This is a genomic window from Bacillus sp. ABA4_010 (assembly GCF_056159105.1).
The window spans coordinates 2,648,550-3,571,295 of the sequence record NZ_JBSWUN010000003.1 but is presented as its reverse complement, the minus strand read 5'-3'; the positions used below and the strand labels follow the sequence as shown (position 1 = coordinate 3,571,295).

832 protein-coding genes, 43 tRNA genes, 12 rRNA genes, 18 pseudogenes, 14 riboswitches and 3 other annotated features (2 of these 922 running past the window's edge) are annotated in these 922,746 nt (G+C 40.4%); of the genes and pseudogenes, 667 read left to right on the top strand and 238 right to left on the bottom strand.

What is annotated here, in order from left to right:
* A protein-coding gene (locus ACXAEO_RS18840) for a glutamate synthase-related protein (protein WP_474883616.1) crosses the window boundary here: on the bottom strand, window positions 1–2,505 show its 5' portion. 1,965 nt of this gene lie to the left of the window's left edge; only the first 2,505 of its 4,470 coding nucleotides appear in the window; its start codon is at window positions 2,503–2,505; the stop codon falls past the left edge of the window.
* Between the two features lie 303 nt (window positions 2,506–2,808).
* The gene (locus ACXAEO_RS18835) at window positions 2,809–4,104 is read right to left on the bottom strand and encodes a glutamate-1-semialdehyde 2,1-aminomutase (RefSeq protein ID WP_474883614.1); all 1,296 of its coding nucleotides are present in this window, start codon (window positions 4,102–4,104) and stop codon (window positions 2,809–2,811) included.
* A 239-nt stretch (window positions 4,105–4,343) separates the two neighbouring features.
* Here ACXAEO_RS18835 and ACXAEO_RS18830 point away from each other — a divergent pair, with 239 nt between their 5' ends.
* From ACXAEO_RS18830 to perR, 5 genes are all read left to right on the top strand, one after another.
* Window positions 4,344–5,357: an ABC transporter ATP-binding protein gene (locus ACXAEO_RS18830; RefSeq protein WP_474883612.1), complete on the top strand. Its 1,014-nt coding sequence runs from the start codon at window positions 4,344–4,346 to the stop codon at window positions 5,355–5,357.
* Entirely contained in the window at window positions 5,350–6,141 is a 792-nt protein-coding gene (locus tag ACXAEO_RS18825; RefSeq protein ID WP_474883609.1) for an ABC transporter permease, read from the top strand. The genes ACXAEO_RS18830 and ACXAEO_RS18825 overlap by 8 nt, the downstream gene beginning before the upstream one ends.
* Before the next feature lie 3 nt (window positions 6,142–6,144).
* Window positions 6,145–6,930, top strand: a complete 786-nt coding sequence (locus ACXAEO_RS18820) for an ABC transporter permease (protein ID WP_474883608.1) — start codon at window positions 6,145–6,147, stop codon at window positions 6,928–6,930.
* Window positions 6,931–7,027: 97 nt separating this feature from the next.
* Window positions 7,028–7,495: a thioredoxin-dependent thiol peroxidase gene (bcp, locus tag ACXAEO_RS18815; RefSeq protein WP_474883606.1), complete on the top strand. Its 468-nt coding sequence runs from the start codon at window positions 7,028–7,030 to the stop codon at window positions 7,493–7,495.
* A 501-nt stretch (window positions 7,496–7,996) separates the two neighbouring features.
* A complete protein-coding gene (perR, locus tag ACXAEO_RS18810) occupies window positions 7,997–8,437 on the top strand; it encodes a peroxide-responsive transcriptional repressor PerR (RefSeq protein WP_474883604.1) in 441 nt (146 codons plus the stop codon).
* Between the two features lie 27 nt (window positions 8,438–8,464).
* On the opposite strand, the gene ACXAEO_RS18805 is transcribed toward perR, so the two are convergent.
* The gene (locus tag ACXAEO_RS18805) at window positions 8,465–8,824 is read right to left on the bottom strand and encodes a YgzB family protein (protein ID WP_474883602.1); all 360 of its coding nucleotides are present in this window, start codon (window positions 8,822–8,824) and stop codon (window positions 8,465–8,467) included.
* A gap of 189 nt (window positions 8,825–9,013) precedes the next feature.
* Here ACXAEO_RS18805 and ACXAEO_RS18800 point away from each other — a divergent pair, with 189 nt between their 5' ends.
* The 21 genes from ACXAEO_RS18800 (at window position 9,014) to ACXAEO_RS18700 (ending at window position 17,213) form a co-directional block, all read left to right on the top strand.
* Window positions 9,014–9,895 carry a nucleotidyltransferase-like protein gene (locus ACXAEO_RS18800; protein WP_474883600.1) on the top strand — a complete coding sequence of 294 codons (882 nt, stop codon included), beginning with the start codon at window positions 9,014–9,016 and terminating at the stop codon, window positions 9,893–9,895.
* Between the two features lie 537 nt (window positions 9,896–10,432).
* Window positions 10,433–11,982 (top strand): 16S ribosomal RNA (locus tag ACXAEO_RS18795).
* A 330-nt stretch (window positions 11,983–12,312) separates the two neighbouring features.
* A 23S ribosomal RNA gene (locus tag ACXAEO_RS18790) occupies window positions 12,313–15,244 on the top strand.
* Between the two features lie 223 nt (window positions 15,245–15,467).
* Window positions 15,468–15,583 (top strand): 5S ribosomal RNA (gene rrf, locus ACXAEO_RS18785).
* The 16S, 23S and 5S rRNA genes sit together here with 17 tRNA genes alongside, the layout of an rRNA operon.
* Before the next feature lie 9 nt (window positions 15,584–15,592).
* A tRNA-Asn gene (locus ACXAEO_RS18780) sits at window positions 15,593–15,667 on the top strand.
* Window positions 15,668–15,670: 3 nt separating this feature from the next.
* A tRNA-Ser gene (locus ACXAEO_RS18775) sits at window positions 15,671–15,762 on the top strand.
* Window positions 15,763–15,785: 23 nt separating this feature from the next.
* A tRNA-Glu gene (locus tag ACXAEO_RS18770) sits at window positions 15,786–15,857 on the top strand.
* Window positions 15,858–15,885: 28 nt separating this feature from the next.
* Window positions 15,886–15,961, top strand: a tRNA-Val gene (locus ACXAEO_RS18765).
* Between the two features lie 10 nt (window positions 15,962–15,971).
* Window positions 15,972–16,048, top strand: a tRNA-Met gene (locus ACXAEO_RS18760).
* An 11-nt stretch (window positions 16,049–16,059) separates the two neighbouring features.
* Window positions 16,060–16,135: transfer RNA gene (locus tag ACXAEO_RS18755), tRNA-Asp, on the top strand.
* A 10-nt stretch (window positions 16,136–16,145) separates the two neighbouring features.
* Window positions 16,146–16,221 (top strand) — tRNA-Phe (locus tag ACXAEO_RS18750).
* 10 nt (window positions 16,222–16,231) lie between these two features.
* Window positions 16,232–16,307 (top strand) — tRNA-Thr (locus tag ACXAEO_RS18745).
* A gap of 17 nt (window positions 16,308–16,324) precedes the next feature.
* Window positions 16,325–16,409 (top strand) — tRNA-Tyr (locus ACXAEO_RS18740).
* A gap of 17 nt (window positions 16,410–16,426) precedes the next feature.
* A tRNA-Trp gene (locus ACXAEO_RS18735) sits at window positions 16,427–16,500 on the top strand.
* An 11-nt stretch (window positions 16,501–16,511) separates the two neighbouring features.
* Window positions 16,512–16,587 (top strand) — tRNA-His (locus ACXAEO_RS18730).
* A 32-nt stretch (window positions 16,588–16,619) separates the two neighbouring features.
* Window positions 16,620–16,694: transfer RNA gene (locus tag ACXAEO_RS18725), tRNA-Gln, on the top strand.
* Window positions 16,695–16,697: 3 nt separating this feature from the next.
* Window positions 16,698–16,772: transfer RNA gene (locus tag ACXAEO_RS18720), tRNA-Gly, on the top strand.
* A 13-nt stretch (window positions 16,773–16,785) separates the two neighbouring features.
* A tRNA-Cys gene (locus tag ACXAEO_RS18715) sits at window positions 16,786–16,860 on the top strand.
* Window positions 16,861–16,871: 11 nt separating this feature from the next.
* A tRNA-Leu gene (locus ACXAEO_RS18710) sits at window positions 16,872–16,960 on the top strand.
* Window positions 16,961–16,986: 26 nt separating this feature from the next.
* Window positions 16,987–17,068, top strand: a tRNA-Leu gene (locus tag ACXAEO_RS18705).
* 71 nt (window positions 17,069–17,139) lie between these two features.
* Window positions 17,140–17,213, top strand: a tRNA-Gly gene (locus ACXAEO_RS18700).
* Window positions 17,214–17,430: 217 nt separating this feature from the next.
* Here ACXAEO_RS18700 and ACXAEO_RS18695 read toward each other — a convergent pair.
* Entirely contained in the window at window positions 17,431–18,105 is a 675-nt protein-coding gene (locus ACXAEO_RS18695; protein WP_474883598.1) for a B3/B4 domain-containing protein, read from the bottom strand.
* Between the two features lie 159 nt (window positions 18,106–18,264).
* On the opposite strand from ACXAEO_RS18695, the gene queG reads away from it, so the two are divergent.
* The 8 genes from queG (at window position 18,265) to ACXAEO_RS18655 (ending at window position 26,541) form a co-directional block, all read left to right on the top strand.
* The gene (gene queG, locus ACXAEO_RS18690) at window positions 18,265–19,398 is read left to right on the top strand and encodes a tRNA epoxyqueuosine(34) reductase QueG (RefSeq protein WP_474883596.1); all 1,134 of its coding nucleotides are present in this window, start codon (window positions 18,265–18,267) and stop codon (window positions 19,396–19,398) included.
* Window positions 19,399–19,474: 76 nt separating this feature from the next.
* Entirely contained in the window at window positions 19,475–20,362 is an 888-nt protein-coding gene (locus ACXAEO_RS18685; RefSeq protein ID WP_474883594.1) for an amidase domain-containing protein, read from the top strand.
* A 61-nt stretch (window positions 20,363–20,423) separates the two neighbouring features.
* A complete protein-coding gene (trmL, locus tag ACXAEO_RS18680) occupies window positions 20,424–20,906 on the top strand; it encodes a tRNA (uridine(34)/cytosine(34)/5-carboxymethylaminomethyluridine(34)-2'-O)-methyltransferase TrmL (protein ID WP_474884288.1) in 483 nt (160 codons plus the stop codon).
* Between the two features lie 371 nt (window positions 20,907–21,277).
* Complete coding sequence (locus ACXAEO_RS18675) at window positions 21,278–23,173, top strand: PrkA family serine protein kinase (protein WP_474883592.1); 1,896 nt, start codon at window positions 21,278–21,280, stop codon at window positions 23,171–23,173.
* An 82-nt stretch (window positions 23,174–23,255) separates the two neighbouring features.
* A complete protein-coding gene (locus tag ACXAEO_RS18670) occupies window positions 23,256–23,399 on the top strand; it encodes a hypothetical protein (protein WP_474883590.1) in 144 nt (47 codons plus the stop codon).
* Between the two features lie 289 nt (window positions 23,400–23,688).
* Window positions 23,689–24,867: a sporulation protein YhbH gene (yhbH, locus tag ACXAEO_RS18665; RefSeq protein ID WP_474883587.1), complete on the top strand. Its 1,179-nt coding sequence runs from the start codon at window positions 23,689–23,691 to the stop codon at window positions 24,865–24,867.
* A 276-nt stretch (window positions 24,868–25,143) separates the two neighbouring features.
* The gene (locus tag ACXAEO_RS18660) at window positions 25,144–26,055 is read left to right on the top strand and encodes a 1,4-dihydroxy-2-naphthoate polyprenyltransferase (protein ID WP_474883585.1); all 912 of its coding nucleotides are present in this window, start codon (window positions 25,144–25,146) and stop codon (window positions 26,053–26,055) included.
* 288 nt (window positions 26,056–26,343) lie between these two features.
* On the top strand, window positions 26,344–26,541 hold the full coding sequence (locus ACXAEO_RS18655; protein WP_474883583.1) for a hypothetical protein: 198 nt from the start codon (window positions 26,344–26,346) through the stop codon (window positions 26,539–26,541).
* A gap of 63 nt (window positions 26,542–26,604) precedes the next feature.
* On the opposite strand, the gene ACXAEO_RS18650 is transcribed toward ACXAEO_RS18655, so the two are convergent.
* Window positions 26,605–27,936: a hemolysin family protein gene (locus ACXAEO_RS18650; RefSeq protein ID WP_474883580.1), complete on the bottom strand. Its 1,332-nt coding sequence runs from the start codon at window positions 27,934–27,936 to the stop codon at window positions 26,605–26,607.
* Window positions 27,937–28,262: 326 nt separating this feature from the next.
* Here ACXAEO_RS18650 and ACXAEO_RS18645 point away from each other — a divergent pair, with 326 nt between their 5' ends.
* Both ACXAEO_RS18645 and ACXAEO_RS18640 read left to right on the top strand, forming a co-directional pair.
* A complete protein-coding gene (locus tag ACXAEO_RS18645; protein WP_474883578.1) occupies window positions 28,263–29,372 on the top strand; it encodes an AI-2E family transporter in 1,110 nt (369 codons plus the stop codon).
* Between the two features lie 107 nt (window positions 29,373–29,479).
* Window positions 29,480–29,586, top strand: a riboswitch (SAM riboswitch).
* A gap of 113 nt (window positions 29,587–29,699) precedes the next feature.
* Window positions 29,700–30,998 (top strand): Na+/H+ antiporter NhaC family protein, encoded by a 1,299-nt coding sequence (locus ACXAEO_RS18640; RefSeq protein ID WP_474884286.1) that lies wholly within the window; start codon window positions 29,700–29,702, stop codon window positions 30,996–30,998.
* A gap of 82 nt (window positions 30,999–31,080) precedes the next feature.
* On the opposite strand, the gene ACXAEO_RS18635 is transcribed toward ACXAEO_RS18640, so the two are convergent.
* Window positions 31,081–31,689 (bottom strand): class I SAM-dependent methyltransferase, encoded by a 609-nt coding sequence (locus tag ACXAEO_RS18635; protein ID WP_474883575.1) that lies wholly within the window; start codon window positions 31,687–31,689, stop codon window positions 31,081–31,083.
* A gap of 340 nt (window positions 31,690–32,029) precedes the next feature.
* Between ACXAEO_RS18635 and ACXAEO_RS18630 the strand changes: the two genes are divergently transcribed.
* From ACXAEO_RS18630 to ACXAEO_RS18615, 4 genes are all read left to right on the top strand, one after another.
* On the top strand, window positions 32,030–33,610 hold the full coding sequence (locus ACXAEO_RS18630; protein ID WP_474883573.1) for a peptide chain release factor 3: 1,581 nt from the start codon (window positions 32,030–32,032) through the stop codon (window positions 33,608–33,610).
* 122 nt (window positions 33,611–33,732) lie between these two features.
* Window positions 33,733–34,449, top strand: a complete 717-nt coding sequence (locus tag ACXAEO_RS18625; protein WP_474883571.1) for a thermonuclease family protein — start codon at window positions 33,733–33,735, stop codon at window positions 34,447–34,449.
* Window positions 34,450–34,758: 309 nt separating this feature from the next.
* Window positions 34,759–34,932: riboswitch (cyclic di-AMP (ydaO/yuaA leader) on the top strand.
* Window positions 34,933–35,091: 159 nt separating this feature from the next.
* Window positions 35,092–36,411 carry a TrkH family potassium uptake protein gene (locus ACXAEO_RS18620; protein WP_474883569.1) on the top strand — a complete coding sequence of 440 codons (1,320 nt, stop codon included), beginning with the start codon at window positions 35,092–35,094 and terminating at the stop codon, window positions 36,409–36,411.
* A 96-nt stretch (window positions 36,412–36,507) separates the two neighbouring features.
* A complete protein-coding gene (locus ACXAEO_RS18615; protein WP_474883567.1) occupies window positions 36,508–37,071 on the top strand; it encodes a hypothetical protein in 564 nt (187 codons plus the stop codon).
* A 62-nt stretch (window positions 37,072–37,133) separates the two neighbouring features.
* Here the strand turns inward: ACXAEO_RS18615 and ACXAEO_RS18610 are convergent, their stop codons facing one another.
* The 3 genes from ACXAEO_RS18610 to ACXAEO_RS18600 form a co-directional block, all read right to left on the bottom strand.
* A complete protein-coding gene (locus tag ACXAEO_RS18610) occupies window positions 37,134–38,465 on the bottom strand; it encodes a peptide MFS transporter (RefSeq protein ID WP_474883566.1) in 1,332 nt (443 codons plus the stop codon).
* Between the two features lie 373 nt (window positions 38,466–38,838).
* Entirely contained in the window at window positions 38,839–39,525 is a 687-nt protein-coding gene (locus ACXAEO_RS18605) for a response regulator (RefSeq protein ID WP_474883564.1), read from the bottom strand.
* A 101-nt stretch (window positions 39,526–39,626) separates the two neighbouring features.
* Entirely contained in the window at window positions 39,627–41,195 is a 1,569-nt protein-coding gene (locus tag ACXAEO_RS18600; RefSeq protein WP_474883562.1) for an ATP-binding protein, read from the bottom strand.
* Between the two features lie 129 nt (window positions 41,196–41,324).
* Between ACXAEO_RS18600 and ACXAEO_RS18595 the strand changes: the two genes are divergently transcribed.
* Window positions 41,325–42,347, top strand: coding sequence for a DctP family TRAP transporter solute-binding subunit (locus ACXAEO_RS18595; RefSeq protein ID WP_474883560.1), 1,023 nt, complete (start codon window positions 41,325–41,327; stop codon window positions 42,345–42,347).
* Between the two features lie 120 nt (window positions 42,348–42,467).
* Window positions 42,468–43,733: a dicarboxylate/amino acid:cation symporter gene (locus ACXAEO_RS18590; protein WP_474883558.1), complete on the top strand. Its 1,266-nt coding sequence runs from the start codon at window positions 42,468–42,470 to the stop codon at window positions 43,731–43,733.
* 118 nt (window positions 43,734–43,851) lie between these two features.
* Here ACXAEO_RS18590 and ACXAEO_RS18585 read toward each other — a convergent pair whose 3' ends face one another.
* Complete coding sequence (locus ACXAEO_RS18585) at window positions 43,852–44,115, bottom strand: small, acid-soluble spore protein, alpha/beta type (RefSeq protein WP_474883556.1); 264 nt, start codon at window positions 44,113–44,115, stop codon at window positions 43,852–43,854.
* A 417-nt stretch (window positions 44,116–44,532) separates the two neighbouring features.
* Between ACXAEO_RS18585 and ACXAEO_RS18580 the strand changes: the two genes are divergently transcribed.
* The 5 genes from ACXAEO_RS18580 (at window position 44,533) to ACXAEO_RS18560 (ending at window position 54,407) form a co-directional block, all read left to right on the top strand.
* A complete protein-coding gene (locus tag ACXAEO_RS18580; RefSeq protein ID WP_474883554.1) occupies window positions 44,533–46,764 on the top strand; it encodes an alpha-galactosidase in 2,232 nt (743 codons plus the stop codon).
* Window positions 46,765–47,060: 296 nt separating this feature from the next.
* Window positions 47,061–48,059 (top strand): biotin synthase BioB, encoded by a 999-nt coding sequence (bioB, locus tag ACXAEO_RS18575; protein ID WP_474884285.1) that lies wholly within the window; start codon window positions 47,061–47,063, stop codon window positions 48,057–48,059.
* Between the two features lie 229 nt (window positions 48,060–48,288).
* Window positions 48,289–49,662 carry a TolC family protein gene (locus tag ACXAEO_RS18570; protein WP_474883552.1) on the top strand — a complete coding sequence of 458 codons (1,374 nt, stop codon included), beginning with the start codon at window positions 48,289–48,291 and terminating at the stop codon, window positions 49,660–49,662.
* A 97-nt stretch (window positions 49,663–49,759) separates the two neighbouring features.
* Window positions 49,760–51,277, top strand: a complete 1,518-nt coding sequence (locus ACXAEO_RS18565) for an efflux RND transporter periplasmic adaptor subunit (protein ID WP_474883551.1) — start codon at window positions 49,760–49,762, stop codon at window positions 51,275–51,277.
* Between the two features lies 1 nt (window position 51,278).
* Window positions 51,279–54,407, top strand: coding sequence for an efflux RND transporter permease subunit (locus ACXAEO_RS18560; RefSeq protein WP_474883549.1), 3,129 nt, complete (start codon window positions 51,279–51,281; stop codon window positions 54,405–54,407).
* Window positions 54,408–54,459: 52 nt separating this feature from the next.
* Here ACXAEO_RS18560 and ACXAEO_RS18555 read toward each other — a convergent pair whose 3' ends face one another.
* Window positions 54,460–56,058 carry a lactate permease LctP family transporter gene (locus tag ACXAEO_RS18555; RefSeq protein WP_474883547.1) on the bottom strand — a complete coding sequence of 533 codons (1,599 nt, stop codon included), beginning with the start codon at window positions 56,056–56,058 and terminating at the stop codon, window positions 54,460–54,462.
* Between the two features lie 73 nt (window positions 56,059–56,131).
* Complete coding sequence (locus ACXAEO_RS18550) at window positions 56,132–57,082, bottom strand: L-lactate dehydrogenase (RefSeq protein WP_474883546.1); 951 nt, start codon at window positions 57,080–57,082, stop codon at window positions 56,132–56,134.
* Window positions 57,083–57,576: 494 nt separating this feature from the next.
* Here ACXAEO_RS18550 and ACXAEO_RS18545 point away from each other — a divergent pair, with 494 nt between their 5' ends.
* The 3 genes from ACXAEO_RS18545 (at window position 57,577) to ACXAEO_RS18535 (ending at window position 59,833) form a co-directional block, all read left to right on the top strand.
* Window positions 57,577–58,278: a pirin family protein gene (locus ACXAEO_RS18545; protein ID WP_474883545.1), complete on the top strand. Its 702-nt coding sequence runs from the start codon at window positions 57,577–57,579 to the stop codon at window positions 58,276–58,278.
* Between the two features lie 22 nt (window positions 58,279–58,300).
* Window positions 58,301–58,708 (top strand): DoxX family protein, encoded by a 408-nt coding sequence (locus ACXAEO_RS18540; protein ID WP_474883542.1) that lies wholly within the window; start codon window positions 58,301–58,303, stop codon window positions 58,706–58,708.
* 228 nt (window positions 58,709–58,936) lie between these two features.
* On the top strand, window positions 58,937–59,833 hold the full coding sequence (locus ACXAEO_RS18535; RefSeq protein ID WP_474883541.1) for a cation diffusion facilitator family transporter: 897 nt from the start codon (window positions 58,937–58,939) through the stop codon (window positions 59,831–59,833).
* Between the two features lie 42 nt (window positions 59,834–59,875).
* On the opposite strand, the gene ACXAEO_RS18530 is transcribed toward ACXAEO_RS18535, so the two are convergent.
* A complete protein-coding gene (locus ACXAEO_RS18530) occupies window positions 59,876–61,066 on the bottom strand; it encodes a dicarboxylate/amino acid:cation symporter (protein WP_474883539.1) in 1,191 nt (396 codons plus the stop codon).
* Window positions 61,067–61,249: 183 nt separating this feature from the next.
* Window positions 61,250–62,173, bottom strand: coding sequence for an RluA family pseudouridine synthase (locus ACXAEO_RS18525; RefSeq protein ID WP_474883537.1), 924 nt, complete (start codon window positions 62,171–62,173; stop codon window positions 61,250–61,252).
* Between the two features lie 176 nt (window positions 62,174–62,349).
* On the opposite strand from ACXAEO_RS18525, the gene ACXAEO_RS18520 reads away from it, so the two are divergent.
* From ACXAEO_RS18520 to ACXAEO_RS18490, 7 genes are all read left to right on the top strand, one after another.
* Window positions 62,350–62,757 (top strand): DUF5365 family protein, encoded by a 408-nt coding sequence (locus ACXAEO_RS18520; protein ID WP_474883535.1) that lies wholly within the window; start codon window positions 62,350–62,352, stop codon window positions 62,755–62,757.
* 329 nt (window positions 62,758–63,086) lie between these two features.
* Window positions 63,087–64,214 (top strand): L,D-transpeptidase, encoded by a 1,128-nt coding sequence (locus tag ACXAEO_RS18515; protein ID WP_474883532.1) that lies wholly within the window; start codon window positions 63,087–63,089, stop codon window positions 64,212–64,214.
* A 164-nt stretch (window positions 64,215–64,378) separates the two neighbouring features.
* Window positions 64,379–65,920 (top strand): GNAT family N-acetyltransferase, encoded by a 1,542-nt coding sequence (locus ACXAEO_RS18510; RefSeq protein ID WP_474883530.1) that lies wholly within the window; start codon window positions 64,379–64,381, stop codon window positions 65,918–65,920.
* Window positions 65,921–66,178: 258 nt separating this feature from the next.
* Entirely contained in the window at window positions 66,179–66,730 is a 552-nt protein-coding gene (locus ACXAEO_RS18505) for a glycerol-3-phosphate responsive antiterminator (RefSeq protein ID WP_474883527.1), read from the top strand.
* 178 nt (window positions 66,731–66,908) lie between these two features.
* Entirely contained in the window at window positions 66,909–68,399 is a 1,491-nt protein-coding gene (glpK, locus tag ACXAEO_RS18500) for a glycerol kinase GlpK (RefSeq protein ID WP_474883525.1), read from the top strand.
* A 211-nt stretch (window positions 68,400–68,610) separates the two neighbouring features.
* Window positions 68,611–70,299, top strand: coding sequence for a glycerol-3-phosphate dehydrogenase/oxidase (locus ACXAEO_RS18495; RefSeq protein WP_474883524.1), 1,689 nt, complete (start codon window positions 68,611–68,613; stop codon window positions 70,297–70,299).
* Between the two features lie 242 nt (window positions 70,300–70,541).
* Complete coding sequence (locus tag ACXAEO_RS18490; RefSeq protein WP_474883522.1) at window positions 70,542–72,299, top strand: phospho-sugar mutase; 1,758 nt, start codon at window positions 70,542–70,544, stop codon at window positions 72,297–72,299.
* Window positions 72,300–72,518: 219 nt separating this feature from the next.
* On the opposite strand, the gene ACXAEO_RS18485 is transcribed toward ACXAEO_RS18490, so the two are convergent.
* The 3 genes from ACXAEO_RS18485 to ACXAEO_RS18475 form a co-directional block, all read right to left on the bottom strand.
* Window positions 72,519–73,133 (bottom strand): biotin transporter BioY, encoded by a 615-nt coding sequence (locus tag ACXAEO_RS18485; RefSeq protein WP_474883520.1) that lies wholly within the window; start codon window positions 73,131–73,133, stop codon window positions 72,519–72,521.
* 121 nt (window positions 73,134–73,254) lie between these two features.
* Window positions 73,255–73,497, bottom strand: coding sequence for a YhdB family protein (locus tag ACXAEO_RS18480; RefSeq protein ID WP_474883518.1), 243 nt, complete (start codon window positions 73,495–73,497; stop codon window positions 73,255–73,257).
* 164 nt (window positions 73,498–73,661) lie between these two features.
* Complete coding sequence (locus tag ACXAEO_RS18475) at window positions 73,662–75,032, bottom strand: aldehyde dehydrogenase (RefSeq protein WP_474884283.1); 1,371 nt, start codon at window positions 75,030–75,032, stop codon at window positions 73,662–73,664.
* Between the two features lie 196 nt (window positions 75,033–75,228).
* Between ACXAEO_RS18475 and ACXAEO_RS18470 the strand changes: the two genes are divergently transcribed.
* Window positions 75,229–76,641 carry a SpoVR family protein gene (locus ACXAEO_RS18470; RefSeq protein WP_474883516.1) on the top strand — a complete coding sequence of 471 codons (1,413 nt, stop codon included), beginning with the start codon at window positions 75,229–75,231 and terminating at the stop codon, window positions 76,639–76,641.
* Between the two features lie 168 nt (window positions 76,642–76,809).
* A complete protein-coding gene (gene yppF / locus ACXAEO_RS18465) occupies window positions 76,810–77,022 on the top strand; it encodes a YppF family protein (protein ID WP_474883514.1) in 213 nt (70 codons plus the stop codon).
* Window positions 77,023–77,157: 135 nt separating this feature from the next.
* On the opposite strand, the gene ACXAEO_RS18460 is transcribed toward yppF, so the two are convergent.
* Complete coding sequence (locus tag ACXAEO_RS18460; protein ID WP_474883510.1) at window positions 77,158–77,478, bottom strand: ArsR/SmtB family transcription factor; 321 nt, start codon at window positions 77,476–77,478, stop codon at window positions 77,158–77,160.
* Window positions 77,479–77,668: 190 nt separating this feature from the next.
* Here ACXAEO_RS18460 and modA point away from each other — a divergent pair, with 190 nt between their 5' ends.
* The 10 genes from modA to thiE all read left to right on the top strand — a co-directional run bounded on the left by modA (window position 77,669) and on the right by thiE (window position 84,648).
* Window positions 77,669–78,436 carry a molybdate ABC transporter substrate-binding protein gene (modA, locus tag ACXAEO_RS18455; RefSeq protein ID WP_474883508.1) on the top strand — a complete coding sequence of 256 codons (768 nt, stop codon included), beginning with the start codon at window positions 77,669–77,671 and terminating at the stop codon, window positions 78,434–78,436.
* A gap of 151 nt (window positions 78,437–78,587) precedes the next feature.
* Window positions 78,588–78,827, top strand: coding sequence for a hypothetical protein (locus ACXAEO_RS18450; RefSeq protein ID WP_474883506.1), 240 nt, complete (start codon window positions 78,588–78,590; stop codon window positions 78,825–78,827).
* On the top strand, window positions 78,808–79,122 hold the full coding sequence (locus ACXAEO_RS18445; protein WP_474883503.1) for a YbjQ family protein: 315 nt from the start codon (window positions 78,808–78,810) through the stop codon (window positions 79,120–79,122). The genes ACXAEO_RS18450 and ACXAEO_RS18445 overlap by 20 nt, the downstream gene beginning before the upstream one ends.
* A 76-nt stretch (window positions 79,123–79,198) precedes the next feature.
* Window positions 79,199–79,300: riboswitch (TPP riboswitch) on the top strand.
* An 83-nt stretch (window positions 79,301–79,383) separates the two neighbouring features.
* Window positions 79,384–80,007, top strand: a complete 624-nt coding sequence (gene tenI, locus ACXAEO_RS18440) for a thiazole tautomerase TenI (protein ID WP_474883502.1) — start codon at window positions 79,384–79,386, stop codon at window positions 80,005–80,007.
* A complete protein-coding gene (gene thiO, locus ACXAEO_RS18435) occupies window positions 80,004–81,131 on the top strand; it encodes a glycine oxidase ThiO (protein WP_474883500.1) in 1,128 nt (375 codons plus the stop codon). The genes tenI and thiO overlap by 4 nt, the downstream gene beginning before the upstream one ends.
* 62 nt (window positions 81,132–81,193) lie before the next feature.
* Entirely contained in the window at window positions 81,194–81,397 is a 204-nt protein-coding gene (thiS, locus tag ACXAEO_RS18430) for a sulfur carrier protein ThiS (protein ID WP_474883498.1), read from the top strand.
* Complete coding sequence (locus ACXAEO_RS18425; protein ID WP_474883496.1) at window positions 81,394–82,167, top strand: thiazole synthase; 774 nt, start codon at window positions 81,394–81,396, stop codon at window positions 82,165–82,167. Before thiS ends, ACXAEO_RS18425 begins: the two co-directional genes overlap by 4 nt.
* On the top strand, window positions 82,164–83,183 hold the full coding sequence (locus tag ACXAEO_RS18420; protein ID WP_474883494.1) for a thiazole biosynthesis adenylyltransferase ThiF: 1,020 nt from the start codon (window positions 82,164–82,166) through the stop codon (window positions 83,181–83,183). The genes ACXAEO_RS18425 and ACXAEO_RS18420 overlap by 4 nt, the downstream gene beginning before the upstream one ends.
* 17 nt (window positions 83,184–83,200) lie before the next feature.
* Window positions 83,201–84,007, top strand: coding sequence for a bifunctional hydroxymethylpyrimidine kinase/phosphomethylpyrimidine kinase (thiD, locus tag ACXAEO_RS18415; protein WP_474883491.1), 807 nt, complete (start codon window positions 83,201–83,203; stop codon window positions 84,005–84,007).
* Window positions 84,004–84,648: a thiamine phosphate synthase gene (thiE, locus tag ACXAEO_RS18410; RefSeq protein WP_474883489.1), complete on the top strand. Its 645-nt coding sequence runs from the start codon at window positions 84,004–84,006 to the stop codon at window positions 84,646–84,648. The genes thiD and thiE overlap by 4 nt, the downstream gene beginning before the upstream one ends.
* A gap of 59 nt (window positions 84,649–84,707) precedes the next feature.
* Here the strand turns inward: thiE and ACXAEO_RS18405 are convergent, their stop codons facing one another.
* Window positions 84,708–85,328 carry an NAD(P)-dependent oxidoreductase gene (locus tag ACXAEO_RS18405; RefSeq protein WP_474883487.1) on the bottom strand — a complete coding sequence of 207 codons (621 nt, stop codon included), beginning with the start codon at window positions 85,326–85,328 and terminating at the stop codon, window positions 84,708–84,710.
* Between the two features lie 202 nt (window positions 85,329–85,530).
* Here ACXAEO_RS18405 and ACXAEO_RS18400 point away from each other — a divergent pair, with 202 nt between their 5' ends.
* The 3 genes from ACXAEO_RS18400 to ACXAEO_RS18390 are packed head-to-tail and all read left to right on the top strand — an operon-like array spanning window position 85,531 to window position 87,804.
* Window positions 85,531–86,355, top strand: coding sequence for an amino acid ABC transporter substrate-binding protein (locus ACXAEO_RS18400; protein ID WP_474883485.1), 825 nt, complete (start codon window positions 85,531–85,533; stop codon window positions 86,353–86,355).
* Window positions 86,339–87,043: an amino acid ABC transporter permease gene (locus ACXAEO_RS18395; RefSeq protein ID WP_474883483.1), complete on the top strand. Its 705-nt coding sequence runs from the start codon at window positions 86,339–86,341 to the stop codon at window positions 87,041–87,043. Before ACXAEO_RS18400 ends, ACXAEO_RS18395 begins: the two co-directional genes overlap by 17 nt.
* Window positions 87,044–87,069: 26 nt before the next feature.
* Window positions 87,070–87,804, top strand: coding sequence for an amino acid ABC transporter ATP-binding protein (locus ACXAEO_RS18390; protein ID WP_474883482.1), 735 nt, complete (start codon window positions 87,070–87,072; stop codon window positions 87,802–87,804).
* 67 nt (window positions 87,805–87,871) lie between these two features.
* Here the strand turns inward: ACXAEO_RS18390 and ACXAEO_RS18385 are convergent, their stop codons facing one another.
* Together ACXAEO_RS18385 and ACXAEO_RS18380 are read right to left on the bottom strand one after the other, a co-directional pair.
* A complete protein-coding gene (locus ACXAEO_RS18385) occupies window positions 87,872–88,093 on the bottom strand; it encodes an alpha/beta-type small acid-soluble spore protein (protein ID WP_078408540.1) in 222 nt (73 codons plus the stop codon).
* A gap of 35 nt (window positions 88,094–88,128) precedes the next feature.
* Window positions 88,129–88,199 (bottom strand) — tRNA-OTHER (locus tag ACXAEO_RS18380).
* Window positions 88,200–88,478: 279 nt separating this feature from the next.
* Between ACXAEO_RS18380 and ACXAEO_RS18375 the strand changes: the two genes are divergently transcribed.
* The gene (locus ACXAEO_RS18375; protein WP_474883479.1) at window positions 88,479–88,634 is read left to right on the top strand and encodes a hypothetical protein; all 156 of its coding nucleotides are present in this window, start codon (window positions 88,479–88,481) and stop codon (window positions 88,632–88,634) included.
* Between the two features lie 44 nt (window positions 88,635–88,678).
* Here ACXAEO_RS18375 and ACXAEO_RS18370 read toward each other — a convergent pair whose 3' ends face one another.
* The 7 genes from ACXAEO_RS18370 to ACXAEO_RS18340 all read right to left on the bottom strand — a co-directional run bounded on the left by ACXAEO_RS18370 (window position 88,679) and on the right by ACXAEO_RS18340 (window position 96,221).
* On the bottom strand, window positions 88,679–89,788 hold the full coding sequence (locus ACXAEO_RS18370) for an ABC transporter ATP-binding protein (RefSeq protein ID WP_474883477.1): 1,110 nt from the start codon (window positions 89,786–89,788) through the stop codon (window positions 88,679–88,681).
* Between the two features lie 187 nt (window positions 89,789–89,975).
* Entirely contained in the window at window positions 89,976–90,863 is an 888-nt protein-coding gene (locus ACXAEO_RS18365; protein WP_474883475.1) for a PucR family transcriptional regulator, read from the bottom strand.
* 112 nt (window positions 90,864–90,975) lie between these two features.
* A complete protein-coding gene (locus ACXAEO_RS18360; protein WP_474883473.1) occupies window positions 90,976–91,185 on the bottom strand; it encodes a YheE family protein in 210 nt (69 codons plus the stop codon).
* Between the two features lie 37 nt (window positions 91,186–91,222).
* Window positions 91,223–92,434: a YheC/YheD family endospore coat-associated protein gene (locus ACXAEO_RS18355; RefSeq protein ID WP_474883471.1), complete on the bottom strand. Its 1,212-nt coding sequence runs from the start codon at window positions 92,432–92,434 to the stop codon at window positions 91,223–91,225.
* A complete protein-coding gene (locus ACXAEO_RS18350) occupies window positions 92,431–93,780 on the bottom strand; it encodes a YheC/YheD family endospore coat-associated protein (RefSeq protein ID WP_474883469.1) in 1,350 nt (449 codons plus the stop codon). The genes ACXAEO_RS18355 and ACXAEO_RS18350 overlap by 4 nt, the downstream gene beginning before the upstream one ends.
* Before the next feature lie 15 nt (window positions 93,781–93,795).
* The gene (locus ACXAEO_RS18345) at window positions 93,796–94,869 is read right to left on the bottom strand and encodes a YheC/YheD family endospore coat-associated protein (RefSeq protein ID WP_474883467.1); all 1,074 of its coding nucleotides are present in this window, start codon (window positions 94,867–94,869) and stop codon (window positions 93,796–93,798) included.
* A complete protein-coding gene (locus tag ACXAEO_RS18340) occupies window positions 94,866–96,221 on the bottom strand; it encodes a YheC/YheD family endospore coat-associated protein (RefSeq protein WP_474883464.1) in 1,356 nt (451 codons plus the stop codon). The genes ACXAEO_RS18345 and ACXAEO_RS18340 overlap by 4 nt, the downstream gene beginning before the upstream one ends.
* A gap of 148 nt (window positions 96,222–96,369) precedes the next feature.
* On the opposite strand from ACXAEO_RS18340, the gene ACXAEO_RS18335 reads away from it, so the two are divergent.
* From ACXAEO_RS18335 to ACXAEO_RS18320, 4 genes are all read left to right on the top strand, one after another.
* Window positions 96,370–97,500: a DUF445 domain-containing protein gene (locus tag ACXAEO_RS18335; RefSeq protein WP_474883462.1), complete on the top strand. Its 1,131-nt coding sequence runs from the start codon at window positions 96,370–96,372 to the stop codon at window positions 97,498–97,500.
* Window positions 97,501–97,658: 158 nt separating this feature from the next.
* Entirely contained in the window at window positions 97,659–98,015 is a 357-nt protein-coding gene (locus ACXAEO_RS18330; protein ID WP_474883461.1) for a YlbF/YmcA family competence regulator, read from the top strand.
* A gap of 241 nt (window positions 98,016–98,256) precedes the next feature.
* Window positions 98,257–99,123 (top strand): Cof-type HAD-IIB family hydrolase, encoded by an 867-nt coding sequence (locus tag ACXAEO_RS18325; RefSeq protein WP_474883457.1) that lies wholly within the window; start codon window positions 98,257–98,259, stop codon window positions 99,121–99,123.
* A 203-nt stretch (window positions 99,124–99,326) separates the two neighbouring features.
* Window positions 99,327–100,829, top strand: coding sequence for a coproporphyrinogen III oxidase (locus ACXAEO_RS18320; RefSeq protein ID WP_474883455.1), 1,503 nt, complete (start codon window positions 99,327–99,329; stop codon window positions 100,827–100,829).
* 189 nt (window positions 100,830–101,018) lie between these two features.
* Here the strand turns inward: ACXAEO_RS18320 and ACXAEO_RS18315 are convergent, their stop codons facing one another.
* Complete coding sequence (locus tag ACXAEO_RS18315; RefSeq protein ID WP_474883454.1) at window positions 101,019–101,489, bottom strand: DUF3920 family protein; 471 nt, start codon at window positions 101,487–101,489, stop codon at window positions 101,019–101,021.
* Between the two features lie 612 nt (window positions 101,490–102,101).
* Between ACXAEO_RS18315 and ACXAEO_RS18310 the strand changes: the two genes are divergently transcribed.
* Complete coding sequence (locus ACXAEO_RS18310; protein ID WP_474883452.1) at window positions 102,102–102,875, top strand: enoyl-CoA hydratase; 774 nt, start codon at window positions 102,102–102,104, stop codon at window positions 102,873–102,875.
* An 85-nt stretch (window positions 102,876–102,960) separates the two neighbouring features.
* Here ACXAEO_RS18310 and ACXAEO_RS18305 read toward each other — a convergent pair whose 3' ends face one another.
* Window positions 102,961–103,146, bottom strand: a complete 186-nt coding sequence (locus ACXAEO_RS18305; RefSeq protein ID WP_474883449.1) for a YhzD family protein — start codon at window positions 103,144–103,146, stop codon at window positions 102,961–102,963.
* Between the two features lie 132 nt (window positions 103,147–103,278).
* On the opposite strand from ACXAEO_RS18305, the gene ACXAEO_RS18300 reads away from it, so the two are divergent.
* The 4 genes from ACXAEO_RS18300 (at window position 103,279) to ACXAEO_RS18285 (ending at window position 106,760) form a co-directional block, all read left to right on the top strand.
* The gene (locus tag ACXAEO_RS18300; RefSeq protein WP_474883446.1) at window positions 103,279–104,178 is read left to right on the top strand and encodes an ABC transporter ATP-binding protein; all 900 of its coding nucleotides are present in this window, start codon (window positions 103,279–103,281) and stop codon (window positions 104,176–104,178) included.
* On the top strand, window positions 104,171–105,421 hold the full coding sequence (locus ACXAEO_RS18295; RefSeq protein WP_474883444.1) for an ABC transporter permease: 1,251 nt from the start codon (window positions 104,171–104,173) through the stop codon (window positions 105,419–105,421). The genes ACXAEO_RS18300 and ACXAEO_RS18295 overlap by 8 nt, the downstream gene beginning before the upstream one ends.
* A gap of 128 nt (window positions 105,422–105,549) precedes the next feature.
* A complete protein-coding gene (gene yhaM / locus ACXAEO_RS18290; protein ID WP_474883443.1) occupies window positions 105,550–106,491 on the top strand; it encodes a 3'-5' exoribonuclease YhaM in 942 nt (313 codons plus the stop codon).
* Between the two features lie 74 nt (window positions 106,492–106,565).
* Window positions 106,566–106,760, top strand: coding sequence for a sporulation YhaL family protein (locus ACXAEO_RS18285; RefSeq protein ID WP_474883440.1), 195 nt, complete (start codon window positions 106,566–106,568; stop codon window positions 106,758–106,760).
* A gap of 90 nt (window positions 106,761–106,850) precedes the next feature.
* Here the strand turns inward: ACXAEO_RS18285 and ACXAEO_RS18280 are convergent, their stop codons facing one another.
* On the bottom strand, window positions 106,851–107,705 hold the full coding sequence (locus ACXAEO_RS18280; protein ID WP_474883438.1) for a peptidylprolyl isomerase: 855 nt from the start codon (window positions 107,703–107,705) through the stop codon (window positions 106,851–106,853).
* Window positions 107,706–107,920: 215 nt separating this feature from the next.
* Between ACXAEO_RS18280 and ACXAEO_RS18275 the strand changes: the two genes are divergently transcribed.
* Window positions 107,921–108,028: a YjcZ family sporulation protein gene (locus ACXAEO_RS18275; RefSeq protein WP_474884280.1), complete on the top strand. Its 108-nt coding sequence runs from the start codon at window positions 107,921–107,923 to the stop codon at window positions 108,026–108,028.
* Window positions 108,029–108,094: 66 nt separating this feature from the next.
* Here the strand turns inward: ACXAEO_RS18275 and ACXAEO_RS18270 are convergent, their stop codons facing one another.
* The gene (locus ACXAEO_RS18270) at window positions 108,095–108,274 is read right to left on the bottom strand and encodes a hypothetical protein (RefSeq protein WP_474883436.1); all 180 of its coding nucleotides are present in this window, start codon (window positions 108,272–108,274) and stop codon (window positions 108,095–108,097) included.
* A 222-nt stretch (window positions 108,275–108,496) separates the two neighbouring features.
* Here ACXAEO_RS18270 and ACXAEO_RS18265 point away from each other — a divergent pair, with 222 nt between their 5' ends.
* Window positions 108,497–108,841: a DUF1878 family protein gene (locus ACXAEO_RS18265; RefSeq protein ID WP_474883435.1), complete on the top strand. Its 345-nt coding sequence runs from the start codon at window positions 108,497–108,499 to the stop codon at window positions 108,839–108,841.
* Here ACXAEO_RS18265 and ACXAEO_RS18260 read toward each other — a convergent pair.
* Both ACXAEO_RS18260 and ACXAEO_RS18255 read right to left on the bottom strand, forming a co-directional pair.
* A complete protein-coding gene (locus tag ACXAEO_RS18260) occupies window positions 108,838–109,437 on the bottom strand; it encodes an HTH-type transcriptional regulator Hpr (RefSeq protein WP_474883433.1) in 600 nt (199 codons plus the stop codon). The genes ACXAEO_RS18265 and ACXAEO_RS18260 overlap by 4 nt on opposite strands.
* Window positions 109,438–109,573: 136 nt before the next feature.
* Window positions 109,574–109,948 carry a YtxH domain-containing protein gene (locus ACXAEO_RS18255; RefSeq protein WP_474883431.1) on the bottom strand — a complete coding sequence of 125 codons (375 nt, stop codon included), beginning with the start codon at window positions 109,946–109,948 and terminating at the stop codon, window positions 109,574–109,576.
* 224 nt (window positions 109,949–110,172) lie between these two features.
* Between ACXAEO_RS18255 and yhzF the strand changes: the two genes are divergently transcribed.
* Window positions 110,173–110,364 (top strand): membrane protein YhzF, encoded by a 192-nt coding sequence (gene yhzF / locus ACXAEO_RS18250; protein ID WP_474883430.1) that lies wholly within the window; start codon window positions 110,173–110,175, stop codon window positions 110,362–110,364.
* Window positions 110,365–110,477: 113 nt separating this feature from the next.
* Here the strand turns inward: yhzF and ACXAEO_RS18245 are convergent, their stop codons facing one another.
* From ACXAEO_RS18245 to ACXAEO_RS18235, 3 genes are all read right to left on the bottom strand, one after another.
* On the bottom strand, window positions 110,478–111,002 hold the full coding sequence (locus ACXAEO_RS18245; protein ID WP_474883427.1) for a tryptophan transporter: 525 nt from the start codon (window positions 111,000–111,002) through the stop codon (window positions 110,478–110,480).
* Between the two features lie 121 nt (window positions 111,003–111,123).
* Window positions 111,124–112,227: a 3-phosphoserine/phosphohydroxythreonine transaminase gene (gene serC, locus ACXAEO_RS18240; RefSeq protein ID WP_474883425.1), complete on the bottom strand. Its 1,104-nt coding sequence runs from the start codon at window positions 112,225–112,227 to the stop codon at window positions 111,124–111,126.
* Window positions 112,228–112,389: 162 nt separating this feature from the next.
* On the bottom strand, window positions 112,390–112,824 hold the full coding sequence (locus ACXAEO_RS18235) for an HIT family protein (RefSeq protein WP_474883423.1): 435 nt from the start codon (window positions 112,822–112,824) through the stop codon (window positions 112,390–112,392).
* 812 nt (window positions 112,825–113,636) lie between these two features.
* On the opposite strand from ACXAEO_RS18235, the gene ACXAEO_RS18230 reads away from it, so the two are divergent.
* From ACXAEO_RS18230 to ACXAEO_RS18220, 3 genes are all read left to right on the top strand, one after another.
* Window positions 113,637–114,380: an ABC transporter ATP-binding protein gene (locus ACXAEO_RS18230; protein ID WP_474884278.1), complete on the top strand. Its 744-nt coding sequence runs from the start codon at window positions 113,637–113,639 to the stop codon at window positions 114,378–114,380.
* Entirely contained in the window at window positions 114,373–115,587 is a 1,215-nt protein-coding gene (locus ACXAEO_RS18225; protein ID WP_474883420.1) for an ABC transporter permease, read from the top strand. Before ACXAEO_RS18230 ends, ACXAEO_RS18225 begins: the two co-directional genes overlap by 8 nt.
* 65 nt (window positions 115,588–115,652) lie before the next feature.
* Window positions 115,653–116,375 carry an EcsC family protein gene (locus tag ACXAEO_RS18220; RefSeq protein ID WP_474883418.1) on the top strand — a complete coding sequence of 241 codons (723 nt, stop codon included), beginning with the start codon at window positions 115,653–115,655 and terminating at the stop codon, window positions 116,373–116,375.
* Window positions 116,376–116,443: 68 nt separating this feature from the next.
* Here the strand turns inward: ACXAEO_RS18220 and ACXAEO_RS18215 are convergent, their stop codons facing one another.
* A complete protein-coding gene (locus ACXAEO_RS18215) occupies window positions 116,444–117,652 on the bottom strand; it encodes a M20 family metallopeptidase (protein WP_474883416.1) in 1,209 nt (402 codons plus the stop codon).
* Between the two features lie 109 nt (window positions 117,653–117,761).
* Here ACXAEO_RS18215 and ACXAEO_RS18210 point away from each other — a divergent pair, with 109 nt between their 5' ends.
* Window positions 117,762–117,995, top strand: a complete 234-nt coding sequence (locus ACXAEO_RS18210; protein WP_474883414.1) for a phosphatase PAP2 family protein — start codon at window positions 117,762–117,764, stop codon at window positions 117,993–117,995.
* A 186-nt stretch (window positions 117,996–118,181) separates the two neighbouring features.
* Here the strand turns inward: ACXAEO_RS18210 and ACXAEO_RS18205 are convergent, their stop codons facing one another.
* Together ACXAEO_RS18205 and ACXAEO_RS18200 are read right to left on the bottom strand one after the other, a co-directional pair.
* Window positions 118,182–119,576, bottom strand: a complete 1,395-nt coding sequence (locus ACXAEO_RS18205; protein ID WP_474883413.1) for a hypothetical protein — start codon at window positions 119,574–119,576, stop codon at window positions 118,182–118,184.
* Between the two features lie 201 nt (window positions 119,577–119,777).
* The gene (locus ACXAEO_RS18200; protein ID WP_474883412.1) at window positions 119,778–120,287 is read right to left on the bottom strand and encodes an antibiotic biosynthesis monooxygenase family protein; all 510 of its coding nucleotides are present in this window, start codon (window positions 120,285–120,287) and stop codon (window positions 119,778–119,780) included.
* Window positions 120,288–120,511: 224 nt separating this feature from the next.
* On the opposite strand from ACXAEO_RS18200, the gene ACXAEO_RS18195 reads away from it, so the two are divergent.
* From ACXAEO_RS18195 to ACXAEO_RS18160, 8 genes are all read left to right on the top strand, one after another.
* Window positions 120,512–122,662 carry a transglycosylase domain-containing protein gene (locus ACXAEO_RS18195; RefSeq protein WP_474883411.1) on the top strand — a complete coding sequence of 717 codons (2,151 nt, stop codon included), beginning with the start codon at window positions 120,512–120,514 and terminating at the stop codon, window positions 122,660–122,662.
* Window positions 122,663–122,815: 153 nt separating this feature from the next.
* Window positions 122,816–123,862, top strand: a complete 1,047-nt coding sequence (gene hemE, locus ACXAEO_RS18190; protein ID WP_474883410.1) for a uroporphyrinogen decarboxylase — start codon at window positions 122,816–122,818, stop codon at window positions 123,860–123,862.
* A gap of 176 nt (window positions 123,863–124,038) precedes the next feature.
* The gene (hemH, locus tag ACXAEO_RS18185; protein ID WP_474883409.1) at window positions 124,039–124,968 is read left to right on the top strand and encodes a ferrochelatase; all 930 of its coding nucleotides are present in this window, start codon (window positions 124,039–124,041) and stop codon (window positions 124,966–124,968) included.
* A 331-nt stretch (window positions 124,969–125,299) separates the two neighbouring features.
* Window positions 125,300–126,184 (top strand): carbohydrate ABC transporter permease, encoded by an 885-nt coding sequence (locus ACXAEO_RS18180; RefSeq protein ID WP_474883408.1) that lies wholly within the window; start codon window positions 125,300–125,302, stop codon window positions 126,182–126,184.
* Window positions 126,184–127,011: a carbohydrate ABC transporter permease gene (locus ACXAEO_RS18175; RefSeq protein WP_474883407.1), complete on the top strand. Its 828-nt coding sequence runs from the start codon at window positions 126,184–126,186 to the stop codon at window positions 127,009–127,011. Before ACXAEO_RS18180 ends, ACXAEO_RS18175 begins: the two co-directional genes overlap by 1 nt.
* Before the next feature lie 217 nt (window positions 127,012–127,228).
* Window positions 127,229–128,527 (top strand): ABC transporter substrate-binding protein, encoded by a 1,299-nt coding sequence (locus tag ACXAEO_RS18170; protein ID WP_474883406.1) that lies wholly within the window; start codon window positions 127,229–127,231, stop codon window positions 128,525–128,527.
* Between the two features lie 270 nt (window positions 128,528–128,797).
* Complete coding sequence (locus tag ACXAEO_RS18165; protein WP_474883405.1) at window positions 128,798–130,609, top strand: sensor histidine kinase; 1,812 nt, start codon at window positions 128,798–128,800, stop codon at window positions 130,607–130,609.
* A gap of 5 nt (window positions 130,610–130,614) precedes the next feature.
* Window positions 130,615–132,198 (top strand): response regulator, encoded by a 1,584-nt coding sequence (locus tag ACXAEO_RS18160; RefSeq protein WP_474883404.1) that lies wholly within the window; start codon window positions 130,615–130,617, stop codon window positions 132,196–132,198.
* 107 nt (window positions 132,199–132,305) lie between these two features.
* On the opposite strand, the gene yhfH is transcribed toward ACXAEO_RS18160, so the two are convergent.
* Window positions 132,306–132,437: a protein YhfH gene (gene yhfH / locus ACXAEO_RS18155; protein WP_474883403.1), complete on the bottom strand. Its 132-nt coding sequence runs from the start codon at window positions 132,435–132,437 to the stop codon at window positions 132,306–132,308.
* A 238-nt stretch (window positions 132,438–132,675) separates the two neighbouring features.
* Here yhfH and ACXAEO_RS18150 point away from each other — a divergent pair, with 238 nt between their 5' ends.
* The 9 genes from ACXAEO_RS18150 to aceA all read left to right on the top strand — a co-directional run bounded on the left by ACXAEO_RS18150 (window position 132,676) and on the right by aceA (window position 142,739).
* Window positions 132,676–133,413, top strand: coding sequence for an MBL fold metallo-hydrolase (locus ACXAEO_RS18150; RefSeq protein ID WP_474883402.1), 738 nt, complete (start codon window positions 132,676–132,678; stop codon window positions 133,411–133,413).
* 17 nt (window positions 133,414–133,430) lie between these two features.
* Complete coding sequence (locus ACXAEO_RS18145; RefSeq protein WP_474884276.1) at window positions 133,431–134,420, top strand: lipoate--protein ligase; 990 nt, start codon at window positions 133,431–133,433, stop codon at window positions 134,418–134,420.
* A gap of 328 nt (window positions 134,421–134,748) precedes the next feature.
* Complete coding sequence (locus tag ACXAEO_RS18140) at window positions 134,749–136,302, top strand: fatty acid--CoA ligase family protein (RefSeq protein WP_474883401.1); 1,554 nt, start codon at window positions 134,749–134,751, stop codon at window positions 136,300–136,302.
* A 274-nt stretch (window positions 136,303–136,576) separates the two neighbouring features.
* The gene (locus ACXAEO_RS18135) at window positions 136,577–137,575 is read left to right on the top strand and encodes an ABC transporter substrate-binding protein (RefSeq protein WP_474883400.1); all 999 of its coding nucleotides are present in this window, start codon (window positions 136,577–136,579) and stop codon (window positions 137,573–137,575) included.
* An 87-nt stretch (window positions 137,576–137,662) separates the two neighbouring features.
* Window positions 137,663–138,673, top strand: coding sequence for an ABC transporter permease (locus tag ACXAEO_RS18130; protein WP_474883399.1), 1,011 nt, complete (start codon window positions 137,663–137,665; stop codon window positions 138,671–138,673).
* Window positions 138,648–139,442, top strand: coding sequence for an ABC transporter ATP-binding protein (locus tag ACXAEO_RS18125; RefSeq protein WP_474883398.1), 795 nt, complete (start codon window positions 138,648–138,650; stop codon window positions 139,440–139,442). Before ACXAEO_RS18130 ends, ACXAEO_RS18125 begins: the two co-directional genes overlap by 26 nt.
* Before the next feature lie 155 nt (window positions 139,443–139,597).
* On the top strand, window positions 139,598–140,851 hold the full coding sequence (locus tag ACXAEO_RS18120; RefSeq protein ID WP_474883397.1) for a M48 family metallopeptidase: 1,254 nt from the start codon (window positions 139,598–139,600) through the stop codon (window positions 140,849–140,851).
* Between the two features lie 333 nt (window positions 140,852–141,184).
* Window positions 141,185–141,379, top strand: coding sequence for a hypothetical protein (locus ACXAEO_RS18115; protein ID WP_474883396.1), 195 nt, complete (start codon window positions 141,185–141,187; stop codon window positions 141,377–141,379).
* A 79-nt stretch (window positions 141,380–141,458) separates the two neighbouring features.
* The gene (aceA, locus tag ACXAEO_RS18110; protein ID WP_474883395.1) at window positions 141,459–142,739 is read left to right on the top strand and encodes an isocitrate lyase; all 1,281 of its coding nucleotides are present in this window, start codon (window positions 141,459–141,461) and stop codon (window positions 142,737–142,739) included.
* Window positions 142,740–142,883: 144 nt separating this feature from the next.
* Here the strand turns inward: aceA and ACXAEO_RS18105 are convergent, their stop codons facing one another.
* On the bottom strand, window positions 142,884–143,120 hold the full coding sequence (locus tag ACXAEO_RS18105) for an IDEAL domain-containing protein (protein ID WP_474883394.1): 237 nt from the start codon (window positions 143,118–143,120) through the stop codon (window positions 142,884–142,886).
* A gap of 345 nt (window positions 143,121–143,465) precedes the next feature.
* On the opposite strand from ACXAEO_RS18105, the gene ACXAEO_RS18100 reads away from it, so the two are divergent.
* From ACXAEO_RS18100 to ACXAEO_RS18040, 13 genes are all read left to right on the top strand, one after another.
* Window positions 143,466–144,074 carry a TVP38/TMEM64 family protein gene (locus ACXAEO_RS18100; RefSeq protein ID WP_474883393.1) on the top strand — a complete coding sequence of 203 codons (609 nt, stop codon included), beginning with the start codon at window positions 143,466–143,468 and terminating at the stop codon, window positions 144,072–144,074.
* Between the two features lie 182 nt (window positions 144,075–144,256).
* Window positions 144,257–147,481 (top strand): winged helix-turn-helix domain-containing protein, encoded by a 3,225-nt coding sequence (locus ACXAEO_RS18095; protein WP_474883392.1) that lies wholly within the window; start codon window positions 144,257–144,259, stop codon window positions 147,479–147,481.
* A gap of 352 nt (window positions 147,482–147,833) precedes the next feature.
* Window positions 147,834–148,745: an intracellular short-chain-length polyhydroxyalkanoate depolymerase gene (gene phaZ, locus ACXAEO_RS18090; RefSeq protein ID WP_474883391.1), complete on the top strand. Its 912-nt coding sequence runs from the start codon at window positions 147,834–147,836 to the stop codon at window positions 148,743–148,745.
* Window positions 148,742–149,482, top strand: coding sequence for a 3-oxoacyl-ACP reductase FabG (gene fabG / locus ACXAEO_RS18085; RefSeq protein ID WP_474883390.1), 741 nt, complete (start codon window positions 148,742–148,744; stop codon window positions 149,480–149,482). Before phaZ ends, fabG begins: the two co-directional genes overlap by 4 nt.
* Window positions 149,483–149,821: 339 nt before the next feature.
* On the top strand, window positions 149,822–150,385 hold the full coding sequence (locus tag ACXAEO_RS18080) for a TetR/AcrR family transcriptional regulator (protein ID WP_474883389.1): 564 nt from the start codon (window positions 149,822–149,824) through the stop codon (window positions 150,383–150,385).
* Window positions 150,378–151,013: a class I SAM-dependent methyltransferase gene (locus ACXAEO_RS18075; protein WP_474883388.1), complete on the top strand. Its 636-nt coding sequence runs from the start codon at window positions 150,378–150,380 to the stop codon at window positions 151,011–151,013. The genes ACXAEO_RS18080 and ACXAEO_RS18075 overlap by 8 nt, the downstream gene beginning before the upstream one ends.
* Window positions 150,991–151,914: an NAD(P)/FAD-dependent oxidoreductase gene (locus ACXAEO_RS18070; RefSeq protein WP_474883387.1), complete on the top strand. Its 924-nt coding sequence runs from the start codon at window positions 150,991–150,993 to the stop codon at window positions 151,912–151,914. Before ACXAEO_RS18075 ends, ACXAEO_RS18070 begins: the two co-directional genes overlap by 23 nt.
* Before the next feature lie 574 nt (window positions 151,915–152,488).
* Window positions 152,489–154,038, top strand: a 16S ribosomal RNA gene (locus tag ACXAEO_RS18065).
* A gap of 330 nt (window positions 154,039–154,368) precedes the next feature.
* Window positions 154,369–157,300: ribosomal RNA gene (locus ACXAEO_RS18060) — 23S ribosomal RNA — on the top strand.
* A 183-nt stretch (window positions 157,301–157,483) separates the two neighbouring features.
* Window positions 157,484–157,599: ribosomal RNA gene (gene rrf / locus ACXAEO_RS18055) — 5S ribosomal RNA — on the top strand.
* A 10-nt stretch (window positions 157,600–157,609) separates the two neighbouring features.
* Window positions 157,610–157,684: transfer RNA gene (locus tag ACXAEO_RS18050), tRNA-Glu, on the top strand.
* Window positions 157,685–157,691: 7 nt separating this feature from the next.
* A tRNA-Gly gene (locus ACXAEO_RS18045) sits at window positions 157,692–157,765 on the top strand.
* A gap of 5 nt (window positions 157,766–157,770) precedes the next feature.
* Window positions 157,771–157,844, top strand: a tRNA-Ile gene (locus ACXAEO_RS18040).
* A 196-nt stretch (window positions 157,845–158,040) separates the two neighbouring features.
* Here ACXAEO_RS18040 and ACXAEO_RS18035 read toward each other — a convergent pair.
* Together ACXAEO_RS18035 and ACXAEO_RS18030 are read right to left on the bottom strand one after the other, a co-directional pair.
* Window positions 158,041–158,382 (bottom strand): zinc ribbon domain-containing protein YjdM, encoded by a 342-nt coding sequence (locus ACXAEO_RS18035; protein WP_474883386.1) that lies wholly within the window; start codon window positions 158,380–158,382, stop codon window positions 158,041–158,043.
* Window positions 158,383–158,502: 120 nt separating this feature from the next.
* Window positions 158,503–158,844 (bottom strand): hypothetical protein, encoded by a 342-nt coding sequence (locus ACXAEO_RS18030; RefSeq protein WP_474883385.1) that lies wholly within the window; start codon window positions 158,842–158,844, stop codon window positions 158,503–158,505.
* Window positions 158,845–159,149: 305 nt separating this feature from the next.
* Here ACXAEO_RS18030 and addB point away from each other — a divergent pair, with 305 nt between their 5' ends.
* The 5 genes from addB to ACXAEO_RS18005 all read left to right on the top strand — a co-directional run bounded on the left by addB (window position 159,150) and on the right by ACXAEO_RS18005 (window position 171,464).
* Window positions 159,150–162,650, top strand: a complete 3,501-nt coding sequence (addB, locus tag ACXAEO_RS18025; RefSeq protein ID WP_474883384.1) for a helicase-exonuclease AddAB subunit AddB — start codon at window positions 159,150–159,152, stop codon at window positions 162,648–162,650.
* The gene (addA, locus tag ACXAEO_RS18020) at window positions 162,643–166,392 is read left to right on the top strand and encodes a helicase-exonuclease AddAB subunit AddA (RefSeq protein ID WP_474883383.1); all 3,750 of its coding nucleotides are present in this window, start codon (window positions 162,643–162,645) and stop codon (window positions 166,390–166,392) included. Before addB ends, addA begins: the two co-directional genes overlap by 8 nt.
* 156 nt (window positions 166,393–166,548) lie before the next feature.
* Window positions 166,549–167,730, top strand: a complete 1,182-nt coding sequence (locus tag ACXAEO_RS18015) for an exonuclease SbcCD subunit D (protein WP_474883382.1) — start codon at window positions 166,549–166,551, stop codon at window positions 167,728–167,730.
* Window positions 167,727–171,128 (top strand): SbcC/MukB-like Walker B domain-containing protein, encoded by a 3,402-nt coding sequence (locus tag ACXAEO_RS18010; RefSeq protein ID WP_474883381.1) that lies wholly within the window; start codon window positions 167,727–167,729, stop codon window positions 171,126–171,128. The genes ACXAEO_RS18015 and ACXAEO_RS18010 overlap by 4 nt, the downstream gene beginning before the upstream one ends.
* Before the next feature lie 27 nt (window positions 171,129–171,155).
* Complete coding sequence (locus ACXAEO_RS18005; RefSeq protein WP_474884275.1) at window positions 171,156–171,464, top strand: HNH endonuclease; 309 nt, start codon at window positions 171,156–171,158, stop codon at window positions 171,462–171,464.
* Between the two features lie 111 nt (window positions 171,465–171,575).
* On the opposite strand, the gene ACXAEO_RS18000 is transcribed toward ACXAEO_RS18005, so the two are convergent.
* From ACXAEO_RS18000 to ACXAEO_RS17975, 6 genes are all read right to left on the bottom strand, one after another.
* Window positions 171,576–171,791, bottom strand: coding sequence for a spore germination protein (locus ACXAEO_RS18000; protein WP_474883380.1), 216 nt, complete (start codon window positions 171,789–171,791; stop codon window positions 171,576–171,578).
* A gap of 142 nt (window positions 171,792–171,933) precedes the next feature.
* A complete protein-coding gene (locus ACXAEO_RS17995; RefSeq protein WP_474883379.1) occupies window positions 171,934–172,320 on the bottom strand; it encodes a spore germination protein GerPE in 387 nt (128 codons plus the stop codon).
* A gap of 11 nt (window positions 172,321–172,331) precedes the next feature.
* Window positions 172,332–172,517, bottom strand: coding sequence for a spore gernimation protein GerPD (locus ACXAEO_RS17990; protein WP_474883378.1), 186 nt, complete (start codon window positions 172,515–172,517; stop codon window positions 172,332–172,334).
* The gene (gene gerPC / locus ACXAEO_RS17985; RefSeq protein ID WP_474883377.1) at window positions 172,510–173,148 is read right to left on the bottom strand and encodes a spore germination protein GerPC; all 639 of its coding nucleotides are present in this window, start codon (window positions 173,146–173,148) and stop codon (window positions 172,510–172,512) included. The genes ACXAEO_RS17990 and gerPC overlap by 8 nt, the downstream gene beginning before the upstream one ends.
* Window positions 173,149–173,219: 71 nt before the next feature.
* Window positions 173,220–173,471: a spore germination protein GerPB gene (locus tag ACXAEO_RS17980; RefSeq protein WP_474883376.1), complete on the bottom strand. Its 252-nt coding sequence runs from the start codon at window positions 173,469–173,471 to the stop codon at window positions 173,220–173,222.
* A 16-nt stretch (window positions 173,472–173,487) separates the two neighbouring features.
* Entirely contained in the window at window positions 173,488–173,709 is a 222-nt protein-coding gene (locus tag ACXAEO_RS17975) for a spore germination protein (protein ID WP_474883375.1), read from the bottom strand.
* Between the two features lie 157 nt (window positions 173,710–173,866).
* Here ACXAEO_RS17975 and ACXAEO_RS17970 point away from each other — a divergent pair, with 157 nt between their 5' ends.
* On the top strand, window positions 173,867–174,763 hold the full coding sequence (locus ACXAEO_RS17970) for a fumarylacetoacetate hydrolase family protein (protein WP_474883374.1): 897 nt from the start codon (window positions 173,867–173,869) through the stop codon (window positions 174,761–174,763).
* A gap of 143 nt (window positions 174,764–174,906) precedes the next feature.
* Window positions 174,907–175,278 carry a YisL family protein gene (locus tag ACXAEO_RS17965; protein WP_474883373.1) on the top strand — a complete coding sequence of 124 codons (372 nt, stop codon included), beginning with the start codon at window positions 174,907–174,909 and terminating at the stop codon, window positions 175,276–175,278.
* Between the two features lie 32 nt (window positions 175,279–175,310).
* Here the strand turns inward: ACXAEO_RS17965 and ACXAEO_RS17960 are convergent, their stop codons facing one another.
* Window positions 175,311–175,871, bottom strand: a complete 561-nt coding sequence (locus ACXAEO_RS17960; RefSeq protein WP_474883372.1) for a DUF2777 family protein — start codon at window positions 175,869–175,871, stop codon at window positions 175,311–175,313.
* A gap of 183 nt (window positions 175,872–176,054) precedes the next feature.
* Here ACXAEO_RS17960 and asnB point away from each other — a divergent pair, with 183 nt between their 5' ends.
* The 10 genes from asnB to ACXAEO_RS17910 all read left to right on the top strand — a co-directional run bounded on the left by asnB (window position 176,055) and on the right by ACXAEO_RS17910 (window position 188,754).
* A complete protein-coding gene (asnB, locus tag ACXAEO_RS17955) occupies window positions 176,055–177,902 on the top strand; it encodes an asparagine synthase (glutamine-hydrolyzing) (protein ID WP_474883371.1) in 1,848 nt (615 codons plus the stop codon).
* A 479-nt stretch (window positions 177,903–178,381) separates the two neighbouring features.
* Window positions 178,382–179,911, top strand: a complete 1,530-nt coding sequence (locus ACXAEO_RS17950; RefSeq protein WP_474883370.1) for a phytoene desaturase family protein — start codon at window positions 178,382–178,384, stop codon at window positions 179,909–179,911.
* Entirely contained in the window at window positions 179,908–181,398 is a 1,491-nt protein-coding gene (locus ACXAEO_RS17945) for a phytoene desaturase family protein (RefSeq protein ID WP_474883369.1), read from the top strand. Before ACXAEO_RS17950 ends, ACXAEO_RS17945 begins: the two co-directional genes overlap by 4 nt.
* Window positions 181,364–182,200 carry a phytoene/squalene synthase family protein gene (locus tag ACXAEO_RS17940; RefSeq protein ID WP_474883368.1) on the top strand — a complete coding sequence of 279 codons (837 nt, stop codon included), beginning with the start codon at window positions 181,364–181,366 and terminating at the stop codon, window positions 182,198–182,200. Before ACXAEO_RS17945 ends, ACXAEO_RS17940 begins: the two co-directional genes overlap by 35 nt.
* A gap of 180 nt (window positions 182,201–182,380) precedes the next feature.
* On the top strand, window positions 182,381–184,036 hold the full coding sequence (locus ACXAEO_RS17935) for an outer membrane protein assembly factor BamB family protein (protein WP_474883367.1): 1,656 nt from the start codon (window positions 182,381–182,383) through the stop codon (window positions 184,034–184,036).
* 449 nt (window positions 184,037–184,485) lie between these two features.
* On the top strand, window positions 184,486–185,871 hold the full coding sequence (locus tag ACXAEO_RS17930) for an alpha-amylase family glycosyl hydrolase (protein ID WP_474883366.1): 1,386 nt from the start codon (window positions 184,486–184,488) through the stop codon (window positions 185,869–185,871).
* Between the two features lie 62 nt (window positions 185,872–185,933).
* Window positions 185,934–186,986, top strand: a complete 1,053-nt coding sequence (locus tag ACXAEO_RS17925; protein ID WP_474883365.1) for a LacI family DNA-binding transcriptional regulator — start codon at window positions 185,934–185,936, stop codon at window positions 186,984–186,986.
* A 193-nt stretch (window positions 186,987–187,179) separates the two neighbouring features.
* Window positions 187,180–187,680, top strand: coding sequence for a DUF4489 domain-containing protein (locus ACXAEO_RS17920; protein WP_474883364.1), 501 nt, complete (start codon window positions 187,180–187,182; stop codon window positions 187,678–187,680).
* An 18-nt stretch (window positions 187,681–187,698) separates the two neighbouring features.
* On the top strand, window positions 187,699–188,238 hold the full coding sequence (locus ACXAEO_RS17915; protein WP_474883363.1) for a DUF4489 domain-containing protein: 540 nt from the start codon (window positions 187,699–187,701) through the stop codon (window positions 188,236–188,238).
* A 33-nt stretch (window positions 188,239–188,271) separates the two neighbouring features.
* Window positions 188,272–188,754 carry a DUF4489 domain-containing protein gene (locus ACXAEO_RS17910; RefSeq protein ID WP_474883362.1) on the top strand — a complete coding sequence of 161 codons (483 nt, stop codon included), beginning with the start codon at window positions 188,272–188,274 and terminating at the stop codon, window positions 188,752–188,754.
* A 62-nt stretch (window positions 188,755–188,816) separates the two neighbouring features.
* On the opposite strand, the gene ACXAEO_RS17905 is transcribed toward ACXAEO_RS17910, so the two are convergent.
* Complete coding sequence (locus tag ACXAEO_RS17905; protein WP_474884272.1) at window positions 188,817–189,692, bottom strand: SDR family oxidoreductase; 876 nt, start codon at window positions 189,690–189,692, stop codon at window positions 188,817–188,819.
* 109 nt (window positions 189,693–189,801) lie between these two features.
* Window positions 189,802–190,293 carry a YajQ family cyclic di-GMP-binding protein gene (locus ACXAEO_RS17900; protein ID WP_474883361.1) on the bottom strand — a complete coding sequence of 164 codons (492 nt, stop codon included), beginning with the start codon at window positions 190,291–190,293 and terminating at the stop codon, window positions 189,802–189,804.
* 272 nt (window positions 190,294–190,565) lie between these two features.
* Between ACXAEO_RS17900 and ACXAEO_RS17895 the strand changes: the two genes are divergently transcribed.
* Window positions 190,566–191,441, top strand: coding sequence for a CvfB family protein (locus ACXAEO_RS17895; protein WP_474883360.1), 876 nt, complete (start codon window positions 190,566–190,568; stop codon window positions 191,439–191,441).
* Window positions 191,442–191,534: 93 nt separating this feature from the next.
* On the opposite strand, the gene ACXAEO_RS17890 is transcribed toward ACXAEO_RS17895, so the two are convergent.
* Together ACXAEO_RS17890 and ACXAEO_RS17885 are read right to left on the bottom strand one after the other, a co-directional pair.
* The gene (locus ACXAEO_RS17890) at window positions 191,535–191,672 is read right to left on the bottom strand and encodes a DUF3941 domain-containing protein (RefSeq protein WP_474883359.1); all 138 of its coding nucleotides are present in this window, start codon (window positions 191,670–191,672) and stop codon (window positions 191,535–191,537) included.
* A gap of 68 nt (window positions 191,673–191,740) precedes the next feature.
* Window positions 191,741–192,601 (bottom strand): DegV family protein, encoded by an 861-nt coding sequence (locus tag ACXAEO_RS17885; RefSeq protein WP_474884271.1) that lies wholly within the window; start codon window positions 192,599–192,601, stop codon window positions 191,741–191,743.
* A 179-nt stretch (window positions 192,602–192,780) separates the two neighbouring features.
* Between ACXAEO_RS17885 and ACXAEO_RS17880 the strand changes: the two genes are divergently transcribed.
* A complete protein-coding gene (locus tag ACXAEO_RS17880) occupies window positions 192,781–193,623 on the top strand; it encodes a YitT family protein (RefSeq protein ID WP_474883358.1) in 843 nt (280 codons plus the stop codon).
* A 133-nt stretch (window positions 193,624–193,756) separates the two neighbouring features.
* On the opposite strand, the gene ACXAEO_RS17875 is transcribed toward ACXAEO_RS17880, so the two are convergent.
* The 3 genes from ACXAEO_RS17875 to ACXAEO_RS17865 form a co-directional block, all read right to left on the bottom strand.
* Window positions 193,757–194,281, bottom strand: coding sequence for a hypothetical protein (locus ACXAEO_RS17875; protein WP_474883357.1), 525 nt, complete (start codon window positions 194,279–194,281; stop codon window positions 193,757–193,759).
* Complete coding sequence (locus ACXAEO_RS17870; protein WP_474883356.1) at window positions 194,281–194,436, bottom strand: hypothetical protein; 156 nt, start codon at window positions 194,434–194,436, stop codon at window positions 194,281–194,283. Before ACXAEO_RS17870 ends, ACXAEO_RS17875 begins: the two co-directional genes overlap by 1 nt.
* A gap of 153 nt (window positions 194,437–194,589) precedes the next feature.
* Entirely contained in the window at window positions 194,590–195,402 is an 813-nt protein-coding gene (locus ACXAEO_RS17865; protein ID WP_474883355.1) for a Cof-type HAD-IIB family hydrolase, read from the bottom strand.
* 152 nt (window positions 195,403–195,554) lie between these two features.
* On the opposite strand from ACXAEO_RS17865, the gene ACXAEO_RS17860 reads away from it, so the two are divergent.
* Entirely contained in the window at window positions 195,555–195,863 is a 309-nt protein-coding gene (locus tag ACXAEO_RS17860) for a metal-sulfur cluster assembly factor (protein ID WP_474883354.1), read from the top strand.
* A gap of 54 nt (window positions 195,864–195,917) precedes the next feature.
* Here the strand turns inward: ACXAEO_RS17860 and ACXAEO_RS17855 are convergent, their stop codons facing one another.
* On the bottom strand, window positions 195,918–196,610 hold the full coding sequence (locus ACXAEO_RS17855) for a Crp/Fnr family transcriptional regulator (protein WP_474883353.1): 693 nt from the start codon (window positions 196,608–196,610) through the stop codon (window positions 195,918–195,920).
* 308 nt (window positions 196,611–196,918) lie between these two features.
* On the opposite strand from ACXAEO_RS17855, the gene argC reads away from it, so the two are divergent.
* The 7 genes from argC to argF all read left to right on the top strand — a co-directional run bounded on the left by argC (window position 196,919) and on the right by argF (window position 206,400).
* Window positions 196,919–197,953 carry an N-acetyl-gamma-glutamyl-phosphate reductase gene (argC, locus tag ACXAEO_RS17850; protein WP_474884269.1) on the top strand — a complete coding sequence of 345 codons (1,035 nt, stop codon included), beginning with the start codon at window positions 196,919–196,921 and terminating at the stop codon, window positions 197,951–197,953.
* 25 nt (window positions 197,954–197,978) lie between these two features.
* Window positions 197,979–199,211: a bifunctional ornithine acetyltransferase/N-acetylglutamate synthase gene (gene argJ, locus ACXAEO_RS17845; protein WP_474883352.1), complete on the top strand. Its 1,233-nt coding sequence runs from the start codon at window positions 197,979–197,981 to the stop codon at window positions 199,209–199,211.
* 12 nt (window positions 199,212–199,223) lie between these two features.
* Window positions 199,224–200,051, top strand: a complete 828-nt coding sequence (argB, locus tag ACXAEO_RS17840) for an acetylglutamate kinase (RefSeq protein ID WP_474883351.1) — start codon at window positions 199,224–199,226, stop codon at window positions 200,049–200,051.
* Entirely contained in the window at window positions 200,017–201,171 is a 1,155-nt protein-coding gene (locus ACXAEO_RS17835) for an acetylornithine transaminase (RefSeq protein ID WP_474883350.1), read from the top strand. Before argB ends, ACXAEO_RS17835 begins: the two co-directional genes overlap by 35 nt.
* Before the next feature lie 75 nt (window positions 201,172–201,246).
* Window positions 201,247–202,326: a carbamoyl phosphate synthase small subunit gene (locus tag ACXAEO_RS17830; protein ID WP_474883349.1), complete on the top strand. Its 1,080-nt coding sequence runs from the start codon at window positions 201,247–201,249 to the stop codon at window positions 202,324–202,326.
* Window positions 202,319–205,441 carry a carbamoyl phosphate synthase large subunit gene (locus tag ACXAEO_RS17825; RefSeq protein WP_474883348.1) on the top strand — a complete coding sequence of 1,041 codons (3,123 nt, stop codon included), beginning with the start codon at window positions 202,319–202,321 and terminating at the stop codon, window positions 205,439–205,441. The genes ACXAEO_RS17830 and ACXAEO_RS17825 overlap by 8 nt, the downstream gene beginning before the upstream one ends.
* Complete coding sequence (argF, locus tag ACXAEO_RS17820; RefSeq protein ID WP_474883347.1) at window positions 205,441–206,400, top strand: ornithine carbamoyltransferase; 960 nt, start codon at window positions 205,441–205,443, stop codon at window positions 206,398–206,400. The genes ACXAEO_RS17825 and argF overlap by 1 nt, the downstream gene beginning before the upstream one ends.
* A gap of 41 nt (window positions 206,401–206,441) precedes the next feature.
* Here the strand turns inward: argF and ACXAEO_RS17815 are convergent, their stop codons facing one another.
* Window positions 206,442–207,254: an undecaprenyl-diphosphate phosphatase gene (locus ACXAEO_RS17815; RefSeq protein WP_474883346.1), complete on the bottom strand. Its 813-nt coding sequence runs from the start codon at window positions 207,252–207,254 to the stop codon at window positions 206,442–206,444.
* Between the two features lie 182 nt (window positions 207,255–207,436).
* On the opposite strand from ACXAEO_RS17815, the gene ACXAEO_RS17810 reads away from it, so the two are divergent.
* Both ACXAEO_RS17810 and clpB read left to right on the top strand, forming a co-directional pair.
* On the top strand, window positions 207,437–207,616 hold the full coding sequence (locus ACXAEO_RS17810) for a YjzC family protein (RefSeq protein WP_474883345.1): 180 nt from the start codon (window positions 207,437–207,439) through the stop codon (window positions 207,614–207,616).
* 116 nt (window positions 207,617–207,732) lie between these two features.
* A complete protein-coding gene (gene clpB, locus ACXAEO_RS17805; protein WP_474883344.1) occupies window positions 207,733–210,336 on the top strand; it encodes an ATP-dependent chaperone ClpB in 2,604 nt (867 codons plus the stop codon).
* 237 nt (window positions 210,337–210,573) lie between these two features.
* Here the strand turns inward: clpB and ACXAEO_RS17800 are convergent, their stop codons facing one another.
* Complete coding sequence (locus tag ACXAEO_RS17800; RefSeq protein WP_474883343.1) at window positions 210,574–211,128, bottom strand: hypothetical protein; 555 nt, start codon at window positions 211,126–211,128, stop codon at window positions 210,574–210,576.
* A gap of 141 nt (window positions 211,129–211,269) precedes the next feature.
* Between ACXAEO_RS17800 and ACXAEO_RS17795 the strand changes: the two genes are divergently transcribed.
* Window positions 211,270–212,859 (top strand): solute:sodium symporter family transporter, encoded by a 1,590-nt coding sequence (locus ACXAEO_RS17795; RefSeq protein ID WP_474883342.1) that lies wholly within the window; start codon window positions 211,270–211,272, stop codon window positions 212,857–212,859.
* A 185-nt stretch (window positions 212,860–213,044) separates the two neighbouring features.
* Entirely contained in the window at window positions 213,045–213,314 is a 270-nt protein-coding gene (locus ACXAEO_RS17790) for a hypothetical protein (protein WP_474883341.1), read from the top strand.
* A 135-nt stretch (window positions 213,315–213,449) separates the two neighbouring features.
* Here the strand turns inward: ACXAEO_RS17790 and ACXAEO_RS17785 are convergent, their stop codons facing one another.
* Entirely contained in the window at window positions 213,450–214,343 is an 894-nt protein-coding gene (locus tag ACXAEO_RS17785) for an AraC family transcriptional regulator (RefSeq protein ID WP_474883340.1), read from the bottom strand.
* A gap of 261 nt (window positions 214,344–214,604) precedes the next feature.
* Here ACXAEO_RS17785 and ACXAEO_RS17780 point away from each other — a divergent pair, with 261 nt between their 5' ends.
* From ACXAEO_RS17780 to ACXAEO_RS17665, 24 genes are all read left to right on the top strand, one after another.
* On the top strand, window positions 214,605–215,786 hold the full coding sequence (locus ACXAEO_RS17780) for a galactokinase (protein WP_474883339.1): 1,182 nt from the start codon (window positions 214,605–214,607) through the stop codon (window positions 215,784–215,786).
* A 23-nt stretch (window positions 215,787–215,809) separates the two neighbouring features.
* The gene (galE, locus tag ACXAEO_RS17775; RefSeq protein WP_474883338.1) at window positions 215,810–216,799 is read left to right on the top strand and encodes a UDP-glucose 4-epimerase GalE; all 990 of its coding nucleotides are present in this window, start codon (window positions 215,810–215,812) and stop codon (window positions 216,797–216,799) included.
* A gap of 21 nt (window positions 216,800–216,820) precedes the next feature.
* Window positions 216,821–218,341, top strand: coding sequence for a UDP-glucose--hexose-1-phosphate uridylyltransferase (gene galT, locus ACXAEO_RS17770; RefSeq protein ID WP_474884267.1), 1,521 nt, complete (start codon window positions 216,821–216,823; stop codon window positions 218,339–218,341).
* Between the two features lie 573 nt (window positions 218,342–218,914).
* Window positions 218,915–220,464, top strand: a 16S ribosomal RNA gene (locus ACXAEO_RS17765).
* Between the two features lie 330 nt (window positions 220,465–220,794).
* Window positions 220,795–223,726 (top strand): 23S ribosomal RNA (locus ACXAEO_RS17760).
* 183 nt (window positions 223,727–223,909) lie between these two features.
* Window positions 223,910–224,025, top strand: a 5S ribosomal RNA gene (gene rrf, locus ACXAEO_RS17755).
* Window positions 224,026–224,035: 10 nt separating this feature from the next.
* Window positions 224,036–224,110: transfer RNA gene (locus tag ACXAEO_RS17750), tRNA-Glu, on the top strand.
* Between the two features lie 5 nt (window positions 224,111–224,115).
* Window positions 224,116–224,191 (top strand) — tRNA-Val (locus ACXAEO_RS17745).
* 6 nt (window positions 224,192–224,197) lie between these two features.
* Window positions 224,198–224,272 (top strand) — tRNA-Gln (locus ACXAEO_RS17740).
* A gap of 2 nt (window positions 224,273–224,274) precedes the next feature.
* Window positions 224,275–224,347 (top strand) — tRNA-Lys (locus ACXAEO_RS17735).
* Window positions 224,348–224,351: 4 nt separating this feature from the next.
* A tRNA-Gly gene (locus ACXAEO_RS17730) sits at window positions 224,352–224,426 on the top strand.
* 13 nt (window positions 224,427–224,439) lie between these two features.
* A tRNA-Leu gene (locus tag ACXAEO_RS17725) sits at window positions 224,440–224,528 on the top strand.
* Window positions 224,529–224,551: 23 nt separating this feature from the next.
* Window positions 224,552–224,628, top strand: a tRNA-Arg gene (locus tag ACXAEO_RS17720).
* 15 nt (window positions 224,629–224,643) lie between these two features.
* Window positions 224,644–224,719, top strand: a tRNA-Ala gene (locus ACXAEO_RS17715).
* 16 nt (window positions 224,720–224,735) lie between these two features.
* Window positions 224,736–224,810, top strand: a tRNA-Asn gene (locus ACXAEO_RS17710).
* A 19-nt stretch (window positions 224,811–224,829) separates the two neighbouring features.
* A tRNA-Ser gene (locus tag ACXAEO_RS17705) sits at window positions 224,830–224,922 on the top strand.
* 16 nt (window positions 224,923–224,938) lie between these two features.
* Window positions 224,939–225,014 (top strand) — tRNA-Asp (locus ACXAEO_RS17700).
* A gap of 175 nt (window positions 225,015–225,189) precedes the next feature.
* Window positions 225,190–225,265: transfer RNA gene (locus ACXAEO_RS17695), tRNA-Phe, on the top strand.
* A gap of 10 nt (window positions 225,266–225,275) precedes the next feature.
* Window positions 225,276–225,351: transfer RNA gene (locus tag ACXAEO_RS17690), tRNA-Thr, on the top strand.
* A gap of 16 nt (window positions 225,352–225,367) precedes the next feature.
* Window positions 225,368–225,452: transfer RNA gene (locus ACXAEO_RS17685), tRNA-Tyr, on the top strand.
* Window positions 225,453–225,471: 19 nt separating this feature from the next.
* Window positions 225,472–225,545 (top strand) — tRNA-Trp (locus ACXAEO_RS17680).
* Window positions 225,546–225,556: 11 nt separating this feature from the next.
* Window positions 225,557–225,632, top strand: a tRNA-His gene (locus ACXAEO_RS17675).
* 11 nt (window positions 225,633–225,643) lie between these two features.
* A tRNA-Gly gene (locus ACXAEO_RS17670) sits at window positions 225,644–225,717 on the top strand.
* A gap of 13 nt (window positions 225,718–225,730) precedes the next feature.
* Window positions 225,731–225,804: transfer RNA gene (locus ACXAEO_RS17665), tRNA-Ile, on the top strand.
* A 98-nt stretch (window positions 225,805–225,902) separates the two neighbouring features.
* Here ACXAEO_RS17665 and ACXAEO_RS17660 read toward each other — a convergent pair.
* The gene (locus ACXAEO_RS17660; RefSeq protein WP_474883337.1) at window positions 225,903–226,088 is read right to left on the bottom strand and encodes a YjzD family protein; all 186 of its coding nucleotides are present in this window, start codon (window positions 226,086–226,088) and stop codon (window positions 225,903–225,905) included.
* Window positions 226,089–226,511: 423 nt separating this feature from the next.
* Between ACXAEO_RS17660 and ACXAEO_RS17655 the strand changes: the two genes are divergently transcribed.
* The 5 genes from ACXAEO_RS17655 (at window position 226,512) to ACXAEO_RS17635 (ending at window position 230,006) form a co-directional block, all read left to right on the top strand.
* Window positions 226,512–226,640, top strand: a complete 129-nt coding sequence (locus ACXAEO_RS17655; protein ID WP_474883336.1) for a hypothetical protein — start codon at window positions 226,512–226,514, stop codon at window positions 226,638–226,640.
* A gap of 96 nt (window positions 226,641–226,736) precedes the next feature.
* The gene (locus ACXAEO_RS17650) at window positions 226,737–227,471 is read left to right on the top strand and encodes an alpha/beta hydrolase (protein WP_474883335.1); all 735 of its coding nucleotides are present in this window, start codon (window positions 226,737–226,739) and stop codon (window positions 227,469–227,471) included.
* A gap of 62 nt (window positions 227,472–227,533) precedes the next feature.
* Entirely contained in the window at window positions 227,534–228,421 is an 888-nt protein-coding gene (locus tag ACXAEO_RS17645; RefSeq protein ID WP_474883334.1) for an NAD-dependent epimerase/dehydratase family protein, read from the top strand.
* Between the two features lie 378 nt (window positions 228,422–228,799).
* A complete protein-coding gene (locus ACXAEO_RS17640; protein ID WP_474883333.1) occupies window positions 228,800–229,741 on the top strand; it encodes a BMP family ABC transporter substrate-binding protein in 942 nt (313 codons plus the stop codon).
* 73 nt (window positions 229,742–229,814) lie between these two features.
* A complete protein-coding gene (locus ACXAEO_RS17635) occupies window positions 229,815–230,006 on the top strand; it encodes a ComZ family protein (RefSeq protein WP_474883332.1) in 192 nt (63 codons plus the stop codon).
* A 38-nt stretch (window positions 230,007–230,044) separates the two neighbouring features.
* Here ACXAEO_RS17635 and ACXAEO_RS17630 read toward each other — a convergent pair whose 3' ends face one another.
* A complete protein-coding gene (locus ACXAEO_RS17630; protein WP_474883331.1) occupies window positions 230,045–230,263 on the bottom strand; it encodes a hypothetical protein in 219 nt (72 codons plus the stop codon).
* A gap of 191 nt (window positions 230,264–230,454) precedes the next feature.
* Here ACXAEO_RS17630 and ACXAEO_RS17625 point away from each other — a divergent pair, with 191 nt between their 5' ends.
* The 5 genes from ACXAEO_RS17625 (at window position 230,455) to ACXAEO_RS17605 (ending at window position 234,999) form a co-directional block, all read left to right on the top strand.
* Window positions 230,455–231,387, top strand: coding sequence for a beta-ketoacyl-ACP synthase III (locus ACXAEO_RS17625; protein WP_474883330.1), 933 nt, complete (start codon window positions 230,455–230,457; stop codon window positions 231,385–231,387).
* 43 nt (window positions 231,388–231,430) lie between these two features.
* Entirely contained in the window at window positions 231,431–232,672 is a 1,242-nt protein-coding gene (gene fabF, locus ACXAEO_RS17620; protein ID WP_474883329.1) for a beta-ketoacyl-ACP synthase II, read from the top strand.
* A 297-nt stretch (window positions 232,673–232,969) separates the two neighbouring features.
* Entirely contained in the window at window positions 232,970–233,758 is a 789-nt protein-coding gene (locus tag ACXAEO_RS17615; RefSeq protein WP_474883328.1) for a DUF2268 domain-containing putative Zn-dependent protease, read from the top strand.
* A gap of 171 nt (window positions 233,759–233,929) precedes the next feature.
* Complete coding sequence (locus ACXAEO_RS17610) at window positions 233,930–234,175, top strand: YuzI family membrane protein (protein WP_474883327.1); 246 nt, start codon at window positions 233,930–233,932, stop codon at window positions 234,173–234,175.
* A 74-nt stretch (window positions 234,176–234,249) separates the two neighbouring features.
* Window positions 234,250–234,999 carry a DUF3603 family protein gene (locus ACXAEO_RS17605; protein ID WP_474883326.1) on the top strand — a complete coding sequence of 250 codons (750 nt, stop codon included), beginning with the start codon at window positions 234,250–234,252 and terminating at the stop codon, window positions 234,997–234,999.
* 62 nt (window positions 235,000–235,061) lie between these two features.
* On the opposite strand, the gene trpS is transcribed toward ACXAEO_RS17605, so the two are convergent.
* Window positions 235,062–236,048, bottom strand: a complete 987-nt coding sequence (trpS, locus tag ACXAEO_RS17600) for a tryptophan--tRNA ligase (RefSeq protein ID WP_474883325.1) — start codon at window positions 236,046–236,048, stop codon at window positions 235,062–235,064.
* 69 nt (window positions 236,049–236,117) lie between these two features.
* Window positions 236,118–236,344, bottom strand: a binding site (T-box leader).
* 855 nt (window positions 236,345–237,199) lie between these two features.
* On the opposite strand from trpS, the gene ACXAEO_RS17595 reads away from it, so the two are divergent.
* From ACXAEO_RS17595 to ACXAEO_RS17575, 5 genes are all read left to right on the top strand, one after another.
* Window positions 237,200–238,837, top strand: coding sequence for a peptide ABC transporter substrate-binding protein (locus tag ACXAEO_RS17595; protein WP_474883324.1), 1,638 nt, complete (start codon window positions 237,200–237,202; stop codon window positions 238,835–238,837).
* Window positions 238,838–238,952: 115 nt separating this feature from the next.
* A complete protein-coding gene (locus ACXAEO_RS17590; protein ID WP_474883323.1) occupies window positions 238,953–239,888 on the top strand; it encodes an ABC transporter permease in 936 nt (311 codons plus the stop codon).
* 3 nt (window positions 239,889–239,891) lie between these two features.
* A complete protein-coding gene (locus ACXAEO_RS17585; RefSeq protein ID WP_474883322.1) occupies window positions 239,892–240,809 on the top strand; it encodes an ABC transporter permease in 918 nt (305 codons plus the stop codon).
* Between the two features lie 14 nt (window positions 240,810–240,823).
* Window positions 240,824–241,891, top strand: a complete 1,068-nt coding sequence (locus ACXAEO_RS17580; RefSeq protein WP_474883321.1) for an ABC transporter ATP-binding protein — start codon at window positions 240,824–240,826, stop codon at window positions 241,889–241,891.
* 1 nt (window position 241,892) lies between these two features.
* Window positions 241,893–242,831 (top strand): ABC transporter ATP-binding protein, encoded by a 939-nt coding sequence (locus ACXAEO_RS17575; RefSeq protein ID WP_474883320.1) that lies wholly within the window; start codon window positions 241,893–241,895, stop codon window positions 242,829–242,831.
* Window positions 242,832–242,871: 40 nt separating this feature from the next.
* Here ACXAEO_RS17575 and ACXAEO_RS17570 read toward each other — a convergent pair whose 3' ends face one another.
* Complete coding sequence (locus tag ACXAEO_RS17570; protein ID WP_474883319.1) at window positions 242,872–243,066, bottom strand: hypothetical protein; 195 nt, start codon at window positions 243,064–243,066, stop codon at window positions 242,872–242,874.
* A gap of 226 nt (window positions 243,067–243,292) precedes the next feature.
* Between ACXAEO_RS17570 and ACXAEO_RS17565 the strand changes: the two genes are divergently transcribed.
* The gene (locus ACXAEO_RS17565) at window positions 243,293–243,868 is read left to right on the top strand and encodes a GNAT family N-acetyltransferase (RefSeq protein WP_474883318.1); all 576 of its coding nucleotides are present in this window, start codon (window positions 243,293–243,295) and stop codon (window positions 243,866–243,868) included.
* Between the two features lie 27 nt (window positions 243,869–243,895).
* Here ACXAEO_RS17565 and ACXAEO_RS17560 read toward each other — a convergent pair whose 3' ends face one another.
* Window positions 243,896–246,955, bottom strand: a complete 3,060-nt coding sequence (locus tag ACXAEO_RS17560; RefSeq protein ID WP_474883317.1) for an efflux RND transporter permease subunit — start codon at window positions 246,953–246,955, stop codon at window positions 243,896–243,898.
* The gene (locus ACXAEO_RS17555) at window positions 246,952–248,163 is read right to left on the bottom strand and encodes an efflux RND transporter periplasmic adaptor subunit (RefSeq protein ID WP_474883316.1); all 1,212 of its coding nucleotides are present in this window, start codon (window positions 248,161–248,163) and stop codon (window positions 246,952–246,954) included. Before ACXAEO_RS17555 ends, ACXAEO_RS17560 begins: the two co-directional genes overlap by 4 nt.
* A 366-nt stretch (window positions 248,164–248,529) precedes the next feature.
* Between ACXAEO_RS17555 and spxA the strand changes: the two genes are divergently transcribed.
* Window positions 248,530–248,931: a transcriptional regulator SpxA gene (gene spxA / locus ACXAEO_RS17550; protein ID WP_474883315.1), complete on the top strand. Its 402-nt coding sequence runs from the start codon at window positions 248,530–248,532 to the stop codon at window positions 248,929–248,931.
* A gap of 61 nt (window positions 248,932–248,992) precedes the next feature.
* Here the strand turns inward: spxA and ACXAEO_RS17545 are convergent, their stop codons facing one another.
* Window positions 248,993–249,667 carry a TerC family protein gene (locus ACXAEO_RS17545; protein WP_474883314.1) on the bottom strand — a complete coding sequence of 225 codons (675 nt, stop codon included), beginning with the start codon at window positions 249,665–249,667 and terminating at the stop codon, window positions 248,993–248,995.
* A gap of 336 nt (window positions 249,668–250,003) precedes the next feature.
* On the opposite strand from ACXAEO_RS17545, the gene mecA reads away from it, so the two are divergent.
* The 4 genes from mecA to pepF (ACXAEO_RS17525) all read left to right on the top strand — a co-directional run bounded on the left by mecA (window position 250,004) and on the right by pepF (ACXAEO_RS17525) (window position 255,737).
* Window positions 250,004–250,687 carry an adaptor protein MecA gene (mecA, locus tag ACXAEO_RS17540; RefSeq protein ID WP_474883313.1) on the top strand — a complete coding sequence of 228 codons (684 nt, stop codon included), beginning with the start codon at window positions 250,004–250,006 and terminating at the stop codon, window positions 250,685–250,687.
* Between the two features lie 265 nt (window positions 250,688–250,952).
* Complete coding sequence (cls, locus tag ACXAEO_RS17535) at window positions 250,953–252,470, top strand: cardiolipin synthase (protein WP_474883312.1); 1,518 nt, start codon at window positions 250,953–250,955, stop codon at window positions 252,468–252,470.
* Between the two features lie 127 nt (window positions 252,471–252,597).
* The gene (locus ACXAEO_RS17530) at window positions 252,598–253,785 is read left to right on the top strand and encodes a competence protein CoiA (protein ID WP_474883311.1); all 1,188 of its coding nucleotides are present in this window, start codon (window positions 252,598–252,600) and stop codon (window positions 253,783–253,785) included.
* Window positions 253,786–253,916: 131 nt separating this feature from the next.
* Window positions 253,917–255,737, top strand: coding sequence for an oligoendopeptidase F (gene pepF / locus ACXAEO_RS17525; RefSeq protein WP_474883310.1), 1,821 nt, complete (start codon window positions 253,917–253,919; stop codon window positions 255,735–255,737).
* A gap of 69 nt (window positions 255,738–255,806) precedes the next feature.
* Here the strand turns inward: pepF (ACXAEO_RS17525) and ACXAEO_RS17520 are convergent, their stop codons facing one another.
* From ACXAEO_RS17520 to ACXAEO_RS17500, 5 genes are all read right to left on the bottom strand, one after another.
* Window positions 255,807–255,980 carry a hypothetical protein gene (locus ACXAEO_RS17520; RefSeq protein WP_474883309.1) on the bottom strand — a complete coding sequence of 58 codons (174 nt, stop codon included), beginning with the start codon at window positions 255,978–255,980 and terminating at the stop codon, window positions 255,807–255,809.
* 280 nt (window positions 255,981–256,260) lie between these two features.
* Window positions 256,261–257,145, bottom strand: coding sequence for a ClpXP adapter SpxH family protein (locus tag ACXAEO_RS17515; RefSeq protein ID WP_474883308.1), 885 nt, complete (start codon window positions 257,143–257,145; stop codon window positions 256,261–256,263).
* A 2-nt stretch (window positions 257,146–257,147) separates the two neighbouring features.
* The gene (locus ACXAEO_RS17510; protein ID WP_474883307.1) at window positions 257,148–257,549 is read right to left on the bottom strand and encodes a globin domain-containing protein; all 402 of its coding nucleotides are present in this window, start codon (window positions 257,547–257,549) and stop codon (window positions 257,148–257,150) included.
* A gap of 295 nt (window positions 257,550–257,844) precedes the next feature.
* The gene (locus ACXAEO_RS17505) at window positions 257,845–258,480 is read right to left on the bottom strand and encodes a lytic transglycosylase domain-containing protein (protein ID WP_474883306.1); all 636 of its coding nucleotides are present in this window, start codon (window positions 258,478–258,480) and stop codon (window positions 257,845–257,847) included.
* A gap of 2 nt (window positions 258,481–258,482) precedes the next feature.
* Complete coding sequence (locus ACXAEO_RS17500) at window positions 258,483–259,073, bottom strand: CYTH domain-containing protein (RefSeq protein WP_474883305.1); 591 nt, start codon at window positions 259,071–259,073, stop codon at window positions 258,483–258,485.
* Between the two features lie 105 nt (window positions 259,074–259,178).
* On the opposite strand from ACXAEO_RS17500, the gene ACXAEO_RS17495 reads away from it, so the two are divergent.
* The 4 genes from ACXAEO_RS17495 to ACXAEO_RS17480 all read left to right on the top strand — a co-directional run bounded on the left by ACXAEO_RS17495 (window position 259,179) and on the right by ACXAEO_RS17480 (window position 262,132).
* Window positions 259,179–259,568 (top strand): UPF0738 family protein, encoded by a 390-nt coding sequence (locus ACXAEO_RS17495; RefSeq protein WP_474883304.1) that lies wholly within the window; start codon window positions 259,179–259,181, stop codon window positions 259,566–259,568.
* A 54-nt stretch (window positions 259,569–259,622) separates the two neighbouring features.
* Window positions 259,623–260,255 carry a GTP diphosphokinase gene (gene yjbM, locus ACXAEO_RS17490; protein WP_474883303.1) on the top strand — a complete coding sequence of 211 codons (633 nt, stop codon included), beginning with the start codon at window positions 259,623–259,625 and terminating at the stop codon, window positions 260,253–260,255.
* An 86-nt stretch (window positions 260,256–260,341) separates the two neighbouring features.
* Complete coding sequence (locus ACXAEO_RS17485; RefSeq protein WP_474883302.1) at window positions 260,342–261,136, top strand: NAD kinase; 795 nt, start codon at window positions 260,342–260,344, stop codon at window positions 261,134–261,136.
* Between the two features lie 93 nt (window positions 261,137–261,229).
* Window positions 261,230–262,132 (top strand): RluA family pseudouridine synthase, encoded by a 903-nt coding sequence (locus tag ACXAEO_RS17480; RefSeq protein WP_474883301.1) that lies wholly within the window; start codon window positions 261,230–261,232, stop codon window positions 262,130–262,132.
* 69 nt (window positions 262,133–262,201) lie between these two features.
* Here ACXAEO_RS17480 and prpE read toward each other — a convergent pair whose 3' ends face one another.
* Window positions 262,202–262,945 (bottom strand): bis(5'-nucleosyl)-tetraphosphatase PrpE, encoded by a 744-nt coding sequence (gene prpE / locus ACXAEO_RS17475; RefSeq protein WP_474883300.1) that lies wholly within the window; start codon window positions 262,943–262,945, stop codon window positions 262,202–262,204.
* A 257-nt stretch (window positions 262,946–263,202) separates the two neighbouring features.
* On the opposite strand from prpE, the gene mgtE reads away from it, so the two are divergent.
* The 3 genes from mgtE to fabI all read left to right on the top strand — a co-directional run bounded on the left by mgtE (window position 263,203) and on the right by fabI (window position 267,444).
* Complete coding sequence (mgtE, locus tag ACXAEO_RS17470; protein ID WP_474883299.1) at window positions 263,203–264,576, top strand: magnesium transporter; 1,374 nt, start codon at window positions 263,203–263,205, stop codon at window positions 264,574–264,576.
* Window positions 264,577–264,608: 32 nt separating this feature from the next.
* Complete coding sequence (locus tag ACXAEO_RS17465) at window positions 264,609–266,468, top strand: monovalent cation:proton antiporter family protein (protein WP_474883298.1); 1,860 nt, start codon at window positions 264,609–264,611, stop codon at window positions 266,466–266,468.
* A gap of 196 nt (window positions 266,469–266,664) precedes the next feature.
* Window positions 266,665–267,444, top strand: a complete 780-nt coding sequence (gene fabI / locus ACXAEO_RS17460; RefSeq protein ID WP_474883297.1) for an enoyl-ACP reductase FabI — start codon at window positions 266,665–266,667, stop codon at window positions 267,442–267,444.
* Between the two features lie 91 nt (window positions 267,445–267,535).
* Here fabI and ACXAEO_RS17455 read toward each other — a convergent pair whose 3' ends face one another.
* Window positions 267,536–268,699, bottom strand: a complete 1,164-nt coding sequence (locus ACXAEO_RS17455; protein ID WP_474883296.1) for an HD-GYP domain-containing protein — start codon at window positions 268,697–268,699, stop codon at window positions 267,536–267,538.
* A 245-nt stretch (window positions 268,700–268,944) separates the two neighbouring features.
* Here ACXAEO_RS17455 and ACXAEO_RS17450 point away from each other — a divergent pair, with 245 nt between their 5' ends.
* The 3 genes from ACXAEO_RS17450 (at window position 268,945) to ACXAEO_RS17440 (ending at window position 270,805) form a co-directional block, all read left to right on the top strand.
* Window positions 268,945–269,412 carry a CotO family spore coat protein gene (locus tag ACXAEO_RS17450; protein WP_474883295.1) on the top strand — a complete coding sequence of 156 codons (468 nt, stop codon included), beginning with the start codon at window positions 268,945–268,947 and terminating at the stop codon, window positions 269,410–269,412.
* Between the two features lie 132 nt (window positions 269,413–269,544).
* Window positions 269,545–269,880 (top strand): DUF1360 domain-containing protein, encoded by a 336-nt coding sequence (locus ACXAEO_RS17445; protein ID WP_474884264.1) that lies wholly within the window; start codon window positions 269,545–269,547, stop codon window positions 269,878–269,880.
* 166 nt (window positions 269,881–270,046) lie between these two features.
* Entirely contained in the window at window positions 270,047–270,805 is a 759-nt protein-coding gene (locus ACXAEO_RS17440) for a PHP domain-containing protein (RefSeq protein WP_474883294.1), read from the top strand.
* A 63-nt stretch (window positions 270,806–270,868) separates the two neighbouring features.
* On the opposite strand, the gene ACXAEO_RS17435 is transcribed toward ACXAEO_RS17440, so the two are convergent.
* Together ACXAEO_RS17435 and ACXAEO_RS17430 are read right to left on the bottom strand one after the other, a co-directional pair.
* A complete protein-coding gene (locus ACXAEO_RS17435; RefSeq protein WP_474883293.1) occupies window positions 270,869–271,675 on the bottom strand; it encodes a hypothetical protein in 807 nt (268 codons plus the stop codon).
* 196 nt (window positions 271,676–271,871) lie between these two features.
* The gene (locus ACXAEO_RS17430; RefSeq protein ID WP_474883292.1) at window positions 271,872–272,582 is read right to left on the bottom strand and encodes a BMQ_0737 family morphogenetic spore coat protein; all 711 of its coding nucleotides are present in this window, start codon (window positions 272,580–272,582) and stop codon (window positions 271,872–271,874) included.
* Between the two features lie 324 nt (window positions 272,583–272,906).
* On the opposite strand from ACXAEO_RS17430, the gene ACXAEO_RS17425 reads away from it, so the two are divergent.
* The 11 genes from ACXAEO_RS17425 (at window position 272,907) to spoVIF (ending at window position 278,200) form a co-directional block, all read left to right on the top strand.
* Window positions 272,907–273,233, top strand: coding sequence for a hypothetical protein (locus ACXAEO_RS17425; protein ID WP_474883291.1), 327 nt, complete (start codon window positions 272,907–272,909; stop codon window positions 273,231–273,233).
* A gap of 192 nt (window positions 273,234–273,425) precedes the next feature.
* Window positions 273,426–273,611 carry a hypothetical protein gene (locus ACXAEO_RS17420; protein ID WP_474883290.1) on the top strand — a complete coding sequence of 62 codons (186 nt, stop codon included), beginning with the start codon at window positions 273,426–273,428 and terminating at the stop codon, window positions 273,609–273,611.
* Window positions 273,612–273,741: 130 nt separating this feature from the next.
* Entirely contained in the window at window positions 273,742–274,167 is a 426-nt protein-coding gene (locus ACXAEO_RS17415) for a hypothetical protein (protein WP_474883289.1), read from the top strand.
* 12 nt (window positions 274,168–274,179) lie between these two features.
* A complete protein-coding gene (gene spoVAC / locus ACXAEO_RS17410; RefSeq protein WP_474883288.1) occupies window positions 274,180–274,653 on the top strand; it encodes a stage V sporulation protein AC in 474 nt (157 codons plus the stop codon).
* On the top strand, window positions 274,653–275,663 hold the full coding sequence (gene spoVAD, locus ACXAEO_RS17405; RefSeq protein ID WP_474883287.1) for a stage V sporulation protein AD: 1,011 nt from the start codon (window positions 274,653–274,655) through the stop codon (window positions 275,661–275,663). The genes spoVAC and spoVAD overlap by 1 nt, the downstream gene beginning before the upstream one ends.
* A gap of 1 nt (window position 275,664) precedes the next feature.
* Window positions 275,665–276,021 (top strand): stage V sporulation protein AE, encoded by a 357-nt coding sequence (spoVAE, locus tag ACXAEO_RS17400; protein WP_474883286.1) that lies wholly within the window; start codon window positions 275,665–275,667, stop codon window positions 276,019–276,021.
* 5 nt (window positions 276,022–276,026) lie between these two features.
* A complete protein-coding gene (locus ACXAEO_RS17395) occupies window positions 276,027–276,236 on the top strand; it encodes a DUF1657 domain-containing protein (protein ID WP_474883285.1) in 210 nt (69 codons plus the stop codon).
* A gap of 77 nt (window positions 276,237–276,313) precedes the next feature.
* The gene (locus ACXAEO_RS17390; RefSeq protein ID WP_474883284.1) at window positions 276,314–277,177 is read left to right on the top strand and encodes a DUF421 domain-containing protein; all 864 of its coding nucleotides are present in this window, start codon (window positions 276,314–276,316) and stop codon (window positions 277,175–277,177) included.
* Between the two features lie 105 nt (window positions 277,178–277,282).
* Window positions 277,283–277,471: a hypothetical protein gene (locus ACXAEO_RS17385; protein WP_474883283.1), complete on the top strand. Its 189-nt coding sequence runs from the start codon at window positions 277,283–277,285 to the stop codon at window positions 277,469–277,471.
* Window positions 277,472–277,638: 167 nt separating this feature from the next.
* The gene (locus ACXAEO_RS17380) at window positions 277,639–277,767 is read left to right on the top strand and encodes a YjcZ family sporulation protein (RefSeq protein ID WP_474883282.1); all 129 of its coding nucleotides are present in this window, start codon (window positions 277,639–277,641) and stop codon (window positions 277,765–277,767) included.
* Between the two features lie 181 nt (window positions 277,768–277,948).
* On the top strand, window positions 277,949–278,200 hold the full coding sequence (gene spoVIF / locus ACXAEO_RS17375) for a sporulation-specific transcription regulator SpoVIF (protein ID WP_474883281.1): 252 nt from the start codon (window positions 277,949–277,951) through the stop codon (window positions 278,198–278,200).
* A gap of 77 nt (window positions 278,201–278,277) precedes the next feature.
* Here spoVIF and ACXAEO_RS17370 read toward each other — a convergent pair whose 3' ends face one another.
* Window positions 278,278–280,614 carry an ATP-dependent helicase gene (locus ACXAEO_RS17370; RefSeq protein WP_474884262.1) on the bottom strand — a complete coding sequence of 779 codons (2,337 nt, stop codon included), beginning with the start codon at window positions 280,612–280,614 and terminating at the stop codon, window positions 278,278–278,280.
* Window positions 280,615–280,921: 307 nt separating this feature from the next.
* Here ACXAEO_RS17370 and ACXAEO_RS17365 point away from each other — a divergent pair, with 307 nt between their 5' ends.
* Complete coding sequence (locus tag ACXAEO_RS17365) at window positions 280,922–281,197, top strand: hypothetical protein (RefSeq protein WP_474883280.1); 276 nt, start codon at window positions 280,922–280,924, stop codon at window positions 281,195–281,197.
* 204 nt (window positions 281,198–281,401) lie between these two features.
* On the opposite strand, the gene ACXAEO_RS17360 is transcribed toward ACXAEO_RS17365, so the two are convergent.
* From ACXAEO_RS17360 to ACXAEO_RS17315, 10 genes are all read right to left on the bottom strand, one after another.
* Window positions 281,402–282,076: a DUF421 domain-containing protein gene (locus ACXAEO_RS17360; protein ID WP_474883279.1), complete on the bottom strand. Its 675-nt coding sequence runs from the start codon at window positions 282,074–282,076 to the stop codon at window positions 281,402–281,404.
* A 214-nt stretch (window positions 282,077–282,290) separates the two neighbouring features.
* Window positions 282,291–282,716, bottom strand: coding sequence for a GNAT family N-acetyltransferase (locus ACXAEO_RS17355; RefSeq protein ID WP_474883278.1), 426 nt, complete (start codon window positions 282,714–282,716; stop codon window positions 282,291–282,293).
* A gap of 6 nt (window positions 282,717–282,722) precedes the next feature.
* On the bottom strand, window positions 282,723–283,235 hold the full coding sequence (locus ACXAEO_RS17350) for a YjcG family protein (protein ID WP_474883277.1): 513 nt from the start codon (window positions 283,233–283,235) through the stop codon (window positions 282,723–282,725).
* Between the two features lie 220 nt (window positions 283,236–283,455).
* Complete coding sequence (locus ACXAEO_RS17345; protein WP_474883276.1) at window positions 283,456–284,184, bottom strand: alpha/beta hydrolase; 729 nt, start codon at window positions 284,182–284,184, stop codon at window positions 283,456–283,458.
* 399 nt (window positions 284,185–284,583) lie between these two features.
* The gene (locus ACXAEO_RS17340; RefSeq protein WP_474883275.1) at window positions 284,584–285,066 is read right to left on the bottom strand and encodes an N-acetyltransferase family protein; all 483 of its coding nucleotides are present in this window, start codon (window positions 285,064–285,066) and stop codon (window positions 284,584–284,586) included.
* Between the two features lie 139 nt (window positions 285,067–285,205).
* Window positions 285,206–285,763 (bottom strand): PilZ domain-containing protein, encoded by a 558-nt coding sequence (locus ACXAEO_RS17335; protein WP_474883274.1) that lies wholly within the window; start codon window positions 285,761–285,763, stop codon window positions 285,206–285,208.
* Window positions 285,764–285,835: 72 nt separating this feature from the next.
* Window positions 285,836–287,383: a GAF domain-containing protein gene (locus ACXAEO_RS17330; RefSeq protein ID WP_474883273.1), complete on the bottom strand. Its 1,548-nt coding sequence runs from the start codon at window positions 287,381–287,383 to the stop codon at window positions 285,836–285,838.
* Window positions 287,384–287,397: 14 nt separating this feature from the next.
* Window positions 287,398–288,558, bottom strand: coding sequence for a DUF342 domain-containing protein (locus ACXAEO_RS17325; protein WP_474883272.1), 1,161 nt, complete (start codon window positions 288,556–288,558; stop codon window positions 287,398–287,400).
* A 14-nt stretch (window positions 288,559–288,572) separates the two neighbouring features.
* Window positions 288,573–288,968, bottom strand: a complete 396-nt coding sequence (locus ACXAEO_RS17320) for a hypothetical protein (protein ID WP_474883271.1) — start codon at window positions 288,966–288,968, stop codon at window positions 288,573–288,575.
* Between the two features lie 327 nt (window positions 288,969–289,295).
* Window positions 289,296–290,075: an arylamine N-acetyltransferase family protein gene (locus ACXAEO_RS17315; protein ID WP_474883270.1), complete on the bottom strand. Its 780-nt coding sequence runs from the start codon at window positions 290,073–290,075 to the stop codon at window positions 289,296–289,298.
* Window positions 290,076–290,269: 194 nt separating this feature from the next.
* Between ACXAEO_RS17315 and ACXAEO_RS17310 the strand changes: the two genes are divergently transcribed.
* Window positions 290,270–290,342, top strand: a tRNA-Val gene (locus ACXAEO_RS17310).
* A gap of 131 nt (window positions 290,343–290,473) precedes the next feature.
* On the opposite strand, the gene ACXAEO_RS17305 is transcribed toward ACXAEO_RS17310, so the two are convergent.
* Window positions 290,474–291,604 (bottom strand): tyrosine-type recombinase/integrase, encoded by a 1,131-nt coding sequence (locus tag ACXAEO_RS17305; RefSeq protein WP_474883269.1) that lies wholly within the window; start codon window positions 291,602–291,604, stop codon window positions 290,474–290,476.
* A gap of 139 nt (window positions 291,605–291,743) precedes the next feature.
* On the opposite strand from ACXAEO_RS17305, the gene ACXAEO_RS17300 reads away from it, so the two are divergent.
* The 3 genes from ACXAEO_RS17300 (at window position 291,744) to ACXAEO_RS17290 (ending at window position 294,889) form a co-directional block, all read left to right on the top strand.
* On the top strand, window positions 291,744–292,892 hold the full coding sequence (locus ACXAEO_RS17300) for a phospholipase D-like domain-containing protein (RefSeq protein ID WP_474883268.1): 1,149 nt from the start codon (window positions 291,744–291,746) through the stop codon (window positions 292,890–292,892).
* Between the two features lie 25 nt (window positions 292,893–292,917).
* Window positions 292,918–293,685: a hypothetical protein gene (locus ACXAEO_RS17295; protein ID WP_474883267.1), complete on the top strand. Its 768-nt coding sequence runs from the start codon at window positions 292,918–292,920 to the stop codon at window positions 293,683–293,685.
* Window positions 293,686–293,785: 100 nt separating this feature from the next.
* Window positions 293,786–294,889, top strand: a complete 1,104-nt coding sequence (locus tag ACXAEO_RS17290; RefSeq protein ID WP_474883266.1) for a DNA cytosine methyltransferase — start codon at window positions 293,786–293,788, stop codon at window positions 294,887–294,889.
* 212 nt (window positions 294,890–295,101) lie between these two features.
* Here ACXAEO_RS17290 and ACXAEO_RS17285 read toward each other — a convergent pair.
* Window positions 295,102–295,299: pseudogene (locus tag ACXAEO_RS17285) on the bottom strand (very short patch repair endonuclease); the annotation flags it as partial.
* 117 nt (window positions 295,300–295,416) lie between these two features.
* Window positions 295,417–296,064 (bottom strand): restriction endonuclease, encoded by a 648-nt coding sequence (locus ACXAEO_RS17280; protein WP_474883265.1) that lies wholly within the window; start codon window positions 296,062–296,064, stop codon window positions 295,417–295,419.
* A 131-nt stretch (window positions 296,065–296,195) separates the two neighbouring features.
* On the opposite strand from ACXAEO_RS17280, the gene ACXAEO_RS17275 reads away from it, so the two are divergent.
* From ACXAEO_RS17275 to ACXAEO_RS17175, 21 genes and pseudogenes are all read left to right on the top strand, one after another.
* The gene (locus ACXAEO_RS17275) at window positions 296,196–296,576 is read left to right on the top strand and encodes a hypothetical protein (RefSeq protein ID WP_474883264.1); all 381 of its coding nucleotides are present in this window, start codon (window positions 296,196–296,198) and stop codon (window positions 296,574–296,576) included.
* A 244-nt stretch (window positions 296,577–296,820) separates the two neighbouring features.
* Window positions 296,821–297,810, top strand: a complete 990-nt coding sequence (locus ACXAEO_RS17270; protein WP_474884260.1) for a hypothetical protein — start codon at window positions 296,821–296,823, stop codon at window positions 297,808–297,810.
* A gap of 7 nt (window positions 297,811–297,817) precedes the next feature.
* Window positions 297,818–299,338, top strand: coding sequence for a DrmE family protein (locus ACXAEO_RS17265; RefSeq protein ID WP_474883263.1), 1,521 nt, complete (start codon window positions 297,818–297,820; stop codon window positions 299,336–299,338).
* 23 nt (window positions 299,339–299,361) lie between these two features.
* Window positions 299,362–302,889 (top strand): helicase-related protein, encoded by a 3,528-nt coding sequence (locus ACXAEO_RS17260; RefSeq protein ID WP_474883262.1) that lies wholly within the window; start codon window positions 299,362–299,364, stop codon window positions 302,887–302,889.
* On the top strand, window positions 302,886–304,796 hold the full coding sequence (gene drmB / locus ACXAEO_RS17255) for a DrmB family protein (RefSeq protein ID WP_474883261.1): 1,911 nt from the start codon (window positions 302,886–302,888) through the stop codon (window positions 304,794–304,796). Before ACXAEO_RS17260 ends, drmB begins: the two co-directional genes overlap by 4 nt.
* A 367-nt stretch (window positions 304,797–305,163) precedes the next feature.
* On the top strand, window positions 305,164–306,378 hold the full coding sequence (locus tag ACXAEO_RS17250; protein ID WP_474883260.1) for a hypothetical protein: 1,215 nt from the start codon (window positions 305,164–305,166) through the stop codon (window positions 306,376–306,378).
* An 83-nt stretch (window positions 306,379–306,461) separates the two neighbouring features.
* The gene (locus tag ACXAEO_RS17245) at window positions 306,462–307,085 is read left to right on the top strand and encodes a hypothetical protein (protein WP_474883259.1); all 624 of its coding nucleotides are present in this window, start codon (window positions 306,462–306,464) and stop codon (window positions 307,083–307,085) included.
* 202 nt (window positions 307,086–307,287) lie between these two features.
* Window positions 307,288–307,659, top strand: coding sequence for a hypothetical protein (locus ACXAEO_RS17240; protein WP_474883258.1), 372 nt, complete (start codon window positions 307,288–307,290; stop codon window positions 307,657–307,659).
* A gap of 125 nt (window positions 307,660–307,784) precedes the next feature.
* Window positions 307,785–307,970 carry a hypothetical protein gene (locus tag ACXAEO_RS17235; RefSeq protein WP_474883257.1) on the top strand — a complete coding sequence of 62 codons (186 nt, stop codon included), beginning with the start codon at window positions 307,785–307,787 and terminating at the stop codon, window positions 307,968–307,970.
* A gap of 316 nt (window positions 307,971–308,286) precedes the next feature.
* Window positions 308,287–308,748: a hypothetical protein gene (locus ACXAEO_RS17230; RefSeq protein WP_474883256.1), complete on the top strand. Its 462-nt coding sequence runs from the start codon at window positions 308,287–308,289 to the stop codon at window positions 308,746–308,748.
* Between the two features lie 2,162 nt (window positions 308,749–310,910).
* The gene (locus ACXAEO_RS17225) at window positions 310,911–311,204 is read left to right on the top strand and encodes a hypothetical protein (RefSeq protein ID WP_474883255.1); all 294 of its coding nucleotides are present in this window, start codon (window positions 310,911–310,913) and stop codon (window positions 311,202–311,204) included.
* Between the two features lie 295 nt (window positions 311,205–311,499).
* Window positions 311,500–311,826, top strand: a complete 327-nt coding sequence (locus ACXAEO_RS17220) for a hypothetical protein (RefSeq protein ID WP_474883254.1) — start codon at window positions 311,500–311,502, stop codon at window positions 311,824–311,826.
* 39 nt (window positions 311,827–311,865) lie between these two features.
* On the top strand, window positions 311,866–312,162 hold the full coding sequence (locus ACXAEO_RS17215) for a DUF960 family protein (RefSeq protein WP_474883253.1): 297 nt from the start codon (window positions 311,866–311,868) through the stop codon (window positions 312,160–312,162).
* 15 nt (window positions 312,163–312,177) lie between these two features.
* Window positions 312,178–312,375 (top strand): hypothetical protein, encoded by a 198-nt coding sequence (locus ACXAEO_RS17210; RefSeq protein WP_474883252.1) that lies wholly within the window; start codon window positions 312,178–312,180, stop codon window positions 312,373–312,375.
* A 191-nt stretch (window positions 312,376–312,566) separates the two neighbouring features.
* Window positions 312,567–313,112: a hypothetical protein gene (locus ACXAEO_RS17205; RefSeq protein ID WP_474883251.1), complete on the top strand. Its 546-nt coding sequence runs from the start codon at window positions 312,567–312,569 to the stop codon at window positions 313,110–313,112.
* 1 nt (window position 313,113) lies between these two features.
* On the top strand, window positions 313,114–313,569 hold the full coding sequence (locus ACXAEO_RS17200; protein ID WP_474883250.1) for a hypothetical protein: 456 nt from the start codon (window positions 313,114–313,116) through the stop codon (window positions 313,567–313,569).
* Window positions 313,556–313,753 (top strand): helix-turn-helix domain-containing protein, encoded by a 198-nt coding sequence (locus ACXAEO_RS17195; RefSeq protein WP_474883249.1) that lies wholly within the window; start codon window positions 313,556–313,558, stop codon window positions 313,751–313,753. The genes ACXAEO_RS17200 and ACXAEO_RS17195 overlap by 14 nt, the downstream gene beginning before the upstream one ends.
* 66 nt (window positions 313,754–313,819) lie before the next feature.
* Window positions 313,820–314,323 (top strand): hypothetical protein, encoded by a 504-nt coding sequence (locus ACXAEO_RS17190; RefSeq protein ID WP_474883248.1) that lies wholly within the window; start codon window positions 313,820–313,822, stop codon window positions 314,321–314,323.
* Window positions 314,324–315,180: 857 nt separating this feature from the next.
* Entirely contained in the window at window positions 315,181–316,698 is a 1,518-nt protein-coding gene (locus ACXAEO_RS17185; RefSeq protein WP_474883247.1) for an NADH dehydrogenase subunit 5, read from the top strand.
* A 14-nt stretch (window positions 316,699–316,712) separates the two neighbouring features.
* Window positions 316,713–319,337 (top strand): DUF2309 domain-containing protein, encoded by a 2,625-nt coding sequence (locus ACXAEO_RS17180; protein ID WP_474883246.1) that lies wholly within the window; start codon window positions 316,713–316,715, stop codon window positions 319,335–319,337.
* 76 nt (window positions 319,338–319,413) lie between these two features.
* Window positions 319,414–319,960 (top strand): annotated as a pseudogene (locus ACXAEO_RS17175) (carbonic anhydrase).
* On the opposite strand, the gene ACXAEO_RS17170 reads toward ACXAEO_RS17175, so the two are convergent.
* A protein-coding gene (locus ACXAEO_RS17170; protein WP_474878936.1) for an IS3 family transposase occupies window positions 319,957–321,077 on the bottom strand; the annotation gives its coding sequence in 2 pieces (ribosomal slippage) (window positions 319,957–320,828 and window positions 320,828–321,077; 1,122 coding nt in all). The pseudogene ACXAEO_RS17175 and the gene ACXAEO_RS17170 overlap by 4 nt on opposite strands.
* 388 nt (window positions 321,078–321,465) lie before the next feature.
* Here ACXAEO_RS17170 and ACXAEO_RS17165 point away from each other — a divergent pair.
* Entirely contained in the window at window positions 321,466–321,834 is a 369-nt protein-coding gene (locus tag ACXAEO_RS17165) for a Na-translocating system protein MpsC family protein (protein WP_474883245.1), read from the top strand.
* Window positions 321,835–322,105: 271 nt separating this feature from the next.
* Entirely contained in the window at window positions 322,106–322,252 is a 147-nt protein-coding gene (locus ACXAEO_RS17160) for a hypothetical protein (RefSeq protein WP_474883244.1), read from the top strand.
* A gap of 58 nt (window positions 322,253–322,310) precedes the next feature.
* Here ACXAEO_RS17160 and dacB read toward each other — a convergent pair whose 3' ends face one another.
* The 4 genes from dacB to ACXAEO_RS17140 form a co-directional block, all read right to left on the bottom strand.
* Window positions 322,311–323,750 carry a D-alanyl-D-alanine carboxypeptidase/D-alanyl-D-alanine endopeptidase gene (gene dacB, locus ACXAEO_RS17155; RefSeq protein ID WP_474883243.1) on the bottom strand — a complete coding sequence of 480 codons (1,440 nt, stop codon included), beginning with the start codon at window positions 323,748–323,750 and terminating at the stop codon, window positions 322,311–322,313.
* A gap of 102 nt (window positions 323,751–323,852) precedes the next feature.
* Window positions 323,853–324,788, bottom strand: coding sequence for a polysaccharide deacetylase family protein (locus ACXAEO_RS17150; protein ID WP_474883242.1), 936 nt, complete (start codon window positions 324,786–324,788; stop codon window positions 323,853–323,855).
* A gap of 1 nt (window position 324,789) precedes the next feature.
* Window positions 324,790–326,163, bottom strand: a complete 1,374-nt coding sequence (locus ACXAEO_RS17145) for a glycosyltransferase family 2 protein (RefSeq protein ID WP_474883241.1) — start codon at window positions 326,161–326,163, stop codon at window positions 324,790–324,792.
* A gap of 129 nt (window positions 326,164–326,292) precedes the next feature.
* Window positions 326,293–327,201: a glycoside hydrolase family 16 protein gene (locus ACXAEO_RS17140; RefSeq protein WP_474883240.1), complete on the bottom strand. Its 909-nt coding sequence runs from the start codon at window positions 327,199–327,201 to the stop codon at window positions 326,293–326,295.
* A gap of 466 nt (window positions 327,202–327,667) precedes the next feature.
* Between ACXAEO_RS17140 and ACXAEO_RS17135 the strand changes: the two genes are divergently transcribed.
* From ACXAEO_RS17135 to ACXAEO_RS17065, 15 genes and pseudogenes are all read left to right on the top strand, one after another.
* A complete protein-coding gene (locus ACXAEO_RS17135) occupies window positions 327,668–328,414 on the top strand; it encodes an alpha/beta fold hydrolase (protein ID WP_474883239.1) in 747 nt (248 codons plus the stop codon).
* Window positions 328,415–328,701: 287 nt separating this feature from the next.
* Window positions 328,702–331,239 carry a putative bifunctional diguanylate cyclase/phosphodiesterase gene (locus tag ACXAEO_RS17130; RefSeq protein ID WP_474883238.1) on the top strand — a complete coding sequence of 846 codons (2,538 nt, stop codon included), beginning with the start codon at window positions 328,702–328,704 and terminating at the stop codon, window positions 331,237–331,239.
* A gap of 238 nt (window positions 331,240–331,477) precedes the next feature.
* Window positions 331,478–332,650, top strand: a pseudogene (locus tag ACXAEO_RS17125) (PDC sensor domain-containing protein); the annotation flags it as partial.
* A gap of 3 nt (window positions 332,651–332,653) precedes the next feature.
* On the top strand, window positions 332,654–333,589 hold the full coding sequence (locus ACXAEO_RS17120; RefSeq protein WP_474884257.1) for a methyl-accepting chemotaxis protein: 936 nt from the start codon (window positions 332,654–332,656) through the stop codon (window positions 333,587–333,589).
* Between the two features lie 264 nt (window positions 333,590–333,853).
* Window positions 333,854–334,741 (top strand): phosphate/phosphite/phosphonate ABC transporter substrate-binding protein, encoded by an 888-nt coding sequence (locus ACXAEO_RS17115; protein ID WP_474883237.1) that lies wholly within the window; start codon window positions 333,854–333,856, stop codon window positions 334,739–334,741.
* A 33-nt stretch (window positions 334,742–334,774) separates the two neighbouring features.
* Window positions 334,775–337,279: a bifunctional diguanylate cyclase/phosphodiesterase gene (locus tag ACXAEO_RS17110; protein WP_474883236.1), complete on the top strand. Its 2,505-nt coding sequence runs from the start codon at window positions 334,775–334,777 to the stop codon at window positions 337,277–337,279.
* Window positions 337,280–337,699: 420 nt separating this feature from the next.
* Window positions 337,700–340,483, top strand: coding sequence for a GTP-binding protein (locus ACXAEO_RS17105; protein WP_474883235.1), 2,784 nt, complete (start codon window positions 337,700–337,702; stop codon window positions 340,481–340,483).
* A gap of 405 nt (window positions 340,484–340,888) precedes the next feature.
* Window positions 340,889–341,692, top strand: coding sequence for a hypothetical protein (locus ACXAEO_RS17100; protein WP_474883234.1), 804 nt, complete (start codon window positions 340,889–340,891; stop codon window positions 341,690–341,692).
* 13 nt (window positions 341,693–341,705) lie between these two features.
* The gene (locus tag ACXAEO_RS17095; protein ID WP_474883233.1) at window positions 341,706–342,800 is read left to right on the top strand and encodes a glycosyltransferase family 4 protein; all 1,095 of its coding nucleotides are present in this window, start codon (window positions 341,706–341,708) and stop codon (window positions 342,798–342,800) included.
* Complete coding sequence (locus tag ACXAEO_RS17090; protein ID WP_474883232.1) at window positions 342,797–343,576, top strand: HipA family kinase; 780 nt, start codon at window positions 342,797–342,799, stop codon at window positions 343,574–343,576. Before ACXAEO_RS17095 ends, ACXAEO_RS17090 begins: the two co-directional genes overlap by 4 nt.
* A gap of 164 nt (window positions 343,577–343,740) precedes the next feature.
* Window positions 343,741–344,733, top strand: coding sequence for a BMP family lipoprotein (locus tag ACXAEO_RS17085; RefSeq protein ID WP_474883231.1), 993 nt, complete (start codon window positions 343,741–343,743; stop codon window positions 344,731–344,733).
* Between the two features lie 4 nt (window positions 344,734–344,737).
* Window positions 344,738–345,445: pseudogene (locus ACXAEO_RS17080) on the top strand (HAMP domain-containing protein); the annotation flags it as partial.
* Window positions 345,440–346,387 (top strand): methyl-accepting chemotaxis protein, encoded by a 948-nt coding sequence (locus ACXAEO_RS17075; RefSeq protein ID WP_474884256.1) that lies wholly within the window; start codon window positions 345,440–345,442, stop codon window positions 346,385–346,387. The pseudogene ACXAEO_RS17080 and the gene ACXAEO_RS17075, both read left to right, overlap by 6 nt.
* 214 nt (window positions 346,388–346,601) lie before the next feature.
* Entirely contained in the window at window positions 346,602–347,783 is a 1,182-nt protein-coding gene (locus tag ACXAEO_RS17070) for a 3D domain-containing protein (protein ID WP_474883230.1), read from the top strand.
* 147 nt (window positions 347,784–347,930) lie between these two features.
* Window positions 347,931–349,415, top strand: a complete 1,485-nt coding sequence (locus ACXAEO_RS17065) for a glycoside hydrolase family 32 protein (protein ID WP_474883229.1) — start codon at window positions 347,931–347,933, stop codon at window positions 349,413–349,415.
* 170 nt (window positions 349,416–349,585) lie between these two features.
* Here the strand turns inward: ACXAEO_RS17065 and ACXAEO_RS17060 are convergent, their stop codons facing one another.
* Entirely contained in the window at window positions 349,586–350,014 is a 429-nt protein-coding gene (locus tag ACXAEO_RS17060; protein ID WP_474883228.1) for a hypothetical protein, read from the bottom strand.
* A gap of 279 nt (window positions 350,015–350,293) precedes the next feature.
* Window positions 350,294–350,821, bottom strand: coding sequence for a GNAT family protein (locus ACXAEO_RS17055; RefSeq protein WP_474883227.1), 528 nt, complete (start codon window positions 350,819–350,821; stop codon window positions 350,294–350,296).
* 413 nt (window positions 350,822–351,234) lie between these two features.
* Here ACXAEO_RS17055 and ACXAEO_RS17050 point away from each other — a divergent pair, with 413 nt between their 5' ends.
* From ACXAEO_RS17050 to ACXAEO_RS16990, 13 genes are all read left to right on the top strand, one after another.
* Window positions 351,235–352,629, top strand: a complete 1,395-nt coding sequence (locus tag ACXAEO_RS17050) for an alanine/glycine:cation symporter family protein (protein WP_474883226.1) — start codon at window positions 351,235–351,237, stop codon at window positions 352,627–352,629.
* Window positions 352,630–352,719: 90 nt separating this feature from the next.
* Window positions 352,720–353,460: an IclR family transcriptional regulator gene (locus tag ACXAEO_RS17045; protein WP_474883225.1), complete on the top strand. Its 741-nt coding sequence runs from the start codon at window positions 352,720–352,722 to the stop codon at window positions 353,458–353,460.
* 232 nt (window positions 353,461–353,692) lie between these two features.
* The gene (locus ACXAEO_RS17040) at window positions 353,693–355,372 is read left to right on the top strand and encodes a M20/M25/M40 family metallo-hydrolase (RefSeq protein WP_474883224.1); all 1,680 of its coding nucleotides are present in this window, start codon (window positions 353,693–353,695) and stop codon (window positions 355,370–355,372) included.
* A gap of 385 nt (window positions 355,373–355,757) precedes the next feature.
* Window positions 355,758–356,951 (top strand): M20 family metallopeptidase, encoded by a 1,194-nt coding sequence (locus ACXAEO_RS17035; protein ID WP_474883223.1) that lies wholly within the window; start codon window positions 355,758–355,760, stop codon window positions 356,949–356,951.
* Between the two features lie 150 nt (window positions 356,952–357,101).
* Complete coding sequence (locus ACXAEO_RS17030; protein WP_474883222.1) at window positions 357,102–358,541, top strand: PAS domain-containing sensor histidine kinase; 1,440 nt, start codon at window positions 357,102–357,104, stop codon at window positions 358,539–358,541.
* A gap of 266 nt (window positions 358,542–358,807) precedes the next feature.
* On the top strand, window positions 358,808–359,833 hold the full coding sequence (locus ACXAEO_RS17025) for a Bug family tripartite tricarboxylate transporter substrate binding protein (RefSeq protein WP_474883221.1): 1,026 nt from the start codon (window positions 358,808–358,810) through the stop codon (window positions 359,831–359,833).
* A gap of 112 nt (window positions 359,834–359,945) precedes the next feature.
* Window positions 359,946–360,404 carry a tripartite tricarboxylate transporter TctB family protein gene (locus ACXAEO_RS17020; RefSeq protein WP_474883220.1) on the top strand — a complete coding sequence of 153 codons (459 nt, stop codon included), beginning with the start codon at window positions 359,946–359,948 and terminating at the stop codon, window positions 360,402–360,404.
* 15 nt (window positions 360,405–360,419) lie between these two features.
* Entirely contained in the window at window positions 360,420–361,946 is a 1,527-nt protein-coding gene (locus ACXAEO_RS17015; RefSeq protein WP_474883219.1) for a tripartite tricarboxylate transporter permease, read from the top strand.
* Between the two features lie 105 nt (window positions 361,947–362,051).
* The gene (locus ACXAEO_RS17010; protein WP_474883218.1) at window positions 362,052–363,701 is read left to right on the top strand and encodes an ATP-binding protein; all 1,650 of its coding nucleotides are present in this window, start codon (window positions 362,052–362,054) and stop codon (window positions 363,699–363,701) included.
* Complete coding sequence (locus ACXAEO_RS17005) at window positions 363,655–364,374, top strand: response regulator (protein ID WP_474883217.1); 720 nt, start codon at window positions 363,655–363,657, stop codon at window positions 364,372–364,374. Before ACXAEO_RS17010 ends, ACXAEO_RS17005 begins: the two co-directional genes overlap by 47 nt.
* 162 nt (window positions 364,375–364,536) lie before the next feature.
* A complete protein-coding gene (locus tag ACXAEO_RS17000; protein WP_474883216.1) occupies window positions 364,537–365,169 on the top strand; it encodes a YczE/YyaS/YitT family protein in 633 nt (210 codons plus the stop codon).
* Window positions 365,170–365,476: 307 nt separating this feature from the next.
* Window positions 365,477–365,821: a lmo0954 family membrane protein gene (locus tag ACXAEO_RS16995; protein WP_474883215.1), complete on the top strand. Its 345-nt coding sequence runs from the start codon at window positions 365,477–365,479 to the stop codon at window positions 365,819–365,821.
* 32 nt (window positions 365,822–365,853) lie between these two features.
* Complete coding sequence (locus ACXAEO_RS16990) at window positions 365,854–366,486, top strand: PspA/IM30 family protein (protein ID WP_474883214.1); 633 nt, start codon at window positions 365,854–365,856, stop codon at window positions 366,484–366,486.
* Between the two features lie 131 nt (window positions 366,487–366,617).
* On the opposite strand, the gene yeiL is transcribed toward ACXAEO_RS16990, so the two are convergent.
* Window positions 366,618–367,280 carry a transcriptional regulator YeiL gene (gene yeiL, locus ACXAEO_RS16985; RefSeq protein WP_474883213.1) on the bottom strand — a complete coding sequence of 221 codons (663 nt, stop codon included), beginning with the start codon at window positions 367,278–367,280 and terminating at the stop codon, window positions 366,618–366,620.
* 128 nt (window positions 367,281–367,408) lie between these two features.
* Between yeiL and ACXAEO_RS16980 the strand changes: the two genes are divergently transcribed.
* Window positions 367,409–368,560 (top strand): MFS transporter, encoded by a 1,152-nt coding sequence (locus ACXAEO_RS16980; RefSeq protein ID WP_474884255.1) that lies wholly within the window; start codon window positions 367,409–367,411, stop codon window positions 368,558–368,560.
* Window positions 368,561–368,652: 92 nt separating this feature from the next.
* On the opposite strand, the gene ACXAEO_RS16975 is transcribed toward ACXAEO_RS16980, so the two are convergent.
* Entirely contained in the window at window positions 368,653–369,006 is a 354-nt protein-coding gene (locus ACXAEO_RS16975; RefSeq protein WP_474883212.1) for a hypothetical protein, read from the bottom strand.
* A gap of 214 nt (window positions 369,007–369,220) precedes the next feature.
* A complete protein-coding gene (locus ACXAEO_RS16970; RefSeq protein WP_474883211.1) occupies window positions 369,221–371,032 on the bottom strand; it encodes a helix-turn-helix domain-containing protein in 1,812 nt (603 codons plus the stop codon).
* Between the two features lie 692 nt (window positions 371,033–371,724).
* Here ACXAEO_RS16970 and ACXAEO_RS16965 point away from each other — a divergent pair.
* The 8 genes from ACXAEO_RS16965 (at window position 371,725) to sstT (ending at window position 381,021) form a co-directional block, all read left to right on the top strand.
* Complete coding sequence (locus tag ACXAEO_RS16965) at window positions 371,725–372,864, top strand: acyl-CoA dehydrogenase (protein WP_474883210.1); 1,140 nt, start codon at window positions 371,725–371,727, stop codon at window positions 372,862–372,864.
* Window positions 372,865–372,909: 45 nt separating this feature from the next.
* Window positions 372,910–374,574 carry an AMP-binding protein gene (locus tag ACXAEO_RS16960; protein ID WP_474883209.1) on the top strand — a complete coding sequence of 555 codons (1,665 nt, stop codon included), beginning with the start codon at window positions 372,910–372,912 and terminating at the stop codon, window positions 374,572–374,574.
* 14 nt (window positions 374,575–374,588) lie between these two features.
* Window positions 374,589–375,950, top strand: a complete 1,362-nt coding sequence (locus ACXAEO_RS16955) for an acetyl-CoA carboxylase biotin carboxylase subunit (RefSeq protein WP_474883208.1) — start codon at window positions 374,589–374,591, stop codon at window positions 375,948–375,950.
* An 11-nt stretch (window positions 375,951–375,961) separates the two neighbouring features.
* Window positions 375,962–376,174 (top strand): acetyl-CoA carboxylase biotin carboxyl carrier protein subunit, encoded by a 213-nt coding sequence (locus tag ACXAEO_RS16950; RefSeq protein ID WP_474883207.1) that lies wholly within the window; start codon window positions 375,962–375,964, stop codon window positions 376,172–376,174.
* A gap of 38 nt (window positions 376,175–376,212) precedes the next feature.
* Window positions 376,213–377,115 carry a hydroxymethylglutaryl-CoA lyase gene (locus ACXAEO_RS16945; protein WP_474883206.1) on the top strand — a complete coding sequence of 301 codons (903 nt, stop codon included), beginning with the start codon at window positions 376,213–376,215 and terminating at the stop codon, window positions 377,113–377,115.
* A 31-nt stretch (window positions 377,116–377,146) separates the two neighbouring features.
* Window positions 377,147–377,929 (top strand): enoyl-CoA hydratase, encoded by a 783-nt coding sequence (locus ACXAEO_RS16940; RefSeq protein ID WP_474883205.1) that lies wholly within the window; start codon window positions 377,147–377,149, stop codon window positions 377,927–377,929.
* A gap of 31 nt (window positions 377,930–377,960) precedes the next feature.
* Entirely contained in the window at window positions 377,961–379,505 is a 1,545-nt protein-coding gene (locus ACXAEO_RS16935; protein WP_474883204.1) for an acyl-CoA carboxylase subunit beta, read from the top strand.
* Between the two features lie 277 nt (window positions 379,506–379,782).
* A complete protein-coding gene (gene sstT, locus ACXAEO_RS16930; protein ID WP_474883203.1) occupies window positions 379,783–381,021 on the top strand; it encodes a serine/threonine transporter SstT in 1,239 nt (412 codons plus the stop codon).
* Window positions 381,022–381,185: 164 nt separating this feature from the next.
* Here the strand turns inward: sstT and gntK are convergent, their stop codons facing one another.
* Together gntK and ACXAEO_RS16920 are read right to left on the bottom strand one after the other, a co-directional pair.
* Window positions 381,186–382,730 carry a gluconokinase gene (gene gntK / locus ACXAEO_RS16925; RefSeq protein ID WP_474884253.1) on the bottom strand — a complete coding sequence of 515 codons (1,545 nt, stop codon included), beginning with the start codon at window positions 382,728–382,730 and terminating at the stop codon, window positions 381,186–381,188.
* Window positions 382,731–382,939: 209 nt separating this feature from the next.
* Window positions 382,940–384,283 (bottom strand): GntT/GntP/DsdX family permease, encoded by a 1,344-nt coding sequence (locus ACXAEO_RS16920; RefSeq protein ID WP_474883202.1) that lies wholly within the window; start codon window positions 384,281–384,283, stop codon window positions 382,940–382,942.
* A gap of 242 nt (window positions 384,284–384,525) precedes the next feature.
* Here ACXAEO_RS16920 and ACXAEO_RS16915 point away from each other — a divergent pair, with 242 nt between their 5' ends.
* Window positions 384,526–385,368, top strand: a complete 843-nt coding sequence (locus tag ACXAEO_RS16915) for a MurR/RpiR family transcriptional regulator (protein WP_474883201.1) — start codon at window positions 384,526–384,528, stop codon at window positions 385,366–385,368.
* Window positions 385,369–385,409: 41 nt separating this feature from the next.
* Here the strand turns inward: ACXAEO_RS16915 and ACXAEO_RS16910 are convergent, their stop codons facing one another.
* Window positions 385,410–386,966 (bottom strand): ABC-F family ATP-binding cassette domain-containing protein, encoded by a 1,557-nt coding sequence (locus ACXAEO_RS16910; RefSeq protein WP_474883200.1) that lies wholly within the window; start codon window positions 386,964–386,966, stop codon window positions 385,410–385,412.
* Window positions 386,967–387,214: 248 nt separating this feature from the next.
* Complete coding sequence (locus tag ACXAEO_RS16905) at window positions 387,215–388,726, bottom strand: glycine betaine uptake BCCT transporter (RefSeq protein ID WP_474883199.1); 1,512 nt, start codon at window positions 388,724–388,726, stop codon at window positions 387,215–387,217.
* Window positions 388,727–389,181: 455 nt separating this feature from the next.
* Between ACXAEO_RS16905 and ACXAEO_RS16900 the strand changes: the two genes are divergently transcribed.
* From ACXAEO_RS16900 to ACXAEO_RS16875, 6 genes and pseudogenes are all read left to right on the top strand, one after another.
* Entirely contained in the window at window positions 389,182–391,038 is a 1,857-nt protein-coding gene (locus ACXAEO_RS16900) for a cation:proton antiporter (RefSeq protein ID WP_474884251.1), read from the top strand.
* 258 nt (window positions 391,039–391,296) lie between these two features.
* A pseudogene (locus ACXAEO_RS16895) lies at window positions 391,297–392,517 on the top strand (ammonium transporter); the annotation flags it as partial.
* Between the two features lie 18 nt (window positions 392,518–392,535).
* The gene (locus ACXAEO_RS16890) at window positions 392,536–393,618 is read left to right on the top strand and encodes a methyl-accepting chemotaxis protein (protein ID WP_474884250.1); all 1,083 of its coding nucleotides are present in this window, start codon (window positions 392,536–392,538) and stop codon (window positions 393,616–393,618) included.
* A gap of 307 nt (window positions 393,619–393,925) precedes the next feature.
* Window positions 393,926–394,666 carry a cell wall-active antibiotics response protein LiaF gene (liaF, locus tag ACXAEO_RS16885; RefSeq protein WP_474883198.1) on the top strand — a complete coding sequence of 247 codons (741 nt, stop codon included), beginning with the start codon at window positions 393,926–393,928 and terminating at the stop codon, window positions 394,664–394,666.
* Window positions 394,663–395,709: a sensor histidine kinase gene (locus ACXAEO_RS16880; RefSeq protein ID WP_474883197.1), complete on the top strand. Its 1,047-nt coding sequence runs from the start codon at window positions 394,663–394,665 to the stop codon at window positions 395,707–395,709. Before liaF ends, ACXAEO_RS16880 begins: the two co-directional genes overlap by 4 nt.
* The gene (locus tag ACXAEO_RS16875; RefSeq protein WP_474883196.1) at window positions 395,702–396,334 is read left to right on the top strand and encodes a response regulator transcription factor; all 633 of its coding nucleotides are present in this window, start codon (window positions 395,702–395,704) and stop codon (window positions 396,332–396,334) included. The genes ACXAEO_RS16880 and ACXAEO_RS16875 overlap by 8 nt, the downstream gene beginning before the upstream one ends.
* Before the next feature lie 104 nt (window positions 396,335–396,438).
* Here the strand turns inward: ACXAEO_RS16875 and ACXAEO_RS16870 are convergent, their stop codons facing one another.
* Window positions 396,439–398,088, bottom strand: a complete 1,650-nt coding sequence (locus ACXAEO_RS16870) for an L-lactate permease (RefSeq protein WP_474883195.1) — start codon at window positions 398,086–398,088, stop codon at window positions 396,439–396,441.
* 153 nt (window positions 398,089–398,241) lie between these two features.
* Here ACXAEO_RS16870 and ACXAEO_RS16865 point away from each other — a divergent pair, with 153 nt between their 5' ends.
* Both ACXAEO_RS16865 and ACXAEO_RS16860 read left to right on the top strand, forming a co-directional pair.
* On the top strand, window positions 398,242–398,910 hold the full coding sequence (locus ACXAEO_RS16865) for an HD-GYP domain-containing protein (RefSeq protein WP_474883194.1): 669 nt from the start codon (window positions 398,242–398,244) through the stop codon (window positions 398,908–398,910).
* 217 nt (window positions 398,911–399,127) lie between these two features.
* On the top strand, window positions 399,128–399,640 hold the full coding sequence (locus tag ACXAEO_RS16860; protein ID WP_474883193.1) for a CBO0543 family protein: 513 nt from the start codon (window positions 399,128–399,130) through the stop codon (window positions 399,638–399,640).
* A 122-nt stretch (window positions 399,641–399,762) separates the two neighbouring features.
* Here ACXAEO_RS16860 and msrB (ACXAEO_RS16855) read toward each other — a convergent pair whose 3' ends face one another.
* The 4 genes from msrB (ACXAEO_RS16855) to ACXAEO_RS16840 are packed head-to-tail and all read right to left on the bottom strand — an operon-like array spanning window position 399,763 to window position 403,171.
* The gene (msrB, locus tag ACXAEO_RS16855) at window positions 399,763–400,905 is read right to left on the bottom strand and encodes a peptide-methionine (R)-S-oxide reductase MsrB (protein ID WP_474883192.1); all 1,143 of its coding nucleotides are present in this window, start codon (window positions 400,903–400,905) and stop codon (window positions 399,763–399,765) included.
* Window positions 400,902–401,954, bottom strand: a complete 1,053-nt coding sequence (locus ACXAEO_RS16850) for a sensor histidine kinase (RefSeq protein ID WP_474883191.1) — start codon at window positions 401,952–401,954, stop codon at window positions 400,902–400,904. The genes msrB (ACXAEO_RS16855) and ACXAEO_RS16850 overlap by 4 nt, the downstream gene beginning before the upstream one ends.
* Window positions 401,944–402,651: a response regulator transcription factor gene (locus tag ACXAEO_RS16845; RefSeq protein WP_474883190.1), complete on the bottom strand. Its 708-nt coding sequence runs from the start codon at window positions 402,649–402,651 to the stop codon at window positions 401,944–401,946. The genes ACXAEO_RS16850 and ACXAEO_RS16845 overlap by 11 nt, the downstream gene beginning before the upstream one ends.
* Window positions 402,652–402,664: 13 nt before the next feature.
* Window positions 402,665–403,171 (bottom strand): DM13 domain-containing protein, encoded by a 507-nt coding sequence (locus ACXAEO_RS16840; RefSeq protein ID WP_474883189.1) that lies wholly within the window; start codon window positions 403,169–403,171, stop codon window positions 402,665–402,667.
* Window positions 403,172–403,565: 394 nt separating this feature from the next.
* Here ACXAEO_RS16840 and ACXAEO_RS16835 point away from each other — a divergent pair.
* From ACXAEO_RS16835 to ACXAEO_RS16770, 14 genes are all read left to right on the top strand, one after another.
* A 16S ribosomal RNA gene (locus ACXAEO_RS16835) occupies window positions 403,566–405,115 on the top strand.
* A 330-nt stretch (window positions 405,116–405,445) separates the two neighbouring features.
* Window positions 405,446–408,377 (top strand): 23S ribosomal RNA (locus ACXAEO_RS16830).
* 304 nt (window positions 408,378–408,681) lie between these two features.
* Window positions 408,682–408,797 (top strand): 5S ribosomal RNA (rrf, locus tag ACXAEO_RS16825).
* 10 nt (window positions 408,798–408,807) lie between these two features.
* Window positions 408,808–408,882 (top strand) — tRNA-Glu (locus ACXAEO_RS16820).
* Between the two features lie 6 nt (window positions 408,883–408,888).
* Window positions 408,889–408,964 (top strand) — tRNA-Thr (locus tag ACXAEO_RS16815).
* Between the two features lie 10 nt (window positions 408,965–408,974).
* Window positions 408,975–409,045, top strand: a tRNA-Gly gene (locus ACXAEO_RS16810).
* Between the two features lie 137 nt (window positions 409,046–409,182).
* Complete coding sequence (locus ACXAEO_RS16805; RefSeq protein WP_474883188.1) at window positions 409,183–410,046, top strand: MerR family transcriptional regulator; 864 nt, start codon at window positions 409,183–409,185, stop codon at window positions 410,044–410,046.
* A gap of 99 nt (window positions 410,047–410,145) precedes the next feature.
* Window positions 410,146–411,513, top strand: a complete 1,368-nt coding sequence (locus tag ACXAEO_RS16800; RefSeq protein ID WP_474883187.1) for an MATE family efflux transporter — start codon at window positions 410,146–410,148, stop codon at window positions 411,511–411,513.
* Between the two features lie 245 nt (window positions 411,514–411,758).
* Complete coding sequence (locus ACXAEO_RS16795) at window positions 411,759–412,508, top strand: NUDIX domain-containing protein (protein ID WP_474883186.1); 750 nt, start codon at window positions 411,759–411,761, stop codon at window positions 412,506–412,508.
* 184 nt (window positions 412,509–412,692) lie between these two features.
* Window positions 412,693–413,898: an MFS transporter gene (locus tag ACXAEO_RS16790; RefSeq protein ID WP_474884249.1), complete on the top strand. Its 1,206-nt coding sequence runs from the start codon at window positions 412,693–412,695 to the stop codon at window positions 413,896–413,898.
* Window positions 413,899–414,086: 188 nt separating this feature from the next.
* Complete coding sequence (locus tag ACXAEO_RS16785) at window positions 414,087–415,433, top strand: hypothetical protein (protein WP_474883185.1); 1,347 nt, start codon at window positions 414,087–414,089, stop codon at window positions 415,431–415,433.
* 50 nt (window positions 415,434–415,483) lie between these two features.
* Entirely contained in the window at window positions 415,484–416,602 is a 1,119-nt protein-coding gene (locus tag ACXAEO_RS16780) for a mandelate racemase/muconate lactonizing enzyme family protein (RefSeq protein ID WP_474883184.1), read from the top strand.
* A gap of 32 nt (window positions 416,603–416,634) precedes the next feature.
* On the top strand, window positions 416,635–417,786 hold the full coding sequence (locus ACXAEO_RS16775) for a M20 peptidase aminoacylase family protein (protein WP_474883183.1): 1,152 nt from the start codon (window positions 416,635–416,637) through the stop codon (window positions 417,784–417,786).
* Window positions 417,770–418,471, top strand: a complete 702-nt coding sequence (locus ACXAEO_RS16770) for a GNAT family N-acetyltransferase (RefSeq protein WP_474883182.1) — start codon at window positions 417,770–417,772, stop codon at window positions 418,469–418,471. Before ACXAEO_RS16775 ends, ACXAEO_RS16770 begins: the two co-directional genes overlap by 17 nt.
* A gap of 90 nt (window positions 418,472–418,561) precedes the next feature.
* Here the strand turns inward: ACXAEO_RS16770 and ACXAEO_RS16765 are convergent, their stop codons facing one another.
* Entirely contained in the window at window positions 418,562–419,935 is a 1,374-nt protein-coding gene (locus ACXAEO_RS16765) for a sigma-54 interaction domain-containing protein (RefSeq protein ID WP_474883181.1), read from the bottom strand.
* A 218-nt stretch (window positions 419,936–420,153) separates the two neighbouring features.
* Here ACXAEO_RS16765 and ACXAEO_RS16760 point away from each other — a divergent pair, with 218 nt between their 5' ends.
* From ACXAEO_RS16760 to ACXAEO_RS16745, 4 genes are all read left to right on the top strand, one after another.
* Complete coding sequence (locus ACXAEO_RS16760; RefSeq protein WP_474883180.1) at window positions 420,154–421,236, top strand: aromatic ring-hydroxylating oxygenase subunit alpha; 1,083 nt, start codon at window positions 420,154–420,156, stop codon at window positions 421,234–421,236.
* Window positions 421,229–422,680 carry an aldehyde dehydrogenase family protein gene (locus tag ACXAEO_RS16755; RefSeq protein WP_474883179.1) on the top strand — a complete coding sequence of 484 codons (1,452 nt, stop codon included), beginning with the start codon at window positions 421,229–421,231 and terminating at the stop codon, window positions 422,678–422,680. Before ACXAEO_RS16760 ends, ACXAEO_RS16755 begins: the two co-directional genes overlap by 8 nt.
* Before the next feature lie 15 nt (window positions 422,681–422,695).
* Entirely contained in the window at window positions 422,696–423,790 is a 1,095-nt protein-coding gene (locus tag ACXAEO_RS16750; protein ID WP_474883178.1) for a tartrate dehydrogenase, read from the top strand.
* 138 nt (window positions 423,791–423,928) lie between these two features.
* Window positions 423,929–425,476, top strand: a complete 1,548-nt coding sequence (locus tag ACXAEO_RS16745) for a BCCT family transporter (protein WP_474883177.1) — start codon at window positions 423,929–423,931, stop codon at window positions 425,474–425,476.
* A gap of 110 nt (window positions 425,477–425,586) precedes the next feature.
* On the opposite strand, the gene ACXAEO_RS16740 is transcribed toward ACXAEO_RS16745, so the two are convergent.
* Complete coding sequence (locus ACXAEO_RS16740; protein WP_474883176.1) at window positions 425,587–426,345, bottom strand: TrmB family transcriptional regulator; 759 nt, start codon at window positions 426,343–426,345, stop codon at window positions 425,587–425,589.
* Between the two features lie 217 nt (window positions 426,346–426,562).
* Between ACXAEO_RS16740 and ACXAEO_RS16735 the strand changes: the two genes are divergently transcribed.
* A complete protein-coding gene (locus tag ACXAEO_RS16735; RefSeq protein ID WP_474883175.1) occupies window positions 426,563–427,495 on the top strand; it encodes a D-2-hydroxyacid dehydrogenase in 933 nt (310 codons plus the stop codon).
* A gap of 10 nt (window positions 427,496–427,505) precedes the next feature.
* Complete coding sequence (locus ACXAEO_RS16730; RefSeq protein WP_474883174.1) at window positions 427,506–427,967, top strand: NUDIX domain-containing protein; 462 nt, start codon at window positions 427,506–427,508, stop codon at window positions 427,965–427,967.
* A 71-nt stretch (window positions 427,968–428,038) separates the two neighbouring features.
* Here ACXAEO_RS16730 and ACXAEO_RS16725 read toward each other — a convergent pair whose 3' ends face one another.
* Complete coding sequence (locus ACXAEO_RS16725) at window positions 428,039–428,353, bottom strand: winged helix-turn-helix transcriptional regulator (protein WP_474884247.1); 315 nt, start codon at window positions 428,351–428,353, stop codon at window positions 428,039–428,041.
* Between the two features lie 169 nt (window positions 428,354–428,522).
* Here ACXAEO_RS16725 and ACXAEO_RS16720 point away from each other — a divergent pair, with 169 nt between their 5' ends.
* On the top strand, window positions 428,523–429,245 hold the full coding sequence (locus ACXAEO_RS16720) for an SDR family oxidoreductase (protein ID WP_474883173.1): 723 nt from the start codon (window positions 428,523–428,525) through the stop codon (window positions 429,243–429,245).
* Window positions 429,246–429,495: 250 nt separating this feature from the next.
* Here ACXAEO_RS16720 and ACXAEO_RS16715 read toward each other — a convergent pair whose 3' ends face one another.
* Window positions 429,496–429,996: a hypothetical protein gene (locus tag ACXAEO_RS16715; RefSeq protein ID WP_474883172.1), complete on the bottom strand. Its 501-nt coding sequence runs from the start codon at window positions 429,994–429,996 to the stop codon at window positions 429,496–429,498.
* A 372-nt stretch (window positions 429,997–430,368) separates the two neighbouring features.
* On the opposite strand from ACXAEO_RS16715, the gene ACXAEO_RS16710 reads away from it, so the two are divergent.
* The 5 genes and pseudogenes from ACXAEO_RS16710 (at window position 430,369) to ACXAEO_RS16690 (ending at window position 433,347) form a co-directional block, all read left to right on the top strand.
* Window positions 430,369–430,536: a hypothetical protein gene (locus tag ACXAEO_RS16710; RefSeq protein ID WP_474883170.1), complete on the top strand. Its 168-nt coding sequence runs from the start codon at window positions 430,369–430,371 to the stop codon at window positions 430,534–430,536.
* Window positions 430,512–431,081 (top strand): GNAT family N-acetyltransferase, encoded by a 570-nt coding sequence (locus ACXAEO_RS16705; protein ID WP_474883168.1) that lies wholly within the window; start codon window positions 430,512–430,514, stop codon window positions 431,079–431,081. Before ACXAEO_RS16710 ends, ACXAEO_RS16705 begins: the two co-directional genes overlap by 25 nt.
* A 36-nt stretch (window positions 431,082–431,117) precedes the next feature.
* Window positions 431,118–431,710: pseudogene (locus tag ACXAEO_RS16700) on the top strand (PTS sugar transporter subunit IIBC family protein); the annotation flags it as partial.
* Between the two features lie 315 nt (window positions 431,711–432,025).
* Complete coding sequence (locus ACXAEO_RS16695; protein ID WP_474883166.1) at window positions 432,026–432,466, top strand: GNAT family N-acetyltransferase; 441 nt, start codon at window positions 432,026–432,028, stop codon at window positions 432,464–432,466.
* Between the two features lie 668 nt (window positions 432,467–433,134).
* A complete protein-coding gene (locus ACXAEO_RS16690; protein ID WP_474883164.1) occupies window positions 433,135–433,347 on the top strand; it encodes a DUF5316 family protein in 213 nt (70 codons plus the stop codon).
* A gap of 538 nt (window positions 433,348–433,885) precedes the next feature.
* On the opposite strand, the gene ACXAEO_RS16685 is transcribed toward ACXAEO_RS16690, so the two are convergent.
* A complete protein-coding gene (locus tag ACXAEO_RS16685; protein WP_474883161.1) occupies window positions 433,886–434,449 on the bottom strand; it encodes a hypothetical protein in 564 nt (187 codons plus the stop codon).
* A 185-nt stretch (window positions 434,450–434,634) separates the two neighbouring features.
* Window positions 434,635–434,744, top strand: a riboswitch (SAM riboswitch).
* 179 nt (window positions 434,745–434,923) lie between these two features.
* On the opposite strand from ACXAEO_RS16685, the gene ACXAEO_RS16680 reads away from it, so the two are divergent.
* From ACXAEO_RS16680 to ACXAEO_RS16650, 7 genes are all read left to right on the top strand, one after another.
* Window positions 434,924–435,937 carry a BMP family ABC transporter substrate-binding protein gene (locus ACXAEO_RS16680; protein WP_474883160.1) on the top strand — a complete coding sequence of 338 codons (1,014 nt, stop codon included), beginning with the start codon at window positions 434,924–434,926 and terminating at the stop codon, window positions 435,935–435,937.
* A gap of 86 nt (window positions 435,938–436,023) precedes the next feature.
* Window positions 436,024–437,550 (top strand): ABC transporter ATP-binding protein, encoded by a 1,527-nt coding sequence (locus ACXAEO_RS16675; protein ID WP_474883157.1) that lies wholly within the window; start codon window positions 436,024–436,026, stop codon window positions 437,548–437,550.
* Complete coding sequence (locus tag ACXAEO_RS16670) at window positions 437,528–438,595, top strand: ABC transporter permease (RefSeq protein WP_474883156.1); 1,068 nt, start codon at window positions 437,528–437,530, stop codon at window positions 438,593–438,595. Before ACXAEO_RS16675 ends, ACXAEO_RS16670 begins: the two co-directional genes overlap by 23 nt.
* Window positions 438,582–439,499 carry an ABC transporter permease gene (locus ACXAEO_RS16665; protein ID WP_474883153.1) on the top strand — a complete coding sequence of 306 codons (918 nt, stop codon included), beginning with the start codon at window positions 438,582–438,584 and terminating at the stop codon, window positions 439,497–439,499. The genes ACXAEO_RS16670 and ACXAEO_RS16665 overlap by 14 nt, the downstream gene beginning before the upstream one ends.
* Window positions 439,500–439,515: 16 nt before the next feature.
* Complete coding sequence (locus tag ACXAEO_RS16660; protein WP_474883151.1) at window positions 439,516–440,178, top strand: sulfite oxidase-like oxidoreductase; 663 nt, start codon at window positions 439,516–439,518, stop codon at window positions 440,176–440,178.
* A 1-nt stretch (window position 440,179) separates the two neighbouring features.
* Window positions 440,180–440,902 (top strand): nucleoside phosphorylase, encoded by a 723-nt coding sequence (locus ACXAEO_RS16655; protein ID WP_474883149.1) that lies wholly within the window; start codon window positions 440,180–440,182, stop codon window positions 440,900–440,902.
* A gap of 240 nt (window positions 440,903–441,142) precedes the next feature.
* Window positions 441,143–441,685 (top strand): flavodoxin family protein, encoded by a 543-nt coding sequence (locus tag ACXAEO_RS16650; RefSeq protein WP_474884246.1) that lies wholly within the window; start codon window positions 441,143–441,145, stop codon window positions 441,683–441,685.
* A gap of 105 nt (window positions 441,686–441,790) precedes the next feature.
* On the opposite strand, the gene ACXAEO_RS16645 is transcribed toward ACXAEO_RS16650, so the two are convergent.
* Window positions 441,791–443,527, bottom strand: coding sequence for a HAMP domain-containing methyl-accepting chemotaxis protein (locus ACXAEO_RS16645; RefSeq protein WP_474883147.1), 1,737 nt, complete (start codon window positions 443,525–443,527; stop codon window positions 441,791–441,793).
* 312 nt (window positions 443,528–443,839) lie between these two features.
* On the opposite strand from ACXAEO_RS16645, the gene ACXAEO_RS16640 reads away from it, so the two are divergent.
* From ACXAEO_RS16640 to ACXAEO_RS16580, 13 genes and pseudogenes are all read left to right on the top strand, one after another.
* A complete protein-coding gene (locus tag ACXAEO_RS16640) occupies window positions 443,840–444,436 on the top strand; it encodes a hypothetical protein (RefSeq protein WP_474883145.1) in 597 nt (198 codons plus the stop codon).
* Between the two features lie 195 nt (window positions 444,437–444,631).
* A complete protein-coding gene (gene iolG / locus ACXAEO_RS16635; protein WP_474883143.1) occupies window positions 444,632–445,672 on the top strand; it encodes an inositol 2-dehydrogenase in 1,041 nt (346 codons plus the stop codon).
* A 22-nt stretch (window positions 445,673–445,694) separates the two neighbouring features.
* Complete coding sequence (gene iolB, locus ACXAEO_RS16630; protein ID WP_474883141.1) at window positions 445,695–446,507, top strand: 5-deoxy-glucuronate isomerase; 813 nt, start codon at window positions 445,695–445,697, stop codon at window positions 446,505–446,507.
* A gap of 94 nt (window positions 446,508–446,601) precedes the next feature.
* Window positions 446,602–447,630: a LacI family DNA-binding transcriptional regulator gene (locus tag ACXAEO_RS16625; protein WP_474883139.1), complete on the top strand. Its 1,029-nt coding sequence runs from the start codon at window positions 446,602–446,604 to the stop codon at window positions 447,628–447,630.
* Window positions 447,631–448,074: 444 nt separating this feature from the next.
* Window positions 448,075–448,932: a class II fructose-bisphosphate aldolase gene (locus ACXAEO_RS16620; RefSeq protein WP_474883137.1), complete on the top strand. Its 858-nt coding sequence runs from the start codon at window positions 448,075–448,077 to the stop codon at window positions 448,930–448,932.
* Between the two features lie 160 nt (window positions 448,933–449,092).
* The gene (gene iolC, locus ACXAEO_RS16615) at window positions 449,093–450,100 is read left to right on the top strand and encodes a 5-dehydro-2-deoxygluconokinase (RefSeq protein ID WP_474883136.1); all 1,008 of its coding nucleotides are present in this window, start codon (window positions 449,093–449,095) and stop codon (window positions 450,098–450,100) included.
* An 85-nt stretch (window positions 450,101–450,185) separates the two neighbouring features.
* On the top strand, window positions 450,186–451,643 hold the full coding sequence (locus ACXAEO_RS16610) for a CoA-acylating methylmalonate-semialdehyde dehydrogenase (RefSeq protein WP_474883133.1): 1,458 nt from the start codon (window positions 450,186–450,188) through the stop codon (window positions 451,641–451,643).
* A 171-nt stretch (window positions 451,644–451,814) separates the two neighbouring features.
* Window positions 451,815–453,749 (top strand): 3D-(3,5/4)-trihydroxycyclohexane-1,2-dione acylhydrolase (decyclizing), encoded by a 1,935-nt coding sequence (iolD, locus tag ACXAEO_RS16605; protein WP_474883131.1) that lies wholly within the window; start codon window positions 451,815–451,817, stop codon window positions 453,747–453,749.
* 81 nt (window positions 453,750–453,830) lie between these two features.
* Window positions 453,831–454,727, top strand: a complete 897-nt coding sequence (gene iolE / locus ACXAEO_RS16600) for a myo-inosose-2 dehydratase (protein ID WP_474883129.1) — start codon at window positions 453,831–453,833, stop codon at window positions 454,725–454,727.
* A 35-nt stretch (window positions 454,728–454,762) separates the two neighbouring features.
* Window positions 454,763–455,821, top strand: a complete 1,059-nt coding sequence (locus tag ACXAEO_RS16595; protein ID WP_474883127.1) for a Gfo/Idh/MocA family oxidoreductase — start codon at window positions 454,763–454,765, stop codon at window positions 455,819–455,821.
* 184 nt (window positions 455,822–456,005) lie between these two features.
* Entirely contained in the window at window positions 456,006–457,514 is a 1,509-nt protein-coding gene (locus ACXAEO_RS16590) for a sugar ABC transporter ATP-binding protein (RefSeq protein WP_474883125.1), read from the top strand.
* A 4-nt stretch (window positions 457,515–457,518) separates the two neighbouring features.
* On the top strand, window positions 457,519–458,511 hold the full coding sequence (locus ACXAEO_RS16585) for an ABC transporter permease (RefSeq protein ID WP_474883121.1): 993 nt from the start codon (window positions 457,519–457,521) through the stop codon (window positions 458,509–458,511).
* 118 nt (window positions 458,512–458,629) lie between these two features.
* A pseudogene (locus tag ACXAEO_RS16580) lies at window positions 458,630–459,585 on the top strand (sugar ABC transporter substrate-binding protein).
* A gap of 157 nt (window positions 459,586–459,742) precedes the next feature.
* Here the strand turns inward: ACXAEO_RS16580 and ACXAEO_RS16575 are convergent.
* Window positions 459,743–460,321: a LysE family transporter gene (locus ACXAEO_RS16575; protein WP_474883119.1), complete on the bottom strand. Its 579-nt coding sequence runs from the start codon at window positions 460,319–460,321 to the stop codon at window positions 459,743–459,745.
* Window positions 460,322–460,501: 180 nt separating this feature from the next.
* Here ACXAEO_RS16575 and ACXAEO_RS16570 point away from each other — a divergent pair, with 180 nt between their 5' ends.
* The 6 genes from ACXAEO_RS16570 (at window position 460,502) to ACXAEO_RS16545 (ending at window position 465,833) form a co-directional block, all read left to right on the top strand.
* Entirely contained in the window at window positions 460,502–461,404 is a 903-nt protein-coding gene (locus tag ACXAEO_RS16570) for a LysR family transcriptional regulator (RefSeq protein ID WP_474883117.1), read from the top strand.
* A gap of 47 nt (window positions 461,405–461,451) precedes the next feature.
* Entirely contained in the window at window positions 461,452–461,889 is a 438-nt protein-coding gene (locus tag ACXAEO_RS16565; protein WP_474883115.1) for an RrF2 family transcriptional regulator, read from the top strand.
* 184 nt (window positions 461,890–462,073) lie between these two features.
* Complete coding sequence (locus ACXAEO_RS16560; RefSeq protein WP_474883113.1) at window positions 462,074–463,018, top strand: LLM class oxidoreductase; 945 nt, start codon at window positions 462,074–462,076, stop codon at window positions 463,016–463,018.
* Window positions 463,019–463,218: 200 nt separating this feature from the next.
* The gene (locus ACXAEO_RS16555) at window positions 463,219–464,418 is read left to right on the top strand and encodes an MFS transporter (protein ID WP_474883111.1); all 1,200 of its coding nucleotides are present in this window, start codon (window positions 463,219–463,221) and stop codon (window positions 464,416–464,418) included.
* Between the two features lie 25 nt (window positions 464,419–464,443).
* The gene (locus ACXAEO_RS16550; protein WP_474883109.1) at window positions 464,444–465,373 is read left to right on the top strand and encodes an aldo/keto reductase; all 930 of its coding nucleotides are present in this window, start codon (window positions 464,444–464,446) and stop codon (window positions 465,371–465,373) included.
* 70 nt (window positions 465,374–465,443) lie between these two features.
* A complete protein-coding gene (locus tag ACXAEO_RS16545) occupies window positions 465,444–465,833 on the top strand; it encodes a tautomerase family protein (RefSeq protein ID WP_474884243.1) in 390 nt (129 codons plus the stop codon).
* An 84-nt stretch (window positions 465,834–465,917) separates the two neighbouring features.
* Here the strand turns inward: ACXAEO_RS16545 and mreBH are convergent, their stop codons facing one another.
* Entirely contained in the window at window positions 465,918–466,925 is a 1,008-nt protein-coding gene (mreBH, locus tag ACXAEO_RS16540) for a rod-share determining protein MreBH (RefSeq protein ID WP_474883107.1), read from the bottom strand.
* Between the two features lie 327 nt (window positions 466,926–467,252).
* Between mreBH and ACXAEO_RS16535 the strand changes: the two genes are divergently transcribed.
* From ACXAEO_RS16535 to treR, 9 genes and pseudogenes are all read left to right on the top strand, one after another.
* A complete protein-coding gene (locus tag ACXAEO_RS16535; RefSeq protein WP_474883105.1) occupies window positions 467,253–468,533 on the top strand; it encodes a uracil/xanthine transporter in 1,281 nt (426 codons plus the stop codon).
* A gap of 143 nt (window positions 468,534–468,676) precedes the next feature.
* Window positions 468,677–469,432 (top strand): annotated as a pseudogene (locus ACXAEO_RS16530) (HAMP domain-containing protein); the annotation flags it as partial.
* A 354-nt stretch (window positions 469,433–469,786) separates the two neighbouring features.
* A complete protein-coding gene (locus ACXAEO_RS16525; protein ID WP_474884242.1) occupies window positions 469,787–470,377 on the top strand; it encodes a methyl-accepting chemotaxis protein in 591 nt (196 codons plus the stop codon).
* Window positions 470,378–470,703: 326 nt separating this feature from the next.
* Window positions 470,704–471,906, top strand: coding sequence for an MFS transporter (locus ACXAEO_RS16520; protein ID WP_474883103.1), 1,203 nt, complete (start codon window positions 470,704–470,706; stop codon window positions 471,904–471,906).
* Window positions 471,907–472,216: 310 nt separating this feature from the next.
* On the top strand, window positions 472,217–473,122 hold the full coding sequence (locus ACXAEO_RS16515) for a helix-turn-helix domain-containing protein (RefSeq protein WP_474883101.1): 906 nt from the start codon (window positions 472,217–472,219) through the stop codon (window positions 473,120–473,122).
* 166 nt (window positions 473,123–473,288) lie between these two features.
* Window positions 473,289–473,420 carry a hypothetical protein gene (locus ACXAEO_RS16510; protein ID WP_474883099.1) on the top strand — a complete coding sequence of 44 codons (132 nt, stop codon included), beginning with the start codon at window positions 473,289–473,291 and terminating at the stop codon, window positions 473,418–473,420.
* A 569-nt stretch (window positions 473,421–473,989) separates the two neighbouring features.
* The gene (gene treP, locus ACXAEO_RS16505; RefSeq protein WP_474883096.1) at window positions 473,990–475,393 is read left to right on the top strand and encodes a PTS system trehalose-specific EIIBC component; all 1,404 of its coding nucleotides are present in this window, start codon (window positions 473,990–473,992) and stop codon (window positions 475,391–475,393) included.
* Between the two features lie 184 nt (window positions 475,394–475,577).
* Complete coding sequence (treC, locus tag ACXAEO_RS16500) at window positions 475,578–477,263, top strand: alpha,alpha-phosphotrehalase (RefSeq protein WP_474884241.1); 1,686 nt, start codon at window positions 475,578–475,580, stop codon at window positions 477,261–477,263.
* Between the two features lie 275 nt (window positions 477,264–477,538).
* A complete protein-coding gene (gene treR / locus ACXAEO_RS16495) occupies window positions 477,539–478,249 on the top strand; it encodes a trehalose operon repressor (RefSeq protein ID WP_474883094.1) in 711 nt (236 codons plus the stop codon).
* Window positions 478,250–478,431: 182 nt separating this feature from the next.
* On the opposite strand, the gene ACXAEO_RS16490 is transcribed toward treR, so the two are convergent.
* Complete coding sequence (locus ACXAEO_RS16490; RefSeq protein ID WP_474884239.1) at window positions 478,432–478,947, bottom strand: methyl-accepting chemotaxis protein; 516 nt, start codon at window positions 478,945–478,947, stop codon at window positions 478,432–478,434.
* A 47-nt stretch (window positions 478,948–478,994) separates the two neighbouring features.
* Window positions 478,995–479,756, bottom strand: coding sequence for a protoglobin domain-containing protein (locus ACXAEO_RS16485; RefSeq protein ID WP_474883092.1), 762 nt, complete (start codon window positions 479,754–479,756; stop codon window positions 478,995–478,997).
* Window positions 479,757–479,877: 121 nt separating this feature from the next.
* Here ACXAEO_RS16485 and ACXAEO_RS16480 point away from each other — a divergent pair, with 121 nt between their 5' ends.
* The 10 genes and pseudogenes from ACXAEO_RS16480 to ACXAEO_RS16435 all read left to right on the top strand — a co-directional run bounded on the left by ACXAEO_RS16480 (window position 479,878) and on the right by ACXAEO_RS16435 (window position 495,216).
* Complete coding sequence (locus tag ACXAEO_RS16480) at window positions 479,878–480,681, top strand: DUF2935 domain-containing protein (protein ID WP_474883090.1); 804 nt, start codon at window positions 479,878–479,880, stop codon at window positions 480,679–480,681.
* 155 nt (window positions 480,682–480,836) lie between these two features.
* Window positions 480,837–482,477: a GGDEF domain-containing response regulator gene (locus ACXAEO_RS16475; RefSeq protein ID WP_474883088.1), complete on the top strand. Its 1,641-nt coding sequence runs from the start codon at window positions 480,837–480,839 to the stop codon at window positions 482,475–482,477.
* A gap of 4 nt (window positions 482,478–482,481) precedes the next feature.
* The gene (locus ACXAEO_RS16470) at window positions 482,482–483,513 is read left to right on the top strand and encodes a HEAT repeat domain-containing protein (RefSeq protein WP_474883086.1); all 1,032 of its coding nucleotides are present in this window, start codon (window positions 482,482–482,484) and stop codon (window positions 483,511–483,513) included.
* The gene (locus tag ACXAEO_RS16465; RefSeq protein ID WP_474883084.1) at window positions 483,513–484,943 is read left to right on the top strand and encodes a glycosyltransferase family 2 protein; all 1,431 of its coding nucleotides are present in this window, start codon (window positions 483,513–483,515) and stop codon (window positions 484,941–484,943) included. The genes ACXAEO_RS16470 and ACXAEO_RS16465 overlap by 1 nt, the downstream gene beginning before the upstream one ends.
* Complete coding sequence (locus ACXAEO_RS16460; protein ID WP_474883082.1) at window positions 484,940–488,188, top strand: hypothetical protein; 3,249 nt, start codon at window positions 484,940–484,942, stop codon at window positions 488,186–488,188. Before ACXAEO_RS16465 ends, ACXAEO_RS16460 begins: the two co-directional genes overlap by 4 nt.
* Window positions 488,189–488,451: 263 nt before the next feature.
* Window positions 488,452–488,820: a response regulator gene (locus tag ACXAEO_RS16455; protein WP_474883080.1), complete on the top strand. Its 369-nt coding sequence runs from the start codon at window positions 488,452–488,454 to the stop codon at window positions 488,818–488,820.
* Window positions 488,813–491,689: an ATP-binding protein gene (locus tag ACXAEO_RS16450; RefSeq protein WP_474883077.1), complete on the top strand. Its 2,877-nt coding sequence runs from the start codon at window positions 488,813–488,815 to the stop codon at window positions 491,687–491,689. Before ACXAEO_RS16455 ends, ACXAEO_RS16450 begins: the two co-directional genes overlap by 8 nt.
* A gap of 226 nt (window positions 491,690–491,915) precedes the next feature.
* Window positions 491,916–493,094 (top strand): MFS transporter, encoded by a 1,179-nt coding sequence (locus tag ACXAEO_RS16445; RefSeq protein ID WP_474883075.1) that lies wholly within the window; start codon window positions 491,916–491,918, stop codon window positions 493,092–493,094.
* 25 nt (window positions 493,095–493,119) lie between these two features.
* The gene (locus tag ACXAEO_RS16440) at window positions 493,120–494,166 is read left to right on the top strand and encodes an aldose epimerase family protein (protein WP_474883073.1); all 1,047 of its coding nucleotides are present in this window, start codon (window positions 493,120–493,122) and stop codon (window positions 494,164–494,166) included.
* A gap of 59 nt (window positions 494,167–494,225) precedes the next feature.
* Window positions 494,226–495,216 (top strand): annotated as a pseudogene (locus ACXAEO_RS16435) (Gfo/Idh/MocA family protein).
* A 260-nt stretch (window positions 495,217–495,476) separates the two neighbouring features.
* On the opposite strand, the gene ACXAEO_RS16430 reads toward ACXAEO_RS16435, so the two are convergent.
* Window positions 495,477–496,295: a methyl-accepting chemotaxis protein gene (locus tag ACXAEO_RS16430; RefSeq protein WP_474884238.1), complete on the bottom strand. Its 819-nt coding sequence runs from the start codon at window positions 496,293–496,295 to the stop codon at window positions 495,477–495,479.
* Window positions 496,296–496,424: 129 nt separating this feature from the next.
* Window positions 496,425–496,670 (bottom strand): annotated as a pseudogene (locus ACXAEO_RS16425) (HAMP domain-containing protein); the annotation flags it as partial.
* Window positions 496,671–497,438: 768 nt separating this feature from the next.
* On the opposite strand from ACXAEO_RS16425, the gene ACXAEO_RS16420 reads away from it, so the two are divergent.
* Both ACXAEO_RS16420 and ACXAEO_RS16415 read left to right on the top strand, forming a co-directional pair.
* Entirely contained in the window at window positions 497,439–498,758 is a 1,320-nt protein-coding gene (locus ACXAEO_RS16420; protein ID WP_474883071.1) for an NCS2 family permease, read from the top strand.
* Between the two features lie 147 nt (window positions 498,759–498,905).
* On the top strand, window positions 498,906–499,826 hold the full coding sequence (locus ACXAEO_RS16415) for a DMT family transporter (protein ID WP_474883068.1): 921 nt from the start codon (window positions 498,906–498,908) through the stop codon (window positions 499,824–499,826).
* Window positions 499,827–499,905: 79 nt separating this feature from the next.
* Here ACXAEO_RS16415 and ACXAEO_RS16410 read toward each other — a convergent pair whose 3' ends face one another.
* Together ACXAEO_RS16410 and trhA are read right to left on the bottom strand one after the other, a co-directional pair.
* Complete coding sequence (locus ACXAEO_RS16410) at window positions 499,906–500,103, bottom strand: cold-shock protein (RefSeq protein ID WP_474883066.1); 198 nt, start codon at window positions 500,101–500,103, stop codon at window positions 499,906–499,908.
* 227 nt (window positions 500,104–500,330) lie between these two features.
* A complete protein-coding gene (gene trhA / locus ACXAEO_RS16405) occupies window positions 500,331–500,969 on the bottom strand; it encodes a PAQR family membrane homeostasis protein TrhA (RefSeq protein WP_474883064.1) in 639 nt (212 codons plus the stop codon).
* Window positions 500,970–501,280: 311 nt separating this feature from the next.
* On the opposite strand from trhA, the gene ACXAEO_RS16400 reads away from it, so the two are divergent.
* Together ACXAEO_RS16400 and ACXAEO_RS16395 are read left to right on the top strand one after the other, a co-directional pair.
* A complete protein-coding gene (locus tag ACXAEO_RS16400; RefSeq protein ID WP_474883062.1) occupies window positions 501,281–502,027 on the top strand; it encodes a DUF1643 domain-containing protein in 747 nt (248 codons plus the stop codon).
* Between the two features lie 284 nt (window positions 502,028–502,311).
* Window positions 502,312–502,740 carry a hypothetical protein gene (locus ACXAEO_RS16395; protein ID WP_474883060.1) on the top strand — a complete coding sequence of 143 codons (429 nt, stop codon included), beginning with the start codon at window positions 502,312–502,314 and terminating at the stop codon, window positions 502,738–502,740.
* Between the two features lie 66 nt (window positions 502,741–502,806).
* Here the strand turns inward: ACXAEO_RS16395 and ACXAEO_RS16390 are convergent, their stop codons facing one another.
* From ACXAEO_RS16390 to ACXAEO_RS16375, 4 genes are all read right to left on the bottom strand, one after another.
* Window positions 502,807–502,962 (bottom strand): hypothetical protein, encoded by a 156-nt coding sequence (locus ACXAEO_RS16390; protein ID WP_474883058.1) that lies wholly within the window; start codon window positions 502,960–502,962, stop codon window positions 502,807–502,809.
* 311 nt (window positions 502,963–503,273) lie between these two features.
* Complete coding sequence (locus ACXAEO_RS16385; RefSeq protein ID WP_474883056.1) at window positions 503,274–504,389, bottom strand: glycoside hydrolase family 18 protein; 1,116 nt, start codon at window positions 504,387–504,389, stop codon at window positions 503,274–503,276.
* A gap of 161 nt (window positions 504,390–504,550) precedes the next feature.
* A complete protein-coding gene (locus ACXAEO_RS16380) occupies window positions 504,551–506,056 on the bottom strand; it encodes a mechanosensitive ion channel (protein WP_474883054.1) in 1,506 nt (501 codons plus the stop codon).
* A 204-nt stretch (window positions 506,057–506,260) separates the two neighbouring features.
* Window positions 506,261–506,428, bottom strand: a complete 168-nt coding sequence (locus ACXAEO_RS16375) for a twin-arginine translocase TatA/TatE family subunit (protein WP_474883052.1) — start codon at window positions 506,426–506,428, stop codon at window positions 506,261–506,263.
* A gap of 182 nt (window positions 506,429–506,610) precedes the next feature.
* Between ACXAEO_RS16375 and rpiA the strand changes: the two genes are divergently transcribed.
* Window positions 506,611–507,279 (top strand): ribose-5-phosphate isomerase RpiA, encoded by a 669-nt coding sequence (gene rpiA / locus ACXAEO_RS16370; RefSeq protein WP_474883050.1) that lies wholly within the window; start codon window positions 506,611–506,613, stop codon window positions 507,277–507,279.
* A gap of 126 nt (window positions 507,280–507,405) precedes the next feature.
* Window positions 507,406–508,167, top strand: a complete 762-nt coding sequence (locus ACXAEO_RS16365) for an IclR family transcriptional regulator (RefSeq protein WP_474883048.1) — start codon at window positions 507,406–507,408, stop codon at window positions 508,165–508,167.
* A 191-nt stretch (window positions 508,168–508,358) separates the two neighbouring features.
* Here the strand turns inward: ACXAEO_RS16365 and ACXAEO_RS16360 are convergent, their stop codons facing one another.
* The 3 genes from ACXAEO_RS16360 to pxpA all read right to left on the bottom strand — a co-directional run bounded on the left by ACXAEO_RS16360 (window position 508,359) and on the right by pxpA (window position 511,193).
* Window positions 508,359–509,150 (bottom strand): putative hydro-lyase, encoded by a 792-nt coding sequence (locus ACXAEO_RS16360; RefSeq protein ID WP_474883046.1) that lies wholly within the window; start codon window positions 509,148–509,150, stop codon window positions 508,359–508,361.
* Between the two features lie 23 nt (window positions 509,151–509,173).
* A complete protein-coding gene (locus ACXAEO_RS16355; RefSeq protein WP_474884236.1) occupies window positions 509,174–510,352 on the bottom strand; it encodes an NRAMP family divalent metal transporter in 1,179 nt (392 codons plus the stop codon).
* A 79-nt stretch (window positions 510,353–510,431) separates the two neighbouring features.
* A complete protein-coding gene (gene pxpA / locus ACXAEO_RS16350; protein ID WP_474883044.1) occupies window positions 510,432–511,193 on the bottom strand; it encodes a 5-oxoprolinase subunit PxpA in 762 nt (253 codons plus the stop codon).
* A gap of 470 nt (window positions 511,194–511,663) precedes the next feature.
* Between pxpA and pxpB the strand changes: the two genes are divergently transcribed.
* The 5 genes from pxpB to ACXAEO_RS16325 all read left to right on the top strand — a co-directional run bounded on the left by pxpB (window position 511,664) and on the right by ACXAEO_RS16325 (window position 515,563).
* Complete coding sequence (gene pxpB / locus ACXAEO_RS16345) at window positions 511,664–512,434, top strand: 5-oxoprolinase subunit PxpB (RefSeq protein ID WP_474883042.1); 771 nt, start codon at window positions 511,664–511,666, stop codon at window positions 512,432–512,434.
* Complete coding sequence (locus tag ACXAEO_RS16340; RefSeq protein ID WP_474883040.1) at window positions 512,431–513,435, top strand: 5-oxoprolinase subunit C family protein; 1,005 nt, start codon at window positions 512,431–512,433, stop codon at window positions 513,433–513,435. Before pxpB ends, ACXAEO_RS16340 begins: the two co-directional genes overlap by 4 nt.
* Before the next feature lie 27 nt (window positions 513,436–513,462).
* Window positions 513,463–513,930, top strand: coding sequence for an acetyl-CoA carboxylase biotin carboxyl carrier protein (gene accB, locus ACXAEO_RS16335; RefSeq protein WP_474883037.1), 468 nt, complete (start codon window positions 513,463–513,465; stop codon window positions 513,928–513,930).
* A 13-nt stretch (window positions 513,931–513,943) separates the two neighbouring features.
* Window positions 513,944–515,287: an acetyl-CoA carboxylase biotin carboxylase subunit gene (gene accC, locus ACXAEO_RS16330; RefSeq protein WP_474883034.1), complete on the top strand. Its 1,344-nt coding sequence runs from the start codon at window positions 513,944–513,946 to the stop codon at window positions 515,285–515,287.
* Between the two features lie 120 nt (window positions 515,288–515,407).
* A complete protein-coding gene (locus ACXAEO_RS16325; protein ID WP_474883031.1) occupies window positions 515,408–515,563 on the top strand; it encodes a hypothetical protein in 156 nt (51 codons plus the stop codon).
* An 82-nt stretch (window positions 515,564–515,645) separates the two neighbouring features.
* Here the strand turns inward: ACXAEO_RS16325 and ACXAEO_RS16320 are convergent, their stop codons facing one another.
* Window positions 515,646–516,245, bottom strand: a complete 600-nt coding sequence (locus ACXAEO_RS16320; protein ID WP_474883029.1) for a YdbC family protein — start codon at window positions 516,243–516,245, stop codon at window positions 515,646–515,648.
* A gap of 157 nt (window positions 516,246–516,402) precedes the next feature.
* Here ACXAEO_RS16320 and ACXAEO_RS16315 point away from each other — a divergent pair, with 157 nt between their 5' ends.
* On the top strand, window positions 516,403–518,367 hold the full coding sequence (locus ACXAEO_RS16315; RefSeq protein ID WP_474883027.1) for a hypothetical protein: 1,965 nt from the start codon (window positions 516,403–516,405) through the stop codon (window positions 518,365–518,367).
* An 80-nt stretch (window positions 518,368–518,447) separates the two neighbouring features.
* On the opposite strand, the gene ACXAEO_RS16310 is transcribed toward ACXAEO_RS16315, so the two are convergent.
* Entirely contained in the window at window positions 518,448–518,978 is a 531-nt protein-coding gene (locus tag ACXAEO_RS16310; RefSeq protein ID WP_474883025.1) for a DUF3231 family protein, read from the bottom strand.
* A 149-nt stretch (window positions 518,979–519,127) separates the two neighbouring features.
* Between ACXAEO_RS16310 and ACXAEO_RS16305 the strand changes: the two genes are divergently transcribed.
* From ACXAEO_RS16305 to ACXAEO_RS16285, 5 genes are all read left to right on the top strand, one after another.
* Window positions 519,128–519,595 (top strand): hypothetical protein, encoded by a 468-nt coding sequence (locus ACXAEO_RS16305; RefSeq protein ID WP_474883023.1) that lies wholly within the window; start codon window positions 519,128–519,130, stop codon window positions 519,593–519,595.
* Window positions 519,596–519,675: 80 nt separating this feature from the next.
* A complete protein-coding gene (locus ACXAEO_RS16300) occupies window positions 519,676–519,882 on the top strand; it encodes a hypothetical protein (protein ID WP_474883021.1) in 207 nt (68 codons plus the stop codon).
* A gap of 34 nt (window positions 519,883–519,916) precedes the next feature.
* Entirely contained in the window at window positions 519,917–520,426 is a 510-nt protein-coding gene (locus tag ACXAEO_RS16295) for a YdcF family protein (protein ID WP_474884234.1), read from the top strand.
* A gap of 106 nt (window positions 520,427–520,532) precedes the next feature.
* A complete protein-coding gene (locus ACXAEO_RS16290) occupies window positions 520,533–523,295 on the top strand; it encodes a bifunctional diguanylate cyclase/phosphodiesterase (RefSeq protein ID WP_474883019.1) in 2,763 nt (920 codons plus the stop codon).
* A 77-nt stretch (window positions 523,296–523,372) separates the two neighbouring features.
* Entirely contained in the window at window positions 523,373–523,570 is a 198-nt protein-coding gene (locus ACXAEO_RS16285; RefSeq protein WP_474883017.1) for a hypothetical protein, read from the top strand.
* A 53-nt stretch (window positions 523,571–523,623) separates the two neighbouring features.
* Here the strand turns inward: ACXAEO_RS16285 and ACXAEO_RS16280 are convergent, their stop codons facing one another.
* Both ACXAEO_RS16280 and ACXAEO_RS16275 read right to left on the bottom strand, forming a co-directional pair.
* Window positions 523,624–523,860 carry a methionine aminopeptidase gene (locus tag ACXAEO_RS16280; RefSeq protein WP_474883014.1) on the bottom strand — a complete coding sequence of 79 codons (237 nt, stop codon included), beginning with the start codon at window positions 523,858–523,860 and terminating at the stop codon, window positions 523,624–523,626.
* A gap of 113 nt (window positions 523,861–523,973) precedes the next feature.
* Complete coding sequence (locus tag ACXAEO_RS16275; protein WP_474883012.1) at window positions 523,974–524,420, bottom strand: VanZ family protein; 447 nt, start codon at window positions 524,418–524,420, stop codon at window positions 523,974–523,976.
* Window positions 524,421–524,715: 295 nt separating this feature from the next.
* Between ACXAEO_RS16275 and ACXAEO_RS16270 the strand changes: the two genes are divergently transcribed.
* From ACXAEO_RS16270 to ACXAEO_RS16195, 16 genes and pseudogenes are all read left to right on the top strand, one after another.
* The gene (locus ACXAEO_RS16270; RefSeq protein WP_474883008.1) at window positions 524,716–525,480 is read left to right on the top strand and encodes a tyrosine-protein phosphatase; all 765 of its coding nucleotides are present in this window, start codon (window positions 524,716–524,718) and stop codon (window positions 525,478–525,480) included.
* Window positions 525,481–525,533: 53 nt separating this feature from the next.
* The gene (locus ACXAEO_RS16265; protein ID WP_474883006.1) at window positions 525,534–526,301 is read left to right on the top strand and encodes a tyrosine-protein phosphatase; all 768 of its coding nucleotides are present in this window, start codon (window positions 525,534–525,536) and stop codon (window positions 526,299–526,301) included.
* 234 nt (window positions 526,302–526,535) lie between these two features.
* Window positions 526,536–528,350 (top strand): polysaccharide biosynthesis protein, encoded by a 1,815-nt coding sequence (locus tag ACXAEO_RS16260; protein ID WP_474884232.1) that lies wholly within the window; start codon window positions 526,536–526,538, stop codon window positions 528,348–528,350.
* 276 nt (window positions 528,351–528,626) lie between these two features.
* Window positions 528,627–528,983: a four helix bundle protein gene (locus ACXAEO_RS16255; RefSeq protein ID WP_474883004.1), complete on the top strand. Its 357-nt coding sequence runs from the start codon at window positions 528,627–528,629 to the stop codon at window positions 528,981–528,983.
* 110 nt (window positions 528,984–529,093) lie between these two features.
* Window positions 529,094–529,978 carry a UTP--glucose-1-phosphate uridylyltransferase GalU gene (galU, locus tag ACXAEO_RS16250; RefSeq protein WP_474883002.1) on the top strand — a complete coding sequence of 295 codons (885 nt, stop codon included), beginning with the start codon at window positions 529,094–529,096 and terminating at the stop codon, window positions 529,976–529,978.
* Window positions 529,979–530,590: 612 nt separating this feature from the next.
* Window positions 530,591–531,226 (top strand): sugar transferase, encoded by a 636-nt coding sequence (locus tag ACXAEO_RS16245; protein WP_474884230.1) that lies wholly within the window; start codon window positions 530,591–530,593, stop codon window positions 531,224–531,226.
* Window positions 531,223–532,077 (top strand): NAD-dependent epimerase/dehydratase family protein, encoded by an 855-nt coding sequence (locus ACXAEO_RS16240; protein WP_474883000.1) that lies wholly within the window; start codon window positions 531,223–531,225, stop codon window positions 532,075–532,077. Before ACXAEO_RS16245 ends, ACXAEO_RS16240 begins: the two co-directional genes overlap by 4 nt.
* On the top strand, window positions 532,077–533,216 hold the full coding sequence (locus tag ACXAEO_RS16235) for a glycosyltransferase family 4 protein (RefSeq protein WP_474882996.1): 1,140 nt from the start codon (window positions 532,077–532,079) through the stop codon (window positions 533,214–533,216). The genes ACXAEO_RS16240 and ACXAEO_RS16235 overlap by 1 nt, the downstream gene beginning before the upstream one ends.
* Window positions 533,217–533,293: 77 nt before the next feature.
* Window positions 533,294–534,397, top strand: a complete 1,104-nt coding sequence (locus ACXAEO_RS16230) for a glycosyltransferase (RefSeq protein WP_474882994.1) — start codon at window positions 533,294–533,296, stop codon at window positions 534,395–534,397.
* Window positions 534,398–534,456: 59 nt separating this feature from the next.
* Window positions 534,457–535,350: a glycosyltransferase family A protein gene (locus ACXAEO_RS16225; RefSeq protein WP_474882992.1), complete on the top strand. Its 894-nt coding sequence runs from the start codon at window positions 534,457–534,459 to the stop codon at window positions 535,348–535,350.
* A gap of 110 nt (window positions 535,351–535,460) precedes the next feature.
* Window positions 535,461–536,531: an EpsG family protein gene (locus ACXAEO_RS16220; RefSeq protein ID WP_474882990.1), complete on the top strand. Its 1,071-nt coding sequence runs from the start codon at window positions 535,461–535,463 to the stop codon at window positions 536,529–536,531.
* A gap of 54 nt (window positions 536,532–536,585) precedes the next feature.
* On the top strand, window positions 536,586–537,551 hold the full coding sequence (locus ACXAEO_RS16215) for a glycosyltransferase (protein WP_474882988.1): 966 nt from the start codon (window positions 536,586–536,588) through the stop codon (window positions 537,549–537,551).
* Window positions 537,552–537,558: 7 nt separating this feature from the next.
* Window positions 537,559–538,620 carry a polysaccharide pyruvyl transferase family protein gene (locus ACXAEO_RS16210; protein WP_474882987.1) on the top strand — a complete coding sequence of 354 codons (1,062 nt, stop codon included), beginning with the start codon at window positions 537,559–537,561 and terminating at the stop codon, window positions 538,618–538,620.
* A gap of 39 nt (window positions 538,621–538,659) precedes the next feature.
* The gene (locus ACXAEO_RS16205) at window positions 538,660–539,613 is read left to right on the top strand and encodes a capsular polysaccharide synthesis protein (protein ID WP_474882985.1); all 954 of its coding nucleotides are present in this window, start codon (window positions 538,660–538,662) and stop codon (window positions 539,611–539,613) included.
* Window positions 539,614–539,618: 5 nt separating this feature from the next.
* Window positions 539,619–541,184: a lipopolysaccharide biosynthesis protein gene (locus ACXAEO_RS16200; protein ID WP_474882983.1), complete on the top strand. Its 1,566-nt coding sequence runs from the start codon at window positions 539,619–539,621 to the stop codon at window positions 541,182–541,184.
* Between the two features lie 243 nt (window positions 541,185–541,427).
* A pseudogene (locus ACXAEO_RS16195) lies at window positions 541,428–541,571 on the top strand (helix-turn-helix domain-containing protein); the annotation flags it as partial.
* A 25-nt stretch (window positions 541,572–541,596) separates the two neighbouring features.
* Here the strand turns inward: ACXAEO_RS16195 and istB are convergent.
* Window positions 541,597–542,361: an IS21-like element helper ATPase IstB gene (gene istB, locus ACXAEO_RS16190; protein WP_474884227.1), complete on the bottom strand. Its 765-nt coding sequence runs from the start codon at window positions 542,359–542,361 to the stop codon at window positions 541,597–541,599.
* Window positions 542,361–543,905 (bottom strand): IS21 family transposase, encoded by a 1,545-nt coding sequence (gene istA / locus ACXAEO_RS16185; RefSeq protein ID WP_474884226.1) that lies wholly within the window; start codon window positions 543,903–543,905, stop codon window positions 542,361–542,363. The genes istB and istA overlap by 1 nt, the downstream gene beginning before the upstream one ends.
* Window positions 543,906–544,043: 138 nt before the next feature.
* Here istA and ACXAEO_RS16180 point away from each other — a divergent pair.
* Window positions 544,044–544,202, top strand: a pseudogene (locus ACXAEO_RS16180) (IS21 family transposase); the annotation flags it as partial.
* Between the two features lie 356 nt (window positions 544,203–544,558).
* On the opposite strand, the gene ACXAEO_RS16175 reads toward ACXAEO_RS16180, so the two are convergent.
* The 3 genes from ACXAEO_RS16175 to ACXAEO_RS16165 are packed head-to-tail and all read right to left on the bottom strand — an operon-like array spanning window position 544,559 to window position 547,260.
* Window positions 544,559–545,359: an ExeA family protein gene (locus tag ACXAEO_RS16175; protein WP_474882980.1), complete on the bottom strand. Its 801-nt coding sequence runs from the start codon at window positions 545,357–545,359 to the stop codon at window positions 544,559–544,561.
* Window positions 545,352–546,707: a DDE-type integrase/transposase/recombinase gene (locus ACXAEO_RS16170; RefSeq protein WP_474882977.1), complete on the bottom strand. Its 1,356-nt coding sequence runs from the start codon at window positions 546,705–546,707 to the stop codon at window positions 545,352–545,354. The genes ACXAEO_RS16175 and ACXAEO_RS16170 overlap by 8 nt, the downstream gene beginning before the upstream one ends.
* 40 nt (window positions 546,708–546,747) lie before the next feature.
* Window positions 546,748–547,260, bottom strand: a complete 513-nt coding sequence (locus ACXAEO_RS16165) for a DUF6431 domain-containing protein (RefSeq protein WP_474884223.1) — start codon at window positions 547,258–547,260, stop codon at window positions 546,748–546,750.
* A 348-nt stretch (window positions 547,261–547,608) separates the two neighbouring features.
* Here ACXAEO_RS16165 and ACXAEO_RS16160 point away from each other — a divergent pair, with 348 nt between their 5' ends.
* The 14 genes from ACXAEO_RS16160 (at window position 547,609) to ACXAEO_RS16095 (ending at window position 561,535) form a co-directional block, all read left to right on the top strand.
* Complete coding sequence (locus ACXAEO_RS16160; protein WP_474882975.1) at window positions 547,609–549,237, top strand: helix-turn-helix domain-containing protein; 1,629 nt, start codon at window positions 547,609–547,611, stop codon at window positions 549,235–549,237.
* 98 nt (window positions 549,238–549,335) lie between these two features.
* The gene (locus tag ACXAEO_RS16155) at window positions 549,336–550,511 is read left to right on the top strand and encodes a M20 metallopeptidase family protein (protein ID WP_474884222.1); all 1,176 of its coding nucleotides are present in this window, start codon (window positions 549,336–549,338) and stop codon (window positions 550,509–550,511) included.
* Between the two features lie 112 nt (window positions 550,512–550,623).
* The gene (locus ACXAEO_RS16150; RefSeq protein ID WP_474882972.1) at window positions 550,624–551,442 is read left to right on the top strand and encodes a DUF3100 domain-containing protein; all 819 of its coding nucleotides are present in this window, start codon (window positions 550,624–550,626) and stop codon (window positions 551,440–551,442) included.
* 3 nt (window positions 551,443–551,445) lie between these two features.
* Window positions 551,446–551,898 carry a hypothetical protein gene (locus ACXAEO_RS16145; RefSeq protein ID WP_474882969.1) on the top strand — a complete coding sequence of 151 codons (453 nt, stop codon included), beginning with the start codon at window positions 551,446–551,448 and terminating at the stop codon, window positions 551,896–551,898.
* 243 nt (window positions 551,899–552,141) lie between these two features.
* Entirely contained in the window at window positions 552,142–553,050 is a 909-nt protein-coding gene (gene murQ, locus ACXAEO_RS16140) for an N-acetylmuramic acid 6-phosphate etherase (RefSeq protein ID WP_474882967.1), read from the top strand.
* A gap of 12 nt (window positions 553,051–553,062) precedes the next feature.
* Window positions 553,063–553,917 carry a MurR/RpiR family transcriptional regulator gene (locus tag ACXAEO_RS16135; RefSeq protein ID WP_474882965.1) on the top strand — a complete coding sequence of 285 codons (855 nt, stop codon included), beginning with the start codon at window positions 553,063–553,065 and terminating at the stop codon, window positions 553,915–553,917.
* A 191-nt stretch (window positions 553,918–554,108) separates the two neighbouring features.
* A complete protein-coding gene (locus tag ACXAEO_RS16130; RefSeq protein ID WP_474882963.1) occupies window positions 554,109–555,470 on the top strand; it encodes a PTS transporter subunit EIIC in 1,362 nt (453 codons plus the stop codon).
* Complete coding sequence (locus ACXAEO_RS16125) at window positions 555,467–556,486, top strand: MupG family TIM beta-alpha barrel fold protein (protein ID WP_474882961.1); 1,020 nt, start codon at window positions 555,467–555,469, stop codon at window positions 556,484–556,486. The genes ACXAEO_RS16130 and ACXAEO_RS16125 overlap by 4 nt, the downstream gene beginning before the upstream one ends.
* A 95-nt stretch (window positions 556,487–556,581) precedes the next feature.
* Entirely contained in the window at window positions 556,582–557,064 is a 483-nt protein-coding gene (rraA, locus tag ACXAEO_RS16120; RefSeq protein WP_474884220.1) for a ribonuclease E activity regulator RraA, read from the top strand.
* A gap of 77 nt (window positions 557,065–557,141) precedes the next feature.
* Window positions 557,142–557,246, top strand: a riboswitch (SAM riboswitch).
* Window positions 557,247–557,455: 209 nt separating this feature from the next.
* On the top strand, window positions 557,456–558,283 hold the full coding sequence (locus tag ACXAEO_RS16115) for a transporter substrate-binding domain-containing protein (RefSeq protein WP_474882958.1): 828 nt from the start codon (window positions 557,456–557,458) through the stop codon (window positions 558,281–558,283).
* Between the two features lie 115 nt (window positions 558,284–558,398).
* On the top strand, window positions 558,399–559,121 hold the full coding sequence (locus ACXAEO_RS16110; protein ID WP_474882955.1) for an amino acid ABC transporter permease: 723 nt from the start codon (window positions 558,399–558,401) through the stop codon (window positions 559,119–559,121).
* On the top strand, window positions 559,118–559,855 hold the full coding sequence (locus tag ACXAEO_RS16105; RefSeq protein ID WP_474882953.1) for an amino acid ABC transporter ATP-binding protein: 738 nt from the start codon (window positions 559,118–559,120) through the stop codon (window positions 559,853–559,855). The genes ACXAEO_RS16110 and ACXAEO_RS16105 overlap by 4 nt, the downstream gene beginning before the upstream one ends.
* Window positions 559,856–559,902: 47 nt before the next feature.
* A complete protein-coding gene (mmuM, locus tag ACXAEO_RS16100; protein ID WP_474882950.1) occupies window positions 559,903–560,838 on the top strand; it encodes a homocysteine S-methyltransferase in 936 nt (311 codons plus the stop codon).
* A gap of 289 nt (window positions 560,839–561,127) precedes the next feature.
* A complete protein-coding gene (locus tag ACXAEO_RS16095; protein ID WP_474882947.1) occupies window positions 561,128–561,535 on the top strand; it encodes a competence protein ComK in 408 nt (135 codons plus the stop codon).
* Window positions 561,536–562,110: 575 nt separating this feature from the next.
* Here ACXAEO_RS16095 and ACXAEO_RS16090 read toward each other — a convergent pair.
* Together ACXAEO_RS16090 and ACXAEO_RS16085 are read right to left on the bottom strand one after the other, a co-directional pair.
* Window positions 562,111–563,058 (bottom strand): ROK family protein, encoded by a 948-nt coding sequence (locus ACXAEO_RS16090; protein WP_474882945.1) that lies wholly within the window; start codon window positions 563,056–563,058, stop codon window positions 562,111–562,113.
* Window positions 563,059–563,116: 58 nt separating this feature from the next.
* Entirely contained in the window at window positions 563,117–563,998 is an 882-nt protein-coding gene (locus ACXAEO_RS16085) for a LysR family transcriptional regulator (RefSeq protein ID WP_474882943.1), read from the bottom strand.
* Between the two features lie 146 nt (window positions 563,999–564,144).
* Here ACXAEO_RS16085 and ACXAEO_RS16080 point away from each other — a divergent pair, with 146 nt between their 5' ends.
* Genes ACXAEO_RS16080 through ACXAEO_RS16065 form a run of 4 tightly spaced genes read left to right on the top strand, consistent with a single transcriptional unit; the run spans window position 564,145 to window position 568,365 of the window.
* A complete protein-coding gene (locus tag ACXAEO_RS16080; protein ID WP_474882941.1) occupies window positions 564,145–565,344 on the top strand; it encodes a PrpF domain-containing protein in 1,200 nt (399 codons plus the stop codon).
* A complete protein-coding gene (locus tag ACXAEO_RS16075; protein WP_474882938.1) occupies window positions 565,341–566,330 on the top strand; it encodes a Bug family tripartite tricarboxylate transporter substrate binding protein in 990 nt (329 codons plus the stop codon). The genes ACXAEO_RS16080 and ACXAEO_RS16075 overlap by 4 nt, the downstream gene beginning before the upstream one ends.
* A 40-nt stretch (window positions 566,331–566,370) precedes the next feature.
* Window positions 566,371–566,841, top strand: a complete 471-nt coding sequence (locus ACXAEO_RS16070) for a tripartite tricarboxylate transporter TctB family protein (RefSeq protein ID WP_474882936.1) — start codon at window positions 566,371–566,373, stop codon at window positions 566,839–566,841.
* Between the two features lie 15 nt (window positions 566,842–566,856).
* The gene (locus tag ACXAEO_RS16065; RefSeq protein ID WP_474882934.1) at window positions 566,857–568,365 is read left to right on the top strand and encodes a tripartite tricarboxylate transporter permease; all 1,509 of its coding nucleotides are present in this window, start codon (window positions 566,857–566,859) and stop codon (window positions 568,363–568,365) included.
* A gap of 232 nt (window positions 568,366–568,597) precedes the next feature.
* Here the strand turns inward: ACXAEO_RS16065 and ACXAEO_RS16060 are convergent, their stop codons facing one another.
* A complete protein-coding gene (locus ACXAEO_RS16060) occupies window positions 568,598–568,795 on the bottom strand; it encodes a cold-inducible protein YdjO-related protein (protein ID WP_474882932.1) in 198 nt (65 codons plus the stop codon).
* Window positions 568,796–569,033: 238 nt separating this feature from the next.
* On the opposite strand from ACXAEO_RS16060, the gene ACXAEO_RS16055 reads away from it, so the two are divergent.
* Both ACXAEO_RS16055 and ACXAEO_RS16050 read left to right on the top strand, forming a co-directional pair.
* On the top strand, window positions 569,034–569,234 hold the full coding sequence (locus ACXAEO_RS16055; protein ID WP_474882929.1) for a cold-shock protein: 201 nt from the start codon (window positions 569,034–569,036) through the stop codon (window positions 569,232–569,234).
* A gap of 144 nt (window positions 569,235–569,378) precedes the next feature.
* Window positions 569,379–569,756, top strand: a complete 378-nt coding sequence (locus ACXAEO_RS16050) for an SET domain-containing protein (protein WP_474882927.1) — start codon at window positions 569,379–569,381, stop codon at window positions 569,754–569,756.
* A 255-nt stretch (window positions 569,757–570,011) separates the two neighbouring features.
* Here the strand turns inward: ACXAEO_RS16050 and ACXAEO_RS16045 are convergent, their stop codons facing one another.
* On the bottom strand, window positions 570,012–570,521 hold the full coding sequence (locus ACXAEO_RS16045) for a sigma-70 family RNA polymerase sigma factor (RefSeq protein WP_474882925.1): 510 nt from the start codon (window positions 570,519–570,521) through the stop codon (window positions 570,012–570,014).
* 597 nt (window positions 570,522–571,118) lie between these two features.
* On the opposite strand from ACXAEO_RS16045, the gene ACXAEO_RS16040 reads away from it, so the two are divergent.
* The 9 genes from ACXAEO_RS16040 (at window position 571,119) to ACXAEO_RS16000 (ending at window position 579,424) form a co-directional block, all read left to right on the top strand.
* Window positions 571,119–571,790, top strand: coding sequence for a FadR/GntR family transcriptional regulator (locus ACXAEO_RS16040; protein ID WP_474882923.1), 672 nt, complete (start codon window positions 571,119–571,121; stop codon window positions 571,788–571,790).
* Between the two features lie 145 nt (window positions 571,791–571,935).
* On the top strand, window positions 571,936–572,952 hold the full coding sequence (locus tag ACXAEO_RS16035) for a TRAP transporter substrate-binding protein (RefSeq protein WP_474882920.1): 1,017 nt from the start codon (window positions 571,936–571,938) through the stop codon (window positions 572,950–572,952).
* Window positions 572,953–573,039: 87 nt separating this feature from the next.
* A complete protein-coding gene (locus ACXAEO_RS16030) occupies window positions 573,040–573,519 on the top strand; it encodes a TRAP transporter small permease (protein WP_474882918.1) in 480 nt (159 codons plus the stop codon).
* Window positions 573,520–573,548: 29 nt separating this feature from the next.
* Window positions 573,549–574,835, top strand: coding sequence for a TRAP transporter large permease (locus tag ACXAEO_RS16025; RefSeq protein WP_474882916.1), 1,287 nt, complete (start codon window positions 573,549–573,551; stop codon window positions 574,833–574,835).
* Window positions 574,836–574,858: 23 nt separating this feature from the next.
* Window positions 574,859–575,869 (top strand): C-terminal binding protein, encoded by a 1,011-nt coding sequence (locus tag ACXAEO_RS16020; protein WP_474882913.1) that lies wholly within the window; start codon window positions 574,859–574,861, stop codon window positions 575,867–575,869.
* A complete protein-coding gene (locus tag ACXAEO_RS16015) occupies window positions 575,856–576,500 on the top strand; it encodes a bifunctional 4-hydroxy-2-oxoglutarate aldolase/2-dehydro-3-deoxy-phosphogluconate aldolase (protein ID WP_474882911.1) in 645 nt (214 codons plus the stop codon). Before ACXAEO_RS16020 ends, ACXAEO_RS16015 begins: the two co-directional genes overlap by 14 nt.
* Window positions 576,501–576,538: 38 nt before the next feature.
* Window positions 576,539–577,216 carry an RraA family protein gene (locus ACXAEO_RS16010; protein WP_474882908.1) on the top strand — a complete coding sequence of 226 codons (678 nt, stop codon included), beginning with the start codon at window positions 576,539–576,541 and terminating at the stop codon, window positions 577,214–577,216.
* An 8-nt stretch (window positions 577,217–577,224) separates the two neighbouring features.
* A complete protein-coding gene (locus ACXAEO_RS16005) occupies window positions 577,225–578,226 on the top strand; it encodes a 2-dehydro-3-deoxygalactonokinase (RefSeq protein WP_474882906.1) in 1,002 nt (333 codons plus the stop codon).
* A gap of 31 nt (window positions 578,227–578,257) precedes the next feature.
* Window positions 578,258–579,424: a mandelate racemase/muconate lactonizing enzyme family protein gene (locus ACXAEO_RS16000; RefSeq protein WP_474882904.1), complete on the top strand. Its 1,167-nt coding sequence runs from the start codon at window positions 578,258–578,260 to the stop codon at window positions 579,422–579,424.
* A gap of 229 nt (window positions 579,425–579,653) precedes the next feature.
* Here the strand turns inward: ACXAEO_RS16000 and ACXAEO_RS15995 are convergent, their stop codons facing one another.
* Window positions 579,654–580,148, bottom strand: coding sequence for a lactoylglutathione lyase family protein (locus tag ACXAEO_RS15995; protein WP_474882902.1), 495 nt, complete (start codon window positions 580,146–580,148; stop codon window positions 579,654–579,656).
* 136 nt (window positions 580,149–580,284) lie between these two features.
* Here ACXAEO_RS15995 and ACXAEO_RS15990 point away from each other — a divergent pair, with 136 nt between their 5' ends.
* The gene (locus ACXAEO_RS15990; RefSeq protein WP_474884218.1) at window positions 580,285–580,614 is read left to right on the top strand and encodes a winged helix-turn-helix transcriptional regulator; all 330 of its coding nucleotides are present in this window, start codon (window positions 580,285–580,287) and stop codon (window positions 580,612–580,614) included.
* A 62-nt stretch (window positions 580,615–580,676) separates the two neighbouring features.
* The gene (locus tag ACXAEO_RS15985) at window positions 580,677–581,222 is read left to right on the top strand and encodes an NUDIX hydrolase (protein WP_474882899.1); all 546 of its coding nucleotides are present in this window, start codon (window positions 580,677–580,679) and stop codon (window positions 581,220–581,222) included.
* 68 nt (window positions 581,223–581,290) lie between these two features.
* Here ACXAEO_RS15985 and ACXAEO_RS15980 read toward each other — a convergent pair whose 3' ends face one another.
* On the bottom strand, window positions 581,291–582,259 hold the full coding sequence (locus ACXAEO_RS15980; RefSeq protein WP_474882897.1) for a bile acid:sodium symporter family protein: 969 nt from the start codon (window positions 582,257–582,259) through the stop codon (window positions 581,291–581,293).
* 269 nt (window positions 582,260–582,528) lie between these two features.
* Here ACXAEO_RS15980 and ACXAEO_RS15975 point away from each other — a divergent pair, with 269 nt between their 5' ends.
* The 19 genes and pseudogenes from ACXAEO_RS15975 to ACXAEO_RS15885 all read left to right on the top strand — a co-directional run bounded on the left by ACXAEO_RS15975 (window position 582,529) and on the right by ACXAEO_RS15885 (window position 605,405).
* Window positions 582,529–583,278: an EAL domain-containing protein gene (locus ACXAEO_RS15975; RefSeq protein ID WP_474882894.1), complete on the top strand. Its 750-nt coding sequence runs from the start codon at window positions 582,529–582,531 to the stop codon at window positions 583,276–583,278.
* A gap of 350 nt (window positions 583,279–583,628) precedes the next feature.
* Window positions 583,629–585,035, top strand: coding sequence for a glucuronate isomerase (gene uxaC, locus ACXAEO_RS15970; RefSeq protein WP_474882891.1), 1,407 nt, complete (start codon window positions 583,629–583,631; stop codon window positions 585,033–585,035).
* Window positions 585,036–585,059: 24 nt separating this feature from the next.
* Entirely contained in the window at window positions 585,060–586,124 is a 1,065-nt protein-coding gene (gene uxuA / locus ACXAEO_RS15965; protein ID WP_474882889.1) for a mannonate dehydratase, read from the top strand.
* Window positions 586,125–586,170: 46 nt separating this feature from the next.
* Window positions 586,171–587,022: an SDR family oxidoreductase gene (locus ACXAEO_RS15960; RefSeq protein ID WP_474884216.1), complete on the top strand. Its 852-nt coding sequence runs from the start codon at window positions 586,171–586,173 to the stop codon at window positions 587,020–587,022.
* Between the two features lie 62 nt (window positions 587,023–587,084).
* Window positions 587,085–588,053 carry a carbohydrate ABC transporter permease gene (locus ACXAEO_RS15955; RefSeq protein ID WP_474882887.1) on the top strand — a complete coding sequence of 323 codons (969 nt, stop codon included), beginning with the start codon at window positions 587,085–587,087 and terminating at the stop codon, window positions 588,051–588,053.
* Window positions 588,050–588,886, top strand: coding sequence for a carbohydrate ABC transporter permease (locus ACXAEO_RS15950; RefSeq protein WP_474882884.1), 837 nt, complete (start codon window positions 588,050–588,052; stop codon window positions 588,884–588,886). The genes ACXAEO_RS15955 and ACXAEO_RS15950 overlap by 4 nt, the downstream gene beginning before the upstream one ends.
* 69 nt (window positions 588,887–588,955) lie before the next feature.
* The gene (locus ACXAEO_RS15945) at window positions 588,956–590,707 is read left to right on the top strand and encodes a cache domain-containing sensor histidine kinase (RefSeq protein WP_474882881.1); all 1,752 of its coding nucleotides are present in this window, start codon (window positions 588,956–588,958) and stop codon (window positions 590,705–590,707) included.
* Window positions 590,685–592,307, top strand: a complete 1,623-nt coding sequence (locus ACXAEO_RS15940; RefSeq protein WP_474882878.1) for a response regulator — start codon at window positions 590,685–590,687, stop codon at window positions 592,305–592,307. The genes ACXAEO_RS15945 and ACXAEO_RS15940 overlap by 23 nt, the downstream gene beginning before the upstream one ends.
* A gap of 107 nt (window positions 592,308–592,414) precedes the next feature.
* Window positions 592,415–593,710: an ABC transporter substrate-binding protein gene (locus ACXAEO_RS15935; RefSeq protein ID WP_474882875.1), complete on the top strand. Its 1,296-nt coding sequence runs from the start codon at window positions 592,415–592,417 to the stop codon at window positions 593,708–593,710.
* Window positions 593,711–593,983: 273 nt separating this feature from the next.
* Window positions 593,984–594,502: a hypothetical protein gene (locus ACXAEO_RS15930; RefSeq protein ID WP_474882872.1), complete on the top strand. Its 519-nt coding sequence runs from the start codon at window positions 593,984–593,986 to the stop codon at window positions 594,500–594,502.
* 16 nt (window positions 594,503–594,518) lie between these two features.
* On the top strand, window positions 594,519–595,127 hold the full coding sequence (locus ACXAEO_RS15925) for a YesL family protein (RefSeq protein ID WP_474882869.1): 609 nt from the start codon (window positions 594,519–594,521) through the stop codon (window positions 595,125–595,127).
* A gap of 28 nt (window positions 595,128–595,155) precedes the next feature.
* Window positions 595,156–596,318 (top strand): annotated as a pseudogene (locus ACXAEO_RS15920) (Gfo/Idh/MocA family protein).
* 35 nt (window positions 596,319–596,353) lie between these two features.
* A complete protein-coding gene (locus ACXAEO_RS15915) occupies window positions 596,354–597,406 on the top strand; it encodes a Gfo/Idh/MocA family protein (RefSeq protein WP_474884214.1) in 1,053 nt (350 codons plus the stop codon).
* A gap of 224 nt (window positions 597,407–597,630) precedes the next feature.
* Window positions 597,631–598,626, top strand: a complete 996-nt coding sequence (locus ACXAEO_RS15910; RefSeq protein ID WP_474882867.1) for a TAXI family TRAP transporter solute-binding subunit — start codon at window positions 597,631–597,633, stop codon at window positions 598,624–598,626.
* Window positions 598,616–599,089: a DUF1850 domain-containing protein gene (locus ACXAEO_RS15905; protein ID WP_474884212.1), complete on the top strand. Its 474-nt coding sequence runs from the start codon at window positions 598,616–598,618 to the stop codon at window positions 599,087–599,089. The genes ACXAEO_RS15910 and ACXAEO_RS15905 overlap by 11 nt, the downstream gene beginning before the upstream one ends.
* Window positions 599,090–599,107: 18 nt before the next feature.
* A complete protein-coding gene (locus ACXAEO_RS15900) occupies window positions 599,108–601,099 on the top strand; it encodes a TRAP transporter permease (RefSeq protein WP_474882864.1) in 1,992 nt (663 codons plus the stop codon).
* Window positions 601,100–601,234: 135 nt separating this feature from the next.
* Window positions 601,235–603,151, top strand: a complete 1,917-nt coding sequence (locus ACXAEO_RS15895; RefSeq protein WP_474882862.1) for a transporter substrate-binding domain-containing protein — start codon at window positions 601,235–601,237, stop codon at window positions 603,149–603,151.
* On the top strand, window positions 603,148–604,527 hold the full coding sequence (locus ACXAEO_RS15890; protein WP_474882860.1) for a sigma-54-dependent transcriptional regulator: 1,380 nt from the start codon (window positions 603,148–603,150) through the stop codon (window positions 604,525–604,527). The genes ACXAEO_RS15895 and ACXAEO_RS15890 overlap by 4 nt, the downstream gene beginning before the upstream one ends.
* Window positions 604,528–604,535: 8 nt before the next feature.
* Window positions 604,536–605,405 (top strand): TAXI family TRAP transporter solute-binding subunit, encoded by an 870-nt coding sequence (locus ACXAEO_RS15885; protein WP_474882857.1) that lies wholly within the window; start codon window positions 604,536–604,538, stop codon window positions 605,403–605,405.
* Between the two features lie 81 nt (window positions 605,406–605,486).
* On the opposite strand, the gene ACXAEO_RS15880 is transcribed toward ACXAEO_RS15885, so the two are convergent.
* From ACXAEO_RS15880 to ACXAEO_RS15845, 8 genes are all read right to left on the bottom strand, one after another.
* Window positions 605,487–606,602: a type II asparaginase gene (locus ACXAEO_RS15880; protein WP_474882855.1), complete on the bottom strand. Its 1,116-nt coding sequence runs from the start codon at window positions 606,600–606,602 to the stop codon at window positions 605,487–605,489.
* A gap of 197 nt (window positions 606,603–606,799) precedes the next feature.
* The gene (locus ACXAEO_RS15875) at window positions 606,800–607,450 is read right to left on the bottom strand and encodes a cyclase family protein (RefSeq protein WP_474882853.1); all 651 of its coding nucleotides are present in this window, start codon (window positions 607,448–607,450) and stop codon (window positions 606,800–606,802) included.
* A 17-nt stretch (window positions 607,451–607,467) separates the two neighbouring features.
* Window positions 607,468–608,265, bottom strand: coding sequence for a carbon-nitrogen hydrolase family protein (locus ACXAEO_RS15870; protein WP_474882848.1), 798 nt, complete (start codon window positions 608,263–608,265; stop codon window positions 607,468–607,470).
* 3 nt (window positions 608,266–608,268) lie between these two features.
* Window positions 608,269–609,642, bottom strand: a complete 1,374-nt coding sequence (locus ACXAEO_RS15865) for a purine-cytosine permease family protein (RefSeq protein WP_474882846.1) — start codon at window positions 609,640–609,642, stop codon at window positions 608,269–608,271.
* An 87-nt stretch (window positions 609,643–609,729) separates the two neighbouring features.
* Window positions 609,730–611,184, bottom strand: coding sequence for an aldehyde dehydrogenase family protein (locus tag ACXAEO_RS15860; RefSeq protein ID WP_474882843.1), 1,455 nt, complete (start codon window positions 611,182–611,184; stop codon window positions 609,730–609,732).
* Between the two features lie 4 nt (window positions 611,185–611,188).
* On the bottom strand, window positions 611,189–612,175 hold the full coding sequence (gene speB, locus ACXAEO_RS15855; protein ID WP_474882841.1) for an agmatinase: 987 nt from the start codon (window positions 612,173–612,175) through the stop codon (window positions 611,189–611,191).
* 143 nt (window positions 612,176–612,318) lie between these two features.
* On the bottom strand, window positions 612,319–613,737 hold the full coding sequence (locus ACXAEO_RS15850) for a sodium:solute symporter family protein (RefSeq protein ID WP_474882839.1): 1,419 nt from the start codon (window positions 613,735–613,737) through the stop codon (window positions 612,319–612,321).
* Window positions 613,738–614,290: 553 nt separating this feature from the next.
* Complete coding sequence (locus ACXAEO_RS15845; RefSeq protein WP_474882837.1) at window positions 614,291–615,703, bottom strand: sigma-54 interaction domain-containing protein; 1,413 nt, start codon at window positions 615,701–615,703, stop codon at window positions 614,291–614,293.
* 449 nt (window positions 615,704–616,152) lie between these two features.
* Here ACXAEO_RS15845 and ACXAEO_RS15840 point away from each other — a divergent pair, with 449 nt between their 5' ends.
* The 7 genes from ACXAEO_RS15840 (at window position 616,153) to ACXAEO_RS15810 (ending at window position 622,831) form a co-directional block, all read left to right on the top strand.
* Complete coding sequence (locus ACXAEO_RS15840; RefSeq protein WP_474882835.1) at window positions 616,153–616,638, top strand: chemotaxis protein CheX; 486 nt, start codon at window positions 616,153–616,155, stop codon at window positions 616,636–616,638.
* 289 nt (window positions 616,639–616,927) lie between these two features.
* The gene (locus ACXAEO_RS15835; protein WP_474882831.1) at window positions 616,928–617,095 is read left to right on the top strand and encodes a hypothetical protein; all 168 of its coding nucleotides are present in this window, start codon (window positions 616,928–616,930) and stop codon (window positions 617,093–617,095) included.
* Between the two features lie 278 nt (window positions 617,096–617,373).
* On the top strand, window positions 617,374–618,126 hold the full coding sequence (locus ACXAEO_RS15830) for a YveK family protein (RefSeq protein ID WP_474882829.1): 753 nt from the start codon (window positions 617,374–617,376) through the stop codon (window positions 618,124–618,126).
* Window positions 618,119–618,820, top strand: a complete 702-nt coding sequence (locus ACXAEO_RS15825; RefSeq protein WP_474882827.1) for a CpsD/CapB family tyrosine-protein kinase — start codon at window positions 618,119–618,121, stop codon at window positions 618,818–618,820. Before ACXAEO_RS15830 ends, ACXAEO_RS15825 begins: the two co-directional genes overlap by 8 nt.
* A 109-nt stretch (window positions 618,821–618,929) precedes the next feature.
* On the top strand, window positions 618,930–619,499 hold the full coding sequence (locus ACXAEO_RS15820; RefSeq protein ID WP_474882825.1) for a hypothetical protein: 570 nt from the start codon (window positions 618,930–618,932) through the stop codon (window positions 619,497–619,499).
* 65 nt (window positions 619,500–619,564) lie between these two features.
* Window positions 619,565–620,353 carry a hypothetical protein gene (locus ACXAEO_RS15815; RefSeq protein ID WP_474882822.1) on the top strand — a complete coding sequence of 263 codons (789 nt, stop codon included), beginning with the start codon at window positions 619,565–619,567 and terminating at the stop codon, window positions 620,351–620,353.
* Window positions 620,354–620,596: 243 nt separating this feature from the next.
* Window positions 620,597–622,831 (top strand): S-layer homology domain-containing protein, encoded by a 2,235-nt coding sequence (locus ACXAEO_RS15810; RefSeq protein WP_474882820.1) that lies wholly within the window; start codon window positions 620,597–620,599, stop codon window positions 622,829–622,831.
* Between the two features lie 55 nt (window positions 622,832–622,886).
* Here ACXAEO_RS15810 and ACXAEO_RS15805 read toward each other — a convergent pair whose 3' ends face one another.
* Window positions 622,887–623,249: a PilZ domain-containing protein gene (locus tag ACXAEO_RS15805; RefSeq protein WP_474882818.1), complete on the bottom strand. Its 363-nt coding sequence runs from the start codon at window positions 623,247–623,249 to the stop codon at window positions 622,887–622,889.
* 401 nt (window positions 623,250–623,650) lie between these two features.
* Here ACXAEO_RS15805 and ACXAEO_RS15800 point away from each other — a divergent pair, with 401 nt between their 5' ends.
* Genes ACXAEO_RS15800 through ACXAEO_RS15790 form a run of 3 tightly spaced genes read left to right on the top strand, consistent with a single transcriptional unit; the run spans window position 623,651 to window position 627,688 of the window.
* Window positions 623,651–626,431: a bifunctional diguanylate cyclase/phosphodiesterase gene (locus ACXAEO_RS15800; RefSeq protein ID WP_474882815.1), complete on the top strand. Its 2,781-nt coding sequence runs from the start codon at window positions 623,651–623,653 to the stop codon at window positions 626,429–626,431.
* Between the two features lie 25 nt (window positions 626,432–626,456).
* Window positions 626,457–626,849 (top strand): SMU1112c/YaeR family gloxylase I-like metalloprotein, encoded by a 393-nt coding sequence (gloA2, locus tag ACXAEO_RS15795; RefSeq protein WP_474882813.1) that lies wholly within the window; start codon window positions 626,457–626,459, stop codon window positions 626,847–626,849.
* An 8-nt stretch (window positions 626,850–626,857) separates the two neighbouring features.
* Window positions 626,858–627,688, top strand: coding sequence for a glycosyltransferase (locus ACXAEO_RS15790; RefSeq protein ID WP_474884210.1), 831 nt, complete (start codon window positions 626,858–626,860; stop codon window positions 627,686–627,688).
* A gap of 11 nt (window positions 627,689–627,699) precedes the next feature.
* Here ACXAEO_RS15790 and lepB read toward each other — a convergent pair whose 3' ends face one another.
* Window positions 627,700–628,260 (bottom strand): signal peptidase I, encoded by a 561-nt coding sequence (gene lepB, locus ACXAEO_RS15785; protein ID WP_474882811.1) that lies wholly within the window; start codon window positions 628,258–628,260, stop codon window positions 627,700–627,702.
* Window positions 628,261–628,461: 201 nt separating this feature from the next.
* On the opposite strand from lepB, the gene ACXAEO_RS15780 reads away from it, so the two are divergent.
* Window positions 628,462–628,773, top strand: a complete 312-nt coding sequence (locus ACXAEO_RS15780; protein ID WP_474882809.1) for a LapA family protein — start codon at window positions 628,462–628,464, stop codon at window positions 628,771–628,773.
* A 75-nt stretch (window positions 628,774–628,848) separates the two neighbouring features.
* Here the strand turns inward: ACXAEO_RS15780 and ACXAEO_RS15775 are convergent, their stop codons facing one another.
* Window positions 628,849–629,598, bottom strand: a complete 750-nt coding sequence (locus ACXAEO_RS15775; RefSeq protein WP_474882807.1) for a YgjP-like metallopeptidase domain-containing protein — start codon at window positions 629,596–629,598, stop codon at window positions 628,849–628,851.
* Between the two features lie 458 nt (window positions 629,599–630,056).
* On the opposite strand from ACXAEO_RS15775, the pseudogene ACXAEO_RS15770 reads away from it, so the two are divergent.
* The 5 genes and pseudogenes from ACXAEO_RS15770 to ACXAEO_RS15750 all read left to right on the top strand — a co-directional run.
* A pseudogene (locus tag ACXAEO_RS15770) lies at window positions 630,057–630,875 on the top strand (cache domain-containing protein); the annotation flags it as partial.
* Window positions 630,870–631,817, top strand: coding sequence for a methyl-accepting chemotaxis protein (locus tag ACXAEO_RS15765; protein WP_474884208.1), 948 nt, complete (start codon window positions 630,870–630,872; stop codon window positions 631,815–631,817). The pseudogene ACXAEO_RS15770 and the gene ACXAEO_RS15765, both read left to right, overlap by 6 nt.
* Before the next feature lie 95 nt (window positions 631,818–631,912).
* Window positions 631,913–632,015, top strand: a riboswitch (SAM riboswitch).
* A gap of 93 nt (window positions 632,016–632,108) precedes the next feature.
* Window positions 632,109–632,420: a hypothetical protein gene (locus tag ACXAEO_RS15760; protein WP_474882804.1), complete on the top strand. Its 312-nt coding sequence runs from the start codon at window positions 632,109–632,111 to the stop codon at window positions 632,418–632,420.
* A gap of 148 nt (window positions 632,421–632,568) precedes the next feature.
* Window positions 632,569–633,618, top strand: a pseudogene (locus ACXAEO_RS15755) (cache domain-containing protein); the annotation flags it as partial.
* Window positions 633,610–634,557: a methyl-accepting chemotaxis protein gene (locus ACXAEO_RS15750; protein ID WP_474884206.1), complete on the top strand. Its 948-nt coding sequence runs from the start codon at window positions 633,610–633,612 to the stop codon at window positions 634,555–634,557. The pseudogene ACXAEO_RS15755 and the gene ACXAEO_RS15750, both read left to right, overlap by 9 nt.
* Before the next feature lie 305 nt (window positions 634,558–634,862).
* On the opposite strand, the gene ACXAEO_RS15745 is transcribed toward ACXAEO_RS15750, so the two are convergent.
* A complete protein-coding gene (locus ACXAEO_RS15745) occupies window positions 634,863–636,053 on the bottom strand; it encodes an MFS transporter (protein WP_474882802.1) in 1,191 nt (396 codons plus the stop codon).
* Between the two features lie 142 nt (window positions 636,054–636,195).
* Window positions 636,196–637,497 (bottom strand): NCS2 family permease, encoded by a 1,302-nt coding sequence (locus tag ACXAEO_RS15740; protein WP_474882801.1) that lies wholly within the window; start codon window positions 637,495–637,497, stop codon window positions 636,196–636,198.
* 420 nt (window positions 637,498–637,917) lie between these two features.
* Between ACXAEO_RS15740 and ACXAEO_RS15735 the strand changes: the two genes are divergently transcribed.
* The 14 genes and pseudogenes from ACXAEO_RS15735 (at window position 637,918) to ACXAEO_RS15670 (ending at window position 652,104) form a co-directional block, all read left to right on the top strand.
* On the top strand, window positions 637,918–638,418 hold the full coding sequence (locus ACXAEO_RS15735) for a MerR family transcriptional regulator (RefSeq protein WP_474882799.1): 501 nt from the start codon (window positions 637,918–637,920) through the stop codon (window positions 638,416–638,418).
* A gap of 195 nt (window positions 638,419–638,613) precedes the next feature.
* Complete coding sequence (locus ACXAEO_RS15730) at window positions 638,614–639,048, top strand: MarR family winged helix-turn-helix transcriptional regulator (protein ID WP_474882797.1); 435 nt, start codon at window positions 638,614–638,616, stop codon at window positions 639,046–639,048.
* A 32-nt stretch (window positions 639,049–639,080) separates the two neighbouring features.
* Window positions 639,081–640,655, top strand: coding sequence for an MDR family MFS transporter (locus ACXAEO_RS15725; protein WP_474884204.1), 1,575 nt, complete (start codon window positions 639,081–639,083; stop codon window positions 640,653–640,655).
* Window positions 640,656–640,866: 211 nt separating this feature from the next.
* Window positions 640,867–641,397, top strand: a pseudogene (locus ACXAEO_RS15720) (protoglobin domain-containing protein); the annotation flags it as partial.
* A 123-nt stretch (window positions 641,398–641,520) separates the two neighbouring features.
* The gene (locus ACXAEO_RS15715; RefSeq protein WP_474884202.1) at window positions 641,521–642,162 is read left to right on the top strand and encodes a methyl-accepting chemotaxis protein; all 642 of its coding nucleotides are present in this window, start codon (window positions 641,521–641,523) and stop codon (window positions 642,160–642,162) included.
* 245 nt (window positions 642,163–642,407) lie between these two features.
* Window positions 642,408–642,938: pseudogene (gene msrA, locus ACXAEO_RS15710) on the top strand (peptide-methionine (S)-S-oxide reductase MsrA); the annotation flags it as partial.
* A gap of 6 nt (window positions 642,939–642,944) precedes the next feature.
* On the top strand, window positions 642,945–643,376 hold the full coding sequence (gene msrB, locus ACXAEO_RS15705; RefSeq protein WP_474884199.1) for a peptide-methionine (R)-S-oxide reductase MsrB: 432 nt from the start codon (window positions 642,945–642,947) through the stop codon (window positions 643,374–643,376).
* A gap of 202 nt (window positions 643,377–643,578) precedes the next feature.
* Window positions 643,579–645,030, top strand: coding sequence for a spore germination protein (locus ACXAEO_RS15700; RefSeq protein WP_474884198.1), 1,452 nt, complete (start codon window positions 643,579–643,581; stop codon window positions 645,028–645,030).
* Window positions 645,031–645,055: 25 nt separating this feature from the next.
* The gene (locus ACXAEO_RS15695; protein WP_474882795.1) at window positions 645,056–646,147 is read left to right on the top strand and encodes a GerAB/ArcD/ProY family transporter; all 1,092 of its coding nucleotides are present in this window, start codon (window positions 645,056–645,058) and stop codon (window positions 646,145–646,147) included.
* Window positions 646,144–647,223, top strand: coding sequence for a Ger(x)C family spore germination protein (locus ACXAEO_RS15690; RefSeq protein ID WP_474882790.1), 1,080 nt, complete (start codon window positions 646,144–646,146; stop codon window positions 647,221–647,223). The genes ACXAEO_RS15695 and ACXAEO_RS15690 overlap by 4 nt, the downstream gene beginning before the upstream one ends.
* 358 nt (window positions 647,224–647,581) lie before the next feature.
* A complete protein-coding gene (locus ACXAEO_RS15685; RefSeq protein WP_474882788.1) occupies window positions 647,582–648,388 on the top strand; it encodes a TerC family protein in 807 nt (268 codons plus the stop codon).
* A 236-nt stretch (window positions 648,389–648,624) separates the two neighbouring features.
* The gene (locus ACXAEO_RS15680; protein ID WP_474882786.1) at window positions 648,625–649,830 is read left to right on the top strand and encodes a hypothetical protein; all 1,206 of its coding nucleotides are present in this window, start codon (window positions 648,625–648,627) and stop codon (window positions 649,828–649,830) included.
* A gap of 226 nt (window positions 649,831–650,056) precedes the next feature.
* Window positions 650,057–650,806, top strand: a complete 750-nt coding sequence (gene sigI / locus ACXAEO_RS15675; RefSeq protein ID WP_474882785.1) for an RNA polymerase sigma factor SigI — start codon at window positions 650,057–650,059, stop codon at window positions 650,804–650,806.
* Complete coding sequence (locus tag ACXAEO_RS15670; RefSeq protein WP_474882783.1) at window positions 650,803–652,104, top strand: anti-sigma factor domain-containing protein; 1,302 nt, start codon at window positions 650,803–650,805, stop codon at window positions 652,102–652,104. The genes sigI and ACXAEO_RS15670 overlap by 4 nt, the downstream gene beginning before the upstream one ends.
* Window positions 652,105–652,265: 161 nt before the next feature.
* On the opposite strand, the gene ACXAEO_RS15665 is transcribed toward ACXAEO_RS15670, so the two are convergent.
* From ACXAEO_RS15665 to phaQ, 3 genes are all read right to left on the bottom strand, one after another.
* Window positions 652,266–652,463, bottom strand: coding sequence for a small, acid-soluble spore protein, alpha/beta type (locus tag ACXAEO_RS15665; protein ID WP_474882781.1), 198 nt, complete (start codon window positions 652,461–652,463; stop codon window positions 652,266–652,268).
* A 290-nt stretch (window positions 652,464–652,753) separates the two neighbouring features.
* Window positions 652,754–653,266 (bottom strand): polyhydroxyalkanoic acid inclusion protein PhaP, encoded by a 513-nt coding sequence (phaP, locus tag ACXAEO_RS15660; protein ID WP_474882779.1) that lies wholly within the window; start codon window positions 653,264–653,266, stop codon window positions 652,754–652,756.
* Window positions 653,267–653,434: 168 nt separating this feature from the next.
* Window positions 653,435–653,872 carry a poly-beta-hydroxybutyrate-responsive repressor gene (gene phaQ / locus ACXAEO_RS15655; RefSeq protein WP_474882777.1) on the bottom strand — a complete coding sequence of 146 codons (438 nt, stop codon included), beginning with the start codon at window positions 653,870–653,872 and terminating at the stop codon, window positions 653,435–653,437.
* A gap of 366 nt (window positions 653,873–654,238) precedes the next feature.
* Between phaQ and phaR the strand changes: the two genes are divergently transcribed.
* The 4 genes from phaR (at window position 654,239) to ACXAEO_RS15635 (ending at window position 658,369) form a co-directional block, all read left to right on the top strand.
* The gene (phaR, locus tag ACXAEO_RS15650; RefSeq protein WP_474882775.1) at window positions 654,239–654,868 is read left to right on the top strand and encodes a polyhydroxyalkanoic acid synthase subunit PhaR; all 630 of its coding nucleotides are present in this window, start codon (window positions 654,239–654,241) and stop codon (window positions 654,866–654,868) included.
* Between the two features lie 81 nt (window positions 654,869–654,949).
* A complete protein-coding gene (gene phbB / locus ACXAEO_RS15645) occupies window positions 654,950–655,693 on the top strand; it encodes an acetoacetyl-CoA reductase (protein ID WP_474882772.1) in 744 nt (247 codons plus the stop codon).
* 191 nt (window positions 655,694–655,884) lie between these two features.
* Entirely contained in the window at window positions 655,885–656,973 is a 1,089-nt protein-coding gene (gene phaC / locus ACXAEO_RS15640) for a class III poly(R)-hydroxyalkanoic acid synthase subunit PhaC (RefSeq protein WP_474882770.1), read from the top strand.
* A 175-nt stretch (window positions 656,974–657,148) separates the two neighbouring features.
* Window positions 657,149–658,369 carry an NAD(P)/FAD-dependent oxidoreductase gene (locus ACXAEO_RS15635; RefSeq protein ID WP_474882767.1) on the top strand — a complete coding sequence of 407 codons (1,221 nt, stop codon included), beginning with the start codon at window positions 657,149–657,151 and terminating at the stop codon, window positions 658,367–658,369.
* Window positions 658,370–658,491: 122 nt separating this feature from the next.
* Here the strand turns inward: ACXAEO_RS15635 and ACXAEO_RS15630 are convergent, their stop codons facing one another.
* The 3 genes from ACXAEO_RS15630 to ACXAEO_RS15620 form a co-directional block, all read right to left on the bottom strand.
* The gene (locus ACXAEO_RS15630) at window positions 658,492–659,826 is read right to left on the bottom strand and encodes a (Fe-S)-binding protein (RefSeq protein WP_474882765.1); all 1,335 of its coding nucleotides are present in this window, start codon (window positions 659,824–659,826) and stop codon (window positions 658,492–658,494) included.
* Window positions 659,823–661,235: a glycolate oxidase subunit GlcD gene (gene glcD / locus ACXAEO_RS15625; RefSeq protein WP_474882763.1), complete on the bottom strand. Its 1,413-nt coding sequence runs from the start codon at window positions 661,233–661,235 to the stop codon at window positions 659,823–659,825. Before glcD ends, ACXAEO_RS15630 begins: the two co-directional genes overlap by 4 nt.
* 75 nt (window positions 661,236–661,310) lie before the next feature.
* On the bottom strand, window positions 661,311–662,450 hold the full coding sequence (locus tag ACXAEO_RS15620) for a CdaR family transcriptional regulator (RefSeq protein ID WP_474882761.1): 1,140 nt from the start codon (window positions 662,448–662,450) through the stop codon (window positions 661,311–661,313).
* A gap of 169 nt (window positions 662,451–662,619) precedes the next feature.
* Here ACXAEO_RS15620 and ACXAEO_RS15615 point away from each other — a divergent pair, with 169 nt between their 5' ends.
* Entirely contained in the window at window positions 662,620–663,981 is a 1,362-nt protein-coding gene (locus ACXAEO_RS15615) for a TrkH family potassium uptake protein (RefSeq protein WP_474882758.1), read from the top strand.
* 72 nt (window positions 663,982–664,053) lie between these two features.
* Here ACXAEO_RS15615 and ACXAEO_RS15610 read toward each other — a convergent pair whose 3' ends face one another.
* Window positions 664,054–664,398 carry a DUF3905 domain-containing protein gene (locus ACXAEO_RS15610; RefSeq protein ID WP_474882756.1) on the bottom strand — a complete coding sequence of 115 codons (345 nt, stop codon included), beginning with the start codon at window positions 664,396–664,398 and terminating at the stop codon, window positions 664,054–664,056.
* A 181-nt stretch (window positions 664,399–664,579) separates the two neighbouring features.
* Here ACXAEO_RS15610 and ACXAEO_RS15605 point away from each other — a divergent pair, with 181 nt between their 5' ends.
* Both ACXAEO_RS15605 and ACXAEO_RS15600 read left to right on the top strand, forming a co-directional pair.
* The gene (locus ACXAEO_RS15605; RefSeq protein WP_474882754.1) at window positions 664,580–664,750 is read left to right on the top strand and encodes a hypothetical protein; all 171 of its coding nucleotides are present in this window, start codon (window positions 664,580–664,582) and stop codon (window positions 664,748–664,750) included.
* Window positions 664,750–664,941: a hypothetical protein gene (locus ACXAEO_RS15600; protein ID WP_474882752.1), complete on the top strand. Its 192-nt coding sequence runs from the start codon at window positions 664,750–664,752 to the stop codon at window positions 664,939–664,941. Before ACXAEO_RS15605 ends, ACXAEO_RS15600 begins: the two co-directional genes overlap by 1 nt.
* A gap of 85 nt (window positions 664,942–665,026) precedes the next feature.
* On the opposite strand, the gene ACXAEO_RS15595 is transcribed toward ACXAEO_RS15600, so the two are convergent.
* Window positions 665,027–666,796, bottom strand: coding sequence for a B12-binding domain-containing radical SAM protein (locus ACXAEO_RS15595; protein ID WP_474882749.1), 1,770 nt, complete (start codon window positions 666,794–666,796; stop codon window positions 665,027–665,029).
* Window positions 666,797–667,198: 402 nt separating this feature from the next.
* Here ACXAEO_RS15595 and ACXAEO_RS15590 point away from each other — a divergent pair, with 402 nt between their 5' ends.
* Complete coding sequence (locus ACXAEO_RS15590; RefSeq protein ID WP_474882746.1) at window positions 667,199–668,890, top strand: sigma-54 interaction domain-containing protein; 1,692 nt, start codon at window positions 667,199–667,201, stop codon at window positions 668,888–668,890.
* Between the two features lie 87 nt (window positions 668,891–668,977).
* On the opposite strand, the gene putP (ACXAEO_RS15585) is transcribed toward ACXAEO_RS15590, so the two are convergent.
* Complete coding sequence (gene putP / locus ACXAEO_RS15585) at window positions 668,978–670,441, bottom strand: sodium/proline symporter PutP (protein ID WP_474882743.1); 1,464 nt, start codon at window positions 670,439–670,441, stop codon at window positions 668,978–668,980.
* A gap of 276 nt (window positions 670,442–670,717) precedes the next feature.
* Window positions 670,718–671,632, bottom strand: coding sequence for a proline dehydrogenase family protein (locus ACXAEO_RS15580; protein WP_474882741.1), 915 nt, complete (start codon window positions 671,630–671,632; stop codon window positions 670,718–670,720).
* A 412-nt stretch (window positions 671,633–672,044) separates the two neighbouring features.
* On the opposite strand from ACXAEO_RS15580, the gene ACXAEO_RS15575 reads away from it, so the two are divergent.
* From ACXAEO_RS15575 to ACXAEO_RS15535, 9 genes are all read left to right on the top strand, one after another.
* Complete coding sequence (locus ACXAEO_RS15575) at window positions 672,045–672,758, top strand: FadR/GntR family transcriptional regulator (protein WP_474882738.1); 714 nt, start codon at window positions 672,045–672,047, stop codon at window positions 672,756–672,758.
* A 184-nt stretch (window positions 672,759–672,942) separates the two neighbouring features.
* Window positions 672,943–674,385, top strand: a complete 1,443-nt coding sequence (locus ACXAEO_RS15570; protein ID WP_474882735.1) for a nicotinate phosphoribosyltransferase — start codon at window positions 672,943–672,945, stop codon at window positions 674,383–674,385.
* Window positions 674,386–674,518: 133 nt separating this feature from the next.
* The gene (nadE, locus tag ACXAEO_RS15565) at window positions 674,519–675,349 is read left to right on the top strand and encodes an ammonia-dependent NAD(+) synthetase (RefSeq protein WP_474882733.1); all 831 of its coding nucleotides are present in this window, start codon (window positions 674,519–674,521) and stop codon (window positions 675,347–675,349) included.
* Window positions 675,350–675,580: 231 nt separating this feature from the next.
* Entirely contained in the window at window positions 675,581–677,359 is a 1,779-nt protein-coding gene (locus ACXAEO_RS15560; protein ID WP_474882730.1) for an L-lactate permease, read from the top strand.
* A gap of 307 nt (window positions 677,360–677,666) precedes the next feature.
* A complete protein-coding gene (locus ACXAEO_RS15555; protein WP_474882728.1) occupies window positions 677,667–678,383 on the top strand; it encodes a (Fe-S)-binding protein in 717 nt (238 codons plus the stop codon).
* Window positions 678,384–678,450: 67 nt separating this feature from the next.
* Complete coding sequence (locus ACXAEO_RS15550) at window positions 678,451–679,875, top strand: LutB/LldF family L-lactate oxidation iron-sulfur protein (RefSeq protein WP_474882725.1); 1,425 nt, start codon at window positions 678,451–678,453, stop codon at window positions 679,873–679,875.
* 1 nt (window position 679,876) lies between these two features.
* Window positions 679,877–680,599, top strand: coding sequence for a LutC/YkgG family protein (locus tag ACXAEO_RS15545; RefSeq protein WP_474882723.1), 723 nt, complete (start codon window positions 679,877–679,879; stop codon window positions 680,597–680,599).
* Window positions 680,600–680,771: 172 nt separating this feature from the next.
* Window positions 680,772–682,931 carry a PAS domain S-box protein gene (locus ACXAEO_RS15540; protein ID WP_474882721.1) on the top strand — a complete coding sequence of 720 codons (2,160 nt, stop codon included), beginning with the start codon at window positions 680,772–680,774 and terminating at the stop codon, window positions 682,929–682,931.
* An 18-nt stretch (window positions 682,932–682,949) separates the two neighbouring features.
* Window positions 682,950–683,474 (top strand): methylated-DNA--[protein]-cysteine S-methyltransferase, encoded by a 525-nt coding sequence (locus ACXAEO_RS15535; RefSeq protein WP_474882719.1) that lies wholly within the window; start codon window positions 682,950–682,952, stop codon window positions 683,472–683,474.
* Between the two features lie 29 nt (window positions 683,475–683,503).
* Here the strand turns inward: ACXAEO_RS15535 and ACXAEO_RS15530 are convergent, their stop codons facing one another.
* The 4 genes from ACXAEO_RS15530 to ACXAEO_RS15515 form a co-directional block, all read right to left on the bottom strand.
* Window positions 683,504–683,674 (bottom strand): hypothetical protein, encoded by a 171-nt coding sequence (locus tag ACXAEO_RS15530; protein ID WP_474882716.1) that lies wholly within the window; start codon window positions 683,672–683,674, stop codon window positions 683,504–683,506.
* A gap of 296 nt (window positions 683,675–683,970) precedes the next feature.
* Window positions 683,971–685,020: an S-methyl-5-thioribose-1-phosphate isomerase gene (mtnA, locus tag ACXAEO_RS15525; protein ID WP_474882713.1), complete on the bottom strand. Its 1,050-nt coding sequence runs from the start codon at window positions 685,018–685,020 to the stop codon at window positions 683,971–683,973.
* Between the two features lie 23 nt (window positions 685,021–685,043).
* A complete protein-coding gene (mtnK, locus tag ACXAEO_RS15520; protein ID WP_474882711.1) occupies window positions 685,044–686,225 on the bottom strand; it encodes an S-methyl-5-thioribose kinase in 1,182 nt (393 codons plus the stop codon).
* A 150-nt stretch (window positions 686,226–686,375) separates the two neighbouring features.
* Window positions 686,376–686,543, bottom strand: a riboswitch (SAM riboswitch).
* A gap of 143 nt (window positions 686,544–686,686) precedes the next feature.
* On the bottom strand, window positions 686,687–687,472 hold the full coding sequence (locus tag ACXAEO_RS15515) for a carbon-nitrogen family hydrolase (protein WP_474882709.1): 786 nt from the start codon (window positions 687,470–687,472) through the stop codon (window positions 686,687–686,689).
* A 109-nt stretch (window positions 687,473–687,581) separates the two neighbouring features.
* Here ACXAEO_RS15515 and ACXAEO_RS15510 point away from each other — a divergent pair, with 109 nt between their 5' ends.
* From ACXAEO_RS15510 to ACXAEO_RS15475, 8 genes are all read left to right on the top strand, one after another.
* Entirely contained in the window at window positions 687,582–688,763 is a 1,182-nt protein-coding gene (locus ACXAEO_RS15510; protein ID WP_474882707.1) for an aminotransferase class I/II-fold pyridoxal phosphate-dependent enzyme, read from the top strand.
* Between the two features lie 84 nt (window positions 688,764–688,847).
* A riboswitch (SAM riboswitch) is annotated at window positions 688,848–688,962 on the top strand.
* Between the two features lie 115 nt (window positions 688,963–689,077).
* Window positions 689,078–690,304 (top strand): 2,3-diketo-5-methylthiopentyl-1-phosphate enolase, encoded by a 1,227-nt coding sequence (gene mtnW / locus ACXAEO_RS15505; RefSeq protein WP_474882704.1) that lies wholly within the window; start codon window positions 689,078–689,080, stop codon window positions 690,302–690,304.
* On the top strand, window positions 690,301–690,963 hold the full coding sequence (locus ACXAEO_RS15500; protein WP_474882703.1) for a 2-hydroxy-3-keto-5-methylthiopentenyl-1-phosphate phosphatase: 663 nt from the start codon (window positions 690,301–690,303) through the stop codon (window positions 690,961–690,963). The genes mtnW and ACXAEO_RS15500 overlap by 4 nt, the downstream gene beginning before the upstream one ends.
* On the top strand, window positions 690,960–691,589 hold the full coding sequence (locus ACXAEO_RS15495) for a methylthioribulose 1-phosphate dehydratase (protein WP_474882700.1): 630 nt from the start codon (window positions 690,960–690,962) through the stop codon (window positions 691,587–691,589). Before ACXAEO_RS15500 ends, ACXAEO_RS15495 begins: the two co-directional genes overlap by 4 nt.
* Before the next feature lie 19 nt (window positions 691,590–691,608).
* The gene (locus ACXAEO_RS15490; RefSeq protein ID WP_474882697.1) at window positions 691,609–692,124 is read left to right on the top strand and encodes a 1,2-dihydroxy-3-keto-5-methylthiopentene dioxygenase; all 516 of its coding nucleotides are present in this window, start codon (window positions 691,609–691,611) and stop codon (window positions 692,122–692,124) included.
* A 103-nt stretch (window positions 692,125–692,227) separates the two neighbouring features.
* The gene (locus ACXAEO_RS15485; RefSeq protein WP_474882695.1) at window positions 692,228–693,331 is read left to right on the top strand and encodes a sugar ABC transporter substrate-binding protein; all 1,104 of its coding nucleotides are present in this window, start codon (window positions 692,228–692,230) and stop codon (window positions 693,329–693,331) included.
* A gap of 77 nt (window positions 693,332–693,408) precedes the next feature.
* Window positions 693,409–694,911 carry a sugar ABC transporter ATP-binding protein gene (locus tag ACXAEO_RS15480; RefSeq protein WP_474884196.1) on the top strand — a complete coding sequence of 501 codons (1,503 nt, stop codon included), beginning with the start codon at window positions 693,409–693,411 and terminating at the stop codon, window positions 694,909–694,911.
* Window positions 694,904–695,938 carry an ABC transporter permease gene (locus ACXAEO_RS15475; protein ID WP_474882693.1) on the top strand — a complete coding sequence of 345 codons (1,035 nt, stop codon included), beginning with the start codon at window positions 694,904–694,906 and terminating at the stop codon, window positions 695,936–695,938. Before ACXAEO_RS15480 ends, ACXAEO_RS15475 begins: the two co-directional genes overlap by 8 nt.
* Before the next feature lie 80 nt (window positions 695,939–696,018).
* On the opposite strand, the gene ACXAEO_RS15470 is transcribed toward ACXAEO_RS15475, so the two are convergent.
* Complete coding sequence (locus tag ACXAEO_RS15470) at window positions 696,019–696,927, bottom strand: DMT family transporter (RefSeq protein WP_474882690.1); 909 nt, start codon at window positions 696,925–696,927, stop codon at window positions 696,019–696,021.
* Between the two features lie 377 nt (window positions 696,928–697,304).
* Here ACXAEO_RS15470 and ACXAEO_RS15465 point away from each other — a divergent pair, with 377 nt between their 5' ends.
* A complete protein-coding gene (locus ACXAEO_RS15465; RefSeq protein WP_474882687.1) occupies window positions 697,305–697,544 on the top strand; it encodes a Spo0E family sporulation regulatory protein-aspartic acid phosphatase in 240 nt (79 codons plus the stop codon).
* Between the two features lie 113 nt (window positions 697,545–697,657).
* Here the strand turns inward: ACXAEO_RS15465 and ACXAEO_RS15460 are convergent, their stop codons facing one another.
* Window positions 697,658–698,389, bottom strand: a complete 732-nt coding sequence (locus ACXAEO_RS15460; RefSeq protein WP_474882685.1) for a ZIP family metal transporter — start codon at window positions 698,387–698,389, stop codon at window positions 697,658–697,660.
* A gap of 140 nt (window positions 698,390–698,529) precedes the next feature.
* Window positions 698,530–699,300, bottom strand: coding sequence for a DUF4931 domain-containing protein (locus tag ACXAEO_RS15455; protein WP_474882683.1), 771 nt, complete (start codon window positions 699,298–699,300; stop codon window positions 698,530–698,532).
* A gap of 346 nt (window positions 699,301–699,646) precedes the next feature.
* Between ACXAEO_RS15455 and ACXAEO_RS15450 the strand changes: the two genes are divergently transcribed.
* The 6 genes from ACXAEO_RS15450 (at window position 699,647) to ACXAEO_RS15425 (ending at window position 706,605) form a co-directional block, all read left to right on the top strand.
* A complete protein-coding gene (locus ACXAEO_RS15450) occupies window positions 699,647–700,111 on the top strand; it encodes a MarR family winged helix-turn-helix transcriptional regulator (protein ID WP_474884194.1) in 465 nt (154 codons plus the stop codon).
* Between the two features lie 200 nt (window positions 700,112–700,311).
* Window positions 700,312–702,021, top strand: coding sequence for a M3 family oligoendopeptidase (locus tag ACXAEO_RS15445; RefSeq protein WP_474882681.1), 1,710 nt, complete (start codon window positions 700,312–700,314; stop codon window positions 702,019–702,021).
* Window positions 702,022–702,354: 333 nt separating this feature from the next.
* Window positions 702,355–703,302 carry a TAXI family TRAP transporter solute-binding subunit gene (locus ACXAEO_RS15440; RefSeq protein ID WP_474884191.1) on the top strand — a complete coding sequence of 316 codons (948 nt, stop codon included), beginning with the start codon at window positions 702,355–702,357 and terminating at the stop codon, window positions 703,300–703,302.
* 96 nt (window positions 703,303–703,398) lie between these two features.
* Window positions 703,399–703,926, top strand: coding sequence for a DUF1850 domain-containing protein (locus ACXAEO_RS15435; protein ID WP_474882679.1), 528 nt, complete (start codon window positions 703,399–703,401; stop codon window positions 703,924–703,926).
* Window positions 703,901–705,880, top strand: coding sequence for a TRAP transporter permease (locus ACXAEO_RS15430; RefSeq protein ID WP_474882676.1), 1,980 nt, complete (start codon window positions 703,901–703,903; stop codon window positions 705,878–705,880). Before ACXAEO_RS15435 ends, ACXAEO_RS15430 begins: the two co-directional genes overlap by 26 nt.
* A 182-nt stretch (window positions 705,881–706,062) precedes the next feature.
* Window positions 706,063–706,605 carry a helix-turn-helix domain-containing protein gene (locus ACXAEO_RS15425; RefSeq protein ID WP_474882673.1) on the top strand — a complete coding sequence of 181 codons (543 nt, stop codon included), beginning with the start codon at window positions 706,063–706,065 and terminating at the stop codon, window positions 706,603–706,605.
* Between the two features lie 113 nt (window positions 706,606–706,718).
* Here the strand turns inward: ACXAEO_RS15425 and ACXAEO_RS15420 are convergent, their stop codons facing one another.
* Window positions 706,719–708,323, bottom strand: a complete 1,605-nt coding sequence (locus ACXAEO_RS15420) for an ATP-binding protein (RefSeq protein ID WP_474882671.1) — start codon at window positions 708,321–708,323, stop codon at window positions 706,719–706,721.
* A gap of 326 nt (window positions 708,324–708,649) precedes the next feature.
* Between ACXAEO_RS15420 and ACXAEO_RS15415 the strand changes: the two genes are divergently transcribed.
* A complete protein-coding gene (locus ACXAEO_RS15415; protein ID WP_474882669.1) occupies window positions 708,650–708,814 on the top strand; it encodes a hypothetical protein in 165 nt (54 codons plus the stop codon).
* Between the two features lie 128 nt (window positions 708,815–708,942).
* Here ACXAEO_RS15415 and ACXAEO_RS15410 read toward each other — a convergent pair whose 3' ends face one another.
* Window positions 708,943–711,081, bottom strand: coding sequence for an ATP-dependent Clp protease ATP-binding subunit (locus ACXAEO_RS15410; RefSeq protein WP_474882666.1), 2,139 nt, complete (start codon window positions 711,079–711,081; stop codon window positions 708,943–708,945).
* Between the two features lie 378 nt (window positions 711,082–711,459).
* On the opposite strand from ACXAEO_RS15410, the gene nhaC reads away from it, so the two are divergent.
* Window positions 711,460–712,854 carry a Na+/H+ antiporter NhaC gene (gene nhaC, locus ACXAEO_RS15405; RefSeq protein WP_474882663.1) on the top strand — a complete coding sequence of 465 codons (1,395 nt, stop codon included), beginning with the start codon at window positions 711,460–711,462 and terminating at the stop codon, window positions 712,852–712,854.
* A gap of 171 nt (window positions 712,855–713,025) precedes the next feature.
* Window positions 713,026–713,895 carry an alpha/beta hydrolase family protein gene (locus tag ACXAEO_RS15400; protein ID WP_474882660.1) on the top strand — a complete coding sequence of 290 codons (870 nt, stop codon included), beginning with the start codon at window positions 713,026–713,028 and terminating at the stop codon, window positions 713,893–713,895.
* A gap of 13 nt (window positions 713,896–713,908) precedes the next feature.
* Here ACXAEO_RS15400 and ACXAEO_RS15395 read toward each other — a convergent pair whose 3' ends face one another.
* Both ACXAEO_RS15395 and ACXAEO_RS15390 read right to left on the bottom strand, forming a co-directional pair.
* On the bottom strand, window positions 713,909–714,313 hold the full coding sequence (locus tag ACXAEO_RS15395; protein ID WP_474882657.1) for a YkvA family protein: 405 nt from the start codon (window positions 714,311–714,313) through the stop codon (window positions 713,909–713,911).
* 300 nt (window positions 714,314–714,613) lie between these two features.
* Complete coding sequence (locus tag ACXAEO_RS15390) at window positions 714,614–715,207, bottom strand: lysostaphin resistance A-like protein (protein ID WP_474882652.1); 594 nt, start codon at window positions 715,205–715,207, stop codon at window positions 714,614–714,616.
* Between the two features lie 102 nt (window positions 715,208–715,309).
* Between ACXAEO_RS15390 and ACXAEO_RS15385 the strand changes: the two genes are divergently transcribed.
* The gene (locus ACXAEO_RS15385) at window positions 715,310–715,438 is read left to right on the top strand and encodes a DUF6254 family protein (protein WP_474882649.1); all 129 of its coding nucleotides are present in this window, start codon (window positions 715,310–715,312) and stop codon (window positions 715,436–715,438) included.
* 58 nt (window positions 715,439–715,496) lie between these two features.
* On the opposite strand, the gene ACXAEO_RS15380 is transcribed toward ACXAEO_RS15385, so the two are convergent.
* Window positions 715,497–716,216 (bottom strand): 3-ketoacyl-ACP reductase, encoded by a 720-nt coding sequence (locus tag ACXAEO_RS15380; protein ID WP_474882646.1) that lies wholly within the window; start codon window positions 716,214–716,216, stop codon window positions 715,497–715,499.
* Window positions 716,217–717,010: 794 nt separating this feature from the next.
* Here ACXAEO_RS15380 and ACXAEO_RS15375 point away from each other — a divergent pair.
* From ACXAEO_RS15375 to ACXAEO_RS15320, 12 genes are all read left to right on the top strand, one after another.
* Complete coding sequence (locus ACXAEO_RS15375; RefSeq protein ID WP_474882643.1) at window positions 717,011–717,778, top strand: SAF domain-containing protein; 768 nt, start codon at window positions 717,011–717,013, stop codon at window positions 717,776–717,778.
* Between the two features lie 18 nt (window positions 717,779–717,796).
* Window positions 717,797–718,957: a CpaE/TadZ family protein gene (locus tag ACXAEO_RS15370; RefSeq protein ID WP_474882639.1), complete on the top strand. Its 1,161-nt coding sequence runs from the start codon at window positions 717,797–717,799 to the stop codon at window positions 718,955–718,957.
* 42 nt (window positions 718,958–718,999) lie between these two features.
* Window positions 719,000–720,346, top strand: a complete 1,347-nt coding sequence (locus ACXAEO_RS15365; protein ID WP_474884189.1) for a CpaF family protein — start codon at window positions 719,000–719,002, stop codon at window positions 720,344–720,346.
* Window positions 720,343–721,269, top strand: a complete 927-nt coding sequence (locus ACXAEO_RS15360) for a type II secretion system F family protein (protein ID WP_474882634.1) — start codon at window positions 720,343–720,345, stop codon at window positions 721,267–721,269. The genes ACXAEO_RS15365 and ACXAEO_RS15360 overlap by 4 nt, the downstream gene beginning before the upstream one ends.
* Before the next feature lie 3 nt (window positions 721,270–721,272).
* Complete coding sequence (locus tag ACXAEO_RS15355; protein WP_474882632.1) at window positions 721,273–722,211, top strand: type II secretion system F family protein; 939 nt, start codon at window positions 721,273–721,275, stop codon at window positions 722,209–722,211.
* An 83-nt stretch (window positions 722,212–722,294) separates the two neighbouring features.
* On the top strand, window positions 722,295–722,501 hold the full coding sequence (locus ACXAEO_RS15350) for a hypothetical protein (protein ID WP_474882630.1): 207 nt from the start codon (window positions 722,295–722,297) through the stop codon (window positions 722,499–722,501).
* A gap of 281 nt (window positions 722,502–722,782) precedes the next feature.
* A complete protein-coding gene (locus tag ACXAEO_RS15345; protein ID WP_474882628.1) occupies window positions 722,783–724,144 on the top strand; it encodes a VWA domain-containing protein in 1,362 nt (453 codons plus the stop codon).
* Window positions 724,145–724,222: 78 nt separating this feature from the next.
* Entirely contained in the window at window positions 724,223–725,578 is a 1,356-nt protein-coding gene (locus ACXAEO_RS15340; RefSeq protein ID WP_474882625.1) for a hypothetical protein, read from the top strand.
* Window positions 725,579–725,667: 89 nt separating this feature from the next.
* On the top strand, window positions 725,668–726,519 hold the full coding sequence (locus ACXAEO_RS15335) for a hypothetical protein (protein ID WP_474882623.1): 852 nt from the start codon (window positions 725,668–725,670) through the stop codon (window positions 726,517–726,519).
* A gap of 83 nt (window positions 726,520–726,602) precedes the next feature.
* On the top strand, window positions 726,603–727,292 hold the full coding sequence (locus ACXAEO_RS15330; RefSeq protein ID WP_474882621.1) for a YciC family protein: 690 nt from the start codon (window positions 726,603–726,605) through the stop codon (window positions 727,290–727,292).
* 22 nt (window positions 727,293–727,314) lie between these two features.
* Window positions 727,315–727,719: a TadE/TadG family type IV pilus assembly protein gene (locus ACXAEO_RS15325; RefSeq protein WP_474882618.1), complete on the top strand. Its 405-nt coding sequence runs from the start codon at window positions 727,315–727,317 to the stop codon at window positions 727,717–727,719.
* Window positions 727,716–728,417 (top strand): TadE/TadG family type IV pilus assembly protein, encoded by a 702-nt coding sequence (locus ACXAEO_RS15320; protein WP_474882616.1) that lies wholly within the window; start codon window positions 727,716–727,718, stop codon window positions 728,415–728,417. The genes ACXAEO_RS15325 and ACXAEO_RS15320 overlap by 4 nt, the downstream gene beginning before the upstream one ends.
* Window positions 728,418–728,450: 33 nt before the next feature.
* Here the strand turns inward: ACXAEO_RS15320 and ACXAEO_RS15315 are convergent, their stop codons facing one another.
* Window positions 728,451–729,782 carry a DUF2254 domain-containing protein gene (locus ACXAEO_RS15315; RefSeq protein WP_474882614.1) on the bottom strand — a complete coding sequence of 444 codons (1,332 nt, stop codon included), beginning with the start codon at window positions 729,780–729,782 and terminating at the stop codon, window positions 728,451–728,453.
* Window positions 729,783–730,008: 226 nt separating this feature from the next.
* Window positions 730,009–730,052, top strand: a riboswitch (PreQ1 riboswitch).
* Between the two features lie 338 nt (window positions 730,053–730,390).
* Here ACXAEO_RS15315 and queC point away from each other — a divergent pair.
* The 5 genes from queC to ACXAEO_RS15290 all read left to right on the top strand — a co-directional run bounded on the left by queC (window position 730,391) and on the right by ACXAEO_RS15290 (window position 733,594).
* Window positions 730,391–731,056 (top strand): 7-cyano-7-deazaguanine synthase QueC, encoded by a 666-nt coding sequence (queC, locus tag ACXAEO_RS15310; RefSeq protein WP_474882612.1) that lies wholly within the window; start codon window positions 730,391–730,393, stop codon window positions 731,054–731,056.
* Window positions 731,056–731,499, top strand: coding sequence for a 6-carboxytetrahydropterin synthase QueD (gene queD / locus ACXAEO_RS15305; protein WP_474882610.1), 444 nt, complete (start codon window positions 731,056–731,058; stop codon window positions 731,497–731,499). Before queC ends, queD begins: the two co-directional genes overlap by 1 nt.
* On the top strand, window positions 731,492–732,223 hold the full coding sequence (gene queE / locus ACXAEO_RS15300) for a 7-carboxy-7-deazaguanine synthase QueE (protein ID WP_474882607.1): 732 nt from the start codon (window positions 731,492–731,494) through the stop codon (window positions 732,221–732,223). Before queD ends, queE begins: the two co-directional genes overlap by 8 nt.
* A 98-nt stretch (window positions 732,224–732,321) precedes the next feature.
* Complete coding sequence (gene queF / locus ACXAEO_RS15295) at window positions 732,322–732,819, top strand: preQ(1) synthase (RefSeq protein WP_474882604.1); 498 nt, start codon at window positions 732,322–732,324, stop codon at window positions 732,817–732,819.
* A gap of 94 nt (window positions 732,820–732,913) precedes the next feature.
* Window positions 732,914–733,594 (top strand): oxidoreductase, encoded by a 681-nt coding sequence (locus ACXAEO_RS15290; RefSeq protein WP_474882602.1) that lies wholly within the window; start codon window positions 732,914–732,916, stop codon window positions 733,592–733,594.
* 110 nt (window positions 733,595–733,704) lie between these two features.
* Here ACXAEO_RS15290 and ACXAEO_RS15285 read toward each other — a convergent pair whose 3' ends face one another.
* Complete coding sequence (locus ACXAEO_RS15285; RefSeq protein WP_474882600.1) at window positions 733,705–733,920, bottom strand: hypothetical protein; 216 nt, start codon at window positions 733,918–733,920, stop codon at window positions 733,705–733,707.
* Between the two features lie 579 nt (window positions 733,921–734,499).
* Window positions 734,500–734,587: riboswitch (cyclic di-GMP riboswitch) on the top strand.
* 28 nt (window positions 734,588–734,615) lie between these two features.
* Here ACXAEO_RS15285 and ACXAEO_RS15280 point away from each other — a divergent pair.
* Window positions 734,616–734,750 carry an anti-repressor SinI family protein gene (locus tag ACXAEO_RS15280; RefSeq protein ID WP_474882597.1) on the top strand — a complete coding sequence of 45 codons (135 nt, stop codon included), beginning with the start codon at window positions 734,616–734,618 and terminating at the stop codon, window positions 734,748–734,750.
* 81 nt (window positions 734,751–734,831) lie between these two features.
* Complete coding sequence (locus tag ACXAEO_RS15275; RefSeq protein WP_474882595.1) at window positions 734,832–735,170, top strand: helix-turn-helix domain-containing protein; 339 nt, start codon at window positions 734,832–734,834, stop codon at window positions 735,168–735,170.
* Between the two features lie 45 nt (window positions 735,171–735,215).
* On the opposite strand, the gene ACXAEO_RS15270 is transcribed toward ACXAEO_RS15275, so the two are convergent.
* On the bottom strand, window positions 735,216–736,382 hold the full coding sequence (locus ACXAEO_RS15270; protein ID WP_474882593.1) for an LPXTG cell wall anchor domain-containing protein: 1,167 nt from the start codon (window positions 736,380–736,382) through the stop codon (window positions 735,216–735,218).
* A 354-nt stretch (window positions 736,383–736,736) separates the two neighbouring features.
* Between ACXAEO_RS15270 and ACXAEO_RS15265 the strand changes: the two genes are divergently transcribed.
* The 4 genes from ACXAEO_RS15265 (at window position 736,737) to uptA (ending at window position 740,048) form a co-directional block, all read left to right on the top strand.
* Complete coding sequence (locus tag ACXAEO_RS15265; protein ID WP_474882591.1) at window positions 736,737–737,318, top strand: class D sortase; 582 nt, start codon at window positions 736,737–736,739, stop codon at window positions 737,316–737,318.
* A 96-nt stretch (window positions 737,319–737,414) separates the two neighbouring features.
* Window positions 737,415–737,939 (top strand): NAD(P)H-dependent oxidoreductase, encoded by a 525-nt coding sequence (locus ACXAEO_RS15260; RefSeq protein WP_474882587.1) that lies wholly within the window; start codon window positions 737,415–737,417, stop codon window positions 737,937–737,939.
* Between the two features lie 449 nt (window positions 737,940–738,388).
* Window positions 738,389–739,327, top strand: a complete 939-nt coding sequence (locus tag ACXAEO_RS15255) for a magnesium transporter CorA family protein (protein ID WP_474882585.1) — start codon at window positions 738,389–738,391, stop codon at window positions 739,325–739,327.
* Between the two features lie 133 nt (window positions 739,328–739,460).
* Window positions 739,461–740,048, top strand: coding sequence for an undecaprenyl phosphate transporter UptA (uptA, locus tag ACXAEO_RS15250; RefSeq protein ID WP_474884187.1), 588 nt, complete (start codon window positions 739,461–739,463; stop codon window positions 740,046–740,048).
* Window positions 740,049–740,195: 147 nt separating this feature from the next.
* Here uptA and ACXAEO_RS15245 read toward each other — a convergent pair whose 3' ends face one another.
* Window positions 740,196–740,381, bottom strand: a complete 186-nt coding sequence (locus ACXAEO_RS15245; RefSeq protein ID WP_474882583.1) for a YkvS family protein — start codon at window positions 740,379–740,381, stop codon at window positions 740,196–740,198.
* A gap of 454 nt (window positions 740,382–740,835) precedes the next feature.
* Between ACXAEO_RS15245 and ACXAEO_RS15240 the strand changes: the two genes are divergently transcribed.
* From ACXAEO_RS15240 to ACXAEO_RS15220, 5 genes are all read left to right on the top strand, one after another.
* Complete coding sequence (locus ACXAEO_RS15240) at window positions 740,836–741,678, top strand: patatin-like phospholipase family protein (protein ID WP_474882581.1); 843 nt, start codon at window positions 740,836–740,838, stop codon at window positions 741,676–741,678.
* Between the two features lie 93 nt (window positions 741,679–741,771).
* The gene (locus ACXAEO_RS15235; protein WP_474882579.1) at window positions 741,772–742,572 is read left to right on the top strand and encodes an EcsC family protein; all 801 of its coding nucleotides are present in this window, start codon (window positions 741,772–741,774) and stop codon (window positions 742,570–742,572) included.
* A gap of 29 nt (window positions 742,573–742,601) precedes the next feature.
* Entirely contained in the window at window positions 742,602–742,796 is a 195-nt protein-coding gene (locus tag ACXAEO_RS15230) for a hypothetical protein (RefSeq protein WP_474882577.1), read from the top strand.
* Window positions 742,797–743,209: 413 nt separating this feature from the next.
* Entirely contained in the window at window positions 743,210–743,524 is a 315-nt protein-coding gene (locus ACXAEO_RS15225; RefSeq protein ID WP_474882574.1) for a hypothetical protein, read from the top strand.
* Window positions 743,525–743,893: 369 nt separating this feature from the next.
* A complete protein-coding gene (locus ACXAEO_RS15220; RefSeq protein ID WP_474882571.1) occupies window positions 743,894–744,493 on the top strand; it encodes a cell wall hydrolase in 600 nt (199 codons plus the stop codon).
* A gap of 88 nt (window positions 744,494–744,581) precedes the next feature.
* Here ACXAEO_RS15220 and ACXAEO_RS15215 read toward each other — a convergent pair whose 3' ends face one another.
* The 4 genes from ACXAEO_RS15215 to ACXAEO_RS15200 form a co-directional block, all read right to left on the bottom strand.
* Window positions 744,582–744,950, bottom strand: a complete 369-nt coding sequence (locus ACXAEO_RS15215) for a DUF1694 domain-containing protein (RefSeq protein ID WP_474882569.1) — start codon at window positions 744,948–744,950, stop codon at window positions 744,582–744,584.
* 180 nt (window positions 744,951–745,130) lie between these two features.
* A complete protein-coding gene (locus ACXAEO_RS15210) occupies window positions 745,131–745,961 on the bottom strand; it encodes a MetQ/NlpA family ABC transporter substrate-binding protein (protein WP_474882567.1) in 831 nt (276 codons plus the stop codon).
* Between the two features lie 161 nt (window positions 745,962–746,122).
* Window positions 746,123–746,788: a methionine ABC transporter permease gene (locus ACXAEO_RS15205; protein ID WP_474882564.1), complete on the bottom strand. Its 666-nt coding sequence runs from the start codon at window positions 746,786–746,788 to the stop codon at window positions 746,123–746,125.
* Window positions 746,778–747,791, bottom strand: a complete 1,014-nt coding sequence (locus ACXAEO_RS15200; RefSeq protein ID WP_474882562.1) for a methionine ABC transporter ATP-binding protein — start codon at window positions 747,789–747,791, stop codon at window positions 746,778–746,780. The genes ACXAEO_RS15205 and ACXAEO_RS15200 overlap by 11 nt, the downstream gene beginning before the upstream one ends.
* Before the next feature lie 75 nt (window positions 747,792–747,866).
* Window positions 747,867–747,974: riboswitch (SAM riboswitch) on the bottom strand.
* A 157-nt stretch (window positions 747,975–748,131) separates the two neighbouring features.
* Between ACXAEO_RS15200 and ACXAEO_RS15195 the strand changes: the two genes are divergently transcribed.
* The 7 genes from ACXAEO_RS15195 (at window position 748,132) to ACXAEO_RS15165 (ending at window position 756,702) form a co-directional block, all read left to right on the top strand.
* Window positions 748,132–750,042, top strand: a complete 1,911-nt coding sequence (locus ACXAEO_RS15195) for a bifunctional metallophosphatase/5'-nucleotidase (RefSeq protein ID WP_474882560.1) — start codon at window positions 748,132–748,134, stop codon at window positions 750,040–750,042.
* A 508-nt stretch (window positions 750,043–750,550) separates the two neighbouring features.
* On the top strand, window positions 750,551–750,784 hold the full coding sequence (locus ACXAEO_RS15190; protein ID WP_474882558.1) for a hypothetical protein: 234 nt from the start codon (window positions 750,551–750,553) through the stop codon (window positions 750,782–750,784).
* A 270-nt stretch (window positions 750,785–751,054) separates the two neighbouring features.
* On the top strand, window positions 751,055–752,380 hold the full coding sequence (locus tag ACXAEO_RS15185; RefSeq protein ID WP_474882555.1) for a short-chain fatty acid transporter: 1,326 nt from the start codon (window positions 751,055–751,057) through the stop codon (window positions 752,378–752,380).
* 403 nt (window positions 752,381–752,783) lie between these two features.
* Window positions 752,784–754,082 (top strand): NCS2 family permease, encoded by a 1,299-nt coding sequence (locus tag ACXAEO_RS15180; RefSeq protein ID WP_474884185.1) that lies wholly within the window; start codon window positions 752,784–752,786, stop codon window positions 754,080–754,082.
* A 104-nt stretch (window positions 754,083–754,186) separates the two neighbouring features.
* Complete coding sequence (locus ACXAEO_RS15175) at window positions 754,187–755,782, top strand: ABC-F family ATP-binding cassette domain-containing protein (protein WP_474882552.1); 1,596 nt, start codon at window positions 754,187–754,189, stop codon at window positions 755,780–755,782.
* 125 nt (window positions 755,783–755,907) lie between these two features.
* Window positions 755,908–756,369: a hypothetical protein gene (locus ACXAEO_RS15170; protein ID WP_474882550.1), complete on the top strand. Its 462-nt coding sequence runs from the start codon at window positions 755,908–755,910 to the stop codon at window positions 756,367–756,369.
* A gap of 60 nt (window positions 756,370–756,429) precedes the next feature.
* Window positions 756,430–756,702: a hypothetical protein gene (locus ACXAEO_RS15165; protein ID WP_474882548.1), complete on the top strand. Its 273-nt coding sequence runs from the start codon at window positions 756,430–756,432 to the stop codon at window positions 756,700–756,702.
* Between the two features lie 68 nt (window positions 756,703–756,770).
* Here ACXAEO_RS15165 and ACXAEO_RS15160 read toward each other — a convergent pair whose 3' ends face one another.
* The gene (locus ACXAEO_RS15160; RefSeq protein WP_474882546.1) at window positions 756,771–756,893 is read right to left on the bottom strand and encodes a hypothetical protein; all 123 of its coding nucleotides are present in this window, start codon (window positions 756,891–756,893) and stop codon (window positions 756,771–756,773) included.
* A gap of 138 nt (window positions 756,894–757,031) precedes the next feature.
* Between ACXAEO_RS15160 and ACXAEO_RS15155 the strand changes: the two genes are divergently transcribed.
* Window positions 757,032–757,217 carry a hypothetical protein gene (locus ACXAEO_RS15155; protein WP_474882545.1) on the top strand — a complete coding sequence of 62 codons (186 nt, stop codon included), beginning with the start codon at window positions 757,032–757,034 and terminating at the stop codon, window positions 757,215–757,217.
* A gap of 36 nt (window positions 757,218–757,253) precedes the next feature.
* Here ACXAEO_RS15155 and ACXAEO_RS15150 read toward each other — a convergent pair whose 3' ends face one another.
* Together ACXAEO_RS15150 and ACXAEO_RS15145 are read right to left on the bottom strand one after the other, a co-directional pair.
* Window positions 757,254–758,057 (bottom strand): HAD family hydrolase, encoded by an 804-nt coding sequence (locus ACXAEO_RS15150; RefSeq protein ID WP_474882543.1) that lies wholly within the window; start codon window positions 758,055–758,057, stop codon window positions 757,254–757,256.
* Window positions 758,058–758,059: 2 nt separating this feature from the next.
* A complete protein-coding gene (locus ACXAEO_RS15145) occupies window positions 758,060–758,824 on the bottom strand; it encodes a DeoR/GlpR family DNA-binding transcription regulator (protein WP_474882540.1) in 765 nt (254 codons plus the stop codon).
* Window positions 758,825–758,970: 146 nt separating this feature from the next.
* Here ACXAEO_RS15145 and ACXAEO_RS15140 point away from each other — a divergent pair, with 146 nt between their 5' ends.
* Window positions 758,971–760,017 carry an oxidoreductase gene (locus tag ACXAEO_RS15140; RefSeq protein ID WP_474882538.1) on the top strand — a complete coding sequence of 349 codons (1,047 nt, stop codon included), beginning with the start codon at window positions 758,971–758,973 and terminating at the stop codon, window positions 760,015–760,017.
* Between the two features lie 52 nt (window positions 760,018–760,069).
* On the opposite strand, the gene ACXAEO_RS15135 is transcribed toward ACXAEO_RS15140, so the two are convergent.
* The 3 genes from ACXAEO_RS15135 to ACXAEO_RS15125 form a co-directional block, all read right to left on the bottom strand.
* Window positions 760,070–761,497 (bottom strand): carbon starvation CstA family protein, encoded by a 1,428-nt coding sequence (locus ACXAEO_RS15135; RefSeq protein WP_474882536.1) that lies wholly within the window; start codon window positions 761,495–761,497, stop codon window positions 760,070–760,072.
* Window positions 761,498–761,813: 316 nt separating this feature from the next.
* Complete coding sequence (gene metH / locus ACXAEO_RS15130) at window positions 761,814–765,254, bottom strand: methionine synthase (RefSeq protein WP_474882533.1); 3,441 nt, start codon at window positions 765,252–765,254, stop codon at window positions 761,814–761,816.
* Complete coding sequence (locus ACXAEO_RS15125) at window positions 765,232–767,088, bottom strand: bifunctional homocysteine S-methyltransferase/methylenetetrahydrofolate reductase (protein ID WP_474882531.1); 1,857 nt, start codon at window positions 767,086–767,088, stop codon at window positions 765,232–765,234. The genes metH and ACXAEO_RS15125 overlap by 23 nt, the downstream gene beginning before the upstream one ends.
* A gap of 101 nt (window positions 767,089–767,189) precedes the next feature.
* A riboswitch (SAM riboswitch) is annotated at window positions 767,190–767,300 on the bottom strand.
* A gap of 162 nt (window positions 767,301–767,462) precedes the next feature.
* On the opposite strand from ACXAEO_RS15125, the gene ACXAEO_RS15120 reads away from it, so the two are divergent.
* The 9 genes from ACXAEO_RS15120 to ptsP all read left to right on the top strand — a co-directional run bounded on the left by ACXAEO_RS15120 (window position 767,463) and on the right by ptsP (window position 778,245).
* Window positions 767,463–768,494 (top strand): YkvI family membrane protein, encoded by a 1,032-nt coding sequence (locus ACXAEO_RS15120; RefSeq protein WP_474882529.1) that lies wholly within the window; start codon window positions 767,463–767,465, stop codon window positions 768,492–768,494.
* Between the two features lie 567 nt (window positions 768,495–769,061).
* A riboswitch (FMN riboswitch) is annotated at window positions 769,062–769,254 on the top strand.
* A gap of 254 nt (window positions 769,255–769,508) precedes the next feature.
* Window positions 769,509–770,621 (top strand): bifunctional diaminohydroxyphosphoribosylaminopyrimidine deaminase/5-amino-6-(5-phosphoribosylamino)uracil reductase RibD, encoded by a 1,113-nt coding sequence (gene ribD / locus ACXAEO_RS15115; RefSeq protein WP_474882527.1) that lies wholly within the window; start codon window positions 769,509–769,511, stop codon window positions 770,619–770,621.
* A complete protein-coding gene (ribE, locus tag ACXAEO_RS15110; RefSeq protein ID WP_474882525.1) occupies window positions 770,602–771,252 on the top strand; it encodes a riboflavin synthase in 651 nt (216 codons plus the stop codon). Before ribD ends, ribE begins: the two co-directional genes overlap by 20 nt.
* A gap of 17 nt (window positions 771,253–771,269) precedes the next feature.
* Entirely contained in the window at window positions 771,270–772,463 is a 1,194-nt protein-coding gene (locus ACXAEO_RS15105; protein WP_474882523.1) for a bifunctional 3,4-dihydroxy-2-butanone-4-phosphate synthase/GTP cyclohydrolase II, read from the top strand.
* Window positions 772,464–772,519: 56 nt separating this feature from the next.
* Window positions 772,520–772,987 (top strand): 6,7-dimethyl-8-ribityllumazine synthase, encoded by a 468-nt coding sequence (gene ribH / locus ACXAEO_RS15100; RefSeq protein WP_474882521.1) that lies wholly within the window; start codon window positions 772,520–772,522, stop codon window positions 772,985–772,987.
* 133 nt (window positions 772,988–773,120) lie between these two features.
* The gene (gene glcT / locus ACXAEO_RS15095) at window positions 773,121–773,972 is read left to right on the top strand and encodes a glucose PTS transporter transcription antiterminator GlcT (protein WP_474882519.1); all 852 of its coding nucleotides are present in this window, start codon (window positions 773,121–773,123) and stop codon (window positions 773,970–773,972) included.
* Between the two features lie 216 nt (window positions 773,973–774,188).
* A complete protein-coding gene (gene ptsG / locus ACXAEO_RS15090) occupies window positions 774,189–776,240 on the top strand; it encodes a glucose-specific PTS transporter subunit IIBC (RefSeq protein ID WP_474882517.1) in 2,052 nt (683 codons plus the stop codon).
* A gap of 17 nt (window positions 776,241–776,257) precedes the next feature.
* Window positions 776,258–776,524 carry a phosphocarrier protein HPr gene (locus ACXAEO_RS15085; RefSeq protein WP_474882516.1) on the top strand — a complete coding sequence of 89 codons (267 nt, stop codon included), beginning with the start codon at window positions 776,258–776,260 and terminating at the stop codon, window positions 776,522–776,524.
* Window positions 776,524–778,245: a phosphoenolpyruvate--protein phosphotransferase gene (gene ptsP, locus ACXAEO_RS15080; protein WP_474882514.1), complete on the top strand. Its 1,722-nt coding sequence runs from the start codon at window positions 776,524–776,526 to the stop codon at window positions 778,243–778,245. Before ACXAEO_RS15085 ends, ptsP begins: the two co-directional genes overlap by 1 nt.
* Before the next feature lie 482 nt (window positions 778,246–778,727).
* Here the strand turns inward: ptsP and ACXAEO_RS15075 are convergent, their stop codons facing one another.
* Window positions 778,728–779,630 (bottom strand): LysR family transcriptional regulator, encoded by a 903-nt coding sequence (locus ACXAEO_RS15075; protein WP_474882512.1) that lies wholly within the window; start codon window positions 779,628–779,630, stop codon window positions 778,728–778,730.
* A gap of 312 nt (window positions 779,631–779,942) precedes the next feature.
* On the opposite strand from ACXAEO_RS15075, the gene ACXAEO_RS15070 reads away from it, so the two are divergent.
* Both ACXAEO_RS15070 and ACXAEO_RS15065 read left to right on the top strand, forming a co-directional pair.
* A complete protein-coding gene (locus ACXAEO_RS15070; protein ID WP_474882510.1) occupies window positions 779,943–780,716 on the top strand; it encodes a peptide ABC transporter permease in 774 nt (257 codons plus the stop codon).
* Between the two features lie 189 nt (window positions 780,717–780,905).
* Window positions 780,906–781,691 (top strand): SDR family oxidoreductase, encoded by a 786-nt coding sequence (locus ACXAEO_RS15065; RefSeq protein ID WP_474882508.1) that lies wholly within the window; start codon window positions 780,906–780,908, stop codon window positions 781,689–781,691.
* A gap of 64 nt (window positions 781,692–781,755) precedes the next feature.
* On the opposite strand, the gene ACXAEO_RS15060 is transcribed toward ACXAEO_RS15065, so the two are convergent.
* Complete coding sequence (locus ACXAEO_RS15060; protein ID WP_474882506.1) at window positions 781,756–782,367, bottom strand: nitroreductase family protein; 612 nt, start codon at window positions 782,365–782,367, stop codon at window positions 781,756–781,758.
* 222 nt (window positions 782,368–782,589) lie between these two features.
* On the opposite strand from ACXAEO_RS15060, the gene ACXAEO_RS15055 reads away from it, so the two are divergent.
* From ACXAEO_RS15055 to ACXAEO_RS15045, 3 genes are all read left to right on the top strand, one after another.
* On the top strand, window positions 782,590–782,778 hold the full coding sequence (locus ACXAEO_RS15055) for a TM2 domain-containing protein (RefSeq protein ID WP_474882504.1): 189 nt from the start codon (window positions 782,590–782,592) through the stop codon (window positions 782,776–782,778).
* Window positions 782,779–782,959: 181 nt separating this feature from the next.
* Window positions 782,960–783,832 carry an NAD(P)-dependent oxidoreductase gene (locus tag ACXAEO_RS15050; RefSeq protein ID WP_474882501.1) on the top strand — a complete coding sequence of 291 codons (873 nt, stop codon included), beginning with the start codon at window positions 782,960–782,962 and terminating at the stop codon, window positions 783,830–783,832.
* Between the two features lie 140 nt (window positions 783,833–783,972).
* Window positions 783,973–784,155 (top strand): hypothetical protein, encoded by a 183-nt coding sequence (locus tag ACXAEO_RS15045; protein WP_474882498.1) that lies wholly within the window; start codon window positions 783,973–783,975, stop codon window positions 784,153–784,155.
* A gap of 153 nt (window positions 784,156–784,308) precedes the next feature.
* On the opposite strand, the gene ACXAEO_RS15040 is transcribed toward ACXAEO_RS15045, so the two are convergent.
* From ACXAEO_RS15040 to ACXAEO_RS15030, 3 genes are all read right to left on the bottom strand, one after another.
* Window positions 784,309–784,548, bottom strand: coding sequence for an IDEAL domain-containing protein (locus ACXAEO_RS15040; protein ID WP_474882496.1), 240 nt, complete (start codon window positions 784,546–784,548; stop codon window positions 784,309–784,311).
* Window positions 784,549–784,713: 165 nt separating this feature from the next.
* Entirely contained in the window at window positions 784,714–784,911 is a 198-nt protein-coding gene (locus ACXAEO_RS15035) for a hypothetical protein (RefSeq protein WP_474882494.1), read from the bottom strand.
* A gap of 168 nt (window positions 784,912–785,079) precedes the next feature.
* Window positions 785,080–785,676 (bottom strand): TetR/AcrR family transcriptional regulator, encoded by a 597-nt coding sequence (locus ACXAEO_RS15030; RefSeq protein ID WP_474882492.1) that lies wholly within the window; start codon window positions 785,674–785,676, stop codon window positions 785,080–785,082.
* A 241-nt stretch (window positions 785,677–785,917) separates the two neighbouring features.
* Here ACXAEO_RS15030 and ACXAEO_RS15025 point away from each other — a divergent pair, with 241 nt between their 5' ends.
* Both ACXAEO_RS15025 and ACXAEO_RS15020 read left to right on the top strand, forming a co-directional pair.
* Window positions 785,918–786,043, top strand: a complete 126-nt coding sequence (locus ACXAEO_RS15025; RefSeq protein ID WP_474882490.1) for a hypothetical protein — start codon at window positions 785,918–785,920, stop codon at window positions 786,041–786,043.
* 89 nt (window positions 786,044–786,132) lie between these two features.
* Entirely contained in the window at window positions 786,133–787,038 is a 906-nt protein-coding gene (locus ACXAEO_RS15020; protein WP_474882488.1) for a chemotaxis protein, read from the top strand.
* Window positions 787,039–787,080: 42 nt separating this feature from the next.
* Here ACXAEO_RS15020 and ACXAEO_RS15015 read toward each other — a convergent pair whose 3' ends face one another.
* Window positions 787,081–787,551: a YkyB family protein gene (locus ACXAEO_RS15015; RefSeq protein WP_474882486.1), complete on the bottom strand. Its 471-nt coding sequence runs from the start codon at window positions 787,549–787,551 to the stop codon at window positions 787,081–787,083.
* A 288-nt stretch (window positions 787,552–787,839) separates the two neighbouring features.
* On the opposite strand from ACXAEO_RS15015, the gene ACXAEO_RS15010 reads away from it, so the two are divergent.
* On the top strand, window positions 787,840–788,625 hold the full coding sequence (locus tag ACXAEO_RS15010) for a glucose-1-dehydrogenase (protein ID WP_474882484.1): 786 nt from the start codon (window positions 787,840–787,842) through the stop codon (window positions 788,623–788,625).
* A gap of 2 nt (window positions 788,626–788,627) precedes the next feature.
* Here ACXAEO_RS15010 and ACXAEO_RS15005 read toward each other — a convergent pair whose 3' ends face one another.
* Window positions 788,628–789,137, bottom strand: a complete 510-nt coding sequence (locus tag ACXAEO_RS15005; protein ID WP_474882482.1) for a L,D-transpeptidase family protein — start codon at window positions 789,135–789,137, stop codon at window positions 788,628–788,630.
* Window positions 789,138–789,318: 181 nt separating this feature from the next.
* On the opposite strand from ACXAEO_RS15005, the gene ACXAEO_RS15000 reads away from it, so the two are divergent.
* A complete protein-coding gene (locus ACXAEO_RS15000) occupies window positions 789,319–790,857 on the top strand; it encodes a Ppx/GppA phosphatase family protein (protein ID WP_474882480.1) in 1,539 nt (512 codons plus the stop codon).
* Between the two features lie 215 nt (window positions 790,858–791,072).
* On the top strand, window positions 791,073–793,199 hold the full coding sequence (locus tag ACXAEO_RS14995; RefSeq protein WP_474882478.1) for an RNA degradosome polyphosphate kinase: 2,127 nt from the start codon (window positions 791,073–791,075) through the stop codon (window positions 793,197–793,199).
* A gap of 231 nt (window positions 793,200–793,430) precedes the next feature.
* On the opposite strand, the gene ACXAEO_RS14990 is transcribed toward ACXAEO_RS14995, so the two are convergent.
* On the bottom strand, window positions 793,431–793,661 hold the full coding sequence (locus ACXAEO_RS14990; RefSeq protein ID WP_474882476.1) for a hypothetical protein: 231 nt from the start codon (window positions 793,659–793,661) through the stop codon (window positions 793,431–793,433).
* A gap of 97 nt (window positions 793,662–793,758) precedes the next feature.
* Between ACXAEO_RS14990 and ACXAEO_RS14985 the strand changes: the two genes are divergently transcribed.
* The 3 genes from ACXAEO_RS14985 to ACXAEO_RS14975 all read left to right on the top strand — a co-directional run bounded on the left by ACXAEO_RS14985 (window position 793,759) and on the right by ACXAEO_RS14975 (window position 796,296).
* Window positions 793,759–794,154, top strand: coding sequence for a fluoride efflux transporter FluC (locus ACXAEO_RS14985; protein WP_474882474.1), 396 nt, complete (start codon window positions 793,759–793,761; stop codon window positions 794,152–794,154).
* Window positions 794,154–794,492 (top strand): fluoride efflux transporter FluC, encoded by a 339-nt coding sequence (locus tag ACXAEO_RS14980; protein ID WP_474882471.1) that lies wholly within the window; start codon window positions 794,154–794,156, stop codon window positions 794,490–794,492. Before ACXAEO_RS14985 ends, ACXAEO_RS14980 begins: the two co-directional genes overlap by 1 nt.
* A 91-nt stretch (window positions 794,493–794,583) precedes the next feature.
* Window positions 794,584–796,296: a putative bifunctional diguanylate cyclase/phosphodiesterase gene (locus ACXAEO_RS14975; protein ID WP_474882469.1), complete on the top strand. Its 1,713-nt coding sequence runs from the start codon at window positions 794,584–794,586 to the stop codon at window positions 796,294–796,296.
* A 67-nt stretch (window positions 796,297–796,363) separates the two neighbouring features.
* Here the strand turns inward: ACXAEO_RS14975 and ACXAEO_RS14970 are convergent, their stop codons facing one another.
* A complete protein-coding gene (locus ACXAEO_RS14970) occupies window positions 796,364–797,236 on the bottom strand; it encodes a metallophosphoesterase (RefSeq protein WP_474882466.1) in 873 nt (290 codons plus the stop codon).
* A gap of 276 nt (window positions 797,237–797,512) precedes the next feature.
* On the opposite strand from ACXAEO_RS14970, the gene fadH reads away from it, so the two are divergent.
* The 3 genes from fadH (at window position 797,513) to ACXAEO_RS14955 (ending at window position 799,949) form a co-directional block, all read left to right on the top strand.
* Window positions 797,513–798,277, top strand: coding sequence for a 2,4-dienoyl-CoA reductase (gene fadH, locus ACXAEO_RS14965; protein ID WP_474882464.1), 765 nt, complete (start codon window positions 797,513–797,515; stop codon window positions 798,275–798,277).
* An 83-nt stretch (window positions 798,278–798,360) separates the two neighbouring features.
* Window positions 798,361–799,575: an EAL domain-containing protein gene (locus ACXAEO_RS14960; RefSeq protein WP_474882461.1), complete on the top strand. Its 1,215-nt coding sequence runs from the start codon at window positions 798,361–798,363 to the stop codon at window positions 799,573–799,575.
* A 140-nt stretch (window positions 799,576–799,715) separates the two neighbouring features.
* A complete protein-coding gene (locus tag ACXAEO_RS14955) occupies window positions 799,716–799,949 on the top strand; it encodes a hypothetical protein (protein WP_474882458.1) in 234 nt (77 codons plus the stop codon).
* 4 nt (window positions 799,950–799,953) lie between these two features.
* On the opposite strand, the gene ACXAEO_RS14950 is transcribed toward ACXAEO_RS14955, so the two are convergent.
* Window positions 799,954–800,196 carry a glutaredoxin family protein gene (locus ACXAEO_RS14950; protein ID WP_474882456.1) on the bottom strand — a complete coding sequence of 81 codons (243 nt, stop codon included), beginning with the start codon at window positions 800,194–800,196 and terminating at the stop codon, window positions 799,954–799,956.
* A gap of 320 nt (window positions 800,197–800,516) precedes the next feature.
* Between ACXAEO_RS14950 and ACXAEO_RS14945 the strand changes: the two genes are divergently transcribed.
* From ACXAEO_RS14945 to ACXAEO_RS14915, 7 genes are all read left to right on the top strand, one after another.
* Complete coding sequence (locus tag ACXAEO_RS14945; protein ID WP_028396907.1) at window positions 800,517–800,753, top strand: YkuJ family protein; 237 nt, start codon at window positions 800,517–800,519, stop codon at window positions 800,751–800,753.
* 230 nt (window positions 800,754–800,983) lie between these two features.
* Window positions 800,984–801,175, top strand: coding sequence for an antirepressor AbbA (gene abbA, locus ACXAEO_RS14940; protein WP_474882451.1), 192 nt, complete (start codon window positions 800,984–800,986; stop codon window positions 801,173–801,175).
* A 332-nt stretch (window positions 801,176–801,507) separates the two neighbouring features.
* Window positions 801,508–801,957, top strand: coding sequence for a cyclic-di-AMP-binding protein CbpB (cbpB, locus tag ACXAEO_RS14935; protein WP_474882449.1), 450 nt, complete (start codon window positions 801,508–801,510; stop codon window positions 801,955–801,957).
* A 228-nt stretch (window positions 801,958–802,185) separates the two neighbouring features.
* Entirely contained in the window at window positions 802,186–803,064 is an 879-nt protein-coding gene (locus ACXAEO_RS14930) for a LysR family transcriptional regulator (RefSeq protein ID WP_474882446.1), read from the top strand.
* A gap of 77 nt (window positions 803,065–803,141) precedes the next feature.
* On the top strand, window positions 803,142–803,852 hold the full coding sequence (dapD, locus tag ACXAEO_RS14925) for a 2,3,4,5-tetrahydropyridine-2,6-dicarboxylate N-acetyltransferase (RefSeq protein WP_474882444.1): 711 nt from the start codon (window positions 803,142–803,144) through the stop codon (window positions 803,850–803,852).
* Between the two features lie 210 nt (window positions 803,853–804,062).
* Window positions 804,063–805,193 (top strand): N-acetyldiaminopimelate deacetylase, encoded by a 1,131-nt coding sequence (locus ACXAEO_RS14920; protein ID WP_474882442.1) that lies wholly within the window; start codon window positions 804,063–804,065, stop codon window positions 805,191–805,193.
* 57 nt (window positions 805,194–805,250) lie between these two features.
* Window positions 805,251–805,493 carry a YkuS family protein gene (locus ACXAEO_RS14915; RefSeq protein WP_474882439.1) on the top strand — a complete coding sequence of 81 codons (243 nt, stop codon included), beginning with the start codon at window positions 805,251–805,253 and terminating at the stop codon, window positions 805,491–805,493.
* Between the two features lie 144 nt (window positions 805,494–805,637).
* Here ACXAEO_RS14915 and ACXAEO_RS14910 read toward each other — a convergent pair whose 3' ends face one another.
* Entirely contained in the window at window positions 805,638–806,510 is an 873-nt protein-coding gene (locus tag ACXAEO_RS14910) for a mechanosensitive ion channel family protein (protein ID WP_474882437.1), read from the bottom strand.
* A 328-nt stretch (window positions 806,511–806,838) separates the two neighbouring features.
* On the opposite strand from ACXAEO_RS14910, the gene ACXAEO_RS14905 reads away from it, so the two are divergent.
* The 6 genes from ACXAEO_RS14905 (at window position 806,839) to ACXAEO_RS14880 (ending at window position 812,853) form a co-directional block, all read left to right on the top strand.
* On the top strand, window positions 806,839–807,381 hold the full coding sequence (locus ACXAEO_RS14905; protein ID WP_474882435.1) for a peroxiredoxin: 543 nt from the start codon (window positions 806,839–806,841) through the stop codon (window positions 807,379–807,381).
* Between the two features lie 307 nt (window positions 807,382–807,688).
* Complete coding sequence (locus ACXAEO_RS14900; RefSeq protein ID WP_474882433.1) at window positions 807,689–808,144, top strand: TlpA family protein disulfide reductase; 456 nt, start codon at window positions 807,689–807,691, stop codon at window positions 808,142–808,144.
* Window positions 808,145–808,401: 257 nt separating this feature from the next.
* Window positions 808,402–809,298, top strand: a complete 897-nt coding sequence (gene gnd, locus ACXAEO_RS14895; RefSeq protein ID WP_474882430.1) for a phosphogluconate dehydrogenase (NAD(+)-dependent, decarboxylating) — start codon at window positions 808,402–808,404, stop codon at window positions 809,296–809,298.
* Between the two features lie 389 nt (window positions 809,299–809,687).
* Window positions 809,688–811,019, top strand: coding sequence for a cytochrome ubiquinol oxidase subunit I (locus ACXAEO_RS14890; protein WP_474882428.1), 1,332 nt, complete (start codon window positions 809,688–809,690; stop codon window positions 811,017–811,019).
* A gap of 17 nt (window positions 811,020–811,036) precedes the next feature.
* Window positions 811,037–812,053: a cytochrome d ubiquinol oxidase subunit II gene (locus ACXAEO_RS14885; protein ID WP_474882426.1), complete on the top strand. Its 1,017-nt coding sequence runs from the start codon at window positions 811,037–811,039 to the stop codon at window positions 812,051–812,053.
* 140 nt (window positions 812,054–812,193) lie between these two features.
* Window positions 812,194–812,853 carry a potassium channel family protein gene (locus ACXAEO_RS14880; RefSeq protein ID WP_474882424.1) on the top strand — a complete coding sequence of 220 codons (660 nt, stop codon included), beginning with the start codon at window positions 812,194–812,196 and terminating at the stop codon, window positions 812,851–812,853.
* 101 nt (window positions 812,854–812,954) lie between these two features.
* On the opposite strand, the gene rnjA is transcribed toward ACXAEO_RS14880, so the two are convergent.
* Together rnjA and ACXAEO_RS14870 are read right to left on the bottom strand one after the other, a co-directional pair.
* The gene (gene rnjA, locus ACXAEO_RS14875; RefSeq protein WP_474882422.1) at window positions 812,955–814,622 is read right to left on the bottom strand and encodes a ribonuclease J1; all 1,668 of its coding nucleotides are present in this window, start codon (window positions 814,620–814,622) and stop codon (window positions 812,955–812,957) included.
* A 2-nt stretch (window positions 814,623–814,624) separates the two neighbouring features.
* On the bottom strand, window positions 814,625–814,837 hold the full coding sequence (locus ACXAEO_RS14870; RefSeq protein WP_474882419.1) for a DNA-dependent RNA polymerase subunit epsilon: 213 nt from the start codon (window positions 814,835–814,837) through the stop codon (window positions 814,625–814,627).
* A gap of 893 nt (window positions 814,838–815,730) precedes the next feature.
* On the opposite strand from ACXAEO_RS14870, the gene ACXAEO_RS14865 reads away from it, so the two are divergent.
* The 3 genes from ACXAEO_RS14865 (at window position 815,731) to ACXAEO_RS14855 (ending at window position 818,425) form a co-directional block, all read left to right on the top strand.
* Window positions 815,731–816,651, top strand: a complete 921-nt coding sequence (locus tag ACXAEO_RS14865; protein ID WP_474882417.1) for a DMT family transporter — start codon at window positions 815,731–815,733, stop codon at window positions 816,649–816,651.
* A 5-nt stretch (window positions 816,652–816,656) separates the two neighbouring features.
* Window positions 816,657–817,436: a Cof-type HAD-IIB family hydrolase gene (locus ACXAEO_RS14860; protein ID WP_474882414.1), complete on the top strand. Its 780-nt coding sequence runs from the start codon at window positions 816,657–816,659 to the stop codon at window positions 817,434–817,436.
* A 179-nt stretch (window positions 817,437–817,615) separates the two neighbouring features.
* Window positions 817,616–818,425 (top strand): alpha/beta hydrolase, encoded by an 810-nt coding sequence (locus tag ACXAEO_RS14855; RefSeq protein ID WP_474882412.1) that lies wholly within the window; start codon window positions 817,616–817,618, stop codon window positions 818,423–818,425.
* Between the two features lie 83 nt (window positions 818,426–818,508).
* Here the strand turns inward: ACXAEO_RS14855 and def are convergent, their stop codons facing one another.
* Entirely contained in the window at window positions 818,509–819,063 is a 555-nt protein-coding gene (def, locus tag ACXAEO_RS14850; RefSeq protein ID WP_474882409.1) for a peptide deformylase, read from the bottom strand.
* Window positions 819,064–819,181: 118 nt separating this feature from the next.
* Complete coding sequence (locus ACXAEO_RS14845; protein WP_474882407.1) at window positions 819,182–819,319, bottom strand: YjcZ family sporulation protein; 138 nt, start codon at window positions 819,317–819,319, stop codon at window positions 819,182–819,184.
* Window positions 819,320–819,509: 190 nt separating this feature from the next.
* On the opposite strand from ACXAEO_RS14845, the gene ACXAEO_RS14840 reads away from it, so the two are divergent.
* From ACXAEO_RS14840 to lpdA, 5 genes are all read left to right on the top strand, one after another.
* Window positions 819,510–820,193 carry a YkyA family protein gene (locus tag ACXAEO_RS14840; RefSeq protein WP_474882405.1) on the top strand — a complete coding sequence of 228 codons (684 nt, stop codon included), beginning with the start codon at window positions 819,510–819,512 and terminating at the stop codon, window positions 820,191–820,193.
* Between the two features lie 581 nt (window positions 820,194–820,774).
* Window positions 820,775–821,890, top strand: coding sequence for a pyruvate dehydrogenase (acetyl-transferring) E1 component subunit alpha (pdhA, locus tag ACXAEO_RS14835; protein ID WP_474882402.1), 1,116 nt, complete (start codon window positions 820,775–820,777; stop codon window positions 821,888–821,890).
* 3 nt (window positions 821,891–821,893) lie between these two features.
* Window positions 821,894–822,871 carry an alpha-ketoacid dehydrogenase subunit beta gene (locus ACXAEO_RS14830; protein ID WP_474882400.1) on the top strand — a complete coding sequence of 326 codons (978 nt, stop codon included), beginning with the start codon at window positions 821,894–821,896 and terminating at the stop codon, window positions 822,869–822,871.
* 180 nt (window positions 822,872–823,051) lie between these two features.
* Window positions 823,052–824,404, top strand: coding sequence for a dihydrolipoamide acetyltransferase family protein (locus ACXAEO_RS14825; RefSeq protein ID WP_474882398.1), 1,353 nt, complete (start codon window positions 823,052–823,054; stop codon window positions 824,402–824,404).
* A 4-nt stretch (window positions 824,405–824,408) separates the two neighbouring features.
* Window positions 824,409–825,821: a dihydrolipoyl dehydrogenase gene (lpdA, locus tag ACXAEO_RS14820; protein ID WP_474882396.1), complete on the top strand. Its 1,413-nt coding sequence runs from the start codon at window positions 824,409–824,411 to the stop codon at window positions 825,819–825,821.
* Window positions 825,822–825,904: 83 nt separating this feature from the next.
* Here lpdA and ACXAEO_RS14815 read toward each other — a convergent pair whose 3' ends face one another.
* Window positions 825,905–826,276 (bottom strand): hypothetical protein, encoded by a 372-nt coding sequence (locus tag ACXAEO_RS14815; RefSeq protein WP_474882393.1) that lies wholly within the window; start codon window positions 826,274–826,276, stop codon window positions 825,905–825,907.
* 327 nt (window positions 826,277–826,603) lie between these two features.
* On the opposite strand from ACXAEO_RS14815, the gene ACXAEO_RS14810 reads away from it, so the two are divergent.
* Window positions 826,604–826,876: a hypothetical protein gene (locus ACXAEO_RS14810; RefSeq protein ID WP_474882391.1), complete on the top strand. Its 273-nt coding sequence runs from the start codon at window positions 826,604–826,606 to the stop codon at window positions 826,874–826,876.
* Between the two features lie 90 nt (window positions 826,877–826,966).
* On the opposite strand, the gene ACXAEO_RS14805 is transcribed toward ACXAEO_RS14810, so the two are convergent.
* Window positions 826,967–828,475, bottom strand: coding sequence for a glycine betaine uptake BCCT transporter (locus ACXAEO_RS14805; protein ID WP_474884183.1), 1,509 nt, complete (start codon window positions 828,473–828,475; stop codon window positions 826,967–826,969).
* A 262-nt stretch (window positions 828,476–828,737) separates the two neighbouring features.
* On the opposite strand from ACXAEO_RS14805, the gene ACXAEO_RS14800 reads away from it, so the two are divergent.
* Window positions 828,738–829,781 carry a M23 family metallopeptidase gene (locus tag ACXAEO_RS14800; protein WP_474882389.1) on the top strand — a complete coding sequence of 348 codons (1,044 nt, stop codon included), beginning with the start codon at window positions 828,738–828,740 and terminating at the stop codon, window positions 829,779–829,781.
* Between the two features lie 87 nt (window positions 829,782–829,868).
* Here ACXAEO_RS14800 and ACXAEO_RS14795 read toward each other — a convergent pair whose 3' ends face one another.
* The gene (locus ACXAEO_RS14795) at window positions 829,869–830,300 is read right to left on the bottom strand and encodes a DUF1885 family protein (RefSeq protein WP_474882387.1); all 432 of its coding nucleotides are present in this window, start codon (window positions 830,298–830,300) and stop codon (window positions 829,869–829,871) included.
* Between the two features lie 215 nt (window positions 830,301–830,515).
* Between ACXAEO_RS14795 and ACXAEO_RS14790 the strand changes: the two genes are divergently transcribed.
* Both ACXAEO_RS14790 and ACXAEO_RS14785 read left to right on the top strand, forming a co-directional pair.
* On the top strand, window positions 830,516–830,815 hold the full coding sequence (locus tag ACXAEO_RS14790; RefSeq protein ID WP_474882385.1) for a DUF3055 domain-containing protein: 300 nt from the start codon (window positions 830,516–830,518) through the stop codon (window positions 830,813–830,815).
* Between the two features lie 266 nt (window positions 830,816–831,081).
* Window positions 831,082–831,204, top strand: a complete 123-nt coding sequence (locus ACXAEO_RS14785; RefSeq protein ID WP_474882383.1) for a GapA-binding peptide SR1P — start codon at window positions 831,082–831,084, stop codon at window positions 831,202–831,204.
* 126 nt (window positions 831,205–831,330) lie between these two features.
* Here the strand turns inward: ACXAEO_RS14785 and ACXAEO_RS14780 are convergent, their stop codons facing one another.
* Window positions 831,331–832,806 carry an aminotransferase class I/II-fold pyridoxal phosphate-dependent enzyme gene (locus ACXAEO_RS14780; RefSeq protein WP_474882381.1) on the bottom strand — a complete coding sequence of 492 codons (1,476 nt, stop codon included), beginning with the start codon at window positions 832,804–832,806 and terminating at the stop codon, window positions 831,331–831,333.
* Between the two features lie 498 nt (window positions 832,807–833,304).
* On the opposite strand from ACXAEO_RS14780, the gene ACXAEO_RS14775 reads away from it, so the two are divergent.
* Window positions 833,305–833,574, top strand: coding sequence for a UPF0223 family protein (locus tag ACXAEO_RS14775; protein ID WP_474882379.1), 270 nt, complete (start codon window positions 833,305–833,307; stop codon window positions 833,572–833,574).
* A 212-nt stretch (window positions 833,575–833,786) separates the two neighbouring features.
* Here the strand turns inward: ACXAEO_RS14775 and ACXAEO_RS14770 are convergent, their stop codons facing one another.
* The gene (locus ACXAEO_RS14770) at window positions 833,787–834,419 is read right to left on the bottom strand and encodes a YktB family protein (protein ID WP_474882377.1); all 633 of its coding nucleotides are present in this window, start codon (window positions 834,417–834,419) and stop codon (window positions 833,787–833,789) included.
* A gap of 220 nt (window positions 834,420–834,639) precedes the next feature.
* On the opposite strand from ACXAEO_RS14770, the gene ACXAEO_RS14765 reads away from it, so the two are divergent.
* The 3 genes from ACXAEO_RS14765 (at window position 834,640) to ACXAEO_RS14755 (ending at window position 836,242) form a co-directional block, all read left to right on the top strand.
* A complete protein-coding gene (locus ACXAEO_RS14765; protein ID WP_474882375.1) occupies window positions 834,640–834,834 on the top strand; it encodes a hypothetical protein in 195 nt (64 codons plus the stop codon).
* A 146-nt stretch (window positions 834,835–834,980) separates the two neighbouring features.
* Entirely contained in the window at window positions 834,981–835,784 is an 804-nt protein-coding gene (locus tag ACXAEO_RS14760) for an inositol monophosphatase family protein (RefSeq protein WP_474882373.1), read from the top strand.
* Window positions 835,781–836,242, top strand: a complete 462-nt coding sequence (locus ACXAEO_RS14755; RefSeq protein ID WP_474882371.1) for a GNAT family N-acetyltransferase — start codon at window positions 835,781–835,783, stop codon at window positions 836,240–836,242. The genes ACXAEO_RS14760 and ACXAEO_RS14755 overlap by 4 nt, the downstream gene beginning before the upstream one ends.
* A gap of 157 nt (window positions 836,243–836,399) precedes the next feature.
* Here the strand turns inward: ACXAEO_RS14755 and ACXAEO_RS14750 are convergent, their stop codons facing one another.
* Window positions 836,400–836,585, bottom strand: coding sequence for a YlaF family protein (locus ACXAEO_RS14750; protein ID WP_474882369.1), 186 nt, complete (start codon window positions 836,583–836,585; stop codon window positions 836,400–836,402).
* A gap of 111 nt (window positions 836,586–836,696) precedes the next feature.
* On the opposite strand from ACXAEO_RS14750, the gene typA reads away from it, so the two are divergent.
* The 3 genes from typA to ACXAEO_RS14735 all read left to right on the top strand — a co-directional run bounded on the left by typA (window position 836,697) and on the right by ACXAEO_RS14735 (window position 839,247).
* Entirely contained in the window at window positions 836,697–838,538 is a 1,842-nt protein-coding gene (gene typA / locus ACXAEO_RS14745) for a translational GTPase TypA (protein WP_474882367.1), read from the top strand.
* Between the two features lie 36 nt (window positions 838,539–838,574).
* The gene (locus tag ACXAEO_RS14740) at window positions 838,575–838,898 is read left to right on the top strand and encodes a YlaH-like family protein (protein ID WP_474882364.1); all 324 of its coding nucleotides are present in this window, start codon (window positions 838,575–838,577) and stop codon (window positions 838,896–838,898) included.
* 61 nt (window positions 838,899–838,959) lie between these two features.
* On the top strand, window positions 838,960–839,247 hold the full coding sequence (locus ACXAEO_RS14735; RefSeq protein ID WP_474882362.1) for a hypothetical protein: 288 nt from the start codon (window positions 838,960–838,962) through the stop codon (window positions 839,245–839,247).
* A 30-nt stretch (window positions 839,248–839,277) separates the two neighbouring features.
* On the opposite strand, the gene ACXAEO_RS14730 is transcribed toward ACXAEO_RS14735, so the two are convergent.
* The gene (locus ACXAEO_RS14730; protein ID WP_474882359.1) at window positions 839,278–839,724 is read right to left on the bottom strand and encodes a hypothetical protein; all 447 of its coding nucleotides are present in this window, start codon (window positions 839,722–839,724) and stop codon (window positions 839,278–839,280) included.
* Window positions 839,725–839,726: 2 nt separating this feature from the next.
* Window positions 839,727–839,927: a YlaI family protein gene (locus ACXAEO_RS14725; RefSeq protein WP_474882357.1), complete on the bottom strand. Its 201-nt coding sequence runs from the start codon at window positions 839,925–839,927 to the stop codon at window positions 839,727–839,729.
* Window positions 839,928–840,241: 314 nt separating this feature from the next.
* On the opposite strand from ACXAEO_RS14725, the gene ACXAEO_RS14720 reads away from it, so the two are divergent.
* The gene (locus ACXAEO_RS14720; protein WP_474882354.1) at window positions 840,242–840,700 is read left to right on the top strand and encodes a pyridoxamine 5'-phosphate oxidase family protein; all 459 of its coding nucleotides are present in this window, start codon (window positions 840,242–840,244) and stop codon (window positions 840,698–840,700) included.
* A gap of 96 nt (window positions 840,701–840,796) precedes the next feature.
* Here the strand turns inward: ACXAEO_RS14720 and ACXAEO_RS14715 are convergent, their stop codons facing one another.
* The gene (locus tag ACXAEO_RS14715; protein ID WP_474882352.1) at window positions 840,797–841,393 is read right to left on the bottom strand and encodes a YhcN/YlaJ family sporulation lipoprotein; all 597 of its coding nucleotides are present in this window, start codon (window positions 841,391–841,393) and stop codon (window positions 840,797–840,799) included.
* 208 nt (window positions 841,394–841,601) lie between these two features.
* Between ACXAEO_RS14715 and ACXAEO_RS14710 the strand changes: the two genes are divergently transcribed.
* On the top strand, window positions 841,602–842,930 hold the full coding sequence (locus ACXAEO_RS14710; RefSeq protein ID WP_474882350.1) for a PhoH family protein: 1,329 nt from the start codon (window positions 841,602–841,604) through the stop codon (window positions 842,928–842,930).
* 56 nt (window positions 842,931–842,986) lie between these two features.
* Here ACXAEO_RS14710 and ACXAEO_RS14705 read toward each other — a convergent pair whose 3' ends face one another.
* Window positions 842,987–843,484, bottom strand: coding sequence for a peptidyl-prolyl cis-trans isomerase (locus tag ACXAEO_RS14705; protein WP_474882348.1), 498 nt, complete (start codon window positions 843,482–843,484; stop codon window positions 842,987–842,989).
* 161 nt (window positions 843,485–843,645) lie between these two features.
* Between ACXAEO_RS14705 and ACXAEO_RS14700 the strand changes: the two genes are divergently transcribed.
* The 3 genes from ACXAEO_RS14700 (at window position 843,646) to pyc (ending at window position 848,877) form a co-directional block, all read left to right on the top strand.
* Window positions 843,646–843,927, top strand: a complete 282-nt coding sequence (locus ACXAEO_RS14700) for an Fpa/YlaN family protein (protein WP_474882346.1) — start codon at window positions 843,646–843,648, stop codon at window positions 843,925–843,927.
* A gap of 220 nt (window positions 843,928–844,147) precedes the next feature.
* The gene (locus ACXAEO_RS14695; protein WP_474882343.1) at window positions 844,148–845,356 is read left to right on the top strand and encodes an FtsW/RodA/SpoVE family cell cycle protein; all 1,209 of its coding nucleotides are present in this window, start codon (window positions 844,148–844,150) and stop codon (window positions 845,354–845,356) included.
* Window positions 845,357–845,427: 71 nt separating this feature from the next.
* Window positions 845,428–848,877 carry a pyruvate carboxylase gene (gene pyc, locus ACXAEO_RS14690; RefSeq protein ID WP_474882341.1) on the top strand — a complete coding sequence of 1,150 codons (3,450 nt, stop codon included), beginning with the start codon at window positions 845,428–845,430 and terminating at the stop codon, window positions 848,875–848,877.
* Window positions 848,878–848,967: 90 nt separating this feature from the next.
* On the opposite strand, the gene ACXAEO_RS14685 is transcribed toward pyc, so the two are convergent.
* Entirely contained in the window at window positions 848,968–849,891 is a 924-nt protein-coding gene (locus ACXAEO_RS14685) for a COX15/CtaA family protein (protein ID WP_474882339.1), read from the bottom strand.
* Between the two features lie 697 nt (window positions 849,892–850,588).
* On the opposite strand from ACXAEO_RS14685, the pseudogene cyoE reads away from it, so the two are divergent.
* The 7 genes and pseudogenes from cyoE to ACXAEO_RS14650 all read left to right on the top strand — a co-directional run.
* Window positions 850,589–851,428, top strand: a pseudogene (gene cyoE / locus ACXAEO_RS14680) (heme o synthase); the annotation flags it as partial.
* A 173-nt stretch (window positions 851,429–851,601) separates the two neighbouring features.
* Window positions 851,602–852,666 carry a cytochrome c oxidase subunit II gene (coxB, locus tag ACXAEO_RS14675; protein WP_474882336.1) on the top strand — a complete coding sequence of 355 codons (1,065 nt, stop codon included), beginning with the start codon at window positions 851,602–851,604 and terminating at the stop codon, window positions 852,664–852,666.
* Between the two features lie 42 nt (window positions 852,667–852,708).
* On the top strand, window positions 852,709–854,577 hold the full coding sequence (gene ctaD, locus ACXAEO_RS14670) for a cytochrome c oxidase subunit I (RefSeq protein ID WP_474882334.1): 1,869 nt from the start codon (window positions 852,709–852,711) through the stop codon (window positions 854,575–854,577).
* Window positions 854,577–855,200: a cytochrome c oxidase subunit III gene (gene ctaE, locus ACXAEO_RS14665; RefSeq protein ID WP_474882332.1), complete on the top strand. Its 624-nt coding sequence runs from the start codon at window positions 854,577–854,579 to the stop codon at window positions 855,198–855,200. The genes ctaD and ctaE overlap by 1 nt, the downstream gene beginning before the upstream one ends.
* A 4-nt stretch (window positions 855,201–855,204) precedes the next feature.
* Entirely contained in the window at window positions 855,205–855,540 is a 336-nt protein-coding gene (gene ctaF / locus ACXAEO_RS14660) for a cytochrome c oxidase subunit IVB (RefSeq protein ID WP_474882330.1), read from the top strand.
* Between the two features lie 166 nt (window positions 855,541–855,706).
* Complete coding sequence (gene ctaG, locus ACXAEO_RS14655) at window positions 855,707–856,606, top strand: cytochrome c oxidase assembly factor CtaG (RefSeq protein WP_474882327.1); 900 nt, start codon at window positions 855,707–855,709, stop codon at window positions 856,604–856,606.
* 38 nt (window positions 856,607–856,644) lie between these two features.
* Window positions 856,645–857,103 carry a DUF420 domain-containing protein gene (locus ACXAEO_RS14650; protein ID WP_474882325.1) on the top strand — a complete coding sequence of 153 codons (459 nt, stop codon included), beginning with the start codon at window positions 856,645–856,647 and terminating at the stop codon, window positions 857,101–857,103.
* A 101-nt stretch (window positions 857,104–857,204) separates the two neighbouring features.
* Here the strand turns inward: ACXAEO_RS14650 and ACXAEO_RS14645 are convergent, their stop codons facing one another.
* Window positions 857,205–857,564 (bottom strand): YugN family protein, encoded by a 360-nt coding sequence (locus ACXAEO_RS14645; protein ID WP_474882324.1) that lies wholly within the window; start codon window positions 857,562–857,564, stop codon window positions 857,205–857,207.
* A gap of 214 nt (window positions 857,565–857,778) precedes the next feature.
* On the opposite strand from ACXAEO_RS14645, the gene ACXAEO_RS14640 reads away from it, so the two are divergent.
* The 6 genes from ACXAEO_RS14640 (at window position 857,779) to ACXAEO_RS14615 (ending at window position 861,164) form a co-directional block, all read left to right on the top strand.
* The gene (locus ACXAEO_RS14640) at window positions 857,779–858,198 is read left to right on the top strand and encodes a CBS domain-containing protein (RefSeq protein WP_474882321.1); all 420 of its coding nucleotides are present in this window, start codon (window positions 857,779–857,781) and stop codon (window positions 858,196–858,198) included.
* Between the two features lie 345 nt (window positions 858,199–858,543).
* Window positions 858,544–859,155 (top strand): CAP-associated domain-containing protein, encoded by a 612-nt coding sequence (locus tag ACXAEO_RS14635; RefSeq protein WP_474882319.1) that lies wholly within the window; start codon window positions 858,544–858,546, stop codon window positions 859,153–859,155.
* Window positions 859,152–859,454 (top strand): CAP domain-containing protein, encoded by a 303-nt coding sequence (locus ACXAEO_RS14630; RefSeq protein ID WP_474882318.1) that lies wholly within the window; start codon window positions 859,152–859,154, stop codon window positions 859,452–859,454. Before ACXAEO_RS14635 ends, ACXAEO_RS14630 begins: the two co-directional genes overlap by 4 nt.
* A complete protein-coding gene (locus ACXAEO_RS14625; protein WP_474882316.1) occupies window positions 859,435–859,557 on the top strand; it encodes a CAP domain-containing protein in 123 nt (40 codons plus the stop codon). The genes ACXAEO_RS14630 and ACXAEO_RS14625 overlap by 20 nt, the downstream gene beginning before the upstream one ends.
* Before the next feature lie 71 nt (window positions 859,558–859,628).
* The gene (gene ypjB / locus ACXAEO_RS14620; protein WP_474882314.1) at window positions 859,629–860,396 is read left to right on the top strand and encodes a sporulation protein YpjB; all 768 of its coding nucleotides are present in this window, start codon (window positions 859,629–859,631) and stop codon (window positions 860,394–860,396) included.
* Window positions 860,397–860,483: 87 nt separating this feature from the next.
* The gene (locus ACXAEO_RS14615; RefSeq protein WP_474882312.1) at window positions 860,484–861,164 is read left to right on the top strand and encodes a zinc metallopeptidase; all 681 of its coding nucleotides are present in this window, start codon (window positions 860,484–860,486) and stop codon (window positions 861,162–861,164) included.
* An 82-nt stretch (window positions 861,165–861,246) separates the two neighbouring features.
* Here the strand turns inward: ACXAEO_RS14615 and ACXAEO_RS14610 are convergent, their stop codons facing one another.
* Entirely contained in the window at window positions 861,247–862,119 is an 873-nt protein-coding gene (locus ACXAEO_RS14610) for a YitT family protein (RefSeq protein ID WP_474882311.1), read from the bottom strand.
* Between the two features lie 143 nt (window positions 862,120–862,262).
* Here ACXAEO_RS14610 and ACXAEO_RS14605 point away from each other — a divergent pair, with 143 nt between their 5' ends.
* The 19 genes from ACXAEO_RS14605 (at window position 862,263) to ACXAEO_RS14515 (ending at window position 880,324) form a co-directional block, all read left to right on the top strand.
* Entirely contained in the window at window positions 862,263–862,607 is a 345-nt protein-coding gene (locus tag ACXAEO_RS14605) for a nucleotide pyrophosphohydrolase (RefSeq protein WP_474882309.1), read from the top strand.
* A complete protein-coding gene (dapB, locus tag ACXAEO_RS14600) occupies window positions 862,604–863,404 on the top strand; it encodes a 4-hydroxy-tetrahydrodipicolinate reductase (RefSeq protein ID WP_474882307.1) in 801 nt (266 codons plus the stop codon). Before ACXAEO_RS14605 ends, dapB begins: the two co-directional genes overlap by 4 nt.
* A gap of 15 nt (window positions 863,405–863,419) precedes the next feature.
* Window positions 863,420–863,830: a methylglyoxal synthase gene (gene mgsA / locus ACXAEO_RS14595; protein ID WP_474882305.1), complete on the top strand. Its 411-nt coding sequence runs from the start codon at window positions 863,420–863,422 to the stop codon at window positions 863,828–863,830.
* Window positions 863,831–863,834: 4 nt separating this feature from the next.
* The gene (gene bshB1 / locus ACXAEO_RS14590; RefSeq protein WP_474882303.1) at window positions 863,835–864,542 is read left to right on the top strand and encodes a bacillithiol biosynthesis deacetylase BshB1; all 708 of its coding nucleotides are present in this window, start codon (window positions 863,835–863,837) and stop codon (window positions 864,540–864,542) included.
* Window positions 864,539–865,663: an N-acetyl-alpha-D-glucosaminyl L-malate synthase BshA gene (gene bshA / locus ACXAEO_RS14585; protein ID WP_474882301.1), complete on the top strand. Its 1,125-nt coding sequence runs from the start codon at window positions 864,539–864,541 to the stop codon at window positions 865,661–865,663. Before bshB1 ends, bshA begins: the two co-directional genes overlap by 4 nt.
* A gap of 8 nt (window positions 865,664–865,671) precedes the next feature.
* Window positions 865,672–866,877: a CCA tRNA nucleotidyltransferase gene (locus ACXAEO_RS14580; protein ID WP_474882299.1), complete on the top strand. Its 1,206-nt coding sequence runs from the start codon at window positions 865,672–865,674 to the stop codon at window positions 866,875–866,877.
* Complete coding sequence (locus tag ACXAEO_RS14575; protein ID WP_474884180.1) at window positions 866,847–867,833, top strand: biotin--[acetyl-CoA-carboxylase] ligase; 987 nt, start codon at window positions 866,847–866,849, stop codon at window positions 867,831–867,833. Before ACXAEO_RS14580 ends, ACXAEO_RS14575 begins: the two co-directional genes overlap by 31 nt.
* A gap of 263 nt (window positions 867,834–868,096) precedes the next feature.
* Entirely contained in the window at window positions 868,097–868,930 is an 834-nt protein-coding gene (gene panB / locus ACXAEO_RS14570; protein ID WP_474882297.1) for a 3-methyl-2-oxobutanoate hydroxymethyltransferase, read from the top strand.
* Window position 868,931: 1 nt separating this feature from the next.
* A complete protein-coding gene (panC, locus tag ACXAEO_RS14565; RefSeq protein WP_474882296.1) occupies window positions 868,932–869,777 on the top strand; it encodes a pantoate--beta-alanine ligase in 846 nt (281 codons plus the stop codon).
* A gap of 13 nt (window positions 869,778–869,790) precedes the next feature.
* Complete coding sequence (gene panD / locus ACXAEO_RS14560) at window positions 869,791–870,174, top strand: aspartate 1-decarboxylase (protein WP_474882293.1); 384 nt, start codon at window positions 869,791–869,793, stop codon at window positions 870,172–870,174.
* 339 nt (window positions 870,175–870,513) lie between these two features.
* A complete protein-coding gene (gene dinG / locus ACXAEO_RS14555; protein ID WP_474882291.1) occupies window positions 870,514–873,342 on the top strand; it encodes an ATP-dependent DNA helicase DinG in 2,829 nt (942 codons plus the stop codon).
* A 2-nt stretch (window positions 873,343–873,344) separates the two neighbouring features.
* The gene (locus ACXAEO_RS14550; RefSeq protein ID WP_474882287.1) at window positions 873,345–874,166 is read left to right on the top strand and encodes a ComEC/Rec2 family competence protein; all 822 of its coding nucleotides are present in this window, start codon (window positions 873,345–873,347) and stop codon (window positions 874,164–874,166) included.
* A gap of 170 nt (window positions 874,167–874,336) precedes the next feature.
* A complete protein-coding gene (locus ACXAEO_RS14545; protein WP_474882284.1) occupies window positions 874,337–874,507 on the top strand; it encodes a YpmA family protein in 171 nt (56 codons plus the stop codon).
* Window positions 874,508–874,587: 80 nt separating this feature from the next.
* Entirely contained in the window at window positions 874,588–875,076 is a 489-nt protein-coding gene (locus ACXAEO_RS14540) for a cell wall elongation regulator TseB-like domain-containing protein (protein WP_474882282.1), read from the top strand.
* Window positions 875,077–875,233: 157 nt separating this feature from the next.
* Window positions 875,234–876,418, top strand: a complete 1,185-nt coding sequence (locus ACXAEO_RS14535; RefSeq protein WP_474882281.1) for a pyridoxal phosphate-dependent aminotransferase — start codon at window positions 875,234–875,236, stop codon at window positions 876,416–876,418.
* 211 nt (window positions 876,419–876,629) lie between these two features.
* Complete coding sequence (asnS, locus tag ACXAEO_RS14530) at window positions 876,630–877,922, top strand: asparagine--tRNA ligase (RefSeq protein ID WP_474882278.1); 1,293 nt, start codon at window positions 876,630–876,632, stop codon at window positions 877,920–877,922.
* A gap of 319 nt (window positions 877,923–878,241) precedes the next feature.
* Window positions 878,242–878,943 carry a DnaD domain protein gene (locus ACXAEO_RS14525; RefSeq protein WP_474882276.1) on the top strand — a complete coding sequence of 234 codons (702 nt, stop codon included), beginning with the start codon at window positions 878,242–878,244 and terminating at the stop codon, window positions 878,941–878,943.
* 201 nt (window positions 878,944–879,144) lie between these two features.
* Window positions 879,145–879,804, top strand: coding sequence for an endonuclease III (gene nth / locus ACXAEO_RS14520; protein ID WP_474882272.1), 660 nt, complete (start codon window positions 879,145–879,147; stop codon window positions 879,802–879,804).
* A complete protein-coding gene (locus tag ACXAEO_RS14515) occupies window positions 879,797–880,324 on the top strand; it encodes a YpoC family protein (protein WP_474882270.1) in 528 nt (175 codons plus the stop codon). The genes nth and ACXAEO_RS14515 overlap by 8 nt, the downstream gene beginning before the upstream one ends.
* 16 nt (window positions 880,325–880,340) lie before the next feature.
* Here the strand turns inward: ACXAEO_RS14515 and ACXAEO_RS14510 are convergent, their stop codons facing one another.
* Together ACXAEO_RS14510 and recU are read right to left on the bottom strand one after the other, a co-directional pair.
* Window positions 880,341–882,995, bottom strand: coding sequence for a PBP1A family penicillin-binding protein (locus ACXAEO_RS14510; protein ID WP_474882265.1), 2,655 nt, complete (start codon window positions 882,993–882,995; stop codon window positions 880,341–880,343).
* Window positions 882,996–883,057: 62 nt separating this feature from the next.
* Window positions 883,058–883,654 carry a Holliday junction resolvase RecU gene (gene recU, locus ACXAEO_RS14505; protein WP_474882263.1) on the bottom strand — a complete coding sequence of 199 codons (597 nt, stop codon included), beginning with the start codon at window positions 883,652–883,654 and terminating at the stop codon, window positions 883,058–883,060.
* Between the two features lie 317 nt (window positions 883,655–883,971).
* Here recU and ACXAEO_RS14500 point away from each other — a divergent pair, with 317 nt between their 5' ends.
* The 3 genes from ACXAEO_RS14500 to ACXAEO_RS14490 all read left to right on the top strand — a co-directional run bounded on the left by ACXAEO_RS14500 (window position 883,972) and on the right by ACXAEO_RS14490 (window position 886,144).
* On the top strand, window positions 883,972–884,955 hold the full coding sequence (locus ACXAEO_RS14500; RefSeq protein WP_474884178.1) for a DUF2515 family protein: 984 nt from the start codon (window positions 883,972–883,974) through the stop codon (window positions 884,953–884,955).
* A gap of 505 nt (window positions 884,956–885,460) precedes the next feature.
* Entirely contained in the window at window positions 885,461–885,721 is a 261-nt protein-coding gene (locus ACXAEO_RS14495; protein ID WP_474882261.1) for a hypothetical protein, read from the top strand.
* A 39-nt stretch (window positions 885,722–885,760) separates the two neighbouring features.
* Window positions 885,761–886,144, top strand: a complete 384-nt coding sequence (locus ACXAEO_RS14490; protein ID WP_474882259.1) for a DUF1798 family protein — start codon at window positions 885,761–885,763, stop codon at window positions 886,142–886,144.
* A 143-nt stretch (window positions 886,145–886,287) separates the two neighbouring features.
* Here ACXAEO_RS14490 and ACXAEO_RS14485 read toward each other — a convergent pair whose 3' ends face one another.
* Together ACXAEO_RS14485 and ACXAEO_RS14480 are read right to left on the bottom strand one after the other, a co-directional pair.
* A complete protein-coding gene (locus ACXAEO_RS14485) occupies window positions 886,288–886,455 on the bottom strand; it encodes a hypothetical protein (RefSeq protein ID WP_474882258.1) in 168 nt (55 codons plus the stop codon).
* A gap of 140 nt (window positions 886,456–886,595) precedes the next feature.
* Window positions 886,596–886,796 (bottom strand): YppF family protein, encoded by a 201-nt coding sequence (locus ACXAEO_RS14480; RefSeq protein ID WP_474882256.1) that lies wholly within the window; start codon window positions 886,794–886,796, stop codon window positions 886,596–886,598.
* Between the two features lie 274 nt (window positions 886,797–887,070).
* Between ACXAEO_RS14480 and ACXAEO_RS14475 the strand changes: the two genes are divergently transcribed.
* A complete protein-coding gene (locus ACXAEO_RS14475; protein ID WP_474882253.1) occupies window positions 887,071–887,475 on the top strand; it encodes a YppG family protein in 405 nt (134 codons plus the stop codon).
* A 121-nt stretch (window positions 887,476–887,596) separates the two neighbouring features.
* Here the strand turns inward: ACXAEO_RS14475 and ACXAEO_RS14470 are convergent, their stop codons facing one another.
* Window positions 887,597–889,036 (bottom strand): sensor histidine kinase, encoded by a 1,440-nt coding sequence (locus ACXAEO_RS14470; protein ID WP_474882251.1) that lies wholly within the window; start codon window positions 889,034–889,036, stop codon window positions 887,597–887,599.
* Window positions 889,037–889,215: 179 nt separating this feature from the next.
* Between ACXAEO_RS14470 and ACXAEO_RS14465 the strand changes: the two genes are divergently transcribed.
* Together ACXAEO_RS14465 and ACXAEO_RS14460 are read left to right on the top strand one after the other, a co-directional pair.
* Complete coding sequence (locus ACXAEO_RS14465) at window positions 889,216–889,872, top strand: GntR family transcriptional regulator (RefSeq protein ID WP_474884175.1); 657 nt, start codon at window positions 889,216–889,218, stop codon at window positions 889,870–889,872.
* A 13-nt stretch (window positions 889,873–889,885) separates the two neighbouring features.
* Window positions 889,886–890,854, top strand: coding sequence for a DMT family transporter (locus tag ACXAEO_RS14460; protein WP_474882248.1), 969 nt, complete (start codon window positions 889,886–889,888; stop codon window positions 890,852–890,854).
* A gap of 65 nt (window positions 890,855–890,919) precedes the next feature.
* Here the strand turns inward: ACXAEO_RS14460 and ACXAEO_RS14455 are convergent, their stop codons facing one another.
* Window positions 890,920–891,072, bottom strand: coding sequence for a hypothetical protein (locus tag ACXAEO_RS14455; RefSeq protein ID WP_474882246.1), 153 nt, complete (start codon window positions 891,070–891,072; stop codon window positions 890,920–890,922).
* An 18-nt stretch (window positions 891,073–891,090) separates the two neighbouring features.
* Complete coding sequence (locus tag ACXAEO_RS14450; protein ID WP_474882243.1) at window positions 891,091–891,249, bottom strand: hypothetical protein; 159 nt, start codon at window positions 891,247–891,249, stop codon at window positions 891,091–891,093.
* Between the two features lie 291 nt (window positions 891,250–891,540).
* On the opposite strand from ACXAEO_RS14450, the gene ACXAEO_RS14445 reads away from it, so the two are divergent.
* The 5 genes from ACXAEO_RS14445 (at window position 891,541) to ACXAEO_RS14425 (ending at window position 897,043) form a co-directional block, all read left to right on the top strand.
* Window positions 891,541–891,687 carry a hypothetical protein gene (locus tag ACXAEO_RS14445; protein ID WP_474882241.1) on the top strand — a complete coding sequence of 49 codons (147 nt, stop codon included), beginning with the start codon at window positions 891,541–891,543 and terminating at the stop codon, window positions 891,685–891,687.
* Window positions 891,688–891,966: 279 nt separating this feature from the next.
* Window positions 891,967–892,938 (top strand): ABC transporter ATP-binding protein, encoded by a 972-nt coding sequence (locus ACXAEO_RS14440; RefSeq protein WP_474882239.1) that lies wholly within the window; start codon window positions 891,967–891,969, stop codon window positions 892,936–892,938.
* Window positions 892,908–894,413 (top strand): ABC transporter permease/substrate-binding protein, encoded by a 1,506-nt coding sequence (locus ACXAEO_RS14435; RefSeq protein WP_474882237.1) that lies wholly within the window; start codon window positions 892,908–892,910, stop codon window positions 894,411–894,413. Before ACXAEO_RS14440 ends, ACXAEO_RS14435 begins: the two co-directional genes overlap by 31 nt.
* A 114-nt stretch (window positions 894,414–894,527) precedes the next feature.
* A riboswitch (SAM riboswitch) is annotated at window positions 894,528–894,643 on the top strand.
* Between the two features lie 89 nt (window positions 894,644–894,732).
* Window positions 894,733–895,881, top strand: a complete 1,149-nt coding sequence (locus tag ACXAEO_RS14430) for a trans-sulfuration enzyme family protein (RefSeq protein ID WP_474882235.1) — start codon at window positions 894,733–894,735, stop codon at window positions 895,879–895,881.
* Complete coding sequence (locus ACXAEO_RS14425) at window positions 895,865–897,043, top strand: trans-sulfuration enzyme family protein (RefSeq protein WP_474882233.1); 1,179 nt, start codon at window positions 895,865–895,867, stop codon at window positions 897,041–897,043. Before ACXAEO_RS14430 ends, ACXAEO_RS14425 begins: the two co-directional genes overlap by 17 nt.
* 158 nt (window positions 897,044–897,201) lie before the next feature.
* Here ACXAEO_RS14425 and ACXAEO_RS14420 read toward each other — a convergent pair whose 3' ends face one another.
* The 3 genes from ACXAEO_RS14420 to putP (ACXAEO_RS14410) form a co-directional block, all read right to left on the bottom strand.
* Complete coding sequence (locus ACXAEO_RS14420; protein WP_474882230.1) at window positions 897,202–897,510, bottom strand: hypothetical protein; 309 nt, start codon at window positions 897,508–897,510, stop codon at window positions 897,202–897,204.
* Between the two features lie 58 nt (window positions 897,511–897,568).
* Entirely contained in the window at window positions 897,569–898,258 is a 690-nt protein-coding gene (locus tag ACXAEO_RS14415) for an SIMPL domain-containing protein (protein WP_474882228.1), read from the bottom strand.
* Between the two features lie 343 nt (window positions 898,259–898,601).
* Entirely contained in the window at window positions 898,602–900,086 is a 1,485-nt protein-coding gene (putP, locus tag ACXAEO_RS14410; RefSeq protein ID WP_474882226.1) for a sodium/proline symporter PutP, read from the bottom strand.
* A 710-nt stretch (window positions 900,087–900,796) separates the two neighbouring features.
* Here putP (ACXAEO_RS14410) and ACXAEO_RS14405 point away from each other — a divergent pair.
* From ACXAEO_RS14405 to ACXAEO_RS14390, 4 genes are all read left to right on the top strand, one after another.
* Complete coding sequence (locus ACXAEO_RS14405) at window positions 900,797–902,089, top strand: ABC transporter substrate-binding protein (protein ID WP_474882222.1); 1,293 nt, start codon at window positions 900,797–900,799, stop codon at window positions 902,087–902,089.
* 161 nt (window positions 902,090–902,250) lie between these two features.
* Window positions 902,251–903,105: a carbohydrate ABC transporter permease gene (locus ACXAEO_RS14400; protein ID WP_474882219.1), complete on the top strand. Its 855-nt coding sequence runs from the start codon at window positions 902,251–902,253 to the stop codon at window positions 903,103–903,105.
* Complete coding sequence (locus ACXAEO_RS14395) at window positions 903,102–903,926, top strand: carbohydrate ABC transporter permease (RefSeq protein WP_474882217.1); 825 nt, start codon at window positions 903,102–903,104, stop codon at window positions 903,924–903,926. The genes ACXAEO_RS14400 and ACXAEO_RS14395 overlap by 4 nt, the downstream gene beginning before the upstream one ends.
* A 92-nt stretch (window positions 903,927–904,018) precedes the next feature.
* Window positions 904,019–905,983: a beta-galactosidase gene (locus tag ACXAEO_RS14390; protein WP_474882215.1), complete on the top strand. Its 1,965-nt coding sequence runs from the start codon at window positions 904,019–904,021 to the stop codon at window positions 905,981–905,983.
* Window positions 905,984–906,121: 138 nt separating this feature from the next.
* Here the strand turns inward: ACXAEO_RS14390 and ACXAEO_RS14385 are convergent, their stop codons facing one another.
* Together ACXAEO_RS14385 and pepF (ACXAEO_RS14380) are read right to left on the bottom strand one after the other, a co-directional pair.
* Window positions 906,122–907,516, bottom strand: coding sequence for a M28 family peptidase (locus tag ACXAEO_RS14385; RefSeq protein WP_474882212.1), 1,395 nt, complete (start codon window positions 907,514–907,516; stop codon window positions 906,122–906,124).
* Between the two features lie 269 nt (window positions 907,517–907,785).
* Window positions 907,786–909,693: an oligoendopeptidase F gene (pepF, locus tag ACXAEO_RS14380; protein WP_474882209.1), complete on the bottom strand. Its 1,908-nt coding sequence runs from the start codon at window positions 909,691–909,693 to the stop codon at window positions 907,786–907,788.
* Between the two features lie 231 nt (window positions 909,694–909,924).
* Here pepF (ACXAEO_RS14380) and ACXAEO_RS14375 point away from each other — a divergent pair, with 231 nt between their 5' ends.
* The 8 genes from ACXAEO_RS14375 (at window position 909,925) to ACXAEO_RS14340 (ending at window position 920,022) form a co-directional block, all read left to right on the top strand.
* Entirely contained in the window at window positions 909,925–911,412 is a 1,488-nt protein-coding gene (locus ACXAEO_RS14375) for a spore germination protein (protein WP_474884173.1), read from the top strand.
* Between the two features lie 9 nt (window positions 911,413–911,421).
* Window positions 911,422–912,543 (top strand): GerAB/ArcD/ProY family transporter, encoded by a 1,122-nt coding sequence (locus ACXAEO_RS14370; RefSeq protein WP_474882207.1) that lies wholly within the window; start codon window positions 911,422–911,424, stop codon window positions 912,541–912,543.
* Window positions 912,540–913,664 (top strand): Ger(x)C family spore germination protein, encoded by a 1,125-nt coding sequence (locus tag ACXAEO_RS14365; RefSeq protein WP_474882205.1) that lies wholly within the window; start codon window positions 912,540–912,542, stop codon window positions 913,662–913,664. The genes ACXAEO_RS14370 and ACXAEO_RS14365 overlap by 4 nt, the downstream gene beginning before the upstream one ends.
* 426 nt (window positions 913,665–914,090) lie before the next feature.
* Window positions 914,091–914,322, top strand: a binding site (T-box leader).
* A gap of 48 nt (window positions 914,323–914,370) precedes the next feature.
* Window positions 914,371–914,604, top strand: a binding site (T-box leader).
* 181 nt (window positions 914,605–914,785) lie between these two features.
* Window positions 914,786–915,862, top strand: coding sequence for a bifunctional 3-deoxy-7-phosphoheptulonate synthase/chorismate mutase (locus ACXAEO_RS14360; RefSeq protein WP_474882203.1), 1,077 nt, complete (start codon window positions 914,786–914,788; stop codon window positions 915,860–915,862).
* Between the two features lie 106 nt (window positions 915,863–915,968).
* On the top strand, window positions 915,969–917,138 hold the full coding sequence (gene aroC, locus ACXAEO_RS14355) for a chorismate synthase (protein WP_474882200.1): 1,170 nt from the start codon (window positions 915,969–915,971) through the stop codon (window positions 917,136–917,138).
* A gap of 155 nt (window positions 917,139–917,293) precedes the next feature.
* Complete coding sequence (gene hisC / locus ACXAEO_RS14350; RefSeq protein WP_474884171.1) at window positions 917,294–918,385, top strand: histidinol-phosphate transaminase; 1,092 nt, start codon at window positions 917,294–917,296, stop codon at window positions 918,383–918,385.
* 2 nt (window positions 918,386–918,387) lie between these two features.
* Complete coding sequence (locus tag ACXAEO_RS14345) at window positions 918,388–919,488, top strand: prephenate dehydrogenase (protein ID WP_474882198.1); 1,101 nt, start codon at window positions 918,388–918,390, stop codon at window positions 919,486–919,488.
* 144 nt (window positions 919,489–919,632) lie between these two features.
* Entirely contained in the window at window positions 919,633–920,022 is a 390-nt protein-coding gene (locus ACXAEO_RS14340; protein WP_474882195.1) for a cytosolic protein, read from the top strand.
* A gap of 85 nt (window positions 920,023–920,107) precedes the next feature.
* On the opposite strand, the gene ACXAEO_RS14335 is transcribed toward ACXAEO_RS14340, so the two are convergent.
* On the bottom strand, window positions 920,108–920,635 hold the full coding sequence (locus ACXAEO_RS14335) for a ferritin-like domain-containing protein (RefSeq protein WP_474882193.1): 528 nt from the start codon (window positions 920,633–920,635) through the stop codon (window positions 920,108–920,110).
* A gap of 206 nt (window positions 920,636–920,841) precedes the next feature.
* Between ACXAEO_RS14335 and ACXAEO_RS14330 the strand changes: the two genes are divergently transcribed.
* Together ACXAEO_RS14330 and ACXAEO_RS14325 are read left to right on the top strand one after the other, a co-directional pair.
* Window positions 920,842–921,459 (top strand): acetate uptake transporter, encoded by a 618-nt coding sequence (locus tag ACXAEO_RS14330; RefSeq protein ID WP_474882190.1) that lies wholly within the window; start codon window positions 920,842–920,844, stop codon window positions 921,457–921,459.
* Window positions 921,460–921,583: 124 nt separating this feature from the next.
* Window positions 921,584–921,991: a VWA-like domain-containing protein gene (locus ACXAEO_RS14325; RefSeq protein WP_474882187.1), complete on the top strand. Its 408-nt coding sequence runs from the start codon at window positions 921,584–921,586 to the stop codon at window positions 921,989–921,991.
* Between the two features lie 521 nt (window positions 921,992–922,512).
* On the opposite strand, the gene ACXAEO_RS14320 is transcribed toward ACXAEO_RS14325, so the two are convergent.
* Window positions 922,513–922,746, bottom strand: the 3' portion of a protein-coding gene (locus ACXAEO_RS14320) for a hypothetical protein (RefSeq protein WP_474882185.1). The gene runs 93 nt beyond the window's last position; 234 of the gene's 327 nt are visible here — the last part of the coding sequence; its start codon lies beyond the right edge, outside the window — the gene reads right to left on this strand; its stop codon occupies window positions 922,513–922,515.

Below are 922,746 nucleotides of genomic sequence, written 5' to 3'. Positions count from 1 at the left end.
ACTGTGTTCACCGACCCCAATATCGACGTTTTCTGGTGCTGTGGTGGTGTTTCCAGGAACTAAATCTGTTAAGTGACGAATGGTGGTAGACTGATTTTCTTCCAGTTCCGTTAACTTTTCACGGTATGAATCGTATGAACCTGTTTGGGCGACTTCCCCAATTGCTTTCCATACCCGTGGAAATAGGTGGAATGTTTTTCTGAGTCTTGCTTTTTCGTTGCTAAAATCTTCCGCTCTTGCGATGGCATCTTCTTTTAAGGCATGAAGGTCATACTCCAGTTCAGCCGATCCAAAGAAATTCACAATATTCAGCAGAGAGGCAATATCTTCGTGAAGACCAATGGCAGAAAAAAGTCGACCATATCCTCTTAGTTCGTGAATTCCAATGGTTGAAATGACCTTCTCCAATCCTTTTACAAGGGATTGATATAAATTAATAACAGGTTGAGGGTCTTCTTCGCTGACTGTCGCAAATAGCAGATAAGGGCTAATAGCGTTCGCTCCTAATCCGTAAGCGACAATCACATCATGCAAAGAACGAATTGCACCTGAGCGAAGCAATAATGTACAGCTTCGACGAAGTTGCTTTTGAACAAGCGCTTGGTCAATAACGGACGTCACAAGATGCGGGTCTATCCATAAAAATCCGTCTTGATGGGCGTTTGTATCATCAATGATTACCAATGTTTTTCCGTCTTGTACAGCCTGAATCGCTTCGTTTTTCAGGCGTTCTAGTGCTTGTTCTAAAGATTCCTGTTCGGTGAAGGTTGCTGATAAGTAATGAGTGAGTTTCCTAGATTCATAAGCATGAACGAGTTGATGATAGGAAGGTTGCTCCAGCGTGGAGGAGCACTTATAACCGGTTTCTCCTTCAATTAATAGAGGAGATGAAAGTTCCACCACATAGCTTTCCTGCTCATGACCTGTTAGAGAAGGACGTTTGCCAATAATCGTGCGGGTTGAAAAATGTTCGGTTTCGCGATCGCGGTCAATTGCCGGATTTGTAACAACCGCCACACTTTCCTTAATGAAATCAGCCAAATTTTTGCGTGAAGAGTCAATAGCTGCCAGTGGTGCATCATGACCGAGTGAACGGATAGGTTCTGCTCCTTTTTCCGCCATTTGCTCAAGTAGTTGAATATGTTCGCGATCCCAGCCGAACGCTGCATATTGCCCATTCGAGACTTTAGGCATGCCTGTTTCGATAGGTGGTTTTTCGTAGGTTGGAGGTGTTAGGCGTTCCGCTTCGTTATTTAACGGAATGCGTGCTGCGAACCGTTTATATACTTCCTCTTGCAACGCAGAGTAGTAGTAAACGTCCATGTTGCCTTCATTGTTCCACTTAAGACCAACTTTTTCTCCTGGTGCTAAAGGTTTTGGTTCTGCCGCATAGAAATGGTTTGGAATAACCCCGGGCTCCGAAGAAAACAGGTAAGAAGAAGCTGTTTCCAATTTCCATAGCGGACGCAAACCAAGAGCGTCTACACTAAAGACCGCCTCATCTCCGTATCTTGAAATAATGCCAGCAGGTCCTTGGGCAAAGTGGCCCCAGCCTTCTCGAATATATGTGTACAAATTTTGCAGGTGTGAAGGGTATGATTTAATTTCATTTATGATAGGAGGGAACAAAATATCAACTGCTTCAAATAAAGAATAATTTTCACGAGCAATTAATGTTTGAATAATTCGGTCTAAATCTTGTGAATCACTGCCGCCTTTTGTTAACGGAACATTCATCATTTTTGCTTCATCGCGCAGTTTGGCAATGGTATTAATTTCTCCATTATGTCCAAGTAAGCTGAATGGTTGCACACGAAAAAAGCTTGTCAATGTGTTGGTAGAATAGCGATTATGTCCTAATGTCATGGTTGATGCGATGAGAGGGTTTTGAAGATCAAGATAAAAATGACGTAAAGTATTGCCAGCTCCCATGACTTTGTAGACAACGTAGGAATTACTTAAAGAAGCGACGTGCACATGCTCGTCTTCTTCTATTTCAATCATTAATTCGAATAATGTTTTTGACAAATTTTCAGATTGGTCTGCCGTCAAGGCAAATTGCCAGAAATAAGGTTCTTCATTCCGGGCGAGGGGACCTAATACTTGTGGGTTAACGGCATGAGTAGACTCATATAGGAATGTAAAAGCATGCTTGGAAAAAAGAGAGAGCAGTTTTGCTTTGACATCGGTTACATTAGTGTGTCTGGAGATAAAGATATGTCCAACCACAAAAGAAGGAGCATCTGCTAAGCTTGTATCGAGTCCCGCTTGGAATAGCTTTTCTTTCCATAGGGAATTCGGAAGATCCATGTGGAGGCCAATTCCGTCACCTTCGTCATTGACAAATCCAGCACGGTGGTTCATGGTTGTTAACGCATCAATACAGGTATCGATATTGGCTTTTGTCGGTTTTTTTGTTTTTTCAATGACTGATACAATTCCGCATGCATCATGCTCATGGTGATGGTAGTTTTTAAATAAACTTGGGGTCCACGTTGTTTGCATATCTTTGGCACAAAGTGTAAGAAGTACACTTTTCGCCGCTCACCTCCATCAAATCATGCTATATTCATTAAACATCTAGGGGAAACTAAATGTTTTAATTTTTCTGAATTCAATAAGTATTATGTTATCACGCAAAGGTAAAAAATTCAATTATTTATTCAAATATTTGGATACTGTATACAAAAGGAGAAAAGTTTTTTATGAAATAAAAGGAGTTTCGCAACATTTCTAGAGAACGCTTTCATTAAAAAGAGGAAATAAACGAGAGTGTAAAGGGCTCCCGTTTATATGAAAGATGTATAATTATTCGTTTTTTAATTGGCGGAAAGCATGTTCTACCGCTTTTAAGGTGGAAGAAATATCTTCCTCTGTATGTTCAGTTGTTAAGAACCATGCTTCATATTTAGATGGAGCGAGATTCACACCTTGATGGAGCATAAGTTTGAAGAACTTCGCGAACATTTCTCCGTCCGTATTTTCGGCTTGTTCATAATTTTTCACCGTTTCTGTTGTAAAATAAACCGTTAAAGCTCCTTTTAATCGGTTAATTGTAATTGGAACACCATGCGTTTTAGCGTGTTGTAAAATGCCTTCTTCAAGCATCGCGCCTAAGCGATCTAAATGCTCGTATACGCCGTCTTGCTGGAGTACCTCTAAGCAAGCGATACCCGCCAAGATAGAAGCAGGGTTGCCAGCCATTGTGCCAGCTTGATAAGCAGGACCTAATGGGGCGACTTTTTCCATAATTTCTTTTCGTCCCCCGTAAGCGCCAATCGGCAGGCCACCGCCAATAATTTTTCCTAATGCAGTTAAATCCGGTTTGATGCCGAGTAAATCTTGGGCACCGCCGTACATAAAGCGGAATGCCGTAATCACTTCATCATAAATGACGAGGGCACCTGCTGCGTGAGTAAGATCATTCACTTCCTGTAAAAAGCCCGGTTCAGGTTCCACAATACCGAAGTTTCCGACGATTGGCTCCACAAGTACAGCTGCAATTTGGTCTCCCCACTTTTCCATCGCCTCTTTGAATGGCGTAATGTCGTTAAATGGAACAGTGATGACCTCTTGTGCGATGCTTTTCGGTACACCAGCGGAATCTGGTGTGCCAAGAGTAGCAGGCCCAGAACCAGCAGCTACAAGTACGAGGTCTGAATGGCCGTGATAGCAACCAGCGAACTTAATGATTTTATCGCGGCCTGTATAAGCACGGGCAACGCGGATAGTCGTCATAACTGCTTCTGTCCCAGAATTGACAAAACGTACTTTATCCATTGCAGGTATTGCTTCTTTCAGCATTTTAGCAAATATCACTTCATGAGCATGAGGCGTTCCGTAAAGGATGCCGTTTTCCGCCGCTTGTTGAATCGCTTTTGTAATATGAGGGTGAGCATGTCCTGTAATGATGGGCCCGTAAGCCGCTAAGTAGTCGATGTAGCGGTTTCCATCTACATCCCAGAAGTAGGCACCTTTTCCTCTTTCCATCACAACCGGTGATCCGCCACCGACGGCTTTGTACGAACGAGAAGGGCTGTTAACCCCGCCTACTATATGTTGAAGTGCTTCCTGATGGATGGCTTCTGATTTAGTAAAATTCATCTTAAATCCTCCCTGAAAAATGGATGGTTCAGTTCATGTATTTTTGTTGACTTTCTTATTCTAGCAGACTTTGTTCGTTGTTTAAAAATTTCTGTGTCAAAATCATCATTTATGTCTGTTTTGTTCTGCAATAAGCCTGTTAGTAGCAGATGCCATCTTTTTAGGGCATAGTATTTGTGAAAGTGGTCCACTATTGTATAAACTAGACTTTATGGTTGAAATTCATGGAGGGAAATACAATGCAAAATGCGATAGAAGTAGAAGGGCTGCGAAAAGAATTTAAATCCTATTCCAGTCGATCAGGGTTAAAAGGGGCATTTCGTGATCTTTTTACCCGGAATTATAAAGTACTTCCTGCTGTTGATGACATTTCGTTCACGGTTAAGCAAGGAGAAATGGTCGGTTATATTGGAGAAAACGGGGCAGGTAAGTCGACGACAATCAAGATGTTGACGGGAATTTTGACACCTACATCTGGTAGGGTGATGGTTAATGGAATGGACCCGCATAAGGAAAGAGAGAAGTTCGCGCAGACCATTGGGGTAGTATTTGGGCAGCGTTCTCAGCTTTGGTGGGATATTGCGGTTCAAGAGTCGTTTCGCCTATTGAAGAAAGTGTATAAAGTATCTGATGAACAATATAATGAGCACATGAATCATGTCATTCAAACGTTGGATATAGAACCGCTGCTGGACAAACCGGTTCGAAAGCTTTCCCTTGGTCAGCGGATGAGGTGTGAACTGGCAGCGGCGCTTATTCATAATCCGCCTTTATTGTTTTTGGATGAACCGACAATCGGCTTAGATGTATTGGTAAAATTAAAGATTCGTCAATTTTTAAAAGAAATTAATGAAAAATACAATACGACCATTTTGCTGACAACTCACGACCTTTCGGATATTGAAGCACTATGTGATCGCGTTATTATGCTTGATGAAGGAAATATCATTTATGATGGCGCTCTGCAAAAGCTTCGTTCGACATGGGGAGAAGGAAAGCAAATTGTGTTTGAATTTACGACACCGCCTGCAAAAGAAGAATTGCAGCTATTAACAGCAGATTTAACGGCTGTATGGATGCCCGGAGAGAGAAAAGATGTATGGGTAGCCCATTTAAAGAATGAACAAGACGCGATGTCTAGCCTTATTGGCCGGATAGTCGGTCAATATGGAATTAAAGACATTAGCATTAATGAGGTGTCAACCGAAGAGATTATCCGTAATATTTATGAAGAAGGTGCTGTTCGTGGCTAAGTATTTAGAGATGATCCGCATTCGTTTTCTAATGATGCTGGCTTATCGAACGAATTATTACAGCGGTATTTTAATTTATAGCATTAACATTGGAGCCTACTATTTTCTTTGGTCGGCCATTTATGGCGGAAAAGAGAGTATCGAAGGGCTTTCGATTATTCAAATGACCACATATGTTGCAGTGTCGTGGATGGCGCGGGCTTTTTATTTCAATAATATTGATCGAGAAATCGCCATGGAGATTAAAGAAGGAAAAGTAGCAGTTGAATTGATTAGACCGTATAGCTATTTAGGAATGAAGACGATGCAAGGGTTAGGAGAAGGAATTTTTCGCTTAATCTTTTTCTCATTGCCTGGTATGGTCATTGTATCGTTATTATTTCCGGTTGACTTTTCTGCGAATGTGTCTGTGTGGCTTTATTTTAGCTTATCGATCGTTCTTAGCTTCATCATTAATACACAAATTAACTTATTAACGGGTATTACAACCTTCTTTTTATTCAATAATGATGGGCTCATTCGTGCAAAGCGAGTCGTAATTGATTTATTTTCTGGACTGTTGCTGCCGATTAGCTTTTACCCTTTATGGGCACAGGAATTTATGAAATTTTTCCCTTTCCAAGGAATTAGCTATATTCCGAGTATGATTTTTACAGAAGGATTTACAGGGGATGAAATGACAGAAGCTCTATTGTTCCAAGGAGTTTGGGCACTTGTCTTATTTGTACCTGTACATCTACTGTGGAATACGGCTAAAAAAAGAATGGTTATTCAAGGAGGGTAAAGCATGTTCTATTTATCTATGTTTGTTCAATATATCGCCCAGTACATGAAAACCCGCCTGCAATACCGTGCTGACCTGTTTGTGGAAATGATCTCTGATTTATTGTTTCAAGGGGTAAACTTAATTTTTATTTTAGTTGTATTCGGTCACACGCAGTTTTTGAATGGATGGTCAAGAGAGGAAATTATTTTTATCTACGGTTTCTTTTTAGTGCCGTTTGCCTTATTTGCTTCGTTTTTCAATATATGGGATTTTAACGAGCGCTATATTGTGAAGGGTGAAATGGACCGAATTTTAACTCGTCCCATCCATAGTTTATTTCAAGTGGTGCTGGAGCGAATGGAGTTGGAATCGTTATTTGGTGCAGTAACTGGGATAGTGGTGATGGCGTACGCTGCTTCAAAACTTCAGTTAAGCTTTCATTGGTACGATCCTTTCATTTTTGTTCTATTTGTAGTAGGAGGGGCACTCGTATATGCGGGAATCTTTGTTTCGATTGCCAGTATTGGATTTTGGTCTGATGCGAGGACGTCCATTATGCCTACAATCTATAATATTGGGAACTATGGTCGTTATCCAGTTGACATTTACAATCGGGTTATTCGTTATGTTTTGACGTGGATTTTGCCGTTTGCATTCGTAGGTGTATACCCGTCCGCCTATTTTTTAGAGCGGACAGAATGGTATGGCTATTCCTTTTTAACCCCGTTTATGGGTCTTATTTTCTTTACTCTTTCCGTTTTTCTATGGAACAGCGGTGTTAAACGATATAGAGGAGCTGGAAATTAATCGACTGTATCGAAAGGAAGCTACTTCGATTGTTGTGTTTGGTAGGGGCTTTCGATACGCTTAAGGAAGAACAAGATTAAGATTGGAGGAATTCAAAATGACAACTCAAATTGGACAAGCAGCACCAAATTTTGAAGTGCAGGCTCATACAGGAGAGACCATTAAATTAGGAGATTTTCGTGGAAAGTATGTGGTGTTATATTTTTATCCAAAAGATATGACACCTGGATGTACGACAGAAGCATGTGATTTCCGGGATTTTCACGACCAATTTTCGGAGTTAGATGCGGTTATTCTTGGTGTGAGTCCAGATCCGGTAGAGAGACATCAAAAATTTGTTGAAAAGCACGGGTTGCCGTTTCGTTTGTTAATGGATGAAAATCATGAAGTGGCAGAGGCATATGGAGTATGGAAACTTAAGAAGAATTTTGGAAAAGAATATATGGGGATTGAACGCTCTACATTCGTCATTGATAAAGAAGGACTGTTAGTTAAAGAATGGCGGAAGGTTCGAGTGAAGGGTCACGTAGAAGAAGCGTTGGCGTTTATTCAAGAATGTGAGTAAACAGAAAAGGTTTTCAAAACTGGTTGTTCGTCTAGAACGTCTTTGCGGGTAGTGGCGTACAATATGAGTGTAGGGCATACCTCCTCAGGTGTTAAGCATATAAAGGTGCGGAATTTTCCGCGCCTCTTTTTTTATGTTACGTAAATATATAAAACGATCTGAAAAATTCTACAAAACCAAGGAGTGGGTGTCTCCCTCCTGTTTGCGGATTGGTGCCATTTGCTTAGGTGAACCTTTAAGGGGGGAACTCAAGTTGACTGGATTAACGATTGTGCATACCTTTTTACTAAATGAAGATGTATCGAATAATTAAGTGAAATGTATATAGATTAAGATAGACGAAGGGAAAAGAATGAAAAAGGAGAGGGAGAGTACATACTATAATTAAGAATAGAGAAGTTGACAAATATGTAAAAATCCATGTAGACTATTTGTAACGATTATAAAATAATAATTTGTATAGACGATAAATATTTAAAAGAAGAAATGAGGTGCATGACGATGGCTCATCACGAAGAGTTAAAAGAGGCGCTCGAGGCGTTAAAAAATACGGGAGTCCGGATTACACCGCAGCGTCATGCGATTTTAGAGTATTTAATAAACTCTATGTCACATCCGACTGCAGATGATATTTATAAAGCGTTAGAAGGTAAATTTCCTAACATGAGTGTTGCGACTGTCTATAATAACTTACGTGTATTCCGTGAAGTAGGCATTGTTAAAGAGTTAACGTATGGGGATTCTTCAAGTCGATTTGATTATGTGACGACAGATCATTATCACGTGATTTGTGAAATGTGTGGGAAAATTGTGGATTTCCATTATCCTGGTCTAGATGAAGTAGAGGCGTTGGCTGCTCATATCACAGGATTTGATGTCAGTCATCATCGTATGGAAATTTACGGGACATGTCCTAACTGCAAAAAGAAACAACAACATTAAAAAGCTGACAGCATCTCATCGGAGCTATCAGCTTTCTTTTTTGTTTTTTTGATTGTATTTTTCGTCGAATTCTTTACCTTCGAGTGAAGGATCCAATGTTAACGGTTCACGGCAATGCATGCACATGTCGACCCTGCCTAGCAGCTTTGTTGGTTTCCCGCAAGTGGGACAGACAACTTGAACGGCTTTTGTGGACAGCATTCCAATCCAAAAATAGACGACTGTGCTGGCGATGATACACAATAAGCCCAGTAGCATAAAAATGGTCATTACCCACATGCTTGTTCTAAAAAAGATGCCAACGTACATGACGATAAAACCGATGAAAATGAGACTGAGAGCAAAAGTTCGTATTTTATTAATCTTGTTCGAATATTTTAATGCCATGTTAGTAGTGCCCCTCCTTTAAAGTATAACTATAACATAATCCGCTTTCATTTTATAAAAAAATTACCATCTACTTAACGCTGGATTTGGCAGAAAAAAACAAAAAGGTATTGTGTTCGTGAGTGTAGAAATACAGTACAATGAAGTAAATCTACCAAAAAGTGAAATTGGTTTTGGAGGAAATGTGAAATGGAACATGTGCTGCGCCCAATTTATCAAGAGCGTGCCGGGAATCCCGATACTTTAGGGATTGTATTAATTGAAAAAAAGAAGTCCGAATCCCCAGTGACGGACAATTTAGATGCGGTCATACTCGTCATTACTAAAGAAGCTGAACATCTACTGTTTGTTAAACATTATGAGTATAAAGAAGAGACAGCAGGTTTATGTGTAGTGACAGAGGAGTTGCTGTATGACTGGATTTCAAATGGGACTAATCGGAGAGTGGTTGATTGGCTCTTCAATGGTAAGGTGTTATTTGATCGAAATGAATATGTAGAGTCGCTTAAGCAGCGTTTACAGTCGTTTCCTTATGAAGATCGGTTAAGGAAAATGGGAATTGAGTTCGCTAAGTTGATTCGGAGATTTAAAGAAGGAAAAGACTTTTATGAATCGAAACATTATTTAGACGCTGTTAATCATATGGTACATGCTTTACATCATTTGGGTCGTCTTTCAGTGTTGGAGCATGGATTTCATCCCGAAGTGACTGTTTGGAATCAGGTGAAAAAAATAGAACCGCAAATTTATAAGTTGTATGAAGAACTTATAACGGGAGAAGAGTCGCTTGAAAAAAGACTGGAGCTTTTATTCCTTGCTATTGAATTTTTAATTAATGAGCGTAAAGAGAGTGGAACGAAGCATTTAGTGAACTTATTGGCAGAAAGGACCGAGCCTTGGCCTTTTGCGGATATTATGAATCATGCTGAGGTTAAATCGTATACTATTGATTTAGGGTTGCTGCTCGAATTTTTAGTCGAAAAAGAAATTGTTTCTGTTCATAACATTGAAACAAAGGGGAAAGGTTTGTACCATCGCTATTATTATGTAGATATGGACAAGACAGAATAACAGAACATAAGATGAGATGGCAGTTCTCTCTGGTTTCGTAGAATGGACCGGGGGGAACTGCTATAATTTTTTGGAGATGTTTAAAGATGTACTTTATGTTGTGTATCCGGGAGTGGTTGGTGTTGTTTTTTTATATAACATTTTTATAATGGTGAAATAAGTATTTTATTTCACAGGTTGCTTGCAAGATGTTCTTGAGCATTGATACATTAAGTGTTGTCGAGTATTTCAAGAAGATATTACGTTGTAAAAAACTTTCCCTAAAAAGTGTTGACCTTATATTTTATTTATGATAAATTATTAAATGTCGCTAAGGCGATAACGGATGAATGAGTGAAACAAAAAGTTATTGACATTCACAAATGCGAAATGTTAATATAAGAAAGTCGCTTGCGAGCGACGGTGAACTTTGAAAACTGAACAAAACAACAAAACGTCAACGTTTAATTTTTATTTTAAAGCAAGGAACATCGACTAAGAACGTCACGTCCTGTGACAACGTCGATGTCAGCACATCCATGTGCTAGTTCAAACATTTCTTCGGAGAGTTTGATCCTGGCTCAGGACGAACGCTGGCGGCGTGCCTAATACATGCAAGTCGAGCGGACAGATGGGAGCTTGCTCCCTGAAGTCAGCGGCGGACGGGTGAGTAACACGTGGGCAACCTGCCTGTAAGACTGGGATAACTTCGGGAAACCGGAGCTAATACCGGATAACACCGAGGACCACATGGTCCTTGGTTGAAAGATGGTTTCGGCTATCACTTACAGATGGGCCCGCGGCGCATTAGCTAGTTGGTGAGGTAACGGCTCACCAAGGCGACGATGCGTAGCCGACCTGAGAGGGTGATCGGCCACACTGGGACTGAGACACGGCCCAGACTCCTACGGGAGGCAGCAGTAGGGAATCTTCCGCAATGGACGAAAGTCTGACGGAGCAACGCCGCGTGAGCGATGAAGGCCTTCGGGTCGTAAAGCTCTGTTGTTAGGGAAGAACAAGTACCAGAGTAACTGCTGGTACCTTGACGGTACCTAACCAGAAAGCCACGGCTAACTACGTGCCAGCAGCCGCGGTAATACGTAGGTGGCAAGCGTTGTCCGGAATTATTGGGCGTAAAGCGCGCGCAGGCGGTTCCTTAAGTCTGATGTGAAAGCCCACGGCTCAACCGTGGAGGGTCATTGGAAACTGGGGAACTTGAGTGCAGAAGAGGAAAGCGGAATTCCACGTGTAGCGGTGAAATGCGTAGAGATGTGGAGGAACACCAGTGGCGAAGGCGGCTTTCTGGTCTGTAACTGACGCTGAGGCGCGAAAGCGTGGGGAGCAAACAGGATTAGATACCCTGGTAGTCCACGCCGTAAACGATGAGTGCTAAGTGTTAGGGGGTTTCCGCCCCTTAGTGCTGCAGCTAACGCATTAAGCACTCCGCCTGGGGAGTACGGCCGCAAGGCTGAAACTCAAAGGAATTGACGGGGGCCCGCACAAGCGGTGGAGCATGTGGTTTAATTCGAAGCAACGCGAAGAACCTTACCAGGTCTTGACATCCTCTGACAACTCTAGAGATAGAGCGTTCCCCTTCGGGGGACAGAGTGACAGGTGGTGCATGGTTGTCGTCAGCTCGTGTCGTGAGATGTTGGGTTAAGTCCCGCAACGAGCGCAACCCTTGATCTTAGTTGCCAGCATTCAGTTGGGCACTCTAAGGTGACTGCCGGTGACAAACCGGAGGAAGGTGGGGATGACGTCAAATCATCATGCCCCTTATGACCTGGGCTACACACGTGCTACAATGGACGGTACAAAGAGTCGCGAGACCGCGAGGTGGAGCTAATCTCATAAAACCGTTCTCAGTTCGGATTGTAGGCTGCAACTCGCCTACATGAAGCCGGAATCGCTAGTAATCGCGGATCAGCATGCCGCGGTGAATACGTTCCCGGGCCTTGTACACACCGCCCGTCACACCACGAGAGTTTGCAACACCCGAAGTCGGTGAGGTAACCGTAAGGAGCCAGCCGCCTAAGGTGGGGTAGATGATTGGGGTGAAGTCGTAACAAGGTAGCCGTATCGGAAGGTGCGGCTGGATCACCTCCTTTCTAAGGATTACTAAGAAAAGCGAAGGCGTATGCCGTAGCTAGACAGTAAGAATCGTTGACGAAAACGTTTTGTTCAGTTTTGAAGGTTCATCCTTCAATATCAAATGCACCAAGTGGTGCATGGTTGTTCTTTGAAAACTAGATAACAGTAATAGCTGAGGAAAGTGAAAGCTTTTCTAAACAAAAATCCTTTGTTTAAAAACAAAAGGGAAAAGAGAAGCGAGAAGTTCGAGGCGATGAAGATTCGAGCAGCACAGCGTATTTCTATACGTGAGCAGCGGAGAATCGAAATCAACGAAGAAATTCGACGCTAATCTTTTGCCGTAACAAGGTTAAGTTAGAAAGGGCGCACGGTGGATGCCTTGGCACTAGGAGCCGATGAAGGACGGGACTAACACCGATATGCTTCGGGGAGCTGTAAGTGAGCTTTGATCCGGAGATTTCCGAATGGGGAAACCCACTGTTCGTAATGGAACAGTATCTTTACCTGAATACATAGGGTATGGAAGGCAGACCCGGGGAACTGAAACATCTAAGTACCCGGAGGAAGAGAAAGCAATTGCGATTTCCTGAGTAGCGGCGAGCGAAACGGAATTAGCCCAAACCAAGAGGCTTGCCTCTTGGGGTTGTAGGACACTCTATACGGAGTTACAAAGGAACGGAGTAGATGAAGAGGCCTGGAAAGGCCCGTCGAAGAAGGTAACAACCCTGTAGTTGAAACTTCGTTCCCTCTTGAGTGGATCCTGAGTACGGCGGGACACGAGAAATCCCGTCGGAAGCTGGGAGGACCATCTCCCAAGGCTAAATACTCCCTAGTGACCGATAGTGAACCAGTACCGTGAGGGAAAGGTGAAAAGCACCCCGGAAGGGGAGTGAAAGAGATCCTGAAACCGTGTGCCTACAAGTAGTCAGAGCCCGTTAACGGGTGATGGCGTGCCTTTTGTAGAATGAACCGGCGAGTTACGATCCCATGCAAGGTTAAGTTGAAGAGACGGAGCCGCAGCGAAAGCGAGTCTGAATAGGGCGAATGAGTATGTGGTCGTAGACCCGAAACCAGGTGATCTACCCATGTCCAGGGTGAAGTTCAGGTAACACTGAATGGAGGCCCGAACCCACGCACGTTGAAAAGTGCGGGGATGAGGTGTGGGTAGCGGAGAAATTCCAATCGAACCTGGAGATAGCTGGTTCTCTCCGAAATAGCTTTAGGGCTAGCCTCAAGATAAGAGTCTCGGAGGTAGAGCACTGATTGGACTAGGGGCCCCCAACGGGTTACCGAATTCAGTCAAACTCCGAATGCCGAAGACTTATTCTTGGGAGTCAGACTGCGAGTGATAAGATCCGTAGTCAAGAGGGAAACAGCCCAGACCACCAGCTAAGGTCCCAAAGTATACGTTAAGTGGAAAAGGATGTGGAGTTGCTTAGACAACCAGGATGTTGGCTTAGAAGCAGCCACCATTTAAAGAGTGCGTAATAGCTCACTGGTCGAGTGACTCTGCGCCGAAAATGTACCGGGGCTAAACGTATCACCGAAGCTGTGGATGGACATCTACGATGTCCGTGGTAGGAGAGCGTTCTAAGGGCGGTGAAGTCAGACCGGAAGGACTGGTGGAGCGCTTAGAAGTGAGAATGCCGGTATGAGTAGCGAAAGATGGGTGAGAATCCCATCCACCGTATGCCTAAGGTTTCCTGAGGAAGGCTCGTCCGCTCAGGGTTAGTCGGGACCTAAGCCGAGGCCGAAAGGCGTAGGCGATGGATAACAGGTTGATATTCCTGTACTACCTCCCCACCGTTTGAGCAATGGGGGGACGCAGAAGGATAGGGTAAGCGCGCTGTTGGATATGCGCGTCCAAGCAGTAAGGCTGAGAAGTAGGCAAATCCGCTTCTCGTAAGGTTGAGCTGTGATGGCGAGGGAAATAAAGTACCGAAGTTCCTGATTTCACGCTGCCAAGAAAAGCCTCTAGCGAGGTGGGAGGTACCCGTACCGCAAACCGACACAGGTAGGCGAGGAGAGAATCCTAAGGTGTTCGAGAGAACTCTCGTTAAGGAACTCGGCAAAATGACCCCGTAACTTCGGGAGAAGGGGTGCTCTGATAGGGTGCAAGCCCGAGAGAGCCGCAGTGAATAGGCCCAGGCGACTGTTTAGCAAAAACACAGGTCTCTGCGAAGCCGTAAGGCGAAGTATAGGGGCTGACACCTGCCCGGTGCTGGAAGGTTAAGGGGAGAGGTTAGCGCAAGCGAAGCTTTGAACCGAAGCCCCAGTAAACGGCGGCCGTAACTATAACGGTCCTAAGGTAGCGAAATTCCTTGTCGGGTAAGTTCCGACCCGCACGAAAGGTGTAACGATCTGGGCACTGTCTCAACGAGAGACTCGGTGAAATTATAGTACCTGTGAAGATGCAGGTTACCCGCGACAGGACGGAAAGACCCCGTGGAGCTTTACTGTAGCCTGATATTGCATTTTGGTACAGCTTGTACAGGATAGGTAGGAGCCTTGGAAGCCGGAGCGCCAGCTTCGGTGGAGGCATCGGTGGGATACTACCCTGGCTGTATTGAAATTCTAACCCGCACCCCTCATCGGGGTGGGAGACAGTGTCAGGTGGGCAGTTTGACTGGGGCGGTCGCCTCCTAAAATGTAACGGAGGCGCCCAAAGGTTCCCTCAGAATGGTTGGAAATCATTCGTAGAGTGTAAAGGCACAAGGGAGCTTGACTGCGAGACCTACAAGTCGAGCAGGGACGAAAGTCGGGCTTAGTGATCCGGTGGTTCCGCATGGAAGGGCCATCGCTCAACGGATAAAAGCTACCCCGGGGATAACAGGCTTATCTCCCCCAAGAGTCCACATCGACGGGGAGGTTTGGCACCTCGATGTCGGCTCATCGCATCCTGGGGCTGTAGTCGGTCCCAAGGGTTGGGCTGTTCGCCCATTAAAGCGGTACGCGAGCTGGGTTCAGAACGTCGTGAGACAGTTCGGTCCCTATCCGTCGCGGGCGCAGGAAATTTGAGAGGAGCTGTCCTTAGTACGAGAGGACCGGGATGGACGCACCGCTGGTGTACCAGTTGTCTTGCCAAAGGCATCGCTGGGTAGCTATGTGCGGACGGGATAAGTGCTGAAAGCATCTAAGCATGAAGCCCCCCTCAAGATGAGATTTCCCATAGCGTCAAGCTAGTAAGATCCCTGAAAGATGATCAGGTTGATAGGTCAGAGGTGGAAGCACGGCGACGTGTGGAGCTGACTGATACTAATCGATCGAGGACTTAACCTAAACGAAAAGCGGAGAAAGCCCGTTTAAATCGATAGGATGTTGGAGCTTCTGGCGGAAGAGACGTTAGTCTCAGACAGAAGAAGCGAAACAGCCGTACGATTTGGCTTTCATAGCTAGAAAATCAAGAAAAGCAAGTACTCAGCTGCAGTTATCTAGTTTTGAAGGAATAACTTTTTTAAAAAAAGTATTGAAATTTCTTCTGAATAGTGTATAATGTAATATGTCTGGTGATGATGGCGAAGAGGTCACACCCGTTCCCATGCCGAACACGGAAGTTAAGTTCTTCAGCGCCGATGGTAGTTGGGGGTTTCCCCCTGCGAGAGTAGGACATTGCCAGGCTTATATGATTCCACAGTAGCTCAGTGGTAGAGCAATCGGCTGTTAACCGATCGGTCGTAGGTTCGAGTCCTACCTGTGGAGCCATTAGGAGAGCTGTCCGAGTGGCCGAAGGAGCACGATTGGAAATCGTGTAGGCGGTCAACGCCGCCTCAAGGGTTCAAATCCCTTGCTCTCCGCCATTTAAACATCTATTAATTATTTTGGCCCGTTGGTCAAGCGGTTAAGACACCGCCCTTTCACGGCGGTAACACGGGTTCGAATCCCGTACGGGTCATATGTACAGATTCTTCAATCTGTACTCTGGAGGATTAGCTCAGCTGGGAGAGCACCTGCCTTACAAGCAGGGGGTCGGCGGTTCGATCCCGTCATCCTCCACCATTTTAACTATCGCGGGGTGGAGCAGTCTGGTAGCTCGTCGGGCTCATAACCCGAAGGTCGCAGGTTCAAATCCTGTCCCCGCAACCAAATTATAAGGTGGTCCCGTGGTGTAGTGGTTAACATGCCTGCCTGTCACGCAGGAGATCGCGGGTTCGAGTCCCGTCGGGACCGCCATTTTTAAGAAGGCTCGGTAGCTCAGTTGGTAGAGCAAAGGACTGAAAATCCTTGTGTCGGCGGTTCGATTCCGTCCCGAGCCACCATTTAATACATGCCGGTGTAGCTCAATTGGTAGAGCAACTGACTTGTAATCAGTAGGTTGGGGGTTCAAGTCCTCTCGCCGGCACCACTTGAAATAAAATATGTGGAGGGGTAGCGAAGTGGCTAAACGCGGCGGACTGTAAATCCGCTCCCTCCGGGTTCGGCGGTTCGAATCCGTCCCCCTCCACCATTTTTTAATTTTTAAATAGGGGCATAGTTTAACGGTAGAACAGAGGTCTCCAAAACCTCCGGTGTGGGTTCGATTCCTACTGCCCCTGCCAATAAGAATATGGCGGTTGTGGCGAAGTGGTTAACGCACCAGATTGTGGCTCTGGCACTCGTGGGTTCGATTCCCATCAATCGCCCCATATTTCTCGATAAATAATATTATTCAAATGATTGGGCTATAGCCAAGCGGTAAGGCAACGGACTTTGACTCCGTCATGCGTTGGTTCGAATCCAGCTAGCCCAGCCATTTGCGGAAGTAGTTCAGTGGTAGAACACCACCTTGCCAAGGTGGGGGTCGCGGGTTCGAATCCCGTCTTCCGCTCCATTATATAAATTAAGGCGGCATAGCCAAGTGGTAAGGCCAAGGTCTGCAAAACCTTTACTCACCGGTTCGAATCCGGTTGCCGCCTCCATTTACTATAATGCCGGGGTGGCGGAACTGGCAGACGCACAGGACTTAAAATCCTGCGGTAGGTGACTACCGTACCGGTTCGATTCCGGTCCTCGGCACCATTAATTTTTAAATAGCCTTATACCATGCCGGTGTGGCGGAATTGGCAGACGCGCACGACTCAAAATCGTGTTCCTTCTGGAGTGTCGGTTCGACCCCGACCACCGGTATCAGGCTTTTCTTACAGGAGAGATACCTGTTTTATTTTTTGTTTGTCATTCGACAAAAAACGATAAAATTTGCGGGTGTAGTTTAATGGTAAAACCTCAGCCTTCCAAGCTGATGTCGTGAGTTCGATTCTCATCACCCGCTCCATACATAATGCTTACAACGCAGTGTTTCGTTTTACTGAAAAAACGGGGCATTGCGTTTTTTTATTTAGGTCAGTAAGACCCCACTTCAAAATGTAGAGTAATTCCAGAAAGGAGAAGTGGGGTTTCTCTTATTATTTGATGCTATTGAGTGAGCTTTCCGTTTTTCAAGGTTGTAGAAGATGGGTAAGCTCAATAATAATATGGTCATAAAAGAGCAATTAGTGTTCGTTCTTTATGATGGAGCATGATGCTTCTCCACCATGAATCTGTAAAAACATATCCTTTAAAGATGTAGTTAATTGTTCTGCTTTATCCATGGAAAGAGAAGGGCGCAAATAGACGATTTGAATCGCTTCTGTAGTATGCTCGGTCACAGGAGCTCTTTCTGAGTCAACATACGGACTGCCAAATGCCCCTTGTTCATCAGAGGAAACGATTTTATTTTTTAAAGAAATGGTTCTTTCGTTTAATGCTTTATAATGTTGCTCTTCTTCTCCGATGGTAATCTCAATATGGTCTCCAATTGATGATTGATCATAGATTCCAATTGGAACTTCATATTGCAAGGAAAAGAAATTATTGAGATCCACGGCTGAATTAATAGAGGGAAGATAAGTTTGTTTTTGAATTCTTCTAAATAAGGCCTCTACTGAAGGACGGTATTTGCTTGGATCCGTTCCAACGGCTTTAAAAACCCTTCTCCATTCAGCCAGCCCTTCTACCTCAGAAGGATTTTTTGTCTCTAAATCGAAAAAGATAGATTCCTGAAATAAGCGCAGCCTTCCTTTTAGCATTTGAGGAGATGTTCCTACAGAAATATGTTTATAATGTATGATGCCCACCTTAAAATCAGGAATTGCGTCACTAATTTTTGAACTGATACGAACTTCCATTTACTTACGCTCCCTTATTCATGAGTTATCCTTTATTATAATAGTTGCTGTACTCAAAATGAATTAAACAGCTTATGGGCTTTTTTATAGTTAAGCAAGTTTCGCGTATATAAACGCTTATTGTATACCCCATTTTTAAAGGGAGGAGGAAATAAAGCAATGAATATGCTGACACTAAAAGAAGAAATTATTGCCTACAGTCAAACAATTGGAATTGATAAAATTGGATTTGCTAGTGCTTCAACTTTTGAAGAGTTAAAAGGCCGGTTGCTTATACAGCAAGAGCTTGGCTATCAATCAGGATTTGAAGAGCCTGATATTGAAAAAAGGGTGAATCCAGAGTTGTTGCTGCCAAAAGCACGATCGATTATTGCCATTGCCTTAGCTTATCCATCCAAAATGAAGAACCCACCGCAAAGCACGAAACAAGAACGAAGAGGCATCTTTTGCCGGGCTTCATGGGGAAAAGATTATCATGCTGTCTTGAGAGACCGCTTGGAAAAACTTGAACAGTTCATTTTAGAGAAAATACCAGAGGCACAAGTGAAATCGATGGTTGATACAGGAGAATTATCAGACCGGGCCGTTGCAGAGAGAGCTGGTATCGGATGGAGTGGAAAAAACTGTGCCATCATTACTCCTGAGTTTGGTTCTTATGTATATTTAGGAGAGGTCATTACTAATCTTCCACTGCCTCCTGATACGCCAATGGAGGACCGATGCGGGTCTTGTAATAAATGTATTGATGTATGCCCAACAGGAGCGCTTGTCGGACCTGGTCAATTGAATTCACAGCGCTGTATTGCATTTTTAACTCAAACAAAAGGCTTTTTGCCAGAAGAGTTCCGTGCCAAGCTTGGAAACCGTTTGTATGGATGTGATACTTGTCAGACTGTATGCCCTGAGAACAAAGGAAAGGACTTTCATTTCCATCCTGAAATGGAACCTGACCCAGAATTGGCCAAGCCATTGCTAAAGCCTCTTCTTCATATGAGCAACAAAGAATTCAAACAAAAGTTCGGTCATGTTTCCGGGTCATGGCGCGGGAAGAAACCAATTCAACGAAATGCGATTATTGCACTAGCTCACTTTAAAGATACGACTGCAGTACCTGATTTAGTTAAGGTACTAAAAGAGGATGTGCGTCCTGTCATAAGAGGAACTGCAGCATGGGCATTAGGAAAAATAGGAGAAGAAAGTGCGATTGAGGCATTAGAAAGAGCCTATGAAAGAGAGCAGGATGAGGAAGCACGTGTTGAAATAGAAAAGGGAATCAACATGCTTAAGGGATAAAATTATGGAATAGGTGTTAAAAAAAGAAGGTTTCATCATAGCGTTATAGTAAAACGTATGAAAGTGGTGAAGCCTTTTGGTATCAAAAAAGAAGATTTTGCATGCGTTAATAGCCGCCAAGGTTGAGAAACTTGTAAATGGACGTGCTGCCAAAGATTTTTCTTCTTTTCTTCCTTTACAGCTGGATGAGAAGGAGAGAGCGCTGAAAAAACGCGATGCGGAGCTTGTCAAATGCATCGCAAAGGGCCAAATTCAATCTATCCAAGAAGAACATTCAAAAACAAATATCGTATATGATGTTCACTTTCAATCACTGGTTAAGCAAGGTAGCTTTTTATATATTGAGGAGGAAATAGAACCGAGAAGAGCCGTTTTTTACAAAGATACGCTTATTACCGATGAATTGGTGTCTATTTCAGAGGAAGAGATAGAGATGTCAGCCGTTCACGTTATTAGCGCCGGTGATTCAGGTCTGACTGAAAAGAGAGTTGGCACGTATAATCGATTAGCAGCGGTTCGCTATGCCGAAACATGGTGGAACAGCTATAATCCGAAGTATAAAAAATTTGAAAATGATTGTACCAATTTTATTTCTCAGTGTATCCATGAAGGCGGTATAGGAATGAAAGGGTATCCCGATAAAGGAAAAGGCTGGTGGATGAGAAATGATTCATGGAGCTACAGTTGGTCTGTCGCGAATGCCTTTTACATTTATTTGAAACATTCCCCAAAAACAAAACAAGTGGAGGATGTGAGGGAACTGATGTTAGGTGACGTCATTTGCTATGACTTTGAAGGTGATGGAAGGTGGAATCATACTACAATCGTTGTCGCGAAGGACGGAAAAGGGATGCCGTTAGTAAATGCTCATACGTATAACAGCCGTATGAGGTATTGGGCGTATGAAGATTCCACAGCTTACACGCCTAATATTCAATATGCTTTTTTCCACCTTCTTGATTAATTGAGGTACTTTTGTTTTCTATAGATAATGGTATAATGGAGAATAGATTTTTTTGTTAGAGGTGAAGTTTGTGGGACTACATGTCGTTTTATATCAACCAGAAATTCCAGCCAATACAGGTAATATTGCGAGAACATGCGCTGCAACAGGTACGACTTTACATTTAATCCGCCCGTTAGGCTTTTCGACGGATGATAAAATGTTAAAACGAGCAGGGTTGGATTATTGGGAACACGTAGAAGTGATTTATCATGACTCCTTGGAGGAGTTCTTCGAAAAATACAGTGAGGGCCAATTTTATTTTCTTTCGAAATTTGGTCAACAAGCACACAGTATCTTTGATTACAGCAATGTTGAGCAAGATCATTTCTTCGTATTTGGCCGTGAAACAACTGGTCTTCCGAAAGATGTCATCCATGCAAATATGGATCGTTGTCTCCGTATCCCAATGAATGGCAATGTCAGATCGTTAAATTTATCAAATACGGCAGCTATTCTTATTTATGAAGCGTTAAGACAACAAGGTTTTCCAGGTTTGTCGTAAAATTAAATCGGTGAATGCAAAGAAGCCTTCTCATCCATTAGTGATGAGAAGGCTTTCATTGTATAGAACGAAAAAAGTTATTTGCGTTTCACACCAGGCTTGTCGTTATATCCAGCTGTAAAAATAGCGGAGATGAATGTTGCCATTACACCTAACATTAAAATTGTTCTCACGGCTGTGTTCCTCCTTTGCTTCAGGTATGGTTCTATACGGCACTATAAGTTCATTATAGCTGATGAGCATGTCTGTTTAAAAGACAAGGTTTTAAAGTTTTCGAATTTGCCTGGTGAAAAAAAGCATGTTCAAGGACATCCTTGCATAGATTGTATTAATCTTGGTCACTAGCATCAATGGTAGGGGGAGGTCCTTTAATGGATATATTAAAAAAGGTTGGTATGTATCGTGAAGAGGAACAACGCTTAAAGTGGGAAGGCACCTTCGCAGAGTATTTGGAACTTTTAAAGGAAAAACCTTGGGTTGCACAATCAGCCCATTCAAGAGTGTACAATATGATTAAAGATGCTGGTTATGAAGAAGTAAATGGAAAAAGACATTATCAATTTTTCAGTGGGCAATTATATGGACTGGAAGAAGCGCTGGAGCGGCTGGTAGAAGAATATTTTCATCCTGCAGCGAAGCGTCTGGATGTCCGCAAACGGATTCTCCTATTAATGGGGCCTGTAAGCGGCGGTAAATCAACACTAGTGACCATGCTGAAAAGAGGATTAGAACAGTACTCTCATACAGATAATGGTGCAATTTATGCGATTAAAGGTTGTCCGATGCATGAAGATCCGCTCCATCTTATTCCGCACCATCTTCGTGATGATTTTCATCAAGAGTATGGCATCCGCGTGGAGGGGAATTTATCCCCGCTGAATATGATGCGTGTGGAAGAGGAATACGGCGGTCGAATTGAAGATGTGTTGATAGAAAGAATTTTCTTTTCCGAAAATAAGCGTACAGGCATTGGGACGTTTAGTCCATCCGATCCGAAGTCGCAAGATATTGCTGATTTAACAGGAAGCATTGACTTTTCGACAATCGCTGAGTTTGGTTCAGAGTCAGATCCTCGAGCCTACCGATTCGATGGCGAATTGAATAAAGCAAACCGTGGAATGATGGAGTTCCAGGAGATGCTGAAATGTGATGAGAAGTTTTTATGGCATTTACTATCGCTTACTCAGGAAGGAAATTTTAAGGCAGGCCGCTTTGCTTTAATTAGTGCAGATGAACTTATCGTCGCACATACAAATGAAACAGAATACCGATCCTTTATTTCCAATAAGAAAAATGAAGCACTTCATTCGCGGATTATCGTTATGCCAATTCCGTATAACTTAAAAGTTAGTGAAGAAGAGCGCATTTACGAAAAAATGATTGCAGAGAGCGATGTATCAGATGTTCATATTGCACCTCATACGCTCCGTGTAGCAGCCATGTTCACCATTTTAACGCGTTTAAAAGAACCGAAAAAAGGTGACATTGATTTTGTGAAGAAGATGAGGTTATATGACGGGCAATCTGTTGAAGGATATAATGATGCGGATGTAGAGGAATTGAAGAAGGAACATACTGATGAGGGAATGAGTGGAATTGATCCCCGTTATGTTATCAATCGTATTTCTTCTACTATTATTCGCAAAGAAGTTAAATCCATCAATGCCTTAGATGTACTTCGTTCGTTAAAAGAAGGGCTTGATCAGCATCCATCGATTCCTAATGAGGATCGGGAACGTTATTTGAACTATATTTCAGTCGCAAGGAAAGAGTATGATGAAATTGCGAAGAAAGAAGTTCAAAAAGCATTTGTTTATTCATATGAAGAGTCAGCGAAAACGTTAATGGATAATTATTTGGACAACGTTGAGGCATATTGCAATAAAAATAAGTTGAGAGACCCGTTAACGGGAGAAGAGATGAACCCAGATGAAAAGTTAATGCGTTCGATTGAAGAACAAATTGGTATTTCAGAAAATGCGAAAAAAGCCTTCCGTGAAGAAATTTTAATTCGAATTTCGGCCTATGCACGTAAAGGGAAACGATTTGATTATAATTCGCATGAGCGTTTGCGAGAAGCTATTCAAAAGAAATTGTTTGCTGATTTAAAAGATGTGGTGAAGATTACTACCTCCACTAAAACGCCGGATGAGCAACAGTTAAAGAAAGTGAATGAAGTGGTCGCTCGTCTCATTGATGAACATGGATATAATTCCGTTTCTGCGAATGAATTACTGCGATATGTGGGGAGTTTGCTGAATCGCTAAAAAAACGCTGCCGTTATGGCAGTGTTTTTTTTTGCGTTTTAAATATGAGAAGGGCGGGAATGGGTAAGCAGAGGTGAGTACAATGGGTGAAGAAAAAAAGCCAACGAACAGTTCAATGGCTCCAAATTTAGAAGAAATGAAAGATCATGGAAAAGTCATGGAACAATTGGAGACAAATACGGAGGTTAAGCAGAAGGGAAAAGAGCCCGATCCAAAACAAAGGTGAGATTGTCTTCGTCTCAAAGAATAAAAATAAAGAACGACATGAGACAAGTGAAGCGCTTGTCTCTTTTTTTTATATATACGAATCTAATTATCGTAATTATTTGTCAATTATATCTGATTTATGCATAGTATAGAGTAACCAACCTTAATAAGGGGACGTTATTTTATAAAAGCATTCATCATAACCTATGCAGTTCGATACGGATGGTGCTTGTTTATGAAAAAAAACATGAAAAATGAGGAATTTAATTTGGAAGACGAAGAGTTAAATGAATAAGGAGGGGAAAACGATGGGAAAAGAAGATAACAAAAATTTTGCGATTTCGAAAGAAGACTGGTCCCTCCATCGAAAAGGCCATGATGATCAGAAAAGACATCAAGAAAAAATTCAAGAGGCAATTAAGAATAATCTTCCCGATCTCATTACAGAAGAAAACATTGTTATGTCAAATGGAAGAGATGTTGTAAAGATTCCAATTCGCTCATTAGATGAGTATCGCATTCGTTATAATTATGATAAAAACAAGCATGTGGGTCAGGGAGATGGAGAAAGTAAGGTAGGAGACGTTGTGGCAAGGGATGGATCATCAGGGGACGGGCAGAAAGGACCTGGAAAAGGGCAAGGAGCGGGCGACAAAGCGGGCGAAGACTATTATGAAGCGGAAGTATCTTTAATGGAGTTAGAGGAGGCATTGTTTGCTCAATTAGAGCTTCCGCGTTTACAGAGGAAAGAAAGCGATCAAAACGTGGTGCAGCATATTGAATTCAATGATATTCGTAAGACAGGGCTCATGGGCAACATTGATAAAAAGAGAACGATGATTTCTGCTTATAAGCGCAATGCGATGAGTGGAAAAGCGAGCTTTCACCCTATTTTCCCGGAAGATTTAAAATTTAAAACATGGAATGAAGTGTTAAAGCCTGAATCAAAAGCGGTTGTCCTTGCGATGATGGATACAAGTGGTTCAATGGGAATATGGGAGAAATACATGGCTCGGAGCTTTTTCTTCTGGATGACGCGTTTCTTGCGAACGAAATATGAAACGGTGGATATTGAATTTATCGCTCACCATACAGAAGCGAAAGTTGTATCAGAACAAGACTTTTTTTCAAAAGGGGAAAGCGGTGGGACGATTTGTTCATCCGCTTACCGAAAAGCGCTAGAGCTTATTGAGGAAAAATATAACCCAGCAAGATACAACATTTATCCATTTCATTTTTCCGATGGGGACAATTTAACGTCTGATAACGTTCGCTGTGTGAAATTAGTGAATGAATTGATAAAAGTTTCAAATATGTTCGGATATGGAGAAGTAAATCAATACAATCGCCATTCTACGCTCATGTCTGCTTATAAAAACATCAACGATGAGAAGTTCCATCATTATATCCTCAAGCAAAAAGCCGATGTGTTCCACGCGATGAGAAGTTTCTTTAAAAAGGATGAAGAGGATAAGGCATATGTGTAAAGGATGAGTGGAATAAAGCATTCAGTTATTGAGGGCTTTATTCCACTATCTTTCTAGTCTCCTATGAAAAAAGGATCTCTGTTTTTGTTGGAGATTCTTTTTTACGTTTAGAGGACAGTAGTGATATATGTTTTTAACATTCCAATATTTAATTGATGTTGGAAAGGGTGAGAATCATCATTTATTTGATATAATGTATCATGGTAAAGAGGAAGCAGATAGAAAGCATATTGTAAGTCATTGAATACTTCAAATGTAGGGAGACTGAGCAGATTTATGGGGAATGAAAACAATATTAGTTCCGCTAAATTAATGTGGAAAATGACGCGCCCACATACATTAACGGCGACGTTTGCTCCTGTCATATTAGGGACAGTTGCAGCACTTTATGAAACTGAAATTAATTGGCCTTTATTTGTTGCCATGATGCTGGCATGTTTAGCATTGCAAATTGCGACAAATTTATTTAATGAATATTATGATTTTAAACGTGGGTTAGATACGGCCGATTCTGTTGGAATTGGCGGCGGAATTGTCCGTCATGGATTAAAACCAAAAAATGTGTTAACGGTTGCGTTTTTATTGTATGTCGCTGCAGCATTTATCGGTGTATATATTTGTCTAAATAGCAGCTGGTGGTTAGCGGTCATCGGTTTAGTCGGCATGGCTGTTGGCTATTTGTACACAGGCGGTCCATTTCCAATTGCGTATACGCCATTTGGAGAGCTGTTTTCTGGGTTATTAATGGGGACAGGCTTTGTGCTAATTGCTTTCTTCATTCAAACAAACATTTTAACGATTGAAAGCATATTAATTTCTATTCCTATAGGAATTTTAGTAGGGGCAATCAACATGTCGAATAACATTCGAGATATTGATGAAGATATTAAAGGTGGCAGGAAGACGCTGGCGATCCTTCTTGGTAGAGAGAAGGCAGTGGCTGCTCTAGCGATTTCCTTTTTGATTGCTTATTTATGGATGGTTGCAATTGTGTGGATGGGGTATGTGAGCCCTTGGGCGCTTATAATGTTCTTAGGATTGAAAAAGCCGATTGCGGCCATTCGAGGTTTTCGAAAAGGAGCGAAAGAACCTCAATATATGCGTGTCGCAATGAAATCAACAGCGATGACTAATACAATATTTGCTTTCCTCTTATCTGCAGGATTATTAATTAGTTACCTATTTTAAATGAAAAAGCATTCCCAAATGATAAAGGGAATGCTTTTTCATTAATTATATTCCTTTTTTATGTTGCAAGTGTGGGTTCGAAGTATTAGAATATTTAAAGCATATACATATAAAGGAAGACGGTCATTTTCTCTTCGTGAAAAGATGCTCGGGCAGACCGTGAGACAACGAACCATCGATTGGGAATGAAGGTGAATTCCTACCGATCAGTCCTTTATTACAAACTTGTACGGCTATTGGAAAACAAGCTTATATGACTCGTTGATGCGATATAAAGGAAGGTGCAACGTGGGAAAAATCAATAATGTTATTCCGTTTTCGTCCAAAAAAGAGAGCGCTTGTTATCAAGGTGCGTCTATTACGTTGGATAAGGACATTGTCAATTTTTTAGAAATTATGCCATTCGAAGAACGAAATCAGTTTTTGAATGAAGTGTTGGATTTCTTCTTTGAGTATGTCAAAAATGGGGAAGATGAAATTCAATAAAGCCATCTGGTAGTTTGCATCCAGGTGCTTTTTTATGCACGAGCCTATCATACAACTATTCGGTTAAAATGGGGCAGTTTGTATGTTAGACTCGTTAGTGTTTGTTTTGAATACCTCAAGCCGTTTAATATGGTGATCTTCCATATCAATTACTTTAAAAGTATAGCCGTCAAATGTGAGGGAATCTCCTTCTTGGACATCAAATCGTTGAGTTAAAATCCAGCCACCGATGGTATCCATATCGTCCTCTTCAATGCTTGTTCCAAGCACATCATTGACTTCATCAATTAATATTTTCGAATCAAATATGTAATGATTCTCTTTAATTTTTTGCGTATATGGCAGTTCGTCTGTGTCAAATTCATCCTGAATGTCGCCGACGATTTCTTCTAAAATGTCTTCAACCGTCACAAGTCCTGCCGTTCCGCCATATTCATCAATTAAAACAGCCATATGAATGCGGTCTTTTTGCATTTTTAACAATAGATCGTGGATGGGAATGGATTCAATGACACGGATAATGGGTTTGGCATAATGCTCAATCGGGAGTGACTGGATATCTTTTCCGGCAATGAAATCTGTTAAAATTTCTTTGAGATTAATGAGTCCAACAATTTGATCTTTATCACTGTCTAATATAACCGGATAGCGAGTATACTTTTCTACACCGGCAAGATGTAAAAAACTTTCAATCGTTTCGTCTTTGGAAACGGTGATAATTTCTGTTCTCGGCACCATAATTTCCTTGGCGATTCGCTCATTAAATTCAAAGATGTTATTGACGTATTTGAATTCGGATTGATTAATTTCTCCACTTTCGTAACTTTCCGATAGGATGATGCGCAATTCTTCTTCACTATGAGCTAGTTCATGTTCTGAAGAGGGCTTCAATCCAAATAATTGTGTGATTAAACGAGCGGAACCATTTAAAGTCCAGATGAATGGATACATCACTTTGTAAAATAAAATGAGTGGACGGGAAAATAGAAGGGTGACATTTTCTGCTCTTTGAATAGCCCATGTTTTTGGAGCAAGTTCTCCCACAACAACATGTAAAAAGGTGATAAATGTAAAAGCAACTATAAACGAAAGAATATGAACAACCGAAGGCGTGAGCTGAAATTGATTAAAAATAGGGTGTAAAAGTCTTTCGACAGTTGGTTCCCCAATCCACCCAAGCCCTAATGCGGTGACGGTAATACCTAATTGACTAGCCGATAGATATTCGTCAAGGTTAGAAACTACTTTTTTAGCGGAAAGTGCATTACGGTGCCCTTCAGCGATTAATTGATCAATGCGGGTGCTCCGAATTTTGACGATAGCAAACTCCGAAGCGACGAAAAAACCTGTGAGAGCAATTAAAATAGTGATGATAATGAGATTAATCATGGTCAAGTCTATCCCTTGTCCTCCTATGTATGATAGTCGGCAAGGTTACACCTCCCGTTCCTGCTGGAATGGTCTTTTTAACTACTTTGCCCAAATAAGCAGAACGGATTCGGAGAAGAACGAAAAAGTAGGGAAAGGATTTTGCAGCTTTTCTAATGGACTATGGGGGAAAAGTTTTAAAGACGATCATTATCGGTTATAAAGATACATGAAACCAAACTTTGTATTGGCACGTAAAAAAGACAAGACCTGTATCGTAGAAGGATGGTTTGTCAAATGATCTATTTTGGAACGGCTTAAAGATGGGCCGTTCAGTTAGGGGAAGTGAAGTTGTGTTAAAGTCAAAAGTGCATTTTTGGACGCTCCAAATTTTGTTGATGGTATTAATTATTTATTTCAGCACAAAAATTTCTTTTTTATTTGAACCGATTGTTGTGTTTGTATCTACTTTGTTTTTTCCAATCTTAATCGCAGGATTTCTTTACTTTTTATTTAATCCAATTGTCGAGTTTTTGACGAAGTACAAAGTGCCGAGGAATTTAGCCATTTTGATTTTATATGCTGTTTTTATTGGACTGATGAGTGTAGGCATTGGTGTAGTCGCGCCAATCTTATCACAGCAAATTACCGATTTGGTTCAAAACTTGCCGTCTTATATTGCCACAATCCGTGTATTCTTTGAAAACTCTGCTCAATCTGGCTGGTTTAAGTGGATTTTAGGCCAAGAATTTATTTCACTTGAAAAAATTGAAGAAACGTTAACGAATTATGTGGCTTCGTTGCCTGATAATGTGACCAAAAGCGTTCGAACGGTATTCGGGGTCATTGCTAATATTACGTTAACCGTTGTTACGGTGCCGTTTATTTTATTTTACATGTTTAAAGATGGCTATAAGCTTCCGAAAGCTTCTGTGCGTTTTTTACCTTCTGCGTATCGAAAGGGCGGCTTGCACATTATTCAAGAAACAGGTGAGACGCTTTCTGCTTATATTCAAGGACAATTCCTTGTGGCGTTGTTTGTAGGAATCTTTACGTTCATCGGTTATTTAATTATTGGGTTGCCATATGGACTGACACTCGCAATTATTGTTTCTGTCACGAATATTATCCCTTATTTAGGACCTTTTATCGGGGCAGCCCCTGCTGTCATTATTGGTTTGTTGGATTCCCCGACGAAAGCGTTTCTTGTCATTGTCGTCATCACAATTGTGCAGCAAATTGACGGGAATTTCATTTCACCGCTCGTAATCGGGAAGAGACTCGATATTCATCCGCTTACGATTATCATCATTTTATTAGTAGCTGGAAATTTAGCCGGGGTACTAGGCATGATTTTAGGTGTGCCTTTATATGCGGTGACAAAAACGATTATCGTGAATCTCGTGAAATTAATTCAATTACGGAATGAAAAAGATAAGACAGGGTCATCAGCACTTGAGTGAAACTTCCTGTTTTGGTGTTATTTTACTTTTGTGAAATAATGTTTGACTTTTTCTTGTGAACAATTTAAAGTAGTTTAGGTAATTTGAAAAAGATGATAAATATGATCTTCTTATCAAGAGAGACGGAGGGACTGGCCCGATGATGTCTCGGCAGCGGACTTTTTACGAGAGTGCTGTGCCAAATCCAGCAAGCAACATGCTTGAGAGATGAGAAGAGTGTTTCTTATATAGACTATATAAGACCTCTTCTTGCTTGTGAGAAGAGGTCTTTTTCACGAATAAATAGAGAATGGGGTGCAAGGAGTGAATAAAGTAACAGGAAATGCAATGGCTTTACTACCATTAGGCATCTTTTTGACCTTATTTGTTGGATCAGGGGTCATTACAGGTGATTTTTATCAAATGCCGGTATTAGCGGCAATCATTATTGCAGTTGTAGTCGCGTTAATGATGAATCGGAAAGAAACACTGACGGTTAAAATTGAGCGGTTCGCAGCAGGAGCGGGACACCCTGATATTATTACTATGACATTTATTTTTATTTTGGCAGGAGCGTTTTCTGCTTCGGCTAAAGGAATGGGAGCTGTGGAATCGACTGTTAACTTAGCATTGTCGACTCTTCCACCAAGCTTTTTAGTTGTTGGTTTGTTTATTATTGGTGCATTCATTTCCCTTTCAATGGGAACATCCATGGGAACTATCGCTGCTTTGGCGCCAATTGGGGTTGGAATTAGCGGCGAGACGGATATTTCCATTGCTTTAACAATGGCAGCGATAGTTGGCGGAGCGATGTTTGGAGATAACCTGTCGTTCATCTCTGATACAACCATTGCGGCTGTACGTACGCAACAAACGGAAATGAAAGATAAATTTAAGACGAACTTTTTTATTGTGTTACCAGCAGCGATTTTAACGGCTGTTATCTTATTCATCGTGACAACAGGCAATCATTCAACGATTGGGACTGAAAACTTTAGCTGGATTAAAATTTTACCGTACATTAGCGTCCTCATTACGGCATTGCTTGGGTTTAATGTTCTGGGTGTGTTAATGGGTGGAACTGTTTTAGCTGGAATCATTGGGTTAGTTGATGGTAGCTATCAAATATCGAGCTTCTTGCAAACTGTAACAGAAGGAATTCTTGGAATGGCAGAGCTTGTCATTTTAGCCCTTTTAATTGGCGGTATGGTCGAAATTATTAAGCATAATGGCGGCATTGATTATTTATTAAACATGATGACGAGAAGCATCAAGTCGAAAAAAGGCGCAGAGTTTGGAATTGCAGGTCTTGTGAGTTTAACTAACTTATCGACGGCTAATAATACGATTTCGATTATTTTCACAGGTCCGTTAGCGAAGGATATTGCGGAGCAATATGACATTGACAAGCGAAAATCAGCTAGTTTATTAGATATTTTCTCATGTAGTGTACAAGGATTAATTCCATACGGTGCTCAAGTATTAACAGCAGCTAAGCTAGGAGGAATTTCACCTATCGCGCTTCTACCGTATTCATTCTATCCAATTTTGATTGCAGTATTTGGGGTTGGAGCAATTTTAATTGGGTTCCCACGGTTGACTTCCCGCCAGCCAAAAACGGAGGAACAAGTAGTTCGTATGAATTAACATTGAGCTTACCCAATAAGAAAAGTCAGCCTATGCGGCTGGCTTTTCTTATTGGTTTCTTCTCGAAGCTGTCTAAACATACTTATTTGACACAAACCGCAATCCCTAAAGGATAGTGCATTCCTTCACGCTTTGTTTCAACGAGAACGCCGCGCTGATAAAAAAATTCGCTTTCCGAATAATCATCGAAAAGATGTTCAAACTCGTCTAATGTGAGCTGATGAACGTGAAAAGGTTCACTGGACGGTTTTCCTCGTCCGAGTCCAAACGGTGTCGAAATGACAAGTGTTCCTCCAGACTTTAAGAGCTTATAAAGGTTTGTTAGAAACTGTTTTTCTTCCTTTATATGTTCTAACGTCTCAAAGCTCATAATACAGTCAAACGTTCCGAGTTGCTCAGGAAGGGAAGGATCTGCTGCATTGCCTGCTAAAAAGTTGACTTTAGGGTGGTAGTGAAAACTGCGGGCATATTCAATAATGTCCGAATCAATGTCTACGGCTACAATTTCATCAATTTTCTTTTTGGCGGCTTTTGCTACAAGCTGGCTTCCGAAGCCGCTTCCGCATGCTAAATCGAGTACTCTGCCTTTCGTATATAAAATCGCGAACTGATATCTTGCGATGTGTTCAAGTAATAAGCCATTGGTTGGCTTCATAAGGTGAGGCATGACCCTTTCGCCTGTATATTCCATTTTGTTTAGCCCTCTTTCTTCCGATTTGTCACATTCTTTATTGTACCTCATCAAGACAGGAGAACAAAGAGAGCGAGTTTGGTGAAAAAGACAACATATGCTATAGTGAAAGGTGCGTTTAATGCATCAAGTTTCCTTGGTGAAAGTAGATAATCGAAAGACGGCCCTTTTAACAGGCAGTGAGACCCGCACTTTTTCACTTTAGGTGACTGGAGATGTTAAGTCGGGATACGAGAGAGCCTCTACGATAGAAGTTTCCTTTATTCTAAAATAAAAAGTAGAATACGAAGAAAAAACAAGTTATGCTAGATGAATAGATGTGAGAGAGAGGATTAATAACATGAGTCAAGAAATAAAAAGCCAACAAGAACAAGTCGAATCAAGACGTACTTTTGCCATTATTTCTCACCCTGATGCGGGGAAAACTACTTTAACAGAGAAATTATTGTTATTAGGTGGAATGATTCGTTCAGCAGGTACGGTTAAAGGGAGAAAAACAGGGAAATATGCAACATCTGACTGGATGGAAATTGAAAAACAACGTGGAATTTCTGTAACATCCAGCGTTATGCAGTTTTCTTATAGAGATCACCATATTAATATTGTTGATACACCAGGTCACCAAGACTTTAGTGAAGATACGTATCGTACGCTAACGGCTGTCGATAGTGCTGTTATGGTTATTGATGGAACAAAAGGAATTGAAGAGCAAACAATTAAATTGTTTAAAGTATGCAGCATGCGCGGTATTCCAATTTTAACTTTCATTAATAAGCTGGATCGCGAAGGAAAAGACCCGCTTGAGCTGATGGAAGAGATTGAAGAGGTACTTGGAATCGAGTCATATGCGGTGACATGGCCGATTGGAATGGGGAAAAGGTTTCAAGGAACATATGACCGTTTTAAAAAGCAAATTGAAGTGTATCGTGGGAATGAGGAATCGCAATTTGTCGATTTCGATGGAACAAACGTAACAGATGAAGTAAGCAACTATGTAGATGAAGGATATTTGTCAATGTTGACGGATGAACTTGCTCTGCTTGATGAGGCAGGAAATGATTTTTCAATGGAAAAGGTGAAGCAAGGGAAGTTAACACCTGTGTTCTTTGGAAGTGCCATCGCGAATTTCGGTGTTCAGTCATTCTTTGATGAGTTTTTAGGATTGACTCTTCCTCCTCAACCACGTGAATCATCGAACGGCGCAATTGATCCAACGGATGAAAACTTCTCAGGGTTTATCTTTAAAATTCAAGCGAACATGAACCCAGCTCATCGCGATCGAATTGCGTTTGTGCGTGTATGCTCAGGAAAGTTTGAACGTGGTATGAATGTCTCATTGCCGCGAACAGGCCGAAAAATTAAATTGTCTCAATCTCATCAGTTTTTAGCTTCAAGCCGGGAAACGGTTGATGAAGCGTATGCAGGAGATATTATCGGACTGTATGATTCCGGAACGTATCAAATTGGTGATACGATTTTAGGAGAAGGAGCGGCCAACTTTGAATTTAATGCGTTGCCGACGTTCCCGCCTGAATTATTTGCGAAAGTTCGAGCGAAAAATGCTTTAAAAGGGAAACACTTTGAAAAAGGGATTACCCAGCTTGTGCAAGAAGGGGCTGTACAATTATATCGAACGCCATACTTCGGTGATTATATTCTTGGAGCGGTCGGGGAACTGCAATTCCAAGTGTTTGAATATCGAATGAAGAACGAATATGGAGTCGATATTGAATTCCAGCGAATGCGCCATGAGGCAGCAAAGTGGATTAAAAAGGAAGATTTGCAGGATAAAATGACAGATTCCCGTGTTATGTTAGTAGAAGATCGATATGAAAACCCGGTTCTGTTATTTGAAAACGATTTTGTTCTACGAATGTTCCAGGATAAATATCCATCTGTTGAATTGCGAAGCACGTTTTAAGAGTTGAAAAGAATAAAAAAGGGTGTGGCGTCAGCCAGACTCTTTTCTTTTTCCATCGCTCTGTTGGCTAGGTGTGAAAGATGGTAACAGAGCTTTTCAAAAAGAGAAGGAGGAGATAAAACGTGAAGAACGGATTGAGGAGAGGGCTGTTAATGGTATCAGGAGTGGTCATGTGGCTTGTGCTGGCCGCCTGCCAACAGGAATCGAGTTATATTCCTGCTATTGTCGAAAAAGTGGTGGATGGGGATACATTAAAAGTAGAAGTAAATGGAAAATCTGAGACGGTTCGCTTGTTGCTTGTAGATACCCCCGAATCGGTTCATCCGTCGAAGCCTGTTCAACCATATGCGATAGAGGCGAGTAATTTTGTGAAAGAGCAACTTCCTAAAGGTGCAAGTGTTGAATTAGAGCTTGATGTAGGAGAACGCGATAAATATGGGCGTTTACTTGCGTATGTATGGACGGATGGGAAAATGCTGAATGAATGGTTGCTTGAAGAAGGATATGCTCGTGTCGCTTATGTATTTGAGCCAAATACGAAATATGTCGACCGCTTTCGGGACGTGCAGCGAGTCGCTCAAGAGCAAGAGCGAAAGATATGGTCACTTGAGAATTATGTAACGAGTGAAGGATTCGATGGGGCGAATAAGCAACAAACGACAGAAAGTGAAGCGACCTTTGGGGAATGTGCAAATCCAGTGATTAAAGGAAATATTAATAGTAAGGGAGAAAAAATTTATCACACTCCGCAAAGTCCTCAATATAAGGTGACAAAGCCGGAAATGATGTTTTGTACAGAAAAAGAGGCGGAAGCAGCAGGATTTCGTGCCCCTAAGTAACAAGAGATGTCACGCTTGTTTTCTTTTAAAGAGCACCTCGGTATTCTGATAGAGTTTGGACAAGTTTGCCGCTTCCATTGCAACAAGAGCATGTTCGTTTGTAAAAAGGAATAGAGGTCTGTGTCCTGCCTACACCGCTGCAATGTCTACATACTGCTATCAGTTTCATTTCTAACACTCCTTTCTTTCCTGTCTACAGTCTTTAATAGAATAGACAGGAAAGAGAAAATGTATGCGAGCAAAAGTCAATAAGAATAGTCTTGACAGGTTGCTTTGCCGGAATTATGATTACTTTCATAAAACTAATTTTTATTAAACTTGCTTAATCCGTAACAGGAGCGGGGGAACCACATGAAGGGCTGTTTCAACAGTCACGGAACAATCTGGCATCAAATTGTTCCTAGGGGTGAATCTTGAATTCAAGTAGGATACTCTCAAATCCGAACCCGACAGCTAACCTCGTCAGCACTTTTGAGAGAAGGGATCACTCCAATAAGAAGGAGGGTGCCTGAAGGAGGATGCTGTCTTTTTTCATGCACTCATAAACAAGCCCTTTTCGCTAATTTATTGACTTTCAATGATTTAGTGGAGAGGGCTTTTTGTGTTATGGAAGTAATCACTGAAGAAGGAAGGAAGCTTTTTATGAAATTAAAAAGTGTTCAAATGACTCCCCCTCAGCTTCTCATTATCTTTTTTAGTTTTTTTACTGTAGTCGGAGCATGGTTATTAAAATTGCCTATTGCAACGACAGAGCCGATCAGCTGGGTTGATGCTTTTTTTACTATTACATCCGCTACGACAGTGACGGGGTTAGCGGTGGTCGACACCGGTACCGTGTATACAAAGTTTGGTCAAACGATTATTATGTTATGGATTCAAATTGGCGGTCTTGGAATTATGTCTTTTGCCATTTTATTTTTTTTAATGCTTGGCAAAAAAATTGGATTTCGCGAGCGGGTGCTTATCCAGCATTCGCTTAACCAAACATCGTTCGGAGGAGTCATACGGCTTGTGATTCATTTATTTGTCTTTGCTTTTATAATCGAGCTCATTGCCGTACTGTTTTTATCGATTCGCTGGATACCTGAATTTGGAGTAGCGCAAGGGTTGTACTTCAGTTTCTTTCATGCGGTTTCTGCATTTAATAACGCGGGATTTGGCTTGCTTCCTGATAATTTAATGAAATACGCGGACGATCCGCTCATTAATGTGGTGATTACGTTCCTTTTTATTATTGGAGGATTAGGGTTTACCGTCCTAATAGATTTGCGCAACAAAAAGAGATGGAGAAAGCTTAGTCTTCATTCAAAGCTCATGTTGACAGGGACACTGTTGATTAACATAGTGAGTATGGTTATGATTTTACTGCTGGAAATGGATAATCCGAAAACGTTAGGTACACTGGATGGTTCTGGAAAGTTGTGGTCAGCTTATTTTCAAGGAGTAAGCCCACGGACAGCTGGATTTAATACCATTGATATGACAGGTTTAAAAGATTCGACAGCTTTTTATATGATGTTCCTTATGTTTGTCGGAGCAGGAAGTGCTTCAACTGGAGGGGGGATTAAGCTTACAACCTTTCTAATTATTGTGTTATCGGTTTTTACGTATTTAAAAGGAAAAGAACAAATTCATGTGTTTAGACGAGGAGTTGATGAAAAGCTTGTATTTAAAGCGTTGGCAATCAGCATGACGAGTCTATTGTTTATTTTTGCTGCGGTCTTTATTATGACCATTACAGAAGAAGCCCCATTTGTAAAAATTCTTTTTGAAGTTATTTCTGCTTTTGGCACGGTCGGTCTGTCTATGGGGCTCACATTTGAACTGTCCTTTACAGGAAAGCTTGTACTTATTTTTATGATGAGTTTAGGGAAACTTGGTCCGCTTACCCTTATGTTTTCTTTAGCTAAAAAGGAACATGCTAAAATTAAATATCCGAAAGAAGATATTTTAGCGGGGTAGAAATTTTATTTTCTTTTCACTATTTTTTCACCATGGGGGGGTTAAAGTAATGCATGTAAACAACATCCCCATACATAATTTGAGGAGGAAATAAAAATGATGAACAAAAAGAAATTATTTGGTTATGTAATGACAGGTGCTTTATCAGTAGGGATTATCGGGGGAGCAACCCTTCCTGCCGCTGCGGCTGCAACAGACAGCACAAGTTCTCCAGCTCCTTCAGCGCAAATGGTGAAAGGAAAATGGGAACAAAATGTAGATGCAGCTACTCAACAAAAAATGCAGGAAATTGTGGAAAAGGCAAAAGCTCAATTAGTGGAACTTGGGGTTGAACTTCCAGCTAAAGACGGAAAAGGTGAACGTCCTGATGGATTGGCTAATCTAAATGAAGAAACAAAAGAAAAAGTGCAAGCAATTAAGGATCAAGTGAAAGAAGGTTCAATAACGCAAGAAGAAGCACAAACACAATTAGCTGAGCTAGGGATTGAACGTCCAGCTAAGGGAGTAAAAGGTGAGCGTCCTGACGTATTTGCTGACCTTGATGAGGAAACAAAAGCCCAAGCCCGAGCAATCATGGATGACATGAACGCTCAGTTAGCCGAGCTTGGTATAAAGTCTCCTGATAAAGGCCAAAAAAAGGCAGCGACAGTTGCAGAATGATGAATCAAAAAGGCCCGTACATGAAATCATTTATGTACGGGCCTTTTTGTGATTCTCTTTTTCTATTCCATTAATTTCGCAATTGGTTTAGAAAGCAATAACAAGATAATTCCTAAACCGATTGTCACAAAACCAATTACACTGAAAATCTCCAAGTAACCTAGAGATTGCGTATAGGCTGCTAATTGACCAGCAACCATGTTGGCTACAGCTGAACTTGCTAACCACACTCCCATTAATAAGGAAGCAAATTTAATTGGAGCAATTTTACTTACCATGGATAAACCAACTGGTGAAATCATTAATTCTGCTAATGTATGCAGGAAGTACGTCACAATCATAAATAAGATGTTTGCTTTTAGTAATTCATCGTTTCCTGTGTGCATAACAGCAGGAAGTAGTACTAAGAAGCCTAAGCCAACCGTAATTAATCCAAGTGCCATCTTCGTCGGTGTTTTTAAGTCACCGCTTTTAGAGTTACCAAGCTTAATCCATAAAGCAGAAATAATGGGTGCTAAGATGACAATGAATAATGGATTTAATGATTGGAACCATGGAGTTGGAACTGTAAATCCGAATACATCACGGTCAATTTGATTGTGTGCATAAAGAGTTAAAGAGCTTCCGGCTTGCTCGAATGCAGCCCAGAAAGCAATAACGAACACTGCTAAAATGACAATTGCTGCTGTACGTTTCTTTTCTTTTGGTGTTAAAGGACCAGCAGCTTTTTCATTTGCTGAAACTTGAGGTTTGCCCACTGCTTCTTTCCCAATATCACCTAAGTAGCGATTGCCGAGCAAGTTGAAAACTAATTGTCCAATAACCATCCCGATAGCCGCTGTCAAGAATCCGTACTTATAACTCATAAGTCCGACTACTAACGGTGCAAAGAACGCTCCAATGTTGATACCCATATAGAAAATAGTGAAGGCACCATCACGGCGAGAGTCGTTTTCGCTGTAAAGCTCACCAACAAGTGTTGAAATGTTTGGTTTAAAGAAACCATTCCCGATAATCAATAGTCCAAGACCGATATATAAAGCGGTCATACTTTGGCTGGCAAATAACGAGAAGTTTCCAAGAGCCATTAAAATACCACCGATTGTGATAGCGAGTCTTCTTCCTAAGAAGCGATCAGATAAATATCCTCCAACCATTGGAGTAATATAAACGGCACCAGTGAAAAAGCCGTAAATAGCCATTGCGGTACTTTCATTGACACCTAATCCGCCATTAATCACGGCAGTTGTTAAATAAAGTACAAGAAGTGCCCTCATTCCATAGTAACTGAAACGCTCCCACATTTCAGTTGCGAACAGCAGATAGAGTCCAGGTGGATGTTTTTTGCTGGACTGGTTTGGCTGCTGTACGTCTTTGTTTGCAGCTGCTTGCATAATCATGTCCCCCTACTACTAATTACCAATCATTTTAAATTTACAAAAAATTTAAAAGAAAGGTGTTGAAATTTACAAAATAATTACATGTTCTTTATTTTATTAAACAAATAACGCATTCGTCAATGAAATTATATGGAAAAATCACTGATGAATTAAAAAATACTGAGAATTTTCACGATTATGCTTAATTTATATAGGTTTAAGCTGTTTTTGGAATGAAGGGAGTTACAATAAAATGTAATATTTAGTTATTTTTAAATATTTAGAAAGGAATAAAAATACAAATACCGTTATATTGATATATTATTAGTGGGAGGAGTGTGAGCGGTGAATCCTTTCTTCCACTGAAAATCAAACGCCAGCCTTTAAGCTAGCGTTTGATTAAAGCATATCGATTAACAGGTCTTCCAATTCCTCCATATTCAATGTGCAATTGGACATGGCCGCTATGATCTAAAAATTCTAAATAACGTCTTGCCGTTACGCGAGCAATACCAATTCCCTCTGCGACATCTTCAGCCGAAACCGGCATCGATTGCTTCGACAAATAATCTTTAATGTTTTTTAACGTAAGCGCATGGAGCCCTTTTGGAAGAGAGGTTGATTTTTCATCACCTTGTTGAAGTCGAATGCCATCTAATTCTTGTTGTGTGAGAATCGGTTTTTCATTTATTCTTGCATGGAACGATGCATAGCGCTCCAGAGCTTGCTTAATTCGTTCAAATTTGAAAGGTTTCATAATATAATCGATGGCTCCAAGTTGTAACACTTTTCTGACCGTTTCCATATCACTTGCGGCGGTAACAGCAATGACATCGGTATTAAACCCTTCCCCACGAAGCTGCTGAAGGGTGGTGAGGCCATCTTGATTAGGCATATACATATCAAGGATGACTAAATCTGGGCACTGCTTTTTGACGAGTTCTATGCCGTCAAATCCATTCAATGCATAGCCAATTACTTTAAACCCGTCTATTTGTTCAATAAACTGGCGATTTACTTCTTGCACCATGGGATCATCTTCAATAAGAAGAACGTTCCATTGTTGTGTTGTCATCCAAAAACTCCCCCTTTGGTATTAACCGCGTTTAAAGCTTCTAAACACCGAGTTCTTGATTTTCATTTCTCTATTTAGAAAGTAACTTGTCCGAGTTGACCTTATATAAAAAAGGTGACTGTAAACAACGTCCCTTTGTTCAATTCGGTTTCAACGTGTATATTTCCATTTCCTTTTTGAACAATTTGTTTGACAAGGTGTAAACCAATCCCCCGATTTTCCTTCTCTTTTGTGGAGAAGCCCTCGTTAAAAATATAGGGCACCTGCTCTTTTTCCATTCCACCTCCGTTATCCTCTACTAAAATAGAAAGGATGTCATCGTCTTGTTCAATGCTTAAATAAACCTCTTTAGTTGGGAGAGCCATTCCCTGGAATGAATCGAAGGCATTTTCAATTAGATTTCCAATAATAATGACAAAGTCATGATGATCAAGAGAAGGAGGGAATGAGTGGAGTTGACTGTGCCGGTCAATGCTTAATGTAATCCCTAGCTCTTTTGCTCGACTGACTTTACTTAACAGAAGTCCTGAAAGGCTGTCGTTTCGTATATTTTTGTTAAGAAAGCGGGTTAATTCTCCCTGTTCTTCTGAAAGGTGAAAGACATATTCTAAGGCGCTTTCTTTTTTTTCAAGTTGAATTAACCCAGCAATAGTGTGAAGTTTATTCATATGTTCATGGTTCTGCACTCTCAAAGCGCTTACAAAAGCTTTAACCCCTGTTAGTTCTTCTGCCAGTTTTTTTACTTCCGTTTGATCTTGGAAAACAGCGACAGCACCTATTGTTTTATCGTTTACTTTAATTGGGATGCGATTGCTTAAAATGTTTAAGTTTCTCACTTGCAGTTCCTTATTGTAGACAGGTTGATTCAACGTTAAAATTTCAGGCAACTTTGTATCTGGAATGACATCATGAATGTTACGTCCTATTACATCACCTGTGATGCCCATCATTTCTTTTGCTTTATCATTAAAAACTGTAATCTTTTCGTTAATATCAATGGCAATGACGCCTTCGTGCATCGCATTGAACGTTTCGGTTCTTTCGGTAAGTAGTCTAGCAATTTCCTCAGGTTCCAGTTCAAACATCTGCCTTTTAATATGTGAAGCTAGTAACCATGCTCCCCAGCCTCCGAATAATAGTGATAGTCCAGCTGTGAAGAAAATTTCCTTTTTTAAACTGAGCAGGACCTCTAGAAAACTAGGAAGAATATAGCCGGCAATGACGACTCCTACTTGTTCATGCTGCTCATTGATAATAGGAACGAAAGAGCGGATGACCATGCCTTTTTCTCCTTTGGCTTTTGTTGTATAAGTATGCTCAGCGAAGGCAGGCCCCTCATCTTGGCCACTTGATTTCTTGCCAATCATAGAAGAAACAGGGTGAGTGAGGCGTACCCCATTCATATCAAGAATGACGATGTAATCGGCATTATGAATAATTCGAAGAGGTTCTACAAGCGTATTCAATTTTGTTTTCATAGTAGTCGTTTCGGTTATATGTTGGGCGATTTCAGGAAGCTCTGCTACAGTACGGGCGGTAAGGAGCGAACGCTGGCGCAAATCTGTTTCTTTTGATTGGACAAAATCTCTCATAACCATCATGCCTGCTAAAAAAAGAGAAAATCCAACAATAAAAAAAATTAAGCCTGTAATTTTAGATTGTATAGACATAAGAAATGTACCGTCACATGTGGTACAAAGTAACCTCCCTGATGCAACTTTTCTTTATTTTACCATGGACAAAAGAGCGTGTTAAAATATTATCAAACTAAAAAATTTTCTATAGAGATGTGAGAGTGTATGAAAATATTTATAGGAACGAGCATTGTCTTTAGTTTGTTGCTCTTTTTTTTCTTTTTGTTTAGCTATGAAAAAGAAGTTCAATATGATGATGAACAAGAAGGGTTGAATGAACAAATCGTGATGAATTTCAGTCATGTAGTGGCGGAAAATACACCGAAAGGATTAGCGGTGCAAAAATTTGCAGATCTTGTCACCGAAAAGTCAGGAGGACGGGTGAAGGTGGAAATATTCGCTAATGGTTCTTTGTATTCGGATGATCAAGAAATGGATGCTTTAAGAAGAAACGATGTACAAATGATTGCTCCTTCTTTTTCAAAAATGACCGAAGTGATGCCTGAATGGAACATGTTCGATCTACCCTTTGTATTTGAAAATTATCAAGAAGTAGAGCAAGTATTCATGGGAGAGATGGGACGGAAACTTTTAAGAATGCTAGAAGAAGAAGGGCTAAAAGGCTTAGCGTTATGGAGTAATGGGTTTAAACAAATGACAAGTAATCAAAATCCATTGCTTGAACCTGAGGATTTTGAGGGACAGCGTTTTCGTATTATGCCGAGCGAGGTCATTGAAGAGCAGTTTCGGCTATTTGGAGCGGAGCCTCAAGTGGTCCCGTTCAACAAGGTTTACGAGTCTTTACAAAAAGCTGAAATTGATGGACAGGAAAATACGATTTCTAATATTTACTCAAAGCGCTTCTATCAACATCAACGGTATATGACAATCAGTAACCACGGCTATTTAGGGTATACAGTGCTAATGGATAAAAAGTTTTGGCGGAGCCTTCCAAAGGAAGTTCAAGTGCTTTTAGAGGAAGCTATGGAAGAAACAACTACATGGATTTGGGAACAGTCAAAAATTATGAATGAGGAACAGTTGAACTACATTCGTCAAAATTCTACTATCGACATCTATTATTTAACGGACAGTGAAAAAGAGAAATGGCGGCAAAAGCTTCAGCCATTGTACAGACAATTTGAAGAAGAAGCGGCAGAAGAACTAGTTGAAATGCTTGAACCTTAAAACAGAAGAGACCAAAATGAACAAAAAGACCATTATCACCATAAGTTTAAATATTCCCTTTAGTGAATTAATATAAAAACAATAGTTTTTGTAAGCGTTAACAAACAGGGGGGATGGGTGATGAGGATTAACTTTAAAAATTTGACGGTTCAGGTTGTGATCGGGATTATCGCGGGTATTACGCTAGGCTTCTTTTTACCTGAGTTTGGTGCTGAACTGAAAGTGTTGGCAGATGCATTTATTAAGTTAATAAAAATGGTCATTGCACCAATTATTTTCTTTACAGTTGTCATCGGAATTGGCAGTATGGGGGACTTGAAAAAGGTAGGAAGAATCGGAGGGAAAGCGCTCCTCTATTTCGAAATTGTCACCACGTTTGCATTAGCAATTGGAATTTTAGTTGTCAATATGGTTCAGCCAGGAAAGGGGTTTAATACAAGTGCTGTGGAGGGGGGAGATGTCTCCCAGTATACCCAGCAAGCTGCAGAAACAGAGCATGGATTTGTCGAATTTATGTTGGGAATCATTCCGGATAACGCAGTGGCCGCGATGGCGAATGGCGAATTGCTGCCTATCTTGTTTTTTGCTGTGTTATTCGGTATCGCAACGGCCGCGATGGGAGAGAAAGCAGCACCAGTTATTCTTCTTTTTGAAAGATTGACAGATATTTTCTTTGGGATTGTAAACATGATTATGAAGCTGTCACCAATTGCCGCATTTGGTGCCATGTCGTATACAATCGGTAAATTTGGCTTAGGTTCGCTTGTATCACTTGGAAAGTTGATGGGTTCTGTTTATATTACAATGTTCTTGTTCATTGTTTTAGTACTCGGTGCGATTGCGAAGTTTTACGGGTTTAGCATTTTCAAATTTATCACGTATATTAAAGAAGAAATTCTTTTAGTACTAGGAACTTCGTCATCAGAGTCAGCACTTCCGAAAATGATGGAGCGATTAGAAAAGTATGGTTGTTCCAAATCAGTGGTAGGTCTTGTCGTTCCGACAGGGTATTCGTTTAATCTAGATGGTACATCTATCTATTTATCGATGGCCGCCATTTTCATCGCTCAAGCGTATGGAATTGACTTGACGATTTGGCAGGAGTTAACGTTATTAGGTGTGCTTATGTTGACATCTAAAGGAGCAGCAGGTGTAACAGGTTCCGGTTTTATTACTCTTGCCGCTACTTTAGCTGCATTTCCGATGATTCCAGTAGAAGGAATTGCCTTATTGCTAGGAGTGGACCGATTCATGTCTGAAGCACGTGCCATTACGAATTTGATTGGAAATGGCGTGGCGACGGTTGTTGTATCGAAGATGGAGAACGAATTCCATCCTTCTTTAGAAGAAAAGATGGAAGAAGCTCATATAAAGGTAGCTAAATAAGACTCACTGTCAAAAAGACGCATCCTTACTAAAGGGGCGTCTTTTTGACAGTGAGAGGAATACCTCGACATATTTCTCGGGAAATTTGTCAAAAGGAGAATAAAAGGTCAATCCTTCTTTAATGCTGACGAAATGATTGTTGAGCCATTTTAACTAACTCTTTTACCATGCGTCCACCGATTTTTCCTCCGATTTTCCCAGCTTGTTCTGAAGTCAAATGCCCGTTTCTTTCTTGTTTTAAAGGAATATCCAGTTCTTTCGCCACTTCATATTTCACATCTTGATGATTGGTCGTTTTGTAACCTGCTTGCTTCATAACTGCCTCTTTTAAATGCTGCATTCCCTCTTGTGCTTCAGGTACCAATAGTTTTCTACGTGCCATGTTGGGCCTCCTTTGTTAATGAGAAATCATCATCAGTGAAAGGTTCGTATGTAGTTTTCGTTTAGCTGTTGAAGGTATGTACGGAAGTGATTGGGATAGGAGGAAGTATTGAGCAAAGGAGTTGTTCCAATTGTCTGTTATTTGTTGATCGGTTTTTCACTTTATTAATAGAAGCAAAAAAGAAATAAAAGTCGTTCGAAATCATTTTTCATATCCCCAATATCTACATATAAGGCCAGTCGGTTGTACTGAATATAAGCGCTTATTTGTTTATCTTGTTAACTGTATCAGTATAGCAAAAAAATGCTATAATCTTCTGTTTTATTTACTATTGAGCAGAACGGAAAATGACAATAGAATAAAAGCAGGTTTTCATCTGTATACGTTTACATTATTTGCAGAAGCGAGGAGAATATAATGTCTATTTTTTATAACGAGTCGACAAGAGAGTTTCACCTTCAAGGTGACACAATGAGCTATATTTTTACCATCTTAAAAAATAATCAGCTGGGGCATCTTTATTTTGGGAAAAAGGTAAACCACCGTCCATCGTTCCAGCATTTAATTAAAACACAAGCAAGAGCAGGAACGGCTTGTGTATATGAAGGAGATTTAGCTTTTTCGCTAGACTTACTGAAACAAGAATATCCTTCTTACGGAACAACTGATTTCAGAGAGCCTGCTTTCCAAATTTTACAGGAAGATGGCAGCCGTATTACCAATTTTGAATACGAGAGCCATCGAATTTTTGCAGGGAAACCGAAGCTTGATGGACTTCCTGCGACATACGTTGAGCAAGATGATGAAGCAACAACATTAGAGATTACGCTGTATGATGAGTGGATTGATGCGCAGCTTATTTTAAGTTACACCGTTTTTAAAGGAAGAAATGTGATTGCGCGTCAAGCAAGATTTGTGAACAAAGGAAAGCAAAAACTGACGTTAACAAGAGCGATGAGTGCTAGCGTGGACTTTTTTGATGCGGATTATGACATGGTGCATCTATCTGGTTCTTGGTCTCGTGAGCGTCACGTAAAGGAACGGGCGCTTCAAGCAGGCATCCAAAGTATTTCAAGTACGCGAGGCACAAGCAGTAGTCAGCAAAACCCATTCCTTGTATTAAAACGAAAAAAGACGACGGAGCATGAAGGAGAAGCGTTTGGTTTCAGCCTTGTCTACAGTGGAAACTTTTTAGCGCAAGTCGAGGTCGATCATTATGATACAGCAAGGGTAACGATGGGGATTAATCCATTTGATTTCCAGTGGTTGCTAGAAAGTGGGGAGAGTTTCCAGACTCCTGAAGTAGTTATGGCGTATTCAGATGAAGGGTTGAATAAATTAAGTCAAACGTATCATGAGTTATACCGTACAAGACTTGTTCGAGGACAATGGAGAGACAAAGTGCGTCCAGTCTTAATTAATAACTGGGAAGCGACGTATTTTGATTTTAATGAGGAAAAAATTCTTGAAATTGCGCAAACGGCAAAAGAGCTTGGCACAGAGCTGTTCGTATTAGATGATGGATGGTTTGGTAAACGAAACGATGATACGACTTCGCTTGGAGACTGGTTTGTGGACAAAGAGAAGCTTCCGAACGGCATTTCATCATTAGCTCGTAAAGTAGAAGCATTAGGGCTTTCCTTCGGCTTGTGGTTTGAACCGGAAATGGTATCAAAAGTGAGTGAGTTGTATGAAAAACATCCAGATTGGCTTATTCATGTGCCTGGCCGAAGACAATCTCATGGACGTAACCAATTTGTGCTAGATTTCTCTCGTCCGGAAGTTGTCGATTATATTTATGAAATGATGGCAACTATTTTACAAGAAGCACCGATTTCCTACGTGAAATGGGATATGAACCGTTATATGACCGAGATTGGTTCGGCAACTTTAGCAGCAGAGCGTCAGTTTGAAGTGCCTCACCGTTACATTTTAGGTGTGTATGATTTATATGAGCGGTTAACGTCAACCTTCCCTCATGTTTTATTTGAGTCATGCGCAAGTGGAGGGTGCCGCTTTGATCCAGGTATGCTGTATTATGCCCCGCAAACATGGACAAGCGATGACACCGATGCGATGGAACGTTTGAAAATCCAATACGGTACAACATTTGCTTATCCGTTAAGTTCAATGGGAGCTCACGTTTCGGCAGTACCAAACCATCAAGTTCGCCGAATTACGAGCCTTGATACACGTGCAAACGTTGCTTATTTTGGAATGTTTGGCTACGAGCTTGATGTAACGCTTATGACGAGTGAAGAAAAAGCCATTGTTCAACGTCAAATTGCGTTTTATAAAGAACATCGTGAATTGATTCAAACGGGAACGTTTTATCGATTGGAAAGCCCGTTTGAAGGAGATGGAAATGTAACGAGCTGGATGGTAGTCGCTGAAGATCAGACAGAAGCTCTTGTCGGCTATTATCAAGTATTAGCAAGACCAAATCCTGGTTACGAAGCACTTCGCGTAAAAGGGTTAAATCCAGACATGGAATATACAATTGAAGGATATGAAGGGACGTTTGGCGGAGATGAATTAATGAACATCGGGATTCAATTAGACAATGCTTATTCAGGTACACAAGCAGGTGGCATTGAAGAAACCGGTGATTTTTCATCTACTATATATAAAATTAAAGCTGTTCAATAATAAGAAACTGCTGGTCTTTATAGGCCAGCAGTTTTTTTATGGGGAAGAAGTCTATGAAAATCATTTTAGGGATTTTATGGAATTAGATTGACAGTATTCTGTGATTAATGTTAACTTTTATTTATGTTAGGTTAACAGAAATGGTGTTAATGATGAAGATTGAATTATCAATACCTCTTACGTATCAAGCCAGAGTAACTAAAAACGAAGAATACGTATGGCATCTATTTACAAATGTGAAACAATACATAGATGAATTTTTCATTAAATCCACTATAAAAACGGGGGATGAAACAATGGAGTTAGCGAAATCAAATAAAACGTGGCATGAACTTGCCGAAGGTGTATTACAAGGAAGACCGATTAGTCGTGAAGAAGCGATCGGCATGTTGCGAGCGAACGATGAGGAACTTTTACAATTAATGAATGCAGCGTTTACTATTCGTCAGCACTATTTTGGCAAAAAAGTGAAGTTAAACATGATTATTAATACAAAGTCCGGCCTATGTCCGGAGGATTGCGGTTATTGTTCGCAGTCGATTGTGTCGGAAGCGCCCATTGACCGCTATGCATGGCTGACAAAGGAAAAAATTGTAGAAGGAGCTTATGAAGCAAAGCGGCGAAAGGCGGGAACTTACTGTATCGTGGCGTCAGGAAGGCGTCCAACAGATAAAGAAGTAGAGCATGTTATCGGCGCGGTTAAAGAAATTCGAGAACAGACCGATTTGAAAATTTGCTGTTGTCTTGGGTTTTTAAATGAGGATCAAGCAACACGTCTAGCTGAAGCAGGTGTTCATCGTTACAATCATAATTTGAATACACATGTCGATCATTATGAGCAGATTTGCTCAACACATACGTATGATGATCGCGTCGATACGGTCGAAAAAGCGAAAAGTGCTGGAATCTCTCCTTGCTCCGGTGCCATTTTTGGAATGGGAGAAACGGATGAACAAGCAGTCGAGATTGCCTTCGAACTGAAGCGCTTAAATGCCGACTCTATTCCTTGTAATTTTCTCGTGGCGGTGAAAGGAACACCTTTAGAAGAACAAAAAGGACTAACACCTGTAAAATGTTTGAAAATATTAGCGATGATGCGTTTCGTCAATCCTAGTAAAGAAATCCGCATTTCTGGGGGGCGGGAAATGAATTTACGATCCTTGCAACCGCTTGGTCTATTTGCGGCAAACTCGATTTTTGTTGGTGATTATTTAACAACGGCAGGACAAGAACCAACGGCGGACTGGGGAATGATTGAAGATCTTGGATTTGAAATTGAGGAATGTGCACTCTAGGATAGAAGCGGGCTTTTGCCCGCTTTTTTAGGTTGTTTAAATAAGCGTTTATTTAAAGGTCTTTTAGCCAAACATGCGTCATATATATAGTCGGTGTGAATGGACACAAAAAATTAATACAAAATTACAGGTTTATAGTTAATAAAAAACAATATTTCATGTTACTATATTTCTATGATTACATTTCCTTTCATGGAATCTACATCTTGAAATAGGAGGACATCAAATAATGAAGAAGGTTATGACGCTTTTTTGTGCAGCAGCGATTGCCAGCACACCGTTTGCTGGAATTGCGCAAGCTAGTACTTCAGCTAATACAATAGAAACAGAAGCGGGAGCTGAACAAGCACAGGAAGAACAAGTAAGAGATTTAACTGTTTTAACATTAGAAGACGTGTTAAAACGTGGATTAGAGAATGATAAAAGCATTCTTTTACTAGAGTATCAGTTAGAAGCATCTGCAAATCAAGTTCTTAGTACAAAAGATGACAAAAGAGATGCACAAAAAGAAATTAAAGATTTGGATGAGACGCTTGATCGCTTAAAAGAGAATCGTGATTTGCTTCGAGGTGGAGAAAGAGCGGCTGTCTATGATGGGATTGAGGCGTATGAAGATCAAGTTACAGCGTTAGAAAATGCCATTAAACAACTAGAATCTGGTCAGGCAACATTAAATATTCAAACAGAAGGCATTAAAGAAGCTTTAACTTTACAATTAACGTCATCATATATGAATCTACTAAGTTTGCAGGATCAAATTGCTTTCACTAAAACGGCCATTCAGTCAGCGGCAGATAACGTGAGAAAAGCAGAACGTCTTTATGATTACGGCATGGGATCAAAAGATGACATCGATCAAGCGAAAAGAGAACAAGTGGACCTTGAAAAGCAGCTTGAACAAAAAGAAAAAGATTATTATTACAACTTAGCGGCGTTAACATTGGATATTGATGTGAATTACAATCCAGATGTGAAGTTAACGCAAATTGAGATGGACATTCAAGACAGCGAAGCCGTTTTATCGAAAGCTATTGCCAATGCGATGACAAGAGCGGCAGATCAAAATGCAGCACAAGGGCCAGAAACAAGTGACGAAAAAGCAGTAGAGAGTGACGAGACTGCTGAAGTCATCACGGAAGAACAAGAAATAGACTTAGAAAACTATGAAGTGCTGATTGAAAATACGTTTAAAATGATGGAAGCAAAAGAAAATCTTGAACTAGCTAAATATAATCGCGATGAAGTTTATGCAGATGACGATTCCGATCAATTTGATAAACAAGCGGAAGATTATAATGTGAAAATAGCGGAAGAACAAATTGTCCAGTTACGTGAGCAGTTGACGAAAAAAATTGATACCTTAAAACATAACATTAAGACGTCTAAGTTCAATTATGAAGAAGCGCTAAGAAAATTAAAGAACGCGCAGACGGATATCCAAAACCTTGAAAAGAGATATCGATTAGGGGTTGTCTCCAAACATGATTATGAACAAGCGCAACTGCAATTAGACCAATTAGAGCTAAATGTGGAAATTAGCAAAACGAATTACTTTTTAGTTCAACAGTCCATTGAAGCATTAGGAAAAGGTTACATTCAATAAAGAAACAAGTGATTTACTTGTTTCTTTATTCTTGTGACTGACCGGACATTCAAAAAATTATTACGAATGAAAGGGCGTTATAAGGGTGAAAAAGAACGTGAAACGTCGATCAGTCAAAGTGGCAGCGGTTATGCTTAGTGCAATATTGGTAACAGCTGGATGCAATAAACCGGAAGAAGTAGCCAGTACAATTACAGAAATTCCTGTTGCAGTCACCGATATTACAGGTGGCTCGTTAAACGACAATACCCTCATTACAGGGACGATTAAACCTGGAAAAGATGTCGAACTAATGCCAACGAATGCTGGTGAACTCGTATCTGTTTCTGTTAAAAAGGGTGATGTTGTCAAGAAAGGGCAAGTATTAGCCAAGCTAGATACAAGCGATTATGAACTTAGCTTAAAGCAAGCGCAAGCGAGCTTAAGTAGGGCGAAAAATGGTGAAGAGCGGGCAAAAAGTACGTTAGATCGTGCAAAAAATGGCCAAGCAAGAGCGCAAGAAACTTATAAACAGGCACAAGGAGCAACAAAACTGGCAGAAGATGGTCTTCGTCAAGCTGAAATCTCCTTACGTCAGGCAGAAGCCAACATGGCTCAAGCGAAAAATGGCCGAACTGATGGAATAGAAAGTGCTTCTTATAATTTGGAAAACGCCAAAAATCAGTGGGAAGATGCGAAGCGTAATTTAACTCGCGTACAAGGATTATTCAATGAAGGACTGACGTCGCAGCAACAGCTTGATCAAGCGAAAACAGCAGAGATGCAAGCAAACATTGCATACCAACAAGCTCAATTGTCCGAAAAGCAGGCTAGTCGTGAAGATAGTTTAGCTGTCCTACAAACATCGATTGATCAGGCAAAGGTCGGAATTGACCGAGCGAAACAATCGATTGAGGATGCGAAAACAAATGAAAATTTAGCATCGATTGGTGTGAAAGAAGCGGCAATTGCAGTGGAAGAAGCAACTGTGGCAGCTCAAGATGCAGCGATTGGTGTGAAAGAAGCCCAACTTGCGGTTGAACAAGCTCAAAAGAAAATTGACGACATGATTATTAAAGCGCCTGTCGCGGGTGAAGTACTTGATGTGATGGCGGAAACAGGTGAGTTTGTCTCCAATCAGGCACCGTTTGCACGTATCGTTTCGGCGGATGTTGTTCATTTAGAAGCGCTGGTAACACCAGAGCAAATGTTTACATTAGAAGAAGGCGATTCTGCTGAAGTGAGTATTCCTGCTTTAAAGACATCGGTAAATGGAACAGTAACGTACATTTCACCGACAGCGGAACAGTCAGGATTATTTAAAGTGGAAATTCAGCTTCCAAACAATAATGGAAAAATTCGTCCAGGAATGGTCGCTCAATTGAATTTGAAAGAGGTATTAGTAGCAGACAGCTTCCTCGTTCCGACAGAGGCCGTAGTTGAGAAAGATGATAAAGCGTATATCTTTGTGATTGAAAAAGATAAGGCTGTTCAAAAGGAAGTGGAAGTCGTTCGGGCGGAAACTGATTTTACAGCCATTAACGGTAGTATTTCAAAAGGTGAAAAAGTTGTAGTGAAAGGTCAAAATCTCCTCAAAGACGGTGATCAAACGCGAATCATGAAGGAGGAGAAGTAACGTGAGAATCGTTGATACATCGGTCAAACGACCGGTCGGTGTAATCATGATTGTCCTTGGGCTGATTGTTCTAGGAATTGTATCATTAAGAAATCTGGCGATTGATTTATATCCAAAAATCGAGGTGCCGGTTGCAGTTATTACAACAACGTATCAAGGGGCTTCCCCGCAAGAAGTGGAAAAACTAATTAGTGAACCGATTGAATCGGCCGTTGGGTCTATCCAAGGAATTGAAAGCATTCAATCGGTCTCGTCACCGAGTTCTTCGCTTGTCATTATGCAATTTGACTGGGGCGTTGAAATTGATAATGCATTAAACGATATTCGTGAACGTATTGACCAAGTATCAGGAATATTGCCTGAAGATGCCGATCGTCCATCGGTGCTTCGCATTGATCCACAGCAAATCCCTGTAATGTGGGTCGGTTTTTCCGGTGCGGCTACGGAAAAGCTGCAAAAAGTGGTGGAAGACCAAGTGGAACCCGCTTTTGAGCGAGTCAATGGCGTCGCTTCTGTCGGGATTCAAGGTGGAACGCAGCGTGAAATACGAGTAGAAATCAACCAAGCGAGCTTGAATAGCTACGGAATATCAGCTGACCAAGTTGTCAATGCTCTCCGTACTGAAAATCAGGCAGCTTCTGCTGGCAATCTTGAAAAAGGAACACAAGAATTGCAAGTTCGTATTGATGGGGAATTTACAGAGGTTGATGACATTAAAAAGACATCCATTCAGCTTCAAGATGGCCGCACAATTTCGGTAGAAGATGTAGCGGAGGTAAAGGATACGTATAAAGAAGCGTTAACCCTTTCCCAAGTAAATCAACAGCCTGCCCTTGTACTGTCTGTTTTAAAGCAGTCAGATGGCAATACGGTGAAGGTTGCCGATGAAATGTATGAAGAAATTGAAAAGATGAATAAAGAACTGGAAAAAGACGGGTTATCTTTGTCCATTATTCTGGATACTTCGACGTTCATTCGTCAATCTATCAGCAGTGTTGTTAACAACATGATTATGGGCGCAGTTTTATCAACCATTGTACTTCTATTGTTTTTACGTAGTATTCGGGCAACGCTCGTGATTGGGCTCACGATTCCGATTGCCATTATTTCTACGTTTACTCTCATGTATTTCACTGGGGAGACATTAAACATTTTATCCATGGGTGGATTAGCCCTTGGAATTGGGATGATGGTCGATAGTTCAATTGTTATTTTGGAGCATATTTTTGACTTAAGGCAAAAAGGGGTTCCGCTGAAAGAAGCAGCTATCCAAGGTGGAAAAGAATTGGCACCAGCCGTTATCGCTTCTACGTTAACGAGTGTCGTCGTCTTTGCCCCAATCGTCTTCGTCGAAGGGTTGGCAGCAGAGTTGTTCCGTCCGCTTGCATTAACGGTCAGCTTCTCTTTATTAGCGTCATTGATTGCTGCATTAACCCTTGTTCCAATGCTATCATCTAGAATGTTAACGAAGGAAGTCAAAACCGAGGCACAACGAGAATTAGAAGAAGGAAAAACAGGACGGCTTTATAACTTTACACGTAAAATTGTTGAAAAATATCGGAACTTCTTACAATGGGCATTAAATCATCGTAAAACGGTATTGCTTAGTACCGTATTATTGGTTGTTGGGAGCTTCGGGCTTGTTCCTTTTATTGGAACATCCTTTATTCCAGCATCAGACCAAGGACAAATTTCAATCGATATTGTGACTCGTGAAGGAGCGCAAATTGAAGAAACGAAGGCCGCTGTCGATGAAGTGGATAAGCGCCTTAATAAATATAAAGAAGTTATTGATACGAACTATGTCACTATCGGCGGAGGAAACAGCGGATTTGGTTCTCCTGTTTCGAATGAAGCGAGTTATATCATTCAGCTTGTTAAGCCAGAAGAGCGTGACATGACAACGTCTGCTTTTATTAAAGCGATGGAGAAGGAAGTACAGGATATTCCAGGAGTAGAGTTCAAAGTAGGAGAGATGGAATCAGGTCCAAGCACAGGCGCACCTGTTGACATTAAAATTAATGGTTCTGACTTGAACGTGCTCAAAGATTTAGCGCAGCAAGTGATGTGGATTGTAGAAGATGTAAAAGGAACGTACAATGTCGATAGCACGCTGGCAGAAGGACGTCCAGAGATTCAGATTGAAGTAAAGCGTGACATTCTTAGCCAGTATGGTCTCTCTTACCAGCAGGTGATGAATGAAGTAAAACTAGGCTTTGATGGACAGGTCGCTACACGTTATCGTGAGGAAGGAAGCGAGTACGATGTAAGAGTAATGCTTCCTGAAGATCGCCGCCAAACGATTCGCGATTTAGAAAATATGGTGATTCGTTCTAATAACGGGATTGATGTACCGTTGTCTGCGGTAGCCGAGCTTAAACAAGTACAAGGTCCTGCTGAAATCAATCGTGATAATCAGCAGCGTCAAGTATCTGTTACAAGTGATATTCGTGATCGCGATTTAGGTTCCATTAACAGAGACATTCAGCAAAAATTGAATCAACTTTCGATGCCGGAAGGATACACAATCTCCATGGGAGGACAAGGAGAAGAGATGGCGGAGTCGTTCCAAAGTCTCGCTTTAGCGCTAGTATTATCGGTTTTCCTTGTTTACTTAGTTATGGCGGTACAGTTTGATTCCTTCTCGTACCCGTTTGTCGTCATGTTCTCGTTGCCGACAACTTTAGTCGGGGTACTAGTCGGACTGGCTGTGACTCAAAAACCTTTAAGTGTACCAGCATTCATCGGTTTGATTATGCTTGCAGGGATTGTTGTTAACAATGCCATTGTATTAGTTGAATACATCAATATTCAGCGTCAAAAAGGTTTGAATCGTACAGCCGCCATTATTGATGCTGGCTTGAGCCGGATTAGGCCGATTTTCATGACTACTTTAACAACGGTATTAGCAATGGTGCCGCTTGCTCTTGGAATTGGGGAAGGAGCAGAAGCACAGTCCCCAATGGCTGTCGTCATCATTTTTGGCTTACTATTCTCGACCGTTTTCACATTAGTGTTAATCCCGGTCGTCTATACCTTTATTGATGATTTCAGCGGCAAAATGAAGCGATTCCGTTTTCCGTTTCGTCGGAAGAAAAAGCAAATAGAAGACCTTGATGTATCGCAATAAGCAAAAAGCACTTGGATGTCATGTCCAGGTGCTTTTTTTTGATAGAGAAAAATTAAAGTATAATAGCTTGGATAAAAGTAATGATACCCGCCAAAATCAAAAAGCCTATACTGTATTTTAATGTATAGCGGAAAAGTTCACTTTCCTTTCCGACAAGACCGACTGCTCCTGTGGCAACGGCGATTGATTGAGGAGAAAGCATTTTAGCCATTACACCGCCTGCAGTATTGGCCGCAACAAGAATGATTGGCAAGACTTGAATTTGACTGGCTGTTGTGGTTTGTAAGCTCCCGAACAAAGCGTTATTAGATACGACGGATCCTGTTAAAAAGACACCAATCCAGCCTAATGCCGGTGATAAAAATGGGAATATATCTGCAGTATTAGCTAATGCCAAACCTAAAGTAGAAGACTGACCAGAATAGTTAGCGACAAAAGCAAAGGCCAGTACCATCATAATCGTAAAGATTGGTTTAGATAGTTCTTTAATGGTTTCTACTAACGTGTCTTTTCCTGTTTTTATATCCACTTTTAAAAGAAGCATAGACACAATCCCTGCAATGGCAATGGCTGAACCGGTTGCCGCTAGCACGTCTAACTTTAACACAGCTGCATATGGTGTTGGTTCCATTACAAGAGGACTTGCTTTAATAACTTGATTGTGAAGGCCAGGAACTTCAATTAATAACGTTGTTTTTTCTAGCAGTCCGCCTGGTGCGAATAATCCTTTGAAGAAGTTGAGACTCCATGTTGTCACGAATAGAGTTAACGCGATAAAAGGAGACCATGCTTTCACAATTTGACCGGCAGAAAGTTTGGTAACTGAAGCAGATGCTTCTCGTTTAGATGTTACCTTAATGTATAAAGCTAAGGCCACAAGGCTAGTAATGGAAGCAATAATGTTTGGCAGTTCAGGACCGATAAATGTAATGGTTAAATATTGGGCAATGGCATAAGTAGAGCCCGTTACAAAGGTTTGCTTCCAAATTTCACGTACGCCTTTTAAGCCATCCATAATCATGACTAACAAAAATGGTACGGCAAAAGAGATATAAGGAAGAGAATACCCTAAAAATCGAGAAATTTCCTTTGCATCAATTCCGGAAACTTGTCCGGCGACGATGACGGGAATGCCCATTGCACCAAATGCTCCAGAAGCAGTGTTGGCGATTAAGCAAAGAGCTGCGGCTTTTAGAGGATTAAACCCTAAACCAACAAGCAACGCTGCAGTAATGGCAATTGGTGCTCCGAATCCGGCTGCTCCTTCCAAAAAGGCGTTGAAGGAAAAACCTACTAATAACATCTGTAGTCGAGGGTCATCCGTAATGGAAACAATGGATTGGCGAATGACGTCAAATTGTCCGCTTTTTACAGAGAGCTTGTACAAAAATAAGGCAGCGATAATAATATAAGCAATTGGCCAAATAGCATACACTGCACCATATCCAGCGGCACTTACGACCATGTTTGTCGGCATTTTGTAAAAGAAAATGGCAGTCATTATCGAAATTATGACGCTTGAACCGGCTGCCACGTAGGCTTTCATTTTAAAGATGGTTAATCCTAAAAAGAAAAAGAGAACAGGAATAGCAGCGATAGTAGCGGAAAGCCATATGTTTTGCATCGGATCATATACTTGAGTCCAGCTCATGTTGGTCACCTCGTTGTTTTCGTGAAGAAAGAGGAGAGTCCTCTTTCTTCCTCTTATCTATACAAACGTTTGTTTAAAATGCTTTTTCGCGCGTTTCTTTTAACACGTTAGCTGAATATTGGAATTGCTGCAGCTCTTTTTCACTTAAATCCAATTCAATTACTTGCTGAATGCCATCTTTGTTGACAATAGCCGGTACACCTGTGTAAACATCTTTAACTCCATATTGACCTTCCAGAAGAGCAGATACCGTTAAAATAGAGTTTTCATCTCCGAGTATCGCTTTTGTGAGACGAACTAGTCCCATTGCAATACCGTAATAAGTAGCGCCTTTTCGATTGATAACATGGTAAGCAGCATCACGAGTGTTTTCAAAAATACTTTTCATATCAGGATGTTCCGTTACGTCTTCAAGGCTGTCGACGCCAAGGAAGTTTTGGACAGATACGCTGCCAATTTGAGCGTGGCTCCATACCGGTAATTCTGTATCACCATGTTCCCCCATAATATAAGCGTGAATGTTGCGGGCGTCTACGTTAAAGTAATCACTCAATAAGTAACGAAAACGCGCGGTATCTAAAATAGTTCCAGATCCGATGACACGTTCTTTAGGAAGACCTGATAATTTCCACGTAACATAAGATAAAATATCTACAGGATTTGTAGCGACAAGAAGAATCCCGTCAAACCCGCTTTCCATAATGTTGCCAACAATTTTCTTGAAAATGGCCACATTTTTTCCGACTAAATCTAAACGAGTTTCACCAGGTGCTTGGTTAGCGCCAGCTGTAATGACGACTAAATCAGCATCTTTACATTCTTCATAGCCGCCGGCCCATATTTTCATCGGAGAAGCAAAAGGCATTCCATGATTTAAGTCTCGAATTTCTCCTTCCGCTTTTTCGTGATTGATATCTATTAAAACGAGTTCGTTTGCAATTCCTTGATTCACCATCGCAAATGCGTAACTTGATCCAACAAAACCTGTACCGATAACTGCTACTTTTCTACGAACGTTTTTCATAATCTCTCACCTTTCTCCTATATGTGATTGTTTTCACAAATTAAATATACTTCATCTAAAAAAATATCGAAGTGATAAAAGTCACAGTGTTATCGCTTTCAAAAGAAAAATTTGTGTCTAATTTATGAATAGGATAAGGAGAGATAGTTTTTACCGCGGATTGACGGACAGTAATCTCTCCACTTCTTTATACACATAGTCGAGCAGCACTGATTGAGGCTATGCTGCTCATATGAGAACAATTTTCTCACATATATCCGTCAGGGGAATAAGGCTGTGTCTATAAACTTTTCACCTTTATTCTGACCATTTTTTTGTCTCGCTAAAATAAGATGTTGACGAAAGGAGAGATTTCTATGTATAATTACTTTGAATTCGAGATAAATTAACATTTATATCTCAGTTTGAAAATAAATCACTTCAGTTTAATTTTAAATGATTTCTAAAAAGAACAAGCAGTAAGTAAATAAATCTTAAGGAACAGGATGAGGAATATGATCAACATATATCGTGAACAAGATCGTTTTAAAGCAAATCATGGCTGGCTCCAAAGCGCGTTTAGTTTTTCGTTTGCGGAGTATTTTGACCCTAATAATTTAAATTTTGGACCGATGCGCGTCTTAAATGATGATATTGTCGCTCCACTTAGAGGGTTTGGTGCACATCCTCATAAGGAAATGGAAATTGTCTCAATCGTATTAAGCGGTTATTTAAAGCATGAAGACAGTACCGGGCATTCTGCAGTTACAACGTTTGGCGGTGTCCAAAGGATGTCTGCAGGAACAGGTGTCGTTCATTCAGAGGTAAACCCTTCAAAAGAAGAAGAGGTCAACTTTCTGCAAATGTGGTTTTTGCCGGAAAAAAGCGGAATTACGCCTTCTTATGAACAAACAAATTTTGATGAAGCGAAACTGAAAAACAACTTGTTGCCTGTCGTGTCCAAAAGTGGAGGCGAACAAATTGCACGCATTCATCAAGATTTAACCATCTATTTATCTGATTTAGATAAAGGGCATGACATTACATTTAAGCAAGATACCAGACGTCGTATTTTCTTGTTTGTAATTGAAGGAACTGTAACTTTAAATGAAGAAGATACGCTGCAAAAGCGAGATTCAGCACGAATAACTGAAGTTCAGTCGTTGCATATAACAGCATATGAGCACGCAAGATTTATGTTAATTGATTTACCTTAAAACATGAAAGGATGAAATGAAAATGACGCGAAAATATGAGATCGGCGGCTTATTAATCCGTCTTGCATTAGGAATTATCTTTTTTGCCCATGGGTTGGCAAAGTTTCAGGGAGGTATTGAGAATATCGCTGGATGGTTTGCAAGTATAGGGTTACCAGGGGCGTTTGGATATGTTGTAGCCATTATTGAGCTTGTCGGCGGAATTTTGTTAGTCGTAGGAGCAGGAACACGGGTCGTATCGGCTTTAATGGTGATACTGATGGTTGGAGCAACGATTAAAGTAAAGTGGGCTGCCGGTCTTTTAGGAAATGGGCAAATGGCTGGATATGAGCTGGACCTAGCACTATTTGTGATGGCTTTATATTTAGTTATTGCTGGAAGTAAGCTATATGCGCTAGAAAACGTGTTTAAAAAAGAAGAACAATATTAAAACATATCAACATAAACGGACCGTTAGGAAATCTTTATTATGACTGGATTTCTTAACGGTCTATTTTGTGTGAAGTTTACTGAAGGCAACTGATTTTGTGCGAGGCTAAACATTTTTATGCTGCCTATATATCTTCTATCATTCAACTATGTTGCTGTAGACCCACCCGAAGTCCGTTTGCTACACTAGTTTTACGTAAAAAGCGAGAAAGAAAGGTGATTGAATGATATGAATGAGAAAGGGTATGAGCTTGCTGAAAAAGGGGCTTGGCTCAGCATTGCCGTTTACATAGTTTTATCCGTTTTTAAGCTGTTTATGGGAGCCATAACGAATTCAGAAGCGTTAAGGGCAGACGGCTTGAACAACTTTACAGATATTATTGCTTCTATAACAATCTTAGTTGGATTAAAAATCTCCAAAAAACCTCGAGATGAAAATCATCCTTATGGACATTCCCGTGCAGAAAACGTGGCTTCATTGATTGCTTCTTTTATTATGCTGCTTATTGGAATACAAGTTTTATATGGAGCAGGGCATTCTTTGTTTGTTGCAGAACAGAAAACTCCCGATCTATTGGCGGCTTGGAGTGCTTTCGGCGCTGCGATCATGATGCTGGTGGTGTATGGATATAATCAGCGTCTAGCGAATCAATTGGACAGTCAAGCGTTGCGAGCAGTGGCGAAAGACAATTTATCGGATGCTTTAGTAAGTGTGGGGGCCATTGTCGGCATTATAGGTGCCCAGTTCGGAGTGCCATGGCTGGATCCGCTTGCTGCCGTTGTTGTTGGCCTCATCATTTGTAAAACGGCCGTAGATATTTTCAAGGAAGCGTCCCATTTATTGACGGACGGCTTTGATGAAGAGAAATTAGTGGAGTATAAACGAGTCATCGAGTCGGTTTCCGGTGTTAAAAGTGTGCGTGACTTAAAGGCACGTATGCAAGGAAACCAAGTGCTCCTTGATGTGACAGTAAAAGTAGATCCTTCCTTGAGTGTCATAAAAAGCCACTTTATTGCGGATAAAATTGAAGTACTTATGGAAGAATCGTATAAGGTTCGCTCCACGTTTGTTCACATTGAACCAGATATGCAGGAAAAAAGCAGTGGGGAAGCGACTGTTTCCTAAATCAAAAAGAGGATCCTTTTTTAGGACCCTCCTTTTTGTTAGTTAGCTTGCTTTTGAAGTTTCCACCGTTTGTAGCTCCTTTTTCGTGGTCAGCTTATCCACAATACCGGCAATGGCACCGTCACCTATGACGTTACAAGCTGTACCGAAGCTGTCTTGAGCTAAGTATAAGGCAATCATTAATGAAAGCATCGTTTGGTCAAAGCCAAGCATAGTTTCTAATAGCCCTAATGCAGCCATAACAGCTCCTCCGGGTACACCTGGTGCTGCGACCATTGTAATGCCGAGCATTAAGATGAAAGGCAACATCATAGCTAAGGAAGCGTCTTGTCCATTTAATAGCATGACTGCCATGGCACAAGAAATCAGTGTAATGGTACTTCCTGATAAATGAATTGTAGCGAGTAAAGGAATGGAAAAATCCGCTACTTTCTCGCGGACACCGATTTGTTTTGCCTGCTTTAATGTTACCGGAATGGTAGAAGCGGATGATTGTGTACCGATGGCTGTAAAGTAAGCTGGCATCATCCCTTTTAACAAGGAAAACGGGTTTTTGCGTGCTAACGCTCCATTCACTGTATATTGAATGAGAATCATTACAAGGTGAAGAATAATAATCATGACAAATACTTTTGCGAACACAGACATAATTGTTTGAACTTGCCCACCATATGTCATATTAGCGAAAATTCCTAAAATATGAATAGGTAAAAGCGGAATGATGACACGTGAAATAATCATTTCCACGATGCTTCGGAACTCCGTCATTACCGTTTTTAGGGCGTTCCCTTTTAAAGCGGCCATTCCGAGTCCGAGAGCAAAAGCTAGTGTTAAAGCCGTCATCACGCTCATCATCGGCGGAATTTCAATTTTAAATAAGGGAGCTAAAAGCGATTCTTCAGGATTTTGAAATGCTTCTGAAGATCCAGTTGTTAAAAATATAGGGTACAAGTTGCGCGCCGCAAAAAAGGCAAGCAATCCTGCGATAATCGTTGAGCCGTAAGCTAAAAGCGTTGTCAGTCCAAGCAGTTTTCCAGCCCCTTTGCCGATCTCTCCGATGCCAGGTGCGATAAAACCGATGATAATTAAGGGAATGGCAAATCCTAAAAAATTGCCAAAAATGCCATTAAACGTGGCTAAAATGCGAACGGTCCAATCAGGAGCGATGCTGCCGATTAAGATACCGAACACAATCGCTAAAATAATGCGAGGTAAAAGTCCGATCTTTCTCATGATGTCCTCCAAGGAAAAACAATTGTATTTTATAGATGAATTATACACACACTTTCTTAAAAAGTTAAGAGTTTTAGTGCATTTTTTTGTTGGGATAATTTGGGGTAAGGGGGAGAGTCTGGCTCGTGTACAAAATCTTATAAAAAACGCACGGTTCTTTAAGTGAACGGTGCGTTTTGCTAGTTAAATATTATAATGATTAGAAATGACGGTCTCATAGTTAGAGAAACAATCTGGTGAAGGGGCGGACACATCAATCATTTCATGAGTAAATGGGTGTTTCAATTGTAAGCGAACGGCGTGAAGCGCTTGCTGTTCTTCAGAATCTGGTCCCCCGTAAAGCGTGTCACCAATAAGTGGGTGTCCGAGATGGCACATATGAACACGAATTTGATGAGTGCGACCTGTTTGCAGTGATAGTTCAACTAATGTTTCCTTTAAAAATTCATTTCGTTTCAGTACTCGATACTGGGTGACTGCATGTTGACCAGACGGGGAGACGCGTCTTCTTGTTGCGTGATGGCGGTCACGCCCAATTGGCTGATTAATTGTCCCTTTGTTTGGTTTGATGATTCCGTTGACACGCGCGATGTACGTTCGTTTAATTTCTCTCTTTTCAAGCATTTGATCCAACAGAGCAGCGACAAGAGGATGTTTTGCAAATAAGATAGCGCCAGATGTTCCTCGATCTAATCGATGAATATGGCGGGGAGCATTTTGAAGCCCCTCGCTTTCAAAATGGTAAGCGACAAGATTGGACAAAGTCATTGTATCTGTTGGATTATTCGGATGTGTATCCATCCCAGCAGGCTTATTAATAATTAAAAAATGCTCATCTTCATATAATAAATTGAGTTCGCCGTATGAGGAGGAATAGGGCTGTTCTTCAGGAAAGTAAAATTGAACTTGCAAACGATCCTTTTCGCGAAGAACGTGTTGCCATCTAACGAATTCATGGTTGAGCTTTACTTGTTTATTCATTCGAAAATGATGAAGCAGTTTCTTAGGCATTTGCCATTCTTCTTTTAAAAACTCTTCAATTGTCTTTCCAACTTGATTAGCGGTAATCGGTATGTCAAACCAATCGCCTTTTCTATAAAATTCCATATATATCACCTATCTAATTAAATATCGTACAGAAGGCTGTTTCATCTTTTTGGTGAAATATAAATTCCTTATATTGGAACAGAAAGGAACAAATACCTTACCAATCAATTTACAGTGTGTGTTATGCTATACCTACATGAAGATTTGTTGGACAAATTGAAAAAGGTGGGTCAACATTGAGGATCGAAAATGCAGCTACCCCAGAAATGGAGATGTACATAGAAGACCTGAAAACTCAGCTGATCTATGAGATAATTCCTCAGTACTTCTCCTCGCAAGAATTAAAAAAAATTGAACAGCTTCAACTACTAACTCCTGAAGCTTCATTGAACACAAGCTATAACGGACTGATGAAAGATGCTTTGCAAGTAATCAGCAGCCTGCAGGCGCTCATCACAGTCATTGAAAGCGTTCGTTACCGGGACATTCAACAGTATCATCGTAACGTGTTTACACGAAATGTCGCGAAGTTAGAAACATACGGCTTTTCTTTTCCGCTAACACTTGACCAGTTTTCAAGGGAAAAGTGCCAAGTAAACATGTATTATACTGACCACGTTAATTATTCGGTTGCTGTTAATTAGAACGCGGTCGTCTCAGCGTTCTAGCTGTAGGCGAGTTTGCTATTTGAGTGTGCCAATGAAGGACGAAAATCGTCTAGTTGGCACACTTTTTTTATTCTACCCATTTTTCTTCATCTTTTACATCGTGCACACTATGTGAAAATTATAGAGGACAATCGTTCGGAAGTAAACGAACTTTGAATCCGTCCTAAACTCATCTTTTTGACCGTCGTTGTCGAAAGAAAAGTTAATATTTGTAATGTTTTGACTTCTTTAGTCTAAAGTCTTCTCTTCCCGATTTCCCTCATTTATAATCCTCTATGTATAGAGACAAAAGGGGGGATTAAAAAGTGAGGAAGTTAGTGTTTGGCCTATTTTTAGCACTCATTATAATTTTTATGACAACCCCGACGTTTGCAACAAGCCAAAACCAATTAATCATCATCAATAAATCTACAAATCAATTAGCCTTCTTTGAAAATGGAAAACTCGTTAAAACTTTTCAAGTAGCAACAGGAAAAAAAGATAGTTATACACCAGAAGGAACGTTTTCCATTGTGAATAAAATTAAAAATCGTCCTTACTATACAGGTGGCATCCCAGGAGGAGACCCGCGCAATCCGCTTGGTGATAGGTGGCTTGGTTTGAATGCACGCGGTACATACGGAACAACGTATGCCATCCATGGGAACAGTAACCCAAATTCCATCGGAAAATATGTGAGTTCAGGGTGTGTACGGATGTACGATGAGGAAGTAAGGTGGCTGTTCGACCAAGTTGAACTACACACAAATGTCATTATCGGACAGTTTAACAAACAATCGTTTGAAACAATTGCTACACAACGCGGTTATGTAGTTAAGGCGGATCCCCCAGTATGTAAAGGAATCTGCTATGAAGGAAGAGAATTATCAAAAGGGCAAAAGGGATTTGTAACGATTCAAAAACCAATGACGCTTTTAAAGAAAAACGAGAATGGCAAATATGAAGCGACGAGCACCGTGTTACAGTCTGGAGCCGTTTATAAAGTATATGATGTCGATAATGACATTGGAGCAGTGAACATCGGTGGAGGCGTTATTGATCATAATTTGACGCGCATTGTAGTGGATTATCTGCCAAATGACATTCTTGAAAAAATGGCAGCCTATTTTGCTCCTAAGGAACCACCTGCTCCGGCTCCTCCGGTATGTAAAGGGATTTGCTATGAAGGAAAAGAATTATCAAAAGGACAAATCGGATTTGTAACGATTCAAAAACCAATGACACTGTTAAAGAAAAGTGAGAGCGGTAAATATGAAGTGACGAGCACGGTGTTGCAACCGGGGGCCGTTTATAAGGTGTACGATGTTGATACGGTCATCGGTGCAGTTAATATTGGCGGTGGTGTAGTCGATTTTAATCTTGATCGAATTCATGTCAGCTATTTGCCAGCTACAGTTATTGAAGAAGTGAATCAATATTTTCAAATAAAGTAATAGAAGCTGTCTATGAAAGTCCATTACTGGATTTTATAGACAGCTTTTTCATTGAGGTAAGAGGTGTCAGGGGTGATGACATAAATAAAAGCTATGCTTACGTTTAAGTCGCTATTGTTTAGGGAAAAAGAACAAAAGATAGACTAAAAGGGGTTGCGATAAACGTGTCTAAAATTGATTTGTCTAAATTTGAGAAAAAAATTATTCTGCGTAACATTCAACTAGAAGATATAGAGGAAATTATTCAATTGCAGGAAGTTTGTTTTCCTGGCATGGAGCCATGGAAGAAAGAACAGCTTGAAAGTCATTTATCAATTTTTCCAGAAGGACAATTTTGTGTTGAATATGAAGGGAAAATTATTGGCTCCTGCTCCAGTTTAATTGTTAACTTTGATGAATATGACGATCAGCATACATGGGATGACATTACAGATGAAGGATATATTACAAACCATAATCCAGATGGATATAATTTATATGGCATTGAAGTAATGGTTCATCCAGATTATAGAGGAATGAAAATTGGTCGGCGTCTTTATGAAGCACGAGAAGAATTAGCGCGTGAGCTTAATTTAAAAAGTATTATTATTGGTGGGAGAATTCCAAATTATCATAAGCATGCAGGCGAGCTTTCCCCAAGGCAATATGTTCAACAAGTAATGAAGCATAAAATTTATGACCCTGTACTGACCTTCCAGCTGCGAAACGGTTTTACGTTAATGCGAATTAACAGAGGGTACTTACCAGATGATGCCGCATCTAATAAATATGCGACATTGATGGAATGGAATAACGTGGATTATGTAGCGAAGTCGAAACGACATTTCCGTACAGCTTTTCCTGTTCGTATTTGCGTTGTTCAATATATGATGAAGCAAATTAACTCATTTGAAGAGTTTGCTACTCAAGTGGAGTATTACATAGATGTAGCTTATGATGCAGGGGCCGATTTTTGTGTATTCCCCGAAATTTTCACGACACAGCTTATGTCATTCTTAAATGAAAACATACCAAGTAAAGCTGTGCGGAAAGTAGCAGGTTTTACTGAACAGTACATTGAGTTATTTACAGACTTAGCCGTCAAATACAATGTTAATATTATTGGTGGTTCTCACTTTGTTGAAGAAGAGGACGGGGTGTATAACATTGCATATTTGTTCCGTCGTGATGGCACGATTGAAAAACAATATAAAGTGCACATTACACCGAACGAACGGAAGTGGTGGGGAATTAGCCGCGGAGATAAAGTAGAAGTGTTTGATACAGATTGCGGGAAAATTGCCATTCAAATTTGTTATGACATCGAGTTTCCTGAGTTGGCGCGCATTGCAACAGAAAGAGGAGCGAACATTATTTTCACGCCGTTTTGTACAGAAGATCGACAAGGTTATTTACGAGTTCGATATTGTGCACAAGCACGAGCCGTGGAGAATCAAATTTACACAGTTATTGCTGGAACGGTCGGTAATTTGCCACAAGTAGAGAATATGGATATTCAATATGCTAAATCTGCTATTTTTGCTCCTTCTGACTTTGAATTTGCCCGTGATGGGATTGTTGGGGAGTGCAATGACAACATTGAGATGGTCGTCATTGGCGACGTGGATTTGGAGATTTTGAGAAGGCAGCGCCAGTCTGGAACCGTTCGTCAATTGAAAGATCGTCGTCATGATGTGTATCAAATTCAGTATAAACAATCTAAATAAATTGCAAGCATGCTAAATGTTCTAAATTTAAGCGGACCCCACCCTTGGGGATTATCTGCTTTTGAGGTCCTTTGAAAGCTTATTCAAAGGGCCTTAGTCTCGTTGTCAAACGACACAGTGTCGAATGCTGGATAGATATAAGTCTAATAAGCGCATGATTAAAATTTTTTTGCGCATATCTGTACGAAAGTCATGGATAAAGATGGCTATTTTCATTAAACTATCCATATGTGAAGTTTTTTGAACGGAGTGAATGAGATGGCTTTTGGGAATCAGCAGATTTTGCCGGCAGTAAGAGATATGAAACAACTGGAGCGATTTTTAGAGAGTAACTACCAATATGGTGTTTTATTAGAGAGTCACCTTGGGCAGTTGAAAGGAATTATGAATGCAGTAAGGCGAGTGGATAAGCAGTTGCTTTTACATGTAGACTTAATTCAAGGGTTAAAGCATGATGAATATGCTGTAGAGTATTTATGCCAAGAATTAAAGCCTGCTGGCCTTATTTCAACACGTTCGAGTGTCATTATGAAAGCGAAGCAAAAGGGGGTATATGCGATTCAACGTATTTTTCTCCTTGATAGTACAGCATTGGAGAAAAGCTACCATCTAATTGAAAAAATTAAACCGGACTATATTGAAATTCTTCCCGGAATTATCCCTTCCTTAATCCAAGAGGTCCAAGAAAAAACAGGGGTTCAAGTGTTGGCTGGCGGCCTTATTAGGACCGAACAAGATGTAGCAGAAGCGCTCAAAGCCGGTGCTGCGGCGGTTACGACCTCAAAAAGAGAACTGTGGAAAGCATATTAATTAAATAGATGAAGGTTGACAGCGTTTTCAGCTTCTAGTAAACTATCAAGTAAGTTAATACCATGTGACGGAGAACAGGAGATCCACAATCATTTTTTCCATTTTTGGGGAAAGGATTGTGGATTTTCTTTTACATCTGGTTCTTTTACGTGGCGAGAGGAAAAACGGAGGGAAAAGAATGGAAACTTACATTTTGTCATTAGATCAAGGCACAACAAGTTCTCGTGCTATTTTATTTAATAAGAAAGGGGAAGTTGTTTACACGGCTCAAAAAGAGTTTACTCAGCATTTTCCGAAGCCAGGCTGGGTGGAGCATAATCCGAATGAGATTTGGAGCTCAATCTTAGCGGTCATTGCGTCGTGTTTATCAGAATCAGGTGTTTCGGTAAAACAGATTGCCGGAATTGGGATTACAAATCAGCGGGAAACAACAGTAGTGTGGGAAAAAGACACAGGGCGTCCAATCTATAACGCCATTGTTTGGCAATCACGTCAAACGGCTGGCATTTGTGAAGAGTTAAAAGAGAAAGGACATGAGGCGTTATTCCGCCGAAAAACGGGCTTGTTAATTGATGCCTATTTTTCTGGCACAAAAGTGAAATGGATTTTGGATCATGTGGACGGAGCGAGAGAAAGAGCGGAAAAAGAGGAGTTATTGTTCGGTACGATTGATACATGGCTCATTTGGAAACTATCCGGTGGAAAAGCCCATGTAACAGATTATTCTAATGCATCTCGTACATTAATGTTCAATATCCATGACTTACAGTGGGATGATGAGTTGTTGGAAATATTGGATGTGCCAAAAGCGATGCTCCCAGAAGTAAAGCCATCATCGGAAGTATATGCACATACGATTGATTATCATTTTTTCGGTGAGTCAGTCCCCATTGCCGGAGCTGCTGGAGATCAACAAGCTGCGTTATTCGGCCAGGCGTGCTATGAGAAGGGAATGGCGAAAAACACGTATGGAACCGGTTGCTTTATGTTAATGAATACAGGAGAAAACGCGGTGTCTTCCGAGCATGGTTTATTAACAACCATTGCTTGGGGGGTTAACGGGAAAGTAGAATATGCGCTGGAAGGAAGCATATTCGTGGCTGGTTCCGCGCTTCAATGGCTGCGAGATGGTTTGCGCATGATCAAGGATGCCAAAGACAGTGAAAGCTATGCTGCAAAAGTGGAATCCACAGATGGAGTCTATGTTGTTCCTGCTTTTGTTGGTTTAGGTACACCTTATTGGGACAGTGATGTAAGGGGAGCTGTTTTCGGTTTAACACGCGGCACAACCAAAGAGCATTTTATTCGAGCAACGCTTGAAGCATTAGCTTATCAAGCGCGAGACGTCGTCGGAGCAATGGAGGCAGATTCAGGCATTACATTGAAAACACTTCGAGTAGACGGAGGAGCGGTTAAAAACAATTTCTTAATGCAATTTCAAAGCGATGTGTTAAATGTACCTGTTGAGCGTCCAGTTGTGAATGAAACAACCGCTTTAGGTGCAGCATATTTAGCTGGTTTGGCCGTCGGTTATTGGACAAATCAAGAAGAAATCGCTGCACAATGGAATATTGACACATCCTTTAACCCAAAAATGGGAGAAGAGCAGCGCGAACAGTTATATGGAGGATGGAAAAAAGCCGTAAACGCAGCAATCGCGTTTAAATAAATTCAGTCCCGATAAAAATGTGATGTTTTTCTACTATTTTCAATTAGTTTATGGTATAATGCAGATAAGTTAATATTTTGGCTGGAGACATGGAGAGACCACAAAGCCCTTATACCCGCACGAAGGATATAAGGATGTTTGTGGTCTCTTTTTTCATTTATGGTCAGGAAAACGTTTGCACAATCTTCAACCATTATGAATAGGGGGATTTATGATGTCAACGACATTTTCAAGTAAACAACGCACAGCAATTTTTCAAGAAATGGAAAAAAAGAATTATGATTTATTAGTGATTGGTGGAGGCATTACTGGATGTGGAATTGCGCTTGATGCGTCTTCTCGAGGGATGAAAACAGCATTAGTTGAGATGCAGGATTTCGCAGCAGGTACATCTAGTCGCTCTACAAAACTTGTTCACGGTGGCTTACGTTATTTAAAACAATTTGAAGTGAAAATGGTGGCAGAAGTAGGGAAAGAACGCGCGATTGTATATGAAAACGGGCCGCATGTAACAACTCCAGAATGGATGTTGCTTCCTATGCATAAGGGCGGCACGTTCGGTCCATTTTCTACTTCCATCGGCTTGCGCGTTTATGACTACTTAGCAGGGGTCAAACGCAGTGAAAGAAGAAAGATGTTAAGTGCTGAAGAAACATTAAAGAGAGAACCGCTTGTGAAGTCTGACGGCTTAAAAGGCGGAGGCTATTACGTTGAATACAAAACGGACGATGCCCGTTTGACAATTGAGGTCGTAAAAGAAGCCGTTCAACATGGAACAGATGCGTTAAACTATGCAAAAGTAGAAGAATTTATTTACGATAACGGAAAAGTAATCGGTGCAGTTATTGTAGACCAAATCTCCAAGAAATCTTATAAAGTGTATGCGAAAAAAATTGTGAATGCAGCAGGCCCTTGGGTCGATTCCTTACGTGAAAAAGATGGCTCTAAAACTGGGAAGTCTTTACAACTAACAAAAGGAATCCATTTAGTAATCGATCAAAAACGTTTTCCGTTAAAACAGGCGATTTATTTTGATACACCAGATGGGCGTATGGTATTTGCTATTCCAAGAGACGGCAAAACGTATGTTGGGACAACAGATACGGTGTATAAAGAAGATATTGCGCATCCCCGCATGACGAAAGCAGATCGCGATTACGTCATTGATGCGATTAATTATATGTTCCCGTCCGTAAAAATTAGCGTAAAAGATATTGAATCGAGCTGGACTGGCTTGCGTCCGCTTATTCATGAGGATGGAAAAGACCCTTCTGAAATTTCACGAAAGGATGAAATTTGGACATCAGATTCTGGTCTTATCACCATTGCGGGCGGTAAGTTAACAGGATACCGCAAAATGGCAGAAATCGTGCTTGAGTTAGTAACAAAGCAATTTCAACAGGAATTTGGCCAAAGCTTTGGTGCTTGCCAAACAAAGATGATGCCAATTTCTGGTGGTCATGTAGGAGGAGCAGAAAAGTTCCCGGCGTTTATTGAAGAAAAAGCAAAAATTGGTACACATTTAGGGTTGTCCAAAGAAGAAGCGTTTAAACTGACAAAGCGATACGGCTCAAATATTGAGCGAGTATATGATTATTCTAAGGTATATGCAACAGAAGCAAAAGAGAGCGGATTGTCTCTATATGTCTTCCTCCAAATTGCTTACGCCATGAATGAAGAAATGGTTACAAAGCCAATTGATTTCTTCATTCGTCGTACAGGTGCTCTTTTCTTTGATATTGATTGGGTGAAAGAGTGGAAAGATGAAGTAGTTGACTATATGGCCAATGTGCTGAAATGGACTTCTGAGCAAAAGATGACATACAAAGCAGAATTAGAAAAACATTTACATGATGCGGTCGTGACTCCGGAGGAAGAGAAGGCAGAGAAAGCCGGTTGAAAGAACCAGGGTTGATGAACCATTAGTAAATCGTCCTAATCTATTCGTACAAATCAAAGAATTAAACAGAATGAAAAGCAGGAAGATATGATTTTTTGTAGAAATGGTTGTTAGTGAAAGACCGGTTGATGAATCCCTTACTTTACGTACGTTTATCACAGGTCCTTTCAGGAGAAGGAGTCAAAGCTTAGCTTTGGTGCCTTCTCCTCTTCAAATTTATCTTCTGTCGGAGGGATTGTCATATGAGTTGGATGAAAAAATATGAGCTTTGGGCACAAGAGGCGAGCTTGGATCAAGAAATGCGCAGCTTGTTAACAGAAATGCAAGACAACGAAAAGCAGCTAGAAGATTGCTTTTATAAAGACTTAGAGTTCGGTACAGGCGGAATGCGCGGTGAAATCGGTGCTGGTACGAACCGAATGAATTTATATACAGTACGCAAAGCGGCGAAAGGCTTTGCCAATTACATTGAATCATTTGGAGAAGAAGCAAAAAAGCGTGGTGTAGTCATTGCTTATGATTCCCGTCATAAATCTCCAGAGTTTGCGATGGAATCGGCTAAAACGCTAGCTTCTCAAGGGATTCAAGCATATGTATTCGAGGAGCTTCGTCCGACACCAGAGCTTTCCTATGCTGTACGCAAGCTGAACGCGTTTGGTGGAATTGTCATTACGGCTAGTCACAATCCTCCTGAATACAATGGATTTAAAGTGTATGGATCAGACGGAGGACAGCTTCCGCCAGGGCCTGCCGATGATTTAGTGAATGAGGTCAATGCAATTGAAAATGAATTGACTATTCAAGTAGAAGAAGAACAAGCCTTAAAGGAAAAAGGCATGATTAAGATGATTGGCGTCGAAATCGATGAGGCTTATAATGAGCAGTTGCTTACAGTTGCTTTGAATCCTTCTTTGGCACAAGAAATTGGCGATGAGTTGAAAATTGTGTTTACGCCGCTTCATGGAACTTCCAATAAACCGGTGCGCAAAGCGTTAGCCTCTTTAGGTTATAAAAACGTGGTAGTTGTGAAAGAACAAGAACTTCCAGACCCGGACTTTACGACAGTTAAATCACCGAACCCTGAAGAACCGGTTGCTTTTACATATGCGATTAAAGAGGGGAAAAAGATTGATGCAGATATTTTAATTGCCACAGATCCAGACGCTGACCGATTAGGAGTAGCTGTGAAGGATGAAAATGGCGAATATGTCCTTCTGACAGGGAATCAGACAGGTGCGATTCTTCTGCATTACTTATTATCACAACGAAAAGAAAAAGGGACATTGCCTGCTAACGGGATTGTGTTAAAAACTATTGTAACATCTGAAATGGGTCGTGACATTGCTTCTTCTTTTGGTTTGGAAACGCTCGATACATTAACTGGATTTAAATTTATTGGGGAAAAAATTAAAGAATACGAGCAGACAGGTGAGTATACATTCCAGTTTGGCTATGAAGAAAGTTACGGTTATTTAATTAAAGACTTTGCCCGTGATAAAGATGCCATTCAAGCTGTATTATTGGCCGTAGAAGTTTGTGCGTATTATAAAAAACAAGGCATGACGATGTATGAAGCATTGCGTCAAATTTTTGAAACGTACGGCTATTACCGCGAAGGGCTGAAATCATTAACATTAAAAGGAAAAGAAGGAGCAGAGCAAATTCAATCGATTCTAGCCTCTTTCCGTCAAAGTCCACCGATTTCCATGGGAGGCCAACAGATTGTGACCCAAGAGGATTACAAAACGAGTGAACGGACTAATTTAGAAACGAAAGCGCTCGAACAAATTGCTTTACCAAAATCCAACGTTTTAAAATACTTTTTAGAAGATGGTTCATGGTTTTGCCTTCGTCCGTCAGGGACAGAGCCAAAAGTGAAGTTTTATTTCGGTGTGAAAGCAGCGAGTGAAGAAGAAAGTATTACCAAACTGCAAGCCATTGAACAAGATTTAATGCAACGGATTAATGAGCTTGTAGAAAGCACTTCTAAGGCAGGATAAGGCGTCAGCCATCCTGCTTTTTTTTGTTAAACAAACGTTTGATTAAAGGCTTGATTCGGCAACGGCGGTAAGGCTTGAGCTCTATTTAACTAAACGTTTGTTTAAAAAAGAGAACATCAGAACAAAAGAGGTTATGTTCTGTTCAAAAATCGAAATTAAAAGGGATGTCTAAACCGAGGGACACTCTCTCGTTTTAGACATCCCTATAAAAGGTTTTGATTAAGCAGTACGATTCGTCCGTCCTGCAAAATAAGCCGAACGCTGAAGAGAACGGTAAATGCGTGGAGCTAAAAATGCGCCTAGAATGGTAAAGACGATATCCTTCACAGCAAACCATAGCATGACTTTCCAAGCCGTTCCGTAGCTCATTGGTGCAGAAAGCCAGTAGTTAACCGCTAAATACATGTAGTTTGTTCCAATGAAGTAAATGAGAAGAATGCCGACAAAGGAAGCCGCCATAAAAGTAGAGAGTGATGGATCCTTTTTGGCTTCCATAATTTTTCCAACGACATAGGCGGCTACGATGTAGGATAAAATAAAGCCGCCCGTACTTTTAAAAATGACTGCAGCTCCTCCTGAAAATCCAGCAAATACGGGAGCTCCAGCCATTCCAATCAACATGTATACCAACATGGAGATGGCACCGAGACGACTTCCGAGCAAAAGTCCCGCTAAAATAGTGAAAAACGGTTGCATGGACAATGGAACGCCTGCTACTTGCAGAAACGGAGCCCATGAAGTAATGTTTGCCCCGATGGCCATTAAGGCAGCAAACATGGCAACTAACGTAATATCTAGTGTTTGAAATTTTCGATTATCTCTCAAAGAAAGCATCCCCCTTATATATCAGTTCATCTTACTTCAAAATGGTAAGGGGAAAAGGTTTTAATGTCAACATAAATATGAAATGAGTTTACATAAAAAAGCCCTGCCTTCGTAAAAAGGCAGGGAAAAGTTATATTTCGTCAGCATACAGTTGGTATTCCGATGTGATAGAAGCATGATCGATATATCTTAACAAAGAGTATAGGTTTTCTTGAATTACTTGGTAGTTTCGCTCAAAGTTATAGGCATGTAAAAAATGTTCAATTTTCTTTGAAAGAAAATCATCTTTTGTACGAACCATTAAAATTAACAAATTGTCCCATTGTGAACGGTGTGTGTAGTATAGTGCTTTATCATAATCAATGTTATTCATTGTAAGCCCTCCTTTAGAGGAGTTAATGATATTGTGTGTTGTTTGAGGAAGAATGTTGCCCTGTAAATGTTGGGGAACGGCCCAATTTACGAAGGGAATATTTTGAATGGTTAAGAGTAAAATAAAAGAGCCTGTCTAAAAAGGGCTCTTTTCTCGCTTATAGCTTATTTAAAAATGTTTTTTAGTACAGTTAAGCTGTATTTAAAGGAAGGGTAGCGAAACGGTAAATCCATTTTGGTTGTTTGTTTCAAGACACTTTTGCGATGGGTGAACACATCGAAGCTGCTTTTGCCATGATAACTTCCAATGCCACTGTTGCCGACTCCACCAAAAGGAAGATGTGGATTAGCTAAATGCATAATCGTATCATTGATACATCCTCCTCCAAATGCGAGGGAATGGAGAATTTTTTCCTGACTTTGAGTGGATTCTGAGAAATAATAAAGGGCAAGCGGATTGGGAAAACGTTGCACGTGTTCAATCGCTTCTTCTAAATCCGTGAACTCCATCATCGGTAAAATCGGACCGAAAATTTCATCCTGCATAATCGGGGCATCCCACGTTACTCCGTCTAAAAGCGTCGGAGCAATGGCTAAGCTTTTTTCATCATAATCTCCTCCGATAATGGCAGTTCCGTCCTGCAAGAAACTCACAAGACGATGAAAATGGCGTTCACTCACAATGTGTGAATAATGTTCGCTTTGAAGCGGATGTTCACTATAAAATTCAGTAACATACTGCTGAAACAATCGGATGAACGATTCTTTGACAGCGGAATGAATGAGTAAATAATCCGGTGCGACACATGTTTGACCTGCATTCGTAAATTTTCCCCACACAAGGCGTTTCGCCGCCAGTTCTAGATTTGCATCTTTATCGACAATAGCAGGACTTTTTCCTCCGAGTTCAAGGGTGACAGGTGTTAAATGCTTAGCAGCAGCTTGCATCACAATTCGTCCAACTGGAACGCTTCCCGTAAAAAAGATGTAGTCAAATTTTTCTTCGAGTAAGGCTTGGCTCGTTTCAACCCCACCTTCTACAACAGCAATATACTCTTGTGCAAATGTAGATTGAACCAGTTCTGATAGCAAAGACGATACAGCTGGTGTTAGTTCAGATGGTTTTAAAACGGCACAGTTACCTGCACCCATCGCGCCCACTAAGGGAGAGAGCTGGAGCTGAAATGGATAGTTCCACGGTGCAATAATTAATGTGACGCCGTACGGTTCTGGATAAATATAGCTTTTAGCCCCTGCATGGGTTATGGGCGTCTTGACCTTTTCAGGCTTTGCCCACGTCCGTAAATTCTTCATCATTAAATTAATTTCTTCATACAAAATTCCAATTTCTGTCGCATACGCTTCTAGTTCAGATTTATTTAAATCTTGCTTCAATGCTTCAATAATTTGTGGTTCTCGTTCTTTTACTGCTTTTTTTAATTTGCCTAACTGTTCAAGGCGGAAATCAATCTCTTTTGTTTTTCCAGTAGAAAAGAAAGAGCGCTGTTGCTCAATAATAGACGGGATGTTCATTATGTTCACCTCTAATGATTTGGAAATGAATTTAAGAGAGATTGCAGTATAAATGCAGTCTCTCTTTATATTTAATGTGTTTAAGTGTTTAAACATATTGTAATGTAAAGGAGATAGAAAGGCAAGTTCTAAGATTTTTGCTTCATGATTTGCCAAGAAAGCTCATAAATTGGAATAAGAACGAAAGGGGGATGTACACATGAAAGAGGAAGATCGTAAGGAGCTAGTGAGAGCGATAGATGAAATTACAGAAATCGCTTCAGGCTTCGGTCTTGATTTTTATCCGATGAGGTACGAAATTTGTCCTGCTGACATTATTTATACATTTGGGGCTTACGGCATGCCAACACGTTTCTCCCATTGGAGCTTTGGAAAGCAATTTTATAAAATGAAGCTTCACTATGATTTAGGTTTAAGCAAAATTTATGAGCTAGTTATTAATTCAGACCCTTGCTATGCCTTTTTACTTGATTCCAATGCATTAATTCAAAACAAGCTGATTGTGGCTCACGTTTTAGCGCATTGTGACTTCTTTAAAAATAACTGCCGTTTCAGTAATACGAAAAGAGATATGGTTGAAAGTATGGCAGCGACAGCTGATCGCATTAAACATTATGAACTCATTCATGGAAAGAGAGAGGTTGAAACGTTCTTGGATGCGGTATTATCTATTCAAGAGCATATTGACCCTTCCTTAATGAGACCGAAGCTTTCCTGGAGTATACACGATGAAGAGGAGGAAGAACAATCATCAACAGCAAGCCCTTATGATGACTTATGGAATTTAGATTATAAAGGAAGGAGAAAACCGAAACCTTCCAAAAAAATGAAAAGATTCCCTCCAAGTCCGGAGAAGGATATTCTTTTATTCATTGAAGAATATGCGCGTAACTTAGAAGATTGGCAAAGGGATATTTTAACGATGATGCGGGAGGAAATGCTCTATTTTTGGCCGCAGCTTGAAACAAAAATCATGAACGAAGGCTGGGCAAGTTATTGGCATCAACGAATTTTAAGAGAGATGGATTTAACAAGTGATGAGTCCATTGAATTTGCCAAACTGAATGCAGGGGTTGTTCAGCCGTCTCGGACAGGGATTAATCCGTATTATCTTGGGTTGAAAATATTTGAAGATATTGAGGAACGTTACAATCATCCAACAGAGAAATTGAAGCGTCAAGGTGTAGAGAGTGGATCTGGCAGAGATAAGATGTTTGAGGTTCGGGAAATTGAATCGGATATTTCGTTTCTTCGTAATTATTTAACAAAAGATTTAGTCATGAGAGAAGACATGTATTTGTTCCAAAAGCAAGGAAAAGATTACAAGATTGTGGATAAGGAATGGACAGAAGTACGTGATCAGCTCGTAAATATGAGAGTGAATGGCGGTTTTCCATACATCACAGTCAATGACGGAGATTATTTAAAAAATGGGGAGCTGTATTTGAAGCACTGGTTTGAGGGCATTGAGCTTGACGTGAAATATTTAGAAAAAGTAGTTCCGTATGTTTACCAGCTATGGGGGAGAGCCGTGCATATGGAAACGGTTTTGGAAAGCAAACCAGTCGTGTTCACGTATGATGGAAAAAGCATGCATCGGAAATTTATGTAACGAGGGAGCTGCCAGATAGGGGCAGCTTCTTTCTGTTTTGGATTAATCATCGTGCAGAGGAGAAAATTGTAGTAAAATGTCTGACGGTTTCTGTTAAGGACAAGCATATTTCATGGTATGCTTCTTGTAAGCGTCACCATATTTTAAATTCTAAAAGGAGGCCATCTAATGTTAGTAGAGGACTTAATTCGTCAGTTTATTTTAATGAAAAAAAGAGAGCCGTCTCATCTTGATGAGTTGATTGACTATATTCAAAAAGGCTATATTTGCGGTGAGTTGTCCACTGTTGAATATAAAACGTTGTTTTTGCACCTTAAGAGCGAGAAAGCGAAGAAACGAGTGGGATTCTCACAGCGACGTAAGCCTTACATTTGTATATAGGCCTTGCAAGAGAAGCTTACAAGGCTTGTATGTTCGTTTCTGCCGGCAAGCAACTATGTTAAAGTACCGTTCTGCCAAACTAGCCGGTGATTTCTTCATTTATGATATCTATTCACATGAGCGAGCAGAGAGAAATCAGCAAGATGGACGAAATAGGCAGCAGAGCTCAGGTGATAATAGGTTATTTACCTCTTCATTATTTACCTCGTAATAGCTCCATGTTCCTTTTGTTTCTTTTGTAATCAAATTTGCATCCAATAAGATCTTTAAGTGATAGGATAATTTAGATTGAGGCATCTCAATCATGTCGCTTAAGTCGCAAACACAAGTAGAGCCATGCTGACAGAGGACATGCATAATATGAAGCCGTTTTTGATCTGCCAATGCTTTAAATTTGGCTTCGTATATGGCAAGTGTCGCTGGCAATGAAGCATTTTGTAATGGAAATTCACCCATGCTGAACAGCTCCTGTATCAAATTTTATTGATGTAACGTCATTATATAACAACAAGTAAAAAATGCAACTGTTCTGCTGTTGGAAATAAGGTCGTTTTCATGATATCATTCGCTAAATTTACGTAGATTCTAAGTGGAAGAATCGATAATATAAAAGAGAATGAATCATGAAATGAGGCAGAAAAGGAAAATGAAACAGATACATAAGGTAATGGTTTTATGGCTCGGCATCATTACTGCGTTGGCAGGATGCACAACCGATGGAAAAGAACGAATTGAGCTAACAATATCCGCTGCCGCCAGTACTCAAGAGGCGCTGATTGAAATAGAGAAACTGTTTGAAGAGGAACATCCTTCCATTGATGTAGTGTATAACTTCGGTGCTTCTGGTGCGCTGCAGCAGCAAATTGTTCAAGGAGCTCCCATTGATGTATTCTTCTCGGCAGCTGAGGATAAATTTACGGACGTCGAGCAACGTGGATTGTTGGATGAGCAGTATCGTACAACGCTTGTTGGCAATGAGCTTGTTTTAATTGTGCCGAAAAATTCAAGTAGTGGAATTCAGTCGTTCTCACAAATAACAAAAGCAGAGCGATTATCAATAGGTACTCCAGAATTTGTTCCAGCTGGCAAGTATGCGAAGCAAACACTCGAACACTTGGAGATTTGGGGCGATGTGCAGGAAAAAGTAGTGTATGCTAAAGATGTTCGTCAAGTGCTCACTTATGTGGAAACGGGAAATGTAGATGCTGGGATGGTTTATCGGACAGATGCTCTTATGTCAGATAAAGTACGCATTGTCGAAACCGCTCATCCCCAATTCCACGATCCGATTGTCTATCCTTTAGGTATTGTAAAAAAAACAGCCTATCGAAAGGAAGCGGCGTTATTTTATCACTATTTGAGCGGACAGACATCCATTGAAGTTTTCCAAAAATATGGATTTAAAAAATTGTAGTAGGAAAACAATCATTCATTTGAATGCTGTATACCGGTTAAATAAACGTTTGTTTAACTGGTATTTTTTATGGGGAAATGGAATGAGTCGATATAGGAAAAAGCCAGAAGATGAAGGATATATCTTAAAGGCAGGAGAAGTATAATAATTAATGATGCGATCATTATTCAACGAAAAGAGGTTAACGGTGCAGTTGCTGAAATATATATTCTTTATCACAGCGGTTGTCGGGCAATTAATGGGAATGGTGCTGCTTTTTATTGATCGACAAAAGGCGGTTATCTTTTTTGTCGTTTATGGACTTGCGTTAGGCTTGCTGCTTGCTGTACTGATTGTTGAAAGAAGAAAAGAGAAAAAGGAGGATGATGAACGTGATTATCGTGACTACTGATTTTGTACCAGGTAAAGAAATTAAAGAACTGAAAGGGTTTGTACGCGGAAGCACTGTGCAGTCCAAGCATATTGGAAGAGATTTAATGGCTGGATTGAAGACGATTGTTGGAGGAGAAATCAAGGAATATACAGACATGATGGATACGGCCCGTCAGCAAGCGATCGGACGTCTTGTTGAGGATGCCCAGCAAAAAGGAGCCAATGCTGTCATTGCTTTACGTCTTGAAACGTCGAATGTTATGCAAAATGCGTCAGAAATTATGGCTTACGGCACGGCTGTGTATGTCGAATAAGAGACGCTTACATTTTAGGTCTTGCCAAAAATAGCAAGTGTGTTATACTAAGGGCGTAAAAAAAATAAATAATTTGAAAATTCACTAGGGGAGTCCATTCGGACTGAGACGGAGCGCATTCGGACCCTTTGAACCTGATCTGGCTTATACCAGCGTAGGGAAGTGGTAACGTAACGATTGAGATAAAATTGTTATATTCAACCCACTCTGCTGGCAGAGTGGGTTTTTATATTGTTTTAGGTGATAAAGGAAGGTCAAAAAATGAAAAAAGTGCCACAGTTTCATGCTGTATCAACAGGAAAACAGCCGATTGATGAATTGATTCAGACTGTTGCTGCCGTTCATCCGAATGTGGATGCGATTCATTTACGGGAAAAGACAAAAACAGCTGCAGAACTCGTTTACATCATAGAAGAGCTGCAGCGAAGCGGGGTTCCTCTTTCTAAAATTATTGTCAATGATCGTGTCGATGTGGCGTGTGCGATGGGAGTACGGGGGGTTCATCTTGCGTATCACAGTTTACCACTTGAGCGAGTGAGAAGCTGTTTTCCAAGCTTGCTTGTCGGAAAATCGGTTCATTCAGTAGAGGAAGCGCAATTAGCGCAGCAACAAGGAGCTGATTACGTGTTTTATGGGCATATATATGCATCGCAATCGAAACAACAAGAGCTGCCTCGAGGGCTTGCTTCGTTGAAAGCAGTGAAGGAAGCTGTGTCAATTCCAGTTGTAGCGATTGGCGGACTTACACATGAAAATGTCCATGAAGTGATTCAAGTAGGAACTGATGGGATTGCGGTGATGTCAGGCGTGTTTATGGCGAACCATCCGGAAGAGCAAGCGAAACGGTATCAAAATGCTTTACAAAAAAGGGGAGGAATGATGTGAATTCGCATTATGATGTCGCCATTGTAGGCGGAGGGATTATTGGCTGTTCGATTGCGTATCAACTGGCAAAAAGTAATGTAAAGGTAGTGGTGTTGGAGCGAAACAAGGTTGGAAGCGAAGCATCCAGCGCCGCTGCCGGCATTTTAGGGGCACAAGCAGAAATTGATGAAGAAGGACCTCTGCTTCAATTGGCGCTGCAAAGTCGTAGGCAGTTTGGTGAGTTGATTCAGGAATTGCGAGAAGAAACTGGAATTGATGCAGAGCTCATTCAAAAAGGGGTATTAAAACCAGCCCGCTCACCTGAAGAAGCAAGACGCCTAAAGGAAAAAGTAAAACATCATCAAACGTGGGATGCGGATGTTACGTGGCTGACATCAAAAGAAGCAATAATGCAAGAGAAAGAACTTTCGCCGTATTTGGAAGGAGCGATGTACATTCCAAACGATGGGCAAGTCAATCCGGTTAAATTAACCGAGGCTTTGGCTCTTGGCGCTTCTTTTTATGGAGCTGTCATTCAAGAGTATTGTCACGTTCAATCCATTGTCGAGAGGAATGGAGAAGTTACAGGGGTTGCCACTACAACTGGCATGATTCACGCAGATAAAGTACTCGTCACGACTGGAGCATGGGCGAAACAGCTCATGCAGCCGTTTATGGCAAACGGTGATGTGTACCCGGTAAAAGGGGAATGTGTATCCGTGCTGACGAAAGAGCGACTGCTCACGAGTACAATTTTTTTAGATGAAGGATTTTATCTCGTTCCGAAAGCAGGTGGTCGGATCATCATTGGGGCAACAAAAATTCCTCGCTCTTTTCATAAAGAGGTGTCGTTAAATGGAATGATGTATTTACTGCAAAAAGCTCAGCAAATTGTCCCTCGCATAGGTGAAACGTTGTTTGAGCGACAGTGGGCAGGACTAAGGCCGCAAACGGATGATGGAATGCCCTATTTAGGTAAGCATGATGAGTATAAAAATCTTTACATGGCGTTTGGTCATTACCGAAACGGAATTTTATTGAGTGCAGCTACCGGAACCTTCATGTCTGATGTTATTCAAGGAAAATCCGTATCAACGTACTTTTTAGAGGCATTCAATCTTCATCGCCATCAGCCAGTTACATAAAAAGTGGGATGCAGGAATTGTGGTCTTGATAGTTGTGCAGAAGAAAAGGAGAGGTGTATGATATGCAACTCATCATTAATGGAGAGAACATTCAAGCAGATGAGAGCATTACAACCGTTCAGCAGTTGCTTGAATGGCATCAGCTTCATCAGCGAGTTGTGATTGTTGAGTTGAATGAAATGATTTTACAAAAGGAAGAACATGTTAATACAATGTTAAAAGATGGAGATCGTATTGAGCTCGTATCATTTGTAGGAGGCGGTTGAACATGTTAAAAATTGGACCATATGAATTTCAATCACGTTTATTGTTAGGAACAGGAAAATTCCCGGATTACAACATTCAAAAGCAAGCAGTGGAAGTGTCGGAAACGAATATTTTAACATTTGCCGTTAGACGAATGAATATTTTTGAAGCGTCTCAGCCGAACTTGCTAGAAGAACTAGAAGTTCATCGATTTACCTTGCTTCCAAATACGGCAGGAGCGAAAACGGCACAGGAAGCTGTACGCATTGCCAAGTTGGCGAAAGCGTCTGGGCTTTGTGACATGATTAAAGTTGAAGTGATCGGTTGTGATAAAACGTTGCTTCCAGATCCTGTCGAAACGTTAAAAGCGAGTGAAGAACTGTTGAAGGAAGGCTTTGTTGTTTTGCCGTATACATCTGATGACGTCCTCCTTGCCCGTCGATTACAGGAACTTGGGGTTCATGCGATTATGCCTGGAGCTTCCCCGATTGGCAGTGGGCAAGGGATTATTAATCCATTAAACCTTAGCTTTATTATTGAGCAAGCCACTGTTCCTGTTATTGTGGACGCAGGAATCGGAACGGCTTCTGATGCGGCACAAGCGATGGAACTTGGAGCGGATGGGGTGCTTTTAAATACGGCTGTGTCAGGGGCTAAGGATCCTGTTGGTATGGCAAAGGCGATGAAACTTGCGATTGAAGCGGGACGTCTTGCTTATGAATCGGGAAGAATTCCAAAGAAACGCTATGCAACGGCGAGCAGTCCGACAGAAGGGATGAGTCTTGTTTGAGTGAGCGTTATTCACGTCAGGAGCTATTTGCCCCAATTGGTCAAAAGGGACAGCAGATGCTTGCGACGAAGCATGTATTAATTGTTGGAGCAGGAGCTTTAGGAACGGGAAGTGCAGAAGCGCTTGCCAGGGCAGGAGTTGGCAAACTGACCATTTTAGACCGAGATTATGTAGAGTGGAGTAATCTACAGCGCCAACAGCTTTACAGCGAGCAAGATGCACAAAACCGGCTTCCAAAAGCGGTTGCTGCAAAGCAGCGCTTGCAGCAAATCAATTCGGATATATCGATTGATGCTGAGGTTATGGATGTGAGCGTAAAGGAATTAGAGGAGCTTATCCAACAAGTCGATCTTGTTATGGATGCAACGGATAATTTTGATACGCGCTTTATTATAAATGATTTGGCTCAAAAGTATGGAGTTCCATGGATTTATGGGGCCTGTGTCGGGAGTTACGGCTTAACGTATACGATTCTTCCTAGCGAAACACCCTGTTTATCGTGCTTGCTAGAAACGGTGCCAATGAATGGGCTCACATGCGATACGTCAGGCATTATCAGCCCTGCCGTTCAAATGGTGAATGCCTATCAAGTGGCAGAAGCTCTTAAGCTGTTGACAGGCGATACAGAAGCATTACGGAAAAAGCTAGTGTCATTTGATTTGTGGAAAAACCAGCATACGATGATTGCGGTAGATAAGTTAAAGCGAGGAGATTGCCCATCATGTGGCTCTAATCCTTCGTATCCGTTTTTACAAGATGAAAATCAAATGAAAACAGCTGTTTTATGCGGACGTAATACGGTACAAATTCGTCCACCGCATATGCAAACACGAGACTTGGAAGAAATGGCCAAGCTTTTGGAAAAGCAGCACGGACAAGTCGAGCAAAATCCATATTTGATTTCGGTCACAATTGGGGAATACCGACTCGTTTTATTTAAAGACGGTCGAGCATTTGTACACGGAACAAATGATATCGTGTTAGCGAAGACGCTGTATCATCGTTATTTAGGATAGAGGAAAGAGGAGAAACTATGAGCATTGTGAAAGCATTAACCATTGCGGGTTCGGACAGTGGAGGAGGAGCAGGGATTCAAGCTGACTTAAAAACGTTTCAAGAGCGTTTCGTATTTGGTATGTCAGCCATTACAGCCATTACAGCTCAAAATACGACAGGCGTACAAGGGGTGTATCCTCTGGCGCTAGAAGCGGTCGCTGCCCAAATTGATTCGGTTGTCACCGATTTACGTCCAACTGCCGTCAAAACGGGGATGTTGTTTAGTGCAGAAATGATTGAATTGACAGCTGAAAAAATAAAAGAACATGACTTAAAGAATGTCGTTGTCGACCCGGTGATGATTGCAAAAGGAGGAGCCTCGCTATTACAACAAAATGCCGTAAAAATGTTGAAAGTGAAATTGCTTCCTTTATGTGAAGTAATTACACCAAATATTCCGGAAGCGGAAGAACTAACCGGAATGAAGATTCAATCGATGGAAGAACGGAAACAGGCAGCCCGCTATCTTCATGATGCCGGTGCCCGCCATGTTATTATTAAAGGAGGGCATTCGGATACGAATGAACTCGTAGATTTATTGTACGATGGAGAGCGGTTTGTAGAATTTGTTCATGAACGAATTCCGACAAAGCATACGCATGGAACAGGTTGTACATTTTCAGCATGCATGGCAGCAGAACTAGCAAAGGGAGCTTCAGTTGAAGAAGCTGCTGGAATCGCCTCTGAATTTGTTCATGCGGCCATTAAACAAACGCTGAATATCGGAAATGGTCACGGTCCAACGAATCATTGGGCCTATCGAAAACAGGAAGTGATGATATGACGACATTACATGAACAGCTTGCTTTATATTTTGTAATGGGAAGTACAAACGGTACCGTGTCTCCTGAATGGATTGTCGAAGAAGCGCTAAAAGGAGGCACCACCATTTTTCAATTTCGCGAAAAAGGAAAAGGAAGTTTGACAGACAGTGGAAAGATGGAGCTGGCGCAGGCATTACAGTGCATTTGTCAACAATATGACGTTCCGTTTATCGTGAATGATGACGTGGATTTGGCTGTAGCCATTGAAGCAGACGGTGTTCATGTCGGACAAGAAGATGAAACGATTGAAGAAGTCAGAAGAAAAATTGGCACGAAAATACTCGGTGTATCGGTGCATAATGTAGAAGAAGCGAAAGAGGCGGCGCGACAAGGCGCTGATTATCTCGGTGTCGGCCCTATTTTTCATACAACAACAAAAGAAGACATCCGAGAAATTAGTGGTCCTTCTGTCATTGAGCAAATCCGCTCAGCTGGCGTAACCTTACCGCTTGTAGGTATTGGAGGAATCGGCAGAGACAATGCCAATCAAGTGATCAAAGCAGGAGCTGATGGGATTGCTGTTGTTTCCGCTATTTCTCTAAACTCCTCTCCTCAACAAGCTGCACGAGAGTTGAAAGGGATTGTGGATGCGTCAAAATAAGATGAACAGCCGCTTATCTGAGCGGCTGTTTCACTTTGTATACATGGGGGGTATGTACGTTAATAAGCAATGCCGACACGAGCGCGTCGGAAGTGATGGGCATGTAACAATGAATAAGTGAAATGGGCTGTATCACCTGTAGTAATTTTCTGTCCGCCGTCTGGAAGCATATCTTTTTCCACCCGATATATCTCTGTTATTTCTCCCTCCGGTAAATAAGTAGGGCAAACGATTGTCCATTCAAGCATCGACTGTTTTAAGAGCAAGTAAGCGTTAAGGTGATCTTCAGCTGCTCGTGTACTTTTCCGTTTCGATTCAGGTGACTGGAACCGATATAAGTGAGGAACTGTACGTGCTTGTAAAATACCGGCAGTGCCAATGGTAATAATGCGTGGAATACCATATTTCCCCATCGTGTCAATGATATGCTTCATGCTCTTGGACAAGGTCGCTCCACCGTCTGTGTTTAAGGCACTGATCACAAGGTCGCAGTGCTCTACAGCTTGATGAACGGAAGAAAAGTCCAGTGCGTTCCCTCTTATGACACGAAGTTGATCATGTTCCATCATTAATTTCTCAGGAGTTCGGACTAAGACGGTCACGTTATGGTCCTTTTCGAGTAACAGTGCCAGCAGTTTTTGACCGACACGACCTGTTGCTCCAAGTAAACAAATGTTCATTTTTCTTTGTGCCTCCTTGCTGTTTACCACGATTATAAAGTACAACGGGAGAGAAAAGCGAATGTAGTTGGGCTGGAAAGTGGATGAATGAGAAATAAACGGTTAAAATAAGCATGCAGATATTTTTAAGTTGACATTTTGTCCAATCTTAAGTATCATCACCTTGTCTTGCAATTCCTATAAGAATACTGGGGGTTTAGAAATGAAAAAATTATTCGCACTTATGGCGACTTTATTCGCATTTGCTTTTGTATTAACAGCGTGCGGTACAAAAGAAACTGAAGAAGCCGGCACTGATAAGAGCAATGGAGCGGCTACTGAAGATTTATACACGCAAATCAAAGAAGAAGGCGTGTTAAAAGTTGGAACAGAAGGAACATATCCTCCATTCACGTTCCATGATGAATCAGGGAAGTTAACAGGCTTTGATGTAGAAATCGCTGAAGAGGTAGCAAAACGTCTTGGAGTAGAAGTTGAATTTATGGAAACACAATGGGACGGTATGTTTGCTGGTTTGGATGCAAAACGTTTTGATATGATTGCTAACCAAGTTGGAATTAAACCTGAACGTCAAGAGAAATATGATTTCTCTGATCCGTACATTGCATCAGCAGCTGTATTAGTAGTTGGTGAAGACAATACGGATATCGCAAGCTTTGAAGATTTACAAGGTAAAAAAGCGGCTCAATCATTAACAAGTAACTACGGTGACTTGGCTAAGTCTTACGGCGCTGAACTTGTAGGAGTAGAAGGTTTCAATCAAGCGATGGAATTAATTGCTTCTAAGCGTGTAGATGGGACGATTAACGATAAGTTATCGTTTTTAGATTATACGAAACAAAAGCCGGATGCAGCAGTTAAAATCGCAGATGAAGCTGAAGATGCAGCAGCAAGTGGCTTAATGTTTAGAAAAGACAGCGGTCAATTAGTAGAGGAAGTAAACAAAGCGTTGGCAGAAATGAAAGAAGATGGAACATACATGACAATCTCTGAAAAGTGGTTTGGTGAAGATGTATCTCCTAAATAATATTTTTCAAGATCCGGAACGTTTAGAACGTCTCGCGGTGCTTGCCAAGAGTTCCCTTTATCCAATGATAGAGGGAGCTCTTGAATATACAATTCCTTTAACGCTTATTTCCTTTGTGTTAGGGATTACCCTTGCCGTTTTAACGGCCCTTGCCCGTTTATCGAGTATCAAAATTTTAAATATAATTGCACGGGTGTATGTGTCCATTATTCGGGGAACACCATTACTTGTGCAATTATTTATTATTTTCTATGGTCTTCCCAATCTTGGATTGGTAATTGACCCGTTTCCATCAGCTATCATCGGCTTTTCATTAAGTGTAGGGGCGTATGCCTCTGAAATTATTCGAGCGGCTATTCTATCGATTCCAAAAGGTCAGTGGGAAGCGGCTTATTCCATTGGGATGTCCTATCGTAAAGCATTGCAACGAGTCATTTTGCCTCAGGCGGCACGAGTCTCCATTCCGCCTCTATCTAACTCTTTTATTAGTCTTGTGAAAGACACGTCACTTGCTTCGTTGATTCTAGTGACGGAGATGTTTAGAAGAGCGCAGGAAATTGCGGCTACAAATTACGAATTTTTACTGCTTTATAGTGAAGCAGCGTTATTATATTGGATTATGTGTTTTCTCCTTTCAGTGGTTCAAGGCAGAATTGAGGCGCGCTTAGATCGGTATGTCTCAAAATAGGGCGTTTAAAAAGGAGTTTTTACCATATGATTAGCATAAAAAATCTTCATAAATCATTCGACAACCTTCGTGTTTTAAAAGGGATTGACCTTGAAATTGCAGAAGGAAAAGTGGTTGTGGTGATTGGTCCGTCAGGCTCGGGAAAAACGACATTTTTACGCTGTTTAAATGTTTTAGAGACACCGACTGAAGGGACCATATCCATTGACGAGAAAACGTTGAATTTTAGTGAAAAAGTGGCTAAGAAAGACATAGCCATTTTTCGCCGGTTAACGGGTATGGTGTTTCAAAATTATAATTTGTTTCCACATATGACGGCTTTGCAAAATGTGATGGAAGGCCCTGTCATGGTGAAAGGCATTCAAAAAGAAACAGCCCGTCAACATGCGGAGTCTTTGTTGGAGAAAGTAGGTTTGGGAGATAAGAAAGATTATTATCCGTTCCAACTTTCCGGAGGACAGCAACAGCGTGTAGGCATTGCACGTGCAATGGCGATGGAGCCGAAAGTGATGCTATTTGATGAGCCAACATCCGCGCTAGATCCGGAGCTTGTCGGCGAAGTGCTCAAAGCGATGAAAGATTTAGCGAAAGCTGGAATGACGATGGTGGTCGTTACACATGAAATGAGATTTGCTAAAGAAGTAGCGGATGAAGTGATTTTCATGGACCAGGGGGTCATAGTAGAACGAGGAACCCCAATCGAGATTTTTGAACATCCAAAAGAAGATCGGACCCGCCAGTTTTTAAATATGATTCAATAAAGCACAATCAGAAACGCCTCGGGCTTTTGTCCGAGGCGTTTTTGCCATGTTTATGAAGTTGTGTATCTTATTTGTAGCTTCCGCCAAGTTGCTGCTCAGCCATTTGAACTAAACGTTTTGTAATTTCGCCACCAACAGAACCGTTTGCACGAGCTGTCGTGTCTGCACCTAATTGTACACCGAATTCAGATGCGATTTCATATTTCATTTGATCTAAAGCTTGTTGTACACCAGGAACTAAAAGTTGATTTGACGAATTGCTTCTTGATGATGTTTGATTTTGTTGCATAGTTGATTCATCTCCTCGTTTAGTTTTGGTTAATATGGTTGGGTTAGCTGGACTTGAACCAGCATGACGGATTTGTTTAATCCGTTGCCTTCCTCGGCTTAACCCAGTAGGGGGAGTTGCCTTGACTGGCGTCGTCCCGTTGTGTTAATAGTATTATGGAACGCGAGCGATGAAGATATGCGCTTAATAACTTGGTAAATAATACTATTTTGTGCGTGGTATCCGTTGTTTATAATTTCAACGATTGACATATATTATTCATGTAAAAGACCCACTGGTTAAATGGAGTGAGTGCATGAGTCATATGTGTCCTTTATGTAATGGATTTTATCAGTTTCATTTCCGATGTTCGAAATGTGGTCATCATACAGAGGAAGCAGGCCGGGTGATGGATTATTTTGATGATTACAGTGCGTATATGGAGATTGACCAGTTGAAACAAGAAGATGGCATTTCGGTAACATTTCTTGAGCACCAGTGCGCGCATCTTTTTTATTGTCCAATGTGCCACTATGAAGAGGTAAAACTGATTACTGAATAAAAAAAGAACAGGAATCCTTCGCCGGATTCCTGTTCTTTATTCGGTTATTCTTTGTCAGAACGAATGCGGCTTTCCGTTTCTGCATCAAAGAAATGGGACTTATTCATATCTAACGCTAAGTCAATTTGTTGACCTGGTTTTACTTCTGTACGGGCATCAACACGGGCGACAAAATCTTGACCGTCAATTTGGGCATAAAGCATAGTTTCCGCACCCATTAACTCAGCGACATCGACTTTAATGTTCACTTTCGTACCTTGTGACGCTTCAATAAATACAGGCTCATCATGGAAATCTTCGGGACGGACGCCTAGGATGACTTCTTTATTAACGTATCCTTGATCACGCAAGATTTTCATTTTACCTTCTGGAACAGCGACGCTAATCTCTCCCATATGGAATGTACCGTCTTTTAATGTTCCTTTAAAGAAGTTCATGGCAGGAGAACCGATAAATCCACCGACAAATACGTTCTCTGGCTTTTCATATACATCTTTTGGCGAACCAACTTGCTGGATGATTCCGTCTTTCATAACAACAAGGCGAGTAGCCATTGTCATCGCTTCTGTTTGATCATGTGTTACATAAATTGTTGTTGTTTGCAGGCGTTGGTGCAACTTAGCAATTTCTGATCGCATCTGAACGCGAAGTTTAGCATCTAAGTTTGATAATGGCTCGTCCATTAAGAATACTTTTGCATCACGAACGATGGCACGTCCTAAAGCAACACGCTGGCGCTGACCGCCGGAAAGAGCTTTTGGTTTTCGCTCTAAATATTGTTCAAGGCCAAGAATACGGGCTGCGTCTTTTACGCGTCGGTCAATTTCTTCTTTTGCGAACTTACGTAATTTTAATCCGAATGCCATGTTATCATACACTGTCATATGTGGGTAAAGGGCATAGTTTTGGAATACCATCGCGATGTCTCGGTCTTTTGGTGCTACATCATTTACACGTTTGCCATCAATAAAAAAGTCACCTTTTGAAATATCTTCAAGACCTGCAATCATTCGAAGAGTCGTTGATTTACCACAACCGGACGGACCGACGAAAACGATGAATTCTTTATCTTGAATGTGAAGATTAAAGTCTTTAACAGCGGTCACGTTTTTATCGTAAATTTTATAAATGTGCTCTAAGCGTAATTCTGCCATTTGTAGAACCTCCCTATTTATGAAAACGGTTTCTTCTATTAATTACAGTGTAAAAGGTTTGGCGATTCGAGTAAATGGACAATATGCACAAAAAAAGTAAGGGTTTTCATGCAAAGTGACGAAAACCCTTACTTTTAGTTTTTCATTTTTATTATTATAAGGAACGCATCTATGCGAGCACCATTCATTACTCGGTTGCTAATACAGCTAAGTAGGCAGTAACAGCTCCTTGAAAATTTTTAATATCAATGCCCGTTTTTTCAATGAACTTATCAATGCGGTATTGCAGGCTGTTGCGGTGCATATAAAGCTTTTTAGAGGTGAGTGAAACGTTCAAATTGCACTCGAGATACGTTTTAATCGTTTTAAGAAGCTCATCATCTTGAGCGACATCATGAAGTGCATACCGAAGTTCTTTTTTTAATGAATTCGGTGTATAGGCAAGAAGCAGGTGAGCAAATACATCTGTCATTCGAATTACTTTCTCTTGGTCGAGAATCGGTTGGCAAAGTTGGAACCATTCTTTCTCAAGCTGAAACTGACGGCCGGGTTTCACAGGCAAATGATACACTTGTCCTTCAAAAAATTGCATGTTTGTACCAAAATCGCTAATCAGCACATCAATGATCGCATCCAGGCTATAATCAGGTAACACCATCTCATGGAATTTTTCGACAATTACTCCATTTTGATCGTTTTCCCACATAATGATGACATGAGGATGATACAGCCCTTTTAATGCTTCTTCAAATTCATGGCGTCCTTGAATCGGATGAGCGATGGAGAAATGAATGAACTGAATGCGGGTATCTTGCTCCGCTGACATTGTTTCATCGGGCTGTTGAAAAAGCAAACGATGCCAGTAGGCTTTTTCAGGAGAAAGATGCATTTGTTTAGGCTGGCAAGGCGTGAGAAAAATAGATAAAAGCTCTAAATCTGTTGGAGAAAGAACGTTTTTTTCAATTCCGACGTAGCTGCTCTTTTCGATTTCAAACCATGCCATGTGATCATGATGTAAGGGAGTCGATGAAAAAATAGCATGCGCTCCGTAGTGTGCTTTTAAACGGTCAATCATTTGCCATCTCTCCACTCAAAAAATATTAATGCTAATTCTAACATATGTATGGACGGCAGAAAAGCGTTCTGCAAGGCGTCTGCCGCCATATGTTGACTTGTTGCTGAATGGTTTAATCATACACATGGAAAAGCATGAGTTCGTGAATTTGGGACGACAAATCATGGATGATGGAAGCAGGAGGAGAAATGCTGACCCATTCAATTTCGCCGCTACGGTGGTATAAAGCCTCGTAATAGTTGCCGTTGTAGTAGAAAGAAAGGGACCAACCAGGTATGTCGGTATGTTTGTATAATGGACGATATTGAAAGTGTGAAATCATCCTATGTCCTCCTTTGAACGATTTTAACTCTTCATCTCTAGTGTAGCATGTGACCGCTTCTTACGGTAAGAGAACAAGGAAAATGAGAGAGTTGATAAAATAATGAAAGCAACCGAGTGATGCGTTGTTGTTGAATATCTGCTTCATCAAAGATCATCGGTTTGGCATTCAGTTCGAGCAAATAATAATGTCCTTCTGCTGATTTAGCCATATCGATGGAAAATTCGCCAATCAATCCATATTGCTCTTCCATTCGTTGACCACATGCTTCTACAATCATGGTAATTAAGGGCAAATCAAGGTGTGGCTTTATGTTAGAGAAAGGGATAATGCGTCCCCCGTTTGGGACATGTGTGGTGACATCTTGTGTGAGAGATTGGCGAACTCCAATACCTGCTAGTTCATGCTTTTTCCCAGATTTCATAGCAATAATACGTAAATCATATTTTTTGCCGTCCATTAAGTCAGATGGAATGGCTTCTTGAACGAGCCATTGTTTATTGAAAAAGGAGGCATGAAGTAATTCCTCTAGGCTGCTATATAGCCTAGCGGTTTGAATTGTCTCGGCGAGAAAGCACCCTTCAAGTGTTTTCGATATTCGATAAACCCCTTTTCCTTTACTTCCTTCTGAGTGCTTTATATAAATTGCCGGATAGCGCGCTAGCATTTCGCTAGCTGTCAAACTGTTCTCATACTGGTATGTTTCAGGCAGGTGGTTTTTTAATAAAGGATGCTGAACGAACAGTTGATGGAGATCCCATTTCGAAAAGAAGTGGGGATTAAAATAGGGAATGCCTTCACGCTGACAAAGATTAAGAATAGGGCGGCATACTCCTTTTTTTTCGCGCTTACGCCCTGGAAAACGGTTATAAATAACATCAGGTAACGGTGTCCATACATTAATCCATTGTCCGGTATGTGGATGAAACATCTTTCCTTGAGTATGAGAAGTATTCATATCCTCTGGGGCAAATACGACCAGAAGCCCGCCTTGCTGCTGAATCGCATCATAAAGGTCGCCCATATGTCCGCTCGGCTGACCGTTTAATCGTGCTGCCGCTTCTTTGCTTGTCAGCCATCCAATTACAGGTCCTGCTTTTCCTTTAAATGTACACATAGAAAAAGCAATAGAAGAATGAATGTCTGCTTGGAATGGCAATTCGATTTTTTGATGACCCCATGTCCATGATTGATGAGGAGTTTTGTGATACCATGTGTCGCTGGCGTCATCAAAGTAAATCGTCATCATGTGTAAAGGTCCTCAGGAGTCAGAATGCTTTTTTCAGCCAAATAAGTCCCATACGCTAAGCAAAGTGTTCTTGTCAGTCTTTCTTGTTCAAATAGCTTTGGATGAGCAAAAATCGAGCGTCCAGGTTTAGAATTAGCTTCAAACATCCATATGTCTCCGTTTTGATCCAAACCGAAATCAAAGCCAATTTCACCAATAAATCCGCTCACGGAGGTATCAAGTGTATTGCTGAGGAGTAGAGCGGCTTGCTTTAATTTCTCCTCGGTTACATGGCGATGTTTGGAGGAAGGGAAAATGTCTTTTAGTGTTTTAACCATGCCTCCATTATTCAAGTGTGTAGTTATACTGCCTTTTCCTGCAATTTTTGCGGCGATGGCTGTGACTACCCAATCCCCTTGTTCATTTTTATTTGTATGAATCCGAAAGTCGAGTGGGCGGTCTTGAAAGTGAATGAGAGAAATTCGTTGCTGTACGATGTAGTCATCTCGGTTTTTATTTTGAAAAAGATGAGAAAGCAGCAGTGGCAACTGTTGAAAGGTGCGTACAACGTTTTGTTTTCCGTCATGATAGCGGCAATGGTAACTTTCTGATGCTCTGGAGCGGGTAATCTCGAAAATGCCTTTACCTAAACTGCCGTTCATAGGTTTTAAAAAGATGCCATTATGTTTTTCAAGCATGGACTGAATCCGTTCTATGGACGGATATTGATATGTTTCAGGCAAGAACTGCTTTGTTTCGGTTATTTTTTGTAATTGTTCATAAACGTCCCATTTGTTGAAAAATCCAGGATTGTACCAAGGAATTAAGTATTCCGATTGAAGTTTTGTTTTGGCTTCTGTGCATAAATCGTAACTTTCTGTCCGACGATTTGGTAAGCGGTCATAAATCACATGAGGAAGAGGAACTTCTTTTTGGACCCAGCCGTCTTCTGTATAGAAATATCCATTAATAAGCCCGAGTTCCCAGTTTACATGATGCGCCCCAAATAGAAAGACGTAGCCTCCTGTTCGTTTGGCTGTCCCAAGCAGTTTGGAAAAGAAAATGGAACGCTGTCCAATTGGGCGTAGCTTGGAACCGGTGAACCCTGCAGAGAAAATGCCAATGAGTGGGCCGATGTGAATGGTTCCGTCATGGAAAAAAAGATGGACAGACTGACAAAAAGGAAGATTCAATGTTTGAAGGAGAGTACAAGAAATCATCGCCTTGTCGTTCAGTTCAGGAAGAAACTGAACGGTACAAGGAGTCGTCCTTCCTCCGAATGATACCGCTTCAAGTCCAGTCTGTTCATAGCTTGCAGGAAGATAGAAAACCGGTTGTTCTTCCTCGGTGATGGTAAGTTCAATCAAGAGAACCCCTCCTTTTTAAACAGTCAATGTTGTTTCAGATAAATAGCGGCAGTATAGAAGTGGACGTCGATATAACGCTTCTTCTTCGTCTGGACAAGTGTTGATGACAATTTTCCGTCCGGGCTTAGAATTCACATCAAGCAGCCAAATGGCACCTTTGCGATCAATGCCAATATCAACCCCTAATTCGAACAGGGGAGAAAAAGCTTCCTCAAGAACGGCTGGGATAATCGGAATAATGCTATCAAGTTCATCACAAATAAATCGTTTTTGGGGTGGGGAGAAACTATGAAGACCGTCCTCAAAAGCGAGAATGTCAGCTCCATGGCTAATGTTCGTCAAAATTTGCCCACTTTGAGCTTGGCGAATCCCTCTTCCAGCTTCTTTCCATTTCCCTTGTTCATCTTTTTGCAGCAAGATGCGGATGTCAAATGGTTTTCCATCATAATTATGGATGTTTAAAAAAGGTTGGATTAAGAGAGGTCCTCGTTCCATTTTTCGTGACATCCACTCATGAAAGGAAGCTTCATCTTGAAAGCTGACTTCAGCGAGCTCCTGGCCTTTTTGAGATTGAATTTTCAACTGCTTTCCATAGAAAGAGAGGAGCATGATGCCGCGCCCTTGAGAACCTTGAACTGGTTTTAATAAGAGGGTTCTTTGTTTAAAAAGCACTTGCAAAATATGACGGGAAGATTCTGCTTTGACGGTTTCCGGTATATAAGCAGACAAGACGTTGTGCTCGTTGAGCGCTTCATATATGTCTGATTTAGCTGGGAGACCGTGTCCTAAAAAGGTCGTGAGCGGCGAATTTTTTAACCATTGAACGATGGGCTTGGCACGTTTTGAAAATGAATCTTCTTTATAATAGCAACGGTCATATATAAAGGTTGGAATCGGGAACGTCTCTTTTACCCATTCTTTTTGGGATACATCATATTTTTCTCCGTGTATAAGATGATCACCGGGGTGTATACAAAAAGGGGTGAATCGATAACAATCAATACCATATTCATGCGCTCGTTTCGCTATTTCAGTTGCATAGGTATGTTCCTGATGCGGGCGAATGGTTAAAAAGCCAAAAGAAATCATAGAGATCCCTCCTCAATGGAATGTCCGCAAAGATAAGCGCAATAATCGACAATCGCCTTTGCGGAAGGGCGAATGGTTTTATTTGTCATAGAATCATGCTGTTTAGATGGTTTCGTATTAACCTCAATAATCCATGGGTGTCCGTCTTGATCAATCGCTAAGTCAATTCCGAGCTCAGCGAAAAGACCGTCTGTTGAAATGGTGATACAATGGCAAATGTCTAAGGCGAGTTCTTTCAGCAGTTTCGTCAATTGCTGAGCGGTTTGGCGATCATAAATGTCTTGGAGTACACGATGAACGGACGCTATTTCTCCTCCTCTTGCTAGATTTGATACAAAATGTCCTGGTTGGGAGATACGCGCTACCGCAGACGTCACCTTCCAATTTGTTTCTTTGACCCGGTGACATAGGATACGAAAATCAAATGGACAACCTTTATAGATTTGCAATGGCAACGCTTTTTGAATGACAAACCCTTGTTTCTTTAATTGCGTATATAAGGCTTCAAATAAACTTTGGAAAGTGGTGTATTCTTTTTCATATGGCTGGGAAAAGGTCGTATAATCAACTCGATATAATCCCATTTCTTGCTCGATGCGAAAAATATGCTTTCCCTGACTGCCATGAACGGGCTTTAAAAAGATGGAAGAGTGGGCGGACAAAGCATCGATGACATCTTCTTTTTTTCGTAATTGGTATGTTTCCGGCAGATACGGCTGTAAGTGGTCAAAACGATTCAGCAAAGCAAACATAGACCATTTATCGAAAAAATGCGCGTTAAAATAAGGGGTTCCTTCATCTTGCAGCATATGAACAGCTTGTTGGAATAAAGAAGATTTTTCGGTTTTGCGTGAGTGAAGCCGATTATGGATGACAGTTGGGTATGGAACAGAAGATAAACGCCACTGACCATGTGTATATGTGTACCCTTGGGTAGAAGAAGTGAGCAAGCTGGGTAAGGAACAAACGTAAAAGAAAAAACCGTGTTGCTTGCAATACAGTGCCATTTCTTTGCAAAAGGTTGTAATGGAGCCAAATAGCGTTTCTTCCTGTTCAGGGAAGATTTCTGTTAAAACGGCCATGACAGGACTTAAAGTGAGATGATGGCTATCCGTCTTTTTGGCATGGATTGTAAAATTTGCAGCAGGAAGGTGGAGTGCGTGTAAGCAAGAATGGGAACAATACATAATATTTTCATCGCTTTGAATGGACTGAATGGAAGCTTTTACCTTCGTTCGACCACAGCAAAGAGTCATATCAGCTGGAAGCGATAATGCTTGAATGAGCTGATGACTAATCTGCACGATAAGATCTTCAGTTTTATTGTCAATAGGCTGCACTTTTATAATCATGTTAATCATAGTCCTCGTTTTTTATTGGGCGAATGTTTATAATGTATCGTATGAGAAAAAAACAAAACGGTGAAATAAAATGAGTGTTCCAAACATTCATTGACTGTCCGTGATTATGAGGGAAATTTAGTTTGAGAGGTTGAGAAAAATGGAGCAATTATTCATTGTCATCATCATGATGGGCATTGGAGCAGCTATCGGAGGATTTACTAATCATTTAGCTATTAAAATGCTGTTTCAGCCACATGAAGCTAAATATATATTTGGCAAGCGCGTGCCGTTTACACCTGGTCTCATTCCGAAGCGTCGCCAGGAGTTGGCGGTTCAAATGGGGAAAATGGTTGTAGAACATTTAGTGACCCCAGAAAGCTTGAAACGAAAGTTAAATGATCCCGCTTTTCAAGGAGCGATTGAGGCATTTGTTCATCAAGAAGTTGTGCGTGCACTGCAATCCAAAAAAACAGTAAATGAACTTGGAGAAGCTTTCGGTTATGACAGACTTGGAGTCCGCGCAGAACAAAAACTGCAAGCCTTTTTGCAGAGCAAATACGAAGAACAAATGAATGGAAATAAGAGTAAGCGTCTTGCGGATGTTTTACCGCCTGCTATATTGCAAAAAGGAGACGGAGCCATTCCTAAATTAGCTAGTTTTATTTGTGAGAAGGGGGCTGCTTATTTTGCAAGCGCTGAAGGGAAACAGCGACTGGAAAAAATGATTGATGACTTCCTTATGAATAAAGGGATGCTTGGGAACATGGTGCAAATGTTCTTAGGGAATGTGAAGGTAGTCGATAAAGTACAGCCTGAGATTATTAAGTTTCTTCAGCATGAAGGAGCAAAAGAGTTGTTTGAAAACCTTCTTGAAGGTGAGTGGAAGAAACTAAAAGAAAAGAAAGTAGAAGAAGTTGAAGCGCTCATTGGCAGAGAAACGGTGCTTTCATTAATTGAACAAACGGTCCAAAAACTTGCGCCAATTAATAACTTGTTTGACAAGTCTATTTATGAATTAGCTGCTTCGTTCCGAGAACCAATTGTCCAAGCCATTCCGCTTATAATTCAAAAGGCAGGAAATCTTGCAACAGAGAAGATGGATATGCTTTTACATCAATTAAAGTTAGAAGACATTGTAAGAGAACAAGTGGAGTCGTTTTCAGTAGCGCGATTGGAAGACATGGTTTTATCCATTTCTCGCCGAGAGTTTAAAATGATTACGTATTTAGGGGCTTTGCTTGGAGCGTTCATCGGGGCTTTCCAAGGGTTGTTGGCTTTGTTCATTTGATAGCTAATCATGGCAGTTGAAAAAGAATCCTTCTACTAAAATATCCGTTTGATTTAATGGAAGATGGTTCTGAAGATGCATCCTATTGAATAGTTTGTTATAGTGAAAGAGGAAAAGGCCATATTATGACCTTAATTCACAATGGGAGGATTCTTTTTATGTCTGTAAACTTGTACGATTATGCTTATAATTTGGAGAAAGCATTGCGCCAAAGCAATGAATATACAGAGTTAAAGAAATTATATGATCAAGTAAATGCTGATGCTGCCGCACAGCAATTATTTGAGAAATTCCGTAATTTACAAATTGGACTTCAACAAAAACAAATGATGGGCCAAGAAATTTCAGAGCAAGAAGTACAAGAAGCACAACAAACGGTTGCGATTGTACAACAGCACCCAGTCATTTCTCAATTAATGCAAGCAGAACAACGAATGAACACGCTTTTCATGGATTTAAACAAAATTATTACGAAGCCGCTTGAAGAATTATACGGACTGCCGACTGAGCAGTAAGGAGAAAATAAAATAGGAGCCATGTAAAAAGAGAGGAATCTCCTCTTTTTACATGGCGAAGCAAAATGGACCGTTGCGAAAGGATTTTCGCAACGGTCCATTTTGTGTAAAACAGACAGACCGCTATTTTCGTAAGTGTTTAGGACTTAGCAGAATTCCTTATGAAAGTTCTAAAGTGGGGCAAACCATCATAATGGTGTAGTAGGTTAATTTTGACACCAAAGGGAGAGGAGATCCTCACATGACCTATCGATTATTAGCACTGAATATTGATGGAACTCTTTTAAATACTCAAGGGCGATTAGCTCGTGAAACAAAAGAAGCGATTGAATTTGTTAAAGATAAAGGGGTATACGTAACACTCGTAACAAACCGCCACTTTTTATCGGCTAAAAAAATTGCGAAAGCATTGAAGTTGCCGCCTTCATTGCTTATTACCCATAGCGGTGGCTTTGTCGCATCAAGCATTGATAAGCCTCTATATGAAAAAAGAATTAGTGAAGAAAAGATGTTTAATTTAGTCCAAATATTAGAAAACTTTGATTGTCATATTCGCATTATGCATGAACGTTTTTCCATCGGGAATCGAGTGAAACTAAAAGGAAGCGTCCTTTCTAAAGCGACATTGCGTACAGGTGAACCGATTTTCTATCCGACGCAATTTGTGGATTCGTTAGGTGATACACTCATGAATGAACCTTTATCTGCACCGAAATTGGAAGTATATTTCTCTACTTCTAAAGAAAAAGAGCAGGCAGAAAAAACGATTTCCTCTGCTTTTCAAGACATTGAGTGGTTTACGTATCCAACAGAAAATCGCTGCTATATAACGGGAAAAGGAGCAACAAAAGCGGCAGGTCTCCGGCTTGTTGCGAGAGATTTATCTATTCCAATGAATGAAGTCGTTGTTATCGGAAATTGTTTTGATGATATCGAGATGGTGGAACAGGCTGGAATGGGTGTTGCTATGGGGCATTCTCCGAAAGAGCTGAAACGAGTGGCAGGATGGGTTACACGTTCAAACGATGAGAACGGTGTTGCCTACATGGTTAAAGAGCTTTTCCGAAAACAACAGCGAATCGGCTATCTCCAATATTTAAATCATTAAAAATAAAGAAGACGATAAATAGAAAGACAGTGAGGGTCTTGTCCCTTCAGCTGTCTTTTTTGGTTGGAGAAGATCAGTGCTGTGCATATGTTAAACAATGGTCTGTTAGTAGAATTTGTTAATGAATGTAGGAGATTGACCTAACAATCCATGTTTTGTACACTTATAGAAGTTTCATATATGTGATTTGAAAGGTGATATGATTGAATATATATATTAAAGGTTTAAGTGATGAACGTTTTCAGCGTCCGCTGGAATTGATTGCTGATTTGTTTTTTGAAGAAAGCGTAGTATCACAACAACCGTTCGAAAATGCGGACCTTGAAGTGGCGTTTGAGTTAAACATTGAAGAATCGACAACTGCGACGGCTTTATTAATGGAAAAAGGAACTGAGCGTACGTACAAGGCTTCATTTGAAAAAGACTTAGCTAGTTTCGAGACAGAAAAAGAGCGGTTTAAGCAAATAAAAAATACGGTGCTCCATGTCTATTTAACCGTCTTGCAAGAGTATACAGGTATTTTGCAAAAATGGGGAATTTTAACGGGAGTTCGTCCGACGAAGCTTCTTCATAAAAAATTGCGTGAAGGGGTGCAAAAGGAAGAGGCCCATCAACAATTAAAAGAACAATATTTAATTACAGATGAGAAAATCGAGCTTATGCAGCAAATTGTCGATCGACAATTAACGATTGTACCGGACTTATACGATTTATCAAATGAAGTAAGTATTTATATTGGGATTCCGTTTTGCCCAACTAAATGTGCATACTGTACATTCCCTGCATATGCCATCAACGGAAGGCAAGGTTCAGTGGATTCCTTCTTAGGTGGTCTTCATTACGAAATGCGCGAAATTGGCCGCTGGCTGAAAGAGAAAGGCATTAAAATTACGACCGTATATTATGGCGGGGGAACACCGACAAGCATTACTGCCGAAGAAATGGATATGTTGTATGAAGAAATGCATCAGTCATTTCCAGATGTGGACAAAATTCGGGAAATTACTGTAGAGGCAGGAAGACCGGATACGATTACACCAGAAAAGCTGGATGTACTGAAAAAATGGAAAATTGACCGGATCAGCATTAACCCGCAGTCGTATACGCAAGAAACCTTAAAAGCAATTGGCCGCCATCATACAGTCGAGGAAACCGTGACTAAATTCCAACTAGCTCGTGAAATGGGTATGAACAATATTAATATGGATTTAATTATCGGACTGCCAGGAGAAGGTGTTCCAGAATTCCAGCATACATTGGATGAAACTGAAAAGTTGATGCCAGAATCGCTCACTGTTCATACGTTATCGTTTAAGCGAGCATCGGAAATGACGAAAAATAAACGAAAGTATAAAGTGGCAGATCGTGAAGAAATTAGCGATATGATGGATATGGCTACATCATGGACACATGAACACGGATATGTCCCTTATTATTTATACCGCCAAAAAAACATTTTAGGCAACTTAGAAAATGTAGGGTATTCATTCCCGGGGCAGGAAAGCATTTATAACATTATGATTATGGAAGAGCAACAATGCATTATTGGACTAGGGTGTGGTGCTTCAAGTAAGTTTGTCCATCCGCAAACAGGAAAAATTACGCGCTTCGCCAATCCGAAAGATCCAAAATCTTATAATGATGGGTTTAAGCATTATACAGAACAAAAAATTAACATTTTAAATGATTTATTTCAAAGCGAATGACGAGTGTATGACATACAGGTTGTTTGAAAAACACTTCTTTTCAGACATCCGCGCAAAATGGACCGTTACGAAAAACCAGTAAGATTAAGGGGTTGGAGAAACGGTCCGTTTTGCATGAAATAGAGAACTAGTGATTTTCTGTAGGAAGGAGGAGGTATGGAGTAACTCCTTGTTAATCTTCATAGGACACTAGATAGGAAAGCAGTTTTGCTGAATGTATTTATCCAAATGAACTTTTGCATAATGAAATGCATCTCTTTCCGTCACTCGCTCTTCGTACGGAATGGTTTTATCCCACTCAAAATGTGCCTGCAATTCAGGGATGTCCTCTTGCATAACGTGGCGAAGTTCGTGAAAAATCGTCTCCATTAATGGAAGATATTCATCGAAACGGAATATAAACACAATGCCAACTTCTCTCCAATATACCCCAGAGGCAAAGTGTAAATGTTCCGCTTCTTCTTCACCTAATTCTGATACAAGTTTATTGGCTTCACATTGATCACAAAAAACGACTGGTATATGGACATTCGGTCCGATGCAAGCAAACACTTTTTGGCGTAAAACGGCTAAATCCCATGAAAAGTCTTCATCTAATACGTACCATTGACTTGTTTGTTGATATACATTTCGTCTGAGCATAGCTTCCTTGAGATTCATGTCATTCCTCCTATCTTCGATGAAATCATCGTGCGACTGATGATTTACTAGCATTTTTGGATGTTTTGACATTTCCCATACATGTAAGCGGCTTAAACATTTGTTTTAGGCATGCTTTCTGCTAGTTAGATAGTATGATGGATATGAGTAATAGAATGAAGAAGTGAGGGGGAGCAGAATCAATAGATGAAATATTTCCTAAATCGATTTGTTCGTAGCAGGTATACATATCCAATATGTTGAATTATATATAGAACCATAAAATGAAAACGCTTTCCTTATGGTATGTGAATAGCTGTTATATTAGTAATAGGAATCGGTTGTAGAGAGTGTGGGTTATCCCCACATCTAGGGAAATGCAATCACTACATTCTAGTCACAGCAAAAGTCATGAACCGAGAATGGCTTTATCTTATTATACGCATCGAGGCAAAAGAAATTGCTTACATTATAAAATCAATGACAGTGATGTGAGGGTTATTTGCATATAGTGAAACTGATAGACAAAATAATGTGGACGTTCCAATCTGCAGAGGAGTGGGGCATCTTGACGGAGCGTTCGTTCATTCATGCCAATATGTTTGACGTTCTTAAAAAGGAGAGATGTTCACAATGAAAGAGTGTGTTGTTCATTTAACGTACGAAGAGCAGGTAGCTGTATTGGAATTCAATCGCCCCCAATCATTTAATGCACTGAATAAAGAAATGCTTGAACAGATGCTTCAAGCGTTAAACGATGTAAGGAAAAGCTCTGCTGATTTTTTGATTTTAAAGGGGAGAGGAAAGGCCTTTTCAGCAGGAGGAGATATTAAAATGATGACAGCGCTGGACGGTGGTGAATTATTTTCACATATCATGGACATGATCGAGCAAGTCATCTTCACATTGTATACACTCCCTCAGGTGACCATTGCTAGTGTTCATGGATCGGCTGCCGGGCTTGGTCTTAGTATGGCACTTGCATGTGATTATGCCATAGCAGAGCAGCAAGCGAAAATAGCGATGAATTTTATTGGAATTGGTTTAATGCCAGATGGCGGAGCCCATTACTTTTTAAAGGAACGTTTGGGCATGCAGCAAGCAAAGCAACTGATTTGGAATGGTGCGGTATTATCGGGTGATGAGGCGAAAGAAATGGGCATCATTGATGAATCAGCAATAAAAGCGGATGAAGCGGTATATCGGAAAGTAGATGAATGGAAAAGGAAACCAGTGTTAGCGATGAGAGAAACGAAGCAACTCTATATTCAGCAAACGGCCACTGAACTTCAATCGGTTTTAGATGCTGAGAGAAAAGGACAGGAGAAAATGAGAAAAACAACGGATCATCGTGAAGGAATTCAAGCTTTTTTAGAAAAAAGGCGACCTTTATTTACAGGAAGATAATAAATAGAGTCAAGGTAAAACGGTTCATTTATAGAATAGACTGTCTAGTAAGAGGGTTTTCCTCTTTTCAGACAGTCTATTTGTTTCAACGATGAAAAAGAAGCAGCTTTCCTTCTGGAGAAGTAAAACGGTGTGTTTTGTCCTGAAACTGGAGTTCTGCTAATCTGCTTTCACCTGCTTGTTTTGCTTCTGTATCATTGCCTGCTTCAATGGTTTCGTCAAGCAGTTTCTCTCCGTTTTGTTCAAAGACTGTTAATGTATAAGCCCGCATTTTTTCATCCTCCTTTTTTGGTTACGTACAATATTCTCATTTGACAGGGATTTTCCTGCTTATGTCCCTTTATGAAACATTTTTTTTCATTGAATCGTAATACTAGATAAAGGAAATTTAAGGAGGGCTTAAATGTCTTTAAGTATCAATCAAGTGACCAAGAAGTTCGGGGCATTCACAGCAGTAGACGCCTTAACGCTACAAATTCCGAAAAGAGAAATATTTGGATTTTTAGGGGCAAACGGGGCTGGAAAAACGACGACTTTTCGTATGATTCTAGGATTGCTTGAACCGACGGCAGGGAGCATCTTATGGGAAGGGCAAAATATTACATATAAAAAAAGCCATATAATTGGCTATTTGCCTGAAGAAAGAGGGCTTTATCCGAAACTAAAGGTGAGGGATCAGCTTGTCTATTTAGGCCGCTTGCGAGGAATGAGAAAAAAGGAAATTTTGATGGAAATGGAGTATTGGCTGGAGCGGTTTAAAGTGCCTGACTATGCAACTAAAAAGGTAGAACAGCTTTCCAAAGGAAACCAGCAGAAAATTCAATTCATCGCGTCTGTGCTCCATCGACCGCAGCTTCTTATTTTAGATGAGCCATTCAGTGGATTGGATCCTGTGAACGTGGAGCTTTTGAAAGAAGCTGTTTTGGATTTGAAGGAACAAGGAACAACGATTGTCTTTTCAAGTCATCGAATGGAGCATGTGGAAGAGTTGTGTGAAAGCTTATGCATTATGCATCGCGGGAAACCCATTGTTCAAGGCAAACTGACGGAGATAAAACGTGCATTCGGCAAGAAAAATGTCATTGTCCATGCAGAGGGAAATCTCGAAAGGCTCCAGCGTCTCGACGGTGTGACTAGCTGGAAGAAGACGGCTGAAGGAATTGAACTGCAAATTGCGGAGGAGGCTGTGTCCCAACGCATTTTTCAAGAACTGTCGGAGATGACTTTTGTAAGGAAATTTACGTTGGAAGAACCTTCTTTGAACGATATTTTCATCGAAAAGGCAGGTGCTTCCTTTGAATAAATTTTGGATTATTGTTGGTCACACGTATCTTCACAAATTAAAGACAAAATCTTTTATCTTGACCACGTTACTTACGGCTCTTATTCTCATTGGAATTACGAATATTAATACGATCATTCATTTTTTTGAACAAGATGAACAAACTCATATTGGTATTATCGATTCGACGAACGAATTGCAGGTGCCGTTTACACAGCAGGTGGAAAGCATGAATCCATCTTTTAGGTGGACGGAGTATAAAGAAGAAGAAAAAGCAGCCCAAGCGGTAGAGAGAGGAGAAATTAAGGGGTATATTCTCCTTGAAAAGACTTCAGCAGGTTTTCCGAAAGGGGTTTATAAAGCAAAGTCCTTAGCCGATTCTCAAGTTGTAAATGTACTAAAAAACGCTTTGCAGCAAACGAAAGTTTCCATCGCTGCAGGTGAAATTGGCTTGACAGCAGATCAACTGGAGCAACTATATGCTCCGGCCGCCTTTGATCAGGAAGCATTGATTAAAGAGGCAAAAACGGAAGAAGAGTTGAATCAGGCACGAGGCCTCGTTTATGTTCTGTTGTTCATTATTTATGTGAATGTCATTATGTATGGAAGCATGATTGCGATGGAAGTAGCGACTGAAAAATCATCAAGGGTGATGGAGATTTTAGTATCAAGTGTGGCTCCTGTTACGCAAATGTTTGCAAAAATAACAGGAATTGCGCTGTTAAGTTTGACCCAAATGTCCGTCATTTTATTAACGGGATATGCTTCATTAAAGCGTAACCTAGCAGATCTTCGAGAGTGGACAGGTTCAATGGGAATGACGGAAATTCCGACGGAGACGGTAATGTATGCGCTGCTTTTTTTCGTACTTGGTTACCTTTTATTTGCGACGCTGGCGGCTTTTTTAGGTTCGCTTGTCAGTCGGACAGAAGATGTTCAGCCCGTGATTACGCCGATGACCTTACTAATTGTTGCTGCTTTTTTAATTGCGATGTTCGGTTTAGGCAATCCAGAAGCAGAATTTATTAAAGTGACATCATTCATTCCCTTTTTTTCTCCTATGATTATGTTTTTACGTGTAGGAATGCTCGACATACCGACATGGGAAATTCTATTATCCATTGCTCTTCTTATTATAACAATTGTGTTGCTCGGAGTATTTGGAGCAAGAGTGTATAAGGGCGGTGTTCTTATGTATGGTCAATCATCATCGTTAAAGGATATTAAAAAGGCGCTTCAATTAACGCGAGAAAAGAAAAAATAATTAAGTATGCATCCCTGGCAGACGCTGTGAAAAAATATTCTCATCATACACATAGGTTGTGTAAAGCCTCACAAAAGCGTTATGCTATAACTAAACAACTATTGAACTGATTCAGGGAGGGGACCGCCGTGAAAAAAGGCATTATGTATTATGAGGTGGGCGAGCAAGTCGATGTCTATTTATTAGTTAAGTCTTCTACAAAGGGGATTGCGAGTAATGGCAAACCATTTTTGACATTAATTCTTCAAGATAAAACGGGAGAGATTGAAGCAAAGCTTTGGGATGCTTCATCAGAAGACGAAGGTCATTATGCTTCGCAAAAGATTGTACGAGTAGCAGGAGAGATTATGAGTTACCGAGGAAGAAATCAGCTGAAAATTCGTCAGATCCGTCCTGCGCAGGAGAACGAAGCGGTAAGCATTGCAGATTTCCTGGAAACAGCGCCCTTGAAAAAAGAAGAAATGATTGAAATTATTACCCAATTTGTGTTTGAGATGAACAATTCGAATATTCAGCGGATTACTCGGCAACTCTTAAACAAATATCAAGGTGCATTCTTAGAATATCCGGCAGCGACCAAAAACCATCATGAATTCGTTTCAGGTCTTGCTTATCATGTTGTATCAATGCTTCGTTTAGCGAAAGTGCTGGCAGAACTGTACCCGTCCTTAAATAAAGATTTATTATATGCGGGCATCATTTTGCATGATCTTGGGAAGGTCATGGAATTATCGGGCCCGATTGGTGCAACGTATACGGTGGAGGGGAATTTACTTGGGCATATTTCCATCATGGTAAACGAAATCGGTAAAATGGCAGAGGAACTGAATATCGATGGAGAAGAAGTTATGCTGCTGCAGCACCTAGTGTTAAGTCATCATGGAAAAGCGGAATGGGGCAGTCCGAAGCCTCCACTTATTAAAGAAGCGGAAATGCTGCATTTAATTGATAATATTGATGCCAAAATGAACATGCTGGACCGTGCACTTGAACGAGTGAAGCCAGGTGAGTTTACGGAGAGAGTATTTGCCCTTGATAATCGTTCTTTCTATAAACCATCTATTAAGTAACAAGGCTTGTCATAAAAACATCCTCCAACACATATAGTGTAATAAATCGCAATCAAATCAGGGGGATGTGGAAGATGCTTACATTACCTTTTTGGATCTATTTAATTGTTATGGGTATTTTTTTCAGCGGTTTTATGGCTATTCGTACAGGACACAAAGAGCGTGAAATCGATGATGTGTATATTGAAAAAGAAGGACAAGTTTATATTCAGCGTATGGAAGTAGAGCGGAAAAAGCGAAAGCAAGTAAACGAAAGCAGTTTGCTGTAAGAAGTATCGTTTACACGCTTCATATTGGAAAAAAAGCCCGGTAGTACGAATCCTTAATGTGAATGGATTGGTTTACCGGGCTTTCTTTAATTAGTTTTGAGATTCAGCTGTTTCGAATGCATCTTTCAATTCTTCATCTTTGACTTCGACTTTCGCATCTTTCAATTCTTGTTCGATTGCTTTTTGGAGTTTTTCTGGATCAAGCTTAGAACGCTTAATTTCTTTTTCAAGCTCCGCTTTCATATCTTCGAATGACTTCAATTCTTTTTTGTCTGTTAGCTTAATGATGTGGTAGCCAAATGAAGATTGAACAGGCTCACTCACTTCATCTTTTTCTAGTGCATAAGCCGCTTCTTCAAATTCAGGGACCATTTTTCCAGGGCCGAAGAATCCAAGGTCTCCTCCGTTTTCAGCTGATCCCGGGTCTTGAGAATATTCTTTTGCCAACTTCGCAAAGTCTTCTCCATTATCTAACTTCTCTTTGACTTCTTTTGCTGTTGCTTCATCCGCTACTAAAATATGACTCGCTTGTACTTCTGGTTTTTTCGCGTCATAAGCTTCTTTTAATTCTTCTTCCGTCACTTCAATATCTGCTGTTGCCGCTTTTTCACGAAGTAAATCAATTTTTAGCATCCGTTTTACTTGATCAACGCCATTTTGCTCAATCGCGATTTCGAACTGCTGCCCGTACTGTTCTTTTAAGCTTTCGAGTTCTTGATCAATTTCTTGATCTGTAATTGTATATTTGTCCCCTAGGACTTTCTCATCCACTAAATCGCGGATGGTTTCATCTCCTAAGCGGTCTTTTAATGCGCTATAAAGTTCGTCTTTTGTAATGTTTCCAGCTTTCGTTTCTACAACAACTTCAGAGTCTCCGCCTCCGTTACAAGCTGTAAGAGCGATCATACTTGCTGCTGTTGTTAAGGCAATTAAGCTTTTTTTCATTGTTTAAACAACTCCTGCTTTCAATTTTGACTGACAGTATACTCAACCCGTATTGGTTAATATATCACATTCTCTCATTGTAACGAAAAGAGAATCAAAATGAAAGTATTTCCATGAATAACGGCTCAGAAGAACCGCCTTGAGGATTTCGCATTTCTTTAAGTTATTCGCCTAAACGGAAGCTGGTACTTTTGCATATGATGAAGTATCCATCGATGAAGGAGGTGCTCGTTATGTCTGGAGGTTGCGGTTATAACAGTTGGTTTGCGTTAATCGTCGTATTGTTCATTCTACTCATTATTGTTGGTGCGTCTTGGTGTTAATGATGGATAAGAACGGATATGTGAAACTAAAAAACGATGAAGCGGAGGCTTCATCGTTTTTGGTTCTTAAGCAAATAACACTTCAACGTAAGAAGAAATTAGTAAAATGGTTATGAGAACATTAATCGTTCGAAACACTTTAGGTTGTTTTTCTTCTGGAATTTCTTTTTGAATACATAATGTATTTGTTAATGTATTAATGTAAAATAAAATAAATAAAGCAAATGCGATAAAAAATGCAGTCATTCAAGACATTCCCCCAGCATTGAAATAATGAATTCGTATGACTTATATGTTAATCTCCAACATAATCAAGAGATACAAAGGTATAAGGAGACATACCGTACTATATTAACAATACCAAAAAAAGAAAGAAATAGATAGAATAAAGATGGGGGATAAGTGGGTACAAGAGATAGGAACGGGAAGATTACATTCACGTTTGGGGAAAAGGAGAAGAATTGTTCGATGGAATCGTTGGAATCTCGATTAGATCGTCTTGAGTTTTATTTTCAACTATTATGGAAACACACCAATTTGAAGGATAAACCTTTTTATGAGCTTGTCATTGAAAAAGAGCTCACCAAACAAGAGGTGGATGACATTTTACAAAATTGTGAAGAATTGAATAAAAAGTACATGAATCAAAAAGCAGAAGGGCTGATCGATTATGTACCACTTCTTACGCAGTTTGTTGGAATGCTCACTCCCAAGATAGCCCCGTATGAAGCGATTGATACGCTGTTCAAACAAGGGCTATACAAGGGGATGATGAGAGAATTTTCAGAAATTATAGAACGCATACCAGATTAATGAGGGACGATTTCTCCGGCCGTTATCTCGGATGCTTCCTCTTTTTTGACTAATTTCCCGTTATCCTCGACGAATTCCTGTTCAATGTTGTGAAAGGATCGTTCGAAAATATCCATAAAATCTTCGCCATAAATTTTGCGAATGACAGACATTAATTCAATGAATTCTGGGAATTTTCCATAAATGTTTTTTAACGGCAATGACCCACTTAAAACAGAGTTTTGCGTTGGATTATAGCTTTCCATTGTTTCTAGTAATATTTGTTCGCCTTTTTCTGTCAGCTTAATATAGGTATTTCGTTTGTCGTTTTCTTTCTTAGAAAACTCGAGCAAGCCGCGCTCTTCCAATTTTTTAGAGAAGTTAAAAGCTGTGGAAACATGCATCACGCCAAATTTGGCAATTTCAGAAATGGAAGCGCCTTTTAAATGATACGCGATCCATAAAATATGATGCTCGTTAATATTCAGGTCATACGGTTTAATCCATTGCTGCCAATCTTTTTCTACGGTTTTCCATAGTGCTTTACTTAACTGCGCCATACGCTGGCTAAATAGCATTGCTTCTTTCAAATTTACCTCTTTTTCATCACTTTTCATCTCTTCACCTACTTTACCCTACTCAATTATTATTATCTTCTATTATGCCAATAAAATAAAAATTTATAAAGATATAAATTTACGAAATTTTTAAATTATAAAAGAGAAGGAGGATTTTCCTTCTCTTTTTCGCTAATTATTCATTTTTTTCCTTTGTATGTTTCATTTGTTGTTCAAGATTTTCTAATGAGTGTTGAATTTCTTCCAAATGAAGCTGGATGGCTTGCTGATGTGGAAGGGTTGTTTGTTTCCATTGTTCGACGGATTGGGTGAGGTCGTTTGCAATATTTTTTACGATAGTATTGCTCACTTGTGCGGTATGTTGAAGTTGCTCTTTTACCTCTGTAGTATGACTTTTTAATTCAAGAAGCGTATCTTTGCTTTTTGTTTTGACGCTGTTTGCTCTGGAGCGCAATTCTTTGCCAGAGTAGGGCGTAGATAGAAGGATAGCTCCCGAGGCTGCGACAGCCCCTGTTAGGATTCCTAGCGCAATTGATTTGATACGACTCATTTTTTTCACTCCTTTGTTGAAATAGGACATATCTGTTGTTATGTATGCATAACGTTAACTATATAGATTGATTTAGAAAGTTCGGCGTGACTAAGGCAGTTATGTCGAACTTTCTAACCTTTGAATAATCAACTAAGAGATTTGAAGATCCTCTTGTGAACATCTTTCTATTAAAGAAAGAGCCGTCAATTTATTAAGTGAACTTATATAAAGGAGAATGAGGAATGTCAGGATTAATTTTTGGCTTGTTTGTTCTCGGGATACTATTGCTGTTTGCGATGTTCAATACGATTAGAGATGGTCAAAAAACCGCCTCTTATCCGCCAAAGTATGTATTTAAGAAACGAATGGCCATGTTTGGTGTTTCAGCAGTCATTGTATTCCTACTTGCCTTTACATTATATTATGTAGCCTAGCAGTCATTTTTTAAACCTTTAATAGGGATTTCAAGTTCCAGTGTAAATATTCTTTTGCGACATAAAGCTATTTTATGCCGCAAAAAAAGTCCGATTATCTCGGACTTTTTTTGTTATGCAGAAGCTTCTGTTTGAATGCTTGTGCGTTTTAATACATTTAAGACGATTGGATATATGACTGCCATAACAATCATATTCACAATAGATGCCGGTAAAACAACCATTTTTACTAACGCGCTGAATTCTCCTGGCAGGCCAACCAGCAGGAGAGCGGCAGATAAAAAGATAAATCCTGAAATAATAGTACCAATACCAGTTAAGACAACGGCTGCAATCGCTGATTTTGCCAACTTCTTCATAAGCACCACTAAAGCAAAGAACATTAAAGCTGTGATAGGCTTATCGATCATGTTCGCAATTTGGCCTCCTGGAAATCCTGTCGTTAAAGCTGACATGGCTCCTGTCGTTAAACCAACTAGCAAGACGCTCTTAAGATTGGGGAATAAAAGGATACCTAGAAACATCATCGTTAATAACATATCAGGCTTCATTCCGAATAAAATTGGCGGAACAACTGTATGAAGTACAGCTCCAATCCCCACTAATAATGATAAAGATACTAACGTTTTCGTATTCACTTCTCATCTCTCCTCTTCTAAACTAGACTCTTTTTAATTAGCACTTTACCAATAGTGCACTATTTGCCTATTGCGTAAATTGTTAACGACATTATAACAAAAGTTAAAAGAAATGTAAAAATCAATTTTTCACATGACTGATATTAGCAAGGCGGAACTCTTTCATGAAGGAAACGAGTGCTTCACATGCTTCTACTGGCACCGCATTATAAATGGAAGCACGGCACCCACCGATAGAGCGATGTCCTGCAAGTCCAACAAAACCTTTTTCCTTCGCCTGCTGTAAAAAGGCTTTAGTCAGTTCTTCAGTAGGAAGTGTAAATGTGATATTCATGATGGATCGGCTGTCTTTCTCAGCATGAGAGCGGTAAAAATCTGGATAAGCATCCATGCAATCATAAATAAGAGAAGCTTTCTGCTCGTTTTGTTTTTGAATAGCTTCCACTCCACCTTGTTCCATTACCCACTCTAGTACAAGTGACAGCATATAAATGCCGAAAGTAGGAGGGGTATGGTAGAGAGAATTATTTTTAGCATGTGTATTATAATCTAGAATGGTCGGCAAATTTTTAGGAATACGGTTCAGCAGTTCTTTTTTCAAGATGACAACTGTTACCCCAGAAGGACCTAAGTTCTTTTGGGCTCCTGCATAAATGAGCGAGAATTGGTTAATATCGATTTTTTTGCATAAGATGTCACTCGACATGTCCGCAATTAAATCAATGCCTTCAAATGAAGGGTAATCGTTCCATTGAGTACCGTAAATTGTATTATTTGACGTAATATGCAAATAAGCGATTTTTTCATCAGGCAAAGAAATGTCTTCTTGCTTTGGAATAGAACGATAGTTTCCTTCAGCGGTAGAGGCTGCGATGACTGTATTTCCTTCTTTTTTGGCTTCTTTTAATGCTTTTTCAGACCAAGATCCTGTCAGAACGTAAGCCGCTGTTTCATCAGCGCCTAAGAAATTCATCGGAATCATGGAAAACTGTAAACTAGCGCCCCCTTGAAGGAATAAAATTTCATATGTATCTGGGATATCCATCAGGTGTTTTAAGGCGTTTTTTGCCTTTTCTAATACTTGTTCAAAATCTTTGCTCCGATGGGAAAGCTCCATGACCGACATGCCAGTTTGTTGGTAATCGACCAATTCAGCTTGGGCCTTTTCCAAAACAGGCAAAGGAAGGGCAGATGGGCCGGCGTTAAAATTATAGGCTCTTTTCATTTTCACATTCCTCCTGAACTTGTTAACTCAAATGAATACAAATATACTAACACGAAACATAGAGTTATAGTGTTAATTTTTCAAAAATTCAGGAGCGCCTTTTTTACCCAAAAGCGCCCGGAAGTTTTTATGAGGCTACCGGGCGCTTTCTCCTATGTTCCATTAACGAATAGCTTGAGAGATGGTGGAAGCGATGTTTTGTAAATCTTCAGGTGTATAGTCGCTTTGGTGAGATTTCCAAACTGCTCCAAAACCGTCGCCTTCACCATAGCGAGGGAGAAGGTGCATATGATAATGGAAGACGGTTTGTCCAGCTGTTTCACCATTATTGTTCAGCAAGTTTAAACCAGCTGGTTCAAATTGTTCTTTAATGGCATTGGCAATAAGCGGAACTGCTTCGAATAAATGTGATGCCACATCTGGTGTCAATTCATAAATGTCTTTTTTATGTACTTTCGGGATGACAAGGGTATGTCCTTTTGTTACTTGACTGATGTCTAAGAAAGCTAAAACATGTTCATTTTCAAAAACTTTTGCGCAAGGAATCTCGCCGCGGATGATTTTACAAAAAATGCATTGCTCGTCATGTGTACTCATTGTTTCTCTTCCTTTCATGCTTATGTAATTATTGGTATTTTATCATAAAGCAAAACAGTACAAAACAAAAACGGGAGAATGCAGTCGATTGATGCATCCTCCCGTTGAAGAAGGGTTAGATAAATATGCATGTACTTCATCTTACGTTACGTTTAGGGAACACCTCATTTGGCAATGATCTTTTGCTGATGTGATGGTTAATTGTCTGCGACAAACACCTCATTTTGAGCAAAAAATTGAATGAGTTAACCTATGATAAGCAATTTGGCTGAATGGTCCTTAACAAACACCTCATTTAACTAAATGATTTAGTTAGTCTAAACTAATTAGGAGCAAAGATGCTACATAGTTTTTGACAAACACCTCATTTAACAAAAATGACTTAGTAAGCATGAACCGACCAATCGTTTATATAGCCTGCGACAAACACCTCATTTACAATAAAGTAAATTATTGTTGTTTGTATTCACTCACATTGTTCAAAATTACCATCCCCTTATTCATAAGCGTGTAAAGAAGTATATGGCCTATTCAACAAGATGGTCTTTTGTAGACACCTCATTTCAATGTTGGAGCTTTGTATCACCATTCGGTGATGTTCCACATTGTTTTTTACCTTGGCCCCTCTTCGTTAATTAGATTGTCCACTAATTGAACAAACTATACAGAGGAAAATAATGGATAAAAGAAGAAAAATGTTTGATGAAGAAAGATTTGTTAAAATAAACGTGTATCTGTTCAAAAAGGGGAAGGCTGCAGGAGGAACGCTTCTAGCCTTACAGCATAAAAATGACAATGGAAAAGGAGAATTTATGACAACTTTATTAAAGCTTGAGAATATTACTGGAGGATATACGAAAAAACCTGTGTTAAAAAATATCTCCTTTGAAGTAAACAAAGGAGAGCTTGTAGGTTTAATTGGCTTAAACGGAGCAGGCAAAAGTACAACAATTAAGCATATTATCGGATTAATGGAAGCAAAAAGCGGCGAAATCTCGATTAATGGCCAATCGTTTGCGGAAGATGCGGACAAGTATCGGGCTCAATTTACCTTTATTCCGGAAACACCTGTGCTATATGATGAGCTTACATTAAAGGAACATTTAGAACTAACGGCGATGGCATATAATGTTGATAAGAAAACGTATGAAGAACGTCTTCCTAAATTATTAAAGGAGTTTAGGATGGATAAAAAACTGAAATGGTTCCCGGCTCATTTTTCAAAAGGGATGAAGCAAAAGGTTATGATTATGTGTGCCTTTTTAGTTCAGCCGTCTCTTTACATTATTGATGAACCTTTTTTAGGGTTGGATCCACTCGGTATTCAGTCTTTGCTTGATTTAATGAATGAAATGAAAGCGCAAGGTGCAGGTATTTTAATGTCCACGCACATTTTAGCAACAGCAGAGCGATATTGTGACAAATTTGTTATTTTACATAACGGTGAGGTACGGGCAAAAGGAACGTTAACAGAACTGAGGGAGCAATTTTCGATGCCTGAAGCCACACTCGATGAAATTTACATTCAGTTAACGAAGGAAGAAGATTATGAATGATGTAAACGGTCTTTGGAAACAACGAGTTGAGCAGTATATGGCAGATACAAGAAAATATTTGAAATACATGCTCAATGATCATTTGAAAATTGTATTGATCTTTATCCTTGGGGGAGCTGCTTATTATTATCAGCAATGGCTTGAAACGCTAGCTCCCTCGTTTCCAGCTGCTCTTCTCATGGCTGTTCTTATCGGGATTGTGTTAACAGCTGGAGGGGTTCGAACCTTTTTTAAGCAGGCAGATGTTGTATACTTGCTTCCATTAGAAAAGCGTTTGTCCCCTTATTTGATAAAATCTTTTTTCTTTAGTTTTGCATCACAACTGTACATATCGCTCATTACCGTTGCCGCTTTATCGCCTCTTTATGTGAAAGTAACAGGAGAAACGTATGGGGCGGTTGTGACGATTTTTATGCTTTTTCTCATCATCAAAATAGCCAATGCTTTCATGTCATGGCATATGACGTATTTTGAAGAACGGTTTGCTCGGGTCATGGATTTCACGGTGCGGTTTGGCCTGAATGCCACCTTTGCTTATTTCTTATTTGTCCAGGCATCGTTCCTCTTTCCGTTGACTGTCGCCGTGTTGATTAGCGGTTTAGCTTATTACTACTATATGTTAACAAAGAAAAAGCCGTTGAAATGGGAACATTTAATTGACCTTGAAGCGAAGCGAATGCAACTTTTTTATCGGATGGCTAATTTATTCACAGATGTACCTGATGTGAAAGAAAAGGCGACTCGTCGTGCTTATATGGATTGGTTATTAAAGCGTATTCCATTTACTCAAGCTTCCTCGTATCATTATTTATACAGCCGAACGTTTTTACGTGCCGGAGACTATTTTGGACTTGCGGTTCGTTTAACCGTGATTGGCGGTTTTATTTTATGGAATGCGCCGCTAGCATACGGAAAGATTGTCGTAATGCTTGTGGTTATTTACTTAACCGGTATTCAGTTAATCCCTCTTTGGAAGCATCATGAATATAAATTATGGACGACTTTATATCCGCTTGGATATGCTCAGCGGGAAAAGGCATTTTTGAATTTACTTCAGTGCATAGTAAGTGTTCAAACAGTTCTTTTGTCTATGTTGATTGTACCTGTACAGCCAATAGTAGGAGGAGCGGCATTATTATCCGGATTATTGTTCAGCCAATTGTTCTCAAAAGTGTATACACGCTCTAAAATTAAACAAATGTTATAAAAGAGGAAACAAAAGCCCAAGCTGTTCGTATCATTAGTAAGGCTGAAAGAAAAGGATGACGCGGTATGGACGCATACGAGCAAAAAGTGCTGGAGGAAGTTATGAAATGGAAGATGGGGATGGAGAAAAAATCGCCTCTTCTTCAGCGCACAGCGAAAAAAATTCAAGAGAAAATTAACGAAAGAATTCCCGAAAAAATTCATGAAGTCATGACAGAAAGCATTAAAAAGATGACTCAAGCGACATTGATTGGTTCTAATTTAACAACAAAGCGGAAAGATACCAAACATCTTTCCTTAAAGCAAAAAGAAGAGCACGTATTGAAAACGATTGAGCAATATAAAAAGACAGCAGCGGTCGAAGGAGCTGGCACCGGAGCAGGAGGATTTTTATGGGGATTGGCAGATTTCCCTTTGCTTTTATCAATTAAAATGAAATGCTTATTTGATATCGCTTCGATTTATGGTTTTGATATTAAAAAAGTAGAAGAGCGCATTTTCCTTTTATTGATTTTCCATTTGGCGTTTTGCAGTGATGACAAACGTCTGCCAGCTCTTAGGCAACTACAAAAATGGGAAAGCAGAGAACACATCGTGACAGAGGTCGATTGGCGCATATTTCAGCAAGAATATCGCGACTATATTGATTTTGTCAAAATGCTTCAGCTTATGCCTGGAATTGGAGCTGTTGTCGGGGCTGTAGCGAACTACCGCCTTCTTGACCACTTAGGAGAAACAGCGATGAATGTCTATCGTTTGCGCTTGCTTCAAGGGAATAATCGTATATAAAAAGCCCGTCATGGAAACCGTGAAACATAGGATTCTGTGACGGGTCTTTCTATGAAGAAGAGACAACGTTATTTGGCGTTTACACTTGCATCAACATGTTGATGCTTTTCTAAATAGGTCCATGCTGCTGAACCCAATACTTTTGCGGCAATCAGCATGGCATTCTCATCAAAATCAAAGCGTGGGTGATGATGAGGATAAGGAGTAGTCACTTCAGGGGCCTTAGCACCCGTAAAGAAAAAGGTTCCATTCACATGCTGAAGATAATAGGCGAAATCTTCGCCGCCCATATGCGGTTCGGTTTCTTCGACGCTTGTCACTTCTTTAATGGTTTTTGCTGCTTGAATTAAAAGCTCGGTTTCTTTCTTATGATTGACGACAGCAGGGTAACCGCGTGTATATGTGTATTCATAATCAGCTTCAGCAGTGAGGCATGTTCCTTTTACTACTCGTTCAATATCGTGTTCAATTTGTGTTCGAATGTCTTCATTGAACGTCCGAACTGTTCCAACAAGCTTAGCGGTGTCAGCGATGACATTAAAGGCATTTTCTGCTACAAATGAGCCCACGGAAACGACAGCCGAATCAATAGGGTTCACACGTCGGCTGACGATTTGCTGTAAATTCATGACAAGCTGTGAAGCGACGACAATGGAGTCTTTTGTTTTATGCGGCTGTGCGCCGTGACCGCCAGCACCTTGAATGGTAATTTCAAACCGATCGGCTGCGGCCATGACAGGGCCCGTCCGATATTGAATGACACCCGTAGGGGATGTAGCCCATAAATGCGTTCCAAAAATCACATCGACCCCGTCCAAACAGCCATCTTCAATCATGGCTTTGGCGCCTCCTGGGGCATATTCTTCAGCGTGCTGATGAATAAGGACAATGTTTCCATATAAGTGTTCTTTCATATCGTTCAGCACTTCCGCTAAGGATAGTAAAACAGCGGTGTGGCCGTCATGCCCACATGCATGCATCACGCCAGGAACGGTCGATTTATAAGGCACGTCTTTTTCATCTTGAATAGGAAGGGCATCGAAGTCAGCTCGAAGTGCGACGGTTTTTCCTTGTTTGTCGCCTTCAATGACCGCGACAAGTCCGTTTCCTCCGACATTGGCTCTCACCGGAATGCCGCGCTCCTCATAAAAAGAGCGAATATAAGCAGCTGTTTGATATTCTTGGAAAGAAAGCTCGGGATATTGATGCAGATGGCGTCTTATGTTGACCATTTGCTCATACTTTTGTTCAAGGGCTTTTATAAACTCAGAAAACATTCTATAACCTCCTTAGGATGACTATAAATATAAAAATTTAGATATTTCTTACAATTATAACACCGGAACTTTCTTTGTATATAAAAGAAGTGAAAGGGACTGAAGAAAGGTGGAAAGATACAGCTTTCTGAGCGACCATGCGATGGTCGGCTTAATAATGTACGGACTGATTGTCTATTTCATTGATCACCATGTTTTCGTAAAAAAGATGGCGCTCTATACAGCAATGATAATCATAATCTTGGTGGGGGTAAGCCGTTTTATTCTTGGGGAGCTTTATGCGACAGATGGGGTTGCTGGTTATAGCTTAGGAGGATTCCATCCTTGCCATCATAGTGCATAAGCGTCCATACGAAAAAAGGGTTAACAAGTATAGGGAATTTTTAACTTCGATTTGATGATTGGACTCATCCGGATAACCTATTTTTGATGGATGAATCCAATCTAAGGAAAGAGCAAATGCTTTTTACAAGAGAAACAAAGAAGTTGAACTTGCTATTTATCATAGGGGTTGCTGCGACAGGGTGTTTTAAATGAGAAACATCGCCACAATGGTGGTGACAATCAATCCAACTGTGACGGGAAGCAAATTTCTTCGTGCCAGCTCAAAAGGATCAACCCCGCATATCGCTGCTGCTGGAATGAGTGCCCAAGGGACGAGTGTACCTCCGCCAACCCAGATGGCCGCAATTTGTCCGAGAGCCGTTAAAGTAGCGGCTCCTGCCCCAATAGCGGTCGAAAAAAGTTGCGCAATTGAGCCAGCAAGGGAGATGCCTGAAAAACCAGAACCATCTAACCCAGTAATGGCCCCAACACCTGTGAGGGTAATGGCTCCAACAGGTGCATTTAATGGAACGACGGAAGCTAATGCAATTCCTAAGTCATTGACAATGCCTTCCGATGCTTTTGGTAGGAAATTACCGACAATGGCTTGAAAGCCCGAATCGCCCAAATAGAAAAAGGCAGCAATCGGAATGACCGGACCGAATACTTTAAACCCAAATTGAAACCCTTCAATTAAATAATTCGTTGTTTGCTCCAGTCCTTTTCCTTTATAGGCAATGAGTGATATTAACACGAGAATAAAAACGGACGTGCCGCCAATTAGTGCCGTCGCGTCTCCGCCCTGTAAATTCAGCTGGAACATAGCCCATACATCAATAATAAACAAAATCGGAATGATTAAAGCGATGAACCGTTTTGTTCGCGGTGATAAAGACAGTATTTTATCTTGCTGTGAAGAAGAGGACGGGATCTCGAGTTGTTGAACAGTTAACGTCCCATTTTGCATGTCTCTTTTAAGCAAAAAGAAGGCGGTGATTGTAGTCACTGCTCCCATGACGATGACAAGCGGCACACTTGCGCCAATTACATCTTGAATCGGAAGCCCTGCAGCATCGGCTGTTAGCTTTGGAGCTGCTTGAATGACAAAATCTCCAGACAGCGCAATTCCATGCCCGAATAAGTTCATCGCCATGGCAACACCTAAAGCGGGCAATCCAACACGTACGGCAACTGGCAGCAAGACGGCTCCTAATAAGGCAACTGCTGGAGATGGCCAAAAAAACCAGGACATGACCATCATCAACAACCCGATGACCCAGTAGGCTAACGCAGGTGTTCGAATGAGCCGGACAAATGGGGAGACCATCACATCGTTGACACCAGTGGCGGTCATGGCTTTACTCATACTTACGATAATGGAGATAACAAGAATGGTTGGGAGAAGTTCGGTGATGGCGTAAATGAAGCTGTTGAAAATGCCGCTTACAGCACCGCTCAGTGAAGAGGTAGCAATCAAAGCTAATAAGAAAATACCCGTAATACAAATAAGACTTGTATCTCTTTTCATGACCATAAAGCCGATAATGAGAAAAATAAAGCTTACATAAATCCAATGAAGGGCCGTCAGTTCAATGCCCATAACTAAATCCCTCCTATATAGGTGACTGTACTATACGATATGACGACTCATAAATTATGGGAATGTCCTATACAGAAAAACTGGGCGATTCACCCTTTGTACAGTCTGTCATGTATTGGGCAGAAAAAAAGCACGCCAGAGAATGTTTTTTCTCTGACGTGCTTTTTTGTTCTTATTCGGCATTAGCGGACAACAGCAAGATTACTCTGCTGAAACAACTTGATATGTCGTGACATAGGAAGGGCCGGAAAAAATACTTTTTTGTTGATCCATCCCTTCAGATGTTCCTCGTTTTTGGTGTGCTTTTTCATAAGCTTTCGATTCTTGCCATTTCTTAAATGAAGCTTCCTCATCCCACATAGTTAAAATGACATATGTATCACTATCTAACGGTCGTAAAACACGGATGGCGGCAAATCCCGGTTCTTGTTCAATAAGTCCAGCTCTTTGGCTAAAGCGATATTCAAATACAGGACGCCCTTCATCTGTCACAGGTATGTTATTTAAAACAGCAAATCCTCCATGTTGAATGTCCCCTGAGGAATCAAGCACTTCGTAACGTTGAGGGGTATTAAAAATCGTGTTTCCGACTGTTTCATGAAGAAGCATGGCATTGTCAGCGGTGGACATTAACACCATTGTTTCCTCTGAATGTTCTGCCTTCAGCTTATTCAAATAATCGACAGTTCCAAATGTAATGAACATGTTCATATGAATCCCTCTCTTTTCCGTGTATAATTCGGTTCTTTTTGTATACGATGCGTTGTTTAACTTCATACTATAGGCGTGCAACGGTTTTTAGTTTGGGTATATTCATCATGTTGCGCCTAAAAAAGGTGGACAGTACTAACATAATTATACAGATTCAATAAATTGAATACAAAAATAAACATGTTCAACCTACAGACATCGAAGGAAAACGTGAGGTGAGTAATATGAAGAGAAAAGGGACCCTTGCTGCACTTTCCATTTTTACGGCGGTATTATTTGCATTAATTGGTTATATGTTTATTTTGTTTTTAGGGTCGTACGTTATTGATGAAAAGAAGTTTGTGATGAATTCAGCGGCAACCCTGGTAGATGAAACAGGGAAAGAGTTAACGAGGCTTTATGTGGAAAATCGTGATCTTGTGTCAAATGAAGATATTCCGGATCATGTGAAACAAGCTTTTATCGCAGTGGAAGACGCCCGTTTTTACGAACACCATGGAATTGATATTAAGGCAATTGGTCGGGCTCTCTATAAAGATATGCTAGCAGGAGGAAAAGTTGAGGGAGGAAGCACGATTACACAACAGCTGGCCAAAAATATCTTTTTATCCAACGATAAAACATGGATGAGAAAAACGAAGGAAGTCATTATTTCTCTAAATCTTGAAAAACGATACACGAAGCAAAAAATTTTAGAGATGTATTTGAATCAAATATATTTTGGGCATGGTGCCTATGGGATTCAGGCTGCTTCTCAGCTATATTTTAATAAATCTGTTTCCGAGCTGACAATTGAACAGGGAGCGCTTTTGGCTGCTTTGCCAAAAGCGCCGACCACGTATTCTCCTCTTCTCCACCCAGATAAAAGCTTGCAACGCCGAAATGTCGTCTTAGAGTTAATGAGAAAAGCCAACTATTTAACGAGTGAACAAACAGTAAGATTTCAAGGACGCACATTGGCGCTCAACGTCCAGCAGCAAGTGAGAGATCCAGCTTTTTTGACATACCTTGATATGGTGATGGAGGAAGCAGAGAAGAAGTTTTCTATTTCAAATGAAGACTTGTTGCGAGGCGGCTACAAAATTACGGTCCCTATGAACGCTACGGTACAAAAGACGGCGTATAAATTATTTCAAGAAGATCGTTATTTTCCTGGAACGGCTCCTGGGGTGCAAGGGGCGTTTGTGTTAATCAATCGAGAAACGGGCGGAGTGCTGTCGGTGATAGGCGGAAGAGATTACGTTCAAAAAGGGTTAAATCGTGTTCACGTGAAACGGCAGCCAGGTTCCACCTTCAAGCCTCTTGCAGTGTATGCTCCCGCTTTGCAGGAGAAAGTGCTCCATCCGTATTCCTTACTGGAGGATAAGCCTTTTTCATATGATGGCTATATTCCTCGAAACATAGATGGTCAATATAAAGGAACGATGACGATGTATGATGCCCTTGTACAATCAGCTAATGCGCCTGCGGTTTGGGCGCTACATGAATTGGGCATAAACGTAAGTAAACAATATTTGACAAAACTTGGACTCCCTATTGAAGATGAAGGGTTAGCTATGGCACTCGGAGGTTTAAGTGAAGGGATTTCTCCGTTGTCGCTTGTTTCAGCATATAGATCCTTTGCGAGTGAAGGGAAAACAGTCCAACCATTTTTTATTCAAAAAATTGAAGACCGTCAAGGCAATATTTTAGCTGAAACGAGTGTGAAAGAGCAAAAAGTGTTTTCTAAGCAGACAGCGTGGCATATGACGAAGATGCTGGAGGCGGTTGTGTTGAATGGTACGGCAAAAGTGGGGCAGTTCGAAGGAGCTTTAGCTGGTAAAACGGGCACCACCTCATATACAGGTGTGAAAGGGGCTGCAAAAGACACGTGGTTTGTTGGTTATACAAATGATGTCGTGGGGACAGTTTGGATGGGCTATGATAAAACCGATCAGCACCATTATTTAACGAAAGGTAGTTCTTATGCGACTACGTTATTTAAAGATATTTTAATGCAATCTTCTTTAACGCATGCCGCTGCTTTTACTCAACCAAAAGATGTACAAGCTTTACCAGAGCCGATCCAGCTTCAAGTGATTGAAGATTTATCGAGCGATATTGTCTTTAAGCCTTTAGGATTGTTTACGGTGCGGTTAACATGGACTCCTTCTCAAGATGAGAGAGTGAGGTATCACATATATGAAGTGAAAAAAGAAGGTTCGCGTCTTGTTGGACAAGTAGAGGGTAGAGGCGAATATGATATTGAACGAGTTAATCTTTTTAATCTATCTTCTTTTTATGTTGTGCCATATAATCAGCTGACAAAACAGCAAGGGACGAAATCAAATGAAGCGGTCCCTGTTTTTCTTCCTGAACAATCTGCCAGTCAATGACATAGTGGGAAGGTCAATGTCGATTTTTTGACAATTTAGGATGGAAACTATACAAGAAAAGAAATAATCGGTATAGTTGCAAGTGGAACCTAGTGGCAATAATGAAAACATACTATAATGACATATAGACAAGATAAATGGGGGAAAAATCACATGGATCAACGAACAATCAATGAAACGTTTTTGCAAGCATGTCGCGGCGAGAAAACCGATTATGTTCCTGTTTGGTATATGCGTCAGGCGGGCCGTTCACAGCCGGAATATCGAAAGATAAAGGAAAAATACTCTTTATTTGAAATTACGCATCAGCCGGAATTATGCGCATACGTGACGCGTCTTCCTGTTGAGCAATATGATGTGGATGCTGCAATTCTTTACAAGGATATTATGTCACCGCTTCCAGCTATCGGAGTGGATGTTGAGATTAAATCCGGTATTGGCCCTGTTATTGACAATCCTATTCGTTCGATGACTGACGTGGAGAAGTTGGGGGAAATTACACCAGAGGAAGATGTTCCTTACGTCTTAGACACGATTAAATTATTAACGAAAGAGCAACTTAATGTTCCGCTCATTGGTTTTGCGGGTGCTCCGTTTACATTAGCTAGTTACATGATCGAGGGAGGTCCTTCGAAAAACTATAACAAAACAAAGGCGTTCATGTACGCAGAGCCGAAAGCATGGTTTGCCCTTATGGACAAGCTGGCAGATATGACGATTACATATGTGAAAGCACAAATTGACGCTGGGGCGAAAGCAGTCCAAATTTTTGATTCATGGGTAGGCGCGTTAAATGTAACCGACTACCGTTATTTTATTAAACCAGTCATGACACGTATCTTCTCAGAACTACGAGAAAAAAATGTTCCCCTTATCATGTTTGGAGTAGGGGCAAGCCACCTTGCCAAGGAGTGGCATGAGCTTCCGCTTGATGTTGTCGGACTTGATTGGCGTTTGCCGATTCAAGAAGCTCGAAACATGGGGATTACGAAAGCTGTGCAAGGTAATTTAGATCCCGCCATTTTATTAGCTCCGTGGGAAGTCATTGAAGAACGTGCGAAAGCAATTTTAGATCAAGGGATGGCACAGCCAGGCTATGTATTTAATCTTGGTCATGGTGTATTCCCGCAAGTCAACCCGGAAACATTGAAGCGTTTGACTGCATTTGTTCATGAATATTCTGCTTCAAAACTGAAGTAATGGCCGATATGCAGAGGAAATGATGCGTGAAGTTCAGTAGAAACCGCATCGCAGAAAAGACAATTCAATAAATCGCTGCAAGTGAGTGTACGATAAGAGTACTAATTTTTGAATTTTGTTGACGGTTCATGCAAAATGAAGAGTGGATATGAACAAACTGCGAGGTGTAGCAAAAAATGAAAAAACGAATGGGTTTACTTGTCATGGCTTATGGAACTCCATATAAAGAAGAAGATTTAGAACGATACTATACACATATTCGTCATGGACGAGCACCTTCTCCGGAAATGCTTGAAGATTTACGAAGTCGTTATGAAGCGATTGGCGGTATTTCTCCACTTGCTCAAATTACACAAGAGCAAGCGGAAAAATTGGAACAACGTTTAAATGACGTGCAGGATGAAATTGAATTCAAAATGTATCTTGGCTTAAAGCACATTGAACCTTTTGTGGAAGATGCGGTTAAACAAATGCATGAAGATGGCATTACCGAGGCGGTTAGCATCGTGTTGGCTCCGCATTTTTCTACTTTCAGTGTTAAATCCTATAATGGACGGGCAAAAGAAGCAGCTGAAAAGCTTGGTGGCCCTGTGCTTCATTCGGTTGAAAGCTGGTATGATGAACCGAAGTTTGTTCGCTATTGGGGAGATCGTGTTAAAGCGGTATTTTCATCCATTGTTGAACAGGAAAAAGCCGTTTTAATTGTATCAGCACATAGCTTGCCAGAGAAAATTATTGCAGCGGGTGATCCATATCCGAAGCAACTTCAGGAGACAGCGGATTTAATTGCAGAAGCTGCAGGTGTGAAAAATTGTGTCATTGGATGGCAAAGCGCTGGAAATACGCCTGAACCGTGGATTGGTCCAGATGTTCAAGATTTAACGAGAGAGCTTCATGAACAGCATGGCTATACATCATTTGTATATGTACCAGCCGGGTTTGTCGCGGATCATTTAGAGGTCCTTTATGATAACGATTATGAATGCAAAGTTGTGACAGATGAAATTGGAGCCTCTTATTACCGACCGGAAATGCCGAATGCGCAACCAGAGTTTATTGATGCGTTGGCAACAATTGTATTGAAAAAACTAGGAAAAGTTGAATAAGAGCAATTAGTTTGAAACAAGAGTGAAGAGTCGACAAGGTATGCATGCTATACCTTGTCGACTCTTCTTTTTTATGGAGGAGTCGCATAGTTTCGCTCTTTTTTGAGAGGCTAAAAAGAGTTTGTACATAACTTTTCTCTCATGATGCAATAGGTACGTCGTTGGTAAGGGGAAAGTTTCCTTTTGAGAGTAAAGAAGCCGTTGGATGATGAAACGCTCTTTTTGACAAAAAGAATGAATAGTTCAATATTTTCCACCCTAACGGTCAATGTAAGCAGTTTCATAAAATCTTTCATCCACTAAAATAAAGGTATAGGAGGTGCGGGATACTATGAACAAACAAGTGAACATGAAAAAGGCAGGCTTATTTGCTCTATTTGTTGGTCCGGCGTTTTTAGCTTTTAGTATCATCGTGTTAGTTCCGTTTTTTACAGGTGTATATTACGCCTTTACAGACTGGAACGGAGTAACAGGGAATATTAAGTGGGTCGGATTAGATAACTTTAAATATTTATTTACAGAAGACAAACAGTTCCAGCAATCTTTTTGGATTACCACGAAATACACGGTAGTTGCCATTATATTAACCAACATGGTTGGATTCGGTTTGGCAATGCTTGTGACGCAAATGTTGAAAACAAGAAATATATTACGAACAGTATTTTTCCTACCGAACTTAATTGGTGGTCTTTTACTAGGGTTCGTTTGGCAGTTTATTTTTGTTAAAGGTTTTGCATCTATCGGTCAAATTACAGGAATTCCATTTTTTGAATTGCCGTGGCTTGGAGATGCCAATACAGCTTTTTGGGGGATCGTCATCGTCAGCGTATGGCAAGGAGCTGGCTACATTATGCTGATTTATACAGCAGCGCTCCAAAATGTTCCGCAAGAGCTAGTCGAAGCTGCGAAAATTGATGGCGCAAACAGATGGCAAATTCTGCGTCATATTACAATGCCAATGGTTGCTCCGGCAGTTACAGTTTGCTTATTCTTAACCATTTCTTGGTCATTTAAAATCTTTGATGTCAACTTGTCTCTTACAAACGGGGGACCATTTAAATCGACAGAAATGTTAGCGCTTAACATTTATACAGAAGCCTTCGTTAATAACCGTTACGGACTTGGTGAAGCAAAAGCATTAGTATTCTTTATTGTCGTAGCAGCAATTACAACGATTCAAGTTATGTATACGAAGAAGAAGGAGGTTGAATCATAATGGGAAGCAAATATACAGGAAAATTATTCACACTTGAAGTTCTAGCCATTTTACTTGGGCTTGTGTTTTTAGTACCTTTCTATTATGTTGTTTCCAACTCCTTAAAGCCGTTTGCTGAAATTTTAACGAATACGTCAGCATTACCATCTGCTTTACAATTCCAAAACTACGTCAATGCTTTTGAGCAAATGAATTATTTAAAAGTATTTACGAACTCGTTAATTATTACAGTAGCAAGTAATGTTGTACTTGTTGTCTTCTGCTCCATGGCAGCATACATGCTTGTACGAACAAAGAAAAAAATCAGTAACATTTTGTTTATGGTGTTCGTATCAGCAATGGTTATTCCATTCCAATCCATCATGATTCCATTAGTAAAAGTAGCAGGGAATCTCGGCTTATTAAACAGCATTTGGGGTCTCGTCTTCATGTATTTAGGTTTCGGATCTGGGATGACCATCTTCCTTTATCACGGATTTATTAAAGGTATTCCTGTCGAACTGGAAGAAGCGGCAATTATTGATGGATGTTCACCGTTTGGTGTATTCTGGCGAATTGTTTTCCCATTATTAAAACCGATTACAGTAACCATCATCATTTTGAATAGCTTATGGATTTGGAATGACTTCTTATTACCATTACTTGTTCTGCAAGATCCAGACTTACGTACAATTCCATTGGCGACATTCTTCTTCTTTGGACAATATACGAAGCAGTGGGACTTAGCCCTAGCAGCATTAGTAATCAGCATCATTCCATTACTAATTTTCTTCTTTGCCATGCAAAAACATATTATTAAAGGGATTACAAGCGGATCCATTAAATAATGCAACAATGTGAACTCTTCATTGAACGAGTGAATGAAGAAAGTGCATAACGGATAAATGGGAAGAAGATGCTTTTCAAATAAAAGGTCTTCTTCCGAGAAAGAATAACCATCAATATATTCCACTCTACTGTTCAATATTATCACCTTTCAAAAAGGTAGATTATTAGTACAATGAATTCAAAGAGATACTATTAAAAAACTAGGGGGTAACAAAAATGGCACCAAAAATGAAAAGGCTTCCATTCGTAGCAGGTATGTTATCAGCTTCACTCCTTGTATCCACAGCATGTTCAAATGATGCTTCAGAAGATAAAAAAGAAAACAATGGCGGAGGCGCAGCAGGCGATGAAGTCGTAGTTGATTTGTTCCAATTTAAAGTTGAAATTGCAGATCAGTTGAAAGCGTTAACAGATGAATATACGAAAGAAAATCCAAATGTGAAATTTAACATTCAAACAGTGGGCGGCGGAGCAGACTATGGAGCGGCTTTGAAAGCTCAATTCGCATCTGGAAACGAACCAGATATTTTCAATAACGGGGGCTACCAAGAAGCAACAACGTGGCAAGAGAAGTTAGAAGATTTATCTGACCAGCCATGGGTGAAAGATGCTTACGAGACAGCGTTAGAGCCAATGACTATCGATGGAAAAGTATATGGCCAGCCATTAAACCTTGAAGGTTACGGCTTTATCTACAATAAAGATTTATTTGAGAAAGCAGGCATTACAGAGCTTCCAACGACATTATCAGAATTAGAAGCTGCTTCAAAGAAACTACAGGATGCAGGCATTACACCTTTCTCTATCGGCTATGGTGAGTGGTGGGTAATCGGCCAGCATTTATTAAACTTAGGTTTTGCTCAACAAGAAGATCCAGATGCTTTTATTAAAGGGCTATATGATGGAACGACGACGATTGCTGGAAACGAGAAGTTTGATCAGTTAATTGACCTATTAGATTTAACGGTTAAGTATGGAAATAAAAACCCATTAACGACAGACTATAACACGCAAGTGACACAGTTTGCAAGCGGTGAAACAGCGATGATGCAACAAGGAAACTGGACACAGCCGATGATTGATAAAATCTCACCAGATATGAACATTGGTTTCCTTCCAATGCCAATCAATGATGACGCAGCCGCAAATGATAAACTACAAGTGGGCGTACCAAACAACTGGGTAGTTAACAAAAATGCACCAGATGCAGATAAGCAAGCAGCGAAAGATTTCTTAAACTGGATGGTTTCTTCAGAAGCAGGTAAAAAAGCGTTAGTGGAAGATTTCAAATTCATTCCAGCCTTTAAGAGCATTGAAGCAAAAGGTGTAGGACCGTTAGGGGAAGATATTGTAAAATATTCTGCAGAGAACAAAACCCTTACTTGGAACTGGTTTAAATTCCCGAACGGAGCACCACAAGAATTTGGTTCTGTGATGCAGGCATATGTTGGTGGGCAAACATCTAAAGAAGAGTTATTCGAAGCTTTAGATGCAACATGGAGCAAATTGAAGTAATAAAGTAGATAAGAAACCGTTCCAGCCTACAAGGCGAAAGGAACGCTCTCTTAAAAGGCCTTTCCCGTTCACCTGTTGCGATAACATGGTTGGAGGGAGAGGCCTTTTCCATTTTTTTATGAGTATGTTGCTGTTTACTAGTTTCAACACTTTACAAAATAGATCCTGTTTCTGCATGATGGAAATTTACTCAGAAAGAAACGTCTTTGCTCGTGTTACAATAATACATATTAGCGAAGAAATGACCGTAACGGTTGGAAGGAGGATTGTATGGGGTGGAGCATTCGTAGAAAGCTTATTGTTTTTTTAATGATTGTGACGGTTCTTCCATTTGGAACATCCATTGCGATTACATATTACTATACGAAAGAATCGGTCAAAGATCGCTTTATTTCGACGAATCAAGATGTGATTGAAAATGGAGGCGAAGATATATCCACCTATTTACAAGATGTCGCGCAAATGACGACACGGCTGTATAGCTATAGTCCGTTTATGAATGTATTACGAGATGGAGTGTCGAGCAACTTACGGGAAAATCAAGAAGAAGTAAATCGAATACTCATGTATCTCTTTCAAACACGCCCGGAAATTGAGCAAATTCATTTGTACATTAATAAAGGGAACGATTCGTATACCATCTACCATTCCCGCTTGAGCGGACGAGGCAAGTACGAGGAAGTATATACACATCCATATTATTTTCAATTAGGGCAATCGGATTATTACAACATAATTGAGCCGCCGCACCGAACATACAGCTATAATAATATGTCTGTCATTCCAGAGTCGGAAAAAAGAGATGTATTAAGCTTTCATAACATGATAAAAGATGTGCCATCAGATCGTTTTTTAGGTTTTTTATCCATCGACATAAATTTATCCTCCTTGCTTGCCATTGCGGATCGGTTGTATGTAAAGGGATCAGAAGATTTTTATGTTATGGATGGAAATGGAGTGATCGTGTACGCTTCTGAACAAGAGCTGATCGGGAAAGAAAATAAAGAAAACTGGTTTGAGCACGTTCAAAAGGCTTCTGATTCCGATCATGATTTGGAATGGAAAGACGAGGAGTTTTCAGGGGTAATCGTTCATGACACCATTTCGGCCTCTTCAACAGACTGGTATGTGGTGAAAAGAATCCCTTATGACTTGCTTTATAAAAGTGCAAGAGAAACGGCGTTTATTAACATACTAATTGGGATCATTACGCTTGTGATTGTGGTAGTGGCCACAATGTTTGTTTCCTTTAAGTTTACGTCTCCGATTAAAGTATTAATTGCAAATATGAAAAAAGTGGAAAAAGGCGAGTTTGAAGTTGAATTTGATTCGTTAGGTAATGATGAATTTGGGATGCTTGGGCGACATTTCAAATTAATGGTAGCGAAAATCAATGATTTAATTCAGCGGGAATACCGATTAGAAATTGAAAATAAATCTACGCAATTAAGGGTGCTTCAATCTCAAATTAATCCGCATTTTCTCTATAATGCTTTGCAGTCGATTGGAACGTTAGCATTAAAGCATAAAGCGGTTCCGGTCTATTCACTCCTCACCTCATTGTCCAGTATCATGAGGTACAGCATGAATATGAAAGAGGATGTTGTGTCATTTGTTCAAGAAATTCAGCATGTAAAGGCGTATTTGACTTTGCAAAAAGAACGGTTTGGGGAACGATTTGAATATGAGTTAGAAATTGATGAGAATGTAAAAAATGTTCTTTTGCCGAAAATGATTTTACAACCGATTGTAGAAAATTGTTTTAAACACGGATTCGATCAAAAAGTGGAGAAAGGATATATTTATATTAAAGCTTTCATAAAAGAATGCGGAACCGTTTGCATTACGGTTCAAGATAATGGAAAAGGTGTCCATGAGCAGTATTTGGAAACCATTCGAAATGAAGTTGCCGGGAGGGCTCCTACTGATACGAATAGACGCGAAGCGATTGGACTGAAAAACATTTATGATCGCTTAAATATTTATTATAGTGACCAGGCTCGAATAATCATTACAAGCCGTGAGCAGGAGCATTTTACGATTACTATGGAAATGCCTGCCGTAATAAGCAAGGAGGTGTAAGCATTGTGAGAGCATTAATTGTAGATGACGAACAACACGTGCGGGAAGGGATTAAACTGTTAGGCCAGTGGGACGAGCATGGAATTGAAGAAATTTTTGAAGCGGAAAACGGGGAAGAGGCCATTCATTTTATTACAACCTATAAGCCAGCTATTATCTTTACAGATATGAAAATGCCAAAAATGGATGGCATTCAGCTGCTGGAGTGGATTAAACATCATCATCCTCACAGTAAAACAATCGTTGTAACAGGATATGATGATTATCATTATATGAGAAAAGCGATTCACTTTGGCAGTGCTGATTATATTTTAAAGCCAATCGACCCAGAAATTTTAAATGATACATTGCGCGATGCGGTCGAAGAGTGGAAGAAAGAAGAAGTCACTCGTAAAAAAGATAAGACAATTTACCAGCTCATGAACGAGATGAAGCCGATTTATCGCGACCGAAAATTGACTCAATTGCTTAACAACCAAGAAGTGAACCCGTCTATGTATGAAGAAATGGGGCTGCATATTGCGAAGGCATCGAGAGCAGCTGTTGTAAGAATTAACGGTAAAACCATTGAGGCCTTCCAAGGAGATCGAGATTTAGCGTACTTTACCATTTTAAATGTCGTGAATGAAGTATTGAATGAGAAAGAATGTGGCATCGGTTTCCGCTATTTATCGAATAAGGGAGAAGTTGTTCTTCTATTTTGGGATCAATTAGATGAGTCCGATCGATTATTAAAAGAGATTTATCGCTCGCTCATGACCTCTGTTAGCGTATCATGCCCAATGGCTCTCGGAAAAATCGTTGATCAAAGTTCGAACTTAATGGAGTCGTATAAGCATGCAAGACAGTTGTTATTAAACAGCAATGTATTAGCTGATACGGATGAGAAGGTTTATACGAAAGATGCAGAAAAGCAAGTACCACTTATTAATTTAATGGATTACTCCTCTCAAATTGAACAAGCTATTCAAAACGGGGAGACCCATATATTTGAAGAGGTAATTGCCAACATATTGAATGGATGCCAAGAAAGTCGATTTTTGTCTTTAGGACAATTGCTTCATTTTGAAAAAGAATATCAAGTTATGAGTCATCGTTGGCTGAAAAAATATGAAGTGCCGTATTCTGTAACAGAGCAAATCGACAAACAGATTGATCCATTTTTTAATGAATATGGGACATTTCAGTTAGAGCAATATGTTGAACGAAAGCAGCGTGAAATTGCCCTCTTTTTGAAAATCGTGAAAAAACGTTCTCTCCAACAAAAGAAAAATGTGATTGAGGAAATTGAGCAATATTTGCAAGCGAATTTTGACCGCGACGTTAAACTGCAAGAAATTGCGGATCGCTTTTATTTGAGCAGGGAGTACATTTCGAGAAAGTTTAAGCAAGAGTTTAATGAGAATATTTCGGATTATTTAGTTAAAATTCGAATGAATAAAGCGAAGTCTTTACTGAAAAACAGTCAGCTCAAAATATATGAAATCGCCAATATGATCGGTTATCAAGATGATAAGTACTTTCGGAAAGTGTTTAAAAAAATAGAGGGAGTGACCCCCAATGAATATCGGACGTTGTTGTCTGAATAATAGTGGGGACTAAAAAACATATGGTTTTCTCGCATTAAAGTCATTAAAAAGCGGCTCTGTGTTATAATACAGAGCCGCTTTTTAATAGATTAGAAGAATTGTAGCGTCTATTCTACAACATGTAAACAGTGATCGCATTTATTTCCATAGCACTCATGCTGTTCATCGATCTCTTTCCCGCAATCTGTACATTTTTTAGAAGGTAGGTTTTTGAAAAATTCGGACATTTTAACTAGCATTTCACTCGCCTCCGTTGTTTTAATTGAGTTTATTGTATTATAACAGAATGGTTGTTGTCAATTATGTTTTATAACAAAAAATAAAAATTTATTTTGTGTTATAAAACAGTGGGTGGGGTTGAAGAGAATGGAGCAATCAGATGACAACGATGTATAGGAATTCAAAGTGTTTTCTTCTCTCTTTTTTCGCCAATTCGGTTATACTAATGGATGAAAAACATGTGGAAAGGGTGAGAGGATGAAGGTAACAGTAGTAGGATTTTGGGGAGGGTATCCCGAAAAAAATGAAGCGACATCCAGCTATTTATTTGAGCAAGATGGATTTAGACTCCTTGTAGATTGTGGGAGCGGTGCATTGGCTCAGCTTCAGAATTATATTTCCCCAAGTGAATTAGATGCGGTGATTCTTTCTCATTACCATCATGATCATGTCGCAGATATTGGGGTTCTTCAATATGCCCGACTCATTCAATCGTTTCAAAGTAAGAATCAAAAGGTTCTGCCGATTTATGGGCATGTCTATGACGAGCAAGGATTTGCCCGACTGGAGATGCCTAATGTTACAAAAGCGATGTCTTATGATTTGGCACATGCAAAACAAATTGGTCCGTTTACGATTACCTTTCTTGAAACGAAACATCCAGTCACTTGCTTTGCAATGAAAATTACAGCGGGTGAGCAAACCGTGATTTATACGGCTGATTCCAGCTACATGGAAGAATTCATTTCTTTTTCCAAAGACGCAGATTTGCTTATTTGCGAGTGCAATTTTTATAAGAATCAAGATGGAACGAAGGCTGGTCATATGAACAGCTTAGAAGCAGGGGAAATCGCGGCAAAGGCGAATGCAAAAGAACTTCTTTTGACTCATTTGCCCCATCATGGACAACTACATGATCTTGTACAAGAAGCAAAAGAAGTTTTTCAAGGAACGGTTCATCTAGCCGAAAGTGGTTTTAGATGGGAAAGGGAATAGAAGAAAGGGACGAGAACATGCTGTTTATCGATAATCAAGGTATTACAGATCCAAGAATTAATTTAGCCATTGAAGAATATGCAGTTAAGCATTTAGATATTGAGGAAACATACTTGCTTTTTTATATTAACGAGCCGTCTATTATCATTGGAAAAAATCAAAATACAATTGAAGAAATTAATACAAGGTATGTAGAAGAACAAGGGCTTCATGTCGTTCGCCGTCTTTCCGGCGGTGGAGCCGTTTATCATGATTTAGGAAATTTGAATTTCAGTTTTATTACGAAAGATGATGGTCAAAGCTTTCATAATTTCAAAAAATTCACTGCTCCAGTCGTCAAAGCATTAAAGCAGCTTGGGGTAAATGCAGAGCTGAGCGGCCGAAATGATATTTTAGCGGATGGAAGAAAAATTTCCGGCAACGCGCAATTTTCAACAAAGGGAAGAATGTTCAGTCATGGAACCCTTTTATTCAATTCTGAAATTGACCATGTTGTTTCGGCTTTGAATGTAAAGAAAGATAAGATTGAATCAAAGGGAATTAAATCAATTCGCAGCCGGGTGGCCAATATTAGCGAGTTCTTGGAACAACAAATGACGATGGAACAGTTTAAGCAATTGCTACTTACCCATATTTTTGAAGAAGAAGGTGGCATCTCTACATATGAATTGACGGAAAAAGATTGGGAACACATTCATCAGTTATCAAAGGAGCGTTATCAAAGCTGGGAATGGAATTATGGAAAATCACCGAAATTCAATTTGCAGCATTCACATCGTTTTCCAGTCGGTCAAATTGATGTTCGCTTAAAGGTGAATAAAGGAGAAATTGAAGAGTGTAAAATTTACGGCGATTTCTTTGGAGCAGGAGATGTCTCTGAAATTGAAAATAAGCTAAAGCATATTCGGTATGACTATGAATCGCTAGAACAGGTATTGATGGATGTGCCAATTCAACACTACTTTGGCAACATTACGAAAGAAGAGTTTATTAACTTGATTTATTAACTTGATTTATTAACCTATTGTGAAGGGCTACACAGAATAGAAAGATTTTTAACGGAAAGGGCTCAATAGTAAATCCTTTAGTTGATTGGATTTGCATGTTGGGTCCTTTGTTATGTTAAACAAACGTTTGTTTAAGACATGCTTATCTCCAATGCACCTGTGTAGCATGCTTTTCATACCAGAGCGGACGATGGTGTTAGCGGATAAATTTTCTAACGATAGTTGCAGGAATATTTCCAATTAAATATAATATATTTAGAATATTTTAAAAATAAAGCATATAATGAATGGTTATTCATTCATTATATAGAGGAAAGGGAGTGGGAAAGTGAATTTATCATCACAATTGCATGCTACTGCCAATCAGTATGCAGACAAGCATGCGTATGTATTTGAAGGCAAAGCTGTTACTTATAGGGAACTTGATGCGGCTGTCTCTCGGTTTGCAGGGGGCTTGGCGGAAGCCGGGGTGAAAAAAGGGGATCATGTGGCGATGTTGTTAGGAAATTCCCCTTATTTTATCATCGGACTATATGGATGTTTACGTTTAGGCGCAACTGTTATCCCTATCAATCCGATTTATACGGCTGATGAAATGACCTACATTGTCAATAATGGTGACGTGAAGGCAATTATTGCGCCGGATGTCTTAATTCCTTTGCTGCAAAGTGTGGAAGTCCTTTTGCCGACTGTGGAACACATTGTTATATGTGAAACACCGCAGGGGAAAGAAACAACAGCGAAAGATTCTGGGCCAGCGCTTACGAAAAAGACGAGGTCTTTTGCTGAAATTATTGCAATGGGAGAGGCAGTGTATCAGCCAGCTGTTGTTGATTTAGAAGATACGGCCGTGATTTTGTATACATCAGGCACAACTGGAAAGCCGAAAGGGGCTATGCTGACACATCGAAATTTGTACAGCAATGCAAAGGATACAGCAGACTTCCTTCGTATTGGTAGCGATGATCGAGTATTGGCCGTCTTACCTATGTTCCACGTCTTCTGTTTAACAGTTGCTCTAAATGCTCCGCTCATGAATGGAGGGACGGTCCTGATTATGTCTAGATTTAGTCCTCCTTCTACCTTCAACGCGATTCGGCAGGAGAAAGCTACCATATTTGCTGGTGTTCCTGCTATGTACAATTTCTTGCTCCAATATCCTGATGTAAATCCAACAGATGTAAATACGTTACGGCTTTGTATTTCAGGCGGAGCTTCTATGCCTGTTGCTCTATTAACAGCATTCGAAAAGAAATTCAATGTTTCTATTTCAGAAGGGTACGGGCTATCGGAGGCTTCGCCTGTCACGTGCTTTAATCCGCTCAATCGTCCAGGAAAGCCTGGCTCAATCGGGACAAACATTCACAACGTCGAAAATAAAGTAGTGGACGAGCTTGGAAACGAAGTACCGGTCGGGCAGGTGGGAGAATTAATCGTACGTGGCCCAAATGTTATGAAGGGTTATTATAAAATGCCCGAGGAAACAGCCTTTACGATTAAAGACGGGTGGCTGTATACAGGTGATTTGGCGAAAATGGATGAAGACGGATACTTTTATATCGTTGACCGAAAGAAAGATATGATTATTGTGGGAGGGTACAATGTTTACCCACGTGAAGTAGAAGAAGTATTGTATAACCATCCTTCTGTTGTCGAGGCAGCTGTCATTGGAATTCCCGATGTAAATGTGGGAGAAGCGGTAAAATGCTTTGTAGTAGTTAAAGACAACGATGTAACAGAAGAAGATTTACTTGTTTATTGCCGTCAATATTTGGCTAAGTATAAGGTTCCAGCTGAAATTGAATTTTTACCGGAACTTCCAAAAAATACGACAGGAAAAATATTGCGTAGAGCATTAAAGCAACATCTTTTAAACCAATAAGTCATTTTTTTAGAAAATAAAAAAGGGTTGACAATAGTGAAGGTAACACTTTTTTTGTAAGCGTTAACAAATTTAACTTTGACGGGAAAGCATGCTTTCCCGTCGAGCTTTTTTATCTTATGTGAATAAGCTGTAAAACTCTGCTTCATAGGATATTTCTTTACTAAAACTTCTGAATATTATTGAAATTATTTTTATGTAGGATATAATCTATTGCATAATAACATCTAAGAATAGATGGACGAAGCATAAAAGAGAGTAGGGGGAAGAAGAGATGATAAAGAAAAAGAAAAGTATTACAGGAGCTGCGCTTGCCATGTTGTTATTTGCAGGTGGCTGCAGTTCAAGTGCCGATACAACAGGGGGAACAGAAACAGAGGATAAAAAAGAAGCATTTGTCGTAGGTGTAACTCAAATTGTAGAGCATCCATCTCTGGATGAGGCGTATAAAGGGTTTCAAGCCGCATTAAAAGATAAAGGGATCGACGTTGAATATGATGTACAAATTGCTCAAGGTGATATGAATAACAACCAGACCATTGCTCAAAATTTTGCTGGTGACGGCGTTGACTTAATCTTCGCAAATTCAACGCCAAGTGCTTTAGGTGCGTTGAATGCAACGAAAGACATTCCCATTGTCTTTACTTCTGTAACAGACCCAGTTGGAGCAGGTCTTGTAAAATCATTTGAAGAGCCAGGTGCTAATATTACAGGTACGACCGATACACATCCGGAAGCTATCCCTAATACTGTTCAATTTATTGACAAGTACGAAGAAGGAACAAATATTGGAATGATTTACAACTCCGGTGAGCAAAATTCTGTAGCGCAAATTGATATGGTGAAAGAGGCTGTGAAAGGCACAGACTTAAAAGTGGTGGAAGCACCTGTGTCAACATCAGCAGAAGTGAAACAGGCAGCTGAATCATTAATTGGCAGCGCCGATGTTATTTATATTATTACAGATAACACTGTTGTTTCTGCCCTAGAAGCGGTCATAAAAGTGGCAGCAGATGAAGATATTCCCCTTTATGTTGGCGAGTTGGATTCTGTAAAACGAGGTGGCTTTGCGGCATACGGTTTTAATTATTATGACATTGGCTATCAAACTGGAGAAATGGCGGCAAGCATTTTATCAGGTGAGAAACAACCTTCTGATATTCCTGTTCAATATCCTGACAAATTAAAGCTCATGATTAACAAAAAAGCAGCGGAGGATATGGGTGTCGAATTATTGCCAGAATGGGAAAGTGAAGCAGAGTATACGGAATAACAAACAAAAATGGGACGTCATTTTTCAGTGATTGAATACCCGGAAGCGGATGATGACGTAATCACCAGGTAGAAACGGGGGAGAAAGATGTTTACAGCCGTATTTGGTTCGGTGGAAGCCGGATTGATGTATGCGATTATGGCTTTGGGTGTTTATATTTCATTTCGGATTTTAAACATTCCTGATTTAACGGTAGATGGCAGCTTCGTCACAGGAGCTGCTATCGCTTCTGTTTGCATCGTGAATGGAGTGAATCCCGTCGCAGCGTCTATTTTGGCACTAATTGGCGGATTTGTGGCCGGAAGCATTACAGGATTGCTTCATACGAAAGGAAAAATTAATGCATTATTATCCGGAATTTTAATGATGATTGCTCTTTATTCCATCAATTTGCGGATTATGGGCAAATCCAACATTCCTCTTTTGCAGGAAGAAACCATGTTTACATCTGTTTCTCGTATGCTGGAAGGGGCAGATAACGGATTAACCCATTTGCTGACTGGAGCAGGTCTTGGGGCTTTTGTGCCGCGGACATGGACAATTTTATTTTTAATGCTCATCATTGTTACTCTCTTAAAGCTGTTGCTCGATCGTTTTTTGAAAACAGAGATGGGTCTTGCGTTACGGGCAACAGGTGATAATCTTGACATGATTCGAAGCTTTGCCGGAAATACAGATGGTTATATTATTGTCGGTCTAGGAATTTCTAATGCCCTCGTTGCTTTTTCCGGTGCTCTTGTTGCTCAATATAGCGGCTTTAGCGATATCGGCATGGGGATTGGAATGATTGTCATTGGTCTTGCCTCTGTCATTATCGGAGAAGCTATTTTTGGGACGAAAAAACTGGCGGTAGCTACATTTGCAGTAATTGGCGGTTCGATTATTTACCGCTTGATTGTTAGTCTGGCGCTTCGGGTTAAGTTCCTTGAGACAGGGGATATGAAATTAATTACTGCTGCGATCGTTATTTTATCTTTGCTTCTGCCAAAAATGATGGGCAATTATAAGGAGAAACAAAGAAAGAAAGCAAGATTAGCAGAAAAGCTGAAAGCGGCACAAGGGGGTGAGGGAGTTGTTGCAACTAAATCAGATTTATAAAGTGTTCAATGAAGGGACGGCAGATGAAAAAATTGCCCTCCAAAACGTTCCACTGTCTTTAAAGAAAGGCGATTTTGTCACGATTATCGGCAGTAATGGAGCCGGGAAATCGACGTTAATGAATATTATTTCAGGACGCTTGCAGCCAGATGTCGGAGAGGTAATCATTGGTAGCCAAAATGTGACCGGAATGTCAGAGCATAAACGAGCGCGCCTCATTGGACGTGTATTCCAAGATCCGATGGCTGGCACTGCTCCCCATTTGACCATTGAAGAAAATTTAGCCATTGCCTATGCACGAACAAAACCGAGAAGCTTATCTCTAGGGGTTACGAAAAAACGGCGTATTTTCTTTAAAGAGCAAGTGGAACGACTTCAACTAGGGCTTGAAAATCGATTTGATGCAAAAGTCGGTTTGCTTTCAGGTGGAGAACGTCAGGCCCTTTCCTTATTAATGGCCACATTTACAGAGCCAAGTATTTTACTGCTGGATGAACATACGGCCGCTCTTGATCCTTCCAGAGCAGAGCTTATTACAGAGCTCACAAAAGAAATTGTGGAGCGTCTTGAGCTTACAACTTTGATGGTAACGCATAACATGCAGCAAGCGTTATATTTAGGAAACAAGCTCATTATGATGGATAAAGGGCAAATTATTTTCCAAGCTAGTGATGAACAAAAACAAGCATTAACTATCGAAGGGCTACTAGAGGAGTTTCAGCGTATTCGTGGAACGCAAATGGCTAGTGATCGGGCGCTGCTTGTTTAATTAAATCGACGATGATAACACATGGGCGGCCTGAAAAGGAGCAATATGCTTCTTTTCAGGCCGCTTTTTTAGCATTCATCAGAAAAGGGAAGGTTCTAAAAATGGGGATTAAACCTACAATATAGTATAGACAGGCTGCTTAGAAAGGGGATACTATGAGAAAATTTGTAGGCTGGAGCGCCATTGCCTTTTTAGTGTATATCGCTGTGGTTTACGTTTATTTGTTTTATTTGAATGATTCAGGCATCCCATCCAACTTAAAGGGAACAAGCGCGGACCCAGCAACATTTATGACCCCGCGTGAGGTGATGTTAAGCGAAGAATTTTCCAAAATCAAAAATCTTTTATTTTTCATCTCTATTCCATATGAGTGGTTTATCATGATACTTGTGTTATGCTTTGGCTTTTCACGAAAATTTAGTACATGGGCAGCTTCAACAGGGCCAAAGTTCTTCGTACAAACAGCTGTTTATGTTTTTTTATTATCCATTTTGACATTTTTATTATCACTGCCTGTAGATTGGATTAGTTATGAGATTTCAAAAGGTTATCACATTACGACACAATCATTCCACGGGTGGATGAAAGATAACATCATGGGCTTTTGGATTAATTATGGATTGATGACAGTCATCGTGTATGTGTTGTATGTTCTTATCCGAAAGTTTGAAAAGCGTTGGTGGCTTTATGCATGGGTTCTTTCCGTTCCGTTTACCATTTTTTTGACGTTTATTCAGCCAGTAGTCATCGATCCGCTTTATAATGATTTTTCTCCTTTACAAAACAAAGAGTTAGAGGAAAAGATTTTACAACTTGCCAACGAAGCGGACATTCCAGCCGAACATGTATATGAAGTGAACATGTCCGAAAAAACGAATGCTTTAAATGCGTATGTAACAGGAATTGGAGAGAATTCGCGAATTGTTCTATGGGATACGACATTAAAGAAGCTGAAAGAAGAAGAGATTTTATTCATTATGGCCCATGAGATGGGACACTATGTGATGAAGCATATCTATATCGGGGTAGCTGGCTATTTAGTATTGTCATTGCTTGGATTGTATATGACGAATCGGTTACTAGCGAACATTCTTACTAAGAGACAAAAACTTTTTCAAATTAAGTATATTGGTGATTTGTCCTCACTTCCTTTGCTTTTGCTGCTTTTATCCATGCTTTCTTTTAGTGCAAGTCCCTTTACGAATGCGGTTTCGCGTTTTCAAGAGCATAAAGCTGATCAGTATGCCATTGAAATGACAGCAGAAAAAGAAGCAGCCATTTCCAGCTTTCAGCAATTAACGAAAGCTGGATTAAGTCAGGTGAATCCGCCATTTCTCGTTAAGCTCTTCCGTTACGGACACCCTACTATTTTAGAACGTATATCTTTTCTTGAGCAGTATGAAAAATAAAAAACAGAGCGCGTGAAAATAGACCGTTGTGAAGCCTGGTGATAGCAGGAGGTTTCATAATGGTTTATTTTTCTTTAAAAATAATAATGATTATTTGAACATAATTGGTTGTTTTTTACATGTTTTGGACACGGATTTTATTAACGGTTCATTTAAAAGGAAACAGGAAAATGTTGTGATAAAAGTGATAAGTCAAGCGTACGTATGATAAGGGTTGTGAAACGGCTGGAAAAATAATCACAAAAAAATTGAAAATAGGCTTTTTATTTAGAATTTTCTGTTATATAATAACAACAGTTATTAAAAACTGTATTATAACAAAAGGGGAGGGGAATGATTACTTTTCACCGAACTAATCCGCCGTTAATGATGAATTTCATTGCACATCACCCCAGAATCTGGATGCAATATGCGAGCCAGTATGAGCAGTCGCTTTACTTACGTGTTGTTCACCACGATACACTTCATTCATTCGAGAAATTTCCTAAAAAGAGTTCCATTCATTTACGTGTGTATCCATCTCGTTAATGGAGAAATGGATGCAAAACTGATAGAAACAGAAGCCTATAAAGGGCAGAAAGATGAAATTAATTAGGGAGATGATCATATGGCAAACGAGCGTATTCAAAAATTAGAAGAGAGCTGGAAAAATGAGAAACGTTGGGGCGGCATTACACGTCCGTATTCGGGAGAAGATGTTATTCGCTTAAGAGGGTCCATTGATATTGAACATACATTAGCACGTAAAGGGTCAGAGAAATTTTGGAATTTGCTTCAAACAGAATCATATGTTCATGCTTTAGGGGCTTTAACAGGCAATCAAGCAGTTCAACAGGCGAAAGCGGGCTTAAAAGCAGTGTACTTAAGCGGTTGGCAAGTAGCGGCAGATGCAAATCTTTCTGGAAATATGTATCCAGATCAAAGTTTATATCCAGCAAATAGTGTGCCACATGTCGTAAAACGTATCAATCAAGCCTTGCAACGGGCAGATCAAATTCAGCATTTAGAGGGAGAAGGAGAAATTGATTATTTTCTTCCAATCATTGCAGATGCTGAAGCAGGATTTGGGGGGCAACTGAATGTATTTGAACTTATGAAAGGCATGATTGAATCAGGCGCATCTGCCGTTCACTTTGAAGACCAATTATCGTCAGAGAAAAAGTGCGGACATTTAGGAGGAAAAGTGTTGCTTCCAACACAAACAGCTGTCCGTAATTTAATTTCTGCCCGTCTTGCTGCCGATGTAATGGGAGTGCCAACTGTGTTAATTGCTCGTACAGACGCAGACGCTGCCGACTTAATTACAAGTGATATCGATCCGGTAGACCGAGAGTTTATTACAGGTGAACGAACAGCAGAAGGGTTTTATCGCACAAAAGCGGGAATTGACCAAGCGATCGCTCGAGGTCTTGCTTACGCACCATATGCAGACTTAATCTGGTGCGAAACGTCAGAGCCAAACTTGGAACAGGCACAGAAATTTGCTGATGCCATTCACGAGAAGTTCCCTGGCAAACTGCTCGCTTACAATTGCTCCCCATCGTTCAATTGGAAAAAGAAACTAGATGATAAGACAATTGAAACATTCCAGCAGCAAATCGCGAAAATGGGTTATAAATTCCAATTCGTTACGTTGGCAGGATTCCATGCATTAAATCATAGCATGTTTGAGTTGGCGAGAGGCTACAAAACGAGAGGGATGGGTGCTTATTCCGAATTGCAGGAAAGAGAGTTTGGAAGTGAAGCATATGGCTACACGGCAACGAGACATCAACGTGAAGTCGGAACTGGTTATTTCGATCAAGTAGCCCAAATTGTTACAGGAGGAACATCTTCAACGACTGCATTAAAAGGTTCGACAGAAGAGGAACAATTCACAAAGGCCTAAAGAAGAAGCTCCTTTGCCCGCTGCGGGAAGGAGCTTTTTTTATGTATAGAGAAAAGAAGCGCGTTCGAAGACACCGAACTATTAAATAAACAAAAGAGACCGCGGCACATTCCTTGTTATAAGGAGGGTGACACGGTCTTCCATCTACGTGGCTTGGTTCATTAACAGTCTGTAAGTGGATGAAAGAGACATAAATCGTTGTTTGTCTTTTTTATCCAATGCGAGATCGATTTGTTTTTGCAATGTGTCTTTTTTGTAAAGAAAAATTGCTTCATCAATAATCATATCAATGTAAATCTCAACAACTTTTTTTGTGTTTGCATCCTTTTTTGAATGAGCTAACGACTTCATCATTTCCGTATAAGATTTTTCATTTTTCATGAGAAATCACCCCTGAAGCCTTTTTTTTATTATATAGACTAAAATACAAAAAAACAACTAGTTTTCTAAATTTTTAGAAAATTTATTTTGTGAGATTTTCATACATAGTTATAGAAAATTGCACGCAAATTTCTTTTCTATCAAAGTGATCTAATTTTTGGCTGTTCCTGATATTTGCTGTTTCTGCCAGCCGTAATGTTTTGCTGAGAGGAACATCACGTGAAAAAAATATTATGATTATCTTTTTTAAAACGGGTAAATGGTTGTAAAATAGAAAGTAAGATGAAGGTTGCTTAAGGAAACGTTTCATTGTGAGGCAGTCAAGGATTTATAGAAGGAGAAAACATGGAATCCATTCAACAATTTTTTACATTAGAACACATTTTAAAACTATTTGAAAATTATCGGGAACTTGGTCCTGTTCCAGGTCTGCTTTTGCCGATGTTGGAGGCATTCTTGCCTATTTTGCCTCTTTTTGCATTTGTCATGGCTAATGCGGCATCCTTTGGGTTATGGAACGGTTTTTTGCTTTCGTGGATTGGTGCATGCACCGGAGCTTTTCTTGTCTTTTTTCTTGTCAGAAAATATGGACAAGAGCGCTTTTTCTCCTTTTTAAGAAAACATCATCAAATTCGCAAGATTATGGGGTGGCTTGAGAGCCATGGTTTTGGACCTTTATTTTTAATGTTATGCTTCCCTTTTACTCCATCTGCAGCTATTAATGTTGTGGCAGGTCTTTCGCGCGTCAGCATGGTACAGTTCGGTTTAGCTGTATTGGGCGGCAAGATGGTGATGATTTTTATTATGAGTTTCATCGGAGCAGATTTGAGAGCCTTTTTTGGCCAGCCGATTCGAACTGTTATTGTAGCCGTTATTATTTTGGTGATGTGGTTTGTCGGAAAACGATTGGAGTTACGCTTGAGTAAAAAGGTCGGAAAAAGACAGTACGAATAGTTGCCAATAGGGGATCCAATCATTTGTCTATCATAAAGAAAAGCCAAACAATCCGGGATTGTTTGGCTTTTCTTTATAGTAAGCGCGGAAGTTTTTGTAGACTCTGCATGGTTTAGCTATGTGTAAATCACATATATATGGTAAAATAAGGTGGGAAAATAATTAAGATGAGAGGTGCTGGTATGATGCCTCCGAAAGCGTATGTAATGGAAACGAAAATATGCCTCCCTGCATTGAAGGGGCCAATCCTTCAACGCCCTCAATTAATGAAGAAGATGCATCGGATTTTGGATTATCCTGTAACTATTATTCATTCAGGCCCAGGATACGGAAAAAGCACCGCTATAGTCTCGTTCATACAATCGATGAACGAAGTGTATGGTTGGTACGCATTGGATAAAAGTGATTATGATTTAATCCCTTTTTTACAATATATGACGTATAGTCTTAGAAAAGTATATCCTTCATTTGGTGAACAGCTGCTTGAGCATATTCATGAATTGGAACGCCATTTATATGAAGAGGATATTTATTTTTTATGTGCGCTATTTGTCAATGAGGTAACATCATATGGGGAAACGATGGTGTTGGTATTGGATGATGTTCACCATGTCCTCTTTTCACAAGATATTCAGCGCTTCCTTCAGTGGCTAATAGAGCATCAACCTTCTAACTTGCATTTGGTTCTGTCCAGCAGAGTCAAGATTCATTGGCCTTTTATGACATCATTAAAAATGAAAAAATCCATTTTTGAAATTACACAAGATGATTTAGCTTTGTCTAAAGAAGAAATGGATGTATTGATAAACGATTATTATCAATGCGCCCTTAGTGCCGAAGATGTTGAGATACTCTCACATGTAACGGAGGGGTGGGTTATTGCGGTACATATGATGATTCAGCAAATAAAGGAATCAGAGAATGCACCGTCGGTTCTGCGAAATAAACAAAGTTCTTTAGATGAGCTTTTCTCCTTTTTAGCTATGGAAGTCTTCATGAATCAACCTCCAGATCTTCAACAATTTTTATTACAAACATCTATCTTTGAACAGTTTGATCCCAATTTGTGTATGAACGTCTTAAATATTTCTAATGCTAGTTCGATACTCGAAAACCTTCAAATGAGTAATCTGTTTCTCATCATGGATGATGGGGGCCAGTTCCGTTATCATGCCTTATTTAAGGAATTTTTAGAGATGCAATTAAAAAAGAATCTATCGCTGTATGAGAACCTTCATAAGCGGGCTGCTTCTCATCTTTTAAAGGAAAGACGGTATTTACAAGCACTTCAGCATTATAAAGCAATTGAATGCCATGAAAAGATGGCTGAAATTATTGGAATGACAGGTGAAGAAATGCTTGAAAAAGGATATTTGCATCAAATAAAGGCAGTTTTAGAAGAAATTCCGTCTACTATAAAAAATAAATACTATATGGCCTGGTATGTGCAAGGAGAAGTTCACCGTTATCACTGTTTGTATCAAACGTCGGAGCAGTGTTACGAAACAGCGGCAGTGATGGCACGAAAAGAAAACGACATAAAAGGAGAAGGGAAGGCTGCAGAAGGGCAGGCTAAAATTTATTTAGATACGATTCAGCCAGGAAAAGCGGAACATTTTTTAGAACATGCCGTCATTTGTTTGGAGAGATGTAAAGATGCTTCCAACGAAGAAAAAGCGAAGCTCTATTACTTAATGGCAGAAAATTTATTAAATGGCGGAAGTGCTGTTCGAGCAAAGCAGTGGTATGAAAAAGGGAAAGCATTGAAGGGAGATGTCCATGATGTTGCTTTAGAAATTAGACTGCAGTTGCGGACAGGGAACTTGGCAGAAGCGCGTAAGAAACTATTAGAAAATCATAAAGATACAGTGGATATCTTTATGCGCCTGCAGCAATCTCATCGAGAAAATACGCTTCTTTTGTCTCTTATCCAATCATGGGCAGGGAATCCGGAGGAAGCGAAGCAGCTGGCGAATCGTGGAATTGAGCAAGGGGTCAAAGTCAATGCCCCGTTTTTAGAGGCTTGTGCCTGGACAAGAATGGGGCATGCTGTCCAGTTATTGGAACGATATAATTTAGAACTTTCTCAAAAGTGCTATGAAACGGCACTGGAGATGATGGATGGTTTGTCTGTCTCAAGGGGGAAGGCGGAAGCTTTTATGGGGCTTTGTCTGTTGCATGGTTTTAGAGGGTCTTATGAAATGTCCATCCATCAAGGAGAAAAGGCGTTGATGGAAACGGAATTAGTGAAAGATTCATGGTTGTCAGCCTTTATTGAACTTTCGATGGGGGCAATAGCTGTTCATAATAAAAAATGGGAAGCTGGTGATCAGTTTTTAGCAAGAGCACAGGCGTTGTTCCATCATTGCGGAGATAGTTACGGGCAAACGCTTGTTTATATGTGGCAAACTCTTGCAGCCTATGAAAATGAGCAGTGGTCTAAGTTTGAGCAACTGTTGTCAGCTTTTTGGGAACGTGTCGAACAAGGAAACTATGAATATCTCCTTTTTAAACCGTCAATGTTTGTTCCAAGAGACTTAAAACGATTCATCCCGGTGATTCTTGAAGGACAAAAACGTGGAGTACACGAAAGGCAGATGGTGAGACTTCTCGAAAAAATGGGAATTGGCGATGTCACAGCACATCCTGGCTACACTCTACGTCTTCAAACTCTAGGTGCTTTCCGTGTGTGGCTAGGAGGAAGAGAAATCCATGAAAAAGACTGGCAAAGAACGAAAGCGAAGGAATTGCTCGAGCTCTTTATTACAAACCGTCATACATTGCTACAAAAACAGGAAATCATCTCTGTGTTGTGGGAGAATGTGGACGAGGAAGCGGCTTTACGAGATTTTAAAGTGGCATTAAATGCTCTGAATAATGTACTGGAGCCAAATCGGAAAGCGAGAGCGAATACTTTTTATATCCGCAGGGTAGAAAGTTCGTATGGATTAAATGAAGACTCTGATTATGAAGTGGATGTCATTCATTTTGAAAACAGAATTCAAATAGGTCTTGAAGAAGGAAATGAACAACAAGCTATACAGTGTTTACAAGAAGGTCTCATGCTTTACAAGGGAGATTATTTGCCAAATAGGAGATATGAAGATTGGTGTATGCAAGAAAAAGAGAAACTGCAGTTGTATTTTTTACGCGGGGCAGAGAAGCTGGCCTCTTTGCTAATGAAAAGGCATCAATATAATCAGGCCATCACGTGGTGTGAGAAAATTTTAGAGAAGGATAGTCTTTGGGAAGAAGCTTATCGTTTATTAATGATTTGTTATATGAAGAAAAATAACCGACCTCAAGCATTGAAAGTTTACGATAAGTGCCGCCAACAGTTGGAAAAAGAACTTGGAATCATCCCGACAGCTGAAACGGAGCAAGTATATGAAATGATTATAGAATAGAAGGATATAAAAAAAATTCAACATATATAAGTTCAAATTAGATTAGGAGCTCTGTAACTTCTCTGTAACCGCTTTTTTGTAGAATAAGTGTAATTAGACTATATAAGGCAATGTTCACAATGGTGCAAATAACAGACGTTTTTAATGAACGATGGGTATGAATAAAGAGTTGTGGACATTGTCTGTTTTACTTCTATCTCAAAGATCATACTTCTCCCAATTGTTTTGATTGGACAAAAATGCCATAAAATCCGGACAAATCGAATAAGGTTAAACATACGCATGATTTGACAATGAACGAACTAAAAATGAAGAAGAGTTCATTTTTACAAGTCCTACATTGCAAGGGAGGATGAGCATGACTATATTAAAAACGGTTCAGCTAAAAAATGGCGAGATGATGGGTTATCGTGAAAGAGCCGGCGGTAAAAATGTCGTTATTCTTGTTCATGGAAATATGACATCATCTAAGCATTGGGATTTGTTACTTGAAAGCATGGACGAATCCTTCAAGCTGTATGCGGTAGATTTGAGAGGCTTCGGTGCCTCTACATATCATAACCCAGTTAGCAGCATTCGGGATTTTTCCGAAGATCTTAAGCTTTTTGTAGATGAATTGGAATTACAGAATTTCAGTTTAATAGGCTGGTCCATGGGTGGCGCTGTTTGTATGCAATTTACAGCGGATTATCCTGGATATTGTAACAAGCTAGTGCTTCTTGCTTCTGCTTCTACGAGAGGGTATCCATTTTATGGGACGAATGCGTTAGGGCAGCCAGATGTGACCAAGCGCTTGAAAACGAAAGAAGAAGTAGCACGAGATGCAGGAAAAACGCTTCCCGTACAAAGCGCCTATGATCGAAAGAATAAAGCTTTTTTAAAGCAAATGTGGAATATGCTTATTTACCGTCAAAATCAACCTGCTCCAAATCTATATGATGAGTACTTGGAGGACATGTTGACACAGCGGAATCTTGCGGATGTGTACCATGTATTAAATGTTTTTAATATAAGTAGTGTAGACAACGAAGTGGCAGCTGGAACAGGGGAAGTATCTAGCATTAATGTTCCGGTATTGGTGCTGCGCGGAAATTTAGATTTAGTCGTCACAGACAAAATGACAAAAGAAATTTTGGAAGATATAGGGGAGATTGCGGAATATCAAGAACTTAAAAATTGTGGTCACTCTCCTCTCATCGATAATTTACCGTTATTGAATGATTGTATTTCAACATTTTTAAAACATCAGGAGGAGATAAAATGAGACTTGAAAATAAAGTTGCGATTATCACTGGTGCTGCGAATGGATTAGGGCTGGAAGCGGCTCGTATCTTTATAAAAGAAGGGGCAAAAGTAGCGATTGTCGATTTTAATGAAGAAATAGGAGAAAGGAGAGCTGAAGAGTTAAGAGAAGCAGGAGGAGAAGTGGCATTTTTTCAAGTCAACGTAGCGGATCGTCAAAGTGTAGATGCCATGGTAGACGGAGTTATGGAGCGTTTCGGGAAAATTGATATTTTAATTAATAATGCCGGTATTACAAAAGATGGATTTTTAACAAAAATGTCTGTTGAAGACTTCCAAAAAGTTATTGATGTGAATTTGACTGGAGTGTTCCATTGTACGCAAGCGGTTGTTCCACATATGATTGCCCAAGGTAAAGGGAAAATTATTAGCACGTCCTCTGTTTCTGGTGTCTACGGAAATCTTGGTCAAACAAATTATGCCGCTGCGAAGGCTGCTGTTGTAGGGATGACGAAAACGTGGGCGAAAGAATTGGCGAGAAAAGGGATTAATGTGAATGCGGTGGCGCCAGGATTTATTGAAACCAATATGGTAGCGCAAGTGCCGGAGAAAGTAATTGACCAAATAAAAGGAATGATTCCGATGCAACGGTTAGGTCAGCCTTCAGAAATTGGTTATGCTTACTTGTATTTAGCTTCTGATGAATCGGACTATGTGAATGGTACGGTATTGCATGTAGATGGTGGAATCATGATGTAATAATGTCATCTGCTGCTTGTCAAACAAGGAAATCGTCCTAAGGTTCGTCAATTGGGCGGTTCTTTATATTGTTTCCTGATAAGTCGAAATTTCTGTATTAACAGTTCAGTTTGAGGGTGTCTAAAAAGAGGGTGTTTTCCTCTTTTTAGACACCCTCTTCGTTTTTGTTTATTAAATGGCACATAGTACATAAATAAGATGGGTTTATTGAGAACAAGTAGGAGTTTTTGTTATGTGGACAGCTTTTTATGTTAAGTAGAAGAAAAGTGTAAACTTGTTTGACAAATTAGTTACACTTATGTATAGTATGTTACATAAGTGTAACAATGAGGTGGAGTTATGAGTAAAACAAGAGAAAAAATCATTGAAGTAGCCATTGAAGTCCTTTCGTCTGATGAATTTGCGTCGCTAGAAACAATTGCTGAAAAAGCAGGGGTAAGCAGAATGACGATTCACCGTCATTTTCGGAACAGAGAAACATTATTTGAAAAGATTCATGAACATTTAATTGCCCGCACGTTATTGATATTTCAACAAGCGGCAGAAGCTTATAGAGATTCCTTGCAGCAAATAAGAGAAATTATCAAGGTAAACGCTGGAGGAAGCGGTTTTCATCTTTTGATGAAGGAGCATAGGGAGCATGAGCAACATAACCCTGAAACATGTAAATTTTCTAGATTGAACAAGGAATTGTACACGTTAATTCGACAGTTAAGGAAAGAAGGATATATACAGCCAAGTGTTCCAGATGCTTGGATTTTTCATATGTATGACGGGGTTCTGTTTACAGCCTGGGAAGCTATGCATAACGGTTCAGTCGCGCCTCGAGACATTCCGGAGTTAGCATGGAATACGTTTAAGAATGGTGTATTAAATGTAAAGGAGGAACATTTTGATGAATGAGCAATCATGGGAAAATTACTATAAGCACAATGAGCGTCCGTGGACCGAACCGGATGAGGTTTTAGTTGAGGCGATAAGGAGGTTGAAGCTAGATCCTGGAAAAGCAATTGATCTAGGGGCTGGTGAAGGAGGGAATAGTTTTTGGCTAGCTGGTGAAGGTTGGGATGTGACTAGTGTTGATTTGGCACCGTCTGCTATAACATTTATTTCTTCAGAATCAAAGAGAAGAGGCTATTCAATCCATGCTGAGGCAGGAGATATTTTAAACTATGAAACTGACCGAAAGTACGACCTTGTGTTAATAGCTTATGTCCATCTTCCAAAACAAGAGAGAAAGGTACTGTTTAATAAGGCTTTAAAATTACTCTCGAAGAATGGAATTATGATTTACTTTGGATTGTTGAAAAATGAGGAAACATTGCCGGTTGGCGCTACTCAAGAAGAATTCCCTCCTTCATTGCAATTAGCAGAAGAATTAAAAGTGTGGGAAGAGTGGAATCTCCTTGAGTACGAAGATGTGTCAAGAGTCATCCAAATTGGCCATACTCAAGGTTCTTACGAAGGAACAACAACGAAAGTCATTGTACAGAAAGGAAGGGATGAAGATGAATCATCAGAAACGATTTGATGTAATTGTGATCGGTGGAGGGGCAGCTGGGCTTAGTGCCGCACTTGTATTAGGACGCTCCAAACGAAATGTGTTGATCATTGATGCGGATGAACCGCGTAACCGAGTGACACGTGCATCACATGGTTTTTTAAGTCGAGATGGCATCACACCTTTAGATTTTAAAAAAATATCTTTAGAACAGTTAAAGAAATATCCGAACATTCACTATAAAAAAGATCGAGTAGAAGATGTGGAAAAAATCGACGAAATCTTTGAGGTAATGACGGTAGAGGGGGATGTATATGCTAGTCAAAAAATCATTTTTGCAACAGGTATGCGTGACAATCTCCCTTCCATTAAAGGATTAAAAGAAGTATACGGTACATCTGTTTTTCCTTGTCCTTATTGTGATGGTTGGGAAAGAAAAGATGAGCCGTTAGCGGTATTTGGAAACGAAGAATGGCTTATGCACTATGTAAAAATGATTTATCACTGGAGTAACAATCTAATGGTATTTACGAATGGAGAGGCGAATCTTACTGATAGGGAGAAGCAAGAACTGCGTGAGCATCATGTGCAGCTTATTGAAACACCGATTATCGAGATTCACTCTTTAGACGGACAGCTACAGAAGATTGTGGTAGAAACAGGTGAAACGTTTGAACGAACGGGCGGCTTTTTAATGGATACTGGCGAAATACAGGCTAATTCCCTGCCCTCAAAACTAGGAGTCGAGTTTAACGAGATGGGCGGATATAAGACAAGCGAAATTGGTGAAACAACTATTAAAGGTTTGTACATCATTGGAGATGCTAAAAATGTTTTTTCAGGATTAATTAAAGCTGCGAGTGAAGGATATGAGCTTGGAGCAACTATCAATTCGGAAATGATTATGGAATCGTGGGCGGAAAGGAAATAGCGTACAACTTTAGAAAGCTTTTATATAGAAGGGCATTACAACAGTATGTTCAAGATGAAGTTAATGTCCTTCTTCTTCATTGAGTGTGAACTTTCTGAGAGTGGATTACATCAGGAATAAAAGAAGTTTACAAATGGTTATTGGTTTATCTGCTTATGTGAACCTTTGAGCGGGGAAATCAAATTGCTTGGATGAACAGTTATGATGCTTCTCGATTGAATCAAGATATGTCAAAATATTAAAGGGAACATCTATTAGGAAAATAGGAAAACAATATTCATATACGAATTAAGAATTTTTTATAGAAAAATAGTTGACTTTGATTATAAAGTATATTAATATTCTAAGAGTCGCTTCTGATTGATGCGATTATCTGAGAAAAATAATTGACTTCGTATTGCAAAAGTGATATTATTTAAAAGTCGCTTTTAAAGACGAAATGAACTTTGAAAACTGAACAAAACAACAAAACGTCAACGTTTAATTTTTATTTTAAAGCAAGGAACATCGACTAAGAACGTCACGTCCTGTGACAACGTCGATGTCAGCACATCCATGTGCTAGTTCAAACATTTCTTCGGAGAGTTTGATCCTGGCTCAGGACGAACGCTGGCGGCGTGCCTAATACATGCAAGTCGAGCGGACAGATGGGAGCTTGCTCCCTAAAGTCAGCGGCGGACGGGTGAGTAACACGTGGGCAACCTGCCTGTAAGACTGGGATAACTTCGGGAAACCGGAGCTAATACCGGATAACACCGAGGACCACATGGTCCTTGGTTGAAAGATGGTTTCGGCTATCACTTACAGATGGGCCCGCGGCGCATTAGCTAGTTGGTGAGGTAACGGCTCACCAAGGCGACGATGCGTAGCCGACCTGAGAGGGTGATCGGCCACACTGGGACTGAGACACGGCCCAGACTCCTACGGGAGGCAGCAGTAGGGAATCTTCCGCAATGGACGAAAGTCTGACGGAGCAACGCCGCGTGAGCGATGAAGGCCTTCGGGTCGTAAAGCTCTGTTGTTAGGGAAGAACAAGTACCAGAGTAACTGCTGGTACCTTGACGGTACCTAACCAGAAAGCCACGGCTAACTACGTGCCAGCAGCCGCGGTAATACGTAGGTGGCAAGCGTTGTCCGGAATTATTGGGCGTAAAGCGCGCGCAGGCGGTTCCTTAAGTCTGATGTGAAAGCCCACGGCTCAACCGTGGAGGGTCATTGGAAACTGGGGAACTTGAGTGCAGAAGAGGAAAGCGGAATTCCACGTGTAGCGGTGAAATGCGTAGAGATGTGGAGGAACACCAGTGGCGAAGGCGGCTTTCTGGTCTGTAACTGACGCTGAGGCGCGAAAGCGTGGGGAGCAAACAGGATTAGATACCCTGGTAGTCCACGCCGTAAACGATGAGTGCTAAGTGTTAGGGGGTTTCCGCCCCTTAGTGCTGCAGCTAACGCATTAAGCACTCCGCCTGGGGAGTACGGCCGCAAGGCTGAAACTCAAAGGAATTGACGGGGGCCCGCACAAGCGGTGGAGCATGTGGTTTAATTCGAAGCAACGCGAAGAACCTTACCAGGTCTTGACATCCTCTGACAACTCTAGAGATAGAGCGTTCCCCTTCGGGGGACAGAGTGACAGGTGGTGCATGGTTGTCGTCAGCTCGTGTCGTGAGATGTTGGGTTAAGTCCCGCAACGAGCGCAACCCTTGATCTTAGTTGCCAGCATTCAGTTGGGCACTCTAAGGTGACTGCCGGTGACAAACCGGAGGAAGGTGGGGATGACGTCAAATCATCATGCCCCTTATGACCTGGGCTACACACGTGCTACAATGGACGGTACAAAGAGTCGCGAGACCGCGAGGTGGAGCTAATCTCATAAAACCGTTCTCAGTTCGGATTGCAGGCTGCAACTCGCCTGCATGAAGCCGGAATCGCTAGTAATCGCGGATCAGCATGCCGCGGTGAATACGTTCCCGGGCCTTGTACACACCGCCCGTCACACCACGAGAGTTTGCAACACCCGAAGTCGGTGAGGTAACCGTAAGGAGCCAGCCGCCTAAGGTGGGGTAGATGATTGGGGTGAAGTCGTAACAAGGTAGCCGTATCGGAAGGTGCGGCTGGATCACCTCCTTTCTAAGGATTACTAAGAAAAGCGAAGGCGTATGCCGTAGCTAGACAGTAAGAATCGTTGACGAAAACGTTTTGTTCAGTTTTGAAGGCTCATCCTTCAATATCAAATGCACCGAGTGGTGCATAGTTGTTCTTTGAAAACTAGATAACAGTAATAGCTGAGGAAAGTGAAAACTTTTCTAAACAAAAATCCTTTGTTTAAAAACAAAAGGGAAAAGAGAAGCGAGAAGTTCGAGGCGATGAAGATTCGAGCAGCACAGCGTATTTCTATACGTGAGCAGCGGAGAATCGAAATCAACGAAGAAATTCGACGCTAATCTTTTGCCGTAACAAGGTTAAGTTAGAAAGGGCGCACGGTGGATGCCTTGGCACTAGGAGCCGATGAAGGACGGGACTAACACCGATATGCTTCGGGGAGCTGTAAGTGAGCTTTGATCCGGAGATTTCCGAATGGGGAAACCCACTGTTCGTAATGGAACAGTATCTTTACCTGAATACATAGGGTATGGAAGGCAGACCCGGGGAACTGAAACATCTAAGTACCCGGAGGAAGAGAAAGCAATTGCGATTTCCTGAGTAGCGGCGAGCGAAACGGAATTAGCCCAAACCAAGAGGCTTGCCTCTTGGGGTTGTAGGACACTCTATACGGAGTTACAAAGGAACGAAGTAGATGAAGAGGCCTGGAAAGGCCCGTCGAAGAAGGTAACAACCCTGTAGTTGAAACTTCGTTCCCTCTTGAGTGGATCCTGAGTACGGCGGGACACGAGAAATCCCGTCGGAAGCTGGGAGGACCATCTCCCAAGGCTAAATACTCCCTAGTGACCGATAGTGAACCAGTACCGTGAGGGAAAGGTGAAAAGCACCCCGGAAGGGGAGTGAAAGAGATCCTGAAACCGTGTGCCTACAAGTAGTCAGAGCCCGTTAACGGGTGATGGCGTGCCTTTTGTAGAATGAACCGGCGAGTTACGATCCCATGCAAGGTTAAGTTGAAGAGACGGAGCCGCAGCGAAAGCGAGTCTGAATAGGGCGGATGAGTATGTGGTCGTAGACCCGAAACCAGGTGATCTACCCATGTCCAGGGTGAAGTTCAGGTAACACTGAATGGAGGCCCGAACCCACGCACGTTGAAAAGTGCGGGGATGAGGTGTGGGTAGCGGAGAAATTCCAATCGAACCTGGAGATAGCTGGTTCTCTCCGAAATAGCTTTAGGGCTAGCCTCAAGATAAGAGTCTCGGAGGTAGAGCACTGATTGGACTAGGGGCCCCCAACGGGTTACCGAATTCAGTCAAACTCCGAATGCCGAAGACTTATTCTTGGGAGTCAGACTGCGAGTGATAAGATCCGTAGTCAAGAGGGAAACAGCCCAGACCACCAGCTAAGGTCCCAAAGTATACGTTAAGTGGAAAAGGATGTGGAGTTGCTTAGACAACCAGGATGTTGGCTTAGAAGCAGCCACCATTTAAAGAGTGCGTAATAGCTCACTGGTCGAGTGACTCTGCGCCGAAAATGTACCGGGGCTAAACGTATCACCGAAGCTGTGGATGGACATCTACGATGTCCGTGGTAGGAGAGCGTTCTAAGGGCGGTGAAGTCAGACCGGAAGGACTGGTGGAGCGCTTAGAAGTGAGAATGCCGGTATGAGTAGCGAAAGATGGGTGAGAATCCCATCCACCGTATGCCTAAGGTTTCCTGAGGAAGGCTCGTCCGCTCAGGGTTAGTCGGGACCTAAGCCGAGGCCGAAAGGCGTAGGCGATGGATAACAGGTTGATATTCCTGTACTACCTCCCCACCGTTTGAGCAATGGGGGGACGCAGAAGGATAGGGTAAGCGCGCTGTTGGATATGCGCGTCCAAGCAGTAAGGCTGAGAAGTAGGCAAATCCGCTTCTCGTAAGGTTGAGCTGTGATGGCGAGGGAAATAAAGTACCGAAGTTCCTGATTTCACGCTGCCAAGAAAAGCCTCTAGCGAGGTGGGAGGTACCCGTACCGCAAACCGACACAGGTAGGCGAGGAGAGAATCCTAAGGTGTTCGAGAGAACTCTCGTTAAGGAACTCGGCAAAATGACCCCGTAACTTCGGGAGAAGGGGTGCTCTGATAGGGTGCAAGCCCGAGAGAGCCGCAGTGAATAGGCCCAGGCGACTGTTTAGCAAAAACACAGGTCTCTGCGAAGCCGTAAGGCGAAGTATAGGGGCTGACACCTGCCCGGTGCTGGAAGGTTAAGGGGAGAGGTTAGCGCAAGCGAAGCTTTGAACCGAAGCCCCAGTAAACGGCGGCCGTAACTATAACGGTCCTAAGGTAGCGAAATTCCTTGTCGGGTAAGTTCCGACCCGCACGAAAGGTGTAACGATCTGGGCACTGTCTCAACGAGAGACTCGGTGAAATTATAGTACCTGTGAAGATGCAGGTTACCCGCGACAGGACGGAAAGACCCCGTGGAGCTTTACTGTAGCCTGATATTGCATTTTGGTACAGCTTGTACAGGATAGGTAGGAGCCTTGGAAGCCGGAGCGCCAGCTTCGGTGGAGGCATCGGTGGGATACTACCCTGGCTGTATTGAAATTCTAACCCGCACCCCTCATCGGGGTGGGAGACAGTGTCAGGTGGGCAGTTTGACTGGGGCGGTCGCCTCCTAAAATGTAACGGAGGCGCCCAAAGGTTCCCTCAGAATGGTTGGAAATCATTCGTAGAGTGTAAAGGCACAAGGGAGCTTGACTGCGAGACCTACAAGTCGAGCAGGGACGAAAGTCGGGCTTAGTGATCCGGTGGTTCCGCATGGAAGGGCCATCGCTCAACGGATAAAAGCTACCCCGGGGATAACAGGCTTATCTCCCCCAAGAGTCCACATCGACGGGGAGGTTTGGCACCTCGATGTCGGCTCATCGCATCCTGGGGCTGTAGTCGGTCCCAAGGGTTGGGCTGTTCGCCCATTAAAGCGGTACGCGAGCTGGGTTCAGAACGTCGTGAGACAGTTCGGTCCCTATCCGTCGCGGGCGCAGGAAATTTGAGAGGAGCTGTCCTTAGTACGAGAGGACCGGGATGGACGCACCGCTGGTGTACCAGTTGTCTTGCCAAAGGCATCGCTGGGTAGCTATGTGCGGACGGGATAAGTGCTGAAAGCATCTAAGCATGAAGCCCCCCTCAAGATGAGATTTCCCATAGCGTCAAGCTAGTAAGATCCCTGAAAGATGATCAGGTTGATAGGTCAGAGGTGGAAGCACGGCGACGTGTGGAGCTGACTGATACTAATCGATCGAGGACTTAACCTAAACGAAAAGCGGAGAAAGCCCGTTTAAATCGATAGGATGTTGGAGCTTCTGGCTGGGAAACCGTTCTTTGGTTTCATAGGCAGAAGTGAAACGGCCGAAAGATTAGGAGCCGTAGCTAGACAATCAAGTAAAGCAAGTACTCAGCTGCAGTTATCTAGTTTTGAAGAAATAACCTTCATATTGTCTGGTGATGATGGCGAAGAGGTCACACCCGTTCCCATGCCGAACACGGAAGTTAAGCTCTTCAGCGCCGATGGTAGTTGGGGGTCTCCCCCTGTGAGAGTAGGACATCGCCAGGCTGTAAACATTGGCCCGTTGGTCAAGCGGTTAAGACACCGCCCTTTCACGGCGGTAACACGGGTTCGAATCCCGTACGGGTCACCATTTATCTGCGGGTGTAGTTTAATGGTAAAACCTCAGCCTTCCAAGCTGATGTCGTGAGTTCGATTCTCATCACCCGCTCCAAAAACGGGCCTATAGCTCAGCTGGTTAGAGCGCACGCCTGATAAGCGTGAGGTCGATGGTTCGAGTCCATTTAGGCCCATACAGTGAAACTAAGAAAAAACACATTGATTCGTTCAATGTGTTTTTTTCTATAGGTTAGGAAAATGTTTGAAATTTTTTGAGGCTGTCTAAAAGAAGAAAACCATCTCTTTTCACACCCCTTCACAAAATGGGCCGTTACGAAAACCTACAAATATTAAAGGTTTTAATAAACGGTCCATTCTTAAGAGGCAATGTTATATCTTCTTAACAAATTCTGATTTTAACTTCATCGCACCAAAACCATCAATTTTACAATCAATATCATGATCACCGTCAACTAAGCGGATATTTTTTACTTTCGTCCCCATTTTGATGACCGAAGACGTTCCTTTGACTTTCAGGTTTTTTATGACTGTGACAGAATCACCGTCATTTAGTACATTTCCGTTGGCGTCTTTAATTATACTTGTTTCCTCGCTATTATCATTTCTCGCTTCTGAGCTCCATTCATAGGCGCATTCCGGACAAATAAGAAGGGCTCCATCCTCATAAATGTAAGGGGATTGGCATTTTGGGCAATCTGGTAAATTGGACATTAGTATGTTTCCTCCATTTATTCTTTGGGGAGTATCTTCCCTGCTATAGACTAGCTAGATTAACAGCCTTCTCTCACTTTTCAAATCCATTCTTCATTGTGATGGATGAAGAATGTCATGTCAATGTCCACTTTTAATCGTAGCAACTAAACAAAAACCAGTCGAAAAGCAACCAATCTGAAGGAGCATGGTATGTGTGAGGGAGAGAGAATGGACAAGGAGTGGTCCGATGCCCGCGCCTGTTAATAAGATGAAAGAATATAACGAAATGGCAGTGCCTCTTTCCATGACAGCTAAATTTCCTATTAATGTGATAATACTTGGGAGCAGTAAAGAAATCGCTCCGACAAAAAAGATGGATACTAGGGCAATTAAACTGTGAGCAGAGGAAAAGCTAAGTGGCAAAAGAGAAGAAACAGCCAGTCCTAACGCAAATGACAGCGTCTTTTTTTGGGGGGCCAAATGCTTTAATAAGCCGATTTGTAAAGAGGATAAGTGTTTTTTGATACAAGGGGAACGTATGTGCTAAAATGTTTATAGGGATTCATTTAGTGTTTTTTTCATTCATGGAGTTTGTCGCATACTTTTAGTAAAATAAATAGCATGAATGAGCACAGCTCTTAAATGAAAGAGATAGTTAATAGAAAAAAAGAGTTGTTTCTTTAACCGAAAGTTCAATAAATAGAAAAACTGTCATGTACAATAAACAACCTTTTGTCCATTTACATGGCAGATAAAATAAAAATGAAGAACAGAGGGGGATATTTATGGCTGTCCAGTTTGTACTTGGCCGTTCCGGGAGCGGCAAAACCGAGTATTGCTTGAATGAAATTGGCCAAGCTTTAAGACAGGAAGCGCTTGGTCCACCTATTATTTACATCGTGCCGGAACAGATGACGTTCCAGTCTGAGTATGAGCTAATTCAAGCTCCTGGTTTAAATGGCATGATGCGCGCGCAAGTATTCAGCTTAACTCGTTTAGCATGGCGAGTGCTGCAGGAAGTAGGGGGTATGAGCCGCTACCATGTAGATAGTACGGGAATTAGCATGATGCTAAGGAAGATTGTTGAGAAGCGGAAACAAGAACTGAAAATCTTTGCGACAGCTTCTGATAAACCAGGATTTATTGATCAGCTCGAACGGATGCTAACCGAGTTTAAACGCTATTGCCTAGATCCGAAAGCATTGGCCAATAAGGAAGGGGAATTGTTTGCTGATTCGCAGAAAGTGCTAGGAGATAAGTTTCATGATTTGAAAATTATTTATGAGGAGCTGGAACATCAGCTTTTACATAAATACGTCGATTCTGAAGATTATTTACGATTGTTGGCAGAGAAAGTGCCTGAGTCGGTTTATTTACAAAACGCTTCTATTTATATTGACGGCTTCTACAGCTTTACTCCACAAGAATTAGAGGTTCTTGCGGCTCTCATCAAGATTTGTCCATCCGTTACTATTGCGTTAACAGCTGATCAAAATTATGAACATCAATTGCTTCATGAAATGGATCTGTTCCGTATGACGGCTGAAACGTATCAAACTCTTCAACAAATCGCTCAGGATCAACAAGTTGATATAAAAGAGCCTGTTCTCTTGCAGGAACGAAAGCGTTTTGAGCAGGCGTCTGGTCTAGCTCATCTTGAGAAGTACTTTGATACGAGACCGACAGTTCCATTTAATGAGCAGACCGAGAACATTCAACTTATGCCGGCTGTCAATCGGCGGGCAGAAGTGGAAGGAACAGCCCGTGAAATTCGGGAGCTTGTCCGTCAAAAAGGTTTACGGTATCGGGATATTGCTCTTGTTGTTCGAAATGCTCAAGATTACGATGATTTAATTCATACCATTTTTCAAGACTATGACATTCCATATTTCCAAGACCGAAAGCGTGCAATGGTTCACCATCCTCTCATTGAATTTATTCGTGCCAGCCTTGAAACGGCTAGTGGAGTGTGGCGCTATGAGACCATCTTTCGTTGTGTGAAAACGGACTTGCTGTTTCCATTGGACGCGGATCCAGCTGCCATGAGGGAAGAGATGGATCGCTTTGAGAATTATGTGTTGCGGTATGGCATTCAAGGATCTAAATGGACAATGGAGGAGCGATGGAAATATCGCCGTTATCGCTCGTTAGAGGATATGGAATTTCCTCAAACTGATCAAGAACGAGAGTTTGAAGACCAAATTAATGCATGGCGCCAGCTTATTGTTGTCCCGTTAAAACAGCTGCAAGATTCTTTGAAAAGGGCTAAATCTGGTCGGGCGATGTGTGAAGCCCTCTATATGTATTTAACGAAGTTGAATATTCCAGAAAAACTGGAGCGCTGGCGCAGCGAAGCAGAGCAGGATGGGGACTTGGATACATCAAGAGAGCATGATCAAGCGTGGAAGGCTGTCATTGAGCTACTTGATCAGTTTGTGGAGATGATGGGAGACGAGAAGACATCTGTTTCGTTGTTTACAAGTGTCATTGAAGCTGGTTTGGAAGCCATGCAATTTGCGTTAGTTCCTCCAGCGATTGATCAAGTGCTTGTTGCGAGCTTTGAACGTTCGCGTTTCTCCAATATCCAAGCAACTTTTGTGTTAGGAGTTAATGATGGAGTGATTCCTGCCAAACCACAAGAGGACAGCATTTTGTCTGATCAAGAGCGGGAATATTTATGGCAGTCGGGCTTTAAGGTTGCTCCAAGCGGCAAGCAGCAATTATTCGATGAACCGTTTTATATTTATTCGGCTTTCGTCAGTCCATCAAAATGGCTTTATATTAGTTATCCGCTTGCAAATGAAGAAGGAAAAACGCTTCTCCCATCTGTTATGGTGAATCGTTTGAAAGAGATGTTTCCTCTTTTAAAAGAACGATTACTAATGCAAGAGCCAGCAGAGTTGAATATTGAAGAACAAGTTCAATATGTGTCCAATCCACTTATGACGATTACGTATTTAGCAGGACAGCTGCAAGCATGGAAACGACACTACTCTATGGATGATATCTGGTGGGATGCTTATAACTTTTACATGGAAGATGAAGAGTGGAGTTCATACAGCCGAAGAGTTTTAGCTAGTTTATTTTATCGAAATGAAGCAAAGAGTTTGACGCAAGAGACAAGCAGACACTTATACGGTCGGAACATTCAAGCAAGTGTATCGAGAATGGAAAAGTTTCAAGCCTGCCCTTACTCTCATTTCGCTTCCCACGGCTTGCGTCTGCAAGAACGCAAAGTGTTTCGCTTGGAGGCTCCTGATATTGGGGAGCTGTTTCATGCTGCGTTAAAAATGATGGCAGAGCAGCTGAGAGAACAGCAGCAAGATTGGCGACATTTAACGAAAAAAGACTGTGAGCGTTTGTCTCATGAAGTAGTAGATGATTTGGCGCCGAAGCTGCAAAATGAAATTTTGTTAAGCACGAATCGCCATCATTATTTAAAGCATAAGCTGCAGCAAATTATTGAGCGGGCTTCTCTCGTTTTGAGTGATCATGCGAAAGCAAGTGGATTTGTTCCCATTGGTTTGGAGCTTGCTTTCGGACCAGATCAACCGTTGCCAGCGATGCAGTTTACACTTCCGAATGGAAGTACGATGGAACTGATTGGGCGAATTGACCGAGTAGATAAAGCAGAAGGTTCGAAAGGTGTGCTACTTCGAATCGTTGATTATAAATCAAGCGATAAGGCGCTGAATCTTGTTGAAGTATATTACGGTTTAGCTCTTCAAATGCTTGCGTATCTCGATGTTGTCATCACCTACGCAGAGAAGCTGTTAGGAAATGGACAGCAGGCGCTGCCGGCAGGTGTATTATATTTCCATGTTCACAATCCGATGATCAGCAGCTCGAAGTCTCTTACGTTAGATGAGATTGAAGAGGAGATTTTCAAACGCTTTAAGATGAAGGGTTTGCTTCTTGGAGATGAGGAAGCCGTTCGTCTGATGGATCAGACACTGGAATCTGGTCATTCCAACATTGTTTCAGCTGGCTTGAAGAAAAGCGGCGGATTTTACTCCAATTCTTCCGTAGCGGATGAGCAACAATTTGCGGATTTACGAAAGCATATTAGAAAACAGTTTACTGACATTGGGACAAAGATTACAGATGGAACGATTGATATTGCTCCTTACAAGTTGAAGGACAAGACGCCATGTACTTTTTGTTCTTTCCGTTCGGTTTGTCAGTTCGATGAATCAATGGAAGAACATGATTACCGCCGATTAAAAGTTGAAAAATCTGATGTCATTTTAGAGAAAATCAGAATGGAGGGGGACAGCCATGAATAAATGGATGCCGAAACCGGAAGGAAGCCAATGGACAGATGACCAATGGAAAGCCATTGCGGCTTCTGGACAGGATATTCTTGTTGCCGCCGCTGCTGGTTCAGGGAAAACGGCGGTTCTCGTAGAACGCATTATACAAAAATTGATCGCAACAGAAAATCCCATTGATGTCGACCGCTTGCTTGTAGTGACGTTTACGAATGCGTCCGCAGCTGAAATGCGCAATCGAATTGGGGAGGCAATTGAGAAGGAACTGAAGAAAAACCCTTCTTCCCTTCATTTACGACGTCAATTAAGTTTATTAAACCGCGCCTCTATTTCGACATTGCACTCGTTCTGTTTGGAAGTTATTCGAAAGTTTTACTATATGATTGATTTAGACCCTAGTTTTCGAATTGCAGACGATACAGAAGCAGAGTTACTGCGTGAAGAAGTGCTTGATGAGTTATTTGAGGAGCAGTATAGCATGGAGGGCAATGACCGCTTTTTCGACGTGATTGATCGATATACAAACGACCGAAGTGACAGTGATATTCAAGTAATTGTGCGTAAGCTGTATGAATTTGCTCGTGCTAACCCGAATCCTGAACGCTGGCTGGAGCAACTCATTGGCCAGTATGAGGTCACGGACGAGATGACAGTGGATTCCCTTCCATTTGTTCGTTTCTTGCTGGAAGATGTGCATTTGCAGCTTAAAGGCATCGAAACGTTATTGAAAGAAGCGTTGCAGCTGACGAAAGTGCCGGGCGGACCCGCACCAAGGGCAGTCAATATCGAAGATGATTTGCGACAAGTTCAAGCAATGGTTCAATCAGCTGAAACGTCTTTTTCCATGCTGCATGAGCAGTTTCAAACTTTGTCTTTCTCAAGATTGAAGCCATGTAAAGGAGATGAGTTTGTTCCTGAGCTCATTGATAAAGTGTCGGATTTGAGAAAAAGCGTGAAAACCTCGTTGGAGAAAATACAGAGTGAATTATTTAATCGTCCTCTGCATGCGTATTTGAACGACTTAAAAACGATGAAGCCGATTATTGAGACGCTTGTATCGATCGTGCTGGAATATGGAAGGCGATATGAGGCGGTTAAGAAGGAAAAAGGACTTGTGGACTTTTCAGACTTAGAGCACTACTGTTTACAGGTGCTACGGGAAGATGGAGAAGGACTTGTGCCATCAGAAGTCGCCAAGCAATACCGTGTCCAATTTACGGAAGTACTGCTGGATGAGTACCAAGATGTGAACATGGTTCAAGAATCCATTATTCAGCTTGTAACAAAGGATGAAGAAGAAACAGGAAATTTATTCATGGTTGGGGACGTAAAACAATCGATTTATCGATTTCGTTTAGCTGAACCGTTTTTGTTTTTAAGCAAGTATAAACGCTTTACACAGGATGGTCATCAGTCCGGCTTGCGGATTGATTTGAATAAAAACTTTCGAAGTCGTTCGCAAGTATTGGATGCTACTAATTTTATCTTTCGTCAAATCATGGATGAAACGGTAGGAGAAATTGAGTATGATGATGATGCTTCGCTAAAGCTTGGGGCTAGTTATCCAAAAGAGGAAGGAATGGAACCTGAGTTGCTTCTTGTAACGAAAGAGCAGCCGGAGAGTTCAGCTGAAACAGAAGAAGAGGGCGAACAGGAAGCGGCGGCTTTTTCAGAGGCAGAGCTCGAAACGGCGCAGCTTGAAGCGAGATTAATGGCACGTAAAATCCGGGACATGGTTCAAAGTCGTTTTCAAGTATATGACCGTGGACTTGATCGGATGAGAAATGTAACATACCGAGATTTTGTCATTTTGCTTCGCTCCATGCCTTGGGCTCCTCAAATTATGGAAGAGTTTAAGCAGCATGGCATCCCTCTTTACGCCAATTTAGCGAAAGGGTATTTTGACGCCACCGAAATTACCATTATGATGTCGTTGTTACAGGTTGTCGATAATCCACATCAAGATATTCCGCTCGCCTCTGTGCTTCGTTCGCCCATTGTTGGTGTAAGCGACGAAGAATTGGCTGTTATCCGGTTGGCAGATAAAAATGGCACCTATTATGAAGCATTGCAATCGTTTATGAAAGCTCCAGGTTCACATGAGGAGATCTATCAAAAAGTATCTGTATTATATGAAGCGCTGCAAACATGGCGTACACAAGCACGCCAAGGAGCCTTATCTTCTCTCATTTGGCAGCTTTACCGAGACACGGGCTTTTTTGAATTTGTAGGCGGACTTCCAGGAGGCAAACAACGCCAAGCCAATCTCCGGGCGTTGTATGACCGTGCGCGTCAATATGAATCAACTTCGTTTCGAGGCTTGTTCCGTTTCTTACGCTTTATTGAAAGAATGCGAGATCGCGGTGATGATTTAGGAACAGCACGTGCTCTTGGAGAGCAGGAAGATGTTGTTCGCTTAATGACCATTCATAGTAGTAAGGGACTCGAATTTCCAATCGTTTTTGTCGCCGGCTTGTCGAGACAATTTAATATGATGGACTTGCATCAATCGTATTTGTTTGACAAAGAACTTGGATTTGGTTCAAAACTGGTTAATCCGAAGCTGAGGGTCAGCTATCCGACGCTTCTTCAACAAACAATGAAGCGAAAAATGAAAAAAGAGACTTTAGCCGAGGAGATGCGAGTGTTGTATGTGGCGTTGACGCGTGCTAAAGAAAAATTGATATTAGTAGGAACCGTCAATCGATTTGAAAGTACGTTGTCGAAATGGAAAAGTGCACTGACACATCCGGATTGGGTGTTGCCGGATCATCTACGCTCACAGGCGAAAAACTATCTAGATTGGATTGGTGTGTCTTTAATCCGCCACCAAAGCGCCAAACCATTAGCGGGAGAAGATGCGGAGAAGCCGGTATTGCTTGAGGCGTATGAGGATGCTTCTTACTGGAAGTTTGAAGTGATTCATGCTTCCGAGTTGGCAGACGAACAGCTAGAGGAGCAGAGTCTCCATGAAGAATTGCTGCAAGCCTTGAAGGATGGAAAACCCGTTCCTATCGAGAGCGAGAAAAAAGAGGAAATCATGAATCGGCTTGAATGGACATATGGATTTCAAGCGGCCTCTGTTCATCGTTCGAAGCAGTCTGTATCGGATATGAAGCATCAACAGCGCTTAACAGAAGACAGCAGTGATAATGCCTTCGTGCGCCGAACTGGTCCTAAGCTTTTTGATCGTCCGAGATTCATGCAAGAAAAGTCGCTGACGGCAGCGGAAAGAGGAACGGCGATGCACCTTGTGATGCAGCATGTACCGCTTGGACACGCTGTCACAACCGAAATAGTCAAGGAACTGGTCGCATCAATGGTTATGAAAGAGCTGTTGACGTCTGAACAGGCAGAGGCGATTGATTGTGCCAGCGTTGCGGCGTTTTTTGAGACGGATATCGGAAGAAGACTTCAACAGGCGCGACAAGTTTACCGAGAAATGCCGTTCAGTTTATCAATTCCTGCGTCTGAGGCGTATTCAACATGGAGTGCGCCCGAGGAGGAAGCCGTTCTTGTGCAAGGGGTGATTGATTGCTTATTTGAAGAAGAAGGCGGCTTTGTTTTAGTCGATTTCAAAACTGATAATATTTCTGAGCGTTTTGAAGGAGATTTTGAAAAGGCCAAGCCGGTGTTGCTGGACCGTTATCAATTGCAGGTTCGCCTTTATTCGCAAGCAATTGAATCCATTTTAGGACGTCCCGTGGCAGCTAGTTATTTATATTTCTTTGATGGCAGTCAAATGATGGAAGTATAAAAAGAGTCGAGGAGGGGGTGCCCGTCATGAACATCCAGTAAAACATAGGATTCAATGACGGGCCTTTTCCTTCAGACAAAAATGGGACGGGAAGAGCCAAATTTTCCAAATGATAAAACACAACATATTAGAAGTGTGAAAAGGGGGAAGAAACACGTGCGCATGTTACATACGGCCGATTGGCATTTAGGCAGAACGCTTGAGGGGCGAAGTCGTCTGGAAGAGCAGGCTCAATTTTTAGATGAGTTGGTAGATATCGTCGAAAAGGAAAAGGTAGACGTGGTGCTGATGGCAGGGGATGCGTTTGATACAGTCAACCCGCCAGCAGCGGCTGAACAGCTTTTTTATGAAAGTTTGTCGAGACTGTCGGATAAGGGAAAACGACCGGTTGCCGTTATTTCTGGAAATCATGATAGTCCGGACCGGCTTGCGGCCGCGATGCCGTTGGCAAAAGAACAAAACATTACGCTGCTTGGATTGCCATCGACAAATATTCATTCTATCCATATTCCAACAACGGGCGAAGTGTTAGAGGTGGCGGCATTGCCGTATCCGTCTGAATCTCGCCTAAAAGAACTATTATCGGCTGAAAATGATGAATTGGCGATTCGGAATTCATACGACCAGCGTATTCAAGGGATTTTTGAGGCGATGAGCCGACAGTTCACACAACATGCTGTTCATGTCGCTATGAGCCATATTTATGTCGCAGGAGGAAGCTCAACGGATTCTGAGCGTCCGATTGAAGTTGGAGGAGCTTATACAGTTGCCGCAACGAGTCTCCCGGAAGCGGCTCAATATGTCGCGCTTGGGCATTTGCATCGTCCTCAAAATATTAAGAGAGCGCCTACGACGGCTCGTTATTCCGGTTCTCCTTTAGCTTATAGCTTTTCGGAATCTGGTTATGCCAAATCAGTGACGATTGTGGATGCAAAACCGAATGAGCCAGTGGAGTGGACAGAGGTGTATTTATCGAGCGGGAAACCGCTTGTCAGATGGAAGGCGAAAAATGGATTAGCAGACGTGTATAACTGGCTTGACGAAGGGCGAGATACTGAAGCATGGATCGATCTGGAAATCCATTTGAAGGATGCTTTGTCCATTGAAGAAATTCATCGATTGCGCAAATTGCACAGCGGCTTTGTACATATTCGCCCGGTATTTGAAACGGAAGAAGACCGAAAGGAGACAGAAACGACTCAAAATCTTCCAATTGATGAATTGTTCAAACGATTTTACGGGCGCCAAACGGGAGGAGCGCAGCCTGACGCTGAGCTTGTACAATTGTTTTTATCGCTCATTTCCGACGAATCATCAACGGGAGGAGAGGAAGAATGAAACCGATCATATTAACGATTGCAGGATTACATAGCTTCCGTGAAAAACAAGTCATCGATTTTGAAACGCTTTGTGAAGGCGGGGTATTTGGGATTTTTGGACCGACAGGCAGTGGGAAATCATCGATTTTGGATGCAATGACGCTGGCCTTGTACGGAAAAGTGGAGCGGGCGGCCAATAATACACAGGGGATTTTGAACCATGGAGAAAAAGAATTGCATGTGGCCTTTACCTTTGAACTACAAAATGCGGAAAATAAATGCCGTTATACAATTGAACGAAGCTTTAAGCGTTCAGATGAAATACGGGTTAAGTCAGCGACGAGCCGTTTAATTGAGGAAGGAGACGAGAGAGTTGTATTAGCGGACAAAACGAATGATGTTAATCAACGTGTTCAAGACTTGCTTGGTTTGACGATTGATGATTTCACTCGTGCCGTTGTTTTGCCTCAAGGAAAGTTTGCTGAATTTTTATCGTTAAAAGGTGTAGAACGCCGGCAAATGCTGCAGCGGTTGTTTAATTTGGAGCAGTATGGTGATCGCCTGAATAAACGACTTCGGGAGAAAGTTCAGGCGCTGACTAGTGACCTTGATAAAATTGATGCAGAGCAGGCAGGGCTTGGTGATGCATCTTTAGAGCGATTGCAAGAGGCAGAGGAAGAAGTGAAAAACAGCGACATGCTTTTGCAAAAAAGAGAAATAGAACTCTCCCATATCAATCAGCAATTTGAACAGCAAAAGCAAGTGTGGCAGTGGCAGCAGGAGAAGGCCAAAATAGAAGAAGCGTTAATGCTTCTTAATAAGCAACGTGAAGCGATTGAAGAGAAGGAACGAACGCTCGAGCAAGCCGAGCAGGCGGAAATGCTAAAACCATATATGCAGGCCTATGACCAATGCCAAAAACGGTATGATCAAGCGAAGGATTCTCTTCGGGAGTTAAAGGAAACGTTGGAACAGGCAAAGCAAGCATATGAACTTTCGGCTATTGTCTATGAAGAAAAACGGGCACTTCGCCTAAAAGAAGAACCGTCGCTAAATGCTCAAAAAGAAAAACTTGAGCAAGCGAAGCAGTGGCAAGTATCGTTGCAACAGCTGACGAAGGAAATTGAGGAATTGTTCCAAGAGCAGCAACAGATGGAGCAGCGGATTCAAGAAAAGAAAGAAGAACTTGCCAAAGCAGAACAGCTTCATGAAAAAGGTACAGTGAAGCAGCGACAGTTGAAAGAAGAATTGAAGCAAAGCGAGATACCAGCGGATTACCGGGAAAAGGTCCAACAAGCAGTGGCAGAGAAACAGCATGTTCTTCGCTTGCGGGAAATGGTTGCAGAAGCGTTTGAAAGTCGTATAAAAAAAGAAGAACAAGTCGAGGCGGCCAAACAGGAAGTTCAGCAGCTTCAAGAGCAAACAGAACGAATAGGAGAAACGAGCACATCTTTATTCGAACGGGTACAGGGTGTCTATCACGTTCTTTGTGAACGGGAAAAGGAATTTGAGCACATCGTTTCTAAAGCAGAGCGATATATTCAAACGTTAAAAAGTGAAGTGGAAACGGAAAAAACAAAGCATTTGGCATGGAGACTGGCAGAACAGCTGGCAGAGAATGCACCATGTCCGGTTTGCGGTTCAGCGGATCATCCTTCTCCAGCTGCGCATCCAAAAGAGGGCTCTTTGGTGAGTGAGATGGAGCAAAAAGCAGTACAAGCAGAACAGTCTCTTGCAGCGCTACGAGAGGAAAAAGCACACTTTACGTCTTTAAAGATGCAGTTGGAACAAACGTCACAGCAGTTGATAGAGGAGATGGCCTTAGGTGAACGAGGTCCTGTTGTTTTATCTCCTGTTGAACCGCTTCCAGTTTTTGAGTCTGGGGATATAGTAAATGCAGTACACATGCTTCAAACAGAGGTAAAGTCACTGCAACAAGATTATTTGGAAGTAAAGGAAGCAATTCAAACCCTTTTGCAAAAGCTCCGGACAATGAAAGCGAAACGGGAACAAGTCATATCACGTTTGGCGCTGCATGAAGATGATTACCTAGAACGAACGGATAAGTGGAAGCAGCTTCAAGAAGAAGAAAAACGAGTAGCCGCTTTTTGGAATGAGCAGTTTGCTCCACTTTCCATCGAGCATATGGAAGAATTGCAGCGAGAGATTGGCGCAAAAGATCGCCAGCAACATGATTTAAAAGAGCGAATTGAAACAAGTATTACCTTTTTAGAGCAAAAGGCTGAACAAATTAAACGTTTAACGGCGGAGCTGAACGGATTGGAGCGCCAGCAAGCAGAGCAGGCTGCCCGCCTTTTAGGGAAGCGGGAAATGTTTGAAGAGAAACAATCGCAACTCCTTTTAATTATTGGTGAAGGCGATGCCGAAAAAATGTTGAAAAAGACTGTTCGGGCAATTGAGCAGCTTTCTTCGGAAGAAGCGACTGCCTATGAGAAATGGCAGCAAGACCAACTAACGTATCAGCAATATGACAGTCGTGAAAAGGCGTTAGCGCATTCACTTCAAGAGCTGAAAAAGGAATATGAAGAAGCTGAGAAAAACTGGGATGAAAAACGAAAAGAAACTATGTTTTCGACTACGCAAGAAGTGACAGCGGCCTTCATTGAAAAGTCACAGCGCCTTCAATTAAAAGAGGAAATTCACAGTTTTTGGGACAAAATAAAAGAACATCAACATGTTATGGATCGTCTGAATGAGCAATTGCAAGGGGCGGTTTTAACAGAGGCTCAATGGGAAGAGACGAGAAAGCTCCAACTGGAGTTACAAGAGGCGGTTCGAGAAGCGGTGCGGGCAAAAGGTGCAGCACAGCGAGCGCTTGAGGAAATTCAGGGCCGTCATGAACGTTATGGCCAATTGAGCGCGAAACGAACCGATGTGGAAAAGCAACTGACTCAGCATCAAAAGCTGCAAAGTGTATTTAAAGGAAACAGCTTTGTCGAATTTATTGCAGAAGAGCAGCTGATGAGTGTAAGCCGTGATGCTTCGCAACGTCTCGGGTTATTGACGAGACAACGCTATGCGATTGAAGTGGACTCACAAGGTGGTTTTATTATGCGAGATGACGCAAACGGGGGCGTGAAGCGTCCGGTGACGACATTATCCGGAGGAGAAACGTTCCTGACTTCCTTGGCGTTGGCGTTGGCCTTATCTGCTCAAATTCAGCTTCGAGGGGAGTACCCGCTGCAGTTTTTCTTCCTTGATGAAGGATTTGGAACATTAGATGCTGAGCTTTTGGATACGGTCATCACATCACTTGAAAAGATTCAATCCAACCAATTATCAATCGGGGTCATTAGTCACGTACAGGAATTAAGGGCGAGACTTCCAAAACGTCTGATTGTAGAACCAGCTGAGCCGTCAGGAAGAGGAACGAAAGTGATGGTCGAAACGTTGTAAGTAAGGCGGCAGAAGGGCGGAGAGATGATGGTAAAAAAAGAACAACTGGGCACATGTGAATTATGCGAAAGAGAAGAAGTGATGACGACTGTTCATCACTTAACCCCAAAGGAGATGGGCGGTACGTTTGGCCCGACTGCCCATTTATGTATTCCTTGCCATAAGCAAATTCATGCGTTATATACAAATGAAGAGCTGGCAGTTCGGCTCCGGACAATTGAAGCTCTTCAGCGCGATGAGCAAATGGCGTCTTTTTTAAAGTGGATTCGCAAGCAGCCATCATCCAAACTTCCGCGTATGAAGAAATCAAATGAACGAAAAAGAAAGAAAAAATAAAGGAAGTTCTGATTGGTAGGAAATCTTTATGAGTTCTTACTGTCTGTTAATATGAAATAAATAAAGCGTCAAGGAAGTCGGAAGGAATTCCGATATTCCATGACGCTTTATTTAGGCGTTGGCAGCGTTATTTTGGTCAGCAATGTCTGGGTCGAGCGTATTCGTAGCCGATAATCCATTGTTTGTGATGACAAAATTTCCAGTGTTCGCTGCACCTGATCCAAAGGCGGATTTTGAAGTTTCTTTTGGAGAAACGTAAAAAATATCTCCGAAGGTTACAATGCCGCCAGCGCTGCCGATATTAACGGGACCAACAATTGCGGGCATATGATACCATCCTTTTTATCGAAAATAGATGTTTGATAATACTTTCAGTCTATGAAACCGAGTAATAAACGTTCATTTTTTCCATTTGTATAAAGCCATCTAGAAAATTCGACACGACTTAAGAACAGTTATCTCAAAATTTCTAGACCTTTGAGGGGGGAGTCCCATTGCCTGATAGCTGTCGTACGTTCAAAACGCGTGACTCGGCTGAAAAGGTTTCAGTTGACCCAATGTGGGTAACGGAGGAGGCAGATACCCCTGTAATATTGATCCGGTTCACTTTAATCGCCGGGGATTCATGAACAGTATTCATGTTAATAAATTCAAGTGGAGCGACTGGGAGTTTTTCTGTAAAAGTTAGGTAATCTTGAAGATTTCCTTCCTGCCCGAAAAAAAACGGATATTCCCGCTGCACCGCTAATACTTTTACGTCAGCTTCAAGGTGTGAAGAGTCGCCAATTTGGCAGACCGAGCTTTCGACAATTGAAATAATATCAAGTAGATTGACACAAGACATTCGTCTAATCATAGTGGTCTCCTTTATGATAACGATAATGGTACGAATGGTCCGATAATGAGGGATTCGGCAGGAGTATCAAAAATAGAAGATAAAACAGCGCTTTGCATATCGCCTACCAAAAAGAGGGAGGAAGCCGTTATCCCGACAATTTGCACATCTCCGACCATCAGTTCCCGGTTAATGACAGTAAAATCCACGTTATCCATCTCCTTTTTTCAGAGAGTCAGGAAGATAGGTTAAAAAGGCGTGAATGCCCTTTTGCACTTCTTCACGCAATTGATGAATGGTTTGTGATATGATTTCAGCTTTATGCGAGTCAAATTGCTGGGGGTCTATTTGCTGTAAGTGGAAGGCAATTCGCTGCTCCAGCTGTTTTTTTATGTCTTCTAAAATAAACTCATAATAAGGGTCGGCAATTGTCATCCGTCTTTCTTCTAAAATGTTGGAGATGATTCTGTATCCATCTTTATCTAATTCTTCTTCCATTTGTTGATGGATTTCTTGAACGATAGTCGGAGGGATGGTACGAGTTTGCGTGGGCTGCTGCAATGGATTACTAGCACCTTCTGGAATGGTAGAGGTGATGTTGAAATCCTCAATGTTTTCCGGCTGTGTAGGGTTTAATCCGATATTTAATGTCCCTTCCAACGTTTCAATTTTTAATTGATCAAATTTATATTCAATTTTTTCAATGTTTGTTTTAGGGCTTTCCTCCATGTCTTTCAGTTGCTGTTGAAGCGCGTTCAATCCTTGCTCTAACTGTTTAATTTTTTCATTTTGCATGTGGATGTGTGAGGAAAGCTGCTGCACGTAGTGACAAAGCTGAAGATAATCCATCTCATCCATCCTTCCGTTTCTTACGTGGATACTTTAAACATATGAGAAAGAAACGGAATAGATGAACGTAATTATGGCGATGGGGCAGGAGGAGTCGTAGAATATTTTAAAAGTCCGGATGTGATTTGCGAACTTTGCAGCGGTACGGCAGGAGTCTGAAATTTTTGTGCTTCCGGTGCGGGTCCTGTAAATCCTCCTGTGTTGAATAAATTTGATGTGGCTTTCACGAGTCCTACACTTCCAATTTGTAATAGAGATGAATTGGTGACGGCATTGACTTTTAAGGAATGGATGCAAATGCTTTGGTTTACGTACAAGTTCATCTCATGTCCCCCTTTTTTAAGCATTAGCAGCAATATTTTGATCAGCAACATCCGGGTCTGATACATTGGTGGAACTTTGCTGATTGTATACACGCAGCCCGTCTCCTGTATTAAATGAACCAGCACCGGCAAATGTTTTAGCTGTAGATTTTGGTGAAATGGCATATACGTCTCCAATATGAAACACACTTGCACTTCCGACACTGTTGACATTGACTGCTCCAACAAATGCTGGCATATAAAACACCCTTTAATTCGTTTTCTGCTACTATGCTATGTCAAAAGTGAAAGAAGGGTGAATGCCTATAATCGTCAACGATACTCCGTCGAAAATAAAAGGAAATAAGAGCGTTCTGTCGAATGAAGCTATGAGTTACATAGGGAGGGGAATAAAGATGAAATTTGCTACCGTTTCTTACAAACAACGGGTATTGACATGTATGGTTATCGACAACAAAATAGTAGACATCTGTCAGGCGGAAGAGCGGCTCTTTCAGACGAAGAAGATTCCGCCATCAATGATTGAACTCATTGAAAGTTATGAAGAAACGAAAGAAAAGCTAATGGCAATACATGCGTGGGGGATGCAAGCACCGCTAGGGGAAGCTGTTTATTCTATTGATGACATCACATGGCTTGCACCTATTCCGCGCCCGCGCAAAAATGTATTTTGTGTAGGGAAAAATTATGTTGATCATGCTATTGAGATGGGAAGTGCTGCGGATGTCCCAAAGCATGTAATGCTTTTTTCGAAAGCACCAACGGCTATAATCGGTCATGAAGGGGGAGTCATGGCTCATGATGATGTGACAAACGAACTGGATTATGAAGGAGAACTGGCTGTTATTATTGGCAAGACATGTAAAAACATTCAAGAAGAAGAGGCGATGGATTATATTTTCGGTTATACGCTCGTTAACGATGTAACGGCCCGCGATTTACAGGAGCGGCATAAACAGTTTTTATTAGGCAAAAGCTTAGATACTTCATGTCCGATGGGACCTGTCATTGTAGAACGATCTGCCATTTCTAATCCGGGGAACTTATCAATTGAAACGAGAGTAAATGGAGAAGTGCGACAAAAAGGGAATACGGAGCAGTTCATTTTTGGCATCGCTCATATTGTTGCTACAATTGCTAAAGGAACGACACTGGAGCCTGGAGATATTATTGCAACGGGGACTCCCGCTGGAGTGGGAAAAGGATTTCAACCACCTCGCTTCTTAAAGTCAGGAGATGTGATGGAAGTGACAATTGAGGAAATTGGTACACTTAGGAATCTAGTGAAATAGGGAAAACGGGTTCGCCGCTTGGCCAACCCGTTTTCCCTATTTTCGTCATTTTTGTTACATCAGCACGTCTAATATTTCGCGAAAGCTTTATTACATGATATGATGAAAAAGAAAATAATTTGGAATAAGGAGGATTTATCCTGATGACACACGCTCATATTACGGCTTGGGCTGTTGGAATTATTTTGTTTTTTGTGGCGTACACGATGTATAAAAACAGAAACCCTAAGGTGAAAATGGTTCATATGACGACTCGTCTTATGTATATTTTAATCATTATCACTGGATTTTTACTTTACCAATCTATTATGAAAACCGCTACTGGCAATATACATATGTGGTATGGCATGAAAATGCTTGTTGGTATCTGGGTTATTGGAGCAATGGAAATGGTATTGGTCCGTACGAAAAAAGAAAAAAGTACGAACGGAGCTTGGATTCAATTTGTCATTGCTATTCTAGTCGTTTTATATCTTGGCTTACGATTACCGATGAACTGGGCCCCTTTTGCTTAAAAGCTATATTAACAGAAAAAACGCTTGATGACTTAGTTCATATACATAGTCATCAAGCGTTTTCCATTGTGTAGAGTAAATTCGAAGCGGTCAATGGTTCGTTCGTTTCGCTCAAAAAAATGGTGAATCGAACAAACCTCTTCTCCGTTGTCAAACGTTAGAAAATTCACCCCGTTTTTCACCGAAGCCTTTTCTTGGAAATGTAGACCATTAAAGCAGTAAATACAGTCGTAAAGCGAAAAATTCAAGTCATTCAAATAGCGGGTGAGTTGGGCGAGTGATTGCCGTGCAAGTTCCTCGAGTAGTTGTTCGTATGCATGCTGTAAAGTTTTTCGAACGCGAATGTAATCCCCTTCTTTCAGCATGTAAGCTTCACCGTTTGCTTGGATGATATCATCGCCTACCCACATCGCTTTATGCCAGCGTTGATTTAACTGAATTTCAAGAGAATCATCTGCAATTTCATCAAGCATAAAGGCCTCATCACTTTCATCATCAAAAAACACCCATTGCTTATCAATTCGCTCCATCATGCCGTAAATAAACGCACGCGGCTGTTCCTTTAAAAAGTGCAGTCGAGATTGATAGCCCATCTACACACCTCTCTTTTTTAAAATGATGTTTCTATGTATCTTATTGCCCAAAAAGATTCGCTTTATAACTTGTTCGCTTGGAAATCTCGTTGGACAAAGCAACGGGGCGTTTACCGTTGCATAATATGTCATTATTCAACAGAGTCAAATGCCTATATAAACAGAAGAGAGGATGAGGAAGGTATGTGTGGAATAACAGGCTGGGTTGACTTCAAGCGCGGCTTGACAGGTGAGCATGAAGTGGTGCGTAAGATGGCAGAGACCTTATCGAGAAGAGGCCCGGATGATACGAATGTTTGGACGACGAAGCATGCAGCTTTCGGTCATAAACGACTTGTAGTGGTAGATCCAGAAGGCGGGAGACAGCCGATGGGAAGAGGGAAAGACGGTCGAGAGTATACGATTTGCTATAACGGTGAGCTTTATAATACAGAGGATATTCGAAAGGAATTGTTAAAGCGAGGGTATACATTTCAAGGACATTCGGACACAGAAGTGCTTTTAACTTCTTATATAGAATGGAAAGAACAATGCACTGAGCATTTAAATGGTATCTTTGCTTTTGCCGTATGGGATGCACAAGAGGAAAAGTTATTTATCGCGCGGGATCGTCTAGGTGTGAAACCGTTGTTTTATCGTGCTTATCACGGAGGGCTGCAATTTGGTTCAGAGCTAAAAGCATTGCTTGCACATCCAGAGGTGAAAGCTGACATTAGTTTGGACGGCTTGGCCGAGGTGTTTGGACTTGGACCATCGCGTACTCCAGGGCACGGTGTCTTTAAAGGAATCGAGGAATTACGCCCAGCCCATGCTATGACGTTTACTAAGAACGGTTTAAACATATGGCGTTATTGGAATGTTAAAAGTGCGAAACATACAGATTCGTTAGAAGAAACAACTGAAAAGGTTCAATTTTTATTGAAAGATGCGATCACAAGGCAGCTTGTATCAGATGTTCCGTTATGTACGTTTTTATCAGGAGGAGTCGATTCTAGTGCGATTACAGCGATTGCTGCTAACGCATTTAAAGAAGCAGGAAAGGGAGCGCTCCACACGTATTCTATTGACTACGAAGATAATGAAAAATATTTTAAGGCCAACGAGTTTCAACCGAATTCTGACGGGGTTTATATTCAAAAAATGTCAGAAGAATTTGGAACGATTCATCAACGCTGTGTTATTCCGACAGAAAACCTTGTTGATTATTTAACAGAAGCCGTTCGTGTGCGAGATTTGCCGGGAATGGCTGATATTGATTCTTCGCTTCTTTGGTTTTGTGAAGAAATTAAAAAGGACTTTGTCGTGAGCCTATCGGGAGAGTGTGCCGATGAGATTTTTGGGGGATATCCTTGGTTTCACCGAAAGCATGATTTAGCTTCTGATTCTTTCCCGTGGATGCGCTCAGTAGATGCCCGTATCGATTTATTAAAAACAGACTGGCAGACGAAGTTAAATCTAGAGGAGTATGTTCAGGCACGTTATGAAGATACCATCATTGAAACCCCGATTTTGGATGGAGAATCGTTGGAGGATACTCAGCGGAGAAAAATGTTTTATATGAACATGATTTGGTTTATGCCAACGTTATTGGATCGAAAAGACCGGATGAGTATGGGAGCCAGCTTGGAGGTTCGTGTGCCGTTTGCCGATCACCGGCTTGTCGAGTATGTATGGAACATTCCGTGGGAGATGAAGATGATCGGAAATCAAGAAAAGGGAATTTTGCGTAAGGCGCTTGAAGGGATATTGCCACATGACGTACTGTACCGCAAGAAGAGCCCATATCCGAAAACACATAATCCGGCTTATACAAAAGCGGTCAAAAAATGGCTTGAGCACCTTCTTGCGGATAAAAGCTCAGCTTTGTATGAATTTTTTGATGCAGATAAGCTGAACGGCATCGTTCAGTCGGAAGGAAAAGAGTTTACCGTACCGTGGTTCGGACAATTGATGACAGGACCACAGTTACTGGCTCACTTGGCTCAAATGCATATTTGGTTTAAAGAATACAATGTCAATGTTGTAGAGTAATCGATCTAGAAAATTCGACATGACTAAAGAGCGGTCATGTCGAATTTTCTAGACCTAAGCGAAGCGGATGAGGTCATGCAGGACGTCTGAAAAGCCTTTGTGAACATCTTTCCATTAAATAAACCGATGTCGAGATATTAGGTGACATGTATATAGTGCTGTAAAATGGACCGTTACAAAAACCAGTCATACGAAGGGTTTTGATAAACGGTCCATTTTGCATAAGAAGAAAAATCATCGTCGTTCAACTAGTTTATGGCTTAATGGACAACCTTTTTATTCGAGGAAGGCGGTGAGATATTTGTTTTTATTCAAGGGATACTTTGAACAAAAATCTTCCAAACTTCATCTAATCGATACAGGTTGGAAGCCAGTCAATAAAATGTCCATTAAATGGAAAAGAGTTTATCATTGAGTTTAAAAATAAATATTTGTATAATGTTTGTATAACTTATGTATAACTTTTAGGAGGACCTTTCATGCCTAAACAGGTCATTGTTATAGGGGCAGGACCCGGAGGATTAGCGGCTGCGATGTTATTGGCCAGCAACGGATATAAAGTAGATGTATATGAAAAGCAAGAGTATGTTGGCGGGCGAAATAGCGCCATTGAACTTGATGGATACACATTTGACATGGGGCCGACCTTTTTAAGCATGCCTCACATTGTGGAAGAACTTTTTGCGGCTGCTGGACGCAGTGCGCACGATTATATGGACTTAAAAAAGCTAGAGATGATGTATGAGTTAGTCTTTAATGATAAAACGATTCAAATGTCTTCGAATTCAGAACGAATGAAAGCTGAAATGGAGCGGGTATTTCCAGGAAGCGGTGAAGGGTATGAACGTTTCATGAAGGATACAGCTAGGAAAATGGAGGCTCTTATGCCTGTACTTCAAAGCCGAATGGATAAATTTAGCCATTACTTGCGCTGGAGTGTGCTAAAAGCTCTTCCTTCTTTATCTTTAGGGAAAAATTTATATGATGTGCTGAGCCATTATTTTTCTGAAGAGCAGTTAAAGCTTGCATTTACCTTTCAATCTAAATATTTAGGGATGTCTCCATGGGAATGTCCTGGTGCCTTTTCCATCCTCTCTTATATGGAACATGCATATGGTGTGTACCATCCAATCGGAGGAGTGAATCAGCTACCAAAAGCCATGGCTGCTGTTGTCAAGGAGCATGGAGGAAGCATTCACCTCGGTACGGGTGTTCAAAAACTATGGGTAGAAAAAGGAGTGGTAAAAGGAGTCATTCTGGAAAATGGGGAAGCTGTTTCAGCTGACGATGTTGTCATTAACGGTGATTTTGGCCATGTTATGACGAATCTGCTAGATGATGGAGTACTGAAAAAATATAAAAAAGAAAAACTAGAAAAAATGAAATATTCTTGTTCGACTTTCATGATTTACCTTGGAATCGACAAACAGTATGATTTGTCTCACCATACTATTCTTTTTGCGGACGACTACAAGAAGAACGTTGAGGAAATTACAAACACTCTAACTCTATCAGAAGATCCGTCCATTTATATTCAAAATGCCGGGGCGACCGATCCAACATTAGCACCTGAAGGGAAATCGACCCTTTATATTTTAGCGCCCGTCCCGAATAATTTTAGCGGGATTGAATGGGAAAAACACGAAAAAGAATTTCGCGACGTCGTGCTGAAAATAGTGAAAGAGAAAACGGGTTTACAAGATTTAGAGGATCATATTGAAGTTGAAAAAATTATTTCACCTAAGCAGTGGGAAGAAGAGATTTACGTTTATAAAGGAGCCACCTTTAATTTGGGGCATCAATTGTCTCAAATGATGGTTTTGCGCCCGCACAATCGCTTTGAAGAATTAGATTGTTGCTGGCTTGTTGGGGGCGGTACCCACCCGGGGAGCGGTCTTCCTACAATTTTAGAATCGGCCCGCATTACGGCAAAAGCGATATTTGAACGTGATAAACAGATGGTTGATTTGTCTATCCAATCCATTAAAGAATGGGAGAGAGCGTTATGAAAACAGCTATTATCGGGGGAGGTGTCGGCGGTCTAATTACCGCTTTGCTTCTCTCCAAGCGCGGCTTTCAAGTGGAGATTTTTGAAAAAGAGGAACGGCTAGGCGGCCGTTTGGTGTTTGTTGAAAGAGATGGGTATCGTATTGATGAGGGCCCGACCATTGTACTGCTTCCGGAAATGCTGATGTCGATTTTGGATGAAGCTGGGATAGAACGGAACCGTTATGAGCTTCTTCAATGTAATCCGCTGTATACTCTTCACTTTCCGGATGGAAGCACATATACGAAGTTTGCAGACATTGAAAGGCAGTTGGCGGAAATTAAAGAGAAGTTTCCTGGAGAAGAAGCGCATTTTATGCAATTTTTAACAGAAATGAACGCCCGTTTCTTGTCTGGAAAACGTGCCTTTTTAGAAAAATCTTTCGTCCGAAAGCGTGATTTTTGGACGTTCCAAAATATGAAGACGTTATGGGACATGAAAGCTTACCAGTCTGTGCAAGACTTTACCTCTTCTTATTTTCAAGATGAGAGGCTCCGGCAAGCTTATGCGCTGCAAACCTTATATATTGGGGGGAATCCGCTCTCGGCACCTGCGATGTATTCACTTATCCCGTATAGTGAGCATGAACATGGCATTTATTATGTGAAGGGCGGCTATGCGAGCCTAGTCGAAGTCATGGAAGAAGAACTTATCTCCAGAGGAGTGGCCATTCATAAACAAACCCCTGTACAAACCGTACGGATAGAAGGGAAGAAGGCTAAAGGTGTGGTTGCCAATGGAAGAATGCTTCCGTTTGACGCGATCGTTATGAATGGAGAGTTTCCTTCGATGACCCCGCTTGTGCAAAAAAAATTGAAAAAGTATATTCCATCATCAGGATGTGTACTGTTTTACTTTGGATTAAATAAACAATACGAACATGGAGAAGTTCATCAATTTTTTATGGGTGAAAACTTTCAGCAACATATGGAACAAGTATTTAGCACGAAGGAAGTACCGACAGACCCTTCTTTTTATACGTTTAATCCTTCGCTACTTGACCCGTCTCTTGCACCGGAAGGCAAGAGTGTTCTATATGCGCTTGTTCCGGTTCCTGCTGGAACTCATATTGATTGGGAGAAGGAATCTGCCTTCCAGGAGCGCATGATTGATGAAATAGAACGACGAGCTTTTCCGAACCTTCGTCAGTCCATCGAGTGGATGGACGTGCGGACACCAAAAGATGCTGCGCAGTTTGGACTGTATGAAGGAGGGAGTTTTGGAATTGCACCTGCTTTTCTTCAGTCCGGTGTGTTTCGCCCTCAATATAAACCATTTGAGTATGAAAATGTATTCGCAGCAGGCGCATCTGTTCATCCTGGAGGAGGAGTTCCTATTGTGATGCAAGGAGCAAAATTACTAGCAGACTACTTGATTGAACAACAGTCAGCTGTAGAAAAAGGAGCGGTGGAACATGGACACATTAAAAAAAGCGTATCGTCACTGTGAGAACATAATAGCAGAACACTCTAAAACTTTTCACAAGGCGTTTTCTTTTTTACCAGCCGAACAAAAAAAAGCGGTATGGGCTGTGTATGCGTTTTGCCGTAAAGTAGACGACATGGTCGATGAAGGGCTTCGTCCTCATGAAGAACTACAGCAATTTGAGCAAGAGTTTGAACAATTCAAGCAAGGGATTCTCCTAACACATGATGATATGTGGCTGGCTCTTGGGGATGTTTTTCAGCGCTTTGAAATGAACGTCCAAGCATTTGATGACATGATTGCGGGACAACGAATGGATTTAACGAAAGTCGAATACATGTCTTTAGAAGAAGTTAAGCGATATTCCTATCATGTCGCGAGCACTGTGGGCTTAATGCTGCTTCCTATTTTAGCTCCTAAAACGCATCATCAGTTGAAAGAACAAGCGATTGCGCTTGGAGTTGCCATGCAGATTACGAACATTCTTCGGGATGTCGGAGAAGATTTGGAGAGAGGGCGCATTTATCTTCCGCGTGATTATATGATGAAATATGGATATACTGTTGAAATGCTTCAAAGGAAGACGGTTAATTCAGCTTTTGTGGCTTTATGGGAAAGTCTTGCAAACGAGGCGGAGACCTTATATGAAAAAGGACTGGATTCGCTAGAACTTTATCCGGTCGCTTCCCGTTTACCTTTAAAGGGAGCGGCTCATTTATATCGAGCTATATTGGCATCTGTACGGAAAAAAGGCTATAACGTATTTCAAGCGAAGCATTTTGTCACAATTGAAGAAAAGCAAAGAATTTTAGAAGAGATTTCATAACGGTCATGCTGAGGGTGAAAAGCTGGTTGGAAAGTATGTGTATTCATACAAACCAACCGGCTTTTTTTGTTAAAATTAGATGACATTCGAATCATTTCTGCCTTTTTCGACAGAATCCTTTCGTGCAAATTGTTATAGTATAAGTAGTCTGAAAGTCGAACGATTGGGGGAGGGAAGAGGATGAAAGAAATTAAGTTGTTTGTCCCAATGCTGTTTTTAGCGTTACTTCTTGTGATAGGCTGCTATAAGGCATTGCAAACGGGTGTAAAAGTTCCGGTCATCCATGTGGATTCCGAAAGTGCCCGAGAGTTTGAGGTAGGGCTGGAGGAAAAGAAAATCAATGACCAGTTGACGAAAACTTACGCTGATACGCTTCTGTTTCACGAACAAAGCATTCCCCATTTATCTTATAAAATGGCCGGTGATACAGAGGCAGCCATTCAAACGTCCTTTCCATCAGTTTATTCTGAAGTGGACGGTGTGCTAACTTTTCGTGGCAATCATTACCGTGATGAGCCTGCTTATGGCCAAATTGAAGAGAATCCAAAGCAACTTGTTCAAGCATGGGAATTTATGACGAAAAGAAGCCCTGATTGGGGAGGCGGTGCTGGATGGACAGGACAGCCTGCAATTATTAGATGGGACCCCGAAGTGATGGCTGTGATGAACATCTATAAGAAGTTTCAAGAGCGAAAGGATTTTGTGGAAGTTGTATACGGCTCATTAGATGGCCGCATTTACTTTTTTGATTTACAATCTGGAGAGTCGTCTCGTCCTCCTATCGATATGGGGAACGCTATTAGAGGCAGTGTGGCGCTTGATCCGAGGGGATACCCTCTCTTATATGTAGGACAAGGAGTAGCTCAAACATCTAAAACGGATATTGGTTTGCGCATTTTCAGTTTAATTGACGGGCAGCAATTGACGATGATTGAAGGAGTGGACTCATTTGCCTATCGGAAATGGGGAGCATTCGGGAGTGCCCCTTTAATTAATCGAGAAACGGATACGTTAGTTGTTGGAGGAGAGAATGGTTTAATGTACCATATTAAACTCCAAACGAACTTTGTAAAAGAGAACAAAACCATTACTGTAGACCCTTTAATATTGAAATATCGTTATCATGTAAAAGATAATTTTCATTATGGCATTGAAAATTCATTGGCTGCGTATAAAAATGTGATTTGGTTTGCGGATAATGGCGGAAGTATTCAAGCGTTCGATGTCCATAAGAATCGTCCAGTCTGGGCATTGCCGAAAACAGACGATACGGATGCAACGATTGTCGTAGATGAAGAGAATGGAGATACACCTTACATATATACTGGAACAGAAGTTGATAAACAAGGCAATCAAGGTGTTGCCCGGTTACGTAAAATGAATGGATTAACAGGAAATGAAATATGGTCTGTTACGTACCCTGCCTTTACAGTGAAAGGGAAAAATCCCATCAACGGAGGGGTGCTTGCAACTCCTGTTAATGGAAAGCATGAAATCAATGATCTTGTTATTTATACAATTGCTCGGACGCCATCAATGGACAAAGGTTTGCTTGTGGCATTAGATAAGCAAACGGGAAAAGAAAAATGGCGTTGGGAGATGCCTTGGTATGCATGGTCTTCGCCAGTAGATGTATATGATGAGCAAGGAAGAGCGTATTTAATTCAAGCAGATTCATCGGGAATGATGTATCTATTGTCGGCAAAGGATGGAACCGTGCTGTCGAAAATTGACCTTGGTCATAATATCGAAGCGTCTCCAGCTGTATTTAATGACATGATCATTGTCGCAACAAGAGCGCAAAAAATATACGGCATTAAAATTTCAAATGAATAAAAAGAGAGAAATGGACCGTTACAAAGAACCAGTAACAATGGTTTTGATAAACGGTCTATTTTGCATAAAAAGAAAAAACTCATTTGCTAAAAAAATTTGGGCTTATTAGAAAGTCTCCTGTCTTTTTTATATATCTTCCACCTAATCATTTGAACCGCTTCATCTAATGGATGGCGTTTACAAGAGGTGTTTCCCCTGAATAATCATTCAAAGGTTCACCCAAGCAGATGACGACAATCTTGTAAGGAGGGTGCTATCCGCTTGGGTGTAGTAAGTTGATCTATATAGAAAAAGTTTTCAAAAATGGGAATAGAGATGAAAAAAGCATTGAGAATATTTCCATTACTTGTATAATAGAATAAGTGGGTTGCAAGCGATTTCATTTCTTGTTTTTGGAAAAATATTAAATTGAAAGTTTGCAACCGAGAGAGAGGATGAAAGGCAAGAGGATGAAGAAAGATAAACAAATAATGGCTTTGCTTTTCCTCGTGTTTAGTTTGTTTGGCGGTGTATCATTATATGAAGCGGAAGCGGCAAATCGAACATGGCAAGATGAGTCCATCTATTCCATTTTGATTGATCGTTTCAACAATGGAGACCCAACAAATGACCGAGAAATTGAATTAAATAATCCGTCAGGTTACCATGGCGGAGATGTGAAAGGGATTATCGATAAATTAGACTATATACAGGGGATGGGCTTCACGGCTATTCTTTTATCTCCTCTGTTTGAAAGCAATCGCTACGATGGGAGCGATGTGCAAAATGTGTATAAAATAGACGAGCAGTACGGAACGATTGAGCAGTTGGATGAGCTGATCAAGCAAGTGCATCATCGTGATATGAAAATATTGTTAACTTTTCCGCTTTTAGAGAATGAAGCAGAAATGGAAAAGGCTGCTTTATGGTGGATGAATCAGCTGGACTTTGACGGCTATTCTTTATCTTCTTTGGATGAAAAGCCGCTCGCTTTTTGGAAAGGCCTTGTCAGCAAATTAAAAGAAACATCGGCTGAATTTTACGTAATAGGGTCGTCTTCAAGTCAACCATCGGCACCGTTTTATCACGAGGCAAAGTTTGATTCAATTATCGATTTAGCTTTATATGAGCAAACGGCGACGACGTTCAGTAAGATAAATGTTTCTCAAGAAAATTTGTACAAGCAGTGGGAAAAAATCAGTCAGTCGTATTCCAACCCGTTTGCTATCCATACGATGATCGATGGGGAAGAGACGGTTCGCTTTACGCGAAAGGCGCTGGAAAATAGTCATCATCCAGGAACTCGCACAAAACTAGCAATCACGTATTTATTTACTTCACCAGGCATTCCTATTACGTATTATGGGACGGAGATTGCTTTAGACGGGGGAGTGAAGCCTGATAATCATCGGTCGATGAATTTTCGTGTTGAAAAAGAGCTTATTGATTATATGACAAAAGTGAATGAGCTCAGAACACAGCTGCCATCTTTACGAAAAGGCACTTTTGAGTTAATGTATGAGAAAACAGGAATGATCATTTATAAGCGCACATATAAAGATGAAATGACCGTTGTGGCCATTAATAACACAGATGAAACACAAATAATCGACTTGTCTGCAGAACAAATCGGAGCGAAAAAAGAACTGCGAGGATTATTGGAAGAAGACATGATTCGTTCAGAAGAAGGAATATACCGTCTGGCGCTTGATCGTGAAAAGGCCAATATTTACGTATTGGGAGAGAAGACAGGGATCAACGTGAAGTTTGTTATAGCCATGATTATTGTTTATGGCAGTTTTATGTTATTTATTTATTCCATTTGGCGCCGAAGTAAAAAAGAGAAAACAAAGTAAAATATAACCTATTTTGTAAGCGTTTAACAGATGAGCGCGTATAGGGAGAGGAGGGTATCAAGATGGGCGTAACCATCAAGGATGTGGCCAACTTAGCTAATGTTGCGCCTTCCACCGTTTCAAGGGTCATTGCGAACAGTTCAAGGATTAGTGAGAAAACGAAGCAGCGTGTTCGATTGGCGATGAAAGAATTGGGCTACCATCCAAATATCATTGCAAGAAGTCTTGCAAATCAATCAACACAGGCAATTGGAGTTGTGATGCCGAGCTCTGCCGATAAAGTATTTCAAAATCCATTCTTTCCAGAGGTTATTCGAGGAATTAGTACGGGAGCCCATGAAAAAAAGCATGCTCTTTATATGTCAACCGGGGAGACGGAGGAAGAAATTTTTCAAGAAGTTGTTCAAATGGTTCAAGGGCGCCGAGTCGATGGCATCGTCTTATTGTATTCAAAAGTGGATGATATGATTTTGCCGTATCTTCAAGAGCGTGAGGTACCGTGTGTGGTTATCGGGAAGCCATTTAAAAATGGTGAAGGGGTATCGTTTGTTGATAATGACAATTTTCGTGCAGGGCGTGAAGCGACCGAGTATTTAATCCAAATGGGCCATGAAAGAATTGCCTTTGTTGGAGGAGATTTAGATCTTGTTGTGACGATTGACCGTCTAACTGGATATGATAAAGCTATTAGGGGTGCGAACTTGTCTTATCGGGATGAATACATTATTCACCAAGAGTTTTTGCGAGAAGGAGGAAAAGAAGCAGTTCGAAAGCTGATGTCATTGGAGGAAAGACCGACAGCGCTCGTTGTCGCCGATGACCTGATGGCACTTGGGGTGTTGAATACATTGGATGAAATGGAAATTTCTGTTCCGAATGACATTTCCATTGTCAGTTTTAATAATGCTTTAATCGCCGAGTTGGCGAGTCCTGCTTTGACTTCTGTCGATATTAATATTTTTGAATTAGGGTATCAAGCTGTTCAATGTTTGATTGACCAATTTGAATATCGTTATCAAATGGTTAAGCAAATTAAGGTGCCGCATCATATTGTGACACGTCAATCTTGTAAACAATTGGCAAAAGAGCGTAAAGAAGAGCCTGCTCAAAGATAAATTTTTTGGCCGTTGAGACATGTATCTCAACGGTCTTTTTTATGCGGATTCTGTTAAACCAGTTCTTAAAAAAACCGTCTCGTAACATCTTTTACGGATACTCAATACGATTTTTAAAACATTGCATACAATGTAATCACATGGTAAATGGAAGTCAGTTGAGTCGACATGCTAAAGTGTGAGGGAGGAACGTATGGATAATAACGTTAATGTATCATTTGTGAAGTGTGGCAAGGTCTTCAATCCTGATTTACCATCTCAGTTAGAAAGAAATGACCCGCCTTTGTTGTTAGCAGAAGTCCATGTTACTCCAACTCTTGTTAAAAGGCCGTGTGTTCTTATTAAGTTCTCGGAGTTTATTCATTTTTCGTTATTCGGTCTTAATCCTAAAATAAAACTGCTGTATCGACTAGTTCGAGAACCAATCGAAACAAAGAATGCGCAAATTTTACAGGAATGGGAATTTGAATTTGAATCTCTAGAGGCACTAGAAGTGGCTAATTTGGACACCAATCAACCGACCGTCCTTAACTACTGTGATTGTTTAGGGTGTTCCGCCAGTGAAGATGTAACATACAAGGTAGAAATCATCCAAATTGAAACGAACAATGTCCGGAGCTATCGAATTACAAATAAAAGCATCACTGCCACCATTCTCAACGAAGCTTCTAATCAGGTGAAAAGTTCATTTTAGAAAAGGAGAGGTGGCGACGTGGAAAAGCGAGCATTCACTTCTGAGCCTAAACTCTATATTCGAACAGAAGAAAGAAAAATTGCTGAGGTCAGTAGACAGGGATATGTTCATCGCTTTGTCCCTTTTGTAACATGCGGGGACATTTTTCAGCCGGTCTTACCGTTGCGATTGAACAAAAAAAATCAGCCGCTGCGACTTGCTCAATTAACCATTAATACAGAAGGAACAAGTGACGTATGTGTGTTAATCAATTTTTCGTGTTTTATCACATCAGTTTTAAAAGAAGAACGATTCAACGATTTAGTGTTTCGTTTGACGCGAACTTGCGCGTCCAGCTTTAAACCGCAAATTTTAGAGGAATGGCCGTTTAGGAGACAGTTTGTCAATGATACGAACATTAAAGAGCCTTTCGTAGTGAATTTTTGTGAAGGTTTAACTAGGAACGATGCTAGGTTTACTTATATCATTGAACTGGCTGACGTGAAGCTATCTGAACAGTCCTTTTATAACATTATACAAAAAAGTATGACCGCTCAAGTTTATGACGGATCGAGGTAAATACGGAATGATCTAAAAAAGGAGAATCCATCCATGACGATACAATCGCGCGTCCCTTTTTTGAATTGCGGAAAAATACGGAAGGTCAAGTTGCCTGCTAAGTTAACTAAACATGACAAAGCGATTAACTTGGCTGAGGTTAGTGTTAATCTTCGAAAAGCGAAAGCACCGTGTATCCTGTTAAATTACTCACAAATTTTAGAGTTTAACATTTTTGATTCTAATCCATTATTAAAAATTGTTTATCGACTTGTTCGCCAATCTCATACTACAGGGAGAAGCCGTATACTAGAAGAATGGACTTTTAAAGCAGCAGAAGTTGTTCCGACTAACGTACAGCAAAATATTAATACAATTGAACCGCTTGTGCTCAATTATTGTGATTGTTTAGATGATAGGTGTGAGCAATCTTTTACGTATATTGTGCAGCTTGCAGAAATAGACAGCAACAATACAACCTTTCGGATAACAACCCAAGACATATCGGCTATTGTTAGTCGTGGGGAAGCAGAATAAGCGTCAGAGTTTATTTGTTGGCACATCTGACTACTTGATTTTAAAGTAGCCAGATGTACTCTTTATCCATTAATGACTGTCCCGCCGTTTATATGAAGCATTTGTCCCGTCATATAAGCAGAATCATCACTGGCTAAAAAAACGTAGCTTGGTGCAACTTCATATGGCTGGCCTGCCCGTTTCATCGGAGTATTTGCTCCAAAAACCGCGACCTTTTCGCTTGAGAAAGTCGATGGAATGAGTGGAGTCCAAATAGGACCAGGAGCCACTCCGTTAACGCGAATTCCTTTTCCGACAAGTGATTGAGACAGTGAACGTGTAAAGCTGACAATCGCGCCTTTTGTTGAAGAATAATCAATGAGCTGATCGTTTCCTTTATAGGCTGTAATGGAGGCAGTGTTAATAATGGAACTGCCTGATTTTAAATATGGAAGAGCGGCTTTTGTTAAATAGAAAAAAGAAAAAACATTCGTCTGGAAAGTACGGTGAAGCTGCTCAGCGGTCACATTTAAAATACTTGGCTGTGGATGCTGTTCCGCTGCGTTGTTAACAAGAATATCAAGTTTATGGAATGTCGAAATCGTTTCGTCAATCACATGATTACAAAAGTGTTCTTCACCGACATCTCCGCATAAAAGTAAACCTTTTCCTCCTAGTGCTTCTATTTGTTGTTTCGTTTCTTTGGCATCTTGCTGTTCGTTTAAGTAGACAATGGCTACATTGGCGCCTTCTTTTGCATAGTGATAAGCGACAGCACGGCCAATTCCGCTGTCTCCTCCAGTAATAATGGCTACTTTGTCCTGTAATTTACCTGCCGCCTTATATTGATTGCTAATGGAAACAGGAAGTGGGTTCATTTCTTTTTCAATACCTGGCTGTTGTTGCTGATGCTGTGGGGGGAATGTTTGCTGTTCGTTTTGCTGTTGATTGCTGCTCATCATGTTTCCTCCTCTTTCAACTATTTCTCTTGTTAGTATGGAGAGGAGAAGAAATTTTATCCTGCATGGGAAAGGCGGCTTTCTATGATGAAAGCCGCCTCTGTTCTTGTTAGCGATAATTAATAAATTGAACCTCAATGGATAAGTCCGCTTCACGGATGGCCGCAATGATTTTCTGTAAGTCATCTCGGCTCTTCGCTGAAACGCGAAGTTGGTCATCTTGAATTTGACTTTTCACTTTTAGTCCTGTGTTTTTAATGATGGTATTCAACTTTTTTGCGTTCTCTTTATCAATTCCTTGAACAAGGGAAGCGCGCTGTCTGACAGTGCCTCCAGAAGCATTTTCCATTTTGCCGTAAGAAAGATTTTTAATCGGAACGCCTCTTTTTACAAGCTTGGAAAGCAACACATCTTTTAGCTGACTCAATTTGAATTCGTCATCTGAAATGAGGACAATCTCTTCTTTATCAAGAGAAAGGTCGCTTTTACTTCCTTTAAAGTCATAGCGATTTTTAATTTCTTTTAAAGCAATCGCGATGGCATTTGTGACTTCGGTCATATCCACTTGGGATACAATATCGAATGAACTTTCTTTAGACATAAAATCCTCCTTAATGGTGAAAAGGTTCTTTCTTTTATTATAGGTAAACAAGCAAATTGACACAACTAAATGAAAAGTTGAATGGAAGGGCAGGAATTGGTACAATCACCATATGTTTGTTCCGCTTTGACGGGCAGTAACTAGTACGTTGACATATGGGCAAATGGGATAGGACCATCGAGTTTAGGGATGTTTTACGGAACGACCGATCGGTGATACCTGTTTAAGAAAGAATAATTATCTATTTTGAAGCGAAGGAAGGATTAAAACGAATGAGTAAATTACAACCAGGAACGACTGTGGTGCTTCGCGTATTACGGGAAACACCATTAGGATATATGCTGACAGATGGAAGAGAAGATGTGCTTCTTCATCGAAATGAGGCAACCACTGTGTTAGCTGAGGATGATGAAGTAAAGGTATTTATCTACTTAGACCGAGAAGGCCGATTGACGTCGACGATGACTTTGCCGATAATCGAAGTTGGTTCTTATCAATGGGTAAAAGTAGTTGGCACAGAGCCTGGACTTGGTGTGTTTGTTGATATTGGAATTAGCAAAGATTTATTGGTGGAAAAAAATGATTTGCCAGCATTGGAATCATTATGGCCGATTGAAGGGGATTTGCTGTATTGTACGATTAAAGCAACGAGGCGAGGACTTTTGTATGGCAAGCCTGCAACAGAAGATGTGATGCAGGAAAACGCAAAAGAAGCTCCATCTTCTTTATTCAACAAAGACATTCAAGCAACGGCTTATCGCGTACTGCGGGTAGGGACATCGTTCATGACGGATGAAGGGTATATCGGATTTGTTCATGAAACGGAACGAAAAGAAGAGCCACGTTTAGGAGAACGAGTACAAGTTCGTGTCGTTCATGTTAAAGAAGACGGAACACTGAATTTATCGATGCTTCCGCGTAAACAAGAGGGCATGGTTGAAGATGCAGACAAGATTTATGCGTATTTACAAGGCAGAGGCGGCGCGATGCCTTATTGGGACAAGAGTCTTCCTGAAGATATCCGCGATCGCTTTAACCTGAGCAAAGCGGCTTTCAAACGAGCTCTCGGAAAATTAATGAAAGAAGGTAAAGTAGTTCAAGAAGAGGGCTGGACGTATATAAAGAAAGAAGATGAACCGAAAGCCTAAGGCGGCGGGTTCATCTTCTAAAAAACCTTTCCTGAATACCTGTTATAGGTGGTAGGAAAGGTTTTTCACAATGGGGAACATCTTCTTTTGTCATCAAAGGTGATCTGTTTTTTTAGAATAGGAACGTTCGCCTGCTTGACGACTATTTTCCCTTAAAATATTTTTTTCATGTCGTTTAGCATTGTTATCCCTTGCTTTTTTATCATTGTCACTCGTATGGGATTTCGTCATAACTAACACTCCTTTACCATGAGGATGGTATTAAGGTGTGCGAGGATTGCTAAATTTATGTACGACCTTTATGAAAAAGATTCATTGGAAAAGAAAAGGGCAATCGTTCCCGGACCAGCATGAGAGCCGACCGCAGCACCAATTGTATTGATAATAAAGGATTGGCAACCGAATTTTGCTTGAATAAGCTCTTTTAGTTCAAGTGCCGTTTGCTCATCATCACCGTGGCTAATCGCAATGGTTTGAGACGATAAGTCATGACCGCGTTTTTCCATGAGTTCAATCATCCGTTTTAACACTTTTTTCCGTCCGCGTATTTTCTCAATGGGAACGAGCTTGCCGTCTTCGACATGAAGAAGTGGCTTAATATTAAGAAGACCGCCGACAAAAGCAGAGGCTTTGCTCACACGTCCGCCTTGGGCAAGAAAATCTAAGTCATCAACAGTAAAAATATGCTCTACGTGCTCGCTGTATTTTTTTGTTTTTTCAACAATTTCCTGAAACGGCAGGGATTGTTGAAGTAGCTGGAGAGCATATTGAACAACAAGGCCTTGACCGAGCGAAGCGCATTTCGTATCAATAATCTCAATTTCGGCATTCGGATAGTTTTCTTTAATTTGCTGCTGCATCATGACGGACGTTTGATACGTGCCGGATAATTGAGAGGAAAATGCAATGTAAAGGCATGCCTCTCCTTGTGTCACAATTGACTCAAACATGCTATAGATGGCGGCTGGAGCCGCTTGGGATGTTTTAGGGTGTGCTCCGTTGCGAATATGTTTATATATTTCAAGCGGTTGAATGGTTTCAAGATCTAAATATTCTTCATCGTTAAGGTGGACGCGAAGGGGGATAAGCTGAACGTCATGTTGTTGGAAAAATTCCAATGGCAAATCGCTCGCACTATCCGTTACAATCTTAATGGACATCATGGTCACCTTCCTCGTTACTTTTATGTACCATAAAATATTTTATCGATTGTTTCTATAAAACACAATTATTTTAGTTAAAAGGTGATGGCGCTTTTAAGTCACTGTAAAATTTAATGAATGATCGGCAAAAGATTATACTAAAAGTAAATGTATGAACTGAAAGGAGAAAAAATACAATGCTTTGGCTCGAAACGAAAAAATTGATTGTTATATTGTTGGGAGCATTATTAGGAGCTGTCGCCTTAAATTTATTTTTAATCCCCGCCAATATCTATGCGAGCGGCTTTACAGGAGCAGCTCAATTAATTTCAAACCTTCTCTCGGACTATACGCCAATTCGGTTATCCACCGGTATTTTACTGTTATTGTTTAATATTCCTGTAGCGGTGTTAGGATGGATGAAGGTCGGAAAGGCGTTTACGTTATACAGTTTTTTAAGTGTTGCCGCCACAACGCTTTTTTTAGAACTTCTCCCTGTGTATCCTCTTTCGGAAGATATTTTATTAAATTCCGTTTTTGGGGGCGTCATTGCAGCTGTTGGAGTAGGCTTTACGTTGAAGTGGGGGGCGTCAACAGGAGGACTTGATATTATCGCGATGATTTTATCCCGTATGAAAGATAAGCCTGTCGGTACATACTTTTTTGCGATTAACGCAGTTATTATTGGTGCAGCGGGGTTGATTTATGGTTGGGAGAAAGCATTGTACACGCTTGTGGCTTTATATGTTTCGACACGCATGATTGATGCGATTCATACTCGTCATGAAAAATTGACAGCGATGATTATTACGAAAAAAGGGGATGAGCTGAAAGAAGCCATCCATACGAAGCTGAGCCGCGGGATTACAATGGTACCAGCAAAAGGGGCTTTTACAAACGAAGAAAAAGAAATGATGATTATTGTCATTACGAGATACGAGTTGTTTGACTTGGAACGGATTATTAAAGAAATCGATCCGAATGCTTTTACGAATATTGTCCAAACAACTGGTATTTTCGGCTTCTTCCGCAAAGATTAAATGCTTGTTTTTCTTTTGATGCCAAATGGACCGTTTATTAACATCCGTAATATTCTTGGATTTTTGTAGTGGTTCATTTTGCGGGGGTGTTTGAAAAGAGGTGGTTTTCCTCTTTTCAAACACCCCCGTTTTGTTATAGTGTTCGGTTGCTCAAGTCGTCTGCCAGTTCATTCAATTGCTGTTTTTCGCTTGCATTCGCTTGAGTGGCTGCATGTTTAATGGTTTCTTGTGCCATGTCCATTTGCTGGGAGTGAGAAGGGAGTGTGACCGTTTGTTCAGGTACCATTTTCATTCCTAATGTCTGCTGCAAATGCTGAAGTTCATGCTGATCTTCTTGGGACATTTCAGCCATCGCGGAAGAAATGACCTTTCCGGCAATATCGCCCCTTCCGTCCACATGTGGAGTGGAAGGGGAACTTTTCCCGTTTTTATGAAAGCTTTGCTGTAATTCTTTCATTTTTTGACGATCTTCATCGGTCATACTTCCCATACTTGCTGTAAGCAACGATTGGAGCATTCCTTGATTAAAGGAGCCTTCTACTCGTGTTTGTTTCGCTTTTTGTCCATTTGTATGAAGGGACACTTTTTCATTCTCTTTTGGAGATTCGAGAGCTTCTTTTACTTTATAAACAGCTTGTTGAAAGAAAGAATCTGCCATTATAAACGACCTCCAGGAGAAGCAGGGGTATGTTGTTTTGCTTTCAGTTGTTCAGCTTCTGCCAGCGTCATATGATAAGGGATTCGCTGATCATGAAGTTGGACCGCATCAGCACCGTATTTAACAAAACGCTTCGATTTATTGCTTTTACCCATTGCGCATTCCTCCTCAAAGTGAATGAAATAGACACAATTTCTTGTGTCCATTGTAGTTTATGTAATTTTAGAGGAGCTATAGCGTTAAAAATTTCCTGTTGTCGCTTTAACATACCGAAAATGAGGCTGAAATGGACTTTTTAGTTAAAGTTTTTATAATTTCAATACTTGCTGCAAATAAACGGCGATTCCGTCTTCTTCGTTGGATAAGGTTACTTCCTTCGCAATGCTTTTCAGCGGCGAAATCGCATTTCCCATGGCGACGCCGTGGCCGGCAAACTCAATCATTTCCAGGTCGTTGTCTTCGTCTCCGAATGCGATAATTCGCTCTTGCGGAATGTTATAATGAGCAGCCACTTTTTGAAGTCCAACTGCTTTATTCAAGCCTTTTTTTACAATTTCAATGACATGCCATGGAGCGCCCCAGCGACGATGTTCAATTACTTCGGCGTGAACAGCGGATAAGTGAGAGCGAATATCGTCTACATGATTTTCATCCGCATGAATCAAAATAGAAGTAGGGTCATGCTGTAAATGAACACGCAAATCACCAGTTTGGAGCATGGGATTCCCTAAGCTGATGACATCAATTAATTCACGGTCATGATGATGCAAATATACGTCGTCCATGACTTCCGCTAAAATGTTATTAATTTTATAATTTTCCATTGCTTCCACAATGTCGTATGCGGTATGACGGAAAAGCGGATTATGGTGAACGCCCCATGAGTGCTCAAGAGGATGATGCACAAGCGCACCGTTAAAATTCACAATAGGTGTATTCAACTGCAGTTCTGCATAGTACATGGAGCTTGATCGATAAGGACGGCCTGTGGCAATCATCACAATATGCCCGTCTTGCTTCGCTTTTTCTAAAATCGATTTTGTTTTAGAGGAAATGGTTTTTTTGTCGGTTAACAATGTACCGTCCAAATCCAGTGCAATTAAATGTGGTTGTTTATTCATAATGGCTCCTTTCAACGAGGGTAGTGCGTAATTTTACTTTAACACACTTAAATAGATGTGTCGTGTGAAGGCGTTTCGTTTGGATTACTAGATAATCCCTGTATAATAAGTGGCGTAGCTTGTATGACAGTTTCAAGGGAAGGAGCTTGAAAATGGATGAAAAATTGAAAGAAACAATAATGGAAGTGCTTGAAGAGGTACAGGATCCTGAGCTTGGAGTGGATATTGTAAACTTAGGACTAGTATATGATTTAGACGTGACAGAAGAAGGCAAAGCGATTGTGACGATGACTTTGACTTCTATCGGATGTCCACTTGCCGGTATGATTACAGAAGATGTGAAACAGGCATTAGCGAAGCTTCCGCAAGTAAAGGAGACGGAAGTGAATATCACGTTTAACCCTCCATGGAGCAAAGAACGTATGTCACGCTATGCGAAAATTGCGCTTGGCGTTCAATAAAATAAGCAGAGCTGAAGGCTGTATACAAACAAGGCGCATATTTGTATACAGCCTTCAGTCCATTTTACATAATTCTTTCGGGCAATCCTCACAATTAATTTCTAGTTTTAAGTAAGTTAAATTATGAATGGTAATTTGGCCTTTATGAATAGAAATGACGCCTTCTTTGCGTAAGTCGCTCAACATTCGGTTCACGACTTCACGGGAAGTGCCGCAAAAATTAGCTAGTTCTTGATTCGTTAAATGAAGGTTAAGCTCAATTCCATTTTCCCGTATAATGCCGAAACTGTTAGACATTCGAATTAACGTTGAGTAAAGAGCCCCTTTTTTGCCGTTAAGAACGAGATCACGAAACTTTGTTTGGTTGCGTCGCAGCCGTTCTCCCATCCACTTCATATAGTCAATCGAAAGCTCAGGGTTTTTCGTCAGCAGTTGTTCCAACTCGTTTTTATCCATTACCATAACTTCGCTGTTTTCCAATGCCTTTGCATGGAGCAGATGGCGAGAGGCGGGACAAAAAACATTCATTTCCCCGATTAAGTCTCCCTCACTAGAAATACAAAAAGTAAGCTCTCGTCCATCTGGGGTCAATTTGCTCAATTGAAGTTTTCCGCTTTTAATAAAGTAAAGTTCCTTCGCTTCTGAACCTTCTTGAAATAAAAAATCGCCTTTTGCAATATGGATGGTTTGATTAAAAGACGAAAAGCATTCATAGAGCTTGGCTGAAAAGGTTTGTTCCGTATCCATATATAACTCCCTTTTTTTAGAATATAAGTTCATTATACAACAAATTGAATGGTTCATTCTTTTGTAAGCAGGAATTTTCTGTGTATGTCATGGAATCTTTCTGCATATGGGTCTTTAATAGTCTCTATGATGATAGAAGGAACAGAAGTTGAGGAAAGTACATCGACAGTAATCTTCGTGAATTTTGTCGAATTTTTTTAGATGAAAATAATTAAATATTCATTTGATTTTATTTTTATGCAGTATTATAATGATTAATAATTTAATAGATATAAAGGGGAGTTAACGTTAAAATTATGATGAAAAATATTAAAGTAGGTATTATTGGCGCGACGGGCTATGGAGGCATGGAATTAGTCAGATTGTTGTCTTCACACCCTTATTTTTATATTTATTCACTTTATTCGTCTACGCAAGAAGGAATGCATATTGAAGAGATGTATCCACACTTATCACATGAAAACTGGAAGCTTCAGAATATTGATCCAGTTCAAATTGCTCAAGACGTTGATCTTGTATTTATGGCGACACCTTCAGGGGTGTCAAGCAAGCTTGTACCCGAACTTGTAGATGCGGGTGTCAAAGTTGTTGATTTATCCGGAGATTTCCGTTTGAAAGAAGAGGAATTATATGAACAATGGTACCAAAAGCCATCTGCTCCGAAAGCGTACTTAGAAGAAGCGGTGTACGGATTATCGGAATGGTTCGGCAAAGAAGTGGCAGAAAGTTCATTCATTGCCAATCCGGGCTGTTATCCAACCGCTACTTTGCTCGCATTGGCTCCTCTTGTGAAAAGTGGATTGATTGAGGAAGATTCGATTATTGTAGATGCAAAGTCCGGGGTTTCGGGAGCTGGAAAAGGGCTGTCTAGTGCTACACACTATGCGGAGACGAATGAAAATTTAAAAATTTATAAAGTAAATGAACATCAGCATATCCCAGAAATTGAACAAGTATTGAAACAATGGAATAAACATATTGAACCGATCACCTTTAGCACACACCTTGTTCCGATGACTAGGGGAATTATGAGTACGGTATATGCAAAAGCGAAGAACGATATGACATTGGAAGAATTACATGCTCTTTATCTAGAAAACTATAAAGGTGCTTCGTTTGTAAGAATTAGAGAAAAGGGAAGGTTTCCAGCTACTAAGGAAGTGTGGGGCTCGAATTATTGTGATATCGGGGTAGCGTTTGATAAACGAACAAAGCGAATTACGATTGTATCAGTAATTGATAATCTCGTTAAAGGAGCGGCAGGTCAAGCTATTCAAAATGCGAATATAATGATGGGCTTTGAGCAGCAGACCGGATTGGCGTTTGTTCCAGCTTATCCATAAAAAGTAAAGGCAGGGGAGAATCATAATGATTAAGACAAAAGTAAAGGCAGAGGTCAAAAAGGTGAACGGTGGAACGGTTGTTTCTCCAAAAGGATTTGCTGCAGCAGGTGTTCATGCGGGTTTGCGCTATGAAAAAAAAGATGTTGGAGCGATTATTAGCTGTCGTCCGGCCAGTTGTGCGGCTGTTTATACACAAAGTACTTTTCAAGCAGCCCCTCTTTTAGTTACAAAAGAAAGCATCAGTATCGAACAAAAACTGCAAGGAATTATTGTAAATAGCGCGTGTGCTAATGCATGTACAGGAGAACAAGGATTAAAAGACGCCTATGAAATGAGAGAAGCGTTTGCGCAGAAATTTGGGTTTGCCGTCCAGTATGCAGCAGTTGCTTCTACGGGGGTCATCGGCGAATTATTGGATATGAAAAAAATCCGTAAAGGTATTGCACAATTACAGCCAAGTGAAGAACAAAGCGATGCTGAAGCGTTTCAAACCGCCATTTTAACAACTGACATTGTGATGAAGACGGCTTGTTATGAAGTAATGGTTGATGGGAAGAAAGTGACTATCGGGGGAGCGGCGAAAGGATCTGGGATGATTCATCCGAATATGGCGACAATGCTTGGGTTTGTGACGACTGATGCAGAGATTGATTCAGCGGTGCTACAAGGAGCGTTAAGCGCGATTACAAATGAGACATTTAATCAAATAACGGTTGATGGAGATACATCGACGAATGATATGGTGTTGGTTTTAGCGAATGGAATGGCCGAAAACAATCCATTAACGCCAAATCATCCGGATTGGCCTCAGTTTTATGAAGCGCTGAAGCTGACTTGTGAAGAGTTAGCCAAAGAAATTGCTCGAGACGGAGAAGGTGCAACCAAATTAATCGAGGTGCAGGTTAATGGCGCAAAAACAAAAGAAGATGCCAATAAAATTGCGAAGCAAATTGTCGGCTCGAATCTTGTCAAAACGGCCATATACGGAGCTGATGCCAATTGGGGGCGTATCATTGGTGCCATTGGCTATAGTGGGGTCGAGATTAACCCGGCGAAGGTGAATGTGAGCATTGGGGAGATATGTATGCTGAAAAACAGTCAGCCGCAACCTTTTAATGAAGAAGCAGCCAAAGCGTATTTAATGCAGTCGGAAATTGTTATTTCAATCCAGTTGGATGAAGGAAATGCAAAAGGAACCGCATGGGGATGCGATTTGACTTATGATTATGTGAAAATCAATGCGAGTTATCGCACATAAGGGAGAGAAAAGATGAAGAACCAAGACGTAATTGTCGTCAAATGCGGCGGAAGTGTGATGAGTCAGTTGAATGAGGCCTTTTTCACAAGCTTGAATCGTTTGGCGGCGCAAGGCTACCAACTTGTCGTTGTCCATGGGGGTGGACCTGAGATTAACGGGATGTTAGATCAACTTCATATCCCATCCGAGTTTGTCGACGGTTTGCGTAAAACATCTGCTGAAGCGTTGAGCATCGTTCAAATGGTACTCGCAGGAAAAGTCAATAAGCAGCTTGTTGCTTCTTTGCAACAAGTTGGACTAAATGGAGTCGGGCTATCAGGTTGTGATGGAATGCTACTTGAGGCTGAAGCGATCGATTATGAAAAATGGGGCTATGTCGGTGAAGTGGTCAACGTGAATGCAGAATTGCTAGTTCATTTAATGCAAAAAGGCTACACGCCTGTTCTTTCATCAATCGGGTTTAATCAAAAAGGCGAGTCCTTCAACATTAATGCTGATTTGGCCGCAGGAGCGGTTGCTAAAGCGCTTGGCGCGAAGCAATTAGTATTTATTACAGATGTGCCAGGTATTATGAAAGACGGCGATCTTCTTGAGAAGGTAACACCTAGTTATGTAGACCAGCTCATTCAAGATGAGGTAATATACGGCGGAATGATTCCGAAAGTCAAATCCGCGGTAAAAGCATTATCTTCTTCTTTGCCAACAGTGCAAATTGTCAGTGGAAAAAGTTCTTTTATGGATGAAAATGGGAAGTGGATTGGTACAACTGTTCAATATACAGAAGATAGAGTGGAGGAAGAAGCACATGAGTTTTTTGTTTCCAACATATCAACGGTTTGATGTACAAGTAAAAAGTGCGAGCGGAACAAAGCTTGTCGATGAAAATGGGAAAGAATACCTCGATTTTATTTCCGGTATTGCAGTATGCAACCTTGGGCATCGTCATCCTGCTGTCCAAAAAGCAGTCGAGAATCAATTGAATAAACTGTGGCATGTATCGAACTTGTTTCATGTGTCGCTTCAAGAAGAAGTCGCTAAATTGCTTGTTGAACATTCGGACGGCGACGCGGTTTTCTTTTGTAACAGCGGAGCGGAAGCGAACGAAGCCGCAATTAAATTAGCACGTAAGCATACGAAACGACATAAAATTATTACATTTGAAAAATCGTTCCACGGCCGAACATTTGCGACAATGTCAGCAACAGGGCAGGCAAAGATTCATGAAGGATTTGGACCGTTGCTACAAGAGTTTGTCTATGTACCTTATAACGATATGGATGCGCTGGAAAAAGAAATGGATGAAAAAACAGCAGCTGTAATGCTTGAAGTTGTGCAAGGGGAAGGCGGAGTAGTTCCAGCTGAAGCGGCGTTTTTAGAAGCTGTGCAACATCTTTGCCAAAAACATGGTGCATTGCTCATTGTAGATGAAGTGCAAACGGGAATTGGTCGTACGGGGAAAGCATTTGCTTATCAACATTACGGATTGTCACCTGATATGATTACAGCGGCAAAAGGATTGGGAAGCGGTTTGCCAGTTGGAGCTCTTATTGGAAAAAGCCATTTAATTGAAGCGTTTGGACCAGGTTCTCACGGGTCGACATTTGGAGGGAATCCCATTGCCTTGGCAGCGGCGAAAGCGACGCTAGAAATTATTTTCCAACAAGACTTCTTAATAGAGGTTGAAAACAAAGCTACTTATTTAATGGAAGAGCTTCAAAAACGATTATCCTCTGTTCCGTTTCTCTCTGCTATTCGTGGAAAAGGTTTGCTAATTGGACTGGATTGTGGAGAAAAGCAACCTGAACTGATCGCTAAAATGAGAGAAAATGGATTACTTGTATTAGGAGCGGGTCCATCAGTTATTCGTTTACTGCCACCGCTGACGGCAACGATGGAGGAAATGAATGAAGCTTTACACATTATTGAAAAGATATGCGTAGAAGAAAAAATTACCTTGTAAAATCCAGGGTTTTTCTATAAAATGAAATGTATAAAAATACTTAAATATAAATAAAAATACATTCGGAGGCTTATCATGAAAGGTTACGTTCATTTAAAAAACGGAGAGTCGTTTGAAGGAACTTTGGAGGATACCTCCGCACATCAGGAAGTGACGGGAGAGGTTGTCTTTTACACTGGTATGACGGGTTACCAAGAAGTACTGACAGATCCGTCTTATAAAAATCAACTGGTAGTGTTTACGTATCCCCTGATCGGAAATTACGGAATTAACGAACAAGATTATGAAAGTAAAAAACCTCACGTCGCTGGAGTGATTGTGTATGAGTGCTGGGACGAAAAATTTCATTATGAAGCGCTTTATACATTAAAGGAATATTTAAAGAAGTGGGATATTCCGCTCATTACACATGTTGATACGCGTGCTGTTGTTAAACGTATTCGAAATGAAGGGACGATGCAAGCTGTTGTGTCAACGAATCCGTCTGTTGCAGTAGAGGCATTTCAGGAACTAAGCGACTCTGTCATAAAAGACGTATCCACTTCTCAAATCGAAACGTACGGAACAGGCGATAAGCATATTGTGCTCATTGACTTTGGTTATAAAAAATCAATTTTACAAGAAATGATCAATCGGCAGTGTAAGGTAACGGTCCTTCCGTATCACTTTTCTTTTGAACAGTTAAAAGCATTAAAACCAGATGGGATCGTTTTATCGAATGGACCTGGAGACCCTATTCAAGTGACTGCACAGCTTCCGGTGTTGCAAAAGGCGATTGAAACTTATCCGACTTTAGGGATTTGCCTTGGTCATCAATTAATTGGCCTTGCATGTGGTGCCAAAACGAAAAAACTGACTTTCGGACATCGAGGAGCGAATCAGCCTGTCATTGACTTGCTTAAGAAAAAAGTATACATGACGTCGCAAAATCATAGCTATGTGGTTGATGAAGAAAGTATTCAACATACGAAGCTCCAAGTGCGTTTTAAAAATGTAAATGACGGATCCGTTGAAGGAATGATGCATGAAACGTTACCGGTCATCTCGGTGCAATATCATCCTGAAGCGCATCCTGGTCCAAGTGACAGCAGCCACATTTTTGACGAATTTCTAGCATTAGTGCAGCAAGCGGGGAGAGAAAAAGTATATGCCTAAAGATACATCTTTACAAACTATTTTAGTGATTGGCTCTGGCCCGATTATTATTGGTCAGGCAGCGGAATTTGATTATTCAGGAACACAAGCGTGCCTTTCTTTAAAAGAAGAAGGCTACAAAGTTATTTTAGTAAATAACAACCCTGCTACCATCATGACGGATGAAAATGTGGCAGATGTAATCTATTTTGAACCACTAACGGTGGACAGTATTGATAAAATTTTAGAAAAAGAAAAGCCGGAAGGGCTGTTAGCAACATTAGGCGGGCAAACGGGGTTAAATCTTGCACTCGAACTAAATGAAAAAGGCATTTTGAAAAAGCATAATGTTCAATTACTTGGAACACCGATTGAGTCCATTAAAAAAGGAGAAAACCGCGAAGATTTCCGTGCTTTAATGAAGGAATTGAATGAGCCGGTTCCGGAAAGTACCATTGTGACGCAAGTAGAGGAAGCACTGGCCTTTGGCGACGAAATTGGATATCCGGTCATTGTTCGTCCCGCTTATACACTTGGTGGAACGGGTGGAGGAATTGCTAATAATGCAGATGAACTGAAGGTGTTGGCGGCAAGCGGGCTTCGTGAAAGTGCGATTCAGCAATGCTTGATTGAAAAAAGCATTGCAGGTTATAAAGAAGTCGAATATGAAGTTATGCGAGACGCAAATAATACGTGCATTACCATTTGTAATATGGAAAATATTGATCCAGTTGGTATTCATACAGGAGACTCGATTGTGGTCGCGCCATCACAAACATTGACAGACGTTGAATATCAAATGCTGCGAACAGCTTCTATTAAAATCATTTCATCTTTAGGCATTATCGGGGGATGCAACATTCAATTTGCTCTTGATCCAGAAAGCAAGCAATACTATTTAATTGAAGTCAATCCTCGTGTCAGCCGCTCATCTGCCCTTGCTTCGAAAGCAACAGGCTATCCGATTGCAAAAATTGCTGCCAAATTGTCAGTAGGCTACACATTAGATGAAATTTTGAATCCCGTTACAGGGAATACGTACGCGAGTTTTGAACCAGCCCTTGATTATGTCGTCGTCAAATTTCCACGCTGGCCGTTCGATAAATTCGCTCATGCTGACCGTAAGCTCGGCACGCAAATGAAAGCAACAGGAGAAGTTATGGCAATTGACCGCAATTTAGAAAGAAGTTTGCAAAAAGCCATTTCTTCGTTGGAAATTAACTTGAATGGATTAGAGCTACCAGCTTTGCAGCACATATCTCAGCAAGAATTGGAAGAAAAGCTGAATGCACAAAACGACGAACGCTTATTTGTCATCTTTGAATGTCTTCGACGCGGCTATAGTTTAACAGCGATTCATGAAGCAACGAAAATCGATTATTTTTACTTAACGCATTTTGCTCAATTAATTAAGTTTGAACAAAAGCTAAAAGACTTAAATCTGGAGACAGTAGAGCCAATTTTACTTCAACAAGCGAAAGAAAAAGGCTTTTCGGATGAATATCTTGCTTTCATTTGGGATGTAGAGGAACTGGCGGTACGTGAGAAGCGAAAACAGTTGAACATTGTACCGAGCTATAAAATGGTCGATACTTGCGCAGCAGAATTTAAGTCGTCAACTGCTTATTTTTATTCCAGCTATTACGGTGAAAGTGAACTGTGGGAATCCGATAAAACGAAAGTAGCGATTATCGGTTCAGGCCCAATCCGAATCGGGCAAGGTGTTGAATTTGACTACAGCTCTGTTCATGGGGTTTATGCCTTGCAAGAGGAAGGGTACGAAACGATTTTAATTAACAACAACCCGGAAACAGTCAGCACCGATTTTCAAGTAGCTGATCGCTTATACTTTGAGCCAATTACAGTAGAAGATGTATTGAATGTGATTGAAGCAGAAGGCATCCATCATGTCATCATTCAATATGGAGGTCAAACGGCCATTTCACTTGTGAAAGGATTAACGAAAGCCGGAATTTCTATTTTAGGTGTCACAGAAACGATTATTGATGCGTTAGAAGATCGAGACCAATTTTATCAATTACTTGAAAACCTCGATATCCCGCATGTTCCAGGAGAAATGGCATCCAGTGAGCAGGAATTGTTGGAAAAGGCCGCGATTATTGGTTTTCCAATCTTGATTCGTCCTTCGTATGTCATTGGAGGAAGAGGGATGGTTACTTTGTATCATGAAGAGGAGCTAGCGTCCTACGCCCAATTAATTGAGCCAAGTCATTATCCGATTTTGATTGACGCGTATTTACCAGCAAAAGAAGCGGAGATTGATGTCGTGACAGATGGGCAGGATATTTTAGTTCCAACTATTATGGAGCATGTTGAAAAAGCGGGTGTCCATTCAGGTGACAGTTATGCTCATTTGCCAGCTCAAACGTTAACAGAGACAGTGAAGGAAAAAATCGTGAGCTATGCTGGGGAAATCGCGAGGAAACTTGGCTATAAAGGCGTGATGAACATTCAATATTTAGTGGATGGAGAGAAAGTGTTCGTTTTAGAAGTCAATCCGCGAGCAAGTCGAACTGTTCCAGTCGTCAGCAAAGTGACCGGTGTTCCGCTTATTTCGCTGTCGACTAAAATATTGCTTGGGAAATCTTTAGCGGAAATTAGTGATAAAACGGGATTATTGTCAGAGCCCCACTATCAAACCATCAAGTTTCCTGTGTTTTCAACAAATAAACTGGCAGGAGTCGATCCTCTTGTTGGACCAGAAATGAAATCAACAGGAGAAGGTATTTCCATTGCGGCGACAGTGGAGGAAGCTGCGTTAAAAGCGTTTTACAGCTATTTATCTTCACGTTCAGCAGCGGTTGAACTATATGTCGATGGACTGGCAGACCCGCAGTGGCTAAGCGAATTGAAAGCGAACGGTCTCACAGTGATGACGGACGATAATGTAAGCGAATGGGTTGTTCGAAAAGAAGCCTTACTGTTTATTAGCTTCCGCAATGGAGAGGAAGGAAAGCACAATCGTCTTACAGCGTTGAAGCATGGTTTGCTTGTGATGACAGAGAAAGAAACGGTCGATTTATTCATAAAAGCGTTCAATCAAAAAGAGTACGAAGTTTGTTCATTACAAACGTGGAAACAAAATCATCCATTAACAAAAGGAGTGACGGTGTGATGGGAGCAGTTTCGGTAAAAACAGGACCTATTCAACTGCAAGGAAAAGATTTGCTGACATTGATGGACATTTCAACAGAAGAGATTCTTTATTTGCTCGATAGTGCAATTGAATTAAAAAAGAAGCATGCAGAAGGAGAATTGGTTACAACTTTAAAAGGAAAGACGCTTGGAATGATTTTTGAGAAATCTTCCACTCGTACTCGTGTATCCTTTGAAGCTGGCATGATGCAATTAGGAGGCAATGCTCTTTATTTGAACGGAAAAGATTTGCAGCTCGGAAGAGGAGAAACGATTGCTGATACAGCGAAAGTGTTGTCCGAATTCATTGATGTCATTATGATTCGCACATTTGAACATGAAAAGGTCGTCGAACTGGCCAAACATGCCAACATTCCTGTTATTAACGGTTTAACGGATGATTTCCACCCGTGTCAGGCACTTGCTGATTTATTAACCATTTATGAACATAAAAAATCTTTCAAAGGCTTAAAAGCCGCTTACATCGGAGACGGCAACAATGTGGCTCACTCTTTAATGATTGCTTGCGCTAAAGTAGGAATGGATTTAACGATTGCTTGCCCGAAAGGATATGAGCCGAAGGAATTTGTCGTCAAATACGCACAAGAAGTGGCAAAGCAAACAGGGGCAGTGATTACGGTTAGTCATGATCCAGTTGCGGCTGCGAAAGGTGCTGACGCTTTATATACAGATGTATGGACGAGTATGGGACAGGAAGAGGAAACGAAAAAGCGTCTAGCGGTTTTCGCCCCGTATCAAATTAACGAAGACTTAGTGAAGCATGCAAAAGAGGATTATTTATTTTTACATTGCTTGCCAGCACATCGCGGCGAAGAGGTAACAGCCGCTATTATTGATGGAGAACGTTCATTTGTGTTTCAACAGGCAGGAAATCGTATGCATGTGCAAAAAGCTTTGCTGCAAGCTATTCTTGCATAAAAAAATCCGGCTCATGGGGCCGGATTTTTTTATATTTATTTTTACGTAAAGATTAGAACAAGAATCCCGACGATAAAGCAGTAAATAGCAAAGTATTTTAAGTTGCCCCGCTCCATAATGCCTTGAAACCATTTAAGAGAAAAGTAAGAAGCGACAAGTGAACCTAAAAAGGCGACGGTATACGGCAGCAATAACTCATTTAGGTGAGGGTCTTGCAACAGGTCCGAAGCACCTAATATCATCCCTCCGACACTGACGGGGATAAATAGCAAGAATGAAAAGCGAAGAGCCGTTTCTTGCTTGGTTCCGCGCATCATGGCCGCGACAATTGTAGCACCGGAACGGCTAATTCCTGGAATAAGGGCAATCGCTTGAGCCAATCCGATAATTAAAGCGTCTTTTAGTGTTAATCCAGCGTCTCCTTTTCGTCCGCGCATGTTCCGAATCATCCATAACGCAAGTCCTGTCACGAGCAGAGTGAGGCCAAGTACTTGAACCGATTTTAAATGTTCTGAAATGAAATCTCCAAATAAAATACCAATTACCCCAGCGGGAATCGTTCCGACAATTAAGTACATAATAAATTGGAAATCTGATTTGGCAGACTCGTCCCGTCGTGTGATATAACGAATACCGTTGGAAGTCAAACGAATCAAATCTTCGCGATAGACAAGCAAAACGGCTAGTAAAGAAGCAAAATTCACGAGAAGTTCAAAGCTTAATCCTTCGATTTCCAGACCTAAAAAGTATTGGGCCAACACGAGGTGACCGCTTGACGAAATGGGAATCGGTTCTGTAAATCCTTGAAATAGTCCTAAAAATAAATATTTAAAAATATCATATAATTGCTCCATATATATCCTCTCCAAACATTCATTTCATCTTTAAAGAAACTGACTATAACAGTATAGAGAAGATTTCTCCTAATGGGAAGGTTAAAATTTCCTGTCATTTTCCTTAGTATTGAAACTAGTCATGAAAATAGAGAAAAAGGGGATGATAATGAAGAAAGAAGCTTATGAAGGAGGCTATAGCAATGGGACAAAACCGACAATTTACACCAGGTCAAAAAGCACCAAACAATGGCATTTATATAGAAATTGGAGAAACGGGAAGCAACGTGAAAAACCCACAAAAAGTGAAGTTAAAGGCGGGTGACCGTTTTCCAGAAACGTCGAATCACAACCGTCATTGGACATACATGCCAAAACCGTAAAGGAACGCCGTATAAAAAGAAAACTCGCCGTTTGGCGAGTTTTCTTTTTATACGGAAAGGGATATAATAGGGAGAAAAGGTCAATAAAGGTCAAAGTATACTTGGAGGTGTTTTAGATGGATATGAATAAAATGACGAGAAAACTGCAAGAAGCTTTTTCTGAGTCGCAATCACTTGCTATCCAAGAGCATCATCAGGAAATCGACATTGCCCATCTGTTATTTTCCCTTGTGAATCAGCAAGAAGGGATTGTTCAACGAATCCTTCAGTTTATGGGCGTTTCTGTTGATACTTTTAAGGCAGACGTACGGACATTGTTAAAAAAGCATCCTATTGTAAAAGGGACGGGAGCAGAAGCGGGAAAGCTCTACATTACGAATCGATTGCAGCAAATATTAATTGCATCACAGCAAGAAGCCAAACAATGGCAGGATGAGTACATATCGGTTGAGCATGTGTTATTGGCATTCACAACCTCTTCCTTCTCTGACATTCAAACATTGTTGTCCAAGCATGGCATTACGAGGGATCGTGTACTACAAGTATTGACGTCCATTAGGGGGAATCAACGTGTGACGAGCCAACATCCGGAAGCGACTTATGAAGTGTTAACGAAGTATGGACGAAATTTGGTAGAGGAAGCGCGGGTCGGAAAAATGGATCCTGTTATTGGACGAGACGACGAAATTCGCCGGGTCATTCGGATCTTATCGCGCAAGACAAAAAATAATCCGGTTTTAATTGGGGAACCGGGAGTTGGAAAAACAGCGATTATAGAAGGTCTCGCTCAGCGAATTGTTAGACGGGATGTACCGGAAGGGTTAAAGGATAAAATCATTTTCGCCTTAGATATGGGAGCACTCATCGCGGGAGCTAAATTTCGGGGAGAATTTGAAGAGCGCTTAAAAGCTGTATTGCAGGAAGTTAAAAAAAGTGACGGGAAAGTATTATTATTCATAGATGAACTTCATACTATTGTCGGAGCTGGGCGGACAGAAGGGGCAATGGATGCAGGAAATCTGCTGAAACCGATGCTAGCAAGAGGAGAGCTTCATTGCATTGGAGCTACGACGATTGATGAGTACCGCCAGCATATCGAGAAAGATCCGGCATTGGAACGCCGTTTTCAACAGGTAACCATCAGTGAGCCGACGGTGGAAGACACGATTTCCATTTTGCGTGGGTTAAAGGAGCGTTTTGAAATCCATCATGGGGTGAATATCCATGACCGTGCTCTTGTAGCTGCTACCGTGATGTCCCATCGTTATATTACGGACCGATTTCTTCCAGATAAAGCTATCGATCTCATTGATGAAGCATGTGCGACGATTCGAACAGAAATGGATTCTATGCCGTCAGAACTTGATACAGTTACTCGCAGATTAATGCAGCTGCAAATTGAAGAAGCAGCATTAAAAAAGGAAAAAGATGAGGCGAGTAAGGAAAGGTTGGCAATCGTGAAGGAAGAGATGGTCACTTTACAGGAAAAGACCGATGCCATGAGGCTTCGCTGGGAGCAGGAAAAGAAATCTCTTCAAACGATTCAAGAAATGCGAGAGAAGTTGGAAAAAGCAAAACGAGAGTTAGAAGAAGCGGAGAATCGTTATGATTTAAATAAGGCTGCAGAGCTTCAGCATGGTGTTCTACCTTCTTTAGAAAAGGAAATTAAAGAAATGGAAAAGCACATGACAAGCCAACGTGATGACAATCGGTTGTTGCGGGAGGAAGTAACAGAAGAGGAAATTGCGGAAATTGTCGGGCGTTGGACAGGGATTCCTGTGTCCAGGTTGGTGGAAGGAGAGCGAGAGAAGTTGCTTCGTCTTGAGTCACTTCTTCATGAGCGGGTGATTGGACAAGAAGAAGCCGTTTCTCTTGTGACCGACGCGGTGTTACGGGCACGTGCTGGTATTAAAGACCCGAATCGTCCAATTGGTTCTTTTCTGTTTCTCGGACCGACAGGAGTCGGAAAAACAGAACTTGCAAAAGCTTTAGCACAAGCTTTATTTGATAGTGAGGAAAAACTGCTTCGTATTGATATGTCTGAATACATGGAGAAGCATGCGGTTTCACGCTTAATTGGGGCGCCTCCTGGATATGTCGGATACGAAGAAGGTGGTCAATTAACAGAAGCGGTTCGACGCAGTCCATATTCGGTCATTTTGCTTGATGAGGTGGAAAAAGCTCACCCTGAAGTGTTTAATGTATTACTGCAAGTGCTGGATGATGGGCGTGTCACTGATTCAAAAGGAAAAACAGTTGATTTTAAAAACACGGTTATTATTATGACATCGAACATTGGATCTTCTTATTTGCTGGAGGGCGTGACAGAACAAGGAGAGATAAAAGAAGCGGCGAGAGAACAAGTGATGACACAGCTTCGTCGTCATTTTCGCCCTGAATTTTTAAATCGGGTCGATGATCTCATTTTATTTAAACCTCTCAATGTAAATGACATAAAAGGAATTGTGGAAAAATTGCTTCAGCATCTTGAAGAGAGACTGGCAGAGCGTCATATTAATATTAAACTGACAGATAAGGCTCGAAGTTATATTGCGAAGGCAGCCTACGATTCAACTTATGGAGCAAGACCATTAAAACGATTTATACAAAGATATATTGAAACAAAACTGGCACGGGAATTAATTGCTGGTACCATTCAAGATCACGATGAAGTCATAATCGATGTAAAAGAGGATTCATTTATCATCCACAAAAGATAGCAAAAAGAGGCAGGTTTCCCTGTCTCTTTTTGCTTTTTGGAGTGAAAGGAACGCTGTAGTCTCTTATTCTCTCTCTATTTTTGCTTATTTTTATGAATTTTCAGAGCAAAAAAATGCTAAAATCCCTCTTAGTTTTTACTATTGATTCCCAATGGAAGCGCTTGTAGAATGAATATTGCAACCTATGAAATTGGCTATCAAGTATGAAGGCGCTTTCTGATCGTAGACGACCAACAATTATTTTGTTGGCATAGGGTGGTATAACAAGGTGGAACTGAACGCCACATAAGAGAAAGTCCATAGAAGGTGTGGGAGCAAAGATTGAAAAGCTGACAGCGAACATAATGAAAAGAGTAGAAGAAACAGAAAGAATACGATGTTTTCGCTTGTCCGTTCCTTTACAGCTTGCCGAAATGAGTGAAGAGAAATCAAAATCAAAGTGATGTAAAACGGAATAATGCAAACGGTTGTAAAAGCGCTACTTGCCGTATTAGGCCCTAGTGCTGCAAAATACAACACGCCGTTAAAGATGACGACGAGAGTTAATACAAACGCAAATAAGTTCCAAAAAGGCGTTTGGCAAATCTTCAATTTTGTCTGAAGCTTGCTGCAATCATAAAGGAAGAAACAAACCGCTACAAAAGAAATCACGACAATAACTGTTGCTTCAGTATAAACGGGCTCTTTTGTTTCGCCGCTTTGTATGAAAAGAAAAACCAATCCTTGCAGCAAAAAAAGAATGAAGGCTTTTACAAACAGTGGAACATATTGCTTTGCAACTAAAAATGTCATCGCTTTCACTTCCTTTTCAAAAAATGGTTTGAGTTACATGAAACAATAGTTATACATATCGTTAGAAATAACAGATATTTCTGGTGATTCTAAAAAAGTTAGAACAAAATTGCTAAGGCTAAAAACAAGGAGGCAGCCACTATGAGTACATTTGCTATTCTTTCATTCATATTCTTCACAGTTCTTGTTGCATATGTATCGTATATCTTTACAAAAGATGAAAATTTAGAAACATCAGAAGGGTATTTTTTAGGCGGTCGAAGCTTAGGTGCTTGGGTTATCGCGGGTTCGTTAATGCTGACAAACCTTTCGACAGAACAATTGATCGGATTGAATGCCCAAGGATATTCCGACAATATGTCGGTGATGGGCTGGGAAGTTGGTTCGGCCATTGCTCTCGTATTAGTCGCTTTCTTTTTATTGCCACGCTACTTAAAAGGTGGAATTACAACCATTCCAGATTTTTTAGAAGAACGATTTGATTCAGGAACGAAACAAATTGTAACCCTTCTGTTCCTATTCGGCTATGTATTAAACTTGCTTCCGCCGATTCTTTATTCAGGAGCGAGTGCGTTAAGTAGTATCTTCCGTGTAGAAGAAGTGTTAGGTGTCAGTGATACAGCTGCTTTATGGATTACGGTTTGGGCAATCGGCCTAATTGGCTCAATTTATGCCATCTTTGGAGGATTGAAGGCGGTTGCTGTATCGGACACAGTTAATGGTATTGGATTATTAATTGGTGGATTATTAATTCCATTTTTAGGACTTGTTATGTTAGGTGATGGCTCACCAGTTGAAGGGTTCTCAAAGATTATGCAAAACACTCCTGAAAAGTTGGACGCTATTGGAGGACCGAAAGACCCGGTTCCGTTTAGTACAATGTTTACAGGGATGCTGCTCGTCAATCTATTTTATTGGGGAACAGCTCAGCATATCATTCAACGGGCTCTTGCTGCGAAAAGTTTAAAAGAAGGTCAAAAAGGGATTATTATTGCGGCATTTTTAAAGCTTCTAGGACCTGTGTTTCTTATTCTACCTGGAATCATTGCGTATAATATTTTTGGACCTGGCTTGGAGCCGATGGAAGCATATCCTAAATTAGTTAACCATGTACTTCCAGCACCTTTAGTAGGCTTCTTTGCTGCTGTGTTGTTCGGTGCTATTTTATCATCCTTTAACTCTGCTTTAAACTCAAGTGTCACATTATTTGTCTTAAATATTTACAAGCCGTACTTCAAACCGAAGGCGTCTGATCAACTATTAGTAAAACGAGGGAAAGTATTCGGAATTTTCTTGGCGATTTTCGCCATGTCTGTTGCACCGCTTATTGCTAATGTTCCACAAGGTTTCTTCCAATACCTGCAGATTGTAAACGGTTTCTACAATGTTCCAATTTTTACAATCATTATTGTTGGGTACTTAACAAAACGTGTGCCGGCTGTAGCAGCTAAAGTTTCACTTGCAGTATTCATTTCAGCTTATGCTGTAACACAGCTTGTGTGGGATACAGGGCTTCACTTCCTACATATTTTAGGTATCTTGTTTGTAGTTTGTACAAGTTTAATGTTAATCATCGGTAAAATTGCTCCACGAAAAGATGACTTTATGTTACAAGATTCAAATGCAGTAGAAATGCAACCGTGGAAACTTGTTTATCCAATGGGACTTGCAGCAGTTGTTGCGATGATTGTTGTTTATACTATTTTCTCAGAGGCTGGAATTGCACTGTAATATTTCAAATACGAAGAATTTCAATGAGAAGCTACCTGAAAAGAGAACAATTACCTCTTTTCAGGTAGCTTCTTTCTTTTTCCTTATTTTCTCTCATGAAATCGATTTTCGGTTGTGACCCTTTTCCAATTCGTTTATTATAAGAAGAAATAAAACGATAGTACCATAGAGAGGTTAATGAAAAAATGCGAGAAGAAATCGAATCCATTTATGATGAGATGTATCAGGCTGTCGATCGATATTTAGAAGAAGTGAGGAAACTCGGTGGACTAGATTTATCTGATGCAACAGAAGAAGAAAAAGAGCGTATACAACGAATGCAGTTTGCGATGCAGGCGGCAAGAGATATTTTAGAAAATATGATGATTCCAGGAAAAAAGCTGACGTTTGTATATGAGAAGGGATCTGTCGAATTAGATATCTTTCAGGATAAGGGGAACTCATCCAACAATTAGTCAAAGTGAAGACAAGTCAGGAGCGTACGACACCTTGTTGTCCGACATATAAAATGGACCGTTACAAAAACCTAGGAATATGCAGGTTTTTGTAACGGTCCATTTTGCGTGGTTTTCTTGGATAGCCACGTTTTTTTATTCGTCAATCAATAAATCTTCGGTTAAGGTTTGATTCGTTTTACGGAATTGTCCAGGTGTCATCCCTGTCATTTTACGAAACACTTTTGTTAAGTAGTTGGCATTTGTGTACCCAACGTTTAAAGCAATTTCTTCAATTGAATATTTTGTTTGATGAAGCAATTCACCAGCTTTTAAAATTCTAATTTTAGTCAAATATTGAATCGGTGTGACCCCGGTCGTTTGTTTAAATAAACGACTAAAGTGAAAACGGGATAAGTTAGAAGCCGCAGCCATTTCTTCAGGTCCAATTTCTTCATGAAAATGATTGCGAGCAAATAAGACAGAGCTGATAATGCTTTCTGGCCAATCATCTGTTGAAGTATCCATGTTTTTCAAATGGCGGTACAGTTCCATAATAAAACGATAAGAAAGGCTAGAAGCTTGGAATGGATCCGTAATTTTCTTTTCGCTTGCTTTTTGGAAAATCTGACCGAGAAGCTGAATAGGTGGAGACTCGGGATGAAAACGAATGATTGGATGAGACTTTGTTTGAATATAGTCCCAGCATTTTTCTGCTTGTTCACCGTAAAGTGTGATAAAAATAAATTCCCAATGATCACTTTCTTTTGGCAAATAATAGCGATAATCCCCAGGGATGTTGACGATAAAGGCTTTTCCTGCATCAACTTTATATTCCCTTCCGTTAATCTCCATCATGCCATAGCCGGAAATGGTGTATTGAAAAATGTATTTCCCGACATCTTTTCGGTTTTTTCCGCTCCAGTTATAAAGTGGGGATGTTTGTTTATCCCATCCGACTGACCATATTTGCGCAACATCACTTGTGACTTCTTCTAAAAAACGATAAGCAAAAACACCATATTGTTTCGGTTGGAATTGTGATAGCAAATTTTCACCTTCTTCTTTTAAGCTTCTCCTATATCTTTCCTTTTTGACAGACAATCGTTTGCGTTATTTATTTTATCAGTAATAGGTTGTATGTTTCCACAAATTTATCCACGGTGAATTATTTCAGGTAAAGCAAAAAAGTACCTTTATCTTCTGTTAATTTTACCATTGAGGAATCTCGAACGGAATCATAAAATAAACTTGTATCCGCTTTCAGTTAAAAGTAGCAAATTATCAAATTTCGATAGATAGGTGATTATAATGACAAAAGAATTGATTAATCGATTTACATCCATATTTCATGCAACAGAAGATGATGTACGCGTGTTCTTTGCTCCGGGACGTGTTAATTTAATCGGAGAGCATACGGATTATAATGGAGGACATGTCTTTCCTTGTGCTTTGAGTATCGGGACATATGCCGTTGTCAAGCAACGAGAGGATGAGATTGTTCGAATGCATTCGTTGAATTTTGAACAATTAGGCACGATACAATTCTCTCTTCAGTCTCTTCAATATGAAGAATCTCATGATTGGGCTAATTATCCAAAAGGGGTTATGGACATATTTAAAAAGCACGGCTATCCGATCAATAAAGGGTTTGATGTCTTGTTTTACGGTAATATTCCGAATGGGGCAGGGTTGTCGTCTTCAGCTTCCATTGAATTAGCTACTTCTGTACTTTTAAAAGGTCTATTTCAGCTTGATGTTGATATGGTCAAGATGGTAAAGATGAGCCAACAAGCTGAAAATGAATTTATTGGGGTAAGTTGCGGAATCATGGATCAGTTTGCAATTGGTATGGGGAAGGAAAATCATGCCGTACTATTGAACTGTCAAACTCTTGATTATACGTACAGCCCACTTCAATTACATGAGGCTTCATTAATTATTTCAAATACGAATAAGCGGAGAGGACTGGCAGATTCCAAATACAATGAACGACGGACAGAATGTGAGCGAGCGCTAGAGCAATTGCAAACAGAGTTAACGATTGAATCGTTAGGCGATTTATCTCCAAGTGAGTTTGAAAAGCATAAGCATCTTATTCAAAACGAAGTCGATCGTAAGCGAGCGAAGCATGCGGTGTATGAAAATGCTCGTACGAAAGAAGCGGTTGTCAAACTTCAAGATGGTGACATACAGGGATTCGGTGAGTTAATGAAACAATCCCATGAGTCGTTGCGTGATGATTATGAAGTAACTGGAATAGAACTGGACTCTTTAGTAGAAGCAGCATGGGCTCAAGAAGGTGTAATCGGTTCTCGAATGACTGGAGCGGGATTTGGCGGATGTACAATTAGCATCGTCCAAAATGAGTATATTGAACGTTTTATTCAAGAAGTAGGGAAACGATATGAGGAAAAAACTGGTTTAACTGCTGATTTTTATGTTGTACAAGTTGGAAGTGGTGCAACAGAATTAGTAAGAGAGACAATTTGAGGTTACTAGAGGAGGGAATATGAATGGCCATTTTAGTTTGCGGCGGAGCAGGATATATTGGAAGTCATGCAGTATCGGAACTGCTTGATAGAGGAGAAGAAGTAATTGTTGTTGATAATTTGCAAAAAGGACATCAACAAGCGGTGTTAGAAGGTGCGAAGCTTTGTGTCGGTGATTTACGTGATGAAGCTTTTTTGAATGACGTATTCACAGCACATGATATTGAAGCGGTTGTCCATTTCGCTGCTGATTCCCTTGTTGGAGAAAGTGTAGAAGATCCATTGAAATACTATGATAACAATGTATACGGGGCGCTTTGTTTGCTTCGAACAATGGTGAAACATGATGTAAAGAAGATTGTGTTTTCTTCGACAGCTGCTACATATGGAGAGGCTGAAAACTTTCCTATTTTAGAAGATGATCCAACAGAACCGACGAATCCGTACGGTGAGACAAAATTAGCTATCGAAAAGATGTTGAAGTGGTCTGAACAAGCTTATGGAATGAACTATGTGGTATTGCGCTACTTTAATGTAGCAGGGGCTCATGTAGATGGAATGTTAGGAGAAGATCATACTCCAGAGACACATTTAATTCCGATTATTTTGCAAGTAGCATTAGGGAAGCGAGAACACATCAGCATTTTTGGAGAAGATTATGATACGTATGACGGAACATGCATCCGTGATTATATTCATGTGACCGATTTAGCAGATGCTCACCTGTTAGCGATTGATAAATTACGTCGCGATGGCACGAGCGGCACATATAATTTAGGCAACGGAAATGGATTTACGGTGAAAGAGGTAATTGAGGCGGCGAGAAAAGTGACAGGTCATCCGATTCCGGCCAAAGTAGCACCAAGAAGACCTGGTGATCCGGCAAAATTAGTCGCTTCTTCGGAGAAAGCTATGAAGGACTTAGGGTGGCAACCTCGTTATACGACGCTTGAGCAAATGATTGAGAGCGCTTGGAAATGGTTTGAAAAACATCCGAATGGATACAACGGGTGAAAGGAGCATTACTCAATGAGCATTAATATTAATGAACAGATTGAGCGATTGATTCAGTACGGTATAACGAAGGGGCTCATGACAAAATGGGATACAGATGTCGTTCGGAATCGGATATTAGAAATTTTAGAGCTGGATGAGTTCCATAAACATGAGGTAGAGGCAGAACAATTAGACACGCCTGTTGAGATTTTGGAACAAATTTTGGATTGGGCTGCGGAAAATGGACGCCTAGAAGCTGATACGGTTACTTATCGGGACTTATTAGACACGAAAATTATGGCAAGTTTTGTCCCTCTTCCGTCTGAAGTGAACCGCCGTTTTTATGAAGTTTATGAGCAAGAAGGGGCTGGAGCAGCAACGAAAGATTTTTATCAATTTTCAAAGGATATTCATTACATTCGAACGGACCGGATTGCCAAAAATGAAGAATGGTTGGCAGCAACCGAGTACGGTGATTTGGAAATTACCATCAATCTTTCAAAACCAGAAAAAGATCCAAAGGCGATTGCGGCAGCTAAAAACGTCAAATCTAGTTCTTACCCAAATTGCTTATTATGTAAAGAAAATGCAGGGTATGCAGGAAGAGTGAATCACCCTGCACGCCAAAGCCATCGGATTATTCCGCTTGAATTAAATAACGAGCAATGGTTCCTGCAATTTTCTCCATATGTCTATTATAATGAGCACGCGATTGTGCTGGCGGGCGAGCATGTGCCGATGAAAATTTCAAAAGAGACATTTGTTCGTTTGCTTGAATTTGTTGAACAATTTCCTCATTATTTTCTCGGCTCCAATGCGGATTTGCCAATTGTAGGAGGATCCATTTTAACGCATGATCATTTTCAAGGTGGGCATCACGATTTTCCAATGGCTAAAGCTGAAATCGAAAGGGAGTTTACGTTTGCTGACTACCCGAATATTCGAGCAGGTATTGTAAAGTGGCCGATGTCTGTTGTGCGCTTGCAAGGTGAAAACCGTGAAGAGCTTGGAGAACTATCAGATTACATTCTGCAAGAATGGAAGCAATATAGTGATGAAGTGGCTCATGTACTAGCTTTCTCGGATGATGTCCCTCACAATACGATTACGCCAATTGCAAGAAGAAGAGGAAATTTATTCGAAATAGATTTAGTGCTTCGAAATAATCGCACAAGCGAAGAGCATCCGATGGGGATTTTCCATCCTCATGCCGAAGTTCATCATATTAAAAAAGAGAACATCGGTTTAATTGAAGTAATGGGTCTTGCTGTTTTACCAGGTCGCTTAAAGGAGGAACTAAGTGAACTCGCCTCGGTCCTTGTTCGAAATGATGCCGAAGAAGAGATTAAACAACGTGATGGAATCGTTAAGCACTTAAACTGGGCTGTGAAATTGAAGGAACAACATCCTGAACTTTCAGAAGAAAACGTGTTGCTTATTCTAAAAGAGGAAGTCGGAAAAATATTTGCTACGATTTTAGAGCATGCGGGTGTGTTTAAACGGGATGATGAAGGGCAACGAGCATTTGATCGTTTTATGAACAGTATTACAAAAAAATAATAACCACCACAAAATGGACCGTTATGAAAACTCATTAATTAGGAGGAGTTTTTATAAACGGTCCATTTTGTATGAGAGAGCACCTTGTTGGATAGCCTTTAAAGAGACGCTATGGGGATTTTGTCAAACAGAAGAGGTTATACTGGATTGTCTCATAATGAATTATTTTGCATTAGGGAGCGGGAAGACTTTAATTTAACACGTTAAGTTATGGGGGAGATGTATCACATAGTTTCCTGTTTAGTTGGTTAGTGCAACATGATTTAAAGATAAAAAAGAAAAGATAAAAAATCAAAAATAGTATTGACGATAGTTATATAAGGTGATATATTATATTCCTGTCAGCAAGACAAATGACACACTCGAAAAAAAGTCAAAAAAAATATTGACATTACCGAGAAAGAAATGTTATTATATAAAAGTCGCTTACGAGTGATAATGAACTTTGAAAACTGAACAAAACAACAAAACGTCAACGTTTAATTTTTATTTTAAAGCAAGGAACATCGACTAAGAACGTCACGTCCTGTGACAACGTCGATGTCAGCACATCCATGTGCTAGTTCAAACATTTCTTCGGAGAGTTTGATCCTGGCTCAGGACGAACGCTGGCGGCGTGCCTAATACATGCAAGTTGAGCGGACAGATGGGAGCTTGCTCCCTGAAGTCAGCGGCGGACGGGTGAGTAACACGTGGGCAACCTGCCTGTAAGACTGGGATAACTTCGGGAAACCGGAGCTAATACCGGATAACACCAAGGACCACATGGTCCTTGGTTGAAAGATGGTTTCGGCTATCACTTACAGATGGGCCCGCGGCGCATTAGCTAGTTGGTGAGGTAACGGCTCACCAAGGCGACGATGCGTAGCCGACCTGAGAGGGTGATCGGCCACACTGGGACTGAGACACGGCCCAGACTCCTACGGGAGGCAGCAGTAGGGAATCTTCCGCAATGGACGAAAGTCTGACGGAGCAACGCCGCGTGAGCGATGAAGGCCTTCGGGTCGTAAAGCTCTGTTGTTAGGGAAGAACAAGTACCAGAGTAACTGCTGGTACCTTGACGGTACCTAACCAGAAAGCCACGGCTAACTACGTGCCAGCAGCCGCGGTAATACGTAGGTGGCAAGCGTTGTCCGGAATTATTGGGCGTAAAGCGCGCGCAGGCGGTTCCTTAAGTCTGATGTGAAAGCCCACGGCTCAACCGTGGAGGGTCATTGGAAACTGGGGAACTTGAGTGCAGAAGAGGAAAGCGGAATTCCACGTGTAGCGGTGAAATGCGTAGAGATGTGGAGGAACACCAGTGGCGAAGGCGGCTTTCTGGTCTGTAACTGACGCTGAGGCGCGAAAGCGTGGGGAGCAAACAGGATTAGATACCCTGGTAGTCCACGCCGTAAACGATGAGTGCTAAGTGTTAGGGGGTTTCCGCCCCTTAGTGCTGCAGCTAACGCATTAAGCACTCCGCCTGGGGAGTACGGCCGCAAGGCTGAAACTCAAAGGAATTGACGGGGGCCCGCACAAGCGGTGGAGCATGTGGTTTAATTCGAAGCAACGCGAAGAACCTTACCAGGTCTTGACATCCTCTGACAACTCTAGAGATAGAGCGTTCCCCTTCGGGGGACAGAGTGACAGGTGGTGCATGGTTGTCGTCAGCTCGTGTCGTGAGATGTTGGGTTAAGTCCCGCAACGAGCGCAACCCTTGATCTTAGTTGCCAGCATTCAGTTGGGCACTCTAAGGTGACTGCCGGTGACAAACCGGAGGAAGGTGGGGATGACGTCAAATCATCATGCCCCTTATGGCCTGGGCTACACACGTGCTACAATGGACGGTACAAAGAGTCGCGAGACCGCGAGGTGGAGCTAATCTCATAAAACCGTTCTCAGTTCGGATTGCAGGCTGCAACTCGCCTGCATGAAGCCGGAATCGCTAGTAATCGCGGATCAGCATGCCGCGGTGAATACGTTCCCGGGCCTTGTACACACCGCCCGTCACACCACGAGAGTTTGCAACACCCGAAGTCGGTGAGGTAACCGTAAGGAGCCAGCCGCCTAAGGTGGGGTAGATGATTGGGGTGAAGTCGTAACAAGGTAGCCGTATCGGAAGGTGCGGCTGGATCACCTCCTTTCTAAGGATTACTAAGAAAAGCGAAGGCGTATGCCGTAGCTAGACAGTAAGAATCGTTGACGAAAACGTTTTGTTCAGTTTTGAAGGTTCATCCTTCAATATCAAATGCACCGAGTGGTGCATAGTTGTTCTTTGAAAACTAGATAACAGTAATAGCTGAGGAAAGTGAAAACTTTTCTAAACAAAAATCCTTTGTTTAAAAACAAAAGGGAAAAGAGAAGCGAGAAGTTCGAGGCGATGAAGATTCGAGCAGCACAGCGTATTTCTATACGTGAGCAGCGGAGAATCGAAATCAACGAAGAAATTCGACGCTAATCTTTTGCCGTAACAAGGTTAAGTTAGAAAGGGCGCACGGTGGATGCCTTGGCACTAGGAGCCGATGAAGGACGGGACTAACACCGATATGCTTCGGGGAGCTGTAAGTGAGCTTTGATCCGGAGATTTCCGAATGGGGAAACCCACTGTTCGTAATGGAACAGTATCTTTACCTGAATACATAGGGTATGGAAGGCAGACCCGGGGAACTGAAACATCTAAGTACCCGGAGGAAGAGAAAGCAATTGCGATTTCCTGAGTAGCGGCGAGCGAAACGGAATTAGCCCAAACCAAGAGGCTTGCCTCTTGGGGTTGTAGGACACTCTATACGGAGTTACAAAGGAACGAAGTAGATGAAGAGGCCTGGAAAGGCCCGTCAAAGAAGGTAACAACCCTGTAGTTGAAACTTCGTTCCCTCTTGAGTGGATCCTGAGTACGGCGGGACACGAGAAATCCCGTCGGAAGCTGGGAGGACCATCTCCCAAGGCTAAATACTCCCTAGTGACCGATAGTGAACCAGTACCGTGAGGGAAAGGTGAAAAGCACCCCGGAAGGGGAGTGAAAGAGATCCTGAAACCGTGTGCCTACAAGTAGTCAGAGCCCGTTAACGGGTGATGGCGTGCCTTTTGTAGAATGAACCGGCGAGTTACGATCCCATGCAAGGTTAAGTTGAAGAGACGGAGCCGCAGCGAAAGCGAGTCTGAATAGGGCGAATGAGTATGTGGTCGTAGACCCGAAACCAGGTGATCTACCCATGTCCAGGGTGAAGTTCAGGTAACACTGAATGGAGGCCCGAACCCACGCACGTTGAAAAGTGCGGGGATGAGGTGTGGGTAGCGGAGAAATTCCAATCGAACCTGGAGATAGCTGGTTCTCTCCGAAATAGCTTTAGGGCTAGCCTCAAGATAAGAGTCTCGGAGGTAGAGCACTGATTGGACTAGGGGCCCCCAACGGGTTACCGAATTCAGTCAAACTCCGAATGCCGAAGACTTATTCTTGGGAGTCAGACTGCGAGTGATAAGATCCGTAGTCAAGAGGGAAACAGCCCAGACCACCAGCTAAGGTCCCAAAGTATACGTTAAGTGGAAAAGGATGTGGAGTTGCTTAGACAACCAGGATGTTGGCTTAGAAGCAGCCACCATTTAAAGAGTGCGTAATAGCTCACTGGTCGAGTGACTCTGCGCCGAAAATGTACCGGGGCTAAACGTATCACCGAAGCTGTGGATGGACATCTACGATGTCCGTGGTAGGAGAGCGTTCTAAGGGCGGTGAAGTCAGACCGGAAGGACTGGTGGAGCGCTTAGAAGTGAGAATGCCGGTATGAGTAGCGAAAGATGGGTGAGAATCCCATCCACCGTATGCCTAAGGTTTCCTGAGGAAGGCTCGTCCGCTCAGGGTTAGTCGGGACCTAAGCCGAGGCCGAAAGGCGTAGGCGATGGATAACAGGTTGATATTCCTGTACTACCTCCCCACCGTTTGAGCAATGGGGGGACGCAGAAGGATAGGGTAAGCGCGCTGTTGGATATGCGCGTCCAAGCAGTAAGGCTGAGAAGTAGGCAAATCCGCTTCTCGTAAGGTTGAGCTGTGATGGCGAGGGAAATAAAGTACCGAAGTTCCTGATTTCACGCTGCCAAGAAAAGCCTCTAGCGAGGTGGGAGGTACCCGTACCGCAAACCGACACAGGTAGGCGAGGAGAGAATCCTAAGGTGTTCGAGAGAACTCTCGTTAAGGAACTCGGCAAAATGACCCCGTAACTTCGGGAGAAGGGGTGCTCTGATAGGGTGCAAGCCCGAGAGAGCCGCAGTGAATAGGCCCAGGCGACTGTTTAGCAAAAACACAGGTCTCTGCGAAGCCGTAAGGCGAAGTATAGGGGCTGACACCTGCCCGGTGCTGGAAGGTTAAGGGGAGAGGTTAGCGCAAGCGAAGCTTTGAACCGAAGCCCCAGTAAACGGCGGCCGTAACTATAACGGTCCTAAGGTAGCGAAATTCCTTGTCGGGTAAGTTCCGACCCGCACGAAAGGTGTAACGATCTGGGCACTGTCTCAACGAGAGACTCGGTGAAATTATAGTACCTGTGAAGATGCAGGTTACCCGCGACAGGACGGAAAGACCCCGTGGAGCTTTACTGTAGCCTGATATTGCATTTTGGTACAGCTTGTACAGGATAGGTAGGAGCCTTGGAAGCCGGAGCGCCAGCTTCGGTGGAGGCATCGGTGGGATACTACCCTAGCTGTATTGAAATTCTAACCCGCACCCCTCATCGGGGTGGGAGACAGTGTCAGGTGGGCAGTTTGACTGGGGCGGTCGCCTCCTAAAATGTAACGGAGGCGCCCAAAGGTTCCCTCAGAATGGTTGGAAATCATTCGTAGAGTGTAAAGGCACAAGGGAGCTTGACTGCGAGACCTACAAGTCGAGCAGGGACGAAAGTCGGGCTTAGTGATCCGGTGGTTCCGCATGGAAGGGCCATCGCTCAACGGATAAAAGCTACCCCGGGGATAACAGGCTTATCTCCCCCAAGAGTCCACATCGACGGGGAGGTTTGGCACCTCGATGTCGGCTCATCGCATCCTGGGGCTGTAGTCGGTCCCAAGGGTTGGGCTGTTCGCCCATTAAAGCGGTACGCGAGCTGGGTTCAGAACGTCGTGAGACAGTTCGGTCCCTATCCGTCGCGGGCGCAGGAAATTTGAGAGGAGCTGTCCTTAGTACGAGAGGACCGGGATGGACGCACCGCTGGTGTACCAGTTGTCTTGCCAAAGGCATCGCTGGGTAGCTATGTGCGGACGGGATAAGTGCTGAAAGCATCTAAGCATGAAGCCCCCCTCAAGATGAGATTTCCCATAGCGTCAAGCTAGTAAGATCCCTGAAAGATGATCAGGTTGATAGGTCAGAGGTGGAAGCACGGCGACGTGTGGAGCTGACTGATACTAATCGATCGAGGACTTAACCTAAACGAAAAGCAGAGAAAGCCCGTTTAAATCGATAGGATGTTGGAGCTTCTGGCTGGGAAACCGTTCTTTGGTTTCATAGGCAGAAGTGAAACGGCCGAAAGATTAGGAGCCGTAGCTAGACAATCAAGTAAAGCAAGTACTCAGCTGCAGTTATCTAGTTTTGAAGGAATAACCTTCATATTGTCTGGTGATGATGGCGAAGAGGTCACACCCGTTCCCATGCCGAACACGGAAGTTAAGCTCTTCAGCGCCGATGGTAGTTGGGGGTCTCCCCCTGTGAAAGTAGGACATTGCCAGGCTGTAAACATTGGCCCGTTGGTCAAGCGGTTAAGACACCGCCCTTTCACGGCGGTAACACGGGTTCGAATCCCGTACGGGTCACCATATCTGGAGGATTAGCTCAGCTGGGAGAGCACCTGCCTTACAAGCAGGGGGTCGGCGGTTCGATCCCGTCATCCTCCACCATGTGATTGGGCTATAGCCAAGCGGTAAGGCAACGGACTTTGACTCCGTCATGCGTTGGTTCGAATCCAGCTAGCCCAGCCAAAGAGCCATTAGCTCAGTTGGTAGAGCATCTGACTTTTAATCAGAGGGTCGAAGGTTCGAGTCCTTCATGGCTCATATTGCGGAAGTAGTTCAGTGGTAGAACACCACCTTGCCAAGGTGGGGGTCGCGGGTTCGAATCCCGTCTTCCGCTCCATAAAATATATAGTGCCGGGGTGGCGGAACTGGCAGACGCACAGGACTTAAAATCCTGCGGTAGGTGACTACCGTACCGGTTCGATTCCGGTCCTCGGCACCACTATAAATATCTATTATAAATACGCGCCCGTAGCTCAATTGGATAGAGCGTCTGACTACGGATCAGAAGGTTATGGGTTCGACTCCTGTCGGGCGCGCCATATTTATACAATCAAGGGGCCTTAGCTCAGCTGGGAGAGCGCCTGCCTTGCACGCAGGAGGTCAGCGGTTCGATCCCGCTAGGCTCCACCAATTATCTTAAGAATATTCCACAGTAGCTCAGTGGTAGAGCAATCGGCTGTTAACCGATTGGTCGCAGGTTCGAGTCCTGCCTGTGGAGCCATTTATTTAATTTATATTGCGGAGGAATACCCAAGTCCGGCTGAAGGGATCGGTCTTGAAAACCGACAGGGGTGTAACAGCCCGCGGGGGTTCGAATCCCTCTTCCTCCGCCATTTCTATTATGAAGGTGGTCCCGTGGTGTAGTGGTTAACATGCCTGCCTGTCACGCAGGAGATCGCGGGTTCGAGTCCCGTCGGGACCGCCATTTTTATTTAAAAAACAAATATACTTAAATGGCTCGGTAGCTCAGTTGGTAGAGCACGTCCGAATCATCTGCAAAGCATAGCTTCAGCGCACAAATCGAGCTGCTTCTTGGATAAACTATCTGAGATTTGGGCGAAGGATTTGAGCAACATAAATTAAAAACAATACTTTAATACGGCTCGGTAGCTCAGTTGGTAGAGCAAAGGACTGAAAATCCTTGTGTCGGCGGTTCGATTCCGTCCCGAGCCACCATTTAATGAATGCCGGTGTAGCTCAATTGGTAGAGCAACTGACTTGTAATCAGTAGGTTGGGGGTTCAAGTCCTCTCGCCGGCACCATTTGAAAAAAATATGTGGAGGGGTAGCGAAGTGGCTAAACGCGGCGGACTGTAAATCCGCTCCCTCCGGGTTCGGCGGTTCGAATCCGTCCCCCTCCACCATTTTTTTTGAAATTTTAATAGGGGCATAGTTTAACGGTAGAACAGAGGTCTCCAAAACCTCCGGTGTGGGTTCGATTCCTACTGCCCCTGCCAATAAAAATATGGCGGTTGTGGCGAAGTGGTTAACGCACCAGATTGTGGCTCTGGCACTCGTGGGTTCGATTCCCATCAATCGCCCCATATAATATGATGCGGGTGTAGTTTAATGGTAAAACCTCAGCCTTCCAAGCTGATGTCGTGAGTTCGATTCTCATCACCCGCTCCATTAGAACAAATACGGGCCTATAGCTCAGCTGGTTAGAGCGCACGCCTGATAAGCGTGAGGTCGATGGTTCGAGTCCATTTAGGCCCATAAATTAGATAAAATAAGCATGGATGTCATGACATCCATGCTTATTTTTTAGTTAGATTGTAAAAAATCCCTTCACAATTTTTTGTGAAGGGATTTTTTTAATGATGGTCAACAGGTTCGTTCGGGATAAGCGTTTCTCCCATAATAATAACAAAGATGGAGAAGCCGATAGAAAGAACTGAAGCGATTACAAAATCGTATGTAAAACCTTGCATCGAGCTTACAACATAGGCAGACATATTGATTAACACTAAACTCCAGAAAAATGTCCAAAAAATGCGCATTTTTTCACCTCCAATGCACAAAATACGGAGCGAAAACAGCTGAAAATGTACAATCAATCAATAAATACGACAATATTGTATTTAATCGTAACATTTCTTTGTTTTTGCTTCATTACAGTTTGCTTTTATTTTACCATAATCATTCTCATTAATAAATGTCTATTCTTTGTTCAATAAAGGAAACTTCCATCGGTAGAAAATTTTATTCCCTACTTAAACTTTTCCTGTAACTCAAAAATGTTGAAGTTTGGGTATTACTTCTTATTGATGAAGGGAAGAGGAAAAAATTGTGAAAGTTACACGAAAAATTGCATAAACTGATAAAGGAACTCGGAAAAGAAACGAGAAAATAATATAAGGAACCTTCTATCACAGGAACCTTACTGCTGCTAAGAATGAAGAAGCAAAGGACGGTGAGAAGGCATGAACAAAGAAGAAATGAACGAACTTGATTTGTTATTAGACCAAGATTTTTCGAATCTGACTGATTTAGGAATTGAGACACTAGAAAAGCTAAGAGCAGCAAAAGAAAAAAAAGAAAGAGAGGAATAGCTTAAAAATAGGCATTCTCCCTTTCTTTTTTTTTGTTCTTTCATATACTGTTACTATCCGGAAAAATTGTAATTTAAGAATCGGAGGATATAGGTAATGAATGTCCGGTTTTTTAGTTTAGATCATCAATGGAACGTCGTCCATCTTCCAAATCAGCCAAATGGTTTTGGTGTATTGGTACTAGGGGATAAAGACCATTTTGTTGAAAGTTCTACAAGCTTATGGATACAGCATGCAGGAAGATGGCAGCTTATACAATCGCTCTTAGACAAAGGGTATACCGTTTTTTACTCCAATTTGTACGGTCGTCATTGGGGGAGTAATAAAGCTCTGAGATTGGCGAAACAACTATACCATTTAATAATGAAGCAAGAAATCTTGAATAAACATGTTCATGTGCTTGCTGAAGGAATGGGAGCATTACTGGCCATGAAGTTCATGGAAAGTACTCCAGGTGTTTTTCGATCTGCGGCATTTTTAAACCCATGTCTTGATTTTCAAGCATACTGGGAGCAAGAAAAACAAAATAAGTTTTTCTATAAGCAGCTAGGGAAAGAAATAAAACTTGCTTACGGAATTGAAGAAGAACATATTGATGAGTGGATAAAAGAGTTTCCAAAGTTGACCCAATATGAATCAAAGACACCTATGAAGATATGGGTAATGGCCAACAATACGAATCATTATCCGATTATACACAGCAAATATTATGAGGAGCATCGTCAACAACTAGGGGCACCTATCTCTCTGTCTCTTTATTTACCGGAAAAAAAGTATTTGTTTGAACAATCTCTTGTCCGCTTTTTGGAAGAAAACGAAAAAGTGTTATAACCAGAGCCTCTTTGATTATACATATCTAAGAGGTTCTTTTATTTTAAAGGGGGATCGGGAACATGAAAAAGGCAGCCGTGGTCGGAGCGAATCGATTTGTAGGTTTTTGCTTATGTGACTATTTATTAAAAGAAGGAATAGAAGTAAAGGGATATACTCATCAAGCACATAGCGATGAAGCAATGCTTCAAGACGAGATGAACATGTTTCTTGACAGAAATGCTAATTTTAAAACAGTTCCCATTGAGGATGCAGATCAGTTATTCGATTCTAATAATAAATTTGACGTGATTTATTTTACATATTTTGATCAAGGAGATTTTCAAGATATATCCTTCTTTCGTGAAAAAATGAAACAGGCACATCAAGTTCTTATTAAATGCATTTCGCACTGCCTCCAAACAGAAACGAAGCTGGTGCTGCTATCATCAATGAGAGTATTTGGCACGGGGCAGAGTCAAATTGGAGCAGAAGTAGAGCCAAAGCCAGACCATAGTGAAGGCAGATTATTTTGGCATCTTGAAAAAATGGTCACTAAATTTTCAGCTGACCAGCTAACCTATGTTATTGTCCGAATTCCGACTGTTTATGGACCGTGGCAACCATTAACGGCCTTTTACCAACAAGCTTGCCTTCAACAGAAAAGAGGAGAAAAGATAGTGATTGAAGAAGACAGGAAAGATGTCCTTTTTATTGATGATGTCGTGAAAGGCCTTGTTCAATGTTATAACCACTCTGATTTGCTACTTCATTTTACAAGCGGTAAGGTGGGGCAATGGGAGCGTGGTGCTGAGCTCCTTCACATTCCATACGAATCTAGACAAGGAGCAGAAGGGTACTTTTTAAAACAGGAAGAGCAGTTGTTCTTTTTCCAAACGGACATGAAAGAAGGGATTAGAAGGCAACAATCTCATGCGAGAAAACTGCTGTCAAGACAACGTTTTCGCTAGATGAACTTTTCTTTTACAAACAATGGATAGGCAAGGTAAAATAAAAGTAGTCATTGAAGCGGTGAATGAAATTGGATCATTTTAACAATTGGGTGAAATCTCCTGGAGAGCTTGCCGGAAACAATGGATCTCGGGAGCAGTACCCAACCATATATATTGGACAAGAACGAATTTGATTGTATAATGAAAGGTCGAGAAACACTTTTGCAAGCAACAAGAACTAGTTTTTGCAGATATAAGCGGCAAAAGGTAAGGGGGGAAGTTTGTCAAAACTACCAATAAACGAGGTATGAAACCGCGTAGAACATAACACGTTCAATTGGGTCGCTTTTGCGAATATATATGAAGTTTTGACAGCGAAAAAAGATGAAAAAGCCAATGTGGTTATTAATTTTCATTCTCCTAATTGTAAGTGGTTGCGGACAACCTATTAAGGGAGAACTGAAAAATGTTGGCCTTTTAGTTCCTGAAACGATTAATGACCAAGTTTGGGGAACAAAAGGGTATAGAGGGTTGCTTGGAATACAGTCTGCTTTTGGAAATGATGTTTTTTACAAAGAACATATGGACTCAGAGGAAGTCGTTAGGCAGGCGGTTCAAGAGTTCGAAGAAAAAGGAATCAATTTAATTTTTGGCCATGGGGAAGAGTATGCTCAATATTTTAACAATATGAGCGAAGATTATCCGAACGTTCACTTTGTTTGTTTTAATGGGGACGCTAAGGCTGCTAATGTGACTAGTCTAAATTTTGAAGCACATGCGATGGGCTTTTTTGGAGGAATGGTGGCAGGAAAAATGACCGAGACGAATAAAGTAGGTGTGATATCGGCATTTGAATGGCAACCTGAAGTGAACGGTTTTTTTGAGGGAGCTTTACATGAAAATCAGGACGTCGATGTTAAGGTAAAGTTTGTCAAGCATTGGGATGATATTGAGACAGCACTTTTGTTACTTGATGAGATGACGGGAGAGGGCGTAGATGTCGTATATCCAGCAGGAGACGGTTTTAATGTTCCACTAATTGAACGCTTAAAGGAAAAGGGTTTATATGCAATCGGCTTTGTTTCCGAGCAGTCAGATTTAGGGGAAAATACCGTTTTGACTAGTACAGTCCAACACGTTGCCCAGCTTTACGAACTTGTAGCCCAAAAATATAACGTTGGGGAGCTTGAAGGCGGAAATCTTTTTTACGATTTTCAAGATGGAGTCATCTCGATGGGGAAATTTAGTCCATTAGTCGATGAGGAGTATCAAGAAAAGCTGGAAACACTAATTGAGACATATAAAGAAACAGGCCGTCTTCCTAATCAGGAACTCTAAGTCCAACTAGTTGACGATGGAGAAAATATGATATGATATAGAATGGAATAATCATGTAAAAGGGGTTAGGAAAATGGAACAACCAAATATGCAGTTTATGCAAATTGCTATGAAGTATTTACCAGAAGCGAAACAAGTACTTGATCAAGCAGGAATTGAATTAAGCATGGAACATATGCAGCCTGTGATGACGTTATTAACAAAAGTAATGACAGACGCATATGAACTTGGCAAAGAAGAAGCATTAAAAGAAAGTGGCGAATAATGACAAAAAGCTATCTCCCCATTGCAGGAGGTAGCTTTTTATTTTCCTTTTTGTTGGAAAAAATCAACTAAAGGGGAAAGGTCCTTCATTAAAGGCTTCAGTCTTTCAAGGGAATCAGAAATTTCATGAAAATGATTCATGACCTGATTCCAATCAGGATCGATTGAAGAGGATGACCGGAGTGCAGTTCCCTTTGCTGCTTTTTTCCGAGGAGAACCAAACATTAATTGATTAAAACGGTTTTCTTGTTCCGCCAATTCTTTCACCTCGATTTATTAAATGACTAAATTTAACCCACCGACACTATTACTATATGTGAAGAGGCAAAAAGTGAATGAGACAAACACCTAGACAAATAAAAAAAAATACCTTAAAATTAGTACCAAGTCATAATAATTGATATTAGAATATATAAGGAGTTTTATCTTCCAATAAAGGAGATGCTAGTATGAATGCAGGTATAATCGGAGTTGGCCGTTACTTGCCAGAAAAGGTTGTAACAAATGCCGATTTAGAAAAAGTGATGGATACGTCGGATGAGTGGATTCGCACAAGAACGGGAATTGAAGAACGACGCATCGCATCAGATGATGTAGGGACGGCAGATATGGGATATGAAGCGGCTCGAAAAGCACTGGAAGACGCAGGGCTAAAGGCAGAAGATATTGATTTAATTATTGTCTCAACTGTTACTCCTGATTATCCGTTTCCTTCTGCATCATGTATGATTCAAGAAAAACTTGGCGCAACGAAGGCTGCTGCTTTTGACGTGAGTGCGGCATGTGCGGGTTTTATGTATGGCATGATTACGGCAAAGCAATTCATTGAAACAGGTGCCTATAAACATATACTTGTTATCGGAGTTGAAAAACTTTCTAAAATTATTAATTGGGAAGACCGCAATACGGCTGTGTTGTTCGGAGATGGTGCTGGTGCGGTGGTGATGGGAAGTGTAAGTGAAGGAAGAGGGATCTTATCTTTTGAGCTTGGCGCGGACGGTACTGGAGGAAAGCATCTTTATCAAGAGGAATACATTGCGATGAACGGTCGGGAAGTCTTTAAGTTTGCTGTTCGTCAAATGGGTGAGTCAAGCATTAATGTCATTGAAAAAGCGGGATTATCAAAAGAAGATGTCGACTTTTTAATACCTCATCAAGCGAACATTCGAATCATGGAGGCGGCAAGGCAGCGATTAGAATTACCAGAAGAAAAAATGTCTAAAACGATTCAATCGTACGGAAATACTTCTGCAGCTTCTATTCCGATTTCAATGGTAGAGGATTTGGAAAATGGAAAAATAAAAGACGATGATGTTATTGTCATGGTTGGATTTGGCGGAGGCTTAACGTGGGGAGCCATTGCAATTCGCTGGGGGAAATAATTTTTTATAAAAAAACAAGTGAATTAAAGGAGATGTGGACAACGTGGAGAAAAAGCGCGTAGTAGTAACCGGATTAGGAGCAGTAACACCAATTGGAAATGATGTGGATACATCATGGGCAAATGCAATTGCAGGAGTATCTGGAATTGGCCCACTTACACGATTAAATGCCGATGAGTATCCAGCAAAGGTAGCGGCAGAAATAAAGGATTTTCAGCCTGAAAATTATTTTGATAAAAAAGAAGCGCGAAAAATGGATCGTTTTACTCAATATGCGGTGGCCGCTTCATTAATGGCAGTTAAAGATGCTGAGCTTGAAATTACAGAAGACATTGCTCCGCGGGTTGGGGTATGGATTGGCTCTGGTATTGGAGGAATGGAAACATTCGAACAACAGTATGAAATTTTTCAAGAAAAAGGCTATCGCCGTGTAAGTCCATTCTTCGTACCAATGCTGATTCCAGATATGGCAACAGGTCAAGTATCTATCGCATTAGGTGCGAAAGGGATGAACTCTTGTACAGTAACGGCTTGTGCAACAGGAACAAACTCCATCGGGGATGCCTTTAAAGTTATCCAACGCGGAGATGCGGATGTGATGGTAACAGGAGGCACAGAAGCCCCAATCACGAAAATGTCTGTTGCTGGGTTCTGTGCAAACAAAGCGTTATCAACAAATCCAGATCCAGAAACAGCATGTCGTCCGTTTGACTTAAACCGTGATGGATTTATTATTGGCGAAGGAGCTGGGATTATCGTTCTAGAAGAGCTAGAACACGCTTTGGCACGCGGCGCGAAGATTTATGCTGAAATTGTAGGCTATGGCGCGACAGGAGATGCCCATCATATTACAGCACCAGCTCCAGGCGGAGAAGGTGGTGTGCGTGCAATGCGTCAAGCGATTAACGATGCAGGCATGCAGCCAAGTGACATTGATTATATCAACGCACATGGTACAAGTACCGAATATAACGATAAATATGAAACAATGGCAATTAAAGAAGTATTTGGAGAACATGCTTATAAAGTAGCTATCAGCTCTACGAAGTCGATGACAGGTCATTTACTTGGGGCAGCCGGTGGTGTGGAAGCCATTTTCAGTATTAAAGCGATTCAAGATGGAATCATTCCTCCGACAATCCATTATACGACGGCAGATCCAGACTGCGACTTAGATTATGTACCGAATGAAGCACGAAAACAAGAAGTAAAAGCTGTATTGAGCAACTCTCTTGGCTTCGGCGGCCATAACGCTACAATCGTTTTGAAAAAATTTGAGGCATAATTAATGAATAGGGTGAAGGAAAAGAAGGGGGTAGCTTCTATTTCTTCACCCTTCTTTTTGTTCAATAGGTCATTATGACATAGTCATTCATATGATAAAGGAAACTTCCATTGGTGGGAGCTTTCTTCCACCGATGGTTAGTTGACTTATCGGGCATTTACGGGCAGTTATTGCCCACTTCAATAAAGAACAAAGACTGTCATTTCTTCGTTTACATCTTGTACATCGAAAGTGGAAGTTTTACTGCCCGTTAATGCGGGATAAAAAGAAGAATGACTGAATGGAAAGGAAGATTGTATGCCTGTTGTTGCAACGAATGAATGGCTAACGGCCATGCTGAAGGATTCTCGGACGTTTGAATCTGAGCTGGCTGCGTATTTTCCGAAAATATCCTCTAAGCAAAGCATTCGTTTACTGATGAATCACGGAATGTTTCAGAATGGGAAGGAACCGAAGGAGCAAATTGAAGCGTTTATTAAAAAAAATTTATGGCAAGACATTCGCCCTCATTATAAAAAACTGCAAATGTTATGGAAGGGTCCGGATATTCCGGTTTTTCTCCTACCTTCAGATTCGCGTAATCGCCGTATTCAACGAGAATTTAATGGAAAATCAGGAGTGGCTTTTTCCGATAAGTTATTTTTATTTGCAAAAGCAGACAGTCAAACAGATGAACTACTAGCTGTTTTGACACATGAATATCATCATATTTGCCGATTAAAGGTTATAAATAAAAAGGAAGAGGATATGACGTTATTAGATACGATTGTGATGGAAGGGCTGGCAGAGCATGCTGTAAAAGAGTTACTAGGTGAGAGTTTCCTAGCGCCCTGGACCGCATATTATAATTTAGAACAAGCAAAACGATGCTGGGAAAAACACATTCATCCGCATTTGAATGTGAAGAAAGAAGAAAGAAAGCACGATGAATTGCTTTACGGAACCGGGTGGTATCCTAAAATGGCGGGGTATAATACGGGCTATCATCTTGTCCGCAATTATGCAAACATGACGAAACTGCCTTCACATAAACTGATGCACGTTAGTAGCGAGGATATAGCAGCCCGTTCTGGATTTAAGCGATAGTTTCTATTAGTTAACGGCACTAAGGATGGTTTCGTACTTATCCTTAGTGCCGTTTTTTGAGAGAGGTAAAGAGAACGAGAGATTTAAAAAGATATTATAGAACGAGCATATGGAGTGGTTATCTATTCATATAATAGAGCAAGAAATGGGACAAGGCTGACAAGGGGAGAGATGGCTTATGGAGATGGAGAGTGGTTGATTCGCTTATTTCTGTTGTTGACGGGATTTGGATTTGCGGTGGTGGGAGGAGTCAGCGTCATTGCCTATTTAAACTTATTGACGGCGGGGTACACTTTTCAAGAGTATATTCACTACATTAAAACAAGACCTGAATGCTATTTGTCGTTCGTTGGATTCCTGCTTTTATATTCAGCTATCTATATGCCTTTTCCGACAAGAAAAGATAAATACAATTAGCATGATTTGGAATAAAATTACCTTTATATGCCTATACTGATTGTTAATAAACAGTTAGTAAGTGAGGGGTAAAAATGCTATATCTTCATGATGTATGGGTCAATTGGTTTGAAGGCGAGGAAAATGGCTACAACGTATGCAGTTTTCATGAATGGCGGAAAGATGATTGTGTCGAATTGCTAGACCAAGTTCCTTTATTGAAAGTCCATCCAATTTTGTTTCACTATATGGAAAATGATTTATCGGAGTTACCTCAACCATTACTAAACGACGTGTTTCAAAAAGCGTACATTCGTAAAAATCATGAAAGAATCCAGCTTGATTATTGTTTTGTTGCAACAGATGGGAAAGGCATCATCGCAATTGATACAATGGGATATCAAATTCCGATTAGAAAGAGCCGTTTAATCCCGAGACAGGAACAGCTTGTATACGAAATGGTACAAGAGCAAGACGCATTGCCGTATGAGTTGGATGAAAGGGAGCTTGAAAAGAAAGAATATCATATTTTATCTCCAGCTCCACATGCCATGAACGGGCTGACGAGGAAAGAGAGGCAGTTAAAACAACTGTTATTTATGGCTCTTGATCAGCTTCGTGCATCAAAAAATGTGGCACAAGTTCGCTACTGGTATACAGAATGGAATCCAAGTCGCTATGAACAAACACAGAAAATGTCGTTTGAAGAAGTATGGGAAAGCTTATATGAAGATATGAAACAAGGATGGTCATTAAAGCATATGTCTTTATGCGAAAATCTCATAAAGGGACAACCTTTCTTTGAAAAGCTATGGGAAATGGAGCAAGAATCAAAAGTTAATTAAAAAACACGAGCGGCTTAATCCGCTCGTGTTTTAGTGTTCCATGAATCGCCAATCGTACCTTCTTATCTTTTTCGACCAAGGCCCATCGCATTTTTCATTTTGCGAAGCATTTTGTTAGCCGTTAAGTTAGCACGCTCTGCTCCTTCATCTAAAATATCATCTAGTCTTGATGATTCAATTAATTCATAGTATGTTTCCTGGATAGGAGCAAGAGCATTGATGACGACTTGTGCTACATCTGCTTTAAAGTCTCCGTATCCTTTTCCTTCATACATTTCTTCAATTTCTTCAATTGTTTTATTTCCTAGAATAGAGTAAATGCTCATTAAGTTAGAAATGCCTGCTTTGTTTTCTTTATCAAAACGAACAATTCCTTCAGAGTCTGTAACCGCACTTTTAATTTTCTTTTCAATCGTTTTGGCATCATCAAGCATTGTAATGAATGCTTTTTGATTTGGATCAGATTTGCTCATTTTTTTCGTTGGATCTTGTAAGGACATGATACGAGCGCCAACTTTTGGAATGCGTACTTCCGGAATTGTAAAGATGTCGTTATATTTTTTGTTGAAACGATCAGCTAAGTCGCGTGTAAGTTCAAGATGTTGCTTTTGGTCTTCCCCAACAGGCACGATATCTGTGCCGTATAGTAAAATATCAGCAGCCATTAACGGAGGATACGTTAATAAGCCAGCAGAAACTGCTTCTTTTCCAGCTGATTTATCTTTAAATTGGGTCATCCGTTCAAGTTCTCCGATGTATGCAACACATTGAAGCATCCATCCCGCTTCCGTATGAGCAGGAACTTCTGATTGAATGAATAATGTTGATTTGGCAGGATCAATGCCTACTGCTGTGTACAAAGCTGCTAAACTGCGGATGTTTTCGCGTAGTTTTAAGCGATCCTGTGGTACTGTAATGGCATGTTGGTCAACGATGCAGAAGTAACAACTATAATCTTCCTGCAGCTCTACAAATTGTTTTAATGCTCCGATATAGTTTCCAAGTGTAATGGTGCCGCTTGGCTGAATGCCAGAAAAAATCGTTTTCATTCATGTTCATCCTTTCATATTTGATCATATAAATTGAAGCACAAAAAAGCCCATTCGCCACCTAATAAAATTAGGGACGAATGGACCGCGTTGCCACCCTAGTTATTTTGAAGACACTTCAAAATCGCTCGAATCATGCTGAGGAAAGCATGATGTTCGTTAACGCCGAAAGTACGTTCAAGCATTTGACTTGAAAGCTCCAAAGCCCATTCCATATGGATGAATGTTTGTTTTCACCAACCACAAACTCTCTAAAAATCATGGCCATATGTACTCTTCTTTTTCGTTGCTTCAATATGATTATATCTACATGTTATTATAACGTGCCCTATCCAAAATGCAACCTTTCGGCTTTTCTGTAAGAAGGATTAACGTTATTTTGATATTCCAAAATATGATATGAACAAAACTTATTAGGTAGACGAAATACTTACAATATTGATATATAAAAAAAATGTATTTTTACATTCGACAAAATTTGACATTTTTATACAGAAATCGCTTTCATTTTTTGGTAAAAAAGAATAGTTGTTCAAAAAAAACAGATAAAAAGACCTGTTTTTGAGTGAATTGCAAAAAAATACATTTAATAAATAGTATTGCAATAAATTTTTAAACTATTTATAATAAGTTTTAATAAATAAATTTTCACAAATAATTTACATTCATTTAATTTTTCAGAAAAATAGGAATAGAAGAAGAAAAAAGACAACAGAAGATATCTTCTACATTTGATACATATGTAAGAAAGCAGAGAGAGAACATAGTTGTGGTCGAATCAAGTGTAGAGGATGATCTTTTTTCATCTATACTGTATAAATCGTCCTGGAACATTTGCTATGACGAAAGAACAATCATAATTAAATGTTCTAGACTAAGTGGATGGTATCTTCCTTATGAGGTTGGCACCGTCCACTTAGGTGGGCTCATTCAAGAGGGTTTAGCAACCTGTTGTGAAGGTCCTTTGATTAGTTAAAGCGGTGTTAAATGATGACGTAAATTATTTAGCAATTGTTGTCTGTTAAATAATTTGATAATTCTACGAATACTTTTATTTCTATCAATTTGAAAAATAATAAAGAATGCATAGTTATTTGGAAAAAGTGGAATTTTATTTATTAAATAAATTAACCATTATTGGGGGGAAAAAAATGAAGAAAAGATTATCTCTTATGTTCACACTACTTCTTGTCTTCTCACTTTTCTTGTCAGCATGTGGATTCAACAATAATGATTCTGCGGGCGAAGACAAAAAGGAAGACGGTGAAGTTAAACAAGAGCTTCGTGTCAATATTAAAACAGAACCATTCTCATTACATCCAGGTCTAGCTAACGACTCTGTATCTGGTGGGGTACTACGTCAAACATTTGAAGGCTTAACGCGAATTGGTCCAGATGATAAGCCGCAAAATGCGATGGCAGAAGATGTACAAGTGAGCGAAGACGGGAAAACATATACATTTAAAATCCGTGAAGATGCAACTTGGACAAACGGTGATCCTGTTATTGCAAAAGACTTTGAATATGCATGGAAATGGGTGTTAGATCCGTCTAATGAATCTCAATACTCTTATCAACTTTATTATTTGAAAAATGGTCAAGCAGCGAATGAAGGAAAAGTAGGTGTTGAAGAAGTAGGGGTTAAAGCAGTTGATGAAAAAACATTAGAAGTACAGCTTGAAAACCCAACTCCTTTTTTCTTAGAGTTAACAGCTTTCTACACGTACTTGCCGGTTAACAGCAAAATTGCTGAGGCAAATGACAAATGGTACACAGATGCAGGTGAAAACTATACATCTAATGGACCATTCAAAATGGTCACTTGGGAGCACAGCAATAAAATCGTTTTAGAGAAAAACGATACGTATTGGGATAAAGATGCTGTCAAACTGAACAAAATCGACATGTACATGGTAAATGATAATAATACGGAATTATCAATGTTTGAAAATGGTGAGTTAGACTGGGCAGGTATGCCAACAGGTCAATTGCCAGTTGAAGCGATTCCGCAATTAAAAGATTCTGGCAAGCTGAACATTCAAGCGATTGCTGGTACGTACTGGTACAAATTAAACACAGAACAAAAACCGTTAGACAATGTTAACATTCGTAAGGCGTTAGCATATGCAATCGACCGTAAAGGCATTACAGAAAACATTACAAAAGATGGCGTAATCCCTGCAATGGCAGCTGTACCGCCAACGATGTTTGAAGAGAATGAAAAAGGCTACTTCGAAGATGGCAACATCGAGAAAGCGAAAGAGCATCTTCAAAAAGGTTTAGAAGAAATGGGCTTAACGGATGTTTCGGAGTTACCAGCTATTAAGCTTTCTTACAACACAGATGATAAGCATGCGAAAATTGCTCAAGCTATTCAAAACATGTGGAAAGAAAACTTAGGTGTGAATGTAGAACTTGATAACGCTGAGTGGGCAGTATACATTGAAAAACTTCATAGCGGTGATTACCAAATCGGTCGTATGGGTTGGTTAGGAGACTTTAACGATCCAATCAACTTCTTAGAGCTTTACCGCGATAAAAAAGGCGGAAACAATGATACAAACTGGGAAAACCCAACTTATAAACAAATGTTAATCGATTCTGCAAAAGAACAAGATGCTGAAAAACGTCTTAACATGTTAAAAGAAGCAGAAGCAATCTTAATGGATGAAATGCCAATCATTCCAATCTACTTCTACACAAATACGTGGGTTCAAGTAGATAACTTAAAAGATGTAGCGGTATCTGGTTTAGGGGATGCTCAATTTAAATGGGCTTACTTTGAATAAGAGATAACGGGATTGTAAAACTAATCATGAATGGCAATGGAAAGGTATATGGAGGATTCTCCATATACTTTTCTTTCTGATACGATGTAGTTGTTAAATTATGGAGGTGTTACATGTGATTAAGTATATTGGCAAACGTTTGCTGTATATGTTTCTTTCCCTTTTCTTAATTATTACGGCAACGTTCTTCTTAATGAGAGCGGCTCCGGGTGGGCCTTTTACGTCTGAAAAACAATTGCCACCGGAGATTGAGAAAAACTTAAATGCATATTACGGATTGGATCAGCCATGGTATATGCAGTATTTTGATTATTTAACATCTATTGCACAATGGGACTTCGGACCATCATTTAAATATAAAGGACAAACAGTGAATGATTTAATTAATACCGGCTTCCCTGTATCCTTCACCCTTGGGATGGAAGCAATCTTTTTGGCGCTGGCATTTGGTGTGCTGCTCGGTGTCATCGCGGCATTGAATCATAATAAATGGAAGGATTACACGGCGATGATTATTGCTGTACTTGGAATTTCCGTACCAAGCTTTATTATGGCGACTGTGCTGCAATACTTTTTAGCGATGAAACTTGGACTGTTCCCAGTTGCGCGTTGGGAATCGTGGGCGCATACCTTTTTGCCGGCCCTTGCGTTAGCATCTACGCCAATGGCGTTTATTGCTCGTTTAACTCGTTCAAGTATGCTTGAAGTGTTAAGCAATGACTATATTAAAACAGCAAAAGCAAAAGGACTAAGTCGACCAGTCATTACAATTAAACATGCGATTCGCAATGCGATGCTGCCAGTTGTATCATATATGGGTCCGCTAGCTGCGGGTGTGTTAACAGGAAGCTTCGTTATTGAAAAAATCTTCGGTATTCCAGGCTTAGGTTCTTACTTTGTCACAAGTATTTCAAACCGTGATTATACAACCATCATGGGTGTAACGGTCTTTTATAGTATTTTGTTACTTGTGAGTATTTTAATTGTTGATATTGCATACGGACTAATCGATCCACGAATTAAGCTGACAGGCGGAAAGAAAGGAGAGTAAACCATGCAGCAAATTCCAAAGGAGATGTTTCAGCCCGCTACGGTGGACTTGAATGAAGCAGAAAGAATATCGAAGCCGAGTCTTTCATTTTGGAAAGACGTGTCGCTTCGTTTCCGCAAAAATAAATTGGCGATGTTCGGAGTTGTGTTGCTCGCACTATTGTTATTTATGGCTGTCTTTGGACCAATGATGACGGGGTATAACTATGCCACAAACGATTTAATGAGCACAAACGAGCCGCCATCTAGTGAACATTGGTTTGGCACAGATGAGTTAGGTCGTGACGTGTTTACTCGTACGTGGGTAGGAGCTCGAATTTCCTTATTTATCGGTTTATCAGCAGCGATTATCGATTTAGTAATCGGGGTTATTTGGGGAAGTATTGCCGGCTACCGTGGTGGACGTACAGATGAAATGATGATGCGTTTTGCAGATATTTTATGGGGTGTACCGTACTTATTACTCGTTATTTTATTAATGGTCGTATTGGATCAAGGTCTAGGAACCATGATTTTGGCGATGACCATCACGGGCTGGATTAACATGGCGCGGATTGTTCGGGGACAAGTATTACAGCTAAAAGGACAAGAATATGTGCTTGCTTCTCAAACGTTAGGGGCAGATACGAAACGAATTTTATTTAGACATTTAATTCCGAATGCGATGGGACCTATTTTAGTAACGATGACATTAACCATTCCATCTGCTATTTTTACAGAAGCTTTCTTAAGTTATTTAGGATTGGGTGTACCGGCTCCACTGGCAAGTTGGGGAACGATGGCATCTGAAGGGTTGCCGGCTTTACAATATTACCCATGGCGCTTATTCTTCCCGGCTACATTTATCTGCTTAACGATTTTTGCATTTAATGTCATCGGTGATGGTTTACGTGACGCATTAGATCCAAGATTACGCAAATAAGGGAGTGATAAGACATGGAACGTTTATTAGAAGTGAAAGACTTGGAAGTGGCCTTTCAAACATATGCGGGAGAAGTTAAGGCTGTCCGCGGTGTTAATTTTCACTTGGATAAAGGAGAAACGCTGGCCATTGTAGGGGAATCAGGGTCGGGGAAAAGTGTGACCTCTCAAACGATTATGCGTTTAATTCCAATGCCTCCAGGTAAAATTACAAACGGTCAAATTCTATTTAACGGAGAAGACCTTGTGACGAAAACGGACAAACAAATGGAGCAAATTCGCGGAAAAGACATCGGAATGATTTTCCAAGATCCGATGACGTCGCTGAATCCAACCATGAAGGTTGGTCAGCAAATTATGGAGGTGCTCATCAAGCACCAAAACATGTCAAAACAGCAAGCAAAAGAGCGGGCAATTGAACTGTTAACATTAGTCGGCATTCCATTTCCTGAAAAACGTGTAACTCAATATCCACATGAGTTTTCCGGTGGGATGAGACAGCGTGTCATGATTGCAATTGCGCTTGCTTCCAATCCAAAGCTCTTAATTGCGGATGAACCGACAACAGCGCTTGATGTAACCATTCAAGCACAAATTTTGGAATTAATGAAAGAGCTTCAACAAAAAATGGATACATCAATCATTTTCATTACCCATGATTTAGGGGTTGTAGCCAATGTTGCTGACCGTGTAGCGGTTATGTATGCAGGCCAAATTGTGGAAACAGGAACGGTTGATGAAATTTTCTATAATCCTCAGCATCCGTATACATGGGGATTATTAGCGTCCATGCCAGACCTTGAAAACAGTACAGAGGAAGAGTTGGCGGCTATTCCAGGTTCACCGCCGGATTTAACGAATCCGCCAAAAGGAGATGCGTTTGCTCTTCGGAGTCCTTATGCGATGAAGATTGATTTTGAGCAAGAGCCGCCGCTGTTTAAAGTATCAGACACACATTATGCAAAAACTTGGCTGCTTCATCCTGACGCGCCGAAAGTAGAGCCGCCGGAATCGGTTAAGCGACGCATGCGTCAGCTGGCGAATGCATATGCCAAACCTGTGTTAGTAGAGGACGGTGAATAAAATGGCAGCACAACAAAAATTGCTGGAAATTAAAGAGTTGAAGCAACACTTTGATACAGGTAAAGGAAGTGTCATTAAAGCTGTAGATGGTCTGACCTTCGACATCTTTAAAGGGGAAACGCTCGGACTTGTAGGAGAATCAGGTTGTGGAAAATCCACGACTGGCCGAACAATTATTGGATTATATAAAGCAACTTCAGGTGAAGTCATTTTTGACGGTGAAAATGTTCATGGCAAAAAGTCAAAAGCCGAACGGAAAAAATTCAATCGCAAGATGCAAATGATTTTCCAAGATCCTTATGCATCATTGAACCCTCGTATGACGGTAGCTGATATTATCGCAGAAGGCATTGACATTCATGGCTTGGCTCAATCAAAAGAAGAACGCATGAACCAAGTATATGAATTGTTAGAGACAGTCGGTTTAAACCGCGAACATGCGAACCGTTATCCGCACGAATTTTCAGGCGGTCAGCGCCAGCGTATTGGGATTGCCCGTGCATTGGCGGTACAACCTGACTTTATTATTGCCGATGAGCCTATTTCTGCACTGGATGTATCCATTCAGGCGCAAGTGGTCAACTTAATGAAACAATTGCAGCGTGAACGTGGCCTAACGTATTTATTTATCGCGCATGATTTATCGATGGTAAAATACATTAGCGATCGAATTGGCGTGATGTACCGCGGCCGCATTGTCGAGCTTGCGGCAAGTGATGATTTGTATCGAAACCCAATTCATCCTTATACAAAAGCACTGCTTTCAGCAATTCCACAGCCGGATCCAGAGTCAGAACGTACGCGTGTTCGACAAGTGTATGATCCGAGTGCCCATAATTATGGAACGGAAGAGCCGGTCTTGCGTGAAGTAAAGCCGGGGCATTATGTGTCATGCTCGGAAGCTGAGTTTGCACAATATAAAAAAGAGAATATGGCATAAAAGAAAAACGATCTCAGTTGAGGTCGTTTTTCTTTTGTCTTTACCGTTTTTTCTTCGCTTTCCCCCCCACTTCGCTCCAACCGGTTTGAATGTTAGCAGAACGATTGAAGAACTTATTTTTTTCTTTACCGCCAAAGAAGTTTTCTCCGATGCCGTTTAAGATGACGCCCATGAGTGCGGTAATTCCGATAATCAAAGTGGCTAATAGAAAAAAATCGAATGCAAATGCGCCCATTTTCTCAACTCCAATTTGATAAAAGTCTCTTTCTTTCTATTGTAGAAGAAATACGCTCATAACGAAAGGGTAATATCTTGGAATTTTCTGAAAAATGTTTGAAGTGGAGAAAGAAGGGAAAAGAAAAATAAAGACTGCAGGTGAGAAAAAGAGAGATAGGGAACAATAAACAGAAAGCTGCTGTAAAGTGAAGAGAATGCAGGGAGCGGATTAAAGGAGGACATCTATGAATTGGTATGAAAAGTTAAGTCAATATTTTCCCATTGAAGAAATGAAGTCAAAAGAACATATTGAAGCGCTCTTAAAGGAGCGAGGAGATATTTATCATAAAGATGAAGGGCCACATCATGTACTTATGTACGTTGAACTTGATGATTTTGTCTTCATTGATTACTTATTTGTATCTACAAAGTCGAGAGGGCAGGGACTTGGGCACCAATTAATGGAGAAGTTGAAGCAAAAAGAGAAGCCGATTATTTTAGAAGTAGAGCCTGTTAATTATGAAGATAGCGATACAGAAAAACGACTGCGTTTTTATAAACGAGAAGGCTTTGAACATGCACAGTCCATTGGTTATCATCGACGCTCGTTGGCAACAAATGAAATTAATCAAATGGAAATTTTATATTGGTCCCCAACACAAGAAAGTGAAGAAACCATCTTTGAAGGAATGAAACGAACATATGAGATGATTCATACGTATAAGGATACAAAATGGTACGGGGAGTCGTATCAGCCGGTGGAAGAAGTGTTGACGCTCGATGAAAATCGGAATGAAGGAGACATTTTAGCCGATATTTAACAAGCAAGAAAAACAGGAACAAGCGGACTAACGATGAACCGCTTGTTCCTGTTTTTTGTTTTTTCGTTTTTCAAACAAATAGTAGACGACGGGAATAAAAACAAGGGTAATAATAGTAGCAAAACTCAATCCATAGACAATGACAATGGCCATCGGTTGTTGGACTTCTGTTCCCTCCCCGAACCCGAGAGTGAGCGGGATGAGACCAAGAATGGTCGTTAAGGTAGTCATTAAAATTGGGCGAAGCCGTGTCGGTCCAGCCAATAGAATGGATTCTTTCAATTCGTAGCCGTCTTTTTTGAGCTGTTGCAGATAATCAATTAAGACGATGGCGTTATTGACGACGATGCCTGTTAAGATAAGAAGGCCTACGAGCGAACCGACGCCAAGCGGTTCTCCCGTAATGAGTAAGCCTGACACAACACCAATAATGGTAAGTGGAACCGAGAACATAATAATGAACGGGTAGAAAAAGGATTCAAACTGTCCGGCCATGACCATATATACAAGAACGACTGCAAGTGCTAAAGCGAGAGAAAGTTTGTAAAATGCATCATTCATTTGTTCGTTTTGTCCACCAAAAGAAATTTTGTATTGATTGTTCGGAAGTGAAATGTTTTCTTTTAGTGCCGCTTCAATATCATCCGTGACATTGCCTAAATCTCTGTTTAAAATGTCGGCGTTCACCGTAATTTCACGAAGTCTATTTGTCCGTACGATTTGGGAAGGTCCTTGTCCTCTGGAAACTGTGGCGATGGCTTGCAGCGGAACATTCGCTCCCGTTGGTGCTTTAATTAGTAAATTTTCTAAGCTAGAAATAGAGGTCGTAAAGCGTTCTTCCACTACGAGGCGAATGTCCAGTTCTTCGCCGTTTCGGGCAAGTTTACTTGCGACAACGCCTTTTGTTGCATCATGAATAGCTGAGGCAATTTGGGTGCTTCCGATGCCGTATGCAGCGGCTTTTGCTCGATCAATTTCAACGACAATTTCCGGATTGCCTGTTTCATAGTTCGAGGCCGGCTCGCGTACCCCTTCAATTTTAGAAATGACGGACACTGTTTCATTCGCAATTTGTTCCAAGGTTGGCAAGTCAGGACCTGTAATGCTAAGAGAAATGGGATTGGTCGAAAATCCGGAGTCACTAGCGGATACAACCGCTTCAATATTAGGGACATCTTTTAGTCTTTTTCGAACCGCTTCTGCCACTTCTAGGTCGGTGCGTGAACGTTGGGCAACGGGCTTTAGCAAAATGCTGTAGTTTGCTTGATTGGTTTGCGAACCAGCGCCAAATGAGAAATTTGCGGCTCCACCAACTTTCACATACATTAAATCTATTTCGTTTACATCCTTGATTTGTTCATTAATCTGCTCTGTTTTTTCGTAGGTTGCCTCAAGCGAACTCCCTTCTGGCAGCTTAGCTGTGATGGAAATAAAGCTCTGGTCTTGAGCGGGTAAAAATTCTGTTCCGATAAAGGGAATTCCCGCTAAAGACAAGGCTAGCGCACTGACGATGATGGCCATCGTTTTTTTCGGGTGTGCCAGCACGATGATTAGCAAGTCGGTATACTTTTGCAGAACTAAAGCAAACCGTTTGCTAGAAGCTCGTTGTTGCGGTTTGACTTTTAGAAAAAGAGAAGACAGCAACGGGACAATAATAAGAGCGGTAAACAAAGAAGCCAAAAGCGAGAAAGAAATGACAAGAGCGAGCGGTTTAAACAATTGGGCAGCTAAACCTTCAACAAATACAATCGGCAAAAAGACAATGACAGTTGTTAATGTGGAGGCAATAATCGCAGTGCCAACCTCTCGTGTACCTTGAATAGCTGCTTCTTTAAGTGACATTCCAAGCTGTTGTGAGCGATAAATATTTTCTAAAATGACAATAGCATTATCGACCATCATCCCAATACCTAATGCAAGCCCACCAAGTGTAAGCAAATTCAATGTTTGTCCGCTAAAATACATGAATACGAACGTGGTTACAATCGATAGAGGAATGGCGAAGGCGATAATAAGTGTACTTCGCGCGTTTCGTAAAAATAAATATAAAACCCCTGCTGCAAGAACGCTCCCAATCAGCATATTGGAAGAAACGGCTGAAATGGATTGGTTGATGAATCGACTTTGATCGAAAATGGTTTCCATCTCAATGTTTTCAGGAAGAAGGTCATTGATTTCGTCCAACTTTTCTTTAATGTTTTCCGCTACTTCCACTGTATTGGACCCAGATTGTTTTAAAAGGGAAATGCCAATAGCTGATTTGCCATTTAAATAGCTTAATTGAGCGGTTTGTTCATACGCCTCTTCAATGTCAGCGAGGTCTTTCAGCAGTAAAATCCCTGAGTTTGTTGGGATGGGTAACGATGCAATATCATCAATGGATTTGAATTGACCCGTAATTCGAATCGGTAAATTTTGATTTTGGTCTTGGATGCTTCCAGCAGGTAAGTTGATGTTTTCAGAGCCGATGATTTGTTGAAGCTGGGGAATCGTTAAGCCGTAAGAAGCTAATTTTTCAGGGTCAAGGTTTACTTGAACTTCCTGATTTGCACCACCTTCAATCGATACAGAGGCAACCCCATCAATGCCGTCTAAGCGTGGTTTAATGTCTTCTTCTACCATCTTTTTTAACGTTGAAAACTGTTGCTGTTCACCTGTGATGGCTAACTGCATAATTGGCAGGTCGCTCGGGTCAAATCGCATAACACGAGGAGCAGGGGCACCGGCAGGTAAAAAATCTCTCACAGCATCTACTTTTTCCCTCATTTTTAAAGTAGCAAAATCCATATCTGTTCCCCAATTAAAAGACACAAGGACTAATAATCCACCGTTTCGTGAAATGGAGGTGACGTCTTCAACGTTTGGAATGGTCCCCATCGCATTTTCTAACGGTTTGGCGAGCAAATTTTCCACTTCTTTTGGACCTGCTCCGTCATAGGTGGCGGTGACGGCAGCGACAGGAAAGGTGAGTTCGGGGAATAAGTCAACAGGCATATTTCTAGCGCTTACTCCGCCGAGAATCAACATTAAAACAATGACCATTCCCATAGCGATGGGGCGAATAACAGAAAGCTTTACAATGTTCATGTTTCTTCACTCTTTCTTTCACGAAGCGAGTCTCCGTTGTTTAATCGTTCTTTTCCATCTACTACAACGCGTTCATCTTTTGTGACCCCTTGAAGAATTTGAACGCTGTCTTCACTTTGGAGGCCTAGAGAAACAGCCGTTTTAATAGCTTTCCCATTTTTGGAAACGAACACAAATGGTTCGTTTTCTTCATATAAAACCGCTTTAGTAGGGATGACAAGTACATTTTTTAGAGCGTCAACAGTGACGGTTGCGGTTGCTTTCATTCCACCTTTGACGAGCTGGTTCTCATTTGGAATTGGCATTTGAACCGTAAACAAGCCTGTTTGTGCGTTAGCTGTCGGTGACACATTGCCAATCTCTGTTTTAAATGGCTGCTCAATCCCGTCAAATTGAATGGTACTTTTCTTGCCTTTTTTTAGTTGTGAAACGACATAACTATTCACCTGGAAAGTCGCATCAATTTGATTTTGATTAATAATCGTAACGACAGGTGCATTTGGTGGGGCCATTCCGTTTTCTACAGCTGTAACTTCTGCGACGACTCCATCAATCGGAGAGGTCATTTTTGTTGATTGGACGAGCTGTTCGGCTTGCTTGACAGCTTTGGCTGCTTGCTGCTGTTGTTGCTTCAATTGAGGAAGCAACGATTGAGCGGCTTGAAACTGTGTAAGGGTTTGCTGTGCTAAAGCCGCTTGCTGTAAAACAATTTCGAGACTATTTTTAACGAGATCAGAAGGCGGAACATTGCCATCTTGTATTTGGTTTAGTTGTTGTTGGGTTTCTGTCAATGCTTTATTCAGTTCTTCTTGTGCTTGTTCCAAACTTTTGCCCTCTGCCGCAGAGGTTGCTGCTGCCTCCGCTTTTTCGACAGCTTCATTGATAGAAGAAGCTGCTTTTTGAGCGCTTTCCAGCTGACTTTTCGCTGCACTTTCATCAAGTGTAAGCAGTAAGTCTCCTTGTTTAACCGCATCTCCCAGCTGCTTATGGATTTTTTTCACCGTTAAAGGAGCAGGCGCAAAAAGGGGGATTTGTTTAGAGGGAACGGCAATGCCTGATAGTTCCACTGTGTTGTTTAAGTCTTTTGCTTGCACTTGTTCAGTCTTGACGGAAATCGCGCTGCTTTCAAGGTCTTCAGTTGTAATTTCTTTCGGTCCGCAAGAAGTGAGGAAAAACAGTATGATAAGTAATGTAAAGGCTTTGTGCATGTTTGGTCACCCCGTTCATTATGTTCATACCTTAGTCTTTGCCAGGAAGGCTGGAAATAAAAAAATAAATATTTTTTGAAACAAAATCCAACGTTTATCCGTAGTATAACTGTGGTATATAAATAGCGAGAATTCATTACTGGACAAGGTAGAAATAATTTTTTCTGACTTTTAGAAAAATATATCATTCGATTATTTTTTATAGTATAATACCCAATATATATTATTTTTTTAAACTTATTATAAACTAATATCGATTTTCATTTTCAGTGATGAAATATATATAGTAGTATAAGTCAACAGGCGGCAAAATCGCTAATTTGAATAGGTCAGTCACTTTAATTTAAAAAAGGAGTGAAGGTTTTAATGGTAACTTTATATACATCTCCTAGTTGTACTTCTTGTCGGAAAGCAAAAGCATGGTTAGAAGAAAATGATATTCCATATACAGAACGAAACATTTTTTCAGAATCGTTATCGATTGAAGAAATTAAAGAAATTTTACGTATGACAGAGGATGGAACAGATGAGATTATTTCGACTCGCTCTAAAACGTTCCAAAAACTAGATGTTCAAGTCGAAGCGATGCCGTTGCAGGATTTATACGAATTAATTCAACAAAACCCGGGCCTATTGCGCCGTCCAATCATCATTGATGAAAAGCGTCTTCAAGTTGGTTATAACGAGGATGAAATACGCCGTTTCTTGCCGCGTAAAGTACGAACGTTCCAATTGCGGGAAGCACAGCGTCTTGTAAATGCTAATTAATACGCATAGCTAAATAAAAAAACGGAGAAACCTGTAGTGTAGGTTTCTCCGTCTTTTTATTTTAGCGGTAGCTTTCTCTCATACGCATACGGTTAGTAATATAACCGCTGGCTAATACAAGAATGACCGTGATAATTGGAATACCGTAAGTTAGGAATGGATACTGTTCAATTAAGAAAAACAAGCGCTTTTCATGAGTGATCATCTTCCCAGCTGTATATCCTAAAATCCCTGCCCCAATGTAGACAAGAGATGGAACTTTCTCCATAAAATGCAAAATGATTTTGCTTCCCCAAATGATAATTGGCACAGAAACAAGCAATCCGAAAACGACAAGTAAGATGTTTCCGTGAGCAGCCCCAGCTACTGCGATCACATTATCTAGACCCATTACAATATCGGCAAAAACAATGGTCTTAACCGCAGCCCCAAGTGTCGTGCCCGCTTTAATATTTGCTGTATCATCTTCTTCATCGACAAGTAGTTTGAAGGCAATCATAATAAGCAAAATCCCGCCTATTAGCTGTAAAAAGGGAATTGTAAGCAAATAAACAGCTATGATAGTCAGTACGATACGAATGACGATGGCTAAGCCTGTCCCTAAAAAGATGGCTTTATTCCGCTGCTGTTCGGGAAGATTTCGGCTCGCGAGTGCGATGACAATGGCATTGTCGCCCCCAAGCACAATATCAATTCCCACAATGAGCAGGATGGCAGATAAAAGTTCTAAATCCAATGTTAAGTCCCCCTATGTAATTACAGTCTTTGCTTTATATTCATTTTAAGAATATGCGGATATGGACAAGATTATTTTAGAAATGCCCGTTAGCAGTTGAAAAAAAAGATATTTTATTTCCCTTCTTACGAATTTTATCATAAAATATAAGTACAAGGTACAAAGAAATCTTAGGGGGTTTCGTATCGAAAGAGTATATCGCTTTACTTTTGGGTAAAGTGAGTATAATATTGCTTACACATGAGGGTAGCGTAGTCCCTTCAGCAGTAGAGGTAATTTCACAGCCCTTGTGACTGACGTTACCTTAACCGACTTTAGAGAAGGGAGAGAGTCTAAATGGATATTGAGCGTATTAACGACAATACCGTGAAATTTTACGTTTCTTACGTTGATATAGAAGACCGCGGGTTTGATCGACATGAAATTTGGTTTAATCGAGAGCGAAGCGAAGAGTTGTTTTGGGAAATGATGGATGAAATTCATCAAGAAGAAGAATTTACGGTTGAAGGACCGCTTTGGATACAAGTACAGGCGATGGAAAAAGGAATTGAAGTCATCGTTACAAAAGCGCAGCTTTCCAAAGATGGACAGAAATTTGAAGTGCCAATTGGGGAAGATAAAAAGATCGATTTCCCTGTGGATGAAAAAATTGAATCCATACTGGATAAGCAATTCAATCAAATTAAAGAACTGAAAGAGCAAGAAACCTTGGAAACAGAAGATGATTCTCTTCAATTTGTGATTCGTTTCCGAGATTTTGAAGATGTGATTTCCCTTAGTCATCGAATGGAACTGGATGATGTAATGAACCAGCTGTACTCGTTCGAGGGACGTTACTACCTATATGTGGAATTTTTAGAAGAGCATGAGATGGTTCATGATTTAGATAACATTTTAAGTGTTTTACTGGAATATGGGAACGAATCACCTGTGACTGTTCACCGCCTTCAGGAATATGGAAAAATCATTATGGAGGAGCAAGCTTTAGCGCAAGTAAAGCATTATTTCTCCCAAAAATAAAACCGATTTCCACTAAGAAATCGGTCTTTTTTTGTTGATTCAAGCTGTTTTTGCTACGCCCGCTGTTTCCGCCATTCGTTCACGCATTTCTTTATGAAACTTAACAAAATCTTTAAATGAAAAGAAATGTAGAGTGAATAGGAATAAGATAGGGGGACATTAAAAGAGAAGGGTGAAGAAGGAGTTTGGTTCTCCGTTGTCCCACGTACAGTCATCTATGTCTCGGGCGCGATAGTAAAATGGAAGTTAGATGGGTGAAGAAACTGTGAAAAATCGATTACAGTTACTATTCTTTATAGTAGGTTTTATTTGTCTGTTGTTTATTACTCAAAACTATTGGAGTAGCCAATGGCTTGGGGCACTTAGTTTATTAATGACGATGAGTGTCGTGTTAATTGGGATTGTTATCTCCCTGGAAAATCGTCATCCAACACAAACACTTACATGGCTTCTCGTGTTAGGGAGTTTTCCCGTGCTCGGTTTCTTTTTTTACTTGCTTTTTGGCAGGAATATTCGGAAAAGGCGGTTGTTTGAGAAGAAAGCAAAGCTAGATGAACAGGTGTTATTACAAGTGGAAGGAGAGCAACATGTTCGCCATGAGCATTTGGAGCAGATGGGAGAGCACCAGCGCCATCTCTTCAGATTAGCGAATAAACTAGGCAAAACGCCGATTTCATTTGCATCAGAAACGCAAGCGCTCACAAATGGGGAGGAAACCTTTACTGCTATTTTGAGTGCTTTGCAGCATGCTAAGCATCATATTCATTTGGAATACTATATTGTTCGTCATGATACACTTGGACAAAAGATTAAAGAATTGCTTATACAAAAGGTAAGAGAAGGTGTGGAAGTTCGCTTTTTGTATGACGCAGTAGGTAGCTGGCAATTGTCGAAACGATATACTCAAGAGTTGCGGGAAGAGGGAATTGAAATAGTGCCATTTCTGCCGGTACGCCTTCCGTTTTTCAATGATACGATGAATTTTCGTAATCATCGTAAAATTATTGTGATTGATGGAAGCATTGGATTTGTGGGCGGGCTCAATATTGGAGATGAATATTTAGGGCATAGCCGTCAATTCGGTTTTTGGCGGGATACACACTTGAAAGTACAAGGAGAAGCAGTCCGTTCTCTTCAGCTTATTTTTCTTCAAGATTGGTATTACATGACCGGTGAAACGTTGCTGACGCCGACTTATTTGTCACCACATTTATATACGATTAGCCCGGCAGACTGTGGGGGTGTTCAGATGATTGCTGGTGGGCCGGATCGTGAGTGGCAAGTGATTAAGCATTTGTTTTTTTCATTGATTACATCGGCGAAGGAATCCATTTGGATTGCCTCTCCTTATTTTATTCCAGATGAAGATATTTTCGCTGCCTTGAAGGTAGCTGCTTTAAGTGGTATTGACGTCCGCCTTCTTGTACCCAAGAGGCCCGATAAACGAATTGTCTTTTATGCATCTCATTCTTATTTTTTAGAGTTGCTTCAAGCCGGCGGGAAAATATACGAATACGAAAAAGGATTTATGCATAGCAAAATCGTCATTGTCGATCAAGAACTAGCCTCGATTGGCACCGCCAATATGGATATGAGAAGTTTTCATTTAAACTTTGAGGTAAATGCATTTTTATACCGCACTCCAAGTACTCAAAAACTGGTGTATGAGTATATGCAAGATTTGGAGGAATCGACAGCTCTTCATTTGGAGCAGTTTGAAAAAAGGTCGATTTTTCATCGGTTGCTTGAATCCACATGCCGCTTATTGTCTCCACTATTATAAAAGAAGCTCTGCCAATGTAAACGGCAGAGCTTCTTTTATAATAGAGAAGAACAGACCATGAACGAAAAGGAAAAATCTCTTTTCTCGCGAATTCATTGTGGGAGAAAACGAAAGGAGTGAAGAAAGGTTGTTTACCGCACAAAATGCGAAAGGGGAATGGAGGTCTGTTCTCTCTTACTGGTCAAGACAAGAACTCCGTCATTTAAGGGAAAGGGAACGATTTTACTGTCCCATATGTAAAGAAGAAGTGAAACTGAAAGTTGGCCATAAAAATACCCCTCATTTTGCCCATTGGAGTATGAAAAAATGTGAAGGAGAGTCAGAAGCAGAAAGTGAGTATCATCTTCTTGGTAAAAAACAGCTTTTTACAAGCTTGAGCGAGCGGTATGATACGAAGCTAGAGCCTTATTTAGCATCTATTCGTCAGCGTCCTGATTTAATGGTGAAACACAAAAAAGGTTTATTTCCTATTGAATTTCAATGCTCCTCACTTTCCCCAAAACTTCTATGGAAACGAACGATGATGTATGAGAAAAACGGATATACACCGATTTGGATTTTAGGTGCGAAAAGGTACAAACGGTTATCGACGTATCTCCATGAATTGTCCCCTTTTGAGTGGAATTTTCTTCGGACATCTCCATCTCGTACCCCATTTCTTCTCTATTATTCTTCGAGTGATCAACAACTTATTCAACTTCAGCATATTTATCCGTTTTCCCCAAAAATTGTGTTGGCACTGCCTAAAGTTATTCCCTTATCTCATATGGATTTCTTACACTTTTTCCCTCCTGGAAAGGATTCGTTTACTGCTATTTTTCAAGTATGGGCGGAGAAAAAGAAGAAGTGGAGGTTATCGTATATGCTTTATAAAAATAAGCATTATGAAAGCTTCTTAAAAACCCTTTATGAGAAAGGCATTCCGCCTTCCCATTTTCCGGCAGAGGCGGGGATTCCTCATTCCTTGCTTTATATGATTGAAACCCCTGCTTGTATATGGCAGATGTATGTCCTCATTGATTTATTTTCAAAACGGACAGTGGGGACGGTAGTGAGATGGGAGGAAATTTCCTTTTCTTTTTGGAACCGGATTAGACAAAAAGATATTATCTTGAGGGATGTTCCCCTGTCAATCTTCCGTCAGCCTCAAGAAGCGCTCCGTCAATACCTCAATATCTTATGCCATGTGAACCTCCTGCGACGAACGCAAACAAATCAGTATGAGCTTGTGAGGAACTGGACCATTCCGAAAACAACAAGCGATGTTTTTCTGGAAGACAGGAAGCTGTTAGCGCGGATGAAGCGAATGTCATGACAAAGAATCTAAAAATATATAAGATGGAAAAGGGATTCCTTGAATGCTTTTCCTGTAACCTCATAGAATAAAAAGGATTAGCTTCATGAAAATCGAATGTATGTAACAAACGATTATTGGAGGGACGAACAATGACAGAACAAGCTGCTGTTAAGAAGCTGCCTGCCCGCAGTGATATTAAAGTGGAAGACACATGGAGATTAGAGGATATTTTTGCATCAGATGAGGCGTGGGAACAGGAGTTTTCACAAGTAAAAGCGCTTATTCCGAATATGACGAAGTACGAAGGGAAGCTCGGTGAATCCGCTGACTTGTTGTATGAAGCGTTGCAAACGCAAGATGAATTAACGAGAAGGGCAAGCATTTTATATACATATGCCCATATGCGCTATGACCAAGATACGACGAACTCGTTCTATCAAGGGTTAAATGATCGCATTAAAACATTATATACAGAAGTCGCTAGTTCGCTTTCTTTCGTTACACCAGAACTACTGTCGATTGATGAACAAAGATTAAAAGGTTTCTTACAGGAAAAAGAAGCGTTACAGTTGTATGAACATGCGCTAGATGAAATTAACCGTCAGCGTCCGCATGTGTTGTCAGCTGAAGAAGAGGGGCTCTTGGCTCAAGCTTCTGAAGTATTGGGGGCATCAAGTAATACATTTGGGATGTTAAACAATGCAGATTTACAATTTCCATCCATTAAAGATGAAAATGGAGAAGAAGTTGAAATTACACATGGACGTTACATCCGCTTTTTAGAGAGTGAAGACCGCCGTGTGCGTGAAGAAGCATTCAAAGCGGTTTATGAAACATACGGGAAATTTCAAAACACATTTGCCAGTACATTAAGCGGAACGGTAAAAAAAGATAATTTTAATGCTCGTGTCCGCCATTACGATTCAGCCCGCCATGCCGCCTTAAGTAACAATAATATTCCAGAAGAAGTGTATGACAATCTCGTGAAAACGGTTAATGAGAATTTACATTTGCTCCATCGTTACGTGGAACTGCGTAAAAAAGTGCTTGGTCTGGACGAGCTCCATGTGTATGATCTGTACACACCGCTCGTAAAAGATGTAAAAATGGAAGTTACTTATGATGAAGCAAAAACATACATTTTAGAGGGATTAACTCCGCTTGGAGAGGACTATATAAACGTCTTGAAGGAAGGATTCGAAAATCGCTGGGTTGATATTCATGAAAACAAAGGAAAACGAAGCGGTGCCTATTCTTCTGGAACTTATGGAACGAACCCGTATATTTTAATGAACTGGCAGAACAATGTGAATAACTTGTTTACATTAGCTCATGAGTTTGGTCATTCTGTACACAGCTACTATACACGCCAAACTCAGCCGTATCCATATGGAGACTACTCCATTTTTGTAGCGGAAGTCGCATCTACGTGCAACGAAGCGCTGTTGAATGATCATCTGTTAAAAACGATAGACGATCCGAAAAAGCGATTATATTTGCTGAACCATTACTTAGAAGGGTTCCGTGGTACGGTTTTCCGTCAAACGATGTTTGCTGAATTTGAGCATGATATTCATATTCGCGCTCAAAACGGTGAGCCGTTAACACCAGAATTGTTGACGAACGTTTATTATGAGCTTAATAAGAAGTATTTTGGAGACGGCTTGCATATTGATGAGGAGATTGGCTTGGAGTGGGCACGGATTCCTCATTTCTACTACAATTATTATGTTTATCAATATGCGACAGGCTTTAGTGCTGCTGCTGCGTTAAGTAAACAAATATTAGAAGAAGGCGAGCCAGCAGTTGAACGCTATCTCGGTTTCTTAAAAGCGGGAAGTTCAGATTATCCAATTAATGTGCTGAAAAAAGCAGGGGTGGATATGACGACCTCGAAGCCGATTGAAGAAGCGCTTGCGGTATTTGAAGAGAAGTTAACAGAGATGGAGCAATTACTCGCTTCCTTGTAAGAAGAGGCTGTGTGGAAAGAGGGAATTATCCTTTTCACACAGCCTTTTTCTTTTTGAAAAATTTTTTAATTAAAAGCCCTTAAATTGCTTGCGAATATTGAAGAGCCAAAGAGTGAATAAAATCGCTAAAAAAAGGAGGGGAGCGGCTAATAAAATTGGCGCTAAATTCATAAGCGACAAAAAGTAAAAAGTAAACGTACCGATAACCGCGATGATTCCTCCAATTAATAATATGGTTTGCATAGCAGGACCTCCTTTTCTATATGGTTGATGTATATGCGCATATGTTAAGAGCTTTTCATACAAGCTTCTTCTGTTGGTTAAAAACACTGTTTTTGTCCAAATTGTGAATTCTAAAAAAAGCACTTGTCAAAACTCGACATAATTTGCTATATTATTAGTGTGAAGTTTATCACAAACAAACATATACCCCTTTGTTTGACCGTGAAAAATTTCTCCCATCCCCTTGTTGTCTTAAGACAAACAAAAAAGACCCGGATTTCCGGGTCTTTTTTGTTGTTTTTTAATAATCAACATACTTCCAGAACGTTCCGTATTTGACGGGAACTTGTTCTACTTTTTGCTGCAACTGCATTTTCTTTAATTCACGCTCTGCTTCTTTTGGAGAAACGTTATAGACAACGGCGACTTCCGTTGTGGCTACAAATTTAAAGTGCTGTAAAAACATGTCCAATGATGGCAAAGGTGAGGGCTCTGGAGTATAGCCGAGCATTTCGTGCAGGATTTGTACATACATCTCATATGGATAACAGCCTGTCACTTTAATGCCTTCTTCTTCGACATCTTCGTTAAAGAAAACGAGCGTTGGAATTTCATCTACATCCATCTCCGCTGTAATTTTCCCATCACATTGAAAAGCTTTTGATGCGGACTCTGAACGTAAATCTTTGGAAAACTCTTCAATATCCAATCCAATTTCTTTTGCACATTGCATCAGGACTTCCTCATCGGACACATTTTGTTTTTCTAAAAAGACAACTTCTTGCACCTTCCGTAAAAAGCGAATGCCTTGCTTTTTCCCTTGTAAGCCCGCTGCTTTGATCGCAATAGAGGCGGAATAAGGAGAATCGATTGGATTTTCAAGCCATAGGTTTCCGTCACAGGACATTCCTGAACGACTCGCTGTTCGCTCCCATACGCGTGCCATATCTTCCCATTGTTGTTTTGGTCTTACATTTAAAGTAGTTAAACGTCCGCTCAGCACATGTTTTAATGTAAAGAACTGTCCGTACTCAATTTGAAGCTTTTTGACGATTGGTTCAAGCGCCCAGCACTCAGGACATAAGGGGTCGATAAAGAAATAAATTTCCAGCGGTTTCTTATTCGAGCCCTGACAAAGTTGTGATAGCGAGTAGGAGGGGTTAGAATAAAAATCTTGAACACTCAAGGTTACAATCCTTCCTCATCTTGGTTTTCCGGCGTATTGATCATGTGCTGGGCCGTTAACACAAGACGCTGAAAAAATTCGGTGCGAATCTGTCCTTCCATTCCAACCTCATCCATCGCGTCATTCATACAGCTTAACCATGCTTTTGCTCTAGAAGGGGTAATCGGAAATGGAAGATGCCGCGCACGAAGCATCGGGTGCCCGTGTTCTTCTGTATAAAGTGCGGGTCCTCCTAAGTATTGCGTTAAAAATTGTTTCTGTTTTCGTGCCGTTTCCGTTAAATCATCGGGAAAAATGTCCATGAGTTCAGGGTGTTTGCCCACTCGTGTATAAAACGCATCTACAAGCCTTGTTAACAAATCTTCACCGAATGCCTCATAGGGCGTATACATTGGATTGGTCATAGTAATAACTCCTTTAAACCTATTGTTCGTGAAAGCAGTGAAGAGACTCACAAAAATACTTTCAAAATATGTTACTTGCCGTTAATCCCGTATAAACGGGCGGTAAGGCTTTTAGTGAATAAAGTTTCTTTTATTGTATCAACGCTATAATAATATCTCAAACGATTCGCTTTCCCCTTTCATTTAGCGCCACAGAGCTGGCACGTCCCACGTTAGCATATGTAAAGGGATTGGTTCTAAATCAAAAAAAGCCTTTTGATTCCTTGCTGCGGCGTGCAGTGGAATCAAAAGGGCATCATGCATAATAAGTGTTTGTAATTTTTTGAACGTACTGCTGTGTTTCTTTAAAAGGTGGAATGCCTCCGTACTTATCAACATTTCCGGGGCCGGCGTTATAGGCGGCAAGCGCTAAATTCAGATTTCCATCATATTTATCAAGCATTTGTCGTAAATATTTAGCGCCTCCACTAATGTTTTGCATCGGATCATATGGATCTGTCACCCCTAAGTAGCGAGCGGTAGCGGGCATTAACTGCATCAGTCCCATAGCGCCTGCGTGACTTTTGGCTTTCGGATTGAAATTGGATTCATGACGAATCACAGATTTCAGTAATTTAGGGTCTAAGTCAAATTTTTGAGCGGCTTGATCAATCATACGCTCAAGGCTGGACATGCCGGAAGCTGGTCCCGAATAAGAAGTCTTTGGGATGGCTTTCGTCGTCAAGGATGCCGTCGTTAAAGGAGGCAGCGATGAATTGAACGAAAGGGGCAGTGCCGCCTCTTTTTTCACGGTTGTTTCTTGTGTTGTTATGAGTTCCTGTAACAATTGCTGGAACATGGAAGCATTCTCATTGGACGGAGACATCGAACCACCTGAAAAATTGCGAAGAGCTTGTAATTCCAATAAAGTTCGTAATGATTGAACGTCCATGCTTACTCCTCCCTTTGTTGTGAATATTTCAGCTCATAAAAACGCCGGATTTTGTTTGCCGTAGGGCGAACAGGAATGGAAAACTCATGGAGTAAGTCCATAAATTGGATCTGTCCAACTGTAAAATCGTCGGCTTCAAATTCCAGCTCATAATCGTCTTTATTTAAGTAAAAACTGTGATCCAAGACGAGAAGGCCGTTCTTATATGGAAATTCAGCACGCTTTGTTGTTAAGGAGCCGAAATAACGAATGCGCGCAGTATCAATCCCTTGTTCTTCTAAGAGAGCCGCAATGTCTCCTTGCAGTGTGGCGGTCTCGTTCATGAGCATGTCTGCTTCTTCATCAGACAGCGATTGATGTGATTCCAGCAGGCCGTCTAGATGAGGCTGCTTTAACGTTAAGGTGCATTTCTCTTGCTTTTTCCGAATTCGTAAAGCACTGCGGTTTTCTTTTAAAGAAAATTCCGGTGTATCAAAATAATGATTTTCCTGTGTGATAAAATCGTCCTCTTTAATCGAGAAATGAGAGGCGAGTTGATGAAATTCTTCTGCTGTTAATAAATTTTTAAATTCAATTTCTAATTCTTGTTTCATAAAGCTTTTCCTTTCTTGTATAAGGATGAGGCTGTTCTTATTATCCCACACCTCATCCTTATGTTAAAATAAAAAACGAATTGGATTGTTGGAAGGAGTTTATTTATGCAAAAACGAATTGAAGTGGTAGAAAGTCGTATTGAACAACAGCAACTATATTTAAGTACAGAGCCATTTGAGGCAGAAATCAATGAAATCCGCGCAACCGCTCAAATGATTACCGATTCTGATAACATATCCTTTATTTATATTATCGACGTAAATAATCAATTTGTTTATGTGAGTACAGGTGAAAAATTTTGGATGGATTTAAAGGAAGCGCTTGATGGTGAGTATGGGGTCTATTTACAGCTCGGTGACCGTACGCTACAGTTAGAAGGTTTTCTTGAAGAGCTTCAATATTTAATTGACAATATTGAAGGAAACGCTAACTACGGGGAGGAAATGGTTACGGCGGTTGAAAAATGTTTTCTACCTCGTGCAGATGAATCGTAAGAAAAAGAAAAGATTCATCTTGTGAGTATTGGCAGATGGGGGGACATTGTAACAATGATACAGCATTGGGATTTATTTTTGGCTCCTTATAAACAAGCAGTGGAAGAGCTAAAGGTGAAGCTGAAAGGAATGCGGTCACAATTTGAAATGCAGTCCATGCATTCACCGATTGAATTTGTCACAGGAAGAGTAAAGCCAATTCCGAGCATTTTGGATAAAGCCGCAAGAAAGGGCATTTCCCTTGATAAGTTGGAGGAAGAAATGCAGGACATTGGCGGTTTGCGCATGATGTGTCAATTTGTTGATGATATTAAACCGGTTGTCCAAATGCTTCGGCAACGAACGGATTTTGAGATTGTGGAAGAGCGAGACTATATTACTCAGAAAAAAGCGAGCGGTTATCGTTCTTATCATGTTGTCATTCGTTATCCGGTACAAACTATCAAAGGTGAAAAGAAAATCTTAGTAGAAATTCAAATTCGGACATTGGCCATGAATTTTTGGGCGACGATTGAGCATTCTTTGAACTATAAATACAGCGGCAATTTCCCAGAAGAAATAAAAGAACGCCTTCACCGCGCGGCAGAAGCTGCTTTTCAATTGGATGAAGAAATGTCGCAAATTCGCGGGGAAATTCAGGAAGCACAGGTGATTTTCTTGCGTAAGCAAGAAAGCACAGAAGAGTAGCAAAGTTGATTTTGCTCGGAGCGGACTTAAAGAGCGTGGCAGAATAGCAATGAGGCAAGGAAAGAAAAAGGGATGGGGTGAAAAAGGTGAAATTTGCGATTACATCAAAAGGAGATCAAACTTCTAATACACTTATGCAAAAGATGCGTAGGTATTTACTTGATTTTCAGCTGGAATATGATGAAAATCAGCCAGACATTGTCATATCAGTCGGAGGAGACGGAACTTTACTGTATGCCTTTCATCGATATAGTAAGCGCCTTGATAAAACAGCCTTTATTGGGGTACATACAGGACACTTAGGATTTTATGCGGATTGGGTTCCAGATGAAATTGAAAAGCTCGTGATAGCGATTGCGAAAACCCACTACCAAGTGGTCGAGTATCCTTTATTAGAAGCCATTATTCGCTATACAAACGGAAACCGCGAATCTCGTTATTTAGCCTTGAACGAATGCACCGTGAAAAGTGTAGAAGGATCGCTTGTCATGAATTTGGAGATTAAAGGGCAGTTATTCGAAACTTTCCGAGGAGACGGGTTGTGTATTTCGACACCTTCAGGCAGCACCGCCTACAATAAATCTCTTGGAGGCGCCATCTTACATCCTTCACTCGAAGCTTTTCAAATAGCAGAGATGGCATCCATTAACAACCGAGTGTTCCGTACGATTGGATCTCCACTCATTTTGCCGTCACATCATACGTGCATGCTAAAGCCAATTAATGATGTAGATTATCAAATTACCATTGATCATCTTACACTTTTACATAAGGATGTTAAATCCATTCAATTTCGTGTAGCTGATGAGAAAATCCGCTTTGCTCGTTTCCGTGCTTTTCCATTTTGGCAAAGGGTAAGAGATTCGTTCGTTTGTGATTAAAAGTGTAAGCCGACCGATTTAGATGTATTCTGGTCGGCTTATGTTCTGAAACGAATTCATAACAATGTGTTTTCATCGAAGGGAAAGAAAAGAATGAGTGAACTGTTTACATTGACATGGAAAGTGGACGAAAAAGACAGCGGTCGTTTCGTGAAGGAATTTTTGCAGGAGCAGAACATTTCCAAGACAGCTCTGACGGACATTAAATTTAACGGAGGCGACATTCGCGTGAATGGAGAGCATGTGACGGTTCGTCATCGTTTAAAAGAGGGAGATGTCCTATCTGTTTTATTCCCGCCGGAAATACGTAGTGACGGGTTAATGTCAGAGCCGATCGCGCTCGATGTGGTATACGAGGATGAATACATTCTGGTGATTAATAAGCCGCCTTTTCTATCGAGCATTCCATCTCGTGAGCATCCGACAGGATCGTTGAGTCACGGACTGTTGCATTATTATGACCAACATCATCTTTCTTCGACCGTTCATTTAGTGAATCGATTGGACCGTGACACTTCGGGTTTGTTAATTGTGGCTAAACATAGGCATGTTCACCATTTATTTTCGCGAGAGCAAAAGCTTCACCAAATTAAGCGCACTTACCGTGCTCTCGTCCATGGCGTGATAGCAGATGACGTTGGAACGATTAATGCTCCCATCGGACGCAAAACAGAAAGCATTATCGAGCGGGAAGTAAGGGCAGACGGTCAGCATGCGGTGACCCATTATGAAGTGTTGGAACGATTAGAAGATTATACATACATCCAATTAAAGCTCGAAACTGGAAGAACCCATCAAATTCGTGTTCACTTAGCGCATTTAGGTTATCCGCTTCTTGGGGATGAACTGTATGGAGGCAAGAGGGAGCATGTAGCGCGTCAAGCACTGCACAGCTATGAACTCCATTTTTACCATCCGTTTCTTCAAACTTCCTTTTCTTTCAAGGCAGATATTCCTGAAGACATGCAAAGACTCGTTTGCACTGTTGAAGATTGAAAGAAAAACCGGATTGTCCGTAGCTCTTTATTCGGACGGTCCGGTTTTTTTAGTTGCGATCAACAAATACTATTCATCAAAGGAGCGAAACTTTTCTGCTACGTAAGGCATGGAGGAGGGGACAGAAACGGTTTCTTGTTCAGGGTAGCGAAAAGCGGTTAGTTCTCCTCCAAATACAGCACCCGTATCAATGTTAATGGTGTTATTGATTCGTCTGGGCTGTTTGACTGGTGTGTGCCCATACACAATGAGTGCCTTTCCTTTATAATGCTGTGCCCAATCTCGGCGTACAGGAGAACCGTCAGGATGTGTTTCACCTGTGATGTCTCCATATAAAACAAAGGTTTTTACTTTGTTACTAAACTTTCCAATATAATCTTCCCGAATCCCAGCATGAGCGACAATCACGTTATTGCCATCAAGTTGCAAATAAAGGGGGGCCATCTCGTATAGTTCCATAAATTGATGGCGGATGGCTTTTTGGTCTGTTGATGAAAGGCTGTCATATTCGGCTGCGGTTGTTTCAAGTCCGTGTGTGATTTGAACCTTATTTCCTAGAAAGAAGCGATACAATTTGTTACAGTGATTTCCGGGACAGTAGTGGGCGTCCTGTTCTTGAACAACAAGCTTATGTACGATGCGGACCGTGTCTAACGAGCGAGGTCCTCGATCTGTCAAATCTCCGACAAATACTAATTGCCGTCCCTCGGGATGTTTTGGCAGTCCTTGCGCCCAAGAGTAGCCTAGTTTTTCCGTTAATTGGACCAATTCTTTGTAACAGCCGTGAATATCCCCGATTATATCAAATTTCATCTGTATCCATCCTTTCCGTCAAATAAAATGGCAAGTTGTTCGTGTCAACTATACAGGAATATAAGAGTAAATTCATTAATAAATAAAACGGCCATCTTTTGTATGGTTCCCTAATTTGGGAAGGATATGGACATAATCTCGATGAAAAGTGACTGGTGAATTTTAAATGTTCGTTAAGATTGAAAGATATTAGTTGCATTTTCCTTCTTGTTCATAATAAAGTTAAATGAGTTTCGAATCGGAAAGGGGGGGAACATATGGGCCGTTCGGATGAAAAAGAATGGTGGGAAGCCACCGAGCAAACGTTGCTGACGTTGTTGGAAGAAGAAAAAATTACCGAGTTTCGCGATGCGTTTCTTGTCCTTCCTTCTTATGATCAGGCGAAATTTTTTGCTGAATTAAAAGATGAACAAAGACTGGCGCTGTATGGTTTTTTATCTCCAAATGAAGTAGCCTATATTTTTGAGACGCTGGAAGTGCAAGAGGATGAGTATCAGGAACTAATGTCTGCGATGCATCCATCTTTTGCGGCTGACATGCTTTCCCATATGTATGCGGATGATGCAGTTGATGTCTTAAATGAACTGGATAAGGAGCAGGTAGCTAGCTATTTAACCATCATGAATGATGAAGCTGCCAAAGAAATTAAAGAACTCCTTCATTATGAAGAATACACAGCTGGAAGTATCATGACAACAGAGTATGTCGCTGTCCAGGCAAACCAAAATGTGCGTTTAGCGATGGATATTCTAAAGCGGGAAGCCCCGGAAGCAGAAACCATTTATTACATATACGTGATTGATGATGAAAAAAAGCTTGTAGGGGTTGTATCGCTTCGTGATCTCATCGTCTCGGATGACGAAGCGATGATAGCCGACATCATGTATGATCGGGTTGTTTCCGTATCTGTTGCGGAAGATCAAGAAGAAGTCGCGAAAAAAATGCGAGACTACAACTTTTTAGCTTTACCGGTTGTGGATTTTCAGTATCATCTGCTCGGAATTATTACAGTAGATGACGTCATTGATGTTATCGATGAAGAAGCGTCTGATGACTATTCAAAGCTGGCTGGTGTCAGTGATGTAGATAAAGTAGATAAAGGACCATTCAGTGCGGCACGCAAACGATTGCCGTGGCTCGTCATTTTACTGTTTTTAGGTATGTTCACTGCCAGTCTAATTGGGCGGTTTGAGGATACATTGAACCAAGTCGCGATTTTGGCTGTGTTTATTCCACTTATTGCCGGGATGGCTGGAAATACAGGCACTCAGGCGTTAGCGGTAGCAGTTAGAGGGTTAGCGACAGGAGACGTAGAAAGCGGAAGTAAGTGGCGACTCATTACAAGAGAAGCAGGAACCGGTATTATTACTGGAGGAACGTGTGGGATTTTAGTGACCATTATTGTGTATGTGTGGCAAGGAGATATTTTCTTAGGGGGCCTTGTGGGGATTTCCATTTTTGCTACGTTAATTGTAGCTACGTTGGCAGGCGCTCTTGTCCCTCTTATGATGCATCGCTTAAACATTGACCCTGCGGTTGCTTCTGGTCCATTTATTACGACGATTAATGATATTATTAGTATTTTAATTTATTTTGGCTTAGCTACCATGTTTATGGGTTATTTACAATAAGCTGTTTTATGAACTAGGAGGGAAGGCTGAATATGGAACATCATGCTTCAGTAACATCTTTGCTGATTGTCATCATTGTCGCTTTTTTGACTCCCATTTTGCTTCACCGCTTTAAGCTCCGGGCTATTCCTGTCGTTGTAGCGGAAATCATTATGGGACTTATTATCGGAAAAAGCGGATTGGATATTGTAGAACAAGATATGTGGCTGGAAACTTTATCAACGCTCGGATTTATTTTCTTAATGTTTTTGAGCGGATTGGAAATTGATTTTGCCGCATTTGCCGGAAATAAAAAGAAGGAAAAACTTCCAAATGGAAAAGACGCACCGAATGCATTTTTCACATCGCTAATCGTGTTTGTCGCCATCTTTTTCCTTTCGCTGTTTTTATCCTATATCTTTGTATGGACAGGATTTATTGAAAACGCGTTTTTAATGACGCTCATTATTTCTACGATTTCATTAGGGGTAGTCGTCCCAACGTTAAAAGACGCCCAAATTATGAAAACAAATGTAGGACAAACGATTTTACTTGTGGCCGTTATTGCCGACCTTGTAACGATGGTATTATTGGCGGTCTTTGTTTCCATTTATGATGAGAATGGCGGAAACACATGGCTATTACTCGTATTATTCGGAGTAGGGATTATCTTTTACTTCATTGGAAAAGTGTTTCAGCATCGTTCGTTTCTTGAGACGATGTCAAAAGGAACCATTCAAATCGGAACGAGAGCGGTGTTTACACTCATTATCGTACTCGTTGCTGTATCAGAATCCATTGGGGCAGAAAATATTTTAGGTGCTTTCTTAGCCGGGGTGCTAGTTTCTCTTTTATCGCCGAACCAAGACTTGGTTCACAAGCTTGATTCCTTTGGATATGGCTTTTTAATTCCAATCTTTTTCGTGATGGTCGGTGTGAATCTAGATGTTTGGTCTTTATTTACGGATACGAGGGTTATTATTTTAATGCCATTGCTGTTGTTGGCTTTGTTATTGTCTAAAATTTTGCCAGTATTCATTTTGCGCATTTGGTATGATACAAAAACGGTATTAGCTTCAGGTTTCTTACTGACTTCAACTTTATCGCTTGTAATTGCGGCAGCTACAATTGGGGAAAAAGTTGGTGTCATTGATGCGCAAATGTCCGGTGCGCTCATTCTTGTAGCCATTATTACGTGTATCTTTACTCCGATTTTCTTTAAGAAATTGTTTCCGAAAAAAGAGGAGGAAGGGACAAGAATTACCGTTAAATTTATTGGGGCCAATCAGTTCACCTTGCCGGTTGTTCGCGAATTAAACGGGAAGCTGTATGATTACACGATTTATCATTTGAAGCAGGAAAAACTGGATGAAGTCATTGCTAATCCTGTGTTTCACATTGAAGAAATTGATAGCTATGATTTAGATACATTAAAAGAATATGGTGTGTTTGATACGGATGTGTTAGTGATTACGTCAGGAAGTGAGCAAGGAAATGCTGATATTGCTCTTGCGGCTAAAGAGTATGGAGTAGATCGTGTCATTGCACGTCTGGAAACACCAGAACTTGAGGAGCAGCTAAGAGAAGCAGGCATTGAAGTGTTCTCGGTGTTATTGTCAACGAAGGCGTTAATGAAAGCATTAATTGAATCGCCAAAAGTCATTAATATTTTGACGAATCAAGACAATGCTCTTTATGAAATTAATTTAGAAAGCAGCAAATATCACGGGCTGTCTTTACGAAATTTCCCCTTCACAGGAGATGTTATTTTTGTCCGTATTTTCCGCGGGAAAGATTCCATCGTTCCACATGGAGATACGGAATTGCAAATCGGAGACAAACTTATTGTGACAGGCTCACTTGAGTATGTAAACGAATTGAGAAGAGCTCTTGAATTTTGTGAAGAATGCTAAAAAATAGACGTAAAAAAGGAATTCCTGCGCCAAAGCGGGAATTCTTTTTTTATAGGATGTTAATCTTTGTCTTGCTTTTAAAAACGGCGAGGAAGGGGAAATTTGAATTTATCTTTACAAATAGCAGGTATGGTATGCTATACTATTATTAGGACTAGGTACTAATAACTTGTATTAAGTAGGAGGATATGAAAAGATGAAAGCTTTATCCTTAGAAAATCGTACGTATGTAGTAATGGGCGTCGCAAACAAACGCAGCATCGCATGGGGAATTGCTCGTTCTCTTCATGAAGCGGGAGCGCGTTTAATTTTTACATATGCAGGTGAACGTTTAGAGAAAAGCGTTCGCGAGCTTGCAGAAAGTTTAGATCGTAATGATTCACTTGTTCTTCCTTGTGATGTTACAAATGATGAAGAAGTAGCGAAGTGCTTTGCACAAATTAAAGAAGAAGCAGGCGTCATTCATGGAATTGCCCATTGTATCGCGTTCGCTCATAAAGAAGAACTGCAAGGAGAGTATATGAACACAACTCGTGATGGCTTCTTGCTTGCTCACAACATTAGTTCATACTCTTTAACAGCTGTAGCGAAAGCAAGTAAAGAGCTAATGGCAGAAGGCGGCAGCATCGTAACGCTGACATATCTTGGCGGTGAGCGTGTGGTTCAAAATTATAACGTTATGGGTGTAGCGAAAGCTTCTCTAGATGCGAGTGTGAAATATTTAGCAGCTGATTTAGGGAAATACGGCATTCGTGTGAACTCCATTTCAGCAGGCCCAATTCGTACTCTTTCAGCAAAAGGAATTAGCGATTTCAACTCGATTTTAAAAGAAATCGAAGAAACGTCACCACTTCGCCGTACAACAACGCCTGAAGAAGTAGGAGATACAGCTGTATTCTTATTCAGTGACATGGCTCGCGGCATTACAGGTGAAAATATTCACGTTGATTCTGGATTCCATATTATGGCGCGATAATTCAGAGGCATCTCTATATTCAATCAAATATTGTTTATAAAGAGGGAGGATAGCACATTGACCGATGTGCTATCCTCCCTTTTTTAATGGTTCACGATTTTTTAAAATTGACGATGGTACCATCTGTAAGTCGGACGATTGGATGAATTGGGTAATGAATATAGTCATCAAAACCAATCACTTCCCCTTTTCGAAAGTCATTTAAAAGGAGGGTCTGTCCTACTTTATAAAGGGCTGCACGACGAATAAAGATATCTACGATAGCAGGATCATATTTTTCTCCTTTGTTCGACCACATCTCTTCGACTGCCTGCAATGTGTTCACATTTCTTTCCTGTACATATCCGCCGACCGTTTCGTCGTATCCTTGGGCGAGCGCAATAATTCTGCCAAACAAGTGAATATCCTCTCCCTTTTTTTGTAGAGGTTCTCCTGTCCCGTTATAGTGCTCGTGATGATCGTATACACCTAATAAAATGTTGCGTCTTCGACAATACGGTGAAGCTGCCATTAGTTCAACCGAGCTCTTAATATGGCTTGCTAACAGCTCTTGATGACTGCCGTAATTTAAGTAGTCCATAAAGTCTTTTTCAGGGCTTTTCGTAAATCCAATATTGCAAAATAACGTAGCAATTGTTAAATCGACTAATTCTTCATCTGTTAACTCCAATGTGAGTCCAATCATGAAACTGACAATCGCTGTGTTGATGCTGTGGACTGCTAACACATCGTGGTAGTTTTTCATGCTCGTAAACATGGCTTCTAGCGATGAATCCTCTGTCAGTCTTTGATGAATGACTCCTTTTATGACCGTACTTCTTCCAAGAAGGTGTTCTGAATCAAATATGTGATTCAGTTGCTGCCAGGAAGGAGAGGTCAGGAATTCATGAAAGGAATGATTAGTTCCATTTGCTTCTTTACGCTCAGAGGGATTCACTCGTTCATCGTAAAAGTTCGTCATATCGAGGGATACATTGAAGTATTGATTAAATTGATGAACGATTTCTTGCAAAAGAGTTAAAAAGGCTTCGTTTTCATACTCTTGAAGCTCGATAAATTGCTTCAAGTCGTTTTCTGTTGAAACAACAAGTACTTCTATATGAGCGGGGAACAGCTTTCGTAAATGGGATAAAATGGAGTTGGATAATCTTTTATACTTGTTCACAAAGAGTAAACCATCACTTCGGTAAAGCGGATGCAGAATGATATTTCCCTGGATTAGTTCACCAATTGTTTTTCTTTTATAGATGTGCATCTTGATCCCTCCTTTAACGCGATGTAGAATGGTTCTTTTGTATGAAGGTGATTGTTAACTATTAAACAAGAGATAAGTAAGCAGAATAAGCATATCCTCATCGTAAGGAATTACCTTGACTATAGCATTGTGAGTGAAAATGAGCAATTTTTTAGAGTAGAGTAACAGAAAAAAAGAACAAGTTTTCTAAAGTATTCGCATACATTTTTAAGAGAGATTGATTTGATCAATGGAGGGATGCTTCAATGAAAAAAACGGAAACGAAAACGGAAGCAAATGCCCCGTTAATGTATATTGTACAGCCTAATATCAAGGAAACTAAACATTCCATGCAGTATTTTTTCAGCTCCGATTCTTCTGAAAAACAAGAGGAACGAGCGGAAGGAAAAGAGGAAAGTCAGTCGCCTCAACCGAAGGAAGAACCGACTTTTTCCTTGATTGCGCCAATCCAAGATGAAAAGAAAAAGGAAGAATCGAAAAAAGCGAACAAAATGTTTCAAGAAATGACCATTGAAGAAAAAGCTTCGTTTTTAGCTCAATTTCCAAAGCATATGTCACAGCCGGTTTGTGAAGTCAAAACGAAGGAGAAAACGTCGCGTGGAACCATTACAACTGTCAGTAGAGAAGAACTGTCATTAATTATTCCTCCGCATAAGGACCCGATACTTATTCCAATGCAATCGGTTATTGATATCTCCATTATTAAAATTTAGTCAGGAGATAGGAAAAGAAAAAGGATGGGAAGCTAACACGATGAACTCATTGCGTTAGCTTTTTTAGTGGTCAATGTACATGCATATTTGACATTTCAGCGTTATTAACGAAAAGGCGGTGTGCAGGTGAGTATTACATGGCTGCAGTTAGTCATTTTGATTATGGCAGTGTTTCGTTTAACAAGATTAATTGTGTTTGATAAGATTACGTGGTTTTTACGAGAGCCATTCCATGAAATTATAGAAGAGACGTTAGAAGACGGAAGCGTGTCTACTTATTTACAGGTCAAAGGGACGGGAATTCAAAAGTGGATTGGCGAATTGCTTAGTTGTTATTGGTGTACAGGAATGTGGAGTGCAATTGTGCTTTATTTCGGTTTTATTTATGTTCCGATTTTGACGATGCCACTTATCACAGTGCTGGCTATTGCCGGGGTAGCTGGCTTTTTGGAATCTTTTTTAAAGTAGGAGCTACATGTGAGTAGTTATGTTTAAACGAGAAGGTGACAAGAGAAGAGACTTTCTCTTGTCACCTTCTTCCTTTAAAATGGAGTGTACATCAATCATTGTTCAAGCGTTTATGGCTTATTTGGCAGTGCGGAAGATATAACTGGATAATCGAGGGGAGAATAGCATGGATATTCGACAAGTGATTAAGGATGGGGCGTATGATTTACATATGCATACGACAGCTTCTGATGGGGCACTGTCTCCAAAAGAGGTTGTTTTTAAAATGAAAGAGTTAGGAAAACGAACGATTGCCATTACTGACCATGATACGATGGATGGGCTGGAAGAAGCCATAGCGGAAGGGCAGCGACTTGGAGTTCGGGTAATCCCTGGAATTGAGCTGACAACTTATTATGACGGGCAACGTGTCGATATTTTAGGATATGGCTTAACCGAGACACCGCGTTTGAAAAGTGTCCTTCAACAAATAAGAAATCACCGGGAACATCGTGCTTCCATCATCGTTGAAAAATTTCAAGCATTGGGCATGAAGATTACGATGGAAGATGTTCATCAATTTAGCCAAGGAGGCACCGTGGGTCGTCCGCATATCGCGAAAGCCGTCGTCGCCAAAGGATACGTCAAAGACATAAAGACCGTTTTTGATTTATATTTAGGAGACGGAAAACCGTGCAGTGTGGAGAAAATGGCATTAAAACCGAAAGAAGGCATTGAGCTTATTCAAGAAAGCGGCGGGGTAGCAGTATTGGCGCATCCAGCTGTTATTGGCAATGAAAAGATGATTGAAGAGCTTCTTGAAATGGGCTTTGATGGAATTGAAGTGTATCATCCGCTTCATACCATTGATCTTGAACGACAGTATATGAAAATGGCTCTTCGCTACAATCTGTTTTATTCAGGAGGATCTGATTTTCACGGATAACACGTATCGCTTTATAAAAAACGGAGGAGTTTCTTTATGGGACTCCTCCGTTTTTTATGATTATTAGACCGGGAAATTGATGATAATTTTATTGGAAAAAGGGATGCCGTCTTTCCATTCTTTCGTATAGAAATATCCTTCCATTACAAACGAAGTCACATCCTGACTTGCTCGGATGGCAAGTTGAAAAGAATCAAATGATAAAACGCTTTCCGGTTGAAGTGAGGTTGTGTGGACAGGTTTAATCCAATATTCCCCGTCTGTTCTAATTTTTTCTTTCCAATTCGGATGAGCGTATTCCCATTGTTCAGCATCTGTTTCATGAATGGAAAAGGAATCGCTCTCCGGTTTGTCTGAATTTATAATTTTTCCGCTTAACGCAGCACTTAATGGCGGGGACATTTTCAGACAAAGAGTGGGATTGTGTAAGGTTGCAGGTGTTTGATTTTTCATCACAATGTTACCGATAATCACTGTGTCGTCTTCCATTTGATGAGGAAGAACGACCGAATACATGAAAAAAGCGACTAAATCTTGTTTAGACAACGGCTTCTGCTGAATCTGTACCGTTTGTTCGGATTGGAACAGCTTTTTCCGTAAATGTTCATTTAGAAGCTGCTGTTCAGCTAGTTTATTTGTCAGCAGATTGACTTTCCGTTCAAGTTCTTCAGAAGGGGTTTCTCTGTCTAAATGGTTCAGGAGGGAAGCATGTTTTTCTCTCCAAAAGCTTGTATTTTCTTTTTCGTGTTCTAATGCTTTTTCGTATTGCCTCATTTTTTGCTCATAATGGTTAAGCTCTGATTTATAATGAATGAGTTTTTGTTTCAGCTGAAGAAGATTATCGGATGAAGAATGAGAGTTTTTTTCCATTTACACTTCTCCTTTCCGTTCATTTATATGTATAAAAAAACAACGGGTTTACCAAAAAAATGATGCAAACTTTTAAATTGAAAATTTCCGGGCGATTTCACCAGAATTGATGAAAAAATTTCATTAGTTAGGCATAGAAGGAGAAATTGTGTAATAAAAAAATAGAGGAGAAAACTCTCCTCTATAAGTTACAGCTTTAGCAATCGTGATGGTGATGAGTGTCACCAGGGAAGACATCTGGACATTGCGGTGGAAGCTGGTTTACATCGCAAATGTTAATTGGAAGTTCTTGACGAGGGCGGCAGAAGCGTCCGTCTACTTCAATTTTCACTGTTGCTTCCATTTGAACATCTAAGCAGAATGTGAGGGATACGTCTAATTGCTGGAACTCACAATTGTCACAGATTAAGTGTGCATCACACTCAAAGAATGTAATGTGGCCGACTACTTCTGTTCCTGGAGGGGCACATAAGAAGAATGTTTGAGCAACAGCGAACGGTTGAGGCTCGGAGATGCAAACTTCACCTTGTGCGTTGGATACTTCAATAACGAAGAAGCCTTTGACTAATACTTTTACTTTTTGAAGAGTGACTCTGTCGCCGTTTGGCAATGTAGAAGTGACGTTTAAGCGTCCGTCTGGTTGAACAATCTCTGTAATTTCAACTGCAGGGGAATTAAGGGAATCAATTGGGTGTCCTTGTGCATCACTTAAGAAGCATCTTGTGATGGTATGTTTACCAAGCACATCACATGGATCGTCTTTTTTACCTGGAGTGTCTTCACAATCAAACTTTAACTTTGCTAATCCTTTGTTACCTACAAAGCTTATTAAAGGTAAGTCAACTTGACGATTAACCCAATCATATACTTTAGGCACACGGATACAAAGCTTTTCTGAATCTCGCATAGTTTTACCTCCTAATCGTAATTGTCCTCATTGCGAGCCCTGAATCTGGGTATCGGACTAATATATTGTATGAATGACTATTATTTATGTGCCGTGACAGGAGCGGAATTTCTTCAGGTACATCTGTCCCTATAAATGTCTCAGTCATATCCTATTCAGGCACTGGGAAACGGCTATCGGTCACAGCAGGAAAGTTTCTTCATAAACTATTGATAGACTAATCGAGGGAGTGAAGACATGAGCGGTAAAAATATTAGTGAAGAGAACTTGAAGAAGTACATCTCAACTCTCAAATCGCAACTTTCCTTCTATAGAGATAGATGTTTGGAATATCAGCAAAGGGAATGGAGAGAAGAAGAGCTGGAAGATGAGATTGGGCAACTGAAGGAGCAGCATAAACAAGAAAAACAGCAGTTGCTTGAACAAATCAATGTTTTGAAATCATTTATTAATGATGTTTCATCCATTAAAGATAAAGAGCAGCGTGAGAGTATGCCGAAGCAAGGAGTAAGAGAAAAGGAAGTACAAAAGAAACCAACGTCTGAATCTCCATACGCTACAGCGAATGAACAAAATAAAAGGAACCGTACATCAAGTGATGCTTGGTTCATGAGAGTGCTGCATGAACAAAACGCCATTGACCATGATTGATTTGAAGGACGAATATAAATCAAGTTTGTAAAAGAATTGGGTATATGACTGAGCACAGACCTCTTGTCAGCAGAATAGGATGGGGTAGTATTGCATTTCCATCAGAAAAGGTGCTTTTTGTAAGGTATCGAGGCAAACATGATGGAGTGCGAGCAACTGAATGTTTATTTTATGGAAAAGAGGTGGAACGGAATGCATTATTACGGTTCTTATCCAGGCTATCCGACTTCTTCAAAAACACCGAAAGCGAAACCTTTAGCCGGAATGAATTCTCCTCAGCCAGTTACATCTAATCCAACTGTTTATCAGCCCTATCCTACTCCCCCCAAAACGTCACCTGGTGGATGTGGATGCGGCTCAAAATTGCCAAAACGTTAAAAAAAACAGGATTTCGTAACGAAATCCTGTTTTTTTTAACGTTTTATTCACATAGGCGGTTCATAAAATAGTGAACACTGCACACCATATAGAAAGAAGTACGATTTCAACAAAAAGGATGCGTTTTAGGATGATCAAGCAAGCAGCGGCAATGCTCTTCGTTTCTTTAGCAATGGCGGGTTGTCAAGAAGAAGCGAAAGAATCAAATGTGCTACATATCCATCAATCGAGTGAAAAACAGGAGCAATGGAACAAGCTGGTTGAAGAAAGTGTCAAAAATGCTTTTCCGGAAATTAAGGATGTTACAGCTATTGAAGCTGAAGAACATTTATTAGTCGCCTATCAGCTTGTTCATTTTGAACGATTTCGCTCCGAACAAATAGAAGAAAAAGTGAAGGCAGCTTTAGAGAAACAATTTCCGACGTATGCCGTCATTGTATCCGGAGATTTAAAGCTTTTTTGGGAGACTGAAAAACTTCGGCAAAAAAAGCTGTCTGAAGCAAAAGTAAAAAAAGAAGTGTTGAACTTAAAAAAACTAAAAGATGAACAAACGTAAAGAGGTCATGACATGAATAAAACTCATCAGTTCTCTTCTGCTCAGCAACAATACCAACAGTTAGAGAAGAAATTTGAAACAAAGCGTCCCGTTTTGAAAAATTGCCTCCGAGCTTTTTTGGTAGGCGGTATGTTTTGTGTAGTAGGACAAGCAATCGCCTATTTTTATATGTATTTTTTTAATTTTACAGAGCAAACGGTAGGAAATCCGACTGTTGCAACGATGGTCTTCATTGCGATGTTATTAACGGGATTTGGTGTATATGATCGAATTGCCCAGTTTGCAGGGGCTGGTAGTGCTGTTCCAGTCACTGGCTTTGGAAATGCTGTTATTTCTGCAGCCATTGAACATAAAACAGAAGGATTTGTTTTAGGAGTTGGGGGCAACATGTTTAAGATGGCAGGTTCGGTGATTTTGTTTGGTGTATTCGGGGCATTTATTGTTGCCTTGGTAAAAACGATTTTGATTCAATGGGGCGGTTTGTAATGTTAAAAGGACAACAAACGTGGATATTTGAGCAAAGACCAGTCATTCTTTCAACAGGAACAACTGGCGGTCCGTTTGAGGCGAACGGGAATTTAGCCGATGATTTTGATATTTTGCATGAAGATTTATGGATGCAGCAAGATTCTTATGAGAAAGCTCATCGTATTTTGCTGGAAGAAGCTGTCGATCGAGCGCTGACGAAAGCATCCCTTTCAAAAGAAGAGATTCAGTTTTTTCTTGCCGGTGATTTAATTAATCAAATGACTCCTTCAAGTTTTGCGGCGAGAAGAAACCACATTCCTTATCTCGGTCTATTTGGGGCTTGCTCCACTTCGATGGAGGGACTGGCACTTGCCTCTTTTTTTGTGAACTATAAGGGAGCTCGTTATGTATTAACGGGTGCTTCCAGTCATAATGCCGCTGTGGAAAAGCAGTTTCGTTATCCAACAGAATACGGGGGACAAAAACCGCCTACCGCACAGTGGACAGTGACAGGGGCAGGAGCGGCCATTGTTGCTCAAACAGGTTCAGGACCTGTTGTCACAAGCGCCACGATTGGACGTGTCGTGGATATGGGGTTGTCCGATCCTTTCAACATGGGCGGGGCAATGGCACCGGCAGCTGTTGATACGATTGTGAGTCATTTGCGAGACCGAGGGGTCACATCGGACTATTATGATCTTATTGTGACAGGAGATTTAGGAAAGATTGGCCGAGAAGTGTCCCTTGAACTGTTAAAGCAAAAAGGATATGAACTAAGAGAAGAGCGTTTCAAAGATTGTGGCTTGATGATTTATAAAGAAAACCAGCCCGTACTGTCGGGGGCGAGCGGACCAGGTTGTTCGGCTGTCGTGTTATACGGGCATTTATTAAATGAAATGAAAAAAGGAAAATTTGAGCGTTTGCTTGTCGTGGCAACAGGAGCATTATTGTCGCCACTATCGTTTCAACAGAAGGAAACAATCCCTTGCATTGCCCATGCGGTATCCATTGAAGCGGGAGGGAGATAGAATGGCAGCAATGTTTTTTTGGGCATTTGTCGTAGGCGGCGGTATTTGCGTCATCGGACAAATTTTATTAGATGTATTTAAATTAACACCTGCTCATGCATTAAGTTCTCTTGTAGTGGCCGGCGCGATTTTAGATGGATTTGGATTATATGAACCGCTTATTGCCTTTGCCGGAGCAGGGGCGACCATTCCTATTACGAGCTTTGGCAACTCGCTTGTGCACGGGGCCTTACAGGAGGCGGAAAAGCACGGGATCGTAGGGGTTTTAACCGGAATGTTTGAAGTAACAAGCTCTGGTATTTCTGCGGCAATCATATTTGGCTTCATTGGAGCCTTATTGTTTAAACCGAAAGGGTGAAAAACGTGACCTTATTTAATCAAGTAAAACAATGTTTTCTGAATGTGAAAAATATTCATATCTCGCTTCAAGAGTATGCCTTACAGACAAACGAAAGAGAATCGCAAATTCTGTTTCATGAAGCGATGATGGAAACAGAAGAAGTGATGGAAGAATTGAAAAAACAGCTTCATGAATTGGAGCATGAGTTAACAAACGGCGTTCACTTTCATTAAAGGCAGATTGTGTGAAACGGTCATCAAGCTAGCTGACATCGATTTTTCACACAGCTTAAAGATAAGGAGTTCACTAGATGGCTGAATGGATTCAGATTGTCATACGATCGGTTTCAATTATTGCGGGTTTATTCATTGTGACGAAGTTATTAGGAAAGAAACAGCTGTCTAAGCTCTCATTTTTTGAGTATATTGTCGGGATTACCGTTGGGGACATTGCGGGTACGTTGTCTATGGATATTGAATTGAACATTGTGAATGGGCTTGTCAGTATTTTGATTTGGGTGCTTACACCTCTCATCATTGCCCAAATTTCCTTAAGAAGCAAAGGGTTCCGTAATTTTGTCGAAGGAAATTCCACCGTATTCATTCAAGAAGGAAGAGTGCTTGAAGGCAATCTGAAACGAGAAAAATATACAGCGGATGAATTATTAGAACAACTCCGAAAAAAGGATGTTTTCCGCTTGGCAGATGTTGAGTTTGCGACATTAGAAGCGAATGGAGATATTAGTGTTTTATTAAAAACAGAAAAACAGCCTGTCACTGTGGAACAGCTTTTTGCAAAGTATACGAAAGAAAGAGAGCCGCAAACGGTAATTATGGATGGAACCATTTTGGATGAACAATTAAAAATGTCTGGCTATACAAGACAGTGGCTGAAAACGAAGATTGAACAAAAAGGATTGGATATGAATGAAGTGTTTTTAGCCCAGGTTGACAGCAAGGGAGAATTGTATGTTGATTCATACGACGATCAGCTACCACTCCAAATGGTAAAGGACCGACAAATCTTGCTGGCAGCTTTAAAGAAATGCGAAGCGGAGCTTGAATGGCTTTCTTTACAATGGAAAGGAGAACGAAGCTTCGTATTTGAAAAGCAAGCACGGAAGATCAAAACCTTAATAGAGCGGCTGCATCCGCTTCTCAGTCAACCACAATAAAACCGTTCTGATTCAAAGAGAACGGTTTTTTGCTTTCTATATAAAGAGAACCGTTTGACACTCGTGGCCTAAAAAGGAATACGATGTAACAAAGGCGGTGGGAACATGGGATTTGAAAAAGAATTTGAAAAGTTTTTTGAGACACATGTAATGGGAAGGCATGAGGAGTTCATCAAACGAGAAGAGGAAAGGTTTCAGCGCATATCGAAACAACTGGAGAAAGTAGAAGATGAGGAAGCGATGATTCGACTATTGGATAAAATGGATTTGCCTGATCCGTTTCATTCTTCGTAAAAGGAAGTCACAAGAAAAACCTAATATGGATGCGGTTGTTTCAACAGTTTGGATGTAGTAAATAGAAGAAGTAGGAAAATCCCCAAAAAATTGTGTAAAGAGCCCATACGTTTTTGCCACCTGCTTCATATTGTATTAAAGAACAAGGAAAGGGGAGGTGCAAAAGCATGGGTTACGGATATTGCGGATACGGTTACGGCGGATATGGTTACGGCGGCTGCGGCTACGGCGGTGGTTTCGCGTTAATCGTAGTATTGTTCATCTTATTAATCATCGTTGGTGCAGCTTTCTGCTAATACCCTCAAATCATTTCCTCCTGAAATGCAGAAAAACAAACAAAGTACGAGTGTAGCCCACTCGTACTTTCCCTTTTTAGAAGAAAAGGGAAGAATGCCTTCAAGAAAAACGGAGAGAAATGGGCACGACTTTTGAGCAAGGCACATATCATATAGAAGCAACAAAAAGGAGGATGTCATCATGGATAACAATTTATTTCAAAACATTGAAAAGAAAACGGGCGTCAATATGAAGGATTTAATGGAGCTTGCAGGTTCTTTGCAAAATGCCAACTTTAAAGACGAACAAACGGTACGCGGTATTGTAAAACGTGTGTCGCAAATTGCTAATAAACCGGTATCGAAGGCAAAAGAAGATCAAATTGTTCAGGCAATTACTAATAATGGCGACTCCATCGACTTTGGAACAATCGCTAAAATGTTAAATAAATGAATGTAAAACCCCTGCTGTCAACAACCGAAGAAACGGATTTTTGACAGCAGGGGCCTTGTTTTGAAGAATGTCTATTTTTAATTTGTGACAATGGGGCGTTTCGCTGTTTTCGTGAGAAACGGTTTAATAAAGCGCGATGGATAGGCTGTTTTGCCGCGCCGTGTTTGCAGGACCGACAAGTACAATGAATGTTGGGCACGGGTCATGGCAACATACAGTAAGCGGCGCTCTTCCTCAAGCGGTTTTTCTTCGCCGTTTCGATACGCTTCCAGTGCATAGTCGTGGGGAAGACCGCCGTCTACAGTACCTAATATATATACATACTTGTATTCCAATCCTTTTGCTCGGTGGATTGTGGAAAGCTGAACACTGTCGCGAAATTGCTTGCTCAGTTGTTTCATCTCTTTGTTCATCGCAATCATATGGTCTGCATGCTCAATTAAGTCAGAGATTCGTTCGAACTTGCGAGCCGCTACTTTTAAGTCGCGGACATCATCAGATCCTTTCTCCATCGTATTTCCTTCGTTTCCGCGCTTTTTAACAAAGTCGTCAAATCCCATATCTTTTTCAATCATTTCAATGGCCATAAGCGGTGACATCGTCTGGAGCGAGGTAAACAGCGGGACGATTTTTTTAAGTTTCTTTTGCTGAAAGGGCTGTAAATTTTCTAAAAACGTTAAGGCTTTCACGAGCGACACATCATTTAAAATGCTGAAGGCTTTCACGTCATTCAATGCTGATTGTTTTAAAAATAAAGACATCAGCACATCTTGCATCGCTTTTGTATCGTTAGGGTTCAGACTTAAGCGCAGAAAGCCCAGCATGCTACGTACAATTCGGCGCTGATAAAACGATTCCGTGTCCTGCTCCATTGTAAACGGCAAATGAGATTGGGTTAGTCGTTCAAATATAGCCCTCGATGAAGAGTGTGTGCGATATAAAATGGAAAAATCGGAAGGCTGCGCCCCTTGTTGGATTTTCTCTTTTATGTCTGTGACAATCATCGTGGCTTCTTCCTCTTCGTCATAAGGGAAGAATAAAACAGGATAGTTGTTGTTATCAAACTGTGCGAACATTTTCTTTTCATGCCGCTCTTTATTTAAAGCAATCACTTTATTAGCAGAGGCGACAATATTGTGGGCAGAGCGGTAATTTTCACTCAATGTAACCGTTTTGGTGCCAGCAAAGTCGTGTTTAAAATTCAGAATAAAGGAAGGGTCACTTCCCCGGAACGCATAAATACTTTGATCGTCATCTCCGACGGCACATATATTGGCCGAACCAGCGCTTAGCATCTTCATAATTTCATACTGCACTTTGTTGATATCTTGAAACTCATCAATTAAGAAATAACGAAGCCGTTGCTGGTAACGTTCAAGAAGAGAAGGGTTCTCTTGTAACATCGCATAACAGCCATACAGCATATCATCAAAATCAAATAGCCCTTGTTTCTGTTTCGTTGTTTCATAATGCTTGTACAAATGGTGAACGCGTTCTTCCCATTGATCAGCAGGGCGAACATCTCGAACGCCTGTTAATGTATTTTTCCAGTAACTGATTTGCTGCAAAGCTTGGTCATAGGCAAATTCCCGTTCATCTAAGTGAAGTTCCCGTCCCGCTTCTTTCACGATTTGTTCTTTTTGCCAATCCCATTTGAGCAGCCGTTCCATGTTCCACGCTTCAGGCTGAAAATGGGCAATCATTTTATAAAAGATGCTATGAAAGGTACCGGCTACGAGCTTTTGAACAATGGCTGCGGACATGAAAGGATAATGAAGCAACCGTTGCTTCATTTCTTTTGCCGCTTTTGCCGTAAAGGTTACAAGCATAATGGAACGCGGGTCAATCCCTTTTTCTTGAATCATATACGCGGTTCGGGCTGTGAGTACCCGTGTTTTTCCGCTTCCTGCTCCCGCTAAAATAAGGAGCGGTCCTTCTGTTGTGGAGACAGCATTCCATTGGTGAGCATCAAGGACAATGCCTTTTTCTTGCAAAGACTGCATATAGTAGGAAGTGTCGTCTGTTGTCGTAATAATACGTTTTTTAAAAGAAGGAAGGGAGTCAATAGGTGTAGAATTTTTCCATTCAATGGGATTTTCATTGGGATGCCCTCCGATGGAACGTGATTTTGGCATCCGAAATCCGTTTTTTATCGTATATTCTTCCTTTTCTTCATGAACGGCCGTCATCGTATTAGCGGCTGTATGGATTTCTTCGCACAGTGGCCGGTTATGTGGAGACGCTGCATGATAAAAATGAGGAGGCTGTTCAATTCCGAGATAAAGCCGGACCTGTTCGCCGCAATTTTCGCATAGAACCTCTTCACGTAAACAAGCTTCATGAATAAGCTGATATCTTTCGCGCGAAAGGGCAGCTAGTGTAATCTTTTTCGTTTTATGGACGGCGTGTGTCAGCAATGGCAGCTTCCCCCTTTCGTTAATGTGACATGTATGCATGAAAAACTGTTTGACCAATTAGAAGCATCAAACAGGTTCGTCGTGGAATGATTAATCTCAAAAGACGACATTCTCTTTGGGCGCAGCGATGAATTAATTTGAGCCAAAGAAAAGAAAAATCGGTCTCCAGTAAAATTCTTTTTAAGGAACAGTCAAAAACTATCATATCAAAACGTATCTTATAGTAAAAGACCTGGAAGAATGTTTGTAGCAATCCCTATGAAGGGTATAAAACTTATATAGACAGAAAGAGGAGGTTAAACAGATGGGATACATTTTACCAATCCGTCCAGAACAATATACGCAATATGCCAACCGTACGCTTCCTATGAAGCATCAATATCAAAAGCTGACGAAAGTCATCGGTCCTAAAATAGCTGCAGATTTAGAACAGCCAAACCAACCATTTGAGTTTGCTTCAAAAAATGAACGGAGAATGGAAAAGGTGGCGCCGAAGAAAAAAGTATATGCAAGTGAAAAAGTCGAAGAGATTTTTGGGCAAATAACTGGAAAAGGACGTCTCATCAACGAAGTCATTTGATGAATTTTATAGAAAAGAGGATTGTGTCATGCAAGTAGAGCAACAATCTGAATCATGTCAAGATGCCATTCAATGGCCGTCATCTATTCAGCTACAGAGAAAAAACTTCAAACCGTAAAAAGCCGCTTTCTATCCATCCCTTGAGTTCGCAAAAGGTGGTCATGAAAGCGGTCTTTTTTGTGACAAGTATTCAAATAATGGGTGTTAATAAGTTTCTACGTATAAAGAGTTTCCTTCTTCCCATTCTGCGTACAGCACTTGTGAATAATGATTGATTCCCTTTTTCTTCAGCTCTTTTTGTAGCCACACTTCATTTAAACCGCTCGTATTGAGGTTGTCTTTCAGTAATCTTCCATCACTAATAAAAGTAAGAGGGAGAGCGGGAGGCTTGTTTGGCATATGATGATCGCCTTTTGTTGGAGCCGCGTACTCTGCTTTTTTCAGTAAGCTGACGGTTCCATTCGTTTCTAAAATCGCGTATTCAACTTCTCGCAAAGAAAACGCATCTTTTGCCCGCAATAAATGCTGAAGCTGGTCGATGTCCAAATGATTTCTTTTCAGTTCGTCATAGCGAATTTTCCCTTTATAAATGACAATAGACGGTTTGCCCTCTAAAAATCCCCGAACACGTATATTTTTTTGTGTTACCAATTCGGTTGAATAGATCAGGAGCCCCCAAAAAAAGACAGCAAACAAAATTTCTGTTAATCCAATTTCATGGTCGTAAAGAGCATTTCCGACAAGCTCACCGAGTACGAGAGCGGAAATGAAGTCAAAGGTCGTAATTTGAGTAATGGTCATCTTTCCAAGAAATTTCGTTAAGAAAAATAAGCTGAAAAAACCGACGAACAATTCCAGTGCGATACGTAGAAAATCCATATGCATTCTCCTAAATCCCGTAATTACTATATAGTTTTGTACGGAATGCCCCATTTTATCAAAAATTAGGTAAGAATCGATGAATTTTAAGGGGGATCAAACTTAGGATATATAGTAGGGAAAGGGCTTTACAAAGCAAACAAAAAAGACGCGAAATTTCTTTCGCATCTTTTTTTGAGCAGTAGGATGAAAAGTGGAATGTTAGTTCAACTGCTTACGTTAACGTTTTAACCATTGTGACATGCGGGATGCCGGCATCTAAAAACTCGCCTGAAATGGTTTCATAGCCAGTTTTTTTATAGAAGCCTTCTGCGTGTGTTTGAGCGTTTAGCTTCAACTTGGAAGTACCTTGCTGGCGCGCGATGTTTTCCATTTCATTCATAATGATTTTCCCTGCACCGCTTTTTCGGTGGGAAGGCATGACGCAAATGCGCTCAACTTTCCCATATCCATCAACAATACGGAAGCGTCCCGCTCCTACAGGCTGCTTTTCATCGTATAACACCACATGAATAGCTTCCGCTTCGAATTGGTCAATTTCTTCTTCAACAGGAACGTTCTGCTCCTCTACAAATACTTGTTTTCGAACATAAAAAGCATCGTGTAATTCTTGTTCAGTAGTTGTTTGTTTAATAATCAAAGTTGTCTATTCCTTTCCAAATCGAAATGTTTCATAAACTGTCCATGTTTCGTTTTCAAGCTGATACATAAGGTGGAATCGATCCACTCGTTCTGAATGAGAGATGTCGGTGAGCTTTAACTGGCTGTATACGTCAAGGTGCTCATCGTCGGAAAGGCCTTGTCCAATTGTAATATGTGGAACAAAGGCGTATGGAGATTGCTGTAATAAGCTTCCTGTATGCAGTTCATTGTACAGTTGTTCCAATGCTTCCGTTTTTTCTACTTTGAAATACAGGACATTGTTAACCGGAGAGAAGGAACTGACTTTCGTTACATTTAAATCAAACGGTACCGCTGTTTCCGCTACACGTGCCAATTCAATGGAAAGCTCTTTAATTTCATTTTCAGATGCTTCGAACGGCTCTTTTAATGTGAGATGCGGAGCAATTAAGGCATAATGTTTGTCATAACGTTTTCGGTATGAATTTGCTGCGTCTTGCAATGATTTTGATGGAAATATAACAACTCCAAATTTCATCGGTTTTCCTCCCCATTCGTAATCTAGATAAACATAATTATATCAAATTTTCAAAAAAAACGCAGGTGCCTATAAATCAATCTAACCATGTCGGCACGGTCAAAGAGTGCTCATGCCAAATTTTCTAGACCTAAGCGATATTCAGGCGGTCTACAGAACCTCTTGTGATTAAATAAATTACATGTACAGATAACAATGAACTATTTGGATGAAAGCGTCTTTATATCGGCAATATTTCGGTAAGAGCCCGTTTTAAGTCAGGTTGCCAATACTTCCATCGATGGTCGCCTGCAAATTCTTCATAAAAGGTATGAAAAGCTCTTTCTGTCAGCAGTGAATGAAGCTGTCGGTTCGGCGTTAAAAAGTCTGCCGAATGGCCATCGGTCATTTGAACATTGGTTTCTTCAAGGCCAATGACGTGATAGAGGTCAAGTAGTTCAGGCTGTTCAAAGGATGCGACTTTTTGTAAAAGCGAATCATTCACAAATGGCGAATGCATGATGACTTTTCCGAACGTATGAGGATATGTAAGAGCCGCCAAAAGAGAGGCTGTTCCAGCAAGAGAATCGCCTGCTAATGCACGAGCTTTCCCAACTTGATAGGTCGGATAACGCTCATCGAGAAACGGGATAAGTTCGTGTGCGAGAAAGCGAATGTACGCACCATGTTGCTCGCCATTCGGATGATATTTCTTCCTTCTTTCTGAGACAGAAGAATACGGAATACCACAAAAGATAGTATTCGGTATATGTCCTTGGGCGGACAATTCTTCTATAAGACGGGGGATCCTTCCAAATTTATAGTAATCTTGGCCGTCTTGAGCAATTAGTAATGAATATTTATAGAGCGGAGAAAAAGATGCAGGTAAATAAATGATTAAAGACATCGTTTCCTGCAGTTCCTCGCTGTACAAAGAAAGTTCTTCAGTTTGTCCGATTTTCCTGTTCATTTGAATCACCTCACTTATGAAAGCGCTATTTTCATTTTACCATATTGTGAGAAATCGTGTCTGTAAATCTCTATTGCCATGACGAGGGAAAAAGTGTTCCAACAAGCAGAAGCGTCTTGCTCAGCAGCTAATGATATGTAAATACTGTAAATGATCTTTTAAGTTTTTATTGGAAAATGGCCCAACGCTTCGCAGACAATATAAAGATGTGTCATCCTATAAATAGCGTCGAAGAAAAAGGGGAGAAGAAGATGAGTAATCTTGATGATTTAGTCGCAAGTGTCGCTGCATGCGCTGCGAGCCGGGTTGCTCATCGTTCTCGTGATGAGCTGGAAGCAAACACGAGAGATGATCTATCAATAGAAGAATGAAGGGACACGGTCTGTCGATGGTGTCCCTTCATTCTTCTTGTAATTTTAACTCAAGAAGGCGACTCATGCCTTTCATCCCTTGTTTTTCATAAAAGGAGATGGCCTTTTGGTTGAATTCCCATACGTTGAGCTGCAGGGAATGGGCTTTCTGACCTTGCGCCCATTTTTTCGTGTAGTCAAATAAGCCGGAACCGATTCCGAACCGGTGGTACGACTTTTTTACGCCAAAATAGTCCACAAAAGCTATGCACCGCTCTTCTTGTTCAGATGGGGAAGAGGAATATAGAAGTTCAATAAAGGAATACCCGATAATGAAACCGTTCGTTTCGGCTACAATTACTGTGTGGTAAGGGCTGGAAAGATAAGAGCGAAATTTATAAGGGGACATGGATGGTTGATGAGGAGGAAACATTTCCGGAATCGCTTTGGAATGAATATGGTCTGACTCGTTTAGTATAGGTAAAATCCCTCCATAATCATAAATCGTCGCTTTACGGTATACTACTTTCATTCGCATAACCCGCCTCGAAAACTTAGTCATGCTTTATTATATGCATCACGGTTTAGAATGTTTTCCAGCATCTTCAAATGAAAAGGTGCAGCGGTTTCCAAAAGAAAAACGATGAGTCGCTCATCGTTTGACCATCTTCTTATTCTGCCCGCATCAGCTGATGCTGTAATAAATATTTCCTTAGCGCCAGCAAGCCTTCTTGGCTAATGAAATGAATTTCAGAGCCGTAGCGAAAGAGCGAGGCTGGAAGTTCACTCATATTACGCAGTTTCACGTTTGCTCGAATGCTTCGTTCTTCATCAATCGAAAACTGCAATTCGTAAATCGTGTCTGTTTTTAATGGAACAGAAGCAATAAATCCGAAGCCGTTAATGCTGATGTCAACTACATTGATTGGCATACGGGATGCTTTCGGTGTCGAAAGAATGCCCTTAATTTCGCAAGGGTGACGGTAAAATCGCCTTCGCTCATTTGGGGCGTTAGCTTCGTGCAATGAGAGGTACAAGTATAAATTATAATCTTCTTTTTTTAAAACAAACGCATGAAACGATTTATTGTTAAAAAAGCATGTGACTCGATCTCCTGCCTGAATGCCTGTCACATCTTGCACAACGATATTCATCAGTTCCCCCTCAATATAATGAAGACCTGCTGTCATGCTTTTATGATCTTTTGTTAGAAGAGTTATATATTCCATTGAGATCTCCTTTTAAACAGCCGCCATTAGAAAGGAAGGCAAGGCTTGAAATGGCAGGGATAAATCATTATTTTACACCTCTACAAGGGGATGTAAAGGTTTTTGATCCATATGATAAATCAATGGCGTAATATTTCGTGTAATCGTATCAATTAAGACGATTTCTTCTTCTTTCAAGTTTTCATTTGTTTGTGTCACAATTAAGTAACCGTAAGGAGGGGCAATTTTGTCTTCTCCAAGCCATTCACAATGGGTGTGAATAGGAGCGAGAATAACCCCGCAAGATTCTCCGAGCTTTTCAAGGAAACATGGATCTGGAAAATAGGCGTCAAGGTGGTCAGAAAAAAAGTCATAGAAAATTTCACCACGAACGAGCTGGTGGATATTTTCTCGAATAGCAAAGGTTTCTCCTGTAAGATGTAAACCTAGACTAGCGGCTACTTCATAGCCGTTTCCATAATTAAAAGCAAAAAAGGCTTTTTTCACACCTAATCCGAGCTCCAATGTACTTAATGACAATTTTAGTAATTCTTCTTTTGTGCGGCAGGAATTAATGGTACGAATTAATCGATTATATGTTTGTAAAACATGCAACTTCGATTCTGCATTTTGTTTTTGCTTTTGCAGTTTGTTAAACAATTGCGCATTGTTTAAAGCAATATACGTAGAGGAAGCTAATGTTTCAATAATTTCAAATGTCCCGCTATCATACAGTTGTTCCTGCCGTGAATGGCCGAGTGTAACTAATCCAAGCAATTTTTCTTTTTGAATGAGAATTACATATTCAGCGTCCAATTCTTGTAATTGAGCTGGATTTTCTAAGAAATCTTCCAGTTGATCCTTCTGTTTGTCAATATGAAGAACAATCCGATCCGTTACTGCATTAGGGTTCTTCACGTTCAATTGCGCATACTTTTGTTCAAATGAATGGACATTTTTATACCCTCGAATTTTAATAAGATTCGTTACCGGGTCGTATATGCCAAAGCTTGTGACACCGCTGCCCGAAATTTCACTAAATACATCTGTTGCCATGTCGTATAAAGTAGGGGCATCCAATTCTGAAAGCAACGCTTTAATGCTTTGATTCAACACAAACAAGTTAAAAATCTTCCGGTCCAACTCGTTGTTTACTGCTTGAAAATCGAGAAGACGCTGGTTGTTTTCAAGGGAGGCATTGACTAAACGCATTAAAATGTCGCTATTAATATGGTCATCTTGCGAAAATTCTCCCACTGTTTTTCCATTTGTCACCATGAAGCCGATTAACGCCGTATTGTTAATAAGCGGAATGACGTATTGTGCTGAAAAGTGTTGAATAAACTCTTCTGGAAAGTATTCTACCAACTGGTTTGTCGACAAGACACGCCCGTAAAAAAGAGGGAGGTTGTCTAATTTTTCTGTTGTCTCAACCGTATATTCCTCCCAATCATAGAGGCGATTATGAGTAAGCACAAAGCGGTTGCCTTCTCGTTTGAAAAGAGCGTTTTTTTGTAACGTAAGCAATTCATTCGCAAATTCAAAGGAAAAATGGAATAACGTATCGAGATCATATCGTTGTGTAAAAACTTCAATCGCCTGAAGCAAAATTTCATATCGGTATGATTTGTCAAAACTCATTCTCAATGCTCCTCTTATTCGTATTTCAGTTCTTTACCCATGGCATAAAAAGTCCCTTTTGATAAGCAATCCAACTTCTTTTTCATGTTTTTAATCTCAATGTAGGTCTCCGGATAAGCTTTTTGCTCGATGGAAATTTCCCCGTCCCCTTTAATGCTTAGCATGGCAGCTAATACTTTCCGCTGCTCTTCCAACTTGGAAATTTGCTTGAATTTTACATCATAGGTTGCTTTCAGTTCGTCAAATTTTGCCTGTTGGGTAGCATTTAAATTTTCGGCAAAGCTTTCAAAAATCTCGATATGCCGATGAACTTCTTCAAATTCTTGGAGCACTTGTTTATAAGTTTTCAGTAGATGATTGAGCTGTTCTTGTATTTTGTCACGTTCAAAGCCTTCCACTTGAATGAACGTCTTTCGTTCCGCTTTATTGCCAATTTCTGATGCAAACACTTTACCTTGTGCCACGATATGTCCGCCAATGATTTTTCCTTTTGCCTGTTCGGTAATCACATTTCGGCCAACCAAGGTACTTCCAATTGAGTAAAAGCCGATATGAATGTCTCCTCCTGCGTGTAAGGCGCATTCATTCGCATGTTTCACATAAATATTTTTGGCCGCTTTAATGACGCCCTCTCCGAAAACACCGCCTTTAATGAAAATGTCTCCTTGTAACGATTCAATCGTGCCGACTTGCCTAATCCCCATCTCAGATAAAATCGATACGTCCATACCCGCAATAACCGAAAAGCCTTCCTGAACCGTTCCGTTAATTGTGACAGAGCCGTCAAACTCAATGTTTCCTGTCCCGATTCCTACGTCGCCATCGATGATCAAGTGATTGGCAATGGAAAGCTTGCCGTCTTTTTTAGTAACAGCACCTTTCATTTTAGCCCGTAACACAATTTTCCCCTTTTCTTCTTGTTCTGAAATAGAGTTCGTGTCATAAATAAGGCGCTTATCACTGCCTTTTCGAGCTTTCAGTTCTTCGCCGAGCACGTTCATGCCGGGTACGCCTTCAGTAGGGGCTATTTTTTCACCTACCCATGTACCTTTTTCCACTTCATCAATGAAATTCATATCATAAAAGTCGGCTTTTCCGGTTTCGCTAATCGTCGGTTTTCGCTCTGATAATTGATAATAGCGAATGACGGCATCACTGCCATGAATCGGTTCCATTCCTTGTGCCACAACTATGTTTTTTCGGGCACAAGCTGCTCAGCGATAATCTCCATTAAGAGGCCTTCCGTAACGCCTTCTTCTGCAAGTGCTTGAACGACTTTCGAGGGGAGTTCTTTTTTCAATTGTTGGAATTCATCATCAGTTGCATTTATTTTAATGCTTGCGCTCATTTTATCTTTTGAAACGGTACAAACAACTAAGGGGAGATATTGCCCGATAAGCGTATCTTCATTTTTCGCTTCTTCAAGTGCTTTTTTTAAATCTAGAAATGAAGTAAGAGAGATTCTTGGATAACTTTCAATGACTTTATTAAAGTCGGTGAGTAAAAAGCCTGGCGCCAAAACAGAGATGTACACGGATTCATTTTCGACCTTTAGTTGAAAGAATTCATTTTTTATCAGTATCATGCTGTGTCACCTTTCCTGTTATTTCCTAATAAATGAAAATGCTTTACATTCTGAATGAAAATATGCTCGCAACTGGTTGCCCTTACATATTTTTTTAGTAAAATATCGTATGGTTGAATGCTTCATTGATGGTTTTGTATGTTTTCGACCGGTCGGTATGAGTTCACGTTCATGCATACATGTATTGTTATAGGTAAAAATCATTATATGAAATGAAGAAAAACGAGGCTTATGTAGGATTTTCCTAGAATATAACATGTTTTTCGCTACTATTGTGGGAATCCATCAATTTTTTACACTTTTTTAATATTTCCCTTATATCATGCTCTACAGCATAACAGCCCTTGCCAAATGGCAAAGGCTGTTATGGTAGTATAATTTGGAAAAATATTCCAATGCAGTTGTAATTTCAACATCTTGTAAAACTTGCTTTCTTTTCGTTTGGCCCTTCGTCTCAATAAAGGCATTTCCTGATAAAGTCAATCGGCCATGTTTCGTGGCCATCGTCGTCAAGTTCGTTTGGGTGAAAGGAGAAGCGGGGGACGTTTGATTAAACTCGCACATCGGGGCAAACTGTTCAAGTCGTTTCACTTCGGATGTGAAACGGTATTTCGTTTTCCACGCACTTTCTAGCCTTTGCAGTTCATAGGTATGATCGCCGACAAGTTGAACGCGATAGCGACCGCTCGGATCCTCGACTATATCGCTAGTAAGAGGGACTGGCTTACGCACAGAATCCCCAAAGCCGACATCCACTAAATATGGCTGATCGAGGTGCACAAGAATGGCTGCATGACTATCCTTAAGTGCCCATGATCCATCTTCTTTTTGAACAGTCGCCGAAATCAAATGAGCGTCAAATCCAAGCTCCTCCAACAAGAAGCAAAACAAACCGTTCAGTTCATAACAAAAGCCACCGCGATGATTTTCTACAACCTTTTTGTAAAAGCGCTGCACATCTAGAACAATCGGGGTCTTCCTAATCACATCCAAATTTTCAAACGGCACATGCAGCATATGCTGCTCTTGAAGATCGCTCAAATAAGCCAACGTCCTATCAGTACGTTTCTCACCTTTAAAACGATGCAAATAAGCTGATTTATTCATTATCTCACTCCAGTTCTTTTACAAAGAGTGTAACAAACAACAAGCCACATTGACCAACGTAACAATCTTTTAAAAGATAGTTGACAAACCTTACAAACGCGAATATACTAGAAACAGTTACATAACAACACATCACGATTCCGTAGCTCAGCTGGGAGAGCGCTACCTTGACAGGGTAACAGTCTTTATATCGTGAGCGACTAGTTCAGTTGAGAGAACGCCGTGTTGACAGCGCGGAGGTCACGGGTTTGAGTCCCGTGTCGCTCATAGCCTTAAGGCACTTTCTAAGAAATTAGAGAGTGCCTTTTTTATGTTCTTTTTCAATAGAATATTCGTTGTAAAATTCGGTGTAATTTTAACGCGGTGTAATTTTGGCGTAATGAATTTGAAAATGAGTTTTATTCGAACAATTGTTCGAACTTTTCTGCTGCATCATATTCCATTGAAGGTAGTAAATGTGAGTACGTATCCATAGTAATTTTTATACTACTATGACCTAATCGTTCGGAAACTACCTTCATTTGAACTCCTGCCAAAAGCATTAGTGTAGCATGTGTATGCCTTAATGAATGGAAAGATAATCTTTTATCGTTTGAATTTTCCTCAAAGATTTTACTTGCTTTCAAGGTATTTCTGAATATACGGGAAAGATTATCTACACTTACGAAACGTCCATTCTGGGTAGCAATCACTAAATTGTTATCTTCGTATTCGTTCGTTTCTTTCTCATACTCTTGTATCTGTTTATATTTAATGATATCTTCTTTCATCTTTTCCGAGATTGGTACAAATCTACCGCTTGATGTTTTAGTCCCATCTTGCAGATATTTATCTGTTCCCATATTTTCTCGAATTACTCTTCTTTTAACATTAACCATATTTTTTTCAAGATCTACACAATCCCATTTTAAACCAAGTATTTCACCACGACGCAGTCCAGTATGGGCAGCGAGTTTAAAAGCAAATGCATACCTTGTATAGGATTCTGCAAAATTCAGAAATTGCTTTAATTCATTTTGATTAAATACTTTAACCTTTTCATTTACTTCACGAGGCTTTTCAATTCCGCTACAAGGATTGTAATTTAACATTCTCATTTTAACCAAGTCACCAAAGAATTTATTGATCACATTGTAATTTTTCTTTACAGTGGAACTACTTAGTTCCTTTTCATATAAAGAGTCTAAAAATCTCTTAATATCAAGTGGTCTTATTTGGAGAACTGTTTTATTTTCAAAGAATGGTTTGATATAGTTATCTAGACATCTTTGATAAACTCCCCTAGTGTTGTCCCCTAGATTTCTTCTACCGTCATGCCATTCTTGTATGTAATCATTAAAAATTTCTTCTACTTCATATTCTCCATTTTCCATCTTTCTAATTTTTTCTTTTTCTTTTAATTCTGCCACAAGTGCTTCACCTTCAGTCATAAAGCCAGATTTCTTTCTTCTTTCACCCTTATACATAAACTCATAGTAATAAAGACCTTTTTTCTTTTTTGCTCTATCCTTATGCTTTCTAACAACCATTTTATACACTCCTCAAAATTGGATTATCATCATCTTACCAGCGCGGTGTAAAAAAGGGAAGATATCTTTAGTGAATTGGTCCTTATTTTTTCATTACGATTTTGCTACAATTGCATTATAGAGAATGGGGGAGATATCCGTGTTTTTTGATAGGCAGAGTCATTCGCAACAGAGGGAATATGTAGATATGCTACGAGTAGTTGGTTCACTTTCAAATCTGTTTTCTGAAAGTACAACTCCATACCTTTACTATCGAGCAGCAGAAAATATATTTTGTAGAGCATTTCGAGCAAACAATCTTTCACGTGGTGATATTTCCTTTGATGCTTATAAAGGTAATGTAGGTATTGGTCTAAAGACATTTATGCATGGTAATGGAAGAAAATATGAGAAAGTTGCTGAATTTAATAGAGATATAGACAGATTCAGAGGGGAAGATCCACGAGAAATTATCCGTGTTATTTCCTATTTAAGAAATGAACGTATTTTAGCGACCTTGCGCGCTCACAATACAACGGAAATGATTTATCATATTGTGACACGAAAGGAAGGGATATTTGAAATACACGAAGAAGAAATGCACCTAATCGATTTTGACACACTACAATTCGATAGAGGTAAAACAACAGATAAGAATATCTTCTTCCGTGATAGACATGCTGAATATAAATTTTATATTGCTAAAAGTACACTATATAAAAAATTTATAACTGAAGACCCGCTTGCAAGTTTTGAAGTAGAAATCTTAGACGATCCATTTGACTTCCTATTAAGTGAGCAGGCAAGTTCACATTATATGGTTCATGAAGGATACGAAGAACAATTTGAATCAATTGTATTACCTTTATACTCTGCTAAATCAGGAAGAGTTGAAGAGCGTAGTGGATTAAATCAGTGGAATGCACGTGGAAGGGTAAGACACGTAGACGAAGTTTATATTCCTATTCCTAAATGGATACATCGTCAATTTGAAGGATTTTTCCCTTATGACAGACACACTGATGAAAAAGGTTCTTTCAACTTAATACTACCTAACAACGATGTACTATTGGCAAGTATCTGTCAAAGTGGTGGTAAAGGATTTATGTCAAATCCAAATAAAGATTTAGGTAATTGGATATTAAGGACAGTTCTACAGGTTCCACCTCATCATCTAGTTACAAACGATGATTTAGACAGAATAGGTATAGATTCTGTAATTGTTACTAAAATTCAAGATGATTTATTTAGAATTAACTTTGCCACTACTGGAACTTACGATGAATTCGAAGATGAGTTTAAAAATTAGTATATAGGTGTAGGGAGGGATATTTGTGACCAATCTAAAAAAAATGGAATTATTTGAGATTCACAAATTCACTAGTGTTAGAGAATTTAATAACTTTGGAAAGTTAGAAAGAGATTATCTAAATGAGAGTTATAAATTTGCATATAATATGAGTTTTACTGAGGAAGGACATCACAGACGAAATAGATCTGGTGGAAAAGAGAGCAGAACGAATGTTCAAATTTTTTGTGACACCTTTAATGGAAAACTTGGGGAATTCGCAGTTTACCAATATTTTCTTTCTAAAGGTGTAGAAGTTCCCGTCCCAGATGTAACTATAATGGGGGAAGGGGAATGGGATAATTATGATTTTGAAGTAAAAGGGATGAAGATAGGAGTAAAGACAACTAAGCAGATTGGTCATCTATTATTACTCGAAACAAAAGATTGGAATGATGAAGGTCAATACATTCCAAACATTAAAAATGAAAACTCGGACTATGACCATATTATTTTAGTAAGGATAGGTACAACAGTTGTACAAGAGATGAAAAAGAAGCATTTATATTTTAATGATGAAATCGAACAAAAAGTACTTAACGAAATTCTTAAAAAGTCTTCATATAAATTTGATATTGCAGGATATGCTGATAAGAATATGTTGATTCAGGCAATACAAGAAAAAAATATTATCCCTCAAGACCATTACTTACAATCGGAATCAACACAAATGGATGCAGAAAATTATTATATTCAATCTGGTGATTTATTCGAAATAAATAAACTAATTAAACAAATTCTTTCCAATAAATAATAGTGTTTGAGGGGCAGCCAAAATCGACATTTTATGATAGAATAGGTAATTATAACTCAATTTCGAGAACATATATTCGATTGTGGTAGGAGGTTTATAAATGCCATATACAGTTTCTTCACTATTTGCAGGAATTGGTGGAATAGATAAAGGTTTTGAACAAGCAGGAGCCCGTATTATTTGGGCAAACGAAATGGATAAGAATGCTTGTATTACTTATGGAGCAAACTTTAACCACGAATTAAAGAAGGCAGATGTTCGTGATGTTCAGGCAGATGAAATGCCTGATACAGATATTATTACTGCAGGTTGGCCATGTGTCGCATTCTCTGTTGCAGGTAATAGACACGGTATGAAATACCAATGTCAAGATTGCGATCTTGAGCATTCTGTATCTTATGATGAATACATCAATGGAGCAGTATGTCCAGAGTGTGGTGGGCATACTGAGGCAAAAGATCCTAGAGGTACATTATTCTTTGATGTTATTCGTTTTATAAGAGCAAAAGAACCTAGAGCAATCTTTTTAGAAAATGTTAAAAACCTAAGAGGACACGATAACGGTAACACATTCAGAGTTATAGAGCAGATGCTCCGGGAAAGTGGATATCACATTGATAGCAGGGTAATGAACACAATGGAATATGGAAATATTCCTCAAAATAGGGAACGTATCTTTATTGTAGGCTTTAGGGAAGAGGAGGCTTTAAACAATTTTGTTTGGCCAGAACAGATTCCATTAACTAGATCAATTGATGATATTCTTGATCGTAATGAACAGCAAGATCCCGCTTATTATTACACTGCTACTAGTCAGTATTACACTATGATACAAGAAGCAATGACTAGAAGAGATACTGTTTACCAATTAAGAAGGGTATATATAAGGGAGAATCAATCCAATGTTTGCCCAACTCTAACAGCCAATATGGGCACCGGTGGCCATAACGTCCCGCTGATAATCGATGATTGGGGTTATAGAAAACTAACTCCACGTGAAGCATTAAGATTTCAAGGTTTTCCAGTGGATGACGATTATCGAATTCCAGAAGGAATGGCAAATAGTCACCTTTATAAACAAGCAGGCAATGCTGTAAGTGTTCCAGTTATCCGTCGTATAGCAATGAATTTCATTGATGCACTTAATACAGTTTATCAAATAGAAGAAGTAGAAGAAAACGAACCTATAAGAGTAACAGTTTAGAGACCTTTCGGGGTCTCTTTTCTACGAGACACGATAAAAATTGAGGTAAAATCTGCCTTCTGCTTAGAGTTATATTAAGGTTAAGGAATTTAAATGGGTAAGACTAAATTATGTTGAGCCTTTCTTATAAAATTGCCTATATCCTCTATAACTTTATCCAAATCATTCTTAACTTCATGTTTTCAAATCCTTTTTATATTCCAACCCTTCTCTTAGTAATAATTATTAACTTCTTTATCCCGTTCTTTGTTCCGCCCCAGTTTTTTCTTCCGATAATCAGTATTGCTTTTCGGCATAGTTGCATGTTGAGAACATTGATGCCAAAAACACGAGTCAATAAATATTACGATCTTATATTTCTTAATTGAAATGTCAGGCTTTCCAAACAATCCTTTCGTATTTCGTCTAAAACGGAAACCTTCCTTCCTCTGGTTTTAATATCTGTTAATAAATGTTAATGAACAACCCGCAGGAAGAGGGTAGTGGTGCGTATTTTTTATAAAAAGTACTTTATCCTTTCATAGAAATCACGTGAAAACAAACTCTCTTTCACAACAATCGCATTTATATATGCTACTGTTAGTTCTAATACTAATAATTCCACATGAATCACAATATATCGACTTTGCCTCACATTTTAGGCATTCACCGAAAAAATAAGTACTAATTGATCCGTCATTTTCTTCAACTCCATAAGGGGTGTCCCATAGGAGGATGCCCGGTATAATACTATCTTTTGTCGTACAACAAGTACAAATATCATTTAAGTTACTGTAGAAATCTAACTCAGGTAAAACCTTATTTAACGCTTTCTCCCAATCCAATGTTTGCAGTTCAATATTATTATTGTTTCTAATCCGATTGGCAGCCCCAATTGTAAATCCTTTAGAAGAAATTATTATCCCTTTATTCACTCCAAGATCTTCACACATTCCAATAAATCCTTCTACTATTTTAATATCAACTTTTTTACCGTATTTTTTACAATCGATTGCAATACGGAAATCTGAATTATTAATATCAATTAAGATATCAACTTGCCTTTCTACCTCACTTATAATACCTGTTATAAGTACATTAGGCTTTACGGTTACATTTATAGAGTTGTATAAGTTATGTGAAATTTTAGCATTTAACCACTCATATACTTTCCATAAAGGAATGTCAGTCTCCATTTAAAATCTCCTCCTTGAAAACAAGATTTCCTTTTTTTACAATATTCTTGATAATATTATATTAACAGATATTGATAACCAAAGTACTTATGAGTTTTGCTAAATAAGGAAAAGAAGAAAAGGGGAAATCTATGGAGGAATTGGTTACTTCACTAAAAGAGGTTATTAGTAATGTGGAGCAATTTAACAAGGATTTATCAGAAGAGACAGATATAATTACACAACTTACTCAATTTAAACATTGGTATTACATTTCCAATATGAATTCTTTTGGTCCTAGTAAGTATATAGGTTATATGGATATGAACACATCAAAATATGCTAGAGGAGAGAATAAAACTGGTGTAGATACGGAGAAGATACTAAAACAATGGTTTATAAAATTGCCGTCAGAATCGAAACTGAGTCAGGAACTTATGAACGAATTTACTAAACTACTAGATGTACATGATAAAAAAGTTAGAAGTAATGCTTTTATCCACGTGTTAAAGAATAGCATTTGTTATCCATAATAGATTAATTCTGTTAGCATGAATATTTAATATTAAAGGGGTGCAAAGAAGCACTCCTTTAATATTGTCCAATTTCAATTCGGGCTTGATTACTCCTTAGGATTAGAGTTCAAAAATAGTAGTGTTCAAGATGTGACAAATGAACTATTTACTAAGGTTAAAAAGGAAAAAACATGGGAATTTATGAAGGATTATAGGGATGGATGTGATAAAATTACTATAGTAGATAACTATTTTGAAAGAAGTGAAAAAAATGTCCATTAAGAATTTGAAAATTTTTAATAAAATAGGTTCTGCAGGTTTACCTGACTGGATTAATTTTGCTTTTGAATTAGGAAATTTTATAAATTATCATGGAATTAAGTATAAGAAAGGAATAAGTATTGTTCTTTCTCTTCCAAGCGAACAATACTTTTCTTTGTTTATTGCAATGGGAATAGCAGATAAAACATTTTCTATTAATAAACAGATGCGGTCTATTAGAAAAACAATATTAAATTTAGAAAAGGGCAGTCGTATTATTTATCAGGATGAACAATCATCGAGGAAAGCATCTGTTATTTCTGTAGAACCAAGCCCTGTATTTGAAAATGAAATGATTCTAAAAATAAAAGATGGGAAATTTGATAGAGGGATTCCCGAAAGACAGTGGATTGAAAAAGTAATTTTACTAGATGAAGAGTTTGATGAAATAAAAAGGACTAGAAAGGTGAGTAATAAACAACAGGTAGGATTAGAAAGCAGTCCCTTACTTAGTGAATTGTATTCGCCTAGTCAACTAAATAAAGTTGCATTTTATCCCGGTGATTCTTTTTATTTAGTTGGTAATACGACACAAATTACAAATTCAATGAGTGAAGAAATCTTTATTTGTAATGATGTAAAAGGTTCTATAGGGGACTTTCTTTATTTAGATAATTCAAACAGTTATACGAATGGGAAACTATTTTCATCGCAAATGAAAAAGAATGAAATTGAAATTAGTGAAGAAGTACCCGTTATTTTCTCAGATATAAATAGTTATATGAAACAAATAAAGTATTTCAATAAAAATCCTAAGATTATTATTTCAAGCAGAACAGACCACGAAAACCGAATTCATGAAATAATAGAAGAGTTAAACAGAGAAATAATGCAAGAAGAATATAGAATGGCAACTGATGAAATTGTAACATTTTTAAAATCTATTCAGGCTCAAGTACCTAAGGGCATTGAGTTTCTTGCTTGGAGATGAATATCCTATGAGTTTTAATAATCTATTAAATTTATATAATTTAGAGGAAAAAACAGTTTTATTTAAACAAGTTGAAGGCCAAGAACTACATCCTCTTGCTGATAGTATTGAAAAATTTAGACTGGAAACTCAAAACAGATATGATAATGATGACCATTTACTTGAGGCTTTAAGTATATTTAAAAAAGTGTTCTTTAGGCTAGTAAGTGGTTTATTGCCCTACAATAAAGCCATCAGCCCGGATACTGAAAAAGAAATTCTAAATAAATTTTATCAGATTAAGAACAGTTACCCTGAACTATTTTCTAATGTTGTAATTCATATTGCAAAAGCATTTAAAGAAGTAATAGAAGTAACTTCAAATAAACTAAGAGATTATTTACGTGAATACATTAATAATAGATCAGAAGTAGGGCTAAGAATAGCAATAGTTACAAAAAGGGCAATTTCAATTAATGAGAAATATTTATTCCAAAATGAGTTAAAACCTTATTTAAAGATAAGTTACTATACAGAAAATAGTTTTAGGAAAGATTTAGACACCTTTGATGAGGTCATTTATATTGGAAACCCCAGTTATTTTGGTGAATATGTTAAAAATACTTTTAAAGGAAAAACAAATACGTTCATTTCTTACGATTTTTTTCCAAATTATATCTCCCCTAAAAATGTATTTGAAGATATTGGTAATAGGGATTTATATAGCACAGTTTTTGAAAAAGTTACCTTTGGTAAGTCAATGGAAAAGAAAAGTAAGATTAATTTGGAAGAAAAAGATACTCTAGATATGACAGTAAGCAAATTCCTTGAAGATCAAAAAAATGACGAAGAAAATTCTCAAGACATGATTGAAGCATCAGTTGTATATCTTGAAAATGATCGTTTTTTATTTGCGCCAAGAGATTCAAAAATTCGTATTTTCTCCCCCCATGAAAAAAGCAATTATATTAAACAGATAAATTTTAAAGATGTGGAAGAAGACGACTTTATTGTAATAAGAAATGATAGAGATACAAAGTTAATAGCAGAAGTAGCCGACCAAGACATCTTAAAATCAAAAGCAAATACCTATAGATTATTACAAAATGAGTGGAAGGATAAATTACGATTTAACGTTAAGAAAAAAGGATTAAAACGAATAAGTAAAATATTGACGGAAAAGTATCACATAAAAACAGCCTCTATTGCTTCGGTAAGGTCTTGGTGTAATGAAGAATCTATATGTCCTACTGAACTGCCTAAACTTTTAATGGCATTAAAATATGATGAAAATAAAATAAATGAAATATACAGTATTATGAAGGAAATCCAACTAGCACATAGAAAAGCAGGAAGAATTATTTCCGGAAAATTAATGAATGAATTATCAAATGATATATTCAAAGAATTACAAGAAAAAGGTTACTACACCTTTATGTCAAGTGAGTTTCATGGTGCTTCATTTAATATCGAGAGAATTGTTTCAATCAATAGAAAAAAATATCTCATAGCCCCGTACAATCTCATGAAACCAATGAATGCAGATTAATAAGGAGAGAGGAGTAATAATTTATGGCAATAACTACAGATAAATCATTAAAAAACCGCCAAAAAGTTTTAGATAATGTTAGAGAAGAGATAATCGGACCGGGTCAAATTAGAAATCATTATACAAAATTTAATCCTATTGGTACTACACTCTTTGAAACGAGAGACGAATTGTACAAACCGTATTACTGGGAGGTAGGAGGACTAAAAGAAGAGATACTTCAAAGAGAAACCCCAACTCAGCGATATGTTAGTGGACATTTGTTTCCGCTAGGTACAAGTGAAAGTGAGGAAACATCTCTTGAAACTCCCATCGATAAAGAATTAACTGACAATCAAGATAATGATGATGTAGATAAGTTATTTGAACGTAAGGAAGGTATGGAGGCCACTGAAGATGAAGGAGAGGTAGAGTTATTTCCGCAAAAGAATGACTTTATGCCCTCAACTATGGGTTTAACATTTTGTGTGAATAATGACCTTCCAGAATTGAAAGTTCGGATCGAGGGTGGAACTTATACTCCACATAATGTAAAAGTCAAGGGTGAAAGCAAAAGTATCCAATGGTGGTTAAGAGAGACTATAGAGGGTTTATGGGATTTACAATTAGAAGAACTTATTAGAGATAGACAGGTAGAAAAAACGGTTGAAATGAAGAATAAAAAAGGCGAAAAGATAAGTCAGTATAACATTCATTTTCAGGCACGTCTTCGTGAAGTGAACGGGAAGTATGTTATTACAATAAGTACTACAAACCGATCAGCAGTATCTAAAATAAATGGTCAGCAATTAATATTATTTCAATCTGTTATGAAAATCAATACAACTGATAATTACTCGTTTTCTGTTTATCCAAAACAATATCAAATGAAAAAGATATTGAGTGACGAAGAGGCTTCAACTGAACTTCTTTATCGAAATGAAGGTGTCTATGCCTTTGGTCATGGATGTGCCGCGCATTGGGAACAAAACAGTTTAAATATCCAGCAGATATCTACAACGTTTATGCCGGAGTATGAAACGCTTAGTATGACTCCTAACGTTTTTGTGAAAAAAGATGGTAAGGAAGTAGAACTTGAAATAAAAATGAGTGATCTAGCAGGATTATCTAGTAACGCTCACCCTAAAGATATTTTACAGCCGTTAATAGAGGGATATAAAACTTGGATTTTAACAAAACGTGAAGAGATTAAAGATCTTCCCAAACCAATACAAACAGTTGCCAAAAAGCATATGGACCTATGTCAAGATAGTTTAGATAGAATGATAAGAGGTCTTGAGTTGCTTCAGGATGGCCAAATATTAAATGCTTTCCGTTTAGCCAATACTGCTATCCTTTTACAACAAGAAAATGGGAAAGTAAAACGTTATGGAAGTGTCCAAGACAAACAAATTATATTTAATAAATCTCTTAAAGATAGTGTTTTCGATGAAAGTAAATTAAAAAATGCAAATAATACATGGAGAGCATTCCAGATTGCCTTTATATTAATGTCTATTGAATCGTTAGTAGATGAAACAAGTGAATCCAGAGATATAGTTGATTTAATATGGTTCCCTACTGGTGGAGGTAAGACAGAAGCCTATTTGGGTGTTGCTGCTTTTCAAATGATTCTTAGACGTCTTAAAGACCCGATGGATGCTGGTGTAGATGTCATGATGCGTTATACTTTACGTCTTTTAACTGCTGACCAGTTTCAAAGGTCTTCCCGACTAATTTGTTCATTAGAATATCTTCGGGAAAAAAACCACAATAAACTTGGTGATGTTCCATTCTCAATCGGAATCTGGGTAGGTTCCAAGACTACACCTAATAATAACAAATCAGCCAAAACCGCTCTAAACAAACTTCAAAAAAATGAAAAGAATGTGCCTCAATTTATTGTAAACAATTGTCCTTGGTGCGGTGCTAATCTAGGTTATTATGAGGAGAAAGGTAATAAGAAGAAATATTACCTTGGCTACAAAATTTCAGATAATGAGAGACTTGTAGTACATTGTCCAGATAAGAACTGTCATTTTCATGATGAACTGCCAATCCATATAGTTGATGAAACAATCTACCAAAAGAGGCCAACTTTCTTAATTGGAACAGTCGATAAGTTCGTTCAGTTAGTTTGGCAACCAAAAGCAAGATCGTTGTTTGGTTTAGATAAAGAAGGGGATAGATTTATTAGTCCACCATCGTTAATCGTGCAAGACGAATTGCATCTAATTTCGGGTCCACTAGGGACACTAACAGGATTATTTGAAACTTTGATAGAAGAACTATGCATAAAAAATGTAAATGGAAAGATTATTAAACCTAAGATAATCGCAGCGACCGCAACAATAAAACAATTCGAAGAGCAGGCACTTGCTTTGTTCGGAAGAGAAAATGCAAGGTTATTTCCAAGTCCGGGATTAGAAAGTACGGATTCATTCTTTGCAACTCCAGCAATAGATAAGGAAAGTGGCAAACCAAGGCCCGGTAGAAAATATGTTGGTGTTTATACAACTACGGTTCGTATTATGATGTCACAAGTAATGACATTCTCATCAATTTTACAGTCTTCTGCTGAAATAAATGAAGATGAGAGAGACCCATATTGGACACTGCTTTCTTTTTATAATACTCTTCGTGAGTTGGGCGGGGGTCTAACTTTATCACAAACTGACATACCTCAATACTCTGGGGCTATGGCAATGAGAAAAGGTATGTTGAAAGATATAAGATACACAAATGATGTATTGCAATTGTCATCTGGAAAACAAAGTCATGAAATTACTAAGACTATCGATGATTTAAAAGTAAGTTATAACCCAAGTAAAGAAAAAGGAAAAGATTCAGCAATTGATTTATGTTTAGCATCAAATATTATTGAAGTTGGTGTTGATATTGATCGACTGTCTGTAATGGCAATTGTAGGCCAGCCTAAGATGACTGCCCAGTATATTCAGGTAAGTGGGCGTGTAGGGCGTCGCTGGTGGGAAAGACCGGGATTAATATTCACATTATACTCGAATACAAAGTCCAGAGATAAATCTCACTTTGAACATTTCAGAGAGTATCATCAAAAGTTGTATGCTCAAGTTGAATCTACAAGTGTTACTCCATTCTCTGATTCTTGTTTAGATAGAGGTCTTCATGCAGTCGTTATTGGTTTTTTAAGACAAGCATTAAGTGACGATGTAGCAAGAACACCTGACTGGAATGAGATAAAAAAACACATGAATAATAAAATCTTGCCTTTTTATAATAGATTGATTGAAAGAGCCACACTAGTTGATCCAGAACAAGTAGATGAACTTAAGAGCAGGTTTCTTACAATTTTGAAAAGATTAGAGCGTGGCGGTTATACTCATTGGAAAGTTGATTCAAAGGTGAATGGGTATATGTATCCAGCAGGAACTACTATTCCGCAAATTTTAAAAAGTAAAGCAGAGCCAATGATAAATACGATGAGAAATGTAGATTCAGAATGTAGAGGTCTAATTGCTTCAATATATCAATCGGATTTTGATAGTAATAGCAATGAGAATGAAAGTGGTTGGGAGGCTTTGTTTTCATGAGAGACTTACCGTTGAGAAGAGGGCAACTTGTTACTACATTTGGACCCGGTGCCTTAGTTATTAGTCCAGAAGGAGAATCAGCAATGATTGGTTCTCTGGATAAATGGTTTTATGATAAAAACGAAAATCGAATCGAGTCTTTTGAGGAATTTGAAATTCAAGAACCAAGGTTAAGATCTTTATTAAGAGTGAAAAAACTATTACTACCTCCTGATTTTAGACCAAGTTATCAGTATAAAGGCGGAGGTAATGCTATAACCCAAACCAATACGGATTTATATATTCCATTATTGCGTTTTCCTACATGGCACTATTGTCCAGTTTGTAAAACATTACATCAAACTTCAATGTCCTCTAGAACTAGTTGGATGGATTGTAAAGACTGTAAAAAACAAAGAAAAATGATACAAGTACCTTTCGTGATTGTATGTGAACATGGTCATATTTCAGACTTTCCTTGGAGAGAGTGGGTACATGGTGATGAAAAAACAAATTGTGAAGGGTTAATGAAAATTGTTTCAACTGGTGGCGCTACATTAGATTCTTTAAAGGTCAAATGTAGTTGCAGTAAAGATGCTGAAAGGTCCTTAAAAGGGATTATGTCACGAAAAACGACAGAAGATATGGATGATAGAGGTATCAGTGAATTAAGTAAATTGATGAACAAAAAAACAAATGAATTGTACAGGTGTCCGGGTAAAAAGCCATGGTATGGGTCAGAAAAAGATATTGAGGATTGCTCTGCCTTTCCAATTGCAGCATTAAAAAATTCTATAAATGTTTATTTCCCCAATACTATTAGTGCAATTCATCTGCCGGGGGAGCATAACATAGAAGTTGAAAATTTAATTGATATGTTTGAAAAATACGGGATAACATCTTCTTGGTTAAGTGACTTTGAAAAACTTGAAGAAAAGATGAAAATCGTAAAAAAATTATGTCCTCCTGAGATAAGTGAATATAGTGATTCTGACATTGAACTTGCAATACTTTATATTGAAGGTGCAATAGAAAAGGAAGAAGTATTACCAGAACAAGTTAATACTAGGAAGGCAGAAATCGAATTAAGAAAAAAAGAGTTTGAAACACTAGTAAAGGATGTTGACACTAAAAATTTAAAGGTTAGAAAAGAATGGAATTCTTCAGATGGATCAGATTATGAAGTGTCAATAAATTTTAACTTAATCAATAGGATAACAAAGTTAAAAGAAACTATTGCTTTAATTGGTTTTGACAGATTAAGTACCCGTGAAGATGAGGGGAAAAATCAAATAGTAAAGGGAAAAAAGTTATTATTTAAGGAACCGAATCTTTCAGATAATAATTGGCTGCCTGCTTATAAAGTATATGGCGAAGGAATATTTTTCACTTTAAGTTTAGAGAGATTAATCTCTTGGGAAGAGAGAATTGATGTTTCCCGATACTTTAACAAATTAATAACTCGTATAGAAAAAAAAGGAGCAAATGTTGACGATACTTTATTAAGACCTAGGAATATACTTTTACACACTTTGTCGCATATTATCATTGATGAACTTGCTTTAACTTGTGGTTATAACTCTGCTTCACTTCGTGAACGCCTGTATTTTAATGACAATCAATGCGGTGTTTTAATCTATACTTCTTCAGGTGATGTTGACGGCACCTTTGGAGGACTTGTTAGAATGGGTAAAAAAGAAAGGTTTTTTCCTGTAGTGGAAAAGGCTATCGATAAGGCTAGATGGTGTAGTTCCGATCCTGTGTGCTCTGAAATTGGTAAGACTTCTGGTCAAGGTGTTAATAACTTTAATGGTGCTGCCTGCCATAGTTGTTCTTATCTTCCGGAGACATCTTGTGAATTAGGAAATTTATTTTTAGATAGAACTTTGCTGATTGATCCAAAGATAGGTTTTTTTAATATGAGTTAATTTAACTTTTTGTCCGGTACTTAGTAATAGTCACCGGACTTTTTTTGCTTTTAAGAAGTTTTTTTCCTATTTATTCCTATTTATTAATAATGTTATATAATACTCACCCTGTATTTTAAAATGTATGTTATAACCTTAATACAGCCTGCTTAATATTCAAAAAAGGAAGGTAGATAATTGATAAAAAGTGGAGGCTGACAAGGCATTCCTTTGAAGATTAGAATGATCATCAAATACTATATAATATTATTTTAAGAATGTATTGAAACTTATTTAAAAAATTAGGAGGAGATTTATAGAGATATAATAATCAGCATATATACTACTATCTATAATCTCTCTTCCAGTTGAAAGGGAGGAGATAAATATGGGGAATTTATTACAAAAACATAAAATCAATATTCCATACGAAGACATTGCAGGTTTAAGGGAGGCACGTGATAATGGTTGGCTCAAAGTTCTACCTGCTAAACCTAAAAACCTGTTAGATTTAATTAGAACCTTCTTAGGTTCTCAAACAAATTACAATACTGACGAGGATGGTAAATATGCTTTTCCATCTTATGAATATATAATGGAGGTTTCTGATTTTAGTAAGAATCAAGATATCACAGCGTCAATTGATTTTCTGGCTCTTATTGGTCTTATTTACTATAAACCTGCTAATTTCTATGATGATTATTCAAACCGTTACTATTTTCAGGGGTACTATACATTAACCATTTTCAAACACGAGCAGTACATAGACGGAATTATAAAACTTATTAAAAAATCGAGAACTCCAAATTCAAACTCCAAATCAGACCCTGTCCGTTTCAAAAATGCTCTAGAGGAAATGGAGAAACTTAAAAATGTAATTCTAGAGGATTTCTTCTTAATAACACCACTTTTTCACTCAAACGAAAAGGTTAGAAAACGAAACAAGAAAACTGTTAAGGCTATTGAGAAATTCTATGCTTCTCTGTATGCTACTCTTCGAAATAGTGTTATGGATCGTCAGAAGTACAATTATAGTAAAGAATTATTTTCTTATCTCAATTACACTGCTTATAGCGATATTTTGGCTTATAGCGAAGATACGGCTAACAGCGAAGAAATGGCTAATAGTCAATTCCACGGCTATGCGAGTGTCTATAGTCCAAATAATAGTCCAAGTAATAGTCCTAGTGATAGTTTCAATAATAATAATAAGCCGGCTGAAATTCTTAACTCTCTCAAACAGGCATTTGAATACTTTGTAAAAGAAGAAAATTATCAAGATCTTCTTCTTGAAAAGGCAAAAACCTATCCTGTTTCTCAAATGGAAAAGGCTTTAGAAACCATAGAGATTTTTATTAACAACAAGTTTCCTGCAAAGAAGATTAAACTTGGTTTTCTTGAAAAAGTTCTTGAAAAGCCAAATCCTTTGAGAGCAGCGAGCATGGTTGAACAGTATTTAGACCAACTCAACAATGTGGGTAAGAGTGACGCCAGTAACGCAACAAAAAGAGATTTTTATGATGAGTTATTTTACGGAAACACCGAAACTGTAAATGTAACAGTTTATAAAGATGATATATCTGACGAGGATCTACCATATTAGATAGAATACACACGTAGACAGAAGTTTTACCATTTCTCACTAAAGACAGCCCGTGCTATGGCACAGAAAGTGAGGAGATATTTATGTTTAATAATATTGATGTTTCAGATAATTTTAAGAAGTATAAGTTCTTAGTTGATTTTTTAAATAAATCAGGAGCAAACCGATATGCTAAGAAGTATCCAAAGGCTCGATCAGGTAGAGAAATGGGAATGTTAACTTGTTTGCTAAAGTCTTACCCAGTTTTCACCAAAAATGAGGATGGTTACTTGCTCCATCTATATTTCTCAAAAAATAACAGTTTCGCACAAAAGCAGATTGATAAGTATAAGAGTGATTTAATTGGATTTCTAAAAGAAGCAACTAAAAAGGATTTTCAGGTTACAACTTTATTCTTCATTCCCGGTTGTGAAAGAGACATTTATGAGGAAACTAAGCATGAAAGGGAGGCAATGAAGAGAATGAGAGCAATAGAAGAAACTAAAGCAGAACTTGAAAGACAGAAAGAATTAGAGAATATAATGAAGCAAGAGTTCATACTGTTTCAGGAAACGGAGAAAGTAAAAAGGGAAGGTACAGATAACTCTAATAATATTACTGCTAGTGAAGAAACTAAGCAGATTATTGACCCGTTTGGGAAAGGTTTTCTAGTTTCCACTCCTAAAAGCAAACTTCAAAGCCTCAACCAGAGCCACATAAGAAGGTAGAGTTTAAAATAAGTGCATAGGATATGTTTTATCAATCACCCTTAGATGTTCCAGAGGACGACTTACCTTTTCTCTAAAAGAGTAGAAATTAATCTACTCTTTTTTTATTTTTATTTTATCCTATCTATAAACAAGGTTTTTGCCTTCAGATATTCAAGTGTATACAAGTGAAAATTATCAAAAGACATGGGAGGAGATACACTTGAAAGGTGAGCATTTCTCGATTGAAGGTATGGACCAGCAGTTTATTGAATTTCGTCACTTGGAGTACAACATTTTATTAACAAGATTTGAGAGAATTAGAGTTGAAGGCATCCATTTAGATGAGTCAAAGTATATGTATTTCATTTACATCTTTAAAAAAGAACATAAATATGAAAAGAAGAAAAATAAAGTAAACACACTCAATATTATCTGCTTTCATAATGTGTATCCAACATATAATGAATTTATGCAGAACATTGATGCAATATTGGCTGAGTACATTTTAGACGAAGAAGAACTTCTAAAATGCATCGAGTTAGCAACAAAACTAAATCCAGATTGTATAGAGAATTTTATTAACAAGGAGTAATATCCTTGTTTTTTTATGCCCTTATTGTCGATAAGACATTATAGATATTTAAAAATATTTCTAAGAGATAGATAGAAAAAGTGCCTGTTCTGTTGAAGTTATAGTTAAGAGAGGAGGAGAAATAAATGAGAAATTTAAGTGTAGAAAAATTAAAAGAATTAAATAAGTTATACAACGAATGCGACGGTATGCATATTGTTAAGAAGGACGATTTTATTATTATTACCTTCTTTGACGAAATTGACGAACTAGATGCTGCTGTACTCACACCAGAAGAATACTACCTGATCAGAATTAACTACTTTATCTAACTGAACGAAATTCCATAAGACAGGTTGCCTCACACCGACAGATTACCTCCTTGAGGTAGAAATACTAAGGAATGTTAAACCCATTTCAGGTAGTGGTACTGCTGGAATATTAGGTTTAAATAACTACATAAGAAAAGAAAAGAGAGAAAGTGAAATTAGGGAATTTGGATATTGCCAGAAGAAGTGAACCAAGAGTTGGATAGTGATATCCACTCTTTTTTATGCACAGATCCCACTCCAAAGGCTGCTTTTCGAACAGATGCGCGCTATAATAGTATATATATCCAAAAAAGTAATAATGAGGAGATTGATAGATATGGAATATATAATCGATAAGTTATCTCATAAATTCTTGTTCTTCTGTATTGATTTCTTTTTTGCATCTGTATTTGCTCTCATTGTCAGTCCTCTTGGAATGAAATATCTAGATATGTCTTTCACAAATTACTACCTGCTTTCTATCTTTATCCTAGCGATGGGTGGAGCATTCTTTGATCGTGGATTTGTATATATGTATAAGGAGTTTGGGGAGGATTACGATAGTCTAGGTGAAATGCATTGGATGGTAATATTTGTTGTTAACATGTTATTTGCCTTCATTGTCGGCTTTGTTATATGGAAAGTTAATGGAGATATATTCTTAAGTTTCTTTGTACCAACTTTCTTAATAATGGGTAATTGGATTTGGTTTCACATATTATGTGGATATATGAGTGCAAAAAAGGATAGTGAGAAAGAGCCTAAAATAATCCTTAGAATACAGAAAAAATCTGAATGAGGTAGTTTTCTCTAAAAATATACTATAATCTTAAATACTTTATCATAATTTTCACAAGGAAGATTAGAGCAGGTTTTTACAGTAAGTTGTCACTGTGGAGGTCTGTTCTTTAAAAAAAGATATCTATAAAGTGACTATAGATTGGTATTACTTATACAAAGTTATCCGGTTTAAATTGATACATACCTAGATTCACAAGAAGATTTACAGAATGAGGTGCTAACATTCCATAGCGAATTGTAGAAACACAATCCAGATAAGGCAGGTATTATTTCTTGGCGTAGTTACAGATTACCGGGAAGGTTAATCCGTAAGTATAAGTTTCGATGTGAAGAAGAGGTAGATTCCGTTTCATCTGAACAAATATACATAGATGTAGATGTTGAAATAAAATTAGAACAACTTCAGATTGATTGCAGTAATTATGGAGAATACATAGTTCTTAGTGAACTTGGAGATTAATTTAGGGCTGCTTTTCGTTTTTAAATGCGGTATAATCATATAAGAGATTAGATATATCGAATACATAGCAATCTTATATACTTAATATACCGAATACATAGCAAGATCATTTGAGACCTCTAACAGGTCTCTTTTTTTATACCTATATAAACACCTTAGTAGTGTTATAACTCGAAATACAGGGCTTGTTAGAGTTGATTTTTGACAGGAAAAAGGGTGGAGGGAAATGGAATATACGAATAAAGGAACGAAAAAGAATATATCCGAAAAATTCCAGAAATAAAAAGCGAAATATTGACCGTTTTAGATTGCATGGAGTTAAAGTCTATGATCCAAGAGACCAAACAGGTATAACGGCTAAAGTTCTATATATCAAGAATTATATGGAAAGATATCAGAAGAAGAACATGTCCCGCTCCCGCGCAGTAATCGCCTTCTAATGGTCCAGAAACATTTATTAATGACTTATTGTATAAAATACACCTAGAGCCGAAACTGGAGGATTTAGAGCGTAAATAGAAAGTTGGTGGAGGATGGTGAAATCTGATTACTATTTACAACCACTGAAAAATATGTTAAGCCTACTACCTTCACAAAGAAGTGAAAGAAAAGAAGAAAGAGTTTGTGGAAGTAATCTGTAATTCTCTATGGACATACGGATCTAAAGATTGGGACAATAAAGGATTGATCGTTCATAAAGATGAAGTTTTCAAAGTAATTGTAGGTACATACAAGGTTGAAGGAAGAACAATGTATAAGACGGTATCTTTATAACCCGTTGATAAGTCTTTTATTAAATTACTATAAAACAACATATCAACATTTATAAATCATTATATTCTTTATAATGGTTATTTTTATTTATAAGCCTTTTACATTCCCTTTATAAGTGAATTGTGAAGGGATTCATATATTATTTGTAAGCATTTATAAATCATTATTAATGAAAGGAGTTGATACATAATGAATCGAATTTCAAGATGTTCTTTTTGTTATTGGTATTCTTGCCTGTGCATTATCTTTGCTTTTAGTACCATCTGTTAGAGGGATTCTTGCTAAAGTATATGCTTTCTTAGTAATAAGTAAAGGAAAGAACTTTGCTGCATAATTAACAAACTATTTATAGCAATGATACGATTCATAATTAAAAATAAAGACCAAATTATAGCATTTATTCTCAAACTATTGAAAATAAAGGGGTAAAAATAAATAAAAAAGATGTAAATTCCTTTGAAGATGCTTTCAAAAAAGGAAAAGATATATTAAAGAAATAACAAAATTGTCTTCATCTTGAGGGCTTTTTTAGGTTTATACTTAGGAATATTTTACGAAAATCTATCGAAAATTAAAGGTGAAATAAATGATTTTCTTCATCTGAAAAAAATCCATACAATAGTGATGATTTTAATCATCGCTATTGTAAAAAAAGAATAAACAAGAAAGAATTAGAAATTTAACGACATTTATTTTTTTTGGCGACAAATATATTGAGAAAGGCCTAAATGGTCTAAAATAAGGTTTTTATAAATGATACCACTTTTACAAGCCAATGACAGACCATGCGAATTTTCGGATCAGATTATTTAAAAACATCATAGATATTTAATGAAATTAGTGATAGATACTAGGATTTATCTCCTGAAAAAAGAATTAAATAACATAAAGATTAATACTACTAAAGGAAATTGGAGGTAATAGTTATGACAGATTTATTTAATTTTTCAGGTAGCATAACACATGATGTTGACCAATTCACAAGCCTTTGGGTAGTGATTGGAGCACTTTGGTTATTATGTATTATTGTGGGGTTTTTAATTGCTTCATTTTTTGCTTCTTTATTTGAGGTAGTTTATGAAGACGGTACAACAAATACAGAACCAATAATAAACGGAACACTAAAGGTATTTATGGGCTTAGGTATTCCAGCCTCTGTAATTGGAGGTATGTATTTATTTTCAACATATGATTTACATCAATATTTAACTTTGATTTAGGAATAACAAAAGAAAGAAGAATTTAGAAGGCTGATGGTATGTAAATACTTTATTTTTAAAATTTGAAAGATAAGCATAAGGTTTTACGGGAGTTCCAAAAGAACCGGAAATTCTACCACAACCCAAAATTACGGAAAATAAAAAAGAAATATCAGAAAGATTGTTGAGTAGGATTTGTTCCTACTCATTTTTATTATCTACATTTTTGTTGTGATTTAATATCGTAGATAAAAATCCTTGTAGATGATTAGATTCGCGCTATACTTTACATCAACAAGGATACGGAGGGGATAATATGGGGTATTATTTCGGTTTAACATTTAACAATGATCGTTATGAAGACATTTCAGAGAGCCTTCAGATACACAGTGAAATAGTAGGTAAGAAAATGAAAATGTATTTAATGGCTAGTGTGGAACATTTAGAGTTTCACCTTAAGTTTATAGATCGTACATGTATAGATAGAATTGTGCTTTATGATTATCAGGAATTAGGTAATTGGGAAACATTTAAGAAGTTCTCAAACCTTTGCCTGAAGTATAACATTCACTACAGTATTTGTAGGCAGGATCTCCATAGTGATGTAGATGTCCCACTGGATTATTTAACAAGTATTATTTAATGTTATAATATCTTTAAGATTTATCAAAAGGAGAAAATAATGTTTGAGCCTAAATCAGTCTTTACTACAAAACAAGTGCAAAGTTTAATTCTTCCTGAAATAATAAAAGGAATGTTAGATTCTATTATGGCAATGAAAGAAGTTACTGAGGTAGATTATCTTCAGGTCTTTGATATAGACACAAATGGAACAACTACATATATAAATCATTCTCAAGAAGAACCTCGTTATAGGAAACAACTAATGCTTACTCAAGTAAATAACAAGTTTGAGGGGAAAATTTTTATTATTGATGACGGTAAATGTATTACTGTTATGTTAGCAGAAGAATATTAAGAGTGAGGTAAAGATATGATTTGTGATTGTGGTGGAATTCTTGATGTAATTCGTGTTGAGGAGTATCCAGAAGGAATTAAAGACAAAATCAACTATGATCGTTTGTGCGATGTGCAATGCCTGAAGTGTGGGAAAGTCTCATACAGTCAGTCATATGATTTTGGAAAACGAATTAATGAAGTAAGAGATTTGGCGGAAAAACAGAAAAAATGAAAATCGGTCCTTTACAGGGAGATTCTTCTATAGTAATATATTGGTATATCTTTTTTATATATACTTTTATATTACTTTTTTTTATTTCATATTAACTTTTATAAATAGATCCTAAATAGTGAAGTGAGATTCCTTAGTTTAAGGAAGATAAACATCTTATCTTCATAAAACTATTTTAGGAGCGTGTTAATATGAAAAACATGAACAATGAAGGAAGAATTCTAGTTAACTACTTGCATAAAGAAACAAAACTTGAGGAGTTTATTGCAAATTTCCATTTGGTTTCTGATCTATTAACTAGAGAACAAGAGAGTCATCCTGTCACTCTTCAACGATTCTTAACTTTTGCTGATGGATTAAAAGTAGGAACAGAAGAAGAGGCTAATATAGCATTAGAAAGATTGGAAGAATTCGTTTGGTTTCATAAGCAGGACATAGAACTTCTGAAGAAGGTAAAAAATCAGAAGTTAGAAAAAAGAGTAGAACATATTTTATTTAACTACGATCTGCGTGGAAAAATTGGTTTAATAAAGAAAGAACTTCTTAAAGAAGATTATTGGGCAGAAGAAGAAAGACTTGTTCTAATAATGGACGGTTTTGGAGCAGAACCTAATAAGATTGGTCGAAGAATGTCTGTTACCTACTTGTCTGATTTCGAAGAGACTATTCAATATAGGGATGACCTAGAGTGTATCTTTTGTGACGACGTTAATGCTTTATTAACGGAGGAAAATTGATATGCTTAGAGAAATCGATATGAAGTGGCAGGCTATTGCTTATACAACATTTGATCCTTATGAAAGCCTTGAACTATTAACAGAATACAGAGAATATAAGAAAATCTTAGAACGAACTGAAATACTTGATAATCTAAATTTAAAACGTATTTATGGTTCTGACTACTATTTTTCTCACTTTTTCGCTGATACTATTTGGTTTAATGGATTGAACTTAAAAAGGCAATTTAATGAAATGATCTTAACAATTCTGAATGAAGATATTGATAAGGTGTTTGTTTTAGATTCCTTTAACATATTAGGTATGGAAAATTTATCTCTTTTATCTAGAGTATGTAGAGATAAAAATGTGGAGTTGCTATTTCCAAAAGAATTGAAGGACAATGTTGCATATCCAGAGTTATTTGATATGTATGCAGATTGGACAGAGGAGGTAATCTCTAATGTACAATTCTGAGAATGACCTTCCGATTGTTTTAACGGTTGAGGACGTAAGGGATATCCTTCGTATAGGAACAACCTCTGCATATGATTTATTCAATAGTGGGGAATTCCATATTGTTAAAATTGGAAGACAAATGAGGGTAAGCCGTAAAGTATTTCTTGATTGGTTAATTAATCAGACTGAGATTGCATCATAATGGTGTAATCTCTTTTTACATTGTTATAATGTAATTATTAATAGAAGAAAAAAGGTGGATAAGCGATTGTTCGATTCTATTATCAGTTATTTCAGCACAGATGAAAATATGAGCAAGTTGATATTTGCTGCAGTTGGTGTAGTAGTTGGTTTTATCCTTAAAGATTTAATTTTAACTCCATTAACTAAGTTAGTGAAGTTTCTTTTTGGAAAGTTAATTAGATTAATAGGCAAGTTATCTTCTAAAGCATACAACGGAACTAAATTGAATTTCAAAAAAGCAAGAAGATATATAGAATACAGGAAGACTATAAGAAACGTTGTTAAAAAGAAAATTCCAATGCCAGATGATTTTCTATCTGGAAAGACTGCGGAAAGTAATCCAGAACTAAAGAAGATTTTTGAAATGATTGAAGACGGAGAATTGGAAGAACCTAAATTTTACAAACTAGAAAAGTATTTCAAAGAAAATCCAATTGACGTAAATGAGTTGTTGGGTAATGTAGATATTACTCCAAAGATAAATGTTAAGCCAATCAATCTTGACAATCTTAAAAGAAGAGATAATTGACCTGTTATTAATCCGTGTAATTTTTGGTGTAATTTTGGTGGAGTAATAGATGAAAAAAGTTAGAATTAGATAATAATAGATAAGAAGTTAACCCCTTTGAAACCCCGTCAAATCAAGAATAGATAAGGTTACTTGAAACCATTTAAAAATAGGTGAAAAGTGCAACCACTACTTTGACAGGGTAGAGGTCGCTGGTTCGAACCCAGTCGGAATCATACTTAGAAGAAGCTCCAATCCTTTGGTAGATAAGGGATTGGGGCTTTTTTGTTTTGTTATTGCTGTTGATGGTTTTATTCCCTAGTCATGTCCACTGTGGTTTGCTTAAACATCGAAATAGGAAATGGGGTCTTTCTTGTTGACAATTTTTAAGATTTGGCCTATTTTATACTTAACTTAACAATCGGCAGATGTTTATTTTCTCCTTTTTAAATAGTTAGACCTTTAGCATTCTTTTAATATTCAATATTAAATATTCAATATTAAATGTTTAATATTGAATGGATGAAAAAGTACCCTAAATAGACAAAAGGAAGAGTAACATAAATCGGTTTATTACATAATCAAGGGACTAAATTAAAGGTAAATCAATGCTTTCTTTAGAAGGCAATTAAAACATAAAGTAAACTGATTTATAAAAAGGTAGCTCTTCAAAAAACTTCGCATGAAGTTAGTTGAAGTGAAGCCGACAATTTTTAAGATTCAATGATGATTTTAAATCATTACATCTTGAAAATTGTTGGCTTTTTTTATTGGAACATAACATTTAACCAATAAAAGAAGTACATAGTCTCGAAATAAAATCACCTTAATCAAAAAGGTTTTTGTAAGTTAATGTCATAAAAAAGGGAGGATTTGAAATGTTGGTTTTGCTGAGTTTGTCATCATTGTTAACATTATTTTTTATTATGCTTATTGCTGCTGGGCTAAGTGGACTATTGTTTTTACATCCACGAGTCCCCTTGAGTTTTGTTCGTATTCATATTTGGATTGTAGCTTTACCACCGTTGGTTTCCTTAGTAATTCTTGCTAATACTAGTGTGAATGGAAGTTTTGGTCCTTGGTTCTTGGATTCTTTAGCTTGGTTAATGGTCTTCTTTGTTCTTGCAATTGGTTTAATCATTCAGCGTTTTTCTGTACGTTACTTAATGGGGGATCGCCATTATCGTAAGTATTTTCCCCTTTTCACATTCACTACAGGTGCTGCTTCAATTGCATGGTTAAGTAGTGATCTCCGCTTAATGGTTATATTTTGGGGAGCAACTCTCGTCGGTTTAAACTTACTTATAAGGTTAAACAGTGCTTGGAAAATAACTAGTCAAGCAGCCAAGGTTTCTGGTCGATTATTTATGTTAAGTTGGCTTTCTCTGTTATTCGCGATGATTTGGCTTTTTCAAGTCACAGGTCAATGGCAGTTATCATTAGCTCTAACAAATGATAGTTTAGCTCCACTTGGATCATGGGAGAGAACAGGGATTAATTTATTGATTATATTAGCAGTGATAATTCCAGCAGCCCAGTGGCCTTTCCAAAGATGGTTAATTGAGTCTGCTGTTGCTCCGACTCCTGTTTCTGCGATTATGCACGCAGGTTTAGTAAATGCAGGTGGGATTATACTGACTCGATTTTCACCTCTTTTTAATGGTGATATAGCATCGATTATGTTACTTATTCTTGCAAGCATTTCTGTATTGATTGGATCTGGAATTAGTTTAGTTCAGGTTGACTATAAACGTCAGTTAGTAGGCTCTACGATTGGACAAATGGGATTTATGCTCATTCAATGTGCATTAGGTGCGTATATAGCAGCCATTATTCATCTTATCTTACATGGTTTGTTCAAAGCTACGCTGTTTTTACAGGCAGGTTCAGCAGTACGCCGTTTCGAAGTATCGACTCGCGTTAATGAACGGTCATCCTATTTATGGCTTATGGCTGGTCGAGTTTTAGCTTTCGTTGTAGCGGTTGTTTTTTGGGTCATGGCTCCTGGTGAGGGATATCGATTGATTAGTGCACTAATCTTAGGATGGTCATTGTCTGTTTCTTGGACACAGCTCGTAGCTTTTGGAGAGGGGAGAATTGGTCGAATTGCTGGTTTATCATTTTTAGGAGGAGCGGCCATCGTTTATTTTATCATTCATAACTTATTCTACGAGTGGTTGCATGCAACCGTTTTTCATAGTGTTCAACCTCCAATGTCAGTTGTCATCATTGTCGGATGTCTCTTACTATTTGGTAGTGCTTTAGGTACGTGGGTTGCTCGTAATCGTTCATCTGTTGCCTTTTCAGTACTTTATCTTTGGTTAGTGCGATTAGGTGAAGCAAAACCAAAGTCAGTAGAGAGTCATCCAAACTACCTTAAACAATACTTATCATAAGGAGGTAATCAGCGATGGGCGTAACATCTGTATTAACGAAAGAAAATGTAAAAAATAAAGATATAGATATTAATTTTCAAGAAAGTGATATTAACGTTTTAATTGAAGCAGCTAGCCGAGTGATTGCACCACTTTGGCCTATTTCCACATTTGCAGCACGTAATCCATGGATGGGACTTGAAAAGCAATCTTTTGACCAGGTTGCAGATTGGTTAAAAAATACTCGTGATGTTGATATATATCCTAGTGCGTCTATGATCCTTTCGGCAAAGAGTAAAGGTGAGATTGATGAAGTCTATGTGAAAATGGGGCTCCAGCGTTGGCTTGATTCACGTTCCTTTAATATCCCAAGGGACGTGGCAGAACGATTTTGCCATGCTGCCCTCCAATTAGATCCATTACCTTCTAACCTTTTATCGTCACGCAAGTTGGAGAAATTGGTAGGTAAATTTAGTGGACTGAATACGGATAATATCAATGATTTCCCAATACAACCAATAAGTTCACATGTAGAGGATAGAGATGGTGACAGGTTAATCAATATTCTTGATTACCATGTCATCAAGTGGTGTAAATTATATCTTGGTGACTCTCAGGCAGATTGGACCATGCCAAATCGTGAGGAAGGTTTCTATCGTGCTTGGCAGCGTCTTATTCAATATGATCCGGCACTTACTAAAAAGCAACGCGAAAGTTTAAAAGGTTGGCCACAAGAGGCACATATGGCTTTAAAAGAAGCGTTATTCGTACTAGAAATACCCGAATCAGAGATACAGGCTTATCTTGAAGGTCATTTACTTTCCTTACCTGGGTGGGCAGGGATGATGCTTTGGCACTCTCAACAATCCAGCCATGAACATGCACTTCTAACCGAATATTTAGCAGTTCGAATTTCTATGGAATTGGCGCTTATGAAGCCTTACTTACCTTTGACCCATCAACGATCTGGGAAAAGAGTTTCGATTACTCCCCTTATAGCATCTTGGATCCATTGGGGGGGCCTTACAATCGAGAAATGGTTACAGATGTCAACAGCTGAACAAAACGAATATTTATCATTTGCCCATAGCTTTGATGAGAAGCTTCGCAGGAAACTTTGGTTAGAAGCTTGGGAGCAAACACACACAGATCAACTAAGTCAGAAAATATTCTCTAAACAACATGAGACCAACGATAAAAAAGCTGTATTAGCTCAATTGGCATTCTGCATCGATGTACGATCAGAACCTTTTCGTCGTCAACTTGAAAAAGAAGGTCCGTTTGAAACGATTGGAATTGCTGGTTTTTTTGGGCTACCAATAGCAACAAGTGAACTTGGGAGCGATCACAGCCATTCTTCTTTGCCAGTTATACTAAAGCCTTTACATAAAATAAAAGAGTCTGCAAATGAAAATGAACTCAAATCATATCAACAACGTAAGCAGGCAGTTAATTCCTTAAGCCATACATTTAAAATGATGAAACAGAATGTACTTTCGAGCTTACTTTTACCTGAGCTAAGTGGACCTTGGCTTAGTCTACAAATGGTAGCACGTAGTTTTGTGCCAAGAGGGGCAAATCGTTTTATTCGTAACCTTTCTGAGACTTGGTTACGCAAACCTCATATCACGCTCTCGCTTAACCATGTTCATAATACAGAAGCGGAGATACCTGTTGGTTTTTCTGAAGAAGAAAAAGTGAATTATGCACGCCAAGCTCTGAAAATGATGGGGTTAACAAAAAATTTCGCACCATTAGTCGTAATATGTGGTCATAGTAGTAAAAGTACCAATAATCCCTATGCCGCTGCTCTTGACTGTGGTGCCTGTGGTGGAGCTGGCGGTGGATTCAATGCTAGGGTTTTAGCTACTTTATGTAACCTTCCAGAGGTTAGAGGAAAGCTTTCTGCTGAAGGATTTAAAATCCCTGAGGATACTGTTTTTGTAGCTGCTGAGCACCAAACAACGGTAGATGAATTACACTGGATTTATGTTCCTGAACTTTCCAAAGCTGCACAAGAAGCATTTGATCGTATCGAAGCAATTATGCCGAAAGTGAGCCATAATGCAAATGCAGAACGTCTAGAGCAATTACCGAATTTCCAAAAGGAATTTAAAAGACCGAAGGCTGAGGCACACCGATTTGCGGAAGATTGGAGTGAGATACGTCCGGAATGGGGATTAGCTCGTAATGCCGCTTTTATTATTGGCCAACGTGAACTAACTCAGGATTGTGACTTGGAAGGTAGAGCCTTCCTTCATAATTATGATTGGAGTCAGGATGAAAGTGGTGACCTCCTAGCAAACATCATTGCGGGACCAGGAACGGTAGCCCAATGGATTAATCTTCAATATTACGCTTCAACGGTAGCGCCACATTATTATGGTAGTGGAAATAAAGCAACTCAAACTGTTACAGCAGGTCTCGGTGTTATGCAGGGGAATGCGAGTGACTTGTTAGCTGGACTACCTTGGCAATCCGTCATGCAATCAGATCATGAGGCTTATCATTCTCCTCTTCGGTTGCTGATTGTTATTCAAGCACCTAGCGAATATGTAGAACGGTTATTAAATAATGAGTCAGCATTTCGAGAAAAAGTTCAAAATGGATGGGTTCGACTTGCTAGTGTTGATCCAGAAGGACGTTGGGAAAATTGGTAACTGCCAAAATAAACATTTATCAAATAATTTGTTATTCAATTAAAAAATCCATAAAAATAAAGAAAGGGTGTACGATATGAATTTAGATAAAAATAAAAAAGTATTATTTTTAACGGACATTGAAAACGGGTTGGAACCCATCTTACAAGAAGTGACTAATATTCGAGCAGAAAATATGCTGACGATACAAAATTATGGTATCGATCTCTCACATCCTTATGGAGATATAATGAGATCTGTTATCATTGCTATTTATCAAGAAAATATTGAGGAGATCTTTGTTGTAGGAACAAAAGATAAGGGTACTACCACAGTCAATATACGAACTCAACTTGAATCAATGAAAGATAAAATACAAACATTAGACTATCTTTTTCAAAATTGTATGCCTGAATTTTCAAGTGGTACAGTTGAAGACTGGCTAAATGGAAATGAAACTATTATTGATAGTATTGAAAAAAGTGTTGACGCCATTCGTCACCATCCTTTAGTGCCGTCTTATGTTAAAGTTTGTGGTTTAATAGTTAATAGTAAGGATGGAAAATCCTCAATTGTGGAGGTTCCTACTAGTGAAACAGTGTCAAACCTTACCTGATCACACTGGTATGTCAACACTAAACTAGACAGATTTTTTAAGGTGTTCAAGTTTATAATTAATTGGACTTACATAACCAAGTGTCCCGTGAATTCGGATGTGATTAAACCAGTGGACATAGTCATGTAATTCCCTTGTTAATTCTTCTAAACTCTCAAAATGTTGACCTTTCACAAACTCTGTTTTAATGATTTTAAACGTTGCTTCAGCGACGGCATTGTCATATGGGCAGCCTTTCATACTTAAAGAACGTTGAATGTTAAATGTCTCTAATGCATCGTCCATTAGCTTATTTTTAAACTCATTCCCACGATCCGTATGAAACAGTTGGATTTTACGAAGGTCGGCTTTGATCGAGGCGAACGCACGATAGACGAGTAACGCATCCTTATTTGGCCCGGCGCTGTACCCCACAATTTCCCGATTAAAGAGATCGACAAATACACATACATAATGCCATTTTTGTTTGACTCTTACGTATGTTAAATCGCTGACGATCGTTGTCAGCACTTCTTCCTGGTGGAACTCGCGGTTTAGTTCATTCTTCTGTTCGGATTCATTACAGGATTTTACATGCGGCTTAAACTGAGCTACTGTGTAAGCAGAGACAAGGCCCTGCTCTTGCATAATACGCCCAATTCTCCGTCTAGACACGATGAGTCCCCGTTTTTTTAATTCAATTTTAATTTTACGTGTTCCATAATTTTGACGGCTGGCGCGGAATATTTCGATCACATCTGACGTGATATCATCCACTGCTGCTCTTTCTTTGGCTTCATAATAGTACGTGCTTCTAGGTAATTGTAGGACTTTGCACATTGCTGATATCGAGTATTTATGTTGATTATTCTTGATGACATTTACTTTTGTCCTAGTATCAGCGCGGCTTGCTTTAAAATATCGTTCTCCATCTCTAACTGCTTATTTCGTTTACGAAGTTCAATTAATTCTTTTTGTTCAGGCGTTAACTGATCTTTTTCTTTAAAGGAGCCATTATTCTCACTTTGCCTCACCCACTTATCCAGGGAAGACGGCGTCAGGTCATATTCACGAATAATGTCCTTTCTAGGTTTACCGCTTTGATACAGCTGCACAATTTGTTGCTTAAACTCATCTGTAAATGTTCGACGTGCTTTTTTAGTCATCGTAGATTCTCCTCAAGTATATTATCTGTAGTCTACTTGACCTTAAGTTTTCTGTCCAACTCAGTGTAGCCTATCCACACTTTTATTTTGAAACAGAAGGAGAAGTTAACTTCTATGCACTTATATATGGGAAAAAGACAGTTTCACAATAACTGGGAAAAAGCGGGCAATTGTCTAACCTTTTAAAAAGTTCTTAAATGTTTCTATAAAAGTCCCTAATAAGGTTAATACAGACCTATTAGGAACTTTTTCTAGAGAGATAGCTTACACCCTTGAAAACTCTTTGGAAAAAGCAAGAATGGGAATAGATGAACTTGACCTCTCTCTTATAATAGCTAGTGCAGGAAGTGATAGACTAATTTTTTGTTCAATAGGAGATGTGTAGTTTATGAAAATATCTAAAGGTTCTTATGAATCTGAAATAAGTAAGGCAATTACTCAATGGGAAAAAGACTTTCTTGGGCGTGGGTCTGTATCTGTTAAAACAGACATATTAAGGGATATGATCATTGTGAATTTACAAGGTGTTTTAACACCAGCTGAATATACCGTTTGTGAAACAAAAGAGGGACTGTTAACTATAAAGAAAACTCGTTCGGAATTAGTTGAATCAGGTATAGAAGATCTTAAGAATATTATATTAACTATAACTGGGGAAAAAGTGAAAAGTTTTCATACGGATATCAGCTCTCGGACTGGCGAACGAGTAATGGTATTTAAATTATTTAATGATCTTGAGAAAAAATTTTTTATGTAAAAAATAAGCCGAAGTGTTTATCAACTTTCTCTTCTTTTGTTTATAGTTATTACACAGTACAAAGATACTTTGTTCTTTTGCTAATTATGAAGTTTAATAAATGATAATACTCCCTCTTCAACTATTGCGCGTTTTTCTAGAGTAACCGAAAAAGTCCAATTGCTCAATTTTAATACTGTAAAATGTACCCTATAAAGTAGAAACACAAAAAAGTCTACCTAAATGATATTGGTTGTATTTTAATGGAATCCATTTCTTTTTTAAAGGTAATGTGATTGAAGAGATTGTTTCTAATATTAAAGAAGAAAATATTAAACAGGAAAGAGAAGATGAAGATGCAGCTGAACTGCGAGCAGAGGCAGATAGGCATATTTCTAAAGAGATTTGGGCAAGCGTAGACAATATGATGGAGAAGTAACAAAAAACTTCTAGATAAAGAGCTCAAGATTCCATAATAGAACCTTGAGCTCTTCGCCTTAATACGTCGTAATCATCTTCTTCACTACAGCATCAATTTGTGTAGTAGCGCTTGAACGATTATGCTCTACTAAAATACTAAAAGCATACCATTTTCCGCTGTTTGCTTGTACATAGCCGGCTAGAGTTGAAACGCCGTCTAGGGTGCCTGTTTTGGCTAGTACACGGTTTCTATATGCCGTTTCTGTGAAGCGATTTCGCAATGTTCCACCGATTAAGCGGTCTTTTTGGCCCCCTATCGGTAAGCTCGTTAAAAATGTCCGGTAGGTTGGTTCTTTCGGTTGTTGAACAAGGAAAAGCGTTTGTTGAATGGCTGTTACTTCATTTGAATGGGAAATACCTGAACCGTCTTCAAATTTCCATTCGTTCATGTCTAATCCAATTGATTGACCGTATTCTTTCACTACTTTAAGTCCGTGTTCCCAGTCGCCCACATGATAAACTTTTTTGCCTAATGTTTTTACTAATATATCAGCAATTCCATTATTACTTAATTTGATAAAGGTTGGCAGTAATGTTTGTAATGGTTGAGAACGTTTTGTGCCTAAAGATACGGCATTGCTTGGCACAGTGGCATAGTCTACTTTCGAACCGCTAGCAAATTGAATACCTTGGGTAGCAAGTGTATTTTTAAATGAGTTCAATGTACTTAATGTAGGGTTAAACATCGTGACCCATTCTTTTTTTGAACTTCCTTGCGGCAAGTTACCAGAAATGATGATTTGGTTTGTGCGGTATTTTCTTTCAATTTCTAGGGTGTTGCGGTGACCTTTGGCGACGGTTTTGGCGTTATTAATTAGCCTCATTCCACTTAAATTTGGTTGTACGGAAAGGCTCGGTGCAGCACCGATACTTGAAGCTTTGGCTGTGACGATGACGGTACTTACATCATAATCATTGTCAGGTGAAGTCGTTAAGGCTGAAATGGGAGCCGCGTAGTAATAGCTTTCATCTTCGGCTGAAATACCTGGCGATAAACGATCTCCTGTAAACCATGTTTCATCTCCATAAATGTTTCCGTTTATTTGTTTAATCCCTTTTTGTTTTAATGTGTTGCTAAAGGTAACAAAGTCTTTTACTTGTAAAGTAGGATCACCTTCTCCGCGAAGGTACAGGTTTCCGTGCAAAGTGCCGTTTTCAATTTTTCCATCCATTAACATTTGTGTGGAAAAATAATAGTCTTCTCCTAAAACGTCTAAAGCTGTTGCAGCAGTTAATAGTTTTAAAGTTGAAGCAGGTTTAACGCCGTTGTTTCCGTAGTATTCATAGACAAGTTCGCCAGTATGTAAATCCCGAATAGCCATAGAGAAGTTAGTGCCATACAGCTGATGGTTAACGGTATTGGTTAAGTCACTATTCGCCTCTGCATGTCCACTTAAAAAAGTCGAACTTATGACCATTACAAAAAATAAGATGTATAGTTTTAGTTGGTTTTTCAAGTATTTTCCTCCCCCTTTTCCAACTAAACATTATCATAGAAGTCTATGATCATACAATATTCTATTTCTAGTTTTAGAAAAAGTAGGGAAGCATGTTGGATTTCACTGAACATCCTCCACATGCTTCCTTAAAATCATTTTAAAATCATCCATTGTATAGGACGAGAAAACACTTTGTCTTGGAATTTCGAGGATGTGATGAGCTGGTTGGGCGTAGCCAGGTTCGGTAGTAAAAGCCATTTTTATGTTTAAATCTTTTAGTATATTTAACGTAGTAGGGTCATATTCTCCGTATGGAGCTGCAAAAGCTATGGAGTGTCCTAGCCATTCCTTCGCTTTAGCAAGGTCTTCTTTTACTTTTTCCGGTTCGTATGCTTTTAAGTAGGCGACTCCTTGAGGATTTCGTTGATGAAAGGAGTGGGTATGGTTTCCGTAATCAAAAACATCCGCCGCTTTTTTCAGCTCATGAATGCTGGCGTATTGAAGGTGATGGGGGTTATAGGAAACGGTCCGATGAGGGATTAATCCGGTAATCAGAAATTGAACCGCATAAAACTCATGCTTTTTTAAAACTGGATACGCAAATTCGAACACATCTTTATATCCATCATCGAAAGTAATGAATACGCTTTTGGCAGGTACTTTCTTTTGGTGGGTCATAAACGATTGGAATTCTTTTAACGAGAGAGCGGTATAGTTTTGTTCTTTTAAATAATTCATTTGTTCTGTAAAATTTTCAAGTGTGACGATCATGTCAACCAATTCATTTGATTTTGTGTAGTGGTGTTTTTTTAGTTGGTCTTCTGGGATAATTCGGTGATAGGTTAAAACGGGTATTTTTTTGGCCTGTTTTTCTAGGGTAGAGAAATCACGGTTAACAGAAATGGGGGATATGTGAGCTTCGTGTAATGATTCTTTCGCTGGGGCGGGAGCGAATCCATAGCTGAGAACGTAGTCATAAAGTAAATAGCAAAGCGGGCTGAAAATCACAAGGAAGGAAAGGGTAAATAACAGATTGGTGATCGCATGTTTTTTCATTTTACGACCCTCCAAGCGTATCACGAACGTTCATTTTTACTTCGGTATCCAATTTAATAGGTTTGCCAATTCGTTCTGAGCGACTCCAGCCATCTTTATCAAAAAAGTAGAGAATCGTTCCGATGGTCACAAAAAATAATCCTGTGATTCGATAAAGTATGACTTCAACGGGGAAAAATAGGAGGACCGAAAGTTGGTCTTTGAACTGATACGTTTGTCCGAATCTTCTCGAAACGAGCAACGTAGCAATGTCTTGCATGACGGCTAATACAATCGATGTGATATATAGGAGGAGGGATAATTTCCAATGATTCATTGTGACAAGCACGAGGAGCGGGACCATTATAGTTGGATAGGCGGATATTGTGCCAAGCAGGAGGGAATCGAACAGTAAATAGGTCGATACTTTAAAATTCATTTTTCGATAAAAGGATTTGCGGTACGTAATGACGCAGTCGACAAATGCTTTTTGCCAACGGATGCGCTGTCTGTATAAGTTTTTCAAGCTGGCGGGACATTCCGTATAACAAACGGCTTCAGCGACGAAAACGATGCGTTTGTTTTTTAAGCTTGTGCCGATTAGCTCTTGAATTCGCAACGTAATATCCATATCTTCACCGACTGTTTTGCGATAGCCCTTTGCCTGTATGAGGACATTTCTTTGAAAAGCGCCAAATGCGCCTGCGATGACGGTAATCGATCCGAGCTTTGATTGGGTGGCTTTGTGTAAATAAAAGGACGTTAAATATTGAACAACTTGGTAACGAACTAATCCAGGGATTTGAAAGCAAGGAATCATCTTTTCTCCACGACGTTTAAACCCTTGAACGATGTTCACTAATCCTCCTGCTGCTACGACAGAGTTATCGGAAAATGTTCGGTTCATTTCGTTTAATGCATTTGGTTCAAGAATGCTGTCAGCGTCTAATGTAATAACAAGTTCTTTTGTGGCAAAATCTATGCCTGTATTAAGGGCATCCGCTTTTCCGCCGTTTTCCTTATCAATCACCCAAATATAAGGATATTTTTGCGATCGGTACACGGCCTTTACAGGTTGATGTTTCAATACACCTTGTTTCGATCTTCGTGTTTTTATAAGACGAAGATGTTTGTGTAAGGTTTCAAGTGTATGGTCAGTAGAACCATCATTAATAAACAAAACTTCAAGCTTGTTATATCGCAAATTAAAAATGCCAAACAGACAATTTTCAATAACAAGCGACTCGTTAAAAGCGGGGATTAAGATACTCATTTCTTTTTCGTTCGAAGGATAAATTTTTGGGTAAGCATAACTTGTATAGAGCGGAATAAACATATAAAGGATATGGAAGAAAATGAACAAATAAAATAGAATAATGGTGATGGTTAATATCATACTAGTTTCTACCACCTTTCATAAAAAACTTTATGAGGGACAAAGGAATAGGAGTCGTTTTAAGGAAACTAGATGGTATGTTTATTCTTAATAAAGAACAAATAAGGTGGGAAATAGAAACAAACGAAATCAGTAGCGTTCCTTTTGATTATTTTTGAACACCCTTACATAGTCAATTTCATAGTAAACAGGAAAAATGGTTGTATCGTCCGGTGACCCAGGCCAATTACCGCCAACTGCCGTATTTAAGTATAAGTACATGTTTTCACGTGGGACGTATTGATCGGTCCGAAATTGTTCTATCCCGTCAATTCGCCACCTAATGGAAGTTGAATCCCATTCGATACTGAAAATATGAAAGTCTTGAGAGAAATCCGGACCTTTAAAAGAATGTGAATCACTCTTTAACGTTCCGTTATCGTTAAGCCAATGCGAAACCATCCAAATTTCATCAGGCTGGTGGCCAAGCATTTCCATAATATCAATCTCTGGTAGCCAAATGTTTTCTTTAGCGGTCATCATCCAAAAAGCGGGAAATATCCCTTGTCCTGCGGGGAGTTTAGCCCTCATTTCTGCTTTTCCATATAAAAAATCGAATTTCCCTTGTGTATGAACAGCCCCAGATGTATATTCTCTCCCTTTAAACGTTTCCTTTTTACTAATGAGCTTTAAAACACCATCTGTAACTTTAACGTTCGTAGGAGAATAATATTGTAATTCGTTGTTTTTCTCTGCAGCCCAATCTTCGACATTCCACTTGTCAATGTCTAGGCAATTCCCTTCAAATTCATCTTGCCAAACTAATTCCCATTCGGTTTGATGTAATATTTCTGTATCACTCCATTCTTCAGCACCATCTTCTGTACAACTGTCAGTCTTCGTCAGCGTTTTTGTTTCGGTTGTATTTTGCGTGTGTGAGTCATGTGGAAATTCCAGGCTATTCGTTTCTATGTCATGAGGAAAAGAGATGAAAAAGCGAAAGAATAAAGCAATAGAAAGTAATAGGATGAGAAAAGTGAATGGATAAACATTTTTCATTACATGGCTTCACGCTCCAACTTATACGTTGAAAGGTATATATAATTCCTTATGTAGTAAACGTGTGTAATATGACAATTAACCACATGTGTAAAAATATGTAAATTTATACTTGTGATGCTGTTAATTGAATTTTTCATTATCATATTGATTGCACTTAACAATGACGATTGAAGATAAAAGGTAGCTGAATGATAAGTTTTAGATGATCTAATTGGGAAGAAATCTCCAGCTCCCAAATTTTCATTTATTTGCTCACATTTATAAGATGAAAAACCATAAAAGGTAATTTTTGTATTTTTCTGAATCTTTATGTGGTAATTGTCGAAATAGGGTAGAGAAATGGGCAGTGAAGCTGTAAAATAAAATGAAGTTGACGATTTCAAATGTTGTCCCTTTATTTTTATGGTTTATTTTGACAGCAGTATTTAAAAGTTCATTAAAATAACAAAGAGGGCTGGTAAAAATGAAAGAAACCATCATCTTTTTGCATGGAATTGTTGGAAATAAGAGTGCATTTAAATCGGAAATAGAACAATTAAGAAATCAGTATTGTTGTATATCATATAATTTTTACGGCCCGGAACACTCTGAGGCTGATGGATTCTTTTCTTTAGAGCTATTATTGGAACAACTTTATGCTCAATATGTAGAACATGGAATAAAAGAGGCTCATTTATGTGCATTAAGTTTTGGCTGTATCCCCGCAATCGCTTTTGCTAAAAAGTATCCTCATATGGTATTGAGTTTAATATTTGTCGGAGGCTATTATTGTAACGTTCCTTCAACATTGCAAACCCATCTGATTCAATTATTGAAAGAAAAAGAGCAATTGAATTATAAAGTATGGACAAGGCGATGTGCTACTTTGCTTAATCCAAATAAAAACCAAATACCCGAAGATTCAGAAGCTATCTTTTTTGAGAATGCATTACTACTGCATCCAAATGTTTTTGAGAAAGTGTTAAAGTTGCAGCTTCAGTTTGATTCAAGAAGCGCTTTGCAGCAAATAAAAACCCCCATTTTGTGGGTAATGGGGGAATATGATGAATTATATAAAGAAACACTTTTCAATTTGAAGCACGATATCCCGCATGTTGAATATAGAGAACTGAAAAATGCGGGACATGTCGCGCATATTCATCAGCCTGAACAATTTATGTATGTATTCGAGTCATTTATTACCAAGTCAAAAATACTTGTAAATGTGTAAAAAGACCCTGTCCGTTCAAGAGATATTTGCCGATATAATAGCAAATGCGGTAGAAACAGAAGTGGTTGTTTATACATTACTTTGTTTAGATAATTTTGATGTTCTTAATTTCAAAGTTAGATAACGTTTTTCAGTTCATTTAGTATGAAATACATGTTTTGAAGGAAGTCGAAAATCAAACCTAACCTCTAATACACCGTATTTTATCAATGTTTTATTATGGAGGCTTTACTGCTTGTGGAAGCGAAAAGCCAAGCTGTTTCCTTGCAGCGGGAGGTATGGAAAAATTGTCAATAAAGAATAAATTATCATTAATTTTTACTTTGTTAGTGCTATGTATTTTAATAGCCAATAATACATTACATTATGTTCGATCGAAGCATAAATTAGTGGAATATAATGAAAAAGAAATCGCCTTAATTACAGAGGAAGTATCTTATCAAGTTGAGAATGCAAAAAAAGGCTCTCTATATGTCGAAAATATTATTGGAAGAGAGCTGCGTACGGCTGCAATAGCTGCTCAAAAATCATTACCAGCCAACTATGAAGATGTGACTAATGAACAATTACGGACACTTGCGGATGAGTTGATGATTTCTCACATTAGTTTACTGGCAAAAACGGAAGATGACATTGTTGGTGTTAAATCGTCTGATCCGCATGAAATTGGTATGTCAACAAAAGAATGGAAGTTTTGGTACGATGCTTTTCACCAGCTTTTTGATTTATCACCCGTTACAGTAGGAGAAGGATTAACTTTACCGAACTATTGGACAGGTCCAATTGAGGTTGCGGCCACAAACCCTAATCATACAGATAAATGGGGCTATTACCACGACGGCTCATCCAATTTTATTATCAATCCATATTTACGTGATAGTCAAGTATTAGAGTATGAAGAGCAATTCGGACCAACTCCTGTTATGGATCGTTTTATAAACAAGCTGGATGGTGTTTTGGAGTTGACCGTCTTTAATCCAAATAGCTTTGGACAAAAAGACGAGATTGTTCATATGAACAATGGAAATACGTATGTTCGAATAGTCGATAAACCAGTTTGGTATGGAACATACAAATATATCAACCAATCCTTTGATGCATCACTCGTTCAAACTGCTGTGAAAACGGGAGAGAAACAAAGTTATATTAAGCAGTTGAATGGTAAAAAGGTACAGAAAACGTTCGTGCCAATCGGTACAGATACGAAGGAACCATATGTTATCGGGTTGACCTATGATTATAGTTTAATCGAGAAAGAACTGAACCAAGAGCTATTACAGCACCTTGTCTTATCGATTCCATTTATTTTAATTGTATTGATAACGAGTTTTATTTTTTCACGTTCCATTACAAAGCCAATTGGTTACATTGTGGAACAAGTGAATGAGATTGCTCAAGGAAACTTTGGCAAAAATTTAGAATCAAAACGAAAAGACGAACTCGGGCACTTGACGCAAAATGTGAATGCACTATCAAATTCGTTGAAAACGTTTGTCGGTGATCTAAAAAAGAGTCAAGAAGTGATTGAATTTCAAGCATATCATGACCCGCTTACTGGGTTACCGAATCGAAGATATTTACAAGAAGAATTAAATAAAAGCATTGATCATGTTCAACAAACAGGCGGTATGGTTGCGGTCCTCTTTATTGATATTGACCGGTTTAAAGATGTAAACGACACGTTAGGACATGCGAAAGGGGATCAATTAATCCAGCTTGTGTCTGAGCGAATCCAAAACAGCCTTTCAAGTGGAAACGGTGTGCTGACAAGACAAGGCGGCGATGAATTTGTTATTTTATTTACTCACCTTGAGATAGACAAAATGCAGGCAGCAGCTGAAACCATTATCAACAATATTAAACGACCTTATTTTATAGAAGAAAATGAAGTGTATGTAAGTGCGAGCTGTGGCATGAGCTTGTATCCGGAACATACAGATAGCGTAGATACGCTTATGGTGTATGCCGACATAGCGATGTATGCTGCGAAAAAGCAAGGTGGTAACCAGGTCGTCATCTATAATGAAGAAATTAACAAAGAGAATGCACATAAATTGCTGGTAGAAGCACGATTGAGAAAAGCAATTCAAAAAGAGGAAATCGAAGTATTTTATCAGCCAAAAATAAATGCCAACACCAATGCTTTAATTGGAGTTGAAGCGCTATTAAGATGGACGGATGAGGAACTTGGATTTATTTCGCCTGACGTCTTTATTCCGGTTGCAGAAGAAACAGGGTTAATCCATCCGTTATGGGAATTAGCGATGAAGAACGCCTGTTCACAAGTAAGCGAGTGGAATGAACAGCGACGTGATCCGCTCAAGCTTGCGGTGAACTTCTCCGCTAAACAATTTCAAGACCCTGAGCAGATGGTGAAACAAGTAAAAGATATTTTGGCAGCTTGTCAATTAGAACCTACCTATTTTGAAGTAGAAATTACGGAGAGTACGTTACTTTTTAATTCTGAGCAAACGATTAAAGCTTTAAAAGATTTACAAGAATATGGAATTGCAATTTCCATTGACGATTTTGGAACGGGCTATTCTTCGTTAAGTTACTTACAAACATTGCCAATCAATTGTCTGAAAATTGATCGTTCGTTTATTCAAAGCATTACAGCGGATTATGAGAATGTTGAAATTCCAGAAGCGGTTATTAACTTAGCTAGAGGTCTTCGTCTGCAAGTTGTAGCGGAAGGTGTAGAGGAAGAGCATCAAAAAGAATTTTTAGTAAAGCATGGATGCTACCAAATGCAAGGTTATTTATTTAGTAAACCGCTTGGCAAACGGGAATTCGAGCAATTTCTTCATTCTTGGAAGAATTAAAGACATAGGATGTTTTGAAAAAACGTAGTTTTGTGAGGAAATTTGAGTAAGAAAAAGCAAAAAGGTTTATTGGTGTAAACATTAAACATCAATAAACCTTTTTCAGTCCAATTTTTGAACAAGATGCTAAATGAGGTTCTTAACTTTGATAGCGAATTATTAATTTCTTAACATAACATTAACAAATTTTTGTTATGCTTGAGGTTGAAAAAAGTCGAAAAGGAGCGTTTTATGTCGTATGCTTAAAACATCATTGCCATTGAAAAGGAAAGCGATAAAAGAAAACAGGAAAAAGGTAAAAGGCATAAAAGGCTTCAGCAGTATGAAAATGCAGTTACTACTTTTATTTCTTCCCATCGTAATGATTACGTCAGTGTCGATTACGATGTTAGACTTTCGCACAGCGAAAAATGAAGTGACAGAAGGAACACAACAACGAGTGAATGCAAGTTTGAATTACGTTGCTGAACGTTTAGAAGGAGAGTTTCAATCCCATCAACGTGTCGCCCAAGGAATTGGTGCTATGTATCAGGCTAAAGGGAACTCTTTGACTAAGCAAGACTATCAAAAGGTCATTGAAAAAATGGTTCCTCTTAATGAACATACACTAGGGGCAGGAATTTGGTTGGAACCTTTTGCATATGATAAAGAACTCAAGTATTTTGGGCCATATGTATACAAAGATGGTAGTAATCTGATGTACACGGAAGACTATGAAACTGATGAATATAATTATCCGAACACGGATTGGTATAAAGCAGGAAAAGGGGCAGAAGCAGGAGCGTCTGCCTGGACCGAACCTTATTATGACGAAACGACGGGGATTACAATGATAACAGCCGCTGTTCCAATTCATCAAAATGGACAATTTGTCGGAGTAGTGACGGCGGATTATGACTTATCATCGATTCAGCAGATGATTGCGGAAGAAACGTTTGAACGATCGGGCTATCTATTTATGGCAGGAGAAAATGATCAGTTTATTGCCCATAAAGACAGTGACATGGTAATGAATGAATCGGTGACGGTCGATACGGTTTTGCCGGGGCTTGGAGAAGCAATGAACAACCAAGCAGAGGGGGCACAGTTCGTCACGATTGACGGTAAAGAGTGGCAAGTTTTTTATTCTTCATTTGAGGAAACAGACTGGAAACTGGCAGCCCTTGCCCCTGCTGAAGAGATTTATGCGGGTATCCAGCAGCTTATGAAGAAGTCTATTATTGTGACGGTGATAATTATTGGATTATCGGCTGTCGTCATTTTCTTCTTTAGCTCGAAAATGGGAAAACGGATGGAAAATTATGCTCATAACTTCTCGTTTTTAGCTCAAGGTGATTTAACTAGATCGATTACCGATTCGTCAAACGATGAAATAGGCGTGATGGGACAGCATTATAATAAGGCGCTGGAAAATATGCGTGACATGATGATATCAATTAATGCCAACTCCCAAAGTCTCGCTGCCACAGCCGAAGAACTGTCAGCGAGTGCAGAAGAAACAAACAAATCTATTACAGAAGTAGCTAGTTCGATTCAGCAAGTCGCCAATAACAATAGCGAGCAAAATAATTATGTGGATCAGCTGAATGAAGGAACACAAGATATTCACGAACAAATGGGCATCATTTCAGAAAACATTAAAAAGATGAAGCACGCGACAGCTGAAAATGCTGGTTTAGCTCATGAAGGAAACGAGTATGTGGAAGAAGTTATTCAACAAATGAATGTAATCCATCATCAAGTGATTGAATCATCGGGTACCATTCATGAATTGAATGAAAAATCTCAAAAAATTGAAGAAATCATTTCGATGATTACCAATATTGCTGCTCAAACGAATTTATTAGCTTTAAATGCCGCGATTGAAGCAGCACGGGCTGGAGAGCATGGAAAAGGCTTTGCGGTTGTGGCCGAAGAAGTCCGAAAGCTCGCAGAACAGTCCAGTCGAGCATCAGGAGAGGTAAACTCACTTATTCAAGAAATTCAAAAAGGGATTGAGGATTCAGTTAACGTGATGAATGAAAGTACCAAGTCGACTGAATCTGGAATAAAAGTTGTAGAACGCACGGGACGGGCTTTTAAAGAGATTTCCAAGTCCATTGATGGCGTAACCGAGTTGACGGGGGAAATGTATGATTCAATCGTCAAAGTTGTCAATGAAACGAAACAAATGAAAGACATTGTTCAATCGGTTAGTGAAATTGCTGTCATAAATGATGGCAGTGCCCAAAACGTGTCTGCTGCCACACAGCAACAGTCAGCTGTTATGGAGCAAGTATCACATGCGACAGAAGAGCTCGCGAGAATGTCTGTCGAGTTGCAGCAGGAAATAGCGAAATTCAAAATCTAATCTTGAGGCAAAACGGTTAATAAAATATAAGTGGTAAGTGTTCTTTTAAAAGGATGATTTTGCAAGTATGTTGTTCATACAAGCAGAATTATCCTTTTTTAGTGACACGCTAAGGAACCTCTTTTTAGAAAAAAAGAGAACTGTCGAAAAATGTCTAAAAATTAGAGTGGAATAACCATCATAAGTGTACGATATAAAATAAGGTGTTTCGATAAATAGTATTAGATGTGTATAAAAATGTCGATGTCCATATGGAGGTAAGACATGAAAAAGAAATTATTACTTCTTATTTTTATAAGTTGTATCATAGCGCTACTCAATGCATGTGACCCTTCTTCTCCTCGTTTAACAATCGGACTCATTCCCGTTCAAGAAAGTGAAGAACTAAAGAAGAATTTTGAACCGATGCGCAAGCATCTGGAACGGGAAATGGGAGTTTCGGTAGAAGTTATCGTTCCAAAAAACTATCAAGGATTAATTGAAGCAATGCAAAATCAACAAGTAGATATTGGCTGGTATGGCGCATTTTCTTATATTGCCGCCCAACAAAAAGTTGAGTTGGAACCAATGGTGTTAGAATACAGGAAAGAGATAGGGCTTTCATATTGCTCGTTAATTATCGCGAAGCAAAATTCTCCTATTAAAACCATTGAAGATTTAAAGGGCAGAACATTTGCTTTTGTTGATCGAGGGTCGACGTCTGGTTTTGTCGTGCCATATGCATTATTTAAAAGCAGAGACATTGACTACAAGCAATATTTTCAGCAAGTAATGTACGCAGGCTCTCATGATGCTGTGCCTTCAAATGTATTAAGTGGAAACGTTGACGCGGGAGCTGTTGGAGAAATTGCCTTTAAGCGCCTTATTGGAGAAGGATTAATACAAGAAAATGATTTTCATATTTTATGGAAATCTGAGGGAATCCCAGGATCTCCATTCGTTGCTCGAGCGGATTTAGACGAGCAGTTGAAAGTTGATTTTCAACAAGTCATGCTTTCGATTCATGAAGAGGCACCGGAGGCGATGAATACTTTTGATCGTAATATTAAGCATTATGTAACGTTTGACGATAGCTTATATAATACGACAAGAAATATGGCAACCATTTTAGGAGAGCGCTTTATTGAACGTTATTTCTTAACAGGAAATTAATATTGAACGTGCTGCACAAAGGAGGAAAATTGCTTGGGGGTCAATAGTGTAAAGTTTCGGGCAACGATCTTAATTTTAATCGTATGTATCGTCACCATCTCTATATTTGGCTATGCCTCTTTCGTGAATACGAAAGAAAGTATTGAGAAGAAATATTTTAATGAGTCGGAACTCGTTCTTGAGCATACGATTCATGAATTTGAACATCAGTTTGAAAGTGCTGAAAATGCGATAGGGCAGCTAGCTCAATCACCAGAAATGATACGAGCAGGCACTGAGTCAAATTATATTCGTGATACAAGCCGTTTGCTTCAGATGATTCAAAAGACCGTTCCCCATAGTCGAAATATTGAATTCGGTACAGCAAACGGACATGTATATATGAGCTCAGAGATGAAGGTGTCTTCTAATTATGATCCGAGAGAACGAAACTGGTATATAGCTGGAAAAGAGAACAAAGGCAGGGTTGTGTGGACGGAACCTTACTTGGATTATCATACCCAAAAGATTACTACCACTGCTGTTCAAGAAGTGACAGATTCAGACGGGCCATTTCTTGGCGTATTGGCGGTTCATTTTGATGTGTCAACCATTAGTCAATTTATTAGCCGTTCAGCCATTGGGGAAGATGGATTTGTCATATTGGCAGGCAGAAGCGGAACCATTATCGCCAATCAAGATGATTACATGATTGGAAAGCCAGTGTTCGATGGGAACTTGGAAAAAATGATGGCATTAACGAGTAAGGAACAGACGGATTATGAGCTTTGGGGGCGAGATTACTATTTAAAATCGGATACGATTGATCAAAACGGTATGTTCGTTGTGACCGCGATTGATAAACAAGAAATTTTTGATAAAGTGTGGGAAGTTCACTTTCCTGTTCTTTTTATCGGCGTTTGTTGCTTATTGTTGTTCAGCGCTATTGCGTATGTGGCGGCATTGAGAGGGATTGCTCCATTAGAAAAGCTTGTCTCTTTAATGAAGTTGGCGGAAAATGGGGATTACAATGTGCATGCTGAAATTAAACGGTATGAGGAAATTAACAGCTTAGCCAAAGGTTTTAACAGCATGATTGAAAGCATCAAAAAGCGTGATTATGAATTGACCATTTCAAATATTCAACTGAAGAACGCGAAAGAAAAGCTAAGATCTCAATATGAAGAATTAAAAGAGTCACAGAAGGCATTGAAAGAAAATGAGCGAAAGATATTACATCTTGCTTCATATGACGAGCTGACAGGGTTGTTAAATAGACGCAGTTTAGTAGAGTTGCTAACGAACATTACGGATGAAGGAACCGACACGTCGGGGTATAAGGCCGTTATTTTCATTGATTTGGATAATTTTAAAATTATTAATGATACAATGGGACACTCGACAGGCGATCAGCTTATTAGAGAGATGGCTCGACGGTTCGATGCGCTTTCACACGTTGATAAAGCAGCACGTATAGGGGGCGACGAATTTATTATTCTCGTCGATAACATTGCTTCTCTTGATGAAATTGATCATATTGCTAAAAGCATTTTAGCACTGCTGGAAAAACCCGTCGTAATCAATTCGATGAATCATAATGTAACAGGAAGTATGGGAATTGCGCTGTACCCTAATCATGGCACCAGCGCAGAAGAATTGCTGAAGAATGCAGATATGGCGATGTACGGTGCAAAAGCGCAAGGGAAAAATGGCTATAAAATGTTTGACGAAAGCATTCAACAAGATATTAAAGAAAAGGTCATGATAGAAAAAGGAATAAGGCAGGCTTTAAAAAATGATGAATTCCACTTAAATTATCAGCCTTTATATCATTTAGCTGATAATCGAGCTTCGAGTATTGAGGCTTTGTTACGATGCAGTACGCCGCTATTGAAGGACTTTTCCATGCTTAAAATTATTAAGGTTGCAGAGGAAACAGGTCTCATCGCAAGCATCGATAAATGGGTGCTCAAAAATGCCTGTTTGTTTGCCAAACAATTGAACGATCAATTAGAATATGAAATTAAAATATCGGTTAACATTTCAGCGGCTCATATTATGCAAAAAGATTTTGTTAACCATGTAAAGCAGATTATAACCGAGACAGCAGTGAATCCCCGGTGGATTGAATTAGAAATCACAGAAACGGCCGTTATGGAGTCGTTTGATTTAAACATACAAAAACTAGATGAATTAAAAGAACTGCAGTTAGATCTATATTTGGACGACTTCGGAACGGGTTATTCATCATTAAATTATTTGAATAGTTTACCGATTGACTATGTGAAAATTGATAAAACTTTCGTGGATTCTATGCTGCATTCTGAAAAGCATAGCAAAGTAATTAAAAGTATTATCCACCTTGCCCATAATATAGGTTTAAAGGTAGTAGCAGAAGGCATTGAAGAAAAACGTCAATTTGATTTGCTCAAATATTATCAGTGTGATGTACTACAAGGTTACTATATTAGTAAGCCGTTAGATGCTCATCAGTTGCTGGATTTTTTGAACTCAAGTGTGGACATCTTACATACTTCCAATCTTGTCTCTAATACTTAATTAAAACGCCGGTGCTTCTTTATACTGGCGTTTTGATATTATAAGACAAGAAGAGATGTCAATTTTCATCATGACCCTCAAAAAAATGTTTGTATTAATGAATGTTATAGATAGCATGTTTAACATCTCGCAAATGTTCATAATAAAAAATATGAATCCTTTTAATAAAGGTGTGAAGTTTTTCTGCAAATGGGCAAGCAAGATCTACTCATCTTTTTTGTTTTAAAACGTTTGCTTTACGGGTAAAACAATATATACCCCACTTTATAACTCCACATGCATCATTCCATCGGAAGAGATTCGCAATCAGTGCTACAAACTACTTGAACAATCCCTCAAAGGTTTAGGAAGTTCGACATGACCGTCTTTTAGTTATGTCAAATTTTCTAAGTAGATGGATATAGATAACGGAGGATGAATATGACATTAGAGAATCAATTAATAAAAAAACGATATTACGAGTCTTGGATACAAGAAGAAACACGGCATCCAATTGAAATACTTGGAGAAGCAAGTTTAGCTGAACAGCGAAAAGAACTGTATGATTTAAGTGCGATCCGCTTTGCGCAAGGGGAAGTTTATTACCACCATAAAGACTATGAAGCAGCCATTTTTAAATGGGAGAATGTTCATGGAGAACTTGAATTATGGGCGCGCAAAAATATGGGAGACGCCTACTATGAAATGGGATTGCTGGAGGTAGCTGAAGACATCTATTCTAACATCGAGGCAGAGTCTCATATGCTTGCCGCGGAAACCGGTTTACAATTATTTTCTTTATACTTAGAGCAACATCAACCAGATCGTGCTTATGACGTCATAAAAAAGCTTGTGGCTCTTTATCCGGATTATGGACATATCACAGTATTGGCGCGCACTTTTTATGAAGAACGAAAAGATTGGAATAGTGCGATTGAGCTTGCCGTTCATGAAGCAATTCGTACAGAGTCATCGAAGTGGTTCGACGCACTCCACATGTATATTGAGAACGGCTATACGAAACAATTGACTCCTAACTATTTTTATCAAGTATTATTTACTCTTTATAAGGCAGATCATGCTTATTTTGAGCGAGTAGTGAGTACTCTTTGGCATAGCTATGAAGGAGAAGAAAGCTACCTGTCATGGGTGAAGATGATAAATGATATTTTATTAAATGTGGAGATGGAAGTGCGCCATACTTGGCCTGATATTGCAGCGATGTGTGAAGAAACGTTTTCTCGATTGATGGAAGGCGATTATTTATTGGCAGAACTGCATGAAGTGATCCCGCATCTGTTGACGAACTGGCTAAGATCGGTAGACGCATCTCGTGCGTTACTTGCTTCGACAGCAATCTTTGCATGGAACGAAATGTTCCCAGCTTCTTTAAATGCATCAACTGTAAAAGAAGCGCAGACCCTCATCTTCAACAGCAACACAAATATAGATGGATTTAGTTATGCGATGACGCTTTGCGATTCCATTATAAAATGGACAAAAGCACAAGAGTTGGAAATGGCGGATGTATTTAGTTGGCGAGTTCGGAATTTAGCTGATATGAGCCGTACAAATATTTTAGTAGCAGGTTTTTCTGGAGTAGGGAAATCGGCATTCGTCAACTCTGTACTTGGAGAAAACCGATTAGGAGCTTCTGGTCAGACCGTTATGATCAAACATGGTGAACAGGAGCAAAGCTTCGACCTGTTCAGTCAAGAGATCAAGGAAACGAAAAGTAGTGATAACCAAGATGGCAGGAGTCAAAGGTTGACCACAATGGATAGCTTCATTGAATTACAAACACCATCCCGCTTTTTAAAAGAGCACGGGTATTCCTTTATCGATGCAAGAGGCTGGAGCGAGAAGGGGCTGTCTGAAAAAGAAGTGCTTAAGTATGTGTCTCTAGCTGATGGATTATTAGTATTGCTTGATGCAAATGAGCCATTTACAGATACCGACCGTGATGCTTTACTAGATTTGCGACACTATGCTCCACATATACCTGTTCATTTTCTATTAAACAAAATGGATGTAGTGGGCGATGATGCAGAAGCCATGAAACTTATCGATGAGGCAACCGCCAAGGTTCAGGCTTATTTCCCTAATGCCCGCCTGTTACCGTATTCTTCTATTTATGCTATTAGACAGCAACTCAGTCATCTAGGACAGTTTATGAGTTCGCACTTTAATATGAGTTCGGATGATTTAGAGGCAAAACGGACTGAAAAGCTGTTATTGCTCATACGCGAAACATTAACACATCTCTTTAAAAAGAGAATGGAACGGGAAAAAGGATTGATTGATTCTATTAAACAGAATGAAGATATCGTAGTGAGATTAAATGGATTTATGAATACGGTTAGTGACTTGGAATTGGAAAAGACGCGCATCATTACGAATGCTTATCGTAAAATTACAGAACAGTTGGAACAGGAGATGGCTGAAAACATCCCAATCATTCTTCATGGCTGTTCAGATTTAGTGGATGAAGAGAGTGACATGCGAAATATTGACGTAGAGTTAAACGAAAAAATGAATGAACGGCTTCAATTATATGTACAAGAAGAGATTGTTCCGAAGTTATGTCGTTCCATTGAAACGTGGCTTGAACAATCGAGCGATGAGTTATATCAGGCTCAAGCGTATTTAACTGAAATGAGCGAGACTTTTAACGGAATCTATGAAGATCAAAATATGAAGCTGGAGTGCGATTTGAAAGTACTCGATGATTGGCGCAGAGATGCTAATCGAATGACAAGTAGAGTTGGAATAGAAGAAGAGAATATTTTACTTCGCTTTAAGCCGACGCAATTTCTATTGAAAAGTGCAGGAAAGTTATTAGGAGCTATTCCGCAAAATAAAACATTGCTTCAAAGCCAATATAAAAAGTATTTAGAAAGTGAAACGTATGAAGATATTACGGATTCAATCATTAGCAAGTTTTTTGTACAGCTCGATTTATTTGAAAAGGCGTTGCAAGTTGATATCCATCTATTCTTCAAACAACCTTCCATCACGCTGCAAAATATGGAAGTAAGGGCCCGTCAAGAGATTCAAGACGGAGAGGAATTACTACATGAGATGAAAGAGAATCCAGAGGCTTATTATGACCCGCTTACTTTATTTGAGTTAAGGTTACGTCAATATGAATTGATGATAAAAGCAGGACAGGATGTTGAACATACAAAATCTTTTGTAGAAGAACAATCAGAACCGGCTCATTAATGATCCTAAAGGAGCAACATACTGGATGTCATGCTTCAATAAAAAACTGGTGGAACAGAAATTATGCATTTCTGTTCCACCAGTTTTTTTATTATATATTTTACTTACTCTTTCGATATTTCTTCGTGTGAGGAGAGGGGGGATAAATGATTCTTTAGACATCTTGAGGCATTCGCTAAAGTCTAGGGAGCTTTGCATGTCTACATCATAGTGAGTAGAAAAATTTACAAATGATTAACCTTTTTTTTACAAAAAGGATAAACTTGTACGAATAGCCGTTTCAAAATCCTATAATTATTCATTTAATATATTAAAACGTGATAAGACAAGAGAGACATGGAGGGGAAAATGCATTCTCACTGTCTAATCTAAAAAATATGAAAAAATAGAATTGGGGGATGAAAATTGAATTGTGAAAAAATAGAAAAGAAAGTAGAGAAGATTCACGTTCAAACGGTGGAGAATGAAGATGTTATTGTGCAAAACGACTCTTCGCTTCAGATGATTGGAAAGGGAAGACAAGGTGCTGTGTTTAAAATCAATCATGAGTGGTGTATGAAAGTTTATGGAGAAGAGGAGGATTGTGAACGGGAGTATTTCGCCCTTTCACTCGGCAAAGACACAGCGCTAATACCGAACGTATATTGCAAAGGCGACAATTTTATTGTGATGGAAATGGTATACGGGGTCGACTTGCGTGAATATTTACAAACAAATCCACTTACAAAAGAACTTTCGTACCAATTGATTCAGATGTTAATTGTGTTTAAACAAATTGGATATGAGCGAATTGATCATCATAAAAGACAAATCTTTCTTCAAGATGATGGGTCATTAAAAGTTATTGATGTAGGGAGAACGGTATGGAGAAATCGGGTATATCCGTTTCCGAGAAAGCTTCTGCAAAGTTTAGGAGAAGAGTATAAAGCAGTGTTTATGAATCATGTGCAGGAGATGGCGCCTGATCTTTACAGTGAATGGAAGCATTACATCCAAATGGAAACCGTATCAAGAGAATTGTATCATCAGCTGCAAAATAAACAAAAAGACCTTCATTTTGACTCAATTGATAAGCAAGCGATGCAATTATTAACATCAAAAGGTCGGGACGCATATTATAAACAGCTGAAAAATCTTATGGCAAAAGTTGTGAAGGAAGAAAGAGAAAAAGAAAAAAAGGAATCCGATGAGATGGGGGAAGCTGGATAAGGAAGTGAAGAGGATGAAGATTTTAGTAATTTGGCGTTTGTTAACCGTGGGAGGAGTGAATGCCGGTTGGCGTAATCGAGCCATTTACTTTAAACAGCATGGAATCGACATAGAATTCCTTTACTGTAAAGACCTTGGCGGGATGCATATGGTGAAAGATGTGGCGCCTGTTTATTTAACGAAAGACAAGCAGGAGATTCATCGTATTATCCGTGATAATCAATATGACGCCATTGTTGTTGTTGATACAAGCCAAGCTTATGATTGGCTAGAGGAAGTCGGTTATGATGGTCCGATTATTATTGAAGCACGGACACCTGAAATCGTAAAACTAAAGCGTAATTTGAAAGGACACGAAAAGATTTCTCCGCAACTATTTATTGTGCCGTCACAACATCAAAAAAGAGTCTTGTCTATTTTAATTGACCGTCCGATACCGATTGATGTGATTCATAACGGTGTCGATACTTCCTTTTTCTATCCGTTAGAACGAGAAAAGATTCATATGGATCACGAACCAAAATTGCCCGGCGGTAAAAAAATTGTTGCTTACATCGGCCGATTGGATGTTCGGAAAAATTGGCGTTTATTTCTAGATATCGCCGAATTTGTGAAAAACGAAAGAGACGATATCGAATTTTGGTTGATAGGTGGCGCGAAAAGCGTTGAGCGTGAAGTGTTCGAGCAAGAGTGGAAACAGCGTCAATTAACAGATATTGTTCAATGGCTTCCGGTTGTTCCTTATCAGGAAATGCCGCACATTTATGCTAAAATTAAACATTCAGGTGGTTGCACAATTGCGACAACCCGTGCAGAATCATTTGGGAATACGTTTATTGAAGCGATGGCTTGCGGTGTTCCAGTTGTTGCTCCCAATGTCTCTTCAATGCCAGAGATTATCGCTCATGGTAAAACTGGTTATTTGTTTCAAGAAGATTACGTCAGAGGAGCAGCGGAACAAATTTACGAAATTATCGACTATCCGAATGCCTATGAAAAGCTATCCAGAAGAGCTAAAAAACGGGTGGAAAAGATGTTTTCTCTCTCTCACTGTGCTGAGAAGTATATGGACATCCTTCGCGATGTCACGGGAAGGAAAGAGAAATGAAGCCTTTAACTTATCGAGGTCTCTTTGCTAGTAAAACGAATAACGCGCATCTGATTACATTTGATGACGGATATGATTATGTCGTGAAACTGTATAAAAGAAAGGAACATAAAGCACTTGTGAATGAGTGGCTTGCTTATTGCCTGGCTCGTTATTTAGCCTTACCTGTTCCTTACTCTTACTTAATTGACATGCCAGAGTCGTTTGTTTCAGCCATTCCAGATAGAGGGGAAGCAGAGTATACGACAAAGCAGTTTGCGAGTCGATATGTAAAGGGCAGCTTAAATGGTCATGAAGCCGGCGTTATCCAAATCTCCAATACGGCGGACCTTGCTCGTATTATCGTGTTTGACTACTGGTTATGCAATACAGATCGGACACGAAAAAATATTTTGCTGGAAGAAATGACAATAGGAAACTATCAACTTTGGGCCATTGATCATGCCGAAATATTAGGGTCATTCTCTTGGACCATTAATGATTTAGAAAATTTGCCTCATCAGGTGCTGGAAAGTGCCACACATCAACTGATGGCGTCATTTATTGAGGAGGAAGCGGACTTTAAAGCACAGATTAAAATTATTCAATCCATTCCAACACAGCTCCTCGAAGAAATTCTCTCATTTATTCCCTCTGATTGGAATTTATCTGCAGAAGAGCAATATGCCTTAATTAAAGCTCTTAATTACAGGCGTTACTATATCCTTCCTCATTTGATTGGTAAATTTATGAAAAGAATCTATCGCCCTGTTCATCGACCAACAAAAGGGAAATAAATAACAGAAGCTGGACGTGATATCACATGTCCAGCTTTTTCATGGGAGAGAAACAGTTTTCCAAAAGTTGTCTATCATCTTTACCTTCATTCTTCACTTAAAGTTCCGATAATAAAAATAGAATCACTATGATGATTAACGCATGTCTAGAAGGGAGAACAAGTATGAAAAACTTTTCTTTTTCCATACTGCTCATGATGTTCATCGCTGTTGTTTCTGCTTGCAGCGGAACGGCATCTTCTACAGAAGAAGAGCCAAAAAGAGTGAAGGTAGGGATTATGTTGTCTGACGTCGGACTGGGGGATCAGTCTTTTTCTGATGCTGGGTTTGATGGACTTGAAAAAGCGCGAAATGAACTGAACGTCTCGTTTGATTATAGGGAGCTAGCGGAAACGGGTACATACGAGAATGGCTTGGAAGAACTCGTCAAGCAAAAAAATGACCTCATTATTGGACTTGGATTTGCGATGCAAGAAGCACTTGAAACGGTAGCAAAAAAGTATCCAAATCAACCGTTTCTTTTAATTGACGGTGTATCTGAAGTGCCAAATGTTCATTCTTTAACGTTTAAAGAAGAAGAAGGCTCGTTTTTAATAGGGGTTCTTGCTGGTATGAAAACGAAAAGCAATGTGGTTGGGTTTGTCGGCGGAATGGATGTACCGCTTATTCGAAAGTTTGAACAAGGATTCATAGCCGGAGTAAAGGAAGCCAATCCTGATGCGGAAGTTCTGTCACAGTTTGCTGATGATTTTGGAGATGACCAGTTAGGTCGAGAAATAGCAAAAACGATGATTAGCCAGAAGGCAGACTTTATTTATCCAGCAGCTGGATTTACAGGAGTCGGTGTTCTTCAAGAAGTGCAAGACCAAGGAAAGCATGGTTTTGGGGTTGATAGCGACCAATACTTTTTGGCAGAAAAAGCGATCGTTTCTTCCATGCTGAAAAGAGTCGATGTCGCTGTATTTAATGTGACTAAGCAATTAGTTGAAACAGGTGAAGTAAAAGAACAGCATATTGAATTAGGGTTAAAAGAAGAAGGGGTTGCGTTAGCTCCTGTACGAATCATGGAACTATCGCCAGCGGAAGAAGAAATGTTGAGCGGTTTACAGGAAAAAATCATGGACGGCTCCATTGAAATTATAAAGGGAAAGGAGTGAGAACATGAAATTACGGCAGAAAATTTTATTGATCTCTGTAATTCCTTTATTATTGTCTTCTATGCTGATTGGATACACGATTTTTCAAATGAAATCTTTGAATTCCTCCACGGAAGAAATTGTCTCGCTTTTAATGGATGTTGAATCATTGAATGGGAGCATTGGCAGTACAAGAAAATCGCTCGGTGCTTATTCTCTCAATATGACAGAAAGTAATGCTTATGATACTCTTCAAGATTTAACTGAAACAAAAGATGTTTATAGCAAACTAAAAAGTTCTCTAAACGAAAAAGAGTATTCGTATTTAAACGAACGAATTTCTATTAAGTTTGGTGAATTATACGAAGGAGCAACAAAAGCGATTGAATCAAAAGATAGTGCGGAAGTGAAGCGTCAATCTCTTCGCACAAAGGGCGTGGCGAATGACATTTATGAATTGAAAGTAGTGATTCATCAACAATATGAGAAGATGCAGTATGAGATGCATACAAAAATCGCCTCTCTTATCCAATTTGCAACGTTTGCGGTATTAGCGTTAGTCGTTGGAAGCGTTGTGTTTGCGTTAGTGTTCACGAAACGAATCATTGCGCCTATCCAGAAAATAACAGAAAATGCTCGGGATATTGCGGAAGGGGATTTATCCATTCGTCATATAACCCTTCGTACGAAAGATGAAGTGTTTGATTTAAATGAATCCTTCACGCAAATGACTGAACATTTGCGTTCCCTGATTCAAACGGTTGGAAGCGAATCAGCTCAAGTGGCTGCTTCAGCAGAGCAGTTAAGTGCAAGTGCAGAAGAGTCCATGAAGGGGCTGGAAGTCGTGACCGAATCTATTCAGCAAATTTCTTCAGGATCTGATAATCAAACAGAAATGACAGATGAAGCTTCTCGGGCGATGAATGAAACGGCAAAAGGAGTTAGCCGGGTAGCGGAAAGTGTTTCAGTAGTGTCTGATTTAGCCTTGAAAACAAATCAGAAGGCGGAACACGGAACAAAGCTCGTGCAAGAAACGCTTACACAAATGTCATCCATTTCTGAGTCGGTACAAGAAACTGACCTCAATGTGAAAGCGCTGAATGAACGCTCAAAAGAAATTGGTGGTATTTTAAAACTAATTACAGATATTGCTGATCAAACAAATTTATTGTCGCTGAATGCAGCCATTGAAGCTGCAAGAGCAGGAGAGGCCGGAAAAGGATTTGCGGTCGTAGCGGCAGAAGTTCGGAAATTAGCCGACCAAACGACGAAATCAGCTTCGCAAATTGCGGAAATTATTCAAGAAGTGCAAAAAGGGACCGAGCAATCGACCCAATCGATGGACACGGTCAAAGAACGAGTGTCCACTGGTTTGCAAATTGCTAATGAAACGGCAGATACATTTGAAGAAATTTTGCAATCGATGATGTATGTTGGAGCCCAGTTTGATGAAATCTCCGCTATTTCACAGCAAATGAGTGCAAGTTCTGAGGAAGTATCGGCAAGCATTCACGAAATGGCGCTAGTGGCGAAGGAAACATCGGACCGTACACAAGAGGTCGCTTCAGCGTCCGAACAACAGCTTGCATCTATGCAAGAGGTTAACTCAGCCTCTGTTTCGTTAACAAAAATTGCAGAAGAGCTGCAGGAGATTATTGCAAAATTCAAGTTGTAAATGGGGTTAGAACTGGATTCATAATTGAATTTTAACGAAAGAAAGCCTACCTTAACAATCCTTATTTTCATGGATGTTGAGGTGGGCTTTTTGAATATAGTTCCTTCTATTATACATTTCACTTGATGATTCGACACACTTTTAATCTATTTGTAACATGAATGGTGTCGATTTCATGGTATAACTATATTTATAGAAAAGGGAGGGGAAGCGTATGCAAGCAGTGAGGCGTATGATTCTCGTAATGTCTACAGGTTTGCTTTGTTTGTCGAGTCCAATTAGTATGTACGCACAAACAAGCAAGGAAACTCTTCAACAGGTTGAACAGAAGCTTGAGCAAACAGAAGAAATGGTCGAGCAAAAAGAGAAAGAAAAAGAAGCTGTTCAGCAAGAGATTACGCAAATTGAACAAGAGTTAGCATCTTTACATACTTTTATTTCAAAAAATAAAGAGGCACTGGAGAAAACGCAGAAAAAAATTGAAGAAACAAATCGTCTTATTAATGAAAAAAAAGAAGAAATTGTTATGCTTCAGGATAAAATTTTGACACGTAAAGGAATTATGAAAGAGCGGCTTGTCGCTTTGCAGCACAATGATAATACGAATCTCATTATTAGCATGTTTTTAGAAGCGGATAGTTTAGCAGATTTTATTCGTCGGGCCAGTGCGGTCACGACACTTATTAATGCAGATAAAGATATTTTAGGTGCACAGCAGGAAGATTTGCTCCAAATTGAAGAAGATAAAAAAGAAATTGATCGCCAAGAGAAAATTTTAGAAAAAGAAGAAGCGATTCTTGCTGAGCAGCAAGCTGAACTTGACCAAAATTTACAAAAAAGAGAACAATCGTTAGCAAGCATGCAAGAAAGGTATAGCAAGGTTATCCAGCAAATGGCGATGGCAGAAGAAGAAAAAACAAAAATGGCTTCCCAATTAAAAGCTGTTCAAGAGCAGATTAAAAAAGAGCAAGAAGAAGCGCGCGAACGAGCGGCAAAAGCAGCTAGAGAGAAGGCGGAAAGAGAACGAGCGGCAAAAGAAGCACAATCGGTCCGACCCACGACTACTGGAGCTTCTGCCAATAGTTCAGCAGCACATGTTGAAGGAAAAGAGATGTATATGGTTGCGACCGCTTACAGTCATGAAGAAACAAATGCAAACGGCTATAGGACGGCACTTGGATACAATATTAAAGATAATCCTGATTTGAAATTGATTGCGGTTGATCCAGCCGTTATTCCACTTGGCAAGAAAGTATGGGTGGAAGGCTATGGCGTGGCTGTTGCTGGAGATACAGGCGGCGCTATTCAAGGACATAAAATCGATGTATTAATGCCAACACGGGCTAAGGCGCTATCGTGGGGACGAAAAGTCGTTAAGGTTGTGGTTTTGGATTAAAGTGGATTGCGCATTCCTGAATGAAGCAAACGAAAAGAAAGATATGTCCTATGCTTGAATGTGAAACGTATCGTGTTATCATGCCGTTTTTAGTTCATAATAAAGTAGAAAAGCAAACGAAATGACTCGGAAAGTTGGGTGAGCGGGATGGAAACGGAATTACCGAAGGAAATTGCGAAGGCAGAAGCTGCTGTTTGGGAGAAAGCGAAGCACATCCGAAAAGACTACCGACTAGGCTATCATATTATGGCGCCTGCCAATTGGATTAATGATCCAAACGGCTTAGTTCATTATAAAGGTGAATACCATGTCTTTTATCAGCATCATCCATTCGACGAACATTGGGGACCGATGCATTGGGGGCATGTGAAAAGCAAAGATTTAGTGCATTGGGAGCATTTGCCGATTGCCCTCGCCCCAGGGACGACATATGACCGGGATGGATGTTTCTCTGGAAGCGCAGTAGATAATAATGGAGTGTTAACTTTAATTTACACAGGTAATATTTTTATTCAACGCATACCCGAAATATTGGACCAATGCCAATGTATTGCTACGAGCACGGACGGTATTCATTTTGAAAAAGATCCTGATAATCCGGTCATTGATACGTTTCCAGAGGAAGGTTCCGGGCATTTTCGCGATCCTAAAGTGTGGAAACATGAGAATGAATGGTATATGGTGCTTGGCACAAGAAAAGAAGAGACTGGAAAAGTCGTCATGTATAAGTCCGAAAACTTGAAGCAATGGAGTTACCTTGGGGTGCTTGCTGAAAGTAACGGAACAGAAGGATATATGTGGGAATGTCCAGACTTTATCGAACTTGGAGGAAAGCATGTCCTTCTCTTTTCACCGCAAGGGATAGAACCTAAAGGAGATCACTATCAAAACCTTTATCAGACCGGTTATCTTACAGGGGATTTCAACTATGAAACGATGGAGTTTTCGCGTGGAGAATTTAAAGAACTCGACCATGGCCATGATTTTTATGCCATTCAGAGCTTTTTAGATGATAAGGGGAGACGAATTGCCATCGGCTGGATGGATATGTGGGAATCACCGATGCCGTCGAAAGAGCACGGATGGGCTGGTGCGATGTCATTACCGAGGGAACTAACTTTAACAGAGGATGAGCAACTGCTTATGAAACCTGTTCCTGAACTGGAAAAACTGCGCGAACAACTAATCGATGTATCCGTTCCATCTGTTCATAATGAAAGCAAGGATACAGGGGTACGGGGAGATTTGCTGGAAATTAAAGTGAGTTTTTCGTTAAAGGATGTTACGGCTGAAGAGTTTGGACTGAAAGTAAGGTGCGACGAAGCTGGAACGGAAAAAACGGTAATTGGCTTTAAGGTTTACGACCAAAAGCTGTTCATTGATCGTGAACATTCAGGTAAAGGAGTAAAGGGCATTCGGACAAGCAAGGTAGAGCCCGAAGGTGATATGCTATCTCTTCATGTTTATGTAGATCGTTCGTCTGTTGAAGTATTTGGAAATGGCGGACGAAATGTCATGACAAGTAGAGTGTATCCAAAACGAACAAGCTTAGGTGTTCAGTTGTATGCCAAAAATGGCTCGGTTCAGATAGAAGAACTAAACATTTGGCAGCTAAAAGATATTTGGATATAGAAAAAAGATACGGGAGAAGTCCTGCGGAAAGCGGGACTTCTTTGTCGTAACGATACATTTTTTTAATGAATCTACACAACTGCTATTGTGTTAGCCTGTTGAAGTATTTTAGAAAGATGGTAAAAATTTAAAAAATAAAAATGATAGAAAGCTTCTAATGGCGATCAAGTTTACTTTTGCTTGAATAATTGATGGAAAAGGCTATTGTTTTTCCTCGCTTGTTTTTCTTTTTCGGCCCGCATTTTTTTCAATTTTTTTTGCGTTTTTATCGTTTGCCATTTTTCATCAAAGAGGTGGGCTCGCCGCTTTTCTTCAATTTCTTTCTGCTGTGCTGACGTTTCAAGATGACCGGCCCATTCATTATATAAACGAAGCAGTGGAAACGAAAGTTTATCTCGATGTTCCTCAATCGAATAATATTCTAAAAAAGCGGCTTTTCGTATAGCATTAAACTGTTGGGCATCTTTCATATGTTCGGAGCAATAATAATGAGTATCTTCTCGTTTCTCCCAAAGAGTCAAGGGGGACAAATTCACGGTTGAAGTACAATATCTACAAAACATCATTTTTCTTTGATTAGTGCCAAGCTCTTTATCCATCGGTCACTTGCCTCCAGATTTTGTCCGGTCATTTTTCCTCTTCTTCTCATTCTACAAAAGGATAGCACGGTTGCCAATGTGCAATCAAAAATAATGTCATCTATGAAGCGATGTCCACACAAAAAAATAGATGGCTTCTACCTGGTCGTTTGCCATGTAGAAGTCATCTATTAGTAAGAAACGGTTCGACCCTTTCAGGGAGAAGGTTCTGATGGAATAGAAATCAAATCGAATGACTCTAGTAACCGAGCATAATATAAGCGTCAATGACCTTTTCGCTTATTGATATAAATCATTCCATTTAATTTCACCAGATTTTGTTTCTTCATCAACCGTTACTTGAAAGTTATGCTTTTCATAGAAATGAATAAGTCTGTTCACATGATCCCAATCTCTTTCGGCTATGTCTCCTGTAATGTAGGGAACATTTTGTTCTCGTGCAATTTCTTTTAAGTACTTCATGCAGATTGAACCGAATCCTTTGTTAGCAGGTCCTTTAATATCGGCAATATGCATACGGTTCTCATCTGAATAAGTAGCGTGAATGGTAAAATCCCATTTTCCTTTATAAGAGCGTTCGCAATCATTCAGCATGATTTTACATAAGTGACCATCATCCACTGTCGAGACAATAACCCACTTCTCTTCTTTCGTTTGTTCAATCCCTATGACTTGGTTGTCTTTTGCAATTTCTTTTAAATTGTCCTGCATGCGAAAGAGCTGATACTCAAGGTTCTCTAAATCCTCTTTTAATTCAAGGGGACTTTTTTGTTCCTCGTGTTCTGTTCTTAGTCTGCTCAGCGACATTTTATCAAAACTCCTTTCAGGTTTATACAAGTTTATGTGAGTAATGGAGAGGTAGTGTGTCATCTTTTTTTTGAACGGTGACCTTACTTTTCTATCCTTTTGAAACACACAGTTTTCCATTTTACTAGAAAAAAAGAGATGAAGCAAATTTTCTAGACCTAAGCGGCTGTCACTCGCCTTACAGGATTGGCGACATCGACTTAGGTAAATTTTTATAGATTAAGTATAAAAAATTCATAAAATTTTATGAATATAGACAATTATCTTTGTTTCGGATTATAATGATTTGTAAATAGAAAACAATTCCACAATACGGAATTGTTAAGGGGGAGTTTGTTATGCTTGGTTAGTCAAATGTTATTGTAAGCGCTATCTTTAGGATGGGTAAATTTCACAAAAAGGAGAGAGACAGTATGGGGAGATTTATGGAGGTAATTGGAGCAATCACAGGGGTAATATGGGGACTTCCGATGATGTTGCTTTTGTTAGGAGGAGGAATCTTTCTCACGATTCGCTTAGGATTTTTCCAATTCCGCTATTTGCCACATATCATCAAGCAAACATTTGGAAATATTTTAAATAAATCCAATGGTTCTGAAGGTTCGTTGACCCCCTTTCAAGCTGCTACATCTGCTTTGGCTTCGACTGTTGGAGCGTCTAATATTATTGGTGTGCCAGTTGCGATTGCTTTTGGGGGACCTGGTGCGATTTTTTGGATGTGGATTGTTTCCTTAATTGGAATGGCGGCCAAGTACTCAGAAGTTGTACTTGGGGTAAAGTACCGCCAAAAAAATGAAGAGGGTGAATGGGTTGGGGGCCCGATGTACTATATTGACAAAGGCTTAGGATGGAAACCGGTCGCTGCGTTTTTTGCATTTGGTTTAATGCTGGAAATTGTGGCGAGCACGATGGTGCAGTCCAACTCTCTTGCGACAACTGTGCAAGGAGCATTTAATATCCCGCCGGCTATTACAGGAGCAGTTATCATAGTGTTAATTGGCATCATTGTTTACGGAGGAATTTCACGAATTGGTCAGGTGACAGAGAAGTTTATTCCGTTTATGGTTGGTATTTACATTATTGGGTCCATTGCGGTGATGGTTGTTAATGCTTCAGCCATTCCATCTGTCTTTTCGCTCATTATTACACATGCGTTTACACCGATTTCTGCAGCAGGCGGATTTGCCGGCGCAGGGGTAGCGGCAGCCATTCGCTGGGGACTTGCACGAGGGGTTTACTCTAATGAAGCAGGCATGGGAACGGCACCGATTGCTCATGCGACTGCGAAAGTGGATCATCCTGCCAAACAAGGATTTTGGGGCATTTTTGAAGTGATTGTGGATACACTGATTATTTGTACGATCACAGCGTTCGTTATTTTAAGTTCAGGAGTATGGACAGAAGTGGCGCCAGAACAAGCTTCTACGATGGTCACAGAAGCGTGGAGCCAAGTGTTTGGAAAAGAGATCGCGGGAACTTATATGACTATATGTTTATTTTTCTTTGTGCTGTCAACGGTTATTGTCATCATTTATTACGGAGAAAAACAAGCGGAATATTTATTTGGTACCACTTTTTCAAAAATCATGCGCTTTGTCTACATAGGGGCTATTTTTGTAGGGGCAATTGGAGGATTAAAGCTTGTATGGCAGTTCCTTGATATTTTGTTAGCTCTTGTTATTATTCCAAATGTAGTAGCGTTATTGTTATTAAATAAAGAAGTAAAAGCAGTAACAGTTGATTATTTTCAAAATGTTTATAAAAAGAAGGACTCATCATCATCTCGCTCTTTCAAAAAGGCTGAATAGTCAATAAAAGAGTTGGATCATCATTGAATATGTTCGTAGATAAATAGTATAATTATTCAATAACTATACTGCGAATATAGGAGAAAACAAATGGTTCAATCAATTGACCGTGCAATGCATATTATTCAAATCTTAGTTTCGGATCCGCATAAAACCGATTGGTCCATTACTGAATTAGCAGAACGGACAGAACTGCCGTTAAGTACGATGCACCGCTTGTTGAACTCCTTAATGGATCATGGGCTTGTCATGCAAAACCGCAGCACAAAGCATTATAAAGTTGGCTATACGTGGATGGAAATTGGTCTGCGTGTTCTTGATAGCATCGACTTTCGCGCAGCAGCTCGTCCTGTCATGGAAAAATTGGCTTTAGAAGTAGAAGAAAGTATTTACTTGAACATTCAAGATGACGTCTATGGAATGACCGTTGAAATCGTTGATAGCCCTTTAAAAGTCCGGATTGCCGAAACGTTGGGAACAAAGGGACCTTTACATGTGGGGGCACCGAACAAAGCGATACTTTCGTATTTAAAAGAGGAAGAAAAAGAACAAATTCTTGAGAAATTACGGTTGTCTAATGAAGAGAAAGAAGCAATACGACTGCAAGTGTTAGAAATTCGAGAAGCAGGTTATGCCATTAGTAAAGGGGAGCGAACAGAAGGAACCGTGTCTATTTCTGCGCCAGTCTTTGGTTATGGGGATAAAGTAGTTGCGTCCGTCAGTATTAACGCACCAAGCTTCCGGTTTACAGAGGAACGTCTTCCTTCTTTGATTGAAAAAGTGAAATATGCAGCGAAAGAAATTTCCACTGGGATGGGGAGATTTTACTGATAGAGAATATGAAGACTGTCTCATGAGCCCAAATGGTTTTGAGAAAAAGGTATTGTTGAAGGTGTCTAAAGAGGGGATATCCCCTTTTATAGGCCCCTTCTTTTTTCTTTTTCATAACTAAAAAAATTCGATAAAAATGGATGACAAAATTTTCTGAATGAATTATAGTTAAGTTAAAGATAAAAACAGAAAAGGTTTCCGCTATACGGAAAATGCAAGGGGGAACGATGAGATGTATCATCAACTATGGAAGATGGATTTGCCTTCACAAGCTGAGTTTTTGACGCGTCATTTAGTAGGGATTCAAAGTATTAATGGAACGGAAGGGGAAGTCGCAGTAGCGGATTCTATTAAAGCGGTGCTTCAAAGCTTTCCATATTTTCAAGAAAATCCTCATCTATTGTGGGAACAAATCATCCCAGGGGACCGGCTCGGACGAAAAAATATTTTTGCACTTGTGAGAGGGAAAAAGGAATCAAATAAGACGGTCATTTTCCATTCGCATATTGATACGGTTGGCATTGAAGACTTTGGTCATTTAAAGTCAGATGCCTTAAACTCTGATGTACTAGAAGCGTTTTTTTCGTCATATGAGAATGATCAGGACGTTCAAGTAGACGCTCAATCAGGTGATTGGCTGTTTGGAAGAGGGGCTGTTGATATGAAAAGCGGGGCGGCCGTTCATTTAGTCAATACTTTATATTTTACGGAGAATTTGGAAGGGTTTACAGGGAATATTCTTTTAATGTTTAATCCTGACGAAGAAAGTCAGCATCAAGGCATTATTTCTGCTGTCACTGAGTTAAGAAGATTAAAAGAAATATATGGACTGGAATATGTCTCAGCCATTAACGATGATTTCATCACCCCGCTGTACAAAGGAGACTCCCAGCGTTACATCTATACAGGAGCCGCTGGAAAGATTTTGCCAAGCTTTTATATATACGGACGTGAAGCCCATGTAGGCGATACCCTTTCTAGCATTGATCCTAATTTTGTCGCAGCGGAAATTACGCGCCGGATTCATAATAATTTAGATTTAGCTGAAAATATCGAAGGGGAATTAACGCTTCCGCCGACATGTTTGCAGCAACGGGATAATAAAGAGTTCTATACAGTACAGACAGCGACAAGCAGCTACTTGTATTTTAATTATTTTCTTTACGAACGGACGGCTAAAGAAGTGCTCGATAAGCTGACAGTTATCACGAAAGAAGCTTGTGTGGAAGTAGAATTTTACTTTTTAAAGCAATACGAGCAATTTTTAAAGCGAACTGGTTTACCGGGAAAAGAACTGTCTTGGTTTATTGAGGTAACGACTTTAGCGGATTTTGTGGAGGAGCTCGAATCAAAGGGAATACCGGCTTTGAAGGCGGCGAAAGCCGTAAGGGAAGAACATCCTCACCTTGAGCCAAGGGCACTCTGTTTTCAAATAGTCGAGGCTTTGCAAAATTTGGACCCGGAAAAAAAGCCACGAGTGATTATTTTCTTTGCTCCACCTTATTTGCCGCATAATTATTTAAATGAAGGAAATGAGCGCGATGCGAAACTTCTTCAACTTATTAAAGAAGTGCTGACAGAAGCGGAAAGACAAACAGGTGAACAATTTGCTTTGAAAAAGTTTTTCCCGTATTTAGCAGATGGCAGCTTCCTTTCCTTACATGAAACAGATGAAGAAATTGATTCGCTCATTCACAATTTGCCTGAATGGGAGGCGATTTATCCAGTTCCGGTTAACAGCATCCGAGAATTGAATATTCCCTCTATCAATATGGGAGTGTATGGGAAAGACGGGCATAAATGGACAGAACGTGTCTATAAGCCATATACGTTTCATATCCTTCCAGAGCTGATTCGGAACACAGCGATCAAATTGCTAGAACAAGAAGAGAGCACTCTATTAAGTGTATAATAGAAGGTGTGTCGCTATTGGAGATGTCCAGAAGCGGCACATCTTTTTCATGTATATAAATCGACCTAGAAAATTCGACATGACCAAAGAACGGTCATATCACTAGACCTAAGCGGCTGTCACCCCCCTTGCGGGGTTGGTGTCATCCGCATAGGTGAACCTTTGAGGGCTAATTCAAGTGGTCTGAATAACCATTGGAAATGTTCCTGAATCAAATGAAGCTGTGTCGAGTTATTAAGTGGAATATATAACATGACGTATTCCTCACGTTCTGCATACGTGTATATAAATCTATGGTTTTTTCTCTTACGTCTCGATACAATGAAAGTATTGAAGATATATCAAGTTAGCGCGTTGGACATAAACGGATAAAGGGGTTACGAAGATGAAAAAAATCATTACAGCAAAAATAGAGGAACTCCAGCAAGACTTTTATAAAATTAGTCAATTTATAGGAGAAAATCCTGAACTTGGCCATGAAGAAGTAAAAGCATGCAAAGTGTTAACGGAAAAGCTAGAGGAGCATGGATTCTCAGTGGAAGTCGGTACGTGTGGACTGCCGACGGCTTTTACGGCTGTATATGACACCGGAAAACCTGGCCCTTCTATAGGTTTTATGGCGGAGTATGATGCTCTTCCTGGTTTGGGGCATGCATGTGGCCATAATCTTATTGGAACGATGGGCATTGCAGCAGGGATTGGATTAAGCAGTGTCGCAGAGGAGTGCGGCGGCAAAATTTACGTGTACGGAACGCCAGCAGAGGAAACGCGCGGCGGTAAAGTGACGATGGCAGAGGCTGGGGTATTTGACCATTTAGATGCTGCTTTAATGGTTCATCCATATTATTGCCATCAGCGCAGTGGAACCTCTCTTGCGATGGATGCTGTTCAGTTTGAATTTTTCGGAAAATCTGCTCACGCAGCAGCAGCTCCTCATGAAGGCATTAACGCATTGGATGCCGTAATTCAAACATTCAACAGCATTAATGCTTTACGACAGCATGTAAAGCCAGATGTACGTATTCATGGAATCATTCCTGAAGGTGGTAAAGCAGCGAATATAGTCCCTGACTATGCGGTTGCTCAATTTTATGTTCGAGCGGCGAGCCGCAGCTACGTGAATGAAGTAACGAAGAAGGTACAAGCTTGTGCAGAAGCAGCGGCGCTGGCGACTGGAGCGCGTCTTGAAGTATCTAATTATGAATTTTCATATGATGATATGGTAACAAATGAGGAACTATCAGATGCCTTTACAGAAAATTTAATTGAATTGGGTGTGAACCCAGAGGAAATTTATGAGGATGAGGGAGACCATGGCTCTCTTGATATGGGGAATGTCAGTCAAGTGGTCCCAGCTATTCATCCATACATTCAAATATGCTCTGAATTTTATGCTTGTCATACACATGAATTCAGGGAAGCATCTATGAGCGACCAAGGCCGTGAAGCGATGATTTTAGGGGCCAAAGCGATGGCGTTAACGGGATATGATTTGTTGACGGATGCAAAACTGCTTGAAAAAGTAAAGAAGGAATTCCAAGAAAAAGGTAGATTAAAAGAAACAGTTAAAGATGTCTAGTCATTCCTGAATTTTGCGGGCTGTATGAGAAGAATTCGTTTTCCTCTTTTCATACAGCTTCAATTTTTTTTATTTTGATTGTTGGAATGATTTGTTAGAATATAGTGCGTAACTGTTTTTTTTAATAAGTCTCAGTAAGGTGTGGAAGTATTGGAAAAGAGAATAATGATAACGTCGACGTTATTAAAAGATATATTCTATGAATCAAGAATTCCTCAGATGATTAGCACATTAGACTTTAAAATAACCGACATTAATCAGGCATTTTGTGAATTTATCGGATACACGAAAGAAGAATGGTCCGCTCTTTCAGTGGAAGAGATTTCACATCCCGAGGATTTTCAGCAAGACATGCGGATGTTAGCGGAAATTTTAGATGGACGCCGCAGTGAATATCATATGGAGAAGCGATATATTGATAAATCAGGAAGAATTAAGTGGGGGTTATTAAATCTATCTGTTATTAAAGATGATCGGACAAAAAAACCATATTTATTAGGGCAAATTGTAGATATAACGGAAAAAAAAGCAATGGAAGAAACGCTCAAAGAGAGTGAACAAAAATATCGACTGCTGGCAGAGCATCTATCAGATGTCATTATGCTCCATAACGTTAATGGCACGTATATTTATATTTCACCTTCCATCCAATCCCTTATTGGCTATAGTCCGGGCGAAATGCTGGGAAGCACCCCTTATGAATACATTTACGAAGAAGACCTTTCTCACGTTCAGCACGCCCATCAAAATATGTTGGAAACAGGAGAACCTGTTTTGGTTACTTATCGTTCAAAACGGAAAGACGGTTCGCTTATTTGGTTAGAAACCGCCATTAAAGGGATTTATGATGAACAAACAGGCGAATTGAAAGAACTTGTCTCGGTTTCAAGAAATGTGCAGGAACGAAAGGAAACGGATGAATTGCTGCGGCGCTCCGAAAAATTAGCCGTAGTTGGAGAAATGGCGGCAGCAGTAGCCCATGAGATTCGAAATCCGCTTACATCCATTAAAGGGTTTATGCAATTATTTGCTTCCACTCGTGAATACAATGAGATGTACTCTACGATTGTCTTAACAGAGCTGGAGCGTGTGGAAACCATTATTTCTGAATTTTTGACTTTGGCTAAGCCACATAGTGGTGAAAAAATAGAAACAATTCATATGGTAGAGCTAATTGAACAAGTAATTCAACTTATTCAAACAGAAGCGCTGCTGGAAAATAAAGAAATGACCTTTCACGTCCATCCTGCTGTTTCCTTCATTAGAGGGAACGTGAATTCATTAAAACAAGTTTTAATCAATGTGATTCAAAATGGATTGGATGCAACCGAAGAAAAAGGAAAAATTACGGTGGAAGCCTTTACACATGAACAGTTTTTCTGTGTTCGCGTCCATGATAATGGCTGCGGTATTCCTAAACATCGTTTAGCTAAATTAGGAGAGCCGTTTTACTCGACGAAAGAAAAAGGAACCGGGCTTGGGCTAATGACAAGCTTTAAAATTATTGAACGTCATAACGGACATATTCATATTGAAAGCGAAGAAGGAAAAGGAACAACGGTTTCCATTTATCTTCCGTACCCACACTAAAAAGCTGGCATTCACATGGCCGGTTTTTTTGTTGTGAAGATAATTGATTCATCGCTGAAAGCATAAGGAATCAGTCATGCTTTAGAGCTCGTCAAGTGAGAATTTTTCTTTTCTACTCTCTCAATCTCCATTCTCATGCACAAAATGAACAAAATCCTTTTTATGAATTTTATTTCTCTTATTGTAATAATGTGTGAATTTTGGAGATTTGTTGTTATCATTCAGTTACAAAGTAAACGCTTTCAAATAAACAAGGGGGTAATACAATGAAAACAAAAAAGAGATGGGCTTTCACAATGATGGCGGGAGTGATGGCATTTGGATTAGCAGCCTGTGGGGGAGGGGCTTCTGAAACAGCTAAGCCGTCTGAGTCGAGTTCGTATCCAGACAAACCAATTGTAGTCGTTGCGCCATCTGGAGCTGGCGGCGGCTGGGATAAGACGACGAGGTCTTTAGCGAAAGCGGCTGCTGAAACGAAGCTTGTCGAACAAACGATGACCGTTGAAAATAAACCAGGAGGCGGCGGTGCTGTATTTATGGCGGAATATGCCACAAAGGACGTAAAGGATGATTACAAGCTATTCGTCAACTCACCACCAATTCTTATTAATAATCTGAAAAAAGAAGGAAACAGCCCTTACGGCTATCAAGATACAACGCCGTTAGCCCAATTGTTGAAAGATTATGGAGCGATTGTCGTACCAGCGGACTCTAAGTATAATGACTTGCCAACATTAATGGCCGATTTAAAGGCCAATCCTGGAAATTTAACGGTGGCGGGAGGTTCTGCGCCTGGTTCGATGGACCATTTAATTGCCGTATTGCCGGCGTTCAAGGCAGGAGTCGATCCTAAGCAAATGAAATATGTGTCCTATGATGGTGGAGGAGAAGCGATTGCGGCTTTACTCGGAGGGAATGCAGATGTGATTGCAACCGATGCCTCCAGTGTCGGCGAATACTTAAAAGCTGGAAAGATTAAGGTATTGGCAGTTTCTGCTCCAGAGCGTTTAACGGGTGATTTGCAAGCGATTCCAACGATGAAAGAGCAAGGCATCGATGCTGAATTTATCATTTGGCGCGGGGTGTTTGGACCGAAAGAGATGTCAGAAGAAGCATTCAAATTTTGGAGTGAAAAGTTGAAAGCGATTTCTGAAAGCGAAGAGTGGAAAAAAGAGTTAGAGACAAATGCTTGGGTAGGCGAATATAAAAATGCGGATGAGTTTAAGAGTTATTTAGAAGAGCAAGAACAACTAATTACCGAATTATTGACAGCACTTGGCATGCAGAAATAACAGTTTGAACAAGGAGGCCCCAAAAGCGCTTTGGTCTTTTGGGGCGAAATGCTAGAGCAACGAGGTTGACGTTTTATAGAGAAGAGTGTGTCACACAAAAGGAGGGGGAACGATGAGCAAGCAGTTTGACCGCTATGCGAGCTTTATTTTTCTGATTATCGGTGCAGGTTTCATTTTCGAAAGCCGAAAAATTTCAGAAAGCGCGTATGGAAGCAATGTTGGACCTGATATTTTCCCAATGGGTCTTGGCCTTATTTTAATCTTATTGAGCATTCGTTTATTTTTGGAAACACTTCGTTATCGACACAAGGAGAAAGAGAAGCTTGCTTATGACTACAAACGCTTTTTCATCATCTTTCTTTCAGCTGTAGCCTACGCGTACTTTCTCGAAGATATCGGATATGTGATTGGGACATTTCTGTTTCTATTAATTGGCTTTCAAACGATGGAAAGGGGAAAATGGCTTTCAACGATTGTCATCTCAGGGATATTCTCTTACGGCATTTATTTTGTTTTTGTGGAAGTATTAAAAGGGTCATTGCCTGGTTTTCCAATTTGGCTAGGAATGTAGAGAGGAGGGGAAATAATGGAGGCACTTCACTATTTGTTCAATGGTTTTGAAACAGCTCTAGCATGGTACAATTTAGCTTTTGCCTTTTTCGGGGTGTTAATTGGAACGGCGGTTGGGGTCCTGCCAGGCATTGGACCAATGAGCGGAGTAGCGCTGCTTATTCCAGTTACCGCTACGTTAACAAGTGGGCTTGGACCTGAGGAAGCTGCGGCAAGTTCTATTATTTTATTGGCAGGGGTGTATTATGGCGCGATGTATGGAGGGTCTACCACATCTATTTTGCTGAATACACCAGGGGAATCTTCATCCGTTGTCACGGCATTAGATGGTTATCAAATGGCAAAACAGGGAAGGGCAGGAGCCGCTTTATCGATTGCGGCCATCGGCTCCTTTGTCGCGGCTATTGTGTCCATTGTCGCTCTCGTCTTTTTAGCGCAGCCATTATCTAATGTGGCTTTAAAGTTTGGACCCGCTGAATATTTTGCTCTTATGATTTTAGGGTTATGTGCTGTGAGTGGTTTGGCAGGGAATTCAACGACGAAAGCGTTAATGATGACGGTATTTGGATTACTGCTTGCGACAATTGGGATGGATAATGTCTCAGGTGTTGCCCGTTTTACGTATGATGTTCCGATTCTTTATCAGGGGTTGGAGTTTTTAACAGTAGCAGTTGGTTTGTTTGCATTAGGAGAAGTATTTAAAGCAATTTTAGAGCGAGAACAAAATGATGGAGAAGTCAATAAGATTACACGCATTCTTCCAACGAAAAAGGATCTAAAAGATAGCTCAGCCCCTATTTTACGCGGCTCCATTCTCGGCTTTTTCATTGGCATTTTGCCAGGGGCAGGAGCAACGCTTGCTTCTTTCTTTTCCTACAGCTTGGAAAAGAAGATTAGTAAAAATGCTTCAAAATTTGGACAAGGGGCTATTGAAGGAGTGGCAGCACCAGAGTCGGCTAACAATGCAGCATCAGGGGGAGCAATGATCCCGTTGCTAACGTTAGGAATACCAGGCTCAGGGACCACAGCGATTTTAATGGGAGCACTCATTATGTACAATGTCCAGCCAGGTCCATTATTATTTGAAGATCATCCCCAAGTCGCGTGGGGACTTATTGCCAGTATGTTCATTGGAAATGTTATGCTTCTTGTACTAAACATGCCGCTTGTAAAAGTATTTGCGAAAATCATTCAAACTCCGCCAAAATATTTACTTCCAATTATTGTCGCGATTTCGGTTTTCGGGGTATATGCGGTACAAGTTAGCATCTTTGATTTGCTGTTGCTGATGGTATGTGGCTTAGCGGGCTATTTTCTAGCGAAGCATGATTATCCGCTGGCTCCGCTTGTACTAGGGCTTGTATTAGGGCCGATGATTGAGAACAATATGCGAAGAGCACTAACTGCTTCGAATGGTGATTTTATGATTTTTATCGAAAAGCCGATTTCTCTCGTCTTTTTACTCATTGCGGCAGCTTGGATTTTAGTACCTATCTTATTGAAATTAAGAGGGAAGCAAGTAGTTGTGACAGTAGAAGGATAACGGAAAAAGACACACGCTGACAAAAAGTGAGCGATGTGTCTTTTTTTTGTTTTGAATGAACGGAATTTTCAGATTACAATAGAAAGAAGAAGGGAGAAAACTGCTTTGAAATTACATCATAAGCTCATTGTACTAATCGGTTTGCTTTTATGTTTAGTCGTGATAGTAATGGGAGCCATTTTTCATGATATGGAAGTTAAAATGCTCAAAGAACAAATTGGACAAAGAGCGTTAACACTTGCAGAAGCGATTGCGCTGTCTCCTGAAATACAAAAAGGGTTTGCGAGTTCCGACCCTTCCGGCATCATTCAGCCGTTTGCTGAGACGATTCGCCAAAAAACGAAAGCGGAATTCATTGTCGTAGGGAATGCAGACGGGATTCGATATTCCCACCCAATCCCAGAACGTCTTGGGAAAAAAATGATGGGCGGAGATAATGGGGAAGTATTAAAAGGAAAGTCCATTATCTCGGAAGCCATCGGTTCACTTGGCCCTTCTTTGCGGGGAAAAGCGCCTATTTTTAATGAAGATAATCAAGTGATTGGTGTGGTGTCTGTTGGTTTTTCCATTAGTGATATTGAAGAAATGACCATCGTCTATCGAAATCGAATCATTCTATTTGCTGCTTTAATTTTAATAATAGGGACATTTGGTGCGGCAATGATTGGATATAGCGTGAATAAAGCGCTGTTTGGTTTAAAACCGAAAGAAATCGGTCGGTTATATATGGAAAAACAAGCTATTTTAGAATCTATTCGTGAAGGGCTTCTTGCGGTCAATGCAAAAGGTGAAATTACAGTCATCAATCATACCGCGTTGGAATTTCTCGGGTTAGAGAATGGAGAAGGGATCCTTGGAAAACAAATTTTCGATTTTTTACCTAATTCGCGTTTGTTAGAAGTGATTCGGACAGGACAGGCCGAATACGATGAAGAAACAATGATAGGGGATCATTTTGTGGTCGCCAATCGCCTTCCTGTACGAAATCATGATGGGAATGTCATTGGGGCTGTTGCCAGCTTTCGGAATAAATCTGAACTATACAGGCTGACAGAAGAGCTCTCTCAAGTGAAGCGATATGCAGAAGCGTTAAGGGCCCAGGCTCATGAATACTCCAATAAATTGTATATGATATCAGGACTCATCCAGCTAGAGTCGTACCAGCAAGCCATTGACCTCATTACAAGAGAGTCTGACATTCATCAAAATCTTTTTCAATTTATTATGAAAGAAATTCCAGATCCGATGATTGGTGGATTGTTAATTGGAAAGTTTAATCGAGCGAGCGAATTGAAAGTACAGCTACATATTGACAGGGAGAGCAGTTTTAAGGATATTCCTTCTTCCCTTGATCGCGATGACCTTGTTCTTATTATTAGTAATTTAATAGATAACGCAATGGAAGCGGTTTTAGAGATTGGTTCGCCTAATAAATGTGTGGAAGTCTTTTTTACTGATTTAGGAGAAGATTTAATTATCGAAGTGGAAGATAACGGGGAAGGTATCGCAGAAAAGCAGGCTGAACAAATTTTTGAGATGGGATTTTCAACGAAAGCAAAAGAAAACCGAGGGGTTGGTTTAGCGCTCGTCAAAAAAGCGGTAGAACGATTAGAGGGGAATATTACGTTTCATTCAGCAGATATGTCAGGTACCGTGTTTATTGTGGCAATTCCAAAACAACGAACAGCGGTGAGACAGGGGGAGAACAATGGGGGAGAAACAAGCAGAGAAATGGATGACGGTATTAATCATTGAAGATGATGAGCGTATTGCTGAAATTCATCGTCGATTTATTAATAAGGTTGAAGGGTATGAAGTGATTGGGATTGCAATTAATGAGGAGCAAGCGAAAGAACAGTTGAACATTCTTCAGCCGGATCTTGTGCTGTTGGATCTTTATTTTCCTGATATGAACGGGCTAGAGCTTCTTCGATATATGAAACAACAACATTACCGCACAGATGTCATTATGATTACGGCAGGAAAAGAAGTAGACTCCGTTAAAGAGGCCATTAGTCTGGGGATTTTTGATTATATTGTGAAGCCTGTTATTTTCCAGCGCTTTGAACAAACTCTATTAAACTATAAGCATTATTGTCAGAAATGGAAAAAGTGGATGGGTGAAAAAGAAGCGATGGATCAAGAGACCATTGATGAACTCATGCAGAAAAATCGGCAAAGGGAGGAAAAGAAGTGGTATTTTCCAAAAGGAATTGACCGATTGACTTTAGAGAAAGTATGCAATGTGATTGAAAAAGGCACTGACGGATTAACGGCTGATGAAGTAGGCAGGGAGATTGGCGCCAGCCGCTCGACCGCCAGAAGATATTTGGAGTATCTCGTTTCTAAAGGAGAAATTGCCCCTGATTTATCATACGGAGCAGTTGGACGTCCGGAAAGAGTGTATCGAATTAAGGGAACGATATAAAAGCATTGGATGAGAAAGAGATCATAAAATATGGAACGAAATAAAAATGACAATGTGAGGATGGCATAAAAAGGATGTTTTTTATGCCATCCTCCTTTTTTAATCGCAATGTGAATATGTTATAGTATTCAAGGGAATTTTTTTACGAAAGAAGGAAGAGTTATGAAAAGAGAAGCCATCATTCGCTGGTCTTTTTTTATTTTAGGGCTAATGGTATTGGCGTTTGGCGTAGCATTGACTATTAAAGGGAAGGACCTTGGCATTGGGCCGTGGGATGTTTTCCATTATGGTCTGTTTTTACAGTTTGGGCTGACTATAGGAACATGGGCCATTATCGCAGGGTTTATCATATTATTGATAACATCGATTGTAACGAAATCACTTCCGAAAATTGGGGCAGTATTAAACATGCTTCTTCTCGGAGTGTTTATTGATTTTTTTAATTATATGCTGCCAGATTTACATAGCATGTGGGCCAAGGCTGCGGTGTTTATGATTGGTGTCATCGTCATTGGGTATGGAATTGGCCTTTACGTTGCTGCTGGTTTAGGAGCGGGACCGCGTGACGGCCTCATGCTCATTCTCGTTGAAAAAACGGGATGGAGTGTGAAATGGGTGCGAAATGGAATTGAAATTCTTGTGTTTTTATGCGGCTGGCTATTAGGAGGTCCTGTTGGAATTGGTACCATTTTTATTGCTTTTTTCTTAGGGCCAATGATTGGGGTATCATTGCCGCAATGCAAGGAATTTTTACACATGATTCTCCGAGGAAAGGGAGAATCCGCTACTATTTAATTTTCGTGTAAAGCTAATATCTTTTTTGGCGATTCAACAGACGAATGTTTCGTAGTTGAATCGCCTTTTTATATATAAACCGACTTAGAAAATTTAACAAGACCAAAGAACAGCTACGTCAAAGGTTCACCTAAGTGGTCTAAACAATTACTGTCAATGCTCTTGAATGAAATGAAGCGGTGTTGAAAGGGTCGTATAGAGCAGTACGTCTCAAGTCTTAGAGGAAAATAAAGCTTAGGCTCGTTATCGCTTTCCTTGGATCAAGGTAGGATAGAGACATAAGGAAGACGAAAGGAGGAAAACGAAGATGAAAAAATTAGGGTTGTTTCTATTGGGAGGACTAGCGACGATTGTCTTATTTGCCAACTTGGCCCCAATGATTGCACTGGTCATCGGTTTAGCAGTGTTATATTTCACTGCTAAACAGTTTTTAAAAGCAGAAACGACTTTTCGAAAAGTAGTGTGGGCAAGTATCAGCCTTCTTGCGCTTATGGCTTCTGCTTCAAATGTTCCAGCGATTTTAGGATTTGTCGCAGCTTATGTGCTCTATGTCGTTTATAAGAAATGGAATGAAAACAAAGAAAATGTAAAAGAAGGATCTGATCCATTCGTAAACTTTGAAAAACAATGGGCGGAATTGAAACGCCATTAATCAATAGTAAGTTCAAAAGGAGAGAAGAAAAAATGAGTCTATTTACGCGTATTAAACATGTAGTAGCTGCTGATTTTCATGAATTATTAGATCAAAAAGAACAAAAAAATCCGATTGCGCTATTAAATCAATATTTACGTCAATGTGAGCATGAAACCGAAAAAGTACGCAAGCTCGTCGAACGTCAATATTTGTTAAAAGAGGAATTCACACGGGAACATCGCGATGCAATAGCCATGGCTGTAAAACGTAAACATCAAGCTGACATTGCTTCGCAAGCGGGCGAAAGCGACCTGCATCAGTTTACCTTAAATGAACAAGCACAATATGAAGAGCGTGCGGCTAAATTAAATGAATCTCTTCAACAAGCAACAAAGCAGCTAGATGAGCTCGAGCAAAAATATGAAGAAATGAAACATAAATTGAAAGATATGCATATTAAACGAATGGAACTAATGGGACGCGAGAATATCGCCCGTGCCCATCATCGTATAAACCAAGTAAATGATTCGACGAAGTCATTCACTCGCTTTGAGGAAATGGAGTCGTATTTAGACCGTCTAGAACATCAAGTTAACTCCTCTTACTATCGCAATACCATTGATGGACGAATTGCTCAATTGGAAAAGGAAATGGGCAAGGAAGAAGCGAGTTCGGTTTCTTAATCAAACGATAAGAATCAGAAAACGAAAGCCACCTTTTTTCAGACATCCTCTTAAAATGGACGGTTATGAAAACCAATCATTTTGAGAGGATGTTAGGGGTTGTTGGTGAGCCTTTTTATAATGTTCTTTTGTCAAACCTCTTTAGCCAGTTCCTGCAAACGTTCTTTGTCTCGGATGATGTAGCCCCGTGATTGTTTTTCAATGACATTGGCTTCACATAATTGGGCAAAGACGTGCAGAAGATGGCGATAGGAGACGCCTAAGTATTCACATACTTCTGTATGTTTTTCTTTATAAAAATCATGGTCGGCTGACAAAAGGATGAAAGCAGCAAGACGATTTATAAGCGGATATGCTTGGTTTTGTGTATATTTGGCTGAGAACATCGTTGTTTTTTGACTTAAAAAGATACATAAATATTTTAAAAAAGTAGCGTCTGTTAATAATTTATCTTTACATGCGTGAATAGGAATAGCAAGACAAACTGCTTTTGTGGCTGTTTGAATGCCTTTCGAATAACGTTCTGCGTTTAACAGTTCAATTTCACCCATGAAAGTTGGTGGATGTAAAAAATGGATGAGCGACACTTTTCCATTTTTTTGTGTAGCATATAGCTTTGCTTTTCCCTCGACGAGGTAGTACATATACTCAGGGTATGACCCTTCTTTAAAAATAAATTCACCTTGTTCGAACTGACATACTTGGATGTAGGGAGTAATCGGAAAGGAGAAGAGGGATTGAATAGGGTATTTTTCAAGATAGGAAGTGCGCATAGGCTCGGCTAAAAACTGCATGTTTTCCTCCTGACAAAAATATGAGATATCTCATATTATTGTATGTATTTACATGCTATGATGCAATAAATACGGAGGGATTAATTATGAGTTATCATCAAGCAACCCTTAATACAAAGGGATCAGTTATGAATCATCAACGCTGGATGTCACAGAATTTTTTTATGTTTTTTCTAACATGGGGCATATTTTTACCATATTGGACAGGGTGGCTCGTGCAGGCAAAAGGATTGAGTGTAACGGAAGCTAGTGTCATTATGGGATTTGGCTTACTAGCACGGGGGGCATCATCGCTGTTTGCTTTCCCACTCATATCTAAGTATTGGAGCAATCACACCGTTATTCTTGTATTGACAGGCGGTTCGCTTGCGACGACGCTTCTTTATATACCTTCTTCATCCTTTTCTGCTCTTTTTGTTGTGACGATGTTGTTTAGTATCATCTTTCCTGCGCTTCTTCCTGCTTTTGAATCGACAGCGGGGACGTTAGTGCAGCAAGGAGACGTACACTATGGAAAAAGCCGCTCGTACGGCTCCATTGGATTTGTCGTTTCTGTACTCATCATTAGTATGATTACAGGATACTTTGGAGAGCGGGCCATTTTAGGAAGTATGGTAGTAGGGCTTTGTTTGCTGCTTTTGATGCGTTTACTGCCGGCACCAGCTGTATTGTTAGTGAAACCAACATCAAAAGAGCGTAAAGAATCACTATCGATGAAGGGATTATGGCAAGTTAAAAGTTTCCCCATCGTGCTGCTTATCGTTGTTTTACTACAAGGAGCACATGCTTCTTACTATAATTATGGGTATATATATTTACAGGATTTAGGTGTGGATAACTATTACATCGGCATGATTCTTAATATCGCTGTGATGTTTGAAGTTCTTTATTTTTTAAAGGCAGATCATATATTTGAAAAATGGCAGCCTTCGTCCTTACTATTGCTAGCAGCGTCAGGCGCGACACTACGATGGTTGCTTGTATTTTTATTTCCGAATGTGTGGGTTTTCATGCTGTCGCAAAGTTTGCATGCGCTCTCGTTTGGAGTGGCTCATTATGCTTTTATTCTATACATCACCAAAAACTTGCCGAAACAACAAATTCCAAATGCACAAGGAATATATTCAGCACTGGCGATGGGATTGAGCACAGCGGTTTTAACATTGGTAGGCGGAATGTTATATGAAGTTTCTCCAACGTTCTCATTTTTGGCGATGGTTGCGTGCACGTTGCCGGCGCTGCTGTTAGTTATGATGACGAGAAATAAATATGATTATTAATTTGGTAAGCGATAATCATTAAGTAAAATGTATACAGAAAGAAAAGGCTCTTCATTTGAACAGCCTTTTCTTTTTTGAGGTGCGATATATGTTTATTCTTGCGGAGCTCTTCTTTCAGGAGGTTCCACTCCGAGCTCTGCAAGTTGTTTTTGAGCTTCTTCACGGGTAATACTTCCATTTCTTTCTTGTTCCATGATGCTTTGAGCTTTTTCTTTCGTCTCGTCATCTAGATCTGAAAACATGCCCCCCTGATTTCCTCTTGGCGGCATTTGTTCTTCACCAGCAATTTCTTGATTCTCAATGGTACTCGAGCTCTCGGCTTTAGCTACTGATTCACTGTTTGTTGTGGCTGTTATACTTTCTGAATTATTGCTGCATGCAAATAAAAATCCTGTGAACATAAGAGGTGCTGCTATTTTTATGAATGTAGATGGTTGTTTTTTCATCGTTGACTCCTTTTCTTTTTGTAGGTTGTAATCATTCAACATCGCTTCATTTAGTAGAAGGATGTTCGCAAGATGATGTAGTGCTATGAGTCACATTATTAAGCAGAAAACTTAAATAAACCTTAAAAAAGTGTGCGAAAGCCAAACATTACGACCCCTGTTATCATGCTAAGCTATGACGGCATAAATGAACGGCGACTCTTAGCGTTTATTTCTAAGAAATTTTAGCTTGGACATGGTGATAAATGCTGATGGCTAAACGAATATTGAATAGCTGTTTGCTATCTGTTAAATCGATTAAAAGGATTTCCTCGATGCGTTTTAAACGGTAATTCAAAGTATTTGTATGAACGTGCAAGGCGTGTGACGTTTTCTTTACATTTTGATTTCGTTCTAAATAAATAAAAAGCGTGTTTAAAAGGTCTACTTTTCTCGATTTCTCATACTCAAGGAGAGGACCTAATACTTCATGAACGAAATCAATCAACTCGTCTTCTGAATTTTGCAGAATAAAACGTTGAACACCAAGGTCTGTATAGCTAATAATCTGGCTTTCAAAATGATAGTTTCGCAAAAATGTTAAGCATCGCGCTGCTTCTTTCAATGATTTGTGAACATGCAGTAATCCTTGTTTTACTCTCCCGATACCAATGGTTGCTTCAATTTGAGGGGTTCGAACATGGATTTCGTGCTGAAACCATTGTGCGAGTTCTTTTGTTTGAGAATTGATAGTGGAGGAAGATACTTTCGGGTGAAAGGAGAGCAAGACGACGATTTGCTGTTCATTTCTTACCGCTATACCTTGCAAATGTTTTTCAAAAAATATGTGATTACTAAGCTGAATAATGTTTCTCATCATTCGTTCTTCAAGTTGCTTCTCCTTGTTGGAAGGATCGGCAGTATTAATCATAAAGGCGATATAGCTGCGGTCAGGATCAAAGTGTAAATTTTTCGCTTTTTGAATAAGCGTTTCATCCATTTGGCCAGAAAAAAGCTTCGTTACGAATTCTCCTTTTAATCTTTGCTGAGTATCAAATATCGCTTGTTCTTTTACAAGTTCAAGGGAAATCACCGTGCAAGCATGCTCGAGAGCGGCAATTTCTAACTCACTCATTTGTTTCGTGGAAAGAACGATCAGTATACCGAGAAACTTCGGTTTAGAACCAAGTGATAATGCGACAAGATGATATGTTTTTCCCGCCAATTCCATTTCTGCGGCGGAGCGTGAATCGTCAAGCGAGTCAATAATGTTCTTCGCTTTTTGTTTTATTAAAGTAAGAGTACCCTCCGAAAGGGAAGAGTCATAGGCAGAACAGATGAGCTCACCCGTATCATTAAACAGCAAGGTGTGCTGACCGGTCGTTTCTTGGATATATGTAACGATCGAATGAAGTCCTTCGCCTTGCAAAACAAGGTTAGCTAACTTCCGATGTATTTCAATAGAATGGGAAAGCTTACGTACAGTTCGCTCTTTTTCCTGATACAGGCTGGATTTTTCTAAGGCGACGGCAGCTTGATGACAAATAGCTTCTAAAAGATAGCTATCTTCTTGTTTAAAGCGAAGTGAACGTTGGAAAGAGTCTAGCGTAATGACTCCAATGCAGTTACCTTCTAGCAAAATAGGAGAACAAATGACAGATGTAAAATGAAAATTATGTGGGATGGAGCTTCTTAATAAATCATGATTGTGTGCTGATAAGGTTGCTAAAGCTTTTTTGATTTCTCCTTCATTCGGAAACATGATTCCTTTCCTTTGAGCGAAGGTCATGCCGGTCATCGACTCTCCGGGTTTTAGTTTAATTTGTCTAAAAATGTGCGGATAGAATAGTCCTTGGGCTGATTTAGCAACAAGACGGTGTTGATTTTTATCATATAGCCATAAAGACCCTCCGCCGGCCGCATCGACAGCAGAAATGGTTTCAATCATGATGGAGTCAATAATGGTATCGATATCTAATGATGAATTAATGACATTGGAAACGTGAATTAATGATTGAAGTTGACGGTGAGTTAAAGTTTCGTTCATTTTTATCATCCTTTTCTATCTTCTATATGAATCGATTTAGACAATGGGACATGGCAAAAGGACGACCATGTCTTATGCTCTAGACCTAAGTGGGGAGGTTTAAAAGGTCTGAGTAATTGATTATGAACGTTTTTTGATTAAAAGAAGTATTAAATGATTGTGTAAACCTAGAGAAAAGAAAGCGTTTTCTTTTCTTGGTGAGTTAATAGATTCAAAGAAATAAGCAACTAGATAGCTTGACTTAGAATTCGACATGACTAAAGGGCAGTTATGTCGAATTTTCTAACCTTTGAGGGGAAAAGTAAGTTGTTTGAATCAATGATTGTTTTCAATTTCATGAAGATGTGCCAAATGATTAAGGCGAATCTCTATAGAACATTCTTCAGTCAAATGAAGTAGTGTACAGGTAGGGAGTTGAATATATATAAACTAACGTGGGACATTTGCTGTTGTTTTTTTGTGTAAAAGCTACAAATTTTTGTTGTTTATTTTTATGTGGATAAACATGGTGTTCCATCATTTGGTTATTATAAGCTAATTATAAGAAAATTTTAAAAATAAATAAACACTTTGATGTCAGCTATTCACGGAAAGTTGGAAGAGAGGCTCTTTTGCATAAGCGATGTGATGGGATGCATTAGTTTCTGCGTTAAGTAATTGTGCCAAAATGGAAAAGAAAGGGTTGGGGATGGATGAATTTTGATTTAACGAAGGAGCAAGGGATGATACGTAAAATGATTCGGGATTTTGCGGAAGCTGAAGTGGCTCCAGGGGCAGACGAAAGGGATCGGACAGGTGAGTTTCCAGAGGAAATCTTTAAACAATTAGCAGACATAGGGATGATGGGGTTGCCTTTTCCTGAACAGTACGGAGGTGCGGAGGCAGATACGATTAGCTTTGCGATTGTGGTTGAAGAGCTAAGTCGGGTATGCGGTTCAACAGGTATTACGTATTCGGCACATATCTCGTTAGGAGGAGCCCCTATTCATTTATTTGGTACAGAGGAACAAAAACAAAAATATTTAACGCCGATTTGTACAGGGGAATATTTAGGTGCATTTGGTCTAACGGAACCGAATGCTGGCTCTGATGCAGGCGGGACGCAAACAACGGCTGTTCTTCAAGGGGATGAATGGGTCATTTCAGGCGCGAAATGTTTTATTACGAATGCAAGCTATGCGAAAAATCTTGCATTGACAGCAGTAACAGATCGATCGAAAGGAACGAATGGCATTAGTGCGTTTATTGTCCCAACAAATGCCTCTGGATTTACTGTTATTAATAATTATGAAAAAATGGGTCTTCATTCTTCTAATACAACAGAGCTTGTTTTAGAAAATGTAAGCGTTAACAAAGAGAACTTACTTGGTGTAGAAGGTGAAGGTTTTAAGCAATTTTTAGCTACTCTCGATGGAGGAAGAATTGGAATTGGCGCGATGGCCGTTGGGATTGCGCAAGGGGCGTATGAAAAAGCGCTTCAGTATGCAAAAGAACGAAAGCAGTTCGGGAGAAGTTTATCCGCCTTTCAGGCAATTCAATTTAAACTTGCCGACATGGCGATGAATATTGAAGTGGCTCGCAACATGGTTTATAAGGCAGCATGGCTGAAAGACCAAGGAAGAGCATTTAAAAAAGAAGCCGCAATGGCCAAATTGTATGCTTCAGAAATTTGTATGAAGGTTTGTGATCAAGCCGTTCAAATTCATGGCGGTTATGGATATATGAAGGAATATCAAGTAGAACGTTTCTTCCGTGATGCAAAGTTGTTAGAAATTGGTGAAGGGACTTCTGAAGTGCAGCGAATGGTCATTGCACGCGAAATTGGATGCTAAGAAGACGTCGTAAATTATCTTATTTTAAAGAGGTGGATCTTCTGTATGGGTGAGGTAATGCAGATTACGCTAGGAAAGTTATTAGAACAAGTGGCAAATGAGCGGCCTGAACATGAAGCGGTTGTCTATCCAGATCGCAATCTCCGTTACACATATAAACAATTTGACAATCTTTGCAGGCATGCGGCGAAGGGGTATATGAGGATAGGGATAGAAAAAGGAGATCATGTGGCCATTTGGGCATCTAATTATCCAGAATGGGTGACGAGTCAATTTGCTACAGGGAAAATGGGGGCTGTCCTCGTTACGGTTAATACGAACTATCGCGCGACTGAACTGGAGTATCTATTAAAGCAATCAGATTCTACTACACTAGTTTTAATGGAGTCGTATAAAGGCATTTCCTATATTGATATCCTTTATGAAATTGTTCCAGAACTGAAAACATCGGCACCGGGCTGCCTTCAATCAGAGCGACTTCCCTTTTTAAAAAATGTCATTGTCTGGGGAGAGAAACGATATCCAGGGATGTTTCTATGGTCGGATCTGATGGAAATGGGAGAAGAGGTCGATGATCACCTGCTGGATGAACGAATGAACGCTTTAGCTTCTGATGATGTGATTAACATGCAGTATACATCTGGCACAACAGGGTTTCCGAAAGGGGTTATGCTTACGCATACGAATTTAGTCAACAATGCAGCCAATATAGCAGCTTGTATGGATTTAACTCATAAAGATCGGATGTGCATACCTGTTCCATTCTTTCATTGCTTTGGCTGTGTGCTTGGAACGATGGCTTGTGTAAGTGTAGGGGCCACGATGGTTCCGATTCAAGAGTTTGATGTGCTGTCGGTTTTGCAGGCGGTTCAAAATGAGAAGTGCACGGCTTTGCACGGCGTTCCTACGATGTTCATTAGTGAGTTGAATCATCCGGAGTTTGAACACTTTGATTTGTCTTCTTTACGGACGGGAATTATGGCGGGTTCTCCTTGTCCGACAGAAGTAATGAAGGCTGTGACAGAAAAGATGGGAGCAAGAGAAATTACGATTGTGTACGGTCAGACAGAATCCTCTCCGGGCATCACTCAAACGCGAACGAATGACCCGATTGAATTAAGAGTGAGCACGGTCGGTCGTGCTTTGCCGAATGTTGAGGTGAAAATCGTTGACCCTGTAACGAATAATGAGGTGCCAGTAGGTGTTACAGGAGAGCTTTGCACACGTGGTTATCACGTTATGAAAGGCTATTACAAAAATCCGGAAGCAACGAAGGAGGCAATTGATCAAGATGGTTGGCTTCATACTGGTGATTTGGCGGTCATGGATGAGAACGGATACTGCCAAATTACAGGGCGTTTAAAAGATATGATTATTCGCGGAGGGGAAAATATTTATCCGCGCGAGATTGAAGAGTTTTTATATACTCATCCGAAAGTGCTTGATGTTCAAATCATCGGAATCCCAGACGAGAAATATGGAGAAGAAGTGATGGCATGGATTCGTTTAAAGGAAGAGGAAACGGTGACTGCTGAAGAAATTCGGGCGTATTGTGAAGGGCAAATCGCACATTTTAAAATTCCGCGCTACATTGAGTTTTGTTCAGAATTTCCAATGACAGCATCGGGGAAAATTCAAAAATTTAAGCTTCGCGAAGATGCGAATCGGCTTTTACAATCACAAAGAGAAGCGTTAATTAAAAAGAGCTAAGGGGGAGGGAAAGTATGTTTAAAAAGATTTTGATTGCTAATCGAGGGGAAATTGCCGTTCGAGTTATGCGAACATGTCAAGCGCTTGGAATTGTGAGTGTTGGAGTATATTCAGAAGCTGATGCAGATGCGCCGCATGTCAAATTGGCGGATGAAGCGTACTTAATAGGAGGTTCACGAGTAGCCGAAAGTTATTTGAACATCGACAAAATCTTGGAAGTGGCCCGCACATCTAAAGCAGAGGCGATTCATCCGGGGTACGGCCTTCTTTCAGAAAATGCCGAATTTGCAAGACGTTGCAAAGAAGAGGGACTGGTGTTCATTGGACCGTCCCCTGACGTGATTTCTCGTATGGGTAGCAAAATTGAGTCGCGAAAGGCGATGGAAGAAGCGGGCGTTCCCGTTGTTCCAGGCATAACATATCCGCTCGCGGATGCTGAGGAAGCGGTGCAAGTGGCTGAGCGCATCGGTTATCCAGTCATGCTGAAAGCTTCAGCAGGAGGCGGCGGAATTGGAATGCAGATTGTTCATAGCGCAGAGGAGATTCGCAAAGCATTTAGCGGAAATCAAAAACGAGCGACAGATTTCTTTGGGGATGGGGCGATGTATGTAGAAAAATATGTAGAAAATCCTCGGCATATTGAGATTCAAATTTTAGCAGATCGATTCGGGAATACTGTTTATTTATGGGAACGTGAATGCTCGATACAGCGCCGCCATCAAAAGGTGGTCGAGGAAGCCCCGTCCTTGTTCCTTGATGAAGAAACGCGGAGCAAAATGGGGGAAGCATCCGTCAAGGCCGCCCAATCCATTGGGTATGAGAATGCCGGTACGGTTGAGTTTTTAGTTGATGAAAATAAACATTTCTATTTCTTAGAGATGAACACGCGTCTTCAAGTGGAGCACCCAGTAACAGAAGAGATTACCGGATTAGATTTAGTAGAAGAGCAACTTCGTATCGCAGCGGGTCAGTCATTGAACATGTCACAAGCTGACGTAAGACGAGAAGGGCATGCGATTGAAGTAAGAGTTTATGCAGAAGACCCTAAAACTTTTTTTCCGTCTCCAGGGAAGATTACGCAATTAAGATTGCCTGAAGGCCCTGGCATTCGGCATGAGTTAGCGATTCACGGACAATCGGTTGTAACGCCTTTTTATGACCCAATGATTGCGAAGCTTGTTGTAAAAGGGAAAGACCGAAACGAGGCGATTGCACGTCTGCAGGCGGCACTTGCCGAATATAGTGTGGAAGGAATTAAAACAAATCTTTCGATGCTGCAGGACGTAGCCGCACATCCAGCCTTTCATAATGGTGATACGACAACGAGCTTTGTTGCGAAGTATTTACAAACCAACATACGAAACAGCGTGAAATAGGAGGAGTTAAGATGAGTCAAGTAGTAGCAAGTATGGCAGGGAATGTATGGAAAATTCTTGTGCAAGCAGGAGAACATGTCGAAGAAGGGCAAGATGTCGTCATTTTGGAATCGATGAAAATGGAAATTCCCATTTCAGCAGAAGTGGCAGGGACTGTTAAAGATGTGAAAGTGAATGAAGGAGATTTTGTCAATGAAGGGGACGTATTAGTAGAGCTGGAATAAAGCGAAACAGAAGATGAATGGAGGAGAAGGGCGTGACGATGAAGTGGCCGGAACGTGTAACAATTAAGGAAGTGGGACCGCGAGATGGACTGCAGAATGAACAGGTATTCGTTTCGACGGAAGATAAAATTGCTTGGATTAATCAACTGTCTGCCAGCGGATTAAAGCATATCGAAATCACGTCCTTTGTTAATCCAAAATGGATTCCAGCGCTTTCTGATGCAACAGCGGTTGCGGCAGGAATTACGCGCGTCCCCGGTGTAACGTATACAGCGCTTGTGCCAAACCGTCAAGGCTTAGAGCGGGCGCTTGCCGCTAACGTGGATGAAACGGCAGTCTTTATGTCTGCAAGTGAAACGCATAACCGAAAAAACATTAACAAATCGATTGACCAAACACTTCCTATTTTAAGAGAAGTTGTGCAGCAATCGCTGTCCGCTGGGAAGTCGGTTAGAGGATATGTGTCCACGGTCTTTGGATGCCCGTACGAAGGAAACGTGGAAATAGAAAAGGTCATTACAGTAGTCGACGCGTTATTTGACATGGGGATTAGCGAAATCTCTCTTGGTGATACAATCGGTGTGGCAAATCCGAAGCAGGTACAAGAAGTACTAAATGTATTATTAAAGCGCTTTTCCGCTGCGCCATTCGCTTTGCATTTTCATGATACCCGCGGAACGGCTTTGGCTAACATTGTCGTCTCACTCAATATGGGGATTCACACTTTCGATGCCTCCCTTGGGGGATTGGGCGGTTGCCCATATGCACCTGGGGCATCGGGGAATGTCGCGACGGACGATTTGCTTTATATGTTAGAAGCGATGGGAATCTGCACGGAGGTCGATCAGGAGAAGTTGGTGTCTGCGTGTCAATTTATTCAAGAGAAGATAGGAAAACCTTTGCCAAGCAGAAGTCTTCAAGTTTACACCCAAAGTGAATAAAGGGAGAAAGGCATACGGGAGGATGAAACATATGGAGAAAACGGTATTGGTCTCTACAGTCGAACAAGGAATTGTGCTCATCACGTTACAACGTCCGCAAGCGGCTAATTCGCTCTCTTTACAAATGTTAAAAGAACTGCAAGAAGCTATTGCTGCATGTAAGTTTGACCCATCTGTCCGGTGTGTCATCGTAACAGGAGCAGGTGAAACGATTTTTTGTGCAGGTGCAGACTTAAAAGAGCGGGCTGGAATGGATAAAAACGAAGTGCGTAAGACAGTATCTTCCATTCGTGAAACGATGAATCAACTAGAAGGATTGCCGCAGCCAGTCATTGCCGCTGTGAATGGAGCTGCTTTTGGTGGAGGGATGGAGATTGCCTTAGCTTGCGATATTCGGATTGCTTCTGAACAATCTAAGTTTGGGTTAACAGAAACGTCACTCGGTATCATTCCAGGAGCGGGAGGAACGCAGCGTTTGCCGAGATTAATTGGAAAGGGTCGGGCAAAAGAGCTGATTTTCACGGCAAGACGAATTGATGCAAAAGAGGCTGAGGAAATTGGATTAGTAGAATATGTGACACCACCTGGGGCTTTGCTAGAAAAGGCGTTGAGCATAGCGAAGCTTATTGTTCGCAATGGCCCTGTCGCCGTCACACAGGCGAAGTTCTCCATTGATAAAGGGATGGACGTCGATTTAAGCACGGGACTTTCCATTGAACAAAATGCGTATGAACTAACCATTCCGACAAAGGACCGACTGGAAGGTTTGCAAGCGTTCAAGGAAAAGAGACCGCCTGTTTTTGTTGGAGAATAATGAACACAAGTAACGTAGAGGGGGAAAGAGAATGTCAGCAAATATTAAGCCTATACAACAAACATTGCAAGAAAGAATGGAGCAAATTCAAAAAGGAGGCGCTCCCAAATATCATCAGAAAAATGAAGAACAAGGGAAGCTGTTTGTTCGTGATCGCTTAAAGCTGTTATTCGATGAGGATTCAGAGCTTGAAGATGCGTTATTTGCCAACTGTTCGGCAGAAGGTCTTCCAGCGGATGGTGTTGTCACCGGTATGGGGAAAGTCAATGGACAAGTTGTGTGTGTCATTGCCAATGATTCCACTATTAAGGCAGGGTCTTGGGGGGCACGGACGGTTGAAAAAATGATTCGGCTTCAAGAAACGGCAGAGAAGTTAAAGGTTCCGCTTATTTATCTTGTCGATTCAGCGGGTGCGCGAATTACTGATCAAGTAGAAATGTTCCCAGGGCGCCGCGGAGCCGGTCGAATTTTTTATAATCAAGTGAAGCTTTCGGGGAAAATTCCGCAAATTTGTTTATTGTTTGGTCCTTCTGCTGCAGGAGGGGCTTACATTCCTGCTTTTTGCGACATTGTCATTATGGTGGACAAAAATGCATCGATGTACCTCGGTTCGCCACGGATGGCAGAAATGGTTATTGGAGAAAAAGTGACGCTTGAAGAAATGGGCGGAGCTCGCATGCATTGTTCTGTTTCAGGCTGCGGGGATGTATTGGCGAAAACAGAAGAAGAAGCGATTGCCATGGCGAGAGATTACCTTTCTTATTTTCCAGCTAACTTTTCAGAAAAACCGCCAGCGCAGGAGGCAGTGGCGCCAAAACGTCTTGAGAAAACGCTGGAAGACCTCATCCCGTCCAATCAAAATGCTCCGTTTAACATGTATGATTTTATTGATGGTCTAATTGATGAAGGATCATTTTTTGAAATTAAGAAGTTGTTTGCGAGTGAACTTATTACAGGCTTAGCTCGCATGGATGGAAAGCCAGTTGGGATCATTGCGAATCAGCCGAGAGTGAAAGGTGGCGTGTTGTTTCATGATACGGCCGATAAGGCTGCTAAATTTATGACGCTTTGTGACGCGTTTCATATTCCGCTTCTGTTTCTTGTCGATGTGCCGGGCTTTATGATTGGCACAAAGGTGGAGCGGGCGGGAATTATCCGTCATGGAGCGAAAATGATTTCGGCGATGGCTGAAGCGAGTGTGCCAAAAATTTCGGTCATTGTGCGGAAAGCATATGGAGCAGGCCTTTATGCTATGTGTGGCCCTGCATTTGAGCCCGATTGCTGCCTTGCTTTGCCAACTGCCCAAATTGCAGTCATGGGGCCCGAAGCTGCGGTAAATGCGGTATATGCGAACAAAATTGCGTCGCTCCCAGAACAAGAGCGAGCTGCTTTCATTGAACAAAAGCGCGAGGAATATAAGCAAGACATTGATATTTACCGATTGGCATCTGAAATGATTATTGACGGTATCATCCCCGCGAATTCGTTACGCGAAGAATTAGTTAATCGATTTGAAGCGTATGCATCAAAAGACATCGCGTTCACAGAACGAAAGCATCCAGTCTACCCAGTTTAAGGTTACAATGATTGGCTCAGTTTCCTTGTAGTTAGTGAAAACAGGCTGCTTAAATTATTAAAAATTGAATATTTTAATAATTTAAATATTTCCAAATAGAAAAAATAGAATTGTAATATACCGAAAAAATTATTATAATACTATTTGTAAGAAAGACATTTGTTTTTTCCTTGTGGAATATGCTGGGTGAGAACATTTGATGAAGCAATAAATCATAAAAGAAAATTATTTGATTAAAAATATTACAATTTTATTCTAAGCCAATGGGGGAACATCTATGAGAAATATACTGGAAAAATGGAATCGAGTGAGTCTTGTCAAACAAATCATTGTAGGTTTGATTATTGGTATTGTCCTCGCTTTGACGATTCCTGCAGCCGCACAGCCTATCGTTATTTTTGGTTCTTTATTTGTAGGGGCTTTGAAAGCTATTGCACCTGTATTAGTTCTTTTCTTAGTTATGTCAGCCATCGTTCAACATAAGAGTGGTCAACAAACAAATATGAAATCGATCATCGGTTTATATTTAGCTGGGACATTTTTAGCTGGATTAACAGCTGTTGTTGCAAGTTTTATGTTCCCTGTAAATTTAACACTTGCTCAAGGTGCTGAAGGTTTTACAGCTCCAGGCGGTATAGTAGAAGTACTGAAAACTTTATTGCTAAACGTGGTAGATAACCCGGTTAAAGCCATTTACAATGCAAACTACATCGGGATTTTAGCGTGGGCGATCGTACTTGGTTTAGCGTTACGAAATGCTTCTGAGACAACGAAAACGGTAATTGCTAATGTGTCAGATGCAATATCAAAAATGGTTACATGGGTCATTAAGTTTGCTCCATTAGGAATTATGGGTCTAGTATTTGAGTCCGTTACAACAAGCGGAATTGACGCGTTATTAAGTTACGGAAAATTATTAGCAGTTTTAATTGGCTGTATGCTTTTTGTAGCTTTAGTCATTAACCCAATTATTGTGTTCTTATTTATCCGTCAAAATCCTTATCCGCTCGTTTTTAAATGCTTAAAGGAAAGCGGAATTACAGCATTCTTTACGAGAAGTTCTGCATCTAATATTCCTGTTAATATGAAGCTTTGTGAAAATCTTGGGTTGAATAAAGATACGTATGCTATCTCCATCCCACTAGGTGCAACTATTAACATGGCAGGTGCTGCTGTGACAATTTCTGTTTTGACTCTTGCAGCGGTTCATACATTAGGCATTGAAGTAGATTTACCGACAGCGGTTATTCTTAGCGTACTGTCTGCTGTAAGTGCTTGTGGTGCTTCAGGGGTTGCAGGCGGCTCTTTACTTCTTATTCCGCTAGCAGCCAGCTTGTTCGGAATTCCAGCTGAAGTGGCGATGCAAGTCGTTGGAGTAGGCTTTATCATCGGGGTACTACAAGACTCGTTTGAAACAGCTCTTAACTCATCTACAGATGTTTTATTCACATCCGCAGCGGAGTTTAAAGAGTGGCGTAAAGAAGGAAAAGCAATCCATATTCGTAAAGCCGTATAAGGCTTATTCCTTTATCAGTAATGGAACAGCCCCTCTGCTTGTTCAGTTCGTTGAACAAGTGGAGGGGCTGTTTTTATCTTGCTGTAAGAAGGGAAAGTGCTATTTTATCTGCATTATGACTGTCAAAGAGAAAACTCTATAGCTCATCTATTAATTTTTGTGCCTTACCCCAGCTGCTTCCGTTGAAATTCTGCAATGCTGTTGTATTCATCTTGGAGCTTACGAGCGATGCGAAGGTAAATGGGCGTAAGCTCGCGATAAATGGCGACGTTTTCTGGAATCGGCTTATGCTGATGAGTAGCACCGACCATATCTGAAACGACGTGTAAGGAGTCAATTTCTTTTAAAGCATATAGTCCAAGTATAGCAGCCCCAAGGCAGGAACTTTCAAAGCTTTCTGGTACGGAGACGTCTTGATCAAAAATGTCTGCCATCATTTGACGCCAAAGTTCTGAGCGGGCAAAGCCGCCGGTAGCTTGTACTTTTGCTGGGACGCCAATTTGTTCTTCAAGCGCAAGAAGCACGCTATATAAGTTGAAAATAACGCCCTCTAAAACGGCGCGAATCATATGCTCTTTTTTATGGTGCATGCTTAAACCGAAGAAAGAGCCTCTAGCATTCGCATTCCATAAAGGGGCGCGTTCACCGGCTAAATATGGATGGAACAATAATCCGTCTGACCCCGGATTGACAGAGGAGGCAATTTTCGTTAACACTTCATAAGGATCGATTCCTAATCGTTTTGCTGTTTCTACTTCAGAAGCGGCAAGCTCATCGCGAACCCAGCGGAAGGTCATGCCGCCATTGTTGACAGGGCCGCCGATCACCCAATAATTTTCTGTTAACGCATAACAGAAGGTTCGGCCTTTTGGATCGACGACAGGGCGATCTGTTACGGTTCGAATGGCTCCGCTCGTCCCAATTGTTACAGCTACAACGCCTGGCTCAATAGCATTTACGCCAAGATTTGATAACACCCCGTCGTTGGCCCCAACAACAAACGGAGTAGAAGGGAGAATTCCTAATGCCTCTGCTGTTTCGACATCTAGTCCTTGAAGGTAATGAGTAGTCGGGACAAGCGTCGATAAGTGTTGTCTTGTAATTCCAGCTGTTTGAAGCGCTTCCTCGTCCCAAGCGAGACGCTCTAAGTTGAGCATCCCCGTTGCAGAAGCGATGGAATGATCGACCACAAACTGTTTGAACAATTGATGAAACACATACTCTTTAATGGAAATAAACTTGGAGGTTTTCGCAAAAATGTCTGGTAGTTCTTCTTTTATCCAGCGGATTTTACATAATGGCGACATAGGATGGATAGGCGTCCCTGTACGCAAATAAATCTCATGGCCATTCCACTCGTGTTTAATCTTCTCCGCCCACTTTGTGCTTCGATTATCGGCCCATGTGATGGAATTTGTGAGCGGATTGCCTTCCTCATCCACTGCAATTACACTATGCATCGCAGAGCTGAATGAAATGCAAAGAAGTTCGTGTGGCTTAACGGCACTTTTTTTTATGGTTTCTTTAATTGTTCCTAATACTGCTGCGTAAATGTCCGTTGGTTTTTGCTCGGCGGTTGAAGGGGTTGGTGTAAGCAGCGGATATTCGATCGTATGATGGGCAATGACGGCACCTTCCTTTGAAAAAAGCACAGCTTTCGTGCTCGTTGTTCCAATATCAACGCCTAATACGTATGTAGAATGATTCATCAATCTTGTTCCTCCTCATTATATCAATGGCAAAGCATTTCATAGTTCAGCATTTATGAGTGCATCCTGTAAAAAGAGAAAAGGATGCTATGAAAGTAAGCAACTAAACTTTCAAAGCATCCATATGAAAGGAAGTTTCGCATAACTATGCTGTGATAAAGAAGTGTTTGAAAGAAAGCTGTTTTAAATGAATCGTATTTTCTCTTATTTTACATGATAAATAAGCTAATCACAAAGACAACAGTAAAGCCGACAAGAGAAATTAATGTCTCCATCATTGTCCATGAACGAAGTGTATCTTTTACATCTAAACCGAAGTAGCGGTTGACAAGCCAAAACCCTGAGTCGTTGACATGTGACGCAATTGTTGCACCAGCGGCAATCGAAATGACGATTAATCCTAAAACAGGTCCTTCCAGTCCAAGTGTTGTAATAAGCGGTGAAATTAACCCAGCTGCTGTTACCATCGCAACAGTTGCCGACCCTTGGGCAGCACGGACAATGCTGGCAATTAAGAAAGCGAGAACGATTGGCGGTAGAGGAGAAGCAGCCATCATATCTCCTAATACTTTTCCAACACCTGAATCAATTAATACTTGTTTGAACACACCGCCTGCCCCAGTGACAAGAATGATAATCCCTGCAGGTTCAAGTGCTTTGTTCGCAATGACTTGTACATCTTGGCGTGAGTACCCGCGTTTTATTCCTAAGAAATAGAATACGAGTAAAGTAGCGATTAGTAAGGCAACGAACGGATGACCAAGGAAGGTGAAGAATGTACGAACTTCATTTCCTTCTGGTAAGACGACCCCTGAAATTGTGTTTAAAAGAATAAGTACAAGCGGTACAAGGATAATCCCGGCAATAAGACCGAAGCTTGGAAGGTCTTGCTGTTCTTCTTTTTCTTCAAAGTGCATGTAATCAGGTACTGTCACGTGAATTTTTTTGGAAATATATTTAGCGAATAATGGTCCGGCGATAATCATGGATGGAATACCAGCAAGAGCCCCGAATAAAATAACCCATCCAAGGTCAGCGCCAATTAACTCTGCTACGGCGATCGGTCCCGGTGTAGGCGGGATAAAGCTATGTGTAACAGCGAGTCCTGCCAATAATGGAATTCCGTAATAAAGTAAAGAGCGGCCTGTTTTTTTAGCTAATCCGTAAACGATTGGCACTAAAATGATAAAGCCGACATCAAAGAAGACAGGAATAGCGACAAGAAAGCCTGTAAAACCTAGTGCCCATTGTGCTTTATCTTCACCAAATTTTTTAATCAATGTTTGCGCAAGACGTTCTGCACCGCCTGAAACTTCTAACATTTGTCCAAACATGGCACCTAAGCCGACGACGACAGCGACAAATCCAAGTGTTCCGCCCATTCCAGCTTGCATAGATTCAATGACTCCTTTGAGCGGCATACCAGTCGCGATTCCGACGAGCAAGCTCACAAGAAGAAGGGCGACAAAAGCGTGAAGTTTTGTTCGGATAACTAAAAATAGTAATAAAAAGATGCCTGTTAATGCGACTAAAATAAGTGTTGATGCTGACATTGTTCTTCCCCCTTTATGGCACTATCTTGTTTTAGTTAGATTCTCTAAGATAACGCTTTCTTTTTTGTCTATTATGTAAAAAATAGCGGATATGTTTTCCTTTTTCGAGGAATTTTTTTTCTTGATAAACTTATTATACAAAAAACTTTTTTCTTTGCAATCGCTTTCAAGAAAATATTTTTCTTTTCTTGAAAGTTCGTTATACTTATATGTAAAGATATTTCGAGGGGAGAAATCAGTGTATGGAGCAGCCTCAATATTGTTTAGTAAGAATTCAATCGTATTATTCGGACTTGAGTGATACAGAGAAGCGTATTGCGGATTACATTCTTCAATTTCCTGAAAAGATGATGCATCAATCGATTACACAAGTAGCAGAGGATATAGGGGTCGCGACGTCTACGGTGTTTCGTTTTTGTAAACGTATGGGGTTTAAAGGGTATCAAACGATGAAGTTGGCAATTGCGGCAGAAATTGCATCGCCCATTAGAGAAATTGTTGAAGAAAAGATACAAGAACAGGACCATGAAAGAGCTATTACAGAAAAAATTTTCAATACAAGTATTCGCACCTTTAAAGATACGATTCAAATGATGGATTTTTCTTCTTTGAAAAAAGCTGTCAATCTCATATTGGAGGCGGAACGTATTGAATTTTACGGAATAGGTGCTTCTGGCATCGTCGCACTTGATGCCCATCATAAATTTATCGGATCAGGGATTTCGACTGTTGCTTATACGGATCCGTATTTGCAAATAAGGGCAGCTTCCCAATTAACTAGTAAAGATACTGTGGTCATTATTTCGACAGATGGAAGTGGCGAAGAATTGATTCGTCTTTTAAAAACGGTGAAAGAAACGGGTGCGAAAATCATTGCCATTACAAGCTTCAAAAAGTCGCCTCTTAGCCAAAAGGCAGACCTCGTGTTGCATACTGTATCGGGTGGAAGGGAAAAGCAAATAGATGACACCTTTGCGCGGATTGTTCAGCTAAGCTTAATTGATTCGCTATATATGAATGTTATTAATACGAAAAAAACGACTGGAACAAACACAATAGACAAAATCAAAAAGTTTTTCCAATAAAACAAGACCCCGTCCGTTTGGATGGGGTCTTAGTCTTGTCTTTAGAATACTTTTGTCGTCCACGTTTCGCAATTCCACACATCTGTTACGACATCATGGTAAAACTCCGGTTCATGGCAAATAATAAGAATGCTTCCTTTATATGCTTTCAGAGCACGTTTCAACTCATCTTTTGCATCAACATCCAAGTGGTTTGTCGGCTCATCGAGCACTAAAATATTCGTTTCATTGTTAAGGAGCTTGCAAAGACGGACTTTTGCTTTTTCGCCTCCGCTTAGCACTTCAATTTTACTTTCAATATGCTTTGTCGTTAAGCCACATTTTGCAAGAGCTGCACGAACTTCTGCTTGGTTGAAAGAAGGGAACTCTTGCCACACTTCTTCGATACATGTATTGTAGTTAGCGGTTTTTATTTCTTGTTCGAAATAGCCGATATGCTGGTATTCTCCGCGTTCAACTGAGCCCGAAATGGGTTTAATTTCTCCGAGGATGCTTTTTAGAAGTGTTGTTTTTCCAATTCCGTTAGCTCCAACAAGGGCAATTTTTTGACCGCGCTCCATACGAAGATTTAACGGTTTTGAAAGCGGCTCGTCATATCCGATAACGAGGTCGTTCGTTTGGAAAATTAATTTCCCGGACGTTCGAGCACTTCTGAAGTTGAACTCTGGCTTCGGTCTTTCTTGTGCTAGCTCAATAACGTCCATCTTATCCAATTTTTTCTGACGAGACATAGCCATGTTTCGCGTCGATACGCGCGCTTTGTTGCGGGCTACGAAATCTTTTAAGTCGGCAATTTCTTGCTGCTGTTTTTTATAAGCGGATTCGAGCTGCTGCTTTTTCACTTCATATACTTGAAGGAAATTATTATAATCGCCCACATAACGGTTTAATTCTTGGTTTTCCATATGATAAATTAAGTTAATAACGCTGTTTAAAAACGGAATATCATGCGAGATTAAAATAAAGGCATTTTCGTATTCTTGTAAGTAGCGTTTCAGCCATTCAATGTGTTGCTCATCTAAATAGTTTGTCGGCTCATCGAGAAGAAGAATTTCTGGTTTTTCTAATAGCAATTTTGCGAGAAGAACTTTTGTCCGTTGCCCGCCGCTTAAATCTTGGACGTCACGGTCAAGCCCAACATCGTCCAAACCGAGGCCGCGTGCGACTTCTTCCGCTTTTGAATCAATGACATAAAAATCATTGTTCGTTAATACGTCTTGAATGGTTCCAACTTCTTCAAGGAGCTGTTCTAATTCCTCTGGTGTTGCTTCTCCCATTTTTTCATAGATTTGATTCATTTCTGCTTCCATGTCAAAAAGATATTGGAAAGCGCTGTGCAATACATCACGAATCGTTAGTCCTTTTGATAATACGGTATGCTGATCAAGGTAGCCGACACGTACCTTTTTTGACCATTCAACTTTTCCTTCATCTGGCTCTAATTTTCCTGTAATAATGTTCATAAATGTTGATTTACCTTCGCCATTTGCTCCGATAAGGCCGATGTGCTCTCCTTTTAGAAGGCGAAACGACACGTCATTAAAAATAGCACGGTCACCAAACCCGTGACTTAAATTTTTCACTGTTAAAATACTCATGATTAAACACCTTTCTATTTATCAGTCTATCCGGCCTTTTTACTAGCACCGTTTACTTGAAAGCATCGTTGAATGAAAAATAATTGATTTCAAAATCATACATAGTAAATTATATACGAGGGACGGATTTGTTGAAAGGAAACTTTACATCAAACTTCATCCAATATTTATCTCCGTCGTTCACTCAACTCGAAAAACTTTCGAGTCCATAAAAAAGACCCGGTCACATTCAAACCGGGTCTGCTGGATTACGCGATTCTTTTTGATGAATCTTTTTTCTTTTTTGTTTTTGCTTCCTGGCTGAAGGCCTTTAACAGGCTGTATGCCATAAAGAGAAGGAAAACACCGAGCGGCAAGGCGCTGACGATAATCGTCGCTTGCATTCCTTGAAGACCACCAGATCTCATCAAAATAATAGAGATCGCGGCTAAAATAATTCCCCATGTGAATTTGACAGGGAAGGATGGATTCAAGTTTCCATTCGTTGTTTGCATTCCTAAAACGAATGTGGCAGAATCCGCCGATGTAACAAAAAATGTGAAAATGAGACAAAGAGAAATAACCGTTAAGACGCTTCCGAATGGAAGTTGGTTATAGATGTAAAATAGCGATGTTGCAAAGCTTTGCTCTGCGACGTTTAATCCTTGTACGAAATCAAAGTAAATACCTGTGCCTCCAAATACGCCAAACCAGAGTGAGCAGACGATTGTTGGAACAATTAATACGGCCATAATAAATTCACGTACTGTGCGTCCTTTTGAAACGCGGGCAATAAATGTTCCGACGAACGGGGTCCAAGAAATCCACCATGCCCAGTAGAAAATCGTCCAATCTTTTACCCACTGGTTGTTTTCTGTATTAAAAGGAGCAAATCGCAGTCCCATACTCGGAAGATTCTGAACATAACTCCCAAAAGTAGTTAAGAATGTTTCTAATACGAATTGAGTAGGACTTAGTAATAGGAAAGAGAAGAATAAGACAACTGCCAAAATCATGTTAGCGTTGCTTAAATATTTAATCCCTTTCGATACGCCGGTTCCAGCTGACAAAATAAATACGGCCGTTGTGATTAAAATGATGATAAGTTGAGTGGAGAAATTAACCGGCAGCCCAAACAAGTAGTTGAATCCACTGTTAATTTGAGCAGCTCCTAATCCTAAAGAGGCGGCAACGCCGAAAATAGTAGCGAATACAGCGGTAACATCGATAGTATAACCGATAGGCCCTTTTACCTTTTCTCCTAAAAGTGGGTATAGTGTGGCACTCATAAGTCCGGGTAAGTTTTTGCGGAATTTATAATAGGCGAGCGCTAAAGCAACGACGGCATAAATAGCCCAGGCGTGAAAGCCCCAATGTAAGTAGGTATGTCTTAGTGCAGATTTAGCTGATTCAATCGTTTGGGCTTCTCCAAACGGGGGATTGGCATAATGAGCAACAGGTTCTGATACTCCGTAAAAGAGAAGTCCAATTCCCATCCCGGCGCTAAACAGCATTGCAAACCATGTAGGTGTACTAAACTCCGGCTTGTCTTCATCTTTGCCTAGTTTAATATTTCCATAGCGGCTGAATGCAACAATAAGAGCGAAAATGAGAAAGAATGTTGTGGCAAATTGGTAAAACCAGCCGAATTGATTGAGTAATGTTCCTTGTAATCCAGTCATGGTTTTAATGAGGTGTTGCGGTGCTACCCATCCCCATCCAACAAATAAAATGGAAATTGACAGCGCGATCCAAAAAACAGGTGTTATACTTTTCTTCATAAGTTCCTCCTTTATGTAATTGTAACAACTCTATAAACATTATAACATATTATTCATTTCCCTGCATTCCGCTCGGATAAACCTATTTTTTCATTAAATTTTTTAGGCCTTTTAGGAGAAGTTTAAGATGTCAGAATTAAGGTTTAGGATGATTCTCAATTGAATGAAGATGTGCTGAATTATTCAAGTGAACCTATATATAAATAAGGGACAGAAGGGAAAATAGTTGTATAATGAAAAGGAAATATGTATGTTAATGGAATGAAGTCATGTTACTTGTTGAAGAGACACATTTTGCCTATTTAAAGAACAATGCCGCTCTTAAGTAATGAATTGTGTCAGGACGACATACTTTGGATGGCTTTAAGGGGACAATATTAATAAATAAAAAACGCATCATCTTTTTCCATAGATGTGTTAAACACTTGTTAAAGGAGGGGTTGAAACTGGATTCAATGTTATTTCAATTAATGTTAATCGGGGTACTAGGTATCGGTTCACAGTGGCTTGCTTGGCGTTTTCGGTTGCCAGCTATTGTCATTATGTCTATCGTCGGTCTCGTGGCAGGGCCATTTCTAGGTATTCTCCATCCGAAAGAAGGATTTGGTGATTTATTTAAGCCGGTCATTTCCATGGCGGTTGCTATCATTTTGTTTGAGGGAAGCTTAAATTTAGATTTTCGTGAAGTGCGTGGACTTGCCCGTCCTGTCTTTCGGATTATTACGCTTGGAGCATTTCTTGCCTGGATTTTAGGGTCACTTGCCGCTCATTACGTAGCGGGTCTTTCATGGGCGGTTGCTTTCGTTATTGGAGGACTGTTCATTGTCACTGGGCCAACGGTGATTCTTCCACTATTGCGCCAAGCAAAGCTAAAGCCTAGACCAGCTGCCATTTTGAAATGGGAAGGAATCGTTGTTGATCCATTTGGAGCTCTTCTTGCGGTCTTTGCATTTGAAATCATTAAATTTTTCTTGTTAGAAGAAGCGACAATTGGCTCGCTCCTGTTTTTCTTTATTGCTTCGTTTTTAGCAGTTATTTTAGGATGGGTGTGCGGTCGCGGAATTGGGTGGATGTTTGAGCGTGGTCATATTCCAGAATTTTTAAAATCACCAGTCGTGTTTGCGGTCGTGATTGGCTGCTTTACCATCTCGGATGAAATTGCCCATGAAACAGGGCTATTAGCTGTGACAGCGATGGGAATGACGATAGCTAATCTGCGTCTCGCTTCCATTGAAGATATGCGTCACTTTAAAGAAAACGTGTCTGTTTTGCTTATTTCCGCTATTTTCGTCATGTTAACAGCTTCTCTGTCTGTTGAGACATTGATGACCATTTTAGATTGGCGAATTATTTTATTTGTTTTATTAATGTTATTTGTCGTTCGTCCATTATCTATTTGGCTCTCAACTATCGGGACAGATTTGACAATGGAGGAAAAAACACTTGTTGGCTGGATTGCTCCGCGTGGAATTGTCGCTTTGACTGTTTCAGGCTATTTTTCAGGGGTGCTTCAAGAATCTGGTTTTGAAGATGCAGGGATGCTGACATCTTTAACATTTGCTCTCGTGTTTTCGACGGTGTGCGCCCATGGCTTTTCTATCGGGTGGCTGGCGAAAAAATTGGATTTATCGATTGGAAACAATCCGGGTGTGCTCATTGTAGGTGGCAGCAGCTTTAGTACAGGATTAGCTAAAATTTTAAAGCAGTTGGACATCCCGGTGATGATTGTTGATTCTTCCTGGTACCGTCTTGCGCAGGCGCGGCGGGAAGGGGTTGATTCGTATCGGGGAGAATTTTTAGCCGAGCAAACGGAGTATCATTTAGAACTGACTCCATATGAATATTTAATTGCCGCAACGCCAGTGGATACGTATAATACGCTCGTTTGCGCTACGTTTATTCCGGAGTTTGGTAGAAATAATACGTTTCAGCTCAGTCTCCATCACGCCCATGGCGGGGAATTGGAAGATATAGGGCCTCATATTGGTGGCCGTGTTTTATTTAGAGAAGGTATGTCATGGGAAGAACTGAGCGACAAAATGGAAAATGGTCATGTATTCAATAAGACGAACATAACGGAACAATATACGTACGATCAATATTTACAAGATCGAGACGAAAATGTGTTGCTGTTGTTCATTTTGAAATCTTCCGGGAAAGTGGAGTTTTTCACATCAGAAGGAAAATTACAAGGTGAACCGGGCGATACAATTGTCAGCTTAACTGCTCCGGGTAAGCGTCTTGAAAAAATACAAGAGAAGCGCGAAGAGGAGCGTCAGAAAAAAGAAGGACAAATTCATATTATTTTGTAAGGTAGATTGATTAGCCTTACGTTTTAAAACTGAAAGCTGCCACATAAGGGGGACTTCCTCTTATCTGGCAGCTTTTTTTAGCATAATAGAGCTATAGTCCTTCGTTGAGAAGATTTCTGTAAACAAAAAAATTGAAAAGTAGAGAAAAAGTGAGAAAAAAGGCTGTGAAAACGCTTAAAAGAACCAATCCCTATAGTAAATAAGTAATATTCAGATGTTTCAGAATATTACATTTTGTGTTAGTATTTCTAACATAATATGATAGATTTGGAGGATGTAGGGATGGAACTTTTGCAAATTCATCTTGATTATGTATGGATCGTCGTAGCGGCGATGCTTGTTTTTTTTATGCAGGCAGGATTTACAGCGTTGGAAGCGGGAATGATTCGATCTAAAAATTCCATTAATGTGGCCATTAAAAATTTAGCGGATCTTTTAATTTCATCGCTGTTGTTTGCGACAGTTGGTTTTGCGGTTATGTTTGGTCCCACATGGAACGGTTGGGTCGGAACCGGTCCCTTTTTCCTGAAAGGACTGGAAGGGGAAACGTGGGATTATGCTTTTTTATTGTTTCAAATTATGTTTGCTGGGACAGCAGCAACGATTGTTTCCGGAGCTGTTGCCGAACGGATGAGGTTCGGTGCTTACTTGGCAGGAACATTTTGGATGGGGCTAATCATCTATCCGGTGTTCGGTCATTGGGCTTGGGGGAGCTTATGGCAAGCTAATCAAGAAGGATGGTTGGAAAAACTCGGATTCATGGATTTTGCTGGATCGACTGTCGTTCACTCTGTTGGAGGATGGGTCGCATTGGCAGCCGCTCTTGTCGTCGGTCCGCGTATTGGGAAATATGGAGCAAATGGAAAGGTGAATAAGTTTCGTCCTTCCAATGCCGTTTTTGCTTCCTTAGGCGTGTTTATCCTTTGGTTCGGGTGGTTTGGATTTAATGCCGGGTCGACGATGCATGCAGATGTTCATATTGCGTTAATTGCTCTCAATACACATTTAGCTGCTTCAGCTGGGGGATTAACAGCGATGCTTATTAGCTGGATAGTAGAACGAAAGGTTCATGTTGAAAATGTGTTGAACGGTGTGTTAGGTGGTCTTGTAGCGGTGACGGCAGGGGCCAATGTTTTCGAGATTGATGGAGCTATTTTAGCTGGGGCCATTGGCGGCCTTCTTGTCATCCCAAGTATTCATTTCATTGAACAACGTCTAAAAATTGATGATGCAGTTGGTGCCGTTTCTGTGCATGCTGTATGTGGCGCATGGGGAACGCTGGCAGTCGGGATATTTGGAAAAGAAGACCTACTGATGGCGGGCAGTCGCCTTGAGCAAATTGGTATTCAGACACTTGGTGCGGGAGTTGCGTTTCTTTGGGCGTTTTTCCTTGGGCTAATCGTATATGGAGGAATGAAAAAGCTATGGGGCATCCGACCGAGTGAAGCGGAGGAAGAAGCAGGTTTGAATGTGTCTGAACATGGGGCTAGTATTGCCATGATTGAAACGATTCAAGCAATGAATGAAATCGCTGCCGCCAAAGGTGATTTGACGAAAAAGCTGAAAGTAGAAGCAGGAGAGGATACAGAGGTGTTGCATCATACCTTTAATCGACTGTTACAAACGTTGAATGGATTAGTCGATGCCGTCAAAAAAGAGGCAGGAGATGTGTACGGATCTTCTATTCAATTGTTTGAAGTAAATCGTCAGCTCAATGAATCAGCGGATGCCCAAATGCATACCGTTCAAGAAACATATGATGAGTTTCAAATCGTGAGCCAATGGCTTGATAAAGAAATTCAAGCAGAAGATGAAGTGATTGGGGCTATTCAAGGCTCATTTGCGGGAATGGAGCATATTGGAGGAGAAATTATCTCGATTAAGAAAGAGATGAACCGTATTTTGCTAGGAATTGAAGGGATAACGTTGTTAAATGAACAAGTAATGGAGCGAATGGCTTCATTTCAAAAGCAGCTGAAAGAAATTAGTGCTTTTTCACAGGAAAGTCAGCTTGTTATTAACACCATTAACGAAGTGAGTGAACAAATTAATTTATTATCATTAAATGCAAGCATTGAAGCTGCCAGGGCGGGTGAGCATGGAAAAGGGTTTGCGGTCGTAGCGAAGGAAATTAAACGTTTGGCCGGCGAATCGAAAGCATCAGCTAGTCATATTAGAGAGATGATTACACATACAGTTCAATCCATCGATAACGGTAACCAAGAAATGGACGGGTTTGTGCATGAATTCCATCAATTAAATGAAGAACTGAAAGAAATGCCGGTTCATTTTCAGCAAGTAGAATTAAAAGCAGAAAATATCCACGGCATTATGACCCAATTCATTTCCCGTTTGCAAACGGTGCGGGAGGAAACGTCACAGATGCAAAAGGGGCGTTTTGTCCAGCAAGAGCGATTTGCTCATATGTTGAATCGTCTTGAACAAGTGTACGAACAAATAAAAGGAAATTATGATTTAACGAAACACATGGGAGAAGAAATGGAAGAAATGGGACGCAAAAGTATGTTGCTGCAAGAAACGGTGGGTCGTTTTCGGACGAAGGCACCAGAATTATTTTAATCTGTCTGTCGAAAAAATGGGCTAAATGAAGCCCATCTTTTCATTTTATTAACATCGGTTAACATGACTCAAATTAAAACGTTGGCTTATAGGGCGGAGGTCGTAGTTAAAAATAAAGCTTGAGCTCGTTATAACCATGTTCATTTTCAGGTAGGATAGTGAATGAAACGGGCGTAAAAGAAAACAAACTCTCTATTTGAATGGAAACGTGTTATGCTAAAAATAATCAATGTAATAATAGGTGTGCGGTGAAAAGAATGAACGGGAAAAATGTAATTCAAAACATCAAGAGAAGGGAGAAAGCAGCATGTTTAGTAAAATGGGAACAGACTATATAAGTTGGATTCTTTTAATCGGTTCGGTTCTGTTGCTGCTTGAGATTTCCTTTTTTCATACAGGCCTTGTTTTCTCCCTTTTGCTTTCGGCGGGATGTCTTTATTTTGGACGAAAGCGGATGCCGCGAAGGTCCGGCAAGTTCTTATTTTGGGCAGGGGCGATCAGCTTTTTCATGAGTGTGTTAAGCATGATGACGTTAAAGTTTTTTCTGCTGGCCATCCTTGTTCATCTCGTTATTCAGTTTATACAAGCGAAAAAATCCCCATCTTATCTCCAGCCTGTTAGAAAAGAGCGTGGAGAAGACGGAGAGCTTTTGTCAAAAGAGCTTGTCGTGAAAAGAGTGTTGTTCCGAAACCGGTTCGTAGGTCGGCAATCTACCCCCGAGCATGTGTATGAATGGGATGATGTGAACATTCAAGCCGGAGTAGGAGATACGGTGATTGATTTAAGCTACACAGTACTTCCACAAGGAGAAGCGATTATTTTTATCCGGAATGTGCTTGGCAACATTCAGATTCTTGTACCATATGACGTTGAGGTGAACATTCATCATTCGATTTGGGCAGGGAAGACGAAGATTTTAGATGTTCATGAAGGAACAGGATTTAACGAAGTGTTGCACGTTCAAACCCCGGAATATGAAACAGCTGTACGAAAAGTGAAAATCATGACATCGATGATGGTGGGAGACTTAGAGGTGAAGCGTATATGAGTATCGTACAGCGTCAAATCCTCTTCGGTGCCGCATTGTCTTTTATTACGTTTTTGTTAGTGTCCGCTGTATGGTTCATTGTTTTCCCATTAGAGGATTGGACATTGCTATGGGAACGGGAAATGATGGATGTGCCGTTTGTGTTATTTATCTCAAGTGTCAGTGTAGTCGTGGGTGTACTGTTTGGTGTGATGTCCGGCTTCTTTTGGCAGAAGCAGCTGCGATCCGTTATAGATGTTTTGAAGGATTTAGAGCAGGGGCGCCAAATCGGTCTCCTCCAGCCGGCGGTATCAGAAGAAATGAGAGAAATGTTAGACAAGGCGGCTAGAATTCAACGACAAATGACGGAACAAGTGAAGCTATCTCAAAAACTCGCCACAGAAAAAGCAGAAGATCAGGAAAAACGTATCCAAGAAATGGTGTCGCAAGAGCGGAGCCGCTTAGCAAGGGAACTTCATGATTCTGTCAGTCAGCAACTGTTTGCCGCATCCATGCTTATGTCAGCCATTAATGAAGGAAAACCGGTTTCCGATGAGCGAGAAGCGAAACAACTGAAGATGGTAGAAGAGATGATTCATCAATCGCAACTGGAAATGCGCGCTTTATTGCTTCATTTACGTCCTGTTGCGTTAAAAGGGAAAACCCTTGAAGAAGGGATGAAAGAACTGCTGGTTGAATTAGCCCAAAAAGTACCGATGGACATTACGTGGAAAATTGAATCGATGCCGCTTGATAAAGGCATTGAAGACCATCTTTTTCGCATTCTGCAGGAGTCTGTTTCCAACACGCTTCGCCATTCAAAGGCAAACACGCTGGAGGTTTTGCTTATTAAGCGCGATGATTTTCTCATTTTGAGGGTGGCTGATGATGGGGTTGGCTTTGATGTGGAAGTGACGAAAGCAGGTTCATACGGCTTGCAAAATATGTACGAACGGGCAGTCGAAATCGGTGGTGCATTAAAAATCGTCAGTGTGAAAAATAAAGGAACGCGACTTGAAGTGAAAGTACCAATGATATCTTTAAAGGGTGAAGAAGATGATTAAAGTATTGTTTGTTGATGATCATGAAATGGTGAGAATTGGTGTTTCCTCTTATTTATCCGCTCAGGCAGATATTGAAGTCGTAGGAGAGGCTGAGGACGGGACAGAAGCGGTTGAGCTTGCTCTTTCTCTTCGTCCTGATATTATTTTAATGGATTTAGTCATGCAAGAAATGGACGGCATTGAGGCAACAAAGAAGATTATGGAAAGCTGGCCGGAAGCGAAGATTATTATTGTCACAAGTTTTCTCGATGATGAAAAAGTCTATCCGGCATTAGAGGCTGGGGCTACAAGCTACATGCTGAAAACATCTAAGGCAAGTGAAATCGCCAACGCCGTTCGGGCTACCCATCATGGACAATCTGTCTTAGAGCCGGAAGTAACAGGGAAGATGATGTTGAAAATGCGCAGTGGAAATGTGCCGCTTCCCCACGAACAGCTGACTGCGCGTGAGATGGAAATTTTACTACTGATGTCACAAGGGAAAACGAATCAAGAAATTGCCGACGAGTTATTCATTGCCCTAAAAACGGTCAAAACACATGTCAGCAATATTTTAAGCAAGCTCGAAGTACAGGACCGGACACAAGCCGTTATTTACGCCTTTAAACATGAGCTTGTTAAATAATTTTGCGGTTTACATAAAACAGCTGCCTAGTATGATGAGGCAGCTGTTTTCATATAAGACAAATAATGAGTAAACGTTAAATAGTTTTCAGCCGGCGTTGTTTGTTAGAAAAAGAGAAGAAACATACCGATGCAGCCGGCAGCAAGAACATAATAGAGCATCGGTAAAAGCGTCATTCGAATAATGGTTCCTTCTTTTCCGACCATTCCCACAACAGAAGCGGCAGCGACGACATTGAGTACACAGACCATATTTCCTGCATTCGCCCCTAGTACTTGCAAGGAAAGAATGAGCGAAGGATCCATCTGTAATTGATCGGCTACGCTAAATTGAAAGAGTGAAAACATCATGTTGCTGAAGGTCGCACTTCCTGAAATGAAGGAGCCGAGCGAGCCGATGACAGGGGCTACAAGAGGCCAGCTGCTTCCGACTAGATTAGAGACGGAAGTGGCCAATTCCATTGGCATGCTCATTAAACCAGCTTCGTTAATCCCTGAATTAATGAAAATGCGCACCATGGGCACAGCTGTACTTAAAGCGATAATGCTGCCAATCATTGATTTTCCGGATTGGCCAAGCGTTTTATAGAATTGCTCTATTTTCATTTTGTGCAATAAAACGGTTAGTAGGATTACGATAATAAAAATGGTTCCAGGTAAATAAAAGGGCTCGAAAAATGTGCTGATGTTTGTTCCTAGTATATTGGCCCACCCTATTTTAACAGAGCGAAGCGCTGTTTTAAGAGGCAAAATATCTAAACGTGTGAGAACGAGAAAGAAAGCTACGAGCAAATAAGGAATCCATGCCATCCATAAAGGCATGGTCGGCTGTTCTTTTGGTTGAACAGGCTGTTCTGCTTTCACTTCATGGTTGTTAAAATCCCAATGCTTTTCTGGAAGGAGAAATCCTTTTCGAGCAGCAGGGACGACGATGGTAAGTCCGGCAAGACCGCCGATAATAGAAGGGAATTCAGGTCCTAAAAAAATAGCGACAATAAGAGCGGGAATGGTGAAGCTCAACCCGGCGAAGATGGAAAATTTCCATAGGGCAAGCCCTTCTTTCCATGAACGGTTTTGGCCGAAAAAACGTGTTAGCATCAAGACTAAAATAAGTGGGATGAAGGTTCCGATGAACACATCCATCATAACGGCGCTTTTGGCTACGATGTGCAAGTATTCATAAAGCGATGATGTTGGCAATGCTTCCGCTACTTGCGGAGCGATGGAAGAGCCTTGACGCAACCCTTGATCGACCCCGACAATAACCGGTGTTCCGACAGCTCCGAAGGATACGGGACTGCTGTCAGCAATGAGGGCAAGTGATACAGCTGCAAGAGGTGGGAATCCTAAAGCAACTAATAATGGTGCACCAATAGCAGCGGGTGTCCCAAAACCTGCAGCACCTTCAATAAATGCCCCGAATAACCAGGCGATAATAATAAGCTGAACGCGCCGGTCTGGTGAAATGCGGAGAAATCCATTGCGAATCGCATCTAAGGCTCCGCTATTTGATAAGGTATTTAACAAAAGAATGGCACCAAATACAATCCATAAAATAGAGATAGCGATAATGACCCCTTCAATAGAAGCTGCGGCAATTTGAATGCCGGGAATCTTCCAAATGAAAAAAGCTAAGAAGGCCGTAATCGCAAAGCTGATAGGCATGGCTTTTGTTGCGGGTAGTCGAAGTATGACGAGAAAAATAAAGACAGCTAAAATGGGTGTTGAGGCTGTAAGCATTTCAAGTACATTCATCGTTATCACCTTGTTTGAATGATTTAATACTTTTATTATAAACGAGTTTGTTCAATATTTCACAAACTGTACGTGGCGGTTTTGTGAATTAATCAGCTATACGCCGATGTAAAAGAGTAGAGGTAATGGGATGTCCTTTACAGGCAAAGTAGCATGCTGAATTTTTCGGGAATAGACGCTATTTTTATAAATGTGCAAAAAGAAAGGGAATATTTGGTCAGTCTCGTATCAACATTAGCAGAGTCGATTGATGCGAGAGATAAGTACACAGCCTTTCATTCTAAAAACGTTGCCTATTATTCTTTGGAAATTGCTAAAGCTATGAACCTATCATCGAAAGAGTGCGACAACATTTACATTGGTGGACTGCTGCACGATATCGGGAAGATTGGAGTGCCGGAAGCGATATTAAATAAGCCGTCCCGTTTAACGAGTGAAGAGTTTGCCAAAATAAAAAAGCATCCGCAAATTGGTTATCATATGCTTAAATATATTCCTTATTTCAGAAAAAATTCCATATTGGACATGGTACTTTATCATCATGAAAAGTTTGATGGGACAGGGTATCCATCTGGATTAAAGGGAAAAGAGATTCCATTGACAGCTCGAATTATGGCAGTTGCGGATGCATTTGACGCGATGACTTCGAGAAGAGTATATCGACATGAAAAAGATTTAGACTATGCGTTAACGGAAATTATGAACGGGAAATCATCACAATTTGATCCGGAAATAGCAGAAGGGTTTTTAAAGATGGTAGAAAAAAATCAAATTCACATTCAAAGCTATCAAGATGTTCATAGTCGAGAGCGTACACCATAAAAGGGTATGCTCTTTTTTACATTTAAAATGAGTAGTGAAAATAAGATCACTGTAAGTGTTATTAAGAGGAACAAATGTATCGATCTTTCTAATTTGATTGATTTGAAATGATATTTTGGGGAATGCATTGGAAATTATTTTCCAATTAGTGTAATTTATTTAATAAGAGGTATGTAATGAAGGAACGGGAGATAAAGTCGGAAAGGTCTTGATTGTAATGAATATGGTTTTCGGACTGGTTTTTCTATTTATTGGATGGAAATTTGGTGATTGGAAACATTTGAATAAATATTATCCAACGATTTTATTTTTTATTATCGGGGATTTATTGTATAACGTGCTGACATATGAACACCCGATGTGGCATTACAAAAAAGATGGATTTTTTCCAAATCATACGTTAACGAATTTATGGATTATGATAACGGTCTATCCAGCAACGGTTATTACATATTTGTTTTATTTTCCGAAAAAGAAACTTTCGCAGTTTTTTTATATTATTTTGTGGATTACCATTTATGCGTGCTGGGAGATTCTCAATATTTACGTATTTGGGATTATTGAACATTTTAATGGCTGGTCTATGTGGTGGTCATGTTTATTTGATATCATAATTTTTACTATGCTTGCCCTTCATTACAAGCGGCCGTTACTAGCATGGGGATTATCTGTTGTCATTATTGTAGTGTTCATACAGTTATTTGATGTTAATATTTACGAGTTGCACTAGTTCTCCTATAGGGGTTTAGAATTATCTGTACGTCTTTGCCAGATGGAACGTATGTGAAAGAGCCTGTCATTGGAAGAAGCTCTCGATTTTACGAGATGCTCATGACGGGCTCTCGGCTCTTTTTATTCGGTTTTTGAGTGATTTGTTTCAAATAAGGACACAAATTCTTCGTACCCATTCTTTTCTAGGTCCTCTTTCGGAATAAATTGGAGAGCTGCTGAGTTCATGCAATAGCGCAGTCCCGTCGGTTCGGGTCCGTCATCAAAGACGTGCCCTAGATGGGAATCGGCATGTTTGCTTCTAATTTCTGTACGCACCATGAACAATGAGCGGTCTTCCAATTCGACGATATTTTCTTCGACTAAAGGTTGAGTAAAACTCGGCCAGCCAGTACCGCTGTCGTATTTATCTGTTGAACTGAAAAGCGGTTCTCCCGAAACGATATCGACATAAATTCCTTCTTGCTTATTGTCCCAATATTCATTATCAAAAGGCCTCTCTGTGGCGTCTTCTTGAGTGACATTATATTGAAGTTCTGTCAACATCTCTTTCAATTTCTTATCTGTATAAGATGGGTAAATAGAACGGGTTTTAAAATCGAGTTCCTGTTCATTCCCCCATGCATCGCGGAGGAAATCGTCTCTCCCGGAATTATGGCGGTAAAATTTATAAGACAGTTTATTTTTTTGATAATAATCTTGATGATAGTCCTCTGCTTTGTAAAAGATTTTCGCAGGAGAAATCGGGGTGACGATATCTTTGTCGAACCTCCCTGATGTTTTTAGTTCTTGCTTCGATTGCTCCGCCAACGCTCTTTGTTCTTCTGTGTGGTAAAAGATGGCGCTCGTATATTGCGGGCCTCGGTCGACAAATTGCCCTCCATCGTCTGTTGGGTCGATTTGCCTCCAAAATACTTGCAGCAGCTGTTCATACGTAATAATTGTTGGATCATATTCAACCTGTACGGCTTCAACATGCCCTGTTTTTTTCGAGGACACGTCATTATAAGTTGGATTTTCTTCTTCTCCCCCTGTATAACCGGAAACAACAGCATATACGCCGTCTAATTTTTCAAATGGGGGTTCCATACACCAGAAGCAGCCGCCGGCAAATGTCGCGACAGCATGTCCGGTCGCTGTTTTCTCTTGTGTCACGGGTGTACTGCCTAATGACTTTTCCGTAAGACTTGCATATAGTTTTGGTCCTAAGAAAGCTGTCACACTGATACATAGAAGCAAGACGGCTGTCCAAACTATTTTCTTCATTTTTTCTCCTCCTCGTTTAACTTCAATGGCAAGCGAAACCAAAAGGTGCTGCCTTTCATCCCGTCACTTTTCACGCCAATTTCCCCATTATGGAGTTCAATAATTTCTTGACAGATGGCAAGGCCAAGACCAGAGCCGCCCTTTGATTTGTGCCGTGATTTTTCTACTCGGTAAAATCGTTGGAAGATAGAAATTTGCTCTTCTAACGGAACGCCAATGCCTTCGTCTGTTACGCCAAAATAAAATGTACTTTCTTCCTTTTTCACCTCAATATGCATACTTGTGCTGGGAGGAGAAAAGGAAAGGGCGTTTTGAATGAAATTCGTCATCACGCGTTTAATTTGCTGAGTCATTAATGGAACCGTCGAAAGAGTATCGTCATAGTTCAATTGTACAGCGATGTTTTTTTCTTGAAGGGTGCGCTCAAACGGCTGAATCGTTTCAATCACTAACCGGTCGATAGACGTGAAAACGGGCTCGAAAGGAATGTTGTTGTTTTCCAAGTGTGATAATTCCAAAACATCTTCAATTAAAAGATTCAGTTTTTCCGTTTCAGATAAAATCGTTTCATAATAGCGTTTTCGCGTCACATCATCTTCAATAATGCCGTCATTCAACGCAGCCGCAAACGAATGAATGGAGGATAGTGGTGTCCGCAAATCATGAGACACATTGGCGACAAGCTCGCTTTTGAAGCGTTCTGATTGCTTCAATTCCTCAAACATCTCATCAAGTTTGGTAGACATATAGTTGAAGTTTTGGGCAAGTTCTTTAATTTCCTGTGGTCCTGTACTTGTTACCGTAATGTTAAAGTCCCCGTTGGCCATTCGTTTGGCATCACTGGCCATTTGCTTCACAGAGTTTAATAACGGGGATGTGATGAGTAGATTAATGATGATAGATAAGAAGCCTGCTCCGACGGTAATTAATGTGAGAAGAATAATCACATCATTGGCAAGGAACATTCTTATATAAGAAACAACTAGGAAAATTAAGATTACAAGTACAGAAATGATATTCGCTAAAAGAAGAAGTGTTCTAGTTTTCATAGAGGTGACTTCCTTCAAATTTATAACCGATACCCCAAACCGTTTTAATCCACTGTGGGTTGGAAGGGTCCTGTTCAATTTTTTCCCGCAGTCTCCGAATGTGGACGTTGATGGTATTGGCATCTCCTAAGTAGTCATATCCCCACAGTGTTTCAAGTAGTTGGGATTTTGAGAATACTTGTGAAGGTGAAGAGGTTAATAAAGATAGTAATTCAAATTCTTTCACGGTCATCTCTACCTCTTGTCCATGTGCCACGACCTTTCTTTTTTTACGGTCAATGATTAAACCGTTTTGTTCAAAAATGTCATTCACACCGGAGGGAAGAGGAGAAGAGGTGGTTCTTCTTAGTACATTTTTGATTCGTAGTAAAAGCTCGCGCGGGCTGAAGGGCTTTGTAACATAGTCATCGGCTCCGATGGTCAGTCCGTATATTTTATCTTTTTCTTGTCCTAGTGCCGTCAGCATAATAATAGGGGTGTCTTCAACTTTTCTAATTTCTGCCGCTGTTTGCCACCCGTCCATTTCGGGCATCATCACATCAAGTACGACAAGATGGGGTTGAAAGGAATGATAAAGTGCCAGGGCCTTCTTTCCATCTGCGGCGCTTTTGACTAAATAGCCTTCACGCTCTAAATAACGTGAACATACATCAATGATGTTTTCTTCGTCATCCACTAACAACACTTTGTGTGTCACATCAAACACCTCTTTACATATCTTTTATCAATTCGGCGCTTCCAAAGTCGACGTCAAACTGTTTGCACCAGATTACTATTTTCATTCCTGGTTCTGCCGTTATAGTTGCTGGTAATTCATAATTTTGATTGCCTTTATTACCTTTTAGCGGCCCGAGAGACAGTCCGTCTTTCGTAGATTGATTAGCATTCACTAAATAAACATAAAGGTCTGGCCCGTTTGTTACTTCTAAATGTTCGAGGCGTACGTTCTTTCCAGTCACCGTTACCGTTCCTTCTACTTGATGGAAGGAGTCTGTTCCATTAAATGTTCCAAAGATGGTTTCAGTTTCTTCTATTGTACCTGCTGTTGTTTGAGCTTGCGAATTGGAAGGTTCGTTCTCTTGCATGTCTATACTTGTATCATGTGGTGATACAGGCTCTTCGTTTACAACTTTATCTACAAAAAGAGGAGAAGCTAACCACCATCCTCCTGCCAATGCGGCTATTGCAATTATGCCAGCAATCCATTTTTTCATCATGTTATCCCCCTTATTAATCGGTTAATGATAGTATAAATAACAAATCTTATAGGACTATGACGAAATTCTTAATTATTTCTTAAATGAATTGTTATGAAACCTTGATGGTTTGAGGAGTTTTGTTAAATGGTTCATTTTGCGCTGAAACTATTATTGGTAAAAAAGAGTGTAGTAAATGATACTAATAATATTTTTTGAGAAATTTTATTGACTCTATTGTTCGAAGGTGATATTATATAAAAGTCGCTGATGAGCGGCGGTGAACTTTGAAAACTGAACAAAACAACAAAACGTCAACGTTTAATTTTTATTTTAAAGCAAGGAACATCGACTAAGAACGTCACGTCCTGTGACAACGTCGATGTCAGCACATCCATGTGCTAGTTCAAACATTTCTTCGGAGAGTTTGATCCTGGCTCAGGACGAACGCTGGCGGCGTGCCTAATACATGCAAGTCGAGCGGACAGATGGGAGCTTGCTCCCTGAAGTCAGCGGCGGACGGGTGAGTAACACGTGGGCAACCTGCCTGTAAGACTGGGATAACTTCGGGAAACCGGAGCTAATACCGGATAACACCGAGGACCACATGGTCCTTGGTTGAAAGATGGTTTCGGCTATCACTTACAGATGGGCCCGCGGCGCATTAGCTAGTTGGTGAGGTAACGGCTCACCAAGGCAACGATGCGTAGCCGACCTGAGAGGGTGATCGGCCACACTGGGACTGAGACACGGCCCAGACTCCTACGGGAGGCAGCAGTAGGGAATCTTCCGCAATGGACGAAAGTCTGACGGAGCAACGCCGCGTGAGCGATGAAGGCCTTCGGGTCGTAAAGCTCTGTTGTTAGGGAAGAACAAGTACCAGAGTAACTGCTGGTACCTTGACGGTACCTAACCAGAAAGCCACGGCTAACTACGTGCCAGCAGCCGCGGTAATACGTAGGTGGCAAGCGTTGTCCGGAATTATTGGGCGTAAAGCGCGCGCAGGCGGTTCCTTAAGTCTGATGTGAAAGCCCACGGCTCAACCGTGGAGGGTCATTGGAAACTGGGGAACTTGAGTGCAGAAGAGGAAAGCGGAATTCCACGTGTAGCGGTGAAATGCGTAGAGATGTGGAGGAACACCAGTGGCGAAGGCGGCTTTCTGGTCTGTAACTGACGCTGAGGCGCGAAAGCGTGGGGAGCAAACAGGATTAGATACCCTGGTAGTCCACGCCGTAAACGATGAGTGCTAAGTGTTAGGGGGTTTCCGCCCCTTAGTGCTGCAGCTAACGCATTAAGCACTCCGCCTGGGGAGTACGGCCGCAAGGCTGAAACTCAAAGGAATTGACGGGGGCCCGCACAAGCGGTGGAGCATGTGGTTTAATTCGAAGCAACGCGAAGAACCTTACCAGGTCTTGACATCCTCTGACAACTCTAGAGATAGAGCGTTCCCCTTCGGGGGACAGAGTGACAGGTGGTGCATGGTTGTCGTCAGCTCGTGTCGTGAGATGTTGGGTTAAGTCCCGCAACGAGCGCAACCCTTGATTTTAGTTGCCAGCATTCAGTTGGGCACTCTAAGGTGACTGCCGGTGACAAACCGGAGGAAGGTGGGGATGACGTCAAATCATCATGCCCCTTATGACCTGGGCTACACACGTGCTACAATGGACGGTACAAAGAGTCGCGAGACCGCGAGGTGGAGCTAATCTCATAAAACCGTTCTCAGTTCGGATTGCAGGCTGCAACTCGCCTGCATGAAGCCGGAATCGCTAGTAATCGCGGATCAGCATGCCGCGGTGAATACGTTCCCGGGCCTTGTACACACCGCCCGTCACACCACGAGAGTTTGCAACACCCGAAGTCGGTGAGGTAACCGTAAGGAGCCAGCCGCCTAAGGTGGGGTAGATGATTGGGGTGAAGTCGTAACAAGGTAGCCGTATCGGAAGGTGCGGCTGGATCACCTCCTTTCTAAGGATTACTAAGAAAAGCGAAGGCGTATGCCGTAGCTAGACAGTAAGAATCGTTGACGAAAACGTTTTGTTCAGTTTTGAAGGTTCATCCTTCAATATCAAATGCACTGAGTGGTGCATGGTTGTTCTTTGAAAACTAGATAACAGTAATAGCTGAGGAAAGTGAAAATTTTTCTAAACAAAAATCTTTTGTTTAAAAACAAAAGGGAAAAGAGGAGCGAGAAGTTCGAGGCGATGAAGATTCGAGCAGCACAGCGTATTTTTATACGTGAGCAGCGGAGAATCGAAATCAACGAAGAAATTCGACGCTAATCTTTTGCCGTAACAAGGTTAAGTTAGAAAGGGCGCACGGTGAATGCCTTGGCACTAGGAGCCGATGAAGGACGGGACTAACACCGATATGCTTCGGGGAGCTGTAAGTGAGCTTTGATCCGGAGATTTCCGAATGGGGAAACCCACTGTTCGTAATGGAACAGTATCTTTACCTGAATACATAGGGTATGGAAGGCAGACCCGGGGAACTGAAACATCTAAGTACCCGGAGGAAGAGAAAGCAATTGCGATTTCCTGAGTAGCGGCGAGCGAAACGGAATTAGCCCAAACCAAGAGGCTTGCCTCTTGGGGTTGTAGGACACTCTATACGGAGTTACAAAGGAACGAAGTAGATGAAGAGGCCTGGAAAGGCCCGTCGAAGAAGGTAACAACCCTGTAGTTGAAACTTCGTTCTCTCTTGAGTGGATCCTGAGTACGGCGGGACACGAGAAATCCCGTCGGAAGCTGGGAGGACCATCTCCCAAGGCTAAATACTCCCTAGTGACCGATAGTGAACCAGTACCGTGAGGGAAAGGTGAAAAGCACCCCGGAAGGGGAGTGAAAGAGATCCTGAAACCGTGTGCCTACAAGTAGTCAGAGCCCGTTAACGGGTGATGGCGTGCCTTTTGTAGAATGAACCGGCGAGTTACGATCCCATGCAAGGTTAAGTTGAAGAGACGGAGCCGCAGCGAAAGCGAGTCTGAATAGGGCGAATGAGTATGTGGTCGTAGACCCGAAACCAGGTGATCTACCCATGTCCAGGGTGAAGTTCAGGTAACACTGAATGGAGGCCCGAACCCACGCACGTTGAAAAGTGCGGGGATGAGGTGTGGGTAGCGGAGAAATTCCAATCGAACCTGGAGATAGCTGGTTCTCTCCGAAATAGCTTTAGGGCTAGCCTCAAGATAAGAGTCTCGGAGGTAGAGCACTGATTGGACTAGGGGCCCCCAACGGGTTACCGAATTCAGTCAAACTCCGAATGCCGAAGACTTATTCTTGGGAGTCAGACTGCGAGTGATAAGATCCGTAGTCAAGAGGGAAACAGCCCAGACCACCAGCTAAGGTCCCAAAGTATACGTTAAGTGGAAAAGGATGTGGAGTTGCTTAGACAACCAGGATGTTGGCTTAGAAGCAGCCACCATTTAAAGAGTGCGTAATAGCTCACTGGTCGAGTGACTCTGCGCCGAAAATGTACCGGGGCTAAACGTATCACCGAAGCTGTGGATGGACATCTACGATGTCCGTGGTAGGAGAGCGTTCTAAGGGCGGTGAAGTCAGACCGGAAGGACTGGTGGAGCGCTTAGAAGTGAGAATGCCGGTATGAGTAGCGAAAGATGGGTGAGAATCCCATCCACCGTATGCCTAAGGTTTCCTGAGGAAGGCTCGTCCGCTCAGGGTTAGTCGGGACCTAAGCCGAGGCCGAAAGGCGTAGACGATGGATAACAGGTTGATATTCCTGTACTACCTCCCCACCGTTTGAGCAATGGGGGGACGCAGAAGGATAGGGTAAGCGCGCTGTTGGATATGCGCGTCCAAGCAGTAAGGCTGAGAAGTAGGCAAATCCGCTTCTCGTAAGGTTGAGCTGTGATGGCGAGGGAAATAAAGTACCGAAGTTCCTGATTTCACGCTGCCAAGAAAAGCCTCTAGCGAGGTGGGAGGTACCCGTACCGCAAACCGACACAGGTAGGCGAGGAGAGAATCCTAAGGTGTTCGAGAGAACTCTCGTTAAGGAACTCGGCAAAATGACCCCGTAACTTCGGGAGAAGGGGTGCTCTGATAGGGTGCAAGCCCGAGAGAGCCGCAGTGAATAGGCCCAGGCGACTGTTTAGCAAAAACACAGGTCTCTGCGAAGCCGTAAGGCGAAGTATAGGGGCTGACACCTGCCCGGTGCTGGAAGGTTAAGGGGAGAGGTTAGCGCAAGCGAAGCTTTGAACCGAAGCCCCAGTAAACGGCGGCCGTAACTATAACGGTCCTAAGGTAGCGAAATTCCTTGTCGGGTAAGTTCCGACCCGCACGAAAGGTGTAACGATCTGGGCACTGTCTCAACGAGAGACTCGGTGAAATTATAGTACCTGTGAAGATGCAGGTTACCCGCGACAGGACGGAAAGACCCCGTGGAGCTTTACTGTAGCCTGATATTGCATTTTGGTACAGCTTGTACAGGATAGGTAGGAGCCTTGGAAGCCGGAGCGCCAGCTTCGGTGGAGGCATCGGTGGGATACTACCCTGGCTGTATTGAAATTCTAACCCGCACCCCTCATCGGGGTGGGAGACAGTGTCAGGTGGGCAGTTTGACTGGGGCGGTCGCCTCCTAAAATGTAACGGAGGCGCCCAAAGGTTCCCTCAGAATGGTTGGAAATCATTCGTAGAGTGTAAAGGCACAAGGGAGCTTGACTGCGAGACCTACAAGTCGAGCAGGGACGAAAGTCGGGCTTAGTGATCCGGTGGTTCCGCATGGAAGGGCCATCGCTCAACGGATAAAAGCTACCCCGGGGATAACAGGCTTATCTCCCCCAAGAGTCCACATCGACGGGGAGGTTTGGCACCTCGATGTCGGCTCATCGCATCCTGGGGCTGTAGTCGGTCCCAAGGGTTGGGCTGTTCGCCCATTAAAGCGGTACGCGAGCTGGGTTCAGAACGTCGTGAGACAGTTCGGTCCCTATCCGTCGCGGGCGCAGGAAATTTGAGAGGAGCTGTCCTTAGTACGAGAGGACCGGGATGGACGCACCGCTGGTGTACCAGTTGTCTTGCCAAAGGCATCGCTGGGTAGCTATGTGCGGACGGGATAAGTGCTGAAAGCATCTAAGCATGAAGCCCCCCTCAAGATGAGATTTCCCATAGCGTCAAGCTAGTAAGATCCCTGAAAGATGATCAGGTTGATAGGTCAGAGGTGGAAGCACGGCGACGTGTGGAGCTGACTGATACTAATCGATCGAGGACTTAACCTAAACGAAAAGCGGAGAAAGCCCGTTTAAATCGATAGGATGTTGGAGCTTCTGGCGGAAGAGACGTTAGTCTCAGACAGAAGAAGCGAAACAGCCGTACGATTTGGCTTTCGTAGCTGGACAATCAAGAAAAGCGAAGGCGACTGTTCAATCTTGAGAGACGTTGGAGCTTCTGACTGGGAAACCGTTCTTTGGTTTCATAGGCAGAAGTGAAACGGCCGAAAGATTAGGAGCCGTAGCTAGACAATCAAGTAAAGCAAGTACTCAGCTGCAGTTATCTAGTTTTGAAGGAATAACCTTCATATTGTCTGGTGATGATGGCGAAGAGGTCACACCCGTTCCCATGCCGAACACGGAAGTTAAGCTCTTCAGCGCCGATGGTAGTTGGGGGTCTCCCCCTGTGAGAGTAGGACGTCGCCAGGCTGTAAACATTGGCCCGTTGGTCAAGCGGTTAAGACACCGCCCTTTCACGGCGGTAACACGGGTTCGAATCCCGTACGGGTCACCAAATGATGCCGGTGTAGCTCAATTGGTAGAGCAACTGACTTGTAATCAGTAGGTTGGGGGTTCAAGTCCTCTCGCCGGCACCATTTCATAAATGCGGGTGTAGTTTAATGGTAAAACCTCAGCCTTCCAAGCTGATGTCGTGAGTTCGATTCTCATCACCCGCTTCCCGTAAAAAACCACAAAAGTCATAGAAGACTTTTGTGGTTTTTTTGTATTCTAAAACATATCCTTATTCCTGTTATAATAAGAGGATGAGCACGTTTACAAACGAAATAAAGTGTCCACTTAAAAGGAGAAAAGCATGAAAAAACGATTTCAAGTAGGAGAAGTATCCAAAATTTTTTCCATTCCACAGTCCACATTAAGATATTATGATGAAATCGGATTGTTTAAACCGAAATATACGGATGAAAAGAGTCATTATCGATACTATACAGCAGATCAATTCATTCATCTTGAAACCATTATTTTCTTGCGGAAAATCGGTTTTACAATCCAAGCTATTCAGCAACAAATGAAGGAGCGGACTTTGGAAAAGACATATGACTTATTTCAAAGTCAGCTTGAGGAAGTAAGGAAAAACATTCAAGCGTTGGAGCTGACTTTTCAGAAAATACAACATAAAATGAACACATTAAAAATGGGAATTAGCCTGCCTGAACAGCAAACTGTTATGTATAAAACGTATCCGAGAAGACCCATTTCTTTTTTATATAAAGATGAACCCATTGATTTACTAAATGATTTTGAATCTGTTTATGTGCAAGAACTGCATCATCAACGTTCTAGTCTTATGCATCACGGTTTGTTTACAGGAGATATTGGGGTAATCGCAGACCCGGATAGTTTAAACGGAGAAGGTCCTATTATGTATGGAAGTATCTTTAAATTGTTGTGGGACCAACAATCTAGTGAAGAAGAGGCATATTTACCTGAAGGGCTCTATGCGTGCTATTACCATAAAGGTTCGTACGAAACAGTTGATAAGAGCTACCACATATTATGGGAAACATTAAATGTAGACGGCTATGAAGCAGTGGGACAGCCGATTGAATGGGCACTCATCGACGAGTCTGTTGTGAAAGACCCAGAAGATTTTATTACGGCAATTGAAGTCCTCATTAAAAAGATAAGTGTTCAGGATGATATTGAAAAGGGAGCATAACATATCAGAATTTCAGAATTCATAAACATTCACTAAAAAGATTGACTCTCAAGTTACTTGAAGGTGTAAACTCTCTCTTGTAGAACAGGAGGGATATGAATGGCAGCGATCATTCAAAATAAATTGATGCATGAGCCGGTGAATAAAGTTTTTATGCGATACTTTATTCCATCACTTATTGGTATGATGCTCATGTCTATCAATATTCTCGTTGATGGGATTTTTGTCGGAAATGGGATAGGCTCGATTGCATTAGCGAGTGTGAACATAGCTGTACCAGTTTTCTCGCTCATTATTTCCATCTCCCTTTGGATTGGAATGGGCGGTGGAGCGTTATATTCAATGGCAATTGGCGAACAACAGATAGAAAAAGCAGGGAAAATTTTCTCCTTTTCTATTACAATCGTCGCGTTAATTGTATCTGTTATAGGAGTCATTGGCTATTTGAACGTAGAACAGTTAGCAACCATTTTAGGGGCTAATACGGATACAAAAGAATTTGTTGTGGAATATTTGTCCATCTTACTTCCATTTGCCGTAGTGATGGCATTAGAGAATGCGCTTAGTATTTTCGTACGAAATGATGGAAATCCTCAATTAGCGATGGTTAGTTTAATTATCACGGCTGTAACTAACATTGTGCTGAACTATGTGATGATTTTTGTTTTTCATTTAGGAGTCATGGGTGCTGCCTTAGCAACTGGCTTATCGGGTGTTGTAGGGCTTTTCGTCTTATTTGCTCACTTTTTCAAAAAAGAGCGTACGTTAAAATTTATGTTGTTTAAGTGGACGTTTTCATCTTTAAAAGATGTTTTTTCTGTCGGGTTCCCAAGCTTTCTTGCTGAAATGGGGACATTGGTTTTTGTCATTGGCTACAATCTCGCAATGGTGAAGTTTGCTGGAACAAACGGTGTAGCTGCATTTTCGGTAGTCAATTACTTACATGCATTTATGTTTCTTGCCTTTTTTGGAATTGGTTCAGCTATTCAGCCGATGATTAGCTATTATTATGGAGCGAATGAGCAAGAACGTATAAAAGAAACTGTAAAAATTGGTGAAAAAGCAGCGATATGGTTAGGGATACTGTTTTTGTTTATCGGGTTTACAAGCGCATATTTCCTTGTCTCCTTGTTCGGAGTGTCATCCGAGGAAATTCAGCTTTTAGCGGTCCAAGGTATTAAACTGTTTTTTGTCGGCTATGTTTTCATGGGAATTAATTTCATTTATATGACTTATTTTCAATCGATTGGCCATATTTGGCCATCCGTTCTCATTATTATGATGAGAGGATTTATTCTTTTGTTTGCGGCACTATGGATTTTGCCTCAATGGATGGGGATAGAAGGGATATGGCTTGCTTTACCGGTGGCAGAATTACTTGTTGCGGCCGTGTTATATGGGGGGACAAGAAAATCGGTCCTTCAAGGGCGGTATATGGTTAAGGCAAACATGCCAGAACAGCCATGATACATGAAAAATAAAGATAAACACGCTTTTCCTTTCCTATCTTGGAGTATGCGATTAGAGCCAGCTAAAGGCATACATGGAGAAAAATCACGTTTCAATTTACCGAAGCGTGATTTTTTTTGATAAAAAGATATTTCAAAAAGGTGGTTTGGAGAACCCATTCAATCGATGGTGAAGCGGCACTTAAGAAAGCTATGACTCATATGCTGTCATGAAGAAGGAAGCAGATAAGCGGAGGAATGGGTATGATTTATAAACGGGATGCGTATCAAATTCATCCGGAGAAGCTAGAGGAGTTTAATCAGTTTTTTCATAAGTATACATTGCCAAATCAACTGAAAAATGGTGCCAAGCTCGTGGGACGGTGGATAACAGAAGCTAGAGATGAAGTTGTGGAAATATGGGAATATCCGAGCTATGACGAGTACATTAAAATAGATGAACGGGTTCAAAAAGCTGTATTGAATGAAAAGCTCCCTGTTTCATCGCAACAAAAAGGTAGTTTTTATGCTGGCAAAAAACAGGATTTTTTACAATCTACAGGGACATACGAATCTCCGAAACATACAGTAACGGTGAGCGGGTACATTACAAATGAACAACAAGAGGCACTACTGGTGAAAACGTATTGGCGATCGGACACATGGGAACTTCCAGGTGGAGCGGTTGATGAAGGTGAGACCCTTGATGTAGCAGTGCGCCGGGAAATTTTTGAGGAAACAGGCATTTCTGTCAATTTAATTGGCGTAACAGGAGTCTATTCTAACGGCCATACGGTTGCCGTTGTTTTTCGTGGAGAATACAGTGCGGGAACGGTTACACCTTCTTCCGAAACGAAGGATGTTCGCTTTTGTAGCATTAATTCATCCAATATTTCTCAATACGTTACTCGTCCTAAATTTAGAATTAGAGTATTAGATGCGATGAATGGTTGCTATGCTCCGTATGAAGCCTTTCGGGTGAGACCGTTTGAACTCTTGAATAGACTGGAATAAAATCGGTCTAGAAAATGGGAGATGACCAAAGAGCAGTCATCCGCTTAGGTGTACCTTTGAGGGGAAATTCAAGCTGTTTGGATCAACGATGGTGATGCTTCTTAACTGAATGAAGATGTGTCGGATAATTAAAATGAACCTATATAAGTAAATATATATGTCGAAGGCTCTTGTATTATTTCTAATGGGTTACTATAATAGTAGTAACTTTATTGGAGGTCATACTATGAATTTTAGAGTTTATATTTTAGCGATTTCAGCATTCATTGTTGGAATCGTTGAACTAATTGTCGGGGGAATTCTTGACCAGATTTCCGCTGACTTGCACATTTCTATCAGTACCGCAGGACAGCTTATTACTGTTTTTTCATTGGCTTTTGCTATTTCATCCCCTATTTTGCTGCACACGACAGCTAAAATAGAACGGAAAAAACTGTACTTATGGGCCTTGTTCTTTTTTCTAATCGGAAATCTTATGGCGGTGTTCAGTCCAAATTATCTTGTGTTATTACTGTCACGCATCGTGTCAGCCGCAAGTGCTTCACTGTTAATTGTCCTATCTGTAACCGTTGCATCCAATCTTGTAAAGCCTGAATATAAGGGGAGAGCTATCGGTGTAATTTATATGGGAATTAGTGGGTCGCTTGTTCTCGGAGTGCCAATTGGGATGATGCTTGGCAACTTGTATGGATGGAGAGCTCCATTCGTATTAATTTCGGTGCTAACGTTAATTGCCGCTATTTGTATTAAAATCTTTTTAAACGAAATACCGCCTAATCCTGTCGTACCATTACGTGAACAGTTAAAAGCATTGAGCAGCTCGAAAATCGTGAGCGCACAGCTCATTTCCGTGTTGATGCTGACAGGGCATTTGACGTTATATGCGTATTTCACTCCCTTTTTACAGTCAGCTTTACATCTGAATACGGCCATGATTAGCGTCATGTATTTCGTGTTCGGTATCGCGGCTGTAATTGGAGGAGGTATGGGAGGGGTTGTATCCGATAAACTCGGAACAGGCCGCTCTATTTTAACGATTATTCCATTGTTTGCTGTGGCGATGATGTTACTTCCTTTGGCAACGAAAGCATCATTTCCTGTCTTTTTAATAGTAATGGTTATTTGGAGTGCGTTAAGCTGGTCTATTTCTCCAGCCCAGCAAAATTACTTAATTCAAATAGCGCCAAAAACAGCGGACATTCAGCTCAGTATTAATAATTCGGCTTGCCATTTAGGCATTGCAGCCGGTTCAGCTATTGGCGGTCTGGTGATTGAAAAAAGTTCCGTTATGTATAATTCTTGGGTCGGTGTACTATTTGTGCTTGGTGCTTTATTATGTGCCGTTTACTCGATCACAAAAGCATCATCCGTACAAAGAGAAGCAGTGTAGGAGTAGTTCTAGATCAATCTATAGAGTGTATTTGGACACTGTGAACAAATATGATATGCTATCTTTAAAATTAGGCGCCTCTTCGTGTGGGTTAGCAAGTTACGGGGAAGGGGCCTTTTTTGCGTTGGGCTATCAACATATTTTTCTAGTAATTGAGGATGACTATTGCTTTTTAAGGAGTTGTTAACATGAAAATTGGGATTGTCGGTTCAGAACATTTTCAAAAAGAGATTCAAGCAGTTAAAAGTCAATTTAACCATGTCACGATGGTTCCTTACATATATGAGAGGCCTGCCGAGGCGCCAAGTATTCTACATATCCATCAGTACGAAGTGGATGCATTTTTGCTGGCGGGGAGTGTCCCCTATTTTTATGCAAAAGAAACCATTCAAAAAGAGAAAATACCGGCTGCCGTTGCTCGCCTCACACCGCTTTGTATGAGCCTTTCTTTGTTTCAACTCGTCCATTATGAAAGAGTGCCTTTTAACCGGATTTCTCTTGATCTTCCAAACAAAGAGGTGCTGGACACTGTACTTGTTCACCTTCACGAACAAAACAGCATGAAGCATGTGATGGATTATCCATGGATTCAAGGAGCGGAGCGGGCATCACTTGAAATCGAGGAGTTTGTTCATTTTCATCAAGAGCTTTACAACAAGGGAGAGGTCGATGTTTGTTTGACAAGCATCCATGCGGTTCACGACGAACTATGTCGGAGAAACATTCGCAGTATGTATGTTGTACAAACGCACCACTCCATCGTGCAAGGAATCCATGAGGCAATTTCAATCAGTGTGCAAACGCGTTTGCAGAAATCCCAGGTAGCGGTTTGGTCGATTGAATTAAAACAGAAGCATAAGCAGCCGCTTCCTGACTATGTGTCGGCAAAATTGGATGGGTTGACGAGAAGTTTAAATGGAAAGTTGATTCGTGTTACAGAAAATGAATGGAAAATTATTACGACAAGGGGAATGATGGAAGAAATTCCGAAAAAAGAAAAATTACTGAAGGATGTCGAGCAGCTTGTTTATGAAGATGGAAGAGTGGCGGCAGGAATAGGATTTGGCTGGTCGCTTGCCCAAGCGGAGCTTCATTCACAAGAAGCACTTGCTTATGCGATGAAAAAACATGCTTCACAATATGCCGTCATATGCCAACTGGATGAGAATAAGCAACTAACTGAAGTCTTTTTTTCTCACGATCAGCCATTATCTAAATCTTATTCGGTTAAAAGCGACAATCATTTAATTAAAAATTTGGCGGACACGCTTGGAACAAGTGTAAAAAACACGATGCGCATGATGGATTTTTTGCAGTTTTATCCGCAAGAGGTGTTTACGGCAGATGACTTTGCTCATTACTTTTCTGTGTCGAGACGGTCAGCTGAACGGATTATTAAACCGTTTCATGAGCATGGCTTTTTACAGATTTCAGGAGAGGAGAAGTTATTTGATAAAGGCAGGGCGCGTGCGAGGTACATCCCGAACAATGACCTGAAGAATATTCTGAAAAAACATCCTTTACAAAACTTTTAGCCTTTTTTATAATTATAAACGACAATAAAGCGACAAAAAGGGGTGTCGGGATGATTATTTCAAAAGCAGAAGTATATGGGATTCATTTACCGTTAAAAAAGCCGTTCGTTGTGTCTTATGCTTCATATGATTCTATTCCATCTGTCATTGTAAAATTAACAGCAACTAATGGGCTGGTCGGCTATGGGGAAGCAGTTGGCGATGAGCATGTGACAGGGGAGTCCATTCACACTGTCGTGGCAATGCTGCAGCATCAACTTTTGCCTGCCGTTATCGGTCAAAATCCGTTTAATATTGAACAAATTCATGAAATGATGAATGCGGTTACATATCGTAATCCTGCTGCCAAAGCAGCAATTGATATTGCGTGCTACGACTTAATGGGCAAGGCGTCTGGACAGCCGGTCTACAATTTATTAGGAGGGCGCTTAAATAAATCGTTAACATATGCAAAAGTGTTGAGCATTGATGAACCGGAACAAATGGCCGATGAAGCGGAAAAAGCGGTTGTGGCTGGCTACTCGTCCATTAAAGTGAAAATCGGCAATGATATGGCGGCAGATTTGCAACGTCTTCAGGCAATTCGCGACAGAGTCGGCTATGAGATTCCGATTCGAGCAGATGTTAATCAAGGATGGAGAACGAGTGAAAAGGCCAAAACAGCTTTAAGTGCACTAGAATCCTTCCAGCTTTCTTGGCTCGAACAGCCATTGTATTTAGAAGACATCGAAGGAATGGCGATGCTTAGAAAGCTGACACGCCTTCCGATTATGGCAGACGAAAGTGTACAGACACCTGTTGATCTTCAACGCATCATCCGCCATAATGCTGCAGATAAAATCAATATTAAGCTAATGAAAAGCGGCGGTATCTATCCATCGCTTGCACTGGCGAAAATGGCGGAAGCAGCAGGTCTTTCCTGTCAAGTCGGTTCCATGGTGGAATCTTCTATTGGTTCAGCTGCCGGTTATCATTTAGCTATTTCTAAGCGGGTTATTGAAAGTACAGAACTAACGGGTCCGTTATTATTCAGTAAAGATATCGGCAATTTGCATTACGACATTCCGTACGTCCATTTGACGGAAGAGCCGGGCTTAGGACTTGTCATTAACGAAGAAACATTGGAGGAGCTTTCCTTTGTTCATCATCAAGTAGAGATAGAGAAATAAAGTCTTTTAACTGACAGAAGGGAGGTATCGAAATGCAGCAAACGATTGAAAAAGAGATGATGGATGTATTTCGCCGTTTGCATGAACATCCAGAATTGAGTTTAGAAGAATACGAGACGACGCGTTATCTTGTTGAGAAGTTAACGCAGTATGGCTTTCGTGTAACTACCTTTGAAGATATGCCGGGGCTTGTCGCTGAAATTGGCAGCGACAAGCCGGTCGTGGCTGTTCGGGCGGATATGGACGCTCTCCTCCAAGAGGTGAACGGGGAAATTAGAGCTAATCATTCTTGCGGCCATGATGCTCATATGACAATCGTATTCGGTTTGCTGCTCCTTTTGAAGGAACGGCAACATGAATGGAATGGTACCCTTCGCTGTATTTTTCAGCCGGCAGAAGAAAAAGGAAATGGCTCCTTAAAGATGGTCGAAAAAGGGGTTGTCGATGACGTTGCTTATTTATTTGGTGTTCATTTACGACCAAAGGAAGAAGTGGAATTTGGATGTGCTTCGCCTTCTTTAAAGCATGGAGCTGCCGTTTCACTTGAAGGAACCATTCGAGGAGAAGACAGTCACGGGGCACGTCCGCATTTAGGGGTGAATGCAATTGAAGTGGGTTATTCCTTGCAGCAATTTTTGCGGTCGATTCACTTGCCGCCAAACATTCCTTCCTCTATTAAAATGACAAGCTTTCATGCTGGAACGAGCAGCTACAATATTATCCCAGGAAACGCGACCTTCTCACTTGATTTACGTGCGCAAACAAATAAGGTGCTAGCTGACATGAAAAGAAAAGTGGAAGCCGCACTTAAAGCAGCAAGTGACTTTCACGGTGCAGAAATACAAGGAACGTGGCTTAATTATACACCCGCTGCTGAAGTGTCTGATAAAGCGGAAAGGATCATGAGAGACAGTATTATGTCTGTGCTCGGCGAGCAACATTGTTTGAGTCCGGTTGTCACACCAGGGAGCGATGATTTTCATTTCTATACGATTGAACGCCCGCATTTAAAGGCATGTATGCTTGCACTTGGAGCGGATTTGACACCAGGTTTGCATCATCCACAGATGACATTCAATCGAGACTGTCTCATCATCGGTACCCGTGTTTTAGCCGAAGCAGTGTTGCGTGCTTTTTCTGAAGTCAATGAAACAGGAGGAACTGTCGATGAAGTGGATTTATGAAGGCAAGCTGAATAGTGGAGCGCCGTTCAACGTCCGGTTATTAGCGTTAGAGGATTTGCCAAGCCTGTTAGCGCTGCAGGAAACGGTCATTGCTGCATTGGAAGAAAAGGCTGTATTGCAGCCACTAGATTCGGAAGAATTTCAATACATTTTAGAAGGCAACGGCCTTATCATTGGAGCGTTTGCCGAAGGAAGTTTAATGGCCTTTCGTGCGCTTCTCGTACCGCCAGTCGATCAAGAAGGTCATTTAGGTCGTGATTTTGGTTTAACGGAGGAAGAGCTGCCATCTGTTATTTATCAAGAAATTTCCAACGTTCATCCAGATTATCGGGGCAATGGTTTGCAAAAAAAACTGGCCGTGCTCATTATGGAAGAATTACGAAACATGAACACGCCGTATACGTATGTGTGTTGTACGGTCGCTCCATTCAATATCCCGAGTCTAAAAGATAAATTTGCACAAGGGATGGAAATTGTATCATTAAAAGAAAAATATGATGGTTTATTGCGTTACACATTGATGAAAAGAATTGATGAACAAATCCAAGAAGGTACAAACGTTGTCACCATAGACATGAGCGACACGGCTGGACAGCGGGCACTTTTAAAGGCTGGCTGGCGTGGCTATCGAATGGAACAGCTTGACGGAACGTATGTTGTTCATTATTGGAAAAAAGAAGCATAGTCTTCTCTTTTGCTAAGGTTGTATCAAATTACTTTCAAGAAGATGCCCGTAATTTTTCAGGGCATCTTCGTTTATGTTAATGAACATGTTTCAGTTACTTAGTAGATCCTCGCAATATTCTCGAATTAGTTTGGACGCTTTCGTCTGACTGATATTGAGGTCTTGTGCTACTTTTCTCGATGATTTGTATGTTTGGTAAGAACGTCTAACTAAAATACGCTTCGTTTCATCGAGTGCTTTATCCAATGAAGTAGGGAGTGCGAGCTTGGTCACTTGTCCGACATTAGCTGTAATAATATCAGGCAAGTCAGCAAGCTGAATAACAGAGTCGCTAATGACAACTAGTCGTTCAATTAAATTTTCAAGCTGTCGTACGTTACCGGGCCATGAGTAGTGGATTAAAATGTTTAAACATTCTTCTGAGATGGCTTTATTTTCATGATATTTTTGATTGAACTTATTTAAAAAATTGTATGTGAGCGGAATAATATCTTCTTTTCGTTCACGAAGCGGCGGTAGGTAAATGTCAATGACGTTAAGACGATAAAATAGATCTTCACGAAATTGCTTATTGTTCACCATATGGATTAAATCTTGGTTGGTCGCCGCAATAATTCGAATGTCCACTTTTTTTATCTCGTTTCCGCCAATAGGAATGAACTGTTTATCTTGAATGACTTGTAATAATTTTGCTTGGAGAGCAAGCGACATTTCTCCAATTTCATCAAGAAAAACAGTTCCCCCGTTCGCCGCTTCAATCAATCCTGGCTTGCCGGTTTTATTTGCTCCTGTAAAGGCCCCCTTTGAATAGCCGAATAGCTCAGATTCAAGCAGTTCTTCAGGAATAGCAGCACAGTTAATTGTGAGAAAAGGCCCGTTTTTTCGCTTACTAATTTGATGGATGAAATGGGCTAGCACTCCTTTTCCAGTTCCGGATTCTCCTTGAATTAAAATCGTTGAATCAGTTGGGGCGACTTTTTTGCAGAACGTTAAAATTCGGTTAATTTTTCCACTGTTTGTGACGATCCCATCTACTTCTTGTTCTTCGTGAGTGGGTTTTGACTCATCGTCGATTTCCTTCGCCTTTAGCATTCGATAGGTTTGCGATTCTGTCGATGTAATGACGACAAGTTCAATTTCTCCGACATCATTTAGGAGGGGGATGGCGCATGTCATCAATTCAGCTCCGATATAAGTTTGTTGCTTCATATAGCAAGGCTTTTTTTGTTTATAGACTTCGGGGACAATGGACGGCTTCCAATATCCTTTTTCAAATAAGTCAATATTGTACTTGCCGATAACATCTGTTGGCTTCAAGCCATAGTGACGCTCACATGCTTTGTTCACGTACAAAATGCGCTGTTCCCCGTCTAAAACAAAAATTTCATCAGACGAATGATCCAAAATCTTTAAAAGTGTGTCTAAAGTCATGTCAATATGGCCTGTTACATCGGGATTTTTCATAGCATATACCTCGCTTTCTAAAAGGTAGTGAGTTATTTTTGTTGGATGATGAGTTGAAATCGAGTTGATTATAACTCATTTTGACAACGCTTTCTAATAAAATTCTAATTTTTCTTTATTTTCCAATGATTTTGAGTTATTGGCATGCCAATTGCAAGTAGAGAAAGGTGAGGTATTCAATAAAATTTATATCCTTTATTGGCGGAGGGGAATGAACGATGACTTATAACAAAGTGGAAAATGCTTCAAATCGGACATTTGAAAGAACATTAACGTATGACAAGTACACGGATCCGAACGTGTTTAAAAAAGAATTGGATCTCGTATTCTCTAAATCTTGGCAACTTGTCGGCCATGTTAGTCAGTTAGAAAAAGCCGGGGCTTTTTTTACGACAGAAGTAGCGGGAGAGCCTATTATTGTAACGAAAGGTCAAGATGAAGTCATTCGCGCTTTTTACAATGTGTGTCCTCACCGTGCGACAAAGTTGGAAAAAAGTGAATCCGGCAAAAAGAAAATTTTACAATGTGCCTATCATGGCTGGACATTTAAGTTAGACGGAAAATTAAATAAAGCTCCGAATTTTAGAGGGGAAGACGCTTCATGTGTCCAAGATGCCTGTTTGCGCTCCGTTCGCATGGACATTTTGGAGTCGTTAATTTTTGTTAACTTGGATGATCAAGCGAAACCGCTTTGTGAATCGTACGGGGACTTTTTTGACCGTTTGAGCAAATTTCCGTTTTTAAGTGAACTTAAAAGAACGAACCAAACTTCACGGGTGATTAAAGCAAATTGGAAGGCCTTTATTGATAATTATTTAGAGTGTGACCATTGTCATATCGCTCATCCTAGTTTCGTGTCCGCCCTTAACATGGATGATTATCAAATCATTACATGTGAAAACTATTCACTTCAAGGTACTATCGTCAAACAAGATAAAGGGTATGGAAGCGTCAATTTAAATCAAGCTGAAATGCAAGGCGGGTCATTCTTCTGGCTATGGCCAAACTTAATGCTGACTATTTATCCGGGTCCAGGTAATATGGCGACCATACAATTGGTGCCAATCGATCATGAAACAACGTTAATTCTTTATACGTATTATTTCCGTGATGAGAACTTAACACAGGAAGAAAAGGACTTAATCGCTTTTGCTGAACAAGTGCGTCTGGAAGATGTAGAATTAGTCGAATTGGAGCAAATTGGGTTCCGTTCCCGTGCCTTTAACAAGGGTGTGTATTCTTCTTCGGAAAAAGCCATTGTTCAATTTCATGAAATGGTCTTGGAGGCTCTCAATGAGTAAATTAGTGAATGAAGTAAACGAGACGAAGAAATTTTTAATCATTAATGGCGAAAAAGTAGAAACGAAGAATTATGCTCCTTTGTACTCTCCTTATTCGAGAGAAGAGATTGCCCAAATTGCGATGGCAGATAAAGAACAGGTTGAACGGGCAATAGAGGCTGCTTATAGAGCGCGTCGTATTATGGCTAACATGCCGGCATTCCAAAGAGCAGATATTTTAGAAAAAGTGGTGATGCTCTTAAAAGAAAAGGCGGATGAAGCAGCAGCAATCATTACACGTGAGTCTGCCAAACCGATGATGTTTGCGAAAGCAGAAGTAGCGAGAACAATTGAAACGTATAAGTTTTCAGCGGAAGAAGCAAAACGAATTCACGGAGAAACCGTTCCGTTTGATGCAGCAGCTGGCGGTGTGGGACGGATTGGGTACACAGTAAGGGAGCCAATCGGGGTCATTGGCGCTATTACGCCGTTTAATTTTCCACTCAACCTTGTGGCACATAAAGTCGGGCCGGCGATTGCGGCTGGCAATACGATTGTATTAAAACCGGCGTCGCAAACACCTTTGTCCGCTCTATTTATTGCTGAATTATTTAAAGAAGCAGGTCTTCCACCAGGTGTGTTAAATGTCGTGACAGGTCCAGGTAGTACCGTTGGGGAAGCCATTGTGGAAGATGACCGTGTAAGTATGGTCACATTCACAGGAAGTCCAAGTGTTGGAATCGGTATTCGGAATAAAGCAGGACTAAAAAAGACAACACTGGAGCTTGGTTCCAACTCTGCTTTAATCATTGACAAGGATGTTGACATTCACCAAATCATCGATCGATGTATTATGGGCGCCTTTTCTAATCAAGGGCAAGTGTGCATTTCTCTTCAGCGTGTATACGTTCATGAAGAGGTGTATGAAGAATTTGTGTCGAAGTTTACGGAAGCGGCCAAGAAGTTAAAAATTGGCGACCCATTTGATCAAGATACGTATATTTCTGCACTAATTTCAAAAGGGGAAGCAGAACGAGTTCTAGGCTGGATTGAAGAAGCGAAAAACAGCGGTGCAGTGTTGGCAGCAGGAGGCAAACGCCAAAAGGACATTCTAGAGCCGACCGTGATTACAAACGCAGCGTCTACGTTAGCTGTATCTTGTCAAGAAGCTTTTGCGCCGGTTGTTGTTGTCGATAAGGTCACTTCCATTGCGGAAGCGGTAGAGCGGGTGAATGATTCGCGTTTCGGTCTGCAGGCTGGCATTTACACGAACCATGTGCAACATGCTTTATATGCGGCAAGGGAATTGCATGTTGGCGGGGTAATGATTAATGATGTGCCAACATATCGGGTCGATCAGATGCCATATGGCGGAGTGAAAGAAAGCGGGACTGGTCGGGAAGGAATTAAATACGCTGTCGAAGAAATGACAGAGATGAAGCTCGTAGTTTGGAACGAAAGCTGAAATGGGGAGATTGTGGTGAAAGTATTCAAAATAGCGGTGATTGCTGGGGATGGAATTGGCCCGGAAGTTCTTAATGAAGGGATGAAGGTGTTAAAGAAAGCAGCGGAGCTCGATAGCGGTTTTCGATTTGACTTCACATATTTTCCGTGGGGCTGTGAGTTTTATACGGAACATGGAAAAATGATGGATGAAGATGGACTAGCGCAATTGAAAGAGTTTGATGCTATTTATTTAGGGGCTGTCGGCTTTCCTGGTGTTCCTGATCATATTTCATTATGGGAATTATTACTGAAAATTCGTAAAGGCTTTGATCAATATGTGAATATCCGTCCAGTGAAGTTGTTAAAGGGGGCACACTTACCTCTTGTCGGTGTGAAGCGCGAGGACATTAATATGCTGTTCATCCGTGAAAATAGTGAAGGCGAATATTCAGGGGCAGGGGATTGGCTGTTTAAAGGTCAGGAACATGAAGTTGTGCTGCAAAATAGTGTTTTCTCTCGAAAAGGTACAGAGCGGATCATTCGTTATGCCTTTGAGCTTGCTAAAAAAGAAGGAAGGTCACTGACGAGCATCTCAAAAGCAAACGCGCTAAATTATTCAATGGTTTTTTGGGATCAAGTGTTTGAAGAAGTAAGTGCGGAATACCCGGAAGTAGAAACCGCATCTTATCTAGTCGATGCGGCAGCTATGCTGATGATTAAAGATCCGAAGCGTTTTGAAATAGTGGTCACTTCCAATTTATTCGGCGATATTTTAACAGATTTAGGGGCAGCATTGGCAGGCGGCATCGGTCTCGCTGCTGGAGCAAACATTAATCCAGAACGAAACTTTCCGTCGATGTTTGAGCCAATTCATGGCTCTGCTCCAGACATTGCAGGAAAAGGGATTGCTAACCCGCTTGCCACTATTTGGTCGGCGAGTCAAATGCTCGACTTTTTCGGATATGAATCATATGGAAACATGGTTCTTGAAGCTATGGAGCAGTTATTAGTAGAGAATCGAGTACTGACTCCGGACATGAATGGAGAGGCTTCTACTTGGGAAGTAGGAGACCGAGTAACAGAGCTGTTTGCCTCCATCGTTTCATCTAAAGATATACGGGTGAAATGAATGAAAAGAAAGCCGGCGTTATAATGGGGAATTCTTCGTCCTCGAAACTGCTGCGAGGACGAAGAGTACACGTTGTGCGGAGAACATCAAAAGGGCTTACAAGGTGTATGCAAAATTTAGTTATGGGGGAGTGATTGGATGAATCAAAAGAAAACCGTATTCCATTTCTCATTGGCAATTAGCTTACTATTAATCAGTATTGGTGTGTTTGCGCCAAAACAGCTTGAGCACTTTTCCAACACCGCTTTAAGTTTCATTTACAATCACTTAGGCTGGTTTATTCTTGGCAGCGTTTTTGTGTTTTTTAGCTTCTGTATGTATATCGGATTATCAAAGTTTGGGCATATAAGGCTAGGGGATGATGACGAACGTCCTGAGTTTAAAACGAGTACGTGGATTGCGATGCTATTTAGTGCTTCCATCGGCATTAGCCTCGTTTTTTGGGGAGTGGCAGAGCCTGTGTCTTATTACATTGATCCGCCTTTTGGCAGCGCCTCTTCTGAACAATCCGCAAAGTTAGCGATGCAGTTTGTGTACCTTCACTGGGGTGTTTCAGCTTGGGCCTGTTATGCCGTGGTCGGTGTGTCGTTAGCTTTCTTTCAGTTCCGCAAAAAACTGCCTGCCTCTTTAAGTTCTGTTTTTTACCCATTAGTCGGCGATAAAATTAAAGGTTCTTTCGGGAAGGCAATTGATATCATGGTTATCCTTTCCATTGTAATTGGAATCGCGACATCTTTAGGCTTTGGAACGTTACAAGTAAACAGCGGAATGAATTATCTTTGGGGCATTCCGGTCGGATTTAGCAGCCAACTCATCATCATTGGGGTGGTCACGGTGCTGTATCTTGTTTCAACGGTTTCCGGACTGCAGGGCGGCATTAAACATTTATCCAACTTAAATATGCTGTTGGCGTTTCTATTGTTAGGTTTTATTCTTCTACTTGGACCAACTCAATCTATTTTAAAAATCTTTTTTCAAGGAATCGGGGATTATGCGCAAAACTTTATCGGAATGTCATTCCGAACGGAGCCATATAGTGATGGATCATGGATTGCAGGCTGGACGTTGTTTTATTTTGGCTGGTGGATTGCATGGGCACCGCTAGTAGGAAGCTTTGTGGCGAGGATTTCGAAAGGGAGAACCATTAAAGAATTTATGATGGGTGCAGTCTTCATTCCAGTTATTGGCTCTTTTTTCTGGTTTGCGGTAATGGGTGGTTCCGCGATTGACCTTATCCAAAATCAAGGAAAAACAGCGATTGCTGAGGCAGTCTCATCTGATGTGACTTCTGCACTGTTTAAGTTTTTTGATTATTTCCCACTAAGTGTCTTTTTAAGTGTGTTAGCGATGGTACTTGTACTTGTATTCTTTGTCACCTCTGCAGATTCGGCCATTTTTGTACTTGGCATGATGAGTGAAAACGGCAATCTGAATCCTGCTCATACGACAAAAGTCATTTGGGGTGTTGTCATTGCAGCAGTCTCAGCGGTATTGATTATGACAGGGGGTTTGGCAGGCTTGCAGTCAGCACTCGTTGCTACATCCATTCCATTAGCGGTGTTAATGTTATTCATGTGTTATTCCACTTATAAAGGCCTTCAAGGCGAGTTAAAGCTTTCTCCTGAATTAACAACGCATCGAGAGCCTAATTCCAAGCCGATTTCATCTGAAAAACGGGCATTATAAGTGAGTGCGTGATAGGAAAAAGTACGCGAAATAAATTCAGAAAATTCTGCACTAATAGAGGGGAGTGATGGTTCACCCTCCTCCTTTTTAGCTTAATCAAGCGTTCACTATTAATAGCGCAGCTTCATTAAGAGAGTTCGGATTTCCTCATCTTCCATAAGCTGATCGTAAAATCGCTCGGTCACTTTTGCTAACGCGAGGTCGTGGTGAAAGAAATCGGTAAAAAGTTTGACAAATGGCTGGGACATCGTTTTCATGGCTTGCCATTGCTCGTTTTCCACGCCAGCAAAAAGAATTTCTTTTTCATCGACGACGATGAGTCTTGAGCGTTCCAATGAATGATGTTTGTCTGATGGGATTAACGTATGGATGTTGGTGAGTTGACAGTGAATATCCCCGATAACAAGACCTTCTATTTTCACACCGCTTTTTTCTTTTTCTTCTAAAATAGGAACATAGTTTAAAAACTCGTCGCTCCACGCAGAGATTAAAATTGAGTGCTCTGCTTCCTCTAACATCTTTTCACATTGCATTAAAATAGAAGAATTCGCTTTTAAATTCCAAATCCGTTCATCTGTAAAGGTTCGTTTTTTTTCGCTGTTTTTTAAGGCATGAATGTTATCTTGAAACTCGTCTGTCAGTTTTTTGATGACAACATCTAAAGAAAGAGCGGTATAAAGCTTCTTTTTTTCCGAAATGGTATCTAAAATCATCCCTTTATCAATCATCCGGGAAAGTACTTCATATATTTTCGCTTTCGGAACGTTTGAATATTTAACAATGGTTGTCGCATCAAGCGGTTCGTTGCTCGATACAAGCACTTCATAAACGTTGCTTTCGTATTGGGAAAAACCGAATTTTTGCAGCATATGTACCTCCAACCGATGAAATCACCGCTTGTTAAAGAAGCGGGTCATTTTCATGTTTTGCTGAAACATTTGAGCATGATGACTTAAAAATAGCCCAATTGTATGCTATTGTCAAAGTGCAGGACGAATGGATGTTGAAAATTTGAGGATTATCTGTGTAACAAGGTTATATATGGCTTTCAATTGAATAATCGTAATGTGGGATGGGGGAATTAGGTTGAAGATTGAAAGAATTTTAGTAACAGGCCCTTTACAACAAGAGATGGAGAGAATTCTTGAGGGAAACGATTTACCTCAACAAATGCGTTTTATGGCAGAAACAGACGTATGTAAAGAAGACATGTTATGGGCCGATGCGTATGTCAGCTTCTATCCGACTGCTCATTTTGAAGTGGGTCAGCTAAAATGGGTGCATTGTACGGGAGCGGGTGTAGATAAGTTTTTGTACGACCAGGAATGGGATGAATCTGTTTTACTGACGAGAACGGTTTGCTCCTTCGGTCAGCGAATAGGGGAGTATTGCTTAAGCTATTTATTAAGAGATACTCAAATGCATGAAATGTTCGGAAAGCTGAAAGAGAATAAACAATGGGAGCCGGCGGAACCGAAGCTTCTCCAATCACTTCATGTTGCTGTCTACGGAACAGGAGAAATTGGGCAGGACATTGCCCGCATTTTTTCGTCGTTTGGCATAAAAGTGTCGGGAGTGTCCAGAAGCGGAAAACAGGCTCCCTATTTTGAAAAGGTTGTGAAAGTCGAACAGGCATTGTCCCGACTAGAGAAGGTGGACTGGGTTATTAGTACACTCCCATTAACGAAGGAAACAGATAAACTGTTCAATGAGGAGTTTTTCGGTCAGCTTGATAATACCGGATTCATTAATGTCGGCAGAGGCGGGACAGTCGATGAACAGGCACTGTTAGAGGCGTTACAGAACAACTCGGTCCGTCAAGCTGTTTTGGATGTGTGTGAAATCGAACCATTGCCAGAAAGCTCGCCGCTATGGGAGCATCCGAATCTTTTTATTACCCCACATATTTCGGCGGTGACGACTCCAGAAGAAGCGGTGGCCTGTTTTTTAGATACATTGACGAAAATTGAAAACAACGAGCCTCTTTTCAATCAAGTGGAAGTGAAAAGAGGTTATTAAGGAGGAGACAATGGTTAGAACAGCAGCAAAAGCAATCATTATTCATAATGGAAAACTGCTTACAGTGAAAATGCAAGGAGAGGAAGGGGTTTTTTATCTTCTTCCAGGTGGCGGTCAGGAACATGAAGAAAACTTGCATGAAGCTTTAAAAAGAGAATGCATGGAGGAAGCGGGTATTGAGGTGGAAGTCGGTGAACTCCGTTTTGTCCGCGACTATATAGCGAAGCATCATAAACCGGAAAAAGACCGAGATTTTCATCAAGTAGAGTTTTTATTTCAATGCAAACTCACCTCAAATCCGTCAGAGGCAAAGTTCGGTATCGTTCCAGATGACGGACAAATTGGGGTAGAGTGGATCGAGCTTGATGAAGTAATGGACTATCCTCTCTATCCGCTTACCATCCGACCGCTTCTGATGCGTGTACCAGACAAATATGCTAAGCTCCCAGTATATTTAGGGGATATTAACTAAAGAGAACATAGACGCAAAAAACTGCCGCAGCAAGTCCATTAGAGCTTGTGAGCGGTAGTTTTTTTGAACAATTAAGTATCCAATTCTTCTTCACATAAAACTCGCTCTAGCTTTGTATGATCGACATTGGCGAGCCCCCAGTCACAAATCATTTCTAAAACAGGAATCAGGGTCATTCCTTTTTCAGTCAAGGAATATTCTACCCGCGGTGGTACTTCAGGATAAATGGTTCTTTGAATTAATTCATCATGTTCAAGCTCCCGTAATTGCTTCGTTAATGTTTTATGGGAGATGTCTTCAATATAACGTTGAAGCTCTCCAAATCTTCTTGTTTTATGTTCGAACAATTCATACAGAATCATGACTTTCCATTTTCCTTGAATCATTTGAAGTGTCGCATCAAACTCATTTAAATATTTTTTTTCTGGCAATCCGTTCTCCCCCTTGAAAAGGTACCTTGAGGTAACTAACTGGTATTGAGGTGCGTACTTTTGTGCTTTTTTATTTTAAGGTAAAGTATGAGATGAAATCAAAACAAAGGAGCTAGATGTACAAATGAGTCAAGGATTTATTGCCATTACAGGTGCTTCTTCTGGAATAGGGGAAGCAACAGCCAAGTTATTTATTGAAAAAGGATATAATGTGTTATTAATCGCACGACGCACTCATTTATTAGACGCATTCACAGGCGCCAATGTCATGAAGGCTTCTGTCGATGTGACAGATAAACAAGCTCTCGACCGGGCCATTGCTGAGGCCGAAAAACAGTTTGGACCAGTAGAATTAATTGTCAATAACGCAGGGCGGATGCTTTTAGGGGATATTGCCGTACAAGATGAGAAGGAATGGAAAGACATGTACGATGTCAACGTACTCGGGGTGCTCAATGGCATGCAAGCAGTGCTTCCGTCTATGATTGAACGACGCACAGGGACAATTATTAATATTAGCTCGATCGCAGGCAAAAAGACGTTCCCGAATCATGCTGCATATGTAGGGACAAAGTTTGCAGTTCATTCCATTAGCGAAAATGTTCGGGAGGAAGTGGCCCCACATAATGTAAGAGTCATAACCATTGCACCTGGTGTCGTGGAAACCGAATTATTAACACATACAACGAGTGCACAAATTAAAGATAACTATAATGAATGGAAACAGTCGATTGAAGGCGGTTTAGCACCACAGACGGTGGCGGAAACGATTTATTTTGCTTTTTCACAACCGCAAAGCGTGAATATTCGAGAAATTGCCTTAGCACCAACTCAGCAGCAAGCTTAACAAAAAGAGGACGTGCGTGAACATGTACGCTCTCTTTGCCAATTGCGAGAAACGATTTGAAAACCTTCAATGTTCTCCAGTGGCCTAAAATACAATAAGCGACCTTGTTTATCCTTCTAGGAATAACAAGGTCGCTTACACTATTTCTTCATTCATAATACATAGAATCCTTTCCATCTTGTTGAATTAGGAGAATCTCCCCATGGCTAGAGAGTTCTTCTGCCTGTTTGTTTACCATTCGTTCCCCGGCTTATGTAAAATATGCCTTCGCCTCACTTACGTCATCGGCATCACCTTTTCGTTTAGAGATAGAGTATGAGGTTCGTCTCATATACATGTAGTACACTACGCCTTCTGTTACGTCATTGGCATCACCTTTTCGTTTAGAGATAGAGTATGAGGCTCGTCGCATGTACGTGTAGTACATTGCGTCTTCCGTTACGTCATTGGCATCACCTTTTCGTTTAGAGATAGAGTATGAGGCTCGTCGCATGTACGTGTAGTACATTGCGCCTTCCGTTACGTCATTGGCATCACCTTTTCGTTTTAAGATAGGGTATGAGACTTGTCGCATGTACGTGTAGTACATTGCGCTTTCCGCTACGTCATTGGCATCACCTTTTCGTTTTAAGATAGGGTATGAGACTTGTCGCATGTACGTGTAGTACATTACGCTTTCCGCTACGTCATTGGCATCACCTTTTCGTTTTAAGATAGAGTATGAGGCTCGTCCCATGTACGTGTAGTACATTTCGTCTTTCCCTATGTCACTGGATTCACCTTCTTTTTTTGATGTAGTGTGTGTGGCTTGTATTAAGCATACTAGAAAAGTCGAATCTTGTAAATACTAAAAATTATAAATTTTCAGAAAAATTATAGTTTGTTTCATTTTCACCGTTTTTTCATTTTTAAAAGGTAAAGTACAAGTTGAGCAGATAATGCCGCAGATTCTTTCACTATTCCCCTTCTTGGCCTGTCCTTTTATGGACGGGCTCTTTTTCATTAAAGTGTAAAAAGTTTTTGATAGGATTTTTAGAAATACCCTATAATTTTAAATATAAAAAGTTTTTGACATGTTTATGCGCGGATTTTTTTTATCTGTTAGCCGAGAGGCGGTAATCTAATGGAAAATCAAATTCGTATCTTAAGAGAAGCAAAGGAAATTTCTCAAGGGGAGTTAGCAAAAAGATGTCAAGCAATGAAGAGTCATGGCATTCCAAATTCAAGTCACAAAATATTATACGGAGATAAAAAGGAGAGATTCTCTTGGAATTCACCACTGAAAGATTAACAATCAGGCCGTTTAAGAGCAATGACTTACAAGACGTGTTTCACATTTACAATAACGATGAGACATGTAGGTATCTACTCCATGATAAATGGACAAGTGAAAGCATGCAGGAATCATTCAATAAAAAATTGAAAAATCATTCCCTCACTAAGGAGACCAGTTTAAGTCTCGCTGTGGTGAACCATACAAACGTCATTGGTGATTTATCTGTATGGTTTACAGGGATGAAGGATACGGTTGAAATTGGGTACAGCTTTTCTTCTGAAGCTTCAGGTAAGGGGTATGCAACAGAAGCAGTGAGTCATTTAGTAAGAAAACTATTCGAAGAATGGGGTGTGCACCGCATTCAAGCCACCCTTGATGCAAGGAATTTAGCCTCACAAAGATTGTGTGAGCGAATAGGGATGAGAAAGGAAGCCCACTTCAAACAGGATTTCTGGAGTAAGGGGGAGTGGACAGACAGCATTATATATGGAATGCTGGTTTCGGATTTGGAAAACGGAGGGCTATATGTAATAAAGCCTCCGTTGAAGAACGAAGTATAATTAAAGAAGGATGGAAAATTGTTGAATCAAGATGTTGGTTTAGTGTCCGCTCCATCTCCTGGTAGTATTTTTGCACTATTAGCGATGACACCAAGAGGGAACTATTTAGGTGTTCTTGCTGGTGTGTTTGCAGCAACAGCAGTAACCTTCATAATTGCTTCAATCATTTTAAAAGCATCTAAACAAACAGAAGAAGAAAATTTAGAAAAGGCAGCTGAAAAAACAGCGAGCTTAAAAGGAAAAGAAAGTAAAGTTTCTGCATTAATGAAAGAGGAACAAACCAAGAGCCAATTGTGAGTGAAGAAGAAAATGATCTGCAGAGTTAGATTAAGAAAGAGGTTAAGAAAATTATCTTTGCTTGTGATGCAGGAATGGGTTCGAGTGCGATGGGAGCCTCTATCTTAAAGAACAAAGTCCAAAAAGCAGGATTGGATATCTCAGTATCCAATACGGCCATTAATAATTTGCCTGCTGATGCAGATGTGGTTATTACGCATAAAGATTTAACGGATCGAGCGAAAGCTAAAGTGCCTCATGCCATTCATATTTCAGTTGAAAACTTTTTAAGCAGTCCTAAATATGATGAACTTATAGAAAATTTAGAGTCGAAAAAATTAGTGACAGTTTAGAGAGTCGGGTAAAATCTGTCCAATTAAAATGAAAAAGTCGAGGGAAGCTAATTTTGGCTCCTCTCGGCTTTTTTTCATTATTTTTGATTAGTTATGGCCCAGCTTCTTGTTTTAATGTATAAAATCATACATAGCCTATAAAATTGACCACAGAAAACTTCTTGGCTCTCAAGGTGGGAGGAGAATTCTTAAAAGAGAGGCTATACAAACTATGCATACAATATACAGTATTCTTTGTTATCTAATGAGAGTTTTGTTAAACAAGGAATTATGATAAACTTTATTTACAAAAAATTCTAAAAAGGGGATTTTATTGTGAATACATTGACAGTTAAAGAACTCCAAACAAAGAACGAAATTATTGAAGCATTTCCAGTTATGAAGCAGTTGCGCGTCCATCTTGATGAAAATACCTATCTTAGTTTAGTAACTGAGGCACAAGAAAAGGAATCATACAAAATGTTTGCTTTATTGGATGAAGGAGTAATTGTCGCAGTTATTGGCTTTCAACCAATGATAACACTTTATTATGGTAGATTTATTTGGGTTTGTGACTTAGTTACAGATGCTAATAAACGTTCAAAAGGATATGGTGAAAAGCTTCTTACATATGTTCATGGCTGGGCAAAAAAGAATAATTATGACAGTGTTGCCTTATCTTCAGGACTACAACGTACAGATGCACACCGTTTTTATGAAGATAAAATGAATTATGACAAAGTAAGTTATGTATTTAAAGCGTCTCTAAAAAAATAGTGTTTTCTACTTGAACAAACAAGCATACAGTTTTTTGAAAATTACAAACTTAAAAGGAGTAAGCGATCATTGTTTATAAAATAATACATAACGGTGTATTCAAAGACTCTTAAATTCTATAAGATTGTCTGTTTTTTTGATTTCCTATAATTCTAAATTATGGTGACTAAAAGGAGGCAAAGAATGAATCTTTTCATAGAGGTCATTTTAGCTTTAGCCGGTATTGCTGGTTTTATTGCAATTGGATACTGGTCGTATTTTAGTGAAAAACTTGAAAAGAATAAGAAAGCCAGAGAAAAGTAAGTTTGCTTCTTAATAAGGTCACTTATGTCAACGAAAAGAGGTTGGGCGTCTTTCGGATACCCAACCTCTTTGGATTGGAGAAGAGAGGAGAGGTCGCTTTAAAGAAGGTGGCTTTTTTATTTTACCGAATGTACGAAATTACATAAGAATTTACATTCAATAAATCCCTTAACAAAAAGCTAACCTGGCTTCTTTAACGGGGACTTGAGTTTTATAAGACAAGGTTGCTACGGCAACCTTTTTTATTGTGCTAACGTGGGCAGTTTACTTCAAACAAGACATATAAATTCGAGTGAGGAACTTATCTATGTTAATGAAACAAAATTGGTTATAAAAACGTAGATTCATTAAGGGGGTGGAAGGATATGGATATGATTCAGCTGTTTCTTATCATTGGCGTAGTCTGTATTGTTATATCGGGAATTTTTATTGGGGCTTGGACGGATGGACAACAGCAGAGAGCAAATTTTCATTCAGAAACAGACAAACATAGAAACTTCAGAACCCAAATTGCATTATACTCTGGTCTTGCAGGAGCAATCTCATTAGGCATCGCTGGGCTAATGTACTTTTTATAAATGATAAGCGATTCTTCTTTAACGGGATAGTTTTCATAAGATAATGGATTTTTATGGTGAAATATATGCGGTAGTTTGGGGTTAGGGGGTAATTATGTATAAGGTACTTGATACATTTAAAAATATGTTCTTAGATTTATTTTCAATGGGTAAAGGCTTTAGTTATGGTTTTTTAATGGTTGGATTGTTTATTGTAATTTGTAGTGCTTTAATATACGTTATTTTGTTTCTGAAAAACCTAATTTTTTAACTGATGATGAAAATTGTTTTCTTCTTCAAGTATCGGGGGTATTAATGAAAAAACAAGTTATCAAAAGAGGTTGGGCACCTTTTGGACGTCGAAAAGGTGCTCAGCCTTTTTAATAACAACATAGAAAAACAAAAAAGTCGAACGATTACTAAGCTCTAAATTAGAGTTCTAAATAATAGTTCGGCTTTATTATTAGCTGAAAATCTTTTGTCCCAGCCTCATTTTTTAGGGTAGTGATTAGTGTTACAAAGATTGATGGTAATTTTGGTTTCTTCATGTTAAACGTACTTATAGCATGGAAAGAAACGAACTTCCAACAAAGCCTATAATAAAACAGAGGAGGGCAAATACGAGGCTGAAGATGATCATTTTTTTCGTATACCCATTTAATTTTTCTTCGGTTTGTGTATCAATTTTCCGATTATGAATAAATGTCGAGATATTGACTAAGGCGACGGTAAATAAGTATATTCCCGCTAAATAAGAACGCTCTCCCGGAAAATAGAAAGGCTGATCGCCCATTAGCCATGCCTGAAACAAGAACATAAGGATTAAAAAAGACTGAAGAACGACGATCAGTTTTTGTTGTGCTTTCCATTGTGTCCCCATTTTCTTCTGCTCATATTGCATCAGCTTTCGCATTTTGTGAGAAAAGACGTAAAGAAGCGGCTGCTGGATTCGGATAGTGGTGATGACTTGAGCGAGCATAAAAACAATTAAACTTATATAAAGCCCGCGCATTGACAAACCTAACTCCACGCTTGCTATGAGGATAAAAAACATAATGGCCATACCGCAATTTAACAAAATAAATTGATGCTTTCGTAGTGATGAAATCTCTTCCATTTTCATACGAGTTCCCCCTTTTTCTTCCAATATGTAATACGAAACAATCCAGGAAAAAGTTTCTTCCAAAATGAATGATAGGTAGCGGGCGTTTTTTAAAAAAGAAAATCCAACTATTGTAATCGGAAAAATAAAAAAAGGGTTGACAAATATCTCATTTTTATTAAAATTATAAACAATTAAAAAATATATCCTTATCAAGAGAGGCGGAGGGACTGGCCCTGCGAAGCCCGGCAACCACTGTTTTATAAACAGAAAGGTGCCAAATCCTGAAGAACGGTTGACGTTCTGAAGATAAGGAAGAGTGATCGGCAGAAAACCTCTTCCTTATGGGATGAGGTTTTCTTTTTGAGTTGGTAAAATACGAACATTTTTAATTCTAAACAAAAAAATGTTTGTGTTTTCAGTTGAATCGTGTCATAATGACATTGGAATTATTGAGATGTGTAAATTAATTGCGAACTACATAAGGAGGATATTATGAAAAAATTACTATTGTTATTTACAGTCTTCGCTCTATTATTAGCAGGCTGCCAATCATCACCATCTTCCTCTAACGAAGGTGGAGAGGAACAAAGCGGAACAAAACGGATTGCGCTTGTATTGCCTGAAAAAATTGGTGTGAACCCGTTTTTCCAGCAGATGGATGAAGGCGCGAAAAAAGCTGCAGAAGAGTTTGGTGTAGAACTAAAAACGATTGAATCAACAGATCATGCAGCCATTGAAGATAATCTTCGTGCAGCGGTTGCCGAAGGCTATGACTTAATTATTACTTCATCTTTTGAATCGGAAGATGCGTTGAAAAAAGTCGCAACGGAAAATCCAGATCGTCAGTTTGCCATCATTGATACCGTTGTTGATTTGCCAAATGTGCGCAGTGTCACCTTCCGTGAGCAAGAAGCTGCTTATTTACTTGGAGCAGCAGCTGGTTTATCAACGAAAACGAATAAAGTCGGTATGGTGGTCGCGATGGATATTCCGTTGTTGAAAAAATGGACTGTCGGCTTTGAAGAAGGATTAAAAGCGACAAATCCGGAAGCGGAATTTCTTATTAACTATGTAGGAAGCTTTACAGACCCAGCTAAAGCGAAAGAAATGGCATTGCTGCAAGCATCAAATGGTGCCGACTTTGTAGCAGGAGCGGCTGCGGTAGGTGACCTTGGCGTATTTGAAGCAGCAAAAGAAAAAGGGTTCTATACAGCAGGACAAGATGTAGACCGAACAGAGCTTGACCCAGCTCACATTGTGTTATCGCAATTAAAAGGAACGGATACGGCTGCCTACGAAACCGTAAAGGCATTTACAGAAGAGACGCTTGAAGCTGGTGTCGTGGCATATGGATTAAAAGAAGATGGAGTAGGCGTCACTTATGTCACAAGAGACAGTGCAACACCTCTTAACCCGTTTGTCGGACAAGAAGTGATTGACCAAGTGAAAGCATTGAAAGATGAGATTGTCGCAGGAAAGATTGAAGTGACAGATCCATTAAAGTAAAACGATCAGAAAGCGGGCCGACTGCATATATTCGTAGTCGGTTTCCCTTTTCTGCTTCCACAGAGTAAAGGAGGGAAAGGATAACGATGCATCGATTAGAAATGAAAAATATGACCAAACAGTACGGCTCGTTTACAGCCAATGAAGGTATTTCGTTTTCCCTTAAAGAAGGGGAAGTACATGCGATTGTAGGAGAAAACGGAGCAGGAAAAACGACATTAATGCGAATGTTGTATGGCATGGAGCAGCCGACAGCAGGAGAAGTTGTTTTAAACGGGAAAAGAGTATCGTTTACGAATCCGTCTGATGCGATTAATCACGGAATTGGCATGGTCCATCAGCACTTCATGCTTTTTCCGCACTTGACGGTCGCTGAAAATATCGTTATTGGACGTGAACCGCGCCGCATCGGCTTTTTTCAACGGAAGAAGGCCATGAACGAAGTGGAGGCCCTCTCCACACAATATCGTATTCCGATCCGCCCGCTTGAAAAAGTGATGAATTGCTCAATTGGCGAACAGCAGCGAATTGAAATCGTGAAAGTGCTGTATCAAGGCGCTGATATTATCATTTTGGATGAACCGACCGCTGTTTTGACCCCCCTTGAAGTGAAAGAACTGTTAACAACTATTCGATTTCTCGCCTCTCAAGGAAAAAGCATCATTATTATCACCCATAAACTGCAGGAAGTGATGGAAGTGGCCGACCGGGTTACAGTGCTGCGCAACGGAAAAGTGACAGGCACTATGCCGGTAGAAGAAACGGATGCCCATGAATTAGCCACGTTAATGGTCGGGCGTGAACTGAAAAAAATGACAGAACGAACATCGACAGAAGGAGAAACGTTTTTGCATGTTCAAAATGTCACGGTTCAAGGAAAACATGAAAAACCATTGTTAGACAACGCTTCTTTTCATATTGCGCGTGGTGAGATTGTCGGCATTGCAGGTGTATCAGGAAATGGACAGTCTGAATTGTTGCAAGCTGTCGCAGGGCTTATGCCAATTGATGCGGGCAGCATTCACCTTGGGAATCAGGACATTACGAAATTGTCTGTTCAGAGCCGTCGAGATGCCGGGTTAGCTCATATTCCAGAAGACCGCTATTTATGGGGGGCTGCGAAAGATGCGACAGTCGAAGAAAATGGGTTAATGGGCTACTATGATAAGCCTGCCTTTTCACGTAAAGGCTGGATTCATCGGAAAAAATTTCGACCATTGCTGCAAAAGTGGATTGACCACTATTCTATTAAGACAAGCTCTGTGAAGGAAAAAGCCGCCAATTTGTCGGGTGGGAACTTACAAAAGCTAATCGTTGCCCGTGAACTTGGACAAGAAACGCCATTTTTAATTGCCGCAGAGCCGACGCGTGGGGTAGATATTGGGGCAATGGAAGTGATTCATGAAGCCATTGTTCAAAAACGGAATGAAGGAGGGGCCGTTTTACTCGTCTCTTCTGAATTAACAGAAATTTTAGCGCTTTCCGATCGTATTCTCGTCATGTATGAAGGGAAAATTGTAGGGGAACTTTCAAGAGCAGAGGCAACAGAGGAGCAACTTAGTATATTGATGGCAGGAGGGACTGTACGACATGCAGTGGAAACAACAGCTTAGAGCTTTCATGCAGCCGCTTTTAGCCATTGTGATGGGCTTATTAGTCGGAGCGATCGCTATTTCAATGGTGAATGCGCCCATTATCGATACGTATATTCAGTTATGGAATGGAGCTTTCGGAAATTTTTATTTCTTTGCGTCTACATTAGCACGTGCTACCCCGATTTTACTTATTGCTCTTGGTGTTGGAATGGCCTTTCGTGCGGGCGTGTTCAACCTTGGAGGAGAAGGCCAAATGGTTTTAGGGGCAGTGACAGCGGCACTTGTGTCACTCTATGTGCCAGGAACTGGGATGGTGAAACTGTTATTAGCTGTTGCCGCCGGTTTTATCATTGGAGGAGGCTGGTCTGTTTTGGCAGGATGGATGGAAGCTAAATTTAAAATTCAGCTTGTCATTTCGACTTTGCTGCTTAACTACATTGCCGTGTTCTTTGCAAGCTATCTTGTAAGTAAACCATTCCAAGATAAAACAGGTTCTGCCGCTTTAGCGCAGACTCCGATGCTTGAACAAACATCATGGTTGCCGAAGTTATTTGCCGGTATGACGGTCCATATGGGATTTGTCATTGCGTTATTAGTAGCTGTTTTATTATTTCTTCTTTATCGTTACACGGCTTCTGGCTATGAAATTGATATGCTTGGGAAAAATCCTTCTTTTACATCGTACGGAGGCATTAATAAAGCAAAAGTGATGCTATTGACGATGTTCATGAGTGGCGGCTTAGCAGGAATTGCGGGTGCATTTGAAGTGCTTGGCTCTCAATATCGATATGTAGACGGGGCATTGACCGTTCCAGGATATGCATGGACAGGAGTCATGGCGGCACTGCTTGCCAACTCGAACCCTGTTGCGACTATTTTTACGTCCATTTTGCTGGCGGCTTTGCAAACAGGAGCAATGGGATTGGAGCGAAATACGGACGTTCCTTTAGAAATTGCCAGTGTCATTCAAGCTGTGTTGATTTTATTCATTTCAGCGAAAGTGAGCTTAAACTGGTGGAAAGTACGCAAGAAAGAGAGGAGTGCTGCACATGGAACTGTTTGATCTTTCCCTGCTCGGGTCTGCGATGCGGATGGTAGCGCCCATTTTACTAGCGGCGCTAGGCGGTATGCTTTGTGCCCGAATTGGCATCTTCAATGTTGGACTTGAAGGCTTAATTTTAATTGGGGCATTCAGTGCCATCGTTGGAAACTATTTTACTCAAAACCTCTTTCTTGCCGCTTTGTTTGCAGCAGGGGCGAGCATGTTGTTTTCCCTTTTATTTGGATTGATGACGATTCGGTTTCAAGCGAATGAAATTGTTGTCGGGGTAGCCATTAACTTTTTGGCACTTGGACTAACGACGTTTTTGCTTCGGACCATTTTTGATGTGAAAGGCGCTTATTACGATAAAGATATGGCAGGTTTGCCGAAGTGGGACCTTCCATTTATCGAGCAAATCCCGGTTATCGGGTCAATTATTTCGGGCCATTCTCCGCTTGTCTATTTTTCGATTATCGCATCGATTCTATTGTACGTATTTTTCTATCGCACCGTCGTCGGCTTCCGTATGCTAGCTGTTGGCTATAACAGCACGGCGGCACGTAGTCTTGGGCTCCGTGTTCGAGGATTGCAATATGGAGCGATTGCTCTGTGCGGAGTATTATGCGGTTTAGCTGGTGCTCAACTATCACTTGGACAAGTAACAATGTTTTCAGAAGGAATGACATCAGGAAGAGGATTTATCGCTCTTGTAGCCATGATGCTCGGGCAGTCACATCCGATTGGTGTATTGGCATCAAGCTTTCTGTTCGGATTAATGGATGCGGTCAGTACGAGATTGCAAGGTTTCTCCGTGCCAACACAGTTTACAATGATGCTGCCATATGTGCTAACAATTATCGCGATGTTTTTCCTAAAAGATCGCGGAGTGGAGCTGAACCAGTCTGGTCAGCAAAGCTCTCGCTAAAGAGGAGGAGAGGACAATGAACAAAGCAGATCGCATTAAAAGGATGAAAGTTCCGGCAGTCGACCCAAAATATGCGAACCGTCTTCCGAAAGGACAAGTACTAACAGAGCGCTTCCCAATTTTACATGAAGGGGACGTTCCACAATATGATATGTCTACTTGGACGCTGCGCGTGTTCGGAGAAGTGGACCGGGACATCACGCTTTCTTATGAAGATCTTTTAAAAATGCCGCAAACAGAGGTGACGTGTGATGTTCATTGTGTAACAAGATGGTCGCGCTTTGACAATACATTTACCGGTGTTTTGTTCAAAGATTTTTTAAATGAAATTGGGGTTCAACCACTTAGTGACTATGTGATGCTTCACGGTGATTATGATTACACAACGAATTTGCCGCTGGCGGATTTAATGAGAGATGATATTTTACTTGCACATTCTTTTGAAGGAAAGCCGCTCACGGATAAACATGGCTGGCCGCTTCGTCTTGTCGTTCCGCATCTTTATTTTTGGAAGAGCGTCAAGTGGCTGCGAGGCTTTGAGTTTATGAACGAAAATCAGCCAGGATTTTGGGAACAAAACGGATTCCATTTACGAGGAGATCCTTTTGAAGAAGAACGTTTTTCAGGAGAAGATATTCCAATTCCAGAGGATGAATGGGAGAAAAAGGAGTTTGATTGAGATGCTGCCAAATTTAAAAGTTGAGAAAGAAGAACTGCCAAAGCGTGTCATTGTATGTGGTGACCCCGGTCGTGCTGCCCAAATCGCCGGCCTTTTAACAGAAGGAAAAGTGATTGGAAAAAACCGAGAGTACCATACATATAAAGGAAGATGGAATGGCATTGAGGTAGGGGTAGTGAGTCACGGTGTAGGCGCTCCGGGTGCGGCGGTTTGTTTTGAAGAATTAGCGGCTGGTGGTGTTCAATCCATTATTCGTGTAGGAACAGCCGGTTCTTATCAAAAAGACATTACGCCAGGAAGTCTCGTCATCAGTACTGCTGCAGTAAGGCGCGATGGTTTGACGAGTCAGCTTGTGCCAGAAGGCTTCCCTGCTGTAGCAGACCGTCATATTGCAGAGGAACTTGTAAAGGCGGCTGAACAGCACGGACACCGTTACGAAGTAAAGGCAGGAATCACGTTAACGCTTGATGTCTTTTATTCGGGTGTCATTCCGTTCCCACACGATCTCTATCAACAAGCAGGTGTACTGGCGGTAGAGATGGAAAATGCGGCTTTGTTTGTTATTGCATCGCTTCGCGGTATGAGAGCGGGAGCAATCTTAGCGATTGACGGCTATGCGGATGCTGACTTGCGTGAAGCGTACAATCCGCATACAGACGCAGTTGCAAACGCGGTGCAAGCAGAAGCGGAGATTGCGTTGAATGCCATTGTTTCATTTATATAAATGGATCTAGAAAATTCGGCATGACCAAGGAGCGGTCATGTCGAATTTTCTATTCTTGGAAGGAGCATTCAAGAGGTCTAAAGAACTTCTTGTGAACGCTCTTTCATTAAATAAAGCGGTGTCAAATGATTAAAAATAGAATGGTCAGATGAGGGTAAATTCGTATAAGTAGTAAGACAAGTTTTAATGGATTATAATGAAGGAGATGGAAAAATTTATAAAAGGGGTTACGGCATGAAAATAATCGCTTTATACGGCAGTTCGCGTTCACAAGGAAATTCGGAGAAACTGGCAGAAACGGCATTCGAAGGCGTAGAGGTTACGCATGTGTATTTACGCGATCGACATATTAAACCGATTGTGGATCAGCGACATGATGAAGGGGGCTTTCAACCTGTTGATGATGATTATGACGTGACGATTCAGCAAGTGTTGGAGCATGATGTTATTCTGTTTATTACGCCATTATATTGGTATGGCATGTCAGGTTTGATGAAGAATTTTGTTGATCGTTGGTCCCAAAGCCTTCGTGATACGCGCTATGCTTTTAAAGAAGAAATGGGGAAGAAAAAAGCGTATGTGATGGTGACAGGAGGAGACAATCCAAAAATTAAGGCACTCCCACTCATTCAGCAGTTTCAATACATCTTTGATTTTGTAGGAATGGAGTTTGCCGGTTACATCATCGGTGAAGGCAGCCCGCCTGATGCTATTTTGGAAGATAAACAAGCATTAACGGAAGCGACAATGTTAAATGAAAAATTACGTTTGCTGCAGTCATGAAACGAAAAACGGGAAGCTTTTAAAGCTATCCCGTTTTTTTCTTCTTTGCCTTTCAATGGATCCTTCATAAAGGGAACGCTGTAAAAATAACACCTATTTTTTCTGTTACACCTTAAATTTAGCGGTAGTTTGCTGAAGCTCTAAAGCCATATTGCTCAAGGAGTTTGCGGAAGAAGCAATTTCCTCCATTGAAGCGTTTTGTTCTTCTGCAGATGACGCCACCTGCTCTGTGTTTGCAGCGGATTGAGCAGAAATCGAAGCAATTTCCGTGAAAGTATGGACCATTCCTTCCGTACTGGAATGGACTTCTTGAACGATAGCTGAAACCTCCTGAGTTTGGGAGGTGATATTAGCAATCATTTTGACAATTTCCTTAAATTCGTTCCCAGTTTTATCGACCTTTTCAATGCCTGTTTTCACAGACTTTGTTCCTTCTGCCATGGATTCGATTACGTCCTGAATTTCATCTTGAATTTTTTCGATGAGCTGATGAATGGATTTGGTCGCACTTCCGGCTTCTTTCGCCAGCTTTCGTACTTCATCTGCTACAACGGCGAACCCGCGTCCATGTTCTCCTGCCCTTGCTGCTTCAATAGCTGCATTCAACGCAAGCAAGTTTGTTTGATCAGATACCTGGGATATTAAATCTACAATCTTTCCAATTTCTTCAGATCTTTTTCCTAAACGATTGATGATTGTTGTGGTTTTCGAGACATTCTCATAAACAATATTCATTTGTTGCATGGTTTCAGCGGCAATCTGATTTCCGTTTTCGGCTTTTTGATTTGTTATCATACTGACATCCGCAACAGTTTGAATCGATTTAGACACTTCTTCCATTCCTTTAGCGATTTCTGAAACGGTTTGGTTCATGTGGGTAGTAGCGTTCACTTGTTTGTCGGAACCCGCTGCAATTTCTTGCATAGCAATGGTGATTTGTTCCGTCGCTTTGCTGGTTTGCTCTGAGCTTGCCAATAGCTCTTCTGATGAAGCTGCAACAGCTTCGGATGATTGACTGACTTGTCGGATCAAATATGATAAATTGTTCATCATTTCATTAAAGGATTGAGCGAGTTCGCCTAGTTCATCCTTATTCTTTATAACAACAGGATCAACTGTCAAATTCCCCTGTGCCACTTCTTTTACATTGACTGTTAGCATTCTCAATGGTTTCGCTATGCTTCTTGCTGTAACAAAGGCAATACTTATACCGAGTATAACGGTAAAAATTAATAGAGTCATGTTTTGAGAGCGTCCGTTGGTAAATAAGTTGTTTGCGTCTAAACTAGCCCGTTCCGCTCCATCATGGTTCAGCTTGACTAATGTGTCGAGGTACACCTGCATTTCTCCGAATGCGCTGTTTGCTTTAGAGATTGCTTCAAACAATTGCTCGACTTTGTCACTATTTACTTGTTTGGTTAAATCCATTTCTCTTCCAACTTCAACAAAGGAAGAATGAATCTCTTTATATTCATTCCATTTATCTCTTAATAAATTGAAATTCTTTCGGTCTTCTTCTAAAAATATGGTACGTTCATAGTCATCAAAGGTTTGAGATATTTGACGAAATGTTTCATCCATTTCTTTCTCAAGCTGGGTTAATTGGCTGTTGTCACGTTCTAGGACAAATTGATATTCAAGGGTCAGTATATGCTCTGTTAAATAATTAATTTTATTGATGGATTCCACTCCTGGTAACCAGGAATCGACAATTTCAGTAGATTTTTCATTAAGGTTTTTCATGTTCCATGAAGAGAGGCCACCTAATATTCCCATAAAAATTAGGATTGAGAAGAAACCTGTATACATTTTTTGAGCTACAGTAAATTTTTTTAGAATCATTTTGTTGTCTCCTTTTCAGTGATAGTGTGTATGCTCAGCTGCTGGATGAATAGTAAATATATAAATTAAAGGAGCGGCTTCGTCATGCAGGGCAAGGGCAGAACCTCAAATTAACTATCGGCTAAGTGTAAAAGTATGTCAATGTTTAAGGTGCTATATGCAGAAAGTTTTATATAGATATAACAATTGAAGAGAAAGAGCGTTTTATTCAAAAGAAATATGGGATCATTGGTGGTTTATTAGATTTAATGTATTTCCTCTGTATAGTAAGAGATGCAAGCAGGCAACATAAAAAAATAGGAGGAATTTACAATGAAAAAAATAGTATTTGGACTTACGATGGCAGGAGCATTAACGTTAGGGGCATTTGGAGCGGTTTCGGCATTTGCAACTGAAAATGTACATACATCTCCGACGCTCACAGAGCAGGACGGAAAGGATGAAGAGAAGAAGTCGTTCCATAGAAAACATAAAATGAATGAGGAACGCATTTTAGCAGAGGCAAAAGAATTAGGAATCGAAACAGAAGGAAAAGAAATTCGCGATATTGGGAAAGAAGTGTTTGAAACAAAAGTAAAAACAGAAGCAAAAGAACTCGGTATTGAAACAGAAGGAAAAGAAGTACGTGACATTGCGAAAGAAGTATTTGAAACGAAGGTAAAAGCAGAAGCGAAAGAATTAGGGATTGAATCAGAGGGAAAAGAAATTCGGGCTATTGCGAAAGAAGTCCGTGAGAAGAAAGTATTTGAAGCGGCTGAACAGCTTGGCATCGATACGAAAGATAAAACAGCGAGAGATTTACTGAAAGAAATGAAAGAAAATTATGCAGACGAGGCGAAAGAGTTAGGTCTTTTCCAGCATAAGCATGAACGTCTTCCTTTTCACCGAGAAGATAAAGAGAAAAAGTAAAAATATCCGAAATAAGAGAGTATATGTACCGGAATAATCCCTGATGAGTGTTAGGGATTTTTTTGTTTGAGGAAATTTCCTTTATTTATCAAATAATTTCGAACTTTATATTGAAAAGCGCTTACATATTAGCTATACTAAAAAAGAGAATAGGTTAAGCGCTTTCCTTTATTTTTCTCAAAGGGGAGAACGAATATGAAAAAAATTACAGTTGGTGTAATCGGCGCAGGCCGAATTGGTAAGCTTCATGTTGATAATTTAAAGCTAATTCCTGAAATGACTGTTAAAGCGGTTTCAGATGTTGTAGTCAATCATCTGCAAGAATGGGCTGTCGAGAAAAATATTCCTGTATTAACGACAGACTATAAAACATTACTAGAAGATAAGGACATTGATGCGGTCTTCATTTGTTCGCCAACCACGACGCATGCGCAATTAATTAAAGAAGCAGCACGTGCTAAAAAGCATATTTTTTGCGAAAAACCTGTGAGCTTTTCCGTTGAGGAAACGATTGAAGCATTGCAAATTGTCCAAGAAGAAGGCGTGAAGCTGCAAGTCGGTTTTAATCGCCGTTTTGACCCGAACTTCAAAAAAGTGCGTGACGTTGTTCAGAATGGGGAAGTAGGACAACCGCACATTTTAAAAATTACTTCGAGAGACCCAGAGCCTCCAAGCATTGACTACGTGAAAACATCCGGGGGCTTGTTTATGGATATGATGATTCACGATTTTGACATGGCCCGTTATGTGATGAACAGCGAGGTTGTGGAAGTGTCAGCGCACGGAACGACGCTAATTAACCCAGCCATTGGAGAAGCGGGAGATGTCGATACGGCGATTGTCACATTAAAATTTGCGAACGGTGCATTAGGGGTGATTGATAACAGCCGTCAAGCCGTGTACGGATATGATCAGCGAGTAGAAGTATTTGGAGCAAAAGGAACAGCGTCGGCTGATAATTGCCGCCCGACAACTGTCGAAGTGTCAACTGCTAACGGAGTTGTCAAGGATAAGCCATTACACTTTTTCCTTGAGCGTTATACGCAAGCTTATATAGAGGAAATAACGCAATTTGCGAAAGCGTTGCAGGAAGATAAAGCAGTCGTTTGCAGCGGTAATGACGGTCTTCAGGCAGAGCGCATTGCCAAAGCGGCGAAAGAGTCCTTTTTGACTGGCCGTCCTGTGACAGTGGACCATTTGGAAAAAAGTGAAGGCGAGCCTGTATTAAACGGCTAAAAAGACACGGGAGGAGATAACGATGTCAAAGTTAATTGTTAGTCCGCAAGAGCGTGACACACAAGGGAAAATTTTATCGGTGACCCCTGAAAGTGCAGGGTGGGAGTATGTTGGATTTGAAGTGTATTCTTTAAAAGAAGGAGAAGTATTGGAAAATCTGACGGGCAATCAAGAGGCATGTCTCGTTTTATTGAGCGGAAAAGCTTCTGTTCATACAAATCATGAGTCGTTTTTAGCGATCGGTCAGCGCATGTCTGTGTTTGAAAAGATTCCGCCTTATTCGGTCTATGTTCCAAATGATGATTCCTATAAAGTGGAAGCGTTAACAGATGTGGAGCTTGCGGTTTGTTTAGCGCCTGGGCATGGAAGCTATGCCGCGCGATTAATTGCTCCAGAGGACGTAGGAGTAGAAGACCGCGGCTCTGGCCATATGTTCCGACAAATTCATAACATTTTACCAGAACAAAAAGCAGCGGACAGTTTGCTTGTCGTTGAGGTGTTCACACCGGCAGGAAACTGGTCGAGCTATCCGCCGCACAAACACGATCAAAATAACTTGCCAGCTGAATCGTATTTAGAAGAAACGTACTATCATGAAGTGAATCCAGGTCAAGGCTTTGCCGTGCAGCGTGTGTACAATGATGAACGTACGCTTGATGAGACTCTTGTTGTCAAAAACCGAGATGTAGTACTTGTCCCGGAAGGCTATCATCCGGTATCTGCCCCGCCAGGGTATGAGTGTTATTATTTGAATGTAATGGCAGGACCAATCCGGACATGGAAATTTCATAATGACCCAGACCATGAGTGGTTGTTTGAAACATTGAAAAAATAATGCTAAAAAAAGAATGACGATGAGTCATTCTTTTTTTCACCAACTTTGCGTATGTTATAATAAATTATTCTAATAAAAAGGTGATTTCAATCGTATGAAGACAACTATTTATGATGTGGCTCGAGAAGCGGGGGTCTCGATTGCGACAGTCTCGAAAGTCATTAATAACACTGGGCGGATTAGTGAAAAAACGAGAAGAAAAGTGCATGATGTGATGGAACAGCTCCATTATCAGCCTAGTATGGTTGCTTCAGCTTTAACGGGTAAACGGACAGGAACGATTGGACTGCTTGTTCCGAACATTGCCAACCCGTATTTCGGTGAAGTAGCCAGAAATATTGAAGATTGGGCACAAAAGCAAGGTTTTGGTGTCGTCATTTGTAGTACGGATCGAAGCGAAGAAAAAACTGAGCACTACCTTTCTCTTTTATCGAGAAAAAGGGTGGATGGATTTATTATCGCTTCGTACATTAAACTCAGTTTAGTAGAAGAGCTATTAAAAGAAAACACACCGCTTGTGCTTTTTTCCATTGATTTGCCATCGCTTGCAGTGAGCACGGTGTCCATTGATGATTATCGCGGAGGGTTTCAATCAACCAGTCATTTGCTGTCATTGGGGCATAAAAACATTGGTGTCATTGCAGAGGATTTATCAAGAAGCTCTTATCGTATTCAAGGATACAAAGATGCGATAAAAGGAGCGGGCATTAAGTTGACGGAATCCATGATTGTTCATACAGAGGCCACTATTGACAATGCGGCAAAAGCGGCTGATCAGTTGTTGCGTAGTGAAAAAGACCGTCCAACCGCCATAATGGCCTGTAATGATATTCTGGCTATTGGAGCGATGAGGCAAGCGCAGTCTCTCGGAATTAAAGTGCCAGAAGAACTATCGATTATTGGGTTTGACAATACGATTTTAGCTGAGATTGCGAGTCCTCCTTTGACGAGTATCGCACAGCCAATTAAAGAACTAACCCAGCAGGCTATCACGCTACTTTTAGAGCAAATGGATAATGAAGCAGCACCGAAGCAACGGATTTTAATGCTTCCTCAAATAGTTATGCGTCACTCTACCGCACCGGCTCCTCCTTGTAAGGAAAAGGATACCTATAGTGTTTAATCTAAGCATTTTTCAGCGATTCTAGCGAGATATGATGGTCTCAATGAATAGTTGGAAAATGCTTTTTTTTTGAGGTTGTTTGAAAAAAGGGTGAAAGCATTCCATTTCAAACAATCTCGACAAAATGGACCGTTATTAGAAGTTAGGAATATCCGGAGTTTGGATGAACGGTTCACTTTGTATAAAACAGTAAAATCATATTTGAAGATTTATTAGCGTCTCTTTTTCCTTCTTTGTAGAGTTGATCGTTGTTGTTACGAAGAAGGAAAACAAACAAAAAAAGAATAGTCTAAAAATATAAAAAAGTATTTGCAATTTTATTTGTGCGAGGTATAATAAAAGCAAGGAAAGCGCTTAACCTATTCTCTCTTAATAAAACCGATGTAGGATTCTGTAAGGTGTGTGAACATCAGAAACGATTCATTAAAAAAAGGTGATGAATGCATGACTTTAGTAAAGATGAAGCATATTTTAGAACAAGCAGAGCAAGGAAATTATGGAGTGGGTGCGTTTAGTATTGCAAACATGGAAATGGTGATGGGAACTATTAAGGCAGCAGAGGAGCTGCGTTCACCGCTCATTTTACAAATCGCCGAGGTTCGCCTCAATCATTCTCCTCTCCATATGATTGGTCCGCTCATGGTAGCCGCAGCGAAAGAAGCGGATGTTCCAGTAGCTGTCCACTTTGATCATGGGATGACGACCGAAAAAATTAAGCAAGCGCTTGATATTGGCTTTAGCTCTGTCATGTATGACGGGTCACATCATCCGCTTTTAGAAAATATCAGCCAGACGAAAGAAATTGTGGAGCTTGCGAAGCAATACGGAGCGACAGTTGAAGCTGAAATTGGCCGGGTCGGCGGCAGTGAGGATGGGTCGGAAGACATCGATATCTTACTGACAAGTGTAGATGAGGCAAAACAGTTTTCAGAGGAAACAAAGGTCGATGCGTTAGCTATTGCGATTGGAAATGCACATGGCATGTATAAAGGAGATCCGAACTTACGAATCGATCGTTTGAAGGAAATCCATGAAGAGGTCGATATTCCATTAGTTCTTCACGGCGGATCTGGCATTAGTGCGGACGACTTCCATACATGTATCCAGTCAGGTATTCGTAAAATTAACGTGGCAACGGCAACTTTCCATCGCGTTGTAGACACGATTAATGAAGCAAAGCCTTATTCCGACTACTTTGCTCTTCACCAAGATGTGGTGATGGCAGCCTATGAAAATGTGAAACACCATATGAATATATTTGGCAGCTGTGGCAAAGCAAGCGAGCCAATAAAGCTAGTATAAAAAGCAATCGTCTGCAACCTACCATAAAAGGGAAAGACGAATTATTTTTACTCATTAAGGAAAGCGCTTAACCAATTGAACCTTTCTGAGAAGCAATGCTGCTTAGCTTGGAAATTTGCGAAGCGTTCCAACGCTTGATTATAAAAGGAGGCATGTTTCAGTGAACCCGCTTAACTTTCAAAATGACCGTCCACTTGATTTCATTGCAATGGGGCGTTTATGCATCGACTTAAATGCGAATGAAACGCAGCGACCGATGGAAGAAACGCGAACATTTACAAAATATGTGGGAGGCTCTCCTGCTAATATCGCCATCGGCACAGCCCGTCTTGGCCTCAAGACGGGATTTATCGGAAAAGTATCGGATGATCAAATGGGACGATACATTACCCAGTATTTAAAAGAAAATCAAATTAGTACAGAAAATGTGGTGGTTGATCAAACAGGTGCCGTAACAGGACTTGCTTTTACCGAAATTAAAAGTCCGCAAGAATGCAGCATTTTAATGTACCGCGACAATGTGGCTGATTTAAAACTAGAGCCGTCAGATGTATCGGAAGAATATATTAAACAAGCAAAAGCATTGTTAATTTCCGGAACGGCATTAGCGAAGAGCCCTTCAAGGGAAGCCGTTTTTCTCGCATTAGAGTATGCACGGAAGCATGATGTTGTGGTCTTCTTTGATGTTGACTACCGTCCTTATACGTGGGAGTCAGAGGCAGAAACAGCGGTTTATTATAACCTTGCGGCTGAAAAATGCGATGTGATTATCGGGACGCGTGAAGAGTTTGACATGATGGAGAAACTATTAAACTATGAACAATCGGATGACCGAGTAACAGCAGAAAGATGGTTCTCTTATCATGCTAAGATTGTAGTCATCAAACACGGAGGAGACGGATCGATTGCCTATACAAGGGATGGAGATACTCACCGTGGCGGCATTTTTAAAACAAAAGTGCTAAAAACGTTTGGAGCAGGCGACTCTTATGCTTCCGCGTTCATTTACGGATTAATGCAAGGGTTAGACATTCGTGAAGCAATGCGTTTAGGCGGTGCTTCTGCATCGATTGTTATTTCGAAGCATAGCTGTTCAGAGGCGATGCCAACGAAAGAAGAACTCACTAGCTTCATGGAAACAGCAGAGGAAATTTTGCAAGAAGCGTGAAGTACGTTACATAAGCATGAAAGCGCTTCATATAAGGACGAAAAAACCATTTGTTCATTCTAACTAAAAAGGAGAGTAAAAAAATATGACACAGACAGCAGTAACATCAGTAAAAAATTACATTGGCGGCGAATGGGTAGAAGCATCTGGATCTCAAACCGAACTTGTGTACAATCCAGCAACAGGTGAAGTCATTGCTGAAGTGCCTCTTTCCACGAAAGAAGATGTCGATAAAGCGGTACAAGCAGCTCATGAAGCGTTTCAAAAATGGTCACAAGTCGCAGTTCCAAGACGGGCGCGCATTCTATTCAAATATCAGCAGCTACTTGTAGACAATTGGGATGAGTTAGCTAAATTGGTGACACTTGAAAACGGTAAAAGCTACAAGGAAGCGTATGGAGAAGTACAACGTGGAATTGAGTGCGTTGAGTTTGCGGCAGGTGCACCAACGTTGATGATGGGCAAGCAGCTTCCAGATATTGCAACAAACATTGAATCAGGCATGTATCGTTATCCAATTGGGGTTGTTGGTGGTATCACACCATTTAACTTTCCAATGATGGTTCCTTGCTGGATGTTCCCACTTGCTATTGCGTGCGGTAATGCATTTGTGTTAAAGCCGTCTGAGCGTACACCGCTTCTGGCTAATCGTCTGATTGAGTTGTTCGAGGAGGCAGGCTTGCCAAAAGGTGTGTTAAACATTGTACACGGTGCTCACGATGTCGTAAATGGACTTTTAGAGCATCAATTAGTGAAAGCTATTTCATTCGTTGGATCTCAACCAGTTGCAGAATACGTCTACAAAAAAGGAACGGAAAACTTAAAGCGTGTTCAGGCGTTAGCTGGTGCGAAAAACCATTCCATCGTTCTTAACGATGCGGACTTTGATGTGGCGACCAACCAAATTATCGGCGCGGCATTCGGTTCTGCTGGTGAACGCTGCATGGCTGCTTCTGTTGTCACAGTTCAAGAAGATATTGCAGACGATTTTGTAGCCAAATTAGTGGAAGAAGCGAATAAGCTGACAATCGGAAATGGAATGGACGAGAGCGTATTCCTTGGTCCTGTTATTCGTGACGGACATAAAGAGCGAACAATCCAATATATCGAGTCAGGCGTTGAGCAAGGCGCTCGTCTTGTACGCGACGGAAGAGAAGATGCGGCAGTTAAAGGTGAAGGCTACTTCGTCGGTCCAACTATTTTTGATGACGTAACACAAGAAATGAAAATTTGGCAAGATGAGATTTTCGCACCAGTTCTTTCAGTTGTTCGTGTGAAAGACTTAGACGAAGCGATTGAAATTGCGAACAATTCCCGCTTTGCCAATGGAGCATGCATTTACACGCAAAATGGAAGCCATGTCCGCAAATTCCGTGAAAAAATTCACTCCGGAATGCTTGGTGTCAATGTAGGCGTACCTGCACCAATGGCGTTCTTCCCATTCTCAGGCTGGAAAGATTCCTTCTACGGTGATCTTCATGCAAATGGTACAGACGGTGTGGAGTTCTATACAAGAAAGAAAATGGTCACAGCTCGCTGGTAATACAGTTTATCTACGTAACTCATTTAACACGATGTTAAATGAGTTACGTATAAGCAGTGGACAAGAATCATCGACCGCTTCTTGCCCACTGCTTATACGTAAAATGAAGTCTTCATCTGTCATGAATATAAATCGAAATATAATGAGGCAAAAGAAAGGCGGCGGTATGCGATGAAAACAATTAGAATGACAACGGCTCAGGCGCTCGTCAAGTTTTTAAACGAGCAATACATAGAGTTTGATGGCAAACAAGACCGATTAGTCAAAGGTATTTTTACCATTTTTGGACATGGAAATGTCTTAGGGCTTGGGCAAGCTTTAGAGGAAAATCCGGGCGCATTGGAAGTGTACCAAGGACGCAATGAACAAGGAATGGCCCAAGCGGCTGTTGCTTTCGCTAAACAGAAGCATCGCAAACAAATTATGGCATGTACGGCTTCTGTCGGACCAGGTTCTGCCAATATGGTGACAGCAGCAGCGACAGCATCTGCCAATAACATTCCGGTATTATTGCTACCTGGTGATGTATTTGCAACAAGACAACCTGACCCTGTTTTGCAGCAAATTGAACAAACACATGATTTATCGATTTCTACGAATGATGCTTTTCGTGCCGTAAGCAAATATTGGGATCGTGTCAGCCGTCCGGAACAGCTGATGACCGCGATGATTAATGCGATGCGCGTGTTGACAAACCCGGCGGATACAGGTGCTGTGACGATTGCGCTTCCGCAAGATGTGCAAGGAGAGGCGTGGGATTTCCCAGAATATTTCTTCCAAAAGCGTGTGCACCGCTTTGAACGTCGTATTCCGACGAAAGCAAGCATAGATGACGCAGTGAAGTTAATTGTGAAAAAGAAAAAGCCCGTCATCATTTGCGGCGGTGGAGTGCGCTATTCGGAGGCGGCTGAAGCGCTTCAACAATTTGCAGAAACGTTCCATATTCCTTACGGAGAAACACAGGCAGGAAAAAGTGCACTTGAAAGCAGTCACCGTTACAATTTAGGCGGGATTGGGGTTACAGGAAATTTAGCGGCTAATACGATTGCGAAAGAAGCGGACCTCGTGATTGGAATTGGAACACGCTTTACCGATTTTACGACCGCCTCTAAGCAATTGTTCCAAAACGAACAAGTGGAATTTTTAACAATTAATGTCTCTGAATTTCATGCTAGTAAACTTGATGCCGTGAAAGTAGTGGCAGATGCGAAGGAAGCGCTTCTCACGTTGCAGCAAGAATTGAAAGCGGTTCAATACCAATCCGGCTATACAACTGAAATTGCCGCAGCAAAAGATGAATGGGCAGAGGAATTGGAGCGACTTCATCATACACGATATGAACAGCAAGGGTTTGTGCCGGAAGTTGCCGGGCAATTAGATCAGGCGTTGTCGGAGTATGAAGAAATACTTGGCACAACTTTAACCCAGACAGAAGTGATCGGTGAAGTGAATAAATGCATTCCAGAAGATGCCATCATCGTCGGAGCGGCTGGCAGTCTTCCAGGTGATTTGCAAAGAATGTGGGTATCCCGTCAACCGAATACGTACCATATGGAATACGGCTATTCGTGCATGGGCTATGAAGTGGCTGGAGCACTTGGTGCCAAGATTGCTGAACCGGATAAAGAAGTGTATGCAATGGTTGGAGACGGCAGCTATCAAATGCTTCACTCCGAGCTTGTTACAAGCCTGCAGGAAGGAAAGAAAATCAATGTCGTCTTGTTTGATAACTCAGGTTTCGGCTGCATTAATAACTTGCAGATGGGGAACGGGATGGGCAGTTTCGGTACGGAATTTCGCTACCGTAACGATGAAACAGGGCAATTGAACGGTCGCATTATGAAAATCGACTTTGCAGCAAGTGCAGCAGGCTATGGAGTTAAAACGTACAGCGTAACGACAATTGCTCAATTGCGCGAAGCCATGGAGGATGCGAAAAAGCAATCTGTGTCCACGTTAATTGATATTAAAGTATTGCCAAAAACGATGACGCACGGTTATGAGTCATGGTGGCATGTCGGTGGAGCTGAAGTATCCAATAGCTCAAAGATACAGGTTGCCTATGAAGATAAAGAACGAAACTTGCAAAAAGCAAGACGCTATTAAACGGTGTTTGGAAGGGGCGACAGGGTCTCTTCCAAAAAACGCATATGCTACGTATTGACGAGATGAAGGAGAGAGGAAACGATGTTTAAGGAAAACACGATTAAGCTTGGGATCGCGCCCATCGCATGGACAAATGATGACATGCCGGAATTGGGCGGAGAAAATACATTTGAGCAATGCATTAGTGAAATGGCGCTCGCCGGATTTACAGGAAGCGAAGTCGGCAATAAATATCCGAGAGATACGACCGTATTAAAAAAGGCGTTATCATTAAGGAATTTAGAGATTGCGAGTGCATGGTTCAGCGCTTTTTTAACGACAAAACCGCTGGAAGAAACAACTGACGCTTTCCTCAAGCATCGTGATTTTCTCCATGAGATGGGAGCCAAGATTATCGTCGTATCTGAACAAGGAAGAAGTATCCAAGGAATGATGGACGTTCCGTTGTTTAAGGAAAAGCCAGTCTTCACAGACGAGGAATGGGAACGGCTCGTAGCCGGGTTACATCATCTTGGTGAACTTGCTTTAGAGAAAGACATGAAAATCGTCTATCACCATCATATGGGGACAGGGGTTCAAACGACAGAAGAAATTGATAAATTGATGGACATGACCGACCCGAAGCTCGTTTCTTTGCTGTTTGACACAGGTCACCTCGTATTTTCAGGTGAAAATCCTGTTCATCTTTTAAAGAAACATTTGCCGCGCATTCATCATGTTCATTTAAAAGATATTCGCCAAGAGATTGTGGAGCAGGTGAAAGAACAAGACTGGAGTTTTTTACAGGCTGTGAAAGCGGGAGCGTTCACGGTACCAGGTGATGGATCAATTGAGTTTGACGAAGTGTTTACTATATTAGCAGCATCCGATTATAAAGGATGGTTTGTCGTAGAGGCCGAGCAAGATCCGGCGCTAGCCAATCCGTTTGAATATGCGGTGAAAGCGCGTCAATATATAAAAGAAAAAAGCGGTCTATAAGTGTTCACGTCAAAAAGAAGCAGGAGGACATAAACATGAAAAAAGTGAAATTTGGAATTGTCGGATTAGGCCGTTTAGGAAGACAGCATGCTGAAAATTTGGCTTTTCGCATTCGCAACAGCGAATTGACAGCGGTTTGTAGTGTAATAGAAGAGGAAGTGACTGAACTTCAACAAGAGTGGGGAATTCCTTATGGCTACACCAATTATGACGACATGCTTGAGAATCAAGAGCTTGATGCAATTTTTATCGCTTCGCCATCTGGCTTCCATTGTGAACAAATTGAAAAAGCGTTAAGTAAAGGTTTCCATGTCTTTACAGAAAAACCTCTTGGCTTATATTTAGATGAAGTCATTCGAGTGAAAGAGGCGGTCGAACAGCATCAAGATCAAGTGTTCATGGTTGGTTTTATGCGCCGTTACGATAAATCTTATGCATATGCGAAGAAAAAAATCGAACAAGGAGCGATTGGCGATCCGGTTTTAATTCGCTGCTATGGTCTTGATCCAGTAAAAGCCATTGACGGTTTTATGGCATTTGCGAAAAATAACTACAGTGGCGGCTTGTTCCTTGACATGGCGATTCATGATTTAGACCTTGCCCGCTGGTATTTACAGTCCGAGGCCGATTCGGTTTGGGCGATTGGCGGAGCGTACGCGTATCCACAAATTGCGGATTTACAAGATGCGGAGACAGGGGCAGCTCTTGTTAAATTTAAAAATAATACGATGGGCATTTTTGTTGCAGGGCGTAACTGCGCACATGGGTATCACATTGAAACGGAAATTGTCGGAACAAAAGGAACATTGCGGATCGGGACTGTACCAGAGAAAAATATGGTCACAGTGTTTGGGGAACAAGGGGCTCTGAAAGAATGCTCCGAAGGCTTTATTGAGCGCTTTGAACAAGCTTATTTAAGCGAAGTGGAAGAATTTGTCGACTGCATTTTACAGCAACGCAAACCAGAAGTGACGGTCGAAGACGGGGTTCAATCGACCATCTTAGGGTATGCATGCAAGCAATCATTTGAAACAGGCGAATTGGTGAAGGTCGAGACATATGCTACTGAAAAGAGTGCAGCAAAGACATTGTAATAAGACGTACCAGTCATTTTTTCCAAAATCTAGAATGAATTTTTAAATTTTAGAATTTTTTAACTAATTTAAAAATTTAGGTTGATTAATCGGAAAAAACGACATATAATTTAAGTAATAAGGAAAGCGCTTACCCAAAGATTGGACTTAAACGATTTGACGTAAGAAAGGAGTCCAGGCATACATGAAAACAGATGAAAAAAGCTTGTTATTGATGAAGGATATCAAGAAAAGTTTTTCAAACAACCATGTGCTAAAAGGGATTGACTTAGATGTTCGAGCTGGAGAAGTTCATGTACTTCTCGGTGAAAACGGGGCAGGAAAATCGACGCTCATCAAGATTTTAACAGGTGCTTACGAGAAAGATCACGGAGATATTTACTGGGAAGGACAGCATGTTCAAATCAATAATCCTGTCGATTCTATGAAACTAGGGATTGCGACGATTTACCAGGAACTTAATGTTGTGCCTCAATTAAAAGTATATGAGAACATCTTCCTTGGGAGAGAATTGAAAAACAGCGGAAAGGTTTCGCTACTAAACCGAAAGCAAATGAAAGAACAGGCAAAGCATTACTTGAAGATGCTCGGACAAGACCCGGAATTGGCAGACCGAACATTAGGAGAACTCGGAATTGGGCAGCAACAGCTGATCGAAATTGCGAAAGCGCTCACATTGGATGCGAAGCTCATTATTATGGATGAACCGACTGCGAGCTTGAGTGCAACCGAAGTTGAACAGCTTTATACGACAGTTGAAGGATTGACGGAGAAAGGAATTGCGATCGTGTTCATCTCCCATCGCCTTGACGAAATTAAGCGGATGGGCGATCGAATTACCATTTTACGGGACGGCTTTAAAATTGACACCCTTCCTGTTAAAACAACCGATCCAGATAAATGGATTGAGCTTATGGTTGGCCGTACATTAGATGAGAAATATCCGAAGCAGGCCTTTACTCTTGGTGAAGAAGGATTCCGTGTAGAAAACTTAAAAGTGAAAGGGTCAAAACATGAGTTATCCTTCCAAATTCGTTACGGAGAGATTGTTGGAGTTTCAGGCCTCGTCGGAGCAGGACGTACAGAAATGGCTCGAGCCATCTTTGCTGCGGACCCTAAAGAGGGTGGACGCATTCTCATTGACGGAAAAGAAGTGAATATTAAAGCACCGCGTGATGCAATTAATGCTGGTATTGCATTCATTACGGAAGACCGGAAAAGCGAGGGGCTCCTGCTTGATCAACCTCTAGACTTTAATATCGCATTAGCGAACATGAAAAGCTTTAAAAATACGAACACCTTGATTGATTTACAAAAAATTAAAGGAACAGCCGAGAATTACATAAAAGAACTGAAGGTTCGACCAGGAAATATTGAATTGAATGCCCGTAAGCTAAGTGGGGGAAATCAGCAAAAAGTTGTTATTGCAAAATGGCTTTGTACAAAAGCGAAAGTCTTTATCTTTGATGAACCGACAAGGGGAATTGACGTTGGAGCTAAAGTAGAAGTGTATCGATTAATGAATCAGCTTATAGAAAATGGGGCGATTGTTTTAATGATTTCGTCAGACTTACCAGAAATTTTAGGAATGTGCGATCGTATTCTCGTGATGAGTGAGGGGCAAATCACAGCGAACCTTTCTCGCCATGAAGCAACACAAGAAAATATTATGAAAGCGGCTACAGGGGGATGAGGAAATGACTGAAATAGCTGTAGAAAAATCCAAATCGTTAGGTGAAAAGAAAACAGCACGCCAGTATTTAGAGAAGTTTGGTTCTCTAATTGCGTTAGTCGGTTTAACAATTATTTTAACGGTTCTATCGGATAAATTTTTAACGGTGAACAATGTCATGAACATTGCACGTCAATCGTCCATTAACGCCATTTTAGCACTTGGAATGTTGTTGCCGATTTTAACGGCTGGTATTGATTTATCCGTCGGTTCGATTTTAGCCATCGCCATTATGGTCATGGGTGTGGCGGTTGTCAACATGGGGGTTAACCCATTCGTTGGTATCTTAATTTGTTTATTAGTCGGAGCTTTCTTTGGTTGGTTGAACGGTATTATGCTAACAAAGTTACGCTTACCGCATCCGTTCATTTCCACACTTGGTACGATGAACATTGCACGGGGATTAGCACTTATTATTACAGCGGCTGCGCCAATTGCTGGCTTCCCGTACATGATTCAGTTTTTAGGAAGAGAATTCGTTGGTCCGATTCCAGTCAGTTTCTTACTTGTTATTGTTATGTATGTTATCTTCCATATCTTTTTGACACGTACACAAACAGGTCGCTACATTTATGCAATTGGTGGAAATAAAGAAGCGGCTCACTTATCTGGGATTAATGTGAATCGTGTATTAGTTATCGTTTATACAATCAGTGGATTTATGGCAGCGCTTGCAGGTTTAGTTATGGTAGGACGTGTTAACTCTGCATTCCCACTTGCTGGTTTAACATACGAATTGGATGCTATTGCCGCGGTTATCATCGGCGGAGCTAGCTTCTTTGGCGGTGTTGGTACAGTATGGGGCACATTAATTGGTGCAATGATTATCGCTGTCTTAAGAAACGGCTTGAACTTACTAAACGTATCAGCTGATTTCCAAATGACCGTTATCGGGATTGTTATTATCGCAGCCGTATACGTCGACGTCCTTCGTCAGCGTAAAAGTAAAAAAGATTAAAAGTGGTTCATGAAGATTAGAAGCAAGTAGTGTGCTTAGCTGAAGGGTGGGGACATCACTTAAGGTAAGCACTTGCTTTGTATAAAAGAAAACATGGGGATTATAGGGGGAGACAGAGATGAAAAAATTAGGAATTGCCTTAACTATTGCAGGTTTGCTTGTTGCAGCAACAGGCTGCGGTAAAGATACTTCGTCAGCAGGAGGAGAAGGCGGCAATGAGAGTGTAGCCGTCGTCTTAAAAACACTGAGCAGTCCTTATTGGAAATATGTTGAAGCAGGAGCAAAAGCAGCAGGGGAAGAATTAGGGGTTGATGTAACCATTGTTGGGCCATCGGCAGAATCGCAAATTATGGAACAAGTTAATATGATTGAAGATTCATTGAATCAAAGTCCAGGCGCGCTCGTCGTATCTCCATCACAGCCTGATACAGTTGTACCGGTATTAGAGCAAGCGCAACAAAGCGATATTCCGGTTCTTTTAATTGATACAGATGCGGACTTTGAAGGAAAAACCTCTTTTATCGGAACGGATAACTATACAGCTGGTCAAGAAGGCGGTAAGTCCTTGCTTCCATGCTACAAAAAGGAGACAAAGTAGCGTTAGTCGCTGGTGCACTCGGTAATACAGCAATGGATGCACGTGTAAAAGGCGCTAAAGAAGAATTAGAGAAGGCAGGTATGCAAGTGGTAGCGGAGCAGCCAGCTGACAGTGATAAAACGAAAGCGATGTCCGTCATGGAAAACATTTTGCAAAAAGATCCAGACGTTAAAGGAGTATTCAGTGCGAACGATGATATGGCCATTGGAGCACTGCGCGCACTTGAGGCAAAAGGGTTAACTATTCCTGTCATCGGTACAGACGGGACGGTAGAAGCAGTTGAATCCATTTTGGCAGGAAAACTTGCAGGCACAATTGCTCAAAGTCCGTATGACATGGGGTATCAAGGGGTCGAGAATGCATTAAAAACGATGAAAGGTGAACAAATCGATACGCGTATTGACAGCGGTATTGACATTATCACGAAGGACAATGCGGAAGAAAAGCTAGAGTTTTTGAATAGCATTGCCCAATAACCTCTATATAAACCTAAGGAGATGTCATCCCCTTAGGTGAACTTTCTACTAAATAAAGTGGTGTTGAATGAGTAAGTGAAATGTATATAGCAAAAAAACGTGGAGGGGGGTTCCTTCACGTTTTTTTGCTAGTTTGCAAGAATTTTTGTTGAAGTTATTAGAAAAAAATCGTCGCCGCGGAGTAAATTAATAAGAAACATATGATGAACCGAAAAGGCTTGTCATATTGCTCGAAAAATGTTTTAAATAGTGAGCCAAATCCTGACCATAAAAGCAGGGCGACCCAGCCAAGACAAATAGCTAAAGCTAAATAGAACAGGATAAATAGAAAAGATTGAGTGAATGGCAAAATAAACGCACTCATCACCGTTAAAAAGAACAAAATACTTTTCACATTAATCATTTGAAAAATAAATCCTGATAAAAAAGAAGATTGTATATTTGTATCGTTTTTCTTTGAACGCTTCGCTAAACTAATTTGCCAAGCTAAATAAAGAAGGTAGACGGCACCAGCTGCTTTAAAATATGGCTCCACAACCGGAAGCCAATGGTACAGACTGGTTGTAAAGACGCCGCTCATAATCCCCAGTACCGCAAACCCTGTTAAGATGCCGCTCATGAATCGCCAAGAGCCCAAAAAACCAAATCTCTTTGCTTCATTCATCATAAGGATGTTACTTGGACCAGGGGTAATGGATGTAATAATGACATACGAAAGAAATGCTGTAATACTCATAAACTCACCTTCATTTACTCTATATATTCCACTTCATAACTCGACACAGCTTCATTTGATTCAAGAACATTTCCAATAGAACAGTCTTTATTGTATGATGGTTCTATCAATAAATAAAATTGAAATTAAAAAAACTAGTATCATTTTTTTCGATACATCTTATAGCTGAAGGAGAACACTATGGAAATTCGGCATCTTATTACCTTTCAAACGATTGTAGAGGTTGGGAGTTATACGGGGGCAGCTTCAAAGCTTGGCTATACGCAATCAACTATTACTTCTCACATCCAAGCGCTTGAACAACACATTGGAGGGGAAGTTTTCACGTATCGCAATAGAAGACTGGAGCTGACTTCTTTAGGAAGGGAATTAATCCCTTTAGCAGAGGACTTGCTTTCCACTCACGAGCAGATTACAAACATGAAAAGCACCCGTGAAGTAAAGGGTGTGTTAAAAGTAGCAGCACCAGAGTCGCTAACCATTTCCAGACTAGGACCGATTATAAGGGACTATTCGAAGAACTACCCTCACGTCAAACTCATTTTAACGAACGGGACATGCGGGCAGAATCAAATCGACCTAGTCAGTGGCCGAGTGGATGTCGCCTTTATGGTGTATCCAGAAATGAAGGTGGAAAAGTGTATCCATCATTCGTTAGTGCAGGAAGAAATTGTCCTTGTAGGTGGGATGGAAGGTCCTGATCATTTCAATGAGTATAAAGAAAAGAGCACAAGCAGTTTTTTTATTACGAATGAAGAAGGCTGTAGTTATCGGTTAATGTTTGAGCGGTATATGCTGAAGAAGGATATCCATACTTTTCAAACGATGGAGCTTTGGAGCATTGAAGCCATTAAACAGATGGTGAGAAGCGGTCTTGGATTTGCTGCTTTGCCGTACATTACGGTGAAGGAAGATGTAGAAAATGGTAAGCTTAAAATTTTAGCGCATTCAGAAACGTTTGACCCTATTTATTCACATATGCTTATCAAGAAGAAAAAGTGGCTATCGCCAGCAGTCGAGGCTTTTACTAAACTCGTATTAACATCCATTCGTGAGAGCCAAAATGAAGTGTTTTCAAATTGACATGTTAAACTGTAATGTGTATTATTACATTTAGGGGGAAGATATAAATGAATAGCGATTTTTCAATTGCTGTTCACTGCGTTGCGTATTTAGCTCAAAAGCAAGATCAACGAGTGACCAGTGAAGATATTTCTCAAAGTGTGTCCATTCATCCGGTAAGGTTACGAAAGATTTTGAGTGTATTAAGAAAAGAAAACATCATAACTTCGAAAGAAGGCGTTAAAGGCGGGTTTTCTTTAAACGATGAACCGAACCATATTACATTGGATCAAATCTTTAAAATTACGAGTGAAGAGACGCTTGTACCCAAATGTCCGGATTCCAATGAAAACTGCCTTATTGGAAAGCATTTATCTGTTGTACTCCTTCATGTTTTTCAAAATGCGGAAGAGCATTTTTTGAACTATTTAAAGAGTGTAACGATACAAGATATTATGAATCAAATTACTCATAGTGAAAAAAAGTTTGTTGAAAAGCACAACTAATGCTACGTGTTAAGCTAGTTGTGCTCGATAAATTTTTTTTTGCAACAAACTGTAATGAAATACATTTCAGTTTGTTGGGATGAAGATCATTCTTTTGTGACAGCTTATCCATTGAAATAAAAAGGGCATGATGATGCCAGAAAAGACGTAATAAACAATCTTACTTTCTTAAGGAGTAGACAAAATGGAAAAATTCAAACATCATAAAGGCTATTCACGAATGTATCAAGAAAACAAATTAACATTAGGACTCGTGTTTCCGCTTGAATCCTATATGGGCGATGTCCCTGAAATGGATCTTGACACACAAATAAAGTTAGCGAAACGGGCAGAAGAGCTTCATTTTGCATCGCTATTTGTAAGAGATGTCCCGCTACGTGATCCGAATTTTGGGGATGTCGGACAAATGTATGATCCGTTTACCTATTTAGCATATGTTGCTGCAAATACGAAAAAAATTGCCTTAGGAACAGCGAGCATTATTTTAGCGCTGCGCCACCCGCTTCATGTCGCCAAGGCTGCCGCTTCGATCGATCGCTTATCTGGTGAGCGACTCATTCTTGGCGTGGCAACAGGCGACCGCCCAATTGAGTTTCCTGCGTTCTCTGTGAATCAAGAGGAGCGGTATGAACTATTTCAAGAAGCGGTGGATGTGTTGAGAACATCATGGAAAGAACATTTTCCAACGATTGACTCAAAGAGAAGTTCTTTAACAGGTGGAGACATTTTACCAAAACCAAAATTATTGGACATTCCTTTAATGGTGACAGGTCATAGTGGGCAATCACCGGAATGGATTGCGGAACATAGTGATGGATGGATTTATTATCCACGCGCGCTCAGCTTTCAAAAGGAATTAATCGAAAATTTCCGCTCGTTAACAGGCGAATTCAAACCATTTACGCAATCACTATACGTTGATTTAGCAGAGGACCCGAATCATGTTCCGGTTCCCATTCATCTTGGATTCCGTACAGGACGAAATTTCGTAATTGAAATTCTTCAAGCGTTTCAAGAGATTGGTGTGAATCATGTAATCCTCAATTTAAAATACGGCCAACGCCCAGCAGAAGAAGTCATTGAAGAATTAGGGGAATACGTCCTGCCGCATTTTCCGGCACTATCATAATACGAAGAAAAAACAAGAGGAAATGACCAGCCTATTAAAATAGAATGTGACGAAAAGCGGATGACACCCTTTGAGGGAATGCCATCCGCTTTTTTTAATAAAATAATTTAGAAAATTTTTTATTTTAGGAATTATTTTTTTGCAAAAATGCAGAAATGGCCATAAAATGAAGAAGTGATAACTAAATAGGAAGTGATGCTTTGAAGACCCTATATGCCAATCGAAATGATTACCTTTTTTTAATCGTTTCCTTCATTTTTTGGTTCTGCCCTTTTATTTATGTTCCTGTCTTATCTCCCTATATGGAGTCAATGGGAGGGGAGTACACGTTTATTGGGATTGTCTTGGGCAGCTATGGGCTGATGCAGCTTCTAACGCGACTTCCGCTTGGAATTTTCTCCGATTTGATGAAACTAAGAAAGCCATTCATTGTATTTGGAATGTCAGTTAGTGCGTTTAGCTGTTTAGCATTTGCCTTAACGGATAGTTTAGGATGGATTTTGTTCGCTCGTTCTTTAGCAGGGCTGGCTGCAGCGACATGGGTGGTATTTACAGTACTGTACTCTAGTTATTTCACAGACCGGGAAATCCACCGTGCGATGGGCAGCATTACATTTGTGGTAGTGCTAGCGCAATTGGTAGGGATGAGTGTAAGCGGGTACATCGTCAATGCATGGGGGTGGCATGCGCCTTTCTGGATAGGGGGGATTGTCGGCATATTTGGGATAGCGCTTTCCTTTCTTATTTTTGAACCGAAAGACGGGGTTCAGAGGGAACCGGTGAAATTGAAAGAACTGACATCTGTCATGAAGGAACCTTTGCTGTTGAAAATCTCGTTATTATCAATTTTGGCACACAGCATTATTTTTACGACCATGTTTGGGTTTATGCCTGCGTATGTATTGGAAATAGGATTAGAGGCTGGGGATATTAGTTTAATTGTATTTTCGTTTATGATTCCTCATGCTGTTGCCACTCTTTTTGCAGGGAAAGTATTTGTTCCGATGTTTGGTCAATGGCTATCGTTAAAAATAGCCTTTGGACTAACAGCTTTTTTTACGCTGTTCACCCCATTTATCGAAACGAAAGGCTTGCTCTGTATTGTACAAGGTTTGAACGGATTTGCACTCGGCCTTCTTTTTCCGTTGCTGTTAGGGATGGCCATCGAATCGATTCCTCATGAGAAACGAGCAACGGCGATGGGGGCATACCAGGCCTTGTATGCGATTGGTATGTTTGCTGGACCGTTCTTAGCAGGAATTTTGAACGAACAGGCAGGCATTACCGCAAGCTTTTACTTTTCTGGGCTATTAGGTGTAGTGGCTGTATCACTAATTACCGTTTGGAATCGGAGTGTACGTAAAACCGCTTATAAGGTCAAGATGAAGAGTGCGAATTAATCGATTTAAAGGAGAGGGATGCAAAATGACAAAACAAGTAAAAATCGGAAGAACGGATTTAGTTGTGAACCCAATCGGACTTGGGGCCAATGCCGTCGGAGGTCATAATCTGTATCCGAACTTGGACGAAGAAGCTGGAAAAGAGCTCGTTCGAACAGCATTAGATAATGGCATCAACCTTTTAGATACAGCGTTCATTTATGGACCGGAACGATCGGAAGAATTGATTGGTGAAGTGTTAAAAGAAAGAGGAAATCGTTCTGAGGCCATCATTGCGACAAAAGGTGCCCACAAATTTGTTGGGGAAGATGTTGTGTTCGATAACTCACCAGCTTTTTTAAAGCAAGAAGTGGAAAATAGTTTAAAACGTCTGCAAACAGATTACATTGATTTGTATTATATTCACTTTCCAGACGAGGATACACGAAAAGATGAAGCCGTTGGCGTGTTAAAGCAACTGAAGGATGAAGGGAAAATTAGAGCCATCGGTGTATCCAACTTTTCAATGGAGCAGTTAAAAGAAGCTAATAAAGATGGTTACGTCGATGTGTATCAAGGCGAATATAACTTGTTGCAGCGAGAGGCAGAAAAAGAGTTGCTGCCATATACAAAAGAGCATACGATTTCCTTTATTCCTTATTTCCCGCTTGCATCAGGGCTGTTAGCTGGCAAATATAACAAAGACATGGTTTTCAATGACTTGCGTGCGGACTTGCCTTATTTCCAAAAAGAAGTATTTGAACAACATTTAGAAAAGGTAGAGCAAGTACGAAAAATTGCCGAGGCAAAAAATCAAGAGGTGGCTCACGTTGTTCTTGCGTGGTATTTAACACGTGATTCGGTTGATGTGTTAATTCCAGGAGCAAAGAGAGCGGATCAGGTGCTAAATAACTTGAAAACATTGGACGTTCAGTTAACATCGGAGGAAATTCAAGCAATTGACCGCATCTTTTAACTATATGTGGATTTATATGGATACCTAGGTGTTCATCGATAATAAAATGCTACTAATGGAGGTTATTATGATGCCGTTACTTCGATTTGATGTGATAAAAGGACGAAATCAAGAGTCATTGCAACAGTTATTAGATGCGGCACATCGGGCGATGGTGGCAGCATTTGATGTGCCAGAGAGAGACCGCTATCAAATTGTTCATCAGCATTCCCCAGATGAAATGTTCATTCAAGATACTGGTTTAGGGTTTGAGAGAAGCAACAATCTAGTTGTCATTAGTGTAACGAGTAAGCAAAGGACCAATGAGCAAAAAGAGAAGCTTTATAAGCTATTAGTTCAAGAGTTAGGGGAAAGCTGCGGAATAGCACCAAATGATATTATGGTTTCGATTGTGACAAATGGAGATGCAGACTGGAGTTTTGGAATGGGAGAAGCTCAATTTTTAACAGGGAAATTATAATATGTTCCGAGTAAAAGGGAAGGCCGGGAGTACAAAAAATCTCCCGGCTTTCTCTTGTTACGTGATGAACCGTACGTTTGTTTTTCACTTTACTGCTTTTTGAATTTTGTCAATATACGTTAGTGAGCGACCTGTGCCAATTGCGACGGCTTCGAGTGGGTTTGGAGCGATATGAACAGGAACGACGATTTCGTCTCCAAGCCAGTCTTGAATGCCGTTCAACAATGCGCCGCCACCAGTTAAAATGACTCCGCGATCAACAATATCACCACTCAGCTCCGCAGGGCAAGCTTCCAATGTGGAGCGAACCGCTTCAAGTACATGAAGCAATGATTCTCGGATGGCTCCTTGAATTTCGCTAGAGGAAACGGTAATGGTTTTTGGAAGACCTGTAACTAAATCACGACCGCATACATCCATCGTCTTTTCTTCATGCTCAATCGGTGCGTAGCCAACTTCCATTTTCACTTGCTCAGCTGTTCGCTCGCCAATTAATAAATTGTAATGTTTGCGAATGTATTGGACAATGTCGTCATCTAAATTGTCGCCGCCTATACGAATGGAATGGCAGGTTACGATTCCGCCAAATGAAATAATGGCGACTTCCGTTGTGCCTCCACCAATATCGACAACCACGTTTGCCACTGGCTCGTCAACAGGTAAGTCTGCCCCGATAGCAGCGGCAACCGGCTCCTCAATTAAATGTACATCTTTTGCACCGCAGCTTTTGACAGCATCATGGATGGCTCGTCGCTCAACGGTAGTCGAGCCTGACGGCGTGCAGACGACGACAGTCGGTTTTCGAACGGAAAATCCAGATGTTTTTGTAATTTTTTTCATAATTTGCTTTAGCATATTTGTTGTCACATCAAAATCGGCAATCACGCCTTTTTTTAACGGGCGCATAGCGACAATTCGTCCTGGCGTTTTTCCAATCATGTTTTTCGCTTCGGTTCCGATAGCCAATACTTTTTTCGTTTCCGTATCAATCGCCACTACGGACGGTTCGTTTAAAATAATTCCTTTGCTTTTACTATAAACAAGGACATTGGCTGTCCCTAAATCAATTCCAATTTCCGTGTTTGAAAACATGTTTTCACCCAATTTCTATAGAGTTACAGTCTCCTATATATATTCTATCCGTGAGAAGTTTTTCTGGGGGTACTCGCTCAATTAGCCATTTTGGAAGGGGAACTAAAAAGGGTTACAACATCTTTATAAATACTCTCTCACCGAGTGAACCAGTTTAGAAGATGAAGTAAAACATATATTAATAGGTAAAATGTGGTATATTTGAATTGAAATAGATATATTTCACTTAACGTTTCGACATCGCCTTATTTAATGGAAGGGCGTTTACGAGAGGTTCTTTACACTTCCTGAATAATCCTTCAAAGGTTTAGAAAGTAGGAGAATTGGATGAATCATTTATCAGTGTCAGCCACTTTATTTGCATCCATTCAGTGGCTGTTTTTTATTTTTGCGAATACGGTAGTCGTTCCCGTTTCAATCGGAGAAGCATTTCAGCTGCCTCCTGAACAAGTGGCCTTCACAATTCGGAGTTCATTTATCATAACGGGCCTCGTTTGTGTGCTGCAAGGATGGAGGGGCCACCGCTATCCGTTGCTGGAAGGACACTCAGGGATATGGTGGGGGCTTATTCTCAGTCTCACGATGACAGCGCCTTCCGTAGGGATGACGTATGAGGAGGTCGGCGGGGGTTTGACGCTCGGCATTTTATTAGCCGGAGCAGTGACAGTACTAATGGGAGCATTCAACTCAGTACCGTTGTTGCAGCGGATTTTCACGCCGATGGTGATGAGTGTGTATTTGTTGTTATTGGCTGTCCAGCTTATTTTAATTTTCTTTAAAGGCATGTTGAAGGTGACGGAAGAAGGGCAACTCGATTTGCCAGTTAGCTTTTTCTCTATTGGGATTTTACTTCTTGTGTCTGTTATTAGCATAAAAGGAAAGGGCTTAGTCAGTAATTTTGCCATTTTAATTGGCATTATGACAGGCTGGGTGTTGTATGTGCTCATGTTCCCATCAGCCGTACCTGTCAGCAACACTGGCTTTGCGCTTTCTCTTTTTCCGTGGGGAAAACCGCAACTGGAACTTGGTGTGGTCTTGACCGCTTTTGTCGCCGGGATGTTGAATGCAAGCAACACGCTTGCGTCCATTCGTGCTTCTGAAAAGCTCCACGGCACGTCAACAGCAAACGGGCAATACCGCTGGTCATTTACGCTTACCGGAATGTTCACCTGTTTGGCGGCTGTATTTGGTCTTGTCCCGTACGCACCGTTCACTTCCTCCATCGGTTTTTTAGAAAGTACGAGAATTTTGGACAAGAAGCCGTTTCTCATTGGCGGGGCGATGTTTGCGCTGCTCGGTATGGTGCCCGCACTCGGTGCTCTGTTTTCCACGTTGCCGATGACGGTAGGGAATGCGGTTTTATTCGTCGCCTATTTACAGTTGTTCGGAACAGCTTTGCGCAGCGTCCAAACGTATGCCTTTAACTCGAAAACGATTTATCGCTTTGCGTTTCCGGTACTCGTTGGGATTTCCTTAATGAATGTTTCCCCAGAATGGTTTGGCAGCATCTCCATTTATGTTCGGCCTCTTGTCAGCAATGGACTGCTTATGGGGATTTTGCTGTCCATTGTGTTGGAAAAGGCAGTTAAGTGGGAAAAGTATGAGTAATAGACGGCTGTGGATTGAATGGTTATATATAGATCGCTTCCATTTTTCAGAAGAATGAGAACGAAAAGTTTTTCGAGATTCGTATGGTAAAATATTCTTTTTGAAACAGACAACAAGAAACCACATCAAGGAGGAGCTTTTCTATGCGTAATCAAACCATCAAATTCAAGCTGACAACGGTCGTAATCTTGATGGCACTCAGTACATTGTTTATCGGGCTCTACAGCCTGTATTTCCAGCGGCATATTAAAGCTGAATACGAATATTTCCTTAACGAAGTTCAAGTTCAAAAGCAGCTGCAGCAATTTCAATTTAAAGTCGTTGGGATTTCTAATGATGAACGCGCCTACTTATTGAATGGCGACGATAAATTTATTGCGCAAATTCAAGAGAAAAAGCAGGAAGCAGAAGATGCGCTTGTAGCAATTGAGCACATCACGAAACATGATGAAGTGCGCCAAATCGTAAATGAAACGAAAGAAGCGTTTCAGCAGTTCATGGGAGTACACGAGAAAGTAGTTTCTTCTTATGAAAACGGTGATGTAAATGCGGCGTTCTCTTTTCACTTTACAGAGGAGCGGACGATTCGAAAAGAAGTATTAGATCCAAGTGTCAACGAATTAGTCGGGACTATTGATGACATCTTATTAAAGGATGCAAACGTGTTGGAGGAGCTTGAAAAGAAAAGTGCCTTTTGGCAGATGGTTCTTGTCACTGCTCTGATTCTTTTTAGTGGATATATTGGTGTGGCGTTTGCCCGTTCTATTTTAAAACCGCTTGAGGAGATGAAAGTGCAGTTAACAGAAATTGCAAGCGGTCAAGGGGATTTAACAAAAGAAATGACCATCCGATCCAAGGATGAAATTGGTGAACTGGCTATTCTCTTTAACCGATTTACCAAAACGCTCCGTACTATTGTAGTAAAAGTGACCGATGTAGCAGAGAATGTTGCAGACGCCGCTAATCAGTTAGTAGGTCACGCTGATCAAATGCTGGAAACGAGCTTTGCTAGCCATGAGGGGATCGAGAAAGCAGCAAGAGCCTCACAAGTTCAGATGAAGAATGCACAGGAAAATGCAGCGGCCGTGGAGGAAACGTCGCAGCATGTGGACGTGGTGACAACGCATCTTTCCGATGTATTTGCACTGACAAGTCAAGCTGAAATGCTGACGAAGCAAGGGAAGTCGTTAATCGAGCGGACGAAAAGCGAGGTTGAGGTTATTGATTTGAAAGCAGAAGAAGCGGTTCAGCAAATGAATACGTTAAATCGTCATTCAGAAAACATTAGCCGCGTTTCTTCTATTATTCAATCCATTTCAGATCAGACGAATTTGCTCGCTTTGAATGCGTCGATAGAAGCAGCGAGGGCAGGCGATGCTGGCAAAGGTTTTTCGGTTGTTGCAGATGAGGTGCGAAAGCTCGCAAATGAAACATCGGAATCAACTAATGAGATTACAGAGACGATTAATCGCTTGAATGAAGTAATTGCTCAAACAGAAGCAACGATTTTGTCGACAAAAAAAGTCGGAGAAGATGGCAAAAAATCGGTCGGGGAAACGGCAGAAAAATTTCAAGCAATCGAAACATCCATTATTGAAATTCACGAAACAGTCGAGGGCATCGCGGCTTCGTCGAAAGAAATGAATGAAGCGATGGAGGAAGCGGCCACTTCCGTTCAGGCCATTGCTGACTCGGCACAGGAATCAGCCGGTACTGCTCAACATGTGTTAGGAAGCTCTCAAAAGCAGGTCGATGAGATTCATGACATTCATGAAATCGCCATCAGTCTTGATGACAAAATGAAAGAACTGCAAAGTTTAATCAAAGCGTTTAAAGTGTGCTAACTCCATAAGACTGCTTGAACTAGCGAAAGCCAAACGCCTATGATCGGGCAGCAAAATAGAAACAAAAATGAATCCGCCAAGTGCTGGGTTCATTTTTTTATTGGGCGCTTTTAAGTTGGTAGTCGGCCTTGACGCTGAAATGCGCATTCTGCGTGCTTGCGTTGTGCATATTAAAGAAGAGGCGAAGAACAAACTATGTATATTTTACTTCATGACTCGACACCACTTTACACTTGTCAAAAAAGATTGAATTATCGGCGCTTCCTCATTATAATATGATAAGTGTCAAGTTTATAGTTTACATATGTAAAATCAGGGGGTTACCAATGGCAAAGACAAAACATATATCGAACCGCAAACTGCTTGGAATTGCGGGATTAGGCTGGCTGTTTGATGCGATGGATGTCGGAATTCTCGCCTTTATCATCGCTGCTTTACAGGAAGATTGGGGATTGACTGTTGAACAAATGGGATGGATCGGAAGTGTCAACTCGATTGGGATGGCAGTCGGTGCCTTAGTGTTCGGAGTTCTCGCCGATAAAATTGGCCGAAAGCAAGTATTTATTATTACACTGTTGCTGTTTTCAATCGGAAGCGGCTTGTCTGCATTCACGACGACATTAGCGATGTTTTTGTTGCTTCGTTTTTTCATCGGAATGGGGCTAGGAGGAGAACTTCCGGTTGCTTCGACACTGGTGGCTGAAACCGTTCCTGCTAGCGAGCGAGGCAGAGTCGTTGTGTTGCTGGAAAGCTTTTGGGCTGGTGGCTGGCTGCTGGCGGCACTGATTTCATTTTTCGTTATTCCAAAATTCGGCTGGCAAACGGCGTTACTCTTAAGTGCTCTTCCAGCCTTTTATGCACTCTATTTACGCTGGAATTTACCTGACTCACCTCGCTTTGAATCGGTACAAACAGAGAAGCGGTCTGTTTTGCAAAATATGGCGGATGTATGGTCGAAGCCATATCGCCGACAAACGATTATGCTGTGGGTGTTATGGTTCTGTATTGTCTTTTCGTATTACGGCATGTTTTTATGGCTGCCAAGCGTTATGGTGATGAAGGGATTCAGCCTTATTAAAAGCTTTGAATATGTACTCATCATGACATTGGCGCAGCTTCCGGGCTATTTTAGTGCAGCATGGCTTATTGAGCGAGCTGGCCGAAAATTTGTCTTAGTGGTCTATTTAACAGGAACAGCGGTAAGTGCCTACTTTTTCGGAAATGCAGAATCGCTTCCATTATTGCTGACGTCTGGTATTTTCCTTTCGTTCTTTAACCTCGGGGCATGGGGCGGTCTATATGCGTACACGCCAGAGCAATATCCAACAAGTATTCGTGGAACAGGAGCTGGGATGGCGGCGTCATTCGGTCGAATTGGCGGGATTTTAGGTCCGCTTTTAGTCGGCTATTTGATTGCTCAAAAAACATCTATTGATGCGATTTTCGTCATTTTCTGCATCGCGATTATTATTGGTGCTTTAGCGGTATTATTGTTAGGAAAAGAGACAAAAGCGCAAGAGCTTTTATAAAGAAAGCTTTCATCGCTCAAAATTTTACTGCCTGTAAAGGGATGTGTCCAGCACATCTCTTTTTTGTTTGAAAAAGCAAAGGAAGAGAGCTTGGCAAGCGAAAGTTACTATTACATGACTGAAACGATGTACCTAATAAAATCGAAAAGAAGTGAAAAAGGGGAAGAAAAAGAGAAACGTTTAGTGTAAAGTGAAGGTACAGAAGCAAAGGACAGCGATGGTCTTTGTTTAGTCTGCATGAACGGGCAGTGAAGGATTTGTTGTTAAATAGAAGCGTTTACATAAGCAGAGCAGGTGAGGAGGGAGAAGATTGGAACAACATGTACGCATCGGCAGTATTATTCGAGAGTTGCGTAAAATGATTGGTTTGTCTCAAAAGGAGCTGGCAGAAGGAATTTGTACACAAGCCCAAATCAGCAAATTGGAAAATGGTGATGAATATCCATATAGCATCACCTTATATGAAATTTCAAAGCGACTTGGTGTCGATATGAACTATTTTTTTCATACCATTGAAACACCGAGATTGGACTATGTAGAGGAAGTAAAGCATTTAATTCGGCAGTATATTCGAAAGCGGGATTATGACGCTGTTGCACAGATTATCGAACGGGAACGCAACAGTCCGCTTTTTCAAACGCTGACTAATAAACAATTTCTATTGTGGCACGAGGGAATATGTGATTACTATGTTTATCACAATAAAGAGTTGTCGCTGCAAAAGCTTCATGAAGCCATTAAACTGACCCAAACGTCGGACTCCTATTATAAGGAGCGGGAGATTGAGGTATTAAACAGCATTGCCATCATTCATGATGAAGAGAAGGAATTTGAGGAAGCGATCAGCATCTATCGAACGGCGCTTACTCAACTCAAGTACTTGCCGCAAGTGAAGGACGAAAAAATTAAAATTCGTATTCTATATGGTTTAGCTCGAACGTTAACGGAGATGGGCAACTACCATGAATCCCTCATACATAGTGAAAAAGGCATCCAGCTTTGCATTAGCTGCGAGTCCCTCTATTTATTCGGAGAACTCCATTATCAATCTGGCTGTAACTTAATTAAACTGGGACAAAAAGAGACCGGTACGAGTTACTTACAAAAAGCCATATTAATTTTTGAATTAGAGAAAAACGAGAAGTTTGCAGAGCTTGTTCGCCAGCAAATGAAACAGTTATTGAGTGAACCGACAGTTGCGGGTGAAAATGTATAACCATTATGCAATATTATTATAATTATATGTTTGTTAAAAAATTGAAGTGAATGGTTTATTTCAGGCGTTTTTCATAGGTACGATAACCTACAACGTCTCTGCATGCTTTTAATGGACGAGCTATAATAAAAACAGAAAGCACATAACAGAGCAAAGGATGATTCAGATGAAAAAATGGTTAACAGGTATTTGTTTAGCAGTAACCCTTCTGGCAGGTTTTTCAGCTGTCGGTTCAGCGTCTGAAGTTAACACAGTCGCTGCGAAGGAATTACCTCAGCGACTGCCAAATCAACATTAATTAGAAAGAACACATGGAAAAAATCAGAAAATAACACCCCTTACAGAAAAAGCGCGGACTCATAACCGTGCTTTTTTCTTTTTATATTAAGGAGGGGAACGTGTCATCTTTTGTTATAATGGCTAGGTGAATTGTAAGCGGTTTTATTTTTAGGGATTTTAGATGGATGGGAGAAGTTTTATAGGGAAAGAAATTTTATTTTGGTTTGCGCCAATCAGCGTAACGAAGAGGGGCTGGTCCGTTTATTTGCGAAAAAGCAAATAAACGGACCAGTCTTGTTTTAGTGGAAATAGGACAGGGAAAAGAAAAATAGAGAGCGCTTTCTAAAATTTTGTCGATTTTTGTTGACAAACTTGTATATACAGGTTAATCTATGTGTACAACATCTTGTATATACAAGATGACGAAATGAAACCGTTTAACAATGAGCAATTTACTGAATTGATTAGTTTGTGAAAGACCACAATAAAATCAATGAAGAAAAGTGTGAATGAGCCGTTGCTTTCAGCAATAGAAGAAAAGCGGTTTTACTTTGCTCAAGTTGTAAACGGTAACAGGAGGATAGAATCATGAGTGTAAATAAACAATCTGTTGAACAAATTGTACAAGCTGTGGGCGGCAAGGAAAACATTGCAGCTGCTACACACTGTGTCACGCGCTTACGTTTTGCACTGAAAGACGAAAGCAAAGTAAATAAAGAAGATCTTGAGAGCATTGATCTTGTAAAAGGATCCTTTTCAACAAATGGTCAGTTCCAAGTTGTTATCGGACAAGGAACGGTTGATAAAGTATACAATGAAATGGTCGCGATGACAGGAATCGGTCAAGCGTCGAAGCAAGAAATTAAAGATGAAGCGGCGAAAAATTTAAATCCACTACAGCGTGCGATTAAAACTTTGGCGGACATCTTTATCCCAATTCTTCCGGCAATCGTAACAGCTGGTCTATTAATGGGGATTAACAACATTTTGACAGGACCGGGTATTTTCTTTGATGAGAAGGCGCTTGTCGATGTGTATCCACAATGGAAAGACTTTGCAAGCATTGTCAACTTGATTGCGAATACAGCCTTTGTCTTTTTACCTGGTTTAATCGGTTGGTCGGCTGTGAACCGTTTCGGTGGAAATCCGTTACTCGGTATTGTTCTTGGTTTAATGCTCGTTCACCCGGATTTATTAAATGCTTGGGGTTATGGAGCGGCAGAAGAAATTCCAACATGGAACTTATTTGGTCTTGAAGTACAAAAAGTAGGTTATCAAGGACAAGTATTGCCTGTTCTATTAGCATCTTACGTGTTAGCGAAACTTGAAATTTTCTTGAAGAAAAAAATTCCAGATGCATTCCAATTGTTACTCGTTGCGCCAATTGCTTTATTGCTTACAGGCTTCATTTCTTTTATCGCAATCGGTCCTGTTACATTTGCGATCGGGAATGTCATCACAAGTGCGGTTGTTGGCTTATTTGAAGTAGCACCAATTTTAGGTGGATTAATTTACGGTGGACTTTATGCACCGCTTGTTATTACAGGAATGCACCACACGTTCCTTGCTGTTGACTTACAGTTAATCGGAAGCACGGGTGGAACGTTCTTATGGCCGATGGTCGCTCTTTCTAACATTGCTCAAGGAACAGCAGCATTAGCTATGATGCTTGTGTTGAAAGATGAAAAAATGAAGAGCTTGTCTGCCACATCTGCTGTGTCAGCATACCTTGGTATTACAGAACCGGCAATGTTCGGAGTGAACTTGCGCTTCCGCTTCGCGTTCATTTCAGCGGTGATCGGTTCAGCGCTTGCAGGTGCCTTTATCTCTCTTCAAGCAGTGAAAGCACCATCTATCGGAGTAGGAGGTCTCCCAGGATTCTTATCCATCTTCCCGCAAAACTGGGGCTCCTTCTTTATTGGAATGGCGATTGTATTAGTTGTTCCGTTCGTATTAACCCTTTTCTTCGGGAAAATGCGTAAAGAAAAATAAGCATCCTTTTCAAAATAGATGAAACAAGAACGATACCATGGAACATAAAGCATCTTGCTTGTTCAGCATGGTATCGTATCTTGCTTTTTTCAGTATAAATGCAAGATTAATGGCGATTGTGCATCTTGCTAATGAAACAAATAGAAACCAACTACATAGATGAAAATGATAGGAGTGGATCATGATGGAAAAAGCATGGTGGAAGAAGGCAGTTGTCTATCAAATTTATCCAAAAAGCTTTTACGATACAAAAGGAAATGGTGTAGGTGATTTGCCTGGTATCATTGCCAAACTGGATTATTTGAAAGAGTTAGGGGTAGAGGTCGTTTGGCTTACTCCTATTTATAAGTCTCCGCAAAAAGACAACGGCTATGATATTAGCGATTATTACGATATTCATGAAGAGTATGGAACAATGGAAGACTTCGATCGTTTATTAGAAGAAGCGCATAAACGTGACATGAAAATTATTATGGATATTGTCGTGAACCATACGTCGACCGAGCATGAGTGGTTCAAACAAGCCGCTTCCTCTAAAGATAATCCGTACCGTGATTTTTACATTTGGAAAGACGGAAAAGAAGACGGAAGTGCTCCGACAAACTGGGAATCTAAATTCGGCGGCTCAGCTTGGAAATACGATGAAACAACGGATCAATATTATTTACATTTGTTTGATGTCACTCAAGCTGATTTAAACTGGGAAAATGAAGAAGTACGCCAAAAAGTGTATGACATGATGAATTTCTGGTTTGAAAAAGGAGTAGACGGCTTCCGCTTGGATGTAATCAACTTAATTTCAAAAGACCAGCAATTCCCTGATGACGACGGTTCCGTTGCTCCTGGAGATGGCCGTAAATTTTACACTGATGGTCCGAGAGTACATGAATTTCTTCAAGAAGCGAACCGTGAAGTATTTTCGAAGCATGATGCAATGACGGTTGGAGAAATGTCGTCCACCACAATTGACCATTGCATCAAATACTCGAATCCTGACCGTGGCGAGCTGAGCATGACCTTTAATTTCCATCATTTAAAAGTAGATTATGTGGATGGAGATAAATGGACGGTGGCCGATTTTGATTTTCTTGCGTTAAAACGTATCTTATCGACATGGCAAGTGGAAATGAACAAAGGAGGAGGCTGGAATGCCCTGTTCTGGTGCAACCATGACCAACCGCGCGTCGTATCCCGCTACGGAGATGACGGTGTGTATCATAAAGAATCAGCAAAGATGCTGGCTACGTCTATTCATATGATGCAAGGAACTCCTTACATTTACCAAGGAGAAGAGTTCGGGATGACGAATCCGAAGTTTGAACGAATTGACGATTACCGCGATGTCGAGTCTTTAAATATATATAACATTAAAAAAGAAGAAGGCATGAGTGAGGAAGAAATTTTAGCGATTTTAAAACAAAAGTCACGCGATAACTCCCGTACGCCAGTTCAATGGAACGATGAGCCGAACGCAGGCTTCACAGCTGGAACACCGTGGATTCCGGTTGCCTCTAACTATCCAGAAGTGAACGCTCAAAAGGCATTGCAAGATCCAACATCTATTTTTTATCATTATCAAAAGCTCATTCAGCTGCGCAAACAATATGACATAATTACGGATGGGGATTATCAGCTTATTTTAGCCGACCATCCGGACATCTTCGCATATGTGCGAAATGCCGAAAATGAAAAGCTTCTTGTCGTTAATAATTATTATGGAAAAGAAACGGTATTTGAATTGCCAGAAGAAGTGGACATCACGGGCTATCAAGCGGACATTCTTCTTTCTAACTATGAAGATTCTTCAAAAGAAATGAAAAAAATGGTGCTGCGTCCTTACGAATCCATTGTGTATCATTTAAAAAAATAAATAGGCGATAGTTTAATAAGAGGAAAACGCCCTCTATTCAAACTGCTTCTTAAAGTGGACCGTTATGAAAACCGAGAAATATGGAGGGTTTTGTAACGGTCCATTTTGTTAAGAGTTCTAGGATGGATTGAACAGCACTTGTTCGTATTACGATCAGTTTTGACGAAACGAGGCATTTATCTGTAGAATAGATGGAAAGGGAGGGACTTCGATGTACCGCAAGCGGCATGTTGAAGTCCTTCTTACATAAGTGAAGATAAGCACGGTGATGATAAATGAGAGGAAACAAATATTTAGCGATTTATAATGAATTAGTCGAAAAGATTCAAACCGGGCAATTAAAGCCGAACACGAAGCTCCCGTCAGAAAATGAATTAGTAGAACAATATGACACATCGCGGGAAACCATCCGGAAAGCCCTCACGATGCTGTCACAAAACGGATATATTCAAAAAATTCGCGGCAAAGGGTCCTTTGTACTGGACGTGACGAAATTTGACTTCCCAATTTCAGGGCTTGTCAGCTTTAAAGAACTTGCGGAAAAAATGGGAAAGCCGTGGAAAACCATTGTGTATGAATGTGAATTAATTAAGCCAGATGATTACATACAGAAGCATTTAAGTGTCACGAATAAAGACAGTGTATGGAAAGTGCTGCGCTCTCGGGAAGTGGATGGCGAACGAATCATTTTGGATAAAGATTTCTTTCATAAAAAGCATGTGCCAGTCTTAACGAAGGAAGTTTGTGAAGGCTCTATTTATGAATATTTGGAGCATGAATTAGAGTTGAAAATCAGCTTTGCTAAAAAAGAGATGTTTGTCGATGAACCGACCGAAGAAGATCGATTATATTTAGATTTAAAAGACTATCAACATGTCGTCGTCGTCAAAAACTATGTATATTTGGAAGATGCGAGCTTATTTCAATATACAGAATCGAGGCATCGGCTTGATAAATTCCGGTTTGTTGATTTTGCACGTCGATAAGAAAAGACGAAGAAAGGGGGTGTCTGAAAAGAGAAAAACCACCTCTTTTCAGACACCCCCTGCAAAATAGACTGTTACAAAAAATCAGGAGTATTCCGGGTTTTGATAAACGGTCTATTTTGCATAAAAAGAAAAACGATCGTTTCCCCGAAAATTTTGAGACTTATTGGACAGCTCCTTCATCATGTATGTGGATGTAAATAGATTTGTTCGGCCCGCGCATTAAGGGTTTCTGCCAACTCGGATAGCGTATTAGTCGTCGCAGCCACTTCTTGGATGGACGTTAAAATCATATCAAGGTCCAACTTATTAGCTTCAAACATCTGCACATAGTTTTCCATCTCAATATTAGTCGCATCAAGTCCTGCTTTCACATCGCCGACAGCATGAACGGTGCTCCCGGTTGATTCCCCAATTTTGGCAAGACGGTCCACGATATCATCAATGCTCTCTGTACTTTGATTAACAAGGGTGTTAATTTGTTGATTGGTCTGTTTCGTTTCTTCTGCCAGTTTTCGAACCTCATTTGCAACAACGGAAAATCCTTTGCCGTGCTCTCCTGCTCTAGCGGCTTCAATGGAAGCATTCAAGGAAAGCAAGTTCGTTTGATTGGCAATGTTCTCAATGTCTTTAGACATTTTAATAACCCCTGACAAAATTTGAGACAAGTTGTTTACTTTTTCACTGGAGTGCAGCACTTCATGCTGAAGAAATGTAATTTTTTGTTCGGCATCGGTTATTTTGTCTAGGCTGTATTTTGTGAGCTGCTGCAAGTTGCGGCTGCTTTCATTGTTTGGTCTGTATCGTTCATTACTTTTTGTGCTTTGCTGCTTGTTTCTGTTGTGGAAGCATTGGTTTGTTGGACGGAACTTGCCAGTTGCTCGCTCATGGAAGATAAATCTTGCTGGACGACTTTTTGCTTTTCGCCCATTTCCTCAATAATTCGCATCCTTGAATCAAAATATTCTTCAATCACGAGCTGAGCATCTAAGTTCATAATGCCATTTACCGCTAGCAATGCGTCTGTCAGCTTTTCCGGCTGATGCTGGTATGTGCTGACAAGGAGTGGGGTAAGGTGTGACAAGATGAGCTGATAAGTAGCCAAAAACCAGCCTACAGGCAGCTGAACCCCATTATGCGTAGCTCCGATTTTTTGACGGGACGAAATGTAACGGCCGTCTACTTTCCCGGATAAGATGGTTTGTAAATAGTAAAGAAAAACTTCTTTCAAGCGCTCTCGTGTCGTATGTTGCTCAGCAATACGGGCAAGGTCGGGCATTGTATATAATTGATCGAGCACCGCCTCAACGACTTTCTCTGCCCCTTCACCGAGCAGGGCAGTTTGAAGTTCTTTAAGTGTATTCATATGGCCGCTATGCATATTCATATACTTTAATCGAGCATTCATTTGCCCGTTGGACGTATCAATCGTTTTTACTTGTGAAGCTTGTGGAGACTGGAGTGGTTCATTCGTTTTTTCATTAGAACGGAAAGAAAAAAGTTTCATCGGTTCGTTTACCTCCAAAGAATATCCCAAAATGATGTATGTGCTAAACAAAATATACACAACCGAATGAATATTGCACAAGTTTAAAGTGTTTGACTTAATAGAAGGGGAGGAATTGATAATGAGGGTCACTGAGGAACATCAATTTTGGCTGGAAGTATTGGAAGATCATGCTTGGTTTATTCACGACTTTTTATCTCCGTCAGAGACGAGGTGGGTGCAGGAGGCCGATGCGTTCATTCAAGCATTTCAACAACTGCTCTCAGACTTGCATCAGCTTGATTCTACTGCTACTGTCGGTAGTCAAGAAATGATCGCTTTTTCAAGGCAAGCCCATCCTGTCGTTTATCGGTATTATCAATTTGAAGGGCATTTACAGAAGCTGAGAATTGACAACCAAGTCAACTTAGACCTTTCCCCGACGTATTTGAACGGTACGCTAAATGAAAATCAAGAATACATTCGCTTATTATCGTATTATGTTAGAGGTGCTGAAGCGAAAGAGCTGTCTTTAGTAGAATTGATGGACTTATGGCTTGAAGATCAGGCGGGGCATGCCTTACTTTTAATAGATGGATTGGATGCCGCAGAACAGGAACTTATTGCCCAAGCAGAAATGTATGTTAAACGTTTTAATGCTTATATGTTGAAAAACCGGCAAATGAAACGATATTTGCGCTTTAGCGAGCCTGGTTTTCCTGTTCAAACAAAAATGGCAAAAGAAGTAGCGGAAACAGTTAATGGATTAAATGAATTTGTTATTTATGTTATTAAAACGTATAAGAATGATGCTTTATTATCAAATCTGACTTTACGCTTTCTACAGCATCATTTACCGGAGACGTGCTATTTTCTAAAAAAGCTGAACCGTTTTATCCCTAATATGCCCGTCTTTAACTGTACATTAAAAAGGCTGCCATTATAAAATATAGATAGAAAAAGAAGAACGGAAAACATAGGATTCCATTGTAAATATTGAAATGGAAGGGATCTGTCGAAATTGGGCGGAATCTGCCGTTGAATTAGAGCAAGAGATATGCCATGATAAAGATATTGTTATTGTAAAAGGGAGAATTTTGTATGGAGAAGAACCGGTTAACAAAATACCAAAACAAGCTCTTAGGCAATGTGCATACGCAACTGAAAGCTTGGGATTACATGGATGAAACAGATATTAAAAGAGAAGAACTGTATACATTTGTCCATTCTATAAAAGGGACAGCTGGAGTCATTAACCTCGGCCGAATTTCCCAATTGGCCAGTTTACTGCTTGACAAACTCGAAAATGATACAAGACCGGTTTGGGCAAAGCAAGAGGCACTTGATTTCGTGTTTCCAATAGCCCTTGAACTGTCTTCGTATGTACTGAAAAAAGATGCCATCCCTGTGGAAACAGCGGAACAACCTATTCTTAAACGAAAAGATGCCCCACTCATTTTAATTGTCGATGATGACATTTCATTATTAATTTATTTGAAGGATCGCCTTGAGCAGGAAGGCTATTTAGTGCTTGTCGCTTCAGATATCCGCAAAGGTCTCTCATTTTTCTATGATTTCAACCCTGATTGTTTAATTTTAGATATTTTCCTCTCTAATGACAGTGGATTAACCATCATGGAAGAGTTTCAAACGCAAATTCAAAAGAAATTCGTGTCTACCATTGTCATGAGTGTAGATGATCGAAAAGAAACGAGAATTAAAAGCTATGAAATGGGAGCAGACGATTTCATCGGAAAGCCGTTTGATATGGATGAATTTCTCGTTCGATTAAAACGACATCTTGATCGCCGCCTATTAATTAGTGAGTCGCTCTTATTAGATGAACTGACGAAAGTATACAATCGCCGCTTTTTAACGATGGAATATGAGCGGGTGCTCGCTGAACATTCTCACTCAAGCAAGCCGCTTTGCTTAGCGATTTTGGATATTGACCACTTTAAACAAGTGAATGACACATATGGCCATGTGGCAGGAGATGCCGTGTTAGTCCGCTTTGCTGAATTTTTAAAAGAACACTCAAGACCAGAGGACCGAATTGTCCGTTATGGTGGGGAAGAGTTTGTCCTATTGTTGCCACACACGACAATAGAAGAAGGAACAGCCATGTTGAATGACCTCCTGCATACATTTTCCGCCGAAGCGGTTCCGATTGACCATGAAGAAGTATCAATTACGTTTTCAGCGGGTATATACGATATAAGAGATATGAAGATGCATTTAGAGAAAGCGGTCCAATTGGCAGATTCTGCTTTGTATAAAGCAAAGAAAAATGGACGAAACCGTGTGGAAGGCTATATTGAACAACAAAACGAACAATATGAGGCTACTAAATTAAAGGTGGCTGTCATTGATGATTCAGAAATTATGAGAGATTCCATCGCGTACTTCTTAAATGGACTATCTTTAGAACAATATGAGCTAGAAACAAAACTGTTTGATGGCGGTCGGTCGTTCTTTGATGACCCGTGGTCGCAAACAGAGGATGCTTATCTTGTACTACTTGATGGCGTCATGCCGCAAATGGATGGACTCGAAGTGCTTGAGCGTATCCGTAAGCTTCCGAATTCAAGTCGCTTCACCGTGCTAATGCTGACGGCAAGAAAAAGGGAATCAGACATTGTTAAAGCACTCAATCTCGGAGCGGACGATTATATGACAAAGCCGTTCAGTACTGCCGAGCTAAAAGCAAGAATTAAAGGATTAATTCAAAGGATGAAGTGAGCATATGAAAAATGAAATCGTAATTTTGCTTTCCTTAACTATTATTTTAGTATTGATTCTCGCGATACTGCTTGCATACCTTATCATCCGAAAAATCGCCATTGCGAGAAGGGAAAGGCAAATTGCGGCCATCATGAAAGGGAAACAGGGCCAAATGATCGCGTACTTGCAAACAGGAAAATGGGATGAAAAGCTTATTCCGGTTACGAATTTGGAGCGAGTTGCCTTGGAACAGCTTCTTATTGATTTGCTGGATGTATTTAAAGGGGAAGAGGTTGAAAAGAGAGCAACGGATTACACCGTTGCCCATTTCTCTCTTTATTATAAAAAACAGTTGGTTAACCGGGATAGCAGCATTCGGTTGAATACGCTGTACCGGATTTTAGATTTTGGCCTTTTAACGTTAAATGACGACATCATTCAATTGCTGCAAAAAGACGTTGAAGACAGAGAAATGTTTCTTGGATGCAAAATACTCGCCCGTTCTCAAGATAAGCGAATTATTGAACTTATCCCTGAGCATTTGGCTTCGTTTACGGTGTATGAATTAAGAGTCATCTATCAAGAGTTAGATGAGGATTATTTTGAACAGCTTGTATCTACCTACAAGAACTTTGAAGAAAAAGGCCGCTTTGCTCTCCTTGAAACCATCGGGTTAGATAAGAGACTGGAGTACTTGCCATTGCTTGAAACAACAGTGAAAGAGCAAGAAGGGGAAGAACGTATTCGCGCGCTCAAAGCGATTTCTTTTTTAGGCTATGTAAGAGATACATCTATTTTACATGAAACTACCTATTCAACGAGATGGGAAGAACGTCTTATGACAGCCAAAATCATCGGTCATCTTTGTACAGACAAGGAAATTCCTCTTTTGTACCGGTTGATTGAAGACCGAGTTTGGAGAGTACGACATGAGGCAGGTCGTTCATTGTCCAATTACAAACAGGGGCACCTTCTTTTACACGAAGTGATGAATCAAACGGACGATCCTTTTGCAAAAGATATGGCACTTGAATGGCTGGAGAGGATATCATAATGGAACAATTTATTCAAGGCTGGCTGCGTCTAGTCGAAATGTTTGGCTGGTTTGTGCTAGTGTATATGCTGTTTGTTATTGGTTTTTACAGTTTAATGCTACTATTTTCTTTCCGTCAATTGCGCAAGGAACTGAAACTTAATAAATATGAAATGTATGAAGAGCTCATGACGGAAGGAACGACAAAACCGATTTCTATTTTAGTTCCAGCTTATAATGAAGAGGCGGGCATTTATGATAGTGTTCGTTCTTTGCTGAATATTCAATATCCGGAATTTGAAATTATTGTTATAAACGACGGATCAAAAGATAGCACAATGGAAGTTATGATAGAAAAGTTCAAGATGAAGCCGGTCAGGAAAGTTGTACAGATGACTCTTGAGACCCAGGAGATTCAAGCAGTTTATCGTTCCGAGTTATTCGATAACTTATATGCAATTGATAAAGAAAACGGGGGGAAGGCAGACGCGCTGAATGCAGGGCTTAATCTATCCAACTACCCGTATTTTTGTTCTCTTGACGGCGACTCCATTCTTGAACAGGATGCTTTCTTAAAGGTTATGAAACCGATTGTCGATTCGAACGGAGAAGTGATTGCTTCGGGCGGGAGTATCCGGATTGCGAATGGCTGCCAAATTGAAGGCGGGCAAATGATTAACGTTGGTTTATCAAAAAACCCGCTCGTTATCATGCAAGTTATTGAATACTTACGCGCGTTTTTAATGGGAAGAATTGGCCTCAGCTACCGAAACTGGCTGTTAATTGTATCGGGGGCATTCGGTGTCTTTTCGAAAAGCTGGGTGTTGGAAGCGGGCGGTTATAAGCGAGATACGGTAGGAGAAGACATGGAGCTTGTCGTCCGTCTTCATCGACTGATTAAAGAGAAAAAAGCGGAAAAGAGAATCGTGTATATTCCGGAACCGGTCTGCTGGACAGAAGCACCGGAAACGCTAACTTATTTGCGCCGTCAAAGAAGCCGTTGGCATCGTGGCTTATTTGAAAGCTTGCTTGCTCATCGTAGTTTATTTTTAAATCCAAAATACGGCTCCATTGGCTTTGTATCGTTACCTTATTTTGTTTTTATTGAAGCGATTGGTCCAATTGTTGAACTGGGCGGATATTTATTTTTCGTGCTTTCTCTTTTTTTAGGAGGGCTATACTTAGAGTTTGGCGTTATTTTGCTGCTGTTGGCAGTATTATATGGATCTATTTTTTCAATGTTTGCCGTAGTCTTAGAGGAATGGAGCATGCGCCGATACCCGAAAGTAAGCGATGTTATCCGCCTTTTCTTCTATTCATTGACAGAAACATTTTGGTACCGTCCTTTAACCGTTTTTTGGAGGATGGAAGGAATTATTCAGCTACTGCTTCGTAAACAGTCATGGGGCGAAATGAAGAGAAAAGGTCTTTCAGGAGGAAGTTCATCGTGAAACGAAGTTATTATTTTATTATCGTGTTGGCGGTTCTTGCCGTATTAACAGGACCTTTTCTTCTTTGGAAGCTCAAGTCCGACAAAGAGCTTGAGATGCTTATTATCGATAAAACCGTTCCAGATGAAACGTATCGCGAGCATAACGGGTTAGTATGGCTGCTAAATCATGAAAAATATGTAAAAAGCAATGGAGAAGAGTACAAACGCTCCGTTGATTACGAAGGGATTAAGCCTGCTGGAAATGGTACGTACAAAGCGGATGATGTCGTTACGTCTTTACAGAAACAGCATGATGTCATTTATTTAGCAGACACGTACGGAATTTATGAGGCAGATGTCCAAAATGAAACAGATGGTCGACGTTCTGAACAGTTATATGGCGGGTTATCAGCAGAGGAAGCCGATGCAATTTCATCTGCTCTCTTAAAGCATGGAGGGACGTTCATCGCTGAGTTTAATTCATTTGCCAGTCCAACAAATGAAGAAGTTCGTACGAAAATGTATGATTTGCTTAATTTAACATGGACCGGATGGATTGGAAGAGCATTTCTCGACTTGCAAGACAGTGAAGTACCTGTCTGGGTGAAAGAGCGCTACAAACAGCAATACAATGATGAATGGTCATTTACAGGCGGCGGGCTTGTGTTTGTGAATGAGCAGGACGAGCTTGTGGTTATTCCAAATCAGCAAGTGACAGAAGAAATGACGGTCAAGCTGACAGAACAAGGGAAAGAAGAGTGGAAGCAGGCGAAAGATTCCCCTTATCGTTACTGGTTTGACGTTGTGAAGGCAAACGATCAGAAGGAAATATTAGCTCATTACGAGGTTGAGCTGGACGAAGAAGCGGATCAGCTCTTGGAAAGCTACGGAATCCCAACAGAGTTCCCGGCCATTGTCCGTCATGAAAATAAACAATTTCAAACGTATTATTTCGCCGGCGACTATGCAGACCAAGCTGAGCTCCCATCGATTTACCAGACAGTAGGCTTCACGTCGTTAAAAAAACTGCGCCTCAGTTCGGAAAAACGTGATGATTATTTTTATTGGAATATGTATATGCCCATCATGAAACATATTTTGGAGAATCCGTACGAACCACCTGCTCCCGTTACAATTGAAACGGTCAAGGAAGCCGGTATGACGATTCATGGGAAAGCGGGCGAAGATTATCTACAAGTCTATCGAAATGGCAATTGGGAAGACATTTTAATTAAAGGGGTCAACCTTGGCATTGCCAAACCGGGGTATTTCCCAGGTGAAACGGCGATTACAAAAACAGAGTATTTACGCTGGTTCCAAAAAATTGGAGAGATGAATGCGAACGCTATTCGTGTGTACACGCTCCATCCTCCGCATTTTTACGAAGCGCTCTATGAATATAACCAAACCGCGAGCGAGCCTTTATACTTGTTCCATGGTGTATGGGTAACGGAAGAAAAGCTTGTGAAAACAGAAAACGCCTTTTCTGAAGAAGTGATGAAAGATTTCCGCAGTGAAATGAAGCGGATTGTGGATGTCGTACATGGCAATGCAAACATTGCCGAAGTTCCAGGTCATGCTTCCGGAATGTATAAGACAGATGTTTCGAAATATATTCTTGGCTGGATTATCGGAATTGAGTGGGATCCGACCGTTGTGCTTGAAACGAATAGCAAAAACGCGCAAATTGGCCAATATAACGGTCGCTATATTTATACAGAGGCAGCGAATCCGTTTGAGCATTGGCTCGCGATGCATATGGATGATCTGGCTGTATATGAAGCCGATCAGTATAAATGGCAACGTCCTGTCAGCTTTGTCAATTGGCCGACAACTGATTTAATGGATCACCCAAACGAGCCGCTTGAAACTGAGGATATGGTAGTCGTTGATCCAAACCATATTTATGCGGCCGACGAGTTTTATCCAGGCGTTTTCGCTTCGTATCATTTTTATCCATATTATCCGGACTTTTTAAATTATGAATCGGAATATGTGAACCATAAAGATCAAGAAGGAAATGAAAACAACTATGCCGGCTATTTGCAAGATATGAAAAAGCTGCATCGCATGCCGCTTCTTGTCGCAGAGTTCGGTATTCCAGCTTCAAGAGGATTAACGCATAAAAACGTACATGGCATGGACCAGGGGATGCATTCCGAACAGGAGCAAGGAGAAATGGATGTGAAGCTGTTCCAAACGATCGTAGCAGAAGATATGGCGGGTGGACTCGTCTTTACGTGGCAGGATGAGTGGTTTAAGCGTACGTGGAATACGATGGAATATGATAATCCAGACCGTCGTCCGTTCTGGTCAAACATGCAAACAAACGAACAGCATTTCGGTCTATTGAGCTTCGATCCTGGCAAATTTGAATCGCCTATTTATATCGACGGGCGGTCATCTGATTGGGAGAAGCTGAAGAATAAGAACACATACAAACAAAGTGATGGTGCAGGGAAGCTAAAGCAACTTGAGATGACGAGTGATGCTGCATATCTGTATGTGAAGCTTGATTACGATGGTTCGATGGATGCGGATAAGATAAATACAGATATTGCGCTCAATACGATTCCGAATCAAGGTCAGTCATCTTTGCCAAATAATGCGGTCTTCAAAACAGATCCTGAAATTGATTTTGTTATTCAGCTGAGAGGCAATGATGATTCTAGAGTCGTGATTGACAGCTATTATGACAGTTTTTACTATCATTACGGTCATGTGTTAAAGCTTATTGACACGCAGCCGTACGCATCAACTAAAAATAACGGAAACTATCATCCAATCCGTCTTGCTTTAAATAAAGGCTTTACACTGCCAGACGGCCGGAAAATCCCGTTTGAGCAGTATGAAACAGGAAAACTGTTAGCTGGAAATGGAAATCCAAAGCTGCCGCAATTCAATTCATTAGCAGACTTCAATGTGAACGAGGAAGAAGGATTTATCGAATTGCGCCTTCCGTGGCTGCTGTTAAATGTGAAAGACCCGAGTTTGCATGAAGTGATGGGTGATATGTGGGCAGAAGGCATAAGCAGTAGCGAAACCGTACAAGGCTTCCGAGCTGCGGTCATTCGCTATAAAGAAGCGGAATCTGGTGGATTGTCTGTCACAGAAACGATGCCGAAAGCGTCAGATGGCTATGTGCCGGCAACTGACATGTATCCATACGAGTGGAAAGCATGGGAAGAACCCGTCTATCATGAGCGCCTGAAAGAATCGTATTATATTTTACAAAAATCGTATGGGGAAACCCAGTTGAACTAGAATCTTCAATATGGCTAAAGAATAGCGATATTGAAGTGTTCTTCTAGTAAAAAATCAAATCGCTTGCGATCGGAACTTGGCAAAAACTACGGTTATGTTATAATCGGGCGACTAGTGTAAAATGAACATAAGCGACTATCTGAAGAGAGAAAATGACCCCTTTTCAGGCAGGTGCTTACTGTTGGAGATTTGATATGACCGTTCGGTAGTCATATCGCATTTACTAGATTGATTGAAAAGGTAAAGGGGCGTATAGAGAGAACATGACGAAAAAGCTGTTATTGGCAGAAGATGAAGAAGTACTGCGCATGCTCGTAGTAGATACGTTAGAGGATGAAGGTTATGACATTGATGAAGCGTGCGATGGAGAAGAGGCGTACGAACTCATTGAACAAAATGACTACGACTTAGTCATTATTGATTATATGATGCCGCAAATGACCGGACTGGAAGTAATTGAGAAAGTACGTCAGCATCCGGAAAAAAAAGATGTGAAAATTTTAATGCTTTCAGCCAAAAGCCAAAAAGTAGATCAAGATAGAGTGTTGCTGGCAGGAGCCGATCATTTTGTATCCAAACCGTTCAGTCCGCTTTATTTAGTAGAAAAAGTAGAGGAGATACTAGGTGAATAAAAAGATTAATAAAAGCTTAGTACAAAAGTCTATTTGGATGAGCATTGCCTTCGTGGCGCTTCTTATCATCGGAATTCTCGCATTGAGAGCTTATCAGGTTACGATTAATGAAGAATACGAGGAAAAGCTTTCTCACATTTCGAACCATAAAGAACGACTGTCCAATTTGGAGCAAATCGCGGATAATGCTTTATTTGAAGTCCGCGGCTATTTAGCATTTGGAGATAATAGCTTTATTGAGAAAATTAATGAAGCCGAGAAGCAATTGGAAGAGGAACTGAACTTATTTTTAAAGCATATTGATAATGTTCACGAACAGCAACTGTATAATGAGATGCAAGAGTTTAAGAACTGGTATTTTGATGAGGCTTTTCCTACAGTCATCCAGTATAAACAGGAAAACAATGAGGACGGTATTCAACAGGTTGCCAGCACCGACGGCGGGACAGATCGGGTCAATAATTTCCGAACGTTGCTGAAGGAAGAAAACAAAAGACTGGAAGTAAGCTATGAAAACACGTTACGCCAAAAAGATAATAAATTGACGTTTGCTCAAACGGTCTTTTTCTTATTTTTAGGTTTCATGGTAGTCGTACTGCTTATTTTGTTCGGTTTGATTATTCGTCAAGTGATTTTACCACTAAAAGGTTTAGCACATACCGCTTCTAGAATAAGCGACGGGGCCTATATTGATTCGTTGAATCATACAGACAGGGAAGATGAAATTGGGGCGCTTTCCCGCTCTCTTGAAAAGATGATTCAAGATTTACAGCATAATGAACAAGAGCTGCTTGCACAAAATGAAGAGCTGATGGCTCAGCAAGACGAATTGAACGAACAGCAAGGGAAACTAAAGGATGCGCTCAATAAAACGCAGGAAAATGAAGAGATGCTTCTTCGTCGCAACCAATTTATCCGAACGCTTGCCAACACGCTTGACCAACATGAATTGCTGCAAAATTCGATTGATAGCATGGTATATTTTACAAAGGCGACAAAAGGTATCATCGTTCGAATGGATGAAGAAGCAAGCCATGCGGCGCACGGCCTGACAAAAGAAGAAACAGCACAGTTCCTTGCTTCCTTCCGCGAAGGAAGCATTACAGCTAAATTGAAAAAGACGTTAAAACCTTTCGTCATTAAGCGAGAAAGTATGGCGAGTGAACGAGGGTATGTAGCGGAATCGTATTTTTGCTATGACCTTGTCTTGCCGATTGTTCATGAAAATGATGAATTAATGGCCGTCATTATGCTGACCCGTTTAGGAGCTGCTTTTACGGAAACACAAGTGGATGAATATACAGGATTTGGTGACCAAATATCGTTGTCGTTAGAAAAGCTTCATATGTACGAACAAACAGAAAACAGTCGACAAACCGTTCAAGATATTTTAAACACGATTCATGAAGGTATCCAGTTGTTTGATCGAGAAGGAAATATTTTACTTGTGAATGAAACGCTTTGTGACATGGTGGGCGAAGAGGCCGAAGTGCTTCTTCAAAAATCAACGATTGAATGGATTGAGCTCATAAAAGAAAAGGTAGAGGATCCAGACGGACTGATCGGGTTTATTAAGCAGGCTATTCAAGAGAATGAACAAGACGAATCCTTTATTTTTAAGCTGAAAAATGGTTCGACGCAAATTATTCAGCTATATCCGGAAACACTGTACCGGGACAAGCAAACATTCGGAACGATTTTCGTGTATCGCGATATTACGAAGCAATATGAGGTCGATCAGATGAAATCCGAATTTGTCAGCACGGTCAGCCATGAGCTGCGAACACCGCTTTCTAGTGTACTAGGGTTTACAGAGCTCATGCTTAATAAAGACCTTCCACCACAAAGACAGCGAAAATATTTAATGACGATTTCGAAAGAGGCATCTCGTCTTACGTCGCTGATTAACGATTTTCTTGATGTACAGCGGATGGAATCTGGAAAGCAAACGTATAATAAAAACTATTATTCAATCCAGACAATTATCGATGATGTCATTGTGACGAACAAGGTGAATACAACGATTCATGACTTTGTCGTGGATGTGCAAACGAATAAGCTAACTGTACTTGGTGACCGCGATAAACTCGCGCAAGTATTTAATAACTTATTAAGCAATGCAGTGAAATATTCACCAAACGGCGGCAAAATTATCATTAAAATTTCGGAAGAAAAGACTCATTTGAAGATCGATGTGATCGACGAAGGGTTAGGCATTCCGTCTGATGCTATTCCGCATTTGTTTACGAAATTTTACCGAGTGGACAACACGGACCGCCGCAAAATTGGCGGAACCGGACTTGGATTGGCGATTGTGAAGGAAATTGTGAAAGCGCATGATGGAGATATTGGTGTGCAGTCCGAGTTTGAAAAAGGAAGTACGTTTACCGTCATCCTGCCTTTAATTGAGGATGTATGCATGATCACAAATGGTGATATGCTAGACCGGAAGTACAAAGCCAATGTTGTCATTGTGGAAGATGATCAAAGCTTGGCGAATTTGCTTCATGAAGAGCTGAAGGACAACGGTTTCCGAGTGGCCCATTATACGGACGGTGAAACCGCTGTTGCATCGATTACTGAAGAACCTCCTGATGCCGTGGTCGTCGACATTATGCTTGATAATAGCATCGATGGGTGGACCATCATTAAAAAGCTGAAAGCAAATGAAAAAACGGAAAACATCCCTATTTTCATTTCGACCGCTTTAGATGAACAGGAAAAAGGAAGGCACTTAGGGGCAGATGGCTACTTAGTGAAGCCATACCAGCCGAGCAAGCTATCCAATCATATTTTACAGGTACTGTTGGAACATGAACGAAAAGGGCAAATTATGATTCCGAAGCCTGAGAACGAGAAGCCACAATAAACGCTTTCAAAAGGTGGTTCAAAAGAATGATTTTATTCTTTTGAACTACCTTTTTTATGTAGCAGTGAGAACGAACGAAAAACTTTGCATTGAAAAAATTCTAAATAATGTTAAAATCTATTTGCGTGTAATCCGCTTTCATGATGAAATGTCCGCTTACCCGTCAGTGGTTTGAAGTGCGCGAATAGCCGCTGGATGTAATGAACTTAGAGAGGAACGATCGCTGATGAATAAACATGCGGTTTTATATTTAAGTGTCTTTTTGTTCTTTTTTCATTCTTCTGTCACCATCATGAACAATTTTTTGCCGCTATATTTTCAGGAGCATGGATTGACGGCGACGAAAATTGGCTGGTTAATGGCTGTTGGTCCATTTACGGCGCTGTTTTCTCAGCCATTTTGGGGATATATGAGCGACAAATATAAAACGGTCAAAAGAATGGTTATTATTTGTTTAGTCGGAATGGTTGTGAGCAGTGTGTTCATGTTTCAAATGAATGCCTTTTTGCCGCTGATTATGATGTGTGGTTTGTTCTTTTCTTTTATGTCTCCAATTGGCGCATTGGGAGACAGCTTAGTGCAAAAAACATCCGCTGTGTCTGGCACTGCGTTTGGACGGATTCGGATGTGGGGTTCTGTTGGGTTTGCGGCTACTTCGTTAATCGGAGGTGCGCTTTTATCACGAGTCGGACTTGATTATTTACTATATCTTTTTCTCGTTTATGCGCTGATTACATTTGTTGTTGTGCGCAGCGTATCGGATGTGAACGTATCCACGAAACCGATTCAACTTAAAACGGCGGTGAAAGTTATTTGTCAGCCGAAATTTATGTGGTTTTTGCTTTTAATTATGTTTGTGACGGTCACTCATCGAACGAATGATATTTTTGCTGGTTTGTACATGAAGGAACTTGGCGGAAGTGAATCGCTTATCGGCTTGGCTTGGTTTGTGGCAGTAGCAGCAGAGGCAGCGGTCTTTTTATTTAGTCCGTATTGGCTCCGCTTTTTTAATGACATGACGTACATGATTGGAGCCGCCGTTGTCTATGCGGTCAGATGGCTTTTGTTTTCCGCCGCGACAAGCCCAAGTCATATTATTTGGCTGCAATCCATTCATGGCATTACGTTCGGTGTGTTTTATTTATGTGCCTTTCAGTTTGTGACAAAGCTTGTCCCCGAAGAATATCGGGCAACGGGACAGCTCGTGTTCATTTCCGCCTTTTTCGGCCTTTCGGGGATTATCGGATCTTTAGGCGGGGGAATCATACTCGACCTTTCCGGCGGCGATGTTTTATATAAAGTATTAAGCTACAGCGCGCTTGCAGGCGGAATTGGGTTAATGGTATATAAAACGTATTCCCAGAAAAAAGAACAAATGAAGCAAATGTACGAGGAAACCATTTAACAGCAGCTAAGATGGAGGAGAAAACATGTCAGTAGTTGAAACAAAATTTGGTGAAACAAATGGAAAAAATGTATCCGCATACACATTGAAAAATAAAAACGGAATCGAAGTCACTTGCTTGAACTACGGGTGTGCCATTACGAAAATGGTCACTCCTGACAGAGAGGGAAACTATGAAAATATTGTCTTAGGCTTTGATCAACTAGAAGATTATGAACGCAACCCGGCTTATTTTGGCACTGTTGTGGGCCGCGTGGCAGGGCGGATTAAAGATGCTCGCTTCGAACTTGATGGTCAAGTATATACATTACCGAACAACCATAATGGTCATCATCTTCATGGCGGAGTGAAAGGGTTTAGCCACGTCGTCTGGGAGGCGATAACAGTTGAAACAGAAACAGAGACAGCTGTCACCTTTTCTTACACGAGTCCCGATGGAGAAGAAGGGTACCCTGGAACGGTTGAGCTGAAGGTTACGTATACGCTAAATGATAATAATGAATTTCTAATCCAATATGAAGCCGTATGTGATCAGACGACACTTTTAAATGTAACGAATCATACGTATTTCAATTTAAGTGGCGGATTAAAGCGCGATGTGCAGCAGCATACGTTGAAAATAGACAGCCATCGGTTTGTAGAACTAGATGAAGAACTGCTCCCGACAGGGGAATTTCTTGACGTCACAGGGACGCCATTTGATTTTCGAGCAGGTCGCCAAATTAGAGACGGGGTACAATCACGACATCCGCAAAACATATTAGCTGGAAATGGCTATGATCACCCGTTTATCTTAAATCATCATCCTCACGGAGAAATGGTTTTGATAGATAAAGAAAGTGGTCGTAAGCTAATAGTGGAAACAGATGAACCAAGTGTTGTACTGTATACAGGGAACCACTTGCCTGAAGAGGGGAGCATTTACGGCGTGCCGTCGAACAAGTACATGGGACTTTGCCTAGAAACGCAAGGGCTGCCAGATGCGATTCACCATCCGCATTTTCCTTCATGTGTGCTCCCAAAAGGAAAAGTGTTTTCTTCTATGACGAAGTATACGTTTGGGGTGGAGTGACCGAAGTGCTTCCGTCAAAGGATTGAAGAAAGAAAAGCAACAAAATAGGAGGCATACATATGGTTAGATTCGGGATTATCGGAACAAATTGGATTACCGAAAAATTGATTGAAGCTGGAAGGGAAGTAGAGGGCTTTCAAGTAACGGCTGTTTATTCCCGTACAGAAGAGCGAGCAAAAAAGTTTGCAGCAAAGTTTGATATTCAAACGACGTTTACAGACATTGAAAGCATGGCGAAAAGCGCAGACATTGATGCGGTGTATATTGCCAGCCCAAACTCCTTTCATGCCGAGCAGGCGATTCTTTGCATGAATCATGGGAAACATGTGCTATGTGAAAAACCGATGGCATCCAATACGGCAGAAGTGAAAGCGATGATTGATGCTGCCAGACAAAATAAGGTGTTGCTAATGGAAGCGATGAAGACGACGCTTCTTCCAAACTTTAAAACTATTCAACAGCACCTTCATAAAATTGGCACGATTCGCCGATATGCAGCGAGCTATTGTCAATATTCTTCACGCTATGATGCGTATAAAGCAGGAACGGTGTTAAATGCGTTCAACCCGGCCTTTTCCAATGGTTCGTTAATGGATATCGGAGTGTATTGCATTTATCCGATGATCGTCTTGTTTGGAAAGCCAGACCGTGTTCAAGCGAGCGGATTGCTGTTGGATTCTGGTGCAGATGGACAAGGTAGCATTTTATTTCAGTATGCAGATAAAGAAGCATCGGTCGTCTATTCGAAAATTACGAACTCCTTTTTGCCTGCTGAAATTCAAGGGGAAGACGGTACGATTATAGTGGATAAAATTCATACGCCGGAAAAAGTCGAAATTCGCTATAACGATGGAAGGGTCGAGCAACTTACGCTCGCAAGAACAGCCTCCAATGTATTATGAAGTCAAAGAGTTTGTCGACTTGCTTCAAAGCGGAACGTTTGAAGCATCCAACAATTCGTATGCACATTCACTAGCAACAGTAGAAGTAATGGATGAAGCGCGAAAACAAATCGGCCTTGTCTTTCCTGCTGATAAGAAACTCGATTGAACGAATAGGGCTTTCATTAACGGAATAGGAAGTCAAACATAAGATTCCATCACAAAGTATGTAAGGAAAGCTTACAAACAATTGGCACAACAAGAAAAAGTGTCATATGATGTTAGTAGATCACATGACTCTCCTGCGATTTCGAATCATATGAGAAGATGAGGTGGTTCATCCATCTTCATCACCCCCTGGAACTTATCGTTTCAGGGTCTTTTTTTGTTTAGTTAGTTCCCCCTTGAATCATTCAAGGGGGACATACTTTATACCGTAAATTGTTTAACCGTTGCTTGCAGTTTTTCTGCCATAGAAGATAAGGAAGCAGCAGACGATGAAATTTCCTCCATCGATGCTAATTGTTCTTCCGTAGAAGCCGAAGTGGTCTCGGTGTTAGCAGCAACAGCGGCGGATACTTCATTCATCGTGTGCACCGATTCTGTTAGCTTGTCTGTATGTTGGACAATTTGTTTTGATTGATAGCTCACTTCTTGAATGCTGTCTGCCACCTCTTGAATATCGTGTTGAATTTGTTTGAAAAGCTGACCAGCTTCAGACGCTTGATGAACGCCTTTATTCATTTCCTCTGTTCCAACTTTCACTTCTTGTACGGCGGTATTGGTTTGCTGCTGAATATGAGTGACCAATTCTGCGATTTGTTGAGCGGCTTCGGAAGACTGGACGGCAAGCTTTCTCACTTCATCCGCTACTACAGCAAAGCCATTTCCCGCTGTGCCGGCTCTTGCAGCTTCAATGGCCGCGTTTAACGCAAGCAAATTCGTTTGAGAGGAAAGGTCATTAATCGTTTTCGTCATTTGGTCAATCTCTTTTGAACGGCGATACATGCTTTCAATTGATTGGGAGAGGGTAAACATAATCTCTTCGATTTTGTTCATTTGCTCGATGGTTGCGTTCATCGTCTCGTTTCCGTCTTCTGCCTGTTTGAGCGCATTGCCAGAAAGTGTGGCCGTCCGTTCGGCATGGCTGGATACGTGCTGAATGTGATCGGCAATGTTACGGACAGCAGCAGATACTTTTTCCGCCCCGTTTGATTGATGAAAAGAGGTATTCGCCAACTCCTCCATGGCTAAAGCAATCGTTTCGGTTACTTCACTTGTTTGCGCCGCTCCTACATTCAGCGTTTCTGCAGTAGCCGCCACTTCTTCGGAACTTGTTCTTACTTGATGGACAATCGCGAGAAAGTTGCCGGCCATATGCTGGAAAGAACGGGACAGTTCACCGACTTCATCTTTTAAATGAACATCCAGCTGCTGAACGGTTAAATCGCCTGTAGCCATTCGTTTCACTTGCTTCGTCAAACGTACAATCGGATTGGAAATACGATGGGCAACGAATAGGGCGACACTGATTGAAATAAGAAAACAAGCAAGGCCGACGATGAGTGAGACAAGCAGCGAACGCTTGCTGAACTGTTGAATGTGTGCCACGCTTTGTTCCATCTGTTCGGTTTGACTTTGTACGAGTTGTTCCGATTGTGAGAGAATTTCTTTCCCATAAGGGAGCACGCGGGAATTAAGGGCAAGCTGTGCCCGTTCAAAGCTTTCCTCCGACAAAGCAAGGGTTTCGTTCACTTGTTCCATGTAATGGTCATTTAATTGCAAAATTGTATCGACCATTTGAATATCAACGGGTTGCTGAAGAAGTGGCTTCGTTTTTTTCAATAAAGATAGCAGTTGTGTATTCGCTTCATCAACTTGCCTTAAAAGGCGAGTATCCTTCGTAAAGAAATATTCATACATGAAACTGTTGCGTTCTGCCACTATTTTTTCCATTTCGGCGACGTTGAACTGAATGTCTGTTTGTTCGTTTAGGACATGGGAGTAGGATTTGTTCAAGGAAAAAATAGTGTAATACAATGAACCGCCTGCAATGCCGAAGCAAAAGGCGATGAAGAGAATAATCAATAAGAGCTTTCGTTTAATCGACATCGACTTTCTACCTTCTTTCTCAGTATGACTTTTCACCTATGGCCTCTTAACATGTATTGTACAATAATTCTTACTATTTTCTACCTTTTTATCTGAAAAAAAAGAAAATATAAACTTCTTGAAATGGCATGAATTTCTTATAAATTGTTTTGCGCTCTAAATATTTTGCTACTATAATAGAACAAAAAGTGATTAAGTGCTTTTACATCCTGCTGTTGAGTCTAATAGGCGAAGCCTTGGACGATCGGAGGATTTTTTATTTGGGAAAGGACGATTTTTGTGGCAAATTGGTTAGAAAAGTTGTTCAAGCTGTCAGAACGACAAACAAATGTAAAAACGGAAGTGTTGGCAGGGCTGACGACTTTCATGACAGTCAGTTACATTATCATTGTCAATCCGCTCATCTTATCAGATGCAGGTATCCCGAAGGAAGCAGCATTGGCAGCAACCATTTATGCAATTGTCTTCAGTTCCTTAATAATGGGATTGTGGGCTAATTTTCCAGTTGTAACAGGACCAGGAATGGGACTCAATGCGTTCTTTGCTTATTCCGTCGTATTAGGACAGGGATTATCATGGCAAACAGCGCTCGGAGCGGTGTTCATTTCAGGAATTGTGTTCTTCTTATTAACCGTTACCGGAATACGGGAGAAAATTGTTGAGGCCATCCCAAGCGGATTGAAGGCATCAATCGCAGTAGGAATCGGTTTATTCGTTGCGTTTATCGGGTTGAAAAATGCAGGGATTGTCGTAGCGAATGAATCGACATATGTCGGTTTGGGGAATGTTATAAGTAAGGGGCCGCTTCTGGCGTTATTCGGCCTTGTACTGGCAGCGGTACTTATGGCAAAGAAGGTCAAAGGGGCGCTAATTGTCAGCATTTTAGTGACGACAATCCTAGCGATGATGACAGGTGTTCAAGCGGTTCCGACGAAAATGGCAGATGTGTTCTCACTGACACCGCCAAGTATTGCTGACACATTTATGCAAATGGATTTAAAAGGCGCGTTCGCTTACGGGATTTTCTCTGTCGTGTTTTCATTTACGATTGTCGAACTGTTTGATACATTAGCGACGTTAATCGGTTTAACGAAAAAAGCGAATTTGACCGATGAGAATGGAAAAGTTCCTCATTTAAATCGAGCACTTGCGGCAGATTCAGTCGGGACAATGGCGAGTGCAGTGTTCGGAAGCACAGCACTGAATACGTATATTGAAAATGCGACAGGAATTGCAGAGGGAGGACGAACAGGGTTAAAAGCTGTAACGGTAGCACTTTTATTTGTGTGTACGCTCTTTTTGGCACCCCTTATCCAGTTCATTCCATCTGTGGCCACGGCTCCTGCGTTAATTATCATTGGATCGCTGATGTTAAGTGATATAAAAAATGTTAATTTTGATGATTTCACTGAATTTGTGCCGGCCTTTTTAACGATTATTATGATGCCGTTAACGTTCAGTATTGCAGAAGGACTTGCCTTCGGGTTTGTGTCTTATGTATTGCTGAAAGTTTTAACAGGCCGACATAAAGAAGTGCACTGGATGATGCATATTATTGCTTTAGCCTTTATACTTAATTTTTACATGATGAGCCATTGAGAATAGCCGTCCAACTGGGCGGTTTTTTTCGTACTTTAAATCATCATGCTTTATGTAAATATTTCGGGAAATGTAATTCTAGATTTCAGTATAAGATCTGTAGTAAAATGAAAATATTGGTTATCTTAAACAGAGTGGAGAGGCGTCATGCAAAAATATAAAGTGTATATCGTATTGATGGTGGTCATGTTATTTTGGGGATTAAATGTGTCGGCGCTGAAAGTGTTGGTGACTGATTTTGCTCCTTTGACGATGACGGCATTTCGGATTTTTACGGCCGGGGTAACGGTCTTATTTTTATTAAAAGTGATGAAAGTGTCGCAAAAGCTTCAATGGAAAGAATTTGTTTTTATTACGTTTGTCGGATTATTTAACGTTGTGGGTCACCATTTCTTTTTATCTTTAGGTTTGGAGAAAACGACTGCAACGAACGGCGGACTGATTATGGGGCTAGCACCGCTCATGACGACAGTGTTGGCAATTTTATTTTTGGGAACGCGCTTAACGACAGTCCGCTTTATCGGTATTTTGTTTGGTTTAACAGGAGTCGGATTTGTTGTTTTAAAAGGGGGCGGGACGGTTTCTTCGGGCTCGCTTGGTGATTTATTCGTCTTTTTGTCCCTGTTTGTGCAAGCAATTAGCTATGTGTTCATTCGCAAAGTGTCTGCTTCTATTGATGGCCGTATTATGACAGGGTGGATGCTTCTGACAGGATCGGTGTTTTTATTTATCATCAGCTTATTTGTCGAACCGAACGGTCTGGCGACAATGGTTACAGACGATATCGGATTGTGGGCAATCTTTTTATCATCAGCCGTTTTAGCGACTGCTGTCGGTCATACGGTCTATAATCAGGCTGTTCAGCATATCGGAGCGGCAGAAACGGCGATTTTCGTTAATTTAAGTCCGTTTTTTGCCCTCGTTGGCTCTAGTTTGTTTTTAGGAGAGGTTATTCACTACCAGCAGCTGCTTGGCTTCCTTCTGATTATCATCGGTGTTCTATGTGGAAGTGGAGTGGTCGAAAAAATGATTCGCTCGAGAAAGAATTCCGTCAATATGTCAGCCTAAAACAAGGGTATATGCCCTTGTTTTTTTATACATAAAAAAAGACTCTCTATCAAAGAGAGTCTTTTCAGTCAAAAGCGAATTACTTTTGAACGTTAGCAGCTTGAGGGCCACGAGCGCCTTGCTCGATTTCGAAAGAAACAGTTTGGCCTTCTTCTAAAGTTTTGAAGCCTTCGCCTTGAATAGCTGAGAAGTGTACGAATACATCGTCTTGACCTTCAACTTCGATGAAGCCAAAACCTTTTTCTGAATTAAACCATTTTACTTTACCTTGTACCATAATTGTACCTCCTGTGTGGATAAGTCCACATTGTAATATTATACTATCCTTGCTCAACCATATTCTGCCAAGACGAAAACCACTTTTAGAAGATAGTTTTTCTTTCAGTCATATACCGAACAAAAATAACTACTTAAGTATAGCATTTAAATTTAAAATAAGCAAATTTCCTTCGCATAAAATGTAAAAAAACTTGAATTTTATTTAGTAGAGTCAAAAATAAGCGATTAAAGCAAATAGAACAAGACGGCAAAAAAGTGAGATGCTGTGCCCCCTAGAACAAATAAATGCCAAATGGCATGATGGAATTTAAATCCTCTCCATACATAGAAGATGGCACCAATCGTGTAGAGAACACCTCCGATGACGAGTAACATCAATCCGTTGGAAGGGAGGTTTTCAACGAGCGGCCCCCAAGCAAATACGATGAGCCAGCCCATTACGACATATAAAACCGTTGATGTGACGAGATATTTTTTAACAAAAAATGCTTTAAACACCGTGCCCCCAATCGCAAGACCCCATACAATCCCAAACAGTGTCCAACCAAGCCAGCCTTTGACGGCAATAAATAAAAATGGCGTGTATGTTCCCGCGATAAAGAAATAAATGGAGGAATGGTCCATCACTTCAAATACATCTTTCGCTTTTCCTGAAGGAAAGCTGTGGACGAGCGTGGACGACGTGTACAACAGAACCATTGTAACGCCAAACAGTGTAAAGCTTACGACATGCCAGGCACTTCCGTAAAGAGATGCAAAGACGATTAGTAATACTAAAGCGGCAATACTTAATAGTGCCCCGATGCCATGAGTGATGGAATTGGCAATTTCTTCTCCTTTAGAGAACGTGTGCGTATTCGCCATGTTTCATCAATTCCTTTCCGTGACGTGAATCCAGCCGCCGATCAATCCGAAACAGATGTTCCATTGGCAACTTGAAAATATTTCTCATTTTCAAATTATAGCACATATTTTTGAAAGGGCGCATATATTACGTGCGTGTTTCAATAGAGAGAGTTGCGAACATAACTGTCGCTATTTTAATAGATGTGATTTTCACTTATCAGCGTGTGCTGGAGAAATTGCAGGCACAATGCTTGAAAAGTGTCATGAGTTGAAGTCTCGAAAATAAATATATGGAGAATGCAGCTTACAAAATAAGGGGAGGCAGTTTCATGAAAAGAGAAGCCATTTTTGATGAAACAGGAACATATCGTTACTCGCTTTCAAGAACATGGGATGAGAGCAACGACCGAAAAGTAACCTTTATACTGCTTCATCCGGGTACGGCCGATGAACATAAAGACGATGCAACCGTAAGCAAATGTACTTTGCTGGCGAAAAGATGGGGCTTTGGGTCGCTTGAAATTGTGACGCTTTTTGCCTATCAAACGAATCGTTATCATCTATTAAATGAGTTAACGAAAGAAGAAGCCATCGGCTATGATAATGATCGTTACATTCAATACGCGCTTGCCGATGCTGACCTCATTGTAGCCGCCTGGGGAGAAAATGTTGATACTCATGACCGGGATGCGGATTTGCCGTGGATCCTTGAAGGCAGAAAGCTCGTTTGCCTCGGCTCCACTCACCGCTATTATCCGCGCCACCCGCTCTTTGTCCCATATAATGTCATGCTTGAAGCATTCTATCTGCAGCCAGTGTCCTTTTTCGAGGCGGACACGATGATAGCAAGCCCTACTCTTGAAGAAAATTCGTTTGATCCGTACGAGGCGATGGAGCCGGTGCCGTCCATTCAAGAGGTTCGCCCATTCGTTCAGTCAAACAAGGAAGAAGATTCATGGATTTTTTGTACGATGTGCTATGACGAGTATCCGATGCACGGAGAAGCAGTTTGTCATAGTTGCCATGAACAGAAAGGGAGAGCGACTCCTTTAGATGAATATGATTACATGATTTAGAATGAAGACTTCAGGAATGCGCCTTTTTGAAAGAGGACGCATTCCTTACAACGTCTGAGATTCATAAATTACTAGTTCCTTACATATATATTGATTTAGAAAGTTCGCCATGACCAAAGAGTAGTCATCGCGAACTTTCTAACCTTTGAGGGCAAACTCAAGTGGTCTCGCTCAACGATTGTGATGCTTCGCGATTGAATGAAGCTGTGTCGAATGATGAAAGCAAACCTATATAAAAAGAAACGAGCATGTTCTTGCATAGAAAAAAAGGGGGGGCTTGGAGAATGAGAACCGGGCAAGTGTTGCAGCGCATTGAACAAATTTATCATCAGCTGGAAGAAGAATGCTTTATGTATGTCGGAACCATTATCCAGGAAGAAGCTGATGTTGATCAGCGGTTACTGGATGAGCTAATGGAACTGTTTGGATTTTTGGCAGGAACGGATGTATATGATCAGCAGCTTCTAATAGAGCTGAGAGAACTGCTTGATTACGACAATCCGATTTATCAATTGTCGACATGTAAAATGCTGACGCTTGAAGGATTGGAAGAAAAAATGGATGTGTTACATGATGAAAAGCAGGTAGTAGAAGCCACACTGGCGAGAGTATATTATGATCGGCGTCACCAGCTTCTCCAGCAGTCTCGCCCTTATTTAAAACAATTGCAAAGACAGATGCAAGCACTGCTTTATGCGGAATACCCGATTTAGTGAAGAAGCCCCCGTGCTGGCACCTTTGATGAGCATGACGGGGGCTTGTTGTTTTACAATCAGGTCTTATAGGCTAATCGAGTATGGCTGTAATTCATGCTGTTTGACGAGTTTGACATTAAACCGAAACGCGACGTCTCGAATTTCACAATACCCGCTTTCATAAATATGGACAATCACATATTCTTTCCCGTCGTACAAAACTTTGGAACCAATCGACATAAAAAACCTCCTCGATGGATTTTTATTCATATTTTCATCGTTCGTCCTCTTTCTTGAAAAGAAAAGAGGTCGTTCGTCTACTATAAAACATACATAATTTGGTTGAAAATTCTGATTTTTATATTATCTTAAACCGTTCGACAAATATCTTCAATAGCTAATTCACTAATTTTACAAAAAAACGATTTTTTGATTGAGCTCAATACTTATACATATGACAGCAGACCTGAAAGAATGACAATTTTTTTACGGACATAATGTAGAAAAAACCACTCATCAATCTCGTCCAAATACGGATTGATGAGTGAGCGCTATTTCCGCAATTCGCGACGCTCGGACTGCTTCATGATGTCAGCCATGGCAGCTGCTAAGCTTGCTTTACCAGTGGCATCATGACCGGCTTCCCATAACATCATCCCGCCAAAGCCATTTTCCAATGCGAGCTTTGTTTTTCGCTGAATCGTGTCACGGCCGTTGTAATGATACATCGCCCCATTAACCGTTGCTGCATCTTGATCCGCATTCGCGGGGTTGCTGTTGACGATGGAAGCATACGACAGCTGCTCATCTGCGGGGTTTTCTGGCTGGGCGTAAAATGGTACACCAAGCACAAGCTTGTCTGTTGGAAGACCTTGTTCGTTAAAAAAGCTTGTCCAATAATCAACAATGTTTTCACTAAAAGTATAAGGAGACAGGTTGGCGGCGTTATAGCCTCCGTCCCATTGTCCGTCATAGGCCATAATATTAACATAATCTACATGACGGAACATGTCTGGTTCAAACACGACCCCATTGACTTCAGTTCCTGTCACACTATGGATTTTGGAATAAACAGCGATCGACAGCTCTTTTCCTTCCGCGTGCAGCTTTTTCCCAAGCGCTTCTGTAAATAAGCGTAATTGTTGTGCATCTTCTTCAGAGCGTGGATGTTCAAAATCGATATCAATGCCGTCTAACTGCTCCTGTTCAGTGATGGAAGCTAGTTCTTCAACGAGCATGTGGCGGGAGTGTGGCTCGCTAATGGCTGCTTTGAAGTAATCATACGATTCTCCGCCATTCATATGAAACCAGCCACCGATAGCAAGCATGGCCTTCGTCTCGTTTTCATGGGCAAGCTGCACCATCGTGCGCAAATGGTTTAAGGCTGTTTCTCCATTCAGCTCAATTTGTCCATCTTTCATCGGATGAGCAAACGAGAACACGACGTGCGTTAATTTCGAATAGTCGAGTGAATGCGGGTCGCGAAAATCTTGGATGTAGCCAATGAGTACCTTTGAATTTTGCGCGTTCTCCGTCGCGTTTCGTTCTTTTTCTACTATGTCAGGTGCCTTCGGGTTGAGCTGATGCGAATAAAGAAGGCCGCTCATAAATCCTCCACCAAAGGCAAGGATGATCATAAAAACCGTAAGTAATCGGCGTTTTGTCACGATTCGCCTTCATTCCTTTCTTTTCTACAAAGATGTTACGTATGATTGTACCAAAAAAGAGAAAAAGAAAGGAATGGTACTTACATCCACCGAAAAAAAGGAATACAGCATGGACGTCTTGTTCCATACTGCATTCCATTCAAACGAGATGAAGAAGCTATTTACATCCGTTTGTTTTCTTCAATTTTTTGATCCAGCTTGCCTAAATATTTGGCGGCGACTTCTTTTCCTCCTAAGCCGAAAGAAAGACCGAAAGCAAGCGCGATTCCACCTAAGATTAAAATAAAGGCAGCGTTGACGATGGAATCAGCTACACCGAGCTGGTCAAGTGCCATAAAGAATGAGACGGCAATGACGGCATATTTCGCAACCGATGAAAGAATACGGAAAGATGGACCATTCACAAAGTTCGCCACAAGCTTTTCAACAAGGCTTCCAACATACAGCCCGACGCCTAAAATGACAATCGCGGCTAATACGTGCGGCAAATAAGCGATGACGCCTGTGCCGAGAGCCACTAGGAAATCAAGGTGAACAATTTGCAGTGCTTCTACAACAAATAAGAACACAATGAAAATAGAGACAATTTTTCCAATGGCTTCTGAAACCGCTGCTGCTGGATTCGTGCCAGTACCTTGACCAATGCCCATCGTTTTGAGCAGGGAGTTGATGCCCATACGATTCAAGATGTTTGTCACCATCTGACCAACCCATCTTCCAAGCCATAAACCAATTAAAATGAAGACAATGGCAATAAGGATATTTGGCAGCATCGTCAAAATATCGTTCAGCATTGCAATAGCCGGTTCGGAAATACCTCGTACATCTAATCGTTCCAGCGCCGATACAATCGTCGGGATTAAAATGAGAATATAAACGATGGTCCCAATACCTGCAGATAGCGACGTTCCTTCAAATAACTTTTCTAAGCCTAATCTCGCTGTCCATTTTTCAGCGCCAGCTGTTTGCAAAAATCCAGTGACTAAATCACGCACTAATCGCGCAATGAACCAGCCGATGAATAAAATAAGAGCAGCAGCCAATAGCTTCGGCAAGAAGGATAAAACATTTTCCATCATGCCAGAGAATGGGCCTGCAATTCCATCAAGCTCAAGTGCTGAGAGAATCCCAGGTAAAAATAAGAAGAGTGTAAAATAGAAGACAAGTTTAGCTGCACGGTCGGTAATGTTAATTGCTTCGTCTTCTGTGTTGGCAGCATTCACTTTCGTTAACGTTTGGTGTACGCGGCCCGATTTTCCTATTTTTCGGACGACCATTGCTAAAAGACTAGCGATAAGCCAACCTGCTGCTAATAACAAGGCCGCTTTTAAAAGATTTGGAATCGCTCCTGTAATGGAGGAGAGCATTCCAACAAGCGGCGTAGCGATAAAGCTCAGCTCTAAAATGTTGAAGGCAAGAATAAATACAAACACAAGCAACAAGTAATAAACAACTTTTCCAATTAATTTTTCGGTCGGATAGGCTTTATTTTCGATTCCGGATAATAGTTTATTGTCCAGTTTCGTTTTATGTAGAAGCTTCTCCGTGCTGTTTCCAATTGCTTTTGCAATGAGCCAGCCGATTAGCAAAATAGCCAATGCTATCAAAATTTTTGGCAGCATCCCGGCGTATTGAGACCACTCTGCCCACATATAATTTTGGTTCATGTTACTCACTCCTTTATGTAATGGTATGTTTTAGGTGTAGTAGTCATTACCCGAAATGAACAACAAGGAAACATGAAAATGAAAAAGAGGATGTCCGCTAAAGGGGAATCATCCCTTTTTCAGACATCCTCAGCAACATGAACCGTCATGAAAAACGAGCAAGAACGGTCTTGTTTCAGTTTGCGTAAAGCAGCTGTGTTAGGTTTATTTTTTATCGGCAGGCTGATCGTCATCCATCATCCCGCGTGTTGCGTCTTTAAATTCTTTTAATGTTTTGCCTGCTGCTTTTCCAAGCTCCGGCAATTTTTTCGGTCCGAACAACAGTAAAGCCACAAATAAAATAATGGCTACTTCTCCAAATCCTAAGCTCATATCAATCGCTCCTACGTTTAAAATGAAAAGCCTGTTTGATCCTCTTTTCCTCATTATAACAGAAACCATTCCATGTCGTGAGCAATTCTTCGGTAAATATGTATCCGCTTTCGTTTTCGTGTGTTTCACCGGAATGGAAATCGGTAATAATGGAAGCAATAGGATTTCAGGAGGGGATAGAGATGAAGGAAAAGCAGCTTGTCGGAGAAAAAGCGGCCGAGTTTGTTCAAGAGGGCATGATTGTGGGACTTGGAACAGGTTCAACCGTTTATTATACATTGAAACGACTAGGTGAACGGGTCCGCGAAGGAATGAAGATTCAAGGAATTCCTACATCGATTCAAACGGAAAAGCTGGCAAAAGAATTCGGTATTCCATTAACGAATTTTTCAGAAGTGGAACAGATTGATGTGGCCATAGATGGAGCGGACGAAGTAGACCGCCATGGGAATTTGACGAAAGGGGGAGGGGGAGCGCTGCTACGGGAAAAAATCATTGCGAAAGCAGCGAAAACATTTATTGTCGTGGCTGATTCGTCTAAGCTCGTAGACGAACTTGGCACATTCTTACTTCCTGTTGAAGTCATTCCATTCGGGTTCAGCATGACAGAACGCCATATCCGCGCGCTTGGCTGTTCACCAGAAATGCGGCTAAAAGACGGAAAACCGTTCGTGACAGATAATGGAAACTATATTTTAGACTGCAATTTCCCACGCATTGAGCAGCCTGAAACATTGGAACATCAGCTAAATATGATTCCGGGCGTGGTGGAAAACGGGTTATTTGTTGGGATGGCCGACATATTAATTAGCGTGAACGAACAGAAAGGGGTTCTTGTTCAAGAGATGTAAAAAACACGTCTTCTTCATTGTTTAAAGCTTCTGTTCCTGATTGCGTTTTACGAGACAGCGGGTATAATGAGGTATATACCGAAATTCGGAACGAAGCTGTTCCAACTTAGTTAAAGGGGAAAGCCCATGCAAAGTAAAAACAAAACCGTCGTCAGATCCATGGACATTTTAAAGTTGTTTTTAACGCATTCGAAGCTCAGTTTTAATGAGATGGTTCAGTTGTCAGGCATGCCGAAAACGTCAGTGTACCGAATGGTTCTCTCACTTGAAGAAATGGGATTGCTTGATAAAGACGGAGAAGGAAAATATTCACTCGGTCTCTTATTTTTACAGTTTGGCCATCTCGTAGCCGAGCGGCTCGATATTCGTCAAGTAGCACTGCCCGTCATGCAAGCGCTTCATGATGAAGTCGGAGAAGCAGTCAATTTAATTGTGAAAGACGGCAATGAAGCCATCTACATTGAGAAATTGGATACGAAACAGCGTGTTAGGCTCTATACAGCAATTGGCCGGCGTTCGCCGCTTTATGCAGGAGCTTGCTCGCGCGTCATTTTAGCCTTCTTGCCGCATCATGAACGGGAGGATTATTTAGCTGGAATTGACTTAACACCGATTGCATCAGGCACGATCACGGATAAAGACCAATTGCGCTTGTTACTGGCAGAGTCGCAAAAAACAGGTTATACGGTCAGTCATTCTGAACTAGAAAACTATACGTCGGCTGTGGCGGCCCCGATTTTCAATCATAAAGGGGAAGTGGCAGCAGGGATTAGCATTGCAGGACTTGATGTGAATTATCAAGGTGAGAAACTGCCGCCGTTAGCGGAAAAAGTGAAAACAGCCGCCCGCGAGATTTCGAGAAAGCTAGGTTACATAGAACCACTATAAGCATATATAAATCGACCTAGAAAATTCGACATGACGAAAGAGCGGCCATGCCAAATAAGTGGTCGATCTGAATAACCATTGGAATGTTCTTAAATTAACTGAAGCTGTGTCGAGTTATAAAGTGGAATCTATATAGGAAAGGGGCATGGCCAAAAAATGGCCATGCCCCTTTTTATGTGAAAAGCGGCCGGTTACAAGACGCCAAGCTTTTCATCTTGTAAATCGGTAATAAACATATGCCCTGGTGCATGGGTAATCATCAATGGCGGTTTGGTTGCCATCGCCACGGCTTGCGGTGTGACACCACATGCCCAAAAGACTGGGACTTCTCCGTCTCGAATTGTCACCGCATCACCGAAATCCGGGCGGCTCAGTTCGGTAATCCCGAGTTCTTCCGGGTTGCCGATATGTATCGGTGCCCCGTGCACAGCCGGAAAGCGGGAAGTTACTTGGACTGCACGCACGACCTCTTCTTGGCGAATGGGGCGCATACTAGCCACCGTCATGCCATGAAATTTGCCTGCTTTCACACAAGGAATGTTCGTTATATACATTGGAACATTGCAGTCTTCTTCAATATGCCGAACAGAAATGTCGTTGCGTAAAAGCGCATGTTCAAATGTGAAGCTGCAGCCAATTAAAAAGCCGACCATATCTTCTTCCCAATACTCGGTAATGTCTGTTACTTCTTCTGTCAGTACACCGTGGCGATAGATGCGGTATTTCGGCAAGTCCGTCCGAATATCAGCAGACGGTGCGGCCATGGCCGGAATAGGCGACCCCGGTTCCGTCACATCGAGAATCGGACATGATTTCGGATTGCGCTGGGCAAATAGAAGAAAATCAAATGCTTCTTCTTTTTTTAAAACGACTAAGTTCGCTTGGGCAAATCCGTTTGCCAGTCCGGCCGTCGGTTTGACAAACTCGTTTTGTCTTATAAGCTCCCGCAGTTGTTGAGGCTTCATCTCTGCTAATGTGTTCATGTTATTAACCTCTCTTTGCTAGATTACTTGAATAATTGTGGCAGCTGGTTGATTAATGTGTAAGTTCCCATCCAAGCCATGACGATGACGACGAAAGCTCCGGAAATCGTTAACCATAGCGGGTGTTTGTAATCACCGACAATGTTTTTCTTGTAAGCAGCCACAAGCAAGGTACCGAGTGCGAGCGGTAAAATAAGACCGTTAAGAGCACCAACTAAAACGAGTATTTTGACTGGCTTTCCGATAATAACGAATGCCAACATTGAGATGACAATAAATCCGATAATAATGCCTTTATAGTTTTTCTCAAGGCGTGGGCTGAACGTGCGAATAAAGGAAACAGATGTATAAGCGGCACCGACAACTGATGTAATAGCGGCGGAAAACATCACAATTCCGAATATTTTATAGCCGATATTTCCTGCAGCAAGCTGGAACACAGAAGCAGGGGGATTAGCTGGATCAATTTGCAGTCCTTTTGAAACGACGCCAAGAACGGCTAAAAAGAGGGCAATACGCATGACAGATGTAATTAAAATTCCGACGATGGAGCTTTTTGTTACTTCTGGCAGAGAGTCAATGCCTTTTACACCTGCATCAAGCAAACGGTGTCCGCCGGCAAATGTAATGTATCCGCCGACCGTCCCGCCGACTAATGTGACGATGGCTAACATATCAATCGTCTCTGGAACGAAGGATTTTGCCACAGCTTCACCAACTGGAGGAGCGGTTGTGAAGGCAACATACAGCATTAAGCCAATCATGACAAAGCCGGCAATTTGAGTAAAGCGGTCCATCGCTTTACCCGCTTCTTTTACGAGGAAGATGAAGACAGCCACGACGGCACTAATAATCGCACCTGTTTCAACGGAAAGACCAGTGAGGGCATTTAAGCCAAGTCCGGCACCGGCGATGTTTCCGATGTTAAAGGCAAGTCCGCCAAGCACAATTAAGAAAGAAAGCACATAACCGAGTCCTGGAAAGACCATATTGGCGATATCTTGTCCTCGTTTTTCCGACACGGCAATAATGCGCCATACATTCGTTTGAGCAAAAATATCTAAAATGATGGAAACTAAAATAACAAATCCGAAGCTTGCTGCGAGTGTTTGGGTAAACACCGTTGTTTGTGTTAAAAAGCCTGGTCCGATGGCGGAAGTGGCCATTAAGAAGGCTGCTCCCATTAATAATGTCCAATTCATGTTTGTTGAAGGTGTTTGTTTTTCCCCTTTGTTTGGTAATTTTTTCAGTGGTTCCACCGTTTTTCCCCCTTTTTTGTTTTTAGTCCATCATCGCTTTAACGGCAATGTCTGAGCGTTCGAGCGTGTCCCGAATTTGACGGGCAAAGCTTAATGCTTTCGGTCCGTCCCCGTGAATGCAAACCGTATCAGCTTGAACAGCGACGTCGCTTCCTTGTTGAGAACGCACTTTTCCTTCTTTAATCATGCGAACGACTTGGGCAACAGCGTCGTCATCATTATGGATGAGCGCATCTGCTTGTGTACGCGGCGTTAAAGAGCCGTCTTGCTGATACGTTCGGTCTGAAAATACTTCGTGAGCCGTTTGCAGACCAATTTTTTCGCCAGCACGGACAAGTTCGCTTCCAGCAAGACCGAATAAGATAAGTTGCGGATTAATACGATATACCGCTTCTGCAATCGCTTCTGACAGTTCCGGACTTTTGGCGGCCATATTGTATAGCGCACCGTGCGGCTTCACATGTTGCATCGACGCTCCTTCCGCTTTTACAAACGCATGTAACGCGCCAATTTGATAAAGAACGAGATCATAAGCTTCTTGTGGTGTAATGGCCATATTTCGACGGCCGAATCCGGCTAAATCAGGAAGTCCTGGATGAGCGCCGATTTGGACCCCATTTTGGAGAGCAAGATGGACCGTGCGGCGCATAACCGATGGATCGCCGGCATGAAAACCGCAGGCAATGTTGGCAGATGTCACAAAGCCAAGAATTTCTTCATCCAACCCCATTTTATAAGCACCAAAGCTTTCTCCTAAATCACAATTCAAATCAATTCGATACAACGTAAAATCCCCCTGTCGATAAAAGATAAAAGTTCCTGCTCATTGGAATGATGAGACTGACCACCAAAAGTAAGCGGTTTCACCCGTTGTTTCGTATGTACCTGCCACGCTAGGGTGATTGTCTATCAGTCGATCTTCACTCGTTACTCATTCCGAATTTAGGAACTGCTGTTTCGAATATAGTAACATAAAACCATGTTAATGCATATAACTTAATTTTCTAATTATTTTGTCAGAACTTCTGACATAGAAATTATCGAGTCGTGCCAATGGAAAGAAACCCTGTTATGTCAATGCTAGAAACGTGTTGGAGCAAGATGGAATGAGATTTTTTACATGAAAAATAGTAATGATCCAACCATTTCACAAAAGGAATGGTTGAGTTTTTCAATTCTGATAATTATAATAAATTTATAAATTCCGACATATAAAACATTAGTTCCGAAAAACGGAATGAAAGGAGTGGCAACATGACTCAAACAACGTTTGATGTGAACACAATGGTTCAAATGAAGCCGCTTGGGGATTCGGCTCTTCTCGTTCAATTAGGAGAGGAGATGTGTCCGCAAACGCATCGGAAAGTAAAAGCGTTAACTGATTATTTAGAACAGCACCCGTTTGACGGTCTGATGGAATGTGTACCTGCTTTTACAAGCGTAACGGTCTTTTATAATCCTGTCCGCATTCATCAACTATATGAACAGCAACACCCGTCCGTTTTTGGAGAAAAAAAGCCAATCTCTCCTTTGAAAGTTGTCAGTTCAATGATGGAAGAGATTCTTGCAGGGCTTGAACAAACAGCAGAGACGAAGCCGCGTACGGTAGAAATCCCTGTTTGCTATGGCGGGGAGCTTGGACCTGACTTAGAAGCACTCGCTGCGTATCATGGACTAACAGAAAGTGAAGTGATTCGTCTTCATTCAGAAGGAGAGTACCTCGTGTATATGATTGGCTTTGCACCGGGATTCCCTTATTTAGGCGGATTATCAGAAAAGATTGCCACACCGCGCCATGCGTCTCCGAGACTGTCGATTCCGGCAGGGTCTGTCGGGATTGCCGGTGTGCAGACGGGCATTTACCCCATTGCGACGCCAGGCGGCTGGCAGCTAATTGGACGCACGCCAATCCAATTATTTAATCCAGATCAACATCCGCCGACCCTTCTCCAGTCAGGGGATGTTGTGAAATTCAAGCCTATTACGGTTGAAGAATATGAACGCTATAAGGAGAATGCCCAATGACAATTACAGTGAATCGGCCAGGCTTATTGACAAGCATTCAAGATTTAGGGAGATACGGTTTTCAAAAATATGGGGTCATTGTGAGCGGAGCGATGGACCGAAATTCCCTTCGAATTGCGAACATGCTTGCAGGGAATAAGGAAGGAAACGGCGTACTTGAAATTACATTGATGGGCCCTTCTTTATTGTTTGAAGAAGACACTTTAATCGCACTCACCGGAGCAGACATGTCACCAGAAATTGACGGTGAAGCGGTTCCGTTATGGCGACCTGTTTATGTAAAAAAAGGGAGCGTACTCGACTTTAAAGCATGCCGTACGGGCTGTCGTACGTATTTGGCACTAGCTGGCGGGTTTGCGCTCGAAGAAGTGATGAACAGTCAAAGTACGTATTTACGAGGAGAAATGGGCGGCTATAAAGGAAGAGCCTTGAAGGCAGGCGACCAATTAGAAGCAAAGGAGATGTCGCCATGGGCTTCAAAGCTTTTCCATGAGCTAAAAGCGAAAGCTGGTACTCGTTCATTTCTCGCGCCGTCTTGGCAAGTTCAGGTGGATTCGTTCGTCTCAATGAAAAAAAATCCCGTCATTCGCGCCATCCGCGGAGGGGAATTTGACCGTTTTACGAAAGAGAGTCAAACACGCTTTTTTGAACACTCGTTTCGCATTACACCGAAATCAGATCGGATGGGCTACCGCATTGAAGGTCCGGCTTTGCAGCTGGAACAACCATTTGAACTGTTGTCAGAAGCGGTTGCATACGGAACGGTTCAAGTACCGAATGACGGCAATCCGATCATTCTTCTTGCGGACAGGCAGACGACGGGCGGCTACCCGAAAATCGCGCAAATTGCGACGGTCGACCTTCCTGTTATTGCGCAATTAAAGCCAGGCGAAAACATTCGTTTTCAAGAAATTACGCTAGAGGAAGCCGAACAGCTTTATTTAAAGCAAGAACAAGAACTGGAACAGCTACAAGCAGGCATTGCACTGAAAAATAGATAATGACATGAAGATGGGAGAGAAGCAAGCATGTGGAATGTAAAAGACATTCAAGAGTTAATGAAAGCAGTCGATGAATCATCTCTAACAACCTTTAAACTAGAATACCAAGGAATTAAAATTGTGATGGGCAAACAAGGTGAACATACCGTACCAGCGCCAACTGTTGCACCAGCGACGGCCCTTTCTCCAGCACCTTCAGCACCGCCTGAAGAAAAGAAGAAGGAAGAGGACGTGCCAAAGCAAGAGGAACAACATCTCCATCAAGTGCTATCGCCAATGGTCGGCACCTTTTATTCTCGCCCCAATCCGGAAGCGAAGCCGTTTGCGACAGTTGGAGAAACGGTGCAAAAAGGACAAGTGGTTTGCATTTTAGAAGCGATGAAGCTGTTTAACGAAATTGAAACGGAAGTAAGTGGCGAAGTGGTCGACATTTTTGTAAAAGAAGGTGAGCTTGTCGAATACGGTCAGCCATTATTTTCTATTAAGCAAAGTTGAGGGGGGAAGTGCTATGTTTAAAAAGGTGTTAATTGCCAATCGCGGCGAAATTGCGGTGCGAATCATTCGGGCCTGTAAAGAGCTTGGAATTGAAACGGTAGCCGTCTACTCAGAAGCGGATGCGGAGGCGCTTCATGTGCAACTGGCTGATGAGGCGTACTGCATCGGAAAAACAGCGGCGAAAGACAGCTATTTGCACATTCCGAATTTAATTAGCACGGCGCTGAAAACGAACGTTGATGCCATTCATCCAGGCTATGGATTTTTAGCTGAAAATGCAGAGTTCGCCGAGATTTGTGAACAATGCGGCATTGTCTTTATCGGCCCAAGTCCCGACGCCATCCGAAAGATGGGGGCAAAAGCAGTCGCAAGAGAAACGATGAAAAATGCAGGGGTACCGACTGTTCCTGGAACGGACGGCTTAATTGAAGGAGAAGAAGAAGCGGCGGCCATTGCTGAGAAAATTGGTTATCCCGTTATCGTCAAAGCGACAGCAGGCGGAGGCGGCAAAGGGATGCGAACAGCTTATGACACAGAAGAATTGAAAAAAGCAATTCGTCAAGCTCGTCAAGAAGCCGAAACAGCGTTTGGCAACCCCGGTGTGTATTTGGAAAAATATTTGGAAGAGCCGCGCCATGTGGAAATTCAAATTATGGCGGACCGCTACGGCCATGTTGTTCACCTTGGTGAACGGGACTGTTCGATTCAGCGAAGACATCAAAAGCTCGTCGAAGAAGCACCTTCCCCTGCACTAAATGAAGACTTGCGCTGTCAAATGGGCGAAGCGGCTGTAAAGGCAGCAGAAGCTGTTTCCTATGAAGGAGCAGGAACGGTCGAATTTTTACTTGATAAGCATGGTCGTTTTTATTTCATGGAAATGAACACACGTATTCAAGTAGAGCATCCTGTTACGGAGCTTGTGACAGGTGTGGATCTTATTAAAGAGCAGCTGAAGGCGGCGGCTGGCTATGAATTGTCATTTTCCCAAGAAGATGTTCGTATTCAAGGCTGGGCGATTGAATGCCGTGTCAACGCGGAAAATCCGCTGAAAAACTTTATGCCTTCACCAGGGCAAGTAGACATGTATTTACCACCAGGAGGCTTCGGCGTGAGAATCGACAGTGCCGTCTATCCAGGCTACACCGTTTCTCCTTTCTATGATTCTATGGTTGCCAAAGTCATCGTATGGGGACAAACCAGAGAAGAAGCGATCCAAAAAATGAAACGCGCACTTGGCGAATTTCTCATCACCGGCATCCATACAACCATTCCGTTTCACTTAGAACTGCTCGAACACGAAGCATTCATCAAAGGAGACTTTAATACGAAGTTTTTAGAAATGTATGAGGTTATGTAGGGGTTAGCGATTAGCTGTTAGCTGTTAGCGATTAGCCATTAGCTATTAGGATGCTCGCTGTTAGTTCCTAGTAGCTAAAAGCTAGAAGCTAACAGCTCAGTGGAAAGGAGAGGTTATTCAATGTGGGTCATTACGGTTCATTCGGGAAACCGCACGGCGATGTATGAATTTGACGATGAACAAGAAGCGAAAGAAGTGTTCGGAAAGATGTCAGGATGCAAAATTCTTTCGGAAGTTGTGTATTTCAATGATGATGTTTTCGCTGGCGTGATGTAATTTTTTCATGCAAAAAGCCTTCGATGGACGAGAAGTGTTTCGTCTATGGAAGGCTTTTTTTTTGATTGAAATATCGGGGAGTTTAGGAAGGGTCTTTTAGTACGAGCCAATGGCGCTCAAGGGCATAAATTTGCTGGGACGCAGAGGAAACGGCAGGATGAACGAGCTGATCAACCGTTTTTTCTGGTTGGGCGATGCTGTACATCGAAGCAATGGCCACTGTTTCTTCATTAATGGGAGCGGCTACATGGAATAAACAGCGGTAGCTCGGGTGGGTTAGTTGACGAGTGAGTTGTTGCACGGTAAACGGCACATTTTCGTGCAGGCTGCATGTTGTAACCATCATGTAACGGGACTCAATCGCGCTTGAGCGAAAGAAGTTGTATCGGCCGCCGACGGTGTGTGATTGCTTGGAAATGTCGACGTTCAGATGATTGTAGGAAGATTGCTGACCGCTTTTATAAAAAATGGAGTCATGGGTATATTTCATAAAATTTTGATACGTTTCTTCGCTTTCCCATAAGCCCAATACAAATGCTTCTTCAGGCGTATCAATATTCCAGCCTCCCACTTGGCCGATAAAACCATCGACGTGGGTAAGGGCGGCCCAATGCTGCTGAGTATACGAAAATACATCTTTTTGATCATTGTGAACGCTGCATGTCATCATTTTTGCTAACATCTCTCATCACCTCTTTGTATCTTTTTCGACGTGGGTGGGGAAAACTCCTGTTTCCTTCCGAAAAATAGCCGTCCGCCGCTGGCATACGTCTCCACCCCCTCTCATACATTGAAGAGAGACTATACAAGCACGATTGGATAAGGGGGAAGCAGAAAGCATGGCAGTGAAAATAGTGACAAAGAGCCGTTCACGAAACGGAAAAAGCTGGTGTGTATCGTTTGAGCACCCATTTCGTCAACAACCGGGCACGAAAAAAGGACAACCTGTCCGTGCAGCACTCCATACACATGACGAAGAAGAGGCGGAAAAACTAAGAAAGCAGCTTCAAGACTTAGTCGGCGATGAAGCCTTTTGGACACTAAAAGCAAAGGTTAAAGCGAAAACCGTCTTCGATGAGCGGGTCGTGGCGGCCGTTTATGATGAACAGCAACACCCGGTCTTTGAAGATGTACGGGACAATGGTCTTCCGTTTCGAAGTGAAGAGGGCTATGCCGATGTGCACTTGATAGGAGAACAAGGCAGCGGCAAAACACGACTGCTTCGACAACTTCTCGGATTGAAGGAAGAAGCAGAGCCTTTTCCAGCTTTGGGCAGCGTCGAAAGCAGTGCATATGCGATGGAATGGCTGTCAGCCGACCAAGAGTATTATGAAGCAATCGTGACGTTCGTTCCTTTTCTGGAGATGAAGGAATGTGTAGAGGAAGCGGTTTGTGAAGCGGCGACCGCTTATATAGCAGAAAGCTCAGAGTTTGGGATGGTAGAAGCGCTCATAGGCAAGGGGGGAAGAATGCGGAGTTTGATGGGGCAACTGCCGGCAGCCATTTCCCGCATGTATGGCTGGCTTCCGTCGTTTACTGATGATCAAGATCGCAAGCGATGGGCTCCGTATATAAAAGCCATTCAAGCAGAAGCGTTAAAGCTCCGAAATGAAATGATTGCTAGAGGGGAAGATACGAGCGATTCGATATTGTTTCAACGTGCGTGGAAGGCGGATGCGCGCTGCGGGCAAATTAGCCGAGCATTAGTAGAAGAGATTGAGCGCAACTTTTCCCTCTTGGAAGAAGGAAGCATGACGTATCACGAAGATGATTGGCCTTTATCTTGGCGTTTTCAAACGAGCGATCGTTCTTACTTTTTTCAACTGTTGTATCAGCTGTTCGGCGATGATGCGGTGTTTGACGGCAAACAGCTATCCGGACTCGTGGAAGGGATGCGCCTAAAAGGTCCGTTTCGTCCGCTTTCCCACGAAGGACCGGCCCCGAAATGGATGGTAACCGAACAGCATACCGAAGCAGGAAAATGGTCAGCGAGGCAAATGAAAAATGTAAGAAAGGCAGATATGGTCGTTTTTGTGGAAAAAGGGCTCACGTCACAGCCGTCCCCCCTCCTAGAGCATCTCATCGTTTCCGGGCGGGCCGATGCACTCACGATCGTCCTCACCGGAATGGATGACATGACAGGAAATCGCTTCCGGACGTATGACGAAAAAGGCGAGCAGCTTTGCCGGTTGCTGCATGAGAGAATTCAAGCGGCTGGCGAGAGATGGGGCGAGCGGGCGGAACGAGCACTGACGCGTGTTTGCAGACAAAACGGCTTGCATATGGTGAATCACACTGCGGACCTTTCGGCAATAGATGTGAGGCAAAAGCTCACACATGTGCTCGAAACGTCGACGATTCCGAAAGAGGTCAGTCGTGTTCATCCGATTTACCTCAGCATTAACACAGCGCTTGCGGTTTATGAAGGAACGAAGCGGTTTCATCATACTCTCAAGCACGAAGCAGACATGGTTCCTTTGTTTACGAGCTGTCTTGGTGAGGCGCTATACCGCTTTTTCCTGAGAGACCCGGCCGGCTGGTCGATACCCGATGCTTCTCATCTTGAAAAAGACCGAGCCATTGAACGAGTGAGTGCGTATCTTCATGAAGCATTACTCACGTATGCCGAAGAAGAGTTATACCCAGCTCTAGCTGAGAAAGAGGGACAGCGAAATGGGCGGGAGTTGTTACAACATCTCATCCCGACTGAAAAAGAGGCATTGCTGCACAAACCGTTTCTTCGCGATATGTATGCGCTCCTAAAAGCGGCGATTGAGCGGGCAGAAGGCATTGTCATTAGCTAAAGCGGCACCTCCTCAAAATGGACCGTTATGAGAACTTCTCATAAACGGTCCATTTTGTATAGAATCGAAACATGTCTGTTTTACTTTTGATGATAGTAAGGCGGAATGCGAATCCACCCTTTTTCCTCCATAAGCGGCTTTAATGTGAGGGCAAACGTCACTTTCATCATTTGATACTTCGCAAACATATAGCCAACATCTGTGCGCACGGATTCTGTCAACCCTCTTACCGCTGCATTAATGCCAACGACTAAATTGTAAGCTAAAAAATTAGCGATTTCCTCATCCGTCATTTTTGCCCCATCTGGAATGGTCCGGTAGTCGCCAATCACTTTTTCTGGCGTCGTACTTGGAAGGGGAATACCTTCACGCCGGAAAAAATCCTCTAATTCTGTAATCATCGGGCGATGGACATTGTTAATAACATCCTCTAGTTTTTCTTTTAACTGCGGGTCTTGGACAATATTATAGGAAATTTGATCTCCACGTAGCGTTTGCTGGGTGCCGGTCAAGTAAAACCATAAATTCATCACTTCGCCTACGTGCAACGGTTTTTTCTCTCCGTCCGTAAATGGGGTAAACACATGCTTTAAGACTTCAAACGGATTCATCTATTTTCCCGCCCTTCCATTCTATTACTCATATTGTGATTCGTTTTCAGCCAATTATGCGTGATGGTGTTTCTTGTCCGTAAACGGGGATAAAACGATGTGGTCCAGAATACGGATGAAAAGAGAGTGCAGAAAAGGAGATTGAAACAATGGGGAGAAAACGAGGGAACTTAAACACGGTATGGCCACTTCTTTTGAGTCTTCTTCTTGTCGGAGTTATCGTTTGGCTTGTGGCTGGTTATTTTTCCGGCAAACGTCTTGCCGAGGAGACGGTCCAGCAGTTTTATGCTTACGAACAGCAAGGAGCTTTTGCGGAATCGTGGGAGCTGTTTCATCCGCAAATGAAAAACAAATTCGCAAAAGGGCCTTATATTCAAGACCGGGCGCACGTGTTTATGAATCATTTCGGTGTGGAGACCTTCATCTTTTCCATTAGCGAAGCGGAAAAGCTCGACAGCTGGACGATGGAAAAAGGGGCAGCGCCGTTGAAGGATGTCTATCAAATGACAGTGACTCAAACTTATAAAGGGAAATACGGGAACTTTGACTTGCGCCAAGAGGTATTTACGGTAAAGGAAAAGGGAGGATGGACCATTCTTTGGAACTACCAAAAATGAACATCGATCTAGAAGCTTGTGTGAATAAAACCTCCTCAGAAAAGGAAGTTTCCTTTATAATGAACTGTGGAGGTTTTAGTATGACGTTGTACATAACGAAGTTTGTTTACGGTTTTTTGATGCCGCCTGGCATTTTTATTTTAGTGTTGATGGCATTGAGCATTCGGTTGTATCGTTTGCGGCGGTGGGAAGGGAAAGCTGCTGCTGGCGGTGACGATTGGGTTATATATCTTTTCGACTCCATTTGTCGGAGATCGGCTTATTCATTCGTTGGAAGGACGGTATGAACCGCCTGAGAATGTAGAAGGAGACGTCATTGTGATGCTTGGCGGTGGTGCGACGTCTGATACGCCTGACATTACGGGAGAAGGTCATTTGTCCGGGTCTGCGGCGAACCGGCTGCTAACAACGGCGCGGCTGTATCATGAAACGAAGCTGCCTGTCATTGTGTCAGGGGGTTCTGTGTACAGCGATTCCGGTCTGGAGGCGGAGATTGCCAAGCGCCAGTTGATTGATTTAGGTGTGCCAAGCGAAAACATTTTAACAGAGACGAGAAGCTTAAACACGAAGCAAAATGCGCTGTATACGAAAGAAATGATGAGGGAACGAAAATGGAGTCAGCCTATCGTTGTGACGTCTGCCTTTCATATGGAACGAGCGCTGCGCAACTTCGATCAAGCGGGATTAACGGCACAGCCGTACCCGACTGATTATAAGAAAAGTTTTGCGTTAGAAGCCCATCCAAATAATTTCGTTCCGACGAGTTCGACTTATACAGGCATTGCACTAAAGGAATACTTGGGGATTTGGACGATTCCCCTCCAATGGTAACCTACGAGGTTACCATTTTTTATGAAAAAAAGATCATGTCACTTAAAAAATGTATTTTTTTGCCGATATACATTATATACTCTACTTTTTTGAAGGGACGTTTACGATGAACCACGAACATTACTTACACAGCTCTTATAATCTCACTTTTGTCGCACTGTCCTTTATTATTGCGATGGTGGCCGCGTATACGTCATTTGAGCTCGCCAATCGAGTCAAAGCATCTGATCGCGTACTGAAGCGATTTTGGCTTATAAGTGGAGCGATGGCACTTGGACTCGGTATTTGGTCGATGCACTTTGTCGGCATGCTGGCTTTTCATTTAGAGATGGATATTCACTACAATGTGTTGCTTGTGGCTTTGTCGGTCGTTTGGGCGGTGCTCGGTTGTTACAGTGGTTTAGTGTTTGTCCACCGTCCTGACCGTACAATCGGCCATTTGGCGATTGCGGGGCAATTGATGGGAGCGGGCATTGTATTTATGCATTATACCGGTATGGAAGCGATGGAACCTGTTCAGATTACATACGATACGGTTATTGTGTTGTTTTCTATCATTATTGCCATTGTCGCTTCGACTGTCGCCCTTTATTTAGCTTTTTACTCCAAGGTAAACAAAGGCCACAGCTCCATTGTTGGAAAAGCGGGCTTTTCGATTATGATGGCCGTCGCGATTACGGGCATGCATTACATGGGTATGAATGCCGCCTCGTTTTTGCCGTCTGAAACGACCATTAACCCGAATATTACGTACTACATTAATCCGCCATCTGTTGCGATTGCGGTCGCTGTCTTCACGTTCTTTATGTTCGGGGTTTTATTTTTCACGATTTTCTTCGATCGTCGGGCGAACCAGCAGCAAGTCATGAAAGGCGCCATTTTTGAAGCGGCCATGGATTCCATCGTCGTAACAAATGAAAACGGGAAAATCACGAATGTGAATAAGCGCGCATTGGCGTTTTTACAGCGCACAAAAGAGGAAATGATTGGCCAAAGTGCCAGTGAATTCTTACCTTGTCTTGGAAAAGTGGAAGAACTGGCTGGAGGCCGACATGAACAGACATTTATCGTCCGAGACGGAGAAGAACGAATTGTTGAAGTCACGGTAACAAAGGTTAAAGCAGAAATGCAGGTCGAATATATCGTCTATTTGCGTGACATGACCGAACAGCGGAAGTTCGAACAACAACTTCATGAAACGAACGACCGTTATCAAAGTTTGTTCCACTCGTCTCCGCTAGCTATCGTTGTCCACCGGTACGGACAAATTGTGTCAATCAATCAGGAAGTTTTGAACATTATTGGCGCGTCGTCCATGAATGAAATTGTTGGAATGGGCATTGAAACATTTGTCGCACCAGAGCAAATGGACATCGTTCAGGAAGTTATCGCCGAGATGATGGATACGAATGTCGACCGTGAAGGCGCGTTGAAGGAATTGAAAATTTACGATAAGCACGGGGAAGAAAAATGGGTCACGACAAAGTCCAGTGTCATTGAAATTAATGAAGAGTCGTACATCCAAACAGTTGTTCGTGATGTGACGGAGCAGCGAAAGGCGAAACAAACGCTTCATCATATGGCATTCCATGACGGCTTAACAGGGCTGCCGAACCGAAGCTTGTTTGATACACTTGCCCAAGCAGCGATTGACAAGAAAAAGGAGCAGGAAGCTGCCATTTTATTTATGGACCTTGATCGCTTCAAGCTGGCGAACGATACGCATGGTCATCAAGCCGGTGATGAAATTTTAAAAGAAACGGCCCGCCGACTAGAAGAAGTGGTCGACGAAGATGACATTTTAGCTCGTTTTGGCGGAGATGAATTTTTGTTGCTCATTCGTCGTGATAGCAAAAAAAGCATTGCTGAAACGGCTGATCGGCTACAAACAGCCATTTCAGCACCGTTCCATGTGGATGGTCATGATATGTATTTACACGCAAGCATTGGGATTAGCCTCTATCCGCAAAACGGCAGCACACTCGATATGCTGATCCGTCAAGCTGACTTAGCGATGTATGAAACGAAAAAGGCAGGCCGAAACGGCATTACGTTTTACCATGAATCGATGCAGGCTAATACGACGCGGCGCATGATGCTTGAAGATGGTCTTCGCCGAGCGATTGCAGAAGGAGAGTTTGAACTGCATTACCAGCCGAAAATCATTTTAGCGACAGGCGAGGTGGCCGGGATGGAAGCATTAATCCGCTGGCATCATCCTGAGCTTGGCATGATTTCACCAGGTGAATTTATTCCCATTGCCGAGGAAACCGAGCTCATCATCCCGCTTAGTGAATGGACACTGCGGGAGGCATGCCGCCAAAATAAAGCATGGCAAGAAAAAGGCTATTCAAAAGTGCGAATGGCCGTCAATATTTCCAGCATCGAATTTTCTCAGCGCTCCTTCGTGACAAGCGTCGCCCGTATTCTAAAGGAAACAGGGCTGGAGCCGCAATATTTAGAGCTTGAAATAACCGAAAGTGTCGCGATTCAAAATGTCGAAGATGTGATTGAGAAGCTGAACGAATTGAAAAAACTCGGCATTGCCATTTCCATCGATGATTTCGGTTCTGGCTATTCATCACTCAGCTATTTGCGCAAATTGCCGATTGATACACTGAAAATTGACCGCTCCTTCATTTTAGATCTTCTGAAGGAAAACGAGAAAGAAGCCTCCATCGTTCGAGCTATAATTGCGCTAGCAGAAAGCTTGAATCTATCGGTCGTCGCCGAAGGGGTCGAGCTGCCTGAACAGGTGAAAATTCTCGAAACAGAAAAATGCCATGAAGTACAAGGCTATTATTTCAGCAAGCCGCTTGCCGCTCACCAGTTTGAAGAATGGTACGAGCGAAGCAAAGTGCTAACATAATAGAACTACTAAAATCCTAATATATTGGCACTAAAAGATAGGGCTGTCGAATAAGTCTCAAAATGTTTAGAGAAACGATGGTTTTTCTGGTTATGCAAAATGGACCGTTTATAAAAACCCGTAATATTTGGGCTTTTGTAACGGTCTATTCCTTTTTATTGCCTTCATTCAACGAATGCCCCCCATTAAAAGACGGAAGCTTTGCGCTGATGCAGTACGCAACAAAAGGGCAAAGTGCCAAAGTTGTGTCTATGTTAGCCAATCAACTGAACTAACGAACAAAGCCCCTTCCTGCGTCTAACCGATGTGCGGGAAGGGGCTTTCTGTCTTAATGCGGCTCATAATTCATCTCGACCCAATCGGCATAAGAACCGCTGCCGTGACAGCCGTGGCAATCGGCCGGTCCGCTGTACACAGAGCCAAGCGCTGGATACACAGCACTGTATGTAATCGGAAAACCGCGTCCGTTGCAATCTGGGCATTTTCCCATCGCTTGCATCTCTGCTTTATGCTTTTCATGGCGCTCTGCTCTCCAATCGGAAATCGCCTGAAACCATCCCATCATGATCACCTCAACATCCTTTTTTGTTAGCATGTGCCAAAAAAGGGAAGTTTATTGATCCATGAGGAAAATTCACGCTCTTATAAAAAAGGATGACTGAACGATTGATGTTCACGTCATCCTTTTTTGTATCGATGCCAGCTATACACAAGCAGCATCACAACCGCCCCGCCCACCGTATCCAGCAACACATCCGCCAGTCGTCCATCTCGATGAAGAATGAACGCTTGATGCACTTCATCTGAAAAAGCAAACAAACTTGTCCAAAGCACCGCCCGCCAATATCGCTGCTTACTCTTCGACAAATTCCAATAAATGAGCAGTGAAAGCAAACCAAAAAAGGTGACATGTGCCGTTTTTCGTGCAAGAAACTCTGCTTCTAAGCGAAACGGAACCGGCTGATAAAAGTCGCTTCCCGGTGCTAACACCGAACCAAGAGTGACGTCTTCTTTCAAAGCGGGCATGGCCATCCACGTGGCGGGCTCAGTGGCACGCAAGCCCGGTGTATTCGATGTATAAAAAATGGCGAGCATTAAAAATAGGAGTACTAGTCGTTTCATCATCTTTTCCTTTTGACAAAAATAGTGGAGCTTCATCATTTTAGCTTATCTTTCGAGGGGCGACAATGAATGAACATCGTCTATTTCAAACATTTTTTCATTTTTTTTAGTCTTTTTCCCTATAAAAATAGTAAAAATCTCCTTTTTCGACAATTTTCACCTATACCTGAAATTTTTTCCTTATGTTATTCTAAAAAAAGGAATTTAATTATGTAAATATACACCAAATTTTCGTTAGAAGGAACATAACTAAGATCGCAAGGACGGAATGGAGAACAGAGAACAGGGGATGAGCGTAATGATTGACATACATTGTCATATTTTACCGAATGTCGATGCAGGTCCGCAAAGCGTTACGGCTAGTTTGGAAATGGCGAAGCAGGCGCTTGCGCAAGGGGTGCATACCGTTGTAGCGGCACCAAGCTATTTAAACGGATTTGATCAAAATGAAAAAGCGGTCGTCTTGGAGCACGTTCGCACATATGAGCGTCTACTCGCTGCACATGACATTCCACTTCAAATTTTGCCAGGCCAGCACATTCAGTTAACAGCCGAACTGCCGGAAGCCTTCGTGCAGGACAAGTTGCTGACAATTAACGACAACGGCAAATATTTGCTTTTGGCGTGTCCGGAAGGCGAGGTGCCGATGTATGTGGAAAACATGCTATATGACATGCAGCTGAAAGGACTCATCCCGATTATATCCAGCCCTGAACGGAATGCTCACATTCTCGCTAAACCTGATCTCATCTACCAGCTCGTAAAAAAAGGGGCGCTCGTCCAGCTCGGAGCGAAAAGTCTTCTTGGTGCATACGGGACGAAAGTAAAAAAATTCGCGCTGCAATTATTGAAAGCCAACCTTGCCCACGTCTTGGCAACGGAAGCGGCGAGCTCCACTACCGGAAATGACTCGTTAAAGGCAGCCTATGCTGAAATTGGGAAAAAGGTCGGCACAGAAAAAGTGTACATGCTGCAGGAAAACGCCCATTACATCATAGAAGGGCAAATGGTTCACCGTGAACAGCCTGTTCGCATCGAAAAGAAGCGGTTCGGTATCTTTTAACGATTTCCGCAACTGCATTACATACTATGTGAAAAGTTTAAGAGGTGTTGAACTTGATAGATATTCATTGCCACATCCTTCCTGGAATCGATGACGGCCCCAAAACGATGGAAGACAGTGTGGCGATGGCGAAAGCGGCCGCAGCCGACGGTATTACTACGATTATCGCCACGCCCCATCATCAAAATGGACGCTATATTAATGAAAAAACTCGGATTATCGAGAGAGTGAGATTATTAAATGAAGAACTCGTGAGCCGGAAAATCCCTGTTACGATTTTACCAGGACAAGAGCCGCGCATTTACGGCGAATTGGTTGAGGATTACGAAAAAGGAGACATTTTAACGTTAACTGATGGCGGCAAATATGTCATGATCGAATTTTCGTCGGGCCAAGTGCCGAATTATGCCGAACAGCTTCTATTCGACATTCAACTGCACGGCCTTCATCCGGTCATCGTCCACCCAGAGCGCAATGCACAACTGATTGAACAGCCTAATTTGCTGTATAACTTTGTGAAAAAGGGAGCATTAACCCAAGTGACCGCTTCAAGTGTGACTGGGGAGTTCGGAAAAAACATTCAAAAATTTTCCCGTCAGCTCATCGAAGCGAACTTAGTACACTTCATCGCCTCCGATGCCCATAACACGAGCGGACGCACATTCCGACTCGCCCAAGCATACGACACCATTGAAAACAAATACGGTGTCGACATGGTGTACTTCTTCAGCGAAAATGCTCAATATTTAGTCGACGGACTCATGGTAGACCGAGGACAGCCAGAGAAAGTGAAGCGGAAGAAGTTTTTCGGCCTTTTTTAATCGAGAGTGGAGAGTCTCTTCTAATCGAGGATGACAAAGTGGAAAATGAAATAAGCTTTGAAGTGAAGAATTTGTAATCTGTAGCATATCGCCGCAATGACTATCTGAAAAATCAAAAAGTTGTAGCGGCCGCTGTCTATACGTTAATCATATACAGCAAGAGCGGATACAGTATACTGATTGTTTCATAGAGGAAAAGGGAGATTTTTTAAAACACGAGAAGGGTGATGGGTGTTGACGTATCAAAAAAGATTATCGCTGCTTGTCGGTTTGGATTCGTTCATTGTTTTTAGTTCTGTTTATATTAGCTATTTTATTTTGCATCCGTATTTTAATATTTTCACCGCCAAAACATTGTTAATCAGCTCGCTTAGCTTGTTTATTACACACCATGTTTTTGCTCATATGCTGCACCTTTATAAAAAGGCATGGGAGTATGCAAGCATCGGAGAGCTTTGGGCCATTTTTCAAGCGGTGTCCAGTTCGATTGCCGTCACAGCTCTTATTCAACTAATGGTTTTCCAAGATGTTTACTTCCGGACACTCTTTATTACATGGCTCATGCATATTTTATTTATCGGCGGTTCACGCTTTTCATGGCGCTTATTCCGCGATACTTATTTCACGAAGACGAAAGAAACGAAGAACAAGCGCACATTAATCATCGGAGCGGGGGCCGCAGGAACGATGGTCGCTCGTCAGTTAAAGCAAAATGTTGAAAGTAATTTGCAGCCGGTTGCTTTTGTTGACGATGATGTGAAAAAACAGAAGCTCGAAATTATGGGCATTCCTGTTGTAGGCGGAAAAGAAGTTATTCAGGCGGCCGTTAAAGAATTAAACATCGAACATATCGTCATTGCCATTCCGTCCTTAAAAGCGAAAGAGCTTGAAGCGATTTATTATGAATGTGCAAAGACGAAAGTCAAAACGCAAAAGATCCCAAAAATTGAAGACATTATGCTTGGAAAAGTGTCCGTCAATCAGTTCCGTGACGTGCAAGTGGAGGACTTATTAGGGCGTGATCCAGTGGAACTTGATACAAATGGTATTTCGGAAACGATTACGGGAAAAACGGTTCTTGTTACAGGAGCGGGCGGCTCAATCGGTTCTGAAATTTGCCGGCAAATTAGCGGCTTCACACCGAAAACGCTCATTTTGCTTGGACACGGTGAAAACAGCATTTACGCCATTGAACTGGAGCTTCGCGCTCAATACAATGACCAAATTGAAATTGTGACGGAAATTGCGGACATTCAAGACCGCCATAAAATGTTTGCCATTATGGACAAATACCGTCCGAACGTCGTCTACCATGCAGCGGCACATAAACATGTTCCGCTTATGGAACGCAACCCGGAAGAAGCGGTGAAAAACAACATCTTTGGCACGAAAAACGTAGCCGAAGCGGCGGATACATTTGGCATTGATACATTTGTCATGATTTCTTCCGACAAAGCAGTCAACCCAACGAACGTCATGGGTTCAACAAAACGTTTTGCGGAAATGCTGATTCAGCAATTAGCGAAACATAGTGAAACGAAATTCGTCGCGGTTCGTTTCGGCAATGTACTCGGAAGCCGCGGCAGTGTAATCCCGCTCTTTAAACAGCAAATCCAAAAGGGCGGACCTGTTACGGTGACACATCCAGAGATGACCCGTTACTTTATGACCATCCCTGAAGCGTCAAGACTAGTCATCCAAGCAGGAGCGCTCGCAAAAGGCGGCGAAATTTTCGTCCTCGATATGGGCGAACCCGTCAAAATCATCGACCTTGCGAAAAACTTAATCAAGCTATCCGGCTATACAATCGAAGAAATCGGCATCAAATTCAGCGGCATCCGCCCAGGCGAGAAAATGTATGAAGAACTGCTGAACGACAACGAAGTTCACCAAGACCAAGTATTCCCGAAGATTCATGTAGGAAAAGCGGTGTTGTTGGAGCAGGAAATTTTACAGCGCTTCATGACTGAATTTGAACGGATGAGTAAGGAAGAGATGAGAGAACGATTGTTGGGGATTGCGAATAATAGGGTAGCGGTTAGCCGTTAGCTATTAGTTATTAGGAAAAGCTAAAAGCCGTTAGCGATTAGCCATTAGCTATCAGCTATTAGGAAAAGCTAAAAGCTGTTAGCGATTAGCCATTAGCTATTAGTTATTAGGAAAAGCTAAAAGCCGTTAGCGATTAGTCATTAGCTATCAGCTATTAGGAAAAGCTATTAGCCGTTAGCCGTTAGTTATTAGCTAAAAGCTAAAAGCTAAAAGCTAGGGACTAGAGGCTAGTAGCTAAAAGCTAAAAGCTAGCAGCTAAAAAGGAGCGATTTTTGAGTGTACGATGGTGGTGTACATAAGTTGCTCGTTTGGAGAAAAGCACATGAATTGGTGTTGAGGGTGTATGAACTGACGAAGGATTTTCCGCGGGAGGAGCAATTTGGGTTAACTTCACAAATGAGAAGAGCTGCGGTGTCAATACCAAGTAACATAGTGGAAGGAAAAGGTCGTGGTACGAGTAAAGAATATAAACGGTTTTTACTCATATCACGAGGATCACTGGAAGAACTTAAATATCCACTATTACTGTCCAAAGACTTAAAATACGTGGATGAAACAACCTATGCAACTATCACTCAATTAACGGATGAAATAGGTAGGATGTTGAATGGATTGGTTAGGAAGATGGAGTAGCGATTAGCCATTAGCCATTAGCCATTAGGTGTTAGGAAAATCTAAAAGCTAGTAGCTAAAAGCTAGCGGCTAGGAGCTAGTAGCTAACAGCTAAAAAAGGAGACGAAACAATGAAAAAAGTAAGAAAAGCGATTATTCCCGCAGCAGGATTAGGAACGAGATTTTTACCAGCAACGAAAGCTATGCCAAAGGAAATGCTGCCAATTGTGGATAAGCCGACGATTCAATACATTGTTGAAGAAGCGGTTGCATCGGGCATTGAAGATATCATCATCGTCACAGGAAAAGGAAAACGAGCGATTGAGGACCATTTTGACCACTCTTTCGAGTTAGAAGAAAACCTCATCCAAAAAGAAAAATTCGACTTACTCGAAAAAGTGAAAGAACCGTCCAAGGTCGACATTCACTACATCCGCCAAAAAGAACCGAAAGGCCTTGGCCATGCCGTCTGGTGTGCCCGTAAATTCATTGGCGATGAGCCATTTGCTGTCTTGCTCGGTGATGACATCGTTCAAGCAGAAAAACCGTGTTTACGCCAGTTAATGGATGAATACGAAGCAACACTTTCTTCTGTCATCGGTGTTCAAACAGTTAAACCGGAAGACACGCACCGTTACGGCATCATTGATCCAACTGAACAAAACGGCCGTCGCTACAAGGTTAATCATTTCGTAGAAAAACCGAAACAAGGAACCGCTCCTTCCAATCTAGCAATTATGGGGCGCTACATTCTCACACCGGAAATCTTCATGTTTTTAGAACAGCAAGAACTCGGGGCGGGCGGAGAAGTGCAGCTAACCGATGCCATTCAGAAACTGAACGAAATTCAGCGTGTCTTCGCTTACGATTTCGAAGGAACACGCTATGACGTCGGAGAGAAAATGGGCTTCATTCAAACAACGATTGAAATGGCCCTGCAAAATGCAGAGCTAAGAGACGAACTGCTTCAATACTTACAAGAAACAGTCCAACAAACATTCGTTGGGAATAAATGATCAAACAAATGAATCACGTTTAAAAGACGAATTAATTCCAATCTTTTAAACGTGATTTTAGGTGATGTCTCCTTACCATTATCAACGGAGGCACTCGGCCATACTGTGGGTAGCAATACCTTAGACACAAACAGTTGTCAGTAGTGTGGTGTGAGGTGGGGTTAGATGCCCTGTTTTTTTAATTGTTAGCTATTAGCCGCTAGCTGTTAGGGGAGAGAAGATTAGACTCTAAACAGCTACTTTCTAATGAACGAAGTGCTAAGCGAAATTTTTTCGATTGAATAGTTAGTAGCACTAAGAAGAAAGTAGTTGGAGTTTTGTTCTCTTCATTACCTAAAAGCTAAAGGCTAATAGCTAACAGCTAACAAAGTTAATGGATATAGGGAGAAAGATAGCTTGATTAAATTCTGTATATAATAGGAAGAAACTCGGTTGAGGTAGTTAGAAAAGTACCACTTTTTCTCATGATATTTGGATACAGGGGATAGACAATGTGATTTGAGTATGTGATGTAGATTTCATTTAGTAGTTTAGCAGTTGATTGGAATGAAAATAAAAAACTCCAATTAAGTCCTAATTTACTAAATAACTTTTCAAGGAGGGTTAATGAATATGTACTTGAAGATAAAGAGACTCATTGACATCATCTTATCTTTTATAGGACTTATCGTTTTATCACCACTTTTTCTCGTGTTAATTATTGCGATTAAGATCGATTCAAGAGGTCCCGTTCTATTTAAGCAAAAGCGTGTAGGAATTAACAAAACACATTTCAGCATATTAAAATTCCGTACCATGAGCATAGATACGCCGAAGGACACTCCAACTCATTTATTAGAGAATCCGGATCAGTATATTACTAGGATGGGTAAGTTCTTGAGAAAAACTTCACTTGATGAGTTACCTCAGATTTGGAACATCTTTGTTGGACAGATGAGTATTATTGGTCCTCGACCAGCCCTATGGAATCAGTACGATTTGATTGCTGAACGTGATAAGTATGGTGCTAATAATGTTCCACCAGGGCTAACTGGCTGGGCACAGATTAACGGGCGTGATGAGCTTCCGATTGAGGTTAAGTCCAAGTTGGATGGAGAGTACGTTGAAAGAATTAGTCTCTGGATGGATGTAAAGTGCTTCTTTGGCACCATCGTTAGTGTTGTAAAAAGTGATGGTGTTGTTGAAGGTGGGACTGGAACTACAGCGAAGAAAGAAATCGTGAGTAGTAAGGAGAGTATTTCTAAATGAAAAAAATACTTATAACTGGTAAAAACAGTTATGTGGGTACGAGCCTGGAGAAATGGCTTGGAAACGATCCTGAAAGATATTCAATAGATTCTATTAGTTTAAGAAATGATTTGTGGAAGGAAAAAGACTTCTCAGATTATGATGTGGTGTTTCATGTGGCTGGGATAGCACATATAAAGGAAACGAAAGAAAACGCAAATCTCTATTATAAAGTGAATCGTGACTTGGCTTATGAGGTTGCTCAAAAGGCAAAAACTGAAGGCGTTAAGCAATTCATATTTTTAAGTTCTATGAGTGTTTATGGAATCGAAAGTGGTGTTATTGACAAAGATTCCCTCCTCAACCCTAAAAGTAATTACGGGAAATCTAAGCTCCAAGCTGAGAAATTGATTACAAGTTTAGAAAACACCACATTTAAAGTTTCTATTATACGCCCTCCTATGATCTATGGTAAAGATTGTAAAGGTAACTATCCAAGACTGGCTAATTTAGCAGTTATAGTACCTTTTTTTCCTAGTATAGAAAACATACGTAGTATGATTTATATCGATAACCTATGCGAATTTATAAGATTATTAATTGATTATTGTGATAGAGGATTATTTTTTCCTCAAAATAAAGAATACGTAAAAACGAGGGTTTTAGTAAAACTAATTGCAGAGGCACAAGGAAAACGATTGTGGCTAATAAAATGGTTAGATCCAATAATAAAGTTTCTTATCAGTAAATTTAGCTTATTGAATAAGATCTTTGGTAGTTTAGTTTATGATAAAAGTTTATCCATATATAAAGAAGATTATAATATTAAGGGTTTTGATAACTCAATAAGGATTACGGAGAAGAGTTCATAATGAAGAAGATATTATTTGTAGCAACAGTAGTTAAAAAACATATCAATGTATTTCACATACCTTACTTAAAATGGTTTAAAGAAAATGGTTATGAAACGCATGTATGTGCAAAAAATGATTTCGAGGATGAAGAAAAAGTTGACATACCTTATTGTGATAAATATTATGACCTTTCATTCGAAAGGTCACCTTTTAAAAGAGCTAATTTAAATATTTATAAAGAGCTTAAAAAAATAGTAGAAAATAATAATTACGATATAATTCATTGCCATACTCCTATGGGAGGAGCACTTACTAGATTAGCAGCGAAGAAATCTCGAAAGAATGGAACAAAAGTTGTATATACAGCACATGGATTCCATTTTTTTAAAGGAGCTTCATTCAAAAACTGGTGCATTTTTTATCCTATAGAAAAGTGGTTATCAAGATATACAGACTGTTTAATTACTATAAATCAAGAAGATTATGAAATTGCAAAACGAAAATTTAAGACAAAAAGTATAAGATTGGTTAAGGGGGTTGGAATCAATATAAATAAATTTAAACCTCAAACTGAAGAAATTAAATTAAATTTACGTAAAGAATATGGATATAAAGATAAGGATTTCATATTAATTTATGCAGGAGAACTTAGCTATAGAAAACATCAAGATTTATTAATAAATACAATCAGTCAACTTAAAGAGTTTTCTGATATAAAACTTTTACTTGTGGGTTCAGGAGATTTATTAAATCAATATCAACAACAGGTAAAAAGGTTAGGAATAATGGATAAAGTCGAGTTTTTAGGTTTTCGTAATGATGTTAATAAACTTATGGTGTTATCCGATATTGCGGTTTCCTCATCAAGGCAAGAAGGGCTTCCAGTAAATGTAATGGAGGCGATGGCTACTGGACTACCCCTAGTTGTAACTGATTGTAGAGGTAATAGAGATCTTGTGAAGGTTAACAAAAATGGGTTTGTGGTAGGAATAAATGATATTGAAGGTTTTGCTTCCAAGGTTGAAGAGTTATATCAAAATCGGAAACTAAGACAATTATTTTCTCAAAGAAACTTAGAATATGTTCAACAGTATTCGTTAGAAAAGGTTTTGGATGCTATGGGAAACATTTACAAAAATTTAGACCATATTGAATAACCAATGAAAGAATACTTTTTATAAAAGAAATCTTAAATGAAAATGAGTAGAGAACATATTTGGTAGGAGAGAATGTTTTGAGAGTACTTCATATTATTAATCACTTAGGTTCTGGCGGGGCGGAAAAATTAATTTCAGAGTCTTTACCATTAATGAAAAGGGCTACTGATATTGAAGTAGAGGTTTTGGTGTTAAATGATGAAATTAATGTATTTGGAGAAAATTTGGAGAGATATGGAATTAAAGTGAAATCTGTTGCTTTTAAAAAGATATACAGCCCATTAAATGTCTTTTTCATAAAAAATTTTATTGTAAAAGGTAATTATGATATTGTTCACGTACATTTATTTCCTTCACAACTTTGGGCTGCTTTAGCTGTAAAACTATTAAGGAAGAATAAACCCAAACTTATTACAACGGAACACAACACTCATAACAGAAGAAGAGAAAAACACTTTTTTAAACTATTAGATAAGGCAATGTATTCGAGTTTTGATAAAGTTATATCAATAAGTGAAAAAACACAGATAAAATTAATATCATGGTTAGATTTAAAAGATTATGAAAAAGATAAGTTTCAAATAATAGAAAATGGAATAAACACAAAGAAATATAGAGATGCAGAACCCTATTCGAAATCAGAATTTAGCAGTGAATTTACTGGGGAAACCAAGATTATTTGTATGGTTGGTAGATTTACTCCTCAAAAAGATCAAAAAACTTTAATTAAAGCCATGAAAAATTTACCGGAAAATACTCATTTATTATTAGTTGGAGAAGGTCAGTTACAAAAACAATGTCAAGAATTCACAAAAGAAATAGGCCTTGAAAACCGGATTCACTTTTTAGGGTTTAGGAATGATATAGAGAGAGTACTTAAATCGTCAGATATTATAGTTCTATCTTCGGTGTGGGAAGGATTTGGATTAGCGGCGGTAGAAGGAATGGCTGCAGGAAAGCCTGTAATAGCAAGCGATGTTTCAGGGTTAAGAGAAGTGGTTAAAGGTGGCGGTCTATTATTTCATAGTGGAGATTATGTAGATCTTGCTATGAATATTAATATCTTGATTCAAGATGAGGAAAAATATAATAAGATTGCAATAAATTGCCGAAATAAGGCATTACTTTACGATATTAATAACATGGTTGAAAAATATATAAAAGTATATAAAATTACTTAGACAGATTTGGTTAGATCTTTATTAGGGATAATAATCAACTCTTGAAAGGGGGATATACATTGAGCTATAAATTTACAGTTTTTACACCTGTATATAATAGGGAGGATTTAATAGAAAAACTATATGAAAGCCTCTTGATTCAAACTTATAATAACTTTGAATGGGTAATTGTAGATGATGGTTCAACAGATAATATCGATGAAAAAGTTAAAAAGTTTAATTATGAAAACAAAATACCAATAAAATATGTTAAACAACCAAACGGGGGTAAACATAGAGCTATAAATAAGGGATTAGATATATCTGAGGGTGAGCTCTTTTTCATTGTTGATAGTGATGATTACCTTAATAGTAACGCACTTGAGGTCCTCAGTTCAAATTGGGATTCAATTAGTAACAAAGAAGAATTTTGCGGTGTTTCTGGTTTAAAAGGATACAGTAATACAGAAATAGTAGGAAACACAAATAGTGACTATATATTAGATTGTAGTATCTTAGATTATAGATATAAAAGAAGTATTAAGGGAGACAAAGCGGAAGCATTTCTTACCAGGATTCTAAAAGAAAATAAATTTCCAGAAATTGAAGGTGAAAACTTTATTACTGAAGCTATTGTTTGGGATAGACTTGGAAAAAAATATAAAATGAGATGGGTAAATGAAATCATCTATATTTGTGAATATTTAGAGGGTGGGTTAACAAAAAAATCCACATCTATAAGAATTAAAAATATAAAAGGAACATTATTGTACTATGAAACACTGATAGGATATAGTATACCAATTTCATACAAAATAAAGGGTTTTATTAATTATTATAGGTTCTTGTTTCATAGTAAACTACCTAAAAGGAAATATGGACTTAATGCTACTCTCTTTTTAAACACTATTGGCATTATAGGAGGTTTTGTTATGTGTAAATTAGATAATTTTAAAATGAAAAAAATAATTTAATATATTGGTTTTCTATTGTTGCAAAGGAATTGAATAAATTTCAGATAGACTGGAAATTTATAGTTGAATAAAAAATGATACTTTTGACAGCAAAGTAAGGAGTAAAAAAATTGCTTATTTATGTAATCATAGCGACTTTCCTATTTATGGGATGTTTTTTTTCGGGTAAATATAATGATATTTATTATAAATTCTCTTTAATAATACTCTTTATTTTTACAGCTTTTAGAGAAATTAATTTAGGTGGATGGGATACTGAACATTACCAAATATTCTTTAATTATCAAGTTCCAATATTAACGGACATATTTAGTTATAATGCTGATTATGCATATGGGTATGCTCTATTTAATTCTATTGTCAAATCAATTTTTGATGATTATAGATTTTATCAAGTAATATATACTGCTTTATCAATTTTTTTGCTAAGTGTTGTCATAAAGAAACTCCATCTTTATAAATTTGAACGTAATTTATTTTTATTTATCTATTTTTGTTATGGTTTTTTGTGGAATAACTTTGTATTGCTACGACAGAATATTGCAGTATTACTAATATGGATTATACTATTAACTATTTTTGATAAGTCCGTTAAGAGTTATTTAGGGATTTTAATTTCATGGCTATGGCATAAGTCATCATTAGCTAATATATTGGTTTATCCTATTTTGAAGTTAATGAGACGGGTTCCAAAGCGAAAAATGTTATTCATAACAATTATAATTTCCGCAGTTTTTTTCGTTCTATCAAAGCCTATTTTTAATTTGCTAGCAAATATATTCTTGGTTTTTTCAGGACCTAAATTCAGCGAATATATCCAAATAGCCACAAATTCGCAAGGGATAAATTTAGTAAATTATATAATGATGTGGGGGTTTCTTATTATTTTTTATTTAAAGTATAAAATAATAAATAATCCACACAAGGAAGTTTTGTTGTATTCTGCCTTTATTGTTATGATTCTAGGATCAATAAATATAGATTTTGTTGGTAGATTCGTTGAGTATTATATGATTTCAATGTATGTAATCTTAACAATTAATAATCAAGTATTTTTAAAAAAAGATAAATATTTGTATATTCTAGGAATCTACTTTCTTTTTATCGTAATATTGATAAGGTTTTTATACACTTTTAGTGATGGAGAATTGTTGAATTATACTACTTTCTTCTTTAATTAAAAAATGATTATATTCAATATTAAATTAATATAGATTTGTGGAGGTGACGACGACATGAAGATAAGTGTTATTGTACCTGTTTATAACGCGGAAAAGTATTTAAAAAAGTGTTTGAACTCGTTGGTTTGTCAGACGTTCACTGATTTCGAAATAATATTAATAAATGATGGTTCACTAGATGGAAGTGGGGAGATTTGTGATTATTTTAAAAATAATTATTCAAATATAGTTGTTGTTCATAAAGAGAATGGTGGCTCCGCAAGTGCACGAAATATAGGGTTATCGATAGCTAGAGGAGAGTTTATTGCTTTTGTCGATGCAGATGATTATGTGAAAAATAATTTCTTAGAAAGACTAATAAAATTAGCTACTAATTATAACGCTGATTTAGTGGAATGTTCTTTTGAAATAGTAAAAAATACTGACGAAGTTAAAAGTGTGGTATCTGATAAGACTTTTAATATCCAACGTGTGGATAATATTGAAATGTTAGAAGCTTTCTGTAGTAAAAACGGATATCTAAAATCAGCTGTATTGTGGAATAAATTAATCAGAAAAGAAGTATTAGATGGTCTTAGTTTTATTGAAGGAAAGGGTATTGATGATGAATATTTAATTCATGAGATTCTGTATAAATCTAAGGTATCTATTGTTACAGATGAGATATTATATTTTTACTATTTATCAGAAGGAAGTCAAATGAGAACTGGATATTCACTTAAGGCGTTGGATAGTATAGATGCGATTGAAAGACAACTAAAATTCTTTGAAAAAATAAATAATCATCATTTATATAATATGCTTCTCTACCGTTACTATAGTACTATTCTTCACAATTATTATTTTATAAAAAAGTATTATAAAAATGAAAATGAAATACTGCAAGAATTAAAAAGAAAGAGAAAATATCTTTATAAAGCGTTAATAATTAATGAGACACCCTTTAGGGATAAAGTTTTTTTGCTTATAAAACGTTATTTACCATCACTAATGTATTTAATGAAAAGACAGAGAGGATAATAATTTAATGAAAAAAATAGGGATTTTAACTTTTCAAAATGCAAATAACTATGGTGCTGCATTACAAGCATATGCTTTGAAAAATGTAATTGGAAATGTATGTGAAATAATCAATTATAATAATGAATATTTTAACCCTAAAAAAGAAAAAAGTCTTAAGAGAAAAATAATAAAAGGCTTTTATAATAAACAATTAAAAAGAAGAGTTAATAGATTTCAAGAATTTCAGAAGCAATTCTTAGTGGGAAATCAATCAATTATAACAGATAGTGATTTGAAGAATATTAATGAGAAATATGACCTTTTTATTACTGGTAGCGATCAGGTCTGGAATTTAGAAACTTCAGGCAATAATACAGCATATTTTTTGGATTTTGTAGATGATTCAAAGAAAAAAAATTCTTATGCAGCTAGTTTCGGATCCGATAATTTGAGTGATAATAATCTTAATGTATCTAAAAAGCTTCTTAAGGATTTTAAAAATATTAGTATCAGAGAAAAAAGCGGACAGAAAATTATAAAGGAACTGACTGGACAAGATGTTCCGGTAGTTTTAGATCCTACGATGCTTTTATCACAATCAGATTGGAATAAGATGATAGATAAACCTCTAATTAAGAAAAAGTATGTACTATTATATACAGTTCTAAATGGAGATAAAATTGTAGAATATGCAAAAAATTTAGCAAATTCAATGGGAGCAGAGCTATATTGTATAACTTCATCTCTTAAACCGCAATTTGGTATTAAATGTATTCGTGATGCGGGACCATTGGAATGGTTAAATTTAATAAGTAATGCTGATGCTGTTGTGACAAACTCATTTCATGGATTAGCATTTTCATTAATTTATAATAAACAGTTTCATGTTGAGCTTTTACCACCTCCACATCAAACTAATGCTCGTTTAAAAGAGCTATTAGAGAATGTGCAATTAACAGATAGAATCATAAATATTGATGAAAATAATGTAAAACAAACTAGAATTGATTATAATAATGTGAATTTAGTATTGCAAAAAAGGCGTCAGGAGTCTTTGGATTATTTACATCAAGTGATTAGTGAATAATTGGAAAGTAATGTCTACTTTTCCGGAAGGTGATATTTTATGTTTTTAATGTTAAAAAAATTATATGCGTTAATTAAGCAATTTGGCCTAATATTTGCAATTAAATATTGTGTTTATAAATTTTCAAAACAAGATGAAAAGTATATAGCATTATTATGCTCATATCTTAAAAAATTTGAGCAGCCAATAATTGATAAATACAATTCTATGCCTCCTAAAGATAGTACTCTAGCTAAGAAAGATAAGGTGCCTGTATGGGTCTGTTGGTTCCAAGGGGAAGCAAATATGCCTGAACTTTGTAAGCTCAATTATAAACAGTTAAAAAAAATGTTGCCTGAAAGTGCTCAGTTACATTTAATAACATTGGATAATTATAAAGAGTATGCAAATATTCCAGACTTTATTATGGAAAAAGTTAAGTGTGGTAAAATTTCATATACTCAATTATCAGATATCCTTAGGTGGACATTACTCGCAAAATGGGGAGGTTTCTGGATCGATTCGACAATCTATTGTGCTAAAGAGATTGATGAAGAATTTCTATTAAACCCTCAATTTTGGTCGATTAAATTAGATAAGGTTTTTGATCCTAATTATATAGGTCAGGTTGTTTCTAATTGCCAGTGGAGCGGATTTATGCTAAAAGATAATTCTAATTCTTTGCTAGTTAATTATGTGTTGGAAGCAACATTATTATATTGGGAAAAACATGATACTATTATTGATTATTTTTTACAAAATTTACTAATAAGAGTTGCTTATGAAAATATCGATTCTATAAGAGAAACGATAGATAACTTAAATGTAAATAACAAAAATGTTTATGACTTGCATTTAATAATGGATAAGGAATTTGAACGAGAAAGATATGATAGTTTAGTAGAAAATTCAACATTTTTTAAGTTAACTTGGAAACAAAAATATAAAAAAGTTACTAATGAAGGAAAACAAACTTTTTACGGATTCTTAGCTAGATTAGAAGATACGGAGTAAGTCCAATGATAATTAATCGTTCTAGGAATGCATTTTTGAATATTATATGGGGTATTCTAAATAAAACTATTAATATTATACTACCATTTCTTGTTAGGACAGTAATTATATATGTTTTAGGAGCTGAATACTTAGGATTAAATAGTCTTTTTATTTCTATTCTTCAAGTTCTGAACTTGGCTGAGTTGGGCATCAGTTCTGCAATTGTGTTTAGTATGTATAAGCCAATAGCCGAAGATGACCAGAAAACTATATGTGCACTTATGAATTTATATCGAAAATTATATATGTTTATTGGGTGTGCAGTATTAATTATTGGATTATTTTTAATGCCATTTTTAAATCATTTTATTAGTGGTTCCTATCCGGCGGATATTAATTTACAAATTCTATATTTAATTTACTTGTCAAATACGGTTATTGGCTATTTTGTTTTTGCCTATAAAAGTGCCTTGCTAAACGCTCATCAAAAAAATAGTATAATCAGTAACATAAATTCAATAATAACTTTATTGCTAAATTTTGTCCAAGTTATCATATTAATTGCTTTTGAGAATTACTATATGTTTATTATTGTAATGCCGATTTTTACGATAATAAATAATATCGGAATTGCTATTTTGGTTAATAAAATGTTTCCTCAGTATAAAAGCAGAGGAAAACTTAAAAAAGAAACAATTCAGGATATTAAACAAAAAGTAAAAGGTTTGATGATTACAAGAATATGTAATACTAGTCGGATTGCATTCGATAGTATTTTTATCTCTTCATTGATCGGATTAACGGCAGTAGCTATTTATAGTAATTACTATTATATAATGGCAGCTATATTGAGTGTTTTATCAATAATCACCAATTCCTTGACTGCTGGCGTTGGAAATAGCATGGTTTTAGATAGCGTTGAAAAAAACTATAATGATATGCGGAAATTCAATTTTATATATTCCTGGATAAGTGGAATATGTACTGTAAATTTGTTATGTTTGTATCAGCCGTTTATGAAGTTATGGGTGGGAGAAAGTATGATGTTTCCTTTCTCAATAGTAGTAGCGTTTTGTACTTATTTTTATGCTATGACGCTTGGCGGTATACGTGCTATTTATCATGATGCGGCAGGACTTTGGTGGGAAGCGAGATATCGTGCAATTATTGAAACGGTTCTGAACGTAGTATTGAATTGGATTTTAACTTCAAAATTTAGTGTATTAGGTACTGTGACAGGCACTTTAATTTCTTTACTAATAATTAATTATGGTTATGGCACACAAATTATATTTAAATATTATTTTAAAGGCTATAAACTTAGGTATTTTTTCTTAGATCATCTGTGGTATACATTCATAATTGCGATTAGTTGTGTTATAACTTATTTCTGTACTATTTTAATTCCAGATAGAGGAGTTTTAACTTTAATAATTAAAGCGATTATATGTTTGATAATTCCGAACATTATTTATTTTGCAGTTTATAGGAATAATAAATTGTTTATTCAAAGTAAAGAATTTTTTATAAGAATTATTCAACATAATAAAATCGGCAATTTCAGTTTCAAGAAAAAAGCCAATTTGTAACTTGTTATATCTTTTTACTATCAGTGTTTTCTCCCATATAGTGTCATAGGTAAGTTTAAACGGAAGTGTTTTAATATTAGGACATCTTCTTTACCTCAGGAGTGCTTTTTATTTATTTAATTTTACCAAGAGAAGTTTGTGTAATCAATGGTTGTAAAATACTCAATAACAACGATTTTAAATTCCCCAAAAATAACAGATAATCGTTTCGAAACAAACATCAAAGATGGAGTTGAAGAAACGATGCTGAAGATTGGGGAGTTTTTTATGATTAGAGAATTATTTCAGAAAGGGTGGACGAAAACAGCCATTGCAGAAGCAACAGGCTTCGATCGTAAAACGATCAGCAAATATCTAAAAAGCAGTCAGTTGCCGGAACGCAAGGAAACTGATGTAGACGTCAAGTCGAATTTTACACTTCTGCTGAAAATATCCCTTTCCGATTTCTCATACGATGACTCTCCTCATCTGCTTCACCATGAATGATTTCCACACGATGAAGCAATCGATCCAAAATGGCAGTGGTAATGCCTTGATCACCAATTAAATTGCCCCATTCATCTGAACTTTTATTTGAGGTTAGAATGATCGAACTTCGTTCGTATAGATGATTGATTAAATGAAAAAATAAGTTTGCTTCCCTCTGGTCTATCGCCATGTACATCAAATCATCTATGATCACTAAGTCAGCACTTCTGAGACGTTTGAGTTGTACCTTTGATTTGTTCAGATATTCTTCTGTCTTTAAGAGCTGTACAAGCTCACCCATTGTCACGAAGTAAACATTGAATCCTCTCTGAACAGCTTCTAGTCCCAGTCCAATTGCTATATATGTTTTACCAATGCCAGGTGGACCTAATAATATTAAGTTGTATTGCTGCTCTAGCCAACTTAACTCTCTGAGTTGTGTTAACTGACGGGCAGTCAGAACACTTTGACCTTTTAGTTCAAATTCATCTAATGACTTCACGAAAGGGAAGCGCGCCCATTTCATTCTTCTTACTAGACTTTTCGCTTCACGTTTGTCTAGTTCATATCGCGTTATGGACTCCAAAAACTCTAAATATGTCCAGGAAGCCTTTTCAGCCTCGCGAAGAAGCTGTGGTAGCTCCTCAGCGGTTTCTGATAAGCGTAACTGACGAAATTGATCCTGCAGTTCTTTTACAGTTTTATTCATCATGCGCGACCTCCCAAAATGCTTGTATACGTATTTAAGGATCGGGTAGAGGCCTTGATACCAGAATGTTTTGCTCGTTTAGAATAAAGAGGTTCTATCTCCTGTACAGACTGATGATTCGATGTATGAAGATGATGTGCAATATCACGAAAATCGTTAGCACTATACAGCTTTTCTGCCGAGCATTTGGTCATCACCGTATCAATAAACGCTGGATACTGTTGAATTACCCGATGAATGATGGCAAACTGATCCCGCCGATACCTAGGGTATCTTTTACTGATCTCATCCAAATAGGCAGTTGCTTGAGCGTGATTTTCAAACGAGGAAATCAGACGTTGTTTAAACTCTTCCATTCCTTTTGAGCGATCACGAGTGTGATTGCGATTTTGGATCAGCTTTCCTTTCTCTAAGCTAATTTCATGCTCGGCAATGATTTCATCTTCTGCTTGTTTTCGAATCACGAGCGTTTGTTGCTCGCCATTTTTAATTTCAATCAAGATAATATTCTCAGAATTTGTTTGATAAGTCCCAAGTGGGACGGAATAACGGTTTGACTTGTAGCGAATCGTGTTGTCCTTACTCACGCTTCTTGTTATACTTGAGTTATTGGTACTTTCATATGAAAGTAGTGAAGAGACTGGCTGTAAGTGTTGCTTTTCGAGGAGAAACACTTCTGCTGGTCTTTTTTTCGTTGTTTGATGAACTTGATGGTTCCCGGTACGCTGGAACCATTGTAATGCCCGATGATTCCAATCCTCTATGTCGCTGAACACGCGACTGTCTGCGAAGTTGCCTTTTATATACTTAACGACATTTTCAATCATGCCCTTAGATTCCGGGTCAGCTCTTCTGCATAAGTGAACGTTAAACTTACGTTCATTCACATAACTTTGAAATTCAGCTGTTAAAAGCAGCTGGCCCGCATTTTCGCTGACTGTGATCAGGTGATCTTGATCATATACAATCTCTTCTGGACGTCCCCCATAAAATTGAAACGCGTGTTCATGACACCGGATCGCATCTCTAGTAGTGAAAGGGCGTGTCTGCCATTCCATATATTTATGCCTTGAGTGCGCGAGTGCAAATGCAATGAAGTATAGCTTAATCTCTTTGTTGGTAGTGGTCTTCTGTTTCGTTTCTCCCCAATCCACCTGGAGTTGTTTACCCATCGGTTGTTCAGGAACTGCTTCATATTGCCGAACAATTACTTTCTTCTCAATATCATAGATTTCCCTGACTTCTCTTACATAGGATCTTACAGTACTTTCACCAACCACTAGTTCAGGATACCTCTCAAGCAGCCAGTCAAGAATTTGTGCAGCACTTAGGTGCGGGTATTCTTCTAACCAGGCGAGTATCCAGTCTCTATAACCATCTAATTTCTTTTTTCTCCCATGAGGTTGTTCTGTAAAAGCTTTTGCTTCATGAAATGTCATGTCTAAATATTTGTAGACAGTTGGTCTAGAAAACTTAAGTTCTCTAGCGATCTGAGATACTTTAAATCTCCGTTTATGTAATTCCTGAATCTTCACATACAACACTAATTTCTCCTCCAAAATCCTAACCTCCAGCAAAATAACGTTGTAAACTATTTTACTAAAGTCTTAGGCTATTCGAGCAAAAGTGTAAAATCCAATCAAGCAAATGCTGTCAATTTTATTCTAGCGTTTACAACTGATAAGCATAAAGAGAGTAAGCTGGAACCTTATAAGCCCTACATCCTTCAACGAGTTAAAGAAGGAACAACTAACTGTGTTGTACTGTTAGAGGAGATTCAAGCGATGGGTTACGAGGGAAAGATGACGATTCTAAGAGATTTTGTTCGTCCTCTTCGTCAACTGTTAATGACACCGTAAAATGTCCACCAATTGACGTGAAATTTTGTCCGTAAATTGACGGAAACAGTGACAAAAGAGTAAGGGAAGCAGTATAATTCTTAGCTTCCCTTTTAAACTGAGTATCTATATTAATTTAATTTTGTAAGTTTGACCTTTTCTTAAGGTTAATTCTACACCTTCCGAACCCATTACTATATACCACTGTCCTCCAAATTCTAGTCGACAAAGAATCTCTTCGTTTTCACCCATACAAAGTATGAACCATTTATCGGAATCGATCATATGCCCCGTATCACCTTCGGTGACCAACCAGTAGCCTAATGTATTGTGATATCTCATTGACAGCCAGTTCCGTTTCAAGCTAGTTTCCCTTGAATAACATGTTTCAGCATATGATCATCAATGATACGGCGTCCATTTTGAGCCCCATACAGGAGGCTGTGTGTACATACTTTATTAATAAGTCTTGGAGTTCCACCAGAAAATCGATGAATTTCTTCCAAAGCACCATCCGAAAAGATTTGTTGGTTAACTCCTGCATATTCTAGATGTCGTGAGACATAAGCATCTACTTGTGCTCGATCATAGTGACTTAATTTGAACTGAATATCTATTCTTTGGCGTATAGCTGCGTATGATTGAAGACATAGACGATCCCATAATTCACTTTGCCCCACAAGAATAAGGGCCATCGGGCTTTGTGCATCCATCTTAAAATTGAGTAAAAATCTTACCTCCTCAAGCATCTCACGATCTAAAAGGTGTGACTCATCAACCACGACGACTGGCTGAATTCCATAAATACCTCTCATTAGCTCAATTTCTCGATGAAGCTGCCGTTTGCCATCACCTCTATAAAACTTTGCCTCCGATCCTAGCTGTTCTAACAAACCTTTATAAAAATGCCTAGGGGTTAGTTTTGAATCCGATAAATAAAGCACGTGAAATTTTCCTTGATCAAGGCCATCGACAAATTTCCGAATCGTCGTTGTTTTCCCTGTACCACAATCCCCAGTTAAAACGGCAAATAACTGCCTTTCTGCCGTATACTTTAATCGGCCTAACACTTCTTGCCTTGTAAATGAATCATAAAGTTGAGTAGTAGGAACATCTCTTGTAAAAGGGGGATGTTCCATTCCATAAAAAGCTTCAAACATGTTCACCATCCTCCTTCCAAACAGCATGGAAAGAAACAGCTGGAGCTTGTTCAATTTTTCTTTCTTGATGTTTTTGTTCGGCAGCTTTTAATAACCTGGAAGAATCAGCTTCATGTGTTTGGAGATGTGAAGGCAATGTTGGACGCTTTCCGGACCTTTCTCCAATCACAAGCTTTTTGGCTTTCCAAGAGGAATATCCCTCGTATTCAATAGTTAACTCCTCCAAATCCGCAGGATCATAGACAACATCTACCTGACGTCCAATAAATGAAAGACCAACTTCATATTTTTGATCCATAAAACGAATGCATCCCGATTTATCTACTTTCCTTGTCTCGCAATGTAAGAAAGCATTAGCTAATATATCTGGGTTAATAAAACGAAGTGCTTTCTTGTCGCTTCGAAAAGCTGTTTCTGGACTGACATTCTCTCCCAGCCCCGAGTCGGGCTTACTTTGATAACACTCGGATAGCCATACTTGAAAGAGTTCATTCAATCGGTCTAAAGTATTTGGTTTTTCGAGAGCCACTTCCCCTAAGAAGGAATCTACCACTCTATTAAAACGTTCTACCTTTCCTTTTGATTCAGCTGAATAAGGCTTAGCGAAAATAAGTCTTGTACCCAACTTGGAACAGGTGCGGGACATCCATTTGGTTCGATACTGTTTTCCGTTATCAAAGTAAACTGCTTCAGGAACGCCGTATTTTTGAATGGTATTTCGAAAAGCATCCTCGATAATCCTCGAATCAAGGGTAGGATAGAAGGCTCCGTGACGAATAAAACGAGTCGCATCGTCAATTATAGCCACTAAGTAAACCTGCTTTTTCGTGCCATTTGGTCCAATTGGCAGATAAGGTCCAAATTTAATGTCTGATTGCCACAGCTGATTACGATGACGCTTTTGAAATTGTCTAGCAGCTACTCCTGTTTGAGAGTATAGCTTCATTTGACGAGTACTATATCCTCTTTCGGTTAATTTTTCCTGAAGAGTAGAACGTTTTAATTGGTCAGGTTCTGCTAGACCCTCCCACTCAAGAATTTGAATGATTTGTACGACACTTCTACTAGGAACTTCTTTTCGAAGGAGAATCGCTTGTTCCAATAAATGTGATGGAATAGCCTCTGATTTACTTTTCCCTGAAATGCCTTTTGGTAGTAATCCTCCAAAGCCCTCGTTACGATACTGTGCAAGGTAACGTTTAATCGTCCTTTCAGAAAGACCACTGACTTTACAAATTTGGTCTTTCAGTTCTTTTGCTTTTCCTGCATCTAGCCCTTCCGTTAAAAGAGGGGCAATGAGCTGAAATCGTTGTGCCGCCATTTCTTCTGCCTTTTTTTGATCTCTCATGATAACACTCCTCTACATATGTGATTATCATGAGTGTAAATCAGCTATCTTCGGACAAGAATGCGGAACGGGTATGTAGCCACAAATTAATATTCACAATCGGACGGACAATTCTCTCCAGCCATCTGGCGGCATTCCCCACTAATCGTCCTATTCTTTGAAGTGCAGTCTCTGAATTTGCGGACGTCAAATTCAAAGGGAGCATTTCCTGTTTAGTTCGAAGCAGAATGGATATGAGGCAATTAGTCCAATAATCTACAAAACGATTAAACCACTCAAACCAACGAAATAGGGTAGATTCATCAGCTGGAACATCATGAGTAGAAGGGTTCGATAGAACCAATTCTATGCACTCTGACTCATATCTCTTATATGGAACTAAGAAATCTGGTAATTCATGATGAATCCGACCGCATTGATCACAACACAATCGCCGAATATTATATACTTTTGTCTCTCGAGATCTTTCTTTAGATTTTCTATCTCTAGTACCAATTACGCTCATGCTTTTCCCGCAACAAGGAGAAGAAATCCTCCCCGCACCTCTAACCAAAAACTCCTGTAAAGGTATTTTCAATAAGTTGGTAATCTAATACAATAACCATAGTTGATTTTTATGAGGGGACGTCTCCCGTATATCTGTAGATATACATGATGGGAGGCGTCCTTTTTCTTTCTCCAGAATTATAAATATCTAAATATTTTGAAATATATATAGATATTATAATCGTCTAATCCCGGACAGGCAATACCGTCAACTTTTGGTCATTTTGGGATAGTAATAACACCTCCCCTTACATCACCCCCATGTCTTCTGTATAATAAAACACAAAAGATTCCAAATTTCCTAAATCGATTGATATAAAGCTAACAATTTGCCTTCATGAAGGAGTGTCCTCATATGCCGCTAACATCCATTACCAATTCAGAGAAAGTTGTAAAGTTACTAGAGATTAATAAGTTGTTGACGAAGTCCCTTGATATTACGACGGTTTTGCAAACGCTTGTTCAGGCAGCTGTTGATTTAACGGATGTGTCTGATGCGAGTATTCTTTATTTGTATGATCCTGTTGATGAGACATTGAAAATGGCGGAAGCGGTTGGGGTTGATGTGGGGATGATGAAGAACATCGCGTTTGCCCCAGGTGAATCGTTGACGGGAAAGGCCTTTACGGAGAAGAGGTCGCTGTTATTTGCGCAGCGTGATGAAATTCATGTGAATATGGCCACGATGACCGAGCGAAATTATACTTATTACTTTCAAGGTGTGCATGAACGGCATGTGCGAAGTGCGTTTTGTGTGCCGCTTATTTATCAAGAAAAGTGCCTCGGTGTTCTCGTTGTAGATAATTTTGAAAATGATGGGTTTTTCACCGAAGATGATATGAAAGTAATTGAAATCATTGCCGATCAAAGTGCGATTGCCCTTGTTCATTCCGACCTTTTTCAAACTTTGAAGGAAAAAAACAATCAGCTAGAGCATTCATTAGAGATTCATCATAAGTTTACGAAAATCCTTTTGGAGGGTGGCGGGATTAAAACGATTTTATTTCTTGTCTCGCGCATTCTTCAGACGAAGGTGACTTTTCATGAATGGAACGTAACTGAAACGGATTCTTATACATATCCCATCATTCGCGGGAAGGAAGTGTTAGGGTATATTCAACTGGAGAAACAAGTGAGCACATTAACTTCGCTGGAGATGGTGGCGCTTGAGCATGCGGGGACGGCGATTGCGATGGAGCTTGTGAAGGAAAATGCCTTATATGAAAAAGAGCTGCATTTCCGCGAAGAGGTGTTTCAGCAAATGATTGAAGGGGCTTCGTTAGAGGAATTAAAACGAATCGCCAAACAATATAGATGGGACCCGAATGGAATGTTTGCTTGTCTTGTGTTAGAAGGAAAAACGTCACCGCTTTGGATGTCAACGGTGGTGATGGATAAAGAACGGTTTGTGAAATCGATTGAAAGCTTGAGCCAATCTATCGCCCAATCTAGCTTTACGTTTACAAAAGCTTATCAAACGATTATTGTCACACCGATCGTCACAGAGGATGTACTTGATAAAATGGCGCAATCGATTGACCGGAAATGGGGCGGGAAGCTAGAGATTGTGTATGGGCTTGGACGAAAGGTGTCGATCAGTCAGCTTCGTGACTCGTACAGGGAAGCGTTGGAGGCTGTTCGTTATGGCAAGACGGCCCTGCATGAGAAGTTTATCAATTATTCAAAGCTTGGCGCGGAACGGTTATGGCAGCAAGTGGATCGAACGGTGCTAGAGTACTATGTTCAAGATAAGTTGAAGCCTCTCCTGTTAATGGAGCCTGAGTATATGGAAACGCTTGGGAACTTTATTGAGTGTAATCGAAACCATAAATTGACCGCTGAGAAATTACATATTCATCCGAATACGCTCTATCATCGCCTGAAAAAAATCGAAAGAGCGTTACAGGTTTCGTTTGAACAGGAAACGAATTGGGTCAATGTTGTATTGGCTTACCGTATCTATGTGTCTATCCACAACGTTTAAGGTGAAACGTTGTGGATAGACACATTTATTTTAAGTTCACAGAATTTTATTATTATTAGTAATAAATAGGTAAAAAGGAGCGTGGCAGGGTGAATACGATGGTCATGATTCATCACGACCTTCAACAAAGGCTTATTAGTATTCGTAGAGAGCTCCATCAACACCCAGAGGTGAGTTCAAAGGAATACGAAACGACGAAACGTTTAAAGCGTTGGCTAAAAGAAGCGGGGTATACGATTTTACCGTCCACGATGGAAACGGGCGTCGTTGCCGAGTTGAAGGGGAAAAAAGAGGGACCGACAATTGCTTTTCGTGCAGATATTGATGCATTGCCGATTCAGGAGGAAACTGATTTACCGTTTGCGTCCGTCAATGAAGGGGTTTCCCATGCGTGTGGTCACGATTTTCATATGACCATTGCATTAGGTGCGGCGTTTGTGTTGGCAGAGAAGCAGGAGCAATTAACGGGGAACGTTCGCTTTATTTTTCAGCCAGCCGAAGAAACGACGCAAGGAGCGCGACAGCTCATTGAAGCTGGATTGTTTGAAGATGGAAAAATTAACGCAATATTCGGACTTCATAATCAACCAGACATTCCAGCTGGACAGTTTGGGATTACAGAGGGACATTTAATGGCGGCTGTTGATACATTAAAAATTACGATTGCGGGTAAAAGCGGTCACGGGGCAATTCCGCAGCATGCTATTGATACGGTTGTCGCTGGGTCGGCTGTTGTGATGGGGTTGCAGTCGGCGGTGAGTCGAAACATCGATCCGTTTGAGCCTGTGGTGATTACGATTGGGTCCTTTCAAGCGGGTACGACGCATAATGTTATCGCCGGCACGGCGGAATTGATCGGAACAGTGAGAAGTTTTAATCCGAAAGTGCGCGCGCAATTACCTGGACTCATTGAGCGAATTTCTGAAAAAATTGCGAGTGGGTACAATGCAGAAGCGAAGGTACAATTGATTCCACAAGTTCCGGCGATTCAGAACGATCCTTTGATGACGAGACTTTTGCGTCAGTCGGTGGAAGAAATCGCAGGGCGTGACGCGATTGTAGCGCCGATGCCAACGATGGGGGGAGAGGATTTTTCCCTTTATCAAAACTATGTTCCTGGCTGCTTCTTTTGGGTTGGGACAGGTGATGTGGAAAAAGGGGTGGACAAAGGCTGGCATGACCCACAATTTTTAGTCAATGAAGATGTCATCCCAAGTACGGTGACGGTTGTAGTGGATGTGCTACTAAGAGCTTTAAAGCATTTTGAACAATAAACATAGTAGATGTGTATGGCCTACATAAAAAAGAGTCGTAGACACACGAGCAGTGAGTTTAGCGAGAGTAGAATGGTCACAGCAACGCACGAATTTGAAGGAGGCAGCAATTATGGGAGAAGAATTGAAAAATATTTGGAAAGATTGGCGTCTTCATGCAGTGGTATTTGTCATCGTTTTGGTAACAGAAGCGATTGGCACGCATCAGTTTACAGTGGGACCAGGGGTGGTGTTGTTATTACCGATGCTGTATGCGATTTTAATCGGTTTCGGACTTTATTTTACGCCTCTTATTAAAGAAAAACAGTCAAAGAATGCAGAATCGCTTATTGTGTTAGGGGTGACGTTGTTAATTGCTAAAATTGGTGTCATCATTGGTCCATCCTTGCCGAAAGTGATTGAAGCAGGTCCAGCGTTATTGCTGCAAGAGTTTGGGAACTTAGGGACGATTCTTTTAGCTCTGCCTGTTGCAGTATTTCTTGGGTTAAAGCGTGAAAGTATCGGGATGACGCACTCTGTCGCTCGTGAACCGAACGTTGGTCTCATTATGGATAAGTATGGCTTCAATTCACCGGAAGGTCGCGGGGTGATGTCTATCTATATTTTTGGTACGGTATTTGGAGCGGTATTTATGGGCCTTATTTCTGGATTTTTGGCAACATTAACTCCGCTTCATCCTCTTTCTTTTGCGATGGCCTCTGGAATTGGAAGTGGAAGTATGATGGCCGCAGCAAGCGGTTCACTCGTCGCAGCCTTCCCGCATTTAGAAAATGATATTCTCGCTTTTGCCGGAGCCAGTAATCTATTATCGTTATCGACCGGATTATACATGAGTATTTTCATTGGACTGCCATTAACGGAAAAAATGTACAATGTTTTAGCGAAGCGACGTGACAAAAAAGCAGCCGAAAAAACAGGAGTGGGGATGTAAACGATGCTAAAAAACATACAAGAGTGGAGTCTATTATTAGCGATTTTTGGTGTGGTAGCACTACTAGGAAACTGGGTGGGATATGACGTGCTACCATTAGAAGCGATTCCGGGTATGATTGTACTGGTGTTGATTTGTCTGGCTGGATTAATCATTCAAAAAGTTCTGCCAGGCAGAATTCCAAGTGTGGCCTACATTGCGATTATCGGTACGGTTCTTTCGATGCCGTGGATGCCGGGTTCAGACAAAATCGTAGAATGGACATCAGCTGTCAATCTATTAGCTCTAACGACCCCCATCTTAACTTACGCAGGAATTGCCATCGGCCGATCTTGGACGGACTTCGTTCAACTTGGCTGGCGCAGCATGGTGGTTGCTATGCTTGTGTTATTCGGAACGTTCCTAGGTTCAGCGTTAATTGCGGAAATGATTTTAAGATGGCAGGGGATTATTTAATAAGCTGATAGACTCGTGTGTCCAACTGTTATGGCGTTAATATGTGGAAATCGAGTGCAAAAGGAGAGTAGATGGTTTTATGGCCAACTACTCTTCTTTTTCGTATTCAAGACGTCCATTTTATTTTTTTGTCATATTTGATTTTTTATTTCATAAAATTAAAATAAAAATTGAAATTTAATTTCAGCCAACCTATAATAAGGGTATCAACGTTTTGGCAAAAATGATTTGGAGGCGACATCGATGAGTCAAAAGCTTACGTTATTAACGACAGAATCGCGCAATGAACAGACGATGCATATGGATACGGCTAATACGGCAGAGATTTTACGAATGATGAATGAGGAAGATCAAAAAGTGGCATTAGCGGTTCAACAAGTGCTGCCAGATGTGGAAGTAGCCATTCAATTTGCTTCTGAGTCCTTAAAAAATGGAGGGCGTCTCATTTACATTGGCGCTGGGACGAGTGGAAGACTAGGCGTGCTGGATGCGGTTGAATGCCCACCGACGTTCAGTACAGCGCCTGAGATGGTGCAAGGCATTATGGCTGGAGGCGAGAAGGCCTTTGTAAAAGCGGTTGAAGGAGCAGAAGATAAAGAGGAGCTCGGGGCACAAGATTTAAAAGCCATTCATCTTACAGAGAAGGATACGGTGATTGGCATAGCGGCAAGCGGTCGTACACCGTATGTGATTGGTGCTTTGCAATATGCCCGCAGTGTGGGAGCGAAAGCAGTTGCGTTGTCTTGCAATGAACATTCGCTTATTAGTCAGGCAGCGGACCATAGCATTGAAGTGATTGTAGGGCCAGAAGTGCTAACAGGGTCTACACGATTAAAGGCAGCGACAGCCCATAAAATGATTTTGAATATGATTTCGACGACCACGATGATTCAGCTCGGAAAAGCCTATGAAAATTTAATGGTGGACGTCCATGTAAGTAATTATAAGTTAAAAGAACGTGCTATTAACATCATTTGTAAAGTGACCGGTGTTTCGTATGACGAGGCGAAAGAAACATTGGAAACCGCTAATCTGGAAGTGAAGACGGCGATTGTGATGCTGGAAGCCGATAAAGGGTATGACGAGGCGAAGAAGCTGCTTGAGCAAGCGAATGGCTATGTTAGAAAAGCGGTGGAGCTTAGTAAAGCGTAAAGGAGAAGAAAGATGGCAACAGGTGGATTAAATATGATTACAAATATGCTTCCGCAGCTTCCGGCATCGGAGCGGAAAATTGCGGAATATATTTTAAAGCATCCTCATGATGTTGTAAACAGTACGGCAGGAGAGTTAGGAACATTAGCCAATGCGAGCAGTGCGGCAGTGATTCGGCTTTGCAAGTCCCTTGGGGTTAAAGGGTTCCAAGAGTTGAAAGTAAGAGTTGCGGGCGATTTGGTGAAGCCTGCCGAGCAAGGGTATCGGGATATAGAACCAGATGAATCAATCTCCTCCATTGTTCAAAAGACAACAAGTAATAGCATTCAAAGCTTGAGTGATACAGCCGAAATTATCAATTATGAAGAGCTGGAGCGCGCTGTGGCAGCGATTTTGAATGCGAATCATGTTCATCTTTTCGGAATAGGGGCTTCTCATATTATTGCGATGGATGCCCAGCAAAAGTTTCTTCGAATTAATAAAGGTGCAACAGCTTTTGCAGATGCTCATCTGGCGGCGACTTTAATTGCGAATGCGGGGCAAGATGATGTGGTGTTTGGGATTTCTTTTTCAGGCGAAACACCAGAGGTCATTAAAGTGCTTTCATTGGCAAAAGAACGCGGTGTAAAGACGATTTCTTTAACCAAATATGGGCAATCTACAGTGTCTTCGTTAGCCGATATTTGTCTGTATACGTCTTATTCGACTGAAGCACCGTTCCGAAGCGCGGCAACGTCTTCTCGTTTAGCCCAGTTGTATGTGATTGATGTTTTGTTTTTATCTATGGCCACGAAGCATTATGAGGAGACGATTGCTTATATCGATAAGACACGAGAAGCGATCCAGTTTTTAAAAGAAACAAAGTAACCGGCTATTCCGCATTAATGGAGAGTAAGATTTTTATTTTTAAGCGTGGAGAAGTGTAAGTGGGGATGAGGGGAAATCCGGATTGATAGAAGTGGTAAATTCTGAGCTGGGTTTTCTTCTAGAAGTGTTAAAAATGGTTTCATTCAGGTTTTATTTCCAAACTTTAGATAAAAAAAGAGGGGGAAACCGTAATGTCTGGGGAAAATCATGTTTTAGCGAAAAAACTATTAGAACAGCTTGGCGGGGCAGAAAACATTGCAGCGTATACGCATTGTATGACCCGTCTTCGCGTCACACCGAAAGATGGCAGCATTGTCAATAAGCAAGCCATTAAGAAGATGGATGGCGTTTTAGGATTGGTGGAAGAAGAAACGTTACAAATTATTTTAGGACCGGGAAAAGTGAATAAAGTGTCAGAAGCGTTTGGTCAATTATTACAAGATTCAGAGGATGTTAATTTAGAAGAGCTTGCGGCAAAGAAAAAATCAGAGTTAAAAACAAAGAATGCGACGCCATTTAAGTTGTTTTTGCGCCAAATTGCCAGTATCTTTATCCCGCTTATTCCTGCGCTTGTTGCGTCAGGGTTGATTACGGGAATTACAAAGGCGGTTGTTCAAGCTGGATGGCTGCCGGCAGAATCACAACTTGCGACGATCTTAACGGTAATTGGCGGCGGGTTGTTTGCTTATTTAGGTATTTTAGTTGGAATCAATGCGGCGAAGGAGTTTGGCGGTTCACCAGCTTTAGGCGGATTAGCCGGCATTTTAATTATGAACCCGGCCGTTGCGGGGATTAGTCTTTTCGGTGAAGAATTATTGCCAGGGCGAGGCGGTTTGATTGGGGTTTTATTGGCGGCGATTTTTATCGCGGTAGTCGAACAGCGCGTTCGCCGGTTTGTCCCCCAGTCACTAGATATTATTGTGACGCCAACGGTTGCTTTACTTATTACAGGGGTTGTGACATATCTCGTCTTTATGCCGCTTGGTGGATGGATTTCAGATGGCATTACAACAGGGTTGCTTGCTGTTTTAGATGTAGGAGGGGTGGTTGCTGGCTTTGTACTGGGGGCAACGTTCTTGCCGCTTGTTGTTACTGGGCTGCATCAAGGGTTGACGCCGGTTCATCTTGAACTCATTAACTCCATTGGTGATGATCCGCTTCTGCCAATTTTGGCAATGGGAGGTGCCGGTCAGGTTGGTGCCGCGTTTGCCATTTATATGAAAACGAAGAAAGCACGTTTAAAACGAGCGATTGGTGGTGCGCTTCCGTCAGGGATGCTAGGGATTGGGGAGCCGTTAATCTTTGGTGTCACGCTGCCACTTGGACGTCCATTTTTAACCGCTTGCCTTGGAGCGGGAATCGGTGGTGCGTTTCAGGCTTACTTTAAAATCGCCACGATTGCGGTCGGTGTTTCCGGATTACCGTTAACCTTTCTTGTCCATACCCAGCAAATTGTCTTATATTTGATTGGTTTATTGATTGCGTATGCAGCGGGCTTTGTCTTTACTTATTTGTTCGGATTTAAAGACGAGATGGCGAGTGAGTTTGAATGATTGGTATCTCTTTTTACTTGAATGATCCGTTAGCGGAACAACGAATAGTGGAAGCGAGTCAAAAAGGAGTGAAGCGAGCTTTTACCTCGCTTCACATTCCTGAAGAAACAGGAGAACTGGCAAGTCGTGCCCAACAATTGCTTGAAACAGCGAAACATTATGGAGTGGACGTGTATGCGGATGTTTCACTGAAGACACCTGGACATTTAGGAATTCAAAGGTTGGAAGAGCTAACGTCCCTCGGTGTTGTCGGAATTCGTTTGGACGATGGCTTTGATGCTGAGACGATTATGAGCTTATCCAAACGATTTCACCTTGCCCTGAATGCAAGTATTTTGTTTGAAGACGAATTGAAAAGATTGCTTGCTAGCGGTATGGACGCTGAAAAGTTAATCGCTTGGCACAATTTTTACCCGCGCTGTGAAACGGGCTTGGATGATGACTTTTTTCGTCAACAAACGGCGTTATTCCAACGGTTTCATATTCCGGTTTGTGCATATATTCCGGGACGAGGAGAGAAAAGAGGTCCCGTTTTTGCTGGTCTTCCAACTTTGGAACGTCATCGGTATATGGACCCGTTTGCAGCGGCCGTTGAGCTGTATCGTTCCGGGATCACAGATGTGTATGTCGGTGATTCGGACCCGGGTGAGGGGTTGTTGGAACAATTGGTGAAATATGATGCAGATAGCATTCTTCCTATTCGGATTCAGTCTTCGATTTTGCCAGAAGGAGAATACCGTCTTCGTCCCGATTCCGCTAGAGATGTTATCCGTTTGATGGATACGAGAAGGGCAGAATGTGTGGAACCGACTAACACGGTGAAACGTCTGCAAGGAATGATTACGATGGATAATGACCGTTACGGACGTTACCGCGGTGAAGTGCAAATTATCTTACGGGATCTTCCAGCGGATGAACGAGTGAATGTCATCGGCCACGTTATACTAGAAGATGTCCCCCTTCTTTCCGCTGTTCATCCTGGTCAAAGGCTGGAATTGAAGAAGGTGAAGCCATAGGTTTCGGTGTCACGTTTCATTTCCTTCACCAAATGCAAAAGGAATTTTTCGGTCGTGAGCGAATGAAGAACAATGTAAGGAAGGGAGATGGGATGATGGAAGTGAGAACGGCGGATTTATGTGATGATTTCGCGGATGAATTGAACGTTTGTACGGTCGAGTTTCGGTCGTACGGCGGGAAAAGAAGGTTTTTTGGTCCAATTTCAACGGTGAACGTACACGAAGATAATGTATTGGTAAAAGAAGCTCTTGAAACGATTCCGGCAGGCCACGTATTAGTAGTGAATGGGGGAGGTTCTAGAAACTGTGCATTAATGGGCGACCGATTAGGGGAGATTGCACGAACGCGCGGGTTAGCGGGTGTTATTATTAATGGCTGTGTCAGAGATAGTGCAGAATTAGCGCAGCTAAATGTCGGGATTTTCGCCATTGGTACGCATCCGTTAAAAAGTAAAAAAGAAGGAAAAGGAGAAAGAGAGACGACCCTTCATTTCGGCGGAATCGATTGGGTTCCGGGAAGCTATGTGTATGCAGATGAAGATGGTGTTATGACAGCAGCAAGAAATCTCCTCACATGAATTCACGTAAATGATTAAAAATTCATTTGACAATATTCTCAATATTAACTAATATCATAATATGCTAAAAAATAAATATCTTATCAAGAGAGACTGAGGGACAGGCCCGATGACGTCCAGCAACCATCATTTCGATGAAAGGTGCTAATTCCTGCAGAGTGTTTCATTCTGAGAGATAAGGTTTCGATACAAAGCCTCTTTCTGATTGAAAGAGGTTTTTTTGTTTACATTAAGAGATTAAACGAATGATATTCTGAATTAACCCAATATTCAAATTAAATAGTTGCGTTCCTTTTTCGAATGTGTATCATTATTTATTCATTTTATAAATTTGGTAAGTCATTACTTATATGGTCATCATTTTCATTTATGAAAAGAAGGAGTCGAAGACATGAAAAAAAGATCTCGTTTATTAGTACCAGTAGTGGCATTAGTAGGGTTTGCCGGAGTATTGAGCGGTTGTTCGACGAAAGAAGCAGCAAATGAAGCGACGAATGAACTAGAGGAAAAAGTGATTTTAGTTGGAACCCAAAATGATTATCCGCCTTTCGCCTTCACGGATGAGAACAATGAACTAACAGGCTATGATATCGAAGTAGTGAAGGAAATTGATAAAAAGCTAGATGGTTATACATTTGAGTTTGTGGCCACGCCTTGGGATAGTATGTTCCTAGCCTTAGAGTCAAATAAAATTCAGGCCATTGCAGACCAAGTAGCGAAAACGCCAGAACGTGAAGAAAAGTACTTATTTACAGATGAATCTTATTTTGCAGCAGAAACGGTCATTGTCGTGAAGGCTGGTCGAAAGGATATTACGACCATAGAAGATTTAGAAGGGAAGAAGGTTGGGGCGTTAGCGGGTGATTCGTACACGCTATTACTGGAAGAACATAATAAAAAAGCAGATAACGATATTATTTTAAAATATAGCGAAAGTGGAAACCCTTCGGAAATTTTACAAGATGTCCAGAATGGTCGTGTGGATGCCTATGTGAATGATCCGATTATGATTCATTCGGTCATGGAAAAGTTTGATTTAGACTTAGAAGTGGTCGGACAGCCGTTAGTGAACGATAATATGGGGATTGTCTTGAAAGATGAAGAGCAAGGTGAGGAGTTGAAGGCATTAATAGATCCAATTCTAAAAGAGCTGAAAGAAGATGGGACATTAGCTAAGCTTTCAACAAAATGGACAGGCGGAGAATACATCCCTGAATAATATAAATCGACCTAGAAAATTCAAGTGGTCTGAATAACCATTGTAAATGTTCTTGAATCAAATGAAGCTGTGTCGAGTGATGAAATGGAATATATATAAGAGAAGGGAATAGAGAATGGACAATTTACTGGATATTCAGTTTTTAATCGAAAGTTTTCCTGCGATTGCAGCACGGTTACCGGTTACCGTTGGCATCGCGGTAGGTTCTATGATTTTGAGTTTATTTATTGGACTAACAACAGCCCTTATTAAAATTTATCAAGTTCCGGTCTTGAAGACGATTTCTTCTTGCTATGTGTCGTTTATAAGGGGAACACCTTTATTGGTTCAAATTTATCTTGTGTTTTATGGCATCCCAAAAGTGATTTATTATGTTCAAACGGAATATGATCAGCTTCAAAATGTCGATGTGAACATTATTCCTCCTGAAATTTATGCCTTATTAGCTTTTTCGATTAATTTAGGCGCCTATTTATCGGAAACGATCCGGTCAGCCATTGAGTCGGTCGATCGCGGGCAGTTTGAAGCAGCAAAAGCAATCGGGATGAGCCCAGCACAAATGATGGTGAAAATTATCTTCCCGCAAGCTTTAGCAGTAGCGATTCCGAATCTCGGAAATATGTTTATTAGTACAATTAAGGACACGTCTCTTGTATTTATTATTGGCGTGATTGACATTATGGGACAAGCGAAAATTCTCGGCTCTCGGGGGCTGGCGTTCTTTGAAGTGTATATTGCGGTTTCGATTATTTATTGGATCCTTTGTATTGTTGTGGAGAGATTGCTTGCTAGAGTCGAGAAGCGTGCCCGCAGATATGAAAGAGGGATTGCTTCATGATTAAGGTAGAGAACATTCATAAATATTTCGATCAGCAGCATGTGTTAAAAGGGATTAATCTTTCCATTAAGAAAGGCGAGGTTGTCACGATTTTAGGGCCAAGTGGCTCGGGGAAATCAACGTTATTACGCTGTGTAAACTTTTTAGAACAGCCTACTAGTGGGCTTGTTGAGATTAACGGAAAAAGCGTTGATGTGGAATCGGCGACGAAGGCCGATATTCTTTCTTTAAGAACATCCACGGGAATGGTATTTCAGCAGTACAATTTATTTAAAAATTTAACGGTGCTGCAAAATGTCATGATTGGCTTAACAACGGTGAAGCGTATGAATCCAGAAGAAGCGAAAAAGGTGAGTCTTGAACTTTTGGAGAAGGTAGGCCTGAAGGAACGGTTGAATCATTATCCAGTTCAGCTTTCTGGGGGGCAACAGCAACGGGTAGGCATTGCCCGGGCGCTTGCGCTTAAACCGGAAGTTTTATTATTTGATGAACCGACGTCCTCTCTGGATCCAGAGTTAGTGGGGGAAGTGTTAGCGGTCATTAAACATGTAGCCAATGAAGGAAATACGATGTTAATTGTTACACATGAGCTTCATTTTGCCCGTGAGATTTCAGACCGCATTGTGTTTATGGAAAATGGAAGCATTATTGAAGAAGGAACGGCGGAGCAAATTTTTAACGACCCTCAAGTGGAGCGAACGAAGCAGTTTTTAAGTAAGGCGATGAAGAAGTGATAGAGTGAGTCCTTCTATTCTATGAGAGGCAGGAAAGGAGATACAACATGAACCCAATTGAACAAATTTTAACGGATTTTCCGATTATGATTATTGACGGAGCGATGGCAACGGAGCTTGAGAAGCAGGGCTGTAATTTACATGATCGCTTATGGTCAGCTAAAGTCTTAATCGAAAATCCAGAATTGATAAAGAAGGTACATATCGATTATTTTGAAGCAGGTGCAGATTGTGCCATCACCGCTAGTTATCAAGCTACGGTGGAGGGCTATATGGAAAGAGGATTGACGAAGGAAGAGGCTATCGGTTTAATTAAAAATTCTGTTCAACTGGCCAAGCAGGCGCGGGATGAATTTTGGGAAAGTCATCCTCATCAGTCGACACGGCCAAAACCGTTAGTGGCAGCTTCTGTCGGTCCATATGGGGCATTCCTTGCAGATGGCTCTGAATATCGAGGGGACTATGTAGTAAATGAAGAGGAATTAGTCGCTTTTCATCGCGAACGAATCAGTGTGTTAATAGAAGCGGGTGCCGATATTTTAGCATGTGAAACCATTCCGTGTTTGTTAGAGGCAAAAGCCATTACGAGAGTATTAAAGGAATTCCCAGGGGTGTATGCGTGGATAAGCTTTAGTGCAAAAGATGAAATCCATATTAGCAATGGCGACACAATAGCTGATTGTGCCAAATGGCTAGCTGGAGAAGAGCAAGTAGCCGCCATTGGAATCAATTGTTCTTCACCGCGTTTTATTGAGTCCTTAATTAAAGAAATAAAAGGTCAAACTTCTAAACCAATCATTGTGTACCCTAATACAGGGGAAGAGTATGATCCGACGAGCAAGACATGGAATGAGAAATCTTCGGGAGAACAGTTTGTTTCCAGCACTCAACGATGGTATGAAGCAGGGGCCCACATCATCGGCGGCTGTTGTCGAACGGGACCGAAAGAGATTGAAGCGATTGCTGCTTGGGCACGCCAATAAAGATCTATATCGACCTAGAAAATGTGGCATGACCGTTCTTTGGTCATGCTACATTTTCTAGACCTAAGCATCTGCTCCCCCTTTGCGGATCCATTCAAGAGGTCTGAATCACCATTTTCAATGTTTTTGAATCAAATGAAGCCGGGGCGAGTTATGAAGTGGAATGTATAAAAGTCCTATTTTTTACAATTTTTAAACAAAATCTTTACACTACCTTTAACAAAATGTCCAATTTTTTACTTATACTAGTATCGTAATAATCATTTCAATTTTTTAGGAGGTTATGACGATGATGATTGATGAAACTCATGAAATTGGGCTGACGACGATGGCGATTCTCCATCATCCTCATGCGACACATCAGACGAAAGTGATTGATATGGAAGGGGAGTTTTTAACATCAAAGTCACCAGAAGAGCTGCTGAATGAATTATGTTTGAAAAACGGTACGACTTACGAAGGAAGCCGTCAAGCTGTTATTCGTGTACATGGCTATGAGAAACGGACACCAATCGTGTTATCACCATTGAATGGCATTTGCGCATTTCCTACATCTTCGACTCAACACTTCGATTGCGTTTGGCTGTTTCCTCAACATGTTCTTCAATACGTGCCACATCCAACTAAGAACAATCATTCGATCGTGAAGTTTTATAATGGCCGTGAGCTTGTCGTGCAAGCGAGAGCTGCTTTTTAAAAAGCCAGTGGGAGCGTACGTCCGCTTGTGCGCTAAAAATACAAGGGTTTCAAACGTTTCATCTGTTTCAGCCGTACAAAGCTTTCTTATACAATGGCGAGAGTAACACGGAAGACGTTTTTTCGTTCCCGCTCGGACCGAAAACGACGCCATTTGGGAAAAGAGTATAGCAGACAGATGTACGTGATATACATAGCATAATCTCTGTGAGCGGAAGAAGCCCATACTGAAATGATTCGGCGGTCACGGGATTGGTCAAAAGAAAGGCTTTGACTTTGGATTAAGTAGGTCAGTTTTCGTTGATATTTCAACGTTTAATAAGAAAATAACCAAAAGCTTGCATAACACATAGCACCCTGAACTACCTCTTGACAATAGATATTGTCATCATGTGGATCAGGGTGTTATTTTACGTCTATTTCCAGAAATATCAAGGATTTCCCCTGTATATGGTGAAATAAACATAAAGATTATGAGAGTTCCATTCTTTAGCTAACGGACAAGTTAGTCAAAAATTGCAAGGAGCTTTCTTATGGATCGGTTTAAGCATTATTTAATGATGTGGGGAGTTTTCGCTACGTTATTTCAACGACTTCACTTTGGGTGAAAGCCTCATTTTTTAATATTTTCTTGGCAGCATCGCCGCCCCGACTATGCCAGCTTTTGTGCCGAGTAAAGCTGGCTCTAAGCGGACGGTGTCGCGCTTGCGGATAGACGAGCTCTTCTACTTCATTTCGTAACGGTTCAAGGAAGTGGTGCTGTGAGTTCATCACGCCGCCCCCTAAGACGATAAGGTCCGGGTCGACAGTATGGATGACGTTGGCAATGCCGATGGCTAAATGGTGAATAAATTGTTCGACGAGCGTTTTAGCAGTGGTGTTTCCGCTTTCAAATTGCTGAAAGACTTCGCCCGCGTGCTCTTTGATGGCAAGTGTTTCGATGCCGGCTTGGTGGAGAGCAGTTCCGCTGGCGAGAAGTTCAAGGCTTCCTTTGTTTAAGACAGGGTGAGAAGGGCTTGTGCTGGCAATAATCATATTGCCAATTTCTCCGGCGCATGAATGAGCGCCTTTAATCACTTGTTTGTTGTACACAAAACCGCCGCCAATCCCTGTGCTGACGGTGATGTAAAAGATGCTTTCAACTCCTGCTCCTGCCCCAAAATGAGCTTCTGCTAAGGCGGCCGCATTCGCGTCATTGTCAACGACGACGGGCAAATTTGTGCGTTGTTCCATAATGGCTTTTAACGGCACATGCTCCCAGCCAGGCAAGTTCGGCGGGTCAAGGATGATGCCGTTTTTTGCATCGAGCGGTCCTGGTGCGCCAATTCCGATGGCGTGGGCATGAGGGTAGGATGCTAAACTTGTTGTCATGTCAAGAATGCTGTCGATGAGGGCGCTAGGTCCTCGTTTGGCGTTCGTTCGTTGTTGCTGTTCTTCTAAAATGGTGCCATGCTCGTCCACGGCGGCGACCCGTATATTCGTTCCGCCAAGGTCGATGCCGATGAAGAGGTGCGGTTTGTTCATGCGTGTTCCTCCTTTTCTGTATGTGATTGATTATTGAAATATAATAATGGTCCTGCTGTTACGGCTGGAAGGTGCTTTTGGTAAAGTCCCATTGTTTTAAGAAGTCACAAAAAGCTTTAATTAACACGTTGTTGGAATATTCCTTTTTGAAAATGAGCCACGTTTGTCTTTTGACATGCAGGCCATCTTTTGTAAGGCAAGGGGTTTTGAATAGTTGATCGTTTTCTTCTAGCAAAATGTTCGGAAGAATGGCATAGCCTAGTCCGTTGAGTACCATTTCTTTGCACGTTTCCATGTTGTCCACTCGCATTGTAATCGTTGGAGGTGACAAATAATTTTCAGTCCACCAATGATCGATTAACGCTTTTAATGAAGTGTCTGTGTTGTAGTAGATTCTTGGAAGAGTTGAGAGATTGTGAAGGTCAATTGGGACTTTCGATACGACAAGTAAGTTTTCCTCCATTAATAGCTTCTGTTCATGCGGAAAATTATAGTTTCCTCTTACGATGCCGATATGAGCTTGTTCTTTGTAAATGGAATGAATGACTTCCTCGCTCCATCCGGTGTTTACGTGAAATTCAACGGCTGGGTATTGTTCGGTGAATTTCCCTAAAATCGGCGGGAGCTTGTAGCGTGAAAAAATGCTAGAAGCACTAATGCGTAAGACGCCTTGAATTTTGTTTTCAAAATTCAGCACTTCTTCTTTTACCTTTTGCAAGTCGTTTTGCATTTTGCCCGCATAGGCGGCTAAATGCTCTCCCTGCGGTGTGAAGGCAACACCGCGATGTCCCCGATACACGATGGCGACGCCAAACTCATCTTCTAATTTTTGCAGCCGGTATGTGACGGCAGGTTGTGAGATTCGTAGAATTTCACTCGTTTTCGTAATGTTTTTATATTCAAATAAGGTCGTCAGCAAACTCCAATCTAAGCTATCCATCATACACCTCCAGTGTCCATTCAAGTGAATAGGGATAAAGTCATTTTATGGCAGACAATAAAAAATCAATATTTCATTTATTTCTCAATATTCAATATACTCTAACTATACCATGGTATCAATCTTTTGTAAGAGGGGTTGGATGGGTGAACATTCACGGACAATTGTATAAGCTGCCGAGTGTGTTAATGCGAGGCGGGACAAGCAAAGGTTTAATTTTGAAAGAGATTGATTTGCCAAAAAATGCGAACGAACGAGATGCTGTTATTACAAAGATTTATGGAAGTTCAAAAAACGGTCAAATTGATGGGGTAGGCGGGGGCACTTCTTTAACAAGCAAAGTGGCCATCGTCGGAGTGACAGATATGTTAGGCTGTGATCTTTATTATACGTTTGGTCAAGTCAGTACAAACAGTGAGCGAATCGATTATGACGTGACGTGTGGAAATATGGCATCAGCAGTCGGGTTGTTCGCAGTCGAGGAAGGGTTTGTCCCGATTCGTGAAGGTTTGACAACCGTCAAAATTTACAACACGAATACGAAGCGGGTAATGGAAGTCGACATCCGGGTTCGCGACGGACGAATTGTCTATGAAGGGGATTTTGTGATTTCGGGTGTTTCGGGTACAGGTTCGTGCATTATGGTCCATTTTATTGAATTTGGAGGCGCGCGCACAGGGAAGCTGCTGCCGACAGGGAATGTCGTTGATGTCATTTCGCTTCCACACGGAAAGGACATCGAAGTGACGATGGTGGATGTTGGAAATGTGCTTGTGTTTGTGAAAGCAGCGGATTTCGGGTTAACAGGAATCGAGCTTTCGTCGACGTTTAATCGTTCAGACATACAGCAACAGCTTGAAGAGGTGCGAGTCCAATGTGGCAAACAGCTTCAGTTATTTCGTGAAGGCGAACAAATTACGCCAGAGACTCATGCATTGCCGAAGATGGTGATCGTGTCGGGGGCGACGGATTATCTTGATGAATATGGTGAGCGCGTGTGCGAGCACGAAGTGGACATTGTCGGAAGATATATATCGATGGGCACGTTACACCGTGCGTTTGCGGTGAGTGGAGCCATTGGGTTAGGGGCGGCATGTCATATTTCTGGTTCGATTCCGAATCAAGTTCTTTCGGCGACACCGAAATCGCAAATAACCATCGGGCATCCAAGTGGCACGATTTTAGTGAACATTTCGCTACAACAGAAGAATGCTTCGTACGAGCTCGTGAAAGGCGGGATTGGCCGAACGGCAAGAAGAATTATGGAAGGGCATACATTTGTGCCGATTGAGTTGATGGGTACACCATTTTTAAAGCGTTTACATAAAGAGGGGGTTATGAAATGAAAAAACACGTATTCATATGTTTCATGTTGGTGATGAGTATCGTCTTGGCAGCGTGCAGTTCCAGTCAATCGACGGGAGGAAAAGAAGAGTATCCGAAAAGACCGGTTGAACTGGTTGTGCCGTTTGGGGAAGGAAGTGCGAGCGATACGTTTGCTAGAAAGTTTGCGGAAATTATGTCAAAAGAGATGCCACAGCCCATTCAGCCGGTAAATAAAGATGGAAGCGGCGGGATTGTCGGAATGGTGTATGCGCACGGTCAGGCGAATGATGGGTACACGATTTTAGAGGTAACGCCGTCCCACGTGATTGCTGATGTGCTTGGTACGAGTCAAAACATGAAATTTTTAGGGGAGTTTGAACCGCTTGCTCGCATTCAAGAAGACATTTATGTGTTGTCGGTTCCGGCTGATAGTGAGATTCAAAATATCGACGATTTGTTAGCGATTGGAAAAGAGAAAGAAGTGACCTTTGCGGGGGTGAGTCCAGGCGGATTGGATGATTTAACGTTAAATGCGCTGGCGGCTGCGACAGGTGTTAAAGTGAAGTTCATTCCTTATGGCTCCGGCTCTGAAGTAAAGGCGGCTGTGCTTGGCGGGGAAGTGGATGTGTATTTAGATAAATTAATTAATACGGTTGGTTATATAAAGGATGGAAAAGTGAAGCCAATTATTGTGTTAAATGATGAGCGTATTACACAGCTAGAAGAATTAAAAGATACGCCATCAACGGTGGAAAAAGGCTTTGATGTGACGATTGGTTCTTGGCGTGGATTTGTGATTAAAAAAGGCGCGCCACAAGAAGTGAAAGATTACTTGCTTGAGCAAATGGAAAAAGCAGCGGAAACGGAAGAATATCAACAGTTTAACGAAGAGTCGCTGACAAATATTCGTGAAGGCTTTTTAGGACCGGAAGAATTTAAAGCTTCTATGTTAAAAGATTATGAAGTGTTTGATGAAGTGGCGAAACAGACAGGATTGAAAGAATAATCAGGGCGGCTTTGATGCCGCCTGTTTGGAGGAGAGGCGTGTGGGAGAAGTAATATTTCATATGATTTTGCTGGCGGCGGCCGGACTTTTCTTTCGAGAGTCTTTTGAGATTACGAGTGGACGAGTAGCTGATCCAATTGGGCCGGCCGGATTTCCACAAGCGATTTTAGCACTCATTTTACTGCTGCTTCTCATCTCATTCTTTCAGGCAATGCGAAAGATGAAGGCAAAAGAGGAAGCGGAGTCCTTGCATCTAAATAAAGCGTACTTTGGACTTTTAGCAGCGATTGTTGTGTTCATTTTGTTAAATGATTTTATTAGCTTTACGCTTGCGTCGATTGTATTTTGCTTCTTTTTGTTTCTCCTGCTTGGGCAAAAGCGATATGTGAAAATGACGATTCAATCCATTGTCGTTTCGTTCGTGTTTACGCTCGTGTTCGGAAACATTTTATCAGTGCCACTGCCGAGGGGAATCGGAATCATTAAAGAGCTGAGCTATTTCTTCTATTAAGAAAGGAGGGGACACATGGATATTCAATTATTAATAGATGGTTTGTTAACAACGGTCGCGCCAGCGAATTTACTACTCGTGTTTGTCGGGATGTTAGTTGGGGTCTTTTTCGGTTCTCTTCCAGGCATTAGTTCATCGATGGGGATTGTGCTTATGTTGCCGTTTACGTATTATATGGGCATTCTTCCGTCGATTATTTTACTGGTGGCGCTTTATGCTGGTTCTGCGTATGGCGGGTCGATTACTGCTATTTTGTTTAATACGCCGGGAACACCTGAGGCGGTGGCAACGACGTTTGACGGCTATCCAATGACGAAACAAGGAAAAGCGGGAAGAGCACTTGGTCTTGCGATTAGTGCTTCGGCGTTCGGCGGCATTTTCTCTGTTCTCATCATGCTGTTTTTGGCACCGCCGCTATCGAGTGTGGCGCTAAAAATTCAAAGTGCCGAATACTTTGCGCTAACGGTATTAGGTTTGACGGTTATTGCTTCGATTGGGACGAAATCACCGATTAAGGCCATTACGTCGGGGATGATTGGAATTATGATTGCGATGATTGGACTTGACCCGATCGTAGGGGCTGCCCGGTTCACGTTCGGTCATATTGAATTCATGAACGGACTTGAAATGATTCCGATTATGATTGGGGCGTTTGCATTAGCAGAAGTGCTCAATCAAGTAACGGAAAATGAAAAACAGTTAAATATGAGTAAAAAAGTGTCGTTACAAACAATTAAAATGATTGAGCTTATTCAATATAAATGGGTGTTGTTGAAATCGGCGGTCATTGGAACAGTTATCGGCATTCTTCCAGGAACAGGCGGGTCGATTGCGTCAATTGTGAGCTACGGGGAAGCGATGCGTTCAAGCAAAAAGAAAGAGAAGTTTGGCCAAGGGGAAGAAGAAGGGATCGTAGCACCAGAAACAGCGAATAATGCAGCGGCAGGTGGTGCGATGATTCCAACCCTTGTATTAGGGATACCGGGAAGTCCAACAACGGCGATTATTTTAGCCGCTCTTGCGCTACAAGGACTGCAGCCTGGACCGCAATTAATGACGGATCAACCGTTAATGCTGTATTGCATTTTCTTCTCGATGCTGATCGCAAGTGTGGCGGTCTTTATCGGCGGGCGTTTAGGCGTTAAAGCATTTGCGGCGATTTTAAAGCTTCCGTATTCCATGTTAGGAACGTTAATTGTGCTATTGTCGATGGTCGGCTCGTATGCAGTAGGCAACTCAATGTTTAATGTGTGGGTGATGCTTGTATTCGGTGTGTTTGGCTATTTTATGAAAAAGTATCATTTCTCGCCGGCAGCATTAGTGTTGGGGCTTGTGTTAGGGCCGATGATGGAAGAAAATTTCCGTCGGCATTTGCTTGTGACAGAAGGTAATTACATGTCTTTTATCACACAGCCGATTTCAGGGGTCATATTATTTTGCTCGCTTCTCGCGTTGCTTTACCCGGTGATTGGGAAGTTCATTAAGAAAAAACCGACCGATGACGGCATGAATATCTCCCAATAAAGGAAGGACTCACACGAAGAAAAGGAGTTTTCCGATAAGGCCTAAATATGTATATAAAATAAACCGTTACAAAAACCATGAGTATTCCTAGGCTTTCGTAACGGTCCATTTTGAGAGGCTGTTTGACAAAGAGGTAATGTTCGTCTTGTCAGACAGCCCTTCGTTCGTTTATTAATACTTCGTGACGTTCATCCTGCTTACGAACGTATAACCTGTGACGTAAAGTTGTGTATCACTTGCGATTGGCATTTCGAGGCATCTGGTCTAAAAGACGCTCGCCTTCTTTCATTGTATGACCACATAAGGGACAATTTTGTTCATTCTCATAAGAAAAATCTTTTCTCATCCAGCCGATGCATTCTTCTGATTCACATTCCCAAACTGCTGTTTGTTCTTTCGGTAATGGTTCTTCCCTTTTTTTATAATACAATGATATCATCGCTCCTTTCTTTCATTATACAGCAAAAAAGGAAGACTACAAAAAAACTTCCTATTCTGTTAATTGTATTTATGCTTATACATGTGTTACAATAAGGTTAATTATTTTTGTTCGGTATAAGATGGATAGAAAAACTGTCTGAAAAAGAAGGTTTCGTCTTGAAGTAGTATGGTTGGGCAAGGGTAGTAATATAATTGTGGAAAATTCCACAACAGGAGGAAACATTATTATGGCACAAGGTACAGTTAAATGGTTTAACTCAGACAAAGGTTTCGGTTTCATCGAGAGCGAAGGCGGAGAAGATGTATTCGTACATTTCAGCGCAATCCAATCTGAAGGTTTCAAAACTTTAGACGAAGGTCAAAAAGTAACGTTTGACGTTGAGCAAGGTCAACGTGGCGCTCAAGCTGCTAACGTTCGCAAAGCATAATTTTAAAAGCAATAAATAAGAAAGACTCCCTCATGTGGAGTCTTTTTTTATAAATGACGAAGCCATTGGATGGTATCGAGACAGCGTTTTTTCAGTGGGGCAAAAATAAGGAATTTCATAGAAAAGGACATATAGGTGACAAATATGATTGAGATTAAAAAATCTGCACTTAGCGATGGTGAGTTTGACCGCGGGGTATTTGCGACACGTGATATTAAAAAAGGGGAACTGATCCATGAAGCACCAGTTATTCCTTACCCGAATGAGCAGCATGTGTTCATCGAGAAAACGCTACTTGAGGATTATGTGTTTGAGTACGGTGCTAATCATACGGCACTCCTTTTAGGATATGGGATGTTGTTTAACCACTCGTATACCCCGAATGCAACGTATGATATTAACTTTGATAACCATACGTTTGATTTCTATGCGTACAAGGATATTAAAGCAGGGGAAGAAATTTTAATTAACTATAATGGCGACGTGGATGACCAAGAGCCGCTATGGTTTAATAAGGAATAGATTGACGTAGAAAAAGGGAGATGACCAAAGGGCGGTCATCTCCCTTTTTCTGCTTAGGTGAACCTTTTGGGGCGTATTCGAGAGGTCTAAAGAATCCGGTGTGAACACTTTTCCGCCAAATGAAGCTGTGTTAGGTTATGAAGTGAACGATCTAGATTGATGGAAAGTTTCGTGGAGAGTAATCTCTACGGGGCTTTTTTTGTATAGAAAAAGAGGCTCAAGGGGTGTTGCTGTTGAGCCTCTTAATCTGCCTTATCAGCAATTTCTCAGCGCTTCGGCTGCTCTCCGCAGTTTTTTCTTAGCTGATCTTCCCCACCATTTGACCGCTTCGAGCTTGACTTGATGCTCGGCAGCGATGTCTTGGAGCGGGCGGTCGTTAATGATGTGTTCGTGGATGTACGTTTTTTCGCCTTCGGTTAAATTTCGATAATATAAGTAAAGAATGTCTTGTTCGAGTGGGACTTCATTCATATCTGCTTCGATAACTTCAAGAAATTCATCTTGGAGTGCTTTGTTATGTTCTTCATATTTGACTTGCTTTTTTAAAGCGGTTAATAAATGACCTTTCATCGTCATATAAGCATAAGCTGAGAAGGCGCCTTTAGCCGGATCAAATTTTTCATACGCTTCCCACAAAGCGATGAAGCCAAGCTGGATGTAGTCGTCAAAGTCTTTGTAGATTCGCAACTTTTTTAAAAGATGATGCACCATTGGTGTGTATTGAACAAGTGCTTCTTCAAATGTCGCCGGTTTTTTCTCAAACATATTCGGTTCCTTTTGAAAAGCGCGCTTTTCATGTATTCCGCGGTACGTTTACTTTACGATAAGGCAACGGAATTGGCGAATGAACGTTCGGGTTCAGAGGTGCGGAGAAGGCGTTTTCTTGGATGAGTTGGCTTAATAGTTGAAAGTTGATGAATAGTGTTGGCGTGTTTAAAAAGCTTGAGACTATATATTTCGTGAAGCGAGAAATAGTAGCTACAGAGACTCCATTCTTTAAAGAAAAAACGATGTACGAACGGTATTAGCAAGGATTTTCTAATTGTGAAGATATCCGTTTAGCTGCCAAATGAAAAAGGTTAATTTTAATTATGATAGAAGTCATTCATAGGCTAGAATGAGTACTATTTAAGTTGTCTTGATTTTGAAGTTGTCATACAAGTTGTTTTGTTTTTTTATGAATTTTCTATCTTGTATGACAAATTTTATGTTTTTTAAAATAAATATGTATACAAATTGTGTTTTTAATGCTAATATTTACATATGATTTAGATATTTCTGAAAAGTTGTCATACATATCGAAGGAAGTTGTATGACAATAAAACATAACGTTAAATAAAATTAAACTGTGTGGTGTTCATATTGGTTAATGAAGTAAGTGCAAGTGAAAAAGTATTTGAGTACATTATGGAAAGAATTGTATCTAAGGAATGGCTTCCTAATACTAAAATTATGTCTGAGAATCAATTGGCGGCCGAATTAAATGTTAGCAGGATTTCTGTAAGGGAAGCGCTTGAAAAGTTAGTGGCTTTTGGAATACTGGATAAAAAAAGAGGATCTGGAACCATTGTAAATGAAATTAAACCTTCTTTATTTTTGAAGAGCCTATATCCCATTATGTCATTGAGTAAAAATGATATTAAAGAAATTCTAGAGTTTCGTATTTACTTTGAATTTGGAAACGTATTCATGTTTATGGAAAATTACGATCAGGAAAATGTAGACAAATTGAAATATTATTATGAAAAAATGGTGGAAAACTACGACAATCAAGAAGAGTTTTATATTAATGATTTTTACTTTCATCAAGTAATCGCAAATGGTACAAACAATCCTATTGTGAAGGGAATCAATGAAATTCTTCAAAGTATTTTGAAATACAATATTAAACAACTTTATGATGATGTTGGTCCAGATAATGCTAAACACTATCATAAAGCAATTATAGAAGCTATTGAAAAGAAAGACACTCAATTAGCGGCATTATTAATGAGACGACATCTTGAAGATGCACTTCAAGACCATGGAAAGTAGGAGTCTGGATACCTGAACGAGAGAATGACTTTAAAATAATATTAAAAACCGAAGGTCCATCTGCATTAAGTTTTTCATAAGAGTTTAATGAATTTGTATGGATCTTTGGTATTAATAAAAAATAGAGATGGGGTAGGAAGAAGGTATGAAAAGATTGTTAGGGGGATTACTAGTTTTTATGTTAGCGCTTTCTTCGGTGGGGTGCAGTCAAACAGCGTCCGAAGATAGTCAAATAAAAACGATTAAAATTGGCCATGGTGCCAGTGAATCTTATCATATGCATCAAGCTTGGTTGAAATTTAAGGATGAATTAGAGAAGAATGGGCATTTTGAAGTGGAATTATATCCATCATCCCAATTTGGAAATGACACGGAGATGGTCGAGAATGTAAAAACGGGCGATTTAACAATGGCGACGCCACCTTCGTCTTTTTTGACAGAGGAAGCTCCAAACATGGCATTTATAGAATTGCCCTACGTATTTGAAAATAGAGATAATGCTTTAAATACTCTGACAGGAGAGTGGGGACAAAGGCAGTTAGAAGAACTAGAAGATGATGGCTTAAAAGGAATAGGTTATTTAGAAAACGGTCTTCGTCATCTGACAAATAGTAAAATACCTGTCAAGAATCCTGAAGATTTAAAAGGATTAAAGTTAAGAACGATGCAAGTGCCGGCTCACGTTTATTTATGGAATGATCTTGGAGCAACGGCAGAAGGAGCTCCGTTTGCCGAATTGTACAATAATTTAAGCACAGGTCGTTTTGATGGGCAAGAGAATCCAGTGGCTCACATATATGCCCAAAAATTTTATGAAGTGCAAGATTATCTTACGCTCACAGGTCATGTTTATACAGCTTATGTACCAGTGATGAATCTTGATTTTTGGAATGAACTGAGTGAACAAGAACAAAAAGAAGTTCAAGACGCTTTTCAACTGGCATATGACTATCAATTAAACCTCATTGAACAAGAAGAAGCAAATCAACTTGAAGAAATTAAAAATAATGAAAAATATTCTACCCAAATAATCCAATTAACCGCACAGGAAAAAGAATCCTTTATTAAAGCTGCTCAACCAACTCTAAAACATTATCGTGAGGAGTTAGGAGCAGAGGCTTATGATGAGTTTGTAGATGCAATCGAAAAATCCCATAAGTAATAAGGATATTATAACATACATCTTAGTCTAAAACTAGGATGTATGTTATGAAAATAACTTTCTCTAATTGAGGTGACGTTAAAGCCTATGTTGACATGGATGAACCGCAATATTGAAAAATTTCTGGTTGCAACGTTATTTATAGCTTTCAGTAGTTTAATGATATTAAATGTGCTAATGATTTTACTTACAAAGGAGGCTCTTGCTTGGGCTTCAGAAGTTGTGATGCTGTTGTTTGTGTTTTTTGTGTGGGTTTCAATCAGCTTTGCTTTTAAGGAGCGAAAACATATTAGAGTAACGGGATTGATAGATCTTTTGCCTGGAAAAGTGCAGCAATTGAGTGGTATTGCAGTTAATTTCATTAGTATTGTGTTTTTTGCGATTTTAGTAACGGTCGGACTCGACTGGATGATGCATCCCTCAGTACAGACTAAGCATTCTTTATTATTGAATTACCCGATGTGGCTATTTTATTTATCCGCACCGCTAGGAGGGACACTTTCAATTATCCGTATAGTCCAAAATACAATAGATGATATTAAAATGTATAGAAAAGAAAGCGCTTAATTATTGGTTTTTTATAGGGAGGGATCTAGGTGGAAGCGTTAGTGTTGTTTGGAATGCTATTACTTCTTATAGCGTTAGGCTTTCCAATAGCAATTGCTTTAGGTTTATCTTCATTAGTCATAATTTTTTTGTTTGAGACATCTACCTTAATGCTGCAAGCACGTTCAATTGTAACAGCCATTGATTCCTACCCTTTATTAGCTGTACCTCTCTTTATACTTGCAGGGGACTTAATGTATTCTGGTGGATTATCTAAGCGTATCATTGCTTTTGTCGATTCAATTGTGGGTCATTACAAAGCAGGATTAGCGTATGTGAATGTTTTGGCCTCTACGTTTTTTGCAGCTATTTCAGGGTCTTCACCAGCGACTGTAGCAGCAATTGGAACAAATATGATACCGGAGATGGAGAAGCGTGAATATACAAAGGAATACAGTTCGGCGCTTACAGCATCAGCTGGAATGATTGGCGTTATGATTCCTCCAAGTATACCGTTCATTATGTATGGTATATCAGCGGAACAATCTGTAGGGGCATTATTTATAGCGGGAATTGTACCAGGTCTTCTATTTGCTCTTGGTTTTATGGTAACTGCTTATATTCTCTATAATAAATACGGCTTTGTTTCAACAGGTACTTCTTTTTCGATATCTAATGTTGGAAAAACATTTAAAGATGCTATATGGGCATTACTAGCACCGATTATTATTCTCGGAGGTATATACGGGGGTATTTTTTCACCGACTGAAGCTGCAGCAGTAGCCGTCTTTTATTCACTCATTGTCGGAGTGTTTATCTACAAAGATCTGAATATTAAAAATATACACAGAGTATTCATCAATTCTGCTCTCACTTCAGGGACAGTCCTATCTTTAGTCGTTTTTGCATCAACTTTTGGGCGTCTTTTAACTCTTGAGCAAGTGCCAGTTAAATTAGCATCCTTTCTAACTAATATATCAGATAGTCCGATAGTCATCCTCATTATTATTAATATTTTACTGTTGGTGGTAGGGATGTTTATGGAAACTATTGCTTCTATTATTATCCTGACACCTATTTTATTACCGGTCGTACAAGCGATAGGAGTAGATCCGATTTTGTTTGGTGTGATTTTAACTGTTAACTTAGCCATTGGTTTTTGTACACCTCCATTAGGAGTTAACTTATTTGTTGCAAGTGGTATTAGTAATCTTTCAATAGAGAAGCTTTCTAAAGCTATCATGCCTTATTTTATTGTCATGATTGTTTTATTAATATTAATTACATTTGTACCGTCTATATCATTATTCTTACCAAATTTAATGATTGGTGGATAAAGAGTAAATAGGAGGAGAAAAGGATGAGTTTCAAAGTATATGTAAGTGATTATGATTTTGAAGATTTGCATATCGAGAAAGAAGTACTAGAACCTATTGGAGCAGAAGTGATTGGACTGCAGTGTAATACAGGAGAGAATTTAGCATCATTAGCCAGCGATGCAGATGCGATTATGCAGCAGTATGCAAAAATCCCACGAGCGACTATTACCAAACTATCAAACTGTAAAGTAATTGCTAGATATGGTATAGGGTTGGATATTTTAGATGTTGATGCAGCATATGAACATGGCATGGTCGTCACAAATGTTGCAGATTATTGTATCGATGAAGTAGCTGATCACTCTATATCTATGGCTTTTACATTAATTCGCTCTATTCCCTCTTATAATAAGGCCACACATGAAGGGAATTGGCATTGGAGAGATTGGTATGCACCGATTCATCGAATGAGGGAGATGACATTTGGTTTGGTGGGATTCGGAAGAATTGCCCAAAATATGGCTAGGAAGTTAGCACCTTTTGGCTTCAAATTACTAGCGTATGACCCATATGTCTCTAAAAGTTTTATGGCCACTTTTGGCGTTGAAAAAGTAGACTTGAAGGCACTGCTTGAAGAATCAAATTTAGTTGATGTAATGTGCCCATATACCTCGGAAACACATCATCTTATTAATGAAGAGGCGTTGCGGACAATGAGAAAAGATTCTATTCTCGTCAATTGTTCTAGAGGGAAGGTTGTAGATAATACAGCTCTCTACAAAGCTCTGAAGGAAGGATGGATTGCTGCGGCTGGATTAGATGATACAGAAGAGGAACCTGCTAAAGTGGCAAGTTGGACTCCAGCTATGAACCCTTTATTTTCACTTGATAATTGTATTATTACTCCGCACTCAGCTTATATTTCAAAAGCTTCATTAGAAGAAGCGAGAAGAACAGCTGCCGAGAATGTAAAAGCAGTGCTGTTAGGGGAACAACCACCCAATTTAGTTAAGCCAAATAAAAATGTGAGGGAATTGAATGGACAGAAATGAAGTTATTAGAAAAATTACATCAGATAAAGTAATTGTGATTGTACGCGGTGTGGAAGAGACTCAAATCATTCCTGCATTAGAGGCTCTCGTTGAGGGAGGAGTATCGTTGGTAGAAGTGACATTCGATCATAATGGTTCAGCTTACATTGAGGAAACAACGAAAAAGATTCGAATGATCGTCGAGTATTTTGGAGACCGTCTTTGTGTTGGAGCGGGAACCGTTTTATCGGAAGAAGAAGTGGTAAAAGCGGTTGACGCTGGTGCTCAATATATTATTTCACCTAATGTGGATGAGAAAGTCATCGTGAAAACATTGGAATTAGAGAAAGTATCGATTCCAGGAGCCCTTACTCCTACGGAGGCAGTGTTCGCTCATAAAATAGGAGCTGACTTTATTAAGCTGTTTCCAGCAGGAGATTTGGGAAGCAGCTACATTAAATCAATGTTGTCTCCTTTAAAGCATATTCCTTTCATTGCTGTAGGTGGGATAACGCCCGATAACGTCCAAGACTTTTTAGATTTAGGTTTGTGCGGAGTAGGGGTTGGAGGAAGCATCATCAATAAATATAGTTTAGAAGATAAAGAGAAATTAACGGTTCTTTCAAAACAATTAATTACTCATTCTCGATAAATATTTCATTATATAAAAAATATGTGGAGGTAATGAAAATGAAAAAAATTATTAATCCAAGACCTAATATCGATGAAAATTTAATTAGACCTTACCGTGAGATGGATGATGTGTATTCTTTATCTTGTGTAATTGGTGATTCAATGGAGCGTGATAATGTAATGCGTCACGATATGAAACCAAAAGCAGCGAATAAGAAGATTATTGGTCCTGCTCTTACAGTCAAATTAACGGCTGGAGATATTGTAGATTGTCTTGATATTTTTGAGATTGCACAGCCGGGTGATGTTGTTGTCATTGACGCATTTGGTGAAACAGAAACGTCTATCTGGGGTGGACTCATGTCTGGTTTGGCAAGGAATAGCGGTGTCGTAGGGGCTGTTATTGATGGAAGTTGCCGTGACACGGACGAATCTAAAATGCTAGGCTTCCCTATTACAGCAAAAGTATCTGGACCACGTGCTGCCCATACGGCATACTCAGGGCGCAAGGATCCGATTGAAATTAACGTTCCGATTACTTGCGGCGGTGTTATTGTTAATCCTGGTGATCTTATCGTGGCTGATGAAATTGGAGTAGCAGTTGTTCCTTATAAAGACTTAGAGGAAGTATACACAAAAGCACGTGAACTTGCTGATAATGAAATTAAAACGAGAGAGGAAATATTAAAAGGAGCAACTGTAGAAGAATTATTAAGAAAATTCGGTCGGATTTAAAAGGGTGAATGAATATGTACACAATAACATTGGATACTGGAACGACTAATACGAGGGTAACGTTGTGGAATAAAGAAGAAGCAATTCAAAGAGAATCATGCGAGGTAGGAGTTAGAGATACAGCTATTGATGGAAATAATATTCGCTTAAAGCAAGCTATAAAAGATTTAATCCATAAAGTACTAGGTGTTCAAAACCTATCATTAAGTGATATTGACTCAATTGTTGCATCAGGGATGTTAACCTCAAATGTAGGATTGTTCGAAGTACCGCATTTATTGGCTCCTGCAGGTGAGAAAGAGTTAGCTCATAACATCGTTATTCAATCATTTTCAGATGTGATTGAAAAAGATATTTGGTTTATTCCTGGTATTAAGAACAGGGTTGAAGAAATCAACTTAGAAACTTGTAATCAAATGGATATTATGCGAGGAGAAGAGGTGGAGACAATTGGGCTTATCAACCGTTTGAATTTAAAAGGTCCTGCTTTGTTTGTTCTACCTGGTTCTCACTCTAAATTTGTATTAATAGATAGCAATAATAAAATAACAGCATGTCTAACTTCTCTTGGCGGTGAATTATTATCCGTTATCACTCGTAATACAATTTTAGCAGATGCATTACAAAAATCATTTGTAAGTGAGTTTAATGAACATTTCTTTTTAAAAGGATACGAAATGGGCAAAAAGGTTGGGATAAGTAGATCTTGTTTTACGATTCGAGTTCTGGATCAGTTCACGGAGGCATGCCAAAACGATAAAGCGAACTTCTTGCTCGGTGTCTTGCTAGCGGATGATATAAAAGCGATTCAACATAGTTTTTCTTTTAATATCGATCAAAACATCCCTATTGTCATTGCTGGAAAAGAAGTATTGAAACAAGCATTTGGAACGGTTTTAACAAAAGAAGGGTTTCATAACAAAATAATAGTAGAAACTGATATTCAAAGAGATTTAGCTGGATTTGGTGCTATTACTATTATTAAAAATGCAAGTCAATCAGTAGTGTAACTCTGCTATAAAGAAATAATGGGGTGAACAGGTGAAAATAATTGATATCAAAACATATATTCTTAGCTCTAAATTAGATCGACCTTTTGCATACTCCCAAGGGTGGATAACACGCCGTTCAACTACTGTCGTAGAAATCATAACTGATGAAGAAGTAAGCGGGTGGGGAGAAACGTTCTCAGTTGGATTGCAACCCCCAGAGATAGCAGCTTCTATCATTGACTCTGCTTTAAAGCCGTTATTAATAGGAGAAGATCCTACTGCTACAGAAGTGCTGTGGCATAAAATGTATCATTACACAAGGGATTACGGTAGGAAAGGTGCAGTTATTGGGGCAATTAGTGCTATTGATATTGCTTTATGGGATATAGTTGGTAAAGTTACTAATCAACCGATATATAAACTACTAGGTGGAGCTTTTCGTGAGGAGATTCAAGCTTATGCAACGGGGTTCTTTCGAACAAAAGGACAAGGAGAAGCCAAACAGATGGCTAAAGAAGCTGAACGTCATGTCCAAAACGGTTTCGATTTAATGAAAGTAAAGATAGGGTTTGGTATTCAAGATGATATTCAAGTTATTAATGCAGTTCGGGATGTTGTTGGGGATAAAATTACTTTAATGATTGATGCCAATCACGCTTATAGTGCAGTCGATGCAGTACGACTAGGCAACGTACTAGAACCTTTAAATTTAAGGTGGTTTGAAGAACCGGTTGTTCCAGAAGATATTTCAGCTTATAAGCAAGTAAAGGAAAAAGTAAATATTCCGATTGCTAGTGGAGAAGCAGAATTTACAGTGTTTGGATTTAAAGATCTTTTAGAGAGTAAAGCGATAGATATTGCACAACCTGATGTTTGTCTCGTAGGAGGATTTACAGCTTGTAAACATATCATGGCACTATCTTATGCTTATGGAGTGGAGATTAACCCGCATGTTTGGGGAACTGCAATTGGGCAATATGCATCTCTGCATCTCTTAGCTGCGACCCCAATTGCTCATTTCTCTTTATTTGCACAGCAACCTATATTTGAATATGATACATCTCTTCATCCATTTCGAACTGAATTGGTTGAAGAGCCGATTGAACATCAAAATGGTTGGATAAAGGTGCCTCAAGGGCCAGGTCTAGGCTTGAAGTTAAATTGTTCTTTTTTGAAGCGAGAAGGGAGTTTAGTCTCTCATCTTCAGGTTCGATAACTTCTTATATGTACAAGTATTAGGAGCTAAAATAAAATTATGTATTGATGACCCTTTACAGAGTGTTTAGTTCTTGTAAAGGGATTTTTTTTGACTTATATATTACATTTCAATAACTTTACACAGAATGGTTTTGTTAAACAAATGAATAGTCATTCAGACCTCATGAGGTGTAGATAGAATGCGCGACATGACCAAGTATGATCATGCCGCATATTCTGCCATGTATTTAATAAGCCCCTTGAGAATACGTTAATTCATAACTGTGCGTATAAATCTCGAAAATATTTCCGAATGGATCTTCGACATACACCATTTTATAGGGCTTGTCGCCAGGGTAATATTCGCGAATTGGCATGCGCTGTTTGCCGCCGTATTCTTTAATTTTCTCTACGATACCTTCAATATCAGGGTCTTCGATGCAGAAGTGGAACAATCCAGTTTTCCAATATTCGAAGTTATTTTCAGGTTGTTCATTATGCGGGAACTCAAAAAGTTCAACACCAATTTTATCACCCGTCGCTAAATGGGCAATTCGGAATGTTTCCCAATCGTTTCCGAATACATCGCGGCACATTTGTCCGATCGCTGTATCGTCATTTTTTACATCGGCAGGTTCCATAATGACGTACCAGCCGAATACTTCTGAATAAAATTTAATGGCTTCCTCTAAATTAGGGACAGAAAGACCAATATGAGAAAATGTTCTAGGATAAGTATGCATTACAACCATTCCTCCATATATCATTTTGATTGTGTTAGGCCGAACACATGGCTTATTATAATTCATAAGTTTTCTCTTATGGAAGAACGCACTTTTTGGTGAGACACTAACCAATAGGTAAGAAAGGAAGAAAATGATGAAGCCGCCAGTTAATGAGGAAGGAAAGCTAAAATGCTCGATTGAATATACGTTAAATAAAATAGGTAATAAATGGAAGAGTGTTATTGTATGGCATTTAGGGACAGATGGGACACTCAGATACAATGAACTGCGACAATTATTGCCAGGTATTAGCCATAAAGTGATGACGGAGCAATTAAAAGATTTAGAAAAAGATGAGTTGATTCATCGGACACAATACAATACGGTCCCGCCAAAAGTGGAGTATTCTTTAACCGAAAAAGGTCAAACGTTAATGCCGATACTGGAACAAATGCATCGGTGGGGAAAAGAGCATGGTGAATAGGTCACCATGCAGGTAAACTATATACATAGAGCGGAATAGATAAGCAAAGGGAGAGGGTTCATTTGTCACATTGGAAAGTGCTGAAACGAGACACGATAAAAGCTGATCGATTTGAAGTAGTAGTTGAAAAAGTGGAGCTTCCGAATGAAAGCGAAGCCCCTTTTTCGTATGTGAAGATGAAGCGCGGGGTTTGTGTCATGCCGCTTCTCGATAGCAATCAAGTGATTTGCATTAAACAATACCGCCATATTTTTCAAACATGGGAGTACGAGCTTCCGGCCGGTGGAATTGAAGAAGGAGATACGCCGCTTGAAACAGCTAAAAAAGAATTGTTAGAGGAGACGGGCTATGAGGCAGCCCAATGGATTGACCTTGGCTATCTTTACGGCTCGGTCGGTTCCACTGACGAAGTGATTCATTTGTTTGCGGCAAAAGGATTAACCAAGCATGAACAGCAATTAGAGGAAAGTGAACAGATTGAAGTAGAAGCGGTTGAACTAGAAACGTTAAAGAAATGGATAGCAAATGGAACCTTTCGCCACTCGGCTGGAATGGGCGTTGTTGGAAGATATGTGTTTGGCAACGGCGAAGCAGCATCGTCTAACTAAGACTAAAAACTTCAGAACAAAGAAAAAGAAGAGCGAATCATCCGCTCTTCTTTTTCTTTGAGTGCCTCTTACTTTTTGACGGAATGTTCCGCGTGGAAGGAAGGGCTATTTGTTGTGTTCATTCGACTGAAAATGGTAGCCAAAATCGGGCCAGAGATGTTGTGCCATACGCTGAAGATGGCGCTCGGTACAGCCGACAGTGGTGAAAAGTGGGCAGTGGCAATCGCGGCACCTAGACCAGAGTTTTGCATCCCGACTTCAATGGCGACAGCTTTTCTTTTTGGCAAGTCCATTTTAAAGAGCTTTCCGAAGCTATATCCGATAAAGTACCCAAGAATGTTATGAAGCACTACTACTGCAAAAATAACTAATCCTGTTTTGGCGATTTGTTCCTGACTCACCGACACAACGGCTGCGACAATGGCAACAATTGCTATAACGGAGACGAGCGGTAATACTTGAACACTCGCTTTTGCTTGCTTTTGAAAGAATTTTTGCACAAGCAAACCTAAGATGATCGGCACAAGGACAATCTTAACAATTGAAAGGAAAAGTCCACCAGGATCTACCGGTATCCATTCACTAGCGAATAATAAAATAAGTGCAGGCGTGACAAATGGTGCAAGAAGCGTCGTGATGGATGTAATGGTTACCGATAAAGCGACATCTCCTTTAGATAGGAAAGTCATAACATTTGAAGACGTTCCGCCTGGGCAGCATCCGACTAAAATGACACCAACCGCAATTTCCGGCGGCAGCTGCAACCCTTTTGCGAGCGCAAAGGCGAGAAGCGGCATAATTAAAAATTGGCCCACAACGCCAATGAGGACATCTTTTGGACGTTTGAACACTTCTTTAAAATCGTTGGCCGAAAGCGTTAGGCCCATTCCAAACATAATAATGCCCAATAATGGAACGATATACGGTGCGATCCATGTAAAAGAAGAAGGAGAAAAAAAGGCAAGGGCTGCAAATAAGAGCACCCAAATGGCAAATGTGTTGCTGACAAATTGACTAATTCGTTCCAAAGTTTTCATTGTACACCTCTTAGTTGGGAAATTTTTTCATGAAGAGAATTATAAGGTTAATTTAGAATAAAGTCAATAATTAGAAAATTATAAAAGTGTGTCGTTTCACATCCAATTTCACATTCTTTTTTAGGCTTCCTAAAAGAGCGATGATCGTGGAGTTTAGTAAAACTTGACAAATTTCATCTAGTTAAATATATTGTACTAAAGTTAAAAAGTTGCATAAGGGAAAAAGTATACGTTCGTAAATAGAATATTTATTTTTGGGGAGATCATATATGTTCGATGACAAAGACTACTTTTCTGTTTTTCAGCCTTTAATGTCTCTTAGAGAGGGGTGTCCTGTAGGATACGAAGCATTACTGCGCTCAACAAAAGGAATTGCACCTAATGTCATTTTCGAGAAAGCAAGAACGGCTAAACAGTTATATGAGTTAGATACGTTTTCAATTAAAACCGCGATGAAAACGTTTAGTCAAACAAGCTCTATCAATGAAAAAAAGCTGTTTATCAATGTTTTTCCTTCAACTATTATTCATTCGGATTTTCTTTCATTTTTAGAAGATGTTATTCATGAATGCGGTGTTTTACATAAACAAATTGTGATTGAAATCAATGAAACTAACAAGGAAGATAAAATGTGGGAAATTGGTGTGTTAGGGGAACAATTAGCAAGACTTCGAAATCTGGGGATACGGATCGCTTTGGACGATGTGGGAAAAGGAGCCGCTTCATTGACAAAGATAACAGAGTACGAGTTAGATTTTATCAAGCTAGACCGTTATTTTTGTAAAGAGCTGTTTCTAAATGAAAAGAAACAAAGGCTGATTTCTTTATTTATTACTTATTGTCATGGGCGGATGGAGTTAATTTTGGAGGGAATTGAAACAGAAGAGGACTTAAACGTTGCTAAATCTCTCGGAGTGTCCATTGGGCAAGGATTTCTATTAGGTTTGCCTAAGCGAGTGGAAGGTGAAAGCGATAAGAAAGCTAGCTGCCATCCCCCAAACACCCTTGTTACCCACTAACACACCCAAACCGGAGAATTTCTCCGGTTTTTTGTTTTGTCATGCATTAACGGGTAGTAAGTCGCCCATGATCGTTATCGAAGTAAGCGTGTTCCTTTTTTAGTAGGGATAAAGCCCCTTCACTGATGGAAGGTTCCTTTATCAAAATTTTTTGTGCATCTAAAAGTTGAAGCATGGAGAATGCATAGAAAAGAGTCTTGTTACTTTTTAAAAACAATTGTGCATCTCTCTTATATAAAGAAAGATGAAAGCGCTTTATAATTTAAAGAAATTATAGCTTTTACTGACAAAGACAGAAGGTACAAGTAAACTTTCGTTTTGGTCATAACGAGTAAATGGGAGATGGGAAAATGACTTTTTTAAATGAAGATTTCTTGTTAAATAGTGATAGTGCGAGAGTTTTATATCATGATTTTGCCAAGGATATGCCAATTTATGATTACCATTGTCATTTAAGTCCTAAAGATATTGCGGAGGATCGGAAGTTTCAGAATATTACAGAGCTATGGCTGGAAGGTGACCATTATAAGTGGCGGGCGATGAGAAGTTTTGGCATTGAAGAAAGGTACATTACAGGACAAGGAGATCCTAAAGAAAAATTTCATGCATGGATTAAAACACTCCCATATACAATTGGGAATCCTTTGCACCATTGGTCCCATTTAGAATTGAAACGGTTTTTTCACTATGATAAGGCAGTGACAGAACAAGATTGGGAGTTGCTTTGGGCACAATGTAATTCAATCGTACAATCCGCTTCCTTTAGTGCTCAAAATATTATTAGAAACTGTCATGTCAAGGTTATATGTACAACGGATGACCCTACTGATTCTTTGCACTATCATAGACAAATTGCCAAGGATGAAAAGATTGCAACAAAAGTATTGCCGACATTCAGGCCAGATAGAGGACTAGAAATTACGAAGCCGACCTTTCAATCATTTGTTCAAACTCTTGAGAAAGTGACAGAAAGACCCATCCCAACCTACTCGCAATTTCTTCAGTCTATGGAACTTAGAATCTATTATTTTCATGAAGCTGGATGCCGTTTGTCCGATCACGGGTTCGAAGGTCTCCTATATGAAGAGGCTTCTGTGGAAGAGGTGAGTGCTATTTTTGATAAGGCCATTCATGGTGGGACGCTTTCACGTCAAGAAGAGGCAAAGTATAAAACAGTCACAATGCAGTTTTTATTCGGGCTTTACCATCAGTTAGGGTGGACGATGCAGCTACATATCGGAGCTCTTCGAAATAACAATACACGCATGTTTGAGCAAGTCGGTGCCGATAGCGGTTTTGATTCTATGTATGATTTTGAACTGGCCAAACCATTAAATGCTTTATTGGACAGTTTGGAGCGAAAACAGTCTTTACCAAAAACAATTATTTATACGTTGAATCCTGTACATAATGAGTTGATTGCCAGTACCATCGGAAATTTTCAATCTAGCGAGGCGAAGGGGAAAATTCAATTTGGTTCAGGGTGGTGGTATAACGACCAAAAGGCAGGAATGTTAAAACAAATGACAGATTTAGCAAACGCAGGGTTATTAAGTACTTTCGTTGGAATGTTAACAGATTCCCGCAGCTTACTGTCTTACACAAGGCATGAATATTTCCGTCGGATTCTTTGTCAGTTAATGGGCGGATGGATGGATGGTGGAGAGGTTCCAAAGGATTATGAATTTGTTGGAAAAATTATTCAAGATATCTCTTACTATAATGCCAAAAACTATTTTGCTATTGATGTAGACTGAGTTCGGAAGAAAGGGGACATAAGCATGAAAATGTCATTTAGATGGTATGGGGATACAGATTCTATCCCGTTGGAATACATTCGTCAAATCCCTGGTATGAAAGGGATTGTATCCGCTATTTATGATGTACCTGCAGGTGAGGTATGGCCAGTATCAAAAATTAAAAAACTGAAACAAACAGTTGAAGCATCGGGTTTGGAATTGTCTGTTATTGAAAGTGTACCTGTTCATGAAGATATTAAACTAGGGCTGCCGACAAAGGAGCGATACATTGAAAATTACAAACAAACAATTCGTAATTTAGCCGAGTGTGGCATAGAAGTTGTCTGTTACAATTTTATGCCTGTGTTCGATTGGACTCGCTCTTCTCTTGAACATGAACTGCCTGATGGGTCAACGTGTTTAATTTATGAAGAAGACATAATGAAAAAAATGAATCCACTCACAGGTGAATTAACGCTTCCTGGGTGGGATTCGAGTTATCAACAAGAAGATTTGGAGCAGTTATTCAAGCAGTATGAAGATGTAGATGAAGAAGAATTGTGGAAGAATCTTGAGTATTTCGTGAAAGAAATTATACCGGTGGCGGAAGAACAAGGAGTGAAGATGGCCATTCATCCTGATGATCCACCGTGGAGCATCTTTGGTCTGCCGCGCATTATCACAAATAAAGAAAATTTAGAGCGCTTTCTCCGTCTTTATGATAGTCCGAGCAACGGTGTCTGTTTTTGTACGGGGTCGCTTGGTCCTAATTTAGAGAATAACTTGCCAGATATGATTCGTTACTTTGGGTCCCAAAATCGTCTCCATTTTGTGCATGCAAGAAATATTAAAATGACAGGGGAGAAATCATTTCAAGAATCAGCCCATATGTCCTCATATGGCTCCATCGATATGTATGACATTATCGAAGCCCTTCATGATATTCAATTTGAAGGATATATTCGTCCTGATCACGGCAGAATGATTTGGGGTGAAACTGGCAAAGCAGGCTACGGTTTGTACGATCGTGCGTTAGGGGCTGTTTATTTGAATGGACTGTCAGAAGCTGTTCGGAAGAAAAATAAATCGGTTATATCGCTCAAGTGATGAGCGGGGCCCTTTCAACTTTTAATAAGAAGGAGAGATTGTGGATATGCACATTCCATTTGAAGTGGATTTAAAGGGGAAAACAGCTGTTGTAACAGGTGGAGCGGGGGTTCTTTGTGCGGAGTTTTCAAGGGCGTTGGCGGCATGCGGAGCGAACGTTGCGATTTTAAATCGTACGGAGGAAAAAGCCGTACAACTAGCACAAGAAATACGCGAAAGTGGTGGTCGGGCTATTGGAATTGGCACAGATGTACTAGAAAAGGAAAGCTTGGAATCTGCTCACTTAAAAATTCTGCAAGCGTTTGGACCTTGCGATATTTTAATTAATGGAGCAGGCGGTAATCATCCGAAGGGGACGACAAGCAAGGAGTATTTAGACACAACGGATTTAGACGAGAACGAATGGATGACGTTTTTTGATTTAAGTGAAGAGGGAGTACAGTATGTTTTTAATTTAAATTACATGGGAACGCTGCTGCCGTCGCAAGTATTTGCACGCGATATGGTAGGGCGAAAGGATTGTACCATTATTAACGTATCTTCGATGAATGCATTCAGTCCGCTAACCAAAATCCCTGCATACAGCGGAGCGAAAGCAGCAGTCAGTAATTTTACCCAATGGTTAGCCGTTCACATGTCGAAAGTTGGCATTCGTGTCAATGCTATCGCACCGGGTTTTTTCTTGACGCAGCAAAATGAAGCATTGTTGAAACAAGAAGACGGAACATTTACGGAACGGGCTAAAAAAATTTTAAGTCAAACCCCGGCCGGCCGGTTTGGACAAAAAGAAGAACTGATTGGAACACTCTTATATTTGGCTGATTCTAAAGCTTCTGGGTTTGTGACGGGAATTGTGGTTCCGGTGGACGGGGGATTCTCCGCTTATTCAGGAGTATAGGTAAAGCAGGAGGTTCAATGAGAGTATATCGTCATTAGATTAATGGAAATAGAGGAGGACTTATGAAACCATTGAATGAAGGTGCTATAAATCATGTGGATGTAGAACGCCCCCCCTTTTCGACTAGGAAAGAAGCAAAAAAGAAAAGATGGGAAACACCGATAACTGGTTATTTATTTATTTCGCCATGGCTGCTCGGGTTGTTTCTCTTAACTCTTTACCCTATGCTTCAATCTCTTTATTTTTCCTTTACGGACTATTCTCTATTAGAGGCCCCAAATTGGGTTGGAATGGAAAACTATCAAAAGATTTTCCTTGAAGATAAGCTTTTTTATAAATCGCTCACCGTTACTTTATGGTTTGTACTGATTTCAGTTCCTTTAAAGCTGATAACGGCGTTGTTGATGGCTATGTTTTTGAACCAAAAAATAAAAGGAATGTCCATTTACAGAACGTTGATCTACTTGCCTTCTCTTATCGGAACGAGCGTGGCTGTAGCTATTCTTTGGAGCAATATTTTTGGCAGAGATGGAATGATTAATCATATGCTTGCGTTATTCGGGATTCAAGGGAAGAACTGGATTGGAAGTCCAGACACCGCTTTAAGCACGTTAATCCTGCTTGTTGTGTGGCAATTTGGTTCTTCAATGGTGATCTTTTTAGCGGGATTGAAGCAAATTTCACCAGAACTTTATGAAGCATCTGCCGTTGATGGAGCATCAAAGATAAGGCAGTTTTTCTCCATTACGCTTCCAATGCTTTCACCCGTTATTTTATTCAATCTAGTTTTACAGACAATTGGTTCATTTCAGATGTTTACTCAGGCTTTCGTGATTACAAAGGGAGGACCAATCCAGTCGACTTATATGTTTGCGTTATATTTATATGAACGGGCATTTGCAGGATTTGAAATGGGTTATGCTTCGGCTTTAGCATGGGTTCTTCTTGTTATCATTGGCATTGTGACCGCCCTGATTTTCATTTCCTCAAGGTATTGGGTGTTTTACGAATCAGAAGGAGGAAAAGGATGATGGAAAAAAGATGGTTTAATCATATCGTTCTATCTTTCATTTGTTTATTTATGGTGTATCCTATTCTCTGGTGGGTTGGTGCTGCATTTAAAACAAACGAAGAGATTGATTCCGTGAATCTCTTTTCAGCTAATCCAACGATTTCTAATTTTATAGATGGCTGGTATGCCATTCCTGGTTATACGTTTACCCATTTTTTTATGAACACGTTTGAGTTGATAATCGGTGTATTGTTTACCACGGTTGTGTCGTGCAGTCTTGTCGCTTTCGCGTTTGCCCGCCTTGATTTCCCTTTACGGAAATTTTGGTTTTCCATCGTACTAGTTACGCTCATGCTACCGAGTCAAATAACACTTGTTCCTCAGTATGACATGTTCAATGCTTTCGGATGGATTAACACTTATTTACCTTTTATTGTTCCTCATACATTGGCAGGAGGCATTGGCGGTTCATTCTTTATTTTCTTATTAGTTCAATTCATTAGGGGAATACCAAGAGAGTTGGATGAGGCAGCTAAAATCGATGGTTGCTCCTGGTTTGGGATTTATTTCAGAATCATTCTTCCACTCATGAAACCACCGTTAGTCACTGTTGCGATTTATTGTTTTTTATGGAATTGGGACGATTTTTTAGGGCATTTAATTTACATCAATTCTGTTGATAAATATACGGTTGGATTGGCACTGAAAATGTTCGTAGATACCAATTCATCTGTTCCATGGGGGCAATTGTTTGCGATGTCTCTCTTATCAGTTGTACCAGCCATTCTCATTTTTTTCTTTGCACAGCGTCATATTGTCGATGGAGTGGCGACATCTGGTTTAAAAGGGTAAAAAAGGCTGATATTTCAGCCTTTTTTTGATAATATGTTTAAAACTATGCATCTGAAAGAGGCGTTGTCAGTGAAAAGTCCTTTTAAACGTTATCCCATCCGTAATGTCTTTTTTACCGCATTTTCTGTTTTTATGGCCGTACTTCTTGCGATTATTGTTATTGTAAGCTATGAAGTATCGATTCACCAAATGAAGGAAAACACCTCTTACTACCAACAAAATCTATTGCGGGAGATCAATGAACAAATTAGTATACAAAAAAAATCCATTGAAGAAGTGACGCTGGCTATGTCAAGAAACAGTGATTTGCAACAATACCTTCAAGGGCAAGAAGAAACCTATGCCGCCTACCGTCGTATTTCCAACATTAATGCGTCCTTTTTTAATATTGCGTTTAGTATACCACTGATTGACTCCATCCATATTTATTTAGAGCAGGCACCTCTTAAAGTGGAAGAGGGACCGATTCGTTACTATCCTTTCCATGAATATCAACAAACAGATCGACTTAAATCTTTGGAAAATTCAGATGCTTCTTGGCTTAGAAAACATACGATTCAATCTAGTCAAGGAGAAACCGCTGTCATCAGTTTTGCTCGAAAAGTTTATACCGCAAATGAAAAAGTGGCGGCTATATTAGTTGTGAACATGAAGGCAACCGCTTTCAAAAGTTTAATAGAGGGTGGAAATCAAGAGGCCAATCGTCTGTTAATCGATTCGGCTGACCTTCCTATTACATATGATGGAAAACTTGAAACGGGTGCTTATTTGGAGGTTTTAAATGAATTAAAGCAAAATCCTGATATTAATTTAAATGCTGATGGTTTTACACGCTATAAAGGAAACTTTGTCGTATGGTCGAAGCTGTTCAATAACGATTGGCTTTTGATGGAAATTACACCATGGAAAGAGGTGGCGAAAGGGAGCATTCAGTTAGCCGCACTTCTTTTTTCTATCGGTATAGTCGCAGTTGTCCTTGTTATTCTTTTAACGTTTTATTTATCGAAACAATTTATAAAGCCAATTCAACTTTTATTAAAGACGATGAATAATTTTTCGTTAAATAGAAAAGAACAGGACCTTCCTCAAGATTATCAAAACGAATTTGGTTCTTTATTTGAGGGCTATCAAAAATTGATCCTTAAAATTAAAAAGTTATATGAGGATTTGGAAGTGGAATTTCATCAAAAGCGCAAAGCAGAGGTCGATGCTTTGCAAGCAAACATTAACCCACATTTTTTATACAATACACTTGATCAATTAAATTGGATGGCAATTGAAGCGGAACAGGAAAAAATTAGTCAAGTTCTTGAGTTAATGGGAAGAATGTTTCGAATTGGATTGTCAAAGGGAGAAAGTTTGATTCAAATCCGAGATGAGTTAACACATTTGGAATCTTATTTGCAAATTCAACAAATTAGATTGGGGGCTTGTTTTCGATATGAAATCTCCATACCTGAATACTATCGGGATTTTTATATTCCGAAGCTGACATTACAGCCTTTTGTAGAAAATGCCATTATGCATGGGCTACACGACCGAGAATCAGGATTGATTGTCATAAAAATCTATGAAATGAAAAGTGATTTTTATATGGTAATACAGGATAACGGCTCTGGGTTTAAGGATGAGCGAAAAGTGAAGCCAATGAAGACGGGCGGATATGGGATTAAAAATGTGAGCGAAAGATTGCTTGCTTATTTCGGAAGTGAATACTTCATATCTATTTGTAGCGAACCTGAGAAAGGAACGAATGTGATGATTAAAATTCCTAAGTTAGTAGATGGGGGGAGAGCATATGTGGAAAGCGGTCATTATTGATGACGATCGCCATGTATTAAAAGGAATGAAAAAAGCTATTCCGTGGAAAAAGCTAGGAATCGAGTGTGTAGGTGAAGGAACTGATGGCGAGGTAGGACTTCAGATAATTAATAAGACACAGCCACATATCGTTTTAACGGATGTGTATATGCCCATTATGAATGGGTTGGAAATGCTGCAATGTTTAAGAACGGAAGGTTTTGACGGAAAAGCGATTATTTTAAGTGGGTATTCCGATTTTGAGTATGCTAGAACAGCCCTTCGTTTAAACGTTCATGATTATTTGTCAAAACCGGTTACCATCCAAACCATTACACATGTGTTATCATCTGCCGTTGCTCAATTGGAAAAGGAAAAAAATACGCGCTATGATCAAGAAGATATGAAACAGAAGCTTGCGTACTATAAATCTCTCATTTCGAATGCTTGGTTGAAATCGGTCGTAATCGGGATTGAAGATCAAGAGCCGCTTCACATTGATCAAGAGAAAATAGGGCTAAAGGAGCGAAAACATTTAGTTATTGGCATTCGATTAAACAAAAATTACGATTTAACGCCTTCTTCTTCTAGAGATTGGGAGCAGTTTCAACAAGTATTTAAGACACTACAATCTGACTGTAACTTTATACAACTGGAAAGTTTCGAATGGATTGAACTCAATCATTATCATTCAGCTCTTTTGCTTTCCTATGCGAGAGCGGCTGATCCCAAAAGATGTATGGATGTTTCTGAGGAGATTGCGACAACATTGATGAAGCATATGAAAAAGCGGACATCGATTTCATTTCAGATAGGGATAGGAAGTTTGAAAGAGGACTGGCATGAAATCTCCAATTCTACAGAAGAAGCGATGTGGGCAGCAGGGGTATCCTCGGCTGGTTCTATCAGCCGTTATGAAGATACAACGGTTAATGAAGGCAGTTATGGTGTTGGACAAAATTCCTCATTTCAAAGGCCAGTTCCATTTTATCGTGAATTAGCAGAGGCGGTTAAACATTATCAAAAAGATCAAGCAATGAAAATAACAAAAGATTTTGTTCAAGTTTGTAAGGAAAAGAACAGTTATCTCCCATATCAATTAAAAGTGATTTGCAAAGAACTTTGGATTGTTCTTACTTACTGCCTTTATGACAATGGAGTTCACTTAGAAGGTTTGTTTAACAGCCAATCTATTTCTCAGCAAATTGACGGATTAAATAGCATAGAGCAACTTTCCGAATGGCTCACGGGAAAGATAGGTGTCATCTGCGACCATAATCAATTAAACGAAAAAGATAACATTCGCCATAAACAAGCAGTGGAGTATATAACTCAGTATATTCATGAACATTACAATGAAAATATTACGTTAAATGAACTGTCAGATCATGTGTATATCTCGAGAAATTATTTGAGTCAAATTTTTAAAAAAGCGACTGGCTTATCTTTTAATCATTATGTCAATAAAGTTAGGATGGAAAAGGCTAAACAGTTAATTTTGGAAGGGCAATATTTGATTTATGAAGTAGCAGAAAAAGTGGGATTTAAAAATACGCCGTACTTCAGCTCGTTATTTAAGAAATACACAGGACTGAATCCGACAGATTTATTAAAGCAATAGAATTTGTTAAAATTTGAAAACAATTGTGCATCTCTCTTATATAAAGGTTAATGAAAGCGCTTTATAATGAAAGAAACTTACAGTTTGTGATAAAAAAAGGGGGATGAATGATGAAGATGGGGAAGAAATGGATTTATTGGTTTGTTGCAGCGATGCTGGCATTCAGCTTAGTAGGTTGCAGCGCGAAAACTAATCAGGCGGAACAGACAACTACAGGCACATCGGATCAAATTAAGCTTCGAATTGTTTGGTGGGGGTCTCAAGAACGGCATGATGCTACGTTAAAAGCATTAAAGCTGTACGAAGAGAAAAATCCACATGTGACATTTGAAACGGAGTTTTCGGGATGGGAAGGTTACTGGGATAAGCTAGCAACCCAATCAGCTGCTAAAAATGCACCTGATATTATCCAAATGGATGCGCAATATTTGCAGGAATATGCCGCAAGAAATCAGCTGGCAGATTTATCGGAAGGGATTCAAACAAATGATGTCGATCCCATGCTTGTAGATTCAGGGAAGTATAACGATAAGTTGTATGCAATTGCACTTGGAAATAATGCATATGGAATGATTTATAATCAAGCAGCATTCCAACAGCTTGGTGTTACTCCACCACAATCAGGATGGACATGGGACGATCTTTTCAAAATGGCAAAAGAAGTGCAACCAAAGCTTGAAAAAGGTATCTATGTTTTAAGGGATTTAACCTATGATGCTGCTGCATATGAGATGTATCAATTAAGTAAAGGAAAAGGGCACCTTACAACAGAAGGTGGAAAATATAACATTGATAAAACGACTTGGCTCGAATGGATTCATATTTTTGAAGAGTTAAGAGAGCAAGGAGTCGTTCCTCCTCCAGAAGTGTCGGTCTCCGAACAAGAATATGACCCGAAGCGGGATTTATTGTTAAATGGTTCGGTTCTCATCAAGCAAGGATTGGCGGCGCAATTCCCTAGTTTTGAGAGTGTGAAACCAGGTGCATTTGCTCTTGTTGCGGCACCGAGAGATAAGGAAGCTGGAGGTTATTTAAAGCCTTCCATGTTTTGGTCAGTGAGTGAACATTCTGCATATAAGGAAGAAGCAAAGAAATTTATTGATTTCTTTATTAATGATCCGGAAGCAGCAGAAATATTAGGAGTTTCGCGAGGGTTGCCGGTGTCTAATGTCATTTTGGAGAAAATGAGTTCAGCGTTTACAAAATCTGATCAAGCTCAATTAAATATGATTAATGAAACAGCTCCTGATGCCCAGCCGTTTAATGGAGGTCCTAAAGGGTGGGGAGATTTCCAGCAAAATGGTTATAAGCAAATAGGAGAGCAATTGATTTTTAACGAACTCACGCCGGCTGAAGCCTACAAAGAAATTCAGCAGAAGTTTGAAGAATCTGTCAAACAATAGATAAATTTGGAGATGGAAAAGGGTGGTCTAACTTTATCCCGCATCGGAGCGGAGCAGTCACCTTGCCGTTTAAAGTAAAAAACATAGTAAGTCAACTAACCATTGGTGGGGATGAAAGAAAATCCCTACCGATGGGAGTTTCCTTTAAAGAAAGTAGAGATGAAGAATCTTCTTTTCATTTCAAGTGTTGCACATCATGTCTATAAGGCTAGTAAAGGTGCGCCTAAGCAATTTGAACAGATCAAAGTGAAATAGAAAAGTGAGGGAATGCAGTTGAAACGAATGGTTAAGTATTTTTCTCTTGTTTTTCTCCTACTTTCAACAGGTTGTGAGTCATCTCCAACAGGAGTCAACGTCATATTCCTTTCGAATATCTCACCTACCTATGAGTCTTCTCTTGAACGGGCCCTGCTTGAAAAGACAAATCATCAATTTGATATTCATGTCCATCTTTACCCGCGTTCACGAGAAAAACTATCTGTGTTGCTCTCAGAAAGAATAGGGGATGTGTATATAACAGATCAAACCTACTTTTCCAGCCTGTTAACTAAAAATGGCTTGACTCCTTTAGAAGAATTACTTCAAACAGGACATCAGGATTCATTCAAATCACACATGACCAAAAATGAGAAAACAGGGGAAGTTCATTTATATGGGATGCCCTTGGAAAAAGATAGTAGTTTTTTTGAAGAAGTAAAAATCAAAGGAGATGACCCATTAATGGCGATATTGCCATTTTTCAGTGAACACAAAAAAGAGGGGAAGCACATCATCCAGGCTTTTATGAATTAGAGAGGAGAGAAAGCGGATGACAAAGGAAAACTGGTCAGGGAGTCTGTACCATCTGACAGAATGGATTATGCGCCTTGCTTATCTGAACATATTGTGGATGGTGTTCACTCTCCTTGGAGGCGTTATATTTGGATGGACCCCTGCTACTATTGCGATGTATACGCTTATGAAAAAATGGATAGTAGGCGAAGAACAGTCTCAGCTTTTTTTCTCTTTTTGGACTATTTATCGCTCGGAATTTATAAAAAGCCAAAAAATTGGCTTCATGTTAATGATAATAGGAAGTCTTTTAGTCATAGATTTAACATTTTTTTTCCCAGGTCAAACGGCGATGTTTGTATTTGGAAAACTTTTTGCACTTCAGTTATTTATCGCTTATGCCATTATGGTGAGCTATGTTTTTACGTTGTACGTTACTTACGATATGAGCGTTTTCCATTTACTGAAGAAAGCTTTTCTGCTTGGTGTAATGTATCCGCTTAAAACCATTCTTCATTTAATTGGCTCTTTGGCATTTGTCGTCATGTTTTTGACTGTTCCAAGCTTATTGCTCTTTTTTGGAGCAAGCTTGTTTGCTCTTTGGTGTACTTATCATTCCTGCAAAATGTTTCGGTTAGTTGCTTAAATTAAGAAGATAAATGAGGTGTATATATATGAGTTTCGTTAAAGTTGGTGTTATTGGAATTGGGAATATGGGCGGTTCTCATGTTCTTCAGTTAAGGAACGGACAAATCCCTGGAGCAGTCCTGACAGCTGTTTGTGATGGGAGTGAAGAGCGCCTTGAATGGGTGCAGAAGCAGACAAATCCTGATGTGAAGCTTTATCGCGATGTCGATCTTTTTTTCGCGAATCAGGCATTGACGCGGTTATTATTGCCACTCCTCATTACAGTCATCCAGACTTGGCGAAGAAAGCGTTCGCTGCAGGATTGCATGTTTTAGTCGAAAAACCTGCCGGTGTGTATACGAAAAATGTACTGGAAATGAACGAAGCAGCAAAGATGAGCGGCAAAGTATTCAGCATTATGTATAATCAGCGAACCAACCCGCTTTATCAAAAGCTTCGTGAACTTATTCAATCAGGGGAGTTAGGAGAAATTAAACGAACGAACTGGGTTGTGACGAATTGGTACCGTTCTCAAAGCTACTATGATTCAAGTGAATGGAGAGCAACTTGGAAAGGAGAAGGCGGTGGTGTTTTGCTTAATCAAGCGCCTCACCAATTGGATTTGTGGCAATGGACGACAGGTCTGATGCCGAAGCGTGTCCAAGCTTTCAGTCATCTTGGAAGATACCACGATATCGAAGTAGAAGACGATGTAACGGCATATGTAGAATACGAAAACGGAGCGACAGGTGTATTTATTACATCGACAGGTGAAGCGCCTGGTACAAATCGATTCGAAATCGTAGGTGATCGAGGGAAAATAGTAATAGAAAATGATGAGATGACGTTTTACCGTTTACGACAATCAGAACGTGAATTTAACCAATCATACACAGGTGGTTTTGGAGAACCAGAGTGTTGGAAAAGTGAGATTCCTATCATAGGAGAGTATACGGGACATCAAGGGATTATCCAAAACTGGATATATGCTATTTTAGATGGAACGCCTCTATTGGCGCCTGGTGAAGAAGGCGTGAAGGGACTCGAGATTTCCAATGCAATCTATCTGTCTTCCTGGTTAAACGAAGCAGTGGAGCTTCCTGTCAATGCAGAACTATACTATGAAAAACTACAGGAAAAAATCAATCAGTCTACATTTGTGAAAAAGAATGTATCGAATAAAAGATTAGAGGTACAAGGGACACATTAAAAAATAAAGGAGAGATTGTTGTGGGGAAAGATGGAATGACCTATGCGCCGAAAGGAAAGCCGAATCCTGTTGTAAAAGAGGGAGAGTTTTTCATTGCGGCCGCGGCACTCGATCATGGTCATATTTACGGGATGTGCAATGGATTGGTAGAAGCGGGGGCGACATTAAAGTGGGTTTATGATCCTGACAAGAAAAAGGTGGATGAGTTTATCGCGGCTTTTCCATTCGTTCAGGCAGCCGAATCATTAGAACAAATTTTGGATGATGAATCAATTAAACTTGTAGCAAGTGCCGCTATCCCATCTGAACGAAGTGCACTTGGAATAAAAGTGATGCAAGCGGGCAAAGATTATTTTACAGATAAGGCCCCTTTTACAACGATGAAACAACTTGAAGAAACGAAGCTCGTTGTGGAACAAACGGGGCAAAAGTACATGGTGTATTTTAGTGAACGACTTCACGTAGAAGGAGCGGTGTTTGCGGGGGATTTAATTATGGCTGGTGCCATTGGTCGAGTCATTCAAGTGACTGGTTTTGGACCACACCGTCTTAATGCGGAAAGTCGTCCAGACTGGTTTTTTAAGAAGGAGCAATATGGCGGAATTTTATGCGATATTGGTAGTCACCAAATTGAACAGTTTTTATATTACGCGGGCTGCGAGGATGCAGAAGTGTTACATAGTAAAGTAGCCAACTATAACAATCCTGACTATCCAGAATTGGAGGATTACGGAGATGCGACGCTGCGCGGTGATAATGGGGCCACTCAATATTTTCGTGTTGATTGGTTTACCCCTGCTGGATTGAGTACGTGGGGGGACGGTCGTATGTTTATTACCGGAACGGAAGGAACTATTGAAATTCGTAAGTACGTAGATGTTGCGCGCGACCAAACTGGCGATCATGTTTATTTAGTTAATCGAGAAGGTGAGCAGCATTTTGAAGTATCAGGACAAGTAGGATTTCCGTTCTTTGGGACATTAATTTTAGATTGTATGAACCGAACCGAAAATGCTATGACCCAGGCGCATGTGTTTAAGGCGGCCGAATTATGTTTGCAGGCACAAGAGCAGGCATTGCTTGTGTAGAGTAGCTTAGCTGCTGCCTCCCAAACACCCTTGTTTCCCACTAACACACCCAAACCGGAGAAAATTTCCGCTATGAGCGGAGAATTTCTCCGGTTTTTTGTTTTGTCATCATAAACATTCTTTCCATGCCAACGTTTGAAAGTTGGCATGAAACTTGCAATAGTAGATTAATAAAGATAGCGCTTTCAAAAGAGGCGGAATAATCAAACAAGGGGGATATGATAATGAAAAAAGCATTTTTAACAGGGACAACAGCATTATTACTAGTAGGAGGAGTTTTAGCAGGCTGTTCGTCGAGCGAGACAGGTTCGGAGACAAAGAGCGGAGAAACGGCGGCTGTAGCAGATAATGCATTGGAAACGAAATTTGCGACGATTGCGACAGGCGGCGCATCTGGTCCGTACAACATTATCGCGACAGCGCTTGCGGAGAAATATTCGAAAGATTTTGGTGTGAACTCGAAAACACAAACAACAGGAGCTTCTGTTGAAAATATTAATTTATTAAAACAAGAAAAAGTAGAAATGGCATTTGTAATGAGTGATGTGTTAAGCCAGGCGATAAACGGAGAAGAAAGCTTTACCGAAAAGATAGACAATGTCCAGCAAATCGCGACGCTTTATCCGAACTACGTGCAAATTGTGGCGTCCGCTAAATCTGGAATTAATAGCTTTGAAGATTTAAAAGGAAAAAGAATTGCGGTAGGGGCGCAAAACTCCGGGGTTGAAGTAAATGCCCGTCAATTATTAGAAGGACATGGAATTACGTATGATGACGTGAAGGTTGATTATCTTGGCTATGCGGAAGCGGCAGATGCGTTAAAGTCAGGAAAGCTTGATGCGGCCTTTTTAACGAGCGGTATTCCAAATTCTTCTTTAATGGAGCTTGAGCAAGGGTTTGATTTAAAGCTTGTGCCAGTTGAAAAAGACATTATTGAGAAAATGGCAGCGGATAAACCATACTTTGTCTCACAAATCATTCCAGCCGGCACGTATGGAAATGAAGAAGATATCCCGACGGCTGCTATTATGAATGCGCTTGTCGTTCGCTCGGATTTAAGCGAAGGCGATGTATATAAACTGACGAAATCGTTTTTTGAAGGGTTAGAAGGGTTAACAAATGCCCATCAATCAGCAAAGGATATTTCCATTGAAACCGCACAGGAAGGGTTAGTTGCACCGCTTCATCCGGGAGCGAAGAAATATTTTGATGAGCAGTAAGAAATGGAAAAAGAAGAGTACGATATTCTTCGTGCTCTTTTTCCTCCTTTTACTAGTCAATGTGCCGGTTCCGATGATTAAAGTAAGTGGTGAGCACGATACTTTTTACTTTCCGGAAAAAACATTCAGCATCCGCTGGGTTCATTCGGTTGAAAAAGAAGAGTGGGAGGAATTTTTTCAGTGGGGAAATAATGAGTTGTTGCTGACGCATACAAAGTTTAAAACGTTCGGAGCGGGAGTACCCGCAACAGGAACGATCATTAAGAAGGAAAAAGGTTATGTGACGTATGAGGTTAACCGACAAATGAATGAAGTTCGTCTCGTCGTGTCAGACCTTGTTCAGTCAACATTGACCATTGAGGACAAAGTCATTCCTTTATACGAATGGGTCCATGATTATGAAGAAGTGACGATTACGCCGACGAAGCGTCCGTTTTGGATGATGGCGTTTTCGCTGAATTAAAAACTTGGAGGTGTACAAATGGCAAATCAAGTCGAGCAACAAACTGTGAATCAGCAGGAGATTTTGGAGAAATTCGACCGTGAATCTGTTGTCCGCACACTCGCCAATCGAAATATCACCCGGTTAATCGCCGGTCTTGCCATTCTTTATTCGTTGTTTCATTTATATAACACGTATTACCCAATGCCGGAGCTGAAGCAGCGTGCTATCCACGTCGGGCTTGGGATTGCGCTTGTGTTTTTAATTTATCCTGCGAGTAAGAAAAGCTCTCGAGCAAAAATCCCTGTTATCGATTGGGTTTTCTCTTTGTTGACATTAGCATCAACCGGGTACTTGCTCATAGAGTATCAAGCGATTGTCACAACACGAGGCGGGATTCCAAACAACATGGATATTTTCTTTGCCTTCATGACGGTCGTTCTTGTACTGGAAGCGGCGAGACGGATTACGGGTCTTATTTTGCCTGTGCTGGCATTAGTGTTTTTAATTTATCCATTTATTAGTCATATGTCGTTTATGCCGATGAAGCTGTTAACGAGACCGTATGATTACGGCGATATTTTCGGCCAGCTGTATTTGAAAACAGATGGCTTGTATTCTTCTGCTATTGGGGCATCGGTGACATTTATTTTCTTATTCATTTTGTTTGGGGCCTTTTTAGCGAAGTCAGGTATGGGGCAGTTGTTCAATGATTTAGCGTTGGCGCTTGCCGGAAATAAAAAAGGTGGACCGGCTAAAGTAGCAGTTATTTCAAGCGGATTTATGGGAAGTATTAATGGCGCGGCGGTAGCTAACGTCGTTGGAACCGGGGCTTTTACGATTCCATTAATGAAAAAAATTGGCTATGATAAAAACTTTGCCGGAGCGGTGGAAGCGAGTGCGTCTGTTGGCGGGCAAATTTTACCGCCAATTATGGGGGCGAGTGCTTTCATTATGGCGGAAACAACGGGTGTGAGCTACGGAACGATTGCGCTTGCGGCGCTTTTACCGGCATTGCTGTACTATTTAGGAGTTATTGCTCAAGTTCATTTCCGCGCAGGAAAAGAAAATTTAAGCAGTGTTCCAAAAGCAGATCTTCCGCGCGTCAAAGAAGTGCTGAAGGTGCGAGGGCATTTACTGCTACCGATTTTTGGGCTTGTCTTTTTCCTTTACATTTCGATGCCGATTGGCTATGCGGCCTTTTATACCATTTTGTTAACGGTCGTCGTTAGTATGCTGCGTAAGGAAACGAGAATGTCGGTGAAGGATATTCTTGCGGCGCTAGAGGACGGCGCGAAACAATCGCTTTCTGTAATGACGGCGTGTGCTGTTGTTGGAATTATTATCGGGGTTGTGAACTTGACGAGCTTTGGAACAGTGATGACGTCATCGATTATGAGTTTAGGGCAAGGTTCACTGTTTTTAACATTGTTTTTTACTATGATAGCATCAATGATTTTAGGAATGGGACTTCCATCGATTCCGTGCTACATCATTACGGCGACGATGGCTGCGCCAGCGCTTGCGAACTTTGACGTGCCAGTATTAGTGGCGCATATGTTTGTGTTCTATTTTGGTATTTTCGCTAACATTACACCACCTGTGGCGCTTGCCGCGTTTGCCGGTGCGGGTATTTCCGGAGGAGACCCGATGAAAACTGGTTTTCAGTCATTGAAGCTTGCCATTGCTGGGTTTGTTGTGCCGTATTTGTTTGTGTACAATCCGAATATGCTGATGATTGACATTACAGGTCTCCCAACAAATGCGAAGGAGTTTCCGCTTCCAGATGTATGGAGCATCGTGACGGTCGTGGTCACATCGATTATTGGTGTCATTGCACTTAGTGCTGCAGCAGAAGGGTATTTTATGAAATCATATAATCTTGCGCTCCGCTTATTATTAGCGGCAGGTGCGCTCATGCTGATTATTCCAGAAGGTATGACAGATGTCATTGGCATGGTCATTGTGTTAGTGATAATGGGCCTGCAGCTTGTTCAGGTGAAGCAAAAGAAAAATGCCGTATCCATCTAAGGGAAAGACATGTTACGATAGTTAAGTGTAGAGCTAAGCGGATGACGCTCTCCCTTGTGGGGTAGCGCCATCCGCTTAGGTGAATTTTTGAATGAGTAAGTGAACTATAGAGTAGAAAATTGACAGGGGGCCGAGATGAGAATAATAGTAGGAGTCATCATTCTATTATCCAGCTTTCTGTCAATTCCTGTTTATGCGGAAGAAGGCGGATCTTATAAGCTTGTAGTGGGCTATAATCGAGATTTTCCGCCTTTTTCCTATGAGGACGAGAAACAGAAGCCTGCCGGTTTTGCGGTTGAGATTATGAAAGCGATTGAATTGAACACCGGACTGCAGGTTGAATACAAACCCGTTTTCGAAACAGAATTGTTGCAGCAGCTGGAGAAAGGCGAGATCGATGTTATTTTAGGGTTAAAATATACATCCTCGCATGATGCGCGAGTTGATTTTACTTCGCCGATTTTGACGATGTCGGATTCGCTATACGTTCCGTCAGACAATAAAACCGTCTTTAATTTGCCGGATTTGCGAAACGCGGTCGTCTCTATTAGTACGTCTAGCTATTCAAAGGAAGCGTTTGATACAATTAGAGAGATTGATGTCAACATAGCGGGAAGTCAGCCCGATGCCTTGCAAATGCTTTTAGTTGGCAGAAGTGACGCCTTTATTGGCAATCCGTGGACAACGGAATTTTTATTAAAGGAACTGGACGCGCAGACAAGTTTGGATGAACGCTTAACAGCCTTGCAGCCATATGAATATGCGTTTGCTGTTCGAAATGGAAACTATGAGTTAGTCCGTGTGCTGAATGATGAATTAGGGAAGCTGAAAAAAGACAGTACGTTTCAGTCCATTCATCAAAAATGGTTTTATGAGGAGCAATACACGGTCTCTTGGCTGCAAAAGGTAGCGTTTATGCTAGGAGCGGCGGTCTTTGTGGCCATTACGATTATTACCGTTGTATTTTTATGGAATCAAAAGTTGCAAAAAGAAGTAGCGAAAAAAACGACGGCCTTAACAAGGAGTCTTCTTTTTCAAGAGCAAGTGTTGCGTTCTGTTGATACGGGTATCATTTCATTTCACAAAACAGGCAAAATCCGATTAATGAATGAGAAAGCGCGTACATTGCTGAAAGTCGAATTTACAGAGCAGCATATGAATGAAGTGCCTGATTTAGCAGAGATTTGGGCCATGATTCAAACGAATTCCTCTCAGACGAAATATGCAGGAGACATGATTATCCTTACTGAACAGAAGGAAGAGCGAACGATTTACTATGAAGTCGTTCCGTTAAAAAATGAAAAAGCGCGATTTGTCGGCTGGATTGTGACGCTCGATGACCGAACCGAACAATTGTCATTGCAAAAAAAGATGATGATTCAAGAGAAGTTAAAGGCGCTCGGACAGCTTGTTGCGGGCATTGCCCATGAACTGCGCAATCCGTTAACATCAATGAAGCTTTTTATTGAATTATTGCCAGTAAAAATTCATGATGCGCGTTTTCGTGAAGAAGTCGTAAAGCATGTGCCGGCTGAGATTAAGAGATTGAATGATTTAGTCGAGGAGCTTCTCGATTACACGAGACGAAAAGAACCAATCAAAGAATGGATTCCGCTTGCTGAGTTTCTCGATTCGCTTATTCATTCTTTTAAACTGAAAGTTCGGTCTCAAAACATCGAGTTTGTCGTAGAGGTCGATCCTCATATCGAATTATTCGGTGATGTTCACCGAATGAAACAAGTGTTTATTAATTTAGTGATGAATGCAATTGAAGCTGTGCACGATTCAAAGGAGAAGGTTATTACCATTTCTGCCGAACGTAGTGACGCTTTCTTTTATGTACATATTGAAGATACAGGATCCGGTATTTCAGCGGACAATCAGTCAAACTTATTTGAACCGTTTTTTACGACAAAAGGCAGCGGAGTTGGATTAGGCTTGTATACGAGTTACAATATTTTGCTTGACCATCACGGCGATATTGAAGTGAAGTCAACGCTCGGTAGTGGCAGTACGTTTACGTTGAAATTTCAAAAGGAGGATGTTCGATGAAAAAGGTTTTGGTCATTGATGATGAACAGGCGATTTGCATGTCTTTAATGTTCGCACTTGAAGATGAATATGACGTCACGACCGTGACCGATGCTGAAGCGGGTTTACAAAAAGCTGACTCTTTTCAGCCAGACGTTGTGCTGCTGGATATGAGAATTAAAGATGCGGACGGTTTAACGCTTATTCAACCTCTTCTCTCGGCGTGTCCGCAAGCAGTGATTATTGTCATGACGGCATACGGGACGATTGAAACATCTGTAAAAGCGATTAAAATGGGCGCCTTCCATTACGTGTCGAAACCGTTGAATATGGACGAATTAAAAATGTTAATCGAAAAAGGGCTCGATTATTATTCTTTGCATTCGGAAGTTCATCGACTGCAGGAAATTGTGCAGCCAAAAGAGAGTTATGCGGGCTTAGTCGGAAAGTCGCCGGTGATGAAGCATCTATTTTCATTGTTGGAGCGAATTAAAAACATTTCGTCGAATGTGCTTATTGTAGGAGAAAGCGGAACAGGCAAGGAACTTGTTGCAAGAGCGCTTCATTTTCAAGGAGAACGAAAACAGTATCCGTTTTCTGTATTGAATTGTGCGGCCATCCCTGAAACGTTATTGGAAAGTGAATTATTTGGCCATGAAAAAGGGGCGTTTACAGGAGCGACGTCGCAGAAAGAGGGCGTGTTTGAACGTTCTGATAAAGGGACGTTGTTTCTTGATGAAATTGGAGAAATGCCCATCCATTTACAGGCAAAATTATTGCGGGTCGTTCAAGAGCGAGAAGTCACGCCAATTGGTTCGGGAAGGACGAGGAAAATTGATGTGCGTATCATTGCTGCTACGAATCGTGATTTAATGGAAGAAGTCCGACAAGGGAGGTTTCGCGAAGATTTATATTATCGCTTGAACGTGATTCCGCTTGAAGTTGCGCCATTACGAGAGCGGATGGAGGATATTCCGCTGCTTATTTCCCATTTTTTAACGTTGTATAGCGAAAAATTAAATCGTCCATCATTATCCCTAAGTCATGCGGCAAAAGAGTGGCTTTATTCGTATGAATATCCGGGCAATATTCGTGAACTATCGAACATCGTCGAATATGCGGTCGCTTTGGCGACAACAGAGACCATTGATACGAAAGATTTGCCGCTCTATTTGCAAAAAGGGAGTAACATCGGGACACCTGACCTCTGTCGAAAAGGAGAAAATCTCATCCTCCCGTCTGGTATTACATTAGCGGAAGCAGAGAAGATGCTAATTTTACATACGCTAAAGCAAAATGATGACCATCGAAAAAACACAGCCGAAATCCTCGGAATTAGCGAACGGACATTACGCGATAAGCTGAAGCTATATAAAGAGGCATCTGCCCAGCTGTGAAGGTTTATATGAAAAACATCATTTTGTTTAGCCTTTGTTTCCTCATGGCGTTTGGAGGAGGTTGCAACAAGCCGCCAAAGCCACCTGCTTATTGGACGGAAGAGGAAAGAGGTGAATATGTCACAATTGCCACAGGTGGAGAATATGGTCCTTATTTTACAATTGGCCGGGCGTTAGCAGAAATCTATGCTGAAGAACTAGGGATGAACGTCACTGTTCAAACGACAGGAGGTTCTGTGGAGAATCTTCGGTTGTTGAAAGAGGGGAAAGCGGACGTCGCTTTTGTCATGTCAGATGTTGTTTCATTTACTAGTAACGAAACCGACATCCAGGTACTGGCGGGTTTGTACGTCAACTACGTTCAAATTGTGACACTTAAAGAAACCCATATTGAGACTGTCGGCGATCTTGCGGGGAAAAGAGTGGGGATTGGGGCGCCAAACAGCGGTGTTGAGGTAAACGCTAAAGTGATTTTAAAAGGTCATGGTTTGAGTGAACAAGATTATGAGCCGTTTTCTCTTTCCTATCATGAAGCGATGGAGCAGTTAAAACAAGGAGAAATTGATGCCGCTTTCGTGACGTCTGGTTTGCCGAATGCACCTGTTGCCAGTCTTGCGAAGGAAAAGGAGATTACGATTGTCCCCATCTATTTAGAAAATATGAAAGGACAGGAGCACGCAGCTCCTTATTTCCAGCAAGCCTACATCCCGCCGAACACGTATGAAAATAATGAACCTGTTCCAACGATTGGCATTCAAAATCTTCTCGTCGTTCGCAGCACCCTTGATGAATCACTCATCGGACAATTGCGAAGCACTTTTTATAAGCATCTAGAGGATTTAAAGAAAGTGCATAAGGCCATGGAGGATGTTCAGTAAGTTCTAAACATGGTTTTTTATTCTGATGAGGCTGTTCAAAAAGGGACCATTTCTCCCGTTCGAACAGCCTCACGTTCAGTTTTAATATTCGTTAAAGAACTCTTGAATTTTCTTTGGATCATTCGTTTCGGTTAAGGCCAGCATTAAAAGGATGCGAGACTTTTGCGGATTTAAGGAATCCGATGAAACGAACCCATTTTCATCATCGGAAGCGCTGTGAGTGACAATTCCGCTTCCCACACGGCTCGACCGGGTGACGACGACTCCTTTTCCAATCGCATAGCGAGCGCCTTCTTTTGCATAAGTCGACATAGAGCCATTTCCAGAGCCGGCAACGACAATTCCTTTTGCGCCTGATAGTACAGCTGCTTGGTAAAGGTATTTATTATCATTTTGGTAGCTATATAGAATATCCACTTGAGGGAGTTCCTCAATGTCGGAGATATCAAAAACCGTCTCCGTCGTATGTTTTTTCGCCGTTTCATTAAAGAAGTAAGGCTTTCCGCCGATGATTTGTCCTAAATAGCCTTGCTCTAATGATTTAAACGTATCGAGTGTCGTCGTATTCGTTTTTGTGACATAACGCGCTGCACCGATGCGGTCATTCAGTAAAATAAAAGCTCCTTTTCCTTTTGCTTCAGGACTTGAAGCAAGTACGACAGCGTTATATAAGTTGAAGGGGCCATCTGCACTTATTGCAGTTGCCGGTCTCATTGCGCCAACGACGACAACCGGTTTATCGCTTTTGACAACAAGGTTTAGAAAATAAGCCGTTTCCTCCAATGTATCTGTTCCATGTGTGACAATGACACCGTCCACTTCCTCTGAAGAAAGCAGTTCATTAATTCGTTTTCCAAGTGTCAGCAACGTCTCATTGGTAATATTAGGACTCCCGACATTTGCCATTTGTTCTCCGCTAATATTGGCGATTTTCGTCATCTCAGGTACGGCGTTAATTAACGTCTCCACCCCAAGGGCACCTGATTGGTAGCCAGTTGTATCCGTATTGTTCTGAGAGGATCCAGCAATAGTTCCGCCTGTTGCTAAAATTTTGATGTTAGGAAGTTCATTTGCTTGAACGGTTGCAGCGTCAGGCTTGTCCAAACTTGCTGCGGATACAGAAAGCGAAGTGCCAAATCCGGAGAATAATAGAGTAGCAGTTACAGAGAGTATACCTAGTCCTTTTTTTAGATTCATAATTGAGCTCCTTTTCCTTGTAGAATTATATGTAATAAATTACATGAAAAGGAATTTTTTATCATAGAAAATGGAAGGTTCCCTTACATAGAAAATTTGGCATGATGAAAGAGAAGTCGTGCCAAATTTTCTAGAACTAAGCGAATGACACCCTCTTTACGAGGGTGCTATTCGCTTAGTTGAATATCATTCGTAGATTATGCGAACTCAACTGCTACAGCTCTGACAGGGGAGCCGTCAAGGCCTTGCAAGCGGAGTGGAAGAGCGATGATGAATGGGTTGGCGAAATTGATTTGCTCGAAGTTGCAGAAGTTTTCACCGATAATGCCGTTGATGCTTGTAATGGCGTCATGAACAGGGAAGGTCGAGCCATCTGGGGGATCGATGTTAAGTGCATCAATGAAAAACGTCGTCACTCCCTTTGAAAGTAGTTCATTAATGATGTCGACCGACACATAAGGGTGCTGATAGTATGTGTCGGTTCCAATATGTTGAGGCCAGCCGGTATGAAATAACACGATATCTCCGGCGTCAATGGAATCGATCTGGGGAGAGACGTCTTTTCGGGTAATCTCTTCACCTGGCTGTTTACCTGTTACATCGAGGACGACTCCTCGCCCCATAAATTTTGTTAAGCTTGATTCGTCAATTCGTTCTCCCTCCTTTTGAAAGTGAAAAGGGGCATCGACGTGTGTACCAGTATGGGAACCGATGTTTAAGGCAGTGACTTGATAGCCGTCTTTATCCAGTTCAGCAGTCGCTCGCATAGTCGGGACAGGATCACCAGGATAAATGGGCGTATTCGTCGTCACTGGGATGGATAAGTCGATTATTTTCTTTATAAGCAATGGGTCTTCCTCCTTCGTTAATAAAGGTCGGGTCTGCGATCTGCCAGCATCGTAAAGAAGGTTTGTTGAATAGCATCTCGCCAATCGTATTGTAAAGTAGCAGTAATCATTTGTTCATTGTTTTCTTCAGCCATGCCCATAGTTTGGCCGTCTGGGGCTACAATCGCTGATTTTCCAAAAAAGGATAAGCGGTCTGATGTTCCGATGTGATTGCATGCAGCGACATAGACTGTATTATCAATTGCGCGTGCCGCTGCAAATTGATGGAAAGGGAGATCATAGGGAATTTCCCAGGCACTTGGCGCAACAAGAAGGTCGGCTCCACGTAGTGTTAAAGCTCGAGCGAGTTCCGGAAAAGCAAGGTCCCAGCAAATCATTAAGCCGATTGTTCCTATTTCTGTTTCAACGGTCACAAGGTCAGATCCTGGTGTAAATAGTTCTTTTTCAAGTGGTGTTAGGTGGATTTTCCGATAGTTTCCAGCCTGTTTTCCGGTCGGATCAATGAGTTGAATGGCATTGTAGACTTGGTTTTCTCCGTCTTTTTCCGCATATCCATATACAATCCACATTTCGTATTGCTTCGCTACTTTTTGCATATGTTCAAAAATGCTTCCCTCTTGGAACTGGGCCAGCTCTTTCATTTCTGATGACAAATAATAGCCGGTGGCCGAAAGTTCTGGGAAGATGATTAAACGGATGTCTGGATGCTGTTCTTTGCATTGTTGGACCATTTTTTCCATTTTCGCTTGGTTGTAGGAGAGGTCGCCGTTTTTGAAAGCGGTTTGGACGACCGCTATTTTTGGTGTGTTTGTCATGGATTAAACCTCCATCTTAGTTTGAATATCAGGTTCATGGTGTTGATGGACAGGTAGCTGTTTGGAAGCGGCCATGAGTCCGAAATATACGAATCCAGACAAAATAAAGGTCAAAATGGTAGCACCGATGCTGAGCGGGTGAACATACGTAAAATAATAAGCAAATAAAGCTCCAAGGACGTACGTGACGCATGCAACGATATTGAAGCCGTTTTGATAGCGGTACAATCCTTTCGTGTCAAAAGCTACATCTTCAGCATCATAATGCCCCTTTTTGACGATAAAATAATCAACAAGTACAATGGCAAACACCGGAATGAATAAAGTGGCGATTAATAGAACAAAGTTGAAGAAGTTCGTCATTAACGTTTCCTTTAAAAGCGCTCCGAGCGTACAAAGAATGCCTAACGTTAAAAGCGGTTTCCAGAAGTTCGTTTTCGGAAATACATTCATTAAAGACATGGTGGCACTATAGAGAGCCATCACATTTGTTGAAAGTACAGAGAAAAAGACGACGATGGAGGCAACAAAGCCAAAGCCGTGAGCAGCAAGAAGGATGGTTGGGTCATAGGTTTGTTCCATATTAGATAAAATGCTGAAGCCACTTACAACGGCACCGAGTCCCATAGCGATGAGAGATGCGAGTAAGTATCCCACATAAGTACCTACCATTCCACTTTTTTCAGAGCGGCAGTGGCGATTGAAGTCGCAGACGGTGGACATCCATGAAAAGGCTGTGGCGATGACGATGTCAAAGGCGATAATGCCTGAAATAATTGGGTTTTCGCTTACTTTCATTTCAATAAGAGCTGTTACATTATACGTAGTGAAAAGTTTGTAGAAAACGAGAGCAGATAAAATCAGCATGGCAACGGACACCCATTTTTCAATGCTTTCTACACCTCGGTGACCGTAAATGGTAATAGCGACAACGAGCACTTCAGTGAGAATGACAAATAAATTAATGTTGCTGTAGCCAGTGGCATGTTTAATTGCATAATCAAGACTTAACCCTGCCATATAGGCTTGAATCCAACTCCAGCCGACGAGGATAATGGTGTTAACAACAGCGGGCAAGACAGCTCCTTTTTGGCCGAAAGCGGCTCTTGTAATAACCATTGTCGGAAGTCCTGTTCTTGTGCCAATCATTCCTGTTAAAGCAAGGGGAATGGCACCGATGGCCGATCCGATGAAGATGGCCATAATGGCATCTTGAAAGGAAATATCCGGGACAAACATCATGCCGGTCATGACGGATGTGATGACGACATTAGCAGCAAGCCAAAGAGTGAAGGTAGAGAAGAATGTCATGCTTCGTTCGCTTTTCGGTGTGGGGCTAATGCTGTCATGACCAAAGCGTTCTGTTAATTGACTCATATCGTAACCTCTTTTCTTTTTGAATTTTCAGAAAAATTAAAGCTAATCGATTGGTTCCGCAGCGGAATTTATGCGGAACCAATCCTTTTATTGATACCAAGTTGCTTTTTGTAGCGTTTCCGTTATATTGAGATGCTTAACTTCCGTGAACATAGATAAGCCTTGTGGTCCAAGCTCGCGGCCAATCCCGCTTTGTTTATAACCACCCCAAGGAGCATTGACGTAAGGGGTGTGGTAGCTGTTAATCCAAACCGTTCCTGCTTTTAACCGGCCTGCCATTTGTTTCGCCCTGTTAACGTCGGCACATAAAACGCCAGCAGCGAGGCCGTATTTCGTTTTATTCGCTAGGTCGATTGCCTCAGATTCGTCGGCAAAAGGCTGAATGGTAACAACTGGTCCGAAAATTTCTTCTTGTACAATTTGCATATGTTGCTGAACGTCTGTAAACACGGCAGGAGAGAGGTAATATCCATTCTCCCCTAAGCGCTCTCCGCCTGTACGAAGTGTGGCGCCTTCTTGTTGGCCGATTTCAATGAACTGCTCAATTTTCCTACGATGATTGTCACTAATAATAGGACCCATTTCAGTTTCGTCCTTCAATGGATTGCCGATTTTGATTGTCTTTAGTTTTTGCAGCAACGCTTCAGTAAAGGCTTCGTATAGCGTTTCTTGAATAAGAATTCGAGAAGAAGCAACGCAAACTTCTCCTTGATTAAAGAAGGAACCGAAGGCTGCCCATTCAACGGCTGCTTCAAGGTCTGCGTCTTCCATAATTAAAAGAGGGGACTTGCCTCCAAGTTCTAACGATACTCTTTTAAAGTTTTCTGCACATAGCTGATTAATTTTTCTTCCAGCTTCCACTCCGCCGGTAAAAGATACTTTATCGGTATCCGGGTGTGTGACGAGTGTTTCGCCAACTGGAAGTCCGGCGCCTAATACGAGGTTAAAAACACCGTCAGGAAATGCGCATTGTTCAATCAGCTTCGTAAACTGAATCGCGGTTGAAGGAGTCAGCTCAGATGGCTTGAAGACAACCGTATTTCCGGCAGCAAGTGCAGGAGCAATTTTCCACATGCCAAGCAGCAATGGGAAATTCCACGGCACAATTAAAGCACAAACGCCAATGGGTTCTTCGATTACTTTGCTAATAGTGCCATCTGGCTGTTGTTTTTCTATAGGCTCCCGATTGTGGACGAGCTCAGCATAATACCGCAGGCATGCAACGCTATCATCCATATCAAGCCGTGCTTCTCGAATCGGTTTTCCAGTATTAAGAGATTCTAATCTTGCGAAAAATTCGGACTTCTCTTCGAGTGCATCGGCCAATTGATAAAGAAGGTTGACGCGCTTCTCTTTATTGAACGACCAATCGGTATGATCGAAGGCATTTTTGGCAGCCAAGACAGCTTCTGAAGCTTGGCGTTTGGAAGCTTCTTTCACAGTGAAAAGGCTGCTTTCATTTGCAGGATTCAAGAGCACTCTTTCTGCTCCTTCTCCATATTGCCATTTCCCTCCGATAAATTGTTGTTTCGCTTCGTTCATAAACTCACTCCTTAGATGCGTGTAAAACAGGTGTTTCTGCGGATTGAAGCAGTTGTTTTTTCTTTTTTAACGCAGTCAATGTAATCATTTCATAGATGATGGTGGAAGCAAGAGAAGCGGTAATTTCATTGCTGTCGTAGGTCGGCAGCACCTCAACTAAATCAAAACCGACAACGTTTATTCCATCTAGTGCACGTACATATTCTAATGCTTCAAAACTTGTCGGACCGCCGACTTCTGGCGTACCGGTTCCAGGTGCGTAGGCGGGGTCAACAAAATCGATATCGTATGACACGAAAACAGGTCGATTACCGACGCGTTCATGAATTCGCCTAATAACTTCGTTAAAGCCGATTTGGCGTGCTTCTCTCATCGGGATGACTTCAAATCCTAATCTTCTTGCATCTTCAATATCATCAGGGCTATAAAGGGAGCCTCTCATTCCGACTTGGATGGAATGATTAACATCGAGTAAACCTTCTTCTACGGCACGACGGAAAGGGGTTCCGTGCATGTATTTTTCGCCGTAATAATTGTCCCACGTGTCTCCGTGTGAATCAAAATGAACAAGTGCGACCGGACCAAACTTTTGATGAAAGGCCCGCAAGTTTCCGAGAGAAATAGAGTGATCGCCGCCCATGATAACAGGGATTACATTCTTCTCCAGCAAGGGTGTTAATTCTGATACGATATTGTCATAAGTCCGGTGAATGTTACCTGGGATGACATCAATATCGCCATAGTCCACGCCGGAACAATAATCAAAGATATTAATATCCATATCCGGATTATAAGGACGAAGAAGGGAAGAGAAGTCCCGAATATGTTGAGGGCCTAGTCGCTGACCAGTTCGGAAAGAGGCCGCCGTGTCGAACGGAACGCCGAGGACAGCGAAATCAATATGGTCGGTTGTTTTTATTTGTTCTAATCTCATAAATGTGCGCACACCGCAAAAACGTGGGGATTTAGATGAATCTTTTGGTTGATACATAAGAAACCTCCTAGAATAAAAGTATTTGTTATTATATCTTGCAAAAAGCATGCCAGTTTCATAGTGAAGGAAACGTGAGAAAAATGGGTTATAATTGATGCGAAAATGACTCAAACCGTAATATTTTAATTCATTTTTGACAGTTAATTCATTTTCGCATTAGAATCGGTCGAAACTTCTGGAGAAGTTGTTTTAGGCTGAAAGAGAAGACCTCCAACACCTAGGCAGACTGCACTTGTAATGAGTCCGTATATAATTCCGTCCAATGAGGCAGGACCTTTAATAATGAGGGTGGAAAGGACGACAATTCCACTCATTACCATGGAGGTCAGCACCACTTTTGAATGCACGTTTTTCCAGAAGAGAGCAGCTAACACAGGGAAGAAAATACTTCCAGATAAAAAGGCATAAGCGATATCAAGCGCCACGAGAATGTCTTGTAAGACAAGGGAAATTGTAATGGATGCAATTCCTATTAAAACAGTTGCGATCCTTGTTAGCTTGACTTGTTTTTTCATTGCTTGTTCTTTTGGCATTTTTGATAGCAATAAATCATTAACAAGAATAGTAGAAGAAGCCATGATGGTACCAGAGGCTGTCGACATGACCGCAGAAGCGACCGCTGCAATGAGTAATCCGACAAGTCCTTGTGGCAAAATACTAATGACTAATTGAGGAAGAGCTTTTTGCGGGTCATCGATGTTTGGCAGCAACACACTAGCAGTCATTCCAATTAGCGCCCCTCCAATTCCGTAAAACATGCAGTAAACCCCAGCCATAATGGTACCTCTTTTTAAAATCGTTTCATTTTTAGCCGTAAAGGATCGCTGCCAAATATCTTGCCCAATCATAAGCCCGAAGAAATAAAGTAAAAAGTAAGTGAAAATGGCGTCACCACCGATGTTCCCAATGTTTAAAAATTCAGACGGCACTTTTTCTGTTAGTTGACTAAATCCGCCCACGCCCATGATGGAAGCAGGGACTAAAATACAAATTAAACCAATTGTCATCACCCAAAATTGAATGACATCTGTTAAGGTAACAGCCCACATCCCGCCAAGCATCGTATAGAAAACAACGATAATGCCGCCGACAACGATTGCGGTTTTATCGCTCCAGCCAAAGATAGAAGAAAACATAACGCCTATTGCAATAACGGCTGTCACAGAAACCATCAAATCATACACAATCATGATGACGGCACTTATGTAGCGGCTGCTGCTGCCAAATCGTTGTCCTAATAATTCACTAACACTAAACACCTTCAGTTTGCTTATTTTTTTAGAGAAAAAGAGACCTAAGGCGAGGATGCCAAGTCCGATAATCGTGACAAGCCACATCCCAGATATGCCGTATTGATACCCAAGCTTGATTGTGCCGAATGTAGAGGCGCCGCCTAATACGACGGCAGCCATAGCCGGTACGTATAAACTGTAGCCAAGCCGGCCGCCTGCGACGAGAAAATCTTTGCCATCTTTTACTTTTTTCGAACTGATGACGCCAATGCCGATTAAAAGAGCAAAGTAAGCAAATACCACCATTAAATCCAAACTGTTCAACATAAAAACCCCTCCTTATAATAGAAATAACTCAGTATTATACTGTTAGTTCAACTCATTCCAAGCATATCTTAATCATCAAAGTGAATGGAATTTCTTTGGTTGCTTTTATTATATTCATAAAATTGCCTAAACCTTCAATGCATATGTTAGACTTCATGACATAGTTTTTGAAAATTCAGTTTTATCTTGCGGTAAACACTAATAAATAAAGGGAACTATTTTAATTGTAATAAATAAGGTGTTGAAAGAACGTCGTTCCATGTGCTTTAAAAGGAAGGGTTAAAAGCGCTTTCATTTTATTTCAGAATAATTTTTTTGGTGTTGTGATGAAAATTGAAGATAGATGCTATTCGTGTGGGCTACCCCTCCTTTTTGTTCTTGATAAGGGAGATTTGGCTGAATTTGTTCATATATATAGGTGATGTAAATATCTTTGTCTATATATAGTTGCAAGATTCATGCCAAATCCAAATGAGGGAAGATGGGGGAGTTTGTCGGTCTGAATTGATGCAAAAATAAATGGGAGGATGTAAATTTAAGTTATTTTTGCATCTTAATTCGTTTTTGCATTAATCTTATATTTTTTTAACTTTCGGACAACAGTTGATTGACTTAAGCCTAAATAATCGGCCATTTCATAAGTCGTTTTGAATTGTTTGAAGGCACGTGTCAGCCAGCGCTTCTCCACTTCCTCTACAGCTTCTTGCAAGGAGGTGTGAGATTCTTTGACATCCTCATCTTTCCAGCTTGTCTCAGTTTTTATAGGATCTTGTCCATTGAAAAAAGGAAGAACAGTTGGATAAATTGTTCGAGAATCAGTCGTAATCACAAGCCGTTCTACCATGTTTTGTAGTTCGCGCACATTCCCAGGCCAAGGATAATGCATAAGCTCTTCAACAGTGGACGCATGAAAAAATTTGTCTGTGCTATATTTTTCATTAAAATGTTTAAGAAAATAATGGGCCAACATTAAGATGTCTTCTTTTCGTTCACGAAGGGGAGGAATTGTAATTGGAATGACATTCAATCGATAAAACAAATCTTCCCGGAATGTTCCCTTTTTCACCATCTCTTCAAGATTTTGATTGGTGGAAGCAATTAAGCGGAAATCAATATGTTTGGATTGGACACCGCCGATTCTTGTCACCTTTTTCTCTTGCAGCACTTTAAGAAGTTTTGCTTGCACAGTTAAAGGAAGTTCCCCAATTTCATCCAAAAAAAGCGTTCCTTTGTCGGCCAGCTCGATGAGTCCTGTTTTTCCTTTTTTATTCGCTCCGGTAAAGGAACCGGCTTCATATCCAAACATTTCAGACTCAAAGAGCGATTCAGGAATGGCTCCACAGTTGACTTCGATAAAGCTTTCGTCTTTTCTTTCACTTCCTTGATGAAGAGCGTGGGCGAAGACGTTTTTTCCAACCCCTGATTCGCCAAGAAACACGACGGAGGCATCTGATTTAGCGGCGCGCTGAATAATCTGCCATACTTGACGGATGGCTTTGCTTTTGACAACAAATTCATCAAGTTCATGGTCTTTTTCCCGAAGTTCTTGAAGTTCAACTTGGTACCGTTCCATTTGTGCTTGAAGTTGTTCGTACTCTTCTTTTAAATGCTGGATTTCGGTTAAGTCATTGGAGAAGCTAATGACACGAATAATGGAGCCATTTTCATCAAATACCGGAAGTCCTGTTGCCATAACCATCCGACCTGCAGGCGTTCGCTGCATTACTTGCATTTCTTTCCTTTCTTGTAAAACGATTTTGGTAATAGAAGGAGAAAAAATGGATTCAGCTTCTAGCTCATCCACTGATTTCCCGATTAACTGAGAAGTTTTCTTTCCGTAAATGGTTTCACAGTTGGGGCTTACTCGCAAAACAATGCCTTGACCATCTGTTACAACAATATTATCTTTTGACGCTTTTAAAATTGCTTCTAGCTCTAATTGTAGAAAGGTGTCCTTAGTTTTCATAAAATCCCTCCAATGTTTTTCGTTCATCTCTAGCTTGTTCAAGATAGTTAGTGGGAAATTCTACCGTTATCATAATGATGTATTTGTATTATAGTAGTTTATATAGTTTTCTGCATTTTTTGATAAAGTCTGCATTCCTATATCAAGCGATCTAGAAAATTCGACACGACTAAAGAGTGGTTCTGCCAAATTGAGGGGAAGCTTACGTTGTCAGGGTTCATGATTGTGGTGCTTCTCAATCGAATGAAGAGGTGCCGAATTATGAAGGCGAACCTCTACCGGAGGAATTGAGAAGTTAAAACATATATTGACAATGTTCTGAGTAGATGTGACTAAAATTGACAAAATCTTAACGTAATTTTAACATCGATTTTATATGGATTGAGTACAATGGACCTATTAAAATACAATTTTTTTGTATGCATTGGTTCGATTTGAAGGAGGAACGAATGAAAACTGACGATAAAGTAGCAAAATGGACTGATATGTTTGTGCAAGGCATGAATTTGTCTGTTTCTAAAACAATTCCTATTCCTTTTCATTTTTCGTATTCGATTGCTTCCCAAGATTCACTGCAAGTCGATTTCGGGGTAATGGTTAGTCTCATCGGAGATATAAAGGGAGATTTTTTCCTTCTTGGGGAAGAGAAATTATTTAGCACGCTTGGGGAAACGATGTTCGGAATGTCTTTAGAAGGTGATATGTTAAAGTCGTTTGTCGGTGAACTGGCTAACATGATTTCGGGAAATTTATGTACGGAAATGTCCCGTAACTTTAAGCTAGATATTACTCATCCGACTATTTTATCTGATCAATCATGTGAATGGTTAGATGATGGAATTGAAATTATTATTCAATTTACAAATGATGAAACGTTAAAGGTCGTTTTGCTGCCATATAACGGTATGGAACAGAGTGAACTCACGCTTCATTAAGGTGATGAAGAACATTTAACGGAATGCAACAAGAACCGTTTCTCTCTATAATAATATTATAGAGGAACGGTTCTTTTATGTTCTTAGTGTAATCGAACTGATTACACTGTATAACTGATGTCTATATCGAACGATTGGGAAAGCGTTATCGCCCATTTTAAAACCCTAATATTTACAGTTTCATGGAAGTTTGCTATAATTCGAGATAAAATGATAAGTATAGGTGTAAAATGTTGAAATAAGGGGAATATGCCCGTAACGCATTGTTACTAGGAGGATTTTTTGTATTATGAGTTTAAAAACAACAGAACAAACGATTTCCCAGCAAGATTTTCTTCAGCTTCTACAACAATGTGAAGCCGAAGGAAAGGAACGAAAAGATATGAAGCTGGAAGCGTTCGTACAGGGCATATCAGAGAAATTGCAATTGCTCTATAGTCGGCAGACAGCTGAATAAAGTAAAAATAAGCTGGAAAGCTTTGAGGTGATCATCTATGTTTTTTAGAGGTCATCTTTTTTTGTGCTTTTTTCCTCATCATAAAAAATCGTTGCTCTCCTTTTTAATCCCTTATGTTACTTTCTTATCCAGTGCCTTAGCATTGGCTCCATTTTTTTCACTAATTGTAAAAAATTCATTAATTTTGTCTAACTTAACCAAAAAATGTAGATATCTTCCAATCTCTTTATTATAATGAGGGGTGTAGTTTCTTAAACGAGAATACTTGGAGGGTCATCATGGAAGAAACAATTAGTCTGCGTGAATTATTTCAAACGCTAAAAAAACGTCTTTGGCTCATTGTTTTAATAACAGTAATTGCGACGACGGTGAGCGGGGTACTTAGCATCTTTTTTTTAACACCTATTTATCAAAATTCCACGCAAATACTTGTGAATCAATCAAAATCAGAACAGCAGCTTTACAATCCTGCTGAAGTGCAAACGAATTTGCAGTTAATTAATACATACAACGTGATTATTAAAAGTCCGGCAATTTTGGATATCGTCAAGAAGGAACTCGGCCTTGAACGAACAGTTGGGGCATTAACGGAGCAAATTCAGGTGGCTAGTGAGAAGGATTCACAAGTAGTCTCCATTACCGTCCAAGATCCGGATCCTGTATTGGCTGCAAAAATTGCCAACACGACGGCGGATGTATTTAAAAATGAAATTGTGAAAATTATGAATGTTAATAATGTGAGCATTTTATCGACAGCGGATGTACCTGAAAATCCACAGCCAGTGCAACCACGTCCGTTATTAAATATTGCGATTGCGCTTGTAGTAGGAGCGATGGCGGGGGTTGGCTTAGCCTTTTTACTGGAATACCTCGATAATACGATTAAAAATGAGCAAGATGTGGAGCGTTTGCTTGAAATGCCAGTTATTGGTGTTATTAGTACCATTGAGCAAAGCGCAACGGTCAAACGTAGTCAAGAAGCGATAACTCCGCGAATGGGTCGTGTGAAAGGAGAGTCGTCTCATGTTTAAACGAAAGCAAAAAGTGGTTACTCCATCCACACAGCGCTCCTTAATTTCGTATATACAGCCGAAATCACCGATTTCAGAGCAATACCGTACAATTCGTACGAATATTCAATTTTCCAATGTAGATGGACATCTTCATTCCGTTATGGTGACGTCATCAAGTCCTGGAGAAGGAAAGTCGACGACAGTCGCCAACTTGGCGGTTGTATTCGCCCAGCAAGGAAAGAAGGTGCTGTTAGTTGATGCGGATATGCGAAAGCCAACCGTTCATTACACGTTTCGATTGGAAAATCATATCGGGTTAACCAATGTACTTACCAAACAAACGACTTTGCGTTCGGCAGTCAGTAAGACAGCCATTGACAATTTATCGGTATTGACAAGTGGGCCGATTCCGCCGAATCCAGCTGAGCTGTTGGCATCTGCTGGCATGAAAGAATTGCTGGAAGAGCTGTACAGTGAATATGATATGATTTTGTTTGACACACCACCAGTTTTAGCAGTAACAGATGGCCAAATTTTAGCTAACTTATGCCATGGTTCGATTCTTGTTGTTCGCAGTGGTGAAACGGTTATTGAAGCGGCACAAAAGTCGAAAGAAGTGCTTATGAATGCTAAAGGGAAGCTGCTTGGAGTAGTGCTTAATCAGAAAAAGCAGGAAAAAGGCGAATATTATTACTATTACGGGACGAACTAAAGGCAGCAGCGAGCTGCCTTTTTATCATTGGATATTTATTTTTGAATAATTTACCAAAAAAAGAGAATTTGATATCTTTAAAGGAAATAATATGAAGGAGGAGTGCGGAATGAAAAAGCTGTTGGTGGTTGCCGGTTCAGCCATTCTTATTTTAGGAGCAGGGGGATATGCGGGCTATCAATATGTGATGAATACAGCGGCGGACAAGCTATCGGAGGAGCTGGAAAATGACCCTGACTTGATGAAGGAAATTGAGCAAGTCGTTAAGGAAAATGAGGTGAGCATTAACAAGTTAGCAGAGAATCTTTCCGAAGAAACTAAGGAGAGTGAGAAAGAAGTGGCCGCAGTAAGCACCAAGTCTACCAAGTCCGCTTCCGTTTCAAGTGAAAAGACGAATGCTCCTGCTGAAGCGAAGGATGTGAAGGAGCAACCGGAAAAAAACGTTTCCCCAGAAAATGAAGAACCAGAAAAGAAACCTTCCAATGACCCGGAATTCTCAAGTCGTAACGAGGCCGTTCGGTTTGCGATGAGCCGCTTTTCGGCAGGGGAATTGAATGATATGCGAAAGATGGCCGCAGATGGTTTAACAGCAGAAGAAAAAGCGATTTTAAAGAAAAAGGCCTTTTCTAACTTTACGGCAGAAGAAATTGCAGCTGTCCAGCGTGCCTTATCTAATTAAAGAGACAAAGGGTTCATTTGGCAGGGGAATACAGAAATTGAGTGTAAAGTGAAGGTGAGCAATTAATGCGCGCAATGAAGGAAGTGTGGACACCGCTTAAAATCTTTGGGGTCCGCTATTACAGAGACCGTGACCGGAATGTGTATTACAAAAAAGTGGGAAGCGGTAAACGGAAAGAAACGAAACCATTTTGGCAATATAAGCGGTTTATGTTCGTAGTGACGATGTTGTTGGTGGCGATCCCCGTTGGCTATGCCGGTTATCAACTCGCTCTTGATAAGGCATCCGACAAACTCGTGAACGAAGTTGCCAGCCAAGTAAGTCAAGAGGATATGAATCAATTGCTTCAGGACCCGTCTGTTCAGGAGCTATTAGAACAGGAGCTTGGGACGGAAAAAGTGGCCGATTTACTAAAGGAAAATAATGTTGTTCCTTCTGCCATTGCAACTGCCCGAATTTCAAGTGAGGATTTGACATTTAAACCGGTTGAAGAAACAGCGGTATCCGAATCAATTGCTTCCGCACAAAAGCCGGAAGCAAGAGGAGAAACGGACAAGGAACAAGTCGAGAAAACAGCGGCAGTAAAGAAAGAAGCAGAGTCGTCCAAAAATGAAGAAGCATCTTCCAGCAAGGAGGAAACAGCGAAGAAAACCTTTCAATCTCGAGAAGAAGCGATGAAATTTGTGATGAGTAAATTTTCGATGACAGAAATCTCCGAGTTCGCCAGTATGGCACAAGGCGGACTGACAGCAGAGGAAAAGGCGGCCATTAAGTCTAAGGTGACTTCTCGCTTAACGGAAGAAGAGTACGAAGCGTTAAAACTATTTGGCATTATTGAACTGGGCAAGCAGTAAGTGTCTTGCCCCATCCCTTTCACTCTTCTTTGAACACACCTGTCGAAATTCCCTTATCTTATTGTAAAAGAAGTGGGAATTTTATCGAAAAAAGATTGAATAATCAAGATTAATAGTTTAGTATAGGAATATATTTGAAAATTTTCCTTTTAGTGGAATGTTAGTTGTGGAGATCGAGTTGTAAATCATACATATAGATTCATCTGAAAATTGTAATTAAAACTAGTTTATGAGGTGACAAGCATGAAGAACTACCCATTCAGCAAAAAAGCAGTAAAAGCCGTTTTAGCGGCATCCATTGCCCTAAGTCCATTAGCAGCAACTGGTTTAGCGGCACCAACTAGTGTTGTAGCAGCTCCGAGTGTAAATGTAAACAGTGAGATTGATACACTGGCAGAAAGATTTTATCAATTTTACCAACATGCAAGTGCAACAGAATTAGGGAAAGCGAAGGTAAATAATTTAACAGCTTCCAATATTAAAGCAGCGGCTGGCATTTCTTTAACGCCAGATAAGGAGTCCGCCTTTGTAGATTTAGTGAAAAACACCGCTGCTTTAATTTATTCCAAACCTTCGAATGCTGCGGATTTAGCAAGTAAAGTTAAAGCATTTAGAACAGCGAATGCAGTTCATTTTAATACATTGTTTGATAGCGGCGGAACAGTTACAGCTGATCAGTTAATTGTCTTTATTACAGATTTAGAGCCTAAATTAGAGCAAGCTGTGCAAACATATGCTATTCAGTCAAATGTAAAATATTCAGATGTCTTGAAAACAGCGGTTGCTAACACGTTCAGCAGTGGTGAACATAAGGAGTACTATAGTGATTTAGATGGCAAGTTAAGTGAAATTGGTTTGAGTGTTGAAAAACTATTTTTAATGCAGGAAAAGCTAAATAATGATGTTATTGACCCAGCATCTAATGGAAAACCAGCACGCTCTACTTTAATGACAAGTGCTTTTAAGGAGAAGGGAGCTGTCATTACAAATTCAGGAAATACATACTCCTTTAATGTACCGGTTAATTTACTTGGAGAAAGTATTTCTATTCCTCTTACAAAGCAAGTAACATGGACAACGAGCGATGCTACGGTAGCTACATTTACGAATAATGTATTAGATGTTAAAAAAGATGGCTCAATTACGGTTAGTGTGCTATTTGATGGTATGAAAATTGCTACTTCCAACACAATTAATGTGACAAAACCAACGACTGGAGGCGGGGGCAGCAGTTCAGGTGGTTCAGGCGGTTCTAGCGGTGGGTCAGATGGCGGTTCCACTACGACACCTGGTACTGGATCTAGCAGCAGTGACGTAAAAACCGACAGCAGCAAAATCAGCAGCAATGCTAGCGAAGTAGCAAAAGCGATTAAGGATGCGAAAGATTTTAAAAATCTTGAAATTACATTGAGCAATAAGGCTGAAGATGTGACGTTGCCGACGACTGTATTAAAAGCCATCATCGAGAAAAATAAAGAAGCGACCATTGATGTGAAAACAGATGTAGGTTCTTATAGTTTGCCTGCAAGTGAAATTGATTTAGAGGGCTTAGCGGCAGAATTAGGCGGAACGGTTGAAGATGTGAATATTAAAATTACAGTAAAAGTCGGAAAAGACGACCAAGATGTGATTGGCCAAAATAAATTAACGGCCGTTTCTGATGTAGTAGAATTCACAGTCGAAGCGATTGTAAACGGACAGACAAAAGAGTTAAAGACATTTAAAGATTATGTGAGCCGTACAATTAAGGCGAATAAAGATCTTGATGCAGACAAATCAGTGGTACTACGTTTAGAAGCAGATGGTACGACTACAGCTGTTCCGACGGTCGTGAATGAAGAGGAAAAAGATGAAGTGATTGTGCATGCGATGACTAACTCTTTATACGTTGTCGTTGAAAATGATAAAACATTCAATGACCTCAATGGTACATGGAACAAAGAGCAAATTGAAAAATTAGCGAACAAATACATTGTTCAAGGTCGTGCTGACGGTTCGTTCGGTCCGTATGCTTCCACGACACGTGTTCAATTAGCGGTTTTATTAACTCGTGCGTTAGCTTTATCAACAGATGGTACGTATGATGATCGTTTCAAAGATGTAAAAGGTGATGAGTGGTTTGTTCCTGAAATGACAGCAGCTGTCAATGCAGGTATTATTCAAGGAAAAGCGGATGGAAGCTTTGATCCTAATACACCTGTGACACGTGCACAAGCCGCACTTATGATCAATCGTGCATTAGAATTTGTTTCTTATGATAAAGAGAAAGAATTGGATGAAACGTTAAAAGTAGAGGACTTTAAAGATGAAAGTAAAATTTTAGACTGGGCTCGCAAAGATATCGAAACGGTATTACAGGCAGGTATCATGCAAGGTCGTCCAGATGGAAACTTCGATCCATATGCACCAACAACTCGTGCACAAATGGTGAAAATTTTAGATGAGACGTTAAAAACGTTGAAATTCATCAACGAATAAGCAGTGATGATGAAAAGGGACATGGAAAAAATCCATGTCCCTTTTGTTGATGTGTCTATGATAAGGCCTTAATATATTGTTTCATTTCCTGAATAATTTGTTCTTGCGTTTCTACGTTGTTTTCACATTCCATGCCATATTGAAAACCAGATGCAGCTAGTTTTTTCCAAGCGATAATCCCCGTTAATGAGATAGGGGTTTCATTTAAAAGAAATGTCACGGTAACTTCCCAATCTACTTCGTTAGTGGGGATGTCTAGTTTTGTTGTGAACCGGAGCCCGTTTGGACTTAAATCTAAAATTTCGGCAAAACCAGGTTTAATGTCAATCGGTGCGTTATTTTGCTTGACGAGTTGAAAGGTTCCGGTAATGGGAGAGTCGAAGGTATAGCGAAAACCTTCTTGACGTTTAAATTGCATAATCATAACCTCCGTCTATGATTTACGTGATTCTAAACCTAAGCGGCTGTCCCTTTCTTATGGGAGTATTGCGATTTGCATAGGTGAATCTTTGAGGATTTTTTAGTAGTTTACATAATTAATGATAATGTTCTTCTACTAAACGAAGCTTTGTCTAGTTATTCAGCTGAATATACATATCATACTATGACAAGCTTTGAAAATGGTAACAATTCGTGAATATTTTCGTACTTTTTCTTGGCGATGTGCTGTCGGTGTCTGTACGGAGGAATGCGCATCTAGTATGATAAAAATAGGAATCTTTACCCATTATTAATCGTTGTTTTAGGAGAAACGTAAGGCGGGATGGAAAGGATGACAATCTGAAAAACGAAGCGGATGCATTAGGAAGGAAGTTATAGATGATCAACAATCAGGTGTTAGCAAATACATATAATTCCCCACTTTTAATCCTCTCTTTTTTAATTACGCTTGTAACAAGCTACATGGCATTGGAACTTGCTATTAACATGAGAAAGTCAGAATCCAATTGGAACCGCATTTGGCTTTGGAGCAGTGCAGCTGTATTCGGAGGCGGTCTGTGGGCGATGGAGTCGGTGAGTTTTTTAGCCTTTCCTATATTTACAGACAGCTATTATCATTATGGCTATGCAGGAATGTCGCTTCTTATTGGAGTGGGAAGCAGTTATATCGGTTTTCGTTCGGCAGGCAAGGGAGAAAAGAAGCTTCTCTCCTTTTTACAGATGAATTTGTGTTTAGTCGGTGGTTTTTTCTTGATGCGCCACGTCAGTTTACTGGGGGTGGAGAATATCGGGATTTCCTACGATAAGAGCTGGCTGGCTGGTTCCATTGCGGTCGCATTGTTTACATCATTTGCGGCAACATGGCTTTTTTTCTTTCGGATGTTTGTTTCACAGCTGAATGTTTTGTATAAAATTATGCTGGCGTTCATGGTCACCTTCGCTATGGGGGCGATTCATTATACGGCCATGCTGTCGCTTCGTCTTGATTTAGTTGCAAAGGGGCAAGCGATTCGTTCATTTCAGCTTCCCATTGAAACGAAGTGGCTGATTGGGTTTATTTTACTGTTTTTAACATTTCTATTTTTACTGATGCTTGTTGTCATGACATTAGAGCGGAAAATTCGCCGCCAGCAAACAGTTAAGAGAGCTATCTTTCATTCATCGCTCGATCCGATTGTGGTCACGAACGAACAGAGTGAAATTCTTACAATGAATCCGATGGCTTGTAAGTTGTTTCAGCAAGATATGGCAGGACAGTCGATTTTTTCATTTTTGCCGGCATTTCAAACGCTTCCTCAGCTCATTGGGAAACGATTGGAAACAGAGTTGTTTTTACCAGGAGAGATTTGCAAAAGAATCGAATTGACGGTAACAAAAGTAAACTTAGATGCTAAGCATGAATACATTTTTTCGATGAGAGATGTGACAGAGCAAAAGCAGATTGAAGAGGAGCTGAGTGTGGCACATGATCGGTATCAGCAACTGTTTCACGATGCGCCGCTTGCCATGCTTGTCCATCAAAATGGCAACATTGTCGCTGCCAATGAAGAAGTCATTCGTCTTTTTGGGGCGGAGCAACGAGAAGAGTTAGTGGGACAATCTTTATTGACGTTTTTGGCGCTGGAGGAACACGATATCGTACAAAAGCGGATTGCGGAACTGTCTAATTCCTTTCCAGTTGAAGGGGCGATATACAATCAGCTTCGCGTCATTAATTGTAAAAAAGAAGAAAAATATGTGCAGACGAAATCAACCGTGATTAAAATGAAAGGTGCTTCGTACATTCAAACCATTTTTTATGATGTGACAGAGCAGCGGAAAGTAAAGCAAACGGTGCAATACATGGCTTATCAAGATTTGAAGACAGGCCTTCCGACGGCAGGGCTTTTCAATACATTAGCGAACAGTGCGCTTGAACGAGTAAAAAAGCATGGAGGAACGGCTTCTTTATTGCTCATTGACCTTGACCGTTTTAAATATTTAAGAGATACACACGGACATCCAGTAGGCGATGCCCTGCTAAAAGAGGTGGCGCGGCGCATTCAACAAGTGATTTTGTCGACGGACCTTATCTCCCAATACGGGCTAGATTCCTTTTTAGTGTTACTTCAAAATCGTGACCGCCAGCAAATTGTTCAGTTAACAGGGGAACTGTTAAGTGAAATTAGCGAACCGTTTCGAAGTGGAGAGTTGGAGGTATACGTGAGTGCGAGCATTGGAGGTGCCATTTTTCCGAATGACAGCCTTACGCTCGATACGTTAATCCGCCAGGCAGATATTGCGATGTATCACACGAAAAAGCATCAGCGAAACAGTTTTTCCTTTTATGATACGATTATGCATCAAGAAAGCACAAAGCGGATGATGATTGAAGATGGTCTTCGTCGTGCTGTGCTGGATGAAGAGTTTGAGCTGTATTATCAGCCGAAAATTGAAGCGAAAAGTGGGCAAATTGCGGGAGTGGAAGCACTTATTCGCTGGAACCATCCAACGCTTGGGAAGGTGTCGCCAGGGGAGTTTATTCCAGTGGCAGAAGAAACGGGCTTCATTTTGAAGATTAGCGAATGGGCATTAAAAACGGCTTGCCGGCAAAACAAACAGTGGCAGGAGCAAGGGATGCGCCCGATGCGGGTGGCTGTGAATATTTCGAGTGTCGATTTTGGGGAACCATCATTTATTCCAATGGTTATGAATGCGTTGCGAGAGACGCAGCTTGACCCGCAATATTTAGAATTGGAAATTACGGAAACGGTCGCTATTAAAAATATGGAGGTCGTGATTGAAAAGCTACATATGTTAAAGCAAATGGGGATTTATATTTCCCTTGATGATTTTGGAGCGGGGTATTCCTCTTTAAGTTATATTCAACAGTTGCCTATTCATAGCTTAAAAATCGATAAATCTTTTCTGGAGACGATACATTGTGAAAAAGAAGATACGATTGTAAAAGCGATTATTATGCTTGGAAAAAGTCTTGATTTAAAAGTAGTGGCAGAAGGAATTGAAGAACAGCAGCAGGCAAAAATGCTTGTGAAAGAACAATGTGATGAAATGCAAGGCTATTATTTCAGTCGCCCGTTGCCAGCAGGAGAATTTGCCGCAAATGCCGAAAAAATTGAGAAGCAAGCCCGTAATACGATTCATCCGGCTTTAGTGTAAATAAAGAGAAATGAGGAGCTATAACATGAACATTCGTCGCATTCATCACGTTGCTATTATTTGTTCTAATTATGAGCAGTCAAAAGCTTTCTATACGGAGTTGCTTGGATTTCGCATCATTGCGGAGACATACCGGGCGGATCGACAGTCTTATAAGCTTGATTTGGAAGTAAGTGAAGGGCATCAAATTGAACTATTTTCCTTTCCAAATCCAGCTCATCGACCATCTTATCCAGAGGCGAGGGGGCTTCGTCATCTCGCTTTTGCAGTATCGGATGTAGAAGAAGCTGTTCAGGAGCTGAAAGTGCAAGGAGTGGAAGTGGAAGCGATTAGGATCGATCCGCTTACCGGTCGAAAGTTTACCTTTTTTGCAGATCCGGATGGGTTGCCTCTGGAATTATATGAAGAGGGGATTTAGCTAATATGATGAAACGTGCTGTATCAGTCATCATTCCCACGTATCAACGTGTATACGCGTTGGGCGAGTTGATGGAGTCATTGTTAAGGCAAACGTACAAGCCGGCTGAAATCATCATTGTAAATGATGGTGGGAAGTCGCCAGAAAGTTTAGCGCTCTACTATCCAGAGCTTCCGCTAACGATTATCAATTTGGAGAACAATATAGGCCATGTACATGCCCGAAATATCGGAGTGCGGCAAGCGACAGGGGATTACATTTTATTATGTGATGATGATGATTTGTTATGGCATACTCATATTGAACGAATGGCGGAGGCGATGGAACAAGCTGACTTCGTTTTTTCTGATGCCGAGATGTTTAATTATGAGGTGAGAAACCAGACAAGAATTCCGAAAGAACGCCTTCTGTTCGCCTATGAGTGGAGTATTGAGAAAATGAAGGCCTTTTCAACCTACATTCCATCAGGCAGCATGTATAAGCGGAGTCTTCATGATCATCTTGGCTACTTTGATGAAGATGTCCATAATTATTGGGACTGGGACTTCTTTTTACGGGCAGCCGGGACGTTTCATGTGAAACGAGTTCCAGTAGCGAGTGTTTTATACGCTTTTTCGGAAACGGGTGACAATCAGTCGTTGCACCTTGACGAAAAGCGCCATCTCTACTTAAAACGTTTATGTGCTAAGCATGGTCTAGGTGAACGACCAATCAAGAACTTTTGGGTCCTCCTTGAAGAACCAGAAGTCAAAAAACGCAAGGCGCTAAGTGCCATTGTTTGGGATGGCAAGCCGTTTGTTTCTCGTCTTGTCACTGAAAGAAACCCGTCATTAAATTGACGGGTTTCTTCTTAATGCATGAAGGCGACTTCTTGAATAGGCCAATAGCGCATATTCACCTCGCCGACTACACTGTCTATTTTCACTAAGCCAAAATGGCGCCCGTCGCGGCTAATGCGGCGATTATCGCCGAGAACGAGAATATACCCTTCTGGAATAGTTGATTCGTCGGTAATTTCTTTTAAGGTAAAGTCCTCCGTTAATTTTTCAAAGGGAAGGAGTTGCTCCTTATAGTCTTTTAAGTACGGTTCTTTCTGTGGTTTGCTGTTGATGAATAGGATGTCATCTTGGTATTCCACGGTTTCTCCAGGTAAGCCGATAATGCGTTTGACTAAATATTCATCAGAGTTGGGAGATTTCAACACGACCATATCAAAGCGCTCTGGTTCACCGTGGCGATAATTGAGCTTATTGATAATAATCTTGTTGCCTTCTTCCAGATTCGGCATCATCGATTCTCCTTTTACGGTGTACGGCTGAAATAAAAAATGTTGAATTAAAAAAGATAAAATAAGAGCTACGACAAGCGTTTTGACGTACGATAAAAGTTCTTTTTTTACTCCATGCTCCATCTTTACACCTCTTTTTCCCTCAAGCCTATATTATAACAAGTGTAGCATACTTGTTTGGACGCTGTCATTTACATCTGTCCAAAGATTGGAAGAGAAAACAAATCGAAGTGATAAAAAGAAAGATGAACAAAGAAGAACGGAAAGATTGGATTGAGAATGGAAATTGCGGTAAACTGAGGAAAAGAGAGAAGGAGAATGTCGATGAAAGGTCAACAGTTTTTTATTTTAGGACTTGTATTTGCATTTATTATTGCAGTATTTGCTGTTGTGAACAATAACCCGGTAGAAGTAAATTATGTATTCGGTAACCGTCAGTGGCCACTTATTTTAGTTATTTTAGGTTCGGCATTGTTTGGGGGATTGGCAACAGGTTTATTAAGTGTCGTGAAAATTTTGCAGTTGAAGAGTCAAGTGAGGCAACTACAAAAACAAGTGCGTGATCAAGAAGCTGCACAAGAACCCGATTCCGCTCCAAAAGAAGAGGAAACAGAAGCGTCTCAATCACAAGCATAAAAAGAAGCTTTCCGTCCAAGTTGTTGATTTCGTCAATCACTCGGATGGAAAGCTTTTTTCGTGTTAAGCCTGTCTTTAAAAGACTGTTAGTTCGTTTTCTTCTAGCCATTGTTGGCGTTCGGCTGCATCTTCGAACCACTGGTTTACATCGTTGTTCGTTTGTTTTGCTACTTCACGGCCGAGGACAAATTCAATTACCGTCATCGGTGCTGTAAGTAGGCGCCAGTTTAATACAATCGTTCCATCTTCTTTTGTACGGTGAGTTTCATGTTTTAAATCTGCAGATTCAATTTGTACAGAAACGTCGCCAATTTGTTTCGTGAGCGATTTCATACACTCTTGGAACTTGCTGTCTGCTCGCGTTGCAAACCAGTCGGTTAACAGCGTTTGGACACCTTGATTAATTTCGGCACTGCTCCACGTTTCAGGAAGAGAGGCAATAAATTTCGCGCGGAACGTCAATGCGGCGTCTTGGCGAGTCTCTTTGACAAGATTTAAACGGTAAGAACGGCCTAAATACGGGATTTTATCACCGTCTTGAAATGATAAGGGTGCTGTTTCCGATGGTGCGGCTGGCAATTCCTCTTTTACTGCTTCAGTAGACTCGCTTTTGTTTGATTTCGTCGTTTGTTCGTTGCCAAGTTGTTCTAAAATCCATTGTGCTTTTTTTGAGATGACAAACTGACGATTGCTTTCGTTTAAGCTTTTTGGCACGACAAGTTTCACTCCGTTGTTCGGACAAACGTGTACAGTGATTTCTTGTATATTCGGACGTGCTTCAAACGTATAGTCAATCGCAATATTTCCAGATACATAGCTAAACATAAAATTATTCGAACTCCCTTCTACAAAACTTCATTTTATAACGAATCTATTAGAATATCAATATGATATAGATTGATTTAGAAAGTTCGACATGGCGAAAGGGCAGTCATGTCGAACTTTCTAAACTTAAGAGGGGAACTTCAAGTTGTCAGGATTAGCGATTGTGATGGTTCTACATTAAATGAAGATGTGCCGAATGATTCTATGGCTTGATTTAGAAACTTGGACATGATTAACGGACGGTCATGCTAAATCTTCTAACCTTAAGCGACTGACTGCTGCCAGCTGCTTAGGTGAAAAATATTGACGGATGTAGTGGAATGTATTGATAGATTGATTTTTCCGCTGAAAAAAGGGAGAAAGTTGCCGATAAATAGAGTATAAAAAGAAACTTTCGTCAAATAGGCGATTGCGGTACTATCAGGAACGAAAGAGCAGCTTTAGAGTGGGGGATTAGTATGAAGGGTCAATTTGTTCACAGTCTTCGTTTTAAAATGTTAACCTTGGTTGTAAGCGTTATCATAATTACATCGACAGCTCTTGGTTTTGCGAGCTATTTTGTCGCAAAGCAGCAGCTTGTGGAAGCAGGGAAGCTAGATTTAAGTAATACAGTTCAAGGAGCACTGACGGTCGTGGAGCGTCTGCAGCAGCAGGAAGAGTTTATGATGCTCAGCAAGGAGGAAGCACAGCAACAGGCAGCTGAATTGCTCGTCGGTCCGAAACTGAATGATAATAAACGAGATTTTACGAAGTCTGGTTTCTTGTATAAAGACAATGGCTACATATTTGTTTATGACAGTGAGTATAACTCCGTTGTCCATCCAATGGGCATTGAAGGAAAAAACATGGCGGATTTACAGGACGACAAGGGTGCTTATATTGTGAAAGACTTGATGGAGTCAGCGAAACAAAAAGAGAAGGAAGACCGGTTTTATGAATATTCCTGGAAAAATGAAGGAGAAAAATCGGCACGAAGTAAAATGGCATACTCCGTCTATTTTGAACCGTGGGATTGGATGATTGGTATCGGGGCATATGAAGAGGAATTTTATGAACAATTAGGTGAATTAAAGTTCATGACCTTTTTGTTCACGGTAGGCTCTGTTATTGTAGCAAGCATGATTATGTATGTCTTTGCTCGTAAGTATATTGTAGCTATTGAAAAAATGAATGAAGTAACGAATGAGGTAGCAGCAGGAAACTTCCAAGTGCAAGTGCCAGACCTTTATACGAAGGATGAAATCGGTCGGTTGGCAGCAGGATATCGACATATGCTCACTAATATGAAAGAGTTAATTGCAAAAGTGAGCGAAACAGGTCAATCGGTAGCAGCGTCTTCGGAAGAACTCACAGCTAGTGCTGATGAAACGAAGACTGCCGCTAATGAAGTTACCTTTTCCATTCAGGAAGTGGCGGAAAGAGCGGACGCTCAGCTTGTGAATGTTGAGCAGACGAGTCGCTCCATTCAGGAAATGGATGAACTTATTCGTGAAATGGCTGTTCGCTCGCAGGAGGTAGAGCATTCGGCGACACATACATCGAAGGAAGCTGAAGTTGGCAATGAATCGCTTCATAAAGTAAAAGAACAAATGAATCAAATTACTGACAAAGTGACGAAATCAACGGATGTAGTGAAAACACTTGAAAACCGTTCACATGAGATTGGTAAAATTATTGAAGTTATTACAGGTATTTCTGATCAGACGAACTTATTGGCATTGAATGCCGCGATCGAAGCCGCACGCGCAGGTGAGCATGGCCGTGGGTTTGCTGTTGTGGCAGATGAAGTGCGAAAGCTTGCTGAAGAATCAAAGCGTTCGGCGGATCAAATTAGTTCGTTAATTAAAGAGATTCAAGCAGATACAAAAATGGCGTATTCAGTCATGCAGGAGAGCACCCAAAGTGTTTCAGTTGGTATGAATGTTGTCGAGGAAGCAGGGCAAAACTTCTCTAAAATTTTAGAAGATATTTTTCAGATTCAAAAAGAAGTGCGGGAAATTTCAACGGCCACTTTCAATGTTCAGCAGCACTCGGCGGAAATAACGAAATCGACAGGGGCATTGGCAGAAGCGGCGCAAGTATCAGCAGCAAGTGCTGAAAATGTGGCTTCGGCTTCTGAACAGGAGCTTGCGGCGATGGAGGAAATCTCGTATGCTGCTCACTCGTTAAGTCAGCTTGCTCAAGATATGCAAGATTTGCTGACTAAGTTCAGAATCTAATATCATGACAGGTTTATAGATGTAGAATGAGTAAAAAAAAGATTTTAGGTATTTACAGAAAAAAACGTTTTTGGTATATTATAGAATAATTAAATAAGTTATCTAGAGTGACTGAGAGATCTGGCTCAATGACGTCACAGCAACCTGTCTTAGGCAAGGTGCTCCTACCAGCAAAGCGTATGCTTTGGATGATAAGACGGAAACGGAACTCTTTTCGCATCTAAAGCGAAAAGAGTTTTGTTGTTTAGTCACATCTTCCCGGAGCAAATCAAATGGAAAGAGAGTGTGAGGGTGATGAGTTTAAGTGGATTAGTGAGAGGTTATCTTTGTAAACGAGAATTGACAGATGAATTAGTACGGGTGGCAGCAGGAAGTTTAGAGAGGCGTTTTCGCACAGAAGATGAACGGTGTCGGGTCACGTTTCAAAAATTGGAAAATTTCTATGAAGTGGTCGTGTATCATTTTCAGCATGCGTATGCTGTCGCTTTAGATATTCATCAAGCAGAGAAGCTCAAAAATGAAGGGCTGTATGCATTGGATGAGCATTTGCTTCATCGTTTAGAAGGCGTAGGTCTTCGGATTTCCCGGGAAGTTCGAGTGTAGAAGATGAAAAGGAGGGTGAACATATTAGGTTCATCCTCCTTTTGTCGTGATAATCCATCTTTTCTCCTATAAAAAACAAGAGAAATTTGTCGAAAAATATTATGATACGTTTTTTTTTAGATTAAGGGAGAAGAGATGGGGGAACGAGATGTTTCGAAAAATTAGTTTAAAGCTTAATTTCATTGTCACAGTGATGATGGTGGTCATGCTGGCGGCAGTGGCTGGATTAAGCTATCAAATTTCTAAACAGCAAATTGAAGAGCAAGTGGAAATGCAAGCTGTGAGCACGTTGTCCGGAACGAAAGAACGAATTGAGCTATATGTAGATCAATATAGTAAAACATTGCACCATTATAGTCAAACGGACTTATTAGTGAATTTCTCGCAAATAGTAAATGAAAATGGCGATATGACCGCGTGGACGGCTGTACGGGAAGATTTCACCCGTTACTTAAACCAAAATCAAAACGTTTTGTCTATTTATGTAGGGACACCGAGCAAGAAATTTTATGCGGCGCCTGAGTCTGGTGTGCTGGATCCAACGACGAGAGGCTGGTACCAAGCAGCTGCTGAGGCACCAAATGAAGTGCATATTTCAGAAGTATATGAAGACGCGATTACGAAAAAGAACGTAATTACTTTGTCAAAGGCTATCGTTGATTCAAAGTCAGATCAGTTTCAAGGAGTAGTGGGAATCGATTTGGAGCTGACGAAATTAACGGAAATGGTTAATGAAACGCAAATTAGCCATGGCGGTTACTCGGTGATGCTCGATGCGCAAGGAAATGCTCTTGTACATCCGACGCTTCAAGGCGACAATTTGATGGACCTTCCATTTATACAAGAGATGTATAAGAAAAATGACGGTTATTTATCCTATACATTTGATAAGGAAAGTCGTATCATGCCATTTACCACGATTAACGAAACTGGTTGGAAAATGGGGATTGTGTATAAAGAGAAGGACTTGCTGAACGATGCGGCGGTCATTTTGAAATCCATTGTTTGGACATCTGCGGTGATTGTGATTATTGCTGGAGTTCTCGTCTATTTATTCTCACGAACCATTACGAAACCGATTCTTCAATTGAAAAAGGACATGGCCCTTGTTGCAGAAGGAGATTTGACTGTTGAGACAAAAGTTTCCTCAAAAGATGAAATTGGGGCACTGGCGGAATTTTTCAATCACATGGTTCAAAATATGCGAGAACTCATTGCCGCAGTGGAAAAATCGGTTGATTCTGTTCATTCATCTGTTGAGCATTTAAGCTCTGTATCGGAAGAAGCAGCGGCTTCGAGTGAAGAAATTGGTCGCGCCATCGGTGAAATTGCCCAAGGAACGACACAGCAAGCGACAGATGCCGATGTGACGAACCATAAGACGATTCAATTGTCTGAGCAAATCGCTCACACGCTTGAACAGAATAAGGAATTGAACGACTTATCTAGTGAAGTAACAACGGCGAGTGACACAGGGCTTTCGCAAATGAGCTCGCTTCGTTCACATACGAACGAAACGTTGACAGTTATTGAGCAAGTAAATGACGTCATGCTTTCGTTAACAGATAAGATGAAAAATATTGAGAGCATCGTGCATACCATTGACAGCATTTCTGACCAGACGAATTTATTAGCGCTCAATGCAAGCATTGAAGCTGCAAGAGCAGGAGATGTGGGAAAAGGTTTTGCGGTTGTTGCGGGAGAAGTACGCAAGCTGGCAGAGCAATCGGCTAAGGCAACGAGTGAAATTAATGAGATGATTCAGTCCATCCAAAAAGAGACGATGAAAGCGGCAGATGAAATGCAGCGAACAACAGAACTGTCGTTAAAGCAAGGAAAAGTAGTCGCCGATACAGAGTCAGCGTTTCAGCGGATTGAGGCAAATGTGTCGAAAATGGTTGATTCCATCCGTGATACGAATGAAAGCATGCATGAAATGAACCAATTAAAAGAAGAAGTCGCTTCAGCTGTGGAAAGCATTGCAGCTATTGCTCAGCAATCCGCAGCAGGTGCCGAAGAAATTACGGCTTCTGCTGAAGAGCAGGTGCGAGCGGTTAATACATTATCACACTCTGCTGAAGAGCTGCTGGAATTAAGTGAGCAGTTAGCTAGTATTATTCATCGCTTTAAATTATAATAAGAAACCTCTTCCTTTTTCGGGAGAGGTTTTTTCACTTGTGAGAATATTGTCAAAAAATTTACAAAACTTTTAGATTCTAAACCATGAAAAATATGGTATCTTATACAACAAGAGCAAATGAAAGGAGCGTTTGGCATGGAAGTGACGATTGACCATGGCAATGATACTAACAGCCGAGACTTGATTGACCAAGTGCTAGATTTCTTAGAAGATCAAACTATTTAAACCCTTCATACATGCCGATAAGAGCGGTTATGAAACAGAAGAAACCATCCACCTAGAGGGGGGATGGTTTCTTCTGTTCATGGCTGTGTAAGGACATTTGGGGCATCCTTTGCTGTATCCTCTTCTTTTCGGTAGCCTTGCAAAAGAAAGAAGGCTAATAAGGAGAGAAGGCTTCCGATTAAAAATGGAAGGGAGCTGTTGAAGCTGAAAGCAAACGCTCCAAGAACTGGCCCAAAAATGCGACCGAGGCTGTCCATAGATGCGCTAATACCGGAAGCTGCTCCGTAGCCGACTTTTGTTTTCATCGAAATCAACGATAGTACGCAAGGGCGAATCAAAGCATTACCCGCTGTTAAGACTGCTAGAAAAATAGTGGCGTTCACTACGTTTGATGAAAACAGAAGCAAGATAAAACCAAGGACGGATGTAAAAATTCCGATGGTGATTAGTGTTTTTTCGTTTCCTTTCTTAAAACGCTGAATGACACCACCTTGGATGATCGCCTGTGTTAAACCGCTTGCCATAAACATCCAGCCGATAGTCGTTGGAGTCGCATCGATTCGTTCTATTTGAAAAAACTGAAAGGTTGCTTCCATGCCAGCAAGGGTGAACGTACCGAGAAATGCAAGCATGTATAAGTATTTGGCAGCCCCTTGGAAATCGGTTTTAAACAGTTGCCATTGTGACTGTTTTTTGGTTGGCTGATTTCGTTGTTCAAGCGAAAGTGACTCCGGTAAAAAAAAGGCGGAAAAAACGGTCATCATAATGGCTAATACGCCAGAGACCACGAACGGAACGAATAAGCCAGCAGCTGATAATAACCCGCCCAGTGCCGGTCCGAAAATAAAGCCGAGACCGATCGTCATGCCAAGAAGGCCCATTGCTTTTGTACGATTATCCTCTGATGTAATATCGGAGGCGTAAGCAAATGCGCATGGAATGACAGCCCCGGCGAACAAGCCTCCAAGAATGCGTGAGGCGTACATGAGCAAGAGTGAATTTCCTGCTGCAGCAAAAATAAAGAAGCTGGCACTAAAGCCAATCAGCCCTATGAGTAAGACGGGACGGCGTCCTTTTCTATCGGATAAATGTCCCCAAAGCGGAGCTGTGATAAACGATCCGATTGAGTAAACGGCCATTAAAAAGCCAAGATTGACGCTGCTTGCGCCTGTTGCTCGAATGACTTCGGGAACAATCGGAATGATGATGCCAAAACCGACAAACACCATAAATAAAATGAACATTAATATAAAAATTTGCTTTTTCATATGTCACCTTCTGATTGGAATGCTGTGTTTATGTACCATTTACTAGTACTAGTATACCAAATCCAGCTCATGAAAACAGAGCGGTCACGTCAATATGTACAAAAAAATGTGCTCCCCTACTGTAGAGGAACACATTTTTGTTTTAGTGTGGCAAGAACGTAAGTTGATAGAAAAACAAGATCGCAAATAGATAGACAAGCGGATGTACTTCTTTTGCTTTCCCTTTTACAACTTTCAGCAGTGGGTAAGAGATGAATCCAAGCGCAATCCCTGTAGCAATGCTTGATGTTAACGGCATGCTCAGTACGACAAGAAAAGCTGGGAATGCTTCATCTAACTCTGACCAGTCAATATGGGAAATAGCGCCCATCATTAAACTACCGACAATAATTAAAGCGGGAGCTGTGATGGCAGAAATGCCAGAAACCGCACCAACTAACGGACCGAAAAACGCTGCAACGAGGAATAAACCAGCTACTGTCACACCGGTTAACCCAGTGCGTCCTCCAGCTGCTACTCCAGCCGATGATTCAATATAAGCGGTTGTCGGACTTGTTCCGAACATCGCTCCAATTGATGTACCGAATGAGTCAGCAAGAAGTGCCTGACGAGCACGAGGCATTGATTTTCCTTTCATCAATCCAGCTTGCTGGGCAACACCAATCATCGTTCCTGTTGTATCAAAGATGGTCACAAGTAGGAACGAGAAGACAACAGCATATAAACCATGCTGGAACACATCACTAAAAGCAACAACAGGATTCGCAATGAGCAATCCTTCCGGTAAGCTCGGCATCGCTACAAATCCTTCTTTGAATGAAAGCTGTCCTGTTAAGTAAGCAATAATACCAGTAATAATCATTCCGAAAAATAAAGCCCCATTTAAATTTAACGCCATTAAAACGAGTGTAACAGCGAGGCCAATTAAAGCTAGTACGACAGAAGGAGAATGAAGATCACCAAGTGCGACTAAGTTTGTTGGGTGGTCTGTAATAATTCCTGTTAGACGAAGCCCGATAAAGGCGATAAATAAGCCAATTCCAGCTGTAATGCCGTGCTTTAAGTTATCTGGAATGGCCTCGATTAATTTTTCACGAAACGGTGTTAATGATAAAATAACAAAAATAATTCCTGCGACAAATACAGCAGCAAAAGCGGTTTGATAAGTAATGCCGCCGTGCGAACCGACGACAGAATAAGCAAAGTAAGCATTTAATCCCATTCCAGGTGCGATGGCGATTGGATAATTCGCGCCAAGTGCCATCCATAATGTTCCAATGATTGATGCGATGATGGTAGCCGTGAAGACTTGTTCAAACGGTACTCCTGCATCAGATAAAATGACAGGGTTGACGATAATGATGTAGACCATTGTTAAAAACGTCGTAATCCCAGCCAATACTTCAGTTTTTACATTCGTGTTGTACTCTTTAAGCTTAAACATAATTCCCTCCGAATAACGAACATTTCAAAGCCTTTATAATAATATGTGTATTTAGAGTGAAATGCAAGCATAATCTTCATTTTTTTTGCGGAAAATGCATATCAATTGAAAAAAACCGAAAATAATGTTCGGGTTTTGGTGTTTTTTCGTTTTGTTTCCAAAGAGAATAATCGGTTTTTGGAAGTGTGGTTTTCTCTTTCCTGCAATGGGTCTTTCTGTCATTCATATGTGTTTGATGTGGGGATGTTAAACGAAAAAAATAGGGAGTCTTCCGAGAAAATGTTGAATGGAGACTAGTTTTGTCATGTATGAAGGAGTCCTCCATTTTTTCTCGAAAATGTAAAAGTGTCAAATCTTTGAAGAGGGCTGACTATAGTGAACGCTTGCGCTTTCTTCATGATCGGAATGGAGTGAGGAAAAATGATGAAAACAAGCGATGTAGCTAAAGAGCTTGGAGTCAATCCGAAAACGGTCTTAAAATGGATTAAGCAGCATGACATTCCTTGCGAAAAAAATGAAATTGGTCATTTTGAATTTACAGAGGAGCATCTAGAACAACTAAAAGAAATTCAGACAACGCCATCTTCGCAGCGTGTTCAGCCAACGGAAGGAAAGCGTCAAGGTACGGTTTCCATTTCTATAGAAGAAACTGAAAAATGGAAAGAGATGGAGGGGAAAATTGATCAGCTCTTTATGCGGCTCATGGAAAATGAGCGACGGATGGAACGAAAAGCGGGTGAGGTCGTGACGTTCCAAATATTAGAGCACCGTTCTGAAATTGATGATCTTCAAAAGAAAATTCAAAAACTAGAAGCTCGAATTCAACAACTGGAAGATAAGAAGCCACCTGAAGATGTACTGCCGGATTTTCCAGAAAAACGTACACCGAAATGGAAAACGTTTTTAACAAGTCTCCTTTAAACGCCTAGATAGGCGTTTTTTCTTTTGGAGAAACTATATAGTTGGGGAAAAGTTAATCATGTAAGAAAAATAACAGTTGCTTTTTCTTGACGAAAGGTTGCTCTATTTGATAAAACTGATTTAGTTAACTAGGTGAAATATATGACTTGATATATTATATAGTGTGAAAAGAGATAAAAAAGGTGGCGACTATTAGTGGATCGAAATGAAATGATGTTTGAACTTGAAAAACTTCTTCGTTCAGTTTTTCGGCAACTAAAGAGTGAAATTGGCGAATTGTTTGGAAGTGAATTGACCGGAAATGAATTCCGTCTATTAGCGATGGCTGCTGAAAACGGGACTATTCGTGTGACCGATGCTTCCAAACAGCTTCAAGTATCGGCTAGTCATATTACGGCCGTTACGGATGGGCTGTTGGCGAAAGGGTTTATTGAAAGAAAAAAATCCCCATCCGACCGAAGAAGTGTAGAAATTAGTTTAACAGAAGCGGGCAAGGGTATATTTAAGCAGTTTGAAGAAAAGAAAAGCGAGTATTTCCGGGAACGATTTCGTCATTTTACAACCGAAGAATTGCTTATTATGACGACGTTATTCGAAAAGCTAAATAAGCGTGAGAACAATTTTATTTAATAAAGTGAAATAATAAAGAAGGACGTGTAATGATGGAGCATCTTGAACATAGACGAAAAATCATGATTATGCTAGCAATTATGGCTGCCATGCTGTTTGCTGCTTTAAATCAAACGATTGTCGGAACAGCGCTGCCCCGTATTATTGCGGAACTGGGCGGGATTGAGTATTTCAGCTGGGTTTTCACCATTTTTATGTTGGCCTCGAGCATTACGGCCGTTTTAGTTGGAAAACTGTCCGACATTTATGGGCGAAAGCCGTTTATTTTAATCGGGATCGCGGTGTTTTCCGCAGGATCGCTGATGGCCGGTTTCTCAAATACGATGATTGAACTCATTGCTTACCGCGGGGTACAGGGACTTGGGGGCGGTCTCATTATGTCTACGGCGTTTACAGCTGTGGCGGATTTGTTTTCTCCACGCGAGCGTGGGCGCTGGCAAGGCTTGATGGGGTCTGTATTTGGTCTTGCGAGTGTATTTGGTCCTACGCTTGGAGGGTGGATTGTTGATAATGCGGATTGGCATTGGGTATTTTGGGTTTTCCTTCCGGTTGGGGTGATTGCCTTCATCTTAATTTTGATGTTGTTTCCAAGCACTGAAAGGAAAGCAGGAGAAAAAGTAGATTATGCGGGTTCGTTGTTTTTGACAACGACGATTGTGCCGCTTCTTCTAGCTTTTTCATGGGCAGGTTCTAAATATGACTGGGTATCCGGTCAAATTGCTGGTTTGCTTGGCGCCACCATTGCATCGCTAGTGCTGTTTGTAATAATTGAACGAAGAGCGAAAAGTCCTGTTTTGCCGCTTCATTTATTCAAAAACCCTATTTTTACGTTATCGAACTTAATCGGTTTTATTTTAGGGGCGGGGATGTTTGGAGCAGCGATGTATATTCCATTTTTCATTCAAGGTGTGCTTGGCCGTTCAGCTACAGCATCAGGTGTCATTATGATGCCAATGACTTTGTCGATGGTGGCAGCGAGCACTCTGGGCGGGCAATGGATTACCAAAACGGGTAAATATAAAGCTTTAGCAATTATCGGTCTATTCGTTATGGCAAGTGGCTTGTTTTCCCTTTCTTTCATGGGACCCGACAGCTCCGCGGCAATCGTTGTTTTGAATAATGTGTTAGTGGGAATCGGACTTGGAATGAGCTTCCCTGTCTTTACATTAACCATTCAAAATGCCGTTGATCATCGTTATTTAGGAGTGGCGACAGCTTCTTCTCAGCTTTTTCGTCAAATTGGGGGAACGGTTGGAGTCGCGGTGATGGGAACGATTATGAACGTAAACATGAATCGTTACATGGAGAATGAGGGGAAAGGAGTAGCTGAATCACCAGAATTGGCTGCTCGTTTAAACGGTTTGGATGCGCAAACGTTAATGGACCCTAGTCATTTAACTAGCATGAAAGCCGATTTACCGGCTTCTTTCCATCCAATATTTGAGCAACTGATTGGACTACTTCGTGATTCACTGAGTCATGCACTGACAGGTGTTTATTTAGTAGCAGGCTTTGTTGTGTTATTAGGATTTGCGCTGACCTTTTTCTTGAAGGAAATTCCTCTTCGTCAAAGCCAAAAAAGTGCCGAAGAAGAACAAGCGATATAAACTTCTATCATACGAGTGAGCAGCGCCGAACATGTTGGTTTGAACATATTCGGCGCTATTTTTATTAAATATTATCACTTCTCGTTAGTTTGTCACATATCTACCTTAAAGATAGTACATTTGTCATTATTATCCCTTAGCTTAACGAGGAAATGATGATATGATAGAAAGTAAGGTAATTTTCGTATCTTGATAAATTTGGGGTGAGCAGATGGTGTTTTTCAGAAGAAAAGAGAAAGAAACAGCAATGGAATGGCAGCAACATATGGAAACAGCTAAAGGTCGTATACAAATAAGCGATTCGGAAGTTGTAAAACAGCTCAACATGATTGCCTTAACGGAAAAAGAGTTGAGTGTGACAGCCGCGCTAAAACCATATATTGAAGGCGATCTTGATAAAATGGCTGCTCGTTTTTACGAAGGGCTAAAGAGTGAGCCTACGCTGTTAAAAATTATTGAAACGCACAGCAGCATTGAACGTTTGGAAAAGACACTTCGTGTACATATTGCTGAAATGTTTAATGGCGTCATTGATGAGGAATACATTTTGAAGCGAAAACGCATTGCACAAATGCATGTGAAAATTGGACTTGAACCGAAATGGTATATTCTTGCTTTCCAAAATTTGTTCTCTTCTATTATCCAAATGATTGATGAGCAATCTTTCGGGAAAGAAGAGACGGTGAAGGCTATTTCAGCTGTGTCCAAAATGATGAATTTTGAACAACAAATTGTACTCGATGAGTATCGTCATTTATATAACAGCATTCATGAGGAAGCAGAGGACAAATACATTAAGTTGCTCGAGCACATTAGTGAAAGTGCACATCGCTTGTCTAACATTTCCCAGCAAACTAATCAATTTATGGAAGAAATTAATGCGCAGGCACATGAAGTTGCTTCCTTCGCTTCCAGTCGAACGGAAACAGCAGCTACGGTAGAGGAAGAAGCACAAACCGGGATGAATGACCTTGAACAACAGCAGGAGTTGATGAACCATATTCAACAGAGCATGCAAGATATTTCTACGAAAATGAAGCTGCTTGATCAAACTTCGAATGAAATTTATAAAATTTCAGGTATTGTGACATCCATTGCCGATCAAACGAATTTACTTGCTTTAAATGCAGCAATTGAATCTGCTCGTGCAGGCGAGCATGGACGAGGCTTTGCGGTTGTAGCTGATGAAGTGAGAAAGCTGGCTGAAGAAACAAAAACTTCAGTGGCAGGCGTTACGGCATTGATTCAAGAAATTCATGAGCAAATTGATCACATTTCGAAATCTGTTCTTCAAGTCACGGATTTAACGGTGAAAGGTAGCTCTCAAATGAAACAAATGGGCGCTTTCTTCGGAAGTGTCATGGATCTTTTAAAAGAAAACAAACAACAAACCTATAAAACAAAGCAAGAGCTTGACTCCATTTCCAATGTAATTGAAGAAGCGACAGGAACCATTCATACTGTTGCCGAAACAGCGGAGGAATTAAGGGAGCTTGCTCATCGATAACAAAAAGACGGTGCCTGCCGTCTTTTTTTGTGTAGCTTTATCACTTGTTCGAACCTTTTAAGATTAATTAGTTAACCATGCTTTTCTTTCATGTTCAGCCTCTACGAAAAAGCGTTTCTTCCTCGGTATCTTCAATTCCCTAGCAGCTAAGCGGGCTTGTTTCACGTTTCTTCTGATGCACATCGTTTGGTGGAACGGTCAGGCAGAAGTATAATAAAGGCAGTTATGTTAAAGGAGGTTTTACAGTGGGAGAAAATGAAAAGCAATATGAATTGGCCACGTTTGCGGGCGGCTGCTTTTGGTGTATGGTGAAGCCGTTCGATGAACAGCCAGGCATTGTGAAAGTCGTGTCCGGTTATACAGGTGGACAAATCTCCAATCCGACGTACGAAGAGGTATGTTCAGATACGACGGGTCATTATGAAGCGGTTCAAATTACTTTTGACCCGAATGTATATCCATATGAACAATTAGTCGAACTGTTTTGGCAGCAAATTGATCCAACCGATGAGGGCGGCCAATTCGCCGACCGTGGTGATTCGTATCGTACGGCCATCTTTTATCATACGGAACAGCAAAAAGAAATAGCTGAACAATCCAAACGTCAATTAGGGGAGAGCGGCCGTTTCTCCAAACCGATTGTCACGCCTATTTTACCTGCTACGCCTTTTTATGAAGCGGAAGATTACCATCAACACTATTACAAAAAGAATCCGGTTCGCTATCAGTTGTATCGTACAGGCTCAGGCCGCGAAGCGTTTTTAAAGCAGCATTGGTCGAAGGTGGACAAACAGAAGCTAAAAGAAACACTTACACCGATGCAGTATGAAGTGACACAAAATAACGGCACAGAGCCTCCGTTTCGTAATGAATTTTGGAATCATACAGAAGAAGGAATCTATGTGGATATCGTATCAGGAGAGCCGTTGTTCAGTTCTTTGGATAAATATGATGCAGGGTGCGGCTGGCCTTCATTTACCAAACCAATTGATCAAGCGCAAGTGACAGAGCATGTCGATGTGAGCCATCGTATGGTGAGAACAGAAGTGCGCAGCAAGGAAGCGGATTCCCATCTTGGTCATGTGTTTGACGACGGACCTGGACCGGACGGCTTGCGTTATTGCATCAACTCAGCTGCTTTACGATTCATTCCAAAAACAGCTCTTGAAAAAGAAGGATACGGTCAATATCTTCACTTATTTGACGGAAAATAGACAAAAGAGGGACGCCCTCTTTTGTCTATTTTTTTGCCATTTGTTTTTATGCCTTAAAAAATAAAGGAATAAATCACCGCCTTTTCAAAAACACTAACAAAAAGACAAATAAAGGAAGAGTTGCGGTGTGTTTAATTTTCTGAAGAAAAGAAGCAAAGTGGACCAGTTAAAAGAGCAAAGCCAACAAAAAGAAGTTTTATCGATGGGAGAATTGTTACAGCAGTTAAAAATCTCAGATGATTTTGTTGATTTTAATACATCGGTCGGAAAAGAGCCGTTTTGGGTGTCCTATTTTACGACTCTGACCGATAGTCGCCTCATTCATGATTACGTTCTGCCCAATTTGGATGACAGTATTCACTCATTGGAACAACTGAAAAAAAGAATACCGATTGAGCAACTTGTCATTACGGAGAATACAAACGAAGTAAAACAACGTTTAATGTCGGGCGCAGTAGCCATACGTTTTTATGAACAAGATACACGAGTCCTCTTAGTGAGTGCGCCCAATACGGAATTCCGGCAAGTCGGTTCGCCTGAAATTGAATTTAATGTTATTGGACCGCAGGAAGCATTTGTTGAAGCGCTTCCTCTTAATATCAACTTAATTCGCAAGCGTCTTCCGATTGATGATTTGAAGGTAAAGCATATTACCATCGGTAAAAATTCAAAAACGCAAGTGGCCATCATGTATGTGCAAGGAGTAACCAATGATGAAAATTTGCAGACAGTCATGCAGCGATTGACGGACATTTACTTTGACCAAATTTTAGACAGCTCTTATTTGGAACAAATGATTCAAGATAATTCAAGGTCACTGTTTCCGCAAATTGTAAATACGGAGCGGCCGGACCGGGTTGCAGCTGCATTGGCCGAAGGGAAAGTCGCCATTTTATCGGACGGCTCTCCAAATGCACTCATTGCACCGAGTACCATTACTGAATTTTTTGGGACGCTCGAAGATTATAATTTAAACTGGCTGATTGCGACCGCTTTTCGACTTATTCGAGGTTTTGCTGTTGCCTTTTCTATTTTTGCGACCCCAACTTATGTCGCCGTTTTGACGTATCATTATGAAATCATTCCGAAAGATTTATTGCAGACGCTCATCTCGTCACGGGCGGCCATACCATTTCCACCCATTATTGAAGCCATCATTCTTGAATTGTCCATTGAACTCCTGCGGGAAGCAGGGGCCCGCTTGCCAACAAAGGTCGGTCAGACACTCGGTATTGTGGGTGGGATTGTTATTGGACAGGCGTCGGTTGAAGCGGGGATTACGAGTAACATTTTATTAATTATTGTGGCTCTTGCTGCTCTTGCTTCGTTTACTACGCCAACTTACAAGATGGGTAATACCATTCGTTTGCTACGTTTTCCTTTTTTAATTTTTGCCCAAATTCTCGGACTTGTCGGAGTGATGATTTGTTCTTTGTTTGTTCTCTCGCATTTAATGCGTCTTACATCACTCGGCCGCCCGTATTTAGAGCCGATTTATCCACCGAGGCTTAAAGATTTGAAAGATTCCATTATCCGCCTTCCGTTTACCACGTTTAACAATCGTCCAGTTTTTTTACAAACTGAAAGCGAGGAGCGTTTTGAATCACAGCAAAAAAGACAGAAGGTTCTCAATGATTTTACTGAAGATCCATAATGATTGAAGAAAAGGAGTTTTTGGCATGAGTCAACAAGTCAAAGAACACTACAAGATTGCTCCTTTTCTTGTCTTTTTTTTAGTTACAAGCGCTCAAGTAGGAGTGGGTATCCTCGGCTTTGAGCGAGTTATCGTGAAGGAAGCAGGGTATGACGGATGGCTTGCCATTGTTATTGGTGGAGGGATGGTCCACCTTTCTATCTTTCTCATGTATAAGCTGTTGGCTGAAGGGAAGGGGAACCTTGTTTACATTCACCAAACTTTGTTTGGAAAGTGGATTGGCAATGGCTTGAATGTATTGCTCTCGCTGCATTTTTTAAATTCCGCTTATACGGTTTTGCGAACATACATTGAAGTGCTGCAAGTGTGGATGTTTCCGAGTATGCCATCTTGGCTACCTGGTTTGTTGTTTTTGTTGTTAGCATACTATATTATTTCCTCTGGCTTTCAAGTCATCACAGGGATTTGCTACTTTGGGGTTTTGTTGCCGCTTTGGCTGGCGATTACGCTTGTGTATCCGCTGCAATATGCCCATTTTGACAATCTTATTCCGTTGTTTAATCATTCCATAAAAGAGTTGTGGGGGGCAACGAAGGCGATGACGCTCAGCTATTTAGGCTATGAAACATTGCTTATTTATTACCCGTTTATTCAACAGCCGCAAAAATCACATAAATATGCCCAGTGGGGAGCGCTGTGCACATCTTTAGTGTATTTAGTTGTTTGCTTGACATCTTTCGCTTTTTTTAGTGAAAAGCAATTACTTAATAGCATTTGGCCACATTTAACGATGACAACGGTACTTGAATTTAGCTTTTTGCAGCGGTTTGAATATGTGAAGGTTTCTTTTTGGCTGTTTGTTGTAATGCCTAATATTGCTTTGTTTTTTTGGGCTGCGAGTCGTATTGTCCGGGATGTGGTCAAAGTGAAACAGCGTCTTCCTTTATTGGGAATGATGCTGCTTTTCTTTCTTTATGCATATCTAGTCGATGATCGTGCTGAGGTGAATATTGTCAATAACATTAATGGAAAAATTGGATTTTATTTCGTATATGTGTATTTGCCGTTGTTATATGTTATCCAGCGAATCGTAAATCGGATGAGGGGTCAAAAATGATGAAACGTCTATTGGTATTCATGTTAATGATCATATTAACAGGTTGCGGGGTAGCTGCACCTATTTTGGATGATGTTGATTTATTGCAAGGGGTAGCCTATGATGCGGCAGAAGACAACAAAGTTGAAGCGACGTTAATGATTCCTGTTTATTCCGAACAGCAGACAGGAGAATTTGATGTACATTCGGCCACGGGGCATACGAGTAAGTACATTCGTTCAAAGGCAACGGCCGAAGCGCCAAAACCAATTGTAAGCGGGCAACTGCGTGTTGCCTTGTACGAAGATGAATTAGCAAAAAGAGGAATTTCAGATTTTATTGATACCCTTTACCGAGATGCTTCTATTGGAAATACGACGCAACTTGCTGTCACAGAAGGAAAGGCGGGTGTTTTTATTGAGGAGAGGTACAATGCGAATACAAATCCTGCTATTTATATATCGAATTTGCTCGAGCAAAATGTTAAAACAGAAAACGTTCCGAAAAATAATCTTCACGTTTTTTTATATAAATATTTTTCAGACGGAGGAGACCCATACTTACCATTGTTGAAACATGATAAAAGCGAAGTGAAAATTGTTGGGATGGCCTTATTTAAAGGAGATCGGTACGTTGAAAAAATTGATCGTTCAAACATGTTTGTGTTTAAAATGCTTGTTGAAGGTTATAAAAAGGGCGTCTATGAGTTTGAAATAGAAAAAAATCATTCTTATGCCGTTGTGGAAAACATTGTGGCGAGAACGGATTATGATTTTAAAGGAGACATGAAAAAACCTAAACTTCATATTTCCATTAAAATGGATGGACAAATTAAAGAGTTAAGCGAACGGCAAAACTTGCAAAATAAAAGCGCTATCCGAAAAATTCAAGACGACATGGAAGCGGCAATGGAAAAGCAAGGGATGTCGATGATTAATAAATTCAAAAAAATAGAAATCGATCCATTAAGTATTGGAGAACGGTACCAAAAATTTAATCGCTTCGGGACGAAGGAAGAATGGAAAAGTATTTATAAAGATCTCGATGTCGATTTGCAAGTAAAGGTTCATATTATCCAATCAGGGGTTGTGGAATAGAGTAGAACGGCTTCATTGCGCTCAATGAGGCCGAAAATAGTGAAGGTTTTGTTAGAACATGATGGCTCGTATTTTTTCCTGTTCATAACAGCCTCGTCTCCACGTTTGTCTATTGACAGAAGATGTGTTACTCGATACAATAAAAGTACCAAATTATACAGTTTCTTTCCAAGTGAAGGGGAGTAGCGTCAGGGAAACCTGAAACAAAGTCGTCATTTCATGGAGCGTGCTCCATCGGCTTTGTTGGCATGAAAATGCTCAGCAAGACCTTTGCCATTTCTGGCAGAGGTCTTTTTGCGTTTTTTTAAAGGATTTTGGGTAAAAGAATAACAAGGAGATAAAAGAGAGGAGATTAATGATGGAACTAACATTATTACTTGAATATGGCTGGGTGTTATTAATTCTGATTGCATTAGAGGGGATTTTAGCCGCTGACAATGCACTTGTTATGGCAATCATGGTAAAGCATTTACCAGAGGAACAGAGGAAGAAGGCTTTGTTTTATGGATTGGCCGGGGCGTTTATCTTCCGTTTCGGTTCCTTGTTCCTTATTTCATTTCTCGTTGATGTATGGCAAATGCAGGCGATTGGGGCGGCGTATTTATTGTTCATCTCCATTAACCATTTAATTAAACATTACGCTAAGAAAAATCGTCCTGTGAAAGAAGAAAAACCCAAAAAGGAATCTGGTTTTTGGGGAACGGTCTTCAAAGTAGAATTAGCTGACATTGCTTTTGCGATTGATTCCATTTTGGCAGCAGTGGCATTGGCAGTGACGCTTCCTACCACAAATCTACCGACTATTGGCGGATTGGATGGCGGACAATTTCTCGTTATTTTTGCAGGGGGACTTATCGGTTTAATCATTATGCGTTTTGCAGCCAATATGTTTGTCCAGCTTTTGCAACAGCGTCCTGGTCTCGAAACGGCAGCCTTTTTAATTGTTGGATGGGTAGGGGTCAAGCTTGCTGTCCATACGCTTGCACACCCAGAACTTGCTGTTATTGATCACCACTTCCCAGAATCCGGCTTATGGAAAGGGATTTTCTGGACAGTACTTCTTGCGATTGGGGCAGGCGGCTGGTTTTTATCAAAAAATCAAAAAGGTAAAACAGAAGAGCAAGCAAAAGAAGAAAAAGCTTTGAAAAAAGTAGAGAATCATTAAGCGAAAAAACGCTGTGGGCGTCTTACCAACATGTAAGACATCTACGCGTTTTTTTTGTTTATGTTCATAATAACGGGCAGTAAGATTTCAATTGAAAAAGGTGTTCTGAATTTTAGTCACGATATATTTTTCGCGTACCCCCTTAAAGATTTTCTCGTCTCCGTATCCATATAAGGACTTGGAAAAAAGATTGGCGCCAATTTTCATGGTCACTAATTTGACGGGAGGAAGAAACATTGAAGACGAAAGCATGGACAAGTTCAATTATTTTTGCCTTAGCGGTATCACCTTTTGCAGGAACAGCTGCATATGCGGAAGAGAATACATATGCCTCCGAAACGGTTGAAGTGACGACAGGGAATGGAGAAACGGTGGAAACAGAAGTGATTGTAAATTCATCAAAGGAACAAGAACAAGCAGAAAATGAAACCGTAGTGGAAGAAGCGGAAGAAAACGATTCATCGACTTTGCTTGTTCCAGGCGACTTTTTCTATTTTTTAAAAGCGGCAATAGAGAACATCTTATTAGCTGTTACAATGGATGATGCCAAAGAAGCAAAACTTTTAGCAGAGTTTGCAACGGAACGAATTGCAGAAGCAGAAACATTAATGGCACATGAAAAAGAAGAAGAAGCGGTTGAACTGTTAGCTAAGGCACTGGAACAAATGGAAAAAGCGCAAGAAACAGCTGAATTAGCAGAAGAGCAACAAGAAGAGGCTGCTGAGCGGGAAGAAGGGTCGACATCGGAAACGTCTGCTTTTGAAAAAAGTATTGCCCAAAATATTGTGGCGCTAAAAGCTGCGATGGCAAAAGTAAAGAATGAAACAGCGAAGCAAGCTTTAGCAAAAAATATTGCGAAGGCACAAGCGAAATTAGAGGCCAAGTTGGCGCGCTATCATGAATTGGAAAAAGAGCAAGCGGAATTGCAAATAGAAATAGAAGAAATAGTAGATGAGATTCATGAAGAAACAGAAGAAGCCGTTTATGAAGGTGACACAGCCGTGACGAAGGAAGAGGATGAGCTCATTCAACAAGAAGCTGTGACGAAGGAAGCGGAAACGGTATCAGAAGTAAGCGTTGTTCCAACTGCTGTACCAGCTGTATACCAAATAACGGAGACAAACAAGGAAGAAGCAAAACAAGAGCGTGAAGCGAAGAAAGAAGAAGTAAAGCAAGAGCGTGAAGCAAAGAAAGAAGAAGCAAAGCAAGAGCGTGAAGCGAAGAAAGAAGAAGCAAAACAAGAGCGTGAAGCGAAGAAAGAAGAAGCAAAACAAGAGCGTGAAGCGAAGAAAGAAGAAGCAAAGCAAGAGCGTGAAGCAAAGAAAGAAGAAGCAAAGCAAGAGCGTGAAGCGAAGAAAGAAGAAGCAAAGCAAGAGCGTGAAGCAAAGAAAGAAGAAGCAAAGCAAGCACGTGAAGCGAAGAAAGAAACAGACGAAGAATAAGCTTAGAGGGGAGTGCCCTGAAACGTTTGTTTTCGGGCACTTTCTTTTATAAACACTACTTTTAGGCGATGCGTTCCAATGGTGAACAAGGGGAATCAGACTTACGAATCATGGTCAAACTAAGAAGTTTTACGTTATAATGAATAGTCATTATAAAAGGTGACTATTTTCTCATTCTAGTACACCCAGAAATCTGGTGGTTGGAACGAATGATGTTAGACAAGAGGTGAAACCATTGCTTAGTGTACTGTTTAAAGTCGGTCGAAAGAAAACGCTCGAGGATACAGTGCTGAAGATTCAACAAGGGGATCGGGAGTTGCAAAATGAACTCATTGAGCAATATAAGCCGTTTGTCGCCAAAACGGTTTCGGGCGTTTGCAAAAAATATATACGTGAAACAGATGACGAATTTAGCATTGGTCTCATCGCTTTTAATGAAGCTATAGAAAAATATACACAAGCAAAGGGCAGTTCTTTGCTTGCCTTTGCCGAACTCATTATTAAGCGCCGCGTCATTGATTATATTCGAAAAGAGGCGCGTGTACAGACATTCCACCTTCAAAGAACAGATGAAGAGAACGAAGAATTTTCTCAAACGAAACTGGAAGCGGATTTGTCACTGGACGAATATATTCGTCAAATTGAACAGCAGCTGCGCAAAGATGAAATTTTACATTTCCAGCAAGTGCTCGAACAATTTCAATTGACGTTATCGGAGATTGTAGAACAGTCTCCAAAGCATGCGGATGCACGACTAAATGCGATTGAAGTAGCACAATTTATTGTTCATAATGACGATGTGCGAGAAAAATTATTTAAAAAGAAACAAATACCAATTCGATTAGTGGAGAAACATGTTGCGGTGAGCCGTAAAACGATTGAACGCAACCGTAAATACATTATTGCGATTGCCATCGTTTTGGCAGGGGATTATGTTTATTTAAAAGATTATATAAAAGGGGTGCTCGGGTCTTGAAAAAGGGCATTGTCATGGAGATTACTGAGGAGTATGTAACGATGTTAACCCCTGACGGCGAGTTTTTACGAACAAGACATGAACAGCGTCCATATGAGCTAGGTGAGGAAATTCATTTTTTTCCTCTTAGACAAGACCAGCGTGAAGTCTCCGACATAAAGAGAACGAGGCTTTCATGGCGAGGGGCTGTCGTCAGTTCTGTTGCTGCAGCCATATTTTTGCTTTTTTTCATTCCTTATTATTTGCAGCAGCAAGTGTATGCGTACATGTCAATCGATATTAACCCGAGCTTAGAACTGGGGGTCAATCGTCAATTTGAAGTCGTAGAGGTAGAGCCGTTTAATGAAGAAGCAGAGAAATTAATGGCAACCGTCGAAGAATGGATCGGACTTCCGATTGAGAAAGTAACGTCGCAAATTTTAACCATAAGTGAAAAACAAGGATATTTAAAAACAGAAAAAGATGTCCTCATTACGGCGGTTTTTAAGACAGATAAACAAGATTATACAAGCCAATTGCTGACCGATATCGAAACGGTGACAAAAAATTGGGAAAAGAAAGCTTATACTATTCAAACAGTGGAAAGTTCACTGGATGAACGAGAACAGGCGCAAAAAAGCGGTATTTCGACGGGCACATGGTTGAGAAACGAAAAGAAAATAGAACGTTCAACCTCGCTGCCAAAGCAATCGAATGTCGAAGAGGATGAACCAAAAGAATCTGCTGATGAACACGCTTCTTCGCAAGCGCAAAAATCAATACCTTCAGCAGTGGACGTGCCAATACAAAAAAACGGCATAAAAGAAACGGTGAAACCAGTGCAACAGCCTGTTCCAGCTGTCTCTAACAGCAACAAACAAGTACTAACCAATACTGGAGAGAAGCCTTCGAATCCGACTTCTTCTCTCCCTTCTGCAGTAAAAGAAAAAGAACAGCTGCTCATAAAAGAGTCGTCTAAAGTCAGTGTGCCAGTGAACGAAAAGAAAAATGATAAAGATGACAAGAAAGATAAAAACGAGAAAGACGATGATAAGGAAGACAAGAAAGAGAAAGACAAAAGCGACAAAGGTGACGATAAGGAAAATAAGAAAGAGAAAGACAAAAGCGACAAAGGTGACGATAAGGAAAATAAGAAAGAGAAAGACAAAAGCGACAAAGATGACGATAAGGAAAATAAGAAAGAGAAAGACAAAAGCGACAAAGATGATGATAAGGAAGATAAGAAAGAGAAAGACAAGAACGCCAAGGAACGAGAGAAGGATGACGACGAAGATGATGATGACGAGGACGATGATTAAGAAAGCGAAGTAAGAACAATCGTCTGAGAAACCATTAAGTGACTTAAATCGTATAAGGTCACTACACGGTCATTAAGCGAGAAGGCGGGGAGCTAACCTGGATGTTGACAGCCATAAAAAAACCATCAGCGGAGAAAAAATGCCCGTTGATGGTTTTTTTGTTAGTTTGTATGACCATTTAATTGAGCTTGTGCTTGAGCGACAAGACGCTTCGTAATTTCTCCACCTACAGAGCCATTGCTTCGGGCAGCGGTATCAGAACCAAGTGTCACGCCGAATTCTTGAGCAATTTCGTATTTATATTGATCTAAAAATTGTTCCACTCCAGGAACTAGTAATTTATTCGTGTTTCTTGCCATGATGTATTCATCTCCTTGAAAGAGGTTGCAACGATTTCTCGCTGTATTTATATTATTGCAGAGACGATGGAATCCATACTGGTAATCCATGTTAAACTGTGTCGAAAAGAGAGAAGGAGAGTCGATTAAACAGCCAAAAGCCGCATCTTCATGTAGAAGGTGCGGCTTTTGGCTGTGATGAAAAAGAAGAGCTGCTTTTTCATTTACCGGTATCCTCTTGCTTGCAAGAGGATATCACTAGAAAATAGATATAAGATTAACGCCCGGTTGGCTGTGCGTCAATTTAATAATTATTTAACAAGCGAGTATTGCTCGATTGATTGTAAAAATGACTTTTGAACTGCTTTTAACTGCTCAACATAAGCGTCGGATACTTGTTGGAATTCATCGCGAGCCTTTTGTTGTTCTTCCATGACTTGCGCAATTGTTTGTTGATATTGCTCATGAGCCTGTTGAACAAAATGATAGCTTGCTTTATTTTGTTCTACTGATACTTGTTGAAGTTTTTGCATTGCTTCGTGGACACGGCTTGCCCATTGATCATAAGAGTCAGCTACTACGTTTCCTGCTGTTTTGCGTAAATTTTCACTTACCTTCGCTTGAAGTTGTTCTACTTCAAGTTTCCATTGGTGATCGACCTGTTGAGCTTGCTCCATTGCTTTGCTTACCAATTCTTTTTGCTGTTCTAAGGCCTTTACAGTCCATTGCTCCATTTGTTTGTTGTTTTCCAAAAGAGAGTTAAAACCTTTTGACCATTGTTCCCACATAGCATCAATTACAGAATCATACTTAACCGCTGACATTAGACAATTCCTCCTTAGATTCATTGGCCATGCAAAGCGTATGTTGAAAAGAGAGAGGATGGAGAAAAGTTCTTCTAGATGTAAAATCAGTCCATATTCCAACGAAAATCGCTAAGCAGCCTTCATTTTTATATTGGAAACACAGCTGCAGACAGACTGTGTAAATCCCTAAGATTGATCTTTTTTTGGGTCATCTTTTTGCTGTTTGGTTGTTGAGCTGAATGGAAAAAACATATCGGTATACATGGTGAAAAAAGAATTCAGCATGTTTTGGTATTGCTCTAGCGATGATGCCCATACTTTCAAATACTGTTCACCAGTGTCTGTGATGGAATAAATGCGCCGAGCAGGTCCGTCTGATGAAGTATCCCATTCCGATTTGATTAGATTATCCTTTTCAAGCTGTCTCAGTGTACGATAAACGTTTCCTTGATCAACGGAAGTGAATCCAAAGCTCATCAGTTGCTGGATGAGTTTGTACCCATGAAGGTTCCAGTTGCGCAAACTCAGTAGCAGAAAAGGGACCATAAAATTTTTGGGAGCACCAGTTATGTTTTTCTCCAAATTGGTTTCTCTTCCATTATTTTTGTTTTGGTTTTCTGACAAGTTGGATCCCCCCGTTTTTATCTGTGTGAATGTACGGAAAAATTTTCAATTTCCGTTTTTTTTATCTATGTGTAATTTACACCTATATGGAGGATAAGTCAATTTGTTTTCTCCACTTTACAAAAAATTCACAAATTATTAAAACAATTCGACAACTATCAACAAAACTTATCAAAATCTCCTAAATTTTTAGAATTGTTTAAAGACGCAACCCCTTTTATAATAAGGGAGTAGCATAAAAGTACAGGAAGAAACATCTGTTGGTATCGACAAAAGTGAATGGGAGCTTTGCTGTTATCATTTCTTAATGGTAAAAGGGATACAGGTTGAGGCACAAGCCATCACTTTTACATGAAACGAAAGGAGATGGAAAGTTTGGAGCAGCAGAAAGTATTTGATCCATTTTTAGCATGGAAGGAAATGTACGATAAGACAGAGTCTTATTGGGGCAAGGTACTTGGCGAAAACATGAATAAAGAGGAATTTTCTCAATGGATGGGAAACGTGCTCAATCTTAACCTCCAATATCAGCATGCGTTAAATGAAACAACGGGCCGTTATTTCCACCAAGTCAATATTCCCACAAAAGATGATGTAGCGAATGTCGCCTCTTTAGTCATCAATGTGGAAGAAAAAGTAGAAGCATTGGAGGACCGCTTAGACGAGTGGCAAGATAACCAAGATAATGGTGCTGTGTACAAGCGGGAATTAACGAAGATTAAAACAGATGTTAAATCGTTGGAAAGAAAGCTTGATAAAGTATTGGAAGCGATTGAACAGCAACAGCAATTTCAGTCCAAATTCCAAGATGATCTTCAAGCATCGCTTCAAAAGCAGCTACAACAACAACTTCAACAAAAGTTACAGCAGCAAAACAAACAATTGGAACAATCGTTTCAAGAACAGTTGAAACTTCAAGAGCAAGCAGCAGCAAAAGAAACGAAAGAACCAGTAAAAGAAACTGGAAAAGAAGTAAAAGGACAGAAGCAGTCTTAATCAAGTGGATAGGGAAGAATTTGCTGTAACATACAGCATCATATATTAAAAACTACTAGCTGAAGCAAAGGGGAATTTGTCATGACAACATTACAAGGTAAAGTAGCAATCGTAACAGGCGGATCAAAAGGAATCGGAGCAACAATTGCAAAGGAACTTGCATCTCACGGTGTGAAAGTAGCAGTAAACTATAACAGCAGTGCTGAAGCAGCGGAAAAAGTAGTAAACGAAATTAAAGAAAACGGTGGAGAGTGCATCGCGATTCAAGCGGATGTTTCATATCCTGATCAAGCAAAACGTCTTGTAGAAGAAACGAAAGAAGCATTCGGTCAACTGGATATTCTTGTTAATAATGCGGGGATTACACGTGACCGTTCATTCAAAAAGCTTTCTCATGAAGATTGGGCAAAGGTAATCGATGTGAACTTAAACAGTGTATACAACACAACAACAGCTTCACTTACATATTTACTTGAATCTGAAGGTGGCCGAGTTATTAACATCTCCTCAATTATCGGGCAAGCGGGTGGTTTCGGACAAACGAACTATTCTGCTGCAAAAGCAGGGATGATCGGATTTACAAAATCACTAGCTCTTGAATTGGCTAAAACGGATGTTACAGTGAATGCAATTTGCCCAGGTTTCATTGAAACAGAGATGGTTATGGCTATTCCAGAAGATATTCGTCAGCAAATTGTGTCTAAAATTCCAAAGCGCCGTTTTGGGCAATCACAGGAAATTGCTCGCGGTGTCGTGTACTTATGCCAAGATGGAGCTTACATTACAGGCCAGCAATTAAACATCAACGGCGGATTATACATGTAATTAAGTTAGGAAAATCAACGCTATACAGGTACAACGTCCAACTTGGGTGCCACCCCCCTGAAAGAGGGGGATTGGCATCAACGGATATGCGACTTGTATTTTCCTGACTTTTTTCACTTCTATGTATGTGTAAATTACATGTATAAGTTTTGGGACAATACTGTGACTTTTATGAAAGGTTGTGAAGGAGCATGGCAGTATCACCTATACAAGAATGGGAAAAAATGGTTCAATCAATGCCGAAAGAATATAAGCAGTCAGCACGCCGGTTTAAACGTGCATTTGAAATTTTAACAGCAGAAGCAGAGCCAGAAGTAGGGTTATCGCCGAAGGAAGTCATTTGGAAAAAGAATAAGGCGCAGCTCTACCGCTACACGCCAAAAAATGATACACTTCACCGTACGCCGCTTTTAATGGTGTATGCATTAATCAATAAGCCCTATATTTTAGATTTAACGCCTGGGAACAGTTTAGTCGAGTATTTAGTCGATCGTGGATTCGATGTATACTTACTTGACTGGGGAACACCAGGTCTTGAAGATGCAAACATGAAGCTTGATGACTATATTATGGATTACATTCCAAAGGCAGCTAAAAAAGTGTTAAAAGCATCAGGCGCTTCTGAATTATCGGTGCTTGGCTATTGCATGGGTGGGACGATGACTTCCATTTTTGCTGCTTTAAATGAAGAACTTCCGATTAAAAACTTAATTTTCATGACGAGTCCATTCGATTTTTCTGATACAGGCTTATACGGGTCGTTTTTAGATGAGCGTTATTTTAACGTGGATAAAGTTGTTGATACACTCGGAAACGTGCCACCTGAAATGATTGACTTTGGAAATAAAATGTTAAAGCCGATTACAAACTTCTATGGTCCATATGTAACCCTTGTGGATCGTTCTGAAAATCAGCGTTTTGTGGAAAGCTGGAAGCTCATGCAAAAATGGGTAGGAGACGGTATTCCATTCCCTGGCGAGGCATATCGCCAATGGATTCGTGATTTTTATCAACAAAACAAGTTAATTCATGGTGAATTGACTATTCGTGGTCGAAAAGTCGATTTATCGAAGATTAGAGCAAATGTCTTAAATATTGCGGCAAGTCGTGATCATATTGCGATGCCTCATCAAGTCGAGGCGTTAATGGACAATATTTCTAGTCAGGATAAAGAATTTAAAATGCTTCAAACAGGGCATGTATCTGTTGTATTTGGTCCGAAAGCGGTCAGAGAGACCTATCCATCTATTGGAGATTGGCTCGAGCCACGTTCCAAATAAGTAATAGAAACGAAGTGTGCAAAAACTGCTGGACATCAGGCAGTTTTTGCACATTTTTTTTATTTACAAGCTGTTAGCGTATATATGAAGTCAATCAATTAAAGGATGTTTTGTCGCTAGTAAGGAGGGGAAAGAATGGAGAAGATAAAAAAAGAGAGAATGAGAGGGATGAAGGATGTTTTTACATACTGGAAGATTATATTGGCCAGATACTTATAAGCATGTAAAGGCGTTTCCGATGCTAGAAGAAGATATACAATGTGATGTTCTCGTAGTTGGAGGGGGGATTTCTGGTGTTTTCAGTGCGTATTTTTTAGTGGAAAGTGGTCTTGATGTTGTATTAATTGATCAACATAAGGTTGGAGGTGGAAGTACAAGCGCCAATACAGGATTGTTGCAATTTTCGAATGATAAAACGTTAACGTCTTGTATTCATTCATTCGGCGAAAAGGCAGGTGTTCAGCATTATAAGTTGTGTGAACAGGCTATCGAAGAAATTAAAACGATTTCAAACACGTTGCCAATTAATGCGGATTTTATTGAGCGAACTAGTTTGTATATGGCAAGTTGCGACAAAGATGTGCCACTTTTAAAAGAAGAATATGCCAATCTGCATAAATATGGCTTTGCGGCAGAATATTGGTCACAAGATCAACTAACACAACAATACGGATTTGAAAAACCTGCGGCGATTTATACAAAAGGTGATGCTGAAGTAAATCCATATAAACTGACACACGGTTTGCTGCAAAAAGCAGTGTCAAACGGGCTGCGGGTATATGAACATACACGTGTTGCCGGAAAGATATTTCTTGAAGAAGAAGTAAACATTATAACTAATACGAAGCGAAACATCCGGGCTAGAGAAGTAATTTTTGCCGCGGGGTATGAAACACAGTCAATTCGAAAGGACCACAATGCTAAGCTTGCCAGTTCGTTTGCAATCGTGACGGCACCGACAACCCATTTTACTGGATGGCATGAACAGTCTTTAATTTGGGAAACGGCACGACCTTATTTATATTTAAGAACGACTGTTGAAGGCCGAATTATCATCGGTGGTTTAGATGAAACACGCTATGATTTAGCAACGATGGAGTCCTCGTTAATTGCCAAGCGCGATCATTTATTGTGTGAACTGACGAATCTTTTTCCACAGTATGAAGGGATAAAAGCTGAATTCTTTTGGGCAGGGGTGTTTGGAAGCACACATGATGGACTTCCAGTTGTCGGGAAGTATGAAGAGTATCCTCGCTGTCGTTTTTTACTTGGTTACGGAGGAAACGGTCTCATTTATAGTGCTATGCTCGGTAAAATGCTGAAAGAGGAATTAATGACGGGAAGTGATTCAGAATTGGCGATTTATTTGAATGAACGACCGTTATTCCAAGCGTAATCGATGAGAGACTAAAGCGGAGTTAGCTAAATAGGTGAACTTTTATCAACAGAAAAGGACCTATCACGAAATCTTGGTTTTCCCTAGATGCTTATGATAGGTCCTCTTGTTTAAACAAGGAGTTAAGGCTTTGCGGCGAATTGTAAGGCTTCCAACAATAAGTCTGCAATATGAACAGCTCGCATCTTGTCTGACAACGCTTCTCGTTCAATGCCAAGCTTCATTTGCAATAAACAACCAGGATTGGCCGTTACGATAGTTGTGGCATGCGTTGCTTTTGCGTGTTCCATTTTATGATCTAAAATTCGCATCGACATCTCCGATTCGACGACATTGTAAATGCCCGCCGATCCACAGCAACTGTCTGCTCCTTTCATTTCGCGGAATTCAATGCCTTCAATCGCTTTTAATAAATGCCTTGGCTCTCCTGAAGTTTGCATTACATTCCGCAAATGACAGGAATCTTGGTAGGTAATGGTTTGAGCTGGTAAGCGAAGCGGCTGTTTATGGAAGTCTAGTTCGATTAGGATGCTCGACAAGTCTTTTAATTTATTGACAAAAGCTTCTGCGCGTGTTTTCCAAACGGGATCATTTTTTAGTAAATGGTTATACTCAATTAAGAATCCACCGCAACCTCCTGCATTTGTAATGATGTAATCGACGTGCAACTGTTCAAAGGCTTGAATATTTCGTTTTGCTAGCTCCTTCGCGCCGTTTTTCTCCCCGCTGTGGCCGTGGAGGGCTCCACAGCATGCTTGATTTTCCGGGATGACGATTTCACAGCCGGCTGCTTGGAGCAGGGTCAGCGTGGCGTTATTCGTCGGTAAAAACATCGTATCCATTAAACAACCGGAGAAAAAGGCGACTCGTTTTTTTACTTCTCCGTCCGCTTGGAGGTAGTTTGGCCGATTTTTCATGTCCTTCATTGCTGGAATGGAAGGAAGGACTTTTTCCATAGCTACCAAGTGATCAGGCAATGTGTTAATAAGTCCTGTTTTATGAACGAAAGTTTGCAGGCCAGATCGCTGGTACACACCCATTAATCCTGTCAACGTCCGCATTCGGTTTTGGTGAGGGAAGAGCTGCTCGAATACCACGTTGCGGATCGCTTTTACAGGCAAGGACTGCTTTTTGTTTTGGTTAATAATGTCACGTGCTTCTTCCAGAAGATGTCCGTATTTGACGCCTGATGGACAAACTGGCTCACAGGCGCGGCAGCCGAGGCAAAGCTCTAAAGTACGTTCAACATCTTCATCTGGTTCAATTAAACCGTCGACAACCGCCTTCATTAAGGCAATGCGTCCTCTCGGTGAATGGGATTCTTGATAGCCTGATTCAATATAGGTCGGACATGATGGCAAACAAAATCCGCAACGCATACAGTTTAGCAATTGATCTTCGTCCATTCGTTCTTTAAATTGCAGTTGAATGACTTCGCGCTCTTTTACTGTCGTCATGTTGTCACCACCACACGTTTCCGACTTTCTTTAGCAAACACTTTTCCTGGGTTCATAATATTATTAGGATCAAAAGCTACTTTAATCGCTCTCATAGCAGCGATGCCTTCTATTCCTAGCTTTAATTCAAGATAAGGAGCTTTCATCACACCGACGCCATGTTCTCCTGTAATCGTTCCGCCAAGTTCAACCGCTTTTTCAAAAATTTCTTCAAATGCTTTTTCGACACGTTCAATTTCCTCTCGATTACGCGAATCGGTCGGACAAGTCGGATGAAGATTCCCGTCGCCCGCATGGCCGAACGTACAAATAGTCACATTGTATTTCGCCGCGATTTTGTTAATGGCACGGACCATTTTCGCAATTTCAGAGCGTGGCACGGTCGCATCTTCCAAAATGGTGGTCGGTTTTAAGCGTGCCAGCGCGGATAAAGCTGAACGACGTGCTGTTCGTAACGCCATCGCATGTTCTTCTGAGCGTGCAATTTGAACGGAAACAGCCTGTTCTGTTGTGCAAATTTCTGACATTTTTTCAATATCACGTTCAACGACTTCTTCGGGACCGTCTTGCTCGATTAAAAGAACGGCTTGAACGTTCGTCGGAAGTCCGATTTTGGCGAAATCTTCGACAACTTGAAGAGTCGGTTGATCGAGAAATTCAAGTGTAGTCGGTATAATCTTGCTGGCAATAATTTTAGAGACGGAACGAGCGGCAGCGTCCATATCTTGATAAAGCGCAAGCATCGTTTTTTTCGTTTCCGGCATTGGAATAAGTTTTAAGGTTGCTTCTGTAATGATGCCAAGAGTGCCTTCAGAACCAACAAATAAGCGGGTTAAGTCATAACCGGCTACATCTTTAGCGAGCTTTCCGCCTGTACGGATAATGTCACCATTCGCTAAGACAATTTGAAGGGCCATAACATAGTCACGTGTGACTCCGTATTTTAAGCCGCGAAGACCGCCGGAATTTTCATTAATGTTGCCCCCAATTGTGGAAATTTTCATTGAGCTTGGATCTGGAGGATAAAACAGCCCTTTTTCTTCCACTGCATTAATCATGTCCAGTGTAATGACACCAGGCTGAACGGTTACGGTTAAATTTTCTTCATCAATTTCCAGAATACGATTCATATGCTTAAATAGTAAAACGATGCCGCCTTCGGTCGGACATGTGCCGGCACAAAGATTGGTTCCCGAACCGCGAGGAACGAGAGGGATGTGCTGTTCATTACATATGCTGACCACCTTAGCCACTTCCTCTGTATTGCGTGGAGCAATGACCGCATCTGGCATGGATTGGAATTGTGGGGTCGCATCATAAGAATATACAAGTCTTCCTGCTTTGGAGTCATCGTAATTTTCCGAACCAACAATGGCTATTAGCTTTGCTTTAACAGTCTCTGTGATCATTGATTTCCCATCCTTTTTTCAACATCTATTACTATCCATCATAAAGGATGAAAATGAGAAGTTATATAGATAAAACTACATATTTAATCCGTTTTCACGAGAGATTTTTAGATAATCATCTAAAAAATAAAGTGAAAGATAGAGGCTAACGACATCTGGGAAGTGCTTAAGATTCAAGTGTGTTAATTCCTCTAATTTTTTAATTCGGTAATGTAGCGTATTAATATGAATGTGAAGTGCTTGTGCGGTTTGTTTCAGCGACATGTTATGCTCAAAAAACACTTGGAAAGTATGTAAAAGTTCTTCTTGTTCGATGACCGGCTGCAGTACTCTTTCAACAAATTCATGGCGTGTTGATAAGGAGATGTCTTCTAAACACATATCAAGACGTAAGTCGACATCGAAGACGATGCTATTTTCCCGCATCGCGACTGCTAATGCTCGCTCTGCTTGTTCATACGACTTTTTTAATTCTTGTCCTGCTGCGGGCTGACCAATCCCGAAGGAAACAGATGTGTTCCATGTTTCCTCAATAAACATTTTGAGCTGCTTTACTTTTTGCATCGTGGTCTCTTTTGGCATATTTATAGGTGCTTGCTGGATAATAAGGAAGCGGTCATTTCCCCATCGCACAAATAAATCTTGCTGGTGATCACCGCTCCAGACGTGAACCAACTGCCAAATGTCCTCATTCAAAAAGGTTTGATGTTTGTTTAAATAGCCTAAAATTAATTGGCGTTCTTTATGTAAATCAATGTTGAGTACATTGGCACGATCGATGAATGGCTTTGACCAGTCCTTTAGTTGAAGCCAATCAAACACAAACGCCTCCAGTGTACGGGAACGCCATTGCAATTGATCGGAATGATAGCTTTCTTGAATAAGCAGTTCGGTCATCTTTTGCAATAGTTCTCCATATGGCAAAATACGCTCGGGATCACCTGTAATGCCAATGGCACCAATCACATCACGGGAAAAGAAGATGGGGAGGTTCAAGCCCGCTTTTACTCCTTTGAGCCGTTGTTCATCATTTTTCGTAATGATGATTTTCCGGCGTTCGGTCATGCTGATGAGCGCGCCTTCATGAAAGGTCCCCAGTCTTTTTTTATCTGTACTTGCCATGACGGTTCCGTCTGTATGAACGATAATAATGTCTTCATCAATTAGTTTTTTTACTTCATAGATGATTTTTTTCGCTAAAGAAGGCAAAAGCAAGAAAAAACCCCCATCTCATTTGTGATAAAATTGTAAGATAAAACAAAAAGATTCTCCTTCATATTATAACGAAATAAAAAATATGCAGGAAACCTTTCATTCTTATGGAATTTGTGATAAGACTGTGTAAGTAAGTTGTGTTTATTGAAAAAGAAGAGGTTGAGTATGTATGGGTAGAAGTAGAAGTTTAAAATCACGGCTGAAAAATTTGTCATCAGCCCAATACATTGTTCTGTTTTATCTTGCGGCCGTCACGATTTCTTTTTTGCTCCTTAGTTTGCCAATTGCTCATAAGCCTGGCGTGGAGTTCAAAATAATCGACATTTTATTTGTGGCAGTGAGTGCAGTTAGTGTAACGGGATTGACGCCCGTTTCCACCGCCGATACGTTCAGTGTGCCGGGTGTATTCATTTTAGCTTTCGTTTTTCAAATCGGAGGCATCGGCGTCATGACGTTAAGTACATTCGTGTGGCTTGTAATGGGAAAAAAGATTGGGTTAAAAGAGCGGCAATTGATCATGATTGATCAAAATCAGTCGAGCTTATCCGGTTTAGTCAATTTAATGAGGCACATTCTTCTCATTATTTTAGTTATCGAACTAATTGGAACGGTAGCCTTAGGAACGTATTTTTTGCAATATTATTCAAGCTGGAAAGAAGCATTTTTACACGGATTTTTTGCATCCATTAGTGCCACGACCAATGCTGGATTTGATATTACCGGGTCATCGCTCGCTCCGTATGCGAAGGACTATTTTGTACAAACGGTCAATATTTTATTAATTACATTAGGGGCTATTGGTTTTCCAGTTTTAATTGAAGTTAAACAATTTTTCGTCCATTTTAACAAAAAGAAGCGTTTTCGTTTTTCGTTGTTCACGAAATTAACGACAGTCATGTACATAGGGTTGCTAATCGGGGGAACCGCCATTATTTTACTGCTGGAGAGTCAGCATTACTTTGCGGGGAAAAGCTGGCATGAGTCGTTCTTTTATGCTTTTTTCCAATCGGCGACAACAAGGAGTGCAGGGCTTGCCACGATGAATGTTAATGAGTTCACGGAAGCGACTTTGCTTGTTTTATCGATGCTCATGTTTATCGGTGCTTCGCCAAGCTCCGTTGGAGGCGGGATTCGCACGACAACATTTGCGCTAAACATTTTGTTTGTTCTTCATTTTGCAAGAGGCAGAAAGCATATTCGGGTATTTAATCGTGAAATTCATGAAGATGATGTAGCTAAATCCGTTGTTGTCAGTTTCATGGCGATTTTTATTTGTGCCGGGGCTACCCTTATACTGATGGTCATTGAGCCGTTTTCGCTTACAGAAATTGTATTTGAAGTATGCTCTGCGTTCGGAACAAACGGTCTGACAGCAGGGATTACACCTCAATTAAGTACACCAGGGAAATTGCTAATTATCGTCCTTATGTTTATTGGGAGAATTGGGATTTTGCCGTTTATCTTTATGATTGGAAGACCGAAAACTGAGCCAAAGTACCACTATCCGAAAGAACGAATTATTATCGGTTAACAAAAAGAAAGACCCGTTCGGAACATCCGCTGCGACAAGGATGGCTTGATGGGTCTTTCTTTTATACAGTAATCAATCTGTTCCCTGGCTTACATCTTTATCTGGATGGGTGAATGGAGTATGTGCCGGTGCTTTTTGACGTTCGATAAGGTCCCGATTTTCGCTTGTGTTCCAACCGATGTCGTTAGTTGGATGAACCCATTCTTCACCAGCCATTATGGCAGGATCAACGTCGTCACTCCAATGATTGAGCGGTGATTGTGTTGAGTTATACAAGCTGTCACCAATCACCACACCGTGTGAATTTCTAAATGGTTTTGGGATGGAAATCCCACTTCCTTTAAAAGAAGGAGCAGATGCTTGATGCGGCATAGTGTCATCAATCATAGGAGATGGTAAGGATGGTTTCTTTTTCACATGACTTCCCTCCTTTTTGTTAGTATGGCCTGGTGAAGAGGGAAAGTTGCTTGTTTTCCTTATAGAGAACAGAAAAATGAAGGCAGGGAAGTTAATTTTTTCAGTGAATTTCTTGCTCGATTCGCTCCATACTAATGAATGAGCAGTGATGCTCTAGTTTAGTATGGAGGAGATGGTCACGATGGCAAAACGAAAAGTGGCACATGATGCAGCAAAGAAAAATAACTTCACACCGACTGAAAGCCTTCCGGATACGGAATTTTCAGTAGAATACAGTCGGGAAGATAATTTTAAAGCGGCTAATCGTAACTCCAAACATGGCCAAAAAGGCAAAATGGCAGGCGGTCGCTAATGAATAAAAAAGAAATGAAAAAATTGCGTAAAGCAAACGGCAGTCTCATGTCTGAAAAAGCAGAGACGAAACAACTACTGCAAGAAGAGTTTGGTCATGAGCTTGGTCATACAAATGCAAGCAAAATGTATGAGGCGAAAGCAGAAGCTTCTTCGCATCAAAAGAAGAATCAAAAAGCGACGCTTAAATAAGTAGTTCTCGTAGTGAGAAGAAATCTGTAAGCTACAGCATGAAAAAAGCCTCAGAGCTGATAGGGCTCTGAGGTTTTTGATTTGGTTAGTTAGCCATTGGAAGCTTAAAGGCTTCGAGTGGCTTTGTATAAACTTTTGTTTTCATTTCTTTCGGATCGAAGTATACAAGCATTAATGATTCTTTCCGAACAATATTTCCTGTTTGTTTATAGTGACCATAATCAAATGGAAGGAATTCGAGTACGGTATGTTTGTACATATCTTTTTCGTGTAGTTCTTCGTTCATAAACGCCGTTCCTAATAAAGTAGGTTCTGCTAAAATTTGTTTATAATAGTGAGAACGAACTTGTTTTTGCATCGTATCATCCCACCAAGGCTTACGAGGCTTATACTTTTGATTCTGTAAATAATCAATTTTCATAAATCCTTCAATAATATCTTGTTCCTTGAAGTTCTCCACTAATAAGTATTCCTTCAGACGGCGGAATAAATCTTCCAGCTGATGCCCAATGCGAGCCCATCCGGCTTCATCCCAATATGTCCCGAAGTTTTGGAAAAAGTCAAATGGTGTTTCATACACGTGAGAAACAAGGTACTCAATCGTTTCATCCGTGCGATGATCATTCCAATATTTTTCCAAAATGTCTTCTACTTGTTTAATGCGGATGATTTCCTCAAAAGAGAGAACATTATTGCTTAAAATTTCATATGGCGCATGATCCATGTATACATATTGATGGTGGTCAGCACGCAAACGGACACCTGTTCCGCGCAACATTTTCAAAAAGCCAAGCTGCAGTTCTTCAGGACGAAGGGCAAATACATCATTAAATGTTTTTTTGAATGAATCATAATCTTCTTCAGGAAGACCTGCAATTAAGTCGAGATGCTGATCGATTTTTTTGCCTTCTTTAACCATCGTGACGGTTCGAGTAAGCTTTTGGAAATTTTGTTTGCGCATAACAAGTTCATTTACTGCGTCATTTGTTGATTGGACGCCAATTTCAAAGCGGAATAAGCCGGCTGGAGCGTTGTCATTCAAAAATTGGATGACTTCTGGACGCATAATATCGGCTGTAATCTCAAACTGGAACACAACACCTGGAACGTGCTCATCAATTAAGAATTGGAACATTTCCATAGCATAGCTTCGGCTAATATTGAAAGTGCGATCAACGAATTTAATTGTACGGGCTCCATTCGCCATTAAGTAGCGAATGTCATCTTTAATTTTCTCACGATCAAAGTAACGAACTCCAACTTCAATCGAGGATAAGCAGAATTGACAGCTGAATGGACAGCCACGACTTGTTTCGATATATACTACACGTTTGGATAGATGAGGAATATCCTCCTCAAAACGGTACGGAGACGGCATTTGTTTTAGGTCAAGTTTGTTTCGTTGGGCACTGATAATTTTTTTGCCATTTTTTCGGAAGGCCAGGCCGCTAATATCTTCAAAGTTGCCATTACCGCTCAGTTCATCCAATAGATGCTTGAATGTAATTTCTCCTTCTCCAATGATAAAGAAGTCTGCTTCCGGAATGATGTCAAGCCAATCGCTTACGTCATAGGTTACTTCAGGTCCACCTAGTACAATTTTAATATCCGGTTTAATTTTTTTAATCATTTTAATAACTTTAATTGTTTCTTCGATGTTCCAAATATAACAGCTAAATCCTAATACATCCGGCTTTTTATTATAAAGGTCTGTGACGATGTTCAAAGAAGGGTCTTTAATCGTATATTCCGCTAATTGGACATCGTATTCAGGCGCAGCATAAGCTTTTAAGCAGCGAATAGCTAAGTTAGTATGAATGTATTTTGCGTTCAACGTTGCGCAAATAATGTTCATTTTGTTAGTCAAAACTCCTTTTTCTCTAGGCTTTTACGTATATTTAAATGCGAGTGAATTTTTTATCGCTTTTAAGCAATGTCTTGGTTCATTGTGCACATCATGAACCAAGCATTCGAGAAAGAAATACTCAGTTTTTTCCATGTTATCAATGGAGTTAGAAGCTCAGCACAAAACACTATTTTATCACATTTTCGCCAAAGTCGCTTAGTAAAATTCAACCTGCGGCTTTTTCTGAATAAAAAGAGCGGAGCATAAAATAACTAGGTGAATATGTAAGAAAATCCCTTCTGTAATGTGGGAGTCACCCGGAACTTTTGAAAGAATGCGGTATAATAGATAATGGAATCTAAACATGCTACAGTAGTAGTAAACAAATGATGTAAAAGGGGGGGAGTTAGGATGAAGGAAGTTGAACAAATCCATATGGATCATTCCTTTATTTTGATGGAACGAGATGTCTCCCTGCTCGAGGTTAAGAGAAAGCTGTTGGAGTATAGTTTTGTTGTCATTGGCGGACAGACGAGTTATGTGGTGGCGAATTATGAAAGCTCGTTAATTGCAGAAGAAGATGAGAATATGACGGCTGACAAATGGCTTGACAAAACGCAGTGGCTTCCATCGCCTGTTTTCACAGAACGACAATTACTTGAAGAAGAAACTGATTGGAGACGACCGGTTCTCATTGAAAATGAAACGAATGAAATTATTGGGGTTGTCACCGCCAATATATGGATTAAAAGACTGCATACAGATGCTAAACGGCTGACCGCCTATTTTGAAACACTTGCTGAAACGGTCAATGATGCGGTTACGGCGGTCGACGAGGACGGGCGTGTGATTTGCTGGAATTCGGCTGCAGAACGAACATATGGAATTAAAAATGAAGAAATCATCGGTCGAAAGATTGGTGAGCATTTCTCTGTTGAATCAATTATGCTTCATCGCATTCTTAACGAAGGAAGACCTATTCGAGGGGAATATCACCATCCGGCCAATGAGATGCATGTGTTAATTAATGCATCTCCCATTATTCAAGATAATATGATTATTGGAGGTGTGGCAACAGAGCATGATATTACTCAAATTGTTCGATTAAACGAAGAAATTGATGCATCAACTCCGCTTCTTATTCATCAAGACCGTCCTTTTTCTTCGTTAATTGGCGAGAGTCCACAAATTAAACAAGCGGTAAAAATTGCGCAAAAAACGGCTTATGCTGACATTTCGGTATTGCTAGCAGGAGAGCCAGGGTCTGGAAAAGAAATGCTGGCTCAGGCGATTCATTACGGCGGTCCAAGAGGAAATGGCCCCTTCATTTCGGTGAATTGTTCTGTTGTTCCGTCCGGCCTGTTGGAAGCTGAGTTATTCGGCTATCAAAGCGGTTCTTTTACAGAGGAAGAATCGGAAGGGCAGGCAGGTAAAATTGAGCAAGCGCAGGAAGGGACTTTGTTCATTGCCGATATTGATCAAATGCCGTTTGATATCCAAGTGAAGTTTTTAAACTATCTTGAGAGTCAGTCTTTTTATCGGGTAGGAGGGATGGAGCTTGTTAATGCCAGAACACGTATTATCGCATCGGCGTCACCTGCCATTGAAGAAATGGTTGAGGATGGGCGATTTCATAAAGACCTTTACTACTATTTGACAGTCATTAAAATTGACATTCCGCCGTTACGTGAGCGAAAAGAGGACATTGAAGGTCTTGTTGATACGTTTTTGCAGGAGTTGGCCGTTAAATATCGAAAATCGATGCCTCAGTTGAGCGCGGAAGCAAAAGACGTTTTACAAAACTATGCGTGGCCGGGAAATGTGCGGGAACTGCGAAATGTGGCAGAGCGCTTAATCCTTTTAAATGAAGGGGATATCGTGACAATGGAACATCTGCCTGAAAACATACTTGCCCAAACGTTGACTCAAAAGCGCACTCTGCCAAAGTCTATAAAACATGACAATGAAGCAGCAACAGAAGAAGGACTAACGATTGAAGAGGCGTTGGAAAAAACGTATGGCAATAAAAGCGCCGCCGCTAAGTTGCTCGGAATTTCGAGAGGAACTCTTTATAATAAGTTGAAAGTACATAAACAAACATAGTTGTAGATAGAGAGTAGGATATTCGCTCAAATGATTTATATCATAGTATGAAGAAAGCCTCCCTAATCGGATAGGGAGGCTTTCTTCTTATGCTGATTGCTTATAAGTATCAAATTGTTCTAGTGTTTTTTTGGATGGAGCTGGTGTTAATAGACTGACGATATAGACTGCTATCAAGCTGACGATAAATCCAGGGATAATTTCATACATATTATTTTTTAATACATCAAACTGTGTCCAAAGGATAACAGTAGCGGCGCCTGCTAACATTCCTGCTAGTGCGCCCCAAGCATTCATTCGCTTCCAGTACAAACTTAACAAAATAACAGGACCGAAAGAAGCACCGAACCCTGCCCATGCATAGCCAACGAGCTTCAAAATGTTTCCGCTTGGATTATAAGCAATGAAGACCGCCACGATGGATACAACTAAGACAGAAAGGCGACCAATTAAGACCAGTTCTTTATCAGTAGCCGAACGGCGGAAAAAGGTTTTGTACAAATCTTCTGTCAATGAACTGGAAGTGACGAGAAGCTGCGAAGAAATGGTACTCATAATCGCCGCAAGGATGGCTGCTAATAAAAAGCCGGTAATAATCGGATGGAATAAAATTTCCCCTAATTCAATGAACACCGTTTCCGGATTATCAAGTGTTAAACCGTTTTGAGAATAGTAGGCAATGCCAATTAAACCTGTCAACATGGCGCCGATGATGGAAAAAATCATCCAACCCATTCCAATATGGCGTGCTTTTTTAATTTCTTTTACAGAAGAGATGGCCATAAAGCGGACAACGATGTGAGGTTGTCCAAAGTAACCAAGTCCCCATGCAAATAAAGAGACAATGCCGAGAAAGCTTGTTCCTTTAAAAATATCAAAAAGCTTGGGATCAATTGCTTGAATCTCACCTACAGCTGCGCCCATTCCACCGACATGCATGATGGTGACAACGGGAACAAGAATAAGGGCAATAAACATGATCAATCCTTGAATGAAATCAGTCCAGCTTACAGCAAGGAAACCGCCAAAGAGTGTGTAGGAGACTACAACAGCTACGACAACCCAGAGGCCGACTTTATAATCAAGGTTGAATGTGTTCTCAAATAAAATGCCGCCAGATACCATTCCAGAAGAAACATAGAAGGTAAAAAAGATAATAATAACAATACCGGATACTAGTCGGAGCAAATTCGATTGATCACCAAACCGATTTTCTAAAAATGCTGGAATGGTAATGGAATTGTTCGCCATTTCAGAATAGGCACGTAATCGAGGAGCTACATAAAGCCAGTTTGCATACGCTCCGATTGTGAGGCCGATGGCAATCCAAGAAGCACTAAGACCTTGAGCGAACATCGCTCCAGGCAGTCCCATCAACAGCCAACCACTCATGTCGGAAGCTCCTGCGCTGAGGGCTGTGACAGCTGGTCCGAGCGTCCTTCCACCAAGCATATAGTCGGCAAGATTGGATGTGCGTTTATAGGCATAGTACCCAATGAACAGCATCCCAATCATATAGACGGCAATGGAAATAAGAAGTTGTAAATCCATTGGTAAATCCCCCTTTTATATCGTTGTCTACGAAAGTAATATTGTAGCTTATTTTGAAGAAGAAAGCGATATATTTTGCGATGCACTAAAAGTAGAAAGCGATTACATTTTTCGTATTCATCAAGCACCTGGCCATTTTTGTTTGGAGTGCTGATGAAGAGGGGAGAAAACGGGTGAAACGGCTGCAGCAGGAGAAAGAATGGGGTACCTCCTGCTTACAGCAGATAAATGAAGCAGTGAACGAAATGTTTGGCGATAGTAACCGTTTTGAATGACTTATTTAAATAAGTTTTTTAACACAAACCAAACGTTCGCTGGTCTTTCAGCAAGACGTCGCATGAAATAACCGAACCAGTCTATGCCGTACGGTACGTAAACACGAACTTTATATCCTTCTTGGACAAGCTTGTCTTGAAGTTCGACACAAATGCCATACAACATTTGAAATTCAAATTGATCATTGGGAATGTTGTGTTCTTCTACAATGCGTTTTGTATACTCGATGATTTGCTCATCATGACTGGCGACCGCTGTATAATGCCCGTTTAACAGATGTGTTTGAATGATTTTTTTGTAATTTTCATCTACATTTTTCTTTTCAGGGAACGCTACGGTTTCGCACTCTTTGTAAGCACCTTTAACGAGGCGAAGGTTTGCTTGGTCTTTATCTAAATCTTTCATGTCTTGTTCAGTCCGGTATAAATATGCTTGAATGACGATGCCGACATTGTCATACTCTTGTCGCAACTCACGGTAAATATCTAAGGAAATTTGACAATGAGCATAATCTTCCATATCGATACGGACGAAGTTGTTGTGCATTTTAGCGCGGTCTAAAATTCTGCGCATGTTTCGCATACACAACTCCTTGCTAATATCTAAGCCTAAAGACGTCATTTTCAGTGAAAGATTGGATTGAACACCAGACTCGGCTATTGCATCGAGCGTTTGAATGCACATTGAAGCAGATTCATTTGCTTCTTCTTCTGTAAAAACGAATTCACCGAGGTGATCGAGTGTGACGACTTTCCCAGCATTATTTAATTCTTGAACCGCGTGAATGGCTTTTTCAATTGTTTCTCCAGCAACGAAGCGGCCTGCCCCAAATTGTAAACCGTATTTTTTCGCCAGTTTATTAGCTGACGGATTTTTCCCTAAGGCTTGAAACATGTTTCGCATTAACAGTTCCATTGATAACAGCCTCCTTAAATTTGATTTATGAACTTTTAGAAAGATTTATAGTTAGCGCTTACATTTTTAGTTTCAACGAGAAAGAAAATGGGGCATAGATGGCAATCGTTCTTTCATCGTCCTTACTTTAATTATAGTAATGTTCATACAATTTTGTAAATCATTTTTTGAACAAACTTGTTAATTTTTTGTTCGTTTTATATTTTGAGTAGATTTTTGAACAAAAGTGTTCAAAAGTCAGAGGGGGTGAGAATCGAGGGGTTCTGTTCCGTCAATCTTTCACCATCATACGGGTACACGAAAGAAGGTATTTTTAGAAAAGGCGGATGGCCTTTTGTGGAATTGCACGAAGACGTATTGCTATAATAAAGCGTATACTAATAGGAAGAAGTCAGTTTAGAGGTGAAGGTTTTTGACATATAGACAAATTAAACCGAAGAAGATATATGAAGAGGTCGCTGATGCCCTTTTGAGCATGATTAAAGGAGGCGATCTGCAGCCTGGAGATAAACTCGATTCGGTGCAGCAGTTGGCTGAAAATTTTCAAGTCGGACGTTCAGCTATTCGTGAGGCGTTAAGTGCGTTGCGGGCGATGGGACTTGTGGAGATGAAACAAGGGGAAGGAACATATGTAAGGCAGTTTGACCCTGATTTTATTTCTCTTCCTGTTACGGCAGCCGTGCTAATGAAGAAAGAAGATATTAGTTATTTACTTGAAGTGAGAAAGGTGTTGGAAGTCGGGACAGTCGGGGCTGCTGCCGTTAAGCGAACGATGGATGACTTACAGAGCATGAAAATAGCGTTGGAGCAAATGAAAGCGGCTAGCGGGAATGAGGAGCTTGGGGAGAAAGCGGATTTTGATTTTCATATGTCCATTGCAGCGGCTTCTCAAAATCCTCTTCTCGTTAATCTGATGAACAACGTGTCGGAGATGATGCTTGAGACGATGAAAGAAACGAGACGACTTTGGCTTTATTCTGAGCAAACGACGTCGGATCGATTACATCAAGAACATATGCAAATATATGAAGCCATTGTCGCACAAGATGCGATCAAGGCGCAGGACTTGATGCTGAAGCATTTGACATCTGTTGAGAACGTTTTAGTGAAATATATCAACCGTTAAAGGAAATCTGAAGCTGTGCATAGCTTTCAGACTTTTTACGGGACGGGGTGAGCGTTTCGTGTAGCTTAACGCAATATAGGTTAAATTATCAGAAATGCGGGAAAGTAAAGGGTAATGTGAAAGAGTTCTTGTAGTTGACGTGCAGGAAAGAGTCTCTTGGCTTTTTCGAAAGGAGATTGACTGAATGAGCGATCGGCATTTAACACTTCATACAGATAAATATCAGATTAATATGATTTATGCCCATTGGAAGTTAAATCGGCATGAATATGTTCGTGTATTTGATGCGTATTTCCGAAAAGCGCCTTTTGGCAACGGCTATGCGGTATTTGCAGGGCTTGCGCGCATTGTAGATTATATAAATGAACTTCGTTTTTCACAAGAAGATATTGCTTATTTAAGGGAACAGCCTGAACAATATGACGAGGCTTTTTTAGAAGAGCTGAAACAGTTCCGATTTACAGGAAATTTATATGCTGTGGAAGAAGGCACACTTGTGTTTCCGAATGAGCCCATTGTCCGAGTGGAAGGACGCCTATTTGAAGTACAACTCATTGAAACGGCGCTGCTGAACTTTATGAATTATCAAACGCTCATTGCGACAAAGGCTTCTCGCATTCGAAAAGTAGCACCACATGATACACTGTTTGAGTTTGGAACGAGGCGAGCTCAAGAAGCGGATGCCGCCATCTGGGGATCAAGAGCTGCTTACATTGCCGGTTTTGATGGCACAAGCAACATGGAATCTGGCAAATTGTTTGGGATTCCTTCTATTGGTACTCATGCTCATGCGTGGGTAATGGACTTTCCATCAGAACTAGATGCTTTTATGGCTTATGCAGAGGTTCATCCTGCTAATACAGTGCTTCTCGTTGATACATATGATACGTTGCGGTCAGGGGTGCCTAATGCAATCAAAGTCGGGAAGCATTTAGAAGAAAAAGGCTATCGCTTAAAGGGGATTCGTTTGGACAGCGGTGATTTGGCTTATTTGTCTCGAGAAGCTCGGAAGATGCTAGATGAAGCAGGGCTTAAGTATGTGCAGATTATTGCAAGTAATGATTTAGATGAAAATGTGATTTTCAACTTAAAGGCACAAGGAGCGAAAATTGATGCATGGGGTGTTGGAACACAGTTAATTACAGCAGCCGATCATCCAGCTTTAGGTGGTGTGTACAAACTTGTAGCGAAAAAAGAAGGGGAGACATATGAGCCGGTCATTAAGCTATCTGCCAATCCTGAGAAAATGACAACCCCAGGCTTTAAAACGGTGTATCGAATTATTAATGGAAGCAATCAAAAAGCAGAAGGCGATTATATTGCCTTCGTGCATGAAGAAGTGAAGCAACAGAAGAAAATAAAATTATTTGATCCGATTCACACATATTTGCATAAATTTGTTACAAATTTTGAGGCGGTTGAACTGTTGAAGCCCATTTTTGTGGGTGGACAACAAATGTATGAGTTGCCTGATTTGGCTGCTATTCGTTCACATCATGAAAAGCAATTGACGTACTTTTGGGATGAATATTTACGAAAGCTCAATCCAGAACGATATCCAGTCGATTTGAGTGAAGAAGTATGGAATACAAAGATGGAGTTAATCAGTCGTCATAAGCATCGTTAATGTGTTCAATAGGCTTATGAAAGGTTTTGCCAAGGTTCTTATTTTGATGTAATATTTAATCACATGCTATGGGAGTTATTGTTGCTTATATTGGAAAATAGCCCATGCTTACGTTTGAAAGGAGTTTTAATTCATGGAAGAATTACAGCGTCAAATTATAGAGGAATTGAAAACAAAGCCAGAAATTAATCCGAAAGAAGAAATTCGTCGCAGCATCGATTTTTTAAAAGCATATTTGACGAAACACCCGTTTTTGAAATCGATGGTCTTGGGCATTTCCGGTGGTCAAGATTCTACGTTAACAGGAAAATTAGCACAAATGACTGTGGATGAATTGAATGAAGAAGCAGGAGAAAACAAGTATCAATTCATCGCCGTGCGCCTTCCATACGGAGTGCAGGCTGACGAAGCCGATTGTCAAGATGCTTTACAATTCATTCAGCCAAGCAAAAGTGTAGCTGTTAATATTAAAGAAGCGGTAGACCGAAGTGTTGCGGCGGTAGAGAAAGCAACTGGCGGCAAGCTGTCTGATTTTCTAAAAGGCAATGTTAAGGCAAGAGAGCGAATGATTGCTCAGTATAGCATTGCAGGCATGTATAACGGTGTTGTGCTTGGGACAGATCACTCTGCGGAAGCTATTACTGGATTCTTCACAAAATACGGAGATGGAGGAGCCGATTTAGTTCCGATTTTCCGTTTGAACAAACGCCAAGGAAAAATGATGCTGAAGGAACTTGGATGTCCGGAACATCTTTACATGAAAGCACCAACGGCGGATTTAGAAGAAAATCGTCCACAGCTTCCAGATGAAGCCGCGCTTGGGGTTACGTATGATGACATTGATGATTATTTAGAAGGAAAAGAAGTAAGTCCAGAAGCGAAGGCAAAAATTGAATCGCATTATGTGAAGTCTGAGCATAAGCGTCACTTACCAATTACGGTATTTGATGATTTTTGGAAGTAATTGATTCAAAGCCTAACCTTGGAAGAAACAAGCCAAGGTTGGGCTTTTTGTATGGAAATTTAACCGACTTCGGTAGATAGGTAGTTCATATTAATAGGAAAAAGAAGGTTGTAAATGAAAGCGTTTTATTTTATAATCATAACAGCAGGTGATATAGTCATCAGATGACCTTATGATGTTAACGTGAGATTTAGGGAATGTGGGAGATAACAGGAAAAGGGGGAACTTTGGATGGGAACAAGGATGTTAGCTTTATTAGCTGTCGTACCAATTATGTCAGTGTTTTTATTTCTCGTTATTTTACGCTGGCCGGCGAAGCGGGCAATGCCGATCGCTTTGATCGTAACGGTTATAATGAGTGCTGTTATATGGAAGGTACCTTTCAATGAAATTGCGGCGGCAGGCTTGAAAGGGGCGGTGTCTGCGTTAGAAGTTGGGATTATTGTATTTGGTGCCATTTTACTGTTGAATATGTTAAAAGAAAGTGGTGCAGTACATACGATTCGTCATGGTTTTACAAGTATTACCCCGGATCGAAGAATTCAAGCGATTATCATTTGCTGGCTGTTCGGGTCGTTTATCGAAGGAGCTGCTGGATGGGGTTCGCCTGCAGCAGTCGTTGCTCCGCTGCTTGTAGCCATTGGTTTTCCGGCGATGGCATCTGTTATGGTAGCGCTAATTATTCAATCAACGCCTGTTTCTTTTGGTGCGGTCGGAACACCTATTTTAATTGGAGTTAGTACCGGATTGAAAGATGCTCCACTTGTTAATGATCATATTGCTAGTTTAGGTGTTACATATGATCAATACATTGTGGGGATTGGCGGACAAGTCGCCATTTTTCATGGCATCATCGGAACATTCATCCCGCTGTTTTTGGCGATGATGTTAACGAGATTTTTTGGTCCGAATAAATCATTTAAAGAAGGATTGCAAGTTTGGAAGTTTGCTATTTTTGCAGGGTTGTCATTTACAATTCCATATGTGCTTGTGGCCAACCTGCTTGGACCAGAGTTTCCGTCGCTGATTGGCGGTTTAGTTGGTCTAGCCGTGATCATCCCAGCAGCGAAAAAAGGCTTTTTAATGCCTAAAACGACTTGGGATTTTGCCTCGTCATCGGAGTGGGAAAAAGGATGGACTGGCCAATTAGCGATTTCCGATGAACCGCCGAAACGTTTCATTTCCATGATATCGGCGTGGATGCCGTATGTATTGGTAGCGCTTTTGCTTGTGGCAACACGTGTCAAGTTTTTACCGTTTGCAGGCTGGATTCAATCAGCGGTCCTTTCGTTTGAAAATGTGTTTGGAACGCAAATGACGATTGCTTCCAAGCCGTTGAACATCCCTGGCATCATCTTCATTGCCGTAGCCATTATCGTGTTTTTCTTGCATAAAATGGAGATGAGTGAAGCGAAAAATGCCGTCCGCCATTCATTGAAGACCGTTTCCGGTGCCATGGCAGCCTTGCTGTTCTCGGTGCCGATGGTACAAGTCTTCATTAATACGGGTGTAAATGAAACGGGTTTTTTAAGTATGCCACTTGTATTGGCAGAAGGTATTTCGAGTGCGTTTGGAGACAATTGGCCGCTTGTTGCGCCGACGGTTGGAGCTATTGGTGCTTTCGTAGCTGGAAGCAATACAATTAGTAATATGATGTTTGCGCTGTTCCAATTTGGGGTGGCAGATAATATTGGGGCGGTACCAGCAACAGTTGTAGCACTTCAAGCAATTGGCGGAGCAGCTGGAAATATGATTTGTGTTCATAATGTTGTAGCGGCTTCAGCTGCGGCTGGTTTAATAGGAAATGAAGGCAATATTATTCGTAAAACGCTAATACCGATGACCTTCTATGTCGTTTTTGGAGGCGGTTTAGGTTACATCGCTTTAAATGGATTTGGCTTCCATATGGGGACAATGGTGGTGATCTTTGTACTCGTTGGAATTATAGCGTCTATTGTGGCAGGTAGTCGGAGCGGACGAGCGGACGGGAAAATTAAAAAGAGTGCGTGATAACGATGATTTTTCAGTTATGCAAAGTGATTATAACTTTAATCATCAGATGACCTGCTCAACAAAAGGTGTATTATGGAAGAATGCCGAACCATATATATATGTCAATTAATCATTCTGAGCCGTTTCGTTTAGGGAAGAGGTTCAGAATAGATGATTTACATCTCTTCACGGAGTCCTTCCAGTAGTTCATCCAGGCGAATAGCGGAGGGTGTCCGTTTAAGTCTAGCACATTCAACATAATGAATGTGCTAGATCGATTTATATAGAAACAGGACAAGGTTTATCTTTAGATGGAGGGAAAAATATGAAAGTCTCGTTATTTGTAACATGTTTAGTAGATATGTTTCAATCAGGCGCAGGGAAAGCGACCGTAGAAATACTTGAGCGTCTTGGTTGTGAAATCGATTTTCCAGAGGCGCAAGTGTGCTGCGGACAGCCTGCATACAACAGTGGATATGTGAAAGAGTCAAAAGAAGCAATGAAGAACATGATTACGGCATTTGAGCATTCTGAGTATGTCGTCACTCCGTCTGGTTCTTGTGGAACGATGTTTAAAGAGTATCCACATGTTTTTCGAGGAGATTCGGTATGGGAGCCGAAAGCTCAAGCGCTTGCTGGGAAGACGTATGAATTGACTCAATTTCTTGTAGAGGTATTAAAAGTAGAAGATATAGGAGCAAAGCTTCCTGGAAAAGCGACTTATCACACCTCTTGTCATATGACTCGGCTTCTTGGTGTGAAAGATGCCCCTTTTAAACTATTAAGCCATGTGGAAGGTCTGGAAGTGGAGACACTGCCAAACGCCCAAAATTGCTGTGGATTTGGCGGAACCTTCTCGGTTAAAATGGGGAAGATTTCTGAGCAGATGGTCGATGAGAAAGTGCGATGTGCGGTCGAGACAGGTGCGGACTACTTAATTGGGGCAGATTGTGGTTGTTTAATGAATATTGGTGGACGCATGGAGCGGGTTGGACAAAAGGTGAAAGTGATGCACATTGCGGAAGTATTGAATAGTAGGTAAGAACAGGGTCGCTTACAGATTAGGCAGATGGCTTTTTGGAGTAAGGAAAAGATAGGGGTTGATGGAAATGGCGATGAAAATTGGTACAGACGCTTTTAAAGATCGAGTAGATAAAGGAATTCAAAATGAATTTATGCGCACGGCAGTCGCCGGGGCGCAAGAGCGTCTTCGTTCACGCCGTTTGGATGCAGCGGAAGAGCTTGGAAATTGGGAAGAATGGCGTTCGCTCGGAGAAGAAATAAGAAAGCATACACTTGACAATTTGGATTATTATTTACAGCAACTAAGTGAAAATGTTGTCAAGCGCGGCGGGCACGTATTTTTTGCGGCAACAGCGGAAGAAGCGAATGAATACATTTCAGATGTAATTAAGCGGAAAAAGGCAAAGAAAATTGTGAAATCAAAATCTATGGTCACCGAGGAAATTAATATGAATGCTTCTCTTGAAGCGCTAGGTTGCACCGTTATTGAGACAGATTTAGGGGAGTATATTTTACAAGTGGATGACCATGACCCGCCTTCCCATATTGTTGCGCCCGCTCTTCATAAAAATAAAGAACAAATCCGAGATGTATTTGAACAAAAGCTTGCCTACAAAAATAGCTCTAAGCCAGAGGAACTTGCTTTGCATGCCCGAAAAATGTTGCGGGAGGAATTTCTGACGGCTGATGTCGGTGTGACAGGCTGTAATTTTGGCATTGCCGAATCCGGGTCGATTTCTCTTGTGACAAACGAAGGAAATGCCCGTCTTGTATCAGCTTTGCCGAAAACGCAAATTACGGTCATGGGGATGGAGCGCCTCGTTCCGACTTATGAGGAGTTTGAAGTGCTAGTGAGCTTGTTGACGCGAAGTGCTGTCGGACAACGCTTAACAAGTTACGTGACAACATTGACGGGTCCAAGGGAAACCGGTGATGCGGATGGCCCTGAGGAATTTCATCTCGTCATTATTGATAACGGACGGTCGAATATTTTAGGAACAGACTTTCAGTCAGTTCTGCAATGTATCCGATGTGCGGCATGTGTCAATGTATGCCCCGTTTACCGCCATGTTGGAGGGCATTCATACGGTTCCATTTATTCAGGGCCAATCGGGGCAGTGTTATCTCCGCTGCTCGGAGGATATGAGGATTATAAAGAACTTCCATATGCCTCCACTTTATGTGCGGCATGTACAGAAGCCTGTCCGGTGAAAATTCCGTTGCATGAGCTGTTACATAAGCATCGGGAAGTCATTGTCCAGCGAGAAGGTCGTGCTCCTATTTCTGAAAAGTTAGCGATGAAGGCGTTTGGCTTAGGTGCTGCTTCTTCTTCGTTATATAAACTGGGCTCTAAAATTGCTCCAGCGGCCATGAATCCTTTTACAACAGGGGATAAAATCTCGAAAGGACCGGGTCCACTAAAAACTTGGACAGAAACTCGTGAATTTCCTGCTCCAAATAAAGAAACTTTCCGTTCATGGTTCAACGATCGTCAAAAAGGGGAGAAGTAAAATGACAAGCGGAACGATTCAACATCGCGATTCATTTTTAAATAACATTGCAAAGCAGCTGGGTCGAGCACGGCGTACAGAAGGAGTGGCACGGCCGATTTGGAAGCATCAACCGCAGCATACTATGTACAAAGGGTGGACTCAAGATGAATTGGTGCAACAATTAAAAATGTATTGTCCGCGTATTCATACGGATTATGAAGAAACATCAGCAGCTGACTTAGCTGACACGTTAAAGCAGGTAGTAGCTCGTTATGGCGGAGGTCCTATCGTGACCTGGGATGACCCGCGTTTTGAGGAATATGGACTATCTGAATTGATTCGTAAAGAATGGATCAACAATCAAGTTGAGGTTCATGTTTGGGATGCCGAACTTGGAGAAGAAAACGTCCGACAAGCAGAGAAGGCCAATGTTGGCATTACGTTCAGTGATATGACGCTGGCTGAGTCGGGAACGGTTGTTTTATTTAGTGGACGAGGAAAGGGGCGTTCCGTCAGCTTATTGCCCGCGACTTATATTGCCATTGTTCCAAAAAGCACAATTGTCCCGCGCATTACACAAGCTGCAGCGCATATTCATGGGCTTGTGGAAGAAGGGAAAGAGATTGCTTCATGTATTAACTTTATTACAGGACCGAGCAATTCTGCTGACATTGAAATGAATCTCGTCGTTGGAGTACATGGTCCCATTAAAGCCACTTATATTATTGTGACGGACAGATAATTAATACATTTTTCTAGGGCTTTTGAGTGTTGTTTTATATACTCAAAAGCTTTTTTATATGATTGTGTCAGAAGATGATAGAAATTGACAAACGGAGGCAGGTAAAAGTGAAAAAGATGTAGAATAAGTGAAGCTGGAGAATGGGTTAACAGAAAGGGGTAGTAGTCTCATCATGACAGTTATGCATGGACAATCTACTGAGAATAAGGGGTATTCGGATTCTCAGAGACTGCAGCAATTAGAGATTATTTTCAACGAAGTAATGGAGCCTATTATGGTGTTTAATCACTCATTTGACCTACTTAGAATGAATGATGCAGCATGTCGGTTGCTTGAATGTTCAAAAGAGGAAATCGCCTCCTTTCAAATAAAAGATGTATTAATTACGTTTCCTCATCAAGTCATTGAACAATATTATGAAACGATGGCACATCAAGACCAGTTTTATTATGAAGGAGAAATGACGCTACCAAATGGTTTGAAAAAGTATATGAAGTTTGTTTGTAAAAAATATTGTGGTGACACGAAGATGTTTATCTGTACACTCCATGACGTTACCGAACAGAGAGTGCTGCAAAATGAACATTTTGTCAGTCAGAAAATGTTTCGCGATATGTATGACAAGGCGATTGATGGCATGATTATCTTCGATCAAAACGGACAAATCATTGATGTTAATCATTCCTTATGTGAGTCTCTTCAATACGAAAAGGAGCAGTTAATAGAAATGTCCTTAGCTGATCTTGTATCTCCGAAGTATCGTTATAAGCTGACGACTTTGTGGCGAAATTTGCATCAGGAAGGATGTGCCAAAGGAGAGCTGCCACTTACGTTGTCCGACGGGCAGAGCCGTTATTTTGATTGTACAACTACTTCTAATATTTATAATGAGTACTACATGTCCATTATGAGAGACAGTACAGCAAAAAGGCAAATGGAACAAAAATTGGCGAAAAGCGAACGGAAATTCCGTGAAATATTTGAAAGCGCAATTGATGCGATGATTATCTGGAATGATGATTGGAGTATTATAGATGCGAACCCTGCTGCCGCTCGTACGTTTGAACTGCCTCTTCCGAAATTGATTGGGAGAAATTTAGAGGATTTTATGAATATAGATGATTCCGAAACGATTCGTGTGATGAACGAACTACATGCAACAGGCTCCATACGTGCTGAATTGCCTTTTTATATGCCGAACGGAGAAATGAAAGAATTAGAATTCACCTCGAAAAAAGAGATTGTAGAAGGTTATAATTTAACCGCTTACAGGAATGTGAGTGAGCGGAAACGCATTGAGCAGGAAGTACGGGATAGTGAACAAAAATTCCGCCAAGTTTTTGATGGTTCGATGGATGGAATTATATTGTGGGACAATAATCGAAATATTATAGATGCGAACCCAGCCGCTTGTGAAATCGTTGAAAGTACAAAAGAAGAAATTTGCCGAAGGTCCCTTCAAGACTTTCTTCCTGTAGGGAATACGGAACAGATTCATAAACATCATCAAGATCTGAAAACGGAAGGAGAGGGGGATGGAGAACTGACGTACCGCATGGAGGATGGACGAGTCAAAAGACTAGAATTTTCCACTAAAAAGGATATTGTTCCCGGTTTGTATATGACCATGTTGCGAGATGTGACAGAGAAAAAAGCGATGCAGGAACAAATCCGGAAATCAGATACGATGCAAGTAGTAGGACAGCTTGCTGCAGGGATTGCCCATGAAATTCGAAATCCGCTGACTGCGTTAAAAGGGTTCGTCCAGCTTCTGCAAGGAAGTGTGAAAGAAGATTATTCATTGTATTTTGACGTTATCACATCGGAATTGAGGCGAATCGAGACGATTATTACGGATTTTTTAGTCATGGCTAAGCCTCAGGCAGTGAAATATGAGAAGCGGAATGTTACGCAAATCTTACAGGAGACAATGGATTTGTTGGGGGCAGAAGCTGCTCTCACAAACGTCCAGTTTAAAATCCAATTTGAAGACGTTCCCGATATCTATTGTGAGCCAAATCAATTAAAACAAGTATTTATCAATATATTAAAAAATGCATTAGAAGTTATGCCTTCTGGCGGGAAAATTTTTGTTTCCGCGGCTGGACATCAGGATGACTATATTGTAGTATCAGTTCAGGATGAAGGAGGAGGAATGCCGGAAGAGCGCGTCAAACGTCTTGGAGAACCGTTTTATACGACAAAGGAAAAAGGAACTGGGCTTGGGTTAATGGTTTCTTATAAAATTATAGAAGAACATAAAGGTTACATTGAAGTGCATAGCCAACTTGGGGAAGGCACCACATTTTTAATCCACTTACCTGTAGGGTGATGGGGGAAAGGATGGTTTATGAGTACTTATTATTATCGAAAAGTAAGCGTTCCTGTTTTTGGAAAACTGTATTTGATTTCAACGGAAAAAGGACTTTCGAATGTACTGACATCAGAAGAGGAGTTTACGGAATTTCAAACAATTCGCCCTGTCGAAGAGGGAGGACCTGATTCATGGGCTTTTCAAGCGGAGCAACAATTGCTAGCCTATTTTGAAGGAAACCGAACGATCTTTGATGTGCCATTTGATGTGGAAGGAACAATGTTTCAGCAACAAGTATGGCGAACATTATCGACCATCCCTTATGGAGAAGTATGGTCGTACGGCGATGTAGCTAAGATCATTGGCAATCCAAAAGCGGTTAGGGCAGTAGGGCAAGCCAATCGAGTGAATCCCCTTCCGGTCATTGTTCCTTGTCATCGAGTCATCGGGAAAAATGGAACATTAACAGGTTATGCGGGCAACCAAATTGGATTAAAAGAACAATTATTGCAGCTTGAAGGCATGAAAGCGGAAAATGGCAAGCTTATCGTCAGGCAATGATCAACAAGAAGGCTGGAAACTAGAAAGTGCTATAACTCACTTTCTAGTTTCCAGCCTTCTCCTTCGATAAAGACAAAATCGACCGATGTGACCATCTCGTTATCTGAATACGATCCATCATGAGACATGTTTGTTTCGCGTTCATCGCTGTACGGACTTTTACTCGAAACAGGTTGTTCTTTCGTGCTATCTTTTGTCATAAAGAGAGCCTCCTTCATGCGTAGATAAGAAAGTAACCATGCTTTCTTTAAACGTAAAGAGGAAGATCCATCTCCCATTCATTCTTAGCTGTCAATCCCGCGCTCAATTCAGAAAACAAAAAGATGGAGAAGATAAGGCTGTTATATTGTATGTGGTAGGACTGCTCTTTTTTCATTACATTTTCATGACAAATTTTAGACGAGCATGTATAGAAGAAAGCAAACGTCTATCGACCTTTGTTTTCTTCTATACTATGAAATGAATGACCGAGAATGTTTGTGCATTCGTTACATTGTTATTGCGGAAATAATTTTTGAATTTCTTCTACGTACGGTCCTTTTAAAACCCCTTTTTCCGTAATGATTGCCGTTATGAGTTCGTTTGGCGTGACATCGAATGCTGGATTATAGACAGCGATGCCTTCAGGAGCAATACGCTGTCCATGTAAATGAGTGATTTCTTCTGAAGCACGTTCTTCAATTGGAATAGCTGCTCCGCTGTCAATCGTCGGATCAAATGTCGAAAGAGGTGCTGCGACATAAAACGGAATGTTAAAAGATTTTGCAAGAAGTGCCAGTCCGTATGTTCCAATTTTATTGGCAGTGTCGCCGTTTGCGGCAATGCGGTCAGCGCCGACAATAATGGCATTGATTCCTTTCGTCTTAATTGTATGTGCAGCCATATTGTCTGTAATGAGGGTGACATCTACTCCAGATTGCTGTAATTCCCATGCTGTTAAACGTGATCCTTGTAAAACAGGACGTGTTTCACATGCATACACCTTCAGCGGAATTTCCTTCTCTACAGATAAATGGAAGGGAGCGAGTGCCGTTCCGTAGTAGGCGGTGGCAATAGAGCCGGCATTGCAAATGGTCATGACAGAGTCGTGCTTATGAAACAATGATAAAGCTTGTTCCCCAATGCTGCGACACACGCTTTCGTCTTCTACTTGAATTTGGATAGCTTCGTGAACGAGCGTTGTTTTTGCCTCATTTACAGATGAGACATCGTGAATGCTTTTTGTCAGTCGGTCAAGTGCCCAAAATAAGTTAACAGCAGTTGGACGTGAACTTGCCAAATAATCACGATCTTTTCCAAGTCGTATTTTAAATTCCTCAATATTTTTTTCTTCATAGCGGGAAGCGGCTAAGGCTAAACCGAAAGCGGCTGTAATCCCGATAGCTGGAGCTCCGCGCACCTTTAGTGATGTGATGGCTTCCCAAACATCTTCTATTGTTTTTAGCTCTAAATATTCAATCGAAAGAGGCAATGCTTGCTGATTTAATAAGCGAATATGTGTATCGTTCCATTGGACAGAACGCGGTAAAGGCAAAGTTGTTGTCATTGTGTTCCTTCCTTTCATGTATATTAAACGGTTACTTTTACGATTTCATGAATAATATCAGGGGTAATGCTTTGTTGATTTAAAAGCAATGCTTTGCCGATACGTAGGGCACGGCGTTTCGCTTGCAGTCTTGTTTGTGAATCTTCAATGCTGTCCAAGTCTGCGACATGAGCTAAGCCGATGGTACGACGAATCATTTCACAACCGGCAAAGCCTACGGCATCGCGCCATGTTGTTTTTAATACATAGTCTAAATATCCATGAACTGAGGCAAAAGCTTCATGACTGTCTTTTTTCCAAAGGTCCGTAAAGACTGTGCTGAATACAGTCCATGTTTCCTCTACTTGACTGAATAATTGCTCTTGTTCAGTTTCACTGCGGGTAATGGCATTTAATAATAAATTGGCGATGAACTGCCCTAAGTCAAAACCTAAAGGACCGTAGAAAGCGAACTCTGGATCAATGATTTTCGTTGTATACTCATCAGCAAAAATACTGCCGGTATGTAAATCTCCATGAATGAGAGCATCGCTATTCGTTAAAAACTTTTTCTTGAGTTTTGCCGCTTCAAGTTTGACAAGCGAATCGTTCCAAAGTGTTTCGACATCTTCCCGCAGTTCTTCTTCAAAGTCATTTGTTTCATGGTCAAAAAATGGATCGGTAAAGACAAGGTCTTCTGTAATTTTGCAAAGGTCTGGATTGACAAATTGTTTCACAAGTTCTTTTTTCGCTTCCGGGTCAAGGGCGAAATCGGATGTATAAAACAAAATGTTGGCTAAAAATTCACCTACATGCTTTGGTAAAAGTGGATATGATTTTCCTTCAATGAGCCCGGTACGTGAAATTTGCAGATGTGACAAATCTTCCATGACCGTTACTGCCAAGTGATCATCTGTATAGTAAACTTCTGGAACGTATTGAGGTACGTATTGAGCAAATTGTTTAAGCGCATTGCTTTCAATTTTGGCACGGTTTAAGCTCAGCGGCCAGCTTTCCCCGACCACTTTCGCGTAAGGGAGAGCTTGTTTAATAATTACACCTTTTTGGCTTTCGTCTGTAATGTGAAACACGAGATTTAAATTTCCGTCTCCAATTTCACGTGATGACAATACAGCACCTTCCGGGAATAAACGTAGTTTAACGGCTAAAGCAATGGCCGTTTCTTCTGTTAATGCCTTGTAAGCCGCTTTAGTAGATAATGACATGTTCAAAACCTCCATCATTTTATAAGTTTTCTTATCGGTTTAATAAGTTTTATAGTTAACTTGATTGAAAGAGGCTTTGTACATCTATTGCATTTCGAGTAAAAAAGCCTCTTTCTTAGCGAAAGAGGCTTGAAGACGATGCGTCCAAACCTCTTATCTGCCAGAAAGATATCTTTCTGTTGGATGTAGCACCGTGCCTTCATGAACAATGTAATGTTCAATAGCGCCAAAAAAAAACGGCGCTCCACCTTGCGATGGTAGTATGGTCGGTTGCTGGGCTTCATAGGGCCAATTCCCTCAGCCAACTCTTGATAAGAGATATGCTATATGTGATTGAAAATTTAGAATACATGTTAAAATTTGAATGTTTTAACCGCTTGATGTGAATCTTAACAGGATAAGCTTATTACTGTCAATCTTTTTTTATTTTGTGACACCACTTTTTTTCGTAGATGAACTCATCATACATAAAAATCCGTACGGCGGTCGGAGAAAATTGGGATTTGTGCCCGCACGTTTTTTACCTTCTCACTATCAATGATTCCGGTAATGATTTCTTCGCTTTCGGATGCTTCTGCTACAATTTCTCCCCATGGATCGATGATGAGGGAGTGGCCGCCAAATGTATTGTCAGGGTTGCTGCCTGTGCAGTTGCAAGCGACGACATAACATTGATTTTCGATGGCACGGCTAATTAATAGTGAACGCCAGTGGGCGATACGAGGAAGCGGCCATTCCGCTGATACGAATAACACTTCTGCACCTTGACTCGTGTGAACGCGCATCCATTCCGGGAAACGGATGTCATAGCAGATGAACCCTGCACAAGATGTATCATGTAGCGTAAACAGATTTTGAGTATCCCCAGCCTTTAAGTATACGTGCTCATCCATCAATTTGAATAAGTGCAGTTTGCTATATTCAGAGATGAGCTCTCCTTCTTGATTAAACACATACATCGTGTTTGTAATACCTGTGTCGGTTTTTTTGGCGACAGACCCTGCAACAATGGCCACTTGATGTTTGTTGGCAAAAGAAGAGAAAAATTGTTTCGTTTTTGCTCCGTCTTCATCCGCAATGTCCTCTAGGCGGGTCAAATCATAACCTGTCGACCATAGCTCAGGCAACACTATAATATGAGGTTGTTCTTCAAGGGCTTCCAGCATTTTTTCTTCTACACGCTGAAAATTTTTTTTCGGGTCACCAAAAGCAATGTCAAACTGAATACATGAGACTTTCAACGTCATATGTGCATTCCTGCCTTCCAATTAATTTCAAAAATAGCTTTACAAGATGATTACAACGATATATTATTTGTGACTAGAATTTCAAGAAATTTTTGAGAAGGTGTACAAAATGAAAAATTTTGAGCAGTCTGAGTTACTGAAACGTTTGCCGAAGCAGTTTTTTGCTTCGCTTGTCAATAAAGTGGCCAAAGTGATGGCAGAGGGGCACGATGTGATTAATCTTGGGCAAGGAAACCCAGATCAGCCAACTCCTCCCCATATTGTGAAGGCACTTCAAGAAGCGGCTGAAGATCCCCGCAATCATAAATACTCACCGTTTCGCGGTCATTCTTTTTTGAAAGAAGCTGTCTCCGCTTTTTATGAGCGCGAATATGGAGTGAAAATCGACCCGGAAAAGGAAGTGGCGATTTTATTCGGCGGGAAAGCGGGGCTTGTGGAAATTCCCCAATGTTTATTAAATCCGGGAGATACAGTATTAGTACCAGACCCGGGCTATCCCGACTATTGGTCAGGGGTGGAACTTGCTCAGGCTCGAATGGAAACGATGCCACTTCGCGCAGAACATCAATTTCTTCCAAACTACGAAGAACTGTCAGAAGAAGTCAAACAAAAAGCGAAGCTTATGTTTTTAAATTATCCGAATAACCCGACAGGTGCGACGGCAACGTCTGCGTTTTTTGAAGAAACAGTAGACATGGCTAAACAGCATGATATTTGTGTCGTTCATGATTTTGCCTATGGAGCCGTTGGATTTGACGGACAAAAGCCGCGCAGCTTTTTACAAACAGATGGGGCGAAAGAGATTGGCATCGAAATTTATACATTCTCAAAAACATATAACATGGCGGGCTGGCGTGTTGGGTTTGCAGTAGGGAATGAAAGTGTCATTGAGGCGATTAACTTATTGCAAGATCATTTGTATGTCAGCATTTTCGGTGCGGTTCAAGCAGCAGCAGCGACAGCTTTGCTAGAGTCTCAAAGTTGTGTGGATGAACTTGTTGGATTGTATGAATCACGCCGTCGTGTCTTTATTGACGGATTGCAGCAAATTGGTTGGGATGTGCAAGCGCCTGCTGGCTCCTTTTTTGCTTGGCTGCCTGTGCCTGAAGGCTATTCGTCGGAACAGTTTGCGGATTTGTTACTGGAGGAGGCACATGTCGTTGTTGCGCCAGGCATTGGGTTCGGTGAATATGGAGAAGGATATGTTCGTGTAGGCTTATTGACGGACGAAGATCGTTTGCAGGAAGCGGTTGCCCGAATTGAACGTTTAAATTTATTTTCCAAAAAATAATTGACAAAGAAAAAAACTCCTGTCATAATCCAAACTAGATTAATTGAACATGAACTTTTTGGAAACTAACATAAATAAGCAACTTTCTTATCAAGAGCAGGTGGAGGGATGAGCCCGACGAAGCCCGGCAACCGACTTAACGATGCAAGACTGTTAAGCACGGTGCTAATTCTTACAGCAGTAAGCTGAGAGATAAGAAGAGTACTAGTAATTAGCCTCTTCTTATCGAAGAGGCTTTTTGTTTTGAGGTTGGTGCTTGATAATGTTTGCTAGAAAATGGACTATACAATCATACAGCAAAGGAGAACGGAAGCATGAGTGAAGTAATTGCGAGCTATTTGATTCATGGATTATCAGGAGGGTTCGAAAAGAAGGCAGAAGGAATTGCGCTTGGATTAACAATTGGTTCGTGGACGGATTTGCCGTTGCTTGAGCAAGAACAGCTCAAAAAGCATAAAGGGCGAGTTGTGTCAGTGACCCCTTTACAAACGGATTCAGATGAGCAGGCGTCTCAAGTGTTAATAAAAATTGCGTATCCTGCTGCCAATTTTTCAGCAGATATCCCAGCTATTTTAACGACGGTTTTCGGAAAATTATCACTTGATGGAAAAGTAAAACTTGTCGACTTAGACTTTCACGAATCATTGCTCGAGCAATTTCCTGGTCCTCGCTTTGGCATCGAGGGAATTCGAAAGAAACTTGGTGTGTACGATCGACCGCTTGTTATGAGCATCTTCAAAGGAGTGATTGGACGGGATATTAACTATTTGACTGAACAGCTTCGGGAACAGGCATTAGGTGGGGTTGATCTTGTCAAGGATGATGAAATTTTATTCGACAGCAACCTGACGCCGTTTGAAAAACGAATTACGGAAGGAAAGCGAGTGCTAGATGAGGTGTTTGCCCAAACAGGGCATCGTACGTTGTACGCCGTCAACTTGACAGGCCGTACATTTGACTTAAGAGAGAAAGCGAAGCGCGCCGCTGAACTTGGTGCAGATGCCTTGCTATTTAATGTATTTGCTTACGGGTTGGACGTGCTACAAGCATTGCGTGAAGATGATGAGATTGCGCTTCCGATTATGGCTCATCCAGCTGTCAGCGGGGCATCAACACCGTCCCCCTATTACGGCTTTTCGTATTCGCTACTACTTGGGAAGCTATTGCGCATCGCGGGAGCAGATTTATCGCTCTTTCCGTCTCCGTACGGAAGTGTAGCGTTGCCGTTCCAAGATGCGGTGGCGATTAAGGAGGAGCTTATCGTTTCAAATAACCACCTTAAAACAGCCTTTCCTGTTCCATCAGCGGGGATTCATCCAGGCATGGTGCCATTATTGATTAACGATTTTGGAATTGATTCGGTTATCAATGCCGGAGGCGGTGTTCATGGACATCCAGATGGAGCCGCAGGAGGTGGCCGTGCATTTCGTGATGCGGTCGATGGAGTGTTAAGCGGAGAGACGCTTGAACAAAGAGCCGAGCAGTCCGAACCACTTCGAAAAGCGATTGCTTTATGGGGAACAGTGGAGGTGCCGTCATGAGTAAGCCCGTGATTTTCTGTGATTTTGATGGAACGATTACGAACAGTGATAACATCATTGCCCTTATGAAAACATTCGCTCCATCTGAGTGGGAAGTCATTAAAGATGACGTTTTGGCTCAGCGTATCTCTATTAAAGAAGGCGTCGGGAGAATGTTCTCCCTTTTGCCTGTAACGCTTAAGGAAGAGCTCATCGAGTTTTTGCTTGAGAACGCTAAAATTCGTGAAGGCTTTTCAGATTTTGTAGCGTTTGTGAAGCAAGAAAACATTCCGCTTTATATCGTAAGTGGAGGCATTGACTTTTTCGTGCATCCTTTACTCGACGGCTTCGTAGAACAAGAAAGCATTTACTGCAACGGTTCAGATTTTAGTGGGAAAACCATTACCATTACATGGCCGCATTCATGTGACGCGCAATGCGACAATGAGTGTGGTTGTTGCAAACCATCTCTCATTCGCAAGCTTGGGCAAGGATATGATTTTAAAATTGTCATCGGTGACTCCATCACCGATTTGCAGGCGGCTAAAATGGCAGATGCGGTTATAGCACGCGACTTCTTAATTGAAAAGTGTGAGGAATTACATATTCCATATCGTCCATTTACTACGTTTCACGATGTGATTGGACATATAAAAGAATTAGCGGGGGTGACATCATGAGTATTTTGGCGAAACGATGGCATGAGCTGGCAGACGTCAAAGATGAACTAGCTGCACGCGACTGGTTCCCGGGAACAAGCGGGAACCTAGCCATTAAAGTAACGGATCATCCGGTGACGTTTCTTGTGACTGCTAGTGGAAAAGATAAACGAAAGCGCACGGCAGAGGATTTCCTGTTAGTGGATGCAAAAGGGAATAAAGCAGAGGAAACGGATTTGAAGCCGTCAGCAGAGACGCTGCTTCACGTCGAGATTTATGAGAAAACAGATGCTGGCTGCAGTCTTCATGTCCATACGATTGACAATAACGTCATTTCGGAACTATATGGCGATGAGGGCGAAGTGGTGTTCAAAGGGCAAGAAATCATTAAAGCGCTAGGCATTTGGGAAGAAGATGCGGAAATTCGCATTCCGATTATTCGGAATCATGCGCATATTCCGACGTTAGCAGAGGAATTCAGCCAGCATGTGAAAGGGGATCAAGGAGCGGTTCTCATTCGCAATCACGGGATTACCGTATGGGGCAAAACAGCCTTTGACGCAAAGAAATATTTAGAAGCGTATGAATTTTTATTTAGTTATCATTTAAAAATCCGTTCATTACAATCAACATTTCAAACGGTTTAAATACAAGGAGGAAAAGAAAATGGCAGAAATTCGTTTACACAACAATAATGAGCGCATCGCAGATCAACAAGAGGTTAAGGAGTTTTTAGCAAGCAATGAAGTTATTTATGAAAAATGGGACATGACGAAGCTTCCAGAAGCATTGCGCGAAAACTACGCGTTAACAGATGAGCAAAAAAATGAGATCTTAACAGCATTTGAGGCAGAAATTGCGGACATTTCTGAACGTCGTGGCTATAAGACGGCGGATGTGATTTCGTTATCAGAAACAACACCGAACTTAGAACAGCTTCTGCAAAATTTCCAAAAGGAGCATCACCATACAGATGATGAAGTACGCTTTATCGTAAGTGGACACGGCATTTTTGTTATTCAAGGAAAAGATGGAAACTTCTTTGATGTAGAACTAGAGCCAGGAGATTTAATTTCCGTTCCTGAAAATGTTCGTCATTATTTCACTTTAATGGATGATCGCAAAGTAGTAGCGGTGCGTATTTTCGTCACAACAGAAGGATGGGTACCGATTTACGAATAATGAAACAGATGCATGAAAGGAATCAGCAGGAGTTTTAGCCTGCTGATTCCTTTAAAACCAAGTTTTCAGATGAGAATACTTTAAAAGAGAAGGGGAAACAACGATGAAATCGATTATCCGGACATTTTTATTCGCGCTAGTAGCGTTTGTCCTTGTATTTCCTTTAGCGGCCTGCACGAGCGAGCAGCCAACAGCTACTAATGCTGAAACAGAGCCGGCGCAGCAGGAACAAGCAAATGAGAAGAAGGAAGAACAAGCAGATAATAAGGAAGAGGCAACACCTGCCCCGAAAGGGAAAAATGGTCAAGTAAAAGTGGCGCTCGTGGCTGAATTTACGACTGGGACACATGCGTCACAATATGTGAGCGGAGTGAAAAAAGCGGCGGAAGAAAGCGGAATTGAACTAGTCATTTCTGATGCGAACAACGACCAAGCCAAAATGGCTTCTTATTTAGATACAGCCATCAATCAAGATGTAGATGGCATTATTATTAAGCACGGTCGTACGGAAACGTTGGAACCTGGTGTGAAGCGTGCGGTTGAAAAAGGAATTCCGGTCGTTGCTTTTGATGTGGAGTTAAACGTTGATGGCGTGACGACGATTGATCAAGACGACTACATGCTTGCATTATTAGCGTTGAAACAGCTCGCACAAGATATTGATGGTGAAGGGAATATCGTCAATATTTTCGTTGGCGGCTTTGCGCCGATGGAAAAACGAAATCGTGTATATGAAATTATGCTTCAGCGTTATCCTGGTATTAACGAAATTGCTCGCTTTGGAAATGCCTCAGCGAATACGTCATTAGATACGCAAACGAAAATGGAAGCTATCTTAAAACAGTATCCGAATAAAGGTGATATTAAAGCGGTTTGGGCGCCTTGGGATGAATTTGCCAAAGGAGCAACTCGCGCCATTAAAGAGGCAGGCCGTGATGAAATAAAAGTATATGGAATTGATTTATCCGATGAAGACTTGCAAATGATGCAGGAAGAAGGCAGTCCATGGGAAGCTTCTGCAGCGGTGAATCCGGCAGCGGTCGGTGAAAAGCAGGTCGATTTATTGCTTCAAAAATTAGCAGGAGAAGAAACACCGCGTTACTACTCATTCGACCCAGTACTTGTTACACAAGATGACTTACCGGAAAATCCAATTAATATGGACCAACTACATGAATATGTTGAGGATTGGGGAAGTAGCGAATAAGACAGATGCACAAGAAGCAGAAGAAGCTTTTTCTTCTGCTTCTTGTATGGAAAGGAGTGTTTACGTTGAGCACAGCGATGTCGTTAAAGATGAGCATCATTCAAAAATCGTTCGGTTCGTTTGAAGCGCTCAAAGGGGTCGATTTTATCGTTCAAAAAGGAGAGATTCATGCGTTGCTTGGAGCCAACGGAGCGGGAAAAAGCACGCTCATGAAAATTTTATGCGGCGTCTATGAAGAGTACGGGGGAAACATTACAAAAGGCGGGGAAAGCATTGACATTTATTCGCCAAGAGATGCGAAAAAATATGGCATTCAAGTGGTGCATCAAGAAGTGGATGTTGCCCTTATTCCTTATTTATCGGTCGCCGAAAACATTATGCTTGATACACAAGTCTCAACAGCTAAACGTTGGATTAGTTGGAAGGACCTTCAACAGCAAGCTAAGGCAGCGCTAAAGAAGCTCGGAGTAGAGCTTGATGTGAAACGAGAAGTGTCCACGCTGACGCTATCTGAAAAACAGCAAGTTTTAATTGCCCGCGCCATCGTACAGGAAGTGGAATATTTAATTTTAGACGAGCCGACCGCCCCGTTAAGTGTTGAGGAAACAAAGCATTTGTTTGCGGTCGTTCGTCAGCTAGCGTCAGCTGGGGTAGGAATTATTTATATTTCCCACAGACTTCAGGAAGTATTTGAGCTTTCGGACTGTGTGACAGTCCTTAGGGACGGGGAACATGTGGCGACGAAACGGGTCTCCGAAACGACGGTTGAAGAGGTCATCACCTTTATGCTTGGAACTTCGTTTGAAGAAGAATTTCCGAAAAAGATGGTTCCAATTGGTGACACAGTATTAGCTGTTAAGCAGCTTTCATGGGGAGAAAAGTTGAGAGATATTTCCTTTTCTGTTCGTAAAGGGGAAGTGGTGGGAATTGCCGGACTCGTCGGAGCAGGTAAAACGGAATTATGCCGGAGTTTGTTCGGCTTAAGTGATGAATTACGCGGAGAAGTAAAGGTTCGAAATGAACGGCTTGCTCTAAATAAGCAACCTTATTATTACATTCAGAACGGATTAGCACTTGTTCCCGAAGAACGAAGAAAAGAAGGAATTTTAGTAGAGGAATCGATTGTCTCCAATTTGACGTTGCCGAGCCTTTCCAAGTTTGCAAAACTTTCTTTTCTTTCTCGTTTTAAAGAACAAAAAGAAGCGAAGCGAACCGTGCAACAGGTCGGAATGAAAGCATCATCCGTCCAGCAGAAAGTCGGCACATTGAGCGGCGGCAACCAGCAAAAGGTAGCGATTGGGAAATGGCTCTTGCAAGATGCGGATGTTTATTTATTTGACGAACCGACAAAAGGAGTGGACATCGGTTCAAAGCGTGATATTTTCCAGTTAATTAATACACTCGCTGAGCAAGGAAAAGGAATTGTATATGCCACATGCGAATTCAATGAGCTGCTCGGCATTGCCGATCGCATTTATGTTATGTATGATGGCAGCATCGTTAAAGAGCTGACGAGAGAAGAAGCGACGCAAGAAACGATTTTTTATTATGCAGCAGGAGGTAGAAAAAACGATGAATAGTCAAACCGTCGAACAAAAGCCCATGAGCGTTTCAAAAAGGCAAAAAGTTAGTGTGTTCGATTTCTTCTATAAATATGGTACGGTCTTAACCATTGGACTAGTAATAGCTATCTTTTCCATCTTGTCCCCTAATTTTTTGACCGCTGCCAACATTAGTGATATTTTACGATCGATTTCCATTGTGACCTTAATTGCAGTCGGTGTGACGTTATCTTTAACGATTAACGGCCTTGATTTATCGGTCGGTTCAACAGCAGGGCTTGCGACGATTTTGTCAGCTTCTATGCTTGTTGTACATCGCCAGGAGTTAATTGTCGCCATTTTGGTTCCAATTGTTGCGGCTGTCGTCATTGGCTTAATTAATGCGTTTTTAGTCGTCAAAGTGAAAATTCCGGATATTTTAGCAACCTTATCCATGATGTTCATTGTCCAAGGTGCTTTATTAACATATACAAAAGGTTATGCCATTTATACGAATATGCCGCTTCCCGACGGGGGAAGAGCGCCAGGGATTTTTATTCCGTCTTTCATTCATATTGGCCAAGGGGAGATATTAGGGATTCCAATTCCCGTTGTTATTATGCTATTAGCGGTTCTCGTTGTACACGTTTTTTTAACATATACGAAACATGGCCGCTTCTTCTATGTGACGGGAGGAAATATGGAAGCAGCACGTTTGTCCGGTGTGGCGGTGAATAAGTATCGGGTGTATGCCTATGTTCTGTCTGCATTATTTGCAGGGATTGGGGGCATCGTGCTTGCTGCACGAATTGGAGTCGGAGAAGTGAATGCCGGAGCGCCGTTTCTCATGGATGCCGTTGCTGCTGCTTATATCGGCTTTTCTGTATTCGGAGCAGGGAAGCCAAATGTTATCGGGACCTTGTTCGGCTCTGTCTTAATTGGCGTTTTGTTAAACGGATTAACGATGCTAAACGTTCCTTATTATACGCAAGACATTATTAAAGGTGCCGTTCTTGCCGGAGCGTTGGCGATTACGTATTACCGGAAAAAGGAGCATACAACATAATAGAAGAAAGAGAACAGATGAAAAAGGCTCTGTGATAAATCTTTACCATCAAAGATTTACCACGGAGCCTTTTTTTTTATTTAACGTGTCCCGGAGTGCATGTATGTGCCTTTCATCTTTTTAAATGGTTTCGCCGTAAATAAATATACACCGCCAATGACTAAAAGACTTCCGGCAACCTGAGAAGCGTTCAGCGTTTCTCCCAAAAAGAAGAAGGCGAGAATAGCAGTGAAAATCGGATTAAAGTTTAAAAACATGCCTGACTTCGTTCCTCCGACTTTTTGAACACCGATGTTCCAAAAGACCATGGCCAATACAGTCGCACCTATACTTGAATACAATAAGGCAATATAAAAGCTTGAACCGGCATTTTCAATGGTGAGAGAAGAAAGTGTAAAAGGAATGGTCATGAGGACGCCAAATATCCCCGACCACAAAGTAGATTTAAATGGTGAAACATGCTCCATTGCTTTTTTAGAGGCAATGGAATAAAGGCCCCATGTCACCACTGCTATGATCATATACACATCCCCAATGTTAAAGTGAAGATGAAAAATACGGCTCATTTCCCCATGAGTCATTACAATCAGGACGCCTCCTAATGACACAGCCATCCCCATGATTTGCTGCCGATTCAATCGCTCTTTTAATAAGAAGAAAGAAGCAATCGCAATTGAAATAGGATTGAGTGTGGAAAGTAGTCCTACATTATCTGCGCTTGTATGCTCTAAGGCCAGAAACATAAAGACATTGAATAAAAGCACGCCTGTCAGTCCCATGAACATTAAAGGCCATAGCGCTTGCCTAGGAAAGGAAAACGACTTTTCTTTTTGCCATACGTAAGGCGTTAAACAGAGCACAGCAATAAGCCAGCGCAATGCGGTCAACAGCAGTGGAGATGCATGTGGAACAAGAAACTTGCCCGATACAAAATTGCCTCCCCATAACAGACTCGTTAATAATAACAATATGTAATACATCGGTTGCATTGAAATATCCCCCCATCTGTTCTCATCTTACTGTGAAATTCTGTATAAATCTATATATATAATGAATGAGCGGAAAAGTAGAAAGGGGGGCATCATCACACCACTTCGAATGTGCCATGTTCCTTATTAAAACATCGCAATGGTGTCGAATGATAGAAGGATTTATGTCGAATGAAAAAATTTGAACTTTATGTGAAGGTTTTTGAATGTGACGAAATGTTGTCACTACAACTATTTTTTACAATTCATTTACAAAGTTTTAAAAAAACTACTAAAAAAAATGTCTATTATTGCGAGTCTATTTACATAATTAGTAGAATTTGTAATAATGCGTTAGGGGGTTATTTTCTGAATAAGAATTAAGGGAGGACAACCATGTGTTTTTTTATGAGAAAAAAAACGAGGCAGAGGCGTTACTCATCGAAATTGTTCAAAAACGCCAAAAAATGATGTTAATAGCAGAAGAAAAAGGGTTTACAAACGAAGAGACGATCCGGTGCAGTCAAGAACTTGATGAACTCTTAAATATATATCAGCAGCTATTAGTGGAAAGAGAAAAGCCAAAAGGGTTTTTGTCTTTTTTAGTTAAACCGTTTGCCATACAAAAAATCAGTTGAAAGAATGAAAAAGAAGTCCCCGCTGAACGAGAAAAAGACACATGATGCTGCAAACGGTCCATACATCCCTAGAAGGCGAGGCTTCTTTCTGATCTTTTAATTTATTGTATTACTTAAAAGAGGTCAATTAGGAAAATCATGAACAATAATCCTACAATAAAAGAGTAGGTGGCAAACCGTTCATTGCCATCTCCGTGGCTTTCAGGGATTAACTCTTTATAAATAATGAACAGCATGGCACCGGCCGCAAAAGACAAACCGTAGGATACTAGTGAGCTAATATAGGAGGTTAAATAATAGCCAAGCAGTGATGTAACAATTTCAACGGCTCCTGTTAATGTGGCCACGAGAAAAGCTTTGAACTTTGTAATATTTTGCTGGATTAAAAAGAGCGCAACTAGCAATCCTTCCGGCGCATTTTGCAGTCCGATAGCTAAGGCGATTAAGTTTCCTGTATTCTCTGCATCAGAGGCATAGCTGACGCCGACAGACAATCCTTCTGGCAAGTTGTGAAGGGTAATCGCAGCGACAATCAACATCGCTTTTTCATCAAATTGCAACCCTTTTTTGGAATGTTCTAGATCAATATGTGGAATGTTCTGCTCTAACAATGTTAACGTGACCACCCCAAGTAGTAATCCCACCGCAAGTGCAGGAAAACCTCCTGATTGTAAAGCCTCTGGAATTAAACTCATAGTCGCGGCAGCTGTCATAATACCAGCTGTAAAAGCGAGCAGTACATCGCGCCATCGATGTGTCAGTGACTGGTGTAAAAATAGAATTGGCAAGGCACCAAGGCCTGTCGATAATGCGGATAAAATGCTTCCGATTAAAACTTCCTTCATGTTTTTTTCTCCTTTAATTAATTTCCTAACAATTCTTATAACAGGTATCGAAAACGCACGTTGGCACGAGATTAGGCTAAAAAAGAAACCCGTTCTCGTGCCTTAGTGAGCTGTAGTATATAACACAACTAAACGTCTTTCTATTCTGTCTTGGCAAAGTAACCCTCTTGAATGCGCTGAACATGATCTTCAATTTTGTTCGATACTTGAGGAATCCCGTAGCCAATAAAAATAGGAGATGTCGCAAAACGGGGAATCAGCTTGACCGCAATGTCTCCGTTGATGTAATAAAAGAATAGATTATAGCTTGTACAGCTTCGGTGAAAATGGTTCAAGACATAGTGTGCGGCCTTTTGGACGTAATCTGCTAAAATAGGCAAGTCTGTTGCATCAGACATTATGACATTAAATTCGAAAAAGCCGATTCGTGGCTTTGTGGAAAGATTGAACTGAACAGAGTTCTGTTCTTTAATAACGATGCCGTCCAATTGATCCCGTGAAACATGTTCATTGGCATCGATATTTTTCAAGCCGACGATTTGCATATGCGGATGGCGAAGGGACCCTCCTGACATCGGTCCATGGTTTTTGAAAAACATAACTGACCGATAGTCTCCGCTGTGAATCATGTTTAGCCAATGTTTAATGCCAAACGAAAAAAGCCGGTGCAAATGTTCTGCTGGATAATCAGATAGTTCTGATGAACATTCATCTGTTTCAATAATGACAGTTTGGAACGCATCCTCTAGAACAGGGAATTTATTTTTGAGCCAAATAATTGATCCGTCTTCATCTAAAATATCGGTTAAGGATGCTACATCACAAAACGGACATGGATGCTGTCGATTAATGATGGTTTCAGGTTTTTGAACCGCAATGGATGAATTAAAAATAAGATGGGATTGTTTCATAACGTTCACCTTTAATCACTTTTTTTTCATTATCCCATCTTATTTAGAAAAAGCCAACTTATTCGTTTTAGACTTATACTAAAATTTGGTTCGTTTAACCCTTGTTGTTTTAAACGAAGATGAAGCTGTATATTAGTATAGCGATAGAATGGGCCAAACGTATATCGTCGCGAAAGGAAGGGTTTGACAAATGAAAAGCTTTTTAGTATTATTATCTTGAAGTCGAGATACATGATAGTAGGCTGGTAGAAACTTAGACCAGTTTCATTAAAAAGAAGAAATTCCTATAGTTTCCCTAAATAGACTTCGCATTGGCTAAGTTCTTTATAAAGGATGAGGATAAATGATGAATGAACAAGTAACAAGAGAAGAATTGGATCAATCATTAAAGCTTTTTATCGTGTTATCAAGAGCGCATCGCTCCATTACGGATCACATCCATAAATTTATTCAGCAACATGATTTGAATCCGACGGAATTTGCGGTACTTGAGCTGTTATACCATAAGGGGCATCAGCCACTGCAACAAATAGGCGGCAAGATTTTACTCGCTAGTGGCAGCATCACCTATGTCATTGATAAGCTGGAGAAGAAGGAATTTTTAATGCGTGTTGCCTGTCCGAAAGATCGCCGTGTCACATATGCGCAAATTACGGAAAAAGGGAAAGAAATGATTGAGGGAATGTTTCCTAATCATGAACAGCGCATCCATGAATTAATGTCCGTATTAGCGGATGATGAAAAAGCGACATTAATTGATTTATTAAAAAAGCTCGGTCACTATACCGATCAATATGTTTCGTCAAAATAAAGAGGCAGGGACAAAACCCTAGCCTCTTTATTTTATAGTTTCTTCTAAATTTCGTATAATAAGCGTATACGATTATGGAGGCAGCGTGTTGCGATATGGAGGGGAGACTGTGCCTGAAACGCCTTCTTCCATATTCAATAGATAAGTGACTCCTATTGTGTAAAGGACAAAAAATTATAAAGGTGAGAGAGGAAATTGTTATGAAATTTAAAGATTATGTATATAAGCGTCCTGACCTTACAGCGATGGAGCAGCAAATGAATGCGGCTATTACTGAATTTCAGCAGGCGAAACAGGTAGAGCATCAACATGCTGCCATCCAGACGGTGAATCAAATACGAGCTGACTTCGACACGATGTATAATTTATGCCATATTCGTCATACGATAGATACGAATGATGAATTTTACCAGCAAGAGCAAGATTTCATGGATGAAGTAGAGCCGCATATGCAAAGTTTTGTAAACCGTTATTATGAAGCACTTGTTCAGTCACCGTTTCGTCAAGAACTTGAACAACGATGGGGATCCCATTTGTTTGCGTTAGCAGATACGCAATTGAAAACCTTCTCTCCAGATATTGTAGAAGATTTACAAAAGGAAAATAAACTCGGTTCTGAGTATACGAAACTCATTGCTTCAGCGAAGATTCCATTTGAAGGACAAGACCGCACGTTAGCACAGCTTGGGCCTTTCCTAGAGTCAAAGGACCGTGACATGAGAAAGCGGGCGGCTGAAGCGCGGATGGCCTTTTTTCAGGCGCATGAGCAGGAATTTGATGATTTATTTGACAAGCTGGTAAAAGTTCGAACGACGATGGCTAAGAAGCTAGGATTTCCTAACTTTGTTGAACTCGGATATGCGCGATTAGCACGTACGGATTATGATGCAAACATGGTGCAGAACTATCGAGAGCAAGTTCAGCAACACATCGTCCCGCTTGTTACCAAATTAAAAGAGCGTCAACGCCAAAGAATTGGTGTCGATCGATTAAAGCACTATGATGAAGGTTTTATGTTTGAAGGCGGAAATGCAGTCCCAAAAGGGGATGCAGCTTGGATTATCGAACGTGGAAAACAGATGTATGAAGAGATGTCTCCAGAAACAAAAGAGTTTTTTCATTATATGCTCGAGCAGGAATTGATGGATTTAACAGCGAAAAAAGGAAAGGCAAGCGGAGGGTACTGTACATACATTCAAAATTATGGCTCCCCCTATATTTTCTCCAATTTTAATGGAACATCAGGAGATATTGATGTACTAACACATGAAGCCGGCCATGCTTTTCAAGTGTATTGCAGCAGACATGTCGAAGTGCCGGAATATATATGGCCAACCTATGAAGCGGCTGAAATCCACTCCATGAGCATGGAATTTTTCGCATGGCCATGGATGAATCGCTTTTTTGAAGAAGATACCGAAAAATATCAATTTAGCCATTTAAGTGATGCGGTCATGTTTTTGCCGTATGGTGTATCAGTCGATGAGTTTCAGCACTTCGTCTATGAACATCCAGAGGCATCTCCGGAGGAAAGGAAGCGGATGTGGCGTCAAATTGAAAAGAAATATATGCCCCATAAGGATTACGACGGAGCGGAATATTTAGAGAACGGGGGATTTTGGCATCGCCAGATTCATATTTTTACTGACCCGTTTTATTACATTGATTACACATTGGCGCAAATGTGTGCCTTCCAATTTTGGAAACGCAGTCGGGAGAATCCGAAACAAGCTTGGAGAGATTATCTTCACCTTTGCCAGCAAGGGGGAACGAAGCCATTTACGGAACTAGTCAAAGAGGCTCGACTTCTATCGCCGTTTGAAGAGGGATGTGTAGAAGTGGTCATAGGTGAAATAGAGTCATACTTGAATGGAATTGATGACAAGTCTTTATCCGGTTCAACAGTTTAAGAATGCTTTGTTAATTTTGAAAGCGATTTTTTATAAAAAAACAGGTGATGTAAATAGAAAATTTAAAAAATATGAAAAAAATAAAATAAAGAGAGAAATTTGCAAAAGCCAGTTATATCAAGGGTTTTACTGATTTAATCAATCTTTCATGTTAGAAAATATAACATGAAAAAGAAAAAGTTTGCTTAAAACAGTTGACAATAGTTATGTAACAATAATAAAATTTTATTGTTATTGTATAACAACTTGGTCACCGTTTATTCAACATTTCCTCATGTAATCTTAATGAGGAGCAAAAAGAGAATCTATATATTGTTACAAGGGGGAATTATGATGAAAAACAAAAAACTTCTCGTTTCTTTTGTTTTGATGCTGAGTGTAATGATGGTATTGGCAGCATGTGGTGGTGGCAAACAACAACTTAGCATTGTAACAGGTGGTACAGGCGGTACATATTATCCTCTTGGAGGATCCATGGCTAACATCATCTCCGAAAACACAGATGCTGAAGTAACAGCACAAGCGTCTGGAGCATCAGCAGAAAATATGCAAACATTAAGTGTAGGGGATGCAGATATCGCTTTCACGCAAACAGATATTGCGAGCTATGCGGTTGAAGGGAAAAACATGTTTGATGGTAAGCCAATTGGAAACATCCAAGCAATCGGGACACTTTATCCAGAAACAATTCAAATTGTAACATTGCAACAGACAGGCATTCAGTCTGTAGAAGATTTAAAAGGGAAAACGGTATCAGTTGGAGCACCTGGAAGTGGTACGTATGCGAATGCAGAGCAAATTCTTGAGATTCACGGTATGACAATGGATGATATAAAAGCACGTAACCTTTCGTTCGATGAGTCAACAGAAGGAATTCAAGATGGCAGCATTGATGCCGCGTTTATCACTGCTGGTACACCAACAGGCGCTGTTGAAGGACTTTCTGCTACCAAAGATGTAAACATCGTTCCAATTGCAGAAGATAAAATCCAAGCGTTAATTGATAAATACCCTTACTACATCCAAGATGCTGTTCCAGCTGGCACGTACAAATTACCTGCTGAAGTGAAGACGGTCGCAGTTCAAGCGATGCTTGCTGTTACACAAGAATTGGATGAAGAACTAGTTTACAACATTACAAAGTCTATCTTTGAGAACACAGATAAAATCACTCATGCTAAAGGTCAGTTAATTAAAGCTGAAAATGCGGTAGAAGGTGCGGGAATCCCGTTCCATCCAGGAGCTGAAAAGTACTTCAAAGAGCAAGGCTTATTACAATAATTTTTCTTGTTTCATTCTGAAACGATGACAACCCCCTTCCTAGATAGAAGGGGTTTGTCATCGTTTGGTTATGATTATGAAAAATAGAGGAAGATAATGAGAAAAAACGGGATCGTTCTATTAGTTCTTTTTGTCCTTATAATCGTAATTTTGTTTGTTCCTATCCAGCGAGTGCTAGTGTTCGAGTATGAGAATAGCAAGAAGGTACTCGGGTACATGACGTTAGAGGAAGACATGCCGTTTGCAGTAAAATATACGCATTCAATTCACTTGTCAGATGTGATAGAGACTTATAAACTAAATGAAGAAGGACAAATTGTTCAAGAGCAGCTCGAATATGAGGATTTTGCGATTGGTATGCCATCAGATGCCCAAGGGGATGAAACGTTTATTGAAAAGGACGGACGGTACATCATTGGCAATATGAATCGCGCGTTTGATTATGTAGATTTGCGGATTGGACAAGTAGTAGCGAACCATACCCTTATTTACGGGAATGAGCACATCCCGTTTGCTACCTTTATGAAGGAAGGGTCATGGGTTCGAATTAATTATCGTTTAATCAACTTATGGGATATGTTGAAAGGAGTGAACATACTTGAGCAAAGAGAAGGTAAACAATGAAATCCTTTCTGAACAGCAGCAACAAGAGATTTTAGAGAAGTATGATCCGGAAGCTAATACAAGAAAATTAACCGGTGCCCTTGCTTGGGTTGCTTATGGCGGGCTGCTTGCTTTTTCGCTATTCCAGTTATATACTGCCATTTTTGGTGTGTATACGGCGCAAATACAGCGATCCATCCACTTAGGTTTTGCCCTTGCTCTTATTTTCTTGCTATTCCCTGCTTCTAGAAAGAAGAGAGCAAAAGGGAAACTGCAAATTGCTTGGTATGATGCCATTCTCGCTTTAGGCGGTATGGTGGTCGGGTCTTATTGGCCTCTTATGATTAATGAATTAGTCAATCGTGTTGGTCAAGTAACGACGATGGATTTTGCTATCGGTTTACTTGCCCTTGTTTTAGTGTTGGAAGCAACAAGACGTGTAGTAGGTCTTCCAATTACGATTATTGCTATTGTCTTTTTATTATACGGTTTATTTGGTCCTTACATGCCAGGATTCTTGGCGCATCGCGGCTTGTCGCTAGAGCGTCTTGTTCAAACGATGTTTTTCACGACTGAAGGGATTTTAGGGACGCCGCTTGGTGTGTCATCTACGTTCATTTTCTTATTCCTACTATTTGGAGCCTTCCTTGTGAAAACAGGAGTCGGTCAATATTTCAATGATTTGGCTTGCTTTATTGCCGGACGTCGAATTGGTGGACCTGCCAAGGTTGCCATTTTTTCAAGTGCTCTTCAAGGAACCATTTCGGGAAGTTCTGTAGCGAATGTTGTGACATCAGGTTCGTTTACGATTCCGATGATGAAAAAGCTTGGCTACCGCAAAGAATTTGCAGGTGCTGTTGAAGCGGCAGCGTCAACAGGTGGACAGCTAATGCCACCAATTATGGGAGCAGCAGCCTTTTTAATGGTTGAGTTCATTGGAAACGGAATTACGTATTGGGATATTGCGAAAGCAGCAGCAATTCCAGCGTTGTTGTATTTCACTGGTATTTGGATTATGACGCACTTTGAAGCAAAGCGTATCGGATTAACAGGTCTACCAGAAGAAGAGATTCCAAAAAGAGATGAAGTATTAAAGAAAATCTACCTATTAGTACCGATTGTAGCTATCATTGGTCTATTAATGTCTGGTATGAGTGTCACTCGTTCTGCATTAATTGCTGTCGTCATTACAATTTTAGCAAGTGCTATTAGTAAAGAAACACGCATCGGTGTTCGTGATTTCTTTGATGCACTTGTGGACGGAGCAAGAACAGCCCTTGGTGTAGCGGCTGCCACAGCTGCAGCGGGGATTATTGTCGGGGTCGTAACGAAGACAGGACTTGGATTAAAGCTAGCAAATGGCTTAGTTGGACTTGCAGGTAATTCCATCTTATTGACAGCTGTATTTACGATGATTGCAGCCCTTATTCTAGGAATGGGATCGCCTACAACCGCTAACTATGTTATTACATCGACAATTGCTTCTCCAGCATTAATTTTACTTGGTGTACCAGATTTAGCGGCTCACTTATTCGTCTTCTATTTTGGGATTATTGCGGATATTACGCCGCCGGTTGCATTGGCTGCTTTTGCCGCATCAGGTGTATCTGGTGGAGAACCGATTAAAACAGGCGTGCAGTCGGCGAAGCTTGCGATCGCAGCCTTTATCATTCCATATGTATTTATTTTGTCACCAGAGCTTCTCATGATCGATACCACATTGTTTGGCACACTATGGGTCGTAGTGACATCTGTAACAGGGATGATTTCCATCGGAGCAGCAATGGTTGGATACTGGTTCCGTAAGCTTCACTGGATTGAGCGTGTTCTTGCAGTTGTAACAGGTCTTATGCTCATTATTCCAGAAGGATTTACAGATGTAGCAGGAGCTGTGTTGTTCGGCTTATTATTAGCTGCCCAAATTTTCTATAAAGGAAATAATAATGATAAACAAGGAAAACCTGTCCAAGCGTAATGCCGTTAAGGAATTCCTCCAAGAGCCTGTCTTTCAGAAGACAGGCTCTTTATCGTTCAATATGAAGCGTATTCAAGCCTTATTGACAAAACATTCGAATATTATTATCATTATTGATAATAGTTTGAGAAGAACTACAACCAATTATGGACGTTATTGATGGAAAGGAAAGGGAAAAACGGATGAAGGAATCAAAAGCGGACATTATTTTGCATCCTGTGCGAATTCGAATTATTCAAACGCTTGCAGGGAAAGAAGGGCTAACAGTCCAACAAATGCGGGAAGCGTTACAAGATATACCCCAAGCCTCCTTTTATCGTCATATAAAAAAATTAATGGATGCAGGTTTTATCGTAATCGTAGATGAGACGCCTATTCGAGGAACTGTGGAAAAAACATATGCGTTGACAGAAAATCACCAGCAAATAACGGGTGATGAGTTGAGAGACTTCACAAAAGAAGAGCATATAGATTATTTTTTACGCTTTATGGCTGTTGTAATGGGCGATTTTGAGCGATACGTAAGCCAAAAAAACGTTGACTTTGAAAGAGATGGGGCAGGCTACCGGCAAGTGACACTCTTTTTATCAGATGATGAATTTATGGATTTGACGCAAAAGGTGGGAAATATAATCATGGAATATCTTCCTAATCTTCCATCGGCTAATCGGCGTGCTCGAACATTGACCTCCATTTTAACGAGTGAAGTGAAGCAGAACCATTGAGAAGACTTTCATTGAGGCTTTTAGTAACTACCAAATAAACGCTAAAATAACGGACCATTTATGCTCCCTGATCTCATCAGATGTGCATAAACGGTCCGTCTTTATTAGTCAGTCTAGCTCGATAAGCGATCTTGTTGTTCCGTTTGAAGAGAGAGCGGAAAAAGTAAGGAGATTGTTGTACCTTCTCTAGGCTCACTTGTGATCGAAATCGTCCCTTCATGCTGATGGATAATTTTTCTTGTAATCGCAAGACCTAAGCCTGTACCTGTTTCTTTCGTAGTAAAAAAAGGTTTGTTAATATGTTCCATAACGGATGGAGGGATTCCGTCTCCTGTATCTCTTATCAGAATCTCGACATGACTTCCGTTTCGAGGAGCCGTCTCAATATGAAGGGAACCCCCTTCTGGCATAGCTTCTAATGCATTTTTGAGCAAGTTAATAAATACTTGTTTTAGTTGATTCCGGTCGCAGAGAATATAATGAGCTTCACTGGACATACGAGAGTGAATGACAACATTTTTTAACGTGCATTCTGTTTCAAACAGCAAAATTACTTCATGCAGAATGTTCGGTAAAGACTCTGTTTTGAAAGAGAGGGAATGTGGTTTTGCAAGCATGAGAAACTCTTCAATAATTGCATTTAGACGGGTTAATTCCGATAGCATAATTGATGTATAGCTTCGGTATTTTTCACTATCTTCATGAATAAGTCGAATAAACCCGTTTAACGAAGTAAGTGGATTCCGAATCTCATGTGCCACTCCTGCTGCCATTTCCCCGGCTAATGCCAATTTATCTGTTTGGCGCAGCATTTCGTCGGTGACTTTCTTTTCCGTCATATCACGAGAAATTTCAGATAAGGCGACGACATTCCCGACTGAATCGTAAAGAGGGGAAATGGTAATTTCGACATCAATGACTCGTCCGTTTTTACATATATCCTGTGTTTCAAATCCAATAATTTGCTCTCCGTGTCGCACTTTTTCAAAGCGTTCCTGTGCCGCCTCTTTTAAGTGGGATGGAATGAAAGGGATTGGGCGCCCGATAATTTCTTCTTTTTTCCATCCATATATTCGCTCAAAGGCTGGATTAACCGTAATAATGTTCCCGTTTAAGTCAAAGACCGTAATAGCGTCATTGTTAAACGTGAAAAAAGATTGAAGATACTCCTGAGTGGAGTGGAGCTCTTCTTCTGTTTTGGCTGCCTTCCTTCGGGCTGCGTGCGAAAACTCGTTTAGAACTTTTGTGTAATATAGCAAAATCGTTGTTGCAAACAAGCCAAAAAGAATAAAATAAATCAAATCTTGACGTGTGAGGCTTTCGTGAAGCTGCAGGAACTTTGTTTGGAAGAAGTAAACGAGAAGGGAAATCGCCATTAGGGAAGAGAACGTGACAACGGATGGCTGCTGATAAATAACGGACAGCATAATGCCAAGCAAAAGAAATAGAAAATTAACAAGAACAGGTTCTTGAATAAGCATATACGTTAAATAGCCGTAATAGCCAATAAAGGTGATATACATCATTAAGATAGGCCATTTTTTCCGATAGATAAAAAAGGTAATTGGAACAAGAAATAAAAGGGCGGCCAATGGTGAAACATAATCTGATTGCGTATCAATGAACATGTAGACAATGGTATCAACTGTGTAAAAAATCCATAGTAGTTTTATGACGAGCATGTTCCGATCTCGGATAAACATTTCTTTTTCTTTCATAGACATTTTTCCTCATTTATTCATTTTCATGTAGCTTGATATTTGTCATCTATCTCAAATATTAGCACAGTTTTATTTTAGTTTGAATACACTTTTCTAACATAAAATAAGAGTTTCAATCAAAATACCTATAATTCTTATCAATTAAGTATGCAAATACCATTATAAGGAAATGTATAGAAAATATTAAAATATCAATCCAGTGTAAAGCTTGTGTTATAAAACGGTTAAAACCATTATTTTGAACAAGTCATCGCATATAATCAAATCAGAGTCGGTCGAAAGGCTACGGCTCACAATATTACGGTGAATCGAGAGGAGAACAGATGATGAACAAAGGTTTAATGCTCAAATTATTCGGTTCTTTACTTGCCATTTTCTTACTTACCGCTTGCGGACAGGATGCTGAACCTCAAGAAGAGGAAACAAATATGGAAGAGCAGCAAGAAGAAACAACAGAAGAAGAGGCTGAAGAATCTACAGAGCAGTAAGGTTATTATCTACTCCTAAGATAGAATCATCATTGTGTATATTCGAAGACAAGTCTCCGTGACTTGTCTTTTTTACATGAAACAACACGCTGCACATGTACTGTGCAGCGTGTTAGGACGGACTACCGTTATGAGCGAACGCTAATTTCGTCGTTTTCGTAATCGACTTGAATGGTTGTAATTTCGCCTCGATCTAAAATTAAATCGGTAATTCGATCTTCAAGCTGTTCTTGAATGACCCGACGAAGAGGACGGGCACCGAAGGCTGGATGGTAGCCGAGTTCAGCTAACTTTTCCTTTGCAGCTTGTGTAATGGTGATGGTTATTTTTTGTTCAGCTAACGTTTCTTGTAACTCTTGGAGCATTAAATCAACGATCTTAACGAGATTCTCTTTTTCTAAGTGATTGAACTCAATAATTGCGTCAAAGCGATTTAAAAATTCTGGTTTAAAGTAGGAAGAAAGTGAATCAAGTACGGAAGTTTGTTTCACTGCATCGTTCATTTTTTCAAAGCCGACAGTCACTTTTTTTGTTCCGACACCAGCGTTGCTTGTCATAATAATGACGGTGTCTTTAAAGCTAACCGTGCGCCCTTGGCTGTCGGTTAAACGACCATCCTCCATAATTTGCAAGAACATATGCTGTACATCAGGATGCGCTTTTTCAATTTCATCTAACAGAATAATAGAATATGGGTTTCGTCGTACTTTTTCAGTTAATTGTCCCGCTTCATCATGACCGACATAACCAGGAGGGGAGCCAATTAATTTGGATACGGAATGTTTTTCCATATACTCACTCATATCGAGACGAATCATGGCATCTTTTGAGCCGAATAATTCCTCCGCCAATGTTTTCGTCAACTCCGTTTTCCCGACACCCGTCGGTCCGACGAATAAGAAGGAACCAATTGGACGATGTTTTGCTTTTAAACCAGCGCGTGAACGGCGAATGGCTTTTGCTACTTTTTCAACTGCTTCATGTTGCCCAATTACTTTATCGTTCAAAGTTTCCGCTAAGTTTTTCATTTTCGCCGTTTCATTCGCTTGAAGTTTCCCGACAGGAATGCCCGTTTTTTTTTCAATAATGCTCTGAATTTGCATGACATCGACTAAAGCTTTCGTTTCGGTTTTATCGTTGAGGCGCTTTTCAATTGCCGCTTCTTCGTCGCGTAACTTTGCCGCAACTTCATAATTTTCTGCTTTTAATGCTTGTTCTTTTTGTGCTGCAATTTCTTTTAGACGAAGTTCTAATTCGTCTGTATTCGTTGTTCCTGCTTGCAGGTTCATTTTTGAGCCCGCTTCATCTAATAAATCAATGGCTTTGTCAGGTAAGAAACGATCTTGAATGTAACGATGGGATAGTGTCACACAAGCTTTTATCGCTTCTTCTGTATAGCTGACGGCATGATAATCTTCATACTTCCGTTGAATGCCTTTTAAGATGGCGATGGCTTCTTCAACAGTTGGTTCGTGCACCATCACCGGCTGGAAGCGGCGTTCGAGTGCGGCGTCTTTTTCAATTGCTCGATATTCCTTCAATGTGGTAGCTCCAACGACTTGAAGCTCACCGCGAGCTAATGCTGGCTTTAATATATTGCCCGCATCCATTGAACCTTCGGCAGACCCTGCACCAACGAGTAAATGAATTTCGTCAATAAATAAGATGATATTTTTACGTGTTTGCAGTTCAGCAATGAGCTGCTGCATACGTTCTTCGAATTGTCCGCGAATACCGGTATTAGCTACAAGAGAAGCTACATCCAGTAAATAGACTTCTTTATTTAACAGCTTGGAAGGAACGTCGCCTTCTGCCACTTTTAATGCTAATCCTTCGGCAATCGCTGTTTTTCCTACACCGGGCTCTCCGATTAAGACAGGATTATTTTTATTACGGCGATTTAATATTTCGATTACCCGTTCTACTTCCTCGTCACGCCCGATGACTGGATCGATGAGCCCGGCTTTTGCCGCATGGGTAATGTTACGGCCGAATTGATCGAGAAATCCGCCGCCGTTTCCGCCGTGTTTCGGTTGAGCAGCTTTCATTCCTTGTTGCTGTGCATGCATGTGCTGTCCAGCGAACTGCTTAAATAAATCATCAAATGACATATTGGTAAATCCGCCTCCAAACCCGGAAGGAATTTTATTTTGAGCTTTCAATGTTTGGTAACATGTATGACATAAATGATATTGTTGTTTTTCGTTGTTGATTTGAAGATTGAATTGAATCGTTGCTTGTCGTTGCTGACAGTTTTGACAAATCATGATTCGTAACCTCCTTAAAATGTATAGTAATCATGCGTATCAATCATGGTTGCATCGTCAAAAGGTTTTTTGACTTTCTTTGACCTTTATGAGGCTATTATAATTTGACCTTTTTTGACTTTCAAGTATTACGCTCAAGAAATTTTTGGAATGATGAAAAGAGTGTGTTGAATAAAAGGTCGTACATATTAATGAATTGGAAAGAGCCTCTTCATGCGGCATGTTTTTGGAATAGTTTTCTAGTCAATGAATAATTCGATAAAAGCTGTTGTGACATTGACGGAAGGGGGAGAAAACGTTATACTTGTATCAACACTTAACTGCATAAAAGCATAAAAGCGTTTAAGTAAAAAAGCGCAGGAAGGAACTATATACATCATGAAGAAGCAATTATCATTTCAACAATCTTTTTTTATCGTTTTGTTAATTCTCTCATTTATCTTTGTTTCTTTGTTTCTATTAAAAGTAGAACCACATCTTCCTTTATTAATGAGTCTTGTAGCTCTTTCTTTGATTGGGCGTCTATATAAGTTTCAATGGAAAGACATCGAACGCGGGATAGTAGAAGGGATTAAGCTGGGCATTCAGCCAATTATGATTTTGGCGCTTATCGGTATGCTTATTGCTGTATGGATGGCGAGTGGGACTATTCCAACCATTTTATCTATTGGTTTTGACTGGATTTCTCCTACTTATTTCTTGATTAGTTCATTACTTATTACTATTATTGTGTCGACATTCACTGGAAGTACTTTCACGACGGTTAGTACGGTCGGTGTGGCGTTAATGGGAATTGCGACTGCAGTAGGAATTCATCCTGGCCTTGCTGCTGGAGCGATTGTATCTGGTGCGGCCTTTGGGGATAAAATGTCTCCGCTATCTGATACAACAAACTTCGCATCAGGAATTGTCGGTGTTAAACTATTTGAACATATTCGTCATATGCTTTGGACAACATTGCCGAGTTTAACGATTACGGCTGCGGTCTTTTTAGTAATCGGGTTAAATGCAGATCGAAGCGGACTGCGCTATGAAGAGATTAAAGTGGTGAAGTCAGTACTTGCTGATAACTTCCATCTAAGTGGCTGGGCGTTACTTTCTCCTTTACTTGTTTTACTTTTATCCATTAAAAGAGTAGATGTAGTTCCGACACTAACAGCAGGAATCGTTTCTGCTTTTATTACGGCTGCTATGCTTCAACCGCAGTTTGCTATAACTGAACTTTTAGGAATGCTACAAAATGGTTTGAAATTGGAGACAGGCAATGGCATTGTGGACGGTATTGTGAACAGGGGGGGCTTACAGTCGATGATGTGGTCTATTTCCCTTGTCATGATTGCGCTTGGTCTTGGTGGTGTCATGCGTGAGCTCGGAATTATTCAATCATTACTAGATGGATTAGCGACTAAAATTAAGCGTAAGGGAGACGTTATTTTTTCTACTGCCATGTCTTCCATTGGCGTTAATGTTATTACAGGTGAACAATATTTGTCGATTTTATTACCTGGGCAAACGTTCCAACCATTATATGAAAAATGGAACTTGTCCACTAAAAATTTATCGCGCACGTTAGAGGACGCTGGTACGCTCGTTAACCCTCTAATCCCATGGGGTGTAAGTGGAGCATTTATTGCTCAAACACTTGGAGTTCCGGTTGTAGATTACGCACCATATGCTTTCTTTTTATTGTTATGCCCAATTATTTCAATTGTATTAGGTTACTCAGGTATTGGACTGAAACAAAAAGAAGTTTCCCAACGTGATGCAGCGTAAGAAGAATCGCCCACTCTTTTCGGAGTAGGGCGATTTTTTTATTAGTGTTACCGACATCAGCTAAAAATAACTTTTTTTTCAAAGAGAGGAAATCATTTTAAACATAAGATGGTTTACGGAAAACACACAATATGAATGAACGAAATTTGAGTCGAAAATGAGGGAGTAATTATGAGAAGATGGACTTCAGTGATGGCGCTGATGGCTGTAGTCGCAGCGTTAACGGCCTTTTTGGCTAAGCCGGATGAGTTGATTGAAGAAAAAGTTCATCTTCGCTCTTCGTCTATTCAAGATGTCGAGATCCGTAAAATCACGTATATGAGCGATGGGTGGAAAGTAAAAGGTTTTTTGCTGAAACCAAAAAATAGAAAAGGAAAATTGCCGTTGCTTGTCTATAATCGGGGTGGGATGCATAATCATGGGATGATTGATGATAAACGGCTTTCCTACTTAGCTTCATGGGCACAAAAAGGTTATGTTGTAGCAGCATCACAATATCGGGGAAATGGGGGAAGTGAGGGGAAGGAAACATATGGCGGTGAAGACGTTACCGACATCATTCGTTTAATAGAGGTTGCAGAGACATTGCCTTATGTCAACAAACACCAAAAAGTGGTACTCGGATATTCACGTGGCGGCATGATGACGTATTTATTGATGAAGGAAGGCATTCAGTTTCAAGCAGCAGCCGTCGTAGGCGGTATTACAGATATGTTTCAATTTTACGATGAGCGCGGAGAAAGCGTGAAAAAAGAATTGCGAAAGATGGTTGGCTCTCCAATAAAAGAGAAAGAAAAATACGAAAGTCGTTCCGTTCTTTTTTGGAGTAATCAAATTAATGCCCCGCTCTTACTTTTGCATGGAACAAATGACCAAAAAGTTCATTATTCACAAGCGGCCAAACTGGATGACCAACTAACACAAATGGGGAAAGAGCACAAATACATTTTGTACCCAAATGGTGATCATCCGTTAACACAATATTTTCATGAGTATAATGAAGAGATTGAAAGGTGGTTTGCTTTCCACTTAGCTAAATGACAAGGGACATGGCTTACTCATGTCCCTTGTTCACGTCTTTCCATAGTTTATATTTTTCTAAATCAGCTTGAATGTGCTTCATGGCATAGGCAATGACTGCCGCATCATCTGCAAGGCCAATTCCCATGAGCAAGTCAGGAATGAAATCTACGACCGACACAAAATAAAGAAGTGCAACGGCAATCGTAATGAGAGAGCGTTTCGGAACGTGAGTGTATGCACCTGTGAGCCAATCTCGAAACATTTCAAATGTTAATTCCAATTGGCGAACAGATTCACCAAGAATACCGTCGTTTTGTTTCGCTTTTTCAATAGCTTGCTGCAGCAATTTTTTAACGCGCTCTGTATTTTGCAGAAGCTTTTCCGCTCGTGGTTTATATTGACTAAACACTTGTTCAACTTTTTCTTGTGTCCACATGGAATATCCGTCCTTTACTTGTTAATATTCGTTCGCAAGCAGACAAACAACTTGGCCCCGCTTTATAAGTAGTATACCTAAAGGCGCAAAAACATTTCAATGAGCTGTCGTTCTTTATGCCAACTAATTTTTGTGTTGAGGAATGGAAGAGGTTACCGAAATGGTATACTGATAATAGAAGCGATATAAAAAATTGTAACAGCAACCAACAAATATAAATGCGCTGAATGCTACTACAGTCAACGTCAGCTTAGTGGTCATTGATTATCAATCCTTTTCCAATTCTGTAATGGCTGAGATTTAGTTAAAGGGCAGGAGATATAAAAGAAACAAATCGAAGACGGCATGAGAAACGATGACTATTTGGATATTTCGTGTCTTCTCATAAAGATATCCCCAGTAAAGGCCTCCTGTAATGGCAGCGAGAATGAGCAACGGGTTGAATGAGTATAAGTGGACGCTCGTATACAGAATAGTAGCCGTCAAAATGCGCTGGACGGGACGAAGTGTGCCGAATGTGTGATGCTGGATAAAGGAGCGCCAAAATAGTTCTTCTCCTGCAATAATGAGCCAAAGTACTATGTGATGCCACCAGGCGGATGGTCCAATTGCTGTATATAATTGCTGTACGAGTGCCTGAACGGGAAATGGGGTGTGAGACAGTCCCCAGTAACCGATGGCAAAGATTCCATATAATCCTAATCCAAATAAAGCACCGATACCGATGTCTCTTATGGTGATACGAAAAGATGGGACGGTTTGGATAGAAAGCGCAATAAGTCCCGTATATAGAAGCGGTATCCATATCCAAAACGACGGTTCGTCGGTAAAAGCCGCAAAAAAGAGAAGGTGAAGAGGAAGCAAGAGAATGAAGCTTCGTGTTTGAAATGCCATGTGAGTAAATCCTTTCCATTAATTGTTTAAGCATAATTATACTCGCTCGTGTCATCCTAGTATATGAAAGAACCAATCATTTTACGGGAAAGGAAGATCGAGATGACACAATCGAAGCGTCAACAAGAGCGACAATGGACGGTGAGAAAGCAATCTCAAAATCCTCATGGAAAAGTTAAATCATTTGAAGAGTTAGCAGAAGAAACAGCGCCGCAGCTCAAAAATAAATAAAAAAACGATTGGGGCACAGGTTGCCTCAATCGTTTTTTAAATCAAGCGGTGTAAGGTTTTATGGATTTGTCGACCACATACCGGCAGATTTAATAAAAATGCGTGGGTGAAGTTTCAGTTGGGCAACCATAAATTCGGCTAGATCTTCTGGCTGCATCACTTTGTCTGGATTGCCGTCGGTTAAGTTTTGATCGATGGCTAAGTCAGTAGCCACAGTACTTGGTGTTAAGGCAGACACACGGATGTTATGTTTACGTACTTCTAATGCAAGCGATTCTGTTAAGCCAAGTAAACCAAATTTTGATGCGCTGTATGCACTTGTAATAGGAGCGCCTTTTTGGCCTGCGGATGATGAAATGTTAATGATGTCGCCGCTGTTGCGTTCAATCATTTGTGGTAAGACCGCGCGTGTTACGTAGTAAACACCCATCAAGTTAACGTCAATTATTTGTTTCCAGTCTTGTGGGTCAAGTTCTAAAAACTTACCAAATTTGGCAATTCCGGCATTGTTAATTAAAATGTCCGTTGGGCCAAGTTCTCCTTTTAATGTTTCGACCGCCTGATTAACGTCGTCCATTGAAGCAACATCTGCTGTTGCATAAGCTGCTTTTACACCGAACGATTCAACTTCTGCTTTTACTTTTTTTAAGCTATCTTCAGAGCGGGCAATTAACGCGATGTGAGCACCTTCTTTTGCTAATGCAATCGCTGCCGCACGTCCAATTCCCTTCCCCGCACCTGTTATGAGAGCAACCTTTCCTTTTAACGATTGAGACATGATAATCTCTCTCCTTTCTATGTATGAACGAGTACTATCGTACAAAATCCTTTCCATTTTCGTCAAAGTTTATGCTCGTTAGCAAATGGATGTGAGCGCAAGCTTTTTTTTGTTAGAAGTATTGAATAAGAACATGGACAGTTCCGGTCTTTTCGAAATGACTCGTGTTGAGGCTCTGTCTTTAATTTTTAAAGGTGGGACAAAAATAGTGTAACCCCTAATATAAGCAGGAAAACGCATGGCGTCTTACATTAAAGATAAGCAAAGAATGTATTGGGTCTTTTTAACTTTTGTTAGGTGAAAAGACCTTTTTACATAGGCGTTAAACGTTAAATTTATAGTTAAATGGATTCTTTTTTTGGCTATTTTTTTAATTTTTTCCAAAAGAAGGTTTTAAATCTTTTTTCTCAAGGTAAAAAACAAGTAGTTTTTTATGTAAAAAATTACAAAAGACAAAGCGAAAAGCCTAGAAAATGTAATTTTACTAATTTTTCTGAAAATGAAAAATTAGATAAAAGATGGAAGAGATGCCAGCTTGAATGTGGGTCAACAACGAGTGTGAAATGTCAGCATGAAAGAAAAAGATGAGAGTTGTTCTCGTTCTGTTTTACTAGGTCAATGGGATGAGCTTCCATACTAAGCGGAAGAAAATGATAGGAAAGAAGGGGGGACGTGCAGGTAGCAACTTTTCAGTCACATTGATTTTCTTTCTAGGAATATAGTAATTTTTTACATAGTTAAACAATTAAAATTGCGAGAACAATGAACGAATGTTCAAGGAGAGGTATTCATTCATGCTAGAATCCAAGCGAAAAGCCATTATTTTCTTATCGTTATCTTTTTTATTGGCTGTAACAGCGGGTCTTTTGTTTTTGGGGAAAGTGAAGGATTTGAACTCCGATCTTGGGGGACGAACGAAAGTATATGTAGCGGCTACTGATGTGGCTTCTAGAACCCCGATTGAACCAAGTCAAGTGATGACGGTCGAACTTCCGAACCGATTTGTGACAGACTCCCATGTAACCGATGTTGGAGATTTGGTCAATAAAGTATTTGTTGTACCAATGTCGAAAGGGGATTTGGTCACGAAAAATGTGTTAAAGCCCATTTCGAATGTTCAAAATGAAAAAAACCGTTTAGTCGCTATCTTTGAAAATGATAAAGTACACTTCGACCAAGAAGTTGATGCTCAAGACCGAATTGATATTATTGTGTCACATACATTCAATGAACAACCGAAAACAGAGGTGTTTATGAAAGATGTCCTTGTTTCAGCCGTACCGCCCGGAAAAGAATTTACAGGTGTAGCGGTCGAGGTAAGTGAAGAGGATGCGCCTAGGCTTATACATATGCAAAACTATGCCGAGAGCATGAGAATTTTAAAAGCCAATGTTGGCAAAGAAGATCAAACACGTCTTGAGGAATCGGCAGCGCCTAAAGAAGAAACAAAACCAGAAGGTGAGGGAGCCGTGCAGGAGCCGGAGCCGGCATCCGTACAAGAAGTGAATCCGGCACCTATACAACAGCCAGCACCTACTCAGCAACCTGCCAAAGCCAATTAATCTGTTGGAGGATCCATTATGAAACAACATCATAAATTAGTCATCGTCAGCGATCAATCGTCCATTGTTGATCAGTTGCGTTTAACAGTCGAACGGCCTGAAGCCGATGTCCACGTATTAGAGCCTGGAGATGTCACTTTGGAATTGGATCGCCTTGCGCCTGATGTGGTGATCCTTGTTCAGCCTGAAGATGATGCTTCCGTTGAGCTTATCCATTATATGAAAACATTGAATCCTTTAATGGTGATTGTGTTTGTAGCACGCTATCAAGATTTTAATCTATTAAGAAGTGTGACAAGAGCAGGAGCAGTCGACTTTTTTGTCTTTCCAGATGAAATGACCTTGTTTGAAGGACGTTTTCCAAGCTTGCTTCATCTTGTGAACGAGCAGAAACAGCAGGAAACAGAAGCTGCCGCTACCATTTCTTATAAGCGTGGGCGCGGACAGATTTACTCGTTCTACAGCGGAAAGGGCGGAGCCGGAAGAACAATGCTCGCTTCTTCTTTCGCTCAAACTTTGAAGCTTGAATCAACCGCACAAGTTATTTTACTTGATTTGAATCTTCAGTACGGCGGAGTGGAAACGGTGCTGTCGATTGAATCAACACGTTCGCTTGCTGACTTACTGCCGGTAATGGAAGAGATGAATGAAGGTCATATTCGCAATGTGTCACAAAAGGAAAAGCATTCACAGCTGGAAATTTTGTTAAGCCCTGCTGATGCTGAAACGGCTGAAACGATTACAGATACCTTTATTGCGAAATTGCTCCGCACATGCCGCCGAAGCTATGATTTCGTGATTGTTGACCTCCCGCCACATATGAACGGAATTACGTATACAGCATTAGAGGAATCAGACAAAATTTATTACGTTTTAACATTTAATACGCTGTCACTAAAAGTATTAAAGCAAGTCGAACAGCTATTTATACGCCTTGGCATTAATACTGAAAATCGAATGGAAGCCGTATTAAATGAAGCAGGACGGGATAATGAACTGCAATCGAATGATTTAAAACAATTTGTTACATACCCAGTGGCGGCGAAAATTCGCCGTGACTTAAAAGGGATTCAAGCTGCGTTAAATAAAGGGGAACCGATTCGTAAACAGCCGAATGAAAAAAAGGTGATTCCATTTGCAAAAGATGTTCAAAAATGGGTTCTTTCTATGTTGAAGTAATGTCGGATTATTTCTGGCACTGAAAGGAGGAAAACGGTGAACATGGCGTCATTATTTGAAAAAAGAAAAGAAAAAGCATTGAAAGAAACGTCAAGTACTACCGCTGTATATGATCAGCCTTATTTAGATGAACTAGCTGAGCATTATAAAGCGAGACTACTACGGGATACGAATTTAGAAATGTTGACAAGGCTTTCACAAGGGGAAATGAGACTTCGAATTGAGCAATTTGTTAGTCAGTTTATGACGGAAGAAAAAGTAGTTATATCTCGGACAGACAAAGAAGTATTGCTAACAAGAATTTTAGATGAGGCGGTCGGGTTTGGTCCGCTCGAACCGTTAATTCAAGATGAGTCAGTTACGGAAATTTTAATTAACGGACATCAGCAAGTATACGTGGAGCGAAAAGGGAAGCTAGAGCTGACAGGTGTGTTCTTTCGTAATGATTCGCATGTGCGGCATGTAATCGATCGCATTGTCGCGCCTCTTGGCCGTCGGATTGATGAAAGCTCTCCGATGGTCGATGCAAGGTTGCCGGATGGCAGTCGTGTTAATGCCGTCATTCCCCCAATTAGCTTAAATGGCACAATTGTTTCTATTCGAAAGTTCCGAAAAGAGCCGTTTCGTCTCGAAGATTTACTTGCTTTACAGTCGTTAAGTGAGGAAATGGGACAATTTTTAACCGCTATCGTGCAAGGAAAAATGAACGTACTTATTTCCGGGGGAACAGGAAGCGGGAAAACGACCTTACTAAATGTCGCTGCTGGAGCGATTCCAATGGGAGAGCGAGTCATTACGATTGAAGACTCCGCCGAATTGCGGTTGGAACGTCCCAACGCAGTAGGGATGGAAGCGCGTCCTGCTAATGTAGAAGGGAGCGGAGAAGTAACCATCCGCCAACTTGTTCGTAATGCGCTCCGGATGCGCCCTGACCGCATTATTGTCGGGGAGGTACGGGGAGCAGAAGCATTCGACATGCTTCAAGCAATGAATACAGGGCATGAAGGGTCTTTGACGACCATACATGCCAACTCGCCAGCTGATGCGTTAAGACGTGTCGAGGCAATGGTCATTATGGCAGGATTGGATTTACCGAGTCATGTTATTCGTGAATATGTTGTTGGGGCACTGGATTTTATCGTTCAGGCGACACGCCTAACGGATGGAACAAGAAAAATCGTATCGATTGCGGAAGTCGTAAAGGGAGAAGACGGTGCGAGCCGTGTACAGGAAATTTTTACGTTTAAGCGGACGGGAATATCGAAAAATGGCAATGTAGATGGGTATTTCACCGCGACTGGAACTGTTCCGGCTTGTTTGCCGCAACTACAAACATATGGAGCAGATATTGATCAATCGTTGTTTCGACAAGTGGAGGTGAAGGGATGACTGCTGCTGTTTTATATGGATTGGCCGTTTTATTTGGGTTATGGGGAGGATACAGCTACCTTGGCTACCGGGCAGAAAAACGTCAGTGGAAGCGGCGAGTAACGAGGTGGTACGGTGAGCGCCAAAAGCGGAAAAGCGTTTTCGTCGTTTTAGGAGATCGGTTTGATCAAACCCATTATGCCGTTCCCTTAAAAGGAAAGTTGCAGCAGGCAAATCTCCCGCTCACACCGTCTGAGTTTTTAGGGATGCTTTTCTTGGCCTTTATCGCAATAACCGTTTTGGCTAATAGCTTGTTTGGTCTGGCGTACAGTCTTGGGGCTGTCATTGGGATGGTAACCGTTTTGGCCGTTTATTTCACGTTGTTTTGGCTGCGCCAAAATAAATATGAAGAGCGCTTGAATAATCAGCTTGGGGAGGTTTGCCGCTTACTTGGCAATTCGGTTCGGGCAGGGATGACCATCTATCAAGGAATTGATCTCGTGGCACGTGAAGTTGCCTCGCCGGCAAAGGAAGAATTTCAACGGCTTTCACAAGAACTTCAGCTTGGAGTCGATTTTGAAAAGGCTTTAAAGGATATGCAAAAGCGCCATAAATCTCGCGAGTTCCAGCTGTTTATTGCAACATTGCTTATTCAAAAACGGGCAGGAGGCAATTTGTATGCTGTATTGGATGAAATGTCGCAAACATTAGACGAGCGAAAACTTTTGTTGCAGTCAATTAAAACGATGACCGCTGAGCAACGATATATTTCGTACTTGCTGCCAGTTTTACCTGTGTTTCTCGTGTTAATGATGAACCAGATTATTGAGGATTTTTTACAGCCGCTCATGACCGTTCCTGGAGCTATTTTAGGTGTTCTCTTTTTAGGAGCAACGGTCCTGGCGTTTATTCTCGTGCGAAAGGTATCAAATATAAGGGTGTAGTATATGGACGCATTGCTGATTATGTCGGTTATTTTATTTTGGTTATTTGTCGGGATTGGGTTACGCCATCTCTATGTCTTTCAGCAGGAAAAGAAACAGTTGATGGTACATGTACAGGAAACGCTGCAAGTAGAGGGTGAGCATCGCTATCGAAAAAAAGAAGCACTGACTGATAAAACCGTCAAACGTTTGAGCAAATTAGCTGATGATTTTTCGACTATCGGTCAGCGCATTAATTTTTTTAGTGAGCCTCATGATGTCGAGGATTGGCTTAGGCGGTCAGGCTACCCATTTGATTTAACGGTCGAGCGATTTCAAGGGATGAAAATCTTTTTGGCCGTCGCAGGATTGACTGTAGCGGCGATGATGTTTGTCATTGGAATTCCTCTTGCTCATTTTGGTCTTCTTTTTATGCCATTGCTCGGTTATTTTCTCCCGATTGTATATGTGAAAAATAAAGGGAAAGAGCGTCAAGAAAAGTTGCGCTTTGACCTTCCAGATTTTTTGGATACCGTCAGCGTAAGCTTACAGGCAGGCGTTCATTTAGAGCAGGCGTTAAAGCAAATTATTCGCTTCTTCGATGGGCCGCTTCGGGAGGAGTTTTCCCGTTTTCTACAAGAAATTGAATTGGGGGTTCCAAGAGAAGAAGCATATCGGGAATTGCTGAGACGAAACGATAATCCAGAATTCCAATCTTTAATTAAATCGCTAATCCAAGGAAGCCGTCTAGGTGTACCTATCGCCCAAACGTTTAAAGTGCAGGCGGAGGACATGCGAGTGATGAGAAAAGAACAGGCGAAAGAGAAGGCAGCGAAGGCATCACCGAAAATTACTTTGATTACGACTTTTGTTATTACGCCAGCAGCCATCATGATGATTGCTGGGTTAATGATATTGAATATGTTTCTTGGGGATAACAGCGTATTGAATATGTTCGAATAATATAGGAGGTGATTCCTCGCAAGACGGTGTTGCTGGGTGATGAGAAAAGTATGAATTTGAAGGAAATGTGAGGAGGAAAAAAGATGAAAACATTTATGATGAAAGCATATGTAAAAGGACAAAAGTATATTAACAATGAGCGTGGTTCACAGTCACTGGAATGGATTGGTATTGCAGCCATTATTGTCATTTTAACAGGTGTCATTTCAACGGCAATGAGTGGTGCAGGATTAGGAGAAACATTTGTCAGCAAGTTTGATGGATTTTTAAGCAAAATTGGCGGGGAATAATCACTTGTTATATCCATCAATCTAGCAAATTCGACATGATCAAAGAGCAGTTATGCCAAATTTGCTCGACCTAAACGGATGACACCCTCCTTATGGGGGTGGCTTCATCCGCATAGGTGAACCTTTGACTGGAAATGCAAGCTATTTGGATCAACAAGTGTAAAGCTTCTCAAAGGAATGAAGATGTGTCGAATGATTAAGGGAGATGTATATAATGTTTGAAATCGAAAAGGGATCTTATCCTGTTATGTACTCGCTTCTTTGAAAAGGAGAGTAACAAAATGCGAAACAGATGGACGAAAAACGTTCTTATATTGGCAACGCTCAGCGCAGCGTTAGCAGCTGGATGTGCAAAGGAAGAAGCCACTGAAACGAAGCAGACCGATGAAAATCAGCAATCGGCGGAAAATGAAAAAATAAAAAATGACATGGATGAATCGTCCTCCTTTTATCATGCCCCTATGGCGCCTAAAACATATGAGGAAGTATTGGCTTACCCGAATGGAGAAATGGCTGGCAAGCAATTTGAAACAAAAAAAGAAGAGTTTGAAAGAAAGCTCAATCAATTTCCCGCTTTATCTGAACAGGCAGCGGAGGAGGAAGTGGAATCTGTTTATAACAAACTTGTCCAATTGTATAAACAAGATTACCCGCATCCTCCGACTTATACGGAACAAGGGAGTTCAGAGAAAGATGAGGCACAAGTGGAGCAAATGCAAGAGCTGGCCTACAATGTTGAGATTATTTTGGATGCAAGCGGCAGTATGGCGGGGAAAGTGGGTAACCAAACGAAGATGGAGTTGGCCAAAAAATCGATTCGGGATTTTTCAAGCTCATTGCCTGAAGGAGCCCATGTAGGAATGCGTGTCTATGGTCATAAAGGAACAAACGAAGAACAAGATAAACTCCTTTCGTGTGAAAGCAGTGAACTGGTGTATGACGTAAGTACATATAATAACGAGCAACTCGAACGTGCGATGGCTAGTTTTCAGTCAACGGGCTGGACCCCTATGGCGAAATCGCTTGAAGAAGCAGGAAAGGATTTAAGTGAATTTCAAGGGGAACACAATCAAAATATCATTTATTTAGTGAGTGACGGGATTGAAACGTGTGGCGGTAACCCCGTGGAAGCGGCCAAGCAGTTAAAGGAATCTAACATTGCCCCAGTCGTGAACGTCATTGGATTTGACGTGGGTGAGGAAGGGAAAAACCAATTACAGCAAGTTGCATCTGCAGCAGAAGGGACGTATGCAACCGTTACTAATCAACAAGAGTTGATCAAAGAATTTGAAAAGGCAAAAGAGCATGCGCTTAATTGGTATGAATGGGCAAACGAAGAACGTCAAAAGACATTTGATACGAAAATGACGAACTATGACGCTTTAAATGAATATCGATTGACCTCGAAAAAATTAGCAAATGAGGAGCGAATGAATTATAACAAATCGCTCGATTATTTATTCAATCAGAAAAAAATCACGTGGGAGCAAAAGACGGTTCTTTTAGAGTTGCACAAATCTTATTTTAAGATGATTGAAACGGCGACAGATGAGATTTATTCAAATCACATTCATAAAAACAGTGACGAATATTTTGAGCAAATAAACGAGATTTCGGAAAAAGTGAAAGAAAATACAAATTAACAGATGTCCGTTTTCTTTTTTAGTGATAAGGCGGTTTATAGGGAGAAAGGCGAATTTAATCGTAAAGGAGAAAAGGTTGTGCGGGCGATAAAAAAACGGCGTGTGAAGTCAGGTCTGGCATTGTTTTTTGTCATGTTTATGTTAGCAATGCAATTTGTTCCAATAGTTGCTGTTGCACAAGTTCAGCCATGGCAAGGAGACGAATGGGGAAATCGCATTCCGCCGTGGGAGCTTGATGAATGGAAGGGAAAAAAAACAGAAATAAGCAAGCAGGGACAGCTCGAACAATGGGAACTTCAACAATGGTATTTACAAGTATTCCCAAACAACCCCGCGTGGGAAGCAAAGCAATGGGCATCTCAACAATGGAAGCTACAGCAATGGTACATGGAGATGAATCCGAGCGTATCGTCATGGGAAGCAAGGCAATGGGCTTTTAATCAGTGGCAATCTAATCAATGGCAATCGCAAGGTCAAGCAAATCAAAAAGGTTGGGAAGGAAACGGCACAGAGGGATCTAGTCATGACGGCAACGCTCACGAAGGAGTGGGGACAGAAGGAGCGACCCATCAAGGGGATGGAACAGAAGGGACTAGTCATAACGGCGAGGTGCATGAAGGAGAAGGAACGAATGGAGAGGCAGGAAACGGGCAACCGTTTACTTTTGACTACAATCCTGTTGAAGATAATAAAGCATATGACTTATTGAAGTTTACTGTTAATGATGTAGCCGGAAAGACGATTAAACTGTCTACAGACGTCGTTAGCGGAGAGATGGGGCAAATTTTTGCCGGGCAAGATATTGATTCTCTTGGCAGTTTGAAAAAATCGAGAAGCTGGCAGGAGCTTTTACTCTCAACAGCTAAAGTATCAACAGGAAACGAGATGCTCGCAGATGTGCTGGAAGGCGGCGAAGCGTATTATAAAGTTCGGGACGTCATGGACGGTGTGACCGACTTTAAAGGAGCTGTCATCGGGAACAATGCTGGGCCGGTTGATCCAAGTGATTTAACTAGATTAAGAGGAACGTTTGATCAGCTAAGCGCTGGCAATCAAGCATTTTACGAAGGGGCAGAGCGCTTTATTCCGAAAGTGGGCGGAGCACTCGGATTGGTTGGAGCTGGATTTGCCGGCTATGAAACATATCATAATGTGACAGCTATTAGCGAGCAGGCTACCTTTGAAGCGAAGACAGATATGACGGCCAAGTCGATTAGCAGCGCAGGAGAAACGATTGCCAGTGCAGGTGCATTTGTTGCAGCACTTCCTATTCCCGGAGCGCAAGCAGCAGGAGCTGTAATGGGAATTGCCGGAGGTGCCTTATGGCTCGGTGGACTTGGCTTGAAATGGGCGAACAAAACACAGACAGGCAGAAGAGCCATTCGGGGAACGGTCAATTTTGTGAAAAAAGGTTGGAAAAAATTATTTGGCTAAATGTTTAATAGAAACTCTTACATGCGGTCATGTATCTTAAGATGGAAGATATATGACCGCCTACTAGAGCGATAAGGAGCAGAAGGTTCATGATTTTACAATCAAATGAGGTCGGAAAATGGCCTGCAATTCAAAAATATAAAAAATGGCTCGAAACGAGTGAAGCAAATCCGTATCCATTTCAATGGGAACATTCCTTTTACTATCTTGTCCGCTACTATCGATTTAAGGACATAAAGGGCTATTTAGTGTTGAACGCGGACGGCATGCCTCTGTCTCCTGACTTGGCGAAGACGATTTTCTACTATATGAATGGCTACAATTCAATTTTATATACAGCGTTGCATGATATTCGTAAAAACATGAGTTTTCCGCTTACTCCTTTCGAAGATATGGTACAGGTGATGAAGGAAATTGAAGCGAAACGCGGAAAGGTGATTGAGCCCATTTCTGATCAGTGGCATAACGTGATGCGAATGCTAGAGCAACAAATTGGAGGGCGCAAAAAGCTTGTCTGCATTTATGATGAAATTGCTCGAATTGGAGAGGAACAGAAACAGAGAGGTTATTTGACCGTAGAGGATTTTCGGGCAACAGCGAAACAATTGGAAAGTTATAATGAGGTGCTGTATGAAGAAGGGAAAATCCAGTATGAGACGCTTCAAGATGTAACGGTAGTCAAAGATGTGCTGCACAGCTTGAAGAGCGACCGAGAAGTTGGGGAAAAAAGCGGAAAAGCAGCCAATTTATTAGGAGAAAAAACGTCGCCTGCTGCTTTAGCGAATTTGGATCGATCGATGCAAACATTTGAACGGGATGAGCACGGGCGTCTTGTAACAGAAAAGCGAGGAGAGCTGTCGCTAGAAAAGATTCGTCAAATCATGGATCACAAAACGAAAGCGAACTTTGAAAAAAATTTATATCCTCTTGTCCGCAATTAAAAGGAGCCGGTTAGCAGTGAAAGAAAGGTTCATCCGCTTAGCGATTGTCTATGTTGTTGATGAGTGTGGAAAGGAGGGTATGCATGAATATCATTAGAGAAAGCATGAAGCTGTATACGCAAAAAATTGAGTCCATTTTACTCTTATCTTTTACGGTTATGTTGCCGTTTTTGCTTCTTCATGCGTTGGCAAGCAATGCGGCGTATATTTCTTACGGGAATACGCCTTATTCCTTTATGGCCGATCTTCTAAATCTCTTTATAATGCTGTTGTTTTATATGGTAATTCAAATTCCATTCATTCAATTAGTATTAACGGAGTTGGAAGGAACCGAACGACCATTGCGCCAAATATATAGCGTGTTTCTGGAATACGGCTTTTCTTTATTCTTATTTGGAGTGGTGTATGCTTTCTTCGTTTTGCTAGGAATGACTTTATTTATCATTCCAGGTGTTCTAGCCGCTATTTTTTTATTTTTAACACCATACATTACCATTTTTTCAAAAAGAACACCGAGATTTTCCTGGAAAGTGTCGATGAGGTTAGCTAGAAAGCATTTTTGGAAAATCTTCATGATGATTTTGCTGGCCAGTTTACTTGAATGGTGCGTGACTGTACTGCTTTTTAATGTCATTTTAACTGTTACGACCAGTTATTTAGCAATTTTATTCACTCAAATTTTATTGAATATGCTTCTTTTGCCTTTTGTTGTCATTGTGACCACTTTATTGGTCCGAAATTGGCATGAAGAGCTTGTCTTTGCTGCGAAATAATTCATTCATGGAAGTGAGAACAATGAGAAGATGGAACAAGTGCATAAAAAATGAAAAAGGCTCTGCCTCCATCGAATTTTTAGGAATGGTTCCGCTGCTGTTGCTGTTGTTTGTCATGCTCTGGCAGTTTTTAGTCATCGGCTATGCCCTCATTGTCACGCATTCAGCGGTAAACGAGGGAGCGAAGGTATACGCGGTCACTGCTGATTCATCAGAAGCTTCAGCAAAGGCCGGTGCGATTATGAACAAGGCTGGAAAAAGCATACGTCAAATGGCTCCGTTGACGATTAACGGTTCGGGAGGTAGCCCTCATTTTACAGCTGTACTCCAAACAGAGGTAGAACTCGTATTCTTGCCGGCAAATATTCGGAGCGGGCTTCCGGCTATTTCGATTAAACAGGAAGCAGCGAGCAGGGTGATTCAATGAAGCGGTATTTTCACAATGAGCGGGGAAATATTATGCTCTTAAGCGTTTGCTTGATGGGGGTTCTTGTTGTCATGTTTTTAATGCTTATGAGCTTTGTAAAGGCATTTTATATTAAAGATAAGGCGTCGTCTGCCGCTGAACAAGCAAGTCTTGCAGCGACCGCGTATGTGTATGAAAAAGTGGATGAAGCAATTCGGGAAATTGACCAAAAGTTAGTTAGCTTAACAGTGGAAATACCTGGAGAAGTAGACGTTACCATTGGCCAAAAAGGTTTGGAAGAACAAATTGAAGAACGAAAAAACGACATTTTAGCCTCGTCTTTACGGTTTACAAGCAAGGAAGCGAGAATTCAGGCTATTGATGAAATATTGAGCATCGAACTGCAGAAAGAAAACCCACGGCAAACCATTGTCAAGGAGGAGCTACTCCATGCGTTACATACGAATATGGAAGGACTGAATGAAGTCATCTCACGTGTGATTCAAGAAAACGATGGCATTTCTGCTGATTCTAAATTTTATTATTTTAATAATGAGAACCGAATGGAAGTTCAAACATCAAGTATGTATACCCCGATTATTTTCGAACAGTTATTTTCAGGAGAGGAAATGAAAGTGAAACAAGTCGGGCGAGGACCAAAAGTGGAGTTTGTTCAGCATTTAGCTGGCTTTCAGTCGCGTCTTTATACAATTGATTAAAGGATGAAGCATGGTTGCTTCATCCTTTTTTCGTTAATTCAATAGCCGAAATTCATGCTGTTTTTGACAAGCTTTTGCTAACTTTAACAATAAATCGTTCAAATAGCGCTTATCCAGTGAAAGAAGGGAATCCATATCAATTCCTTCTATAATATAAATGGAAAACTCCCAGACAGCATGTTGGATGTCCTCATCGTTGCTTTCAGCAATGACGGTCAGGGCTTTGACAATAGAACGAATGACCGAAATGTCTTCTTTACTGTAATGCCGAATCTGATAAAAACTTATATATAAGTAATCCATGAAGATGGGCTGTTCCATAATTAAACGCAACTGTCCGTTTTCATCATAACGAAGTGGCTTTGGTAGCTGTTTTTTTCCTAACTCGGTTAAAATGCTGCCAATTTGTTCAATACTGTTAATAGCTGTATTTGGATCATTGATGCCGGGGGAAACAGCCCGCAATGCAATTTCTGCTAATTTACGAAGTCCAAATTCTACGTCCTGATAGGGCGCACGCTGGGGTCCAATCGACACGTAATGAGACAGTTCATCCTTTAATTGGTCCTCTGTTGTATGCCAGGCAGAAAACAGCGGGGCATCTTCATCGACAAAATCAGGTTGTCTTCGCTCAACCCGAATGATGCAGTTTCGCCGTATGGCGGTCTCCATAATCTGTTTTTCATCAATCATATCAATGTATCCGGATGACGGTGCATTAATTTTCAGTGCGGGAAGCTTTTCTAATTCTTCTAGCTCGTCTTCTCCTAAGGGAGATACTGATACTGGGTGATGTTCTTTTGGAGGAAATTTTTCTTTAATGATCGTTAATGTTTCAGTCGTAATATTAAAAATCAAATTGCCGACTTGAATCCACAATGAGGTATGATGAACGAAAAATACAAACACAGCCAAGCACAAAATGGTCACGCTAATAGCAAAAGCAGGAGAGATGAATGTACTTTTGTTCTCTGTTTCTCGAAGTAATAGCAACAGGACAACAGAATACACGAACGCACCGACAAAACTTCCTAATACCCGTTGTGTCCCATGGTCTGTAATGAAATTTTGGAGTGTCCGAGGCGAGAAATTTGATAAAAACGTCGTAAGTACAACTAAAATAGAAGAAAATGTAATCGTTGTCATTGTTAAAAGAGATGAGGCAATAGAACTAAGCACCGTTTGAGCGAGCTCTTTGTCAGACAAGAGCAAGGTTGGAACAAACTCTAAAACAGTAGGATGACGGGTGACAAAGAAATCAAAGCGAATGGTTAAAAGAGCGAAGAAAAAGGCAGCCGTACTATACAGTGCAGGTAAATACCAAAAGTTACTTCGTAAATTCCGCCAGAATGCTTTTAGCTTCATGATTGATTAACGCCCCTCTTATATAAAAAATTTTGGCTGCTTTTTGCATATAGTCTTTCCAAAAAAACTATGGTATAGTATGAAAGGATTTTATTCAGAGAACGAGCCGACTTACCTTATGGCAAAGGCACGGTCTCATTTTGCAACATCATCGTATGAAAAGTAAATCGAATCCTTGTTGGTTTTGGTTTACAATGACAACTAAAGAAGAAACTCCGTGCTTCGCACGGGAGAGGTTCGCGAACTCCCTCTATAAAAAACTAAGACAGTCGATTGAGTGCTATAAGCTTTCAATTGACCAGCAAAGAAAACGGTCTATTTTACCTTTTTTGCTGGTAGAGGTGTAACCAACAAAAAGCCTCTGCAATTTACTATGTCTTATAAAACATCTTTCACGTCTAGCTTTCGTTAAGTGTGAGAGTGTTTTTTCGTTTTTTATCCCTATACGGCAAATTTGGCAAGCGTGTAATTTGGCAGCTCTTTGCGATGGGGAAAAGGGAGATTACGCTATAAGGGCGTAGTCTCTTTTTTTATTTGTCGGGGAGAATGATTCAAGAATAGCCTTTCTTCTTTTGCAAAAAATGGACAAAGGAAAGGAAGAGAAATAGATGCTAAAAAATGAAAAAGCGGTCGTTGTGTTCAGCGGTGGGCAAGACAGTACGACTTGTTTATTTTGGGCTTTGCAACAGTTTAAAGAAGTAGAAGCTGTTACGTTTAATTACGGGCAGCGTCACAGCAAGGAAATCGAAGTGGCGAAAGCGATTGCTGAAGAACTTGGTGTGAAGCATCATGTGCTCGATATGTCTTTATTAAATCAATTGGCTCCGAATGCCTTAACGAGAGATGATATTACGATTGAGCAAAAAGAAGGGGAATTGCCGACAACATTCGTGGATGGGCGAAACTTATTGTTTCTTTCATTTGCAGCGGTGCTAGCAAAGCAAGCAGGCGGTCGTCATATTGTCACAGGTGTATGTGAAACCGATTTTTCTGGATATCCCGATTGTCGGGATGTGTTTGTGAAATCATTAAATGTGACGCTCAATCTTTCGATGGATTATGAGTTCGTTATCCATACACCACTTATGTGGATCAATAAGGCGGAAACATGGGAATTAGCCGATCGCCTTGATGCACTTGATTATGTACGAAACAATACGCTGACATGTTACAATGGCGTTATTGCTGACGGATGCGGAGAGTGCCCAGCATGTGAACTGCGTAAGCGTGGTTTAGATGAATATTTATCGAAGAAGAATGGAGGGGATGAATAATGCTTCAACAAATGTACCCTCAAGTCTTTCACGATTACACATATGAACTGAACAAAGATATGCAGTTTGCTGCTGCTCATTTTGTCCCGCATGAAGAGGCAGGGCGTTGTCGTGATGTTCATGGTCATACGTATTTTGTGAACATTACGGTAGCAGGTGACGAATTAGATGAGACTGGTTTTTTAGTCAATTTTCAAATGCTGAAAAAAATTGTGTCAGGTCAGTTTGATCATACGTTATTAAACGATCATACAGACGTGTTCAATAATCAAAATCCAAATGATTTTCCGACGACAGAAGTGATGGCGCGTAAAATTTATGAAATAATTCAAGCGCATCTCGACACATTGCCGAATAAGCCTACATGCTTGCAAGTTTTTGTGCGAGAAACGCCAACAAGTTATGTTGTGTATCGCCCGAAGAAGGTGAACGGTCTTGGCTAAAAAAATTCCGGTGCTGGAGATTTTCGGTCCGACCATTCAAGGAGAAGGGATGGTTATCGGTCAAAAAACGATGTTTGTCCGTACCGCCGGCTGTGATTATTCCTGTAGTTGGTGCGATTCTGCTTTTACATGGGATGGATCGGCCAAAGACGATATTCGGCAATTGACGGCGGAAGAAATATGGCATGAATTAAAGGAGCTTGGCGGGGACTCGTTTAACCATGTCACGATCTCAGGAGGAAATCCCGCTTTAATTGCTGCTTTAGGAGAATTGATTGCTGTTTTAAAAGAACATCACATTCGTACGGCGCTTGAAACGCAAGGAAGTCGCTGGCAAGAGTGGTTTGTGGAAATTGATGATTTGACGATTTCACCGAAGCCTCCAAGCTCTCGTATGGAAACGAACTTTTCTGTGCTTGATGACATTATTGAAAAACTGCATAAACACCAACGTCAGCATGCTTTCAGTTTAAAAGTGGTAATTTTTGATGAGCGGGATTTTGATTATGCTGTCAATCTTCATCAACGTTACCCGTCTGTTCCGTTTTTTGTGCAAGTTGGAAATGATGATACACATACGATGAATGATGACGAACTAATAAAAGGACTTTTAACAAAGTTTGAGTGGCTAATTGACAAAATTGCCGCTTCTCCTGCAATGAATAATGTACGGGCGCTGCCGCAGCTTCATACGCTCGTATGGGGGAATAAACGAGGCGTGTAAGCGCTCTTCAAAAAATTTACAAAGAAATGTGGAAACACGTATTCACAAAAATTTAATTCACTGTTAGAATGACAAGCGAGGAAAGAGAGGAAACTAATATGACAGGAAGAAAAGATGAAGAATTACAAGGTGTAACATTACTAGGCAATCAAGGAACAAAGTATTTGTTCGAGTATTCGCCAGAAGTGCTTGAGGTGTTTGATAATAAGCATCCAAATCGTGATTATTTTGTAAAATTCAACTGTCCAGAGTTTACCAGTCTATGTCCGAAAACGAATCAGCCAGACTTTGCAACCATCTATATTAGCTATATTCCAGGTGAGAAGATGGTCGAAAGCAAATCGTTAAAGTTATATTTATTTAGTTTCCGAAATCATGGAGATTTCCATGAAGACTGCATGAATATCATTATGAATGATTTAATTGAAGCAATGGATCCGCGCTACATTGAAGTGTGGGGCAAATTTACGCCACGTGGCGGAATTTCGATTGACCCATATGTAAACTATGGCCGTCCAGGTACAAAATACGAAAAAATGGCCGAATATCGACTGATGAATCACGATTTATACCCAGAAACAATCCACAATCGATAAAGCGGACTCGTTCAAGAAAAGTGCAGGGTAGGTACAGCACAAAAGAAAACCGGCCGTAGCTGGTTTTTATAACTTAGTTAAGAAGGTGAAAGAAATGTCAGGAAGATCGGCAGTTTTGCTTGGGGCAACGGGTCTAGTCGGTCGAGAGCTGCTTGGATTGCTGCTCAAAAGCGATGTGTACAGTCAAGTCACAATTTTAGTTCGCAATAAGCTATTAATTCAGCATGAGAAGCTCAGACAAGTTGAAATTAATTTTGAAGAGCTTTGCAATTATGAAGAAGAGTTTAATGTGGATGATGTGTTTTGCTGTTTAGGTACTACGATGAAAAAGGCGAAAACAAAAGCTAATTTTTTAAAGGTTGATTATGAATATCCGCTGACAGCTGCGAAACTTGCAGAGAAAAAACGGGTACGAAACTTTTTGACTATTACAGCAATTGGGGCAGACCTCCGTTCGCCGTTTTTTTACAATAAAGTAAAAGCCCAAACCGAAGAAGACATTTGCCATTTATACATTCGATCGACTCATTTCTTTCGTCCGTCTTTACTGCTTGGACAACGCAGTGAGATTCGCTTAGGTGAAAAGGTTGGAGAATATATGCTTAAAGGTATGTCCGTGTTTCTTATTGGAAAATGGCGTAAATTTAAGCCAATTAAAGCAGAAAATGTAGCGAAGGCTATGTTAGAAGCGGCATTAGAAGAACGTTCCGGTGTTCATATTCATGAAAGTGACATTATTTATTATGGAAATTGTCATGGAATGATTACAAATTAATAGTAGATTGTTTTCTATTCTAACTTAGCTCTCATCTATGAAAGATGAGAGCTAAGTCTTTTTTTAGCGATAATTTCAAAAAGAAAAGGCTAAAGGAATAAAATGAGCGGTTAATCACCGCCACCCCCGCCGCTGTCACTCCCACCCCCGGAGTCGTTGCTCCAGCTTGAGAAAGACGCATCAGAATCGTGATTGTCGTCTTTTTCGTAAGTAAATGGTGTAAAAGAGCTGGAAGTTCCGCTTGAACGATGATGTGATTTCGTTTTTCTCGAGAAGGCAGCGACGAGAAAAATAATGAAAATGATGATGAGAAAGGCAAATTCCAAAGAAATCGTCCCCCTTCTTTTCAAGTTATTGTAGTTATTGTCTCATTAATAACCATTTTATTCAATAAATGATGAGGGGTTGAAGTTAAGAGTGGAATTTTATTGCATAAAGGAAACTTTATTGCATGAAGGAAATAAACTGTATTAAAAGCATAAGGGGGTAATGTTGATGAAATGTCTTTCTTCCCAACAAAAAATTCAGCAATATGTGTACTTGTTTTATAAAATGGGTATTATTACTGAGCAGCAAAAAAATGAAATTATCAAAAAATAAAAATGATATATCAATCGACCTAGAAAGTTCGACATGACTGCGCTTTGGATATGTCGAACTTTCTAAATTTAAGCGGATGAATCAAGGGTAGTGCCATCCGCTTAGGAAGCCTTTGAAGAGAAACGTAAATGAAGATGGATGAACTTATTAAAGCGAACCGATAGGGAGAGAAATTTGTTTAAAAATATACAAAATTCTCTGACAACGTTCTACACGATTTTAGATGTTCGTCAATTATACTATTTTTATAGTGTAAACCTACTAGTAATATTGTATCTATGAAAAGCATAAAGTGAAGTAGAACTCTCGAGTAAGGGCAAACTTATTGAAAAATAAGGACGCAAAGTTACGGGTCTAACGTTGTTTTACAACTATGACGGCTGGACTGCCTGAGATACAAACTGTATTTTAGGAGGAGACTATGATTGCCAGAGAGAAACTATTAGATGAAGAATGGGTAGATCTAGTGTTAGAAGCATTGGATTTAGGTCTTACAGAAAAAGAGATTCAAGACTTTCTAACCAGCCAAATCCGACAGGAACAGTGTAAAAAATAGGTGTTTTTGTTGTCTTCCTATTAACGGAGATGGACCAGATATGATATGATAATGGGGTTAAGAGAAAGAGAAGGTGAAAATATGATCGGTCAACGCATAAAGCAATTACGCTTGCAAAAACAATTATCACTATCTGAACTAGCAGAGAAAGCAGGAGTCGCAAAATCATATTTAAGCTCAATTGAACGTAACCTTCAATCTAACCCTTCTGTCCAATTTTTGGAAAAAATATCAGCCGTACTAGGCATTTCTGTCCAATCACTTATTCAGCAAGAAAAAAAGGAAGTAAATTATGACCAGCTTGACTCTGACTGGGCAAACTTAGTGAGGGAGGCCATGGAGTCAGGGGTATCTAAAGAGGAATTTAAGCAATTTCTTGAATTCAATAAGTGGAAAATGAAACAAGATAAAGGGGAGTAGCGTTTATGAGAGCATAAACGCTTTTTTATTTTTGCTCAAAAGGTGCTATTGTTTATATTTTTTTCTTCTTTGTTGTATGAACAATAACATTATCCCTGCAGCAAGCATTACGATACCTGCGAACAAGAGGTTAAAGATATTTGTTGCCGTATTAGGCAGGAGAAGACCTGTCCTTTGAGCAGGCGTAGTTTGGTTGGAAGGGATGATAACGTCTTCGGATGCCAAAGGTCCTCCACTGTTTAAAGGCAGTTTATCATCAGGTAGTACATTACTTGTTTCGTCTGATGAATCATCAATAGTCGAAGTATTCTCTGGAGAGACGGGATCATCATCATTCTCTTCACCAGGATCTTGACTATTATCAGGGTCTTGGTCATTATCAGGGTCTTGGTCATTATCAGGGTCTTGGTCATTATCAGGGTCTTGGTCATTATCAGGGTCTTGGTCATTATCAGGGTCTTGGTCATTATCAGGGTCTTGGTCATTATCAGGGTCTTGGTCATTATCAGGGTCTTGGTCATTATCAGGGTCTTGGTCATTATCAGGGTCTTGGTCATTATCAGGGTCTTGGTCATTATCAGGGTCTTGGTCATTATCAGGGTCTTGGTCATTATCAGGGTCTTGGTCATTATCAGGGTCTTGGTCATTATCAGGGTCTTGGTCATTATCAGGGTCTTGATCGTTATCAGGGTCTTGGTCATTATCAGGGTCTTGATCGTCGTCTGAACCGCCTCCACCGCCACCACCATCGTTCATTCCTTCAGCATACAATACAATTTCAAATGAAGTAGTCAGTCCTTGAAATTCATTTCCAAGCTCAAAAGGCATTTCAATTCGAAAATGGATCGTTTCTTCTGTTCCTTTTGCTAAAAAGCGTGGGGAGAAATTCGAGAAATTTTTCAGATGACCATGGAAATACAAGTCCGTTCCTTTTGTAACTTGCAGCAGCAGTTCATCATATAACTGACGCGAACCGCTTATATCTTCAATTTTCAACGTATAGTTAAAATCATGAATGCCTTTATTTTGAACAATGAGTTCACGAGTTCCCCAATCACCCGGTTTCATATTTGAAACATCAAATAAGACATCTTCTGGAATCGTCGCAAGGTCGAAATCGGATGAAGCAGCGAATGCTTTAGATGTGAGGAAAAGCTGACCTTGTATGAAGAAGAGGAGAAAAATGATAAATTTTATATTGTATTTTTTCATGTCATGACCTCACGAAGATAATATTTGGCGCTTGTTTTGGCTGTTTTGAAATGAATCGTTTGTGGAGGGGATATGTTCAGAAAGAAACCTCCCCCTTTTTGTAGAAATTGATGATTCACTTTCCTATTACCTCCTTTCGTTTATGAAGTGTTAAATGTTCTTTTTAAAGAACATTTAACTTGATTATATTCTAAATATTCTGTAATGTAAATGATTATATAAAGATTAAAATGAATGAAAATAGAGTTGAATTAAGCTCTATATTGTAAAAATAGAAATGTACTGTTCTTTATAAAGAATATATACCGTGAAACAGATGATTTGTCCATTTTTATAGTGAATGGGGGCGTTGGAATGAAATATGTTTCGCTTCTGCTTTTAGTAGGAGGAATGTTTTTAATTTTGGCGGGGGTAAAAGAAAGAATGACCATTCAAAGGTTGGAAAAGAGCAGTTTGGAGAGTGCGACTCTTTTAATAGAAACAGTTCAAAACAAGAGAGGCACTGTTCAAGGAAGCAATAAATTACAGAAAGAGATGGAGGCAGGCGATGTGATAGGTATTCTGATAATCCCTGATTTGGGTGCGTCCCTTCCTATTGTAGAGGGAACGCATGAAGATGAACTGAAAAAAGGAGTGGGCCATATGGCAGAAAGTGCTTTGCCTGGAGAACAAGATCAAGTGGTTCTTTCAGGGCATCGCGATACCGTATTCCGTCAAATTGGTTCCCTGACTATTGGGAATCGTTTAATGGTTCAAATGGCTGACGGAGAATATGTGTATGAAATTTCTAGTTCTAAAGTGGTCGACGCAGATGATCGAACCGTTATTACCTCCACATGGCCGAATGAAGAACTCATGTTAACGACTTGTTATCCATTTACCTATATTGGAAATGCTCCGGAACGATATATCATTAAGGCAAACCGGATTGAGTAATCGTTCCGCTTGTAAAAAATTTTTTTATGTGTTAATTTGTATGTACAAACAAATTTATGACCTCAATTTTAATTCTATTTCTAAGGAGATAAATAGATGAAGACATTAATTATTGCTGCACACCCACAATTAGAACGTTCTCGTGTCAATAAAATATGGATTGAACGTTTGCAAAAGGAACAAAATGTCTATGTTCATAATTTGTACGAAACATGTCCGGATGGAAAAATTGATGTAGAAAAGGAACAAGCGCTTGTTCTTGAACATGATCGTGTTGTGTTTCAATTTCCATTTTATTGGTATAGCACGCCTGCTTTGCTGAAGCAATGGCAGGATGAGGTACTAACATATGGTTGGGCATATGGGAGCATAGGAAATAAATTACATGGGAAAGAATTTATGGCTGTATTGTCAGTAGGCGGGCCAGCTGAAGCCTATCAAGCTGGCGGATTTAATCATTATACTATTAGTGAGTTACTGCGACCTTTACAGGCAATGGCTAATTTAACAGGGATGGTTTATTTGCCTCCATTTGCACTGCATGGAGTAAATGGTAAGACGGATGAAGAGATTGCAAATAGTGCTGAACAATTAGCTGCTGTTATCAATAAACCTCGATAATAATACCATTTAAACGTCCATTGAAGTAGACTCAATCAAATGGTATCGATAGAAAAGGTCATAAGTGCGGATTATTTTCGTACTTATGACCTTTTTTTGTTGAATGCAGGAAGGATTCAGTAATTAAATCATTGACAATGAAAGAGAAAAAAGATGGAAGCGCTCCCCTTTTTGCTGCAAAATAAACCGGTCGTAAAACTTGCAAAAGTTGCCGTTTTTCCCTGTGTACAAATAAAAAAAGAAGCGGTATGATAGACTTTGTGAGTAAAACAAGGAGAGGAGTTGATATCGGTTGAGTACGAAAAGTTCCAGTGATCCTGGTCCGAGTATGAAAACGGAGGAAGCCAGGATGCCAAATTTATCAGATCATAGTGCTGCCGATTTTCATATCAGCTTCTTTGATAGAGCGGGACAAAGGCTTTCTCTTTGAAAAAAGAGGAGGATAATGTATGCTGAATGTTTACTTAACAGATATAACTGGAAGGCTCCATGAACAGGATGAAATCACGAAAGGCTCTTGGATCAGCATGATTTCGCCAACAGAAGAAGAAATAAGACGCGTGGCCAATCACTTAAATTTGCCGTTGGATTTTATTAAAGATCCCCTTGATGATGATGAACGTTCAAGGATTGAAGAGGAAGACGGAAACGTGCTGATTATTGTTGATTATCCGTCCATCTCTTATGATAACAACCAGTCTTCAGTTTATGAAACCATTCCATTTGGAATGATTATTACTCCAGATTGTTTTGTGACCGTTTGTTTGGAAGATAACCCAATTTTACATCATTTTTTAAATCAAAAAGTCCGCAGCTTTTTTACTTATAAAAAGACACGCTTTGCTTTGCAAATTTTGAATGTTATTTCAATGTATTATTTGCGCTACTTAAAACAAATTAATCGAAAAACAAATGAAATTGAAAAAGAATTGCATCAATCAATGAAAAATAAAGAACTGTATGCTTTTTTAGCGATTGAAAAAAGCTTAGTTTATTTTACGACTTCGTTGAAATCCAATAAAGTGGTCTTAGATAAAATTTTACGTCAAAAATATTTGCGGATGTATGAAGATGATGAACATTTGCTTGAGGACGTTATTATTGAAATTACTCAGGCAATTGAGATGGCGGAAACATACAGCAATATTTTAACGGGAATGATGGATACATTTGCTTCCATAATCTCTAATAATTTAAATATTGTCATGAAGTTTTTGACGTCCATTACCATCGTGTTGTCTTTTCCGACGATTGTTGCGAGCTTTTTCGGAATGAACGTCGCATTGCCGCTTGAACATACGCCACATGCTTTTATTATTGTTTTATGTATGGCATTTGGTTTGTCTGGAGCGACCGCTTTTATTTTTTGGAAAAAGAGATATTTTTAAATAAATGTGAAAAGAAGTAGTGTTGCGGGCTGTTCATTTACGTTTACTGTAATGGAACAAGCCTGTCTTTTTTGGGAAGAAGCGTCATAAATATAGAGAGATTATTATGTTGAAAGGAATTGAGCAAAAAGAAATGGGTGAATTAATTAATCGTGTGTTATTATGGTTAACCGATTTAGGGTATTTAGGGATTGCACTTGGACTGATGATGGAAGTTATTCCAAGTGAAATTGTTCTTGCTTATGGCGGATATATGGTGTCTCAAGGCACTGTTACCTTTGTAGGGGCAGTAATCGCAGGAACAATTGGGGGAGTATTGGCTCAGTTATTTTTATACTGGGCTGGCTATTACGGGGGGCGCCCGTTTTTGGATAAATACGGTAAATATGTATTTATTCATAAAAAGCATATTGATATGGCGGAAAGCTGGTTTGAACGATATGGAACGGGTGTTATTTTCACGGCTCGCTTTATTCCGGTCGTCCGCCATGCTATTTCGATTCCTGCAGGGATTGCGAAGATGTCGCCTGCTCGTTTTACCATTTTGACGACATTGGCTGTCATTCCATGGTCTATTTTCTTTTTAATGTTAGGGGTACAACTGGGCTCACGCTGGCATGAAATTGAGACAGTAGCCGCTTCATATACGAAACCAGTCGCTCTAGGAGCAATATTAGTGATTGCAGGGTATATTGTCTTTAAAATTTGGAAGAGGAAGTAAAAGATAGATTAAAAGCATAAGAGGACCCGTCATAAAATCCAGCAACGCGAAGGATTGAGTGACGGGTCCTCATTTTTAAAAGTCATATTTTCAGTTATCTGAACAAGTAAACGGTGTGTTGGTAATAAAAGAAATAAAAAAGCTTTTTTAAGCCTGTTGGGCAATAATTTTATAATTTTTATGATTGACTACAGTGCGTTGATTTAATTCAAGCTCATGGTAGTTATCCATATACGTTAAATCAACGATGACAGAGTTTTCATTTACTTTTTCAACGATCCCCTTTAAGCCGCCTTTAAATTCAATCAAATTTCCCACTTCAGCAATCTTCATCTTCTCTCTCCTTTATGCCCTGACTTCGAAATCTCTCTTTTTATTCGCACACGTAAAAATAAATAAAGGTATACTATAATTGTTTTGTTTGAACAAATTCAAAAATGAAGAGTTCTCTTTTCAATTAACTTTACCACTACAAGTGTACTTAAAAATGTCAAGCGTTCTTCATCCATTTTGAGACTTCTTGTAAACATTTTGCACGAATTTTGCAAAAACGTAAAGGTGTTTTTAACATTTTTTTGAATTATATAGCTGGATTTAGCAAATATGAAAAGATTTTTATAGAAAAGTAATACGAAACGCCCGTTTTGTGTAAGTGAATCAAACGTCTTTTACGTCCAATGCATTGGTTGAACAAAGGGATGAGTAAAATACATGACAATAGAAGAGCAATTCGTTATGATTTTACTGTTAATCCAATTATTTACTAGAGAAATTGAAGGTGTAAAAAATGAAGCAAACAGGTCTTGTATTGGAAGGCGGAGGTATGAGAGGTGTATATACTGCCGGGGTACTGGAGTTTTTTATGGACCAAAACTTGTATTTTCCATATGTCATAGGGGTATCAGCGGGAGCATGTCAGGCGGCTTCGTATTTGTCGAGGCAGAAAGGGCGAAATCGTGAAGTGAATATCGGGTTCATCAACGATCCGCGATATATTTCATGGAGGAATTATTGGAAGACTAGAGAGTTTTTTGGAATGGATTTTGTTTTTGAGGAAATTCCGTTGAAGCATGTTCCGTTTGACTTTGAGACATTTTTAAATAGAAAAGAACGGCTTGTCGTAGGAACGACTGATTGTATAACAGGAGAGCCTGTTTATTATGAGGAGTACGATCGGGATATTTTAACAATCATTAGAGCATCCAGCTCGCTTCCTTTTATTGCCCCTATCGTAGATTATAAGGGAAGACAGCTTTTGGATGGGGGAATTAGCGATCCAATTCCAATCAAGAAAGCGCAACAGGATGGAATGATACGAAATGTCGTCGTTTTGACCCGAAATGCGGGGTATGAAAAGAAAAAGTCAAATATGCTATGGATGGCCAAACGATCCTATAAGAACTATCCGGGTCTTCTTCAAGCGTTGGAACGTCGTTATCAAGTATATAATGATACGATTGCTTACGTAGAGAAAGAGGCGGAAAAAGGAAATGTGTTTATCATTCGTCCGGAGGAACCGCTTTCTGTAGGACGTATGGAACGCAATCCTGTGAAGCTGGAAACATTATATCAACAAGGATATGAAGAAGCGAAGAATAAGTATGATGCGCTTATTAAGTGGCTGTCATAAAAAGGTGTGGGAAACCAGCCTTTTTTTTATAAAATGAAACCTTCCGCTTCTTTTTTTCGTAAGAAAAGAATTGAAGTTGAAGGAGTGGCGGGCGTGGAGTCAAGAGAAGCGTTACAAGATGCTTTACTAGAAGTTAAAGCGTGGGAGAATGATCAAAAAAATTTGTGGTTTTGGGAGCGAATAGGCCGTCTTCCTTTTAAGCTATTGGATAAAATGACCCCTGCATTTATTCAAAATAAAATCGGCCTAATGTTGGATGAACTCGGAAATTTTATTCAAACAGGGGGACAATATTTGACCCAGGAGCGTTTAATTATAAACAAGTTTGAACAAATCGATGAAAGCAGTGAACGAACTATTCAATATATTGCCGCGCACATCCCGCTTGCTAAAATGGATGAAGTAAGTGAAGCATTGAAGCAAAGCAGGGCAAAAGCAGCGACTGTTCAGGGAGCTGCAACGGGATTTGGAGGCTTGTTTACGTTAGCCATCGACATTCCGGTCATTCTTGGGATGTCTCTTAAAACGTTGCAAGAAATAGCGATTACATATGGCTATGATCCAAAAGATAAAGAAGAGCGGGTGTTTATTGTAAAATGTCTGCAATTTGTATCGGCGGATATTGTTGGAAAAAAGGCGATTTTAGAAGAACTTGCCGATTACGAGCAAGTAGGCAATCGGACACAAATGGTTTCGCAACTGCAAGGATGGCGTGAAGTTGTAATGACATATACGGACCAATTCGGGTGGAAAAAATTATTTCAGCTTATTCCAGTTGCCGGTATGTTTGTTGGGGCTTTTATGAATAAATCGATGATGCATGATGTGGCGGAAGCTGGTATAATGCTCTATCGGAAGCGCCGCATTTTGGAGCGTCTACAACAAGGTGAATAGATATTTAGTTGTTAAGGGAGGGATAAGGGATGGATGAACAGAGAGCGCTTGAATTGCTGCAACAGTTGCGCAGTAAAGAAGTGCAGGAGCTTCGTATTTCAAAGGAAGAATTTTTAGCTTTTCGCCAAGTGTTAGTTAAGCAGGCGGATTTTAAACATTTCCGTGGTATCGCTGAGCATGGGGGAAGCGTATTATATCAATATTTAGATGAACCGAGAAGCTGAGTTTTCATCCAGTTTCATAATCGGTATGAGCTATTGTGTAAGGCCGTTCTTTTTACTGTTGTGTGTGCATATGCTAAACTACTCTTGAATGGAGCGTCATCTGCTTAGGTGAGCTAAAGCGTCTCTTATGATTTAATAAAGGGGTGTCAAATCATTAAAGGACATGTCTATGAATCGGCCAGGGTAAATCTCTCCAATCAGGTAGAGCTATATTGAGCAAGGAACGATATATATACGCGATTTTGTGATTAGTAGATGATAATTATTTGAAAACATGATAGATTTAAACTATATAGATGGAGTTCAACCATTTATTCTTATGAAAGGCTAGATGATGCTTATGAAAGGAAGATAGATGAGCAATCTAGCTGGGAAATGAAAATTTTATAGGCCTCAATGAGGAGGGATTATAGATGGAAAATCGCACACCTTTTTATTTTGCGGATTACATTTGGAAAAATGAACAAGGTCATACGACATATGGGATGCTACTCGTGAGACGTCCTAATGGAGAGGATGACTTTGATTTGCATACGCTGTTAAAGGAAGCGTACGCACAAAATAAAAAGATAGGCATTACTACGGTGTACGATAATCGTGAACAATCCCTGGATGGATATGTTGTGCATATTTCAAAAGATGAAGATGTGTTTACGTTTATGGATACAAATGGAGTCAAACTAGTCATTGACTTTTTTGACGTCGTTGAAATAGATCTTCGTGACTGATGAAGATAAATCCTTGAATGATTATTCAGGAGGTCTGAAAATCTTTTGTGAACGCCCTGCTATTAAATAAAGCGGTGTTGAATCATGTATATAAAAAGCACTCTGTGGTGGCCCGCAGAGTGCTTTTTTTCGTTCGTAAAGAAAGAGAATGAATGGATACATACGAAACTTGTAATATTTGAAACAATTAGGATGAGCCTAATGATTTCAACGTGTTGGATCGATGGCATGGAGGAATGTTAAATCTATTTGTTATGAAACTGTAATAAATTTAATAGAGTTGGCATCGTTGTTACGTAATTTTTCAATGAATTCACTAGAACGATATGTTAAAGTAGTCTCGTGCCAAAATTTCAGGAGGTATGTCAAATGAAATTACGTAACATGAAAAAATGGGTAGCGACTTTTACGGCTGCTATTGCAGTTTTAATTGGACAAGGTGCCGCTGAAGCTTCAACTGTTCACGAGGTGCAAAAAGGAGAATCATTTTGGATCCTCGGGCAGCATTACGGAGTATCAATTGATGAATTAAAACAAGTAAATAATAGATATGAAGATATGATTTATGCAGGCGAAAAGCTAATGATTCCTGTATCGACTTTTACATCTGAAGAACAAGTGTTATTGGAGAAATTAGTAGAGGCGGAGGCAAAAGGAGAACCGTATGCCGGGAAAGTAGCCGTCGCGGCTGTTGTATTAAACCGTGTTGCTTCTACAGATTTTCCAGATACGATTAAAGAAGTGATTTACGAGCAAGTGGGAGGAAGCTATGCTTTCACACCCGTGCAAAATGGAGCAATTGAGAACACGCCATCTGATGAAACAAAACAGGCAGTAGCTGAAGCAATCGCTGAAAAAGGAAATGGACAAGGTTCTTTATTCTTTTATAATCCAAAAACGGCACAAAGTGAGTGGATTAAAACAAGACCTGTCACAACGGTGATTGGAAACCATGTATTTGCTAAATAACGAGTACGTATAATAGATTCGGTGTTATGGCCGTTCCAGCGAGAAAGCCACCTGTGTACGCAGGTGGCTTTCTCGCTGGAAGGCAAGTTTAATCGTGTATAAAAATCTCGTTTTCTTCACTTCCTAAGCTACCAGTTAACACGAGGCCAATGTCTGTTTCTGCTTCTTGATTTTGGACAATAGTAAAAGGCACTTTTGCGCCATTCGCAGCCTTAACGTATTTCGAAAGAAAGCGATAGGCAAGGTTCCCATTTAAATAGAGGTGCCCGTTTTGAACATGCTTTAGTTTTTGGATTACCATAGGATAAGTATGAGCTTTCATGACCTGTCCTTTTTTTAAAGCAATTTCGATTCGTTCACGCAAAGCAGTTAAATAATATGCTCTTTCGCTTGCTTTTGTTTCTTTTACCCCGTATAGGCCGCGTTCTAAATAGTCTTCAATGTTATCATTCATCATAAGCCACTCCCTGATGAAATAGTCTTTACATCTATGTACCCTAAAGAGGGAAGTCATATACATGGATAGGTTGGAGACAGAAGGTATCTATTATCATCATAAACGAAAAAAACAGAGAAGAAAAGAGCTCGTCACACAACCTTTTCGATTCCAAAGTTGTGGTGACGAGCCCTTATTTTTTTATTGCATCCACTCAGGTTTGCCGAATCCTTTGAACTGTTCATCAATCACTTGTTCAAATTCTGCAGACTCAACGACTTCTTTTAAGTCTTTTGCTAATGCTGTATCAATATCTTTTGTATTGACGACAACGCGATTTCGATAGTCGTCTGGCATGTTTTCAAGCTGAATAGCATCTAATAAATCCATCTTAGCAGCAAGTGCAAAGTTTCCAGGAACTGCTGATAAATCAACGCTTTCGACTGAGCGAGGAAGCTGTGCCGCTTCAATTGGCTGGAACACAATGTTCTTTGGATTTTCAACAACATCTTTTTCAGATACCGTTAATGGATCTGCATTTTCATCTAATGTAATGAACTCTGATTCTTGAAGCATTTTTAACGCACGAGCCATATTAGTTGGATCGTTCGGTAGAGCAAGCTTGGCCCCTTCTTCAATGTCGTCAAGCGATTGGTATTTGTTAGAGTACAAGCCCATTGGAGCTGTTGGAACGATGATGACTTCTGAAAGCTCTAAATTGTGTTCTTTTGCAAATGATTCCATATATACTTTATGTTGAAATAAGTTTGCGTCAATAGAGCCGTTTCCTAATGAAATGTTTGGCTGAATATAGTCACTGAATTCAACAACTTCTACGGTGTAGCCTTTCTGTTCTAAACCAGGCTTGATTGCTTTTGTAACCATATCGCTATAAGGACCTGTTGTAGCGCCAATTTTAATGTCTTTCTTTTCTTCAGACGAAGTTGATTCATTGCTTGTGCTGCTTCCTCCACATGCAGCTAATACAGAAAGAGAGAGTAAGAATATAAAGGCTAAAAATAATTTTTTCATAAATGCATCCTCCTAATTATATAAATAGGTTTTGTATAGTGAAGCTGTAATGCGTTCAAATACTTTAATAGAGTTCTAGATTAAAACAATGCAGAATTAATTGGTTAAAGTGTAATAGAAAAACAAAGCCGTCCTTTATTGGGCATAAAGCGCAACGAAGGTTAACGTTTATCAACGGCACGGGCGAATTTATCACCGGCAAGCTGAATGATTTGAACTAAACAAATAAGAACAACAATGGTCGTAATCATCACCGTATTATCATAACGATAATAGCCAAAGCGAATGGCAAGATCCCCGACTCCACCGCCTCCGACAATACCAGCCATAGCCGAGTAGCCGACAAGACTGATTGTTGTGATGGTCAAGCCTTGAATAATTCCTGGTTTTGCTTCGGGTACTAACACATCTTTAATAATCATCCAAGGTGAGGCTCCGACCGCAACGGCTGCTTCAATGACACCTTTGTCAATTTCGCGAAGAGATGTCTCCACAATTCGAGCAAAAAATGGGATGGCAGCGACAGATAAGGAAACGGAGGCCGCTGTTGGTCCAATCGTTGTACCTGTCAATAACTGCGTCAGTGGAAGCAGGGCTACAAGTAAAATGATGTAAGGAATAGAGCGTACTGTGTTTACTACAAATCCGATCACAGATTTCACAGATTTATTTTCTAAAAACAGTCCTTGATCGGTTACAAATAGCAATACTCCAATCGGCATACCGAATAATAGCGCAACTGCGAGGGAAATGCCGACCATATAGAGCGTTTCAAGAAAAGCTTTGTTCAGTTCTGGAAGCAGGGCTGTAATCGATTCAAGCAGCATGTGTAATCACCTCCAAATGACTTGTTCGCTGTTGAATATAGTGAATAGTTTTTTCAATTTCAGGAGCATCTCCTGACAGTTGCATAATAAAAACACCAAGAGGGATATTTTGGATGTATTCAATTTTACCATGTAAAATGTTCCCCTTTACTTTAAAGCGCTGTAAGGCATCTGATACGACAGCTTCTCCCGCTACCGAACCACGGAATTGGATTTTTACAATTGTTCCATTTTGATCATTCATTAAATGATCAGGTAACGTGAAATCTAAAATGGTCGAGATAAATTGCTTTGTTAGCGGTTGTTTCGGCTGTGCGAAAATTTCATATACAGGTCCTTCTTCGACAACCTGACCGTCTTGCATAACGGCAACGCGATGGCAAATTTCTTTCACCACTTCCATTTCGTGCGTGATCAGTACGATTGTTAATCCAAGCTCACGGTTAATTTTCTTCAAAAGCTGTAAGATTGCTTTTGTTGTCGTTGGATCAAGAGCCGATGTAGCTTCATCACAAAGCAATACTTTTGGGTTGTTCGCCAGTGCTCTAGCGATACCGACCCGCTGTTTCTGTCCACCGCTTAATTGAGAAGGGTACACATCTTTTTTATCAGAAAGACCAACCATTTCGAGCAATTCTAAAACGCGGTTTTGAATATCGCTCTCGTTTACATTTGCCGCTTTTAAGGCAAAAGCGATATTTTCATAGACGGTTTTGGAACTAACTAAATAAAAATGCTGAAAAATCATGCCGATTTTTTGGCGAGCTTGTCGCAAGTCTTTTTCTTTCAGTGACGTTAAATTAACGCCATCCACAATGACATGTCCGGATGTAGGTTTTTCTAATAAGTTTAGGCAGCGCAGTAAGGAGCTTTTACCTGCTCCGCTATATCCGACAATCCCGAATATTTCGCCTTTTTTGATTGAAAGGGAGACGTCATTAACACCGATGATTGTTCCCTTTTTTGTTTTATACTCTTTTCTTAGTGATTGAATTTCAATCATAGTATCAATCCTTCCTTCATGGTCAAGCAAATAAAAGAACCTCTTTCCATTCTGAAAGAGGCATCGTATATATCCGACTTATCTTTCAGAATGGCAACATTCTGCAGGAAGTAGCACCGTTCCCTCGGTGGGGAGGTTGCTGGACATCGTCGGGCCTGATCCCTCCGTCGCTCTTGATAAGTGTAAAAATTATTATTCATTTTTTGGGATAACTGAATGATACGTTGTGAGGAAGAGAATGTCAATAAAAAAATTTTCAGTTAATAAAAAAGCATGTACATATTAATGAATGAAAGCGGTAACGATATGAGAACTATAATGGTTTTTGAGCGGAGGGAAAATGTCTTTGCTAAAAGTTTGCGGTTTATTTTGGATGATAATCGTTTTTATTTTTGGAAGCGTTGGCGCGGGATATAGTTATGCAGAGACAAATGAGTACGTGACGAAAGGAGAATTTTTAAAGGAACTTCTCCTGACTATGGAAGTGGACGTTACCGATGAAGTCTTGAATAATGATGGGGTGAACGATCCTTTTTTTACATATGTGAAGGCGGCTGAACGTCTTGAGATTACATTAAGTGAAAAAACGTATTCCAAAGAAGAGGTGACAAGAGAAGAGGCATATGCGCTTCTCATTCGTTCCCTTAATTTAAAACAAAAAATGGACGAAGAGATATTACAGAATTTTGAGGACGGTCATAGTGTGACAGCGTTCAAACAAGAACTAGCTGCAGCACTTCATTTAGGATTAGCAGCACTTCCAAAAGGACAAAACATTCATCCGAAGCAACCTATCTCCCCTGCAGAAATGGCAAAAATGATGGAGCTGTATCAAGAAAACATTCAGCGTATTCCAATCCTTCATACAAATGATGTACATGCCCGAATTTTGCATAATGCTAAAAAAGGCGAGCTTGGTTATGCTAAAATGGCCAAGCTGGTGAAGGGGGTTCGTCAGACGCACGAACATACTTTGTTAGTGGATGTAGGGGATGCCTTTCATGGAACGAATTTGGCTATTTTAAATAAGGGGAAAGTCGTAGCTGATGTGATGAATGAACTGAATTATGATGCGATGGTTCCTGGAAATCATGATTTTAATTATGGGCAAATCCATTTAAAAAGGTTAGTGTCCAATGTTCAATTTCCTGTCATGAGCGCCAATATTAGAAAAGAGGGAAAAGTAGTTTTTCTTCCATACATATTGAAGAGGGTGCAAGGAAAAATAATTGCATTTATTGGGGTTACAGCGGCAGATACAGCAGTTAAGACCAATCCAGAAGGAATTGAAGGACTTGAATTTCAAGATGAAATCCAAGCGGTCAGAGAACAAGTGAACCAATTGAAAGACAAGGTCGACCATATTGTCGTATTGTCTCATTCAGGTTCTAACGTTGATCAAAAAATGGCCAATGAAATAGAAGGAATTGACTTAATTATCGGAGGTCATAGTCATCAACGGGTGGAATGGCCCCAAAAATCAAAATATGCCTATGTGACGCAGGCATTTGAATATGGAAAAGTGCTTGGACGTACACAGTTACTTTTTCATAAAGGCGAGCTGATTGGCATTAATGGTTTTTTATACCGAGATGATGCCTTAAAAAAGGAAGATGAACAGATGAAGGCTGTCATTCAGCCTTATAAAGAGAAGAGTGAGCTACTTTTACATGAAGTGGTAGGCGTGGTTACAGTTAATCTTGATGGTGATCGTACTCATGTCAGAACAAGGGAGACAAATCTCGGAAATCTTCTTGCAGATGCGATGAGGGAGACATTGGACACAGATATTGCTTTGACAAATGGGGGGGGCATTCGTTCCAGCATTGAAAAAGGAGAAGTAACACGTGATGACCTATTGACAGTGCTGCCGTTTAATGACACCATTGTAATTTTGTCGTTAACTGGCACATCCATTAAATCAATACTAGAGCATAGTGTGCGTGAATACCCAAAAGAACATGGCGGTTTTCTGCAAGTATCTGGTCTCTCTTTTACATTTGATCCTCTAAAACCGGTAGGCAAGCGTGTGCAACAAATTAATATAAACGGCAAGCCTGTTGTTCCTCACAAACCATATACTGTGGCGATTAATCGATTTACAGCCATTGGAGGAGATGGATATACAATGTTGAAAAGGCAAATATGGACGAAATCTTCAAACCGTACACTCAGTCAAATTTTGGCTGATTATATGAAAAAGGGTCATGATGCTCGGAAAGTAGAAGGTCGAATTATGGTCAGACAATAAAAAAAATTTATGAGAAGGTTGATATTTTTACGGTTTTGAGGTTTAATAAGAGAGTAGACTGTGATGAGATGTTACGTTTGATTATGAATAAGAAATCCTTTACTTATTTTTTTAGGGGTAATTAGTAAGCGCTTACAGACTTCATTTACTTATTTGAACTTATTGTCAGTACTTGTACATACCTTTTGTGCTCTTGGGGAGGAGAACAAAAGGAAACGATTTTTCGTTTAGTTATGGGGAGAAGGTTTTATAAAAGGGGAATTTGAACGGTAAATAAAGGGATGACGATAAACAATAATCAAACTTGTAGCATCAATACATTGCTTGAAAAAACGACGGGGATGGGGACCCTGTCGTTTTTTTGTGCCATTATTTTCGTTCGTCATTTAAGTTGGTTAAGAATCTTATTGAAATTTTTATGAAGAGGATAGATGCCCACTCCATCTCTCCGCGTTTAACATATGTTGCAGTGTAAGCTTATGGCAATAAGAGATAGGAGGTTATTTTTATGCAGCGGCATTTTGGTCGTTCTCGGTTTACGGGAGCATATCCATTAAGGTTTAGACCTGGAAGATGGGGATATGGTTTTGGACGTCGTCCTTTTTACGGGGGGCCGTTTGTAGGCGGAGTACTTGGTGGATTATTAGGAAGCGCGCTAATCACTCGTCCTTATTATTATCCGCCGTATTATGGCTATCCGCCATATTATGCCCCATATTATCCGTATTATCCTTACTATTAAAAAAACGATGCGCGTTCTGCGCATCGTTTTTTTTTACCTATTCCTTCTTGCTTTATATGGAGTTTAAATTAGAAATGGTGAAAGAATTTATGAAAAAAATGGAAAGATAATCAACAGGGAAATGGCGAAAATTGTCCAGAAGTGTCAAGCGTTTTTTGTAAAAATAGAGAGGTTTTTGAAAGCGCTAAGAGAATAGAGAATTATAAGAATAATAGGGGGAGGAGGCATATTTTTTTATAGAATTGACAACAAGGCTAGGGGGAGAGCATATTGAAGTTTTTAATTTCGCTATCAAACAAATTAATGCAAAGGTACTTACCTGATCCATTTTTATTTGTTATTATTCTTACTTTTTTTGTTGGGGGATTATCTCTTGTTCTGACAGAAAGTACACCTATGCAAGTCATTGAATATTGGGGCGGCGGATTCTGGGGCTTGCTCGCTTTTTCTATGCAAATGATTCTTGTGCTTGTCACAGGTCACGTGCTGGCAAGCAGTCCATTTTTCAAGAAAACATTAAGTCGTCTCGCATCCATTCCGAAGTCTGCGGGGCAAGCAATTGTGCTTGTTTCAGTCATTTCACTTATGGCGAGTTGGATTAACTGGGGGTTTGGTCTTGTTATTGGAGCTTTGTTTGCGAAAGAACTAGCTAAAAAGGTTGACGGGGTAGATTATCGCTTATTAATTGCGAGCGCTTACAGTGGGTTTGTTATCTGGCACGGAGGGCTGTCAGGATCTGTACCGCTTACAATTGCCACACCAGGTCATTTCAGTGAAAAGATGATTGGGGTTGTTCCAACAAGTGAGACCCTATTTTCTACTTACAATTTGGTTATTGTGGCAGCTCTTTTTATTATCATTCCTATTTTGAATCGTCTTATGCTTCCTTCTAAAGATCAAGCGGTCATTATTGATCGGGATCTTTTGGAAGAGACGGATTCTCTACAGGCAGCAACAATCGATCGTTCTTCCATGACGCCGGCAGACCGTCTGGAAAATAGTAAGATTTTATCTTTGCTAACAGGGCTACTCGGTCTTGCGTTTTTAGCTTTTTATGTGATGAAAAACGGATTAAAAATTAATTTAGATATCGTGAACTTTCTATTCTTATTTTTAGGAATTTTATTTCATGGCACACCGAAACAATTTTTAGAGGCGGTTGGAAATGCGGTAAAAGGGGCAAGTGGGATTATTATTCAATTCCCTTTTTATGCTGGTTTAATGGGCATTATGGTTTCGTCTGGATTGGCGAATGTTTTATCTCAGGCTTTCGTTTCCATTTCGACAGAAAATACATTCCATGTGCTTGTGTTTTGGAGTGCGGGCCTTGTTAATTTTTTCGTTCCTTCAGGTGGAGGACAGTGGGCTGTGCAGGCGCCAATCATGCTGGAAGCCGCTCAAAATATGGGGTTGTCTCTATCTAAAACAGCGATGGCTGTGGCGTGGGGGGATGCATGGACAAATATGATTCAACCGTTTTGGGCGTTGCCGGCTCTTGCCATTGCTGGGCTGAAAGCTAAAGATATTATGGGATTTTGTTTAATTATTTTATTTGTAAGCGGTATCGTTATTTCACTTGGCTTGTACTTCTTTTAAATCCAACGCCACCTGTTTGTTTTTCCAGGTAAGATGAAACAGAACAGTCACTAAAACCCGTCAGTTAATCCTTGGTGTTACAGGAATAACTGACGGGTTTTTCATTTTATTCGCTTTCATCTGGGATGGATATGGTTTTCTTATGAAGCGTTTGGATAGTTTGACCGTTTTTCGCAAAAACTAAAGGAGCATCGTTTAAAATGGAAATGACATTTTGATTCGATGCAAATAAACGAAATCCTTCGAGGGTTTAAAAAGTTCGTTCGTAAAAAGCAAAAAAGTCCAAAGATGTATAGATTCCCCTCTTGCAACCTTTTTAATATTTGCTATAATATCAGCGGTGGCTCATTCATTGAGTATCATCGGGTGGGAGAGGGATATTGAATAAAGAAGGAATAATATGTTGAAAACGTTCTTCGACAACCGATTTAAAATCCATGAACACAGCACAACAATTGGTAAAGAAAGTACAGCTGGCGTTGTGTCCTTTTTATCTGTTGTGTACATCATTGCGATTAATGCAGCGATTTTAGCTGATGCGGGTATTCCGCTAGAAGCAGGCATCTTTACGACCGTTATTACGTCCTTAATTGGCTGTTTTATTATGGCTTTTTGGGCAAACGCTCCGATCGTGCTTGTACCTGGTATGGGAATTAATGCGCTGTTTACGTACACAATGGTTCAGTCCATGGGATTATCGTGGCAAGAAGCTCTTGGAGTAGTCATCATTTCCGGAGTATTGTTTACAATGCTTGCATTTTCCCGTTTGTCTCTTTTGCTCGTAAAAGCAATCCCTCAATCGTTAAAAGAAGCGATTACAGTGGGAGTAGGGCTATTTTTGACGTTTATCGGACTGCAAAAAGGCGGAATCGTTCAGCCAAGTGATACGACTTTTGTTGCACTTGGAAATTTAAGCGATCTTCATGTTATTAGCACACTGATTACGCTAATGATTACGATTGTATTGTTTATTCGCAATGTTCGCGGGAATTTTTTAATAAGCATGGCAGTCGGAACTTTAATCGCGTTTTTACTTGGTCAAGTCAACCCGCTCGATCAGGCTGCTTCAGAAGCAGGCTGGGAAACATTCGTTAGCGCAGTAGGGGCTTTTTCATTTTCGTCGATTTCTTCTATGACGTTTTGGGCCGCTGTCTTTTCATTAACAATGGTTATTGTTTTTGAAAATATTGGACTCATTCACGGACATTTAAGCATGACAGGTCATGACGAAAAGTTCCAACGCGCATTCCAGGCGAATGCGGTGTCGGTGATTACAAGCGGATTTTTTGGCACGAGCCCAACGGTTTCATCTGTTGAAAGTGCCGCAGGAATTGCGTCAGGCGGCCGTACTGGTATGGCATCATTTGTAACAGGTGTGTTATTTTTAACATCGCTGTTTTTCATACCGTTCATTAAGATGGTGCCAGATAGTGCAATTGCGCCAATCCTAATTGTAATCGGCGGATTAATGATTCAAAACATTAAACACATTAATTTGCAAGATTTGTCTGAGGGATTCCCTGCCTTTTTAATCATTGCGCTTATTCCGCTCACATACAGTATTGCGGATGGCATTGCTTTCGGTTTTATTGCCTATCCGATTTTAAAGGCGGCATTGGGTAAAACGAAAGATGTGTCCGTATTCATGTATGTTGCTGCGTTTTTGTTCTTTTTAAATTTTGTGTTTCATTATATAAGCTGATTGAGACCTCCTGTCATGTGACAGGAGGTTTTTGTGCATAGTCAATCATGTTATGGTATAATAAAAGTTATGTGTAATAACGAATAAAGGAGTAATAGCCATTTATGATTACAGTGAATAATGTTAGTTTACGATATGGTGACCGCAAATTGTTTGAGGATGTAAATATTAAATTTACACCAGGGAACTGCTACGGATTAATTGGAGCAAATGGTGCTGGAAAATCCACGTTTTTAAAGATTTTATCAGGTGAAATTGAAGCGCAAACAGGGGACGTATTTATGGGCCCTGGAGAGCGTATGGCTGTGTTAAAGCAAAATCACTTTGAATATGAAGAGCATGAAGTGTTAAAGGTTGTTATTATGGGGCATGCACGTCTTTATGAAGTCATGCAAGAAAAAGACGCAATTTATATGAAAGAAGACTTCTCTGACGAAGATGGAATGCGTGCTGCTGAATTGGAAGGCGAGTTTGCTGAATTAAACGGTTGGGAAGCAGAATCGGAAGCAGCAATTCTTTTAAAAGGTCTTGGAGTAGAAGAAGAACTTCATACGAAGAAAATGGCTGACTTAACAGGTGGCGAAAAAGTTAAAGTGTTGCTTGCACAAGCGTTATTCGGCAAGCCGGATGTTTTATTGCTGGATGAGCCGACGAACCATTTGGACATTAAAGCAATTCAATGGCTTGAAGAGTTTTTAATTAACTTTGAAAATACTGTTATCGTTGTATCCCATGACCGTCATTTCTTGAACAAAGTATGTACACATATTGCTGACCTTGATTTCAGCCGTATCCAAATTTACGTAGGAAACTATGATTTCTGGTATGAATCAAGCCAATTAGCACAAAGAATGGCATCGGATGCGAACAAGAAGAAAGAAGAAAAAATTAAAGAACTTCAAAACTTCATTGCGCGCTTTAGTGCGAATGCTTCTAAATCCCGTCAAGCAACGTCTCGTAAAAAAATGTTAGATAAAATTACGCTGGACGATATTAAACCATCTTCCCGACGTTATCCATTTGTTCATTTTACACCGGATCGTGAAATAGGAAACGATTTGCTCCGTGTTGAAGGATTAAGCAAAACGATTGATGGCGAGAAAGTGCTTGATAACGTAAGCTTTATCATGAATAAAGATGATAAGATTGCGTTTGTAGGGTCAAACGAAGTGGCGTACACGACGTTATTTAAAATTTTAACAGGGGAGATGGAAGCGGACAGCGGTACATTCAAATGGGGTGTAACGACGTCTCAAGCTTATTTCCCGAAAGATAACTCGGAGTTTTTTGAAGGCTGTGACTTGACATTGGTTGATTGGTTGCGCCAATACTCTCCAAAAGATGACAGCGAAAGCTTTTTACGCGGCTTTTTAGGAAGAATGCTATTCTCCGGAGAAGAAGTAAAGAAAAAAGCAAGCGTGTTATCTGGAGGAGAAAAAGTACGCTGCATGCTCTCGAAGATGATGTTGAGCGGTGCTAACGTTCTTCTTTTAGATGAACCAACGAACCACTTAGATTTAGAATCCATCACGTCTTTGAATGATGGTTTAACGAATTTCAAAGGTTCTATGTTATTTACTTCCCATGACCACCAGTTTATTCAAACGATTGCCAACCGTATCATTGAAATTAAGGAAGATGGCACGATGTTTGATAAGCAAGTGACATATGATGAATATCTTGAATTAGCTAATAACTAAAACAGCAGATTGTTTCGAAGGGCCCGTCATGAAAATCCAGCAACAATGAGGATTGGATGACGGGTCCTTTCCGTAAATACGCGGTTGTCGGTATCCAAATGTTGCGACATAGGAGGAATCAGGAGGTGCAGTCTGTGTATAAGAAAGTGTTCGGTCTTTTGTTACTTGTTTGTATAACTGTAGCTTTTCTTCTTTTGCGAGAAAAATGGGAAGTTGCACCTGTAGTAGCATATCGAACGATCGACGAGGAACAGTCACTTCAAACCTATTATGGGGTAGGAAGAGAAAAAGATATACTAGCAGTCGGTTCACTTGCTTACTATCAAAATGGACAAAACACATGGCTGTTTTGGGGAGACTATGAAAATGAGTTAGGTGAGCCGGTCGAGATATATGCTGAAAAAAAGGACGGCGGAGAAAAGATAAAGGCTATAATAGAAGAAAAACTGGTGCTTGAAGAAGGGGTATGGGGAGCGGATGCTTCTGTTTCTGCAACTGTTAAACTTCCTGAGGCAGGGATATGGAAGTTGTGGTTTGTAGCGGGAAAGAAAAAAATAAAAGAAGTTGTTGTGAAAATTGAAGATTAATAAAAGGAGAACAAGGAAATACTAGCGAATTTAATGAAGGAAAAGGTGAAAATAAGGGGGATGAACATGATGAACGAACAAAAACAATTAAAGCGCATTCGAGAGTTAGCGAATAGTATTATTCAAAGTGGTTTGCAAGATCAGGCTCATTATGAAGAATGGCAGCTACGAAATGTTATTGAATTACTTGCTCGTTCAGTTGTAGATGCCACTAATGTGCAGCTTGGTGATGATACCGATCCCTCAACTTCATTAAAAGCAACAGTCTGTAAAATGAAAATGGCTTATAACGAGATGCATCAACAGCAGGAGAATAAAGACTCGATTATATAATGCGATAAGAAAACGGAGTGAACAGGTTAAGTGTGTTCACTCCGTTTTTTGTACATATTATGTATGTACTATTTCTTGTTTTCTTTTTTAGTTGCGTTTACGTCCATCTCTTTGCTGAATTCTGTGTCCGCTGCTACCGTTGGATTGGCTGTTTCTTGACTGACTTTGTTTTGACGCCCTTTCTTAGCCATTTTCACCCCTCCTTTCTCTTTACAACAAATGTAGCTTATCCACGTAAGGAGAGTCTTATTCATTGAGAAAATTGGGCAAGAAAACTTATATTGCTCGCTTTTTCGTATACACTAACAAATAATAGGAGGGGGGAGATTATGACATTTAGCACAAATGATTACACCGTTATTGAGCAGGCGTTAAAGGTAGCCGCAGCCAACAGTGCTGATTACCAAGAGATTTATCAGTATGAAGATGTATTGAAAAAGTTAGCGCATCCATCTAGCAGACGAGATGTGCAGGAGGATGGATTTCGATACGATTACGATGATTCTCAAACATAAAAAAAGAGAGTGCCGTTTGTTTGGCACCCTCTTTTTTTACGAGTGAATTATGCTTTCATTTTTCTTGAGAATGATGTTGACGGCTTCGCTTACGCTTTCCACAACGTAGGAAGCTTCTTTTTTGACATCTTCATGTGCATGTGCGATTGCAAAGCTGTTTGGTGTTAAATTAAACATTGGGATGTCGTTGAAAGAATCTCCCACACAGGCAATTTCTTCAGGTTTGAGATGCAGATGTTCAAGTAGTACTAAGATGGCATTTCCTTTGCTGATGTGCTTTGGCATGATATCTAAACAGCCGATTTCTGAAATAAATGTATCTACTTCTTCCTGAAAAGTCTCTTCAATTGTTTGCTGCATTTCAAGTACGTCTTCGTGCTTTCCTAATACTGTAATTTTAGATGGTGTCATAGAGCGGCCGATTTCATCTAACATATTAGGCTGTTCTTCAATTGGGAAAAAGAAGCGCTCTTCAATCTGAGTAATCACTTCGTTTTTTTGTGCAACAAAATTAATGTTATCAGAACAAACGAGGGTAATATAACGTTCCGAGTAAGTGGCTTCATATAATTTTTTTGCTAATTCATGTTCGAATGTACGAGAATGAAGAGAAAGATGATCATTCGTTAAGACAAATGCTCCGTTTTGGCTTACTCGATGAAACTGGTCGTCGACAGATTTAGCGACTTCCATAATTTCATTATCCATTCTTCCAGAAGCGAGGCACACATCGACACCGTGCTTCCGCAGTTGTTTCAGCGCTTCAATGTCGTAAGCAGCCACTTCATTTTGTTTATTAATTAATGTTCCATCTAAATCGCTTACTAATAACTTAATCATATTTAAGCCCCTTTCGTTATTAACAGCTTAATGTCGTATTGGTTCAATGTACTTTGAAATGACGGTTCTGGGATACAATCTGTCACAATAATATCAATGTCTTCAAGTGAGCACACATTATAAAACATTTGTTTTCCGAATTTGGATTGATCGGCGAGTACAATTACCTGATTAGCACGTCGAATCATTTCTTTCATGAGCAACCCTTCTTCTTCATAAGGGTTGGACAGTCCGCTTTCGGTGATGCCGCACGCGCCTAAAAATAATTTATCAACATGGTAACTGCGCAGCATATCAATAGCTGTTGTCCCGTAAATGTATTGCTGGGAATGGTGAAGCTGTCCACCTAATAAATGGATGGAAGCTACTTCTTTTTTCGTTAATGTACTGGCAATCTGAATGGAATTGGTGACAATGGTATTATGTTTTGTCGTTAAATAGTTCGCCACAAATTCAACAGTTGTAGAAGCGTCTAAAATAAGATAATCATCATCATTGATAAGCGAGACAGCGCGTTTGGCAATTTCTTTTTTTGCTTCGGGTACATGCTTTAAGCGCTGTTCATAACTGGAAACTTCTTTAGAGAGTCCTGGGAAAATTGCGCCTCCTCTTGTCCGGATGATAGCACCTTGTTCATCCAGCTTAACGAGGTCTCTGCGCGCAGTGTCTCTTGATACATTTAATTGATCACAAATATCTTCAATGCTGATGCGTTTATGTGTTTTTAAATGTTGTAAAATTTTAATTAATCGTTCTTCTTGATACATGGCAGCACCTCGCTATGATCTCTTCAAATATTATAAGTAATATTAAGCTGATATGCAATTTCTTAATGATTTTATTATAAAAAATTTACAAAATCATTAAGAATGCTTAAAATAGAAGAAAATACATAAGCAAGGAGAGAGAGAAAATGAAAACATTACAAGTTGGACTTGTTGGTTATGGACTATCAGGACAAGTGTTTCATGCTCCGTTTGTTCATGTGCATCCACATATGAAGTTAAAAAAGGTCGTTGAAAGAAAAAGTGAAAAATCGAAGGAGCGCTACCCGTATGTAGAGGTGACAGCTTCCTATGATGAATTATTGCTAGATACAGAAATTGACCTTGTCATTATCACAACACCGAATGAACTGCATTATCCGATGGTGAAGAAGGCTATTGTAAACAAAAAGCATGTTGTTATTGAAAAGCCGTTTACGGTAACGTCAAAAGAAGCAGAAGAGTTAATAAACCTAGCTGATGAATGTGGTGTTCAGCTGTTTGTCTATCATAACCGCCGCTGGGACGGGGATTTTAAAACTGTGCAACAAATAGTAGAACAGGGGTTGCTTGGAGATGTGGTTGAATTTGAATCCCACTTTGATCGTTTTCGCAATTACTTGAAAGAAAATGCATGGAGAGAAGAAAATCGACCTGGTTCAGGAATTTTGTACGATCTCGGTTCCCATTTAATTGATCAATCGCTTGTTTTGTTCGGAATGCCGGATGCCGTGACCGCTGAGACGAAAATTCAACGAAAAGATGGAAAAGCAGTCGATGCGTTTGATATCCGCCTTCATTATCCGAAGGTTAGCGTCACGTTGAAGGCGGGTATGCTAGTTCGAGAAGGAGGGCCACGTTTTATTGTTCATGGAATGGAAGGTTCTTTCGTGAAATACGGACTAGACCCTCAAGAGCAGGCTCTTCGTCAAGGAACAATGCCGATAGATGAAGGGTATGGCGTAGAGGAAGAAGAAAAATGGGGAACGCTCAATACAACTATTCATGGCTTGCATTACCGTGGAAAGCTGGAAACTTTGCCTGGAACGTATCAAGATTTTTATCAAAATGTGTATGAAGCGATTGCGGAAGGGAAGGAACTTCAAGTAAAGCCGGAGCAAGCAGCAAATGTCATTAAAATAATTGAATTAGCAGAACAAAGTGCACAGGAGAAACGCACGATACAAGTTCAATAGACGTCAAAAGAGGAGAGCGAAAGCTCTCCTCTTTTGACAGATCACACAAAATTTATGCTGCCATGCCTGTCTCTAATTTTTGTTGGTGGCGGCGAATTTGATACACATATAGAGCAGCTACCACTAAGGTAATGATGGTTCCAAACGTCATGGACACTTGGTAGCTTAATTTAAATCCTTCCGGTGCGTAGAAAATGTAGGTGCTAACAACACCTGTCATAAATAACGCTGGAATCCCACAAATCCAATGGGTTTTGCCATAACGAAGGCAATAGGAAGTAGCAGTCCACAACATAACTGTAGCAACGAGCTGATTTGTCCATCCTACGTAACGCCATAGGAATGAGTAATCAATAGTTGTTAAATAAAGAGCAGGAACAATTACTGGAATAGAATAAAGCAAGGATTGTTTCCAGTTCGGATTTTCATTTTTCACACCGATTAACTCGGCAAAAATCATGCGTGATGAGCGAAGTGCTGTATCGCCAGTAGTGATGGGAAGGATAACAACACCTAAAATAGCCAAAATGCCTCCGAGTGTACCTAATAAAGAAGTAGAAATCTCGTTTACGACACCAGATGGTCCACCGGCAGCTAACGCTTCTTGCAAGCCTCCAGTTCCGCCGAAGAATGTCATTCCTGCTGCTGCCCAAATTAGAGCAATGATACCTTCTGCAATCATGGCGCCATAAAATACTTTTCGTCCATCCCGTTCATTCATTAATGTTCTTGAGACAATGGGACTTTGAGTAGAATGAAATCCTGAAATAGCTCCGCAAGAAATAGTTACCATTAATAACGGCCAAAGCGGTAATTCGCCAGGGTGAAGATTTTCCAATGTTACATTCGGGATCGATTTCCCCATGAATAAAAGAGCAATTCCAATGGCTACAGCCATGAAGATTAAGATAGCGCCAAACAATGGATAAATCTTTCCGATGACTTTGTTCACCGGTAAGACAGTAGCAACGATGAAATAAGCAAAAATGATAATAAGTGCCGTTCCGAAAGAAATTGGTGTGACGCTGGCGATTAATTGTGCCGGTCCTGCTGTAAAGGCGGCTGCTACAAGAACCATTAACACAAGAGATACCACGTTGATGACTGCTTTTACATGTTTTCCTAAATAACGTCCGACAAGGGACGGATATTGTTCCCCTTGATGGCGAAGTGACATCATTCCGGAGAAATAGTCATGAACAGCTCCTGCGAAGATGGAACCGAACACAATCCAGATAAAAGCGACAGGGCCATACAACGCTCCCATAATTGCTCCGAAAATAGGGCCTAATCCAGCGATGTTGAGCAATTGGATGAGCCAGCCTTTCCACCATTTCATTGGGACGTAATCAAGTCCGTCATTTTTTGTATAGGCAGGTGTTTCGGTGTTGGGATTTATGCCGAAAATTCGCTCAACCACCCGTCCGTAAAACATATAGCCTAAGATTAAAAGAGCGATTGATGCGAGAAAAGTAAGCATGTTTGAAGCCTCCTTCTAAACCTTTAATTTAAATCTTCTGAAAAGATATACATATCCTAGCAAAAGGAGACAAAAATCGCAATATATTTTCTGAAAAAAATAAAATTTCTAACAATTAGCAAACGCTTACATATTGTACCTACATTTACATGGATAAAAAGTTGATCCAAATGATGAGAATATCTTGTTAATATAACGAAAATTGTTTGGAAAATAGAAGAAGTGCAAGTGGTTTCCTTGAAGTGGAGGAAGATGATTTGATTAAGGAGAAAACGATAAGAAAGGATAAGCGGCAAAGAGCACCGCTTATCCTTTCTTATAAGACATTAAAATATCGTGCTTCCGGATGAGCAAAGACGATAGCGGAAACGGAGGCTTCAGGTTCCATCATGAAACCATCTGTCAGTTGAATGCCGATATCTTCTGGTTGAAGAAGGTTAAATAGTTTTTCCTGATCTTCAAGATTTGGACATGCTGGATAGCCGAATGAGTAGCGTTGACCTTGATATTTAGCTGTTAGGCGCTGTTCCATCGTGAAGTCAGGGGAATCCGGGAATCCCCATTGATCGCGAATTTGTTGATGAACACGTTCCGCCAATGCTTCCGCTGTTTCCAAAGCAAGTGCTTGAAGAGCATGACTTTTTAGGAAATCACCGCTTTCTTTCATTTGTTTTGCTAACTCGCGAATTCCTTTCCCGGCTGTTACAGCAAATAGACAGACATAATCCATTTGTTTGGAATCGACCGGTTTTAAATAATCAGACAAGCATAAGAAGGGAGCTTTTGCCTGCCGTGGAAAATGAAAAGTTTCAATAATATTACCAGGTTGCTTCGGGTCGTAGATGAGTACGTCATTGCCATTTGATTGTGCAGGGAAGAATTGATACACAGCAGAAGGCTGAATTAAATTCTCCTTTTTTGATCGCTGTAGAAGTTCGTCCACTACTTCTTTTATTTTTAACGTTTTCTCATCTTTTTCTTTCAATAAGCGCGAAATTTTCCCCTTAATCCCTAGATGGTGACCTAGGAGCATTTGCCAGTTAATATATGGCTCAATATGTGCCACGTTGTATTGGCGGATAAGATGGCGTTTCGTATCAATAGGAACAAATACAGGTGCTGTTGTCGATACGGCAGAACGAGTTAAGGTTGCGACCGCTGGTTCGTTCGATATCGTTTCTGTCAGCAGGGGAGAAGCTTGTTGTTTTTCTTTTAGTTCCGCCAATAATTGTCCGCTCGCATGTTTATCTTGAAGGCGGTTTGCGAGAGCTAATCCATCCATAGCATCTTTCGCATAAAGGACTGGTCCTTCGTATTCCGCTGCAATTTTATTATCTGTAAACTTTCGTGATAAGGCGGCACCTCCGACTAAAATCGGAACATCAATGGCGGCTTGTTTCATATCTTGTGCAGTTAAGACCATTTGTTGAGCCGATTTGACAAGAAGTCCTGACAAGCCGACAATATCTGGTTTTTCTTGGCGGATGGCCGCAATTAGTTCCTGTGGTGCGACTTTAATCCCTAAATCAATCACTTTAAAGCCATTATTGCTTAGGATGATGTCCACTAAATTTTTTCCAATATCGTGAACATCGCCTTTGACGGTAGCGAGGAGAACTTTTCCTTTCCCGCTATCGTCTTTCTTTTCCATATACGGTTCCAAAAAGGCAACAGATGCTTTCATTACTTCTGCACTTTGTAATACTTCAGCAACAATAAGTTGATTGTCGTTAAATAACTTCCCGACTTCCGCCATGCCTGCCATAAGCGGTCCATTAATAATGTCGAGCGGACTTTCATATTTGGCGAGCGCTTTTTCTAAGTCAGGAAGTAAGCCTTCCTTCGTTCCTTCTACAATATAAGTAGCAAGTCGTTCTTCCAATGTTAAATGACTTATTTGAACGTTCACGGTTTTCTTCTTGTCGCGATAAAAGTCGGTGAACGTAGCAAGTGTTTGATCATTTGTACGGAAAAGAAGATCATCAGCCAGTCGAATTTCTTCGTCTGGAATGGAAGCATAGCGCTCTAGCTTTTCCGTGTTGACAATCGCATAGTCCAATCCTGCTTGTGTACAGTGATAGAGATAAACAGCATTCAACACTTCCCGTCCAACAGGAGGAAGACCGAATGATACATTGCTCACGCCAAGAATCGTCAAACATTCAGGAAGCGCTTCTTTAATGAGCGCAATTCCTTTAATGGTTGCTTCGGCTGAACCGATATATTGTTCGTCTCCTGTACCGACAGGGAAGACAAGTGGATCAAAAATGATGTCTTTCGGATTGAGTCCGTATTTATGAACGAGCAAATCATGGGAACGCTGAGCGATTTCCAATTTTCGTTCTGCAGTAACCGCCATACCTTGCTCATCAATCGTTCCGACAACAACTGCCCCGCCAAATTTTTTGACAAGCGGTACAATCGCTTCGAATCGTTCTTCACCATCTTCTAGATTAATTGAGTTAATGATCGCTTTTCCTTGAGAGTAGGTGAGGGCACGCTCAATAACCGCTTCATCTGTCGAATCGATGACGAGTGGAACTTTAATTTTTTTTACGACTTCTTTAATGAACTGTTCCATATCCTCAAGTTCATCACGATCTGGGTCGGCCAAACAAATGTCAATAACATGGGCTCCGCTTTTTACTTGAGCACGGGCGACTTCTGCGGCTTCTTCTATTTTGTTTTCGGCAATGAGACGTTTAAATTTACGGGAGCCGATGACGTTCGTACGCTCACCAACAAACAGCGGACGCATGGACTCCTCATAAATGAGTGGCTCAATGCCTGATACAGCATGCGGATGCGTATCTTCGGGAATTTCCCTTGGTTTTAAATGTTTGACGGCCTCGACGAGTGCAGCAATATGGGCCGGCGTCGTACCGCAGCATCCACCGACAATGTTTAGCCAACCTTTTTCAGCGAAGCCGGCAATTTTTTTGGCTAATAATTCTGGTGACTCATGATAGTTTCCTTCTTCATCGGGTAGCCCTGCATTTGGATAACAACTGACAGCGGCTGATGATAAGGCCGATAATGAGCGGATATGGTCTGTCATGAATTCCGGTCCTGTTGCGCAGTTTAAACCAACAGAGAGCGGCTGCATATGTTCGAGCGAAAGATAAAAAGCTTCGATATCCTGCCCTGCGAGAGTTGTTCCCATTGGCTCGATGGTGCCGGAAATCATAATTGGCAACTGCCGCTTTGCATTTTCAAAGGCGTTGGAAATACCTAAAAAGGCGGCTTTCACGTTTAGCATATCTTGACATGTTTCTACTAATAAAAGATCGGCTCCCCCGTCTATTAATCCACGCGTTTGCTCTTCATATGAATCGACAAGCTCTTGAAAGGTAATACCGCCAGTAACGGACAACGTTTTCGTTGTAGGTCCCATAGATCCAGCTACATAACGAGGTTGTTCCGGTGTGGAATACTTTTCGCATGCTTCTTTAGCCAGTCGCGCCGATTGAACGTTCAATTCATAGGCAAGGTGGCTCAAATCGTATTCATCGAGTACAACCGAGGTAGCACCAAACGTATTGGTTTCTACGATGTCGGCCCCTGCTTTCAAATATTCTTCATGAATGGAGCGAATCACATGTGGCGCGGTGAGCGATAAATATTCATTGCAGCCCTCATACAGTTCTCCACCGAAGTCTTCATCGGTTAAATTAGCTGCTTGAATCATCGTGCCCATTGCACCGTCAAGGACGAGAATTCTTTCTTTTAATTGATTATGAATGGAGGATAGGGACATGATGATCTTCCTTTCTGATACGTTCTTTATCGTAAATGTATTTTGTTAATTCTACGGTCATTTCATAACGCATAAACGGTGTAATTAAGTAAATGCCGTTAAATAAGTCATAAGCGGCATCGATGAGATGTTTGGCAATAGCGATGCCTTCTTCTGTTCCTTTTGTCCGGTCGTTTTCTGTTGCATTCATACGGGCCAAAATGTCTTCTGATAGCTTAATACCAGGCACTTCATGATGAAGGAAGCGCGCGTTTCTCGCACTGGTCAGCGGCATGATACCAATGTAAACAGGAGCCTGCAAATGTTGGGTCGCTTCATGAATGCTTTCAATTTGTTCAACGGAATAAACAGGCTGGGAGATAAAGTAATGAGCTCCGCACGCTATTTTTTTCTCAAGGCGCAGCACGGCTTTATCGAGATGCCTTACATTGGGATTGAATGCTCCGGCAATTGAAAAATTTGTTTTTTGACCGAGTGGTTTTCCTGAATAAGATAAACCTTCATTAAATTGGGCAATAAGACTAATTAAATCAAACGAAGATAAATCATAGACAGACGTTGCTCCTGGGAAATCACCGATTTTAGATGGATCTCCCGTGACAGCAAGAATTTGGTTAATGCCGAGCGTGTGAAGTCCCATCAAATGTGACTGCAAACCAATCAAATTTCGGTCACGGCACGTGATGTGAACAAGCGGTTTTGCAGCTGTTTGATGCTGTAAGAGAGAAGCCATGGCCAAGTTGCTAATTCTTGGCGAGGCGAGTGAGTTATCAGCAAGTGTCACGGCATCTACTCCGACGTCGTGCAATGCCTTCGCTCCAGCCATGAATGTTTCGATACCAAATTGCTTTGGCGGGTCCAGCTCTACAATGACCGAGCGACGCTCTTTCACGAGTTCATGAATGTGAGGAGCAGCATCGGTGTCGGATTCTTGGATAGAAATCACTGGTCGTTGTTTAATTTGTTTAACTGTAACGGGCGATTGCCCCTTTAAAGCCGTTGACACAGCTTCAATATGAGCGGGGGTGGTGCCGCAGCATCCACCAATGAGCCGTACGCCCTGCTCTCTAAAAGAAAGGGCCGTTTCTCGGAAGTATTGACTGTCTGTTTCATAGACAAGTCGTCCATCTCTATAATCAGGCAAGCTGGCATTCGGGTAAGCGGATAAAAAAGCACGCGTTGGAAGTGGGACTTCTTCCAACGATTCAATCATATGATAAGGGCCAAGTCGGCAGTTAAGACCGACAATATCGGCGCCGAGTGATTCAAGTTGATGTAATGCATCACCAAGGGGGGTTCCGTCCTGTAACACCCCTTTTTCGTGAAGAGAAACGTGGGCGATAATTGGTTTATCGGTTTCGTTGCGGGCAATGGACAAGACGGTTTGCAACTCTTCCAGGTCATAATAAGTTTCTAGTAAAATACTGTCTACCTCTTCATGAAGAAGCCAAAACAACTGTTCACGGAAATTGCGTTTAATCTCTTCGATGGTAATCGTCGACTTCGTTAATGCTCGCACTCCGCCAATAGTACCTGCAATATACGCGTTATTTTTGGCGGCTTGTTTCGCAATACGGGCTGCGGCGACATTCAAAGTTTTGACGTCATCTTCAAGACCGTAGCGTGCCAGTTTGTGATAATTGGCTCCGTACGTATTAGTTTGAATAATGTTTGCTCCTGCTTTTAAATAAGCCTCATGAACACGGAGAACTTCTTCGTGTTTCGTTACGTTTAGCTGTTCGAAACAACTATCGACGCCGTGGGCGTACAGAAGAGTTCCCATCGCTCCGTCCCCAATTAAAATCGTTGACTGTAAATCTTTCAATAATCCCATGCTTATTCCTCCTCATACTCATTCTTTTCGGAAGGGGGCAAGTCATGATTATACAAAAAAGGCCTTCCCGTTAAGAAGAAGACCTTTTAATCAAAACCCTCTTCTTATCTGCCAAGCATAAATGTCTGCTTCGCTGGATTTAGCACCTTGTCACGTCATGACTGGTTGCTGAGGCTTCAAAGGGCCAGTCCCTCCACCTCTCTGGATAAGAATGATGTATAAAATTTGAAATGATAATATTTAACTTATCTGATTTTTAACAATTATACAACAAATATTTTTTTATTTGTAGAAATAATTTCAACAGAAACAGCTCGTCTTTTTTCGAAAACGCGTCATATAGTGTAGTATCAGCAGTTAAGAAGGGTGAGAGTATGAATAAAGAATGGAAACTCGTATTGCAAGTGGCTGCCACCTACATCGGTACAGTTGTCGGAGCTGGTTTTGCCACTGGGAAAGAAATCGTCCAATTTTTTACCCAATATGGTACATACGGTTTAATTGGAATTATGGTGAGTGGCTTATGTTTTATATGGCTTGGTTCAAAGATGATGGCCATGGCGCATGAAATTGGGGCCGAATCGTATCAGCAGCTTAATGATTATTTGTTTGGAAAGATGATTGGGAAAGTGGTCAACGTATTGACGATCGTCACTTTGTTCGGCATCACGTCCGTTATGCTAGCAAGTACAGGGTCCATTGTAAAAGAACAGCTTGGATGGTGGCCGCAAATTGGTATGGTCATCACCATCATCTTGGCATATGTTTCGATCGTGAAGGGCATTGAGGGGATTATGATTGTTAATTCACTTGTTGTCCCAATGATGCTCACATTTTCCATCATTATCATTGTTCCGTATATTAATCACTTTTCCTTTCTTCAAGCATCATCTCTTCCGTTATTAACCGATAGAGGGAATTGGATGTTGAGCCCTTTTTTATATGTAGCCTTTAACTTAGCGATGGCTCAAGCTGTGTTAGTGCCTCTCGGGTTTGAAATTAAAAATCGTCGCATTATTAAAAGAGGCGCAGTTCTTGGGGGAGTTGGCTTGACCTTCATGATGATAGCTGCCCATCTAGCTTTATCCAATTTGCCTTATACGTTCAAATTAGATATTCCAATGAGTGAAATTATTAAAAATGTAGGGTTGTGGGTTAATTGGTTGTTTTTAATTGTCATTTACGGTGAAATTTTTACGACTCTTATCGGCAATGTATTTGGAGTAGCGAGACAACTTCAAACAATTATTCCAATCCGTGAGAGTACGTGGATTATGATTATTTTAGGGCTTTGCTTTATTGTTGCTCAGATTGGATATGGATCATTGCTGACAGCGCTATATCCACTTTTCGGTTATATAGGATTAGTCTTTATTTTCATGCTTTCGTTGAAAAAAGTAAGATAATTCCTAGTGATGTGCTAACGATGTGAAACAAAGAAGAGAGGGGTGCCTGAAAAGAACTAATTTTTCAGGCACCTCTTTCTATAAATAATAATAGCCGCCTCTTGAGAAGGTAGAGGATATTCTTTGTCTGTTCATTTTAATGAGTTGTTATTGTTTTATTTTATTGGCCATCTCAATTGCTCGATTTGTTTGGGTTGCTGCTTCATCAAGCACTTCCTGTGGGTTCCCACCTTGGTACAGCTTTTCAAGCGCTGTTACGATATGTTGGCGTGACTAGGGAAAAAACAGATAGGAAAAGGTGAAGGATAAGGATGATAAAATCTCAAAATGTCAAAATATAGTTAAGAATATTTCTTGTTTGTAAACTGTTTCAAGATTCAAAACAGATAAGATTCGAAAGGATGAAGGAGCTATTTTATTGGATGAAAAGGCGTTCGCAGTGAAGGAGTATAGGTCTTGAATAAATTTTCAGAGGTTTGCTATCCGCTTAGGTCTAGAAAATTTGATAAACAAATTTCGTGCTTTTTTATTTTGTATCTGTTAAACTATGTTCAAACTTCATAAGTTTATATCCTTCGGGGTCGGGTGAAATTCCCAACCGGCGGTGATAAAACGGAAACGTTTTTAAGCCCGTGACCCGTTTATAGAAAAAGGATGGTATGTTGGTATACCATCTGAGCTTGTTTAAGCAGGCGATGTAAACGGTGGATTCAGTGAAAATCTGGAGCCGACAGTATAGTCTGGATGGGAGAAGGATCAGAGTGGCGCGTAACAGCCTTTTTAACTTTTTACGAAAGTGAGAAGTTTCTTTGTGATACCATCAATTAGATGAAAATACAAAGGGATTTTTCGTTTTATGTAAAAAAGATAGGTGTTACATGCTTGATTTATCATGTCTTTAAATCGATTGGCATGATCAGCTGATTCATCTCAATCAACCCCTGAAGCTATAGCGTCAGGGGTTTTTTATATATTTGAACGGATTATCATAAAATATGATTGGAAGTGATCATTTTGAACGATAGCAATTATATGGAACTCGCTATTCGATTAGCCGAAGCCACAACAGGGCAGACGAGCCCAAACCCTGTTGTCGGAGCTGTGGTGGTTAAAAATGGTGAAGTTGTAGGGATGGGGGCACATTTGCGTGCAGGAGAAGGACACGCGGAAGTTCATGCCTTGCAGATGGCAGGAGACCGGGCAGAAGGGGCTACCATTTATGTGACCCTCGAACCGTGTGCGCATCATGGGAAAACCCCGCCTTGTGCCGATTTAATTGTTGAAAGAGGTATCAAACGGGTTGTAATAGCTTCACTTGATCCGAATCCGCTTGTAGCAGGAAAAGGTATCAGCAGAATGCAGGCAGCTGGCATTTTAGTTGAGACGGGAATACTGAAGGAAAAAGCAGATGCATTAAACAAAGTGTTCTTTCATTACCTTCACACGAAAACCCCGTATGTGACGTTAAAAACAGCAAGCAGTCTTGATGGAAAGACAGCGACCGTGACGGGTGACAGTAAATGGATTACAGGCGAAGAAGCAAGATTGGATGTACATATGCTCCGTCATCATCATGACGCTATTTTAGTGGGAGTACAGACAGTTATCGCCGATAACCCGAGTTTGACGACACGCCTTCCAGGTGGAGGCAAATCACCGGTGCGAATCGTACTTGATACGCATTTGCGTATTCCAGAAGACGCTATATTGCTGCATGACGAACAGTGTGAGACGTGGATTGTTACAGGGAAACAAATTGATGAGGAAAAAGCGAATCGTCTTCGCCGTTCTCATGTGAACATTTTTTCTCTTTCTAGTGATGTAATTCTTATTGTTGAATTACTGAAACTTCTTGGGGAAAAAGGGATTACGTCAGTTTTAGTAGAAGGCGGAGCTTCTGTTCATGGAAGCTTTTTGCAAGCAGGGTGCTTTAACGAAATTGTTTCTTATGTAGCACCAAAACTCATTGGAGGTGCGAATGCCCCTTCGTTATTTGGAGGAGAAGGCATTCAAAAAATAGCAGAAGCTGTTCAATTAAAAATTCACTCGGTTGAACAAATCGGCCCTGACTTGAAAATAACGGCTCGGCCTGAGGAAGGTGAAAAAGGTGTTTACTGGAATCATTGAAGAAATCGGAAGTATCCAATCGATTCAAAAAGGAACAGATGCTATTGAAATCTCGATTCATGCCGCCCGGATTTTAGAAGATGTAAAACTCGGAGACAGCATTGCGGTGAATGGTGTTTGTCTAACGGTCACTTCTTTTGACCATCAACAATTTACAGTGGATGTTATGCCTGAGACGATTGCGGCAACCACATTAAAAACTTTAAAGCGCGGTGAACGTGTCAATCTTGAACGTGCAATGGCAGCTAACGGTCGTTTTGGGGGACATTTTGTCAGTGGCCATGTAGATGGGGTGGGTAAAATTGTCAGAAAATCCCCAAAGGGAAATGCGGTTTATTATGAGATTGAAGCAGCCCCGGAATTGACAAAGTTGATGATTCTTAAAGGCTCTGTTGCTGTAGATGGAACTAGCTTAACGATTTTTGGCACAGGAAACGGTATGTTTACGATTTCGCTCATCCCCCATACATCCTCTCACACCATTTTAGGAGAGAAAACATCTGGGGATACGGTCAATCTTGAATGCGATATGCTGGCAAAATATATAAAAAACATGATGGAAAAAGAAGCAGAACCGATTAGTGGTTCTGTCAATTATAATTTGCTTCGCGACCATGGGTTCACAAACTAAAAGAAGGAGTGTGTACGATGTTTCATCCTGTTGAAGAGGCAATTGAAGAATTAAAAAAGGGAAACGTCATTATCGTTTGTGATGATGAAGACCGCGAGAACGAAGGAGATTTTGTGGCATTAGCCGAAAATGTAACGCCTGAAACTATTAACTTTATGGCATCTTATGGAAAAGGACTTATTTGCACACCAATCTCAGAAGAGCTGGCCAAGTCATTAAGGTTAGAGCCGATGGTCGTCCATAATACGGATCATCATGAAACGGCGTTTACAGTCAGTGTGGATTACAAAACAACGACGACAGGCATTAGTGCCTTTGAACGGGCAGATACGATTGGCGCGTTATTAAACGAAGAATCAAAACCATCGGACTTTCGCCGGCCTGGTCATGTGTTTCCTCTCATTGCAAAAAAAGGTGGGGTATTGAGACGGGCTGGACATACAGAGGCGGCAATTGATTTGGCTGTTTTAGCAGGATCACAGCCTGCAGGAGTCATTTGCGAAATTATGAAAGAAGATGGAACAATGGCGCGGGTGCCAGATTTAGTGAAAATAGCGGATGAACTAAATTTAAAAATGATTACCATTAAAGACTTGATTGCTTATCGTAGAAAACATGAACAGTTAGTAAAACGCGAGGTGGAAATTCAGCTTCCAACAGCGTTTGGTCATTTTCGTACAGTAGGTTATTCAAACGTTCTGGATAACTGCGATCATATTGCGCTTGTCAAAGGAGAAATTTCACCGAACGAGCCTGTACTTGTACGTGTGCATTCGGAGTGTTTAACAGGTGATGTGTTCGGCTCACACCGCTGTGATTGCGGCCCACAGCTGCATGCAGCTCTTACGCAAATTGAGCAGGCAGGCAATGGTGTCTTGTTGTATATGCGTCAAGAAGGAAGAGGCATTGGTCTTTTAAACAAACTGAAAGCTTATAAACTTCAAGAAGAGGGCTATGATACAGTAGAAGCAAATGAGAAGCTAGGCTTTGGAGCCGACTTGCGCGACTATGGAATCGGTGCGCAAATGCTGAAAGACCTTGGAGTGAAAAAGATGAAATTATTAACGAACAATCCTCGTAAAATTGCCGGTCTGGAAGGTTATGATTTAGAGATTACCGAGCGAGTTCCGTTGCAGATGCCAGTATTAAAGGACAATGAGCGCTACTTGCAGACGAAAGTGGAGAAGCTTGGACATTTGCTTCGTTTTTAATATTAAAATCTAGAAAATAAGTGACATAAATGAATATATATCAGGAGGAATCAATCATGGGAAAAGTATTTGAAGGACATTTAGTAGGAACAGGACTTAAAGTAGGAATTGTGGTAGGTCGTTTTAATGAATTCATTACAAGTAAGCTTTTGAGTGGGGCGCTAGATGGATTAAAGCGTCATGGTGTTGAAGAAGGCCAAGTTGATGTAGCGTGGGTACCAGGTGTCTTTGAAATTCCGCTTATCGCGAAAAAAATGGCTGAAACAAAGAAATATGACGCTATCATCACGCTCGGAACCGTTATTCGAGGTGCAACAACTCATTATGATTATGTATGTAATGAAGTGGCTAAAGGTGTCGCTTCGCAAAGTCTATCAACGGGAACACCGATTATCTTTGGTGTACTGACAACAGAAAACATTGAACAAGCCATTGAGCGAGCAGGAACAAAAGCAGGTAACAAAGGTTGGGAAGCAGCAGCGTCTGCTATCGAGATGGCAAATTTGACAAAAGCGCTAAACTAATACAGTAAAAAATACCATCTCTTCTTTTTTCTAAAAACGTTATCATTTCCATTGACTCAAAAACTTTTTCTTATTAAGATGTAAGGACGAGTAACGAGTAGTGACAAGTGAAAAATAGGGGAGTGAAGGATTCGTGCAAGGGTCCTTTGTCGTAAAAAAAGCATTAAATAATAATGTATTAATTGCGTCAAATAATGAGTATAATGAGGTTGTCTTAATCGGAAAAGGTATTGGCTTTGGAAAGAAAAAAGGCGATGATATTACAGCGGAAGCTGTGGAAAAACTGTTCTTACTGAAGAGTGAACAAGAACAAGAACAATATAAACAGCTTCTCAATCATATTGACGAACGGTTTGTTGGGCTGATGAACGATGTGATTTCTCATATCCAGCAGCGAGTGGATGCACCGCTTAATGAGCATATTCATGTTGCGTTGACCGACCATATTTATTTTGCTGTTAAGCGCATCCAACAAGGAATGGGATTAAAAAATCCGTTTTTACTGGAAACGAGAGCACTATATCCAAATGAGTATAACATTGCTTCAGAGGCAGTGGAGTTAATGAAGCAAAAGTTAGGGATAGACTTGCCAGAAGGTGAAGTTGGTTTTATTGCTCTTCACATTCATAGCGCATTGACATCGAAGCATATTTCAGAAGTAAACAAGCATTCGCAGCTCATTCATACAATTATTGATATGATTGAACACACGTTCAAGATAGAAATTGATCGTGAGTCTATTCACTATATGCGCCTCATACGTCATCTGCATTTTGCGATTGAACGTATTAAAGCAGGAGAAAAAGTGGAAGAACCAGAAAAAATAACTTTACTCTTGAAAGAAGAATATCCTTTATGCTACAATTTGTCTTGGAAAATCATAAAGGTGATGCAGCAAGTGTTGCAGTTACCAGTTTACGATGCAGAAGCCGTTTATTTAACGATGCACCTGCAGCGATTGGTGAACAAAACTGAATTAGCATAATTCATTTTGATACGTGTTACTGATTCGATCAGGCATGAGTAGAGAAGTGAAACAGCGATAACTAACTAAGGGGATTCTATATCCTTTTTCAGTTGTCGTCTTGTTTCCTTCTTTATTCATGCCTTTTTGTTTTTCAAAAAGAAAGCGTTTGATAAAGATATACGTATCAATTCATTCACTTGTTGCACACTACAAATAAAAGAGGAGGTACACCCAATGTTTAAAAAACTTTTTGGTGTATTACAAAAAGTAGGGAAAGCGTTAATGCTTCCAGTAGCCATTTTACCAGCAGCAGGGATTTTACTTGGTGTAGGTACAGCACTTCAAAACCCTACTTTATTAGAGCGTGTTCCGGCTCTAAATGCAGAGTGGTTCCAGCTTGTAGCTAACGTATTGGCACAGGCGGGAGATGTTATTTTTGGTAACTTGTCTCTATTATTTGCGGTCGGTGTTGCCGTTGGTTTAGCAGGAGGAGACGGAGTTGCAGGTATCGCTGCCATTGTTGGTTACTTAATTATGAATAAGACAATGAGTACGATTTTAATGGCAACAGGTCAATTAGATCCAGCAATGATCGGACAAGATCCGGCATTTGCCAGCATTTTAGGAATTCCAACACTTCAAACGGGCGTGTTCGGCGGTATTATCGTCGGTGTGTTAGCGGCGTCCATGTATAACCGTTATTTCAATATTGAATTGCCTTCATATTTAGGATTCTTTGCAGGGAAACGTTTCGTACCTATTATTACAGGGGTATCAGCTATTATTCTTGGTGTAGTATTAATCTTTGTTTGGCCGCCAATTCAAGATGGATTGAATGCCTTTTCAAAGAACATGATTGATGCGAACCCAACGATTTCTGCGTTCATCTTCGGATTGATTGAACGTTCTTTAATTCCGTTCGGTCTTCACCATATTTTCTATTCACCGTTCTGGTTTGAGTTTGGTGAATACGTGAACCAAGCAGGAGAAGTAGTACGAGGAGATCAAAAAATCTTCTTTGCTCAATTAAAAGATGGTGTTGAATTAACTGCAGGTACGTTCATGACAGGAAAATTCCCATTCATGATGTTTGGTTTACCGGCAGCAGCACTTGCAATGTATCATGAAGCACGTCCTGAAAACAAAAAATATGTAGCAGGGATCATGGGATCAGCTGCCTTAACTTCTTTCTTAACAGGTATTACAGAGCCAATCGAGTTCACATTCTTATTCGTAGCTCCAATTTTATTCGCAATTCATGCGGTATTTGCTGGTCTTTCTTTCATGATCATGCAATTATTAAATGTAAAAATCGGAATGACATTCTCTGGTGGTGTCATCGATTACTTCTTATTCGGGATTTTACAAAACCGTACAGACTGGTGGCTAGTCATTCCAGTTGGATTAGTGTTATCCGTTGTTTATTACTTTGGTTTCCGTTTTGCTATCCGCAAATTCAACTTGAAAACGCCTGGTCGTGAAGATAAAACGGACGATGAGTCAACAGGTGTGGTTGAAGCAGGAGAGCTTCCAAGTAATGTATTAGCAGCGCTTGGCGGACAAGAAAACATTTCACATTTAGATGCTTGTATTACACGCTTACGTGTATCTGTAAACGATGCGAAAAACGTTGATAAAGATCGTTTGAAAAAACTTGGTGCTTCAGGTGTTCTAGAAGTAGGGAATAACATCCAAGCTATCTTCGGTCCGAAATCAGATACATTAAAAGGACAAATTAAAGACATTATGGAAGGGCGTACACCGGTTGCAGCGAAAGAGCCTAAAGCGGTTGAGAAAGAAGTAATTACGCCTGCATCAATGAGTGGAAATGGCGATGAGCTTGTTTCTCCAATTAAAGGCGAAATTGTCCCTCTTTCTGAAGTGCCAGATCAAGTCTTTTCACAAAAATTAATGGGAGACGGGTTTGCCATTATGCCATCTGAAGGCACAGTAGTTGCACCAGCTGATGGAAAAATAGTAAACTTATTTCCGACGAAGCATGCCATTGGAATTGAAACGACAAACGGACGTGAAATTTTAGTTCACTTTGGTATTGATACTGTTAACTTAAAAGGAGAAGGCTTTGAGGCACTTGTTACTCAAGGTGATGAAGTGAAAAAAGGACAGCCGTTATTGAAGGTTGATTTAGACTTTGTGAAAAACAATGCACCTTCTGTAATTACACCAATTATTTTCACAAACCTTCAAGCTGATGAGAAAGTTAACATTGTAAAGAAAGGTCAAGTTGACCTTCAAGAAGAAAATATCGTAAACATTTCTAAGTAAAAAGGAGAATGAAAATCATGGCAGAAAAACAATTTACAGTAGTAGCAGATTCAGGAATCCACGCGCGTCCAGCGACAACTTTAGTACAAGCAGCAAGCAAATTTGATGCAGATGTTAACTTAGAGTACAACGGTAAAACTGTTAACTTAAAATCTATCATGGGTGTTATGTCTTTAGGAATTCCAAAAGATGCAGTCATTAAAATTGTTGCTGAAGGATCTGACGCACAAGAGGCTGTTGCTGCTTTAGCAGAAACAATGAAAAAAGAAGGTCTAGCTGAATAATGGCCAAAGAAATTTTAGGCATTGCCGCGTCAAGCGGCATTGCTATTGCTAAAGCATTTCGTCTTGAACACCCAGATTTAACCGTTGAAAAAACAGCTGTCGCTGATATTGAGGCAGAAATTGCACGTTTTGAACAAGCGCTTGCAAAATCGACATCAGAACTTGAAGTGATTAAAGAACATGCGCGTAAAGAGCTTGGCGAAGATAAAGCTGATATTTTCGCAGCGCATCTTCTTGTTTTAAGCGATCCGGAGCTTATTAATCCGATTAAAGATAAAATTAAAACGGACCAAGTGAATGCTGAGTTTGCGTTAAATGAAGTCGCGACGATGTTTATTCAAATGTTCGAATCTATGGATAATGAATATATGAAAGAGCGTGCAGCCGACATTCGCGACGTTACGAAGCGTGTACTTGCTCACCTTCTTGGTGTGACTATTGCGAACCCAAGCATGATTTCAGAAGAAGTTATCATCATCGCAGAAGACTTAACACCTTCTGATACAGCCCAGTTAAACCGTCAATATGTTAAAGGCTTTACAACCGACATCGGCGGCCGTACGTCTCACTCGGCAATTATGGCACGTTCGATGGAAATTCCAGCTGTTGTTGGAGCGAAAACGGTCACAGCTGACATTGCCAACGGTGTGCTTGTCATTGTTGATGGATTAGACGGTCAAGTTATCGTCGACCCAACACCGGAAACGGTTCAAGCTTACGAAGAGAAAAAAGCCGCTTACGAAGCACAAAAAGCAGAGTGGGCGAAGCTTGTGAATGAACAAACCGTTTCAGCGGACCATCACCATGTGGAGTTAGCGGCAAATATCGGAACACCAGATGACGTCAAAGGTGTGCTTGAAAACGGCGGGGAAGGTGTCGGGTTATACCGTACAGAATTCCTTTACATGGGCCGTGACACGCTTCCGACGGAAGAAGAGCAATTTGATGCTTACAAAACCGTATTAGAGCGTATGGAAGGCAAACCAGTCGTTGTCCGTACATTAGATATCGGTGGAGATAAAGAGCTTCCGTACTTAGATCTTCCGAAAGAAATGAACCCATTCTTAGGGTTCCGTGCTATCCGTCTATGTTTAGAAATGCAAGATATGTTCCGTACACAGCTTCGTGCGTTATTATGTGCTAGCACATACGGCAACTTAAAAATTATGTTCCCAATGATTGCGACGCTTGATGAATTCCGCCAAGCAAAAGCAATCTTAATGGAAGAAAAAGCAAAACTTCAAGCAGAAGGTGTAGCGGTTTCCGAGGAAATTGAAGTGGGAATGATGGTTGAAATTCCTTCTTCGGCGGTCATTGCTGATTTGTTCGCTAAAGAAGTAGATTTCTTCTCAATCGGAACAAATGATTTAATTCAATATACATTGGCGGCTGACCGCATGAACGAACGCGTGTCTTATTTATATCAGCCGTATAATCCGGCGATTCTTCGCCTCATTAAAATGGTCATCGACGCGGCTCATAAAGAAGGCAAATGGGCTGGAATGTGCGGCGAGATGGCTGGCGATGAAATCGCTGTTCCAATCCTTTTAGGACTTGGACTAGACGAGTTCTCCATGAGTGCAACATCGATTTTAAAAGCACGTTCTCAAATCCGTCACTTATCAAAAGCGGAAATTGAACAGCATGTAGAGACCATTCTTTCGATGAATACAACGGAAGAAGTTAGCACATTTGTGAAAGAAAAGTTTCATATTAGTTAATAAAAAATTCCGCAATGAAAGTTGCGGAATTTTTTTATTAACAGGGAAAGCCGCCTTGCATGGGACAAGGCGGCTTTCTTTGGGAGAAAAGAGTAACATGAGATTGTACAATGGGTTTGGAAATCATGAATTCATCGTATAACATTTACATTACAGGATGAATCTTACAATTATTAGTTTATCGGAGATGAACCTTTTCGTAAAATACATAATAGTTATAATTACTATGCAAGAAAGCTATATAAATTGATTTAGAACATTCGGCATGACCAAAGAGCGGTCATGCCAAATGTTCTAGACTTAAGCGGCTGTCACCCCCTTTACGGGGTTGGTGCCATCCGCATAGGTGAACCTTTGCGGGCCCATTCAAGTGGTCTGAATAACCATTGTAAATGTTCTTGAATCAGATGAAGATGTGTCGAGCTATTAAGTAGAATATATATAAGTAAAAGCGAATATGAAATGAGAAAAGCGTCCTTATTTTAAATAGAATTTTTTTTCGCGCTTCCAATAAAATTGGATTGTAAATGATCTAAAAAAGCTTTTGTAGCAATCGAGATGTAGCGGTCTTTTTTTAGAATGAGTCCAAGTTCCCAAGGGATGATACCATCAAGGTTCACAATACTTACATGATTGAGATTCAATTTCTGACAAATGGATTCTGGAAAGAGTGCAATTCCTAGGTTGGCTGCAACCATTTCTCCGATAAAGTCCCACTGGGAGCTCATATAGGCAATTTTAGGTTGGAATCCTGCGCGTACACATTCATTATAAATAATGTCGTGCATGGAGAAATCTTCGTGAAACATAATGAACGGCTCATGCTTCAACTCAATTAATGAAATAAACTCCCGGTTTGAAAATGAATGCTTTTTTGGTACGACAACTTGCAATTTTTCTTTTGCAAATGGAATAGAGTCAAATTTCGTTTCATTTACAGGAAGGAGAACAACTCCTACATCGACTTCTCCTTGTTCAACAATTCGCTCCATTTTTTTAGCTCCGAATTCAATCATTTGAATGTGAATGTGAGGATAAGAGTCGCGAAATGATTTCATAATTGGTGGAAAAAATAGTGTCCCGATAATAGGGGGGATGCCGAATTTAATGAGTCCTCTTTTTAAGTTCATTAAATCATAGAGAGAGTTGGATAAATCATTAAGAGAACGAAGCACTGTCTCGGCTTGTTGAAAGACAATTTCTCCAGCGTCTGTCAGCTGAATTCTTTTTCCCGATCTGTCAATAAGTTGAATCCCAACTTCATCTTCTAAAGATTTCACCATTTTGCTCAATGAAGGCTGTGAAATATGTAATACTTCTGATGCTTTTGTAAAGCTATTTTGTTTTGCGACTTCATAAAAATATTGAAGTTGACGGACGTCCATGTATATCTCCTTTCAAACGAGTGAATCTAAGTTCCATAACTAATAAAGAATATTATAACGATTTTTGAAAGAGATGTCATGATTAGGGAAGGTAGGCATTAAGTGATTATAGAAAAAAGAAAGAGAGGGAAACACTTTTACTTTTAATTGATTAACGATATAATAAAGAAAACTTCCGTCCGTGGAGGTTTTTCTTTATCCTGAGCCTATGAATGTCTTTAAGGTATTATAAGCTTTGGAAGGAAGATTTCTTCATCTGTTGGTACTGGATGAAGAAATCATAGTGAACATCATGTAAGGTGGTTAGAACGGTTGGGCAAAACAGACGGCGTACGCGATCTTATTTATATAAATGGCAACATAACTGAAAAATGCTTTATTACATATGGAATTGAGTTTAAAGAATTCATTTCTTCGCTCCCTTCTTCCATTCCGAATATTGTATTGTTGAAACATCAGTATGACGAAAGTGACTTCCACTTCGGAACACTTCTCGATTACATAGAAGGGGAACAAATTTATAAATTAGCCCAAGATTATGTATACGGTTACGGGAATTTTTGTTGGATTGACGTAGAGGATATTGCATTACTAGATCTTTTAGAACCAAATGACTTGGCCGCTTTGCTGTACTTAGGGCATTATCATAAACCATTGAACAGTCAGTTCAATAATAAACTGAACAATCAATTTGTTTATCTCGCCCATGATGATGGCTGGTTTAATAAAACGTATTACAAAGATATATATGATATGAAGCATTTAATGAGCCGAATTGTACCATTAAAAATCTTTTCGTTAAATCAAAAGCGATTTTCTTTGTTACGTAAAAAACCCGAATATCCGCCTCTCCCTCTTGTGTTAGTCAATACATTGTTAACTTTGACAAATGACGGGCTGCTCATTGATTTTAGACACATGCTTCATACGCGTAAAGATATACAAATTCCTGTTTATACAATCGGTCAGTTCGTCGATATGGATGAAATGTATAACGATTTAGAAGAGCATACAAAAATGAGCAAATTACGGGCCAATCTTATTTTAAATAAAAAAGATTTAGAGTGGAGTTTAATTGAAAGCTAAGAGCAACTGAGCATACAAGTTATAGAAAAGACCTGTCGTGGACATTCGATAATATGGAGGATGTTCACAATAGGTCTTTTTAGTCGTTTATGATTCAGAATAAAATTCAGAATAATAAAACTTTATTAGCTAAATTTCGTCGATTTCATGGTACATTAAAAGATGGAGAAAAAGGAGGAGATTAAGCTTATGAACTTACAGTTAAAAGGGAAAAATGCCATTGTATTTGCGTCTAGTCAAGGATTAGGAAAAGCAATCGCTCAACAGCTTGTCCAAGAAGGAGTTAATGTTATGCTGGCGAGTCGTTCAGAAGAAAAGCTACGGGCAACAGCGGCAGAACTTTCTGAGATAAAAGGGGGGAAAGTTGTTTATACATTGGCGGATATTACCGAAAAAGAATCGATTCAAATGGTAGTCAAGCGAACAATAGAATATTTTGGGACGGTTGATATTTTAATTAACAATGCAGGAGGCCCTCGAGCGGGAACTTTTGAATTGTTAAGAGATGAAGATTGGCAGGATGCGTTTGAATTAAATTTATTAAGCTATGTCCGCACCATTCGGGAAATTCTGCCGTTTATGAAAGAGAGAGGAGGTAAAATCATTAATATTGCTTCTTCATCTATTAAGGAACCCATCTCTGGTCTCATTTTATCGAACACTTTCCGTACAGGGGTAGTTGGACTGACGAAAACTTTATCACAAGAACTCGGCCCATATAATATTTTAATTAACACCGTGGCACCTGGGAGAATTGCGACAGAGCGTACAGTCCATTTAGATACCCTCCATGCTCAAAAACAAGGAGTTACAGTAGAAGAGATTGAAGAGAGCGTAAAAGGAAGAATTCCGCTTGGGCGTTACGGAGAACCTGAAGAATTTGCAAAAGTAGTCACTTTTTTAGTTTCCGATGCCAATACCTATATGACGGGAAATTCCTTTTTGGTAGATGGCGGGATGGTGAAATCAATATAAAAAACCCGCTATTGCGGGTTTTTTATATTGAAAAGCAGTGCGATCATCTTGCGCTAAATAATGATTACAGCCAAGTAGAAAGATCAGCGACTGGAAGACGAGAGCTAGAGTGCGCCGGCTTCGCTGCTTTTCCGATTGAAATAAGCATAACAGGGATATAGCGATCATCAACGTTAAATGTTTCTGTAAATTGTTGTGCGTTGAAACCACCCATTGCGCATGTATCATATCCTTTTTCTTTAGCTGCGAACATTAATGTCATGGCAGCTAAAGAAGCATTGCTGAATGCCGCGTCACGCGCAAAGACTCCGTTTTGATAAGCGCCTTCAATTTGTCCTGCTAGTACATTTTTTACATCTGCTGTCATGTACCCAGCTTCAACAAGAGGGGTATAGACTGCTTCAACATTTTTATTTGCTTGAAGGTCTCCTAAGATTGCTACAACCGCTCCAGCTTCCACAACTTGTTTTTGGTTATAAGCAATTGGAAGCAATTTTTCTTTTGCTTCGTCACTTAAGAAAACCATGAAATTCCAGTGTTGAAGGTTCCAAGCAGATGGAGATTTTGCTGTTACTTCTAGTAGTTCCGTTACCTCTTCTTTAGAAAGTTTAACAGAAGCATCGTACTGTCTGACAGATGTACGTTCATTGACAAGTTCAAAGAAATTTTGTGCCATTATGTTTCCTCCTATATGTAAGTAGAAAATGATTATTTAAAATTGAGCAATTACGACATGGTATGACAAATAGTCGTATGAGCCAAATTGTATAGAAGCATATGTGAAAAAGCAAGCAATATGATTAGCTTGTGCTAGAGATGGAGATTTTGTGCATGATTTTTTATTTTTCATCATAAATTGATATATCGGCATACTACTTTTTCATGAAGGGGAGCGTGAATGAGCAGACGAAAAAAGGCGGCATTGTATGCAATTGTCCTAGGGAGTTTTGGAGTTCATAAATTTTATTTAAAACAGCCGATTCAAGGTTTTCTGTATCTTCTTTTCTGTTGGACAGGTATTCCGACTATTATCGGATTAGTGGAGGGGTGTGTATATTTACTTTTATCTGATGAACATGTCGACTAATGGATGTGCTATGAAGAGTCAATTAAAGATTCACTCCATTTTTGATCCCGCATTAGTAAAGGTGAGAGATAGTCTGAGTAGAGATGACTTGACTCTTTTCAGACTGTCTCTCATCATTTTGCTTTTTTCTTTGAACTGTATCCATTAAAATGAAGAAAAATAAAGAAAAGGTGAGAGCGATATGACTGGAAAAAACAAAGTTGGATTTATTGGTGCTGGTGTTATGGGAAAAAGCATGGCTCGTCATTTAATGAAAGCAGGATATTCAGTATCAGTTTATACAAGAACAAAAGAAAAAGCAGAAGAGTTATTAAATGAGGGCGCTATCTGGAAGGAAAGTCCTGCCATGGTTGCACAGGAAGCCGACTTGATCATTACAATGGTGGGATACCCAAAGGATGTAGAAGAAGTTTACTTTGGGGAACATGGTTTGTTCAATCATGCTCAACCTGGTACATACTTTATTGATATGACAACATCTACGCCGACGCTGGCGAAAACCATTTTTGAAGAAGCGAAAAAAAGAGGGATGCATGCGTTGGATGCTCCAGTTTCTGGTGGGGATATCGGTGCACGTGAAGCGACATTAACAATTATGGTTGGCGGAGAGGAAGAAGCATTTAACCATTGCTTGCCACTTTTTCAGCTCTTAGGAAAAAACGTTATTCGTCAAGGAGAAGCGGGGGCAGGCCAGCATACGAAAATGTGTAATCAAATTGCTATCGCTTCCAATATGATGGGGGTGGCAGAGGCGGTTGTGTACGCTGAGAAAGCAGGACTAAAACCGGAACTTGTCCTTCAATCCATTTCTGCAGGTGCAGCGGGAAGCTGGTCTTTAAACAATCTAGCCCCTCGTATGATTAAAGGAGATTTTGAACCAGGTTTTTATATTAAACACTTTATTAAAGATATGGGGATTGCCTTGGAAGAAGCAGAAGCGATGAATATGGAGACGCCTGGCTTGAAGCTGGCAAAATTGCTTTATGATTCTCTCGCTGCTAATGGGGAAGAAAACAGCGGGACGCAAGCTCTTTACAAGCACTATAATAATTAAATAATAATCCATTCGCTCCATTTGAAGTACTTTCAAAGCGAGAAAAGAAAATGGGAGTACACATAAATTTTAATTCATAGAAAACCGGTGTTTGCCTACACTATACTTGTACAAAAATTCTTAAAAGAGGTGTTAGGCAAATGGCAAAGCGTACGAAAAAGCATGATGCAGATCAGAAGAATAAAAAAGGGTTCGATTCAGCCGCTATGGATTCAGAATTTAGCCACGAATTTGGCAGTGCAGCGGCAAACAAGATGCATAAAGAGAAAGCAAAAAAGGAAAAGGCTCCTAAAAATGATGGGAAATATGAAGGCGGCCTATAACGTCCTGTTTCCCCTATAGTTGAATGGGCTATCCTTGCGTGGGGGGGTCTTAACTTTTTAGATGGAGGATGACTCGAAGGCTATCGGGGTCATCCTCTCCTTGTATATCGTCTTTGCATACATTCAATCCTCTTTATAGCAAGTTTCCTCAAGTTATAAAGAGGAAGGTTTATTGCTCAATAATTCGTTGTAGAGATTACTATAATGAAAGAACTTCTCTTTGTCGCGTTGATCTAATGTTTCATCGATTAATGACTGAAGGTGTTGTTTGTTAAATGAATAAGTGAGAGCAGCAAGAATTGTTTCAGCTTCTTTTTCATAAAATTTAGTTTTCAATGTTTGATAGGTGTTTATATGGTTCGTTGTTTTAGAGTGGCCATCATATTTTTTCATCGTCTTAATCTCCTTTCTTGTTCGCTTATAAAACTATTTACGATGTATTTACCCTGATTTCAGCTGATTAATCGTGTCGAGGGTGAATTTTTACCATATTTATTTAGAGGGAACAGTTCATCAGAAACATAATGAAAAGTGCGGCTAAGATAGCCGCACTTTTCATTATTCCATATGAACAGGACCTTCACGCCAATAAACGGGCGCTACAACATGTCCAAGGTCAACATTGTGATTGTTGATGGTAACAACACAGCGGTTCTTACCAATCTGTTCTTGAATTTGATCAAAAATAACTTTCTCAACGTCTTCTAAAATGGTCATTTCATTGTGAGTGTCAAATACAATGACTGAACCTTTCATCCTTCTTGCACCTTCTTTAATGTTAAGTTTTGGAGCAAAATTCATGCCCCTTTTCTTTCAGTCATTGTGTAGTATAAATTTTTTGTATGTTTTAGTCCATCTTTTTTTCACATTTATATTTTTCAGATAATGGAAACGTATGGATTGGATGAAAGGGAGAGATTGAAATTAAGAATGGAGCAAAATACCTTTAAACAGCAAAGGCAGTGACTCATGAATAAGTTCAGGTAAAGGTGGTGTATCTTCCGTTGTACACCAATAAAATAAAATTCCAGTAAAGTGATGAAGGAGCGTTACAGCCATTTTCTCCAAACAAAAATCTTCTGTAAATTCTTTTTTGCGACACCCTTCTTCAAAGAAACGTATGAGTTGTTCTTTGAACTTTTTTGACTGAAGCAATTCTTTACGTTGGAATGAATTATCTGTGAGTAGAATATGGAAAAGGGAACGTATAAGTGGCCGTCCTGCTTCTTCATAATGAATAGCGATATTTCCCCAAAGTCGATAAAGACTTTGTTTTACTTCCCCATCTTCTTTGAATACTTTCTCCGCTTCTTTTTCCATATAAGCAATTTGATGCTCACGAATAGTGTGAAGAACATCTTCTTTTGAATCGAAATAATTAAAAAAGGTCCCTTTCGCAACTCCCGCCTCTGTGGTAATTTGTGAAACTGTCGTTTTAGAATAACCTTGTTTTTGGAATAATTGGATGGCGGTTTGCTGTAACAGTCTTTTTGTCTGTTCTTTTTGCTGTGCTCTCTTCATATGTTTTCAACTCCCGCATCTGTATTTTTTGTCTTTAATTATGGGGAAATTATAGCATTAAATAGAGTAATCTTCGAATATCCAACCGTGAAGGTGATCCTCTCTTTTGTTGTAAGAATAGGAGGTATTTTGTCCGTTAACGAGAGGTTTTATGAATAGGGTGTAAAGATTTTGTAAAAAGACAGGGGGTTACGCAGCATAGATGGAAGTAAACAAAAAATGGTGCTGAGGAGAGGGAGAAGTGGTGGCAGGGGGCAAGCGAGTACGAGGAGGAAAAGCAAATAAAGTGTTGCCTTTAGTTATGTATGGGTTGCTTCCGGTAGCAGAGTGGGCACTATATGATTTTGCCAATAAGAATACCTTATGAACAGAAATAAACTTTTTCCATACAATAGCCGATGATATAATTGTAGAATAGATAGAATGATAACATTCAAAGATGGAAGGACGAAAATCATGACACAAGATAAAGGCATTTTGCTGGAAAGTGGAACAAATGAATTAGAAATTGTGGAATTTCAAGTCGGACAAATTAAGTTTGGCATCAATGTAATTAAAGTGAAAGAGATTATTAACCCTGTTCCGATTACGCCTGTTCCACATGCCCATCCTTACGTTGAAGGCATTATCGAGCTTCGCGGAGAAGTATTGCCGATTGTGAATGTAGCAACAGCTTTGAATATGGCTCCATCTGCTACACCGGATAAAGATAAATTTATCGTCACAGAATTCAACAAACAAAAAATGGTGTTTCATGTTCATCATGTTACACAAATACATCGAATTTCATGGCAGCAAATTGAAAAGCCATCTCAAATGTATCAAGGATTGGAAACACAGATTACAGGTGTTATTAAAATGGATGACCACATGCTGTTAATGCTTGATTTTGAAAAAATCGTTACAGATGTTAACCCTGATTCCGGAATTAACGTGAGTTCTGTGAAAAGGCTAGGCGCCCGTGAGAGATCGAATAAGCATGTTGTTGTCGCTGAAGATTCGCCACTATTACGACGTCTTATTTCTGATACGTTGGAAGAAGCTGGGTATGTTAATGTGGAGTTTTTCGAAAATGGACAAGATGCTCTTTACTACTTAGAATCACTCATTGAAAGTGGCACGGCCATTGAAGATCAAGTACAGATTGTGATTACCGATATTGAAATGCCGCAAATGGATGGACACCATCTAACAAAGCGTATTAAAGAAAATTCAAGACTGTCAATTCTCCCAATCATTATCTTTTCTTCTTTAATTACAGATGATCTGCGTCATAAAGGACAAATGGTTGGAGCAAATGGACAAGTGAGCAAACCAGAAATTGCCGAATTAATTCGAATGGTAGATAAACATATTCTATAAGTGAAAAGAGGAATTTGCGCTGGCAGATTCCTCTTTTTCTGATTAAAAATAGCTTTTTCCTAATGGCTTAAACACAGGTGGTTGGTGCTTTTTCTTATGTAAAGATAAAGGATGTTGGGGAGGCTTTACCCAGTATCCCGCATATTTAGATAAAATGCGCTTTGCCTGAGACAAAGACATGGACGTTTTTGGATTTCGGTATTGGTGATTTAAGTGACCGAGGTGTGGAAGTTGTTGAAAGTCTTCTTTTTTAGGAGGCATATGGAAATAGTAGTCCCCAACAGATACAAGTACATCAGACTTTTGCTGACTTTTTCCAGGGTTGGGAGAGAAATGAAGGCCTTCTTTTTTTGCTTTTCCTTCCAAGAGCAGTTTCTCCAATGCAAGCTTCTTTAACGTATACAATTTTTGCGGGTCTGGCGCTGCTTTAGCATGACGATTCACAGTGAAAATGGCTTTTGCTAATTCGTTCACAGACTCTTCTAAAGGTTCGTGGCCGATTACGTCGGACATAGTGACACTCCTTTTTTATTAATCCACATTTTTGTGCACAAAAAACGAGAATGTTTTTCGATGCTCGTTTCTTTGTCTCTATTATATACCCAGAAGCTCCTTTTGCAAACGTTCGATATTTTGGGGGATATACCATATTTTTATCAACTTATTTCAATGGCGTTTAAACATTGAAAAAAGGGTGAAAATACAAAGTATTATTGATTGAGATGAGGTAGTAGCATCTTAAAGTTTGTGCAGGTAGTGTCATTTTATCGGATCAAAAATAAGCAAAAAGGAGGCATGGTGATGTATCCAGATTTAAGCGGTAAAGCGGCCATCATTACAGGAGGATCGAGTGGGATTGGAAGAGCGATTGCGCTGCGATTTGCACAAGAAAAAATGAATGTTGTCGTCAATTATTTGCACGATCAAGATATGGCCGATACGGTCATTAGTGAAATCCATGAAAAGGGTGGAAATGGAATTGCCGTCCAAGGTGACGTGTCAAAAGAGAGTGACATGAAAAAGCTCATTGAAGCCGCCTGCCATTCATTTGGACAGCTGGATGTGATGGTTAATAATGCAGGAATCCAAATGGAAATTCCCTCCCATAAGATGACGCTTGATGAATGGAATAAGGTTATTTCTGTTAATTTATCAGGAACATTTTTAGGCTCTACTCAAGCTATTCATTGGATGCTAGAGCATAACGTGAAAGGTTGTATCATTAATATGTCGAGTGTTCATGATGTTATTCCATGGCCGCATTTTGTTCATTATGCTTCCAGCAAAGGCGGGATTAAGATGATGACAGAGACGTTAGCTCTTGAATACGCGCCAAACGGTATACGGGTCAATGCAATTAGCCCTGGAGCTATTAATACGCCTATTAATGCAGAAAAATTTTCAGACTCAGCGATTAAATCATCAGTAGAAAAGATGATTCCTATCGGCTATATTGCGGACTCGGAAGAAGTGGCATCTGTGGCTGCCTTCCTAGCATCACGAGAAGCAAAATATATGACTGGTTCAACTTTATACGTTGATGGAGGGATGAAACTGTATCCAAGTTTTCAAGCTGGAAATGGGTGAAATCAAGAATATGCACGTGAAGGGCGAATAAATACAGCTGTTCCATTGGGGACAATGGAAGCGAGTTCATTTACATTTTGGTTGTACATTCGAATACAGCCTTTAGATACAGCCTTTCCGATGGAGGCGGGTTGATTTGTACCGTGAATTCCATAATGAATCTTCGATAAACTGAGCCACATTGTTCCAAACGGTCCCCCAGGATTCGGTTCCCGATTGACAATCACAAAATCGCCAATCGGGGTTGCCGACAGCATTTTTCCTATCGCTATCGGATAGGTTTTTATCCTTTCTTTATTCTTTCGTAATTCTAGCTGTTTTTCCTGTAAGTAAACATGAATCGTATAGGGAATACTTTCTTTAGAAGGTAATCCAGGGATTATCACAATCTGCCCTGGTAAAATGATGTTCGGATTTATGAAAGAATTTGCAGAGATGATGGTTTGAAGTGGAAGACGGTAGTCAAGGGCAATAGAAGACAAGGTTTCCCCAGGCTTTACAACATGATTCATCTACAGGTCTCCTCTCAAAGATAAGGGATTAATGTATTGTATTGGAATGGAGTTGGAAAAATGCGCGGAGTCCGTGAAAAAATAATAGAAAGATTCGCACAAATGGTTGTGAAAGTCCCTGATCATCCGCTAGAATATTGATAATAACATAGTTAAATCCAGTAAATTATTTAAGTAAAGGATGTTAAAAGAGTTGAGCAATAAGTATGCAATGATTGATATCGGATCCAATACGATGCGTCTTGTTATTTACGAACACGATTCCCGCAAGCGATTTAAGCAAGTAGAGAATGTGAAAGTAGTAGCAAGACTACGCAATTATTTAGATGAAAACCAACAGCTGAGTGATGAAGGAATCAACATATTGCTTGATACGCTTTACAGCTTTCAAATCATTACGAGACATCATCAGCTTCAAAATGTTCGGTGTGTGGCGACCGCTACGGTTCGCCAGGCAAACAATCGAGATGAAATTTGCCGTCTTGTTGAAACGAAAACAGATTTTACAATGGACATTTTATCGGAATACGAAGAAGCCTTCTACGGTTTTCTTGCTGTAGTGAATTCAACTAACATTACAGAAGGCATTACGATTGATATCGGCGGCGGTAGCACCGAGGTTACATATTTTATGGATCGTCAGCTTGTAAAGTATCATAGCTTTCCTTTCGGTGCACTGTCTTTACAGCTTCAGTATGTAAAGGGAGATATTCCAACAGATGAGGAACGAAAAGCGATTAGGCAGTTTGTGCAATCACAATTTGAAACGTTGCCGTGGTTAAAGGAAAAGAACGTACCGATTATAGCTATTGGAGGCAGTGCCCGAAATATGGTCCAGCTTCATCAAAGCTTTATTAATTATCCGCTAGCGGGTGTACATCAATATGAGATGTACTTGGACGACATTCAAATGTTAAAAAAGCAACTTAGCGGCATGCAGTACGATGAGATTCAAAGGTTGGAAGGCTTATCAAAAGACCGAGCAGATACCATTTTACCAGCTGTAGAGGTATTTGAATCCTTATGTGAGCTCACAGCTGCTCCGAGATTTGTGTTAAGCCGAAAAGGCTTGAGGGAAGGGCTGATGTTTGAAGAATTGCTCAAGCCATTTGGAATTAATGTGTATCCAAACGTGCTCGAAGAGAGCTTTCAGGAGCTTGTCATGGATTTTGAAATTGACACAACTCATGTGGCGCAAGTAACGAAAATTGCCGTCTTGTTGTTTCAGCAGTTTCGTAAGCATCTTGATTTCCCATTGAATGACGATGACCTTCATACATTGAAGATGGGAGCGCAAATGTTTCATCTAGGGGAGTATATCGATTCTGAATCAAGCAGTCAACATACTTTTTATTTGCTTGCTAACCGTACGATTGATGGTATTAGCCATAAGGAACGTCTTAAGTTGGCGCTGCTTGCGTCCTATAAGGGGAAAACAGCTTTTCGCCAATACGCGGAAGTATTTCAGGGCTGGCTGACAAAGGAAGAACAAAAAAACCTCCGCTTTTTAGGCGCTATATTGAAATTTGCTTCCAGCTTAAATGCAACGAAACGAAACATCGTGAAGCACCTTGATGTAACGAGTGATTCAGCTAGTTTTGCCATCAATGTTTTATGCAACGGTGATTTTCGAGCAGAAGAATATCAGGCTGAAAAGCAAAAAAAACATTTAGAAAAAGTCGTAAAACAACCGATTGGGCTGACATTTCAAAAACTATAAACACCCTTTACTCTGTCCAGCATCTTGTAGGTCAGGTGCTGACAAGACCTATTAAGTTTCATTTATTTGACAATTTGGATTATAAAGTTTCTTTATGATGAATATATCATTAACAGGAAATTTACACTCCATTTACATTTTTTTAATATTGTAATGGTATTGTGAAATGGAAATCATGACTAGAAATAGATAATTCAGTAAGGGTGGACTTAACGATGGAAACAACTACTACACCAATTGAACACAAAAGCTTGGGACATCCCTCATACTACAATAATCGAGAATTAAGCTGGCTTGCATTCAATCAGCGTGTACTGGAAGAGTCGATGGACAACCGGAACCGCTTATTGGAAAGATTCAAATTCTTGGCGATTTTTGCTTCCAATCTAGACGAATTTTTTATGGTGCGGGTCGCTGGATTAAAAGACCAAGTGAAGGCAGGTTTTAATAAACCGGAAAATAAAGCTGGTCTTACCCCGAAAGAACAGCTTTCTCATATTTCCTCGAAAAACCATGTGCTTGTACAACGGCAGTATGAAACGTATAATCAACTCCTTCCTCTTTTGGAAAAAGAGGGTGTATCCATCCTCACTATGCAAGAGATTAAAAAAGAGCAATTAGCATTTTTAGAAACATACTTTGATGAACAAATCTTTCCTGTGTTAACACCAATGGCAGTCGATGCGTACCGACCGTTTCCGATGCTTCTTAATAAAAGTTTAAACTTGGCTATTGTGTTGGAAAATGAATCGTTAGAGGAAGAAGAAATTGGTCGATTTGCTGGCAAGCTGGCGCTTGTGCAAGTGCCTTCCGTTTTAACTCGATATGTTGAACTGCCGAGTAAGGGAGGACACAGATGCTTCGTTTTACTAGAGGATGTTATTTCTTATTTTATCCATAAGCTGTTTAAAGGGTTTGAAGTCAAATCAGTGACTCCTTTTCGGATTACAAGAAATGCCGATATGACGATTCATGAAGAGGGTGCGCGTGATTTACTGAAAGAAATTGAAAAAGAGCTAAAGAAACGAAAATGGGGAGCGGCCGTTCGCTTAGAAATAAAAGGACAGGAATACGATGAGCAACTGCTTCATTATTTGAAGGAAGAGCTCGAAATTCACGAAAAAGATATTTATTGTGTCGATGGTCCTCTTGACTTAACGTGTTTATTCCCATTTTACAAAGCGGTTGAAGCGACGCATGAACATTTAGTTGACGAGACATTAATTCCGCAGCCGCCGAAAGATTTAGGATCAGATGAGGAAGTGTTTGAAAAAGCCTTGCAGGAAGATATCTTACTGCATCATCCGTACGAATCTTTTGAGCCGGTAGTCGATTTTATTTCCGATGCTGCAGATGACCCTGACGTTCTTGCTATTAAACAAACACTCTATCGTGTCAGTGGCGATTCACCTATCATTAAAGCACTAAAACGAGCTGCTGAAAACGGAAAGCAAGTCACAGTGCTTGTAGAGTTAAAAGCGCGTTTTGATGAAGAGAATAATGTTAACTGGGCAAAAGAGCTGGAACAAGAAGGGTGCCATGTAATTTACGGGATGAATTATTTGAAAACACATAGTAAAATTACGCTTGTTGTTCGGAGGAAAAACGGCCGAATTGAGCACTTTGTCCACTTAGGTACTGGAAATTACAATGATGCGACGGCTAAAGTTTATACCGATATGGGGCTTATTACTGCGAATAAAAAAATCGGCATTGATGCCACGAACTTTTTCAATTATTTGAGCGGCTATACAGAAAAACCTTCGTATCATCATTTATCGATTGCTCCATACGATATTCGAAAAGATTTTATCACATTAATTGATGAAGAAATTCATTTCCATAAAAAGCATGGCAATGGTCGCATTATTGCTAAAATGAATTCTCTTACAGATAAACCAATTATTATGAAACTGTATGAAGCATCCAATGCCGGTGTTAAAGTTGACTTAATTATTCGAGGAATTTGCTGCTTGCGCCCAGGTATTAAAGGGGTCAGCGAAAATATTAAAGTGCGGAGTATTGTTGGCCGTTTCCTTGAACACAGCAGAATTTACTATTTCCATCATAATGGAGAAGAAAAACTGTTTTTGTCTTCTGCTGATATGATGACTAGAAACATGGAGAAGCGGGTCGAGATTTTATTCCCAATTTTTGATGGACGATTAAAAAAACGAATCAATAAATGGCTTTCGATTATGCTTGCTGATAATGTAAAATCAAGGGAGCAAGATGAGCATGGAAATTATAACTATGTCATGCGAAAAGAAAATGAACCGATCATTGACAGCCAAATGATTTTGTACGATATGGCTTATCAAGTAAAAGAAGACGAGGAATAACAAGAAGGGCGATAAGTTAAACTGCTTGTTCGCTTATTGTAAAAAAGGACCTGACATGAAAATCCGTGAGACGAAGGATTCCATGTTGGGTCCTTTCTTATCCGTAGTCATTCTTTTTGATCATGAACCATCGTTTCACGATAGATAGGCAGAAGGAACAATTCATTTCTATGTGAGTAGAGACAAGTATGGAAATAGAATGCGTGAAAGCCGAGTTATGAACTTATATGCTTATCTGTAAAATGGCGGGTAATATGGATTATAGCCACCATATGGACCGTAAAATGGCGGTGGAGGCGGTGGAGGACAGCAACCTGGACCATAAAAACCGGGTCTTCCAATAAATGCTCCTGCTGCTAGCCCTCCTAAAAGTCCTCCTGCCAAACCTCCTAAAAACGGAAAGCCGATAAAGCGGTTTTCTGCGTAAGGAGCACCACCGCGATAATAACCGTATGGGTACATAATGAAAAAACCTCCTTGTATATTGTCATAATAGTGTATGGTCATGTTATAAGGAATGAGCATGGCCTATGTACAAAACTGGAAGGAAGTAAGATAAATGAACATAAAAGCAGTTATACTTTCAGCGATTGGAGGCGGAGCAGGCACGTCTCTTCGCTATTTATTGACATTTGTCTTGCCGCAGCATCCCTTCGCTTTTGCCACTTTAGCGGCGAACTTAGGAGGGAGTTTTTTGTTGGCTTTTCTCACTGCGATGTGGACAGGCCGTATGCTGGATGAACGCTTGAAACCACTTCTTGGAACTGGATTTTGTGGAGGGTTTACCACTATGTCTACATTTTCAGGAGAAGTATATCATTCTGCTTCGGTTGGGACAGCACTTGATAGTGCCATCTACCTTTTTTGTTCTTTATTTGGAGGACTAATAATGGGAATGTTAGGTTATGTTGCAGGAGATAGGTTAATGAAGCGGCAGCGGGAAGGTGGAATGTGATGAGTGTCTTATTTGGAGCAGCGTTAGGGGGAGCGATTGGAGCCGCTTGTCGCTATATAGTTAGTGAATGGCTAAAGTCAGCCTTTCAAACATTTGTATGGGGGACTTTAGTCATAAATGTTACAGGTTCTTTTATACTCGGATGGTTCATGGGAGCGCAACTATCAGTAAGTGAATGGTTGACCTTTTTTCTGGCAACTGGATTTTGTGGAGGGTTTACGACTTTTTCTACGTTCATCGTGGAATGTTTGTCATACGGATGGCGAAAGGCTCTTTCTTATATTTTATTGACAATGATTCTTTGTCCGTTGTTTTTCATGGCAGGATATGTGATTTAAGCTTTTCGTAAAAATAAAGAATGATAGTGCCATAGATAAAAGAATATGCTACTATAAGGAAAAGAAGCCGCAATGCAACGGGATGAGGGACATGTATAATTTAAATAGTATTCACGTAAAAGAATTAGAACAGAAGAGTATGATTAAAACGGAACTTATGCAAACCATTTTGAAACATATACACGACCTAGTTTACATTATGGAAGTAGATCACCAACGAAATTTTCGTTATATATTTGTGAATGATGCTGGACGAAAACATGCCAATCTCTTAGAGGAATATGTGGGCAAAACGCTCCATGACGTTCTTCCTAAAGAATTGGCGGATCGTTTGTATATTAGTTATCAACAGGCCGCTATGACGAAAGAAAAAGTCATTTTTCGAGACAAAATCGTTTTACCTGACGAAAGAATCATGTATGGAGAATCGGTTTTGACCCCTGTGTTAAATGAAGAAGAATGCGTCTATGTGGTGAGCATTACACGCGATATTACCGAACAGCTGAACAATGAACGCATTATGAAAGAAATGGCGTTTTATGATTATTTAACAGGTTTGCCCAACCGTAATTTATTAAAAGAGCATGTATCCGAGATGATTAAAAGAGTAACGGAAGAGCAAGCGTCATTTGCTCTGTTATATTTTGACTTGGATCGATTTAAATTTATTAATGATACACTAGGACATGATGTTGGGGATGAATTGCTTAAAGAGGTATCTAATCGTCTTCAAATCATTCTCAATGACCGAACGAAAGCATTTCGTCACGGTGGCGATGAGTTTTTAGTTACGATTGAAGAGACGGAAGAGCATAAGGTGAAGGAAGCTGCTGAGGAAATCTTATCTTTATTTTCAGATATATTTGTCTTTAAAGAGCAAGAGTGCTATATTACACCGAGTATTGGCATTAGTGTATTCCCCAGAGATGGTAATGACTTAGAAACATTAATTAAATGTGCTGATATCGCCCTTTATCGTGTGAAAGAACAAGGAAGAGGGACTTATCAGTTTTATCGACCTGGGATGAAACAGTTTGCTCCTCATTCCATCGGAATTGAAACAAGCCTCCGTAAAGCTGTGAAGCAACAGGAGTTTACATTGTTTTATCAGCCACAAGTTAATTTAGATACGGGACAAGTAGAAAGCTTTGAAGCATTGATTAGGTGGTACCATCCAAAAGAAGGCTATATTTCGCCGGCTGAATTTATTCCAATTGCCGAAGAAACCGGTTTGATTATTCCAATCGGCAATTGGGTTATTGAAGAAGTATGCAGGCAAATTCAGGAATGGAATAAACAAGGCTATGGCTATCATACAGTAGCGGTTAATTTATCGACTAGACAGTTTCAACAGCTTCGCTTAGTAGAGCATATTGAAGATTCTATTACAAAAGCAGGGATTCCAGCTGAATGCTTAGAGATTGAAATTACGGAAGGTGCCCTACACGATTCGCGCGAAACCATTAGAGTGTTGAATGAATTGAAGCGAATAGGTGTCAAAATTGCAGTCGACGATTTTGGGACAGGATATTCTTCGCTAAGTTATTTGAAGAGCTTTCCGCTCGACTCATTAAAAATTGATCAATCATTTATTCGCGACATTTTAATTGAAGAAAAAGATGAAGCCATTACGACAACGATTATTCATTTGGCAAAAAGCTTGTGTTTAAAGGTTGTAGCAGAAGGCGTCGAACAAGAAGAGCAAGTTGCTTTTCTGAAAAATATTGGGTGTGAGAAGGCACAAGGCTTCTTTTTCAGCCGACCGCTTCCAAATGTCGACTTGAAAAAACAGTTTAATCAATAAAAAAACGTCAATGGTCGCTTCTATTATCGAGCGAATCATTGACGTTTTTTAGCTTTAGCAAAAGGTGTCATTCCGCCGTGCTTTTTAAGGTGAAGAGAGTGACTTCCGGCTTTGCGAAAAATCGGAAAGGAAGTCTTGTAGTTCCGAGTCCTCGATTTACATAAAGCTTCATATTTGAGGGGCCTATCGTATACATTCCTTCGCGATAAAGAGTAGAGAGCGGAGGCGTAATCAATGGTCCGTAAAATGGAATTTGAATTTGGCCTCCATGGCTGTGCCCCGACAGCTGCAAGTCTACAGGGAAAAGCGCGAGTTCTTGGGCGACATCAGGTTCATGTACCATCATAATCGAAAAGATATCATCCGATAGTTGGTTAAGGGTATTTCCATAGACTGGCTTGCCAAGCAAGATGTCATCGAGTCCACCGATGGCAATATAACTGTTATCCACTAATCGAATGTGAGCGATCTCGTTCACGAGCAGGGTAAAAGCAGCATCGTGCATAATTTGCTTATATATTTCCGTTCCGTATCCACCGTGGTCGTGATTCCCAAAGATTGAAAATTTCCCAAGTGGCGCCTTAATCTTTTTTAAAATAGGGGCTACTTTGTCAATAGACAAATATTCATTTGGGATATCAATTAAATCACCGGTAAATAAGACGATGTCGGGGTTTAATGTGTTGATGTTCTCTGTCAGTTGCTCAAGCATTGAGAGATCGTAGGAAAGACCTAAATGAGTATCGCTAAATTGCAGAATTTTTGTACCGTGAAAGCTTTTTGGAATGTTTGGAGACATAATGGTTTGTTCCACAATTTCAAGCTGTCGTGGCTCAATGTAGCGTGCGTACACATAGGCAAACCCAGAAGCGAGAGTGGTTCCAGCTGAAAAAGCGACCGCTTTTTTTAAGAACGTGCGCCTTGTATATGTTTCTGTCATAGCAATCAACCTGTTTCTTCTAAATAGTATGTTCGTTTATCCTACATGAACGGATAGTAAGCCTTTCAACTGCTGAAAGGTTTCTTAATTATAGCATTGTTTTCTCTTCTCTCTCAATATACAGGTTGATTCAGAAAATTCGGCATGATTTCCCTTTGGTCATGACAGATTTTCTCGGTCGATTTATATAGATAAAAAAGGTTATTGACTTTATTATGTAAAAAAGGAGTATAATAGATTGAAAAGTTAGAAAATTTATAGACAGGGGGCATGAGAATGAAGGGAAAGGTTGTAGTTATAACTGGCGGCTCAAACGGGATGGGAAAATACATGGCAAAACGCTTTGCAAATGATGGGGCATATGTTGTTATTACCGGAAGAGATGAAGAGCGCCTGCAAGCAGCGAAGGTAGAAATGGAAACGTTTTCAGGTCAAGTTCACACGATGGTCATGGACGTACGAAATCCTGAACTGGCAGATAAAATGGTAAAAGAAGCAGATGAAGTCTACGGTGGCATTGACTTTCTTGTAAATAATGCGGCGGGGAACTTTATTTGTCCTGCCGAAAAGTTGTCTGTGAATGGTTGGAATAGTGTTATTGATATTGTATTGAACGGTACGTTTTATTGTAGCTCCTCAGTAGGAAGGTATTGGATTGAAAAAGGGATAAAAGGTGCCATTACGAATATTGTGGCAACATATGCATGGAATGCAGGGGCAGGGGTCATTCATTCCGCTTCCGCTAAAGCCGGCGTTCTGACGATGACACGCACGTTAGCGGTAGAATGGGGAAGGAAGTATGGAATACGAGTTAACGCAATTGCTCCAGGTCCAATTGAACGTACAGGAGGAGCAGATAAGCTGTGGGAATCACAGCAGGCGGCGGAACGCACTCTTGCTTCTGTTCCACTTGGAAGGCTTGGAACACCAGAAGAAATTGCGGCACTTGCGGCATTTTTATTTTCAGAGGAAGCGGCTTATATTAATGGTGAATGCATTACGATGGACGGAGGGCAGTGGCTTAATCAGCATCCATTCTAATGATAAGCAAATCCTGTCAAACACTAGCGTAATCCTTGTATCCATATTATACTATTTTTAATATATGGAAAGGTGGTGTTCGTATGGATCCATTAGATGTTTTAACAAATTTAGAACAAATCGTCCCATACTATCAACCCATTTTTTCGGCTGATGCTCATCAAATCATCGGATATGAAGTGTTGGCTCGATTTCAAGCAAACGACCAAATAGAAAGTCTCGGCCCGTTTTTTCATGATGATGCGATCCCTGATGAATACCGCATTGAAGTAGATCGGATTGTGCTAATAAAAGCACTAGAATATGTAATGAACGAACATGATGATGACAGTTTTATTTTCATTAATCAAAATGCCAATCTGTTAATGAATGACCGTGGTGCCTCTCTTCTTGAAGTGCTCCGATCATTTGAGGAAAAAGGGCTTTCGCTAAGCCGCATTGTGCTCGAGGTGACGGAACATGATTTCAAAGGAGATATCGACCAATTGCATCATCTGCTGATGTATTATCGTACATATGGAATTAAAGTTGCCGTCGATAATATCGGCAAAGAAAGCAGCAACTTAGACCGCATTGGCTTGCTGTCTCCTGATATTTTAAAAATTGACTTGCATATTTTACGTCAAACAGCAATGCCTCAATCGTTTCAAGATGTTCTTTATTCTATCTCCCTACTTGCCCGGAAAATTGGTGCTACATTGCTGTATGAAGATATTGAGGCTTCCTTTCAGCTACAATATGCTTGGCGTCATGGTGGGCGTTATTTCCAAGGGTTTTATCTACATAAGCCGACAGCTGCTTTCGTTTCGCGTGATTTACTGAAAGATAAACTAAAGGAGCGTTTTCAAAGCTTTATTGCCCATGAAAAAAGAAAGCTGCTTTCTCTTCACAACTTAACCCAAAACTTTCAGACCGAGTTGCAGCAGCTATTGCCAAAATGCAGAAAGCTTCATTCATATGATGAAATGATTGAATTAATTGCCGATACATTGTCTGATGCATGTTTTCGAATTTACATTTGTGATGAAAACGGTTTCCAAAAGTCTGGGAATATTATTCGAAAACAAGAATCATGGGTGTTTGAACCCCAGTATTTGAGTAAAAACTGGAGCTGGCGCCCTTATTTTCTGGAAAATATTTTGCGGATGAGCCACGAGCAAAAAGGGCTTTTATCGGATTTGTACATCGATATTGAAACAGGAGAAAGCATCCGGACGTTTTCTTATCCACTCGATAGTCAGCACTATGTCTTTATTGATTTATCATATGAATTTTTATATGAAAAAGATGCTTTATAGATTATAGGTGTTCATCCAATGTTCCCCCTCCCTTCGTTGCCGTGTTTTTCTAAAATCGTGAAAATTAGTTTTTTCCGCATATGAAAAGAGGAAGAACGGGAAAATAGAAAAAATGGCTGTAAACGAGAGGGAGGATACATATGAACATGATGATGATTTTAAGTGTTCTTGTGTTTGTAATATCGGCAGTTGGATTAATTTATACGTACTTGGTTATGAAAAATCAAAAATATTTGCCAAGCGAGTTGGATACGAAGCTGAATGAACAAGTTCAAGCCCACCCTTACATTCGAAATCCAATTTTTATTGCGTACGTATTAGGAGCTTTAGCGTTTCTTGGAATTATCGGATACATAGCTGCCTTGTATTATTGATCTGTTAGCTTTCAGGTAATTCGAGCAACCGACTTAACGTTTTTAAATCAAAGCCGATTACTAACTCGTCATTCACTTTGACTGTTGGTGTAGAATAAGCTTGAAAGGTGTTTATCATTTTATCCCGAGCTTGCGGGTCTTTAGAAATATCAAATTCTGTATAAGGGATTTGATAATGCTTAAGAAACTCTTTGACAACTTGACAAGGAGGACAAGCCGGCTGAGTATAGACTTCTACTTGTTTCATGTAAAAAAACTCCTTTATATTAAAGATATAGCGCTATCACTCAAAGCATCCAATCAAGCAGGAGATGAGTGCGTTTGTTCTGTTAAAGTATAACATGAAACAAGTGAAAAGCATGACTGTCGTGCTTTCATGCTTAAAAAGGCAAAATATCTTGTGTAATAACGATAAAATGTGACAAACCCCTTGTATTTTTCGTCCCATTACCATATAGTTGTGAATGTGTCTTTTATAATGACAGCAGCAATGTGGATAGAAAGAAAATGTTAGTGAAACCTAAGCATAGATACAATAACTATGCCATGGCTGAAAGGAGTATGGATATGTCACAGTTACAAGGCATTTTAACTCGTCTTATTAATCTCCGTGAGCAAGCAAACGGCGGCGAAGTTCCTCAACGTTTTTTCGAAGTGAATGGGCAACGTATTTGCAGCGTGAAATATCATGCAAAAACGGAAACATATGAGCTTGAGGTTTATCAAGATGGTGAAAAACCTAAATCGTATCAGTTCGACAACATTGATATGATTGCGATCGAAATCTTTGAATTAATCAACTAAAGTCCTGTGCTACATAGGGCTTTTTTTATTGACAATAATACAGTGCTTGAGCGTTTTGATTGTTAATGAAAAGAATATTTTGCTTATAATGATTATAGTGATTTATGGCGAAACATGTAGATTTCATCCTGAAATTGTCGTTCGTCTTTCGTTGACACTCCATGCGAAAGCACCTAAACTAAAAGTAGGCTATTAAAAGCGTATTTGGAGTGAAGTGAGGGATTATGTTGATGAAAAATGGTGTTTCAAATATGCTTTCGATCGAGGAAGCGCAGCTATTGCTGGACTTATTGTTTGAGCAGGAGTATGCATTAGAATTGGTTAGCAGTCACATGTATGACATTGAAACAGGGTTGAAATCGGTTGAATTAACGAAGTATCAGCAAATAGCTTCACTATATAGTCGCCTTAGAGAAATTTAACGTTATACATAATGCGGCAAGCTATTTACGTGAGGAATAGCTTGTTTTTCATTTACAGATTATAAAAAAAGAGACAAATAGAAGAGGAGTGCAAACTTTAGATATTAAAGAGCAACTTCAAGGTTTTTTTGTATATTATATAAATGAGAGCGCTTACATCTAAGCGGGATTACTAGTAAAAAATCCAGAGCTTTTCGTAGGGATGTTTACGAATAAATGCAGGGAATGGCAGTCTATTTGACTAGCCTCAAACAGACTGAATGTTTAATGAGTTAAAACAGTTTTACCGTTTGAGCAACAGAAGTCAAAAAGAGAATTGAGGGGAAATGGAAATGGTCAGTATTTACAGCAGGGCGTTTTCTGCAGCGTCTATTGAAGATTTGCTGATTCCATCTGATAAAGTTGCGCATGTTCAACTTGGGAATAGTTTAGAGCATGCTCTTCTTGTGTTAACGAAGACAGGTTATACGGCTGTTCCTGTATTAGATCCGCGCTTTAAACTGCACGGTTTAATCAGTACGACGATGATTTTAGATTCTATTTTGGGGTTGGAGCGTGTCGAGTTTGAACGTCTTGAGTATATGAAGGTAGAAGAAGTAATGAATCTTGATATTCCGCGTCTTCAGTTGCAGGATAATGTATATAAAGGGCTGAACTTTATGATCAATCACCCGTTTATATGTGTAGAGAATGACGAGCGCGTGTTTGAAGGCATTTTGACCCGCAGAGCGTTTTTACAACGCATCAACGAGCAACTTCGAATTCAAACGAAAGAAAAGTAAACGAGGTTGTTCATCCGTATGTTTATTTGAAATAAGAAGAATACCATAAAAACATCTTGCTAACCTGCAAGATGTTTTTATTTAGTGTGAATTTTATTCATGGCAGTTTGTGCAGTGAGTAAAATTCACAATCACTCGTTTAATTGCATTAGAAAAAAGATTATAATAAGGCAACAAGAGTCGGAAAACTTTTATGATGAACAAATATTTATAGGAGAGAGCGGATGTATGCAATTGATTGAATGTAAAATGTTGGTCGTTTTGGCGGAGGAACTGAATATGCGAAAGGCAGCCGAGCGTTTATTTGTCTCGCAGCCAGCTTTGTCACAGCGGTTACAGACCATTGAAAAAACATGGAATACGCAAATTTTTGTGCGTTCACAAAAAGGGTTGTCATTAACGCCTGCTGGTGAACGGATTATTCAGTTTTCAAAGGAAGTTGTTGAGAAGGAAGAACGAGTAAGAGAAGAATTGGAGGCGCTGGAAACGGAAGTATACGGGACGTTGAAACTTGCGGTGGCCTCGATTATTGGTCAGCATTGGCTTCCCCGTGTATTGAAGCAATTTGTGAAGAAGTATCCTCGGGCGAAAGTTTCACTCGTAACAGGATGGAGCAGTGAAATGGTCAAATACTTGTATGATGATGAAGTTCATCTAGGTATTATTCGGGGAGACACGGATTGGAGAGGTGTGAAGGAGCATATTTTAACAGACACGCTTTACTTAGTTGATACAGAGATTAGCAAGGTAGAGGATGTCTTGGAGAGTGAGAAGCCTTTTATTCAATTTAAAAGTGATTCAACGTACTATCAAGAAATACAAGATTGGTGGCACCGTCAATTTCAAACAACGCCCACAAGGACCATTGTAGTTGATCAAATTGAAACTTGTAAACAAATGGCTTTAAATGGAATTGGATTTGCCATTTTACCGTCCATTGCTATAACGGAACATGATCAAGGCGTCTATAAAATTCCTCTGCTTGATGAACAGAAGCAACCTATTTCGCGAGATACATGGCTTATTGGCTATGAATCGTCATTTCAATTAAAACAAGTGAAAGCCTTTTTAGAGGTTGTAAAAGAATATGGGATCGAAGAACTCTGATGATGATGCTTGTCATCGACAATACATTTTGATACATTAAAGGAATAGAATGTAGCAATTTAAGGAGGACATACATAATGAAAATGATGGATGCAAATGAAATTATCTCATTTATTCAAAACAGTGTGAAAAAAACGCCGGTAAAGGTATATGTAAAAGGGCAAATCGAAGGAATCGATTTCGGTGTAGAATCTAAAACATTTATCACTGGTGACACAGGTGTTGTATTTGGAGAGTGGACAGAAATTGAAGCGGCTCTAAAAGCAAATGAAGAGAAAATCGAAGATTACGTGGTCGAAAACGATCGTCGTAATTCAGCTATTCCTTTATTAGACATGAAAGGAATTAAAGCGCGTATTGAGCCTGGAGCGATTATTCGCGACCAAGTTGAAATTGGCGATAACGCGGTTATTATGATGGGAGCGTCTATTAACATCGGTGCAGTCATCGGTGAAGGAACAATGATTGACATGAATGTAGTACTTGGAGGACGTGCAACAGTAGGGAAGAACTGCCACATTGGAGCAGGGTCCGTACTTGCCGGCGTTATCGAGCCGCCTTCTGCTAAGCCTGTTGTAGTAGAAGATGATGTTGTCATTGGTGCTAATGCGGTTGTATTAGAAGGTGTAACAATAGGGAAAGGTGCGGTTGTGGCAGCCGGTGCGGTCGTGATTGACGATGTAGCGCCATATACAGTAGTAGCAGGCACACCAGCTCGCGTAATTAAAGAAATCGACGAAAAAACAAAAGCAAAAACAGAAATTAAACAAGAGCTTCGCCAACTATAAGAGATAAGAAGGCACACCTGCCTTATTTCTTAATGTCTTATACCAATATGGTCCGATTTTATGAAAATCAGTCTGGTAAAAGTGAAGATAAAATATTCTTTAAAGCCCTGCGCTACAGCAGGGCTTTAAAAATATAGCTTTGTTGCAGGTGACTCCACACGGAACAGAGCTAAAAATACAGGCATGACAATCGGTAAGGGGGAAGAAAAGATGGAACAAGTGCATCCGTTTACGGCCATTCGACGAGAACTTCATAAAATCCCTGAGCTGGGCTTTCAGGAGTTCAAAACACAACGTTTTTTATTAGACTATCTTGAAGCATTACCACAGGAACGTGTAAGCATTAAAACATGGAAAACCGGCATTTTTGTGAGAGTCCATGGTTTGAATCCGACTAAGCTAATAGGCTATCGAACCGATATAGATGGGCTGCCGATTAAAGAAGAAACGAACTATTCGTTTCAGTCCGAGCATGAAGGGCTGATGCATGCATGTGGGCATGATGTTCATATGAGTATCGCTTTAGGGGTGTTGACGCATTTTGTTCATACGCCTGTCAATGACGATTTGCTATTTATTTTCCAACCAGCAGAAGAAGGACCTGGAGGGGCAGAGCCGATGTTGGCGAGTGACATTATGCAAGAGTGGAAACCGGATATGATTATGGCGCTTCATATTGCTCCAGAGTATCCTGTTGGGACAATTGCTGTAAAGGAAGGATTACTATTTGCTAATACATCGGAGCTCTTTATTGACTTGAAGGGTAAAGGGGGGCATGCAGCGTATCCTCATACGACTAATGATATGGTCGTCGCAGCTTGTTCACTTGTTAATCAACTGCAAACAGTTGTGTCAAGAAATGTCGACCCTCTTGATAGTGCAGTTATTACCATTGGGAAAATTACAGGAGGGACGGTTCAAAATATTATTGCCGAACGGGCGAGATTGGAAGGGACCATCCGCACATTATCAGCTGAATCCATGTCCCGTGTGAAAGAACGTATCGAAGCGCTTGTGAAAGGAACGGAAGTTGGCTATCAATGTGAAGCGTACATTGACTATGGCTGCATGTACCACCAAGTGTATAATCATCATGAAATCACGCGTGAGTTCATGAACTTTGTTCAAGGTGAAACAGATGTGAAAGTAATCGAATGTAAAGAAGCAATGACAGGAGAAGATTTTGGGTATATGCTGAGCGAAATACCAGGCTTTATGTTTTGGCTTGGTGTTCAATCTTCTTATGGGCTTCACCATGCAAAACTAGAGCCGGATGAGGGAGCAATTGAAACAGCCATCTCGCTTATTACGCAATATTTAATGAAAAAAGCCAATGAATAAGTAGTATAATTCATCCCTTCCGCGGACACATTAAAAACGTGAGGAGGTGGATGAATTATGGCTAAGATAGGTGTAGAGCAAAATTTAACAGATGTACAGCAAGCACTTCAAGCGAAAGGGTACGAGATTGTACAGCTTCGTCAAGAAAGTGATGCACAAGGTTGCGACTGCTGTGTAGTAACAGGGCAAGATAGTAATATCATGGGTATTTCAAATGCGGTAACAGATGGATCTGTTATTCAAGCGAGCGGTTTAACTGCTGATGAAGTATGCCAAAAGGTCGAAAGTAGACTTCGCTAATAAAGAATGTCGAAAGCTAGATTCAAGTTTTGGCTACATAAAAACAACATAAAAGCCTCCCCTTATCCGCAATTTTATCGGATGTATAAGGGGAGGCTTTTATCATAAGATGATTCCAAATGGATTTATTGGACTACCTCATTTTTACGTGAGGGACTGTGGAGAAGGTTGGCCTTCTTCACCGTTTTTATGAATGAGCACTTGATGAGGAAATGGAATTTCAATGCCATTTGCATCAAGTGCTTCTTTCAAGGCTTTCCGCAACTTGCGCTCTACAGCCCATTGTTCGCCGTTTTTCGTTTTTCCAATAATTCGAATGACGACATCTGATGCCCCTAAAGTTTGTACACCAAGAACATTTGGCCCTTCCACGATATTGTCATCTTCCGTTGCAACGCGATCGCAGACGGTTTGTAAAATGTCAATGGCTTTATCAATATCATCATCATATGAAATGCCAATATCAACAAGCGCTCTCATATTCCCTCTTGAATGATTACTTAAGCTTGTAATTTCGCGGTTTGGGACATAGTGTAGGGTACCGTCAAATCCACGAATTTGCGTTGTGCGCAACCCAACCGATTCGACAACACCAGAAAAGCCGCCTGTGGTGACGTAGTCCCCTACATCAATTTGTTTTTCTAAAAGCAAGAAAAAACCGGTGACCACATCACTGACGAGTCCCTGTGCGCCGAAACCAATCGCTAAGCCGATTACTCCTGCACCAGCGAGAAGAGCCGTTGCATCAACTCCAAATAACTCAAAGACCATAACAATAAAAATAAAGACAAGTGTATAAGAAAAAACATTGGCCATTAAACTTTTGAGGGTAAGAGCCCGCCCTCTAGAGACATGGTCTTTTTCGGCAATGCGGTCAAATGACCGATTGATGATTTTTTGCCCAATTGTTTTAATAAGCAAAAAAGCAAGAAACAAGACACCAAGCTTTAAGAAAATAATGCCGGCATCTGTTGCTAGCTTCTCCCAATTCACCTTTTGTACATCAAGTTCAAACATCTAACCATCCTTTCAAAAACTTGCTCTTTTTAAGAGCACATTAGTGTATACCCTTTTTTAGACATGTTAAACTACTTATAGAAAGAGATTTTCAACTGATTCTTTTGATTACTCATCTGTTATTATGGGTATACCATCTATGTAAGCATAACATCTACGAAATGAGTTTGAAAAGGGCTAGCCTTTTTATGTCTATTTAAATTGATTATCAGTTAATATTGACTGAAAATATTGACTCTACTATAATCAATTACGTGAATAAGAATAGATATTGAGAATTCAGACTACATATTCTCATTTAAAAAAAGAATTTTGGAGGGTTTAAACGATGGCTGAACGTATGGTAGGTAAGCAAGCACCACGGTTTGAAATGGAAGCTGTATTAGCGAACAAAGAGTTTGGTAAAGTAAGCTTAGAAGAAAACATGAAAAACGATAAGTGGACTGTGCTCTTTTTCTATCCAATGGATTTCACTTTCGTATGCCCAACAGAGATTACCGCATTATCGGATCGTTATGATGAGTTTGAAGACTTAGATGCAGAAGTAATCGGGGTGTCTACCGATACAATCCATACGCATTTAGCATGGATTAAAACTGACCGTAAAGATAACGGATTAGGGGACCTTAAATATCCATTAGCGGCTGATACAAACCACGTTGTGTCTCGTGAGTATGGTGTTTTAATTGAAGAAGAAGGAATCGCGCTACGTGGGTTATTCATCATCAGCCCAGAAGGTGAATTAATGTACTCTGTTGTGAACCATAACAATATTGGCCGTGATGTAGATGAAACATTGCGTGTTCTTCAGGCACTACAAACTGGCGGGTTATGCCCAGCTAACTGGAAGCCTGGACAAGCAACTTTATAATAAATTGTCATACGACAATAAAAAAAGGGCTGTCTGGAAAGAGAAAACTTCCCTCTTTTTAGACAGCCCCTCAAAATGGACCGTTACGAAAACCAAGGGATACTAAAGGTTTTGATAAACGGTCCATTTTGTATAAAACAGAAAAACAGCTATTTTCTGAAGGGTTTGAGGTTTAGTGGATAGCTTTTTTTACGTATTGAAAGGCTTTCGGGGTCATGTATGGATACAGCACAGCATATCTCATTTCTGAAATTCGTAAAATAGTTATACGACTGAAAATAAGGTAAACGCTAGGAGGAATTGTCTTATGAAGTTACGTGAGCAGATGCCTGAGCTAACCGGTGCAACCGAATGGTTAAATGGACAGGTTACAAAAGAAGAGCTTATTGGCGAAAAGCCGACACTGATTCATTTTTGGTCTATCAGCTGCCATTTATGTAAAGAGGCGATGCCTCAAGTCAATGAATTTCGTGATCAGTATAAAGATCAGTTAAATGTGGTGGCTGTTCATATGCCTCGTTCTGAAAGTGATTTAAACCTCGATGAAATTAAAAAAGTGGCAAAAGAACACGATATCGTTCAGCCAATTTTTATTGACAGCGATCATAAGCTGACAGATTCATTTGAGAACCAATATGTACCTGCGTATTATGTATTTGACAAAACGGGGCAGCTACGTCATTTTCAAGCAGGCGGAAGCGGCATGAAAATGTTAGAAAAACGTGTAAATCGTGTGTTGTCAGAAACAGAAACGTCTGAATAACAAAAAGTGAATTTGTTGATGTGAATACGCTATAGAGAGCCAGCTCTCTATAGCGTATTTTTTTGTGTTGGAGGAATGGATATTGTTCGCAAAACAACTCTGTAACGAGAACGGTTTGTTTGTCCTTTATTCTTTTGGAATAATGAGACTTTTAAAAAAGTCGGCGAAACACGTTTTTTGTCGAAGGATTTATTATATAATATAAACTAGACGCTTTTTAAAGTGTCTTACATAAGATTTGGAGGTTTTTTTGTAATATGAAGTTAGGTATGATTGGCTTAGGCAAAATGGGGGCAAACCTCGTATTAAATTTATTAGACCACCAACATTCTGTTGTGGCTTATGATGTAAACGAAGAAGCAGTGCAAGCTTCGGCAAAACAAGGAGCTTCTCCGGCATCATCCATCACAGATTTAGTATCTCAGCTGGAGAAACCGAGAATCGTTTGGTCAATGGTACCTGCTGGTGAATTAACGGAGAACGTCATCAGTGAGCTAAAAGAGTTATTAGAAGAAGGAGATATTATTATTGAAGGAGGAAACTCCCAATATAAAGACTCTGTTCGTCGAGCACAGGAAGCAGCGGAAAAAGGAATTTATTACTTTGATGTTGGAACAAGCGGTGGCATGGAAGGTGCTCGCAACGGGGCATGTATGATGATTGGCGGAGACAAGGAAGTATTTGCGACAATTGAACCGCTTTTTAAAGATATTAATGTAGAAAACGGTTATTTATATTCTGGTAAAGCAGGCAGCGGACACTTTTTGAAGATGGTTCATAACGGCATTGAATACGGAATGATGCAAGCGATTGCCGAAGGTTTTGAAGTATTGGAAAAAAGTGATTTTGACTACGATTATGAAGCGGTAGCACGTGTATGGAACAATGGATCGGTTATCCGCTCATGGTTAATTGAATTAACAGAACGAGCTTTTTCAAAGGATGCGAATCTTGATGCAATTAAAGGTGTTATGCATTCTTCTGGAGAAGGAAAATGGACGGTTGAGACTGCGCTTGACCTTCAAGTACCAACACCTGTTATTACGCTATCATTATTGATGCGTTACCGTTCTTTACAGGAAGATACATTTACAGGAAAAGTGGTGGCTGCCCTTCGCAATGAATTTGGCGGCCATGCAGTGGAAAAGAAGTAATGGGATAAAGTTGTTTAACAGAAACGCGTCAGTCATTAGAGAATCTCTCTGATGACTGACGCGTTTTTTTATTAAAAGATGCAAAGAAATAGATTTAAAATGTTGGTGATAAAGGTACAGGCAGCCAAATAAGATAAGAAAGAAAGCGAATGAAAGGAGAATATGATGGAAGGGGATTCGTGCTTATTTCAGATAGATGTCAACAAAAATTTTGTCATGTGAGTACGAGCCTTAATACACTATGTGAAGGTAATCACATGATTTGTTCAAATAAGCAGCAAAAATAAGTTTGAAATGATGAATAAAGTGAAAATAGATTATATACCCAGAAAGTAAGCGTATGCTGCACGAGGACGGAAATCTTATGCTAATAAAGGGGTGAGTAGAACATGGAGTTTGATAGCGTATTGCTCAGTCGAATGTTGACAACGGCTACATTAGTATTTCATATTATTTTTGCGACTATCGGTGTGGGTGTCCCCATTATGATTTCACTAGCAGAATTTATAGGTATTAAACGAAACGATCCGCATTATATGCTGCTGGCACGGAGATGGACAAGAGGATTTACTATTACAGTGGCAGTTGGTGTTGTAACAGGAACATGTATTGGGTTACAATTATCGCTTTTATGGCCAAATTTTATGCGAATTGCCGGTCAGGCCATTGCGCTGCCGTTATTTATGGAAACATTTGCGTTCTTTTTTGAGGCAATCTTTCTAGGAATATATTTATATACATGGGATCGCTTTCGAAAGCCTATTTATCATTGGCTGTTGTCACTTCCCGTGATTATGGGTTCATCTCTGTCTGCCTTTTTTATTACAGCAGTCAATGCCTTTATGAATACACCACAAGGGTTTGAAATTGTGAATGGAGTAATTCGAACAGTGGATCCGATTCAAGCGATGTTTAACCCTGCTACGGGTCCGAAAACGTTTCATGTGTTAGCAACGGCATATTTAACTTCTGCTTTTTTATTAGCGATGATAGCTGCTTTTCAAATGCTTCGTGGAAGGGTGACTGCTTATACGAAAAAAGCGCTCTCTCTCACAGTGACTTCTGCCTTTGTTTTCGCCATTCTGACAGGTATTGCAGGGGATTTGTCCGCGAAATTTTTAGCGCAATATCAACCAGAAAAACTAGCGGCACTTGAATGGCATTTTGAGACGGAAAAAGGGGCTGACCTTATTTTATTCGGAAAACTTGACGAGCAAACACAAACAGTGACTTCTGCCATACACTTGCCAAAAATGCTCAGTTTTTTAGCTTTTAATGATTTGGAAGCGCCAGTGACGGGGTTAAATGATTTTCCAAAGGATGAAATCCCGCCGTTATATATTCATTATTTGTTTGATTTAAAAGTGTCTTTTGCAGCATTCATGACTTTGACCGCGTCATTGTTTGTCTTATGTTCAAGATGGAAAAAGAAATGGATGCATCACAGATGGCTTCTGAGAGCAATTGTTTTATGCGGTCCATTGGCAATGATTTCTATTGAGTTAGGATGGATTTTAGCCGAGGTAGGAAGGCAACCGTGGATTTTAAGAGGTTATATGAAGGTTTCAGAAGCAGCAACAACTTCAAACGGTGTGGGAGCTATGCTCATGATGTTTTTAGCGTTGTACGTAGTATTAGGTGTAATATGCACAACGGTTCTTCGAAAAATGTTTATAAACAATCCAGCGGAAGCCGAGCTTGAATATCGCTTTAAAGATTGATAAAGGAGGGAGAGGGGATGGACATTCAGCTCGTAGGGATTACCGTGTTATGGGCGTTTTTATATGGATATTTAATTGTAGCTTCCATTGATTTTGGAGCCGGTTTTTTTGCCTATTACGGAAAAGTGACGAAGCAGGATCATATTATTAATCAGCTCATTAGTCGGTATTTATCTCCAGTCTGGGAAGTAACAAACGTGTTTTTTGTCTTTTTCTTTGTTGGAATTGTCGGCTTCTTTCCAGATACGGCTTACTATTATGGGACCGCCTTACTCATTCCGGGCAGTATCTCGCTAGTGCTCATTGCGATACGTGGCTCATTTTACGCATTTGGAAATTATGGCTCAAAAGATAACCACCTTTATTTGTTCTTGTACGGGGCGACTGGTTTGTTAATACCGGCTTCCTTATCGACAGCGCTCACGATCTCAGAAGGAGGATTTATTGAGAAGCGAGGAGAACGCATTGTATTTTTAGCAGGAGAACTATTAACGAGCCTGTATTCATGGAGTGTCGTCATTTTGGCGATTGTGTCTGTTTTGTTTATCAGTGCCAGTTTTTTAACGTATTATGCAGCCCGTGCCGATGATAGTAAAGCTTTAGATATTTTACGGCGTTTTGCGCTCTTTTGGAGCCCCCCAACAATTTTAGCGAGCTTTTTAGTGTTTGTTTCACTCCGGCAGCACAATATGGCTCATTTTGATAAAATTGTGGAAAAATATTGGTGGATGTTTCTTTTATCCCTCATTTGTTTTTTAGTTGCTTCCACGTTAATTTGGATGGGGAAGCGCTATGGAACCGCTTTTATCTTTGTTATGTTTCAGTTTTTCTTTGCCTTTTTCGGCTATGGCGCTTCGCATTTGCCCTATATTTTAGATCCGTACATTACGGTTTACGGCAGTTATACGAATGAAACGATGGGACTTACCTTAGTTATTGTCTTTATATTAGGATTTCTCTTGTTGATTCCGTCTTTAATTTTACTAATGCGTTTATTTTTGTTTGATGCGGATTATGTGAAAGGAAACAAATAAAGGGGAGAGCTGTTGTAGCATGTTTATACAAGCTTTGGCAGCGCCCTCTTTTTGTTTTTTCTTGTCATTGTTTTAACATGTGATAAAATCATTCTATTGGCTGTTACATATTGAATCTGGTGATTATTGGAGGAATCTTTGTGAAAAAAGAGTTTGCCGTTATCGGGTTAGGACGCTTCGGTGGGAGTATCTGTAAAACATTAAGTGAGCAAGGAATGGAAGTTCTTGCGATTGATATGGATGAAGACAAAGTAAATGAATTTGCTAATATTGCTTCTCATGCAGTCGTAGGGGATTCAACCGACGAAACGGTGTTGAAAAGCCTTGGAATTCGCAATTTTGATCATGTCATTGTCGCGATTGGTGATAATATTCAAGCGAGCATTTTGACAACACTTATGCTGAAAGAGCTTGGTGTAGGACATATCACGGTGAAAGCGCAAAATGATTATCATGAAAAAGTATTAACGAAAATTGGAGCTAATCAAATTGTCCATCCTGAACGGGATATGGGAAAACGAATTGCGACAAGTATTGTGTCTAACAACGTCCTTGATTATTTAGAACTTTCGGACGAACATAGCATTGTAGAAATTGTTGCTAACAACAGAGTAGATGGCCATTCCCTTATTGATTTGGACATTCGTGCCAAATACGGAATTAACATTGTCGCGATCAAAAGAGGGAAAGATATTATCGTTTCTCCGCAAGCTTCTGAAGTTATTCGAGAAAAAGACATTTTAATTGTTATCGGAGCGGATGTTGATATTAATCGCTTCGAGAAAAAAGTAGTAGGATAAGGGGGGGCGCAAAGCGTTCTCTTATTTTTATCCTATCAAAAAGACGGGTCCCTAAAATGAAGGGATCCGTCTTTTTGATAAAGATCTTTTATTCATAATTTTTATACTTCCATAATGATTGGTAAAATCATTGGACGGCGTTTCGTTTTTTCATATAAGAAAGGTGCCAACGTATCTGTAATTTCATTTTTAATTTCAGACCATTGTGTTGTGCGTCTTTCCATAACTTTATTTAGATGCTTTGTAATAAGCGTTTGAGCGTCGTTAATCAGGTCGCCAGATTCGCGCATATATACAAATCCACGTGAGATAATGTCTGGACCCGCTGCAATTTTGAAGTCTTTCATGTTAATGCTTACGACCACAATCACTAACCCTTCTTCTGACAAAATGCGTCGGTCACGAAGAACGATGTTCCCGATATCGCCAATGCCATTTCCGTCAATGTAGACAGACCCTGAAGGGATTTTGCCACTTACACCAACTTCGTCATCGCCAAGTGCCAATACCTCACCGTTGTCCATGATGAAGCAATTTTCTTCTGGAACACCGCAATCAACAGCTAGTTTAGCATGCATTTTTTGCATGCGGTATTCACCGTGAATTGGCATGAAGTATTGTGGCTTCATAAGGCGAATCATTAGTTTTTGTTCTTCTTGTCCACCATGTCCGGATGTGTGGATATCGCTTAAAGTACCGTGAATAACATCGGCACCCGCGCGGTAAAGCATGTTGATTGTACGGCTTACGCTGACTGTATTTCCTGGGATTGGAGAGGACGAGAAGACCACTGTGTCACCAGGGATAATTTGAATTTGACGATGAGTGCCGTTTGCAATACGTGACAATGCTGCCATCGGCTCTCCTTGGCTTCCTGTACATAAAATCGTGACTTTATTAGCAGGAAGGCGATTGATTTGTGATGCTTCTATAAAGGTATCCTTCGGGCAGCGAATGTAACCTAAATCTTGTCCAATCTCAATCGCTGCTTCCATACTGCGTCCGAATACCGCGATTTTACGATTGTACATTACAGCTGCTTCAATAACTTGCTGAAGGCGGTGAATGTTAGAGGCAAACGTAGCGAAAATGATTCGTCCGTCCACTTTTCGGAAAATATCATGAATGCTTTCGCCAACTCGACGTTCAGACATGGTGAAGTGTGGTACTTCACTGTTTGTGCTGTCCGAAAGCAAGCAAAGAACGCCTTCTTTTCCGATCTCAGCCATTTTTGTTAAGTTTGCCGGCTCTCCTACAGGTGTGAAATCAAATTTGAAATCGCCTGTATGCACAATTTGGCCATTCGGCGTTTTTACGACAACACCATAAGAATCTGGGATACTATGTGTTGTACGGAAGAACGTAACGGACGTTTTACGGAATTTAATGATGTCGTCTTCTTTAATTTCAATTAACTTTGCTTTGCGTAAAAGGCCATGTTCTTCGAGTTTATTGCGAATTAATCCAAGAGCTAATTTTCCACCGTAAACTGGAATATTTAACTCTCTTAATAAATAAGGGATTCCTCCGATATGGTCTTCATGGCCGTGAGTGATAAAAAGGCCGCGAATTTTATCTTCATTTTTGACCAAATATGTGTAATCGGGAATCACATAATCAATTCCGAGCAACTCATCTTCTGGAAATTTAATTCCGGCATCAATTAAAATAATTTCGTCTTGAAATTGTACAGCATACGTGTTTTTACCGATTTCGCCAAGACCGCCTAGGGCAAACACGGCTGTTTGGTTATTTTTTACAAATTTCATGTTTATCCAATCTCCAATACGTTAAAATCTTCACTCTGTTGTTCATATTCTAAAAATGCACCTTTAAGGGGTTGAACAAACTCAATGTTGATTGGGCGCGATTTCAATTTTAGACGAACATCACGTTCCGCTTCCCCTGTGACATAAAGTACCTTTGTTTTTTCACGCACCGGCACTTCGTAGATGCTTTCTTGATAATAAACTTTAAAAATCATAATAATTCTCTCCTTACTACCGAAATTCAAGTAACTTTTTATATTATATTATAAAATGGTTATGTATTTCATGTATTTTCTACTAAGAAACGTCACCTTTCACATATTTTAGTCACCTAACCAAAACAAGTCAATGCAGGAAAGCTGATAATATCCATATTTAAACTTGAAAATAACGATATGGTGAAAGGGGCAGCGCTTTATTTTTGTGAAAAAGCTTTCACTAAAGAATACCATAATAATACCGGAATGTGGTCCCTTTTTGCAAAACAGTGGAGTTACGCAACGATCTTTCGTGTGGCTGTTTAGCATGACCGCCGCTTGACATGTAATGCTTGAGGGAAGCGGCACTTGCTTTTTTCCGTTCTTGCCGACTTGAAACTCCAACATTTATTAGGAACGTCAGATGAGTCTTAACGACTGCAGGAAATGGTTGTTTTCCTGCTTTATAGATGGTTCTACCTCAAAATTTTTATCGGGACTGATATGTCATAATAATCTTTTTTACGTAACTGACTGAAAAAGATAATTTTCAGTCAGCCTTTTTTTCATTATGCGATTGTTTTCTTTCGAAGAAGTTCATTCCAGCGATTTAATAATTTTTTTCTTAAACGTTTCAGCAAGACAATCTCAACTCCTTATTGAAATGCTGTCTCTGTATGTTTTGTATTTTTAGTATGTGTTGATAGTGAAAAAAATTTCGTGGTTATATTTGGAATGTGTACGAAGAGGAATTATCACTTTTTTATACAAAAGAAGGAGACTTCCTGTTGAATATAGATATTATTAATTTGACAATATTTTGTATTTTTTATACATTTTAGGGGGATTCGTGTTATCTTTCCCACTTCAAAAAGTTTCAGTCTAAAACATATGATAGAAGGGAAAAGCAAATGGGGAAACTTTACGGTGCTTTATTACTATTGAGTACAATTTGGGGAATGTCCTTTTTATTTATTAAGTTACTATTAGGTGAAATGAGTCCCGTCGGGTTAGTGTTTTGGCGTTGCTTATTTGGAGCGGCAACCCTGTTGCTCCTTATTTTAGTCAAACGAGAACGGATTTCGTTCAACAGTATTCCTTTCATTCCAGTATTTTTTGTTGGCTTATTTAATAATGCTCTTCCGTTTTTATTCATTTCTTATAGTGAATTGAGTATTACAAGCAGCATGGCATCTATGCTTAATGCAACGACTCCTATTTTTACAGTATTGATTGGCTTTTTCTTTTTTGCTCAAACTTTGTATAAGGCGCAGTGGTTAGGGATTATAACAGGATTTGTTGGGATTGTCCTTTTAGTAGATGTTAATTTTAGTGATTTGCTGAATCAAAATATCCAAGGGGCTGTAGGGATGCTCGGGGCCGCTTTTTGCTATGGATTAGGTGCGCAGCTCTCAAAACGCTATCTGCACAACATGAGCGTTACGTATACCTCGTTTAGTACACTGACGGTTGCTTCGCTTGTGACATTTATGCTTTTATTAGTAACAAACCCGTCAGAACTCGTTTTCTCGTATTCTTCTACAGCAATTTTGTCTTTAGGCGGGTTAGGGATTCTTGGTTCAGGCATTGCTTATTTGTTATACTATTTTATGGTGAAAGAAGGAGGCCCAGATTTTGCCGCGATTGTCACGTATATCGTCCCAGGTATGGCCATTATGTGGGGATATATATTGCTTGAGGAAGCTGTGACAGGGCAAATGTTGTTTGGACTACTATTTATTTTATTCGGTATTTATTTAGCCTCACGGGCAAAAAGGCTTTCTTCATCAAGAGGTATGGTATTTAGAAGAAAACACACAATGAGCAGGTGATGAAAATGGAAAAGCGTAGTATGATTTTTTTTGATATTGACGGGACATTATTGAATCATGATAAGAATCTTCCTACTTCTACAAAACAAGCGATTGAAGCATTAAAAGAAGCTGGACATGAGGTGGCGATTGCGACGGGGCGTGCACCGTTCATGTTTCCTGAGCTACGGGAAGAACTTGGAATTAACTCGTTTATTAGTTTTAACGGACAATACGTCGTCCTAAACGATGAGGTTATTTATAAAAATCCGTTAAACACTGAAGTGTTAATGTCTTTAACTGAGACGGCGGTTCAAAGTGGGCACCCTCTTGTCTATATGGATCATGAATCAATGAAGGCAACAGTTGAACATCATTCGCATATTGAAGAAAGCTTAGGGGCACTAAAATTTACTCACCCTGAGCTTGATCCTCACTATTTTAAAGAAAGGGAAATTTATCAGTCCCTTTTATTTTGTACAGGTGGGGAAGAAACACCGTATAAGGATGAGTTTAAAGATTTCCATTTCATCCGCTGGCATGAGTACTCTACAGATGTACTTCCATTTGGCGGGTCTAAAGCCCGAGGGATTGAAAAGGCGATTGAAAAGCTTGGATTCACAAAAGATCAAGTGTATGCATTTGGCGACGGGTTAAATGATATTGAAATGCTACAATATGTAGGAAATGGAATTGCAATGGGCAATGCCCACGATTCCGTTAAAAAGGTTGCCAAGTATGTGACGAAAAATGTAGATGAAGACGGCATTTTACATGGGTTGGAACTTGTGGGACTGTTAAAATAATAGCCAAAACAGGTAGTTAAATATGTATCAATAATTTTCAATCAACGCGGGGATGAAACTTTAGTTCAAAGGTTTCATCCCTTTTTGACAAGAGAGAAAATAAACGGAAAAGTGGAACATAAAACTGTAGGTGAAGCTGGGTGAGAGCAATCTTTTTTATCATTTTTTTCCTGGGAGTGATGATTTTTTTCTTTCAAATGGAAAAAGGAGAAGTAAAGAGGCAAAAGGAGAAGCCGGTTTTAGTCATTCATGGCTTTCGGGGAACAGAGCAATCGATGGCGGGCATGCTGAAACGATTTGAGTCCAATAAGCAAGGCATACACGTAGCAACATGTAGAGTTGATAAAAACGGAATATTGAAGTGGGAGAGAGCTAAAAGACCAGCATCAGGTTCTATGCCGCTTACGCATGTCATTTTTGAAGAGAATACGGCTAGTCTAGAGAAACAAGGGAAATGGCTAGCACAAATTGCTGCCGTAGTGGGACAGGAATATCAAACAGAGCAGATTGCAATCCTTGCTCATAGTATGGGCGGTCTTGCTGCTTTAAAGTATATAACGGACTATTCATCGCAGGCTTTCTACCCTGATGTAGAAAAGCTGGTGACACTCGGTACCCCTGTCGTGGGCCTGAATATCAGTCACCTTGTAGAACAATATCCGAAAGCGAAGGAAGCGATGAATACCCCTGCAGCAAAAGATTTGCGTGAAGGGTCTTATGCATTACAGCGCCTTCATGAGAAGTTGAGGCATTTAAACGAATACAACGTTCGTATTTTCTCTATTGCTGGTTATTCGGAGCAAATGGGAGACGAAAGAGGAGATGGCTCGGTAACGGAAAAGAGTGCTTTATATTTACGGGAATTTTCTCCAAATGTGAAAACTGCTTCGTTTCCGCTAACTCACTTTCATTTGCATGAAAGCAGCGATGTCGATCAAGCTGTTTATTTATTCATCAACAAGGATAAAGAAGAAAAGGACCCATCCTGAACATTTAGGGTTCAGTGATAGGTCCTTTCAGGAAAAATCGTTCTCGGCCTGCTCAGCACGAGAAAGCTGACCTTTATCAGATGTTATCGATCAAATGGTTCGGCATCTGTCGGTGGCTGAAATGGATTTTCCTCATTGATGTGATCATAAAACATAATGCCGTTTAAATGATCAATTTCATGTTGAAATACGATAGCAGGTAAGCCTTTTAAGCGCAGTTTCACATCTTCTCCATCTAAAGTAGTCCCGGTGACGGTGACGCGTGAATAGCGGGGGACGTATCCTGGTACGTCACGATCAACAGAGAGACATCCCTCTCCGCCTGAAAGGTATGTTTTTTCCACAGAGTGACTAACGATTTTCGGGTTGAATAATGCGTAGCTGTAAAGCGTCCCTTTTTCATCTGTAACGTGCACCGCAATCATTCTTTTTGGTACATTTATTTGAGGTGCTGCTAAACCAATTCCAGGTCGTAATCCATATTTCTCAGCTATTTCAGGATTTTGACTATTTATGACGTATTCGATCATGTTTTGAAGGATTTCTTTATTTTCAACAGAAGCCGGTAATGGCACTTCCTCTGCTTTCTCCCGTAATGTCGGGTGACCTTCTTTAATAATATCTTTCATTGTAATCATTATTTAAACCTCCTATACAAACGAGCGCATATAAAATTAGTCTAACAAAACCATATGTAAAAGTCATTATGAAAGCAATGATGAGAAGACGAAAGCGATCCGGAAGGACCGCTTTCGTTTAGCAAACAACTGCTCCGATAATGATAAGCAGAATGAAAAGAACAACGATTAATACAAAGCTGTTACCACATGTGTTGGCTCCGTATCCGTACCCGCAATCATACCCATACCCACAATCATATCCGTACCCGTACATACGATGTACCTCCTTATTCAAATATCTTCCTGTATTTGCTGCGAATCATACAGGCTAATATACAGTATGTTGCAAGCGGATTTTTTGTGAAGAGAAAAACGTATAATAAGCGATGAATTACAGATAAAAGCCCCTATTTTTCTATTTTTATAGTATAATGTTTAACATAAATAAGGGAGGCTTTTGTATTGTGCAGTACGTAAATAAAATGAAGAAAATCAGTTTGTTAATCACCATTGTATTTGGGTTGACGGCTTGTGCCGACTCTACGCCTCAAATTGACATTTATAAAGCATTGGAAGCCGTAGTAACATCGGAAAAACAGTTTTCCAAGCAGCAAGAGCCGCTAGTAGAGCTGGAAAAGAATGAAAAGCAAAAATATGATGAGATTATTTCACTTGGAATGAAAGAACATAAACAGATTCAGCGTCTTGCAGAGGAAGCATTAGAGATTGTGGACGAACGAGAAGAACGCATGGATGAAGAAAAAAAGAGCATGGACGCTTCAAAAGAAAAGTTTCAAGAAGCAGTGGAGCTAATGGAGAAGCTTGAGGAAGAACCGTACAAAAAAGAAGCAGAGTCCCTCATTGCTCTTATGAACAAACGTTATGGCAGCTATGATGCCCTTCATCAAAAATATGAAAAAGCGATTGAACTAGACCGTGAATTGTATGAAATGTTCAAGCAAGAGGACGTTAAGCTAGAGGAACTGGAAAAGCAAATTACAGACATCAACAAAACATACGAACAAATTATAGAAGCAAATGAAGAGTTTAACGATTTGACAAAGCAATATAACGATATGAAGAGTGCCTTATACAAAAAAGCGGGACTCGAAGTCGTAAAAGATGATCAAAAAAAGTCTGAGCAATAAATGCAAGGACTTTTTTTGTTGGACTTTTTGACGTAGGATAACGGATGCGATCGTTTCTAACAATCATCAGCTATAGAATTGGATAGAACCATGAAGTGAAAGGTCAGGTGGGAAATTCCATTTGTACAGCAAGAAGTAATGGGGCAGAAAAAAAGAAAGGGTTATTATAAAACATATAGTACAGAAACTGTAGTTGTATTAGTACAGAGAGGGAATTGTATATTTTTTGCAAGGCGCTTTCAAAATAAAAAGAAATATTGATGCAAAAGCGTTGACGAACCATTTTGGAATGGTGTAAACTAATCGTTGAAATGAGAAGGTGTATTAATCGTTTTTATACGACAATTAATACAGATTCTTTTTAATAGGATTTTCAGAAACATTCCTTTTACTGAGATGTTTTCTATGGAATCGTCAGGGAATACATAATGTGTAGTCCAAAATCGGCTCCTTTTTTAAATGCTAGCTAATAAAAGTATGACTTTTAATAATTTAAATTGGTTATTCTAATCAATGTATGTTTAAGTATGGCTAGCAACAAGAAATTACCCAACCGCAAATGAAAGGAAGAGGTGACTTAGATGGCTGCTAAAACGAAAAAAGCTATTGTTGATGTAAAGAAGCAATTTGATAAAATTGCAGAGCAGTTCCAAACATTCCAAATTTTAAATGAAGAGGGCGAAGTTGTTAACGAAGCAGCAATGCCTGACTTAAGTGATGATCAATTAAAAGAATTAATGCGCCGCATGGTGTACACTCGTATCCTTGACCAACGTTCAATTTCATTAAACCGTCAAGGTCGTTTAGGTTTCTACGCACCAACTGCTGGACAAGAAGCATCTCAAATTGCTTCACACTTTGCTTTAGAAAAAGAAGACTTCGTATTACCTGGTTACCGTGATGTACCACAATTAATTTGGCACGGTCTTCCATTATACCAAGCATTCTTATTCTCTCGCGGACATTTCCACGGAAATCAATTCCCGGCTGATATGAATGCACTTTCTCCACAAATTATTATCGGTGCTCAATACATCCAAACAGCGGGTGTAGCATTAGGTATCAAAAAACGCGGTGAAAAATCAGTTGCAATTACGTACACTGGTGACGGTGGAGCGTCTCAAGGTGATTTCTACGAAGGTATCAACTTTGCAGGTGCGTTCAAAGCTCCAGCAATTTTCATCGTTCAAAACAACCGTTTTGCGATTTCTACTCCAGTTGAAAAACAATCTGCAGCACGTACAATTGCTCAAAAAGCAGTTGCAGCAGGTATCCCTGGTATCCAAGTAGACGGTATGGATCCATTAGCAGTTTATGCAGCGGTTCGTGAAGCTCGTGAGCGCGCAGTAAACGGTGAAGGTCCTACATTAATCGAAACATTAACATTCCGTTACGGTCCACATACAATGGCTGGTGATGACCCAACTCGTTACCGTGCAAAAGAAGAAGAAAACGAGTGGGAAAAGAAAGATCCGCTTGTACGTTTCCGCAAGTTCTTAGAAGCAAAAGGCATCTGGAACGAAGAAGAAGAAAACAAAGCGATCGAGCAAGCTAAAGAAGATATTAAAGAAGCAATCAAAAAAGCTGACGAACAACCAAAACAAAAAGTAACAGATTTAATGGCTAACATGTATGAAACAATGCCTTATAACTTACAAGAACAATTTGAAATCTACAAAGAGAAGGAGTCGAAGTAAGCCATGGCGCAAATGACAATGATTCAAGCAATCACTGATGCGTTACGCACAGAATTAAAAAATGATCCTAACGTACTACTCTTCGGAGAAGACGTTGGTGTGAACGGCGGAGTATTCCGTGCAACTGAAGGCTTGCAAGCTGAATTCGGTGAAGATCGTGTATTCGATACACCTCTTGCTGAATCAGGTATCGGTGGTCTTGCAATCGGTCTAGGCTTAAAAGGCTTCCGTCCGGTTCCTGAAATCCAATTCTTCGGTTTCGTTTACGAAGTAATTGACTCTATTTCCGGTCAATTAGCACGTATGCGCTACCGTTCTGGCGGTCGTTGGACTGCTCCTGTCACAATTCGTTCTCCATTCGGAGGCGGTGTTCACACACCAGAACTTCATGCTGACAGCTTAGAGCTTTTAATGACTTCTCAGCCTGGTCTGAAGGTTGTTATCCCTTCAACACCATATGACGCAAAAGGTCTTTTAATTTCTGCAATCCGTGATAACGATCCGGTTGTATACTTAGAGCACATGAAACTTTACCGTTCTTTCCGTCAAGAAGTTCCTGAAGGAGAGTACACAATTGAAATCGGTAAAGCAGATGTAAAGCGTGAAGGTACAGATCTTTCTATCTTCGCTTACGGTGCAATGGTACACGCTTCATTAAAAGCAGCGGAAGAGTTAGAAAAAGAAGGTCACTCTGTAGAAGTTGTTGACTTACGTACTGTTCAACCATTAGATATTGAAGCAATCATTGCTTCTGTTGAAAAAACTGGACGAGCAATCGTTGTTCAAGAAGCTCAAAAACAAGCTGGTATTGCAGCAAATGTTGTTGCTGAAATCAACGACCGTGCGATTCTTAGCCTTGAAGCACCAGTATTACGTGTAACTGCACCTGATACAGTATTCCCGTTCTCAGAAGCTGAAAGCGTATGGTTACCAAACCATAAAGACATCGTGGAAACTGCGAAAAAAGTATTATCATTCTAATGTAGTTTTCTACCCTCCATATGGAGGGTAGAAAACTAATGTACTTCCTTTTTAGCAAGTGCATTCAAACGTTTATTCTTAATCATCTGCAAAAGGAGGACAATCATGGTTTTCTTTTGCAGACTTTTATAAAACCAAGTCAGTATATGACTGGAACGAATTTTTAGGAGGTTGAATCTCGTGGCAACTGAAGTAGGCGCGTTATTTGAATTCAAACTACCAGATATCGGTGAAGGTATCCATGAAGGCGAAATCGTAAAATGGTTTGTTAAACCTGGTGATGAAGTTGGAGAAGATGATGTACTTGCAGAAGTACAAAATGATAAAGCGGTTGTAGAAATTCCTTCCCCAGTTAAAGGAAAAGTATTAGAATTAAAAGTGGATGAAGGTACAGTTGCAACTGTTGGTCAAGTTATCGTAACGTTCGATGCACCTGGTTATGAAAACTTAAAATTCAAAGGTGACCATGAAGAGGAAGCACCAGCAGCTGAAGCAAAAGCAGAAGCTCCGGCAGCAGCACCAGTTGCTGAAACAGTGCAAGAAGCGAAAGCAGAAGCACCAGCAGCAAGTGCAGCTCCTCAAGTAGCAGTAGACCCTAACCGCAAAGTAGTAGCAATGCCATCTGTACGTAAATATGCTCGTGAAAAAGGCGTTGATATTAAAGCTGTTCCTGGTTCTGGTAAAAACGGCCGCATTACAAAAGCGGACATTGACAGCTTCTTAGCTGGCGGTGTACAAACAACTCAAGCAGATGCAACAGCACCTGTTAAAGAAGAAGCTCAAGCAGAAACTCCAAAAGCTGCAGCAGCAACAGTTGTACCAGAAGGAGAGTTCCCAGAAACTCGCGAGAAAATGAGCGGAATTCGCCGTGCAATCGCAAAAGCAATGGTTAACTCTAAGCATACTGCACCACATGTTACGTTAATGGATGAAATTGATGTAACAAAACTTGTAGCACATCGTAAGAAATTCAAAGACATTGCGGCTGAACAAGGCATTAAGTTAACTTTCTTACCATATGTGGTAAAAGCGTTAACGTCTGCTCTTCAAAAGTACCCAGTGTTTAACACATCAATCGATGATGCAACAGACGAAGTGATTCATAAGCATTACTACAACATCGGTATTGCGGCTGACACTGAAAAAGGCTTGCTTGTACCAGTTGTAAAAAATGCTGACCGTAAATCTGTCTTCTCAATTTCTAATGAAATTAACGAACTTGCAACAAAAGCTCGTGAAGGCAAATTAGCTCCAGCAGAAATGAAAGGTGCTTCTTGCACAATCACAAATATCGGTTCTGCAGGCGGTCAATGGTTCACTCCAGTTATCAACCATCCTGAAGTAGCGATCTTAGGTATTGGCCGTATTGCTGAAAAAGCGATTGTTCGTGACGGCGAGATCGTCATTGCTCCAGTATTGGCATTATCATTAAGCTTTGATCACCGCATGATTGATGGTGCAACAGCTCAAAACGCTCTTAACCACATTAAGCGTTTATTGAACGATCCAGAATTATTATTAATGGAGGCGTAATGTAATGGTAGTAGGAGATTTCCCAATCGAAGTAGATACTCTTGTCATCGGCGCAGGCCCTGGCGGATATGTTGCAGCAATCCGTGCAGCTCAATTAGGACAAAAAGTAACAGTTGTTGAAAAAGGAACTGTTGGAGGCGTATGCTTAAACGTTGGATGTATTCCTTCTAAAGCATTAATCTCAGCAGGTCACCGTTACGAAAATGCAAAACATTCCGAAGATATGGGGATTAAAGCAGAAAACGTAACAGTTGATTTTTCAAAAGTTCAAGAGTTCAAAAATGGCGTAGTTAAGAAACTTACTGGCGGTGTTGCAGGCCTTCTTAAAGGAAACAAAGTAGACGTTGTATCAGGTGAAGCTTACTTTGTAGATGCAAACACTGTACGTGTAATGGATGAAAACTCTGCCCAAACATATAAATTCAATAATGCAATTATTGCTACAGGATCTCGTCCAATCGAAATCCCTGGTTTCAAATTCTCTAAACGCGTACTTGATTCTACTGGTGCGTTAGCATTACAAGAAGTACCGAAGAAAATGGTTGTCATCGGTGCAGGCTATATCGGTACGGAGCTTGGAACTGCTTATGCAAACTTCGGTACAGAAGTAACATTTGTTGAAGCTGGCGATGAAATTTTAGCTGGTTTTGAAAAACAAATGAGTGCAATTGTAAAACGTAACTTAAAGAACAAAGGAAACGTTGAAATCTTCACGAAAGCAATGGCTAAAGGTGTAGAAGAAACTGCTGATGGCGTAACCGTAACATTTGAAGTAGGCGGAGAAACGAAAACTGTTGATGCAGATTATGTACTTGTAACAGTTGGTCGTCGTCCAAATACTGATGAAATGGGCCTAGAGCAAGTTGGTGTTAAGATGACTGACCGCGGTGTAGTTGAAATTGACCAACAATGCCGTACAAGCGTTTCTAACATCTATGCAATTGGTGATATCGTTGCAGGCCCTCCTTTAGCACATAAAGCTTCTTATGAAGCTAAAATTGCTGCTGAAGCAATTAGCGGTCATGCAGCTGAGATTGACTACTTAGCAATTCCTGCAGTTGTATTCTCAGAGCCAGAACTTGCATCTGTTGGATACACTGAAGCACAAGCAAAAGAAGAAGGTATTGAAGTAACAGCGGCGAAGTTCCCATTTGCGGCAAACGGACGCGCTCTTGCACTTAATACATCAGACGGCTTCTTAAAGCTTGTAGCTCGTAAAGAAGATGGCGTATTAATCGGTGGACAAATTGCTGGTGCCAATGCTTCTGACATGATTGCTGAAATTGGTCTTGCTATTGAAGCGGGTATGACAGCAGAAGATGTCGCAATGACAATCCATGCTCACCCAACTCTTGGTGAAATTACAATGGAAGCAGCTGAAGTTGTGATTGGAAGTCCAATTCACATCGTAAAATAAGGAACCACATACAAAAAAGCTGGAGAATCACTCTCCAGCTTTTTTGTATGTATAAAACACAAAATCATGCAGTTCCTGACACCTTATTTTGTGTTTAAGGTTCGTTTTAATTGTTCTGTAATTTGTTGTTTCGAAAGAGTTCCTTCAATTTGAGCAATCACTTGATTATTTTCAATCATAAGTAAAGCTGGGCAGTGCTGAAGCTCAATATAGTGATTATTAAGTTGAATAGATGAGTCATGAATGATTTTAATATTTTTTAATTCTTCAGGAAATTCTGCTCGCAAATCTAATATAGCATCATAATATAGCTCTTCTGCTTTTATGTTTTTATCATTAGAAAATAATAATATTTGTTTTTCAATGGACTCAATCATAATGCTTTCTTTGGTAGGACTGTTGCAGCTTGTCAGTATCATCATCGTTAAAAAGATGGAGGACAATTTAGTGGCCATGCAAGTCACTTCTTTCCATGAATGTTTGAGTTCCTATTTATCAGGTATGTAGCTTTTGCTAGTAAGAAGTTATACGAAGATTCTCTTTCTATTCTATCATGGGCTTTCCCAAATATTGTCGCTGTTAAACATTTGTTACAAAAATGAAAAATAAGTTGAATCTTAAAGCATATCTATAATAAGGACAAGCGAGAATCATTTGTATATATGAATTCCTTTAGAAAGCTCGACATGACGAAAGAGGGGGCATGCTAAATTTTCTAGATCTTTGAGGGGAAGCTCAAGTGTTCTACAATGCTTCTTCATTAAATAAAGATGTGCCGAATTATGAAAGCGAGCTTATACAGAAAAGAGGGGATGACCATTAAAGTTGTTTTATGGATGATTCAATTTCTCATCTGGACTGGTTATGTAATGGTTGAGCATTTCTCTCACCGAGATGAATCGTTAGCAAAGCTCATTCTGTTTTTTATATTTTTTTACTTAGCGTACATTACGGCACAATATATGGTTCACAGACGAAAAAAAGCCGCAGTGATTACGATTTATTCTTTATTTATTTTTGTCTGCATTGAACAAATTATTAAATGGTACTATTGATGAAGCTTGTTTTAAAAGTCCTGTAATGCCAAAAAAAGCGGTAGTCTGAATGAATTCATTTCAGACTACCGCTTTTAGTTAACTAGAGTTTTAATAATGTTTTTTTATTTTTTCTTCTTTTAATGATTTAAACAATGATAGGGCCGTTAAAATAAGCACAATTGAAAACGGGAACGCTGCAATAATGGATGCTGTTTGTAAAGAGCCTAACCCTCCTGTGTATAGAAGAATAGCCGCAATTGCTGATTGAGCGATTCCCCATACGAACTTTACCATATTTGGAGGATTTAATAATCCGCCTGTCGTTTGCATCCCTAGTACGAAGGTAGCTGAGTCAGCCGATGTGATAAAGAACGTAGCGATTAAGAAAATCGCAATAACAGACATAAATGTGCCTAACGGGAATTGCTCTAATACGTAAAATAAAGCAACCTCAGAGCCTTTTTCGGCAATGACATCCATCACAGGAATGTTTTCAAAGCGATCTAAGTAAACGGCAGAACCGCCAAAGGTCGAAAACCATAAAGCGCCAAAAATGGTTGGGACAGCTAGTACCCCTATTAAAAATTCTCGTATCGTTCGGCCTTTGGAAATGCGTGCAATAAATGTTCCTACGAATGGAGCCCAGGCAATCCACCATGCCCAGTAAAAAATAGTCCAGTCTTGAACCCACGTATTTTGCTCAAATGGGCTTAAGCGGAAGCTCATAGAAGGAAGGTTCTGTAAATAAGAACCAATCGTTGTCACGAATAAGTCCATAATGAAGTTTGTTTTGCTCGCAAACAGTAAAAAGAGCATAAGTGAAATCGCAAGCACAACGTTTGAGTTACTCAAATATTTAATCCCTTTATTTAGTCCCGTTTGAGCGGAAAGCATAAATAAAATTGTTACAACGGCGATAATAATCAACTGTGTGTTAATATTGTTTGGGACAGAAGGAACGAGATGTGAAATTCCTCCGCTAATTTGAATAGCCCCAAGGCCTAAAGATGTAGCGACACCAAAAATTGTGGCAAATACAGCGATAAAGTCAATAATAATTCCTAATGTTCCATCTACGCGATCTCCTAATACAGGACGTAAAATCCGGCTAATGACAAGCGGCGAGCCTTTGCGGAATTGAAAATAGGCAAGCCCTAATGCCAAGACTGAATAAATGGCCCATGGATGGAATCCCCAGTGGAAAAAGGAATAGCGAAATGCCATGCGTGCAGATTCGTTCGTTTCTCCAGTTCCCATTGGCGGTGTATAGTAGTGGTACATTGGTTCAGATACACCCCAAAACACTAACCCAATTCCCATTCCTGCGCTAAAAAGCATAGCGAACCATGTTAAATAACTATATTGTGGTTCATCATCATCTTTTCCGAGTTTAATATTTCCGTATTTAGAAAATACAAGGAATAAAGTAAAAAATAAAAACATGCTTGCTGCCAGCAAGTAATACCAACCAAATTTTTCAATGATAAAAGAATGGATACTGCCTGTTACTTTCGTGATGTGGGCTGGACCCATCATCGATTCCGGGAGAATCCCCCAAATAATAAATAAAAATGTTACGATGAATGAAACAGTAAAGACTTTCGTTGTTTTCTGCATCATCAAACTCCCTTCAAGTTTACTCTAGTATTGTGTGTTCACTTTGAACTGGTTGATATGCGCAATTAAAGTCGGAAAAGAGAATGGAACATGTACGAACGTGGAGTGCGCAAGTGAAAAAACGAGGAATATAAAGACAAAATCACATAAACCACCTATTAATGATAGTATAAGTGTTTCCTTGTGTCAAAAATTTTACAAATGATTGATTAGTTTACCACTCACCTGTCGATACTTGAATAAGAAAGCGAGGAGGACAAAGGTGAGACTAATAGGCTTGTCAGCAACAATCATTATTATTATTGCATCTTTTACTTTGTGGGGACCAGAGTCTCCTCAGGAACAAGAGTCCCTTCCTATTCGTGATGAACGCATAGTTCTTCCGGCATTAGTAGAAGAGAGCGAGCTATATATAGAAGCGGAGCTGTTAGCCGAACAATTGAATGGGCATATGGCACTCGAAAGTATTGACCGGGCATTAAGTTTAACAATAGATCAGCAACATTTTTTCTTTATCGAAGGAGTTCCTGTCGTAGATCACAATGGCCATTATAAGCCGATAAGGAACAATGATTTTTTTATAAAAGAAAAGAAAGCATATGTTGCTGCCTCTTGGCTTGAACATACTTTTCCAGCTCTCTTCTCAATTGAGAAAGGAGAAGTAAAAGTGACAGCAAAAGAAAAGCAAACAGAAGCTACGGCTGCTGTTCAAGCAACTACACATAATGAGCAGGAAGTGATTAAGCAGCTAGAGATGTTAGCATCTCCTCTGCAAGGAGTAGAGCCAGACCTTTATCCTTCACACCTTCCTGGTGCAAAACGTCTTTATCGAGGAGGCGTTCACGAAGGACTTGATTGGTATAGCTACTCAACAGGTGCTGTAATTAATGAGAAGACACCTGTATATGGGATGGGAGAGGGGAACGTTGTTAGAGTGGATCGAAAGTACGATGGCTATAAAACTGTGGCAGAAAGAGAACAAGATTTAGCTATTTGCCAACTTCATGGGAAAACCCCTCTTTATATACTTGATAAACTACGCGGAAGACAAGTATGGGTCCAATATGAAAATGGTGTGCAAGCCCGTTTTGCCCATTTGAGTAGTATATCAAACGACTTAGAAGTCGGAAGCAAAGTGACTAGTGATACGTTAATTGGATTTGTAGGGAATTCGGGTACGAGCGGAGAAGTGAAAAAAGATGGAACGGAAATGCATTTACATATTGATTTATTAGTAAAAGGGCGCTTGTTTTGGGAAGGGTTTACGAAAGAAGAAGTGACCAATATTATTCAGACAGTATTTTAAGTGGATGATGTTACAGAGGCTAAAAACTTTTCGAAGGAAAGGACCCGGTATGGAGCCGTTGATGGTGCCGGGTCCTTCATCTGCTTTTTATCTTTTGTAGAAGTACATAATTCGGCCGTTAAATAGATGAAGTTCCCCAGCTAGTTTTTTCGCTAAAAATTTGCAGAATTCATTTGCTTTCCCTTTATCTCCATTTGTTGCTCCATTAGGCAGAATAATTTCAATCCATGTTTCATTTAAAGGTTCGTTTTCATCGTTGTATCGTGTCTCTTTTTTGACTTGGACAATCAATGCATAATATTTGTCATGATTGCTTTTTAAATAAAACATGTTGTTTAACGTTCCTGTAACATCATGCATTTCATATGGAAAAGCGTAATGATCGTAGCTCCAGCTAAGCTGTTGCCCTGTTTTAGCCATAACCTCTTTATAATAACCGAACAATTGCTTGACTTCTTCCAGCGAAATGTCTTGTTGCAAAGAGTTTGGTTTCAGTTTTATACACGCGCTCTCCGCCATATTCATCCCTCCATCAGCTATATCGATTTTAGCCATTTTTTTCTGTAATTATAGTTTAGGAGTGAAAATTCCTGCTATGTGGACAAAAATATATACATGTATTATGCAAGTAAACAATCAAACTGTTCACAGATTGATTGTTTAGGCATATTGTAAGGATGCTGAAAATGAATTATAATAAAATTCAGACTACTTATCATAAAGGGAGGGTTCATATGGATTTGTTTGAAAAGTTATATGATGAAATGGAAGATGCTAAAGTTCGTTTTGTTGGCTTTACGACTACCGAAACACGCTATGACTTTGGCATTGTCTACACGAATATGTTCTTTGGTAAACCTCTTGTTATTTGCATGCAAACAGGCCGCTCTACTCTCCTCGATTCAAAAGATATTGAAGACTTAGATCATCTCCAAACTGTTTTCCGAATTCGTACAAAAGAAGAAGCTGCTGATTTGGCCGAGTTTTTCCGAGTTAGTATTCCAAATGCATCATTTGAGACACAATATGATTGAAAAAGGCAGGGAATTCCCGCCTTTTTTTTGTTTTATTTTACATAACAGCTCTTCTCAATTATTAGAAAGACTGGAATGTGTCATAAAGAAAACATTTTCGATAAATGAAGGATTTATTTAACGTTTTTTTTAAAATGTGTCATACTATTTTTAGGTTGACAAAGTAAATGTGTCATAATATTATAATAGTAGATAAAGAGTTAATCGCTTACATTTTGGGGAGTATCAATTTATATGATTAAACTCAAGCAAAGGGGAGTTTATAGATGGGAACTATCGTGTGTCAAACTTGCAATAACACAATTGATTATTTCGAAGATGAGAAAGTGACGACTTTATATGGAAAGTGTCATTGTTCAGATTGTGAACATGTAGAAAGTTTGGACTGATTTAAGGGGATAAGGGGATAAAGATAACGTTCTCGCTTTATGCGGGAATTTTTTTTATGAAAAAAGATGATGGAACTATGCGCAGTTCCATCATCTTTTTATTTTGTAGCTGTTTAGCTCGCTTTTTTATTTGATCGCACGGTGCTCTTTAATGACACGTAACGACTTTAATTCGTAGTCTTCTGCTCCTTGAACAGGAAGTCCCGCTTCTGAATTTGTTTTAATATAAGTTAAGTTGTCCTCTGTAATAATTTCACCAGGAATAAAAATAGGAATACCTGGTGGATACACCATAAGGAACTCTGCGATAATCCGACCAGCTGATTCTTCGAATGGCACCACTTCTGTTTCTGCATAAAAGGCATCTCTTGGTGTGAGAGCCAAGACGGGAATATCCGGTAACAAAACTGTCGGTACAGCAATATTGTCTGACTGAACTTTGAACTCTTTTGACAGCTCGCGAAGTGCATGTACGAGCTTACTCAAGTCATTTTCTGTATCGCCTGGAGTGACAATGCAAAGAATGTTGTAAAGGTCAGACATTTCAACTTCAATATTAAACTTTTCACGAAGCCACTTTTCTACATCATAGCCTGTAATTCCTAAATCTTTAACAGAAATAATTAGTTTTGTCGGATCCATTGCATATGTCGCCGCTGTCCCTAAAAGCTCGCGACCTGCACAACGGATATTTTCAATTTCATTAATTTGGGCTCTTGTTCTTTCTGCCAAATCAATCGTTTTCTCAATTAAGGCTCTACCCTCTATCGCTAAGCGTTTCCGAGCAGTATCTAACGAAGCGAGCAATAAATAAGAAGTAGAGGTTGTTGTAAGCATACTTAAAATCGCTTGAACACGTTTAGGCGACACAAGTCCTTCTCGTACATTTAAAACCGAACTTTGCGTCATCGATCCACCAAGTTTATGGACACTTGTCGCTGCCATATCAGCTCCTGCCTGCATAGCAGAGAGAGGAAGGTCTTCATGGAAGTGAATATGAACGCCATGTGCCTCGTCCACGAGAACAGGAATGTTGCGTGAGTGAGCGATTTCGACGATTTTTTGTAGGTCGCCTGCAATGCCAAAGTACGTTGGATTAATAACAAGTACTCCTTTTGCATCAGGATGTTGTTCTAGTGCCTTTTCGACGGATTCAGGAGTAATTCCATGTGAAATCCCAAGAACAGGATCAATTTCTGGATGAATGAATACAGGAGTAGCACCTGAAAATATAATGGCACTCATCACGGACTTATGGACATTTCGGGGAACTAAGATTTTATCTCCAGGCCCACAGACAGACATTACCATGGTCATAATGGCACCGCTTGTACCTTGAACAGAAAAAAAGGTATGGTCCGCACCAAATGCTTCAGCTGCTAAATCTTGTGCTTGTTTAATCATTCCTTTTGGCTGATGTAAATCATCAAGCGGGCCGATATTAATTAAATCTATGGAAAGGGCATTTTCACCAATGAATGATCGGAATTCAGGATCCATTCCATTTCCTTTTTTATGGCCGGGAATGTGGAATTGAGTAGGGTTTTTCTTTGCATGTTCAACTAGTCCAGTAAATAACGGAGTTTCAAATTGTGAAGACAACTTTGCTATCCACCTCTTTATCTTTTCTTATTTTTTGTACTTATATGGGATGCCGAACGACACATCATCTCGGCATAGGATCTCAATCAGTTATCGCTATTAAAGCAGTCTGCGTTCTTATTCTTTGATTGAAAGGGCAAGATATTCTTGTAGTCATCCCGTTTCGTTCCTTTTTTAATAAGAGACACAAATTGCGTTAGCTTCAAGGATTGTATAGTTATTTGCTGAGAAACAAATGAATTATAGCATCTATTGAGTACTTTGCAAAGAAAATTTTGCATATATATGAAGCCGTATAAATAATTGAACAAGAATGTACATCTATGTGTTCATTGAAGTGTGGAAACAAGCCCTTGTCAATAGGTTTAAATATGATACAGTAGTGATGAAATGATTAGTTCGTCGGCACGATGATAATCAAGGTGAAGTAATTGGTGGATATGCTAATTACGACAATAAACGTTTAATACATATTGTATAGAAGATGGAGGATTTAATATGGAGTATCAATATCCAATTTTGGTTGACTGGAGCACAGAGGAAATTGTTGATGTGATTAATTTTTTCGGGAAAATTGAACAAGCTTATGAAAAAGGGGTCGAGCGAGAGGAGTTAATGTCTGCATATCGTCGCTTTAAAGAAATTGTTCCAAGCAAGTCCGAGGAAAAGAAACTTGACCATGAATTCACAGAAATTAGCGGCTACTCCATTTACCGAACGATTAAGGCGGCAAAAGATGTTTCAACAGGTACCGTTGTTAAAATGTAGACAAGCATTGATGGTATCATAACAGTAGACATACTAGTGTCTGTTTCGCTAAAAGAACATTTTTCATATGTCTTGATTTTCGTTGTGATTCATTTTAAGGAGTGATCTAAAAAGAGGGTGTTTTCCGCTTTTTAAATCACTCCTTGTCTTTTTTTGGCATCAATTATCATACAAATCAAATTTGAGAATAAACTAAATATACACTTAATCTTTTAGGAAGAGGCTTGAGCTAATTTGTAAAGCGGGAGCAATGTATGAAACGTATTTTCAATTGTAGACAGCCACGCTTCCTCATTCATCGCAACTGCTTCAGCTGCTGGAATATGAACTCCACATAAAATCTCTGATTTTTTGACAGTTTTCAATCGTGTAAAGAGCTCCTGCAAGTCTTCCATCTTTAAATCGGCCATCGCTAAAGCTCCAGGTTGTGTATGGTCTTTTGACCAAACAAAATGAGAAGGAATGATGCGTTCGACTTCTTCAGTATGATCAAGAAGAGTGTTGCCAAAGGATTCTTTAATAGGTGCTTCGTAAATGACCGCAAATGAGATGAAAACATGTGTATCCCATAAGCCAATTTGGAAATGAGGGAGCATTTTATATCCCCTTTTATTCGCAGCAAACGCGACCCATGTATCTTTAGGGGGATTTTTTGTACGACGCGCATGTTTTGCTACGTGGTAAAACATCTCATCTCCCGTAAGGACTGAAAGAGAAGGGGCAAACTGTTCGCCAAGCCATTCTAATTTTGGACGAATGGTGGCTTTTATTCCTTCCATCCGGTCGTCTAATCCCTCAATGTGAAATACGTTAAAATCTTCTTGTGAAAATCCTGTAAACTGCATATGTTTCCTCCATGTGAAAATGAGTATAGGTACTAATATGTATGATTAGCACAAAAGTTCAAAGTTTGTCAAATGAAGGATACTTTTCGTTTTCTTCATAGGTAAACACACAATTTTGTTACATGTCGAAGGGAGGATTCATAGAATACAGTAAAATATCTGAAAATTAAAACTCTTAAAAACTCTATCTAGGAATAATGTGAGAGGAGGTTCACTTCTAATGAAACAAGTGGTCAATATGTATAAGAAGTTGGACGGTCAAAAAAGGCTTGCGGTGATTCGATTAGAAATGGATTATGAATTGGCGACTTTATATGATGCGATGGTGGAAAAGAATGAAAAAAAGAAAACAGAATGCAAGCAGAAGCTTGAGCGACTGCGTCAAGAAATGATAAAGCTACAAAGCGTGAAATAGTGTGGCATTGTGGGCAGGTATCACATACCGCGAACCTTACAAAGGGTTCGTTTTTTCTGTGAGTGTGAATACTTGATTTACGAGCCTTGTTTTTTTAAGCTTAGTTTACATACTTCATTAAAACCTGAAAGGGGTTTTTTTAAATCATGAAACATAATTGGGAGCAAATTGATACATATGCAAAACAGTGGATAAAAGAAGCGGGTGCACTAATTAAAAATTCATTTAGTAAAGAGCTCCTCATTCAAACGAAATCCAATCCTAATGACCTTGTGACAAATATGGACCAAGAAGTGGAACGTTTTCTCATTGGAAAAATTCGTTCGACGTTTCCAACTCATCGAATTCTAGGCGAAGAGGGGTTTGGTGAAGAGCTTGATTCACAGGAAGGGGTTATTTGGGTCATTGATCCGATTGATGGTACGATGAATTTCGTTCATCAGCAACGTAATTTTGCCATTTCCATCGGGATTTACGAAAGCGGGGAAGGAAAAGTCGGCTTGATTTATGATGTTGTACACGACGAGTTATACCACGCCTTCAAAGGGAAAGGTGCTTATATGAATGATATTAAACTTCCTGACCTTGAGCCGGTAGAAGTAAAAGAAGCAGTCATTGGCTTGAATTCTACATGGGTTACGCCAAATTTGCGAATTGACCGAGAAGTGTTAACCCCACTTGTACGCCATGTTCGAGGCACACGCTCGTATGGTTCCGCAGCAATTGAAATGGCGTATGTCGCATCCGGTCGTATTGATGCTTATATTACACTACGACTAGCACCTTGGGATTTTGCTGGAGGGAAAATTCTCGTGGAAGAGGTTGGAGGAACCGCTACGACGCTTGATGGCGAGCCACTCAATATTTTAACGAAAAGTAGTGTATTGATTGCTAAGCCAGGTCTCCATGATGCGATATTAAATGATTATGTAAAAAAGGGTGAATCATGACGCTTTTCTGCAAGCCTTATAACGCCGCATATGAGTTCGTTTTCAAACAGCTGATTCAAGACAGCCCTTCATGGCAAAAGGAAGAATGTTCGATTTCTGAATTGCACACATATATGCAAAAGTATGAAATGATGAATGGGCAGTGGGATGTTTGGTTTAAGAATGAGCAGCCGATTGGTATTACCTTTACGGTGGATTGGGCGCCCTCTAACGAGAAACCTTGGATTGGAACCATTTTAGTCGATGGACAAGCTCGAAGGCAAGGGTATGGAAAAAACATTGTAGAGGCGATTGCGGACAGTTATAAAAAAGAAGGAAATGATGCCCTTTTTACCGCTGTTCCTTTGGAACGTACAAAGTGGATGCAATTTTTCGCCGCGTGCGGTTTTGAGCAATTTAAGGTAGAAGAAAACGAACAAAACGCACCATATATGATGATGGTTCGTCCACTTTCATAAAGAGGTCTGTTATAAAAGCTTCGTTGTTGGGGACTAGAAGGTGTACTTTGCCATCTAGTCCCCTTATTGATCCTGCATTCACAGGCAGTATGGGCCCCGCGTTGTGATTGGGGAAGGGTAAGCGGAGGGAGAATGTCCCACAGTATGTAAGCTTCCTTTATAATTCTCCTCGTTCCCGCATCTTTTTCTTTGTTGAAAAACCAAAGCCCATGATGATAAATAAAACGATAATGGATAAAATAATGCCGATGATGCTTTTTTCACCAATAAACACGCCAATTGCCATGATAGACGAAGCGGCTAAAATGGAGTAAATAAGAAAAATCCATTTGAATTCTTTCATCAATTGTCCCTCCCCGGATACTAATATAATAAGTGTACATAAAAGTATTCCGCATTTCTACATGTATTATGATATAATGTGTTAGTTATTATGAACATTAGGAGTGAAAATGTGAAGATTCGTCAAGATTTACGCAATATTGCGATTATTGCCCACGTAGACCATGGGAAAACAACATTAGTAGACCAGCTTTTACGCCAATCCGGTACGTTCCGCATCAATGAACAAGTAGAGGAACGTGCAATGGATTCTAACGATCTAGAACGTGAGCGCGGTATTACCATTTTAGCTAAAAATACTGCGATTAACTATAAAGATACTCGCATCAACATTTTAGATACACCTGGACATGCCGATTTCGGTGGTGAGGTAGAGCGTATCATGAAAATGGTTGACGGTGTATTATTAGTTGTCGATGCGTATGAAGGTTGTATGCCACAAACGCGCTTCGTACTGAAAAAAGCGTTAGAGCAAAACTTAACGCCTATCGTGGTTGTTAATAAAATTGACCGCGACTTTGCTCGTCCAGATGAAGTTGTCGATGAAGTTATCGACTTATTCATTGAATTAGGTGCAAATGAAGAACAACTGGAATTCCCAGTTGTCTTTGCTTCAGCGATGAACGGAACAGCAAGCTTAGACTCTGATCCGTCAAAACAAGAAGAAAACATGAATGTGTTATTTGAAACAATCACAGAAAATATTCCAGCACCTGTTGATAACAGTGAAGAGCCACTTCAATTCCAAGTTGCTATGCTAGACTACAATGATTATGTAGGCCGTATCGGAGTTGGACGCGTATTCCGCGGAACAATGAAAGTCGGACAACAAGTAGCACTTATGAAATTAGATGGTTCTGTTAAACAATTCCGCGTAACGAAAATCTTCGGTTTCCTTGGATTAAAACGTATTGAAATTCAAGAAGCGAAAGCAGGAGACTTAATTGCTGTTTCCGGAATGGAAGACATTAACGTAGGGGAAACAGTATGTCCGGTTGAACATCAAGATGCACTGCCTGTTTTACGTATTGATGAGCCTACATTACAAATGACATTCCTTGTTAACAACAGTCCGTTTGCCGGCCGTGAAGGAAAGTTTGTTACTGCTCGTAAAATTGAAGAACGTCTTCGTGCTCAATTAGAGACAGATGTAAGTTTACGTGTTGAAAATACAGATTCACCAGATGCGTGGGTTGTATCAGGACGCGGAGAGCTTCACCTTTCTATTTTAATTGAGAACATGCGCCGTGAAGGATATGAGCTTCAAGTATCTAAGCCAGAAGTTATCGTACGAGAAATTGACGGGGTAAGATGTGAGCCTGTTGAGCGCGTACAAATTGATGTTCCAGAAGAACATACAGGTTCGGTTATGGAGTCCATGGGTGCTCGTAAAGGTGAAATGGTTGATATGATCAACAATGGAAGCGGACAAGTTCGTCTTATTTTCATGGTTCCTGCACGTGGATTAATTGGTTATACAACAGAATTTTTATCATTAACAAGAGGTTTCGGAATCATCAACCACTCGTTTGATAGCTATCAGCCAATGCAAGCAGGACAAGTAGGGGGACGCCGTCAAGGGGTTCTAATCTCAATGGATACAGGAAAAGCGTCAACTTACGGAATCATGGGAATCGAAGACCGAGGCGTTATCTTCGTTGAGCCAGGTACAGAAGTGTATGAAGGGATGATTGTCGGTGAACACACACGCGATAATGACCTTGTCGTAAACGTTTGTAAGGTGAAACAAGCAACGAATATCCGTTCAGCAAATAAAGACCAAACGACAACGATGAAAAAACCTCGCATTATGTCATTAGAGCAATCTCTTGAGTATTTAAATGAAGATGAATATTGCGAGATTACGCCTGAATCAATCCGTCTTCGTAAAAAAATTCTTGATAAAAATGAACGTGAAAGAATTGCGAAGAAAAAGAAATACGCAGAAATTTAATAATGTTGAAAGGTAGCAAAGGGAGGGGGAGACGAAATGGATGTAAAAGAGCATTTATCCTTTTTTGCCGCTCTTTATAAGGTGGGAGACACACCGGAGGCCACGGAAATCGGCATGTGGCTGTTGTATTTGACCATTTTTGCGCTGTCTGTTTTAGTGTATAAATTGGGATTTGCTAAAAAACTCCCCATTTTAAAGTCAGCAATCATCTATACGTTTCTTGCTTTGGGGTGTACAGTTTTAACATTTTTAGGTATCTTTTTACCGGTTGCAGAAGGATTAGTCGTTGCCGCTCTCGTATTAATCATTTATAAGATTCGTTTACATCAATCGAAAAAACACGAAGCAAACACGAACTAATCACGTTCTCATGTCCCTTTAAAAGCTGTTGGACGGTCGGAACGGACAAGGGGTTGTCAAGATGAAATCGGTACAAGACGCCATCTATAATTGGTTAACGATTAAAGTGGTTGCTGATGCACGACCGGATGATGATGCAGCGCAAGAAACATTGATGTTTTTTCATCAGTTGTTAACGGAAGATCATCTTGTAAAGGAGATTTCTTTTCTGAAAGATGACATCATGTATTTTGTGACATACAAAGTAGATGGGGAAGAGAAACATCTTCGATTTCCTGTCGAGTTAATTGATGTTATGCATGATCAAATCGAGAAGGAACCGCAAAAATATGTTAACTACCCTAAATAAAAAAATCTCCCCGTAAGAAGGGAGATTTTTTTATTTAACGCTGTTCTGCCTATTTGTAGTCCATCTGTATGTTATAAATAAGCAAAATGCAAATAAAACATGCCCAAACGTCCAATAGCTAAACGATAACCAATCGTTGATGGCAGGTGTTTCCTTAATGGCCAGAATGGTCAAAGGAAAATATAACAAGACAGTAGGAGCCGTGATGGCGGCGGCTAACAAGAGTAGCGAACCGTTCGCTCGAATGGAGAAGGTTTGAACCACGAAAGAATAAGTTACCCCTACTACAATAGCAATGAACATATGAAAAAGAAATTCCATTTGTTCAGACCATTGAATGTCTCCAATCCATGGGAAGAAGTCGACATTTAATAATAAAGTGTACACTTTTTTATTCGTCACTGCTTCTATCCATTTTAGACTGACCCCTAATAAAATGCCGCTGATCGCCCCTGTCATCATCCCTGCTACAGTCATTTTTACCAATCTTCTTCTACTTTCCGCGGTTGATACAAGCTGAATTTCCCAGAAGCTGCTCGTTCCTTTGTTCGCTTTTCAATTCGGCTGTAGCAATCTGAACACATATATGTATGAATAGGGCGGTTACGCAAGCGTTTAGCCAATAATGTTTCATCTTCTATGGACTCAATCTTGTCACATAGCACACATTTTACTCTCATTTTTTCACCTCAAAACAGTTATTTTTTCTATTTCTCTTCAGTTTCCTATAAAAGGATGCAAAAGACTAACAATCGACAATCTTTGCCGAACAAATCGGTTTCACTCATCGCATTGTTTGAAGAAAAGGATGCAAAATAAAGGATATATTGATTATGGGCGGAAAGAAAGAAGGATGTCAATTTATTTTCGTCGAAGAAAGCTTTTAAAGAGGAAAATTCGAAATATTTCGTGTCATAAAATTTTTACGTTTCTTTTCCGGTAAAAAGTAGGTACTATAAGCGTGAGGGAAGAAAGAAACTAGGAGGGGATTATATTGGCTAATCAAGTAGAGCAAACATTAATTGAACCATTATTCGATAGCTTACAAAAGGAGCGTTTTGTCACATTGGCAACCGTTGATTTCGAGACGAATTCTCCGAATGTGAGTGCAATTTCTTGGGTGCTAGCAAAAGACCCATCCCGCATTTATTTCGCTGTCGACAACCGTTCAAGGATTGTAAGCAATATCCAAGCCCATAGTGGTGTTGTCATCAATATGATTGCTAACGAGTCATGTTATTCCATCAGCGGTTCCGCTTTGTTAAAGCAAGAACGTTTAGAAGGTGTTCCATTGAAGTTGGCTTTAATCGAAGTAACGATTCAAGAAGTACGAGATGTTATGTTTTATGGATCGAAAATTGCTGCAGAGCCTGTATATGAAAAAACGTATGATCCAACAGCAGCTGCACGGCTTGATAAGCAAGTGATGGATGCCATGAGAGAAGCCGACTAACAGGATACACACGTTACGAAAAAGGCCTCATCATAACCGTCAAATTTTATGATGAGGCCTGCACTTCAAAACCATCTGTATATTGAACAACGGTTGTTATTTGTAGAGATGATTATTTGATTGATCTTGTTGTTCTTTTTTCAACTCTTTTTGTTCACCAGCTGGCAGTTGGTCATCGCTAGTTTCAGTTTCGGACGGATTTTTTCGAATGTCGGTTGCCGCTTCAGGAATGATTCGTCCAGCGATATCTGCAAGCTCTTCGAGGAATCCGGTAATCGGTTTACCGCCTCGAATGTCAGCACCTATTTCCTGTAAGCGGGCATATGTGTCAGGATCAGCGATAACGATAGCGTTAGCTCCAAATGGGTCTTTCTTTAAGCTTTCTGCCACTGAGTATTTAATTGAGCCTACTTCAGAGCGCTCTAATTTGGCATCTACATCAATTCCGACCAATGCGTATTTCCCGACAACAATCGCCGTTGCATCGTTAACATTTGGAACACGTGTGGCCAGTTGAACAAGATGCCGTGAAATGTCTTGTGCAGAGCGCTGCTGAATTTGTTCCGGTGCGCTGTTTTTCACACGAATCAACTCTGACTGATTTTGATTTTCTTCAACCGACCGTTGATTCATCGTACAAGCTGACAAAAGATAAGAGAGAAGAACGGTGAAAAGCAATAGATGCTTTGGCATAGAGCAAAAATCCCCCTTTTACTTAAGAATCTTGTCTTTATTGTTTAATAAATCTTCTATCTTTATTCGTTAATTCATATATTTAAAGCAAACGGTTCTTCATCAAGGGGTGCGTACATAATGGTTAAGAAAAAAGGAGCCATCAAGTAGTGGATGGAGCCAACATTTACTACTTCTTGAAAAACTACTTGGGGTAGGAGGCGGAAGATTGAGAAAAATTTATGTATTAGATACGAATGTACTATTACAAGATCCGCATTCAATTTTTTCTTTTGAAGACAATGAAGTGGTTATACCGGCTGTTGTATTGGAAGAAGTGGACTCTAAAAAAAGAAATATGGATGAAGTCGGCAGAAATGCTCGGCATGTATCTAAAATAATTGATAATTTGAGACAAGATGGAAAACTGCATGAAACGATTTCCCTTGAAACAGGAGGATCGTTGCGAATTGAATTGAATCATCGTTCATTTCATCAATTACAAGAGATCTTTATAGAGAAAACGAACGACAACCGAATATTGGCAGTCGCGAAAAATTTATCCCTTGAAGAAGAAACAAAAGAAGATGGAAGACAGGTTATTTTAGTCAGTAAAGATGTGCTGGTGAGAGTGAAGGCTGATGCTATTGGATTAACGGCAGAAGATTTTTTAAGTGACAGGGTTGTCGAATATGACAGCATTTATAAAGGGTTTTTAGAGGTATATATTCAAAAAGATTTATTAAGTACTTTTTACGAGAAAGGAGAATTACCGCTTTCTCAAATGGCCCATCATCCTTTTTACCCTAATCAGTTCATCGTCATGAAAGATGCGTTTGGCAGTTCGGGGTCGGCTGTCGGTATTGTTGATCAAGCGGGTAAAAAAGTGCGTAAGCTCGTGTATGAGTATGATCATATATGGGGGATTAAGCCTCGAAACGTTCAGCAGACGATGGCGATTGAGTTGTTGCTGCGAGATGATGTATCTTTAGTCACGTTAATCGGAAAAGCAGGAACAGGAAAAACGCTTCTTGCCCTTGCAGCTGGCTTAATGCAGACAGAGGATTTAGGGTATTTTAAAAAATTACTTGTCGCTCGTCCGATTGTTCCAGTAGGAAAAGATTTAGGTTTTCTCCCGGGAGAAAAGCAAGAAAAGTTAAGGCCGTGGGTACAGCCTATTTATGATAACTTAGAATATTTATTCAACACGAAAAAACCGGGCGAGCTAGATGCTATACTCGCAGGTATGGGGTCTATTGAAGTGGAAGCTCTCACATATATTCGAGGGAGAAGTATTCCCGATCAGTTCATCATTATAGATGAAGCGCAAAATTTAACGAAACATGAAGTAAAGACTATTTTAACGAGAGTGGGGGAACGAAGTAAAATTGTGTTAATGGGGGACCCTGCTCAAATTGATCACCCTTATTTGGATGAATACAATAATGGCTTAACATATGTCGTGGAAAAATTTAAAGACCAAAAAATTTCAGGGCACGTCAATCTTGTAAAAGGTGAGCGTTCTGCACTAGCACAGTTGGCTGCCGATTTACTTTAACCCTTCTTTGACTAAAGGCAGCCTCTTTAAAGAGGCTGCCTTTAGTCAAAAAGTCTTTATTGAATAATAAATTTTTGAACATGTTTAATTGGCTCCTGCTGATTGGAGCCATCACCAAAATAAACGTGAACAGGACCGTCCGTTTTTAATGGCTTGCCAAGGTGAGAGAAGGCTAAAATAATGGTTTCAGCCTTTTCAAGCGATATTTCAATCGTTTCATGCTCTGTTTGGATTAAGCAAGTAGTAGCTTGTTCGTCAGGTTCGGCATTTTTTAAGAAATGTTTGAAGGGAATGCCAAAAGACCCATTAATAATCTTTTCTTTTTCAAACCGTTTTTCCGTTTTCAGTGTCGGAGGGAATACGGCTCCTTCGCGTATTTCTCGATCCCAATGAGCAGAAATATTTTTTGTATAGGAGGAAAGCTCATCTTCCTTCTCGGTAGTCGAATGAAAGAATGTATTTAAATCTACTTTGCGATCATCGAAAATCCAAACCCCCGGGTCTAACGTAATTTTATATTGTACACTTCCTTCAATAGATAGAATATTTTCCATCTTCCTCACCATCCCTTTTCCCAAATTCTCCTTATTAGTATAAAGAGTTTATGGAAAGATGTCACCATGAGACTCCCTTGTTTTTTCTTGCAATTTCAACGTTTTAACGATATTATTTAAAGATAGAATGAGGAATATGCTCGGGAACGGAGGGACTGATTTTGACGCCTGAGATTACAATAGACCATCGAGATAAAGCATATGCTTTGTTAAAAGCAGACGCAGACAAAATTTTAAAGCTTATTAAAGTTCAGATGGACAACTTGACAATGCCTCAATGTCCGCTGTATGAAGAAGTGCTAGATACACAAATGTTCGGATTATCGAGGGAAATTGATTTTGCGGTACGTCTGGAACTTATTGATGAATCTATCGGAAAAGCACTGTTAGATCGTCTTGAACGTGAATTGTCAGCGTTGCATGAAGCGTTTACAAGGAAATAGATCGAAAACATATATTCTGTTAACTCAAACTATGATTTTAGTTTGAGTTTTTTCGTAAAAGGCGGCATAAAGAGCTTTAGTATGTTTGTATGAACGATACATTTTTGTTCATAGATATAATGGTTTTTCTCCGCCCAAAACAAAGAAAATATAGTAAAATGAAGAGGACAACCTTGTCCATTCATACCTTCCAAAACGAACAGGTAAAGGAAGAGGTAGCATGTTTAAAAGAATGTTCCGCTATTACGATTATACGATTATTATCGCCATCATATGTTTATGTGCGATTGGGCTTGTCATGATATACAGTGCCAGTATGGTAACGAGTGTAACTCGTTATGAAGTTCCGCACGACTTTTTTTATAATCGCCAGAAATGGTGGCTTGTTATTGCTTTTGGCTTTTTCTTCCTTGTGATGATTACGCCTTATCAATTGCTCCCGAAAATCATTCCTTTTATCATTGTGGGAATTATAGGTGCTTTATTCGTTTTATTTTTCTTTGGACATACAGCAGGAAATGCTAAAAGTTGGATCAAATTAGGCGGAGCCAGTATTCAGCCAGCCGAATTTGCCAAGCTTGGCATCATTCTGTATTTGGCCATGGTATTTTCTAAACGGCAAGAATACATTAATGATTTCCGAAGAGCATTTCGAGGGCCGATTATTTTGACGGTAGGTACTTTAGGGCTTGTTGTCCTTCAGCCGGATTTAGGGACCGCGATGTTGATTGGTCTCATTGCCGCCTCTGTGATGGCCTGTTCAGGCATTAATTTTAAAACTTTTATGAAACTTGTTCAATTCGGAGTTGTGTTTATGATCTTCGGGGGACTTGGGGCGTGGGCGACAGGGTACATAACCGAGGAGCGTATGTCCCGTTTTACAGGGGCAGGTGATCCGTTTGAGCATGCGGAAGACGCCGGCTATCAGCTCGTCAATTCATATTTAGCGATTGGCTCAGGAGGAATAAAAGGGCTGGGGCTTGGAGAAAGCATCCAAAAATATGGCTATTTACCGGAATCTCATACTGATTTTATCATGGCAGTCATTGCGGAAGAGCTTGGTTTCTTTGGCGTTTCCGTTGTGTTGTTTCTGTTATTTTTTATCGTCGTCAAAACGCTTTTGCTTGCTAAAAGATGTGATGATCCTTTTGGTAGTTTAATTTGTGTTGGAGTCGGTACGATGATTTCTGTCCAAACATTTGTTAATCTTGGAGGGTTGACAGGAATACTCCCTATTACCGGTGTTCCACTTCCGTTTATCAGTTATGGAGGCTCTTCTCTTTTACTATTGATGGTTTCAATGGGGATTGTTGTTAATGTGTCTATGTTTACGAATTACAGAAAAGATAAGAATAAACAATCTAATCTTCATCAGCAAAAAGCGGTCATCAAAAAGGGGAACATCTCAACTTTAAATTCGGATGTGTAAAACGATGGGGAATTCCCCATCGTTCTATATATATTTTGAAAGATTGTATGAGTTTGAAAGGGGATGATAGTGTGAGCTTTACAAAGAAGATTAAAAAAGTACTTGTTGCCAACCGAGGGGAAATTGCTATTCGAGTTTTTCGAGCATGTAACGAACTGAATATTCGAACTGTTGCCATCTATTCAAAAGAAGACAGCGGTTCCTATCATCGTTACAAAGCAGATGAAGCTTATTTAGTAGGAGAAGGTAAAAAACCGATTGATGCTTATTTAGATATTGAAAACATCATTGAAATTGCCAAAACACATGATGTGGATGCAATTCATCCTGGTTATGGATTTTTGTCGGAAAACATCAATTTTGCCAAGCGTTGTGAAGAAGAAGGTATTATTTTTATCGGGCCAAAATCCAAACACCTTGATATGTTCGGCGATAAAGTGAAAGCACGCCAACAAGCGATTGAAGCAGGTATACCTGTTATTCCAGGGAGCAATGGACCTATCGCCAATTTAGAAGAGGCGAAAGAATTTGGAAAAGAGCATGGTTATCCCATTATGATTAAAGCGGCGCTTGGAGGCGGAGGACGTGGAATGCGTATTGTCCGTGGAGAAGCGAGCTTAAAAGAATCATATGAACGAGCGAAGTCAGAGGCGAAGGCAGCGTTTGGGACAGATGAAGTGTATATAGAAAAATTTGTGGAGAACCCCAAACACATTGAAGTCCAAATTTTAGGAGATCACGAAGGGAATGTGATTCATCTATATGAGCGGGATTGTTCTGTACAGCGCCGTCACCAAAAAGTGGTGGAAGTAGCCCCAAGTGTTTCTTTACCTGAAAGCCTACGTCAAGCGATTTGTGAAGCAGCAGTTCACCTGATGAAAAATGTGTCATACATAAATGCTGGAACAGTCGAATTCCTTGTAACAGGTGACCAATTTTACTTCATTGAAGTAAACCCACGTGTACAAGTAGAGCATACAATTACAGAAATGATTACAGGAATTGACATCGTTCAATCGCAAATTTTAATTGCGGACGGGTACGCACTTCACAGTAAAGAAGTAGCGATTCCAACGCAGGAAAAGGTAGTTGTGCACGGTTACGCCATCCAATCACGTGTTACAACAGAAGACCCGCAAAATAATTTTATGCCTGATACGGGAAAGATTATGGCCTACCGTTCAGGAGGCGGGTTTGGTGTTCGTCTTGATACAGGAAATAGCTTTCAAGGTGCGGTCATCACTCCTTATTACGACTCTCTTCTTGTTAAAGTGACAACATGGGCTTTAACATTTGAGCAAGCTGCAGCGAAAATGGTCCGAAATTTAAGAGAATTTCGTATTCGAGGGATTAAAACAAATATTCCATTCCTTGAAAATGTTGTGAAGCATGAAGATTTCTTGACAGGGAACTACAACACGTCATTTATTGATTCGTCTCCCGAATTATTCGTATTCCCAAAACGGAAAGATCGCGGGACAAAAATGCTGACGTATATCGGAAACGTAACCGTAAACGGATTCCCAGGGGTCGCGAAAAAGAAAAAACCAGTATTTGATAAACCGGTTGTCCCTGAAGTGAAGCGCTCTGAGCCTATTCCAGCAGGGGTCAAACAAATTTTAGAGGCACATGGAGCTGAGGGAGTTGTCAAGTGGATAAAAGAACAAAAAGAAGTACTCTTAACAGATACAACGTTTCGTGATGCTCATCAATCCCTCCTTGCCACACGTGTGCGTACAAATGATTTAAGACATATTGCTGAACCGACAGCTCGATTATTGCCAAATTTATTTTCAGCTGAAATGTGGGGAGGCGCGACGTTTGATGTTTCTTATCGCTTCTTGAAGGAAGATCCGTGGGACCGTTTATTGAAGCTTCGGGAAGAAATGCCAAATGTATTGTTCCAAATGCTTTTACGGGCTTCTAATGCAGTCGGTTATAAAAATTATCCAGACAATGTGATAAAAGAGTTTGTAGAAAAATCAGCTCAAGCGGGCATTGATGTGTTCCGCATCTTTGATAGCTTAAACTGGGTAAAAGGCATGACACTGGCCATTGATGCAGTAAGAGACAGCGGGAAAATCGCTGAGGCAGCGATGTGTTATACAGGAGATATTTTAGATCCGACAAGAACAAAATATGACTTAACATATTACAAAAATTTTGCAAAAGAGCTGGAAGCTGCCGGTGCTCATATCCTTGGCATAAAAGATATGGCAGGACTGTTGAAACCACAGGCTGCTTATGAATTGATTTCTGCTTTAAAAGAGACGGTCGACATCCCAATACATTTGCACACCCACGATACGAGCGGAAATGGCTTATTTATGTATGCAAAGGCAATTGAAGCCGGGGTGGATATTGTTGATGTAGCGGTGAGCTCGATGGCGGGATTAACATCTCAGCCAAGCGCTAATTCATTGTACTATGCTTTAGAAGGTCATAAACGTAGACCGCAAATCGACATTCAAGGACTGGAGCAAATTTCTCGTTATTGGGAAGATGTCCGTAAGTACTATAGCGATTTTGAAAGTGGTATGAATGCTCCTCATACTGAGGTATATGTTCATGAAATGCCGGGAGGTCAATATAGTAATTTGCAGCAGCAAGCAAAAGCTGTAGGCCTTGGAGACCGCTGGGAAGAAGTAAAGGACATGTATTCGCGCGTCAATCATCTGTTTGGAGATATTGTAAAAGTCACTCCTTCTTCCAAAGTTGTGGGGGATATGGCCCTTTACATGGTTCAAAACAATTTAACGGAAGATGATGTGTACGAACGTGGAGAAATGCTAGATTTCCCAGACTCTGTCGTAGAATTGTTTGAAGGGTACTTAGGTCAGCCGCATGGCGGATTTCCGAAGGAGCTTCAACGTATCATCTTAAAAGGGAAAGAGCCAATTAGTGTACGTCCTGGGGAGCTGTTAGAGCCTGTCAATTTCCAAGAAATTAAAGAAACACTCTATCATACGTTAAACCGGCCTGTCACAAGCCATGAAGTCCTTGCGCATGCATTGTATCCAAAAGTGTTCATGGATTACCAGAAGACGGTTGAACAGTATGGAGATATTTCAGTGCTTGATACTCCAACTTTCTTATATGGGATGCGTCTTGGAGAAGAGATTGAAGTGGAAATTGAACGTGGGAAAACATTAATTGTGAAGTTGGTGTCAATTGGTGAACCACAAGCAGATGGGACAAGGATTCTTTATTTTGAACTGAATGGCCAATCACGTGAAATTATTATTAAAGATGAAAGTGTTAAAACGACGATTCAAGCAAGAATGAAAGCAGATAGCAACAATCCACATCATATCGGTGCGTCTATGCCAGGAACGGTATTGAAAATTCTTGTAGAAAAAGGGGAAAAGGTTTCAAAAGGTGATCACCTCATGATTACGGAAGCGATGAAGATGGAAACAACAGTTCAAGCGCCGTTTTCAGGTGTAATCCAAGAAGTATATGTTAAAAATGGAGATGCCATTCAAACAGGCGATCTTCTCATTGAATTAATAAAATCATAAAAAGACAGGAAAGGGGAGGCCTCATAGGGGCTTCCCCTTTCCTGTCTAGAAGATTGTCCTTCACAATTCGGTACGTTTCTTCAGGTTCATTTACGATTTCGTTGTTTTAGGTGAAGAAACGGATTTGCTCCGCGTTGATACGAGCGTCAAGTAACTCAGTACACCAAATAAACAAGAAATAATTAATGCATGCAATAGTGCAACAAAGAGGTTAAGGCGTGTGAAAATAATCGCGATACCTGAAGCAGCCTGCAGGGATACAAGAATGAAAGCAATCATCCAACCGGAATAAATCACTTTTTGTGTTCGATAGTGTTTATAGGCGTGAACAAAGGCAATCAAAATCCATACAAAAATGAGGCTGGCTGCAACTCGGTGTCCCATTTGCACCCACTCATGCATTTGAACGGGAAATAATCGGTTTTGAGAACAAAAAGGGACAGATGGACAAGCTAAGCTGGCGTTTGTATGGCGCACTAATGCACCGGTATAGACGACAAGATAGCTGTAGATGATAATACCGTAAATATGGAATTTCATCTTTTTATCAAGTTCAATTGAACTAGCGTCAAAACGTTTATCTACCTCAAAAACCATCAATGTTAATAGGAAGACAGAGGCAAATGAAATAAGAGAAATACCAAAATGCAATGCCAATACAGCATCTGATTGCCCCCATACGACAGCTGCTGCTCCAATTAAAGCTTGAAGGAGTAGAAAAAAGAATGAAACAACAGCTAAAAATCTAGCTTCTTTCACATGTTTTAATGCAAACCATGACCAGACGGACAATGCTAAAACAAGAAGTCCTCCAGCACCTGAAACGACACGGTGACTCAGTTCAATGACGAGTTCCGGTGTGATGTTGCTTGGAATCAGTTCTCCATGGCAAAGCGGCCATGATGTCCCGCATCCTGCTCCTGATTCTGTTTTAGTTACAAGCGCTCCCCCTAATAAAATGAGAAGCATAACGAGTGTTGTTGCAACAGCCAACCATTTTAATCCACGATGCAATCTATTTCACCATCCTATACTGCAATTCATTATTGTGAAGCTTAAATAAAGGGCTCTGAAATGAGAGAGTTCTTTTACTTCAATTTATTATATCAATAAAAATAAAGGTATAAGCTTAGAAAAAAGGAATATTTTTTGAAATGTCGATTTTTTATTGAGAAAGGATATTAAATGTAAGAGATACAATAAAAAAAGTCAAAATTGATACTATTTTATACGTTTTTTGTCAATAATGGTAAAGTTGCTTTTTATCACTATACCTATAGTGTAAATAAAGATTAGTTGTTGCATTTCCCTATTTTAAATTTAAATCGACAAAAGAAGCAACCTATAAGGTACGTTTTTCACTACTTGACAAAAAAAAAACATATTTTTTTCATAAAATCTTCACAAAAATGGTTGAAAATGTGTTTTAATAGACACGAGAAATATGTTCTAATTATTATATAGTACTATACAAATTTTGGTATTTTCATTTTTGTACGCTAATTACAAGCCCTAGTTGATGCTTGTTTTTAGTCCAAGGAATGGAAAGTAAGAAAACCCTTACAGAGACTGCTGTTAATAATCATGCAGGATGGCCAATGAAGGAGGGGATATGATGAATGATACGAGGGTATTAGACGAGACAACTGTATCCGCTTCAAACACGAGTCCTCAATTAGCACAACAAGTTAGTCTATGGCAAGACTTTTTAGCAACCATTAAAATAGGAATTGTTAATTCGAACCTTATTACAGCCTTCACCGGCTTTTGGCTCGCATTACATTTCAATGGAAAAAGTTTTTTAAGTGCTCTGGATCTTGCCTTTTTTACACTAACAGGCACTGCACTTATTATTGCTGGTTCTTGTAGCTTAAATAATTATGTTGATCGTGATATTGACCATTTAATGGAACGTACGAGAGGTAGACCGACAGTAACAGGAAGATTCAACCCTGTCACCGTTCTTATAATGGGAGTTGGTTTTACTTTAACGGGGTTGCTTATGCTTATGATTACAAGTGTTACTGCCGCGCTCATTGGTCTTGTTGGGGTAGTGACCTATGTTTTCTTCTACACGATGTGGTCTAAGCGTTTATATACTATCAATACTGTTATAGGAAGCGTATCTGGAGCAGTACCACCGTTAATCGGCTGGGCTGCAGTGGATAGCAATCTGCACATTGTCGCTTGGGTATTATTTTTAATTATGTTCATTTGGCAGCCTCCACATTTCTTGGCTTTAGCCATGAGAAGATGCGAGGAATACAGAGCGGCGGGCATACCGATGCTTCCGGTTGTTCACGGCTTTGAAATAACAAAGCGCCAAATTATCATTTGGATTGCATGTTTACTGCCGCTTCCATTTTACCTTTATGGATTGGGAGCCATTTTTTTAGGCGTTGCTACACTGCTTAATGCAGGGTGGCTCATTCTAGGGGTCATAAAGTATAAAAAGATGGAAGATGTGAAATGGGCAAGCATGATGTTTATCTACTCTTTAAATTACTTAACAATCATGTTTGTCACGATGATTATTGCTACGTTAATTTAGGCTTTGTTAACTGGGGTATGTTCAGCTGACCTATTTTCAGAATAGTATGCAAGTAGGTTAGGGGATGCCGAAAACATGAGTTAGCAAGTCTTTAAGTTAAGGAATTTCTTCTAAACATAGAATTGATATAGAAGGAATTTACACATCAAGGGAAAGAGGGGTTTGGATAAGCTATGAAAAACTGGCTACCAAAATGGCGAGTCATGTCTTTATTCAGCATGATAGCGCTTTTATTAGCCGGCTGTGGAAAACCGTTTCTATCAACGTTGCAGCCAGCTGGTGAAGTAGCGAGCATGCAGTATGACCTGATGCTGCTTAGCACTGTGATTATGGTACTCGTTATTATTGTTGTTACCATTATCTTTATTTATGTAGTAGTTCGTTTCCGTCGCCGTAAAGGAGACGAAAATGTGATTCCAAAGCAAGTAGAGGGAAGTCACAAACTAGAAATCATCTGGACTGTTATCCCTATTCTATTACTCATTATCTTAACAGTTCCCACTGTAGCTTATACATTTAAGCTTGCAGATGTAAAAGAGATGGAAGGTGCAAACAAAGAAGATGCCATGATCATCAATGTTCGTGCCAATGCTTACTGGTGGGAATTTGAATATCCCAACCAAGAAGTTGTAACGTCTCAAGATCTTGTCGTACCAACAGATCAAAAAGTGTATTTTAACCTTAAAGCTTCTGACGTAAAGCATTCATTCTGGATTCCTGCTGTCGGTGGAAAAATGGATACGAATACAGATGTAGTGAATCAGTTCTGGTTGGAATTTGACTCTGAAAAATCAGAAGAAGCAGGGGGCGTATTTTACGGGAAATGTGCCGAGCTATGCGGTCCGTCACATGCTTTAATGGACTTCAAAGTAAAAGCGCTACCAAAAGATGAGTTTGATGCTTGGGTAAAAGATATTAAAGCAGCAAAACCACAAGTTGTGGACGCAGACACGCAAGCAGGGGAAGAGCTCTTCGCTCAAAGCTGTATTGGCTGTCACGCGATTGAAGCACAAGATAATCGTCCAGAACAAGCTCGTCAAGCTCCAAACTTAGCCGGGTTTGCAGATCGTGAAAAGGTTGCTGGGATTTTAGACCATAATGAAGAAAATATTAAAGCATGGTTAGAAGATCCAGAGTACTACAAACCAGGTAATAAGATGACTGGCACATACGATGAATTGTCACCTGAACAGATTGATCAACTAACAAAATATTTACAATCTTTAAAGCTCAAGTAAGTCTGCTCAGTTTGGGGAGTTTTATAAAAGGGAGGTAAAACCGTGAGTACGTTAACTCAGAAAAAAGGAGTCGGCGCGGTAATATGGGATTATTTAACGACAGTAGACCATAAAAAAATCGCGATCCTTTACTTAATTGCCGGAGGATTTTTCTTCCTCGTTGGTGGCCTTGAAGCTCTATTTATACGTATCCAGCTTGCGGTTCCGAACAATGATTTCGTGAGTGGTGGTCTTTACAACGAAATTTTGACAATGCACGGAACAACGATGATTTTCCTAGCTGCGATGCCTCTTTTATTTGCACTAATGAATGCCGTCATGCCACTACAAATTGGTGCTCGTGACGTAGCATTTCCATTTTTAAACTCATTAGGTTTTTGGTTATTCTTTTTTGGCGGTGTATTTTTAAACTTATCATGGTTCATGGGCGGAGCACCTGATGCTGGATGGACATCATATGCCTCTTTATCATTGGCTTCACCTGGACATGGAATTGATTTTTATGCATTAGGGCTGCAAATTTCGGGTGCTGGAACATTAATCGGGGGAATTAACTTTCTTGTTACGATTATTAATATGCGCGCCCCAGGAATGACATATATGCGCATGCCATTGTTTACATGGTCTACGTTTGTGGCATCTGCTCTAATCTTATTTGCTTTCCCTCCATTAACAGTCGGCCTATTCTTAATGATTTTTGACCGATTATTCGGCTCTAATTTCTTTGATCCGGCTCTAGGTGGTAATACAATTATTTGGGAACATTTATTCTGGATTTTCGGACACCCTGAAGTATACATACTTGTACTTCCTGCATTCGGTGTGTTCTCTGAAATTTTTGCAACATTTTCAAGAAAACGTCTATTCGGATACTCTTCTATGGTATTTGCGACTGTATTAATTGGTTTCTTAGGATTCATGGTATGGGCTCATCATATGTTCACAACGGGTCTAGGGCCAATTGCTAATGCTATTTTTGCAGTTGCGACTATGGCTATTGCGGTACCAACGGGAATTAAAATCTTTAACTGGTTATTAACGCTTTGGGGCGGAAGCATTCAATTTACATCTCCAATGCTTTACGCAGTAGCCTTCATTCCTTCATTCGTTATGGGGGGCGTTACAGGTGTTATGAATGCGGCAGCTCCTGCCGACTATCAATACCATGACAGTTATTTCGTAGTAGCTCACTTTCACTATGTAATCGTTGGTGGGGTTGTATTTGGTATCTTAGCGGGTGTCACATACTGGTGGCCAAAAATGTTTGGTCGTATGCTGAATGAAACACTCAGTAAAGCAACTTTCTGGTTATTCTTAATTGGTTTCCATTTAACATTCTTTATTCAGCATTTCCTTGGTTTAATGGGGATGCCGCGTCGTATTTGGAAGTTCTTGCCTGGTCAAGGGTTGGAAACTGGAAACTTAATTAGTTCAATTGGGGCATTCTTCATGGCTGCCGCGACCATTATTTTATTAATTAACGTAATTAAAACAAGCATTAACGGACCAAAGGCTGAAGGAGATGCGTGGGGTGACGGCCGTACATTAGAATGGGCTATTTCTTCTCCGCCGCCTGAATATAACTTCAAGCAAACGCCGCTTGTTCGTGGTCTTGACGCTTTGTGGGTTGAAAAAATGGAAGGGAAAAAAGGGATGACTCCAGCAGAACCAATTGGAGATATTCATATGCCAAACAACTCCTTCATCCCATTTGTCATGTCGCTTGGTTTGTTTGTTGCAGCATACGGTTTCTTGCACCGTAATGAAGCAGCCTGGGGAGATATTGTAGGAGCAGTTGGTATGTTAATTACATTGCTGAGCATGTTCTTCCGTTCTTGGATCGATGATTTAGGTTACCATATCCATAAAGAGGATTTATTGAAAGACGATGATAAGGGGGCTAAGGCATAATGGAAATTAATGAAAAATTAACACCTGAAACCTTCCCGGCATCGCCTGAAAAAGCTACCCTCGAAGGTAAAAATAAATTTTTAGGCTTCTGGCTTTTCCTTGGTGGAGAGACTGTGCTTTTCGCGTCACTATTTGCGACGTATTTAGCTTTAAAAGATCATACAGCAAGTGGTCCAACAACACAGGATATTTTTGAATTACCGCTCGTATTTATTGCGACAATGCTTTTATTGACAAGTAGTTTAACAAGCGTGTACGCGATGTATCACATGAAAAACTTCGATTTCTCTAAAATGATGGTGTGGCTTGGTGTAACAGTTGCTTTAGGAGCTGCGTTCCTTGGGTTGGAGATTTACGAGTTTAATCATTATGTACATGAATATGGCCATACTTTTTCAAGTAGTGCCTTTGGTTCCGCGTTTTATACATTAGTTGGCTTTCACGGCGGACACGTAGCGGTAGGTCTTCTCTGGATTCTTACGCTTATGATTCGAAATGCTAAGCGTGGTCTTAATTTATATAACGCACCAAAATTTTATGTAGCAAGTCTTTACTGGCATTTTATCGACGTTGTATGGGTATTTATCTTTACAGTCGTATATTTAATGGGAATGGTGGGATAAACTGATGGCGACAAATCATTCAACTCCAGCGAACCCAAAGGTTGACTTAGAATATCGTAGAAAAAAGAATGCAGAAGATATGAAGATGCAAGTGATTTCATTTGCACTCATGATTTTCTTAACGCTTATTGCTTTCTTTGCAGTTGGAAATGAGCAGTTCAGCGGTTGGTTTACAGTACCGTTTATTCTTCTTCTTGCTGTCGTTCAATTACTTTTTCAACTTTACTATTTTATGCATATGAGTCATAAAGGACACGAGGTTCCAGCGCTGTTTTTATACTCAGGTGCATTAGTAGGATTAATTACAGTATTAGCATTTGTAACGATTGTTTGGTGGTAATAACAACGGAGTTGGCATTTTTGCCAACTCCATTGTTATTATATCGGACGGGATAACCTAGGATTCGATTTGTAACGAAATATTCATATAATGTTTCATTGATGACCGGAAAGCTTTTTATGTATAATATAATTACTTGGTCACTGACAATTTGAGGTGATATATCATGGGGAATTTACAAATTTTTGGATTCGAAGCTTTATGGAGTCCCGTATTTTTAGCTTTTACAATTGGACTGATCGCTCTTTATTTCACAATCATTGGACCGTGGCGTCGCTATTTCAAAAATAGTGAGCAAGTTTCAGCCAAAACAAAAAGCTTCTTTGTTTCTAGCATCCTTTTGCTATATGTTGTGAAAGGTGCGCCTGTTGATTTATTAGGACATTTAATGTTTAGTGCTCACATGACTCAAATGGCGGTATTGTATTTAGTCATTCCACCACTGTTGATTCTAGGGCTACCAGATTGGTTGATAAGAACCGTGATAGAGCATCGTCTTATTAAACCAATTTTCAATTTCTTTACCAAACCATTAATTGCGATTCTTGTTTTTAATGGAATTTTCTCGCTTTATCATATTCCTTTAGTCTTTGACATCGTCAAAACAAATAGTGTTTTACATGCTGTAACGACCGTTTTAATTTTTATTGTCGCCTTTTTCATGTGGTGGCCGCTACTTAATAAGTTTCCAGAACATCAAACGTTGACCCCTATTAAAAAGGTAGGGTACATTTTTGGAGACGGAATTTTATTAACACCGGCATGTGCGCTCATTATTTTTGCTAAAGCACCTTTATATGCAACCTATACAGATCCTCAAGCATGGGCAACGGCTTTAGCGCTTTGTGTACCTGCTGATATGTTAGCAAGTTTAAATTTAATTGGACCAGAGATGTTTAACATGCTTCCTCTAGTGGAAGATCAGCAGCTCGGTGGAATTGTAATGAAAATTATTCAAGAGTTTGTGTACGGGGGAATGTTAGCATATATTTTCTTTCAGTGGGCACGCTCAGAACGTGAAAAGGATGAAGTGGATATTGCATCTGGAGATGTACCGTCCGTTTAAAAGGCAAGCATTGATTATAAGAAAGAAAGGATACAACGATGATACCAATTTTACCTACTATTAGTACAACCTTTATTGTGTTAAGTGCTATTACCGTTGCTATCGGTTGGTACTTCATTAAACAGCGTAAAATTGAAGCTCATAAGAAAACAATGCTGTGGGCAGCCATTTTCGCGATCATCTTCTTCATTATTTATGCTTCAAGAACAATTTTTGTGGGGAACACTAGCTTTGGCGGACCAGATCATTTAAAGATTTATTATACGTTATTTTTAATCTTTCATATTTTTCTGGCTACAACAGGAGCTGTTTTTGGAATTGTTACACTGCTGACAGGTTATAAAAGTCAATTCATTAAACATAAAAAGCTAGGACCTATTACAAGCATTATTTGGTTTTTTACAGCGATTACGGGTGTAGCCGTTTACTTGTTGCTGTACATTTTTTATCGAGGTGGAGAGACAACCTCTGTTATTAGGGCCATTTTAGGATATTAGCCGTACGCAAGAACAGCTCCTCTCTTTATAGGAAGAGGGAGCTGTTTTTTTCATAGAAAAAAGGAACAGGGACTCGATATATTCAGTCCCTGTTCCTTTTTTTATGCGTTAACCGCTTCCACTTTTGTTTTCACTTCATCAAGAAGTTTGGTGCATTGGTCAATGAGCGATTTTGGGAAGTGTTCCCCGTCTCCATACTCCACACCGTGCGGATAGTAATGCTTTCCAAGTAAAGGCATCATGAGCTTCACTACAGCGCGATGCGCACCGATATCACCCTCAACCGCATATCCTTGAACACGTAAGTAGTACACATCGTTTTGAAGCTCGAACTTGCGATCATATGTTACGCGCTCATAATCCCATTGGCCGGCGCGAATTAATCCTAAACCTTCCATTATGTCATCTAAACGAGTTAAATCGACCGTTAAATTTTCAATTCCACTATTCTCAAATTTCATATGTATTCCCTCCTAAACATATACTCCCTTGCTTAATAATAGTATGAATAGAGAGAAGTTGCAACGGCATCATACGCAATATTAACCAAATTCAAGAAATTTCTTTCCTAATAGGAGACAATTTCCTCGAGCTGTTTGAACCGTTTTGTCCACACTAGAGAGGGAAGAGGTTATTTGCCTTTTTAATGTCCATTTATAGGAGGAGATTGTGCATATGCAAACCGTTCGTGATGTAATGACTACTAATGTTGAGGCATGTACAACACTTGACAATGTGTATGAAGTGGCGACTAAAATGAAAGATCTGAATGTAGGGGCTATCCCTATTGTAGAAAACGGACAAGTTAGAGGGATGATTACAGACCGTGACCTCGTTATTCGCGGGATTGCTGAACGAAAACCAAATTCGCAAAAAGTCACAGATGTGATGAGTGATCATCTTGTAACAGTCTCTCCTGACATGTCAGTAGACGAAGTTTCTGAATTAATGGCCGCACATCAAGTTCGCCGTTTGCCGGTCGTGCAAAATGGGGAACTTGTAGGTATTGTTGCTTTAGGTGACTTAGCTACGAATAAACATACTGATGAAAAAGCAGGGGCTGCATTAACAGGAATTTCAGAGCCGCTTCATTAAACACGGTTTACGCGAGGTGGAATGTGTGTTTCTTAAGGAACGCACACATTCCATCTTTTTTGTTTCATCTTTTTTAAGTGAACGTGAATTATTTTAAAAAAGATGAAACAAATTTTAGCGTTCCACGTATTAAAAGGAGGACGATTTTCGCTCCTGCATGTATACTAAAGCAACAATCGTGCTAAAAAAGTAATGATGAAACGACAGGGATGGTGAATATAGATAGAATAAATCGAAAAGTTCCCTTACTTTTAGGCTCGTATGGGCAAATAGGAATGGTTCTAGTCTGTTTAAGCGAATGATGGGCTATTAGTGGCGAGGAGGGACGAAACGCTGAAGAAATTTTTGTTTGTAGTAGTGGCTACCTGCTTTTTTATATATGTTTATGACTATTTCCCAGTTTTTGAAACGAAGGAAGCCGATTTTTCTCTTGAAGAAGGGCTAGATGAAACGACCACTGTGACACCGGTTGAAACAGACAGCATTTTTCAATTCATGGGGAAAAATGAAGAGGAAATTATGGGCATACTAGGTGAACCAGAACGAATTGATTCATCTGCTTATCACTATAAATGGTGGATTTATAAACATGGTCCTACTTCTTATATACAAATCGGAATGGAAGATGGGCAGGCTGTAACTATCTATGCCATTGGTAAGGGGGTCAATACCGGGAGCTTTTTACTTGGAGCAGAGCGGGATGTGTTAGCACGCTCACTCGGGATGGAACCAACGCTATCCTTTAACTATAAAGGCAGCGAATATCGTTTTGAATTATCAGAAGAAGATTTGAGAACAAGGCCTATTGTTCGTTATGGAAATGTATTTGTTCAATTGTACTTTGACCAGTTTTTAAATACACTTTCAAGCGTACGAATCATGGATGAGGAAACACTGTTAAAGCAGCGACCATATGAATTAGTTTATCGTGGAAACTTGATTCCCCCCCATCGTTGAGTAAAGAGGAATGGAAGGAAGTTGAGCAAGGGGCCCAGCAACAAATATTGGACATTACGAATGTTATTCGTTCCCGCCATCAATTAAATCCCCTTTCGTGGGATGAAAAAACAGCAACAGTAGCGTATAACCATAGTAAAGATATGAGTGTTCAACAATATTTCTCCCACGTTTCGCCCACAACAGGAAGTTTAAGCGATCGGCTGCAGACAGGAGCGGTTCGGTTTACAATGGCTGGGGAAAATATCGCCGCTCATTATCAGGGACAGCGCAGCTGCAGTGGAGGGCTGGCTGAATAGTGAAGGACATCGGAAAGCGTTATTGAACAGCGATTTTACGCATTTAGGGGTTGGCGTATACGAAAAATATTATACCCAAAACTTCATTCGGACATTGCCGTAATAGTAAAAGAAACAGGTCTACTCTTGTCCACCTCTACATAAAGTTTAGTAGAACTTAGAGGAGGGACAAGGATGAAGTGGAAAATGCTCGTGATGATGATGCTTGTTTTATTGAGCTTGCAAACCGTGACATCTGCTGCAACGATGAAAGATGGAAAGCTCAATGAATTATCGGATGAGGTGCTGCAGCTTACGAAACAGGAACGGTATAAAGAGGCCGCTGCTTTGCTTGAGCAGTTCCCTCAGAAGTTAGAGCAATCTCATCATGATTGGCTGCGATTGTCACCAGAAAACATTCGGATGCTAACGGCAATTCATGAGGAGACAGCGGATGCCTTACAATCCAATGAAGTGGAAAAAATAGAGAAGGTGAGAAAGGTTACTCGTTTTCGCCTGCTAGTTGATGCGGTCCAAAGTGAGCATCAGCCGCTTTGGACGGAAATGGAAGGGACGATCATGGGGGCGTTCAGTCAATTAAAAACAACGGCCTCAATGGGAGATGAACATTCTTTTGAAAACGAATACCACTCGTTCTTATCTGAATATGAGACTATTCTCCCAAGCGTTCAAGTTGATATACGACAAGAATATGTGGAACGGATGGATGCCCATTTAGCATTTTTGAATCAAACGGAAATGAGTGAACAATCAAGGCTGAAACAACTAGAACAAATGGAAGAAGATTTACAAAATTTATTTCACAAAATGAAAGAAGAAAAAGTTAGTCCATCGCTCATATGGATGATGGTCACAACGGGGAGTATTATCGTTCTTACATTATCGTATGTAGCTTGGAGAAAATATAACGGAGACAAAGTTCAATATCCTACCCCATTTTAATGAAAATCATAACCTTATGAATTGACAGAAAAACAAAGTGTTGACTAAAATAGTAACTATCAAAATGAATTTGCTGGAGGCTGTATAATGGGTTATTTGCTTTATTTTATTTTATTGATTCTTTTGCCGATTTGGGCGCAAATGAAAGTAAGAAGCGCTTATAAGAAGTATTCGCGCGTCGCGAATTCAACTGGTGTGACTGGAGCTGAGGCAGCGAGACGCATTTTAGATGAAAACGGTCTTTACAACGTCCAAGTTGAACCGATTGGCGGTTTTCTATCTGACCATTATGATCCTCGTACGAAAACGGTTCGTTTATCACAGGAGAACTATTATGGGCATTCTGTAGCAGGAGCGGCAGTTGCAGCCCATGAAGTAGGGCACGCCATTCAAGATGCTCAAGGATATGCGTTTTTACGCTTCCGTCATGCGCTAGTTCCTGTTGCAAATTTTGGTTCAAATTTATCTTGGATCTTCATTATGATTGGGATTTTTGCTCAATTAAGTAATATGCTTCTTCTTGGTATTGTCTTCATGGCGGCAGCGGTGCTGTTCCAAGTTGTTACCTTACCGGTAGAGTTTAATGCTTCTAGCCGAGCAATGGATCAACTTGTATCCACAGGAATGATTCGAAATGAAGAAGAGCGCCGTACGCGTAAAGTGCTAAATGCTGCAGCCCTTACTTATGTTGCAGCAGCAGCGGTAGCGGTATTAGAGCTTGTTCGCCTCATTTTAGTTTATACAGGTATGACAAACAGCGAAGAATAAAATAGAATAGATCCTAAAAGGCCCCTTTATCAATCCATTAAAAAGTAGGGATTGGATAGCGGGGCCTTTTTTACACTTCTTCTTACCGTTCAATCGGCTTTTTATTTTCATCTAATGTGAAACCTTCTCCAAGTACATCGTGTACATCACTGACGGCGACAAAAGCATGAGGGTCAATGGATGTAATGACTTGTTTTAAACGAAAGATTTCATTTCGGCTGACAACGCAGTATAAAACATTCAAATCCTTTTTAGAAAACGAACCTTGCCCTTTTAAGACAGTTACACCTCGATCCATTTCCTTCATGATTTTGTCCGCAATTTCTTCATTACGGCTAGAGATAATCGTTGCACCTCTTGCAGAGTAGGCACCTTCTTGCATAAAGTCAATGACTCTTGCGGCGACAAATACAGCCACCAGGGTATACATCGCTTCTTTGTAATTTAAATACAGAAGCCAAGAGAGGCCGATGACGACAAGGTCGAATAAAAACATCGTTTTTCCCATATTCCAGCCTACATATTTTTGAACGAGTCGTGCAATAATGTCGACACCGCCCGTTGTTCCACCGTTTCGAAAGATGATACCTAAACCGATCCCGATAAACACACCAGCAAAAAGTGCGGCTAAGGTCATGTCATCGGTTAAAGGCATATCGACTGGGTAACGTTGGAAAATCCATAAAAATAAAGAGAGACTAAACACGCCAAGCATTGTATAAATAAAAGATGTACGGCCGAGCAGCTTCCATCCTACAAAGAATAAAGGAATATTTAATACTAAATTTGTAATCGAAGGATCAATTTCAAATAAAAAATATAAAAGCAGGGTAATCCCTGTAAAACCGCCTTCTGCTAAGTTATTTTGCATGTTAAAATTAACTAGTCCAAAGGCGAAAATGGCGGATCCGAGAAGGATGAAAAAAATATTTGACAAATTTAGCCTGTTTAACATAAAAACCTCCTGCAATTGGTAATATTGGCTACTATATATAATAGTGGAAAGTGTTCTGTGTAGCAAACAAACCCAATTGTTTGTCAAAAAGCAGGCATTTGGCTAACATGTAGAAGGAGAATGAAAAAAGAGGTGAAAACTAAATGTCAGAGAAGACGATGCAGCAAATGCAGCAAGAAGTAGATCAATACATAAGTCAGTTCAAAGAAGGGTATTTCAGCCCTTTAGCTATGCTTGCGCGCATGACTGAAGAATTAGGGGAATTAAGTAGGGAGATTAACCATTATTACGGAGAGAAGCCAAAGAAGAAAACGGAAAAAGAGCGAACGGTAGAAGAGGAAATGGGAGATCTTTTATTTGTTCTTATTTGTTTTGCCAACTCGTTGAACATCGATTTGCAGGAGGCACATGATCGAGTTATGGACAAATTCAATACGCGTGATAAAGACCGCTGGACAAAAAAAGAAGAAGAGGAGCAAACAAAATGAACCAAATTCGTATTGTAGTAGCTGGACCACGTGGCAGAATGGGAATCGAAGCATTGAAATTGATTCAAGAAACGGAGCACTTTGAATTAGTAGCCGCAGTAGACCGTCTTCATGAAGGAAAGTACATAAGCGAAGTTGAAGGACTGCCTTCTATTAAAGCACCAATTTATACGGATATCGAAAAATGTTTTCAAGAAGTCCAGGCTGATGTATTGGTCGATTTAACGACACCTGAAATTGGTCGATTCCATACGAAAAAAGCATTAGAGTGCGGAGTTCGAGCAGTTGTAGGCACAACTGGCTTCTCGGAAGAGGATTTGACAGAATTAAGACAACTCGCTGAAGAAAAAGGTATTGGATGTATTATTGCGCCTAACTTTGCGATTGGGGCGATTTTAATGATGAAGTTTTCTCAAATGGCTGCGAAATACTTCCAAGATGTTGAAATTATTGAATTGCATCACGATCAAAAATTAGATGCTCCATCTGGAACGGGGTTAAAGACAGCTGAGCTTATTTCTGAGGTAAGAGAAGCGAAGAAGCAAGGTCACCCTGAAGAAAAAGAGCTTCTGCCAGGAGCGCGTGGAGCTGATTACGATGGAATCCGTCTCCATAGCGTAAGATTGCCAGGGCTAATTGCTCATCAAGAAGTGTTATTCGGCGGATTTGGCCAATCCTTGACAATCCGTCACGATTCGTACAACCGAGCATCTTTCATGTCGGGAGTGAAACTGGCAGTGGACACGGTGATGAAAGTTGATACATTGATTTACGGACTTGAAAACATTATCGAATAAAAGGGGATGCCGACAATGAAAATCGCGTTAATTGCGCATGATAAAAAGAAAAATGATATGGTTCAATTTACAACGGCATACAAGCATATTCTAGAAAACCATACCCTTTATGCGACTGGAACGACCGGACTTAGAATTTCAGAAGCGACAGGTTTAGATGTCCATCGTTTTCAGTCAGGTCCTTTAGGAGGAGACCAAGAGATTGGGGCTTTAATTGCTCAAAATGCCATGGATATGATTATCTTTTTCCGTGACCCTTTGACTGCACAGCCTCATGAACCAGATGTGTCTGCTTTAATGCGTCTTTGTGATGTATATGCCGTCCCGCTTGCTACTAACATGGGGACAGCTGAAATATTAATTCACGGATTGGAACGCGGTGACTTAAAATGGCGCTCCATTATTCATGAAAAGCAAGGAGAATAAACTAATGCAACTAGATGTACTAGCATTCGGCGCCCATGCAGACGATGTTGAAATCGGCATGGGCGGCACGATTGCCAAAATGGCGGAAGAAGGTTTGAAAGTAGGAATTTGTGATTTGACTGAAGCAGAGCTGTCTTCAAACGGCACTGTTTCATTGCGCAAAGAAGAAGCGGAAAAAGCAGCTCGTATTTTAGGCGTTCATGAACGCCTCCATCTGTCTATTCCAGACCGCGGGCTCTTTTTAACAGAAGATCACATTCGTCAAGTCGTCACCGTCATTAGGAAATACCGCCCTAAACTGGTCTTTGCTCCGTATGGAGAGGACCGGCATCCTGACCATGGAAACTGTGCGAAAATCGTCGAAGAAGCTGTCTTCTCGGCTGGTATTATCCACTATCAAGATTTAAAGAAGTTGCCACCGCATCGCCCGGCTGCTCTTCATCACTATATGATTAATGGATTTCATAAACCGCATTTTTTCGTCGATGTGTCCCGCACTTTCCAAAAAAAGCTGGCAAGTCTGCAAGCATATGAAAGTCAGTTCATCAAAAGCAGCGACAGTGTCAGCACGCCGCTCGTCAACGGCTACATTGAAACCGTCGAGAGCAGGGAGCGGATGTTTGGAAAAGAGGCTGGTGTTTTATATGCAGAAGGCTTTTTAACGAAAAAACCGTTAGTGCTGTTTCATGATTTGGTAGGTGGATTACAATGAAGTTGAAAATTGGAATTGTTTGTTATCCATCTGTCGGCGGATCAGGCGTTGTCGCAACAGAATTAGGGAAAATTTTAGCAGAGAGAGGGCATGAAATTCATTTTATTTCATCAAGTATGCCCTTTAGGCTCAACAAGCTGTATCACAATATTTATTTCCATGAAGTCGAAGTCAATCAATATTCGGTATTTAAATATCCTCCGTATGACTTAGCGCTTGCGACAAAAATTGCAGAGGTAGCTAAAAGGGAAGGGCTCGATGTCATTCATGCCCACTACGCTATTCCTCACGCGGTGTGTGCATTTTTAGCGAAACAAATGACCGGTGAGCATTTGAAAATTGTGACGACTCTTCATGGTACAGATATAACCGTATTAGGCTCTGATCCTTCTTTAAGTGAACTCATTAAATTTGGCATCGAGAAATCCGACGCCGTTACAGCTGTTTCAGATGCACTTGTTCGTGAGACGAATGACCTAATCGCTCCTGATCAACAAATTAAAACTATCCATAATTTTATTGATGAGCGGATATATCGCCGAGTTGAGGCACAGTCGTTACGAGAAGAGTACGGGATTTTACCGGGAGAAAAAGTTATTATCCATGTCTCCAATTTCCGCCAAGTAAAGCGTGTTCCAGATGTTGTGCAAGCTTTTAAGCTCATTCAACAAGAGATTCCAGCTAAGCTGTTGTTAGTTGGAGATGGCCCTGAAATGACCGTTGTCTGTCGACTTGTCCGAAAATTAGGGCTTGAAGACCGAGTCTTATTTTTAGGGAAGCAAGAGAACGTCGAAGAGCTATATTCCATTAGTGATTTGAAGTTACTTTTATCTGAAAAAGAAAGCTTCGGTCTTGTTCTGCTTGAAGCGATGGCGTGCGGTGTTCCATGCATTGGAACGAACATTGGCGGCATTCCAGAGGTAATTGTTGAAGGTGAGACCGGCTATGTCTGTCAATTAGGTGATGTGGAAGACATTGCAACAAAATCACTTTATATTCTCAAGGATGAAGCCCGTTTGCAGCGAATGTCTGAACAAGCATCGGCAATGGCCAAAAACAAATTTAATTCAGAAAAAATTGTCAGTCAATATGAAAAGATGTACTATGACGTGATTGGGTGATGATGAGAATGAACGAGCCTTTTATTGAAGCAATTCCTGTACTTGAAAAATTAGTTCAAGCTGGTCATGAAGCTTATTTCGTGGGAGGCGCTGTTCGAGATTCTATTCTTGGCAGACCAATCGGTGATGTGGATATTGCCACATCAGCCAAACCGGAACAGGTCATGGAAGTATTTGATAAGACCATTTTAGTTGGGATTGAACATGGTACGGTTGTGGTTGTACATAATGGAACGCCTTATGAAGTCACCACATTTCGGACAGAAGGTAGTTACGAAGATTTTCGCCGCCCATCTTCTGTTACATTCGTTTCTTCATTGAAAGAGGATTTGCAGCGTCGAGATTTTACGGTTAATGCTATTGCGATGGACCAGCATGGTACGATAATGGACCCATTTAATGGACAAAAGGCTATTCAGCAAAAACAGCTTGAAACGGTAGGCGAAGCAAGTGACCGCTTTCATGAGGATGCTTTACGAATGATGCGTGCAGTGCGTTTTATGAGTCAGCTTGCTTTTACAATTGAAACAAAGACAAAAGAAGCGATTGTCCAGCATGGCCACTTGCTAGAGCATGTGTCTATTGAGCGAACGGCCATTGAATTTGAAAAGTTGTTGCTTGGCCGCAAGCCGTGCGAAGCTTTCGCTTTTTTGATTGAAACAGATTTATATCAGTATTTGCCCAATCTATCGATGAACGAAGAACAAAAGAAAGCATTTTTGTTGAGTCGTTGGGGAGAAGCGACAGATGTGACTCAAAGTTGGGCGGCTATTGCCCTTTTACTGCAAATGCCGAAGGCAGAACCTTTTTTGCGAAAATGGAAGCTTCCGAATAAACGGATCAAAGAGGTTCAGGCGGTATTAGACGGATATGTTGCGCGAAAACAACAGATATGGAATCATCATTCTGTCTACACATATGGCTTGGATGTTGCGCTTCATGTTAATAAGGTAAACCGTCTGCTACACGGAAGCGAGGATGAAGAACCCTTCATTCGTTCTATACACAAGGATTTGCCAATTCACTCTCTGAAGGATTTGGCGGTTAACGGAAAAGATGTGATGGCTATGCTTGGGCGAAAGGGTGGTCCATGGCTTGCAGAGCTGTTGCAAACGATCGAGATGAAAGTAATACAAAAGGAACTGCCCAATGAACGAGAGGCGATAAAGGAGTGGCTGCAATCTTGCAATCAGATATTAGACGCACCTTATTAGAAATGTTTACAAATTCAGATGACGAATATGTGTCCGGCCAGAAAATTAGCGATATGCTCGGATGCTCACGGACAGCTGTATGGAAGCATATTGAAGATTTACGCAGGGAAGGATATGAGCTAGAAGCGGTGCGTAAAAAAGGATACCGAATTGTACGAAAACCGAATAAAGTAAGCGAAAACGAGTTAAGGCTCGGATTGCATACAACTCGGATAGGGCAATCGATCCATTATGAAGAAACGGTTGAATCAACCCAAAAAATTGCGCACCGCCTGGCTCAAGACGGAGTTCCAGAAGGAACCGTAGTTGTGGCGGAAGAGCAAACTGCAGGAAGAGGGCGCCTTGATCGTGCTTGGTATTCACCGAAGCATACAGGTGTGTGGATGAGCATTATTTTAAGGCCCGCCTTGCCGCCTCAACGTGCCCCACAGCTAACATTAATGGCTGCTGTAGCCGTTGTACAGGCCATTCAGGAAGTAACGTGCTTATCGCCTGACATTAAATGGCCAAACGATATTTTAATTAACGGGAAAAAAGCAGTCGGTATTTTAACAGAGATGCAGGCAGATGCAGATCGGATTCATTCTGTCATTATTGGCATCGGTATTAATGTCAATCAACAGAACGAACATTTCGCTCCTGCCATTGAGCAAATCGCCACTTCGTTGAAGTTGGAAGCAGGGGAGGATATTAATCGGGCATTGTTAATGCAAACCATCTTCCTCAAGCTTGAAAAGCTGTATGATGAATATTTAACGAAAGGCTTCCAACTGATTAAACTATTATGGGAAGCGCATGCTATTAGCATCGGGAAGCATATTATTGCGAGAACTTTAACAGGAACGATTGAAGGATTAGCAAAAGGAATTGCAGATGACGGGGTGTTATTGTTGGAAGATGCGGATGGACGCATTCATCATATTCATTCAGCTGATATTGAATTGGCCCCGCGTTGAAAAATTTTGCTGGCGATGAGCCAAAAGATTCCTTATAATACGGGTGAAAGGGTAGTATCTTTTGAACTGCACCTTTTACCCGTTTTTTATTTTGATATTGCATAATATGGATTCTGCCTTGATCCAATAAGCGGGACTAGGACAGAGGGATGATCATGACCGGATAATGTAGTGATGTTTTCTCTCCTTCTTTTCTGCTGAAAAGAAGGTTTTTATTTCTTCCGGTACGTTCATCTCCTCTTGAAAAAAAGGAGGAGCAATGAATGAAAACGAAAACAGATTTCTTAAACATGAAAGCCAAGCATGAGCCGATTGTCATGCTGACTGCCTATGATTTTCCGTCTGCCAAATTGGCGGAGGAAGCGGGGGTAGACATGATTTTAGTCGGAGATTCATTAGGAATGGTGGTATTAGGGTATGACTCTACTATTCCGGTGACAGTTGAAGATATGATTCATCATACGAAAGCGGTTAAACGTGGGGCAAAGAACACGTTTATTGTAACGGACATGCCGTTTATGTCTTATCACGTTTCAAAACAGGAAACGATGAAATATGCTGCATGCTTAATGCAAGAGGGCGGAGCGCATGCGCTTAAAGTAGAAGGGGCAGGTGAGGTATTGTTTACCATCGCCGACCTTACTCAAGCGGGAGTGCCTGTTGTTGCTCATTTAGGGCTGACTCCTCAATCAGTCGGTGTCCTTGGAGGATATAAGGTACAAGGAAAAGATGCCGAGGCGGCTAAGAAATTAATACAAGATGCTAAAAAATGTGAAGAAGCAGGAGCGATCGCACTTGTATTAGAGTGTGTGCCACATCAGCTTGCGGCAGAGATTAGCAAACAATTGGCTATTCCGACAATTGGAATTGGAGCTGGCGTCGGTACGGATGGACAAGTATTAGTGTATCATGATGTCCTCACGTATGGAGTGGAACGAGTACCGAAATTTGTGAAATCCTTTGAACAGCTGAACGAGCCAATTAAGAGAGCCATTGGACAGTATGTGCAAGAAGTGAAAGCTAAAACATTTCCGGCCGAAGAGCATACGTTTACAATGAAAGAAGAAGAGCTTCAAGCTTTGTATGGAGGAAAATAAGATGAAAGTCATTCGTACCATTTCTGATATGCAAGAAGCGATGAAGCAAGAGCGAAGAAGTGGCAAAAGCATCGGGTTTGTTCCTACGATGGGCTATTTGCATGAAGGGCATTTAACACTGCTTCAGCAAGCAAGAATAGATAACGATATTGTGGTGTTAAGCATTTTTGTGAATCCGACTCAATTCGGTCCAAACGAAGATTTTGATGCCTACCCAAGAGATTTTAAACGGGATGAAAAACTGGCTAAGGAAACGGGAGCGGATTATCTGTTTTACCCAGATGTAGCGGAAATGTATCCAGGTGAGATGTCTATTTCGGTTACCGTCCACAAACGAGTGGATGTTTTGTGTGGTAGTAAGCGCGAAGGGCACTTTGACGGAGTAGCTACTGTTTTAATCAAGCTCTTTAATATTGTTACTCCAAATCGTGCGTATTTTGGTATGAAGGATGCGCAACAAGTAGCCGTAGTGGATGGTCTCATTCACGATTATAATTTCCCAGTGGAACTGGTGCCAGTCGGAACGGTAAGGGAAGAAGATGGTTTAGCTAAAAGTTCGCGGAATGTGTACTTAACAGAGCAGGAAAGAGCAGAGGCCCCAGCATTATATGCCAGCCTTCAAGAAGCTAAAAAACGAGTTGGTCAAGGAGAAAAAGACCCGGAAGCAATCCGATCTTTTATTACAGACTACATTCATACACATACAACGGGAATTATGGATTATGTCGACGTTTACGCTTATCCAGAATTGACAGAATTGGACAAGCTTGAAGGAAGGATTATTATCGCACTTGCAGTTAAGTTTTCAAAAGCCCGTCTCATCGACAATATTACATGGACTGTATAACGGAGGTTGCCATATGTTTCGAACAATGATGAATGCTAAAATACACCGAGCAACAGTAACAGAAGCCAATTTGAACTATGTAGGGAGCATCACGATTGATGAAGACATTATTGATGCTGTTGGAATTGTGGAAAATGAAAAAGTTCAAATTGTTAACAACAATAACGGAGCGAGACTTGAAACGTACGTCATTCGCGGTGAACGTGGAAGTGGGGTGGTTTGCCTGAATGGAGCAGCAGCTCGTCTTGTTCAGCCGGGGGATGTTGTTATTATTATTTCATATGCTCTCGTTGCAGCAGATGAAGTTGACAGCCATCAGCCGACAATTGCCATCATGGATGAAAACAACCGTATTCAGCAATTGATTAAACAAGAGCCAGCTGGTACAATTCTATAAGAACATATACAGAAACGCCTTGGTCATTAAGGGGCGCTTCTGTATAGAATAAATAAATCGTCATGAAGAATTTATGAACCAAGGATTCTTTCTGACGATTTATTTGATAAGGATACTACATAAAGTTGAGAAGGACCTTTCCGTTCATGCCCTTGTCTATCGGGAATGTTAGCGAAAGGTCTATTTCATTTTTCATAGATAAGCGAGGAACGTCACGACTAATCGTTCATACTAGTATTATTAACAAACGAGGGCAGCCATTTGCTTATTAAAGATCACATACATACACAACTTACGCTGATTCATACTAAAAATTAAGAGACGAGTGAGGTGGTAATCATGAACAAGCGATTTGTTGTCATTGATTTAGAAACAACAGGTCATTCACCTAAGCAGGGGGATAAAATGATTCAACTTGCCGCTGTAATCGTGGAGAATGGAACGATTATTGACCGTTTTTCAAGTTTTTTAAATCCAAGCATGCCGATTCCCGCTTTTATTGAACAATTGACAAATATTAACGATGAGACGGTGAAAGAGGCCCCTGTTTTTGAACAGATTGCCCCGCATGTTCTCCATTTATTAAGCGATGCTTATTTTGTCGCTCATAATGTATCGTTTGATCTGTCATTTTTACAAGCAGAATTGAATGATTGCGGCTACGGGACATTGTATAACTCCACAATTGATACGGTTGAACTTGCGCGAATGTTGCTGCCAACTGCAGAAGGATATAAGCTTGGGCAGCTAGCGGAGGCTCTCGGGATTGAACATGAGAATCCTCATCAAGCTGATAGTGATGCGGAAGTGACAGCACATGTCCTTTTAGCACTTCTTGACAAGTTAGCCTCTCTCCCGTTGGTGACTTTAAAGCAACTTTATACGTTATCGCTTCATCTGAAAAGTGAGATTAGTGAATTAATCGAAGAAATAATGGAAGAACAATCCGCCCTTTTAAAGGAAAACGAACAATCTTTTCACGTGATTCACGGGGTCGCGTTGAAAAAGAAACCTTCTGTTAAAGAGAAAATAGATGAGAAGGATTATTCTTTTGAGGAATATGATCAAATGAAAGATGCTTTTTTTGGTAAAGCCTTTTCTCATTATGAAAGCCGCCCAATGCAAGAAGCGATGATGCGAATGGTGAATGAAGCGTTAACGACGCATCAGCACGCTTTAATTGAAGCGGGGACGGGAACAGGAAAAACGCTCGGCTATTTAATTCCCGCTGTTTTTCATGCAAGAAAGCAAAAGAAACCGGTCGTCATTTCTACCCATACGGTTTCTTTGCAACAGCAAATTATTGAGCGAGATATTCCAATCTTGCGAAGATTGATTCCGTTTCCTTTTCAAGCAGCGATTTTAAAAGGACGCCATCATTATTTGAATTTACGAAAATTTATAAACTGGCTAAAAGAAAGAGAAACTAATTATGATGCCATTTTATCGAAAGCTAAAATCCTGGTTTGGTTAACAGAAACAGATACAGGGGATATCGATGAAATTAATTTACCTTCAGGTGGAAAATTATTTTGGGAACGCATTAACGAAGAACGTCCCTCTCCATTGGACTTTCGTTATCCTTGGGGCAAATTTTCATTTTATGAGCGAGCAAGAAAGAGGGCTGATGAGGCTCACCTTGTTGTGACGAACCATCGCTTGTTGTTCATGGACTTGATGAGCAAGCAAGCTCTGTTGCCTGACTATGACGATATTATTATAGACGAAGCCCACCATATGGAAGGGATAGCTGGCGAACAATTTGGAGTCCAGCTTGATTATTTTCAAATTCATTCGCTCTTTTCCCGTATTGGTACATTGGATAAAGACGGTTTATTGACAAGTGTGAAAGAGCTTGCCGATCAAGCTGCTTCATCCATGGTTCGAATGATCGACATGCATTCCCTTCATTTCATTGTGAAGGAACTGCAAACCGAACTGGATGATTTGTTTCGCTTTATCCACGGTTTTGTGTCCAAGCGAGTAGGAAGTGAAGAAGGAGGACGCATTAGCTTTTACTGTGACTCCAAAGCGATGAAAGATCCGGCTTGGTTTGGTGTGCAGGAATTGGCAGCAAGAGTTCAGTTTTTACTGCATGACTTCTTACAAGCATCGCACGAACTGACACAGACTCTTCAGCAAACAACGGTCGAATGGACACGAAAGCAACAAGGGATTTTAACAGATTTTTCCGAGGCGTGTGACAGTGTAGAGCAAATAAAGGAAAAGCTTCATCATTTGCTGCTTGCTGAAAAAGATGAAGAAGTGACTTGGTTTGAAATTGAACCGAAAGGCGCAGCAAATGCCGCTTTTTTATATAGTCAACCGATTCATGTAAGCGAGCACTTGGCTGATTTGTTTTTCGCGAATAAAAAAAGTGTTGTGCTGACATCAGCTACATTGACGGTGAACGGGTCATTCGATTATATGATTCGAGAGCTTGGGCTTTATGACTTTCAGCCGCTTCACTTAACGGTTCCGTCGCCTTTTAATTATTATAAGCAAGCCAAAATCTTTATTCCACGTGATATGCCGTTAATCAGCTCTGTTTCTGCCGAGGAGTACAGCATGATTTTAGCGGAGAGAATTATTGATATTGCTTCTGTCACAGAAGGACGCATGCTTGTTTTATTTACTTCTTATGACATGTTGAAAGAAACGTATTCTTACGTAAAAGAGCTGAATCAGCTGAACGAATACATACTGTTAGGTCAGGGAGTATCCAGCCGAAATCGAACGCGTCTTTTAAAAGATTTCATTCAATTTGAGAAATCGATTTTATTTGGAACGAGCAGTTTTTGGGAAGGCATTGATATACCTGGAGATCATTTGTCTTGTCTTGTAATGGTAAAGCTACCGTTTTCTTCTCCAAGTGAACCGATTATGGCGTCTAAAGCGGCAAAAATGAAGCAAGAGGGATTGAGTCCCTTCATGGAATTATCTTTACCGCAAGCGATTATTCGCTTTAAGCAAGGATTCGGCCGACTGATTCGTACAAAGAGCGACCGAGGGGCGATGTTTATTTTGGATAACCGCATTGCTACGACGCGATACGGGAAATATTTTCTTGATTCTCTCCCTTTAATGAACATCAGTGAAAAACCGTTTGATGAGTTATTGGAGGAATTAGAAGAGTGGTGGACAGATTCTAGTAACATGGAGAGATGAAGATGTTCAAAAAGTGGTTTATAATCTTTTTAGGGTGTCTTTTATGCCTTCATATCCCAAACGGCCAAGCGGCTAAAATTGAAAATATTGAATTTGAGTTAAGCGAAGATGAGGCGGTGTTAACGTTTCTTCATTTATCAAAAGGAGAAGCCTCATTAATCCAGGACGGTCTTGGGCATACGATTTTAATTAATACGGGCCATGCTTCTGCTGAAACAGAATTGTTTCGCATGTTGGACTTGTTTCAAGTAGACAAACTGGACGCTATTATCGTGACACGTGAGGGAGAAGGATATGATGACAACCTTCATTCCGTTCTGGCGAAATTTGCTCCGGCCTCCATCTATGTGCCAAATACGTATAGAAAAACCGTTCCTTCTGGAAAGGTAGTCAAATGGAAAAAGGAGAGTCAGCAATTATTCGGAAAACGGTTGACGATGAAAGTACTGAATGAAGAAAGCGAAAGAGAACCTTCAATCGATGTATCCATCAAGTATGGAGAAAATCATATTTTTTATATGGCTGCTTACTCGAAAGAGACAGAGGAGCGTCTTATGAAGGAACAATTGGAGGATGTTAATGTAGTCAAACTTCCGAACTTAACAACAGGAGAAGTACCATCAGAAAGATTAATTGAACATATGGACCCCCAAACGGTCATCTTTACTTTTTTGAAGGACATCCAAACTCGCAGTCAGTTTATTGAATATTTATATGAATTATGGATAGACGTTTATTTTGTTCATCAAATGGGGACAGTTTCTGTAAAAATGAATGACTCGCACTATGAAATCATTACATTTCCTGTTTCAGAATGGAAATAAAAAAAACAGCTGTAAACAGCTGTCACGGATGGTATGTGGCAGGAAATCTATAAAATTTTTTAATGTGTTTGCTAATCATGCGACCACTTGTCACATGTGTAATTATATTGTGACCTAAGCAAAGGATGTTATGATTAACAATATAGGGAAAGAAATGAGGAGAATGAAAAGTGGAAAGTAAAATTCAAATATTATCAACGGTACGTGTTCAAAATTCACCTGATCTGTATAAAGTGGTGGATAGTTTAAATCGCACTTTAAAAAAGCAAGATTTGATGTTCGGTCTAGCTTTAGATGAAAAGGATAAGGACAAGGCTGTATTCACAATTTACCGTACGTAAAGGTTTCATCAAGACACATCATACCAACAACAGATGTAGGTGTTGAGTGTTTAATTATTAAAAAACAAGGAACGACGAACATGAAAAAATGGGGAATCATCATTTTATTACTGCTGATTTTAGTTGGTTTAGGCATATCAAATCTATACTTTACAGCGCTTCAACCGAAGCGGGATGCAGAGCAGCTTGCCGCGTTAAAAGCAACGGAAGCTTATCGCTTAACAGAGGTCACAAGTACTGACACGTACTATGGAAGTGACACTTATTATATTGTGAGAGCAAAAAATGAGAAAAATGAAAAAGTTATTGTCTGGGTGCCTAAAAATGAGAAAAAACATGATATGATAGTAAGGAAAGAAAGCAACGGAATATCACATGATAAAGTGATTTCCATCGTACAAAAAGAGCGAAGCCCTGAAAAAATCAAATCCATTCGCTTGGGGATGGAAAATGAACTTCCAATGTGGGAAATCACTTATGTAGATGACAAGGATAGCTTTACATACTACTACATCGATTTTCGCACAGGGGAATTTTTAAAGCGCTATAGTATGTCTCGAACGTCATAATGATTTCAGTGCCGCAACGTTACTTTTTGTACACTTTTATCCATCGGAAGCTATATTAAACAATGAACAGCTTTGTGATGAATAAGTCAAAAGCACGATGTTTAATATAGCCTGTCAATTAAAAGTCATATGTGAATGCCTGTAGGGGGAAATCAAGATGAAATTAGCAAAACGTGTATCAGCTTTAACACCTTCATCCACATTAGCGATTACAGCGAAGGCGAAAGAATTAAAAGCAGCCGGTCATGATGTAATCGGTTTAGGAGCAGGGGAGCCGGATTTCAACACTCCGGACCACATTTTAAAAGCTGCGGAAACGGCGATGAACGAAGGTCACACAAAATACACGCCATCAGGCGGTTTAGCACCTTTAAAAGAGGCAATCATCAAAAAATTTGAAAAAGATCAAGGACTGTCTTTCACACCGGCTGAGTTGATCGTTTGTTCCGGCGCGAAGCATGCGCTTTATACACTTTTTCAAGTGCTTTTAGATGAAGGTGATGAAGTCATCATTCCAACGCCTTACTGGGTGAGCTATCCTGAGCAAGTAAAATTAGCTGAAGGGGTTCCAGTATATGTGGAAGGACGCGAGGAAAATAGCTTCAAAATTACACCAAAGCAGCTGGAAGAAGTAATTACGGCTAAAACGAAGGCAGTTATTATTAATTCACCAAGCAATCCGACTGGTATGATTTATACGCGTGAAGAGCTAGCAGCGCTTGGGGAAGTTTGTCTTAAACATAATTTATTGATCGTCTCAGATGAGATTTATGAGAAGCTTGTATATGGCGGTCATGAACATGTGTCGATCGCCCAGCTATCTCCTGAGCTTAAAGAGAACACGATTATTATTAATGGTGTTTCTAAATCCCATTCCATGACAGGATGGCGTATCGGCTATGCAGCTGGAAATAAAGAAATTATTACAGCGATGGATAATTTGGCGAGCCATAGCACATCCAATCCCACTTCTGTTGCTCAATACGCATCCATTGCTGCGTACAACGGGACACAGGAACCGGTTGAAACGATGCGTCACGCATTTGAAGAACGTTTAAATATCATTTATGACAAGCTAGTCCAAATCCCAGGTTTTTCTTGCGTTAAGCCACAAGGGGCATTTTACTTGTTCCCAAATGCGATTGAGGCAGCAAAACTGACAGGATTTGATACAGTTGACGCATGGGTAGAAGCCATTTTGGAAGAAGAAAAGGTAGCGCTTGTGCCTGGTTCTGGTTTTGGGTCTCCAGAAAATGTTCGTTTATCTTACGCAACTTCATTGGATTTGCTAGAAAAAGCAATTGAACGCATTCAAAACTTCATGACAAAGCATATGAATTAAAAAAGAGGCGATGTAAAATGGACCGTTTATCAGAAGTTTTGATAAACGGTCCATTTGGCGTAAAAAGAAAACGTACCTTTTTTCAAGAATGTTAAGCTTTATATATTGGAAAAACTTATTGTGACTTGTGATTATAAGTGGTGAATTGTATAATGAAAAAGATTGTACATATTAAGTAAAGGTTTACGTAAGGTTTTGGAGGGGTTACATCGTGAAAATAACGATTTCAGAAGCAAGTAAATACGTGGGCAAGGAAGTAACAATTGGCGCATGGCTTGCAAATAAACGCTCAAGTGGTAAAATTGCATTTTTACAATTACGTGACGGTTCTGGCTTTATGCAAGGAGTAGTCGTAAAAGCGGACGTACCTGAAGAGGTATTCCAAACCGCGAAAAGTGCGACACAAGAATCATCTATGTACGTAACAGGCATTATTCGTGAAGATGAGCGTTCACCGTTTGGCTATGAACTGACAGTCACGAATGTTGAAATTCTTCATGCGGCTGTAGACTATCCGATTACACCGAAAGAACACGGAACAGAGTTCTTAATGGATCATCGCCATTTATGGCTTCGTTCTAAACGTCAACATGCTGTTATGAAAATTCGTAACGAAATTATTCGTGCTACTTATGAGTTTTTCAATGAAAACGGATTTACAAAAGTTGATCCGCCGATTTTAACAGGAAGCGCTCCTGAAGGCACGACAGAATTGTTCCATACAAAATATTTTGACGAAGATGCTTACCTTTCTCAAAGCGGTCAGCTTTACATGGAAGCAGCTGCGATGGCATTAGGAAAAGTATTTTCTTTTGGTCCAACATTCCGTGCCGAAAAATCAAAAACACGCCGTCATTTAATTGAATTCTGGATGATCGAACCAGAGATGGCGTTTTATGAGTTTGAAGATAACTTAAAAGTTCAAGAAGAGTATGTATCACATGTTGTACAATCTGTCTTAAAAAACTGCTCATTAGAGTTAACAACATTAGGACGAGATGTATCAAAACTTGAACACATCAAAGCTCCGTTCCCTCGCATCACATATGATGATGCTATTAAGTTCTTGCATGAAAAAGGCTTTGATGACATTCAATGGGGAGATGATTTCGGCGCGCCGCATGAAACAGCTATCGCTGAAAGCTATGATAAGCCTGTGTTCATCACGCACTATCCAACGTCATTAAAACCATTCTACATGCAACCGGATCCTAATCGAGATGATGTTGTCTTATGTGCCGACTTAATTGCGCCAGAAGGGTATGGCGAAATTATCGGTGGCTCTGAGCGTATTCACGATATGGATTTATTAGAGAAACGTTTAGAAGAGCATGAGTTATCTCCGGATGCTTATAAATGGTATTTACAGCTCCGTCAATACGGTTCTGTACCACATTCAGGTTTCGGACTTGGCTTAGAACGTACCGTTGCATGGATTAGCGGCGTTGAACACGTTCGTGAAACAATTCCATTCCCTCGTCTGTTAAACCGTTTATATCCATAAGAAAACACGTAAAATTCGCTTCTCTATATAGAGAGGCGAATTTTACGTAAGAGAAGCTACATGATAAAAACAAGGCATTGTCCGATAGGTCCCAACTAACTTGGAAAATGGCTTGTTTTATAACAGCCCATATAGTTGAGGTTGTTTGAAAAGCGGCAAGCTCCCTTTTCAGACAGCCTCTTGCTTTTCTTTTGAAGAGTGGACCTATGTTCATTACTTCAAGGTTTTACTCATGTTAAATAATTTAGGGCGTTTGTACGGAGAATCGTTAGAAAGAGCAACAGCTTCCGTGATATACTGAATGATGAGGTGTTCCATAATGGATAAAGAGAAATTTATTGAATGGATGGAACAAGGAACAGTTTCCATCCCAAAACTATTAATGACCAATTATGCTACGCTTGGTTTAAATGAAACAGAACTGATGACCCTTCTTCATATTCATATGGCGCTTGAGGGAGGAAATGCATTTCCGACACCTGAGGAAATTTCAAACCAAATGAGCATCTCCACGGGAACGTGTATGGAAGTATTAAGAGGGTTGCTACAAAGAGGGTTTTTAGCGATTGAGCAGCACAATCAAGCGTCTTTTATTACCGAGCGCTATACACTGAAGCCACTATGGGAAACACTGCTCCACGGTCTATTTAAAGAGAGCCAGCAAGATAAACAAGAGCAGAAAGTCCAGCTTGAAGTCAATTTATATACGGTATTTGAAAAAGAATTTGGTCGCCCTTTGTCCCCTTTTGAATGTGAGACATTAACGATGTGGCAAGATCAGGACCATCATGATCCAATCATTATTAAGGCGGCGCTTCGGGAAGCCGTCATGTCAGGAAAATTAAATTTCCGCTACATTGACCGTATTTTGTTTGAGTGGAAGAAAAACGGCATTAAAACAATCGAACAGGCGCGAAGTTATGGCCGTAAATTTCGTCAGCACCAGCAAACAAAGAAAAGCACGCCTGAACAGCCTCAGCAAAATTCTACAATCCCATTTTTTAATTGGCTGGAGCAATAACATAAATGATCATGAGGTTGTTTGAAAAGGGGGCGTTTCTCTTTTTCAGACAGCCTCACTTCTTTATGTTTAAACGTATGCGGAATAAGAAGGCAGTATGAACGTCTACACTAGCTTCATAAAAGAAATTGTAGGGTGTTGATGATATAATTATATAGTATTTTAGTGAACAGAATAGAAGAAAGTTAAGGTGAAATGAAAATGCTGACATTGAAAGAAATTCGTCATTGCCTCGACTCAATGGCGGACATGTTTCCTGATGCACACTGTGAACTGAATCATGAAAATCCATTTGAATTAGTGATTGCAGTTTTACTATCAGCCCAGTGTACAGATGTTCTAGTAAATAAAGTGACAAAAAATCTTTTTCAGAAATATAAGAAGCCGGAGGACTATCTTGCAGTATCGGATGAAGAACTGCAACAAGATATTCGGTCAATCGGTCTATATCGTAACAAAGCCAAAAATATTCGCAAGCTTTGCCAAATTTTACTCGATGAGTACGGAGGCGAAGTGCCAGCTGACAGGGATGAACTAACAAAACTTCCGGGAGTAGGGCGTAAAACGGCTAATGTAGTCGTATCAGTTGCTTTTGGCATTCCAGCGATTGCAGTAGATACACATGTAGAACGAGTGAGCAAACGTTTAGGCATTTGCCGTTGGAAAGACTCTGTTCTTGAGGTGGAAAAAACATTAATGCGAAAAATTCCTCGTGACGAATGGGCGGTTACCCATCATCGCTTAATTTTCTTTGGTCGTTATCACTGCAAAGCACAATCTCCTCAATGCCAAGCCTGTCCATTGCTAGAACTTTGTCGAGAAGGGAAAAAGCGAATGAAAGAAAAGAATAAACATGAATAGTGTTATCACCATTCCATTATCCTTTCGGCACCCATTGTTTTTCAACAACGAGGAGTTATGCATTGACAGAGAGTGGTCATTTGACGTTTTTTTGAAAGACACGCCATTTTTATATGATGTATTACATCATGCTAACGTTGAAGAATACGAATGGCCGTGGGAGCAGAGGGAAGTGTATGTTCCGCCATTGTTTGAAAGATGGAATAAAGAGAAAGAGAAGATAGGGGAATACTTTAAAAAACGGGATCGAAACGGTGCATTCCAGCCTATGGTTTGTTCCATCGGTTATTTCATAAGTGCTTTATTTTGGATAAATGCTCAACCTGTTCCGGCGTTAAATCGCTTAACGGAAGACCTCAAACCGTTAGCTTATAAACCGATAAATGCTGAAGAAAGAATGGATTTTTTACTGAATCAGCCCAATCAATATCACTCCTATATTCAGCTTGCACAATTATACGATGAACTAGTGAAAATTTATTATAAAGTGCTCATTATAACAAAACGGACCTCTCAATGATGAGAGGTCCGTTTTGTTATTCATTTTCAGAAGTAGGGTTTTTCCCTACGCTTCCAAATGAGTTTGGCTGCTGATTTTGCCCTTGGTTTGAGGCAGGAGGGATCGATGGGATTTGAGGCTGTTCACCAGGAACAGGCTGATTCTCGTCCTCATCGTCGTCCTCATCGTCATTGCCAGGTTTATTCCCATTTTCTTTATTTTTATCCGGTTTATTTTCTTGGCCAGGAGGAACCTCGTTCTCTCCATTATTGTCGTCTCCGTCTTCTTCTTGCTCTTGCTCATCTTCTCCGTCAGCAGGTTCTTCTTCGCCGCCAGGAATCGTGATAGAAGTAGAAGCGGAACTGTTTGCGCCATCGCTCATAGCTGTGACGGTAAAGGTGTACGTAGATCCAGGATTTGGGTTAGGTATTGTTACGGATGTATCATTCGTTGTGGCAATGGCTTGTGAACCGCCGCCATCAATAGATAAAGATACCTGGAACGTCACGTCGTCACGCAATTCTTCTGAATAAGACCAGTTGACATAAATATGATTTGTAATTGGATCAAAATCGGCCGATAATCCACTTGGTTTGGCAACTTCTTTTTGCTTATAGCGTTTTGATACTTTCGTAGGGGTGGTACCCTTTACAAAGTATTCCGTTGAAACAAGTTCACTTGGTGTGTACTCGCTTGCGAGTTGAACCGGATTGGAGCCTTTTTCGATTTTGGCTGTTGTTACACTGTCGGGACGTTCAAAATCGCCTGATGATTTGCCTTCAGAAACATGGCTCATCACTTTCTTAAAAATCTCTTTGGCCAATCCTTTTTCCTTGTCGCTATAAATATAATTTTGTTCGTTTGTTTGTTCATACCCTGTCCAAACAGCTAATGAATATTTTGGTGTAAACCCTGCAAACCAAATATCCGGAACACCGCCGCTTGGAATGTTATATTGACGTTTCGCTTCCGCCGAGAAGTTTGTGGTACCTGTTTTTCCAGCAACCTCTAAGCCTGAAATGCGTGCAGCACGGCCTGTTCCTTCTTCAACGACTGATTTCATCATGTCGGTTACCATGAAGGCGGTATAATCTTTCATCGCGACCTTCGGCTTCGGTTTTAAATCCATTTCCGTTCCGTCTGTAAATTTCACTTTTGTCACGGTATGGGGTTTAATGTATACGCCGTTGTTTCCAAATGCAGCGTAAGCTCCTGCCAACTGCATTGGCGTAACACCTTTGTCAAATCCACCGATGGAATACGCTTCTGGAATGTTTTTTTCCAATGGAATGCCTAGTCCTACGGCAAAGTCACGTGCCCGATCTGCACCTGCTTCTTGAAATGCTTTTAGAGCCGGGATATTACGAGATTCAGCTAAGGCTTCCCGAATCGTCATTGTACCTTTATGGCGGCGGTCATAGTTGTTAATCGGTGTGCCATTCGAATATGTGTAAGGTTCGTCAACGATGGCTTCTCCTGTTGACCACTTTAAATACTCAATCGCCGGACCATAGTCTAAAATCGGTTTGATGGTTGAACCTGGCTGTCTTGGGAAATCTGATGCAAAACTCAAGCCGCGTGCGACACGTTGGCGCCCGCCGCCGATTGCCTGAACTTCGCCTGTTTTTACATCTGTCAGAACAAAGCCAGTTTGGAACTCTTCGTTTGGCCAGTCAATGATTTCGTTGCTGTTCAACAAGCGTTCTACATATTCTTGAGCATCAGGATCTAATGTTGTATGAATTTCTAGTCCTGCAGAGAAAACATCCATGTCTGTACGCTGTTTCACTTCATCGATGACTTCATCGACAAATGCGCTATACTTTTCACCATCTTCATCTACATTTGTACGCAATGTAGACTGAACAGGCACTTCTTTTGCTTGTGCGGCCTCAGCTTCTGTAATAAATCCATGTTGTGCCATTAGGTTTAAAACGGTGTTTCGTCGTGTGGTGGCACCTTCTGGATTAGCATATGGATTGTACGTACTTGGTGCTTTCGGCATTCCTGCTAACATGGCTGCTTCATGAAGCTCCAAGTCTGCCAGTTCTTTCCCGTAAAAATATTCCGCCGCTTTGGCGACTCCATGCGCTTTTTGAGCGAAGAAAATTTTGTTGAGATACATTTCTAAAATTTTCTGCTTGGAGTATTTTTGCTCTAACTGAAATGCAAGCCACATTTCCTGAACTTTCCGTTTCACGGTTTTGTCGGGAGATAAGAAGGAGTTTTTGACGACCTGCTGTGTAATCGTACTTGCTCCCTCAGAGCCGAATCCTTCCTTGAAGTTGGCAATGACGGCGCCGCCGATACGGTATAAATCAATTCCATGATGTTTATAAAAGCGAACATCTTCCGTCGCGATAAACGCATCTTTGACCACTTGAGGAATTTCTTCATATGTAACGAGCGTCCTTCTTTCTACTCCTAATTCGGCGATTTGCCCACCATTTTTATCATACACTTTCGATGATACAGGGTCCGCTAATAAAGAATCATCGAGCTTTGGTGCATCGCTAATGAAAGCAAAAAATGTCGCTCCGCCTGCTACGATTCCGATAATGCCTAGAAGCAGAAAGGCTACAATGATTTTGCGGAACAGTCCGCCCTTTTTCTTCTTGCTTGTTGGTTTTCGTTTATTTTGAGTTTGATTGTGTCTTCGTCGTTCTTCACGAGAAGTATAATTCTCAGACATAAAACACTCCTACCTTTCAACAGATGTAAGAGAATGATTCCGTAAACATATATATCATACTCTTAAAAGTACAATTTATCTATAATTTTAATGTAATCAATTCGAGGATGTAAGCCAATTTGTATCAAATATCCGTTTTTTTCGACGTCTTTCTTCGGTATAGATTTGCGTCCGCCGCTTTCTATGCCATCCCAATAAGGGAATAAGTATTTTGCCTCAAGCAAGTATATTTCTTGTAGGGATGTGAACATTAATATGACGAAACAAATTCCATCTTGTTTCACAACTTGCTTCATATGGTGAATTTGGTGCTGGTGAAAGTTTTGAAGCGGAAAAGATGTTTTATTTTTTGTTTCCTTTGCTTCAAAATCTAAATAACGTCCTTTATATACACCGTTGTAGTCCGTTGTTGAAGCCTGTTTGAAATAGGCTTCCTTAATAACGGCTGCACTTCGTTTCGGATAATCAACATTGACGATTTGAACGGGGGTAGGCTTTTTATGAATAACCGCCGTTCCGTTTGCCAAATAAAAGGCATTCGTTTCGTTTAAATCTTCCTCTAGCGTCATGCCTCGATTACTATAAGTGTTTTGCACACTCGATGTTCCTTTATTAACTTGTATAGGCTTGTATGCTTTTCCATTCGGATAACGAATCAACGCTACCGACCTCCCTTGAATGACGGCGCATCAAAAATATATCTTATATCATAGCAAAAAACATCAGGAAATGGACCGATAAAATAAAGTCAGAAAAAACTGAACTTCGTATGAAGATAAGTGTACAGACCTATAATAACATTATATTTTTCGGTTTTTTTGAAAATTATTACTTAAATTACGGTTAATAAGGAGATTCGACTCATCCGTAGAAAAGGTGAACCTTTATAGTCAGAACCTGCATCTTTCAAAGAAAAAGTAAAGATTGAGTAAGTAACGTTTCAACAAAGCACAAAAAGAAGGAGCGGGACGGGTTGATGTACATGACTTTAACACAAAATGAGAAATCAATCATCCGACAAATTCAACAAAAAACGACAAAAGGGAATATAGATAATATTTCCCGGACGGAAGCCTATGCAAACTTTTACCGGAGACATCCAGAGGTGAAGTGGGCGTTTTTAGCCAGCATGGTGTCTCGTAATGCTGGCTGGAATATGTGTGACTTAGAAGGGAAATGGATGCCGCTTGCCCTTGAAAAGAAAATGAGAGAATTTTTATTTTTAACGTATGAACGGGCAAACTGGCTGATTTTTGCTGATGCCTATCCACAGTTGCTTCTTTACGATTATTCCATTTTGCATGGGAGGTCATATTTTCATCTTCTCCGATTTTGGAGAGTATCTTCATTCATTCAGCATGAATGGCCTTCTTTTTTTTATGATAGAAATGAACGAAGGTTGTTAACCGCTCTTATTATTAATGAGCAAAATGTGATTGAAAGACCTGTTATGACTCATCCTTTTTATAAAAAAAAGGTGTTTCAGTCCTTCGTTTTTCAACTTCAAGACTGGTTTCATTTCAGTTCCGTCCTTTTTCCAACGCTCGAAGGGGAGTTATATGGCTGTTCTGTCCATGATTTTCGGCATACAACGAAGCGTATTGAACTTGGTAAAAAACTGAGTCTTCTTCTTTTTGAACCCACGTTATATCCGCGGTTTATTGCGTTTTCTAATCAAGTTTCACATACAGGATCACGCATGGATTACGAGCAATTTATGGGGAAAAGAAAAGAAAGGGACACGCCTGCTTTAAGAGATGTATATCCCATTATTTCTCATCACCAATCTTCAGGAAACGATTGGAAAGCTTCGAAACGTCAAATGGAACGCTGGTTTCAGCCGATCGCTTTTCCTAAGCAAACAAATATGACAAATTGGTATAAACAAAAGCAAGTTCAATTACAATTTTTAATACGAGCTGAGCACTGGCTCCGCTGTCTGACGAAACGTTTGTCTTAGAAACAGCGAAAGAAGGAATGGATGTTTAACTTTTACTGGAGTAGGCATGTAACAGGCTGATTTGGGGATGAACAAACGTCTCCTTTTATTGAAAAAAAGCTGTCCCCAACTCGAATAAGCGGGGCAGCTTTTTATTGGAAGCTGCGATAACTAACAAAGTGGTTCATCCAGCTTCATAGTGGGGAATGGGCTTTATGTTGACGGACGGTTTGGTCCGTTTAGTTTTTTATCTCCATATCCCTTTGTATCGGTTACTTGTTGGTTTTGCTTTGTTTGCATTTTTTGTTCTGGATTTGCATGTCCTTTACGCATCGCCTTCCACCTCCTCTTTACTAGTGTTTGCCATGAAGCAATTTTCATTCTTAACAGAAAATGTCGGACACCATCTTTTTGATGACACATCCGCACTTTCTTTGACGAATAAAAACTAGTTTTGTCAATAGTGAAGGTCGGAGGGGGAGAGAGGAAGAATCAGTATATAAAGAACAATATGGAGGGGATAATCATGAAAGAGCAATGGATCGACAAAACGGAAATGTTGGATTTATTAGATACTGTTTTAGCTGATTTGGAAACAGTTGAGAAAGAAATTTCCACTAGAATTGATGAAGTTGTCTCTTTATATGAACATAGCCAGCAACAGGCCCTTCAATCCGTCGAATATGCACTTGTGGATATACAAAAAGTAACAGCAGAACTTCAAGACCAAAGCAGCAAGCAGGATTGGAAAAATAATATGGGAGAAGTACTTCTTCGTCCAGTTTGATGATTTCATGATACAATAACTTCTTAAGAGGTGACAGACATGAATGAATATAAAGAGAGGCTTCTTTCATTGACATCTACAATGCTGAAATATAATGAAGAGGCATTAAAGCGATTAGAAGAAGATCGAACTGATCATGAAGAAGACACTTATTTTTACGAAAAGGTAAAACCATATGTGGATGTTTTTGATAAAGAAGTGAAAAGTTGGAGCGCTCTATGTGAAAAATGGGTAAGAGAAGCGAAACCGAAGTATATTCACCAACAGCAAATTGAAACGGCTGTAGACAACCTTGAGCAAGTGGTGTTGCAAACATTTTACGTTAGTTCAAGAAATGTTAGGGTGAAAAAAATGATTCACGCTAATAAATACACGCTTCAATCTGTGATTGAAATGCTGCAGGGTGAAGAGGTCATTCAATAAATGACGACATTTTGGAGGAACGATGGGTTCTTCCTTGAACCGTTGATTAAACTCGTTCACCTTCCTAGACTTGTGTATAATTCAGTTTGTAGGGTTGTCTGAGAAGAGGAGGTTCCTCTTCTCAGACAACTTTTTTCTTTTTACTATTCTTCTACCACTTGAATCGATACAGGCAGGGTGTCTTTTCCAGCCCGAGGTTCAATATTTAGTACCGCTTGTTCATGTCGTTTCGCTTGAACAGGTTGGCCATGCTTCGGTGCTTGTGGCTCATGCCCTTTTTGTTTATGGTTAAAGTTTGTTCCGCGTCCCATAAGAGTATCCTCCTTTAACATCATATCACTACATTTTTAATATGAGATTTTTCGGCTATTTTATTGATGAAGTTTTATGGAAAACAAAAAAGAGGACGAATCAACAGGCTGTTTTCCTGAATTCGTCCTCATATCAAACATTACATATTTTTTTCTAAAACCGAAAAATAAGGCTTTTGAGCACCCGTTGATTCCAGCTCACGGATTAATTGCTTGTATTCCGTGATGGAAATCTCACCTCTTAAATATTTTTGCTGTGCAAAGTCTAGTAGTTCATTTCCATCTTCAGGTTCATACTGCTTAAACGCAATAAATTTGTTACGAAGTTCTTTCACACTCATGGAAATCTCCCTCCTAATCCCCCAATTTCATTAATTTTATCATGAATTTGTCCCTCTTCTTTTTATTTGAAAAATTTAGACTTCCGACAATATGTGACAAAAATGTGACATTTTTACCAAGCTTGTTAATCTTTATATGTTAAAGAGAGACCCTCTTCAAAGCAGCCGCTTGTTATGTGGATAGAGGCAGACAGTTGTATTTGAAGGTTATACACCTATTTTTTCGTGATTCATACAATAAAAGGAGAGATGCAAGAGCAAGGAGGAAAAAAGGATGATTCCAACACCACATTACGGCAATCAACCTTATCGTGCGGAGTATCCATATTCATATCCGTTTGCTTCTTATGAACAGCCATTTCCTCATCAGCCGTACTGGCCGATGTACGGGGAGCATGCTCCACAAATGGGCGGAATGAATATGATGAATCCGTTGCCCAATCCGAACATGTATTATATGGGACCAAGACCGCCGGTAAACAACATGTACCCAAACCCATATCCGGCATCCTCACAAAAAAACCAACCGAAGCAAATGCAGTCCATTATGTCGCAATTTAAAACATCGGATGGCAATTTGGATATTAACAAGATGATGAATACAGCAGGACAAATGATGAATGCAGTCAATCAATTAAGCGGGATGGTGAAGGGGGTCACCGGAATCTTTAAAGTATAAGGATTCTCAGGGGGTAACCCCTTCTTTTTAATTTTGGATTAATGGGCAGGAAGAAACGATCGATCAACGATTGATTCGTGGGAATAAAGGAAATTCCTAAACAGAAATTTCCTTTAATTTTTTAATTCGAGATATCTGTAAACTCGTATTGCGGTAAAATGATTCTAAAAATGGTGCCCGTGTTGTCGCTTTTTATAATTTTTAGCTCACCACGGTGTTCAAAAATGATCTTTTTGCAAAATGGCAGACCAAGTCCCATTCCTTCTTTTTTAGAAGAAACGAAAGGATCAAAAACATTTTCCCAATCGCTTAAAGGAATGCCCGTTCCTGTATCGTGAACATCAATGTAGATGAAGTCGTTGGAAATGTTCGTTTTAATGATGACCTTTTTAGTGTCGCGGTCTTCTGGAATCGATTCGATTCCATTTTTAATTAAATTAATCATCACTTGACTCAGGTACGATTTATTTACATATGCCCGAAGGTGGAGATATTTCCTTGTAAACTCAATTTCGACTCCATGTCTCCGTTTGACTTGTTGAGACAGCTGAATGGATTGTTCAATAATATGATTTAAATTTTCCATTTCAAACTCCACTGCCTGCCGTTTCATATAGGTGTTGTAGCTTGACGATAGGTGCTCTAATTGGTCGGCTGCTAAACTAATAAATGACAAGAAAGACGCATCGGTTTCTTTCGTTGATTTATCGGAGAGCATCAGCTTTGTATAGCCTTTAATAATGGTGGTGCAGTTTTTGACTTCATGAACTAAGCTGGCAGCTAAATTGCCGGTATAATCGAGCTTCTTTTGTGTTTCCATCATTTGATGGAGCTGCATAGCTTTATGTTGGTGAAGCCTTACGAATGCAAGCACGATAAGCGCTGAAAAAATAATAACACCAGCACTGCTGAGCAAAATGCCGGTTTCAGGAAAGAAGTTTAAAAGCCCAGGCACAAAGACAAATACAGAACAAAGCGAGAACGCGCTTAAAAATTGTCTTAAATGAAGGTTATAAATTCTTTTGGAAACGATGTAAATGAGTATTAACAATACACCAAGACTGGCCATATGGAGTTTGTATAATACATTTAAGCTGCCGTAGACTGGGAAATAAAATTCGAATGGAAAATAAGGGAAAAATTTCACTTCCAAACCTTTTACTCCATAGTCCGTCCAACTGACAATATAGACAAATGTACTCCACACAACTAGTCCAATTAATCCTTTTCGATTAAACATTGTTAAAATGGCTTTGTTAAGCCATCCTGTCTTTTTAAAAGCAGCTTCTTGTTTATAAATAAGTGTATGAATAACATAAAAAGTAGCAGGGATGGAATAAATAGTGGCGGCCCTGAACACTTTGAATAAGAATAGCACTGCTGTTTCAGGAAGAACATCTTTTAAATAAAGAACGCTAATGTCAATTTGCCAAAGACTGATGGCTAGAAGATGAAGGAATACAGGAAAGATTAACTTCGTTCCCTTGTAAAGGTGAAATAAGCTGAATCCAATAATAAGTGGAAGAATACCGATAATTAAAATTAAGAAAGCTATAAACATAAATTCTACACGTCTCCATAAATGGTTATAATTTCATACTACTTTATTTTATAGATGTATTGGTAAATTTTCTACAAGAAGATTAGTAAATAATTGAACGTTCTTCTTTCGAATAAAACATAGTTTATAAACAGATGAATGTTCTTGAAGAATAATCCAATATGCGATATATTGGTTTTATGGATAAAAATACAATTAAACCAATTAAACGTTCCTCTTTTCGGGATGAAGTGTACCAAACTTTGAAAAAAGCAATTGTCATACTGGAACTTGAACCGGGTCAACGTTTAAATGATAAAGACTTAGCCGAAAGCTTCGGAATTAGTCGAACGCCCGTGAGAGAAGCACTTAAACGGCTGGAAGACGAAGGACTTGTTCAATCGATTCCTGGTTCTGCTACTCGAGTTGCACCTTTAGATGCGGAGGAGTCGCAGCATTCATTTCCAGTTGCTGCGGTTTTACACGCGCTCGCTACCCGAACAGGCGCCTCATCTTTAACAGAGGAAGATTTCGTAAAATTAGAACAAGCTAATAACAGGTTAGAACAAGCGCTCAAACAGGAGGATATTAGGAGCGCCATTAAAGCAGATGAAGCCTTTCATGATGTTTTTCTAAAAGCGGCAAGGAACCCTGAGATTGTGATGGCCTTGGAAAGGATCACACCTAAAATTCAACGTTTGGAAATGTATCAATTTGCTTCTCTAACAGCTGTTCAATCTGTCGAACAGCATAAGCAAATTATTCATTGGTGTAAAAAGGGGGACTATGAAGGGGCAGCTCGCCTTGTAGAAGAAAACTGGATGAGTCTTGGTCAGCTTCTCATAAAAAATTTGTAATGAGGTGAGAATATTGCGCCCGCTTATGTTAGGAATTGGTTCGGCTCTCTTTTTTTCTGTTACATTTGTCTTAAACAGAGCGATGGAATTATCAGGTGGAAGCTGGATATGGAGTGCCTCACTCAGATATTTTTTCATGATTCCGTTTCTTTTGGTAATTGTGCAGCTTCGAAGAAATTTCCGTGTGCTTTTACAAGTTATGAAGGAAAATCCGTGGTATTGGGCATTATGGAGCTTTGTTGGCTTCGTGTTATTTTATGCGCCATTATGTTTTGCAGCAGCTTACTCGCCAGGGTGGCTCATTGCGGGAACGTGGCAGATTACAATCATTTCCGGTTCACTGCTTGCTCCTCTATTTTATGAAACCATTCAAACGGCAAAAGGTGTACAAAAAATACGAGGAAAAATTCCATTCGCAGGTCTTGGGATGTCCGTCATCATATTATTAGGTGTTATGTTTATGCAAATAGATCAAGCTCAGTATTTGTCATCAAAGGAGCTGTGGTTCGGCATCATACCAATTGTGCTTGCTTCTTTTGCTTATCCGTTAGGGAATCGAAAAATGATGGAGCTTTGTTCCGATCGTTTAGATGCGTATCAGCGTGTGTTAGGCATGACGCTCGCTAGTCTTCCCGTTTGGATCTTGCTTTCTATATACGGCATATCCACACATGGACTGCCGAGTACGGGGCAGACGGTACAATCGGGTTTCGTTGCTTTATGTTCAGGAGTGATTGCTACTGTTCTTTTCTTTAAAGCAACAGATATGGTAAGAGGAGATATGCGCAAATTAGCATCTGTGGAAGCGACTCAATCAATGGAAGTTCTGTTCACGTTTATGGGGGAGTTCCTCTTTTTATCAGCCCTCATGCCAACACCGCTATCTTGGTTTGGAATTGCTCTTCTACTGATTGGAATGGTTGGACATAGTCATGTTTCAAAGGTAAAACCTCTTCCAAAAGTAGAAAAGATGAGTGTGTGAAAATGAGCCGAGGCTTCATTAAAGAAGCCTCGCAGTTAAGAACTTTACGATATAAAGGAGGTCATTTAAAGGGATTGATTGTCCTTTTGAAGGACCTCCTGTTTTTGTTTAGCTCCCAGTAATGCTAATACTTGATTGTAGCTAAGACCTGATTGAGCATTCAAGCGCTTCACATCTTCTACGTTTGTGTCGCTTTTTAGCACAGATAAAGGTGTCAAAGAGAATATCTCCTTCGTTCACTTGAAATATTGATTAAATTTTCCATCGCGTTTATGAGTATAGTAAGGATTTTCTTCTTTCGGGTCTTTTGGATCCAAATTTGTTTTAATAACAAGGGAAGGAGAAGTTGATGGCTCTGCATAAAGGCGTTTTTTATTCGTATATTGATTGGTCATAATTGCTTCACCTCCTATTGTTAACATGGATTGATTTGATTCGCATTATGTAAGCGAAACAACACTTCCATTCTCTCCCTTTGTTGCTAGAAGTAAGAGCGGTACATCACGTATATTTTTAATAAATTGATAAAAAATATAAAGGTGTACATGAAAGGGGTGCTTCATATGTCAAAAAAGCCGAATAAACCTCAAAAGACCAATATGGAATTTGGAAAAGAATTCACAGGTAAACCGACAAAAGGTGAAGTCGGAAATACACAGAAGAAAAAATAAGGAGGGCAGATTGCTATGACCAATCGTAACGACAATCGTGAGCGTAAAAATAAGTATCCAAACAATAAACAGCAGACGGAATTTGCGAAAGAGTATTCCATCAGCAAAGATTCAACCCCTGAAGAAAACCCGAAATATGGCAGTAAATCACATAAAAATTAAAGAGAGTAGCTGCATATCACCCTGCTAAATCGCCGTGAAGAACAGGTTTATCCTGTGTTCTATTCAGGCGATTTTTTTGTAAGTAAAGAAAAAGTCATTCAATTGCCCGTTTTATAAACGCAATGTGAAGACATTAGGAATATTTTTTATTTTGATACTAAAGCGAAAGCTTAGGCATACGGATAAGAGGGCAGATTTGTTAAAGCAAATGTTTAGACAAAAACGTAGAGGGGAAGGTATCTTTGTTAATAGTCATGCAAAAAGGAGTGTGAGGAAAGTTTGATTCATTTTCAGCAAGTCTCAAAAACATACGAAGGCGGGACAAAAGCAGTAGACAACATGGATTTACATATTCAACCTGGTGAGTTTTTTGTGCTCATTGGACCAAGCGGTTGTGGAAAGACGACAACTTTAAAATTAATAAATCGCTTAAACGACACGACAGAAGGGGACATATGGATCGATGGCAAACATATTCGTGAATATAACATTCATGAGCTTCGATGGAATATTGGCTACGTGTTACAGCAAATTGCCTTATTCCCCCATATGACGGTAGAAGAAAACATTGCCGTCGTTCCTGAATTGAAAAGGTGGAGCAAAGAACAGAAACAGTCGCGTGTTCAAGAATTGTTAGAGTTGGTGAATATGCCGGCAGAAACATTTAGAAAGAAAAAGCCTTCTGAGCTGTCTGGAGGACAGCAACAGCGTATTGGAGTAGCGCGTGCTTTAGCCGCAGACCCACCCATCATTTTAATGGACGAACCATTTAGCGCTCTTGACCCGATAAGCCGGGAACAGCTGCAGCGAGATATTTTAGCATTGAAAAAGCGCATTAATAAAACCATCGTGTTTGTGACCCATGATATGGATGAAGCGCTCGCGTTAGGAGATCGTATTTGTTTAATGAAAGATGGGAAAATTGAACAAATTGGTACACCTGAAGAGTTTCTTCATGAACCGGCGAACGACTTCGTTCGATCTTTTATTGGAAATCGAAAAAACCTGTGGGAAACAAAATTAAAGCAGGTACCCGTTCAAACAATGACCGAAGACGTACAAGTGTTTTTAAATATGGATGATACATTAAAGGATGCGATGAAGCTGTTCGAACAATATTCTGTCATCGGAATTAAAGACGGAGAACAGGTGATTGGCGGTCTAACAAGTCAGAGTGCTCTTCGATTTCTCTATGAACAGGACGGAAGGGGGAGCGATGTATGTTCTTGGCAGACAGAAGTTCACAATTAATTCGCTCGTTAATTGAACATATTCAAATCTCTGCCGTGGCACTTATTATTTCGGTGCTTATTGCAGTCCCAATGGGGATTTATTTGACGAGAAAGAAAAACTCGGCAGAAGCTGTAATCGGCGCATCTGCCGTCATGCAAACGATCCCATCTCTTGCTTTACTTGGATTATTGATCCCCCTTGTCGGAATTGGTAAACTCCCAGCAATTATTGCGCTCGTTTTATATGCTCTTCTACCAATTCTTCGAAATACATATACAGGAATTCAAGAGGTCAATCCGTCGTTAAAAGAAGCGGCTCAGGCGATGGGAATGACCCCGATGAAACAGTTGCGGAAAGTCGAGCTTCCATTGGCGTTGCCGGTTATTATGGCAGGAATTCGTATTTCAATGGTGTTAATCGTTGGAACAACGACATTAGCCGCTTTAATTGGAGCGGGAGGCCTTGGAAGTTTAATTTTACTTGGGATTGACCGGAACGACCATCGTCTCGTATTGCTCGGAGCTATTCCTGCGGCACTTTTGGCAATTTTATTTGATATGCTCCTGCGTGGCATTGAACATTCGACAAAAGAGAAGTCCTTTAAAAAGGCAGGGGTGTATGTAACAGTATTAGTATTGTTATTCATTATGCCGTTTGCTGCGGCCCGTGAGACAAAGCCTGATTTGGTGATTGCAGGGAAGCTAGGGGCAGAACCGGAAATTTTAATTAATATGTATCAACAGCTTATTGAAGAAGAGACAGACTTAAAAGTCGAATTGAAGCCTGGATTTGGAAAAACGTCGTTTGTCTTTAACGCATTGGAGAGCGGAGAAATAGATATTTATCCCGAATTTACGGGAACCGCTATTACGACATTTCTAAAGGAAACAACTAGCAGTACAGATCGATTAGCTGTATACGAACAGGCGAGAGACGGCATGTTGGAACAATTCGACATGGTTTATTTGCAACCGATGAATTTCAACAATACGTATGCGTTAGCTGTGCCTCGTTCATTTGCTGAGCAATACGACATCACGACCATTTCTGACTTGCAAAAAGCGAAAAATGCAGTGAAACCAGGCTTTACGCTCGAGTTTTCAGATAGGGAAGATGGCTATAAGGGCATGCAAAAGATTTATAACTTAACCTTCCCGAACATTAAAACGATGGAGCCGAAGCTTCGTTATCAAGCTATCGAAAGCGGAGATATTAATTTAGTGGATGCGTATTCCACTGACTCGGAATTAAAAAAATATGATTTAAAAGTGTTAGAAGATGATCAACATATGTTCCCGCCCTATCAAGGAGCGCCTCTGTTACGCAAAGAGACGTTGGAAAAGTATCCAGAATTAAAAGATGTTCTTGAAAAACTTTCCGGCATCATCACAGATGACGAAATGAGAGAAATGAACTATCGAGTTAACATTGAAGGAGAGCTCGCAAAAGACGTAGCGGCAGATTTTTTAATCAACAGTGGCTTAATTCAGTAAGAAAATGACAGATCATCCTTCTTGATAATTGTGATTTTTCTAAAAATTATATTGACAAAAGTTGTAATTGTGATTAAATTTAAAGAACAAGAAATAAACTTCATATTCGTATCACTCTTATCCAGAGAGGCGGAGGGACTGGCCCTGTGACGCCCGGCAACCATCAAATCAACGCGATTGACTTGAACGGTGCTAATTCCTGTAGAACAAACGGTTCTAGCAGATGAGAGTTTTCGTTATCGCTATGATTGAAACGAACACTCTTCTTTTTCTAGAAGAGTGTTTTTTTATTGAATTTGAAAGATAAGGAGAGAAATGCATGCATATTGAAACATTGTTAGTTCGATCGGGAGTAGGGAGAGACCCGGCGACAGGCTCTATTACTACTCCCATCTATCAAGCAGCCACTTTCCAGCATCCGCGTCTTGGCGAAAGTACAGGATATGATTATTCCCGAACAGCGAATCCGACAAGAACAGCGTTGGAAGAGGCGATTGCAGCATTAGAAAACGGGGAGGAAGGGTTTGCTTTCGCTTCTGGCATGGCTGGTGTTGCAGCTGTCTTATCATTCTTTCAAAACGGAGATCATTTACTTGCATCAGAGGACTTATATGGCGGGACATATCGGATTTTAAGTGATGTTTTAGAGCCGTCCGGCATACAAGTAAGCTATGTAAATACAAGTAATCTTCAAGCCGTCAAGGAAGCAATTCGACCGAATACGAAAGCATTGTTTATCGAAACACCAACAAATCCGCTCATGCAAGTAACAGATATCGCTGCCGCCGCCGATATTGCGAAAGCACATGGACTATGGACCATTGTTGACAACACATTCATGTCCCCATATTGTCAGCGTCCGATTGAACTGGGGGCAGATATCGTTGTACATAGCGGCAGTAAATATATTGGAGGCCATAATGATGTTATTGCTGGGTTGGTCGTGACTCGATGTAGCGACATTGGAGAAAAAATTCGTTTTTATCAAAATGCAATCGGCGCCATTTTAGGTCCTCAAGATAGCTGGCTTTTGCTCCGTGGTGTAAAAACGTTGGCACTCAGAATGGAGAAGCAGGCAGAAAATGCCCTGAAAATTGCGCAATGGCTTGAGCAACAAACAGATGTCATTGAGAAAGTCTATTATCCAGGACTTGAAACACATCCCGGCTATGCTGTTATGAAAAAACAAGCGTCCGGTTTTGGCGGTATGCTTTCTTTTTCCGTTCGTGAAGAGAAGCTTGTCCCGTATTTACTTGAACATCTAAAATTGATTACATTTGCAGAAAGCTTAGGAGGAGTAGAAAGTTTAATTACATTTCCAGCTCGGCAAACGCATGCCGATATTCCGGAAGATATCCGCAATGCGATCGGTGTAACAAACTGCTTACTTCGTTTGTCTGTCGGAATTGAGCATGCAGATGATTTGATAGACGATTTAAAGGAGGTATTTGATGCATACAGAAAATGAGACTCGTTTACAGTTTGGGACGAAATTGATTCATGCGAAAACAAATATTGGCACGCATTACGGTGCAGTAAATGTTCCGATTTACCAAGTATCTACATTCCATCAAGATGTGGACGGAGCAAACCGATATGATTATTCACGTTCAGGCAACCCGACGCGTGAAGCGCTTGAACAAACGATCGCACAATTAGAAGGAGGAGAAGCAGGATTCGCCTTCTCATCCGGAATGGCTGCCATTGCTTCTGTGCTCTGTCTGTTTAAAAGTGGAGATGAAATTATTGTTTCTCATGATAGCTATGGAGGAACATACCGTGTGCTTACACAGCTTTTTTCGAAATTTGGTATTCATACGTCCTTTGTGGATACAACGGATACGAATGAAATTGAAAAAGCCATTACACCTAACACAAAAGCATTATATATTGAAAGCCCGTCCAACCCGTTTTTAAATGTGACAGATCTTCAAAAATCTTCTGCTATTGCAAAAGAACATGAACTTTTAACAATTGTTGATAACACGTTTATGACGCCATATTTACAACAGCCAATTGCATTAGGGGCTGATATTGTCATCCATAGTGCAACTAAATACATTGGCGGTCATAGTGATGTCGTGGCAGGTGTTGTGGTCACTGCGTCAGAACAGCTTGGGAAAGAAGTGAAATTTGTTCAAAATGCATTTGGCGCGGTGTTAGGACCGCAAGATAGCTGGCTTTTACTTCGAGGCATAAAAACTTTAAAAGTAAGATTAGAGCAACAGCAACAAACAGCTGATAAACTGGCGCGCTGGTTGAGTGCCCATCCACTTGTCGAGAAGGTGTACTATCCTGGTTTAGAAACTCATCCACATCATGAATTGTCTAAACGTCAAGCATCTGGCTTCGGCGCCATTATTTCCTTTACAGTTAAAGATGAAGAAGCAGCTCACCATTTCTTAAAAACAGTTTCGCTCCCGTCAGTCGGTGTCAGCTTAGGCGGGGTAGAATCTATTCTGACCCACCCAGCTACAATGTCCCATGCGAGCATTCCAAAAGAAACACGTGAGCAGCGAGGGATCACCGGCTCACTCATTCGGCTGTCAGTAGGGTTAGAAGAAGCAGAGGATTTGCAGACAGACTTCGCTCAAGCGCTAGAAAGCAGCCTGATTTCTCCTAAACGTTAATGGCAACTGGAAGCTAATGTTTCTAGAAAAATTTATCTCTTTTACTTAATGACTTCTTGAATAATCATTCAAAAGTTCACGTAAGCGGCTGGTGCCAACCCTGAAAGGATTGGCACCAGCCGCTTATGGTTAGAAAGTTTATCCTGACTGTATCTTCGTCAGGACGAACTTTCTAAATCAATATCGTTATAAATAGAATGATAGAAGGAGACAAGCTCTTCTTTTGTTTTTTCCTCTAAATCTCCGTTTTGAATTCTCTCTACCGCCCATTGAAGTTTAACGTCTGGAGACTGGCGGACACGCGGATGTGTCATTTCATCAAGCAAGTCTTTTTTGATTACTTCATATAAAATCCCTTTTTCATCGTTATTGGCTGTTTCACCTTCTTTAAACTCAAGGGAACGGTTAACCCATAACTGACGATAAGCGTTTAAGAGCTGAACATAATCGATTTTTTGATTCGTCAAGTCTACTCCTCCTTTTCCTTCACTCACTATATCAAATAGAAGGAAAAGGATTCAAACTTTACGTGTAGGAAAAGACTGCTTTTATTTTGGCAGTGATAACTTCCTCGCCTGTTTGAATAGGCGGGGAAGTCGATGCTCCTAAGACGGCTGTTTTCGTGTTAAACGAACTTTCATAAATTGGTGCTACTGTCTCTTCAAGTACTTCAATCGGGGTGTCTTGAAGAGACACTTTTAAAGAGCGGGCGATTGTATAAGCCTTTTCTTTCGCATTTTGAACAGCCGCTTTTAGTGCTTCTTGATAATAAAGATCGGCATTTTGAAGCTGAAATTGTAAATTGCGGGCAACATTTGCTCCATTGGCGACAGCCGTTGCGTATACTTCTCCCGCCTGTTTTACATCTTGAACTGTAATGTTGAATAAATGCTGAACTTCATAGCCAGTTAATGTAGATTTTCCGTCACTATAGTCATATTTAGGATAAATTGTAAAAGAGGAGGTTTCAATTTGCTGATCGCTCAAACCAAGCTGACGAAGTGCGTTAATCAACTGAGAGGCAGCCGCAGAATTTTCTTTCAAGGCTTGCTGTACATTTGGTTTTTCGGTTGTAATGCCAATCGTCATGGATACTGTATCCGGCACAGCCTTTATAACACCTTGCCCGTAGACGGTAATCGTCTGTTCGTCAGAGTGGGAATAGGAAGCAGCTGCAGGGTGGGTAGGGTTATATGGAAGAAAAGGTGGGTTCATGAAAAACTCTCCTTTCTATATAAATCGACTTAGGAAATTCGACATGAACAAAGAACGGCCATGCCGAAATTTCTAGGCTTTTGAGGGAAAACTCAAGTAGTCTGGATGAACGTTTATGATGCATCTCGATTGAATAAAGAATAAAGGTGTGCCGAATTATGAAAGTGAATCTATATAGTAATGAACTTGTAAGCAAATGCACATAATTTAAATGACAGATTGTGTGTTCAGTAAAAGATATGTAACGAAAATTCATTTATGCTAGGCAATTGTTCGAAGAATGCAAGGGTGAAATGAAGAAAGCGTCATATCTCAAACGAGAATGACGCTTTTCTTCATTATATTATGGTGTCTTCGTTTCCACTACAATGGTTTCTTCCATTTCTTCAAATGTATTCTGCACGGTTTCGGATGGCTCTTTAGTGAATAAACTCACAATGATAACCGCTACTAAACTGAAGAAAAAGCCTGGAATCATTTCATACATCAGGTTTTTTAAAAATGGAATGTTAACCCACACAAGAACAGTTGCGGCGCCAATGATAATCCCGGCAAGAGCCCCCCACTTTGTCATACGTTTCCAGTATAGGCTCAATAAAATAACTGGACCAAAAGCCGATCCGAATCCTGCCCATGCATATCCAACAAGAGATAAAATGGTATCATTTGGATTATAAGAAAGAATAATACCAATCGCCGCGACCACTAAGACGGCTAAACGGCCAACTAGCACCAATTCTTTATCGGTGGCCTTGCGACGGAAGAAAGCTTTATAAAAATCTTCTGTCACAGCACTAGATGTTACGAGAAGTTGAGAGGAAATCGTACTCATAATCGCAGCAAGAATGGCCGCTAATAAAAAGCCTGTAATATAAGGGTGAAACAAAATGTCGGAAAAGACGATGAAGACCGTTTCGGGATCCGCAAGTTCTGTGTTGTTCACGGAATAAAAGGCAATGCCCACAAGTCCTGTCAACATCGCACCAATAATCGAAATGGTCATCCAACTAATCCCGATGCGGCGAGCAACTTTCAATTCTTTAATAGAAGAAATCGCCATAAAGCGGACGATAATATGAGGTTGTCCAAAATACCCTAGTCCCCACGCTAAAAAAGAGAGGATACCTAACAATGAAGTTCCTTTAAAAAAGTCTAGCAGAGAAGGATCGATCCGTTGCACCTCATCTAAAGCAGGCTGTACACCCCCGATATGTGTAAAGGCAACAGCCGGTACTAAAATGAGCGCGATGAACATAATAACACCTTGGACAAAGTCGGTTAAACTGACCGCTAAAAAACCTCCAAATAACGTGTAGGCTACGACTACTCCAGCTGTCACAAAAAGTCCTAGCTTATAATCTAAATTGAATGAGGTTTCAAATAAGCGTCCACCTGATACGAGGCCCGCTGAAGTATATAATGTAAAGAAGATGATAATAACAATCGCTGAAACGAAACGAAGTGTTTTCGAGCGGTCTTTAAAACGATTTTCCAAAAAATCCGGAATAGTGATGGAGTCGTTTGCTACTTCTGTATACGTACGAAGTCTTGGGGCAAGAATTAAGTAGTTCAGATAAGCACCAATCAGTAAACCAATGGCAATCCATAAGCTGGACAGTCCAGTCGCATACATGGCACCAGGAAGCCCCATCAACATCCATCCACTCATATCGGATGCGCCTGCTGATAATGCAGTCACAGCAGGGCCAAGACCTCTTCCGCCTAACATATAATCGTTCAAATCGGATGTTTGTTTAAATGAATATACACCAATTAACAGCATCCCTATTAAATAAATACCTAAAGAAATGAAAATTTCTAGTTGCACCAAATCGCTCCTTGTTTCTTTTAATCACATTTTATTCAACTGTTCGAACAGCTTACGTTTATTTACGTTAACAATAAATACCCCTTGTTTCAAGTGATCTAAACCTGTTGGTATTCAAAGGTTTTCCGCTATATACCCCATGACAACAAACAAGAAAGCGTTACCAAAAAATATATAAAGTAAAAATTTTCTGAAAATAAATTTGCAATAGTTTACTTAAAGAGAACCGTTTTATAGAAAAAATAAAACGGAATGACAGTAAGAATCCCTATGCTTATGAAAAAAAGAAAGAAAAGGTAAATTTCAGATGGTTCTGCTCTGTTTTTACTAAAATTTTAGTTAAAGTATGATAAACGCTTTAACTTTCTTATATCATTGCGAATATCCATCCATTTCATCATTCGACATACTTCATGAAGTCTATTAATCATTTAATCATTTAATCCTTTAGATGAAAGCGTGTTATGCTTAGAGAATCCTTTAATACGAAGCTGTATTCATTCAGTCTAGCTATCGAAAATTGAAGATAACGGTCACGTATTTTATCAAAATAAATTTTTAAAGAAATTTATTTTGGTATATTGACAGAATGATAATTTTTTACTAAAATTTTTACTGTAAGGTGTAAGCGTTTTCTGGTAGAGATTTCACTTCTAGAGGGAAAAGAAGGCGATTACAACTATGCTACATATAAAGGGGAGGTATATCCATTGAAAAAGATTGGGAAAATTTTAGTTACCGCTATTGCGACGACAATGATGCTGGCAGCTTGCAGCGGTAAAGGTGATTCTGATTCAGCTAGTACAGATGGAAAAGTAACGTTAACAGCATGGGCGTGGAATGTAAACGTCGGTGCTTTAGATGAAGCAGCTAAAGAGTTTCAAAAAGACAATCCAAATATTGAATTAAAAGTAGAAGATATTGGACGGCTAGATGTTTACGATAAACTTTCAACAGGATTAGCAGCTGGCGGTGTGGGCTTGCCAGATATCGTCCTGGTGGAAGATGATCGTATACACGGTTATGTAGAAGCGTTTCCGAAAGGGTTTGTGAACCTGTCTGATAAAGGGTTCGATCAACATAACGAACAATTTCCTCAATTTAAAAAAGATTTAACGTCTGTTGAAGGTAAATTTTACGCAATGCCTTTTGATGCAGGTCCAACAGGGATGTTCTACCGCACAGATTTATTTGAGCAAGCAGGTGTAAAAGCAGAAGACATCCAAACATGGGATGATTTCTTTGCAGCAGGACAAAAGATTAAAGAAGCGACAGGTGCATTCGCAATGCCGCTTGATATGTTCAAAGACGATCCGACCTTCCGCATGATGTTGAACCAACAAGGTGTGTACTATTTTGACCAAGATGGAAACATTGACTTGACGAATCCGAAAGCGATTCAAGCGATGGAAACATTAAAGAAATTTGGCGATGCGGATTTAATTAAAGACGTTGATGGCTGGAATGGAATTGTTTCTGCTACAGTCGATGGATCTGTTGCTACCATCCCATTCGGCGCATGGTATTACGGTACAATTATTGACCAAGCAAAAGATACAAGTGGCAAATGGGGCGTATTCCCGCTTCCTGCGTTTGAAGAGGGCGGCAATCGTGCAGCCAACTTAGGTGGAAGCTCTTGGATGATTCCTGCTTCTTCTAAGCATACAGATGATGCGTATAAATTTTTAGAGTATTTCTCAACAAATGAAGATGCACAATTAATGGCAATGGAAAAATACGGATTATTCCCATCTTTAAACACTGTATATGATTCTGAAGTATTCACAGCTGGTGTAGAATTCTTTGGCGGTCAAAATATTTGGGAGTTATTTGCTGGAGAAATGAAAGATGTTCCGACAGTCAACTTTACGGATGATTATTCGTTAGCGTTGGATGAAGCAATTAAAGCACAAGCGGACGTGTTTAACGGAAAAGCACCGGAAAAGGCGTTAACAGAAGCAGCAGAACGTTTGAAAGACCGTTCTCAACGTGATATGAACTAATGAAATGAGCTCCAAGTCCATGCATGAAAAGGGGACATGGACTTGGCAGCTTGATAACAGTCTCCGGTCAAGCGGGACTGTCATCAAGCTGAAGTTCGATTTGCCAAACTACTCAGGGCAAACGTTTTCATAATAAAAAGTAGTTAGAGAGAAGGATGAGCATGAAAACAAAAGCTTATGTACCTTATTTATTTATCGCTCCGGCTGTGATTTTGTTTGCGATTTTTATGTTATATCCCATTGTCAGTTCCTTTATTTTGAGCTTCCAAACAAATGACGGGGGAGAATTTGTTTTTACAGGATTAGACAATTATAAACGTTTGCTGTCAGATGATATTTTTCTAACAGCATTAAAAAATACGTTCATCATTATGATTATCCAAGTTCCATTAATGTTATTTTTGGCTATTGTGCTGGCAACATTGTTAAATTCGGCCTTATTAAAGTTAAAAGGTTTATTCCGAGTTTCTTTCTTCCTTCCAGCGGTTACGTCGCTCGTAGCTTACTCGATCATTTTCTCAATCATGTTAATGGGCGATGGAATTATTAACACAGCGCTTGGAGCATTTGGAATTGATGCTGTTCCGTGGCTTTCACACCCTGTATGGGCAAAAGCAGCTTTAATTTTAGCGATGACATGGCGTTGGGTTGGTTATAATATGGTCATTTATTTAGCGGCAATGCAAAACATTTCAGAAGAAATGTATGAAGCAGCAAGCATTGATGGAGCTTCTAAAATTCGTCAATTCTTCGCTATTACCATTCCACAATTAAAGCCGGTCATTTTATTTACTGGAATTTTATCAACAATCGGTACATTACAGTTATTTGATGAGCCGTTTACGTTAACAAAAGGCGGTCCGAGTGATTCTACACTGACGATCGGCATGTATTTATATCAAACCGGTTTCCGTTATTTTGATTTTGGCTACGCTTCAACAATCGCTTATGTAATTGTCGTATTAATCGGTATTTTAACATTCATTCAATTTAAAGTGACAGGTGATGACAAATGAAGCAACGGACAGTAATTCAAAAAATAAGCATATATATGGCTTTAATCATCGGTGCCCTTATCTCATTATTCCCGTTTTATTGGGCCGTGATTGGGGCAACGAACGAAAGTGGAAAGATGTTCCAAACGCCACCATCCCTTGTGCCTGGTGATAAATTCATGGAAAACTTGACGAATTTAAATGAATCCATCGGAATTGGACGCGTCATGTTCAACTCGCTATTCGTCTCTGGCACATATACCGTATTAAGCTTAGCTATTTGTACAATGGCGGCATATGCTTTTGCAAAATTTACGTTTAAAGGTCGCGACATCATTTTCGGTATCTTTTTGTTATCCATGATGATTCCGTACCATGCAACCGTTATCCCTTTATTTAAAATGATGGCGGCATTGGAATGGTTAAACACTTATCAAGCCCTTATTCTTCCGAATTTGGCTTACCCGTTTGCCATTTTCTTAATGCGTCAAAACATGCTGGCATTTCCAGATTCATTAATTGAAGCAGGACGTATAGACGGAGCAGGAGAATGGAAAATCTTCTTTAAAATTGTTCTTCCGTCAATGAAGCCTGCCCTGGCAGCGACTGCGATCTTTTTATTCATGTATCAATGGAATAGCTTTTTATGGCCGCTTATCGCCGTTTCGTCAAATGACATGTACACGTTCCCAGTTGCGTTATCGAGTTTGTTCGGTTTATCTCGTATCGACTACGGTCAAGTAATGACAGGTGTAACATTGGCGACAGTGCCGATTATCGTATTTTTCCTTGCCCTGCAGCGCCACTTTATTTCAGGGATGCTTGGAAGTGCAGTGAAGTAATAAAACTAAAGGGGGGCTTTAGTGGAATAAGCTCCCTTTCTATATGAAAAATGAGAGACATACATAGCTATTAAAACAGGAGGAATGAACAAATGTACTTAGGAGTAGATTATTATCCGGAGCATTGGCCGAAAGAAATGATGGACCAAGATTTTGAAGGGATTAAACAACTTGGATCAAATATTATCCGCATTGGGGAATTTGCGTGGCATTTAATGGAGAGCGAAGAAGGAAAATTCGACTTTTCTTTCTTTGACGAAGTCATTGCAAAGGCGAAAAAGCAAGGCATTAAAGTAATGTTCGGTACGCCTACCGCGACATTTCCTGCATGGTTAGCAACTAAGCATCCGTCCATTTTATCAAAAGATGAAAACGGAGTGGCACGTGCATTTGGTGGAAGACGTCAATATTGCTACAACTCAAAAGTTTATCGAGAATATAGTGCACGTATTACAGAAAAGCTTGTGACCCATTATCGTGATGAAGAAGCCATTATCGCTTGGCAAATCGACAATGAGTTTGGGCATGAAGGAAGCGATATGTGCTATTGTGAACAATGTCACAGCGAGTTTCAATTGTTTCTGGAACAAAAATACGAAACGATTGACCAATTAAATGAAGCATACGGCACGATTTTTTGGGGGCAGACATACAATACGTTCAGCGAAATTCCCATTCCGACAAAAACGATTACGGTGCATAACCCGTCTTTACAGCTTGATTGGGCTCGTTTCCGTTCCTATTCACTGAACCGTTATGCGCATGAACAAACAGCTATTGTTCGCAAGTTAAAAGGGGAACACCAGCTTGTCACAACAAATGTATCTGGTGGATTTTTCTCGAAATGGTTTGATCATGAAGAAAATCTTAAAGTAATGGATTTTGTGTCCTATGATAACTATCCGGTGTGGGGTGGCCTTTCTGAACCGGTTCCGCCGGCAGAAATTGCGATGACGCATGATTTTAGCCGTGGGCTGCTTCGGAAAAACTATTGGATCGTCGAAGAGTTGATGGGGGCACAAGGCCATGATGTCATTGGGTACTTGCCGCGCCCGAATCAAGCGAAAATGTGGTCGTATCAAGCATTTGCCCATGGTTGTACAGATATGCTGTATTTCCGTTGGCGCGGGATGACAAAAGGGGCCGAGCAATATTGCTACGGCGTTGTTGGCCACGATAATAAATACGGACGCCGCTACGAAGAAGTGCAGTCTGTATTCAGTGACATCGTCCAGTATGAAAATGTTCTTCAATCGGACATTCAAGCAGATATTGCCGTCTTGTACGATTATGACAATGTTTGGTCATGGCGCTTCCAGCAGCAAAGCGAAGGATTTGATTTTAAAAATGAACTTATGCGGGTATACACACCGTTTTATAAGCTGAATACGCATCTTGATGTCATTTCCGTTAAACAAGATTTCTCCAATTATAAAGTATTGTTAGTACCGGCACTTCAAATTATTGATGAAGAACTTGGCCAACGATTGACTCAATTTGCAGAAAATGGCGGAACCATTGTTTTCACATTCCGCACTGGAATTAAAGACAAACATAATAACATTCATTTTAAACAGACACTTCCAGGTTATGTCCAAGCCATTACAGGTGTTGAAATTCATGAAATTGAAGCCCTTTCTGCAGGGCAACATGTCCCAGTCAAAGGGGTTGGGAAGCAAGAGGGATGTACGGCTTCATGTGAAGTGTGGCGCGATATCTTAACACCGACAACGGCGGAAGTGCTATATGTGTATGACGATGAATTTTATCCACAGGCAGCCGTGACAAAAAACTCATACGGCAAAGGGACGGTATACTACATTGGCGGTGGGATGGAAGAAACTATCCTCGACAAGATTGCTTCTTCTATTGTGCAGGAGCAAGGTATTTGGCATGTTGAGAGCGAAGAAGGATTAGAAGTGTATTGCCGTACAGTCGAGAACGAGCGTTACTATTTCTTGATGAACCATACAGCAACTGCCAAAACGTTTCAAGATATTGAAATGAAACCATTTGAAAGCAAAGTAATTCGAGTAAACGATGAAATGAAAAGTTAATGAATTAACGGTAAAAAGAGCTGTCCAATAAGTCTCTTCTTTATCACGGAAAATTTTTTCAGGCGGCTGACTAAAAAGGGGTGTTTTTGCCTTTTTTTAGTCAGCCACTTTTCGTTCGTTGTGAAGAGGGAGGGAAAATCAGGATTCAAGCTCCCTTTCTTCAAATGGGTATTCTACCGTTTTTGGAGCAACTTTAGCTTTCTTCAAAGCAGGAGTGTCTGGTCGGGCAGCTTGATAAACAGCTGAGCCCACGATTTCGGCTACGTCTTGCAGTTTTTCTTTACTAATTTTATCAATCGTATCTTCTGGTGAATGGTACCATGGTTCCACCGGTGCGTGAATAAATAACGCAGCTGGAATACCGACCATGTGGAATGGCTCATGGTCACTTCGTCCTTCTTGTCCGTAAGCAACAGGCTGTCCATTTAGTCGAGCACCAGCCGAAGCACCAAGATCTGTCACTATATTTTGTTCACCATCAATCGTATACATAATGAGTTCACCAGCATCTTTGCTTCCGACCATGTCCATTTGGAACATCCCGACTGTTCGGTCTCGTTCATCCTCGGTTAAAGAGCCAGCGTATTCATATGAGCCAATTAGTCCGTTTTCTTCCGCACCAAATGTGACAAATCGCAGCTCAGTATCAGTCGGCAACTTCGCCATCACACGTGCCAGTTCTAACGTTACTGCAGTACCAGATGCATCATCATTTGCCCCTGGAGCTTCTTCGACAGAGTCATGATGTGCTCCGACAATAATGATTTGGTTTGTATCTTTGTTTTTCTGACTGGCTGTTTTCTTCGCTTCTACATTGTAGGAAGTGCTTTCCGTTGTTACGGCTCCTTCAATTTGAATAGAGGCTGTTACTCGCTGATTGTTATTTAATTGTGCGATGATCGCTTCACCTTGTTCTTTTGTGAGCGTTAGAGCAGGAACAAAGTTTTCGTCAGGGCCACCTAACGTACCGTTAAGTGCACCTGGAGAATGATTGAAAATAATCACCCCTTTTGCCCCCGCTTTAGCAGCATTGACAACTTTTTCAGCAAACGACAACTCGCCACGTTTAATAAGTGCTATTTTACCGTCCAACTCTATGTTTGCGACATCTTCTGGCTTTCCAAGACCTGCATAGATAACTTCACCTTCCACCTCGCCATTCACACCGTATGTAAATGTATGAACATCCGATAACTCGTCTCCATTTACAGAAAGGGTGAAAACATCAGCATCTTCGTATCCCCAAAAAGTAAACGGTTGTAAGGAAGTTTCGTATCCGTAGGCTTTAAATTGCTGTTGGATATAGTCAACTGCCTTCTTTTCATCCTCGGTTCCGGCAACACGAGGAGATTGAGCGAGCACGTTAACGTGGTTATAAATGTTGTCAACATTTATATGTTTAATCAGCTTATTGTCAAACGCATGTGAAGCAGGAGATGAGGCAGGAGGAGCAGCATAAGCAATGGAACCTCCCATGCTGATACTAGCCGTTAGCATAAGAGATAAAAGCGGTTTTCGAATGAATTTTTTCATGACTATAAAAGACCTCCTTAAATATGTGTTCACTACAAGAATATAAATGAAAGAAAATTCAAACAAGTGTATAGGTACTCAGGTCATTAAACCCAATTGTAAAGAAAATGCCTGTTTATGCCATGAAGTGCCTCTTTCTATCTAGTCTTTTGGTCATTTAATGGATTAAATATAATTAAAAGCATTTTTTGCTCAAAAAAGACCTCTCTGCTTCGTTGATTAAAAAGCAGAGAGGTCTTTTTATATGTCAGAAGAGTGCTGATTGAAAATTAAATCTTCCCTTGTTTTTTTAAGATTTGTTCCATTTCTGTTACAAGCGAATCAAAATAGCTTAATACGTGTTCCACTGGTTTCGTCGAAGTCATGTCTACACCAGCTGTTTTCAGCAATTCAATTGGGTAATTGGAGGTCCCGGCAGCTAAAAAGTCCAAATAGCGTTTTGTCGCTTTGCCTGATCGATCTTCCTGCATTTCCTTCACAAGCTCGAAAGCTGCTGACATGGACGTAGCGTATTTGTAAACATAAAACGGCGAATAAAAATGCGAAATACGTGACCAGCCTACACGTGATAAGTTGTCCACTTGATAAGACGGACCGTGGTATTTTTGAAGAACGTCTGCCCACAGTTTATTTAATCCTTGAGCGGTAAGACTTTCTCCGTTGCGAACTTTTTCATGGATAGTTCGCTCGAACTCTGAGTACATCGTTTGAAAATAAACAGTTCCACGAATCGTGTCAATTTGTTTGTTAATTAAAAACAATTTTTCATCGTCTGTTTTGGCTTTGTTAATCAAATAGTCCATCATCATCAGTTCATTAGCAGTTGAAGCTACTTCGGCGGTGAAGATGGACTGGCCTGCGTAGTGATAAGGCTGTTTTTCGTTTGTGTAGACAGAATTCATCGCATGCCCCATTTCGTGAGCCATTGTGAGCATGTCATTCAATGATCCGTCATAATTGAGCAAAACGAATGGATGTGTATCGTATGTTCCCCAATTGTAGGCACCTGTTGCTTTCTTTTTAGCTGGATAAATATCAAGCCAGCGATTTTGAAATCCTTCGGTGACTCCTTGTACGTACTTTGTTCCGAGTGGTTGAAGCCCTTTAGCAATGGTTGCTTTCGCTTTTTCCAGCGGAAATTTCATACTGTCGGCAATGGATGGATCAACGAGCGGAACGTACATATCATAAGCGTGCACTTGATCCAGCTTTAATACTTTTTTACGCAATTCCACATATCGATGCAGTGACGAACGTTTATCATTCACTGTGGCAAGCAAGTTGTTAAACACACTTTTTGGAATGAAATCACCGGAAAGACTCGCATCTAGTCCAGAATCGTAATGTCTAGCATCAGCAAGCAATTCATCACTCTTTACCGACCCAAATAAGGAAGCGGCTGCTGTATGTTTCAAACGGTCATAGCTTTCAAAAAACGATTGAAAGACTCGTTTTCGATAGTCACGATCTGCGTGTTCCAACTCGGATGTATATGTACTTTCGTTCACTTCCACTGTTTGGCCGTTCGGCCGTTTTATTGTTTCATAGTCAATGTCTCCAACAGATGCGTGGTCATAAATTTTCTCGGATACACCGATAAGGGGCGACAGCTTAGCGAGAAGCGCTTCTTCCTTTTTAGATAATGTATGTGCTTTTTGACTATAAGAAGCCTCCAATTGAAGGGTGTAGTCCTTTAATAAGGTACTTTTTTGTAACTTCTTAAATGTTTCATTTGGAAGAGAAAGAAGTTCTGGTTCTATATAGGAAGCCACTGTTCCGTAATCTGCATATAATTGTTCCGTTATCGCACATAAGTTGGCTGCATGTTCATCTTCAATATTCAAATCTTTCATTAAATGAGCATATAAATACATTTTCTCCATTTTCCGAGCGATTTTCTCATTTAATTGAAAAAGCTGTAAAAGACTTTTTGGATTCTTAAGCGTTCCTTCGTATGTGCTTAATTCCGGGAGAAGCTTTTTAACATATTGTAAATCGTGATTAAAAGCAGATTGAGAACGATAAATATCTGTTAAATTCCACGTATCCTTTTCTTGGCGCTGTTCTATCAATGAAGGGGATTCTGCCCCAAGTACATTGATGGGATACAGTAAGAGAAGAGGAGAAAGTGAGATAGACAGAAGGGTGGCTTTGAATCGAGCAGTGCAATTTTTCATAAAAATCTCCTTCCATTTTTTAGAGTCATCTGTTTGGGTTCAGCTTTCCTCGATTTCTTTCTTTTTATCCGAACTGAAATGGCTAAAAGCATATTTTTTCGGGAAGGGTCCTCCTTCTAACATAAAGAAAGGATAGAAGGGCACTCTACTAGAAATGATGGTTTTAAATGGGTGGAAGATATGAGACTGCTAAAAAGGAACGGAAAGAAAATTGAAAAAGATGAAAAAGTTATGGACCGTATGAATGAAAAAGGATGGTCAACTGAGCAATGGGAACAAAGGTTGAAAGAGCATTTACAAGAAAGCCCGGATTTTACGACTCGAATTGTTCAGCATGAAGGGCAAAGTGTCGCACTGTTCTATTTAACGAATTTGATTACATCGCAGGAATTGAATGACTATATTTTAGACATCATTCAACAAGAGCCCGAACGCTACCAAAACATTGAAGATTTATACAATCAGCTTCCGATTGGCAGTGCCATATTTAGTAATCGTCTTGAAGAGGTAGGGTCTTTTTTAATTGAGGGCTCGGTGTTTATTTATATAGAGGGGATGGAAAAGGGTCTTCTTGTCAATATTGCAGAAAATCTTCAAACAGCTATTGAAAAATCAGAAACGGAATCCAGTATATATGGGCCAAAAATCGCGTTTTCTGATTCTTTATCGACGAATGTTAGTTTAATTCGCAAACGGATAAACGATCCAAATCTTTGTACTGAAAAGTTTATGCTCGGTGAACGAAATGTAAGAGAAGTACGAATTATGTATGTGAAAGACATTGCTGATCAAGAGAATGTACAAACGCTCAGACAAAGAATTCAAGAAATTGAAATTGACGATATTATTGATACGAATGTACTGAACCAGCTTCTTGATGATCAATCGATGTCACTATTTCCACAGCTTGTATCGACGGAACTTCCAGACCGAGTGGCCTATATGCTTATGAAAGGGAAAATTGGGGTGCTTGTAGACAGAAGTCCAAATGCTTTAATCGGCCCCGCTACATTTCTTAATTTTTTTGAGGCGACAGAAGACGTTTACATGCGTTGGAATTTAAGTACCTTCATTCGGGTAATTCGATTTGCGGCCATTTTTATGTCCATCATGTTTACACCAGCCTATGTTGCGGCGTTGACATACAATTACGAAGTGATTCCATCGACATTATTAGTTTCATTAGGACAATCGCGAGCTAACGTCCCGTTTCCGCCAGTTATTGAAGCGCTTATTTTAGAATTCACGCTGGAACTTTTACGCGAAGCGGGTGCGCGTTTACCGACGAAAGTCGGACAAACGATGGGGATTGTAGGAGGAATTGTAATTGGACAGGCAGCCGTAGAAGCAGGATTTACAAGTAATATTTTAATTATTATTGTCGCCATTAGTTCGCTAGGAACGTTTACAGCTCCCAGCTATATGATGGGGACGGTCGTCCGGATTATTCGTTTCCCGTTAATTATTCTTGCAGGAATGTATGGGGGAATTGGCATAATGGTTGGGTTGATTTATGTTTTGATGCATTTATTAACATTAACGAGTTTAGGTCGTCCTTATTTGGCCCCTCTCTATCCATTTCGCGTAGAGGACGTGAAAGATTCCATTGTTCGCTTCCCCCCATCTATGCTGTCTAAGCGACCTGTTACGAATCGCCCTGTAGATTCCAATCGATTTTCTGCAAAGAAAGCGAAACAGAAAAAAGATATTGATGAATAGAGGGATGTTATGAAACGAGGCGAAACTGTCAAGGAAGCGATGTTATTCAATGCGTTTTTCCTTATGTTTATCATGGTGGATATCCAAACAGGTGTCGGCATCGCAGGAGTTCAAAGGGTTATTTATTTAGAGGCGAAGCAGGATGCATGGATTTCCATCTTGATAGCTGGAGTAGCTGTTCATCTAGTATTGTGGCTCATAATTAGTACGCTCAAAAAATATGATGACCACGACTTATATGATATACACAAGGCGCTATACGGACGATGGGTTGGGACTTTTATGAACGTCCTATTTATTCTTTACATGACGGCAGTTTTGTTGTCCATTATTTTGGCATATAGCGAAATTATTCAAGGCTGGATGTTTGATTCAATGCCGACTTGGCTGATTAGTTTCTTTCTAGTGGGGCTGACGGTAAAAGGAACGTTAAGCGGCATTCGAGGAATTGTCGGATTTTGCTTTTTTGCGTTTTTTCTCACTATCTGGCTTCTCATTTTTTTATATGAACCATTACGTTATGCTAACTGGAATTACTTACAGCCTGTGATGGAAGCTTCGCCCAAACAACTTTACAACGGCGCGCTGAAAACGTCGTTTACTTTGCTCGGATTTGAAATTATTTACTTCGTTTATCCGTTTGTGAAAGAAAAACAGAAAGCATTCTCTTATGCAATGGCAGGGGTTGGAATAACTAACTTTATCGTCTTAATTGTTACGGTGGTGGCCATTGGTTATTTCAGTGGGCCACAGCTTGAAAAAACCATTTGGGCTACATTATCGATGTTTAAAATTGTTCGTTTGCCGATGTTGGAACGATTTGAATACATTGCTGTTCCCGTTTGGATGTTAATGATCATGCCGAATTTGCTGTTATACATGTGGGCGGCAACAAGGGGAGTGAAAAAAACGTTCGGCATTACACAAAAAAAGGCTCTTTATATTGTGAGCGCTTTTTTATTTGCGGTTTCTCTTTTCTTTAAACGTAGAGCAGATATTAATATGCTCATCGATCAAGTAGGAAGAGTTGGCTTATATACCGTTTTTATTTACCCTATCCTTTTATTTCTCATCGTTCTTCTAAAAAAGTGGAATGAACAGCGAGCCCAGCAAAAGGAGGGCAGGTCATGACTGCAAAGAAAACGCGAAAGGTAGTTCTTCTTCTCGTCATCTTGTTAAGCGGATGTGTTCAATCGGATCAGCTCGAACGTTTAGGGCTTATTACAGCGGTGGGGTATGACATTGAAGATGAAAAATTGCAGGGAACATATGTTATCCAGCAATTCGACCCAACAAAGCAGGATGTGACTCAAGTCATTACAAACAGTGGGTACACAAGCAAAGGGGTACGCCAAGTGACGAATTTGGAGATGAGCAATAAGGTAGTATCAGGTCAGCTCCGTGTTATATTATATGGACGAGAAATCGCCCAACAAGGATTAATGCCTGTTCTTGATTCACTGAGCAGGGATGCCTCCATTGGGACGATGGTGTATGTTGCCATCAGTGATGACAGCACGGAAAGTATTTTGAAAACAAAGCCGAAAACATCTAATATTGGTCGCTATTTGTATGAGTTGATTGAACATAATATTAAAGGCGAACAATTGATTTCATCCACCTTTCAAGAGTTTATGCAGGCATATTATGACCCTGGACAAGACCCGATTGTACCTTATTTTGAAAAAAAGAAAGGATCAGTTAAAGTTCAAAAGCTTGCATTGCTGCAGTCGGATAAATTGGTTGGCACAATTGCCTCAAGGGAAGGCTTCTACATTAAGATGATTAGAGATAAATTTAAAAATGGCAGTATTGAACTGGAAATCAAAACAGAAAAATTTAAGGATACTATGTTTGAAAAGCCAACGAAAGCAGAGACTGTGTATATTACCATTGACGATATTAGTAGCGGGACCGATATAAAGCTTGCTGATTCAAAAGCTTTAGTTTATGACGTAAAAGTTAAAGCTGATGTAAGGGTGCTCGAAATGTCTGAGCCTGTTTTAGTAGGCGATCCGAAAGTCTTAAAACAATTAGAAAATATATTGAGCGGAGAGATAAAAGAAGAAATGACCGCTTTAATGAAAAAACTTCAGAAAATCAACTCCGATCCAATCGGATTTGGCACCATTTATGACGCAAAAGTTCGCGGTGTAACATTAACGGAAGAAGAGTGGCATAAACAATTTCCAAAAGCGTCGTTTAACGTAAATGTCAAAACTAATATTTTACGGACAGGTGTAATGGATTAATTATATAGTACTTTTAATAAAAAAGCTTGCAATTCATTTCGAAAAAGTGTAAAGTAATAAGGTTGCTTCGGTAATGTATCTTCTTATATTCCTCGAAATGAGTTATTCTGCTATTCTTTAAACTTTCCAATTAAAGAAATATCCATTTTGCTGTGCTTGATTCATACTGGCGCGGTCATCGGAGCCGCGAGGACGAAAGAGAGGTAGGGCTTTCGTTGTTTTGAGCGGCAAAATGAATTGATGAATGAATTAATGATAAATTAATGATATTTTGAATATACAAACGCAAGAGCTACCAGGGCCCGGTAGCTCTTTTTTTATCAACCATTAAATTTTTTTAAATAAAAAGTGTTGACATATTATGAAAAATGACTTTATAATACAAATCATAACAAGCAAACATTAACAGAATTTGGTTACATATATATTCCAGCGTCGAAAGGAAACGAGTAGTGCTGTACCTCCCTGTTTTAGAGAGCTGATGGCCGGTGCAAATCAGCACAAAGGTAAGCATGAATTACAATCCTGGAGCTTCTTTTTCGTAGTAAAGAGTGAATCTTTATGAAGGGAAAGACGGTCGTATGATCGTTAACAATGTTAAGAGGTGAACAATTATGTTCACAACTAGGGTGGTACCGCGATAATCATCGTCCCTACTGGCTAACCAGTAGGGGCTTTTTTATTACCACCTACAATTTCATATACGCAATAAGCAACGAAAGGAAACAAGTAGTGCTATACTTCCCTGTTTTAGAGAGCTGATGGTCGGTGCAAATCAGTACAAAGGTAAGCATGAATTACAATCCTGGAGCTTCTTTCTCGTAGTAAAGAGTGGATCTTTATGAAGGGAAAGACGGTCGTAATGATCGTTAACAACATTAAGAGGTGAACAATTGCGTTCACAATGAGGGTGGTACCGCGGTGAAAAATCGTCCCTGTCGTTTGAAAAATGATTACGACAGGGGCGATTTTTTATTTTTAAGGAGGTGAGGAACGTTTAGCAGGAGGAGAACTAGATGTTTAGTAAAATGAAAATTCATAATGTTCAATCTTAAAAACATACAAATCATTGTATTTGAAATAAAAAAATAGACAAAACGAACATTCAGGAGGAATAAACAATGAGCACAAACGAATTGACGGTATTACGAAATAAAATTGATCAAATTAATTTACAGATTTTAAAATTATTAAACGAGCGTGGGGAAATCGCTCAAGAAATTGGTCAGCAAAAGAAAAAGCAAGGCGTTAATCGATTTGATCCGGTGCGTGAAAGAGAAGCACTAGACTTAATTGCAGAGCATCATGATGGACCATTTGAATTATCAACAATTCAACATATTTTCAAAGAAATTTTTAAAGCAAGTCTCGAATTGCAGGAAGATGATCACCGTAAAGCTTTACTTGTTTCTAGAAAAGCTCGCCCTGAAAATACGATTGTTGATATAAACGGAGAAACGATTGGAGACGGACAGCAACGTTTCATTATGGGGCCATGTGCAGTAGAGAGCTACGAACAAGTAAAAGAGGTCGCAATAGCTATGAAAGAACAAGGGCTTACACTTATGCGCGGCGGTGCGTTTAAACCTCGTACTTCTCCATATGACTTCCAAGGTCTCGGGGTAGAAGGACTTCAAATTTTAAGAAAAGTGGCGGATGAAGTAGGGATGTCCATCATCAGTGAAATTGTTACACCACATGATGTAGAAATTGCGTTAGAATATGTGGATGTCATTCAAGTTGGCGCACGTAACATGCAAAATTTCGAACTACTTAAAACAGTTGGAAAAATCAATAAACCAGTTTTATTAAAACGCGGTCTTGCTGCTACAATCGAAGAGTTCATTAATGCAGCAGAATACATCATTGCACAAGGAAACGATCAAATTATCCTATGTGAACGCGGCATTCGCACATATGAAAAAGCAACAAGAAACACATTAGATATTTCCGCTGTTCCAATTTTAAAGAAAGAAACACATTTACCAGTCATCGTAGACGTGACCCATTCAACAGGAAGAAGAGACTTACTGTTGCCAACAGCCAAAGCAGCTCTTGCAATTGGAGCAGATGCGGTGATGGCCGAGGTTCACCCAGACCCAGCTGTTGCGCTGTCTGATTCCGCGCAACAAATGAATATTCCACAATTTAACGAATTTATGAATGAGTTAAATGCCTTTAAAGGAAAGTTGGCTTAACTCCTTAAACATAGCAACCGATTTGAAACGGGGATGTCGCAAGTGAGGTTTCAGACATCCCTATTGATTCAACTAGTGACAGAGATATTGAAGGAGGAAACGGGCAATGAGATATTTGACAGCAGGAGAATCACACGGACCGCAACTTACCGTTATTATCGAAGGAGTACCGGCAGGACTTGAACTGACGGCTAAAGATATTAATGAAGAATTAGCAAGACGTCAAAAAGGACACGGGCGCGGTAGAAGAATGCAAATCGAAACAGATGAAGTACAAATTTTGAGCGGTGTAAGACATGGGGTGACGCTCGGTTCTCCTATTACACTCGTTGTCGTAAATGATGATTTCAAGCATTGGACAAAAATTATGGGAGCAGAACCGTTGGAGAAGTCCTCGGTAGAAGTAAAGCGCCAAATTACAAAGCCACGTCCTGGTCATGCCGATTTAAATGGAGCGATTAAATACGGTCATCGCGATATGCGCAATGTATTAGAGCGATCTTCAGCACGGGAAACGACCGTTCGCGTAGCAGCCGGTGCGGTAGCAAAAAAAATCCTTTCATCTCTTGGTGTTCAAATTGCTGGGCACGTCCTGGAAATTGGCGGGATTCGAGCGAATATTGATGCATATCCTCCTATTGAAGAAATTCAGCAGAAAACGGAACACTCACCTGTTCGTTGTCTTGATTCAGAAGCAGAGCCACGCATGATGGAGCTTATTGATGAAGCGAAGAAAAACGGGGATTCGATCGGAGGAATTGTCGAGGTCATTGCTGAAGGAATGCCCGTTGGGGTTGGAAGCTACGTCCACTACGATCGAAAACTCGATTCAAAGCTAGCAGGAGCTGTGATGAGCATTAATGCTTTCAAAGGAGTAGAAATTGGAATGGGCTTTGAAGCGGCTCGAACACTCGGGAGCGCCGTCCATGATGAGATTACATGGAGTGAAGAACAAGGGTATATGAGAAAAACGAATCGAGCTGGCGGTCTTGAAGGTGGAATGACAACAGGAATGCCCGTTGTTGTACGCGGAGTAATGAAACCAATTCCAACACTATATAAACCATTAGAAAGTGTCGACATTGACACAAAGCAGTCATTCCAAGCGAGCATCGAACGCTCCGATAGTTGTGCTGTACCAGCAGCTGGGGTTGTAGCAGAATCGGTTGTGGCATGGGAGCTAGCCAATGCCCTCATTGAACAGTTCGGGCAAGACCAAATGGAGCGTATTCAGCAAAATATCGCTGCGCACCAAGCATACGCAAAAACCTTTTAAGAAAGGAAACTTCCAACGGTAGGGGGGTTCCTTCATCCCCTACTTCCACTTCTCCGATGACTCCAAATTTGGAAGTGGGGGCCTTACTACCCGTTAATGCGGGATGAAAATTTGAGTGAATTTATATAGTTATGAACCATGGAAGAAAGTGAGGAATAAAGATGAAGCCCCAAATTTTAATGTTGCAGCCGTACAAACCGGGAAAGTCACCAGAGGACATCCGAAAAGAATATGGTGTCGAACAAGTAGCGAAGTTGGCATCTAATGAAAATCCATTTGGTTGTTCGCCACGTGTCGAAGAAGCATTGAGAGATTCCTTTTCTCTATGTGCAGCTTATCCTGATGGAGCAGCCAATGAACTGCGTGAAAAACTGGCAGCTCGTTTAGGCGTGAAAGAAAATCAGCTTTTATTCGGAAGCGGTCTGGATGAAGTCATTCAAACCATTAGCAGAGCAATGCTGCGTGAAGGAGATAACATTGTCACCGCTGCTAATACTTTTCCTCAATATAAGCACCATGCCATTATTGAAGGGTGTGAAGTTCAAGAAATTCCATTGATTGATGGAACATTTGATCTTAATCGAATGGCAAATGCCGTAAATCTCCGGACAAAAATCGTTTGGATATGTAATCCGAATAATCCGACGGGTACATATGTGAACGAAGAAGAACTTGTTCACTTTTTACGAACGGTGCCAAAGAACACAATCGTTGTAGTAGATGAAGCGTATTACGAGTATGTCAGTAAACAAGACTACCCAAAAACCGTACCTTTGTTGCAAGAGTTTGATAATTTGTTAATATTACGCACATTTTCTAAGGCATATGGATTAGCGGCATTTCGAATTGGTTATGCCATTGGCAATAAATCCTTAATTGAAAAAATCAACATTGTGAGACTTCCATTTAACACATCAACCTTTGCACAGGCGGCTGCGGTGGCTGCCCTTGAAGATGAAGAATTTTTGCAATTTTGTACAGCGGAAAACAGAAATGGGCTAGCTCAATATGAAGAGTGGCTAACAGCAAGTGGTGTGAAGTACTATCCGTCAGAAACGAACTTTATTTTCATTTGCACAGATGATCCACAAAAGTGGTTTGAACTGCTTATCCAAAAAGGATTCATCGTCCGACCGTTTCCAAGTGGCGTACGAATTACAATTGGAACGAAAGAACAAAATGCAGCGGTGATTTCCATTTTACAAACGTTCGTAACAGAGGATGAAGAAATAAAGGTAGGGGTTTAGTTGTGACAAAACGAGTATTGCTAATCGGGACAGGACTGATTGGCGGGTCCATCGCATTGGCGATTAAACGCGAAACGAAAGCCATTATCGTAGGATATGATATTAATAAAGAGCAACTGCATAAAGCAAAAGAGCTTCAAGTCGTCGATGAAATGGCTTCAAGTTTACAAGAAGAAGCAGAGAAAGCTAGTTTAATTCTTCTTGCGTCACCGGTGGAGGAAACATTAAAGTTAATGAAGGAACTAGCCTCTTTTCATTTAAGGGAGGATGTCATCATTTCTGATGTGGGGAGTACGAAGAGCGAAATTATGGCGCAAGCGAATAATCTTTGGAAAGAGAAGGTCACTTTTATTGGTGGGCATCCGATGGCGGGATCTCATAAAGCCGGTGTCGAAAGCGCAAAAGCCCACTTATTTGAAAATGCGTTTTACGTCTTAATTCCGAACGCTTTTACATCTTTTGAAAAGGTAGAAGAGATGAAGCAATGGCTGAAAGGTACACAAGCTCATTTTCTAGTGCTTGATACGGAAGAACATGATTATATAACAGGTATTGTCAGCCATTTTCCTCATGTCATTGCTTCTGGTTTAGTGAAGCTCGTCAAAAAGCATGCGTCTGACAATCCTTTCATTAGCCTTTTAGCAGCAGGAGGTTTTCGTGACATTACACGGATTGCTTCTAGTAGTCCGAACATGTGGAAAGATATTGTAAAACAAAATCGTCGCCACATCACGACCTTTTTAGAAGAGTGGATTACGGAAATGCGTCACGTCCAAAGCATTCTGTTAAACGAAGATGAACGAGCGCTTGCTCGGTTCTTTTCAGAAGCAAAAGAATACAGAGATGCGCTTCCGGTTCGTTCAAAGGGAGCGATTCCGGCTTATTATGATTTGCATGTGGATGTTGTCGATGTTCCGGGGGAAGTGGCCCGTATTACGACGTTATTGGCAGAACATGACATCAGCATTACGAATCTTCATATTATTGAATCGAGAGAAGGGCTCCTTGGGGTATTGCGCCTTAGCTTTCAGTCCGATGAACATCGTTTACAGGCCCAAGCACTTCTTCACAAATATGAATATAAAACATATGAAGCTGCTTGAAGCTAATACGTCCACCTTATTTGAGAGGAATAATGTGAGGTTGTCTAAAAAGAAATCGTTTTTTCTTTTTCAGACCACCTCTTATTTGTTTTCACCTCAGCAGATAGTTTATGATAGAGAAGAAGTTTATGTTGAGGTGATAAGATGAAAAGTTTTACAGTACAGTTCCATCAAGCAGATGGAATCGGGCAGATGACCGTTCAAAAATTAACGGAAGCGGATTTTAATAAAGTAACTGAACAAGAAACAAGACAGTTATTTGAACTTGATACAGATGTTGGCTTTTTTATTTTTTTTGACGCGCAAGATGAGCAAGGCCAGGCTTCTTATTTGATGCTCCATTACGAAGGAGACAACGAAGATCCAAGTGCTTGCTATAGCTTTGAATTAAAAGACTTCTACCAATTCACTGCCTTATATTTGAATGATTTGCAATTTGGAAATGAAGCAGAGGAATTAGAATATGGACCAATTCAGCATTTGGCACATCTTCTGCATCATGTTTTAGAAGAAGGAAAAAACGTTCAAGTATAATAAAAACAAGAAAATGAACAGATGTTGAAACGGTGTCCAAAGGCCTTCATAAACATAAAGAGGCTATTGGGCACCGTTTTGTGTGTTATCGAAGAACTGCTTGGAAGGCAGCTAAATGATTTTTCGATGCATCGCGCAACCGTGAAAAGACATTTTGAACATTTGACGGGAGGTCCGGTAGTTTCAAAAGGTTGTCATACATGGCAATGTTATCAATTTCAGCCGTTATCCCTGCTTCAAGCGCCTCATCTACTGTTTCAGGCACCTTAATAAAGCTGGTCGCATTGTTTTCCGGAAGCATAACATTATATTGTTTAAATAAAGGCATTAACGCTTGAATATGACGCTTCTCTGCTTCTTGTATTTGAGGAAACGGGCGAACAGCACCGAATTTTTTAATGAAGGCATTATAACGTGCTTGCGCTAAATATTCATCTTGAAGAGCATAGGTGAATCCTTCATCGAAGGTCATAGAGGAATCGCTTAATGCTCCTTTTGCTCCATAGTTGGAAGGAAGAGACTGTTGAGCCAACGAAACAGTTGTTGAGCCGAATAGTAAGTAGCAGATTCCTATCAGAAGAAAAGCCAATTTTTGAAAAAATGGAATGGTCATGTCAAAACTCCTTTCATCATTTCCTATCGATAGTTTGTACGTTCTTTTCTTAACCATTCGATACAAGGCAAAACTAATTTGAAGGAAAGAGAGTATGGTGACGTTTTCAAAAAAGAAATGAAGAAAAAAAGAGGAAAAAACATTGACACATTCCGTTCATTTTTGTATCTTTTTCAAGTATGTGTTTAAAATCAGGGAGGTTCATCATGAATACAGAAAATACACAACATGTAAAAGTCGTGACAGCAGATCCATCAGCATTAGGTTTGTTTGGATTAGCAATGGTCACATTGGTCGCATCGTTTCAAAAGCTTGGTGTTACAGAAGGCGTCTCACTAGTATTACCATGGGCAATCTTTTTAGGAGGAATCGCTCAATTAATCGCATCTATTCAAGATTCCAAGCATAATAATACTTTTGGGGCAACAGCTTTTGGTGCTTTCGGTTTATTTTGGTTTGGTGTGGGAATGACATGGCTCATTCAAACAGGTGCTCTTGGAGAAGAATTGGCTGCTGCAGCTGATCCAAAACAGCTTGGCTTCGCTTTTGTCGGATATTTAATTTTCAGCATTTTCATGACAATTGGAGCAATGGGAACACATAAAGTTCTATTTATTATTTTTGTACTAATTGATTTCTTATTTATCGGTTTGTCGTTAAGTACGTTTGGAATCATGTATGAGTTTAGTCATTTATTAGCTGCTGTAGCTGAATTGTTAATTGCATTATTCTCATTTTACGGGTCTGCTGCGGCTGTTTTAAATGTTCATTTTGGACAAGTAGTACTTCCAGTTGGAAAGCCATTTGGCATTTTCAAAAAATGATTATTAAAGCCCTTTTGTTCTTGAGCAAGAGGGTTTTTATACATAAATTATATTTTGTCTCTTTAAATTTTTTTCGTGAAATGTATGCAAAATAAAGACTGTTTAACAAGATGGGGGGATCATTATGAAATGGCAAATGAATTTGCTTACGTTATTGAAAGACCGTCAGGAGCAGTCGGTCGCATTGGCCATTGACACGTCTAATCCGCCTGAGGATGCAGAACTTGTCAACAATATTATTAAGCTGTTTCAACAAGTGAAACAAGATGCAACGTTAGTTCAAGCTGATTTCAAAATTCGAAATGTATCATCGATTGACAAAGCTGAAATCAAATATTTCAAACATGGAAAAGCTTCTTATACGGAAGTGTTAGAATGGGCAGAAGCGGAAAACATCGATACGCTCTTTTACATTACAGATGTGACAGGACACTTTTATGAAGAACTCCAAGTGGACTATAAGGTATTTTGGCTTGTGCCGGATGATTTTGTTCCACGAGTTCCTTTCGGGAAAGCTATCAAAATCGCCTAATATGTTGATAAAAGAACGGCTATGGGAGCCGTTCTTTTTTTATCTTGCATGAACAAGCAATAGAATCCTTATAGATGGACGTTTCGTTATAGGGACTAGGACATGTATTCCATTTTCGGTGAAGGCTCTTTGTTTTGTTGAAAAAGTTGCTTTTCGAGGAAAAGAAATGAATTTTTGTTTGGATAAAAAGGAAATGGCTTACGAAAAAAAGAAACTACTATAATACAAAACCTTTCATCTTAGACCTTGCTTAATAAAAAATAAGCAAAGGAGAAGGTGCTAGACATGCTGTTAACAAGTAAGCCGAAAAAATGTCATCTTTGCGGGGCAAAAGAAAATTTAAAAATCTTTCCAAGCTTGTACGTGAAGAAAGCATATATTTGTAAACATGGTTGTCAGTCAAAGAGAGAGAAAATGTAAGAAGCTTCATGGGCCAAACTAAATGAATGATCCCCAACAGGACTGGGGTAAGCAATTGTGGCAGTCCTATTGGGGGTCATTTTTTTCCAAACATATAAGAATCAGCCTTTTAGAGAGTTAGCATGCTGGAATAAACGGCGCAATGCCGCAATATGCTGTTCATCTGCACGAAGAAGGTGAGGCGCCGAATGGAATGAGCGAAAACCTTTCACCAATTTCGTATATGTTTCTATCGATAAGGCATCGTCTTCTGGACGGTTCGTGAATGTTTCGGTTAAAACAGCAACCGCAATTGAATGTCCAATGGTTTCGTTCTCTTTAAATTGAGTGGAAAA

What these genes read in the sequence shown, in the direction of transcription:
- ACXAEO_RS17390 (WP_474883284.1), top strand. Translation starts at nt 276,314, where the DNA reads ATGGCTGAATGGATTCAGATTGTCATACGATCGGTTTCAATTATTGCG.
- ACXAEO_RS15475 (WP_474882693.1), top strand. Translation starts at nt 694,904, where the DNA reads ATGAATAGTCAAACCGTCGAACAAAAGCCCATGAGCGTTTCAAAAAGG.
- ACXAEO_RS15570 (WP_474882735.1), top strand. Translation starts at nt 672,943, where the DNA reads ATGAGCGATCGGCATTTAACACTTCATACAGATAAATATCAGATTAAT.
- ACXAEO_RS16170 (WP_474882977.1), bottom strand. Translation starts at nt 546,707, where the DNA reads ATGAGAGATCAAAAAAAGGCAGAAGAAATGGCGGCACAACGATTTCAG.
- ACXAEO_RS15690 (WP_474882790.1), top strand. Translation starts at nt 646,144, where the DNA reads ATGATGAAACGTCTATTGGTATTCATGTTAATGATCATATTAACAGGT.
- ACXAEO_RS16310 (WP_474883025.1), bottom strand. Translation starts at nt 518,978, where the DNA reads ATGAATCCGTTTGAAGTCTTAAAGCATGTGTTTACCCCATTTACGGAC.
- ACXAEO_RS18165 (WP_474883405.1), top strand. Translation starts at nt 128,798, where the DNA reads ATGGGGTGGAGCATTCGTAGAAAGCTTATTGTTTTTTTAATGATTGTG.
- ACXAEO_RS17780 (WP_474883339.1), top strand. Translation starts at nt 214,605, where the DNA reads ATGACAAAAGAATTGATTAATCGATTTACATCCATATTTCATGCAACA.
- ACXAEO_RS16770 (WP_474883182.1), top strand. Translation starts at nt 417,770, where the DNA reads ATGAAGTGGATTTATGAAGGCAAGCTGAATAGTGGAGCGCCGTTCAAC.
- ACXAEO_RS17440 (WP_474883294.1), top strand. Translation starts at nt 270,047, where the DNA reads ATGGATATTCGACAAGTGATTAAGGATGGGGCGTATGATTTACATATG.
- ACXAEO_RS14910 (WP_474882437.1), bottom strand. Translation starts at nt 806,510, where the DNA reads ATGTTTGAACTTGATGTACAAAAGGTGAATTGGGAGAAGCTAGCAACA.
- ypjB (WP_474882314.1), top strand. Translation starts at nt 859,629, where the DNA reads ATGAAGTGGAAAATGCTCGTGATGATGATGCTTGTTTTATTGAGCTTG.
- ACXAEO_RS16055 (WP_474882929.1), top strand. Translation starts at nt 569,034, where the DNA reads ATGGCACAAGGTACAGTTAAATGGTTTAACTCAGACAAAGGTTTCGGT.
- ACXAEO_RS14810 (WP_474882391.1), top strand. Translation starts at nt 826,604, where the DNA reads ATGAAAGCGAGCTTATACAGAAAAGAGGGGATGACCATTAAAGTTGTT.
- ribH (WP_474882521.1), top strand. Translation starts at nt 772,520, where the DNA reads ATGGGAAAAGTATTTGAAGGACATTTAGTAGGAACAGGACTTAAAGTA.
- ACXAEO_RS17040 (WP_474883224.1), top strand. Translation starts at nt 353,693, where the DNA reads ATGTATCATCAACTATGGAAGATGGATTTGCCTTCACAAGCTGAGTTT.
- ACXAEO_RS15940 (WP_474882878.1), top strand. Translation starts at nt 590,685, where the DNA reads ATGTGGAAAGCGGTCATTATTGATGACGATCGCCATGTATTAAAAGGA.
- ACXAEO_RS16445 (WP_474883075.1), top strand. Translation starts at nt 491,916, where the DNA reads ATGAATAAACATGCGGTTTTATATTTAAGTGTCTTTTTGTTCTTTTTT.
- glpK (WP_474883525.1), top strand. Translation starts at nt 66,909, where the DNA reads ATGGAAACTTACATTTTGTCATTAGATCAAGGCACAACAAGTTCTCGT.
- bshA (WP_474882301.1), top strand. Translation starts at nt 864,539, where the DNA reads ATGAAGTTGAAAATTGGAATTGTTTGTTATCCATCTGTCGGCGGATCA.
- yhfH (WP_474883403.1), bottom strand. Translation starts at nt 132,437, where the DNA reads ATGCTAGTTAAAATGTCCGAATTTTTCAAAAACCTACCTTCTAAAAAA.
- ACXAEO_RS15895 (WP_474882862.1), top strand. Translation starts at nt 601,235, where the DNA reads ATGAGAATAATAGTAGGAGTCATCATTCTATTATCCAGCTTTCTGTCA.
- ACXAEO_RS15060 (WP_474882506.1), bottom strand. Translation starts at nt 782,367, where the DNA reads ATGGCACAAAATTTCTTTGAACTTGTCAATGAACGTACATCTGTCAGA.
- ACXAEO_RS16200 (WP_474882983.1), top strand. Translation starts at nt 539,619, where the DNA reads ATGATAATTAATCGTTCTAGGAATGCATTTTTGAATATTATATGGGGT.
- ACXAEO_RS17825 (WP_474883348.1), top strand. Translation starts at nt 202,319, where the DNA reads ATGCCTAAAGATACATCTTTACAAACTATTTTAGTGATTGGCTCTGGC.
- ACXAEO_RS18325 (WP_474883457.1), top strand. Translation starts at nt 98,257, where the DNA reads ATGACCTATCGATTATTAGCACTGAATATTGATGGAACTCTTTTAAAT.
- ACXAEO_RS16410 (WP_474883066.1), bottom strand. Translation starts at nt 500,103, where the DNA reads ATGGTACAAGGTAAAGTAAAATGGTTTAATTCAGAAAAAGGTTTTGGC.
- ACXAEO_RS16525 (WP_474884242.1), top strand. Translation starts at nt 469,787, where the DNA reads ATGAATACGTTAAATCGTCATTCAGAAAACATTAGCCGCGTTTCTTCT.
- gnd (WP_474882430.1), top strand. Translation starts at nt 808,402, where the DNA reads ATGAAGTTAGGTATGATTGGCTTAGGCAAAATGGGGGCAAACCTCGTA.
- ACXAEO_RS15975 (WP_474882894.1), top strand. Translation starts at nt 582,529, where the DNA reads ATGTTCGATGACAAAGACTACTTTTCTGTTTTTCAGCCTTTAATGTCT.
- ACXAEO_RS15370 (WP_474882639.1), top strand. Translation starts at nt 717,797, where the DNA reads ATGAAACAACATCATAAATTAGTCATCGTCAGCGATCAATCGTCCATT.
- ACXAEO_RS16960 (WP_474883209.1), top strand. Translation starts at nt 372,910, where the DNA reads ATGGGTGAGGTAATGCAGATTACGCTAGGAAAGTTATTAGAACAAGTG.
- ACXAEO_RS17140 (WP_474883240.1), bottom strand. Translation starts at nt 327,201, where the DNA reads ATGAAAAATGTTTATCCATTCACTTTTCTCATCCTATTACTTTCTATT.
- ACXAEO_RS16440 (WP_474883073.1), top strand. Translation starts at nt 493,120, where the DNA reads ATGTCAGTAGTTGAAACAAAATTTGGTGAAACAAATGGAAAAAATGTA.
- ACXAEO_RS14370 (WP_474882207.1), top strand. Translation starts at nt 911,422, where the DNA reads ATGAAACGAGGCGAAACTGTCAAGGAAGCGATGTTATTCAATGCGTTT.
- ACXAEO_RS17790 (WP_474883341.1), top strand. Translation starts at nt 213,045, where the DNA reads ATGCGAGAAGAAATCGAATCCATTTATGATGAGATGTATCAGGCTGTC.
- tenI (WP_474883502.1), top strand. Translation starts at nt 79,384, where the DNA reads ATGAAAAAAGTGCCACAGTTTCATGCTGTATCAACAGGAAAACAGCCG.
- ACXAEO_RS18310 (WP_474883452.1), top strand. Translation starts at nt 102,102, where the DNA reads ATGAAAGAGTGTGTTGTTCATTTAACGTACGAAGAGCAGGTAGCTGTA.
- speB (WP_474882841.1), bottom strand. Translation starts at nt 612,175, where the DNA reads ATGTATCAACCAAAAGATTCATCTAAATCCCCACGTTTTTGCGGTGTG.
- ACXAEO_RS18115 (WP_474883396.1), top strand. Translation starts at nt 141,185, where the DNA reads ATGATTACTTTTCACCGAACTAATCCGCCGTTAATGATGAATTTCATT.
- ACXAEO_RS16325 (WP_474883031.1), top strand. Translation starts at nt 515,408, where the DNA reads ATGTGGGTCATTACGGTTCATTCGGGAAACCGCACGGCGATGTATGAA.
- ACXAEO_RS15955 (WP_474882887.1), top strand. Translation starts at nt 587,085, where the DNA reads ATGAAACCATTGAATGAAGGTGCTATAAATCATGTGGATGTAGAACGC.
- ACXAEO_RS15830 (WP_474882829.1), top strand. Translation starts at nt 617,374, where the DNA reads ATGGAAGAAACAATTAGTCTGCGTGAATTATTTCAAACGCTAAAAAAA.
- ACXAEO_RS14890 (WP_474882428.1), top strand. Translation starts at nt 809,688, where the DNA reads ATGGAGTTTGATAGCGTATTGCTCAGTCGAATGTTGACAACGGCTACA.
- ACXAEO_RS16020 (WP_474882913.1), top strand. Translation starts at nt 574,859, where the DNA reads ATGAGTTTCAAAGTATATGTAAGTGATTATGATTTTGAAGATTTGCAT.
- gntK (WP_474884253.1), bottom strand. Translation starts at nt 382,730, where the DNA reads ATGAATCATTCTACATACGTATTAGGCGTTGATATTGGAACAACGAGC.
- ACXAEO_RS17890 (WP_474883359.1), bottom strand. Translation starts at nt 191,672, where the DNA reads ATGACGAAATCCCATACGAGTGACAATGATAAAAAAGCAAGGGATAAC.
- ACXAEO_RS18345 (WP_474883467.1), bottom strand. Translation starts at nt 94,869, where the DNA reads ATGATTTCTTTTGGCTTTTTAACCATTCGCCCGCATCAGGAACATACC.
- ACXAEO_RS18175 (WP_474883407.1), top strand. Translation starts at nt 126,184, where the DNA reads ATGGGAAGCAAATATACAGGAAAATTATTCACACTTGAAGTTCTAGCC.
- ACXAEO_RS15345 (WP_474882628.1), top strand. Translation starts at nt 722,783, where the DNA reads ATGCGAAACAGATGGACGAAAAACGTTCTTATATTGGCAACGCTCAGC.
- abbA (WP_474882451.1), top strand. Translation starts at nt 800,984, where the DNA reads ATGAAAAATGGTGTTTCAAATATGCTTTCGATCGAGGAAGCGCAGCTA.
- ACXAEO_RS15105 (WP_474882523.1), top strand. Translation starts at nt 771,270, where the DNA reads ATGTTTCATCCTGTTGAAGAGGCAATTGAAGAATTAAAAAAGGGAAAC.
- ACXAEO_RS15480 (WP_474884196.1), top strand. Translation starts at nt 693,409, where the DNA reads ATGTCGTTAAAGATGAGCATCATTCAAAAATCGTTCGGTTCGTTTGAA.
- queC (WP_474882612.1), top strand. Translation starts at nt 730,391, where the DNA reads ATGCTAAAAAATGAAAAAGCGGTCGTTGTGTTCAGCGGTGGGCAAGAC.
- ACXAEO_RS16455 (WP_474883080.1), top strand. Translation starts at nt 488,452, where the DNA reads ATGACGAAAAAGCTGTTATTGGCAGAAGATGAAGAAGTACTGCGCATG.
- ACXAEO_RS15850 (WP_474882839.1), bottom strand. Translation starts at nt 613,737, where the DNA reads ATGTTGAACAGTTTGGATTTAATGGTGGTATTTGCTTACTTTGCTCTT.
- ACXAEO_RS17115 (WP_474883237.1), top strand. Translation starts at nt 333,854, where the DNA reads ATGAAAAAGAAATTATTACTTCTTATTTTTATAAGTTGTATCATAGCG.
- ACXAEO_RS14755 (WP_474882371.1), top strand. Translation starts at nt 835,781, where the DNA reads ATGACGCTTTTCTGCAAGCCTTATAACGCCGCATATGAGTTCGTTTTC.
- ACXAEO_RS14425 (WP_474882233.1), top strand. Translation starts at nt 895,865, where the DNA reads ATGCATACAGAAAATGAGACTCGTTTACAGTTTGGGACGAAATTGATT.
- ACXAEO_RS15470 (WP_474882690.1), bottom strand. Translation starts at nt 696,927, where the DNA reads ATGCAACCGATGTATTACATATTGTTATTATTAACGAGTCTGTTATGG.
- ACXAEO_RS16740 (WP_474883176.1), bottom strand. Translation starts at nt 426,345, where the DNA reads ATGCTGCAAAAATTCGGTTTTTCCCAATACGAAAGCAACGTTTATGAA.
- ACXAEO_RS18370 (WP_474883477.1), bottom strand. Translation starts at nt 89,788, where the DNA reads ATGGCAGAATTACGCTTAGAGCACATTTATAAAATTTACGATAAAAAC.
- ACXAEO_RS16035 (WP_474882920.1), top strand. Translation starts at nt 571,936, where the DNA reads ATGAAAAGATTGTTAGGGGGATTACTAGTTTTTATGTTAGCGCTTTCT.
- ACXAEO_RS17025 (WP_474883221.1), top strand. Translation starts at nt 358,808, where the DNA reads ATGAAAACAAAAAAGAGATGGGCTTTCACAATGATGGCGGGAGTGATG.
- ACXAEO_RS18235 (WP_474883423.1), bottom strand. Translation starts at nt 112,824, where the DNA reads ATGAGTACACATGACGAGCAATGCATTTTTTGTAAAATCATCCGCGGC.
- ACXAEO_RS17185 (WP_474883247.1), top strand. Translation starts at nt 315,181, where the DNA reads ATGTTGGTTTTGCTGAGTTTGTCATCATTGTTAACATTATTTTTTATT.
- ACXAEO_RS18480 (WP_474883518.1), bottom strand. Translation starts at nt 73,497, where the DNA reads ATGAATAACATTGATTATGATAAAGCACTATACTACACACACCGTTCA.
- ACXAEO_RS16105 (WP_474882953.1), top strand. Translation starts at nt 559,118, where the DNA reads ATGATTAAGGTAGAGAACATTCATAAATATTTCGATCAGCAGCATGTG.
- ACXAEO_RS15420 (WP_474882671.1), bottom strand. Translation starts at nt 708,323, where the DNA reads ATGAAAGAAAAAGAAATGTTTATCCGAGATCGGAACATGCTCGTCATA.
- ACXAEO_RS15435 (WP_474882679.1), top strand. Translation starts at nt 703,399, where the DNA reads ATGAGAAAAAACGGGATCGTTCTATTAGTTCTTTTTGTCCTTATAATC.
- ACXAEO_RS16980 (WP_474884255.1), top strand. Translation starts at nt 367,409, where the DNA reads ATGAATCATCAACGCTGGATGTCACAGAATTTTTTTATGTTTTTTCTA.
- ACXAEO_RS15835 (WP_474882831.1), top strand. Translation starts at nt 616,928, where the DNA reads ATGAGTTTAAAAACAACAGAACAAACGATTTCCCAGCAAGATTTTCTT.
- ACXAEO_RS16205 (WP_474882985.1), top strand. Translation starts at nt 538,660, where the DNA reads ATGTTTTTAATGTTAAAAAAATTATATGCGTTAATTAAGCAATTTGGC.
- ACXAEO_RS18550 (WP_474883546.1), bottom strand. Translation starts at nt 57,082, where the DNA reads ATGAAAAACGTTCGTAGAAAAGTAGCAGTTATCGGTACAGGTTTTGTT.
- ACXAEO_RS16655 (WP_474883149.1), top strand. Translation starts at nt 440,180, where the DNA reads ATGCTGCCAAATTTAAAAGTTGAGAAAGAAGAACTGCCAAAGCGTGTC.
- ACXAEO_RS15165 (WP_474882548.1), top strand. Translation starts at nt 756,430, where the DNA reads ATGAACATGATGAACGAACAAAAACAATTAAAGCGCATTCGAGAGTTA.
- ACXAEO_RS14650 (WP_474882325.1), top strand. Translation starts at nt 856,645, where the DNA reads ATGATACCAATTTTACCTACTATTAGTACAACCTTTATTGTGTTAAGT.
- ACXAEO_RS18490 (WP_474883522.1), top strand. Translation starts at nt 70,542, where the DNA reads ATGAGTTGGATGAAAAAATATGAGCTTTGGGCACAAGAGGCGAGCTTG.
- ACXAEO_RS18170 (WP_474883406.1), top strand. Translation starts at nt 127,229, where the DNA reads ATGGCACCAAAAATGAAAAGGCTTCCATTCGTAGCAGGTATGTTATCA.
- ACXAEO_RS17830 (WP_474883349.1), top strand. Translation starts at nt 201,247, where the DNA reads ATGAAAGGTTACGTTCATTTAAAAAACGGAGAGTCGTTTGAAGGAACT.
- mgtE (WP_474883299.1), top strand. Translation starts at nt 263,203, where the DNA reads ATGGGCCGTTCGGATGAAAAAGAATGGTGGGAAGCCACCGAGCAAACG.
- ACXAEO_RS14360 (WP_474882203.1), top strand. Translation starts at nt 914,786, where the DNA reads ATGAGCACAAACGAATTGACGGTATTACGAAATAAAATTGATCAAATT.
- ACXAEO_RS14905 (WP_474882435.1), top strand. Translation starts at nt 806,839, where the DNA reads ATGGCTGAACGTATGGTAGGTAAGCAAGCACCACGGTTTGAAATGGAA.
- ACXAEO_RS15865 (WP_474882846.1), bottom strand. Translation starts at nt 609,642, where the DNA reads ATGAGTCAATTAACAGAACGCTTTGGTCATGACAGCATTAGCCCCACA.
- ACXAEO_RS15845 (WP_474882837.1), bottom strand. Translation starts at nt 615,703, where the DNA reads ATGAAAACTAAGGACACCTTTCTACAATTAGAGCTAGAAGCAATTTTA.
- ACXAEO_RS16295 (WP_474884234.1), top strand. Translation starts at nt 519,917, where the DNA reads ATGCTTGGCGGTGGTGCGACGTCTGATACGCCTGACATTACGGGAGAA.
- ACXAEO_RS17000 (WP_474883216.1), top strand. Translation starts at nt 364,537, where the DNA reads ATGAAAAGAGAAGCCATCATTCGCTGGTCTTTTTTTATTTTAGGGCTA.
- ACXAEO_RS14610 (WP_474882311.1), bottom strand. Translation starts at nt 862,119, where the DNA reads ATGTTAAACAGGCTAAATTTGTCAAATATTTTTTTCATCCTTCTCGGA.
- ACXAEO_RS18215 (WP_474883416.1), bottom strand. Translation starts at nt 117,652, where the DNA reads ATGTTTTCTGAGTTTATAAAAGCCCTTGAACAAAAGTATGAGCAAATG.
- ACXAEO_RS14475 (WP_474882253.1), top strand. Translation starts at nt 887,071, where the DNA reads ATGATTCCAACACCACATTACGGCAATCAACCTTATCGTGCGGAGTAT.
- ACXAEO_RS17075 (WP_474884256.1), top strand. Translation starts at nt 345,440, where the DNA reads ATGACTGAACATTTGCGTTCCCTGATTCAAACGGTTGGAAGCGAATCA.
- ACXAEO_RS14605 (WP_474882309.1), top strand. Translation starts at nt 862,263, where the DNA reads ATGTCAGAGAAGACGATGCAGCAAATGCAGCAAGAAGTAGATCAATAC.
- ACXAEO_RS15200 (WP_474882562.1), bottom strand. Translation starts at nt 747,791, where the DNA reads ATGATTGAAATTCAATCACTAAGAAAAGAGTATAAAACAAAAAAGGGA.
- ACXAEO_RS14790 (WP_474882385.1), top strand. Translation starts at nt 830,516, where the DNA reads ATGGATTTGTTTGAAAAGTTATATGATGAAATGGAAGATGCTAAAGTT.
- ACXAEO_RS16730 (WP_474883174.1), top strand. Translation starts at nt 427,506, where the DNA reads ATGGTTAGAACAGCAGCAAAAGCAATCATTATTCATAATGGAAAACTG.
- ACXAEO_RS16720 (WP_474883173.1), top strand. Translation starts at nt 428,523, where the DNA reads ATGAGTCAAGGATTTATTGCCATTACAGGTGCTTCTTCTGGAATAGGG.
- lpdA (WP_474882396.1), top strand. Translation starts at nt 824,409, where the DNA reads ATGGTAGTAGGAGATTTCCCAATCGAAGTAGATACTCTTGTCATCGGC.
- ACXAEO_RS17195 (WP_474883249.1), top strand. Translation starts at nt 313,556, where the DNA reads ATGTACAATTCTGAGAATGACCTTCCGATTGTTTTAACGGTTGAGGAC.
- ACXAEO_RS15220 (WP_474882571.1), top strand. Translation starts at nt 743,894, where the DNA reads ATGAAATTACGTAACATGAAAAAATGGGTAGCGACTTTTACGGCTGCT.
- ACXAEO_RS18495 (WP_474883524.1), top strand. Translation starts at nt 68,611, where the DNA reads ATGATGTCAACGACATTTTCAAGTAAACAACGCACAGCAATTTTTCAA.
- ACXAEO_RS18335 (WP_474883462.1), top strand. Translation starts at nt 96,370, where the DNA reads ATGGAGCAATTATTCATTGTCATCATCATGATGGGCATTGGAGCAGCT.
- ACXAEO_RS17555 (WP_474883316.1), bottom strand. Translation starts at nt 248,163, where the DNA reads ATGCACAAAGCCTTTACATTACTTATCATACTGTTTTTCCTCACTTCT.
- ACXAEO_RS17245 (WP_474883259.1), top strand. Translation starts at nt 306,462, where the DNA reads ATGTTTAATAATATTGATGTTTCAGATAATTTTAAGAAGTATAAGTTC.
- ACXAEO_RS15740 (WP_474882801.1), bottom strand. Translation starts at nt 637,497, where the DNA reads ATGTTTAAGCTTAAAGAGTACAACACGAATGTAAAAACTGAAGTATTG.
- metH (WP_474882533.1), bottom strand. Translation starts at nt 765,254, where the DNA reads ATGTCCCTATCCTCCATTCATAATCAATTAAAAGAAAGAATTCTCGTC.
- ACXAEO_RS17795 (WP_474883342.1), top strand. Translation starts at nt 211,270, where the DNA reads ATGAGTACATTTGCTATTCTTTCATTCATATTCTTCACAGTTCTTGTT.
- ACXAEO_RS15365 (WP_474884189.1), top strand. Translation starts at nt 719,000, where the DNA reads ATGGCGTCATTATTTGAAAAAAGAAAAGAAAAAGCATTGAAAGAAACG.
- ACXAEO_RS15725 (WP_474884204.1), top strand. Translation starts at nt 639,081, where the DNA reads ATGGAGCATCTTGAACATAGACGAAAAATCATGATTATGCTAGCAATT.
- ACXAEO_RS15530 (WP_474882716.1), bottom strand. Translation starts at nt 683,674, where the DNA reads ATGACAAAAGATAGCACGAAAGAACAACCTGTTTCGAGTAAAAGTCCG.
- ACXAEO_RS17205 (WP_474883251.1), top strand. Translation starts at nt 312,567, where the DNA reads ATGAAAAACATGAACAATGAAGGAAGAATTCTAGTTAACTACTTGCAT.
- ACXAEO_RS17930 (WP_474883366.1), top strand. Translation starts at nt 184,486, where the DNA reads ATGAAGAAAGATAAACAAATAATGGCTTTGCTTTTCCTCGTGTTTAGT.
- ACXAEO_RS15030 (WP_474882492.1), bottom strand. Translation starts at nt 785,676, where the DNA reads ATGAAGAGAGCACAGCAAAAAGAACAGACAAAAAGACTGTTACAGCAA.
- accC (WP_474883034.1), top strand. Translation starts at nt 513,944, where the DNA reads ATGTTTAAAAAGGTGTTAATTGCCAATCGCGGCGAAATTGCGGTGCGA.
- ACXAEO_RS15555 (WP_474882728.1), top strand. Translation starts at nt 677,667, where the DNA reads ATGAAAGTCTCGTTATTTGTAACATGTTTAGTAGATATGTTTCAATCA.
- ACXAEO_RS15120 (WP_474882529.1), top strand. Translation starts at nt 767,463, where the DNA reads ATGAATAAAGAATGGAAACTCGTATTGCAAGTGGCTGCCACCTACATC.
- ACXAEO_RS15735 (WP_474882799.1), top strand. Translation starts at nt 637,918, where the DNA reads ATGATGAAAACAAGCGATGTAGCTAAAGAGCTTGGAGTCAATCCGAAA.
- ACXAEO_RS17015 (WP_474883219.1), top strand. Translation starts at nt 360,420, where the DNA reads ATGGAGGCACTTCACTATTTGTTCAATGGTTTTGAAACAGCTCTAGCA.
- bshB1 (WP_474882303.1), top strand. Translation starts at nt 863,835, where the DNA reads ATGCAACTAGATGTACTAGCATTCGGCGCCCATGCAGACGATGTTGAA.
- ACXAEO_RS14385 (WP_474882212.1), bottom strand. Translation starts at nt 907,516, where the DNA reads ATGAAAAAATTCATTCGAAAACCGCTTTTATCTCTTATGCTAACGGCT.
- ACXAEO_RS18000 (WP_474883380.1), bottom strand. Translation starts at nt 171,791, where the DNA reads ATGCCCGCAATTGTTGGTCCCGTTAATATCGGCAGCGCTGGCGGCATT.
- ACXAEO_RS15390 (WP_474882652.1), bottom strand. Translation starts at nt 715,207, where the DNA reads ATGGCATTTCAAACACGAAGCTTCATTCTCTTGCTTCCTCTTCACCTT.
- ACXAEO_RS17210 (WP_474883252.1), top strand. Translation starts at nt 312,178, where the DNA reads ATGATTTGTGATTGTGGTGGAATTCTTGATGTAATTCGTGTTGAGGAG.
- ACXAEO_RS16175 (WP_474882980.1), bottom strand. Translation starts at nt 545,359, where the DNA reads ATGTTTGAAGCTTTTTATGGAATGGAACATCCCCCTTTTACAAGAGAT.
- ACXAEO_RS18570 (WP_474883552.1), top strand. Translation starts at nt 48,289, where the DNA reads ATGAAGAAGGTTATGACGCTTTTTTGTGCAGCAGCGATTGCCAGCACA.
- ACXAEO_RS18620 (WP_474883569.1), top strand. Translation starts at nt 35,092, where the DNA reads ATGAAATTAAAAAGTGTTCAAATGACTCCCCCTCAGCTTCTCATTATC.
- ACXAEO_RS16625 (WP_474883139.1), top strand. Translation starts at nt 446,602, where the DNA reads ATGAAGACAACTATTTATGATGTGGCTCGAGAAGCGGGGGTCTCGATT.
- ACXAEO_RS16575 (WP_474883119.1), bottom strand. Translation starts at nt 460,321, where the DNA reads ATGAGTATTACAGCATTTCTTTCGTATGTCATTATTACATCCATTACC.
- mtnW (WP_474882704.1), top strand. Translation starts at nt 689,078, where the DNA reads ATGAGTGAAGTAATTGCGAGCTATTTGATTCATGGATTATCAGGAGGG.
- ACXAEO_RS15485 (WP_474882695.1), top strand. Translation starts at nt 692,228, where the DNA reads ATGAAATCGATTATCCGGACATTTTTATTCGCGCTAGTAGCGTTTGTC.
- ACXAEO_RS16875 (WP_474883196.1), top strand. Translation starts at nt 395,702, where the DNA reads ATGATTAAAGTATTGTTTGTTGATGATCATGAAATGGTGAGAATTGGT.
- ACXAEO_RS14390 (WP_474882215.1), top strand. Translation starts at nt 904,019, where the DNA reads ATGTACTTAGGAGTAGATTATTATCCGGAGCATTGGCCGAAAGAAATG.
- ACXAEO_RS17415 (WP_474883289.1), top strand. Translation starts at nt 273,742, where the DNA reads ATGATCAAGCAAGCAGCGGCAATGCTCTTCGTTTCTTTAGCAATGGCG.
- yppF (WP_474883514.1), top strand. Translation starts at nt 76,810, where the DNA reads ATGTTAGTAGAGGACTTAATTCGTCAGTTTATTTTAATGAAAAAAAGA.
- ACXAEO_RS18300 (WP_474883446.1), top strand. Translation starts at nt 103,279, where the DNA reads ATGTCTTTAAGTATCAATCAAGTGACCAAGAAGTTCGGGGCATTCACA.
- ACXAEO_RS17925 (WP_474883365.1), top strand. Translation starts at nt 185,934, where the DNA reads ATGGGCGTAACCATCAAGGATGTGGCCAACTTAGCTAATGTTGCGCCT.
- ACXAEO_RS15255 (WP_474882585.1), top strand. Translation starts at nt 738,389, where the DNA reads ATGCTGAATGTTTACTTAACAGATATAACTGGAAGGCTCCATGAACAG.
- ACXAEO_RS18105 (WP_474883394.1), bottom strand. Translation starts at nt 143,120, where the DNA reads ATGAAAAATGAAAAATCTTATACGGAAATGATGAAGTCGTTAGCTCAT.
- aroC (WP_474882200.1), top strand. Translation starts at nt 915,969, where the DNA reads ATGAGATATTTGACAGCAGGAGAATCACACGGACCGCAACTTACCGTT.
- ACXAEO_RS17575 (WP_474883320.1), top strand. Translation starts at nt 241,893, where the DNA reads ATGGCAGCACAACAAAAATTGCTGGAAATTAAAGAGTTGAAGCAACAC.
- ACXAEO_RS15815 (WP_474882822.1), top strand. Translation starts at nt 619,565, where the DNA reads ATGCGCGCAATGAAGGAAGTGTGGACACCGCTTAAAATCTTTGGGGTC.
- ACXAEO_RS16725 (WP_474884247.1), bottom strand. Translation starts at nt 428,353, where the DNA reads ATGATTCAAGGAAAATGGAAAGTCATGATTCTGTATGAATTGTTCGAA.
- ACXAEO_RS15415 (WP_474882669.1), top strand. Translation starts at nt 708,650, where the DNA reads ATGATGAACAAAGGTTTAATGCTCAAATTATTCGGTTCTTTACTTGCC.
- ACXAEO_RS17565 (WP_474883318.1), top strand. Translation starts at nt 243,293, where the DNA reads ATGAATTGGTATGAAAAGTTAAGTCAATATTTTCCCATTGAAGAAATG.
- ACXAEO_RS18485 (WP_474883520.1), bottom strand. Translation starts at nt 73,133, where the DNA reads ATGCTTTCTTTGAGAGATAATCGAAAATTTCAAACACTAGATATTACG.
- ACXAEO_RS17380 (WP_474883282.1), top strand. Translation starts at nt 277,639, where the DNA reads ATGGGTTACGGATATTGCGGATACGGTTACGGCGGATATGGTTACGGC.
- ACXAEO_RS15315 (WP_474882614.1), bottom strand. Translation starts at nt 729,782, where the DNA reads ATGAAGCTAAAAGCATTCTGGCGGAATTTACGAAGTAACTTTTGGTAT.
- ACXAEO_RS15890 (WP_474882860.1), top strand. Translation starts at nt 603,148, where the DNA reads ATGAAAAAGGTTTTGGTCATTGATGATGAACAGGCGATTTGCATGTCT.
- ACXAEO_RS17280 (WP_474883265.1), bottom strand. Translation starts at nt 296,064, where the DNA reads ATGGAGACTGACATTCCTTTATGGAAAGTATATGAGTGGTTAAATGCT.
- ACXAEO_RS15425 (WP_474882673.1), top strand. Translation starts at nt 706,063, where the DNA reads ATGAAGGAATCAAAAGCGGACATTATTTTGCATCCTGTGCGAATTCGA.
- pdhA (WP_474882402.1), top strand. Translation starts at nt 820,775, where the DNA reads ATGGCTGCTAAAACGAAAAAAGCTATTGTTGATGTAAAGAAGCAATTT.
- ACXAEO_RS16745 (WP_474883177.1), top strand. Translation starts at nt 423,929, where the DNA reads ATGAATCAAAAGAAAACCGTATTCCATTTCTCATTGGCAATTAGCTTA.
- treP (WP_474883096.1), top strand. Translation starts at nt 473,990, where the DNA reads ATGAGTGTAAATAAACAATCTGTTGAACAAATTGTACAAGCTGTGGGC.
- ACXAEO_RS15065 (WP_474882508.1), top strand. Translation starts at nt 780,906, where the DNA reads ATGAACTTACAGTTAAAAGGGAAAAATGCCATTGTATTTGCGTCTAGT.
- ACXAEO_RS16780 (WP_474883184.1), top strand. Translation starts at nt 415,484, where the DNA reads ATGATTATTTCAAAAGCAGAAGTATATGGGATTCATTTACCGTTAAAA.
- ACXAEO_RS18120 (WP_474883397.1), top strand. Translation starts at nt 139,598, where the DNA reads ATGAGAAAATTTGTAGGCTGGAGCGCCATTGCCTTTTTAGTGTATATC.
- ACXAEO_RS17580 (WP_474883321.1), top strand. Translation starts at nt 240,824, where the DNA reads ATGGAACGTTTATTAGAAGTGAAAGACTTGGAAGTGGCCTTTCAAACA.
- ACXAEO_RS16090 (WP_474882945.1), bottom strand. Translation starts at nt 563,058, where the DNA reads ATGAACAAACCGCACCTCTTCATCGGCATCGACCTTGGCGGAACGAAT.
- ACXAEO_RS18545 (WP_474883545.1), top strand. Translation starts at nt 57,577, where the DNA reads ATGATCAACATATATCGTGAACAAGATCGTTTTAAAGCAAATCATGGC.
- ACXAEO_RS14510 (WP_474882265.1), bottom strand. Translation starts at nt 882,995, where the DNA reads ATGTCTGAGAATTATACTTCTCGTGAAGAACGACGAAGACACAATCAA.
- ACXAEO_RS16890 (WP_474884250.1), top strand. Translation starts at nt 392,536, where the DNA reads ATGATTGAAACGATTCAAGCAATGAATGAAATCGCTGCCGCCAAAGGT.
- ACXAEO_RS15325 (WP_474882618.1), top strand. Translation starts at nt 727,315, where the DNA reads ATGAGAAGATGGAACAAGTGCATAAAAAATGAAAAAGGCTCTGCCTCC.
- ACXAEO_RS17650 (WP_474883335.1), top strand. Translation starts at nt 226,737, where the DNA reads ATGAATGTCCGGTTTTTTAGTTTAGATCATCAATGGAACGTCGTCCAT.
- ACXAEO_RS14705 (WP_474882348.1), bottom strand. Translation starts at nt 843,484, where the DNA reads ATGGAAAATATTCTATCTATTGAAGGAAGTGTACAATATAAAATTACG.
- ACXAEO_RS17995 (WP_474883379.1), bottom strand. Translation starts at nt 172,320, where the DNA reads ATGATTAGACGAATGTCTTGTGTCAATCTACTTGATATTATTTCAATT.
- ACXAEO_RS14465 (WP_474884175.1), top strand. Translation starts at nt 889,216, where the DNA reads ATGGATAAAAATACAATTAAACCAATTAAACGTTCCTCTTTTCGGGAT.
- thiS (WP_474883498.1), top strand. Translation starts at nt 81,194, where the DNA reads ATGCAACTCATCATTAATGGAGAGAACATTCAAGCAGATGAGAGCATT.
- ACXAEO_RS16865 (WP_474883194.1), top strand. Translation starts at nt 398,242, where the DNA reads ATGCTGAATTTTTCGGGAATAGACGCTATTTTTATAAATGTGCAAAAA.
- ACXAEO_RS16010 (WP_474882908.1), top strand. Translation starts at nt 576,539, where the DNA reads ATGAAAAAAATTATTAATCCAAGACCTAATATCGATGAAAATTTAATT.
- ACXAEO_RS16290 (WP_474883019.1), top strand. Translation starts at nt 520,533, where the DNA reads ATGAACCACGAACATTACTTACACAGCTCTTATAATCTCACTTTTGTC.
- ACXAEO_RS18150 (WP_474883402.1), top strand. Translation starts at nt 132,676, where the DNA reads ATGAAGGTAACAGTAGTAGGATTTTGGGGAGGGTATCCCGAAAAAAAT.
- ACXAEO_RS15545 (WP_474882723.1), top strand. Translation starts at nt 679,877, where the DNA reads ATGACAAGCGGAACGATTCAACATCGCGATTCATTTTTAAATAACATT.
- ACXAEO_RS14640 (WP_474882321.1), top strand. Translation starts at nt 857,779, where the DNA reads ATGCAAACCGTTCGTGATGTAATGACTACTAATGTTGAGGCATGTACA.
- aceA (WP_474883395.1), top strand. Translation starts at nt 141,459, where the DNA reads ATGGCAAACGAGCGTATTCAAAAATTAGAAGAGAGCTGGAAAAATGAG.
- msrB (WP_474883192.1), bottom strand. Translation starts at nt 400,905, where the DNA reads ATGAAGAAAATAGTTTGGACAGCCGTCTTGCTTCTATGTATCAGTGTG.
- ACXAEO_RS17105 (WP_474883235.1), top strand. Translation starts at nt 337,700, where the DNA reads ATGACATTAGAGAATCAATTAATAAAAAAACGATATTACGAGTCTTGG.
- ACXAEO_RS15805 (WP_474882818.1), bottom strand. Translation starts at nt 623,249, where the DNA reads ATGCAATTTAAACGTCAAGAAGGTTTTCGCTATACCTTCGACTCTCCC.
- ACXAEO_RS18080 (WP_474883389.1), top strand. Translation starts at nt 149,822, where the DNA reads ATGAGTAAAACAAGAGAAAAAATCATTGAAGTAGCCATTGAAGTCCTT.
- ACXAEO_RS16765 (WP_474883181.1), bottom strand. Translation starts at nt 419,935, where the DNA reads ATGAAAAATCCCGATGTAACAGGCCATATTGACATGACTTTAGACACA.
- ACXAEO_RS14830 (WP_474882400.1), top strand. Translation starts at nt 821,894, where the DNA reads ATGGCGCAAATGACAATGATTCAAGCAATCACTGATGCGTTACGCACA.
- ACXAEO_RS15550 (WP_474882725.1), top strand. Translation starts at nt 678,451, where the DNA reads ATGGCGATGAAAATTGGTACAGACGCTTTTAAAGATCGAGTAGATAAA.
- queG (WP_474883596.1), top strand. Translation starts at nt 18,265, where the DNA reads ATGAATATGCTGACACTAAAAGAAGAAATTATTGCCTACAGTCAAACA.
- ACXAEO_RS16970 (WP_474883211.1), bottom strand. Translation starts at nt 371,032, where the DNA reads ATGAACGAAACTTTAACTCACCGTCAACTTCAATCATTAATTCACGTT.
- ACXAEO_RS16535 (WP_474883105.1), top strand. Translation starts at nt 467,253, where the DNA reads ATGAATCATTTATCAGTGTCAGCCACTTTATTTGCATCCATTCAGTGG.
- ACXAEO_RS15810 (WP_474882820.1), top strand. Translation starts at nt 620,597, where the DNA reads ATGAAGAACTACCCATTCAGCAAAAAAGCAGTAAAAGCCGTTTTAGCG.
- ACXAEO_RS15045 (WP_474882498.1), top strand. Translation starts at nt 783,973, where the DNA reads ATGGCAAAGCGTACGAAAAAGCATGATGCAGATCAGAAGAATAAAAAA.
- galU (WP_474883002.1), top strand. Translation starts at nt 529,094, where the DNA reads ATGAAAAAAGTAAGAAAAGCGATTATTCCCGCAGCAGGATTAGGAACG.
- ACXAEO_RS16915 (WP_474883201.1), top strand. Translation starts at nt 384,526, where the DNA reads ATGGAGCAGCCTCAATATTGTTTAGTAAGAATTCAATCGTATTATTCG.
- uxaC (WP_474882891.1), top strand. Translation starts at nt 583,629, where the DNA reads ATGACTTTTTTAAATGAAGATTTCTTGTTAAATAGTGATAGTGCGAGA.
- ACXAEO_RS18385 (WP_078408540.1), bottom strand. Translation starts at nt 88,093, where the DNA reads ATGCAACAAAATCAAACATCATCAAGAAGCAATTCGTCAAATCAACTT.
- ACXAEO_RS15540 (WP_474882721.1), top strand. Translation starts at nt 680,772, where the DNA reads ATGACAGTTATGCATGGACAATCTACTGAGAATAAGGGGTATTCGGAT.
- ACXAEO_RS18830 (WP_474883612.1), top strand. Translation starts at nt 4,344, where the DNA reads ATGCAAAATGCGATAGAAGTAGAAGGGCTGCGAAAAGAATTTAAATCC.
- ACXAEO_RS14930 (WP_474882446.1), top strand. Translation starts at nt 802,186, where the DNA reads ATGCAATTGATTGAATGTAAAATGTTGGTCGTTTTGGCGGAGGAACTG.
- ACXAEO_RS16850 (WP_474883191.1), bottom strand. Translation starts at nt 401,954, where the DNA reads ATGAAAACTAGAACACTTCTTCTTTTAGCGAATATCATTTCTGTACTT.
- iolG (WP_474883143.1), top strand. Translation starts at nt 444,632, where the DNA reads ATGAAAAAAATTACAGTTGGTGTAATCGGCGCAGGCCGAATTGGTAAG.
- ACXAEO_RS18530 (WP_474883539.1), bottom strand. Translation starts at nt 61,066, where the DNA reads ATGAGAAAGATCGGACTTTTACCTCGCATTATTTTAGCGATTGTGTTC.
- ACXAEO_RS17455 (WP_474883296.1), bottom strand. Translation starts at nt 268,699, where the DNA reads ATGCACATCTATAAAAGAAAAACAATTGGTGAACTAATCCAGGGAAAT.
- ACXAEO_RS14525 (WP_474882276.1), top strand. Translation starts at nt 878,242, where the DNA reads ATGGATAAAGAGAAATTTATTGAATGGATGGAACAAGGAACAGTTTCC.
- ACXAEO_RS16640 (WP_474883145.1), top strand. Translation starts at nt 443,840, where the DNA reads ATGAAAAAAATAGTATTTGGACTTACGATGGCAGGAGCATTAACGTTA.
- ACXAEO_RS14920 (WP_474882442.1), top strand. Translation starts at nt 804,063, where the DNA reads ATGGAACAAGTGCATCCGTTTACGGCCATTCGACGAGAACTTCATAAA.
- ACXAEO_RS16940 (WP_474883205.1), top strand. Translation starts at nt 377,147, where the DNA reads ATGGAGAAAACGGTATTGGTCTCTACAGTCGAACAAGGAATTGTGCTC.
- ACXAEO_RS15510 (WP_474882707.1), top strand. Translation starts at nt 687,582, where the DNA reads ATGAAAAATTTTGAGCAGTCTGAGTTACTGAAACGTTTGCCGAAGCAG.
- ACXAEO_RS14990 (WP_474882476.1), bottom strand. Translation starts at nt 793,661, where the DNA reads ATGTACCCATACGGTTATTATCGCGGTGGTGCTCCTTACGCAGAAAAC.
- ACXAEO_RS16755 (WP_474883179.1), top strand. Translation starts at nt 421,229, where the DNA reads ATGAGTAAATTAGTGAATGAAGTAAACGAGACGAAGAAATTTTTAATC.
- mtnA (WP_474882713.1), bottom strand. Translation starts at nt 685,020, where the DNA reads ATGACAACAACTTTGCCTTTACCGCGTTCTGTCCAATGGAACGATACA.
- ACXAEO_RS15500 (WP_474882703.1), top strand. Translation starts at nt 690,301, where the DNA reads ATGAGTAAGCCCGTGATTTTCTGTGATTTTGATGGAACGATTACGAAC.
- ACXAEO_RS17095 (WP_474883233.1), top strand. Translation starts at nt 341,706, where the DNA reads ATGAAGATTTTAGTAATTTGGCGTTTGTTAACCGTGGGAGGAGTGAAT.
- ACXAEO_RS17645 (WP_474883334.1), top strand. Translation starts at nt 227,534, where the DNA reads ATGAAAAAGGCAGCCGTGGTCGGAGCGAATCGATTTGTAGGTTTTTGC.
- ACXAEO_RS17350 (WP_474883277.1), bottom strand. Translation starts at nt 283,235, where the DNA reads ATGAAATTTGGAGTTGTTATATTTCCATCAAAATCATTGCAAGACGCA.
- ACXAEO_RS18265 (WP_474883435.1), top strand. Translation starts at nt 108,497, where the DNA reads ATGGAATCGTTGGAATCTCGATTAGATCGTCTTGAGTTTTATTTTCAA.
- panD (WP_474882293.1), top strand. Translation starts at nt 869,791, where the DNA reads ATGTTTCGAACAATGATGAATGCTAAAATACACCGAGCAACAGTAACA.
- ACXAEO_RS18820 (WP_474883608.1), top strand. Translation starts at nt 6,145, where the DNA reads ATGTTCTATTTATCTATGTTTGTTCAATATATCGCCCAGTACATGAAA.
- ACXAEO_RS16160 (WP_474882975.1), top strand. Translation starts at nt 547,609, where the DNA reads ATGCCGCTAACATCCATTACCAATTCAGAGAAAGTTGTAAAGTTACTA.
- ACXAEO_RS16570 (WP_474883117.1), top strand. Translation starts at nt 460,502, where the DNA reads ATGGAAATTCGGCATCTTATTACCTTTCAAACGATTGTAGAGGTTGGG.
- ACXAEO_RS18360 (WP_474883473.1), bottom strand. Translation starts at nt 91,185, where the DNA reads ATGATTTCACACTTTCAATATCGTCCATTATACAAACATACCGACATA.
- ACXAEO_RS18585 (WP_474883556.1), bottom strand. Translation starts at nt 44,115, where the DNA reads ATGGCACGTAGAAAACTATTGGTACCTGAAGCACAAGAGGGAATGCAG.
- ACXAEO_RS14445 (WP_474882241.1), top strand. Translation starts at nt 891,541, where the DNA reads ATGACCAATCGTAACGACAATCGTGAGCGTAAAAATAAGTATCCAAAC.
- dapB (WP_474882307.1), top strand. Translation starts at nt 862,604, where the DNA reads ATGAACCAAATTCGTATTGTAGTAGCTGGACCACGTGGCAGAATGGGA.
- ACXAEO_RS16860 (WP_474883193.1), top strand. Translation starts at nt 399,128, where the DNA reads ATGAATATGGTTTTCGGACTGGTTTTTCTATTTATTGGATGGAAATTT.
- ACXAEO_RS17360 (WP_474883279.1), bottom strand. Translation starts at nt 282,076, where the DNA reads ATGGATTTTCTACGTATCGCACTGGAATTGTTCGTCGGTTTTTTCAGC.
- argF (WP_474883347.1), top strand. Translation starts at nt 205,441, where the DNA reads ATGGGAGCAGTTTCGGTAAAAACAGGACCTATTCAACTGCAAGGAAAA.
- ACXAEO_RS17570 (WP_474883319.1), bottom strand. Translation starts at nt 243,066, where the DNA reads ATGGGCGCATTTGCATTCGATTTTTTTCTATTAGCCACTTTGATTATC.
- ACXAEO_RS18535 (WP_474883541.1), top strand. Translation starts at nt 58,937, where the DNA reads ATGAATGAGAAAGGGTATGAGCTTGCTGAAAAAGGGGCTTGGCTCAGC.
- ACXAEO_RS17120 (WP_474884257.1), top strand. Translation starts at nt 332,654, where the DNA reads ATGCGTGACATGATGATATCAATTAATGCCAACTCCCAAAGTCTCGCT.
- ACXAEO_RS18525 (WP_474883537.1), bottom strand. Translation starts at nt 62,173, where the DNA reads ATGGAATTTTATAGAAAAGGCGATTGGTTTGACATACCGATTACCGCT.
- ACXAEO_RS16110 (WP_474882955.1), top strand. Translation starts at nt 558,399, where the DNA reads ATGGACAATTTACTGGATATTCAGTTTTTAATCGAAAGTTTTCCTGCG.
- ACXAEO_RS14725 (WP_474882357.1), bottom strand. Translation starts at nt 839,927, where the DNA reads ATGAGAGTAAAATGTGTGCTATGTGACAAGATTGAGTCCATAGAAGAT.
- ACXAEO_RS16125 (WP_474882961.1), top strand. Translation starts at nt 555,467, where the DNA reads ATGATTGGTATCTCTTTTTACTTGAATGATCCGTTAGCGGAACAACGA.
- thiD (WP_474883491.1), top strand. Translation starts at nt 83,201, where the DNA reads ATGAGCATTGTGAAAGCATTAACCATTGCGGGTTCGGACAGTGGAGGA.
- ACXAEO_RS16620 (WP_474883137.1), top strand. Translation starts at nt 448,075, where the DNA reads ATGACTTTAGTAAAGATGAAGCATATTTTAGAACAAGCAGAGCAAGGA.
- ACXAEO_RS14750 (WP_474882369.1), bottom strand. Translation starts at nt 836,585, where the DNA reads ATGAAAGAATTCAAATGGATTTTTCTTATTTACTCCATTTTAGCCGCT.
- ACXAEO_RS18470 (WP_474883516.1), top strand. Translation starts at nt 75,229, where the DNA reads ATGAAAGAGGAAGATCGTAAGGAGCTAGTGAGAGCGATAGATGAAATT.
- ACXAEO_RS15215 (WP_474882569.1), bottom strand. Translation starts at nt 744,950, where the DNA reads ATGATGAATGATAACATTGAAGACTATTTAGAACGCGGCCTATACGGG.
- ACXAEO_RS16995 (WP_474883215.1), top strand. Translation starts at nt 365,477, where the DNA reads ATGAAAAAATTAGGGTTGTTTCTATTGGGAGGACTAGCGACGATTGTC.
- ACXAEO_RS15630 (WP_474882765.1), bottom strand. Translation starts at nt 659,826, where the DNA reads ATGACGACAGTAAAAGAGCGCGAAGTCATTCAACTGCAATTTAAAGAA.
- putP (WP_474882743.1), bottom strand. Translation starts at nt 670,441, where the DNA reads ATGGATTTACAACTTCTTATTTCCATTGCCGTCTATATGATTGGGATG.
- ACXAEO_RS14535 (WP_474882281.1), top strand. Translation starts at nt 875,234, where the DNA reads ATGAAATTAGCAAAACGTGTATCAGCTTTAACACCTTCATCCACATTA.
- ACXAEO_RS16470 (WP_474883086.1), top strand. Translation starts at nt 482,482, where the DNA reads ATGAAAAATGAAATCGTAATTTTGCTTTCCTTAACTATTATTTTAGTA.
- ACXAEO_RS15685 (WP_474882788.1), top strand. Translation starts at nt 647,582, where the DNA reads ATGGAACTAACATTATTACTTGAATATGGCTGGGTGTTATTAATTCTG.
- ACXAEO_RS18600 (WP_474883562.1), bottom strand. Translation starts at nt 41,195, where the DNA reads ATGTCTATACAATCTAAAATTACAGGCTTAATTTTTTTTATTGTTGGA.
- ACXAEO_RS16480 (WP_474883090.1), top strand. Translation starts at nt 479,878, where the DNA reads ATGAGGGTCACTGAGGAACATCAATTTTGGCTGGAAGTATTGGAAGAT.
- ACXAEO_RS15155 (WP_474882545.1), top strand. Translation starts at nt 757,032, where the DNA reads ATGACATTTAGCACAAATGATTACACCGTTATTGAGCAGGCGTTAAAG.
- bcp (WP_474883606.1), top strand. Translation starts at nt 7,028, where the DNA reads ATGACAACTCAAATTGGACAAGCAGCACCAAATTTTGAAGTGCAGGCT.
- rraA (WP_474884220.1), top strand. Translation starts at nt 556,582, where the DNA reads ATGGAAGTGAGAACGGCGGATTTATGTGATGATTTCGCGGATGAATTG.
- ACXAEO_RS17875 (WP_474883357.1), bottom strand. Translation starts at nt 194,281, where the DNA reads ATGGCAGATTCTTTCTTTCAACAAGCTGTTTATAAAGTAAAAGAAGCT.
- ACXAEO_RS16595 (WP_474883127.1), top strand. Translation starts at nt 454,763, where the DNA reads ATGAAAAAAGTGAAATTTGGAATTGTCGGATTAGGCCGTTTAGGAAGA.
- ACXAEO_RS17960 (WP_474883372.1), bottom strand. Translation starts at nt 175,871, where the DNA reads ATGGGCTATCAATCTCGACTGCACTTTTTAAAGGAACAGCCGCGTGCG.
- ACXAEO_RS17165 (WP_474883245.1), top strand. Translation starts at nt 321,466, where the DNA reads ATGAAAATATCTAAAGGTTCTTATGAATCTGAAATAAGTAAGGCAATT.
- ACXAEO_RS16665 (WP_474883153.1), top strand. Translation starts at nt 438,582, where the DNA reads ATGGAACTGTTTGATCTTTCCCTGCTCGGGTCTGCGATGCGGATGGTA.
- ACXAEO_RS15950 (WP_474882884.1), top strand. Translation starts at nt 588,050, where the DNA reads ATGATGGAAAAAAGATGGTTTAATCATATCGTTCTATCTTTCATTTGT.
- ACXAEO_RS18450 (WP_474883506.1), top strand. Translation starts at nt 78,588, where the DNA reads ATGATGCGATCATTATTCAACGAAAAGAGGTTAACGGTGCAGTTGCTG.
- ACXAEO_RS14985 (WP_474882474.1), top strand. Translation starts at nt 793,759, where the DNA reads ATGAACATAAAAGCAGTTATACTTTCAGCGATTGGAGGCGGAGCAGGC.
- ACXAEO_RS17585 (WP_474883322.1), top strand. Translation starts at nt 239,892, where the DNA reads ATGCAGCAAATTCCAAAGGAGATGTTTCAGCCCGCTACGGTGGACTTG.
- ACXAEO_RS18835 (WP_474883614.1), bottom strand. Translation starts at nt 4,104, where the DNA reads ATGAATTTTACTAAATCAGAAGCCATCCATCAGGAAGCACTTCAACAT.
- ACXAEO_RS16095 (WP_474882947.1), top strand. Translation starts at nt 561,128, where the DNA reads ATGATGATTGATGAAACTCATGAAATTGGGCTGACGACGATGGCGATT.
- ACXAEO_RS15440 (WP_474884191.1), top strand. Translation starts at nt 702,355, where the DNA reads ATGAAAAACAAAAAACTTCTCGTTTCTTTTGTTTTGATGCTGAGTGTA.
- ACXAEO_RS15925 (WP_474882869.1), top strand. Translation starts at nt 594,519, where the DNA reads ATGACAAAGGAAAACTGGTCAGGGAGTCTGTACCATCTGACAGAATGG.
- ACXAEO_RS16415 (WP_474883068.1), top strand. Translation starts at nt 498,906, where the DNA reads ATGCAAAAATATAAAGTGTATATCGTATTGATGGTGGTCATGTTATTT.
- ACXAEO_RS18330 (WP_474883461.1), top strand. Translation starts at nt 97,659, where the DNA reads ATGTCTGTAAACTTGTACGATTATGCTTATAATTTGGAGAAAGCATTG.
- ACXAEO_RS15400 (WP_474882660.1), top strand. Translation starts at nt 713,026, where the DNA reads ATGAGAAGATGGACTTCAGTGATGGCGCTGATGGCTGTAGTCGCAGCG.
- ACXAEO_RS17385 (WP_474883283.1), top strand. Translation starts at nt 277,283, where the DNA reads ATGGGATTTGAAAAAGAATTTGAAAAGTTTTTTGAGACACATGTAATG.
- ACXAEO_RS18610 (WP_474883566.1), bottom strand. Translation starts at nt 38,465, where the DNA reads ATGCAAGCAGCTGCAAACAAAGACGTACAGCAGCCAAACCAGTCCAGC.
- ACXAEO_RS14400 (WP_474882219.1), top strand. Translation starts at nt 902,251, where the DNA reads ATGAAAACAAAAGCTTATGTACCTTATTTATTTATCGCTCCGGCTGTG.
- ACXAEO_RS14945 (WP_028396907.1), top strand. Translation starts at nt 800,517, where the DNA reads ATGTCACAGTTACAAGGCATTTTAACTCGTCTTATTAATCTCCGTGAG.
- ACXAEO_RS18130 (WP_474883399.1), top strand. Translation starts at nt 137,663, where the DNA reads ATGTTTACAGCCGTATTTGGTTCGGTGGAAGCCGGATTGATGTATGCG.
- ACXAEO_RS16775 (WP_474883183.1), top strand. Translation starts at nt 416,635, where the DNA reads ATGCAGCAAACGATTGAAAAAGAGATGATGGATGTATTTCGCCGTTTG.
- ACXAEO_RS18230 (WP_474884278.1), top strand. Translation starts at nt 113,637, where the DNA reads ATGACAACTTTATTAAAGCTTGAGAATATTACTGGAGGATATACGAAA.
- ACXAEO_RS14735 (WP_474882362.1), top strand. Translation starts at nt 838,960, where the DNA reads ATGAAATCGGTACAAGACGCCATCTATAATTGGTTAACGATTAAAGTG.
- ACXAEO_RS15745 (WP_474882802.1), bottom strand. Translation starts at nt 636,053, where the DNA reads ATGAAAAAGCAAATTTTTATATTAATGTTCATTTTATTTATGGTGTTT.
- ACXAEO_RS16315 (WP_474883027.1), top strand. Translation starts at nt 516,403, where the DNA reads ATGGCAGTGAAAATAGTGACAAAGAGCCGTTCACGAAACGGAAAAAGC.
- ACXAEO_RS15715 (WP_474884202.1), top strand. Translation starts at nt 641,521, where the DNA reads ATGGAAGAAATTAATGCGCAGGCACATGAAGTTGCTTCCTTCGCTTCC.
- ACXAEO_RS16485 (WP_474883092.1), bottom strand. Translation starts at nt 479,756, where the DNA reads ATGAAACTTTTTTCTTTCCGTTCTAATGAAAAAACGAATGAACCACTC.
- ACXAEO_RS17940 (WP_474883368.1), top strand. Translation starts at nt 181,364, where the DNA reads ATGGACACATTAAAAAAAGCGTATCGTCACTGTGAGAACATAATAGCA.
- ACXAEO_RS17365 (WP_474883280.1), top strand. Translation starts at nt 280,922, where the DNA reads ATGGGATACATTTTACCAATCCGTCCAGAACAATATACGCAATATGCC.
- ACXAEO_RS17275 (WP_474883264.1), top strand. Translation starts at nt 296,196, where the DNA reads ATGGAGGAATTGGTTACTTCACTAAAAGAGGTTATTAGTAATGTGGAG.
- ACXAEO_RS18225 (WP_474883420.1), top strand. Translation starts at nt 114,373, where the DNA reads ATGAATGATGTAAACGGTCTTTGGAAACAACGAGTTGAGCAGTATATG.
- ACXAEO_RS18595 (WP_474883560.1), top strand. Translation starts at nt 41,325, where the DNA reads ATGAAAATATTTATAGGAACGAGCATTGTCTTTAGTTTGTTGCTCTTT.
- ACXAEO_RS17225 (WP_474883255.1), top strand. Translation starts at nt 310,911, where the DNA reads ATGACAGATTTATTTAATTTTTCAGGTAGCATAACACATGATGTTGAC.
- nadE (WP_474882733.1), top strand. Translation starts at nt 674,519, where the DNA reads ATGGAAGAATTACAGCGTCAAATTATAGAGGAATTGAAAACAAAGCCA.
- ACXAEO_RS18390 (WP_474883482.1), top strand. Translation starts at nt 87,070, where the DNA reads ATGATTAGCATAAAAAATCTTCATAAATCATTCGACAACCTTCGTGTT.
- ACXAEO_RS14795 (WP_474882387.1), bottom strand. Translation starts at nt 830,300, where the DNA reads ATGGCGGAGAGCGCGTGTATAAAACTGAAACCAAACTCTTTGCAACAA.
- panB (WP_474882297.1), top strand. Translation starts at nt 868,097, where the DNA reads ATGAAAACGAAAACAGATTTCTTAAACATGAAAGCCAAGCATGAGCCG.
- ACXAEO_RS15260 (WP_474882587.1), top strand. Translation starts at nt 737,415, where the DNA reads ATGAAGACATTAATTATTGCTGCACACCCACAATTAGAACGTTCTCGT.
- ACXAEO_RS16905 (WP_474883199.1), bottom strand. Translation starts at nt 388,726, where the DNA reads ATGAAGAAAAGTATAACACCTGTTTTTTGGATCGCGCTGTCAATTTCC.
- ACXAEO_RS14860 (WP_474882414.1), top strand. Translation starts at nt 816,657, where the DNA reads ATGGAAAAGCGTAGTATGATTTTTTTTGATATTGACGGGACATTATTG.
- ACXAEO_RS15125 (WP_474882531.1), bottom strand. Translation starts at nt 767,088, where the DNA reads ATGGGATTATTGAAAGATTTACAGTCAACGATTTTAATTGGGGACGGA.
- uptA (WP_474884187.1), top strand. Translation starts at nt 739,461, where the DNA reads ATGGGTGAATTAATTAATCGTGTGTTATTATGGTTAACCGATTTAGGG.
- ACXAEO_RS16355 (WP_474884236.1), bottom strand. Translation starts at nt 510,352, where the DNA reads ATGAATTGGACATTATTAATGGGAGCAGCCTTCTTAATGGCCACTTCC.
- ACXAEO_RS14325 (WP_474882187.1), top strand. Translation starts at nt 921,584, where the DNA reads ATGAAATGGCAAATGAATTTGCTTACGTTATTGAAAGACCGTCAGGAG.
- iolD (WP_474883131.1), top strand. Translation starts at nt 451,815, where the DNA reads ATGAAAACAATTAGAATGACAACGGCTCAGGCGCTCGTCAAGTTTTTA.
- ACXAEO_RS17305 (WP_474883269.1), bottom strand. Translation starts at nt 291,604, where the DNA reads ATGGTTGTTAGAAAGCATAAGGATAGAGCAAAAAAGAAAAAAGGTCTT.
- ACXAEO_RS15775 (WP_474882807.1), bottom strand. Translation starts at nt 629,598, where the DNA reads ATGTTTAGCTATGTATCTGGAAATATTGCGATTGACTATACGTTTGAA.
- ACXAEO_RS15700 (WP_474884198.1), top strand. Translation starts at nt 643,579, where the DNA reads ATGGGAGAATTGTTACAGCAGTTAAAAATCTCAGATGATTTTGTTGAT.
- ACXAEO_RS16210 (WP_474882987.1), top strand. Translation starts at nt 537,559, where the DNA reads ATGAAAAAAATAGGGATTTTAACTTTTCAAAATGCAAATAACTATGGT.
- ACXAEO_RS15035 (WP_474882494.1), bottom strand. Translation starts at nt 784,911, where the DNA reads ATGAAAGGTTCAGTCATTGTATTTGACACTCACAATGAAATGACCATT.
- ACXAEO_RS16935 (WP_474883204.1), top strand. Translation starts at nt 377,961, where the DNA reads ATGTCAGCAAATATTAAGCCTATACAACAAACATTGCAAGAAAGAATG.
- ACXAEO_RS17810 (WP_474883345.1), top strand. Translation starts at nt 207,437, where the DNA reads ATGGGACAAAACCGACAATTTACACCAGGTCAAAAAGCACCAAACAAT.
- ACXAEO_RS16115 (WP_474882958.1), top strand. Translation starts at nt 557,456, where the DNA reads ATGAAAAAAAGATCTCGTTTATTAGTACCAGTAGTGGCATTAGTAGGG.
- ACXAEO_RS17510 (WP_474883307.1), bottom strand. Translation starts at nt 257,549, where the DNA reads ATGACCAATCCAATGTATACGCCCTATGAGGCATTCGGTGAAGATTTG.
- ACXAEO_RS16245 (WP_474884230.1), top strand. Translation starts at nt 530,591, where the DNA reads ATGTACTTGAAGATAAAGAGACTCATTGACATCATCTTATCTTTTATA.
- gloA2 (WP_474882813.1), top strand. Translation starts at nt 626,457, where the DNA reads ATGAACATTCGTCGCATTCATCACGTTGCTATTATTTGTTCTAATTAT.
- ACXAEO_RS15055 (WP_474882504.1), top strand. Translation starts at nt 782,590, where the DNA reads ATGAGCAGACGAAAAAAGGCGGCATTGTATGCAATTGTCCTAGGGAGT.
- ACXAEO_RS15275 (WP_474882595.1), top strand. Translation starts at nt 734,832, where the DNA reads ATGATCGGTCAACGCATAAAGCAATTACGCTTGCAAAAACAATTATCA.
- ACXAEO_RS17090 (WP_474883232.1), top strand. Translation starts at nt 342,797, where the DNA reads ATGAAGCCTTTAACTTATCGAGGTCTCTTTGCTAGTAAAACGAATAAC.
- liaF (WP_474883198.1), top strand. Translation starts at nt 393,926, where the DNA reads ATGTTTAGTAAAATGGGAACAGACTATATAAGTTGGATTCTTTTAATC.
- ACXAEO_RS18305 (WP_474883449.1), bottom strand. Translation starts at nt 103,146, where the DNA reads ATGCGGGCTTATACATTAACAGTCTTTGAACAAAACGGAGAGAAACTG.
- ACXAEO_RS18255 (WP_474883431.1), bottom strand. Translation starts at nt 109,948, where the DNA reads ATGAGTCGTATCAAATCAATTGCGCTAGGAATCCTAACAGGGGCTGTC.
- ACXAEO_RS15210 (WP_474882567.1), bottom strand. Translation starts at nt 745,961, where the DNA reads ATGAAAAAATTATTTTTAGCCTTTATATTCTTACTCTCTCTTTCTGTA.
- ACXAEO_RS14540 (WP_474882282.1), top strand. Translation starts at nt 874,588, where the DNA reads ATGAAAAAATGGGGAATCATCATTTTATTACTGCTGATTTTAGTTGGT.
- ACXAEO_RS17200 (WP_474883250.1), top strand. Translation starts at nt 313,114, where the DNA reads ATGCTTAGAGAAATCGATATGAAGTGGCAGGCTATTGCTTATACAACA.
- ACXAEO_RS15360 (WP_474882634.1), top strand. Translation starts at nt 720,343, where the DNA reads ATGACTGCTGCTGTTTTATATGGATTGGCCGTTTTATTTGGGTTATGG.
- ACXAEO_RS14730 (WP_474882359.1), bottom strand. Translation starts at nt 839,724, where the DNA reads ATGACTGTAGCAGGGATGATGACAGGGGCGATCAGCGGCATTTTATTA.
- ACXAEO_RS17880 (WP_474883358.1), top strand. Translation starts at nt 192,781, where the DNA reads ATGCTTTGGCTCGAAACGAAAAAATTGATTGTTATATTGTTGGGAGCA.
- ACXAEO_RS16360 (WP_474883046.1), bottom strand. Translation starts at nt 509,150, where the DNA reads ATGAACACATTAGCAGAGATGAAGCCTCAACAACTGCGGGAGCTTATA.
- spoVIF (WP_474883281.1), top strand. Translation starts at nt 277,949, where the DNA reads ATGGATAACAATTTATTTCAAAACATTGAAAAGAAAACGGGCGTCAAT.
- ACXAEO_RS18145 (WP_474884276.1), top strand. Translation starts at nt 133,431, where the DNA reads ATGCTGTTTATCGATAATCAAGGTATTACAGATCCAAGAATTAATTTA.
- spoVAC (WP_474883288.1), top strand. Translation starts at nt 274,180, where the DNA reads ATGAATAAAACTCATCAGTTCTCTTCTGCTCAGCAACAATACCAACAG.
- ACXAEO_RS17980 (WP_474883376.1), bottom strand. Translation starts at nt 173,471, where the DNA reads ATGAACTTGTACGTAAACCAAAGCATTTGCATCCATTCCTTAAAAGTC.
- phaP (WP_474882779.1), bottom strand. Translation starts at nt 653,266, where the DNA reads ATGTCAGCGGTTAAGTATGATTCTGTAATTGATGCTATGTGGGAACAA.
- ACXAEO_RS15145 (WP_474882540.1), bottom strand. Translation starts at nt 758,824, where the DNA reads ATGTATCAAGAAGAACGATTAATTAAAATTTTACAACATTTAAAAACA.
- ACXAEO_RS15460 (WP_474882685.1), bottom strand. Translation starts at nt 698,389, where the DNA reads ATGAAGGAAGTTTTAATCGGAAGCATTTTATCCGCATTATCGACAGGC.
- ACXAEO_RS18555 (WP_474883547.1), bottom strand. Translation starts at nt 56,058, where the DNA reads ATGAGCTGGACTCAAGTATATGATCCGATGCAAAACATATGGCTTTCC.
- ACXAEO_RS14395 (WP_474882217.1), top strand. Translation starts at nt 903,102, where the DNA reads ATGAAGCAACGGACAGTAATTCAAAAAATAAGCATATATATGGCTTTA.
- ACXAEO_RS16130 (WP_474882963.1), top strand. Translation starts at nt 554,109, where the DNA reads ATGTCTGGGGAAAATCATGTTTTAGCGAAAAAACTATTAGAACAGCTT.
- ACXAEO_RS14375 (WP_474884173.1), top strand. Translation starts at nt 909,925, where the DNA reads ATGGACCGTATGAATGAAAAAGGATGGTCAACTGAGCAATGGGAACAA.
- ACXAEO_RS16950 (WP_474883207.1), top strand. Translation starts at nt 375,962, where the DNA reads ATGAGTCAAGTAGTAGCAAGTATGGCAGGGAATGTATGGAAAATTCTT.
- ACXAEO_RS16910 (WP_474883200.1), bottom strand. Translation starts at nt 386,966, where the DNA reads ATGAGTATTTTAACAGTGAAAAATTTAAGTCACGGGTTTGGTGACCGT.
- ACXAEO_RS17870 (WP_474883356.1), bottom strand. Translation starts at nt 194,436, where the DNA reads ATGGGTAAAAGCAATAAATCGAAGCGTTTTGTTAAATACGGTGCTGAT.
- ACXAEO_RS17320 (WP_474883271.1), bottom strand. Translation starts at nt 288,968, where the DNA reads ATGATACTGATAAAAAATGAATTCTTTCAACTAAAGGTCGAAAATGAA.
- hemH (WP_474883409.1), top strand. Translation starts at nt 124,039, where the DNA reads ATGAAAAAACGAATGGGTTTACTTGTCATGGCTTATGGAACTCCATAT.
- ACXAEO_RS17050 (WP_474883226.1), top strand. Translation starts at nt 351,235, where the DNA reads ATGGGGAGATTTATGGAGGTAATTGGAGCAATCACAGGGGTAATATGG.
- ACXAEO_RS15395 (WP_474882657.1), bottom strand. Translation starts at nt 714,313, where the DNA reads ATGTGGACACAAGAAAAAGTTGAACAAGTGTTTAGTCAATATAAACCA.
- ACXAEO_RS16150 (WP_474882972.1), top strand. Translation starts at nt 550,624, where the DNA reads ATGGGAGAAGAATTGAAAAATATTTGGAAAGATTGGCGTCTTCATGCA.
- ACXAEO_RS17935 (WP_474883367.1), top strand. Translation starts at nt 182,381, where the DNA reads ATGAAAGAAATTAAGTTGTTTGTCCCAATGCTGTTTTTAGCGTTACTT.
- ACXAEO_RS15005 (WP_474882482.1), bottom strand. Translation starts at nt 789,137, where the DNA reads ATGAATCATGTTGTAAAGCCTGGGGAAACCTTGTCTTCTATTGCCCTT.
- lepB (WP_474882811.1), bottom strand. Translation starts at nt 628,260, where the DNA reads ATGGAGCATGGAGTAAAAAAAGAACTTTTATCGTACGTCAAAACGCTT.
- ACXAEO_RS18590 (WP_474883558.1), top strand. Translation starts at nt 42,468, where the DNA reads ATGAGGATTAACTTTAAAAATTTGACGGTTCAGGTTGTGATCGGGATT.
- ACXAEO_RS17560 (WP_474883317.1), bottom strand. Translation starts at nt 246,955, where the DNA reads ATGAACATTGTAAAGCTTTCTGTTATTCGCCCCATCGCTATGGGAATG.
- ACXAEO_RS17315 (WP_474883270.1), bottom strand. Translation starts at nt 290,075, where the DNA reads ATGAATAAATCAGCTTATTTGCATCGTTTTAAAGGTGAGAAACGTACT.
- hemE (WP_474883410.1), top strand. Translation starts at nt 122,816, where the DNA reads ATGGATCAACGAACAATCAATGAAACGTTTTTGCAAGCATGTCGCGGC.
- ACXAEO_RS14900 (WP_474882433.1), top strand. Translation starts at nt 807,689, where the DNA reads ATGAAGTTACGTGAGCAGATGCCTGAGCTAACCGGTGCAACCGAATGG.
- nth (WP_474882272.1), top strand. Translation starts at nt 879,145, where the DNA reads ATGCTGACATTGAAAGAAATTCGTCATTGCCTCGACTCAATGGCGGAC.
- ACXAEO_RS14415 (WP_474882228.1), bottom strand. Translation starts at nt 898,258, where the DNA reads ATGAACCCACCTTTTCTTCCATATAACCCTACCCACCCTGCAGCTGCT.
- ACXAEO_RS16790 (WP_474884249.1), top strand. Translation starts at nt 412,693, where the DNA reads ATGGGTTACTATAATAGTAGTAACTTTATTGGAGGTCATACTATGAAT.
- ptsP (WP_474882514.1), top strand. Translation starts at nt 776,524, where the DNA reads ATGGCCAAAGAAATTTTAGGCATTGCCGCGTCAAGCGGCATTGCTATT.
- ACXAEO_RS14470 (WP_474882251.1), bottom strand. Translation starts at nt 889,036, where the DNA reads ATGTTTATAGCTTTCTTAATTTTAATTATCGGTATTCTTCCACTTATT.
- ACXAEO_RS18660 (WP_474883585.1), top strand. Translation starts at nt 25,144, where the DNA reads ATGGGGAATGAAAACAATATTAGTTCCGCTAAATTAATGTGGAAAATG.
- ACXAEO_RS16805 (WP_474883188.1), top strand. Translation starts at nt 409,183, where the DNA reads ATGAAAAAACGATTTCAAGTAGGAGAAGTATCCAAAATTTTTTCCATT.
- ACXAEO_RS15990 (WP_474884218.1), top strand. Translation starts at nt 580,285, where the DNA reads ATGAAGCCGCCAGTTAATGAGGAAGGAAAGCTAAAATGCTCGATTGAA.
- ACXAEO_RS16955 (WP_474883208.1), top strand. Translation starts at nt 374,589, where the DNA reads ATGTTTAAAAAGATTTTGATTGCTAATCGAGGGGAAATTGCCGTTCGA.
- ACXAEO_RS15750 (WP_474884206.1), top strand. Translation starts at nt 633,610, where the DNA reads ATGGTTCAAAATATGCGAGAACTCATTGCCGCAGTGGAAAAATCGGTT.
- glcD (WP_474882763.1), bottom strand. Translation starts at nt 661,235, where the DNA reads ATGATCACAGAGACTGTTAAAGCAAAGCTAATAGCCATTGTTGGTTCG.
- ACXAEO_RS15000 (WP_474882480.1), top strand. Translation starts at nt 789,319, where the DNA reads ATGTTAAAAGAGTTGAGCAATAAGTATGCAATGATTGATATCGGATCC.
- uxuA (WP_474882889.1), top strand. Translation starts at nt 585,060, where the DNA reads ATGAAAATGTCATTTAGATGGTATGGGGATACAGATTCTATCCCGTTG.
- ACXAEO_RS18195 (WP_474883411.1), top strand. Translation starts at nt 120,512, where the DNA reads ATGAAGAGAAAAGGGACCCTTGCTGCACTTTCCATTTTTACGGCGGTA.
- ACXAEO_RS14760 (WP_474882373.1), top strand. Translation starts at nt 834,981, where the DNA reads ATGAAACATAATTGGGAGCAAATTGATACATATGCAAAACAGTGGATA.
- ACXAEO_RS15375 (WP_474882643.1), top strand. Translation starts at nt 717,011, where the DNA reads ATGCTAGAATCCAAGCGAAAAGCCATTATTTTCTTATCGTTATCTTTT.
- ACXAEO_RS15410 (WP_474882666.1), bottom strand. Translation starts at nt 711,081, where the DNA reads ATGATTTGTCAAAACTGTCAGCAACGACAAGCAACGATTCAATTCAAT.
- ACXAEO_RS15880 (WP_474882855.1), bottom strand. Translation starts at nt 606,602, where the DNA reads ATGAATCTAAAAAAAGGACTAGGTATACTCTCTGTAACTGCTACTCTA.
- ACXAEO_RS17815 (WP_474883346.1), bottom strand. Translation starts at nt 207,254, where the DNA reads ATGGAGCAATTATATGATATTTTTAAATATTTATTTTTAGGACTATTT.
- ACXAEO_RS18100 (WP_474883393.1), top strand. Translation starts at nt 143,466, where the DNA reads ATGGAATCCATTCAACAATTTTTTACATTAGAACACATTTTAAAACTA.
- ACXAEO_RS18285 (WP_474883440.1), top strand. Translation starts at nt 106,566, where the DNA reads ATGCTTACATTACCTTTTTGGATCTATTTAATTGTTATGGGTATTTTT.
- ACXAEO_RS16215 (WP_474882988.1), top strand. Translation starts at nt 536,586, where the DNA reads ATGAAGATAAGTGTTATTGTACCTGTTTATAACGCGGAAAAGTATTTA.
- nhaC (WP_474882663.1), top strand. Translation starts at nt 711,460, where the DNA reads ATGAAGAAGCAATTATCATTTCAACAATCTTTTTTTATCGTTTTGTTA.
- ACXAEO_RS17920 (WP_474883364.1), top strand. Translation starts at nt 187,180, where the DNA reads ATGGATAATAACGTTAATGTATCATTTGTGAAGTGTGGCAAGGTCTTC.
- ACXAEO_RS15900 (WP_474882864.1), top strand. Translation starts at nt 599,108, where the DNA reads ATGGCAAATCAAGTCGAGCAACAAACTGTGAATCAGCAGGAGATTTTG.
- ACXAEO_RS17235 (WP_474883257.1), top strand. Translation starts at nt 307,785, where the DNA reads ATGAGAAATTTAAGTGTAGAAAAATTAAAAGAATTAAATAAGTTATAC.
- ACXAEO_RS18400 (WP_474883485.1), top strand. Translation starts at nt 85,531, where the DNA reads ATGAAAAAATTATTCGCACTTATGGCGACTTTATTCGCATTTGCTTTT.
- fabI (WP_474883297.1), top strand. Translation starts at nt 266,665, where the DNA reads ATGAAAGCTTTATCCTTAGAAAATCGTACGTATGTAGTAATGGGCGTC.
- ACXAEO_RS17435 (WP_474883293.1), bottom strand. Translation starts at nt 271,675, where the DNA reads ATGGAAAAAAACTCTCATTCTTCATCCGATAATCTTCTTCAGCTGAAA.
- bioB (WP_474884285.1), top strand. Translation starts at nt 47,061, where the DNA reads ATGGAGTTAGCGAAATCAAATAAAACGTGGCATGAACTTGCCGAAGGT.
- ACXAEO_RS15765 (WP_474884208.1), top strand. Translation starts at nt 630,870, where the DNA reads ATGCTCACTAATATGAAAGAGTTAATTGCAAAAGTGAGCGAAACAGGT.
- ACXAEO_RS14500 (WP_474884178.1), top strand. Translation starts at nt 883,972, where the DNA reads ATGTACATGACTTTAACACAAAATGAGAAATCAATCATCCGACAAATT.
- ACXAEO_RS15015 (WP_474882486.1), bottom strand. Translation starts at nt 787,551, where the DNA reads ATGTCCGACGTAATCGGCCACGAACCTTTAGAAGAGTCTGTGAACGAA.
- ACXAEO_RS15535 (WP_474882719.1), top strand. Translation starts at nt 682,950, where the DNA reads ATGAGTACTTATTATTATCGAAAAGTAAGCGTTCCTGTTTTTGGAAAA.
- ACXAEO_RS14435 (WP_474882237.1), top strand. Translation starts at nt 892,908, where the DNA reads ATGTTCTTGGCAGACAGAAGTTCACAATTAATTCGCTCGTTAATTGAA.
- ACXAEO_RS15980 (WP_474882897.1), bottom strand. Translation starts at nt 582,259, where the DNA reads ATGAAAACTTTGGAACGAATTAGTCAATTTGTCAGCAACACATTTGCC.
- rpiA (WP_474883050.1), top strand. Translation starts at nt 506,611, where the DNA reads ATGAAGGAAAAGCAGCTTGTCGGAGAAAAAGCGGCCGAGTTTGTTCAA.
- ACXAEO_RS16795 (WP_474883186.1), top strand. Translation starts at nt 411,759, where the DNA reads ATGATTTATAAACGGGATGCGTATCAAATTCATCCGGAGAAGCTAGAG.
- mmuM (WP_474882950.1), top strand. Translation starts at nt 559,903, where the DNA reads ATGAACCCAATTGAACAAATTTTAACGGATTTTCCGATTATGATTATT.
- ACXAEO_RS15790 (WP_474884210.1), top strand. Translation starts at nt 626,858, where the DNA reads ATGAAACGTGCTGTATCAGTCATCATTCCCACGTATCAACGTGTATAC.
- ACXAEO_RS16390 (WP_474883058.1), bottom strand. Translation starts at nt 502,962, where the DNA reads ATGTCGATTGGTTCCAAAGTTTTGTACGACGGGAAAGAATATGTGATT.
- ACXAEO_RS14645 (WP_474882324.1), bottom strand. Translation starts at nt 857,564, where the DNA reads ATGAAATTTGAGAATAGTGGAATTGAAAATTTAACGGTCGATTTAACT.
- ACXAEO_RS16710 (WP_474883170.1), top strand. Translation starts at nt 430,369, where the DNA reads ATGGAAAATCAAATTCGTATCTTAAGAGAAGCAAAGGAAATTTCTCAA.
- ACXAEO_RS17220 (WP_474883254.1), top strand. Translation starts at nt 311,500, where the DNA reads ATGGGGTATTATTTCGGTTTAACATTTAACAATGATCGTTATGAAGAC.
- ACXAEO_RS18035 (WP_474883386.1), bottom strand. Translation starts at nt 158,382, where the DNA reads ATGTCCAATTTACCAGATTGCCCAAAATGCCAATCCCCTTACATTTAT.
- ACXAEO_RS16560 (WP_474883113.1), top strand. Translation starts at nt 462,074, where the DNA reads ATGGAAAAATTCAAACATCATAAAGGCTATTCACGAATGTATCAAGAA.
- ACXAEO_RS16645 (WP_474883147.1), bottom strand. Translation starts at nt 443,527, where the DNA reads ATGATTCTAAAAAAATTTACTGTAGCTCAAAAAATGTATACAGGTTTC.
- ACXAEO_RS15780 (WP_474882809.1), top strand. Translation starts at nt 628,462, where the DNA reads ATGAAAGGTCAACAGTTTTTTATTTTAGGACTTGTATTTGCATTTATT.
- ACXAEO_RS15960 (WP_474884216.1), top strand. Translation starts at nt 586,171, where the DNA reads ATGCACATTCCATTTGAAGTGGATTTAAAGGGGAAAACAGCTGTTGTA.
- pepF (WP_474882209.1), bottom strand. Translation starts at nt 909,693, where the DNA reads ATGAAAAATTGCACTGCTCGATTCAAAGCCACCCTTCTGTCTATCTCA.
- ACXAEO_RS18095 (WP_474883392.1), top strand. Translation starts at nt 144,257, where the DNA reads ATGATGCCTCCGAAAGCGTATGTAATGGAAACGAAAATATGCCTCCCT.
- ACXAEO_RS15580 (WP_474882741.1), bottom strand. Translation starts at nt 671,632, where the DNA reads ATGGAACTGTTAATGCGAAACATGTTTCAAGCCTTAGGGAAAAATCCG.
- ACXAEO_RS16270 (WP_474883008.1), top strand. Translation starts at nt 524,716, where the DNA reads ATGATTGACATACATTGTCATATTTTACCGAATGTCGATGCAGGTCCG.
- ACXAEO_RS14970 (WP_474882466.1), bottom strand. Translation starts at nt 797,236, where the DNA reads ATGACAGAAACATATACAAGGCGCACGTTCTTAAAAAAAGCGGTCGCT.
- ACXAEO_RS18075 (WP_474883388.1), top strand. Translation starts at nt 150,378, where the DNA reads ATGAATGAGCAATCATGGGAAAATTACTATAAGCACAATGAGCGTCCG.
- ACXAEO_RS16550 (WP_474883109.1), top strand. Translation starts at nt 464,444, where the DNA reads ATGACAAAACAAGTAAAAATCGGAAGAACGGATTTAGTTGTGAACCCA.
- ACXAEO_RS17085 (WP_474883231.1), top strand. Translation starts at nt 343,741, where the DNA reads ATGAAAAACTTTTCTTTTTCCATACTGCTCATGATGTTCATCGCTGTT.
- ACXAEO_RS17430 (WP_474883292.1), bottom strand. Translation starts at nt 272,582, where the DNA reads ATGCGAGATTCAGAAAAGCTTTGTATCCGTGTGCCTAAAGTATATGAT.
- ACXAEO_RS18635 (WP_474883575.1), bottom strand. Translation starts at nt 31,689, where the DNA reads ATGGAATATACAGGCGAAAGGGTCATGCCTCACCTTATGAAGCCAACC.
- ACXAEO_RS17450 (WP_474883295.1), top strand. Translation starts at nt 268,945, where the DNA reads ATGAAAAAAACGGAAACGAAAACGGAAGCAAATGCCCCGTTAATGTAT.
- ACXAEO_RS15195 (WP_474882560.1), top strand. Translation starts at nt 748,132, where the DNA reads ATGTCTTTGCTAAAAGTTTGCGGTTTATTTTGGATGATAATCGTTTTT.
- serC (WP_474883425.1), bottom strand. Translation starts at nt 112,227, where the DNA reads ATGAAAAGAGCCTATAATTTTAACGCCGGCCCATCTGCCCTTCCTTTG.
- ACXAEO_RS16610 (WP_474883133.1), top strand. Translation starts at nt 450,186, where the DNA reads ATGACACAGACAGCAGTAACATCAGTAAAAAATTACATTGGCGGCGAA.
- ACXAEO_RS17215 (WP_474883253.1), top strand. Translation starts at nt 311,866, where the DNA reads ATGTTTGAGCCTAAATCAGTCTTTACTACAAAACAAGTGCAAAGTTTA.
- ACXAEO_RS17070 (WP_474883230.1), top strand. Translation starts at nt 346,602, where the DNA reads ATGCAAGCAGTGAGGCGTATGATTCTCGTAATGTCTACAGGTTTGCTT.
- ACXAEO_RS14950 (WP_474882456.1), bottom strand. Translation starts at nt 800,196, where the DNA reads ATGAAACAAGTAGAAGTCTATACTCAGCCGGCTTGTCCTCCTTGTCAA.
- ACXAEO_RS17965 (WP_474883373.1), top strand. Translation starts at nt 174,907, where the DNA reads ATGACACACGCTCATATTACGGCTTGGGCTGTTGGAATTATTTTGTTT.
- ACXAEO_RS15010 (WP_474882484.1), top strand. Translation starts at nt 787,840, where the DNA reads ATGTATCCAGATTTAAGCGGTAAAGCGGCCATCATTACAGGAGGATCG.
- ACXAEO_RS17180 (WP_474883246.1), top strand. Translation starts at nt 316,713, where the DNA reads ATGGGCGTAACATCTGTATTAACGAAAGAAAATGTAAAAAATAAAGAT.
- ACXAEO_RS16340 (WP_474883040.1), top strand. Translation starts at nt 512,431, where the DNA reads ATGACAATTACAGTGAATCGGCCAGGCTTATTGACAAGCATTCAAGAT.
- pxpB (WP_474883042.1), top strand. Translation starts at nt 511,664, where the DNA reads ATGACTCAAACAACGTTTGATGTGAACACAATGGTTCAAATGAAGCCG.
- ACXAEO_RS17060 (WP_474883228.1), bottom strand. Translation starts at nt 350,014, where the DNA reads ATGGATAAAGAGCTTGGCACTAATCAAAGAAAAATGATGTTTTGTAGA.
- ACXAEO_RS18505 (WP_474883527.1), top strand. Translation starts at nt 66,179, where the DNA reads ATGGCTTTTGGGAATCAGCAGATTTTGCCGGCAGTAAGAGATATGAAA.
- ACXAEO_RS16380 (WP_474883054.1), bottom strand. Translation starts at nt 506,056, where the DNA reads ATGAACCAAAATTATATGTGGGCAGAGTGGTCTCAATACGCCGGGATG.
- ACXAEO_RS14450 (WP_474882243.1), bottom strand. Translation starts at nt 891,249, where the DNA reads ATGACCAATCAATATACGAATAAAAAACGCCTTTATGCAGAGCCATCA.
- ACXAEO_RS16690 (WP_474883164.1), top strand. Translation starts at nt 433,135, where the DNA reads ATGGATATGATTCAGCTGTTTCTTATCATTGGCGTAGTCTGTATTGTT.
- ACXAEO_RS17290 (WP_474883266.1), top strand. Translation starts at nt 293,786, where the DNA reads ATGCCATATACAGTTTCTTCACTATTTGCAGGAATTGGTGGAATAGAT.
- ACXAEO_RS17855 (WP_474883353.1), bottom strand. Translation starts at nt 196,610, where the DNA reads ATGGATACGGAACAAACCTTTTCAGCCAAGCTCTATGAATGCTTTTCG.
- ACXAEO_RS18070 (WP_474883387.1), top strand. Translation starts at nt 150,991, where the DNA reads ATGAATCATCAGAAACGATTTGATGTAATTGTGATCGGTGGAGGGGCA.
- thiE (WP_474883489.1), top strand. Translation starts at nt 84,004, where the DNA reads ATGACGACATTACATGAACAGCTTGCTTTATATTTTGTAATGGGAAGT.
- ACXAEO_RS15135 (WP_474882536.1), bottom strand. Translation starts at nt 761,497, where the DNA reads ATGCTTACTTTTCTCGCATCAATCGCTCTTTTAATCTTAGGCTATATG.
- ACXAEO_RS18460 (WP_474883510.1), bottom strand. Translation starts at nt 77,478, where the DNA reads ATGGGTGAATTTCCATTACAAAATGCTTCATTGCCAGCGACACTTGCC.
- ctaG (WP_474882327.1), top strand. Translation starts at nt 855,707, where the DNA reads ATGGGGAATTTACAAATTTTTGGATTCGAAGCTTTATGGAGTCCCGTA.
- ptsG (WP_474882517.1), top strand. Translation starts at nt 774,189, where the DNA reads ATGTTTAAAAAACTTTTTGGTGTATTACAAAAAGTAGGGAAAGCGTTA.
- ACXAEO_RS15350 (WP_474882630.1), top strand. Translation starts at nt 722,295, where the DNA reads ATGAAAACATTTATGATGAAAGCATATGTAAAAGGACAAAAGTATATT.
- ACXAEO_RS17495 (WP_474883304.1), top strand. Translation starts at nt 259,179, where the DNA reads ATGCAAAAACGAATTGAAGTGGTAGAAAGTCGTATTGAACAACAGCAA.
- ACXAEO_RS15280 (WP_474882597.1), top strand. Translation starts at nt 734,616, where the DNA reads ATGATTGCCAGAGAGAAACTATTAGATGAAGAATGGGTAGATCTAGTG.
- ACXAEO_RS16975 (WP_474883212.1), bottom strand. Translation starts at nt 369,006, where the DNA reads ATGAAAAAACAACCATCTACATTCATAAAAATAGCAGCACCTCTTATG.
- ACXAEO_RS17500 (WP_474883305.1), bottom strand. Translation starts at nt 259,073, where the DNA reads ATGAAACAAGAATTAGAAATTGAATTTAAAAATTTATTAACAGCAGAA.
- ACXAEO_RS17655 (WP_474883336.1), top strand. Translation starts at nt 226,512, where the DNA reads ATGAACAAAGAAGAAATGAACGAACTTGATTTGTTATTAGACCAAGAT.
- accB (WP_474883037.1), top strand. Translation starts at nt 513,463, where the DNA reads ATGTGGAATGTAAAAGACATTCAAGAGTTAATGAAAGCAGTCGATGAA.
- ACXAEO_RS15910 (WP_474882867.1), top strand. Translation starts at nt 597,631, where the DNA reads ATGAAAAAAGCATTTTTAACAGGGACAACAGCATTATTACTAGTAGGA.
- ACXAEO_RS14580 (WP_474882299.1), top strand. Translation starts at nt 865,672, where the DNA reads ATGAACGAGCCTTTTATTGAAGCAATTCCTGTACTTGAAAAATTAGTT.
- ACXAEO_RS18670 (WP_474883590.1), top strand. Translation starts at nt 23,256, where the DNA reads ATGGGTGAAGAAAAAAAGCCAACGAACAGTTCAATGGCTCCAAATTTA.
- ACXAEO_RS15870 (WP_474882848.1), bottom strand. Translation starts at nt 608,265, where the DNA reads ATGACAAACACACCAAAAATAGCGGTCGTCCAAACCGCTTTCAAAAAC.
- ACXAEO_RS18605 (WP_474883564.1), bottom strand. Translation starts at nt 39,525, where the DNA reads ATGACAACACAACAATGGAACGTTCTTCTTATTGAAGATGATCCCATG.
- ACXAEO_RS17045 (WP_474883225.1), top strand. Translation starts at nt 352,720, where the DNA reads ATGGTTCAATCAATTGACCGTGCAATGCATATTATTCAAATCTTAGTT.
- ACXAEO_RS18220 (WP_474883418.1), top strand. Translation starts at nt 115,653, where the DNA reads ATGGACGCATACGAGCAAAAAGTGCTGGAGGAAGTTATGAAATGGAAG.
- ACXAEO_RS14785 (WP_474882383.1), top strand. Translation starts at nt 831,082, where the DNA reads ATGGGAACTATCGTGTGTCAAACTTGCAATAACACAATTGATTATTTC.
- ACXAEO_RS15265 (WP_474882591.1), top strand. Translation starts at nt 736,737, where the DNA reads ATGAAATATGTTTCGCTTCTGCTTTTAGTAGGAGGAATGTTTTTAATT.
- ACXAEO_RS18695 (WP_474883598.1), bottom strand. Translation starts at nt 18,105, where the DNA reads ATGGAAGTTCGTATCAGTTCAAAAATTAGTGACGCAATTCCTGATTTT.
- ACXAEO_RS16900 (WP_474884251.1), top strand. Translation starts at nt 389,182, where the DNA reads ATGTTATTTCAATTAATGTTAATCGGGGTACTAGGTATCGGTTCACAG.
- ACXAEO_RS16675 (WP_474883157.1), top strand. Translation starts at nt 436,024, where the DNA reads ATGCATCGATTAGAAATGAAAAATATGACCAAACAGTACGGCTCGTTT.
- phaC (WP_474882770.1), top strand. Translation starts at nt 655,885, where the DNA reads ATGGCAGTATCACCTATACAAGAATGGGAAAAAATGGTTCAATCAATG.
- ACXAEO_RS15190 (WP_474882558.1), top strand. Translation starts at nt 750,551, where the DNA reads ATGCAGCGGCATTTTGGTCGTTCTCGGTTTACGGGAGCATATCCATTA.
- ACXAEO_RS17610 (WP_474883327.1), top strand. Translation starts at nt 233,930, where the DNA reads ATGGCTTATGGAGATGGAGAGTGGTTGATTCGCTTATTTCTGTTGTTG.
- ACXAEO_RS15245 (WP_474882583.1), bottom strand. Translation starts at nt 740,381, where the DNA reads ATGAAGATTGCTGAAGTGGGAAATTTGATTGAATTTAAAGGCGGCTTA.
- ACXAEO_RS16015 (WP_474882911.1), top strand. Translation starts at nt 575,856, where the DNA reads ATGGACAGAAATGAAGTTATTAGAAAAATTACATCAGATAAAGTAATT.
- ACXAEO_RS15040 (WP_474882496.1), bottom strand. Translation starts at nt 784,548, where the DNA reads ATGAAAAAATATGATGGCCACTCTAAAACAACGAACCATATAAACACC.
- galE (WP_474883338.1), top strand. Translation starts at nt 215,810, where the DNA reads ATGGCCATTTTAGTTTGCGGCGGAGCAGGATATATTGGAAGTCATGCA.
- ACXAEO_RS14805 (WP_474884183.1), bottom strand. Translation starts at nt 828,475, where the DNA reads ATGCAGAAAACAACGAAAGTCTTTACTGTTTCATTCATCGTAACATTT.
- yhbH (WP_474883587.1), top strand. Translation starts at nt 23,689, where the DNA reads ATGGGAAAAGAAGATAACAAAAATTTTGCGATTTCGAAAGAAGACTGG.
- ACXAEO_RS16990 (WP_474883214.1), top strand. Translation starts at nt 365,854, where the DNA reads ATGAGTCTATTTACGCGTATTAAACATGTAGTAGCTGCTGATTTTCAT.
- ACXAEO_RS17605 (WP_474883326.1), top strand. Translation starts at nt 234,250, where the DNA reads ATGCTATATCTTCATGATGTATGGGTCAATTGGTTTGAAGGCGAGGAA.
- def (WP_474882409.1), bottom strand. Translation starts at nt 819,063, where the DNA reads ATGATTACAATGAAAGATATTATTAAAGAAGGTCACCCGACATTACGG.
- ACXAEO_RS17910 (WP_474883362.1), top strand. Translation starts at nt 188,272, where the DNA reads ATGACGATACAATCGCGCGTCCCTTTTTTGAATTGCGGAAAAATACGG.
- ACXAEO_RS15050 (WP_474882501.1), top strand. Translation starts at nt 782,960, where the DNA reads ATGACTGGAAAAAACAAAGTTGGATTTATTGGTGCTGGTGTTATGGGA.
- ACXAEO_RS18355 (WP_474883471.1), bottom strand. Translation starts at nt 92,434, where the DNA reads ATGATGACGATTTACTTTGATGACGCCAGCGACACATGGTATCACAAA.
- ACXAEO_RS15150 (WP_474882543.1), bottom strand. Translation starts at nt 758,057, where the DNA reads ATGATTAAGTTATTAGTAAGCGATTTAGATGGAACATTAATTAATAAA.
- ACXAEO_RS16085 (WP_474882943.1), bottom strand. Translation starts at nt 563,998, where the DNA reads ATGGATAGCTTAGATTGGAGTTTGCTGACGACCTTATTTGAATATAAA.
- coxB (WP_474882336.1), top strand. Translation starts at nt 851,602, where the DNA reads ATGAAAAACTGGCTACCAAAATGGCGAGTCATGTCTTTATTCAGCATG.
- ACXAEO_RS16305 (WP_474883023.1), top strand. Translation starts at nt 519,128, where the DNA reads ATGGGGAGAAAACGAGGGAACTTAAACACGGTATGGCCACTTCTTTTG.
- phbB (WP_474882772.1), top strand. Translation starts at nt 654,950, where the DNA reads ATGACAACATTACAAGGTAAAGTAGCAATCGTAACAGGCGGATCAAAA.
- ACXAEO_RS14870 (WP_474882419.1), bottom strand. Translation starts at nt 814,837, where the DNA reads ATGATTTTTAAAGTTTATTATCAAGAAAGCATCTACGAAGTGCCGGTG.
- ACXAEO_RS16475 (WP_474883088.1), top strand. Translation starts at nt 480,837, where the DNA reads ATGGAGAAGAACCGGTTAACAAAATACCAAAACAAGCTCTTAGGCAAT.
- ACXAEO_RS17035 (WP_474883223.1), top strand. Translation starts at nt 355,758, where the DNA reads ATGAAAAAAATCATTACAGCAAAAATAGAGGAACTCCAGCAAGACTTT.
- ACXAEO_RS15600 (WP_474882752.1), top strand. Translation starts at nt 664,750, where the DNA reads ATGAATAAAAAAGAAATGAAAAAATTGCGTAAAGCAAACGGCAGTCTC.
- ACXAEO_RS16880 (WP_474883197.1), top strand. Translation starts at nt 394,663, where the DNA reads ATGAGTATCGTACAGCGTCAAATCCTCTTCGGTGCCGCATTGTCTTTT.
- ACXAEO_RS16840 (WP_474883189.1), bottom strand. Translation starts at nt 403,171, where the DNA reads ATGATGAAAAAATGGATTGCTGGCATAATTGCAATAGCCGCATTGGCA.
- queF (WP_474882604.1), top strand. Translation starts at nt 732,322, where the DNA reads ATGACAGGAAGAAAAGATGAAGAATTACAAGGTGTAACATTACTAGGC.
- ACXAEO_RS16545 (WP_474884243.1), top strand. Translation starts at nt 465,444, where the DNA reads ATGCCGTTACTTCGATTTGATGTGATAAAAGGACGAAATCAAGAGTCA.
- ACXAEO_RS18135 (WP_474883400.1), top strand. Translation starts at nt 136,577, where the DNA reads ATGATAAAGAAAAAGAAAAGTATTACAGGAGCTGCGCTTGCCATGTTG.
- prpE (WP_474883300.1), bottom strand. Translation starts at nt 262,945, where the DNA reads ATGAAATTTGATATAATCGGGGATATTCACGGCTGTTACAAAGAATTG.
- ACXAEO_RS18205 (WP_474883413.1), bottom strand. Translation starts at nt 119,576, where the DNA reads ATGGGCATTGAACTGACGGCCCTTCATTGGATTTATGTAAGCTTTATT.
- ACXAEO_RS14770 (WP_474882377.1), bottom strand. Translation starts at nt 834,419, where the DNA reads ATGCAGTTTACAGGATTTTCACAAGAAGATTTTAACGTATTTCACATT.
- ACXAEO_RS16065 (WP_474882934.1), top strand. Translation starts at nt 566,857, where the DNA reads ATGGATATTCAATTATTAATAGATGGTTTGTTAACAACGGTCGCGCCA.
- istB (WP_474884227.1), bottom strand. Translation starts at nt 542,361, where the DNA reads ATGAATAAAACTGTAAAAGAACTGCAGGATCAATTTCGTCAGTTACGC.
- rnjA (WP_474882422.1), bottom strand. Translation starts at nt 814,622, where the DNA reads ATGAAATTTGTAAAAAATAACCAAACAGCCGTGTTTGCCCTAGGCGGT.
- ACXAEO_RS16715 (WP_474883172.1), bottom strand. Translation starts at nt 429,996, where the DNA reads ATGTACTACACGTACATGGGACGAGCCTCATACTCTATCTTAAAACGA.
- ACXAEO_RS18315 (WP_474883454.1), bottom strand. Translation starts at nt 101,489, where the DNA reads ATGAATCTCAAGGAAGCTATGCTCAGACGAAATGTATATCAACAAACA.
- ACXAEO_RS14885 (WP_474882426.1), top strand. Translation starts at nt 811,037, where the DNA reads ATGGACATTCAGCTCGTAGGGATTACCGTGTTATGGGCGTTTTTATAT.
- ACXAEO_RS15515 (WP_474882709.1), bottom strand. Translation starts at nt 687,472, where the DNA reads ATGACGTTGAAAGTCTCATGTATTCAGTTTGACATTGCTTTTGGTGAC.
- ACXAEO_RS15205 (WP_474882564.1), bottom strand. Translation starts at nt 746,788, where the DNA reads ATGCTGCTTGAATCGATTACAGCCCTGCTTCCAGAACTGAACAAAGCT.
- ACXAEO_RS14695 (WP_474882343.1), top strand. Translation starts at nt 844,148, where the DNA reads ATGTTTAAAAGAATGTTCCGCTATTACGATTATACGATTATTATCGCC.
- ACXAEO_RS14845 (WP_474882407.1), bottom strand. Translation starts at nt 819,319, where the DNA reads ATGTACGGGTACGGATATGATTGTGGGTATGGGTATGATTGCGGGTAC.
- mgsA (WP_474882305.1), top strand. Translation starts at nt 863,420, where the DNA reads ATGAAAATCGCGTTAATTGCGCATGATAAAAAGAAAAATGATATGGTT.
- ACXAEO_RS15140 (WP_474882538.1), top strand. Translation starts at nt 758,971, where the DNA reads ATGAAAACATTACAAGTTGGACTTGTTGGTTATGGACTATCAGGACAA.
- ACXAEO_RS17595 (WP_474883324.1), top strand. Translation starts at nt 237,200, where the DNA reads ATGAAGAAAAGATTATCTCTTATGTTCACACTACTTCTTGTCTTCTCA.
- ACXAEO_RS18615 (WP_474883567.1), top strand. Translation starts at nt 36,508, where the DNA reads ATGATGAACAAAAAGAAATTATTTGGTTATGTAATGACAGGTGCTTTA.
- ACXAEO_RS14335 (WP_474882193.1), bottom strand. Translation starts at nt 920,635, where the DNA reads ATGACCATTCCATTTTTTCAAAAATTGGCTTTTCTTCTGATAGGAATC.
- ACXAEO_RS14615 (WP_474882312.1), top strand. Translation starts at nt 860,484, where the DNA reads ATGGGTTATTTGCTTTATTTTATTTTATTGATTCTTTTGCCGATTTGG.
- ACXAEO_RS15455 (WP_474882683.1), bottom strand. Translation starts at nt 699,300, where the DNA reads ATGAAACAATCCCATCTTATTTTTAATTCATCCATTGCGGTTCAAAAA.
- ACXAEO_RS15450 (WP_474884194.1), top strand. Translation starts at nt 699,647, where the DNA reads ATGAATGAACAAGTAACAAGAGAAGAATTGGATCAATCATTAAAGCTT.
- ACXAEO_RS16075 (WP_474882938.1), top strand. Translation starts at nt 565,341, where the DNA reads ATGAAAAAACACGTATTCATATGTTTCATGTTGGTGATGAGTATCGTC.
- ACXAEO_RS16300 (WP_474883021.1), top strand. Translation starts at nt 519,676, where the DNA reads ATGACGTTGTACATAACGAAGTTTGTTTACGGTTTTTTGATGCCGCCT.
- ACXAEO_RS17945 (WP_474883369.1), top strand. Translation starts at nt 179,908, where the DNA reads ATGAAAACAGCTATTATCGGGGGAGGTGTCGGCGGTCTAATTACCGCT.
- ACXAEO_RS18405 (WP_474883487.1), bottom strand. Translation starts at nt 85,328, where the DNA reads ATGAACATTTGTTTACTTGGAGCAACAGGTCGTGTCGGTCAAAAACTG.
- ACXAEO_RS14495 (WP_474882261.1), top strand. Translation starts at nt 885,461, where the DNA reads ATGAAAGAGCAATGGATCGACAAAACGGAAATGTTGGATTTATTAGAT.
- ACXAEO_RS17150 (WP_474883242.1), bottom strand. Translation starts at nt 324,788, where the DNA reads ATGAAAAAACATGCGATCACCAATCTGTTATTTACCCTTTCCTTCCTT.
- ACXAEO_RS17065 (WP_474883229.1), top strand. Translation starts at nt 347,931, where the DNA reads ATGGAAACGGAATTACCGAAGGAAATTGCGAAGGCAGAAGCTGCTGTT.
- ACXAEO_RS18275 (WP_474884280.1), top strand. Translation starts at nt 107,921, where the DNA reads ATGAAGGAGGTGCTCGTTATGTCTGGAGGTTGCGGTTATAACAGTTGG.
- ACXAEO_RS16660 (WP_474883151.1), top strand. Translation starts at nt 439,516, where the DNA reads ATGAACAAAGCAGATCGCATTAAAAGGATGAAAGTTCCGGCAGTCGAC.
- ACXAEO_RS17135 (WP_474883239.1), top strand. Translation starts at nt 327,668, where the DNA reads ATGAAAGAAACCATCATCTTTTTGCATGGAATTGTTGGAAATAAGAGT.
- ACXAEO_RS18365 (WP_474883475.1), bottom strand. Translation starts at nt 90,863, where the DNA reads ATGATTGACCGTTTAAAAGCACACTACGGAGCGCATGCTATTTTTTCA.
- dapD (WP_474882444.1), top strand. Translation starts at nt 803,142, where the DNA reads ATGAAAATGATGGATGCAAATGAAATTATCTCATTTATTCAAAACAGT.
- ACXAEO_RS17905 (WP_474884272.1), bottom strand. Translation starts at nt 189,692, where the DNA reads ATGAGCAGCAATCAACAGCAAAACGAACAGCAAACATTCCCCCCACAG.
- ACXAEO_RS14765 (WP_474882375.1), top strand. Translation starts at nt 834,640, where the DNA reads ATGAAACAAGTGGTCAATATGTATAAGAAGTTGGACGGTCAAAAAAGG.
- ACXAEO_RS16280 (WP_474883014.1), bottom strand. Translation starts at nt 523,860, where the DNA reads ATGATGGGATGGTTTCAGGCGATTTCCGATTGGAGAGCAGAGCGCCAT.
- treR (WP_474883094.1), top strand. Translation starts at nt 477,539, where the DNA reads ATGAGAGGAAACAAATATTTAGCGATTTATAATGAATTAGTCGAAAAG.
- ACXAEO_RS15595 (WP_474882749.1), bottom strand. Translation starts at nt 666,796, where the DNA reads ATGAACATTATTTGCGCAACGTTGAACGCAAAATACATTCATACTAAC.
- ACXAEO_RS14975 (WP_474882469.1), top strand. Translation starts at nt 794,584, where the DNA reads ATGTATAATTTAAATAGTATTCACGTAAAAGAATTAGAACAGAAGAGT.
- ACXAEO_RS15995 (WP_474882902.1), bottom strand. Translation starts at nt 580,148, where the DNA reads ATGCATACTTATCCTAGAACATTTTCTCATATTGGTCTTTCTGTCCCT.
- ACXAEO_RS16920 (WP_474883202.1), bottom strand. Translation starts at nt 384,283, where the DNA reads ATGTCAGCATCAACACTTATTTTAGTCGCATTAACAGGCATCTTTTTA.
- ACXAEO_RS16375 (WP_474883052.1), bottom strand. Translation starts at nt 506,428, where the DNA reads ATGAGCTTAGGATTTGGAGAAGTAGCCATTATTTTATTTGTGGCTTTA.
- ACXAEO_RS17990 (WP_474883378.1), bottom strand. Translation starts at nt 172,517, where the DNA reads ATGGATAACGTGGATTTTACTGTCATTAACCGGGAACTGATGGTCGGA.
- ACXAEO_RS18805 (WP_474883602.1), bottom strand. Translation starts at nt 8,824, where the DNA reads ATGGCATTAAAATATTCGAACAAGATTAATAAAATACGAACTTTTGCT.
- ACXAEO_RS17230 (WP_474883256.1), top strand. Translation starts at nt 308,287, where the DNA reads ATGGAATATATAATCGATAAGTTATCTCATAAATTCTTGTTCTTCTGT.
- clpB (WP_474883344.1), top strand. Translation starts at nt 207,733, where the DNA reads ATGGATATGAATAAAATGACGAGAAAACTGCAAGAAGCTTTTTCTGAG.
- ACXAEO_RS14740 (WP_474882364.1), top strand. Translation starts at nt 838,575, where the DNA reads ATGGATGTAAAAGAGCATTTATCCTTTTTTGCCGCTCTTTATAAGGTG.
- ACXAEO_RS15230 (WP_474882577.1), top strand. Translation starts at nt 742,602, where the DNA reads ATGGATGAACAGAGAGCGCTTGAATTGCTGCAACAGTTGCGCAGTAAA.
- spxA (WP_474883315.1), top strand. Translation starts at nt 248,530, where the DNA reads ATGGTAACTTTATATACATCTCCTAGTTGTACTTCTTGTCGGAAAGCA.
- ACXAEO_RS17005 (WP_474883217.1), top strand. Translation starts at nt 363,655, where the DNA reads ATGGGGGAGAAACAAGCAGAGAAATGGATGACGGTATTAATCATTGAA.
- ACXAEO_RS16240 (WP_474883000.1), top strand. Translation starts at nt 531,223, where the DNA reads ATGAAAAAAATACTTATAACTGGTAAAAACAGTTATGTGGGTACGAGC.
- yeiL (WP_474883213.1), bottom strand. Translation starts at nt 367,280, where the DNA reads ATGCAGTTTTTAGCCGAGCCTATGCGCACTTCCTATCTTGAAAAATAC.
- ACXAEO_RS16285 (WP_474883017.1), top strand. Translation starts at nt 523,373, where the DNA reads ATGGTTTTTCTGGTTATGCAAAATGGACCGTTTATAAAAACCCGTAAT.
- ACXAEO_RS17950 (WP_474883370.1), top strand. Translation starts at nt 178,382, where the DNA reads ATGCCTAAACAGGTCATTGTTATAGGGGCAGGACCCGGAGGATTAGCG.
- ACXAEO_RS16030 (WP_474882918.1), top strand. Translation starts at nt 573,040, where the DNA reads ATGTTGACATGGATGAACCGCAATATTGAAAAATTTCTGGTTGCAACG.
- fadH (WP_474882464.1), top strand. Translation starts at nt 797,513, where the DNA reads ATGAAGGGAAAGGTTGTAGTTATAACTGGCGGCTCAAACGGGATGGGA.
- ACXAEO_RS15605 (WP_474882754.1), top strand. Translation starts at nt 664,580, where the DNA reads ATGGCAAAACGAAAAGTGGCACATGATGCAGCAAAGAAAAATAACTTC.
- yhzF (WP_474883430.1), top strand. Translation starts at nt 110,173, where the DNA reads ATGTCAGGATTAATTTTTGGCTTGTTTGTTCTCGGGATACTATTGCTG.
- panC (WP_474882296.1), top strand. Translation starts at nt 868,932, where the DNA reads ATGAAAGTCATTCGTACCATTTCTGATATGCAAGAAGCGATGAAGCAA.
- ACXAEO_RS15635 (WP_474882767.1), top strand. Translation starts at nt 657,149, where the DNA reads ATGTTTTTACATACTGGAAGATTATATTGGCCAGATACTTATAAGCAT.
- ACXAEO_RS14915 (WP_474882439.1), top strand. Translation starts at nt 805,251, where the DNA reads ATGGCTAAGATAGGTGTAGAGCAAAATTTAACAGATGTACAGCAAGCA.
- ACXAEO_RS18340 (WP_474883464.1), bottom strand. Translation starts at nt 96,221, where the DNA reads ATGATTATAAAAGTGCAGCCTATTGACAATAAAACTGAAGATCTTATC.
- ACXAEO_RS17505 (WP_474883306.1), bottom strand. Translation starts at nt 258,480, where the DNA reads ATGGACGTTCAATCATTACGAACTTTATTGGAATTACAAGCTCTTCGC.
- ACXAEO_RS18200 (WP_474883412.1), bottom strand. Translation starts at nt 120,287, where the DNA reads ATGAACATGTTCATTACATTTGGAACTGTCGATTATTTGAATAAGCTG.
- ACXAEO_RS18540 (WP_474883542.1), top strand. Translation starts at nt 58,301, where the DNA reads ATGACGCGAAAATATGAGATCGGCGGCTTATTAATCCGTCTTGCATTA.
- spoVAE (WP_474883286.1), top strand. Translation starts at nt 275,665, where the DNA reads ATGGCAGCAATGTTTTTTTGGGCATTTGTCGTAGGCGGCGGTATTTGC.
- ACXAEO_RS18395 (WP_474883483.1), top strand. Translation starts at nt 86,339, where the DNA reads ATGTATCTCCTAAATAATATTTTTCAAGATCCGGAACGTTTAGAACGT.
- ACXAEO_RS18580 (WP_474883554.1), top strand. Translation starts at nt 44,533, where the DNA reads ATGTCTATTTTTTATAACGAGTCGACAAGAGAGTTTCACCTTCAAGGT.
- ACXAEO_RS18180 (WP_474883408.1), top strand. Translation starts at nt 125,300, where the DNA reads ATGAACAAACAAGTGAACATGAAAAAGGCAGGCTTATTTGCTCTATTT.
- ACXAEO_RS15085 (WP_474882516.1), top strand. Translation starts at nt 776,258, where the DNA reads ATGGCAGAAAAACAATTTACAGTAGTAGCAGATTCAGGAATCCACGCG.
- ACXAEO_RS16685 (WP_474883161.1), bottom strand. Translation starts at nt 434,449, where the DNA reads ATGAAAATGGAAGAGATTTCATCACTACGAAAGCATCAATTTATTTTG.
- sstT (WP_474883203.1), top strand. Translation starts at nt 379,783, where the DNA reads ATGAGAAATATACTGGAAAAATGGAATCGAGTGAGTCTTGTCAAACAA.
- ACXAEO_RS15290 (WP_474882602.1), top strand. Translation starts at nt 732,914, where the DNA reads ATGTCAGGAAGATCGGCAGTTTTGCTTGGGGCAACGGGTCTAGTCGGT.
- ACXAEO_RS16465 (WP_474883084.1), top strand. Translation starts at nt 483,513, where the DNA reads ATGGAACAATTTATTCAAGGCTGGCTGCGTCTAGTCGAAATGTTTGGC.
- ACXAEO_RS17860 (WP_474883354.1), top strand. Translation starts at nt 195,555, where the DNA reads ATGGATGAAAAATTGAAAGAAACAATAATGGAAGTGCTTGAAGAGGTA.
- ACXAEO_RS18675 (WP_474883592.1), top strand. Translation starts at nt 21,278, where the DNA reads ATGGATATATTAAAAAAGGTTGGTATGTATCGTGAAGAGGAACAACGC.
- ctaE (WP_474882332.1), top strand. Translation starts at nt 854,577, where the DNA reads ATGGAAATTAATGAAAAATTAACACCTGAAACCTTCCCGGCATCGCCT.
- ACXAEO_RS16520 (WP_474883103.1), top strand. Translation starts at nt 470,704, where the DNA reads ATGGCAAAGACAAAACATATATCGAACCGCAAACTGCTTGGAATTGCG.
- ACXAEO_RS18010 (WP_474883381.1), top strand. Translation starts at nt 167,727, where the DNA reads ATGAAACCGATCATATTAACGATTGCAGGATTACATAGCTTCCGTGAA.
- ACXAEO_RS14980 (WP_474882471.1), top strand. Translation starts at nt 794,154, where the DNA reads ATGAGTGTCTTATTTGGAGCAGCGTTAGGGGGAGCGATTGGAGCCGCT.
- ACXAEO_RS15490 (WP_474882697.1), top strand. Translation starts at nt 691,609, where the DNA reads ATGGCAGAAATTCGTTTACACAACAATAATGAGCGCATCGCAGATCAA.
- mreBH (WP_474883107.1), bottom strand. Translation starts at nt 466,925, where the DNA reads ATGTTTTCAAACACGGAAATTGGAATTGATTTAGGGACAGCCAATGTC.
- ACXAEO_RS15905 (WP_474884212.1), top strand. Translation starts at nt 598,616, where the DNA reads ATGAGCAGTAAGAAATGGAAAAAGAAGAGTACGATATTCTTCGTGCTC.
- ACXAEO_RS15885 (WP_474882857.1), top strand. Translation starts at nt 604,536, where the DNA reads ATGAAAAACATCATTTTGTTTAGCCTTTGTTTCCTCATGGCGTTTGGA.
- ACXAEO_RS15380 (WP_474882646.1), bottom strand. Translation starts at nt 716,216, where the DNA reads ATGTCTCAATCGTTAAAAGGAAAGGTTGCTCTCATAACAGGTGCGGGG.
- treC (WP_474884241.1), top strand. Translation starts at nt 475,578, where the DNA reads ATGGAAAAAGCATGGTGGAAGAAGGCAGTTGTCTATCAAATTTATCCA.
- ACXAEO_RS17265 (WP_474883263.1), top strand. Translation starts at nt 297,818, where the DNA reads ATGAGTTTTAATAATCTATTAAATTTATATAATTTAGAGGAAAAAACA.
- ACXAEO_RS16670 (WP_474883156.1), top strand. Translation starts at nt 437,528, where the DNA reads ATGCAGTGGAAACAACAGCTTAGAGCTTTCATGCAGCCGCTTTTAGCC.
- ACXAEO_RS15820 (WP_474882825.1), top strand. Translation starts at nt 618,930, where the DNA reads ATGAAAAAGCTGTTGGTGGTTGCCGGTTCAGCCATTCTTATTTTAGGA.
- ACXAEO_RS17250 (WP_474883260.1), top strand. Translation starts at nt 305,164, where the DNA reads ATGGGGAATTTATTACAAAAACATAAAATCAATATTCCATACGAAGAC.
- ACXAEO_RS16680 (WP_474883160.1), top strand. Translation starts at nt 434,924, where the DNA reads ATGAAAAAATTACTATTGTTATTTACAGTCTTCGCTCTATTATTAGCA.
- ACXAEO_RS15665 (WP_474882781.1), bottom strand. Translation starts at nt 652,463, where the DNA reads ATGGCAAGAAACACGAATAAATTACTAGTTCCTGGAGTGGAACAATTT.
- ACXAEO_RS16800 (WP_474883187.1), top strand. Translation starts at nt 410,146, where the DNA reads ATGGCAGCGATCATTCAAAATAAATTGATGCATGAGCCGGTGAATAAA.
- ACXAEO_RS15590 (WP_474882746.1), top strand. Translation starts at nt 667,199, where the DNA reads ATGAAGGAAGTTGAACAAATCCATATGGATCATTCCTTTATTTTGATG.
- spoVAD (WP_474883287.1), top strand. Translation starts at nt 274,653, where the DNA reads ATGTTAAAAGGACAACAAACGTGGATATTTGAGCAAAGACCAGTCATT.
- argJ (WP_474883352.1), top strand. Translation starts at nt 197,979, where the DNA reads ATGATTAAGACAAAAGTAAAGGCAGAGGTCAAAAAGGTGAACGGTGGA.
- ACXAEO_RS16870 (WP_474883195.1), bottom strand. Translation starts at nt 398,088, where the DNA reads ATGAATGTACTTGAAATGCTTACAGCCTCAACACCCATTTTAGCTGTC.
- dinG (WP_474882291.1), top strand. Translation starts at nt 870,514, where the DNA reads ATGAACAAGCGATTTGTTGTCATTGATTTAGAAACAACAGGTCATTCA.
- ACXAEO_RS17335 (WP_474883274.1), bottom strand. Translation starts at nt 285,763, where the DNA reads ATGGAATATATAACTCTTCTAACAAAAGATCATAAAAGCATGACAGCA.
- queD (WP_474882610.1), top strand. Translation starts at nt 731,056, where the DNA reads ATGCTTCAACAAATGTACCCTCAAGTCTTTCACGATTACACATATGAA.
- ACXAEO_RS16275 (WP_474883012.1), bottom strand. Translation starts at nt 524,420, where the DNA reads ATGATGAAACGACTAGTACTCCTATTTTTAATGCTCGCCATTTTTTAT.
- ACXAEO_RS15355 (WP_474882632.1), top strand. Translation starts at nt 721,273, where the DNA reads ATGGACGCATTGCTGATTATGTCGGTTATTTTATTTTGGTTATTTGTC.
- ACXAEO_RS15445 (WP_474882681.1), top strand. Translation starts at nt 700,312, where the DNA reads ATGAAATTTAAAGATTATGTATATAAGCGTCCTGACCTTACAGCGATG.
- ACXAEO_RS16945 (WP_474883206.1), top strand. Translation starts at nt 376,213, where the DNA reads ATGAAGTGGCCGGAACGTGTAACAATTAAGGAAGTGGGACCGCGAGAT.
- ACXAEO_RS17020 (WP_474883220.1), top strand. Translation starts at nt 359,946, where the DNA reads ATGAGCAAGCAGTTTGACCGCTATGCGAGCTTTATTTTTCTGATTATC.
- trhA (WP_474883064.1), bottom strand. Translation starts at nt 500,969, where the DNA reads ATGGCGAATACGCACACGTTCTCTAAAGGAGAAGAAATTGCCAATTCC.
- phaR (WP_474882775.1), top strand. Translation starts at nt 654,239, where the DNA reads ATGGAAAGTTTGGAGCAGCAGAAAGTATTTGATCCATTTTTAGCATGG.
- ACXAEO_RS16145 (WP_474882969.1), top strand. Translation starts at nt 551,446, where the DNA reads ATGCTAAAAAACATACAAGAGTGGAGTCTATTATTAGCGATTTTTGGT.
- ACXAEO_RS14855 (WP_474882412.1), top strand. Translation starts at nt 817,616, where the DNA reads ATGATTTTTTTCTTTCAAATGGAAAAAGGAGAAGTAAAGAGGCAAAAG.
- ACXAEO_RS14430 (WP_474882235.1), top strand. Translation starts at nt 894,733, where the DNA reads ATGCATATTGAAACATTGTTAGTTCGATCGGGAGTAGGGAGAGACCCG.
- ACXAEO_RS18630 (WP_474883573.1), top strand. Translation starts at nt 32,030, where the DNA reads ATGAGTCAAGAAATAAAAAGCCAACAAGAACAAGTCGAATCAAGACGT.
- ACXAEO_RS14960 (WP_474882461.1), top strand. Translation starts at nt 798,361, where the DNA reads ATGGATCCATTAGATGTTTTAACAAATTTAGAACAAATCGTCCCATAC.
- mtnK (WP_474882711.1), bottom strand. Translation starts at nt 686,225, where the DNA reads ATGTCATTATCTACTAAAGCGGCTTACAAGGCATTAACAGAAGAAACG.
- ACXAEO_RS14485 (WP_474882258.1), bottom strand. Translation starts at nt 886,455, where the DNA reads ATGGGACGCGGAACAAACTTTAACCATAAACAAAAAGGGCATGAGCCA.
- ACXAEO_RS15335 (WP_474882623.1), top strand. Translation starts at nt 725,668, where the DNA reads ATGATTTTACAATCAAATGAGGTCGGAAAATGGCCTGCAATTCAAAAA.
- ACXAEO_RS14490 (WP_474882259.1), top strand. Translation starts at nt 885,761, where the DNA reads ATGAATGAATATAAAGAGAGGCTTCTTTCATTGACATCTACAATGCTG.
- ACXAEO_RS14715 (WP_474882352.1), bottom strand. Translation starts at nt 841,393, where the DNA reads ATGCCAAAGCATCTATTGCTTTTCACCGTTCTTCTCTCTTATCTTTTG.
- ctaF (WP_474882330.1), top strand. Translation starts at nt 855,205, where the DNA reads ATGGCGACAAATCATTCAACTCCAGCGAACCCAAAGGTTGACTTAGAA.
- ACXAEO_RS17345 (WP_474883276.1), bottom strand. Translation starts at nt 284,184, where the DNA reads ATGAACAGGAAAATCGGACAAACTGAAGAACTTTCTTTGTACAGCGAG.
- ACXAEO_RS17465 (WP_474883298.1), top strand. Translation starts at nt 264,609, where the DNA reads ATGGAACATCATGCTTCAGTAACATCTTTGCTGATTGTCATCATTGTC.
- pepF (WP_474883310.1), top strand. Translation starts at nt 253,917, where the DNA reads ATGACAGAACAAGCTGCTGTTAAGAAGCTGCCTGCCCGCAGTGATATT.
- ACXAEO_RS17895 (WP_474883360.1), top strand. Translation starts at nt 190,566, where the DNA reads ATGAGTAAATTACAACCAGGAACGACTGTGGTGCTTCGCGTATTACGG.
- gerPC (WP_474883377.1), bottom strand. Translation starts at nt 173,148, where the DNA reads ATGGATTATCTTCAGCTTTGTCACTACGTGCAGCAGCTTTCCTCACAC.
- ACXAEO_RS17660 (WP_474883337.1), bottom strand. Translation starts at nt 226,088, where the DNA reads ATGCGCATTTTTTGGACATTTTTCTGGAGTTTAGTGTTAATCAATATG.
- ACXAEO_RS17615 (WP_474883328.1), top strand. Translation starts at nt 232,970, where the DNA reads ATGCCTGTTGTTGCAACGAATGAATGGCTAACGGCCATGCTGAAGGAT.
- ACXAEO_RS15225 (WP_474882574.1), top strand. Translation starts at nt 743,210, where the DNA reads ATGGAAAATCGCACACCTTTTTATTTTGCGGATTACATTTGGAAAAAT.
- ACXAEO_RS14815 (WP_474882393.1), bottom strand. Translation starts at nt 826,276, where the DNA reads ATGGCCACTAAATTGTCCTCCATCTTTTTAACGATGATGATACTGACA.
- ACXAEO_RS17800 (WP_474883343.1), bottom strand. Translation starts at nt 211,128, where the DNA reads ATGACATTTTTAGTTGCAAAGCAATATGTTCCACTGTTTGTAAAAGCC.
- ACXAEO_RS18005 (WP_474884275.1), top strand. Translation starts at nt 171,156, where the DNA reads ATGGTAAAAAAAGAACAACTGGGCACATGTGAATTATGCGAAAGAGAA.
- yjbM (WP_474883303.1), top strand. Translation starts at nt 259,623, where the DNA reads ATGATACAGCATTGGGATTTATTTTTGGCTCCTTATAAACAAGCAGTG.
- ACXAEO_RS17480 (WP_474883301.1), top strand. Translation starts at nt 261,230, where the DNA reads ATGAGTGAACTGTTTACATTGACATGGAAAGTGGACGAAAAAGACAGC.
- ACXAEO_RS18270 (WP_474883436.1), bottom strand. Translation starts at nt 108,274, where the DNA reads ATGACTGCATTTTTTATCGCATTTGCTTTATTTATTTTATTTTACATT.
- ACXAEO_RS14550 (WP_474882287.1), top strand. Translation starts at nt 873,345, where the DNA reads ATGTTCAAAAAGTGGTTTATAATCTTTTTAGGGTGTCTTTTATGCCTT.
- ACXAEO_RS16430 (WP_474884238.1), bottom strand. Translation starts at nt 496,295, where the DNA reads ATGGAGGAGTTGGCGAATACCTCTTTTCATCAATCAAACGGGGCGGAA.
- ACXAEO_RS14515 (WP_474882270.1), top strand. Translation starts at nt 879,797, where the DNA reads ATGAATAGTGTTATCACCATTCCATTATCCTTTCGGCACCCATTGTTT.
- ACXAEO_RS15385 (WP_474882649.1), top strand. Translation starts at nt 715,310, where the DNA reads ATGACACAATCGAAGCGTCAACAAGAGCGACAATGGACGGTGAGAAAG.
- ACXAEO_RS14955 (WP_474882458.1), top strand. Translation starts at nt 799,716, where the DNA reads ATGAACATGATGATGATTTTAAGTGTTCTTGTGTTTGTAATATCGGCA.
- ACXAEO_RS16135 (WP_474882965.1), top strand. Translation starts at nt 553,063, where the DNA reads ATGGCAACAGGTGGATTAAATATGATTACAAATATGCTTCCGCAGCTT.
- ACXAEO_RS17640 (WP_474883333.1), top strand. Translation starts at nt 228,800, where the DNA reads ATGTGGTTATTAATTTTCATTCTCCTAATTGTAAGTGGTTGCGGACAA.
- ACXAEO_RS16565 (WP_474883115.1), top strand. Translation starts at nt 461,452, where the DNA reads ATGAATAGCGATTTTTCAATTGCTGTTCACTGCGTTGCGTATTTAGCT.
- ACXAEO_RS15825 (WP_474882827.1), top strand. Translation starts at nt 618,119, where the DNA reads ATGTTTAAACGAAAGCAAAAAGTGGTTACTCCATCCACACAGCGCTCC.
- ACXAEO_RS15495 (WP_474882700.1), top strand. Translation starts at nt 690,960, where the DNA reads ATGAGTATTTTGGCGAAACGATGGCATGAGCTGGCAGACGTCAAAGAT.
- murQ (WP_474882967.1), top strand. Translation starts at nt 552,142, where the DNA reads ATGAGTCAAAAGCTTACGTTATTAACGACAGAATCGCGCAATGAACAG.
- ACXAEO_RS16395 (WP_474883060.1), top strand. Translation starts at nt 502,312, where the DNA reads ATGAGAACCGGGCAAGTGTTGCAGCGCATTGAACAAATTTATCATCAG.
- ACXAEO_RS14340 (WP_474882195.1), top strand. Translation starts at nt 919,633, where the DNA reads ATGAAAAGTTTTACAGTACAGTTCCATCAAGCAGATGGAATCGGGCAG.
- ACXAEO_RS18260 (WP_474883433.1), bottom strand. Translation starts at nt 109,437, where the DNA reads ATGAAAAGTGATGAAAAAGAGGTAAATTTGAAAGAAGCAATGCTATTT.
- ACXAEO_RS16050 (WP_474882927.1), top strand. Translation starts at nt 569,379, where the DNA reads ATGATTGAGATTAAAAAATCTGCACTTAGCGATGGTGAGTTTGACCGC.
- ACXAEO_RS17260 (WP_474883262.1), top strand. Translation starts at nt 299,362, where the DNA reads ATGGCAATAACTACAGATAAATCATTAAAAAACCGCCAAAAAGTTTTA.
- ACXAEO_RS16005 (WP_474882906.1), top strand. Translation starts at nt 577,225, where the DNA reads ATGAATATGTACACAATAACATTGGATACTGGAACGACTAATACGAGG.
- mecA (WP_474883313.1), top strand. Translation starts at nt 250,004, where the DNA reads ATGGATATTGAGCGTATTAACGACAATACCGTGAAATTTTACGTTTCT.
- ACXAEO_RS16320 (WP_474883029.1), bottom strand. Translation starts at nt 516,245, where the DNA reads ATGTTAGCAAAAATGATGACATGCAGCGTTCACAATGATCAAAAAGAT.
- ACXAEO_RS15840 (WP_474882835.1), top strand. Translation starts at nt 616,153, where the DNA reads ATGAAAACTGACGATAAAGTAGCAAAATGGACTGATATGTTTGTGCAA.
- ACXAEO_RS15330 (WP_474882621.1), top strand. Translation starts at nt 726,603, where the DNA reads ATGAATATCATTAGAGAAAGCATGAAGCTGTATACGCAAAAAATTGAG.
- ACXAEO_RS14995 (WP_474882478.1), top strand. Translation starts at nt 791,073, where the DNA reads ATGGAAACAACTACTACACCAATTGAACACAAAAGCTTGGGACATCCC.
- ACXAEO_RS17325 (WP_474883272.1), bottom strand. Translation starts at nt 288,558, where the DNA reads ATGGAACCGATTCATGGCAGTGATGCCGTCATTCGCTATTATCAATTA.
- ACXAEO_RS15560 (WP_474882730.1), top strand. Translation starts at nt 675,581, where the DNA reads ATGGGAACAAGGATGTTAGCTTTATTAGCTGTCGTACCAATTATGTCA.
- ACXAEO_RS16760 (WP_474883180.1), top strand. Translation starts at nt 420,154, where the DNA reads ATGACTTATAACAAAGTGGAAAATGCTTCAAATCGGACATTTGAAAGA.
- ACXAEO_RS17625 (WP_474883330.1), top strand. Translation starts at nt 230,455, where the DNA reads ATGAATGCAGGTATAATCGGAGTTGGCCGTTACTTGCCAGAAAAGGTT.
- ACXAEO_RS17900 (WP_474883361.1), bottom strand. Translation starts at nt 190,293, where the DNA reads ATGTCTAAAGAAAGTTCATTCGATATTGTATCCCAAGTGGATATGACC.
- ACXAEO_RS17835 (WP_474883350.1), top strand. Translation starts at nt 200,017, where the DNA reads ATGAGTTTTTTGTTTCCAACATATCAACGGTTTGATGTACAAGTAAAA.
- ACXAEO_RS17330 (WP_474883273.1), bottom strand. Translation starts at nt 287,383, where the DNA reads ATGAGTTTTGACAAATCATACCGATATGAAATTTTGCTTCAGGCGATT.
- iolB (WP_474883141.1), top strand. Translation starts at nt 445,695, where the DNA reads ATGTCAAAGTTAATTGTTAGTCCGCAAGAGCGTGACACACAAGGGAAA.
- ACXAEO_RS16585 (WP_474883121.1), top strand. Translation starts at nt 457,519, where the DNA reads ATGACTGAAATAGCTGTAGAAAAATCCAAATCGTTAGGTGAAAAGAAA.
- ACXAEO_RS15860 (WP_474882843.1), bottom strand. Translation starts at nt 611,184, where the DNA reads ATGAACGAAGCGAAACAACAATTTATCGGAGGGAAATGGCAATATGGA.
- addB (WP_474883384.1), top strand. Translation starts at nt 159,150, where the DNA reads ATGGCTGTCCAGTTTGTACTTGGCCGTTCCGGGAGCGGCAAAACCGAG.
- ACXAEO_RS15240 (WP_474882581.1), top strand. Translation starts at nt 740,836, where the DNA reads ATGAAGCAAACAGGTCTTGTATTGGAAGGCGGAGGTATGAGAGGTGTA.
- ACXAEO_RS17635 (WP_474883332.1), top strand. Translation starts at nt 229,815, where the DNA reads ATGGAACAACCAAATATGCAGTTTATGCAAATTGCTATGAAGTATTTA.
- ACXAEO_RS15935 (WP_474882875.1), top strand. Translation starts at nt 592,415, where the DNA reads ATGATGAAGATGGGGAAGAAATGGATTTATTGGTTTGTTGCAGCGATG.
- ACXAEO_RS15320 (WP_474882616.1), top strand. Translation starts at nt 727,716, where the DNA reads ATGAAGCGGTATTTTCACAATGAGCGGGGAAATATTATGCTCTTAAGC.
- ACXAEO_RS16235 (WP_474882996.1), top strand. Translation starts at nt 532,077, where the DNA reads ATGAAGAAGATATTATTTGTAGCAACAGTAGTTAAAAAACATATCAAT.
- addA (WP_474883383.1), top strand. Translation starts at nt 162,643, where the DNA reads ATGAATAAATGGATGCCGAAACCGGAAGGAAGCCAATGGACAGATGAC.
- trpS (WP_474883325.1), bottom strand. Translation starts at nt 236,048, where the DNA reads ATGAAAACGATTTTTTCTGGCATTCAGCCAAGCGGCACCATTACACTT.
- ACXAEO_RS16590 (WP_474883125.1), top strand. Translation starts at nt 456,006, where the DNA reads ATGAAAACAGATGAAAAAAGCTTGTTATTGATGAAGGATATCAAGAAA.
- ACXAEO_RS15270 (WP_474882593.1), bottom strand. Translation starts at nt 736,382, where the DNA reads ATGAAAAAATACAATATAAAATTTATCATTTTTCTCCTCTTCTTCATA.
- ACXAEO_RS15615 (WP_474882758.1), top strand. Translation starts at nt 662,620, where the DNA reads ATGGGTAGAAGTAGAAGTTTAAAATCACGGCTGAAAAATTTGTCATCA.
- asnB (WP_474883371.1), top strand. Translation starts at nt 176,055, where the DNA reads ATGTGTGGAATAACAGGCTGGGTTGACTTCAAGCGCGGCTTGACAGGT.
- argB (WP_474883351.1), top strand. Translation starts at nt 199,224, where the DNA reads ATGAAGAACCAAGACGTAATTGTCGTCAAATGCGGCGGAAGTGTGATG.
- ACXAEO_RS16785 (WP_474883185.1), top strand. Translation starts at nt 414,087, where the DNA reads ATGAAAATTGGGATTGTCGGTTCAGAACATTTTCAAAAAGAGATTCAA.
- perR (WP_474883604.1), top strand. Translation starts at nt 7,997, where the DNA reads ATGGCTCATCACGAAGAGTTAAAAGAGGCGCTCGAGGCGTTAAAAAAT.
- ACXAEO_RS17145 (WP_474883241.1), bottom strand. Translation starts at nt 326,163, where the DNA reads ATGATATTAACCATCACCATTATTCTATTTTATTTGTTCATTTTCTTC.
- ACXAEO_RS15160 (WP_474882546.1), bottom strand. Translation starts at nt 756,893, where the DNA reads ATGGCTAAGAAAGGGCGTCAAAACAAAGTCAGTCAAGAAACAGCCAAT.
- ACXAEO_RS15175 (WP_474882552.1), top strand. Translation starts at nt 754,187, where the DNA reads ATGATTACAGTGAATAATGTTAGTTTACGATATGGTGACCGCAAATTG.
- ACXAEO_RS17420 (WP_474883290.1), top strand. Translation starts at nt 273,426, where the DNA reads ATGCATTATTACGGTTCTTATCCAGGCTATCCGACTTCTTCAAAAACA.
- fabG (WP_474883390.1), top strand. Translation starts at nt 148,742, where the DNA reads ATGAGACTTGAAAATAAAGTTGCGATTATCACTGGTGCTGCGAATGGA.
- ACXAEO_RS16510 (WP_474883099.1), top strand. Translation starts at nt 473,289, where the DNA reads ATGAAAAAATGGTTAACAGGTATTTGTTTAGCAGTAACCCTTCTGGCA.
- ACXAEO_RS14330 (WP_474882190.1), top strand. Translation starts at nt 920,842, where the DNA reads ATGAATACAGAAAATACACAACATGTAAAAGTCGTGACAGCAGATCCA.
- ACXAEO_RS18280 (WP_474883438.1), bottom strand. Translation starts at nt 107,705, where the DNA reads ATGAAAAAAAGCTTAATTGCCTTAACAACAGCAGCAAGTATGATCGCT.
- modA (WP_474883508.1), top strand. Translation starts at nt 77,669, where the DNA reads ATGAAACAGATACATAAGGTAATGGTTTTATGGCTCGGCATCATTACT.
- ACXAEO_RS14365 (WP_474882205.1), top strand. Translation starts at nt 912,540, where the DNA reads ATGACTGCAAAGAAAACGCGAAAGGTAGTTCTTCTTCTCGTCATCTTG.
- ACXAEO_RS14775 (WP_474882379.1), top strand. Translation starts at nt 833,305, where the DNA reads ATGGAGTATCAATATCCAATTTTGGTTGACTGGAGCACAGAGGAAATT.
- ACXAEO_RS15695 (WP_474882795.1), top strand. Translation starts at nt 645,056, where the DNA reads ATGAGTCAACAAGTCAAAGAACACTACAAGATTGCTCCTTTTCTTGTC.
- phaZ (WP_474883391.1), top strand. Translation starts at nt 147,834, where the DNA reads ATGAGCATGACTATATTAAAAACGGTTCAGCTAAAAAATGGCGAGATG.
- ACXAEO_RS14865 (WP_474882417.1), top strand. Translation starts at nt 815,731, where the DNA reads ATGGGGAAACTTTACGGTGCTTTATTACTATTGAGTACAATTTGGGGA.
- ACXAEO_RS17520 (WP_474883309.1), bottom strand. Translation starts at nt 255,980, where the DNA reads ATGCAAACCATATTATTAATTGGAGGAATCATCGCGGTTATCGGTACG.
- ACXAEO_RS14480 (WP_474882256.1), bottom strand. Translation starts at nt 886,796, where the DNA reads ATGAGTGTGAAAGAACTTCGTAACAAATTTATTGCGTTTAAGCAGTAT.
- ACXAEO_RS17885 (WP_474884271.1), bottom strand. Translation starts at nt 192,601, where the DNA reads ATGTCCATTAAGATTGTAACGGATAGTGCGAGCGATTTGCCATTGGAA.
- ACXAEO_RS17865 (WP_474883355.1), bottom strand. Translation starts at nt 195,402, where the DNA reads ATGAATAAACAACCACATTTAATTGCACTGGATTTGGACGGTACATTG.
- ACXAEO_RS17340 (WP_474883275.1), bottom strand. Translation starts at nt 285,066, where the DNA reads ATGAAAGTAGTATACCGTAAAGCGACGATTTATGATTATGGAGGGATT.
- ACXAEO_RS16965 (WP_474883210.1), top strand. Translation starts at nt 371,725, where the DNA reads ATGAATTTTGATTTAACGAAGGAGCAAGGGATGATACGTAAAATGATT.
- ACXAEO_RS18640 (WP_474884286.1), top strand. Translation starts at nt 29,700, where the DNA reads ATGGCTTTACTACCATTAGGCATCTTTTTGACCTTATTTGTTGGATCA.
- cbpB (WP_474882449.1), top strand. Translation starts at nt 801,508, where the DNA reads ATGGTCAGTATTTACAGCAGGGCGTTTTCTGCAGCGTCTATTGAAGAT.
- ACXAEO_RS17055 (WP_474883227.1), bottom strand. Translation starts at nt 350,821, where the DNA reads ATGTCGCTGAGCAGACTAAGAACAGAACACGAGGAACAAAAAAGTCCC.
- ACXAEO_RS17970 (WP_474883374.1), top strand. Translation starts at nt 173,867, where the DNA reads ATGAAATTTGCTACCGTTTCTTACAAACAACGGGTATTGACATGTATG.
- ACXAEO_RS15075 (WP_474882512.1), bottom strand. Translation starts at nt 779,630, where the DNA reads ATGGACGTCCGTCAACTTCAATATTTTTATGAAGTCGCAAAACAAAAT.
- ACXAEO_RS15020 (WP_474882488.1), top strand. Translation starts at nt 786,133, where the DNA reads ATGACACAAGATAAAGGCATTTTGCTGGAAAGTGGAACAAATGAATTA.
- ACXAEO_RS15800 (WP_474882815.1), top strand. Translation starts at nt 623,651, where the DNA reads ATGATCAACAATCAGGTGTTAGCAAATACATATAATTCCCCACTTTTA.
- ACXAEO_RS16045 (WP_474882925.1), bottom strand. Translation starts at nt 570,521, where the DNA reads ATGTTTGAGAAAAAACCGGCGACATTTGAAGAAGCACTTGTTCAATAC.
- iolE (WP_474883129.1), top strand. Translation starts at nt 453,831, where the DNA reads ATGTTTAAGGAAAACACGATTAAGCTTGGGATCGCGCCCATCGCATGG.
- ACXAEO_RS18800 (WP_474883600.1), top strand. Translation starts at nt 9,014, where the DNA reads ATGGAACATGTGCTGCGCCCAATTTATCAAGAGCGTGCCGGGAATCCC.
- ACXAEO_RS16155 (WP_474884222.1), top strand. Translation starts at nt 549,336, where the DNA reads ATGGTCATGATTCATCACGACCTTCAACAAAGGCTTATTAGTATTCGT.
- ACXAEO_RS16365 (WP_474883048.1), top strand. Translation starts at nt 507,406, where the DNA reads ATGCAAAGTAAAAACAAAACCGTCGTCAGATCCATGGACATTTTAAAG.
- ACXAEO_RS17975 (WP_474883375.1), bottom strand. Translation starts at nt 173,709, where the DNA reads ATGCCAGCATTTGTTGGAGCAGTCAATGTCAACAGTGTCGGAAGTGCA.
- drmB (WP_474883261.1), top strand. Translation starts at nt 302,886, where the DNA reads ATGAGAGACTTACCGTTGAGAAGAGGGCAACTTGTTACTACATTTGGA.
- ACXAEO_RS15915 (WP_474884214.1), top strand. Translation starts at nt 596,354, where the DNA reads ATGACCTATGCGCCGAAAGGAAAGCCGAATCCTGTTGTAAAAGAGGGA.
- ACXAEO_RS16400 (WP_474883062.1), top strand. Translation starts at nt 501,281, where the DNA reads ATGAAAAGAGAAGCCATTTTTGATGAAACAGGAACATATCGTTACTCG.